General features: G+C 53.8%; 814 protein-coding genes, 14 tRNA genes, 1 other RNA gene, 9 pseudogenes and 2 riboswitches (1 of these 840 only partly in view). Of the genes and pseudogenes, 344 read left to right on the top strand and 494 right to left on the bottom strand.

Annotated elements, in window-relative coordinates; translation table 11 throughout:
• The 8 genes from ACX9GU_RS10375 to flhD all read right to left on the bottom strand — a co-directional run.
• Positions 1 to 194 carry the start of a methyl-accepting chemotaxis protein gene (locus ACX9GU_RS10375; RefSeq protein ID WP_473194699.1) on the bottom strand. Its footprint begins 1438 nt before the window's first position, so 194 of the gene's 1632 nt are visible here — the first part of the coding sequence; it begins with the start codon at positions 192 to 194; its stop codon lies beyond the left edge, outside the window.
• 88 nt (positions 195 to 282) lie between these two features.
• Complete coding sequence (gene tsr, locus ACX9GU_RS10370; protein ID WP_473194698.1) at positions 283 to 1950, bottom strand: methyl-accepting chemotaxis protein; 1668 nt, start codon at positions 1948 to 1950, stop codon at positions 283 to 285.
• A 501-nt stretch (positions 1951 to 2451) separates the two neighbouring features.
• The gene (gene cheW / locus ACX9GU_RS10365) at positions 2452 to 2952 is read right to left on the bottom strand and encodes a chemotaxis protein CheW (protein ID WP_473194697.1); all 501 of its coding nucleotides are present in this window, start codon (positions 2950 to 2952) and stop codon (positions 2452 to 2454) included.
• Between the two features lie 31 nt (positions 2953 to 2983).
• Complete coding sequence (gene cheA / locus ACX9GU_RS10360; protein WP_161741179.1) at positions 2984 to 4951, bottom strand: chemotaxis protein CheA; 1968 nt, start codon at positions 4949 to 4951, stop codon at positions 2984 to 2986.
• Between the two features lie 4 nt (positions 4952 to 4955).
• Positions 4956 to 6032 (bottom strand): flagellar motor protein MotB, encoded by a 1077-nt coding sequence (motB, locus tag ACX9GU_RS10355; RefSeq protein WP_473194696.1) that lies wholly within the window; start codon positions 6030 to 6032, stop codon positions 4956 to 4958.
• Positions 6029 to 6919, bottom strand: a complete 891-nt coding sequence (gene motA, locus ACX9GU_RS10350; protein ID WP_021180921.1) for a flagellar motor stator protein MotA — start codon at positions 6917 to 6919, stop codon at positions 6029 to 6031. The genes motB and motA overlap by 4 nt, the downstream gene beginning before the upstream one ends.
• A gap of 144 nt (positions 6920 to 7063) precedes the next feature.
• Positions 7064 to 7648 (bottom strand): flagellar transcriptional regulator FlhC, encoded by a 585-nt coding sequence (gene flhC / locus ACX9GU_RS10345; protein WP_473194695.1) that lies wholly within the window; start codon positions 7646 to 7648, stop codon positions 7064 to 7066.
• The gene (flhD, locus tag ACX9GU_RS10340) at positions 7648 to 7998 is read right to left on the bottom strand and encodes a flagellar transcriptional regulator FlhD (protein ID WP_071680904.1); all 351 of its coding nucleotides are present in this window, start codon (positions 7996 to 7998) and stop codon (positions 7648 to 7650) included. Before flhD ends, flhC begins: the two co-directional genes overlap by 1 nt.
• Before the next feature lie 1347 nt (positions 7999 to 9345).
• On the opposite strand from flhD, the gene ydgT reads away from it, so the two are divergent.
• The 3 genes from ydgT (at position 9346) to ACX9GU_RS10325 (ending at position 11590) form a co-directional block, all read left to right on the top strand.
• Positions 9346 to 9561, top strand: a complete 216-nt coding sequence (gene ydgT / locus ACX9GU_RS10335) for a transcription modulator YdgT (RefSeq protein WP_021180917.1) — start codon at positions 9346 to 9348, stop codon at positions 9559 to 9561.
• Positions 9562 to 9712: 151 nt separating this feature from the next.
• Entirely contained in the window at positions 9713 to 10123 is a 411-nt protein-coding gene (gene uspC / locus ACX9GU_RS10330) for a universal stress protein UspC (protein ID WP_473194694.1), read from the top strand.
• A gap of 435 nt (positions 10124 to 10558) precedes the next feature.
• Entirely contained in the window at positions 10559 to 11590 is a 1032-nt protein-coding gene (locus ACX9GU_RS10325) for an NADP-dependent oxidoreductase (protein ID WP_473194693.1), read from the top strand.
• Between the two features lie 69 nt (positions 11591 to 11659).
• Here ACX9GU_RS10325 and ACX9GU_RS10320 read toward each other — a convergent pair whose 3' ends face one another.
• The 12 genes from ACX9GU_RS10320 to ACX9GU_RS10265 all read right to left on the bottom strand — a co-directional run bounded on the left by ACX9GU_RS10320 (position 11660) and on the right by ACX9GU_RS10265 (position 22296).
• A complete protein-coding gene (locus ACX9GU_RS10320) occupies positions 11660 to 12424 on the bottom strand; it encodes a hypothetical protein (RefSeq protein ID WP_473194692.1) in 765 nt (254 codons plus the stop codon).
• 228 nt (positions 12425 to 12652) lie between these two features.
• The gene (locus ACX9GU_RS10315; protein ID WP_473194691.1) at positions 12653 to 13192 is read right to left on the bottom strand and encodes a fimbrial protein; all 540 of its coding nucleotides are present in this window, start codon (positions 13190 to 13192) and stop codon (positions 12653 to 12655) included.
• Positions 13193 to 13203: 11 nt separating this feature from the next.
• A complete protein-coding gene (locus tag ACX9GU_RS10310) occupies positions 13204 to 13698 on the bottom strand; it encodes a fimbrial protein (protein ID WP_473194690.1) in 495 nt (164 codons plus the stop codon).
• A gap of 13 nt (positions 13699 to 13711) precedes the next feature.
• Positions 13712 to 14191, bottom strand: coding sequence for a fimbrial protein (locus tag ACX9GU_RS10305; protein ID WP_473194689.1), 480 nt, complete (start codon positions 14189 to 14191; stop codon positions 13712 to 13714).
• A gap of 10 nt (positions 14192 to 14201) precedes the next feature.
• On the bottom strand, positions 14202 to 14837 hold the full coding sequence (locus ACX9GU_RS10300) for a fimbrial protein (RefSeq protein WP_473194688.1): 636 nt from the start codon (positions 14835 to 14837) through the stop codon (positions 14202 to 14204).
• Between the two features lie 44 nt (positions 14838 to 14881).
• A complete protein-coding gene (locus ACX9GU_RS10295) occupies positions 14882 to 15649 on the bottom strand; it encodes a fimbria/pilus periplasmic chaperone (RefSeq protein ID WP_473195155.1) in 768 nt (255 codons plus the stop codon).
• Positions 15650 to 15742: 93 nt separating this feature from the next.
• Entirely contained in the window at positions 15743 to 18298 is a 2556-nt protein-coding gene (locus ACX9GU_RS10290; protein ID WP_473194687.1) for an outer membrane usher protein, read from the bottom strand.
• A 29-nt stretch (positions 18299 to 18327) separates the two neighbouring features.
• On the bottom strand, positions 18328 to 18864 hold the full coding sequence (locus ACX9GU_RS10285) for a fimbrial protein (protein WP_473194686.1): 537 nt from the start codon (positions 18862 to 18864) through the stop codon (positions 18328 to 18330).
• 106 nt (positions 18865 to 18970) lie between these two features.
• A complete protein-coding gene (locus ACX9GU_RS10280) occupies positions 18971 to 19504 on the bottom strand; it encodes a fimbrial protein (RefSeq protein WP_473194685.1) in 534 nt (177 codons plus the stop codon).
• A 510-nt stretch (positions 19505 to 20014) separates the two neighbouring features.
• Entirely contained in the window at positions 20015 to 20482 is a 468-nt protein-coding gene (sbmC, locus tag ACX9GU_RS10275; RefSeq protein ID WP_473194684.1) for a DNA gyrase inhibitor SbmC, read from the bottom strand.
• 38 nt (positions 20483 to 20520) lie between these two features.
• The gene (gene kynA, locus ACX9GU_RS10270; protein WP_473194683.1) at positions 20521 to 21363 is read right to left on the bottom strand and encodes a tryptophan 2,3-dioxygenase; all 843 of its coding nucleotides are present in this window, start codon (positions 21361 to 21363) and stop codon (positions 20521 to 20523) included.
• A 165-nt stretch (positions 21364 to 21528) separates the two neighbouring features.
• The gene (locus ACX9GU_RS10265; protein ID WP_059202053.1) at positions 21529 to 22296 is read right to left on the bottom strand and encodes a phytanoyl-CoA dioxygenase family protein; all 768 of its coding nucleotides are present in this window, start codon (positions 22294 to 22296) and stop codon (positions 21529 to 21531) included.
• Positions 22297 to 22469: 173 nt separating this feature from the next.
• On the opposite strand from ACX9GU_RS10265, the gene ACX9GU_RS10260 reads away from it, so the two are divergent.
• Positions 22470 to 23297, top strand: a complete 828-nt coding sequence (locus ACX9GU_RS10260; RefSeq protein WP_473194682.1) for an AraC family transcriptional regulator — start codon at positions 22470 to 22472, stop codon at positions 23295 to 23297.
• Between the two features lie 101 nt (positions 23298 to 23398).
• Here ACX9GU_RS10260 and mgtA read toward each other — a convergent pair whose 3' ends face one another.
• The 3 genes from mgtA to ACX9GU_RS10245 form a co-directional block, all read right to left on the bottom strand.
• Positions 23399 to 26098, bottom strand: coding sequence for a magnesium-translocating P-type ATPase (gene mgtA / locus ACX9GU_RS10255; RefSeq protein WP_473194681.1), 2700 nt, complete (start codon positions 26096 to 26098; stop codon positions 23399 to 23401).
• Between the two features lie 197 nt (positions 26099 to 26295).
• Positions 26296 to 26994 (bottom strand): MgtC family protein, encoded by a 699-nt coding sequence (locus tag ACX9GU_RS10250; RefSeq protein WP_021180910.1) that lies wholly within the window; start codon positions 26992 to 26994, stop codon positions 26296 to 26298.
• A gap of 461 nt (positions 26995 to 27455) precedes the next feature.
• Positions 27456 to 28328, bottom strand: coding sequence for a LysR substrate-binding domain-containing protein (locus ACX9GU_RS10245; protein WP_473194680.1), 873 nt, complete (start codon positions 28326 to 28328; stop codon positions 27456 to 27458).
• A gap of 105 nt (positions 28329 to 28433) precedes the next feature.
• Between ACX9GU_RS10245 and ACX9GU_RS10240 the strand changes: the two genes are divergently transcribed.
• Positions 28434 to 29846, top strand: a complete 1413-nt coding sequence (locus tag ACX9GU_RS10240; protein WP_473194679.1) for a pyridoxal phosphate-dependent decarboxylase family protein — start codon at positions 28434 to 28436, stop codon at positions 29844 to 29846.
• A 42-nt stretch (positions 29847 to 29888) separates the two neighbouring features.
• Here the strand turns inward: ACX9GU_RS10240 and ACX9GU_RS10235 are convergent, their stop codons facing one another.
• Positions 29889 to 30032 (bottom strand): hypothetical protein, encoded by a 144-nt coding sequence (locus ACX9GU_RS10235; protein ID WP_473194678.1) that lies wholly within the window; start codon positions 30030 to 30032, stop codon positions 29889 to 29891.
• A gap of 644 nt (positions 30033 to 30676) precedes the next feature.
• Here ACX9GU_RS10235 and rcsA point away from each other — a divergent pair.
• Entirely contained in the window at positions 30677 to 31306 is a 630-nt protein-coding gene (rcsA, locus tag ACX9GU_RS10230; protein WP_473194677.1) for a transcriptional regulator RcsA, read from the top strand.
• Positions 31307 to 31495: 189 nt separating this feature from the next.
• On the opposite strand, the gene dsrB is transcribed toward rcsA, so the two are convergent.
• The 4 genes from dsrB to ACX9GU_RS10210 form a co-directional block, all read right to left on the bottom strand.
• Positions 31496 to 31696, bottom strand: coding sequence for a protein DsrB (gene dsrB / locus ACX9GU_RS10225; RefSeq protein WP_021180904.1), 201 nt, complete (start codon positions 31694 to 31696; stop codon positions 31496 to 31498).
• 287 nt (positions 31697 to 31983) lie between these two features.
• Complete coding sequence (gene cspE, locus ACX9GU_RS10220; protein ID WP_004946278.1) at positions 31984 to 32196, bottom strand: transcription antiterminator/RNA stability regulator CspE; 213 nt, start codon at positions 32194 to 32196, stop codon at positions 31984 to 31986.
• Positions 32197 to 32483: 287 nt separating this feature from the next.
• Positions 32484 to 33026, bottom strand: a complete 543-nt coding sequence (locus tag ACX9GU_RS10215) for a potassium channel family protein (protein ID WP_473194676.1) — start codon at positions 33024 to 33026, stop codon at positions 32484 to 32486.
• An 11-nt stretch (positions 33027 to 33037) separates the two neighbouring features.
• Positions 33038 to 33346, bottom strand: coding sequence for a hypothetical protein (locus tag ACX9GU_RS10210; protein WP_473194675.1), 309 nt, complete (start codon positions 33344 to 33346; stop codon positions 33038 to 33040).
• Positions 33347 to 33525: 179 nt separating this feature from the next.
• Here ACX9GU_RS10210 and ACX9GU_RS10205 point away from each other — a divergent pair, with 179 nt between their 5' ends.
• Complete coding sequence (locus tag ACX9GU_RS10205) at positions 33526 to 33735, top strand: hypothetical protein (RefSeq protein ID WP_021805739.1); 210 nt, start codon at positions 33526 to 33528, stop codon at positions 33733 to 33735.
• 136 nt (positions 33736 to 33871) lie between these two features.
• On the top strand, positions 33872 to 34879 hold the full coding sequence (locus ACX9GU_RS10200; protein WP_473194674.1) for an NAD(P)H-quinone oxidoreductase: 1008 nt from the start codon (positions 33872 to 33874) through the stop codon (positions 34877 to 34879).
• A gap of 48 nt (positions 34880 to 34927) precedes the next feature.
• Here ACX9GU_RS10200 and ACX9GU_RS10195 read toward each other — a convergent pair whose 3' ends face one another.
• Together ACX9GU_RS10195 and ACX9GU_RS10190 are read right to left on the bottom strand one after the other, a co-directional pair.
• On the bottom strand, positions 34928 to 35317 hold the full coding sequence (locus ACX9GU_RS10195) for a YidB family protein (protein WP_473194673.1): 390 nt from the start codon (positions 35315 to 35317) through the stop codon (positions 34928 to 34930).
• A gap of 87 nt (positions 35318 to 35404) precedes the next feature.
• On the bottom strand, positions 35405 to 35653 hold the full coding sequence (locus tag ACX9GU_RS10190; RefSeq protein ID WP_021805741.1) for a GlsB/YeaQ/YmgE family stress response membrane protein: 249 nt from the start codon (positions 35651 to 35653) through the stop codon (positions 35405 to 35407).
• 526 nt (positions 35654 to 36179) lie between these two features.
• Between ACX9GU_RS10190 and ACX9GU_RS10185 the strand changes: the two genes are divergently transcribed.
• A complete protein-coding gene (locus tag ACX9GU_RS10185) occupies positions 36180 to 36596 on the top strand; it encodes a VOC family protein (protein WP_473194672.1) in 417 nt (138 codons plus the stop codon).
• A gap of 44 nt (positions 36597 to 36640) precedes the next feature.
• Here ACX9GU_RS10185 and ACX9GU_RS10180 read toward each other — a convergent pair whose 3' ends face one another.
• Entirely contained in the window at positions 36641 to 36838 is a 198-nt protein-coding gene (locus ACX9GU_RS10180) for a hypothetical protein (protein WP_473194671.1), read from the bottom strand.
• Positions 36839 to 36963: 125 nt separating this feature from the next.
• On the opposite strand from ACX9GU_RS10180, the gene ACX9GU_RS10175 reads away from it, so the two are divergent.
• Positions 36964 to 38520 carry a sensor domain-containing diguanylate cyclase gene (locus tag ACX9GU_RS10175; RefSeq protein WP_473194670.1) on the top strand — a complete coding sequence of 519 codons (1557 nt, stop codon included), beginning with the start codon at positions 36964 to 36966 and terminating at the stop codon, positions 38518 to 38520.
• Positions 38521 to 38594: 74 nt separating this feature from the next.
• Here the strand turns inward: ACX9GU_RS10175 and paaZ are convergent, their stop codons facing one another.
• Positions 38595 to 40667: a phenylacetic acid degradation bifunctional protein PaaZ gene (gene paaZ / locus ACX9GU_RS10170; protein WP_473194669.1), complete on the bottom strand. Its 2073-nt coding sequence runs from the start codon at positions 40665 to 40667 to the stop codon at positions 38595 to 38597.
• A gap of 318 nt (positions 40668 to 40985) precedes the next feature.
• Between paaZ and paaA the strand changes: the two genes are divergently transcribed.
• The 13 genes from paaA (at position 40986) to paaY (ending at position 53070) form a co-directional block, all read left to right on the top strand.
• Positions 40986 to 41924, top strand: coding sequence for a 1,2-phenylacetyl-CoA epoxidase subunit PaaA (paaA, locus tag ACX9GU_RS10165; RefSeq protein ID WP_237734238.1), 939 nt, complete (start codon positions 40986 to 40988; stop codon positions 41922 to 41924).
• 14 nt (positions 41925 to 41938) lie between these two features.
• On the top strand, positions 41939 to 42226 hold the full coding sequence (gene paaB, locus ACX9GU_RS10160) for a 1,2-phenylacetyl-CoA epoxidase subunit PaaB (RefSeq protein ID WP_021180891.1): 288 nt from the start codon (positions 41939 to 41941) through the stop codon (positions 42224 to 42226).
• A gap of 9 nt (positions 42227 to 42235) precedes the next feature.
• Positions 42236 to 42997 carry a 1,2-phenylacetyl-CoA epoxidase subunit PaaC gene (paaC, locus tag ACX9GU_RS10155; protein WP_473194668.1) on the top strand — a complete coding sequence of 254 codons (762 nt, stop codon included), beginning with the start codon at positions 42236 to 42238 and terminating at the stop codon, positions 42995 to 42997.
• An 8-nt stretch (positions 42998 to 43005) separates the two neighbouring features.
• Complete coding sequence (paaD, locus tag ACX9GU_RS10150) at positions 43006 to 43503, top strand: 1,2-phenylacetyl-CoA epoxidase subunit PaaD (RefSeq protein WP_065683386.1); 498 nt, start codon at positions 43006 to 43008, stop codon at positions 43501 to 43503.
• 14 nt (positions 43504 to 43517) lie between these two features.
• Positions 43518 to 44576, top strand: coding sequence for a 1,2-phenylacetyl-CoA epoxidase subunit PaaE (gene paaE / locus ACX9GU_RS10145; RefSeq protein ID WP_021180888.1), 1059 nt, complete (start codon positions 43518 to 43520; stop codon positions 44574 to 44576).
• A 9-nt stretch (positions 44577 to 44585) separates the two neighbouring features.
• Positions 44586 to 45359, top strand: a complete 774-nt coding sequence (gene paaF / locus ACX9GU_RS10140; RefSeq protein ID WP_473194667.1) for a 2,3-dehydroadipyl-CoA hydratase PaaF — start codon at positions 44586 to 44588, stop codon at positions 45357 to 45359.
• A gap of 3 nt (positions 45360 to 45362) precedes the next feature.
• On the top strand, positions 45363 to 46154 hold the full coding sequence (gene paaG, locus ACX9GU_RS10135) for a 2-(1,2-epoxy-1,2-dihydrophenyl)acetyl-CoA isomerase PaaG (RefSeq protein ID WP_473194666.1): 792 nt from the start codon (positions 45363 to 45365) through the stop codon (positions 46152 to 46154).
• 19 nt (positions 46155 to 46173) lie between these two features.
• Positions 46174 to 47715 carry a 3-hydroxyacyl-CoA dehydrogenase gene (locus ACX9GU_RS10130; RefSeq protein WP_473194665.1) on the top strand — a complete coding sequence of 514 codons (1542 nt, stop codon included), beginning with the start codon at positions 46174 to 46176 and terminating at the stop codon, positions 47713 to 47715.
• Positions 47715 to 48155: a hydroxyphenylacetyl-CoA thioesterase PaaI gene (paaI, locus tag ACX9GU_RS10125; RefSeq protein ID WP_473194664.1), complete on the top strand. Its 441-nt coding sequence runs from the start codon at positions 47715 to 47717 to the stop codon at positions 48153 to 48155. The genes ACX9GU_RS10130 and paaI overlap by 1 nt, the downstream gene beginning before the upstream one ends.
• Positions 48152 to 49357 (top strand): 3-oxoadipyl-CoA thiolase, encoded by a 1206-nt coding sequence (pcaF, locus tag ACX9GU_RS10120; RefSeq protein WP_473194663.1) that lies wholly within the window; start codon positions 48152 to 48154, stop codon positions 49355 to 49357. Before paaI ends, pcaF begins: the two co-directional genes overlap by 4 nt.
• Before the next feature lie 19 nt (positions 49358 to 49376).
• Positions 49377 to 50684: a phenylacetate--CoA ligase PaaK gene (paaK, locus tag ACX9GU_RS10115; protein WP_473194662.1), complete on the top strand. Its 1308-nt coding sequence runs from the start codon at positions 49377 to 49379 to the stop codon at positions 50682 to 50684.
• An 835-nt stretch (positions 50685 to 51519) separates the two neighbouring features.
• Complete coding sequence (gene paaX / locus ACX9GU_RS10110) at positions 51520 to 52461, top strand: phenylacetic acid degradation operon negative regulatory protein PaaX (RefSeq protein WP_071680927.1); 942 nt, start codon at positions 51520 to 51522, stop codon at positions 52459 to 52461.
• Between the two features lie 12 nt (positions 52462 to 52473).
• Positions 52474 to 53070: a phenylacetic acid degradation protein PaaY gene (gene paaY, locus ACX9GU_RS10105; RefSeq protein WP_473194661.1), complete on the top strand. Its 597-nt coding sequence runs from the start codon at positions 52474 to 52476 to the stop codon at positions 53068 to 53070.
• Positions 53071 to 53099: 29 nt separating this feature from the next.
• Here the strand turns inward: paaY and ACX9GU_RS10100 are convergent, their stop codons facing one another.
• The 5 genes from ACX9GU_RS10100 to ACX9GU_RS10080 all read right to left on the bottom strand — a co-directional run bounded on the left by ACX9GU_RS10100 (position 53100) and on the right by ACX9GU_RS10080 (position 58288).
• Complete coding sequence (locus tag ACX9GU_RS10100) at positions 53100 to 54503, bottom strand: amino acid permease (RefSeq protein ID WP_059201139.1); 1404 nt, start codon at positions 54501 to 54503, stop codon at positions 53100 to 53102.
• A 15-nt stretch (positions 54504 to 54518) separates the two neighbouring features.
• Positions 54519 to 55703, bottom strand: coding sequence for an amino acid aminotransferase (locus tag ACX9GU_RS10095; protein ID WP_473194660.1), 1185 nt, complete (start codon positions 55701 to 55703; stop codon positions 54519 to 54521).
• Between the two features lie 189 nt (positions 55704 to 55892).
• Positions 55893 to 56264, bottom strand: a complete 372-nt coding sequence (locus tag ACX9GU_RS10090) for a RidA family protein (protein ID WP_121607203.1) — start codon at positions 56262 to 56264, stop codon at positions 55893 to 55895.
• On the bottom strand, positions 56264 to 57064 hold the full coding sequence (locus tag ACX9GU_RS10085; protein WP_473194659.1) for an alpha/beta hydrolase: 801 nt from the start codon (positions 57062 to 57064) through the stop codon (positions 56264 to 56266). Before ACX9GU_RS10085 ends, ACX9GU_RS10090 begins: the two co-directional genes overlap by 1 nt.
• A gap of 321 nt (positions 57065 to 57385) precedes the next feature.
• On the bottom strand, positions 57386 to 58288 hold the full coding sequence (locus ACX9GU_RS10080; RefSeq protein ID WP_473194658.1) for a LysR family transcriptional regulator: 903 nt from the start codon (positions 58286 to 58288) through the stop codon (positions 57386 to 57388).
• A gap of 101 nt (positions 58289 to 58389) precedes the next feature.
• Between ACX9GU_RS10080 and ACX9GU_RS10075 the strand changes: the two genes are divergently transcribed.
• From ACX9GU_RS10075 to ACX9GU_RS10065, 3 genes are all read left to right on the top strand, one after another.
• Positions 58390 to 59016 carry a glutathione S-transferase family protein gene (locus ACX9GU_RS10075; RefSeq protein ID WP_473194657.1) on the top strand — a complete coding sequence of 209 codons (627 nt, stop codon included), beginning with the start codon at positions 58390 to 58392 and terminating at the stop codon, positions 59014 to 59016.
• 1 nt (position 59017) lies between these two features.
• Positions 59018 to 59941, top strand: coding sequence for a pyridoxamine 5'-phosphate oxidase family protein (locus tag ACX9GU_RS10070; protein ID WP_473194656.1), 924 nt, complete (start codon positions 59018 to 59020; stop codon positions 59939 to 59941).
• 173 nt (positions 59942 to 60114) lie between these two features.
• Complete coding sequence (locus ACX9GU_RS10065; RefSeq protein ID WP_021180872.1) at positions 60115 to 60339, top strand: HP1242/YdcH family protein; 225 nt, start codon at positions 60115 to 60117, stop codon at positions 60337 to 60339.
• Positions 60340 to 60385: 46 nt separating this feature from the next.
• Here ACX9GU_RS10065 and ACX9GU_RS10060 read toward each other — a convergent pair whose 3' ends face one another.
• From ACX9GU_RS10060 to ACX9GU_RS10050, 3 genes are all read right to left on the bottom strand, one after another.
• Positions 60386 to 61462 carry an ABC transporter ATP-binding protein gene (locus ACX9GU_RS10060; RefSeq protein WP_473194655.1) on the bottom strand — a complete coding sequence of 359 codons (1077 nt, stop codon included), beginning with the start codon at positions 61460 to 61462 and terminating at the stop codon, positions 60386 to 60388.
• Between the two features lie 147 nt (positions 61463 to 61609).
• Positions 61610 to 62983 carry a phosphohexomutase domain-containing protein gene (locus tag ACX9GU_RS10055; RefSeq protein ID WP_473194654.1) on the bottom strand — a complete coding sequence of 458 codons (1374 nt, stop codon included), beginning with the start codon at positions 62981 to 62983 and terminating at the stop codon, positions 61610 to 61612.
• 15 nt (positions 62984 to 62998) lie between these two features.
• Positions 62999 to 64039 (bottom strand): LacI family DNA-binding transcriptional regulator, encoded by a 1041-nt coding sequence (locus ACX9GU_RS10050; RefSeq protein ID WP_473194653.1) that lies wholly within the window; start codon positions 64037 to 64039, stop codon positions 62999 to 63001.
• Between the two features lie 272 nt (positions 64040 to 64311).
• Between ACX9GU_RS10050 and ACX9GU_RS10045 the strand changes: the two genes are divergently transcribed.
• From ACX9GU_RS10045 to ACX9GU_RS10010, 8 genes are all read left to right on the top strand, one after another.
• Positions 64312 to 65598: an ABC transporter substrate-binding protein gene (locus ACX9GU_RS10045; protein ID WP_473194652.1), complete on the top strand. Its 1287-nt coding sequence runs from the start codon at positions 64312 to 64314 to the stop codon at positions 65596 to 65598.
• Between the two features lie 56 nt (positions 65599 to 65654).
• Positions 65655 to 66530, top strand: coding sequence for a carbohydrate ABC transporter permease (locus ACX9GU_RS10040; RefSeq protein ID WP_284121359.1), 876 nt, complete (start codon positions 65655 to 65657; stop codon positions 66528 to 66530).
• Positions 66531 to 67355, top strand: coding sequence for a carbohydrate ABC transporter permease (locus ACX9GU_RS10035; RefSeq protein WP_166732883.1), 825 nt, complete (start codon positions 66531 to 66533; stop codon positions 67353 to 67355).
• A 12-nt stretch (positions 67356 to 67367) separates the two neighbouring features.
• A complete protein-coding gene (locus ACX9GU_RS10030; RefSeq protein ID WP_473194651.1) occupies positions 67368 to 68951 on the top strand; it encodes an alpha-glucosidase in 1584 nt (527 codons plus the stop codon).
• Positions 68944 to 69999, top strand: coding sequence for a glycoside hydrolase family 130 protein (locus ACX9GU_RS10025; protein ID WP_024486218.1), 1056 nt, complete (start codon positions 68944 to 68946; stop codon positions 69997 to 69999). Before ACX9GU_RS10030 ends, ACX9GU_RS10025 begins: the two co-directional genes overlap by 8 nt.
• A gap of 16 nt (positions 70000 to 70015) precedes the next feature.
• The gene (locus ACX9GU_RS10020) at positions 70016 to 70951 is read left to right on the top strand and encodes an MTP-1 family protein (RefSeq protein ID WP_473194650.1); all 936 of its coding nucleotides are present in this window, start codon (positions 70016 to 70018) and stop codon (positions 70949 to 70951) included.
• Positions 70952 to 71071: 120 nt separating this feature from the next.
• The gene (locus ACX9GU_RS10015; RefSeq protein WP_473194649.1) at positions 71072 to 72187 is read left to right on the top strand and encodes a hypothetical protein; all 1116 of its coding nucleotides are present in this window, start codon (positions 71072 to 71074) and stop codon (positions 72185 to 72187) included.
• 655 nt (positions 72188 to 72842) lie between these two features.
• A complete protein-coding gene (locus tag ACX9GU_RS10010) occupies positions 72843 to 73499 on the top strand; it encodes a sugar phosphotransferase (protein ID WP_349775022.1) in 657 nt (218 codons plus the stop codon).
• 823 nt (positions 73500 to 74322) lie between these two features.
• On the opposite strand, the gene ACX9GU_RS10005 is transcribed toward ACX9GU_RS10010, so the two are convergent.
• Both ACX9GU_RS10005 and ACX9GU_RS10000 read right to left on the bottom strand, forming a co-directional pair.
• Positions 74323 to 74853 carry a hypothetical protein gene (locus ACX9GU_RS10005; RefSeq protein ID WP_473194648.1) on the bottom strand — a complete coding sequence of 177 codons (531 nt, stop codon included), beginning with the start codon at positions 74851 to 74853 and terminating at the stop codon, positions 74323 to 74325.
• Entirely contained in the window at positions 74850 to 76130 is a 1281-nt protein-coding gene (locus ACX9GU_RS10000) for an AAA family ATPase (RefSeq protein WP_473194647.1), read from the bottom strand. The genes ACX9GU_RS10005 and ACX9GU_RS10000 overlap by 4 nt, the downstream gene beginning before the upstream one ends.
• 467 nt (positions 76131 to 76597) lie before the next feature.
• Here ACX9GU_RS10000 and mtfA point away from each other — a divergent pair, with 467 nt between their 5' ends.
• Both mtfA and ACX9GU_RS09990 read left to right on the top strand, forming a co-directional pair.
• Positions 76598 to 77386: a DgsA anti-repressor MtfA gene (mtfA, locus tag ACX9GU_RS09995; RefSeq protein ID WP_202729112.1), complete on the top strand. Its 789-nt coding sequence runs from the start codon at positions 76598 to 76600 to the stop codon at positions 77384 to 77386.
• A gap of 93 nt (positions 77387 to 77479) precedes the next feature.
• Positions 77480 to 77555, top strand: a tRNA-Asn gene (locus ACX9GU_RS09990).
• A gap of 269 nt (positions 77556 to 77824) precedes the next feature.
• Here ACX9GU_RS09990 and arcA read toward each other — a convergent pair.
• Positions 77825 to 79099 (bottom strand): arginine deiminase, encoded by a 1275-nt coding sequence (gene arcA / locus ACX9GU_RS09985; RefSeq protein ID WP_473194646.1) that lies wholly within the window; start codon positions 79097 to 79099, stop codon positions 77825 to 77827.
• A gap of 15 nt (positions 79100 to 79114) precedes the next feature.
• The gene (locus ACX9GU_RS09980) at positions 79115 to 80632 is read right to left on the bottom strand and encodes a basic amino acid/polyamine antiporter (RefSeq protein WP_473194645.1); all 1518 of its coding nucleotides are present in this window, start codon (positions 80630 to 80632) and stop codon (positions 79115 to 79117) included.
• 714 nt (positions 80633 to 81346) lie between these two features.
• Between ACX9GU_RS09980 and ACX9GU_RS09975 the strand changes: the two genes are divergently transcribed.
• The 12 genes and pseudogenes from ACX9GU_RS09975 to ACX9GU_RS09920 all read left to right on the top strand — a co-directional run bounded on the left by ACX9GU_RS09975 (position 81347) and on the right by ACX9GU_RS09920 (position 94957).
• Complete coding sequence (locus tag ACX9GU_RS09975) at positions 81347 to 82360, top strand: LLM class flavin-dependent oxidoreductase (RefSeq protein WP_473194644.1); 1014 nt, start codon at positions 81347 to 81349, stop codon at positions 82358 to 82360.
• 10 nt (positions 82361 to 82370) lie between these two features.
• Positions 82371 to 83492 carry an amidohydrolase gene (locus ACX9GU_RS09970; RefSeq protein ID WP_473194643.1) on the top strand — a complete coding sequence of 374 codons (1122 nt, stop codon included), beginning with the start codon at positions 82371 to 82373 and terminating at the stop codon, positions 83490 to 83492.
• A 67-nt stretch (positions 83493 to 83559) separates the two neighbouring features.
• Positions 83560 to 85830 (top strand): annotated as a pseudogene (locus ACX9GU_RS09965) (NtaA/DmoA family FMN-dependent monooxygenase).
• Between the two features lie 9 nt (positions 85831 to 85839).
• A complete protein-coding gene (locus ACX9GU_RS09960) occupies positions 85840 to 86349 on the top strand; it encodes a GNAT family N-acetyltransferase (protein ID WP_473194642.1) in 510 nt (169 codons plus the stop codon).
• 11 nt (positions 86350 to 86360) lie between these two features.
• Positions 86361 to 87287 carry an amino acid ABC transporter permease gene (locus ACX9GU_RS09955; RefSeq protein ID WP_166732902.1) on the top strand — a complete coding sequence of 309 codons (927 nt, stop codon included), beginning with the start codon at positions 86361 to 86363 and terminating at the stop codon, positions 87285 to 87287.
• A complete protein-coding gene (locus ACX9GU_RS09950; protein ID WP_473194641.1) occupies positions 87271 to 88050 on the top strand; it encodes an amino acid ABC transporter ATP-binding protein in 780 nt (259 codons plus the stop codon). The genes ACX9GU_RS09955 and ACX9GU_RS09950 overlap by 17 nt, the downstream gene beginning before the upstream one ends.
• Positions 88051 to 88058: 8 nt before the next feature.
• Positions 88059 to 88952, top strand: coding sequence for a transporter substrate-binding domain-containing protein (locus ACX9GU_RS09945; RefSeq protein ID WP_473194640.1), 894 nt, complete (start codon positions 88059 to 88061; stop codon positions 88950 to 88952).
• A 114-nt stretch (positions 88953 to 89066) separates the two neighbouring features.
• The gene (locus tag ACX9GU_RS09940) at positions 89067 to 90047 is read left to right on the top strand and encodes a GlxA family transcriptional regulator (protein ID WP_473194639.1); all 981 of its coding nucleotides are present in this window, start codon (positions 89067 to 89069) and stop codon (positions 90045 to 90047) included.
• Between the two features lie 77 nt (positions 90048 to 90124).
• Positions 90125 to 91135: a type I glyceraldehyde-3-phosphate dehydrogenase gene (gene gap / locus ACX9GU_RS09935; RefSeq protein ID WP_473194638.1), complete on the top strand. Its 1011-nt coding sequence runs from the start codon at positions 90125 to 90127 to the stop codon at positions 91133 to 91135.
• Positions 91136 to 91209: 74 nt separating this feature from the next.
• A protein-coding gene (locus ACX9GU_RS09930; RefSeq protein ID WP_473195154.1) for an IS3 family transposase occupies positions 91210 to 92570 on the top strand; the annotation gives its coding sequence in 2 pieces (ribosomal slippage) (positions 91210 to 91705 and positions 91705 to 92570; 1362 coding nt in all).
• 233 nt (positions 92571 to 92803) lie between these two features.
• Positions 92804 to 93373, top strand: coding sequence for a lipid IV(A) palmitoyltransferase PagP (pagP, locus tag ACX9GU_RS09925; RefSeq protein WP_473194637.1), 570 nt, complete (start codon positions 92804 to 92806; stop codon positions 93371 to 93373).
• Positions 93374 to 93499: 126 nt separating this feature from the next.
• Positions 93500 to 94957, top strand: a complete 1458-nt coding sequence (locus tag ACX9GU_RS09920; protein ID WP_473194636.1) for an AMP nucleosidase — start codon at positions 93500 to 93502, stop codon at positions 94955 to 94957.
• A gap of 30 nt (positions 94958 to 94987) precedes the next feature.
• Here ACX9GU_RS09920 and nac read toward each other — a convergent pair whose 3' ends face one another.
• The 4 genes from nac to ACX9GU_RS09900 all read right to left on the bottom strand — a co-directional run bounded on the left by nac (position 94988) and on the right by ACX9GU_RS09900 (position 101753).
• Positions 94988 to 95911 carry a nitrogen assimilation transcriptional regulator NAC gene (gene nac, locus ACX9GU_RS09915; protein WP_473194635.1) on the bottom strand — a complete coding sequence of 308 codons (924 nt, stop codon included), beginning with the start codon at positions 95909 to 95911 and terminating at the stop codon, positions 94988 to 94990.
• A gap of 244 nt (positions 95912 to 96155) precedes the next feature.
• Positions 96156 to 100832 carry an FKBP-type peptidyl-prolyl cis-trans isomerase N-terminal domain-containing protein gene (locus ACX9GU_RS09910; RefSeq protein WP_473194634.1) on the bottom strand — a complete coding sequence of 1559 codons (4677 nt, stop codon included), beginning with the start codon at positions 100830 to 100832 and terminating at the stop codon, positions 96156 to 96158.
• Positions 100829 to 101269 (bottom strand): hypothetical protein, encoded by a 441-nt coding sequence (locus ACX9GU_RS09905; protein WP_473194633.1) that lies wholly within the window; start codon positions 101267 to 101269, stop codon positions 100829 to 100831. Before ACX9GU_RS09905 ends, ACX9GU_RS09910 begins: the two co-directional genes overlap by 4 nt.
• 214 nt (positions 101270 to 101483) lie before the next feature.
• A complete protein-coding gene (locus tag ACX9GU_RS09900; protein ID WP_473194632.1) occupies positions 101484 to 101753 on the bottom strand; it encodes a hypothetical protein in 270 nt (89 codons plus the stop codon).
• A 549-nt stretch (positions 101754 to 102302) separates the two neighbouring features.
• Between ACX9GU_RS09900 and ACX9GU_RS09895 the strand changes: the two genes are divergently transcribed.
• Positions 102303 to 102378 (top strand) — tRNA-Asn (locus ACX9GU_RS09895).
• A gap of 60 nt (positions 102379 to 102438) precedes the next feature.
• Here the strand turns inward: ACX9GU_RS09895 and ACX9GU_RS09890 are convergent.
• From ACX9GU_RS09890 to ACX9GU_RS09865, 6 genes are all read right to left on the bottom strand, one after another.
• A complete protein-coding gene (locus tag ACX9GU_RS09890) occupies positions 102439 to 103539 on the bottom strand; it encodes an alkylhydroperoxidase domain protein (protein WP_473194631.1) in 1101 nt (366 codons plus the stop codon).
• Complete coding sequence (locus ACX9GU_RS09885) at positions 103536 to 104582, bottom strand: putative FMN-dependent luciferase-like monooxygenase (RefSeq protein WP_473194630.1); 1047 nt, start codon at positions 104580 to 104582, stop codon at positions 103536 to 103538. The genes ACX9GU_RS09890 and ACX9GU_RS09885 overlap by 4 nt, the downstream gene beginning before the upstream one ends.
• On the bottom strand, positions 104579 to 106222 hold the full coding sequence (locus tag ACX9GU_RS09880) for a dipeptide ABC transporter ATP-binding protein (RefSeq protein WP_473194629.1): 1644 nt from the start codon (positions 106220 to 106222) through the stop codon (positions 104579 to 104581). The genes ACX9GU_RS09885 and ACX9GU_RS09880 overlap by 4 nt, the downstream gene beginning before the upstream one ends.
• A complete protein-coding gene (locus ACX9GU_RS09875) occupies positions 106219 to 107109 on the bottom strand; it encodes an ABC transporter permease (protein ID WP_473194628.1) in 891 nt (296 codons plus the stop codon). The genes ACX9GU_RS09880 and ACX9GU_RS09875 overlap by 4 nt, the downstream gene beginning before the upstream one ends.
• The gene (locus tag ACX9GU_RS09870; protein ID WP_473194627.1) at positions 107106 to 108050 is read right to left on the bottom strand and encodes an ABC transporter permease; all 945 of its coding nucleotides are present in this window, start codon (positions 108048 to 108050) and stop codon (positions 107106 to 107108) included. The genes ACX9GU_RS09875 and ACX9GU_RS09870 overlap by 4 nt, the downstream gene beginning before the upstream one ends.
• A 420-nt stretch (positions 108051 to 108470) precedes the next feature.
• On the bottom strand, positions 108471 to 110096 hold the full coding sequence (locus ACX9GU_RS09865) for a TIGR04028 family ABC transporter substrate-binding protein (protein WP_473194626.1): 1626 nt from the start codon (positions 110094 to 110096) through the stop codon (positions 108471 to 108473).
• Positions 110097 to 110270: 174 nt separating this feature from the next.
• Here ACX9GU_RS09865 and ACX9GU_RS09860 point away from each other — a divergent pair, with 174 nt between their 5' ends.
• A complete protein-coding gene (locus ACX9GU_RS09860; protein ID WP_473194625.1) occupies positions 110271 to 110519 on the top strand; it encodes a hypothetical protein in 249 nt (82 codons plus the stop codon).
• A gap of 15 nt (positions 110520 to 110534) precedes the next feature.
• Here ACX9GU_RS09860 and ACX9GU_RS09855 read toward each other — a convergent pair whose 3' ends face one another.
• Entirely contained in the window at positions 110535 to 111164 is a 630-nt protein-coding gene (locus ACX9GU_RS09855) for an alanyl-tRNA editing protein (protein WP_473194624.1), read from the bottom strand.
• An 84-nt stretch (positions 111165 to 111248) separates the two neighbouring features.
• Here ACX9GU_RS09855 and ACX9GU_RS09850 point away from each other — a divergent pair, with 84 nt between their 5' ends.
• A complete protein-coding gene (locus ACX9GU_RS09850; protein WP_473194623.1) occupies positions 111249 to 112205 on the top strand; it encodes a LysR family transcriptional regulator in 957 nt (318 codons plus the stop codon).
• Here the strand turns inward: ACX9GU_RS09850 and alkB are convergent.
• A complete protein-coding gene (gene alkB / locus ACX9GU_RS09845; protein WP_021180310.1) occupies positions 112167 to 112814 on the bottom strand; it encodes a DNA oxidative demethylase AlkB in 648 nt (215 codons plus the stop codon). The two genes, ACX9GU_RS09850 and alkB, sit on opposite strands and share 39 nt — an antisense overlap.
• A 138-nt stretch (positions 112815 to 112952) precedes the next feature.
• Between alkB and rarD the strand changes: the two genes are divergently transcribed.
• Positions 112953 to 113831, top strand: coding sequence for an EamA family transporter RarD (rarD, locus tag ACX9GU_RS09840; protein WP_473194622.1), 879 nt, complete (start codon positions 112953 to 112955; stop codon positions 113829 to 113831).
• A gap of 13 nt (positions 113832 to 113844) precedes the next feature.
• On the opposite strand, the gene ACX9GU_RS09835 is transcribed toward rarD, so the two are convergent.
• The 9 genes from ACX9GU_RS09835 to citC all read right to left on the bottom strand — a co-directional run bounded on the left by ACX9GU_RS09835 (position 113845) and on the right by citC (position 122707).
• Positions 113845 to 114540, bottom strand: coding sequence for a 4'-phosphopantetheinyl transferase family protein (locus ACX9GU_RS09835; protein WP_473194621.1), 696 nt, complete (start codon positions 114538 to 114540; stop codon positions 113845 to 113847).
• A gap of 83 nt (positions 114541 to 114623) precedes the next feature.
• Positions 114624 to 115856: a bifunctional glucose-1-phosphatase/inositol phosphatase gene (gene agp, locus ACX9GU_RS09830; RefSeq protein ID WP_473194620.1), complete on the bottom strand. Its 1233-nt coding sequence runs from the start codon at positions 115854 to 115856 to the stop codon at positions 114624 to 114626.
• Between the two features lie 144 nt (positions 115857 to 116000).
• Positions 116001 to 117464, bottom strand: coding sequence for an anion permease (locus tag ACX9GU_RS09825; RefSeq protein ID WP_071680960.1), 1464 nt, complete (start codon positions 117462 to 117464; stop codon positions 116001 to 116003).
• 31 nt (positions 117465 to 117495) lie between these two features.
• A complete protein-coding gene (citG, locus tag ACX9GU_RS09820; protein ID WP_473194619.1) occupies positions 117496 to 118389 on the bottom strand; it encodes a triphosphoribosyl-dephospho-CoA synthase CitG in 894 nt (297 codons plus the stop codon).
• Positions 118370 to 118918 (bottom strand): citrate lyase holo-[acyl-carrier protein] synthase, encoded by a 549-nt coding sequence (citX, locus tag ACX9GU_RS09815; RefSeq protein ID WP_473194618.1) that lies wholly within the window; start codon positions 118916 to 118918, stop codon positions 118370 to 118372. Before citX ends, citG begins: the two co-directional genes overlap by 20 nt.
• A gap of 4 nt (positions 118919 to 118922) precedes the next feature.
• Positions 118923 to 120428, bottom strand: coding sequence for a citrate lyase subunit alpha (citF, locus tag ACX9GU_RS09810; protein ID WP_473195153.1), 1506 nt, complete (start codon positions 120426 to 120428; stop codon positions 118923 to 118925).
• Positions 120428 to 121321 (bottom strand): citrate (pro-3S)-lyase subunit beta, encoded by an 894-nt coding sequence (gene citE / locus ACX9GU_RS09805; protein ID WP_473195152.1) that lies wholly within the window; start codon positions 121319 to 121321, stop codon positions 120428 to 120430. The genes citF and citE overlap by 1 nt, the downstream gene beginning before the upstream one ends.
• A 7-nt stretch (positions 121322 to 121328) precedes the next feature.
• Positions 121329 to 121637 carry a citrate lyase acyl carrier protein gene (gene citD, locus ACX9GU_RS09800; protein WP_473194617.1) on the bottom strand — a complete coding sequence of 103 codons (309 nt, stop codon included), beginning with the start codon at positions 121635 to 121637 and terminating at the stop codon, positions 121329 to 121331.
• Positions 121634 to 122707, bottom strand: a complete 1074-nt coding sequence (gene citC, locus ACX9GU_RS09795) for a [citrate (pro-3S)-lyase] ligase (protein WP_473194616.1) — start codon at positions 122705 to 122707, stop codon at positions 121634 to 121636. The genes citD and citC overlap by 4 nt, the downstream gene beginning before the upstream one ends.
• Before the next feature lie 323 nt (positions 122708 to 123030).
• On the opposite strand from citC, the gene dpiA reads away from it, so the two are divergent.
• Complete coding sequence (gene dpiA, locus ACX9GU_RS09790) at positions 123031 to 123717, top strand: two-component response regulator DpiA (protein ID WP_473194615.1); 687 nt, start codon at positions 123031 to 123033, stop codon at positions 123715 to 123717.
• Positions 123718 to 123791: 74 nt separating this feature from the next.
• Here dpiA and ACX9GU_RS09785 read toward each other — a convergent pair whose 3' ends face one another.
• The 4 genes from ACX9GU_RS09785 to ACX9GU_RS09770 form a co-directional block, all read right to left on the bottom strand.
• Complete coding sequence (locus ACX9GU_RS09785) at positions 123792 to 124775, bottom strand: ABC transporter permease (protein WP_473194614.1); 984 nt, start codon at positions 124773 to 124775, stop codon at positions 123792 to 123794.
• Positions 124776 to 124777: 2 nt separating this feature from the next.
• On the bottom strand, positions 124778 to 125716 hold the full coding sequence (locus ACX9GU_RS09780) for an ABC transporter permease (RefSeq protein WP_473195151.1): 939 nt from the start codon (positions 125714 to 125716) through the stop codon (positions 124778 to 124780).
• A 76-nt stretch (positions 125717 to 125792) separates the two neighbouring features.
• Positions 125793 to 127274, bottom strand: a complete 1482-nt coding sequence (locus ACX9GU_RS09775) for a sugar ABC transporter ATP-binding protein (RefSeq protein ID WP_473194613.1) — start codon at positions 127272 to 127274, stop codon at positions 125793 to 125795.
• Positions 127275 to 127348: 74 nt separating this feature from the next.
• Positions 127349 to 128284 carry a substrate-binding domain-containing protein gene (locus ACX9GU_RS09770; protein ID WP_473195150.1) on the bottom strand — a complete coding sequence of 312 codons (936 nt, stop codon included), beginning with the start codon at positions 128282 to 128284 and terminating at the stop codon, positions 127349 to 127351.
• 237 nt (positions 128285 to 128521) lie between these two features.
• On the opposite strand from ACX9GU_RS09770, the gene ACX9GU_RS09765 reads away from it, so the two are divergent.
• The 8 genes from ACX9GU_RS09765 (at position 128522) to ACX9GU_RS09730 (ending at position 137328) form a co-directional block, all read left to right on the top strand.
• The gene (locus ACX9GU_RS09765) at positions 128522 to 128773 is read left to right on the top strand and encodes a hypothetical protein (protein WP_473194612.1); all 252 of its coding nucleotides are present in this window, start codon (positions 128522 to 128524) and stop codon (positions 128771 to 128773) included.
• On the top strand, positions 128770 to 129399 hold the full coding sequence (locus ACX9GU_RS09760; protein WP_411753946.1) for a response regulator: 630 nt from the start codon (positions 128770 to 128772) through the stop codon (positions 129397 to 129399). The genes ACX9GU_RS09765 and ACX9GU_RS09760 overlap by 4 nt, the downstream gene beginning before the upstream one ends.
• Positions 129400 to 129411: 12 nt before the next feature.
• Positions 129412 to 130944, top strand: coding sequence for an MASE1 domain-containing sensor histidine kinase (locus ACX9GU_RS09755; RefSeq protein ID WP_473195149.1), 1533 nt, complete (start codon positions 129412 to 129414; stop codon positions 130942 to 130944).
• Between the two features lie 88 nt (positions 130945 to 131032).
• A complete protein-coding gene (gene uhpC / locus ACX9GU_RS09750) occupies positions 131033 to 132325 on the top strand; it encodes an MFS transporter family glucose-6-phosphate receptor UhpC (protein WP_473194611.1) in 1293 nt (430 codons plus the stop codon).
• A gap of 364 nt (positions 132326 to 132689) precedes the next feature.
• A complete protein-coding gene (locus tag ACX9GU_RS09745) occupies positions 132690 to 133721 on the top strand; it encodes an ABC transporter substrate-binding protein (protein ID WP_021180290.1) in 1032 nt (343 codons plus the stop codon).
• Positions 133722 to 133795: 74 nt separating this feature from the next.
• Positions 133796 to 135874, top strand: a complete 2079-nt coding sequence (locus tag ACX9GU_RS09740; RefSeq protein ID WP_473194610.1) for an ABC transporter permease — start codon at positions 133796 to 133798, stop codon at positions 135872 to 135874.
• A gap of 25 nt (positions 135875 to 135899) precedes the next feature.
• Entirely contained in the window at positions 135900 to 136958 is a 1059-nt protein-coding gene (gene fbpC / locus ACX9GU_RS09735) for a ferric ABC transporter ATP-binding protein (protein WP_039995816.1), read from the top strand.
• Positions 136959 to 137252: 294 nt separating this feature from the next.
• Positions 137253 to 137328 (top strand) — tRNA-Asn (locus tag ACX9GU_RS09730).
• Between the two features lie 108 nt (positions 137329 to 137436).
• Here the strand turns inward: ACX9GU_RS09730 and ACX9GU_RS09725 are convergent.
• The 11 genes from ACX9GU_RS09725 to ACX9GU_RS09675 all read right to left on the bottom strand — a co-directional run bounded on the left by ACX9GU_RS09725 (position 137437) and on the right by ACX9GU_RS09675 (position 163043).
• Positions 137437 to 138132: an RES family NAD+ phosphorylase gene (locus ACX9GU_RS09725; protein WP_473194609.1), complete on the bottom strand. Its 696-nt coding sequence runs from the start codon at positions 138130 to 138132 to the stop codon at positions 137437 to 137439.
• Complete coding sequence (locus ACX9GU_RS09720) at positions 138125 to 138655, bottom strand: hypothetical protein (protein WP_473194608.1); 531 nt, start codon at positions 138653 to 138655, stop codon at positions 138125 to 138127. Before ACX9GU_RS09720 ends, ACX9GU_RS09725 begins: the two co-directional genes overlap by 8 nt.
• A 338-nt stretch (positions 138656 to 138993) precedes the next feature.
• A complete protein-coding gene (locus ACX9GU_RS09715) occupies positions 138994 to 141093 on the bottom strand; it encodes a TonB-dependent siderophore receptor (protein ID WP_473194607.1) in 2100 nt (699 codons plus the stop codon).
• A gap of 218 nt (positions 141094 to 141311) precedes the next feature.
• Positions 141312 to 143045, bottom strand: a complete 1734-nt coding sequence (locus ACX9GU_RS09710) for an ABC transporter ATP-binding protein (protein WP_473194606.1) — start codon at positions 143043 to 143045, stop codon at positions 141312 to 141314.
• Positions 143042 to 144799, bottom strand: coding sequence for an ABC transporter ATP-binding protein (locus tag ACX9GU_RS09705; RefSeq protein ID WP_473194605.1), 1758 nt, complete (start codon positions 144797 to 144799; stop codon positions 143042 to 143044). The genes ACX9GU_RS09710 and ACX9GU_RS09705 overlap by 4 nt, the downstream gene beginning before the upstream one ends.
• Entirely contained in the window at positions 144796 to 150219 is a 5424-nt protein-coding gene (locus ACX9GU_RS09700) for a non-ribosomal peptide synthetase (protein ID WP_473194604.1), read from the bottom strand. Before ACX9GU_RS09700 ends, ACX9GU_RS09705 begins: the two co-directional genes overlap by 4 nt.
• 25 nt (positions 150220 to 150244) lie before the next feature.
• Positions 150245 to 151615: an FAD-binding oxidoreductase gene (locus ACX9GU_RS09695; protein ID WP_473194603.1), complete on the bottom strand. Its 1371-nt coding sequence runs from the start codon at positions 151613 to 151615 to the stop codon at positions 150245 to 150247.
• Entirely contained in the window at positions 151615 to 152325 is a 711-nt protein-coding gene (locus ACX9GU_RS09690; protein WP_473194602.1) for a VOC family protein, read from the bottom strand. Before ACX9GU_RS09690 ends, ACX9GU_RS09695 begins: the two co-directional genes overlap by 1 nt.
• Positions 152318 to 154546 (bottom strand): Gfo/Idh/MocA family oxidoreductase, encoded by a 2229-nt coding sequence (locus ACX9GU_RS09685; RefSeq protein ID WP_473194601.1) that lies wholly within the window; start codon positions 154544 to 154546, stop codon positions 152318 to 152320. Before ACX9GU_RS09685 ends, ACX9GU_RS09690 begins: the two co-directional genes overlap by 8 nt.
• Positions 154543 to 155583, bottom strand: a complete 1041-nt coding sequence (locus ACX9GU_RS09680) for a hypothetical protein (protein ID WP_473194600.1) — start codon at positions 155581 to 155583, stop codon at positions 154543 to 154545. Before ACX9GU_RS09680 ends, ACX9GU_RS09685 begins: the two co-directional genes overlap by 4 nt.
• Complete coding sequence (locus ACX9GU_RS09675) at positions 155580 to 163043, bottom strand: amino acid adenylation domain-containing protein (protein WP_473194599.1); 7464 nt, start codon at positions 163041 to 163043, stop codon at positions 155580 to 155582. Before ACX9GU_RS09675 ends, ACX9GU_RS09680 begins: the two co-directional genes overlap by 4 nt.
• Positions 163044 to 163234: 191 nt before the next feature.
• Between ACX9GU_RS09675 and ACX9GU_RS09670 the strand changes: the two genes are divergently transcribed.
• Positions 163235 to 164773, top strand: a complete 1539-nt coding sequence (locus ACX9GU_RS09670) for an MFS transporter (protein WP_473194598.1) — start codon at positions 163235 to 163237, stop codon at positions 164771 to 164773.
• Here ACX9GU_RS09670 and ACX9GU_RS09665 read toward each other — a convergent pair.
• The 4 genes from ACX9GU_RS09665 to ACX9GU_RS09650 are packed head-to-tail and all read right to left on the bottom strand — an operon-like array spanning position 164758 to position 170406.
• Positions 164758 to 165507: a thioesterase II family protein gene (locus ACX9GU_RS09665; protein WP_473194597.1), complete on the bottom strand. Its 750-nt coding sequence runs from the start codon at positions 165505 to 165507 to the stop codon at positions 164758 to 164760. The two genes, ACX9GU_RS09670 and ACX9GU_RS09665, sit on opposite strands and share 16 nt — an antisense overlap.
• On the bottom strand, positions 165507 to 167900 hold the full coding sequence (locus tag ACX9GU_RS09660) for an ABC transporter ATP-binding protein/permease (protein ID WP_473194596.1): 2394 nt from the start codon (positions 167898 to 167900) through the stop codon (positions 165507 to 165509). The genes ACX9GU_RS09665 and ACX9GU_RS09660 overlap by 1 nt, the downstream gene beginning before the upstream one ends.
• Complete coding sequence (locus tag ACX9GU_RS09655; protein ID WP_473194595.1) at positions 167900 to 168865, bottom strand: ABC transporter permease; 966 nt, start codon at positions 168863 to 168865, stop codon at positions 167900 to 167902. The genes ACX9GU_RS09660 and ACX9GU_RS09655 overlap by 1 nt, the downstream gene beginning before the upstream one ends.
• Positions 168862 to 170406, bottom strand: a complete 1545-nt coding sequence (locus ACX9GU_RS09650; protein WP_473194594.1) for an ABC transporter substrate-binding protein — start codon at positions 170404 to 170406, stop codon at positions 168862 to 168864. The genes ACX9GU_RS09655 and ACX9GU_RS09650 overlap by 4 nt, the downstream gene beginning before the upstream one ends.
• 156 nt (positions 170407 to 170562) lie before the next feature.
• On the opposite strand from ACX9GU_RS09650, the gene ACX9GU_RS09645 reads away from it, so the two are divergent.
• The 3 genes and pseudogenes from ACX9GU_RS09645 (at position 170563) to ACX9GU_RS09635 (ending at position 175722) form a co-directional block, all read left to right on the top strand.
• Positions 170563 to 172737 (top strand): TonB-dependent siderophore receptor, encoded by a 2175-nt coding sequence (locus tag ACX9GU_RS09645; protein ID WP_473194593.1) that lies wholly within the window; start codon positions 170563 to 170565, stop codon positions 172735 to 172737.
• 93 nt (positions 172738 to 172830) lie between these two features.
• Positions 172831 to 174366, top strand: a pseudogene (locus ACX9GU_RS09640) ((2,3-dihydroxybenzoyl)adenylate synthase); the annotation flags it as partial.
• A 63-nt stretch (positions 174367 to 174429) separates the two neighbouring features.
• Complete coding sequence (locus ACX9GU_RS09635; RefSeq protein ID WP_473195148.1) at positions 174430 to 175722, top strand: salicylate synthase; 1293 nt, start codon at positions 174430 to 174432, stop codon at positions 175720 to 175722.
• A gap of 407 nt (positions 175723 to 176129) precedes the next feature.
• On the opposite strand, the gene ACX9GU_RS09630 is transcribed toward ACX9GU_RS09635, so the two are convergent.
• The gene (locus ACX9GU_RS09630) at positions 176130 to 176762 is read right to left on the bottom strand and encodes a TetR/AcrR family transcriptional regulator (protein ID WP_473194592.1); all 633 of its coding nucleotides are present in this window, start codon (positions 176760 to 176762) and stop codon (positions 176130 to 176132) included.
• A gap of 259 nt (positions 176763 to 177021) precedes the next feature.
• Between ACX9GU_RS09630 and ACX9GU_RS09625 the strand changes: the two genes are divergently transcribed.
• Together ACX9GU_RS09625 and ACX9GU_RS09620 are read left to right on the top strand one after the other, a co-directional pair.
• Complete coding sequence (locus ACX9GU_RS09625) at positions 177022 to 178191, top strand: p-hydroxyphenylacetate 3-hydroxylase oxygenase component (protein ID WP_473194591.1); 1170 nt, start codon at positions 177022 to 177024, stop codon at positions 178189 to 178191.
• 20 nt (positions 178192 to 178211) lie between these two features.
• Complete coding sequence (locus tag ACX9GU_RS09620; RefSeq protein ID WP_473194590.1) at positions 178212 to 179156, top strand: p-hydroxyphenylacetate 3-hydroxylase reductase component; 945 nt, start codon at positions 178212 to 178214, stop codon at positions 179154 to 179156.
• Positions 179157 to 179228: 72 nt separating this feature from the next.
• Here ACX9GU_RS09620 and ACX9GU_RS09615 read toward each other — a convergent pair whose 3' ends face one another.
• From ACX9GU_RS09615 to ACX9GU_RS09565, 11 genes are all read right to left on the bottom strand, one after another.
• Positions 179229 to 180431, bottom strand: coding sequence for a Bcr/CflA family multidrug efflux MFS transporter (locus ACX9GU_RS09615; protein WP_473194589.1), 1203 nt, complete (start codon positions 180429 to 180431; stop codon positions 179229 to 179231).
• Positions 180432 to 180690: 259 nt separating this feature from the next.
• Positions 180691 to 181551, bottom strand: a complete 861-nt coding sequence (locus ACX9GU_RS09610; protein WP_473194588.1) for an aldo/keto reductase family oxidoreductase — start codon at positions 181549 to 181551, stop codon at positions 180691 to 180693.
• Between the two features lie 143 nt (positions 181552 to 181694).
• Positions 181695 to 181997 (bottom strand): helix-turn-helix domain-containing protein, encoded by a 303-nt coding sequence (locus tag ACX9GU_RS09605; protein ID WP_473194587.1) that lies wholly within the window; start codon positions 181995 to 181997, stop codon positions 181695 to 181697.
• 4 nt (positions 181998 to 182001) lie between these two features.
• Positions 182002 to 182355 (bottom strand): type II toxin-antitoxin system RelE/ParE family toxin, encoded by a 354-nt coding sequence (locus ACX9GU_RS09600; protein WP_218519157.1) that lies wholly within the window; start codon positions 182353 to 182355, stop codon positions 182002 to 182004.
• Positions 182356 to 182601: 246 nt separating this feature from the next.
• Positions 182602 to 183789, bottom strand: coding sequence for a sugar transporter (locus tag ACX9GU_RS09595; RefSeq protein ID WP_473194586.1), 1188 nt, complete (start codon positions 183787 to 183789; stop codon positions 182602 to 182604).
• Positions 183790 to 183961: 172 nt separating this feature from the next.
• Positions 183962 to 184678 (bottom strand): ABC transporter ATP-binding protein, encoded by a 717-nt coding sequence (locus ACX9GU_RS09590; protein ID WP_024485156.1) that lies wholly within the window; start codon positions 184676 to 184678, stop codon positions 183962 to 183964.
• Positions 184675 to 185550, bottom strand: a complete 876-nt coding sequence (locus tag ACX9GU_RS09585) for an ABC transporter ATP-binding protein (RefSeq protein WP_024485157.1) — start codon at positions 185548 to 185550, stop codon at positions 184675 to 184677. The genes ACX9GU_RS09590 and ACX9GU_RS09585 overlap by 4 nt, the downstream gene beginning before the upstream one ends.
• Positions 185547 to 186833 carry a high-affinity branched-chain amino acid ABC transporter permease LivM gene (livM, locus tag ACX9GU_RS09580; protein ID WP_473194585.1) on the bottom strand — a complete coding sequence of 429 codons (1287 nt, stop codon included), beginning with the start codon at positions 186831 to 186833 and terminating at the stop codon, positions 185547 to 185549. Before livM ends, ACX9GU_RS09585 begins: the two co-directional genes overlap by 4 nt.
• Before the next feature lie 8 nt (positions 186834 to 186841).
• Complete coding sequence (locus tag ACX9GU_RS09575; protein ID WP_473194584.1) at positions 186842 to 187756, bottom strand: ABC transporter permease subunit; 915 nt, start codon at positions 187754 to 187756, stop codon at positions 186842 to 186844.
• 105 nt (positions 187757 to 187861) lie between these two features.
• The gene (locus tag ACX9GU_RS09570) at positions 187862 to 188980 is read right to left on the bottom strand and encodes a branched-chain amino acid ABC transporter substrate-binding protein (RefSeq protein WP_473194583.1); all 1119 of its coding nucleotides are present in this window, start codon (positions 188978 to 188980) and stop codon (positions 187862 to 187864) included.
• 610 nt (positions 188981 to 189590) lie between these two features.
• A complete protein-coding gene (locus ACX9GU_RS09565; protein ID WP_473194582.1) occupies positions 189591 to 190007 on the bottom strand; it encodes a hypothetical protein in 417 nt (138 codons plus the stop codon).
• 607 nt (positions 190008 to 190614) lie between these two features.
• Between ACX9GU_RS09565 and ACX9GU_RS09560 the strand changes: the two genes are divergently transcribed.
• A tRNA-Asn gene (locus ACX9GU_RS09560) sits at positions 190615 to 190690 on the top strand.
• 161 nt (positions 190691 to 190851) lie between these two features.
• Positions 190852 to 192114, top strand: coding sequence for a tyrosine-type recombinase/integrase (locus ACX9GU_RS09555; protein WP_473194581.1), 1263 nt, complete (start codon positions 190852 to 190854; stop codon positions 192112 to 192114).
• Between the two features lie 656 nt (positions 192115 to 192770).
• On the opposite strand, the gene ACX9GU_RS09550 is transcribed toward ACX9GU_RS09555, so the two are convergent.
• The 5 genes and pseudogenes from ACX9GU_RS09550 to ACX9GU_RS09530 all read right to left on the bottom strand — a co-directional run bounded on the left by ACX9GU_RS09550 (position 192771) and on the right by ACX9GU_RS09530 (position 196129).
• On the bottom strand, positions 192771 to 193679 hold the full coding sequence (locus ACX9GU_RS09550; RefSeq protein ID WP_473194580.1) for an integrase domain-containing protein: 909 nt from the start codon (positions 193677 to 193679) through the stop codon (positions 192771 to 192773).
• A gap of 846 nt (positions 193680 to 194525) precedes the next feature.
• Positions 194526 to 194858, bottom strand: coding sequence for a type II toxin-antitoxin system PemK/MazF family toxin (locus tag ACX9GU_RS09545; protein ID WP_318791284.1), 333 nt, complete (start codon positions 194856 to 194858; stop codon positions 194526 to 194528).
• The gene (locus tag ACX9GU_RS09540) at positions 194859 to 195116 is read right to left on the bottom strand and encodes an AbrB/MazE/SpoVT family DNA-binding domain-containing protein (RefSeq protein WP_473194579.1); all 258 of its coding nucleotides are present in this window, start codon (positions 195114 to 195116) and stop codon (positions 194859 to 194861) included.
• 348 nt (positions 195117 to 195464) lie between these two features.
• Positions 195465 to 195671, bottom strand: a complete 207-nt coding sequence (locus ACX9GU_RS09535) for a helix-turn-helix domain-containing protein (RefSeq protein WP_282489398.1) — start codon at positions 195669 to 195671, stop codon at positions 195465 to 195467.
• Positions 195668 to 196129, bottom strand: a pseudogene (locus ACX9GU_RS09530) (hypothetical protein). The gene ACX9GU_RS09535 and the pseudogene ACX9GU_RS09530 overlap by 4 nt, the downstream one beginning before the upstream one ends.
• Positions 196130 to 196496: 367 nt before the next feature.
• On the opposite strand from ACX9GU_RS09530, the gene ACX9GU_RS09525 reads away from it, so the two are divergent.
• From ACX9GU_RS09525 to ACX9GU_RS09515, 3 genes are all read left to right on the top strand, one after another.
• Positions 196497 to 198452, top strand: a complete 1956-nt coding sequence (locus tag ACX9GU_RS09525; protein ID WP_473194578.1) for a hypothetical protein — start codon at positions 196497 to 196499, stop codon at positions 198450 to 198452.
• Between the two features lie 209 nt (positions 198453 to 198661).
• Complete coding sequence (locus tag ACX9GU_RS09520; RefSeq protein WP_473194577.1) at positions 198662 to 203518, top strand: NACHT domain-containing protein; 4857 nt, start codon at positions 198662 to 198664, stop codon at positions 203516 to 203518.
• On the top strand, positions 203515 to 204942 hold the full coding sequence (locus ACX9GU_RS09515) for a hypothetical protein (protein WP_473194576.1): 1428 nt from the start codon (positions 203515 to 203517) through the stop codon (positions 204940 to 204942). The genes ACX9GU_RS09520 and ACX9GU_RS09515 overlap by 4 nt, the downstream gene beginning before the upstream one ends.
• A 13-nt stretch (positions 204943 to 204955) precedes the next feature.
• Here the strand turns inward: ACX9GU_RS09515 and ACX9GU_RS09510 are convergent, their stop codons facing one another.
• Positions 204956 to 208798 carry a P-loop NTPase family protein gene (locus ACX9GU_RS09510; RefSeq protein WP_473194575.1) on the bottom strand — a complete coding sequence of 1281 codons (3843 nt, stop codon included), beginning with the start codon at positions 208796 to 208798 and terminating at the stop codon, positions 204956 to 204958.
• A gap of 253 nt (positions 208799 to 209051) precedes the next feature.
• Positions 209052 to 209765 (bottom strand): GntR family transcriptional regulator, encoded by a 714-nt coding sequence (locus ACX9GU_RS09505; RefSeq protein WP_261170657.1) that lies wholly within the window; start codon positions 209763 to 209765, stop codon positions 209052 to 209054.
• Between the two features lie 295 nt (positions 209766 to 210060).
• Between ACX9GU_RS09505 and ACX9GU_RS09500 the strand changes: the two genes are divergently transcribed.
• Both ACX9GU_RS09500 and ACX9GU_RS09495 read left to right on the top strand, forming a co-directional pair.
• A complete protein-coding gene (locus ACX9GU_RS09500) occupies positions 210061 to 211683 on the top strand; it encodes an alpha-glucoside-specific PTS transporter subunit IIBC (RefSeq protein WP_473194574.1) in 1623 nt (540 codons plus the stop codon).
• Positions 211680 to 213002: a 6-phospho-alpha-glucosidase gene (locus tag ACX9GU_RS09495; protein WP_368444646.1), complete on the top strand. Its 1323-nt coding sequence runs from the start codon at positions 211680 to 211682 to the stop codon at positions 213000 to 213002. Before ACX9GU_RS09500 ends, ACX9GU_RS09495 begins: the two co-directional genes overlap by 4 nt.
• Positions 213003 to 213116: 114 nt before the next feature.
• Here the strand turns inward: ACX9GU_RS09495 and ACX9GU_RS09490 are convergent, their stop codons facing one another.
• The gene (locus ACX9GU_RS09490; RefSeq protein WP_473194573.1) at positions 213117 to 213794 is read right to left on the bottom strand and encodes an SDR family oxidoreductase; all 678 of its coding nucleotides are present in this window, start codon (positions 213792 to 213794) and stop codon (positions 213117 to 213119) included.
• Positions 213795 to 214314: 520 nt separating this feature from the next.
• On the opposite strand from ACX9GU_RS09490, the gene ACX9GU_RS09485 reads away from it, so the two are divergent.
• Entirely contained in the window at positions 214315 to 214956 is a 642-nt protein-coding gene (locus tag ACX9GU_RS09485; RefSeq protein WP_473194572.1) for a helix-turn-helix domain-containing protein, read from the top strand.
• A gap of 115 nt (positions 214957 to 215071) precedes the next feature.
• On the opposite strand, the gene ACX9GU_RS09480 is transcribed toward ACX9GU_RS09485, so the two are convergent.
• Positions 215072 to 215695 carry a response regulator gene (locus ACX9GU_RS09480; RefSeq protein WP_473194571.1) on the bottom strand — a complete coding sequence of 208 codons (624 nt, stop codon included), beginning with the start codon at positions 215693 to 215695 and terminating at the stop codon, positions 215072 to 215074.
• 271 nt (positions 215696 to 215966) lie between these two features.
• Between ACX9GU_RS09480 and ACX9GU_RS09475 the strand changes: the two genes are divergently transcribed.
• Entirely contained in the window at positions 215967 to 216578 is a 612-nt protein-coding gene (locus ACX9GU_RS09475; protein ID WP_473194570.1) for a helix-turn-helix transcriptional regulator, read from the top strand.
• A gap of 629 nt (positions 216579 to 217207) precedes the next feature.
• Here ACX9GU_RS09475 and ACX9GU_RS09470 read toward each other — a convergent pair.
• Both ACX9GU_RS09470 and ACX9GU_RS09465 read right to left on the bottom strand, forming a co-directional pair.
• Entirely contained in the window at positions 217208 to 217756 is a 549-nt protein-coding gene (locus ACX9GU_RS09470) for a LuxR C-terminal-related transcriptional regulator (RefSeq protein WP_473194569.1), read from the bottom strand.
• A gap of 356 nt (positions 217757 to 218112) precedes the next feature.
• Positions 218113 to 218421: a hypothetical protein gene (locus tag ACX9GU_RS09465; protein WP_473194568.1), complete on the bottom strand. Its 309-nt coding sequence runs from the start codon at positions 218419 to 218421 to the stop codon at positions 218113 to 218115.
• A 416-nt stretch (positions 218422 to 218837) separates the two neighbouring features.
• Between ACX9GU_RS09465 and ACX9GU_RS09460 the strand changes: the two genes are divergently transcribed.
• From ACX9GU_RS09460 to ACX9GU_RS09450, 3 genes are all read left to right on the top strand, one after another.
• Complete coding sequence (locus ACX9GU_RS09460; protein WP_473194567.1) at positions 218838 to 219446, top strand: NlpC/P60 family protein; 609 nt, start codon at positions 218838 to 218840, stop codon at positions 219444 to 219446.
• A gap of 207 nt (positions 219447 to 219653) precedes the next feature.
• Complete coding sequence (locus ACX9GU_RS09455) at positions 219654 to 220277, top strand: response regulator (RefSeq protein ID WP_473194566.1); 624 nt, start codon at positions 219654 to 219656, stop codon at positions 220275 to 220277.
• A 4-nt stretch (positions 220278 to 220281) separates the two neighbouring features.
• Positions 220282 to 223854 (top strand): transporter substrate-binding domain-containing protein, encoded by a 3573-nt coding sequence (locus ACX9GU_RS09450; protein ID WP_473194565.1) that lies wholly within the window; start codon positions 220282 to 220284, stop codon positions 223852 to 223854.
• An 84-nt stretch (positions 223855 to 223938) separates the two neighbouring features.
• On the opposite strand, the gene ACX9GU_RS09445 is transcribed toward ACX9GU_RS09450, so the two are convergent.
• The 5 genes from ACX9GU_RS09445 to ACX9GU_RS09425 form a co-directional block, all read right to left on the bottom strand.
• Positions 223939 to 225420 carry a TolC family protein gene (locus tag ACX9GU_RS09445; RefSeq protein WP_473194564.1) on the bottom strand — a complete coding sequence of 494 codons (1482 nt, stop codon included), beginning with the start codon at positions 225418 to 225420 and terminating at the stop codon, positions 223939 to 223941.
• The gene (locus ACX9GU_RS09440; protein WP_473194563.1) at positions 225417 to 227288 is read right to left on the bottom strand and encodes an FUSC family protein; all 1872 of its coding nucleotides are present in this window, start codon (positions 227286 to 227288) and stop codon (positions 225417 to 225419) included. Before ACX9GU_RS09440 ends, ACX9GU_RS09445 begins: the two co-directional genes overlap by 4 nt.
• The gene (gene mdtN / locus ACX9GU_RS09435) at positions 227278 to 228327 is read right to left on the bottom strand and encodes a multidrug transporter subunit MdtN (protein WP_473194562.1); all 1050 of its coding nucleotides are present in this window, start codon (positions 228325 to 228327) and stop codon (positions 227278 to 227280) included. Before mdtN ends, ACX9GU_RS09440 begins: the two co-directional genes overlap by 11 nt.
• Before the next feature lie 11 nt (positions 228328 to 228338).
• Positions 228339 to 228584: a YtcA family lipoprotein gene (locus tag ACX9GU_RS09430; RefSeq protein ID WP_037375583.1), complete on the bottom strand. Its 246-nt coding sequence runs from the start codon at positions 228582 to 228584 to the stop codon at positions 228339 to 228341.
• A gap of 107 nt (positions 228585 to 228691) precedes the next feature.
• Positions 228692 to 230158 carry a metal-dependent hydrolase family protein gene (locus ACX9GU_RS09425; protein WP_473194561.1) on the bottom strand — a complete coding sequence of 489 codons (1467 nt, stop codon included), beginning with the start codon at positions 230156 to 230158 and terminating at the stop codon, positions 228692 to 228694.
• Between the two features lie 485 nt (positions 230159 to 230643).
• Here ACX9GU_RS09425 and gad point away from each other — a divergent pair, with 485 nt between their 5' ends.
• Both gad and gadC read left to right on the top strand, forming a co-directional pair.
• Positions 230644 to 232044, top strand: coding sequence for a glutamate decarboxylase (gad, locus tag ACX9GU_RS09420; protein WP_473194560.1), 1401 nt, complete (start codon positions 230644 to 230646; stop codon positions 232042 to 232044).
• 101 nt (positions 232045 to 232145) lie between these two features.
• The gene (gene gadC, locus ACX9GU_RS09415; protein WP_473194559.1) at positions 232146 to 233684 is read left to right on the top strand and encodes a glutamate/gamma-aminobutyrate antiporter; all 1539 of its coding nucleotides are present in this window, start codon (positions 232146 to 232148) and stop codon (positions 233682 to 233684) included.
• Between the two features lie 74 nt (positions 233685 to 233758).
• Here the strand turns inward: gadC and ACX9GU_RS09410 are convergent, their stop codons facing one another.
• The gene (locus tag ACX9GU_RS09410) at positions 233759 to 234697 is read right to left on the bottom strand and encodes a LysR family transcriptional regulator (RefSeq protein WP_473194558.1); all 939 of its coding nucleotides are present in this window, start codon (positions 234695 to 234697) and stop codon (positions 233759 to 233761) included.
• A 105-nt stretch (positions 234698 to 234802) separates the two neighbouring features.
• Between ACX9GU_RS09410 and ACX9GU_RS09405 the strand changes: the two genes are divergently transcribed.
• Together ACX9GU_RS09405 and ACX9GU_RS09400 are read left to right on the top strand one after the other, a co-directional pair.
• A complete protein-coding gene (locus tag ACX9GU_RS09405) occupies positions 234803 to 235546 on the top strand; it encodes a DsbA family protein (protein WP_473194557.1) in 744 nt (247 codons plus the stop codon).
• A 43-nt stretch (positions 235547 to 235589) separates the two neighbouring features.
• Complete coding sequence (locus ACX9GU_RS09400) at positions 235590 to 235898, top strand: monooxygenase (RefSeq protein WP_473194556.1); 309 nt, start codon at positions 235590 to 235592, stop codon at positions 235896 to 235898.
• A gap of 78 nt (positions 235899 to 235976) precedes the next feature.
• Here the strand turns inward: ACX9GU_RS09400 and ACX9GU_RS09395 are convergent, their stop codons facing one another.
• The 10 genes from ACX9GU_RS09395 to dsdX form a co-directional block, all read right to left on the bottom strand.
• Positions 235977 to 236276 (bottom strand): c-type cytochrome, encoded by a 300-nt coding sequence (locus tag ACX9GU_RS09395; protein ID WP_261146130.1) that lies wholly within the window; start codon positions 236274 to 236276, stop codon positions 235977 to 235979.
• A 304-nt stretch (positions 236277 to 236580) separates the two neighbouring features.
• Positions 236581 to 237084, bottom strand: a complete 504-nt coding sequence (locus ACX9GU_RS09390) for a TlpA family protein disulfide reductase (protein WP_473194555.1) — start codon at positions 237082 to 237084, stop codon at positions 236581 to 236583.
• Positions 237074 to 237796 (bottom strand): ABC transporter ATP-binding protein, encoded by a 723-nt coding sequence (locus ACX9GU_RS09385; protein WP_473194554.1) that lies wholly within the window; start codon positions 237794 to 237796, stop codon positions 237074 to 237076. Before ACX9GU_RS09385 ends, ACX9GU_RS09390 begins: the two co-directional genes overlap by 11 nt.
• Before the next feature lie 2 nt (positions 237797 to 237798).
• Positions 237799 to 238911: an ABC transporter permease gene (locus ACX9GU_RS09380; protein ID WP_473195147.1), complete on the bottom strand. Its 1113-nt coding sequence runs from the start codon at positions 238909 to 238911 to the stop codon at positions 237799 to 237801.
• A 13-nt stretch (positions 238912 to 238924) separates the two neighbouring features.
• Positions 238925 to 240205, bottom strand: coding sequence for an ABC transporter permease (locus tag ACX9GU_RS09375; RefSeq protein WP_261261782.1), 1281 nt, complete (start codon positions 240203 to 240205; stop codon positions 238925 to 238927).
• A gap of 2 nt (positions 240206 to 240207) precedes the next feature.
• Positions 240208 to 241578 carry a Fe-S-containing protein gene (locus ACX9GU_RS09370; RefSeq protein WP_473194553.1) on the bottom strand — a complete coding sequence of 457 codons (1371 nt, stop codon included), beginning with the start codon at positions 241576 to 241578 and terminating at the stop codon, positions 240208 to 240210.
• 195 nt (positions 241579 to 241773) lie between these two features.
• Entirely contained in the window at positions 241774 to 242301 is a 528-nt protein-coding gene (locus ACX9GU_RS09365; protein ID WP_024485920.1) for an iron transporter, read from the bottom strand.
• A gap of 66 nt (positions 242302 to 242367) precedes the next feature.
• The gene (locus ACX9GU_RS09360; RefSeq protein ID WP_473195146.1) at positions 242368 to 244275 is read right to left on the bottom strand and encodes an FTR1 family iron permease; all 1908 of its coding nucleotides are present in this window, start codon (positions 244273 to 244275) and stop codon (positions 242368 to 242370) included.
• A gap of 173 nt (positions 244276 to 244448) precedes the next feature.
• On the bottom strand, positions 244449 to 245780 hold the full coding sequence (locus tag ACX9GU_RS09355) for a D-serine ammonia-lyase (protein WP_473194552.1): 1332 nt from the start codon (positions 245778 to 245780) through the stop codon (positions 244449 to 244451).
• A 17-nt stretch (positions 245781 to 245797) separates the two neighbouring features.
• Entirely contained in the window at positions 245798 to 247135 is a 1338-nt protein-coding gene (gene dsdX / locus ACX9GU_RS09350) for a D-serine transporter DsdX (protein ID WP_473194551.1), read from the bottom strand.
• Positions 247136 to 247380: 245 nt separating this feature from the next.
• On the opposite strand from dsdX, the gene dsdC reads away from it, so the two are divergent.
• Positions 247381 to 248322 carry a DNA-binding transcriptional regulator DsdC gene (dsdC, locus tag ACX9GU_RS09345; RefSeq protein ID WP_473194550.1) on the top strand — a complete coding sequence of 314 codons (942 nt, stop codon included), beginning with the start codon at positions 247381 to 247383 and terminating at the stop codon, positions 248320 to 248322.
• Here dsdC and ACX9GU_RS09340 read toward each other — a convergent pair.
• From ACX9GU_RS09340 to ACX9GU_RS09315, 6 genes are all read right to left on the bottom strand, one after another.
• Complete coding sequence (locus tag ACX9GU_RS09340; protein WP_473194549.1) at positions 248319 to 248936, bottom strand: ABC-type transport auxiliary lipoprotein family protein; 618 nt, start codon at positions 248934 to 248936, stop codon at positions 248319 to 248321. The two genes, dsdC and ACX9GU_RS09340, sit on opposite strands and share 4 nt — an antisense overlap.
• A complete protein-coding gene (locus tag ACX9GU_RS09335; RefSeq protein ID WP_024485914.1) occupies positions 248933 to 249874 on the bottom strand; it encodes an MlaD family protein in 942 nt (313 codons plus the stop codon). Before ACX9GU_RS09335 ends, ACX9GU_RS09340 begins: the two co-directional genes overlap by 4 nt.
• A gap of 3 nt (positions 249875 to 249877) precedes the next feature.
• Complete coding sequence (locus ACX9GU_RS09330) at positions 249878 to 250675, bottom strand: ABC transporter ATP-binding protein (protein WP_166732954.1); 798 nt, start codon at positions 250673 to 250675, stop codon at positions 249878 to 249880.
• Entirely contained in the window at positions 250672 to 251817 is a 1146-nt protein-coding gene (locus ACX9GU_RS09325) for an MlaE family ABC transporter permease (protein ID WP_473194548.1), read from the bottom strand. Before ACX9GU_RS09325 ends, ACX9GU_RS09330 begins: the two co-directional genes overlap by 4 nt.
• A gap of 216 nt (positions 251818 to 252033) precedes the next feature.
• The gene (tmaR, locus tag ACX9GU_RS09320) at positions 252034 to 252351 is read right to left on the bottom strand and encodes a PTS system regulator TmaR (RefSeq protein WP_024528076.1); all 318 of its coding nucleotides are present in this window, start codon (positions 252349 to 252351) and stop codon (positions 252034 to 252036) included.
• A 161-nt stretch (positions 252352 to 252512) separates the two neighbouring features.
• The gene (locus ACX9GU_RS09315) at positions 252513 to 253580 is read right to left on the bottom strand and encodes an FUSC family protein (protein ID WP_473194547.1); all 1068 of its coding nucleotides are present in this window, start codon (positions 253578 to 253580) and stop codon (positions 252513 to 252515) included.
• A gap of 172 nt (positions 253581 to 253752) precedes the next feature.
• Between ACX9GU_RS09315 and ACX9GU_RS09310 the strand changes: the two genes are divergently transcribed.
• On the top strand, positions 253753 to 254499 hold the full coding sequence (locus tag ACX9GU_RS09310) for a S24 family peptidase (protein WP_473194546.1): 747 nt from the start codon (positions 253753 to 253755) through the stop codon (positions 254497 to 254499).
• A gap of 75 nt (positions 254500 to 254574) precedes the next feature.
• Here the strand turns inward: ACX9GU_RS09310 and ACX9GU_RS09305 are convergent, their stop codons facing one another.
• Positions 254575 to 255684 carry an SDR family oxidoreductase gene (locus ACX9GU_RS09305; RefSeq protein WP_473194545.1) on the bottom strand — a complete coding sequence of 370 codons (1110 nt, stop codon included), beginning with the start codon at positions 255682 to 255684 and terminating at the stop codon, positions 254575 to 254577.
• Between the two features lie 244 nt (positions 255685 to 255928).
• Between ACX9GU_RS09305 and ACX9GU_RS09300 the strand changes: the two genes are divergently transcribed.
• The 3 genes from ACX9GU_RS09300 (at position 255929) to sbcB (ending at position 257903) form a co-directional block, all read left to right on the top strand.
• Positions 255929 to 256114, top strand: coding sequence for a hypothetical protein (locus ACX9GU_RS09300; RefSeq protein ID WP_021805840.1), 186 nt, complete (start codon positions 255929 to 255931; stop codon positions 256112 to 256114).
• Positions 256115 to 256189: 75 nt separating this feature from the next.
• Complete coding sequence (locus tag ACX9GU_RS09295; RefSeq protein WP_021805841.1) at positions 256190 to 256393, top strand: DNA polymerase III subunit theta; 204 nt, start codon at positions 256190 to 256192, stop codon at positions 256391 to 256393.
• Positions 256394 to 256475: 82 nt separating this feature from the next.
• Positions 256476 to 257903 carry an exodeoxyribonuclease I gene (gene sbcB, locus ACX9GU_RS09290; protein ID WP_473194544.1) on the top strand — a complete coding sequence of 476 codons (1428 nt, stop codon included), beginning with the start codon at positions 256476 to 256478 and terminating at the stop codon, positions 257901 to 257903.
• A gap of 133 nt (positions 257904 to 258036) precedes the next feature.
• Here sbcB and ACX9GU_RS09285 read toward each other — a convergent pair whose 3' ends face one another.
• Positions 258037 to 259410 carry an APC family permease gene (locus ACX9GU_RS09285; protein ID WP_024484982.1) on the bottom strand — a complete coding sequence of 458 codons (1374 nt, stop codon included), beginning with the start codon at positions 259408 to 259410 and terminating at the stop codon, positions 258037 to 258039.
• 487 nt (positions 259411 to 259897) lie between these two features.
• Positions 259898 to 261316, bottom strand: coding sequence for a glutamine synthetase family protein (locus ACX9GU_RS09280; RefSeq protein WP_174334879.1), 1419 nt, complete (start codon positions 261314 to 261316; stop codon positions 259898 to 259900).
• A 397-nt stretch (positions 261317 to 261713) separates the two neighbouring features.
• Here ACX9GU_RS09280 and puuR point away from each other — a divergent pair, with 397 nt between their 5' ends.
• The 5 genes from puuR to ACX9GU_RS09255 all read left to right on the top strand — a co-directional run bounded on the left by puuR (position 261714) and on the right by ACX9GU_RS09255 (position 268469).
• Positions 261714 to 262271, top strand: coding sequence for an HTH-type transcriptional regulator PuuR (gene puuR, locus ACX9GU_RS09275; RefSeq protein WP_325982661.1), 558 nt, complete (start codon positions 261714 to 261716; stop codon positions 262269 to 262271).
• 20 nt (positions 262272 to 262291) lie between these two features.
• The gene (locus ACX9GU_RS09270) at positions 262292 to 263572 is read left to right on the top strand and encodes an NAD(P)/FAD-dependent oxidoreductase (protein ID WP_473194543.1); all 1281 of its coding nucleotides are present in this window, start codon (positions 262292 to 262294) and stop codon (positions 263570 to 263572) included.
• 161 nt (positions 263573 to 263733) lie between these two features.
• A complete protein-coding gene (locus tag ACX9GU_RS09265) occupies positions 263734 to 265245 on the top strand; it encodes a sugar ABC transporter ATP-binding protein (protein WP_473195145.1) in 1512 nt (503 codons plus the stop codon).
• Positions 265242 to 266237 (top strand): ABC transporter permease, encoded by a 996-nt coding sequence (locus ACX9GU_RS09260; RefSeq protein WP_473194542.1) that lies wholly within the window; start codon positions 265242 to 265244, stop codon positions 266235 to 266237. Before ACX9GU_RS09265 ends, ACX9GU_RS09260 begins: the two co-directional genes overlap by 4 nt.
• Positions 266238 to 266483: 246 nt before the next feature.
• Positions 266484 to 268469, top strand: coding sequence for a ligand-gated channel protein (locus ACX9GU_RS09255; protein WP_473194541.1), 1986 nt, complete (start codon positions 266484 to 266486; stop codon positions 268467 to 268469).
• Positions 268470 to 268595: 126 nt separating this feature from the next.
• Here the strand turns inward: ACX9GU_RS09255 and ACX9GU_RS09250 are convergent, their stop codons facing one another.
• A complete protein-coding gene (locus tag ACX9GU_RS09250) occupies positions 268596 to 270077 on the bottom strand; it encodes an amino acid permease (protein WP_447889528.1) in 1482 nt (493 codons plus the stop codon).
• Positions 270078 to 270211: 134 nt separating this feature from the next.
• Complete coding sequence (gene yieE / locus ACX9GU_RS09245; protein WP_473194540.1) at positions 270212 to 271099, bottom strand: DNA-binding transcriptional regulator YeiE; 888 nt, start codon at positions 271097 to 271099, stop codon at positions 270212 to 270214.
• Between the two features lie 385 nt (positions 271100 to 271484).
• Here yieE and ACX9GU_RS09240 point away from each other — a divergent pair, with 385 nt between their 5' ends.
• Both ACX9GU_RS09240 and nfo read left to right on the top strand, forming a co-directional pair.
• Positions 271485 to 272564 carry a YeiH family protein gene (locus ACX9GU_RS09240; protein ID WP_473194539.1) on the top strand — a complete coding sequence of 360 codons (1080 nt, stop codon included), beginning with the start codon at positions 271485 to 271487 and terminating at the stop codon, positions 272562 to 272564.
• Positions 272565 to 272670: 106 nt separating this feature from the next.
• Positions 272671 to 273510 (top strand): deoxyribonuclease IV, encoded by an 840-nt coding sequence (nfo, locus tag ACX9GU_RS09235; protein ID WP_059201217.1) that lies wholly within the window; start codon positions 272671 to 272673, stop codon positions 273508 to 273510.
• Positions 273511 to 273592: 82 nt separating this feature from the next.
• On the opposite strand, the gene ACX9GU_RS09230 is transcribed toward nfo, so the two are convergent.
• From ACX9GU_RS09230 to fruB, 6 genes are all read right to left on the bottom strand, one after another.
• A complete protein-coding gene (locus ACX9GU_RS09230) occupies positions 273593 to 273958 on the bottom strand; it encodes a DUF596 domain-containing protein (protein ID WP_223664367.1) in 366 nt (121 codons plus the stop codon).
• Positions 273959 to 273966: 8 nt separating this feature from the next.
• Entirely contained in the window at positions 273967 to 280011 is a 6045-nt protein-coding gene (locus ACX9GU_RS09225) for a DUF637 domain-containing protein (protein WP_473194538.1), read from the bottom strand.
• 60 nt (positions 280012 to 280071) lie between these two features.
• Positions 280072 to 281682, bottom strand: a complete 1611-nt coding sequence (locus tag ACX9GU_RS09220; RefSeq protein ID WP_473194537.1) for a ShlB/FhaC/HecB family hemolysin secretion/activation protein — start codon at positions 281680 to 281682, stop codon at positions 280072 to 280074.
• Positions 281683 to 282013: 331 nt separating this feature from the next.
• Positions 282014 to 283702, bottom strand: a complete 1689-nt coding sequence (fruA, locus tag ACX9GU_RS09215) for a PTS fructose transporter subunit IIBC (protein WP_473194536.1) — start codon at positions 283700 to 283702, stop codon at positions 282014 to 282016.
• A gap of 14 nt (positions 283703 to 283716) precedes the next feature.
• Positions 283717 to 284655 carry a 1-phosphofructokinase gene (gene fruK / locus ACX9GU_RS09210; RefSeq protein ID WP_021805853.1) on the bottom strand — a complete coding sequence of 313 codons (939 nt, stop codon included), beginning with the start codon at positions 284653 to 284655 and terminating at the stop codon, positions 283717 to 283719.
• Positions 284652 to 285785, bottom strand: coding sequence for a fused PTS fructose transporter subunit IIA/HPr protein (gene fruB / locus ACX9GU_RS09205; RefSeq protein WP_179247804.1), 1134 nt, complete (start codon positions 285783 to 285785; stop codon positions 284652 to 284654). Before fruB ends, fruK begins: the two co-directional genes overlap by 4 nt.
• 250 nt (positions 285786 to 286035) lie before the next feature.
• On the opposite strand from fruB, the gene ACX9GU_RS09200 reads away from it, so the two are divergent.
• The 4 genes from ACX9GU_RS09200 (at position 286036) to setB (ending at position 291709) form a co-directional block, all read left to right on the top strand.
• Positions 286036 to 286455, top strand: coding sequence for a nucleotide triphosphate diphosphatase NUDT15 (locus tag ACX9GU_RS09200; RefSeq protein ID WP_179253681.1), 420 nt, complete (start codon positions 286036 to 286038; stop codon positions 286453 to 286455).
• A 227-nt stretch (positions 286456 to 286682) separates the two neighbouring features.
• Positions 286683 to 287843, top strand: a complete 1161-nt coding sequence (locus ACX9GU_RS09195) for a NapC/NirT family cytochrome c (RefSeq protein WP_473194535.1) — start codon at positions 286683 to 286685, stop codon at positions 287841 to 287843.
• Positions 287844 to 287855: 12 nt separating this feature from the next.
• Positions 287856 to 290336, top strand: coding sequence for a trimethylamine-N-oxide reductase TorA (torA, locus tag ACX9GU_RS09190; protein WP_473194534.1), 2481 nt, complete (start codon positions 287856 to 287858; stop codon positions 290334 to 290336).
• 161 nt (positions 290337 to 290497) lie between these two features.
• Positions 290498 to 291709: a sugar efflux transporter SetB gene (gene setB, locus ACX9GU_RS09185; protein ID WP_473194533.1), complete on the top strand. Its 1212-nt coding sequence runs from the start codon at positions 290498 to 290500 to the stop codon at positions 291707 to 291709.
• Here setB and ACX9GU_RS09180 read toward each other — a convergent pair.
• On the bottom strand, positions 291673 to 291927 hold the full coding sequence (locus ACX9GU_RS09180; protein ID WP_021805859.1) for a YkgJ family cysteine cluster protein: 255 nt from the start codon (positions 291925 to 291927) through the stop codon (positions 291673 to 291675). The two genes, setB and ACX9GU_RS09180, sit on opposite strands and share 37 nt — an antisense overlap.
• Before the next feature lie 144 nt (positions 291928 to 292071).
• Here ACX9GU_RS09180 and ACX9GU_RS09175 point away from each other — a divergent pair, with 144 nt between their 5' ends.
• The 7 genes from ACX9GU_RS09175 to yeiP all read left to right on the top strand — a co-directional run bounded on the left by ACX9GU_RS09175 (position 292072) and on the right by yeiP (position 297202).
• Positions 292072 to 293025 (top strand): hypothetical protein, encoded by a 954-nt coding sequence (locus tag ACX9GU_RS09175; protein ID WP_473194532.1) that lies wholly within the window; start codon positions 292072 to 292074, stop codon positions 293023 to 293025.
• A gap of 1 nt (position 293026) precedes the next feature.
• Positions 293027 to 293422, top strand: coding sequence for a DUF1240 domain-containing protein (locus tag ACX9GU_RS09170; RefSeq protein WP_473194531.1), 396 nt, complete (start codon positions 293027 to 293029; stop codon positions 293420 to 293422).
• Positions 293423 to 293447: 25 nt separating this feature from the next.
• The gene (locus ACX9GU_RS09165; protein ID WP_473194530.1) at positions 293448 to 293927 is read left to right on the top strand and encodes an Hcp family type VI secretion system effector; all 480 of its coding nucleotides are present in this window, start codon (positions 293448 to 293450) and stop codon (positions 293925 to 293927) included.
• A complete protein-coding gene (locus ACX9GU_RS09160) occupies positions 293818 to 294387 on the top strand; it encodes a DUF1240 domain-containing protein (protein WP_473194529.1) in 570 nt (189 codons plus the stop codon). The genes ACX9GU_RS09165 and ACX9GU_RS09160 overlap by 110 nt, the downstream gene beginning before the upstream one ends.
• 129 nt (positions 294388 to 294516) lie before the next feature.
• Positions 294517 to 294810 (top strand): DUF1240 domain-containing protein, encoded by a 294-nt coding sequence (locus ACX9GU_RS09155; RefSeq protein ID WP_473195144.1) that lies wholly within the window; start codon positions 294517 to 294519, stop codon positions 294808 to 294810.
• 452 nt (positions 294811 to 295262) lie between these two features.
• Positions 295263 to 296507 (top strand): tryptophan permease, encoded by a 1245-nt coding sequence (mtr, locus tag ACX9GU_RS09150; RefSeq protein ID WP_166732965.1) that lies wholly within the window; start codon positions 295263 to 295265, stop codon positions 296505 to 296507.
• Positions 296508 to 296629: 122 nt separating this feature from the next.
• Positions 296630 to 297202: an elongation factor P-like protein YeiP gene (gene yeiP, locus ACX9GU_RS09145; RefSeq protein ID WP_021805861.1), complete on the top strand. Its 573-nt coding sequence runs from the start codon at positions 296630 to 296632 to the stop codon at positions 297200 to 297202.
• Positions 297203 to 297241: 39 nt separating this feature from the next.
• Here the strand turns inward: yeiP and uxuA are convergent, their stop codons facing one another.
• A complete protein-coding gene (gene uxuA, locus ACX9GU_RS09140) occupies positions 297242 to 298432 on the bottom strand; it encodes a mannonate dehydratase (protein WP_473194528.1) in 1191 nt (396 codons plus the stop codon).
• A 341-nt stretch (positions 298433 to 298773) separates the two neighbouring features.
• Here uxuA and ACX9GU_RS09135 point away from each other — a divergent pair, with 341 nt between their 5' ends.
• Positions 298774 to 300255 carry a mannitol dehydrogenase family protein gene (locus ACX9GU_RS09135; RefSeq protein ID WP_473194527.1) on the top strand — a complete coding sequence of 494 codons (1482 nt, stop codon included), beginning with the start codon at positions 298774 to 298776 and terminating at the stop codon, positions 300253 to 300255.
• 61 nt (positions 300256 to 300316) lie between these two features.
• Here the strand turns inward: ACX9GU_RS09135 and ACX9GU_RS09130 are convergent, their stop codons facing one another.
• Both ACX9GU_RS09130 and ACX9GU_RS09125 read right to left on the bottom strand, forming a co-directional pair.
• Positions 300317 to 300628, bottom strand: coding sequence for a type 1 fimbrial protein (locus tag ACX9GU_RS09130; RefSeq protein ID WP_473194526.1), 312 nt, complete (start codon positions 300626 to 300628; stop codon positions 300317 to 300319).
• A gap of 318 nt (positions 300629 to 300946) precedes the next feature.
• Positions 300947 to 301255, bottom strand: a complete 309-nt coding sequence (locus tag ACX9GU_RS09125; RefSeq protein ID WP_473194525.1) for a type 1 fimbrial protein — start codon at positions 301253 to 301255, stop codon at positions 300947 to 300949.
• 314 nt (positions 301256 to 301569) lie between these two features.
• On the opposite strand from ACX9GU_RS09125, the gene ACX9GU_RS09120 reads away from it, so the two are divergent.
• From ACX9GU_RS09120 to yejF, 8 genes are all read left to right on the top strand, one after another.
• Complete coding sequence (locus tag ACX9GU_RS09120) at positions 301570 to 302544, top strand: CobW family GTP-binding protein (RefSeq protein WP_473194524.1); 975 nt, start codon at positions 301570 to 301572, stop codon at positions 302542 to 302544.
• A 46-nt stretch (positions 302545 to 302590) separates the two neighbouring features.
• On the top strand, positions 302591 to 303301 hold the full coding sequence (locus tag ACX9GU_RS09115) for a phosphatase PAP2 family protein (RefSeq protein WP_473194523.1): 711 nt from the start codon (positions 302591 to 302593) through the stop codon (positions 303299 to 303301).
• 408 nt (positions 303302 to 303709) lie between these two features.
• A complete protein-coding gene (gene mepS, locus ACX9GU_RS09110; RefSeq protein WP_021805868.1) occupies positions 303710 to 304291 on the top strand; it encodes a bifunctional murein DD-endopeptidase/murein LD-carboxypeptidase in 582 nt (193 codons plus the stop codon).
• Between the two features lie 330 nt (positions 304292 to 304621).
• A complete protein-coding gene (locus ACX9GU_RS09105; protein ID WP_473194522.1) occupies positions 304622 to 306211 on the top strand; it encodes a cyclic di-GMP phosphodiesterase in 1590 nt (529 codons plus the stop codon).
• A gap of 134 nt (positions 306212 to 306345) precedes the next feature.
• On the top strand, positions 306346 to 308154 hold the full coding sequence (locus ACX9GU_RS09100; protein ID WP_473194521.1) for an extracellular solute-binding protein: 1809 nt from the start codon (positions 306346 to 306348) through the stop codon (positions 308152 to 308154).
• 10 nt (positions 308155 to 308164) lie between these two features.
• Positions 308165 to 309259, top strand: a complete 1095-nt coding sequence (locus ACX9GU_RS09095; RefSeq protein WP_021805871.1) for a microcin C ABC transporter permease YejB — start codon at positions 308165 to 308167, stop codon at positions 309257 to 309259.
• Positions 309256 to 310281 (top strand): ABC transporter permease, encoded by a 1026-nt coding sequence (locus ACX9GU_RS09090; protein WP_473194520.1) that lies wholly within the window; start codon positions 309256 to 309258, stop codon positions 310279 to 310281. Before ACX9GU_RS09095 ends, ACX9GU_RS09090 begins: the two co-directional genes overlap by 4 nt.
• Before the next feature lies 1 nt (position 310282).
• Positions 310283 to 311878, top strand: coding sequence for a microcin C ABC transporter ATP-binding protein YejF (gene yejF / locus ACX9GU_RS09085; protein ID WP_473194519.1), 1596 nt, complete (start codon positions 310283 to 310285; stop codon positions 311876 to 311878).
• 9 nt (positions 311879 to 311887) lie between these two features.
• Here the strand turns inward: yejF and ACX9GU_RS09080 are convergent, their stop codons facing one another.
• From ACX9GU_RS09080 to rsuA, 3 genes are all read right to left on the bottom strand, one after another.
• On the bottom strand, positions 311888 to 312232 hold the full coding sequence (locus ACX9GU_RS09080) for a YejG family protein (protein ID WP_473194518.1): 345 nt from the start codon (positions 312230 to 312232) through the stop codon (positions 311888 to 311890).
• An 824-nt stretch (positions 312233 to 313056) separates the two neighbouring features.
• Positions 313057 to 314253: a Bcr/CflA family multidrug efflux MFS transporter gene (locus ACX9GU_RS09075; RefSeq protein ID WP_021805875.1), complete on the bottom strand. Its 1197-nt coding sequence runs from the start codon at positions 314251 to 314253 to the stop codon at positions 313057 to 313059.
• 30 nt (positions 314254 to 314283) lie between these two features.
• Complete coding sequence (rsuA, locus tag ACX9GU_RS09070) at positions 314284 to 314997, bottom strand: 16S rRNA pseudouridine(516) synthase RsuA (RefSeq protein ID WP_065683205.1); 714 nt, start codon at positions 314995 to 314997, stop codon at positions 314284 to 314286.
• Positions 314998 to 315282: 285 nt separating this feature from the next.
• On the opposite strand from rsuA, the gene radD reads away from it, so the two are divergent.
• Both radD and rplY read left to right on the top strand, forming a co-directional pair.
• Complete coding sequence (gene radD / locus ACX9GU_RS09065; RefSeq protein WP_473194517.1) at positions 315283 to 317040, top strand: DNA repair helicase RadD; 1758 nt, start codon at positions 315283 to 315285, stop codon at positions 317038 to 317040.
• Positions 317041 to 317190: 150 nt separating this feature from the next.
• On the top strand, positions 317191 to 317475 hold the full coding sequence (rplY, locus tag ACX9GU_RS09060) for a 50S ribosomal protein L25 (protein ID WP_024486231.1): 285 nt from the start codon (positions 317191 to 317193) through the stop codon (positions 317473 to 317475).
• An 83-nt stretch (positions 317476 to 317558) separates the two neighbouring features.
• On the opposite strand, the gene yejK is transcribed toward rplY, so the two are convergent.
• The gene (gene yejK, locus ACX9GU_RS09055; protein ID WP_024486230.1) at positions 317559 to 318563 is read right to left on the bottom strand and encodes a nucleoid-associated protein YejK; all 1005 of its coding nucleotides are present in this window, start codon (positions 318561 to 318563) and stop codon (positions 317559 to 317561) included.
• Positions 318564 to 318724: 161 nt separating this feature from the next.
• Here yejK and ACX9GU_RS09050 point away from each other — a divergent pair, with 161 nt between their 5' ends.
• From ACX9GU_RS09050 to ACX9GU_RS09025, 6 genes and pseudogenes are all read left to right on the top strand, one after another.
• Positions 318725 to 318952: a YejL family protein gene (locus ACX9GU_RS09050; RefSeq protein ID WP_021805879.1), complete on the top strand. Its 228-nt coding sequence runs from the start codon at positions 318725 to 318727 to the stop codon at positions 318950 to 318952.
• Positions 318953 to 318961: 9 nt separating this feature from the next.
• The gene (yejM, locus tag ACX9GU_RS09045) at positions 318962 to 320746 is read left to right on the top strand and encodes an LPS biosynthesis-modulating metalloenzyme YejM (protein WP_473194516.1); all 1785 of its coding nucleotides are present in this window, start codon (positions 318962 to 318964) and stop codon (positions 320744 to 320746) included.
• Between the two features lie 75 nt (positions 320747 to 320821).
• Positions 320822 to 320898: transfer RNA gene (locus tag ACX9GU_RS09040), tRNA-Pro, on the top strand.
• Positions 320899 to 321339: 441 nt separating this feature from the next.
• A pseudogene (locus ACX9GU_RS09035) lies at positions 321340 to 321820 on the top strand (Hcp family type VI secretion system effector).
• A gap of 1 nt (position 321821) precedes the next feature.
• Positions 321822 to 322469 carry a hypothetical protein gene (locus ACX9GU_RS09030; RefSeq protein WP_473194515.1) on the top strand — a complete coding sequence of 216 codons (648 nt, stop codon included), beginning with the start codon at positions 321822 to 321824 and terminating at the stop codon, positions 322467 to 322469.
• Positions 322470 to 322713: 244 nt separating this feature from the next.
• Positions 322714 to 323066: pseudogene (locus ACX9GU_RS09025) on the top strand (IS4 family transposase); the annotation flags it as partial.
• 95 nt (positions 323067 to 323161) lie between these two features.
• Here the strand turns inward: ACX9GU_RS09025 and ACX9GU_RS09020 are convergent.
• Positions 323162 to 323632: a hypothetical protein gene (locus ACX9GU_RS09020; protein ID WP_037375494.1), complete on the bottom strand. Its 471-nt coding sequence runs from the start codon at positions 323630 to 323632 to the stop codon at positions 323162 to 323164.
• Between the two features lie 310 nt (positions 323633 to 323942).
• Between ACX9GU_RS09020 and ACX9GU_RS09015 the strand changes: the two genes are divergently transcribed.
• Entirely contained in the window at positions 323943 to 324185 is a 243-nt protein-coding gene (locus ACX9GU_RS09015) for a DinI family protein (RefSeq protein WP_021178442.1), read from the top strand.
• 87 nt (positions 324186 to 324272) lie between these two features.
• On the opposite strand, the gene ACX9GU_RS09010 is transcribed toward ACX9GU_RS09015, so the two are convergent.
• Together ACX9GU_RS09010 and ACX9GU_RS09005 are read right to left on the bottom strand one after the other, a co-directional pair.
• Positions 324273 to 324348 (bottom strand) — tRNA-Thr (locus ACX9GU_RS09010).
• A 109-nt stretch (positions 324349 to 324457) separates the two neighbouring features.
• A complete protein-coding gene (locus ACX9GU_RS09005) occupies positions 324458 to 325381 on the bottom strand; it encodes a LysR family transcriptional regulator (RefSeq protein ID WP_021805926.1) in 924 nt (307 codons plus the stop codon).
• 165 nt (positions 325382 to 325546) lie between these two features.
• Here ACX9GU_RS09005 and ACX9GU_RS09000 point away from each other — a divergent pair, with 165 nt between their 5' ends.
• Together ACX9GU_RS09000 and ACX9GU_RS08995 are read left to right on the top strand one after the other, a co-directional pair.
• Positions 325547 to 326962: a M20 family metallopeptidase gene (locus ACX9GU_RS09000; protein WP_473194514.1), complete on the top strand. Its 1416-nt coding sequence runs from the start codon at positions 325547 to 325549 to the stop codon at positions 326960 to 326962.
• Positions 326959 to 328236 (top strand): MFS transporter, encoded by a 1278-nt coding sequence (locus ACX9GU_RS08995; RefSeq protein ID WP_473194513.1) that lies wholly within the window; start codon positions 326959 to 326961, stop codon positions 328234 to 328236. Before ACX9GU_RS09000 ends, ACX9GU_RS08995 begins: the two co-directional genes overlap by 4 nt.
• Before the next feature lie 82 nt (positions 328237 to 328318).
• Here the strand turns inward: ACX9GU_RS08995 and ACX9GU_RS08990 are convergent, their stop codons facing one another.
• From ACX9GU_RS08990 to gspC, 14 genes are all read right to left on the bottom strand, one after another.
• Entirely contained in the window at positions 328319 to 329413 is a 1095-nt protein-coding gene (locus tag ACX9GU_RS08990) for a M14 family metallopeptidase (RefSeq protein WP_473194512.1), read from the bottom strand.
• 131 nt (positions 329414 to 329544) lie between these two features.
• A complete protein-coding gene (locus ACX9GU_RS08985; protein ID WP_473194511.1) occupies positions 329545 to 330387 on the bottom strand; it encodes a prepilin peptidase in 843 nt (280 codons plus the stop codon).
• Positions 330388 to 330435: 48 nt separating this feature from the next.
• Entirely contained in the window at positions 330436 to 331179 is a 744-nt protein-coding gene (locus ACX9GU_RS08980; protein ID WP_473194510.1) for a type II secretion system protein N, read from the bottom strand.
• A complete protein-coding gene (gene gspM / locus ACX9GU_RS08975; RefSeq protein ID WP_473194509.1) occupies positions 331169 to 331657 on the bottom strand; it encodes a type II secretion system protein GspM in 489 nt (162 codons plus the stop codon). The genes ACX9GU_RS08980 and gspM overlap by 11 nt, the downstream gene beginning before the upstream one ends.
• On the bottom strand, positions 331650 to 332849 hold the full coding sequence (gspL, locus tag ACX9GU_RS08970) for a type II secretion system protein GspL (protein ID WP_473194508.1): 1200 nt from the start codon (positions 332847 to 332849) through the stop codon (positions 331650 to 331652). Before gspL ends, gspM begins: the two co-directional genes overlap by 8 nt.
• On the bottom strand, positions 332849 to 333835 hold the full coding sequence (gspK, locus tag ACX9GU_RS08965) for a type II secretion system minor pseudopilin GspK (protein WP_473194507.1): 987 nt from the start codon (positions 333833 to 333835) through the stop codon (positions 332849 to 332851). The genes gspL and gspK overlap by 1 nt, the downstream gene beginning before the upstream one ends.
• Positions 333832 to 334431 carry a type II secretion system minor pseudopilin GspJ gene (gene gspJ, locus ACX9GU_RS08960; protein ID WP_094981957.1) on the bottom strand — a complete coding sequence of 200 codons (600 nt, stop codon included), beginning with the start codon at positions 334429 to 334431 and terminating at the stop codon, positions 333832 to 333834. Before gspJ ends, gspK begins: the two co-directional genes overlap by 4 nt.
• On the bottom strand, positions 334428 to 334793 hold the full coding sequence (gspI, locus tag ACX9GU_RS08955) for a type II secretion system minor pseudopilin GspI (RefSeq protein ID WP_473194506.1): 366 nt from the start codon (positions 334791 to 334793) through the stop codon (positions 334428 to 334430). The genes gspJ and gspI overlap by 4 nt, the downstream gene beginning before the upstream one ends.
• Entirely contained in the window at positions 334790 to 335341 is a 552-nt protein-coding gene (gene gspH / locus ACX9GU_RS08950) for a type II secretion system minor pseudopilin GspH (protein ID WP_473194505.1), read from the bottom strand. The genes gspI and gspH overlap by 4 nt, the downstream gene beginning before the upstream one ends.
• Positions 335341 to 335769 (bottom strand): type II secretion system major pseudopilin GspG, encoded by a 429-nt coding sequence (gene gspG, locus ACX9GU_RS08945; protein WP_021805938.1) that lies wholly within the window; start codon positions 335767 to 335769, stop codon positions 335341 to 335343. The genes gspH and gspG overlap by 1 nt, the downstream gene beginning before the upstream one ends.
• Before the next feature lie 28 nt (positions 335770 to 335797).
• Entirely contained in the window at positions 335798 to 337021 is a 1224-nt protein-coding gene (gene gspF / locus ACX9GU_RS08940) for a type II secretion system inner membrane protein GspF (protein ID WP_473194504.1), read from the bottom strand.
• 1 nt (position 337022) lies between these two features.
• A complete protein-coding gene (gspE, locus tag ACX9GU_RS08935) occupies positions 337023 to 338528 on the bottom strand; it encodes a type II secretion system ATPase GspE (protein WP_473194503.1) in 1506 nt (501 codons plus the stop codon).
• Positions 338525 to 340489, bottom strand: a complete 1965-nt coding sequence (gene gspD / locus ACX9GU_RS08930) for a type II secretion system secretin GspD (protein WP_473195143.1) — start codon at positions 340487 to 340489, stop codon at positions 338525 to 338527. Before gspD ends, gspE begins: the two co-directional genes overlap by 4 nt.
• A gap of 18 nt (positions 340490 to 340507) precedes the next feature.
• Complete coding sequence (gene gspC, locus ACX9GU_RS08925) at positions 340508 to 341362, bottom strand: type II secretion system protein GspC (RefSeq protein ID WP_473194502.1); 855 nt, start codon at positions 341360 to 341362, stop codon at positions 340508 to 340510.
• Between the two features lie 465 nt (positions 341363 to 341827).
• Here gspC and pulA point away from each other — a divergent pair, with 465 nt between their 5' ends.
• Both pulA and gspB read left to right on the top strand, forming a co-directional pair.
• The gene (gene pulA, locus ACX9GU_RS08920; protein WP_473194501.1) at positions 341828 to 345091 is read left to right on the top strand and encodes a pullulanase-type alpha-1,6-glucosidase; all 3264 of its coding nucleotides are present in this window, start codon (positions 341828 to 341830) and stop codon (positions 345089 to 345091) included.
• A 209-nt stretch (positions 345092 to 345300) separates the two neighbouring features.
• Complete coding sequence (gene gspB, locus ACX9GU_RS08915; RefSeq protein WP_473194500.1) at positions 345301 to 345861, top strand: type II secretion system assembly factor GspB; 561 nt, start codon at positions 345301 to 345303, stop codon at positions 345859 to 345861.
• 48 nt (positions 345862 to 345909) lie between these two features.
• Here gspB and gspS read toward each other — a convergent pair whose 3' ends face one another.
• Entirely contained in the window at positions 345910 to 346302 is a 393-nt protein-coding gene (gspS, locus tag ACX9GU_RS08910) for a type II secretion system pilot lipoprotein GspS (RefSeq protein WP_172413936.1), read from the bottom strand.
• 238 nt (positions 346303 to 346540) lie between these two features.
• Here gspS and ACX9GU_RS08905 point away from each other — a divergent pair, with 238 nt between their 5' ends.
• From ACX9GU_RS08905 to ACX9GU_RS08875, 7 genes are all read left to right on the top strand, one after another.
• Positions 346541 to 346723, top strand: a complete 183-nt coding sequence (locus ACX9GU_RS08905; protein ID WP_473194499.1) for a hypothetical protein — start codon at positions 346541 to 346543, stop codon at positions 346721 to 346723.
• Between the two features lie 773 nt (positions 346724 to 347496).
• Positions 347497 to 349023: an ABC transporter permease subunit gene (locus tag ACX9GU_RS08900; RefSeq protein ID WP_218832891.1), complete on the top strand. Its 1527-nt coding sequence runs from the start codon at positions 347497 to 347499 to the stop codon at positions 349021 to 349023.
• A 14-nt stretch (positions 349024 to 349037) separates the two neighbouring features.
• Positions 349038 to 349829 (top strand): ABC transporter ATP-binding protein, encoded by a 792-nt coding sequence (locus ACX9GU_RS08895; RefSeq protein ID WP_473194498.1) that lies wholly within the window; start codon positions 349038 to 349040, stop codon positions 349827 to 349829.
• Between the two features lie 46 nt (positions 349830 to 349875).
• Positions 349876 to 350952, top strand: a complete 1077-nt coding sequence (locus ACX9GU_RS08890) for a porin (protein WP_473195142.1) — start codon at positions 349876 to 349878, stop codon at positions 350950 to 350952.
• Positions 350953 to 351661: 709 nt separating this feature from the next.
• The gene (locus ACX9GU_RS08885) at positions 351662 to 352450 is read left to right on the top strand and encodes an ABC transporter ATP-binding protein (protein WP_473194497.1); all 789 of its coding nucleotides are present in this window, start codon (positions 351662 to 351664) and stop codon (positions 352448 to 352450) included.
• Between the two features lie 151 nt (positions 352451 to 352601).
• Positions 352602 to 353309, top strand: a complete 708-nt coding sequence (locus tag ACX9GU_RS08880) for an MgtC/SapB family protein (protein ID WP_065683124.1) — start codon at positions 352602 to 352604, stop codon at positions 353307 to 353309.
• A gap of 58 nt (positions 353310 to 353367) precedes the next feature.
• Positions 353368 to 354243, top strand: coding sequence for a LysR family transcriptional regulator (locus ACX9GU_RS08875; RefSeq protein WP_473194496.1), 876 nt, complete (start codon positions 353368 to 353370; stop codon positions 354241 to 354243).
• 108 nt (positions 354244 to 354351) lie between these two features.
• Here the strand turns inward: ACX9GU_RS08875 and ACX9GU_RS08870 are convergent.
• The 4 genes from ACX9GU_RS08870 to ompC all read right to left on the bottom strand — a co-directional run bounded on the left by ACX9GU_RS08870 (position 354352) and on the right by ompC (position 356693).
• Positions 354352 to 354439: transfer RNA gene (locus tag ACX9GU_RS08870), tRNA-Ser, on the bottom strand.
• A 158-nt stretch (positions 354440 to 354597) separates the two neighbouring features.
• Entirely contained in the window at positions 354598 to 354927 is a 330-nt protein-coding gene (gene osmE / locus ACX9GU_RS08865; RefSeq protein WP_325982586.1) for an osmotically-inducible lipoprotein OsmE, read from the bottom strand.
• Between the two features lie 79 nt (positions 354928 to 355006).
• Positions 355007 to 355423: a VOC family protein gene (locus tag ACX9GU_RS08860; RefSeq protein ID WP_473194495.1), complete on the bottom strand. Its 417-nt coding sequence runs from the start codon at positions 355421 to 355423 to the stop codon at positions 355007 to 355009.
• 154 nt (positions 355424 to 355577) lie between these two features.
• Positions 355578 to 356693 carry a porin OmpC gene (gene ompC / locus ACX9GU_RS08855; RefSeq protein WP_473194494.1) on the bottom strand — a complete coding sequence of 372 codons (1116 nt, stop codon included), beginning with the start codon at positions 356691 to 356693 and terminating at the stop codon, positions 355578 to 355580.
• A gap of 838 nt (positions 356694 to 357531) precedes the next feature.
• Here ompC and ACX9GU_RS08850 point away from each other — a divergent pair.
• From ACX9GU_RS08850 to rcsB, 3 genes are read left to right on the top strand one after another with little or no spacing between them, the layout of a single operon-like run.
• The gene (locus tag ACX9GU_RS08850) at positions 357532 to 358683 is read left to right on the top strand and encodes an MFS transporter (RefSeq protein WP_179251784.1); all 1152 of its coding nucleotides are present in this window, start codon (positions 357532 to 357534) and stop codon (positions 358681 to 358683) included.
• A 21-nt stretch (positions 358684 to 358704) separates the two neighbouring features.
• A complete protein-coding gene (gene rcsD / locus ACX9GU_RS08845; RefSeq protein WP_473195141.1) occupies positions 358705 to 361407 on the top strand; it encodes a phosphotransferase RcsD in 2703 nt (900 codons plus the stop codon).
• A complete protein-coding gene (gene rcsB / locus ACX9GU_RS08840; RefSeq protein ID WP_021178490.1) occupies positions 361400 to 362050 on the top strand; it encodes a response regulator transcription factor RcsB in 651 nt (216 codons plus the stop codon). The genes rcsD and rcsB overlap by 8 nt, the downstream gene beginning before the upstream one ends.
• A gap of 85 nt (positions 362051 to 362135) precedes the next feature.
• Here rcsB and rcsC read toward each other — a convergent pair whose 3' ends face one another.
• Positions 362136 to 365009 (bottom strand): two-component system sensor histidine kinase RcsC, encoded by a 2874-nt coding sequence (gene rcsC, locus ACX9GU_RS08835; protein ID WP_473194493.1) that lies wholly within the window; start codon positions 365007 to 365009, stop codon positions 362136 to 362138.
• 171 nt (positions 365010 to 365180) lie between these two features.
• Complete coding sequence (gyrA, locus tag ACX9GU_RS08830) at positions 365181 to 367832, bottom strand: DNA topoisomerase (ATP-hydrolyzing) subunit A (protein ID WP_473194492.1); 2652 nt, start codon at positions 367830 to 367832, stop codon at positions 365181 to 365183.
• A gap of 237 nt (positions 367833 to 368069) precedes the next feature.
• Here gyrA and ubiG point away from each other — a divergent pair, with 237 nt between their 5' ends.
• From ubiG to yfaE, 4 genes are all read left to right on the top strand, one after another.
• Positions 368070 to 368795, top strand: a complete 726-nt coding sequence (ubiG, locus tag ACX9GU_RS08825; RefSeq protein WP_021178493.1) for a bifunctional 2-polyprenyl-6-hydroxyphenol methylase/3-demethylubiquinol 3-O-methyltransferase UbiG — start codon at positions 368070 to 368072, stop codon at positions 368793 to 368795.
• 432 nt (positions 368796 to 369227) lie between these two features.
• Positions 369228 to 371516, top strand: coding sequence for a class 1a ribonucleoside-diphosphate reductase subunit alpha (gene nrdA, locus ACX9GU_RS08820; protein ID WP_473194491.1), 2289 nt, complete (start codon positions 369228 to 369230; stop codon positions 371514 to 371516).
• A 71-nt stretch (positions 371517 to 371587) separates the two neighbouring features.
• Positions 371588 to 372718, top strand: coding sequence for a class Ia ribonucleoside-diphosphate reductase subunit beta (gene nrdB / locus ACX9GU_RS08815; protein WP_024485993.1), 1131 nt, complete (start codon positions 371588 to 371590; stop codon positions 372716 to 372718).
• Positions 372719 to 372979 carry a class I ribonucleotide reductase maintenance protein YfaE gene (gene yfaE, locus ACX9GU_RS08810; RefSeq protein WP_021805960.1) on the top strand — a complete coding sequence of 87 codons (261 nt, stop codon included), beginning with the start codon at positions 372719 to 372721 and terminating at the stop codon, positions 372977 to 372979.
• 133 nt (positions 372980 to 373112) lie between these two features.
• Here yfaE and ACX9GU_RS08805 read toward each other — a convergent pair whose 3' ends face one another.
• The 8 genes from ACX9GU_RS08805 to ACX9GU_RS08770 all read right to left on the bottom strand — a co-directional run bounded on the left by ACX9GU_RS08805 (position 373113) and on the right by ACX9GU_RS08770 (position 381065).
• Complete coding sequence (locus ACX9GU_RS08805) at positions 373113 to 373262, bottom strand: hypothetical protein (protein ID WP_473194490.1); 150 nt, start codon at positions 373260 to 373262, stop codon at positions 373113 to 373115.
• Positions 373263 to 373440: 178 nt separating this feature from the next.
• Entirely contained in the window at positions 373441 to 374169 is a 729-nt protein-coding gene (locus tag ACX9GU_RS08800; RefSeq protein WP_473194489.1) for a DUF1120 domain-containing protein, read from the bottom strand.
• A gap of 51 nt (positions 374170 to 374220) precedes the next feature.
• The gene (locus ACX9GU_RS08795; protein ID WP_473194488.1) at positions 374221 to 374778 is read right to left on the bottom strand and encodes a DUF1120 domain-containing protein; all 558 of its coding nucleotides are present in this window, start codon (positions 374776 to 374778) and stop codon (positions 374221 to 374223) included.
• 21 nt (positions 374779 to 374799) lie between these two features.
• Positions 374800 to 377253, bottom strand: coding sequence for a fimbrial biogenesis usher protein (locus tag ACX9GU_RS08790; RefSeq protein WP_473194487.1), 2454 nt, complete (start codon positions 377251 to 377253; stop codon positions 374800 to 374802).
• A complete protein-coding gene (locus tag ACX9GU_RS08785) occupies positions 377254 to 378006 on the bottom strand; it encodes a fimbria/pilus chaperone family protein (protein WP_473194486.1) in 753 nt (250 codons plus the stop codon). It abuts the gene before it with no gap.
• An 87-nt stretch (positions 378007 to 378093) separates the two neighbouring features.
• Positions 378094 to 378789 carry a DUF1120 domain-containing protein gene (locus ACX9GU_RS08780; protein ID WP_473194485.1) on the bottom strand — a complete coding sequence of 232 codons (696 nt, stop codon included), beginning with the start codon at positions 378787 to 378789 and terminating at the stop codon, positions 378094 to 378096.
• Between the two features lie 703 nt (positions 378790 to 379492).
• A complete protein-coding gene (locus tag ACX9GU_RS08775; RefSeq protein WP_473194484.1) occupies positions 379493 to 379639 on the bottom strand; it encodes a Hok/Gef family protein in 147 nt (48 codons plus the stop codon).
• 229 nt (positions 379640 to 379868) lie between these two features.
• Positions 379869 to 381065 carry a nicotinamide mononucleotide deamidase-related protein YfaY gene (locus tag ACX9GU_RS08770; RefSeq protein WP_473194483.1) on the bottom strand — a complete coding sequence of 399 codons (1197 nt, stop codon included), beginning with the start codon at positions 381063 to 381065 and terminating at the stop codon, positions 379869 to 379871.
• Between the two features lie 246 nt (positions 381066 to 381311).
• Here ACX9GU_RS08770 and tyrP point away from each other — a divergent pair, with 246 nt between their 5' ends.
• Positions 381312 to 382520 carry a tyrosine transporter TyrP gene (gene tyrP, locus ACX9GU_RS08765; RefSeq protein WP_021805972.1) on the top strand — a complete coding sequence of 403 codons (1209 nt, stop codon included), beginning with the start codon at positions 381312 to 381314 and terminating at the stop codon, positions 382518 to 382520.
• Positions 382521 to 382570: 50 nt separating this feature from the next.
• Here the strand turns inward: tyrP and ACX9GU_RS08760 are convergent, their stop codons facing one another.
• A complete protein-coding gene (locus ACX9GU_RS08760; RefSeq protein WP_021178499.1) occupies positions 382571 to 383110 on the bottom strand; it encodes a YfaZ family outer membrane protein in 540 nt (179 codons plus the stop codon).
• Positions 383111 to 383446: 336 nt separating this feature from the next.
• Between ACX9GU_RS08760 and katA the strand changes: the two genes are divergently transcribed.
• On the top strand, positions 383447 to 384883 hold the full coding sequence (gene katA, locus ACX9GU_RS08755) for a catalase KatA (protein WP_218519125.1): 1437 nt from the start codon (positions 383447 to 383449) through the stop codon (positions 384881 to 384883).
• A gap of 57 nt (positions 384884 to 384940) precedes the next feature.
• Here the strand turns inward: katA and menE are convergent, their stop codons facing one another.
• The 6 genes from menE to menF form a co-directional block, all read right to left on the bottom strand.
• On the bottom strand, positions 384941 to 386323 hold the full coding sequence (gene menE, locus ACX9GU_RS08750) for an o-succinylbenzoate--CoA ligase (RefSeq protein WP_473194482.1): 1383 nt from the start codon (positions 386321 to 386323) through the stop codon (positions 384941 to 384943).
• Positions 386311 to 387294 carry an o-succinylbenzoate synthase gene (gene menC, locus ACX9GU_RS08745; protein WP_473194481.1) on the bottom strand — a complete coding sequence of 328 codons (984 nt, stop codon included), beginning with the start codon at positions 387292 to 387294 and terminating at the stop codon, positions 386311 to 386313. Before menC ends, menE begins: the two co-directional genes overlap by 13 nt.
• On the bottom strand, positions 387294 to 388151 hold the full coding sequence (gene menB / locus ACX9GU_RS08740; protein ID WP_021805976.1) for a 1,4-dihydroxy-2-naphthoyl-CoA synthase: 858 nt from the start codon (positions 388149 to 388151) through the stop codon (positions 387294 to 387296). The genes menC and menB overlap by 1 nt, the downstream gene beginning before the upstream one ends.
• Positions 388135 to 388923: a 2-succinyl-6-hydroxy-2,4-cyclohexadiene-1-carboxylate synthase gene (menH, locus tag ACX9GU_RS08735; protein ID WP_059201279.1), complete on the bottom strand. Its 789-nt coding sequence runs from the start codon at positions 388921 to 388923 to the stop codon at positions 388135 to 388137. Before menH ends, menB begins: the two co-directional genes overlap by 17 nt.
• Entirely contained in the window at positions 388923 to 390596 is a 1674-nt protein-coding gene (gene menD, locus ACX9GU_RS08730) for a 2-succinyl-5-enolpyruvyl-6-hydroxy-3-cyclohexene-1-carboxylic-acid synthase (protein WP_473194480.1), read from the bottom strand. The genes menH and menD overlap by 1 nt, the downstream gene beginning before the upstream one ends.
• A gap of 257 nt (positions 390597 to 390853) precedes the next feature.
• Entirely contained in the window at positions 390854 to 392155 is a 1302-nt protein-coding gene (menF, locus tag ACX9GU_RS08725) for an isochorismate synthase MenF (RefSeq protein ID WP_473194479.1), read from the bottom strand.
• A gap of 288 nt (positions 392156 to 392443) precedes the next feature.
• On the opposite strand from menF, the gene ACX9GU_RS08720 reads away from it, so the two are divergent.
• Entirely contained in the window at positions 392444 to 401092 is an 8649-nt protein-coding gene (locus ACX9GU_RS08720) for a glycoside hydrolase family 94 protein (protein ID WP_473194478.1), read from the top strand.
• A gap of 115 nt (positions 401093 to 401207) precedes the next feature.
• On the opposite strand, the gene ACX9GU_RS08715 is transcribed toward ACX9GU_RS08720, so the two are convergent.
• The 5 genes from ACX9GU_RS08715 to ACX9GU_RS08695 all read right to left on the bottom strand — a co-directional run bounded on the left by ACX9GU_RS08715 (position 401208) and on the right by ACX9GU_RS08695 (position 405634).
• Positions 401208 to 401867, bottom strand: a complete 660-nt coding sequence (locus ACX9GU_RS08715) for a DUF1275 family protein (protein WP_473194477.1) — start codon at positions 401865 to 401867, stop codon at positions 401208 to 401210.
• A 347-nt stretch (positions 401868 to 402214) separates the two neighbouring features.
• A complete protein-coding gene (elaB, locus tag ACX9GU_RS08710; RefSeq protein ID WP_473194476.1) occupies positions 402215 to 402526 on the bottom strand; it encodes a stress response protein ElaB in 312 nt (103 codons plus the stop codon).
• Positions 402527 to 402669: 143 nt separating this feature from the next.
• Complete coding sequence (locus tag ACX9GU_RS08705) at positions 402670 to 403164, bottom strand: DUF1097 domain-containing protein (protein WP_024485129.1); 495 nt, start codon at positions 403162 to 403164, stop codon at positions 402670 to 402672.
• A gap of 225 nt (positions 403165 to 403389) precedes the next feature.
• A complete protein-coding gene (locus ACX9GU_RS08700) occupies positions 403390 to 404631 on the bottom strand; it encodes an MFS transporter (protein ID WP_473194475.1) in 1242 nt (413 codons plus the stop codon).
• Between the two features lie 139 nt (positions 404632 to 404770).
• Positions 404771 to 405634: a DMT family transporter gene (locus ACX9GU_RS08695; RefSeq protein WP_473194474.1), complete on the bottom strand. Its 864-nt coding sequence runs from the start codon at positions 405632 to 405634 to the stop codon at positions 404771 to 404773.
• A gap of 247 nt (positions 405635 to 405881) precedes the next feature.
• Between ACX9GU_RS08695 and ACX9GU_RS08690 the strand changes: the two genes are divergently transcribed.
• Positions 405882 to 406754, top strand: a complete 873-nt coding sequence (locus ACX9GU_RS08690) for a LysR family transcriptional regulator (RefSeq protein WP_473194473.1) — start codon at positions 405882 to 405884, stop codon at positions 406752 to 406754.
• Positions 406755 to 406811: 57 nt separating this feature from the next.
• On the opposite strand, the gene nuoN is transcribed toward ACX9GU_RS08690, so the two are convergent.
• The 14 genes from nuoN to lrhA all read right to left on the bottom strand — a co-directional run bounded on the left by nuoN (position 406812) and on the right by lrhA (position 423554).
• Positions 406812 to 408269, bottom strand: coding sequence for an NADH-quinone oxidoreductase subunit NuoN (gene nuoN, locus ACX9GU_RS08685; RefSeq protein ID WP_021805986.1), 1458 nt, complete (start codon positions 408267 to 408269; stop codon positions 406812 to 406814).
• Between the two features lie 6 nt (positions 408270 to 408275).
• A complete protein-coding gene (nuoM, locus tag ACX9GU_RS08680) occupies positions 408276 to 409805 on the bottom strand; it encodes an NADH-quinone oxidoreductase subunit M (protein ID WP_024485132.1) in 1530 nt (509 codons plus the stop codon).
• Between the two features lie 98 nt (positions 409806 to 409903).
• A complete protein-coding gene (nuoL, locus tag ACX9GU_RS08675; RefSeq protein ID WP_473194472.1) occupies positions 409904 to 411751 on the bottom strand; it encodes an NADH-quinone oxidoreductase subunit L in 1848 nt (615 codons plus the stop codon).
• Positions 411748 to 412050, bottom strand: coding sequence for an NADH-quinone oxidoreductase subunit NuoK (gene nuoK / locus ACX9GU_RS08670; RefSeq protein ID WP_021178516.1), 303 nt, complete (start codon positions 412048 to 412050; stop codon positions 411748 to 411750). Before nuoK ends, nuoL begins: the two co-directional genes overlap by 4 nt.
• Positions 412047 to 412607 (bottom strand): NADH-quinone oxidoreductase subunit J, encoded by a 561-nt coding sequence (gene nuoJ / locus ACX9GU_RS08665; protein ID WP_021805989.1) that lies wholly within the window; start codon positions 412605 to 412607, stop codon positions 412047 to 412049. Before nuoJ ends, nuoK begins: the two co-directional genes overlap by 4 nt.
• Before the next feature lie 13 nt (positions 412608 to 412620).
• Positions 412621 to 413163: an NADH-quinone oxidoreductase subunit NuoI gene (nuoI, locus tag ACX9GU_RS08660; RefSeq protein ID WP_021178518.1), complete on the bottom strand. Its 543-nt coding sequence runs from the start codon at positions 413161 to 413163 to the stop codon at positions 412621 to 412623.
• A 14-nt stretch (positions 413164 to 413177) separates the two neighbouring features.
• Positions 413178 to 414155, bottom strand: a complete 978-nt coding sequence (gene nuoH, locus ACX9GU_RS08655; RefSeq protein WP_021805990.1) for an NADH-quinone oxidoreductase subunit NuoH — start codon at positions 414153 to 414155, stop codon at positions 413178 to 413180.
• Positions 414152 to 416887 carry an NADH-quinone oxidoreductase subunit NuoG gene (gene nuoG / locus ACX9GU_RS08650; RefSeq protein ID WP_473194471.1) on the bottom strand — a complete coding sequence of 912 codons (2736 nt, stop codon included), beginning with the start codon at positions 416885 to 416887 and terminating at the stop codon, positions 414152 to 414154. Before nuoG ends, nuoH begins: the two co-directional genes overlap by 4 nt.
• Positions 416888 to 416986: 99 nt before the next feature.
• Positions 416987 to 418339 carry an NADH-quinone oxidoreductase subunit NuoF gene (gene nuoF / locus ACX9GU_RS08645; protein ID WP_021805992.1) on the bottom strand — a complete coding sequence of 451 codons (1353 nt, stop codon included), beginning with the start codon at positions 418337 to 418339 and terminating at the stop codon, positions 416987 to 416989.
• Positions 418336 to 418887, bottom strand: a complete 552-nt coding sequence (gene nuoE / locus ACX9GU_RS08640; protein ID WP_021178523.1) for an NADH-quinone oxidoreductase subunit NuoE — start codon at positions 418885 to 418887, stop codon at positions 418336 to 418338. The genes nuoF and nuoE overlap by 4 nt, the downstream gene beginning before the upstream one ends.
• Before the next feature lie 2 nt (positions 418888 to 418889).
• The gene (gene nuoC, locus ACX9GU_RS08635; protein ID WP_025122804.1) at positions 418890 to 420686 is read right to left on the bottom strand and encodes an NADH-quinone oxidoreductase subunit C/D; all 1797 of its coding nucleotides are present in this window, start codon (positions 420684 to 420686) and stop codon (positions 418890 to 418892) included.
• A gap of 96 nt (positions 420687 to 420782) precedes the next feature.
• Positions 420783 to 421457, bottom strand: coding sequence for a NuoB/complex I 20 kDa subunit family protein (locus tag ACX9GU_RS08630; RefSeq protein ID WP_021178525.1), 675 nt, complete (start codon positions 421455 to 421457; stop codon positions 420783 to 420785).
• 15 nt (positions 421458 to 421472) lie between these two features.
• Positions 421473 to 421913, bottom strand: coding sequence for an NADH-quinone oxidoreductase subunit A (locus tag ACX9GU_RS08625; protein ID WP_021178526.1), 441 nt, complete (start codon positions 421911 to 421913; stop codon positions 421473 to 421475).
• A 702-nt stretch (positions 421914 to 422615) separates the two neighbouring features.
• A complete protein-coding gene (gene lrhA, locus ACX9GU_RS08620) occupies positions 422616 to 423554 on the bottom strand; it encodes a transcriptional regulator LrhA (RefSeq protein ID WP_065683097.1) in 939 nt (312 codons plus the stop codon).
• 837 nt (positions 423555 to 424391) lie between these two features.
• Between lrhA and ACX9GU_RS08615 the strand changes: the two genes are divergently transcribed.
• The gene (locus tag ACX9GU_RS08615; protein ID WP_473194470.1) at positions 424392 to 425606 is read left to right on the top strand and encodes a pyridoxal phosphate-dependent aminotransferase; all 1215 of its coding nucleotides are present in this window, start codon (positions 424392 to 424394) and stop codon (positions 425604 to 425606) included.
• 89 nt (positions 425607 to 425695) lie between these two features.
• Positions 425696 to 426295 carry a 5'-deoxynucleotidase gene (gene yfbR / locus ACX9GU_RS08610; protein WP_021805996.1) on the top strand — a complete coding sequence of 200 codons (600 nt, stop codon included), beginning with the start codon at positions 425696 to 425698 and terminating at the stop codon, positions 426293 to 426295.
• Positions 426296 to 426336: 41 nt separating this feature from the next.
• Here the strand turns inward: yfbR and ACX9GU_RS08605 are convergent, their stop codons facing one another.
• From ACX9GU_RS08605 to yfbV, 5 genes are all read right to left on the bottom strand, one after another.
• Positions 426337 to 427011: a hypothetical protein gene (locus tag ACX9GU_RS08605; protein ID WP_473194469.1), complete on the bottom strand. Its 675-nt coding sequence runs from the start codon at positions 427009 to 427011 to the stop codon at positions 426337 to 426339.
• Positions 427012 to 427200: 189 nt separating this feature from the next.
• Positions 427201 to 429033 carry an SLC13 family permease gene (locus ACX9GU_RS08600; protein WP_473194468.1) on the bottom strand — a complete coding sequence of 611 codons (1833 nt, stop codon included), beginning with the start codon at positions 429031 to 429033 and terminating at the stop codon, positions 427201 to 427203.
• 96 nt (positions 429034 to 429129) lie between these two features.
• Positions 429130 to 429786: a sugar phosphatase gene (locus ACX9GU_RS08595; RefSeq protein ID WP_473194467.1), complete on the bottom strand. Its 657-nt coding sequence runs from the start codon at positions 429784 to 429786 to the stop codon at positions 429130 to 429132.
• Positions 429787 to 429807: 21 nt separating this feature from the next.
• A complete protein-coding gene (locus ACX9GU_RS08590; RefSeq protein ID WP_473194466.1) occupies positions 429808 to 430302 on the bottom strand; it encodes a YfbU family protein in 495 nt (164 codons plus the stop codon).
• Between the two features lie 188 nt (positions 430303 to 430490).
• The gene (gene yfbV / locus ACX9GU_RS08585; RefSeq protein ID WP_024485138.1) at positions 430491 to 430946 is read right to left on the bottom strand and encodes a terminus macrodomain insulation protein YfbV; all 456 of its coding nucleotides are present in this window, start codon (positions 430944 to 430946) and stop codon (positions 430491 to 430493) included.
• A 403-nt stretch (positions 430947 to 431349) separates the two neighbouring features.
• Between yfbV and ackA the strand changes: the two genes are divergently transcribed.
• The 3 genes from ackA (at position 431350) to ACX9GU_RS08570 (ending at position 435743) form a co-directional block, all read left to right on the top strand.
• Positions 431350 to 432552: an acetate kinase gene (gene ackA, locus ACX9GU_RS08580; protein ID WP_473194465.1), complete on the top strand. Its 1203-nt coding sequence runs from the start codon at positions 431350 to 431352 to the stop codon at positions 432550 to 432552.
• A 101-nt stretch (positions 432553 to 432653) separates the two neighbouring features.
• Positions 432654 to 434813, top strand: a complete 2160-nt coding sequence (pta, locus tag ACX9GU_RS08575; protein WP_094982059.1) for a phosphate acetyltransferase — start codon at positions 432654 to 432656, stop codon at positions 434811 to 434813.
• A gap of 717 nt (positions 434814 to 435530) precedes the next feature.
• Positions 435531 to 435743, top strand: coding sequence for a hypothetical protein (locus tag ACX9GU_RS08570; protein ID WP_473194464.1), 213 nt, complete (start codon positions 435531 to 435533; stop codon positions 435741 to 435743).
• 268 nt (positions 435744 to 436011) lie between these two features.
• On the opposite strand, the gene ACX9GU_RS08565 is transcribed toward ACX9GU_RS08570, so the two are convergent.
• The 5 genes from ACX9GU_RS08565 to ACX9GU_RS08545 all read right to left on the bottom strand — a co-directional run bounded on the left by ACX9GU_RS08565 (position 436012) and on the right by ACX9GU_RS08545 (position 440070).
• Complete coding sequence (locus ACX9GU_RS08565; RefSeq protein WP_473194463.1) at positions 436012 to 437016, bottom strand: transketolase family protein; 1005 nt, start codon at positions 437014 to 437016, stop codon at positions 436012 to 436014.
• Positions 437009 to 437845 (bottom strand): transketolase, encoded by an 837-nt coding sequence (locus ACX9GU_RS08560; RefSeq protein ID WP_174333771.1) that lies wholly within the window; start codon positions 437843 to 437845, stop codon positions 437009 to 437011. The genes ACX9GU_RS08565 and ACX9GU_RS08560 overlap by 8 nt, the downstream gene beginning before the upstream one ends.
• Positions 437842 to 439224, bottom strand: coding sequence for a PTS ascorbate transporter subunit IIC (locus ACX9GU_RS08555; protein ID WP_024485147.1), 1383 nt, complete (start codon positions 439222 to 439224; stop codon positions 437842 to 437844). The genes ACX9GU_RS08560 and ACX9GU_RS08555 overlap by 4 nt, the downstream gene beginning before the upstream one ends.
• A gap of 23 nt (positions 439225 to 439247) precedes the next feature.
• On the bottom strand, positions 439248 to 439529 hold the full coding sequence (locus ACX9GU_RS08550) for a PTS sugar transporter subunit IIB (protein ID WP_021178540.1): 282 nt from the start codon (positions 439527 to 439529) through the stop codon (positions 439248 to 439250).
• Positions 439530 to 439626: 97 nt separating this feature from the next.
• Positions 439627 to 440070 carry a PTS sugar transporter subunit IIA gene (locus tag ACX9GU_RS08545; RefSeq protein WP_473194462.1) on the bottom strand — a complete coding sequence of 148 codons (444 nt, stop codon included), beginning with the start codon at positions 440068 to 440070 and terminating at the stop codon, positions 439627 to 439629.
• 374 nt (positions 440071 to 440444) lie between these two features.
• On the opposite strand from ACX9GU_RS08545, the gene ACX9GU_RS08540 reads away from it, so the two are divergent.
• A complete protein-coding gene (locus tag ACX9GU_RS08540) occupies positions 440445 to 441464 on the top strand; it encodes a LacI family DNA-binding transcriptional regulator (RefSeq protein ID WP_046808384.1) in 1020 nt (339 codons plus the stop codon).
• Between the two features lie 57 nt (positions 441465 to 441521).
• Here ACX9GU_RS08540 and ACX9GU_RS08535 read toward each other — a convergent pair whose 3' ends face one another.
• The 11 genes from ACX9GU_RS08535 to ACX9GU_RS08485 all read right to left on the bottom strand — a co-directional run bounded on the left by ACX9GU_RS08535 (position 441522) and on the right by ACX9GU_RS08485 (position 454307).
• Positions 441522 to 442214, bottom strand: coding sequence for an oligogalacturonate-specific porin KdgM family protein (locus ACX9GU_RS08535; protein WP_071684051.1), 693 nt, complete (start codon positions 442212 to 442214; stop codon positions 441522 to 441524).
• A gap of 339 nt (positions 442215 to 442553) precedes the next feature.
• Positions 442554 to 443843 (bottom strand): ABC transporter substrate-binding protein, encoded by a 1290-nt coding sequence (locus ACX9GU_RS08530; RefSeq protein ID WP_473194461.1) that lies wholly within the window; start codon positions 443841 to 443843, stop codon positions 442554 to 442556.
• A 15-nt stretch (positions 443844 to 443858) separates the two neighbouring features.
• Positions 443859 to 444986: an ABC transporter ATP-binding protein gene (locus tag ACX9GU_RS08525; RefSeq protein WP_473194460.1), complete on the bottom strand. Its 1128-nt coding sequence runs from the start codon at positions 444984 to 444986 to the stop codon at positions 443859 to 443861.
• 13 nt (positions 444987 to 444999) lie between these two features.
• Positions 445000 to 445914 (bottom strand): carbohydrate ABC transporter permease, encoded by a 915-nt coding sequence (locus tag ACX9GU_RS08520; RefSeq protein ID WP_059201296.1) that lies wholly within the window; start codon positions 445912 to 445914, stop codon positions 445000 to 445002.
• The gene (locus ACX9GU_RS08515; RefSeq protein WP_473194459.1) at positions 445907 to 446797 is read right to left on the bottom strand and encodes a carbohydrate ABC transporter permease; all 891 of its coding nucleotides are present in this window, start codon (positions 446795 to 446797) and stop codon (positions 445907 to 445909) included. The genes ACX9GU_RS08520 and ACX9GU_RS08515 overlap by 8 nt, the downstream gene beginning before the upstream one ends.
• Positions 446798 to 447473: 676 nt before the next feature.
• On the bottom strand, positions 447474 to 448049 hold the full coding sequence (gene yfcD / locus ACX9GU_RS08510) for an NUDIX hydrolase YfcD (protein WP_473194458.1): 576 nt from the start codon (positions 448047 to 448049) through the stop codon (positions 447474 to 447476).
• Positions 448050 to 448180: 131 nt separating this feature from the next.
• Positions 448181 to 448732, bottom strand: a complete 552-nt coding sequence (yfcE, locus tag ACX9GU_RS08505) for a phosphodiesterase (RefSeq protein WP_473194457.1) — start codon at positions 448730 to 448732, stop codon at positions 448181 to 448183.
• A gap of 103 nt (positions 448733 to 448835) precedes the next feature.
• Positions 448836 to 449480 (bottom strand): RpiB/LacA/LacB family sugar-phosphate isomerase, encoded by a 645-nt coding sequence (locus ACX9GU_RS08500; RefSeq protein ID WP_021178550.1) that lies wholly within the window; start codon positions 449478 to 449480, stop codon positions 448836 to 448838.
• Between the two features lie 45 nt (positions 449481 to 449525).
• Positions 449526 to 450287 carry a 2-dehydro-3-deoxy-D-gluconate 5-dehydrogenase KduD gene (gene kduD / locus ACX9GU_RS08495; RefSeq protein WP_046808386.1) on the bottom strand — a complete coding sequence of 254 codons (762 nt, stop codon included), beginning with the start codon at positions 450285 to 450287 and terminating at the stop codon, positions 449526 to 449528.
• 301 nt (positions 450288 to 450588) lie between these two features.
• Positions 450589 to 452652, bottom strand: a complete 2064-nt coding sequence (locus tag ACX9GU_RS08490; protein ID WP_473194456.1) for a right-handed parallel beta-helix repeat-containing protein — start codon at positions 452650 to 452652, stop codon at positions 450589 to 450591.
• Between the two features lie 89 nt (positions 452653 to 452741).
• Positions 452742 to 454307: an MFS transporter gene (locus tag ACX9GU_RS08485; protein WP_473194455.1), complete on the bottom strand. Its 1566-nt coding sequence runs from the start codon at positions 454305 to 454307 to the stop codon at positions 452742 to 452744.
• 432 nt (positions 454308 to 454739) lie between these two features.
• Between ACX9GU_RS08485 and ACX9GU_RS08480 the strand changes: the two genes are divergently transcribed.
• The 3 genes from ACX9GU_RS08480 to ACX9GU_RS08470 all read left to right on the top strand — a co-directional run bounded on the left by ACX9GU_RS08480 (position 454740) and on the right by ACX9GU_RS08470 (position 457496).
• Positions 454740 to 455906: an oligogalacturonate lyase family protein gene (locus ACX9GU_RS08480; protein WP_473194454.1), complete on the top strand. Its 1167-nt coding sequence runs from the start codon at positions 454740 to 454742 to the stop codon at positions 455904 to 455906.
• A gap of 26 nt (positions 455907 to 455932) precedes the next feature.
• Positions 455933 to 456256: a cupin domain-containing protein gene (locus tag ACX9GU_RS08475; protein ID WP_021806015.1), complete on the top strand. Its 324-nt coding sequence runs from the start codon at positions 455933 to 455935 to the stop codon at positions 456254 to 456256.
• 628 nt (positions 456257 to 456884) lie between these two features.
• A complete protein-coding gene (locus ACX9GU_RS08470) occupies positions 456885 to 457496 on the top strand; it encodes a LuxR C-terminal-related transcriptional regulator (protein ID WP_473194453.1) in 612 nt (203 codons plus the stop codon).
• 32 nt (positions 457497 to 457528) lie between these two features.
• Here ACX9GU_RS08470 and ACX9GU_RS08465 read toward each other — a convergent pair whose 3' ends face one another.
• The 3 genes from ACX9GU_RS08465 to ACX9GU_RS08455 all read right to left on the bottom strand — a co-directional run bounded on the left by ACX9GU_RS08465 (position 457529) and on the right by ACX9GU_RS08455 (position 458943).
• The gene (locus ACX9GU_RS08465) at positions 457529 to 457729 is read right to left on the bottom strand and encodes a hypothetical protein (RefSeq protein ID WP_473194452.1); all 201 of its coding nucleotides are present in this window, start codon (positions 457727 to 457729) and stop codon (positions 457529 to 457531) included.
• Positions 457730 to 457829: 100 nt separating this feature from the next.
• Positions 457830 to 458279 (bottom strand): GNAT family N-acetyltransferase, encoded by a 450-nt coding sequence (locus tag ACX9GU_RS08460; protein WP_473194451.1) that lies wholly within the window; start codon positions 458277 to 458279, stop codon positions 457830 to 457832.
• A gap of 61 nt (positions 458280 to 458340) precedes the next feature.
• Complete coding sequence (locus ACX9GU_RS08455; protein WP_473194450.1) at positions 458341 to 458943, bottom strand: helix-turn-helix domain-containing protein; 603 nt, start codon at positions 458941 to 458943, stop codon at positions 458341 to 458343.
• A 43-nt stretch (positions 458944 to 458986) separates the two neighbouring features.
• Here ACX9GU_RS08455 and ACX9GU_RS08450 point away from each other — a divergent pair, with 43 nt between their 5' ends.
• Complete coding sequence (locus ACX9GU_RS08450) at positions 458987 to 459679, top strand: B3/B4 domain-containing protein (protein ID WP_473194449.1); 693 nt, start codon at positions 458987 to 458989, stop codon at positions 459677 to 459679.
• A gap of 23 nt (positions 459680 to 459702) precedes the next feature.
• Positions 459703 to 460596 carry a dihydrodipicolinate synthase family protein gene (locus tag ACX9GU_RS08445; RefSeq protein ID WP_473194448.1) on the top strand — a complete coding sequence of 298 codons (894 nt, stop codon included), beginning with the start codon at positions 459703 to 459705 and terminating at the stop codon, positions 460594 to 460596.
• Positions 460597 to 460961: 365 nt separating this feature from the next.
• Here ACX9GU_RS08445 and ACX9GU_RS08440 read toward each other — a convergent pair whose 3' ends face one another.
• Positions 460962 to 461597 (bottom strand): DUF421 domain-containing protein, encoded by a 636-nt coding sequence (locus ACX9GU_RS08440; RefSeq protein WP_473194447.1) that lies wholly within the window; start codon positions 461595 to 461597, stop codon positions 460962 to 460964.
• Positions 461598 to 461605: 8 nt separating this feature from the next.
• A complete protein-coding gene (locus tag ACX9GU_RS08435; protein WP_473194446.1) occupies positions 461606 to 462052 on the bottom strand; it encodes a DUF3290 domain-containing protein in 447 nt (148 codons plus the stop codon).
• 700 nt (positions 462053 to 462752) lie between these two features.
• On the opposite strand from ACX9GU_RS08435, the gene yfcG reads away from it, so the two are divergent.
• From yfcG to ACX9GU_RS08420, 3 genes are all read left to right on the top strand, one after another.
• On the top strand, positions 462753 to 463382 hold the full coding sequence (gene yfcG / locus ACX9GU_RS08430) for a GSH-dependent disulfide bond oxidoreductase (protein WP_021806021.1): 630 nt from the start codon (positions 462753 to 462755) through the stop codon (positions 463380 to 463382).
• 157 nt (positions 463383 to 463539) lie between these two features.
• On the top strand, positions 463540 to 463917 hold the full coding sequence (gene folX / locus ACX9GU_RS08425) for a dihydroneopterin triphosphate 2'-epimerase (protein ID WP_021178565.1): 378 nt from the start codon (positions 463540 to 463542) through the stop codon (positions 463915 to 463917).
• Positions 463918 to 463943: 26 nt separating this feature from the next.
• Positions 463944 to 464849 carry a TIGR01777 family oxidoreductase gene (locus ACX9GU_RS08420; RefSeq protein ID WP_071684059.1) on the top strand — a complete coding sequence of 302 codons (906 nt, stop codon included), beginning with the start codon at positions 463944 to 463946 and terminating at the stop codon, positions 464847 to 464849.
• 302 nt (positions 464850 to 465151) lie between these two features.
• Here the strand turns inward: ACX9GU_RS08420 and hisP are convergent, their stop codons facing one another.
• From hisP to pdxB, 14 genes are all read right to left on the bottom strand, one after another.
• Positions 465152 to 465925: a histidine ABC transporter ATP-binding protein HisP gene (gene hisP, locus ACX9GU_RS08415; RefSeq protein ID WP_024485208.1), complete on the bottom strand. Its 774-nt coding sequence runs from the start codon at positions 465923 to 465925 to the stop codon at positions 465152 to 465154.
• Positions 465926 to 465941: 16 nt separating this feature from the next.
• On the bottom strand, positions 465942 to 466649 hold the full coding sequence (locus ACX9GU_RS08410; protein ID WP_021178568.1) for an ABC transporter permease: 708 nt from the start codon (positions 466647 to 466649) through the stop codon (positions 465942 to 465944).
• The gene (locus tag ACX9GU_RS08405) at positions 466646 to 467332 is read right to left on the bottom strand and encodes a histidine ABC transporter permease HisQ (RefSeq protein ID WP_021178569.1); all 687 of its coding nucleotides are present in this window, start codon (positions 467330 to 467332) and stop codon (positions 466646 to 466648) included. Before ACX9GU_RS08405 ends, ACX9GU_RS08410 begins: the two co-directional genes overlap by 4 nt.
• A 96-nt stretch (positions 467333 to 467428) precedes the next feature.
• The gene (hisJ, locus tag ACX9GU_RS08400; protein ID WP_037375624.1) at positions 467429 to 468211 is read right to left on the bottom strand and encodes a histidine ABC transporter substrate-binding protein HisJ; all 783 of its coding nucleotides are present in this window, start codon (positions 468209 to 468211) and stop codon (positions 467429 to 467431) included.
• A 297-nt stretch (positions 468212 to 468508) separates the two neighbouring features.
• Positions 468509 to 469081: a UbiX family flavin prenyltransferase gene (locus ACX9GU_RS08395; protein ID WP_473194445.1), complete on the bottom strand. Its 573-nt coding sequence runs from the start codon at positions 469079 to 469081 to the stop codon at positions 468509 to 468511.
• A gap of 149 nt (positions 469082 to 469230) precedes the next feature.
• Entirely contained in the window at positions 469231 to 470748 is a 1518-nt protein-coding gene (purF, locus tag ACX9GU_RS08390; protein WP_021178572.1) for an amidophosphoribosyltransferase, read from the bottom strand.
• A 21-nt stretch (positions 470749 to 470769) separates the two neighbouring features.
• Positions 470770 to 471270, bottom strand: coding sequence for a colicin V production protein (cvpA, locus tag ACX9GU_RS08385; protein ID WP_021178573.1), 501 nt, complete (start codon positions 471268 to 471270; stop codon positions 470770 to 470772).
• Between the two features lie 737 nt (positions 471271 to 472007).
• A complete protein-coding gene (gene dedD, locus ACX9GU_RS08380; RefSeq protein WP_409486881.1) occupies positions 472008 to 472751 on the bottom strand; it encodes a cell division protein DedD in 744 nt (247 codons plus the stop codon).
• On the bottom strand, positions 472752 to 474017 hold the full coding sequence (gene folC, locus ACX9GU_RS08375; RefSeq protein WP_473194444.1) for a bifunctional tetrahydrofolate synthase/dihydrofolate synthase: 1266 nt from the start codon (positions 474015 to 474017) through the stop codon (positions 472752 to 472754).
• A gap of 155 nt (positions 474018 to 474172) precedes the next feature.
• Positions 474173 to 475081, bottom strand: a complete 909-nt coding sequence (accD, locus tag ACX9GU_RS08370; protein WP_021178576.1) for an acetyl-CoA carboxylase, carboxyltransferase subunit beta — start codon at positions 475079 to 475081, stop codon at positions 474173 to 474175.
• A gap of 231 nt (positions 475082 to 475312) precedes the next feature.
• Complete coding sequence (locus tag ACX9GU_RS08365; protein WP_024485601.1) at positions 475313 to 475975, bottom strand: DedA family protein; 663 nt, start codon at positions 475973 to 475975, stop codon at positions 475313 to 475315.
• Between the two features lie 80 nt (positions 475976 to 476055).
• Positions 476056 to 476877, bottom strand: coding sequence for a tRNA pseudouridine(38-40) synthase TruA (gene truA / locus ACX9GU_RS08360; protein WP_473194443.1), 822 nt, complete (start codon positions 476875 to 476877; stop codon positions 476056 to 476058).
• Entirely contained in the window at positions 476877 to 477887 is a 1011-nt protein-coding gene (locus ACX9GU_RS08355) for an aspartate-semialdehyde dehydrogenase (protein WP_024485602.1), read from the bottom strand. Before ACX9GU_RS08355 ends, truA begins: the two co-directional genes overlap by 1 nt.
• Before the next feature lie 103 nt (positions 477888 to 477990).
• Positions 477991 to 479112 carry a 4-phosphoerythronate dehydrogenase PdxB gene (gene pdxB / locus ACX9GU_RS08350; protein ID WP_473194442.1) on the bottom strand — a complete coding sequence of 374 codons (1122 nt, stop codon included), beginning with the start codon at positions 479110 to 479112 and terminating at the stop codon, positions 477991 to 477993.
• Positions 479113 to 479326: 214 nt separating this feature from the next.
• Here pdxB and ecpA point away from each other — a divergent pair, with 214 nt between their 5' ends.
• Positions 479327 to 479908: a common pilus major fimbrillin subunit EcpA gene (gene ecpA, locus ACX9GU_RS08345; protein WP_473194441.1), complete on the top strand. Its 582-nt coding sequence runs from the start codon at positions 479327 to 479329 to the stop codon at positions 479906 to 479908.
• 16 nt (positions 479909 to 479924) lie between these two features.
• Here ecpA and ACX9GU_RS08340 read toward each other — a convergent pair whose 3' ends face one another.
• Entirely contained in the window at positions 479925 to 480698 is a 774-nt protein-coding gene (locus ACX9GU_RS08340) for an AraC family transcriptional regulator (RefSeq protein ID WP_024485605.1), read from the bottom strand.
• Positions 480699 to 480806: 108 nt separating this feature from the next.
• Between ACX9GU_RS08340 and ACX9GU_RS08335 the strand changes: the two genes are divergently transcribed.
• A complete protein-coding gene (locus tag ACX9GU_RS08335; protein WP_473194440.1) occupies positions 480807 to 481700 on the top strand; it encodes a DMT family transporter in 894 nt (297 codons plus the stop codon).
• Between the two features lie 34 nt (positions 481701 to 481734).
• Here ACX9GU_RS08335 and ACX9GU_RS08330 read toward each other — a convergent pair whose 3' ends face one another.
• Positions 481735 to 482364 (bottom strand): CatB-related O-acetyltransferase, encoded by a 630-nt coding sequence (locus tag ACX9GU_RS08330; RefSeq protein ID WP_473194439.1) that lies wholly within the window; start codon positions 482362 to 482364, stop codon positions 481735 to 481737.
• A 184-nt stretch (positions 482365 to 482548) separates the two neighbouring features.
• Positions 482549 to 483535, bottom strand: coding sequence for a DMT family transporter (locus ACX9GU_RS08325; protein WP_473194438.1), 987 nt, complete (start codon positions 483533 to 483535; stop codon positions 482549 to 482551).
• Between the two features lie 168 nt (positions 483536 to 483703).
• Between ACX9GU_RS08325 and pdxR the strand changes: the two genes are divergently transcribed.
• On the top strand, positions 483704 to 485158 hold the full coding sequence (pdxR, locus tag ACX9GU_RS08320; protein ID WP_473195140.1) for a MocR-like pyridoxine biosynthesis transcription factor PdxR: 1455 nt from the start codon (positions 483704 to 483706) through the stop codon (positions 485156 to 485158).
• Here the strand turns inward: pdxR and ACX9GU_RS08315 are convergent.
• The 4 genes from ACX9GU_RS08315 to ACX9GU_RS08300 are packed head-to-tail and all read right to left on the bottom strand — an operon-like array spanning position 485155 to position 488815.
• Positions 485155 to 485655, bottom strand: coding sequence for a protein disulfide oxidoreductase (locus ACX9GU_RS08315; protein WP_248944212.1), 501 nt, complete (start codon positions 485653 to 485655; stop codon positions 485155 to 485157). The genes pdxR and ACX9GU_RS08315 overlap by 4 nt on opposite strands.
• Positions 485648 to 486364, bottom strand: a complete 717-nt coding sequence (locus ACX9GU_RS08310) for a DsbA family protein (RefSeq protein WP_422528441.1) — start codon at positions 486362 to 486364, stop codon at positions 485648 to 485650. The genes ACX9GU_RS08315 and ACX9GU_RS08310 overlap by 8 nt, the downstream gene beginning before the upstream one ends.
• The gene (locus tag ACX9GU_RS08305; protein ID WP_473194437.1) at positions 486364 to 488397 is read right to left on the bottom strand and encodes a protein-disulfide reductase DsbD family protein; all 2034 of its coding nucleotides are present in this window, start codon (positions 488395 to 488397) and stop codon (positions 486364 to 486366) included. Before ACX9GU_RS08305 ends, ACX9GU_RS08310 begins: the two co-directional genes overlap by 1 nt.
• 49 nt (positions 488398 to 488446) lie before the next feature.
• Positions 488447 to 488815: a copper resistance protein gene (locus tag ACX9GU_RS08300; RefSeq protein ID WP_473194436.1), complete on the bottom strand. Its 369-nt coding sequence runs from the start codon at positions 488813 to 488815 to the stop codon at positions 488447 to 488449.
• 180 nt (positions 488816 to 488995) lie between these two features.
• Between ACX9GU_RS08300 and flk the strand changes: the two genes are divergently transcribed.
• The gene (gene flk / locus ACX9GU_RS08295) at positions 488996 to 490021 is read left to right on the top strand and encodes a flagella biosynthesis regulator Flk (protein ID WP_094982006.1); all 1026 of its coding nucleotides are present in this window, start codon (positions 488996 to 488998) and stop codon (positions 490019 to 490021) included.
• Here the strand turns inward: flk and ACX9GU_RS08290 are convergent.
• The gene (locus ACX9GU_RS08290; RefSeq protein WP_473194435.1) at positions 490018 to 490470 is read right to left on the bottom strand and encodes a rhodanese-like domain-containing protein; all 453 of its coding nucleotides are present in this window, start codon (positions 490468 to 490470) and stop codon (positions 490018 to 490020) included. The two genes, flk and ACX9GU_RS08290, sit on opposite strands and share 4 nt — an antisense overlap.
• A gap of 48 nt (positions 490471 to 490518) precedes the next feature.
• Complete coding sequence (locus ACX9GU_RS08285; RefSeq protein ID WP_473194434.1) at positions 490519 to 491634, bottom strand: SLC13 family permease; 1116 nt, start codon at positions 491632 to 491634, stop codon at positions 490519 to 490521.
• 145 nt (positions 491635 to 491779) lie between these two features.
• Between ACX9GU_RS08285 and apbE the strand changes: the two genes are divergently transcribed.
• Positions 491780 to 492811, top strand: a complete 1032-nt coding sequence (apbE, locus tag ACX9GU_RS08280; RefSeq protein WP_473194433.1) for an FAD:protein FMN transferase ApbE — start codon at positions 491780 to 491782, stop codon at positions 492809 to 492811.
• A gap of 293 nt (positions 492812 to 493104) precedes the next feature.
• Here the strand turns inward: apbE and ACX9GU_RS08275 are convergent, their stop codons facing one another.
• The 7 genes from ACX9GU_RS08275 to fabB all read right to left on the bottom strand — a co-directional run bounded on the left by ACX9GU_RS08275 (position 493105) and on the right by fabB (position 502708).
• Entirely contained in the window at positions 493105 to 496248 is a 3144-nt protein-coding gene (locus ACX9GU_RS08275) for an efflux RND transporter permease subunit (protein WP_473194432.1), read from the bottom strand.
• Complete coding sequence (locus ACX9GU_RS08270) at positions 496245 to 497687, bottom strand: efflux RND transporter periplasmic adaptor subunit (protein WP_473194431.1); 1443 nt, start codon at positions 497685 to 497687, stop codon at positions 496245 to 496247. The genes ACX9GU_RS08275 and ACX9GU_RS08270 overlap by 4 nt, the downstream gene beginning before the upstream one ends.
• Positions 497687 to 498943: a TolC family protein gene (locus ACX9GU_RS08265; protein ID WP_473194430.1), complete on the bottom strand. Its 1257-nt coding sequence runs from the start codon at positions 498941 to 498943 to the stop codon at positions 497687 to 497689. The genes ACX9GU_RS08270 and ACX9GU_RS08265 overlap by 1 nt, the downstream gene beginning before the upstream one ends.
• Positions 498944 to 498953: 10 nt before the next feature.
• Positions 498954 to 499274 carry a copper-binding protein gene (locus ACX9GU_RS08260; RefSeq protein ID WP_473194429.1) on the bottom strand — a complete coding sequence of 107 codons (321 nt, stop codon included), beginning with the start codon at positions 499272 to 499274 and terminating at the stop codon, positions 498954 to 498956.
• A gap of 70 nt (positions 499275 to 499344) precedes the next feature.
• Positions 499345 to 499773 (bottom strand): hypothetical protein, encoded by a 429-nt coding sequence (locus ACX9GU_RS08255; RefSeq protein WP_473194428.1) that lies wholly within the window; start codon positions 499771 to 499773, stop codon positions 499345 to 499347.
• Between the two features lie 191 nt (positions 499774 to 499964).
• On the bottom strand, positions 499965 to 500975 hold the full coding sequence (locus ACX9GU_RS08250; RefSeq protein ID WP_473194427.1) for a magnesium transporter: 1011 nt from the start codon (positions 500973 to 500975) through the stop codon (positions 499965 to 499967).
• Between the two features lie 59 nt (positions 500976 to 501034).
• A riboswitch (M-box (ykoK) riboswitch) is annotated at positions 501035 to 501205 on the bottom strand.
• A 288-nt stretch (positions 501206 to 501493) separates the two neighbouring features.
• Complete coding sequence (gene fabB / locus ACX9GU_RS08245; RefSeq protein WP_021806051.1) at positions 501494 to 502708, bottom strand: beta-ketoacyl-ACP synthase I; 1215 nt, start codon at positions 502706 to 502708, stop codon at positions 501494 to 501496.
• A 170-nt stretch (positions 502709 to 502878) separates the two neighbouring features.
• Between fabB and mnmC the strand changes: the two genes are divergently transcribed.
• Positions 502879 to 504900, top strand: a complete 2022-nt coding sequence (gene mnmC, locus ACX9GU_RS08240) for a bifunctional tRNA (5-methylaminomethyl-2-thiouridine)(34)-methyltransferase MnmC2/FAD-dependent 5-carboxymethylaminomethyl-2-thiouridine(34) oxidoreductase MnmC1 (RefSeq protein WP_473194426.1) — start codon at positions 502879 to 502881, stop codon at positions 504898 to 504900.
• Between the two features lie 42 nt (positions 504901 to 504942).
• Here the strand turns inward: mnmC and ACX9GU_RS08235 are convergent, their stop codons facing one another.
• The 6 genes from ACX9GU_RS08235 to prmB all read right to left on the bottom strand — a co-directional run bounded on the left by ACX9GU_RS08235 (position 504943) and on the right by prmB (position 509709).
• Positions 504943 to 505224 carry a YfcL family protein gene (locus ACX9GU_RS08235; protein WP_021806053.1) on the bottom strand — a complete coding sequence of 94 codons (282 nt, stop codon included), beginning with the start codon at positions 505222 to 505224 and terminating at the stop codon, positions 504943 to 504945.
• A 32-nt stretch (positions 505225 to 505256) separates the two neighbouring features.
• Positions 505257 to 505802 carry an elongation factor P hydroxylase gene (locus ACX9GU_RS08230; protein ID WP_024529154.1) on the bottom strand — a complete coding sequence of 182 codons (546 nt, stop codon included), beginning with the start codon at positions 505800 to 505802 and terminating at the stop codon, positions 505257 to 505259.
• Positions 505803 to 505878: 76 nt separating this feature from the next.
• A complete protein-coding gene (locus ACX9GU_RS08225; RefSeq protein WP_121607422.1) occupies positions 505879 to 506679 on the bottom strand; it encodes a sulfite exporter TauE/SafE family protein in 801 nt (266 codons plus the stop codon).
• A 90-nt stretch (positions 506680 to 506769) separates the two neighbouring features.
• A complete protein-coding gene (gene mepA / locus ACX9GU_RS08220; RefSeq protein ID WP_473194425.1) occupies positions 506770 to 507597 on the bottom strand; it encodes a penicillin-insensitive murein endopeptidase in 828 nt (275 codons plus the stop codon).
• A gap of 9 nt (positions 507598 to 507606) precedes the next feature.
• Positions 507607 to 508692, bottom strand: coding sequence for a chorismate synthase (gene aroC, locus ACX9GU_RS08215; RefSeq protein ID WP_021806057.1), 1086 nt, complete (start codon positions 508690 to 508692; stop codon positions 507607 to 507609).
• An 84-nt stretch (positions 508693 to 508776) separates the two neighbouring features.
• The gene (prmB, locus tag ACX9GU_RS08210; protein ID WP_473194424.1) at positions 508777 to 509709 is read right to left on the bottom strand and encodes a 50S ribosomal protein L3 N(5)-glutamine methyltransferase; all 933 of its coding nucleotides are present in this window, start codon (positions 509707 to 509709) and stop codon (positions 508777 to 508779) included.
• A 182-nt stretch (positions 509710 to 509891) separates the two neighbouring features.
• On the opposite strand from prmB, the gene smrB reads away from it, so the two are divergent.
• The 3 genes from smrB (at position 509892) to ACX9GU_RS08195 (ending at position 514742) form a co-directional block, all read left to right on the top strand.
• The gene (smrB, locus tag ACX9GU_RS08205; protein WP_021806058.1) at positions 509892 to 510422 is read left to right on the top strand and encodes an endonuclease SmrB; all 531 of its coding nucleotides are present in this window, start codon (positions 509892 to 509894) and stop codon (positions 510420 to 510422) included.
• Between the two features lie 512 nt (positions 510423 to 510934).
• Positions 510935 to 512950 carry a filamentous hemagglutinin N-terminal domain-containing protein gene (locus ACX9GU_RS08200; RefSeq protein ID WP_473194423.1) on the top strand — a complete coding sequence of 672 codons (2016 nt, stop codon included), beginning with the start codon at positions 510935 to 510937 and terminating at the stop codon, positions 512948 to 512950.
• Between the two features lie 130 nt (positions 512951 to 513080).
• The gene (locus ACX9GU_RS08195) at positions 513081 to 514742 is read left to right on the top strand and encodes a ShlB/FhaC/HecB family hemolysin secretion/activation protein (protein ID WP_473194422.1); all 1662 of its coding nucleotides are present in this window, start codon (positions 513081 to 513083) and stop codon (positions 514740 to 514742) included.
• A gap of 56 nt (positions 514743 to 514798) precedes the next feature.
• Here the strand turns inward: ACX9GU_RS08195 and sixA are convergent, their stop codons facing one another.
• From sixA to ACX9GU_RS08175, 4 genes are all read right to left on the bottom strand, one after another.
• On the bottom strand, positions 514799 to 515281 hold the full coding sequence (sixA, locus tag ACX9GU_RS08190) for a phosphohistidine phosphatase SixA (RefSeq protein ID WP_473194421.1): 483 nt from the start codon (positions 515279 to 515281) through the stop codon (positions 514799 to 514801).
• Between the two features lie 406 nt (positions 515282 to 515687).
• Positions 515688 to 517856, bottom strand: a complete 2169-nt coding sequence (fadJ, locus tag ACX9GU_RS08185; RefSeq protein WP_473194420.1) for a fatty acid oxidation complex subunit alpha FadJ — start codon at positions 517854 to 517856, stop codon at positions 515688 to 515690.
• Positions 517853 to 519166 (bottom strand): acetyl-CoA C-acyltransferase FadI, encoded by a 1314-nt coding sequence (gene fadI, locus ACX9GU_RS08180; RefSeq protein WP_024485084.1) that lies wholly within the window; start codon positions 519164 to 519166, stop codon positions 517853 to 517855. Before fadI ends, fadJ begins: the two co-directional genes overlap by 4 nt.
• Positions 519167 to 519364: 198 nt before the next feature.
• Complete coding sequence (locus ACX9GU_RS08175; RefSeq protein ID WP_021806065.1) at positions 519365 to 519661, bottom strand: YfcZ/YiiS family protein; 297 nt, start codon at positions 519659 to 519661, stop codon at positions 519365 to 519367.
• Between the two features lie 407 nt (positions 519662 to 520068).
• On the opposite strand from ACX9GU_RS08175, the gene fadL reads away from it, so the two are divergent.
• Positions 520069 to 521391 carry a long-chain fatty acid transporter FadL gene (fadL, locus tag ACX9GU_RS08170; RefSeq protein ID WP_473194419.1) on the top strand — a complete coding sequence of 441 codons (1323 nt, stop codon included), beginning with the start codon at positions 520069 to 520071 and terminating at the stop codon, positions 521389 to 521391.
• Positions 521392 to 521471: 80 nt separating this feature from the next.
• On the opposite strand, the gene ACX9GU_RS08165 is transcribed toward fadL, so the two are convergent.
• The 12 genes from ACX9GU_RS08165 to ccmA form a co-directional block, all read right to left on the bottom strand.
• A complete protein-coding gene (locus ACX9GU_RS08165; protein WP_473194418.1) occupies positions 521472 to 523259 on the bottom strand; it encodes a flotillin family protein in 1788 nt (595 codons plus the stop codon).
• A gap of 51 nt (positions 523260 to 523310) precedes the next feature.
• Positions 523311 to 523937: an OB-fold-containig protein gene (locus ACX9GU_RS08160; protein WP_473194417.1), complete on the bottom strand. Its 627-nt coding sequence runs from the start codon at positions 523935 to 523937 to the stop codon at positions 523311 to 523313.
• A gap of 329 nt (positions 523938 to 524266) precedes the next feature.
• Positions 524267 to 525028: a phospholipid-binding lipoprotein MlaA gene (gene mlaA, locus ACX9GU_RS08155; protein ID WP_059201370.1), complete on the bottom strand. Its 762-nt coding sequence runs from the start codon at positions 525026 to 525028 to the stop codon at positions 524267 to 524269.
• A 35-nt stretch (positions 525029 to 525063) separates the two neighbouring features.
• On the bottom strand, positions 525064 to 526278 hold the full coding sequence (gene ccmI, locus ACX9GU_RS08150; RefSeq protein WP_121607431.1) for a c-type cytochrome biogenesis protein CcmI: 1215 nt from the start codon (positions 526276 to 526278) through the stop codon (positions 525064 to 525066).
• On the bottom strand, positions 526278 to 526745 hold the full coding sequence (locus ACX9GU_RS08145) for a cytochrome c-type biogenesis protein (protein ID WP_021178626.1): 468 nt from the start codon (positions 526743 to 526745) through the stop codon (positions 526278 to 526280). The genes ccmI and ACX9GU_RS08145 overlap by 1 nt, the downstream gene beginning before the upstream one ends.
• Positions 526742 to 527293, bottom strand: a complete 552-nt coding sequence (locus ACX9GU_RS08140) for a DsbE family thiol:disulfide interchange protein (protein WP_021178627.1) — start codon at positions 527291 to 527293, stop codon at positions 526742 to 526744. The genes ACX9GU_RS08145 and ACX9GU_RS08140 overlap by 4 nt, the downstream gene beginning before the upstream one ends.
• Positions 527290 to 529260: a heme lyase CcmF/NrfE family subunit gene (locus tag ACX9GU_RS08135; RefSeq protein WP_021806070.1), complete on the bottom strand. Its 1971-nt coding sequence runs from the start codon at positions 529258 to 529260 to the stop codon at positions 527290 to 527292. Before ACX9GU_RS08135 ends, ACX9GU_RS08140 begins: the two co-directional genes overlap by 4 nt.
• The gene (gene ccmE / locus ACX9GU_RS08130; protein ID WP_473194416.1) at positions 529257 to 529751 is read right to left on the bottom strand and encodes a cytochrome c maturation protein CcmE; all 495 of its coding nucleotides are present in this window, start codon (positions 529749 to 529751) and stop codon (positions 529257 to 529259) included. Before ccmE ends, ACX9GU_RS08135 begins: the two co-directional genes overlap by 4 nt.
• Positions 529748 to 529999 (bottom strand): heme exporter protein CcmD, encoded by a 252-nt coding sequence (gene ccmD / locus ACX9GU_RS08125; protein WP_473194415.1) that lies wholly within the window; start codon positions 529997 to 529999, stop codon positions 529748 to 529750. Before ccmD ends, ccmE begins: the two co-directional genes overlap by 4 nt.
• Complete coding sequence (locus ACX9GU_RS08120; RefSeq protein ID WP_021178631.1) at positions 529996 to 530733, bottom strand: heme ABC transporter permease; 738 nt, start codon at positions 530731 to 530733, stop codon at positions 529996 to 529998. Before ACX9GU_RS08120 ends, ccmD begins: the two co-directional genes overlap by 4 nt.
• A 116-nt stretch (positions 530734 to 530849) precedes the next feature.
• Positions 530850 to 531509, bottom strand: a complete 660-nt coding sequence (ccmB, locus tag ACX9GU_RS08115; RefSeq protein ID WP_021806074.1) for a heme exporter protein CcmB — start codon at positions 531507 to 531509, stop codon at positions 530850 to 530852.
• A complete protein-coding gene (ccmA, locus tag ACX9GU_RS08110) occupies positions 531509 to 532141 on the bottom strand; it encodes a cytochrome c biogenesis heme-transporting ATPase CcmA (protein ID WP_473195139.1) in 633 nt (210 codons plus the stop codon). Before ccmA ends, ccmB begins: the two co-directional genes overlap by 1 nt.
• Positions 532142 to 532378: 237 nt before the next feature.
• Here ccmA and ACX9GU_RS08105 point away from each other — a divergent pair, with 237 nt between their 5' ends.
• From ACX9GU_RS08105 to ACX9GU_RS08060, 10 genes are all read left to right on the top strand, one after another.
• On the top strand, positions 532379 to 533314 hold the full coding sequence (locus ACX9GU_RS08105; RefSeq protein ID WP_473194414.1) for a formate/nitrite transporter family protein: 936 nt from the start codon (positions 532379 to 532381) through the stop codon (positions 533312 to 533314).
• Between the two features lie 97 nt (positions 533315 to 533411).
• Entirely contained in the window at positions 533412 to 534263 is an 852-nt protein-coding gene (locus tag ACX9GU_RS08100; protein ID WP_024485098.1) for a MurR/RpiR family transcriptional regulator, read from the top strand.
• Positions 534264 to 534547: 284 nt separating this feature from the next.
• Positions 534548 to 534979: a PTS sugar transporter subunit IIA gene (locus ACX9GU_RS08095; protein WP_473194413.1), complete on the top strand. Its 432-nt coding sequence runs from the start codon at positions 534548 to 534550 to the stop codon at positions 534977 to 534979.
• Between the two features lie 11 nt (positions 534980 to 534990).
• Entirely contained in the window at positions 534991 to 535464 is a 474-nt protein-coding gene (locus tag ACX9GU_RS08090) for a PTS sugar transporter subunit IIB (RefSeq protein ID WP_024485100.1), read from the top strand.
• Between the two features lie 37 nt (positions 535465 to 535501).
• On the top strand, positions 535502 to 536290 hold the full coding sequence (locus tag ACX9GU_RS08085) for a PTS mannose/fructose/sorbose/N-acetylgalactosamine transporter subunit IIC (RefSeq protein ID WP_071684095.1): 789 nt from the start codon (positions 535502 to 535504) through the stop codon (positions 536288 to 536290).
• Positions 536287 to 537138, top strand: a complete 852-nt coding sequence (locus ACX9GU_RS08080; protein WP_115158247.1) for a PTS system mannose/fructose/sorbose family transporter subunit IID — start codon at positions 536287 to 536289, stop codon at positions 537136 to 537138. The genes ACX9GU_RS08085 and ACX9GU_RS08080 overlap by 4 nt, the downstream gene beginning before the upstream one ends.
• Before the next feature lie 11 nt (positions 537139 to 537149).
• Positions 537150 to 538202: a tyrosine-protein phosphatase gene (locus ACX9GU_RS08075; protein ID WP_473194412.1), complete on the top strand. Its 1053-nt coding sequence runs from the start codon at positions 537150 to 537152 to the stop codon at positions 538200 to 538202.
• Between the two features lie 237 nt (positions 538203 to 538439).
• Positions 538440 to 538514 (top strand) — tRNA-Arg (locus ACX9GU_RS08070).
• A 1-nt stretch (position 538515) separates the two neighbouring features.
• Positions 538516 to 538878: a helix-turn-helix domain-containing protein gene (locus ACX9GU_RS08065; RefSeq protein ID WP_473195138.1), complete on the top strand. Its 363-nt coding sequence runs from the start codon at positions 538516 to 538518 to the stop codon at positions 538876 to 538878.
• A gap of 226 nt (positions 538879 to 539104) precedes the next feature.
• Positions 539105 to 539644 (top strand): DUF2058 domain-containing protein, encoded by a 540-nt coding sequence (locus ACX9GU_RS08060; protein ID WP_021806083.1) that lies wholly within the window; start codon positions 539105 to 539107, stop codon positions 539642 to 539644.
• 172 nt (positions 539645 to 539816) lie between these two features.
• Here ACX9GU_RS08060 and ACX9GU_RS08055 read toward each other — a convergent pair whose 3' ends face one another.
• Complete coding sequence (locus ACX9GU_RS08055) at positions 539817 to 540026, bottom strand: hypothetical protein (RefSeq protein ID WP_021178640.1); 210 nt, start codon at positions 540024 to 540026, stop codon at positions 539817 to 539819.
• A gap of 243 nt (positions 540027 to 540269) precedes the next feature.
• Between ACX9GU_RS08055 and ACX9GU_RS08050 the strand changes: the two genes are divergently transcribed.
• On the top strand, positions 540270 to 540716 hold the full coding sequence (locus ACX9GU_RS08050) for a type II toxin-antitoxin system HicB family antitoxin (RefSeq protein WP_473195137.1): 447 nt from the start codon (positions 540270 to 540272) through the stop codon (positions 540714 to 540716).
• A gap of 524 nt (positions 540717 to 541240) precedes the next feature.
• Positions 541241 to 541315 (top strand): membrane protein YpdK, encoded by a 75-nt coding sequence (ypdK, locus tag ACX9GU_RS08045; RefSeq protein ID WP_099782600.1) that lies wholly within the window; start codon positions 541241 to 541243, stop codon positions 541313 to 541315.
• A gap of 68 nt (positions 541316 to 541383) precedes the next feature.
• On the opposite strand, the gene ACX9GU_RS08040 is transcribed toward ypdK, so the two are convergent.
• The 3 genes from ACX9GU_RS08040 to ACX9GU_RS08030 all read right to left on the bottom strand — a co-directional run bounded on the left by ACX9GU_RS08040 (position 541384) and on the right by ACX9GU_RS08030 (position 544316).
• On the bottom strand, positions 541384 to 541908 hold the full coding sequence (locus tag ACX9GU_RS08040; RefSeq protein ID WP_473194411.1) for a cytochrome b: 525 nt from the start codon (positions 541906 to 541908) through the stop codon (positions 541384 to 541386).
• A gap of 531 nt (positions 541909 to 542439) precedes the next feature.
• Positions 542440 to 543654 (bottom strand): alanine transaminase, encoded by a 1215-nt coding sequence (gene alaC / locus ACX9GU_RS08035; protein ID WP_121607442.1) that lies wholly within the window; start codon positions 543652 to 543654, stop codon positions 542440 to 542442.
• A gap of 119 nt (positions 543655 to 543773) precedes the next feature.
• On the bottom strand, positions 543774 to 544316 hold the full coding sequence (locus ACX9GU_RS08030) for a GNAT family N-acetyltransferase (RefSeq protein WP_059201424.1): 543 nt from the start codon (positions 544314 to 544316) through the stop codon (positions 543774 to 543776).
• A gap of 169 nt (positions 544317 to 544485) precedes the next feature.
• On the opposite strand from ACX9GU_RS08030, the gene ACX9GU_RS08025 reads away from it, so the two are divergent.
• From ACX9GU_RS08025 to ACX9GU_RS08015, 3 genes are all read left to right on the top strand, one after another.
• The gene (locus ACX9GU_RS08025; protein WP_473194410.1) at positions 544486 to 545730 is read left to right on the top strand and encodes a DUF1479 domain-containing protein; all 1245 of its coding nucleotides are present in this window, start codon (positions 544486 to 544488) and stop codon (positions 545728 to 545730) included.
• A gap of 108 nt (positions 545731 to 545838) precedes the next feature.
• Complete coding sequence (locus tag ACX9GU_RS08020) at positions 545839 to 547530, top strand: LytS/YhcK type 5TM receptor domain-containing protein (RefSeq protein WP_473195136.1); 1692 nt, start codon at positions 545839 to 545841, stop codon at positions 547528 to 547530.
• Positions 547527 to 548261 (top strand): LytR/AlgR family response regulator transcription factor, encoded by a 735-nt coding sequence (locus tag ACX9GU_RS08015; RefSeq protein ID WP_021807023.1) that lies wholly within the window; start codon positions 547527 to 547529, stop codon positions 548259 to 548261. Before ACX9GU_RS08020 ends, ACX9GU_RS08015 begins: the two co-directional genes overlap by 4 nt.
• Here ACX9GU_RS08015 and ACX9GU_RS08010 read toward each other — a convergent pair whose 3' ends face one another.
• The gene (locus ACX9GU_RS08010; protein ID WP_473194409.1) at positions 548262 to 548600 is read right to left on the bottom strand and encodes a DUF2502 domain-containing protein; all 339 of its coding nucleotides are present in this window, start codon (positions 548598 to 548600) and stop codon (positions 548262 to 548264) included.
• A gap of 382 nt (positions 548601 to 548982) precedes the next feature.
• Here ACX9GU_RS08010 and ACX9GU_RS08005 point away from each other — a divergent pair, with 382 nt between their 5' ends.
• Positions 548983 to 550209 (top strand): L-lactate MFS transporter, encoded by a 1227-nt coding sequence (locus ACX9GU_RS08005; protein WP_473194408.1) that lies wholly within the window; start codon positions 548983 to 548985, stop codon positions 550207 to 550209.
• Between the two features lie 469 nt (positions 550210 to 550678).
• Here the strand turns inward: ACX9GU_RS08005 and ACX9GU_RS08000 are convergent, their stop codons facing one another.
• Together ACX9GU_RS08000 and glk are read right to left on the bottom strand one after the other, a co-directional pair.
• Positions 550679 to 551638, bottom strand: coding sequence for an IS110 family RNA-guided transposase (locus ACX9GU_RS08000; protein WP_473192326.1), 960 nt, complete (start codon positions 551636 to 551638; stop codon positions 550679 to 550681).
• Between the two features lie 217 nt (positions 551639 to 551855).
• Positions 551856 to 552839 carry a glucokinase gene (gene glk / locus ACX9GU_RS07995; RefSeq protein ID WP_473195135.1) on the bottom strand — a complete coding sequence of 328 codons (984 nt, stop codon included), beginning with the start codon at positions 552837 to 552839 and terminating at the stop codon, positions 551856 to 551858.
• A 327-nt stretch (positions 552840 to 553166) separates the two neighbouring features.
• Here glk and ACX9GU_RS07990 point away from each other — a divergent pair, with 327 nt between their 5' ends.
• A complete protein-coding gene (locus ACX9GU_RS07990) occupies positions 553167 to 554414 on the top strand; it encodes an ion channel protein (RefSeq protein WP_473194407.1) in 1248 nt (415 codons plus the stop codon).
• Here the strand turns inward: ACX9GU_RS07990 and ACX9GU_RS07985 are convergent.
• Together ACX9GU_RS07985 and ACX9GU_RS07980 are read right to left on the bottom strand one after the other, a co-directional pair.
• Complete coding sequence (locus ACX9GU_RS07985) at positions 554411 to 555103, bottom strand: aspartate/glutamate racemase family protein (protein WP_473194406.1); 693 nt, start codon at positions 555101 to 555103, stop codon at positions 554411 to 554413. The genes ACX9GU_RS07990 and ACX9GU_RS07985 overlap by 4 nt on opposite strands.
• 69 nt (positions 555104 to 555172) lie before the next feature.
• Positions 555173 to 555631 (bottom strand): multidrug/biocide efflux PACE transporter, encoded by a 459-nt coding sequence (locus ACX9GU_RS07980; protein ID WP_473194405.1) that lies wholly within the window; start codon positions 555629 to 555631, stop codon positions 555173 to 555175.
• Between the two features lie 99 nt (positions 555632 to 555730).
• Between ACX9GU_RS07980 and ACX9GU_RS07975 the strand changes: the two genes are divergently transcribed.
• From ACX9GU_RS07975 to ACX9GU_RS07965, 3 genes are all read left to right on the top strand, one after another.
• Complete coding sequence (locus ACX9GU_RS07975; protein ID WP_473194404.1) at positions 555731 to 556621, top strand: LysR family transcriptional regulator; 891 nt, start codon at positions 555731 to 555733, stop codon at positions 556619 to 556621.
• A 155-nt stretch (positions 556622 to 556776) separates the two neighbouring features.
• Positions 556777 to 557766, top strand: a complete 990-nt coding sequence (mgrA, locus tag ACX9GU_RS07970) for an L-glyceraldehyde 3-phosphate reductase (RefSeq protein WP_473194403.1) — start codon at positions 556777 to 556779, stop codon at positions 557764 to 557766.
• Between the two features lie 459 nt (positions 557767 to 558225).
• Complete coding sequence (locus ACX9GU_RS07965) at positions 558226 to 558621, top strand: DUF2502 domain-containing protein (protein ID WP_473194402.1); 396 nt, start codon at positions 558226 to 558228, stop codon at positions 558619 to 558621.
• A 347-nt stretch (positions 558622 to 558968) separates the two neighbouring features.
• Here ACX9GU_RS07965 and ACX9GU_RS07960 read toward each other — a convergent pair whose 3' ends face one another.
• Complete coding sequence (locus ACX9GU_RS07960; protein WP_473194401.1) at positions 558969 to 560207, bottom strand: Nramp family divalent metal transporter; 1239 nt, start codon at positions 560205 to 560207, stop codon at positions 558969 to 558971.
• Positions 560208 to 560585: 378 nt separating this feature from the next.
• Between ACX9GU_RS07960 and ACX9GU_RS07955 the strand changes: the two genes are divergently transcribed.
• From ACX9GU_RS07955 to ACX9GU_RS07935, 5 genes are all read left to right on the top strand, one after another.
• Positions 560586 to 561773 carry a NupC/NupG family nucleoside CNT transporter gene (locus tag ACX9GU_RS07955; RefSeq protein WP_024485216.1) on the top strand — a complete coding sequence of 396 codons (1188 nt, stop codon included), beginning with the start codon at positions 560586 to 560588 and terminating at the stop codon, positions 561771 to 561773.
• A 187-nt stretch (positions 561774 to 561960) separates the two neighbouring features.
• Positions 561961 to 562728: an IclR family transcriptional regulator gene (locus ACX9GU_RS07950; RefSeq protein ID WP_473194400.1), complete on the top strand. Its 768-nt coding sequence runs from the start codon at positions 561961 to 561963 to the stop codon at positions 562726 to 562728.
• A gap of 237 nt (positions 562729 to 562965) precedes the next feature.
• Entirely contained in the window at positions 562966 to 563865 is a 900-nt protein-coding gene (locus ACX9GU_RS07945; protein ID WP_473194399.1) for a dihydrodipicolinate synthase family protein, read from the top strand.
• Positions 563866 to 563883: 18 nt separating this feature from the next.
• Positions 563884 to 565194, top strand: coding sequence for an MFS transporter (locus ACX9GU_RS07940; RefSeq protein WP_473194398.1), 1311 nt, complete (start codon positions 563884 to 563886; stop codon positions 565192 to 565194).
• 50 nt (positions 565195 to 565244) lie between these two features.
• Entirely contained in the window at positions 565245 to 566840 is a 1596-nt protein-coding gene (locus ACX9GU_RS07935) for a UxaA family hydrolase (protein ID WP_473194397.1), read from the top strand.
• A 53-nt stretch (positions 566841 to 566893) separates the two neighbouring features.
• Here the strand turns inward: ACX9GU_RS07935 and ACX9GU_RS07930 are convergent.
• From ACX9GU_RS07930 to gltX, 3 genes are all read right to left on the bottom strand, one after another.
• Positions 566894 to 566969: transfer RNA gene (locus tag ACX9GU_RS07930), tRNA-Ala, on the bottom strand.
• Between the two features lie 62 nt (positions 566970 to 567031).
• Positions 567032 to 567107: transfer RNA gene (locus ACX9GU_RS07925), tRNA-Ala, on the bottom strand.
• A 220-nt stretch (positions 567108 to 567327) separates the two neighbouring features.
• The gene (gene gltX / locus ACX9GU_RS07920) at positions 567328 to 568743 is read right to left on the bottom strand and encodes a glutamate--tRNA ligase (RefSeq protein WP_024485217.1); all 1416 of its coding nucleotides are present in this window, start codon (positions 568741 to 568743) and stop codon (positions 567328 to 567330) included.
• A 283-nt stretch (positions 568744 to 569026) separates the two neighbouring features.
• Here gltX and ACX9GU_RS07915 point away from each other — a divergent pair.
• The 4 genes from ACX9GU_RS07915 to ACX9GU_RS07900 all read left to right on the top strand — a co-directional run bounded on the left by ACX9GU_RS07915 (position 569027) and on the right by ACX9GU_RS07900 (position 569433).
• Positions 569027 to 569102: transfer RNA gene (locus tag ACX9GU_RS07915), tRNA-Val, on the top strand.
• A 33-nt stretch (positions 569103 to 569135) separates the two neighbouring features.
• A tRNA-Val gene (locus ACX9GU_RS07910) sits at positions 569136 to 569211 on the top strand.
• A 38-nt stretch (positions 569212 to 569249) separates the two neighbouring features.
• Positions 569250 to 569325: transfer RNA gene (locus ACX9GU_RS07905), tRNA-Val, on the top strand.
• 32 nt (positions 569326 to 569357) lie between these two features.
• Positions 569358 to 569433, top strand: a tRNA-Lys gene (locus tag ACX9GU_RS07900).
• A gap of 428 nt (positions 569434 to 569861) precedes the next feature.
• Here ACX9GU_RS07900 and dhbA read toward each other — a convergent pair.
• Genes dhbA through ACX9GU_RS07880 form a run of 4 tightly spaced genes read right to left on the bottom strand, consistent with a single transcriptional unit; the run spans position 569862 to position 574325 of the window.
• Complete coding sequence (dhbA, locus tag ACX9GU_RS07895) at positions 569862 to 570620, bottom strand: 2,3-dihydro-2,3-dihydroxybenzoate dehydrogenase (RefSeq protein WP_473194396.1); 759 nt, start codon at positions 570618 to 570620, stop codon at positions 569862 to 569864.
• The gene (locus ACX9GU_RS07890) at positions 570620 to 571474 is read right to left on the bottom strand and encodes an isochorismatase family protein (RefSeq protein ID WP_473194395.1); all 855 of its coding nucleotides are present in this window, start codon (positions 571472 to 571474) and stop codon (positions 570620 to 570622) included. Before ACX9GU_RS07890 ends, dhbA begins: the two co-directional genes overlap by 1 nt.
• 3 nt (positions 571475 to 571477) lie before the next feature.
• The gene (locus ACX9GU_RS07885; protein ID WP_473194394.1) at positions 571478 to 573106 is read right to left on the bottom strand and encodes a (2,3-dihydroxybenzoyl)adenylate synthase; all 1629 of its coding nucleotides are present in this window, start codon (positions 573104 to 573106) and stop codon (positions 571478 to 571480) included.
• A gap of 10 nt (positions 573107 to 573116) precedes the next feature.
• Positions 573117 to 574325, bottom strand: a complete 1209-nt coding sequence (locus ACX9GU_RS07880) for an isochorismate synthase (protein WP_473194393.1) — start codon at positions 574323 to 574325, stop codon at positions 573117 to 573119.
• A gap of 194 nt (positions 574326 to 574519) precedes the next feature.
• Between ACX9GU_RS07880 and fepB the strand changes: the two genes are divergently transcribed.
• Positions 574520 to 575479, top strand: a complete 960-nt coding sequence (gene fepB / locus ACX9GU_RS07875) for a Fe2+-enterobactin ABC transporter substrate-binding protein (RefSeq protein ID WP_261457364.1) — start codon at positions 574520 to 574522, stop codon at positions 575477 to 575479.
• On the opposite strand, the gene entS is transcribed toward fepB, so the two are convergent.
• Positions 575466 to 576734: an enterobactin transporter EntS gene (entS, locus tag ACX9GU_RS07870; RefSeq protein ID WP_473194392.1), complete on the bottom strand. Its 1269-nt coding sequence runs from the start codon at positions 576732 to 576734 to the stop codon at positions 575466 to 575468. The two genes, fepB and entS, sit on opposite strands and share 14 nt — an antisense overlap.
• Positions 576735 to 576894: 160 nt before the next feature.
• Between entS and fepD the strand changes: the two genes are divergently transcribed.
• Genes fepD through ACX9GU_RS07855 form a run of 3 tightly spaced genes read left to right on the top strand, consistent with a single transcriptional unit; the run spans position 576895 to position 579792 of the window.
• Positions 576895 to 577968, top strand: a complete 1074-nt coding sequence (gene fepD / locus ACX9GU_RS07865; RefSeq protein ID WP_473194391.1) for a Fe(3+)-siderophore ABC transporter permease — start codon at positions 576895 to 576897, stop codon at positions 577966 to 577968.
• 1 nt (position 577969) lies between these two features.
• The gene (fepG, locus tag ACX9GU_RS07860; RefSeq protein WP_473194390.1) at positions 577970 to 578995 is read left to right on the top strand and encodes an iron-enterobactin ABC transporter permease; all 1026 of its coding nucleotides are present in this window, start codon (positions 577970 to 577972) and stop codon (positions 578993 to 578995) included.
• Positions 578992 to 579792, top strand: coding sequence for an ATP-binding cassette domain-containing protein (locus ACX9GU_RS07855; RefSeq protein WP_021807045.1), 801 nt, complete (start codon positions 578992 to 578994; stop codon positions 579790 to 579792). The genes fepG and ACX9GU_RS07855 overlap by 4 nt, the downstream gene beginning before the upstream one ends.
• Before the next feature lie 152 nt (positions 579793 to 579944).
• On the opposite strand, the gene ACX9GU_RS07850 is transcribed toward ACX9GU_RS07855, so the two are convergent.
• The 5 genes from ACX9GU_RS07850 to fes all read right to left on the bottom strand — a co-directional run bounded on the left by ACX9GU_RS07850 (position 579945) and on the right by fes (position 587602).
• On the bottom strand, positions 579945 to 581366 hold the full coding sequence (locus ACX9GU_RS07850; protein ID WP_473194389.1) for an FKBP-type peptidyl-prolyl cis-trans isomerase N-terminal domain-containing protein: 1422 nt from the start codon (positions 581364 to 581366) through the stop codon (positions 579945 to 579947).
• Positions 581363 to 581794 (bottom strand): hypothetical protein, encoded by a 432-nt coding sequence (locus tag ACX9GU_RS07845; protein ID WP_473194388.1) that lies wholly within the window; start codon positions 581792 to 581794, stop codon positions 581363 to 581365. The genes ACX9GU_RS07850 and ACX9GU_RS07845 overlap by 4 nt, the downstream gene beginning before the upstream one ends.
• A 252-nt stretch (positions 581795 to 582046) precedes the next feature.
• Positions 582047 to 585994: an amino acid adenylation domain-containing protein gene (locus ACX9GU_RS07840; RefSeq protein ID WP_473194387.1), complete on the bottom strand. Its 3948-nt coding sequence runs from the start codon at positions 585992 to 585994 to the stop codon at positions 582047 to 582049.
• 38 nt (positions 585995 to 586032) lie between these two features.
• On the bottom strand, positions 586033 to 586239 hold the full coding sequence (locus tag ACX9GU_RS07835) for an MbtH family protein (protein ID WP_473194386.1): 207 nt from the start codon (positions 586237 to 586239) through the stop codon (positions 586033 to 586035).
• 10 nt (positions 586240 to 586249) lie between these two features.
• Positions 586250 to 587602: an enterochelin esterase gene (gene fes / locus ACX9GU_RS07830; RefSeq protein WP_473194385.1), complete on the bottom strand. Its 1353-nt coding sequence runs from the start codon at positions 587600 to 587602 to the stop codon at positions 586250 to 586252.
• 307 nt (positions 587603 to 587909) lie between these two features.
• On the opposite strand from fes, the gene ACX9GU_RS07825 reads away from it, so the two are divergent.
• From ACX9GU_RS07825 to ACX9GU_RS07815, 3 genes are all read left to right on the top strand, one after another.
• Positions 587910 to 590192: a TonB-dependent siderophore receptor gene (locus ACX9GU_RS07825; protein ID WP_473194384.1), complete on the top strand. Its 2283-nt coding sequence runs from the start codon at positions 587910 to 587912 to the stop codon at positions 590190 to 590192.
• Positions 590193 to 590318: 126 nt separating this feature from the next.
• Positions 590319 to 590867, top strand: coding sequence for a nucleotidyltransferase family protein (locus ACX9GU_RS07820; RefSeq protein WP_473195134.1), 549 nt, complete (start codon positions 590319 to 590321; stop codon positions 590865 to 590867).
• Between the two features lie 51 nt (positions 590868 to 590918).
• Complete coding sequence (locus tag ACX9GU_RS07815) at positions 590919 to 591368, top strand: FlxA-like family protein (protein ID WP_473194383.1); 450 nt, start codon at positions 590919 to 590921, stop codon at positions 591366 to 591368.
• A 35-nt stretch (positions 591369 to 591403) separates the two neighbouring features.
• Here ACX9GU_RS07815 and ACX9GU_RS07810 read toward each other — a convergent pair whose 3' ends face one another.
• The 3 genes from ACX9GU_RS07810 to zipA form a co-directional block, all read right to left on the bottom strand.
• Entirely contained in the window at positions 591404 to 591619 is a 216-nt protein-coding gene (locus ACX9GU_RS07810) for a DUF3820 family protein (protein ID WP_021178683.1), read from the bottom strand.
• Positions 591619 to 593640 (bottom strand): NAD-dependent DNA ligase LigA, encoded by a 2022-nt coding sequence (gene ligA / locus ACX9GU_RS07805; protein ID WP_473194382.1) that lies wholly within the window; start codon positions 593638 to 593640, stop codon positions 591619 to 591621. The genes ACX9GU_RS07810 and ligA overlap by 1 nt, the downstream gene beginning before the upstream one ends.
• A gap of 77 nt (positions 593641 to 593717) precedes the next feature.
• The gene (gene zipA / locus ACX9GU_RS07800; RefSeq protein WP_473194381.1) at positions 593718 to 594674 is read right to left on the bottom strand and encodes a cell division protein ZipA; all 957 of its coding nucleotides are present in this window, start codon (positions 594672 to 594674) and stop codon (positions 593718 to 593720) included.
• A gap of 222 nt (positions 594675 to 594896) precedes the next feature.
• Here zipA and cysZ point away from each other — a divergent pair, with 222 nt between their 5' ends.
• The 5 genes from cysZ (at position 594897) to crr (ending at position 599902) form a co-directional block, all read left to right on the top strand.
• On the top strand, positions 594897 to 595658 hold the full coding sequence (gene cysZ, locus ACX9GU_RS07795) for a sulfate transporter CysZ (RefSeq protein ID WP_473194380.1): 762 nt from the start codon (positions 594897 to 594899) through the stop codon (positions 595656 to 595658).
• A 283-nt stretch (positions 595659 to 595941) separates the two neighbouring features.
• Positions 595942 to 596910, top strand: a complete 969-nt coding sequence (gene cysK / locus ACX9GU_RS07790) for a cysteine synthase A (RefSeq protein WP_021178687.1) — start codon at positions 595942 to 595944, stop codon at positions 596908 to 596910.
• A gap of 401 nt (positions 596911 to 597311) precedes the next feature.
• On the top strand, positions 597312 to 597569 hold the full coding sequence (ptsH, locus tag ACX9GU_RS07785) for a phosphocarrier protein Hpr (RefSeq protein ID WP_021178688.1): 258 nt from the start codon (positions 597312 to 597314) through the stop codon (positions 597567 to 597569).
• 46 nt (positions 597570 to 597615) lie between these two features.
• Positions 597616 to 599343, top strand: coding sequence for a phosphoenolpyruvate-protein phosphotransferase PtsI (ptsI, locus tag ACX9GU_RS07780; protein WP_473194379.1), 1728 nt, complete (start codon positions 597616 to 597618; stop codon positions 599341 to 599343).
• Between the two features lie 49 nt (positions 599344 to 599392).
• Positions 599393 to 599902 (top strand): PTS glucose transporter subunit IIA, encoded by a 510-nt coding sequence (gene crr / locus ACX9GU_RS07775; RefSeq protein ID WP_021807057.1) that lies wholly within the window; start codon positions 599393 to 599395, stop codon positions 599900 to 599902.
• Positions 599903 to 599967: 65 nt separating this feature from the next.
• On the opposite strand, the gene pgtP is transcribed toward crr, so the two are convergent.
• Together pgtP and ACX9GU_RS07765 are read right to left on the bottom strand one after the other, a co-directional pair.
• Positions 599968 to 601350, bottom strand: a complete 1383-nt coding sequence (gene pgtP, locus ACX9GU_RS07770) for a phosphoglycerate transporter PgtP (RefSeq protein ID WP_021807058.1) — start codon at positions 601348 to 601350, stop codon at positions 599968 to 599970.
• A gap of 278 nt (positions 601351 to 601628) precedes the next feature.
• The gene (locus tag ACX9GU_RS07765; RefSeq protein ID WP_473195255.1) at positions 601629 to 601898 is read right to left on the bottom strand and encodes a hypothetical protein; all 270 of its coding nucleotides are present in this window, start codon (positions 601896 to 601898) and stop codon (positions 601629 to 601631) included.
• On the opposite strand from ACX9GU_RS07765, the gene ACX9GU_RS07760 reads away from it, so the two are divergent.
• The 3 genes from ACX9GU_RS07760 to pgtA are packed head-to-tail and all read left to right on the top strand — an operon-like array spanning position 601810 to position 606283.
• Positions 601810 to 603045: an ABC transporter substrate-binding protein gene (locus ACX9GU_RS07760; RefSeq protein ID WP_473194378.1), complete on the top strand. Its 1236-nt coding sequence runs from the start codon at positions 601810 to 601812 to the stop codon at positions 603043 to 603045. The two genes, ACX9GU_RS07765 and ACX9GU_RS07760, sit on opposite strands and share 89 nt — an antisense overlap.
• A complete protein-coding gene (pgtB, locus tag ACX9GU_RS07755; protein WP_473194377.1) occupies positions 603042 to 605045 on the top strand; it encodes a two-component system sensor histidine kinase PgtB in 2004 nt (667 codons plus the stop codon). The genes ACX9GU_RS07760 and pgtB overlap by 4 nt, the downstream gene beginning before the upstream one ends.
• Positions 605039 to 606283, top strand: coding sequence for a two-component system response regulator PgtA (gene pgtA / locus ACX9GU_RS07750; RefSeq protein ID WP_418355104.1), 1245 nt, complete (start codon positions 605039 to 605041; stop codon positions 606281 to 606283). The genes pgtB and pgtA overlap by 7 nt, the downstream gene beginning before the upstream one ends.
• Here pgtA and ACX9GU_RS07745 read toward each other — a convergent pair.
• The 11 genes and pseudogenes from ACX9GU_RS07745 to ACX9GU_RS07695 all read right to left on the bottom strand — a co-directional run.
• Positions 606274 to 607284, bottom strand: a pseudogene (locus ACX9GU_RS07745) (ATP-binding protein); the annotation flags it as partial. The gene pgtA and the pseudogene ACX9GU_RS07745 overlap by 10 nt on opposite strands.
• Before the next feature lie 92 nt (positions 607285 to 607376).
• Positions 607377 to 607605 (bottom strand): annotated as a pseudogene (locus ACX9GU_RS07740) (sensor histidine kinase); the annotation flags it as partial.
• Positions 607606 to 607610: 5 nt separating this feature from the next.
• Positions 607611 to 608291: a response regulator transcription factor gene (locus ACX9GU_RS07735; RefSeq protein ID WP_021807065.1), complete on the bottom strand. Its 681-nt coding sequence runs from the start codon at positions 608289 to 608291 to the stop codon at positions 607611 to 607613.
• Between the two features lie 209 nt (positions 608292 to 608500).
• A complete protein-coding gene (gene cysM / locus ACX9GU_RS07730; RefSeq protein ID WP_039995377.1) occupies positions 608501 to 609382 on the bottom strand; it encodes a cysteine synthase CysM in 882 nt (293 codons plus the stop codon).
• 67 nt (positions 609383 to 609449) lie between these two features.
• Positions 609450 to 610538 carry a sulfate/thiosulfate ABC transporter ATP-binding protein CysA gene (gene cysA, locus ACX9GU_RS07725; RefSeq protein ID WP_021178698.1) on the bottom strand — a complete coding sequence of 363 codons (1089 nt, stop codon included), beginning with the start codon at positions 610536 to 610538 and terminating at the stop codon, positions 609450 to 609452.
• A complete protein-coding gene (cysW, locus tag ACX9GU_RS07720; protein ID WP_021807067.1) occupies positions 610528 to 611403 on the bottom strand; it encodes a sulfate/thiosulfate ABC transporter permease CysW in 876 nt (291 codons plus the stop codon). Before cysW ends, cysA begins: the two co-directional genes overlap by 11 nt.
• Positions 611403 to 612236 carry a sulfate/thiosulfate ABC transporter permease CysT gene (gene cysT, locus ACX9GU_RS07715; RefSeq protein WP_021178700.1) on the bottom strand — a complete coding sequence of 278 codons (834 nt, stop codon included), beginning with the start codon at positions 612234 to 612236 and terminating at the stop codon, positions 611403 to 611405. The genes cysW and cysT overlap by 1 nt, the downstream gene beginning before the upstream one ends.
• Complete coding sequence (locus tag ACX9GU_RS07710) at positions 612236 to 613258, bottom strand: sulfate ABC transporter substrate-binding protein (protein WP_473194376.1); 1023 nt, start codon at positions 613256 to 613258, stop codon at positions 612236 to 612238. The genes cysT and ACX9GU_RS07710 overlap by 1 nt, the downstream gene beginning before the upstream one ends.
• A 201-nt stretch (positions 613259 to 613459) precedes the next feature.
• Positions 613460 to 614359 carry a Dyp-type peroxidase gene (locus tag ACX9GU_RS07705; RefSeq protein WP_473194375.1) on the bottom strand — a complete coding sequence of 300 codons (900 nt, stop codon included), beginning with the start codon at positions 614357 to 614359 and terminating at the stop codon, positions 613460 to 613462.
• Between the two features lie 160 nt (positions 614360 to 614519).
• Positions 614520 to 615104: an RpoE-regulated lipoprotein gene (locus tag ACX9GU_RS07700; protein WP_166733097.1), complete on the bottom strand. Its 585-nt coding sequence runs from the start codon at positions 615102 to 615104 to the stop codon at positions 614520 to 614522.
• Positions 615105 to 615224: 120 nt separating this feature from the next.
• A complete protein-coding gene (locus ACX9GU_RS07695; protein WP_473194374.1) occupies positions 615225 to 615689 on the bottom strand; it encodes a DUF2919 domain-containing protein in 465 nt (154 codons plus the stop codon).
• A gap of 158 nt (positions 615690 to 615847) precedes the next feature.
• Between ACX9GU_RS07695 and ACX9GU_RS07690 the strand changes: the two genes are divergently transcribed.
• Complete coding sequence (locus ACX9GU_RS07690) at positions 615848 to 616246, top strand: YgiW/YdeI family stress tolerance OB fold protein (protein ID WP_473194373.1); 399 nt, start codon at positions 615848 to 615850, stop codon at positions 616244 to 616246.
• A 38-nt stretch (positions 616247 to 616284) separates the two neighbouring features.
• Here ACX9GU_RS07690 and ACX9GU_RS07685 read toward each other — a convergent pair whose 3' ends face one another.
• A complete protein-coding gene (locus ACX9GU_RS07685) occupies positions 616285 to 616710 on the bottom strand; it encodes a GNAT family acetyltransferase (RefSeq protein ID WP_021807072.1) in 426 nt (141 codons plus the stop codon).
• A 183-nt stretch (positions 616711 to 616893) separates the two neighbouring features.
• Here ACX9GU_RS07685 and amiA point away from each other — a divergent pair, with 183 nt between their 5' ends.
• From amiA to ACX9GU_RS07670, 3 genes are all read left to right on the top strand, one after another.
• Positions 616894 to 617775, top strand: a complete 882-nt coding sequence (gene amiA, locus ACX9GU_RS07680) for an N-acetylmuramoyl-L-alanine amidase AmiA (protein WP_473195133.1) — start codon at positions 616894 to 616896, stop codon at positions 617773 to 617775.
• Positions 617776 to 617843: 68 nt separating this feature from the next.
• Positions 617844 to 618764: an oxygen-dependent coproporphyrinogen oxidase gene (hemF, locus tag ACX9GU_RS07675; protein WP_473194372.1), complete on the top strand. Its 921-nt coding sequence runs from the start codon at positions 617844 to 617846 to the stop codon at positions 618762 to 618764.
• Positions 618764 to 619219 carry a YaiI/YqxD family protein gene (locus tag ACX9GU_RS07670; protein WP_024527105.1) on the top strand — a complete coding sequence of 152 codons (456 nt, stop codon included), beginning with the start codon at positions 618764 to 618766 and terminating at the stop codon, positions 619217 to 619219. Before hemF ends, ACX9GU_RS07670 begins: the two co-directional genes overlap by 1 nt.
• A gap of 895 nt (positions 619220 to 620114) precedes the next feature.
• Here ACX9GU_RS07670 and ACX9GU_RS07665 read toward each other — a convergent pair.
• From ACX9GU_RS07665 to ACX9GU_RS07650, 4 genes are all read right to left on the bottom strand, one after another.
• On the bottom strand, positions 620115 to 622355 hold the full coding sequence (locus ACX9GU_RS07665) for a TonB-dependent receptor domain-containing protein (RefSeq protein WP_473194371.1): 2241 nt from the start codon (positions 622353 to 622355) through the stop codon (positions 620115 to 620117).
• 129 nt (positions 622356 to 622484) lie between these two features.
• Positions 622485 to 624557: a S9 family peptidase gene (locus ACX9GU_RS07660; protein ID WP_473195132.1), complete on the bottom strand. Its 2073-nt coding sequence runs from the start codon at positions 624555 to 624557 to the stop codon at positions 622485 to 622487.
• Between the two features lie 154 nt (positions 624558 to 624711).
• Entirely contained in the window at positions 624712 to 625512 is an 801-nt protein-coding gene (locus tag ACX9GU_RS07655; protein WP_473194370.1) for a TonB family protein, read from the bottom strand.
• Positions 625513 to 625614: 102 nt separating this feature from the next.
• Positions 625615 to 626454: a ChaN family lipoprotein gene (locus ACX9GU_RS07650; protein WP_473194369.1), complete on the bottom strand. Its 840-nt coding sequence runs from the start codon at positions 626452 to 626454 to the stop codon at positions 625615 to 625617.
• 183 nt (positions 626455 to 626637) lie between these two features.
• Between ACX9GU_RS07650 and mmuP the strand changes: the two genes are divergently transcribed.
• Both mmuP and mmuM read left to right on the top strand, forming a co-directional pair.
• Positions 626638 to 628047, top strand: coding sequence for an S-methylmethionine permease (gene mmuP, locus ACX9GU_RS07645; protein ID WP_473194368.1), 1410 nt, complete (start codon positions 626638 to 626640; stop codon positions 628045 to 628047).
• The gene (gene mmuM, locus ACX9GU_RS07640; RefSeq protein ID WP_473194367.1) at positions 628037 to 628975 is read left to right on the top strand and encodes a homocysteine S-methyltransferase; all 939 of its coding nucleotides are present in this window, start codon (positions 628037 to 628039) and stop codon (positions 628973 to 628975) included. Before mmuP ends, mmuM begins: the two co-directional genes overlap by 11 nt.
• A 45-nt stretch (positions 628976 to 629020) precedes the next feature.
• On the opposite strand, the gene maeB is transcribed toward mmuM, so the two are convergent.
• The 7 genes from maeB to ACX9GU_RS07605 all read right to left on the bottom strand — a co-directional run bounded on the left by maeB (position 629021) and on the right by ACX9GU_RS07605 (position 637496).
• Positions 629021 to 631300, bottom strand: a complete 2280-nt coding sequence (gene maeB / locus ACX9GU_RS07635) for an NADP-dependent oxaloacetate-decarboxylating malate dehydrogenase (protein ID WP_473194366.1) — start codon at positions 631298 to 631300, stop codon at positions 629021 to 629023.
• Positions 631301 to 631522: 222 nt separating this feature from the next.
• Complete coding sequence (locus ACX9GU_RS07630; RefSeq protein ID WP_473194365.1) at positions 631523 to 632485, bottom strand: sugar-binding transcriptional regulator; 963 nt, start codon at positions 632483 to 632485, stop codon at positions 631523 to 631525.
• Positions 632486 to 632584: 99 nt separating this feature from the next.
• Positions 632585 to 633241, bottom strand: coding sequence for a dihydroxyacetone kinase subunit DhaL (gene dhaL, locus ACX9GU_RS07625; protein ID WP_473194364.1), 657 nt, complete (start codon positions 633239 to 633241; stop codon positions 632585 to 632587).
• Positions 633242 to 633244: 3 nt separating this feature from the next.
• Positions 633245 to 634246: a dihydroxyacetone kinase subunit DhaK gene (locus ACX9GU_RS07620; protein ID WP_166735079.1), complete on the bottom strand. Its 1002-nt coding sequence runs from the start codon at positions 634244 to 634246 to the stop codon at positions 633245 to 633247.
• A gap of 29 nt (positions 634247 to 634275) precedes the next feature.
• Positions 634276 to 635034, bottom strand: a complete 759-nt coding sequence (locus ACX9GU_RS07615; protein WP_473194363.1) for an SDR family oxidoreductase — start codon at positions 635032 to 635034, stop codon at positions 634276 to 634278.
• 23 nt (positions 635035 to 635057) lie between these two features.
• On the bottom strand, positions 635058 to 636317 hold the full coding sequence (locus tag ACX9GU_RS07610; protein ID WP_473194362.1) for an MFS transporter: 1260 nt from the start codon (positions 636315 to 636317) through the stop codon (positions 635058 to 635060).
• Positions 636318 to 636383: 66 nt separating this feature from the next.
• Entirely contained in the window at positions 636384 to 637496 is a 1113-nt protein-coding gene (locus ACX9GU_RS07605) for an MDR/zinc-dependent alcohol dehydrogenase-like family protein (protein ID WP_473194361.1), read from the bottom strand.
• Positions 637497 to 637816: 320 nt separating this feature from the next.
• Between ACX9GU_RS07605 and rpiB the strand changes: the two genes are divergently transcribed.
• A complete protein-coding gene (rpiB, locus tag ACX9GU_RS07600; protein WP_473194360.1) occupies positions 637817 to 638275 on the top strand; it encodes a ribose 5-phosphate isomerase B in 459 nt (152 codons plus the stop codon).
• Positions 638276 to 638463: 188 nt separating this feature from the next.
• Complete coding sequence (gene tal, locus ACX9GU_RS07595; protein WP_473194359.1) at positions 638464 to 639414, top strand: transaldolase; 951 nt, start codon at positions 638464 to 638466, stop codon at positions 639412 to 639414.
• Positions 639415 to 639879: 465 nt separating this feature from the next.
• Here tal and nudK read toward each other — a convergent pair whose 3' ends face one another.
• From nudK to napF, 9 genes are all read right to left on the bottom strand, one after another.
• On the bottom strand, positions 639880 to 640455 hold the full coding sequence (nudK, locus tag ACX9GU_RS07590; RefSeq protein WP_065686513.1) for a GDP-mannose pyrophosphatase NudK: 576 nt from the start codon (positions 640453 to 640455) through the stop codon (positions 639880 to 639882).
• Between the two features lie 253 nt (positions 640456 to 640708).
• Complete coding sequence (locus ACX9GU_RS07585) at positions 640709 to 641206, bottom strand: hypothetical protein (protein WP_473194358.1); 498 nt, start codon at positions 641204 to 641206, stop codon at positions 640709 to 640711.
• 225 nt (positions 641207 to 641431) lie between these two features.
• Entirely contained in the window at positions 641432 to 642049 is a 618-nt protein-coding gene (gene napC / locus ACX9GU_RS07580) for a cytochrome c-type protein NapC (protein WP_473194357.1), read from the bottom strand.
• Between the two features lie 11 nt (positions 642050 to 642060).
• Positions 642061 to 642510 carry a nitrate reductase cytochrome c-type subunit gene (gene napB / locus ACX9GU_RS07575; protein ID WP_021178725.1) on the bottom strand — a complete coding sequence of 150 codons (450 nt, stop codon included), beginning with the start codon at positions 642508 to 642510 and terminating at the stop codon, positions 642061 to 642063.
• A complete protein-coding gene (napH, locus tag ACX9GU_RS07570) occupies positions 642507 to 643418 on the bottom strand; it encodes a quinol dehydrogenase ferredoxin subunit NapH (RefSeq protein ID WP_473195131.1) in 912 nt (303 codons plus the stop codon). Before napH ends, napB begins: the two co-directional genes overlap by 4 nt.
• Positions 643418 to 644170, bottom strand: coding sequence for a ferredoxin-type protein NapG (napG, locus tag ACX9GU_RS07565; protein WP_021807091.1), 753 nt, complete (start codon positions 644168 to 644170; stop codon positions 643418 to 643420). The genes napH and napG overlap by 1 nt, the downstream gene beginning before the upstream one ends.
• Before the next feature lie 10 nt (positions 644171 to 644180).
• Positions 644181 to 646667 carry a nitrate reductase catalytic subunit NapA gene (gene napA, locus ACX9GU_RS07560; protein ID WP_473194356.1) on the bottom strand — a complete coding sequence of 829 codons (2487 nt, stop codon included), beginning with the start codon at positions 646665 to 646667 and terminating at the stop codon, positions 644181 to 644183.
• A complete protein-coding gene (napD, locus tag ACX9GU_RS07555; protein ID WP_473195130.1) occupies positions 646664 to 646930 on the bottom strand; it encodes a chaperone NapD in 267 nt (88 codons plus the stop codon). The genes napA and napD overlap by 4 nt, the downstream gene beginning before the upstream one ends.
• Positions 646917 to 647414 (bottom strand): ferredoxin-type protein NapF, encoded by a 498-nt coding sequence (gene napF, locus ACX9GU_RS07550; protein ID WP_021807093.1) that lies wholly within the window; start codon positions 647412 to 647414, stop codon positions 646917 to 646919. Before napF ends, napD begins: the two co-directional genes overlap by 14 nt.
• Positions 647415 to 647776: 362 nt before the next feature.
• On the opposite strand from napF, the gene narQ reads away from it, so the two are divergent.
• Positions 647777 to 649459 (top strand): nitrate/nitrite two-component system sensor histidine kinase NarQ, encoded by a 1683-nt coding sequence (gene narQ / locus ACX9GU_RS07545; RefSeq protein WP_473194355.1) that lies wholly within the window; start codon positions 647777 to 647779, stop codon positions 649457 to 649459.
• 125 nt (positions 649460 to 649584) lie between these two features.
• Positions 649585 to 650217 carry a nitrate/nitrite response regulator protein NarP gene (narP, locus tag ACX9GU_RS07540; RefSeq protein ID WP_059201467.1) on the top strand — a complete coding sequence of 211 codons (633 nt, stop codon included), beginning with the start codon at positions 649585 to 649587 and terminating at the stop codon, positions 650215 to 650217.
• A 26-nt stretch (positions 650218 to 650243) separates the two neighbouring features.
• Here the strand turns inward: narP and ACX9GU_RS07535 are convergent, their stop codons facing one another.
• Positions 650244 to 650522: a winged helix-turn-helix domain-containing protein gene (locus ACX9GU_RS07535; RefSeq protein ID WP_071683836.1), complete on the bottom strand. Its 279-nt coding sequence runs from the start codon at positions 650520 to 650522 to the stop codon at positions 650244 to 650246.
• A gap of 287 nt (positions 650523 to 650809) precedes the next feature.
• Between ACX9GU_RS07535 and acrD the strand changes: the two genes are divergently transcribed.
• Complete coding sequence (gene acrD / locus ACX9GU_RS07530) at positions 650810 to 653938, top strand: multidrug efflux RND transporter permease AcrD (RefSeq protein WP_473194354.1); 3129 nt, start codon at positions 650810 to 650812, stop codon at positions 653936 to 653938.
• A 126-nt stretch (positions 653939 to 654064) separates the two neighbouring features.
• Here the strand turns inward: acrD and ypfM are convergent, their stop codons facing one another.
• From ypfM to ACX9GU_RS07515, 3 genes are all read right to left on the bottom strand, one after another.
• The gene (gene ypfM, locus ACX9GU_RS07525) at positions 654065 to 654124 is read right to left on the bottom strand and encodes a protein YpfM (RefSeq protein ID WP_138106377.1); all 60 of its coding nucleotides are present in this window, start codon (positions 654122 to 654124) and stop codon (positions 654065 to 654067) included.
• A 456-nt stretch (positions 654125 to 654580) separates the two neighbouring features.
• A complete protein-coding gene (locus tag ACX9GU_RS07520; protein ID WP_473194353.1) occupies positions 654581 to 655900 on the bottom strand; it encodes an HdeD family acid-resistance protein in 1320 nt (439 codons plus the stop codon).
• Between the two features lie 38 nt (positions 655901 to 655938).
• Positions 655939 to 657204, bottom strand: a complete 1266-nt coding sequence (locus ACX9GU_RS07515) for an MASE1 domain-containing protein (RefSeq protein ID WP_473194352.1) — start codon at positions 657202 to 657204, stop codon at positions 655939 to 655941.
• A 220-nt stretch (positions 657205 to 657424) separates the two neighbouring features.
• On the opposite strand from ACX9GU_RS07515, the gene ACX9GU_RS07510 reads away from it, so the two are divergent.
• Entirely contained in the window at positions 657425 to 657904 is a 480-nt protein-coding gene (locus ACX9GU_RS07510) for a tetratricopeptide repeat protein (protein WP_473194351.1), read from the top strand.
• Positions 657905 to 657914: 10 nt separating this feature from the next.
• Entirely contained in the window at positions 657915 to 658346 is a 432-nt protein-coding gene (locus tag ACX9GU_RS07505; RefSeq protein ID WP_473194350.1) for a GNAT family N-acetyltransferase, read from the top strand.
• Between the two features lie 595 nt (positions 658347 to 658941).
• On the opposite strand, the gene ACX9GU_RS07500 is transcribed toward ACX9GU_RS07505, so the two are convergent.
• On the bottom strand, positions 658942 to 659355 hold the full coding sequence (locus tag ACX9GU_RS07500; RefSeq protein WP_473194349.1) for a hypothetical protein: 414 nt from the start codon (positions 659353 to 659355) through the stop codon (positions 658942 to 658944).
• A 461-nt stretch (positions 659356 to 659816) separates the two neighbouring features.
• On the opposite strand from ACX9GU_RS07500, the gene ACX9GU_RS07495 reads away from it, so the two are divergent.
• The 4 genes from ACX9GU_RS07495 to ACX9GU_RS07480 are packed head-to-tail and all read left to right on the top strand — an operon-like array spanning position 659817 to position 662186.
• Positions 659817 to 660203: an ArsC family reductase gene (locus ACX9GU_RS07495; RefSeq protein ID WP_021807104.1), complete on the top strand. Its 387-nt coding sequence runs from the start codon at positions 659817 to 659819 to the stop codon at positions 660201 to 660203.
• Positions 660200 to 661327, top strand: a complete 1128-nt coding sequence (gene dapE / locus ACX9GU_RS07490; protein ID WP_473194348.1) for a succinyl-diaminopimelate desuccinylase — start codon at positions 660200 to 660202, stop codon at positions 661325 to 661327. The genes ACX9GU_RS07495 and dapE overlap by 4 nt, the downstream gene beginning before the upstream one ends.
• On the top strand, positions 661324 to 661998 hold the full coding sequence (locus tag ACX9GU_RS07485; protein WP_473194347.1) for a M15 family metallopeptidase: 675 nt from the start codon (positions 661324 to 661326) through the stop codon (positions 661996 to 661998). The genes dapE and ACX9GU_RS07485 overlap by 4 nt, the downstream gene beginning before the upstream one ends.
• Before the next feature lie 2 nt (positions 661999 to 662000).
• Positions 662001 to 662186: a YpfN family protein gene (locus ACX9GU_RS07480; protein WP_021178743.1), complete on the top strand. Its 186-nt coding sequence runs from the start codon at positions 662001 to 662003 to the stop codon at positions 662184 to 662186.
• Between the two features lie 28 nt (positions 662187 to 662214).
• Here ACX9GU_RS07480 and ypfH read toward each other — a convergent pair whose 3' ends face one another.
• The 6 genes from ypfH to dapA all read right to left on the bottom strand — a co-directional run bounded on the left by ypfH (position 662215) and on the right by dapA (position 669048).
• Positions 662215 to 662904 carry an esterase gene (gene ypfH, locus ACX9GU_RS07475; protein ID WP_473194346.1) on the bottom strand — a complete coding sequence of 230 codons (690 nt, stop codon included), beginning with the start codon at positions 662902 to 662904 and terminating at the stop codon, positions 662215 to 662217.
• Positions 662905 to 663012: 108 nt separating this feature from the next.
• Complete coding sequence (locus tag ACX9GU_RS07470) at positions 663013 to 665022, bottom strand: tRNA(Met) cytidine acetyltransferase TmcA (protein ID WP_473194345.1); 2010 nt, start codon at positions 665020 to 665022, stop codon at positions 663013 to 663015.
• Positions 665023 to 665079: 57 nt separating this feature from the next.
• Complete coding sequence (gene ypfJ / locus ACX9GU_RS07465; RefSeq protein ID WP_473194344.1) at positions 665080 to 665946, bottom strand: KPN_02809 family neutral zinc metallopeptidase; 867 nt, start codon at positions 665944 to 665946, stop codon at positions 665080 to 665082.
• A 271-nt stretch (positions 665947 to 666217) separates the two neighbouring features.
• Complete coding sequence (gene purC, locus ACX9GU_RS07460) at positions 666218 to 666931, bottom strand: phosphoribosylaminoimidazolesuccinocarboxamide synthase (protein WP_021178747.1); 714 nt, start codon at positions 666929 to 666931, stop codon at positions 666218 to 666220.
• 166 nt (positions 666932 to 667097) lie between these two features.
• Positions 667098 to 668150 carry an outer membrane protein assembly factor BamC gene (bamC, locus tag ACX9GU_RS07455; protein WP_473194343.1) on the bottom strand — a complete coding sequence of 351 codons (1053 nt, stop codon included), beginning with the start codon at positions 668148 to 668150 and terminating at the stop codon, positions 667098 to 667100.
• Between the two features lie 16 nt (positions 668151 to 668166).
• A complete protein-coding gene (gene dapA / locus ACX9GU_RS07450; protein WP_473194342.1) occupies positions 668167 to 669048 on the bottom strand; it encodes a 4-hydroxy-tetrahydrodipicolinate synthase in 882 nt (293 codons plus the stop codon).
• A 108-nt stretch (positions 669049 to 669156) separates the two neighbouring features.
• Between dapA and ACX9GU_RS07445 the strand changes: the two genes are divergently transcribed.
• Both ACX9GU_RS07445 and bcp read left to right on the top strand, forming a co-directional pair.
• Entirely contained in the window at positions 669157 to 669762 is a 606-nt protein-coding gene (locus ACX9GU_RS07445) for a glycine cleavage system transcriptional repressor (protein WP_473195129.1), read from the top strand.
• 2 nt (positions 669763 to 669764) lie between these two features.
• Positions 669765 to 670229, top strand: a complete 465-nt coding sequence (bcp, locus tag ACX9GU_RS07440; protein ID WP_021178751.1) for a thioredoxin-dependent thiol peroxidase — start codon at positions 669765 to 669767, stop codon at positions 670227 to 670229.
• Positions 670230 to 670271: 42 nt separating this feature from the next.
• Here bcp and ACX9GU_RS07435 read toward each other — a convergent pair whose 3' ends face one another.
• Positions 670272 to 671348 carry an AI-2E family transporter gene (locus tag ACX9GU_RS07435; RefSeq protein ID WP_021807113.1) on the bottom strand — a complete coding sequence of 359 codons (1077 nt, stop codon included), beginning with the start codon at positions 671346 to 671348 and terminating at the stop codon, positions 670272 to 670274.
• A gap of 304 nt (positions 671349 to 671652) precedes the next feature.
• Here ACX9GU_RS07435 and bepA point away from each other — a divergent pair, with 304 nt between their 5' ends.
• Both bepA and arsC read left to right on the top strand, forming a co-directional pair.
• Positions 671653 to 673122 carry a beta-barrel assembly-enhancing protease gene (gene bepA / locus ACX9GU_RS07430; RefSeq protein ID WP_473194341.1) on the top strand — a complete coding sequence of 490 codons (1470 nt, stop codon included), beginning with the start codon at positions 671653 to 671655 and terminating at the stop codon, positions 673120 to 673122.
• A gap of 22 nt (positions 673123 to 673144) precedes the next feature.
• Positions 673145 to 673498, top strand: a complete 354-nt coding sequence (arsC, locus tag ACX9GU_RS07425) for an arsenate reductase (glutaredoxin) (RefSeq protein WP_473194340.1) — start codon at positions 673145 to 673147, stop codon at positions 673496 to 673498.
• A 44-nt stretch (positions 673499 to 673542) separates the two neighbouring features.
• Here arsC and ACX9GU_RS07420 read toward each other — a convergent pair.
• From ACX9GU_RS07420 to ACX9GU_RS07405, 4 genes and pseudogenes are all read right to left on the bottom strand, one after another.
• Positions 673543 to 674852 (bottom strand): annotated as a pseudogene (locus tag ACX9GU_RS07420) (MFS transporter).
• Positions 674849 to 675502 carry a hypothetical protein gene (locus tag ACX9GU_RS07415; RefSeq protein ID WP_473194339.1) on the bottom strand — a complete coding sequence of 218 codons (654 nt, stop codon included), beginning with the start codon at positions 675500 to 675502 and terminating at the stop codon, positions 674849 to 674851. Before ACX9GU_RS07415 ends, ACX9GU_RS07420 begins: the two are co-directional and overlap by 4 nt.
• Before the next feature lie 51 nt (positions 675503 to 675553).
• Positions 675554 to 676903, bottom strand: coding sequence for an amidase (locus ACX9GU_RS07410; protein ID WP_473194338.1), 1350 nt, complete (start codon positions 676901 to 676903; stop codon positions 675554 to 675556).
• Positions 676903 to 677619 (bottom strand): DUF2848 domain-containing protein, encoded by a 717-nt coding sequence (locus tag ACX9GU_RS07405; protein WP_473194337.1) that lies wholly within the window; start codon positions 677617 to 677619, stop codon positions 676903 to 676905. The genes ACX9GU_RS07410 and ACX9GU_RS07405 overlap by 1 nt, the downstream gene beginning before the upstream one ends.
• A gap of 125 nt (positions 677620 to 677744) precedes the next feature.
• Here ACX9GU_RS07405 and ACX9GU_RS07400 point away from each other — a divergent pair, with 125 nt between their 5' ends.
• Positions 677745 to 678425 (top strand): GntR family transcriptional regulator, encoded by a 681-nt coding sequence (locus ACX9GU_RS07400; protein ID WP_473194336.1) that lies wholly within the window; start codon positions 677745 to 677747, stop codon positions 678423 to 678425.
• A gap of 36 nt (positions 678426 to 678461) precedes the next feature.
• Here ACX9GU_RS07400 and hda read toward each other — a convergent pair whose 3' ends face one another.
• Positions 678462 to 679163: a DnaA inactivator Hda gene (gene hda, locus ACX9GU_RS07395; protein ID WP_025120768.1), complete on the bottom strand. Its 702-nt coding sequence runs from the start codon at positions 679161 to 679163 to the stop codon at positions 678462 to 678464.
• A 172-nt stretch (positions 679164 to 679335) separates the two neighbouring features.
• Between hda and ACX9GU_RS07390 the strand changes: the two genes are divergently transcribed.
• The 10 genes from ACX9GU_RS07390 (at position 679336) to ACX9GU_RS07345 (ending at position 689462) form a co-directional block, all read left to right on the top strand.
• Entirely contained in the window at positions 679336 to 679833 is a 498-nt protein-coding gene (locus tag ACX9GU_RS07390) for an E3 ubiquitin--protein ligase (protein WP_473194335.1), read from the top strand.
• An 822-nt stretch (positions 679834 to 680655) separates the two neighbouring features.
• Positions 680656 to 681036 carry a winged helix-turn-helix domain-containing protein gene (locus tag ACX9GU_RS07385; protein WP_094982749.1) on the top strand — a complete coding sequence of 127 codons (381 nt, stop codon included), beginning with the start codon at positions 680656 to 680658 and terminating at the stop codon, positions 681034 to 681036.
• Positions 681037 to 681167: 131 nt separating this feature from the next.
• Positions 681168 to 681734, top strand: a complete 567-nt coding sequence (locus ACX9GU_RS07380) for a LuxR C-terminal-related transcriptional regulator (RefSeq protein WP_473194334.1) — start codon at positions 681168 to 681170, stop codon at positions 681732 to 681734.
• A gap of 212 nt (positions 681735 to 681946) precedes the next feature.
• Positions 681947 to 682507 carry a fimbrial protein gene (locus ACX9GU_RS07375; protein WP_021178761.1) on the top strand — a complete coding sequence of 187 codons (561 nt, stop codon included), beginning with the start codon at positions 681947 to 681949 and terminating at the stop codon, positions 682505 to 682507.
• Between the two features lie 58 nt (positions 682508 to 682565).
• Positions 682566 to 683294, top strand: coding sequence for a fimbrial biogenesis chaperone (locus ACX9GU_RS07370; protein WP_473194333.1), 729 nt, complete (start codon positions 682566 to 682568; stop codon positions 683292 to 683294).
• 47 nt (positions 683295 to 683341) lie between these two features.
• Positions 683342 to 685900, top strand: a complete 2559-nt coding sequence (locus ACX9GU_RS07365) for a fimbria/pilus outer membrane usher protein (RefSeq protein ID WP_473194332.1) — start codon at positions 683342 to 683344, stop codon at positions 685898 to 685900.
• A 2-nt stretch (positions 685901 to 685902) separates the two neighbouring features.
• The gene (locus ACX9GU_RS07360) at positions 685903 to 687054 is read left to right on the top strand and encodes a fimbrial protein (protein WP_473194331.1); all 1152 of its coding nucleotides are present in this window, start codon (positions 685903 to 685905) and stop codon (positions 687052 to 687054) included.
• Positions 687055 to 687278: 224 nt separating this feature from the next.
• Positions 687279 to 687989 carry a winged helix-turn-helix domain-containing protein gene (locus tag ACX9GU_RS07355; protein WP_473194330.1) on the top strand — a complete coding sequence of 237 codons (711 nt, stop codon included), beginning with the start codon at positions 687279 to 687281 and terminating at the stop codon, positions 687987 to 687989.
• Between the two features lie 188 nt (positions 687990 to 688177).
• Positions 688178 to 688972 carry a winged helix-turn-helix domain-containing protein gene (locus ACX9GU_RS07350; RefSeq protein ID WP_473194329.1) on the top strand — a complete coding sequence of 265 codons (795 nt, stop codon included), beginning with the start codon at positions 688178 to 688180 and terminating at the stop codon, positions 688970 to 688972.
• On the top strand, positions 688962 to 689462 hold the full coding sequence (locus ACX9GU_RS07345; protein ID WP_473194328.1) for a hypothetical protein: 501 nt from the start codon (positions 688962 to 688964) through the stop codon (positions 689460 to 689462). The genes ACX9GU_RS07350 and ACX9GU_RS07345 overlap by 11 nt, the downstream gene beginning before the upstream one ends.
• A 99-nt stretch (positions 689463 to 689561) precedes the next feature.
• Here the strand turns inward: ACX9GU_RS07345 and uraA are convergent, their stop codons facing one another.
• Both uraA and upp read right to left on the bottom strand, forming a co-directional pair.
• Positions 689562 to 690851, bottom strand: a complete 1290-nt coding sequence (gene uraA / locus ACX9GU_RS07340; RefSeq protein WP_473194327.1) for a uracil permease — start codon at positions 690849 to 690851, stop codon at positions 689562 to 689564.
• A 120-nt stretch (positions 690852 to 690971) separates the two neighbouring features.
• A complete protein-coding gene (gene upp / locus ACX9GU_RS07335; RefSeq protein ID WP_024484908.1) occupies positions 690972 to 691598 on the bottom strand; it encodes a uracil phosphoribosyltransferase in 627 nt (208 codons plus the stop codon).
• Positions 691599 to 691853: 255 nt separating this feature from the next.
• Between upp and purM the strand changes: the two genes are divergently transcribed.
• The 3 genes from purM to speG all read left to right on the top strand — a co-directional run bounded on the left by purM (position 691854) and on the right by speG (position 694199).
• The gene (gene purM / locus ACX9GU_RS07330; RefSeq protein ID WP_021807122.1) at positions 691854 to 692891 is read left to right on the top strand and encodes a phosphoribosylformylglycinamidine cyclo-ligase; all 1038 of its coding nucleotides are present in this window, start codon (positions 691854 to 691856) and stop codon (positions 692889 to 692891) included.
• Positions 692891 to 693529, top strand: coding sequence for a phosphoribosylglycinamide formyltransferase (purN, locus tag ACX9GU_RS07325; protein WP_071683864.1), 639 nt, complete (start codon positions 692891 to 692893; stop codon positions 693527 to 693529). Before purM ends, purN begins: the two co-directional genes overlap by 1 nt.
• Positions 693530 to 693641: 112 nt before the next feature.
• Complete coding sequence (gene speG / locus ACX9GU_RS07320; RefSeq protein WP_037376386.1) at positions 693642 to 694199, top strand: spermidine N1-acetyltransferase; 558 nt, start codon at positions 693642 to 693644, stop codon at positions 694197 to 694199.
• A 42-nt stretch (positions 694200 to 694241) separates the two neighbouring features.
• Here speG and ACX9GU_RS07315 read toward each other — a convergent pair whose 3' ends face one another.
• Entirely contained in the window at positions 694242 to 694748 is a 507-nt protein-coding gene (locus ACX9GU_RS07315; protein ID WP_473194326.1) for a DUF1993 domain-containing protein, read from the bottom strand.
• 308 nt (positions 694749 to 695056) lie between these two features.
• Here ACX9GU_RS07315 and ACX9GU_RS07310 point away from each other — a divergent pair, with 308 nt between their 5' ends.
• Complete coding sequence (locus ACX9GU_RS07310; protein WP_473194325.1) at positions 695057 to 695797, top strand: bactofilin family protein; 741 nt, start codon at positions 695057 to 695059, stop codon at positions 695795 to 695797.
• Between the two features lie 12 nt (positions 695798 to 695809).
• Here the strand turns inward: ACX9GU_RS07310 and pstB are convergent, their stop codons facing one another.
• The 3 genes from pstB to ACX9GU_RS07295 are packed head-to-tail and all read right to left on the bottom strand — an operon-like array spanning position 695810 to position 700459.
• Positions 695810 to 696622 carry a phosphate ABC transporter ATP-binding protein PstB gene (pstB, locus tag ACX9GU_RS07305; RefSeq protein WP_473194324.1) on the bottom strand — a complete coding sequence of 271 codons (813 nt, stop codon included), beginning with the start codon at positions 696620 to 696622 and terminating at the stop codon, positions 695810 to 695812.
• A 28-nt stretch (positions 696623 to 696650) separates the two neighbouring features.
• On the bottom strand, positions 696651 to 698303 hold the full coding sequence (pstA, locus tag ACX9GU_RS07300; protein WP_473194323.1) for a phosphate ABC transporter permease PstA: 1653 nt from the start codon (positions 698301 to 698303) through the stop codon (positions 696651 to 696653).
• A complete protein-coding gene (locus ACX9GU_RS07295; protein ID WP_473194322.1) occupies positions 698300 to 700459 on the bottom strand; it encodes an ABC transporter permease subunit in 2160 nt (719 codons plus the stop codon). Before ACX9GU_RS07295 ends, pstA begins: the two co-directional genes overlap by 4 nt.
• A 255-nt stretch (positions 700460 to 700714) precedes the next feature.
• On the opposite strand from ACX9GU_RS07295, the gene ppk1 reads away from it, so the two are divergent.
• Both ppk1 and ppx read left to right on the top strand, forming a co-directional pair.
• A complete protein-coding gene (ppk1, locus tag ACX9GU_RS07290) occupies positions 700715 to 702778 on the top strand; it encodes a polyphosphate kinase 1 (protein WP_065686554.1) in 2064 nt (687 codons plus the stop codon).
• Positions 702779 to 702788: 10 nt separating this feature from the next.
• Positions 702789 to 704348, top strand: a complete 1560-nt coding sequence (gene ppx / locus ACX9GU_RS07285; protein WP_473194321.1) for an exopolyphosphatase — start codon at positions 702789 to 702791, stop codon at positions 704346 to 704348.
• A 719-nt stretch (positions 704349 to 705067) separates the two neighbouring features.
• On the opposite strand, the gene ACX9GU_RS07280 is transcribed toward ppx, so the two are convergent.
• Positions 705068 to 707311: a sensor domain-containing phosphodiesterase gene (locus ACX9GU_RS07280; RefSeq protein ID WP_473194320.1), complete on the bottom strand. Its 2244-nt coding sequence runs from the start codon at positions 707309 to 707311 to the stop codon at positions 705068 to 705070.
• Positions 707312 to 707838: 527 nt separating this feature from the next.
• On the opposite strand from ACX9GU_RS07280, the gene ACX9GU_RS07275 reads away from it, so the two are divergent.
• The 3 genes from ACX9GU_RS07275 to ACX9GU_RS07265 all read left to right on the top strand — a co-directional run bounded on the left by ACX9GU_RS07275 (position 707839) and on the right by ACX9GU_RS07265 (position 713125).
• Positions 707839 to 708006, top strand: coding sequence for a YfgG family protein (locus ACX9GU_RS07275; protein ID WP_065686557.1), 168 nt, complete (start codon positions 707839 to 707841; stop codon positions 708004 to 708006).
• Positions 708007 to 708171: 165 nt separating this feature from the next.
• Positions 708172 to 709605, top strand: a complete 1434-nt coding sequence (mgtE, locus tag ACX9GU_RS07270; protein WP_473194319.1) for a magnesium transporter — start codon at positions 708172 to 708174, stop codon at positions 709603 to 709605.
• A gap of 178 nt (positions 709606 to 709783) precedes the next feature.
• On the top strand, positions 709784 to 713125 hold the full coding sequence (locus ACX9GU_RS07265; protein ID WP_473194318.1) for a diguanylate cyclase: 3342 nt from the start codon (positions 709784 to 709786) through the stop codon (positions 713123 to 713125).
• Here ACX9GU_RS07265 and alkA read toward each other — a convergent pair.
• Positions 713093 to 714601 carry a DNA-3-methyladenine glycosylase 2 gene (alkA, locus tag ACX9GU_RS07260; RefSeq protein WP_473194317.1) on the bottom strand — a complete coding sequence of 503 codons (1509 nt, stop codon included), beginning with the start codon at positions 714599 to 714601 and terminating at the stop codon, positions 713093 to 713095. The two genes, ACX9GU_RS07265 and alkA, sit on opposite strands and share 33 nt — an antisense overlap.
• Positions 714602 to 714786: 185 nt before the next feature.
• Here alkA and yegD point away from each other — a divergent pair, with 185 nt between their 5' ends.
• Together yegD and ACX9GU_RS07250 are read left to right on the top strand one after the other, a co-directional pair.
• Positions 714787 to 716139, top strand: a complete 1353-nt coding sequence (yegD, locus tag ACX9GU_RS07255) for a molecular chaperone (protein WP_473194316.1) — start codon at positions 714787 to 714789, stop codon at positions 716137 to 716139.
• Positions 716140 to 716179: 40 nt separating this feature from the next.
• Positions 716180 to 716725, top strand: a complete 546-nt coding sequence (locus tag ACX9GU_RS07250) for a GNAT family N-acetyltransferase (RefSeq protein ID WP_473194315.1) — start codon at positions 716180 to 716182, stop codon at positions 716723 to 716725.
• 42 nt (positions 716726 to 716767) lie between these two features.
• On the opposite strand, the gene ACX9GU_RS07245 is transcribed toward ACX9GU_RS07250, so the two are convergent.
• Positions 716768 to 717721: an aldo/keto reductase gene (locus ACX9GU_RS07245; RefSeq protein ID WP_473194314.1), complete on the bottom strand. Its 954-nt coding sequence runs from the start codon at positions 717719 to 717721 to the stop codon at positions 716768 to 716770.
• Positions 717722 to 717993: 272 nt separating this feature from the next.
• On the opposite strand from ACX9GU_RS07245, the gene ACX9GU_RS07240 reads away from it, so the two are divergent.
• Genes ACX9GU_RS07240 through baeR form a run of 6 tightly spaced genes read left to right on the top strand, consistent with a single transcriptional unit; the run spans position 717994 to position 729028 of the window.
• Positions 717994 to 719256 carry an MdtA/MuxA family multidrug efflux RND transporter periplasmic adaptor subunit gene (locus ACX9GU_RS07240; RefSeq protein ID WP_473194313.1) on the top strand — a complete coding sequence of 421 codons (1263 nt, stop codon included), beginning with the start codon at positions 717994 to 717996 and terminating at the stop codon, positions 719254 to 719256.
• Positions 719256 to 722375 carry an MdtB/MuxB family multidrug efflux RND transporter permease subunit gene (locus ACX9GU_RS07235; protein WP_473194312.1) on the top strand — a complete coding sequence of 1040 codons (3120 nt, stop codon included), beginning with the start codon at positions 719256 to 719258 and terminating at the stop codon, positions 722373 to 722375. The genes ACX9GU_RS07240 and ACX9GU_RS07235 overlap by 1 nt, the downstream gene beginning before the upstream one ends.
• Positions 722372 to 725452 (top strand): multidrug efflux RND transporter permease subunit MdtC, encoded by a 3081-nt coding sequence (mdtC, locus tag ACX9GU_RS07230; RefSeq protein WP_473194311.1) that lies wholly within the window; start codon positions 722372 to 722374, stop codon positions 725450 to 725452. The genes ACX9GU_RS07235 and mdtC overlap by 4 nt, the downstream gene beginning before the upstream one ends.
• 34 nt (positions 725453 to 725486) lie before the next feature.
• A complete protein-coding gene (gene mdtD / locus ACX9GU_RS07225) occupies positions 725487 to 726932 on the top strand; it encodes a multidrug transporter subunit MdtD (RefSeq protein WP_473194310.1) in 1446 nt (481 codons plus the stop codon).
• Positions 726929 to 728299, top strand: coding sequence for an envelope stress sensor histidine kinase BaeS (gene baeS, locus ACX9GU_RS07220; protein ID WP_473194309.1), 1371 nt, complete (start codon positions 726929 to 726931; stop codon positions 728297 to 728299). Before mdtD ends, baeS begins: the two co-directional genes overlap by 4 nt.
• Positions 728300 to 728311: 12 nt before the next feature.
• Positions 728312 to 729028, top strand: coding sequence for an envelope stress response regulator BaeR (baeR, locus tag ACX9GU_RS07215; RefSeq protein WP_473194308.1), 717 nt, complete (start codon positions 728312 to 728314; stop codon positions 729026 to 729028).
• A gap of 3 nt (positions 729029 to 729031) precedes the next feature.
• Here baeR and ACX9GU_RS07210 read toward each other — a convergent pair whose 3' ends face one another.
• A complete protein-coding gene (locus tag ACX9GU_RS07210; protein ID WP_473194307.1) occupies positions 729032 to 729421 on the bottom strand; it encodes a PIN domain-containing protein in 390 nt (129 codons plus the stop codon).
• 3 nt (positions 729422 to 729424) lie between these two features.
• Entirely contained in the window at positions 729425 to 729688 is a 264-nt protein-coding gene (locus tag ACX9GU_RS07205) for an antitoxin (protein WP_021178792.1), read from the bottom strand.
• Positions 729689 to 730034: 346 nt separating this feature from the next.
• Between ACX9GU_RS07205 and ACX9GU_RS07200 the strand changes: the two genes are divergently transcribed.
• The 16 genes from ACX9GU_RS07200 (at position 730035) to gutQ (ending at position 746550) form a co-directional block, all read left to right on the top strand.
• Positions 730035 to 730373 (top strand): YegP family protein, encoded by a 339-nt coding sequence (locus ACX9GU_RS07200; RefSeq protein WP_473194306.1) that lies wholly within the window; start codon positions 730035 to 730037, stop codon positions 730371 to 730373.
• Positions 730374 to 730553: 180 nt separating this feature from the next.
• Positions 730554 to 731906: a prephenate-dependent tRNA uridine(34) hydroxylase TrhP gene (gene trhP, locus ACX9GU_RS07195; protein ID WP_473194305.1), complete on the top strand. Its 1353-nt coding sequence runs from the start codon at positions 730554 to 730556 to the stop codon at positions 731904 to 731906.
• A gap of 532 nt (positions 731907 to 732438) precedes the next feature.
• Positions 732439 to 733338, top strand: a complete 900-nt coding sequence (gene yegS, locus ACX9GU_RS07190; protein ID WP_473194304.1) for a lipid kinase YegS — start codon at positions 732439 to 732441, stop codon at positions 733336 to 733338.
• A 464-nt stretch (positions 733339 to 733802) separates the two neighbouring features.
• Positions 733803 to 735017 carry a D-mannonate dehydratase ManD gene (gene manD, locus ACX9GU_RS07185; RefSeq protein WP_021178796.1) on the top strand — a complete coding sequence of 405 codons (1215 nt, stop codon included), beginning with the start codon at positions 733803 to 733805 and terminating at the stop codon, positions 735015 to 735017.
• A gap of 14 nt (positions 735018 to 735031) precedes the next feature.
• Positions 735032 to 736045 (top strand): Zn-dependent oxidoreductase, encoded by a 1014-nt coding sequence (locus ACX9GU_RS07180; protein ID WP_473194303.1) that lies wholly within the window; start codon positions 735032 to 735034, stop codon positions 736043 to 736045.
• Between the two features lie 107 nt (positions 736046 to 736152).
• Positions 736153 to 737547 carry an MFS transporter gene (locus ACX9GU_RS07175; protein ID WP_473195128.1) on the top strand — a complete coding sequence of 465 codons (1395 nt, stop codon included), beginning with the start codon at positions 736153 to 736155 and terminating at the stop codon, positions 737545 to 737547.
• Between the two features lie 68 nt (positions 737548 to 737615).
• A complete protein-coding gene (locus ACX9GU_RS07170; RefSeq protein ID WP_473194302.1) occupies positions 737616 to 739076 on the top strand; it encodes a mannitol dehydrogenase family protein in 1461 nt (486 codons plus the stop codon).
• 101 nt (positions 739077 to 739177) lie between these two features.
• Positions 739178 to 739864, top strand: coding sequence for a GntR family transcriptional regulator (locus ACX9GU_RS07165; RefSeq protein WP_473194301.1), 687 nt, complete (start codon positions 739178 to 739180; stop codon positions 739862 to 739864).
• A gap of 224 nt (positions 739865 to 740088) precedes the next feature.
• Entirely contained in the window at positions 740089 to 741138 is a 1050-nt protein-coding gene (gene fbaB, locus ACX9GU_RS07160) for a class I fructose-bisphosphate aldolase (RefSeq protein WP_021178801.1), read from the top strand.
• 244 nt (positions 741139 to 741382) lie between these two features.
• Positions 741383 to 741931 carry a PTS glucitol/sorbitol transporter subunit IIC gene (gene srlA / locus ACX9GU_RS07155; RefSeq protein ID WP_021178802.1) on the top strand — a complete coding sequence of 183 codons (549 nt, stop codon included), beginning with the start codon at positions 741383 to 741385 and terminating at the stop codon, positions 741929 to 741931.
• A 15-nt stretch (positions 741932 to 741946) separates the two neighbouring features.
• The gene (srlE, locus tag ACX9GU_RS07150; protein ID WP_473194300.1) at positions 741947 to 742936 is read left to right on the top strand and encodes a PTS glucitol/sorbitol transporter subunit IIB; all 990 of its coding nucleotides are present in this window, start codon (positions 741947 to 741949) and stop codon (positions 742934 to 742936) included.
• A gap of 18 nt (positions 742937 to 742954) precedes the next feature.
• The gene (gene srlB / locus ACX9GU_RS07145; RefSeq protein ID WP_021178804.1) at positions 742955 to 743317 is read left to right on the top strand and encodes a PTS glucitol/sorbitol transporter subunit IIA; all 363 of its coding nucleotides are present in this window, start codon (positions 742955 to 742957) and stop codon (positions 743315 to 743317) included.
• A gap of 10 nt (positions 743318 to 743327) precedes the next feature.
• Positions 743328 to 744107, top strand: coding sequence for a sorbitol-6-phosphate dehydrogenase (gene srlD / locus ACX9GU_RS07140; protein ID WP_473194299.1), 780 nt, complete (start codon positions 743328 to 743330; stop codon positions 744105 to 744107).
• 262 nt (positions 744108 to 744369) lie between these two features.
• On the top strand, positions 744370 to 744726 hold the full coding sequence (gene gutM, locus ACX9GU_RS07135; protein ID WP_021807153.1) for a transcriptional regulator GutM: 357 nt from the start codon (positions 744370 to 744372) through the stop codon (positions 744724 to 744726).
• A gap of 83 nt (positions 744727 to 744809) precedes the next feature.
• The gene (srlR, locus tag ACX9GU_RS07130) at positions 744810 to 745586 is read left to right on the top strand and encodes a glucitol operon DNA-binding transcriptional repressor SrlR (RefSeq protein WP_021178807.1); all 777 of its coding nucleotides are present in this window, start codon (positions 744810 to 744812) and stop codon (positions 745584 to 745586) included.
• Positions 745579 to 746550, top strand: a complete 972-nt coding sequence (gene gutQ, locus ACX9GU_RS07125) for an arabinose-5-phosphate isomerase GutQ (RefSeq protein ID WP_473194298.1) — start codon at positions 745579 to 745581, stop codon at positions 746548 to 746550. The genes srlR and gutQ overlap by 8 nt, the downstream gene beginning before the upstream one ends.
• Before the next feature lie 70 nt (positions 746551 to 746620).
• Here the strand turns inward: gutQ and ACX9GU_RS07120 are convergent, their stop codons facing one another.
• From ACX9GU_RS07120 to thiM, 4 genes are all read right to left on the bottom strand, one after another.
• Positions 746621 to 747079, bottom strand: coding sequence for an inhibitor of vertebrate lysozyme family protein (locus ACX9GU_RS07120; protein ID WP_473194297.1), 459 nt, complete (start codon positions 747077 to 747079; stop codon positions 746621 to 746623).
• An 84-nt stretch (positions 747080 to 747163) separates the two neighbouring features.
• A complete protein-coding gene (locus ACX9GU_RS07115; protein ID WP_473194296.1) occupies positions 747164 to 748189 on the bottom strand; it encodes a Fic family protein in 1026 nt (341 codons plus the stop codon).
• Positions 748190 to 748316: 127 nt separating this feature from the next.
• On the bottom strand, positions 748317 to 749117 hold the full coding sequence (thiD, locus tag ACX9GU_RS07110) for a bifunctional hydroxymethylpyrimidine kinase/phosphomethylpyrimidine kinase (protein WP_473194295.1): 801 nt from the start codon (positions 749115 to 749117) through the stop codon (positions 748317 to 748319).
• Complete coding sequence (gene thiM, locus ACX9GU_RS07105; protein WP_473194294.1) at positions 749114 to 749908, bottom strand: hydroxyethylthiazole kinase; 795 nt, start codon at positions 749906 to 749908, stop codon at positions 749114 to 749116. The genes thiD and thiM overlap by 4 nt, the downstream gene beginning before the upstream one ends.
• 36 nt (positions 749909 to 749944) lie before the next feature.
• A riboswitch (TPP riboswitch) is annotated at positions 749945 to 750036 on the bottom strand.
• 111 nt (positions 750037 to 750147) lie between these two features.
• On the opposite strand from thiM, the gene rluF reads away from it, so the two are divergent.
• Positions 750148 to 750909, top strand: a complete 762-nt coding sequence (gene rluF / locus ACX9GU_RS07100) for a 23S rRNA pseudouridine(2604) synthase RluF (protein ID WP_473194293.1) — start codon at positions 750148 to 750150, stop codon at positions 750907 to 750909.
• An 81-nt stretch (positions 750910 to 750990) separates the two neighbouring features.
• On the opposite strand, the gene ACX9GU_RS07095 is transcribed toward rluF, so the two are convergent.
• Positions 750991 to 751305 carry a lipoprotein gene (locus ACX9GU_RS07095; RefSeq protein ID WP_473194292.1) on the bottom strand — a complete coding sequence of 105 codons (315 nt, stop codon included), beginning with the start codon at positions 751303 to 751305 and terminating at the stop codon, positions 750991 to 750993.
• Between the two features lie 498 nt (positions 751306 to 751803).
• Here ACX9GU_RS07095 and ACX9GU_RS07090 point away from each other — a divergent pair, with 498 nt between their 5' ends.
• The 3 genes from ACX9GU_RS07090 (at position 751804) to ACX9GU_RS07080 (ending at position 755233) form a co-directional block, all read left to right on the top strand.
• Positions 751804 to 753390, top strand: coding sequence for a phosphoethanolamine transferase (locus tag ACX9GU_RS07090; protein WP_473194291.1), 1587 nt, complete (start codon positions 751804 to 751806; stop codon positions 753388 to 753390).
• A gap of 81 nt (positions 753391 to 753471) precedes the next feature.
• Positions 753472 to 753687, top strand: a complete 216-nt coding sequence (locus tag ACX9GU_RS07085; protein WP_071683890.1) for a YgdI/YgdR family lipoprotein — start codon at positions 753472 to 753474, stop codon at positions 753685 to 753687.
• A gap of 124 nt (positions 753688 to 753811) precedes the next feature.
• Positions 753812 to 755233, top strand: a complete 1422-nt coding sequence (locus ACX9GU_RS07080; protein WP_447888466.1) for an MFS transporter — start codon at positions 753812 to 753814, stop codon at positions 755231 to 755233.
• 77 nt (positions 755234 to 755310) lie between these two features.
• On the opposite strand, the gene ACX9GU_RS07075 is transcribed toward ACX9GU_RS07080, so the two are convergent.
• The 3 genes from ACX9GU_RS07075 to pepT all read right to left on the bottom strand — a co-directional run bounded on the left by ACX9GU_RS07075 (position 755311) and on the right by pepT (position 758827).
• Positions 755311 to 755973, bottom strand: coding sequence for a MarC family protein (locus tag ACX9GU_RS07075; protein WP_021178826.1), 663 nt, complete (start codon positions 755971 to 755973; stop codon positions 755311 to 755313).
• A 184-nt stretch (positions 755974 to 756157) separates the two neighbouring features.
• Positions 756158 to 757096 carry a glutaminase A gene (gene glsA, locus ACX9GU_RS07070; protein WP_473194290.1) on the bottom strand — a complete coding sequence of 313 codons (939 nt, stop codon included), beginning with the start codon at positions 757094 to 757096 and terminating at the stop codon, positions 756158 to 756160.
• Positions 757097 to 757597: 501 nt separating this feature from the next.
• Positions 757598 to 758827: a peptidase T gene (gene pepT, locus ACX9GU_RS07065; RefSeq protein ID WP_473194289.1), complete on the bottom strand. Its 1230-nt coding sequence runs from the start codon at positions 758825 to 758827 to the stop codon at positions 757598 to 757600.
• A 245-nt stretch (positions 758828 to 759072) separates the two neighbouring features.
• Here pepT and ACX9GU_RS07060 point away from each other — a divergent pair, with 245 nt between their 5' ends.
• A complete protein-coding gene (locus ACX9GU_RS07060) occupies positions 759073 to 760665 on the top strand; it encodes an ABC transporter substrate-binding protein (protein ID WP_473194288.1) in 1593 nt (530 codons plus the stop codon).
• A gap of 202 nt (positions 760666 to 760867) precedes the next feature.
• Here ACX9GU_RS07060 and ACX9GU_RS07055 read toward each other — a convergent pair whose 3' ends face one another.
• The 3 genes and pseudogenes from ACX9GU_RS07055 to ACX9GU_RS07045 form a co-directional block, all read right to left on the bottom strand.
• Positions 760868 to 762127, bottom strand: coding sequence for a type II toxin-antitoxin system HipA family toxin (locus ACX9GU_RS07055; protein ID WP_473194287.1), 1260 nt, complete (start codon positions 762125 to 762127; stop codon positions 760868 to 760870).
• Positions 762120 to 762437, bottom strand: a complete 318-nt coding sequence (locus ACX9GU_RS07050) for a helix-turn-helix domain-containing protein (protein WP_024485815.1) — start codon at positions 762435 to 762437, stop codon at positions 762120 to 762122. The genes ACX9GU_RS07055 and ACX9GU_RS07050 overlap by 8 nt, the downstream gene beginning before the upstream one ends.
• A gap of 221 nt (positions 762438 to 762658) precedes the next feature.
• A pseudogene (locus ACX9GU_RS07045) lies at positions 762659 to 762874 on the bottom strand (PTS sugar transporter subunit IIC); the annotation flags it as partial.
• An 89-nt stretch (positions 762875 to 762963) separates the two neighbouring features.
• Between ACX9GU_RS07045 and ACX9GU_RS07040 the strand changes: the two are divergent.
• The gene (locus tag ACX9GU_RS07040) at positions 762964 to 763389 is read left to right on the top strand and encodes a GNAT family N-acetyltransferase (protein WP_473194286.1); all 426 of its coding nucleotides are present in this window, start codon (positions 762964 to 762966) and stop codon (positions 763387 to 763389) included.
• Positions 763390 to 763397: 8 nt separating this feature from the next.
• Here the strand turns inward: ACX9GU_RS07040 and ACX9GU_RS07035 are convergent, their stop codons facing one another.
• Complete coding sequence (locus tag ACX9GU_RS07035; protein WP_071683899.1) at positions 763398 to 764126, bottom strand: GntR family transcriptional regulator; 729 nt, start codon at positions 764124 to 764126, stop codon at positions 763398 to 763400.
• A 245-nt stretch (positions 764127 to 764371) separates the two neighbouring features.
• On the opposite strand from ACX9GU_RS07035, the gene pcaB reads away from it, so the two are divergent.
• The 3 genes from pcaB to ACX9GU_RS07020 all read left to right on the top strand — a co-directional run bounded on the left by pcaB (position 764372) and on the right by ACX9GU_RS07020 (position 768527).
• A complete protein-coding gene (gene pcaB / locus ACX9GU_RS07030) occupies positions 764372 to 765724 on the top strand; it encodes a 3-carboxy-cis,cis-muconate cycloisomerase (protein ID WP_473194285.1) in 1353 nt (450 codons plus the stop codon).
• Positions 765725 to 765765: 41 nt separating this feature from the next.
• Entirely contained in the window at positions 765766 to 767190 is a 1425-nt protein-coding gene (locus tag ACX9GU_RS07025; RefSeq protein WP_186486093.1) for a DASS family sodium-coupled anion symporter, read from the top strand.
• An 86-nt stretch (positions 767191 to 767276) separates the two neighbouring features.
• Entirely contained in the window at positions 767277 to 768527 is a 1251-nt protein-coding gene (locus ACX9GU_RS07020) for an MFS transporter (protein WP_473194284.1), read from the top strand.
• A gap of 23 nt (positions 768528 to 768550) precedes the next feature.
• Here ACX9GU_RS07020 and ACX9GU_RS07015 read toward each other — a convergent pair whose 3' ends face one another.
• The gene (locus ACX9GU_RS07015; protein ID WP_473194283.1) at positions 768551 to 769759 is read right to left on the bottom strand and encodes an MFS transporter; all 1209 of its coding nucleotides are present in this window, start codon (positions 769757 to 769759) and stop codon (positions 768551 to 768553) included.
• 94 nt (positions 769760 to 769853) lie between these two features.
• Here ACX9GU_RS07015 and ACX9GU_RS07010 point away from each other — a divergent pair, with 94 nt between their 5' ends.
• The 4 genes from ACX9GU_RS07010 (at position 769854) to ACX9GU_RS06995 (ending at position 771513) form a co-directional block, all read left to right on the top strand.
• Entirely contained in the window at positions 769854 to 770303 is a 450-nt protein-coding gene (locus tag ACX9GU_RS07010) for a winged helix-turn-helix transcriptional regulator (RefSeq protein ID WP_021178833.1), read from the top strand.
• A 2-nt stretch (positions 770304 to 770305) separates the two neighbouring features.
• Positions 770306 to 770602, top strand: coding sequence for a putative quinol monooxygenase (locus ACX9GU_RS07005; protein ID WP_473194282.1), 297 nt, complete (start codon positions 770306 to 770308; stop codon positions 770600 to 770602).
• Between the two features lie 379 nt (positions 770603 to 770981).
• A complete protein-coding gene (locus tag ACX9GU_RS07000) occupies positions 770982 to 771167 on the top strand; it encodes a hypothetical protein (RefSeq protein ID WP_473194281.1) in 186 nt (61 codons plus the stop codon).
• 1 nt (position 771168) lies between these two features.
• Positions 771169 to 771513, top strand: coding sequence for a hypothetical protein (locus ACX9GU_RS06995; RefSeq protein ID WP_473194280.1), 345 nt, complete (start codon positions 771169 to 771171; stop codon positions 771511 to 771513).
• 58 nt (positions 771514 to 771571) lie between these two features.
• Here ACX9GU_RS06995 and guaA read toward each other — a convergent pair whose 3' ends face one another.
• Positions 771572 to 773149 (bottom strand): glutamine-hydrolyzing GMP synthase, encoded by a 1578-nt coding sequence (guaA, locus tag ACX9GU_RS06990; RefSeq protein WP_473194279.1) that lies wholly within the window; start codon positions 773147 to 773149, stop codon positions 771572 to 771574.
• Between the two features lie 104 nt (positions 773150 to 773253).
• Entirely contained in the window at positions 773254 to 774717 is a 1464-nt protein-coding gene (gene guaB, locus ACX9GU_RS06985) for an IMP dehydrogenase (protein ID WP_037411907.1), read from the bottom strand.
• A gap of 169 nt (positions 774718 to 774886) precedes the next feature.
• On the opposite strand from guaB, the gene xseA reads away from it, so the two are divergent.
• Positions 774887 to 776263, top strand: a complete 1377-nt coding sequence (gene xseA / locus ACX9GU_RS06980) for an exodeoxyribonuclease VII large subunit (RefSeq protein WP_024484228.1) — start codon at positions 774887 to 774889, stop codon at positions 776261 to 776263.
• Between the two features lie 101 nt (positions 776264 to 776364).
• Here xseA and ACX9GU_RS06975 read toward each other — a convergent pair whose 3' ends face one another.
• The gene (locus ACX9GU_RS06975) at positions 776365 to 778728 is read right to left on the bottom strand and encodes a glycoside hydrolase family 31 protein (protein ID WP_473194278.1); all 2364 of its coding nucleotides are present in this window, start codon (positions 778726 to 778728) and stop codon (positions 776365 to 776367) included.
• An 11-nt stretch (positions 778729 to 778739) separates the two neighbouring features.
• A complete protein-coding gene (locus tag ACX9GU_RS06970; RefSeq protein WP_024484230.1) occupies positions 778740 to 780047 on the bottom strand; it encodes an MFS transporter in 1308 nt (435 codons plus the stop codon).
• Positions 780048 to 780396: 349 nt separating this feature from the next.
• Here ACX9GU_RS06970 and ACX9GU_RS06965 point away from each other — a divergent pair, with 349 nt between their 5' ends.
• The gene (locus tag ACX9GU_RS06965) at positions 780397 to 781479 is read left to right on the top strand and encodes a LacI family DNA-binding transcriptional regulator (protein WP_473194277.1); all 1083 of its coding nucleotides are present in this window, start codon (positions 780397 to 780399) and stop codon (positions 781477 to 781479) included.
• 2 nt (positions 781480 to 781481) lie between these two features.
• On the opposite strand, the gene ACX9GU_RS06960 is transcribed toward ACX9GU_RS06965, so the two are convergent.
• From ACX9GU_RS06960 to trmJ, 22 genes are all read right to left on the bottom strand, one after another.
• A complete protein-coding gene (locus ACX9GU_RS06960; protein WP_473194276.1) occupies positions 781482 to 781706 on the bottom strand; it encodes a zinc ribbon domain-containing protein in 225 nt (74 codons plus the stop codon).
• Between the two features lie 13 nt (positions 781707 to 781719).
• The gene (locus ACX9GU_RS06955; protein WP_473194275.1) at positions 781720 to 782676 is read right to left on the bottom strand and encodes an AEC family transporter; all 957 of its coding nucleotides are present in this window, start codon (positions 782674 to 782676) and stop codon (positions 781720 to 781722) included.
• A 104-nt stretch (positions 782677 to 782780) separates the two neighbouring features.
• Entirely contained in the window at positions 782781 to 784268 is a 1488-nt protein-coding gene (gene der / locus ACX9GU_RS06950) for a ribosome biogenesis GTPase Der (RefSeq protein ID WP_021178845.1), read from the bottom strand.
• Between the two features lie 157 nt (positions 784269 to 784425).
• On the bottom strand, positions 784426 to 785607 hold the full coding sequence (bamB, locus tag ACX9GU_RS06945; RefSeq protein WP_473194274.1) for an outer membrane protein assembly factor BamB: 1182 nt from the start codon (positions 785605 to 785607) through the stop codon (positions 784426 to 784428).
• Positions 785608 to 785618: 11 nt separating this feature from the next.
• Positions 785619 to 786239, bottom strand: a complete 621-nt coding sequence (locus ACX9GU_RS06940; RefSeq protein ID WP_473194273.1) for a YfgM family protein — start codon at positions 786237 to 786239, stop codon at positions 785619 to 785621.
• Between the two features lie 13 nt (positions 786240 to 786252).
• A complete protein-coding gene (hisS, locus tag ACX9GU_RS06935; protein ID WP_021178848.1) occupies positions 786253 to 787527 on the bottom strand; it encodes a histidine--tRNA ligase in 1275 nt (424 codons plus the stop codon).
• 121 nt (positions 787528 to 787648) lie between these two features.
• Positions 787649 to 788770, bottom strand: a complete 1122-nt coding sequence (ispG, locus tag ACX9GU_RS06930; protein ID WP_021178849.1) for a flavodoxin-dependent (E)-4-hydroxy-3-methylbut-2-enyl-diphosphate synthase — start codon at positions 788768 to 788770, stop codon at positions 787649 to 787651.
• Positions 788771 to 788817: 47 nt separating this feature from the next.
• Positions 788818 to 789798, bottom strand: coding sequence for a cytoskeleton protein RodZ (gene rodZ, locus ACX9GU_RS06925; RefSeq protein WP_065686606.1), 981 nt, complete (start codon positions 789796 to 789798; stop codon positions 788818 to 788820).
• Positions 789788 to 790537, bottom strand: coding sequence for a type IV pilus biogenesis/stability protein PilW (pilW, locus tag ACX9GU_RS06920; protein WP_021178851.1), 750 nt, complete (start codon positions 790535 to 790537; stop codon positions 789788 to 789790). The genes rodZ and pilW overlap by 11 nt, the downstream gene beginning before the upstream one ends.
• A 98-nt stretch (positions 790538 to 790635) precedes the next feature.
• On the bottom strand, positions 790636 to 791823 hold the full coding sequence (rlmN, locus tag ACX9GU_RS06915) for a dual-specificity RNA methyltransferase RlmN (RefSeq protein WP_473194272.1): 1188 nt from the start codon (positions 791821 to 791823) through the stop codon (positions 790636 to 790638).
• 335 nt (positions 791824 to 792158) lie between these two features.
• Positions 792159 to 792584 (bottom strand): nucleoside-diphosphate kinase, encoded by a 426-nt coding sequence (gene ndk, locus ACX9GU_RS06910; protein WP_202671266.1) that lies wholly within the window; start codon positions 792582 to 792584, stop codon positions 792159 to 792161.
• Positions 792585 to 792764: 180 nt separating this feature from the next.
• Positions 792765 to 793601 carry an enhanced serine sensitivity protein SseB gene (sseB, locus tag ACX9GU_RS06905; protein WP_473194271.1) on the bottom strand — a complete coding sequence of 279 codons (837 nt, stop codon included), beginning with the start codon at positions 793599 to 793601 and terminating at the stop codon, positions 792765 to 792767.
• 362 nt (positions 793602 to 793963) lie between these two features.
• Positions 793964 to 795259 carry an aminopeptidase PepB gene (gene pepB, locus ACX9GU_RS06900; protein ID WP_473194270.1) on the bottom strand — a complete coding sequence of 432 codons (1296 nt, stop codon included), beginning with the start codon at positions 795257 to 795259 and terminating at the stop codon, positions 793964 to 793966.
• An 80-nt stretch (positions 795260 to 795339) separates the two neighbouring features.
• Positions 795340 to 795540 carry a Fe-S cluster assembly protein IscX gene (gene iscX, locus ACX9GU_RS06895; RefSeq protein ID WP_021178855.1) on the bottom strand — a complete coding sequence of 67 codons (201 nt, stop codon included), beginning with the start codon at positions 795538 to 795540 and terminating at the stop codon, positions 795340 to 795342.
• A gap of 9 nt (positions 795541 to 795549) precedes the next feature.
• Positions 795550 to 795885 carry an ISC system 2Fe-2S type ferredoxin gene (fdx, locus tag ACX9GU_RS06890; protein ID WP_021178856.1) on the bottom strand — a complete coding sequence of 112 codons (336 nt, stop codon included), beginning with the start codon at positions 795883 to 795885 and terminating at the stop codon, positions 795550 to 795552.
• A gap of 2 nt (positions 795886 to 795887) precedes the next feature.
• Positions 795888 to 797738, bottom strand: coding sequence for a Fe-S protein assembly chaperone HscA (gene hscA, locus ACX9GU_RS06885; protein WP_021807190.1), 1851 nt, complete (start codon positions 797736 to 797738; stop codon positions 795888 to 795890).
• A 34-nt stretch (positions 797739 to 797772) separates the two neighbouring features.
• Positions 797773 to 798294: a co-chaperone HscB gene (hscB, locus tag ACX9GU_RS06880; protein ID WP_021807191.1), complete on the bottom strand. Its 522-nt coding sequence runs from the start codon at positions 798292 to 798294 to the stop codon at positions 797773 to 797775.
• Positions 798295 to 798362: 68 nt separating this feature from the next.
• Positions 798363 to 798686, bottom strand: coding sequence for an iron-sulfur cluster assembly protein IscA (gene iscA / locus ACX9GU_RS06875; protein ID WP_021178859.1), 324 nt, complete (start codon positions 798684 to 798686; stop codon positions 798363 to 798365).
• 52 nt (positions 798687 to 798738) lie between these two features.
• Positions 798739 to 799125, bottom strand: coding sequence for a Fe-S cluster assembly scaffold IscU (iscU, locus tag ACX9GU_RS06870; protein ID WP_004952090.1), 387 nt, complete (start codon positions 799123 to 799125; stop codon positions 798739 to 798741).
• A gap of 24 nt (positions 799126 to 799149) precedes the next feature.
• Positions 799150 to 800364: an IscS subfamily cysteine desulfurase gene (locus ACX9GU_RS06865; RefSeq protein ID WP_473194269.1), complete on the bottom strand. Its 1215-nt coding sequence runs from the start codon at positions 800362 to 800364 to the stop codon at positions 799150 to 799152.
• Between the two features lie 55 nt (positions 800365 to 800419).
• Entirely contained in the window at positions 800420 to 800914 is a 495-nt protein-coding gene (gene iscR / locus ACX9GU_RS06860) for a Fe-S cluster assembly transcriptional regulator IscR (protein WP_021178861.1), read from the bottom strand.
• 194 nt (positions 800915 to 801108) lie between these two features.
• Positions 801109 to 801843: a tRNA (cytosine(32)/uridine(32)-2'-O)-methyltransferase TrmJ gene (gene trmJ, locus ACX9GU_RS06855; protein ID WP_473194268.1), complete on the bottom strand. Its 735-nt coding sequence runs from the start codon at positions 801841 to 801843 to the stop codon at positions 801109 to 801111.
• Between the two features lie 117 nt (positions 801844 to 801960).
• On the opposite strand from trmJ, the gene suhB reads away from it, so the two are divergent.
• On the top strand, positions 801961 to 802764 hold the full coding sequence (suhB, locus tag ACX9GU_RS06850) for an inositol-1-monophosphatase (RefSeq protein WP_021178863.1): 804 nt from the start codon (positions 801961 to 801963) through the stop codon (positions 802762 to 802764).
• Positions 802765 to 802799: 35 nt separating this feature from the next.
• On the opposite strand, the gene ACX9GU_RS06845 is transcribed toward suhB, so the two are convergent.
• The 6 genes from ACX9GU_RS06845 to ACX9GU_RS06820 form a co-directional block, all read right to left on the bottom strand.
• Positions 802800 to 803990, bottom strand: coding sequence for a DUF3322 domain-containing protein (locus ACX9GU_RS06845; RefSeq protein ID WP_473194267.1), 1191 nt, complete (start codon positions 803988 to 803990; stop codon positions 802800 to 802802).
• Positions 803980 to 807369 (bottom strand): ATP-binding protein, encoded by a 3390-nt coding sequence (locus ACX9GU_RS06840; RefSeq protein ID WP_473194266.1) that lies wholly within the window; start codon positions 807367 to 807369, stop codon positions 803980 to 803982. The genes ACX9GU_RS06845 and ACX9GU_RS06840 overlap by 11 nt, the downstream gene beginning before the upstream one ends.
• Entirely contained in the window at positions 807353 to 808165 is an 813-nt protein-coding gene (locus ACX9GU_RS06835; protein ID WP_473194265.1) for a DUF4194 domain-containing protein, read from the bottom strand. Before ACX9GU_RS06835 ends, ACX9GU_RS06840 begins: the two co-directional genes overlap by 17 nt.
• Positions 808162 to 809556: a DUF3375 domain-containing protein gene (locus tag ACX9GU_RS06830; protein WP_473194264.1), complete on the bottom strand. Its 1395-nt coding sequence runs from the start codon at positions 809554 to 809556 to the stop codon at positions 808162 to 808164. The genes ACX9GU_RS06835 and ACX9GU_RS06830 overlap by 4 nt, the downstream gene beginning before the upstream one ends.
• Positions 809557 to 809714: 158 nt before the next feature.
• Positions 809715 to 810737, bottom strand: a complete 1023-nt coding sequence (locus tag ACX9GU_RS06825; protein ID WP_473194263.1) for a nickel/cobalt transporter — start codon at positions 810735 to 810737, stop codon at positions 809715 to 809717.
• The gene (locus ACX9GU_RS06820; RefSeq protein ID WP_223498210.1) at positions 810728 to 811363 is read right to left on the bottom strand and encodes a DUF1007 family protein; all 636 of its coding nucleotides are present in this window, start codon (positions 811361 to 811363) and stop codon (positions 810728 to 810730) included. The genes ACX9GU_RS06825 and ACX9GU_RS06820 overlap by 10 nt, the downstream gene beginning before the upstream one ends.
• Positions 811364 to 811540: 177 nt before the next feature.
• Here ACX9GU_RS06820 and csiE point away from each other — a divergent pair, with 177 nt between their 5' ends.
• Positions 811541 to 812806, top strand: a complete 1266-nt coding sequence (csiE, locus tag ACX9GU_RS06815) for a stationary phase inducible protein CsiE (protein ID WP_473194262.1) — start codon at positions 811541 to 811543, stop codon at positions 812804 to 812806.
• On the opposite strand, the gene ACX9GU_RS06810 is transcribed toward csiE, so the two are convergent.
• Positions 812803 to 813954, bottom strand: a complete 1152-nt coding sequence (locus tag ACX9GU_RS06810) for a 3-phenylpropionate MFS transporter (RefSeq protein ID WP_473194261.1) — start codon at positions 813952 to 813954, stop codon at positions 812803 to 812805. The two genes, csiE and ACX9GU_RS06810, sit on opposite strands and share 4 nt — an antisense overlap.
• Positions 813955 to 814115: 161 nt before the next feature.
• Positions 814116 to 815369 (bottom strand): serine hydroxymethyltransferase, encoded by a 1254-nt coding sequence (gene glyA, locus ACX9GU_RS06805; RefSeq protein WP_021178868.1) that lies wholly within the window; start codon positions 815367 to 815369, stop codon positions 814116 to 814118.
• Positions 815370 to 815710: 341 nt separating this feature from the next.
• On the opposite strand from glyA, the gene hmpA reads away from it, so the two are divergent.
• The 8 genes from hmpA to ACX9GU_RS06765 all read left to right on the top strand — a co-directional run bounded on the left by hmpA (position 815711) and on the right by ACX9GU_RS06765 (position 825886).
• Entirely contained in the window at positions 815711 to 816901 is a 1191-nt protein-coding gene (gene hmpA / locus ACX9GU_RS06800) for an NO-inducible flavohemoprotein (protein WP_473194260.1), read from the top strand.
• A 420-nt stretch (positions 816902 to 817321) separates the two neighbouring features.
• On the top strand, positions 817322 to 818107 hold the full coding sequence (locus tag ACX9GU_RS06795; RefSeq protein WP_473194259.1) for a DUF4123 domain-containing protein: 786 nt from the start codon (positions 817322 to 817324) through the stop codon (positions 818105 to 818107).
• 10 nt (positions 818108 to 818117) lie between these two features.
• Complete coding sequence (locus ACX9GU_RS06790; protein WP_473194258.1) at positions 818118 to 822983, top strand: RHS repeat-associated core domain-containing protein; 4866 nt, start codon at positions 818118 to 818120, stop codon at positions 822981 to 822983.
• A complete protein-coding gene (locus ACX9GU_RS06785; RefSeq protein ID WP_473194257.1) occupies positions 822983 to 823465 on the top strand; it encodes a pentapeptide repeat-containing protein in 483 nt (160 codons plus the stop codon). The genes ACX9GU_RS06790 and ACX9GU_RS06785 overlap by 1 nt, the downstream gene beginning before the upstream one ends.
• A 124-nt stretch (positions 823466 to 823589) precedes the next feature.
• Positions 823590 to 824132 (top strand): RHS repeat-associated core domain-containing protein, encoded by a 543-nt coding sequence (locus ACX9GU_RS06780; RefSeq protein ID WP_473194256.1) that lies wholly within the window; start codon positions 823590 to 823592, stop codon positions 824130 to 824132.
• On the top strand, positions 824129 to 824434 hold the full coding sequence (locus ACX9GU_RS06775) for a hypothetical protein (RefSeq protein WP_473194255.1): 306 nt from the start codon (positions 824129 to 824131) through the stop codon (positions 824432 to 824434). Before ACX9GU_RS06780 ends, ACX9GU_RS06775 begins: the two co-directional genes overlap by 4 nt.
• 771 nt (positions 824435 to 825205) lie before the next feature.
• Positions 825206 to 825385: a hypothetical protein gene (locus ACX9GU_RS06770; protein WP_473194254.1), complete on the top strand. Its 180-nt coding sequence runs from the start codon at positions 825206 to 825208 to the stop codon at positions 825383 to 825385.
• Between the two features lie 81 nt (positions 825386 to 825466).
• The gene (locus ACX9GU_RS06765) at positions 825467 to 825886 is read left to right on the top strand and encodes a hypothetical protein (protein ID WP_473194253.1); all 420 of its coding nucleotides are present in this window, start codon (positions 825467 to 825469) and stop codon (positions 825884 to 825886) included.
• A 59-nt stretch (positions 825887 to 825945) separates the two neighbouring features.
• On the opposite strand, the gene ACX9GU_RS06760 is transcribed toward ACX9GU_RS06765, so the two are convergent.
• The 15 genes from ACX9GU_RS06760 to purL form a co-directional block, all read right to left on the bottom strand.
• Positions 825946 to 827127, bottom strand: coding sequence for a c-type cytochrome (locus tag ACX9GU_RS06760; protein ID WP_473194252.1), 1182 nt, complete (start codon positions 827125 to 827127; stop codon positions 825946 to 825948).
• Positions 827124 to 829034, bottom strand: coding sequence for an NAD(P)-binding protein (locus ACX9GU_RS06755; protein WP_473194251.1), 1911 nt, complete (start codon positions 829032 to 829034; stop codon positions 827124 to 827126). Before ACX9GU_RS06755 ends, ACX9GU_RS06760 begins: the two co-directional genes overlap by 4 nt.
• Positions 829035 to 829129: 95 nt before the next feature.
• Positions 829130 to 830554 (bottom strand): aminobutyraldehyde dehydrogenase, encoded by a 1425-nt coding sequence (gene patD / locus ACX9GU_RS06750; protein ID WP_473194250.1) that lies wholly within the window; start codon positions 830552 to 830554, stop codon positions 829130 to 829132.
• A gap of 48 nt (positions 830555 to 830602) precedes the next feature.
• Positions 830603 to 831409 carry an ABC transporter permease gene (locus tag ACX9GU_RS06745; protein ID WP_021178881.1) on the bottom strand — a complete coding sequence of 269 codons (807 nt, stop codon included), beginning with the start codon at positions 831407 to 831409 and terminating at the stop codon, positions 830603 to 830605.
• Positions 831399 to 832343 (bottom strand): ABC transporter permease, encoded by a 945-nt coding sequence (locus ACX9GU_RS06740; protein WP_021807702.1) that lies wholly within the window; start codon positions 832341 to 832343, stop codon positions 831399 to 831401. Before ACX9GU_RS06740 ends, ACX9GU_RS06745 begins: the two co-directional genes overlap by 11 nt.
• Before the next feature lies 1 nt (position 832344).
• Positions 832345 to 833373 (bottom strand): ABC transporter ATP-binding protein, encoded by a 1029-nt coding sequence (locus tag ACX9GU_RS06735; protein WP_021178883.1) that lies wholly within the window; start codon positions 833371 to 833373, stop codon positions 832345 to 832347.
• Between the two features lie 261 nt (positions 833374 to 833634).
• Complete coding sequence (gene ydcS, locus ACX9GU_RS06730) at positions 833635 to 834744, bottom strand: putative ABC transporter substrate-binding protein YdcS (protein WP_473195127.1); 1110 nt, start codon at positions 834742 to 834744, stop codon at positions 833635 to 833637.
• 118 nt (positions 834745 to 834862) lie between these two features.
• Positions 834863 to 836326: a gamma-aminobutyraldehyde dehydrogenase gene (locus ACX9GU_RS06725; RefSeq protein WP_473194249.1), complete on the bottom strand. Its 1464-nt coding sequence runs from the start codon at positions 836324 to 836326 to the stop codon at positions 834863 to 834865.
• Between the two features lie 111 nt (positions 836327 to 836437).
• A complete protein-coding gene (locus ACX9GU_RS06720) occupies positions 836438 to 837361 on the bottom strand; it encodes a LysR substrate-binding domain-containing protein (protein ID WP_473194248.1) in 924 nt (307 codons plus the stop codon).
• A gap of 184 nt (positions 837362 to 837545) precedes the next feature.
• Positions 837546 to 837884, bottom strand: coding sequence for a nitrogen regulatory protein P-II (gene glnB / locus ACX9GU_RS06715; RefSeq protein WP_004847623.1), 339 nt, complete (start codon positions 837882 to 837884; stop codon positions 837546 to 837548).
• A gap of 13 nt (positions 837885 to 837897) precedes the next feature.
• Positions 837898 to 839520, bottom strand: coding sequence for an NAD+ synthase (locus tag ACX9GU_RS06710; RefSeq protein ID WP_473194247.1), 1623 nt, complete (start codon positions 839518 to 839520; stop codon positions 837898 to 837900).
• A gap of 99 nt (positions 839521 to 839619) precedes the next feature.
• Positions 839620 to 840960, bottom strand: a complete 1341-nt coding sequence (gene glrR / locus ACX9GU_RS06705) for a two-component system response regulator GlrR (protein WP_473194246.1) — start codon at positions 840958 to 840960, stop codon at positions 839620 to 839622.
• Entirely contained in the window at positions 840957 to 841844 is an 888-nt protein-coding gene (gene qseG / locus ACX9GU_RS06700) for a two-component system QseEF-associated lipoprotein QseG (RefSeq protein WP_473194245.1), read from the bottom strand. Before qseG ends, glrR begins: the two co-directional genes overlap by 4 nt.
• Positions 841845 to 841847: 3 nt before the next feature.
• The gene (locus ACX9GU_RS06695; RefSeq protein WP_473194244.1) at positions 841848 to 843284 is read right to left on the bottom strand and encodes a sensor histidine kinase; all 1437 of its coding nucleotides are present in this window, start codon (positions 843282 to 843284) and stop codon (positions 841848 to 841850) included.
• An 821-nt stretch (positions 843285 to 844105) separates the two neighbouring features.
• Positions 844106 to 847999 carry a phosphoribosylformylglycinamidine synthase gene (purL, locus tag ACX9GU_RS06690; protein ID WP_473195126.1) on the bottom strand — a complete coding sequence of 1298 codons (3894 nt, stop codon included), beginning with the start codon at positions 847997 to 847999 and terminating at the stop codon, positions 844106 to 844108.
• 275 nt (positions 848000 to 848274) lie between these two features.
• Between purL and mltF the strand changes: the two genes are divergently transcribed.
• Entirely contained in the window at positions 848275 to 849732 is a 1458-nt protein-coding gene (mltF, locus tag ACX9GU_RS06685; protein WP_473194243.1) for a membrane-bound lytic murein transglycosylase MltF, read from the top strand.
• 15 nt (positions 849733 to 849747) lie between these two features.
• Here the strand turns inward: mltF and tadA are convergent, their stop codons facing one another.
• Entirely contained in the window at positions 849748 to 850254 is a 507-nt protein-coding gene (gene tadA / locus ACX9GU_RS06680; protein WP_473194242.1) for a tRNA adenosine(34) deaminase TadA, read from the bottom strand.
• Between the two features lie 328 nt (positions 850255 to 850582).
• Between tadA and yiaY the strand changes: the two genes are divergently transcribed.
• Positions 850583 to 851734 (top strand): L-threonine dehydrogenase, encoded by a 1152-nt coding sequence (yiaY, locus tag ACX9GU_RS06675; RefSeq protein WP_473194241.1) that lies wholly within the window; start codon positions 850583 to 850585, stop codon positions 851732 to 851734.
• Between the two features lie 39 nt (positions 851735 to 851773).
• On the opposite strand, the gene yfhb is transcribed toward yiaY, so the two are convergent.
• The gene (gene yfhb / locus ACX9GU_RS06670) at positions 851774 to 852421 is read right to left on the bottom strand and encodes a phosphatidylglycerophosphatase C (protein ID WP_021178894.1); all 648 of its coding nucleotides are present in this window, start codon (positions 852419 to 852421) and stop codon (positions 851774 to 851776) included.
• Positions 852422 to 852651: 230 nt separating this feature from the next.
• Here yfhb and ACX9GU_RS06665 point away from each other — a divergent pair, with 230 nt between their 5' ends.
• The 5 genes from ACX9GU_RS06665 to ACX9GU_RS06645 all read left to right on the top strand — a co-directional run bounded on the left by ACX9GU_RS06665 (position 852652) and on the right by ACX9GU_RS06645 (position 856926).
• Entirely contained in the window at positions 852652 to 853500 is an 849-nt protein-coding gene (locus ACX9GU_RS06665) for a MurR/RpiR family transcriptional regulator (protein ID WP_473194240.1), read from the top strand.
• 241 nt (positions 853501 to 853741) lie between these two features.
• Positions 853742 to 854101, top strand: coding sequence for a GtrA family protein (locus tag ACX9GU_RS06660; RefSeq protein WP_473195125.1), 360 nt, complete (start codon positions 853742 to 853744; stop codon positions 854099 to 854101).
• Entirely contained in the window at positions 854098 to 855009 is a 912-nt protein-coding gene (locus ACX9GU_RS06655) for a glycosyltransferase family 2 protein (protein ID WP_166733177.1), read from the top strand. Before ACX9GU_RS06660 ends, ACX9GU_RS06655 begins: the two co-directional genes overlap by 4 nt.
• The gene (locus ACX9GU_RS06650; RefSeq protein ID WP_473194239.1) at positions 855006 to 856466 is read left to right on the top strand and encodes a glucosyltransferase domain-containing protein; all 1461 of its coding nucleotides are present in this window, start codon (positions 855006 to 855008) and stop codon (positions 856464 to 856466) included. Before ACX9GU_RS06655 ends, ACX9GU_RS06650 begins: the two co-directional genes overlap by 4 nt.
• A 199-nt stretch (positions 856467 to 856665) precedes the next feature.
• Positions 856666 to 856926, top strand: a complete 261-nt coding sequence (locus ACX9GU_RS06645) for a YfhL family 4Fe-4S dicluster ferredoxin (protein WP_071683942.1) — start codon at positions 856666 to 856668, stop codon at positions 856924 to 856926.
• A gap of 530 nt (positions 856927 to 857456) precedes the next feature.
• On the opposite strand, the gene acpS is transcribed toward ACX9GU_RS06645, so the two are convergent.
• The 7 genes from acpS to lepA form a co-directional block, all read right to left on the bottom strand.
• Entirely contained in the window at positions 857457 to 857837 is a 381-nt protein-coding gene (acpS, locus tag ACX9GU_RS06640) for a holo-ACP synthase (RefSeq protein ID WP_059201551.1), read from the bottom strand.
• Positions 857837 to 858568: a pyridoxine 5'-phosphate synthase gene (gene pdxJ, locus ACX9GU_RS06635; protein ID WP_473194238.1), complete on the bottom strand. Its 732-nt coding sequence runs from the start codon at positions 858566 to 858568 to the stop codon at positions 857837 to 857839. Before pdxJ ends, acpS begins: the two co-directional genes overlap by 1 nt.
• Positions 858569 to 858642: 74 nt before the next feature.
• Positions 858643 to 859374 (bottom strand): DNA repair protein RecO, encoded by a 732-nt coding sequence (gene recO / locus ACX9GU_RS06630; protein WP_021178899.1) that lies wholly within the window; start codon positions 859372 to 859374, stop codon positions 858643 to 858645.
• An 8-nt stretch (positions 859375 to 859382) separates the two neighbouring features.
• Positions 859383 to 860291: a GTPase Era gene (gene era, locus ACX9GU_RS06625; RefSeq protein ID WP_021178900.1), complete on the bottom strand. Its 909-nt coding sequence runs from the start codon at positions 860289 to 860291 to the stop codon at positions 859383 to 859385.
• On the bottom strand, positions 860288 to 860968 hold the full coding sequence (gene rnc, locus ACX9GU_RS06620; protein WP_021178901.1) for a ribonuclease III: 681 nt from the start codon (positions 860966 to 860968) through the stop codon (positions 860288 to 860290). The genes era and rnc overlap by 4 nt, the downstream gene beginning before the upstream one ends.
• A 226-nt stretch (positions 860969 to 861194) precedes the next feature.
• The gene (lepB, locus tag ACX9GU_RS06615) at positions 861195 to 862172 is read right to left on the bottom strand and encodes a signal peptidase I (RefSeq protein WP_473194237.1); all 978 of its coding nucleotides are present in this window, start codon (positions 862170 to 862172) and stop codon (positions 861195 to 861197) included.
• A 31-nt stretch (positions 862173 to 862203) separates the two neighbouring features.
• Positions 862204 to 864003: a translation elongation factor 4 gene (gene lepA / locus ACX9GU_RS06610; protein WP_473194236.1), complete on the bottom strand. Its 1800-nt coding sequence runs from the start codon at positions 864001 to 864003 to the stop codon at positions 862204 to 862206.
• 532 nt (positions 864004 to 864535) lie between these two features.
• Here lepA and ACX9GU_RS06605 point away from each other — a divergent pair.
• Positions 864536 to 865360, top strand: coding sequence for a hypothetical protein (locus ACX9GU_RS06605; RefSeq protein ID WP_473194235.1), 825 nt, complete (start codon positions 864536 to 864538; stop codon positions 865358 to 865360).
• Here ACX9GU_RS06605 and rseC read toward each other — a convergent pair.
• From rseC to rpoE, 4 genes are read right to left on the bottom strand one after another with little or no spacing between them, the layout of a single operon-like run.
• A complete protein-coding gene (gene rseC, locus ACX9GU_RS06600) occupies positions 865357 to 865833 on the bottom strand; it encodes a SoxR-reducing system protein RseC (protein ID WP_021807684.1) in 477 nt (158 codons plus the stop codon). The two genes, ACX9GU_RS06605 and rseC, sit on opposite strands and share 4 nt — an antisense overlap.
• Positions 865830 to 866789, bottom strand: coding sequence for a sigma-E factor regulatory protein RseB (rseB, locus tag ACX9GU_RS06595; protein WP_473194234.1), 960 nt, complete (start codon positions 866787 to 866789; stop codon positions 865830 to 865832). The genes rseC and rseB overlap by 4 nt, the downstream gene beginning before the upstream one ends.
• A complete protein-coding gene (gene rseA, locus ACX9GU_RS06590; RefSeq protein WP_473194233.1) occupies positions 866789 to 867442 on the bottom strand; it encodes an anti-sigma-E factor RseA in 654 nt (217 codons plus the stop codon). The genes rseB and rseA overlap by 1 nt, the downstream gene beginning before the upstream one ends.
• Before the next feature lie 30 nt (positions 867443 to 867472).
• Positions 867473 to 868048: an RNA polymerase sigma factor RpoE gene (gene rpoE / locus ACX9GU_RS06585; RefSeq protein WP_012146382.1), complete on the bottom strand. Its 576-nt coding sequence runs from the start codon at positions 868046 to 868048 to the stop codon at positions 867473 to 867475.
• A gap of 213 nt (positions 868049 to 868261) precedes the next feature.
• Here rpoE and nadB point away from each other — a divergent pair, with 213 nt between their 5' ends.
• Complete coding sequence (nadB, locus tag ACX9GU_RS06580) at positions 868262 to 869863, top strand: L-aspartate oxidase (RefSeq protein ID WP_021807681.1); 1602 nt, start codon at positions 868262 to 868264, stop codon at positions 869861 to 869863.
• A 4-nt stretch (positions 869864 to 869867) separates the two neighbouring features.
• Here the strand turns inward: nadB and trmN are convergent, their stop codons facing one another.
• Positions 869868 to 870647, bottom strand: a complete 780-nt coding sequence (gene trmN, locus ACX9GU_RS06575) for a tRNA(1)(Val) (adenine(37)-N(6))-methyltransferase TrmN (RefSeq protein WP_473194232.1) — start codon at positions 870645 to 870647, stop codon at positions 869868 to 869870.
• Between the two features lie 87 nt (positions 870648 to 870734).
• On the opposite strand from trmN, the gene srmB reads away from it, so the two are divergent.
• Positions 870735 to 872051 carry an ATP-dependent RNA helicase SrmB gene (gene srmB / locus ACX9GU_RS06570; protein ID WP_021178910.1) on the top strand — a complete coding sequence of 439 codons (1317 nt, stop codon included), beginning with the start codon at positions 870735 to 870737 and terminating at the stop codon, positions 872049 to 872051.
• A 51-nt stretch (positions 872052 to 872102) separates the two neighbouring features.
• On the opposite strand, the gene ACX9GU_RS06565 is transcribed toward srmB, so the two are convergent.
• The 3 genes from ACX9GU_RS06565 to grcA form a co-directional block, all read right to left on the bottom strand.
• Positions 872103 to 872858, bottom strand: a complete 756-nt coding sequence (locus ACX9GU_RS06565) for an ankyrin repeat domain-containing protein (RefSeq protein ID WP_473194231.1) — start codon at positions 872856 to 872858, stop codon at positions 872103 to 872105.
• A complete protein-coding gene (locus ACX9GU_RS06560; RefSeq protein WP_473194230.1) occupies positions 872851 to 873813 on the bottom strand; it encodes a Tle-like phospholipase domain-containing protein in 963 nt (320 codons plus the stop codon). Before ACX9GU_RS06560 ends, ACX9GU_RS06565 begins: the two co-directional genes overlap by 8 nt.
• A 176-nt stretch (positions 873814 to 873989) precedes the next feature.
• The gene (gene grcA, locus ACX9GU_RS06555) at positions 873990 to 874373 is read right to left on the bottom strand and encodes an autonomous glycyl radical cofactor GrcA (RefSeq protein WP_021178913.1); all 384 of its coding nucleotides are present in this window, start codon (positions 874371 to 874373) and stop codon (positions 873990 to 873992) included.
• 348 nt (positions 874374 to 874721) lie between these two features.
• Here grcA and ung point away from each other — a divergent pair, with 348 nt between their 5' ends.
• Complete coding sequence (gene ung, locus ACX9GU_RS06550; RefSeq protein ID WP_021178914.1) at positions 874722 to 875405, top strand: uracil-DNA glycosylase; 684 nt, start codon at positions 874722 to 874724, stop codon at positions 875403 to 875405.
• A gap of 52 nt (positions 875406 to 875457) precedes the next feature.
• Here ung and grpE read toward each other — a convergent pair whose 3' ends face one another.
• The gene (gene grpE, locus ACX9GU_RS06545; protein ID WP_021178915.1) at positions 875458 to 876033 is read right to left on the bottom strand and encodes a nucleotide exchange factor GrpE; all 576 of its coding nucleotides are present in this window, start codon (positions 876031 to 876033) and stop codon (positions 875458 to 875460) included.
• A 124-nt stretch (positions 876034 to 876157) separates the two neighbouring features.
• Here grpE and nadK point away from each other — a divergent pair, with 124 nt between their 5' ends.
• From nadK to bamE, 3 genes are all read left to right on the top strand, one after another.
• On the top strand, positions 876158 to 877036 hold the full coding sequence (gene nadK / locus ACX9GU_RS06540) for an NAD(+) kinase (protein WP_024485805.1): 879 nt from the start codon (positions 876158 to 876160) through the stop codon (positions 877034 to 877036).
• An 86-nt stretch (positions 877037 to 877122) separates the two neighbouring features.
• Entirely contained in the window at positions 877123 to 878784 is a 1662-nt protein-coding gene (gene recN / locus ACX9GU_RS06535; protein WP_473194229.1) for a DNA repair protein RecN, read from the top strand.
• Between the two features lie 103 nt (positions 878785 to 878887).
• Positions 878888 to 879226 (top strand): outer membrane protein assembly factor BamE, encoded by a 339-nt coding sequence (gene bamE / locus ACX9GU_RS06530; protein ID WP_021178918.1) that lies wholly within the window; start codon positions 878888 to 878890, stop codon positions 879224 to 879226.
• 113 nt (positions 879227 to 879339) lie between these two features.
• On the opposite strand, the gene ACX9GU_RS06525 is transcribed toward bamE, so the two are convergent.
• Together ACX9GU_RS06525 and ACX9GU_RS06520 are read right to left on the bottom strand one after the other, a co-directional pair.
• Positions 879340 to 879624, bottom strand: coding sequence for an RnfH family protein (locus ACX9GU_RS06525; RefSeq protein WP_059201560.1), 285 nt, complete (start codon positions 879622 to 879624; stop codon positions 879340 to 879342).
• Positions 879617 to 880051: a type II toxin-antitoxin system RatA family toxin gene (locus tag ACX9GU_RS06520; RefSeq protein ID WP_021178920.1), complete on the bottom strand. Its 435-nt coding sequence runs from the start codon at positions 880049 to 880051 to the stop codon at positions 879617 to 879619. The genes ACX9GU_RS06525 and ACX9GU_RS06520 overlap by 8 nt, the downstream gene beginning before the upstream one ends.
• 161 nt (positions 880052 to 880212) lie before the next feature.
• Between ACX9GU_RS06520 and smpB the strand changes: the two genes are divergently transcribed.
• The 3 genes from smpB (at position 880213) to ACX9GU_RS06505 (ending at position 882016) form a co-directional block, all read left to right on the top strand.
• Positions 880213 to 880695, top strand: a complete 483-nt coding sequence (gene smpB, locus ACX9GU_RS06515; RefSeq protein WP_021178921.1) for an SsrA-binding protein SmpB — start codon at positions 880213 to 880215, stop codon at positions 880693 to 880695.
• Between the two features lie 48 nt (positions 880696 to 880743).
• Positions 880744 to 881107, top strand: a transfer-messenger RNA (tmRNA) gene (gene ssrA, locus ACX9GU_RS06510).
• A gap of 300 nt (positions 881108 to 881407) precedes the next feature.
• Positions 881408 to 882016, top strand: a complete 609-nt coding sequence (locus tag ACX9GU_RS06505; protein WP_473194228.1) for a Rha family transcriptional regulator — start codon at positions 881408 to 881410, stop codon at positions 882014 to 882016.
• A gap of 82 nt (positions 882017 to 882098) precedes the next feature.
• Here the strand turns inward: ACX9GU_RS06505 and ACX9GU_RS06500 are convergent, their stop codons facing one another.
• The 29 genes from ACX9GU_RS06500 to ACX9GU_RS06360 form a co-directional block, all read right to left on the bottom strand.
• Positions 882099 to 882857: a hypothetical protein gene (locus ACX9GU_RS06500; protein WP_473194227.1), complete on the bottom strand. Its 759-nt coding sequence runs from the start codon at positions 882855 to 882857 to the stop codon at positions 882099 to 882101.
• Entirely contained in the window at positions 882858 to 884798 is a 1941-nt protein-coding gene (locus ACX9GU_RS06495; protein WP_473194226.1) for a sialidase family protein, read from the bottom strand.
• A gap of 56 nt (positions 884799 to 884854) precedes the next feature.
• Entirely contained in the window at positions 884855 to 887923 is a 3069-nt protein-coding gene (locus tag ACX9GU_RS06490) for a host specificity factor TipJ family phage tail protein (RefSeq protein ID WP_473194225.1), read from the bottom strand.
• Complete coding sequence (locus ACX9GU_RS06485; protein WP_473194224.1) at positions 887920 to 888300, bottom strand: nitrite transporter; 381 nt, start codon at positions 888298 to 888300, stop codon at positions 887920 to 887922. Before ACX9GU_RS06485 ends, ACX9GU_RS06490 begins: the two co-directional genes overlap by 4 nt.
• Positions 888301 to 888310: 10 nt before the next feature.
• Positions 888311 to 888793: a DUF1833 family protein gene (locus ACX9GU_RS06480; protein ID WP_473194223.1), complete on the bottom strand. Its 483-nt coding sequence runs from the start codon at positions 888791 to 888793 to the stop codon at positions 888311 to 888313.
• Positions 888790 to 889254, bottom strand: a complete 465-nt coding sequence (locus ACX9GU_RS06475) for a hypothetical protein (protein WP_473194222.1) — start codon at positions 889252 to 889254, stop codon at positions 888790 to 888792. Before ACX9GU_RS06475 ends, ACX9GU_RS06480 begins: the two co-directional genes overlap by 4 nt.
• On the bottom strand, positions 889254 to 891797 hold the full coding sequence (locus tag ACX9GU_RS06470) for a hypothetical protein (RefSeq protein ID WP_473194221.1): 2544 nt from the start codon (positions 891795 to 891797) through the stop codon (positions 889254 to 889256). Before ACX9GU_RS06470 ends, ACX9GU_RS06475 begins: the two co-directional genes overlap by 1 nt.
• Positions 891798 to 891805: 8 nt before the next feature.
• A complete protein-coding gene (locus tag ACX9GU_RS06465; protein ID WP_473194220.1) occupies positions 891806 to 892018 on the bottom strand; it encodes a hypothetical protein in 213 nt (70 codons plus the stop codon).
• Complete coding sequence (locus ACX9GU_RS06460) at positions 892018 to 892377, bottom strand: hypothetical protein (protein ID WP_473194219.1); 360 nt, start codon at positions 892375 to 892377, stop codon at positions 892018 to 892020. Before ACX9GU_RS06460 ends, ACX9GU_RS06465 begins: the two co-directional genes overlap by 1 nt.
• Positions 892378 to 892407: 30 nt before the next feature.
• The gene (locus tag ACX9GU_RS06455) at positions 892408 to 892872 is read right to left on the bottom strand and encodes a hypothetical protein (protein WP_473194218.1); all 465 of its coding nucleotides are present in this window, start codon (positions 892870 to 892872) and stop codon (positions 892408 to 892410) included.
• On the bottom strand, positions 892869 to 893231 hold the full coding sequence (locus tag ACX9GU_RS06450) for a hypothetical protein (RefSeq protein WP_473194217.1): 363 nt from the start codon (positions 893229 to 893231) through the stop codon (positions 892869 to 892871). Before ACX9GU_RS06450 ends, ACX9GU_RS06455 begins: the two co-directional genes overlap by 4 nt.
• On the bottom strand, positions 893221 to 893751 hold the full coding sequence (locus ACX9GU_RS06445) for a hypothetical protein (RefSeq protein WP_473194216.1): 531 nt from the start codon (positions 893749 to 893751) through the stop codon (positions 893221 to 893223). Before ACX9GU_RS06445 ends, ACX9GU_RS06450 begins: the two co-directional genes overlap by 11 nt.
• Positions 893714 to 894055 carry a phage head closure protein gene (locus tag ACX9GU_RS06440; RefSeq protein ID WP_473194215.1) on the bottom strand — a complete coding sequence of 114 codons (342 nt, stop codon included), beginning with the start codon at positions 894053 to 894055 and terminating at the stop codon, positions 893714 to 893716. Before ACX9GU_RS06440 ends, ACX9GU_RS06445 begins: the two co-directional genes overlap by 38 nt.
• Before the next feature lie 51 nt (positions 894056 to 894106).
• On the bottom strand, positions 894107 to 894418 hold the full coding sequence (locus ACX9GU_RS06435; RefSeq protein ID WP_473194214.1) for a DNA-directed RNA polymerase subunit beta: 312 nt from the start codon (positions 894416 to 894418) through the stop codon (positions 894107 to 894109).
• Between the two features lie 66 nt (positions 894419 to 894484).
• Positions 894485 to 894811 carry a head-tail connector protein gene (locus ACX9GU_RS06430; RefSeq protein ID WP_473194213.1) on the bottom strand — a complete coding sequence of 109 codons (327 nt, stop codon included), beginning with the start codon at positions 894809 to 894811 and terminating at the stop codon, positions 894485 to 894487.
• An 8-nt stretch (positions 894812 to 894819) separates the two neighbouring features.
• Positions 894820 to 895029, bottom strand: a complete 210-nt coding sequence (locus ACX9GU_RS06425; protein ID WP_473194212.1) for a DUF7210 family protein — start codon at positions 895027 to 895029, stop codon at positions 894820 to 894822.
• A gap of 45 nt (positions 895030 to 895074) precedes the next feature.
• Positions 895075 to 896289: a phage major capsid protein gene (locus tag ACX9GU_RS06420; RefSeq protein WP_473194211.1), complete on the bottom strand. Its 1215-nt coding sequence runs from the start codon at positions 896287 to 896289 to the stop codon at positions 895075 to 895077.
• Positions 896290 to 896300: 11 nt separating this feature from the next.
• On the bottom strand, positions 896301 to 897158 hold the full coding sequence (locus tag ACX9GU_RS06415; protein WP_473194210.1) for a head maturation protease, ClpP-related: 858 nt from the start codon (positions 897156 to 897158) through the stop codon (positions 896301 to 896303).
• 9 nt (positions 897159 to 897167) lie between these two features.
• Positions 897168 to 898472 (bottom strand): phage portal protein, encoded by a 1305-nt coding sequence (locus tag ACX9GU_RS06410; protein WP_473194209.1) that lies wholly within the window; start codon positions 898470 to 898472, stop codon positions 897168 to 897170.
• Positions 898472 to 900217, bottom strand: coding sequence for a terminase large subunit (locus ACX9GU_RS06405; RefSeq protein ID WP_473194208.1), 1746 nt, complete (start codon positions 900215 to 900217; stop codon positions 898472 to 898474). The genes ACX9GU_RS06410 and ACX9GU_RS06405 overlap by 1 nt, the downstream gene beginning before the upstream one ends.
• Entirely contained in the window at positions 900168 to 900638 is a 471-nt protein-coding gene (locus ACX9GU_RS06400; RefSeq protein WP_473194207.1) for a phage terminase small subunit P27 family, read from the bottom strand. The genes ACX9GU_RS06405 and ACX9GU_RS06400 overlap by 50 nt, the downstream gene beginning before the upstream one ends.
• A 201-nt stretch (positions 900639 to 900839) precedes the next feature.
• Positions 900840 to 901169, bottom strand: a complete 330-nt coding sequence (locus tag ACX9GU_RS06395; protein WP_473194206.1) for an HNH endonuclease — start codon at positions 901167 to 901169, stop codon at positions 900840 to 900842.
• A gap of 4 nt (positions 901170 to 901173) precedes the next feature.
• On the bottom strand, positions 901174 to 901572 hold the full coding sequence (locus tag ACX9GU_RS06390; RefSeq protein WP_473194205.1) for a hypothetical protein: 399 nt from the start codon (positions 901570 to 901572) through the stop codon (positions 901174 to 901176).
• Entirely contained in the window at positions 901562 to 901786 is a 225-nt protein-coding gene (gene lysC, locus ACX9GU_RS06385) for an Rz1-like lysis system protein LysC (protein ID WP_473195124.1), read from the bottom strand. Before lysC ends, ACX9GU_RS06390 begins: the two co-directional genes overlap by 11 nt.
• Positions 901755 to 902114 (bottom strand): hypothetical protein, encoded by a 360-nt coding sequence (locus tag ACX9GU_RS06380; RefSeq protein WP_473194204.1) that lies wholly within the window; start codon positions 902112 to 902114, stop codon positions 901755 to 901757. The genes lysC and ACX9GU_RS06380 overlap by 32 nt, the downstream gene beginning before the upstream one ends.
• A complete protein-coding gene (locus ACX9GU_RS06375) occupies positions 902111 to 902398 on the bottom strand; it encodes a DUF4406 domain-containing protein (protein WP_473194203.1) in 288 nt (95 codons plus the stop codon). The genes ACX9GU_RS06380 and ACX9GU_RS06375 overlap by 4 nt, the downstream gene beginning before the upstream one ends.
• The gene (locus ACX9GU_RS06370) at positions 902395 to 902787 is read right to left on the bottom strand and encodes a M15 family metallopeptidase (protein WP_473195123.1); all 393 of its coding nucleotides are present in this window, start codon (positions 902785 to 902787) and stop codon (positions 902395 to 902397) included. Before ACX9GU_RS06370 ends, ACX9GU_RS06375 begins: the two co-directional genes overlap by 4 nt.
• A 7-nt stretch (positions 902788 to 902794) precedes the next feature.
• Positions 902795 to 903127, bottom strand: coding sequence for a phage holin, lambda family (locus ACX9GU_RS06365; protein ID WP_473194202.1), 333 nt, complete (start codon positions 903125 to 903127; stop codon positions 902795 to 902797).
• 236 nt (positions 903128 to 903363) lie between these two features.
• On the bottom strand, positions 903364 to 903504 hold the full coding sequence (locus ACX9GU_RS06360; protein WP_368466850.1) for a hypothetical protein: 141 nt from the start codon (positions 903502 to 903504) through the stop codon (positions 903364 to 903366).
• 248 nt (positions 903505 to 903752) lie between these two features.
• On the opposite strand from ACX9GU_RS06360, the gene ACX9GU_RS06355 reads away from it, so the two are divergent.
• The 6 genes from ACX9GU_RS06355 to ACX9GU_RS06330 all read left to right on the top strand — a co-directional run bounded on the left by ACX9GU_RS06355 (position 903753) and on the right by ACX9GU_RS06330 (position 906815).
• Positions 903753 to 904313, top strand: coding sequence for a hypothetical protein (locus ACX9GU_RS06355; protein ID WP_473194201.1), 561 nt, complete (start codon positions 903753 to 903755; stop codon positions 904311 to 904313).
• A 59-nt stretch (positions 904314 to 904372) separates the two neighbouring features.
• On the top strand, positions 904373 to 904972 hold the full coding sequence (locus ACX9GU_RS06350; protein WP_473194200.1) for a hypothetical protein: 600 nt from the start codon (positions 904373 to 904375) through the stop codon (positions 904970 to 904972).
• 98 nt (positions 904973 to 905070) lie between these two features.
• A complete protein-coding gene (locus ACX9GU_RS06345; protein ID WP_473194199.1) occupies positions 905071 to 905658 on the top strand; it encodes a hypothetical protein in 588 nt (195 codons plus the stop codon).
• Position 905659: 1 nt separating this feature from the next.
• Positions 905660 to 906073 (top strand): hypothetical protein, encoded by a 414-nt coding sequence (locus tag ACX9GU_RS06340; protein WP_473194198.1) that lies wholly within the window; start codon positions 905660 to 905662, stop codon positions 906071 to 906073.
• The gene (locus tag ACX9GU_RS06335) at positions 906070 to 906354 is read left to right on the top strand and encodes a hypothetical protein (protein WP_473194197.1); all 285 of its coding nucleotides are present in this window, start codon (positions 906070 to 906072) and stop codon (positions 906352 to 906354) included. Before ACX9GU_RS06340 ends, ACX9GU_RS06335 begins: the two co-directional genes overlap by 4 nt.
• Positions 906355 to 906530: 176 nt before the next feature.
• Positions 906531 to 906815, top strand: coding sequence for a hypothetical protein (locus ACX9GU_RS06330; RefSeq protein ID WP_473194196.1), 285 nt, complete (start codon positions 906531 to 906533; stop codon positions 906813 to 906815).
• Positions 906816 to 907106: 291 nt separating this feature from the next.
• On the opposite strand, the gene ACX9GU_RS06325 is transcribed toward ACX9GU_RS06330, so the two are convergent.
• The 10 genes from ACX9GU_RS06325 to ACX9GU_RS06280 form a co-directional block, all read right to left on the bottom strand.
• Positions 907107 to 907961 (bottom strand): antitermination protein Q, encoded by an 855-nt coding sequence (locus ACX9GU_RS06325; RefSeq protein WP_473194195.1) that lies wholly within the window; start codon positions 907959 to 907961, stop codon positions 907107 to 907109.
• Entirely contained in the window at positions 907958 to 908140 is a 183-nt protein-coding gene (locus ACX9GU_RS06320; RefSeq protein WP_473194194.1) for a hypothetical protein, read from the bottom strand. Before ACX9GU_RS06320 ends, ACX9GU_RS06325 begins: the two co-directional genes overlap by 4 nt.
• Entirely contained in the window at positions 908137 to 909018 is an 882-nt protein-coding gene (locus ACX9GU_RS06315; RefSeq protein ID WP_473194193.1) for a DUF968 domain-containing protein, read from the bottom strand. Before ACX9GU_RS06315 ends, ACX9GU_RS06320 begins: the two co-directional genes overlap by 4 nt.
• Positions 909019 to 909266: 248 nt before the next feature.
• Positions 909267 to 909443 (bottom strand): hypothetical protein, encoded by a 177-nt coding sequence (locus ACX9GU_RS06310; RefSeq protein ID WP_473194192.1) that lies wholly within the window; start codon positions 909441 to 909443, stop codon positions 909267 to 909269.
• 682 nt (positions 909444 to 910125) lie between these two features.
• Positions 910126 to 910287, bottom strand: coding sequence for a hypothetical protein (locus ACX9GU_RS06305; RefSeq protein ID WP_473194191.1), 162 nt, complete (start codon positions 910285 to 910287; stop codon positions 910126 to 910128).
• The gene (locus tag ACX9GU_RS06300) at positions 910284 to 911348 is read right to left on the bottom strand and encodes a helix-turn-helix domain-containing protein (RefSeq protein ID WP_473194190.1); all 1065 of its coding nucleotides are present in this window, start codon (positions 911346 to 911348) and stop codon (positions 910284 to 910286) included. The genes ACX9GU_RS06305 and ACX9GU_RS06300 overlap by 4 nt, the downstream gene beginning before the upstream one ends.
• Positions 911345 to 911587, bottom strand: a complete 243-nt coding sequence (locus ACX9GU_RS06295; protein ID WP_368466875.1) for a DUF4222 domain-containing protein — start codon at positions 911585 to 911587, stop codon at positions 911345 to 911347. The genes ACX9GU_RS06300 and ACX9GU_RS06295 overlap by 4 nt, the downstream gene beginning before the upstream one ends.
• An 18-nt stretch (positions 911588 to 911605) precedes the next feature.
• Positions 911606 to 911857, bottom strand: coding sequence for a hypothetical protein (locus tag ACX9GU_RS06290; protein WP_473194189.1), 252 nt, complete (start codon positions 911855 to 911857; stop codon positions 911606 to 911608).
• The gene (locus tag ACX9GU_RS06285; protein ID WP_473194188.1) at positions 911851 to 912318 is read right to left on the bottom strand and encodes a toxin YdaT family protein; all 468 of its coding nucleotides are present in this window, start codon (positions 912316 to 912318) and stop codon (positions 911851 to 911853) included. The genes ACX9GU_RS06290 and ACX9GU_RS06285 overlap by 7 nt, the downstream gene beginning before the upstream one ends.
• Before the next feature lie 10 nt (positions 912319 to 912328).
• Positions 912329 to 912583 carry a transcriptional regulator gene (locus ACX9GU_RS06280; protein WP_368466881.1) on the bottom strand — a complete coding sequence of 85 codons (255 nt, stop codon included), beginning with the start codon at positions 912581 to 912583 and terminating at the stop codon, positions 912329 to 912331.
• Positions 912584 to 912608: 25 nt separating this feature from the next.
• Between ACX9GU_RS06280 and ACX9GU_RS06275 the strand changes: the two genes are divergently transcribed.
• Both ACX9GU_RS06275 and ACX9GU_RS06270 read left to right on the top strand, forming a co-directional pair.
• Positions 912609 to 913073 carry a hypothetical protein gene (locus ACX9GU_RS06275; protein WP_473194187.1) on the top strand — a complete coding sequence of 155 codons (465 nt, stop codon included), beginning with the start codon at positions 912609 to 912611 and terminating at the stop codon, positions 913071 to 913073.
• A gap of 230 nt (positions 913074 to 913303) precedes the next feature.
• Positions 913304 to 913618, top strand: a complete 315-nt coding sequence (locus ACX9GU_RS06270) for a hypothetical protein (RefSeq protein WP_473194186.1) — start codon at positions 913304 to 913306, stop codon at positions 913616 to 913618.
• Here the strand turns inward: ACX9GU_RS06270 and ACX9GU_RS06265 are convergent.
• A complete protein-coding gene (locus tag ACX9GU_RS06265; RefSeq protein WP_473194185.1) occupies positions 913586 to 913996 on the bottom strand; it encodes a hypothetical protein in 411 nt (136 codons plus the stop codon). The two genes, ACX9GU_RS06270 and ACX9GU_RS06265, sit on opposite strands and share 33 nt — an antisense overlap.
• Positions 913997 to 914207: 211 nt before the next feature.
• On the opposite strand from ACX9GU_RS06265, the gene ACX9GU_RS06260 reads away from it, so the two are divergent.
• From ACX9GU_RS06260 to ACX9GU_RS06190, 15 genes are all read left to right on the top strand, one after another.
• A complete protein-coding gene (locus ACX9GU_RS06260) occupies positions 914208 to 914453 on the top strand; it encodes a hypothetical protein (RefSeq protein ID WP_473194184.1) in 246 nt (81 codons plus the stop codon).
• Between the two features lie 26 nt (positions 914454 to 914479).
• On the top strand, positions 914480 to 915796 hold the full coding sequence (locus ACX9GU_RS06255) for an exonuclease family protein (protein WP_473194183.1): 1317 nt from the start codon (positions 914480 to 914482) through the stop codon (positions 915794 to 915796).
• Between the two features lie 15 nt (positions 915797 to 915811).
• The gene (locus ACX9GU_RS06250; protein ID WP_473194182.1) at positions 915812 to 916186 is read left to right on the top strand and encodes a hypothetical protein; all 375 of its coding nucleotides are present in this window, start codon (positions 915812 to 915814) and stop codon (positions 916184 to 916186) included.
• Entirely contained in the window at positions 916183 to 916374 is a 192-nt protein-coding gene (locus ACX9GU_RS06245; protein WP_473194181.1) for a hypothetical protein, read from the top strand. The genes ACX9GU_RS06250 and ACX9GU_RS06245 overlap by 4 nt, the downstream gene beginning before the upstream one ends.
• The gene (locus ACX9GU_RS06240) at positions 916364 to 916756 is read left to right on the top strand and encodes a hypothetical protein (RefSeq protein WP_473194180.1); all 393 of its coding nucleotides are present in this window, start codon (positions 916364 to 916366) and stop codon (positions 916754 to 916756) included. The genes ACX9GU_RS06245 and ACX9GU_RS06240 overlap by 11 nt, the downstream gene beginning before the upstream one ends.
• Entirely contained in the window at positions 916746 to 917189 is a 444-nt protein-coding gene (locus tag ACX9GU_RS06235; protein ID WP_473194179.1) for a hypothetical protein, read from the top strand. Before ACX9GU_RS06240 ends, ACX9GU_RS06235 begins: the two co-directional genes overlap by 11 nt.
• A complete protein-coding gene (locus tag ACX9GU_RS06230) occupies positions 917186 to 918058 on the top strand; it encodes a phosphoadenosine phosphosulfate reductase domain-containing protein (RefSeq protein ID WP_473194178.1) in 873 nt (290 codons plus the stop codon). Before ACX9GU_RS06235 ends, ACX9GU_RS06230 begins: the two co-directional genes overlap by 4 nt.
• On the top strand, positions 918058 to 918252 hold the full coding sequence (locus ACX9GU_RS06225) for a hypothetical protein (RefSeq protein WP_473194177.1): 195 nt from the start codon (positions 918058 to 918060) through the stop codon (positions 918250 to 918252). The genes ACX9GU_RS06230 and ACX9GU_RS06225 overlap by 1 nt, the downstream gene beginning before the upstream one ends.
• On the top strand, positions 918252 to 919076 hold the full coding sequence (locus tag ACX9GU_RS06220) for a hypothetical protein (protein WP_473194176.1): 825 nt from the start codon (positions 918252 to 918254) through the stop codon (positions 919074 to 919076). The genes ACX9GU_RS06225 and ACX9GU_RS06220 overlap by 1 nt, the downstream gene beginning before the upstream one ends.
• 21 nt (positions 919077 to 919097) lie before the next feature.
• Positions 919098 to 919382 carry a hypothetical protein gene (locus ACX9GU_RS06215; protein WP_473194175.1) on the top strand — a complete coding sequence of 95 codons (285 nt, stop codon included), beginning with the start codon at positions 919098 to 919100 and terminating at the stop codon, positions 919380 to 919382.
• A complete protein-coding gene (locus ACX9GU_RS06210) occupies positions 919379 to 920029 on the top strand; it encodes a hypothetical protein (protein ID WP_473194174.1) in 651 nt (216 codons plus the stop codon). The genes ACX9GU_RS06215 and ACX9GU_RS06210 overlap by 4 nt, the downstream gene beginning before the upstream one ends.
• 172 nt (positions 920030 to 920201) lie before the next feature.
• Positions 920202 to 920948 carry a hypothetical protein gene (locus tag ACX9GU_RS06205; protein WP_473194173.1) on the top strand — a complete coding sequence of 249 codons (747 nt, stop codon included), beginning with the start codon at positions 920202 to 920204 and terminating at the stop codon, positions 920946 to 920948.
• Positions 920941 to 921081, top strand: a complete 141-nt coding sequence (locus ACX9GU_RS06200) for a hypothetical protein (RefSeq protein WP_473194172.1) — start codon at positions 920941 to 920943, stop codon at positions 921079 to 921081. Before ACX9GU_RS06205 ends, ACX9GU_RS06200 begins: the two co-directional genes overlap by 8 nt.
• A gap of 42 nt (positions 921082 to 921123) precedes the next feature.
• Positions 921124 to 921330: an excisionase gene (locus ACX9GU_RS06195; RefSeq protein ID WP_473194171.1), complete on the top strand. Its 207-nt coding sequence runs from the start codon at positions 921124 to 921126 to the stop codon at positions 921328 to 921330.
• Positions 921291 to 922466: an Arm DNA-binding domain-containing protein gene (locus ACX9GU_RS06190; RefSeq protein ID WP_473194170.1), complete on the top strand. Its 1176-nt coding sequence runs from the start codon at positions 921291 to 921293 to the stop codon at positions 922464 to 922466. Before ACX9GU_RS06195 ends, ACX9GU_RS06190 begins: the two co-directional genes overlap by 40 nt.
• Positions 922467 to 922746: the final 280 nt, after the last annotated feature.

The raw sequence follows: 922746 nt of genomic DNA, 5'->3' as shown, positions 1-922746 counted from the left end.
TTACGTGCCTGTAGCAGGGAAACCCAGCTCAGGCTGAGGGCATCACGCTGCTGGCTACCCAGACTAATCAGATTAAGATTGTGGTTATCGGAGCGGGAAGCGGTATACGACAAGCCGGTGCTAACCAGTTGCATCAGGCAAAAGGTCAGCAGTAATAAAAACAGACTGGTAGAGATACGGACTCGGTTAAACACGATAAACCTCCAGGTAGCCGCGGGTTAACACGACTTAGGACGGAAAAAAGGGCCACGATCTCGCAGGGAGAACGCAGCCCAATGCCGGTTAGAACGTTTCCCAGTTCTCCTGCGGATCGCTGGCGTTCATTTTTTTATGATTGATTACCGGGGTAACGATTTTACTGTTGGCGGATGACTTGAACTCGTTTTGACCTTCCGCTTTCAGTCGGAATACCGCAACGGACTGGGTCAAGCGGCTGGCCTGCTCTTCCAGAGCTGCCGCCGCAGAGGCCGATTCTTCGACCAAAGAGGCGTTCTGTTGGGTGACGCGATCCATTTCGGCAACCGCCTGGCCAACCTGATCGATACCACGGCTTTGCTCGTCGGAGGCCGAAGCGATTTCACCCATGATGTCGGTGACGCGGGTGACGGCATTGACGATATCGCCCATGGTTTCACCGGCGCTTTCTACCAGCACCGAGCCCATATCGACGCGGCTAACCGAGTCTTCAATCAGGCCTTTGATCTCTTTGGCTGCCTGCGCGCTGCGACTTGCCAGGTTGCGTACTTCACCGGCAACCACGGCAAAACCACGGCCCTGTTCACCGGCACGAGCAGCCTCTACTGCCGCATTCAACGCCAGGATGTTGGTCTGGAAGGCGATGCCGTCGATCACGCTGGTAATATCGGCAATTTTCTGCGAGCTGCCAGCGATGTCGTGCATGGTTTGCACCACGTTGGCGACCACTTTACCGCCTTTCTGCGCGGTTTCTGAGGCGCTCAACGCCAGTTGGCTGGCCTGACGGGCGTTTTCGGCGTTCTGTTTCACCGTCGCGGTCAACTGCTCCATGCTGGCAGCGGTTTCTTCCAGCGAAGCGGCCTGCTGTTCGGTACGGGAAGAGAGATCGTTGTTACCTGCGGCAATCTCGGAAGCACCGCTGTAGATGGCATCGGCCCCCTGACGCACGCCGCTGACGGTGTCGATCAGTTCGCCTTGCATATGCCTGAGGCTGGCTGCCAGCACGCCCATTTCGTTGCGGCTGTTGACGTCGATCTGGTGGGTCAGATCGCCTGCGGCGATCAGTTTGATGTGCTCAATCATACGGTTGAGTGGGCGCACCAGAATATGGTGGATGCCGAACCAGACCATGGCGATCACCGCAACTACCAGTACCAGCACCACGACCAGCGTCCAAACGGCGAATTCGAAAGAGCTGTCGCCATCTTCGACCGCGATCTGGTATAGCTTGTCGTTCTGAGTCAGGTAGCGGTTATAGAGCTGTTCAAACTCAGTCTGATAACGCTGAGTGGGCTGTTCAAAGAAGGCGTCCAGCTTGCCGTCACCCAACAGCGGGATCAGCTCCGACAGCGCAGTGTGCAAAGTGGTATAGCGTTGCTTGAGTTCGTCTGCCGCTGCTGCATCCTGGCGAGCATCCAGAGGGATTTTTTCATAGGCAGCGTAGTGCTGTTCCGCCATGCTCAAGGTTTTTTTCGCCGAGACCAGCAGTTCATCAACTGTGGCACCGGTGCCCGCTTTATTGAGGTCCATCATGTAGCGGATCCCGGCACGATTGAGGGTATTGCGGGTTTGCAGCAGATTTACCCAGCTTTCATTCAGTTCTGACTGCTGCTGTCGGATAGTTTGCAGTACGGTAAAATTCTCTTTGTTATCTTTCAGCGAAGTGAAAAACAGCCCACCGGAAACCAGCTGCAAGGCACCGAATAACACCAGCACCAGCAATAAGCTGGTGACCACCTTCATACGATTAAACATTTTTACCCTTCTTGGAAGCCCGCACAGACAAGCGCTGTGTACGTTAACTGTCTGGGTTATCGGCGTGGCAGAAGAGAACTTTAAGAAAAATCTGTAACTATTTTTTTGTATTGTGCGGGGGGTTAGATTTTAGCTCGGAGAAGGGATGACCCCTCACCCTAACCCTCTCCCACAGGGAGAGGGGACAGAACGTGCCACTGATTAGTACCGTATGCGTCCTTCACATCCCCCCGATTACAGCTTTCCCAAAGGGCAAAGGGAACGAAATTGCCGTGTTACAGATTAGCTTCTGCACCTGAACACCGCGCCGTACCAGCTCCCTCTCCCAAAAGGAAAAAGGCAAAAGGCCAAGGGAACGAAATTGCCGTGTTACAGATTAGCTTCTGCACCTGAACACCGCGCCGTGCCAGCTCCCTCTCCCTGTGGGAGAGGGTTGGGGTGAGGGGACCTGACGCCAATGGGCCTCACCAGTCACACCATCACACGCAGCAACTTAGTCAATCAGGCGCTTTTCGCGACGTTGTCCACCAGCGACATCTCTTCGCTGCTCAGCAGCTTTTCGATATCCACCAGGATCAGCATACGTTCACCGAGCGACCCCAGACCGGTGAGATATTCCGTTGCCAGCGTAACCGCAAACTCAGGAGCTGGGCGGATCTGATCCGTCGTTAACGACAGCACATCAGACACGCCATCCACCACGATACCCACTACCCGCTGGCCAAAGTTCAGCACGATCACCACGGTGTTTTCATCATAAGAGACGTCCTGCTGGGCAAACTTCACGCGCAGATCGATAATCGGCACGATCACCCCACGCAGATTGGTCACGCCCTTGATAAACGCTGGGGTGTTGGCGATGCGCGTTACCTGATCGTAACCGCGGATCTCCTGAACCTTGAGGATATCAATGCCATACTCTTCGTTACCCAAGGTAAAAATCAGGAACTCCTGACCTACCGTTTCGCCCGCCAGTTTGCTGACGGTTGCCAGTCCTGCCATTTCGATCACCTTTAAATCAGTCGGTTAATAATTATGCGGCAGCGTCCGTCAGACGCTTTTCCCGGTTCAGCGTTTGCAGCGCCGAAACATCTACAATCAGCGCCACGCTGCCATCCCCCAGAATGGTGGCAGCCGAAATGCCCGGCACCTTGCGGTAATTGCTTTCCAGATTTTTCACCACCACCTGGTGCTGACCGATCAACTGATCGACCAGCAGCGCATAGCGGCGGCCTGCACTTTGCAAAATCACCACGATGCCCTGAGTGGCTTCGGTTTTGGCCCCGTCAACCTCAAACACCCGATACAGCTCGACCAGAGGCAGATACTCACCGCGTACCTGAAGCACACGCTCCCCACCGGCCAGCGGATGCAAATCCTCGGCCTGCGGTTGCAATGACTCCATCACGGCATTCAATGGCAGAATGAACACTTCCTCATTCACCTTGACCGACATGCCGTCAAGAATGGCCAGCGTCAACGGCAGTAAAATGCGGATTGAGGTGCCCTTCCCAGCCTGGAAATGGATTTCGACATGGCCCCCCATCTCCTGAATATTTCGCTTCACCACGTCCATGCCCACTCCGCGCCCGGAAACGTCGGTCACCTGCTCGGCGGTGGAGAAACCCGGGGCAAAGATCAGCATTCCGACCTCTTCATCACTCATGTTGTCACTCACCGCTAGCCCCTGCGAAGCAGCCTTGGCGAGAATTTTCTGGCGATTGAGACCGGCACCGTCATCGGTGACCTCAATGCAGATATTGCCGCCCTGATGTTCGGCGGACAGGATCAGATTTCCGACTTCGGCCTTACCGGCGGCCAAGCGCGCAGCAGGTTCTTCAATACCGTGATCCAGGCTGTTACGCACCAGGTGCGTCAACGGATCGATAATGCGTTCAATCAGGCTCTTGTCCAGTTCGGTAGAGCTTCCGCGTAGCGTCAATTCCACCTGCTTGTCCAGCTTGCTGGCCAGATCGCGCACCAGACGCGGGAAGCGGCTGAAAACGTACTCCATCGGCATCATGCGGATCGACATCACCGACTCTTGCAGGTCGCGAGCGTTACGCTCCAACTGGCTCATGCTGTTGAGCAGATCGCCGTGGTTGACCGGATCCAGAGAGCCGGAACGCTGGGCCAGCATCGACTGAGTGATCACCAATTCCCCCACCAGGTTGATCAGTTGATCGACCTTTTCTACCGCCACGCGGATGCTGGTGGACTCGCTAGCCTTGGCTTTGGGCTTCGGCGCTTCAGCCACCGTAGCAGGCGCGGTAGGTGTGACAACGGCCACGGGTTCCGGCGTGCCGATCTTCTCCACGGCTTTCGGCGGCGTGGAAAAAGCAATCTGCTCCGGTTCCAGCACAAAGCACAGTACCGCGCTGATATCCTCCTCACTGGCAGAGGTCAGTAAAGTGACCTCGAGGCTAGTCTCGGTCTGCTGCGGGTTTTCCACCTCGCCCAGATTGCCCAACTCTTCCAGCATCAGAGGAATTTCATTCGGCTTCAGACCGCTCAGGCTGATCCGCATCCCGCCTTCAATTGCAGCCGGAGCAGCGGCATGAACCACCGGTGAGGTTACCGTTACCGCCGCCGCAGGAGCATCCTGCTGTTGCGCTTCCAAAGCCAACTGCCGCAACGCCTGACAAATATACTCAAAGCTCTCGCTATCAGGCTGTTGCGACGTTTTATAGGCGTCCAGTTGCTCCTGCATAATGTCTTTGGTTTCCAGAAACAGGTTGATAATTTCGGTGCTCAGGCTCATTTCCTGACGCCGGGCACCGTCCAGCAAATTCTCCAGCAGGTGGGTAGTTTCCTGCAGCACGCTAAAGCCGAAAGTGGCCGCCCCGCCCTTGATCGAGTGGGCAGCGCGGAAAATCGCGTTCAGTGGTTCAATATCCGGGGCCAGCGGGTCCAGCTCCAACAGATGTTGCTCCATATCGGCCAGCAGCTCGTCTGCCTCATCAAAAAAGGTCTGATAAAAAGCGCTAATGTCCATGCTCACGGGGTCACCTCTGCTGTGAGTCGCTGTTAGTCGGTGAAGTGGCGGAAGGTGCCGCCGGAATAGCCGCTGTCGGCCCGGTATCTGCGGCTTTCACCGCTGCCGGAGGTTGCTCTGGCGTGCCCTGCGTTGCCGGCAGTTCGGCGGTTGGAGCAGGCGGCGACGGCGGTAATTCCTGTGTCGCTATAGCCGGTGCCGTCGCCTGCGGAGCCAACTGCTTCAGGCCTTCTGGCTGATTGATTTCCGTAGCGCTGCTCTCCGCATTCTCGTGTTCTATCCCCTGCTGGGTTGCTTTGTTCAGCACCAGAATGGTGATCCGCCGGTTAACCGCATCATCACCGCCGTGCTGTTTCAGGTTCATGGTCGAGGCCATCCCAACCACCCGCAATACTTTGCCTTCGGCCAAACCACCGGCGATCAGTTCACGCCGCGAGGCATTGGCACGATCGGCGGACAGCTCCCAGTTGCTGTAATAGCGCTCACCGGTAGCATAAGGCAGATCGTCGGTATGGCCCGACAGGCTGATTTTGTTCGATAATCCATTGAGGATCGGCGCTATCCCGCGCAGGATATCGCGCATATAGCTTTCCACCTGTGCGCTACCGGTCTTGAACATCGGCCGGTTCTGGCTATCGATAATTTGAATGCGCAATCCTTCGTCCATCATGTTGATCAGCAAATGCGGCCGCAGCGCTTTCAGACGCGGATCCGACTCAATCAGCTCATCGAGTTTCTCGCGCAGCTTGTTCAGACGCAGCTCTTCCGCACGCTTTTCCGGTGAATCCATCTGCTTTTTGACCAACCCTTGCTGCTGGGTTGGATCGTCCCCACCGCCCGGGATTGGGCTGCTTTCCGAGCTGCTCTTGTCGCCGCTGGTCAGCGCTACCTTCAATGGAGTACGGAAATATTCGGCTATCTGCGTCAACTCCTGCGGGCTGGCAATCGCCAGCAGCCACATCACCAGAAAAAACGCCATCATCGCCGTCATAAAATCGGCATAGGCAATTTTCCAGGAGCCGCCGTGATGACCGGCATGATGGGCTTTGCGTTTTCTGACCAGAATAACCGGGTGATTCTGTTTCATGCGTCCTGCTCTTCCGTCGCCTGCTGTGCCGGGGCTTTCACCTTGCGCACATGCTCTTCCAACTCAATGAAGGAAGGGCGCTCCGTGGTGTACAACGTTTTACGGCCAAACTCGACCGCGATCTGTGGGGCATAACCATTCAAACTAGACAGCAAGGTGACCTTGATGCACTGCATCATCTTGGTGGTTTCGGCACTCTTCTGGCGCAGCAAAGTAGCCAGCGGGGAGATGAACCCATAGGCCAACAGAATGCCGAGGAATGTGCCCACCATCGCATTGGCGATCAGCGCCCCCAATTCCGCCGCAGGCCGGTCAGCCGAAGCAAGTGCGTGCACTACCCCCATCACGGCGGCCACGATGCCGAAAGCTGGCAACGAATCGCCGACCATCGCCAGGCTCCCAGCGGGTACCTCACTTTCCTGTTCGAAGGTTTCGATCTCTTCATCCATCAACGCTTCGATCTCAAAGGCGTTCATATTGCCGCTCACCATGAGTCGCAAATAGTCGGTAATAAATTCCACCAAATGGTTATCGGCAAGAATGCGCGGATAATTAGAGAAAATTTCGCTTTCCTGCGGATTATCGATATCAAACTCAAGCGACAACATGCCTTGCTGGCGGGATTTGGCCATCAGCCGATACAGCAGCGCCATCAGATCCATATACAGTTCTTTGTTGTATTTTGAGCGGCGCATCAGCTTGGGAAGAGCGCGTAGCGTGGATTTGATCGCTTTACCGTTGTTGCCGACGATAAAGGCCCCCACACCAGCCCCCCCGATGATCAAAAATTCGGCAGGCTGATAGAGTGCGCCGAGGTGGCCCCCGACAATCATATAGCCGCCAAATACGGTTCCCAGAACCACGAGATAACCCAAAATAACTAGCACACGTATTCCTTAAATTCACAATATGGGTGGAAGGTGAGTCAGCGCGGGTGAAATTCGGCAACAGCTCGGGTCGCCCAAAGAGCCCGGAGTACCGAGCCCTTGAGTTTCACCAGTCTGTGTTGCTGTATAAGCCTGCAAGCAAGCTCAGACTGCGCGTTTAACCTGCTCTTCCAGCAGTTGTGGAATAATATCGGCCAATTGCGGCGAAAGTTTACGTCTTTTTACTGCGCGGGATGGGGGTTGGCATAAACTGCAGACAAAACTGTTAAGCGGCTGGTGCGCATGGGTGATAAAAGCCCCACCACAGCAGCTGCAGGCGGATAGCTGCAACATACCGCTGTCGACAAAACGCACCAGCGTCCAGGCTCGCGTCAGCGCCAGCAGCGGGGGTTCGCCTGGCTGCTGCGGACACTGTTCCAAATACAGCCGATAGGCTTTGACCACGGCTTCAACCCCTTGGCACTGACCGCATTTGAGCAGGAACTGATAAGCATTGAAAAACATCGAAGAGTGGATGTTTTGCTCCCAGGTCATGAACCAGTCGGTCGAGAATGGCAGCATCCCTTTGGGCGGTGGACTGCCGCGCAATTCTTTGTACAGTTTGATCAATCGCCCACGGCTAAGCTGCGTTTCGCTCTCCAACATCTGCAAGCGCGCGCCCAGCGTGATCAGTTCCATGGCGAGTTGAATGTCCTTGGCTTCCTGAACAATACTTTTCTCACTCATCATCAGGCTCTTTTCTTCGTCACGCTACCGCCTTTACCCGATAGTTCTTGGAGTAAATGGCTCGATAGCAAAATGCCGGTGTGGATCTGTTGCAGATCGTCCACGCGAGATTCTTTCGTCAGGTGCTCGATAGTATTGTGGTCGTTGAAACGGAAGTGGCAAACCAGCTGATTCGTTTCTGCCAGTTTTACCATTTGTGGCAACGTGAGTTGCGACAGCGCATCCGCCATTGAGTTATCAATACCCAGACGGAACATTGCCGACGCTTTTTCATCGTTAATCAGACGCTGTGCTAGAAGCAAATATGACAAGTTAATGTCATAAATATGTTTAAGTAGTTCAGACGTACCCATATTCCCATCCCGACAGACTATGTTTAGAAACATACGCTGGGTGATAAATTATCGCCCATGACCTGGGTTCATTCCCAAAGTTGGCAAACAAATCCCTGTACGCCAGCCGCGATAACTGCGCGACTATACACATTTCGGGTTGTTACTCAGTATTTGATACACATGTAATTACATGTATGGATATACAGCATCCTGCTTCAAAAGTGTGTTTTTCGTAAGACGATTTTTACAAATATAATAAGATTAATCTTAATAACAGCGCAACTCTACCCCCGATCACTTGGCCCACACAACGTAAGCGACCTGCTATTTTAAAAACAATGTGACGAAGATCACAAAAATAAAAAATATCGGCCTAAAAAAGGCCAAAATATGATCATTTATTAACCTCCGAGCTGTGCAATAAACACACTAAAGTAAGAAAAGGTCTTAAAAACCATGTTTTATAGCCTAAAAATACCCATTTTTAGATCAATTCGAACAAAAGCTTAACTAAAGCCAAATCACAGAGAAAAAATCTGCCACCCCGCCACCAGGGCAGCTTAAAATACTGATTGTCATTTAAAACCAGTTCGTTATGAATAAAGTTATCCACTAACTCCCTCCTTGACTGAAAAGTAAGATTTAACTTGGGTGCTGTTTCAATTTTCGACAGAGCGGATCCTGCGGTTAAAAGGTGCAGTATTATGGGTTAAACAAGTTAACAGAAGTAACAATGTGTTTCGTGGTGAGGGAGTCGACAGGGGCAAATCAGAAAAGAGAATGCCAACTAGCGTTGCTCGGCAAGGAAAGTCGCAAATTAATTTTTACTTAGCATTTTAATTATTATTTAAGGTATCCGACCTATTATATGGAAAATTCCTAATCCCCATGACAAAGATCAAAAAGTGCATTAGGTCATCCATGCTTTATTGTCTGGCTATTTCTTCAGCGCTGGCGAGATTATGCTCGAGCCTTACATCTCTTCAGCAAATTTTTTGAATGCATACCATGCAAATACATCGAGCATCCACTTTACGGCGCTGCCGCCAAAACCACTGCCATTATCATTTTCTTTGCTTTAGGCAAAGAAACGCAGCGCTATGTTGGCAAACGTTCCCTGAGTCAATAATGTAAGATTCCCCCTAATTGACGGTTTATCTGTCAAGATATATTGCCCAGATGCTCGGCACACATTATCATTCGGTGGTGCCTCCTCCCCTAACAAGGGTATTTTGGCTAAGCGCGCTCCATTTACTCACTTTTCTTTTTTTTGCCTGGCGACATCTCATCATCTTATGGCGATTTCTGCGAATATGTGAGGTTTTTCTTTCCGCTTTAATACTATTAATAGGCTATGTTTTAACTATGACAAGTACGATCGATTACCTGATGACGTTTCGCAAATGTTCCAGCCTGGACAGCCTGGAAAAAGTCTACGACAAGCTGAATTACTCACTGACGGACGACAATGAAATGAGCAACATGTACCGTGCTGCGGATCATCGCCGTGCGGAACTGGTCTCTGGCAAACTGTTCGACCTGGGTAAAGTGCCGAAGTCACTCTGGGCGCAGGTGCTTTAATCCCCAGATCGTTTTGCGCGCAGCTTTTTATCTTTTATGGCGGAATCTCTTTCTTGCCCTGGGATTTAGCGTTGCGCGTGATACAAACCACATTTATTGCGCAGGCATTGCTCTACCCTTTTAGCAGACATTCGGGCAACGGGAGTAGGACATGGGATATCGCAACGTTATGGTTACGGTGGCAGTCGCAGCGGACAGCCACCGGCTGGTAGAGAAAGCCGTCTCCATCGTGCGTCCCAGTGAGGGGAAAATCACGCTAGTCAGCATCATTGCCAATGCCGAGATTTTCCCCGCCCCCATGCTGGGTGACCTGCGTGCGTTGATGGAGGAAGAGACGCTGCTGTTTATGGAAGAACTGTGCCTACGGGCAAACTATCCCAATATCACTACGCGGATCATTCACGGCGAGTTGGGCGACTGCCTGGCCTACGCCAACCAGAAGCAACCCTTTGATCTGGTCATCTGTGGCAACCATAGCGATAGCATGATGAATAAAGTGGCCTGCTCCGCCGCACGCTTTATCAATACCAGCAGCATTGACGTGCTGATCGTTCCGCTATAACCCAAACTCATCACCTCCAGTTGGCTATTCAAGGTGCAGGTCTTTTTTCTTGTAAAAAATTAAGTGAGTCGTAAGTAATGCCTGCTCGCCGATGAAACTTCATTTATTCTGCGACCTGGTCTTAATAATGCCATCAGAATCGCTATATGATATCGGAATTATCGCAGCATCATCAATATATCCAACATCAAATATCACTGTTAACTATGGTTGATAACCCGATTTCGGTCGTTATTTTTCTTCACGATATAAGAAGGTTCCACCAACACGCAGCCACCTCAAGTATTACGCAATAATTTTCAACAAGGTTGCCGGCCATGCTTATTACGCTAGCGCACCAGTGCGCACATAACGCTATTTTCTATTGCGACATAGTCACTAGACTAGCCAGTACCTGAACACCCTTCGTTCAACACCGTCGCCAAGGAGTCATCGATGTCTCAGCAAGCGCATAACCGCCGTTTTGTTTTAGCTTCACGCCCACACGGGGAACCGCAGGCAGACAATTTCCGCCTGGAAACCAGCCCCATCCCACAGCCCGCCGCCGGGCAGTTGTTGCTGCGCACGGTTTATCTTTCATTAGATCCCTATATGCGTGGCCGTATGAGCGATGCGCCCTCTTATGCCCCCCCGGTACAGATAGGCGAAGTGATGGTCGGCGGTACCGTATCCCGCGTGCAGGCTTCACAGCATCCAGACTTTAACGTTGGGGATTGGGTGCTAGGTTACGATGGGTGGCAAAGCCATGCATTGTCGGACGGCAGCGGCCTGCGTAATCTGGGGGCCAAACTGGATCACCCTTCCCGGCTCCTTGGCGTATTAGGGATGCCCGGTTTTACCGCCTATATGGGGCTGCTCGATATCGGCCAGCCACAGGCGGGCGAAACCTTGGTGGTCGCGGCAGCCAGCGGAGCCGTAGGTTCCGTGGTAGGTCAGATTGCCAAGCTGAAAGGATGCCGCGTGGTGGGTGTGGCGGGTGGCGCAGAGAAATGCCGCTATGTGGTGGAAGAACTGGGATTTGATGCCTGTATCGATCACCGCTCGGCCGACTTTGCGGCCCAACTGGCGTCAGCCTGCCCCCAGGGCATCGATATTTACTATGAAAACGTCGGCGGCGCAGTCTTCGATGCGGTTATTCCTTTGCTCAATACCAAGGCACGTATCCCCGTCTGTGGCATTATCGCCCACTACAGCGCGACCGAGTTACCACCAGGCCCAGATCGCTTGCCGTTGTTACAAGGCCTGATCCTGCGTAAACGCATCAAGATGCAGGGTTTTATCATCTTCGATGATTACGCAGAAAGCTTCGGCGAGTTTCTACAACAGATGGGGGAATGGGTCAGCCAGGGCAAGATCAAATTCCGCGAGGACGTGGTCGACGGGTTGGAAAATGCCCCTCAGGCCTTTTTCGGGCTACTGAAAGGCAAAAACTTTGGCAAGCTGATTATCCGCGTTGCCGAGGAGTGATCTGATGTTCAGGGCGCTATGCGCCCTGAACGACTTGCCGGATACTTGATTGCGGTGCAAAACGCCAGCTTATGGCCAGTTGATCGTCAGCACGAATGACCCCTTCTGGGTTCCCGGGGGGTTAAGCACATTATCAATGCTCGCGGCGACCGTGAACCCGGTATTCCCACCATTATTTTCGATCACCACAGGCGAATCCGCGTCATTGACCTTGATCACGCTGGTGTCCAGACCAATGGCGATAGATTTTGGGAACGTTATCGTTACGCTACTCGCGGCGGTACAGTTAATGTTACCGGTTGAACTACCTGCGGCAGGTTTACCCTGGTACCCTTCAAGCGCAATATTGGATGCCGTTACGGAACATGAAGTGGCAGGGCGTACATCAGGACCCCAGCCTTGGCCTGTGAACATCGCGTAGCCGTACGTGGGGCCAGGTCTGTGAGCAACGATATTGAAATCAACATAATCTTTTTGGGCAGAACAAAAGTAATATTCAGAAGCGTATTTCGCGATCAGGTCACTGCTGGCCATCATGGCGTTAATCCGACCGATGTCCCCAGAAAGCACTATGTTATAGTAGTAATCATCACTCGCCCTTTTGGGCCAGCCTTGATATATGTAGCCAAGGTAGGAGCCTTTATAACAGAACGTTGCCTTGATCAGACTTACCTCACCAGGACTCACCATATCAGGGCCAGACGTTACTGTCCCAGAGTAAAAACCCATGTCTTTTACGTAAATCGTGCTTGGTGGTCCAGCAAATGCATAACTTGCAACGGTGAAAAAAGCAACAACCGTAAGGATGATTTTGTTCCTGATGATGTTAATCATATCGTTCTCTTTAAGTTAGTCGGTATGCGCCCCGCAGGGGGATGCCTTACAGGCATCGACTCCGCCCACGTTACCCACCCGCGGCCCATTACGGCAAACCAGATGCCCGGCCAGTAAAATCCCCCCAGGTCGGATTGAGTCTTGGGCCTGTACAGCGCTTAGATGCTGGCCCGGCACCGATGACAGCGCACCGATGTCGGGCTTGGATCCCAGTGTACCTGGGTCATCTCATTCATATTCGAGGCTGAACGTCGCCACGCTCTCGAACGCCCCGGCAGTGATGGCTCCGCGCTTGAGGGCTGATGGCGTAGCCTGGACATAGGCCTTCAGCTTGATCTCGTTCTCCCCGGCTTGCAGCACGTAGCGCTCACCCGGATTATTAATCGGCTGGGCGACGCCGTTGGCCATCTCCAGCCCCACGGCAATATCCTTTCCCCCACTACCGGTGGGTTGCAGCAACCCGCGCAGCTCCGTAGATTCGGTGCCGGAGAAAGTCGCACTCACCGTGGTGCCCACGGACAGGTCGCACTCCGTCAGGCGCAACGAGAACGTCTCTCCTGGCGTACGCTGGTACTTCAGCAGGAACTTGTCGACAATCTCGCGCAGATCCACCGCGATGTCGTCGTCACCCGGCAGGACGACACACGGCTCCGCCACCAAAGCGCCATGCAGGCGCACGTTCGGTGCCGCTTGCACCGCTGGCAGCGTCTGCACCAGCAGCATGCCAGCCAGAACGGCCCAAACCGCATTGTTTCTGAACCGCTTCATCCGTTCGCCCCTCATTGGTAATCCGCCTGCAACGTCGCCGTGGACTCGAATGCCCCTTCCACCAGCGTGCCACCCGCCCGCTTCACCGGCACGGCGTCCAGTTTGGGTGGATTAGCCAGGTCTAGGTTCACCCGGGTGTTCGGCGTAAACGGCACCCCGTCGCGGTAAATCCGGATACCCAGGTCGGACTGGTCGCTCTGCAACGCATTGCCATCAAAGCTGGCCGGTGTTCCGTTCAGGCTTAGGCTCAACGCCCAGCCGCTACCGTTGCCAGTGCAAGTCACCTGATAGTTCAGTGCCGTACGATAGCGATCGCCATCTACTTTGCTGATGGCCACCCGCTCGCCAAAGTTCACATCAACCACGTTACCGTCGTTGATGGTGCATGGCGGAGGTGTTATCAGCGTGCCGCTGAAAGTCATCGGCGCATCTACCGCTCGCGCGGCTCCCCCCAGCAGCATCAGAGCACTCAGCAGTAACACCGCCAGGGTCGTTTGGTTTCTCATTTTCCGTTCCCCATCACTGGTAACTTACAGACAGCGTGGCCGTGGCGCTGAACGCCCCGGCGGGCAGTTTCGCCCCCGCCTTCATTACCGGCACCGCCCAAAGTGCAGGCTTGGTTGGGTAAGTGAACTTCAGCGCCTTGTTTATCGGCAGCGTAGTCGCGTCGTTCTGCAACCGAATACCTAGCCCCGTCACGTTCGTGAGCAGTGCCGTGTTGTCGAACGCCGCACCGGTGCCATTCACCTGCAACGACATGCCGAGGGCGTCAGCCCCGGCGCACTCCAGCGTATAGGACACCGGCATACGGTAATTGGCCCCGTCTATCCGGGTGGTCATGACATCGTTGAACAACACCTCGATAGGTTTGTTGCCATTAATGGTGCACGGCGGCTTGAGCACGGTCAGCGTCACCGTCACCGTGGTATTGGCCGTTCCGGCCTGCGCCATCCCGGCTACCGACAGCAGCGCAAGGCACAACATCGCTTGTCGTTTCATGCTTGCTCTCTTAGTCATAGCTGAGGTGGAAGTTCACCCGGGCCTGATAGCTGCCCGCCATCAGCGGTGCCGACGTGCGTTCCGGGGTGACGGTATAGCTCAGCGTGTCCTGGCTTGGCGTCAGCATCAGCGGCGCACCACGGCTGCCCAGACGAATATCACGCCCTTGGGCGTCCGCAATCCGCAACCCCATCCCGGAGACCCCCTGAGCCTGCACCAACTGCGGATTGTCCGCATCACTATTGGCACGGAAGCTCACCGTCAACACCGGCTGTCCGCTCGCGCTGGTCAGCGCCCCGGTACGCAGATCGCGGCTGCTCCCCCGGCCACGCAAACAGTCCGTCAAGCGCAGTTCGAACCGCACCGGCGTGCCCTGCGCGCCCACGCGCAGCAGGCTTCCCGTCGCCGTCTCGCCCAACGCAACATCCTGGTAGGTGCTGGTCATATCCAGCCGGCAGGCGCTTTCGGTCAGTGCACCATGAACATACAGCGTACCGTTGGCCCCCTCGACCTCCCAGTTGTCCACCGCTGCTTCTGCTGCTGGCATCAGCAGCGTCCCGCACAGCATTGCGCCCAGCATGCCGTAGTATTTCAGTGCCGCTCTCTGGTGCCGGCCTTGCTCTTGCATCGCGTTTATCATGCCCATGCCATCTTCCTTCGTCTTGCCGTCGTCCGGCCACGATTAACGGGTTATGCTTTCTTCTCCGGCACCACCTTGCAGGTGCCACCGCTGCAGTTGAAGCTCAGTTTCGGACGACCGCCGTAGTCGTTGACGTAGGTCAGTACCGGGCTATCGCCCACCGCCGCCGCCGTCACCGTCAGCGGCAGGCTGCTCTTAGGCGGTACCATCAGCGGCGTGAATCCCTTCACACCCTCAGCGCTCGTGCTTGGGGCTGCGTCCACGAAGGTCACATAATACGGCGTCGGGTTATTGACCACATACTTGTCGCCCTGCCGGCTCAGCGTCACCAACTCCTGCGGCAAGATGGCATTCTTCTGAATCGCGATGCCAGCAGGGCGGTAGAACAGCTTGATGCGCGTCTGCAGCGCGATTTGCAGCGTGTTCGGCTTGCTGCTCTTCGGCGGGATTTCCCGCAGATTGAAGTAGTAGATCGTCTCTCGGTCCTGTGGTAACTGCTTGGCCACCGGCAGCGCCTGGATTTTCACCTGGCTAGGCTTGCCCGGCTCAATGCGCTGAACCGGGGGTAACACGGTGAGCGGGCTCTGGATCTTGTTGCCCTGCTCGTCCTCTATCCAGCCCTGTGCCAGATAGGGCAGTTGCTCGTTCTGGTTCTTGACATTCAGGCTGATCGAGTTCTGCCCTCCGTCAAACACGACTCGGGTGCGGTCCAACGCTATCGCCGCCTGCGCCGTCGGCACCGCCAGTATGCCTAGCAGGGCCAGGGCCGGGATCGTTGAGCTGCGGTTTTGACCGGGCTTCTTAGGGGAAGCCACCATTATCTGTTTCATCATTGTTACTTCTCTCTATCCTATTCTGGTGTTTCGTATTCGTTACTGTCGGCCACCGGTCAAAAGCCGGTGGCACCTTTATTATTTCTTATCTTCCGCTGCCACAGACGTCGTCGGACGGCAAGGCAACAGCAGCGTCTTCATCAACATGTCCGCTGGCAGAGGCGTTGGCATTTGTACTTCGCACTGCGCCGCCCCGTCCCAGTGAACCGTCATGATCTCACCCGCCTTGATACCGCTCAGATAAACGCTGCCACCGTCGTTGACCAGCCCCGTTTCCTGTTTGCGAGCGTTCAGAACCGTTGCCCCGAACGGCGGTGTCGTGCCATCCGCCAGCTTGAGGATCGCCATCGTCTTGGCACCCGCGATTACGTCAAACTTGCGGTAGCCGATGGCCCCTTCGGTCAGCGTCGCCTGCACCACTGAATTCTTGGCTTCGGCGTTGTCACCCAACTGGTTCAAATCGATACTCGTCTTGTTACGGTAGTAACTGTTCACGTCGCCAATCACCGCCTTGCCCCAGGCGTTGGTGCGGCTAGGGCTGCCGTTACCACGTACCGGCACGTCCGCCACTCCCTGGGTATCCACCAGCATACGCGTGCCGCCCATTACGCCAGTCCGGTGCAGCGCACCGCCTTCCGCCGTCAGCGTCATGCCGCCCTGAGCGCTCAGACCCACCGCGCTGTAACTGCCATCCTGATAGCTGGCGTTGGCACTTATCCGAGCCAGGTCGCCATCGCGGTTGTAAAAGCCGCTGGCGCTAGGCCCGCTGCGCGAACTGCCGGCACTCAACTGGTAGTTACTGCGCTCATCGATACGGTCAAAATAATTCACGCTGTGCGTAGTGTCGTTGCTGCTTTGCGCCAGGCTGTAGCTCACAGTTGCGCTGTTGCCCCAAGGTATCGACACCGACACGTAGGCACCATCGTCATTGGATTCGTTGTATTGGTTGCGGTACGCCGACAGTGACAGACTCACGTTACGGAACTGGCCCACATCGAAATAGCTCGACAGCGTCAGGTTGTAACGGTCTGAATCCGCTCGGTCCCAATACGTCTCGTGGCTGTAGTCGAGATAAGCGCTCAGCCCCAACTCACGGAAGTTCTGGTTGAACGTAATGGTGTACATCTCTTTACCGTTGCCGTTCTGCACCCCTTTATAGCGCGCGTCCAGATACTCGTTCATGCTCATGAAGTCTTCTTCCGAGAAGCGGTAGCCGGCGAAAGTCACCTGGCTGTCATACTCGTCGAAATTCTTTGAGTAGCTCAAACGGTACGACCCGCCGCTCAACGTTCCCTCTTCCTGTTGCAGTTTCGCCCGCGACTGGGTGGCATCGAACGACAGGGCGCCGAACGCCATCAGATCGCGACCAACCCCTAGCGAGAGGGCGTTGTAATCGCCGCCCGCCAGCGCGCCACCATACAGTGACCAGCCGTTGCTGACCCCCCATGAGAACTCGCCGGTACCGAATACTGGCCCCTGCGCGTCATGCTCCCAACTTAGCGGCTGCCCCGCCGCCAGCTTGAAGCGCACCGCACCCGGGCGAGTCAGATAAGGAATGTTGGCAGTGTTCACTGTGAACTGCTGCACGCTCCCGTCCTGCTCTTCCACCCGCACGTCCAATGCCCCCGAGACCGCATCGCTGATGTCCTGAATGCGGAACGGCCCCGACGCAACCGTCGTCTGGTACAACTCCCGCCCCTGCTGGCTGATGATTACCTTGGCGTTGGTTCTGGCTACCCCCACGACCTCCGGTGCATAACCGCGCAGGTTTGGTGGCAGCATATTATCGTCCGACACCAGGCTGGCACCGGTGAAACGGAAGCTGTCGAAGATGCCCGAATTGAGCGTGTCCTCACCCAGCGTCAGCTTCGAACGCAGCGACGGGATGGCTCGATAGGCATAAAAGCGGCTCCAGTCGAACTGATTGCCACGACCTTGACCGTCATCGCTTTGTTGCTCGAGATTAGCCTGCCAGTCGCCACGCAGGCGCCAGGCACCCAGGTTAGTGCCGACCGTGCCGTTGCCACTGAGGCTGTTAGTGCGATTGCCGTCCCGCTGCTGATACTGGCTACGGGCGTTGGCGTTGTAGTCAAGCAACAGGCCAGGGATACCCTCATCCCAGCGCGAAGGCGGATCCCAGTTTTCGTCGGTGTACTCCAGAAACGCCTGCGGAATGCTCAGGTATAGTGAGGACGATGCCAGATCGCCCCGCATTTCCATCCCTTCCACACTGCTCTCATCCAGGCATTGCCCCTGGTGCCACCAGCTCAGACGCTTCAATACCTCCGGCTTGAAGCCCAACCGGTCAACCAGCTCAGGGCTGAGACAGGCACGGCTACCATCGGAATCCCCTTCCCGTGCGTAAAACGGTACCTGCTGCTCCGGTAACTCGTTCTTGTTGATGTGCACCGTCATCTCGTAAGTGCCCGGCATGATGTAGCCACCGCGTGAGAACTGGCTCAGGTCAATATTCTTACGGTCATTGACATCAAGTACGTCGGTGTTGAACTGAATATCTTCAGCGGCATGTCCCACCGTGGATGAAACCCCGGGGATCAACGCAATACAGACGCTGAACGAATGGATCGCCAACGCACTCTTCTTGTTTTTCTTGCCTGCTTTATTTTTTTTCATTTATCGGCAACCTTCCCCTGAAAAAACCATCAGAAATAATCCAATTTGAAACGAATTAATGAGAAATAATCGCCTGACTTGAGTTCGCGATTATTGGTTACCAACCGCATGATATAATTCAGCTGCATACTGCCAGGCACGACGGAAATAAGCGGCATGGCTTTTCCGGGTGCAGCGACATTGCCCGCCTCATCAATGATTTTCAGCGCAACGCCGGAGGCATCGCCATTAATGCCGAAAAGTTCACCGTCGGCGGTGCCATCAAAGGTCACCTGAAAAGATTGCCAGTCCGCCTTACCCTTGCGCGCGAGCAGGCAGTTGATCAGATTGATGGAAAAAGGCTTGCTACGCCCCTGACCGTCACGCACGATATCGGCCAGTGGAATGGTCTCCATATCGATGGTCTGCTCATAGCTGGCCACGTCGATAGCACAAGCTGTGTCGATAATGGCTCCCTGCATGTTGACACGCCCCCATCCGGCCAGACTTTCAGCAGCAAATGAAGAAAAAGCAGGCAGGAAAAACAGGCAGGAAAACACTATAAATACGGTATTTTTCAGTTGCATAAAAACAAACTCCCCGACGGGTCTCTCCTGAAAAATGCATGCAGGAAACCTGCATGCATTAAGCACAACTGTGTGGTTGTTTTAGAGATAACTACAGAGTAACGACTTAGTTGTAAGCCAGGGTAAAGTCGGTCACTGCCTGGAAAGTACCTTCAGTAATGCCAGCAGCTGCGCCGCCCTGCATGTACGCAGCGAAGCTCAGGGTGTTTTTACCATCCTGCAAAGTCTGAGCTGTGGTTGGTTGGCCCAACTTAATCAGTTCACCGGTACCATCAACCAGGGCCACAGCGGCGCCAGTAGCGGTGCCAGTGATGCCCAGCAGGCCATCAACAGTAGAAGACTCCATACCGGTATAGGTGACGCTTACCTTATTTTTGGTAGCTGGGGTACCGAAGGTGCAGTTTTCCAGTTTGATAGAAAAGTTTTTTGGCTCGGATTTGCCACCATCAACCAGGCTGGCTTTAGAAAGCTGACCCAGATCAACGGTCTGATCCAGCGACTCTGGTGCAATGGAGCACGGTGCATCAATAATAGAACCGATAATGGTTACTTTGCCGTTACCCGCGTCAGCGAATGCTGCAGAGGACAGGCCGAGAACGATAGAAGCAGCCAGCAGCGTTTTATTCAAAGTGGTGAACATGAATTTAATTTCCTTTGTTTGGTGTTACAGTTAAATATTCCGGTGCTATACCGGAATGTATAAATCAAATACCTGCGAGACAAAAACCGGCGGCGCTGTTATGAGAGCCACAGATGATGCATCTGTAGCTCAATGAATTTATTAAAACCCAATAAACAGTACCAAGATAAACTCCAGCTATTCCAAGCTGGGAATTAATCGCGGTATAATCATACCAGTGCCCGCCGAGTTTCTTTACTTAACCCTTCAGGCTTTCGGGTATGGGAAAATATTAACATTTCACAGCGTAATAAAAATAAGACAATTCGTCAGACACGTGTAGGGCGAGGACTACAAGACTCGGTAGGCAGGAAAAGTGGGTTGTGGCATGTCGATAGGATCTGCCTGAATGGCGGAGCGTTCTGGTGTGGTGTTCAAGACGATATTTTTCTTGCGCAAAGGATTATCCGTGTTGCACAGGAGTGATCTGTAGTTCAGGGCGCTAAGCGCCCTGAACCCTTTACGCAGCGTTCAGATCTTGGTTACCGACTGGCAAATCTCCAGATCAAAGTAGCCATCAGCCACGCAATCATTGAGATAATGTTCATAGCAAATACCCTCAGACGGCCGATAGCCGCTGGCGGGTAACAGCTGCTGGTAAAAATTACGCCAGGGGGTGGCGAAATCCCCATCGCTGATCCGCACCCGGTACACGGCGTATTCCCCTGCGGGCAGGGTTTGTATCACCATGTTTTCACTGCCGGCAGGCAGCACAAAATCATCGGCAACGGTAAACACCACGTCGGCACGCAGGTTTTCCGCTGCGACCTGGTTCGGATCGTCCCAATAGAGTACCAGCCATTTCCCCACGGGAATGCCTTGCTGTTGTTGCCAGGCCATCAGTTGCTGAAAACCCAGTGGGACTGATTGCGCATAAGCCCCCACAACCCGCACGCCAACGGCCTTTTCTGCCGGTTTTTGCTCAATTCTTACCGCCATTGTCATCACTCCTCTCGCCTATGTTCGGAACAATAGAGTCAAGCGCCAATTTCGGTTCGCACATCCAGCAATTCAGGGAAAAATGTCAGTTCTAACGCCTTCTTCAAGAAGCTGACGCCGCTGGAGCCGCCGGTACCCGATTTAAAACCAATGATCCGCTCGACCGTTTTCATATGGCGAAAACGCCATAGATGGAAGCTTTCCTCGATATCCACCAGCTTCTCGGCCATTTCGTAGGCCGCCCAGTAGGTTTGCGGGTTATCGTAAATCAGTTTGAACACCGGTAACAGCTCTGAATTGCGCTGGTAAGGCTGGGTCCAGTCTCGTTCAATGCATGCCTGAGGTACCGCAAGGCCGTGGCGGGAAAGATAGCGGAGGAATTCGTCATACAGGCTCGGGGCTTCGAGGATCGCTTTCAGCGCGGCATGTTTTGGCGCATCGTCGCTGAAGACGGCCAGCATGGCGGCATTTTTGTTCCCCAACAAAAATTCGATCGAACGATATTGATGAGATTGGAAACCCGAAGAGTTACCCAGCACGCCACGGAACTCCACATATTCAGACGGAGTCAGCGTCTCCAGGACCGCCCATTGCTCAAACAGCAAACGCTGGATCTGCTTTACCCTGGCCAGGATTTTGAAGCAGTGGCTAAGTTTATCCTGCTGCACCAGAGCCCTGGCCGCCTGCAGTTCATGCAGCATCAGTTTCATCCACAGTTCCGAGGTCTGATGTTGCACCACAAACAGCATCTCATCATGATGCTGCGGGTTGGAAAGTGGCTGCTGACAAGCCAGCAGCTGGTCCAGGCACAAGTAATCACCGTAGCTCATACGTTTGGAGAAATCGGTGACGATGGCGCTTTCTAGTTCCCGCTGATTCATATTCTCTCCGTGTCCCTCACGTCTTTGACAAGCGCGAGTTAGCAAATGAAGAGAAGACAATAGTCCATTACGGCAACATTAACGTAACGATTAACGAGAGCTGTCTCGCAGATCCGGTGCTGACATCGGATTTAACGTGCGCAGCAACGCCCCTACTCCGGAGACTCAGAGCACATCCAGCAGCCATTTTTGCGCCGGGGTCAGTCGGCTGGCCGTTTCTTCCTTCAGCCAGCGGCGCTGGTCCTGCTGGGCAGTATCTGCACGGTCAATATAGAGTGCGTGCAACACCCGCCGCCGGGTACCGATCCTGTTCTGAGTCCCTCCATGCCAGGTGTGCGCGTTGTAGATCATCACGCTACCGGCAGGGGCTGCAAAGACAATTTCATCGGGATGTGCCAAGTCGGGATCGGCCAACACCTCTTCCGGCAATTCCGGCCGCAGATGCGTTCCGGCGATGATCCGCGGCGCGCCATTTTCCGCACTTAGGTCGTCAATCGCCCATATCGCATTGACCAGGTGTACTTTGGGAAAATCGGGGCGCGGCTTTTTCCAGTCGGCATGTAGAGGCTGATGACCGCCACCGTGCAAGGCTTCGCGGGCATTGAGGCTAGAGACCTTGAACTCACCGTTGAAAATATAGCGACAGGCAGACAGGATCAGCGGGTGCGACCACACCTTTTCCCACACCACACCTTTATTCACCATGTTGGCAATGCGCGTTGCCGTCGCTTCCTGATGGTGCTCAATGGCCAGGTTATCCCCTTCTTTCTCCACCAGCTCATCAATAAGATTGCGCATCGCCACCAACCAGTCAGGATCGGCCACGTTGTGCACCACGGTATACCCTAGCGTATCAAGCTCCTGCTTCATCTGTGCCGTTAACTCGATGCTGGCTCCTAAAGCCTCCAGGTATATCTCGGATTGACGCTGCATCATGATTTCTCCATTTACTTTTTGATAACATAACGGCAAATTTACTGGAAGCCTGGGCCAAAAACAGGGGGCTTTTACTACGAAATACTGGACACAGATGTACTCCAAGCAAAAATGTGACTTGGGTCATAAATGCGCCAAACCGTAACCGCCGAAGAGCACTGGAGATCGCGATGTCTGAAACGCTTGTTACCCTGCTTAAACAGCTGATTGCCCATCAGGATGCGATCCAGGTAAGGTTTCCTGAGCCCACTTTTCCCGCCCCGCCCTTGGCCTTCTGCGTACCTTTTCCACGGCTTGAGATAGTGCTAGATGGGGAAGTTGAAGATCAGTGCCTACCTTTGGCCAATAACACGCTCTCCAGCTATCAGGTGCTTTATGTCCCCGCGGGTAAATGGAGTTTTCCGCAATGGACCCAGCCAGCCACCACGCTGAGCATCTTGTTCAGTAAGCAACGGCTGGGTTTCAGCCTGCAAAGGTGGGACGGACAAACGCTGTGTGAGACGCAAAAACAGCACGTTGCGCGGCGTGGGCCCCGAGTTGGCTCATACCTGCTGTTAGCGATGAATGAGGTTTTGCTGCAACCCGATGCGTTGACCTCCCGGCTAATCTTTACCGGGTTGGTTAGCCACTGCCTGGAGCAGCTCGCAAGCCAGGGGCAAACCGTCAGTAAAAGCCAGGAACTGCTGCTGGCCATACAGGATTATCTTGATGACCACGCCGGGCTACCGTTAACACGGGAAGGCGTCGCCAAACGATTTCATATTACCCCTAACTACCTTTCCCACCTGTTTCAAAAGTCTGGCCCAGTCGGTTTCAATGAGTACATCACCGGGGTGCGCCTCGAGCGGGCGAAAAATCTGTTGCGTGGCTATGATCTGAAGATCAAAGAGATCGCTCATAACTGCGGGTTCGACGACAGTAACTACTTTTGCCGGATATTCAAAAAGCATACCGATCGCTCCCCCTCTGAATATCGCAGGCATTGCCGCAGCCTGTAGCAATATTGCTGATCGGCGCAGGGGGCCGCATGATGCAGCTCCCTTAAGAAACAGGCCGATTGAGGTTTATCACCGGGCATACCGCCCGGCGTCGACGCTGATTAGAACCACTTGCCAAAGCGGCGGATGTAGAAACGCTTCATCAATTGCGCCACCACACAGTAGCTGACCAGCGTGGCCACCAGCCAAGGGAAATACTCCCACGGCAGCGGTTGCAACCCGACCCATGCTCCGAGCGGCGAGAATGGAATATAGATACCGAGTGCCATAATAATCCCGGTGGTCAACAACACCGGCAGTGCCGCCGTGCTCTGAATGAACGGGATCTTCTGGGTACGTAGCATATGCACTACCAGCGTCTGAGACAGCAATCCTTCAATAAACCAGCCGGACTGGAACAGCGCCTGATGCTCTATGCTATTGGCGGCAAACACAAACCACATCAATGCATAGGTCGTGATGTCGAAAATCGACGACGTCGGCCCAATCCACAGCATAAAGCGACCAATATTCTTGGCATCCCATTTGCGGGGTTTACGCAGGAACTCTTTGTCCATCTTGTCCCACGGCAGGGAAAGCTGGGAGATATCGTACATCAGGTTCTGTAACAGCAGGTGGATCGCCAGCATCGGCAGGAACGGAATAAACGCACTGGCCACCAGCACCGAGAACACGTTGCCGAAGTTGGAGCTGGCGGTCATGTTCAGATACTTGATGATATTGCCGAAGGTTTCACGCCCTTTGATCACCCCTTCTTCCAGTACCATCAGGTTCTTTTCCAACAGGATGATATCGGCGGATTCCTTGGCGATGTCGGTACCGGTATCGACAGAAATGCCCACGTCGGCATCGCGTAACGCCGGGGCGTCGTTAATGCCATCCCCCAGGAAGCCCACGGTATGGCCATTAGCCTGCAACATTTTCAGTACGCGTGATTTTTGCAGCGGCGTCAGCTTGGTGAATACCGTACGCTGCTCAACTTCACGCATCAGATGAGCATCGTCCATCTGTTCAATCTCCAGGCCGGAGAGCGGCGTTCCCGGTTCCAGCCCAACGTCACGGCAGATTTTACAGGTGATTACCGGGTTGTCGCCGGTCAGCACTTTCACCGCCACGCCATTTTCCTGCAGGGCAGCAATCGCTTCACGAGCGCTCTCTTTTGGCGGATCGAGGAAGGTCAACAGGCCTTCGATCACCAGGTCGCGTTCATCCACAATGCTCAGTGGCAGAGTGCAACCTTCCAGACCCAGATCTCGCGTTGCCAGCACCAGCACGCGGAAACCATCTTCATTGTACTGGCAGGCCAACGCCTGCAAATCGGCACGGCGAGCCTCGTCAAGCGCCAACACCTCCTGCCCGACACGGACGTGAGTGGCGATCTCCAACATCTCTTCAACTGCACCTTTGCAAATCAGCAGTTGGCGCTGTTGTTCATCCTGTACCACGATCGACAAGCGACGACGTATAAAATCAAACGGCAGCTCATCAACCTTGCTGTAGCGCCCCAACGCCTCAACGCCTGGCTGGCCCTGGCCAAAGCGGATCACCGCCTGATCCATCAGGTTCTTCATGCCGCTCTGATGGAAGCTGTTCAACCAGGCTAAATGCAGCACATGGTTATCCTTGCTGCCATTCACATCCAGATGGTGTTCCAGAATGATGCGATCCTGCGTCAGGGTGCCGGTTTTATCGGTACAGAGCACGTCCATCGCGCCAAAGTTCTGGATCGCATTCAGCCGTTTGACCACCACCTTGCGGCGCGCCATGGCAATTGCGCCTTTCGCCAGGTTCGAGCTGACGATCATCGGCAGCATTTCCGGCGTCAGCCCCACGGCGACCGCCAAGGCAAACAGGGCCGCCTCCGTCCAGTCTCCTTTGGTAAAACCGTTAATCAGCAAGACGATCGGCACCATCACCAACATAAAGCGGATCAGCAGCCAGCTAACGCTGTTTACCCCACGGTCAAAGGCAGTTTGCGAACGGGTACCGACGATCGACTTCGCCAGAGAGCCAAAGTAGGTGCGGCCACCGGTCGCGACCACCACCGCCGTCGCCGTTCCGCTGGCCACGTTAGTGCCCATCAGGCAGATATTGGCCAACTCCAGCAGTTCGCTTTCGCTGGAGGCATCGATCTCGCTGGACTTTTGGCTCACGCCGGCCAAGGCATCGTATTTTTCGATCGGTATCGCCTCACCGGTCAAGATGGCCTGGCTGATAAACAGATCGCGTGAGCTAAGCAAACGGAGGTCCGCGGGTACCATGTCCCCGGCGGAGAGCTGAATAATATCGCCCGGAACCAACTCACGAATGGGAATTTCCACCGCTATCGCCTGGGTGCTGAAATTACTGCGGCGCAACACCGTTGCCGTGGTACGAACCATCGATTTGAGTGATTCGGCCGCTTTATTGGTGCGGTATTCCTGCCAGAAGCGCAGCAACCCGCTCAACGCAACCATGATCAGGATAATGATGACGCCGGTAAGATCGGTTTCTTCACCGTTTTGCATCGGCAACCAGTAATCGGTAAAGAAACTGATCCCTGCCAGTACCATCAACACAAAGATAAACGGATTGTTAAACGCGCTGACTAACTGCACCAGCGCATGCGGGGCCTTCTCATGGGCAACCTGATTGCTACCAAAATACTGCAAACGCTCCTGGGCATCTTCCTGAGTTAATCCGATGCGGTTACAGTTTAAATTAGCCAACGTTTGATCGAGGCTGTTCTTTGCCTCGAGAGCAATGGCATACGGCTCGCGCTGTTTATCACGGCGGCGGCTATTTTCTTTAATATGGGTCATGACGCTATTCTCTTTTTTTACTTTGCACACAGGGTTACCCCGCCCGTAATAACGGGTGAACATGCGCAAAGTGGAATTTACTTTGTTGGCGTTGCTAAAGTAACGCTAATAACCTTAACTACGCAGAATAAATTGTGTCTCTGGGGGGAGTTTGCATAACACCTCCTTATCACCAGTAAGGTGAAGGTTAATTATCGTTAAACGGGTAATTCTGACGCCACGCGCCAATGCACGGCACTCACGCTGCGTTCTAAACTAATACGGCAGACAATGCCCTCAATTTCTTTTTGCGCGGCCGGATTAGCCACAATTTCCGCACAGACTTCCAACTGACCAGGAATGGCAATATCGGCGCTACGCAGCGATTGCAAACGTAATGCCACGCCGTTCAATGCCTGTAGGATCAGGGTACGAACCAGGATTTCATCCTGCTCCCCGCAGGTGACCTGGACGCGATAACGCAGCTCCAGATCCACCGCCTGCTGCTGGGGTTGCAGGTTAATACGCTGCGCCGCTTCACGCAGCAGGATATTGGCACACAGGATCACCAGGGTAGCGCAGACGGCTTCCCAATGCTGCCCCAGGCCACATAGCACGCCGATGGCCGCAGAGCACCACAAGGTGGCTGCCGTGTTCAGGCCGCGGATATTCAGCCCTTCCCGCATAATCACACCGGCACCGAGAAAACCGATACCGGAAACGATCTGCGCCGCAATACGCCCCGCGCTGGAAGGCTCAGTGTCAAAAGAGCTCAGGATAAACACTGCGGCCCCGGTCGCAACCAAAGAATTGGTACGCAAACCCGCCATACGCTGACGCCATTGACGCTCGGCACCAATAACGGCACCCAGGCCCATTGCCAGGAATAAATTCAGGATAAAAGGAGTCATAGCCATGATCTTCCCCTTAATTAATCATTGAGGTTGAATCATGTGCTGTTAAGCACACGCGAAATCGCGCCGATAATTAATCAGCGGGTCTGCGTTTGAGTGCCCGGAGGGAAAAGGCCGTGGTGATGGTTAAATACCATAATCATATCCGAATCAATACGCCCAATGCGCAAGCGCCTCGGGGACAACTATCATGTTCGGGTTTGCACAGCTCGGAATAACTAGAGAGGGGTGCTGCCCGCCGTGTTCGGCAAGCAACAAATCACAGGAGATTGGTCAACTTGCCTTTATTATTTCGCTACTACTGCAACTGTCCAATTGGTTTTCTCCACGGTAATTTTGGCTGGAGTATAGTGACATGAGGTTGTGAAGTAAAGGTTATATTATTAAACGAAGACTAAACCGAATATTCCCCTTATTTAATGACTGATATAGGAACAATAATAATCGGGCGCAGCATGTCGCCCCTACGACACGAGTTGTTGCTGTAACCAGTTCACTAACGCTGCCACCTCAGGTGTTAAACCGGCGGCTTGTGGCCACACCAGATAGACATCGCTATCGTTCAAATGCAGCGCAGCCGCCAATGGCACCAAGCGCCCTGCTGCAATCGCATCCTCCGCCAGCACGGTCTTCACCAGCGCAATACCAAATCCCTGCTCGGCTGCGCGCAGCAGTAACCCTGCATCGTTGAACAGCGCCAACTGTTGTCCACCGCCAACTCTCCCTACGGCGCTAAACCAGCTATGCCAGGGAGTGACGTCATGCTCAAGCAAGGGGGTTTGTGGATCTCCAGCATCAAATGCCTCCTGCCATTGCCTGGCCAGCTCTGGGGTCGCTACCGGCAGCACTACTCCTGAGGCGATACGCTCAGCCTGAACGCCTGGCCATTGGCCATCACCAATGCGGATCGCGGCATCGAATCCTTTACGGCCGAGATCCTGAATCGCCAGCGAGGCGTCAATCTCCAACCGGATCCCAGGGCAAGCACGATGAAACTCCGCCAATCTGGGCAACAACCAGTAATGCGCAAAGGAAGGCAGTACGCTGATACGCAACATCTGGCTTTCCGCTACCCGTCTGGCCCGCTCAACGCCCTGTTGCAAAGCGAGTAAGGCAGGCTCAGTTGCCGCCAGCAGTTCGCGCCCCGCAGCATTTAGCCGTACCCCACGCCCGGAGCGATCAAAGAGTGGGCAGCCAATAGCCTGTTCGAGCTGCTGAATTTGTTGGCTAACGGCACCATGAGTCAGGCTGACGCGTTGCGCCGTGGCACGCAAATTCTCCAACCGGGCTGCGATCACAAAGGTTGGCAAAATATGCAGAGGTAGACGTTCATTCATTGCTGGTTAGCCTTGCTATCCAAAAGGGTCATTTTTTATCGATATTAGCACTAATCAGGATCGCCTATAGTGCAAACATATTGACCCCGAACCCAAGGCATGACCATGCACCCACGTTTGCAGCAGGATCTCAACGATTTACCTCGCATACTTGACCATACCAACCAATTGGCGCAGGACTTCCTTGCCAGCTTGAGCCAGCGCCCGGTATGCCCGCCGTTGGCCGAACAACAGTTGCAAACCGGTGACGATCGGCTGGTCGAAGAGGGTTGCGGGGCGTTAGCGGCGTTAGAAGAATTTTGGCAGCGCTATGAGGCTGGCCTTTCCGGCAGTGCCGGGCCGCGTTATTTTGGTTTTGTCACCGGCGGTAGCACCCCTGCAGCGCTGGCTGCCGACTGGTTGGTTAGCACTGCCGACCAGAATAGCCAACTGAGCCATGATACTGTGGCAGCAGCGATCGAGCTGGCAACGATTGAGCAATTGAAAACCCTGTTGCAACTGCCCGCCGACTTCAGCGGTAGCTTTGTCAGCGGTGCCACCATGGCCAACTTCACCGGGATCGCCATCGGCCGCCAGTGGTTAGGGCAGCAGCGCGGGATCGATGTGGCACAGTTTGGCTTGGCCGCCTTGGGGCCGATTCAGGTCCTTTCTGCCAATGCGCATGCCAGCAGCGTGAAAGCGCTCAGCATGCTCGGTATTGGGCGTGATGCATTAAAGTCTATCGCCAGCCAGGCTGATTGCGAAGCTATTGATATCGCAGCGCTGGAGCGTCATCTTGCCGCCACGCCAGATATCCCAACGATAGTGCTCGCCAGCGCAGGCACGGTAAACACCGGCGTTTTCGACGATCTGCCGCGCCTGCTGGCACTGCGTGCACGCTATCCCTTCTGGCTGCATGTTGATGCCGCCTTTGGTGGGATCGCGGCCTGTTCTCCCCGCTTGGCCCATCTGCTGAACGGTTGGCACCAGGCAGACTCAATCACCGTAGATGCCCATAAATGGCTGAATGTCCCTTATGACAGCGCCATTCAATTTACCCGTCATCTGGCATTGCAGATGCAGGTTTTCCAGAATCACTCGTCCTATCTGGAGGCCCCCACGTTGCGCCCAGACAACTATTTGCACCTGACGCCCGAGAACTCAAGGCGTTTTCGCGCCCTGCCCTTGTGGATGGCATTGAAAGCCTACGGTAGCAGCGGTATGCGGGAGATTGTCGAGCGTAACGTGACGTTGGCGCGACGTTTAGGTGACGGATTGGCGGCCAGTGAAGGCTTCCGCCTGCTGGCCCCGGTGGATCTGAACATCGTGTGTTTTGCTCTGAAGGGCATTACAGGCGATGCCACCGCCGCACGCAACAGATTCATCGATCGCTTGGATCGGCACGGCGTGGTGCGCTGCACGCCCACCAGCTATGCGGGCCAACCGGGTATTCGGGCAGCCCTGGTGAATTGGATGACTGAAGAACAGGATATTACTTTGGCGCTGGCATCAATGCAGGCTTGTCGGGCTGAGGTCTGAAAGTGGCGAGGCTTTGCTTCTGCTGGCCATCGGTTGTGATATTCAACGGCGATATTTACCCTGGGTTGCCAACTGTTGCTGCATGTACAGCTGGAAAACAGGTAGCTCTGTGGGGCGTTCACTAGACAGATAGGTCCAGTCGCGCCCGTCCTCCTGATTGTGAGTTGAAATCGCATCTAGCTGCATTTCGTTGTCTCTGCGCAGTAAGATACGTCAGGAAAATCGATATGTCGCGGATAAGTTATTCACTGATGAATAATTAACAAATGAAATAATTTACTATTGTTATTTAATTAACGCCCACATGGTTAGCAGAACTACTTATTTTGACTTGATTCCGATCATAAGCGCCTTCCTCAAGCGCATAAAAGTAACTAAGAATCGTTACCATTAGAGCCAATACATTGATACAATCAATTGAATAAGCAAACTTAATGGCGTTTGGTGATGAAACAGAAGCAACACTATCAGTCAAAAAACCGCCAACTCTGGCGTCATTGCGAGTTATAAGAGAGACTTAAGAATCATCTGATTAACGGAAAATAGTACCGCGATGAAATTAGCTAACCTTGGCAACAAATTTAAGGCTGACTACCCGGCGTCCACTGATATTTCCAGCCGCAAAATCGCTACAGCATAATAAGTCGACTTAAGCTAAACTAATGCTTTTGGTAGATTTAAAAATATAATTCGAAAACACGTTGAGTCATGCCGGTTTTATTGATAGAAAGTTGCATTCATAAGATGTGATTTTTTTATAACTTTTAGCCTTTTATCTTCAGGCTTTTCTTTTTATAACCGCGTAAAAACGGACTTAAGTGGGAGGCTATATGCCAATAATCATTATGGATTCATGCAGTTACACTAGATTAGGATTAACCGATTACCTGACATCCCACGGGATGAAAAAGCGTCAGATTAGCGCCGTCAATCATATCGACGACCTGCATGAGAAGTGCGCAAAACTTAAGCCTAATATGGTATTCCTGAATGAAGACTGCTTCATTCATGAAGCGGATGCGACAGAAAGAATAAAACGCGTGATATCTCTTAATCCCGATACTTTATTCTTTATTTTCATGGCTATCACCAACGTACATTTCGACGATTATTTATACGTCCGCAAGAACGTGATCATCTCCTCAAAATCGATTAAACCGCAAACCATGAGTCAGCTGCTTAACCACTATCTCGAAAGAACGCTGGTTCGCCCGGAAAAAAACTCGCTGGATCAGACACCTGTCACACTAAGCCAAACCGAGTCAAACATGCTGCGCATGTGGATGTCCGGCCAAGGCACCATCCAGATCTCCGATCAAATGCAGATCAAGGTAAAAACCGTCTCTTCCCATAAGGGAAACATCAAAAGAAAGATCAAAACCCACAACAAGCAGATCATCTACCATGTTGTCCGCCTGACCGACACGCTTACCAGCGGCATTTTCGTCAACAGCCGTTGATTAGCCATTACGGCCAAATAAAGCGACAGCGGAACGCAGTGGTGTAGAGTTCGACAGAAAAACGCCCGTTTTCAGCGGCAATGCTGCCGCTACGGGTATTTAGGCATGCTTTCAACACCGCATGACCGTGCGGCCAGGTTTCAGCCCGCCAACCAGACCAGCGGCAAGCTGTTAAATGCAGGCAAAGATTTAATCCTGTTCAGCGCTGCGTAATTCTACAAAAGTGCCATCGCGGCTATCGATCTCATTGAAGAACCACACGCCCGCCGGGTAATCTTCCAGTGACACCAGATACATGGTGCCTTCATTAAACACCTCAACTTCCAGTACTACCCCTTCTCGACGGGGGCCGCCGTCGGTCTTTACCGTCACCAGATCGTTAACTTTCATGCTCTACCTCGTTATTTATCTCGGATCTCAGTCTATTACAGTTGACGAAAAGAACCCACCATTGCGTAATGCTTCTCAATTAAGTAGAGGCCTATGGTGCAGCGGTATACTTTACGTGATGCCTCTAAGCCATCATGCGGCGGCGACCCATTAAGCTTAGCAGAACTGAGACTGAGTCTTTCAGACCTCTGGAATATCGCGGCGAACCTCTCTGCGCCCACCATGCTCAAATCGCAGACACAAAAAAACCCGCCTTGGCGGGTTTTTGTTAATCAGCGAGAGGCCGATTAGATAGCGGTAACGTTAGCCGCTGACGGACCTTTAGCACCGTTCTCGATAGAGAACTGTACGTTCTGGCCTTCAGCCAGGGTCTTGAAGCCTTGATCCTGAATTGCAGAGAAGTGTACGAACACGTCTTTGCTGCCGTCTGCAGGAGTGATGAAACCAAAACCTTTAGACTCGTTGAACCACTTCACTTGACCTTTGATCATGTTAGACATGTTGAATTCCTTCAATAAAAAATTTAAGCCACCATGGGCATGAAATAGCCGGTCATCAGTTACTTATGGAGGCACTAGAAAGGAAATTCGTCAGTGAAGAGCTATCAAGGATAACGCTTTAAATTTGAACTACTTTACTCAAAATGTCGTGCATAAATAGGTCTGTACCACAGGCCGAGAATCATTAACTCATGTCGGGCGTATAATAGCAACTCTTTTTAGCTCGTGAGGCTGGAAAGGGAGAGCGAACGCACAGAATTTGCTCCCCTCTGGCGAAATTATCGGCGTTATCTTGCGGATTTCACTGACAATGGTGGTAATGCAGCGCCACAAAATTTACAAAACTTCGCCTCGGCTTCATGCCCGCCACGGTCGCATTGTGCACAATGGCGCTGTTCCCTATAGCGCTGCATCTCCTGCGACATGTAGGCGGTCAGGATCCCCGTAGGCACCGCAATGATCGAATACCCTACCAGGATCAGCACCGAAGCCAGCATCCGCCCTAATGGCGTGTGGGGCACAATATCACCGTAGCCCACGGTGGTTAACGTGACTACCGCCCAATACATCGATGCGCCAAGACTGGTAAATCCACCACTGCCTCCCTCCACCGCGTACATCAAGCCACCAAATACGCACAGCATCACGCCGACAAAACCAAAGAATAGGGTCAGCTTATGGCGCGCCAGCTTGATACTGCGCCAGACAATGCTCATCTCACTCATGTAGCGCAACAGTTTCAACACCCGCAACACGCGCAGGATCCGCAATACACGCAGCAGAGCGATATACCCCACCGCCATATGCGGGAATATCCAGATGATATACATCGGTAACATCGTCAGCAGATCGACGATGCCGAAAAGCTGATGGCATAGCGCTCTTTACTCGGCGTGCACCACAGCCGCAACAGATACTCCACCGTAAAAAGGGTGGTGAAAAAGACCTCCGCCAAAAACAGCTGATAAAGCACTTGAGCATTGGGGGTATACAGCGAGCTGCCGCCAGGTTCGATAAACAGCAACAGCACACTGAGCAGCGCCGTGCTCACCCAGAACAGCTGCATCCTGCGCCCGGTTCGGGTTTGATTGCTGAACAACAGCTGATAGCTACGCTGGCGCAGGATCTGTTTTCGCACTTTATTGGTCATAATCCGCTGTCTGGTAAAAGATTTACGCTCATACTAGATCCGAACCTGTACGCCGCCAAATTTAACCTGCGCCGAGCCGCAGAATGGCCCCGCGTCATATTTTCATCACAAAAATGTCACAATCCAGCCATATGATGATTGGCGACCATCCGCTCCGGGTTAACACCAAGGATTCGCCTATGAACACCGTAAAAGCCATTAATCACCAGCAGGCAGAGACGCTGATCCGCTCGGGATCGGCGAAAAAGATTGAGCTGGCCTATGACATTGACAGCGACGACTTTTTCCAGCTCGCCAGCCTGTGGTGCGATCAGGGTGCCAAGATTTCCAAAGGCAAAAAGCACTTTATCGTCTCGCTGAAAGGTTTTCGTATTCCGCCAAACGACTGATCCTCTGCCCCTCTGCGGCGGTATCTCGGCTTGTCTAGACAAAACCGCCCTTTCGCACACATGCCAACTCTGTTATCCCTATAAGATAATCCAGCCGGGAATACCCCGAATACGCAGATTGATCAAGGAGAACGGCATGTCAGCCAACGCACAACTACCTGAAAACATGAAGGTCATCGAAATCAGCCAGCCAGGCGAACCAGAGGTTCTGGTGAGTGCGCAGCGCCCGTTACCGGTATTGGCCCAGGGTGAAATACTGGTGAAAGTCGCTGCCGCCGGCGTCAACCGCCCAGACGTTATGCAACGCCGTGGGCAATATGCACCACCTCCGGGCGCCTCGGATATTCCCGGATTGGAAATTGCTGGCACGGTGGTAGCCGTTGGCGTTGGGGTACAACGCTATGCCCCTGGTGATGCCGTATGTGCGCTGATCGCCGGTGGAGGCTATGCCGAATACTGCAAGGTGCATGAAAGCAATGCGCTGCCGGTCCCTCAAGGCTTCAGCATGATTGAAGCCGCCGCCATGCCAGAAACCTTCTTCACCGTTTGGGTCAACGTATTTCAACGTGGCCATCTTCGGGCCGGGGAAACCGTGCTGATCCACGGTGGCACGTCTGGCATTGGCACGGTTGCCACCCTGTTGGCCAAAGCCTTCTGCGCCTATGTCATCACTACCGTTGGCTCTGAAGAGAAGCGTGAGGCCAGCCTGGCGTTGGGTGCCGACGTCGCCATCAACTACCGCACCGAAGATTTTGTCGAACTGACCAAAATCGCTACCAATGGAAAAGGGGCCGATGTCATCGTCGATCTGATCGCGGGGGATTACGTGGAGAAGAACTACCGTGCCGCCGCAATGGACGGGCGTATCGTACAGATCGGCACACAAAACGGCGTAGTGAAAGAACTGAACCTGATGCCACTGCTGCTTAAGCGCCTGACCCATACCGGCTCAACGCTGCGGGCGCGCAGTGTGGAAGATAAAGCCCAGATCGCTGCCGAACTGGAGCTGAAAGTGTGGCCGTTGCTGGAACGCGGGGAGTTAAAACCGCAGATTTTCCAGACTTTCCCGTTGGAACAAGCCGCACAGGCCCATGCCCTGATGGAGTCCAGTGCGCATATCGGTAAAATTATGCTGACGCTGTAATGGCAACCCTCCGGCCAGAAACCGGAGGGCTAGGCTGTGTCCCACATATCAGCCGAACAGTTTACCTTTCAGCAAATCCATCCCGGCGCTCATCAGATCGCCGCCCTGTGGCTCCTGGCCATTGGGTGACAGTTTGTCAGTGATCATCGGCAAATACTGGGCAATCATGGCAGAGGCCTGCGCCGGATCGATCCCCAATTTGCCAGCCAGTTGTGCAATGGCATCGGTGCTTAACGCCTGCTCAACGTGTTCACCGCTGATTGGCTGATTTTCACCCGTGCCGATCCAGGAGGCGACCACATCCGCCAAATTTCCCTGGCGGAATTTGTCCAGGATAGCCGGCAAGCCCCCTTGCTGTTCAACCCACTGCAAAATGGCGCTGTAATCCATTCCTTTGCCACCGCTTAATGCCCCGACTAACCCATCCAGTAATCCCATCGCTATCCCCTTATCAGAACGCTGTACGCTCGTCGTATTTAAAAAGAAAAAGGGCCGCCGCAGCGACCCCAGTTGATCGAACCCTACTTAGCTTCTGATCTTCCTGTAGACAAAAAGCACTACCAGGGCACCGATAACGGCAACCACAAAGCTGCCCAGGTTAAAGCCATCAACCCGGCCCATACCGAAGAAGGTACTGATATAGCCGCCGACAACCGCACCCACCACACCCAGGATCACGGTCATGATAAAGCCGCCGCCGTCTTTACCCGGCATAATCCACTTGGCCAAAATACCGGCGATTAACCCAAAAACGATCCAGGAAATGATACCCATTTTTACTCTCCCTAATTGACCCGTTGCCCGAACTTGTTGGCAACAGTATTATCAAGACGTTTTCCGTCAGAGACCACCCTCTGACAGTTTTTACGTCTCTGTACCTTACTACTATAGTCAAAAATCAGCGAGTTACCCACCTCTTGCAGTCTGAAAATCACTGCGTGAAATTTGTGCAATTTTCATCCAATTGTCATGTTGAGCGGCGATAATCAGCTATACTGAATGATGCTCAACTGAACGTCGACCGAGGATAGCGCCATGAGCAACCCCCCTTTCATGCTGTTTTTGGTTTTGGTCTATGCTTTAGCCGCCGTGTGGGATGGCTCAGCCTCGCTGTTGTTTATGTGAAAGTAGCGATCCAAGGCATTCATCAGCCATTCCTGAACAAGGCGATTTTATGCTATTTGGCGCACCTCTGCCCCTCAGTTAAGCGGGCGTAGCCTGCAGCGCTCCTACGGTCGAACATGTTCACCCCCCACAAATTCAGCAACCTTGCTGGGCATGGGATGCAACAGGAGGAACTATGTTGATTCAACCCTATCTGTTTTTTGCCGGTAACTGCGAGCAAGCGGTGAATTTTTATGCTCAGCAGCTAAACGGCATTATAGAAATCATGATGCGTTACAAAGATATCCCGACAGAAGAGCAGCAAAATGGGCCGCCCAATGCCGATCCTGAGTCGATTATGCATGCCAGGCTGGTGATTGGGGATAACGTCATTATGGCATCGGACGGTTGCCCATCCGAGCCAGGCGGGCCGACACATAGTGGGTATTCACTGTCGATCCTCAGTGAGAACGTCGAGCAAGGTGGCGAAGTATTTAACCGGCTAGCCCAAGGTGGCAGCATCACCATGCCTTTCCAACCGACCTTCTGGGCCAAGGGCTTCGGCATGCTGACCGATAAGTTCGGTGTCAACTGGATGGTCAACGTCGAGTAGCCGCATGGTGCAGTGCCTTGCTGTGAGGATAGGCACTGCCAGCGTTAACGATGCCAGCTGGCAGCCACCAGTGAGAACAAGACAAACAACACCAGCAGCAGTACCAGAGCCAACCGCCAGAAAGGCGTTTTCCGCCGCCGATACGCGATAATCATCAACCCGGCCAGCGCCAGGAGCGTAAACGGGTAATATACCGCCAGCATCAGTAAAACCTGCATCATAGCGTCAGATAGTGCTGCCATGCGCCTCCCCGGCACCAATTTATGCTGAACATATCCTGGAAATATAACGGAACATGCAAGAAGGAAATATAAGGGTTAAGATTGTTCGCAATACCGTACCCAATTGATTGCATGACAGGAATGCTATGCTCGCACCACAACTCCCGCCCCAAAAACAGCCATTACCCGGGAAAAACAAAAACTCGCCGTTACTCTATCAGGCTGGCGTGTTCGTTATTATCGTCGTGCTCACCCTGATCATGTTCAATGCCTGGCAAATCTGGAACGCTCATCAGCGCAACCTGCAAATTGCTGAAAATGACTCACAGAATCTGGCCCGATCGCTGGCACAGCATGCCGAAGATACCTTTGCGCAGGTAGACAATAACCTGATCGATCTCAGCGAACGCATTGAAACCGATGGGTTAGGCGAACCTCAGCGTTTACGTCTGCAAAAAGTCATGCAGACTCAGGCCAGTAACTTCCCGCAACTGCACGGTAGTTTTGTCTATGATGCCCAGGGCAACTGGATCCTGACGTCCAACGGTAAACCCCTCAGCCATACCAATAATGCCGACCGGGAGTACTTTAAATACCACGTCACTCATAACAATAATACGATTTATATTGGCGAGGTGATCCGCAGCCGCTCTACCGGCGATTTGGTTATCCCGGTGTCCCGCCGCCTGAACCATGCGGACGGTAGCTTTGCCGGCGTGGTCATTTCGACGCTGTATGTCGATTATTTCCGCCAGTTTTACAACACCTTTGCCCTTAACAACGACGCCTCACTCAGCCTGATACTGGCTGACGGCTCCATTTTGTACCGCCGCCCGTACAATGAGGATGCCATCGGGAAAAATATCTCCCATAGCCTTTTATTCCGCGAAGTTCTGCCGCATTCGTCCTTTGGCAACGTCACCATGGTCTCACAGTTCGACAATGTAGAAAGGGTTTACGGTTATTCGCAGGTGGAACGTTACCCGCTGGTGATCACTGCCGGGCTGTCGAAAAAAGACGTTCTGGCCGACTGGCGCAGCGATGCGTCACTTTTTGCACTTGGTGGAGGAGTCCTGCTGTCCATACTGCTGGCTCTGGGATTGGTGTTGATACGTCAGATTAACCAAAGCGTACAGACCGAAGTCGAGCTGGTGCGCACCCGTGATCAACTGACGCTGATGAACCATACGCTGGAAGAACTGGCCTTGCTAGATGGCTTGACCGGCCTGGCCAACCGCCGCCAGTTTGATATCGCGCTAAAAAACGAAATGACGCGAGCGGCGCGCAACGATCGCAGCGTAGCCCTGTTGATGCTGGATATTGACTATTTTAAACAGTTTAACGATATCTACGGCCACGTGGCTGGGGATCAGTGTTTGCAACAGTTGGGGCGCATGCTGAAAAGCATGGTCAACCGCCCTGGCGATCTGATGGCGCGTTACGGCGGTGAGGAGCTGGCGATTATTCTGCCGGATACCGATCTTCAAGGCGCAATCGCCTTTGCCGAACGGGTTCTGGAGGGCATCCGGCAGTTGAAGATCGCCCACACGGGCAGTCCACTGGGGATTATCACCGCCAGCATCGGTGCCAGTGCTATAGTCCCGCATCCCTATAACGATACGCCGCTAAGCTTGGTCAACCTGGCGGATAACGCCCTGTATACGGCGAAAAAAGGCGGTAAGAACCGGGTTTGCAGCCTTTAGGCTTAGAATAGTAAGGGTAGACCATTTCAGCACACAGTCGGGGCATCTTAACATGATGCCCCGACGATCCTGCCTTAGTGCACCGTGTTGAAATCCCCTTCCTGGCGCGCCACCAGCGTCAGAATGCTGTACAGCGCCACGGCCTGCTGATACTGGTTGAGCACCTGTACATCCCAGACCACCACGCCATGCGGACGATCCTCGGTGTTTTTTTGCGGCTTGCGGATTTTCTTTTTACAGGTCAACCGCACCTGAATGGTGTCGCCAATCTTCACCGGTTCGATAAAACGCAGGTTTTCCATGCCGTAGTTGGCAATCACCGGCCCGACGCCCGGATCGACAAACAGCCCGGCGGCGGCAGAAACCACAAAGTAACCGTGGGCCACTCGCTCACCAAACAGTGACTCCGCCGCACCGATCTTGTCCATATGCGCGTAGAAGTGATCGCCACTCAGGCAGGCAAAGTTGACGAGATCGGCTTCGGTAATGGTACGGCGGGCGGTCAGCAAGCTTTCGCCAATCTGCAACTGCTCAAAGTATTTGCGGAACGGGTGGACCTGTTCCTCCACCACGTCAGCACCCCGAACCCATTCACGGCTGATGGCCGCCAGCATCGACGGGCTGCCCTGGATCGCCGTGCGCTGCATATAGTGTTTTACCGCCCGCAGCCCACCAAGCTCTTCCCCGCCGCCAGCTCGCCCTGGCCCGCCATGCACCAACAAAGGCAATGGTGAGCCGTGGCCAGTCGATTCCGTAGCAGCGTGGCGATCCAGCACCAACATACGGCCGTGGGCGCAAGCGGTTGCTCGAATAAACTGTGAAGCCAGCTCCGCATCAGCCGTCACCAACGATCCGGCCAGGCTACCCTGCCCCAGCAACGCCAACTCAATGGCCTGTTCGGAGGTTTGATAAGGCATCAGCGTCGCCACCGGGCCAAACGCCTCGGTGCCATGTACGGCCTGATGGCGGAACGGATCGGCGCAGTACAGCAGGGTGATCGGATAAAAAGCGCCTGATTGCGCGCCATCGCCCACCACCTCCAATTTATCCAGCGTAGCGCCACAGAGTGGCTCACAGCCATTGCGCAGCAGGAATTCCACCTTTTGCTGCACGTCGTCGCGCTGTTCCTGATTGACCAACGCCCCCATCCGCACTTGCTCCAACAGTGGGTCACCAATCTTTACGCCAGCCAGGCGCTGCAACAGCGCTTGCTGTACCTCGGCAATGCGGGCAGCCGGAACGATAACGCGCCGGATAGCGGTACACTTTTGCCCCGCCTTGCTGGTCATTTCGCGGCTGACCTCTTTGATAAACAGCGCAAACTCCGGCATCTCTGGCGTCACGTCCTCGCCTAGCACGCAGCAGTTAAGCGAGTCGGCTTCCATGGTAAAGGCAATGGATTTTTGCAGCAGACGCGGGTGTGAACGCAGCTTCTGCCCGGTTTGCGCCGAGCCGGTAAAGGTGACCGCATCCTGATAATCGAGGTGATCGAACATATCGCCCACGCCGCCGCAGATCAGTTGCAATGCCCCTTCAGGCACCAGCCCGCTGTCGATAATCAGCTTCACCATCGCCTGGGTTAGCTGTGCCGAAGCCGTGGCGGGTTTGATGATGGCTGGCATCCCCGCCAGCCAGGTGGGTGCCAGCTTCTCCAGCATTCCCCAGCAGGGGAAGTTAAAGGCGTTGATATGCAGCGCAACGCCAGGGCGAGAGGTCAGCACATGGCGTGCGGCAAACTGCGACTGCTTGGAAAGTGGGATCAGCTCATCTTCCGGCCACAGCGTATCGTCCGGCAATTCGCGCCCTGCCAATCCCGCATAGGAGAACAGCGTGGCGATACCACCTTCAATATCAACACAACTGTCATTGCGCGTGGCCCCGGTTTGATAGGAGATCTGATATAGCGCCTCTTTATTGGCCAGCAGGTGTTTAGCCACCGCTTTCATCATCTGGGCGCGCTGCTGAAACGTCATCTTTGCCAGCGCCGTGCCACCCAGCTTGCGGGCATAGTTCAGGCTGGCGGCCAACGGCAGCCCGTCGGAGCAGACCTGATACAAAGGCTCGCCGGTAACGGCATGCTGGATCTCGCGGGATTGACCCTGGCCGTACACCCAAGCGCCAGAAAGGTAACTGGTTAACTGCTGCATTTGCTCCTCCGGAATTCATAAATAGACACTATCAAGATTAATGATGTATCACATATTTTCCACTCTGCGCCAGGTTAAAATTTAACAAAAGCAAAACAAAATCATCAGATCGGTGCGTTAACGCCAAGTTGATCGATAAACACTAAAAACAAATAACCATTTAAATCAATTAAATAACAAAACACATTGTGATAGCCATCGCAAAACCACAGTATTTGTATTTGATCTTGTTGTTATCAACTTGTAACTTCATGCTTAGTTAAAGTGATTCACATTTTTGGTTTTAATGTGAAAAACATGAATCACCAAGAGGCAAGTATGACAACTGACGCACAATTTCAGCAGCACTTTGACGACAAGATCGCCGCCGATATCTCCATCGAAGCCAAAGACTGGATGCCGGATGCCTATCGCCGCAATCTGATCCGGCAAATCGGCCAGCACGCGCATTCCGAGGTGGTCGGCATGTTGCCAGAAGCCAATTGGCTGACCCGCGCCCCATCCCTGCGGCGCAAAGCGGTGTTACTGGCGAAAGTCCAGGACGAAGCCGGGCACGGTCTTTATCTGTACAGCGCAGCGGAAACCCTCGGCTGCACCCGCCAGGATATCTACCAAAAGATGCTCGCCGGTCAGATGAAGTACTCCTCTATCTTCAACTATCCAACGTTGAACTGGGCTGACATTGGCGTGATCGGCTGGCTGGTCGACGGTGCCGCCATCGTCAATCAGGTAGCCCTGTGCCGTGCCTCTTACGGCCCCTATGCCAGAGCAATGGTGAAAATCTGTAAAGAAGAGAGCTTCCACCAGCGTCAGGGCTACGAAGCCGTGATGGTGATGGCCCAGGGCAGCGAAGCGCAAAAGGCCATGTTACAGGACGCCATCAACCGCTTCTGGTGGCCAGCGCTGATGATGTTTGGCCCCAACGATAGCGATTCCCCCCACAGCGCACAGAGCATGGCCTGGAAGATCAAACGCCACAGCAATGACGAGCTGCGGCAGAAGTTTATCGACAACACCGTACCGCAGTTGGAAGCCCTGGGTATGACTGCGCCCGATGCCGATTTGGCATGGGATGAAGCCAGCGGACATTACCGCTTTGGCGAGATCGACTGGGCAGAGCTGCACGAAGTGATCCAGGGGCGTGGGCAGTGCAACCACGAACGCCTGCAAGCCAAGCGTAAAGCCTGGGACGAAGGCAGTTGGGTTCGGGATGGTGCCATGGCACATGCCAGCAAACGCGCGGCAAATGCAGCTTAATCGAGGAGAGAAAAATGACTCACGCCGAATGGCCGTTGTATGAAGTGTTTATCCGCAGCAAGCAGGGTTTGGCCCATCGCCACGTTGGCAGCCTGCATGCTGCAGACGATCAGATGGCGCTGGAAAACGCCCGCGATGCCTATACCCGCCGCAGTGAGGGCTGTTCGATCTGGGTGGTGCAATCCTGCCACCTGATCGCCTCTCAAGCGGAGGATCGGGCGGCATTCTTCGATCCTTCCGACGACAAAATCTACCGTCATCCCACGTTCTACACCATCCCCGACGGCATCAAGAACATGTAGAGGCAGGCCATGACGATGAGTAACGCAGCAACAATCAGCTATGCCCTGCGCTTGGGCGATACACCGCTCATTCTGGCACAGCGCCTGTGCGCTTGGTGTGGTCATGCTCCTGAGCTGGAGATCGACCTGGCACTGGCCAATATTGGCCTCGATCTGCTGGGCCAGGCGCGTAATTTCCTGGCCTATGCCGCCGAGCTTTCCGGCCCGCAGCACAGCGAAGACAGCCTGGCCTTTGGCCGCGACGAACGTGAATTCCACAACCTGCTGCTGGCAGAACAACCCAACGATGGCTTTAACGACACGCTGGTACGCCAGTTCCTGCTCGATACCTACCACGTGCTGCTGCACCGGGAATTGAGCCGCAGCAAAGACGGCCAACTGGCCGCCATCGCCGCCAAGTCGCTGAAGGAAGCGGATTATCACCTGCGCTTCAGCCACGGCTGGATGATCCGCCTGGGTGACGGCAGTGAAATCAGCCACCAGAAGATCCAGCAGTCATTAAACGATCTGTGGCGCTTCACCGCCGAGCTGTTCCACGCCGACGAGATTGAGCTGCAATTGGCCGAACGGGGTATTGCCGTCGATCCACGCCAATTGCAGGCACCGTGGCAGGCGATGGTGAACGATACGCTGCAACAGGCCACGCTCACGCTGCCCACCGAGCAGGCATTTCGCCACGGCGGCAAACAAGGGCGGCACACAGAACACCTCGGCCCAATGCTGGCAGAGATGCAGTTTCTGCCACGCGCTTACCCGAACTGCAACTGGTAGAGGCAATGATGAATATCACCCGACTGCAACCGGCCGAGATCCCGCAGATCTGGCACTGCTTACAGCAGATCAGCGATCCCGAACTGCCGGTACTGTCCATTACCGATCTGGGCATGGTACGTGACGTGGAGCGCGACGGTGCAGGCTGGCACATCACCTTTACCCCAACCTATTCCGGCTGCCCGGCGACCGAGTACCTGCTCAACGCCATTGAACAGACGCTGAACGAGGCGGGTTTCAGCCCGGTGAAGATCACCATCAGCCTCAGCCCGGCCTGGACCACCGACTGGATGAATGCGGATGCTCGCCAGCGCCTGCGTGAATACGGCGTGGCACCACCGCAGGGGCAAACCTGTGAGAAGCCTTTAGCCCACGGCCCGGTGCAGTGCCCCCGTTGCGGCAGCGAGCATACGGAAAAGATCAGCGAGTTCGGTTCCACCGCCTGCAAAGCGCTTTACCGCTGCTGCGAATGCCGGGAACCGTTCGACTATTTCAAATGTATTTAGGAGTACTGAAAACCATGACGGTCTTTCATCGCCTGAATGTCGCAGCCATCGAGCGCGAAACCCCGGACGCCGTAGCCATCACGCTGCGCGTCCCGGACGAACTGAAATCCCATTACGGCTATACCCCCGGCCAGCACCTCACGCTCAAAGCGCGGGTCAATGGCGAAGAGCTGCGCCGCTGCTATTCCATCTGTAGTGCACCGCAGGATGGCGTATTGCAAATCGGCATCAAGGCGATCCATCAGGGGCGCTTCTCTTCGTTTATAAACCAAAGTTTGCAGGTGGGAGACGAGTTGGAAGTGATGCTGCCGCAAGGCCGTTTTGGTTACCAGCCGCAGGCACAAACGCAGGGCAACTATCTGGCGATTGCCGCCGGTTCTGGCATCACACCGATGCTGTCGATCATCAAGGCGACGTTGCAATTGGAACCCAACAGCCAGTTCACGCTGATTTATGGCAACCGCACCAGCCGCTCGGTGATGTTTAAAGAAGCCCTCTCGGATCTGAAAAACCGTTATCCACAGCGCTTCCAGCCGCTGTATCTCTTTAGCCAGGAAAATCTCGACAGCCCACTGCTCAGTGGCCGCATCGACCGTGACCACCTGACCGCGCTAGGTAACACGCTGGTGGACTTCAACGAGTTCGACCACGCCTTTATCTGCGGCCCAGAAGCGATGATGGACGACGCGCACACCGTGCTGGAGCTGGCCGGTATGCCTGCCGAGCGTATTCACAGCGAGCGTTTCAACACCAGCGGCATCGTGGCCCGGCCTGCCAATGCAGGTAGCCGCAACGCTACCCAGGTAGAGATCCGGCTTGACGGTCGCAGCCTCAAAATCGACGTCGGCAGCGAGGATGACAGCATTCTGGATGCCGCATTGCGCCAAGGAGCCGATTTGCCCTATGCCTGTAAAGGCGGCGTCTGCGCCACCTGCAAATGCAAGCTGAAGGCCGGTGAGGTGGATATGGCGATCAACTACAGCCTGGAGCCGGATCAACTGGCGGCAGGCTATGTCTTGAGCTGCCAGTCCTGGCCACGCGGTGAAGGCGTGGTGCTGGACTTTGACGTTTAGGAGCCGACGATGGAAACCCCTTGGATCCTGCGCGAACAGCAGCAACGCGTGGTCACACTGACGCTGCACCGCCCCGATGCCCGCAATGCGTTGAGCACCGCCAGCCTGGAGCAGTTGGTTTATCAACTGGAACAGGCCGATAGCGATGCCGATGTCGGTGCCGTGGTGATCGCCGGTGCCGCCCGGTTCTTCGCCGCCGGTGCCGATCTGCGCGAATTACAGCAGCAGGATGTCGCCGCCACCCAGCTCGATCACCGCCCTTTGCTATGGCAGCGCTTGGCCCAGTTCAGCAAACCCTTGCTGGCGGCGGTGAACGGTTACGCGCTCGGTGCTGGCTGCGAGCTGGCTCTGGCCTGCGACATTACGATTTGCGGCGAAAGCGCTCGCTTCGGCCTGCCGGAAATCACTTTAGGCCTGATACCCGGTGCGGGTGGTACTCAACGCCTGATCCGCAGCGTGGGCAAGTCCCGCGCCTATCAAATGGTGCTGACCGGTGAAGCCATAGACGCCCGCTGCGCACTGCAAGCCGGGCTGGTGAGCGAGGTTTGCGTCGACGCATTAACGCTGGAGCGTACTCAACAACTGGCCCAACGCATCAGCCAACAGGCACCGCTGGCGCTGCGCGCGGCCAAACAGGCGCTAAAACAGGCGCAGGAAACCGGCCTCAGCCAGGGCTTGCAGATGGAACGCCAGCAGTTTGTCACCCTGGCCGCCACCGAAGATCGCCGGGAAGGCATTGCCGCCTTCTTCGAAAAACGCACACCGAACTATCAAGGGCGCTGATTTATGGAAAACGCATTAATTCTTAGCCACATCGTAGCCGGGGTGTTGACCATAACCCTGAACCGCCCCGACCGGCTCAACAGCTTTAACGATGAAATGCACCACCAGCTTAGCGAGGCGCTGACCGTAGCCGAGCGCGATGACAGCGTGCGTTGCGTGCTGATCACCGGTGCCGGGCGCGGCTTCTGCGCCGGGCAGGATCTGAACGATCGTAACGTCAGTGTGGATCAGGCCCCTCCGGATCTTGGGCTGTCCGTAGAACGTTTTTACAACCCGCTAATCCGCCGCCTGAGCGCCCTACCCAAGCCGATTGTCTGCGCGGTCAACGGCGTTGCTGCCGGAGCGGGTGCCGCACTGGCAATGGCCTGCGATATCGTAGTGGCCGCCGACAACGCCAGCTTCATCCAATCTTTCTGCAAACTGGGCCTGGTGCCAGACTCCGGCGGCAGTTGGTATCTGCCACGCCTGGCCGGACATGCGCGAGCCATGGGTATGGCGCTGCTGGGGGACAAAATCAGCGCTCAGAAGGCGCTGGAGTGGGGAATGATCTGGCAGGTCGTGGCTGCCGCCGAGCTGGCCGACCACACCCAGAGCATGGCCAAACAGCTTGCTACCCAACCTACTTACGGCCTGGGGCTGATTAAAAAAGCCATGTACAGCTCGGCCAGCAATACGCTCGACCAGCAACTCGATTTAGAGCGCGATTTACAGCGCCTGGGTGGCCGTAGTGAAGACTATCGCGAAGGCGTCAGCGCCTTCTTCGCCAAACGTTCACCGAACTTCAGCGGGAAATAGCCATGAACGGGATACAGCCATGAGAGAGAAGATGGCGATAAATACCATAACCACCTCCGCAACGGTGGCCGTAATTGGTGCCGGAACCATGGGGATCGGCATTGCCCAGGTGGCCGCTGCGGCAGGGTATCAGGTCAAGCTGTTCGATATCGCCCTGCCCGCCGCCTCCCGCGCGCTGGAACAACTCGGGCAACGCCTGCGCAAGCGGGTCGAGGCCGGTAGGGCCGATGCCCACAGCACCGAAACCCTGCTGGGTCATATTCAGTTGACCGGCTCGTTGAGCGATCTGGCCGACAGTAGCCTGGTGATCGAAGCGGTGGCGGAAAAGCTGGCGATCAAACAGAGCCTGTTTCGCGATCTGGAGGCGATATGCTCTACCGATACGCTGTTTGCCAGCAATACCTCTTCACTCTCTATTACCGCCATCGCCAGTGCGCTTGAGCATCCGCAGCGCATGGCGGGCCTGCACTTCTTCAACCCGGCTCCGCTGATGAAACTGGTGGAGATCGTCGGAGGGCTGGAAACCAGCCCGGAAACGCTGAGCAACCTGCAAACCTTGGCTCAACATTGGGGTAAGCACAGCGTCGTGTGCCGTTCTACGCCAGGCTTTATTGTCAACCGCGTAGCCCGGCCGTTCTACGGTGAAACCCTGCGCGCGCTGGAAGAACAGATTGCCGATCCGGCCACCCTGGACGCCGTACTGCGTGATGCCGGTGGTTTCGCCATGGGACCGCTGCAACTGACCGATCTGATCGGTCAAGACGTCAACTATGCCGTCACCGAGTCGGTCTATCACGCTTTCTATCAGGACAGCCGTTTTACTCCTTCGCTGGTGCAGCAGGAACTGGTAGCTGCCGGGCATTTGGGCCGCAAGAGTGGCCGGGGTTTCTACCGTTATGGCAGTGAGCAGGCCGTACCGTCAGCAACTTTTGCTTCGGCGGTAACGGCTGACTTGCCTCAGTCCGTCACGTTGCACGGCGACTGGTCGGCCATCGGTGAGTTTGCACAGTTGCTGACGGGAAATGCGGCGGCGATCAAACATCCTGGCCAGACCAGTCCGTTTGCCCGGATCGATGAAGTTACATTTATGTTAACAAATGGTAAAACAGCAAGCCAAGTCGCCGAAGAAATCGGATCGCCCGTGGTTCTGTTCGACCTGTCCGTCAACTATCAGCACGCCCCCGCTATCGCCATCAGCAGCGCCGAGCAGAACGCGGTGCCGCACACGGCCAAGGTCATCCGCCTGCTGCAATCGCTGGGTAAACAGGTGATCCACCTGCCTGATTATCCGGGCCTGCTGGTGATGCGTACCGTCGCCATGCTGGCAAATGAAGCCCTGGACGTGGTGAATAAAGGCGTGGCCAACGCCGCTGATACCGACGATGCCATGCGGTTTGGCGTCAACTACCCGCAAGGTCCGCTGGCCTGGGGCAGCAGGCTCGGCTGGCAACAGATCCTCAACACGCTGGAAAATCTGCAACGTTATTACGCAGAATCCCGCTATCGCCCAATGCCGCTGCTGCGCCGTTATGCCGCCAATTATTCAGGAGCCGAATGCTGATGAATGCCAACACTCCCCGCGCGCTGGCCCAGCGTTGCGCCGAACAGATGTTTAGCCAGGATACCTGCGCACAGGCAATGGATATGCGCATCGATGCCGTGGATGCCGGCATGGCCAAAGTCAGCATGACCGTCGGCCCGCAGATGCTCAATGGCCACCAGACCTGTCACGGTGGCCAACTGTTCAGCCTCGCGGATACCGCCTTTGCTTATGCCTGCAACAGTCAGGGGCTGGCGGCGGTCGCTTCAGGTTGCACCATCGATTTTATCCGCCCAGCGCTGGCAGGCGATCGCCTCACCGCCTGCGCGAAAGTGCGCCATCAGGGTAAAACCACCGGATTATACGACGTTGAGATCGTTAACCAACTGGGGAAAACCGTCGCCTGGTTCCGTGGCCGCGCCCATCGGTTGGGCCACAACATTTTAGGAGAGCAGCCATGAGTCAGGCCTTTATTTGCGATGGCGTCCGCACGCCAATTGGCCGTTACGGCGGCGCACTGGCAAACGTGCGGGCCGACGATTTAGCCGCCCTGCCGCTACGTGCTCTGCTGGAACGCCACCCCAACGTGGACTGGTCACGGGTAGATGACGTAATCCTCGGCTGTGCCAATCAGGCCGGGGAAGACAACCGCAATCTGGCCCGTATGGCGGCACTGCTGGCCGGGCTGCCACAAAACGTTTCAGGTACCACTATCAACCGGCTATGCGGTTCAGGGTTGGATGCGTTGGCGATGGCGGCACGCAGCATCAAGGCCGGTGAAGCCAGTCTGCTCCTGGCCGGAGGGGCCGAATCCATGACCAGAGCCCCGCTGGTAATGGGCAAGGCGGACAGCGCCTTCAGCCGTCAGGCACAGCTGTTTGATACCACCATCGGCTGGCGGTTTGTTAACCCGCTGATGCATGAAGCTTTCGGTACCGACTCGATGCCGGAAACCGCCGAAAACGTCGCGGCGCAGTTTGGCATCAGCCGTGCCGATCAGGATGCCTTTGCCCTGCGCAGCCAGCAGCGCACCGCCCTGGCACAACAGCGGGGGATCCTGGCACAGGAAATTATCCCGGTGAGCCTCAGCGGCAAGAAAGGAGTCATTACTCAGTTCAGCGAAGACGAACATCCACGCGCAGAAACCACGTTGGAGCAGCTGCAAAAACTGAAAACACCGTTCCGTCAGCCGGGTTGTATCACGGCTGGCAATGCCTCTGGCGTCAACGACGGTGCGGCGGCGCTGATTGTCGCTTCCGAAGCCATGGCCCTGCAGCAAGGTCTGACGCCACGGGCGCGCATTGTCGCCACCGCCACCTGCGGCGTAGAGCCACGATTGATGGGGATCGGCCCGCTGCCCGCGACCCGCAAAGTCCTGGAAATCGCCGGTTTAAGCCTGGCGCAGATGGACGTCATTGAACTTAACGAAGCATTCGCCGCACAGGCGTTGGCGGTGTTGCGCCAGCTTGGTCTGCCGGATGATGCCGAACAGGTTAATCCCAACGGGGGTGCCATCGCGCTTGGCCATCCATTGGGCATGAGCGGTGCGCGCCTGGCGCTGGCCGCCCTGTTTGAGCTGGAACGTCGCGCTGGCCGCTACGCACTGTGCACCATGTGCATTGGCGTCGGTCAGGGCATTGCCATGATTATTGAGCGTGTCTAACACCTGCGAGGCTAAAAAGATGACTACAAATCCACGGCCCATCGACGCGATTGAATTTGCTTCACGCGACGAAATCGAAGCATTGCAACTGGAACGCCTGCAATGGACCCTGCACCATGCCTACAACAACGTACCTATGTATCAGCGCAAGTTCGGTCAGGCTGGTGTTCACCCGAGCGATCTGAAGCAACTGAGCGATCTGGCGTTATTCCCTTACACCACCAAGCAGGACCTGCGTGACAACTACCCGTTCGACACCTTTGCCGTGCCGATGGAACAGGTAGTACGCATTCATGCTTCATCTGGCACCACCGGCCGCCCAACGGTAGTCGGTTATACCCAGAGGGATATCGATAACTGGGCCGATATTGTCGCCCGCTGCCTGCGCTCTGCCGGGGCCACGGCCAAAGACAAAATCCACGTTGCCTACGGTTACGGCCTGTTTACCGGCGGGTTGGGCGCACACTATGGCGCAGAACGCCTGGGTGCGGCAGTGATCCCGATGTCCGGCGGCCAGACGGAGAAGCAGGTGCAGCTGATCCTGGATTTCAAACCCGATGTGATCATGGTGACCCCTTCCTACTGCCTGACGTTGATCGACGAGCTGGAACGCAAAATGGGCGGCGATGCGCGCAACTGCTCACTGCGTTTGGGCGTGTTCGGTGCAGAACCCTGGACAGAGTCCCTCCGTCATGAGATCGAGTCACGCATGGGGATCAAAGCGCTTGATATCTACGGCCTTTCCGAAGTGATGGGGCCAGGCGTGGCGATGGAGTGTGCCGAAAGCGGCGGCGGCCCGACCATCTGGGAGGACCACTTCCTGCCGGAGATCATCAACCCGGAGACGGGCGCGATACAGACTGACGGCGAGCATGGTGAACTGGTTTTCACCACGCTGACCAAAGAGGCTCTACCGGTGATCCGCTATCGTACGCGCGACCTCACCCACTTAATGCCAGGGGATGCCCGCAACATGCGCCGGATGGGCAAAATCACCGGCCGTTCCGACGATATGCTGATCATTCGCGGCGTGAACGTATTCCCTTCACAGGTGGAAGAACAGATTATGCAGTTCGAGCATCTGTCGCCGCATTATCAGCTGCAGGTGAGCCGTGCCGGGCATCTGGATACCTTGGCGGTACGAGTGGAGCTGAAAGAGTCGGCGTTGACGCTTAACCACCAGCAGCGTTGCGATATCTGCCACCAGCTGCGTCACCATATCAAATCGATTGTCGGGGTCAGCACCGACGTCAGCATTGCCAACTGTGGGGATATTCCTCGCTCGGAAGGCAAGGCCCAGCGGGTGATCGATCTGCGGCCACGGTGATTTTTCCCCTCACCCTAACCCTCTCCCAAAAGGAGAGGGGACCGATCGAGTGCGCTTGAAATTAGAGTGACTCACCTTAGATAGGGGGACCGATCGAGTGTGTTTGAAATTAGAGTGATTCACCTTGGATGAGATGAAGAGAAGCCCTAGTTTGCTGAGATTATCACTTTACTTCCAAACGAGCAGGGGCTACCAGCTCCCTCTCTGAACTGTTCGAGTTAGCTTAGATTATCGCTTTACTTCCAAACGGGCAGGGGCTACCAGCTCCCTCTCTGAACTGTTCGAGTTAGCTTAGATTATCGCTTTACTTCCAAACGGGCAGGGGCTACCAGCTCCCTCTCTGAACTGTTCGAGTTAGCTTAGATTATCGCTTTACTTCCAAACGAGCAGGGGCTACCAGCTCCCTCTCTGAACTGTTCGAGTTAGCTTAGATTATCGCTTTACTTCCAAACGGGCAGGGGCTACCAGCCCCCTCTCTGAACTGTTCGAGTTAGCTTAGATTATCGCTTTACTTCCAAACGGGCAGGGGCTACCAGCTCCCTCTCTGAACTGTTCGAGTTAGCTTAGATTATCGCTTTACTTCCAAACGGGCAGGGGCTACCAGCTCCCTCTCTGAACTGTTCAAGTTAGCTTAGATTATCGCTTTACTTCCAAACGGGCAGGGGCTACCAGCTCCCTCTCTGAACTGTTCGAGTTAGCTTAGATTATCGCTTTACTTCCAAACGGGCAGGGGCTACCAGCTCCCTCTCCCTGTGGGAGAGGGTTGGGGTGAGGGGCAAGCCTTTGTCATTTATGTTAATGTCGTGTCTCAGCAAAGGCTTACCCAGGGAAAAATATGGAACATAAACTGGACGACTTTATCCGCCATGCGTTAAGTGCCCAACCGATCAGCGGCACCTCACTGATCATCTCACTCTACGGTGATGCGCTGAGCCATCGCGGTGGTGAGGTGTGGCTGGGCAGCTTGAGCGCACTGCTGGAAGCCCTGGGCTTCGGCGATCGTTTCGTGCGTACCTCAGTTTTTCGTTTGCAAAAAGAAGGTTGGCTGGACGTAGAAAAGATCGGGCGGCGCAGCTATTACCGCGTTACCGAACAGGGTATGCGCCAGTTTCGCCATGCCGAATCCAAAATCTACCTCAGCGAGCAGCCGCAGTGGGATGGCAAGTGGGAGCTACTGCTGTTGGAAAGTGCGGAAAAAACCGAGCGTGCACGGCTGAAAAAAGAGCTGGGCTGGCTGGGCTTTGGCCAGATCGCCAACAATCTGATGGCCGCGCCCACCCATGCGCAAACCGACGTCACCGCCCTGCTCGGCGAGCTCAACGCCAGTGAACAGGTGATCTACTTCCGTGCCGACTATCCCTATAACCGTTCCGAACAGACGCTGCGCCAAATGGTCGCCAACTGCTGGTCGTTGAGCGAGGTAGCCGGTTACTACCATGAGTTTATCGTCTCCTTCCGCCCGTTGATGGCCCTGCTGCGCGAAGCCGACGAACAAGAACTGACGCCCCTGCGATGCTTTCAGATTAAGCTATTATTAATCCACTTTTTCCGCCGCGTGGTGTTGAAAGATCCCCTGCTGCCAGATGCCCTGTTACCCGCTCAATGGGAAGGCCAAATCGCCCGCAACCTGTGCATCAATATCTATCAGCGAGTGGATCGCGCCGCGACGGAATATGTCAGCGCTTTGGCAGAAACCTCCATCGGCACCCTACCTGCACCCAGTGCCGGTTACTATCGCCGCTTTGGCGGACTGCCGCGCGATCCCACTACATTTTGAGGAGTTTGCGCTATGCCCGTGTATCAGATTGACGGCTTGACGCCAGTGGTCGATCCCAGCAGCTATGTTCACCCCACTGCGGTCCTGATTGGCGACGTGATTATCGGCAAAGGCGTCTACATCGGCCCCAATGCCAGCCTGCGCGGGGACTTTGGGCGCATTGTGGTCGAAGACGGTGCCAACGTGCAGGATAACTGCGTGATGCACGGCTTCCCGCTGCAGGACACGGTAGTCGAACAAGATGGGCATATCGGCCACAGCGCCATACTGCACGGTTGCCGCGTGCGCCGTAACGCGATGATTGGCATGAATGCCGTCATCATGGACGGTGCGGTCATTGGTGAGAACTCCATTGTCGGCGCGGGTTCCTTCGTCAAGGCCGCCGCGGATATTGCCGCCAATCAACTGGTGATTGGCAGCCCGGCAAGGGTGATCCGCGAACTGACCGAACAGGAATTAGCCTGGAAACGCACTGGCACACTCCAGTATCAGGAACTGGTCTTACGCTGCAAAAACAGCCTGAAAGAAGTGGCCCCTCTCACTGAACCAGAGCCAGGCCGCCAACGCCTGAATTTTGGCGACCACATCATCCCCAAAAGCCAGCTTTAGTGCATGGCCGGGCCGCAGCCCGGTCAACATTACTCCAAACTCTGTACCGGTGCTTCAGCTGCAACCGATGCCTGCCCTCGTCGACTGTAGAAATAGATGGCGACTAGCAGCGCGGTGAAGGGAATGCCAAACCACAGCGTCATTCTAAAGAAGTCCGTGAACAACGTGGTTATCATCAAGCCAGCCATCAGGAGCGCCCCCGCCAAGGTAAAGTAAGGATAACCCCACATGCGGAACTTGAGGTGCGTCTGCGTATGCTGGCGGCGGAAGAACAGGTGAGTAACAAAGATCATCAGCCAGGTGAAACAGGCACCGTACACCGAGATCGACATCATCACCGCGAACGATTTCTCTGGAGCGGCAATACTCAGCACGATAGAGACAATAATCCCCACGCAAGAGAGCGCCAGCGCGTTGACCGGAATACCCCGTTTGCTGAGCCGCCCCAGCGCCGCCGGTGCCTGCCCGGCACGGGACAGTGAAAACATCATGCGGGTGGTGATATACAACTGGCTGTTCATGGCAGACAGTGCAGCAATCAGTACCACAAAGTTAAAGATCCCGGCGGCGGCAGGCAGATGGATCACGTTCATCGCCACCAGGAACGGGCTTTCACCGGTGCCAGACTGCCGCCACGGTACGATGGCCAGCATCAGCGCTATCGACATCATATAGAAGATAAACAGCCGCAGAATGGTGCCTTTAAACGCGCTTTTCACGGCAACCACCGGGTTTTTCGCTTCCCCTGCGGCAACCGCGATCATCTCAATACTCAGATAGCTGAATATCGAAACGATCACCGCAAACCACATGCCTTTCACCCCGAACGGGAAGAAGCCACCGTTGTCGGTGAAGTTACGGATGCCGAAGGTCGGGTTAGCGGAAAACGCCAGGATGCCGATGCCAATCATGATAAACGCTGAAATGGCCACAACCTTGACGGTAGAGAGGGCGTACTCCACCTGGCCAAAAGACTTGACCCCAACCACGTTGACGACGATCACCGCCGCCGAGAACAACAGCACCCACGGCCAGATCGGCGTGCCCGGGAACCAGAACTGCATATACATGCCGATGGCGGTCACCTCGGTGCCCACCGCCAACACCACGCAAGACCAATAGGAATAGCGCACCAGAAAGCCAAACAACGGGCTGAGATAGAACTCGGCATAATCGCCGAACGATCCTGGGGTTGGGTGCTCGGAAGTCATTTCCGCCAGGCATCCCATCAGCAGCAGCGCAATCACCCCGCCGATAAAATAGCTCAGCAGTACGCTTGGCCCAGCCATCTGGATTGCGTAAGCGCTCCCCAGAAACAGGCCGGTACCGATGGCTCCACCGATAGCCAGCATCGACATCTGCCCGGCGGTCAGGTGCTTTTTCAGCCCATCCTGCCGCTGGGCGATAGCGTCAAAACGTTTCGCATCTTTCATGGTTGCTCACCTTTTCTATGCGGTACGGGTAACGTCAAGGATGGCGGCAGTCACATAGTCCAGGTTTTGCTGGTTCAGGCCAGGCAGACACATCCTGCCGGGTGCCACCAGGTAAATGGAATATTGCTGCCGCAGTTGACCGAGCTGGCGTTCATTCAACCCGGTGTAGCTGAACATGCCCTTTTGATCGCGAATACGGGTGTAGTCCAGCGTGGTACCGCCCTGTTCCAGGCCTGCTGCCAGGCCAACGCGCATCTGTTTGATGCGTTGACGCATGGTGGTCAACTCACTGGCCCACAGTTGGTATAGCTGCGGGTCTGCCAGCAGGGTTTCCACAATCTGGCTGCCGTGAGTCGGCGGGCAGGAATAACTGCGACGGATCAGCGTCTTCAATGCGCCTTTCACGTTCACCGCAGCCTCGGCCGTAGCGCACCGCACCGATAGCCCCCCTAAACGCTGGCCATACAGCGCCACGTTCTTGGAAAAAGAATTGCTGACCAGAAAATCCACATCGGTTTTCAACATCGCCCGCAGCGCGAAGCAGTCTTCATCCAACCCACCGCCAAAGCCTTGATACGCGATGTCAAAGAAAGGCAGTAGCCGACGCTGTTGCACCACATCGATCACCATTTGCCATTGCGCCGGGCTGAGATCGGTGCCAGTGGGGTTATGGCAGCACGGGTGCAGCAATACCACTGCCCCTTCCGGCAAAGTGGAGAGCATGTCGAGCATGGCTTCCAAACGCAGTTGGCCAGACGCATCGTCAAAATACGGGTAGGTATTCACCTTCAAGCCAGCGCCTTCGAAGATTGCCCAGTGGTTGGCCCAGGTCGGATCGGAAACCCAGATTTCGCGGCGCGCCAGATAGTGATAGATAAAATCGGCACCCAACTTCAGTGCGCCAGATCCACCCACGCTTTGTACGGTAGCAATACGGTCCGCCGGCTCACCAAACAGCAGCGTCTGGATCTGGCGGGCAAACAGTGCAGAACCTTCGATTGGTGGGTAAGTATGTGGCCGCTGTTGTTCCAGTAAACGCTGTTCGGCAATATGTACGGCCTGCATCAGGGGAATATTACCCTGATGATCGTAATACAGACCGATACCCAAATTAACCTTTTGCGGATTAGCATCCTGCATATAGGCTTCCATCAGTGACATAATAGGATCGGGCGTTGACGGGGTAATATGTGCGAACATAGATTATCCTTAACTCATTATGTAATGAATCAGCAGGTGAATACCCGTCGCCTTTCAAGCTACAGCGTTGTTATCTGCGTGCGAGAGCCCCGGTCACTTACTTAAGTAAGCTCCCGGGGACACACGCACTTGTCGCCTAGCTGTAACTTGAAATTCATAGGGTATTTAATATTTAAATTTAATTGTTAATTAAGCGACAGCGCTAACGGTGATTTCTATTTTCATCCCTGGCACCACCAATTTATCAACAATCACCGTTGAGCGGTTGGGATACGGATAATTAAAATATTGTTTGTAGATTTGATCGAGCAACTTAACGTCATTAACATCGGTAAGATAAACAATAACCTGTAATACATTATCGCTATGGCTATTGGCAGCCTTCAGCGTGGTGGCTAAATTATCAAACGTCAGCGTGATTTGTTTTTCCGGGTCTCCGGTTTCAATAGTGCCATCCTGGCGGACCGGGCCATGAGCGGTGAATAACATCCCTCCGCCTTTGGTCGCCCAGGAAAAAGGTTGCCCGATCTCCGGCAGGCCGGTTTCAATGACTGTGCGCATCAAGATACTCTCCATCGGTAAGCAGGAAACGGTTTCAGAGCGCCATCGGCAGCAAAGACCGCATCCAGCACGCTGTAATGATTAGCACCGGGGAGCGCATAACGGCTAACCGGCAGCCCCTGCGCCCGCAATGCAGAATAATAATAAAGCGATTGCCCAATCAGCTCCGGCAGTTCCGCCGCGCCGTAAAACAGCACCATGGGCTTCAAAGATAGCGGTATATTACGCGCCGGGCTTAAGGCCTCTATCTGCTGGGTGGTCAGCTTTAGCTGCTGGTTTACGTAGCTCGACAGCAGCGGCTGCAACTCAAAAATACCGCTGATGGGAAACACCGCCTGCACCAGCGGATGGTGTTGCCAATATGCCGCCAAATGTCCACCGGCAGAATGACCAGTGAGATAAACCGGCTTATCGCCACGCGGCTTCAGCCGCCGCTCGATGACATCCAGCGCTACCCCAATTTGCTGACAAATATCAGCCAGGTTAGCCGCTGGCGCCAGGGTATATTCCACCAGCACCACATCAAAACCTAATGACAATGGCATGCTGGCAATAAAAGCAAAATCCTGTTTATCACAAAACTGCCAATAGCCGCCGTGAATAAATATTATCGTGCCTTTATATTCTTCAGTTGAATAAAACCAGTCAAAAACTTCACGCGGCGCATCCCCATAAGCCATATTCAACTCATGACGTTGCTGTTGGTAAACTCGCTGACTGCGGGATTGAAATGAGAGCAGGATCTCGTTTTCATCAGCCACCGTCGTTGCGTTATCGTAACTGCCCGCTAGAAGTTTCATATATTAAACTTTGTTTATTATTTAAGATGTGAGTTAACTATTAGCAACATGTTAAAATATTGTCAAGATAGCAAATGCAGCAATGCGTGATCGGCGATATAAATTTATTTTTTCCCGCAATAAGTTTCACTGGTTAAACATTTTCGCCGTTATTTTAAAGTTTCATCCATGAAACTCGGAAATAAATTGGGTAAATTGCATAGGTGTTTAACGTACCTCAGCCCTACCCCATACGCGACAACAACACTGCACAGCTCCCTCTCCTTCGGGGAGAGGGTTGGGGTGAGGGGGGAGATGCCATTGCCATATAATTAAGGTATCTCAACTACCTGGTTGTATTTGCGCAATTTGGCTAAGGTGCTGATAGGCGTAATCCCAAAAGGTGCGCACCTTCAGCGGCATGTATTGCACGTTATTCGCCACCAATTGCACCGGCACTGGCTGGGGCTCGTAGGCGGCCAGCAGCCGCACCAGCGTACCATTGGCCAGATCGTCCGCCACCTGATAAGACAGCAGCCGAGCAATCCCCTTGCCTGCCCGCACTGCCAACAGTTGAGTTTCCACCTCGTTCAACAACAAGCGCGGCGTCAAGCGTACTCGCTCACCGTTTTCGTCAGGCCCAAAGCGCCATTCACCTGACGTCGGACGTAGAGTACCTACAATAGTGTCATGATCGCTTAACTGCGCCGGTTCCAGCGGAACCCCTCGTTGCGCCAGATAGGCTGGGCTAGCCACGGTGATGCGTGTCACCTCTCCAAGCTTACGCGCCACCTTGGAGGAATCCTGTAAATGCCCGATGCGCACCGCCACGTCCAGCCCTTCATCGATCAGCTCCAGATTGCGGTCATTTAACTGCATGTCGATGTGGATTTGCGGATAACGTTCGAGAAAAGCCATCACCATTGGTGCCACATGCTTGCGCCCAAACTGTACCGGCGAAGTAATACGCAGCAGTCCGCTCAGTTGAGCCTCTGCGGTATCCATTACCGCATCTTGATAGTCATGCAACAGAGCACGCGCGCGTTCGGCTAAACGCAAACCGGCCTCCGTAGGTGCCAGACGCCGGGTAGTGCGTTCCACCAGCCGCGCCCCCAACCGCTGCTCCAAAGAAGCAATAGCTCGGGTTACCGCCGGAGCGGAACGACGCAGCTTGCGGGCCGCACCGGCCAAACTCCCCTGCTGGATCACCGCCACAAAAATCGCCAACTCGTCCAAACGATCCATAGATTATTCCGCCAAGTGAAATTATCAATTGCCATCTTCCCGGATACCCATCATCTGGCGCAAGAGTATTCTGGTCAGCAAGACCATAAAGGAGACTCACCATGCAAACCTTGAAACTGTACGGCACTCCGGCCTCTGGCCATTGCCACCGCGTCGAGCTGCTATTGCGGATGCTAGATCTGCCTTATGAGTATTGCGAAGCCCCGGCCACGGTGCGCCGCAGCGAGGCGTTCCTGCGGCTTAATCCCGTTGGGCAGATCCCGGTATTGCTGGCCGATGAGCAGGTATTGAGCGACAGCAACGCCATCATGGTGTACCTGGTGAAACGCTATGCGCCAGATAGCCACTGGCTACCAGAAGATCCGTTGGCAGCCGCCCAAGTGCAAGCCTGGCTTTCCAAAGCGGCCGGAGAGGTACGCTATGGCCCCGCATCCTGCCGGATGGTGGTGCAATTTTCTGCGCCAGAGAACTACCCGTCTGCACAAGCCATCAGCGCACGCTTTTTACCCCAGTTAGAGCAACACTTGGCAGAACGCGAATTTTTGGCAACGTCTTTGCCGACGATTGCCGATCTGGCCTGTTACAGCTACGTGGCGGTCGCCCCGGAAGGTGGGCTTCCCCTCAAGCCCTTCCCCGCAATCCAGCACTGGCTAGATCGTATTGCCGCGCTGCCCGGGTTCTTCCCTATGCCTGCGTTACCCCTGCCTGACCAGGCTGTAGGCCAATAACATGTCTCCCTCCATGTTTCATCCCGATGAGCAGTTGGCGCAGGATCTGGCCGGTTTTGATGCGGTGAGCGGGAATATCTATACCGCCATGCCCGATCAACATCGCGAGTTCTTCGCTCACCTGCCCTACCTGTTTGTCGCCACACTGGATGAACGGCAATGGCCGGTTGCTACATTGTTCAGTGGGCCTACCGGCTTTTTGCGCTCGCCAGATGAAACACATTTGCGGATCGTTTCGCCTCGCCGGGCGGACGATCCTGCTCAGGCAGCGCTCTATCCCGGCCAGCCTGTCGGCGCATTGGGGCTAGATTTCAGTAACCGCAGGCGCAACCGGGTTAACGGCATCATTAGCCGCACGGATAAAAACCGCGTGGAGATTATGGTGCAACAAAGCTTTGGCAACTGTCCGCAGTACATTCAACGGCGAGAGCTGTTCGCCGAGCCGAGCGTTGCCGCCCCCATTGAGCAGTTGAGTTCGTTAGACGATCAGGCCCGACAACTGATCCAACAGGCGGATACCTGCTTTGTGGCCAGCTATGCCCACGGTGATTCAGCGCAAGGTGGCGTGGATATCTCGCATCGCGGCGGTAAGCCTGGGTTCATCCATCTGGCTGGCGAAACCCTGTGGATACCGGATTTTCGCGGCAACCGTTATATGAATACGCTAGGAAACCTGCTGGCACAGCCGAGGGCGGCGCTGTTGTTTATCGATTTTGCACGCGGAGACATTCTACATTTACAAGGGGAAACCCAGATCTTATGGCAGGCAGAAAATGCAGCCGTCGAAGGAGCCGAGCGCTACTGGCGATTTGATATCACCAGTGCATGGCGTTTTCGCCAGGCCTTGGGCTGGCGCGGCAGAAACGTAGAGTTCTCTCCGGCAACGTTACGCACGGGCATTTGGCAAAATCACGCAGAAAGCTAAGCGGGCGCAGCATGCGGCGCCCCTGCCCCTTCAGCAACATTGCCACGTTGTCATCAATCTGCACAGCAGGATCTATTTTTGCTAGCTAGCGCCATTTTAAATAAATCCACGCTGGGTTACAGTGAAAGTGGAGAAGCCCTCCAGTGTACAGTTTGACTCAAAGGAGCTTGAGTATGTTTCCAGAATACCGTGAGTTAATATCGCACCTGAAATCAAGCCACCCCCGCTTCCAGTCATTGTTTGATAAGCACAACCAACTCGACCACCAAATCTCCAGGTTAGAAGGGCCAGCAGGCAACGGCTACTCTGACGAGGTGGTTCGCTTGAAAAAAGAGAAGCTACATATCAAGGATGAGTTACACAAAATACTAAAGGCAGAGGAAGCCGCGGCCAAGTAGCGCACGCCGATCCCCGCGCTACTGCGGGGATCACCGCTACCTTTAGCTAAACGTCACGTATCGCCTTACCGTGCTCATCAAACACCAGAATATTATCGCAGGAGGTACCGATGCTTACCTCTTCACCGGTGGCAAGCTTCAGTTGATAAGGAACCTTCATTTGTAAGGTGCCGTATTGCCCGGAGCCAAGCAACACCACCGTGGAGTCACCGTGCATTTCGGTGAGCTCGTTTTTCACCTTCAGGCAGAGCTCGGCACTATCGGTTAAGGAGAAATGTTCGGGCCGGATACCTAATGTCAATGCCGTGCCTGCTGCCAAATCAGCATTCGCCAGCTGCGGAATAAAAAAGCTGTGCCCATTGATTTTCACCCGGCCGCTATGTTCATAGGTGACGGCAAACAGATTGATTTTCGGCGCGCCAATAAATCCGGCGACAAAGATATTGGCCGGATGGTTATAGACTTCTTCCGGCGTTCCTACCTGCTCTATTCTTCCCTGGTTCAAAATGACGATCCGATCGGCCAGCGTCATGGCTTCCGTTTGATCGTGGGTCACATAGATGGTGGTTTTACCTAGATTGTCATGCAGTTTGCCGATCTCCTGCCGCATCTGGATACGCAACGCGGCATCGAGGTTGGATAACGGTTCATCAAACAAAAACACGTTAGCGCAGCTGACTATCGAACGCCCGATCGCAACACGCTGGCGCTGGCCGCCGGATAAGTGCTGTGGCAAACGCTCCAGGTAATTATCAAGTTGCAAGATCGCGGACGCATTGGCGATCCGCGCGGCGATCTCCGGCTTCGGCGTTTTGATGTTTTTCAAACCAAACGCCAGATTTTCACGCACGGTCATATGGGGATACAGAGCGTAAGACTGGAACACCATCGCTACACCACGCTCCCCGGCATTCATATGGGTAACGTCCTTATTGTCTATCTTTATTTCACCCCCGCTAACTTCTTCGAGGCCAGCAATCATTCTGAGTAACGTAGACTTTCCGCAACCAGAAGGGCCGACCAGCACAATAAACTCCCTGGAGGCAACCTCAAGGTTTACGCTATTAATCGTTTTGATATTTCCGTAAGACTTTTCGACATTTTTGAGAGAAACGCTCGCCATTATCCACTCCAACATTGCGCTGTCATCTATTCAGCTTATCCACGGATAACTTTAATTAACCATTATATCTACAGGCGTTAAATTACGGCAAAGATAAACGCCAAAGAATAAGCCGTTTGACTATAACTTTATCGCCGCAGGCGATGACTAATCGGTAATAAATTGAATAAGCTTGGTCAACTGCGTGATTTTTTGTTCCAACAACTGAGTATCCCCGCGGGTTTCAATATTTAGCCGTAGCAGGGGTTCAGTATTGGAGGCACGCAGGTTAAAGCGCCAGTGCTCAAACTCCATGCTCAGACCGTCAGTTGCCGTGATACGCAGCACGCTATCGGCATAAAACTGTTTGATTTGCCGGATGCTGGCATCAGTATCCTCAACGGTAAAGTTAAGTTCCCCTGATACAGGGAAGTGCGCTTTGCTGGCTTCAATCAAGGAAAATAGCGATGTTGCCTTGCGCGACAGTAATTCGATCACCAGCAGCCAGGGGATCATACCGCTATCACAGTAACCAAAATTGCGGAAATAGTGGTGGGCACTCATTTCGCCACCGTAAACGGCATCATGCTGGCGCATGGTGTCTTTAATAAACGCATGGCCCGTCTTTGATTCGATCGCGGTGCCATTCAGCGCCTGCACAATCGCTTGGGTATTCCAGACCAGTCTAGGATCGTGGATGATTTTACCGCCGTTGTCGGCACGCAGGAACGTTTCCGCCAGTAAGCCGACAATGTAATAACCTTCAATAAAGTTGCCTAGATGATCGAAGAAAAAGCAGCGGTCAAAATCCCCATCCCAGGCAATGCCTAAATCCGCCTGGTGCTCAAGCACCGCCTGGCGAGTGACGCCCTGGTTCTCAGGCAGCATAGGATTTGGGATCCCGTTTGGAAAAGTGCTATCTGGCTGATGGTTGATTTTAATCATGCGGATCGGTAGCTGGCGTTTTGCCATTGCCGCTTCGAGCGCATCCAGAGTCGGGCCCGCTGCGCCGTTGCCAGCGTTGACCACAATCTTCATCGGCGTTAACACGCCAGGATTGATGTAGCTTAATAAGTGCTCAATGTAGTGTTCGCGGTTAGACTCAACGGAAAGCTGCCCTGGGGTGGCTGACGGCGTAAATTGATTTTCCTGGGCCAGTTGCTGGATCTCATACAGTCCGTTATCCCCGCTGACGGGCCGAGAATCCTGTTTAACCAGCTTCATGCCGTTGTAGTCAATCGGATTATGGCTGGCGGTAACCTGAATGCCACCATCGACGCCATAAAAGCGGGTGGCAAAGTAAACTTCTTCGGTGCCCACCATGCCGATATCAATCACATCAGCCCCGCCACTCATCAGCCCTTCTGCCAGCGCCTGCTTCAAAGCGGCACTAGTTGCCCGAGCATCTCCACCTACCACCACTTTCTGCGGCTTTAGCCACTGGCAGTAGGCACGGCCAATGCGCCAGGCAATCTCTTCATTGAGTTCCGTACCCAACTTGCCCCGAATATCGTAAGCTTTAAAACAGGTTAACTTTTCCATTTCCTTTCCATGTGGTTATGCCGAATCCCGGACAATAAGTTCATAATCGAGAAAGATATCTTCGGTTATTTGACCCGCAATCAACGCCCGGGCGGCATGACGCCCTTTGGCAACAATAGGTTGGCGGATGGTGGTCAGCGCGATCGGTGGATCCTGAATATCAATATCGTCAAACCCGGTGATCGCAATCTGACCAGGGACCGTAATATGCTGACTCTGGCAGTAGTGGTAAACGCCGAAAGCAAAGCGATCGGACAGGCAGATGATGGCCGAAATGCCCGGTTCGCGGGTAAGCAGTACCTTGGCCCCCTCTTCTCCCCCGGCTTCGTCATGCAGTTGTTCCACAACGTGGCTGGTGGTCAAATCAATACCGGCATCTGACAGCGCCTTGATGCATGCGCTAACACGCCCAAAGGCCACGCCGTTGTCAAATTCGCTGGAGAATTCAGCCAGTGATGACAGCACGCCCGCTTGCTTCTTCACCGGGAAAGCGACAATGCCGAATTTTTTATGCCCAGCCGCCAGCAGATGCTGGCAAATGGCCTTCATAGCGGCAACGTCATCAATGGAAACACAGGTGAAGTCCTGCAGTTTGATATCGGTAGTGACCACCGGCAAGCCGCTGGTTAATGCCGCCTGGACAATTTCATCATTGCTATAGGTGGCATTTAAAATATAGCCATCGACGACGGCGCTTAACATGCGCTTTTTAAATTCGTTATTCACTCTTAGTGGCATCAGCGCGATGTTAATGCCATTTTTCTCACACTCCTCGGCAATGCCACGCATCAACGCAATGTCATGACGATCGGAGAAAACATAACTCAAATTATCGTTAAAAATGACCCCAAGCGTACCGCTCTTACCGGTACGTAAAAAGCGCCCGGCCCCTGTCGGGCCATGGTAATTAATGGATTCTGCGTAGGCTAAAATCTTCTCTCGCAGTTCTGGCGAGACCTTTTCGGGCCGATTAAACACATTCGAGACGGTGGTATGTGTAACGTTTAGCGCCTCAGCAATGGTTTTAAGTGTTTCGCGTTTTTTACCAGTGGTCATGTCAAAAGCTCCGGGAAGATAAAGTTACCAAGTTGCTCATACTATATCCCAATCCGCGGTAGGAAATGATTGGTTCTCACCACCAGGAAAGGTATGTTACCCCATTTTTAACGTTAAAATTGCAACGTACGTCACCATTTTAACGTTAAAATAAAAATAATGAGATGTGAGAGCACTCACAGAATCCCTGCATCTTCGCTGCTATTTTAACGTTAAAAATTGGCCTACCAGCCTTTCTTCCTACTGACGAATAGTTCACAGGTAATCAAGCCATGCTAAAGAAAATCAACCATACCCTGCTCTCTCTGGCGATTGCCGCCAGTTGCATAGTGCTTACGGGCTGTGATGACAAAGCGGTTTCTGGTGATAATGAAAAACAGGAAATAACCCTGTGGATCGCACCCAATAACGTCCAGGAAGCATTCTGGAGCGAAGTCGTTGGCGAATGGAATCAACAAGCCGACAAAAAGAAAGTGGTCTTTTCCACCATCCCGGCGGCAGGCAGCTCAGAAGAGGCGATCATGAACGCCATTGCCTCTGACCGCGCACCGGATATTTCGGAGAATATTTTCACCGGCTTCGGTACTCAGCTGGCTGATTTGGGCCAAATCGTCGATCTCTCCTCACTCGATGGCTATGAAGCATTAATTCAAGCCCGGCAGATGGGCGATATCATGAAGAACTGGGGCTATAACGGCAAAAATTACATTCTGCCGATTTACATGAATCCGGTGCTGTTCTGGTGGCGTGGCGATCTATTACAGGAACAGGGTTTTAGCGGCATCCCGCAAACCTATGACGAGGTATACGCCCTCAGTGAAAAATATACCATCGAGAACCAACGTTATGCGGTGCAAGCCACATCTGGCCGCAACTGGTGGGACCGCTGGTTTGATTTTATCGCCCTCTATTACGCTCAGAGTGGCGGCAAGCCTTATATCGCCGACAAGCAAGCCACCTATGACAACCAGGCTGGGCGCGACGTCATCGGTTTCTTAAATACGCTGTTTGAAAAGAAATGGACGGTCTACGACTTCGGCCAGGATGACCCATTGGTGACCGGCAAAGTGATGGGCGCAGTGCGCGGCCCCTGGGATATCAGCCGCTATCAGCAACAGTATCCGGAAATCCTCAAGCAGATAAAGATTGGCCCGATGCTGGTCAAAGATAAACAGGAAATGCCTTACACCTTTGCCGATGGTAAAGGGCTGGTCCTGTTCAGCCATTCCAAGGTCAAACCCGAAGCTTGGGAGTTTATCCAGTGGGTGTTCAGCCAACCCAAATTCGATAAGCGCTGGGTTGAACTGACGGGTATGCCACCGGCCAGAGCGGATTTGCTTACCAACCCACTGTTTACCCAATATTACCAGGATAACCCTTACGCCGCGGTCTACGCCAAATATGTCAACGTGGCAATACCGCCTGCATCCAGCAGTGAAACGGTGGAAATTCAACGCAGTATGACGCAAATGCTGGAGAAAACCGTGTTTAAAACCGTAACGCCGGATGAAGCTTTGCAGCAATCCGCGCAGGAAGTGAACGCGCTGTTAAAGCCCTGATTACTCCATTTTATGGATTTCTCGTTTAATGCTTCATCTGAGGGTGGCCGTTAGTTATGATTTTTCCAAAGCTTAAAGATAAACATGTAGGCGGTATTCTGGCGGCCTCCTATCTGGGATATACCAGTATATTCTGGCTGTACCCCTTTATTTGGCTCGCAGTGTTATCGCTGACTGAATGGCGTTTTGTAGGCATTCCTTCGTTCAACGGCGTGCAAAATTTTATTATGGTGTTGCAAGATCCGTTGTTCTGGAAATCGATGTTGAACGTACTGCGTTTTTTAATGTACTACCTGCCGGTAGTATTCATTTCTTCGCTACTGTTCGCGTTTGGCTTACAGAAATTGAAGTATGGCAGAACCTTTGTTGGCCTGAGTTTTTTATTAGCCAACGTCTCTTCCGGCGTGGCCTATTCCATCGTATTCTCCAAGATCTTTAGCCAGAACGGGCCGTTGAACACCTTTCTGGATGAATGGTTCGGCTTTACTCTGCCCTGGCTCACCAGCCCGGACTTCGCCATGTTGTCCATCTCGCTGGTGGTGACCTGGAAGTTTGTCGGCTATTACGGACTGATACTCTTTTCTGGTCTGAACAGCATCCCCAAAGAAATTTACTCGGCAGCGGAACTGGATAACACCCGGCCTCTCAAGCGATTGTTCCGTATCACATTACCGCTGATCAACCCGCAATTGATTATGGTGCTGGTATTAGCCATTACGGTCTCTTTTGCGATCTTTACCGAACCCTATCTGATTACCGGCGGTGGCCCATTAAACAGCACCACGACGCCGATGATCGTGATGTATGAGGCCGCATTTATGAAAATGCAACCTAGCTGGGCAGCCACCATGTCTATTTTTATCGCACTGATTAGCTTCACCCTGATCCTGATCGTCAGAAAGCTGCTGGAAAGAAAGGTGGAGATCGTTTAAATGAAAAAATCTATCAACAGCCTGATTATTCATCTGGTTATGTTCTTTTTGGCGCTCTCGTGGCTGTACCCTTATATCTGGATGGTGCTTTCCTCCTTCAAACCAACCGCCGATATTTATACCAGCGGGATGTTTGAAGGGGCTTATTCACTCGATAACTATCGTTTTCTGTTTGAAAGCACCGGGCGGGTAGAGAAACCCTTTTTAAAAACCTTGCTTAACTCGTTGTTTATTTCTACTACGGTGACGGTAGCAGTTACCCTCAGTTCGATGTTTATCGGTTTTGCGCTGGCTAAAATGCAGTTTACCGGCCAACGGTTATTTAAAAACCTGCTGTTTTTACAAATGGTGTTCCCGGCATTTATGTTTATCATCCCGCAATTCGTTCTGGTTCGGGAGCTGGGGCTGTTAAACACTTACAGCGCCATGATTGTGCCGTTCCTGATGAGTGCCTGGGGGATCTTTATGATTTCACAAAGCTTTCAGGGGACGCCTAACGACTATATTCATGCGGCCAAGATCGATAACGCCAGCCTGTGGCAAATTATGATCTACCTGATGATGCCGCTGAACAAGGCAATTATCGCCATCGTGGCGCTGTTCACCTTCGTCGGTACCTGGGACAACTTCCTGTGGCCACTGATCGTTATCCAGGACGAAAGCAAAATGCCGCTGTCAGTGTTGCTGGCCACCTTCAGTAAATCCTATGGCGTCTATGTGGGGCCAGTGATCGCCGGTGCCGTGCTCCAGACCATCCCGATCGTCGTGCTGTTTATCTTATTCCGTAAGTACTTTATGCAGGGCATGTCCCTGTCGCTGAAATAAGGGACTCGTGCAATGACTGATCAAGCGTGGTGGCGTGAGGCCGTGTTCTATCAGGTTTATCTACCCAGTTTCCAGGACGGCAACGGAGATGGGACAGGCGATCTTCATGGGCTGATTGATCGGCTGGATTACCTGCAGGAACTGGGGATTGGCGGGTTATGGATCACCCCTTTCTACCCTTCTCCTCAGGTGGATAACGGTTATGACATTAGCGATTATCTTAATATCGCCCCGCAGTATGGCACGCTGGCGGTTTTCGAGCGGTTAATCGCCGAAGCCCATCGGCGTAATATTCGGGTGATCATTGATATGGTGCTTAACCACGTCTCTACCGAGCATCCGTGGTTTAAAGACGCGCTGAATAATCCGCACAGCCAATATCGTGACTATTTTATTTTCACTCGCCAACCCAATAACTGGCAGTCGTTTTTTGGTGGATCGGCATGGGAGCCTGAAGCTACTGGCGGTGAATACTATTACCACAAGTTTGCCATTGAGCAGGCCGACCTGAACTGGGCCAACCCGGCGGTCGCAGAGCTTGCCAAGGGTGTACTGGACTTCTGGCAAGCCTTGGGGGTGGATGGTTTCCGGCTGGACGTGATCAACTTCCTGTCATGCAGCACCCAGCGAACAGATAACCCTCCGCTGGAAAACGGTGAACAGCAGCACCTGTACGATATTAATCAGCCCGGTATCGAGTCATGCCTCGCTGATTTAATCGCGCATGCGCGGGCCAAAAGCCCCTGCTTTATTGTCGGTGAGGTGGGCAGTGACAAGCTCGAGGAACTGGCACGCTATCAGTCCGCCGACTTATGCGATGTGGTTTTCAATTTTAACCTGGGCAGCCTGCCCACCTTCGATTTGCCGCAGATCGTTGAGCAGTTGAAGCTGATGAACGACCTGCCAGGCAATGTGCCGACACTGTTTTTCTCTAGCCACGATATGCCCAGGATGATCAGCCGCTTCGGCGAGTTCGCTGGCGACATTGCCAGGGCGCGTGCGGTGGCTTGCCTGCAATTAATGGCCCACGGTGTGCCGTTTATTTATAACGGTGAAGAGGTGGGCATGCAGGACTATGTCGCCACCGAAGCGGGTGCCATTTACGACATTCAGGGCAGGACACAGTATCAACAGAAGCTGGCCGCATGTGGCAACCCGGAGGAGGCACTTCAGTTTGCGTTAACCAAAAGCCGTGATAATTCACGCTCGCCCATGCAATGGTCTGCAGCCCCCTTTGCCGGTTTTAGTACCCACCAGCCGTGGATGCCGGTCAATGAAAACTATCGCCAGATCAATGTGGCGGCTGCACAAAATGCGTGCCATTCCCTTTGGCATGATTATCAACAACTCATTGCCCTGCGCGCTCAATATCCCGTGTTTCACTACGGCGTCTATGACCAATTGAGGCAGGTCAAAGACACCCTGATATTCAGCCGCCGTTATCGCCAACAGCGCGCCACCGTCACCATCAATTTTGGGGGGAATTATTTATTGCAGGTACCGACCCACGGGAAGGTTTTATTTGATACACGCACAGTGCCCGGCCAATTGACTCACAATGATATCGTAATTTTTATCGAGGACAGTAATGATTAGATTTTCTGGTAACCCATTAATTACCCCCCAGGACATAACGCCAAGTCGTCCGGGATTTAAGGTTGAATGCGCTTTCAATGCGGGCGTCACCCGGCTTGGCGATGAAACCATTATGTTGGTCCGCATTGCGGAAAGCGTGATCCCCAAGAACGAAGGCACCACCGTAGTACCTTGGCTGCAAGAAACCCCCGCGGGCTGGCAGGTGACTACCCGGGAGTTTTGGCATAACGACCCTGCCTATGATTTTAGCGATCCACGGCTGATCACCTACAAAGCAGATCCGGCGATCGTCTATCTGACTTCACTCTCTCATCTGCGGGTGGCGAGAAGCGGCAATGGCGTGGATTTTGTCGTTGATACTCAGCCGCTGATTTTCCCGGACAACGGCTATGAAACCTTTGGCTGTGAGGATGCCCGCATCACCGAGATCGAGGGGGCTTTTTATATTAACTATTCCGCCGTCTCCTCCAAGGGTATTTGCACGGCGCTGGCGGTAACCAAGGACTTCACCTCTGTTGAACGTCTGGGATTGATTTTCTGCCCGGATAACCGCGACGTTTGCCTGTTCCCGGAAAAGGTGGGCGGCAAGTACCTGGCTCTGCATCGCCCGGCGCCCAAACACTTCGGTAAACCCGAGATTTGGCTGGCCAGCTCCAACGATTTGCTGCACTGGGGACAGCACCAGCATCTGCTGGGCACATCGCAAGATCCCTGGGATGCGTTAAAGCTGGGTGGCGGCGCTCCCATGCTGAAAACGACAAAAGGCTGGCTGCAAATTTACCATGGGGTAGACGTGGATCAACGTTATGCCCTGGGTGCCATGCTGCTCGATTTGGACGATCCTACCCGTATTCTCGCCAAATCGCCGGTTCCCTTGTTGCAACCGCAAGCGCCTTACGAGCTTTACGGCTTCTTTGATAACGTCGTCTTTACCTGCGGTGCGTTGATTGAGAACGATACCCTGCGGGTCTACTACGGCGCCGCTGACGAAAGCATGTGCCTGGCTGAAATGCCGCTGGCCCAACTATGGCAACACCTGTCGGTGTAATGAGGGAAAATACGCAATGAAGACTAATTCTCCGGCCAGCGTGGCACAACTGATTGCCGACTATCACCAGCGAACGTCGGGTATCACCTTCACCACTGACCGGCTCGAATTCACCGGTGTAGGTGACAAGGATGTTTACAACATTACCGCTCCCTTTACCTCGGCCGGGCTGCAAGTCATCGCCGGACGGGTTGAGGCCAGGGACTCTGAGCACTCGACCATTGTTTTCTTCCAAGAGCAGCAGGGAAAATGGGCTCCGGTGGAAAATGCACCCACGTTCCCGTTACAGGATCCCTTTTTCTGTTTTATCGCTGGTGAACTGATATTTGGTGGCGTCGAGATCAACCCCCATCCCGAGCACCCAGAGCAGCTTATCTGGCACACCGTGTTTTATCGCGGCCGTGACATCCTGTCATTAAACCGTTTTGCGTGCGGCCCTTCAGGCATGAAAGATATCCGCCTATGCCAGATCCAACCAGGGCGCATTGGGGTATTTACCCGGCCACAGGGCAACATCGGCGGCAGGGGAACCATTGGATATGTTGAGATCAGCTGCCTGGAGGAACTCACGCCAGACACTATCGCCAATGCGCAACTACTCGATCGGCAGTTCAACAGCGACGAATGGGGCGGCGTCAACGAAACGCATTTACTGAGCGACGGCACTATCGGCTTACTGGCCCATATCGCCTGTTTTGATCAACAACAAAGGAGGCACTACTACCCGGGCGTCTTTATCTTCAATCCGGACACTAAAAACTACAGCCCCATAAAAATAATTGCAGCAAGAAGTAATCTGCTACCAGGCGATGCTAAACGCCCTGACTTGGTAGATGTCATTTTCCCAGGCGGCCTTATCGCATTAGCCGATAATCGTTGGCGGTTATATGTCGGTGCCAGCGACGCACAAGCGCACTGGATTGATATTGAGGATCCTTTTATCGGGATTTAATTCGCAAGCAATCGAAATTGCGCTTTTAACTGGCTTAATGGAAAAACTAATATTAATAATATTGGATGGTATTGCTATTGCCAAAAACCAGGCAATACCACCAGTTTAGAAGGGATTATAATGAAATACTCTAAAATTTTTTCTCTGCTGTTGCTGGCTGGTCTCAGCGCTACCGTTCATGCGGAGAGCGCACTAATTAAAGGTAATACCCCAAGTGCTGAAAGTCGCCCTATTTTCGCCGGTGACAAGATTAGAATAATTAAAGAGAATGGCGAGACGGTGGAAACGGTAGTAGAACTCAGCGATGAGAGCGTAGGCATTATTCGTCTACCAAAGGATGAACGTTCCTATTTCCACGGTAACTGGTTGGCAGAGTATAAAATAGAGCATTTCCGCAATGAAGGCCGCAGCACCAACTCCCGTCCGGTGCATGAAATCGTCTTCGCCGATGGGCGGGTCAACTTTGGTGACACTGGCTGGAACACCGGTTTCGTACTCAAGCAGGTACATTTTACCAACGACTCACGCAATGACAGCCAGCATAAAGTCGATTTTCGCATGATCGAAATGGAAATTCGTCCGGCGTGGGCGAAAAGTATAGATAAACACTGGTTTATGCTGGAAGGGATCTACCTGGGTAAAACCGGCTATGAGAAGAACCGTACCACCGGCAGCAACAACAATATTGGCGGTGATGGTTATGGCTTCCGCCCATACTACCGTTATCAGGTATCGGACAACTTCAGCGTCAACACCGATATTAAAATGCTGGTAGAAGACAAGGATGCCCGCGGTGCCGATAGCGGACGTTTCCAATTTTATGAAGCGCTGGTGAATTTTAACTATCACATAGCGGATCGTGTGAACGTCGGATTTGAAGTGTTCCGCAAAGAGGGCCAGGACTTCAACCATGATGGCGACAAGACGGCGAACGTGCTGGAACAGGAATTTCGCCCATGGGTTGCCTGGAGCATGGGTAAAAGTAACTTCCTGCTTAAGATGGAGCCTCAATTACGCCGCATTGGCGGGCGTGATGGCTATAAGGAAACCTCCAGAAGCGAGAAGTATATCTTTAACTATAGCTACCCGATCACCGATAGATTTTATGCGGTGGCCGAGTACTTTTACCGGGTAGAGCACGACAAAAAATTCTGGGATCACAACGTTCGCGACCCGAATGCATATAAAAATACTGAGACCAATTTCGGCAAACTGGGTGTGAACTATGTTTTCTAAGTTGAAAGCAATAACTCAATAAAAATAAGGTAACAACATGAAATTATTAAATACCCTGGTTTGCCTGATCGGATTAACCACGTTTTCTGCCGCTGCCGCCCTGGTTAACCCAACGCATCTGGATGCGCTGTACCAAAAGATCACCCTAGCCAATAAAACGGAATTGGGTCTGATCCATATCTATAGCGAATACCCGGATTACCGCTGGGTTAAAGATCCTATCGAGGGCGTATCGGCAATCGATGACGTCGCACGGGCGGTGGTCTTTTATCAGCGTCAGTATCAATCAAACGGCTCGGCGGCAGACCTGGAAAAGGTTAAATCACTGGTGCAATTCATTCTCCACCAGCAAGCGGATAACGGCTATTTCTATAACTTTATCTACCCCGACCATTCCATTAATAAAACCTACAAAACCAGCGTAGCGGAACCCAACTGGTGGACATGGCGCGCCCTATGGGCATTGACTGAGGCTTACCCAACCCTGGCAAAGACGGATGCAACGCTGGCGAAAAAGGTGCATGAAACCATTTTCGCCACCACCGATGTCATTTATAAAGACTTTAACTTCAAGCAGACACGCGGTGAAAAAGACGGTATCGCGGTCGCTGAGTGGTTGCCGCAGACCGCAGGCGATCAGGCGGGCGTATTGTTGATGGGCCTGAGCAATGCCTACTCGCTGGGCTCCAAGCCAGAAATTGAAAAAATGATGCGCACATTAGCGGCGGGCATCATGCTGATGCAGGTTCAGGATAGCTCCTCACCGGTAAACGGCGCGTTTTTAAGCTGGCAGAATATGTGGCACGGCTACGGTAACAGCCAGGCTTATGCTCTGCTTACGGCGGGCGAGAAGCTGGGCGACCGGGATATGATCAAGGCCGCGTTTAACGAACTGGATCATTTCCAACCCGCGCTCATCAAAAAAGGGCTGGCAAACTGGTTCACCGTTCAACAGAAAGGTGAAAAGGTCACCGTGATCGAGGAACAAAAGTTTGCCCAGATAGCCTATATCATCCGCCCGATGGTGTTTGCCAACGTCAAGGCCTGGCAAATATCACGTGATACCGCTTATCTGCAGCAAGCCGTCGATTTATCCCTGTGGCTGTTTAAGCAGAACCCGGCAAAAGCGCAAATGTACTTCCCTGCCACCGGGATCGCATTTGACGGTATAGACTCCCCCACCAAGGTGAATAAAAACTCGGGGGCAGAGTCCACCATTGAAGCCTTGCTCACGCTGCAAATCGTGGAATCGATCCCTGAGGCTAAACGTCTGCTGGATGCCGCGTTAACAAAACTGGATATCGAGCGTTAATCCCAACCGACTGACCTGGGGCGCTGCATACGGCGCCCCAACGGCCAAACATGTGCGTCTCTCCCCATCCAACAACATTGCTACCTTATCATCAACCTGAATTGCAGGTTCTTTTTTTGCTAGCTAGCGCCATTTTAAATAAATTCACGCTGGGTTATAGTGAAAGTGGAGAAGCCCTCCAGTGTACAGTTTGTACTCAAAGGGGCTTGAGTATGTTTCCAGAATACTGTGAGTTAATATCGCATCTGAAATCAAGCCCTCCGCTTTCAGTTATTGTTTGAAAAAAAATAGCCAACTCGACCTCCAAATACCTTAATTAGAAGGGCCAACAGACAACGTCTACTCTGACTGGTTGGTTAGCTTGAAAAAAGAAAAGCATATGTTAAAGATGAGATATACAGAATACTAGAGACAGGGGTGGCCAATTTGCATCATTAGTCTCTTTTCTTAATAGAAAGAGCGGGGAATTTCTTAGTCATTTTGAAGCATTGGTTGTAAATTTCGCTAATGCTATATGAAAACCATCTCCGATATTCTCTAATATGTAGTTGTGTTTATACGTAGAATTTACTATAGGTTAAGCATGAGTTAAGCTTTGGTTATTTATAGTTGCCCCACGTTTACGGAGAGAATTTTTGCATACGCAAAGAAACCCTGTCATATCTCATTAAAATTCATAACATTAAAAAGAGCCAAAGCTAAACCTATAAATCACTATCATATGCAACTCACTCCATTGCAAAACCTCGCTAGATAAACCCATAATTTAACAAAAAAAGCCCCCAGCTTGCCCCAGAGGCTACAAATAAATATAAACAATGAATTACAACTCAAACATCCTCCTTATTTCCATGAAGATCTCTGATGAGGGGTTAGTTCTATCCTCTATAACAGACGAGAAAAAAAGCTCAGTTAAATGCTCATCATACCACTTTTCAGTAATAACAAGTTCTATGCCATAGGCTGCTCTCATCTCTTGTTTAGCATGCTGAGAATCTCTAATTTCCTGGGTAAACCCCTTGGATTTAAGCAATAACCCTTCTAAACAAAATGGACTAGCTTGAACTATAACTATATTTTTTCTATGACAGACTTTCCTTACTTCTGCCGACACCTGCAAATCAGAATCTATGAACATATATTTACTATCATATTCACCAGGATAGTTTATAGCCCTATTTAATACACCTCGTGGGCCACCACCACCCGCTTCATCAATTGCAACACGCAAGCCACCATCCCTTTGAATTATAAACCTTTTCACTCTTTCTAAAAATTTTTTATCCGAGACTCCTTCACAGATTATCAATCGAGTTTTATTAGCAACGCGAGCTTTCCGTGTATTCTTTTTCATAGTTCAGGAACTCCACCAAAGGCTCCTGACAAATATTTAGCCGCTAAGTTTTCATCTGCCCTTGCTTCAGATGCCGGGAACTCATCCAAGCGGAAACATTCACTAATATTGTTTTTTTTCTCACAAATAATAACTCTATTCTTACCTAAATAATTTATTAGCTCCGGTTTATGACAAGCGAAAATTAGTTGGGCACCATGGGGATTTGTCTCTTGATCGCTAAAAAGCTCTAAGATAGGTTTAACCATATGTGGATGTAGATCATCACCCAACTCATCGATAAAACAATGTCCGCCTTCATCAAGTGTAGTTATTATATCAAAAAGACGAACATATGCACTTTGCGTTCCTGCAGATTCTAAAATAAATGGCAGTTCGAATTTTTTACCATTCTCTAGTAAATGCACTCCAAACAAAAGATAGTGTTCTTTCTCTGTCCCATTATCTCCTTTACTTTCTTCTTTTTCAATTCTAATATCATCAAGACCTAAGTCCCACTTTTTGAGTATACTTTTTACTTTTTCTAGAGATTTAGGGGAGTCAAAGAAAAACTCAGAAGCCTCTTCAATATCGCTATACTCGTGATGATTTCGCCCAAAAAAATTAACATTAGTCCTAGATGCCATAAAACCAGTTATTTTATCAGCAAGCTCAACGCCAACTCTACGAGCAGAAGACACAACACTAGTATTACATGGCGTTCTTTTACCCTCAGCAATCCCTAGCGGAAAAATTTTATTTTTCTCTTTATAATTATATTTTATTTTCTTTAAGAATCCTTCCATACCTTTTTTAGATGGTTTTTTCGCTACTTTCTTCAAGTCAGCGCTGAGTTCATCCGCAGTACTAAGGTCTATTTCTCTTTTGAATACATATATATATTTATTATTGCTTTTTTTATAAAGATTCTCCTCAAGAATAAATGCAGAGCATGTGCGAAGTTCATACTTATAAAAATCATCATCCAAAATAAATTCCACATTTATTTCACATGTAGCATTCAGCCCTTCATTTATAGGTATATACATGTCGTCAGTCAACCTTTCAGGGATCTTCCAAAACAACCATGCAAGAAACGGAATGGGTTTCAATAATGTAGTTTTACCAGAAGCGTTAGCCCCCATGATCGCAGTGATAATGTTAACTTTTTGACCGTTTACCTCTCTCCACAACTCTTTATGGGGATCTCGAGAGGTAGTTGTCAGCTCTACAACGCCCCCCTCAGCTCCGAAACTACCAAAATTCTTTACTTCATATCTTAAAATCGCCGTAGTCATAAGGCACCTTTTCATACATTATTACGTTCGAATTCAACTTAGACTAATCCATAGCCAAGCAAAACTCCAGCATTGGGTTTAAGACCCCCCTAAGCCCTACAGGCCCAGCAGAGATATGCGCCTTTTTAATGGTCGTTAATTTTAAGGCGGATTTTACTATGCGCAGGATGCGCCTTTACTTTAAATGCACCAAAGCTGAAAAAGAAGGAGCTGCTGGAAGCAGAAAACGTACTATTTAACTCTATGTGGGCGTTTGATCACAGACAAACTTAAGCGTAAGTGATTGAATAGTAGCGCAGAGCAAGGTTTTAACCCGCATAGCGGGTAGCCTTGAGACGGTTTGCAAGGCCGTCGCGTTCAGCCACTCCGGCAGCTCTGCGTGAAACGCTTGCTATAGTGCCCCCTTTTGCGGCATGTTGACATTATCAGCCCCAGCCGAATGTTCCAGTGACCCTTAGAGCAACGCAATGATTAAATGGCCGTGGAAAGCAAATCAAGCGCAGGCGGAAACGTTTGCAGAATGGCAGGAAGCCCTGTCCATCCCCCTGCTCTCACCTTTGGATGAGCAAGAGCAGCGGCGTTTGGTCGCGGTCGCCAGCCAGATTTTGCAAAATAAACGCATCGTGCCTTTACAAGGGTTGGAACTGACATCTCTGATGCAGGCGCGTATTGCCCTGCTGTTTGCGTTGCCGGTAATGGAACTGGGAGCAGAATGCCTGGACGGTTTTAACGAAGTCCTGCTCTACCCAACCCCGTTCGTGGTGGAGGATGAATGGCAGGATGATATTGGTCTGGTGCATTCCGGGCCGGTGGTACAAGCGGGCCAAAGCTGGGAACAGGGGCCTATCGTACTCAACTGGCTAGACGTGCAAGACTCCTTCGACCTTTCCGGTTTCAACCTGGTGATCCATGAAGCGGTGCACAAGCTGGATATGCGTAATGGCGGCACCGCTACCGGCGTCCCCCCAATCCCGCTGCGCGATATCGCCGCCTGGGAATACGATTTACACGCCGCGATGGAAAACCTGCAGGATGAAATCGATATGGTGGGTGAAGAGGCAGCCAGCATGGATGCCTACGCCGCCAGCGATCCGGCAGAGTGCTTTGCCGTGCTTTCCGAGTACTTCTTCAGTGCCCCTGAACTGCTGGCCAACCGCTTCCCTGAGTTGTACGAGCATTTCTGCCGCTTCTACAAACAAAACCCACTGGCACGCTTGCAGCGTTGGTATGCAGACAGCGAGCCACAACGGGACTGAGTTTGCTCAGATGATGAGCTGTCGCACCCCCAGAATCAATTTTGCGTTGACACGATCTACACGGCTGGATATGATGCGCCCCGTTCACACAATTCCTCTGTAGTTCAGTCGGTAGAACGGCGGACTGTTAATCCGTATGTCACTGGTTCGAGTCCAGTCAGAGGAGCCATATTTAGAAAAGCCCGCTTAGGCATCTAAGCGGGCTTTTTGCATTTCAGTACCCTGCCAGCAATTCAAAACTCTGTTGTTACCAGTCTCTCCACGACGGGCATGGTCTGAGCCACATTAAAATGTGCGCAACCGGGGCTGGCGTCATGGTTATCTCACTTACGTCAGACCGGAGGCCTTCGAAAAGGCCTCGTCGTTAGGACTGGAAATGCCTGTTAAGCAGGGGACACTTCAGATTGCTTGTGAGCTTGCTGGGTAAAGGCTAGGGTATTAATAATCCACGGCATCACGAATAATCGGGCAAGTCATACAGTGACCGCCTCCGCGCCCACGGCCCAATTCGCTCCCCACAATCTCAATCACCTCTACCCCTTCCTTACGCAATTGGGTATTGGTTTTCGTATTGCGATCATAGGCCATTACCACCCCTGGGGACAGCGCAACCATGTTGTTACCGCTATCCCATTGCTGGCGTTCGGTATCATAATCATTGCCCTCGGTTTCCACTACCCGCAGTTTTTTCAGATCCAATGCACCGGCAATCGCTTCGACAAAGGTCCCTTTATCTCGGGTTAGCCTCATGCCGGTTGGGCCGTCATCTGGGCGCAATGAGAAGGTTGAGATCTGATTGACAATCGCCGGGTAGAGTGTGACGACGTCGCGATCGCAGAAGGTAAATACCGTATCCAGATGCATGGCGGAACGCAGTTTTGGCATCGCGGCAATCATCACCCGTTCGACACCAGAATGCGGATTGGAAAACAGTGCCGCAGCCAACTGGGTGATCGCCTGATGCGAAGTTCGTTCACTCATCCCGATCAGCACGGTCTTGTTGCCGATAGGCATCACGTCGCCACCTTCCAGCGTCGCGCTACCGTGGTGCACCGTTGGATCCCCCCACCAGACATTAACGTTGGTTGCGCCAAAGTCTGGGTGGAATTTATAGATAGCCGTCGTCAGAATGGTTTCTTCATGGCGAGCCGGCCAGTACAGTGGATTCAGTGTGACCCCGCCGTAAATCCAGCAGGTGGTATCACGGGTATACAAGGCGTTCGGCAACGGCGGCAACAGATATTCGGTGATGCCTACCGCTTCGCGGATCAGCTTCAGTTCTTCGTGGTCGGCATAGCCTTCTTTTGCCAGCTCAGTGGTGGAAAGCCCTCCGAGCAGCACTTCGGCCAGTACGCGCGGGGATAATCCATCCAGGAAACTACGCGTTTCATGCAAAATACCCAGTGAGACTTCATTCGGTACAATCTGCTGATCCAGGATCCACTTTCTGGCTTCCGGCAGTGCCAGCGTTTCGGCCAGCAAGTTGTGCATTTCCACCACATCTACGCCGCGTTCGCGCATCTTGGTCATAAAGTCAAAATGGTCACGCTTGGCGCGCTCAACCCACAGCACGTCGTCAAACAGCAGCGCATCGCAATTACTTGGTGTCAGCCGGTTATGTGCCTTGCCAGGGGCACAGACCATCACTTTATGTAACTTACCTACTTCTGAATGCACACCAAACCTGGTCTGCGTATTTTCTTTGGTCGACATACTCAATTACCTCGGTCAAATTGTAATAACGCCCGTTGCGATAGTGTAAATAGCAGTAATTGCAGCGAACATAACGATAATAAACAGCACCATTTCAGCCGGAGTGAACAGTTTTGCCCGCTGTTCACGTTTGGCAATAATGTACAACAGCGTACCTGGGCCATAGATGATGGCGGAGAGAAGTAGGTATTTCATACCACCGGCATAGATCATCAACAGCGCATAAAACGTGGCGATAACGGCGAAAATCAGATCCTTTTTGTGGTCACGTTTATCGGTTTCGTAGGTCTCACCGGTCAAAGCCAGTTTTAGCCCATAGGCACCCACCAACAGGTAGGGGATCAGGGTCAGCGAGCTGGTCAGTTCGAGCGCCAGCTGGAAGGCATAATCGCTAAACAGCGTCAGGATTAAAAACACCTGAATGGTGATGTTGGTCAGCCATACGGCGGAAGAAGGCACCGCGTTGCTGTTTTCGGTGGCGAACACCTTCGGCATGCTGTTGCTTTTCGCGGCGGAAAACAGCACTTCTGCCGCCAGCAAAGACCAGGAGAGATAAGCCCCCAGTACCGAGACAATCAGGCCCACGCTGATAAATATTGCCCCCCAGCGCCCCACGATAGCTTCCAACACGCCCGCCATCGACGGCTGGCGCAGCGCCGCCAGATCGGGACGTAACAGCACGCCATAAGAAAGCATGGTGATCAGCACCAACAGGCACAGAACTCCGATAAACCCCAACACCGTAGCGATACCAACGTGACTGCGCTCTTTGGCATAGCGGGAATACACGCTGGCGCCTTCAATCCCCAGGAAAACGAATACCGTGACCAGCATGGTGCTGCGCACCTGGCTGAACAGGGATTCAGGTTCTACGGCAGGAACCACGGCTGCAGCAGCATGGCCCACGTAGCCATAATCGTTGAGATGAGAGAGATCCCCCACTCTGGCTAAAGAAGCTGTTTCAGGTGATCCCCAGAAGTTCAGCATAAAGACGTCACTTTTAAAGGCAAAAATCAGCACGATGACAAAGATCAGGATGGGTAGAATTTTGGCGATGGTGGCAATGGTGTTTATCGCGGCGGCGCTTTTCACTCCGCGTAACACCAGCATATGGAATCCCCATAAAATAACCGAGGCGACCAAGACCGCCGGAACGGTATTCCCATCGCCAAACACCGGGAAGAAAGCACCCAGCGTGGACTTGATCAAGACAAAATAAGAGACGTTGCCAATACAGGTTCCCGCCCAGAATCCCAGGGCAGAGGCAAACCCGAGATAATCACCAAACCCGGCTTTGGCATAGCTAAAAACACCAGAGTCGAGATCGGGTTTCCGTTGAGCCAGGGTTTGGAAGACAAAAGCCAGCATTAACATCCCACCGCCCGCAATACACCAGGCGATGATGGCCCCAAATCCCCCCGTTGCGCGCCCAAAGGTCGCCGGCAAGGAGAATATCCCGGCACCTATCATGGACCCTACCACCAGAGCGGTGAGAGACCATAGAGACAATTTATTCGTTGATGAGCTCGTCATGGTTTTCTTTACAGACACCTATTTTTATTAAAAGACAAAGTATCAGCCAGCCCTAATCGAATTAGAGTAAAATCATTTATCTAATTTGACAGGGAAAATCCGTTATCACAATATCGACGATATGTATACCAACCCTAATAAATTAAGGAGGCTATAAAAATGCTAAGATTATAACTCACAACACAATGGTTTATATATTATCTCCCACACCGCAGGCAGCGCCTAATCTAAGATAAGATTAATCTTACAGCAAACAAAAGATCTCCTAAAATGCTTTTATGTTTAGGTGTTGTTTAAGAATGTTGAAAATATTTCTTCGGCACTATTTTCGTTAACGTTGATATTTATCATGGCGTGCTTTATTTTTGGCCCATACATTGAAATGGAGCAACTTAAATTCTCATCTGAAATAAACATTTTTACATATCCTTAAAAGTATCTTATACAAATGATGAATTAAAAAATCCGAATAGTCTCCTGCAACAAACGAGTGTCAATTTGCATTACCAGTACATTGAGTGAACAGTTGCATTTGAAGTCATTGGCCCAGATCTCGGCTTATCTGGCTATGTTCCTCTTGCTGCGCGTCACCTGACAATGATTTATTGTTGATGCTTTCCCACTATTTAGCTAACCAAATGTAAATAAATTGTTTCCCCCAGCCCGCCCAGCGTTCCAATAATAAAGCCATGTTAATTGGAACGAGTGCATGACATGTCTTATCGAATCAGCCTGCTTGATAAAAGCCCGGTTGCAGCAACGGAAACCGCGTCTGATGCCTTACAGCGCACGCTGTACTTGGCAAAACAGGCCGAAGCCTGGGGCTATCATCGCTTCTGGATTGCTGAACATCACAATAGCCCTCACCTCGCCAGCCCTTCACCGGAACTGGTTATTGCCTGGATCCTTGGCCAGACTCGCCATATCCGCGTCGGTTCAGGCGGCGTGATGCTGCAGCATTACAGCCCCTATAAGGTGGCTGAAAACTTCAACCTGCTGGCCTCGTTGGCACCTGGCCGTATCGATCTTGGGGTGGGTAAAGCCCCTGGCGGGTTGCCATTGGCGACACGGGCACTGCAACAAGGTCTTCATCAGCAAGAGAAAGGCTCGTTTGCCGACCAGCTTGCGCAGCTTGATAACTGGCTCTCCTTGCCCGTCGCAGACGAAGGTGATGATGCGCTACAAGCCACCCCTATCCCGCCGCATGTTGCAGACCGTTTCCTGTTAGGAGCCAGCAACGAGAGCGCTTTGCTGGCAGCACAACTGGGCTGGAATTTCGTTTTTGCGGCTCATCTTAATGGCGATAAATCCCTGATGAGAGAAGTCATTAATACCTGGCGAGACCATAGCCAACGCGACACGCTGGTGGCCGTGCAGGTTATTGTCGCCGCGAGCGAAGCCGAGGCAACTGAGCTGGCGGCTCAGGTGGAGATTTGGGGGGTTGAACTTGAGAATGGTCAACGCGTGACCGTGGCAAGCGAGTCTCAGGCCCTGGCTTTTGCCCGCCAGGCGGGTAGCCCTGCCCGTCTGATTGAACAGCGTACCCGTTCGCTGATCAAAGGCACCCCCGCAACCGTCCATGCAGAACTTTCCGCCTTGCAGCAGGCGTTTGGAATTGACGAATTCATCATTGATACCCCGATCGCCGAGGGAGCGGCGCGGATCGCTTCATTACGCCTGCTCGCAGAAGGTATTGCGAACTACGCCACCGAAAATGAATCCGCCTAAAGGGTAAAAGATGACATTTGCACAGCAACTCATTGACTGGCGGCGCGAGCTGCATCGCAACCCGGAACTTTCCGGACAGGAAATAGCCACCACCGCACGGCTGAGACACTGGCTCGAATCCGCCGGGCTGCGTCTATTGCCGTATGATCTCGCCACGGGTGTCGTGGCCGAGGTCGGCCAAGGCGAGAAAGTCATCGCCTTACGTGCCGATATTGACGCATTGCCGATTGAAGAAGCCACAGGCGCTCCCTTTAGTTCACGACATAAAGGCGTCATGCATGCCTGCGGGCATGATGTTCACAGCAGCGTGATCCTGGGAGCGGCATTGCTGCTGAAAGCACGCGAAACGCAACTGACTGGCCGGGTACGGTTGCTGTTTCAACCTGCGGAAGAAAACTTCACCGGGGCCAGGATGTTAATACAGGCTGGCGTTCTGCATGACGTGAGCGCCATTTTTGGTATGCACAATGAACCCGGCCTGCCGGTCGGGACTTTCGCCACCAGAGGGGGAGCCTTTTATGCCAACGTCGATCGCTTTGTGATTGGCGTGAAGGGCAAAGGTGCCCATGCGGCTCGCCCTCATGAGGGTGTAGATGCGATCGTACTGGCCAGCCAGTTGGTGACGGCGTTCCAGAACATCACCAGCCGCAACATTGATACGCTGGAGTCCGCCATCGTCAGCGTTACCCGTATTCAAGGTGGGAATACCTGGAACGTGTTACCCGAAAAGGTTGAGCTGGAGGGCACAATACGCACGCATTCTGCCGATGTTCAGCGCCAGGTTGAAGGGCATATCCGCCAGATCGCAGCCGGGTTGGCTGCCGCTTTCGGCGCAGAGATTGAGGTGAGTTGGTTTGCCGGGCCGACCATGCTGATCAACGACGAAAAATGGGCAGCCTTTGCGACAGAAGTTGCCCAGGCAGAAGGCTATCAAACCCAGACCGCCGCCCTGCATATGGGAGGCGAGGATTTTGCCGCCTATCTGCAGCAGATCCCCGGTGCGTTTGTCAGCATCGGCAGCGCCAGTGAATACGGCCTGCATCATCCGGCATTTAGCCCTGATGAGGCCATGATTGCAGACGCCGCACGCTATTTTTCGGCGTTGGCCGAAAAAGCACTGCAGGCTATCTGACAGCGTTAATCAATACCTAGGGAATATATCCCTAGGGATATCCATTGTCTGAAAATGAGGGTTGAACATGTCTTTAAACCGACAACTGCGCCTGGGCACAATATTACACGGCGCATCTGGCAATATGTCCGCATGGCGACACCCGGCAGCACAGGCAGATGCCAGTATTAATTTTGACTTCGTCAAAAACACGGCTATCAAGGCCGAAGAGGGAAAGCTTGATTTTCTGTTTGTGGCAGACGGTTTATATATTAATGAGAAATCCATACCGCATTTTTTAAATCGCTTTGAGCCACTGACGGTATTATCTGCGCTCGCCACTATTACCAGCCGTTTGGGGTTGGTGGGCACAGTATCGACTTCCTACAGTGAACCCTTCACCGTGGCACGTCAGTTTGCCAGCCTTGATCATCTCAGCAACGGCAGAGCTGGCTGGAACGTGGTGACCTCACCGCTGGAGGGATCGGCGAAGAACTTTTCCCGCGAAAAGCACCCTGAGCATGCATTGCGTTACCGCATTGCCGATGAATATCTGGATGTAGTGAAAGGACTTTGGGACTCATGGGAAGAAGATGCATTTACTCGCGATAAAGCCACCGGTCAATACTTTGATCCCGCTAAATTGCATACGCTGGATCACCACGGTGACTTTTTTCAGGTAGCTGGCCCGCTGAATATTGGCCGCACGCCACAAGGTCGACCCATTATATTCCAGGCTGGCGCTTCGGATGACGGCAAGAAATTAGCGGCACACCATGCCGATGCTATTTTCACCCACCATGAAACGCTGGAGGCGGCACAGGAGTTTTATCGTGACGTAAAAAGCCAGCTTGAACGCTTTGGCCGCCGCCCAGAGGAACTGCATATTTTCCAGGGTGTCAGCCTGATTGTCGGCAAAGATGCCGAGGATGTTGAACGCCAGTATCAGGTAACCGCTGCCCTGGTTTCCATCAAAGACGCGCTCAACTACCTTGGCCGTTATTTTGAGCACCACGATTTCAGCCAATACCCGTTGGATGCGCCCTTCCCCGATGTTGGCGAACTCGGGCAAAACAGTTTTCGCAGCACCACCGATGAAATCAAGCGTAATGCCCGCGAACGCGGCCTGACGTTGCGCCAGGTGGCGCTGGAAGCCGCAACTCCCCGCCCACGCTTTCACGGTACGGCACAACAGGTTGCCGATGGCCTGCAACAGTGGTTCGACACCTTTGCGGCAGACGGCTTCATTATCCAGGGCGGTACGCCAGATACCTTCCCGCGTTTTGTCGATGAAGTGGTGCCCGTGCTGCAAGCACGCGGCCTTTTCCGTACGGAATACCCGGGCACGACATTGCGTGAAAGTCTTGGTCTGACATCGCCAGCCAATCAGTTCGCACCGCAATAAACCAATAACGATAAAAGAGACAACGCTATGCAGAAAACCCTATTACTCCTGGCGCTAACGCTTAGCCCTGCCGCCTGGGCACAGAGTGTGACGATTAACGGCGCGGGCGTCAGCCTGGAGGCGAACAAAGCGCCGATCAATACCAAAATAAATCCGCAGGCGGTGGCCCAATTGCCGAAAGGTTATCACTTTGCCGTCCCTGGTAAATTCACCGTCGCGGTGTCGGCGCTCAATTCACCGCCGCTGACGGTGTTTGCCGAAGATAACAAAACGCTGTTGGGCAGCGAGGTCGATATCGCCCGCCTGGTGGCGGATAGCCTGGGGCTGGAACTTAACGTCGTTCCGACTTCCTGGGAGGATTGGCCACTTGGCGTTTATTCCGGCAAATATGATGCCGCCATCAGCAATATTACCGTGACCAAGGAGCGCAAAGAGAAATTCGACTTTGCCACTTATCGTAAAGACTCACTCGGGTTTTACGTCAAGTCCGACAGCCCGATCAAGGCCATAGGGAAAGCCGAAGACATTGCCGGGCTGCGCATTATCGTCGGTTCTGGCACCAACCAGGAAGCCATCCTGCTGGCCTGGAACCAGGCAAATCAGCAGCAAGGGTTGCAGCCTTTTACCCCGATTTATACCAAAGACGACGCAGCCCAAACGCTGGCGCTGCAGTCTGGGCGCGCCGATGCCTTCTTTGGCCCGAACGTGACTGGAGCCTGGAAGGCGGCACTCACCGGCAAAACCCGCCTGGCCGGCAGCGTAGACGGTGGCTGGCCAAAAGCGGCACATATCGCAGTAACGCTGAAAAAAGGCAGCGGTCTGGTGGCACCAGTACAAACCGCGCTGAATGGCGTTATCAACAATGGGGATTACGAAAAAGTGCTTAACCGCTGGGGTGAAGGCATTGAGCGCCTTTCTGCCTCCGAGATCAACCCGGCTGGATTAGGCGATTAAGGGGGCCACATGAGTGACGTATTTCGTGATGTTTCGCCTGAAGCCAAAGAGTTGCAACCGATTATCAACGGGTTATTCGGCGAATATGCCGCCCGCTATGGCGACTATTTCTCCCGCGACGCCGAAGTCGAGCTGGTGCAATGGTATCTGCCGCCGCAGGGGCTATTTCTGGTGCTGGAGCGTGATGGCGACATCATTGCGACCGGTGCTTACAAACCTTTTGATCCGCACACCGCAGAGCTGAAACGTATCTGGACACATCCGGCACTGCGCCAACAGGGCCTGGCAGGCCGTGTGGTACGGGAACTGGAACGTCGTGCATTGCTAGCGGGTTATAGCCGCGTCTATCTCACCACCGGATTTCGCCAGCCGGAAGCCGTGCAGCTTTATCTGGGGCAAGGATACGAACCGCAGTTCGACATCCACCGCGACCATGAAGAGTACAGCGTACCGCCCTATGACGGCCGCCTGCGTTTTATCAAAACGCTGACCTTCGCCAGCCAAAGCAATATTGCCTGAGGAACCCACCGATGAATTCATCTTCGAGCATTAAAGTGGTTCCGGCGCGTTATCCGCTTCGCACCGCTGGGGCCGTCGTGGCGCTGTTTGTATTGGCGATCGTCGTTCAGTCGATCGCCTTCAATCCCCGCTGGGAATGGGCGGTTTTTGCCCGCTGGTTCTTTGATCCGGTTATCCTCTCGGGGGTAGCGCAGACCTTGCTGCTGACGCTGCTAGGCACCGTACTCAGCCTGATTATTGGTGGTGCGCTCGCGCTGTCGAGGCTATCGTCCTCCTGGCTGTTAAACAGCCTGGCATGGGGCTATATCTGGCTGTTCCGTTCGCTGCCGCTGATCGTGGTGCTGATTATTCTGTACAACTTTTCCTATCTGTACGAGCGGCTTTCCATCGGCATTCCCTTTACCGATATTGCTTTTGGCAGCTTTGCCACCATCAACGTGCTCGGCCAGTTTTCCACCGCGGTGGTGGGATTAACGCTGGTACAAAGTGCCTATACGGCAGAGATCATTCGCGGTGGTTTTCTGGGTGTCGATCACGGTCAATATGAGGCCGCAGCTGCGCTAGGCTTACCCGCCTGGCGGCGTACCCTGCGTATTATTCTACCTCAGGCGCTGCGTACCATTCTGCCTGCCGGTTTCAACGAAATTATCAGCCTCGCCAAAGGCACCGCGATGGTTTACGTCTTAGCCATGCCTGAGCTGTTTTATACCATCCAGATGATTTACAACCGCACCCAGGAAGTGATCCCCCTATTGATGGTGGGTGCCGTCTGGTATCTGGCGATCACCAGCGTGCTATCGCTGCTGCAACACATTGTGGAACGCTGGCTGGCACGCAGCGAACGCCGCTCCGCCGTTAATCAGGAAGCGGGCAAACAAAGCCCGTCGCATCAGCCAATCCCTTCAGCACCGGAGGCGATCCATGTCCCCATCTCATAACACCCAAGGCCACATCTCCATTACCGGCGTCAGCAAGATTTTTGGCCGTCATAAGGCGCTGGATAACGTTTCTCTGGAAATTCCACCCGGCTCGGTAACGGTGATCCTCGGGCCGTCCGGCTCAGGAAAGTCGACGCTGTTACGCACCATTAACCATCTGGAGCGCGTTGATGAAGGCTTTATTCAGATTGATGGCGACTACATTGGCTACCGTCTGTCGGGCGACAAGCTTTACGAACTGAAGGAGAAAGAGATCCTGCGTCAGCGCATCAACGTGGGGTATGTGTTTCAGAATTTCAATCTGTTCCCGCACCTCACCGTGCTGGAAAACCTGATTGAAGCCCCTATCGCCCATGGTCACCTGAATCGCCAGGACGCCATTAAGCGAGCGCTTGAACTGCTGGATGTGGTGGGGCTGCGCGATAAAGCCGATTCCTGGCCGCGTCATCTGTCTGGCGGCCAACAGCAACGCATTGCGATTGCACGTGCACTGGCACTGCGCCCGCGCGTCATGCTGTTTGACGAACCCACCTCTGCACTGGACCCAGAACTGGTGGGGGAAGTGCTGGACGTTATCAAGAAGCTTGCCCGCTCCGGAACCACGCTGGTGGTGGTAACTCACGAGATTGGTTTTGCCCGGGAGGTGGCCGATCAGGTGGTGTTTATGGTGGATGGCAAGATCGTTGAACAGGGTCACAGCGAGGCGGTGCTCAAACGCCCACAGCACCCACGCACCCGTCAATTTTTATCTAAAGTCCTATAAGGAAAAAAATGAAATATACATTTCTGGCGCTGGCATGGTTCAGCTCCGTAGCCTTTGCACAAGGGAATATCGATTTGGCTGCCAATGAGCAGCCGCTGCACACGGCTAAAAATCCGCAGGCCGTCAGTAAAATCCCGGCAGATTACCGCTTCGTAGAGCCAGGGACGCTGACGGTAGCCATCTCCGCGCTCAATTCACCACCGCTAGCGCTGTTGGCCAGCGACAATAAAACGCGCATCGGCAGCGATCCGGACGTCGCGCGGCTGCTCGCCGACAGTCTTGGGCTGAAGCTAAAGCTGGTGCCAACCGCCTGGGAAGACTGGCCACTTGGGATCACTTCTGGCCGCTATGACGTTGCGTTGGTCAACATTGCCGTCACGGAACAGCGCAAGACCAAATTTGATTTTGCCACTTATCGCGCTGACTCACTGGCGTTCTCGGTAAAATCGACCAGCGATATTCAATCTATCAGTAAGCCCGCGGATGTGGCGGGGCTACGTGTGATTGTCGGTTCTGGCACCAACCAGGAGAGAATTCTGCTGGGCTGGAATGAGCAAAATCAGCGTGAGGGCCTGAAACCCGCACAGCCGATCTATCTGACCGATGACGCCTCCGGCAATCTTTATATTCAGTCCGGGCGGGCAGACGTCATGTTCGGCCCGCAGTCGGTAGCCGCCTACAAAGCGGCTCTGACGGGCCAAACCCGCGTGGTGGGGCTGGGGCCGAAGAAAGCCTATGTGGCCACCACCACCAACAAGGGAAATGGATTGGTTTATGCTCTGCAGGCTGCGCTAGACGGTACGATCGCGCAAGGTGAGTATCAACAGGTGCTGGCGCGCTGGGGTGAACAAGGGGAAGGCGTTGCGGCATCTGAGGTCAATCCGCCGGGGATCTCCTACTAAGCTAAGCGGGCGCCGCAGGCGGCGCCCCTATAAATTAGCATTACCACTTTGTCCGTCACCCTCCCCCACACAGCCCACGCTTGACTTATTTTGTCTAATTTGTATTTTAAGGACATGCACACCTTTTTGATTATCGTCCCCGAAGGGGGCATGTTATTCGAGCCTACGGGCATTGCCGATATCCTGATGCAAGCCAACCGCTTGAGGCCGACGGATGCCGCGCATCCACCGTATCAGGTATCGATTGCCACAACCCAGGCGCACCGCGTGATCCGTGGGGGGTCGGGGCTAAATCTGCTGGCCGATCACCGCCTAACTGACCTTGATCCCACGCTGCCGCGTGACACCATTATGATCACCGGCAAAGGTATGAGCGTTGAGGAAAGCAATATCGTCGTCAATTGGCTGCGTCAGGCTGCGCCGTACGCACGGCGGATCGTATCGATTTGCGGCGGTGCGTGGCTATTGGCTCAGGCCGGTCTGCTTGATGGGCGCCGTGCCACCACGCACTGGCGGTTACTTGAAGCGATGCAAGCTCAATTCCCCAGTGTCCACGTTGAGAAAGGCCCGATTTATCTTCAGGACGGCAATATCTGGACCTCCGCTGGCGTCAGTTCTGGCTTCGACCTCACGCTGGCTTTAGTGGAAGACGATCACAGCTTCACGTTAGCGCGCGATGTCGCCCAAGACTTGGTGATGTTCCTGCGCCGCCCCGGAGGACAATCACAGTTCAGCCGTTTTCTGCTCAGCCAAGCCAGTTCGCCTGGCCCAATCCGCGATCTGCAAACGTGGATACTGCAAAATCTGTCCGGCGATTTATCCGTTGAAAGGCTGGCGGAGCACGTGGCCATGAGCCCAAGGAATTTTACCCGCGTTTTCACCCGTGAAACCGGGATCAGCCCCGCCAAGTATGTGGAAGAAGTCCGCCTCGACGTAGCACGGCAGCACCTGGAACAAAGCTCGGATAAGCTCGAACAAATCGCCACCGCCACGGGTTTTGGCAACAGCCTCAACCTGCGTCGCGTGTTTGAAAGAAATTTACAACTCACACCCTCAGATTATCGAGAGCGTTTTCACGCTCGCACCATGTCCTAAATTGATTGTTATTTGTCATTTACGCCAAATCATCCACGCACTATTTTGGAACCAGATAACTCACCTAGGAGCACATCATGGTCAAAGTAGGCATTAATGGGTTTGGTCGCATTGGCAGAAACGTACTGCGCGCCGCGCTGGGTCGCAATGACTTTCAGGTGGTGGCAATCAATGACCTGACCGACAGCAAAACCCTGGCTCATCTTCTCAAATACGACTCACTGCAGGGCACCTTGGCCGCCAGTGTTGAAGCCTCCGAAGGACAGTTACTGGTGGATGGTAAAACCATTCACGTCTTCTCCGAACGCGATCCGGGCGCTATTGCGTGGAGCAGCGTGGGGGTTGATTTGGTTATCGAAGCCACCGGATTCTTCACCGACAAAGCCAAAGCCGAAGTGCACATCACCAAAGGCGGCGCAAAACGCGTGATTTTATCTGCACCCGGTAAAGACGATGACATCACGGTCGTGATGGGCGTCAATCATGAGAAATACGATCCCGCCTTGCATAAAGTGGTCAGCAACGGCAGTTGTACAACTAACGGTTTAGCACCGGCAGCGTTGGTTCTGCACCAAAGCTTCGGTATTGAACATGGTTTGATGAACACCACCCATGCCTATACCAACAGCCAGGCCCTGCACGATCAACCGGAAAAAGACCTGCGCGGAGCCCGTGCCGCCGCACTGTCTATCGTGCCTTATTCTAGCGGTGCGGCTAAAGCGCTCGGTAAAGTGATCCCGGAATTGGACGGACGCCTGACCGGCTATTCACTGCGCGTGCCAGTGCCCGTGGTGTCTATTGTTGATCTGACCGTCACGCTCAAACGTGATGTGACGGTAGAAGAAGTGAACGCGGCATTTCGCAAAGCGGCAACCTTAGGTCCGTTGCAAGATATCTTGGGCTACAGCGATGAGCCTTTGGTATCGAGCGACTATCAGGGTGACCCACGTTCATCCATTATCGACGGGCTGTCTACGTTGGTCATCGGCGGCAATCTGGTGAAGATCCTCGCCTGGTACGACAACGAATGGGCTTTCTCTAATCGTCTGGTTGATCTGGCTGTTTTGATGGACCAACGCGGTTTATAATTTCTCTAAGCGGGCGCTCTGTGTGAACTGAACCCCAAATGTTGGACAAACATCTGACATTTGGAGGTACAGTTCTGATGAAGTATTCACTTCAGTTCAAACTTGACGTTGTCCGGTACTATCTTGCCGGACTCGGCGGTCAAAAACAGACCGCTAAGAAGTTTTCTATTGCCCATGTCCAACTACGCAGATGGATTGCCGCTTATCAGCATCATGGGGAACAGGGGCTGCGGGTAGGACGCAAGCAACATTACACACCTGACTTCAGGCTCTCTGTTGTCGAATTCGCGCTTTCAAATCCGCTCTCTTTAGCGACAGTCGCCGCTAAATTCAATATTCCTTCTTACCTTACTGTGGAACGCTGGATTAAACTCTATCGGGAGAATGGGGCTGAAGCCCTCAACCTGAATAAGCGTAATCGCCAAATGCGTCAGCATCCCAAAACCCCCCATGCCGATAAATCGCCTGATGAGTTGACCCCCGAAGAGATGCGGGAGGAAATCGAGTTTTTACGTGCACAGAATGATTACATAAAAAAGTTGAGAGCCTTGATGCAACAGAAGGAAGCCCAGACTCGTCGAAAAGGGCAAAAATAATCAGAGCATTGAGGTCAGAACACCGTTTGGAGGTTTTGCTGTGGGCCGGAAAACTGCCGCGCAGTACGTATTACTATTGTTGTAAAAGCCATCAAGTACCGGATAAGTATGGTGAAATCAAGCAGCAAATAATGGCTGTTTTTAACGAGCATAAAGGCCGTTACGGCTATCGCCGGGTGACCAGTGCTCTTCGAAAAATGGGGGCCATGCTAAATCATAAAACCGTGCAAAAACTGATGGTTGAACTGCAATTGAAATCGCCCGTTCGCCGTAAAAAGTACCGCTCTTACAAGGGACATGTCGGTAAAGTTGCCCCGAATACCTTGCAGCGAGATTTTACCGCGCAGGGGCCTAACCAAAAGTGGGTGACCGATATCACGGAGTTCCGGGTGGCGGATGAAAAGCTGTATCTGTCGCCGGTACTCGACTTGTTTAACGGTGAAATTATCGCCTATGAGATGTCCCGTAAGCCACTCTTCAGCCTGGTAAAAACGATGCTGGATAAGGCGCTAAGTACGCTAAAAACGAATGAGAAGCCGCTGCTGCACAGTGACCAAGGTTGGCACTATCAGATGGCGGTTTATCAACATCAGTTGCAGGAAAACGGGATAGAACAGAGTATGTCTCGCAAGGGGAACTGCCTGGATAATGCGGTAATGGAAAACTTCTTTGGCCATCTGAAAGCTGAACTGTATTATTTACAACGCTTTGAGAGTGTGGAGCAACTGTCGCAAGAGATAGAAACGTACATAGATTACTACAATAACCATCGTATCAAACAGAAGCTCAAAGGCCTGAGCCCTGTGGAGTACAGAACGCAGGCCTTGATGGTTGCTTAATTTTAAACCGTCCAACTTCTTGGGTTCAGTTCATGTGCAGCGCCCCTCATCGCCTCCCTTCTCTTCATACCCTCCACAAACCAACCAATGAATTTTAGCGATTACCAGAAAAGCGCCAGCCATCGGCTAGACTTTAACTTGTCAGTGCATTACTGCTGGTGCGATACCTATAAAGAGAAAAATTGCGTCGTAAACAGAATAATATGGGTCATTACTCATCAAAGGAGCACGCTATGCGGATGTTTCTTGCAGTGGTCTGGACGGTGCTGTTGTTGCTAACCACGCCAACTCATGCAGCAGAACCGGAACCCAGCACCGGGCGGGTCTCGGGTTGGTGGAACTCTTTAACCAGCGGTGTCGCACAAACCTGGGAGGACCCGCAATACCACGATCTTTATCTGCCGTTTATCAGTTGGCACGCCCGTTTTATGTACGACGAGACGGATCATTACAATGAGATGCCGTGGGGTGGCGGCTTTGGGATATCGCGCTATAACGAAGAAGGCGACTGGAGTGCCCTGTACGCGATGATGTTTAAAGACTCCCACAATGAGTGGCAGCCGATTGTCGGCTATGGCTGGGAAAAGGGCTGGTATCTGGATCAGAATCAAGATTTCCGCCTTGGGTTTGGTGTGACGGCGGGGATCACCGCACGTGAAGACTTCGGCAACTACATTCCATTGCCGATCGTGCTGCCACTGTTTTCCGCTGGCTATAAGCAGGCAACCGTTCAGTTCACCTATATCCCCGGTACCTACAACAACGGCAACGTGCTGTTTGCCTGGTTACGCTTTAGTTTTTAGTTCGAGGTCATCATATGAGCGGGCGCACATGCTGCGCCCCTACTCCACGCAAGTGCAGCAGCAGATAGATTCATTCGGCCAACGCTTTACGCTATGCTGAGGTATCGCAAGAACCGAGGAAAAACAATGAATACCCCTGAAAAAAAGTCGCTGACTGCCCTGCAAGCCCTCGACCAACTCGAAGTACTGTATGACGCATCGGTCAACGCCTTGCGCGCTGCCATCAAACAATTTATCGCGGATGGCACCCTGCCAGAATCGCAGGCCCGTGCCTCGGGGCTGTTTTCCTACCCGGAGCTGCGAGTACGCTGGGATGGTGAGCACCCCGATCATCCAAGAACTCGCGCCTATGGCCGTTTTACCCGGCCTGGCAACTACACCACCACCATCACCCGGCCGCAGCTGTTCCGCCCTTATCTTGCCGAACAGCTAGCAATGCTGGCCAGTGAATATGCCGCCGTGATCGAAGTGGTTCCCTCTCAACAAGAGATCCCCTTCCCTTATGTGATCGACGGCTCCGATCTGACCTTGGACAGAACCATGAGTGCCGGGCTTACCAAGCATTTCCCCACCACCGAGCTGGCGCAGATTGGCGATGAAAATGCAGACGGCCTGTCTCCTTTTGCCAACCATTTTCCACTCTCCCATTTTGACGCGCTGCGGACCGATTTCTCACTGGCCCGCCTGCGGCACTATACCGGCACGCCGGTGGAACATTTTCAGCACTTTGTGTTGTTTACCAACTACACGCGCTATGTCGATGAGTTTGTCCGCTGGGCGTGTAGCCAGATCGCCGATCCGGCCAGCCCCTATATCGCGCTTTCTTGCGCCGGTGGGAACTTTGTTACGGCAGAAACGCCAAATCCAGAGCAGACGGTGTCCGATCTGGCCTGGAAGAACCACCAGATGCCCGCCTATCACCTGATCGCCAACGATGGCCAGGGGATCACGCTGGTCAATATCGGTGTCGGCCCTTCCAATGCCAAAACCATCTGCGATCACCTGGCAGTGCTGCGTCCCCATGCCTGGCTGATGATTGGCCACTGCGGCGGCCTGCGGGAAAGCCAGTCAATTGGCGATTACGTGTTGGCCCACGCCTACCTGCGTGACGATCATGTATTAGACTCGGTGCTGCCACCGGATATCCCAATCCCAAGCATCGCGGAAGTTCAGCGCGCGCTGTATGACGCCACCAAAACGGTAAGCGGTATGCCTGGGGAGGCGGTAAAACAGCGGTTACGTACCGGGACGGTGGTCACCACCGACGATCGCAACTGGGAGCTGCGCTATTCGGCTTCCGCACTGCGCTTTAACCTCAGCCGTGCCGTCGCCGTCGATATGGAAAGCGCCACCATCGCGGCGCAGGGTTATCGCTTCCGGGTGCCTTACGGCACGCTGCTGTGCGTGTCCGATAAACCGCTACACGGCGAGATTAAACTGCCGGGCCAGGCCAACCGTTTCTACGAGGGTGCGATTTCAGAGCACTTGCAGATCGGGATTTGTGCCATCGACCTGCTGCGGGCTGAAGGTGAACACCTGCATTCACGCAAACTGCGCACCTTCAACGAGCCGCCGTTCCGCTAATCCAAAGGCTGGGCGCCGCATGCGGCGCCCCTACAGCGCCAAAGCCAGCACTCGCGTCGGCTGATGATGGCTGGCGGTAATTTCCAGCAGGATCTCCCTCACCGCTCCCACTGCCGCAGTAAGCGGCTTTTGGCCGCAAACCACTAACGCCAACGGTACCGAAAGCGCCGGAGCATTGAGGCGGATCATCCAGGCCTTGGCCGGGCCGATCGTCGCCCTGGCAATCGATTCTGGCAAGATCGTCGCCCCCATTCCGCTAGCAATAGCGGCGCAAAGCATGCTGTGTGATTCGATCTCACCAATCACATTCGGCGTGAGTTGGCGCAACGCCAGAGCCTGATCGACCAGGTCGCGCACCACATCCCCCTCACGTGGCAAGAACAGATTAAAGCGGCTCACCGCCGATAAATCGATGCTGTTGCCCGGATGAGGGATGCTTCTTGCCGCGACCAGATACAAATCCTCTTTCGCCAACGCCGTAACGTTCAGGTTCGGTGGCATGTTCTGCCCGTACATCACCGCCATATCCAGAGCCTGCGTCGCCACCTGCTGGCTTAACGTATTGCCGATATTTTCATTCAGGCTCAGCAAAATCCCAGGATGCCGATCGCGTACCGCTTGCAACAGCGGCAATGCCAACTGCGAGGCTGCACTGCCTTGCACCAGGCCGACCGCCACCTGCCCAACCAGCGTTTCCCCACTGCCGATCACCGCTTGCTGGGCCTGCTCGCACTGCTGAAGAATGGTTTGCGCATGCGCATAAAGAATATTGCCGGCCTCCGTGGGCATCACTCCGCGCTTGGTACGGATCAGCAATTGCTGTTTCAGTTCCCCTTCCAGAGTGGCAACTTGCTGGCTCAGCGCAGGCTGCGCAATATGCAACACCTCTGCCGCCTGAGTCAGGCTACCGATATCGACGATCTTTACGAAATACTTCAGGCGTCTGAAATTCATCGTGGCTCCTAGCTGCGGTTAACTGCATTTAATATCAACTACTGCAACTACAGCAAAAAACGGGCCAGGCAGAACAAGCGTTGTGTTATCTGTATAAGTGATTAAAAAATAATGAAATTTAACGATATGGCGGGATTGAATGAAGAGGTAAAACCGGGTTCTGCACCACGCTGGGGCATTGCCAGTCCCCAGCGTGGTTCAGCTAAAAAAAACCCGCCAATCGTCTGGCGGGTTTGCTATAGGGTTACGGAGCTTTTTGCTCGGAGGCCGGTATCACATCCAGGATGCGTACGTTATAGACCATGGTCGCGCCCGGTGGGATATCCGGCGCCATGCCTTTCTCGCCATAGGCCAGTTCAGGTGGCACCACCAGCGTCATGTTACCGTGGTTCTTCAACTTACCTAGCGCTTCGCGGAACAGCGGTGGATAGGCGCTCAGCGGCTGTGAAATTGAAGTGCCAGCCAGATCCATATCCTTGATCACTTTACCGTCGGTCAAGCTCTCTTTAACCACCACGGCGACGGTATCACCCTCACCAATCACGCTATCGCCAACATAATCGATGCGGTAATAGAAGCCTTGCTTAGACTGAACGACGCGTGGCTGCTTCTTGAACTTATCGATGTAGCTGCTGCCTTGCTTTTCGTTCTGCTGTTTGATCTTTTTATGCTGATCGTTCAGCTCCAACTCGCTTTCATACAAGGCTTTGGCAATCTGTTCTTTGGCCAGTTTGGTCTGGCCATTGATCACATCGGTGACACCCGCTAGCGCCAGTTGGCGGTTCACATCTACACCCTGCGTCTTTTTGCTGTTGAGCAAATCCAGGATGTCATTACCCAACGCGGTACCGATCGCATAATCGCGTTTTTCCACCTGCGTTTTAGGTTCCTTGACCACCGACGTGCCAGCCGTTTGCTTTTTCTCGGCTGCAGTCAGCTTTTGCTGTAGCTGGGCAAGTTCCTGCACCTTCTGCTCATTGTCTTTGGTCTGAGCCGCTAACTGCTCCTGCAGCTTGGCGCTCTCCTGCTGACTCGCCTGCTGCAACTGAGCGATCTGCTGCGCTTTCTGCTCGCTGTCTTTGGTCTGAGCCGCTAACTGCTCCTGCAGCTTGGCGCTCTCCTGCTGACTCGCCTGCTGCAACTGAGCGATCTGCTGCGCTTTCTGCTCGCTGTCTTTGGTCTGAGCCGCTAACTGCTCCTGCAGCTTGGCGCTCTCCTGCTGACTCGCCTGCTGCAACTTGGCGATCTGCTGCGCTTTCTGCTCGCTGTCTTTGGTCTGAGCCGCTAACTGCTCTTGCAGCTTGGCACTCTCCTGCTGACTCGCCTGCTGCAACTTGGCGATCTGCTGGGCTTTCTGCTCGATGTCTTTGGTTTGTGCGGCCAACTGCTCTTGCAGCTTGGCACTCTCCTGCTGACTCGTCTTCTGCAACTGAGCGATCTGCTGCGCTTTCTGCTCGCTGTCTTTAGTCTGAGCGGCTAATTGCTCTTGCAGCTTGGCACTCTCTTGCTGACCCACCTGCTGCAACTGAGCGATCTGTTGGGCTTTCTGCTCGCTGTCTTTAGTCTGAGCGGCCAACTGCTCCTGCAGCTTGGTGTTCGACTGCTGACTGGCCTGCTGCAACTGGGCAATCTGCTGCGCTTTCTGCTCACTGTCTTTGGTCTGAGCGGCTAACTGCTCCTGCAACTTCGCCAGTTCCTGCTGGCTTTGCTGGAGTTGTTTAACCTGCTGAGCCTTCTGATCGTTGTCTTTGCCATAAACCGTCAACTGTTCTTGCAGCTGTTTTATCTGCTGCGCTTTCTGTTCACTGTCTTTGGTCTGCACGGTCAGTTGATCTTGCAGTTTCGCCAACGTCAGCAGTTCTTGCTGCAATTTCTTCATTTGCTGAGCTTGTTGCACGAAATCTTTGTTATTAAGCGCCAATTGCTCCTGCAGCTGCTTGGCCTGTAGCGCTTTTTGTTCGCTATCCTTGGCCTGGGCAGCCAGTTGAGTCTGCAACTTGGCCAACTCTTGCTGGCCTTGCTGGAGTTGCTTCACCTGCTGGGCTTTCTGCTCATTATCCTTACTGGAAGCCGCCAACTGTTCCTGCAGCTGTTTGACCTGCTGCACTTTCTGCTCGCTTTCCTTGGCCTGAGTAGCTAACTGAGCCTGCAGCTTGGCCAGCTCTTGCTGGTTTTGCTGCAGCTGTTTCAGCTGTTGCGCTTTCTCATCATTGGCTTTGGTTTGTGCGGCTAGTTGCTCTTGCAGCTTGCTACTGGCCTGTTGCAACTGTTTCACCTGCTCGGCTTTTTGCTCGCTGTCTTTGGTCTGGATGACTAGCTGTGCCTGCAACTCTGCGACGGTTTGCTTATTTTGTTGCAGCTGCATCACTTGCTGCGCTTTCTGCTCATTATCTTTGGTTTGCGCGGTCAACTGCTCCTGCAGCCTGGCGCTGGTCTGCTGCAGCTGCTTCACCTGTTCGGCTTTTTGCTCGCTGTCTTTGGTCTGAGCGGCCAGTTGTTCTTGCAGTTTTGCCAACGACTGCTGGTTTTGCTGCAGTTGTTTCAACTGCTGGTTTTTTTCATCAAGACCCTGGGTTTGCGCGGTCAGTTGCTCCTGCAACTTGGTGCTAGCCTGTTGCAGCTGCTTCACCTGTTCGGCTTTCTGCTCGCTGTCTTTGGTCTGAGCGGCCAGCTGGTCTTGCAGCTTCGCCATCGCCTGTTGTGTCTTCTGATCGTTCTCTTTGCTACGCGCCGCCAACTGATCTTGCAGCTGTGTTACCTGCAGAGCCTTTTGCTCACGCTCTTTGGTCTGGGCAGCCAACTGTTCCTGCAGCTTCGCCAACGCCTGCTGGTTTTGCTGTAGCTGTGCAGCCAACTGGGCTTTTTCATCGTTAACTTTGGCTTGAGCCGTCAACTGCTCCTGCAGCTTGGCGCTCGCCTGTTGCAGCTGCTTCACCTGTTCGGCTTTCTGCTCGCTGTCTTTGGTCTGAGCGGCCAGCTGATCTTGCAGCTTCGCCATCGCCTGCTGAGTCTTTTGTTCGTTCTCTTTGCTGCGCGCCGCCAATTGATCTTGCAGCTGTGTTACCTGCAGAGCCTTTTGCTCACGCTCTTTGGTCTGGGCAGCCAACTGTTCCTGCAGCTTCGCCAACGCCTGCTGGTTTTGCTGTAGCTGTGTAGCCAACTGGGCTTTTTCATCGTTAACTTTGGCTTGAGCCGTCAACTGCTCCTGCAGCTTGGCGCTCGCCTGTTGCAGCTGCTTTACCTGTTCGGCTTTCTGCTCGCTGTCTTTGGTCTGAGCGGCCAGCTGGTCTTGCAGCTTCGCCATCGTCTGTTGGGTCTTTTGTTCGTTCTCTTTGCTTCGCGCCGCCAACTGATCTTGCAGCTGTGTTACCTGCTGGGCCTTTTGCTCACGCTCTTTGGTCTGGGCAGCCAACTGTTCCTGCAGCTTAGCCAACGCCTGCTGGTTTTGCTGTAGTTGCGCAGCCAACTGCGCTTTTTCATCGGTAGTTTTGGTTTGAGCCGCGATCTGTTGCTCTTGCAGCTTGGCGCTGGCCTGCTGCAACTGCTTAATTTGTTCGGCTTTCTGCTCGCTGTCTTTGGTTTGCGCAGCCAACTGTTCTTGCAGCTTTGCCATCGCCTGCTGGCTTTTTTGCGCCGATTCTTTGTTGCGTGTCGTCAGCTGTTCTTGCAGTTGTTTGACCAGTTGGGCTTTGTATTCACTGTCTTTGGTCTGGGTGGCTAACTGCTCCTGGAGCTTCGCCAACGCCTGCTGGTTTTGTTGCAGCTGCTTGGCCTGCTGAGCTTTTTCATCGTTAGTTTTAGCATACGCCGTCAGCTGCTCTTGCAACTTGGCACCCGCCTGTTGCAGTTGTTTCACCTGCTCGGCTTTCTGCTGGCTGTCTTTGGTTTGGGCAGCCAGTTGCTCCTGCAGCTTCGCCATCGCCTGCTGGGATTTCTGGTCATTCTCTTTGCTACGTGCTGACAGTTGATCTTGCAGCTGTGTTACCTGCAAGGCTTTTTGTTCACTGTCTTTGGCCTGGGCAGCCAACTGTGCTTGCAGTTTCGCCACCTCCTGCTGATTTTGTTGCAGCTGCTTGGCCTGCTGAGCTTTTTCATCGTTAGTTTTAGCATACGCCGTCAGCTGCTCTTGCAACTTGGCACCCGCCTGTTGCAGTTGTTTCACCTGCTCGGCTTTCTGCTGGCTGTCTTTGGTTTGGGCAGCCAGTTGCTCCTGCAGCTTCGCCATCGCCTGCTGAGACTTCTGTTCATTCTCTTTGCTACGCGCTGACAGTTGATCCTGCAGTTGGGCTATGGCCTGCTGATTTTGCTGTAACGTTTGCTGCAGTTGCTTGATCTGTTGCGCTTTTTGTTCGTTATCTTTAGTTTGCGCTGCCAACTGTTGCTGCAATTGCGAACTGTTACGTTGCTCCTGCTGTTGCAGCTTCATTTGCTGCATCTGCCGCTCGCTTTCCTTGGCCTGTGCGGCAAGCTGCTGCTGCAGCCGCGCATTTTCCCGCTGGCTTTGCTCAATGGCTTGTTGCAGACGCACCAACTCTGCAGAAGAGCCCGCTGACTGAGATTGCGTTTTACGCAACTGCTCGAGAGCCGCTTCCTGGCTGGTAACTTTGGCTTTCAGCTGATTGATGGTTGCCTGCAGCGTCTTCATCTCGCGAATACGCTCACTGCCCCTTTCATCCGCCGACTTTGCCAGTGCGTTAGGTTTGCTGCTGGCAGGTTTACTACTTTTGGGTCTTGCAGGTTCTGCTGTATCCAGTTGTGAAGGCGTCAGAAACAGGAGTGCCGGAGCCTCATCCACCTGGCGTGTGATCGCGTCCAGTGAATTCAACGCATGGGCATCGGGAGTAACCACCTCCTCAGCCCTTACTACTCCTAGCGGCAACGCCAACGTCAACAAGGCACCGCAATATATCCTGCGTTTCATTTCACGCTTTCCCCTCTCTGGATCAAGCCTTGCAGGACGTCACGTTCGATCTCGGCACATAGCTGATTGGTCTTGTATTTGTACAACGCATCAAGGGTATCTTTGGTTGTCGCATTGACATCGCCGCGTACCGCACCATAAACCGAGGCATTGTTCACCAGACGGTTAAAGTTGGCCTGCTTGGCCGCGTAAGCCTTCGGATTGACCTGCTTGAGTGACGCCAACTCGCTTTGGCAAAGGCCAATCTTGCTGGTTTTGGTTTCTTCGACAGCCGGTTGTGGCGGTGGGGACACGCTGATCTGTTGAGGGGGAGCTTGTACGGTGGTCGCTGGTGGGGATTCTTGCCAACGGGTCTGTGCGGTTTTCTGGCATCCTGCCAGCAACAAACCACTGCACAGTATTACGCCTAAACAGAGGTTCTTTTGGGTGCTTATCATCGATAATTCCTTTCAAAAAATTCCGTTACCGACAGGTCAACTCAGACCAGATCGGCTATATCCTGGATAAATAATATGAGCATTTTTCAGCAATGATATAGGGGAGGCTCTTCAGTAGCAAACATTCACTGGAACTATACTATGGCCGCTCATTGCCCCCTACTCTTGCAACGTTCGCCATGGTCTATTAACTTAACGAATACTTAACCGGGCTTCACCGGTGACCTGCATAGCGCAATAAGGCACCTGCAACTTGCCAGCGATTTAACCTGCCCACGACGTTTATGAAGTGCAAAATAATACTGGTATTTTTAATATCCAGCAACTCTGCAAGCGGGCATGAACGCCGAGTTGCTGGGCAAAAACGGCGCTTGCCGCCAAGTAAGGACAAAGACAGTCTCCCGCATACAGCAGCATTCATTCTGATTTCTTGGTAAAAAAAAGCGCCAAACAATAAAACAAAACAGATTAAAAACAATGACATAAATGAAATCCTAACGATTTCCGCCGCTATCATCGCAACCCCCGTTTTTCCTAATGAAAATGACTATCCCCCATGATTAAAAATAGATATTTATATTATTAAAAACGCATTTTTTGGCGATTTACTCCACACGTACCCGGATGTTTTTCCATAGCGACAGCGCGATCTAAAGATTTATCCGAGGCACTCTGATTGTTGTATTAAAAATACAGGACTTGATGATAATCCTTAAACTTATTTTTCCATCGATCACTAGGAATAATCCATGAAAATTACAGGAAATATCTTAGCGAACAAGCTCACTCCCCTGCTCTATAATTAGGAATTTTCTTGGGTTTAGCCTTTAAAATATCAGCCCCCCGAAAAATTCGGGATTAACTTACAAAGTGTGCCCGGCCTGCAATGATAGCGGCCTGTCTGTCAGTGATAAAGTTTAACCTGCTGGAAAACAAGCCAATTTGCTCACAACCTCGACAAACGGAACATTTGTGCATTTTCATGCTTTACAAGCCCCATCGGCACCGCTATTATTCGCCCCGTTCACACGATTCCTCTGTAGTTCAGTCGGTAGAACGGCGGACTGTTAATCCGTATGTCACTGGTTCGAGTCCAGTCAGAGGAGCCATATTTAGAAAAGCCCGCTTAGGCAACTAAGCGGGCTTTTTGCTGTTTAACACCGGATGACTCAATCGTCATAAGGCTCGCCGAGCGTAAGCATCAACCGGTTGGCCCAGGCAAAGAAGGCCGTCGCCTGCACCAGGTCCAACAACTCAAGTTCGCCCAGCCCTTGTTCGCGTAACGCAACCAGCTGAGCCGCATTGGCCTGCGGTGGCGTGGCCGAAAGCGCTGCGGCAAAGTCTATTTGCGTACGCCAATCCTCTTCCTGCCCCTCGCTCAAGACCCCTCCAGGCGCGATATCCAGCAAGCGCTGCACCTCTTCTGCCCTTTTGGATAACTGCGCCGCTTTACGCGCATGCACCGAGGCACAGTAAATACAGCCGTTCACCTTGCTGGCCACCGCCGCAGCCAACTCACGATCCTGGCGGGCCAGACCACCAGCGGTGTAGAAAATGGCCCGATCCGTGATGGTTCGTTGTTCCAACACCGCATGATCGCGCGCCAACAAACGGAAATAGTCAGAATCCGCGTGACCGAACTTGGTCAGCAAGGCTTTTCCCGGTTCGTCAAACGCCTCCAAGGGTTTAGCCGCAATCCAGGGCTCCCATCCCAACTCCTGGCTGGTGAACGCAGGCGGTGCATGGCGGCCACTGGCTGTATGACTCGCGGTGCGCCAGGCGGAAGCTCGAACGGGAGCACGGCCACTGGTCGCTACCGGCAATCCTGCCAGCAAGCGGTAGCCGTACAGCAGACGGCTCTGGAAACTGACAAAGGCGATCAGCTGTGAAAGCGTGACGATGTCATCCAATGACCACCCCGCCTGTTGCAGAGCCTGCAAGTGTTTGGCTTCTGCCCCGGCAGGTTTGAAGGCCAGGCGTTCTGCGTGATCCAATGCGGCCTGCAAACGTGGGCCGTCAGCGGGCTGAGTCTGCTGCAATTGGGCATAATGCGCCGCCAGTTGCCGATCGCCGTGCCATTCACTGATACGCTGCGCCAACAGCAGGCGCTCCGCAATCCCAAAACCGCCCGCATCCTGTGGCGCGAACAGCCTCTGATAGCTAGCCTCAATCCCGTCGGTTGCCGCCTGACGTGTTGCTCTGGCCTGTGCCAAAGGAGAGTCTGGGGCGATTTCAGCCAGTCTGGTCAGATGATCCTGGGTGTCGGTCATACGTTTTCCTCTGCGTGATGTGAATAAGCCAACGTGGCAGGATTGCGCCGCTGCCAGCCCAGTGCCGGTGCAACGTCGCGAGCTATCAGCTCAATGGAGCGCAAAATATAGGCGTGTGGCGGATCGATAGAGTGCACCTGAAACGCCAGATCGGTGACGCGGGCCAGCGCGCTATCGCGTTGCAACGAGGCGATCACCTGCTCTGGCGTACCGAGATGCACATCAAAAGCGCGGATCAGACCGTCGAGCGACTCATCCCGCACCTGATGCCCACTGGCGCGTAAGCGCTCCAATCCACGGCTAAGCCCCTGTGCAGCAAAATCCCGCGCACGGTTCTGATCTTCAGTCACAAAAGCGGTGCGCGATCCCATGATGCGGGGCTCTACCCCAGGCGGCAGCGCGGCGAGATAGGCATCAATAATCGGATTTTGCAGCTCATCGAGTGGCGTATCCGGTGCATCTGACGGCCTGGGTTGAGTCCGTGACAACATCAGCCCATCTCCAGCCTTACCAGCCCGGATCCCACCGTCAACCGAGAAGGTGGCTTGCCAGACGCGTTTTTTCAGTTGGGGAGCGGCCGGATAAAGACGGTTGGCGGCGTTGCCGAGCGCCTCACCACTCCAGGCGTCCAGCAGAATGCGTAAATTATCGTTAAACGCCGCATTACGCCGCTCGGCATCAATACCAAAAGCGCTAAACGAAGACGGAGTTCCGCCAGCCGCCAGCCCCACTTCCAACCGACCACCAGAGAGCAGATCCAATACCGCCGTATCTTCCGCCACGCGAACGGCAGACTCCATCGGCAAGGTGATCACTCCAGTCCCCAAACGAATATGCCGGGTATGCACCGCGGCCTGAGCCAAAAAAACCAGGGGTGAAGGTAAGCCGCCCTCATCCTGATGAAAATGGTGCTGTGCTACCCAGGCGGTATCAAACCCGGCGCGTTCAGCATGGACAATTTGCTCGGTGGCCAGCCGGTAACGTTCCTGAGCACTGCCGTTATCCAGCAGGCGGGTAAAAAAGCCGAGACGTTTAGCGCTCATGAGGCATCCTTTAAAGTTTGGTACATCGCACGGCCAGGAATGGCCGCAATCAATTGGCGGGTATAGTCACTGCCGGGCCGGGTAAATACCTCGGCGGTAGTGCCTGCATCAACCTGTTGTCCACGGCACAGCACCGAGACGCAGTGCGAGATTTGCCGCACCGTAGCCAGATCGTGCGAGATAAACAGGTAGGTCAGCCCCAACTCTCGCTGTAGCTGCTCTAATAAGCGCAGGATTTGCGCCTGCACGGTGACGTCCAGCGCCGAGGTAGCTTCATCCAATACCAGCACCCGAGGTTGCAGTATCAGAGCACGAGCGATGGCAACCCGTTGGCGCTGGCCCCCTGAAAGTTCACGCGGTTTACGCGTCAGGAGTTCGGCAGGCAGAGCGACTCGCTCGAACAATTCCCTCACCCGCCGGTAACGCTCTGCTTTGGCGACAGGCTCAAAGTTGAGCAACGGCTCTTCAATCGCCTGATACAGGGTTTGCGCCGGATCGAGCGAAGCAAAGGGGTTTTGATAGACCAGTTGGATACGCCGCCGAAACTGGCGCAGCGCCTCGCCCTTCAGCCGGGTAAAATCGACGCCGTCGATGATGATTTGCCCAGCATCCGGCCGCTGAAAACCCAGCAGGCAGCGGGCCAAAGTGGTTTTACCGGAGCCAGACTCGCCGACCAACGCATGAGTGGTGCCGCGCTGTACGCTGAAAGACACTCGATCCAACGCACGGAACGCCTGCCCGCCTCTGCCAGCAAAACGGAAATCCTTCACCAGTTCATTGACGACGATCGCCGGTTCCGCCTTACGGACGATAGTTGGCGGAGCAACGGAAGCCAGCGAAGGCACATCGGCAAACAAGCGGCGGGTATACTCATGCGCCGGTGCCTGCAATACCGCCGCCGTTTGCCCCTGATCCAGCACCCTGCCCTGACGAAATACCAGCAGCCGATCGGCCCGTTCCGCCGCCACGCCCAAATCGTGGGTGACGAACAGCACCGCCGTGCCAAACTCCTGACGCAGTTCGTCGATCAGATCGAGGATGCGTTTTTGCACCGTCACGTCCAGCGCGCTGGTCGGCTCGTCGGCGATAATCAACGCGGGCCGTAACGCAATAGCGATGGCAATCAGCACCCGCTGTTTCATGCCGCCGGAAAGTTCATGCGGATACTGGCGCGCCCGCAACTCGGGGTGAGTCAAACCCACGCGAGTGAGTAACTCCACTACCCGAAGCTGTACCAGCTTGCGTGGCAGACGTTGGTGAATATTGATGATCTCGGCAACCTGCTCACCGATGGTTTTAACCGGGTTCAGCGAACTGGCGGGGTCTTGCGGGATCAGGCTTATCTGCGCGCCACGCACCGCATCCAACTGGCGCGTAGACCAGTGCGCAATATCGGTGCCATTAAGCCGGATCGCCCCCTGCTCCAGGCGGCCATTTTCCGCCAGCAGGCCGATAATCGCCTGGGCCGTGGTGGTTTTACCCGATCCCGATTCCCCAACCAGGGCAACGACCTCCCCCGGCTGAATGGTAAAAGAAACGTTGTGCACCACCCGCTGATTACTGTTGCCCTGCTGATAGGCGATAGAAACGTTATCCAGTGCCAGCAGTGGCGCGGGTGAAACGGTTGTCTGTGGGTTCATCGGCGCGCGCTCCCTAATGCATGGCTGATTCGGTTGGCCGCCAGCACCACGGCAACCACCATCAGGCCGGGGAAGGTAGTTAGCCACCAGGCCGTTGAGATGTAGTTACGCCCTTCGGCGATCAGCAATCCCCACTCCGGCGTGGGCGGTGGCGTGCCGTATCCCAGGAAGCTCAGGGTGGCGATCGCCAGAATGGCATTGCCAAACTGTAGGGCAGAGAATGCAATCACCGAGGTCAGCGAATTAGGCAGAATATGGCGCCATAACACCGTCCAAAAGTGCCCACCGCTACCGTAGGCCGCCTCAACGTAGTCGCTGTGCCGCACCCGCAGCACCTCCGCACGGGCCAGACGCGCAAAGTTGGCCACCGACGAGATCCCCACAGCCAGCGCCGCATTCACCGTACCGAATCCCAGCAGGATGATTACGCTCAAGGAAAGCAGCAACCCAGGGATCGACAGTAAAACATCAACCAAACGCATCACAATATCATCGACGATGCCGCCCAAAGCCCCGGCGACCACGCCCAACGACGTCCCCACAACCAGCCCCAACGCCACAGCAACCAACGCTGCGGATAAGGTGTGCGATGCGCCATACACGATCCGGGCGTAGAGATCGCGGCCCAGTGGATCTGTGCCCAGCCAATGTTCACCACCCGGTGCCAGACGTTGTGCTCCGGCAATTCCTTCCGTGCCGCTGTACGCAGTAAATATCTCCGGGGCGATCGCCCATAGCACAGCGATCGCCAGCACGGCCCAGGCCAGCCCGAGGCTGAGCGGATAACGCCGCTGAGCGCGCCTGGCGGTGGGTAAACTACCTTCGGTTTCCCCGCCGGACAGATCGCGTTCCGGCATCACGGATTTTTCCAACGGAATACTGCTCATCGGGTCGCTCCTGCATAGGTTTTCAATCTGGGATCGAGCAGAGGGAACAGCAGATCGACCAGCAGATTGAGGAAGACAAAGGCGGCAGCAGAGATCATCACTACCGCCTGTAACACCGCCACGTCCTGGTTCACGACCGCCTGCTGCGTCAGTTGCCCCAGGCCACTGCGGCCAAATACGGTTTCTGTGATCAATGCCCCGGCGATCAGTTCGCCAAACAGAATGCCCGCAATGGTCAGCACCGGCAGCATCGCGTTTCGCGCCACATGCCGCCACAGCACTCCGCTACGGCTAGCCCCTTTGGCACGCGCCACCGCCACAAACGGTTGGGTTTGCACGCTATCGATGCTGCGGATCAGGATCTGCGCCAGCGGGGCAGAGATTGGGATTGCCAGGGTGGCGATCGGCAACAGCAGCCCAATCCACTCCCCTGGATTGATGATCGGCACCAGTTTCAGCCGGAATGAAAAGATCTGGATCAACACGATGCCAAGCCAGAAGGTGGGAACCGACACAAACAACGCAGGCAGCGATTGCAGCGTCGATTTCAGCCAGCCAAAACCGATCAGATTGGCGACAAAGGCAATGACCAGCGCCAACAGCAAGGCCAGCGTGAAACCCAGCACCGCTAATTGCAGGGTGGCGGGCAGGTTGGCAGCCAGCAAAGCGCTGACCGGCACGCCGTTCTGGATCGAATAGCCCAAATCACCGCGCAGGAAATTCCCCAACGTATGCAGATATTGTTGCCACAGGGGCACATCGGCACCGTAGGCGGCGCGCATGTCGGCGATCTGATCAGGGCTAAGCCCCATATCCGGGTTCTGGAATTTAATCAGGATCGCGTCGCCGGGCAGCACCTGCAGCAAGATAAACGACAGGGTAAATGCCGCCCACAGCACCAGCAACGCCTGCCCGGTTCGGCCACTCAGGTATTTCAGCATCTTTATCTCCTCGAATATGGCGTTGTGACCCCTCACCCTAACCCTCTCCCACAGGGAGAGGGGACAATCCGTGCCACGTTTTATACTGGTGCTCATATTGGCAGAACTGTTCGCACCTCGATTTACTCCGCACCTGACCACCACGCTGAACTGGCTCCCTCTCCTTTTTGGGGAGAGGGTTGGGGTGAGGGGTGCAGGCAGTTCGGGCTTAGCGTTTCTCTAACCACGCGCCATAGAAGCTTGGCCGACCCACGGCTCTCCCACAGGGAGAGGGGACAATCCGTGCCACGTTTTATACTGGTGCTCATATTGGCAGAACTGTCCGTACCTCGATTTACTCCGCACCTGACCACCACGCTGAACTGGCTCCCTCTCCTTTTTGGGGAGAGGGTTGGGGTGAGGGGTGCAGGCAGCTCGGGCTTAGCGTTTCTCTAACCACGCGCCATAGAAGCTTGGCCGACCCACGGCTTCAAAGTTGACGCCTTTCAGATAGGGAGCACCGGCAAAGACCTGCGGCTCTTCAAAGAACGGGATCACATAGGCCTGATCCAGCAGATACTTTTGAGCCTCACCGGCGATCTGCAAGCGCTTGGCCGGATCCACCTCAGAGGCGATCCCCAGCAGCAGTTGGTTCAGCGAATTGTCGATAAATTTACTGTTCTGGCTGGTGCCACCTTGCTGCAACAGGCCATCACGGTTGGTGGGATAAAACTGGCTTTTAATCACATCGGGATCGGCACGGCCCACCTCCACTACCGAAGCCGGAGTCTTTTGCGGATCGAGGTTATCTGCCACCCGGCTGCCCGCATCACCTGCCAGAATATTCAGCCGAACTCCCACCTTGCCCCATTGCTGCGAGACCAATTGCAGCACCGCCTTGTTTTGCGGCTGCGGCAACGATTCATACACCGTTAACAACAGCTTTTTACCGTCTTTTTGACGCAGACCATCGCTGCCTTTTTGCCAACCGGCGTCATCCAGCAGGCGATTAGCTTTCGCCAAATCGAAGGTCAATTTATCGGAGAGATCGACAAAACCGGCTGCCGAGGAGGCAATCACCGATTTGGCTTGTGGATAATTGGCGGAGAACAGCGTATCGACGATCTGTTTGCTGTCGGTGGCATGTAGCAGCGCTTGCCGCACGCGGATATCGGCCACCAGCGGATTGTCTGGTCTGAAGGCAATGCTGTCGTTGACGCCACGGGTTGGTGCGGCATAAATCGTAAAGCCCTGATCCTGGGTTTGCTTCTCATCGTAAGCCTGGATTTGGCGAATAAAGTCCGCCTGCCCGGCCTGCAACGCGCCAATCCGTACGCTGTCTTCCGGGGTGACGATCACCTTGATGGCATCCAGATTGGCCCGCCCTTGCTGAGCCAGCTTGGCTGGTCCCCAACGATAGTCTTGGCGTACGCTGAGATCGACCTCACGCCCCAGGGTTTCACCGCTCACCACAAACGGGCCAGAGCCGATAATATGGCGCGCATCACCCAGTTCATCGTATTGGCGGTTCAGCGTGCTGAGCGACACCAGCCCAGAGCCGATGGTCGCGGTACCTTGCAGGAAGCCCGGGGACGAGCGTTTGAAATAGAATTTGACCGTCAGCGGATCGATGACCTCACTGTGGTCATAGTTGTTGATCACCTCGGAAACCGGCAAGCGCAGCGCTTTATTGCCCAAGCCGTAGGTATCAAAGTTCTTGGCTACCGCGTTGGCATCCAGCGGTGTCCCGTCGGAGAAGGTCACACCGGGGCGCAGTTTAAAAGTGTATTCGGTTTTATCAGGGTTGCTGGACCAGGACTCGGCGATCCAGGGTTCGATCTCCAGCGTTTTCGGGTTCTGGTAGGTCAGCTTGTCGGTGATCTGATTAAGGATACCGCCATTGGGATAAAAACCGCCTGAAGGGGGATACAGATTGGTATGGGCCTGCTGCTCCAGATAGATCAGCGTGCCGCCCTGCACCGCCGCGATGGCCGGGCTCGCCGCAGCCGCAGCGCCTAATACCACTGCCAGTCCGCTGGTTAACGTCTTGAAAGGAAAATTAAACATGGGTGCCGTGCCTTCTTTATGTCGGTTTGTTATGGGGTAGATAACAAACCAAAACGGCACGGAGTTGAACGAACTAATTTAGCTAACTAATGATAGAAAACGCACAAGGCAGGTGGCTTGGCAATAAACCGATTTTGTTATAATGTATCATTTTCGTCTTGCAGGAGATAAAGCATGAAGGCACAGCTTTCTTTGTTATTCCTTAGCCTGCTGGCTGGCAAGGCTACCGCCTTCCAACCTCGCCAACACGAATTACCACCAGCAAAGGCTCCCAGCATTGAAAAGCAGCTGGTAAATCAGTTTTACGGTTTTCATTTCATGGCAATGCAGGCCGTGAATACCAGCACCTGTGCAGCCGTGCCGGTCATGGGCTGCCAGTGCGCCTTCTGTACGCAGTTACGCAATGCAGGGTCAGGAAAATAGAGAGGGTGCCCTTGGTTATGCTACCTGATACTGCACAATCAACTGCCCTTTCTTCATCTTGACGGCGATAATTTGCACCTTGCCCAACTCCGCCAGCGAACGCACATGGGTGCCACCGCAGCCATAGGCAGGCAGATCGCCAAACCCAACCTGACGGACGCCTTGCTGTTCCTGCTGCCTGCGTGGCAAGTCGGCGGCGATCAAGTCCGTCAGCCGTTGTTGCAAATATTCTGGTTGCAGTTCAGTTGCCTGTGCGCCCGCTGCAAAGGTAATGCGCCCTTCCCCCGGCCAATGGTGCGCTTTCACCGGCTGCCAGCCCCGGTTTTCGCCGAGCCAGCCAATCAGATGCCCGGCAGAATGCCAGCGGGTATGCAAGTGGCGTTGCTCGCCGTCGATCTCCAGAGTGACCGGGCCACAGGGCAACGGCTCGGCCAGATAATGGAGCAGTTGCTCACCCTGTGCGGCAACACGTAATACCGCTACACCGCCGATCGTGCCGCTATCGCTCGGCTGCCCGCCCCCCTGTGGGTGAAACAGCGTGGCATCCAACTGCACCGCATAGATGCCATCCTCTTGCGCCGTGCAGGACAATACCCGTGCCTGGAGCTGCAAATCATCGTGATAATAATAAAGTCGTTCGGTCATGGGCTTTCTCCTGGTTAACGCCGTTATTATATTCGTGCCATAATCGGCTGATAATCCGTCTTCACTACAATGGACCTTTGCGCCGTGAGCACAAATCTTTCCACCGCACTGCTGGTTGAAATGGCCGTTTTTGTTCAGGTGGTGGAAAGCGGCAGCTTCTCCGCCGCCGCCCGCCAGTTAGGCAGCTCGCCTTCTGCCACCAGCCGCAGCGTTGCCAGGTTGGAACAAGCGCTGAACGTACGGCTGTTGCACCGCACCACCCGCAAACTGCGCCTGAGTGAGCAAGGCGAAGCCGTGTTTCAGCGCTGCCGCACCATGCTGGATGCCGCCAACTCAGTGTTGACCATCAGCGGCCAGAGCAGCTCAGAGCCGGAAGGCACAATCAGCGTCAGCGTACCGAAGGCCGTCGGGCACTTTGTCCTGCACCCCCATATGCCAGAGTTCTTACGGCGCTACCCGCAGGTGGATGTCCATCTGCGGCTGGAGGACCGTTATATGGATCTGATCGACGATCGGGTCGATCTGGCGCTGCGCATCACCGACCGACCGTCACCGGGCCTGATCGGCCGCCCGTTGATGACCATCGAACATTTGCTATGCGCCACTCCGCATTACCTGGCCCAACAGGGCACGCCGCGTCACCCACGAGACCTGACGGAGCATAGCTGTATTTACCTGGGGGAGACGCCCAGCGACGCGCGTTGGCGTTTTCGCCGCAACGGCAAGACGGTTTCGGTCAATGTCCGGGGGCGTTATGCCGCCAACCACACCGGGGTTCGGCTGGACGCGGTGAAACAGCATATCGGTATTGGCAGCCTGCCCTATTTTACCGCCCACCAGGCGCTGGCCAGCAGTGAGATTGTGCAGGTGTTGCCAGAGTGGGATTTCCTCAGCAGCTATCATGGCGATCTGTGGCTGCTGTATGCCCCAACCCAGCATCTGCCCCCCAAGCTGCGAGTGTTTATCGATTATCTGGTGGCCAGTTTAGGCCAGGAACCCGCGTTAAAGCGCCTTGCGCAGGGTGATATTGATGCGGTGTGACCCCACCAGCGAATGATAGCCCTCTTTCACCGGCATGATGCCGTGGAAACACAACCGCGACGGGCCGCCCCAGACCACCACGTCACCGTGGGCCAGCGGGATGCGCCGCGTTCTGTCGCTGCGCTGCAGGCCACCAAACTGAAAAACGGCCGGTAGCCCAAGCGATACCGAAACGATCGGTGCCGTAAAATCATGCTCGTCTTTATCTTGATGCAGCGAAAGCTTGCTGCCCGGATCGTAGCGGTTCATCAGGCAGGAGTCCGGGACGTAATGGCCGAACCCGGCCTGCAAAGCAGCTTCATCGGCCAAAGCCAGCAAAATTGCCGGGATTTCTGGCCAACTTTTGCCAGTACCGGGATCGCGTTGCGAATAGCGGTAGCCATTGCTATCGCTGTTCCAGCCGTTGCCGCACCAGCTCATGGCCACCGACATGGTGAAGCCGCCCGGCGTGGTCATATGCCGCCAGGGCACCTGTGCCACCACGCCGTTGACCGCCGCCAGCAGTTCCGGCCCGTGATCGCGAACAAAGCCGTGCAATACCACCGCCCCCGGCGCGATTTCCTCACGCCAGGGCGGCGGCAGCGCATCTTCAAACAGATCGATTGTCATCGTCATTACCTGGATAAATACACAGGTATAATTCTAACCGCTTGGCCGTTGTTGTCCAGCCCGGCGTAATTCATTGTTGTTAGAGCTAAATAACCTTAGAGTAGCCGCAGGAAATTCCATTAATAATCAGGAGCGCTGGTGATCAAAGGCATCATACTTTCCGTCGTCGCTTCCCTGCTGTTCGGCGTAATGTATTACTACACCTCAATGCTAACCCCACTCGACGGCGAGGAAATCTATGGCTGGCGCACCCTGCTGACGCTGCCGTTTCTGACGCTGTTTATGCTGTTTTCCGGCGACTGGGCGCGGGTGAAAGAGATGCTGCACTGGCTACGGCAGCGTCCGCAACGCGTGCTGTTATTGCTGCTGACCACCTCAATACTGGGTGTGCAACTGTGGTTATTCCTGTGGGCACCGCTGCACGGCATGGCACTGGATGTCTCGCTCGGCTATTTCCTGCTGCCGCTGACCATGGTGTTGGCAGGGCGAGTGTTTTTCCGCGATCGCCTGTCTGTGCTGCAAAAAATGGCGGCCCTATGTGCATTGGTTGGCGTGGGTAATGAGCTGATCCAGGTGGGTGGTGTTTCCTGGTCAACGCTGGTCGTCGCGCTAGGTTATCCGGTTTACTTTATTCTGCGCCGCCGATTGGGCACCGATCATCTGGGCGGGTTGTGGTGTGAACTGACGCTGATGCTGCCAGTTGCCGCGCTGTTTGCCCTTGGTGGCTCAGAACCGCTGGCGGCACTGACGGCCAAACCGCTGCTGTATTTGCAGATCCCGCTGTTGGGCATTATCAGCGCGCTGGCGCTGGTGTGCTATATCCTGGCCAGCCGCCTGCTCCCCTTCAGCCTGTTTGGCCTGCTGAGCTATGTAGAACCGGTATTGCTGGTGATCGTCGCGCTGCTATTGGGTGAAACCATTAACGCCAACCAATGGCTGACCTATATCCCGATCTGGCTGGCGGTCATGTTACTTGTGCTGGAAGGTGCGCGCCATCTGCTACGACGCCGCAGGTAGTAATACGCTGATTTCAAAAATAAATAAACGTTGTTACGGCGTCACCTTGCAACCAGAAACGCCCGCCAAAGCAGCGGCCTGCTTGGCATCGTGGCGTCAACGTTGTTAGCAACTCCAGCTCAAAGGTCTGCGCCTGCATATCCAACCCGACGATCCGCGCATCCATAAAATCAAAGTAGCAGCGTACCTGCGGGTAAAGCGCCTTGAACAGGCTTTCCTTGGCGGAAAATACCAGCGTCAACAGCAGATTAAAGGGCTGTGGCCGTTGGCGTAACCACTGGCATTCGTTCTCATTGACGATGCCGCTCCACAACTCTTCTGCTCGTACAGATGGCATCTGCGTTTCCACATCAATGCCCACGCCACCTGCCCCACGCTCATGCTGAGCGGCACACAGCGCCGTATCATTATTGTGGCTGATCGCCCCGGCAATCCCGGCGGGCCAGAGCGGTTCACGCTTCTCCCCACGTAATAAGGTGAAATCCTGATGCCCCAACTCTGCCAGCACCCAGCGCGCCAGATAGCGCCCGGCAAGATATTCCGCCTTACGTTTGGCGACTGCGGATGCGACATGTTCAGGGAAGTCTATACCGGCGGCAGCAAACAGATCGTCGTGATAATCCGCGACAGAGAAATGACACTGCGCGATCAGGCCAGCAAAGCCGTCAACCGGCAGTAATTCAGCATTGAGAATAAAAGAAGAGAGCACGTTTCATCCGTGACAAGGGGTCCGTTGAGACAGTATATACCGCGCGGCAGGCCGGGGCGAAACGGTTCGCCCCGGCAGCACAGTTATTGCAAGACGTCCTTCATGGTTTTTTCAAAATCGCTCCAGGCGCAGAAGCCGTCTTTATCTACCGGGCAGCCTTCCAGCGCCAGGGTGACGCGCTGCGGCGGGGTGCTCAGCGTCAGCGGTTCGGCATTACGCAACTGTTCGGTGGATTGGTAGACATACTCAATCTTCAACAGGTCGCGATCGCCCTTGCCATCATGCCAGCGTTGAAACACCAGCTTGCCGCCAATCGGGGTCTTCTCATACTGCTTCGGCAACTCATACGGCTTGAACTTCATCGCTGACAGCAAGGAAGCGATGTTGGAATCATGCCCCACCAGCACGGTCAGCTTCGGTGAATCCGCCTTGCGCTCGCTAATCAGCGCCGAGTTGATGTAGGTCAGCAGCGGTTTGGCAACGTTCTGGGCGACGACCGACGAGGTGAACAGCGAATCCTGATAGCCATCTTTCAGCTTGGCCAACTGCTGCCACTGGTGCGGCGTCACAATCTTGCCCCAGGCCACGTCTTTCATCGGGAAGCCTTCGTAATACTGCAGCATAAAGGCATCCACCAGCGAGTTACCCACTTTCAGCGGGCCAGAAACGCCTGGCTCTTTCCCCGGTACCGCACTCATTTTATTCGGTTCAGTGGCCAGGTTGCACTGCTTGTCGATCTTGCAGGCGGGAGAGTCTTTGTAGTCGATGATCTGCTCGAGCTGTTTGTAGGAGGCGTCCAGCTTCAGCGATGCCAGCTCGGCATTCATGGCGCTCAACGCCTGCTGGTTAAAGGTTTCGCTGCTGTTGGTGATAATCGGGTTGAAGGTAGGATCCATCTCCCCCATTTTCTCCTGATGATGCACGCTGATGTCGCAGCCTGGGAATGCGCCGTTGGTAAAGAACTGCGCGGTGGCTACCGTGCGTTGCAGGCTGTTGGCATACACGTAAACGCTGTCAGCGGCTGGGCAACCTTCCTGCGGCAAAATGCCCGCCTGCTTGAGCCACGCGTTGAAATAGTGGCCCATATACACTTCCAGCACGCCGCCCTTGGTGGTCAGCAAGCCACCTGGGGTATCCCACTGTGGCCAGGCTTTCGGCGTGGACTGTGCCAGCACGCTGCCGTTGTTCGCCAGCGGTGCTCGCAGGTTGTGGCGGCTCATCACCAGCACCTGCTCCAGTTGATAACCGTCGTTCTCGGCAAAGGCGGTGCCGCTGAACAGCAAAGGCAGGCAAAGTAATAACGTTTTTTTTCTCATCCGCAGAGGCTCCCTAAATATGATTATTTTGAATAGGTTAACGTTGGATTTGTATAATGACGGCGTTCAACATGAAAGTGTGTGACGGGCGTCACGGGGGAAGGGATTGCAACAGCGGCCATCCGTGGATGGCCGCCGATTAACTTAATACCACAAGCTAAGAATTGGCCAGCCGATCAACAGCAGCGCCGCGATATAGACCACGCCGAGGATGCCACCAAGACGCCAGTAGTCTTTCGACTTCACATAGCCACAGCCATAGATGATCACCCCTGGGCCAGTGGCATACGGGGTCAATACCCCCATGATACCGATAGACAACACCAGCAGGATGGAAAGGTGCTCCATCGGCACGCCCGGCAAGCCTTTACCTACCGCCAGGATCATCGGCAGCATGGTCGCAGTGTGGGCCGACAGGCTGGCAAACAGGTAGTGCGCGTAGTAGAACACCAGCACCAGCAGGACGACCGTCATCTTCGGTGAGAAACCGTCCAGATGGGTGCTCATGGTGGTGGCAAACCAGTCGATAAAGCCGGAGCGGCTCAGGCCGCTGGCCATCACCACCAAGGTTGCCAGGTTAACCAGGGTATTCCAGGCGCTGGAGTATTTGGTGATGTCTTTCCAACTGACCACGTGCAGGGCAAGCATCAGCGATACCGCCAGCAAGCACACCGTGGTCGCATCCAAAATTTTACCGCCGAACACCCACAGACACAGACTGAGTAACACCAGGCCGATCAGGGTATATTCTTTGCGGGTCAGTTTCCCCATCTCCCCCAGAGCCGTACTGGCCCAGCCAGCCACTTCATTGCTGTGGGTTACGCCTGGCTTATACAGGTAGTAGGAAATCAACGGCGCAACGATCAGCAGCAACAGCCCAACCGGCAGGAAGGCCAGGAACCATTGCATCCAGGTGATATTGATCCCGGCAATCTTGTTGACGAACTCGATGCCCAACACGTTAGGTGCCGCGCCGGTCACAAACATGGAGGAACTGATGCTGGTCCCCACCACCATCATCCACATCAGGTAACCACCAATGCGGCGTGAGGAAGGATCGTTCGGGAAGGAATCAAACAGCGGCGGCAGGTTCTTCACCACCGGGAACACGGTGCCACCGGTACGCGCGGTATTGGACGGGGTAAACGGCGCCAACATGATATCGATGATCACCACCGCGTAGCCCAACGTCAGGGTGCGTTTGCCCATGAACTTCACCAGGAACAGCGCGATGCGGCGCCCTAACCCGGTGGCCTCGTAGCCCAGCGCGAAGATAAAGGCCCCAAACACCAGCCAGACGGTGGTACTGGAGAATCCGGCCAGCCCCCATTTGAGCGCCTCTTTACCGGCTTTAAAGCTGGGATTGGCCAGCTCTTCGGCACCAAACAGCACCCAGTTGGAACTGAGCACGCTGACGGTCACGGCAATAAAGCTGATCGCCGTGGCCGGGATCGGCTCCAGGATCATACCGACGATCATCGCCACAAAGATGGCAAAGTAACGCCAGGCTTGCGGTGGCATGCCCTCCGGCGTGGGTATCATTAACAGGACGGCAAGCACCACCAACGGGGCGATCGCTTTCCAGATTTTCTCTTTGGTTTCGGACATGGACACTTCTCCTGAAGGCTTCGTTATTTTTTTAAGCCCCCGCCTGCGGCAACTGCGCCAACAGCCAGGTGACTATCAATAAATCGGCACTGCCGCCGGGGCTAAGATTGCGGGCGATACATGCAACGTCGAACTGCCGTAAACGGGCAATTCCTTGCGCAGCGCCTGCCCCTCCCTGTGCCAATAACTGGCTGGCATAGTGTTGTAACCAGCGCAGCCCTTTAATGCCGCCCCGCGAGGCGACGTTGGTATCATCGTTATGCGCCATCAGCCACAGCAGGCTGTCCAACAGCGCGACCTGTTCGCCACACCCACTGGCGATCCTCTGGCGATACAGCGGCAACGAGCCGTCAATCACCCGCTGAAAGCCGGATTCGGCCTCACCACGGGCACCGCTCAGGCCAAACTCGGCAAATAGCCGTTGCCCTGCCGTCTGGCCCGTGTTGTTACGTTGCAGCTCCCGGCTGACCAACCCACGGCACATCTCGGCCACTTCGCTACACAGGCTTTGGGCGTCAATCTGCCGTTGTTGTTGCTGTAAGCGGCCAAAGGCGCAGCACAACAGCCCCAGCGAGAACACGCTGCCTTTATGGGTATTGATGCCGCCAGTGGCGTGGAACATCTGTTCTTCACAGGCCATGCCCAATGGGCGCAGGCGTGCAAGCTGCTGCTCGGCGGGCAAAGCGGCGTCGGCCATACCCTGGCGGATAAAGTAGGGCAGCCACCGGCCAATCGCCCTTGAGCTGCGGTAGAAATGGCCAATATCCATGTCGCGATGCGCGCCGTTGTTGTGGCGATCGACCAACCCCGGTTTCGGCGTCAGGTTGACCTCCACCAATAGCGCCCGATAGGCGTCGCGGGCAAAGCGCTGGCTGTGCGAAAGATCTGTAACCGTCGGCTGCCAATCAGGCTGGGAGTGCATCATTGAGCATCCTTTCCATTGCAGTGAGCAGTTGTTCGGTGCTGTGGCTCTGTTGGCGGGCGCAAATCTTGGCTGGCTGGTCACACAGCAGACAGCTGCGTTCAGGCAGACCAAGTTCACGCCGTGACAGGATCTTCCCTTGCGGGGTCAGCACATCGATATCCCACAGGCGGCCAATCGGCTGCTGGCTTTCTAGTTGGATGGTGGCCTCTTTCACCGCGCGGGCATCGGCTTGCAGCGCCAGATAGCCTTCGCAGCCAGTGGGCAGCGCCAGGGTCTTCTGCTGCAAACAAAGCCAACCTTGCTGGCGATACATCTGTTGCAGGGCTTGCCTTCCCAGATTGAACACGCGCCGTGTCATGGGGCTGTCTTTCACCGCCCCCGGCACCACCAGAGTGAGCACCACCAACGTGGCGGTAGGATGGCGCGCCAGCCACGCCTGTTGCCGTGCCTGCCGGCATTCACGGCTGGAAAGCAGTTCGGGCAAACTTACGGCGCGGCTGGCGGCCAATTCGGGGGTGATGTAAGCCATGGCGTTACTCCGCGACCTGGTGTACGACGTCAATCACCGAACCGTCGCGATAGCGCACCACGGCCACCACGTTGTCGGTAAAGGCGATTGGTTTCGGTTCGCCGGTCAGTACCAGCGCACGCTCACGCAGCCATTCGATGGTAACCACCTGCAACCCGGCATCACGTAATCTCTGCGCCAGCTCTGGGCGAGCAGGGTTTACGGCAATACCGTGGTCGGTCACCAGAATGTCGATGCTGGAGCCCGGCGTAACGCAGGTAGTCACCTGCTCAACCAGCGTAGGAATGCGGCCACGCACCAACGGCGCGACAATAATCGCCAACCGCGCCGCCGCTGCGGTATCACAGTGGCCACCGGAAGCACCACGGATCACCCCGTCGGAGCCGGTCAGCACGTTAACGTTAAAGCCGGTGTCAATTTCCAGCGCACTCAGCACCACCACGTCCAGGCGATCAACCGACGCGCCCTTGGAGCTGAAATTGGCGTACTGATTGGCGCTGATCTCGATATGGTTTGGATTGCGAGCCAATGACATGGCCGCCGCGCGGTCAAAGCTCTGCACGTCCAGCAGTTTGCCGATCAGGCCTTTCTCATGCAGCTCCACCATGGTGGAGGTGATGCCGCCCAGTGCAAAACCGGCGCGGACACCACGGGCACGCATCTTGTCTTCCAGGAAGCGGGTTACGGCCAACGAAGCGCCACCGGTGCCGGTCTGGAGGGAAAAGCCTTCGGTAAAGTAGCCGGAATCGACGATCACTTCGGCAGCACGGCGGGCAATCAGCAGCTCACGCGGGTTGGAGGTCATACGCGTGGCATCGGCCCCGATCTTGTCCGCATCCCCTACTCGCTCCAACTGCACGATCAGATCGACCTGATCCTGTGCCAGGCTGGCGGGATGATGTGGATAAGGCACGATCGCTTCGGTCAGCAGCACCACGCTACGGGCCGCTGCGGCATCCACCTTGGCGTAACCTAGCGAACCGCAGCAGGCATCGCCGGTATAACCGTTGGCATTGCCGAACTCATCGCAGGTAGGCACCCCGAGGAAGGCAACGTCGATCTGCAACTCACCCGACTCGACCAGGTTGACCCGGCCACCGTGCGAGTGAACCTGCACCGGCTCTTTCAGCAGGCCGCGCGAAATGGCGTCTGCCAACGGCCCACGCAGGCCGGAGGTATAAATACGGCTTACCACCCCGTTGCGGATATGGCCGACCAGCGGCGCATGGCAATCGGTCAATGAACTGGAAGCCAGCGTCAGGTTGCGGAAGCCCATCTTCGCCAGCACATCCATCACCTGGTTGAGGGCCAGATCGCCGCCACGGAATGCGTGGTGGAAAGAGATGGTCATGCCGTCCTGTAGGCCGCTGCGGCGGATCGCCACTTCCAGCGACTCACAGCGTTTGATATCGCGCGGTTTACGCGCCTGCAGGTTGGCCTTGGAGGCTTCCTGATAAAGCCGCATCTCGGCGTGATTGTTCAAGGTCATCAGGCGTTGTTGGCGTTTCATCATGCTTCCTCGCTGTGGTTCGGTTCTTCACGCACGCCGGAAAGCGCTGCGCGTTGCAGTACCAGACGGGCCCGTTCAATCACCGGGCTATCGACCATCTTGCCGTTCAGCGAAACCACGCCGCGCCCCTCTTTTTCTGCCGCCTCTGCCGCATCGACCACTCGCTGGGCATGAGCCACTTCTTTGGCGGTTGGTGCATACAGGTTGTGCAGCAGTTCGATCTGGCGTGGGTTAATCAGGGATTTACCGTCAAAGCCCAGCTGTTTGATCAGCGCCGCTTCCTGTAGGAAACCCGCTTCGTTGTTGGCATCGGAATAGACGGTATCGAACGCCTGGATCCCGGCTGCGCGAGCGGCCTGCAACAATGAACAACGGGCAAACAGCAGCTCAATGCCTTCCGGCGAGCGCTCGGTACGCAGATTGCGCACATAGTCTTCGGCACCCAGCGCAATCCCGATCAACCTTGGGGAAGCCTGCGCAATCGCCACCGCGTTGGTGATGCCCTGTGCAGACTCGATCGCCGCCAGCAGGCCAGTGCTGCCGACCGGGCGACCACAGGCACGTTCAATGGCGGCGATTTCATGCTCCATATCCACCACGTCCTGCGCGGTGTCGGTTTTTGGCAGACGGACGATATCCGCCCCGCCACGCACCACCGCTTGCAGATCCGCCAGACCATAGGCCGAATCCAAGGCGTTAACGCGTACAATGGTTTCAACTTCCTGATACAGCGGGTGTTGCAGCGCGTGATACACCAGGCGACGGGCCGCGTCTTTCTCACGCAGGATCACCGAGTCTTCCAGATCGAACATCAACGCATCGGCCTGATAGATAAAGGCGTTGCTGACCATGGCGGCATTCGCCCCCGGTACGAATAGCATGCTGCGGCGCATGCGGTGTTTATTCAGCGTTTTCACGGCGTTCCTCCCAAGGCAGCGTGACGGTTTCGCTGGCACGCATCAGCGCGGTCTCCAGCCGTGCACGCAGCACACAGTCCAGTGCGCCTTTATCGTCGACAATCACCTGCACCGGCGGCACGTCGTACTGCTGCAAAACCTGCAACAGGGTGTGGCGGATGGCATCGCCGAACTGTTTTTCCACGCTGCTGGCAATCAGCAGATCGTGTTCCGGGCCTTCTGCTGGCGCGATACGGACCATGACATCGCTGGATTCCAGCGTGCCGGCCATTGCTTCTCGGATTATTTTCATTGTTCACCTGATTGTGCGGACTCAAATTCTTGCGGTACTGGCTTGGCCCGGCGCTGTGCCTGCAGATCCTGCAGGTAGTACAGCGTGTCTTTCGGCACCAAAGGCGCGGCGGCGTGAAAGTCTCCCGCGGCCAGCAACTTGCGCACCCAGGAGGCAGAGATCGCCGTGCCCTGGTACTGCAAGCGCTCAATTTCCACCAGTTCGATCGGTGGGCTAGCCAGCGCCGGAGTTTCCAGCCAGTAACGCATGTCGCGGTTGTATTTCGCCGTTACGGCGCAGAACGGTTCGTTGCCGACAAATCGATGCGTGATGCCCAACGCGGGGGCCAGATACTGGCGGAAGATTTTCAGATCGATTTCGGTGTAACAGTCGTCGGCAACCCCCTGCTCTTTAATGAAGTAGCAAGGGAAAGTGGCGCGGGAGATCACGTATTGAGACCCCTCATGCACCGTCAGATTGGTGATCCCCTCGGTGCCCTTCAGTACCAGATCGCGGCGATCTTCATACGGGAAGCGCGAGGTGTTTTCCTTCACCAGGAACAGATGCAGCCAGTCACATTGGGCGGCGGCTTCCCGCACCAGATATTGATGGCCACGGGTAAAGGGGTTGGCATTCATCACGATGCTGCCAATGGTGTCGCCCGGCTGGCGCTCGCTGGCCAGTTGCGCAGCGTAACGCTTCAGGCGGCACGGGCTGTTTTCCATCAGCACCACGATGCCCGGCACGCTGGCAATCGGGTAGAAACCACACTGGCGAAACAGCGCCTCATTCTGCACTTTGGTGTAGATAAACAGCTGGGTGTGATGGCGCTCATAGGCCAGATTCACCAGCTCGGTCGCCAAGGATAATGCTAAACCTTCACCGCGCATTTGCGGGCTGATGGCCACGCATTTGATAATATTTTCGGCGATACCTCCGCAGGCAACCAATTGCTCGCCCTGGGTCACGGTGATAAAAACCTCGACCGTGGTATCAATATTCAGATCGTTACTACGCAAAAAAGCATTAATTGCCGCTATATTTTTGTGATCCGATCTTTTCACCCGATTAAATACGGTATCGCCCAGCATGTCAGTCTCTCTAAAATAACTTATCAATAACATTTGAAATACAAAATCCCATTACAGTTAACATTAAGGCGTAATAAAAACCTTAAAAACCATCGAGTTGAAATGGTCTATAACGCGAACGGGGTATTTAATGGCGCCATGTTAAACACAAATAACGCCCTGATTATTGACCTATTTCACAATCTACCTGCAGTAAATAAGTTGTTTAATGGTTTTTATTTACTTAATTATTTTTATAGTTTTTATTAGCGACATAGTGTTTAATTAAATAACCATCTCGCTGAGATTTAATTAGCAACGTAATTAAGCAACGGGGAATTGACATGGAGTGGCTAAATATTCTGATTGTTGAGGATGAAACGCCGTTGGCAGAAATGCATGCGGAATTCATCAAGCAGAATGGCGGATGCCGGCAGATTTGGCTGGCGGGCACCCTGGCACAGGCACGCGCGATGACCGAGCGTTTCAAACCCGACCTGATCCTGCTGGATAATTTCCTGCCGGACGGCCAAGGCATAGAACTGCTGCGCGAACTGACGCTACAAGGCTACGGCGGTGGCATTGTGTTTATCACCGCCGCCAGCGATATGGACACCGTGGCCGAAGCGCTGCGCTATGGCGTGTTCGATTACCTGATCAAACCCCTGGCCTATGACCGCCTGGCGCAAACCCTGCAACGCTTTAGCCAACGGCGCGAAGCGCTGAAAGACAAGGCGCGGGTCAACCAACGCCGTATCGATGAGATGTTCAACACCTACGCCCGCGGTGGCGATCAGGCCGCATTGCCCACCGGCATTGATGAGCTGACGCTGATGAAGATCCGCGCTTTGTTCGAAGATCCGCAGGTGCGTCATACGGCAGAAAGCGTGGCACAACAGATTGGGCTGAGCCGCACCACCGCCCGGCGCTACCTGGAGTTTTTTAGCGCCAACGATCAATTAGTGGCGGAGATTATTTACGGCAAGGTGGGCAGACCCCAGCGGATCTATCGATCTGCCAGCAGTGACTAAACAGGAGCGCCCAACATACAGTGATGTAGTGGGCTGCTCCTGGGCTGTCGAACCTGTTTGGCGAGCTTGCACTATCACGGCAACGGCTTGTTCTGCCGTAAGAAACGCAATGCCGGGACCTTCGCACCTTTGACAAAGATAAACGCCAGCAGTAGCGATCCCCACAGTGCCATGGTGATATAGCTGCTGACCCCCATGATATTTAGCCCGCTCTCCAGCATTTGCAGCAGGAACAGCGCTAACACAATGCCGAAGACCTTACCAAATCCACCGTCAGGATTTACCCCGCCTAATACCGTCGCCAGGATAGTGATCAGCAACAGTGACTCGCCGTAAGAGGCTTTGGCCGAGTTGAGTTTGGACATCATCAGCAACGCCGCGACGGCGCACAGTAACGAGGAAATCACATAAACCCAAATCAGCGTGCGGCGGGTATTAATACCAGAGAAAAAGGTGGCTTTTTCGTTGGAGCCGGACAGGTATATCTGACGGCCCAGCGGGGTCTTGGCCAACATAAGCCAGAGCAGCAACGCCACTATGGCAAACAGATAAAGCGGGACTGGAACCCCGAGGAAATAGCTGCGATCCAATGCCAGCACATAGCTCGGAAAGTTTGAAATCGCCGAGCCTTTAGAGATCAGCACATTGATCCCTTTGAGCAAGGTCATGATGCCCAGTGTCGCCAGAATGGGGGATACCCGAACCACCGAGATAAGCACCCCATTGATGATCCCCACCACCAAGGCAACCGATACCCCCGCCAACAGCATCACTATCATTGAACTGAACGTTGGCTCAAGCTGGGTACACACCCAGGCCATCACCAGCGCACTGGCATTCGCAGTGGCAATAATAGATAAGTTGATGCCACCGGTTAGCATGGTGATCGCCATCGCCAGCGTCAATATCCCCGCGACGGGGATCTGTGAGGCGATGGATTGGAAATTGGCCGCAGACCAGAATACCTGTGGGATCAGCACACTGAACACGCCCGCCACCAGCACCAGCAGTGCCACCAACCAGCGCTCGGTATGATCACGTTGAGTTGTTTTCGACATGGTTATATCCCTACCTTATGACGTTGGCCCCAGGCTGTCACACTGATACTGATGACTATCACCAGACCGATCACCACGCTATGCCAGTACGACGAAATACCCAGTAAATTCAGACCATTTTGCAAAACTGCCAGCAAGATCACTCCAAGCAGAGTGCCGGTTAGGGTCCCCCGCCCACCGACAATACTGGTACCGCCCAGTACCACCGCCGCCAGCACGGTGAGTTCATAACCGAGCAACGAGTCCGGTGCCACCGTCAAGACGGTATAGTACTGCACCACACCGGCGATGCCGGATAAAAACCCCATATAGCCATAAACAAACAGTTGCAGCTTAACAATGCTGAACCCCATGCGGGATGCCGCCTCCTGATTTCCGCCCAACGCATAAATTTGCCGGCCAATGCTGGTACGAGTCATCACCAAAGCAGTGACAATAATCGTCGCCAGCAAGGTCAAAATGGGCAGCGAAAGTCCATAGTCATAGCCGTCAGCGGCGGTGAAGGAAAACAGCATTGGCCCATGTTCGAACCATTCCGGATAGGTATACAGCCAGACACCCCGGCTGAGATACAGCAGCAACCCGTAGAAGATATTCAGCGTGGAAATGGTAATAATGATGGACGGCACCCGCAGGCGATTAACCAACAACGCATTGATCAACCCCAGCAATAACCCGATGCCTCCTGCCAACGCGAAAGCCACCGGGAAATTACCACCAAACTTCACAATAAATGTCACCATGACATATTGCGAGATGATGGTCATCGCCGGAAATGAGATGTCAATACCGCCAGAAATCAAAACGATAAAAAACCCACACGCCAAAATGGTCAGCATGGCGTAGTTATTTATCAAGTCATAAATATTGGCGAGCGTCAGAAATTCTGGGCTGGTGAAAGCAAGATAAGTCGAAATAATCAATAGGGTGAAAGCCAACATAACTTCATGGCGTTTCAGATGCTGTTTATTGAATAAGCCTGTTTTGCCAACATCAGATTTATTGAGGACATGGGGATTAGCCATTGACTACCTCCGCAATGGCAGCTTCGCTGCAGTTACTCGTCAAGAACTCCTGCACCAGCCGCCCGGACCGCATAACGATAATACGGTGGCTATTAAAGTAAGCTTCATCGATCTCATCACACACCATTAATACAGCAATCCCCCGTGCCGCCAATGCATTGATAATGTTATAAATCCCCGCCTTGTTGGCAATATCGACCCCAACGGTCGGCGAATCGAGGATCAGTATTTGCGGTTCGGTTGCCAGCCATTTGGCGATGGCAATACGCTGCGCATTTCCGCCGGATAACGTGTTGACCGGCAAGTCGCTGTTACCAATTTTGATCGACAGGTGTTTCACCATGTCTTCGACCAGTGTGTCGACTCGCTCGGCCCGCATCAGGTGAAAGGCATTTTTAAGCCGGTGTAATACCGTGGCACTGATATTGTCGCGGATGGATTGCTCCATAATCAGCCCGGTGCTCATCCGGTCTTCCGAGACATAGCCCACACCGGCGGCAATGGCGTCGCGGTTACTGGTGAACCGCATTGGCTTATCATTGATACGAATACTGCCCGACTCGGGTTTGGTTATACCAAATAGGCTGAGGCACAGCTCTGTGCGGCCAGACCCCAGCAAACCAACCAGCGCGACAATTTCGCCAGGATGCAAAGCCAGTGAGATATTCTGATATTCGTTGCCACGGGAAAGCGCTTCCACTGCCAGCACGACCGGGCGTGCTGCGCTGTAAGGCGCTAGCACCTGAAAATCAAATTTCATATCCGTCATCAGCCAGGCAAGCCGTTGGTTATCCACTTCAGCAGCGGGGTAGGTTCCAACCCATTGGCCATCTTTCAGCACGGTAATACGGTCTGAAATCTCCAGTACTTCGCTCAACCGATGACTCACAAATACCACGCAGATATTGCGTGATTTCAGCTCATGCACCACCCGTAGCAAGCCGTTAACTTCCTGCCGGGTCAGCGACGCGGTTGGCTCATCCATCACAATGAGGCGGGCATCTTGTGCCAGTGCACGGCAGATAGCGACTAATTGTTGCTGGGCGATGGATAAATTCTCAACCAATTCGTCCAGATTAAGGTGGGCATCGATGCTGTTAATGACGCGTTCGGCGGTCTCCCGCATCTGACGTTTATTCACCCATAGTCGATGGTGATAATGGTTCATGGCGATATTCTCAGCCACGGTCAGATTCGGGAATAAGGATAAATCCTGATAAATAACCTGGATCCCCAGGCGGACAGACTCAATAGGTGTCAGGGTTGCATAGGTTTTACCATCAATAATAATGGCGGCATCTCTATCGGGTTGGTAAACACCGGAGATAATCTTGATCAGTGTTGATTTGCCACAACCGTTCTGCCCAGCAAGGCAATGTACCTCACCCGGTAGCAGGGTCATGGCCACCTTATTCAGCGCCTTGACGCCATAAAAGGTTTTACTGATATTTTCCAGGGTAATAAATGGCTGCATACATCCTCTTACGCCAGGCGAGCATTGGTTGCAGAGCCGAACAAGGTATCCGGCTCTGCGGTCATGCGGGGGAATTAATACAGGGAATCCACGTTGTCCTTGGTAACTCGCAGTACATTGTGGAACTGAATCAGGTGTTTATCCTGATCAACCTCCGCTTTACCCACCCCTGGGATCTCCATGCCTGTTTCGATCTTCTCACCCTTGAGCACTTTGTCAGCAACGGCGGTCAGTGCATATCCAGCAGAACCTGGGTCATAAGTGACGCCCATGGCGATATCACCACTTTTAATCAGCGAAGCTGCCTGAGAAGGGATCATCATGCCGAATACGTGGACATTGTTTTTCGCCCGCTTCTCTTTCACTGCGCGGCCTGCACCAATTGGGCCCTGTGAGCCGAAGGCCACAATCCCTTTCAGGTCGCTATGGGCTTTCATCAGATCCAGTGTAGTGCGGCGTGAATCGTCAATGCTCTCGGCGACGGGCATACGGCTGGTCACTTCAAACATGTCCGGATAATGCTCTTTCTGGTACTTAACAAACAAATCTGCCCACAGGTTATGTTGTGGCACGGTCAGGCTGCCGACATAAATAACATACCCACCCTTGCCGCCCATCGCTTTGGCCATTTCTTCCACGTTGTCGGCGGCAAATTTGGCGTTATCGATGATTTCAATATCCCAGTTAGCGCTAGGCTGCCCTGGGGATTCGTTGGTTAATACCACGATACCGGCGTCACGCGCTTTCTTGAAGACGGGCTCCAACACATCGGCATCGTTCGGCACGATACTGATGGCGCTGACTTTCTTAGCGATCAAATCTTCAATGATTTTAACCTGTTGTGGCGCATCGGTACTGGATGGGCCAACCTGATAGGCTTTGATGCTCAGGTCTTTACCTGCTCGTTCCACACCTTCACCCATGCGGTTGAACCAGGGCATTCCGGCAATTTTCGAAATATTGACGACTTCCACTTCTTGCGCCAATGCACCGCCCGAGCCCACCAGCATGCTGAACAGGCTGGCCGCCAATAACGTTTTCACACTCAATTTTTTCATCTAACACTCCCGGATCTAATGTAGGTTGAGGCATAACCGCCAAATAGCGAGGTAACTCATTGGTATTATTTATATTTTATGATTAGTGACGCTTTACCGGGATGCCGATTTTACATCTGCACAACATTCCCGTAAGGGGACTCTACAGCCTCGATAGCGATTTCCCCCATATCTTTGAATGCTATTTATATGGACAAACCTGCAACCTTCCCGGTTTGCGACGGAGGTCATGATCCGCAGGGGAGAAACGAAGCGAATGGCGTAAAAATAACCGCCAGGAGGGCAATAACAGTGCTGGTGACAGGGATACTCTGGGTCGATGCGGCAGGCCATTTTAATGCCAATCTGTTAACTCCCTTCCATTTTGCGGCGCAGCAGTTGCCAGCCGGGGTTTTCCTGCGCATGATGCGGAAAATCTCATACTTTGTTACAGGCCTATGATTAACGTTGCGCTGATAGACGACCACGTGGTGGTTCGCTCCGGGTTTGCCCAGTTATTGTCGTTGGAAGAGGATATCCGTATCGTCGGCCAGTTCGACTCGGCGGCACAGGCATGGCCACATCTGCTGCGCGATCCGATCGACGTAGCGGTGCTGGATATTGCCATGCCGAACGAAAGCGGCCTCAGCCTGCTCCAGCGTTTACGCCAACAGCGCCCCACCTTTCGCGCCATCATCCTCAGCATCTATGACACCAATGCCTTTGTGCAAAGCGCTATTGATGCCGGGGCCGGTGGTTATCTCACCAAACGCTGTGGCCCCCATGAACTGGTGCAGGCGGTGCGCGCCGTCAGCAGCGGTGGGCTTTACCTGTGCGCGGATGCCTTGCGAGCACTGCGCCATACTCCGCAGCCACCGCAAGAATTGCAGGTACTCACCCCGCGCGAAAAAGAGATCTTCGATCTGCTGGTCAACGGCCTGAGTGTCAAAACCATCGCCCAACAGTTGACCTTAAGCCATAAGACCGTGCAGGTGCACCGCGCCAATATCCTCGGCAAACTGCATTGCGACACGACCGTGGAACTGGTGCATTTCGCGCTGCAACATCAACTGCTTGCAGGGAGTTAACCGGTGCCGCCAATGGTGCGCCGCCTGGCGCTTTCGCTGTTTCTGGCGCTGTTTTTTGCCCTCAGTTGGCTAGCCCTATGGACCATTAGCCTGCACCTGAGCCATGACGGCCAGCAGGCCGTGCTGCTGTTTCCCCAAGGGCTGCGGCTAGCGCTGCTGATCCTGCTACCGCGGCGTTACTGGCCCACGCTATTACTGGCGGAAGCCGCCACGCTGCTATGGCTGCATGACCAGCAATTGCTGAGCGATCGCTCGGTGCTACTGCTACCGTTGTTAAGCCTGCTACCGGCCTGGGGCACTCAGCGGCTGTGGTATCGCTATCACCTGTATTGGCAACGGCTGTCGCTATTACTGGCGGCCATCGCGGCCAATGCGCTGCTGTGTGGATTACTGGCGGGGTTCTGGCTGCCATCCAGCATCAGTCAAACCTTGCTGACCAGCTTTACCGGCGGCGTGCTGCTGGTGCCTTTTGTCTATCTGATTTATACCTACCTGCGTCAGCAACTGGTGACATCAATGCCAGTTCCACGCCCCTCGACGCCACAATTACGCACCTCGCTACTGCTGTGGTGTTCACTGTTTCTCACCATGGGGATTTGCGTGCAACTGGCTATCGCCCCGCAGATGGAGCGGCTGCTGCTGATCTTTATCTTTTTGCCCAACGTGTTTATGGCTTATCGCTTTGGCTGGCAAGGGGGGGTGTTAGCGGCGCTGTTTGGCAGCGTGATGATCACCCTCACCCGCCAGGCCGGTGGCGCGTTTCAGGATCTGCAAGAGTTGGAGCTATTCCTTTCTACCCAGGCGCTGTTGGGGATTGGGTTGGGGATTGCCATCAGCCGCCAGCAGCAACTGGCGCAAAAGCTAGAGCGCTATCGCCAGCAATTGGAACAGGAATTAGCGGCCAAACGACAGCTGATGGAGCGGCTGATAGGGACCGAAGAAGAAGTGCGCAAAGCCATCGCACGCGAGTTGCATGATGAAATCGGCCAGAATATTACCGCCATTCAGATCCAGGCGATGCTGGTGAACCGCAGCGCCACCGCCCCGGCCACCCGCCAGGCCGCCGAACAGATCGATTCGTTGTCGCAGCGCATCCACCACACCACCCGCACCCTGTTACGGCAGTTACGCCCGCCGGTGTTGGAAGAGATGGAGCTGGACAAAGCCCTGCATCACCTGGCCGATGAGTTTTCCTTTGCCGAACAGGGGATCAGCTTCCAGCTGGATTACCGCCTGCCTGCCACACCAGATGATGAAACCCTGGTATTTACCCTCTACCGCGTGGCGCAGGAGCTGCTCAATAACATCAGCAAACACGCCTGCGCCAGCCATGTGCATTTAAGCCTGACGCAAACCCACCAGACGATCACCCTGGAAGTCCGTGATGACGGCCAGGGCATACCGTTGCAACCCACCAGCGGCTTTGGCCTGCGCGGTATTGAAGAGCGAGTACGCGCATTGGGGGGCGATTGGCGGCTCCACCGGCGTAACGGCACGCGCATAATTGTTAACCTGCCCACAAAACTGAACAAAAACCCCGTGTAACTAAGACTTAGTCTTAGGCGCCTAAAACCTTGTCTCATCCATTGCGATTTTCAACATCCTACACTGCTCCCATTGTCTGGAGGACACCATGGCATCGGCCACGTTAACCGCAGAGCAAATCAGCGCTCGCTACCGCTACTGGCGACCACGCCTGATGTTTTCGATGATCGTCGGCTACGGCGCATTCTATCTGACGCGCAAAAGCGTCAGCTATGCCATGCCGGTGATGCAACTTGAACTGGGGTTGGACAAAGGAGATATCGGCCTGCTGGGTACGCTGTTTTACCTGGCCTACGGCGGCTCGAAGTTTGTCTCCGGCATCGTCAGCGATCGCAGCCAGGCGCGCTGGTTTATGGGGGTCGGGCTGTTTATCACCGGCGTGCTGAACATCGTGTTCGCCTTTTGCCATTCGCTGACGGCATTGCTGGTGGTCTGGACGTTAAACGGTTTCTTTCAGGGCTGGGGCTGGCCGCCCTGCGCCAAGATGCTCACCAGTTGGTATTCGCGCAACGAGCGAGGCTTCTGGTGGGGCACCTGGAATACCTCGATCAGCCTGGGCGGTGCGGCCGTGCCGTTGCTGTCCGGATTTATGGCTTCGCACTACGGTTGGCAGGCTGCGCTGTTGCTGCCGGGAGCCATCGGGATGCTGATTGGGCTGTGGCTGTGCTGGCAACTGTGCGGTAAACCGCAGCAGCAAGGATTACCCAGCGTAGGCCACTGGCGGCGCGATCCGCTGGAGCTGTGGCAAGAGCAGCAAAGCCCGGCGATGCCGATGCGGCGGATGTTGTTTGACACCATATTGCGCAACCCAACCATCTGGTTGCTGGGCGTGTCCTACATCCTGGTGTACCTGATACGTATTGCGCTGAACGATTGGGGCAACATCTGGCTGGCGGAGAGCCACGGCGTCAACCTGATGAAGGCCAACGCCACGTTGTCACTGTTTGAACTGGGTGGGCTGTTTGGCGCGCTGTTTGCCGGTTGGGGATCGGATCTGCTGTTTCGCGGCCTGCGAGCACCGATGATCCTGCTGTTCTCCATCGGGCTGTTTGTGACGACGACCGCCCTGTGGCTGGCCCCGCTGCACCATTACGGGCTGCTTTCGGCCTGCTTTTTCGGCCTCGGCTTTTTTGTGTTTGGGCCGCAGATGCTGATCGGGCTGGCCGCCACTGAGCACTGCCACAAGGATGCGGCCGGGACCGTGACCGGGTTTCTTGGCCTGTTTGCCTACCTGGGGGCCGCGCTGGCCGGTTGGCCGCTGGCTCAGGTATTGCAGCATTACGGTTGGTATGGGTTCTTTGCCCTGCTGGCGCTGGCAGCCACCTGCGTCGGCCTGCTGTTGATGCCGCTGCTGATGGCCGGGCAGATACGGCAAGAGTAAGACAAGAATTTTACAGGGTGATGAGGGTTTTTAGTCGGTGCAATTCCCCTCACCCTAACCCTCTCCCACAGGGAGAGGGGACCGAATGTGCAACATATTATCTTCTGCGTCGGACATCAGATCAGAAGGACTGAAGCCAGAGGATAAAAGGTGCCACAGATTGATCCTCGCACCCAATAGCAACGCCGGATCAGCAGATCAGCAGATCAGAGAGACTGGAGCCAGAGGATAAAGGTGCCACAGATTGATCCTCGCACCCAATAGCAACACCGGATCAGCTCCCTCTCCCTGTGGGAGAGGGTTGGGGTGAGGGGCAAATTGGTTTGCTTTACCCTACAAAGACAACAACAACAAGGACAACACCATGAAATTGACACCTCTCAACACCCTGCTGGCCACCACGCTGGCGCTGACAGCCCTGGCCGGAACCGTGCAGGCCAAAGGCCGTCTGGTGATCTATTGCAGCGCCACCAACGCCATGTGCGAGGAAGAAGCCAAAGCCTTCGGGGAGAAATACGACGTCAAGACCAGCTTTATCCGCAACGGCTCTGGCAGCACCTTGGCCAAGGTAGACGCGGAAAAGAAAAACCCGCAGGCTGACGTCTGGTACGGCGGTACGCTGGATCCTCAATCACAGGCCGGTGAAATGGACCTGTTGGAGGCTTACGCCTCTCCGAACCTGGAGCAAATCATGCCGCAGTTCCGCGATCCGGCCAAACGTAAAGGCAACTACTCCTCTGCGGTGTATATCGGCATTCTCGGTTTTGGCGTCAACACCGATCGTCTGAAAGAGAAAAACCTGCCTGAGCCCAAGTGCTGGAAGGATCTGACCAACCCGATCTACAAAGGCGAGATCCAGATCGCCGATCCACAAAGTTCCGGCACGGCCTACACCGCGCTGGCCACCTTTGCGCAGTTGTGGGGCGAAGAAGCCGCCTTTGATTATCTGAAACAGCTGAATGGCAATATCTCACAGTACACCAAGTCCGGCATTGCTCCGGCCCGCAACGCCGCGCGCGGTGAAACCACCATCGGTATTGGCTTCCTACACGACTATTCGCTGGAAAAAGAAAAAGGCGCACCTCTGACGCTGGTTTCCCCATGCGAAGGTTCTGGCTATGAAATCGGCGGCATCAGCATCCTGAAAAACGCCCGCAATATGGAAAACGCCAAGCTGTTCGTAGACTGGGCGCTGTCAAAAGAGGCTCAGGAGCTTTCATGGAAGAAGGGTCAGTCTTACCAGATCCTGACTAACACCACGGCAGAGACTTCCCCTAACTCGCTGAAGCTGGATCAACTGAAACTGATCGATTACGACATGGATACCTACGGCGCTTCCGACATGCGTAAAAAGCTGATCACCAAATGGGTTAACGACGTGAAGATGGGCCACTGATCCCATCCCGCATCTATCGGGCGTAGTGACTGCTGACTATGCCCGCTTCATTTTCGTTTATTCCGGGGAATATCATGTCTGAAACCATCACCTTGCGCACGGCGCAGGGGCGGGATCCCATTTTCTACTGGTTGCTGCTGGCGCTGGCAGGTTTCGCCCTACTGCCTTCCTACAGCCTGGACTACGGGCTGCTGGAGGCGACCCGCGAAGAGCTGCTGGCGGCCTACGGATGGTCACATGCAGGCTTGGCCATGTTGTGGTTTGCCGCCCCGCTGCTGCTGGTGGTACGCCCGCAGATTGCCACTGGCCGCAAGCAACGCAACCGCCACCTTTTTGATGCCGGTTATGCCCTGGCCTGTGGGCTATTGGTGTTTATCAGCGCCGCCGCGACCGGTACCGGGATGGGGTTCGCTACCTTGCCGCTGCTGGTGGCAATGGGCGCAGTGATCACCCTTGCGCTCTCAAGGCTGGAATGGCTGGGTGGCGATCGCTTTGTACTCGGTTCGCTGGTGGCAGTGATCGCCCTGATCGTGCTGTTTATCATTTACCCCAGCATCGCCATCTTTATCCCGATGTTCACCGATGAGGCCGGTGCCTTCGCCCCGTTGGCGTTTATGCAAACGCTCGGGCAGGCGCATATCCTGCAGGTGATCTGGAACTCCTTCCTACTGTCCGTCGCCGTCGGGATTGGCTGTACCTTCTTTGGCATGGTGCTGGCAATTTATACCACGCGTATCGCCCGCCGCTCGGCGGTGATTGGCCGTATCTTTTCGATCCTGCCAATCGTAACGCCGCCGTTTGTGGTTGGCTTAGGCGTCACCCTGATGATGGGCCGCTCCGGCTACATCACCGAGCTGATGGTGACCTGGTTCGGCCTGACCAACACCAACTGGCTCTACGGCTTTACCGGGATCTGGTTGGCCCAGGTGCTGGCCTTTACGCCCATGTCATTCATGATCCTCGACGGGGCTATCAAGACCATCCATCCGTCGCTGGAAGAGGCGTCCTATACGTTGCGCGCCAACCGCTTCCAGACCTTTACCCAGGTGTTTATGCCGTTGCTGAAACCGGCATTGGCCAACTCGTTCCTGATCGTCATTGTTCAATCGTTGGCAGACTTCAGTAACCCCTTGGTTCTCGGCGGCAACTTCGACGTATTGGCCACGCAGATCTACTTCTACATTACCGGTGCGCAGCTTGATTATCAGGCGGCCAGTACGCTGGGCGTGGTGCTGCTGATGTTCTCGCTGCTGGTGTTCTGCGTGCAATACATGTGGATCGGCAAGCGTTCCTACGTGACCATTTCCGGCAAATCCAACCACGGCGACGTTCAGCCGCTGCCGGTGACGCTGGTGTGGGGCGTCTCGCTGATGCTGTATGTCTGGATCGCCTTCAATATCTTGCTGTACGGCAGCATTTTCTACGGCAGCTTTACCGTTAACTGGGGCGTGGACTACACGCTGACGCTGGACAACTTCAGCAAACTGTTCGGCCAAGGGTTCAGCGACGGCGCATGGCCTTCCCTGATCGATACCTTGCTGTATGCCGGGATTGCCGCACCGATCACTGCCATCTTCGGCCTGCTGATTGCTTACATCGTGGTACGTCAGCAGTTCCAGGGTAAAAAAGTGATCGAGTTCAGCACTATGCTGTGCTTCGCGGTGCCAGGCACCGTGGCCGGTGTTTCCTACATTCTGGCGTTCAACAGCGCGCCGGTTTACCTGACCGGAACGGCAGCCATCGTGATCATTTCGATGGTGATGCGCAACGTGCCGGTGGGGATCCGCGCGGGTATCGCCGGTTTGGGGCAGTTGGACAAGTCACTGGATGAGGCCTCCCTCAGCCTGCGTGCCGGTTCGCTTCGCACCATAGTGTATATCCTGCTGCCCTTGCTGCGCCCGGCGATCCTCTCGGCGTTGGTCTACAGCTTTGTCCGTGCCATGACCACCGTGAGCGCCATTGTTTTCCTGGTGACGCCAGATACGCGCGTCGCGACGTCCTACATCCTTAACCGGGTAGAGGACGGCGAGTATGGCGTGGCCATTGCCTACGGATCGATCCTGATCGTAGTGATGCTGGCGATTATTTTCCTGTTTGATGCCCTGGTTGGCGAAGCGCGGGTCGCGCGTTCCAAAGCCCGGAATGCGGCCTGATACCCGGCGGAGAAGGATGAACAACATGTCTGACATTCAAGATAAGAAGCACTTTGTTGAACTGAAAAACGTCGCCAAGCGGTTTGGCAACAACACCGTGATTGAAAACCTGAGCCTGGCGATCCCCCGTGGGGATATGGTGACGCTGCTTGGCCCTTCCGGCTGCGGTAAAACCACGGTCCTGCGCCTGGTCGCCGGGCTGGAAAAACCCAGTGGCGGGCAGATCTTTATCGATGGCGAAGACGTGACCGATCGCTCCATTCAGCAGCGGGACATCTGTATGGTGTTCCAGTCCTACGCGCTGTTCCCTCATATGTCGCTGGGGGATAACATCGGCTATGGCCTGAAAATGCTGGGAAGGCCCAAGGCGGAGATCCGCGATCGGGTCCGTGAAGCTCTGATGCTGGTCGATCTGGAGGGTTTTGAAGAGCGCTATGTCGATCAGATTTCAGGCGGCCAGCAGCAACGCGTCGCCCTGGCACGAGCGCTGATCCTCAAACCCAAGGTGCTGCTGTTCGATGAACCGCTGAGTAACCTGGATGCCAACCTGCGCCGCAGCATGCGCGAGAAGATCCGCGAGTTGCAGCAGCAGTTCAACATCACCTCACTCTATGTCACCCACGATCAGAGCGAAGCCTTTGCGGTTTCCGACACCGTGCTGGTGATGAACAAAGGGGAAATCATGCAGATTGGCGCACCGCAGACGCTGTACCGCTATCCGGCATCGCGCTTTATGGCCGGATTTATGGGGGATGCCAACATCTTCCCGGCCAAGGTGACCAGCAGCGGCGTAGAGATCTTTGGCTACGCGGTGCCACGCCCACAAGGCTTTGCTGCTGGTTTGCAGCAATGTACCGTGGGCGTGCGCCCGGAGGCGATCACCCTCAGCCAACACGGGGAACCGAGCCAGCGTTGCACCATCAGCAAGGTGGCCTATATGGGGCCGCAGTATGAAGTGCTGGTGAACTGGCACGATCAGTCGCTGCTGCTGCAGGTAAACGCTACGCAGTTGCAGCCCGAGCCGGGTGACAGCTATTTCCTGCAAATCCATCCGTTCGGCATGTTTGTCCTCGCCGACGAGTAAGCCTGAATTTAATCCCCGCTCGTGGTTCCGGGCGGGGATTCTTCGATGTCCATCCCCTACAGCCATCTCGATATCACCGCATTTACGGCACTGGGGTGATCTCGCTCTGTTTCTTCTCTTCTACCGCCACCGTCGGGCATTATCACTATCGGTTGAGCTTAACGCGGGCATCTATGGGGTAAATCTGCCAAAAGCTCAACGGGTTGCGCATTCTGTAAGCAAACAAACGCAGAATGCGTGATCCCCTTTGACTTCCCCCCGGCACCCCGTTATCATTCCGCCCGTTCACACGATTCCTCTGTAGTTCAGTCGGTAGAACGGCGGACTGTTAATCCGTATGTCACTGGTTCGAGTCCAGTCAGAGGAGCCATATTTAGAGAAGCCCGCTTAAGGAAACTTAGGCGGGCTTTTTGCTTTTCGAACAATACAACATCCAACGGAAACTTCCTCTTTAGGCCGAAAACTGGCTACCCTTGGATCATTTCCCCGGTACGATATCGGCACCAATACGCTCGGCTAAATCCAACAGCTCAGCATAGGCCCTCTCATCCTGCAGAAGATTTCTCGAAGCGCCAATCTGTTGCAGAGTACCTGCTGGAATTCGATCCCCAAACAGCATCACGGCTCTGGCCGAATCGTCTTGCCTTGAAACCCAAGATAACCCCTGTATGTCTGGATGCTGTCTGTGAATAGCCTGCGCCCACTCGCGCGTATTGGGGTAACAATCCTTTTCGGTATCGATTAATTGCTTTCGCTGCACGCCTAACTTTCGTAACGCTACGCTGCTTAAATCGACCAGGAGCAGACTCTGGCTGACCTTGACCGTTGAGTGTACCTGCTGATTGAGTTTGTTCTTGTCATAGTGCTTGTATCCAGGTGCATGGGATACGTCGTGGAACACGGACTCCATCAGTGCTGCGTCGAACGTGTACGCAGCGTAGAGGGTCGGAATAGCAGCCCCCTTGGCATCAGTTATTGGGCTGAAACGCGCGTTACCTTTAGCTCCAGGATTGAACCGATCGCCTTGGTATATATCCTGGTGGATCCGATGCAACGCCTTGTTACTGGGCAACGTCCAAGGTGTAACATGTAGCTTCGTCGGCGGGGGTATCATGGCATTGGCTTCCTGCGAGTAGGTATCCTCCTCTGGTGTCGCTTCCCTGCGTTTAGCCATGGGCCACCTCCTTTATCTCATCCGCAGCAGCAGCAATGACGCGTTCCGGTTCGCTAGCCAACACATCCTGTGGGCGCTTTCCGCCCAAGAAGCTGTTGGCCGAGAGGAACCAATATGCAAGGCCCCAGCCATCTTTATGTTCACCGAAGACGTCCAGAACAGGTTTCAATGCTTTGCGTGGCCGGTATCCGGTATCCGGGTCGAGCCCGTAGCCAGGGAAGTAGTCAACACCGTTATGTGTGATGGCAAATATCTGCTTCTGGCGTTTCCACTTGTTGGGTTGAGTGCTTGGATTACTGGCACTCAGCCCTGCCAATTCGGCGACCTGAGCAGCGGTGAGCCAGTCTGCACTTGCCAATACGGCATTGCGCGAACGCGCCACCATAGCCGCCTCTTTGAGCAAGCTAGGCGTGGGTGGCACCTTTGGAACCAGTGCATCAACCAGCGCTTTAATCGTCTGCTCACTCTGCCCCCGCAAGGTCAGATCGATGAAGGAGACAATACTCGCCAAAGTATGAGCCATCAGGTCAGCATGCCGAGCATCCGAACGCGCTATGGGCACGACAATAACTTGGTCAGCCTTGGATCTATCGAGCCGGATCCGGATTTCCTGTGGTGTCCCAACCAAGGTATGGAAAGAAACCACATCATGGAGAGTAGTCATTTCAACCCCTTAAATTATCAAGATTATCAAAAATAATAATAATCCATATAACCTTACTTTGCTACCACCATCGCAGCCAAACGCCTGACTCGCGTCTTTCGGCATACACTGGTTTCAAGGTTCCCGTCACGTGTATTTCAATAAACCCCCTCTGTTTTATCGAGCAACGATCAAGCCAGATGACGGCAAGATGAAACTTAGAAATCCCAGCTAAGCTTCGCCATCACCGCGCGCTCAGCACCATAGAAGCAGCCCTGAGACTCGCTGAAGCAACTGGTGACATACTGGCGATTGGTAAGATTGTGAACCGTAACCTGCACTTTGCCCCCCTGCAGCTGATGCGCCAGATGTCCAAGGTCATAATGGACTTTGGCATCCATCACCCCATAACCGGCGGTATTGAATTGATTTTCCATGGTGCCGCCTTTAGTGCCACTACTGAAGCGCCCGCCAACACCTGCGCCTAATCCAGAAACGACACTGGTTTGAGGCGCATCCCAATTAACCCATAGCGAACCAAAACGGGTTGGGATGCGCAGTGGGGTTCTGCCAATAACATCAGGATCGCTGTCCTGAACATACTGCACATCCTGCCAGGTCATAGCGCCGATGATACTGAACTCATCAGTCACTTTTCCTCTACCTTCCAACTCGATACCACGCGAGCGGATCTTGCCGCCCTGCACCGAATAGGCAGCATTATTGGGATCGGTGGTTAACACCTTATCTTGCGTGAGATTAAAGGCAGCGATGGAGAACAGCGCGGAGAGCAATTTTGGCTGAAATTTTATCCCAGCCTCATACAGTTCACCGCGAGAAGGATCGAAAGGATGCCCACTACTGTCAACAGACGTAGTGGGTTGGAAAGACTGGCCGTAGGTGAAATAAGGGGCGATCCCATTCTCAAACAGATAATTGATGCCGGCACGCCAGGTCGTGGCCTCATCCCGTTGTTTAATATCATCGCTGTAACCCAGTAAATCAGTAGTACGGTTGCTTGACCAGTCATGACGAATACCAAAGGTTGCACGCCATTGCTGATAACTCAGTTGATCCTGAGCATACAGCCCGGTTTGGTTATTCATCACCCGCGTATTTTGGTAATCCTGCAGATCGCCATACACCGCCTTACCGTAATCTGGAGCGTAGATATCTAGCGAACTCACCGATCCACTGGCGTAATTGGCATGTCCGGTGAAACGATCCCAGCTCATCCCCAGCAACAATTGATGGTCAACATCACCGGTGGTGAAATGCCCATGTAATTGATGGTCCAGATTGAGCGTATTGAAGTGCTCGTCAGACGCCGCAATGGCACGATCTAGCGTACGTTGGTCATCTTGCAGCCCGGCAAAAATGACCGCATTATAATTTGATGTCTCTTCGCTATAGCGTCCATTGAGGGTAACAAACCAGTCATCATTGAAAAAATGGTCTGCGCTGTAGCCAACCGCCGCCTGTTTACGTGAAAATCGGTTGTGGTCAGGCTCCCCCGGATAAGCGTCGGTAGAGAGTTTGCCATTGGGATTGAATTTCACTGTCCCGGAGACTGGCAATGCGGTTTGCGCCCCCATCTTGGGGTCATTTTGCACACGCGCATAAAGCGTCATTTTATTGTAGTAATCCGGCAGGAAAGTGATGGACGGAGCCAGCGCCCAGCGCCGCATCTCGGTGCCACGCTCCTGGCCTTCGCGGGTTGTCGCCGTTGCGACAATACGGTAGAGCATCGTTCCATCATCATTGGCCTTGCCGCCCACATCAAACGAGCCCCGCTGATACTGATGATTGCCAGCCTCAAGCTCGACATGACGAATAGTCTGCGCCGTGGGCAATTTGCTCTCCATCGCAATGATGCCACCGGGGCTGGCAAGGCCATACAGCACCGAGGCTGGGCCGCGTACCACGCTAATGTTTTCAAGCAGGAAGGGATCAACCTGCTGGAACCCATATACCACCCCGTTATTCATGCGCAGGCCGTCAAGAAACTGATCGTTAAAGCCGGTAAAACCGTCGTTAAAGCCGCGGATTGAGAACTGGTCAAACGCGCTCAGGCCCCCTCGCTGCTCGGCCGCCACACCTGGCGTATAACGCAAAGCTTCGTTTAAAGATCGGACGTTTTGTGCATCCATCTGTTGGCGCGTAATCACCGAAACCGATTGAGGCGTTTCCAGCAGTGGCGTATCGGTTTTGGTTGCGCTTTTGCTCTGTGTCGTAAGCAGATTGCCGTTTTCCGGCGCAGTGGCGACCACGTTTAAGATCTCTTCGGCACTCACTCGCGCGGTCATCAATATTGCCATCAGCGCCAAGCTGCTTAGTTTAAGCGACGACCTCTTTTGGATCCTGTTATGCATAACGTCCAAACTCCCTGTAGAGGTTAAATGATAATCATTTGAAACGTTATAACATAACAATTCATGCAAGGTAATCGGTTGTTGCTCTTTTTTGCCGATCGCTGCTGGCAATAGGGGTAACAACGGCAACCGAATTAACAGCGGGTGCCGTGACAGAGAGGGGGTCAAATCTCACGACTATGCTGCTGCGCCTTTACCAACGCGCGGTAGCGCCCGTTTTGCCGCGCCATCAAGCTGGCATGATTACCGCATTCAACGCAGCGCCCCTGTTCGATAAAGGCAATTTGATCGGCAGCGCGGATCGTAGACAGGCGATGGGCGACAATCACCACCGTTTTATCCGCCACCAGCGCCTCGATGGCCTGCTGCACCTGATACTCCGATTCACTGTCCAGCGACGAAGTGGGTTCATCCAACAGTACCACCGGGGCATCTTTCAAAATGGCGCGTGCAATGGCCACCCGCTGCCGCTCGCCGCCCGATAAGGCACTCCCCGCCTCGCCCGCCAGCGTTCCGTAGCCCTGCGGCAGACGCTCGATAACATGGTGGATATACGCCTTACGTGCAGCGGCGATCACCTCCTCGAATGTGGCATCCGGTTTACCCAGCGCAATGTTATTGGCGAGAGTATCATCCATCAGCCACACATCCTGGAACACCACCGAAACCTGCGCCAGCAGTTGCTCTGGTGCAATATGGCGTAACTCTGCACCGCCAAGCTTGATGCTGCCCCCCTGTGGATCGGCATAACGGCTCATTAATCGGGTGAGCGTGGTTTTACCGCCGCCTGAAGGCCCCACCAAGGCGGTCAGCGATTTTTCCGCGATGCGCAGCGTCACATCCTCAATCGCCGGTTTTTCTTGCTGTTGATAATGAAAACGCAGCTGATGCAACTCAATCTCAAAATGCTGCGGTTGCTGCCGCGGCGATTGCGTCACCTGGTCGGCTTCGTTGAGTAGTGCATTGACGCGCAGCAAAGCCGCGTCTGCCAGTTCAAACAAGCGCACCATGGCAAGACCCTGCGTCAGTGGCTCCACCAGTTGCGCTACCAGTACCATCAGACAAAGTAGCGATGCCAGCGGTAGCTGTTGCGTAACGCACAACCCAATGCCCAGCGTCACCGTTGCCACCAGGGTGAGTTGCATGATCAACTGCGCTTTGGCAAGTAGCCGCGCGGTGCTGCCAGTTTGATGCTGCACCTGATGCTGGCAGGCAAACACCTCGCGTAAACAGGGGGCGTTAATGCCGGCACGACCACTGGCGCGCAGCATGGCCTGGCCTTGCACATACTCGACAATCGCAGCGCTGGCAGCGGCATCCGCCTCATCAATACGCTGAAAATCCTGATTGGCATTACGCCGCACACGCAGCACCAGCGGTACGACCAGCGCCAACCCAGCAAGCAGCAGAGCGCCCAAGCGCCAATCGAGCGTGAAAATCAGCAGCAACAGCCCCCCCGGCACCACCATCAACTGTATCGCCAGTGTTGCCAATGAAGAGAGCGCGGTCGCGGCAAAGGTCACATTGTTGCCAAGGATTGTGGCGAGGTCGCCACTTTTACGGCGTGCCAACCGTTCGAGCGGCATAGCTCGCAGGCGTTGTGCCAACCGCAAGCGCATCGCTTGCGTTACCCGATGCCAGTAGTCATAAACGAAAGCCATTTCGCGCCAGCGCACCACGCCCTCAAGCAAGAGCAAAACGATTAACACCATCAACCAACTGACAATGTCGTTAACGGGTAGCGCGCCCGGCGATAGCACCAGCGAAAACAGCGGTAAAGTGATGATCCAGCCTGCTGTCTGCAAAGCAGCTGCGATCACCGCATAGATCAATGTACGGCGGAATGGTGCGGCATATTCGCCCGCGACCGAAATCATGTTGTGATAGGTGCGTATCATGCCATCACCTCGCGCCGTAACGTCCATTGACTGGCGAGTTGATGGTGTTGCCATAACCGCGCGTAGTGCCCGTCAAGGTTCAGCAGTTCAGCATGGTTGCCCAGTTCGACCACCCTGCCTTCATCCATCACCATAATCACATCGGCGTCCACCACGTTCTGTAAACGGTGGGCGATGGTGATCACAATGCGATCCGGCGCCAACGCCTGTTGAATGTGCAACTCGCTGTGGGCATCGAGGCTGGAGGTGGCCTCGTCCATCACCAGAATTGGCGCATCAGCCAGCAGTGCGCGGGCAAGAGTCACGCGCTGGCGTTGGCCGCCCGACAGTGAGCTGCCGCGTTCGCTAATCGGCGTTTGTAATCCCTGCGGCAGCATTGCCGCAACCTCCGTCACACCGGTTGCCTTCATCACGCGCTGTAACGCTGCCTCACTGGCGCCAGGAGACGCCAGCCGCAGATTCTCCTCCAGCGTGCCGCCGATCAGATACGGCTCCTGCAACACCAACGCCATCTGTTGCAACAGCACATCACTGCGCATCTGGCGGATATCGCAGCCACCGAGCGTAATGCTGCCGTCAGTCACGTCGTAAAAGCGCGGGATCAGGCGCGCCAGCGTCGATTTCCCCGACCCCGACGCCCCCACAATGGCGCAGCGCGTACCCGGCGTGAGCGTCAACGACACCTCACTGAGCGCAGGGCTATGCTGCCCCGGATAGCAGAAACTGACATTGTTCAGACTGAGTTCGTGGCCCTGTGGGACTTGCGGCTGTTGGGGTTCCGGTAACACCGGCTGAGCCAGCACTTCGCCGATACGACGAGAGGCCGCGCCAGCGTCATTGAGATAGTTTGCCAGATGCACCAACGGCTCCAGTGCCTTAATCGGCAAAGTGCCCACCATCATCGCCAACAGCCACTGAGCCAACGTGATCTGTTCTGCGTGATACAACGCAAAGCCCGCAATCATCAGCCCTGCGGCGGTCGGCAAGGCGGCCCCCACCAGGCGGTTCACTTTCCACGGCAGCTCGCTGCTCGCCATCCAGGCTTCCACCGCCGCCGTAAATTGTTGCTGGCGCGAACTAAAACGCTGCCAACCCGCTTTGCCGTCATCAAAGGTGCGCATTACCGCCATACCCTGCACCAGTTCAATGACCCCGGCATTGACCGCTTCGCTCGCCTCGTTGTAGCGGGCGCGCTGTAACGGATCCTGTCGCGCCATCAGCGCCATGCAGATAACGCTAATCGGTAACAGCAGCAGTGCCACCAATGCCAGCCGCCACTGCACCAACGTCAGCAACAGCAGCGCAGCAAGCGGTTGGCTCAGACTGGTTCCGATAAAGGGCACCGCATCCGCCACCGCGACATGCAGGGCTTTGACATCATCCTGGATGATTTTGCATAACCGCCCGCTGCCCCAACTCTGCACTACGCCAAGTGGCAGGTGACCAAGATGATCCACCAGACGCTCGCGTAGCGCCTCCTCCAGTTGGTAACTCGCCTCATGCGCCCGCTCTTCTGCCTGTATGCGCAATAAGAACGCCAGTACCAACACCGGCACGCTACCCAGCAGTGCCAGTAGCGATGTGTGCTGTATCACCGCCGATTGCAGTAACGGCGTGACGGCCCATGCCAGCAACGCCATCACGCTGACGTTGAGCAAACCCGCCGCGCTACCCAAAACGAGCGCCAGGTTAAGTGAGCGCGCCACTGCGGGCACGCTCGCGACTAACTTTCCGGGTTCGCCAAGCAGTTTCATCGCAGCCCCTCGCTAATCAGACGTGCCACTGCCTGCGCGTGCGGCGTTTCAATGCAACTGAAGTGGTTGCCATCAATGGCGGTGACCTGCAACTCGCCAAGGCAGACGTCACGCCAGAAGTTGAGCGTGTTGTCATCCATGCCCGGTGCGAAGCCCGACCCCTGGCTCGGCCGCAGAAAGCGGATATCCCCCACATAAGCACTGGGGGTAAAGCGTGCCGCATGGAAGCTCTGCCGGAAGACGAGAAACAGCCCCAGCGCCATCTCGGCAGGCATCTGCTGGCCCGTAACTTGCGCGAGACCGGCAACATAACGTGCGAAACGCTGCTCAATGGGCAGCGCCTGCATCTGCTGGAAAAATGCCCCGGCATCGCCTGGCAATTGTGCCAGGGCACCTTGTGGAATACGGCCCTGATGCTGTTCAAGCACCTGCATAAAACCATGCACCAGCGCATCGCCGTCTATCTCACCAAAACCGGCCTGCGCCAGCGTGATGTGCAGATTGGGGATAAACAGCGACTCGATCATCAGTTGATCCTGCACCTCGAACAGCACCGGATGGCTGCTGATCAACACCAGGTCGACAATCTCGGCACCCTGCTCACTCAGACGACGCGCCACTTCGACGGCAAACAATCCGCCGAGGCAATAGCCAATCAGTTGGAAGCGGCTTTGGCCGGTCGCCAGCAGGCGCTGAGCGTAATCATCCGCCATCAGCTCGACCGCCTGCTCCGGTGGTAATGCGCAATATTGCGCTGTATCGGCAATAACGATGCCAATCACCGGGCCGCGGGGATCTTTTACCAGCTCGGCCAGTATCGGCCGGAAACAGTCCATGGTGCCAAGACCGGCATGAAACACCACGCGCAGAGGCCCTTCATTACCACCGCCAAACGGCATCAGAATGCCATTGCTGCCCGCCGACCGTCCATCCTGTTGTGGCGGTGCGGTGGGCTGCTCAGTGACCACAGTCTGCGCTGTTTGTTGCGGCTGACTGCGGATGGCATGCGCTAGCGCCCGCACCGTCGGGCCATTCAGCATATGGCGCAGCAGCGCATCAAACGGGATATCGTTCATTTGCCACGCCTCGCTCGCCAGCACCTGACGCAGTGTGCCTGCCATGCGCGCCATGATCAGCGAATCCGCACCAAGGTTGTACACATCCTGATCGAGGCCAATGTGGCTAATGCCCAGCGCCTCTGCCCAGTGCTGGCAGAGTAACTGCTCCAGTGCATCGCCTTGCTCCTGCGGATTGGCAACGGCATCCTGCAGCTCGACCGCGTCAACCCACCAGCCTGTCGCGGTTTTACGATCGATCTTGCCGTTGGCCGTCAGCGGCAGTCTATCAACCAACTGAAGCTGCGCCGGGATCATGTGGCGCGGCAGGTGGTGTTGCAGCGCATCACGCAGCGCTTCACTCTGCAACGGCTGGCGGTCGCGTTTGATCTGCTGCGCTAGCAGATGGAAGCCCTGCTGTTGCAGCACGTGGCCCGCCTGCGGCAGACACAGCACAGGATCCGCATTCACCGATTGCATCAGCACTTGCCAACCCAACGGGTCGAGATAGCTGTCCTGCTGACGGGCGTCATCTTCCGGCGGCGTCATCATGAAGGCCTGAGAGGCCATAATCCACGGGCATTCGCGCGTCGGTTCAGTCAGGATCACCCACCCCTGCGCCGCTGTCAGCAATTGGATATTCTCCAGCGCCCGGCGTTGATCGCGCACGTTCTCCAGCACGCCTGCCGCCAGGACAATGTCATAGCTCTCCGGCAGATAGCCCTGCGCACGAATGTCATGCTCGATATCAAGCAGGCCAAACCGCAGGCCCGCCCGTTTGCCGTAGCGAGCGCGAGCTTCTGGCAGGAAGAAACTCGCCACATCGGTGAAGTGATATTCTATGGAGCCATCGTTCAGAGCCGCCAGCACATCGGCGGTGGTGCCGCCGGTGCCTGCACCCACTTCCAAGATGCGCAGCGGACGCTCGCCACTGTGCCGCTGCACAATCTTGCTTACCAGTGTGCTGACCGCACCGTTGAGGTATTTCGCCATCAGGTTTTCGCGATACAGCGCCTGTACGCAGGTCAATTCACCCTGCGGGAACAGCAGTTTCTGTGCATCAACACGCCCCTCCAGCAGTCCGGCGAGGTTATCAAGATTGCTGCGGATGTAAGTCAACAATGCCGGGCCGTCGAGCAGCGGTTGCCACAGTGCCTCCACCTGCTGCCAACTGTAATCAGGCAAGTTTCCAGCCTGCACGATCATTGACTGCCAACGGCGCACCAGCCAGTCGAAGCGGGCATTGATCGGCGTATTACGCAGTTGCGCCTCGCTGAGTTCGTTGCTGAGACCGTAGTGTTGCAGCATGTCACGCATGCTCTGTAATACCACGGCATCAAGGGCAACCATCGCCTGCTGCAACTGTGCGGCGGTGACGTTTTGCGTCAGACCTGCGGTCGCGGTGTCGATCTCATCACGCAGGCAAGCATAATCAGCGCTCACTGCAGGTTGCGGCTGCGCGGTCACCAGCGCCAGCAGTTGACGTTGGTTACCTGCGCCGTGCGGCACCACACAAGCGCTCTCCACGCCTGGCAAGGCACCAAGAGCCGCTTCAATTTCGCCAGGCTCGATACGATGCCCTTTGATTTTGAGCTGCTCATCCACCCGGCCAAGAAACTCCAGCTCGCCATTGGGCAGATAGCAGGCGCGGTCGCCGGTCCAATACAGCCGCTGCTGGTCATGGGGATGATGGATAAAATGACGGGCCGTTTTTTCTGCGTCGTTGAGATAGCCTTGCGCCAGACCGGCGCCGCTGATGTAGAGATTGCCCGGCAGCCACACCGGACAATCTTCCATGTTATCGTCCAGCACACGAAAACCCTGGTTGCTGAGCGGCACACCATACGGCACGCTGCGCCATGCCGCATCACGACCTTGCCAGCGGTGATAATTGGACCAGATGGCGGCTTCGGTGGCACCGCCCAACGCCACCACTTGCAGCTGCGGTAGGCGGCGGCCTAAAGTTTCCGGCAGGGCTAATGGGATCCAGTCCCCCGAGAGCAGGGCCAGCCGCAGGGTGGGCAATTGCTGGTGCATGGCACTCTGCAATGCACTCTCCAGCATCTGCATCAGCGCAGGGACGCTGTTCCACAGCGTCACCTGCTGACTTGTCATGCGCTCCAGCCAGTGTGACGGATCGGTCGCACGCGCATTTGCGGGATAGATCACTGCCCCGCCGACGCTCAGCAGGCCAAACAAGTCATAGATGGCTAAATCAAAACTGAGCTGCGCCAGCGCCAACACCCGATCGCTAGCCTTTACGGCGAAGCGACGATTAATGTCCTCAATGGTGTTACGCGCCGCCTGATGCCCTATCACCACACCTTTTGGCTGGCCGGTCGAACCAGAGGTATAAATGATATAGGCCGCATCTTGGTTGGCCGGGTGATGGGGTATGCTCAATGATGCGCCGACGCTCAGCGCATCAATATCAATACGGCGTTCGCCACTGACACCACATTCCACCACCTGCTGGCTGGTGAGCACCAGCCGAATATTGGCATCCTTCAGAATCTGCTGGCGGCGCTGCGTCGGCTGGGTGACATCAATCGGCACCCACACTGCACCTGCCGCCATCGCGCCCAGTACCGCCTGCGCCTGCATTACGCCTTTTTCCAGCGTGATGGCCACACATTCACCCGCAGTGATGCCGCGCTGCTGCAAATGCCAGGCGATACACAAGGCGGAATCGGCCAATTGGCGATAAGTAAGTTGTTGCTGAGTATCCGCCACAGCCAACGCATCGGGGGTTTGCTGCGCCATGGCAAAGAACGGCAGATGCAGCCCCCCTTCGGGCAGGGGCGCTTGCGAATGGTTCACCTGCTTACGCCGCTCACTTTGCCAGTGCGGCAGCGCAATCCGTGCCGGTTGCTGCCACAGTTCTCCCTGCTGCGCCATGGCATTTAACAGCGTCTCGAAGCTGGCAAACAAATCGTCGATCATCCCCGGCGGGAACACGCCGTCACGCACATCCCAGTTGACCTGCAACCCTGCGATACTGTCCATCGCCTGACAGTCGATAAACACCTGTGGCGTCTGCGTGATGCCGCGCCCATCCAGTTTGCCCTGCAGGGCGTTTTCGGCATCGGCAGGCACCAAACCAATGGCACTGGTAAACACATAGGGCATCAGGGCGTGATCGCGTCCTTTAGCGCGTGCCAGTTCGCGCATCACTTCCACACCTGAACAGAGGCGGTGGTCGAGATCATCGTACAGTTGCTGGCTGATGGCGCTGGCGCGCGCCGCCCAACTCGCCGGGATGCGCTGATCAATCTCCAGCAGGCTGACGGAGGTAAAATCTCCTACCAGCCGCTCCACCTGTGCATGCAATGCCTGGCGATTGAGTACCGTCAGGTTGAGGCAAAAGTGATCGGTGGTGGACCAACGTTGCAGCACGCTGGCATAAGCCGTCAATACCGCAGCCGTGGGGGTAATGCCGTGCTGCGCTGCCTGCTGTTTGAGCGCCCTCCAGCGCTCGGTGGGCAGGCGCAGAAAACGCCGCGTGAAGCGCGCAGGTCGATTATCCTGCTCCTCCAGCACCGGCAATTGCGGCGCGGCAGGCAACTTGGGAACACGCTGCTGCCACCAGATGCGATCGCGTTGGGCGGCGGGTGATCCATCCAACCCTCTCTCCGCCAGCAGATAGTCGCGGAACTGAATCTCCAGAGTGGGCAGCGGCAGGTCCGGGTACTGATAACGCGCTTCAAACTCACCCAGGAGCAGCCAGATGCTCGCCCAGTCGGCAATCAAAAAATCCATCGACAGATGCAGAACGCTGCGCTCCGGCAGCTGTGAAAGACTCAGACTGAACAGCGGCCACCGCTCCGGTTGATACAGGCGATGCCCCATCTGCTGTTTGACGCCATCCAGCAGCGCCTCGGCGTGAGCCGCATCACTGCTGGCGCAGTCGATAGTCAGCTCAGGCACATCGGGTAAGATACGCTGGCTGCCGCCGCTGCGGTCAAATACCGCGCGCAACATATCGTGACGCACCACCAGCTCATTCCAGATGGCACTGACTCTTGCCTGTTCCAGCGGCGGATAACTCACCTCAAGATAGACATGGCAGGCCACGCCGCCATAACCAAAGGCATCACTCCGCCCCATCAGATAGGCCGCCTGCACTTGGCTCAACGGGAAAGACGCATAACGCGCGGCCTCGTCGGCCATCAGAACGGTTTGCTGCTGCTCCTGCGCCAGGATCGCCAATACCTCAGCCTTATGCGCTTTGAGCATCTCTAAATCGGCAGGCGAAACCGCACCCTGCGGCATACGGTAGTTGAGTTTGCCCTGCTGCTCCCACAATTGTGCGCCACGGCTACGCAAACGTTGGATCAGTTCAAGGGCAATGGGGTACTGAGTCATACTAAATCCTCCTTACCTTGCGCCATCACTGTGGACGACCGGGCGCAATATTGACGTTAAAACGCAGACGATTGGTGGGGTCGAGGCGCTGCTTTAGCGCCTGCAGCCGTATCCAGCTGCGGCCATAAGCGGCTTGTGCCCAGCGCGGTTCATGATCGGGCAGCAGATTGGCGTAAGGGCCACAGCTCACCGTTTGCAGTAGTTGCCAGGCTTCGATGGCCGGTGCCAGCATTTGCCGGTTGTCCGCCTCGCCATACCATTGGGCGCAGACTTCAACAAACCAGTTTGCATCGCGATGCGCAAAAGCGCTGGCATCCGCCGGTGCACGGGCGATGGCTCCGCCAAGTGCGCCAAACACCAGTGAGAAATTCGGGCCGGAACGATCAAACAGAGCCAGCAACTGATCCAGGGTAGTATCGTCCAGCTCACGCAACAGTTCGCCCCGGTTGTAGACATGTTGCTGTTGGTAATTGGCTGCAGAGGGCAGCAGGCGCTGATAATCGACATAGCGCATAGGTTGCAGCGTATCGCACAGCGCCCCCGCCTTCAGCGGTCCGAGCACGCTTTCGGCCTCTTCCGGCGCACCAAACCAAGTGGGGATCAGCATGATGCTGCGCTCAAAATGCAGCGATTCCGCTAGAAACGGTAGCGGCGGCGTAGTCCACACCAGCGCAATCAGAGAGGCCTGTTCTGGTGCCTGAGCCAGCCAGCTACGCGCCCGGCACAATACCTCAGGGATAGCGCTCTCTGGCCACGCGAGCACGCCAGCAACCACCCCTTCCACTGGATGCAGTTGAAAGGTGAAGCGCGATACCACGCCAAAATTTCCGCCTGCACCGCGGAGTCCCCAGAGCAGTTCGGCATCACGATCCTGATTGACCTCGCACACTTCTCCCGCCAAGGTCACCAGTTCGCAGCTCAGCAGATTATCGCTGGTGAGGCCAAACTGGCGCGACAGATCGCCAACACCGCCCCCCAGCGTATGCCCGGCGATACCGATAGTGGGATTACGCGGGCCTGGTACGGCCAGGCCATGTGCCTGGGTCGCAGCATCCAATTCTCCCCAGGTTACGCCGGGTGCGACGTGCGCCAACCGCTTGATCGGGTCGATAGCAATCTGCTTCATGCGCGACAGATCCAGCACCATGCCATCCTGACAGGTGCCGTAACCGGCAACGTGTGCACCGCCGCCGCGCAGCGCCACTGGCAGATCCCGTTGCGCAGCCAGTTGCAGGGCCTGCTGGATATCATTCACGCTGATACAGCGCACGATGGCGGCAGGATGGCAGTCAATGCGCGCATTGCGCACCCGCCGTGCGGCGTCATATTCCGCGTGTTGCGGCAACAGCAAGTCACCTTCCAGAGACTGCTGTAAGAGGGTAAACGTCTCGCTCATCACATCTCCTGCGGCAAAGTAAATAACGAATGGATGAAATCAGAAGTCTCCGGCAGCGCCTGCCAGCCCTGTAGCGTGACGCCACTAACATAGCGCCGCTTGCTGTGATGGCTGCTCAGCCACTTGTCGGTGGGTAACAAACGTTGCAGATGCCTGTGGCTAGCCGCAGGCAAATGGAAATCAACACGGGCCACCGCGCGTGCGCCGTTGGCGTGTTTCACACGCGAGGGGCGTTGCTGTGGGTGATAGTGGGAGACAATAAAGGGCAAGTGATTGCCACGTGGCGTCATAAAGCGATAGTGCACTTTCTCGCCCAGTACCGAACGACGGTTGCCTTTGACGATGCGCGAACCGACCAGCGCCTGCTGACGCAGATGATGACTAACGCTGACCAAACTGAGCGGATCCTGTGGTTGATAATGCATGGGCTCGAGCGCCACATCGCACCAACCGGCAGAGGCCAGTGCCCAACCTTCCAGGCGCTGTCCGGCGCTGCGACCAAAGCGCCAGCCAAACGGCAGGCTCAGCCAGCGGAACCAGCGCGGCAGTTCAAAGAACTCCAGGAAAGGCCCCTGCTCAAACCATACCAGCGCATTGTGCGCATGCGCCGGATCGCCGCCCCATTGCACGCTGAAACCGGCCTGCTCCAGCTGCGCGACAGCATCGCGAATGTTATCGACCTTGCACAAAATATGGCTGCACTTAAGCATCAACTGGCCTGCGCACGATAAACAGACGTTGCCCAAGCGGCGCCAACAAGTGCCCTTCGCCCGGCAGGCAGAAGGTACATATCAGTCCCGCACGTCTGAACAGGTCCTGCCACTGTTCAGACGAAAGAAAACGCTGTTCGCTGCGCTGTCGATCGTCCTGCGGTGGCGGCATCATAAAAGCCTGCGAGGTGAGAATTTCCAGATGTTCACGCGTCGGTTCGGTGATCAGCATGACACCGCCGGGGCGCAACACCTCGGCCAGCCAGCGAATGGTCTGTTCGCTGTTGTGCGCATTGTTCAGTACCCCCGCCATCACCAGCACATCCTGCGAGCCTGCGGCCACACCCTGCTCGCTCATGGGCTGATCAATGTTGAGCAGCGCGGTTGTGAGCCACGGTAGATGGCCATAGCGCTGCTGGGCATTAACGAGGAAGAAGCGCGACACATCGCTGAACAGCCAGTGCAACGGCGGTGCCTCACGATAAACCTCGTACAGCAGCTCGCGTACCCGCTCGGTAGTGGCACCGGTGCCCGCGCCAATCTCCAGCACCTGTAGTGGCGTGGTGCGCTGCCTGAGTTCCGCCAGTATCCAGTCAGCGATCAAGGTGTTGAGGTAGCGGGCTGTGATGGTATGGCGATAGACCGCATCGGCGATGTCGTTGCGCCCTTCCGGGAACAGCAGCAAGGCGGCCTGCTGCTCACCACGCATTAGCTCACCCAGTTTTTCCACGTTAAGCCATAGATAATCGATAAATGTTCTGGAGCCGAGGCGGTCATCCCATACCTCATGTACCGCCTGCCAACTGCGTTGCAGCTCGCTGCTGCTGATAAAACGGCGGCTGAAGTAATGCGCGTCGTGCTGGATCACCAGCCCTGCATCGGCCAGCAGCAGTAGCCAGCGTCCGATTAAGGCATGGTGCTGGCTTGCGACCTGCAACTGTTGAAGTATCCCGGCCAGGTTGCTGCCTTGATTGGGTTGCGCTAAAGCGCCGCCCTGTTGCAGGCTGAACAGCATGGCGTTGAGGCAAGCCTCATCCATACGAGCGACAAACTCGGTTATTTCACGCGTCTGGATAGCTGCAATCAGTAACTCTGCCCGCTGGGTGAAGCTCCGCGGCTGGGTAGTTGTGGTATTCGGTCTGGTGGTAGCTGTAGCAGGCAGCACACTGCGCGCCAGCGGCTGGAACTGCTGGCCGGGCTTGAGGCGTGGATAGCCTAGCCCCTTCATCAGCGCCTGCCACATCTGACACTGCGTCAGCAACGATTGCGGACTCCAGTGCGGTGCATCTCTGTTCTGAATGCTTTCTGCCAGCGCCAGTAAATCCTGCGCAATGGCGACGGGCCAGCGTTCTGTCAGCGCGGTGCGCCAGCTCTCGCTCTGACCCTCTCCAATGATAGTGCTGATCTCCTCCATCAGATGCGCCGACTGCGGGCTGTTGAAGTCATGGTCGCGTTTTACCGCATCCGGGATATGCAGGCGTGGGCGCCACAACACCGGGCCATGAGTATCAACCAGCGACAGTCGTCCTGCGGGGAAGCCCAGGGTGATTTGCTGTAGCAACTGGAAATGGTTATCGGGATCCTGCGGATCCACTTCGTTATGGACATTCAGCGTCAGCGGAATACCGGCAATCACGCCATGCACCATCTGGAACGGGGCATCCGGCGGCTGTGCCTGTGCGTTGAATTGCCACGGGCGTGTTGCACCCAACGCCTGCGCCAGCATAGTGATTAACGGAAAAGCCACCTGGCTGGCGCAGGCTGCATCAATAAACTGCAGCTTTTGCCGCCGCAGCAAGCGCTGTGCCGCCTGGCTAAACTCCTGCACCGCTGGCAGATACGGATAGAGATTACCGATCCGATAGTGCACGCCGTGCTGTCGTGCGCTGCGCAGGTTGGCCACCACCTCATCGTGGTGTACTGGCTGCTCCTGGATCACGTGGATCCCTTTTGCCATCAACTGCTGCGCCAGTTCGCTGCCTACGCCACCCATCACAGCTGCACGCAGCACCACACAGGCGAGATCAATATCCTCTGGCAGTGACGCCAACTCGGTGTAGAGTGGAATATGATGGCGATCCGCACAGTCTCGGCTGCGCGCACTGCCGCTCGCCAGCAACCCCACAACGGTAAAGCGTTGCGGATGACGTTTCAGCGCAGCCAGCCAGAACTGACCAAAGGTAGAGCCACACACCAGCACCTTTAACGGAGAGGCTCTCACAGCACACCTCCTCTCATCTCACTCAGTTGCTCAATACCGCCGTCAAACAGCTCGATATCAATGCCGGTCTGCTCGCGGCAGAACAACAGCATAAAGGCTTCCGTATCGATGCACTCGGCGGCCAGGCCGACCACAGGTTCGGGGCACTTCAGCAACCACTTGGCACAGGCTGCCGCACAGGCTGCTGTCAGTTGGGCAATACCGGGAGCTTTCAGTAACAGGGTCGAGGTGGTTTTGCTGCCCTGGCGCATTCCTTCGACCTGGATCAGGAAGTTGACCCACGGCTGTCGACCTGCGACATCCAGTGCGGATCCCTCCATCACGGCCTGAATTACCTGCTCACGTGGCAAGGCACGCGCCGCTTCCAGCGCCCGAGCCAGGTGTTCACCGTCGAGTGCCAGATACCAGTGGCTATGGCGAAGTCCTAAACGGTCGGTAACACGACGTGACTCCTGATCATCGTAAGGTTGTAACTGCACCGGGCGCGGAAAAAACGGCAGGCTGACGTTGGACTGGCGATGCTGCAAAGCATGGCGTGACGGCAGTGCTCGCAGCACACCATCCAGGTAATCTTCTGCCCCGCCGCGCGTGAAACGATCAAACACGCCAAACCAACAATGCAGCGTATCGACGCGTTCCAACGTGCTCGCCAGCCACTCCGGCAAAATGCCGGATAATCCCGGCAGCGCACCGGCGGCAAACAGTGCACTGCGCGGACAAATCCCTGCAGGCCGCGTTAACCGTAACGGACAGTCAATGCCGCCCGCATCCACCAACGGAATACCGGCAGCATACAACCGGTTCGCTACGGGTTGTGACAGGCGTACAGAGGGCGCGGCACAGTTCACAATCAGCCGACACCCCGTCGCGAAGGTCATCAGGCTTTCTTCATCGCTGACATCGACATAGCAACTTTGTGCCCAAGGCACTGGCTGTGGATGACGCCCACCGACGCGTAGCGAGGTTTCGCCCCACAAGTGCAGAAGGCGCGCCACTTCGCTGCCCACTGCCCCAAATCCACCAAGAATGCCAATCACAGTACACCTCCTTCCATGGATGCCGCCGCAGCCTGCTGTGCCTCAATCTCTGCAGCCATTGCCTCAAGGCTGGGGGCATTAAAGATTTTCCTCAGCGCCATCTCGACGGCAAACTCATCGCGGATACTGTTGATCAGCCGCGTTGCCAGCAAGCTGTCACCCCCCAGCTCAAAGAAGCCTTGCTGACGACCAATGCCCGGCGCGATCCCCAGCAATGCGCACCACAGCTGTGCCAATTGCCCTTCGGTGTGACTTAACTTGTCCTGCTGTTGCTGCTTTGGCAGGTTGTCATACAGCGCTTGCAGACGCTTACGATCGACTTTGCCGTTGGCAGTGAGCGGCAGATGTGTCAACAAAACCAGGCGTTCCGGCACCATCGCTTTGGGCAGTCGTTCAGCCAATAGGCTTGGCCAGTTTTCGGCCAGCGTATGGCTATGCGATTGGCTCAGGGTCAAGGTAGAGGCCAGACCGTGATCGTTCACCGAGATCGGTTGGAAACCGGTGCCCTGCGCGCGTTGCTGCCAGACCGAGCCAGTACGCAGCGGATCCTTACCACTGCTGCCATAGCCTCCCGCCAGCAGTCCGGCGCTGACCCTGGCGAGCGGGGTCAGGCACTGGCGCTCCATCATCCACAGTTCGCCATCTGGCTTAAGCAATTGACGCGCGGCAATAAGACCATGCAGGGGCTGCGCATAGCGATGCAATGCATTGGCCGCCAGCACGATATCTGCTGAGTGTTGTAGTGTTTCTGTCAGATAGAGTTCATTAAGCAGCATGAAATCGATGTGATGTCCGCTGTTGGCAAGACGCACCCGCGCCTGCTCCAAAGCTAGCGGTGCCGACTCCAGCAGCGTGTAGTGGATGCTGCCCTGCGGTAGGTGTGCCAGCAACACGGCGCTGTGCTGCCCACAGGCACCGTTGATCTCCACAATATGAATGGGTGTACCGCCTTGACGGTGCATGTTCTGGATATGCAACGCCAGTTGCAACAGCCATTGCCGTGTCTCATCGTCTGAGGCGGATAAGCTGGCGGGACTGAAGATCGCATCCGTCAGCAACGCAGCATTATCCTGCACGCCACGCAGCATGGCACGCCAGTTGGCATAGCGATTTCGCGCTTCCATTATCAGCGGGATAGCTGGTTGCGAGGTGGCGCTGGCAGCCGCCAGCTTCTCTGTGGCGATATAGGCCGTACCCTGCGGCTGTAATAAGGCACGCGACTGGAGCCAGCTCAGCCACAGTTGCAGGATCTGTCTGCCCTTCTCATCAGGCTGCAAAGATTGCACCTGCCAGATTACGCCCGCCTCGGCCGGCAGTTGCAGCAGCTCAATCAGGATCTGTTCAGCAATCGCAGATTCATACTGCAGCAGACTGCGCTGAGCGTCGTTAGGATTGAACGGTTCGAACTGTTCGGCAGCGGCTGGTGTCAGGGGTGCTACCGCTGCCATCAAGCGCGGTGTCACACCATCGTGCCACAGCGATACCGTAGCCTGATCGACGCCCGGCAGCATCTGCAACGCCTGTTCGACCTCACCCGCTTCAATGCGATGACCACGCAGTTTCATTTGCGTATCAAGGCGGCCTAAAAACTCCAGCGTACCGTCAGGCCAGTAACGGCCCCGATCGCCAGTGCGATACCAACGTTCACCCTCGAGTTGCGGGAAGCGAGCTGCTGTCATCGCAGCATCGCCGAGATAACCGCGAGCCAGCCCTGCGCCGCCAATCAACAGCTCACCCTCAACCCAGTCCGGACAATCGGCATTGGCATGATTGACCACGCGCCAACGCTGGTTGCCGAGCGGGTAGCCGTAAGGAATGGATCGCCAGTCAGGATCGACGGCCGTAACCGGGAAGATATTAGACCAGATGGCCGCTTCCGTGGCACCACCCAACGCCAGGAAACGGCAATCTGGCGCAGTGTGTAGCAATCGCTCAGGTAGCGACAACGCAATCCAGTCACCGGAAATCAGCGCTGCACGCAGTGCAGGAAGCGTGGTATCACGCGCTGATGTCAGCAGCATCTCCAGCAATGCCGGTACGGAGTTCCACAAGGTGACGCGATGCTTTTGCATCAGGCTCAACCAGTGCGCCGCATCGCGGCGGTAGGCCTCATCCACCATCACCAGCGCAGCACCACAGCTTAGCGGTGCAAACAGATCGAACACGGAAAGATCAAAATCGAGAGCAGAGAGTGCCAGCACGCGATCCTGCGGCTGCATTGCCAGCCGCTGGCGCAGATCCTGCAAGGTGTTATGGGTAGCAGCGTGGCGCATCTCCACCCCTTTCGGTTCGCCAGTGGAACCGGAGGTAAAGATGATGTACGCCAACTGCTGCACATCGATCGCCACCGGTTGTGGCAGCGCGGTGAATTCCGCCTGAACCGCTGCCTGGCCCAATAGCGGTGTCTGTGGATCCAGCAGCAATCGCACCTCGGCACGCTTTAAGATAGCGTTTTTGCGCATCTGGGGCTGATCGATGCCGACAGGCACCCAACTTGCCCCCGCGGCCAGTACGCCCAGGACGGCGATCGCCTGCTGCGGCCCTTTCGGTAACGAGATCGCCACCCGATCGCCCGGCAAAGTGCCCTGCAATTGCAACCAGTGCGCCAGTTTCAGCGCCTGCTCTGCCAGTTCAGTGTAGGAGAGCTGGAATATCTGCTGCTCCTGCTGCCAAATCAGCGCGACCTGTTGCGGTGTCTGTTCGGCCTGCTGAAAAAAGGCGTGATGCAGCGTTTGTGCCGCATAGGGTTGATGTGCAGCGGCGGTAATGGCTTGACGTACCTGGCGCTGCGCCATTGGCAGCAAATCGGGCAGCGGTTGCTGCCAGGAAGTCAGGCACAGGTGATCAATCAACCGTTGATAAGCACTAAACATTGCGTCCAGCATGCCCGCCGGGAACAACGCCTCAACGGCATCCCACACCAGCAAGACGCCGCCAGCCTGTTCGGTCAGTTGATGATCGAGCCACACCTGGGGGGTCTGCGACAACCCATAAACGGCGCGACTGAATATTCCTTCCCCCACTGCTGTGCCCAAGCCCAACGCGCTGGTGAATACCACCGGCATCACCAGTTCCGGCTCCTGATGCAGACGCGCCAGTTCGCGCAGCACCTCAATGGCGGAAACTGAACGGTGATCCAGCGCCCCCCACATATCGCGCTGCACCTGGCGTATCTCATCCAGCCATCCACCATTGGCCTGGCGGCACGGTACCAGCACCAGCGAGGTGAAATCGCCCATCACACGGGTGATATCTTCGTGCCCTTGTGGGCGATCAAACAGCGTCAGATTAAGCGTGAAGTCGGGCTGATGGGACCAGCGGCGAAGTACTGTGGCAAACGCGTTGAGCATCACCGCTGAAGGCGTAACGCCATGCTGGCGCGCTTTTTGCGACAGTTGTTGCCAGCGCTGCGCGTCCAGCCAATGTTCGCAACGGGTAAATTGTGGGGTTGTTATGGTCTGTGGCGAAACAGCCAAGGGCAGTTGGGGTGCCAACGGCAGTTCTGCAAGACGCGGATGCCACCAGGCCCAGGCGTCACCGTGCTGATTATGCTGCGACAGACGTGCCAACAGCGCATCGCGGAACTGAATTGTCGGCGCTTCGGGCATAGGCCGCTGGTGATAGAGCGCATCCAGTTCCTGATAAAACAACAGGATGCTGAGCGCATCGAGGATCAGGTTATCAATGGCAATTGCCACCCGGCTGCTGCCATCCTGTTGCGCCACGCTCACGCTAAACAGTGGCCAGTGCTGGGGATCGAAACTGCGTGAGGCATATTCCTCACGTTGCTGTGCGACGTTATCCGCGCCCCGCTGCTGGAACAGCGGAATGCGGTAGTGCGCCACTTGTTTTTGGACTTGCTGCCGGCCGTTATCGAATATGGCACGTAGCATGTCGTGACGCGCAATCAGTTGATTGACGGCGATTTCCAGGCGCGCCACATCAAGGTGTTCCACCTGGAATTCGCGATAGAAGGTGCAGCCAATGCCACCGAGGGCAAACTCACTTTCCCGGCCAAACAGGTAGGCTTGCTGCACATCGGTAAGCGGAAAGGCATGATAGCGACCGGCCGCGTCATGGGTAATGGCCTGCGCTACCGTTGCCGACGTTCTGCTATGCAACGTCTGGCAGAATGCGGCCAGCACCGGTTGGGCGAAAAGTTGTGACAGCGTGACATCGCTGAAACCCTCACGACGCAATGCGGCAATGGAACGGGTTGCCAGCAGGGAATCGCCCCCCAAGGTGAAGAAATTATCCTGACGGCAAGGCAGCTTGCCCAGCACGCTCTGCCAAATCGCCGCAACCTGCTGTTCCACACCTGGCAGCGCCGCATCATCCGTTTGATCGCGTTGCGACACATGCTCAGCCAAAAGCTGCCGTAATACGCTGCGGTCGATTTTGCCGTTGCTGCTCAAGGGTAACTCAGGCAGCGCCACCAGGTGTTCGGGCACCATCTCCTGCGGCAAATAGCGTTGCAGATGCTGGCGCAGTGCTGCGCAATCTTCCCAGCTATGGTTGGCGGTAAAGGCAGCCACCAGACGGTGGTTATCATCGAGCATCACAATGCCACGCTCCACGCCTGAATATGCCATTAATGCAGATTCGATTTCGCCCAACTCAATGCGGTAGCCACGTACTTTCACCTGATGATCGCGACGACCAAGAAACTCCAGCGAGCCATCGGCGTGATAGCGCGCCAAATCGCCGGAGCGATACCAGCGCTCACCATCCTGCATCACAAAGCGTTCAGCCGTTCGTTCCGGATCATGCCGATAGCCTAACGCAACGCCCGCGCCACCAATCCACAGTTCACCGCTGACCCAGTCGCAGCGATCTCGTCCGAGACTGTCCACCACCCGACAGCGCACATTATCGAGTGGATAACCATAAGGCACCGAGCGCCAGCTTGCCGGGATCTCTGCGATCTCCTGCACCGTGGAGTGAATGGCGGTTTCCGTGGTGCCGCCAAGCGCAATGCAGCGAGACTGCGGCGCCACCGCGTTTAATTTTTGCGGCAGATCCAGAGGCACCCAGTCGCCACCCAGCAATACAATTTGCAGGGGCAACGTCAGCTCATCTGCGGCGGCGCTGGTGAAAGCCATCTCGGCAAGAGCAGGCACGCAGTTCAGCACGCTGACCTGATGCTGTCGGATCAGCGCTACCCAACGCTGGGCATCACGCCAACTCTCCTCCTCAATGCACACCACCGCGCCGCCCACCGACAACGGTGCGAAAATATCGTAAACCGCCAGATCGAAACTCAGTGCCGACACCGCCAGCGTACGCAGCGCGCGGCCCAGTGGATAACGACGATTCAGAGCGTCAATGGTGTTTTTGGCCGCAAGATGGCTGATCTCCACCCCTTTGGGCGTGCCGGTTGAACCAGAGGTGTAAATCACGTAAGCCAGTTGATGATTATCGCCACTCACCACCGGAGCCGGAGCCGGAGCCGGCAGTTGAGCGTCATCCGGCAGCCGGTCAATCACATGTTTCACACCGGCATTTTGCAGGATGGCATTGACCCGCTTTTCCGGCTGCTGGTAATTGAGCGGCAACCAGGCTGCACCGCTGGCGAGCACGCCAAGCACGGCAATAATCTGCTCCGGCCCCTTCGGTAAGGCGATTGCCACCGGTTCGCCGGGTTGTACACCTAGCTTAAGCAGATACGCTGCAAGGCGACGCGCGCGTTCAGCCACCTCACCATAACTTAGGCTCGGTTGCGCACCGAATAGTGCAGGCACATCAGGTTGTTGCTGCGCCAGGCGGAAGAACGCGCTGTGCAAACACTCTTCAGGAAGGGGGGCTGCGGTGGCATTGGCACGTTGGCGAACAGCACTCTGCGCTTGCGGCAGGGCCGCTTTCACTGGCTGCTGCCACGCCTGATCGCTGGCGGTCAACGTCTCGATCAGGTTAATAAATTGATCGAACATCAAATCGAGCATGCCCGCCGGGAAGCTGGCTTCGCGCGCATCCCAGTTCACCAGCATGCCCTGATTCAGCTCGGTGATTTGTGCATCCAGCCACACCTGCGGCCCTTGTGAGACCATCCAGCCGGGCTGACCAAAAGCCTGCTGCACCCGCTCGCTAAACAGTTCGCCAAGCCCCAACGCGCTGGTGAATACCACCGGCGCAAACTGCGGTTGCCCACGCACGCGTGCGGCTTCGCGTAGCACTTCCACGCCAGAGAAGTGCGCATGCGCTGCATCCTGTCGGAACTGCTGTTGCAGGCGATGCGCACGCTCAAGGAAGCTGCCAGGTTGACTGCCCTGCCACATCAGTAGCACCGATGAGGTGAAATCGCCGACCAGCGCGGACACGTTCGGATGCAGTTGCTGGCGGTTAAACAAGGGCAGATTAAGAATGAAATCCTCTTCTTCGCTGAACTGGCTTAGCACTTCGGCAAAGGCCGCGGCGATCATCATCGGCAATGTCAGTTGACGCTCACGCGCTTTGGCTTCCAGTTGCTGACGCGCTGCGCAATCAAACCAGCGGTGGCGACGCACAACCTTGTGCTGCAAGCGGCTATCAAGGCGGCCTGGGCTGGGTAGCACCGGAGCACCAGGCAAATCCGCTAAACGCGCCAGCCACCACTGCTTGTCTGCGTCATAGCGCACTTGCTGCTGCGGCGTTTGCAGCCAGGCGGTGCGCAGTTGCTGGTATTGGCGGTAAGAGAGTTTCAGCGCGGGCAACTGCCGCTGCGGTTCCAGATAGAGCGAAGCCAGATCGTCCAGCAGAACGCGCAGGCTCATGGCATCCGCCGCAATCATGTCGAGATGAAAGTGAAGGCGACAGCCTCCACCGAGGGCGGCAGGCTTGTGCGTCAGGCACACATCAAACACTTCACCCTGCTCAATGTTAAGTTGGCGATGCGACAGCGCTGCGCGGATGGCCTCCAGGCGCAAAGTTGCCTTGTCCGTGGCTTCCTGGCGTAAATCGTACTCTTTCAGCCCTGACCAGCGCGTTTGCGCCAGGATTTGCTGTTGCCCTTCTTCCAGAATTGCTACCCGCAACATGCCGTGACGAGCTATCAGCTGACGCACCGCGCTTTCCAGCTTGGCGGCATCGACCTGGGGTAAATCGAACTCGTGGTAGAAATGTGCCGCCACGCCGCCCAGATGCTGGCTGCTGTCGCGGCCCACCCAATAGGCATGCTGCATCAGAGCCAACGGGAAAGGTGCGTTCTCTTGCGGATCAAGCACTGGCATTCTGCCTGCCGGTGCGGTTGGCTCAGGCGACTCCGCCATCATCTCCAGCCAGGCACCAAACCGAGGCTGTTCAATCAGGCGGGCGAATGAAACGTCGTAACCTTGCCGACGCCACATCGCGGCGAGTTGCATCATCGCCAGGGAATCGAGGCCGAGACCGATCAGATCGCAATCATCGGGAAGTTGATCCGGCATGTCACCGGGGAGAAAGGGCGCAATGTCCGTGCAAACCTTGTGTTTAAGGGTACTTGCCATAGTCCTTCTCCTTCCCTCAATTACACCATATAAGCCATTAAGAAAATTTATATCTCAGCGTTCGAACAGCATACCTCCGGAAATATTTATATGTTATAACGTTACATGCATCAAGTGTAAATGATAATTATTATCACGAGTTGATTTTACTGAAAAGCGTAACTAACTGAATTAACCCAAGGAAAAGCCACATGTCATCGGATATAAAACAGGCAAAAAACCGGAAATGGACTACCCTGGTGGCAGCATTGAGTGCCGCTATCATGACGCTGGACATCACGGTGGTGAACATCGCACTCCCCATAATCGGTAAAGATTTTCTCACCAATCTCGCACAGTTACAGTGGGTTATTAACGGATACACATTGAGCTTTGCCGCGCTATTGCTACTGGCTGGCGCAATTTCCGATCGGCTAGGCAGACGCTCTATTTTCCTGTTCGGCAACGGATTATTTGTGTTGGCCTCACTGGGGTGTGCCCTTGCACCTACCATCGATGTGTTGATCGTTGCGCGCGTTATCCAGGGCGCAGGCGGTGCCATGGTACTGGGGACCGCATTGGCGCTGATTGCCAATGCCTGTGAAGGAGAACCGCCGCAGGTGCGTGCCACCGCAGTAGGACTATTTGCCGCCGGCGGGGCCATCTCTGCCGCAACCGGCCCATTAATTGGTGGCATGCTGATCCAATGGGCAAGCTGGGAGTGGTTGTTTGCCATTAACATCCCGATTGGATTGTTGATCATCTTCTTCACCCTACGTCATGTTGATGAGAAACCTCTGCCACCGCCGCGCTACCCTCTGGATTTGGCTGGCGCGGTTTTAGTGACCCTCTGCCTGTTTAGCCTGAACTATGCGGCTCTGACCTTTTCATCTGGCTCATCTGCATTAAGCGAGGTGCGATTTGCACTGACCGTCGGGCTGATCACCGCGGCGCTATTCTTCTGGTTAGAGAACCGGCGCGGCGATCGTGCCCTGCTTCATTTGCGCCTGTTTCGCATACCGACTTTTATCGGCGCAATTTTGCTGAGTTTCGCCGGTCGTATTTTCAGTTTTGGCTTGCTGCCTTTTATTACACTGTGGCTGAGCGGCATCTTGCATTACTCGGCCTGGCATACCGGTTTGATCTTGCTCAGCCAATCGCTGGCAATGGTGATTGCCGCCGGGTTAAGTGGCCCGATTTCGCGCCGGATCCCGGTACGCGTGTTGCTGGCTATGGGGATGTTTATTGTTGCCATTGGGCTTGTGATCAGCAGCCGTGTGCAAATCGGCAGTGACTGGCTGGTCATCCTGCCTCTGTTACTGATGCTCGGTGCTGGCGCCGGTCTGACGATGCCGCACCTGATGGATCTCGCCGTCAGCGTGGTGCCTGCTCATCAGGCGGGGGTCGCTTCGGGTACCGCTAATACTTTTTTTCCGCTCGGTACCGCCGTGGGTATCGCTCTGTTTGGCCTGTTGCTAAGCCATGTGCTGCAGCAAGCGCTGCCTGTTTCTCAGCTCAGTGCCGCGGGTATCAGCCAGCCTGATGCAGCTCTGCAGGCGATCGGCAGTGCGCAATTCTCAATGCTTAGCGCCACTCCCGCGTTGCTGCTGCAGGCGCAGCAGGCTTGGGTGGATGCATTAAACCTGCTGTTTCGCGTGGCGGCGGTAGCCAGTGCAATAGCCGGCTTGGCGGCACTGTGGCTAATCCGCCCCGCTCAATCCCAACCGCAGCGGGATCAGAAAACCGCCTGAATCTGCTGCAAACGCCCCCACAACCGCGTGAGTAGCGGTTGTGGGTCATCACTGAAATAAAAATGCCCGCCGCTAAACCGATCGAGGGTGAAGCCTGCCGTCGTCCAGGCAGCCCAACCTTCAGCCTGCTGGTCATTGAGCTCTGGATCTTCGTTACCAACGAATACCGCGATGGGGCACGCCAGCGGCCGTGCTGAACTCAGTTGCCACTGCTCGATCAGCGCATAGTCAGCCCGTATCGTTGGCAAGATCAGTTCGCGCATCTCCGGTAGCGCCAGTAAAGCAGGATCGGTACCGTTCAGCCGCAGCAACTCCTCGCATAACGCGTCGTCGCTCTGACGATGCAGTATGCCTGGTCGATGAAACTGCGGCGCTTCACGAGCAGAAACCGCCAGCAGCTGCGGCGCAAGGAATTCACGCTGCTGTAATGCCAACACGATTTCATGCGCGACGACCGCACCCATGCTGTGTCCGAAGATCGCCCACCTCTCGCCGAGGTGGGGGGCGATAGCAGCGGTTACTTCCTGCACCAGTTCCGACATCGAAACCGGGATCGGCTGCTGCCAGCGTTCCAGGCGGCCGGGATAGCAGATCACATTGAGTTCGATCTCCGCGGGTAACAGCTCACGCCAACCGCGATATAGCGTGGCATTGCCACCGGCATGCGGCAGACAAAACAGCTTTAATTCAGGTGACACGCCCCCGCTTAGGGTTCGGATCCAGGGTGAAGTCATCAATGAATACCTGTAGTGAGTTGTGCCGCCTCAACCAATTGACGCGTCACCGCATGTGTTTGACAGGCCAGCAGTTCAGCCGCACGACCTTGCTCCACGACCAGTCCCTTATTGATTACCATCAACGCTCCCCCCAATCGGGCGGGAAGCGCTAAATCATGAGTAACGATAAGCAGCGTAATCCCCTGCTCCTGCTGCAATCGTTGCAAAAGCAGCACCAGTTCCAGCCGCGTTGGCCCATCTACCGCGCTGGTGACTTCATCGCACAACAGAATGTCAGGGCGCGTGATCAAGGCCCGCGCCAACGCCACACGTTGCTGCTGCCCACCTGAGAGCGTTGCAGCGCGCCGCACCAGGAGATGTGGCTCAAGTCCAACCAGCCCAAGCGCTTCCTCAATCCGTTGCTGACGCTGCTCTGCATTAAGCGTCGGATCGCACAGATGCAGTGGGCGTTGCAGCAGCGCCCGTACGCTATAGAAAGGGTTAAGTGAGCTGGCAGGGTTTTGCGCAACATATTGCAATCGGCGTTTCTGTGCCCCACTGCGTTGGTGGATTTTTAGCGGCAGTGTCTCGCCTAGCATAGATAGCGTGCCGCTGACGTTGTTTTGCAACCCCGCCAGCGCACGAAGCAATGTGGTTTTACCGCCGCCGGAACGGCCAGCAATGGTCAGCGTCTCGCCGCGCCCCAGTGATAACGCCATCGGCGCGAGAGCAATTCTGCCCTCGTAATCAGCACTGAGGTTTTCGCCGTTCAGTATGGGCAGCAGTGCCGAAGCGGTATCCGGCGCGTTAGCGAATGGTCGCCAGGCATCAAGTAACCTTTTTCCTGCCAGGCTGTGCGGCGCACGCAAAAATGCCTGCGTGTTTTGTTGCTCGACCAGCTCTCCTTGCTCCATCACCAGGATCCGGTCGGCTATCTGGCTGGCCTGTGGTAAATCATGCGCCACAAACAGCACGGCCATGTTGTGAGTGCGTGCCGTGGATGCGACCCACTGCATCACCGCCTGAGTGCCGATCGCATCCAGTGCGCTGGTCGGTTCATCCATCAGCAGCAAAGGGGGATAGCCCAACATGGCGGCCACTACCATCACGCGCTGACGCTGCCCACCGGAAAGCTCATGGGGATAGCGCTGTAAAAATTCAGCATCGTCTGGTAATTCCAGTTGCCGGAAGTGCGACTTCACCTGGCTATCGCGCTGTAAGGGGGGAACGCCTCGACGCGCCGCCATCAACCGTAAATACGCGCCGAGCGTTTGTGATGGCATCATGCTTATTCGCGGATCCTGCGGAACAAAACCCACTTGCTGAGCACGCAGATTGCGTAATGCGCGCGTATTGAGTGACGACAGCGCGTTACTCGCTAACCAAACTTCCCCCGCCAGCGCTTTGGTGTTTTTGGGATACTGCCCCAACGCAGCGCGCAGTAGCGTGCTTTTGCCACTGCCTGACGCCCCCACCAGCACGATAATTTGGCCGGGTTTAAGTTGTAATGAAAGCGAGTTGAGCAGCGTTTGCTCGGGTAGCTTTATCGTAACCTGCTGAAGTTCAAGCACATTTCCCGGTATTGCTGTTAGACGGCAACACCGGGCAGCGGGCGGTAATCCATTCATCCGGGAATCGATCAACAGGCCATCGAGGCTCAGGTTAAGCGGTATCAGCAGTAGCAGGATCGCGATTATGGGCGCCAGCGCAGCCCAAGGCTGGAACGTCAATCCCTGACGGTTTTCCATGACCATTAACCCCCAGTCAGCCTGCGGTTGTACCGCAGCTAGCCCGAGGAAACTGGCGGTTGCCAGAATAAAGATGGCAGACAGCAGCCGAATGCCGATATCTGCACTCAGCAAGGGCAGCAGGTTCGGTGCAATCTCCCGGCAGAGAATCGATGCCAGCGACTCGCCGCGACAGAGCGCCATCTCAACGTAATCTTGCTGCAACTGTTGTAACGTGGCGGCGCGTACCAGACGGAAAATATCCGGCAGCATCACCAGGATCGCGGCGATCACCGCAGCCAGGTAGCCGCGCCCGCTTACTGTGACCACTAACGTCAGCAACAGCAGGCCTGGTATGCTGAGCAACACGTCGGCCACGGCCAGCAACAGGCGATCGATCCAGCGCCCTTGCAACGCAGCAACCATTCCCATAAACCCACCGCTCAACCATGCCAGAAGCACACTGAGACAGGCCAGTATCAGCAACTGTTGACCGCCGCCGAGCACGCGGCTGAACACATCGGCACCAAGATAATCCGTACCCGCCCAGAGAGCCGTACTTGGTGCGGCAAAGGGAATATCGAGTATCTCATCCAGCGCATGGGGTGCCAGCCAAGGGCCAATGACGCTGATTGACGCCACCAGCAAAAACACGCCCAATCCCGCATATTGCCGTTTACGCATCAACGCACCTCCTGACGGGCGGCGGGATTCAGCAATGCGGTCAGGCAATCGGCCAGCAGATTGAGCAGTACAGTCAATGTGCAGATCACCATCGCAATGCCCATCACCACTGGGGTGTCGCGTGACAAAGTGGCATTGAGCAACGCCGCCGCCAGGCCTGGCCAGCCAAACAGCGTTTCGGCAATTAATGCACCGCCAAACAGGTAGGTGATGTAACGCGCCAGTACGGGTAAGCAGGGGCCTAGCGCTTCAGGAAGGATCCAGTACAGCACGACGCCCGATTCCGCCACACCATTCAGGCGCGCGCATTCACTGGCAGGAGATTGTGACGCGCGGATAACTCCGAGGCGGATCAACTTGATGTTCTGAGCCAGAGAGACGCTGAGCAGCGTCAGGATCGGCAGAATAAACTGCGGCCACTGCGCCCACAGCGATTGGGTTGGCGAGATTAACGATAATGCAGGCAGCCACTGCAGCGTTAACGCAAACGCCACCACCAGCAGCATTCCGGTAACAAACTCAGGCAGCGCCAGCAGCCCCAGCGACAACAGACCGATCAGCCTGTCGATGACACTTCCCGGATGGAGCCCACAGTACACGCCTGCGGTACATGCCAGTATCACCAGTAACAGACTGGCGCTGGCTCCCAATGCCAGTGAGAAACGCCCGCGCTCCCACAGCAACGCACTGACCGGACGGTCATTCAGATAGCTGGTTCCCCAGTCGCCCCGTATGACGCCACTGGCCCAGTACAGATAGCGCACCGCGATGGGTTGATCCAGCCCCATTTGCGTGCGTAAGACGTTAACCTGCTCACGGCTGCCCTTGCCAGCCAGGCGTTGGGTGGCTGCATCCCCCTTTACCAGTGACATGGCACTGAAAATAATCACCGAAACCAACCACAGGGTTAAGATCGCCTGCGCAGTCCGCCAAAGCAAGCGCTTAATCGAGCCGCGTAACATCATGCAGAATGCAGCCAGGCATCGCGCAGTAGCGGATAATCGAAGAAGCCCGCCGCTTTAACGCCAAATACCCCAGGCGCGGATGCGGCAACAGAAGGGATGCGCGCAAAGATCGCATCGCCGCCCTGTTGCCATAGGTAGTGCTGAACATCTGCAACGCGTTGGCGCAACGCATCACCGCGTGCGGCCTGCATGGCATTCATCAGGCTTTCGAGCTGTGGCGTCGCGGGGCCGGTGAAGGACCAGGGCGCAGCGGAACCGTAATAAAACGGCAGCGCGACCGGCAGCGGCATCGGCCGGTAGAGATTGGTTTGCAGCGGCGTGTTGAGCAGCAGATTGAAATCGCTGTAGTAATCGGCCGCGGGAACGCGATCCAGGCCAAGATCAAAACCCGCCCCTTTTGCCTGTCGCAGCAGCAAGGTGGCGCTTTCAGCGGTGCCATATTCATAGTCACTGGTACGGATCGTGGCGGTGACAGACTTTATGCCCGCCTTTTGCAGCAGAGAGCGGGAGCGATCGGGATCGTAATGGCGCACAGGCAAATCCGCATTGAACCAGGGTTGCCCGACCCCCAGCGTATCGTTAGCCACTTCGCCCAGCCCCATGGTCACGGCGCGCACCATTGTTTCACGGTCAATGGCGTACTTCAGCGCCTCCACCACCTCAGGCTGGTTAAACGGGGCTTTGCTGAGATTCATGCTGAACCCCAGATTACTCATTGCCGATGGCGGCGAGTGCCAAAGCTTCAATGCCGGGTTGGCCTGTTCTGCACGTGCGATTAACAACGCCATGCCGCCCACATAATCAAACTGCCCCGCTTTCAGACCGTTGAGACGGGCTGCGGTGTCGCTGATGGCGTAGAGCTGTATCTCATCCAGCCACGGACCGCCGTTATCTGCATCCCAATAATCGGCTCGCGCCTGTAAAACGCTTTTATCCTGTGACCAGGATTGCAACGTATAAGGGCCGCTGCCGATGGCGGCGCTAAAGTCCTGCGTATTTTCCGGGAAAATGAAGATCGACTGGGCCAGTAATAAATCAAAGGAACCTACTGGTTTATGCAGCTGCAGCGTGAGCGTGTGATCGTCTTCGATGCGCGAGGCGGTAAGGTCGAGCGGTTTCAGCCAGCCACTCTGGCTACCCGGCTGGCTCATCCAGGTACGCAGACTGAACATCACATCTCTACTGGTGAGTTTACGGCCATCACTAAATGTGACGCCTTGGCGAATTTTAAGCGCCCAGCGTGTGGCATCACTGTTGGGCTCTGCTGACTCCATCAGGCGCCAAACGATATGCTGATTGTCTATTTCGGCTAATGAGTCCCACACCAAGCGGGCACGTACATAATCAATGTTGCTATTGGTGGATCGCAATACGCTTGTGGAATCATTGCTGGAACCAGCAAAGGCGGCCCGTAACACGCCACCTCTGTCAGGCTTGGGGTCGTCAGCCCATGCCAACGGTAAAATTGCGTTGCTTAGCACGATCCCCGCGCTAATACCCATCGTTTTTATCAGTGCTCTTCTGGTTAAACCCTGTTTCATTCCCCTGCCTCTCCCTGAACAAAAACCTGAAATTTCCGCTTCATTATTGACCATAGCATATGTTATATCATTACAATAATACAAACGATATTGATAATCATTACCAACAAAAACATAAAAATACTTTCTGAAATTTCTATCTGGCAAGGGATTACTATGGAACGTACCACATTGTATTTGGCAGGAAAAAAACTCACTCAACTTGCTGTAACGGGTCTTTCACTCCTTACTCTCGCACTGCAAAGTACCTGGGCACAGCAGAACAATTCAACGTTGACTGTCATCGCACAGGAAGAGGGATCACGCAGCAGCAAGCTTTCCGCCAAAGTGAGCAGCAGCGCCACCAAAACCGCGACACCGCTGGTGGAAACACCGCAATCGGTCTCGGTGATCACCCGCCAGCAGATGGATGATCAAAACACACGCAGTCTGAACGAAGCGCTCCGCTATACACCTGGCGTGGCCTCGGAACAGTGGGGAGGCGTGACCGCCTTCGATCAATTCACCCTTCGCGGACTTAACTACGGTGACACAGGTTATTCCGACGTGTTTCAGGATGGCTTGCGCAATACCAACGGCCTGTTATTCGGGGTGCAACAGGTCGATCCTTTCCTGCTAGAGCAGGTTGACGTGCTGCGTGGACCCGCATCGGTGCTTTACGGCCTCTCCAATCCTGGCGGCGTCATCGCACTGACCAGCAAACTGCCGACGCGAGAGACCATTCGCCATATCGAAGTAGAAGGCGGTAGCTCTAATTACGGCCGGGTTGGTGTGGATTTTGGTGGTGCGCTGAATGACAACGGCAGCGTCCTGTACCGTCTCGTTGCCACAGGACATCTCGCCGATGGCATGCAACAAGACGCCAAACTCAAAGGCTATGCGCTGGGCCCCTCAATCACTTTTAATCCTGACGACAACAACAGCCTGACGCTTTACTCACGCTTCCAGTACGATCCCGATCTCGGCGTCATTACTTCGCTGCCCGCTTACGGCACCCTGTTCCCTAATCCCAATGGCAAACTGCCACTAGATGCCTATCCTGGCGAGCCGGACCATAGCACCTATAGCCGCAAGCAGTCGGCGGTGGGATACAGCTATAGCCATAATTTCAACGAAGACTGGTCAACGGTTCTGAAGGGGCGCTATTTTGGCGAGACATCGAATTATGATGCGGTGGTGATGTTGGGACTGAACGACGATATGCGCACCATCAGCCGTAATACCGCAGTCTCCGATGAGCGTTACAACACCCTCAATGTTGATCATCAGATCCACGGTTTTTTCGACACTGGCGCGTTAAATCATGAACTGCTGACTGGCGTGAGCGTTGATCATATGCGCGGACACACCAATTACGGCAGTGGCAGTGTCTCATCTCTGGATATCTTCCATCCTGTCTACGGCGTGGCGGAGTATGGCCCAACCGCGTGGTGGCAGGATAGCCGTGTATCTTCCACACAAACCGGTCTCTACTGGCAAGACCAGATCGCCTGGCAGCAGTGGCGTACCACGCTGGGGATCCGCCACGACTGGAGCAAAATCATCAACAAAGATTTTCTTTATGGTCAGAATTATGAGCAGCACGACCAGGCAACCACTGGTCGTATCGGTCTGAATTATCTGTTCAGCAATGGCATCTCGCCTTACTTCACCTGGGCGCAATCCTTCCAACCAGTAGCAGGCCTCTCGCGCGAACAAAAACCCTTCAAGCCCAGCCGCGGTGAACTCTATGAGTTTGGCGTGAAATATCAGCCACCGGGCACCACCACCCTGCTCTCTGCGGCGGTGTATAACCTGACGCAGGACAAGACTCTGAGCACCGATCCGGTCTATACCGCTTTCCAGACACAGGGCGGCAAGATACGCGTGCGCGGGCTGGAGCTGGAAGCTCGGGGTTTACTGACCGACCAATTCAGCGTGATCGGCAGCTACACCCTGCAACAGGTGAAATACACGCAGGATACCCAAGGCCGTGAAGGCAAAACCCCGCTGCGTGTGCCGCGTACCTTTGGTGCCCTGTGGCTGGACTGGCTAGCCCCCAGAGGTACAACGATTGATGGTCTGGGGCTGGCGGTGGGCGGACGTTTCAGCGGAGGCACCAAAGGCGGCACCATGGAAGATCAGTTCAATACCGGAGGCTATGGTCTGATAGATGCCTCAATCCGTTATGAGCTCGGCAAGTTCGATCCTTCGTTACGTGGCAGCAAAGTACAGCTGACTGCGCAGAACCTGCTGAACCGCAAAGTAGTTATGGGCTGCTACTCCACCGATACCGGTTGCTTCTGGGGGGCCGGGCGTCAGGTGATTGCCAAAATCAGCTGGGACTTTTGATGGCGTTGCCGGCTCCCCCGGCAATTCTTTTTCGGCAAGGAGAAAACCATGAACGAACTTCAACGTTACAGCGCCTGGAGCGAAAGCGAGCGTGTGCACTACCGGCAATCTGGCTATTGGGTCGATCAGCCGCTTGGTGAGCAACTGCGTCTGTGGGCACGTCAGCAGCCCACCCAGATCGCACTGGTAGCTGGCCAACGGCGGCTCAGCTACGCTGGTCTTGACACTCTGGCCGACCGGCTGGCAGCGGGCTTCGCCGCAAGAGGGATCCGCTCAGGCAATAACGTGCTGCTGCAACTGCCAAACTGTATCGGTCTGGTCGCCACACTGTTTGCGCTGTTTCGCCTCGGCGCACGCCCGATTCTGGCGATGCCGGGGCAGCAAGCGTCGGATATTGACATGCTGTGTCAACTGGCCGAACCTGAAGCCTGGCTCTATCCCACCCGCTATCTCGGCAATGACTATCAGATGCTGGCAAAGGATATTGTCGCAAAACACCCCAACCTACAGCACTGGCAGGTGAACACGGACGACGTCCTGATGTCGACATTCCAGCATGAACCGCAATCGTTCCAGGCACCGCACGCTGAGGATATTGCATTACTGCTGCTCTCTGGTGGCAGTACCGGCACGCCAAAGTTGATCCCACGTACCCACGCTGATTAATTCTACAACGCGCGCCGGATGTCGGAGATCTGCCAGCTCACCCCTCAAAGCGTTTATCTGGCGACATTAGCCGTGGCACATAACTTCACCCTATCCTGCCCCGGCGTGCTGGGCACTCTACTCTCAGGCGGCAAGGTAGTATTGGCGCAAACCTCCGGCTGCGACGAGGTTTTCCCGCTGATTGAACAGGAGAAGGTCACCTTTACCGCCCTCGTGCCGCCTCTGCTTAATCTTTGGCTTGAGTGCCGCGCCTGGGACGACAGCGATCTTTCCTGTTTGCAGCTGATTCAGGTTGGCGGTGCACGTCTGGAAAGCACGCTGGCGGCGAAGGTAAAACCAACCTTTAACTGCCAGTTACAGCAGGTTTTCGGTATGGCAGAAGGCCTGATTTGCTGCACACGGCTGGACGATACGGATGAGGTTATTTTACATACCCAAGGTCGTCCGATTTCAAACGCTGACCAGATACGGGTGGTCGATCAGGATGGATTACCGGTTAAACCGGGAAACGCTGGCGAGTTGCTCACCCACGGTCCCTACACCATTGGCGGATACTATCGCGCTGAAGCACAGAATCTACAGGCATTTACGCCCGATCATTTTTATCGCTCTGGTGATATCGTTCGCCTCACCGCGGCAGGCAACATCGTGGTTGAAGGGAGACTCAAGGAGCAGATCAATCGCGCAGGAGAGAAGATTGGCTGCGCAGAAATAGAGTCACTGATTGACAGCCATCAAGCCGTTTTGGGCTGCGTGGTAGTAGGCGTTGCCGACGAACGCCTCGGCGAGCGCATCTGCGCCTGTGTGCAGGGAGACACGTCGCTGACGCTCACTATTCTGCGTGGCTACCTGCAACAGCAGGGGCTGAGCGATTATAAACTGCCGGATCAACTATTACGTGTGAAAGACTGGCCGTTAACGGTGGTCGGCAAAATCGATAAGCGCCAACTGGCTGCCACTGCCCAGCACGTACTGGCAGCCTGTGATAACCACCAGACGCTTGCCCTACAAGCAACGCCGTTAGACGTGGTTTATCACCTGCTGGAAAGCGAGGAGAAGTGCTACATCGCTTACGAACGTGACGGAGAATGGGATATAGGTATCGACAGCCAGGCGCAAATTACGCTCTACGCCAATCGCGCTGAACTTAGCCTGGCGGGCCTCGCGAAGCAATGCTGGCAAAGCGGCAACTGGCAGGAGGATCTTCAGCAGGCCTTGAATGCTCTACCTTTCAACAGCTGGCAAGCGTATGGGATGAGTCAATTTGAGTTAGCTCATTTAATCCATGGCGTTTCGCCAGCCAACCTGCCTGACAATGTCCCGCTGCTAACGCTTTTCATTCCGCGTTATCAGGTCCAACTTAGCGCTGGTCGCGCCAAACTGATTACCCATTCCGATAGTGATTTACAACATCTGGCAACACGTGTACAGCATGCCGATCGCACAGCGATTGTTCCCGCCAGTGAGACCACATGGCTAGCATCGGTCGCGAAGTTGGTTCGCGAGCAGGATGCCCACGGCTATTGCCAGCGCGTCGCTAAAGCGGTAACGGAAATCCAGCGCGGTCAGTATCAAAAAGTCATTCTGTCACGCCGGATCACACTGGCTGAGCCAGTCGATCTGTTGGCCAGCTACCATCTTGGTCGTCGCCACAACACACCCGCCCGTTCATTTGCCGTTAAATTAAACGGTAACGAATTGGTTGGGTTTAGCCCTGAGACGATAGTTGAAGTCTCAGAGACAGGAGCGGTAAGTACTCAACCGTTAGCGGGGACACGTGCGTTAACTCACGATGAAGCGGAAAATAAGCGTTTACGCAAGGTACTCACTAATGACACGAAAGAGATTGCCGAGCACGCAGTATCGGTAAAACTGGCGATGGAAGAACTGGCCACCTTATGTGTTAACGGCTCGACACACGTCAGCGATTTCATGAGTGTCTCATTACGCGGCAGCGTGCAACATTTGGCATCCCGGGTAAAAGGACAATTAGCTCCTGATTTCAACGCCTGGCACGCCTTTGGCGCACTGTTCCCGGCGGTAACCGCTTCAGGTATTCCGAAACACCCCGCGATCGAGGCAATAAAACGCTTGGAACCTCACCCACGCGGTCCCTATAGCGGCAGTGTTTTCATGTTCAATAGCCAAGGTGAACAGGATGCCGCGCTGGTTTTGCGATCGCTATATAAACTGGAAAGTGGGTATGCACTGCAAGCTGGGGCTGGGATCATAAACCAATCACTGCCTGAGCGAGAACTCGAGGAGACCATTGAGAAACTTCAGTCTGTGAGTCGTTTTATAATCAAAGCAACAAGGTAAATCATAAATAAAGGGCTTCTTTTACCTGGACCATCGCCCGGTGGATGCAAAACACGGCATCATCTGGTTAAGACTGTAAAAACTCACCACATAAAACCGGGTTCTAGTCGGCCCGGCCTGTTAATACCTTTATTCTGTCTATGCAATTCGAGCTTATTCCCAGTCACACCCATCACCCAGTCGTATTTATTGATCGAGATAAAAAACCTGTCACTGCATTCAGGTAAAACTGAGATAATTATAGCCTGCTTCAATAACGGTTAACTCTCCTGCACTAAAACTCTGCCGCTTTAGCTCACCTCGCTCATACCAACAGCAATACACCCATCCCTTATCAGAAGTGGTTCCACTGACGACCATAATTTCAGGCCGTTTGCGTAGGCGTACAAGCATTCCTGGCATAAACATTAAATGCCTCCGGGTGAGAGCGTGCTATCAATCTGCTCCGTCTTTAATACACTCATCATGATAAATTCGTTTGCCTGCTTGAGGACAGAAAAGTCAGGCTTGACCTTGCCATAAACACGCATTCCTTCAAGCATCATAAAGAGGCTTTCAGCCATAATCTCTGCCTTGACATCCAGCCTGAATACGCCTTGCTGTTGGCCCTGCTTGATGATGAACAACAGGTTTTTTTTAATTCCGCTGAACATATAGCTGACTTTTTCGTAGATATCCTTGTCGCCTGGGAGCAACTCACTTGCAGTTGCAATGGTGAAGCACCCTCGTATGCCATCTGCGTCGGTAGAAAGTAAAGCACAGTAATCCAGCGTTTCTCTCAGGGCGTTTTCAGGATCCTGCTCACCTGCGCGCTTTTCCATTCTCCGCAAACCATCATCCATATACTGCGTTAGCGCAGCCAGAAAAATGGACCTTTTATCCGGATATAGCTTGTAGATGCTCGCGCTGGCTAAACCCGATACCTGCATTAAATCAGCCATTGATGTAGCGTGAAAACCTTTCATCCAAAACACGCTAAGCGCAGCATCAAGAAAATCCTGCGGGTGAAACTCTCGAGGTCTACCAAGATTTTTTTTCATGTTGCCTGCTATTTTTTGCACTTAACGCTATTAGTCCTGCACTGATTGTAGATTGACCATTCTATAAGTCAATAAATACATCAGCCGACGGCAGCTGACTAACCGAGGACCTCACACCCAGACCCTCAGAACCCGCCTCCAGATCACACCCTCAACATTTAACATGAAAAGTACAATTTTTTACCTGAATGTTACATTCCATTAAAATACCCATCCCCCATACTCATGCCACGCCCACCCCTACCGAGGGAAACAACTGATGAAAACTAGCAACCCGATGCTGGAAAAATTACTGCCCATTCTGCCACTTATCGCTGCCAATGCCGCACAGGCGGAAAGCGAACGAAAAGTACCGGATGAGAATATCCGTTTGTTAAAAAGCATAGGTATGCACCGGGTATTCCAACCGAAAAAATTCGGTGGCCTGGAAATCTCCCTGCCAGAATTCACCGACTGTGTCGCCGCGCTGGCCGGAGCCTGTGGCGGAACGGCCTGGGCTTTCAGCCTGCTATGCACCCACAGCCATCAGATAGCGATGTTCTCCCCCAAACTGCAACAAGAGTTCTGGGGAGATAATCCAGATGCCACCGCCAGCAGCAGTATTGCCCCGTTTGGGCGTATTGAGGAAGCCGAAGGCGGTGTTTATCTGAGCGGTGAAATGGGCTGGAGCAGCGGTTGTGACCACGCCGAATGGGCGATTGTCGGCTTTCGCCGCAAAAACGCCGAAGGTGAGTTGCTTTACAGCTTTGGCGTGATCCCACGCAGCGATTACGAAATTCGTGATGACTGGTTTGCGGTTGGCATGCGCGGCAGCGGTTCCAAAACGCTGGTCATTAAAAATGCCTTCGTGCCGAACCACCGCATTGAAGCCGCTCAGGATATGATGCACGGGCGCTCTGCGGGTTTCGGCCTCTACCCGGACAGTAATATTTTCTACTCGCCCTATCGCCCCTATTTCGCCTGCGGTTTTGCCGCCATCAGCCTTGGCGTTGCGGAGCGTATGCTGGTCGCCTTTAAAGAAAAAACCCAAAACCGCGTGCGAGCCTATACCGGAGCCAGCGTGGGAACGGCCACCCCGGCGCTGATGCGTCTGGCTGAGTCCACCCATCAGGTTGCTGCCGCCCGCGCCTTTTTGGAAAAAACCTGGCAAGAACATGCCGAACACGGCCGTAAGCACCAATATCCTTCTCACCAGACATTGACGTTCTGGCGTACCAACCAGGCCTACGCGGTCAAAATGTGTATCGAATCGGTTGATCGCTTGTTCAGCGCCGCAGGGGCAACCAGTTGGATGGAAAGCAATGAGATCCAACGCCTGTTCCGCGACTCACACATGACCGGGGCACATGCCTATACCGATTACGATGTCTGCGCACAGATATTAGGCCGCGAGTTGATGGGATTAGAACCCGATCCGACGATGGTGTAACGAGCAGGAGTTCCTATTTAATGACACATCACACAGAACCAGCCTTGGATCCCCGCGCATTTCGCCGTGCGCTGGGTAATTTCGCCACCGGCGTGACGGTGGTGACAGCAGCAACCGCAGATGGCACCCGCGTGGGAGTCACGGCCAATAGCTTTAACTCGGTATCACTGGATCCGCCGTTGGTATTATGGAGCATTGATAAACGCTCCGGCAGCTATGCGATCTTTGAACAAGCCAGCCACTTCGCCATTAATGTGCTGGCCGCCGATCAGATGGATATTTCCAATCGTTTCGCCCGCCCCAGCGAGGATAAATTTGCCGGGATTGAGGTGGAGGTCGGCGCGGGTGACGTGCCTTTGCTTACCGACTGTGCCGCACGCTTTCAGTGCGAGAAATATCAGCAGGTTGACGGCGGTGACCATTGGATCCTGATTGGCAAAGTGGTCGCGTTTGACGATCTGGGCCGCGCACCGCTGGTGTATCATCAGGGATCCTATTCCATGGTGCTGCCTTACCCGCAGGTGGCGGAGCGCGCTGCACAGAACGCAGTAGGCAGCGCCAGGCAAGAGCGCCTGAATAACAACGTCTTCTACTTGCTCACCCAGGCGCTGCGCAGCTATCAAAGCAGCTACCAGCCCAAGCAGCTCTCCACCGGGTTGCGGGCCAGCGAGGCCAGAATGCTGCTGGTGTTGGACAGCGACGCCTGCCTTGATAAGGCCTGCCTGCTGACGGAAATGGCGATGCCAACCAGAGAGATCGAAGAAGCACAGGAAGCGTTATACCGTAAAGGCTTGGTATCCAGCACCGAGAATGGCCATCACTTGACCGAGGCAGGCGAACGCCAGGCCAGCGTGCTGCGAGATATTGCCGCCAAACAGCAAGAGCAGGTCCTGTCCGCCTTCACGGCAGACGAAGTGGGCATTTTGAAGAAGCTGTTGCGCGGTATTATTGCCAATAGCCAGTGACTTAAATCGGTCAACCTCATGCGCATTGTCGGCAACGGCAATGCGCATGAAAACCTCACCACCGCATCCTACCTATTCATGCAGCCGTGAACCTATTCGCGCCACAGACACCCTCTGCCCTACCCAACCTAGCGCCGCGCAGACGGCCATCACCAACGTCATGGCAAACGGCGTGTCATCCTGCAACCAGGAAACGGCCAGGCTTGCCAACGCCCCCATGCCAAACTGCAATGAGATAGCGAGCGCGCTGGCACTCCCAGCCTGTTGGCCACGCTGTTGCAACAATAGCGACAGGCTGTTGGTGCCAATAGCATTCACCAGCGACATAAACAACACCACCAGGATCACCAGGATGGACAGGCTCTGCTGATGGAACACCAGTAGCAACAACCCAAACAACACCTGGGCGCTGCTTTGTATCATCAATAGGCGCGGCAGGCTGTAGACCTTCAGCATCCGCACGTTCAGCAGCAGCACGGCGATCATGCCAATGACGTTGCAACCAAACAGCAGCCCGTAATACTGAGCGGGCACCTGGAAGTAGCTGATGTAGACAAAGGGAGAACCGCTGATAAAGGCAAACATGCCCGCGAAGGAAAACGCCAGGGTAGCAATAATGCCCATTGCTTCTCTGTCACGGACCAACAGGCAATAGTTATGAAACGCTTTCAGGATGCTGCCTGACTGCCCTGGCGGGGTCTTTAACGTCTCCGGCAGTACCCAGAACACCAATAACCCGCTGATACAACCCACCACCGCCAACAACATGAAGATGGCTTGCCAGTCAAAGACCGTCAGCAAAGCACCACCTAACAGCGGGGCCAGCAGCGGTGCAATCATGGTAACCAGCGTCATCAGCGATAACACTCTGGGCAGCTCATCCGAGGCGTAAACATCCCTGGCAATGGCGCGCGCCATCACTACAGCGGCCCCGCTACCAAATGCCTGTAACGCCCGCAGTACCACCAGTTGCTCAACCTGAGTGACCTGCGTACAGAGCACGCTGGCAATCACAAACAGCAACATGCCGCTCAGCAACAGCTTTCGCCTGCCTAGCCGATCGCTAAGTGGCCCGTACAGCAACATGCCGATGCAAAAACCGGCAAAGAATGATCCCAATGTATGCTGCATCTGCCCCTGTGTGGCATGCAGTTGTTGCCCCATCGCGGGTAACGCAGGTAGATACATATCAATCGACAGTGGGCCAAAAGCCACCAGCGATCCCAGTAGCGGGATCAACCATCGTGGCGGCCGGTTAGTAAAGGCAGGTGGCATAGCGGCTCCTTTATCATCAATAACGCCTCAGCGGTTATGGGCGTGAGTCTTGGTGGTTATTCGTTAACATATTAACAATCATCTTATAAAATGGACACATTTAAGACAAAATTTGTCTCTTTCCTGGCAAGAATGGATTTTATTAATACATTAAAGAAAACAGGACTGGCGTTGATACGTAGAGAGTTGGGAATACTAGGAGGATATATTTTTAGCGGGAACCCAGGGCTCCCGCAGAGGTTATAGTTGTCGGGTTGCCTTAGATCGCATTCAACTTCGCAATAGCTTCGCTCGGCAGTTTGAGTTGGGCTGCGGCAAGATTCTCTTTCAGATGTGCCGGGGAAGATGTCCCTGGGATCAGCAGAATGTTGGGTGAACGCTGCAGCAACCAGGCAAGTGCCACTTGCATAGGCGAGGCTCCCACCTGCTGCGCAACTTCTGACAACGTCGTAGACTGCAACGGCGTGAACCCACCCAGCGGGAAGAACGGCACATAGGCAATGCCCTTGCCAGCCAGTTCGTCGATCAGTGCGTCGTCATCCCGATGTACCAGGTTGTAATTATTCTGTACGCAGACAATCTCACAAATCTTCTGCCCTTGCGCAACCTGAGCCGAGGTGACATTGCTCAGCCCGATATGGCGGACCAGCCCCTGCTGTTGTAGCTCGGCTAACACGGAGAATGGCTCTTCAATCGACCCCTCTGCCGGGCCATGTGCATCAAACATGCAGCGCAGATTGACCACATCAAGCACATCCAACCCCAGATTACGCAGGTTGTCATGCACGGCCTGGGTCAGTTCAGCCGGAGAAAAAGCAGGCAACCATGCGCCTTGCCCATCGCGGCGAGCACCGATCTTGGTGACAATGACCAGATCGTCGGCATAAGGATGCAGTGCCTGGCGAATAATTTGATTGGTGTAATGCGGGCCATAAAAATCGCTGGTATCGATATGGTTGACCCCGTTGGCAACCACTTCACGCAGAACCGCGATGGCCGTTTCAGGATCCTTCGGCGGACCGAAAACCCCCGGCCCGGCGAGCTGCATGGCGCCATAGCCGAGCCGCTTGACGGTATGCGTGCCGAGCGCAAAGGTACCTGACAGATGAATGCTGGACATAATCAAACTCCTAATAAGATGGCGCAAAGTTCAGACGCTGCTATTACCGACGATAGGCAAACAATATATACCCGTCGCCTGGCAAGCTACAGCGTTCAAACCGATGCACAACTGATTTTGGGTTGAATCATCGAGCCAGTTGATTAAATAACAAACCCGTAGTGGGAACCATCTGGCAGCTCGATATCCAGACGCAGCTTGCCCCCCGCGGCCTCGATATAGCGTTTGAGCGAGGAGAGCTTCAGATCGCGGCCTGGTTTTTCCATGCCCGCCACGGTGGGTTGTTTGATGCCAAGTGCCTGCGCCATTTCGACCTGGGTTTTCTGCACCCGCTCACGTAGCTCGGCCAGGTGAATATTGAGCAGCGTATCCGCCGCAATGCACTCAGCGCTGGCCACTACCTCGGGTTTTTCTTCCGCCAGGATTTGTTCCAGTGTTCTGCCCATTGGCCTACTCCTTGTTCTCTGCTGTATTCAGAAATTGGGTAAACTCCCGATCGGCAATCGGGATCATCACCTCATAAAAACGCTTCTCATTACCGGCTTTGTTACCAGCACAAAGCAAAATACCGCGACGACGTGGGTCAAAGGCAAAGAATGCCCGTATCGGTATGCCTCGGCTTTGCACACGTAGTTCCTTCATGTTGCTGTAGCGCGATCCCTTTACCGTGTCGGCATAAGGTCTGGGCAACTGAGGACCTTTTTCACGTAGTACAATGAGTGACGCCAGCACAGAAGCTCTGTCAGTATCCTCCAACCGGCTGAACCACTCGTCAAACGTATCCGTTGTTTTAATCTCCCACACATGTGCTCCTTAGCAATATAGGTCAAAAGCTATATAGGTGTAAACCTATAAATTGCATTATGTCGGAGCTTGGGACGAGAGACATTGGCCACAATGATGAAGCTGGGGGCCGATCCCAGCATTTCGATGACGGTGAAACATGAGCGTTGATATTTTGCGTATCTGGTAGCAAAAGATGGGAGCTAAAGAGAAGGTACGTCTTAGATAGCCCTTGATTGCCGGGCCCGGCAATCAAGGGAACGTGGATCAGGCACGATGGTGCTGGAAGCGTTCGCTGCGGTAGAAACTCAAGATACACCAGCCAAGGGCGATCAGGGCCAACGGCGCGCCGACGAAACCAATGTTCGGCATTCCCAGATGCAGGCTGACCTGGTTGCCCAACAACGCCCCGCCGCCGATCCCAAAGTTATACAAACCGGAGAAGATCGCCATTGAGACATCGGTCGCATCCGGTGCCAGACTGAGCACCTTCGCCTGCATGGAAAGGCCAATCGCCATGATGGCCATGCCCCAGACCACACACAGCAACGTCAAGGTCGTTTCATTACCGGAGGCGGGCAACAGCAATAACAGGCTGAGGGCCAGCAGGCCAATTGCCCCCATAAAGAAACCCGACGGGAAACGTTCGCTGTAGCGGCTGAACAGCAGGCTGCCAATAATACCCGCAGCGCCAAACAGCAACAACATTAAGGTGGTGAAGTTGGCAGATAACCCGGCCACGGTCTGGATAAAGGGCTCGATGTAGCTGTAGGCAGTAAAGTGCGCCGTCACCACGATGATGGTCAACATATACAGGCTGACCAGTTCCGGGCGTTTGAACAGCAGGGGAACGCTGGCCAGTGAACCGGAATGCTCGCTTTTCAGCACCGGCAGCAAGCGCCACAGCATCACCAACGCCAGGGTGGCGCACACGGCAATGCCAATAAACGTCATACGCCAACCGAGTAACTGCCCCACCACTCGCCCTAACGGTAAGCCCAACACCATCGCCAGCGCGGTCCCCCCCGCCAGCATACTTAACGCCTGTGCCTTTTTGCCTGCTGGCGCGACACGAATGGCCAATGACGCGGTGATCGACCAGAACACCGAGTGCGCCAGCGCCACACCGGCACGCGAGATCACCAAGATGGTGAAGTTCCAGGCCACCGCGGTGAGCACATGGCTAGCAATAAACAGGATAAATACCCCGATCAGCAGCTTACGCCGTTCAATCTTGCTGGTCAGCAACATACAGACCAGCGACATCGTGGCAACGATCCAGGCATAAATCGTGATGATCAGCCCCACCTGCTCGGTTTGCATCCCAAAGCTTTGGGCAATATCACTCAATAACCCGACTGGGATAAATTCGGTGGTATTAAAGATAAATGCCGAAATGGCCAAGACGACCACGCGCATCCAGGCGGTCGAGCGGGAAGTGCTGATTTCATCCATTGTAGGTGTTCCGGAACAGGGGCTGGCAGTGGTGCCATTTTAACTAACCTGTAACCAGAATGCGACCTAGATCACGTTTTTGTGGCGCTGTTTTTTTCAACAGTAGGAGCGCCATATGTGACGCCCCTAGGATCGAGGATGTTCAATGCGCCCCTCATCGGGGCGGTTACCTTTATGCGCCTCCCAGATAAGCCTTCCTCACCTCCTGATTGCTCAGCAGTTCGGCACCGCTGCCGCTCAGGCGGATTTGCCCATTGACCATGACATAACCCCGATCGGACAGCTTCAGCGCATGGTTGGCGTTTTGCTCCACCAGGAAAATTGTCATGCCGCCGTTGGCCAGTTCGCGCAGAATGCTGAAGATCTGTTTGACGATGATCGGTGCCAGCCCCAGGCTAGGCTCATCCAGCAACAGCAGCTTTGGCCGGCTCATCAGCGCACGGGCTATCGCCAACATTTGCTGCTCACCGCCGGACATGGTCATCGCCCGCTGATTACGCCGCTCTTTCAGGCGCGGAAACAGCTCATACATACGCTGCATATCTTCAGCAGCATAATGGTTGCCGAGGGTGATGGTGCCCATCAGCAGATTTTCCTCTACGCTCATGTCGGGGAAAATCCGCCGCCCTTCTGGGGCCTGCGCGATGCCGCTACTGGCCACAAAATGCGTCGACCGCTGGCTGATATCCGTCCCCTGAAACAGGATCTGCCCACCGCTGATGCGGGGTTGGCCAAAGATTGACATCAGCAAGGTGGATTTCCCCGCCCCGTTGGCCCCGATCAATGCTACGGTTTCCCCTTGCCTGACCTGCAGTGATACCTGTTGCAGCGCCTGGATCGGGCCGTAATGGACATCTACCTCGCGAAATTCCAGCATCACCTCGCTCATCCCGCCAGCTCCTCTTCGTCTGCGCCCAGATAGGCGGCGATCACGCTGTCATTGTGTTGGATCTCCTGCGGCGTCCCCTCGGCGATCACATTGCCGTGATCCAGTACGATCACCCGGTCGGAAATCTCCATCACCATGCCCATATCATGTTCGATCAGCAGCACCGTAATATCATGATGCTGGCGCAAAAAGCGGATGATCCGGCTCAGGGTCGCGGTTTCCACCGGGTTCAACCCGGCGGCGGGCTCATCCAGGCAGATCATTTCCGGGGTAGTACACATCGCGCGGGCGATCTCCAGCCGCCGCTGCTGGCCGTAGGACATCTCCCCCGCCAGCCGGTTGGCACAGTCCACCAACTCGACCACCTCCAGCCAGTAAAATGCGCGGTCCAGTGCTTCATTTTCTGCCCGGCGATAGGCTGGCGTATTGAGCACACCAGCAATCAGGTTGCGGTTACTCAAACGGTGTTGCGCCACCAACAGGTTCTCCACCACCGACATCTCACGGAACAGGCGGATATTCTGGAAGGTGCGGGCCAATCCGGCACGGTTCACCAGATGTGTGCCACCAAACATTTTGTAGTAAAGGCGCGACCCCAGTTGTGCAGGGTTAATCCAATCCCCTGCACGGAATTTCTGCCCGAGGATACGGATCACATCAATGGGCCGTTTGTGGGTATTGAGCAGGATCGCCCCGCCGCTGGCACGGTAAAAACCCGTCAGGCAGTTAAACACCGTGGTTTTCCCCGCGCCGTTCGGGCCGATCAACGCGGTGATCGACCCACGTTCCACTTCCAGGTTCACATCGTTCAGCGCTTTGATGCCGCCGAAGTGCATCATCAAATGTTCAACGCGTAAAATGGCATCGCTCATGGTGCTACCCCCTTGCGTGGCGTAAAGCTGCTACGGCTGATACGCACCAGGCCGCGTGGCCGCCAGATCATCATCAACACCATCAGTACGCCAAACAGCAACACTCGATATTCGGCAAAGCTGCGCAGCAGTTCCGGGGCCACCGTCAGCACAAAGGCAGCCAGCACGACGCCGATAGTCGATCCCATTCCCCCCAGCACCACGATTGCCAAGATCAACGCCGATTCAAAGAAGGTAAAAGACGTTGGATTGACGAACCCTTGATAGGTAGCAAAGAACACCCCGGCGATACCCGCGGTGGAAGCTCCCATCATAAACGCCGAGAGTTTGACCAGCACATGATTAAGCCCGAGCGAACGGCAAGCAATTTCATCCTCCCGTAACGCTTCCCATGCACGCCCTATCGGCATCCTCGTCAACCGATGTTTGACGAACAGCACCAGCAACACCACCAGGCACAGCACCGTGTAGATAAAGATAAACTTCAGGTTGGGGTTATAGGTAATACCAAGAAACTCGTGGATCGGTACTCCCCCTTCCTTGGCTCGGCGGCCAAATTCCAGGCCGAACAGGGTCGGAGCAGGAACCGAAACGCCGTTTGGCCCACCGGTTAACGACACCCAGTTATTCAGCACCAGGCGGATGATCTCACCAAAACCCAGCGTCACAATCGCCAGATAGTCACCGTGCATACGCAGCACCGGGAACCCCAGCAACGCCCCAGCCAGCGCCGCCATCAACGCCCCCAGCGGCAGCATCGCCCAAAAGCCCAGGCCAAGATACTGATAGCCTAGTGCCAGGCCGTAGGCACCAATGGCATAAAACGCCACGTAACCCAGATCGAGCAGCCCGGCCAGCCCCACCACAATGTTCAATCCTAGCCCTAACAACACATAAATCAGGCCGAGGATCGCCACGGTCAGCAGGTATTTGGTCGCCATAAACGGGAACAGCAATGCCAACACCACCAGTAACGGCAGGATCCAACGCAGGCTCGTTCTGGCTCCGACTGGCCGAACATAAACGCCGTCATTGCCCCCTTCAAAACGTGCCGACACCCTGCGCCCCAACGGCGTTTGCAAAAACAGGCTGAGTAACAGCCGCCCCACCATCACTACCGCGATAATCACCACCAGGCGGCGTGGCTCAAAGTTGAAACTGTAGCCGTCCAGCACGATGCCGACGATCGGGCCAAACACAATCAGCGCGATCAGGCCCGCGAGAACGGCATCCAACAGGCTGCGTTTAATACTCAGCCCTTGATGAACTGTGGATTGAGACATAGTTTCCCTCACACCTTAGCGACCATTGGCCGCCCCAGCAGGCCCTGAGGGCGGAAAATCAGGATCACCACCAGCAGACCGAATGAAAACACATCCTTGTAATCCGAGTTCACCATGCCGGCGAACTGTGCCTCTGCCACCCCAAGCAGCAAGCCTCCGAGCATCGCGCCGGGCAATGAGCCAATGCCCCCCAACACCGCTGCGGTGAAGGCTTTGACGCCGATAATAAAGCCCACGTAAAAATCGAAGGTGCCGTAGTTCATGGTGACCAGCACCCCGGCCAGCCCGGCCATCGCCGCGCCAATCACAAACACCAGCGAGATCACCCGATCGGTATTGATGCCGAGTATTGATGCCATCTTGCGATCTTGTTGGGTAGCCCGGCAGATACGTCCCAGGCGCGTGCGTTGGATCACGTAGGTAAGCACCACCATACCCAATAGTGCAGCTACCAGAATAAAGACCTTGGTGTAGGTAATCTGGATCACACCGCCATCAAAATTGAGCCGAAAAACACCGTCCAGCAGCGTGGGGATCCCCTGCTGGCGCGGCCCCTGACTAATTTGCGCGTAGTTCTGCAAGATCAGCGACATACCGATAGCGGAAATCAGCGGAGCCAGACGCGTGGAGTTACGCAGCGGTTTATAAGCGATACGTTCAATCACCCAACCATAAACGCCGGTGACCACGATGGTGAAAACCAGCGTGCCCAGGATCAACAGCGGGAAAGAGTGCAGACCAAAAAAGGAGAGCAGCGCCAGGCCAATCGCACACAGATAGGCAGAAATCATATACACCTCGCCGTGGGCGAAGTTGATCATGCCAATAATGCCGTACACCATGGTGTAGCCGATGGCGATCAGGCCATACACCGCGCCAAGGGTCAGGCCGTTAATCAGCTGTTGCAGGAAGAATACATCCATAATAAGCAATCTCACCTGATGGGCGGGCCGCAAGTTCAGCACCACGCGGCCCAAAGGAGGTTAAGGAACGGATCCGCCACACGCTCGGATCCGTTGATCTTTACATCAGAGCTGGTGATATTTGCCTTTGTCATCCCATTGGTAGACCACGTAGTCTGATACCTTCAGGTCACCTTTTTTATCCCAGGCTTTTTTCCCCATCACGGTATCCACATCGTGAGATTTCAACCACTCGCTGGCCTTCGTGCTATCTTTACCGCCGGTGGCATTGAACGCTGCAGCGATCGCCTGGATCGATGCGTAGGAGTACAGCGTGTACCCTTCTGGCTCAAACCCACTCTCGCGGAACTTGGCAATCACCGCCTTCCCTTCTGGGATTTGACGCGGATCGTTACCGAAGGTCATCAGCACGCCAGTGGTGTACTGTGGCCCACCGGCCGCCGTTACCAGCTCCTCGGTAACAATACAGTCGCCGGAGAAGAATTTGGCTTTCACCCCTTGCTCACGCATCTGGCGCACCAGCGGACCCGCCTCTGGGTGGCAACCGCCGAAGTACACCACGTCTGGATTAACCGAAGCGATTTTGGTCACCAGGGCGTTAAAGTCTTTCTCACCGCGCGACAGCCCTTCATACATCACTTCCTTCACGCCACGTTTGTTCATTTCTGCCTTGGCGGCATCTGCCAACCCCTGGCCATAGGTGTCCTTATCATGGATGACGGCGATCTTTTTCGCCTTCAGGGTATCCAGCATGTAATTGGTGGCAATGACCCCTTGCTGATCGTCGCGGCCGCACATGCGGAACATGTTATTCATGCCGCGTTCGGTGATTTGCGGGTTGGTGGAGCCAGGTGTGATAGCAATGATCCCAGCCTCGTCATAGACCTCCGAAGCGGGCATGGTGGAAGACGAGCAGAAGTGCCCAACCACCGCAGTGACGTGATCCTGATCGACCAACCGGTTAGCTACCGAGACTGCCTGCTTAGGTTCACAAGCATCATCGCCTTGCACCAGCTTGATTTTTTCCCCTTTAATCCCCCCGGCCGCATTGATGTCTGCGGCAGCCTGCGAGGCCCCACGCCAGTATTGATCCCCATAGGTGGCATTTGGGCCGGAGAATGGCCCGGCAACGCCAATCACGATATCGGCATGTGCAGAAAAAGCCGTACTAAAACAACCAATAAGCAGAGCAGCAAGCGGGGTTTTTAGCAATCTCAATGACATTTTGCATTCCTCAGCACTGTTTTAGCGAAAGACCGTAGACCCGGCAGATTGCAAATTGCGGCCAATAATGGCGGCAGTTGCAGGACGACGGGTGTATACCCTATGGATTTCAAGTTGGCCGCTCTAGCGCGTCCATGCGCTCGCGGCATTTGTACATCCCTGTACAGCACTGCTACACGACAAGCTTGCTCATCCCCAGGAGCTTACTTTTGTAAGTGACTGGGGTGTGCAAGCGCAGGTAACAACGCTGCAGCTTGAAAGACGACGGGTAAATGACGTGGAGCAGTCACTTTATGTGTAGTCGGGGAAAATAATTTGCGCGAGAGCGCAACCGATTTACCCGCGTTTATCCAAGCAAAAATCTAGCCATTGTGACGGCGCATACAAAAATAGAGCCGATTTGCTGGCGCTCTCAGCCGTAAAAATGAGGAGGCTCACTGGTTTTAGCGGGCAACGAGCGTTAGAAAAGAACGAGGAGAATTTGCTGGCGCACCTTGCTGGTGCAACTGGAGGGCATTTTGGATGAGCAGCAAACAAAAACGCTCCCTAAGAGAGCGTTTCTGGTACAACACCATGTATTCCCGGAACATCTGAATACGGGGTATGCGCGTTAGGCGCCAGTCACACGCTCGATCAAGGCATTGGTCAGGTCGGTGCTGATACGGTTACAGGTTTTGGCAATGCGGAACTGATAGGCAGCATCCATGATTTGACGGATTTCGGTGCTGACGTTGTCACGAATACGCATGTAAAGCTTGGCCTGCGCCACGATATCGTTCAATTCAACGCTGCGGGTTTGATACAACCGCGGGCTAACCTGTTGCAGAGCATTCAGCTCTTTCATGCAGGGATACATGATGTCATCGGTACCCACAGAAGCCATCGGCTGAGCTGGCTGCGTAACGGTAGCGCTCGGCGTGACTGGGGCTGGTGCAGGGACACCGGCGGCGGTTGCAGGTTTGTTTTTCGCAGTCTGACACCCTGCCAGCAACACACATAATGCGGCTATGGCGATTGTTTTTTTCATTACTAAAAAACTCCGGGAAACAAAGGAACGGCGTGGTTTACCGCTATAAAAATGGCTCGGCGTAGCATAGAGTAATAAAGCAAGCATTGACAAGATCTGCGAGGGCCCCATTACTGCTATCAGCATAGAATGCCCGCCAGAGTAACATAGAAAAATCTTAAAAAAAATCACTTATCGCCAGTTACACAGACTTACTATTTTGATTTACATCAACTTTTTTTAAAAAAACCAGCATTCGGCAACTGAAAAATAAAAAAACATTCTCGATCACAGTTTGGTAAAAAAATAAGCAGATATTTTGGATTTTCGCCAGTGGTCCCATTCAGATGGCGTCAAGACCCTTCCTGATTAATTTATATTCGATGAGTAGGATTTTAGTGGGATCGCTTTATGACGGTGCTACTGAGCATTCTGTCATGCTCGTTAAGCTGCATGTTGAACGCGCTGATCTTTTCCTCATGGTTCCGCATTTTACGCGTTGTTAACCAAAGCAAAGTGCCGAAAAACGAGCCAATATGCTCAATCTGGCAGCAAACGCACTTTTCCCTCACTTTAGTGCTTTGACAAACCCAATACGCCTCGCTATTATTCGCCTCGTTCACACAATTCCTCTGTAGTTCAGTCGGTAGAACGGCGGACTGTTAATCCGTATGTCACTGGTTCGAGTCCAGTCAGAGGAGCCAAATTTCGATTCTTACGCTTCTTTATGAGTCCTTATTCTGTTGTGATTCAGTGGGTTAGCGTAAAAATCCTTCCCGATGCGTATCCGGTTTTCCCTCCGCATCCGGTAAATTTGGTGGTCAGATCTGGGGTCAGTTTGGTTCGATTCTGGAGTGACCCCCAAATGTCTTTAAATGATTCAAAAATCCGCAGCTTAAAGCCCTCTACCAAACCCGTAAAACTCTCTGATTCACACGGTCTGTATCTGCTGGTCAATCCGGGCGGTTCGCGTATCTGGTATCTCAAGTATCGCTTCAACGGCAAAGAATCCCGCGTCAGTCTCGGTGCCTATCCGCTGGTGTCTCTCACCGAAGCCCGGCAACAGCGCGATGGTATCCGTAAGTTACTGGCGCAGAATATCAACCCGGCGCAACAACGGATTTCTGAAAAAGCCGCTTCATCACCGGAAAAGTGTTTTAAAGCCGTGGCGCTGAACTGGCACAAATCTAACAAAAAGTGGTCGGCAGATTATGCCGCGCGTATTCTTGCCAGTATGGAAAATCATATCTTTCCGGCGATTGGTCATCTGCCCGTCACGATGCTGAAAACGCAGCATTTCACCGCTTTACTGCGGATTATCGAGGAGAAAGACTTCCTCGAAGTCGCGTCCCGTACCCGGCAGCAACTCTGCAACATCATGCGTTACGCCGTTCAGCAGGGACTCACCGAAAACAATCCGGCGCTGCATCTTGAAGGTGTGACTGCGCCGCCTGTCAAAAATCATTATCCCGCTCTTCCGCTGGAGCGCCTGCCTGAACTGCTCGAACGTGTTGGCGACTATCAGCAGGGGCGGCAGTTAACAAGGCTGGCGGTGGCGCTGACTCTTCACCTGTTTATCCGCTCCAGCGAACTGCGCTTTGCCCGCTGGAGCGAGATTGATTTCAGAAACAAAATCTGGACTATTCCCGCCACCCGCGAAACGATTGAGAAAGTCCGGTTTTCTGGCCGTGGCGCAAAAATGCGTACTCCGCATATTGTGCCGCTTTCCCGTCAGGCCGTTGCCATTCTGAAACAGATACAGGACATCTCCGGCCATCTGGAACTGGTGTTCCCCGGCGACCATAATCCGTATAAGCCAATGAGTGAAAACACCATCAACCGGGCGCTGCGCCTGATGGGTTATGACACCAAAACGGATGTCTGCGGCCACGGATTCCGGACGATGGCCTGTAGCGCACTGGTGGAATCAGAACTCTGGTCGCGGGATGCCGTGGAGCGGCAAATGAGCCATCAGGAGCGCAACAGCGTTCGGGCGGCGTATATTCACCGGGCTGAACACCTCGACGCCCGTAAGGCCATGATGCAGTGGTGGTCGGATTATCTGGATTCAAGCCGCGAGGGATACGTTGCACCGTATATTTATGCGCGGCAGCATAAGGCGGCCTAAGTCAACGGCGTTATAATTTGTTGATAATGAAAAGCAGATCCTGATTGAATTCGGATCTGCTTTTTTTGCACTGAATACCTGCACCAGTCATAAGATCACAGGGGATTGCACCAGCACCCCACTCATCGTGACATTACAGAACTGCGCCAGATATCTCCGTATACATATCGTTCTGCACCAGTTATATCCTTTTAAGCCCTTTGGCCCTTTCAGGTCTGGCGCTGTTACCCTTAGCCACCCCTTATCCTTTCCAGCCTTTTTCCCTTGGCTGGCGCAGTCGTCGTCAACTTACTGATATTGCAACAGAAGTATCTTAATAGGGCATACCGTTCAGAAGCATAGTTATTGATAGAAAATCGTACAAAAAATTTCTACGTAGAAATTTTTCCGGTGGATAACGATGAATAAAGAGCATTTTATAATGTGATGGCTATCAAAAATAATCCCAGAAGACCTAATTCACTGATTGATAATAAATAATTATGAATTTAATAGTCGGTGATTATTAATCTCGTCAGCGTTGATAGGAAAGCATACAAAAAATTTTGGATCCAAAATTTTTTGTACGAAAACCGATGAATAACCCGAAATCAATAGGAAACAGCCTGATGACATTTGACCTCAAATATCATCAGGTGAAAAACGATGAATAACCATCATATTGCAAGCTCGAGGCTATCAATCGGCCTCATCCCTTCGCCGTAAACCTGCGCCACATACCGCCCGCGCCCGTCGCCGTGCCCCAGATCCATCGCCGTCATTGCCAGCGCTTCCTTCTCACAGAATCCTTGCGCCAGATAATGACGGATCGCATCCTGTGCCCACGCATAGCGCAACGAGTGCGGGGAATATGCGCCAGTTAACCCGAGACCCGACGCCTGACTGTGCCAGTACTTCATCGCACTTTTCAGATCCGGCTTATCTATCAGCCTGCCGTGGCGATCTTCTGACACAGCCAGCGCATTATCCAGCACTTTTTTGACAGCGCCAATATCAAGAATAATCGTCTCGCGAGGCCGCCCGCCTTTGGTGCCGAAAACCACGGTTAACCGGGGATCGCCACGTTCCAGCGCCTGTTGCCATGTTTTAAGCGACTGTACGCTCTGCACCGCCTCCTGAGAACGCAACCCCATCAACCTTGAGAGTTCCAGTGCTGCCGCCATCCCTGGATCTTTTACGCGGGCCGTCTCCAGCACGTCACGATAGAGCTCCGGCGTGACAGCCCGTTTCGTACCGCTACGGGATGCGCCGGACAACCCCAGTGAACGGTTGTTTATCCGGTCACCGTCTGCCAGTTTTGCGCGTCCGGCCTGTTTCAGGATGCAGCGTACCGCCGCCATCTCATTTTGCAGGGAACGCTTCGTGATACCCTGCGCCAGCCGTTCACGGACATAGCCTTCAATATGCCGGGCCTTAAGCTGCTCCACCCGGCGGATCTGCACATTCTGCGCCAGTACCAGACGCTCACAAAAACGCTGCACCAGCCTGATGCGGTCATCCACAGTTTTGTAGCTGCCTCCCGCCTGCTGCGCCAGCCGCTTCATTTCCTGCTCCAGTATTCCCATATATTCCCCTTTTCATGATTACCGCAAACTCATCCCAAAAACCAACACTGATACAGCTTTCCCCGGCGCACAGGCCGATAGCCCCTGTTTTTTTGTCGGGGCTGCGAACGATACCTGAGCGCCGGGGCGGCAGCCGTTGAGGTGTGGTGGGGCTTCGGTTGTGCTCTCTAAGCATCCGCCCGCTTGCGCGGGTTATCCCCCGGATCGTCCAGATCCGCCTCGGTATCGGTTCATGTTCTCCTTATGGGTTAAATGGCCTGAAAAGGCGGTGTCAGAATCCAGCCATGAGCTGGCGCAGTTGAGTTGTCTGGTGCAAGTCGAAAGGGCTGCGTGCGTCACTTACCCACTCTGCGCGGTTAAAGTGACGCACTGAACTGGTGCAGTGCTCAAACGTTGCGTTTCTGGTGCAGTTTTACGGTCACGCGGCAGCAAAGCCTTCGGCAATGCAGGCCGCAGCCCGTCAGGTAAAAGACGCTGATGATGTTAGCCGATACAGTTTAGCCGGGATAATTCCGGCACAGTGCAGATGGACCAGCATTCTGGCACAGTAAAAAGACGTATCGTATTCAAACTCAGGCCTCCGTCGCGATAATCTGCGACCCGGTGTTTGCAGAGGCTTGCACCGGTAAACGGCTCAACCGTCCTGATAGCTCAGGCGCTTCTTTCAGGTTGTGAAGCGTGGCGCTGTCTACGACAGCATGGAGCAAGAGGGAGACTATGCCAGTACCGCTGGCGCAGAAAGGAAAAACTGTTTTTACCTGCAAAAGGATTTTTAATCACTTGTCGTTATAAAAAAACGAGGGTGCTGTATACGACAGCACCCTCATTCAACTTACATAAAAAGCATCAGCTCAGAATGGCTTCCAGTCGGGCCAATACTTCATTCACGACAGTGTCAGGTATACGTTCCAGTCGCTTGCCGTTCCGGGCGCCCATATCAATGGTTCTGGGCTGGTCACAGCGAATAACGCCCGTTGTTTTTGTTCCCGCCCCGTCCAGTGAAACGGTAAAGCCGGCTGTGCGGGCAAAGTTTCCGCCGCTGGTCACAGGTACAACAACAGGCAGTCTGGTCAGCTTGTTGAACGATGCAGGAGAAACAATGAGTACCGGACGTTTTCCGCTTTGTTCATGACCTGCTATCGGATCAAGTGAAACGAGCCAGATTTCTCCTCTGTCCATTTACGGGATCTCCTTGCCTGCCGCAGGCGCATCGATCCATTCCCGATCCTCCACGCTTATTTCAGCGTGCGGATCGCATTGTGCCAGCAGTTCGTCAAGCGAATAACGAGGGCGTTTTTGCGGTTCAATAATCAGGCAGCCATTATCAATGGTCATGCCGACTTCGCTGTCCGTAGACAGCGCCAGCGTTTTCAGCACGGCGGGAGGGACTGCCAGCATGACAGAGCCGCCGACTTTTTTCAGGCGAGTGGTATACATAGATAACCTCCGAATATTATATTTTAATATAACATCAACGGCGGGCGGTGCGCAATTTTTAGTCAGATTCATTGTGATCTCCTAAGCGTAACGAAGCGTGAAGAAAGCCTTAACCCATCCGGAGACGGATCCGGCAGCTTTCAAAGGCGGCATTGCCGGTAAAAAGGCGACCGTCCTGATACATCAGGCGCTTCTCTCAGGTCGTGAAGCATTTCGTGCAGGCAGGAGCTTACTTCACGGCAAAGTATGAAGATTAGAGATAACTATTTTTGCGGTTCAAAGGATTATTTCTAATCAGATAAACAAAATGCGGCGCAGCTTCCGGATCAGACCTGCGCCGGGGATATGTCAGCGATAACGCGAAGGCCAGATTTGTTCAGGTGTAACGTCCAGCGCTTCGGCAATCAATCTCTCGCCTTTGGGCCAGTGACGGTTAAGGGTGTTTGCCAGCGTGGAGGATGCCAGCCCCGCTTTGCGGGAAAGCGCCGCCATTGAGGTTCCGCGCTTTTTCAACGCTGCAATAATGTCGGCAGAATGCCAGTCCGGTTGCATCATGCGGCCACCTCATCGATAAACTTCACGCCATCTGAGGTACGTATCCAGCGCGGGGCGGTGATTTCAGCAAAGAAATAGAGGGTCAGGTCGCACAGCAGGCAGCTAAGGTAATTCCGCGTTTCCGGCAACAGTCCCTGTGTCGTCAGTATCTGCGTCAGAGCAAGGCAGTAGTGGCAGAGTTCGGTGCAGTCAGGTTCAAAGCGGGGAAAGCTGGCGGGGAGCGTATCAACGGTCAGGCTGTCTCTCATAGACTCCGGGATCTGGTCGAGTAGCGTGGACTACAACAGCGTCAGGCAGGTACTGAGCCTGCCGCAGAGTGCCATTTTTAGCGCAGGGTCGTTGCTTTCAGTCAAGGTTTCGGCGAAATGTTTGCAGTGTTCGGCCAGTACGGTGAAATCCGTGGCGGCGCTGAACGGGATGGTGAGTAACGGGGAAGTATGGGTGGGGATCGTAGCCACGAGGCAGCCTCCTGTAACGGGTTTAAAACCCACCACCAGAGGTTCCAATCTCATGGTGGTGGACTGAACGGGGTTGGAACTACCGGCGTTACAGGCAACCGGCGCACCTTACGGTGCCCCCGCCCAGCCCACCATTGAGGTATAGCTGAGCGCACGACATAAAAAAAAGACGCGGGCGCGTCGTATGTCGCCTGTAACATTTCTCAGGGTTCCAATCCCGGCACCTGATTTTGCAGGTGCGGGTAAAAGATACCGCTTTCAGTCAAAAACGGCAAGAGAGAGTAGTGGAATAGAGATCGCAGATTGTTATAAATATAAGCATTAGTCGCTAAATTTTTATCTTTAAAAAACGGATGGAGAGGGACCGGTGGAAAACATAGAACAACAGATTGTAAAACTGGGGCCGCCAGTAGGGAAAGCAGATGCTTATTTACCACTGGAGCTTATGGAGCCGAAAACGTTTGAGCTATTTTGTTGTGAACTCATCAAAAAACGGCTGAAAATCGAAGACGGCGAGATAGTTGATGCCATGACGATTGGCATCTCCGGCCAATCACAATTTGGGGCGGATATTTTTACGCATCGCCAGCACGGCAATCAGGACGTTTATTCGTTATACGAAGTGAAACGTTGTAAAAAATTCACAAAGAACCACTATATCCCCACTGTCAAGCGCTTTAATGAACATAGGGAAAAATGGCAGGTGAATATCAATGAGTTTTATATTTTCCTCAGTGAGAAAGCGCCAGCAAAATTAATCGCGGAATACAAAAAACAAGAGGCTCTTTTTAAGGAGCTAAATATAGTACATCGTCTGCTTGATTCGGAACTAATCCACGACTGGCTGAAAAATCTGTATTGTCCAGATCTGTTGTATCGCTTTTGTCACGAGAGCTGGGTGTCTCTGTTTTATGGCGAGCGAGCACTGTTAAATATCAAAAACTATGGCTTGTGGGACTATAACGAATCGTCTGCCTGGCGAAATTACACGCATCCATATGAACACATTACTGGTGATACCTATACACTTCAGAACGATCATGTACTGATTAAGGCGTTTTTACCTAACCTGAAAAGTGACACTCTTTCCTGTTTTATTGATTTTCGCAATGGCCGCTATAGCCATGTATTGCTGACAATGAGTCAGAATAATCTGCTAAATTCCGCCTTCGAAGGGATCGGTAGCCCACCGGAGGCAGGAGTCAGACCGTGGGTTTTGAAAGAGCATCAAGGGGAGAATTATTATTGTGATATCGGTAACTGCCGCCTTGCACTTACCCTCAATGAAACCCGCTCGCTCTGTGATGCTTTTGACAAATTCTGGTGCGGTTACAAAAAGCGCATGGAAGAAATTGACCGACTTTGCCGTACTGCTGATTTTATGAACAGCACTCCACTCGGCGATAATATTCATCTCATCACCATTCCTTTCTGGCTATGGGGCCGCATCAACATTTTCTGTCAACATCATGACTATCTGAATACAGAAGGCGAATGGTCGATATTTAATCCTATGCGTGAGCGCATCATGGTCTTAACCCGGAATAAAGATGAGAACATGAATGAAGGACATCACGTCACGCTATTGGCCAGTCGCGACCCTAATTGTAATCGTCTTACTAATCATCGCGTAGCGCTCATCTGGCAACCTCCCAGTCGCTACGATCTCGATAGTATAGAAGAGGATGCTATCGGGCCACGTAATTACTGGGATGCGCTGACGACATATCGCTGGCTGATGGAGAAATTAATCCCTGCAGCGGATAGCTGGTATTGCGCTAATTTCTTTCAAGAACGCAGAGGTTGGCAACGACTACCGTTTCTTGCACAGCGACATGTTCCCTACACACCCCATGATATTTATTCGTACTACCAGCCCGAAAGCAATGTCTCTGTTGAACAGGTAGACAGCAAACAAAGCTTTCTGGTGTTAGTGACTGAACTACAAGACTTTTTTAATATCTACACTCGCCGGGTATACTTTCAGGCAACCGAGTTTGAACAGCTCTGCGATGCCTTTCTTTTTTTGTTGAATAAGACTACTGTCAACTACTGGGGCTATATTCGAAGTAGCGTCGGTGCTTCGCAGGAAAACCGTGAGTCCGTGGTAACAACATTGCAACAGTATCGGATGGAAAGTAAGGAGCACGATAAGAACCTGTCACTGTATGATTATCTGTTTCGCGGCATGATGGCGCTATTTCGCGATGGCGACTGCCATATCAATGAAATGGAAGCGCAGAAGGTTGCGATGCTGTTGCGCCCATTTGTGGATAAGGTGTCGGAGGGGCGTTTTTTGAGACGCTGTCAGAGGCGGTTATAGACTAGCCTGTCAAGACGCTTCCTACACGGCTACTCTACCATAGTTACATGTTGCGCGATTATGCATCCAGCAACGGTGGGTTAAGGTAGCAAACAATGCTCCCTGTTGTTCAGAGGTTTGTTTATCTCTTTGTTTTATTAACAAACTTTCCGTAAAATAAGGACTGAGAACAGTGCATCTGCACTGCATTCATTATATGAAGGTGAAACTTGTCTGATAAAAATCTGAACGGCCCCGCAAACGGTGGAGGGGCAGCAACCAGTAGCGGTATTTTATTTGAGCAGCAATTGGGGGCTCACTTTGCCGCTCAGATCCTGTCTGGTAGCAGACTGGATCCACGATTAGGGCTGGGCGAGGCTTCCCCTGTCTGGTTGCGCTTTGAAACCGAAGCGCCCGTTGACGACATACTGGTAGCCACATCCGTAGGCGGTTTTATCGCCATTCAGGCAAAAACAACGCTTTCGCTTTCAGATGATGAAACAAATCCTTTTTACCGGACTGTAGAACAATTTGTGCGGCACTGGCTAACATGCCGGGATGGAAATGGTTCTCTGGAATGGAACCGACCTCTTGATTCAGATAAAGACCGTCTGGTTTTAGCCGTAAGTACCAAAGCACCAGCTTCAATTCGGGAAGAGCTTCCTGCTGCTTTATCTCTTTTGTCTCAGCACGGCAGCGGAGCAATGAATCAAAGGCAGGTAAAAGCGTCCAGCATTTTTAAACGCTGCATTTCCGCTGCCTGGAACAATATAACTTCTGAGCCCCTACCGCCTCACCTTATTTCTGAATTTTGCCGCCTGATTGTTGTGTTGGTTATTGATGTTGAAAATATGGCTTCATCGGCCTATTTACAACTTGCTCATAGCCTTGCTAGAGGTTCTGACACAGCGACAGCCCTGAGTATTTTTACCGAAATTTGCGGAAAAATGATGTCCCGTCGCGGTGGCGGCGATCTGTCAATATTTCGTAACGAGCTTGCAGGAAAAGGAATTGAGCTCGCAGCACCACCTAGATACAAGGATGATATTGCCCGTCTTCGGCAACATTCTCAGGAAATTGCTGATTCCCTCAATCGATATGAGGCCATTGAAAGTCAGATAGGTCAACCTGTTACCCTTCGCAGGGATTGCCAGAGCGAAGTTGAACAAGCCGTACAGTCAGGTTCTCTATTAATTATTGGTGAACCCGGAGCAGGTAAAAGCGGAGTGCTGAATGCGCTGGCCCGTAGCCTGCGCGAACGGGGAGATGATGTACTGGAACTGGCTGTTGACCGCTATTCCGTTGAGTCGCTTGAAGACCTGCGCCGTGAACTCAGGCTTGAGCATAGTTTTACGGACGTGCTTGAGGCATGGGATGGTCCATCTCAGGGCTGGCTGATTATAGATGCGCTGGATGCCACCAGAGGGGGCAAGGGAGAGGCCGTTTTTCGCCCCCTCATTGAACAAGTGTTAGCTTGGGATGGCCGTTGGCGAGTGGTTGCTTCAATACGTAGCTTTGATCTGCGCATGGGGGTAAAACTTCGTGATTTGTTTAAAGGTACCCCTCCTGTTGCTAAACGTGCTGATACTCTGTTCTCTTCAGTTCGCCACATTGTTATTCCACGTTGGTCAGATGATGAGTTCCATCAGCTACTGGAAAAATCACCATCTCTGGCTGCGGCCCTTGAGGGTGTCTCCGACAAACTGCGAGATCTAGCGAAAGTCCCGTTTAATACCAGACTACTGGCAGAACTGGTTTCCCAAGAGACGGGTGTCAGGTTGACGGATATTTCCTCTCAGTCAGAACTATTAAAACTGTACTGGCAACGCCGCGTTGAGGCACATGGACTTAAGGCCACACGAAATATAAAAATATTAGTGGATGCCATGATTGATGCACGTTCACTCAGTGTTTCATCCCTGCTTGCAGACACGGATGCCGACATGATCGATACACTCTGCCGCGAAGGAGTATTGATTCGGGAACAAAATGACCGTCGGATACAGTTTCGCCATCACCTTTTATTTGACTACGCTGCGGCTCAGACATCATTCGATCCAGATTCGCTAATTGCGGGGGCATTACGTTTCCACAAACAACAGGCTCAGGGGCTAATGCTATCCCCGGCGCTCGGCTTTGTACTTCAGGAAATCTGGAGTTATGACGATAACCATTACCGTTTCTGGCAGGCAGTGTGTTATCTAGTCAATGACAAAGATGCCGATCCTATCATTCGTAGTTCGGCGGCCCGGATTGCGGCAGAGTATCCAACTGCTCAACATGACCTGCTCTGGCTTGCTGAACGCGTGGCTGCCGGTGATGAGAAGATGATAACCACGCTCAGTCATATCTGCGGAGCGCTGGCAATACGTTTTGAAGATGAAAAAGAGGTTGTAGCTCTTCCGTGGGTACATCTGGTAGCAGCGCTGACGCCCCAGGTACATAAGGTCGCAGAAACATTACGCTTTCTGTTGTACCCGCTTATCAAGCGAATTACCGATAAACCCTTATGCGATATGCTGGGGACAGCCAGCCGCGCAGTGCTTTCCTATGCTCTTGCGCTGAGTGAGCCAGATCATTTTGTCAGAAGCTCTATTCTTCTCGTTACCGATACTGTCACCACCGATGTGCAGGCATCCTGCCATTTACTGGAGCAGCTTATTTCTTCCGAACGTCTCCAACGTTTTGGTTCAGAAGAGATCCCCGTGCTCTGTTACAACATTAAGAAAATCGGAGATTGTGCTCCTGAGTTTGTAGTTAACGTATTCGAGTTTGTCTATAGCCACGATGTCACAGAAGAACGGGAAACAACGCTGGGAAACAGCCGAATCCTGCCTCTGAGGTCAAATGCCCGACAAGATTATGAATCGGCTCGTTATTCACTTGGAGAATATTTCTCCCGTTTTCTCGAGCAATATCCTAATCTAGCTGTTGATGCCGCAGTGAGCGCAATAAACGGATATGTTGCCCGACGTCATCCCTTAGATACGCCTGTGATGCATGTGTCCGTTCCGGGGCATGATATTTACCTTAAGTCTGATCGCAGCCACATCTGGGCGCACGAACCTGATGGTAGACATGCTCATGACGGGGAAGTACTGGTTAAAAAATTATTTGAGCGCCTGCAAAGCGCGCCCGAACCCGACGCGCTCGCTCTGGCAAGACTTATCTGTGAAAAAGCTTCGTTGGCGATATTCTGGGCCAGACTCTTTCTGGCTGCAAATAGACGCAATGATGGCCTGGTTGATTTTCTCTGGCCTGTTGCTGCACAAGAAGCGTTTATTCAAAATGAAGATACCTGTAAAGACGCTATCGATCTGGTGGCTATGGGAATTACGCGTCGTTCAGAGCATGAGCGGCAAGAACTGGAAAATTCCGCCTTTCAGTATGACTTCTCAGAATATTTTTACCCAGAGAAAGCAAAAAACAGTTTGTTGTACCGGCTGTTTAGTACCATCGGCCCAGAGAATCTTCAGACTGTCCAAGCCAAAAATTTCCTGAATAACACCTTAAGGGATGGTGAAACATTTGGTAATAAGAGGCTTTTCAACATTTCCCCCGTTACAGTCAGCACCGATATACCTTACGATTTTATCGATGGTCTTGATCGAAACGAACCAGACAACGTCACGCTTATTAATGCGGTCAATACGGCTAAAACTGTGTTGGGGTTAACAACGAATAATACGCTTTCATCCGAATTATCACTGGAGGATGTTTTTAGCATTCTCGAACCGGTTCATGAACAGCTCAATCTGGAACACGCCCATACCTATGTGCGTACAACCGCTGAGGATGTCATTGTCCGGGCCTGCGCAGCTGCTGTTGAACAGAAATTGCTACCTCCGCTAGACGACGATCGGGCTGATAAACTGACATCTCATTTTTTAGATTTAGTTCATCTCGCTTCTTGTGCAACGGCTCCGATCCTATATGAAGATACAGAAAAAAGCTTTGAGGATAGTGTTGGCTGGGGCTCTCCTGCACCGAGGATTGATGCTGCACAGATTATTCTCGATGTTGTTCCATTACGCCCCGATCTGTATGAGCGACTGAAACCAGATATTGAAAAAATGTTGGTTGATTTTCATCCAGCCGTTCGACTACAGGCATCAGTACGCCTGCTACGGCTATGGGATGTTGATCGGGATAGCGTATGGCGCTACCTGAGTGAACGGCTGGAGCAGGAAACCAATACCGGCGTAATAGAGCATACAGTTGGGGATGGAATAAGAAATTTGTTGCATACCGAGCCAACCCGTTCTTTCTGCCTTATTCAGAAGCTATTGGGGCGTTTTAATGACCATCCTGAACGCCAGAAACGTATTCGCACTATGGTCAGCGGCGATTTGGCAATTCTCTGGGGAGTCCATGAAGTCAGAGAAGCGAACCATATTCTCCAGGGCTGGATTAACGATCCCACCGTTTATTATGATGAGCTTAATCAAGTTCTGTTTACATTAAGAGAAGGATTTGTTTTTGGCCTTGCCGGACAAAGTAAACTGAAAGATACAGAAGTAAGACATCGGGCGCTGGATATGGCCTATAGCATTATTGATGCTGCTGGTAAAAAACTGGAACAATACTCCACCAATACAGACTTGACAGAGGCCGAAAGGGAAAACGTAAAACACTGCTTTGCGATTATAGACAGGGCATGTCTACAGCTTCGTTTCGTTTGTGAAGGGAAGCATAATTCTGACAAGACATCATTAAAATATGGAGAACTTAAGCAATTTTTGATCGAAACTGAATTGCACATGCGCCGTATTGGTGATTGCAGTTCGCCACATACTGTTTATTATCTTCTGGAGTTGCTTGAAACGCTTGTTCCTGTCGACCCTGCCAAGTGTTTCGATCTGATGGCTCATGCGTTAAGTCATGCAGAAAAATTCGGTTTCCAGAAAGAAACGCTTGGAATGGAACAATTAGTAAAAATGATGGGCGTGTTTCTTGCCGATTATAAAACTATCTTTGAAGATGAGAACAGACGAGCTCGTTTGATAGAGAGTCTGGATATTTTTCTCGCAGCCGGTTGGCCCGCAGCCAGACGCCTGCTTTACCTGCTGCCGGAATTGATTCAGTGAACGAACATCAATTGCGTAATCAGTTTCGCGGCGATCTATCCACATTAATTGAGGATATGACACAGTCTCTTGACAATGAGGATCTTGATCCCTATTCGATAGAGCGCAAGAATACGCTGCTTGAACATCATACGCGCATCCTGTTCTTTGACCGTCTATTGACAATTCTGGGTTGGCGTCTGGGTGCAAAAGGTAATGTGGCGGAAGAAGCCAGAATAAAGGCCGAAACGACGCGCTTTATGGATTACGTTGGCTTGAAGGAAGAAACAAAAGCGCCTTTAATGATTTTTGAAGCAAAAGCCTGGGATAAACCTTTTATTTCCGCCCGTAATCCCGAAACCAGAGCCACGGAAGACGATCTTATTGCCGCTGCGATCCGTCATATTCTGGATGATAAGCCTGAAGATGAATCACCTGTTACAAAACAATGGCATGACTATCTGAAACAGATCATGGGTTACGTGTGTACCATGAAAAAGGAATACGAGCATAACACCCCTTGCGCTGTTCTCTCCAGTGGACAATGGACGGTGGTATTTACAAACCCTGTTCTAATGTTTGTTGATGGCAGGTTAAGTACAAGCTATATTAAAATTTTCAAGCTGGAAACATACAAAAGCGATGTCGAGGCTTTATTTAATCTTTTGCATTGTTCAGTGCTGGCACAAGAAATTCCGTTTCCTTTGCGCCCTGCGCAAATAAAAGAATATGTTGATATTGATTCATTTAACTCCGCATTTTATGGCCTACACGTTCATTACGAAGAAACAGGCAGCCGACTTTTTAGAGTAAAACCACAAGTATTGATTTATCCGGTGCTCATTCTGCAACGCCATGATGGCGTTTTAGCTGTTGTAGCAAACAAAGGGGAGCATTACACTCTTGAATACAACCAAAATAGCTCTGCAAATGCAGGCGATCTCACTACGCATTTAGATTCTATTACAGCTTGTTTTCAGGAACTTCATACTACCTGCGAAGAAGAGTTAGGGCGCAGACTAACGGTTTCCCCTATTGAAGATTTTCCGGGCTTTCCATCAGCATCTTCGACTACAAATAATTTCCCTTTGATGGTCAAAAACATAAAAAACTATCATACTGAATGGCTGGTAGTTACAGGGACAGAAAATCATTATCTTCGTAATACCCCATTGATAGATTCATGCCGTTTTCATTCATGGGCAGAATGCCATTCTGAGGATTGTGCCATTGGGATTTCCGCTATTAGTATTCGCTCTACCGATCCTAAAGTTATCTTTACCGACAAGGAAATACATCATTGCGCTCATCAAGTTGTGTACGATCGTAGAAACAGAAAATGTCATATTTTACAAATTGATGAAAGAGTTTGCTGTCAGACATGCCATTACCTCAACTTATGCTGGTCACCGACAGAACAAGAAAAGTTGCCCTGCGGTAAATAATATGCGCGCTTTATTATTCAAAGCTAAGATTCTGGCTGTTGTTTCTCTCGTTTTCACTACGCCTTTCTGAAGCTATCCATGTCATTACTTTCTTTTTAGCTTCTTCAACTGCTGAGTTAGTGACTTCATCACCTGCAATGACAAAATCGTCAAGTAATGGTAAGTATGACTCCAAAATATTTGCTAATGACCCAGACCATGAACTGGGGAAAAAACGCCCAATAAAGCACGACATTATTTGGGGTTTATTTGAAGAAAATTCTAGGATCTTGATGGCTGTTTCAGATATATATCTATCGCCATCCTTGTGTGATTCAATTAACTTACATCCATCAGCAACAAATTCCAGACGGGATTCAGATTCTTTATCTTTATTGCACCATTTAATAAGAATTTCAGCCGGGACTGACTCCAGAGCACCGCCTTGTTCTCTTTCTATCAAAGATGCTGAAGTGAGTTCGCTTGCAATGCCATACAGCCCATCTTCATCAGGCTTACATATTATATCTAATGACAATGCTGGGTAATGTTTAAAGAACATTCTTATTGCGCTTTTTAGTAATTCGTCAAAGCGATACCAGCAACCTGAGATAGTGGTCATCATTCTATTCAATATATCAGAAATGAAAGTGTCAGAATTTTTACTGATCAAGAAAAACTGGAGTATTTCACAAATGTAATACGCAACTTGGTTATCATCTCGATAAATACCTCCCCAGTTCATGCAAGATAGAAAATTACCTATAGCAATCACTAGTTCACGATTATATTTTTGATCATGGTTCTTTGCATTATAAACTACCATAGATAAAATATTTAAAACTGAAATAATGCCAGCATTGTCTTGCTTTAAATATAACTTACTAACTATTACCTCAATTTGTGCTATAGTGAAATAATCAGTAGCCCTCCCATTTGCAAGATATGAGAATTGGTACGATGGACACTCACCTAATTCTAATACGTAGAGTAAACGTTTAAATGCGTTCGCATTAAGAAATGTTATCCCTTGAATTTCAACAAATCTTTTGTTCCATACTGAATCATAGACAGCTCTGTCTAGAAATTCTTCAACTTCAAAAATAGCCCGAATTTTCCAGTTATTAATAATCCCTTTTAATAAACTTAGGTTAACTTGCCCATCATTATCATTGGCCAAATAAACTCTTATTTCCTGTAATATCCAGTCAACATCGCAACCAGACTTTCCAATTCCTAGCCCCAGCTCATATAAATCACTTTTATTATATTCGCATAATTCGGGCAGTAGCTGTTTTAAGATAGCCTTATCCTCAGCTAACCTTAAACCTAAAAGCTCTGTGTTCTTGGTACATAAAATTCGTTTTTCTTCATAGGAAAGGTTGTTCATTCCCTCTTCAAGGTGTTCGACCATCCCCCCTCTGGCGGTAATTCTGGTTCTAACTTCAGATATAAGACCATCAGGCCTGAGAATCATCTCGAATTTTTTCAGATTTTCAAGCGATTCATCAGACCATGTATTCTTCCCGTTTTTTAATAACACTTTTGAACGCAACCAAGCTTCCGGCCAACCATCAATTATTCGAAATTTTTCGGCCAGATGGATTAGCATAGTTTCAATTTTGGATACACCCCATACAACACGTAAAGATTGGCTGCTCTCCTCTCTAACTCTTTTTCCGTCAACGGAATTTTGCTCGCCAATTGAGAGCGCCCGTTCAAACCAAGTACAAAACCATAATTCAAAATCTTTTTCAGATCTAGGTGACCAACCGTAATCTCGTCTTCTGGCGCCAAAACTGAAACTGTAATGAGCATTAAAGCCCTGCGTTTTTAGACCGGTGATCAACAAATCGATACCCAGCTCATACTCAGCTTTATTGGTACTACTCAGAAAAATATCAACAACACCTAGACGTTCAATCGGTCCAACTTCTGTTCCTGATAAATGACAGAAAAAAAGTGATGACATTATTTCCCTTATTTCTTTCTGTTTTTTATTATTTGGTTCCGTGAAGTAAAGCTTTTTTAATATAGAAATAGCATCATTAAAATAGGAGGCTTCATACGCAATAGATCTGGCTATACGCGCAAAGTTTACTCTGAGACCGTCTGTATTAATTTCTGAAGTTGTTCCATCACAAAATCGGGATATGGCGTCAAGGGTTGCAGTTGGATTCACTGGAGCAATGTTTGTAACCATCTGTTCTTCAAACGTCCCAAGTTTTGAGAAATCACCAAGATAGCCAGAAACCGACATTATTTTTTGCGATATTTTCACTGCGTCCTTACAATTATGCAGGAATGAGAGACGTCGGGTAAATGATCGAGCAATCCGTTTACTGCCTTGTTCTATGAATACCATGATCAGATGTTCAGCAGAAACTGTTTCCAAAACCCGCATAGCCAGCCTATTCGCCACTGCATGAGGTAAAAGCGCTCTCCATTCCGCTCGCGATTGTAATAAGCCTCTACGTTTCAGTTCAGCCATCTGTCGTGAAAAAGTTAGTGTACTGACTTCAGCCAGTGCTGCCAACTTAGTCAGTTCACCGTTATCCGACAAATCCTCTCCATCAAACGAATACAGAATACTGGCGGCTTCAGCACATCTCAGTAAACTATCATCATGGATATTGTTTTGCCGAAATAGCCTTTCAAATAGTTCTTTTTCCCGTAGTTGAGATAAATCGTTTCCCGTTTCAATAGTAGACGCCAAAGCAAAAGCAACCCGAGCATTACCATCAGAAAAATCGGCAATCCGTTCGATATCATTGGTTGATATATGAGAATATTTTTTCTTTAGAAGACTTATAATAACTTCCGGAGTTGTACCTTCCAGTCTATAGCATGATGTTTTTTCTGGTATATCGTCCTGAATATCATATTCAATTGTAATAAGTTTAATATTGACCGTTTTGTTCTTGAGATAACCAGTAAGCTTGTTATGTGTCGCAATACCGCAGTTATCCACTATAACAATGGCACCAGAATCGATACCCACTAATTGTTCAAGCATAATTTGCGGCGCAGGGTTTGGCTCATCCCCTAAATCGGTATAAACGACATGATCTCTGTGGGGACAAACCGTATCTGGGCATACTCTCATATCAAAAAGTGCCTGAACAAGCCTTGTTTTACCCACGCCCGATAATCCAACAATTCGAATCGAGGCAGTTCCATATCTGCCCAATTGATTACGCAATGTCGGAATAGCATTAGAAACACTACTCCCTTCATCCTTGCCAGGAATGAAGACTCGGGCTCTGTCATCAAGTAGGTACTCAGCTTCAACGGTTTCTTCGTCATACGCCCAAGCGCCATAAGGACGCCATCCACGTAATGGTTGATTGATGCAATATCGCAACCATGTCATAACTGACGGATGTTCTTCAACCCAATCAGCAACCCGGCGGCTATCATAAAAATCAAAGGAAATAGATGAGACCAACCCATGCTGTGTCAAACATTCTTGAATTGCTCTCCTGCGTGATCGCAGGCCTTCATCCGAAATATCGTCTTTAGTTGAAACGATGATATAAGCACCAGAAACTTTACTAATCTCATGAAAAATAGCGCGAATATTTCCATGAGGGGCCATTTCTTGCGTAATTTTTGCTGGGGGAAACTTTTCGGCTTTAACCTGAAAGACAGCCTGATTTGCTTTGATAAAATTCAGAGAAGTTAACACGGCAGCGCAATCAACCCTGACATCAACCCCGCCATCTTTAGCTCGTTGATCCCCACCCCAAGTAACAGAGGAATCAGGAAGTGCTTGCTTTCGGAGTTCAGCACGGCACAACCTTGCTATCAATTCACGGGCTATTTTGTCATCAAGCGATTTTATGATTGTTTGATCTATCTGAAATACGCCAGGCATAGCTCGCTCACTTACTCCATATTTAAGTATGATAGCTATAGTACTCGACTTGATTATAAGAAGGAAAAGTTAGATAAAAATTGGTGGTCATCTTGGTGGTCTTGACAAACTCAATTTTTTGTTTTAGCTTGTCAATCAGCCAGTTAATGGCAAAGGCGATCCCAGTCAGAGGAGCCATATTTAGAGAAGCCCGCTTAGGAAACTAAGCGGGCTTTTTGCTTTTCAACGGTGTCTCCGCAGTTCGCCCTATTCCCTACACTCTCACATGCTCCCGCCGTAAATGGTAATCCACCTGGTACTCGCTGGCATTTCTGAACATGACCGAGTAATTCACGAAATCGCCGCTGTCGCTGTATGACAGCGAGGTGATGCGCAAAATAGGTGTCTGCTCATCGACATTCAGCAGCTTCGCCATCTTTTTATCGGCCAGTACAGGCGTGAGGCTCTCATAATTGCCGCGCACGATAATGTGGCATTCATCTTCGATATAGCTGAATTTTGATCCCTCCAGGTGGGCAACGGACAAATTGCGATAGAGCTTCGCCGGCATATAGCTGTCTTCTACCATCAGTGGCTTGCCGTCGACCGAACGAACCCGGCGCGAGTAGTAGATCCGCTCATCAATCTTGATGCGCAGCTGGCTGGCAATAGCGGGTGGCGCGGGCATAATAGTAAACTCCAGCACGTCGCTTACCACCTCCTTACCCTGATTGCGCATCACCTCGATAAATCCGGTCAGGTTGGTGGTTTCATGATGTACGTCTTTCTTCGCGACATAGGTGCCGCTACCGTGGCGGCGTTCCACCAATCCCCACCCCACCAGCAGATCTATCGCCTTGCGAATGGTCATGCGGGAGACGCCAAACTCTTCCGCCAGGCGAACCTCCGCAGGCAATGGGCTGCCAATATGATAATCGGCGGAATTGAGCCGAATGCGTAGCCTGTCGGCTATGGATTTGTAGATCACTGATAGACCTCTCTGGAGTTTCGCGCTGCGCTTAAATAATCCACACTCTATAAATTAATAGGCTGTTTTTATTGAAGTTGCAAACAACCTCATCATGTAAAAATTCCAAGTGAAATCGTCGTGTACAGTTTTATGACGAAAAGTAGACAACTTGGAGCAAACAAAAACCATGAATGCGATCACGAATCGGTGCGACGGACAAAGATAACCCCTCACGTACTCCCTACTCTGCTTCTCAGACCCGCGTTAAAGAATAAGGTCACTTCCCCTACAGGTTGTTACATGAGGATTTAAAATGCTCAGTCAAATACAACGTTTTGGTGGCGCAATGTTTACCCCGGTCCTGCTATTCCCGTTTGCCGGGATTGTGGTCGGTATCGCCATTATGCTGCGTAACCCGATGTTTGTCGGCGAAGCGCTCACTGCACCCGATCACTTATTTGCGCAAATCGTCCACATTATTGAAGAAGGCGGCTGGACGGTATTTCGTAATATGCCACTGATTTTCGCCGTGGGTTTACCTATTGGCCTGGCAAAACAGGCTCAGGGCCGTGCCTGCCTGGCCGTGCTAGTCAGTTTCATGACCTGGAACTACTTCATTAACGCAATGGGAATGACCTGGGGTCAGTACTTTGGCGTTGATTTTAACGTCGACCCGGTGGCGGGAACCGGGCTCACCATGATTGCCGGCATCAAAACGCTCGATACCAGTATTATCGGTGCGATTGTGATTTCCGGATTGGTCACCGCTATCCATAACCGCTATTTCGATAAACAGCTTCCCGTTTTCCTCGGTATTTTCCAAGGCAGTTCATTCGTCGTCATTGTTGCTTTCTTTGTCATGATCCCTTGCGCGTGGCTAACCCTGTTCGGCTGGCCAAAAGTACAGCTGGGGATTGAATCACTGCAGGAATTCCTGCGCAACGCTGGCTCGCTCGGCGTGTGGGTTTACACCTTCCTTGAGCGCATCCTGATCCCGACGGGATTACATCACTTCATCTATGGCCCATTTGTCTTTGGCCCGGCAGTAGTGGAAGGAGGCATTCAGGTTTATTGGGCGCAGCATCTGCAGGAGTTCAGTCAGAGTACGCTGCCGCTGAAAACGCTGTTCCCAGAAGGTGGCTTTGCGCTGCACGGTAACTCGAAGGTGTTTGGCTGTCTGGGGATTGCGCTGGCTCTCTACGCCACCACGGCACCTGAAAATCGAGTGAAGGTGGCAGGCCTGCTGATCCCCGCCACGTTAACGGCGATGCTGGTCGGCATTACCGAACCACTGGAATTTACCTTCCTGTTTATCTCGCCGGTACTGTTTGTCGTCCACGCATTTTTGGCCGCTACCATGGCGACGGTCATGTATATGTGCGGCGTGGTGGGCAACATGGGCGGCGGTCTGCTTGACCAGTTCCTGCCGCAAAACTGGATCCCGATGTTCCATAACCACGCATCAATGATGTTTATTCAGATTGGCATTGGACTTGCCTTTACCGGTATCTACTTCCTGGTGTTCCGCACCCTGATTCTACGTTTCAATCTGAAAACGCCGGGCCGCGAAGAGGCTGAAATCAAGCTCTACAGCAAGGCGGACTATCAAGCATCCCGCCAGCAAACTACGGCAGCGGCAGCGAAAGAAACCAAACAAGGCCAGGCTGCCGGTTTTCTCGAAGCACTTGGCGGAGCAAGCAACATCCTGAGCGTTAACAACTGTGCGACCCGCCTGCGTATTGCCCTGGTGGATATGTCGCTGACGCAAAGCGACGACATTTTTAAAGCGCTGGGTGCCCACGGTGTGGTGCGACGCGGCAACGGTATACAGGTAATTGTGGGGCTGAACGTCCCGCAGGTCCGCGACCAGATCGAAAACCTGATGAAAGACGCTTCTTCGAGCGAACTTAAATCCATGACGGAGGCAGTATCATGAATAAATTCTCTGTAGTTGTAGCTGGCGGTGGCAGCACCTTCACTCCTGGTATCGTACTGATGTTACTGGCAAACCAGCACCGTTTCCCGCTGCGCGCCTTGAAATTCTATGATAACGATGGTGCACGCCAGGAAACCATTGCCGAAGCGTGCAAAATCATCCTGAAAGAGCAGGCGCCAGACATCGAATTCAGCTACACCACGGACCCCAAAGAGGCATTTACCGATGTAGATTTCGTGATGGCACACATCCGCGTGGGCAAATACCCGATGCGTGAAAAAGACGAAAAAATCCCTCTGCGCCACGGCGTGCTTGGCCAGGAAACCTGCGGGCCAGGTGGAATTGCTTACGGCATGCGCTCCATCGGTGGCGTGCTGGAAATTGCCGACTACATGGAACAATACTCGCCAAACGCCTGGATGCTGAACTATTCCAACCCGGCGGCGATTGTGGCAGAAGCAACCCGTCGTCTGCGCCCAACGGCGAAAATCCTCAACATCTGCGATATGCCCATCGGCATTGAAAGCCGCATGGCGCAAATTGCTGGCCTGAAAGACCGCAAAGAGATGCGCGTGCGTTACTACGGGCTGAACCACTTCGGCTGGTGGACATCTATTGAGGATCTACAGGGCAACGACTTGATGCCTAAAATCCGCGAGTACGTGGCTAAATTTGGCTACGTTCCGCCATCAGATGAACATGGTACGGAGGCTAGCTGGAATGACACCTTCGCCAAAGCGAAAGATGTCTGGGCGTTGGATCCAGAAACCTTCCCCAATACCTACCTGAAATACTATCTGTTCCCGGACTACGTAGTAGAGCATTCCAACCCGGAGCGTACCCGCGCTAACGAGGTCATGGATCACCGCGAGAAGCACGTCTTCGGCTCCTGCAATGCCATTATCCAGGCGGGGAAATCCTCGGCAGGCGAGTTGGAAATCGACGAGCATGCCTCCTACATCGTCGATCTGGCAACAGCCATCGCCTTCAACACCCAGGAGCGCATGCTGTTGATTGTGCCAAACAACGGCGCTATTAATAACTTCGATCCGCAAGCCATGGTCGAGATCCCCTGTCTGGTTGGCAAAAGTGGCCCGCAACCGCTGGTGGTTGGCAATATCCCGCAATTCCAGAAAGGGCTGATGAGCCAGCAGGTGGCGGTAGAAAAACTGGTGGTCGATGCCTGGGAACAGCGTTCTTATCAGAAACTGTGGCAAGCCATTACGCTGTCCAAAACCGTGCCGAGCGCATCGGTTGCCAAAGCAATACTTGATGACTTGATTGAGGCGAACAAGGACTACTGGCCTGAATTGAAGTAAGTAAGGATAGCGTTACCACTTTCCCCTCCCTTAATCCCTGTACAGGCCAAGGAGGGGAAGATTGGAACCGGAGTTAAATGGGGGCAGCATTCAGCGCCCCTACAAAAACGCGTTTTACCAACGTAACACGTTGCCTGCATAGTCAGTAAAGTGATGCCCTCCTTTGCCGCGCCAGGCCAGAACCTGGCTCACAATCCCAGAGCAGCTTTGTTCGACAGTCAGCGTGGCATTGGTTCCGCCCATATCCGTTTGTACCCAGCCCGGATGCACCGACAGCAAAGTCACCTCCCGCTGTGCGGCGGTATCACGCAATCCGCGCGTTAACATATTCAGAGCAGCCTTGCTGGCGGCGTACAGCGGATAGGTCGCCGCGTCGTTCTCATTTAAACTGCCCAACTCCGATGTCATCAACGCCATCACGCCGGTTTGCGGTTTCACCAGCGGTATTAACGCTGCCGCACAGCGAACCGGGGAAAAGGTATTGGTCATAAACAATTCAACGATCTCATCATCATTCGCCTGGGTAACGTCCTGATGGGCTGGCCCGTAAACACCTGCGTTGATAAAGATAAGATCGAATTGTTGTGACAGCAGTCGTTGTTTCAGGGCAATCCTTTCATCCTGTTGATTGATATCTAATTTCAGCCATTGTGTGTCAGCCGGGCTATCGGCAGGCACCGCGCCGCGACAGGTTGCAACTACCTGCCAGCCCTGCATGGATAGCTGTTTGACAATGCCTAAACCTATACCGCGTGACGCACCGATGATCAGTGCCGAGAATGGAGATGCCATGCTTTTCTTCCTTATGCTGATAGCGGTCGGTTTCCCGCTCCTGAATGACTCTGGGTCCACGTAGGTCATTTTACCAGCGGAGACTGCTCCTCGCTCTAAAGGACGCAGCTTCCCAGTTCTCGCCAGCTTGGTAATTAACCCAAAGACCTCGATGAATATTCACCGGTACCGATCGTTTGGGCAACGGCCAGAATATTTTTGCTTGTCTACTCGGGTTAGCCTTAATCTTGTGTTCATAGCGTAAAAGTACGGCCATACTCCGCATAGCTCCCCCGAGCACCTTGGTGAAAAAACTAAGATTACAATATTTGCCCCCTATTTTTAAAGTATCATCGTAGTAAATTTAACCATTTCGATATTAATCCATTAACCTTTAATAAGCCCCTTCTATCTTCGTAGTCCCCAACCTACAACATATCGATGAGTAATCCCATTGTGGCTTCAAGCCGGATAAATTACCCTTTATCACAAAACCATCCTTAAGCTTTATATACTGCCCCAGACAAAAGGCATACATGAAATGCAGAAAAACCACTTAGCGACCAGGTCACGGGGCCATAATGAAAAGCATATTTTTATTTTTGTACGCTGCCCTTACGCTCTGGAAGGGATCATTGCGTTATGTGAGCGTTTTGCAGGTTGGAGAATTTGCGGCACACCAAAAACGCTGAGAGAATTAAAATTGATGATAATGAAACATCCGGTAGACCTGGTGGTAACGGATATTGCTCACACTGCCTGGAATATTTCCTCATTGATCGGCCTACCAGACTTTTACCATGGCAGGTGTTTGTTACTGACGGAAAGAACGTCACCTGTTCTGGACAAAACCTACCAGGCTGCAGGGTTTGATGCCGTTGTGGGTAAAGATATCGTGTTAACCGCCTTGGATACGCTATTACAACATTTGATCAATTTAGGCCCCAGTGAACGTAAGCCAGACAGCGATAAAAAGCTGTTTAGCCTCAAAGAAAGAAGAATATTGTGCGATTTGTTACAGGGAAAAAAGTTGGTCACCATCGCGCAAGAAATGGACATCTCGTATCGTGCAGCCTGTCGCCATAAAAAAAATGGGCTAAAGAGAGCCGGAGTCACCAGTCTGAGAGACATACTGCAGGGCTATCAAACTAATATTGCGGCCAGTAAAATGACGTCGAATTAACAAAACCAGCAATCGGAATTGCACCGGTTATCACTTAGGTCTTTAAAATAATTTCACAGCCCACTGGTCACTCCAGAAGTTATTGGCCATAAACCACAATCCACCCTTCACGCCCCTACTCCAACTGGTTACGCTTTACAAACTCGAAAATATCCAGTTGTGACTTACAGCCCAGCTTGTCCATTAAGCGGCTTTTATAGGTGCTGACCGTTTTGTTGCTGATCTTCATCCGGGTGGCAATCTTGTTATTTTCAATCCCTTTGGTCATGTACTGAAACACTTGGAACTCTTGGGGTGACAGTGTGCCCAGCCGTTGCCGATCGTCCATCATCGGTTGGCTTTGGAGATCTTCAAAACGTTTCGTGGGAAAATAGCCACAGCCATTTTTAACTGCCTTGATCGCGGTTGTTATTTCTCGTAAATTACTTTTTTTGCTGATAAATCCGTCAGCACCACTTTGGGCGCTACGGGGTGAGTAGAATTCAGATTTTTTGCCGGAAATAACGATTATGATGCCAGGATAACTTTTTTCACGTAAAGATTTAACCACTTCTATCCCATCGAGTGAGAGAATATCGATATCAATCACCAGAATGTCTGGATGATAGCGTTCAACCAATGATAGGGCTTCAATACCATCCCCGGTTTCGGCAATCACAGAGTGCCCTTCTTTTTCAACCAAAAAGCGAATTGCCAGCCGAACAATAGGATGATCATCAACAATGATAACGTTAGCCATAGATATACCTGGGTCATTGATCGTAACGAGTCCGTTATAATATAGCTATTTTCACTCGCTGAATACTCCCTATTTCATTTAAAAACCCACAACCGCCATGTCAGCCGCGGCCTACAATCTACTGATGACTATTCTTATTTTAAATAAATCTAGCATTGACTATCATAAGATTTAATCAGACGAAATGCAGCAGCACAACTTCAGGTATAAAGTAATGCATTTTAAATAATGCGTGCTGAGATTTACCATTCGATGGTTAAAGGAGTGGGTAGTGATCGACGGTACAACTTCATTAACGTCCAGGCAAAAAAAAGAACCTAAAACTGTTTTAGTTATCGCGCATTGCGCCTATACCATTGCTGGAATCAAAGCCCTGTGCGCTGACTACCCTCATTGGCAGGTCAATTGCATAACGCCTAATCAACTTGAACTAAAGGAAGTGCTACTCAATCATCAAGTTGACTTATTGATCATGGAGGTAGGGAACATGGGCAAGGGAATGTCCACCCTGTTTTCATTACCCTATGGTTATCAACAAAAAACCATTCTACTGGCGAGTCACTCGTCTCGAAAGCTGCAAGATCTTGGCCGTTTGGCCGGTGTGAATGCGATAGTCGATAAATTTACCTCGTTAGATTTACTCAAGTTCGCCCTTTATAGCGCAGTATACGCCTTGCAAGACAATTCTTTTTTCTCTGCGCATCATCTTGAGCAGCAAAAAATGGAGCGCGTGGTGTTACGTGCGCTACTGAGCGGGGTTCGTCCCAAAAGAATAGCCGCCGCAATGGGGATTTCTACGTCTGCCGTTAGTCGCTATAAAATGATTGCGTTGCGCAATATGGGGATGGAAAGTTTGAATGAAGTCATGACGGGAAATTACTAACGCTTATTTGGCAGTTAACACCTTAATTAACAGCCCGGGTTTACTTACTCAGAGAGTTCATATTTTGCTCGATCTCACCTTCAGTGCCCTATTGTTAACAATCAGTACTTATAGTTTTTATAAGCATATTTCCTTATTACGAAAAAGATCATTATTCGTTAGAAGATAAAATCGCCTATAAAAATGTCGCCATCGCAGTCCTCTACGTAATGACTCCTATATTTTATCAAGAGGTAATAAGAAAAGGTTCAATGGCCTGCATTCAGGCCAGTAAGATTAATAGCAAAAAAAGACTCTGCAACGCCCCAAGGAAGGAATCGCAGAGTAAAGTCACAATAAGCATCAGGAGATATTCTCCATGAGAAATAGAATAATATAGCTACCCCAAAGGTAACATCAGACAGCTCACCCAATACCTGTAGGGCAAGGACTACAGACGCAGAGATAACAGGCCGCACTCCGCTAACCCCCTCCAACCCCCAAAAGGACCAATCTATCGGTCACAGAGAGAGGGACTATACCAACAGCATGATGTGGATACCCGTCAGACAACAATAGGTTTGGTGGCTCAAAGAGTGGGGGTATTTCAAGGACAGACTGACTGATAGGTTCGAGATATGACTTGGTCTTTACTTCACTAAAAATTGCTGAAAAGGCAGCACATCCGTGATCTTGTTAACACCCAACTTTCGGCAGGCATTTTTTCTGTGAGTATACACCGACTTGGCTTCAATGCCGCAGGCCGCAGATAATTCCTGCGCTGAAACGCCTTTTAACGATTCACGGAAAATGTATTCCTCTCTGACCGTCAGCCTTCTATCCTTCTTTTTAGCCATGACCTCTCGTGGCTTACCACTCAAGATGTTAACTATTGCCATGCGAAACATCTCTAATGACGTCCCGATATGTAAGGTGCAGAAGTAAGCACTGAAAGGATATAAAGAAACGTTCTCATACGGAGTGTTATGTAAGAAAATCACGTCCAGATTATCATATACGGTGTTGAGCAGTACGCTGCTGGGGATGGTGATGTCAATTAACAGGATGCTTCTGGTTCTAGCGATGTTCAACGCCTGCTCATTATACTTATCAAGGGATATCGGTTTAATACCCAGAGGATAGAGTAATTCCTCCATCCCTTTTTGCAGGTAAATATTATCGGAACAAATGTAGATCATCTTTATCCCCTCGGTAATGGAGTAGTCTTCGGATCGGTGCAGTCAACCCACAGATTGGATGAGACATTTAGCCCGTTAGGTACAGTATTTTCCCTTCTCCGCCCCTTAATGATAAAGAAAGTGGACGTTATTCACATAAGAATGTTCATCAACAAACTGTAGGCTATGGACTACATACCGATGCTGGGAATTCACATTCAACGGTGGTGACGGACTCACCACCGCAAAATGCCAGAGACTGAAGGGGGCTTGGTTGAATAAATCAAATTTAACAAAACATCCGCTTGTCCGTTTCTTACTCAGGCAATTCGTACACTTTCTGGCATGCCTCCACGTTGTTCAGGCAAGAAGGTGGCTTATTCAACAAAGCCTTCCTGCACCACCGCTTTTTTGCTCGTCCTCTGATACAGGCACAACTCTTTGCCCGGCTTATTCTTCATAAACGCCTGCGGGTAACGGCCACCGATCAGCAGCGCAGAGTAACCGACATCGTCGTCGTAATGAATGATATCGCCAACGGCCTTGGCATCCTTCAGTCCACTGGCTTTCAGGCAGGCGACGCGTATTGCCTTATCAGCCTCGCTCCAGGCGTGTTCGGAAGAGGCAACCGCGTTTAACGAAGTGGCCACGGCGACAAATAACAGCAATTGTCTGATCAAAATCATTTCTCCACAGAAGGTCAGTGACTTATAGCTGCATAGTATACGGGGTGCCATACCCGATGGATAAGAAAAGCCCTCATCGGCATGTAGGTGCCTGCCTACATGATTTATCCAGCACTCAGAACAAACGTGTTCATAACGATGTTCCATAATGAAAGTGCGGGAAATCTCAAAATTTATCAAGCCGATAGCATTATCCCGTAGTCTAAGGAACCTATTTGACAATCAGTAGGTCACAGCCATTATTTAGATATACAATCAATAATATAGCGCCACCTTACGCATAGGTAAGCCTATAAACCATAAGCGGCAGATAAATCACTTTATCGCTAATTTCAACATACTGACAGCAATGCATTTTTCATTGCCAGATTAAACACGCCATACTCTGTCCACAGCAAACGAGGAAATTTCATGGGATGTTAAGTCACAAAATCTTAACTTATCTTGACTTGACTCTCTTTTTTAAACTGGTTATTTTTTCGCCCCCATTGACTACTAAACAACCAATTCCATCTATGCTTTTAAAATTTATCCCTGCCTGCTGCCTATTACTGGCAACGTTGTTTACGGCATCTCCGTTATTTGCCTCCCCCTTCAGCGATTCAAACGTGCAATACACAAGGAACGATGTTCTTGACGAAAACGCTATTCGGCAAAAGATCATGTCTGAATTCGAACGTTGGGAAGGCGTAAAATACCGGTTCGGTGGGACAACCATGCAAGGGATCGATTGCTCATCGCTGATGCAAAAAATCTTCCATGGCGCTTTTGAAGATACGTTACGCAGACTGCTGCCAAGAACAACGGCCCAGCAACTCCAACAGGGTGTCAAAACCAGTCGCGACGATCTCAAAGCGGGAGACCTGATTTTCTTTCGTATTTCCTCAAATCTGCGTCACGTTGGGGTGTATATTGGCGATGACAAGTTTGTGCATGCTTCCACCAGTAAGGGGGTCATTATTTCCACGCTGGAAAATGACTATTGGTCAGAACGTTACAATACGGCCCGCCGTATCGTTTTGTAAAAAATAATACAGCTTATTAAAGTATAGCATTAACAGTTTGCAACTCTCGGCCGTATCAAAAAACAGGTAGCATTAACATAAGAATAGTCATCACTCACCTGTAGGATTCGCCCTACGCTTTATTTTTTGAATTATCTAAATTATTAGTGCCCAGTCACCACAAAAGAGCTAAGATTAAAACAACTGTAATATTTATCAGGTATATCCATGAGCAAAGTTATCATTGTAGATGATCACCCTATTGTCCGCATGGCCATTCAATTTTTGGTTGAGAAAGAAGGGCATAGCGTAGTCGCCGAAACCGGAGATGGTATCGAGGCGCTTTCCCTGGTTGACCTGCATTATCCCGATATCGTGGTCGTTGATGTCGATATCCTTTCGCTGAACGGGATTGAGGTGGTCAGGGCATTACGTGAAAAAAGCTTCCCTGGCATCATTATTGTTATTTCTGGCAAAAATCCAGAGTTTTATTCTCCTCGCAGCGCCCTGAGCGGTGCGGACGGCTTTATCAGCAAAAAAAACAACCTGCCAGAGTTAGTAACTGCTATTAAAGCCGCACAGAACGGGTACAGCTATTTTCCCCTCAAGCGCTTTGAATCGCAGCATGCTCAGCAATCTATGGATGATCAGGAACGGCTGGGGACGTTATCCCCACAAGAATTCCAGGTGTTTCAGCACATGACCAAAGGGATTGAAAATAACAAGATTGCCACCCGGATGAAGATCAGCAGCAAAACGGTCAGCACCTATAAAAGTCGGTTAATGGACAAATTGGGCTGTAAAACGCAACTGGATCTGTTTGATTTTGCGCGACGTAACAACCTGGAATGACCCAATGATCCGTATATTAGTTCTCTTGTTGTGCAGCGGCCTGTTGGCAACAAGCTATGCCAGCCCGCCTCCTGGGCAAGCACTGCAAATTTTTAGCCGTGAGGAACCGGCGCAACTTAATGTATCGCTTACCGACCATCAATGGCGCTGGCTGGGATTAAAGCGCGACCTGCGCGTGGGAACCTGGGCTCCAGAGAACCCGCCCTTTGACATGGAGCCAGAGTCCGGCACCTATGAGGGTATCTATGCCGACTATATCCGTCTGATTGCCCGCAACCTGGGGTTAAAGCCACTGGTTATACGCTATGCATCACGCGCCGATGCCTTGCAGGCGATGATGAAGAACGAGATTGATACCGTGGTGGATGATAGCGGCAGTACGCTGCTTGATGAGGACAACTATGCGCAAAGCAACAACTTCATCGCTAACCGGCCCGCGCTGGTCTCCCGCGAGAGCGTATCATCCCATAACGACGCCAACGATAAGCAGATTACGCTGGCGATAACTCAAGGCTACCTCAGCGATCCACAGGTTATCCAGCGCTTCCCCAATGCGATTATCGTTCGTTTTCCCTCCAGCCAGAGTGCGTTGACATGCGTCTCGCTGCATAAATGCGACTATTTTCTGGGTAACCTGACGACCGCGAGCTTTTTGATTGAGCGTAACTACAGCAACGAACTGACCATTACCGATGTTTTTCCAGAAGTGGCCCCCGGGGCCCGGTTTGTATTGCGCAAAGACGATCTGGTTTTACGACAGAGCATTGATGCGGTATTACAAGCTATTCCAGATGCCGAACATCGGGTTATTTCCCGCCAATGGGTGCAGCGCCAGGACATTTGGCGCTTTGAAAGGCCCCTTGGGCTGACGGAAAAAGAGCAACGCTGGATCGAAAACAACCCGACGATCAGGATCGTGGTTAACCCATTTTTTGCCCCTTTTACCCTGGTTGACAAGAATGGCGAACTGCACGGTATCGGAGCGGATATTTTACGTCTTATTCATCTGCGCACCGGCCTTAACTTCCAGATCATCACCGCGGATTCGGTCGAAAAGATGTTTTCCGATCTGGACAATAACCAAGGGGATGTCATTGCTGCCGCCAGCATTAGCCCACAGCGGGAAAAGCTCGCCACGTTTACCCGCCCCTGGCATCAGACACCTGGGGTGTTGGTGGTACGCAATATTCCCGCGGCACCAGAGCAAATCAATAACAACCTGAAGCTGGCCGCCGTGCGAGGCAATGCGATTGCAGAACAGCTCGCCAAAGAATGGCCGGGTATCCAGTGGGTCTATACCGATAACGAAAGCCTGGTTCTGCAATTGATAGACTCAGGCAAAGTTGATGGTGGAGTGAGCAACCAGTTGGGGGCCAACTTTATGATCGACCGATATTTTCGTGGGAAACTGAAAATTGTGGACCGCTTGGGGGAAAACCCCACGCTGATTGGCTTTGCCGTACGCCGGGATGAACCGGAGCTGCTGGACATCCTTAATAAGGCACTGGCGGATATTCTACCGCAAGAGATATCGCTGATTATTCACCGCTGGCAAGGGGCACCGGACATTCCAATCAATACCTGGGAGCTGTACGACAAACAGTTTTACTGGGTGCTGTCCGTTACCGGGGGATTGATCCTGCTGGTGCTGATCTGGGTGTACGCACGCGATAAAGAAACCCGGCGTCGCAAACTGGTGCAGGAAGAGTTACAGGCTCAGTTGACGTTTCGCGATACGCTGCTTAATGGGTCCCCTACCCCTATTTATGTCCTGAACCGGGAGCTGTCCGTTCTCACCCATAATGAAGCATTCCAGCAATATTTCAGCCAGTTGCCTACTGGAGCGTTGCGTTCTTCGCTGTTTGATTTACGACATCCATTGGCGGCTCTGCGAGAGGCACTGACCCTGGCGTTAACTCAACCTCACACGGCGTCCGTCGTCGGTGAGACGCAGGAATTTACGGTCAGTAATGGTGCCGAAGATCGGGTGATTGCCCATTGGGCGACACAATATACCGACACGCAAAATGAGGTTGTCGGGCTAATTTGCGGGTGGCAAGACATCACCGAATATAAACGCCTGCTACAAGCCTTGTCGGTGGAGAAAGAACACGCTGAACAGGTCAGCCAGGCGAAAAGCTCGTTTCTCGCCACCATGAGTCATGAAATTCGCACCCCCATCAGCGCCATCCTGGGGTTGCTGGAGCTGGAGGTTCGCAAACAGCCCGCGAACGAAGCCATTGAGGTCGCTTTCGAATCGGCCCAGACCCTGATGGGGCTGATTGGTGACGTGTTGGATATGGCAAAAATCGAAAGTGGGCAGCTTGAACTGGCGCCGGAATGGGTGCGGCTGAATACGGTCATCACGCCGGTTATCCGGGTGTTTGAGGAGGTAGCCCGGCAAAAAGGTCTGGAGCTGAATTTCGATAGCCGGACAGAAAATGAGCTGGAAATATTTGTTGATGGCGGCCGTCTGCGGCAAACCATTGCCAATTATCTGAGCAATGCGGTGAAATTTACTGAACAGGGAAGAATTGGCGTACGGCTGCAAAGCCAGCGCACCGCCCCAGACGGCCTGGTCTTGCACATCGAAATCGAAGATACCGGGGTAGGCATCAGCATTGCCGATCAGAAGCGGCTGTTTAAACCGTTTTCTCAGCTCGCCGAAGGCCGCAAGCAAACCGGCACCGGTCTGGGTCTGGTGATCAGCAGCCAGTTGCTGGAAAAAATGCACGGCAGCATGCAGATGCGCAGTACGCCGGGTCGAGGGACGCTGATCCTGATTGAGCTGCCCGTTACGGCGCGGCAGGCGCAGAAACCGGCAGGGTCGGCGACTATGCTGCGCGAATTACGCAATCAACCACTCACGGTACTGATTGTGGACGATCATCCGGCCAACCGCATGGTGCTCAATCGCCAGTTGACCCAGTTGGGCCATCAGGTTGCGGAAGCGAAAAGCGGCCAGGAAGGGTTCGATAAATGGAGAGATGAAACGCCCGATCTGATCATCACGGACTGCTCGATGCCGGGGATGGACGGTTTCATGCTGTCCCGCAAGATCCGCGCAACCGGGAGTAACGTGGCCATTTTTGGCCTGACGGCCAATGCCCAGTCGGACGTGAGAGAAAGAGGGATCGCTGCCGGTATGAACGACTGTCTGTTTAAACCGTTACGGCTGTCGCAGCTGGAAACGGCGCTGCGCAATGTGGCAAAAACCGAACTCGTCCCCGATTTGCACGAGTTAATCCATTTGCAGGAACTGACAGATCTGCTGCATCAGGACGAAGAAATGCTTTCGCGTTTACTGTTACGTACCTGCGAAGAGAACGATGCTGACCTGGCAGATGCCTGGCAACACTGTGCAGCGAAAGACTGGCAGGCGCTGGCGGGATGCCTGCATAAAATGGGTGGGGGAGCACAGGTCATTTATGCCGAAGAAATCGATGAGCTCTGTGGTCAGTTGGAAACACACTGTGAGCCGCCGGTGAATGAGGAATTAATCAATCAGCAGCTTAAGCAATTGGATAGCAAGCTCAGCACATTACACTGTTCGATTAAGACCTGGCTTAAGCGCTGACTCGCCCTGCCCCGACCCGTTATGCCTGATAGGAACAGGGGCATAACGGGACGAACAGGATGTCATAATGCCTACCCCCCAACATTACTCCGGGTCGACGTGGGTCATTTTGCCCATCACAAAGGCTAAATTTGCCGCCGCGATCAGTGCCGCAGCGTGGGCATCGGTACTCATCTGTTGCGCATAGAGCAGACCATTGGCAGCCTCGTTGGCTACGGTGATAGTCCCCACGCCGTTGCGATAAGACTCCAGCGCGGCGTCGTAGGTAATAAACGCGGTTTTTACCAGGTTCAATGCTGCCTGGTTTGCTTCTAGCGCGGATTGTAACGTATCTGCCGCCACGATAATTTCACGAACCGCAGCCTCCTGCGTCTTTTGGAAAGTCTCGTTTGCTACGGCAGCACGTGATTCGGCCTCTTTCACGCGGGCAGCCCGTATGCCACCATCGTAAAGCGGTACGGTAACGCCCAAGAGTATGCTTGAGGAAGACGTTTGTTGACCAATGGGCGGCAATCCCTGCATATCAAAGCGCCCATCCCCCCCCGCGACCGCGCTGGCAAGATAGACCTTAGGCAGAAAGTCCGCCTCTGCCGCCTTGATGCCTGCGGTTGCGGCCTGGGCAGCAGCATAAGTTGCCAGTACGTCTGGCCGCTGGGAGAGCGCCAGCTTAATCATCTGCTGGGTTGGCGCACTGGCCGTCTGCGGCAAAGGTTTATCCTCGGCATAGCCCACTTTGATTTGCGATGAGGCAGAAATGCCCATGGCTGCCAGTAAGGCCTGCCATGCGTCACGTTCCGTTCCCTGCGCCACAACGCGATTCAGTTCCGACTGCGCGACCTGCTGGCGAGCCTGCGCGACTTCTACCGTTGTTGCGACGCCATTTTTGTTACGCGCCAGGGCAGCATCGAGGATTTTCTGGCTATTGCGCAGCGTCTCCTGCGCTATTTTGCGGCGTGACTGGGCCGCACCGTATTGGTAATAGCTGCGCGTAACCTCATAAATAATCTTTTGATGCATGCCGTTAAAGGCGACGTTGGCGGCATAGGAGGTGTGCTTGGCCGCCTGTTGCAAAGCGCTACGCTGGCCAAAATCGAAGATTAACCACTGTAATGCCAGCGCCGGTACTACCGCGCTGCCGGAGGTATCCACATCGTGTTGGCCGTCAATGTCATAGGGCAACGGCGTGTGCGTTCTTTGATAGCCGCCGATCACGCTGGCTGAAATCATTGGCAAAAATGTCGCTTCAGCCATGCCGACACCCAGCGCAGCCTGCCGCGCCTGCTGCCAGGCGATGCGGGTATCCGGGTTTTGCATCTGGGCGATGTCGATAAGCTCGGATAACTGGTAGACCTGCTGCTGGTTGATCGCAGGCGGTGCAGGGAGCTCCGCTACCGCCGGATTAGCCGGAACAGCAAATTCATGACTGTTAATGCCGTCAGGTGTCCAGGGAGAGGAAGGGCTAGCCGGGGCCAACGCCAATTGGTCCGTGGCACAGCCAGCTAACAGACACAGCCCCACTGCCGTGCTGAGAGTGCGTATTTTGAAAGTCTGAGTGCGCGGCTTCATCCGAGAAGTTCCTCAAGTCGCCTGATGCTTTGTTGGATCTCAAGTTCAACGGCGGGTGGCAAACCGTTATTGCTGCCTGTTGGCACTGAGGGATTAATCACTCTCCCGCTCGAGGAAAGTCGGCTAAGCCTTTCCACATCGGAGGAGGGCTTATCAAAGGGCAAAAACAGCGCCGGACAGAGGTTTTCCATTTCGCCAAGGATCGCTTGCAGACGCCGGTATTCTTCGGGAGAGGGGCGTAGCGATCTTGGCTCAAAAGGAACCAGCCTTAGCGCCTCCCGTGCCGTAGTCAGTTCTTCTTCAACCTCTGCCGCCTGCCTTATCGCGGCCGGGCGCTCTGTTGGCGCCAATGCGGCCAGATTGCTTAACCCGGTAACCAAACTGCGGATGCGAGTGCGGACAAAATCAGCAATGGCGACGGGCCACACATATGTGAATATCAAATACACCACCAGATTCCCCAGCAGGATCCCCAGCACCCTGTCGAGCGCGACGCCCAAATCCGTACTCGGACTAAAGCCATGTAACACGGTCAGTAAGAATGCCAGCCCGATTTGTATGCCCGCATAGGCAATCCGCTCATTGCCGCTCGATACCCAGGCACTGAGCAACAGCGCGCCAAACACCAGCGCCATTAACTGGCCGATATCGCTCAGCGACGGAACAATAAAAATCAGCGAAAGCACGCCCATCAATGCGCCTATCAGGCAGCCAACGATGCGTAACGTCAGCTTGTGTACCGTCTCTCCCGCCGTGCCTAGCGCGGCGACATAACAGGTGATCATGGCGGTATGAATATCTTGCCAGTCCAATGCGGTATAGACGAGATAACAGATCACGCTGGCCGCCGTGGTCTTTATGGCAAATTGCTGATGGACGGGATTGGTAAAGGCGTCTGCGGATAAAAATGAGGCTTTTGGCGCACTGGTGTCTACCGCATTATCTGGCGTTGCAAGTTGCACCAGCGCGTGGGTGACTTCGTCATTTTTCCCACTCTGATTAAACGCAGGGGGTTCAATCACCCGGCCTGCGGTAATAGCCTCGGCTGCAGCACTGCACCAGTCGGCCAGTTCAGGACGAGTTAACGCCGGTACGGTTTTATTGACGGCTGAAATGGCCAACAGTAAGCGATAGCTGCTGTTGACGGCGGCGGTTAACCAGGCGGCCTCAGCGGCGGGCCGCAGATGGAAAATGCGCACCAGCATAGCCCGCTGTTGATGTTCGCTCTGCCCTTCCCGCAGCAGCTCCTCTACTTTACGCAGGCTGGTGGCATCCGGGTGGCGTAATGCCGCACCAGCAACCTCTAAGCGCTCTGCCAGACTTGCGCGTAGCAGTTTCCAGGGTGGCCGCCCGATGAAAAGATTAAAGGCTACCAGTAGCAGCATCGGTGATGCGGCCATCAGCCAGGCATACAGCACCGCGCGTACCGCTAACTCTCCATTCGGTGCATCGCCAAGCAGCGACATGATAAAAGCGATCACCAGCGCAATAATGCTGCCCACCGGCCCGAGCTTGCTCGCCGAGCCTAGCCAGAGAAAGGCAAACGAGCTAAGCACCAGCACCGCCATGCGTAAAGGCGCAGATTCCAAGGTATAAGGCAGGATCAGCAAGATCAGCCCCACCACTATGGAAACGAGCAGGGTCACCGCAATGGCCATCGCCATACTTTCGGCGGCGTCTGGTTTCATCACGAACAAAATCAGGTAGCAGCTAATCGCTGATTCGGGGATACCGTACAGCATGGCCACCAGCGTCATCAGCGCACAAAGCGCACCGACCCGCCAGGCCATCGCCAATCGGCCAGGGAAATAGGCCAAATCGCGCTTCACCTGGCGCAACATTCTGCCCCAGGGGCGGTCAGCAACCATGGTCGTCTCGTACTATTGCTACCGCGCTGGCACCAATTCGCATCAACTCCGCCGGCGGATCTTTAAGGTTGATCCGCACCGGGAAACGCTGTTCGACCCGCACCCAGTTCAGCGATTTCGGGACATAGGGCAGATTACGTGGAATGTTAAACTGATCTTCTGAGCTGATCCCCCAGCCAATGCCCTCCACTCTGCCCTGAAGCGCACGCTGGCGATCGGCCATGACATAAACCGTAGCGCAATCCCCCGGTTTGATGTGCGCCAGCTCTGTTTCGCGAAAGTATGCCGAGGCGTGCCAGTGATCGCTATTAATCAACGTAAATACCGCCTGGTCCGGTATCACAAACTCCCCTGCCGACACATTAAGCCCCACCACCAGGCCGTTGTGCGGCGCTCGTATCTGGGTATTTTCCAGCTCTTGTTCGGCAATGGCCAATGCGGCACGGCGCGCGCTGAGCAGGGCCTCAGATTCCGCAGCGCTGCTGATTAATGCCTGCGAAGCGACGGTTTGCTTCAGCGCCTGTTTCAGGCTGATTTCCGCATCGTGCTTGGCGGTCTGGGCATCATCAATCTGCTGGGCAGTGACATAGCCCTTGCCCAGCAGCGGCTGAATGCGTGCCAGCGTCTGAGTTGCCAGCTTAAGGTTGGCCCGCGCCCGGTTAACCTGCTCATCGGTGATCGCCGCATTAGATTGTTCTGCGATCATCGTGCGGTGCTGAGTATCCCAGGCGGCTTGCGCCATCTGCAGTTCCGCCCGTGCCTGCTCGACCCGCAAACGATAAATCGTGGGATCGAGGGTGAACATCACCTCACCCCGCTGAACCTTGCCGTTTTCTGTCACATTAATGGACTGAATACGCCCAGGTACGGAACTGCTGACGTTCACCACGCTGGCACCGATGACCGTATCCTGCGACGTGGGATTTAACGAGTTTTGACGCAGCGTCAGCCACCCTGAAATAGCGGCAGCAATAACAATCACCACCCCAATGACGATCGCTATCCGACGTTTATTGCCCTGTTGTTTTAACGTGTTCATTTTTAGCGCACTTAGAATAAAAGCGATGACATAAAGGCTACGGCGAGCGCCAGGCAGGTATAGACGAATAACCGCCACGGCAGAACTTCGTCAATTCCCGCAAAAATCAGCAGAACGCGCGCGCCTATCGCCACCACGAGGCCAATCCCTGCACAGGCTAGCCAGGCAGGGAAATAAGAGCCGAGCAAGGAAAATGCTGGCGCACCAAAGTCACGACACCCGATAAGGCTAAAGGTGCTGACCAGCAATAAGGCCAACGCTCCATAACGCGTATGGCCTGAACGAAAAAACACAGGCTCCCGGCGCTGACGAAAAGAGTGTGCGCTTGCCATTTTATCCCCCAAAACCGCATTGCGGCGCTGTACTAAACCGCACTGTTTGCCAGCGTATTTTTATAAATTTGCCCATTTTTCATGATCATCTGAAATGCTTCCTCAGGCTGGGCCAGCAGTTGAATATCCGTTAGCGGATCGCCGTCGACAACGATCATATCGGCCAGAGCACCTGCTTCTATCACCCCGAGCTTCTCGGGATAAGGGTTACGCGGACCGGAGAGCGCGCAAAGTTCGGCATTGACGCTGGTAGCCATTTTAAGAATTTCGAGAGGCGTATACCAGCGGATCAGCTTGGCAAGCTGGGCGCCTTGACGTGTGGCAAGCCGGGCGTCGAACAGTGTGTCGGTACCCCAGGCGGTCTTGATGTGATGCTTTTTCGCCAGTTGGTAGGCGTTATCGGTTCCGGCGGACATCACCAGTTGCTTGGCGCGTGAAGCCGGATTCGCCATCGGTACGGCATCTTCATCGTCCAGGAAAGGTTGCAGGCACCACCATAGGTTTTCTTGCGCCATGAGCTCCACGGTCTGTTCATCCACCAACTGGCCGTGTTCGATACATTTCACGCCGCCTTTGATTGCCATGGTGACAGCGCGGGCCGTATAGGCGTGAACGGTCACGTAGGTACCCCAATTTTCCGCAGCGGTCACCGCCGCCTGGATTTCGGGCACGGAACCTTCCGTCACGTCGATGCCGTCATAGAGTGAGGCTACACCGCCACCGGCCATAAATTTGATCTGGGATGCCCCCCTCATCAGCTGTTCTCTGGCGCGCAACAACACCTGGTCGGCACCATCGGCAATGGCAGTTATCCCCACCCGCTCGATATAGCTCAAGGAGTCCGCGGGTGCGCGTGGGACTTCGCTGAGCATGCGAAAATCACCGTGGCCGCCGGTCTGGGAAATAAATGCTCCGGACGGGTAAATGCGCGGGCCAACCGTAATCTGCTCATCAATTGCACGCTTCAAGCCAAACACCGGCCCGCCCATATCGCGGACCGTGGTGAACCCACGCAGCAGCGTTGCCTGGGCTTCGGCAATCGCCAGCGCCTGGATATAGTTAAAATCGGCCGTCATCGCCGTCATCATGGAAGGGCGAGCCATGATGGCATGCCAGTGCGCATCAATCAGGCCGGGCATCAGCACGCCACCGTTGCCGTCTATAATCGTTGCCTCCGCTGGCGGAGGCGTATCAGCAGGTTCAATCGATTTGATTTTGTTGCCTTCAACGATAACCTGCATGCCCTCGCGCAGTTGGTCAGAAACCCCGTCAAAAATCCGTACGTTGATAAACGCTTTCAACTGCGTAGCGCTGGCGGTGGCATTGGAATGCGTGGATTGTCCTGTAGGTATTGCTGCTGCGACCGTGGCTGTCGTTATCGGCGGTGCTTTCGCCGCCTGGCGGGTTAGCACCGTATTAATGCGTAAGAATGCCGGGCTGTGGCATAGGCATGCCTCAGAATGTTCGCAGGCAGGCTGAAACATGAGATTTTGCTGCATAACACATCACTCCTAATCAAACCGACTTCGCCGGTAACTGCAGGTTTTGTTTAGAGTAATTGTAGAACGTAATCCTCACAATGCTTTATTTTTCAATAATTTTATATCCTCATTAATAAACCATTAGATTGCAGTGGATAAAATAGGAATTACCTTGTCAATCGAGAGAAAAGTCTCATTAACAGATTTAATGTTATTATAACCATGACGTAACAATGATTAAATAACTGGCATAAAAATCCGAGTACGACTAACCCTATGAATTACCACACCCTCGCTTAAAAATTATTGGCAAAAATCTCAATAAGCCGGACTGGCTTCCTACTGATCTTACTGGAAAAATATTATTTTTAGGATGTCCCCCTATCTTTTTCACAAAATGTTCTAGAATTAACGCCAAGACTTGATGGCGTTAGTAGAGCACAGGGGACGGTTTTACGTGATCGTGCCGGGTATATTGACATATAAAAATCAAGAGGGTTTTTATGAGTAACAGCAACCAGAAAAATAACAGCAATGTTAATGATGATGTTTATTCCTCGATAGATTTGGCCATTTCACTACCGAAATCTGGATTTCCAGACGCAGAGCGAAACCCTCGTCACGTATTTAGTGCCATTCGCGATGAGTTAATGTTGGATGGTAACTCAAGGCAAAACCTGGCGACATTCTGTCAGACCTGGGTTGATGAAGAAATTCGCGACCTGATGGATCTGTCCATCGACAAGAATATGATTGATAAAGACGAGTATCCACAAACGGCCGAAATTGAAGCCCGCTGCGTGCGCATGTTGGCCGACCTGTGGCAATCACCGTCGCCGGGCACTACGCTGGGCTGCTCCACCATTGGCTCGTCAGAAGCCGCTATGTTGGGTGGGTTGGCGCTGAAATGGCAATGGCGCAAAAAACGTGCCGCGCAGGGCCTGACAACCGATAAGCCCAATATGATCTGCGGACCGGTGCAAATTTGCTGGCACAAATTCGCGCGTTATTTCGATGTGGAGTTGCGAGAAATTCCTCTGGAAGGCGATCGTCTGATCATGAGCCCGGAAGAGGTACTGAAACGAGTCGATGAAAATACCATAGGTGTGGTACCCACCCTCGGAGTGACCTTTACCTGCCAGTACGAGCCGGTAAAAGCGGTCAGCGACGCACTCGATAAGCTGCAACAAGACACCGGGCTGGATATTCCTATTCATGTCGACGGTGCCAGCGGCGGTTTCCTCGCCCCATTCTGTGCGCCTGAGCTGGAATGGGATTTCCGCCTGCCACGCGTAAAATCCATCAACACCTCAGGCCACAAGTTTGGGTTGGCCCCGCTTGGAGCGGGCTGGGTGGTATGGCGTGAAGCGGCAGACCTGCCCGAAGAGCTTATTTTCAACGTCAACTATCTTGGCGGCAATATGCCTACCTTTGCGCTCAACTTCTCACGCCCTGGTGGGCAGATCATCGCGCAGTACTACAACTTCTTACGCCTTGGCCGCGAAGGCTACGCCAAAGTTCATAACGCCTGCTATGCCACGGCCCAGTATCTTGCCGACGAGATCGGTAAGCTCGGTCCGTTTGAAATCCTGTTTGATGGCGACAGTGGTAAAGGCATCCCGGCGCTGGCCTGGAAATTGAAAGAAGGCGCCAATATCGGTGGCTACACGCTGTATGACCTCGCCGATAAGTTACGCTCACGCGGCTGGCAGGTACCTGCGTACTCCATGCCAGCCAATCGGGAAGATCTGGTGATCCAGCGTATTTTAGTACGCCACGGAGTGAGTTTTGACCTGGGTAGCCTGTTGCTTGACGATCTGAAACGAGCACTTGAGCATTTCGAAAGTCATCCGGTCGTTAATCCACTTTCGGAAGATGAAGCTGCCGGTTTTAACCACGGCTGATCCGCAGTTGGCCTGTTAATGGAGTGGCATGCTCCTCGCCACTCCTGTTAACCATAAGAAATCAACTGGCAAGCACCTTCGCTTGTCCCAGGAGAAATGCCATGGCTACCTCTCAAATCATCGCTGCGCCAAAACAACTCACGCTGTTGGGCTTTTTTGCCATAACGGCATCAATGGTGATGGCGGTTTACGAATACCCAACGTTTGCAACCTCCGGTTTTTCACTGATCTTCTTCCTTATTGTTGGCGGCTTGCTGTGGTTCATCCCTGTAGGATTGTGTGCCGCAGAAATGGCGACGGTAGAAGGTTGGCAGGAGGGTGGCGTGTTTACCTGGGTTTCTAAAACCCTGGGTGAGAAATGGGGATTTGCCGCTATTTCGTTCGGCTATTTACAAATCGCGATAGGCTTTATCCCGATGCTCTACTTCGTGCTAGGGGCGCTGTCCTATATTCTTAACTGGCCCGAACTCAATAACGATCCGATAGTCAAGACCGTCGCCGCACTGATTATTTTATGGGGTCTGGCCTTGACTCAGTTTGGTGGCACCAAGAATACCGCTCGCATCGCCAAGATTGGTTTTTTTGCCGGTATCCTGCTGCCAGCCGCAATTCTGGTGATCCTGGCCGTCACTTATCTGCGCTCTGGTGCTCCTATAGCGATTGAAATGAGTGCCGATACCTTCTTCCCGAACGTTACCAGCATGAGCACGCTAGTGGTGTTTGTGGCCTTCATCCTAAGCTATATGGGGGTGGAAGCCTCCGCAACCCACGTCAATGAGATGAAAAACCCGGGCCGCGATTATCCGCTCGCCATGCTGCTGTTGATGTTTGCGGCAATTTGCCTGAGTTCAGTCGGCGGGTTGTCCATTGCAGCCGTAATACCTCATGAGCAAATCAACCTCTCTGCGGGCGTGATGCAAACCTTCACGGTGCTGATCAATCATTTGGGGACGGGCTTTGAATGGGCTATCCGTGGCATCGCTGCGCTGTTGCTCCTGGGCGTGCTAGCTGAGATCGCCGCATGGATTGTCGGGCCTTCCCGCGGGATGTTAGTGACGGCACAGCAAGGGATCCTGCCTGCCCGTTTTGCCAAAATGAACAAAAACGGCGTGCCGGTGGTGCTGGTCATTTCCCAGTTACTCATCACCTCGGTGGCACTGATTGTGCTGACCAATACCGGGGGTGGCAATAACATGTCGTTCCTGATTGCGCTGGCGCTGACGGTGGTGATTTATCTTTGCAGCTATTTCCTGTTATTCCTGGCTTATATCCAGCTGATCCGCAAACAGCCGAATAACAAACGTACCTTTAATATACCGGGAGGCAATGGGGTTAAAATTGCGGTTGCTGTCATCGGGTTGCTGACCTCTCTGGTAGCCTTTGTCGTCTCCTTCTTCCCTCCTTCGGGGCTACCGGGCAGAGAAGCCAACGACGTCTATGCCGGCTTACTGGTCGTTTGCTTCCTGGTGGTGCTGGTGATCCCCTTCATTATTTATGCACTGCATAATAAAGCGGCTGGAGCGAAAAATATCACGCTGGTGCCAATCAACACGGATAGCGCTCAGGAAGGGCATTTCTTCATCCATCCGAAGGCACGTAGCACGCACCACATCATTGTTGATGGTAAAAAGCTTCACTGATCGTTGATTATCAGGTGGATGTGCGGCAACGCCATCCACCTCTTTATCCCCCGGTTAACCAGCCTTCAAACGACTCAACTCAGTGATTTTGCCAGCGCTAAAGGCGTTATCGCCAACAGCGGATGGGTTTTCATCAGCTCAAATGACCAATCCACAAAGCTTCTCACCCGAACCGACAAATGCTTGCCGGTGGGGTAGATAATATGAATTGGCCGTGGAGCAAAGTGCCACTCGGGTAACACCGGCTGCAAGAGCCCACTCTTCACATAGCTTTCCACCGCGAAGGGTGCTCCGGAGCAGATGCCTGCCCCGGTAAGGCAGGCACTCATGGCCACATCGGGATCTTCGATCAGCAAACTGCTGTTGCCTACTACCGCAATGCTCTGGCTTGCCGATTGCAGATGCCAGGTAAGCTGCTTACCGCGCTGAATGCCAAAATCCCCAACCCATCGATGATGCTGAAGATCTTCAGGCTGCCTGATAGCCCGCGCTGAACGGAGGTAATCAGCTGAGGCATAAAGGCCCATCTGCACATCGCAAACGTGCCTGGCCACCAGCGTCGAATCTTCCAGATTACCGCCACGGATAGCGCAGTCGATACCCTCCTCAAACAAGTTACTGATGCGATCGCTGCTGGCAAGCCGCACCACGATCTCTGGAAATCGCGCCTGAAAGTCTTGCAACTGAGGTGCGAGGATCCAACGCGCAATCGAGGCCAAAGCCTCTATACGGATCTTTCCGCTCGGCGTTGTCACCCCACCGCTGAGCCCACCTTCCAACTCATCAATTTCCGCGAGAATATGCTGGCAGCGCTCAAAATAGGCGCTGCCATCCTCCGTCAGGCTCAACGCCCGGGTCGTGCGATGCAACAGGCGCACGCTCAGGATGCGCTCAAGATCGCTAATCCGCTGGGAGATCCGCGCTTTGGGAAGCCCCATGGCGATAGCCGCACGGGTGAAACTTCCGGTTTCAACCACTTTGACAAAAGTGGCCATGGCTGCAAGTTTGTCCATTTGTTCACAAATGTTGAACAGAGTTAGCTTTTATAGTCTATTTATTAATTTTTGCTGTCAAATATCATGACGATCGCGATCTCAACCCAGCTTGGAGTCTCCATCATGATGCAATGCGATCCCACCACCGGCAGTTGTCTTCTGCCTGACGAGCCCTCTGATACACAACGGCAACCCACTACGCCCAGCGATGTGGTCATTCGCTACGTCGGCGATCCGATGTGCTCCTGGTGCTGGGGCATTTCACCCGTGGTGAAGAAACTGGCAGAGTATTGCGATCAACATGGCCTGAGTTTTGTAATGACCATGGGTGGCTTGCGCGCTGGCGGCGGCGATGCCTGGAACTCGGCATTCCAGGCCTTCTTAAGGGATGAGTGGGATCACATCCAGAAAACAACCGGCCAACCGTTTGGTTTCAGCCTGCTGGAAGCAGCGCAATTCAACTACGATACCGAGCCAGCCTGCCGGGCAGTAGTCACGGCTTCTCTGCTGTTGGCTGAGCGAGGTTTACCTCCCTCGGCAGCGTTGCCGTTTCTCGCAGCAACCCAGTACAAATTCTATGTAGATGGGCAGGATCCTAAAACCGTGGCGTTTTATCGTGACATCTGCGACCAGGTTGGCCTGCCATTTGAAGAATTCAACCAAACCTTTACGTCACAACGGGCCAGAGAGGCAGTTAGCCAAGACTTTGCGCTGTGCCGCCAATGGGGCGTTCGCTCCTTCCCCACCCTGTTGCTGGAACGCCAAGGTGAGATATCCCTGCTATCTACGGGTTACGTGGACACCGAGACATTACTTGATCGTCTCAACGCACAGTTACCCCCTGTTGCAGAACGCACCACGGAATAACCCTGTTTCTTATACAACCACCTGTCACGAAAAGGATCACGACATGAGTGTCATTTTACAGATTGATTTTAGTTTCCCTGCAGACCAGCTTGGCGCTGCCCTGTCCCAAAATGCGCAATCGCTGGCCGAAAGCATCAATCAAGAGCCGGGTTTCATCTCCAAGATCTGGACTGAGAATGAGCTTACCGGTGAGGCGGGAGGGATATACTTTTTCGAAAACCGAGCGTATGCCGAAAAATATGCCGAACACCACGTCAAAAGGGCTGAGGCGATGGGGGCCAAAAATCTTCATCTGAAAATATTCGATATCAACCTTCCCCTGACCAAAATCAACCATGGGCAGTGTGAGTGATTGTTGTCCTATTCGTTGAGCAAACCATCCCCCCTTCCTGCTGGAAGGGGACATAGAAACGAAACCAGCGGTTGCTACTCACTTCTTCAGCGTCACCACGTATGCCGACAGCACAGTGATATCCTCATCGCTTAAACGCGCTTTGGCCTTATTGCCTGCACCCACGATCTCGCCTGCCTTGCGCGCCCGCAGGCCTTCTGCGATTTCCTGCTGCGTTAAATCTTTCAGCGGGCGGGCTTTACCTAAGGCGTTTTTTTCACCATAACGGCCATGGCAGGAGGCGCAGCTATTTTTATAAATCACATCAGGAGTCTGGGCCAATGCCGGGCCGGAGCCTGCCAGGAGCGTTATTAACAGTGCTACATGATGCTTGTTCATCAATCTTTTACCCTGTTGTTTCATAACGGTAATTCGAGACTAACCCATTTACGAAGGTGAAGAGTTCATCCCCCTCACCCTAACCCTCTCCCCCAGGAGAGGGGACAGAATGTGCCACCATTTAATTACGGCACTCCTCCTATGCATCAACCCCCCCCTCTCCCAAAGGGGACCGAACGTGCCACCATTTAATTACGGTGCATCACCCCTGTTACAGCTCACCTCTGCACCTAAACACAACACCGTACCAGCTCCCTCTCCCTTTGGGAGAGGGTTGGGGTGAGGGGGAAGTTTGGGCTAACGGCTACCCTTTCTGCCGGGACTGTTCGAAGATCGCCTTGAGATCGGGCTCTTTCAGCATGCCCACATACTGGCCAATCAGCTTGCCCTGCGGGTCGATCAGATAGGCGGTTGGCGTGCCAATCACCTGATAGCGTTCTTGGGTGATTGCCAGTTGGTCACGCACGTTGGGAAACGATACCTGGCGTTCGTCCAGCAACGCCTGAATATTCATCTCATCCTTATCCGTGTTGATGCCCACCACCACGATGCTGTCGCCAAATTCTTTACTGAGTTTTTCCAGAGCAGGCATTTCGGCCAGACAACCACCGCAGTTCGAACCCCAGAAGTTCAGGAACACATGCTTGCCCTGCCACTGGCTAAGCGAAACCTGGTTGCCCTGCAAATCGTAGGCCGCCAGCGCAGGGGCCACAGCGCCGATCTCGGCCTTCTCTTCTTTACAGCCGTTAAGCAGTAACGCGGCCCCGATTAACAGGATACCGCCGATCTTTTTGGCATTAGCTAACATGCTCTACCCCATGCTCATTAAGCTCCTCACCCTGATACTTACCGTGCTGCAAACGTACGATGCGATCGGCAAACTTGCCCAGTTCCGGGTTGTGGGTAACCATCACGATGGTGCGCCCCAGCTTGTGGAGTTCGGTTAACAAGCCCAGCACCATCTGCTCGTTTTGTTCATCCAGGTTGCCGGTTGGCTCATCGGCAAAGATCACCGGAGGTTCATTGACCAGCGCCCTGGCAATACAGACGCGCTGCTGTTCCCCCCCGGAAAGCTGACTTGGCAGGTGATCGAAACGGTGCCCCAGGCCAACCTGATCCAACACCTTGCGAGCGGCCACTTCATCCACCACGCTATGATAGTGCTGAGCCAGCATCACGTTCTCTAAGGCGGTCAGGAACGGGATCAGGTGGAACTGCTGGAATACCAGGCCAATTTTGTCTGAGCGGAAGGCTCTGCGCCCTTCTTCATCCAACCCAGCGGCGTCTACGCCGTCCAGTAGCACCTGACCATCACTGACGGTATCCAGACAGGTCAGGATATTCATCAGCGTCGTTTTGCCCGAACCCGAAGCCCCCATGATGGCCACAAACTCGCCACGTTTGATTTTGAGGTTAATATCCTCCAGCGCCACCACCTGGCCGAAGCGCTTGTAGAGATGACGGGTCTCAATCACCCAGGGTGAGAGTTGCTGCTCGTTGGTCGGTTGCGGTTGAGTCACCGTTACTCTCCTTTTAACACTTTGGCCGGCTCAATATTCACGGCGCGATAGGTTGGCAGTGCGGCTGCAATCAGGGCAACCAGCAATGAAAGAATGACCGTCAGTGGAATAACCTGCGCACGCAGCCCGATGGAGGCAGAGAACACGGTATGTCCCAGAACCTGCGCCAGGATGTAGCCAGCAATAATGCCGACCACCACGGCGAACAGCGCGATAATCAGGGTTTCGGCCATAATCTGGCGCACGATGTCGCTGCTTTTGGCGCCTAACGCTTTTTGTAAGGCAAACTCCCGCGACCGTTCGCTGACGATCGCCATCAAGGTGGTATTCACGCACAGCGTTGATAGCACCAGGATAACCACCGAAACCAACCCCATCAGCCCTTTGATCTTGTCCAGCACCTGGCCTTCGGAAGCCGAAACCTTGCGGATCGGGCGGATTTCCAGATCGGGATAACGTTTTTGCAACTGCTCGGCAAACTGTTCCACCTGACCGCGTTCGTTGTTCACGCTGAATAAGGCGTGGCTGATCAGGTCCGGCTGATGTAGCCAACTCTGGGCCAGCGGCAGGTTGATAATCAACACGTTATCCGTTGCGTCACCGGCCTCGACAATGCCTTTGATCTGCAATTTTTTCTTCTGATCCCCTTCCACCAGCACCACCGAGTCCCCCACCTTGAGTTCAAGGCGGTTTGCCAGCTTGTAGCCGATCATCGCATTGCGATCGTCGAAGCTGACGCCAATCCAGTTACCCGTCACCTGCCAGTAAGGAACGATCTGCTTGAGCGATTCGAACCACACGCCCATCACCACTACCTTTTCCAGTTCGGTACGCGCCATGCCGTATAGATACGGGCTATTGGCCGTTACCAGCCCTGACGGGGCGTTGTCGACAATCTGCTGATAGCTCTTCTCCGCCATGGAATTACCCATCCCCGGCCCGACATAAAAGTTGGCGCCGAAGGTGCGCAGCTCCTGGCTCATTTTGGCGTTGATATCAAAATACACCGCAGACATCGCGGTGACGATCGCCGCCCCTACCGCCAACGCAGCAAACACCACCGCCACCCGCTGCATCCGTAAGCGCAGCGCGCGGAACACCAGGCGCCAGAACATGCTCTGAGAGGAATTAACGGCCATACAGCACCTCCACCGGGTAGAGATGAGCAATGCGCCGAGCCGGGAACCAGGTCCCTGCCAGCGCAATCAGTACCGACAGCACCAACACGCAAGGCACCACAATCCAGGCAAAGCTCAGCGGCGCACCGAACAGCATCAAACCAATCCCCTTAGCCAATCCCCAGCCAGCGATGCAGCCTAACAGGCCGCCAATAATGCCGCTCATTGCCGCTTCCAGATAGAACAGCATCATGATCTGCCACTGTCTGGCCCCCAGCGCCTTCATCAGGCCAATCTCTTTGGTGCGCTCCATAATATTGCTGGTCATCAGCGAGGCAATGCCCATGGCGGAGGCCAACAGCGCAGCCAGCGTCACCACCGCCAGCAACAGTTGGATCTTCTCGATCACAATTCCTTCTGAGGCGGCCACCTGCCAAATTGGGCGAACGCCGGAGCCGGATATCGCCTCTTCCAACTGATGAGCAATGGACGAGACATACGCGGTGCAATACCACAGGTCGTATTCTTCTGCGTCCAGTGACTCCAGATCGGCCCTGGCCTTACGTGACAGCTCATTCTCTGGCACCGTCAGCGCGGAAACGCGAATGGCCTGCACTTTGCCCTTCAGCCCCAGCAAGTTTTGAGCCTGCGCCAAGGGCAGCACCAGTTGCTGTTCTTCATCGCCGCCGCTGGCCAGAATGCCGCTGATCGTCACCTCCAGCGCCGCTGCTGGACCTTTGACAGTGATGGTGTCGCCAATCTTCCAGCCGCTTTGCTGAGCCAGCTGTTGGCCAACCAGCGCCTGATTGGCCACGCCGCTTTCATCAGGCCACTGGCCGGTTACCTGCCAATAAGGGCTGATAATCTTCTGGCCGGTCTGATAGTTCTCTTCATCCGGTACGTTGACCTTCTGCTCAAAGAAGGTCCCTAACACCGGTATTACACGTTGCTGTACGCTGACTTCACCGCTCAGCAGCGGGGCAAAACCGATGATGTTATTGCGCCAGAAGATATCTTTGATATTGGGTAGTTCGGCCTCGTCGAGAAAATCCTGACCGGCCAGTGGGTTGTTTTTCTCACCGAACAGCGAGGGTAAGGTCGCCTGCCCGGCCGGTTCGATCAGGATGTTAGCACCATAGGATTTCATCTCCCTGGCCATCTTGTCGCCAATATCGATCGACACCGCCAGCAGGGCAGAAACCAGGCCCGCGGCCAGAAAAATGGTGATCACCGCCAGCGATTTCTTGCGGATATTGCGATACCACGACTGTTGCAGCATGCGCCATAACATGGTTATTCCCCTTCCTTGATGAATTTCTCTGGCGTGTCGCGGAAGGCTTCATAGTTAGCCGCGTTGGAGAAGAAATAGGTTTTACCGGCGTAGTTGTAGCGATGCTCCGCCTTGGTGTTGGTCAGCTTGCTACCGTCAACCGGGTCGGTGACTTCCAGCGTAATGATGGTGCTGAAATAGTTAAGGCCGGACTCCAGCGATTTCTTGCTGATGACCAAATCCGTGGCGGTCATATCCCACTCTTCGATCGGCACCGGGTTGCAGCCGCCAGGCTTACCGATCGACGGAATAAATATCCGTACGTCGCAGGCCACGCAAATCACCTGGTTGCCTTCCATCACGTAGCCCTGATCGCCGCACAGCAGGCAGGCATCAAACACCGCGCCCAGGCGCAGTTTGTCTGGGTAACGGTTGATTACAAAGAAGCGCACGGCTTTACCGTCGTCTGCCACCCAGACGAAGCGGTGTAGCTTGCCATCCTTGACCTGTTCTATTGGGATATGGACCAGCCCATCGGCATTCAACGTCACCGGCAAGGCTTCAGATAAGCGCGGGGGCTGAGAGGCAATTTTGTCCCAGTAAAGTTGGGAACCGGCGGCAATCAGCGCCAGCAGCAAGGTCATCACCAACACGCGCCGCGAATTTTGATAGTGGGCAACGGCCTTACGGCGTTCGATAGGCCGCAGTTCCACCTGCGCCCGACGGCGCGGTATGACAACTTTCAACAGGTAAACCAAAGCCGTCAACAGCAGCAATCCGCCGCAGAAATAGTTAATCAAGCCGTTGGCATTGGTGACTTTGGCCACATAGCTCAGCAAGGATTTGGTGAGTTCCAGCACCTGGAGCTTCATTAATGCCAGCATCAGTTCGCCGGAGAGCGGTGCCAGTAGCAACAACGCCAACAATAGCAGCAACGGCCAGCGCAGAGTGCGAACCTGACGCACGCAGGCGGCCAATAATGCCCCGGCAAACGCTACGATGATAATGCCAGCAATCACCGCACTGATATTGAGCAGCAGCTCGGTGTTGATGACGTCGGTGGCAGTGATCGCCCCCAGGTTAGGGGTTTTCCCCCACCGCAGCGCAGCCACCAGCACCAGGATAAACTGCCAGGCATACCCCGAACGCGAACCAGAGGTGAACTGGCCGAGCAGGAACAACAGGATCAGAGCGATTTGCAGGCCGGTAAACCACAGCGCCCATTGCTGTGAATCAGGCAGATGAGCCGCAGTAAAGGTGCCACCCAAAAAGGCAATCAGGCTCAGCAGCACCATCGGGCGCACTTGGGGAGTTTGGCGTATTGTCCAGCTCAGCCCCAGCAGCAGGGCAACGGGCAGGAAAGATTGCAGTACCGAAACAAGAAAATAGCTCATGATGACTACACCCCGCTCACTGACAAGCTCTGCCTGAGCGGCAATTGGGTATTGACCGTTATCCGTTAATGATGAGCTTGTCCAATCATGGCAACCAACGGAGAACGTCGTATGGCGTTGGCATTTAAACGCCAACGGCCGGGGAAACATTGCTGCCTGCCCGGCCTGTTGATAGTGAAACCTTTAACGGCTAAATCAGTTCAGACCAACATATTTGAAGTCGAAGCTGACATCGAAAGGTTTCCACCAGCGGCCAACGCCGGTGTCACTATCGGTATGGCGATGCAGACCTGCTTTGGATGGCGGATCGATATGATAGGTCACCTTATAGTTGCCCACGCCCATCATCTTGATGTTGGCACCGTAGTGTGGGCCGTCGCTGGCGACCATTGGCATAAAGGTGCCTTCCTGCTTCTCACCGGTATCGGTGTTGGTCAGGGTGTAGGCGATGGTCAGGTAAGGCATCCATTCGCCCGCGCCAAAACCGTTCTTGTTACCCTCTACCGAGTGGATATCCGCTTCCAGGTGGATGTCGGCTTTAGCCGCTGGCAGCCCCATTCCACGCGGATCCATGTCGATCGGTTGCAGATAGACGGCCGCGATCTCCAGCTCGTTCATTTTTACCGGCTCGCCAGCAGGGTACTCTTTGAAAGCAAACGCCGCTGGTGCGGTGAAGATCCCGGCGATCAGTGCGCCACTGATTAATTTTTTGTTCATAGCCATAGTTGTTATCATCCTCGCTAAATAATCGTTCAGATTAAAAAATCATCCCAGAAATACTGCGGGGTGTTACCCCCGACTTGTTGCTACGGTTCCCCGCTTCATGACCCACAGGGCAAATACGGCGGCAATCAGTAAGATCGCCTGCGGTATCAGCGTTTCGACATAAGGGTAAATACCCAGCCAGGAGATTTCTGGCACGCCTGACAGTAACGTTGGTTCGAATAGCTTGCCTTCGATCAGCTCCAGCACGCCCTTGCCCGCAAACACAAAGGCCATCAGGTACATAAAGCTGCCGGTAAACATAAAGAACGGTTTGAGAGGTAACTTGACGACGCTGTAGCGCATGATCAGGTAGGCGATCAGCAAGATCACACAGCCGATCAGGAACCCGCCCAGAATGGACAGGTGCCCTTCCATCGAGCTGGAATCCCCCATCAGGGCAAAATAGAACAGCACGGTTTCCGCCCCTTCGCGGTACACCGCCAGGAAGCTGGTCAGCCATAGGCCAATCATCGATCCACTGCTCAATGAGTGCGAAAGCTTACCTTCCAGATAGGCTTTCCACTGTTTGGCTTCCACTTTTGACAGCAGCCAGTAGCTCATGGAGAACAGCATCACCACAGCAATCAGCATGGTGAACCCTTCCAGCAGTTCACGGCTGGCACCGGAATTAGAGAACAGCCACTGGAAGATCACGGCGGTAACCACGCTGGCCAGTAGCGCGACATACACCGACTGACGGATAAGCGGCAGTTTGTCGTGATGATTGTTTTTCACCAGATATGCGACGATAGCCGCGACGATCAGCAAGGCTTCCAGGCCTTCGCGCACGATGATTAACAGGCTGTAAATCAGCAGGCTCCAGTTGGTCTGGCCGCCGGTGCCCAACATCTCTACCGCCGCCGCCAAATCGGTTTGCAGCGCCTGAGACTGTTCCTTCACCGTCTCAAGCGGTTGCCCCGCCTTGATCTGGCTAACCATGCGCGTGAAGTAACCTTCGATGCGGGTTTTAAAGGCCGAGTCGCGCGAACCGATCTTGTTCTCCATGCCGCTGGCTTCAAACAGGTCGAAGTAAGCATCCTGGATCGCCATCATGGCGCCTTTGGCATCACCGGTGGCGTATTGCGCAATGGCAGCATTCACCGCTTTATCAATATCGCTGGTTACTTTCTGCCAGTCCGCATCCACCGCGGCATCATTGGTGTCAGGCGTGGCTGCAACAACTTGGTCATCTCGGGTGGTTGGCAGCCCAGGCAGCAGGTCTTCAAGATCTTGCAATAAGGCGGTCACGCGGTAGCCGACCTCATTCATCTGGTCCGGCTCACCGCTCAGTTTGATCAGCTCAGAGAACTGGCGGTTAATGTCACCGGCCTGCTGTGAGGAACGATTCTGCCGCAGCGAGGTTTCCATTTCGGAGTTTTTGAAGCCGTCATACTGCGCCTGTTGCACCTTTTTGCTGGCTTCGGCGTAGCTGTTGCTTTGATACAGGCCAACGGCTTCGGCCAACAGGTCATCGATGGTTTTAAAGCTCTGCTGCCAATAAGGTGCGATTTGTTCGTTGTCATAAGCGCCGTGCTGCTGCTCCGCCGTGAGTTTGTGCCCACCGCTCAATACCGGCAGCACGCCGTTTAACTCGTTTTTCAGCCAGGCTATTTTGGCATCGACCTCCGCCTGCGGCTTGCCATCGCCAATCATCTTGCGGATTTCGCCAAAGGCGGCCTCCATCTGATAGCTTTTTTGCGCGGAAATGTTGATGCGGATCGGGCCTTCGAGGTTTTCGAACACCTCAAAATAGGCCATCTGTACTTCGCTGCGGGCTTCAGCAATCTGTTGTTGCTGGTAGAACTGCGAGGTTTTATCCAGACGTGACTGAATGTCATCGCTCAGCTGTTGGTAATCTGCGGCTGCCAGGGCGACAGAGCTGAGAAGAAACCATCCGGCGCAGAAAAACAGGATCCGTCCAATAATACGCATGGTCATGATAGGCGTTCTTATAATGGGAGTAATTCTCATTATGATGGGCGCATCAAGACGATACTCTGATCGAGGTCAAACTATGACGACGATTTATTGCTCTCGTTTAGGAAAACGTGAGGAGAGACATAAGCAATACGGGCGCAGCTGCGCCCGTTTAACAACATGCAGCGCTAGCGTTTTGCGGCTGCGAGGTACTTGGCCATCTCTTCCTCAGGCACCATACCGCCACCGGTTGCCCAAACCAAATGCGTCGCATTGGCGATCCGTTGGGCGTCGATCTGGTGGCTGTCCAGATAATGTGGGTCGGCGCAGACTCGAGCCGGCCCCGCCATGCCAGCCAACGCAGAAGGCTCCAACTGGATGCCCTCTTCAGCGGCAAGCAAACCAAGCAGGTCGTACATCTCCTGATCGCTCAGGGTGTAGAAACCATCCAGCAAGCGTTCCATGGCACGCCCGACAAACCCGGAAGCCCGGCCGACGGCCAATCCATCCGCCGCCGTGACGTTATCAATCCCCAGGTCCTGCACCGCAATGTGATCGTGCAGCCCGGTGTGGATCCCCAGCAGCATGCAAGGTGAGTGCGTCGGCTCGGCAAAGATGCAGTGCACATGGTCGCCAAACGCCAGCTTCAGACCAAACGCAACTCCGCCAGGCCCGCCGCCTACGCCACAGGGCAAATAGACAAATAACGGATGGTCCTGATCAACCTGAATGTTCATCTGCGCAAACTGCTTTTTCAGGCGACCACCGGCCACCGCATAGCCGAGGAACAGGGTTTGCGAGTTCTCATCATCGATAAAGAAACAGTGCGGGTCAGACTCCGCCTGCTTACGCCCTTGAGCCACCGCCACGCCATAATCCTGCTCGTACTCCACCACGTTAACGCCGTGCTCACGCAGTTTGCGCTTCTTCCAGGCGCGAGCGTCGGCAGACATATGCACGCTGACGCTGAACCCCAGCTTGGCACTCATGATGCCAATCGACATCCCCAGGTTACCGGTTGAGCCCACCGCAATGCTGTACTGGCTGAAGAACTGGCGGAACTTGTCACTAAACAGGATGCTGTAATCGTCGTCTACAGACAGCATGCCCGCCTCGATGGCCAGCCTTTCCGCATGGGTCAGCACTTCATAGATGCCGCCGCGGGCCTTGATAGAGCCAGAAATCGGCAAATGGCTGTCCTTTTTCAACCACATTTTACCCGCGATGGCCTGCTCATAACGCTGCTCCAATGCGCTCTGCATCGCCGGGATCGCCACCACCTCAGACTCGATAATGCCGTTCGTTTGCTGCGTTTCGGGGAATGCCAGGCACAGATACGGAGCAAAGCGTTGCAAGCGCGCTTCGGCCTCGGTGACATCGTTTTGCGTCAGCCCGACGTACGGTAACCCTTCCACCAGCGTGGTCGTATTGGGGTTGAACCAGGTCACCGCTTCCAAATCCATCAGCCGTTGCACCAAAGGAAATTTCACTACCAGGTTTTCAATGTCTAACGTATTCATAAATAGTCTCTTTTGGTCTAGATGATATAAGAAAGCAGGAATGTGGTTCCCAGCGCAATCAGCGAAGCAATAAAGGTGGCCGAGGTATAATACTTAAACATCTCACTGAGCGTCGCGCCGCAGTATTGTTTAACCAACCAGAACAGCGAGTCGGTGACGATGGTGCAACCGATGGCACCCGAGCCGATGGCCAACGCGATGATCTCCGGGCTGACGCCAGGGTAATGCGGCAATACGGGGGCAACAATAGCCGTTGCTCCCATCATGGCCACGGTGGCCGACCCCACCGCCGCATGCAGGCAGATAGCCACCAGCCAGGCCAGCAAGATCGGATGCATATCCATATTCGACAGGATCACGGCCAGCGTATCTGCCAGCCCACTGGCTTTTAATATGCCGTTGAATGCACCACCGGCCCCGATTATCAGCAAGATGTTGGCGATGGAAGAGAAGCCGTTTTCGGTTTTGGTCAGCAAGGTGCCCATGCCCATATTGCGGCGAATACCCAGCACGTAGTAGGCCACGAAGGCGGCAATAAACATGGCGGTGATCGGGTTGCCGATAAACTCCAGGAAGGTATACAGCGTGCTGTCTTTGGCCATGTAGAGTTCCGCTGCGGTTTTCACCAACATCAGAATGATCGGCAACAGCACGGTAAATAACGTGGCACCCAACGAAGGCAAGTCCTGCTCGTTACGCACCTGCACGGAGGAAAACTCGACGGGGACCGGTTTGAACGGCAGACGCTTACCGACCAGCTTAAGGAACAGTGGCCCACCAATCAGCGAAGCGGCCAACCCGACAATCAAACCATACACAATCACCGAACCCACATCGGCACCCAGCTTGTTGGTGACAAACAACGCCGCCGGATGCGGAGGAACCACACAGTGCACGGCCATCAATGCGGTACACAGCGGGATCGCCAACTTCAGCAAGGAGGTATTGGTTTTTTTGGCAATCGAGAACGCCAGCGGGATCAGTAACACCACGCCCACTTCAACAAACAGCGTAATACCGCAGACCAACCCCACCAGCACCATGATCACGTCAGCCGACAGCCAGCGGCACTTTTGCAAGGTGATGCCAATGCGTTCTGCCGCCCCGGACACTTCCATCATGTTGCCCAGAATGGTGCCTAAACCAATCACCGCCGCCAGGAAACCCAAGGTCCCGCCGATACCGCCTTCAATGGCATTGACCATTTCCAGCGGGTTCATGCCCATCAGGGCGCCCACATAAAAACTGGCCAGCAGCAGCGCCAGGAACGGGTGGATCTTGAATTTTACGATAGTGAGAATAATGATAATGATGCTGCTTAATAACGTAGCGACTACCCAGATCTGCGAGTCCATGTTCAGCGTCCTTCCAGGATAAATTTCACTCCTATTGGAAACTAACGCCCCAGCGCTGACAAACGATCAAAACGCCTCTTCACATGAGCCAGATTCAATCAATCAGGTGATTTCCGTCAACATTTGGCACTATTTCTGTATTTGACTCACATTGCTTCATCTTTAAGCCCGGATTTCGATATACTCCTTGATGATTTATAACGGGCGCAGCATGCGGCGCCCCTACTGATTAACAGGTGATGACCGTGTACGACGAAAAGCACCAGCTCGCCCGCAACAGGCACCTGAATGGCTATCAGCTAGCCAAGCTGCATACGTTTGAGATTGCGGCGCGGCAAGGCTCCTTCGTGCTGGCCGCCGAAGAGTTGGCGATCACTCCCAGCGCCGTCAGCCATCGGATCAACAATCTGGAAGCCGAGTTGGGTTTTAAGCTATTCCAACGCTTTCACCGCCGGATCGAGCTGACCCCCGAGGGCGAGCGGCTGTTCTGGGTGTTGAAATCGTCACTTAGCTATCTCAATCAGGAAATACTGGAGATTAAAAGCCAGGAGCTGTCTGGCACCCTGACCATCTACTCACGCCCGTCGATTGCCCAATGCTGGCTGGTGCCCAAACTGGCGGACTTCGATCGCCAATACCCGGCCATCAGCCTGAATATTCTCACCGGTAACGAAATGGTGAACTTCCACGGTGCGGGGATCGATCTGGCGATCTATTTTGATGACAAAACGCCGGAGAAACTCGATTGCCAGCATTTGATGGATGAGTCGATCGTGCCCGTTTGCAGCCCGGAGTACGCCGAGCGCCATGAGCTAGTGGGTAACCCCGCCAACCTGCGGCGCTGCACGTTATTACACGATCGCCAGGCATGGAGTTACGACTCGGACATCGGGGAGTGGAATACCTGGGCCAAACACTTTGATCTGGAATTTGCCGAAGGCCAGCGCGGTATGGGGTTTGATCGTTCGGATCTGGCGGTGATCGCGGCCATGAACCACGTAGGAATTGCCATGGGCCGCAAGAAGTTGGTGAGTAAGCGCCTGGAGAATAACGAACTTATTGCGCCCTTCCCCGGCATGGAAATGCAATGTGCACAGCGCTACTACATTTCCACGCTCTCGGACCGGCAATGGCCTAAAATCAACGCCTTTATCCAGTGGTTAAAGGCCATGGCCGACGGGTCTTAATTAGCCCCCTGCTGGCGTGCCCATGCCAGCGTCTGTGCTGCCAGCTTATCGCTGGCCAGACCAAAGGCCTGCACGACGTTGTCCATTGATGTGCCATGGATCGGCTCGCGTACCACAAAGCTGCGGTTGGCGATCGCTTCACGATCTGAAGTACGCACCAAGCGAGCGTCAAAACGGATCACCACCTCACCCTGCTGACCGTTATAAACCCCTTGGAACGACACCAAATCCCCACCTAGCTCCAGATCTGCCTGCAGATTGTCATCGTCGCTGCTCACCGAACGGAAATGGCCATTGGTGCGGAACTCCTGGATCAGGCGATTACGCAGCAATAACGGGGCCGGATCGCTCCAGCGCGAACCGCTAAAAGAGGTGATCTCTGAACCCTGTGGCTGAACGGCGATCCGCGTACCGTTTAAAAACTGGTTGGAATTGGGCTGAACAATGCGCACCGTCTGTTTTGACGCTTGGCCCCCGCCCACCGCCGTTGGCAAGGCTGGCAGCAGAAACACCTGTTGTACCGGGCTTGGCGGCAAAATGGTGCAGGCGGCCAGCGGCATCACGGCGGCCAGTACCAACAACCGTAGCATCTGGCGAAGTTTTAGCTTAATCATTTAGGGGTAAACTCCTTGGTACGTTCGCGGCCCCTGAGCAAGGCGGACGGGTTCTCTTCCAGGCGGCTCATGGCACCGCGTAAGGTCAGTAAGGTTCTGCGTAATTCATCTACCGCCGGGCCAAGATCGTTGAATCCCTGGATGCCGCTATTCAGTGACTGCTGATTTTCACCAATCAGCTTGTTGAGCAGCGCGGTGGTTTTCTCAAGCGATGCCATGGTATTTGCCGCATTGGCGACCAGTTGCTTGCCCTGCCCGTCCAGCAGCACGTTAGCATTGCGCACCAACCGATTGGTCTGTGCCAGCGTATCGTTGCTTTGCTTGGTCACCAGCGCCAGTTGCTGCAGGATGGTGCGGATATCTTCACGTTGCCCGGCTACGGTAGAGGTGATCTGTTCCAGATTATCCAGCGTATTCACCAAACGCTGCTGATTATCCGGCGTCATGAGCTGATTCAAACGCACCAGCACTTGGTTGACATTGCTCATCACATCTTCGCCATTAGCAAGCAACTGGGTCAAAGGCGATGGCGTGGCGATAATCACCGGAATTGCCCCATCCTCTCCTGTCAGCATCGGGCTGGTTTCACTCCCGCCGCTGAGCTGGATATTGGACGTACCGGTAATGCCAGCTATTGCCAGGCGAGCCTGGGTATCCTCACGGATTGGTGCAGAGGCCGCGACCCGAATGCGTGCCCAGACTTTGGTAGGCACGTTGGGATCCAACCGCAGCATAGTCACTTCCCCCACGCGGATCCCACTGTAATTGACCGTGCTGCCCTGTGACAGGCCACTGACGGCTTCATTAAATACGATATCGTACTGCTTGAACTGGCGATCGGTGCCGGACTTGGTTAGCCACAGGCTGAACAGCAGCACGGCGGTGAAAATAATCAGCGTAAATAAACCAATCAAGACATGATGCGCACGGGTTTCCATTTGTTATTGCCTCTCTGGGATATTCGTTACGGCCTGCTGTGCCGCCCGCCCACGCGGGCCGTGGAAATACTCTTGGATCCAGGCATCGTCAGTGGCGGCCACCGCCTCCAGCGTATCCACCACCAGCACCTTCTTCTGCGAAAGTACCGCGACCCGGTCACAGATTGTATAAAGCGTATCAAGATCGTGGGTGACCAGAAACACCGTTAACCCCAAGGCATCGCGCAACGTGCGGATCAGGCTGTCAAAGGCGGCGGCACCGATGGGATCCAGCCCGGCCGTTGGCTCATCCAGAAATACGATTTCCGGATCCAACGCCAGCGATCGGGCCAACGCGGCACGTTTGACCATGCCACCAGAAAGCGAGGCCGGATACTTGTTACCGGCACTGGCAGGCAGCCCCGCTAACGCCAGCTTAACCTGTGCCAACTGCTCGGCATCACGGCGCGGTAAGCCTGCGTATTCAATCAGCGGCAGCGCCACGTTTTCCGTCACCGTCAGCGAACTGAACAATGCCCCTCTCTGAAACAGCACGCCAAATCGCCTTTCCAGCACGGAGCGGCGCGTACCAGAGAGCGCCATCAGATCCTCGCCAAAAACGTGGATCTGGCCAGCGGTGGGACGGCGCAGGCCAACGATGCTGCGCAACAGCACGGATTTGCCGGTGCCCGAACCGCCGACCACGCCCAGGATTTCTCCTCGGCGCACGTCCAGATCGAGGTCTACATGCACGCATTGGGTGCCAAAACAGTTTCGCAATTTACGGATGCGAATAATGGCTTCCGGGGTCGTCTGGCTCACACGCCCATCTCCATGAAGAACAGTGCGGCGACCGCATCCAGCAGGATCACCACAAAGATTGAGTGCACGACGCTGGCGGTGGTATGTGCCCCTACCGACTCGGCGCTACCGCTGACTTTAAACCCTTCCAGACAGCCGATAATCGCGATCAGGAAGGCAAATACCGGCGCCTTGCTCATCCCCACCAGGAAGTTCTGAAAACCGCCGCTGCTCTGCGTGATGGTTAAAAACATGGTTGGTGAGATATCCAGCGTCAGGGCGCAGACGACCATGCCGCCAAAGATGCCGCTAATCATGCCGATGAAGGTCAGCATCGGCAACGCCAGGAGCAGCGCCAACACGCGTGGCAACACCAGCAGTTCAACCGGGTTCAGCCCCATCGCCTGAATAGCGTCTATTTCCTCGTTGGCCTTCATTAGCCCGAGCTCTGCGGTAAAGGCGCTGGCGGTACGGCCCGCCATCAAGATGGCCGTCAGCAGCACGGCGAACTCTCGCAGGAAGGAAAACACCACCAGTTGCACGGTAAAAATGCTGGCACCGAAGGTAGACAGGACGGTTGACCCCAGGAAAGCGATGACTGCGCCCACCAGGAAGGTCAGCAGCATAATGATCGGCACCGCGTTCAGGCCGATTTGCTGGAGATTGGCCACCAGCGAGGTGATCCGCCAGCGCGTAGGGCGCAACAGACTGGCAAACAGAGTTTGCAACGTCAGGCCGATAAACCCCAGCAGGGCTACCAGGTTGTGCCAGAAATTTTCCATCGACCGGCCGACGTTGGCCAGCAGTTCGATGGCCAGACCGGGCGGTTTTTCTGCCGGTGGTGGCTCAAATCCTTGCAAAGCACGGCCAACGGTTTCCAGCAGCACGCGGCGTTCCACAGGGAGCGTGGGGGCTAACTGTTTGAGATCGGATATCCGTTGGTCACCCAGCAGATTGACCAGCAAGGTGGCACCTGCCGTATCCAGGCTGCCCAGTTGGCTGAGATCGAACACTACATCGGCCGGCAAGCGGGCTTGCAGTTGCCCAACGGCGGGTTCCAACAGGCGATAATGTGCCAACACCCAATCCCCAGATGCCAAGATACGGGGAGGATGGAGCGTCTCGTCCAGGTTGAGAAAGGTGCTGAGTTGCGGTTCTGCCATCGATGACAGCCTCTACTGGCGAAGAAATTTATACCCGTCGTCCTTCAAGCGACAACTTGAAAGCGATTGGCCAAAGTCTATTTATAACATTAGCGTAGCGGCTTTAAGCAGATTTGCTATAGCACGGTAACTTATCGTTATTCTTTAAGGTCGTTCAGGGCGCAGCGCCCCTGAAAAGATGCAGGGCCGTGAGATCCCAGCCCTGCTTGACGCGAATTACTTCACTTCGCCCATTGCTTTCAGCTTTTTGGACAGATCGCGGCGTTCTTTCGACAGATCGGCATTTTTGATGATGTAATCATCAACGCGGTCTTCATAGTCACCGCGCATGTTGGCGATGATGCCCTGAATGTCTTCAATGCTCATGCCCGGCTTGATGTACTCGCTCAGGTTGTCGAGCAGCAGCACACGCTTCTGGTTGTCACGAATTTTCTTTTCGTTGTCGACAATTTCACGCTGTAGCTTGTTTTTACGGCGGAACATACGCACAAACTCCAGAACGTCCTGGAAACTCGGCTTATTTGCATTATCCATCTTCATACCCTTGCTTTAGTAATACACAGATTCATTTGCTTACGGCCACAATGACACCAAGATACAGGGTTGTGGCCGTCAGACACAACTGTCATTGCCCTATCTTACCCACTTTAGCGCATTGACCCTATCCTGATGCGCCTGCTTCATGATCTGATCCACTATTCCTGAGCATTGGCTGTACAGACCTTGAGCAGATCGCCCAACTCTTCCAACTGCTGTGCCAGTTCCATGCTCAACCAGACATAGCCATAGATAGGTGCTTCGCTGAGTTGTGCGGCACTGGCCTCTTGCATTAAGGCTTTCAGCTCTGCGGAGATATCGCCCAGTTCCCCGGCAATGACCTGCGCATGCAGAGGCTCACCATCCCGCATAATATTCGCCAGCGAATCGATCGCGCGCTGCGTCAGCAACTGTGAACTACGCAGGGTTTTGGCATTGAGCATGATAAAGTGGGTTTCACGCGAGGCCCAATAAGCATCGGCTAACAGCTCCAACGTGCAAACCAGATTACGGCTCAGGGTCTGTACCGCTTCAAAGACCGGTTTGGCGATATGAGTCTCTTTGCTGGCGGGGGCGATCAGTGCGCGTAGCTTCACCACATCGCCCAGCAAGTTTTTGAGCCGGGGCTCCAGCCGGGGCCGCTCAATCATGTTGGGTGAAAGGTAAGCGCCGTAGATCTGCCCTAACGTCTCCAAGCAATCCGCCATTTTCATTCGCCACAACACATAAGCCCGCTGCGGGTAGATGCTGGTAAACAGCAGCGCCAGCAACGAACCAAAAATCACATCGCCACTGCGCCACAGTGCGATAGATATATCGCCAGCCCCGGCACCGATGACCACCGCCAGCGTAATGCCCACCAGCAACGCCATATAGGGTCGTTTACCCAGCGTCAGATAACCACAGGCAAACATCACCACCCCACACCAGGCCAGCATCACCGGCAGAGAATACAGCTCCAGATAGAGCGCAATCAGGCCAGAGGCCGCACCAAACACCGTACCGGCAATACGCTCCAGCGCCCGTGGCAGCACGTTTCCCCAAAAAGAGATCGGCCCCATCACGACGATCAGCGTGATCAACGGCCAGGTACCCTCCGGCACCGCCAGCAGACGGATCAGCAGAAAGGTCAGGATAAAAGCCAACCCGATCCGTACCCCGTGGACGATGCGGTAATTACGGTAGATCAGATTTTCAAAAGAAGAGATTTTTCTATCCAGACGCACGCTTGTACCCGCCAACCCTGCTGTAAAACCTTTATACTAGTGGAACAATGCGGCTAACGTACAACACTAGCTGTTGAAAGATGTTTTCTGGTTAGGAATAGGTTTAGGTCGGCGCTAAAGATTTTAGCGGCGAAGGATTTACCTTTTTGCTAAAGAGTGAGATCATCGGCGCATGGAAACCAAAGAAATCAGGCGCAACAACCTGCGCGATCTGATGGCACGTTTCGCCCGGCAAGGCACTAACCAGAATGAGTTCGCTCTACTGGTAGGTTCTTCTGCGCCAACGCTGAGCCAGATCACCGGTGAAAAATCCTCCCGCAACCTGGGCGACAACCTCGCCAGACGCATTGAGGCCAAACTAGGCTTGCCCAAAGGCTGGTTCGATGTATTCCATGAGAAGGCGCTGGAACAGCCGTTTGCCAACGTGGCGGCCGAATCGGATTTCCAACCGGCACGGCTCAAACCGGTGGTATGGGAAGATACCGAGCAGGACAAGGAAGAGTTTGTGGAGATCCCATTGCTGGATATCGATTTCTCCGCCGGTGACGGCTGCTACGAAATTGTCGATAGTGAAGAGTTCTCGCTGATCTTCCGCCGCTACTATCTGCACAAGATGGGGGTGCCGGTGAACGCGGCACGCATTATCCGCATCTCCGGCTCCAGCATGGAACCCCGATTGCAGGATGGCGATGTGGTGGGTATCAATACCGTCGATACCCGCATCCGCGAAGGGAAAACCTATGCTATCCGCCACGGCAATCTGTTACGGGTCAAGATCCTGATTGAGCAGCCCGACGGTGGCGTGGTCATCCGCTCTCTGAATCGTGAAGAGTACCAGGATGAACTGCTCAGCTATCCACAGCGTAAAGACCAACTGGTGGTGCTGGGTCGGGTATTCTGGTCCTCCTCCTCCTGGTAAGATCCTGGAAGCGGGCGCAGCATTGAACTGAACCCAAGAAGTTGGACGGTTTAAAATTAACCAACCATTCAGCCTCTATTTAAAATCCACCGCCATTTGCTGCGGTATCGACAACCCACGGGTCGATTGCACGCAGCGGCCAATATAATCGGTAAAGCGCGGCGGCTTAGGCATGCCCAGCTTGAGGATTTTTTCGTTGCTAAAGCGCACGTTCAGCATGGCAAAGGAGCCGTACAGGCGCATCGCTTTCAACATCAGGCGCTCATTGCACGGCCCGAAGATATCCTTCAACTGTTTGCGCATTTGCAACAGGGCTTCGTAGCTGACCTGCGCATAGCGATCGCCCACCGGTGGCTCCTCTAATGCGGCGGCGATGGCATAATCGATATCTGCAAAACTGACGCTGCTCTCCTCCCCCGCTGAGATATGGTAAACATCGTTATCCAAGCTCTCGCGGTTAAGCAGCATCACTAATGCATCGGCGCAATAGTCCACCGGGATCACATCGATACTATCTTGCAGCGAACACATAAACTTACGCAGCATCAACGCCATACTGAACACCCAGAAAATACTGCTGGAGGGTTTGCAACCCAACTGCGTATGCCCCACCACGATCGAGGGCCGGGCGATCACCAGCGGCAGCTGTGGGCAAGTTTGCCGCATCAGTTGCTCGATGGTCGATTTGGAGCGGGTATATTCCACCAAGTGTTCGGCGGTTTCCTCAAACTCGGCGCTTTCTGCCACCAACGAACCCACCTGAGGTGCGCAAGACATTGCCGTGCCCACATGCAGAAAACGTTTTAATCCAACCACCTGAGCCATTCGCTGTGCAAATGCCAGAGTGCCTTCAACGTTAACCTTCCAAATAAGCGGGTTATTACCAAATGACGCCACCGCAGCACAGTTAACGACATGGGTTACCTTGTTAATACGGGCGTCAGACAAAAAGTATTCAGGTTCGCTTAAGTCACCCAGTAAAATATTCTCTGCCGTGAGCTTATTCAAAAGACTTTTATCTATATTGAACTTTTCCATATTAGAGAAAATACGGTTCAAGCCCTGCTCTTCGGTTTCCGCACGCACCAGCAATAGATAGTTAACCTTTTGATTTTCTTTTAGTAACTTTTCAAGCACCGCACCACCAAGAAAGCCAGTCGCCCCAGTCAACAGTAACGTTTTCATCTTACACACCTACATTTTCATTGAATGAGGTGGAGTGTATGCCTATATTTATAAACCAGAAGTAAATAGAAATTAACTGATTACGTAACTACTCTTCTTAATATTCTCTTAAGGAATATCCTGAAACACTGACAGGCAATTAGTAACAGCTCGGTGCCTCTTTTGTTCCGTTTGTTTAATTAACATTTATGTTATCTCTGATTTAATTGATGAGATTATTCCCATACGCTTTTTAGGAGCTATCATGAGCTACAACCAAAAGGTCTGGCTGGCTGTATTAACCGTTTGCACACTATTCTGGCTGGCTCTGATTAGCGGTCTGTATACCTATGCTAAATCTCTGGATCATCAGCACGATCATGGCCAGCAAGAACAAGCGATGAGCATCAAGCCAGTAAAGCACCACCCCACTCTGGCACAGGCGCTGTGAATGCTCTGCCCTGAATGAGGTAGCGACAAACTCCCTTTAGCCACATATTATGCGCTATCGAATAGGGAGAAAGACATGCCACGACCACTGGATGGCCTACCCCAGCAAGAACGTGAAAAGATCCAAACCGATTTGCTGGCACTAAGAATTATTTATAGCGAACGCTACGGCTACGCCGCCGAGTGGGAAAGCGCCGAAACGCACGTCCCCACGCATCTACGCGGCTACTTTCAGCAACGGTTGAACTTCTATCGCACTGCGCAGCGCCACTCAATTTAACGTTAAGCATTAACCAATACTTGGCATCGGTGATCGCGCCGTTACAATAGGGCTATTCCCTACGCCAACAAGAGATGCGACTTTGAGCAGCAAGGCACCGGCCACATTCTACATCCACGACTACGAAACCTTCGGCAAAAGCCCGTCAATGGACCGCCCGGCGCAGTTTGCCGGGGTGCGTACCGATATGGATTTCAACATTATCGAAGAACCGCAGGTGTTTTACTGTGCGCCAGCCGATGACTACCTGCCCGACCCCGAAGCGGTGATGATCACCGGCATCACGCCTCAGCATGCGCTGGCCAAAGGCGTTAACGAGGCCGAGTTTGCCCGCCGTATTCATGAAGCGTTCAGCGTCCCTGGCACCTGCATTCTGGGTTACAACAATATCCGCTTTGACGATGAAGTCAGCCGCAACATCTTTTACCGCAGCTTCTACGATCCTTACGCCTACAGCTGGCAAAACGGCAATTCCCGCTGGGATCTGCTGGATGTGATGCGGGCCTGCTACGCCCTGCGCCCGGAAGGCATCATCTGGCCAGAAAACGAAGATGGCTTTCCCAGCTTCCGTCTGGAACATCTGACGCGTGCCAACGGCGTTGAACACGAACACGCTCACGATGCGATGTCCGATGTGCATGCCACCATCGCCATGGCCAAGCTGGTCAAACAGGCGCAGCCAAGGCTGTTTGACTACCTGTTGCAGCACCGCAACAAGCACAAACTCAATGCGCTGATCGACGTCGCGGAAATGACGCCGTTAATGCACGTTTCCGGCATGTTTGGCGCGGCACGGGGTAACACCAGTTGGGTTTCACCACTGGCCTGGCACCCGGACAATAAAAATGCGGTGATTATGTGCGATCTGGCAGGGGATATTACCCCGCTGCTGGAACTGAATGCCGACGAGCTGCGTGAACGCCTCTACACCCGCCGCGATCAATTGGCGGCCGATCAGGCCCCGGTGCCGATCAAACTGGTGCATATCAATAAATGCCCGGTGCTGGCTCCGGCCAAGACGCTGCTGCCAGAAAACGCAGACAGGCTAGGCATCGATCGTCAGGCGTGTCTGGATAATCTGAAGGTGCTGCGCCAGCACCCGGAGATCCGTGAAAAAGTGGTGGCCATATTTGCCGAAGCCGCTCCTTTCACCTCGAACGATGATGTGGATGCCAAACTGTACGACGGTTTCTTCAGCGATGCCGACAAAGCGGCGATGAGGATCATTCAGCAAACCAAACCGCAGAATCTACCCGCGCTGGATTTGACCTTCAGCGATGGCCGGATGAAAGAGCTGCTGTTCCGCTTCCGGGCCCGTAACTACCCCAATACGCTGGACGACGCAGAGCAGCGCCGCTGGTTGCAGCACCGCCAGGAGGTGCTCAGTGCCGAGCGGGTGCAAAGCTATATCTTGCAGCTGGAGTCGCTGTACAACCTGCACGAAGGGGATAAAGAGAAGATGGCGTTGCTGAAGGCGCTGTTTGATTACGGTAAACAGTTGGTGGGGTAGTCCTGTGCTTTTCCATTGATTAACGGGCGCAGCATGCGGCGCCCATACACGGCGAGTCGGATAAGATTTGTTAGTAATAAAAAGGGTTCCAACATGTGGAACCCTTTTTGCTATCGCGAGGCAGACGAGATGATTAAGCCACGTCTTCGCTTGCCTGTGGCACCGGCAGACTGAAGCTGCGGGTGACAAACGTCAGATACAGCAGGCCAATCGCCGCCCAGACCAGACCCAGCGTCATCGAACTGACTTCCAGGTTGACCCACAATGCACCGACGGTTAACGCCCCCATCACCGGCAGGATCAGGTAGTTGAAGGTATCTTTCAGCGTGCGATTACGCTTCTCGCGAATGTAGAACTGCGAGATCACCGACAGGTTAACGAAGGTGAACGCGATCAGTGCGCCAAAGTTGATCAGTGCCGTAGCCGTAACCAGATCGAACGAAACGGCAGACAGCGCAATCGCACCGACCAGCAGCACGTTCAGCGCCGGAGTACGCCATTTTGGATGCACATACCCGAAGAAACGCTCCGGGAATACGCCATCACGGCCCATGACGTACATCAGGCGGGAAACACCCGCGTGAGATGCCATACCGGAAGCCAATACGGTTACGCACGAGAACACCAGGATCACCGACTGGAAGAACTTGCCAGCCACATAAAGCATGATTTCCGGCTGTGATGCATCAGGATCTTTGAAGCGCGAGATATCCGGGAAGTACAGCTGCACGAAGTACGATACCACGATAAAGATCACGCCGCCGATCAAGGCCGTCAGGAAGATGGCTTTCGGGATCACGTTTTCTGCATCTTTGGTTTCTTCGGATAACGAGCTGATGCCGTCAAAGCCGAGGAACGAGAAGCACAGAATGGTCGCACCGGTGATCATCGGCACCACGTGCGCGTTGTCAGACCAGAACGGACGGCTGCTCACCAGCGTACCTGCACCTTCACCGTGGGAGATACCGTTAATCACCAGGCCCAGGAACACGATCATGATCGCCACCTGGACCACCACGATAATGGAGTTCAGGTTGGCCACCAGCTTGATGCCACGCAGGTTGAATGCCGTCATCAAGGCAACCAGGGCCGCAACGAAGATCCACGAAGGTACACCCGGGAAAATGGCTTCCAGGTAAATTTTTGCCAACAGGATGTTGATCATCGGCATGAACAGATAGTCCAGCAGTGATGACCAACCTACCATAAAGCCGACGTGCGGGCTGATGGCTTTCTGGGCATAGGTATAGGCAGAACCGGCGGAAGGGAATTTCTTCACCAATTTGCCGTAGCTCAGGGCGGTAAACAGGATCGCCAGCAGAGCAAAGGCGTACGCGGTCGCGACGTGACCGTCGGTCAGGCCGGAGACGATGCCGAAGGTGTCAAAGATGGTCATTGGCTGCAAATAGGCCAGACCCATCATGACGACCGGGACTAAAGTCAGTGTTTTACGCAGTTGGGCGCGTTGGCCGGCAGCTGGTGCGGCGGTGATGATGTTATCGGACATCGCGTAGCCCCCCCTTACCTTCAGTCTTGCGGATAGTAGACACGCCAAGACTCAAGGTTGCGGGGAAACTTCGCAACGTGCGACTGAATTCTAAAAGGGGGATGAGGGAAGCTGGATAACTAGGCACAAAAGCCTCTGTTGCTCCATAATCGCTGCGACCGCAACGGAAACCGGCGGGCACCGGTGCCAAGGTGAAAAATTGCCCCATCTTTCTTATCCTCATGAGTCACGACCATAAAGTTTTGGTTGATCGCGACGAACCTATTTATCTATCCGGCTCGATGTCCGGCCTCGCTTGATGTATGAAACGCACGTTGGTAGAACATAATGCAAAAAAAAATAACCGACGCGTTAAAACGTCGGCTATCTGCATTTCGCGTATTTTGCCATAAGATCGCAGAAAGACAAGATCCTGAAACCTTCTAATACAAATTCTTTTGCTTAATATCAGGAAAAAGGCCCTGCATTGCCATCAGGGTACCTGATATCAGGCATTTTTCAGCATCCAGTCGATCTCGGTTTCCGTCACCAACCGTTCAAACTGCATCAGTTCACCCATTTTGCAGGCGTGATAAACCTGTGAAAAGCGTTCGCCGAGGTAGTGCGTCAGTTCGTGCTGATGCTCGAATTCGTACAGGGCATCGCTTTGGCGGATCGGGAACGGTAGCCCCTCCTGTTCCAAACCGTTGCCGGTCACTGGCTCAGGCAGTGGTAATTCGGTGTCCAGCCCGTACAACATCCCCGCCAGGATCGTCGCCACCACCAGATAAGGGTTGGCATCGGCACCGGCAACGCGGTACTCCACGCGGTGGTTCTGCGCATCGCCACAGGGAATACGCAACGCCACGGTACGGTTGTTATGCCCCCAGGACGCCTGGACCGGCACATACATCCCCGGCTGGAAACGGCGGAACGCATTGACGTTGGGTGCCAGCACCGCCATCGATGCAGGCATCAAGGCAATCATCCCGGCTAATGTCCGCTTAAGCAGCGCCGAGTCTTCACCATCCGCTTCGGCAAACAGGTTTTTCCCCGCACTGTCTACCACGCTGAGATGGACGTGCATGCCACTTCCCGCGTAATCCTCATAGGGTTTAGCCATAAAGGTGGCATGCATATGGTGATGTTCGGCCACCTGACGCACCAGCCGTTTCAGCGCCAGCGCATGATCGCAGGCTTGCAGCACGTTATCGGTGTGATTCAGGTTCACCTCGAACTGGCCGGGGGAAGCTTCAGCCACCGCCCCATCCGCCGGTAGCCCTTGCATCTGTGCCAGCGTGTCGATGTCGTTGAGCACCCCAGCAAAATGGTTAAGGTTATCCAGCGAATAGACCTGGCTCTGTACGTTGCGCTCCTGGGTGCCTGGTGCGCACGGCGGCTGCAGATAACCTGCCGAGTCTCGCTGTCGATCGATGAGATAAAACTCCAGCTCTACCGCTACCACCGGGAACAGTCCGCGCTGGCGCAACGCCTGCCATATTCGGTTCAGTACATTGCGGGGTTCAACGTCAAAGGGAGTACCATCTTCATCCAGCATGGTCAGCAGCACCTGACCGATATGTTGCGGATCCGCCGCCGACGGCGTCAGCGTACCGGGCACGGGCATGCAGATCCGATCCGGCTCGCCCAGTTCCTGCCCCAACCCGGCCTCTTCCACCACGTTGCCCAAAATGTCCATAGCGAACACCGAGGCGGGGAAATAGCAGCCTTTTTCAACTTTTTTCAGCCCGGAGACGGGAATGCGTTTACCGCGGAAGGAACCATTGAGATCGGTGAGAAGGATATCGATATACTGCGTGGCAGGATGGCGTTCCAAATAGTGAGCAACCTCACTTTGGAACGCGCTACTTCGCCTTTCTTCATTATGCTGTGCAAAATCTTCTACTACTGCGCTATTGGTTTGCATACATCACCTGCCGTTGTGCTCTTGGGAATGCCTTCGCATCCGCTTGCCGATTGACTTAACACATGGTCTGATTTCTCTGTAGAGTGCGCCACAGGCTGGCGCTCAAAATAACACCCATAATATGAAACATAGCTTTAACATAAATGGTTTGCAAATGTTACAATGGCGTTTGATTATTCGCCAGGGGCTGCTAAATTGATAAAATATTGACCGAAAAGGCGTTGTTTGCGCTTTGTTGGTACAGAATTTCTTCCGCCAGACCAGGGGGAAACATGGGCAATATATTTTACAACGGCCGCCCAACTACCGATATCATGTGGTTTCGATATCACTCAGACAGGTACCCGGCTCCGGGTGTGATCCCAACCTGTCGCTCCTATCAGAAGGAACTACCGCTATGAGCGAAGTCAGCTTGGCACCAGGTAAGCGCCTGTCGCAGATCCGTCAGCACTTGGGTTTGTCACAGCGCAGGGTCGCCGAACTGTCCGGATTAACCCACAGCGCCATCAGCACCATTGAACAGGACAAAGTCAGCCCTGCCATCAGTACGCTGCAGAAACTGCTGAAGGTCTATGGGCTATCGCTGTCTGAGTTTTTTGCTGAACCTGAACGGCCGGTTGAACCCAAAGTGGTGATCGAGCCGGACGATCTGATCGAGATCGGCAGCCAGGGCGTTTCGATGAAGCTGGTGCATAACGGCAGCCCTACCCGCAGCCTGGCCATGATGCTGGAGACCTATCAACCGGGCACCACCACCGGCGAGAAGATCAAGCATCAGGGCGAAGAGATCGGCACGCTGCTGGAAGGGGAGATCATGCTGACGGTCAACGGCCAGACCTATCTGCTGACCGCGGGCCAAAGCTATGCCATCAACACCGGCATGCCCCACAGCTTCAGCAATACCTCAACGCGCGTTTGCAAGATCGTCAGCGCGCATACCCCAACCACCTTCTGACAAGATCCGCCGGAGGAGTGATGATGGAACATGTTGCCAGCTATTATGCCGCCAGCGCCAACCCCCACGCTCCTTATCCCCAGTTGAACGAGGCTATCCGCTGCGATGTCTGCATCGTCGGTGGCGGTTTTAGCGGCCTCTCCAGCGCCCTGCATCTGACCGAGGCCGGTTACGACGTGGTAGTGCTGGAAGCCGCCCGCATCGGTTGGGGAGCCAGTGGGCGCAACGGTGGGCAGGTGGTGAACTCCTACAGCCGCGATATCGATGTGATTGAGGCTCGCTACGGCCAGCAGACCGCGGCAATGCTCGGCAGCATGATGTTTGAAGGGGCGGAGATCATTCGCCAGCGTATCGATCGCTACGCCATCGCCTGTGACTATCGCCCCGGAGCGGTTTCAGCCGCCTTAACCACCAAACAATTTAACGCGCTAACGGAAAAAATGGCGCATTGGCAGCGTTATGGCCACCAGCAACTGGAACTGCTGGACGGGGAAACCATGCGCCGCACCGTTGCCAGCGAACGCTATGTCGGCGGGCTGCTGGATCGCCAAGGTGGCCATTTGCATCCGTTAAATCTGGCGTTGGGTGAAGCCGAAGCGGTGCGCCGCCACGGCGGGCGGCTGTTTGAACAATCGGCGGTCACCCATATCGATTATGGTCAGCCCGCCACACTACACACAGCTCTTGGCTCCGTCAGCGCCAGCTTGGTGATCCTGGCAGGCAACGCCTATTTGGGGGAGAAGCTAGAACCGCGCCTCAGCCGCTTGAGCATGCCCTGCGGCTCGCAAATCATCACCACCGAACCTTTATCTGCGGATATGGCTCTTTCCCTGCTGCCGGATAACTACTGCGTTGAAGACTGCAACTATCTGCTGGATTACTTCCGCCTTACGGCAGATAACCGTTTGTTATACGGCGGTGGCGTGGTCTATGGCGCACAGGATCCTGCGGATATCGAGGCCAGGATCCGGCCCTTGATGCTCAAAACCTTCCCGCAGTTGAAGAAGGTACGCATCAATTACCGCTGGACCGGCAATTTCCTGCTGACCCTGTCGCGCATGCCGCAGTTTGGCCGCCTGGAAAATAACGTTTACTACCTGCAAGGCGACAGCGGCCACGGCGTGACCTTGACGCATCTGGCAGGCAAACTGATTGCCGAAGTGCTACGCGGCGACGCGGAACGCTTTGATGCTTTCGCTCAACTCCCCCATTTGCCGTTCTTCGGTGGCCGCCATTTACAGGTGCCATTTACCGCCCTAGGTGCCGCCTACTACGCCCTGCGCGATCGCTTAGGGTTCTGACCCCGCTTTTTATCTACGTTATGCCATTTTGCCTGTTGCAAAAATGGCAATTCATGTTACAAAAGAGTTTCTTTAGCCGTCTATACATCCAAATGAATTTCACGTTGCCGCCACCACGCCGCGATTTGAAACACGAGGGGCGCAACGTCTTCAGCCAAACTATGCCGACCAATACCGCTTCACGCCTGGAGATGCGCAATATCTCCATCGCCTTTGCCGGGTTCAACGCTCTGCAAAACGTCGATTTTACGCTGCAAGGCGGTTCAACCCATGCGCTAGTGGGGGCCAACGGCGCGGGCAAATCCACGCTGATGGGCATTCTCTCCGGCGCACATAACCATTACCAGGGTGAAATTTTTATCGACGGCCAAAGGGTCGATATACATTCGCCGCTGCAGGCCCGCCAGCACGGGATCCAGGTGGTGCAGCAGGAGGTGGATGTGGCGCTGATCCCCACGCTGTCCGTTGCGGAAAACATCATGCTGGACTGGCTCAATCAGCCGGGCCATCTGCTGAACTGGCGGCAGTTGCATCGCCACGCTGCCGAGCTGTTGCAGCAGCTTGGGCTTAATATCAACCCACGCCAACGCCTGGAAGCCTGTACGTTGGCGGAGAAACAGCAGGTGCTGCTGGCTCGGGCGCTATCCCACCGCTGCCGTTTTCTGGTGCTTGATGAGCCGACTGCTCCGCTGGACAGCAATGAGAGCGAACGCCTGTTCCACATCGTGCGCCGCCTGCGCGACGAAGGTATCGGCATCGTGTTTATTTCCCATCGTATCCACGAATTGAAAACCGTCTGTGATCATTTGACGGTCCTGCGCGACGGTCGCCATGCCGGTGAAGGCAGCATGCAGGGCCTGAGCGGTGAACAGATCGTCGAAAAAATGCTGGGCCACTCACTGGAAGACATCTTCCCGGCCCCCCGCCCACCACACGGCTCGCGCCCGTTGCTGCGGGTAGAGGGGTTGCACGATCGCCATAAATTGCGTGACGTCTCTTTAACCCTGCATCAAGGGGAGATCCTAGGCATTGCCGGGCTGGCGGGCGCAGGAAAGACCGAGCTTTGCAAAGCGTTGTTCGGCGCAACCCCCAGTAAATTGGCGCAGGGAGAGCTGCGCGGCAAACCCTGGGCACCGCATTCACCGCATCTTTCGGTAGAACAAGGCCTGGCGCTGGTGCCGGAAGAGCGCCGCAAGGAAGGTATTTTTATCAACGAAGCCATCCCGATGAACCTGAGCGTCAGCGCCGATGACAGCTTCTCCCGCTGGAGCCTGTTCAGCCGTCGCCAGGAACTGCGCTGGGCCTTAGAGATTATGCAACGGCTTGGCGTACGGGCCTCTGGCCCACAGCAAAAGCTGGCCCGCCTGTCTGGCGGTAATCAGCAAAAAGTGGCGATCGGCAAATGGTTACGTGGCAACGCCGAGGTGCTGATCTTTGACGAACCCACTAAAGGCGTAGATATCAAGGCCAAACAGGATCTGTTCCGGCTGATCGACGGTTTGGCTCGTGACGGCAAAGGCATTATCTATGCTTCCGGCGAGTTTTCCGAGCTGGTGGGCCTGTGCGATCGCATCTGCGTGTTATGGGATGGCCGCGTGGTGGCGGAGCTCAACGCCGCCGATATTGATGAAGAAACCCTGTTACTGTATTCCACCGGAGGAACTCCTGCGTGAGTAAAGCATTATCCCTGAAAAGCGTTCTGCCCTGGCGCCACCAGCTGTTTGAGTTTTTGTATAAATGGGGGATGTTGCTCACCGTTGTCGCCTTGATCGCGCTGTTTGGCCTGGCTTCCGACAATTTCCTCGACCCTAACAACATCATCAACATTCTGCGTTCGATCGCCATCGTGACGGTGATTGCCATTGGCGTGTCGATCTCACTCTCGGTGGGCGGCTTCGATCTCTCCGTCGGTTCTACGGCGTCGTTGGCTAATGCGTTGGTGATCTCACTGTTTGCCTGGTACGGCTTCGGCACTACCGGTGCCATCGTGCTGACGCTGCTGCTGTGTACGCTGGTCGGCCTGTTCAATGCCTTTTTGATCGTGGTGCTGAAAATCCCCGATATGCTCGCCACACTCGCCAGCCTGTTCGTTATCCAGGGCGTGGCTATGACCTACAGCTACGGCGGCTCCATCACCCAGAATATGGTGCTGCCGAACGGGGATATGGCCGAAGGCGTGATCCCAGAGGTGTTTTCCTCGCTGGGCCAGGTGCCGGTGATCGTGCTGATTATGCTGGCGGTGACGGTGATCATGCAGCTTTTCCTGTCGCTGACCAAGCATGGCCGCCGGATGTATGCCATCGGCGGTAACCCGGAGGCCGCCCGGCTTTCCGGTATCCGCACGGTACATTACAGGGTTACCGCATACGTGCTTTCTTCGCTGCTGGCGGGCCTTGGCGGTATTTTGCTGGCGTCACGTATCGGTTCCTCACAGGTTAACGCCGGTGGCGGTTACCTGATGGATGCGGTAGCGGCGGCCTATATCGGTTTCTCCCTGGCGGGCTCCGGCAAACCTAATGCGCTGGGTACCCTGGTTGGCGCGATTATCCTGGGCGTATTGCAAAACGGCCTGGTGATGCTCTCCGTGCCCTACTACGCCATGGATATCATTAAAGGGCTGGTGCTGGCATTGGCGCTGGCGATCACTTACATCCAGAAACGCTGACCCACCCGGCGCACCACCGCGCTGCGCCGGGCTATTCCCCCTTTTCCTCTGGCTTGAATCTATTACCGAACAAACATACAAATGATAGTTGTTATCATTTGTATTTACATTCATGACGATTTCCTTACAATGGCCTGACGTTTTCCTCACGCAACGGAAATTCTCGCGGCAGCGTGAAAACATATTCTTTTAAATCAAACAACTAACAGGAAAACCTGTTGACCTCGGGACTGGAATATTTAACCAATGGAAAAGCCAAGCTATAACACTTTAACCGCGTTAATCCTCGCATCACTCGCCAGCGGCAGCGCTCTGGCACAAACAGAGGATACCATGGTGGTCACCGCCTCCGGTTTCCAGCAAAGGATTCAAGACTCGCCGGCCACCATATCGGTGATCCCTCGCCAACAGCTGGAAACCCGCGCCTACCGTGACGTCACCGATGCGTTGAAAGACGTGCCGGGCGTGGTGGTCACCGGCGGTGCCAGCAGCAGCGACATCAGCATTCGCGGGATGTCCTCTAAATACACGCTGATCCTGATCGACGGTAAACGTGTCGATACCCGCGGCACCCGCCCTAACAGCGATAACGCCGGTATTGAGCAAGGCTGGTTGCCGCCCTTGCAGGCAATCGATCGTATTGAAGTGGTTCGCGGGCCGATGTCTTCACTCTATGGCTCCGATGCCATGGGCGGGGTGATCAACATCATCACGCGCAAAACCTCCACCACTAAAGACTGGGTTGGCTCCCTGCAAGGCGATGCCACCATTCAGGAAGACCGGGATTCCGGTGATATCTACCAGACTAACGCCTACGCCTCTGGCCCGCTGATCGATGGGCTGCTTGGCCTGCGGGTGAATGGTCTGTTCTCCCACCGTGGGGAAGACCACTTCACCAATGGCTTTAACGAACAGCGTATGCGCAGCGGCACGGCGGTATTCAGCCTGACGCCGGATGAGAAAAACGATTTTGATTTCGAAATCGGTCGTTCCCTGCAAGATCGTAACAGTACGCCGGGTAAGTCCGTAGCAGCAGAAAAATGTAAAAAAGGCGTTTGTACGCCGAACAACCCCAGCGACAACCTGTATACCCGTAATAACTACTCGATCACGCATAACGGCTATTACGACTTTGGTAACAGCACCAGCTACATTCAGCGGGAAGAGACCAATAACCCTGGGCGTGACATGAAGATGTACAACACCATCTTCAACACCCAGACCCAATTTGATCTTGGTTCCCACATGCTGAACCTCGGTGGGCAATACCGCTATGAGAAGCTGAGTGACGGTGGCAACCAGTTGGAGGCGGCTGACGGCTTAGACCAGTTGACACGCTGGAGCTGGGCGCTGTTCGCCGAAGACGAATGGGCGCTGACCAACGATTTCAGCCTGACCACCGGGATCCGTATGGATCGCGACCAGAACTACGGCAGCCACTGGACACCGCGCATGTACGGCGTGTGGCACCTGACGGAGATGTGGACCGTGAAAGGCGGGGTTTCTGCGGGTTATCGCTCGCCAGACCTGCGCCAGTCCTCTGCCAACTGGGGCCAGATCACCGGCGGTGGCGTGAGCAACGGCATCATCGTGGGTAACCCGAATCTGAAGCCGGAGAAAAGCATCAGTGAAGAAGTCGGCATCCTGTGGGATAACCAGGAGGGGCTGAACGCAGGCATCACCCTGTACAATACCGATTTCAAAGACAAGATCACCGAAGTTCGCCGCTGTAACAGTTCAGAGGATCCGGCCTGTACCATCGGTAACACCACTTATGATTTCGTCAGCGACCGCGTCAACGTGGATAAAGCCAATATGCGCGGTATCGAAGTGACCACCGGTTGGCAGATCACCGAAGACTGGAAGCTGAGCACCAACTACACCTTTACCGAATCTGAACAGAAGAGCGGTGAGTTCCAGGGCAAGGCGCTGAACCAGATGCCGAAGCACATGATCAATGGCGTGCTGGATTGGCAAGCCACCGAGGATCTCGGCCTGTGGTCACGCGTTAACTTCCGCAGCGAAACCTCGGAATACCTGAGCCGCACCTCAATGGCGGTCAGCACGCCATCCTATACTTTTGTTGATGCCGGGGTGAGTTACCAGGCGCTGAAAAACCTGCAGCTTAGCGGCGGGGTTTACAACATTCTGGATAAAACCGTGGATTACGAGCACTACAACACCACGCTGGATGGCCGTCGTTATACCGTGGGCATGACTTACAACTTCTGATTGCCAAACATAGTTTGTATCAAGGGGCTGCCATCGTGCGGCCCTTTTTTTGGCGTTTAGCTGGGGGGGGGGATTTTTGCGGGGGAGAGAACGCGGCGGTAACCCGCCGCGTCTAGAGCTAATCGCTTACTTATCAGGGTTCCACTTCGGGAATTCCATTTCGCTGTACTTCACCACTTTGGTGCCGCGCGTCAGCTTATAACCGAACCAGATAATCAGGAACAGTGGAATACCGATGTAGGTTGCCGTCACGCCGTACCAGTCGATACGGTCCGCCAGGAAGGCCTGATAGTTCTGCCCCAGCGTGATGATCAAGCACAGCACGAAGGCAAACATTGGCCCCAACGGGAAGAAACCGGATTGATACGGCAGATCGCTCAGGCTGTGCCCTTGCATCACATAGCCGCGACGGAAACGGTAGTGGCTGATGGCGATCCCCAACCAGGCGATAAAGCCGGTCATGCCCGAGGTATTAAGCAGCCACAGATAAACGGACTGATTACCAAACATCGAGCTAAGGAAGCACAGCGCCGCTACGACAGTGGTGGCATACAGCGCATTACGCGGCACACCGCCTTTTGACAGCTTGGCGAAAATGCGTGGTGCCTTACCTTCCGAAGCCAGCGTGAACAGCATACGGGTTGAGGCATACATCCCGGAGTTACCCGCAGAGAGTACCGCCGTCAGGATCACCGCGTTCATCACCGCCGCCGCAGAGAGCAGGCCAGCATGTTCGAATACCAGCGTGAACGGGCTGACGCTGATGTCTTTCACGTCATTGCGTAACAGGCTTGGATCGGTATAAGGAATGATCAGGCTGATGATCAGGATCGCGAAGATATAGAACAGCAGAATACGCCAGAACACCTGACGCACCGCGCGTGGAATGTTCTTGCCCGGATCTTCCGACTCGCCCGCCGCGATACCGATCAGCTCGGTGCCCTGGAACGAGAAGCCGACGATCATTGCCACACCAATCATGGCCGAGAAGCCACCGGCAAACGGCGCATCGCCGATCGTCCAGTTATGCCAACCGGCATTTTCACCGCCCTTCAAGATACCGAAGATCATCAGTACGCCAAGGACGATAAAGATAATTACCGTGCTCACCTTGATCAGCGAGAACCAGTATTCCGCTTCACCGAAGCCTTTGACCGAGATGTAGTTAAGCAAGAACATCAGGCCAAGGAACAGGGCGCTCCAGATCCAGCCCGGCGTGTCTGGGAACCAGTAGTTCATCACCAACTGTGACGCTACCAGGTCGACCGCAATGGTCACCGCCCAGTTGTACCAGTAGTTCCAGCCCAGCGCAAAGCCGAAGCCTTCTTCAACATACTTGGCGCCATAGGTGGAAAACGATCCTGAAACCGGCATAAACGCCGCCAGCTCACCCAGGCTGGTCATCAGGAAATACACCATCAGACCAATCAATGCATAGGAGAGTAACGCGCCGCCTGGGCCTGCCTGGGAAACCGTTGCGCCAGAGGCAACAAACAGGCCGGTACCGATGGAACCGCCAATGGCAATCATGGTTAAATGCCGCGCTTTCAGCTCGCGGCGTAATCCGGGTGCTTTCTGCCCCGCTGTTTTTATATCCTGCTGAGCCATTCTTACCCTATCTGCTCGTCAAAAATGAGGGCCGGATTGTAACAAATACCCGCCAGCGAACTAGTAACATTGCCCTGATATAAGATAGCTTCATAATCCACGGCCAATTATTAGCAGCGGCCCTAATGATGACGTTATGCGGTCTTGATCGGTTTTTGCCCAACGCAATAGCTCAAGAAACGCTGTAACGCATTGGAAATGTGTTTTTGCCGGTGATGGATCAGATACAGCGTGCGCATCAATGGCGGCAGAGGGATACTCAGTTCCACCAATACACCGCTAGCCAGCTGTTCTTCCACTACGCGACGTGACAGACAACTGATGCCGATACCGTGGCGCACCGCGTGCTTGATCGCTTCCGAGTTGCCCAACTCCATCACCAACTGGAAGTTTGGCAGGTGCGCCAGCAGCAGATGATCCAGCACCTCCCGCGTGCCAGACCCCCGCTCCCGCAGGATCCAAGGGGCGCTGGCCAGCGTTGCCAAGGTCACCGGTTGCTGTAGCAATGGGTTATCCGGCGCGGCAAACACCACCAGCTCATCTTCAAGCCACGGCTGGGTGACCAACTCAGGCATGTGGCACGGCCCTTCTATCAACCCCAAATCGACACGAAAATCGGCTACCGCAACAATCACCTCCTGGCTATTGCCCACGTTCAGTTCCAACGCAGTTGCAGGAAAATCTTTGCGATAGTGGGCGATCATCTCTGGCAGCATATAGTTGCCGATGGTGCTGCTGGCGGCGATGCGTAACGCGCCGCTGTCATGCAGGAACAGTTGTTCTATTTCCCCAGCCTGCTCCAACAGAGCCAGCGCTTTGGGGTATAGCAAGCGGCCATGTTCGTTGATCACCAGGCGTTTACCCACGCGATCGAACAACAACACCTTCAGTTGCCCTTCCAGATCGGCCAGCGCCGCGCTGACCGCCGATTGTGATAAAGCCAGTACCACTGAGGCCTGAGTGGTGGATCCGCTTTTCAGCACCTCGGTAAAAACTTCCAGTTGGCGCAAAGTGATATGCATAACAGCCTCGACATAAAGAGAATGGTTATACCCGTCGTCTTTCAAGCTGCAGCGTTGTTACCTGCGCTTGTCCACCCCAGTCACTTACAAAAGTAAGCTCCTGGGGATGAACAAGCTTGTCGCCTAGCTGCAACTTGAAATCCATAGGGTAAAAGACAAAACCATTTAAATGAAAACACCAAAAAATCAGTTACACGGCATTGGTAATGCTTACTGCCCTGCCTTATAAGGTTATCACGTTTACAGGATTAGGCTTGGCGGAGTAGCCGACCGTCCAGCCGATCAACCACTTATTCCGATAAGTTATAAATATATAATCAATTTCTCTTTTAGGTCACCTGCTTTTATCATTGCACTCAGGAATTTAGCAGAGGACAGAATAATCATGGCGAGTCACAGCACTCATACCTATCCCGAACAGCGTTTTCCGCTGTTTGGACTACCACGGTTGATACCAGGCTTACTGCTGACCGGCGCGCTGACCGCGTTTTCGGTCTGGGCGGGCGATGTTCCCTGGGTTGCCGGGTTGGGATTAGGCGCCCTGACGCTGGCGATCCTGTGCGGCATCCTGGTCGGCAACACTCTTTATCCCTGGTTGCAGCCTAGCTGCCATACCGGCGTACAGCTGGCCAAACAGCGGCTGCTACGCCTGGGGATCATTCTTTATGGCTTTCGTTTAACCTTCCAGCAAATTGCCGACGTGGGGGCCAGCGGGATCATTATCGATGCCCTGACCCTGAGCAGCACTTTCTTGCTGGCCTGCTGGTTGGGTAAAAAAGTGTTCGGCCTCGACAGCCAAACCACCATGCTGATCGGTGCCGGTAGCAGCATCTGCGGTGCCGCAGCCGTGATGGCCACCGAGCCGGTGCTGAAGGCAGACTCCAGCAAGGTTGCCGTCGCTGTCTCTACCGTCGTGGTGTTTGGTACGCTGGCGATCTTTACCTATCCGTGGCTGTATCAGCTGAATGAGCACTTCCAGTGGCTGCCGTTGACGCAGGAAACCTTCGGCATCTACGCGGGTTCGACAATCCATGAAGTGGCTCAGGTGGTTGCTGCTGGCCATGCCATCGGCCCGGATGCGGAAAACGCGGCGGTGATCGCCAAGATGATCCGCGTCATGATGTTAGCCCCGTTCCTGCTGTTGCTGTCTGGCTATATCAGCCGCCGGGCCGGTAACGGCAGCAAAAGTGAAAAATCGGCCATCACCATTCCGTGGTTTGCCGTGCTGTTTATCGCCGTTGCCGGGCTGAACTCGTTCAACCTGATCCCGGCCACGCTGGTACAGCATCTGATCACCATCGATACCTGGATGCTGGCCATGGCAATGGCCGCTTTAGGGCTGACCACCCACATTAGCGCGGTACGTCAGGCGGGTGTGAAACCCATTCTGCTGGCGACGCTGCTGTTCGTCTGGCTGATCGTTGGCGGCGGTGCCATCAACCTGTTGGTGCAGCACCTGTTGTAATCCCCCCTCTTCAGGCCCGAGCTTTCGGGCCTGCTTGTTTTATCCCCGCCATTCAATCCTTCGCTTATCAATGCCATAATGGGGCCGATAACACAGGAGAATGAGAATGAAGTTTGTCGGTGCACACGTAAGCGCTTCTGGCGGCGTAGATCAGGCCGTGATCCGCGCACACGAATTAGAGGCGACCGCATTCGCCCTGTTCACTAAAAATCAGCGTCAATGGAAGGCTGCCCCGCTGCCTGCCGACGTGATAGACAAGTTTAAAAGTGCCTGCGCACAGTACGGCTACGGCCCAGGGCAAATCCTGCCGCACGACAGCTATCTGATTAACCTTGGCCATCCGGTAACGGAGGCGCTGGAGAAGTCCCGCGAGGCGTTTCTTGATGAGATGCAACGCTGTGAGCAACTGGGGCTGACGCTGCTGAACTTCCACCCGGGCAGCCACCTGATGCAGATTGATGAGGATAAATGTCTGGCAAGGATCGCCGAGTCGATCAACATCGTGCTGGATAAAACCCAGGGCGTCACCGCCGTGATCGAGAATACCGCCGGGCAAGGCAGCAATCTGGGGTTCAAATTTGAACATCTGGCGGCGATCATCGACGGTGTAGAAGACAAGAGCCGCGTCGGTGTCTGTATTGATACCTGTCATGCCTTCGCCGCCGGTTACGATCTGCGTACTGAAGAGGATTGCCAGAAGACGTTTAAAGAGCTGGGCGACGTGGTGGGCTTCAACTACCTGCGCGGTATGCATCTTAACGATGCCAAGAGCGAGTTTGGCAGCCGCGTTGACCGCCACCACAGCCTGGGTGAAGGTAATATTGGTAAGACCGTGTTCAGCTATATCATGCGCGACGAGCGCTTTGATAACATCCCGCTGATCCTGGAGACGGTGAACCCGGATATCTGGGCCGAGGAGATTGCCTGGCTGAAGGCGCAGCAATAACCATCAACTTGCGCTTGTTCGACATACCCCCCAGCACTTTTGTGCTAGGGGGTATGAGGCAGGTGTTTAGAGAAAAAACAGATTATGTCCAGTCCAGATAGCCGTTTTCGTGGATCCAAACGATCCCTCCAGGGCATTTCTCTGTGAGAAACCAAAACCCATCGAACGCCCCGTCATCCATTTGCTCCTGGTTTTTGGGGAACGTTTTCTCAAAGTGATTCATCTGTTCCTCTACAGTTCCGGGTAAAAAGACCCCACGACTAGCTAACCTTATTTTCCCATCCTCCATTAATCGCCGAAGGAACCATAGGAAAATAGCTTTTTCTTCATCAAAGTTTAAGGTTATCTCTCCTGAAACACCTTCAGGATGAATGTTTTTCCAAAGGTTTCCAATTGATAAACCTTCTAAAGTGTCTTTTCGTTCCTCATACTGATTTTCTGTCAACATATATTTACCTATCGGAATTTCAATTCATATTTATTTGAGGCGATTCCCGCAGCATCTTTGATTCGTTCATTGCCAATGATATCAATCGTCCATCGAGCTTGTGTTTCCTCTGATGAGTTGGAGTAATTTCTAAGGTTAATCGTCATGTTACCTGATTTTGCGAAGTATACCTTGCCTCTGGGAGTCATCACCTCTTTTAAAGAACCCCCACCAATCAAAGATTGAGCAAAATCAAAAATCTCCCTTTCAGTAAGCGATTGAGAAGAAAAAACTTTAGTCTTTCCTTTTCTATCACTCCCTCCCTCACCGAGAACCTGTTTAAACTGTTTACCGAACACACTTAGTCTATTATTTGGCTGTTTCTTATCGAACAGCTTAACCAACTGGTCAATATTAGTTTTCTGAATTTCGCGCAGATAATCAGCAGTCTTAGTCGACAGATTAGCACCCGCCGTCGCCTCACTCTTGATGAAGTCTGCAACAGGCTGAGTATTGAGACTCTTGGTTTTATACAGTTCATCGGAGGTCTTAACTAGCTGTTGTGCTAGTTTCTTTGCGCTACCCTCGGATTTTCCAAGTATCAGTGTGCTGCCAGTAGTTACTGCACCAGCCCCAATAATAGCCTCTGGAGCAACGAGATCTGCTGCATAAATTCCGGCCTGATTCAAACACAGTGCAGGGTTGGTTTTACAACCGGCAATAGCCAGACGCGCAGCCAATACAAGCTCAGGAGCCGCGCCAACCAGAGTGATGCCCCCTGTAGCAATCACCAAGCCACCGCCGCCAACAGCAGCGGCCATCACGGCAGCTTCTCGACGTGCCACCACACGTTTTGCCGCAGCAACATCTCCTTTATCAGCAGCCAAAATATCCATCTGATTATCCCAGGCATACTGCATGAGCATATGATCGGTCATGTTATAGCGATATACCGTTTGGGCACTGTCAGCTGCGCTATAAGCACCTTCAGGTGTATGAGTGATGAGAGCCCCCGTCAACGCACCAATAACACGGGCCGTTTGCTCTTTTGTTTCATTTCCGTTTAGCGCTTCATGCAACCGCCTTAACTGACGCTCTTTTTCATTGAGATTGGCTGGCTCAAACAATGAACTTTGCATGATAACCCCAGCCAACTCAGCCGCCATTGCCCCTGCGGCAGCGCCTTTACCGTCACCACGCCCAATCTCTGCCGCAACTCCGGCCACCACAGCATGGCTTAGTACCTTGCCAGGAACACCCAATACCTGCCCGTTTTCGCCAATCAGATTGGCCCCTTCAGCATTAAGTTGACCACCGATATTGCTCAGCAAAGCATTGGTTAAGTTATCCCTAAAACTCCCACCGTTAATTGCGGTATTCAGGCTCGAGCTGATAATCGACTGGCCCGCCACGCGCTGCGCCACCTTACTCCAATCACCATTGCTGAGATGGGGAAGCTTCACATCTTTGGGATTGAGTGGCTTGCCTGCTGCATCCTTATTCCATCCTGTTACGCTATCAAAACCGTTCAGTGCACCACCCATTGCCATAGCGGTTGCAGTGGCCTTCACCATGTCGCTGTTACCCAGCACTTTCAACGTTTTTGACAGGTTCCCCTGGTTTTCAACCAGCGCAACGGCAGCCTGTGACGCTAGCGAAGACATTCCGGCGGTCACAACACCACTAGTTACGGCCCCACCGCCTACTGCTGTAGCCGTGCTGCTGGCAGCGGTTGCAACTAATGAGCTGCCTGCTGTCACTGTCGCCGCAGCAATGGCAATGACCGCCGCCACGGCCGGATTCAGTTTCTGGCTCTGATAGTCCCAACTGTCATAGGCGTCCTTCACTGCGTTCCATTGCACATCGTTGCGCTTGTTGAGATCTTTGATCCAGGCCATGCTCGGCGTATTCCCCAACGCATCAATAGCGCTTTGCAGTGCCTGCCCGTTCTTCGCCTTCACATCGGCACTGATACTATTGGCTGCATCAACCACCAATTTTCCACCGGTATGAATTTGCGGCAGTACCCATTTGCCTTCGGAGTAACCTTTATCAGCCTGTTTGACAAAGAACCCCTTGGATAGGGAAACAGTTTGTTCAAAAGTGGTATCTTTGACCGCCCGGAAATTGATTGCGCCCCGAGTACTTGTCAAGCGGGCGTTATTTCCAGCGGCTATTTTGCTCGCTTCATAAGTACTATCGTCTCGGCTCAGCAGATTGATATTGCCGCCAGCGATAAACTCGGTGACCTTATTGGTGACGTCATGACGTGTTTGCGTCACCTCTTTCTTGGTGATACATAGGTTCCATTTATTACATTTTTTCTTTTTGTCTTCGTAGTGATTCGACTCTTCCATGGCTTGCGCATACAGATAACCTCCTTGCGCCGCTATATCTAGAGTGCCAGTACGAACAGCCAACTCCCGATTACGTGCATCCTCCTGTGCCTTGCGTTGTTTTTCCGCATCATATTGACGTTGTTTTTCAGTCCGCGCAGCGTTCAGGCGGTTTTCAGCAACACTCTTTTCTCTTGCAGGCTGTTCCAAACGTTGCTGAGCCTGGTTGAACGTGTTTTGTGCCGTGTTAACCGCATTTTTGGCACTATTTACCGCATTCTGCCGGTCAATTAGGCGCTGGCGTATCTTGTCATATTCCGCCACAGTGGCTTCTTTTATCGCATTGGCAACTTTGACACCGTCAGGGGTGGGATCCCAAGCCTCTCCCCATTGCAAGACATTATTGACAAAGGCCCTTCCGCCTTCCCGCAACAGCCGATCTAGATGATCTTTATTGTCAATGCGAGCCGATGCATCAAAATGAACGCCTCCACCACTGTAACTTGGCACCGCAACGAAACGGGCTGTTGACGAGGTTATGGGATGCGCGCCGACATCAAATAGTGACAACGTATCCGGATGTTGCTGCGCAGCGCCTAGTTCACGTTTACGAGCACCAAGCTGCCCCTCTGCCTGCGCTTTATTCTGTTGCGCCTCGTCAAATCTCTGACGGGATGCCTGAAACTGTCGCTCGGCCGCTGCCAATGCGGCATCCACACCGGATAGATTCGCCGCAGGCGCTACCGGGCCAGTTTGCCCTTTAGACTGTAACCGGGTCGCCTGGAACAAAATGCTGCCACGGGAAATTATCGTAAGCAGGCCACCAGCAATCAGTTCACTACCCTGCTGAATCAATTGTTCCGTGTAGCCACCGGAATGTACACGGTGAGTCTTGTTCTCCACCGCCTCGAAGCGAATATCGCCGCCAGAGGTCAGCGTCATATTGCCACCCGAGGTCAACTTAGCACCGTAAGCCAACAGTTGATTATTTGCCGCCGCCGTCAGGTTTTTTCCTGCATGAAGAGTGGTGATCAGTTGGCGATCGTTCTTGTTGTTATCATTAGCCGCATCAACGACGGAGTACCCCAGTGCAGACAACCATAGGTTTTGCCCCGCAAGCAGAGTGATATTACCATTGGCGGCTAACGTTGCCCCCTGGGTACCGAGATCGCGTGCTGTATTGATCAATAAATTACCACCAGCCTGTATCTGGCTACCCAGCTCAGGCGTACGCGAAGCGGGGAATAAAGCATTAAATTGTTTCCCCAATACACGGTAATTAAGATCGGCGTTATGACCAACCAGTAAGGTGATATCCTTTCCGGCTTTAATATGGGTGCCGCGTAATGCCAGATAGCCGCCACTGTTGAGCAACACCGAGCCGGTAGAGTTCATTTGTCCGGCATTCAACATCTGGTTAAACTGCACCTGCCGGTTCTCAGCAGAAAGATGTTGTCCTACTCTCTCGTTATCCAACGCCTCATCATTTCTTTCGATCGAGATGCCAGCGCTGGCCGTCATGGCAATATTGTTGCTTTGTGGGGCCATATAGATGTTGCGTAAATAGATGCTTTTGCCCGCGTTCAACGTCAAATCGCCCGAGGCATTTAACTGGCTTAGCCAGCGAGAACCATCGCTGCCGAAATAACGTTGAGTCGGCGATGTGTGAACCTTGACGTTGCCGTTTCGGCTGGTCAGGGTAATGTTTTTCCCTTTCAGGTAGCCTTGGCGGGTATCCAATTCATTAACCGCCAAAACGGATAGACTATTACCCGCTGTCAGTTCTGCGCCGTCGGTATAAAATAGATCATCAGCAATAACAGTTAAATCGTCATGTGCACTAATTTTATCTGTGCTGATAATTTGATTGGCGTGCAACAGAATATTTTTCGCAGCTAACGTATCTGTTCGCCCTAATCCGATAACTTCATTGACACTCCCCTCCAGCGGTGACGATGTATAAAAATGTATTTTATCTTTAAAATCCGCCGTCAAATTATTACCCGCGGTAATTGATGAGTTCTGATACCCCGTTATTTTCCACGTCAGAATCCCCTGTTGTTTGTTATATGGCGCCTTTTCATTAACATATAATAAATCCCAGTTTCCAGGTGGCGCATCTTCATCGCTGGCAAAACCGCCGACGCCAAAAGTGGTAGACGCCAATCGCCAATAAAGATCCTTTTGCCCCAACTGTTCCCCTTTAACTGAGAAGGTGTTCCCGGTCAGTATAAGATCTTTAGCGGCTTTAATCGTGGATTGGTCATTCCATAATGTAGTGGCATTAATATAAGCATTACTGCCAGAACTGATCGTTGCGGGAGCTTGTGATTGGGTTATCACATATTCATCCCGTTTGACATTGACCTTATCGCTTTTTGAAAGATTGATTTCCCCGAACCAACTGCCAAAACCAAAGTCTTTCAATTCTGGTTCCAGCCGTACAATAGCATCTACACCGTTGCGTGTGTCGTAGTAACTACCCACGAAAGATTTATTAAACGCCTTGGAATTGCCAGGAATATTCCGCCACTCCGCGCTCACCGAATTACGCACGTTATTGAGTCTGTCCGCCCGAATAACCAGATCGCCACTATTGGTCTGAATACGTGCAGAGCGGTTATCCACCAGTTTAGCCTTGTTGCCCTGCGCGTCTTTCTGTATCCACAGATTTTTGTTACTGTGCAGTGCAGCCTTGTCACCGACGTTGCTTACTGAGTCGGCAAAGATCCGCATATCACGATGCGCTGTCACACTGCCGCTATTACTTAATGCGGTCGCCGCCAGCGTCATATCGCGTTCAGCACGCACACTTGCATTAGCAGGAATAGCGACCTCACTAGCGCTGACGTTCAGATCCGTTTGCGCGTGCACGCTACCCAACACAATCTTTCCATTGGCGTTAAGTGTAATATCACGCTGCGAGCTGTTGATATTGTTAAGATTGACCCCAATACCAGTCTCGTTAGCAACCAAACGGATCCTGTTAGCATACATGCCACCCAATGCTTTGGTATCGACTGCTAACTGAGGCTTGGGCCCTTCGCCGTTGATCGGTTTGATGGTGCCATCCTTGATGCTGATTTGGTTAGCGCCTTGGATTAACGACAGATTTTGGGCGTTGATTTTACCGTTCAACTCGGTGGCACGGCTGATGATGTCGACATAGTCGGCCGAATTACCATCCAGCCCATTGCCGCCGATAGTTATAGCGCCTTTTTTTACCTCTAACGCCTCTAATGCTCCCCGCTGGTCAAACTGTGGTTTACCTGTAGTCAAGGTGACGCCAGGGGTGTTAATAAACCCACAGCCATCACAACTGATGCCATTAGGGTTGGCAATTATCACGTTAGCTTTATTGCCGAAAACTTCCAGCTTGCCCTGTAGCTCTGAACGGCTACCACCGGTGACTTCGTTTACGATCAGGTGGGCGGCATTGCCGTTTAAATTGCCGTTGGCGCTTAACTCTCCCGCCAACTGCGACTTGCCAGCCTGAGTGGCGTTATTCAGCACAACGCCAGGCGCACCGACGTTGAAGTCTTTGTAGCTATTGTGCGAAATGCCCGCCTCATTGGGTGTGGCAATATCTACGACCGGCACATTACCCTGCCGCACTTGAGTCTGATTATTTGTGGTATTGATCCCAGCACCAAATGCCGGATGCAATGGCTGTAGGGCGGTCAGATAAATCAGTAGGTAACTGGCTCCCCGAGCCAGCGGGTGATTGAGTTTATCCATATTCTGTCCCTCGAAAAGATATTGGTTTCAGGCCCTTTCCCGGCCTCGGTTGTGTTGGCGCTATAACGTAACGGTGGCTTGCCAATAGGCCACCCAACGATCCGGTTGCAAGCTTTCCGGGTATCTTAACGGTTTGCCAAAAGTGAACGACTGGCCGAACCAGCGGCTGTTTATTACCGCCCCCACCGCCGCACCGGTGACATTTCCCCCGTCGATTCTCCCTGCCCGGCCTTGAACCCAACCTGAATCCATTGCACCGATAAGGGTGAGATCTCCCAACCCCGGCTGCCAACTAAGCTCATTACGCCAATAGGCTCCGCGGTTACCGGTCAGGTATTGCTCTCTGAAGCCACGCACCGAATATTGCCCGCCAACGGAAATACGTTCACTGGAATACAGGTTGTCCGGGGTGGTTTGACCATAGGCTGAAGTTAGGTAAGACAAGGAAGAAACCAGAGGATGAAAATAGCTAGTGCTGAGACTGAATTTACGGAATTTGCTGCGCGGCAGGTCACGGTGTTGCGGATCGTCCGCCGTCGCTCCCAACATAGACAAACCGTGACTGATAGTGGGATTGAACGTCAGATAGCCCTGCCCTAAAACCGCACTGTAATTGCCGCCAAAGCTCAGTGAACTGATTGTTGGACTACTTACTGCCAATCGTTCCCCCGCCAACCGATTTTCCGTACGCCGCCGGGTCAGCTCTATATCTATGCCGAACTTACGCGTACCATCACGAAACAGCGTTCGGTTGGCGCTCAATCGATGAGTCTGGCTATCTCCCTGATAGCGGTAAGTCGCTTGGTTGAACGGTATTGCCTGAAAAAAATCACTCCAGGCATAGTGATAACCAACTTGCCAGTAGCCGTAAGGCAGACTCATGCTGCCACTGAAGCTGCGACTACGGTGGTTATGGTTGAAATGGCTATTGCGCGCGACGGAAAATGCCCACTGGTCGGCAAGGCGTAAGGGATTATCCAGTGTCACCCCCACATTCATCTGGCCGGTACCCGTGCTTTTTTGGCCGCTGTTATCGGCCCCTAAAGAGAGAGTCAGCGGCAAGCGCTTGGAAACTCGCAGCAATAAAACGTTTGAATATCCGGGACGTAAATCGGGTTGGATATCAATATTCACCTGCTGCGAAGGCAAGCGATTGAGCTGTTCCATGCCTTGCTCAATATCCCGCAGGTTTAATACTCTGCCGATCAGGCCCGCAAACGCCATTTTCAGCGCCAGCGTCTCTTTCCCATCAAGGGTTATGGAACCAATCCGCCCTTCGCTAACGCTGATGATCAGCACACCGCTAGAAATATCCTGGGCTTTCAGGTAGGCCTGAGAGGTCACAAAACCACGTTGCAGGTAAGCATTGGTCGTTTCACGTACCAATTGGTTGATATTGGCCAACGTCAGGCAGCGCCCTCGAAAGGGGAAGACAAGTTGTTCCTGCACTGACCATGAAAGGCTGCCAACTCCCTGTAAAATGATCTGGTGAACTTTTTGGCAGGCCTCCCCAGACAGATCTGGCGTCGGAGAAGGAAGTGTAGGCAACGAAACTTGGTTTTCTAATGCTTCACGCTGTTGCTGTGCCTGCTCCAACATCCCCCTTTGCCGTTGAATGATGCTATCGCGGTCAGCCGGGCTAAATTCTGCTGCCTGACTGTAATGAGTCATCCCACCGCAGGTGGATGCAATAAATACCAAAGATGAGACCCATCGCTTCCATGCAAACATTTTAATATATCCATTTACGCTTAGTTACTAATGTGATCGTTATTCGATCAATCAGACCCAAATGTAAATGATTTTCATTTTCATAAAAATTCGGAAATGATCACTTAATGAACAGTGAAGGCGATGGTATTGCCGATTTTTACGAGACAAATACTAATTATGCAGGAGAGAAACGGTGGGAAAAGGGAAACTCTTGTTGCGGCAAATCCTCAGGTAGGTAGAACTGACTAGGCTGTGCTCCTAAGGAGCACAGCTTATTATCAAGTAACCGTTACGCCACCGTGGCTACCGGCGCTTCAGAGCGTTTAAGGACCGCATAGGCCACGCCCGCCAGCAGGGTACCTGCCACAATCGCCAGCAGATACAGCAGCACCGGCGAGATAGCACCAGGGATCAACAGCACGAACAGACCACCGTGTGGTGCCATCAGTTTTGCACCGAAGGCCATCGACAGCGCACCAGTCAGGGCTCCACCTGCGATACAGCACGGCAGAACGCGCATCGGGTCACGGGCAGCAAACGGAATTGCCCCTTCCGTGATAAAGCACAGCCCCAACACCAACGCGGCCTTGCCCCCTTCCTGCTCGGACTTCTCGAACTTGCGACGAGCCAGAATGGTCGCCAGCCCCATCGCCAGCGGTGGTACCATACCTGCCGCCATAATCGCCGCCATAGGTGCGTAGACCGAAGAACTCAACAGCGCTACGCCAAAGGCATAGGCCGCCTTGTTAACCGGGCCACCCATATCGGTACACATCATCGCACCGAGGATTGCGCCCAGCAGTACCGCGTTGGCGGTGCCCAGCGATTGCAACCAGTTGGTCAGGCCAACCATGATTTTGGCAACGGGTGTGCCCACTACGTAAATCATGATCAAACCGGTGATCAGGCTGGCAACCAGCGGAATAATCAGGATCGGCTTGAGCGCTTCCATACTCGGTGGCAAACGCAGCTTACCGCTGATGGCCTTGGCCACGTACCCCGCCAGGAAACCGGCAATGATACCGCCAAGGAAACCCGCACCGGTGCTAACCGCCAACATACCGCCGATCAGGCCCGGCGTCAGGCCAGGACGATCCGCAATGGAGAACGCAATGTAGCCCGCCAGAACCGGCACCATCAGCGCAAAGGCCGAACCACCACCGATCTGCATCAGCGCCGCAGCCAGCGTACCTTTGACTTCAAACGCCTTGATACCAAACACGAACGACAGCGCGATACACAGACCGCCCGCCACCACCATCGGCAGCATGTAAGACACGCCCGTCAGCAGGTGGCGATAAGGCCCTGCGCTCTCTTTCTTCTTGCCTGAGCTCGCGGTGCTGCCACTTTTTTGCGGCTGGAAAATCTCGGCTTCTACCTGTGCCTTATCCAGTTCCTGTACGGTTTTCTTCAACGCCAAACCGGTCGAGGTGCGATACATCGGCTTGCCGGCAAACTTGTCCAGATCCACTTCGATATCTGCCGCGACAATCACCAGATCGGCCGCCGCCACTTCTTCTGGGGTGATCGCATTCCCGGCACCGACGGATCCGCGGGTTTCAACTTTCACCCACCAGCCACGTTTCTTGGCTTCGCTCTCGATGGCTTCGGCCGCCATAAAGGTATGCGCAACGCCGGTCGGGCAAGCGGTAACGGCAACAATGCGTTTCGGACCGGCGGATTTTGCCAGTGCTACCGTCTGGGCCGGAGCCTGATACGGTTTGGCTTGCGCCTGTGCCGTGGCCAGGAAGGCTTCAGGCTCACGCACCGCATGTTCCACATCTCCGATATAAACCTGTTTGCCGTTCAGCTCAGCGTCAGCAGGTGCAGCAACACCAGCCACTACCACCAGTTCGGCCTCGTTGGCCGTGTTAACCAGCGTCAGGCCGGTTTTGGCCGCAGCGGCCTCAAGCATGCGTTTCGCCAGGTGGCTACGAGCCTGCCCGAGCGAACTGTCTATCATCAGCAGCGTTTTCATTCTGACTCCTGCGATTAATTAAAGGGTTTCAGATCGACGCGCGCCATCATCGCGGCCAACTGCGGGCGATCGGTGATGCCAACGTTGCTCTGGCTCACTGCCAGGGCAGCCACGGCAGTCGCCAAGCGCAAGGTATGTTCGCTGGATTCACGCATCAGCAGGCCGTAAATCAGGCCGCCGACCATGGAATCACCGGCACCCACGGTGCTGACCACCTCACAGGCTGGCGGTTTGGCGATCCAGGCGCCGGAGGCGTTAACCCACAGCGCGCCTTCGGCACCCAGTGAGATCACCACGTGGGCAATGCCCTGTTCACGCAGGGCGTGAGCGGCTTCCACCACATCTTCCAACTTCGGCAAGGGTTTGCCTGCCCAGATTTCCAGTTCACGACGGTTAGGTTTTACCAACCACGGCGAGGCTTTCAGCCCGGCCACCAGCGCTTCACGGCTGCTGTCAAAAATGATGCACGGACACTGCGCACGCAGGCGGGTCATCCACTCGGTGAAGGCTTCCGGAGCAACCCCGGCAGGCAAACTGCCGCTGACCGCCACCATGTCGAACTGGCCCAGCCAGCTCAGGGAATCCACCACAAAGCGTTCCCAATCCTGCGGCGTCACTTCAAAGCCGGAAAAGTTGAAATCGGTCACTTCACCGTCTTTTTCCGTCAGCTTAACGTTGATACGTGTACGCCCAGGGACCACCTGGAAACGGTTGGCAATCCCCAAATCGCTGAACAGCAGTTGGAAACCATCCTGGTTGTCTTTACCAAGGAAACCGCCAACGGTGACGTCGATACCCAAGTCTTTCAGTACCTTGGCAACGTTGATCCCTTTACCTGCCGCATGAAGACCGGCAGTTCTTACCAGGTTAACCTCACCCCGTTCGATCTCCGGGCAAAAGCCCACCAGATCGTAAGCCGGATTCAGGGTTATGGTTGCTACTCTTCTGCTCATGCTGCACCCTCGCCAAGACCTTCACTGATGGCTTCGCCGATGGCTTTCAGCGCTGCTTCAGCATCGTCACCACTGGCGGTAAAGCGCAGGTGATGACCTTTTTTCACTCCCAGTGCCACAACCTTCATCAGGCTGCGGCCGTTAGCCGGTTTACCGCTGCCGTCGAGATTGGTAACGGTAATTTCACTGGAGAACTGTTTGATTACGTTGACCAGCGCAGTGCCTGGGCGGGCATGCAGACCATGCTCGTTGCGCACCACGTATTCCGCACTCAGAACCGCGCTCTCTTCAGCAACTTCGCTGGTCAGTAACGCCAGCACGCCCACCGCATCGGCGTTCAGCAAGCGTTCAGCTTTTTGGCTCACTAACAGATCGCTTAAGTAGTTCAGCACCGTCAGCGGCTGTTGATCGGCGACGGCGACGGTCAGTAACAGCGCGACCTTTTCGCCCTCTTCATCAAACGCCTGTGCCGGGCGGCTGACGGTGGCAGCGCTGGCCAGGTTGCCTTCAGTGCTGTCGCTCAACCAGATCCCCTGCCCCAGATTCAGCGGCTTGCGGGTGATCACATCACTGACAAACTGAGCGTTAACCGCGCCGATTTTTTGCAGACGGCCCGCGTTCAAAGCTTGCAGCGTCATCAGCGAATCGGCGGCCACATCAAGAGCAATCAGTGAGGCATCAAACTTGAATTCAGCCGCCAGCTTCTCGCCCATCAGCAAACTGCGCAGTTCTTCAGCTGAAGTCGTTTTTGCCAGCTGTTCGGCGACGCTGTCATCGCTGAGCACGTGCGTGAGCTGACGCAGTAGCGCCAGGTGTTCATCGGAACGCGCGGCAATGCCGATCACCACATAGGCCGTTTGGCCTTCGCCCCACTCGATACCCTGCGGAAACTGGAATACCTGAACACCGGTGTTCAGCACCAGATCGCGGGTATCGGTAGTGCCATGTGGAATGGCGATGCCGTTGCCCAGATAAGTCGAGGTTTGCAGCTCGCGCTGCAGCATGCCGTCAACATAGGCGGCGCTAACGCATCCGGCGGAGGTAAGCGCTGCCGCTACCTGCCGGATGGCTTCCTGTTTGCCGCTAGCGGCAGCTCCCAGGTGAATATCTTGCTGTGACAACTGGAACATGGTTCTCCTCTCCTGCTGAATTGAATCGTTTCAGCCAAGTTAAGAAAAAGGAGCGTTACCCATCGCCTAACCAGGCCATCGATGACGCTGAAACGTTTCAATGAGTGTGTGAGCAGCAATTACCGAAAGCAAGTTTTCTCGATCTCGACGTGATAGTTTTTTGACCTTACGCACACTTTTCTGGCTAAAACCCCCATCCACGGGGGAAAATGGCATACTGTGCTGAAACAGTGCTGAAGGAAATAACAACATGGTTGCCACCGGTATCGGGGTCATAATCGTTAACGCTCAAGGGCAAATCCTGCTGGGGAAACGCTGCAGCACCCATGCCCCTTTTTGGTCGATCCCCGGGGGGCATCTGGACGCGGGGGAAACCTTTGAACAGTGCGCCCAACGCGAAATCGCCGAAGAGACCGGGTTGCAGATCGACCCGCCAACCTTTATTGGCGTCAGCAATAATCTGCAAACCTGGCGTGCAGAGGGAAAACATACGGTGTCGATCTGTATGCTGGTTCAGCATCCAGGAGGAGAAGCCGAGCTGAAAGAGCCGGAAAAATGTGCCGAATGGCGCTGGTGTTCCCCGCACGACCTGCCGGAACCCCATTTTGAAGCAAGCAGAACGGCGATCCACCTATGGTTGAGCCAACAGGTATATCTGCCGATATTGTGACGTTATTCCCTCCAATTTCTCCCCTGTTCATCAAAGTAAATCGCTATATAAACTAGAATATAACGCTATTTTATTGCTCAATCACTCTACTTTTCGCTGTAAATACCCCTAAGGTATTAGGTTTATTTTGCGAAAATACCTATACTTATCCAGGTGTTTCAGACCTGGTGTCGAAACCTTTTTGGCAAGTTTTTCCTTGGTATTTCATAACTATAAGTGGGTTCAATATGAGCAAAAAACAAACTGGCTTTGAAAAGCGACGCCGGTGGGGATGGCTATGGATTTTGGTGATCGGGATTATTCTCGGTGCCGCACTGCTGGCGGGGACCGCAACGGTCTTCCATAAAACCAGCGATACCGCCTTCTGTGTCTCCTGCCACACCATGCAACAACCTCTGGCCGAATATCAAGGCAGTGTCCACTTCCAGAACTCCAAGGGGATCCGCGCTGAATGCGCCGATTGCCACGTCCCTCATGAGCCGCTCGATTACCTGTGGACCAAGATCCGCGCGGTGAAAGACATTTATGGCGAAATGACCGGCAAAATCGACACCCCGGAAAAATACGAAGCCCATAAGCTGGCCATGGCACAATCGGTCTGGAAGACGTTGAAAGAAAACGATTCAGCCACTTGCCGTTCTTGCCATAGCTTCGATGCCATGGATATCACCGCCCAGCGTCCTGAAGCCCGTATTCAGCACCCGGTGGCCATCAAGCAAGGTGAAACCTGTATCGACTGCCATAAGGGCGTAGCGCATATCCTGCCGGATATGAGCGGTGCCGCACAGGCCGGCGCTGCCGAATTGGCGAAAGCCGCGGCGGAAACCTCTCCAACAGCAACCACGCTGTTCACCATCGCTACCGAACCGTTCTTCCTGAAAGCCGACGATACGCATAATGCCGGTAACCTGATGCCTTCAACCGAAGTTCACGTCGTGAAACAGGAAGGTGACAAGGTGCTGGTAGACGTTAGCGGCTGGCAACAGGATGGCGTCAGTGAAGTATTCTACGCCGCACAAGGTAAACGTATCCTCAGCGTTCTGCTGGGCGAAGACGCGCGCAAACTGCTGAAAACCGGCAGCACCATGACCGATGCCGAAACCGGCCTGGTCTGGCATCAGGTTTCATTGCAGGTCTGGTTACCACGTAAGCAGCTGATCGACGATCAACAGAAAATCTGGCGTTATACCGCCGATATGATGTCCGCCAACTGTACCGGCTGCCACGGCCTGACCGCCCTTGATCGCTTCAACGCCAACCAGTGGATCGGCGTGATTAAAGGTATGGCTCCTCGCACCTCGCTGTCGCAAGAACAACTGCGCGTTCTGACGCAGTACGTTCAGAAACATGCCAGCGATATGCAACCTGCCACACCGGCCAAAAGTTAAGGGAGAAGCGAAATGAGCAAGTACCAACAACAACCATTGGCCATGAGCCGCCGTCGTTTCCTGACCGGTGCCAGCGCTCTGGCAGCCGTGCCTCTATTTGCGGGTCTGTGGCCTAAATCAGCATTGGCGGAAGCCATCAGCCAGGCATTACCACAGTTTGTAGCCTTACGTCAGGCGCAAAAAGGCATCCTGACCGGAGCGCACTGGGGCGCATTTGAAGCCATCGTGCAAGATGGAAAAATGGTCGGCGTGTTGCCGGTCAAAGACGATCCTTACCCGAACGATCTGATCACCATGGCCCCCCACCAGGTCCATGCGGAAAACCGTATCAAGTACCCAATGGTACGTAAAAGCTGGTTGGAAGGCGGCCCTGGCAGCCGTACCGAGCTGCGCGGCAACGATGAATGGGTGCGCGTCAGCTGGGATAAGGCTATCGATCTGGTCGGTAACGAAATCGTCCGTTTGCAAAAAGATCACGGCCCGCAGTCGATCTATGCCGGTTCTTACGGCTGGAAAAGCGTGGGCATGCTGCACAACAGCCGTACCCTGCTGCAACGCCTGATGAACCTGAGTGGCGGCTTCCTTGGCTATGCCGGTGACTATTCTACCGGTGCTGCACAGGTGATCATGTCGCACGTGATGGGGTCAATGGAGGTTTACGAACAGCAAACCGCCTGGCCAAACGTCATCGACAACAGCCAACTGGTGATCCTGTGGGGCTGTAACCCGATGGTTACGCTGAAAAACAGCTGGAACGTGCCAGACCACGTCGGCCAGACCGGCTTTGAGGCGCTGAAGAAGAAAGGCACCCGCATCATCAGCATCGATCCGGTGCACAGTGACAGTGCCAAATATGTCGGCGCACAGTGGATCGCTCCGCGTCCGTACACCGACAGCGCGATGCTGATCGGTATCGCCCACACCCTGTTGACCGAAAAGCTGCATAACCCGGACTTCCTGAAAACCTACACCGTGGGCTTCGACAAGTTCCAGGCCTATCTGCTGGGTGAAACCGACGGTACGCCAAAAACTGCCGAGTGGGCTGCCGATATCAGCGGCGTTGATGCCGAAGTGCTGCGCCAGTTGGCGCGCGATATGGCAAAACAGCGCACCATGATCATGGGCGGCTGGGGGATCCAGCGTCAGCATCACGGTGAGCAGCAGCACTGGTTGCTGGTGACCGTGGCGGCCATGCTTGGCCAGATCGGCCTGCCTGGCGGCGGCTTTGGCTTCAGCTATCACTACTCTTCCGGCGGCAGCCCAACGGCCAAAGGCGGCATCCTCTCCGGTATCTCTGCGGGGAATGCACCGAAAAATTCACCAACGCCAATCCCGGTGGCACGTATTGCCGAATGCCTGACCAACCCAGGCAAGACCATTCACTTCAATGGGACCGATGTCACCTACCCAGACGTGAAGATGGTGTACGTGGCCGGTGGTAATACCTTCCACCAGCATCAGGACACCAACAATCTGGTCAAAGCCTGGCAGCGGCCGGAAACCATCGTGGTTAACGAACCGTACTGGACGGCCACCGCCAAGCATGCGGATATCGTGCTGCCTGCGACCACCAGCTATGAGCGTAACGATCTGGAGATGGGCGGCGACTACTCGCAGCTGTATGTCTTCCCGATGCATCAGTGCGTGCCGCCGCAGCATGAGTCACGCAACGACTTCGATATCTTCGCCGCTCTGGCCGCCAAGCTGGGCGTACTGGATGCCTTTACCGAAGGCAAAGACGAAACCCAGTGGCTGAAAGGCATGTACGACGACATGAAGTTGCAGGCCCGCGCCGCCCGCGTTGCCCTGCCGCCGTTTGACATGTTCTGGGAGTCGAACAACTACATTCGTTTCCCGATCCCGCAGGAAAACAAACAGTGGGTACGTTTCGCCGATTACCGTGAAAACCCGCTGCTTAATCCGTTGGGGACTCCGTCCGGCAAGATTGAGATCTATTCCGATGCCATCTCGAAGATGGAGTATCTGGATTGCAAAGGTATCCCGACCTGGATGCCGCCGCATGAATGGTACCGTGGCCCAGAGGCAGCTAAATACCCGTTGTCACTGAATACCGCGCACCCGACTAACCGCCTGCACTCACAGCTCGACAACACGCCGCTGCGTAAGAAGTATGCGGTGGCCGACCGTGAGGCGATCTTGATCCATCCAGAAGATGCCAAATCGCGCAACATCACTAACGGCGATTTGGTGCGGGCGTTTAACGACCGTGGGCAGATCCTGGTTGGTGCCATTGTCAGTGAAGATGTGCGCCCAGGTGCGGTGCGGATCAGCGAAGGTGCCTGGTACGATCCGGCCGATCCGTCAACGCCGGGGTCGATCTGTAAGAACGGCAACGTCAACTGCCTGACTTTCGATATTGGCTCATCCAACCTGGCACAGGGCAACTGCGGCCAGATGGCACAGTTGGAAATTGAGAAATATCAGGGCGAAGTGCTGAAGAATACCGCGCACGACGTTCCTGCTGGCGCATAACCGCTAACCACCAGCGCAGGGTGATGGTGACATCGCCCTGCTCTTTTCCTGCCGACAGAGACAATCTATTTACCCATTCCTTGATTGAAACAGGTTTTTGTTTTTTTTAAACGAGCGTATTATGCGCGCGTCTCCCTTCTCTTTGGCTATTCATTCAGCTTATGCGTACTTCAACTGTGGCGACACGACGCTTGCCCGATTTAACTTCGTTGGCATTTCTGGTCGTGGCTTTTCTCACCGGGATTGCCGGTGCCTTACAGACGCCCACGCTGAGTCTGTTTCTCTCCACCGAAGTGAACGTACGGCCAACGATGGTCGGGCTGTTCTTTACCGGCAGCGCGGTGATCGGCATTTTGGTCAGCCAGTTTCTGGCCAGCCGCTCAGATAAGAGGGGCGATCGCAAATCACTGATCTTTGTCTGCTGCATGTTGGGCGCGTTGGCTTGTGCGCTGTTCGCCTGGAACCGTAACTACTACCTGCTGTTGTTCGTCGGCGTGCTGCTGAGCAGCTTCGGCTCGACCGCCAACCCGCAAATGTTTGCCCTGGCACGGGAACATGCCGAGCACACTGGCCGGGAAACGGTGATGTTCAGTTCTATCTTGCGTGCTCAGGTTTCGCTGGCCTGGGTGATTGGCCCGCCGATCGCCTTTGCGCTGGCTTTGGGGTTTGGTTTTAAGGTGATGTATCTGGCCGCCGCCGCCGCCTTTATTCTCTGCGGAGCGCTGGTATGGAAGATGTTGCCCTCCATGCCAAAAGTGCAGAGTACCGGCGGGGCGACGCTGGAAGCCCCCCGCCAGAATCGCCGGGATACGTTATTGCTGTTTATGGCCTGCACCTTAATGTGGACGGCCAACAGCATCTATTTGATCAATATGCCGCTGTACATGGTGCGAGAACTGCAGTTACCGGAAAAACTGACGGGAATACTGATGGGTACCGCTGCCGGGCTGGAAATCCCGACCATGTTGCTCGCAGGCATGGTGGCCCAACGCTTTGGCAAGCGTTTCCTGATGCGCTGTGCGGTGATTGCCGGGGTACTGTTCTATGCCGGGCTACTATTTATTACCGGTACCTGGCAACTGATCGCCCTACAACTGCTGAACGCGCTGTTTATCGGGGTGCTGGCGGGGATTGGTATGCTCTATTTCCAGGATTTGATGCCTGGCCAGGCCGGGGCGGCCACCACGCTGTTTACCAATACCACCCGCGTTGGCTGGATTATTGCCGGTTCGGTCGCCGGGGTCGTGGCTGAAATGTGGAGTTATCACGCGGTATTTTACTTTGCGTTGGCGATGGTCCTGGGTGCCGTGCTGTGTATGTGGCGGTTGAAGGACGTTCAAGGGGCAGTATCCGCCTCCAACTTGGCAAGGTAGATCAGCGCCTCATCACGGCGGTCGTGGCACATCTCACGGCTGGCCTGCAGGCTGCCACAGACTTTGGGCCGCAGCGGCGAATGAAATATCCCACAGCGCAGTTGCGGGTCCAGATGGATGCAACGGGTATTGGCCGGTTTGCCATTGGGCATACCAGGGATCGGGCTGGAAATCGAAGGTGCGATACAGCAGGCACCACAGTCGGCACGGCAGTCCATCTGCGATCCTATGGGGGCTGATTATGTGGTTGAGACAATAGCAGAACGCCGCATTAAGTTATACTCATTCACAATGCTTACCAATAGTGCTAGAGTTTGTTTTTCATGGAGTGGAAAGCTTAGAACTATCAATGGAGTGAGATCATGTCAGATAAAAATTTCAACCCAAGTTGGGAAGGCTACATGGGGGACTTCCTGAAGGGTAATGTCGGGATCAACCAGCTAAAACCCCAGCATGAGTTCCTTGATACTATCGGCTTAGAGAAAGCATTAAGCGATAACACGCAATATCACGTCGTTCTTACGATCGCTGAGGCAAAAGGTATTATTGATGACATCAACTCTCGCCGACCTGGAAACCCAGGTCTGGGCCGTGGTGAAGCGTTCGCTCGGGGCTTTGAGCAACAAAGCACCAGCCGTGGTGATGCGTTCGCCAGAGGCCTTGAACCAAGAAATGCCATATCCTCCGTGTTTAAGGTTACCGATCCTATCTCCACTTATGCAGGCAATATCTATGATGCGCGTGGGCTATTTGATGTCATCATTGAGTTTAAGAGAATAGGCATAACGGCCACGCTGTTCACAGGAGCAAATGGCGTGAATCTTATTCACATATCCGGCTATGCCGGGCTTCGACGAACCATTACTGGCACACGGTATGCGGCCAACCATCCGCAAATGTTAGCGATGGGTATTGGGCAGCAAGGCATTAATACAGCGATAGTAAGAGGCGCACGCTTTTGTATCCTTTTCTCTGTGGGATATCGCATTTTAGAAAGTATTTTCAAAGATGAATATACTTTGACCGACTTTATCGGAAATATAACTGTGGATATGGCTAAACTCGCCATTACCACTGTTGCATCTTATGCTCTAGGTGTAGCATTGACTGCAACAGCAATTGTAGGTGGAAGCATTATTGTAATTGCAGCAGTATTGTTCGCTATTAGCTTTGCAATAGTTTTAACTTTAGACAATATAGATGAATATTATGGTCTAAGCAATAAAATGATAGCGTTATTGAAAGAAAAAATGAAAGTAAAGCCACGAACACCTGAAGCAAACTTCCAGCACATCCTTAATAATTTAGGGAGGTGACATGAAAAATAAATATTGGAAAATATTCGGCACAATAGTATTACTGGTGATATTTACTGGCATATCTTTATTTATATGCAGTTACGTAATTTCGTTAATATTAATGAAAAATGAAATAAAATTTTCCTCATCTGTATTTATTGTTTTCTTTTCTTCACCTTTGTTAATTTATGTTTTATCTGGTTCTGTTTATTTTTTTGTTTTTGATAGATTACCTAAGCATAATAAGATAACGATCAATTATTTGACTAAGCTAACGCTGGCATCAATCCTTTTTAGTTTACCGGTTTCCTTGTATGTAAACTACAAACTTAAACATGATGGCTACTTGACCTGTGACAGAATTTCGTGGATGTCACCAACGACTTATGTAAAAGATTTATCACTTTGCAAATGATGTTTACTATAACATAGAGGGACTTATGGCTAATTTGATTTATGCAGGTATCAACGGTGTTAAACAAGGCTTGATCTCCGCGGGTTGCTCGACTCTTGACTCCATCGGCAATAGATGTCAAAAAGGACATGAGGATCAAGTTTACGTTCTTGCTTTCGATCACAATATATCCAGAATGCAAAACGTATCCCACCAGCCAGTCAGAATAACCAAGCCGATTGACAAATCATCGCCCTTGCTTGGAATGGCAATATCAAATAATGAAAAATTACAAATTGCATTGTACATGTACCGTGTCAATCCTGCTGGGACTCTAGAAGTTTTTTATACTATAAAGCTTAAGGATGCCTATATCTCAGACATCACCCAGCACTGCCCAAATGCACTTACACAAAATGATGGTCAACCCTACGAGATCATTTCATTATCCTACACAAGCATTGATTGGCAGCATAATATTTCAGGCACATCGGGCTATAGTATATGGGATGAGAGAGTTTATTGATTTAATGAATAGCCAGCAGATTTTCTGGTGGCTACTTATTGAACATATCAACATTAAGACTACTATGAATAATAAATACGTTAAAATATTGCTAGCAACAGTGCTCTTTATACTATATTCATTCGCAGCGTTACTAACCTATCAATATGTAGTATCATTAGTATTCATGGAGGATGAAATAACCTTTTCCGCATCTGTTCTTATGGTTTTCCTTTCCAGCCCACTGCTAATATATGCCATGCTTAGCGGTGTATATTTTTTTATTTTCAATAAACGCCCAAAATACGATAAAGGAATCACTCGATATTTGGTTTATCTAATGTTTACCTCATTTGTTATCAGCTTACCCATTGCTTTATATGTTGATTATAAACTAAAGCATACCGGTTATTTAACATGTGACAGGATATCATGGCAATCACCCACAACTTATGTCACCAACCGCTCACTTTGCCAGTGAAACCTACCATAAGATAAGGATAGTCTTGTGAAAAACAGATACTGGAAAATATTAGGGGCATCAGCATTACTGGCAATATTCGTATGTTTATCGCTATTGATTTACAGTTACGCTATTTCATTGATATTGATGGAGGATGAAATAACATTTTCAGCATCTGTATTTATCTGCTTTTTTGCAACGCCTTTGATAGTTTACACTTTTTCTTGCTCTGTTTTTTTCTTTATTTTTGACAGACAACCTAAATATAACATAATAATCAGCAAGTATTTAATCATGATAGCGTTCGCATCATTAATTTTTAGTTTTCCTATCTCTCTGTATGTAAACTACAAACTCAAACATGATGGCTATTTCACGTGCGATAAAATTTCTTGGATGTCACCAACGACTTATGTGAAAGATTTATCACTTTGTAGATGAGTGGCATTTCCCGCAATACCCAACAATTAAACAAAGAAATACATCATAATACGTAAAGTGACGCCCCTCACCCTAACCCTCTCCCACAGGGAGAGGGGACTGAATGTGCTACAACTTAACGTCAGTAACTGGCCTCGGCACCGCAATAACTCCATCTCGCTTAGGGCAAGCCACGGATAAACTTCAGCACCTGACTACAGCGCCGTTCATACCCTTTGGGAGAGCCACCAAGCATGCCACAGACAGATTTCTGCACCTGACCACAACGCCATTGCAGCCCCCTCGCCCTATGGGAGAGGGCTGGGGTGAGGGGCAAAACCACCAAAATAACGCTCCTAACCGCTGAAGATTGCACCAATCCCTCCAAATCTCCGCTTTACATGCACACATCGCGCACGTACCATTAAGCTAGTACAATAGAACTCAAGGCCAACGGCCAATCAGGAGCAATAATGTCTGCGGACACCATCCAGAAGCTTTCCCGCCCTTCCGTACTCGGTGGCGCGATGATCATTGCCGGCACCGCCGTAGGTGCAGGTATGTTCTCTATTCCTATCGTAACTTCTGGCGTGTGGTTCAGCGGCTCCGTGGCGCTGCTGATTTATACCTGGTTCTGTATGCTGATCTCCGGGCTGATGATCCTGGAAGCCACCCTGAATTATCCGGCGGGCGCCAGCTTCCACACCGTGGTCAAAGATCTGCTTGGCAAAGGCTGGAATACCCTTAACGGCCTGTCGATCACCTTCGTACTCTATATTCTGACCTATGCCTATATCTCGGCGGGCGGCTCGATCATCGCCCATACGCTGGAAGGCGTTTTTGGCGCCAACCAAACCCTGTCCGGATTGGTGTTTGCCATCGTTGTAGCCTTTATCGTCTGGTTATCCACCCGTGCAGTGGATCGCCTGAGCACCATTCTGATCGGCGGTATGGTGATCACCTTTGTGTTGTCCGTCGGTGATATGTTTACCCACGTGCAGCCTGCCGTGTTGTTCAACCAGGGTGGCAGCGACGCCAACTATCTGCCCTATGCGCTCGCAGCATTGCCTTACCTGCTGACCTCGTTCGGCTACCACGGCAATGTTCCTGGCCTGGTGAAGTATTATCAGAAAGACAGCGGTGCCGTGGTGCGCAGCCTGGTATACGGTACCTTGCTGGCGCTGGCGATCTATATCCTGTGGCAGTATGTGATCCAGGGCAATATCGCCCGTGATGCCTTCAAGCAGGTGATCGCCGAAGGGGGCAACATCGGCAGCCTGCTCAAGCAGATGGGTAACGTTTCCAGTAGTCATGCGGTAGGCCAACTGCTTAACGCCTTCTCTTATATGGCGCTGGCCAGTTCATTCCTGGGGGTGTCGCTGGGGCTGTTTGATTTTCTCGCCGACTTCTTCAAGTTCAAGGATAACCAGGCAGGCCGCACCAAATCGGCACTGGTGACCTTCGTGCCGCCAACCCTGGCCGCGTTACTGTTCCCGAACGGTTTCCTGTACGCCATCGGCTTTGCTGGCCTGGCCGCCACCATATGGGCGGTGATCGTCCCTGCGATGATGGCACGCGCCAGCCGCCGCCGTTTCCCACAGGCGAGCTACCGCGCTCCCGGCGGCCAAGGCATGATCCTGTTCATCATCCTGTTTGGGGTGATTAACGCCGTGGCCCACGTGCTGACGCTATTAGATCTGCTGCCGGTGTTTAAATAAGCCTCAAGGGTGGCTACGGTCGCCCGTTTTCCCCACTCTTTTTGCGCGCGGCTCTTGCCTGAAAAGCACGGCGCGAGTAACTTGTCGCAACTTCCTAAAATCTATGTTGACAGGGTATTCCAATGGCAAGAGCGAACGAAATCAAGCGCGGTATGGCGATCAATTACAACGGCAAACTGCTGCTGGTAAAGGACATCGATGTCCAGAGTCCAAGCGCCCGTGGTGCCAGCACGCTGTATAAAATGCGCTTCTCCGACGTCCGTACCGGGCTGAAGGTAGAAGAGCGTTTTAAAGGTGATGATATTCTGGACACCATCAGCCTGTCCCGCCGCAAGGTGAACTTCTCCTATATTGACGGCGAAGAGTATGTGTTCATGGACGATGAAGACTACACCCCTTATATCTTCAAGAAAGATCAGATCGAAGATGAGCTGCTGTTCATCCCTGAAGCGGGCTTGCCGGGTATGCAGGTACTGACGCTGGATGGCCAGGTGCTGGCACTGGAACTGCCGCAGACCGTGGATATGGAAATTGTTGAAACCGCTCCGGGCATCAAAGGGGCTTCTGCCAGTGCGCGTAACAAGCCGGCCACCATGGCGACCGGCCTGACCATTCTGGTACCGGAGTACCTGAGCAGCGGTGATAAAATCCGCATTCATATTGCAGAACGCCGCTATATGAGCCGCGCAGACTAGTCAACGGTAGGGGCGCAACCTGAGTGCGCCCTGCTTTTGCTAGAGTAATTCCGGGAAAAACCGCCGCTTTAACGCCAGCTCAACCCCACGAACCTCCGCCAAACCTTTCAACCGACCGATGGCCGAATAGCCCGGATTGGTTTTCTTCTTCAGATCGTCCAGCATCTGGTGACCATGGTCTGGTCGCATTGGGATAGGCCGCAGATCGCCCGCTTTATGACGGCGCTGTTCTTCTGCCAGAATAGCTTCAACCACCGCAACCATATCCACATCCCCTTGCAAGTGCGCCCCTTCATGGAAGGTTTTAGGGTTTTGCTCGCGGCAGGTAGCGCGCAGGTGGGTAAAGTGAATGCGATCGCCAAATGTCTCAATCATCCGCACCAGATCGTTATCCGCACGCACGCCGTAAGAACCGGTACACATGGTGAAGCCGTTATAGATGCTATCTACCGTCTCTTTCAGCCACTGCATATCTTCGATGGTGGAAACAATACGTGGCAAGCCGAGGATGGGGCGCGGTGGATCATCGGGATGCACTGCCAACCTGACACCCACTTCTTCCGCCACCGGCACGATAGCGCGCAGGAAGACGGCCATATTTTCGCGCAGCTGCGCCTTATTGATATGATCGTACTCCGCCAGCCGAGCACGGAACTGATCGAGCGTGTATCCCTCTTCCGCCCCTGGCAACCCGGCAATGATATTACCGGTCAGCTTGGCAATATCTGCCGTACTCATCGCCTTGAAATAGCTTTGTGCCTGGGCCTGCTCTTCATCGGTGTAATCTTTTTCTGCCCCACGACGGCACAGGATATGCAGATCGAAGGCCGCAAAGGCGATCTGATCAAAGCGTAAAGCCTTGGAACCGTCCGGCAGTTGGTATTCCAGATCGGTACGCGTCCAGTCGAGGATCGGCATAAAGTTGTAGCACACGGTATCAATGCCACATTCCGCCAGATTGCGCAGCGATTGTTGATAGTTGGCGATATGACGTTGGTAGTTGCCGCTGTGGGTTTTAATTTCCTCGTGCACCGGGATACTTTCCACCACCGACCACACCAGCCCTTTTTCCGCCAACAGAGCCTGCCGCGCCTTGATCTGTTCAACCGGCCACACTTCACCATTAGGAATATGGTGTAACGCGGTCACTACGCCGGTCGCACCAGCCTGACGCACATCATCCAGCGAAACCGGATCGTTCGGCCCATACCAACGCCATGTTTGTTCCATTGATTTATCCTTGTAAAAGTCGCTCTGTCATCGTTGAAGCGCTATCGGTGGTGAGGTAGATCGCAAAATCAAATCAATCCTGTTATACCACATTGCAGTAGATATCATTCATCTTTAACCTTACTGATTAGCGGCGTGCTGTCAAAACAGAAACGTCGATTGATTGATCCAACTCACGATCCTGGGATGTTTTGGACTGACCAATTTTATTCACCTCTCTACCGCTCTACACTGGCGGTTGTTAACAGATACGCGAGAGCCAGGCATACACCTGCGGCTAACTGGTCTGATAGCTTTATACCAGCGATCAACCGGCCCTTGCTCTCGTCATGGAGCCATTAATGAAAACTATCGCCAACTCACCGCTGCCCGCCAAGACACAACTGCCCCAGTACGATCGCCAGAGCCTGCGCAGCCGAATTGTCCACCTGGGCTTTGGGGCTTTTCACCGCGCTCACCAGGCATTGCTGACCGACAGAGTACTCAACCGTAACGGCGGCGATTGGGGGATTTGCGAGATCAGCCTGTTCGGCGGCGATAAGCTATTCCAGACCCTGCGCGACCAGGATCATCTTTACACCGTGTTGGAAAAGGGCGCGGCGGGCGATCAGGCCATCGTGGTGGGGGCCGTTCACGAAAGCGTACATCGCAAATTGGAAGGCATCGACGCCGTGCTGGAAAAGCTGGCCGAGCAGCAGGTGGCGATCGTCTCCATGACCATTACGGAGAAAGGCTACTGCATCGAACCAGGTAGCGGCCAATTAGACCTGCAACACGACGCGATCAAAGCCGATTTGGCTAATCCGACCCAACCCACCACGGTGCCGGGGATCCTGGTGGAAGCACTGCGCCGGCGTCGAGAGCGTCATCTAGCCGCCTTTAGCGTGCTGTCCTGCGACAACATTCCAGAGAATGGGCACGTGGTGCGCAATGCGGTGACCGGGCTGGCCAAAGCGCGCGATCCACAGCTGGCCGAGTGGATCGCGCAACACGTCACCTTCCCCAGCACCATGGTCGATCGCATCGTTCCGGCCGCTACGCCAGAAACGCTGGATGAAATCGCCGCCGCCCTGGGTGGCGTGCGTGATGAATGCGCTATCGCCTGTGAACCCTTCATTCAATGGGTGGTGGAAGATAATTTTGTCGCTGGCCGCCCACGCTGGGAGGATGCCGGTGTGCAACTGGTGGACGACGTTCTGCCGTTCGAGCAGATGAAGCTGCGGATGCTCAACGGCAGCCACTCCTTCCTGGCCTACCTCGGCTATCTGGCGGGTTACCATTACATTGTTGACTGCATGGCGGATGAGAATTATCGCCGCGCCGCACACCATTTGATGTTGAACGAGCAGGCTCCGACGCTGCAGGTCACTGGCGTCGATCTGGCCGCCTACGCCGAGCAGTTGATCGAACGATACAGCAACCCGGCACTGCAACACCGCACCTGGCAGATCGCGATGGATGGCACGCAAAAGTTGCCTCAGCGCCTGCTGGAGTCGATCCGTTGGCATCGGCAATATGGCGGCAGCCATGCGGGGCTTGCGCTTGGCGTAGCGGGCTGGATGCGTTATGTCGGCGGGATTGATGACGCCGGGCAACCGATTGATATCCGCGACCCGATGCTGGCCACCTTGCAGCAGGCCGTTAGCAGCTCACAGGACGGGGAACCCCGCGTGACCGCATTGCTGGCGTTGAAAAGCGTGTTTGGCGAGCAGTTGCCAGCGGATAGTGCGTTTGTGGCGGAGGTAACGCAGGCCTATCTGTCATTGCGCGATCGAGGGGCACGCCAGACGGTAAAAGATTGGGTAACCACCCAGTTGAATTGATCCCTATCGGCCGCCATGCCAATCTGCCAGGCATGACGGCCACTTGACGTTTGAATGTAGATTAACGGTATTCCACCGTCATTATTCCGAGTTTTTTCTGCTGATCCAACCACTTGATCTCGCTCTTGCCGAGATTCATTGGCAGCTGTTTGCTGCCGCTCTCCAGGCTCGCTAACTGATGTTTGCTGGTGTAGTTTTGCCCGTCGCGATAGCATTGCGTTTGCGCCGTTGAGTCAGCGACTTCCACTCTGCAAGGGCCTTCGACAATGGCGCCATAAAAGTGGATCACGCCACCGGTAGCTGCATTAGCCACGCCTGCTGCCAGCCATGAAAACAACATTCCTGCGATCAAAAACAACCGTAAGCTTTTCATGGTCACCTCACTTGTTATTAAGCCAATATAAACCTGAAAAAAGTTCTTGGATTAAGCGCAAGTTAGAGATATTTTATCTATTTATCATCTAGTTAGATTGAGTTCCACCTCTCTGGCGGCGCATAATTTATTGCCGCAAAATACGGATTTCAAGTCGGAAAACTCTTAATTTGATATCCAGCAATAGCCTGCTGCGCAGACGGCTTACCATACGCAATTCTGGCCAGTCGGTTGGACAATAAAAGGTGTGGAGAAAACGAATAAAAATGCGGGATCTGGGGATGTCATGCCGAGCCCCACTCGGCATGACTAGAGGACTTAACGATATATTACTGTCATTATTGCGAGTTTTTTCTGCTGATCTACCCACCGCATTTCGGTGGTACCGATATTCAGCGGAAGTTCTTTACTGCTGGCATCAAAACTTGCCAGCCTTTGCGTGCCTGTGTAGTTTTGCCCGTTACGATAACATTGGGTATTCGCCGTTGAGTTGCTAACATCTACCGTACAAGGCCCTTCGACAATGGCACCCACGAAGTTGATAACGCCACCTGTGGAACCCGCATGACTTGCTGCCATCCATGAAAACAACGCTCCTGCGATCAAAATTAACCGTAAGCTATTCATGGCAACCTCACTTTTGTTAAGCCACTTTAAAGATAGGTTACTTTTTTAGGAATAATCGTAAGGATAGGCAGTTTTTTTAACGGTTAATCGTTGAATTAAGATCGTGGAAACAATACGGTACGGTACAATTGACTTTGTTAAGGCCACGTTTTTTATGAGAAAAATCCTAACTTTTTAGCGAGAAAAAACGCCAAAAACGGGCGGTTTTCAGGCTTATATTTGTGATCTGACACGGCTATGTGCAAAAGCGATAAAAAAGCAAATAATTGCTCACTTTCAATCAAGTGAAAACATCATTAAACGGGACTCTTCAAATGACAAAAACCAATCTGATCACCGGCTTTCTCGGTAGCGGGAAAACCACCACCATTCGACATCTGTTGGCCAATAAGCCGGAAAATGAGCGTTGGGCCGTGCTGGTCAATGAGTTTGGCGAGATTGGTATCGATGGCGCCCTGCTGGCCGACAGCGGTGCGGTATTGAAAGAGATCCCCGGTGGCTGCATGTGCTGCGTTAACGGGCTACCTATGCAGGTAGGGTTGAATATGTTGCTGCAACAGGCCAAACCCGATCGGTTACTGATTGAACCCACTGGATTAGGTCACCCTAAGCAGATCCTGGCGCTGTTGACCCAGGAAACCTATGGCGGATGGATCGATTTGCTGGCAACGATCTGTGTGCTCGATCCCCGCCAACTCGGCGAATCTCGCTATAGCGAAAATGAAAATTTCCGCGATCAACTGGCCGCGGCCGATATCATCATCGCCAATAAAGTGGATACCTGGCAGCCGCAAGATGCTCAGGCACTGGAAGCCTGGCAAACGCTGCATGGCCAGCAGCGGCCGGTCTTTTCCGTAGAGCAAGGGCGCATGGATATCAAGCTGTTGGATCGGCCACGCACCAATTGCACAGAATTGCCGGACGCACAGCATCATCATAGCCACGCCAAGACTCAAGGATTAGCAGCGTTGCGTTTGCCTGAAAACTCCCGCTGGCGCCGCGCCCTTAATCAAGGCCAAGGATTCACCAGCTGCGGCTGGATTTTCGATGGGGAAACCGTCTTTGATACCGTCGGTATGATGGAATGGATCAGGTTAGCACCGGTTGACCGGGCCAAGGCGGTGGTACGCATTGCCGAAGGCAGTTTGCTGATCAACCGCCAAGGGCAGGATCTCAGTATCGAGACGCGCCCCACTGCTCCGCTCGACAGCCGTATCGAATTGATCCACAGCGATGAGGCCAACTGGAATGCTTTGCAATCGGCCTTGTTTAACATCCGTTTAAGTTAATGCTTTTAACGTTGGCATTATTTTTTTGATTTTTTACAGGTTAGCCATGACACGCCGCAATTTACCCTTCATCCTCATGCTCAACGTTTTGGGCATCGTGCTATTTCTTTCCTGGTATTTACCCACGGATCACGGGTTCTGGTTCAAGATTGACTCAGCAATCTTTTTCTACTTCAACCAACATCTGGCCAGCGATGCCTGGTTTCTGAGAATGGTGGCGATCACCAACAATCGGATATTCGATGTTATTTCGCTCATCGCCATGGGGCTGCTGTACCTTTACTTCTACCTCAAGCAGGATGCCTTTGGCCGCCGCCGTCTGATCGTTACCGGCGTCGTGATGTTGTTAACGGGGGTGGTGCTCAACCAGTTTGGCCACCTGCTGCCGGTAAAACACGCCAGCCCTACCCTGACCTTTGACAATATCAACCGGGTCAGCGAACTCACCGGCATCCCAACCAAAGACGCCTCCAGCGACAGCTTCCCTGGCGATCATGGCATGATGCTGATGATTTTCTCCTGCTTTATGCTGCGCTACTTTAACCGCACGGCATTTGCCATCGCGCTGCTGATCACCCTGGTCTTCTGCCTGCCACGCATCATGATTGGCGCACATTGGTTTACCGATATTGCCGTCGGCTCACTGTCGGTGGTGATGATCGGGACCAGTTGGTGGCTGATGACACCGGCAAGCGATGTTGTGATCCACTGGCTGAACTGCAGATTACCCGGTAAGTATCGGCCAACACAGCCATAACTTTAGGTTATGATAGCCGGGAGGCCAGCGCCTCTCGGTTATTTACCTGTCGTATTTTGTTTACTCAACAACCACACCGTTAACATGCCTACCCCATTAATTAACGTCAATCCAACATAACCGCCGAACCGCGTTTTTTTATATGAAGATTTACATTATGTTACATCACAATTTCATATAAAGAATGTCGGAAAAAGGCTCGCAATCCTCACGTCATTCCGGTACTCTCGGATGCGTTTGTGCCTGGTTTAGCTTGGCTCGTTGGTAAAAATCCGAAAACTGTGCGTTCCTGCACATTTCCGACGCTAACTGATTGTCCTCCCAGCCGGTGCCAACTAGTCTCGTTCCGTTTGGTATTTTTCAGATAACGACTTGCGTCGTTAAGGACTTCAAGGGAAAACAATTACAATGGTCAAATCTCAACCTTTTCTGAGATATTTTTTGCGGGTATTACCTGCAATTGCGGCAGCCTTGGTGCTCTCCGCCTGTAGCTCAACAAACACTTCGAAGTTAGATAGTAAGCAAACTGAGATGCATGCAGTTAATGACAAAAACGGTCTTTTACTGCAAGCCTCTCAGGATGAATTCGAAGCGATGGTGCGTAACGTTGACGTCAAGTCAAAGATTATGGACCAGTATGCTGATTGGAAAGGCGTCCGCTACCGTTTAGGCGGTGAAAGCAAGCGCGGTATTGATTGCTCGGCGTTTGTGCAACGTACCTTCCGTGAACAGTTTGGAATGGATCTGCCCCGCTCAACCTATGAGCAAGAAGATATGGGCAAGCAAATCCAACGCGCCAAACTGCGCCCAGGTGATTTAGTGCTGTTCCGCGCCGGTTCTACTGGCCGCCACGTCGGCATCTATCTGGGTAACGACAAATTCGTTCATGCCTCTACCAGCAGTGGTGTGACAATCTCTAGCCTTTCGGATAACTATTGGGATAAACGTTATCGTGAAGGCCGCCGGTTACTGGGTAAAAGTTCCAGCTAACGGCGTAGTATCTGAATCTGGTCCTGAAAGCCAAACAAACGAGACAAGAACGCTGCCCCAGGGCAGCGTTTTTTTTCACTGTAACTATGGCGCCGAACAAACCCACATCGCTATTTTCAATTATCACTGTGCCTAAACCACGCAACGGTTGAAAAAATAGCCTATCATCGTCAAGTGACATGCCATTTCGTAACGCGCTATTTACGCTGTGCCTAGACAGACAGCCTTAGTGCAAGCCAAACGAATAATGACGCAGGCAGGATCGGTGGGATATATTAATCACCAATAATATAACAAGAATATTTTTACGCTGCGCTCAGGGGGCGAGTAATGGGATTGAAGGGAGCATTTGCACGCCATGCGTCCAACACACGTCGTAGCCTGACTAAAAGCTGTATTGTCGCCGTCATTTTCTTTTTTGTTTTTACCTCTGTCACCTTATTTCTGATCGATCATCAACGCTCGCAATATCAGCATAAAATCGAAACCCGTACGCAAAAATTTGCCGTTAATTACCTCGATCATCTGCAAGAAATGATGCAACAAATCATGCCGCTTACCGGTAAACCCTGCGAACAGGCCCAGTCCGATCTGACCTACCGTGCCGCTTTTACCGCCGGCGTACGCACCTTTGTTCTGGTAAAAGACGGTTTTGCCTATTGCTCCTCGGCAACCGGTAACATGATGCTGCGGATGAGCCATATTTATTCCGAGATCGACTGGCATAAACCCCTGGATATGGCATTACAACAAGGCACGCCGATGGTGCCTGGAAAACCGGCGATTGCCGTGTGGTTACGCCAACCAGGGCCAGGCAACACCGGCATATTAGCCACGCTGGATCTCACCCTGGCCCCCTACCTGCTGCTCAGTTCACCCGATAGAGATACTCCCGGATTTGCCATCGTGATTGGGAAGCATGCGGTAACCACCTTCGGCACTAATATGATGCCACTGGCGCAATTACCTAAAAACCACACCAGCCAGCTATCCGTCCCGGGCTATCCACTGAGTATGATCTTCTATCACCAATCCCTGACGGCAAATGATATCCGTTTAACCGTACTGGGCAGCCTGGTGCTCTCCCTGATGGTGGGCGCGCTGTATTACTATATGCAGATACTGCGCCAAAGCCCCGAACGCGCCCTGATGAGAGGCATCAAGCACAATGAGATCTTTGTCGAATATCAACCCGTGTTCCACTCCGCAACCAACACCATCGCCGGTCTTGAGGCATTGATCCGCTGGCAGCATCCCACCGAGGGGCGCATTCCACCCGATCTGTTTATCCCCTATGCCGAAAGCGAAGGGTTGATCGTAGCGCTGACCCGCCACCTGTTCCGTAGGATCGAGGCGGATATCCCACAATTGGTACAAGCTCTGCCACGGGGCGCCAAACTGGGCATTAACCTCGCTCCTTCTCACCTTAATGCGCCTTCGTTCCATGACGATATCACCGAGCTGCTGGCGAAATTGCCAACCGACTATTTCACCGTAGTGTTTGAAATCACCGAGCGCGGCATGGTGGAAGAACAAAATGCCTTGGAAGAGTTTGATTGGCTACATCGCCAAGGGGTTGAAATTGCAGTAGATGACTTTGGTACCGGGCACAGCGCCCTAATCTATCTACAACGCTTTACCCTGGATTACCTCAAGATCGACCGCGGTTTTGTCAATACCATCGGCCAGGATACGGCGACCGCTCCCGTTCTGGATGCAGTGATCTCGCTGTCTAAAAAACTGAAAATGCTAACCGTGGCGGAAGGCGTTGAAACCGCTGAACAGGTGAGTTTTCTGCAAGAACGCGACGTTAACTTCATGCAGGGCTATTATTTCAGTAAGCCACTGGGTATTGAGGAGTTTGTAGCCTTTTGCCAGAATAATGCCGTTTTTGATCATCAGACCGTAGTTAATCCCTGATATTTAAACTTCTTTACTCAGAAAACCAGCCTGAAATGCTATGCTACCGGCTGGATTAATTGACTTATATCCGACGTATTTCAAGCCATGGCTTGAAAGGCGACGGGTATAGCTAGCAGGAGCTTACCGTAGAGATGTCCGTACGCATTTTTGCTGCCTTGGTGCTTTCGGCACTCAGTTTTAGCATGCAGGCCGAAACCCTTAATGAAAGCTACGCTTTCGCCACGCTCGGTGAACCGAAATACTCCACCGACTTTAGCCATTTTGACTACGTGAACCCGGCAGCCCCCAAGGGCGGCGACGTTAGGCTGGCAGCCATCGGCACCTATGATAACTTCAACCGTTTCGCCTCGCGCGGCGTGCCCGGTGAGAGAACCGGGGAACTCTACGATACGCTATTCACCAGCTCGGACGATGAGCCTTCCAGCTATTATCCGCTGATTGCGGAATCGGCTCGTTACCCGGCAGATATGCGTTGGATGGAGCTGGATATCAATCCACGCGCGCGCTTCCATGACGGTAGCCCGATCACCGCCGCCGACGTGGCCTTCACCTTCAACAAATTTATGACCGAAGGGGTGCCGCAATTCCGTTCTATTTACAAAGGCGTCATAGTCAAGGCCATCTCCCGTCTGACAGTACGTATCGAACTCCCTGAGCCAGATAAAGATAAGCTCCTCGGCCTGTTAAACTTACCCATCATGCCGGAAAGCTTCTGGAAAGATCATAAACTGAATGAGCCACTGAGTGTTCCACCACTCGGCAGTGGACCATATAAAATCAGCAGCTACCGATTGGGCCAATATATTACCTATGAGCGCGTACGTGACTATTGGGCCGCCAATCTGCCGGTGAATCGTGGGCGCTATAACTTCGATACGCTGCGTTACGACTACTACCTGGACGATAAGGTGGCGCTGGAAGCCTTTAAGGCCGGGGCTTACGATTTCCGCGTCGAGGGCTCGCCAAAAAGCTGGGCCACCCAGTATCAAGGCGGTAACTTCGCGCGCAACTTCATCATCAAACAGGATGAAACCAATCAGGCAGCACAGAATGCCCGCTGGTTGGCATTCAATATTCAGCGCCCGATTTTCGCCGATCGCCGGGTGCGAGAAGCCATTACCCTGGCCTTCGACTTCGACTGGATGAACAAGGCGCTGTATTACGATGCCTATCAGCGCGCCAACAGTTATTTCCAGAATACCGAATACGCGGCCAGCGGCTACCCAGACGCTGCGGAGTTGGCCTGGCTGGCCCCGCTAAAAGGCAAAGTGCCAGCAGAAGTGTTTACCTCTATCTATCAGCCTCCAACATCCGACGGCAGCGGCAATGACCGGGCGAATCTGCTGAAAGCCACCGAGTTGCTTAAGCAAGCTGGCTGGGAAGTGAAAAACCAACAGTTGGTCAACAGCAAAACCGGTAAACCCTTTACCTTTGAGCTGATGCTACCGAGCGGTAGCAATTTCCAATATGTGCTGCCTTTGCAGCATAACCTGAAGCGGTTGGGCATCGATATGCAGATCCGTGAGATCGATGTCAGTCAATTCACCCGCCGCATGCGTGAACGTGACTTTGATATGATGCCGACGGTGTACCCTGCAATGCCTTTTCCCAGCACCTCACTACAAACCCGTTGGGATTCAGATTATATCACCTCGAGTTGGAATACCCCCGGCGTCAGCGATCCAGCTGTAGATGACCTGGTGCGGAAAATAGTGAAACATCAAGGGGATGAAAAAGCGTTGCTGTCCCTTGGCCGTGCGCTGGATCGGGTGTTGACCTGGAACATGTATATGCTGCCGATGTGGTACTCCAATCACGACCGTTACGCCTATTGGGACAAATTCTCTTCACCAGCGGTACGCCCAGCCTATTCAATCGGGTTCGACAACTGGTGGTTCGACGTCAACAAGGCGGCACGTTTGCCGGCGCAACGGCAATAGGGAGCCTCAGGTGGCCGCTTATCTGATACGCAGATTACTGCTGGTGATCCCCACGCTGTGGGCGATCATCACCATTAACTTTTTCATTGTGCAAATCGCCCCCGGTGGACCAGTCGATCAGGCCATTGCCTCTATTGAGATGGGGCAAACCAGCGGTTTTGGCGGCGGCGGCGCGGGTGAAGGCCTTGGGCATATGAAGGCCGGCGCGGGCAACGTGGCCGAAGGCCAATACCGTGGCTCACGCGGCCTGGATCCCGAGGTGATCGCCGAGATCACCAAGCGTTACGGCTTCGACAAGCCGCTGCACGAACGCTACTTCACCATGCTGTGGAACTATATGCGCCTCGATTTCGGCGAAAGCCTGTTCCGCGGTGCCTCGGTGATGCAGCTGATTGGCCAGAGTCTACCGGTTTCCGCGACCCTGGGGCTATGGAGTACGCTGATCATCTATCTGGTGTCGATCCCGCTGGGGATCCGCAAGGCCATCCACAACGGCAGCGCCTTTGACACCTGGAGCAGCACGCTGATTATCATCGGCTACGCCATTCCGGCGTTCCTGTTCGCCATCCTGATGATCGTGCTGTTCGCCGGTGGCAGCTATCTGGACTGGTTCCCGCTGCGCGGGCTGGTTTCCAGCAACTTCGACACGCTGCCGTGGTACGGTAAAATCACCGATTATCTGTGGCACATTACCCTGCCGGTGCTGGCTACGGTGATCGGTGGCTTTGCCGCCCTGACCATGCTGACCAAAAACTCGTTTCTTGATGAGATCCGCAAACAGTACGTGGTCACCGCACGCGCCAAAGGATTAGACGAGAAGAAGATCCTTTACCGCCACGTGTTCCGTAACGCCATGCTGCTGGTGATCGCCGGTTTTCCGGCTACCTTTATCAGCATGTTTTTCACTGGTTCGTTGTTGATCGAAGTGATGTTCTCGCTCAACGGCCTTGGGCTGTTGGGCTACGATGCCACCTTGCAACGCGACTATCCGGTGATGTTCGGAACGCTCTACATATTTACCCTGATCGGCTTGCTGTTGAATATCGTCAGCGATATCACCTATACCCTGGTCGATCCGCGCATTGATTTCGAGGGCCGTCAATGAGCCGCTTAAGCCCCATCAATCAGGCCCGCTGGGCACGTTTTCGCAACAACCGCCGTGGTTACTGGTCGTTGTGGATTTTTCTGGCTGCCTTTGCACTGAGCCTGGCCGCCAACCTGATCGCCAACGACCGGCCGTTACTGGTGCGCTATGAAGGCCGGCTGTATGTGCCCTTTATGGTCAACTACAGCGAAACGACCTTCGGCGGGGAACTGAATACCACTACCGATTTTCAGGATCCCTTTGTTATCAAGCAGATTGAGCAACACGGCTGGGCTATCTGGGCCCCGATCCGCTTTAGCTACAACACCATCAACTTTGCCACCGAAGTGCCCTTCCCGTCGCCCCCGTCACGCCAAAACCTGCTCGGCACAGACAGTAACGGCAGCGATGTGCTGGCCCGGGTGCTGTACGGTTTCCGTATCTCAATGCTGTTTGGGCTGGCGCTAACGCTGTGTTCCAGCGTGATTGGTATCTGTGCGGGAGCGACGCAGGGCTATTACGGCGGCCGATTCGATCTTTGGGGGCAACGGCTGATCGAGGTTTGGTCGGGGATGCCGACGCTGTTCCTGATCATCCTGCTGTCCAGCATCATCCAGCCTAATTTCTGGTGGCTGTTAGGCATCACCATCCTGTTTGGCTGGATGAGCCTGGTGGGCGTAGTGCGTGCCGAATTCCTGCGTACCCGTAATTACGACTACATTCGTGCCGCCAGAGCGATGGGCGTGCCGGATCGCGTGATTATGTATCGTCATATGCTGCCTAACGCCATGGTGGCCACGCTGACCTTCCTGCCGTTTATTCTGTGCGGTTCGATCACCACCCTTACCTCTCTCGATTTCCTCGGCTTCGGCTTGCCGCTCGGTTCGCCTTCGTTGGGTGAGCTCCTTTTACAGGGCAAAAACAACCTGCAAGCTCCGTGGTTGGGCATTACCGCCTTCCTGGTGCTGGCGGTGCTGCTCTCACTGTTAATCTTTATCGGCGAAGCGGTGCGCGACGCCTTCGACCCAAGCAAGGCGCATTAATATGACCACTCCTCTGCTCGTTATTCAGGATCTCAGCATCGCCTTCCGCCAGGGAGGCAGCTTGAATCAGGTGGTCAACGGCGTCTCGTTACAGGTGGAACAAGGGGAAACGCTGGCGTTGGTGGGTGAATCAGGCTCAGGCAAAAGCGTCACCGCCCTCTCCGTGCTGCGGCTGTTGCCTTCCCCGCCGGTGGTGTATCCCGGTGGGGATATTCTGTTTAACGGCAACTCACTGTTACATGCATCGGAAGCCGAACTGCGCAAAGTACGTGGCAACCAGATCTCAATGATATTCCAGGAGCCGATGGTGTCGCTCAACCCGCTGCACACCATCGAAAAACAACTGGCCGAAGTGCTGATGCTCCACATGGGTATGCGCCGTGACAGCGCCCGCGCCGAAATCATTCAGTGCCTGGATCGGGTTGGCATACGTAACGCCAAAGGGCGCCTGAAGGACTATCCCCATCAACTCTCCGGCGGAGAACGTCAGCGCGTAATGATCGCCATGGCGGTGTTGACCAAACCCAAGCTGTTGATTGCCGATGAGCCTACCACCGCGCTAGACGTGACCATTCAAGCGCAGATCCTGATGCTGCTGAAAGAGTTAAAGCAGGAACTGGGGATGGGATTGCTGTTCATCACCCACAACCTGAACATCGTGCGTCGGTTGGCGGATAAAGTGGCGGTGATGCGCCAAGGGTTGTGCGTAGAGCAAAATAGCCGCGACGGCCTGTTTAGTGCCCCACAGCACGCCTATACCCGTCAGCTATTGGCTGCGGAAGACGTGGGCGAACCTTTGCCGCTACCGGCCAGCGATAAGCCTATGCCGCTGCTCAAAGTGGAACATCTGCAGGTCAGCTTCCCGATCAAACGTGGCCTGTTACGGCGCATCGTCGATCAGAACTACGCGCTGAAAGATCTGAGCTTCGAAATACAGCCTGGGGAAAGCGTGGGCCTGGTAGGAGAATCGGGTTCAGGTAAAAGTACGACTGGCCTGGCGCTGCTGCGCTTGTTGAGCTCAAAAGGTGCGATCTGGTTTGATGGTCAACCGCTGCATCAGTTCAATAACCAGCAGATGTTGCCTTACCGCAGCCGGATGCAGATCGTGTTCCAGGATCCCTATTCCGCGCTGAATCCACGCCTGAACGTACTGCAAATCATCGCCGAAGGGCTGGAGATCCACCAGCAACTGACCGCAGAGCAACGCGAACAGCGGGTGATTGAGGCGTTGGAGGAAGTCGGATTGGATCCGGCTCTGCGCTATCGTTATCCCACAGAGTTTTCAGGTGGGCAGCGCCAGCGTATCGCCATTGCCCGCGCGCTGATCCTGCAACCGCAGCTGTTAATCCTGGATGAACCGACGTCCTCGCTGGATAAATCGGTGCAGGCGCAGATCCTGACGCTGCTGAAGTCGCTTCAGCTCCGTCACCGGCTGGCCTATCTGTTTATCAGCCATGATTTGCAGGTGGTACGATCGTTGTGCCATCAGGTGATCGTACTGCGTCAGGGAGAAGTCGTGGAGCAGGGTAACTGCCAGACGATTTTCAACGCACCTGCTGCTGCCTATACACAGCAGTTATTGCAGTTGGTTGATTAGCGGCATCATTCAGAAGGGGTACTGCGCGCTGAGCTGCTCGGCAATCGCCGCACCGACGTTTTTCAAGCGGCACATAGTGGCACTTTCATCACATTGATGAACGAACAGGCAAGGCTCGCCTTCCCATTCAACGATGGAGCAGTTGACCTGGATCTCTTGCAGAGACAGGTTGAGCTGCTGCATGACCCGCCAGGCTTCGCGCCCGTCATGGCTGAGCAGCTTGAGGCCGATCAGATCGTTATCTTCGTCTATGCCGCTAAGCGGAATCGGTTCAACCTTGCTGCCGGTAAAACCTGATAGCCAACGATAACTTTGCGGCAAGCGATGCACTACCGAAAGCTGGAAACTGTCCACATGAAATCCCTAGTATGAAAAGATGAAACACTTTTTACATCACAGGATGACTTAGTTATAGCCGGGATCATCCGACTTTGCCGCCCACAAATGTTATTTTAAAGTAAAATTTGCAACAAACAATTAACCACATCCTGCGCTTGCTGATATCACTCAGTTTTTCTCCACCGTAGAAGGTTCTCTCACGGCGTTTTGCGACTCAGCTCGCATTTTTGCGTTATATGTAACCCTTTCCCGCCTCGATCTCAACATTTTTTTCTTGCAATGCGGTTACTTTACAATCGGTATAATTTTACATTGTGCAAACATCTCGCTCAAATACCTAAGGCAGGTTAAATCAATAATATTTTGATTTAAAACAATATTAGCCCGATTAACCGCCAAGGAAACGCCCCATCAGCCAACGGGTTGCACCTCTGGCCACCAGGGAAAATAACGTCGCCATATTTAACAAAAAAACTACAGTTCGTTTGCCCGACGTTTAGTTAGCCTGCATATATTTCGCAACAAACTTAAACTTGCTAGCAGGCAGATTGGGGTCTAATTGCATTTGATCTCCCTCACCCCAACCCCCAAGGAGAGGGAGCTGGCCCGGCGCTGTAATCCGATGCAGGAGTCAGTCTGTGACGCCTTCAGTAACATCAGGGGCGGAGGTCAGGTGCAGGATTTAACATATGGCATATTTGGGCCGCCTTTCCATTTTGGGGAGGGAGTTATTCCGGTGTGTGGTTGGTTTCAGCGAAAGGGGCAAGGTGATCTCAGTATCGATAAAATAGCTCGATCGGTCCCCTCTCCCTGTGGGAGAGGGTTAGGGTGAGGGGTAATCAGGCAGGATTATTGCGCGGGCGGCTGGCATAAAAATAGAACAACACCGCAACGATGCTGCACAGCGCCATAGATGAAACCATCGGCCACGCGCTCTTACCTGGGGCCAAGGACAGTATTGCCCCGACCAGCGCGCCAATGCTGAAGCGCAACGTCCCGGCCAGCGAAGAAGCGGTTCCCGCCATATGGGGGAAATCGTCCAGGATCACCGCCATCGCGTTAGACGAGATCATGGCGATACAGCCGAGATAAACCGCCACCCCGAGCACCAAAGCCCAGAAACCCAGCCCGCTGGCGGTGACGGCCAGCAACCATACGCCCATCGTCAATTGCACAAACAGACCAAGGCGGAACATTTTTACCGCGCCCAGGCGGCGCACGTTGCGGCTATTGATCAGCGTCGTCAGGAACAGAAACACGATATTCAGCGCAAAGTAATAGCCAAAATGCTGCGGTGAAACGTTATTCAGCTCGATATAGACAAACGGCCCGGCGCTGAGGAAAGAAAACATCCCGGCAAACGAGAAAGCACTGGCCAGCATATAGCTCAACACGCGCTTGTGGCGGAACAACGAGCCGAAATTCCTCAGCGTGGTGCGCAGATGGAATTTTTGCCGCCGCTCCTTGGGCAACGTCTCCTTGATAAAGAACGCCACCAGTACCGACCCCAACAACGCCGCAGCCCCCATGGTCCAGAAGATGGCATGCCAGCTGAACCAGAGCAGCAACACACCACCGATCATCGGAGCCAGCAATGGCGCAATGGTCATCACCAGGATCACGAACGACATCATGCGTGAGAACTCGTCCTTGGTGAACATGTCACGCATCAGGGCGTTGATCACTACGCTTGCCGCCGCAGCGGCCAGCCCGTGCAGGAAACGCAGGTTGATCAGTTGCTCCACCGATTGGGCCATCGCACAGGCCCCACCGGCGATAGCAAAAATCAGCGTGCCCCACAGGATCACCGGTTTGCGGCCAATGCTGTCGGACATCGGCCCATAGAACAGTTGGCCAACGGCAAAGCCCAGCATGTAGGCGCTGAGCGTCATCTGCACCCGGCCAGACTCCACGCCAAACTCCTGGGCGATTATCGGCATGCTGGGCAAGTACATGTCGATCGCCAGCGGCATCAACATGGACAGCAGGCCCAGAATAAAGATCAAACCGAGGTGAGAGGTCCGGTTCTGTTGCACGTTCAACGACTCCTTGGTCGGTCGCAAAAATTAATCCAGCAGGTGCGGTGCGCCTACGCTGGCAATCTCTTCTTCGGTCAGCGGGCGATATTCCCCCGGTGCCAAATCGTCATCCAACACAATGGCGCCAATGCGTTCACGATGTAATTCGATGACCCGGTTACCCACGGCTGCAAACATGCGTTTCACCTGATGGTAACGCCCTTCACTTATGGTCAGGCGCACCAGGGTATCTTCGATTTTTTCCAACTTCGCAGGCTTGGTCAGATCTTTTTCGTTATGCAGCTGCACGCCTTGCTCGAACTGCTGAGCGGTATCGGCAGCCAACGGATGTTCCAACGTCACCAGATAGGTTTTCTCACACTGGTGGCGCGGTGAGGTGATGCGGTGCGACCATTGGCCGTCATCGGTCATCAGCACCAGGCCGGTGGTATCAATATCCAGCCGCCCTGCCGCATGCAGCTTGTACGCAACGGGTTCATCCAGGAAATAGAGCACGGTTGGATGATCCGGATCGTCGGTCGAGCACACATAGCCCTGTGGCTTATTGAGCATGAAGTAACGTGGCCCGTTCAGCTGCGACAACACGTTGCCATCAAACCGCACTTCCTGTTCCGGAGCCAGCTTGAGCGCCCCGCTCTTGACCACTTCACCGTCTACGGTGACACGTTTTGCACGGAGTTCACGCGCTACCAGCGCACGGCTGATACCCAACTGCTGAGATAAAAACTTGTCCAGTCGCATTGAATCTGCTTTGCCTGTCGTTGTTATGATCGCATTGATCTGGTTGCTAAATATGACGCCCCGTTGTCGCACCAGGTGCAAAAAACAGGTTCGAAGAGGATGTTCGCGTAGGGAAGCCGCTTAGTATAGCGACGGAAACGATGCCATAACAGGGGTAATTTCCATGCTTCTCGCACTGCGTAGCCGCAGAGGGCATAATAATAGAAATTTTTCCGCCGTCTGAGGAGCAAAATGTCACAATTTCAGTGGAATGTTACAGCCCACTTCAGCGAGCGGTACTAACGCATGGCTTTTACCCTACGCCCTTATCAGTTGGAAGCGGTCGACGCCACCATCAAGCATTTCCGCCAGCATCCTGAACCGGCCCTGATCGTGCTGCCAACCGGCGCAGGCAAAAGCCTGGTGATCGCCGAGTTGGCAAAACGCGCCCGTGGCCGGGTATTAGTGTTGGCCCACGTTAAAGAGCTGGTGGCGCAAAACCATAGCAAATACTGCGCTTACGGCCTGGAGGCCGACATCTTCGCCGCCGGGCTTCAGCAAAAAGAGAGCAGCGGCAAGGTGGTGTTTGGCAGCGTGCAATCGGTAGCACGTAATTTATCGCTGTTCGACGGTGCATTTTCCCTGCTGATCGTCGACGAATGCCACCGCATCAGCGACGATGACGACAGCCAATACCAACAGATTATTCAACACCTGCAAAAAACCAACCCACAGTTGCGCCTGCTTGGGCTGACGGCCACCCCTTACCGGCTGGGCAAAGGCTGGATCTATCAATATCACTACCACGGCATCACCCGTGGCGACGGCAACAGCCTGTTCCGCGACTGCATTTATGAACTGCCGTTGCGCTATATGATTAAACACGGCTTCCTGGTGCCGCCAGAACGGCTGGATATGCCGATCGTGCAGTACGATTTCAGCCGCCTGGAGGCCAGAAGCAACGGCCTGTTCAGCGAAGCGGATCTTAACCGCGAGCTGAAACAGCAAAACCGCATTACGCCCCACATCATCAGCCAGATCGTCGAATACGCCGAAACCCGCAAAGGCGTGATGATTTTTGCCTCCACGGTGGAGCATGCCCGTGAAGTGCATGGCTTGTTGCCAAGCGGGGAGGCAGCGCTGGTCAGTGCAGAAACGCCCCCCGGCGAACGTGACGCGCTGATCGAAGCTTTTAAGCAACAGCAGTTGCGCTACCTGGTCAACGTGGCGGTGCTGACGACGGGCTTCGATGCACCGCATGTCGATCTGATCGCTATTTTGCGCCCCACCGAGTCCGTTAGCCTGTATCAGCAGATCGTCGGGCGCGGTTTACGGCTGGCCCCAGGCAAGACCGACTGCCTGATCCTGGACTACGCAGGCAATCCCCACGATTTGTTCACGCCGGAAGTCGGCGTCAGCAAACCGCACTCAGACAGCCAACCGGTGCAGGTCTTTTGCCCTGGCTGCGGTTTTGCCAACCTGTTTTGGGGCAAATGCACCGAGAACGGCGACATCATCGAGCACTATGGCCGTCGCTGTCAGGGCTGGCTGGAAGATGATGAAGGGCATCGCGAGCAGTGTGACTATCGCTTCCGTTTCAAATGCTGTCCGCACTGCGGCGCAGAGAACGACATTGCGGCACGCCGCTGCCATCAGTGCCAGGAAGTATTGGTCGATCCGGATGATATGCTGAAGGCCGCATTGAAGCTGAAGGATGCGCTAGTCCTGCGCTGTGGCGGAATGGAACTGCAAAGCGGCAAGGACGACAAAGGGGAATGGCTGAAAGCCACCTATTATGACGAAGATGGCACCAGCACCAGCGAACGGTTCCGCCTGCAAACGCCCGCACAACGCAAGGCCTTCGAGATGCTGTTCCTGCGCCCGCACCAACGGGCACCAGGCGTCCCCTTCGGTTGGCAACACGCGGCGGATATTCTGGCTCAGCAGGCGCTGTTGCGCCATCCAGACTTCGTCGTCGCGCGCAAACGCGGCCAGTTCTGGCAGATACGTGAAAAAGTTTTTGATTATCAGGGCCGCTTTCGCCGTGCCAATGAGCTGTATTAGGCCCGAGCGGCAGGTTTTCATTGCCCAGCGAGCGGCTTTCCGTTAAAATGCCGCCCGCTTTACCTGGGTTCGCCCAGTGTGAAAGCAGGTTATCGAGCCTGTTACTGGGTCGCCTGTAGCAGGGTAAATTTTCTTTTAAGAGAAAAAACAATGTTCACTATCAACGTACAAGTACGTAAAGACCAGGGTAAGGGTGCGAGCCGCCGCCTGCGTGCAGCAAACAAATTCCCAGCTATCATCTATGGTGGCGAAGAAGCTGCGATTGCTATCGAACTAGACCATGATTCTGTCAAGAACATGGAAGTTAAACCAGAATTCTACAGCGAAGCCGTAGTTTTGGTTGTCGACGGTAAAGAAACCAAAGTTAAGGTTCAGGCTGTACAGCGTCACCCGTTCAAGCCAAAACTGGCTCACATCGACTTCGTTCGCGTTTAATCGCCACGTTATCGATTTTCGGGACGCCGAAGTGAAAAACGCCGCAATTGCGGCGTTTTTTATTGGCTGTCATTCAGCGATGCTTACTTGCCGCCCGTGCGACGTTGCAACTGATCGCGCAGATTCGGTGGCGTACCTCTGATCGTCAGGGTATCGGTGGCCGCATCCCAGAAAATGCGCTCGCCCAGCAGCATCGCATCGAAGTTCAGGCTGATACCGCCGCCGCTGCCGGCAAATTTGGTCAATTGGCGTAACGTACCGCGATCCGCCGGGAAACTATCTTCCAGCTCGTAGCCCTGTTCGCTGGAAAACTGCAGGAAATCCTTCTCGCCCACCGGGGCTATCTCTTTCGACAGTTCCTGCAGTTCGATCTCTTCACCGGCCTGCAACTGCTCATTACAGTAGCTGTAAACCTGCTGACGTACCGTCTGGCGTTCGTGTTTGCCTAGTTGAGCATCGGCACAGTAATCATCCACCGCCTGTAACAAGCCACGGTTTTGCGCTTTGGTATCCAGCCCTTCCGACGCCGCCAGGAAATCCATAAAGAAATCGGAGACCTTGCGCCCTACCCGTCCTTTGAGGAATGTCAGGTAGCGAGTCGATTGCGGGTTGGTTTCCCATTCGGTCAGATCGATACGCGCCACAATGTCCGCGTGGTTGATATCCAGATAGTGGGTAGTGCGGATATCCAACTCTTCATTGACACGCGTACTGTTGCAACTGTTCAGCACCGTGATCAGCAAGTATTCCACCGCCAGATAGCGGTAATGGGCGAACAGCACCACGCCACCGTCGGCAAACGGATATTTGGCCAGTTCGTCGCGCAGACGGCCGGTGGCAGCACGGCTAAATGCGAGGAAATCGTCATCACCCTTGCGGCAGTTACGCAACGCGTCCGCCAGTTCGCTCTGCTCGTTGAACAGGCCGTAAGCCTTACTCTTGGCGCTGTAAACGCGATGCAGCTCTGCCATCATCTCTTCCACCGCCGCATTGGTGGTAAGAAGGGAATCGCGCAACACCACTTCCAGCGTCTGCTCATCGCGTTTTACCAACTGGTGCAGTGCAATCTGCTCGATATCCAGACTCATGATCAATCCTCCTGTTCTTTGAGCGCGTATTCAAGCACTGACGAAGCCGAAAGACAACGGGCATGGCAATGCCTTAACGATCTTCAGGCTATAAAAGAGCGGAAAATCACGGCCCCATACGGTAAGATATGGGACTTTGTCGAGCTTTGAGCACAATATTTATGCCACAATCATCTCGTTATAGTGACGAACACGTTGAACAACTGCTCTCTGAGCTGGTCAATGTTCTGGAAAAACACCATACTCCCACCGATCTCTCTTTGATGGTACTGGGCAACATGGTAACCAATTTGATCAACACCAGTATTGCTCCCGCACAGCGGAAGACGCTGGCCAGATCGTTTGCTGAAGCCCTGCAGGCTTCTATCCGTGAAGATAAAGCGCATTAATAATTACTTATGGTGACAAACCGTCAGCGTTATCGTGAAAAAGTCTCCCAGATGATTAGCTGGGGGCACTGGTTCGCCTTATTTAATATTCTGCTCAGTATCGGGTTGGGCAGCCGCTACCTGTTTGTTACCGACTGGCCGTCCTCACTGCTGGGGCGAGTCTATGCGTTGGTCAGCCTGATTGGGCAGTTCAGCTTTATTGTTTTTGCCGCCTACCTGCTGATCATCTTCCCGCTCACCTTTGTGGTGATGTCGCAGCGCCTGCTGCGATTTATTTCCGCGACGTTGGCCACCGCCGGGCTGACGTTGCTGCTGGTCGACAGCGAAGTCTTTACCCATTTCCACCTGCACCTCAATCCGGTCGTGTGGGAGTTGGTGGTCAATCCAGATCAGAGTGAACTGGCGCGTGACTGGCAACTGATGTTTATCGCCGTACCGGTGATATTCCTGGTTGAAATGCTGTTTGCCACCTGGAGCTGGCAGAAACTGCGCAGCCTGAACCGGCGCAACTTCGGTAAGCCGCTGGCGGTGCTGTTCATCTGTTCGTTCTTTGCTTCGCACCTGATTTATATCTGGGCAGATGCCAATTTCTATCGGCCGATCACCATGCAGCGCGCCAACCTGCCACTCTCTTACCCAATGACCGCGCGTAAGTTCCTGGAAAAGCACGGCCTGCTCGATCAGCAAGAATATGAGCGTCGCCTGATGCAACAGGGCAATCCAGAAGCGGCGGCCGTTGAATATCCGCTCAATAGCCTGAACTACAGCGATAAAGGCAGCGGCTACAACCTGCTGATGATCGTGGTGAACGGTGTGCGTACCCAGGATATGGCGCAAGACATGCCAGGCCTGAGCCGCTTTGCCCAGGAAAATATCCGCTTCAGCGACCATTACAGCTCCGGTAACCATGCGGACACCGGCCTGTTTGGCCTGTTCTACGGTATTTCGCCTACCTATCTGGATGGCATTCTGGCCGGGCGCAAACCGGCTGCGTTGATTAGCGCGCTGAGCGATCAAGGCTATCAGTTCGGCCTGTTCTCTTCAGACGGTTTCAACGCCACGCTTTACCGCCAGGCGCTATTGACCGATTTCTCACTCCCGCCGGAACCGTTTGTGCAGAGCGATGCTGCCACCACGCATCAGTGGCAGAGCTGGTTGGCTACTCAGAGCGGAAATAGCCCTTGGTTCTCCTATATCAATTTCAGCGGTGCAAAGTTCCCAGAAGGCGACAACAAGCTCTCGCCGGAAGCCTTTACCCAGCTCTATCGTACTGGCGCGAAAGACGTCGATGCGCAGATTGAGCAGGTGCTGGCAACGCTGAAAGAAAAAGGCCTGTTGGATAAAACCGTGGTGGTGATCACCGCCGAGCACGGCATAGAGTTCAACGATACCGGCAAAGGCAACTGGGGAGCGGGCAGCAGCTTTAACCGCAGCCAGTTGCAGGTTCCGTTGGTCATTCACTGGCCAGGTACGCCAGCACAAACCATCAATAAGCTGACCAATCATAACGATGTGATGCGTACATTGATGCAACGTCTGCTGCATGTGAAAACACCGGCTAACGACTATTCACAGGGCGAAGACCTGTTTGCCGCACAGCGTAAAAACAATTGGCTCGCCACAGGCGACGGCACCCAGTTGGTGATCACCACGCCAACGCAGACGCTGACATTGGATGGCAATGGCACCTACCGTGCCTACGATCAAGACGATAACGAAATCAAAGACGAGAAACCCCAGCTAGCCCTGCTGTTACAGGTGCTGACCGATGTAAAACGCTTTATCGCCAACTAACTGCTTAAATCTAGAGCAATCGGTGAGGTAGCTGCTTGAATTTACATCTGAAAACGGTAGTATAGGGTTCTGCGTCGGCATGTAGCGCAGCCTGGTAGCGCACCGTCATGGGGTGTCGGGGGTCGGAGGTTCGAATCCTCTCATGCCGACCAAACACATATTCGGATAGTAGCGGTTACTATCGGAAGCACCGCAGAAACCCGCAGCCTGTTTAGGTTTGCGGGTTTTTTATTGCCTGTTATCGTTCGGTATGGCATGGTTCCAGCTGGATATTTTGGGACTATGCAAGGGACTCCCATCCCGTAGGCCCATGAGTTCGTAGTCCCATAGTCCTATCAAATGGCGGAAAACATGGCGATATCCAAGATGTTGCAAACTGTCTGCATTCTAATGGGGAGAACACTGCCCCCTCGTATTAAGACGCCAACCCCAAAATGGGGCCAGTGCTCTTTCCATTAAATTTAGTAATACCACTACTGCTGCCATGCATTGCGTTTGCCATCATAGCTTCGGAACAAACATCTTGACTATTACATCAAAATAATTGATAACCTTTCCTAATGTGTATATGGAAAACTACTTAAGGATGATGTATGTCTAGCTTAATTTATATGTCTGTGAAAGGTGAACGTCAGGGCTTGATTTCAGCGGGGTGTAACACATTTGACTCCATTGGCAACCAGTACCAACATGGTCATGAAGATGAATGTTTCGTTCTGTCATTGCAACATCTTATGACAAGAGAACAGCATGCTTCTCACCATCCTGTAATCATCCTTAAGCCTATTGATAAATCGTCACCATTATTGGCATCAAGCCTTTCCAACAACGAAAAGTTGGAGATTATGATTTACATGTACCGAACATCTCAAAATGGTGGTATTGAGAAATTCTATTCAATCAGATTAGGTGATGCCAGAATTAAAAGCATTAAGTGTGATTACCCCCCATTCACAAACCAGTAACAGTATGATGCCACAAGAGGCCATATCGTTGGCATACAGGGATATCACATGGAATCATATTGCTTGTGCAACTGGTTCTTACAGTATCTGGGATGACAGGGTGTATTAATATGGCTGATATAGTACAAATGGCTGATGATATGGTTGCTGTAACTAACAGCGATACATCTACTTTATCCGCATTTTTCGGCAGTGTACTATCGGTGCCAGAAAATCTAGGATACCTTGCTTATGACTTCATAGATACTGAGCATAGACGTGAAAATGAAAATGATAAAATAAGATTGATGCGCCTAATTAAGAATGGCATCGTCAATAGGGAAACTGTCTACGACATTGTCAGCACGGTCATTGGTGAGTACATTTCCAAACTTAACGATGATCAGAAGGAAAAACTGTATTGGCACATAGCAGCAGTGCCCGCTGGGAAGTTGACTGCTAACGCTCTCATATTCAGTAATATGAATAAAGTGTTGATTGCACGTCTTACAACGAGGCTTTTGTTTGGAGCTGCATTCGGGACAGTGATAACAATAGGTTCACTGCAATCAAAAGCAGTATACACAGCAAGAAGCTTGATGGATCGAAGTCCTAAAATTTACTGGATCCTCAAAAGAAAAGGAGATTGGGATTTGTTATACTTCTTGGTAGAAGAGTACACCAAACCATTTGAAGATGCCCTACGTCTAAAAAGCACAGACGAAGCAGCTTTTAATGTCTTAGTAGAAACATATCTAATAAAGCTTGCAACCCAATGAGCACCAAGAAAATAGTATTGTTTATATTAAGTCAGTTCAGCCTGATGGCAGAAGCGTTCATGAGCGCAGGAATTGCATTTTTTGTAATTTCACTCCTGATATTTTCCCTTGATGGCTTCCTAATTCATTCAGTTGTTTTTTCTATTCTTTTATTCTTACTTGGCATGCTCTCTCGTATTTTCTCTGAACGAGTAATACAACATCTTGAAAAAAGATGATCGAGGTAGATGAACATGAGTGACTTAGTCGCTGGACGTTACGCAGCCGTCTGCCGGAACTGGTGAGACAAGAACTGTGGGAGTGCTGCTCACTTACAATCTGGTGCGGTATCAGATGGTGAAGATGGCGTATCATTTGAAAGGCGATTATCTGTCTTATCAGTTGAGCTTCAGCGGAGCGATAAGTGAAATCACACGGTTGTTGATAACGTTGTTGCCCTGGGCGTCACCGGGTAAGATGCCGGGTGAGCTAAGAACGCTGTATGAACAGGCAAGATGACTGGTGTTACCAGGCAGAAGGGAGCGAAGCTACCCACGAGAACTGAAGGTGAAAAGCAGAAAATATCCGGGGAAAAGAACTACTGGTCACCTTAAGTGACCAGCATTAACCCGTTACGGTTGGTTTTTTATGTCTGGAATTGGGCAATCATACCACCGGCCAAAAATCCCGTAGCAATGAATTAGTCAGCGAACTCAGCTCTGCGGGCAAGCGACCAGATAAAGATCGTGAACAGGCATACTCGCATCAAAGCCACGCACTCTCTCTGGATCATCAATAGCCGGGTCAGCAAGCTGCTTGGCTACGTCGTCGACACTGACATCCTCAACATAAAAAGTCGCATCAGTCATTTTATTGCAGTTAAAGTAGGTCCCCATTAATACCATTTTCCCAGGGGTCGTATAGCTCTCCTGTTTATTGACCAGTGCAACAACACCATCCGCTCGTTTAGCGACGACAGCATAGCTCTCCTCTGAGCGATCAAAAACATAGGCATCATTCTCTGGATAAGTCGACCATATAGTAGACTTCTCAGCAAACAACTCTGCCAAATTAATCGCTGGCTTTAGTGCATTTTTGTTATCAGCATTTTGGGCAACTGCCGACGTCACTACACCGATGGTGCCAACCGACAGAATACCTAAAAAGAGTAATGTTTTTTTCATGCAATTAATTCCCTTTGGAAAAATTTTAAATATAAGAGCTTAAATAATAGCCTTATGACATGTAAAAAAAGTATTGCACAACCAAGCATCTTTGCACTCAATTATGATGGATGCATTCAAACGGACGCGCAAAGATCAATATGCATAATAAAAACCAACGATTCATACCTTGACAATTTGTGTGTAATGGCAATAGAGCCCACATCCCCTAGCATAGGCCACGATAAAATTTTCCCCTCCCCTCTTGCACTCACCCCGTCCCTTCGGTCAAAATAACTGTATACATAAACAGTAAACTTAGGGTTGAGCTATGTTCGTTGAATTGGTGTTTGATAAGCGTAATGTCGCAGGGATCCCCGGTGCCGATGAAATCATCAAGGCCGAGCTGACAAAACGGGTACATCGCATCTTCCCGGATGCAGAAGTGAAGGTAAAACCCATGCAGGCCAACGGCCTTAACTCGGACGCCAGCAAAAGTGACCGCGAGAAGTTAAACCGTATGCTGGAAGAGATGTTCGAAGAGTCTGACCAATGGCTGGCCACCGATATTTAAAGGGCCGAAGGGCGCGGTCATTGACTGCGCCGCACCATGGATGCCCAAAGACAAAAAACCCCAGCATTTCTGCTGGGGTTTCTTATATGGTGCCGGCTACCGGAATCGAACTGGTGACCTACTGATTACAAGTCAGTTGCTCTACCTACTGAGCTAAGCCGGCGAAATCTGTCGGAAGTCGTGCTGTTTCCGTGGGGCGCAATATAATACAGCCAGACTGGAACAATCAAGCGTAATCAACAGATTATTTATCTTGTTGATTAAAAAACGGCTTATATGCCGAATTTCTCACCGATGGCCCGTTCTTCACGACTTAATGTCTGATTAATATAGTCCACAAACAGGTCCAACGCCGTGCTCCGCTGCCGCCCCAGAGGTAATTGCAGCTGCAAGGTCCGCGGGCTTTGCTGCTCGACAGCAAAAGATTTCAGGATCAATCCTTGCGGCTGCAACAAAGGCATCGCGGTAAACTGGCTACAGATGGTCACCGCCAGCGGGGAGCCCTGTAAAAAATAGTACAGCGTGGAGAAGTTATCACAGGTTAGCACTGGTTCAATAAAGGTGCCATTCATCTGGCAAGCGATATCAAACAGCTGACGTACCGTGGAGCCCGGCTCTGGCAGACACACCGGATACTGGCAGAGATCCGCCAGAACCACCTGCCTGTCGGCTAATGGATGATCCTTTCTCATCAACAACAAGACCGGGGCAGGCCACGAAGCCGCTATCTCAACGCCCCGCTCTGGGTGCAAACTAAACTGCAGCACCATGTCACACTCGCCATTGCGTACCAACCGCGCCAACGTTTTAGTGTCTGCCACCGTCAGCACGAAGCTGACCGCCGGGTGTTCTGCACGAAAACGCGCCATCAGTTGTGGCATCAGCATAAAGGCCACTCCGTTGCTACAGGCCACGCGTAGCGCTGTGCGCCGTTCGGCTTTCAACCCTTTGATTTCTGCCACCGCCTGTTCGATATTCAACAGGCTTTTACGAATATGGTTTTCAAAAATCTGCCCGGCCTCGGTCAGCACCATCCCTCGCGCGTGGCGTTCGAACAATGGCGTGCCAACCTGCACTTCCAGGCGCTGGATCTGCCTGCTGATCGCCGACACCGCCACAAACAGCTGTTCACTGGCCGCACTGAGCGAACCACAGTTGGCGACCACCAGAAAAAAGCGAACCTCGCTACTCAACATGCCGTCCCTCTCCATGGTGCAAAGCTTGCCAACGAGCAAACGACCGTTGCCTTTAAAGCAAAGCTTGTTTGTTAAATGGATAATTGTGGCAAACCCCGATTTTAGCTTAGATAACAAACACAACAAGTAAAACAACACAACGCAAACACAACGGGGAAAACCATCATGACGGGTGAACAGGCCGTCGCTTTGGCGACAGCGTATTTTGACAGTGGCGAATTCCGCCGCATATTGGCGCGGCGCATCGCGCTGGCCACCGAAAGCCAGCGGCATGACGACGATGCCGGCATTTTGCTCTACCTCGAACAGGAAATCATGCCGCCGTTACGGGCGCTGGGTTTCGAGTTACAACTGTTCGATAACCCGGAAGCAGCCAACCGCCCGTTTCTGATCGCCGTACGCATTGAAGATCCTTCATTACCTACCCTGCTGAGCTATGGCCACGGCGATGTGGTTTTCGGCGACGACGAGAACTGGCGCACAGGTATTTCGCCTTGGGAATTGAGTGAAGAAGGCGATCGTTGGTACGGCCGTGGCAGCGCGGATAACAAAGGGCAGCACAGTATTAACCTGGCGGCGCTGGAGCAGGTTTTCCACGCACGCGGGGGCAAACTAGGGTTCAACTGCAAGCTGATTTTCGAAATGGGTGAAGAGATCAGTTCTCCTGGGCTCGCGGCCATTTGCCAGCAGCAACGCGAATTGCTGCAAGCCGATCTGTTTATCGCCTCCGATGGCCCACGGCTGAACGCCACACAGCCCACATTATTCCTAGGCTCACGCGGCTGTATCAATTTCCGCCTCAGCATCCAAGCCAGGGATAACGCCTATCACTCTGGCAACTGGGGGGGATTACTCAGCAATCCGGGAACCCAACTGGCTAATGCGATCGCCTCTCTGGTTAATCAGCACGGGCAGTTACAGGTTGCAGCGCTGAAACCCGCCCCTCTGGATGACAACCTGCGTGCCATTTTGCGCGATCTCAGCGTTGGCGGCCAAGCTGGCGATCCGGCGATCGATGAGAACTGGGGTGAAGCTGGCCTGACCCCAAGCGAGCGCCTGTATGGTTGGAACACGCTTGAAGTACTGGCCTATCAAACGGGCAACCCGGCTCGGCCAATGAACGCCATCCCCGGCAGCGCAACGGCGGTATGCCAACTGCGCTTCGTGGTCGGTACCGACTGGCAAAATCTGGTTAACCATATCCAACAGCATCTGCAATTACACGGCTTTGGCAATGTGGAGGTGGAATGGCTGCATGGTTCACCGGCCACCAGGCTCAATCCACAAGACCCACTCGTTCCCTGGGCACTTGAGATCCTGCAACAAACCAGCGGCAAAAAACCCGCATTGCTGCCCAATCTGGGCGGCTCGCTGCCTAATGACGTGTTTGCCGATACGTTGGGACTGCCCACGCTGTGGATCCCCCACTCCTATCCGGCCTGTGGTCAACACGGGGTCAATGAGCATATGCTGAAATCCATCGCTCGTGAAGGATTGCAGATCATGACTCGCCTGTTCTGGGAGTTGGGCGAAAATGGCAGCACGATCCTGGCACAACGCCGGGCAGGAGAGTCCTCATGAACGCGATAGCCCAACAGGATAGCGTAGCGGCCAAACCCAATTTGTATAAAACGCTGTTTGCCACCTGCATCGGCAACGCGTTGGAATGGTTCGATATCGCGGTTTATGGCTTTTTCGCCAGCTATATCGCCCATGCCTTTTTCCCTACGGAGGATCCGGCCGTTTCATTGTTGCTGACTTTCGGCAGCTTCGGTGTCTCATTCTTAATCCGCCCTCTGGGTGCTGTGGTGCTCGGAGCCTACGCCGATCGGGTTGGCCGCAAGAAGGCACTGTTGATGTCCATCAGCCTGATGCTGCTTGGGGGTGCGATCATCACCTTTATGCCTTCTTACGCCACCATTGGGCTGGCGGCTCCGCTGATGATCCTGATTGCCCGCTTAATTCAGGGTTTTTCCGCCGGTGGGGAGTTTGGCAGTTCAACCGCCTTTCTGGTCGAACACTTCCCGGAGCGCAAGGCGTTTATCGCCAGTTGGCAGTTTGCCACGCAAGGAGCCAGCACGCTGATGGCTTCCGCCTTCGGGTTAGGTATGACCCACTGGCTGACAGAAAGCCAAATCCAGGACTGGGGCTGGCGTATTCCCTTTGCTTTTGGCTTGCTGATCGGCCCGGTAGGGCTGTATATCCGCCGCCATGTGCATGAGCCAGCCAGCTTCGTGCAGCAGCAAAAACCCGAAGCACCGTTGAAGATGCTGGTTGGTAATCAAAAAAACCTGCTGCTGCTGGCCATCGGGCTGATGGTGATTTCCACCGCCATCAACTACATGCTGAATTATGTGCCCACCTACGCCACCAAAAACCTGAATCTGTCCGGTTCTGCCGCCTTTAGTGCAACCCTGTTAGCCGGTGTGATTTTAACGGTCGTTACCCCGATAATGGGATTATGGGCGGAAAAAGTCGGCCGCCTGCCGTTGATGTGGGGTTCGCTGATCCTGCTGCTGCTGACTATTTATCCGGCATTCCTGCTGGTGGTGAACCACACTTCGCCGATGATGCTGATGTTGATGGTTGGCTGGCTGGCCTTGCTGAAGTCCATTTACTTCTCGACGGTGCCTTCGGTGATGGCCGATTTGTTCCCGATGGCGACACGGGCCAGCGGTATGGCGATCAGTTACAACGTGGCGGTGACGGTATTTGGTGGCTTTGCGCCGCTGATCTGCACCCTGCTGATCACCGCGACCGGTACCAGCCTGGCACCAAGCTATTATCTGATGATGATGGCACTGCTGAGCGGCTGGGCACTGTTAGGGAGCAGAAAGCATTTGCGTTCGGCCTGATAAACAACCCCAGGCTATTGGAATAATTAGCCTATTTAACCCCTTGAAGGGATCTTCAAGGGGTTAAAAAACCTCACGTCAATTAGCAGCCATCGGCACACTGGGGTTCAGGATTGTTGAACAGGATGCGAACCAGCAAAGCCCGGGGTTCGCGCAACGGATCATTGCCGATAGCTAACACTCGGCCATCATGGGCCGCAGTATATTCACGAATGATGTCGCCAAATGCATTACGCTGAACCGCCACCTTCTGCCCTTTTACCACCGAATCGCCGACCTTAACCAGAACCTCGGCAAATCCGCCAACCTCAGCTCGAATCGAGCTCATCTCATTACCGATATAGGTTTTTTGCTCTTTAGCCGTTGTCCCTAATGTTCCGGCTGTCATGCCTTGTTGAACCATCAGGTTACGCACCCCTGTCAAACTACGCGCGATAAGTTCAGGTTGATAGAGCTTGGGCTTGCCAATTTCGAGTGTAATGGCAGGGATCTTGTTTTCAACGAATGTGGTTTCGACGGAGCCTTTCTCACCAGGATCGGCTTTAATCTGGTCCGCCGGGAACAGTTCAGCCATTTGCTTCACCTGCGGGTTACGGTAATCCGCATAGATGAACAAGGGATATTCGGTCCCCCGGCTCTGCGTGTGCATATCAACAAACAGGGTGGCATTGCCCGCCCACAAATTATTCCATAGCAGCCAAGCCTGCTGTTCGGCGGCGTTACCTTGTTCTTTGCCCGGCCAGACCCGGTTGAAATCGACCATATCTCCCCCGTCATTGGCCAACTGCCAGTTTCGGTTATTGGCCAACATGCCAGAAGGATTCGCGCCCACGGCGCCGATCACACTGCCTTTCAACTCTGCGGGATCCAGCTTTTCAAACACCTGCTGTATCACCCGGGTGCCATTTAGTTCATCACCATGGACCGCCGCTTGCAGACCCAGCTTAGGACCAGGCTGCGCACCTTTGGCCACCATGACGGGAACATACCAATGTTGACCGATCCCATTGCTGGTTCCCTGGAACATGAAGCGATAAACCTTTCCTGCCTCCAGATCGTCTACATCCAACTTGCTGATAACCGGATTACCGTCAATTTTATCTCCGGTATAAACCGTTGCCGCCTGAGCATTAAGCATTCCCGTAAGCAACACCGCCAACATCGTAACCTTATGCATAATCATTCCCTTTAGTATCAGTAGGTAACACGTAAAATATTTTTGATCATTGGTCAACCGGCTAGCAAAAGTCGTGTTTCAGGCACAAGACGGGGTGCGCTTGCTAGCGCCCCCAATCAAGATATAGGCGCTTAAAAGCTCCAAGGTATAAACATATTGACCGCGCCCGACACCGCGAGCCAGGGACCAAAGGCTAACGGTTGATTAAGATCTTGTTTCGCCAACCCGCGCTGTATCAGCGTAACCAGCAGCCCACTGGCCGCCGCCACCAAAATCACCTGTGGCAACGCTTGCCAACCTAACCAGGCCCCTAACGCCGCAAGTAATTTAAAATCACCATAGCCGAGAGCCTCTTTACCGGTCGCCAGCTTGAATAGCCAGAACACGCTCCATAGGCAGACATAACCTGCCACTGCGCCAATCGTCGCCTGCTCCAACGAGGCAAAATGCCCCTGAATATTGAATAAAAGTCCGATCCACAGCAGTGGCAAGGTCAGTACATCTGGCAACAGTTGTCTGTGATGGTCAATAACTGCCAGCGTCAGCAAAAAGGAGAGTAATATCCAGGCACCCAGCAAGGGGAACCCTAGCGGGAATATAAGCGCCGTTAGCACAAACATCATAGCCGTTGCCACTTCAACCAGCGGGTAGCGCCGTGGGATACGCTCACCACAGCAACGAGCCTTACCCTTTAACAACAGAAAACTCAGCAGGGGGATATTGTCCCTGGCCGCAATAGGATGCTGACAATGCGGGCAACAGGAACGTGGTAATAGCAGATCAAAGCGCGGTATGGATTCAGTTAAGGGCAGCGCCAGTTGCACTAGCGCCTCACGCTGCCATTGCTTCTCCAGCATCACCGGTAACCGATAAATCACCACGTTGAGAAAGCTACCCACTATGGCCCCAAATATCCCCACGACACACAGCCAAAGGAGAGGAAATGCAACGGTAAAATCCAGTAATAAACTCAAACAACCTCCCTGCAGTCAGCCAAGTACCTACAGTCAGCCTAGTGCCGTTTAAAGTAACCGCCCCTGAAGCTGCCAGGGTATCTGCCCCTGATCGTTGGCCCTGCCTAACTGATTTATCAGTGGCCTCATCGCCTCCGGTAATACCGGCCCTCGGCGCACCTGACCGTTGAACTGATAGCGCCCGTCAAATCCGACGGTGCCACGCCCCGTCAGGCTCAGATGAGAGGAGTCTTGTTTCAACACCAACACCAGAGCCCCTTTTCCATCACAGCTCAATTGGCCTTGCACGTTGGCCAGTTCCAACGCCCCCAACGGAGTCGCCAACTGTGCGTGTTGCCAGTTGACAACACCACCGCCAAGACTCCGGCAACCCGCGGAACTGAACTCTGCTTGTTGCAGCCGCAGTCGCAGCTCTCCCTGGGCGGTGATCGGCAAAGGCAACGACAACTGTTGCCGCACAACATCTGCAGGAACAGAGAGTTGCCATTCATGCAGTTGAAGACCCTGCCAACCACGCAGGATACCGGCTCCCTGCAAGCCTTGCGGATCCCTTAGCTCAATCTCCAAGGCTGGCATCCAAGAGGAGAAAGTGAACTGCCAGTCCAACTTGGCCAGCATAATGTTACGCCAGCTTAACTGGTGCAAACTGCCCTGCCACAGGGAACCCGAAAAGCCACCGACCTTCATATCTGCGGGTATAAAAGCTTGTAATACCCGTGCTGGCGCGTGGCCTCCCAGCAATAGGAGATAACAGGCCAACAAAAGCACGGCCTTTTTGGCTTTAGCGCCCATCGCTGCGCTCCAGCATCAGTTTGTTTACTGTCACCCATCCGGGTTTATCGGGACGCATCGCCACCTCAAGCGCCACAATGCGAACGCTATAGCGCTTTTCCAACTGTGTGAGCCAAAGCATCAGGGCATTAAAATCGCCAGGTTCCAGCGTGACCGCCAGCCGCTCTCCCTGAGGCTGCATGCGGGTAATGTTCATGTTTTGAGCTGCAGCGCTCTGTGCCACCCTGGCCGACAAGCTTAGGGAAGCGTCCTGTATGGGTTGTGTCCCTTGTTGGCGCAAGCGCGGAGCCTGTTGCAACATCCATTCCACCGTGTTTTGTTCACGGGCGATAGTACGCTGCCATTGGCTAGCCTGTTGTTGCCAGGGCAGCCACAGTGTGTAGTAGCACAAGCTGACGATAACCAATACACCACAACCCAATACCAACCCTCGTTCCCGAAGGCTGAGCTGTAGCCAGCGGCGCTTGAGTTCATTCATCCTTTATCCCCAGAGTCAGTCGGCCCTCTACCCCAGTTGGATTCTGCTTGATTTCACCAGGTTGCACCTGATAACGCTGCCCGGCGGCAACCTGAAACTGTTCCAACGCCTGAAAAGAGGCCGCCTGTACATCGACTTTCAGCTCTTTACGGCCTGCGTCATAAGACAACGCCTGGAACCGGATTGCCGAGTTCTCCGCCATCAGCTGTTGCAATTGGCGCATCTGTGCGACCACACCGGCTTGCTCGATAGGCTGTAATTGCTGCAAGTGCTGCTGCATCTGCACGCGCGGATTAATCACCTTTTTATCAGCCGGGAACAGCTGTTGGTAGACCCGCACACTTTCCTGCCGCCAATGGTCAGCCTGTTGCCAAAGCCGGTAATGAGACAGCCCAGCGCTCACACACAACAGCAGTAAATACCCGGCTAATGCCATCATCACGGTTCGCCAGGGGCGTAATCGTGTACGCCAGGGGCTCGAGCGGGTGAATTCGCCCTGGCGCAGATCGGCTCCGCTCTCGTGCACACCTTCTGCCGCCAGTTGCAGTAAATCCCGCGGTGGTTGAATACGCCATTCCGGAGGGCTAGCGGTTGATGCTGGTGGCGCGGAGTAGCTTTCAATTACCGGCGGTGCCCACACGGCCAAAAACTCCGCTAACCAGGAGGATTCAACAATCATGCCGGCATGCTTTTCCCGGCGAAACAACCATTGATCATTGAGACTGACCGCACTCCAACCGTCGGCGGCCAAGGGTAACGCCAGCACATCTGGCAACATTGCCTGCACCTGCCCCCCCAGACGTTCACAACGGGCTATCCACTGCTGCATCAGGCTTTTATCAACTACCGCAACGTCACACACATCACCACTTTGCTGCAAAATGGCAAAATGCAGCCGTTCAACCTCCGTTGCCAGTTGCTCCTCCAGCATAAACGGCAGCACTTGCAGACTCTGACGCCTGGCGCGACGAGGCAGCGTCACACGATGGAAAACCAACTCGCTCGCAGGCACCAATACCCAGGCAGGGTATCTGGCAAGCAGGCTCACCAATTGGTCATCGTTCTCCCCCATAGCCAAACTACCTTGCTGATGACCGTCTGCTGAAGCGAAATACCACAGCACTGGCTGCGTTTCATCGCTGGGTAAGCGCAGTATCAACCTGGCTTGCTCACGGGGCTTTCTGTTAGGCATCAAGGCTCCACCATCATGCTTAATCCATATTGCCGCTGTACCACCTGGAAACTGTTACCGGCTTTGCGCAACAGGCTGCGCTGGCTATAGTGAGTCTCCCCCATCAGCACGATGAAACTGGCTAAAAACAGCTCACTCTTTGTCGTCAACAGCGATCTGACCGTTGAGGTATCGATGTCCTTCAGGGCAACCTGTGCCAAAAATGCCGTCGTACTGCTCCACCCTTCACGTGGACGCTGTTGTAGCAATCGAGTCGCCATAGCTGAATCAAGCTCCTTGAGAAATAGCGCCGCCAGTAATGGCCCTTGAGACTCACTCAGGGTATTAACGTTTACCAACAGCGTCTGGGTTGGCAGCGCGCAAACGTAAGGCAAAAGACGCCGATAAAGGCTGGCATCAACCCCAGAGACGGTGCGCAACTCGCTGACATCCTGCATGGGTTGATTGGCGGGCAAGTAAGCCACAGCCTGGGCCATATAGACCTCATCTTCAGCCCCATCAATGCCTGGTTCGCTGTCACTGTCTATCCAGTCACGCAGTGCCGCCGCTATCTGCGTCGCACGCAGGGGATCTTCCCCCAGGTTGATTAACAACTGTTTAAAAACCTGGGTAGGGTAAGGCAATGTTGGCTGCATACCTTCAGTCGCTGCCCCTTGGTTAATGGCATTGAGATTAAAGCAGGCCTGGCCATCAACAATCTGCCCAAACACCTCCCCGCCTTCAACGGGGAAACGGCGCTGTTCTTGCGCCCAGTTTTGCGCCAAATGTGTTTTATTAGGTGAGTCCAGCGCATCTCGTTGCAAAATTTTCACCGCCAGAGCTTCTGCCGAGCGGGCGTACCATTTTGCCTGCTGGCGATCCAAATGAGCCGCTGTGCGCAGATAGGTGCGCCCGTTTCGCTCGGCAATGGTCGCTGCAATCGTCACCATCAGCGCCAGGATCAGCAACACCACCAGCAGGGCAACGCCCTTTTGCCGCGCCCTCATTCTTGCCCCACCGCCGTGATCAAAAACAGACGGGTCAATTCACCCACGCCAGCAACCACTAATGTCACTTCAATCCCCTGCGGTAAAACCGACGCATTGTCCCAACTCTCCCGCCACGTCCCCTCGGCAAAAAAGCGCAGACGAAAGACACTGACCTCATTGAGCAAGACCTTGACCACCGGCGCTTCCCCAACGAGTGGATCCGCATGGGCATAGCTCAACCGCTCTAACTGCTGATGACGCAGACGATATCCCACCGGTTGTAACTCGGCGCGGGGCAACATTCCCATCGGGTTTTGCCAACCATTGCGCATGAAAGAGACGCCCCAGTCCTCACTTTGTAATTGATAGCGCGCCGCGGAAAATACGCGTTCATTCCCTCTGTGATGGCGAGGGATGATCTGACCGAAATCCCCTTCCAGCTGCATAAAGGCACGTTGAAGTTCGGCCAACCGCTGCGCCTTGCGCTGCGAAATCTCATCATTGCGCATCACCCCCTGCAAAACCTGGAAGGCACTGATGCTCAACGCAGCAAAAATTGCCAATGCCAACAGCATCTCAAGCAACGTGAAGCCCCGCTGGCTACGACCATTCATTCCCGCACCACGTAGCTGCGTAAAGAAACCACTGGCGCAGCGTCTTCTTTATGACGCCGTACCTCAACATCCAGTGCCCGTAATTGACCCAGCTCGGTATCAACCCCCTGCCAGCGTACAGACCATTCCTCGCCAGCATAGGTCACCGTGGTGCCGATCCAGCGCTTTTCCGGCCAGGTTTTCTCAAGATGTAACCTGGCCTGTTGATTATCCGCCAACCAGCTTGCCAGTATTTTTTCCTCCATACGGCCAATGCTGCCAGCCTGTTGTGCCGTGGTTTGCAGCACGGCTAACCCTGCCAAGGCGAAAACGATCAATGCCACCAGCACTTCCAGCAACGTCATCCCTCTTTGGGCGTTCACTGTGCAGCTCCGTTTACTGACGATTCGATCGCGCCTGTTTCGTCTACCCGCAGCCATACCAATGGTTGGCTACCGGCCTCACTGAAAACCAGCTCAAACGGTGTAATTTCCCCGCCAGGTAACAGTAGAATATCGGGTTCCGGTGGCGACTCCGCAGCACGCGGCCACTCCTGCCGATCGGGGAAATACAGCCTGAGCCGGATATCATCAGGCATTTGGCTCCCTAACGCCGCCTGGCGGGGTTGCCAATTCTGCCAGACGTAACCTTGCCAACTATCCGAGCCAGATACTGCCCCGCGTTTTTCAGCGGCCTGACGCTGTAGCATTTGGAATTGCCAGCCGTCTGGTCGAACCCGGATCCCCAGCAACTGGTCATTTTGCACCGCAGCATCCATGGCAAAAGCCAGCTGAGTCTGAAAACGTTTCAGCTGTAGCTGCGGATTATTTTGTTGCATGGCCGGAAATGACATGATCACCAAACTGGCAGCACTCCCGATCAGCAGCACAACCAGCATCATTTCCAACAACGTAAAGCCGCGTTGGCGCATTACTTCTTACCAATCGTCCAGTTACCGATATCATCTTCGGTGTCCGGTATGCCATCGGGGCCATAAGAGAAAACGTCTAACTGACCGTGTTGGCCCGGGCTAAGCAACTGATAGTCTGCGCCCCATGGATCCTGCGGCAAACGGCGAATATAGCCACCTTGAGGATAATTGCGCGGTTCCGGTTGTGCCGAGGGCTTGGTCACCAGTGCCTGCAACCCTTGTTCGGTGGTGGGATATCGACTGTTATCCAGCTTGTACATATCCAATGCGCTCTCCAGCGCGACAATATCGCTGACGACCTTCTGATGGTCCGCCTTCTCTTTATTTCCCATCAGGTTAGGCACTACCAGACTCGCCAGGATGCCCAGGATCACAATCACCACCATAATTTCCAGCAGGGTAAAACCTCGCTGACGCTGTTGCCGCATTTTTCTCTCCGTTATTTGCAGATTGAATTTACATACTCATCAAAGTATTTAATTGCAGGATGGGCTGCAGGATAGCCAAAACGATAAACAGCACCACGCCCGCCATACTCACTACCAACAAGGGCTCAAAAAGCCCCAATGCCAACTGCATTTGGGCAGTAAACTCCCGATCCTGGTTGTCTGCCGCACGTTCCAGCATGCTGTCCAGTTCCCCACTGCGTTCACCGCTGGCGATCATGTGCCGCATCATCGGAGGAAACAGCCCAGTGATTTCCAGAGCCCGATGTAGGCTCACCCCCTCACGTACCGATTCCGTTGCCAGTGACAGCTGGCGGCGCGCATATTCATTGGTTAATACCTCTCCGCTGATGCGCATCGCTTGTAGCAACGGCACCGCGCTGGCATTGAGGATGCTCAGCGTTCTGGCGTAACGGGCAGTATTGAGCCCTCGTGCGATGCGTCCGATCACCGGGAGGCGCAGCAACTGCCGATGAAAAGCAATGCGCCGCGCTTCTTGGCGCAGCAACAGACGCATCAGCATCGGCGCCAATAACAGCAACAGCAGCACCCAAGGGCCAAAGGCTCGAACTCCGTCACTCAACCCCATCAGCACACGCGTTGATAGCGGAAGTGCCTGCTTCATGTGAATAAACTGTTCCACCACCTTGGGCACGACGGCGGAAAGTAAAATGGCGATCACGCTGATGGCTACCACCGTCAGCACGCAGGGGTAGATCATTGCCTGCAGGATACGAGCTCGCATTTGCTGGCGCTGCTCGGTGTAATCCGCCAACCGGTTCAGAACCAGATCCAGATGACCAGAAGCTTCACCCGCCGCCACCATCGCACAGTACAGACGCTCAAAACTGGTGGGATAAGCGCTCATGGCTTCAGCCAAGGAATGTCCCTCCAGTACTTTGGTGCGCACTGCGGCCATCAGGCTGCGCTGCCGGGGTTTTTCACTCTGTTTTGCCACGGCATCCAGCGCTTCCTCCAAGGGTAAGGAAGCGGCGACCAAGGTCGCAAGCTGACGAGTCAACAATGCCAGATCGGCACTGCTAATCCCCCGGCCCCATGAAAGACGCCGCCCGCTTTGGGCCTGCTGGCGTTCATCCTGCCCTTCGTCCAGGCTTACAGGGACCAACCCCTGTTCCCGTAAAAGTTGACGGGCGTGGCGGGCTGAATCCGCTTCCTGCACTCCCCGCCGTTTTTTGCCGCGCTCGTCTAACGCCTGATAATGAAATAGGGCCATGTCATCCCTCTTCCTGAGACTGGCTTTCGGTCACGCGGATCACCTCTTCCCAACTGGTCTCGCCCGCCAACACTTTTTCCAATCCCCCCTGGCGCAATGTCTTGTACTCATGACGTAATTGACGAGCAATCGCGAATTCACTCTCTCCCTGATGGATCGCCGTACGCACTCGGTCATCAATCAGCAGCAGTTCATGAATACCAGTACGCCCACGGTAACCGGTAAAATTACACTGCGAGCAACCTTTCGCCTGCCATAATGGGGTTCCGGGTAAAATCCCCATTTGATCGGCCAAGGCCGGATCGGCGGCGTAAGTTTGACGACAATCGGGGCAGAGTGTGCGAACCAGTCGCTGCGCCAGCACGGCCAGTAATGAGGTGGAAAGCAAAAAAGGCTCGATGCCCATATCCTGCAGCCGCGATAAGGCCCCCAGGGCGCTGTTGGTGTGCAGCGTGGAGAGTACCAGGTGCCCTGTCAGTGATGCCTGAACCGCAATCTGAGCGGTTTCGCTGTCGCGGATTTCCCCAACCAGCACGACATCTGGATCCTGACGCAGAATGGCTCGCAGACCACGAGCAAATGTCATATCTACCTTGGGGTTTACCTGCGTCTGGCCGATACCTTCGAGTTCATACTCGATCGGGTCTTCGACCGTCATGATATTGCGTTCGCTGGCATTGAGGCGGCTCAATGCTGCATAGAGGGTGGTGCTCTTACCCGAACCTGTAGGACCGGTGACGAGGATAATGCCATGTGGCCGCTGGATCAGTTCATCGATCTGCCGCCGATGATGTGAAGACATGCCAAGCGCGGCGAGATCCAGACTGACGCTGTTTTTATCCAGTAAACGCAGAACAATTCGTTCACCATAATTAGACGGTAAGGTCGAAACCCGCACATCAATGGCTCGGCCACCGATTCGCAGTGCCATGCGCCCATCCTGGGGGATCCGCTTTTCGGCAATATCCAGCCGTGCCATGACCTTGATGCGCGATATCAATAAAGAGGCCAACCGCCGCTGAGGGCGCAGAATTTCACGCAACACGCCATCGACCCGGAAACGGATCTGCAAATGGCGTTCATAGGTTTCGATGTGGATATCCGAGGCTTTATCCTTGATGGCTTCAGTCAGCATCGCATTGATCAGGCGGATAATAGGGGCATCATCATCGGCATCCAGCAAGTCGTCGCTGTCGGGTAGCTCTTCTGCCAGGGTATAAAAATCCATTTCATTGCCGATATCGGTCATCATGCGTCGCGCCTCTTGCGAATCGCGCTGGTAGCTGATCACCAGTTGTTTCTCAAACTCTTCACCCGACACCGTGCTGATAGTCAGCCCACATCCGGCTACCCTACGCGCCTCAAGCAATGCTGTGGCGGTGGTTTCCGCCAGACGGAGCACACGGCACCCCGCATGATCCCGCAACAGCAAAATGCGTTGCTCGCGCGCATAGGCAAATGGCAACTGCGGACGTAATTCACTCAGGTCCTCGGGGAGGGTATTCATCGTCCCCCCGTTGAATAGAATGCGCTGATCGCGGCATTAACCTGGCGGAAAGTGGCACCGTTTTGATCGGGTGGCAACTTCAATACTTCGTTATTCAGCGTGGCTTCGCTCCCTTGTTTGCCACGCTGATGGTCTTGTTCCTGATTAAAAGCCTGATATTTTTCTGAGGAGGCCTGGCGATACTGCTCACGATCCCGGATGATCGACGGGCGGATGAACAGCATCAGGTTGCGCTTGGAAACCTGTTTGCTGTTGGAGCGGAACAGATAGCCCAGCACCGGGATATCCCCCAGCACCGGAACCTTGTCGCTGCTGTCGCGGACGGTTTTATCCAGCAAGCCACCCACCACCACGGTTTCACCGCTGCCTACCAGCACCGCGTTATTGACCGTGCGGGTATTAAAGGTCGCCCCCAGATTAGCACTGCTGCTGGACGCCGCATCAGCCACACTGGAAACCTCCTGCTCGATCTCCAGCAGCACGGAGTCCCCTTCGTTGATCTGCGGTTTGACCTTCAGCTTAATGCCGACGGTTTTTCGCTCCACCGTGTTGAAGATATTATCGCCCGACGTCGTTTGCGAGCCGGAGAGGACAGGAACTTCCTGGCCGACATTAAACGTGGCCTCCATGTTATCAAGCGTGACAATGCTCGGTGTCGCCAGAATGTCATTCTTGCTACTGCTGGAAAGCGCGGTCAGCAGCATTGCCCAATTACCCTGATAAAAACCGGCAGCAATACCGTTAAAACTGCTGAGAGCGCTGGCCAGGGTACTATTCACCGTCCCGTCCTGGTTGTATTGATTGGCTCCGGCAATCGCCGTAGTGATAGGCAAACCGGTATTGGTGAACTGCGTCACGCCAGCATTCTTGTTGGCCCACTGGATCCCCAGGTTCAAACCATCGGCGTCTTGTACCTCTGCGATAATCGCCTCTACCAGTACCTGTGCACGGCGAATATCCAACTGAGCTATCACCTTCTCCAGATCCCGCATGACATCCGGAGCCGCCGTCAGTATCAGTGAATTGGTTTGCTCATGGGCTTTGATGGTGATGTCTTTACGCAGTGCTTCCGCTGGCTTGGCATTCTGTTGCTCACTTTGAATACTGGTACTGACGCCAGTCAACACCTCAACCAGATCGGTGGCTTTGGCATACTTCAGGTAAATCACTTTGGTATTGCCTTGCACGGCCTGCTCACGATCCAGCTGCTTGATCATGGCGATAATCCGCTGGCGGGAGTTGGGTTCTCCGCTGACCAGGACCGAGTTGGTTCGCTCATCCGCAACAAGATTGGCTACCATCAGGCTTGGCATCGCTGATTTGCTGGCATCCTTGGTTAATTCGGTGACCAGTTTGACGACTTCAGCAGCAGACGCATAGGCCAGCGGTACCGTGACCACACTACGGTCACCGACCTTGTCAACCCGTTCAACAATCGCCATCAAACGTTTGATAACCGCTGCACGCCCGGTCATCAGCAACACGTTGGAAGGTTCATAATGCACAACACTGCCAGCCCCGGCGTTATCGTTCAATTGACGGAGTAACGGGGCAAGATCGCGTGCCGCCACGTTATTGACCGGCACGACACGTGTCACCACTTCATCACCCTCGCCCGGCTGAGCATCGCTGGCTACCGGCACCGCAGCGGTTTTCGCATCCTTGGAGCGCACCACTTTCAACACGCCGTTACGCATATCCACCACGGCAAAGCCATAAACGTCCAGCACGCTGAGGAAGAACTGGTAATACTGCTCCTCATTGAGCATGTCATAACTGCGTACGGTGATAGTGCCGCGCACGGCAGGATCGATAATCACCGTTTTATTCAGGTTCTTGCTGACCGTATTAATAAACTCCTGAATATCCGTGCCCTTGAAGCTGGCAGAAAACTCGGCACTCCAGCCCTGCCGAGAACCAAGCAGCATCACCGCCAGTAGCACAATGCGTAAGCTCCTGATTATTTTTGTATTCAACAATTACTCATCTCCAAGAGCCAAATAGATATCCTGTAACTGACCGCCACGCTCAACGGTAAGATTCAGTTCACTGAGTTCTGAAAGCTGTTTCAATGCCTGTTGAGCCTGCTGTGCATCGCGCAGATCCAGGCCATTTAGCGCTATGGCAAGATCGTTTTCCTGCAGCCCGACCTTGCGGAATAACTCGCCTTGTTTGCCCGGATTGAGTCGATAGCCGATGAGTTTGTCATCCACCATCACCGGTGAGATATTCAGGTAATTGAGAATGCTTTGCGGCTGCTTTTGCAACTGTGCCTTGAGCTGCGACGCTGAGGTTTTTTTGTCACTTTTAGCGGCCTCGGGTTGCTCGCTGAACAACAGCAACGATTCATAATTCCCCTGATAGGAGATCACGATACGATCGGCAAAAATTGACGCAATTCGGGCGTCATAACCAGGCACCTTCTCCCCCACGCCAAGGCTGAACTGTTTGCCATCTTTGGCGATAATGGCGATAGAACGCTCTGGACTGGGGCTGGCGACAATGCCGGTCAGGTTTAGCTTGAGAGAAGAAGGCGGTGCGTTACGCAGGGTTTGGTCAGAGACCGAATGCTCAGTGGCAGAAGATGAGGGTAGCGAAGTACCAAAGAGGGTAAAGAGGTAACGTTCAGACTCACCTCCACCGCCGGTTGTTACAGGTGCGAAGTCTGCTTTGGATAAGCGTACGGGGGATATTTCTGGGGGCAGGACCCCGTGCCAGGTGAGCAAGGCGAGTTGATTGCAAATCAACAGTGACAGTACGCATAAAGCCCATCGCGGCGTGAACAGCCTGAAAGTAGCCTCTCTGCATACCGATAACATTACAGAAAATCGCATCTTGCCTTCCTTTGCCTGCTTCTCTGTTTACGCCAGTTAGAAGTTCACCGATATCAGTCAATCGGTGGGCATATCGTTGGGGGCATTGTCGTTTGAGAATATGTAAGGTTATGACTGAAACCTTACAACTCAGTACCTCTGTCAGCCCTTACGTTTCTGAATACATCCTCTCAGAAAGGGTTACTTTATACATACTCCCCTAAATAATAAATCATTATTTTTACTTATCGAAATAATTTATCTTTCTGTTTTTATAGCTATTTATTTCTTAATATCGCTAGCATAAAAGCGGTTTAACCCGTTTGATCTCCCTCCTCTAAACTTCGGTTCCTCCTTCCACCTACGCCCCTCCTCCTCCTAAAGCAGGAGGATGCTCCTCCTCATCATGCAATATCTAATACCACTGCTTTACACATTGAAACCATTTTTTACTTTCTATAATGCAAGCCTGATAGGGAATTTAGAATGCTGAAAAATACCTGTAATGCCCTACTTTTCGGCTCGCTCGTCATATTGAGCGGCTGTGATAATAATAACTCTTCAGACGTTAGCCCCGACACCAACAACCAAGAGCCGATTGCACGCCTGCCTGACATAGCCATGCCTGGCGAAGCCGTCATGGCCGGTGAAAACCAGGCGGTCATTCATCTGGTCGATATTGCCGGTATCACCAGCGGCTCCGCCGCTGATTACAGTGCCAAGAACCTGTTTTTATGGAATAACGACACCTGTGACGCCCTGGATAACCCCTCTGGGGACTGGAATGACACCAGTACAACACCGACAGGCAGCGACAGTTATGGCCCGTATTGGGTGCTACCACTGACCAAAACCACTGGATGTATCAACTTCATTCTGCGTGATGGCACCAATAAGCTGATTGATGCGGATATGCGTTTATCGTTCAGTGATTTTCCGGACAGGACCGTTTCTGCGCTTGCAGGCAGCAGTACGCTTTATGATACCCGTGCCGAAGCTTTCCGCGCGGCCTTCGGGGTGGCTCTGGCTGAAGCCCATTGGGTAGATAAACACACCCTGCTGTGGCCTGCCGGGGAAGGGAAACCTATCGTACGTCTGTACTACAACCACAATGGCAAAGTGGCCGCCAACAGCGAAGGAAAATTTACCGATCGCTATCTTTCTCTGACACCGACCAGCATCAGCCAGGAACTGGGTTCACGCTTCCCTCACCTCTCGGGTTATGCCGCCTTCAAGTTGCCGGACAATGCAAAAGTAGACGAACTACTTAGCGGCGAGACAGTCGCCCTGGCCGCCAATCAGGACGGCATCCTTATTTCAGCAACCCAGGTACAGACCGCTGGCGTTCTCGATGATCGCTTCTCAGCCGCAGCGGAAGGCCTGGAATATGGTGCTCTGCTGACCGATTCTGGCGTCACTTTCCGTGTCTGGGCACCCACGGCCCAGCAGGCAGAACTGGTGATCTACAGTGCGGATAAAAAAGTCATTGGTAGCCATCCGATGACCAGAGATAACGATTCCGGTGCCTGGTCATATCAAGGAAGTCATGACCTTAAAGACGCTTTTTATCGTTACGCCCTGACCGTTTATCATCCGCAATCGCGCAAAGTGGAGCAGTATGAAGTCACCGACCCTTACTCCCATAGCCTCTCCACGAACTCCGAATACAGCCAGGTCGTGGATCTCAATGACAGCGCGTTGAAACCAGAAGGCTGGGACGGCCTGACAATGCCACACCCACAGACCAGCCAGGCTGATATTGCCAAGATGGTCATCCATGAGTCGCATATCCGCGATCTTTCCGCCTGGGATCAGACCATTCCTGAACAGGTACGGGGTAAATATCTGGCGTTGACTGCCAGTGACAGCAATATGGTGCAGCATCTCAAACAGCTTGGGCAAGCTGGCGTAACCCACATTGAATTGCTACCGGTGTTTGATCTGGCAACCGTCAATGAGTTCAACGACAAAGTGGCGGATCTCACCCATCCATTCAGCCGGCTTTGTGAACTGAACAGCGCCGTTAAGCAAAGCCGTTTTGCTGGCTACTGTGGGAGTTCAACCACCATCGGTGATGTACTAGAAGAACTGAAACACAATGACAGCCAGGACAACCCGCAGGTGCAGGAATTGAATGGCTATGTGGCCCAGACTGACTCCTACAACTGGGGTTATGACCCGTTCCACTACACGGTGCCTGAAGGTTCTTACTCTACCAATCCCGAAGGCACTGCCCGCATCAAAGAGTTTCGTACCATGGTACAGACCATCAAGCAGCAACTGGGTATGAACATCATCATGGACGTGGTTTATAACCATACCAATGCGGCTGGCCCAACGGATCGTACCTCGGTGCTGGATAAAATCGTGCCCTGGTATTATCAACGTTTGAATGAAACTACGGGCAGTGTAGAGTCGGCCACCTGTTGTTCCGACTCGGCCCCCGAACACCGGATGTTTGCCAAACTGATTGAAGACTCTCTGGTAGTCTGGAGCCGAGACTACAAGATTGACGGATTCCGCTTTGACCTGATGGGCTATCATCCGAAAGCACAAATCCTGGCTGCCCGGGAGAAAGTAAAATCGGTGAACCCCAACGTTTATTTCTTTGGTGAAGGTTGGAATTCTGGTCAGGAAGATCGCTTCGAAATCGCTTCGCAGATCACGTTAAAAGGCACCGGCATTGGCACCTTCTCCGATCGCCTGCGTGATGCTGTTCGCGGAGGCGGCCCGTTTGACTCTGGTGATGCCTTGCGTCAAAACCAGGGGGTGGGTAACGGTGCTGGAGTATTGGCTAACGAGTTAACCCAGCAAAACGAGGATACCGTGCGCCATCTGGCCGATCTGACCCGTCTGGGGATGGCCGGCAACCTGGCTGAATTCCTGTTGATCGATAAAGACGGCTCCGTCAAGAAAGGCAGCGAAATTGACTATAACGGGGCGATTGGGGGTTATGCCAACGATCCGACCGAAGTGGTCAACTATGTTTCCAAACACGACAACCAAACCTTATGGGATATGATCAGTTACAAAGCCGCGCGTGAAGCCGATCTCACCACTCGCGTACGCATGCAGGCGGTGTCACTGGCCACTACGTTGTTGGGTCAAGGGCTGGCATTCGATCAACAAGGCTCAGAACTCTTGCGTTCCAAGTCATTTACCCGTGACTCATTTGATGCCGGGGACTGGTTCAACCGTGTGGATTACAGCTATCAAGACAACAACTTCAACGTTGGTATGCCACGCATCAGCGATGACGGTGACAACTATTCGCTGATCGCCAGCGTAAAAGATGCTGTTGCCACACCTGGCCAAACAGAGATCGCGCAGATGACCTCGTTCTATCAGGAACTCACGCAACTGCGCCAATCTTCGCCTCTGATTGCCTTGGGTAGCGGCCATGAAGTGATGAAGCGTGTCGATTTCCGTAACACGGGTGCAGAACAGCAACTGGGCTTACTGGTGATGACCATTGATGACGGGGTTCAGGCGGGCAACGATCTTGATCCACAAGCCGATGCGTTAATCGTTATCATCAACGCAGCGCCGGAAGCCAGAACGCTTAATGACTTTACCGGTGAAAACCTCACCCTGAGCGCAATCCAACAAAACCTGGGAGACCGCTCACTCGCCTCCGGTGTCAATATTACCGCAGAGGGCAGCGTTACAGTTCCCGCCTGGTCGGTAGCCTTGTTGGTAAAACAACAAGTCTCTGCCCAGGGCGCAGGTTTGCCTGTAAGCAGTAAATAAAACGGTCCGTTTCGGGTCACCATCAGGTGGCCCGAAACGAGAGGTTACACCCACTGAGTCACATCAATCCCGAATAAAAGTACAATGCTATTGACCCGAGTTTTCGGGCAGGATATACCCTTGATACTTTGGCTTTGCTCAAGCGTTGGCGACACGCCAATAAATAACCTCTGGCTGTAGAAATCAGCGTTAATTAAAGGTTCAGGGATGTGGACAATAAATCGGAAGTAGAGCCAGAAGCCAGCGTTCAGCCCGCCAAGGGGCTGTTTATTCCCCGCTATCTGCTGCCAGTGTATGCATTGTTGTTAATAGCGATAGGCTGGTTTTCCGGACAGCACTGGCGTAACAACGAAGCTTTCGCTGCCCCCGCGTTGACTCAAATTGTCCCCTCTGCCGTGGTAAAAACGGAGGTGCCCAGGCATACGCATACGGTCACCAACGCTGATAGAGAAACTGCGCATGATGAAAATAAACCGGCGCAACAAGTGGGATCAGATAACAAAGCCCTCCCCTCCTTAGCCAGTGATGAGTTAGCCCCTTTAAGATACAGCGCGCACGTTTATGCATCGGAAGATGACAAACGCAGCATCACGCTGAACGGTCAGCGTTATCAGGAAGGAGACAGCCCTGCCCCCAACCTGACGATTGAGCAAATACAACAGGACGTGACCATCTTTAACTTCAATGGTGAAGTATTCACACTTGACGCGCTAGAGGATTGGCCGGGCGGCAAGGTGGATAGAGAAAGCACCGCGGAAGAGCCAGAATAAACCTTACACTAGCCCGTGCACTAGGCACATGACACCAAGTTGGTGTCACTAACTGCTTTTTTCTGCACGCAGTTCGTCGGTAAAAGGTGCCAACAGGCTGTTAAAGCTGCTGCACTTGGTTTGTTCCGGCGTGTTGTCTCTCATCAGGCTTTGATAAATTTCCTCACTACGTTGCGGCAAAGCCCCGTAGCCAGCGCTATTCCAGCCTCGTTGCTTGGCGACTTTGTAGGCAACCTTGTCAATGACCGCATCGCTGGGTAAATCACTACGATTACACTTATATTTCAAATACTTGGTACTAGCAATCACTGAAGCCAGCTGTTCTACCTGTTCATTAAGGGCGACCGGCTCCTTTTGCAGAGAAGAACGCGGTTGCTGACAACCCGCCGTTACCAGCAAAAGCAATACAGGGACAAGACGAAAAATCTTAGTTAACTGCATGATAATAATAATCTTATCTTGATTAAGTGGGTCTATTTTAACAAATCCCCCAGCACTGTCACTTGCTAGAGAGAAAAGTTTTCCTTATTGCGATCCCGCTTGCAGATTCATTTTCAGTGCTTTGCATTTTACCTCGTCGCCACGCAAGTAGAGCACTGCGCGCAACATGCACCGTGTTCCGTTGGAACCAAGAACCATTGAGATCTTGGAAGGTATGTGGGGATGACAAGGTGAGTTGGTGTTCCCCCTTCCCCAGAACGTCCTGGAAGTTCTGGAAGTTCTGGAAGTTCTGGAAGTTCTGGAAGTTCTGGAAGTTCTGGAAGTTCTGGAAGTTCTGGAAGTTCTGGAAGTTCTGGAAGTTCTGGAAGTTCTGGAAGTTCTGGAAGTTCTGGAAGTTCTGGAAGTTCTGGATCATCAATAATACGCATAACTCAAATAAATACAGTTATATTTCCCCACTTTAAGAAAAATTCATCTTAGCTATATAGGCTTCAATTTTTTGATGTCCTTGTCTATCTGACAATATCGCTCCCGTCATTTTAATTTATGGATATATCTTTTAAAAAATCCATTTTCATCCTGTTACACATACAATAATGAAAACCATGACATCTACTTGCCATTCATTATGTTCAAGCATTACTATCTCACCGTTTTATTCTCACTACGGGGGCCTTATGGACGATGGAAGTTTTAGTTTTAGCTTAGTACTACTGGATAAATTTCAGTAATGTAGTTCATACTACATTCTGAAATAAACAGAATGTAGACAATCAATCAACGGCTTATCAGCTACGTCCTGGCACTGCCTATGTGCCTTGGCATCTGATAATACCGGCTTGTCATGCCTGTTCCTGTAGTATTCATCGTTCATCATCAGCGTAACAATCAGCAAATTAATTTATCTCAAGCTATATATGTTCGTTTAAAACGGAGGCGCTCGGCTTTATTAAGTTGACGTTTTCGCCGGTTTTTTGAGAAATTTATGGGATTGGCATTATGCAAAAAAGCAGAAGTACATCTATTTCTAGAAAGTACTATCTAAATGACCTTATTGTTTTTGCAATAGGACTATTGGCCATCGTCTTTCTTATCCGCGCCTGGGGGGACATGCACGGCTCGTTCGATGAACACAGCGTGGGCGCCATTAGTCTGGATACCTGGAATCTTTTCTATTACTCACTAAGAACGACAATGCGGTTTGCAATCGGCATGATTTGGTCATTGTTATTCTCTATTGTCTTTGCCGTCCTGGCGGCTCGCTACGTGCCGTTACGCAGGGTGATATTGCCTTTCGTCAACTTCATGGAGTCAGTACCCTTGGTGGGCTTTTTAACCTTCACCACGGTGTATTTTCTTGGTTTGTACCCACACAGCGTGATGGGACTGGAGTGTACCGCTATCTTTGCGGTATTTACCGGCCAGGCATGGAACATGATGCTAACGTTGTACCAGACACTGCGCATCGTTCCAAGTGAACTGGATGAAGCCGCGCGCAGCTTCAACTACAATCCATGGCAACGTTTCTGGCGGTTAGAGTTTATCTATTCCGTACCCGGATTATTGTGGAATGCCATGGTGTCACAATCGGCTGCATGGTTCGCTCTGGTGGCGTCGGAGGCTATCCCGGTCAACGATAAATCGGTGGCATTGCCTGGTGTCGGTTCCTATATTGCCGAAGCGCTGGCGCAGCAAAACCTGCACGCTATTCTGTTTGCCGTGATCACATTGGCGGCCAATATTATCGTGCTCGACCAATTGGTTTTCCGCCCATTGGTTCGCTATACCTCCCGTTTCAAATACGAAGATGTTAGCGCCAATAAAACTGAAGGCAGCTCATGGTTTTATAACTGCCTGAGCTATTCCCATATAGGATCAATGTTGTCAGCGGCCCTACGCATGCTGGCTGATGTATGGCTGTTTAAGCTGCCACAGATCTGGTACGGCCTTGGCTTGCATAAGCTGTTTCGCATCACCGCAAAAGCCAACTGGCTGTGGCGCAGCACTTGGTACCTCGCGGTGGTCATGGCCTGTGCCTGGTTCGGTTATCAACTGTGGGAGTATTTCCCAAAGCAATACTTCGCCATGATGCCTGAATGGATGCTGCTGACCACTGCGCGTGTAGTGGCTGCAATGGTGCTCAGTATCGTGATTTTCACCCCACTCGGCGTCTGGATAGGTATGAATCCACGCCTGGTGAAATTCTTCCAGCCGATCATTCAAATCCTGGCTGCTATCCCACCCAATATTTTCTATCCTCTGATCGCCGCTTTTATCGCTGTTTATCATCAGGATCTTGGCTGGTGGGCGATTCCAATGATCATGCTCGGCACGCAGTGGTATGTGTTGTTTAACGTCATTGCCGGCGTCACGGCAATCCCATCACATATCACCGAAGTCAGCGAAACCTTCGGTTTACGGAGTTTCAAATGGTGGCGTTACTATATGCTGCCCGCGATTTTCCCCTACATCGTTACCGGCATTATTTCTGCGGCAGGCGGTGCATGGAATAGCGCCATTGCAGCAGAAGTCATTCAATGGGGAGCTACCACTATCAGTACTACCGGGCTGGGCGCTTTTATTTCAGTCGTAACCGATGCCGGTAAAAACCCGGAATCCGCACTGGGCTGCGCTGCCATGTGCTCACTGGTGGCGTTATGCGTAATCTTTATCTGGCAGCCGCTGTATCGCGTTGCAGAAACCAAATTCAAATATGATTAATGCAGGGAAATTAAATGACTATTCAAGAAGTGGTACTCAGCGCCAAGCAGGTAAACAAAGCCTTCATTGGAGAAAAAAAGCTCCCCAAGGAAGTGCTGCGCGACGTGGATCTGAATGTTCACAAGGGGGAATTCGTTACGATCCTTGGGCAGTCAGGTTCAGGAAAATCAACGTTGATGCGCATATTTGCCGGCCTGATTTTCCCTGATACCGGCACGGTATCGCTGGCAGGAAAACCTATCCAAGGACCCGATGCCGATATCAGCATGGTATTCCAGTCTTATGCTCTTTATCCGTGGCTCACGGTGTATGACAACATCGCCTTTGGCCTGCTCGCACAAGACTTGCCACCGCAATTGATCGACAAAAAGCTGAAAGTATTACTCACGCTGGTTGGCTTGAATGGGTATGAGAAAGCCTGGCCCCGTGAACTTTCCGGTGGTATGCGCCAGCGCGTAGGTTTTGCCCGAGCATTAGCCGTGGAGCCCAAAGTTTTGCTGTTGGATGAGCCTTTTTCTTCTCTTGATATCTTCACCGCGCAGAAACTGCGGATGGATTTAATAAATATCTGGACGAGCAAAAAAAATAATATCAGCGCCATCGTCATGGTGAGCCATGACATAGAAGAAGCGGTCATGATGTCCGACCGAGTCGTCATTATGGATGCCAATAGTCGGCAGATCACCGATGAGATCGTTATCGACAGGCCAAGAGAATCACGAGGCAGACAGAATATGGCAGCCATTATTGATGAAACCAGCGATCGTTTGTATAAGAGAATTGCGATATCACAAAAAGCATCATAACTTCCAACGTATTTATTAACATCAGGTTATTGAAATGAAAAATATAATGCACTTGGCTGTATTGGGGTTACTATTACCAGTAGCCAGCACCACGTTAGCTGCAGAAATCGTAAATAAAGACGGCAATAAATTGGATTTATATGGGCAGATTAATGGCGTTCATTATTTCAGTGATAACGCTGGCAGCAGCGGCGATCAGTCCTACACTCGCTTTGGGTTTAAAGGTGAAACACAAATTAATGATGACATCATTGGATACGGCCAATGGGAATATCAGGTTGGGCTGAACGGAGCGGAAAGCGGCGAGCAAAGTGATAACTACACGCGGTTGGGTTTTGCCGGAGTGAAATTCGGCCCGTTTGGAAGCATCAGCTATGGGCGCAACTACGGTTTACTCTATGATGTGGGAAGCTGGACCGATGTATTACCCGAGTTTGGTAATGACAGTTATGAAGCTGCCGATAACTTTATGACCAGTCGGGGCAACGGTATGTTGACCTATCATAATCAGGGTTTGGGGGGGATTATTGATGGCCTGAATATCGGCATGCAATATCAGGGAAAGAATCGGGGGGACGACGCTCATCACACGCAAGACCTACAGACACAAAACGGCGACGGATATTCCTTCTCCACCACCTACGACATTGGTTGGGGACTGAGCGCTGGCGGTGCCTACGCCAATTCGGATCGTACACAGGCACAGCGAAATTTTGGTCTGGCCAATGGCGATCGTGCCAGAGCCTGGACTCTGGGCCTGAAGTACGATCGGGATAACCTCTATCTGGCAGCAAACTATACCCGCACTCAGAACATGACCTACGTAGATGGTGGCAACTACACCGGCTTTGCACCAAAGGCAGATGCCGTCGAAGCCGTGGCGCAGTATCACTTTGATTCTGGCATCACCCCTTCTCTTGCCTATTTGCAGTCACGTGGGCGTGACCTGCCTGGCATCGGTGATACCGATCTGGTCAAGTATCTAGATATGGCGCTGGGTTATAGCTTCAATGCCAATATGTCGGCCTATGTAGAGTACAAACTGAACCTGCTGGATAAACACAATGCAGCCGGTTTAGGTTCTGATGATGTCGTTGAAACGGGGATTATGTACCAGTTCTGAGAAGTTAAGCGCTGAAACCCATGCCTGATGAGGTTTGGCCTCATTGGGCTTTTTTATCGTTTTTAAATGGATAGAAGGCAGCAAGCAAGACATATGAATGAAAGTTAAAAACAGTGAATACAATCATATTAGCCGTTTCTTTCCCCATTCCACATTGACTGCATTACCCTCATTTAACGATTTAGTTTAACTTTCATTGCTCCGGGATTTATAGCCAACCACTTATTTAAACTACAACCTCGTTGAGGCTGTGTTTAGTTTAAACACCCCTTGCGATAGCTATTAATATTAAATTACATTTTGCAGTTATAAAACATCACTCAGTTATTGAGCTTCCTGACCCTTGTGGGTACTATGAGACTCCGATTTGATACAGGATAAAATTATGGACACCGACGGTTCGTTATTCATTGGTTTGTTGAGCCTGCTGGAGGCTTAGGCGCAATAGTCATTTTACTGCGTCCTGAAAAGTATCCGTATGTGACATCATCACGTCACAGCTGCACTTTATTCTCACCTCCTTCAGCGCCTTATACTAGGCGATCCCTAGCTGACAGCACCTCTCAATAATCCGAATTCAACATATTAATCAGACCAATAAGACCACAGGCATTCTCCCGTGTAAACTTTCACGTCTGGATGTTCCTGTGAAAAACTCAGTGGAATATCCTATTCACCTATTTATTTTTTAAAAGATAACCAAGGAAATATGATGGCCAAGAAAAAAATATTACTTACTCTCAGCAACGTTAGTAAGAGCTTCCAACCTACGGCCCAAAAATCACATTTGGTCCTTAGTGATATCGACCTCAAAGTCTATGATAATGAAGTGATCAGCGTATTAGGGAAATCCGGCTCGGGCAAATCCACCCTACTGCGGATAATCTCAGGTTTGATATCTCCTGATTTTGGGGATGTCATGCTGGGTGAGGACAAAGTCTCAGGCCCTAACCCACAAATCAATATGGTTTTCCAGAACTTTGCTATTTTCCCTTGGTTAACCGTTTATCAAAATATCGCCTTTGGATTGCAGGCACAGCATTATTCCCAAGACACCATCGACAAACAGGTGATAAAAATGCTGAACCTGATTGGTCTGGAAAAATACCGCAATGCTTTCCCACGAGAACTTTCCGGTGGTATGCGCCAACGGGTGGGGTTTGCCCGTGCGCTCGTCGTCGAGCCTGCGTTGCTGTTACTGGATGAACCTTTCTCTTCCCTGGATATTTATACTGGAGAAAATCTACGCAACGACCTAATGCAAATCTGGTCGACGCGGCAAATAAAAACTCGCTCCATGATTTTAGTAACCCATAGCATAACAGAAGCCGTAATGATGTCAGATCGGATTATTTTGCTAGGTTCAGAACCCGGTACCGTGACCGGAAATTATGAAATCACCCTACGGCGTGAGGAGCGGAACAAACGCTCAATGCAAAGCCTGATCGAAGAAATCAGCGCTGAGCTAAGCCAGCAAATTGCTACTTCAGCCTATTAAAGCCAGGCCCTGTGTAAACGCCACTGAACCGTGTTTACCAAGGCATAAAATCAATTTCTAATCGCTGTCTGGCAGATGGAAAGTCTGCCATTTTAACTACCTGTTTATCAAGAGCTACCTTTTTATCGGTGTTTCATGATAAGCAGATAACATGTTGGTTTTTATCATGCATTTTATTCAAACATTAATAACGCTATCAACGGCATCTTTACTTGGCGCAATTATTGGCTATGAAAGACAGTTCCGGCAACGCACCGCCGGGTTACGCACCAATACACTTGTTGCCACCAGCGCAGCTATTTTTGTCCATCTGGCCATGACCATTGATGGCAGTGGGGGTGCGGTAAGAGTGATTTCTTATGTGGTTTCTGGCGTCGGTTTTCTCGGTGCCGGGGCAATCATGAAAGAAGGCATGAATATCCGCGGCCTGAACACAGCGGCTACGCTTTGGGGATCCGCAGCCGTGGGCACCTGCGCGGGTTGTGCATTATATGGAGATGCACTTGCCGCTACGTTATACGTACTGGCTGCCAATACACTGCTGCGCCCGATCGTCAATATGGTCAACAAACAACCCTTCAGCGATGTTAACGGTGAATCCACCTACCAGATCTGCGTGATTGCATTTGAACACGAGCAACGCGAAGCGTTAGCCAAATTCAAAAAGGTGATGCAAGCCGAAAACTGCTTTATCTCGCACCTGGATATTGAGCCTTTTGGCGATGATGACGTAGAGATCACCGCAACTCTCATGCCCGCCTCTGTCACTACTACGGTACTTGATAAAACCGTCAATACTTTACTTGGCGATAGCATGATGAAACAGGCCTATTACAGCAGAATTTGTGGCTCTGGTTAAAAACGTCACGCAGGGCCCTTTTACACCGCCAATTAAAATGTGAATGAAGAGAATTATTATGAAAAGTATGCCGAAATTATCTCACCTGACTACTTTTAAAGAAATTGTTTACTGCGGTAGCTTACATGAAACATCAAAAAAACTGGCTATTTCACAACCGACACTCAGTCGTATTATTAAAGAACTTGAAGAAAATATTGGCTCGCGTCTTTTGGAACGCAGCAACCGCGGTGTCCGGCTCACTGCGGTAGGTGAAGCATTTTTTCAACGCATTGACGCTATCACCAATGAGTTAAGAAATACCATTTATGAATTCCGTGGGCTGAAGGAAACCGGAGAGAAATTCTTGCGCCTAGGCATGAGCACCTATCCACTGCTGTGCTATCTCCCCGACGCACTTGAGATCTTTAATCAGCGTTATCCACACACCCGCATTATCGTGATTGAGGATTGCCCCGAAGGGTTGGTTGCCAAGTTACGAAATAACGAATTGGATCTGGTGGTCTGCAACCTCAGCGAGGGGATTAACTGTGTCGATCTGGTAACGCAGGACTTCAAATGTGAAACGTTTTCGCTTTATCAAGGGAACAATCAGTCCTCTGTTGAGCTGCCGCTGGACGAAACAAAGTGGGTAGTCCCGCATTCCTGTACTGCCGGCCGTTTAGCGATGCAAGACTCCTCTTTCCCGTGCACACAGCAGGGTAATGTCGTGGAAACTGACTCTTTCCTCGCCACCTGGTGTCTAGTGAAACAACAGGGTTATCTCGCGCTATTAAGCGATCGTATCGTGGAGCATTACAGCCCACAGCTGAACCTCAAGAAAAAATCTGCTGAAGATATCAATATCAGCGCATGCTTTTATATTATTAAACGTGACGAGCCCATGACATCGTCTATCACTAACGATTTTACCGAGATCCTGATGGCGATGTGAACGCGCGCAAAACACCTGGCGAAGTAGTGCAAGCGCCTGGAAAGTATAGACCTGGTGGCCATCTGAAAACGAAAAACCCCAAGCTCTTACGAGCTTGGGGTCTGTATTTGGCGGAAGGACAGAGATTCGAACTCTGGGAGCTGTTACACTCGACGGTTTTCAAGACCGTTGCCTTAAACCACTCGGCCATCCTTCCAATGGGCGCAGATATTAACGGTACCGTTATGAAATGTCTATCGTTTTGACGTAAAAAAATGCGTCAAAACGCTCGTTCGCTTAAATTTCAGACCGATTGTGGTAAAAAAAACCAGAACCCCGCATCAGCGAGGCTCTTTTCAGACAATATGCAGGCAGTTATTTAGGTTGGGTATCGTACTCTGAACAACTCTGATAACCCTTGTTCATCACGTGGCCCGTGTCGTTGAAGCTGACAAAATAGGTCTGTGCTTTGCCGTCCCGTGGTGCCACGGCATAAGTATCACAGGTACCCTGCGCATGGATCAGGCTGGCTGAGGTTGATGGTGGCCCGGCAATTGCGCGCACTTGCTGTTTCGTCATCCCGACTTTTACATCGCTTACCACAGGCTCGTTCACATAGCTCGCGGCCCTGTCGTAAGTGGTACACCCAGTCAGTACGGTAAAAAGCGCCGCAGTGCATGCGGCCAAAACCAGTTTCTTTGTCATCACTTATCTCCTTAGCATGCTTATTGTTATCTAAGTGTAGAAGCTAAAAGGCTTTTATGCCAATAATGCTTTAGCGCTGTTAATAGTTGGCCCAGATACCCGGCGTCACCAGTTCCAACAGGTGGCCATCCGGATCGCGGAAATAAATGCTCTCCGCACCCTGCTCCCAACGCATACGCCCTTCTATCTCAACACCGTGTTCGGCCAACTGCTGCTCCCACAGGGGTAACTGGGCCTTGCTCACGGCCAAACCAAGATGTTGTGGGCCGCTGCCGTCATGAGGGGGAATATAGCCTCCCGGATAGTGAGCACCGTTCAGCGAATCCCCGGCAACAAACAGCAGCAACACGCTTTGATCGGAGATGTTATAGGCCTGAAAACGCTCGTTCGCGACCATCGCTGGCAGTTGCAACACCTGTTGATAGAAGGCTGCGGCACGTTCGATATCGTTAACATACAGCACCGTCTCAATCACACGCTCAATCTTAAGTTCCATGCCAACCTCCTGATTTATCGATTTATAAACAGGGTAGGCAGGTACGGACTCAGCAGAATAGCAATCAGTGCCGCGTGAAGATCAATCTGTGCGGCTGGCGAACGGGCAAAAAAAACGCGGCCCGAAGGCCGCGTAGTCACATTCACGGTATTGCTTAGAACTGGTAAACCAGGCCTACAGCAACCACGTCGTCGGTATTGATACCGGCTTTGTCGGTAAATGTGTTGTCGTCCAGCAGGTTGATTTTGTAGTCAACGTAGGTGGACATGTTTTTGTTGAAGTAGTAGGTCGCACCCACATCAACATATTTCAGCAGATCCTGGTCGCCGTAACCGCCGCCAATGTCCTTGCCTTTAGACTGCAGGTACGCCACGGAAGGACGCAGGCCGAAGTCGAATTGGTACTGTGCAACCACTTCGAAGTTCTGTGCCTTGTTCGCGTAACCGTACAGAGAGCTATTGCTGTTGCCGAAACGGGTAGCATTGTAAGACTGGGTATACATCGCTGCCAGGTAGACGTTGTTGGCGTCGTATTTCAGACCGCCGCTATAGCCTTCGGCTTTGTCACCACGACCCAGAATGGAAGAGGTGCCGTTAGGGCCACCGTTCTGATCGTTGGTACGGTCTGAGCTGAAGAACGCACCGGCAGCACTGATGCCATAGCCCAGATCGTAGGATACGGACATACCGTAGCCGTCACCGTTCTGGTTCAGGACATCACGGCCATTGTTGCTTTCTTCACCGTTGCCGTTTTTACCCTGATACTGCAGGGCAAAGTTCAGGCCATCAACCAGACCGAAGAAGTTGTTGTTACGATAAGTCACAACACCGCTGGTGCGTTGGAACAGGAAGTTGTCCGCGCCATAGGTATCGCCACCAAACTCAGGCAACACGTCGGTCCATGCGCCGATGTCATACATCACACCGTAGTTACGGCCGTAATCCAATGAGCCGTAATCGCCGAATTTCAGACCAGCGAAGCCCACACGGGTGAAGGAGTCATTTTCGTCTTCAGTTTTGTTCAACTGAACCTGATATTCCCACTCACCATAACCGGTCAGCTGATCGTTGATCTGAGTTTCGCCACGCAGGCCAAAACGCATGTAAGACTGATCGCCGTCGGTTTTATCGTTGTCGGAAAAATAGTGAAGACCATCGATTTTACCGAACAAATCCAGTTTATTGCCGTCTTTGTTGTAGATTTCTGCTGCACCTGCTGTGCCTGCCATCAACAGAGCTGGGACGATCAGGGAGAGTACTCGAAGTTTCATCGTTATTATCCTCTTAATTATGTCGAGCTACGGCCACTGCTCTTCTGAGCATTATTAGCGCGACTGTGAATCACCATTCTGGTAACAAGGGCTATATTAATCCAGAAAGAAAATGATACCAAGTATCCGATAGTGTTTCATACCTATATTTAAAAGTTTCTAAATGTAAATATCGGCGAACTTTAACAAAACCTTACCGACAAACAAAATAAAGCACCGAAAGATAAAAAAATAAATTAAACCTTACAAATCAATTAAATATACAAAACTATATAAAAATAAAGATAACAGTACAAAAGTATCAGGCAATAAGCACGTTGTGCCAAAAACCGTGGTAATACCTGGCGCTATAATCATCCCGCTATCATCATTATTTTCATTATTACCTTCATTATCCGTATGATAATTTTTGTAGTTACGACCGGCCTCTGGCCGGTTTTTTTATACCAAAAATCAGCACAAAAATAGTTCTAATAAAGCATTTTATGCACAAATTTAATCACAAAGAGATATCATAAACATGATTAATCACCGCACTAATAGCTAAATCAACCCTAAAAAACCGCCAACAAATTAACCAATGAATAATTTGTCGCCGCTCATCGTTTAAATAGCCCACAATCACATACAAAATAGCAATGAACCCCGCATCAATTCCCTCGATAATAGATTTATTGCCTTGAGAAACTATTTCACCCTCATCAGCAAGTGATCTAACACAGCTCCTCCCCCCTGATGGGCTACAGGGTTAACGCGAATCCTTTCGACCCCGATCACAGATTGTGATAAAAACAGGGGTTCATTTAAGCCACTATCCAGAGCCGATCCCGATACCGACATGACAGTCACTTGCAACGAACAAATTAAGCCCGGTGTGCCCGAGCAGAATGCTACCCGCCTGGCCTTTTTTATCGCCGGACTGGCGATGGCCACCTGGGCACCGCTGGTGCCTTTTGCCAAAACGCGTATCAATATTGATGACGGCTCATTAGGTCTGCTGCTGCTGTGCATCGGAGTTGGATCGATCATGGCAATGCCGTTGACTGGGCTATTGACCGGCAAATTTGGCTGTCGCCGAGTGATCCTGCTGGCGGGTATCGCCCTGTGCATCGATTTGCCGCTGCTGGTGCTGATGGACTCCACCTTGGGGATGGCATTAGCCTTACTGCTGTTCGGTGCAGCGATTGGTATGATTGACGTGGCGATGAACATTCAGGCCGTGGTGGTCGAACGCGCCAGCAATCGTGCCATGATGTCCGGCTTTCACGGCTTCTTCAGCGTTGGCGGGATCGCCGGTGCGGGTGGAGTCAGCGCCCTATTATGGTTGGGGCTCGGCCCGCTACAAGCCACTCTGATCGCCGTAGTCGCCATTTTGGCTCTGCTGCTGATTGCCAGTAAAAACCTGCTGCGTGAAAGTGGCGGAGATAAAGAAGGCCCGATGTTCGTTCTGCCACGTGGCTGGGTGATGTTCATTGGCCTACTGTGCTTTATCATGTTCCTGGCGGAAGGCTCAATGCTCGACTGGAGCGCGCTGTACCTGACCACCATGCGCGGGATGGACCATAATCAGGCAGGCTTGGGTTACGCTTTGTTCTCCATTGCCATGACGATCGGCAGGCTGAATGGCGATCGCGTAGTGAATGCCATGGGCAGATATCAGGTGCTGTTGCTGGGTAGCTTGTGTGCGGCCATCGGCCTGGCCTTGGCTATTACCATAGACAGCGCTATAGCCTCTTTGATTGGTTTTATGCTGGTGGGCGTCGGGGCATCCAATGTGGTCCCTATTCTGTTTAGCGCTGCTGGGAACCAACGTGTCATGCCTGCCAACCTGGCCATCGCTTCGGTCACCACGGTGGGCTATGCCGGTATTCTGGCCGGCCCGGCAGTGATCGGGCTAATCGCCCAGGTCTCCAGCCTGACGTTTGCCCTGGCCTGTGTCGCTGCGTTGCTGCTGATCGTCACTGCCAGCGCCAAAGCGGTCACTCGCTAATTTCAGGAATGCGTAGCCATGTTGCAAGATAGACAACTGACCATTAACTCCCGCTACATCACCCGCAGCTTCTGGCTGTTTGTCGTGCTGCTGGCCATGGCCATTGGGTTGTACAGCTATAACTACACCAACGCCTATCTGACGGAGAAAAAGCATGCCGTCAATACCATCGCCAACATGCTGCAAAAGCGTATCGACAGCTACCGCTCTCTGACCGAGCAAATCTACGACAAATTTGGTAATACCGCGTCGCTTGCTGTTGAGAACAACCTGCAGGAAACCCGACTGCGTCCGGATGTCTATTATGTTGAGAAGCGGCGCAGCAAAACCGATGCGGTCATTTTTGGCAACCACGAAAACACCACGCTGGCTACGGTTGCCAATATCTCGGACTTCCTGGATAACCGCTGGGGAACCGAGACCGAAAACTATGCGATGTATTTTCTCAATGGGCAAGATAACAGCCTGAGCCTGGTGACGACCCAATCGCTGAAAGACCTGACCTCGCGGTTGAAAGAAAACTACCTGACTACGTCGGTGTCAGACCGCCGCACCGAAATGCTGCAACAGGCCAATATGCTGGACGAACGCGAGAGTTTTTCCGGCCTGCGCAAACAGCGCTTCCAGAACGCTTACTCGTTTTCTATCCGCACCACCTTTAACCAGCCGGGGCATTTGGCCACGGTGATCGCCTTCGACCTGCCGATTAACGATATCATTCCGCTTAATATGGCCCGCTCCAACTTCCTGCTGCTGCCCGATAATGAAGAGATCGACGACAGCATGGTGCCAAGCGAAACGGCAATCAACGCCCAGGCCGCCCTGAAAGGCAGTTGGGTTGAATTCAGTGCTTCCTTGCCCAATTCGCCGTTGCAGCTGATTTACCGCGTTTCAGCTTTCAATCTGGCGATTGACCTGCTGCGCAATAACATCTGGCTACTGGCGGTCAATCTGCTGTTGCTGACGCTATCGATGGTGGGCATTTATTTCCTCCGCCAGCAATACATCCGCCCCAGCGAAAATATCGCCGCCGAGCTGGATCTCCAACGCTCGCTCAACCAGGAAATTGTCGCCAGCCTGCCTTGTGGGCTACTGGTCTATGACTTTGCCGATAACAGCGTGATCACCAGCAACAAGATCGCCGAGCACCTGATGCCACACCTCAGCCTGTCCAAAATTGCCCATATGGCTGAGCAGCATCATGGCGTGATCCAGGCTACGGTCAATAACGAAGTCTATGAGATCCGCATCTTCCGCAGCCAACGCACGGCGGAAACCTATCTGTTCCTGCTCAACGATCAGGATAAAGAAGTGATGGTGAACAAACGGCTGCAACAGGCCCGCCGCGAATACGATAAAAACGTTCAGGCCCGTAAGTTGATGCTGCACAACCTGGGGATCGAGCTGAATCAGCCGGTGCGGCAAATGCACGAACTGGCCGGGAGCCTGTGCCAACCATCAGATGCCGAGCAGCAACAGACATTGCTTAAACAACTCAACCTGGCTTCTGCATCGGTACTTGATCTGATCGACAATATCACCCTGCTCACCAGGTTGGAGACACAGGATTGGCAGCCGGTACGTCAACCTTTCAACCCCACCGTACTGCTGGATGAACTGCTGCTGGACGTGCTGCCAGCCATCAACCAGAAAGGGCTGGCGCTGTTCAATCACGTTAATCTGGACGTCAACCAACAGTACATTGGCGATGCTGGCGCACTGCGCAAAGTCCTTTCGTTGCTGCTGCGCTACGCCATTATCACTACCGCCTACGGCAAGATCACCCTGGTAGTGGAACAGGAAGCCGATCGCCCTGAACACCTGGTATTTCATATCAACGACACCGGCACCGGCATTTCCAATGAGGAAATCAGCAATCTGACCTACCCGTTCCTCAGCCAAACGCTGGTCGATCGCTTCGATCACGGCTCTGGGCTGACGTTTTTCCTGTGTAATCAGCTGTGCAAAAAACTCAATGGCCAGTTGGATATCCGCAGCAAAATCGATATCGGCACCCGCTATACCATTCACGTCACTATGGAGCAGGAGAAAACAGAGGAACAGACGACGGAGAAATTACTCGATGGGGTAACGGCGCTGCTGGATATCACCTCCGACGAGATCCGCCGGATCGTGACCCAGCTACTGGCGGGATATGGGGCCAACTGCATCGTGGCCGAGGAGCACCAAAACAGCCGGGAATATGATGTTTTACTAACCGATAACCCGCAGCAGGCCGACGACTATACGCTACTGCTAACCAGCGATGAAGCGGGCTGGCAACAGCTTGATAAAGGTTATATCCGCGTCAACTATAACCTGCACAATGCCATGATCGACGCTGTTCTGATCTTGATAGAACACCAGATGGCGGCACAAGAGCAGGAAGAAAACCCTGTAGGATCACTGGCAGAAAGCGCTCAAGTGTATGAAAAACAATTGAGATCAAGTGATTACTATGGTTTATTTATTGATACAGTACCCGACGATATCAAAAAACTGTATACTGAGGCGGGCAGCGGTGATTTTGCAGCGCTGTCTCAAACCGCACACCGCCTGAAGGGCGTGTTTGCCATGTTAAATCTGCTTCCCGGAAAGCTTCTGTGTGAATCGTTAGAACAGCACATCGCGGACGGTGATGCGCTCAAGATCGAGAATAACATCAGTCAGATTGATTTTTTCGTCAGTAGACTGCTGCAGCAAGGTAGCCAACAACATGAATAACCTGAACGTAATTATTGCCGATGACCACCCTATCGTACTGTTTGGCATCCGGAAGTCACTAGAGCAAATTGAGTGGGTGAATGTCGTTGGGGAGTTCGAGGACTCTACAGCACTGATCAACAATCTGTCCAAGCTGGACGCCAACGTCCTGATCACCGATCTTTCGATGCCGGGTGATAAATATGGCGACGGCATTACGCTGATAAAATATATCAAACGCCACTATCCGCAATTGTCGATCATCGTTCTGACCATGAACAACAATCCGGCCATTCTCAGCGCGGTGTTGGATCTGGACATCGAAGGCATCGTCCTGAAACAGGGTGCGCCTACCGATTTGCCAAAAGCGCTGGCCGCATTGCAGAAAGGCAAGAAATTCACGCCAGAGAGCGTCTCGAAGCTGTTGGAGAAAATCAGTGCCAGCGGTTACGGTGACAAACGCCTCTCTCCGAAAGAAAGTGAAGTGTTGCGTCTGTTCGCCGAAGGTTTCCTGGTGACCGAAATCGCCAAAAAACTGAACCGCAGCATCAAGACTATCAGTAGCCAGAAGAAGTCAGCCATGATGAAACTGGGTGTTGATAACGATATCGCATTACTCAACTATCTCTCCTCCGTCAGTATGACGCAGTTGGATAAAGACTAAAGTTCAACGGGTGCAGCATGCATGCGGCGCCCCTGAACCAACATTGTTATCAATCTAAAGGGCGCTCCTAGGCGCCCTTTAGTGTTTATGCAGTTTCCGATCCAGCCCTAAGCCGCCGTACCCGTTGACTGTAATAGCCCAGCGACTGCTCCAGCGTCTCCAGCGTGACCGGTTTCGACAGGCAGTTATCCATCCCAGCTTCAAGACAGCGCTGTTTCTCTTCTGCCAGTGCATTAGCCGTTACGCCAATCACCGGGGCAGTGAAATTCGACTGGCGCAAGCAACGTGTCAATTCATAGCCATCCATATTTGGCATATTGACGTCAGTCAATACGATATCTACCGCATTGCGTTCCAGTACGCTGAGCGCATCGACACCATCATTGGCGGTAATCACCTGATAGCCCAACGATGACAGCTGATCGGACAGCAAGCGCCGGTTGATCGGGTGATCGTCTACCACCAACAGGCGAATATCTCCGTTATCGGCACTATTGGCCTTAACGGGTAACGGCAGTTGCACCAACGCCTTATCGCTTTCGGTAACCACACCAAATAGCCGGTTCAACAGTTGGATAGCATCCCGTGGCGTGGAGGTACTATGCAGCCAGTAACCCGGGTGCGTTTCCAATGACGGCCCAATGTGCGCAATGGAGAGTTCGATCTGTGCCAACAGCGGGGTATCCACCTGCAAAGGATGATCGCTGAACAGAACGTCCCCTGCCGCGGTTTGCTGCCCCTCGAAACGTAATACTGTGGCACCGTAGCCGCCAAGGATCGCCTGCAGATAGCTTTCCAACCGCTGATTACGAATTTGCAGCCACAGGTGTTTGCCCTGCCAGGTATCGCTGGCCTGCGGCGTCGGGAACAGTGCCCCAAACAGCGGAATGCGAATGGTAAACAGGCTACCGAGGCCAGGCTCGGACTCCACCGCGATATCACCGTCCATCAGGTTGATCAGTTTTTCACAAATCGCCAGCCCAAGCCCTGTGCCCTGGAAATGACGCTGCACCCCGCTGCCAACCTGGAAGAAGGGATCAAACAGGCGCAGGACCTCTTTTTCTGGAATGCCGACGCCGGTATCGCGAACGCTGAATTCCAGATAGCTGTCACGGGTGCAGACCTGCAGGATAATACAGCCGGTGTCGGTAAACTTGATGGCGTTATTCAACAGGTTAGACAACACCTGCTGCAAACGCACGGGATCGCCATTGATACGCTCAGGCACACCTTGTTCAATAAAACAGTACAAACCAAGCCGTTTTTTCACCACCAGCGGCAAGTAGTTGCCCGCAATGTGGGTAATGACCTCCAGGCAAGAAAACTCACGGGGCTCTATCTTCAACTGCTCCGACTCAATCTTGGAGAAGTCCAGGATGTCGCTGATGATCTTCAGCAACAGCCCCGAGGAGTTGTTCATCGCATTGACCAGGCGATCGACCCCTTGCGGCAACGCCTTGGTCTGCAGCAGATCCAGGTTGCCGATAATCCCGTACAGCGGTGTGCGCAGCTCATGGCTGACGGTGGCCAGGAACATCGATTTGGACTGGCTGGCCTGCTCCGCCGCCGCGGCCATTTCCTGCAGCGACTCTTCCATTTTGACGCGGGCACTAACGTCAACCAGCACGCAGATAGCCACGTCCTCATTGCGGTAACGGGAGTGCACAAAGCTGATTTGCAGATTGTTGTTATTACTGGTCATCACATCAACAAAGTTGACCTGCTGTTCGCAGATAATGCGCGTAATGCGATCCCGATCCTCGTTGGTCAACAGGTTGATATAGTTATGCGCCAGTTCATTACTCAGGATGTTGGTACCATCACTGATGCGCAGAATGCAGATGCCTACCGGTGCCGAAGCCACGATTTTGCGGTTGAACTGTTCATGCTCCTCCAACCGGAAGGCATTCTCTTCCGCTGGCAGGAACATCTTGCGTTCGAACAACCACGCCAGGCTGAACAACACCACGGCCGACAGCAGGTTAAGCAGCACCGCATTGAGGATCAGTACCTTGAAGCGTTCCACCACGCTCTTCACCGGCAATGAGTACACGATGCTGAGCGACGAAGGCGGCAGCGCCTTCTTCATGATCAAATCCTGGTAACTGTCGACATAGCCAAAATAGGTGTGTTCCTGCGGATAAACATTGAGCGAAGAGGCATAGCGATCGCCATTGGCCAGTCGCAGCACCGATTCGTTGTTCTCATCCAGTAGATTAACCCCTACCGGCAAGTTGCTGGTGGTGACAAAGTCTTCCAGGCGGATCGTCTGTTCAATCCCCAGCAGCGCTTCCAGTTTGTTGCCGACATAGACCGGCGTCATTACATACAGGTAACCTACATCAGGCCGCTGCTGGCTGGGGCTAATCCAGTAAAGGTTATTGTCTTTCTCCGCGCTGTTGGCGGCGTTACGGTATTTAAGGATGCGCTCATGCAGCGCCTTGAGCACGTTTTGCCGATCGGTGATGCCGTTGCTGCTACCGAATTCCGTCATGCACAGACTGTCACTGCCGATAAAAAATACCCGGTTCAGATCATAGGCCGCGACAAAGTTTTCTTTCCAGTATTGGATCAGACTGTTTAACGAGGTGATCGAGTCACGGTAGTTGGAGTTCAGCGCACAGTTGGATTCCGGGTACAGCGGCTTCATCTCCGGCTGGCTGTCTTTGCCATTCATCATGCCGGTGAACAGCTCGAGGCTCCCTACCGTGCCGTTGAGGCGGTTTTCCGCCATGTATTTGATGTCGCGGATGATATCCGCCGAGTGGCGAATGTAGCCCTGAGCCTGGTCAAAGTTGAGATTATATTCCTGCCTGATATCGGATTCTTTCTCATGCACGATATCCAGAATATAAAACGTGGTCAGCAGTGCACCCAGCGACCACAGCATGAACGCCAGCACCCGAAACAGATAGCGGGAAATTTTTAACGTGGTACGGAAAGAGGCTAAGTATTTCAAGCAGGTACCATGCCAGAGTAAGGGGTGACGAGCATAATCATAGCAAAACAACGATCCCGTGCAGCATCGACAAGTGATGGCAGCAATTAAACCATACAACTGAAAAAGGGCCTAGCATCGCTGCCAAGCCCTTTTTGATCCACCCAGATTATACGGCCAGGGCCGTGCTATTTAGGCGTTCTCGTCATCCATATCGTCTACGGCGCCGGTATCCTCATCACCCTCATCGAGTGGTGTGGTATCTTCTTCCGCTTCGTCGCTACCTGGTTCAAGGCTATCAAGCTCTTCATCTTCAACCGGTTCAGCGACGCGCTGCAGGCCGACAACGTTCTCGTCTTCCGCAGTACGGATCAGGGTAACACCCTGGGTGTTGCGGCCAACCACGCTGACTTCCGCGACACGGGTACGCACCAGCGTGCCTGCATCGGTGATCATCATGATTTGGTCGGTAGTTTCTACCTGCACAGCCCCAACAACCTGGCCATTACGCTCGCTGACCTTGATGGAGATAACCCCTTGGGTCGCGCGCGATTTGGTCGGGTATTCCGTTACCGCAGTACGCTTGCCGTAGCCGTTCTGCGTCACGGTCAGGATATCGCCTTCGCCACGAGGAATAATCAGCGAAACTACGCGATCGCCTTCACCGAGGTTGATACCGCGTACGCCAGTAGCGGTACGGCCCATCGAGCGCACCTGCCCTTCAGGGAAGCGCACCACTTTACCGTTGGCGGAGAACAGCATCACTTCGTTGCTGCCGTCGGTCAGGTCAACACCAATCAGCTCGTCACCCTCGTTGAGGTTAACGGCGATGATGCCTGCGCTACGTGGGCGGCTGAACTCGGTCAATGCGGTTTTCTTCACGGTACCGCTAGCGGTAGCCATGAACACATGGCGGCCTTCTTCGTATTCACGCACCGGTAGAATGGCGGTGATACGTTCATTGGCTTCCAGCGGCAACAGGTTGACGATCGGCCGGCCACGAGCACCACGGCTGGCTTCAGGCAGTTGATACACCTTCATCCAGTACAGGCGACCACGGCTGGAGAAGCACAGGATCGTGTCGTGGGTGTTGGCCACCAGCAGACGATCGATAAAGTCTTCTTCTTTAATACGGGCGGCTGACTTGCCTTTACCACCGCGACGCTGCGCTTCATAGTCGGTCAGAGGCTGATACTTCACGTAGCCCTGATGCGACAATGTCACGACCACATCTTCCTGGTTGATCAGGTCTTCGATGTTGATATCAGACGTGTTGGCGGTAATTTCGGTACGGCGTGCGTCACCGAACTGATCGCGCATGGCCACCAGTTCTTCACGGATCACTTCCATCAAGCGGTCTGGGTTTTCCAGAATAAAGATCAGCTCAGCGATGATGTTCAGCAGCTCTTTATACTCGTCCAGCAGCTTCTCGTGCTCCAGGCCGGTCAGTTTCTGCAAGCGCAGATCCAGGATCGCCTGAGCCTGTTGCTCGGTCAGGTAATATTTACCGTCACGGATGCCGAACTCTGGCTCCAGCCACTCTGGGCGTGCAGCGTTGTCACCGGCACGTTCCAACATCGCCCCGACGTTACCCAGATCCCAAGGCTGCGCGATTAACGCAATCTTCGCTTCTGCCGGAGTCGGCGCGCGGCGGATCAGTTCGATAATCGGGTCGATGTTGGCCAAGGCAATGGCTAACGCTTCCAGGATATGGGCGCGATCGCGGGCTTTACGCAGTTCGAAAATGGTACGGCGGGTCACCACTTCACGGCGGTGGCGCACAAAGGCACGCAGAATATCTTTCAGGTTCAGCAACTTTGGCTGGCCCTGATGCAGTGCCACCATGTTGATACCGAAGGTGACCTGTAGCTGAGTCAGCGAATACAGGTTATTCAGCACCACTTCACCCACGGCGTCACGTTTGACTTCAATCACGATGCGCATACCGTCTTTATCAGACTCGTCACGCAGCGCGCTGATGCCTTCAACGCGTTTCTCTTTCACCAGCTCGGCAATTTTCTCGATCAGGCGCGCTTTGTTCACCTGATAAGGAATTTCATGCACGATGATGGTTTCGCGGCCGGTTTTAGCGTCCGCCTCTACCTCGGCACGGGCGCGAAGATACACTTTGCCACGGCCGGTACGGTAGGCTTCTTCAATACCACGACGGCCATTGATGATCGCCGCCGTCGGGAAGTCCGGGCCTGGGATGTGTTCCATCAGCCCTTCAATGCTGATGTTTTCATCCTCGATATAGGCCAGACAGCCATTGATAACTTCAGACAGGTTATGCGGCGGAATGTTGGTCGCCATGCCCACGGCGATACCGGACGAGCCGTTGACCAGCAGGTTCGGGATCTTGGTTGGCATAACGGCCGGGATCTGCTCGGTACCGTCATAGTTTGGCACGAAGTCGACGGTCTCTTTTTCCAGATCCGCCAGCAGTTCGTGGGCGATTTTCGACATGCGCACTTCGGTATAACGCATTGCTGCGGCGGAGTCGCCGTCCACAGAACCGAAGTTACCCTGGCCGTCCACCAACATGTAACGCAACGAAAACGGTTGGGCCATACGGACGATCGTGTCATACACCGCGCTGTCACCATGCGGGTGATACTTACCGATCACGTCCCCAACGACACGGGCCGATTTCTTGTAGGGTTTATTCCAGTCGTTACCCAGTACATTCATCGCGTACAGAACGCGGCGGTGCACCGGCTTCAGTCCATCACGAACATCTGGCAACGCACGGCCGACAATAACCGACATCGCGTAATCCAGATACGAGCTTTTCAGCTCTTCTTCGATATTTACCGGTGTGATTTCTCTGGCAAGGTCGCTCATGGAGCTGCTATCCCTCATACTGAATGATTCATCTGCCTTGGCGTAGTGCCAAAGGTGTAAAACTATATCACAAAGCGCGCTTTACGGGGAAATTACCGGCGCGGTTTCGCTGAAATGTGCTGCCCTGTGGGCGAAAATTGCCTCGATAACCATTGCCTCGATAACAACAGCGCTGCGCCAAGCGTGCCGGAACATGTATAATCTGCACCCTAAGAGAACCAGGAGCCAATAACGCCCATGAATGCTGAATCATCCCGTCACGCGCCAAACGTTGATCACCAGGAAATCGCCAAATTTGAAGCTGTCGCCTCGCGCTGGTGGGATCTGGAAGGTGAGTTCAAGCCGCTGCATCGGATCAATCCGCTGCGTCTGAATTATATCATGCAGCGTGCAGGAGGCATTTTTGACAAACAAGTGCTCGACGTTGGCTGTGGCGGCGGCATTCTGGCAGAAAGCATGGCGCGTGAAGGTGCGTTGGTGACCGGGCTGGATATGGGGGCAGAACCGCTCCAGGTGGCGCGACTGCATGCGCTGGAAAGCGGTATGCAGGTGACCTACGTGCAAGAAACGGTAGAAAGCCATGCGCAAGCTCATCCACAACAGTATGACATCGTCACCTGTATGGAGATGCTCGAGCACGTACCGGATCCGGCCTCCGTCGTGCGCGCCTGTGCGCACTTGGTCAAACCAGGCGGCCATGTGTTCTTCTCTACCATCAATCGCAATACCAAAGCCTGGCTGATGGCGGTCATCGGCGCTGAATACGTGCTCAAGATGGTGCCACAAGGCACCCATGATCATAAGAAGTTCATCCGCCCTTCTGAACTGATAGGTTGGGTCGACGGCACCGAGCTGCGTGAAAAACATATCATCGGCCTGCATTACAACCCGATCACCGACCATTTCAAGCTGGGCCGCAACGTTGATGTGAACTACATGGTGCATACCCAGCACCAGGGTTGAAACTGCCGAAACGTACCGGGGGCGAGGTTTCCGCCGCCGGTGCGACTAAGCGTATAAGATAAATAGCTATTTAGCCGTTTTCGATCAAAACAGCCGATCTAAACCGTTTTTAAGAATATAAAAGCAGATCAATATGCGGTTTTTTTCTAACGTTTAATAAAGCGGCAAACGATCGGGATTTTCACAAAATCAGCAAAATCTCATCGCGCTTATTGACAAGCTTGTCACCCCAGATAGGGCGCGCACTAGGAACAATTGGTAACATTTCACCCCCAAGTTATCCACAAGATCGGCAGGTTTTGTTCACTTGCAAACCCTCCGTTTTATCACTATCTTGTTACCTCACCGACATACACCCCCTATATATAGTGTTTACATACTGAGCAGAGCGACTACACTTGCTGCTTAGGGGAATCTCACGGACAGGTAAAAATGAACCAAAGCCTACTTGTAACTAAACGCGATGGCAGTAAAGAGCGCATCAACCTCGACAAAATCCACCGAGTCATCGACTGGGCCGCGGAAGGTTTAAACAACGTCTCGGTCTCTCAAGTAGAGTTACGTTCACATATTCAGTTTTATGACGGCATCAAAACCGCCGATATTCATGAAACCATCATCAAGGCCGCAGCCGATCTGATCTCCCGTGACGCACCGGACTATCAGTATCTGGCCGCTCGCCTCGCCATCTTCCATCTGCGTAAAAAAGCTTACGGTCAGTTTGAGCCACCGAAGCTGCTCGACCACGTCGCACGCATGGTGGAGATGGGCAAATACGATAAACATCTGCTGGAAGACTACACCACTGAAGAGTTCGAGCAGATGGACTCCTTTATCGATCACTGGCGTGATATGAACTTCTCCTACGCTGCCGTGAAGCAGTTGGAAGGGAAATATCTGGTGCAGAACCGCGTTAGCGGCGAGATCTACGAGAGCGCCCAGTTCCTGTATATTCTGGTTGCCGCGTGCCTGTTCTCCAACTATCCGCGCGCCACCCGTCTGGACTACGTAAAACGTTTCTATGACGCGATCTCCACCTTCAAGATTTCACTGCCTACGCCGATCATGTCTGGCGTGCGCACCCCAACCCGCCAATTCAGCTCTTGCGTGCTGATCGAGTGTGGTGACAGCCTGGACTCCATTAACGCCACCTCCAGCGCCATTGTGAAATACGTTTCACAGCGTGCCGGTATCGGTATCAATGCTGGCCGTATCCGTGCCCTGGGTAGCCCAATTCGTGGCGGTGAAGCCTTCCACACCGGCTGTATCCCGTTCTACAAGCACTTCCAGACCGCGGTAAAATCCTGCTCTCAGGGCGGCGTGCGTGGTGGTGCAGCAACGCTGTTCTACCCAATGTGGCATCTGGAAGTGGAAAGCCTGCTGGTGCTGAAAAACAACCGTGGGGTTGAAGGCAACCGCGTCCGTCACATGGACTACGGCGTGCAACTCAACCGCCTGATGTATCAGCGCCTGATCAAGAATGAAGACATCACCCTGTTCAGCCCGTCTGACGTCCCAGGGCTGTACGACGCGTTCTTCGCCGATCAGGACGAGTTCGAACGTCTGTACACCCTGTATGAGAAAGACAGTAGCATTCGCCAGCAGCGCGTGAGAGCGGTAGAGCTGTTCTCACTGATGATGCAGGAACGTGCTTCTACTGGCCGTATCTACATCCAGAACGTCGACCACTGCAACACCCACAGCCCGTTCGATCCGCAGATCGCCCCGGTACGCCAGTCAAACCTGTGCCTGGAAATCGCTCTGCCGACCAAACCGCTGGATGACGTTAACGACGAAAACGGCGAAATCGCGCTGTGTACACTGTCAGCATTCAACCTGGGTGCGATTGACAGCCTGGACGATCTGGAAGAGCTGGCTACGCTGGCCGTGCGCGCGCTCGACGCCCTGCTGGATTATCAGGATTACCCGATCAAAGCCGCTCACCGTGGCGCGATGGGCCGCCGTACCCTGGGTATCGGTGTGATCAACTTCGCCTATTACCTGGCGAAGAACGGCGTACGCTATTCCGACGGCAGCGCCAACAACCTGACCCACAGAACCTTCGAAGCGATCCAGTACTACCTGCTGAAAGCCTCGAACCGTCTGGCTCAGGAGCAAGGGGCTTGCCCGTGGTTCAATGAAACCACCTATGCGCAAGGCATCTTGCCAATCGATACTTACAAGAAAGATTTAGACGCGATCTGTAGCGAACCGCTGCATTACGACTGGGAAAGCCTGCGTAAAGAGATCAAAGAGACCGGCCTGCGCAACTCAACGCTGTCTGCCTTGATGCCGTCGGAAACCTCGTCGCAGATCTCCAATGCCACCAACGGCATTGAGCCACCGCGCGGCCACATCAGTATCAAAGCGTCCAAAGACGGTATTCTGCGTCAAGTGGTGCCTGAGTATGAGCGTCTGAAAAATGACTACGAACTGCTGTGGGAATTACCAAATAACGACGGTTACCTGCAACTGGTTGGACTGATGCAGAAATTTATCGATCAGTCGATCTCGGCAAACACCAACTATGACCCAACCCGTTTCCCGGGTGGCAAGGTGCCGATGAAGCAGTTGTTGAAAGATCTGCTCACCACCTACAAGTTTGGTGTCAAAACGCTGTATTATCAGAACACCCGCGACGGTGCAGATGATATCCAGGAAGACATGCAGCCTGCTCAGGGCGGCGATGACGACTGTGAAGGCGGCGCCTGCAAGATCTAACGTTTGACACAGCGGGCCGGAACTCTTCCGGCCCCTTTAATTTTCAGCTCGGCACTAATGGATCCAAGCTCATGGCTTACACTACTTTTTCTCAAAACAAAAACAACCAGTTGCTTGAGCCGATGTTCTTCGGCCAGTCGGTCAACGTGGCGCGTTTCGACCAGCAAAAACATGAAATCTTCGAAAAGCTGATCGAAAAACAGCTCTCCTTCTTCTGGCGTCCAGAAGAGGTTGACGTCGCGCGCGATCGTATCGACTATCAAGCGCTGCCGGAACACGAGAAGCACATCTTCATCAGTAACCTGAAGTATCAGACGCTGCTGGACTCCATTCAGGGCCGTAGCCCTAACGTGGCGTTTCTGCCGCTGATCTCCATTCCGGAGCTGGAAACCTGGATCGAAACCTGGTCATTCTCAGAGACCATTCACTCGCGTTCCTACACTCATATCATTCGTAACATCGTTAACGATCCGTCGGTGGTGTTTGACGATATCGTCACTAACGAGGAGATCCTCAAGCGGGCAAAAGATATCTCCGGCTACTACGACGATCTGATCGAAATGACCAGCTACTATCATCTGCTGGGCGAAGGCACGCATCAGGTCAATGGTAAAACGGTGACCGTTAACCTGCGCGCCATCAAAAAGCAGCTGTATCTGTGCCTGATGAGCGTCAACGCGCTGGAGGCCATTCGTTTCTACGTTAGCTTCGCCTGTTCGTTTGCTTTCGCCGAGCGTGAGCTGATGGAAGGCAACGCCAAAATCATCAAGCTGATCGCCCGCGACGAAGCCCTGCACCTGACCGGTACGCAACATATCCTGAACCTGATGCGCTCAGGCGCCGATGACCCAGAGATGGCTGAAATCGCCGTGGAATGCCAGCAACAGTGCTATGACCTGTTCGTCCTGGCGGCACAGCAAGAGAAAGAGTGGGCCGAATATCTGTTCCGTGACGGCTCCATGATTGGCCTGAACAAAGACATCCTGTGCCAGTATGTGGAATACATTACCAATATCCGCATGCAGGCCGTCGGCCTGGGTTCACCGTTCCCTACCCGCTCCAACCCAATCCCGTGGATCAACGCCTGGCTGGTGTCGGATAACGTGCAGGTGGCTCCGCAGGAAGTTGAAGTCAGCTCTTACCTGGTCGGCCAGATTGACTCTGAAGTCAACGCCGACGATCTGAGTGATTTCGAGCTGTAAGTGGCTGCACCAACCATCACGCTGCGTGCCACCGGTACGCAGCTCTCCTGCCCCGAAGGTGAGAAATGCCTGCTCGACGTGCTGGAACTGCATGAGGTGGAGGTAGAATACCAATGCCGCTCCGGCTATTGCGGTGCCTGCCGAGTGAAATTACTGAAGGGTGAGGTCGCTTACCACCAGCAGCCGTTGGCATTTATCAATCACGGCGAGATCCTGCCCTGCTGCTGCATGCCCGCCATGGATATCGAGCTGGAAATCTAGGCTGGGCTCCGTTCACTGCCAGGATCATCGCGTTCCTGAACTTCCCCCCCGCTTCCAGCGGCAGCACGCTATGTCCTTCCTGAGCGAAAGAAAATAAACGGCTAACCTTTACGGCCAGATAATACGTCGGGATTTACAGGTACTGCAGGCTTAGGGTGGTGCCGGTGTGAAAGTTGACTGCACCTTTCACTGTAACTTGAGCGGTTTCAGCCGCCATTGCAGCAAAAGAACCGGCAGAGGTAGCAAGAACCCAAGACAGGGCCGTCATTTTAAGCACTTTCATTGAATACCATTTTTAACATGAACGAACATTACCCCCTCCTGAACTGGACACCCCTTGCATAACAAGTCTGGAGACAATAGCCAATAACGCGTTTCCATTTAGCATTGGAGCGAGGCGGTAACAAAGCACGGTGGGTAAATATTGTCTGGCAGACCACTGCCAGACAATACGCCGGGGTTTACAGGTATTGCAGGCTTAGGGTAGTGCCGGTGTTAAATTTGATGGTGTCTTTCAACTCATCCACCATTTTAATGTCAAGTGCAGCAGAAATAGTGAGAACACCAGCAATATTGGTGGCTTCCTGTGGTGTAGTGCCTTCCCCCCAACCATGGAATCTGGAGCCATCCTGATACATCAAATGATCGGCGACGCTGGAAATCGCACTCCAACTACTCCCGTTATCCTTGGAGGAGATCAGCTTGGCGTCTTTGCTATCCAGGGTGGCACTGGCGAGCGCCAGGGTAAAATAGCCGATGTGTTGCTCATCAATCTCTCCCAGCGAGGCATACTGCCCCGCCTCGGTGCGAATGGTACTTTCAGTCTCACTAATGTGACTCACCACCCCCATCGGGGGCTTGCCGGCAACTGGCATGTCGGCCTGTGCGGATAAGGCCACTTTGACAGCCGAGCTACATTGGATATTGAAACTCACGGGCTGATAGCCTAACTGGTAAGCATTTTGTGATTTAGATTGTTCCGCCAGTTCGTTTTTTTTCAAAGTGCCGAAGTCGACTGAACCATCAACAGCGATGGAGCATGCTGAAGGAAATACCGACCCTTTCACGGCAATTTGGGATGTTTCCAGTGACATGGCTGCAACGGAAGCGGCAGAGGTTGCAAGAACCAAAGACAGAGCTGTCATTTTAAATACGTTCATTTCAGTACCATTATTCAGATTAACCAACATAGCCCCTCCCTGGATAGAATGCCTTTTCCATTACAAGAACAGAGGCAATAGCTAATATTGCTGTGCCTCAAACCTCACTTGACCGCCCATTTCCGTCAGATCGCGTATCCGCCCCTCATCTCCTGATGCGGGGAAATCCAGGCGCAACTGCACTATCAACTGATGAGTGTCCTTCCCGGCGGCCCCTGTTGCGAGCGCGGTAAGCTGACTGCCGGGAGACAGTAACAGCGATGTCCCCGCTGGTAGCTGCCTTTCCCCCTGCAATACAGAGTTCAGCCTCAGCCCGGTGTCTGCGCCGTCATACTGCGCTGCCAGCAACGACACTGTCATGCTGCCCATGGCGCCGAAGCGGAAGTTTTTCCCCCCTTCATCCGGCGTACCGTCAATCAACAAGGCGATCGCCCCTTCCCCCACACACTCAGCGGCGACTGTCACTTCCTGCTGGGTAAACAGCGTTGCTGCATTTGCTGAATGGCGCTGATTGCCCAACTGTATCTCAGGGCGTGATACCACCACCTGACAGCGCTGTGCCATGCAGTACGGCGTGACAAGCCACAGCAGGGTGATCAGGCTCACTCCCCGGATTAATGTGATGATTTTCCGTTTCACGCTGCCACCTTTGTTCTGCGATTAACGACATTTGGCGGTGATATTTTCATAGGTTCCCCCCTTTAGCGCTTTTTCCGGTACGGTATAGTGCAGGCTGCATTGCTGCTCCTGCCAACGTGCCACCAGCGGGCGTTTATCGTTCAAGTCCGTGAGGAACACCGTGCCTGCATCTACCGCCGTGGTCACATAGCTACCATCTTGCGCGATAATGGCACTGCCTTTCGGCAGCGGTGAACCGTCCATCAGCATCACTGTCAACAGCCCGTTGCGCGTCTGCTGCAAAAGAAAATGGGTATTGGTCACCGCCCCATGGCCAGCCACGATTTGACGGTAACCATTGCCGACATCGGTATTTTCCGGCAAGTGTTCGGTGTTCAACTCTATTCGGCCCGCGGTATAGGCTGGCAACCCAGGAACCACCGCTTTCCCCCGCCAGTCAGTCCAGACCTTCCCCTGCGGGGTATTGATTTCAACCCCACTGACAGCGGGCTCTACCACCACCACCCCAAAGGTGTCGCCAATCTTGTGCGGCGAGAACATCACACCTTCCCGATGGGCTACGATGCCACCAGACAACGTGCCGGAGTAATTACGAGTATGCTCCCCCGCGGCGTAACCATATAGCCCGGCAGAGGTATAGTGCAGGTTACCGTTCAGGCTACCTGACAAGCTGGTATCGCGTTCCTGTTTCATGCTGTGTTCTGTCGCCAGTGACCAACTGCCGTTTTCCGTCAGGCCGCCACTCGTCTGCATACCCACCGCCGCTGAATCTGGTGTATTACGGTAATAGCTGCTTACCACCTGTCTACCCAGAGGAAAACTGAGGTTAACAAACAGGCTGTCGCGGTCGGTATTGCGGCACGAGTAAGCCGTATGGCAGTTGCGTGAACTCCGGCTCTGGCGCTGCCAGTTTATCGAGGCGGTCACAAACCCAAAATTACGGTTCCAGGTCGCCATCAGGCGTCGGGTATCCCCACGGTGATCCCCCTGCCGGGTTTGGCTGGCAGAGAGCGAAATATTGCCCAGCGTCGCCTGGTGCCAATTCATTCTTAGGCCGGCGCTAGTGCGGCTGTATGGACTATCAGCGGTAGAAACCGAGTCTGTCAGTTCCCGATAGCCGGGAGAATACAAAGTGACATCCCCACCAAACCCGAGATTCAGTGGCGCTTGCCAGTTTACGGAAGCGGTACTCTTTGCCCCTTGTTGGCCATGGTTCTTATCCTGGCTCAGAGCAGCAGACAGGCCCAACGAGACTTCCTGACGCGGGCTGACGATGACCCCCACACCGCTCCCCAGGTAACCAGAGGCGATGATTGACCCACCCTCCAGCAATACCCGTGGAGAAAGCGCCCAGCCATCAGACAGACTGGCTACCCAAGGCCGCTGATAGTCCTGGCTGACGTTGTCCGCACGTAGGCGCCCCAGCGCCAAAGACCAGGTTTCCGGTGCCTGTGGTACCAGAGTGCGAAATGATGCCGCCGTGATGGTAAAGGCCTCTTCCTGTCCGCTCGGGGTGATGACCTTCAGTTGCAGGTCACTGGTGGTATTCAGTACCGGGAGTTCCGTCAGCGTAAATGGGCCAGCGGGTACCAGCGTGGAATAAATCAGGATGCCGCTTTGACGGACTTCCATTCGTGACTGATCCGCGCGGGCAATCCCACTCACCTGCGCCCCTGTCCCCTGGCTACTCAGCGCGGCCTGTGGTAGCAACTGCAGCCCGTCGATGGAGGCACCAGACAGGAGATTATTGGAAAAGTTGATCTGCCCGGCCTGCAACAATTGCTTGCTATCCACCAGGGTTTTCTGTGCGTAGACGTAAGCATTATCGAAGGTAAACCCACCTTCGCTGCTCTGGCGCAGGTTATGCGCACCACGCACCATCCAGTCCCCCAGGTTAAAACCGCTTTCCAGATTCAGGTAGCTGTTGCTTGAGTGGCTAGCGGCCGAGGTAAAATGGGAACGATAGGCGGAATAGTTCAGCAGACCAGCCGCGCCACCTTGCTGGAAATGCGTCAGGTCATTCTCCTTCTCCACCGCTGCCGGCGGCACCACAATATGCACTTCTTGCGTGGCGGGAAGCAGGGAGATGGTCGCGGTCGGCCAGACCTCAGTCAGCTGTGGGCAAACATCTGTGTCCGCACTCTCCTGCCGCAGTAGTGAGGGATCTAATCGAATACCGGCAGAGGCGAAGAACGATTCATCCGCACACAGTTCACCACTGCGGCTAAAGGTCAGCCTCTGCATACCTCGGCGAGTACCATTAACCTCTAACTCCACTTCCGTGATACCTGGCGTAAAGCGTCCTCCTTGTGCAAAGTAGGCAGCGGTAGACGGGTCGATACCCAGTGCCTTCAGCCGGCTTGCACTGAAGTTGGCCAATTTGGCCCCTTCCGCTTGTGCAGGGCAACCCAAGCAGATCAGCATCATGGCAGAGGTCAGTAGTGAATGGCGGGCTGCAGTCATGGTGGTGAGCAACTATTTCCCGCTCAGAGGGGCAGTCTGTACGCCCACACCAAACCCGTAACGAGTAACAGGGGAGAATTCCACCCGCTGCTGACCACTGAGGCGGGTACTGGCAGGTGCGGTGACCACCAGGGTTTCGCCAGGCAGGATATAACTCTTGTTCAGCGACAGCACACTACCTGCAGGTTGTAGTTTGACCTGCGGAGTCAAGCGCACCACATGGCGACCGGTGTTGGTGACCTTCAGGCTGTTGGCACTAACTGACCAGCCCAGGTCGGTCCACATATCACGTTTGGCACTCAGCCCCTTCGGCACAATAATCACCGGCAGATCCTGGCGTACGCTAACCGAGACCTGACTGTTGTCCGTGGTTCGCTCGGTCACACCCTCAAAATAAACGCGTTTGATATGTTCTCTTTGCAACGGAGTATCGGTGTTCAACACAAAGCGTACGCGTTGAGACTGGCCAGGTTCCAAACGAGCCACTGGCTGGGTCACAATCAGGCGTGGATCCAGGTCGTCTGGCAACTCTACGATTTTGGTATACAACAGCACCGGAACTTTTTCCGTGTTTTTCACATTAATGCTGCCGCCCTTCTGCGCTTCGTCAATAATGACCGCAGAAGATTCAGGTAATACGCCAGATGCTCGCGACTGGGTAGCAAAAAGGGCTAGCGCGGCCAGCAAAAAGCCACACCAGACTAAATCTGATTTTACCTTTTTCCGTCCAGAAAAAGACTTGATTTCAGGCAATTGAAAACGCATAACACACACCTTAAAAAAACAGTATTGATAAAAAAAACAACGGGTAAACAATGTCTGGCAGCCCCTGCCAGACAAAACACCGAGGGTTTACAAGTACTGTAGGCTTAAGGTGGTGTTGGTATTAAAGCTGATGGTGTCTTTCATGTTCTCCACCACGTCAGGAGAAATGGCAGCAGAGATATTGATCACACCAGCGATATTGGATGCTCCCAGTGGCGTATCTGTCCCCCAGCTATGTAATACGGAACCATCCTGATACATCAGATGGTCGTCTAAATTAGCCACCGCGGCCCAGTTACTGCCATTATCTTGGGAGGACAAAAGCTCGCTATCTTTGCTATCCAGGGTCGCACTTGCAAGCGCCACGGTATAATAGCCGATGGTTTTATCTTCAACGGTTCCCAGGGAGGCTAGCTGACCCACATCGTTACGCGTCGTTTTATCATTATCGTTGACATAGCTCACCACGCCGGTAGTGATCGCCTTAACAACTGGGGTATCCGCCTGTGCAGATACCGCCACTTTTGCTGCAGAGTTACATTGGATATTAAAATTAACGGGCTTATAGCCTAGTTGATAGGCATTTTGCTCTTTCGGTTTCTCCTTCAGCTCGCTTTCTTTCAAATTGCCGAAGTCAACGGAGCCGTCAACAGAGATAGAACAGGCGGTAGGTACGATAGAACCTTTCACCGAAATTTGCGCTGTTTCTGCAGCCATTGTAGAGAGGGAAGCGGCAGAGGTTGCGAAGGCAAGGGACAGCACGGTCATTTTAAACAATTTCATTTAAGTACCATTTTTGAGATTAACCAACATTGACCATCCCTAGTCCGGACACTTCCTCCATGAAAAACAGATAAACAAATATCTAATCCTGAATTTTGTTATTTTAGTGCGATAAAAAACTACCGAAAAAAATGAGGGGCAGGATGATAAATCAGCAACCCTGGTTTTTGGAAGACATAAAGCCAAGTAAATTTCAGCTATTTGATAGGTAAAAACTATCACTAATAAAAAATTAGCAATAAAACGTAAATAATTAACTAATAATTAAAACATAATCTTTTTAAATCAATAGATTAATTGACTTTACCCCCCAGAAAACACACGAAATAATAAAACAAATAAGCAACAAAATTAAATTGACGACCGAACAATAAGGCGGATTTCGTGTTAGGAAAATCACCGTAGATAACGAGATGTCTGGCTATTTACCCTGGTCATACTTAGAGGAACGCAGAGATTGCGGTGCTACCAGGGTGGGGGGAATTAAGCACGAGCGGAGACTGTTGCCCATGCCTCGGAGCAATATGCAGGTAGCCAAAATCCGTCAACCAAAGGAACCGATCCGTTTTGCAATGCCCAACGACGGCGAGCGAGCAGCCCAACTCTGTGCGAATGTTGAGTTGAAAATATGAGAATGGGTGCCTGAAACCACGCCTGGAGACCTTAAGGCGGGGTTACCCCCGCCTTATGATTACCACTTCACCTATCGCATACAGGCCGATGACACCAGGATAGTGGTATCTTTCCGGTAGATTTCCAGCCCGCAAAAGCGGTCTTTAAGCATCCAGACCAATACCAAAACCGTAATGCATACAGCCAGTAACGCGTAGAGCGCATGTTTTTTATACATGGCTTGCCTCCTTGCTGTGAAGGGGCTACCATAACGGTGTCTAGGCGTTATTGGTTGCCCCATTCTGAGTTAACGTCAGTTTGGGGCTTTCAACTTTCCGCCTTGCCACACAATGCCCAAGACGAAAAGTCTCAAGCACCCGCAAAGAGTGTAACAACACAATCCCACAGCGAATACCCCTTATATTGTTATGATTCATAAGGGATATATCACCGCTATCAACTAGTTTCTACTCGGTAATTTCCACCATTTCCAGCCAGCCGTTTTTGCCGCAAACCTGGCCGCCATTCAGCCAACGGCGCAGCATATCCAGCGCCAGCATTGCGACCGACTCCTGACGTAAACGCAGACTATGACGTGATGCACGATAGCTCACCGTCTGGCCAATACCGCCTTTTGGCGTATGCAGGACAACGCTGACACGATCCCCTGCCATGGCGCTCACCGCCAACGCCAACTGCGCACCGGTGAGCTGCGCCAAAGACTGGGCTCGCGCCAGCACCGTTGCCAGCGTTTCGGAGCAATGTGCAGGTAACAGTTCGCCACCCGCCAGCGGGGCCCCTTCGCTCTGCAACTGCAGGTTGATTAGCCCGGCGGTAAATTGCTCGCTCAGCGCCAACGTCAAGTTCTGCTGTTGTAAGCGTTGCGTTAGCTCTGCTGGTAGCCCTGCCGTACCTTCAAAAATCGTATTGTCACCCGCCACCTGCCGCACACGCTGCCAGGCTTGTTCCATCGCGGCGCGCTGAGCCTGTGGACCGGTCAACTTCAATTCAATAATCGGGCTGGAAGAGCGATAGCCCAGCACAACGCCCGGCGGCAAAGGCATGCCGTCCAGTTCAGCAGCCAAGTCGCTTTCCGACGTCCCGAAGGTGGTTAGGCGAAGGCACAACGGCGGCTCAGGCAGAGTAAAGCCCTGGCGCAGACGCGGCAGGATCTGCTCTTCTACCATCACTTTAAATTCTGAAGGCACGCCCGGCGTAAAGAACATCCGGCACTTATTCAGCGTTAAGGCGAAGCCGCAGGCGGTACCAACGCGGTTATCCAGCATTTCCGCATTAGCCGGGATCTGCGCCTGTTTACGGTTTGAAGCCGCCATTGAGCGGCCGCGTTCCGCAAAGTAGGCTTCCATACGGGCGATCCATTCAGGATGTTCGACCAGCTCGGTATCGCAAGCCTTTGCCGCTGCCAACGCACTGAGATCGTCGCTGGTTGGCCCCAGACCGCCGTTGACGATCAGCACGTCGGCGATATGGCTGCGTTCCTGTAGAATTTCGATCAGAGAGGAGAGGCTATCCCCCACCGTTTCGCGCCCGCTCATCGGTAAGCCTTGCTGGAACAGGTAATCTGCCAGCCAGGCAGCATTGGTATCAATAATTTGCCCATGCAGCACCTCATCACCGGTACTGAGCATCTCCACCCTTAACATTGATCTCTCCCTTTATGTTCAGATCCCTCCACTATAGAAGCCCGTAAACAACTTTTCACTACGCAGCCAACGTTATTGCTGTCTAAAGGCATTTTTTAATACCGACGCAACCCGATTAATATCCGTAAACTTAAATGTACATCAGACGTAACGTCGGTTTGACACAAAATCGGCAATCAACTATTCTGCCGCACTAAAAATAGGGCCCCGAAAACGCCCCTAAATTATCCAATAGCAGAGAAAAACGTGAAGAATCGCACGCTGGGCAGTGTTTTTATCGTGGCAGGCACCACCATTGGTGCAGGGATGCTGGCTATGCCCCTGGCGGCGGCTGGCGTAGGCTTTGGCGTAACGCTGGCACTGCTGGTCGGGTTGTGGTTATTGATGTGCTATACCGCGCTGTTGCTGGTCGAAGTTTATCAGCATGAGCAGGCGGACACCGGTCTGGGAACGCTGGCCAAACGTTATCTAGGCGGCGGTGGTCAGTGGCTTACCAGTTTCAGCATGATGTTCTTGATGTATGCGCTGACCGCAGCCTATATCAGCGGCGCTGGCGAACTGCTGGCTGTCAGCATCAGCCAGTGGACTTCTCAGGACTTCCCGACTTACCTCGGCGTGCTGCTGTTCACCCTGGTCGCAGGGGGGATCGTCTGCATCGGCACCCATTCGGTGGATCTGTTCAACCGTATTCTGTTTACCGCCAAGTCGATTTTCCTGATCGTCATGCTTGGCCTGATGATGCCGCACATCCAGCAAACCAACCTGCTGACGCTCCCGCTGGAACAAGGGCTGGCGCTCTCGGCCATCCCGGTGATCTTCACTTCGTTTGGTTTCCACGGCAGCGTCCCCAGCATCGTCAACTATATGGGCGGTAACATCCGCAAGCTGCGTTGGATCTTTATCATCGGCAGTGCCATCCCGTTAGTGGCTTATATCTTCTGGCAGTTGGCGACGCTGGGCAGCATCAGTTCCACCACCTTTGTCGGCATTCTGGCACAGCAGGCCGGGCTGAACGGTTTATTGCAAGCGGTGCGTGACGTGGTTGCGTCGCCTCATGTCGAGCTGGCGGTGCACCTGTTTGCCGATTTGGCGCTGGCAACCTCGTTCCTGGGGGTTTCACTCGGGTTATTCGACTTCCTGGCCGATCTGTTCAAACGCCAGGATAACGTGCGGGGCCGTTTACAGACCGGTGCCATTACCTTCCTGCCGCCATTGGCATTTGCACTGTTCTATCCACGCGGTTTTGTGCTGGCACTAGGGTTTGCGGCAATTGCGCTATCCGTACTCGCCCTGCTGCTACCTTCATTGCTGGTCTGGAAAACTCGTCGGCGGCATCAGGCCAGCTATCGAGTCTGGGGCGGAACGCCAGCGTTGGCGTTGGTGTTTGTCTGTGGGGTGGCGGTGATCGCCATTCAGATCAGCATCGCCAGCGGCCTGTTACCCGCCATCGGCTAACAGAAAAAATGGGCGCAGCATATGCGGCGCCCGTTTAATAGCAGGCAGGATTAGAAGCCCACGCCCACACCGATATAAGGGCCATCGGCTATCGCGTTGTCGCGGTTGCCGTCTTTACCTTCGATGTTGATGTAACGATAACCGACATCCACATTGAACGGACGCACGTTTAAGCGCACCCCGCCATTAGCTTCGTTGTAGGCTTTTGCCCCGCTGGTCAAAGACTCCGGCGCAAAATAGCCTTCGCCATACAGGCTGAGATAGCGGTTGAGATCCCATTGCAGACCGCCTCCTAATGCCAATGCCCCACCATCTTTGCCATCTTTAGGGCTAAGATAAATGGCCTTGCCGCCCACGGTGGCCGTCAAAGGCCCAACCGGCAGGCCGAAGCTCAGCCCCAGGCTCCCGATGTCACCATCATGATCGCTACGGATCCAGTTGCCGTTGATCCCCAGGCCCGCCGTTGTGCCCCCCAAGCCGACGCCCAGGTTGGTGTAATGTTCCCCTGCCTCACCGCTCACGCTGATCGCATTGGCAGAGCCAGCCACAAACAGCAAACCTGCTGCGCACGCGACTAAAGTTTTGTTCATTATTGATCCTTTTCATTCTTCATCATCAAGGAGTGATGATGTCTGGCACCGTAAAAAATACGCGGGTAAGTGTAACTGAATTGTCATCAATTCCCGGCTAATTTAAAGCAATAAGCCGTTAATTTTTCAATAAACTGTAAACAAATGCCAATCAGTTACCCCAAAATTACAACGATAAGCGCTACCTATTTGCCGAGGACTGAGAATAAGTCTACAACTAGTAGTGCCTTTGATGGAGGTCAGCAGGGCTGGCCTTTTCATTAGTTAATATGATGAAGATCTGCAGCACCCGAAACTGAGCTATCAACTTAACTGCAACACAGTAAGGAGCAATTGATGAGCAAGAAAGGATTAACTACCGCGGCTGGCGCGCCCGTTGTTGATAATAATAACGTGATCACCGCCGGTAAGCGCGGCCCGATGCTACTTCAAGACGTTTGGTTCCTGGAAAAACTGGCCCACTTTGACCGCGAGGTGATCCCAGAGCGTCGTATGCATGCCAAGGGGTCCGGAGCTTACGGCACCTTTACCGTCACCCACGATATAACCAAGTACACCCGCGCAAAAATCTTCTCTGAGATTGGTAAGCAAACCGAGATGTTCGTCCGCTTCTCTACCGTTGCCGGTGAGCGTGGGGCTGCCGACGCCGAACGTGATATCCGCGGCTTTGCCATGAAGTTCTATACCGATGAAGGTAACTGGGATCTGGTCGGTAACGATACCCCGGTGTTCTACCTGCGCGATCCACTGAAATTCCCAGACCTGAACCACGTGGTAAAACGCGATCCGCACACCAACCTGCGCAATCCGGTATATAAATGGGACTTCTTCTCCCATCTGCCTGAATCACTGCACCAGTTGACCATCGACTTCAGCGACCGTGGCCTGCCTAAGTCCTACCGTCATATGCACGGTTTCGGCAGCCACACCTTCAGCTTTATCAATGCTAATAACGAGCGTTTCTGGGTGAAGTTCCACTTCCGCTGTGAGCAAGGCATCGAAAACCTGATGGACGATGAAGCAGAAGCCATCATCGCCAAAGATCGTGAAAGTTCGCAGCGCGATCTGTTCGACTCTATCAAGAACGGTGACTTCCCACGCTGGAAACTGCAAATCCAGATCATGCCAGAGCATGAAGCGTCACAAACCCCGTATAACCCGTTTGACCTGACCAAAGTCTGGCCGCACGGCGACTACCCGCTGATCGATGTCGGCTTCTTCGAGCTGAACCGCAACCCGGATAACTACTTCTCCGAAGTAGAACAAGTGGCCATGAACCCGGCTAACGTGGTGCCTGGCGTGAGCTTCTCGCCGGATAAAATGTTGCAGGGCCGTCTGTTCTCCTATGGCGATGCGCACCGCTACCGCCTGGGCGTCAACCATCACCAAATCCCGGTCAACGGTGCCAAATGCCCGTTCCATAACTACCATCGCGATGGGGCGATGCGTGTAGATGGTAACAGCGGCAATGGCGCAACCTATGAGCCAAACAGCTTTGGGGTGTTCCAGGAGCAGCCAGATTTCAGCGAACCGCCATTGAGCATCGAAGGTGCCGCCGATCACTGGAATCATCGTGAAGACGACGATTACTACAGCCAACCGCGAGCGCTGTTCAATCTGCTGAGTGCCGAGGAGCACCAACGTATGTTCACCCGTATCGCCGGTGAGCTGTCGCAGGTGCCAGAACAGATCCAACGCCGTCAGGTTGAGCTGTTCACCAAGGTACATCCCGATTACGGTAACGGCGTTGCCAAGGCCTTGGGCCTGAAATAATCGGTTACACCAATAGCAAGGCCGCCCTCCGGCGGCCTTTTTTCGCAACGCTACAGGTTATGCCTGCAGTTGGCTACTTGCCCACTGTTGTAGACGACGGCGCGAAATCTTGATGCCGCCGTTTTTTAGCTCGTCGGGCAACGCCAATGCGGCAATCGGCCGCTGGAAGTTCGCCAGCCGGTCCTGCGCCCAAAGCATTAACCCTTCCAGCGTCAACTCGCCTTCCAGATCGACCACCGCTACCGGTCGTTGGCCAAACTCTGCATCATCAATCGGCACGATAAACACCTGCAAAACCTGTGGATGCGCGGCAAAAACACGTTCCACATCTTCCGGCTGAACGCCTTCCCCGCCGCTGAAGAACAGGTTATCCAGCCGGCCAATAATACGCAGTTCCCCCTGCTCCATCGCGCCACGATCGCGGGTATGGAACCATCCTTGATCGTCGGTAATGGGCACTAGCTCGCCCCGCAGCCAATAACCCAGCGCCAGGCTGGTGGAGCGGATCCAGACTTCCTGATCCACCAGGCGTATTTCACGGCCTGGTAAAGGTGCCCCAACGCCGGGCAGCTCGTCGGCACGCTTGGCGCAAACCGTTGAAGCCAGCTCCGTCAAACCATAACCGCACCAGCAGTGGATCCCTACCGCCTCGGCCTGCTGGGTGAGTGACACCGGGATCATCGCCCCGCCGAGCAACACTTCTTTTAGCGCATGCTTGGCCATCGGTTCAGACAGCAGGCGCCAAAGTTGAGTGGGCACCAGCGAAGCATGGGTGCATCCCGCCAGCGCATCGGCCAAGGGTTGCATTTCACGCACCACAAGCTGTGCACCCACCGCCAGCCAGCGCCAGATAATACCCTGACCAGACACGTGAAACAGCGGCAACGAGAGCAGCCAGCTATCCTGCGGCTGAAACTCCAGCAGTTGCAACACGCCATCGGCACTGGCAAGGTGGCCGGCATAGCTATGGGCGGCGGCTTTTGGCAAGCCGCTGGAGCCGGAAGTCAGCGTCAACGTTGCCAGTCTTTGTTCATCCCACGGCAGCAGCTGCAAGTGGCACTCATCAACGCCCGGCGGCGACAAGACGATCGCGCCAGAGGGCAACTCAGGTAAGCCATCCGGGCTGAAAGCAAAGTCGATATCCAGATCCGGCAGCAAAACCGCCAGCATCGGCGCAGGCAGCGTCGGATTGAGCGGCAGCAGGCGCGCACCACACTGCAAGAGCGCCAGATAGGCCAACAGCAGCGGATAGCTGTTTTTCCCACACAGCAGCACGCCGCTACCGGGTAACACGCCCTGGCGCTGAAAGTCGGCAGCCAGCACTTCTACCTGCCGTTGTAACATCAGCCAACTGACCGGCTGTTGTTCAAAGATCACCGCGGTCGCCTGCGGGCGCTGTTTGGCCCAATGCCGCCACGGCCAATCACTCAACTGCGCCATACACACTCCAAGGTATCAATGCCCAATAACGGCAAGGTGCTCTCTGGCCAGTTGCGTATCAACTGGGCCTGCATCAGGTTCAACGTATCCAGACCTGGCACCGTTTGCGGCGTCAGCCAATGCGCAATGCGCGCCAGCTGCGTCAACCCCAGACTGGACTCAATGCTGGAACTGATCACCGCCACCAATCCGGCCTGATGCGCCTGCATGACCAGTTCACGACAGCGGGCCAGGCTCCCCACCAAGGTCGGCTTGATCACTATCGCTACCACGCCCGGCTCGGCCTGTACGACAAAATCGGCTTCACGCACGCTTTCATCCCAGGCGATGGCAATACCGGTTGCCTGGGCAAACTCACGGGATTCGTCACGGGTTTTGCAGGGCTCTTCCAGAAACGCGATGCGATCGCGCCACGCTGGGTTAACGTATTTGGCAAAGCCGTCCGCTTTGGCCCGGCTCCAACTGCGGTTGGCATCGAGCCTTAGCTTGAGGTCAGGTAAGGCTTCCAACAGGACATTGACGACCATGCCATCCCGCACCGCCTCATACATCCCCACCTTCACCTTGGCCACTTTCTCCCCCGGCAGCGCGGCCAACAGGTCAAACAGCTCGTCCGGATCGCCAGTGCACAGCGGTGCCTTGCGGTAGTCTGCCTGCGTTGGCAACTGCCCGGCCATTTCCGCCAGAGCACAGCTGGTGCCGAAGGCCACCGATGGCCACTCGCTCTGCGCAGGCAGTTCACCCGCACCCCATGCCTGCACCCAGGCCAAGGTAGCCTGCTGCGCCTGGTCGAGTGTCTCTTGGCTGAACTCCGGTAAGGGGGCAATTTCCCCCCATCCTTGCTGCCCATCCTGTTGCAGGTGGATCAGCAAGCCATCTCGGGTTTTCAGCCGCTGGTTGCGCAGCACCACGCCCGCCTCCATCGGCAGGCTATAGCGATAGATCGCAGCAACACGGGTTAGTGCCGTCATTACGGGTTACGCTTGAATTTGCTGAAGTCAGGCTGGCGTTTTTCGATAAATGCGTTGCGCCCTTCCTGACCTTCATCGGTCATATAGAACAACATGGTGGCGTTACCCGCCAGCTCTTGCAGCCCGGCCTGACCATCGCAGTCGGCGTTCAGTGCGGCTTTCAGGCAGCGTAGGGCCATTGGGCTGTTCTGCAACATTTCACGGCACCAGCGCACGGTTTCTTTTTCCAGATCGGCCAAGGGCACCACGGTATTCACCAGGCCCATATCCAGCGCCGCAGCGGCGTCGTATTGACGACACAGGAACCAGATCTCACGGGCCTTCTTCTGACCAACGATGCGCGCCATGTAGGAAGCGCCCCAGCCGCCGTCAAAGGAACCGACTTTCGGCCCGGTCTGGCCAAAGATGGCGTTATCAGCCGCGATGGTCAGATCGCACATCATATGCAGCACGTGACCGCCGCCGATGGAGTATCCGGCCACCATCGCCACTACCGGTTTAGGGCAGGTGCGGATCTGGCGTTGGAAGTCCAGCACGTTCAGGTGGTGCACGCCGCTGTCATCACGATAGCCACCGTAGTCACCGCGCACTTTCTGATCGCCACCGGAGCAGAAGGCTTTATCCCCGGCACCGGTAAGAATGATGGTGCCGATACCGTCGTCATAGCGCGCGTTTGACATCGCCTCGATCATTTCCTTCACCGTGTGCGGGCGGAAGGCGTTACGCACCTGCGGGCGGTTGATGGTGATTTTGGCAATGCCATCGCTGGACTTGTGATACAGGATGTCTTCGAAATCACCCGAGCAGTCCTGCCAATCGATCGCGGCGTACAGTTGTTCTTCATTGGGATACAGCATGTTTGGTTCCTTTTTTAGCAAGAAATGCATCGAGCGCGGCGGCAAAATCTGCCGGATTGGCCAGATGAGCGTTATGACCCGCCTCTGGCACGGTTTGCAACGGCAAACCGGCATCACGCGCCAACGCCTGAAACTTGTGATCGTCGGCACCGCATAACACCATCACTGGCAGTGCCAACTGTTGTAATTGTGGCACCAGCCAAGGTTGCCGCCCGAGAGACGTCGCCTCCAGCATATCGGCAATGGCCGGGCCATGGTTGTCAGCACGGGCGGCGATCAGCGCCTCGCGGTGTATCGGGCTGAGGTTGGCAAAGACCGGTTGGAGATACCAGTCGGCCAATACCGTTTTGATCCGTTCGGTGCGGAAACGCTTCGCCCAGGCGGCATCATGGGCACGCCGCTGGGCACGTAAATCCTCGTTCTCCAATCCAGGATTACCGCCTTCGATCACAATACCTTGTAGCCCTTGCGCTTCTCCGCAGCAAGCGTGGTACATGGCAATGCGCCCACCGAGTGAATAGCCCACCAGCCAGTAACGCTCAATATTATGCTGCTGCAGCGTGGCGGTGATTTGCCTGCTGACGTCGGCAAAGTCCAGGCAGGATTGATCGGCAGAATCGCCATGGCCGGGTAAATCAATCGCCAGCGAGGGCCACTGTTCGCAACGCGAGGCGATCACCCGCCACTCATTGTTGTTCCCTAGCAGACCATGCAGCCAGATCAACCATGGGCGTTGGCTTTCGCCTTGTTGTAGCACGCGGGAAGCCAGCATCAGTTTGCCCCCATTTTTTGTACCAGATGTTGCAAGGTTTCTGCGCCATCGCTCGGCGGCACCTGCAACTCAATCAGCGTGGCTCCGCTGTGACGCCAGGCTTTTTCCACTGCCTGCTGCAACTGCCCCCAGTTTTTCGGGCAAGCATAATCAAGCTGGAACATGGCTGCCGCCTGGCTGAACTCCACATCCTGCGGCATACAGTAAAACCGCTGGCGCTCAGGTTCCGGCGTTGGCAACAGCGAGAAAATCTGCCCGCCATTGTTGTTCACCACGATCAGCACCGTGGGCGCCGAACATTGGCGCAACAGTGCCAGAGCGTTCAAATCGTATAGCGCGGAGAGATCGCCTACCACAGCCAACGTCGGCTTGGCTGTGGCGCGCTGAACCCCAGCAGCGGTGGAGATTAGGCCGTCGATACCGCTGGCCCCGCGGTTGCTGAACACCGGATAACCGGCAGGCAACTGGGTTAAGGCATCAATCAGGCGCACAATCAGGCTATTGCCGAGAAACAGCTGGCCGTTCTCCGGCAATAGTTCAGGCAGGCGATGGGCCAGTTGCGCCTCACCAAACCGGTTAACCAGGTATTGCGACGTCGCATCGAGGGCATCATCCGCCAACGCGGACAGATCGCCAGCCCAAGGTGAGCGAGGTTGCGCCGGATGCAGATCGAGCCACTCACCAACGGTAGAACGAATACGGCGGCCACGATGATGCGCAGGATCGAGACGCCCAGGCAGATCGTCGATCAGCCAGAACTCCTCCGGCTGGCAGCGCTCCTGCCACTGTAGCAGGCGTTTGCCCGTCAGGCTGCTGCCAAACTGCACCACTACCTGCGCACTGGCCAATAGATCGCGGGCCTGTGGATTAGCCAACCATAAATCGGCACAGGGCAGCGGTTGCCCCGTTTGCGAAAGGGCATCGCCGATCAGCGGCCAACCGAGCATGCCCGCCCATTCGGCCAGTTGCACGCCCTCTTCCGCCCCCATCCTGCCAGCGATAATCACGCCGCGCTTCTGCCGCCAGAAAAACCAGTCCGGCTGCTTGATAACCTGATGGGGATCCATTTCACGCAGCCAAGGGTGCGTATCCTGCCACCAGTCCCCCAATTCTGCCGACCACTGCTCATACTGCTGCTCATCTCCGCCATATAACGGCTCCGCAAACGGGCAGTTGATATGCAGGGCACCGTGCCGCAGACGCGCCATCGCGCTGTCCAGGGTAGACACCAGCCAGCGAGCCGGAATATCCGGGCTTGGGCGTGGCAGATCGATGTTCAAGGTAGGGTGGCTCGAGTAGAGGCCGTTTTGGCGGATCGCCTGATTGGCACCGCAGTTAATCAACTCCGGCGGACGATCGGCGGTGAGAAACACCAGCCGCTCCCCGGTTAGCCCGGCTTCGATCAGGGCAGGATAAAGATTTGCTGCCGCGGTACCCGAGGTGACGATCACCGCCACCGGCTCACGCGTGGCCTTTGCCAGGCCCAAGGCTAAATGGCCCAAGCCCCGCTCATCGAAATGAGTATGACAGACAAAAGCGCGGTTCGCGGCAGCGGCCAGAGTCAGAGGCGTTGAGCGCGATCCCGGAGCGATACAGACATGCCGCACTCCATGGCGGACCAGCGTTTCCAGCAACAACGCCGCCCACCGGCGATTAAAAACACTTGTCGACATATTTCGCTCATCAGTAGTAAACAGAGGTTACGCGCCGAAGCCTACCCAAACGAGGTAGCGAACCGGGGATCATAACTCTGAATTATATAAGTAATTATCTTTACGGCTTTTGCGCTGGCGCAAAAACGCCGTATTTCCCTGTGGCAGGTGGCCTGCAATAAATCAATTTCGACCCATCAATGCCAAATAGCGCCCCGAAAGAGAACAAAAAAGAAACATATAAAACACAACAAGTTTACACACGAAGATCGGCCTGCTCAATGTGCCTGCCCAGAATGTTCTGACTGCAACAGCGTGCGCAAGCCCGCCGCCTTGTTTTCGATCTCTTGCCACTCCTGCGCCGGATCGGAACCGGCCACAATCCCCGCCCCGGCATACAGCTCAACCCGAGCATCCTCGATCTGGCAGGAACGCAGCGCAACGCAGAACTCCGCCTGTGACGCAGAAAGATAACCCGCAGAGCCTGCATACCAACCGCGGGAAAAAGGCTCATGCTGGCGGATAAACTCTAGCGAGGCCTGGCGCGGCAGCCCGGCGACCGCAGCCGTCGGTTGCAGCCGTTGCAGGCAATCGGCATCATCATCCTGGTTCAGTTGCCCTTCAATACGCCGCCGCAGATGCTGTACCTTGCGCAACCGCACCACTTCTGGTGGCAACACATCGACCGCTCTGGCACCGCCTTGCAAACGCTGGCAGATATCATCAACCACCAGCAGGTTTTCCTGTTGGTTCTTGCCGTCTTGCAGCAACCATTGGGCCAGTGCCTGGGCTTGCCGCTCATCGGGATGGTTGGCAACCGTCCCCGCCAACGCTTCGGTCAGCAAATGTTTTCCCTCCCGCAGGTACAATCTTTCCGGGCTGGAGCCAAGAAATGCGGAATGTGCATCAAAGCGCAGCATAAAGTGGTAGCATTGGTGATTCACCCTGCGGCTGGCGGCCATCATCGCAGGGGCAAACAACGGACTCTCCAGCGTCAACACCGAGCTGCGCGCCAAAACCACCTTATCCATCTGCTGCCGATTTATCGCCTTCAGCGCATCGCGCAGCATGATTTCCCACCCGGAACGTTCCGGCTGATGCTGCACCGACAGCACTTTCACCTGTAAATTCTCGATCGGTTTGATTACCAGCAGATTTTCAAGCCAGGCAAGCGCCGCTTGGGCGTCACCACTCAATGCCTCGTCAGAAAACAGGTTTAGCGTCAATTCACACTTGCCTTGGCGGTTGAGAATTTCCAGACGCGGCAAAAACAGTTGGGCGTCACCGTCAAAGGCAGTCAGCCCCCATAAACGGGCCGCAGGATAGGCATTCACGAATGCCTGCGCCATTGAAGGCTGTGAAAAATGCCGCAAAGCGCCGCACACCGCCGCCTCCTGCCGCCCTTCGCGATGACGCCAGTAGAATTGAGGGAACAGCACCTGCGCCGCCAGCCACTCCAGCAGCACATCGCTCAGATGGCCGGGAACCACCAGAGTTAGTTGCCGAAATCCGGCTTCACGGGGAAAGTCGTGCCCAAGCTGCTGACGTAGCCGCCGCAGCAATCCCGAAAGTTGTTCCACTGCCACCTCATTAACCAAACGCTATGTGGGGAATTATACGGTAAATCAACCCTCACGGGCGGAAAAATAGCGTCTATTAACCCATACCTTCCGTCGCTAATTATTTATTAAAATTGAAGTTTAAGATTAAAAAACAACCACACGCGCGCGGCGGAACTATACTTAGAAGTCATGTTCCTGCCGCAGTGAAATCTTGTCATATCAAATCGATAGTTAAATCAAGATGTTCACAGCCTCCCAACGGTATTAACCCGCTGTCCTTTGGGTCAGATGTAAGGAGCTTTTTGCGTGAAAGAAATACTTATCAATTGGTTAAAGAAGCAGCGCCGACGCCCCAAAGTGGCTCGGTTGCCCTTACGGCATAACCGAGCCACGGCCGAAACCCCTCCCGCCAGCAACATCAAGGCAGAGCTGTTTTCGGTCGACCAAATGGAACGCTATGGCCAGCGCCTGGCACGCTCCCATAAGCTGGCAACCCATAAAACGCCCTACTATTTGCTCAAACGTCTCGATAACAACGAGCAGGTATTAACGGACAGTTGCCGCAGGTTGAGCAACGACAAGAAAAACAGCATGACCCCGGCGGGCGACTGGCTGCTGGATAACTTTTATCTTATCGAGGAGCAGATCCGCGTCGTCCGGCACCATCTGCCGAAAACCTTCGGTCGCGGACTGCCGCAATTAACCGCCCCGCACAATTGCCCACGAATTTTCGATATCGCCACCGAAGCCATTGCTCATGGCGACGGGCGATGGGATGCCGAGAGCCTGACGCGCTATATTGCCGCCTACCAAAAAGAGGCTAATCTGACCCTGGGCGAGCTTTGGGCGCTGCCGGGCATGCTGAGGCTGGCACTCATTGAAAACCTGCGCCGCGTAGCGGTAGAAGTGGCTCAGGCACAGGAAGAACGCAGCCTGGCCGATAGTTGGGTGACCAAAATGCTGGAGTCGGCGGAAAATGATCCAGCCAACCTGATCATTGTGATTGCCGATATGGCGCGCTCCAACCCGCCCCGCACCAGCGCCTTCGTGGCGGAACTGGTTCGTCGTCTGCAGGGGCACGGCACCATGCTGGCTCTACCTCTGACCTGGGTTGAGCAACGCCTGGCCGAAGTCAGCCTGACTTCCGATGAGCTTATCCATCGTTTCAACCAGCAACTGGCCGTCAGCCAGCTTTCCGTCAGCAACAGTATCGCTGGCCTGCGGCAACTGAGTGAAATGGATTGGGCAGAATTTGTTGAGACCATGAGCAAGGTCGATCAGACGCTGCGCGAAGACCCCACCGGGGTTTATCCTTTAATGCATTTCGATACCCGGGACAATTATCGTCATGTGATCGAGAGGCTGGCCCGCCACTGTTCTCACAATGAGGTGGAAGTAGCACAACACGCTCTGAATATGGCACGGATCGCCGCCGAAGATCCCCGCAACGATCCACGTACTCATCACATCGGCTATTACCTGATTGACCATGGTCGCACGCAGTTAGAGCAACAGCTCGACGTTCGGCTTAGCCGTATTACGCGCATCCGTCAGGCGCTCAGCCAATCCCCACTGCTCTCCTGGCTGGGCAGCATCAGCCTGCTCACGACGGCCTGCTGGGCCTTGCTGTTACGCCATGCCCACCAAACCGGGCTCACCTGGGGATTGTTGATCTTGCTGTTCCCATTGGGGATGGTGCTCGCTCAGTTCGTCATTAGCCTGCTCAGTGAAGTCACCACTCGCAGCCGCTCTCCGCAGCCGCTGCCAAGACTGGATTTTTCCTGTGGTATCCCGGCAGAGTTCCGCACTCTGGTTGCCATTCCCACGCTGATAAGCAGCAAGCCCGGCATTGACGAGTTGATCAACACGCTCGAAGTTTGTTATCTGGGCAATGCCATGAAGCACCTGCATTTTGCCCTGCTCACCGACTTTAATGACTCGTCTCGGCAACAACACCCCGACGATGCCGAACTGCTGGCCTATGCCAGCCAAAAGATGAACGAGCTCAATGCGCAGTATGCCTGTGAAGGGCCAAGCCACTTTTTCCTGTTCCATCGAGATCGCCAGTGGAATGAAAAACAGCAGAGCTGGATGGGGCTGGAGCGTAAACGTGGCAAGTTGAACGCGCTGAACGATTGGCTGCGCAACCGTGGCAATGCGTTTACCACTCAGATTGGCCAAGGGCTGGAGGTGCTGAAAAACGTCAAATACGTGATCACCCTGGACAGCGATACCGTGCTACCGCGTGAAACCGCACACCGGCTGATCGCCGCCATGGCCCATCCCCTGAATCAACCCCAGTATGATGCCAAATTGCAGCGGGTGGTGGAGGGTTATGCCATCCTGCAACCCCGCATGGCCGAAGAGATCCCCGCTTATGGCCAGAGCCGTTATGCTGCCCTGTGCAGCAGCACGCCGGGCAACGATCCTTATACCCAGATGGCTTCAGATATCTATCAGGATCTGTTTGGCGAAGGCTCGTTTATCGGCAAAGGGATTTATGATGTTGACGTCTTCTCCCACAGCCTGAAGGGCACCTGCCCGGAAAACCTGGTGTTAAGCCACGATCTGCTGGAAGGCTGCTATGCCCGTTCCGGTTTATTGAGCGACGTCTTGCTCTATGAGCAGTATCCAAGCAACTATCTGGTCGATGTTGCCCGCCGTACTCGCTGGATCCGCGGCGATTGGCAGCTATTCAACTGGCTGTTGCCCCGAGTCATCACCGAAGACGGTTCGCGGGCCGCTAACCCATTAAGCCCCCTGTCGCGCTGGAAGCTGTTCGATAACCTACGCCGCAGCCTGGTAGCCCCCTGCTTCCTGTTGCTGCTGTTCTTTGGCTTAACCTGGCTACCGGATACCCCATACTGGTTGGCGGTGTTCGCCATTATTCTGCTGCTGCCCACGCTGCTGGCGCTGTTGCAGGATGTGGTGCGTAAGCCCCCGCGTCGGCCTGTTATTCAGCACTTGCAGTTGGCACTGAAGGGTTCACTGCATCGGCTGTGTCAGATTGGCCTGCGTCTGGCCGAGCTACCTCATGAAGCCTGGTTCAGCCTGAAGGCCATTGGTATCACCCTGTGGCGTCTGTTGATCAGCAAACGCAATCTGCAAGAGTGGACCAGCTTCGACCAATCCAAACACCACCTGACCGTCACGCTGGCGAATTTTTATCGTAACCTGTGGATCAACCCGTTGGCAGGTGTTGCACTGTTGCTATTGGCCGCTTTTTCCAGCCCGGTAGCGCTGTTAGCCGCTATCCCATTAGCCGCCTTGTGGATCCTGTCGCCGTATCTGCTTTATTCGCTCAGCCTGGAGCCACAGCGCAGCAAAACGGCCATCGACGATCGCCAGCGCCGTTTCCTGCGCCAGAGCAGCCGCGAAACCTGGGAGTTTTTCGCCACCTTTGTCAACCAGCAGGAAAACTGGCTGCCGCCGGATAACTACCAGGAAATTCCAGAGCCAGTGGTGGCGCACCGCACGTCACCCACCAATATCGGGCTGGCGCTGTTGGCCGATCTTACCGCCTATGACTTCGGCTATATCACCCTCAGTTCAGCCTTGCAGCGTATTACCCTGACGTTGAATACGCTCGATCGCATGGAGCATTATCGCGGTCACCTGTACAACTGGTACGACACCCGCACCCTGGAGCCTCTGAATCCACGTTATGTTTCCAGCGTAGACAGCGGTAATTTCGCGGGCCATCTGCTAACCCTGAGTGCGGGCCTGCCAGGGTTGGCCATGCAGCCAGTTATCGATCCAACCCGCATTCTGGCCGGAGTGGAAGATACGTTGCTGATACTTGAGCAACACTGGGGTAACGCCGCACCGAAAGGATTAACCAAACTGCGCAAACACTGGGAACAGGCGCAGAACGCCCATCCGGCCGCACTTCAGGCTGAACTCAATGAAATGCGTAACCACTGTAATGGATTGCAGGAACCCGCTCTGCAACAGGGTGACGAGGTCAAACGCTGGGCCGGCAACCTGCATCAGCAGCTCAACGAACTGTGCGCCGAATGGGCATTATGGTTTAGCTGGCTGAGCGACAGCATGCCGGAGCTGGAACAAATCCCTGGCTTGCATTGGCTGGCCAACCCACCTAAACGGCTGACGCTGTCGACTGAACAGCAAACGCAGTTGGATGCCGTGCAGCAGTTGGCAGGGGAACGCCTAGAACAGTTGGCACAGCTGGCACAACGCCTGACAGCAATGGCGCAAATGGACTTCAGCTTCCTGTATGACGAAGCCACCCATTTGCTGACCGTCGGTTTCAACTGCGATCAAAACCGTGCCGACAGTGGTAAATACGATCTGCTCGCCTCGGAAATCCGCCTGACCAACTATGTCGCCATTGCCACCAACCAAATTCCACAGCGCAGCTGGTTTGCGTTAGGCAGGCTGTTTACGGTGATCGACAAGGAGCCAGCGCTGATGTCCTGGAGCGGCTCAATGTTTGAATACCTGATGCCGCAACTGGTGATGCCTGCCTATCCCGATACGCTGCTGGTGCAAATGTGCCGCTCTGCAGTCGAGCGGCAAATTGCCTGGGGTAAGGAGCGCGGGGTACCGTGGGGAATTTCCGAGTCCGGTTACTTCGGCTTTGACGCTTTGCAAAACTACCAGTATCACGCCTTTGGTGTGCCGGGGTTAGGGCTGCGGCGTGGGCTGGGTGACGATATGGTCATCGCCCCTTACGCCACCATGATGGCGCTGATTGTCGATCCGGACAGTGCCTGTAGCAACCTGGTGGAACTGGAAAAAAACGGTGCCAAGGGACGTTATGGTTTCTATGAAGCTCTGGACTACACCACGTCGCGCCTCAGCCGTGGCCAACTGTATGTGATTGTTCGCTCCTATATGGCTCACCACCAAGGCATGAGCTTCCTGGCGTTGTCACACCTGCTGCTGGATGCGCCGATGGTGAAACGCTTTGCCAGTTACCCCGCCTTCCAGTCGACCCGTTTGCTGTTGCAAGAACGGGTGCCTGATGCGGTTGAGCTGTACAGTACCCGCCGCCACTTCGAAACCCATGAAGGCGCGATTAAACCGGCCAGCTTCGCCGCGCGTGAGTTCACCCGAGTGGATTCGCCGATCCCGGAAGTCCAGTTGCTGTCGAATGCCAACTACCATCTGATGATCACCCAAACCGGCGGCAGCTACAGCCGCTGGCAGAATCTGGCGCTGACCCGCTGGCGTGAGGATGCCACCTGCGATAACTGGGGGGCGTTCTGCTACCTGCGCGATCCGCAAACCGGCGAGGTGTGGAGCAATACCTGGCACCCTACCGGCGAAACCGAGAAAGGCGGCTATCGCGCCGTCTTCAACGATGCCGGGGCGGAATTCCAACGCAAGCAGGGGTTGCTGTCGGTGAAAACCCAGGTGGTGATCTCCCCTGAGGACGACATCGAACTGCGGCGCTTAACCTTGGTGAACCGGGGCAAACAGCCGCGGACCATTGAGATCACCAGCTATGCCGAAGTGGTGCTGGCCCCGGCCAGCAACGATTTGGCCCACCCGGCGTTCAGCAATCTGTTTGTCCAAACCGAGCTGTTACCGGAACAGGATGCCATTCTGTGCCATCGCCGTCCGCGTGAGCCGAAAGAAAAATCGCCGTGGTTGCTACATATGATGTCGGTCCAGGGTGCCAGCAGCAAAACCTCCTTTGAAACCGACCGGGCCAAGTTTATCGGCCGTGGCCGCACGGCAGCCAACCCGCAGGCGCTATATCAGAATCAACCCCTGACCAACAGCGCCGGGCCGGTGATCGATCCGATCATCGCCATCCGTCAGCGGATCCGGCTGGAACCCAACGTGCCGCTGACGCTGGATATCTTCTACGGCGTGTGTGAAGACCGCGCCAGCAGCCTGGCGATGTTGGAGAAGTACCGCGACCGCCATATGGCCGACCGTATTTTCGAACTCGCCTGGTCGCACAGCCAGGTGGTGTTGCGTCAGTTGAACGCTAACGAAGAAGACGCCAATCTGTTTAATCGCCTTGCCAGCGCGGTGGTGTTCCCGGCGCAGGAAATGCGTGCCGCCAGCAATGAAATCATCAATAACCGCCGCGGGCAGTCCGGCCTGTGGGGCTATTCGATTTCCGGCGATCTGCCGATCGTGCTGCTATCCGTTACAGACAGTGAGAATATCGGGCTGGTGCAACAGCTCATTCAGGCGCACAACTACTGGCGGTTGAAAGGATTACAGGTCGATCTGGTGATCCTCAATGAGGATTCCGGTGGTTACCGGCAAGATCTGCAAAATCGGATCATGGGGCTGATCGCCGCCGGGATGGAGTCTTCCCTGACGGACAAACCCGGAGGGATCTTTGTCCGTTCCAGTGAACATATGTCACCGGAAGATCACACCTTGCTACTGAGCGTAGCGCGGATCTATCTGGATGACCGCCGCGGTGGCCTGACGGAGCAACTCAACCAACGGTTGCAACTGCCGCAAACGCTGCAACAGCCATTGGGGCCGCCAACCGCCTCCTCCAAACTGGCTACCATGGCCAACCTGCCGCGTAATCTGCATTCGCCGCAGTTGCCGATCATCGACAAACTCCAGTTCTACAACGGGTTTGGCGGGTTCTCGGAGGATGGCAGCGAATATGTGATCGCCATGAACGAAAGCAAGGTGACGCCAGCCCCGTGGTCAAACGTTATCGCCAACCCGATGTTCGGTTCGGTGATCTCTGAAAGCGGCCAAGCCTACACCTGGTATGAGAATGCGCATGAATACCGCCTGACGCCTTGGGATAACGATCCGGTCAGCGATCGCAGCGGCGAGGCTTTCTATCTGCGCGATGAAGAGAGTGGCCACGTCTGGTCACCAACGCCGCTGCCCGCCCGTGGGCGCGGTCATTACCTGACGCGTCACGGCTTTGGTTACAGCGTATTTGAACACCGGGAAGGCGGTATCGACAGCCAGTTGACCATGCTGGTTGCCAAAGACGCCCCGGTGAAACTGTTCCTGCTGACGCTCACCAACACTTCTGGCCGCACGCGTAAGCTTTCGACTACCGGCTATGCCGAACTGATCCTCGGTGATTTGCGCCAGAAATCGGCGATGCACGTGGTCACCCGCGTAGCCACACCGCCTGGCGGCTGTGGCATCCTCGCCACCAACCATTACACCAGCAGCGGATCGCCACGTACTGCGTTCTTCGGCGTTACCGGCGTCCATTGTTCAGTCACCGGCGATCGGCGGGAATTCATTGGCCGTAACGGTTCGTTGGCCGCTCCTGCCGTACTTAAGCTGCGGCGGTTATCCGGCAAGACCGGTGCCGGGTTGGATCCCTGTGGTGCGGTGCAATCGGCCATCAGCATGATCGATGGCGATCAGCGCAGCTTTGTGTTTGCGCTTGGCCTGGGACAAGATGCCGACGAAGCCGAATCCCTGCTGCGCCAGTATCTCAGCGAAGAGGCATTGCAGCACGAATTGCAGCAGGTCGATGCCCATTGGGACAAAATCCTCAACAAGGTGCAGATCGCTACGCCTCATCCAGCGGTTAACCTGCTGGCTAACGGCTGGTTGCTGTATCAAACCCTCTCCTGCCGCATTCACGCACGCAGCGGTTATTACCAATCCGGCGGCGCATTTGGCTTCCGCGATCAGCTCCAGGATACCTTGGCCCTGACGCATGCCTTGCCTGAACGGATGCGTGAGCAGATCCTGCTGTGTGCTTCGCGCCAGTTTGTTGAGGGCGACGTTCAGCACTGGTGGCATCCTCCGCAGGGCAACGGGGTGCGCACCCGCTGCTCCGATGATTACCTGTGGCTGCCGCTGGCCATTTGCCACTACCTCGACGCGACCGAAGATTCATCGATCCTCGAAGAACAGGTGGGTTATCTGGAGGCCCGTATACTGGCACCAGGTGAGGAGTCTTCCTATGAACAGCCGGGTGTCAGCTCAAAACAGGAAAGCCTGTATCTGCACGGGGCCAGGGCGCTGAAGCATGGCCTGACCTTTGGCGAGCATGGCTTGCCGCTAATGGGTGCCGGTGACTGGAACGACGGCATGAACATGGTGGGGTTGGAAGGCCGGGGTGAGAGCGTTTGGCTGGGCTTCTTCCTGTTCTATATTCTGCAACGTTACGGCAAACTGGCCACCCGCCGCGGCGATCTGGAGCTGGCAGAACTGTGCCGCGAGGAAGCAGAAAAACTGCGCGCCAACCTGCATAGCAACGCCTGGGATGGCGAATGGTATCGCCGTGGTTACTTCGATAGCGGAGAACCGCTGGGTTCACACCAAGCGGCAGAGTGTCGCATTGATGCCATCGCCCAGAGCTGGTCGATCCTTTCCGGTGCGGGTGACAAAGATCGCAGCGCACAGGCAATGCAATCTCTGGATAAGCACCTGGTGGACGACCAGGCCGGCATCATCAAACTGCTGACTCCACCCTTTGACGGCAACGGCCCGAATCCTGGCTACATCCGGGGTTACCTGCCCGGCGTGCGGGAAAACGGCGGTCAATACACTCACGGGGCGGTATGGGCGGTGATGGCGTTTGCCGAGATGGGCAATATCGAGCGAGCCTGGGAACTGATGGCGCTGATCAACCCCATCAACCATAGCCTGGATAGCACCGCGGCGGAGCGCTACAAGGTCGAGCCTTATGTCGCCACGGCCGATATTTACGCGGTCGCCCCGCACGTTGGGCGTGGAGGATGGAGTTGGTATACCGGCTCGGCGGGTTGGATGTATCGGTTGATCGTCGAGTCGTTGCTGGGGCTAAAACGCCAAGGCAATACGCTTTCTATCCACACCCGCTTACCGGCAGATTGGCCGCCGGTCACCCTAACCTACCGTGAAGGGGAGAGCGAATATCACTTCACCCTACGCCAAGGGGAAGGAGAAACGCAGGTGATTATTGATAGTGTGTTGCAGCCACAAGCGGTGATCACGTTGATGGATGAGGCAAAAACTCATCAAGTGGAAGTGATACTGGGGAGTTAGCAGTTGTTTTGATCGTCGCAATGCCATACAAAACGCCAAACGGATGTTTGGCGTTTTGTATAAGGCATACACGTCCTGAACTGCCCCCACCACCTCAGGCTTAAGCAGTACGCTATTAAGCACAGTTACGACGAAATTTGGCGCTATAAACCACCGCGGCGAAAAGCAATATCAATACACACGAGAAACCGCCCATTTGGTAATTCACTGATAAATAACCACCGGATAACGCTCCCAACATAAAAGCAATTATCGCAAAAAACAATACACTCTTCCCTGCTCCAGGAGAATTACTTAACATTGCATTGATGCACGTTGTCGTCATACCGGTAACATAGGTTGTATGAATGCTGACCGAACCTGCTTTATTAAAATAACCGTTTATGATCCCCATAGACATGCTGATCATCAAAATAGCCAAATTAACTGAAAAGAATGATGGCACGAAAAAATGGAGTATGAACACGATGGAAAATAATAAGAAAACAGAACTGATCATATACATATGCAGTGAAGGTGACGTGATCTTTATCCGAGCCCATGCCCCAGAAAGTGTTCCCATGAAGAACCCTGCAAGCGAAATGACTGAAAGCGATAGCATGCCCCAATCCATCTGGGCCAGGTAAATCATACTTAAAACACTGTTGCCCGTCAGGTGACCGGTAAAGACTTTAAAAATAACGAAAGAACTCGCATCAACAAACCCACCAATGAAGGTAAGCAAGAGGAAAAAGGGGATATGATCGCTCTGCTCAAAACCAGTAAACACTTTCATAATAAAAAACACTCACAAAACCCAGGCGTAACGAATAAAGGAGTTACCGTTTCACAGTTACGCTGTGCAGTGAAAGCGGAATATTAATTCATGACTATATCGGCACCATCATCAACGGTACGACAACAAGAACCACTTATAAGATTAGCCTTACAAGCAGTCAGTAATAAATGTTATAAGTTATTGTTATCACCCTGGCCGTTATAACTTTAGCCAAATTGCTTTTACCGTCGTTACAAACCAGATAAAAAACATTGGAAACCGTAGCCTGTATCTTGTTGGCTACGGTTTCTTGCACTTAATCAGGGCCGCTAACAACTATTTAGCTTCGATACCCTATTGAACTATTACTTGCGGGCCAGCAATAGCCCAACCACCAAACCTACCGTGGCACCAATGCCAACGCTATGCCAAGGCTTGTCACGGACATAGTCATCAGCACGACATGCCACCTCTTTCGCCCGCACGTAGTAACATTCTGAGCTATTTGCCAGACGCGACTTGATGTCTTTTAGCGCCCGCTCGGCATGGGTTTTGATATCCGTATAAGCCTGATCGGCTCGATCGCCAGAGTAATCCAACACTTCTTGCAGCGTGTCACTCAGCATTCTCAGATCGTCGTCCAGCGTCGTTTGGTTCTCGTTTCGATTTATCGCCATCTTTAAGCTCTCCGTTATTAACAAATTCAACGTTGCTTAACCATCAACAACCATTGGTCGTAGTCCCATGGTAGGACACGACCTGGATACACGCCATCGGAATGTTGATTAAAAAAGAGGCGAGGCAAGATACTGACGCCCTTTCAGGCGTCGGTGGAGGCTTGTTCGGCCAGCGCTACAGAGGGCGATTTACGGCGTGCGGCCAGCCACAAGCCACTGTTTTTCATGGCGTAGCCAAACAATAGCCCGACCAGCAGTGAGGCCGTGATCAATGGCCAGTTGCCGTCACCGGCGAAGGTGGCGCAGGCACCGATAAAAGTACCGGGAACAAAACCTAACCATTGTTGTTTGGCCTGAATGCACATCAGGAAAGCGACAACGCCGGTCAGCAGGTAACCCAGAATGCTCCAGGCGGGTTCCAACGCGCTGCCATGAATGATGACCATCGCCCAGAACACGCCGCTCAAACAGGTCAGTGTGCTGATTGCCAGGCCTTTGAGGCCACCTTGCGGGCAGGCAAAATAGGCCGTGCAGCCAAGAAAGCCCGCCCAACTGATTAGCCCAAGGCTGATGGCAACCCAGCCCCATACGCCGGAGAGAATACCGGTAGTTACCGCAATGGCAAAAATGACGTTCATAATCCTGATCCGCTAAAAATAATCCACCTAGTTTACGCGAAACCAGACTGCCATATGTGATAAAAATCACATCAGAAGTGCAAATTGATGCATTAAAATCATTAAAATGAGATTTTTATCACAAAAACAGGGCGTTTTTTCATCATCCAACGCGAAAAAACCGCTAGCCACATTATTGAATAAAGGCGGTGATCACAAGAGCGACCACCAGCCAAATAGCCAGGATCAGCGCGGGAAGCCCACTTTCGTAACCCATAGCCCCAACACCACGCAGACGATGACAGTAACCAGGAATAATAGGTTTACCGCCAGATGCAGACTAGCATGGTCGATGATACTGCCAAGCAAAATGGGCACCCAGTTGGCAACATAAGCAATCACATAGAACAGTGAGATCAGGCGTGCATGGCTGGCTTGGGGTGAAATCAGGTTAACCAGCGTCGCACTGCCGACAAAGATGGCTCCGTAAGCATAACCGGCAATGACCATCCCCGCAGCGGCCAGCCCCAGTGAATGGATCTGAATGGCTTCGGCAAATACCACCACCGCTAACGCCTGTGCCAGGCAGCCAAACATCAGCGAATGGCGCGCATTGATTTGACGGCTCAGGATCTGGCTGGCCCCGGCAATCAGCAGGTAGACCGCAATCACATAGCCGAAACTGCTGCGGTTCTGCATACCCAACAGCGTTTCCGCCACATTAGGGCCGATCGCCAGGATGCTGGCAGCCAGCGCCCAACAGACAAACAGCGCGCCGGCACATACGAAAAATCGGCTCCCGGTCGCGCGCAGGCCCGCGGCCAAGGTATTTTCCCCTGCCCCAGTATCCTCAGCCAAACGGACGCCAGCTTTGACCACCACGCGCGCAGGCCAGCTCAGCATAATCCCCAAAGCGGCAATCGTTGCCACCGCCATGATGATCACAAACGGCATCGAGGTGGTATGAAAACCGGTCTGCAAGGCTATACCGCTAAAAATCGGCCCCAATGCCAACCCGGCAGTAAAGGACAGGGTAGCAATTAGCGCCGCCTGCTTGCCACCGTCCGCAGGACCAAAACGAACCAATGCAATATTTGCCGCTCCGGTCAACGCCCCCGTGCCTACCCCGGCCAGCAAGCGAGCCATCAGCATCAGGGAAAATGAATCAGCCAGGGCAAAAAGCAATGCTCCCAACAACACCACCAGCAGCGCCGGGAGGATCATGCTGCGTAAATCCTTCACCTTGCCAGCCAGGTTGCCCACGGCGAACAGGGAAATCAGTACGCCAGCGGCATAAGCCCCATAGATCAGGGTCAGGCTGACCGAGGTCAGTGCCAGTTGCTGTTGGTATAAGGGATAAAGCGGCGTTGGCGCACTGCTGTTGAGCAGTGCCGACATCAATGCCAGTGCCAGAAACAGCACAATGGCTCCAGGCGAAGAGGCCGTGTTGGCTCGCGTGGTTTTATCAACGGCTAGACCGTCGGTCATGATTTTCTCCCTAAATACGCAGGCAAATCACCTCACCCGCAAAATATCAGGCGCTTATCATAGCGTTCAGAGCAGACCGCCAAAACCACCAACAATGCAGCACTATGATGCATTGTTGCAGGTGGCCAGAACGGCAAAATTACACCGAAGCCGTTGCTACCTTCTTCGCGGGTGCCCGGCGCAAAATAGCCAACGCTCCGGAAAGGATGATCAGCACCATGCCCACCGCGGCGATAAACGACAGGGTCTGGGCAAAAATCAGGTAGCCGAGCAGCGTGGAGAAAATGATTGTGCTGTAGGAAAGAATGCCGACGGTGACCGCATTGCCACCGCCATAGGCGCGGGTCATGGTGATCTGCCCCAGGCTGCCGAATACGCCGATAGCGCAGACATACAGCAGGCTGGTGGCATCCAACACCGCGAATCCGACAATCGAACTCATCACCACGCCGAACAAGGTACCGACCAGAGAGAAGTAGAACACCACACGCAGTTCAGGCTCGCCGGTACGCACCAGTTTGCCGACGTTGAAATAGGCCAGCGCCGTCAGCAATCCAGACAGCAGGCCAATCAAGGTGGCAGTATATTCCCCGTTCGGTACATCTGGACGCAACAGGATCAGGATGCCCACAAAGCCCAGCAGCACCGAGAACAGCAACCTACCGGTCAGTTGGCCTCTGGCCGTGACGAAGGTGATCACCGATTGGAAAATCGGATTGGTATAGCCCAGCGTAGTTGCGGTGGCAATAGGCAGATGGATCAGCGCATAGAAGCCGCAATACATGGCCGCATTGCCAATCGCGGCGCGCTTCATGTGCAAGCCAAGATGGCGGGTACGAAAACCGATATTTTTGATTTTTATCAGCGCCGCCACGATGGCCACGTTGATCAATGAACGGTAAAAAATAATATCGAAGAAACCGACCTTGGCCGAAGCCAGTTTGATGCAGGCCCCCATCAGCGCGAAGAACACGCTGGCAGCGACCATCCATAAAGCAACCATGATTTCCCCAGAATGCAGCCCTGCCGGGCTGCAAATAATCTCTTACGCGGCGGTTTTCACCGTCGGAAATGTGTTAGCGGCACCGCCCAAGAATACCAGCATTCTTGCGCAAAATGGATTGCCTGCTACAAATAAGCTTGCTCCATAACGTCACGCAGATGCATTTACTTATCGCTTACCAGATAATAACTATCCCTACCGCCGCTGGCGGTCAAAATAGATCGGATGCCACCAAGGACACTGCACAATGAATTGGGATGATGCACGCTTCTTCCTGGCGGTGGCACGCTGCGGTACGTTACGCAAGGCTGCCCATGAACTTCACGTCGATCAAGCTACCGTTGGGCGGCGGATCACCGCTTTCGAGCAGGCGTTGGGTTCAAAGCTGTTTATTCGCACGCCAAAATCCTTCTCGCTCAGCCCGCTGGGTGAAGCCATGCTGGCAGAAGTGCTGGCGATGGAAAATTCGGTTCAGGCTATCGCCCGTAAAGCCAGCAGCGGCGATCAAAGCCTGGCGGGTGAAGTGCGCATCGCCACCACCGATACCTTGGCCGAGGCCTTTGTGATCCCGGCACTGAAACGGCTGCGCGAGAAATACCCGCATATCACCATCACGCTACTGACGGCGCTCAATATCTCCGACATCTCCTATCGTGGGGCCGATCTGGCTATTCGTGGTGCTCGCCCTGAATCTGATGAGCTGGTCATCAAACGTCTGGCAACTATTGAGATGGGGTTATATGCCACGCAGGGCTACCTGGATCAATACGGAACGCCGAGTAAAGGCGATCATCTGCGCGGCCACGATTTGCTGATGTTCCCGCGCGAGTTGGTGCCACGCCATTGGGAAAACTTTGGCGGCGAAGCGCTGAATGAACCAAACGTGGTGCTGCAATGCAACTCACAGCTGTTACTGCGTTCGGCAACGCGCAACGGGTTGGGCATCGGCCTGCTCTCTTGCTTCCTGGCCGATAGCGATCCCGATCTGGTGCGTATCCTCCCGGAGAATCAGGACTGGGTCGATATCTGGCTGGTGTTACATCCGGATCTGCAACACACGGCAAGAATACGCGCGGTGGTGCAAGAGCTGGAAATCTCGTTTAACGGCGGCTCACTCTAGTCCACAAAAAAACAAGGGCCGCCATTTGGCGACCCTTGTTATCTAGCTCGAGATCAATCAGAACATCGGCTGTGCCATCTGCACCAGCGTGATCAGCGGCTGCGGGTAGATACCCAGCAACAGCACCAACGCGGCAGAGATCAGCACCACCACACCACCGGCGGTCAACGCCCAGTTGTTTGGCGTATCGCGAACCAGCGTTTCCGGCGCGCTGAGGAACAGGCTGACGGTCACACGCAGGTAGTAGTACAAACCGATCGCACTACCCAGCACCACGGCACCGGTCAACCACCACAGGTGAGCACTGACGCCCATCGCAATCACGAAGAACTTACCGATAAAGCCCAGCGTCATCGGGATACCGGCCAGGGAAAGCATCATCACTGTCATAACCGCTGACAGGATTGGCTTGTGCCAGAACAGGCCGCGATAGGAGAACAGCGAGTCGGCGTCCGGGCCACGGTACGGGCTGGACATCAGGCTAACCACACCGAAGGCACCCAGGCTGCTGAACAGGTAACCGGCCAGATAAACCCCGGCGGTTTCCAGCGACAGCTGGTGAGTTTGCACCGCAACCAGCGCCACCAGCAGATAACCCAAGTGAGCGATCGAGGAGTAACCCAGCAGTCGCTTGATGTTGGTCTGGCTGATTGCCATCAGGTTACCGAACAGGATCGAGCAGACGGCGATGATCGACAACACCATCCGCAACGCTTCGTTGTCGGCAGCCGGTGCGTACAGGAACAGACGCATCACGACGGCGAAGATCGCAATCTTGCTGGCGGTAGCCAGGAAGGTTGAAACCGGCGCTGGCGCCCCTTGATACACATCCGGCGTCCACAGCTGGAAAGGTACCAGGGAGAGTTTGAAGCCCAGACCGACGATCATCATGCCCATGCCTGCCAGGATCAGCGGCTGATGCATCATGTTCTCCTGCATGCTCTTGCCCAGGCCTGCCAGTGACAGGTCACCGGATTCGGCATACAGCAGCGCCATGCCGAACAGCAGGAAGCTGGAGGCCGCCGCAGACAGCACCATGTACTTGATGGCCGCTTCCAGCGAACGCTTCTGGCGATAGGCATAACCTATCAGACCAAACAGCGGCAGCGAGATCAGCTCAATACCCAGGAACAGTGAAGCCAGGTGATTGGCGCTCGCCAGCAGAATGCCACCCATGGTAGCAATCAGCACCAGCAGGTAGAACTCTTCGCGGTTATCCGGGTAACCCACCAGCCATGGATAGGCAAAGGTACAGGTTGCCAGACTAGCCAGCACCACCAGCCCGGTATAGAACATCGAGTAACCGTCAACCCGCACCAGCGGGGTGACGTCCATTGGGCCTACCTGGCCAACAAAGTAGAGTGAAAGCAGCGCCAGGTTAAGACCGATCACTGTCAGGGTGGCGTTGATAAAGTGGTCGCGTCGCCACGCAATGCACAGCATCACAACCACCACCGTCAATCCGACGATCAACAGCGGTAACAGTGCGATCAGTTGTTGAGGAGTTATTGTCATGGCGAATTACGGCCTTGTTGTTGAAATTGCTGAAACTGACGGACCAAACCAGTGTTGCACGTTGCTCATCGCCGCACTTGAGGTATCGAGGATTGGCTGAGGATAGACACCCAGCAGCACCAGCAGTACCACCAACAGCAGAATGATAAACAGTTCACGTGCGGTCATGCCCGGCAACGGTTGATCAGATTTCGGGGTGCCGTAGTAGGCACGCTGCATCATGATCAACGAGTAAACCGAAGCAAACACCAGACCGAAGGTAGAAATCACGGTGATCACTGGTACAACCTGGAAGCTGCCGAACAGGATCATGAATTCACCGACGAAGTTACCGGTACCCGGCATCCCCAGGGTTGCCACCGCGAAGAACAGTGACAGCGCAGGAAGGTACTTGATACGTCCCCACAGGCCGCCCATCTGACGCATATCGCGGGTATGCAGACGTTCATACAGCTGGCCACAGATGATGAACATACCGGCCGCAGACAGGCCGTGGGCAATCATCTGGATAACCGCACCCTGGTAAGCCAGCTGGCTACCGGTGTAGATGGCGATCAGTACGAAGCCCATATGGGAAACGGAGGTATAGGCAATCAGACGTTTGATATCGGTCTGTGCGAACGCCATCCAGGCACCGTAGAAGATACCAATCACACCCAGCCACATGGCGATAGGGGCAAACTCGGCGGACGCGTTCGGGAACAGCGGCAGGCTGAAACGCAGCAGGCCGTAGGCCGCCGTCTTCAGCAAGATCCCCGCCAGGTCGACAGAACCCGCCGTTGGTGCCTGGCTATGCGCATCCGGCAACCAGCCGTGCAATGGCACCACCGGCATTTTAACCGCAAACGCAATGAAGAAGCCCAGCATTAACAGGTATTCAACGTTGTGCGACATCGGAGTTTTCAGCAGATCTTCGTAGTTGAAGGTCCACACGCCAGTCGCATTGTAGTGCACAAATACCAGCCCCATGATCGCAATCAGCATCACCAGACCGCTGGCCTGGGTGTAGATGAAGAACTTGGTTGCTGCGGTGATACGGGTTTTACCATCCGATGCTTTATGACCCCACAAGGCGATCAGGAAGTACATCGGTACCAGCATCATTTCCCAGAAGAAGAAGAACAGGAACAGGTCGATGGCCAGGAACACGCCGATCACACCGCCCAGGATCCACAACAGGTTCAGGTGGAAGAAGCCCTGATACTTCTGGATTTCACGCCAGGAACAGAGGATCGCCAGCACACCCAGGAAACCGGTCAGCACCACCATCAGCAGTGACAGGCCGTCTAGCGCCAGGTGAATGCTGATGCCAAAGCGCGGGATCCACGGCAACATAAACTCAGACTGCCACTGCGGCACGCCCTGCGGTTTTATCAACGAATAGCCCCCCTGCAACCACAGTTGCAGAGAAAGCGCCAACGTCAGCCCCATTGCGATCAACGCTATCCAGCGCGGCGCCTTAGTACCGAAACGTTCGCACTGCCAGCACAGCAGACCGCCGATAAAGGGGATAAGAATTAGCCAAGGTAATAGCATGGCGTTTTGTGTCCCTTATATGAATAATCTAAAAAACTTGTATCGGGCCCTTGTTCGACAAGGGCCGAACCCAAAATGCGTCTGTTTAAATTATTCAGTTAAACCAAAATCAACAGAGCCAGTACCAGCACTGCACCCACACCCATAGACGCGATATACCAGCGGATCTGACCGTTCTCACTTACCGTCAGGCCACGGTTCCCCCAGCGGGAGAACAGCGCAGGCAGGTTCATCAGTGAGTTCAGCGGATCGCTTTGCAGCAGCTTGGCGATGCCCAGGTATGGCTTGACGAACACTTTGTCATACAGCCAGTCGAAGCCCCAGGCATGGAACCACCAGGTCGAGAAGAAGCGACCCGGAGCGCTGTTCGCGATGCTGTTGACCAGGCGACGTTGGCCCAGCCACAGCGCAGCTGCCAGCAGGATCCCGACGATAGCGACCACGCCAGAGGCGATCTCCAACGTCAGAACGCTGCCGTGTGCCAGTTCGGTCGTTTCTGGCAGTACACCCTGCAACGGCGGCACAATCATCGCGCCGACGAAGGTGGACAGCACCATCAGAACCAACAGTGGCAGGTGGTGAGTAATACCTTTGCCCGCATGCGCTTTGATTTTCTCTTCGCCGTGGAACACGATGAAGATCATGCGGAAGGTATACAGTGAGGTCATGAATGCACCAATCAGACCGGCAATCATCAGGTTGAAGTGGCCGTTCGCCATGGCGCCCGCCAGGATTTCATCCTTACTGAAGAAGCCAGCGGTGACGATAGGCAGAGCAGACAGTGCCGCGCCCCCCACCAGGAAGCACACATACACCAGCGGAATGCTCTTGCGCAGGCCACCCATCTTGAAGATGTTCTGCTCATGATGACAGGCCAGGATCACCGAACCGGAGGACAGGAACAACAGCGCCTTGAAGAACGCGTGGGTCATCAGGTGGAAGATGGCCGCATCCCATGCCTGCACGCCCAGCGCCAGGAACATGTAGCCAATCTGGCTCATGGTGGAATAGGCAAGCACGCGTTTGATGTCGGTCTGTACCAGCGCGGCAAAGCCCGCCAGCAGCAGCGTAACGCCACCAATGATACCGACCAGATTCAGCACTTCCGGCGTCATCAGGAACAGGCCATGCATACGGGCAATCAGGTAGACACCTGCGGTAACCATGGTTGCGGCGTGGATCAATGCAGATACCGGGGTTGGACCCGCCATCGCATCTGCCAGCCAGGTTTGCAACGGCAGCTGAGCCGATTTACCGACTGCGCCACCCAGTAACATCAGGGTTGCCCAGGTCAACGCCGTATCGCCAACCGCCAGTTTCTGCGGTGCCAGCACCATCAGTTCACGGATGTTCAGCGTACCCAGCTCGTGGTACAGGATGAACAGCGCAATGGCCAGGAACACGTCGCCCACGCGGGTAACGATGAAGGCTTTCATGGCTGCCGCGCCGTTGGCCGGATCTTTGTAGTAGAAACCGATCAACAGGTAGCTGCACAGGCCCACGCCTTCCCAACCCAGGTACATCAGCAGCAAGTTGTCTGCCAGTACCAATACCACCATGCTGGCGATAAACAGGTTGGTGTAAGCGAAGAAGCGGGAGTAGCCCTCTTCCCCACGCATGTACCAGGAAGCATACATGTGGATCAGGAAGCCAACGCCGGTGACCACTGACAACATGGTCAGTGACAGGCCATCCAGCACCAGGGTAACGCCGACGTTGAAGTCGCCAACGCTCATCCAGTTCCACAGGCTTTGCTCATACAGCTGCACGCCCGCGGCCCTTTGGCCAAGAAAATCGATCGCCACATACGCCGTGACCACTGCCGCCAGGCCAATCGACCCCACGCCAACGGTAGCCGCGGTGTTTTCAGACCAGCGACCACGGGAAAATGCCAACAGCAGGAACCCGATCAGCGGTAGCAGAATAGTTAAATATAATAGGTTCATCCGCGCATCTCACTGACAGTGTCAATATCCAGGGTATGCCGACGACGGTAAAGCTGTAGCAGCAACGCCAGGCCGATACTGGCCTCGGCTGCCGCCAGACTGATGGCCAGGATGTACATCACCTGCCCGTCGGTCTGGCCCCAATAGCTACCCGCCACGATAAACGCCAACGCCGCAGCGTTGATCATCACTTCCAGACTGATCAGCATAAACAGCAGGTTGCGGCGTAACATCAAGCCGGTCAGCCCCAGGACGAACAGGATCGCCGCCAGGATCAGCCCATGTTGAAGAGGGATCATGCTTGGTCCTCCGATTTTCTTTTCGCCATTTCGCTGCTTGCCGGGGTATTACTGAACACTTCACCCGGTTTGTGCTCACGGCCAATGTGGAAGGCAACGACCAGGCCCGCCAACAGCAGCATTGAAGCCAGCTCAACCGCCAGCACGTAAGGACCAAACAGGCTGATCCCGACCGCTTTGGCGTCCACCATCTCACCGGTGATGCCCTGATCGGACACGCTGCGGATCGCCACAATCAGCACCACCAGCAAGATCAGTGACAGCAGACCAGGGCCAATCCAGACGGCAGGCTTCAGCCAGTCGCGCTCTTGTTGCTGCACCGCGTTGCCGAGGTTGAGCATCATGACCACGAACACGAACAGCACCATAATGGCACCGGCGTAGACGATGATTTCCAGAGCACCCGCAAAGTAGGCACCCAGTGAGAAAAAGACTGCCGAGATCGCCAGTAAAGAGACGATCAGATACAGCAGCGCATGCACAGGATTGGTATGCGAGATGACGCGAATAGTCGCGATAATCGCAATGAACCCTGCCAGATAAAAGGCAATTTCCATGCTTGCTGGCTCCTTAAGGCAACAGACCTTTGACGTCGATCGGTTTGGCTTCGTTTTCGGCTTCGCCTTTGGCTTTGCCGTCAATCGCCATACCGGCCATCCGGTAGAAGTTATATTCCGGATATTTACCCGGCCCCGAGATCAACAGATCTTCTTTTTCGTACACCAGATCCTGGCGCTTGAACTCACCCATTTCGAAATCCGGCGTCAGCTGGATCGCGGTGGTTGGGCAAGCCTCTTCGCACAGACCGCAGAAAATGCAGCGTGAGAAGTTGATGCGGAAAAACTCCGGATACCAGCGGCCATCTTTCTGCTCTGCTTTTTGCAGGGAGATACAGCCAACCGGGCAGGCAACCGCACACAGGTTACAGGCCACGCAGCGCTCTTCACCGTCCGGATCGCGCGTCAGCACGATGCGGCCACGGTAGCGCGGCGGCAGGTAAACCGGTTCTTCCGGATACATCTGGGTTTCGCGTTTGGCGAAGGCGTGCAAGCCAATCATCCAAAGGCTGCGCACCTGGGTGCCGAAACCAACCACTAACTCTTTCAATGTCATGGTTTATTCACCCCTTATTGAGCGTTGTACAAAATGACCGCGGCGGTTGCCAGCAGGTTCAGCAGCGTCAACGGCAGGCAAATTTTCCAGCCGAATGACATCACCTGGTCATAACGCGGACGCGGCAACGAAGCACGGATCAGAATGAACATCACCATGAAGAAGGCCGTTTTCAGTGCGAACCAGATAAATGGCGGCAGGAATGGACCCTGCCAACCGCCGAAGAACAACGTCACAATCAGGGCGGACACGGTCACGATACCGATGTATTCCCCCACGAAGAACAGACCGAATTTCATGCCGGAATATTCAATGTGGTAACCGTCGGCCAGTTCCTGCTCGGCTTCCGGCTGGTCAAACGGATGGCGGTGACATACCGCCACACCGGCAATCGCAAAGGTAATGAAACCAAAGAACTGCGGAATGACGTTCCAGATGTGTGCCTGTGATTCAACAATCGCCTGCATGTTGAACGAGTCGGCTTGCGCCACCACGCCTAGCACGGACAGACCGAGGAACACTTCGTAGCTCAGGGTTTGTGCCGAAGCACGCATCGCCCCTAACAGCGAGTATTTGTTGTTACTGGACCAGCCGGCGAACAGCACGGCATACACCGCCAGGCCAGCCATCATCAGGAAGAACAGAATACCGATGTTGAGATCGGCCACCGACCAGGTCGGGCTGACCGGCACGATGGCAAAGGCCAACAGCAGCGAGGTAAAGGCGATCACCGGGGCCAGCGTAAAGATCATGCGGTCGGCGAAGGTCGGAACCCAGTCTTCTTTGAAGAACATTTTGATCATGTCGGCGACCAGCTGCAGCGAACCGCCCCAGCCGACACGGTTTGGTCCGTAACGGTTCTGGAACAGCCCCAGCAGACGGCGTTCGCCGAAGCTCATAAACGCCCCGCAGGTGACCACGACCAACAGGATCACCACCGCTTTCAACACGGCGATCAGGATGTCGATCACCTCAGGTGTCAACCAGCTCATAGTGCCGCCTCCCGCAGATTTTCAACCTTCGCACCCACCAGTACCGGCGGGATCCCTGGCAAGCCGAGCGGCAAACCAACCTGGCCTTGGCTCAGGGTTTCACTCAGGCGTACCGGCAAACGCAGCGTTTGACCTGCACAACTGAACTCGACCCAGGCACCGGCATTGACACCAAGCTGTGCAGCATCGGCAACGTTGATCATCACGTAGGCCTGAGGCATACGCTGCTGGATCACTTCGGAGCGCTGTGACATTTCGTCACTGCCAAACAGGTGGTAATACGGCGCAACACGCCAGCCTTCGGCTTTGAACGCCGTAGGGATAGCGCTGAAGTAACCGAGGTTGCCCTCCCCTGCTTCGATCAGGCGGATACCCGGATCGCCATGGCGCAGTTTGCCACCCACTTCGGCCTGGAACTTGTTCCATGCCTGCGGTGAGTTCCAACCTGGTGCCCAGGCAAATGGGATCTGCTGACGGTCAGCCAGCGGGCTGTTGTTCCCTTCCATCGAGAAGGCGAACATGGTGTCTTTATCCTGCGGCTGACGCGGTTCATGCACGCTGATATCGGCACGCATCGCGGTGCGGCCACTGTAGCGGTGCGGTGAACGGGCCAGTTTCTGACCACGGATGCGGAAGGTCGCATCCGGCGCAGCTTCGACAATACCTTGCAACTGCGGCAATGCGCTCACGCAGGCGGCAATCACGTCATCGAGCTGGGTCCAGTCAACCTGGCGGCTGGTGTAGGTGGAGTGCAGCGAGTGCATCCAACGCCAGCTTTCCAACATCACGCTGTAGATATTTTTCTTGGCATCATCGTAATAAGCCGGGTCGTAGACCTGGAAGAAGCGCTGTGCGCGGCCTTCCTGGCTGACCAAGGTGCCATCGCTCTCTGCAAAACTGGCTGCAGACAGGATCAGGTTGGCTTTATCCATGATGGCGGTGCGCTGGTGATCGGCAACGATCAGGTTACTGACCTTGGCCAATGCGGCATCTACTTTGGCCGCCGGGGCGTGACGATAGAGGTCGTTTTCCATCACGATGGCGGTATCAGCAGAACCACTTTCCAGTTGCACCAGTGCCTCGTCCAGCGAACCACCGCCAATCATCGCCAGACCCATGCTGTTGGCAGCGGCGGCGACGAAGGTGATACCGACATTGGCACCGCGACCTTTCAACGCCTTGGCAATGTTGGCCGCAGCTTCAATGATAGCTGTGCTACCCGCATTGCTGCCGGTGATGATCAATGGTTTCTGCGCGCCGGCCAGGGCCTGTACGATCACGTCGATTTTCTTGTTCAGGTCTTCGGCCAGATCGGTCACCGCCGGCGCGGACTCATCCAGCGCGTGGGCAATGGCGAAGCCTAAACGGGCTTGCTCATCCACCGGCGCACGGTAGTTCCAGGCGGCGATGTCGTCCAGACGGGTGTTATCAACGTTAGTGACGAACAGCGGGTGTTTGGCGTGCTGCCCGATGGTTTGCACCGCCGCGATCTGCCAATCGGCAACGCGGTGTGCCGCAGCCATCGCGCGGGCTTTACCTTTCACTGCCTGACGCACCGACAGCGCGATACGGGCGCCGGTCTGAGTCAAATCTTCACCCAGAACCAACACCGCGTCGTAGCTTTCGATTTCGCGCAGGTTAGGCGTATAAACGCCGCTGTTTTTCAACACGTTGAGCATCAGGTCCAGGCGCTGTTGTTCAGCCTGATTGATGCCGGTATAGAAGTTCTCGGCGCCGACCAGTTCACGCAACGCAAAGTTGCTTTCCAGGCTGGCACGCGGTGAACCGATACCGATGGTTTTGTTGGCCTGACGCAGAATATCTGCCGCGCCCTGCATCGCCTGCTCGGCGTTCAGAGTGATCCAGTCGTTGCCACGCAGTTGCTGCGGCTGACGAGGGCGATCTTTCTGATTCACATAGCCATAACCAAAGCGGCCGCGGTCACACAGGAAATAGTGGTTTACGCTGCCGTTGTAACGGTTTTCGATACGGCGCAGTTCGCCATAGCGCTCACCCGGGCTGGTGTTACAGCCGATGCTGCACTGCTGGCAGATGCTCGGGGCAAACTGCATGTCCCACTTACGGTTGTAACGCTCGGAGTGGGTTTTGTCGGTGAATACGCCGGTTGGGCACACTTCTACCAGGTTACCGGAGAACTCGCTTTCCAGCGTGCCGCTTTCCGGACGACCGAAATAGACGTTGTCGTGTGCGCCGTATACACCGAAATCGGTGCCATCCGCGTAGTCTTTGTAGTAACGCACACAGCGGTAACAGGCGATGCAGCGGTTCATCTCATGCGAGATAAATGGCCCCAGTTCCTGGTTGTTGTGGGTGCGCTTACTGAAGCGATATTTACGGAAGCTGTGGCCGGTCATTACTGTCATATCTTGCAGGTGACAGTTACCGCCCTCTTCACATACCGGACAGTCGTGCGGGTGGTTGGTCATCAACCACTCGACCACGCTTTCACGGAACTGTTTGGCTTCTGCGTCATCGATGGAAATAAAGGTCCCATCGGATGCCGGTGTCATACAGGACATCACCAAACGGCCACGCGTATCGTCCGCGTTTTGGTATTGCTTTACCGCACATTGGCGGCAAGCGCCGACGCTTCCAAGCGCCGGATGCCAGCAAAAGTAAGGAATATCGAGGCCGAGGGAGAGACACGCCTGCAACAGGTTGTCGGCTCCATCTACGTCGTATTCTTTGCCGTCTACATGAATCGTAGCCATAGTCAGCATGCTTCCAAGTGGCCTGCCCATAAGGCAGGCGTTAATCAAAAATTCTGGCCGTGTTTCGGGGCGCGCTCACCGCACCCAGGCAAAGCGGGATTACCAGCGTTGCTTCAACAAGTTGTTTGGCTGAATGCCGCCAACCGCCTGGAGATTGCCCAGGTACTGTGGGGAAATCCCGGCTTCAAACTCTTCACGGAAATATTTAATCGCGCTTTGCAGTGGCTCTACGGCACCTGGCGCATGGGCGCAGAAGGTTTTACCTGGGCCAAGGGAGCGGCACAGCTGCTCGAGGGTTTCGATATCCCCCGGCTGGCCTTCGCCTCTTTCCAAAGCACGCAGGATCTTCACGCTCCACGGCAAGCCGTCACGGCACGGTGTACACCAGCCACAGGACTCACGGGCAAAGAACTCTTCCAGGTTACGCACCAGGGGAACCATGCCGATTTCGTGATCCACCGCCATCGCCAGCGCCGTACCTAAACGGCTGCCTGCTTTACCGATGCTTTCGAAGTCCATTGGCAGATCCAGGTGATCGGCGGTCAGGAAGTCGGTACCCGCCCCGCCCGGCTGCCAGGCTTTAAATTTCAGGCCATCGCGCATGCCACCGGCGTAATCTTCCAGAATTTCACGCGCGGTAGTCCCAAACGGCAGCTCCCAGACGCCTGGGTTTTTCACCCGGCCAGAGAAGCCCATCAGTTTGGTACCGGCGTCGTTACTCTTACCGGCGGAGATCCCTTTGTACCAGTCCACACCATGCTCGAGGATGGCAGGCACGTTACACAAGGTCTCTACGTTGTTCACGCAGGTCGGTTTGCCCCATACGCCCACGGAAGCGGGGAATGGCGGCTTGGAGCGCGGGTTGGCGCGGCGGCCTTCCAGCGAGTTGATCAGCGCCGTTTCTTCACCGCAGATGTAGCGGCCAGCGCCGGTGTGGACGAACAGCTCGAAGTCAAAGCCGCTGCCCATGATATTTTTGCCCAGCAGGCCTGCTTCGGTAGCTTCCGCAATCGCACGGCGCAGATGTACTGCGGCCTCGACGTATTCGCCACGCAGGAAGATATAACCCCGGTAGGCTTTCAGCGCGAATGCCGAAATCAGCATGCCTTCCACCAACAGGTGCGGCAGTTGCTCCATCAGCAGACGGTCTTTATAGGTGCCCGGCTCCATTTCATCGGCGTTACACAGCAGGTAACGGATGTTCATGGATTCATCTTTCGGCATCAGGCTCCACTTCAAACCGGTGGAGAAACCTGCACCACCACGGCCTTTCAGCCCGGCATCTTTCACCAGGGTGACGATGTCGTCGGCGGCCATGCCTTTCAGCGCTTTTTCCGCGCCCTGGTAACCGTTCTTGCTGCGATATTCATCCAGCCATACCGGCTGTTGGTCATCGCGCAGGCGCCAGGTCAGCGGATGCATTTCGGCAGTACGTTTGATATCGATCATCATTTATACCGCTCCAACAGTTCGACCGCGTTTTCAGGCGTCAGGTGAGCATGAGTATCTTCATCGATCATCATGTTCGGGCCTTTGTCGCAGTTGCCCAGACAGCAGGTCGGCAGCAGGGTGAAACGACCGTCAAAGGTAGTCTGACCCGGCTTGATGTTGAGTTTCTTTTCCAGCGCGGCCTGAATGCCCTGGTAGCCGTTGATGTGACAAACCACGCTGTCACAGTAACGGATCACATGGCGTCCTACTGGCTGGCGGAAAATCTGGCTGTAGAACGTGGCCACGCCTTCTACGTCGCTGGCTGGGATGCCCAGCACTTCAGCGATGGCATAAATCGCCCCATCCGGAACCCAGCCACGCTGCTTCTGCACGATCTTCAGTGCTTCAATGGAGGCGGCGCGTGGATCCTCGTAATGGTGCTTTTCGTGCTCGATCGCATCACGTTCTTCCGCGCTCAGCACAAATGCATCAGCGCCGCTCTGGGGAGCGGCTGCATTGGTGGCCTCAAGCGCATCGTGACTCACGTGAGTGTCTTTAAGATCATGCATAGTTAGCGGTCCACATCTGACATTACAAAATCGATACTACCCAGATAGACGATCAGGTCAGAGACCAGGCTGCCACGGATCACCGCAGGGATTTGCTGCAGGTGAGCATAGCTTGGCGTACGGATCCTGGTGCGATAGCTCATGGTGCTGCCGTCGCTGGTCAGGTAGTAGCTGTTGATCCCTTTCGTGGCTTCAACCATCTGGAATGATTCGTTGGCTGGCATCACCGGGCCCCAGGAAACCTGCAGGAAGTGGGTGATCAGCGTTTCAATATGCTGCAACGTGCGCTCTTTCGGCGGCGGCGTGGTCAGCGGATGATCGGCCTTGAACGGGCCTTCCGGCATGTTGTTCAGGCACTGCTCAAGAATGCGCAGGCTCTGGCGCAGCTCTTCCACTTTCAGCATCACGCGGGTATAGCAGTCGCTGTTGCCGTCGCCGACCGGCACTTCGAAATCGAAGTTTTCATAGCCGGAGTATGGACGCCATTTACGCACGTCAAACTCAACGCCGGTAGCGCGCAGGCCTGCACCGGTCACACCCCATTCCAACGCTTCTTTGGCGTTGTAAGAAGCCACGCCGACAGAACGCCCTTTCAGAACGGAGTTGTGCAGTGCCGCTTTCACATAGGAATCGAGGCGCTTCGGCATCCAGTCCAGGAAGTCACGCAGCAGGCGATCCCAGCCACGCGGCAGGTCGTGCGCCACGCCACCAATACGGAACCAGGCCGGGTGCATACGGAAGCCGGTAATCGCTTCAACGACATCATAAACTTTCTGACGGTCGGTAAAGGCGAAGAACACCGGGGTCATGGCGCCCACGTCCTGGATAAAGGTACTGATGTACAGCAGATGGCTGTTGATGCGGAACAGCTCAGACAGCATGACGCGGATGGTGTTGACACGATCCGGCACCACGATCCCGGCCAGTTTTTCCACCGCCAGTACGTAAGGCATTTCGTTTACGCAGCCGCCGAGGTATTCGATGCGATCGGTATACGGGATAAAGCTGTGCCAAGACTGGCGTTCGCCCATCTTCTCTGCGCCACGGTGGTGGTAGCCCACGTCCGGCACACAGTCGACGATGTCTTCACCGTCCAGCTGCAGAATAATACGGAATGCACCGTGTGAAGAAGGGTGGTTCGGGCCGAGGTTGAGGAACATGAAGTCCTCGTTCTCGGTGCCGCGCTTCATGCCCCACTCTTCCGGCTTGAACTTCAGCGACTCCATCTCCAGATCTTCTTTCTGTTTGGTCAACACAAAGGGATCGAATTCGGTGGCGCGCGCCGGGTAGTCTTTACGCAGTGGATGGCCTTCCCAGCTCTGCGGCATCATGATGCGCGTCAGGTGCGGGTGGCCGTCGAAGGTAATACCGAACATTTCCCAGGTTTCGCGCTCATACCAGTTGGCATTCGGGAAAATCTTAGTCACTGTGGGCACGTGCAGGTCTTTTTCAGACAGCGCCACTTTCAGCATGATGTCACGGTTACGTTCGACAGAAATCAGATGGTAGAAAACAGAGAAATCCGCAGCAGGCAAGCCTTCACGGTGGGTACGAAGACGCTCGTCCATGCCATGCAGATCGAACAGCATGACGTACGGCTTCGGTTGTTTTCTCAAAAACGTCATAACTTCCAGCAACTGCTCAACTTTGACCCATACCACGGGCATTCCGGTACGGGTGGGCTGAACAGTAAAGGCTTCCGGCCCAAAACGGTTGCGCAGTTCGCCGATCACCGGATCATCGAGATGATCTCTGGTATGCCATGCAGGCAGAGCTTCGTGCGTCGTTAAATCTGTCATAATTTTTTTCACCACACTAAAGGGTTATTTCGCCGCAAGTTCAACTTTTCGCTGTGTTAACCAATAGCGCACTAAGATGGACGTTAAATGAACGTCTTAAATCTCGTCAGGCGAGCGAAGGTTGGTTACCGCAATACGCTCGGCGTGCTTACGTTCTTTTTCTGATGGCATATTGGCGCGGTACACGCCCTGATCGCCAACGACCCACGACAGCGGGCGACGTTCTTTGCCTATGGATTCCTGCAGCAGCAGCAGTGCCTGCATGTAAGCCTCCGGGCGCGGTGGGCAGCCAGGGATATACACGTCGACCGGCAGGAATTTATCCACGCCCTGGACCACTGAGTAGATATCGTACATGCCGCCGGAGTTGGCGCAGGAGCCCATCGAGATCACCCATTTAGGCTCCAGCATTTGCTCGTACAAACGCTGAATAACCGGGGCCATCTTGGTAAAGCAGGTGCCGGCAACGACCATAAAGTCGGCCTGGCGTGGGGAGGCACGTAGAACTTCCGCACCAAAACGCGCCACGTCGTGAACGGCGGTAAACGAGGTCACCATTTCCACATAACAGCACGAAAGGCCGAAGTTATACGGCCAAAGAGAGTTTTTACGCCCCCAGTTCACCATGTCATGCAATGCATGTTCGAGTTTACCCATGTAAACCGTACGGTGAACCTGCTGCTCAAGGGGATCGCCTACGATCTCCTGTTTTTGCAGGGGATAACGGTCGTTCTCACCGTTCGGGTCTATGCGGGTGAGCGTATAGTCCATCTTAATGCCTCGCTGTTACTGCGGATGACTGTTGCTAGCGTTCTTGATGATAGTTGGCTTACTCAAACGCTTGGAACGCGTTGGAGTCCAATCCAATGCGCCGATACGCACCAGATAAACCAAACCAGCCAATAACACCAAAATGAAAATGGCGGCTTCGATAAAGCCTACCCAGCCGCTCTCACGAATCGAGACCGACCAGGCGTACAGATATAAGGCTTCAACATCGAAAATGACGAAGAACATGGCCACCAGGTAGAACTTGGCGGACAGACGCAAACGCGCCGTACCGACCGAGTCGACCCCGGATTCATATGGGGTGTTTTTGGCGCGAGCCTGGGCTCTCCCACCCAAGAAGAACGCACCCAGCAGCATGAAGCCGCAGAGCCCGATAGCCATGATAAGAAATACGGCGAACGCCCAGTGATGAGCGATGACTTCAATGGTTGTTGACATACTCTATGCTTACTCATCAAAAGTGGCGTCGATCGTTCTGCTCTTGTAACTGGCAGTTAGTGCACCACATCGATTTAAGGGAAGGATAAATAACCACACAAACAAGCTGCTTTTACAGAGAGTTAGGCAGTGTTTTACTGTGGGCTTTTTACTCCTTTCTATAACCTTCTGTCAACTTTGACAAAAGTATCTACACACTAATTTACATACGAAGCATTTAATTAACATATGATGCGCTTGGCTTAGGCTAAATCGTGTCAGTTGATTACTCAACGGAAACAGATAGATATAACCCCACAGGCACATTTCACTTTTACTATACCATTCTCTCAGGAATTCCCTGTTGTTCCACTCACTACCTAGGGGTATTTTTTTGATCCAGGACACGTTTCGGGCAGAAATCCTCAAAAAAAGTGTGGCAGTTTAACAATTTTTGTCAATTTCAGGTAAAAAAACGTCAGCGTAAAATAGCAAAATAACCCTACCAATTCCAGGTATTTACTCATTGTTATCACTGCATAAAAAACGAGCACCCCGAAGAAATGCGGGTTTCACCTGCTAGAAACCATGAAGAAATACCCACTTAGCATCGAATTTACCTTGAACAGGTCAAAATTCTTGATTTCCCTTTTTTAAGCTAAAAAAAACCTCCGCCGTGGCAGAGGTTTGTAACTTTCAATACGACTAGCTTAGGGTAAAACGCTACTCTTCGCTATCCGCCACGCTGGAACCTTCATCGATCACCGAAGATTCTCCGCCGCCGAAGTGGTAAATCTCACTGCCGTTTTGCACGGCACTGAAGATCGCCATGGCCAGTTCATTTTCGCACTTCATGTCTTTGCACAGCGCATACTGCGTATCAGGAAGATGCGGTAAACCTTCCGCCGCGCCCAGAACTCGCAGATCTGGGCTCATCATCTCGATTGGCCGCACGGTGATCCCCAAACCTGCCCGGCACGCCGCGCGCACCGCAGAAAGCGTAGAGGCCACGTAGGCAATACGCCAAGGAATACCGGCAGCTTCAAGATGCTTGATCGCCATTGCACGGAACGGGCTTGGCTCATCCATCACCACCAGAGGGATCGGTTCCCCTGCCTGGTAATGGTAATCCGCCGAGCAGTACCACAGCGTTGGAGACGTACGCAGAATGATGTGCGGATGCCCTTCGGTATCCACGGTGGTGATGGCCAGATCCACTTCGCCATTCTTCAGCATGTCTATCATGAACGGACTACGCTTCACCCGTACATCAATCGCCAGCTTGGGATAGACCGACGTCACGCGGTTTAGCAAGAAAGGCAAAATGGTATCGGCGGTATCATCAGAAGCACCGATAGTCAGGACACCCTTGATATTGTTGTACATCAAGGAGGCACAGGCTTCGTCGTTGAAGCGCAGGATTTTCCTGGCGTAGCCGAGAAGCTGGATACCGTGTTCGGTTAACAATTTATTGCGCCCATGACGGGCGAACAATTCTTTGCCAACCAATTGCTCTAACCGCTGCATTTGTTGACTGACTGCGGACTGAGTACGACAAACGGCAACGGCAGCCGCCGCAAACGTATTCAAATCAGCAACAGCAACAAAGGTTCTTAGCAGATCGAGGTCGAGATTAAGTATCGGACGATTTGCACTTGTCATAGTGTTTTCTTCACTTTTTAAATTCTAATTTACAAACTACCCTGGTGTATTTCTAAGACGCAGCTGAAAAGGGCATGCGCCACTTATGACAGTACCCCACTCATTAGAAGAGGGCAAAAAAATTACTTATATTTCGTTATCTGCATCGCTTTTTATCCATGATCTATCGCAACGGCTTATTGATAGTGGTGAAAGTTACGACGAAAAGTGCTTACCCTTATAAGCATTGATAATCCTATGCAGGCAAAATCCCCCCTTTCCTCCCGGTTACCTCGATCCCTGGCCGCCAGAGACCATGACAGCATTGTTGTTTTCTGTACAAAATATTAACAACCTCCCCGTATATCGAACGAGTCATCTATTAGGGAATTTAATAAATTCAAGCAGTAAGTCTTTTGATTATTAAAAGACATCGACCATTACTTAAATAAAATTTAAGTTAATTACTAAAGTGGACCTAATGTAATTCTACTTCAACTCAGTGTGGTATTGTCAGTACAGACATGAAACCAGATTAATCCCATATTACTATCTTTAGGCGGCTTTGGCGTTTTTCTGACGCTTGGCGTACACATTTCTGCGGTTAACTGATAAAAACCCTTTACGTGACATGTGTTTCCATCGGCATATAAACCTTAAATTGGTGATACTTTCAGATTTAAACACCAAAAGCACGATCAATACAGACGGTTATTATCTTAAAAAGCGATTTTTGCCGATCGTTTTCACCAAAGCAGTGCATAACCCTTCAAAAGCCTGGCCTCCAGGAGTACATTGGACAGATTGCGGTGTTCCACGGTAGGAACGACCCTATCTTAGCAAAAGGCTCAACTTTCTATGTCCCCCATTGAGAAATCCAGCAAACTGGACAACGTCTGTTATGACATTCGTGGTCCGGTACTCAAAGAAGCTAAACGTCTTGAAGAAGAAGGCAATAAGGTCCTCAAGCTGAACATTGGCAACCCTGCACCGTTCGGCTTTGATGCCCCCGATGAAATTCTGGTCGACGTGATCCGCAATCTGCCAACGGCACAAGGCTACTGCGACTCCAAAGGGCTCTACTCGGCGCGCAAGGCGATCATGCAGCACTATCAGGCACGTAACATGCGTGACGTGACCGTTGAGGATATCTACATTGGCAATGGCGTTTCTGAGCTAATCGTGCAATCCATGCAAGCGCTGCTGAACATCGGTGATGAAATGCTGGTGCCTGCGCCAGACTACCCGTTGTGGACCGCCGCCGTGTCGCTTTCCAGCGGCAAGGCCGTGCACTATATGTGCGACGAAGGATCTGGCTGGTTCCCGGCTCTGGACGATATTCGCAGCAAAATCACCCCACGCACCCGTGGCATCGTGATCATTAACCCTAACAACCCAACCGGCGCGGTCTACAGCAAAGAACTGCTGGAACAGATCGTCGAGATCGCCCGCCAGCATGACCTGATCATCTTTGCCGACGAAATCTACGACAAGATCCTCTACGACGAGGCAGAGCATCACTCGATCGCTGCGTTGGCCCCAGATCTGCTGACCGTTACCTTTAACGGCTTGTCCAAAACCTACCGCGTTGCCGGTTTCCGTCAGGGCTGGATGGTGCTCAATGGGCCGAAGAAGCATGCCAAAGGCTATATTGAAGGGTTGGAGATGCTGGCTTCCATGCGCCTGTGTGCCAACGTGCCAATGCAGCATGCGATCCAGACGGCACTGGGCGGTTACCAGAGCATCAGCGAATTTATTCAGCCTGGTGGCCGCCTGTATGAACAACGCGACCGTACCTGGGAGCTGCTAAACGAGATCCCTGGCGTTTCCTGCGTGAAACCTCAGGGTGCGCTCTATATGTTCCCACGCATCGACGCCAAGCGTTTTAACATCCGCGACGACCAGAAGCTGGTGCTGGATCTGCTGCTGCAAGAGAAGGTGTTACTGGTACAGGGCAGCGCGTTCAACTGGCCTTACCCAGACCACGTCCGTATCGTTACGCTGCCCCGCGTGGATGAATTGGAAATGGCGGTAGGCAAACTGGGCCGCTTCCTGGAAACCTATCACCAGTAATTTTTGCCGGGCGCTGCATGCGGCGCCCGTTTCTCTGATTGGCACTGACGCAGTATACTGCGCTCCTACAGATCCAAAGAGAGAACATCATGAGCCAGAGCCACTTCTTTGCCCACCTGTCCCGTTTGAAACTGATTAGCCGCTGGCCGCTGATGCGCAATGTGCGTACCGAAAACGTTTCCGAACACAGCCTGCAGGTCGCCTTTGTCGCCCATGCGCTGGCCGCGATCAAAAACCGCAAGTTTAACGGCAACCTGAATGCCGAACGCGTGGCGTTGTTGGCGATGTATCACGATGCCAGCGAAGTGCTGACCGGCGATATGCCAACTCCCATCAAGTATTACAACCCGCAGATTGCCCACGAATACAAAAAAATCGAGAAGATTGCCCAACAAAAGCTGCTGGAGATGCTGCCGGAAGAGTTACAAAACGATTTCCGCTCGATCCTGGACGAGCACCATCACAGCGAGGACGAAAAGCTGATCGTGAAGCAGGCCGATGCGCTATGCGCTTACCTGAAGTGTCTGGAGGAGCTGTCTGCGGGGAATAATGAGTTCAAGCAGGCCAAGGCTCGTCTGGAGAAAACGCTGCAAATGCGTCACAGCCCGGAAATGGAGTATTTCATGACGGTGTTTATCCCAAGCTTCAGCCTTTCACTTGACGAGATCAGCAGCGACTCGCCACTGTGAGATTAGAGCCAGGTGCTTTGCACCTGGCAGTCTGAGACGCCTCAACCGCAGGTCGTACCTTCCGGCATTTCCACCGTGAATTCCTGCTCTACCACCGAGCGTAAATCGATACGCTGGAAAGTTTGCGTGACCAGGAAGCGGTAAATTTTATCCTGCGGGCATTGGTTGCCAAAATAGGAAGCCTGGGCTTCCAGTACCGGTTTTTTATCGCTGTTAAACATGCTCAGCAGGAAACGGCGCTCGGTGTAGTAGTCTCTTTTCTTCGAATAACCGATGATCTCTCTGGTCATGATGGCCTTGGTGGTACAGGTCGCTTTTTCCCCTTTTTTGGTACTTTCGGTCGTGCATTCGGTGGTCTCACCGGTGGCCACATCGCCGTAATCCGCGCTGGTATATTCATGGACCCGGGTGTTTTTATCTACGTCCAACACCACAAACAGCTTGGGCACCACACCGCCATTTGGCAGGTTATCCTCGGTATAAACGCGCTGGAACCCCTTGGCGCGCAAAAACGTCAGCGTATTACCGAAGAAGTGTTTCGCCAGCATCGGTTCATCAGAATCTGAGGCGACAAGCACCAACACTGGCGCATTCTTATCAAAGGCATAACCCGGATCGGGCACCGAATTGAGAGAGCCACTCATGTATCTCGCACAGCCGGACAGCAACAACAGAGAAGCTAAAGTAAGGGTTATAAATCCATGTTTCATTTTCATGGCAACTCCAGAAGGATCGCTAAACTAAGCCTGGGCGACATCGGTCGCCGTAAAGCCTCAACGAGCTGCAGCATGAGCCGATAAAATGCCAAAACTCTTTATGGTTTCGGTCGTTAGCTACTTAAGCGCATTCTCAAGAGTCAATAAAGCGCCTTTACTCATTCCTGACATAAAACGCAAACTGTGAGCTTAAAATGCATACAACCAAGGCACCAGGATCACGCTGACAATCATCACCAGCACGGTGAACGGCACCCCAATTTTCAGAAAATCGCCAAACTTGTAGTTCCCCGGCCCCAACACCAGCGTATTGACCGGCGATGACACCGGCGTCATAAAGGCGGCAGAGGCGGCAATCGCGATAATCATGGCAAACGGATAAGGCGAAACGCCCATTTCACGGGCCGCCGCGATGGCAATCGGTGCCATCAATACCGCCGTGGCGGTATTGGAGATAAACAGCCCTATGGTGGCGCACAGGACAAACAGGCAGGCCAGCATGACGTGCGGCCCGGCATTACCGGCAACATCCATCAACCCACGGACGATCAGATCTACCCCGCCCGTTTTCTGCAACGCTTGGGCAAAGGGCATCATACCGACAATCAAAATGATGCTCGGCCAATGGATCGCCTTATAGGCACTTTCCATATCGATACAGCGAAAGCGCCCCATCAACAGGCAAGCAATCAGCGCGGCGATCGGATTGGGGATCTCGTCGGTCAGCATCATTGCCACCATCAGCGCCAGACAGAACAGCGCATGAGGAGCCTGGGTGATCGCCGGTGCCACTTCGTCCACTTCGGCGGGCAGGTTCAAGACGATAAAGTCATGGGTTTTGGCCTGCAACTGGCGGATTGCCTTCCAGTCGCCGATCACCAACAGAATATCCCCCAGACCCAGCGGTTCATCCACCAGCTTGCCTTGCAGGGTTTCACCATTGCGGCGGATACCGACCACGTTGAGATCGTAACGGCTACGGAAAGCGGCATCGCGCACGCTTTTCCCCAGCAGGGCCGATTCAGGGATTAGCGAAACTTCGGCCATGCCCACGTTGCGCGACTGTTCGGAGAAATATTCCCCCCGCAGCACCATGGGCTCAAGTTGTTGCTCACTACAGAATTGACGCAGATCGATATCACAATCCGTCATGTCGATCAGCAGTACGTCCCCTTCGCGCAGTTCCGTGCTGCCAAAGGCGCTGATCATTACCCGGCGGAAACGCTTCCAGCGCTCAATACCGATAACGTTGGCGCTGTAACGCGCGCGCAAATGCAATTCATCCAGCGAGCGGCCAATCAGTGGCGAACCACTGCGCACAGCCAAACGACGCGCCCGCCCGGTGAGCTTATAGTCACGGATTAAATCGCGGAAAGTCCGGCGCTCCCAGGCCGACTTGGTCTTGGTGCCGCCGTTGTCGCCGAGCCAGCGGCGCGCAACCAGCATGTACCCTACGCCCAACAGCAACACCACCAGACCAATTGGCGTGACGCCAAAGAAGCCGAAACCGTCGATGCCTTCACGCACCAGTTCGCTGTTGACCACCATATTCGGCGGCGTGGCGACCAGCGTCATCATGCCGCTGATCAAACCGGCAAAGCTCAGCGGCATCATCAGCCGCCCTGGGGAGATTTTCATACGCACCGCGACGCTGAGCACCACGGGAATAAAGATGGCTACCACCCCGGTCGAACTCATAAAGGCCCCCAGCCCGGCGACGGTAAACATCAGCAGCATCATCATCTTGGTTTCACTGCTGCCCGCCACCCTCACCAACCAGTCACCAACCTGATAGGCCACCCCGGTGCGTACCAGCCCTTCGCCAATGACGAACAGAGCGGCAATCAAAATGACGTTAGGATCGCTGAAGCCAGCCGTTGCCTCTTGCAGACTCAAGGTTCCACTGAGCACAAACGCGATGATCACCAATAGTGCCACTACATCCATGCGTAGCTTGTTGGTAGTAAACAGCACAATGGCTATTAACAGTAAACTCAAAACCCAAAGTAATTCGCTGTTCAAAACGGCCTCATTCTGCAGTGATCCCGGCATAAGAAATTAGCATAAAAAAACCCCGACAATGCGGGGTCTAATCAAATTGAGGTAAGAATGTGCAGATTAAGCAATAAGTTCGATAACTGCACCCTGTTCGGACTTGGCGATCTTAAGCTGTTCCAAGGAGGAAAGGATCAGATCCACCTGGTCCAGCTTCGGTGCGTCTGCCGGTGCATTTACCGCAATCACCTGGCAACCTGCGGCCAAGCCGGAAAGGATCCCGGCAGGGGCATCTTCCACCACCACACAATCCTGCGGTGCCAACCCAAGACCTTGTGCCCCTAACAGGTAGGCGTCTGGATGCGGTTTACCCTGTTTAACAAGTTCACTGGTGATAAACACCTCAGGAAGCGGCACTCCACCGGCAAGACGGCGTGCGTTAGCCACTGGCACGGAACCCGAGGTGACGATTGCCCAAGGTATCCCCAACGCCTTGATCTGCTCCAGCAGGGCCAATGCACCTGGCAAGGCGTGGACGCCGTCGGTATCCTCTGCCTCCACCTGCTCAAGCAGTGTGAACTCATGCTGTAGCTCAGCCTCGGTGGCATTCGGCATAAAGTGACGCAGCGAGGTGATCGCCTGTTTTCCGTGGATAAAGTCCAGCACCTTTTGCGGGCTGATGCCATGGCGTTCTGCCCATTGCGTCCAGGCTCGCTCTACCACTGGTAATGAATCTACTAACGTCCCATCAAGATCGAACAGAAAACCCTTACACTCCACGGGAAACCCCTCTACGTTTAATCAGGCATTGATGATTTGCGCAATCTCGACGGCGCTCAGATGATACTGGCGTGGGCAGGATAGCCAGATACTCAGCATGCGCTGGTATTTTTCCCACATTTTGGTTTGGGCGTTAAAACCGTGGCTGCCAGAATCGAAATGAGTATACCGCCCTTCCGTGTTCACCAGGAAACGCACATAGCTCAGGTAACGCGCTTCAGTAGCCGCATCAAAACCAAGGAATACCAGACGACGCGCGTCCAGACCTTGGCGATCCTTGAGGTTCTCCCAGGAGACCTGGAGCGCATGGTGCATTTCCATGATGTTGATGATGGTGCGGCACACTTCTTCGCTCATCTCACCAAAATCACGATCCAGCTCGCGCATTTGCAAACCAAAACCGCGCTCGATGATCGTCTGCAGGCGGCGGTAGCGCTCCGCATTGTCCGGATCGAGCATGGTCATCATCTTGTATTGATTCGACAAAATCAGCCGTTGGGCGTGAGTCATTTCCATTTCATAGTCCTCAGTTCTGCAAATTAACCAGAGCATCGCATGAGTTGATTATGGCGTGGAATCACAACAACGCCTTTCTTTGATTTGAAAGGGGGTAATCTTTAAATGTTCGTGGCAGTCAGACATGATCCGGGCACGAATTTGCGACTTAAAGAGGCAAGGCCGGTGAGATCCCGGCCCAGTGGCACTTAAAGATCGTCGAGGAAGGTTTTGTCCAACTGCTTGAAGGCACGTTTCAGCACGTCCGCCAGAGCCTGGTAGGTTGGCGTCCCTTCAACAGGGGCAATCGCCTGCCCGGCTTCCGCCAGCTTGTTACGGACCTCATGGAACCATTGCAGCAAGGTTGGCGGCAATGGTGTCACGGAACGTCGGCCCAACCACCACAGCCCCTGCATCGGCAAGCTACAGGCAAACAGCGCAGTGGCAATCGCCGGGCCGAGCTGACCGCCGAGCGCAATCTGCCAGGTCAGGGTAAAAATCGCCAACGGGGGCATAAAGCGAACGGCAAAGCGGGTAGCGCGCGCCACGCGGTTCTCAGGGAAAAGCGGTGCCAGCCGTTTGTCAGCTGGCCAGGTTTTCATGTAATGCTGCCCGCGCTGGAATATCTGAAACCAGCTTACGGAACCGGATGGTCTGCTCGTCATTGCGCACCTCAACTTCACGTATAAAAAATAAAATATTCTTGCAAACACACTAACAAAAAAGTTGAAGCTTTAAATTTATTTTGTGTTTGTGGCGGGCTATCGGTATCCTAAGCCGGCCATGTGCCGGTAGAAGATGACAGAAGATTTGTCAACTTTTAGCCCTATCTCCCTAATCCTGCCATTGGCGGCCATGTGGGGCTAGGAAGCGGTAAAAATCAGGATCGCTTAAACCGCAGAGAAATCATCGGTTTTTTCACCATTGTGTCCTTTGTATCACTGACATGATGTTAATCATAAATGTCAACGGCATTATGCGCTACGCTTGTTGTCTGATTGACGTTTTATTCACCACGTGTTTTTGGGTCTTCCTTAATACCAACACGAACTATAAGTAGGTACTTCCATGTCGAGTAAGCTAGTACTGGTCCTTAACTGCGGCAGTTCTTCCCTGAAATTCGCCATCATCGATGCAACCAACGGTGAAGAATACCTCTCTGGCCTGGCCGAGTGCTTCCATCTTCCTGAGGCCCGTATCAAATGGAAAATGGATGGCAGTAAACAAGAAGCGGCACTGGGTGCCGGCGCAGCACACAGCGAAGCGCTGAACTTCATTGTTAATACTATTCTGGCACAAAAACCAGAGCTTTCCGCCCAGTTGACCGCTATCGGCCACCGCATCGTGCACGGCGGCGAGAAGTTCACGGCTTCTGCCGTCATCAACGACGAAGTCCTGCAGGGTATCAAAGATTCGGTACCTTTTGCACCACTGCATAACCCGGCTCACCTGATCGGTATTGCTGAAGCGTTGAAATCCTTCCCTAATCTGGCTGATAAAAACGTTGCCGTGTTTGACACCGCGTTCCATCAGACCATGCCGGAAGAGTCCTACCTGTATGCCCTGCCGTACAGCCTGTACCGCGACCATGGCGTTCGTCGCTACGGCGCACACGGCACCAGCCACTTCTACGTGACTCAAGAAGCCGCGAAGGCGCTGAACAAGCCGGTTGAAGAAGTTAACATCATCACCTGCCACCTGGGCAACGGCGGTTCCGTAACCGCAGTACGCAACGGTAAGTGTGTTGATACTTCCATGGGTCTGACCCCGCTGGAAGGCCTGGTGATGGGTACCCGCAGTGGTGACATCGATCCAGCCATCATCTTCCACCTGCACGACGCCATGGGCATGAGCGTTGACCAGATCAACAAGATGCTGACCAAAGAGTCTGGCCTGCTGGGCCTGACCGAAGTCACCAGCGACTGCCGTTACGTTGAAGACAACTATGAGACCAAGGCCGATGCCAAGCGCGCCATGGACGTCTTCTGCCACCGTCTGGCCAAGTACATCGGTGCCTATAGCGCCCTGATGGAAGGCCGTCTGGATGCTGTGATCTTCACCGGCGGTATCGGTGAGAACGCCGCGATGGTACGTGAGCTGACCCTGGATAAACTGGGCCTGCTGGGCTTTGAAATCGATCATGAACGCAACCTGGCTGCCCGTTTCGGCAAATCAGGCAACATCACCAAAGACGGCAGCCGTCCGGCACTGGTGATCCCGACCAACGAAGAATTGGTCATCGCGCAAGACGCTTCCCGTCTGACCGCTTAATGCTCTCCACACCGTCAGCCCAGGCTGGCGGTGTTGTTTTGAGCCTGTCATCTTTGTCTGCGCCCCCGTTGCAGGCAGAAAACCGTGAAGAGGACTATTCTGTGTCACGTACAATTATGTTGATCCCCACAGGCACCAGCGTCGGTCTGACCAGCGTCAGCCTGGGTGTCATCCGCTCCATGGAGCAAAAAGGCGTTCGCCTGAGCGTGTTCAAACCTATTGCCCAACCGCGTACCGGCGGCGATTCCCTCGACCAGACCACCACCATCATCCGCAGCAACTCGACCATTCCAGCGGCCGAACCCCTGCGTATGAGCTACGTTGAGAGCCTACTGAGCTCCAACCAGCAGGACGTGCTGATGGAAGAGATCGTGGCCCGTTACCACGAAAACACCAAAGACGCAGAAGTGGTGCTGATCGAAGGCCTGGTGCCTACCCGTAAGCATCAGTTCGCCAACTCGCTGAACTACGAGATCGCCAAAACGCTGAACGCAGAGATCGTCTTTGTGCTGGCGCTGGGCAACGATTCTCCAGCCCAGTTGACCGAGCGCATCGAACTGGCTCGCTCCAGCTTCGGCGGCAGCAAGAACAAAAACATTACCGGCGTGATCATCAACAAGCTGAACGCTCCGGTGGACGATCAGGGCCGTACTCGCCCAGACCTGTCCGAAATCTTTGACGATTCCACCAAGGCCAGCGTAGCCAACGTCGATCCTGCACAGCTGTTCGCCAACAGCCCGCTGCCGGTATTGGGTTGCGTACCGTGGAGCTTCGAACTGATCGCTACCCGTGCCATTGATATGGCCCGCCACCTGAAGGCGCGAGTGATCAACGAAGGCGACATCATGACCCGCCGCGTGAAATCCGTGACCTTCTGTGCGCGCAGCATTCCGCACATGCTTGAACACTTCCGCCCGGGTTCCCTGCTGGTAACCTCTGCCGACCGCCCAGACGTGCTGGTTTCAGCCTGCCTGGCCGCGATGAACGGCGTGGAAATTGGTGCCATCCTGCTGACCGGCGGCTACGAAATCGATGCCTCCATCAACAAGCTGTGTGAGCGCGCCTTTGAAACCGGCCTGCCGGTGTTCATGGTTGACACCAACACCTGGCAGACCTCGCTGAGCCTGCAAAGCTTCAACCTTGAAGTGCCTTCAGACGACCATCAGCGTATTGAGAAAGTACAGAACTACGTGGCCAGCCACATCAACGCCGAATGGATCGAGTCCCTGACCGCCACTTCTGAGCGTTCACGTCGTCTGTCCCCACCGGCGTTCCGTTATGAGCTGACCGAACTGGCGCGCAAAGCGGGTAAACGCATCGTGCTGCCGGAAGGCGACGAGCCACGCACCGTGAAAGCGGCGGCCATCTGTGCCGAACGTGGTATCGCGGAATGTGTGCTGCTGGGTAACCCGGAAGAGATCAAACGCGTTGCCGCCGCACAGGGCGTAGAACTGGGTAAAGGCATCGAGATCGTCGATCCGGTTGCCGTGCGTGAACTCTATGTGCCGCGTCTGGTTGAGCTGCGTAAGAGCAAGGGCATGACCGAAGTGGTTGCCCGTGAGCAGTTGGAAGACAACGTGGTTCTCGGCACCCTGATGCTGGAGAAAGGCGAAGTTGACGGCCTGGTTTCCGGTGCCGTTCACACCACCGCCAATACCATCCGTCCACCGTTGCAGTTGATCAAAACCGCACCGGGCAGCTCGCTGGTTTCTTCCGTGTTCTTCATGCTGCTGCCTGACCAGGTTCTGGTCTACGGTGACTGCGCGATCAACCCGGATCCAACCGCTGAACAGCTGTCTGAAATTGCTATTCAGTCTGCCGATTCCGCAGCCGCATTCGGTATCGAACCACGCGTAGCGATGATCTCCTACTCTACCGGTAATTCCGGTGCGGGTAGCGACGTTGAGAAAGTGCGTGAAGCGACCCGTCTGGCACAGGAAAAACGCCCGGACCTGATCATCGATGGCCCACTGCAGTATGACGCAGCGATCATGGCCGACGTGGCCAAATCCAAAGCGCCTAATTCGCCAGTAGCCGGTCAGGCGACCGTGTTCATCTTCCCGGATCTGAACACCGGTAACACCACTTATAAAGCGGTGCAGCGTTCTGCTGACCTGGTATCCATCGGGCCAATGCTGCAAGGCATGCGCAAGCCGGTGAACGACCTGTCCCGTGGTGCTCTGGTTGACGATATCGTCTATACCGTAGCCCTGACGGCGATCCAGTCGGCTCAGGCTGATGCCCAGGCTGCTATTGCCTGATGAGACAAAGGTGACACTACGGCACCTTTAGACTCTGGTAATACCCATAACGGCTCGGTGATCATCACCGGGCCGTTTTTTTATAACTGCAGCTAAATATAAATCAGGTAAATGGACACACCTATCAATATTTGAATGCTCAATATTTCAGTGGCTTGATAACTTTTTATTTTTAACATGGAATATCCTTCGCAGAATAAATCAACACCTAGGGTTACTTTCTTTCCTGAAATAAAATACTTTTACATCGGGAGAGTTAAACAACCGTAAAGGATATGACAACATTTTTCGATGAATTAGCGGCGTATGGGGAACCTAGGCAACATAAAGCGGTTTTTAGGGTAAACGGCGTTGAGTATGAAGTTTATTTCACGCAAATCACCGATAAAAATCCGTTTGACTGTACTGTGGATTTTCATCCCGGTTTTATAAAACCGACTTACGCCAAACACTATGAGATCGCGTTCGATACAAAACTCAATCGAATGAATAAAACATACTTTCACCGAGTCGACGGATTGCCACAAGGTAGCGCCATCAAGGTGATAAATCACGTTGAAAGAGCAATTTTTGACCACTATACTACTTTCAATGTGGGGCTCTACACCTACGTCCCGAATGATTTTAAGTTATCGAGTGTTTACTGCCGTCTCATATCGCGACCCAAACATATAGGATCTTCGATTGAGGTTGGTCTAGAACCCATGGGGAGGACGCATGTCTTACGAACGCCGTACTTCTATGCAGAAATTAGAACAACACCGTGCTCGACAAATAGCACGAATGGAAGCCTTTGAGCGAGCTATAGAAGCTGGACAAACAACTGTCGTTGTTTCTGGAAGATCTCCTAACGCCTCTACTATGTTTAATAGCGTCACCAAGACGATCCCAAATCATGCTTTGTTTAAAGGCAAGGATCCATTGCTGTAATGACTCGAACGATCAATATTATGCCATGGCGAAACCTTTTAGCCTCTGGTAATTCCTATAACGGCCTGGTGATCATCACCGGGCCGTTTTATTTTTGACGTTAACATAGAGCAAGCAATGCACCGCCTGACGCCCTCACCCTAGCCCTCTGCCACAGAGCGAGGGGACCGATCGAGTGGATCTGAAAATTCGGTGACACACCTTGGATAAGGAGATGTTCGGCCTGAGAAATAGACCGAACGTCATGACTAAAGGATATTAAAAGTGTTCACCATGTCCTTGAACACCTGTCTACCATGTCCCCGGTCTGTACAGGGAGGGTCAACAGCTCATCCGCAGCCGCCACAATATGCGCCGCCGTCAGGCCATATTCCTGCTGCAAGAACTCCTGCGTGCCCACTTGCCCATAGCGGCCTTTCACTCCCACCCGCCGCATCGGTACCGGGCACTCTTCCACCAGCACCTCCGCCACCGCCGAGCCAAGCCCATTATGAATACTGTGATTCTCGCAGGTGACGATCCTGCCGGTTTTCGCCGCAAAGGTTTTGATGATTTCACGATCGATAGGCTTGAGCGTAAACATGTCTATCACCGCCGCGCTGATGCCACGCTGTTGCAGTTCCTGTGCCGCCTGCAACGCTTCGGCGACCATAATGCCGTTAGCGATCAGCGTAATATCGCTGCCGTCACGCAGCAGATTAGCCTTGCCGATGGTGAAACGATAGCCTGCAGGATAAATACGTGTCGCCTGCTTACGGATGGTGCGCACCCAGTAGAAGCCTTGCAACTTCACCAGTTGCTGCAAAATATCCTGGAACATGGTGGCATCGGTCACCTCCAACACCACCGAATGCGCCAGGCCGCGCACGATCCCCATATCTTCAAACGACATATGCGTGCCCCCGTTATGGCAGGCGCTGACCCCGGCATCGGAAGCGATCACCTTGACGTTGTTGCGCTGATAGTCCAACGCCATAAACAGCTGATCGAAACAGCGGCGGCTGGCAAAAGCGGTGAAGGTGTGGACAAAAGGAACCCGCCCGGTCAGTGACAAACCGGCGGCTACGCCAATCACATTGGCCTCCATGATGCCGCAGTTGATGACCCGCTCCGGGTGATCCTTATGTACGCCATCCATCGCCATCGAACTCATCAGATCGGCTTCCAGTGCAATCACTGGCGTATCGGCTTCGGCCTGTTGGCGGATCACGCTGGCGTACACCTTACGCATTTCTACGGCGTCTTTTTCAAACGGCATTTCCAGGTTAAACATAGGCGGCCTCCAGCTCGGCAATGGCCTTTTCAATTTCGCTACGAACATCTGGCGTTAAGCGTAGATGGTGTGAGTTTTTCAGGTTCTCCAGATACGCCACGCCCTGCCCCTTGAGGCTATCGAGGATCACCACCAACGGCCGTTGCTCGCCACTGCGTTCCGGCAACACAGCGTCACGGATCGCCGCAATGTCATCCCCACGAACGGTTTGCACCTCAAAACCAAAGGCGCGGAATTTTCCCGCCAGATCGAAGGGTTTGATCACCTCATCCAGCGTGCCGTCCAACTGCTGTTTGTTGTAATCGATAAACAGCGTCAGATTATGCAGATTGTGGTGGGCGATAAACTGGAACGCTTCCCAGCATTGGCCTTCGTTCAGTTCACCATCCCCCAGGATGCAGAATACCCGGTTGCTGCGCTTTGCCAGTTGGTGTGAAAGCGCCATACCGGCTGCGATAGAGACCCCTTGCCCAAGCGATCCGGTGGTGGCATCCACCCCACGGGTTAGCAAGCGATCTGGGTGGCTCGGCAACCGGGTACCATTCTGGTTGAGCGTTTGCAGCTGTTCCAACGGGAAATAGCCCTTAAGCGCCAGCACGCTATACAGCGCCGGACCAGCATGGCCTTTCGACAGCACGAAATAATCGCGCTCTGGCCAATCCGGGTCACCCGGATCGATACGCATCACTTCGCCGTATAACACCGCCAGCGTTTCAACCACCGACATACAGCCGCCGTAATGGCCAAACCCCAGCCCAGTGAGTGCCTTCAGCGTTTCCAGACGGATCGCCCTGGCCAATTGCGTCAAATCAGTCACGGTGTTGCTCATGAACTTTCCTCCTTATTTCTGGCTGGGGCATCTTTGCGTTTTCCCAGGAAGTTATGCGCGACCAGCAGGCCAAAGATGGCGACAATCGCGACCATGATCATTTCTTTGGTCAGGAAGCGCGCCATATTGCCCAACACGATCCCCACCACGCCGAAGTCCGTATCGGAGAAGGTGGTGTTGGCAAAACCCAGCGCGCCCAGTACCGGTAACAACAGCACCGGCAGGAAGGTAATCAACAAACCGTTGGCAAATGCCCCCAGCATGGCACCTCGCCGCCCGCCGGTCGCATTGCCGAACACCCCAGCAGTGGCCCCGGTGAAGAAGTGCGGTACCACGCCCGGCAGGATCAGCACCATCTTCATTTGGCCGAGCAAGAACAGACCGGCCAGGCCACCCAGGAAGCTGAACAGGAAACCAATCAACACCGCATTCGGGGCATAGGGATAGACCACCGGGCAATCCAGCGCCGGGCGGGCATTAGGGACCAGTTTTTCCGAGAAGCCGGTAAAGGCCGGGACGATCTCAGCCAGGATCAGGCGCACCCCTTGCAGAATGATGAATACCCCGGCGGCAAAAGTGATCGCCTGAATAATCGAGTACACCAGGTAGTTCTGCCCGCCACTCAATTGGCTTTCGACATAATCCTGGCCCGCACAGATAGCCAGGATCAGGTAGATCACGATCATGGTCATCGAGATGGAAATCGAGCTGTCACGCAGGAAGCTGAGGTTTTTAGGTAAGTTCATCTCCTCGGTGGAGCGCGAGTTTTTCCCCACCTTGGAACCGAGCCAGCCGGAAAGGACATAGCCCAGGGTACCGAAATGGCCAAAGGCAATGTCGTCGTTGCCGGTAATGCGGCGCATATAGCGCTGGGCGATCGCCGGGAAGAACGCCATCACCAACCCCAGAGTCAGCGCTCCGGTGAACACCAACTGTACGCCCTCAAAGCCGGCCACGGTAAGGATGATGCCGATCATACAGGCCATATAGAAGGTGTGGTGCCCGGTCAGGAAGATGTATTTCAAGCGGGTAAAGCGGGCCACGATGATGTTGGCCACCATGCCAAACGCCATAATCAGCGCGGTAGAGGCACCGTATTTCTCGAGTGAGATAGAGACAATGGCTTCGTTATTGGGAATAATGCCCTGAATATTGAACGCATGCTCAAACATGCCGCCTAATGGGTTCAGCGAGCCGACTAATACCGTCGCTCCACCGCCCAATACAATAAAGCCCAGAATGGTTTTAACCGTCCCTTTGACCACGTCAGAAAAAGACTTCTTTTGTGCCAATAGACCAATCAAGGCAATCACCCCGACCAATACCGCCGGGACCTTTAATATATCAACCACAAACCTGAGCGTTTCCTGGATAAACATATCCACCTCGCCAATGGGTTAGATTAAATAATGGAGTGGGCTGTGAAGTAAGCACGCAGCTTGGCTTCAAGCTCATTAATATCAATGATATTGCTGATCACCACTAGCTGGTCGGCTGGCACGCTGGCGCTAGCGGCAATATCTTTCGCCATCACGAAGATATCTGCCGCACCCGGCGTTGCCGAGGAAAGATCGGAATGTTCAACCTCCGCCTCAATATTCATTTTTTTCAGCACTTTCTTGATGTTCATTTCCACCATAAAACTGCTGCCCAATCCTGAGCCACAAATAGCCATGATTTTCATTATTCTTACCTGCCAAATTTTATGTGTAGGATAGCGTCACCCGATATCTATCGGATGCTGAGTATTATCAAAAGCTGCGGGTATAACCGGTTAGAGATTAATAATTGGCGATAACATCCTCAATTTGCCGTTTGGTTTGCGCCAGGAATAGTTTCCCCATGGCTTCGCTATCAGAAAATAACTCGGCCAGCTGCGAGATCATTTCAATGTGGCTACTGCTATCTGGAGCAGAAAGCATCACCACGATGAACACCGGATCGTTATCTTCGGACTGAAAATGCACGCCCTGATTGATCTTTAATAGTGAAAGACCGAGCGCTTTGGCGCCCTCCTCTGGCCTGGCATGGGGCATCGCGATACCGGGTGCCAACACGTAATAGGGCCCCAGCGCCTGATGTTGGTGAAATATGGCCGTCAGGTAATCCGCGGTGATCACACCGCGCTGCAGCAGTGGCTGAGCACTCAGCGTGACCGCCTCCTGCCAGTCGGTAACCTGATCGCACAGTTGAATGTGGTCGGCGTTCAGCCAGTCGTTGAGCACATCTCCTCCTTATGGGTTCTTCCCTTAAGCCGCCAGAGTTTGCGAACCCTAACGGGACGAAATCTGTTGGCTATGGATCGTTTGATGGCGCGTGGCCGTCATGAAATAGCCCGGCGACGGTAAAACTTTAATCAACGTGCAGGGGTTAAACTGTGACCGTTCGCACAAAGATAGCGCTACCAAAAATCAATCATCCAGATCTGTGATAGCGCTATCAAAACTATCGGGGATCAAACCCGGCGGCTCAGTTTTTTTATCGATCGCCCAACGAACGGGGTAGAATGGGCACAGAAGCGGGAAGCACGAAGCCCAGTAATGGGTTTAACCCATGAGCTCATTTATGCGTTATGCGCGCATTTCAGTCAGGATCAGCAATGTCGATCGGTAGAAAACGACGCAGTACCGGCCGGGTTACCCTGGCCGACGTGGCCCAATTGGCAGGCGTGGGCACCATGACCGTCTCGCGGGCGCTACGCACGCCGGAACAGGTTTCAGATAAGCTGAGAGAAAAAATTGAGTCGGCGGTCAGTGAGTTGGGTTACCTCCCCAACCTGGCGGCCAGTTCGTTGGCCTCGGCGTCTTCTTATACCATCGCCATGGTGGTGCCGAGTTTTTCCGAGTCCGGCTGTGCGGATATGTTTGCCGGGTTACAGCGGGTACTGCAACCGGCGGGTTACCAGATCATGCTGGCCGAGTCCCAACATCATATCGAGCGTGAAGAAACGTTGCTGGAAACCCTGCTCTCATACAACCTGGCTGCTGCCGTGCTGCTAAGCATTGAGCATTCCGAAAATACCCGTCAAGCATTAACCGCCGCCAATATTCCGGTGGTGGAAATTGGGGCAATCCGCACCGACCCGATCGACATCAATATCGGCATCGATTACGTTGCCGCCATGTATCAGCTCACTCAAACCGTGATTGCCAGCGGGTATCAGAATGTTGGCCTGCTGTGTGCCAATCAGGAACAGTGGATTTTCCAACAGCATCTGCAAGGCTGGCACAAGGCGCTACTGCAAAACCACATGTCCCCTCATCGGGTGATTAATGCCGCGCAACCCGCCAGCTTCAGCCTCGGCGCCCAGCAATTGCCGGAGTTTCTACTGGCCTGGCCGGAGTTGGATGCCTTGGTCTGTGCGTCTGATGAATTGGCCTGTGGCGCGCTGTATGAATGCCAGCGGCGGAGGATAAAGGTGCCGGAGCAGTTGGCGATCGTGGGGTTTGGCAACAGCGAGGTCAGCCAGGTCTGCCAGCCACCGCTGACGACCATGACAGTACCGCATAAGGAGATTGGTATCCAGGCAGGTAAGGCATTGTTGGCGCGCTTGAACGACCAACCCTGGCAACCCGAAGGTTCGATCCCTTCGACCCTGTGCCGTCGTAGCAGCTGTTAACGATGGCGATACCGGGAACCCGTCGATAAGACGGTATTCCCGGTATCTCAATAACACTTACCAGCTATAGTTTATCCCAACACGGTAGCGCGTCTGGCGGTTATCGTTTTTGCTATCTTGCTTCACGTTCCCGACTTCAACATAAGGCTTCCAGTTTTTATCCCACTTGTAAGCCAGCTTGACGTTATGTTCGTAATCGGTTTTGCCGTCGTCAAAAATAACCTTGTTGCTGCTCTTATACACGTAGTTATATTCAGCCGACCAGTCCTTGTAGAAGTTATAACCTAACCAAAAATCGCCACGGTTGGTTTTCTCATCCCCCTCTGAACCTTTTGAGGTGGTGCGCTTATATTCGTAGCGATATCTGCCCGCCACATAAATGTCTTTGGTAAAGTTATACTGTGCACGCAGATAAGGGCGATAGCCGTTACTATTACTGTTGGATTCTAGCGAGAATCCAGGCTGCAGGGTGATCGCATCAAATTTATGCTGATAGCTGACGACGGCTTCTGTCCCATTACTGACCTGTTCGTGGAAAGGTTTATCAGGCGTCGAGTCTGAAGAGTCCTGACGCCATTTTGCCTCCAGAGAGAATCCCAGACCGTTATCGAAACGATGCGATACCAGCATCCTGTTTTTATGGTCGCCTTTGGCGGTATCCTGCCATTCATGGCGTAAATCAAGCGACATGGCCATTGCACTAAAGTTTGCTACAGAGGCTAACACCAGAGTCAATAATTTAAATTTCATTATTACTACCCTTATCATTTAATTATAGAAAAGACATCCCCGTTCTAATTAAGGGGGTTATAGTGTTTTTTGAAATACTTATTACTCAAAAACGGAAATAGCGAACATATAACTTAAAACAAACTTTATCTTTTTTGATGAATAAAGATGACCCAATATAAATAGCCGTACGTAATACCGCGCCACCATAAGCCTCTGACAGATGGGTGCTATACAGGTTAGCCGACCGTTGAGCGCATGGATGCGCGATTCGAGCCCCCAGGGACGGGTTCACGGCGTGTCGGCGTTCTGCATAGCTCCCAGCTGTATCACTATGACCAACAGCTATTTAAATAAGCCTTATCTCATTGCGCGTTTCAGAATACGGTCGCCCTGGCGCTGGAAATCTGCCGCTACTTCCTGCACCGTTTTCTTACCATAATCGATATTCTGAATGGCATCCTGGAACAGCACCACGATCTGCGGATCGTCAAAATACGGTGAAGCGCTGATGGCATGCGGCAGTGACAACGCCAGTTTCAATCCGGAAACGGCCGGATCGCTATCCTGGATCACGCCACTTTCGGTCAATTGGCTGACAGCCTGTTTACTTAACGGAACCCCCCGCTCCAGCTTCAGCGCCTCAACGCCTTCCTTGCTGTTTAACAGGAAGTTAATCAACATTGCCGCTTCTTTTGGATGCTTGCTGCTTTTACCAATCGAGAACATTTGCGACGGCTTGAAGAACAATCCGGCATCCTTGGCACCCGGCAGCATCGGGTATGGGCCCAATACCAGCTTGGCTGGTGCTTTCAGGTTGTCGGAGTATTTGTTGATGGTGGAGTTCCACATATAGGTCCCACCCCATTCCCCCGCAATCCATGGCTTCATCTCATACATGTTGTTTTTGCCGAACGAGGCGTAGTATTTCGATGATGGCATGACATGGCTGTCTACCATGTTTTTATACATCTGGAAGAAATCGACCCATTGTGCTTCGCTATAGGCAAACTTCTTCTGCGCTTCATCGATAATATCGACGTTATATTTCTGGATCATATACGAGCGCAACAACGCAAAGGTATCCTGGTGCTCTAACACCACCGGATAATATTTATCGCCCAGTTTTTCGTTGAAGGTTTTACCGGCGGCGAGCAATTCATCCCAGTTATTGGGATATTGCACACCCGCGTCTTTCCAGGTGACATCGTTATAATAGAAAACACGTGCGGTTACTGAAATCGGAATGCCGTTCAGCTTGCCGTCAATCGTGGTGGTTTGCAGCTCTTTGGGATCAAACTGGGTCAGATCCAGATACTCACTCACCTTGTTCAGGTCATAGAATCCGGTACCGGTTTTTGAAAAGATCGGCAGCCAGTTCCAGTTGGTTTGCATCACGTCCGGCTCGGTGCCCCCGGCAATTTGGGTGGTCAGACGTGAAAGGTGACCGTCCCAGCCGGTATATTCCGACTTCACCTTGATATTCGGGTTCTGCTTCTGGAACTCCTCGATCGCTTTCAACGTAACCTGATGGCGGCCATTACCTCCCCACCAGGACATACGTAAGTCAACCTGTTCAGCGGCAAAGGCCTGATGGGCAAATATCGCCATGGACGAGGCTACCAGAGTACGTAAGACTATTTTTTTCATTATTGACCACTCCTGTTAAAGAGAAATATTCTTTTCTGTTTTCGCATCAAAAATGTGGCATTTATCCATATCGAATTTGAAGTAAACCGGACGATGCAGCCCATTTTTCAGGATCGGTTTGACGTCATCGGAAGGAATACGGCAGGTCAGTTCGAAATCATTCACCTTCAGGTAAACAAAGAACTCATGGCCCATATTCTCGACGCGGACCAGTTCCCCTTCGGAGTGGTTACCCTCAAACGGCGATTCCGAAATCGACACAAACTCGGGCCGCACGCCAAAGAACACGTCCTGTCCGACAAAGCTGGCGACCTTATCCTGCTGATGCTGGCTGAGGGTCAAAGTGTAGTTACCGACGGTAAGGCCGATGTTGCCGTCCTTCTCTACCAGCTTGCTCGGCTTGATGTTCATTTCTGGCGCCCCGATAAAGCCGGCGACAAACATGTTTTTCGGGAAGTGGTACAGGTTGTCTGGCGTATCCACCTGCATGATATGGCCCAGCTTCATCACGCAGATACGGTCGCCCATGGTCATGGCTTCGGTCTGATCGTGGGTAACATAGACGGTGGTCGCTGGTTTGCCGCTCTTTTTCAGCTGCTTGTGCAAATCGGAAATACGGATACGCATCGACGCACGCAGCTTGGCATCCAGGTTAGACAACGGTTCATCGAACAGGAACACATCTGGTTTTTTCACAATTGCGCGGCCTACGGCCACACGCTGCGCCTGCCCACCGGAGAGTTGGCGTGGCAAACGATCCAACAGCTCTTCCAGCTCCAGGATCTTGGCGGCTTCGTTAACCTGCTCTTCAATTTGCTCTTTAGGCATCTTGCTCAGCTTCAAGCCAAAGGCCAGGTTATCTTTTACCGTCATATGCGGATACAGCGCATAGTTCTGGAACACCATGGCAATACCACGGGATTTAGGGGCCAGGTTATTCACCACGCGATCGCCTATGCGCACTTCGCCGCCGCTAATGGTTTCCAACCCTGCCAGCATCCGCAGCGTGGTCGATTTGGCACAGCCGGAAGGGCCGACAATCACCATAAACTCGCCATCGGCAATGGTCAGATTGATGCCATGCACCGCCTTATAACCGTTGCTGTACACTTTCTGCAGATTGTTAAAAATGACTTCAGCCATGATAGATCCTCAATTAACCTTTAATTCCGCTGCTGGTAACGCCCTGCACAAAGTAGCGTTGGGCCAGGAAGAACACGATGATGGACGGCAGAATAGAGATGCTTGCCATAGCCAGGATTTCGTTCCACGGCGCACCTTCTGTCACGTCGATAGACATTTTCAACGCCAGCGCAATCGGGTACTTATCAACGCTATAGACGTAGATCAACGGGCCAATAAAGTCATTCATCGACCACATAAACTGGAACAGAGCGACGGAGATAATCGCCGGTTTCAAGATTGGCACCACCACATACCACAGCACCTGGAACGAGTTGCAACCATCAATCTGGGCCGCCTCTTCCATATCCCGTGGCACACCACGCAGGAACTGGATCAACATAAAGACGAAGAACCCTTGAGTCGCAAATGCCAGCGGTAAATAGAGCGGCAGATAGCTGTCCAGCATGCCCATTTCACGGAACATGATGTATTGCGGGATCAGTAACACCGTGCTCGGCAGCAACATGGTGGTGATCAGCGTGGCAAACCAGAATTTCTTCCACGGGATCTCAAAGCGGGCAAAGCCGTAGGCCACAATGGTCGATGAGATAATGGTTAATAACACCTTGGGGATCACAAATTTAAAGGTGTTAAGCATGTAGTGACCAAAGTTATATTCCGTGCCGGTTTTCCAACCGTTGACGAAACCGTCCGAGGTCGCATGTTCCGGCCACAGGCCCAGGGTAGTGAAGATCTCCTGGTTGGGTTTAAACGAGGCCGAGAACATCCACACCAGAGGATAAAGCATCAACAATCCCACCAGCAGCAGCACGACGTAACGAATAGCGGCGCTGATTTTTTCCCGGCGCAATGTGCGCTGAACTTCACGCTCAGCGATTTCCTGCGCACTGGACATGGGTAATTGGTTCTGTTGCATGTCAGCCATTTTTGCCACCTTTGTCTGCCGAGTAGAAGACCCAATACTTCGATGATTTAAAGGCGATTGAGGCGAACAGGGCCACAACCAGGAACAGGATCCACGCCAATGCGGCACCGTAACCCATATCAAAATATTTAAAGGCGGTATCGTAGATATACAGTGAGAACAGATAGGTGTAATGGGTTGGCCCGCCCCCGGTAATGACATACGGAGCCGTAAACTCCTGGAACGCCTGCGTGGTCTGCATAATAAAGTTGAAGAAAATTACCGGCGTGATCAGCGGTACCGTGACCTTCATAAACATCTGCCACTTGGAAGCACCATCAATCATGGCCGCTTCATATTGTGACTGTGGCACGTTTTGCAGCGCCGCCAGGAAGATCACCATTGCAGAGCCGAACTGCCATACGCGCAGCAACGTGACCGACATCAATGCCAGCGAGGGCTCGCCCAACCAGTTGACCGGATCCATACCAAAGACACCGATAAAGCTGTTTAGCAGCCCATCGATGGCAAACAGAGCACGCCATAGCACGGCGATAGCCACGCTGCTGCCCAGGATAGAAGGAACGTAATATGCCGTACGGAAAAAGCCGATGCCGCGCAGCTTAAAATTAAGGACAAAAGCGATCCCTAACGCAAACGCCAATTTTAACGGGATGGTCAGAAACACATATGCAAAGGTGACACCCATCGATTTCCAAAAAAGATGGTCTTCCATCAGCATATAACGATAGTTTTCCACCCCGTTAAATACCGGGGGATTCATCAGGTCATATTCCGTAAAACTCAGCAAGAATGATGACACAAAGGGGAACGCCGTAAATATCATCAACCCTATTATATAAGGTGATATATAGGCTAACCCCAGCATTCTGTTTTCATTCATGGTTGTTACCCATAGCCATTTAAATAGAAAAAGAAATAAAAATTAGTTAAGTAAAATTTAAGTAAGATTAAACAATAGAAATGAAAAGCCAGGCAGTCTGCCCAGGTTCAGCATCCCCCCCGTAGTGATAAATCAATAAATTTTTTCAGGCGATCGCTGGCCAATCTCGGCCAGTCATCAGCGGCCAATGCTCGCATTGTCACTATGCCGTTGGGTTGCTTGTTACAGTAAGATAATTCCATTTTTCGGTCTCCCAGATGATCCTGTCATCGACCAACCAACAAACTGAAACACTATTTCAAATTATTATATCTGAAATTTTTCCAACGTCATTCAGCGGATGGCAAAAGTGTGACCAAAGTAGAAACGTTGTTTTGATTTTTTTATCGAAAGACGGTAATTATCAAAATAAAAACAAAAGTGACATCTAATACAATGATAAATAAAGATATTTATTCCCTGAGCATTTGTAGCGCCAAGGATAGAAATTTTGATGAGATCGGTTAACCAATTGTAGGTAGGTAAAATCAGCGAGTTTGGCTCGAGAGCGAAAGTATGAATGCCGTCATTGATGGTTACATTTGTGATTTCAGATGGTTGGCAAGTGAGGAGGGTCTAACTGAGGAGAAGAATAGACGGCCCTGCTACTCTGTGGGCAGCAAGGCCGTACGTTAAATCAGGCGTCTTCCTCGCCAGAGCTGGCTCTGCTTTCACGCGGCAGCGGCTTACCGTAGTCCTGGCCGTTATTACGCGTTAGCCACAGCGATAATGCCTTCAGTGAATCGGGGGTGAACTCGTCGCAGCGGGCGGTGATCTCCTCTGGCGTCAACCAGCTCACTTCAGCCACTTCTTCTTCCTGCAGAGCGAACGGGCCATTGGCGACGCAGCTAAACAACGCCCCCCAAATACGGCACTGGTCCTCTTCAAAGTAGAACAGGCCATGTTCGGCAAACGGGATCCCGGCGATACCCAGCTCTTCTTCCGCCTCACGACGGGCAGAATCCAACACATTTTCCCCGCTTTGTACCACTCCCCCTGCGGTGGCATCCATCCAACCTGGGTAAAAATCTTTGGTGTCAGTGCGCCGCTGCACCAGAATTTTCCCCATGCCATCATGCACCACAATATAGGTCGCACGATGACGCAGCCGTTGGGCACGCATCTGTTGACGACTGGACTGAGCAATCACTTCGTTTTGCTCGTTGACGATATCAACCCACTCGGTATCTGCAGCCTGATCCTGTTCCGCCATCCTGTAAAACCTTCTTTTTTGGGCGCGATGCATGCCGCGCACGGGTTATGCTTCAATTATTTTTGGTATGTGCCCCTGCTCTGCCAAGCCACAACCATGGCTGCCACTTTCAAGCTATCGGGACTATAAAATTAGTGCGTTAACGCCACCTCTGCAACAACCTTGCCGTTGTGCAACTCGAGCACGCTCAAGACGTCGTCTGCCAGTATGCCATAGCTGGCAGGAAAACCCCCTTTCGGGATGCTGACCGAGCCTGGATTAAAACAGTAGATCTCCCCTTGCCTTTGTGCCTGGGGCAAATGCGTATGGCCATACACCAGCACGTCCCCGCCCGTTAAAGGTGGTAATGTGTTGGGATGATAAAGGTGCCCGTGGGTTAAAAACAATCGTCTTTTGGCTAATAGCACCTGTTGGTAAGGGGCCATCATCGGGAAGGTGAGCAGCATCTGATCGACTTCACTGTCGCAATTACCGCGAACAGCAACGATTTTGTCACTAACGTGATTCAATCGTTCGGCTACCTGCGCGGGCTGATAGTTATCAGGCAAGGCGTTGCGCGGACCGTGATTGAGCAAATCGCCCAACAGTATCAACCAGTCAGCCTGGCTTTGGGCAAACAATTCGAGGATTTTGTCGGTGGCGGAGAGCGAACCATGCAGGTCCGAGGCGAACATCAGCTTCATAATCTTTCCTTCGGTGCGGAATATGAAACCATTTTAACGTAGCTGGGTTAGACAACAAGCGGTGGGGAAAACAGGTGGCCGATATTCGGCCACCTGAAGAACATCAGGCGCGGGCCAGCAGTTCTTTGACAAACGCCACAATCTCCGGCTTTTTGCCGTTGGAGAACAGGCATTCCTGGAAGCGAGGGCCGCTAACGGCGGTCTTCACCAGCTCTGGATCGATGGCACGCAGCGTATCAAGGTAGTTGTCTTTGATCACCGCCTGCTTAACCTGATTGAGGATACCGGCGTTACGAACCTGAGGTTCCTTACGCTCTACCGGATAACCTTCACCTTTACGCCCGGTAAAGGCCTTCTCAAAGATATAGCGCACGTTCAACTCTGCACCCCAGCCAAAGCCTTTGGCAAACGGCAGGGACAGCGCATTACCGTTGTTGATCTGAGCGAACAGGAAAGCATCCGCAGGATCGATACAGTAACCGCACACTACGCCAGGATGGATGTTCAATGACATCAAGGCGCCCTGCCCGGTACCGCAGCCGGTGACCACAAAGTCGACCGCTTCGGCGTTCAGCAGAATGCTGGCCATAATCCCTAAATGGATATAGGTCAGATGATGATCCTGCTCATCGCTCATACCCACGTTGAACACCGCATCATGATTGCCAGCCGCAACCGCCTGCAATTGTTCGAGAACCAGCGCATTTTTACCCGCCTGGCTGTTTTCCATCATCAGTGCAATATTCATCTTTTGCTCTCCGCAAATAAAATCAATCGGTTATTCTTTGTCTAGTTAGCGAGCCAACCAGCCGCCATCTACCGCTACGGTGTAGCCATTGATGTAATCCGAAGCTGGTGAAGCCAGGAATACCACCGGCCCCATCAGATCTTCTGGCAGGCCCCAACGGCCAGCCGGGATACGCTCAAGGATTTCCTCGCTGCGGGCCTGATCGTCGCGCAGTTGGCGAGTATTGTTCGTCGCCATATAGCCAGGAGCCAACGCGTTCACGTTGATACCGTGGCTGGCCCATTCGTTGGCCAACAGACGGGTAACACCCATGACGGCGCTCTTGGACGCGGTGTAAGACGGCACACGGATGCCCCCTTGGTAAGACAACATGGAGGCGATATTGATGATCTTGCCGCCGGTGCCTTGAGCAATAAACTGGCGGGCCACCGCCTGAGACATGAAGAACACTGTCTTGATGTTCAGGTTCATCACGTCATCCCAATCTTTTTCGCTAAACTGCAGTGCATCCTGGCGGCGAATGATACCTGCGTTATTGACCAGAATATCAATATGACCGAATTCGGCCACCGCGCGCTCCAGCAGCTCAGGCAGCACTTCCAGCTTGCTCAGGTCGGCTTTCAGGCTCAGGAAACGACGCCCCAGTGCAGTGACTTTGGCGATGGTTTCGTCCGGTTCAACCACGTTAACACCAACGATATCACAACCCGCTTGAGCCAGCCCTATGGCCATACCCTGTCCCAATCCGGTGTCACAACCGGTCACAATCGCCACTTTACCCTGCAATGAAAAATTATCGAGAATCATGCTCTTGTCCTTAGTACTCAGGGCATCAGCGGCCCTTGTCAAAAGTGGGGATAGCGTTGCAATCCCGCCAGTGTCCGCAGCTTGCTGCCATACAGGGGGAGCGATATTACCCGCCCCTGTCATCATGATGGCGCAAGTCTAACGCTTATTCCTGGCGCAATCAATAAAATTGAAACATTGTTTTATTTTATGTGAAAGTAATTTTTGATTATGTGATGCATGCCGTTTTCACCGGGGCAAAAACGGCATAACAGCTGGGGGTTAGCTACATCGGTATCGCATGCGGCGCCCCTACGGAGTCTCATTCCACTGCTGAGAACATGAAAGCATTGTTGTCGGCGATGTTCCCTGCCACCGCATCGGCATATTCTCCCGGCTTGCTACGCAACGAGACGTTGCCGCTGAATACACCCTGCTTATCCTGCGTGGTATAGGGGCCTGGGCGGAAAATGTAGTTAAACCTCTGGTTATCAATCGCCATATTGCTGGTAACTTGCAGGGCGCCAGGGTTGAAGTTGTCGGTAAACCCATCCATGCCGTTTTCAATGGCGATGCTGTTAGTCACCTGATGGGCCACTGGCAACCCTTCCCCCCCCAGTTTGAAACCATTATTGACATTGCGCAGCGCGACGCTGTTCTCAATAATCACCTTACCGTTCGGGCCATCCTCGATCTTGTTAAACAGATCAAAGCCATCATCCACGTTGTCATGCGAGAAGCAGGCGACTAACCGGTTTCCCTCACCCACACGCATTTTGACGGCAAAGCCATCCGCATTGATCAGACCTGGGTCCTTGTTGGCGTATGATTCAGAATGGGTGATCAGGTTGTGGCTGGCCCACAGTGGCCGATCGGCGTTGGCCGGGGAGGAAATGACAATCCCGGTATCATCCGCATGATGTGCTACCACCCGATCAAGGTGGTTATGGCTGCCCGCGATATGTAGGCTTTTTTCCGTTACCGTGATGCCCTGAATATCCCAATAGCTGGCTTCCAGTTCCATCCCGTGCAGCACCACGCCATCCCCAAGCGGCCGGAGCTTTTTGGCATGCGTGGCGGTGCCACTGGCTACGGCTGGTATGACGGCCAAGGGGTAATCTCCCGCCGCCAGCCAAAGCGTGCCACCCGGCGTTAAGGATTGCACGGCGGTGGCAAAATCCAGCGGATGCTGCTGGCTGCCATCATTTTCAGCTTTGCCCTGTGGCGCAGCATACAGATTAGCGGCGTCGGCATAGTGCGCTTTGCGCACCATCAGCTTGTCACTCTGAGCGTTGCCTTTTGCCGTGGTGAAACGGTAATCCAGCGCGGTTTCCGCCTTCTTCAGCGCAACCTTCACCGCCAGCATCTCTCCGGCCTTTACCTTACGCTCTGCGGCAATGACCACGCCGTCCTGGCTTAGCGACAGAGTACCATTCTCATTGCTGCGTAGCTGGAAGACGTAATCATCCGTGGCGGATATTGGCGCAGAACCGATCTCGATCTGCAACGGCATCGCTTTAACCGCAAACTCTTGTGCCGCCGGGAGCTGGCTTTCGCTGAGCGTCAGGCTGGCCTGGTTGACGGTAATGCGTGCGTTACGTGAAGCAAAGAAGCCCACGTAGTAACCTTCAGGATCAAGCTTGGTGACGCGGTGCGGATCGTTGGTCGTTTTACTGACCCAGTTGTCGCTGCCCAGTGGAGCATAGGCCGCGGTAAACCCCTGATCCGTGCGAGCCAGACGCAGCCGGAAGGTTGGCGTTTTCTGCAGATCGACCTCAGGTTGATACCCCTCACGTTTGATCTCGACGCCCGCATTGCCCCAGGAATTGAGCACGCCGTTGCGGGAAATCAGCGTCATTTTGACCCGCTGATGATCTTTTTTATCCTGCGTCATGATGGCATTCATCACCATGTTGGATGCCGCCGGAAACTCCTCATAACCCTGCTGGACCTTCCCCAACCTTGGTTTGCCGAGGATATCGCGGATCAGCAATCCCGCCCCCTCTTGCCCGGCGGGCAGAGCCATATTTTCCGGGCCAAACTGATCGACCGTCACCTCCGCTTCCAGAACCACATTGGCATTGGCGGGAACGCGCGTGTAGTAGAAGGTCAGGCCATCATGGCTATTGCCGATTTTGCCCCCCCGGCTTTCGACGTGGAACGGCATTTTCAGCGGCCCTGCCTGCATCGGCTTGCCATTGGCCATCGTCACCTGATTGGTGCCCACTTTTTCCGGCAGCACGTTGGTGGCAAAGTTGACATCCGTTGACTGGCCGAAAGCGATGGCCTGCCAAACCAGTTCATTAGCGGCTGGCAGCGGTGCTGCGACACCGTTATGACACACGCTGGTCAGAGCAATTAATAACGATAGAGGTACGATCTTCATTTCCCTTTCCTTGTTTTTTAATAGGTAGGGATCCCCCCGCCATGTTGGCGAGAAGATCCTGTCACTGGGTTTTGGGGAGATCAGGCCCGTTAGGCCGGTTTATACACAGGGGTAGAAACTTCAGGGGTGATATTCATCTTCTGGCAGATCTTGCTGTTGCCCCAACACTGTTCGTAGGGCAGCCCCACCAGTTTCTCGATGACCAGGCGAACGTCGGGTTTAATATCGCCGATCTTGCCGCCTGCCTTGATGCGGGCCACTTCGTATAGCACCACCTGGTGAGTTTGGCGGTTAAGCGTCATCTGGCTGCTGAAGACAATCGCCATCAGCGCTAACAAAATCACGCCGGCAAAGAACACCCAGGAGATGGCGGTAATAGCGGTTTCCGGCTGAGTGTGAGACTTGGACTGGAAGCCGTAGTAACTGAGGATCGCCCCCATGGTGAAGACGATAATCGAACGCATAATCTTGCCGGAGAAGGTCATCGCCCCAGCATAGATCCCTTCGCGACGGCGGCCGGTAAAGACTTCGTCTACGTCCGCCAGGAAGGTATACACCGTCCAGGGAATGTAATACACCCCGCCGGTGCCCAGGCCGAAGATCACGGTGATACCGATAATGGCAGCTGTGGCAATATGCGCAGGCAGGTTAAAGAAGTGCAGCAGAGAGTAGCAACAGACCGCAAACATCACGATACCGAGCGCCCAGGAATAAGGTTTACTGAAGCCCTTTTTCACGCACAGGCCAATAAAGATGGCGGTTGATATCAACTGTAAGATGGCATTCAGGCTGTTCAATCCGGCCAGAATGGCAGGATCGTATTGCAGCACGAAAATCACGAAATAGGTAAATACCGAGGCAAACAGCCATTCCGCGCCGAAGCCGAACAGATACATGCCCAGATGCTTGCGAAATACCCGCAGGTAGAAGGTCGATTGCATATCCCGCGCCAATGAAGCCAACGTTTTGAGCAGCGATTTCTTATGCTTAACCTCCGCTATCGCTTCATCCTTGCGCTCCCAGGAGAACAGATACAGCACGGTGATGGCAGTAAACAGGATCACACCGTAGGTGATGCCGGTATACAGAAAAGGCTGCGCCGATTCTTTGCCGTAGAGCAGAATAAATTGCCCTGGGATAAACGCAGCCAGGAAGTTGGCCATCTTGCCAAAAATCGCTTTATAGCCGGTCAGCTTGGAGCGCATGGCGAAATCATCGGTCATTTCGGTCGCCAGCGTCTCGTAAGGCACCATCACCGAGGTATAAATCAGTTCGAAAATGACGTAGGTGGCAAGGTAGTACCAAAAACCAAAGCCCTCGACCCACAGCAGCGGGTAAAAGACCATCAGTGGCGCACCAATCAGCAAGAAGAAACGGCGCCGACCAAAGCGCTTACCGAGCCAGGTATTGCCAAAGTTATCGGTCAGATAGCCCATCACCGGGTTACTGATAGCATCGATGACGCTCGCAACCGAGAAGATGAATGACGCCTCCAGCAGCGTCAGCCCACAGAACGTGGTGTAAAAATAGAGCAGCCAGGCACCGCTGATCGCCAGCGCCCCGCTGCCCAGCAGGTTCCCCCCACCATAAGCCAGCTGATGCCCTAGCCTGACCGTTCTTCCCTTACCCAGAGAGTTGATACCGTTGGTTGTCATCGTCTTTTCTCGCGATTAAATATAAATGAAATCTTATTTCAATTTTACAGGAATGATGTTTTATACTTTTAGGTGAGTAATAATGTTGTGATGAAAGTCACATAAAAAATAAGGGGATCTCATTTAACCAACTTTAAAACGCGGGCAGCATCCGGCCGCAGTCCCAGCATCAGGGATTGCCCGTACGTTATCTTTCTTTAATGGCGAGCATGCAACGGCATCATGCTGGTTGGCTATGAGCAAAACCGCGATCTGCCATCAATCGGGTAAAGTGCAACGATTTATGCGATGCAGCTCTCATAAATCACCCGTTCGGGTTGGCCTAATCCGTCACTTTGATATCATTTTTCTAAATTTATGAAACGATGTTTTATTTAATTAAGGGATCGCCTGAACAGCGGCGGTTTATCGATAAGGTTAAGGGAGGCCATCGTGGCTAAAGGTTCAATCCACCAATTCAATTTCCATCGTACAACCGATGCCGGTACCGGCGCACAGCTCACCCGCCTGACACCGCCTGAAGTACTGTGCCACCGCAACTACTTCTACCAGAAATGTTTCACCAACGACGGCAGTAAGCTGTTGTTTGCTGGCGAATTTGACGGTAACCGCAACTACTACCTGCTGGATCTGCAACTGCAGCAAGCGGTGCAGTTGACCGAAGGCCCAGGCGATAACACCTTCGGCGGTTTTTTATCCCCGGACGATCGTTTCCTGTATTACGTGAAGAATGAGCGTGAGTTGCGCCGGGTAGAGCTGAGCACCTGCACTGAACAAACCGTGTATCGCGTGCCTGAAGAGTGGGTTGGCTACGGCACCTGGGTTGCCAACAGTGAATGCACCAGCCTGGTGGGCATCGAAATCGATCGCGAGGATTGGCAGCCTCTGACCGACTGGAAAATTTTCCACAGCTTCTTCACCAAAAACCCGCATTGCCGCCTGCTGCGTGTCGATTTGGCCAGCGGTGAATCACGTGTGATCTATGAGGATCGTCTCTGGTTGGGCCACCCGATCTATCGCCCATACCATAGCGACTGCGTCGCCTTCTGCCACGAAGGGCCACACGATCTGGTAGATGCCCGCATGTGGCTGATCAACGAAGATGGCAGCAATATGCGTAAGGTAAAAACTCATGCCCCAGGCGAGAGCTGTACGCACGAATTCTGGGTGCCGGACGGTTCAGCCCTGATGTACGTCTCTTATTTGAAAGGCCAGCAAGAGCGCAACATCTGCCGTTACGATCCACAGACCGGGCAGGATGAGATCGTGATGACCATGCCAGCCTGTTCGCACCTGATGAGCAACTACGACGGCAGCCTGTTAGTGGGTGACGGTTCGGCTACGCCGGTCGATATCAAGGATTCTCAAGGCTACACCATTGAGAACGACCCGTGGCTTTACGTGTTCGATGCCAAACAAAAACGCCAGGCGCGCCTGGCCGCGCATAACAGTTCATGGCGCGTACTGAATGGCGACCGTCAGGTAACGCATCCGCACCCATCCTTTACCCCGGACAACCGGCAAGTGCTCTTCACCTCAGATTTTGAGGGTGAACCTGCGCTGTATCTAGCCCGCTTGCCGGAAGATCTCTTTGCTTGATGGCACTATTTTATTGAGGAACAACCATGTTTATCTACAAACAGGATTGTGCGTTAGAAGATTTAGGGAACGGTGTTACGCGCCGCATTCTCGCTCATGGCGGCACCATGATGGCGGTAGAAGTCAACTTTAGCCAAGGCGCTGTCGGCCCGTTGCACAGCCACCCGCACGAGCAACTGACCTACGTACTTTCTGGCCGCTTCAGCTTCACCATCGATGGCGTCACCAAAGAAGTGGCTGCCGGAGATACCTTGTACAAAAAGCCCGACGTGGTGCATGGCTGCGTCTGCCTGGAAGCCGGCACCTTACTGGATACCTTCACTCCGCAACGTGAAGATTTCCTGAAATAATCTCATGTGCTCCCGGCCATCATGCCGGGAGCATTTGGCACCCAATAAGCTGTAGCAACTCCCCTTCCTCTTGCAGAAAATTATCCTGCTCCCCTTGCCCACGCCATCAATATGCCTGCCGCCCAACCGACCGCAGACGAGAAATATCAACAATTCATAATCCAAACAATTAAATCAAAATATATACACACGGTGAATACAAATAAGTCATTCTCAGTAATTGACCATTAAGTTAAAGACCTATTCTTATCTTTTGATTTCATTGAAATAATTGGTAACTTATCGATAAAATCAATTGTTTTTATCATATCGATCTATTTTATTGATCATTAAAAACAACTCTGCTATCCTATGTAATATAAATTTTCAATATAAATCAATGGAATGAGTAAATTTCATGGCTTACTGCGAGTATGTCGCCTATTGCCCACATTGTGATATTTCCATCGAGTTGACAGGGAACGTTCCCCCCTACGTTGAGGGAGCGGGCTGCTGCTGGATGTGCAGTAAGAAACTCATCCTGATTTTCAGAAAGTCGGCAAAAAACCGTGCACGCCATCGACAAGATTGCGGCTTATCCGCCAACCCGCGCACAAGCTAGGATTATTACTGATTAGGATGATCAACAATGCCTGATATTCATATCTTCACGGTGAGTAATGACCGCTATTTCTCCGCTGGTTTGCACGCGTTGCTCAGGCACGGTGAAACCTTGCCCCACAGTAAAATAGCGTTGCATGAATTACCCTTCGAGAAGGAGACGTTTGAGGCTCACACGCTATCGGAGCTGAAAAATAGCGCCTGTGACTTTCTGATTTTGGATTGCAGCTGCGGCTTTATTAATTATTACGGCGCCTGTTCTGCGCTCTATGCCGCCCTGGAGCAGGGCAAGCTGGAGGCCAGGATCATCTTGATGTATGAAAACAGCCTGTGCCTGACCAACCCGGATATGTACAACCACTTTATCACTCTGGATAAAAATGCCTGTGTGGAGGATATCTTGCTATCGATATTCCCTCGCCAAACGGTGCAGGATGATTTTGATGCCGAGGTAGAGGAAGCCACGAGCCGGCAGTATCTGACCGGCCGAGAGCTGATTGTCATCAATGAAATCTACAGCGGTGCACAACCTTATGAGATCGCCAAAAAGCTCAAGCTCAGGCTAAAAACCATCAACTGTTATAAAAACCGGGCGATGAAAAAGATCTGTAGCAAAAGAGCGTTGGATGCATACGCATAACGGCCTATTCGCCAGGTTGGCTCTCCCCTTCATCAGCGACGGTTTTCACCGTGGCCAGGAGTTGCTTCAAGAGGGCTGTCCTGACAGACCTCTTCTGGGGTACGCCGCACCACCAAAGCCGGGGCCAACATCACGCGCATCAGCAACAGGTCACCTTTATCTGCAACCCTTGTGGCTACTAGAGCCAGCCAGATCCGACAGGCCTGCTTAGTGCCAGAAGCGGACCTCGCCATGTTCGTTCAGCTAACATGGCAAGTGCTTCTGCATCAGAGGTACTTGCCCTACGGATTAACATTTATCATTACTCTCTGAAAAGTATTCTTTATTAAAAAGCTATTGACGATAAATATCTGGTCGATTGATCTGCCAAACAAAATTTGGCCGGTTCAATGGGCTATACCCCAGTTTCTGGTATAACCAGGGCGCGCTGTCGGTTACCAGCATTATCCGTCGCAGACGTGACATCAATGGATGGGCATGACAGCATTCAATCAGCCAACGGCCAAGACCACTTTTCTGATAATCGTTCAGCACGTAGACGTCGCACAGATAACCAAAAGTGGCAAAGTCTGTAACCAGACGGGCAAAGCCGATTTGTTTTGTTCCATCCAGAAGTGCAAAACAAAGGCTGTTCTGGATTGATAACCTGACCGTTTCGATATCAATGCCAGGAGCCCAGGACGATTGCGAGAGGTAATCGTGAATGGCTGTGAGTTGAAAAAAAGCGGGATCGGTTGTGACAGTAAATTTATCTTTGGTAAAACTCAGATGCTGGTTATTCACTGATCAACTCCTTCTTGACTGACTCGTGATGAGACAGCCTTACTGGTTAAATAGACAACACTCAGGATGCTTTTTCATGCACTGTCATGATGAATATCAGTGGGCTCTCCCCTTGGTTCTCATAGAAATGAGGAACATCCGTTCTGGCCGTTGCCGAACAACCGGCCTTCACCAGATACAGGTGATCCTGTACGCCAAGCGTGAGCGTGCCCGTTTGTACATAAAACAATTCAAGCGTCCCTTCCGTGTGGCCGGGTGAAACGAACTTTTCCTCCGGCTGCATTTCCCACATCCAGAGCTCTGTCATATCAGGGCCACCGGATCCTGCGAGCAGCCTTGCTCTCCCGCCTTTTTCACCTTCCCACAATTCAGGGATCTCATCTTCAGCAATAAGATGCACAGCCGGTTTTGAACTGACATCCACAAAGTCAGCCACTGAAACCCCCATCGCAGCAGCCAGGCGGCATAACAGGGCAATGCTGGGATTCGCCCTGCATCCCTCAATCTCAACCAGCGCCCCTTTGCTGACGCCCGCCCGACGGGACAATTCATCGAGTGATATTTTCTTTTGTTTACGATACAGCTTAATCCGCTGAGATACGGCTTCATTCACAGCGCTGGCAATTGCGTTTGCATCGGTCATTAAATTGACTTTTTTGGTCATCGGTCATTATCATGGGGTAAATTGGTCATTAAAGGATTATCACGTGTTAACAGTATCTCCGTCAATTGCCCCTGAAATTTATCGTATTGCTCCCGGCTTTCGGGCACTGAGTATCTACGTAAAAGCCGCGCCGGTGCAGAATCCTGATATTGGGAAAACGGCGCTGCGAGAAGCATGTGAAGCGGTTCTGGCCGGTGAGCCTGAATGGGCGGGATCTCATCTGGCCGCATGGGCTGAGGTTTTTCAAAAGTTTGGTGCTAAACCCAAACGCACCCCTTGTTCAGCTGATGCGTTACGCAAGCGCGTATTACGTGACGGTACGATGCCAGCGCTCGATCCCATCGTTGATCTTTATAACGCCGTTAGTCTCCGCTATGCCATTCCGGTGGGTGGCGAAAACATTGCTGCCTATCAGGGTTCCCCACGTCTGGTTATGGCAGAAGGCACTGAGCCTTTCGATACCGTAAAAGAGGGTGAAACCGCAGTTGAATATCCTTCACAAGACGAAGTTATTTGGCGCGATGAGTCAGGCGTAACCTGTCGCCGCTGGAACTGGCGGCAGGGGATCAGAACCCGCTTAAGCGTGGAAGCTCAGCAAATGTGGTTTGTTCTGGAAAGTCTGCCACAGATGCCACTGGAGAAGCTTCACGACGCCGGGAAAATGCTGACTGACGGTCTTGAAAAAATGATGCCAGGTCTGTGGTTTGATGTTGCTCTCATAGAAGATCAACACTGATAGTCTCATTCAGAGGAAACACTATGTTTACCGGCTTGTCTGCGTTCCCAATAACCCCAATCACCACCAGCGGCGTGGACGAAAAGGGCTTCAGTCATATTCTTTCCCGCCTGACAGAGGCTCGGGTTGATTCTATGGGTATCCTGGGGTCAACCGGAAGCTACGCGTACCTGACCCGAGAGCAACGCAAGCGCGTAGCGACTCTGGCAAAACAGCATGCCGGGGACATCCCGGTAATGGTGTGCGTGGGGGCAGTCAGCACTGATGCCATCCTGCACCTGTCAGACGATGCGCAAACCGCTGGCGCAAATGCCTTACTGCTCCCCGCGGTCAGCTACCAGTCGCTTCGTGACGAAGAAGTCTTCGCACTATTTGAGACCGTTACCCGGCACGTTTCTGTACCGGTTTGCATCTATGATAATCCAGGTACCACGCATTTTACTTTTACGGATGAACTACATGGTCTTCTCTCATCACTGGAGGGGGTTCATTCGGTCAAGATCCCGGGCGTCCCGGATAGCCCGACTGAAGCAACTGAGCGGGTAAATACATTACGCAAACACCTTCGCCCAGGAGTGACCATCGGTATTAGCGGGGATGCTTATGCCGGGCTGGGATTAAATGCTGGCTGTGAAGTCTGGTACTCCGTGTGTGGCGGTTTGTTCCCGAAGATGGCGAAACAAATCACTGAAGCAGCGGCGGCGAACGACCATGAGCGCGTCACGTCCCTGACAACCCACCTTGAGCCTTTGTGGGCGCTTTTCCGTAAACATGGAGGAAGTATCCGGGTTATTGCTGCTGCCGCAGGCGTGCTTGGGCTGACTGAGCCTGATTGTTTGCCTCGACCTCTTCAGCCACTATCGGCGGGTGATATTGCGGATATTGCCAAGGTGATAAGCGCTCTGGAACTAAAATAACCCCTCCATTGGACCGGCAATCTGCTGGTCCTTTAGAAAATCGATCGAGCAATACTTTTTCATGCCCCGCTCAGAGAGGTATTACTATAACCTGAACACATGGCGAGTTTTATAACCAATGACAAAGGCCCGCTTCTCACTATTGTGGGATAACCATACTGAGATCTCCCACATTACAGGAGGTTTGAGTATGAACACATCACCCTGGAACAAAGACCGTAAGCAGCCCTGTACCAGAAGAACGCGTTCATGTCAGTATCCTTGACAGAGGCATTGGTGGAAATACTGTCCGTTTATACTCATATATTTCGAAAAATGACTATATTAATTGCATACGGCTAGTAAGAGAATCTGAAATGTGAATGTTATTTTTCATATCCATATAAATTAATTCTACCTGACAAATATTCACCCAAATAGACTTCACTGATTTTATTGAAGCCTTGCTTCGCGATCTCACCTTCTAACCACTCACTGTCCTTATTAATAATTTCAAGCAGATCATGATTAGCTAGTCCATCGACTATAATTGGATAGCGTATGTTTTCATCGCCACTTTGAATAATAGTCAACTGTCCATTCTGTTCGAGAACTACGCGTTTTAGTTGCTCTACTTCATAAATCCCATTCGCTCTCAATTTAAACATCAAATCATTTGCAGAAACACCATTTCTTAAACACTCTTTGACATTAACGCTGCCATTATGAACCAAAGTAATAGGCTTTCCATCAATAATTCGTTTAACGAAGCGATTATTCTCTTTTACAAATTTCAGAACAAAAACAAGCAACGTCCAGATAATTAACACCAACACAAATTGTAGAACAGTTATCGACTCATTGTAAATTACGCCACCAATAATTCCGCCTAAGACATAGTTTTGAACCTGGTCCATTGCTGATGAAGGAGCCAGATTTCCTTTTCCCATGAGATTTATTTGAACAATTAAACACAGTATCCCTAACCCCAACTTTATAATAATAGGTGTGTAAATAATCATTATATTCCTTAATTTTTTATGATTTCTATTTCTGGATTTATTAAGAAGACGTCTACTAGACTGTAAGTTTTTTGATCAGCGCTTAGATTAACGCGGAAATATAAATTATTAATTTTAATGATAACTCCATCCGATAATTGTACTGAATTTGAAAAAATTGAGCTTATACTCACATCTCTTTCTTTTGATAACAATCTCACGAAACTAACCATTTGTGATGATTTTGAGTGTATATTTTGACTGTCTGTATAATCTGAATATTTAACTCCAGAAATAAAGAGCAGAAATAAAAAGGCGATAATCGTTAAATCCCGATACTTAGTTTGTAAACGATGGCGCATATACAGACTAAAAACGACGATCAGGATAAATAAAGCGCTAAATATAATTATATATTTTAAAAAATCATTTATATTAGACTGCGCTTGAAGATAGTTTATTCCATAAAATTTCATATAGATATAATCCCTATTTTTTTATGAACTTCATCTTTATTGTTATGATTCATTGTTATTTTTCACTTTGATGTTACATATTAACTAACAATTATCAGTTATCATTTGAGGGTTGTCATTACTTTTTTAAGCTGAAGTATAGACCATCGATGGTCTAAGTCTCTAGCTAGGGCGATGCAACAGCAAGGGTACCAAGAGTTGGTCGCCTGGATAGCATGGCAGCGCAGTCGTCACCATGTTCAAGTCAACAAACAGTCTATGAATAATTTCTCTGTCAGGGTACGCCCTGAGGACGAGCAGGGTTCCCAAAACAGTGACCGTTGATGCGGTGGCCAAAACCTTGCTACAGGCGGCCTGCATTACGAAGGGATAATTGATCGATAGACTTTCAAACTAAATCGCGAAAAAATAGTATCCGTATATCACGTAGGTGGATTAACTCAGCTGGTTACATAAAATGGACACTAGCATTGCTGCTTGCCAGTTGCTGTTGACCTTTCATGCGCCCTCCCCCCCATCTGCGATACTCCGCATGACCAAAGCCTGGATCGAACATCACGCTATCGTATAAGCTGTAACAGTACCCTCTGCATCCGCAACAGGGCCGCCGATAAAGCCCATGCGGATGTTCGCATAGCCTCAAGCGAACCAACCGATCTATGCTCATCTTATCTTGATGTTTTATAAGGAGTATTATCATATGATTGATCTGTATTACGCACCGACTCCCAATGGGCACAAAATTACCCTGCTTTTGGAGGAGGTTGGTTTACCTTATCGTATCCATCGCGTAAATATCAGTGCTGGCGATCAATTCACACCAGCGTTTCTGGCCATTTCTCCCAACAACAAAATCCCGGCCATCGTTGATCAACAACCCGTTGACGGTGGGGCCCCTATCAGCCTGTTTGAATCGGGTGAGATCCTGCTCTATCTGGCAGAGAAAACCGGCAAGCTGCTCAGCAAAGGGGTTCGCGAACGGGCAGCAACGCTGCAATGGTTATTTTGGCAGGTCGCCGGATTTGGGCCGATGCTCGGGCAAAATCATCACTTCAACCACTATGCACCGCAACCTGTCCCCTACGCGATAGAACGCTACCAGCAGGAAACCAAACGCCTGTATGGCGTACTGGAAACCGAGTTGCAACGGCACCCTTATCTGGGCGGCGATAACTACAGCATTGCCGATATTGCGACTTATCCCTGGGTAGTGTCTCATCCGCGCCAGCGCATCGATCTGGCGGATTATCCGGCGGTGCGCAACTGGTTTGAACGCATCCGCAACCGCCCGGCCACAGAACGCGCCTATAAATTGGCAGATCAAGCCTAACGCTGCCCTTCCCCCTCTCTTGCATCGTGTACACATCGGAGAGGGGAACCGGTGTGATCTTCCCCGCGTTGCTCTCTTTAAGCGTCTGGCTACATTATCTTTTCTTCACTTTCCGTGTATTCTGAGTACAAACAATCAGACCTCCGGAGAATCTCTGATGCCATGCCAGCAACCCGATGCCATTATCCGTATTAAAAACCTGCGGTTACGCACCTTCATCGGTATCAAGGAAGAAGAAATCAACAACCGTCAGGACGTTCTGATCAACGTGGCGATCCACTACCCGGCAGACAAGGCGCGTAACAGCGAAGACATTAGCGATGCCCTCAACTATCGCACCATCACCAAGGCGATCATTCGCCATATCGAAGACAACCGCTTCGCGCTGCTGGAAAAATTAACTCAGGATGTGCTCGACATAGTTAAACAACATCCATGGGTAACCTATGCTGAAGTAGAGATAGATAAATTGCTGGCCCTACGTTATGCCGACTCGGTTTCCATGACTATGAGTTACCGACGGGAAACCGCTTAGCATTCACCCTACCAGGGAGGCCGACCATGAAGATCTTGATTACCGGCGCGACTGGGTTGATCGGCAGTAGCCTGACCAGGCAACTGCTGCACCTTTCGCATGAGATCACCCTGCTGACGCGCAACGTCGCCAAGGCGCGGGATAAGTTCGGCGATCGGCTCAGCTACTGGGCTTCGCTTGATGAACAACGCTCTCTGGACGGCTTTGATGCCGTAATCAACCTGGCGGGTGAGCCAATTGCCGACAAGCGCTGGAGCAAGGCGCAGAAAGAACTGCTATGCCGCAGCCGTTGGGATTTGACCGAACGACTGGCCACGCTGATCGCCGCCAGCAATACTCCACCTTCGGTACTGATTTCCGGCTCGGCGGTCGGCTATTACGGCGATCAGGGCCAGGCGGTGGTAACAGAAGAAGAACCTCCGCACGATGAATTTACCCACCAGCTGTGCCAACGCTGGGAGGCTCTGGCCCTTCGGGCGCAAAGTAGCTACACGCGCGTTTGCCTGTTGCGTACCGGCGTTGTCTTATCGCCCAAAGGGGGAGCGCTGGCGAAGATGCTACCGCCATTCCGAATGGGGTTAGGCGGGCCGATCGGCAATGGCCGTCAATATCTGCCCTGGATCCATATCGACGATATGGTCAATGCCATCATTTACCTGTTGGACAATCCTCCACTGCGTGGGCCCTTCAATATGGTGGCACCTTATCCGGTGCATAATGAACAGTTCACCGCCACCCTGGCCAAGGTGCTGGATCGCCCAGCGTTTCTTCGTGCGCCAGCCTTTGCCATGCGGTTACTGATGGGTGAAGCGGCGGTGTTGGTATTAGGGGGGCAACGGGCGGTGCCGCGGCGGTTGGAAGAGGCGGGATTTGTTTTCCGTTTCTTTGAGCTGGAACAGGCGCTGGATGATGTGATCAATCAGCAGGCTTGACCCCTCACCCCAACCCTCTCCCACAGGGAGAGGGAGCTGTTAGCCTGTGCTTTGTTACAAGTAAAGAGGTCATCTCAGCAACCATCCGATAAGGAGAGGGAGCTGTTAGCCCCTGCTCTGTTGAAAGTAAAGAGGTCATCTCAGCAACCATCCGATAAGGAGAAGGAGCTGTTAGCCCCTGCTCTGTTGGAAGTAAAGAGGTCATCACAGCATACTCGATCGATCCCTCATCCAAGCATTTCCAGCCCACTCGATCGGTCCCCTCTCCCTGTGGGAGAGGGTTAGGGTGAGGGGTAAAATATCTACTTCAGCGCTCCAGAAAGGAACTGCTGCAAACGCGGGCTCTTAGGGTTACCAAACAACTCCGCAGGTGGCCCCTGCTCTTCAATCAGCCCCTGATGCAGGAAAATGACGTGGCTGGAGACATGGCGCGCAAACTCCATTTCGTGCGTCACCACCACCATGGTTTTCCCCTCTTCCGCCAATTTCTGCATAATGCGCAGCACTTCGCCCACCAGTTCAGGATCCAGCGCCGAAGTCGGTTCATCGAACAGCAGCACCTCCGGCTCCATTGCCAACGCCCGGGCAATGGAAACACGTTGCTGTTGCCCGCCGGAGAGGTGCACCGGGTATTTGATTTGCGCCCGCGCATCAATGCCAACCTTATCCAGATAGCGCACCGCCCGTTCACGCGCCTCGGCCTTGCTCAGCCCCAATACCTGGATTGGAGCCTCCATCACATTCTCCAACACCGTCATGTGGCTCCACAGGTTGAAATGCTGGAACACCATGGTCAGGCGGGTACGCAGCAACTGCAGCTGTTTCTTGTCAAAGACTCTAAGCTGGCCATCCTTGTCGCGCACCATGCGAATATTTTCATTATTCAGGCTGATGGTGCCTTCGCTGGGCTTTTCCAGGAAGTTGATGCAACGCAGAAAGGTACTTTTACCGGAGCCGGAAGAACCGATAATGCTAATCACATCGCCCGCATTGGCCGCCAGGGAGACCCCTTTCAGTACTTCATGGTCACCATAACGCTTGTGCAGTTCGGTGACGGCTAATTTTTGTTCAGGCATGGTGGATCCCCGTCATTCATCGATGAGTTACGTGTGCCATCCAGCGTTTTTCTGCCCTGCGGAACAGGCTGATCAACGTATAGGAGATAATCAGATACAGCACGGCCGCAATGCCAAAGGCATAAAACGGCTGGTAGGTCGCCGCGTTGATATCGCGGGCCACCTTCAACAGGTCCGGCACCGTGGCGGTAAAGGCCAGTGCGGTCGAATGCAGCATCAGAATAACTTCATTGCTGTACGCCGGTAATGCCGAACGCAGCGCAGAAGGCAAAATAATGCAGCGATAGAGTTTAAAGCTGGAAAACCCATAGGCCCTGGCCGCTTCAATTTCCCCATGCGGCACCGAACGAATGGCCCCGGCGAAAATCTCCGTGGTATAGGCACAGGTATTCAGCGTTAGCGCCAATATGGTGCAGTTCATCCCGCTGCGGAAAAACGCATTGAGCAGTTCGGTACCCCGCACGATTTCCAGGCTGTACATACCGGAATAAAACACCAACAGTTGCACGTACAGCGGCGTACCGCGGAAAACATAGGTATACAGCCACACCGGGTAGCGTACCCAACGGGTGGAAGAAACCCGAGCTACTGCCATAGGGATGGCCAGCAGCCCGCCCATGACCACCGAGGAGATCAGCAACCACAGCGTCACCGCCACACCGGTATAACGATAGCCATCGGTCCACAGCAGTTGCTGCCAATACTGATGCAGGATATCGATCATAGTTCGGCCCTTTTGACGCCCAGTGAATAACGCCGCTCAAGCCACAGCAACACGCCGTTGGAAATCGTGGTGAACAACAGATACACCAAGCCTGCGACAATGGCGTAGAAGAAAGGCTGATAGGTGCCCTTTCCTGCCAGCTGCGTGGCCTTTACCAGATCGTTGAGTCCAAGAATGGAGACCAAGGCCGTCGCCTTGAGGATCACCTGCCAGTTGTTGCCGATGCCGGGTAACGCGAAGCGCATCATGGCCGGAAACAGAATGCGGCGGAAAATCTGCCCGTTGGAAAAACCGAAGGCGGTAGCCGCCTCGATCTGACCACGAGGCACCGCCAGGTAGGCTCCCCGGAAGGTTTCGGTAAAATAGGCTCCGTAGATAAAGCCCAGGGTAATGATGCCCGCCCCCAACGGATCGATATCAATCTGTGAGAAGCCAATAAACTCCGTCACATGGTTGAGGGCAATTTGCAGACCGTAGAAGATCAACAGCATCAACACCAGGTCCGGCACGCCACGGATCAAGGTGGTATAGGCACCAAAGATCGTGGAAATAACAGGGTTTTGCGAAAGTTTACCGCCAGCGCCGATCAAACCAATCACCACCGCCAGCAATACGGAGCTGAGGGCCAGCTCCAGCGTCACCAGAGCCCCCTCAAATATCAGTTGGGAGTAACCTTGTAGCATTTACGTCACCCTGTCGTCATTGAGCACGTCATGACACTCCAGCCAGAACAGGCCCGGAAAACCGGGCCTGTTGTCATAGAGAGTACCCGACAGGAATTAGCCGCCGTAAACGTCAAAGTCGAAGTATTTTTTCGCGAACTTATCGTAGGTGCCGTCTTTGCGCATTTCGGCAAAGGCTTTGTCCAGTGCCGCTTTCAGCTCGGTTTCATCCTTGCGCAGGCCCATACCGGTGCCGACACCAAAGAATTTATCGTCCTTCACCGACTCACCGGCAAACTCGTACTCTTTGCCTGGAGGCTGTTTCAGGAAGCCTTCGCTCGCGGCGACTTCATCTTGAAACGCTGCGTCAATACGCCCGGAAGCCAGATCCGCATACACCAGATCCTGATTCTGGTAAGGCACCACGGTCACGCCTTTTGGCTGCCAGTTGGCGTTAGCAAAAGCTTCCTGGGTGGTACCCTGCAATACGCCGATGCTCTTGCCCTTCAGCGCATCGACGGTTGGCAGGATCTTGGAGCCTTTTGGTGCGATCAGGCGTGAGTTGGCCGCAAACAGCTTATCGGTAAAGGCAATTTCCTGCTGGCGTTTTTCGGTAATGGACAGAGAAGAGATGATAGCGTCGATTTTCTTCGCTTTCAGGGAGGGGATAAGCGCATCAAAATCGCTTTCCACAAAGATACACTTGGTATTTATGCGTTTGCACAGCTCGGTGGCCAGATCGATATCGAAGCCAACCAGTTGACCCTGCGCATTTTTCGACTCAAACGGCGCATAGGTGGGATCGGTACCGATTTTCAGCGTGGAAGGTAATGCGGCGAATGCACTGCCAACCGCGCTCAAAGCCAAAACTAAAGGGAGAACTTTAACAAGCTTTTTCATAATTACCCTCAAATGGATATTTTTGCCGATGCCACTACGGGCATTACTTTCATCACACACAGGATCTGCAGTAATCATGCCACTTTGTCATTAGCGAGCGCGGGGAACGGCCACGCTCTGTTCAAAGCTCTTCCCAGAGGCAACGAACGACAAAATGAACGGCAAACTCGGGCTTCGCCATGGAAAACCTACAAGTTACTGAAACAGAGTGCATGGGGAAGCAGGATCATTATGATGCATCAATCGCACTAAATCAGTGCGATGTTGCACAAATGTATAAATTTGAGGGTGAATTAGTTAATTAACGCCTTGCCAACGCGTGAAGAGATCTTGCGACAGTTCGATGTCAAACTGGTCGATAACCCGATTAACGGTCTGATCGATAATATCATCAACGGTTTGCGGACGATGGTAGAAGGCCGGTACCGGCGGCATAATCACCGCCCCCATCTCCGCTGCCTGGGTCATCAGCCGCAGATGGCCCAGGTGCAACGGCGTTTCGCGCACGCAGAGCACCAGTGGCCGACGCTCTTTGAGGACCACATCGGCGGCGCGAGTCAGCAGCCCATCGCTGTAACTGTTGACGATGCCAGATAGCGTTTTGATTGAGCATGGCAAAATCACCATCCCCATGGTTTTGAACGAGCCGGAGGAAATGCTGGCGGCAATATCACGCGCATCGTGCACCACATCGGCCAAGGCCTGAACGTCACGCAGGCTCAGAGAGGTTTCCAACGCCAGCGTCTGGCGTGCCGCGTTGCTCATTACCAGGTGGGTTTCCACCTCTTCTACACCACGCAGCACCTGCAATAAGCGCACGCCGTAGATAGCGCCGCTGGCGCCGGAAATACCGATAATGAGTCTTTTCATCAAGCTGGCCTTTGTCGGGAAATATGCCGTAAGGATAGCCGAATAGGGGCAGGTTTGGCAGCAAACCTTCGTGGATTCAAGGTGGGAATAAAACAATGCACCGTAACCAACGCTACGATGCACCGTTTTGGTGAGGCACGTGGGGGGCTTTAGCCCTCGTTATGCATCTCCAGATTTTCTGCTTCCGTCTGGCCGCGCAACGCTTTGGCATCGTCATTACGCAACGTTTCCAGATATTCCAGATAGCTCTGGTCAACGTCTTTGGTCACGTAAATGCCGTTAAACACCGAGCATTCGAACTGGGCAATGTCCGGGTTCTCTTCACGTACTGCGGCGATCAGATCATCCAGATCCTGGAAAATCAGGCCGTCGGCACCAATAATCTGGCGGATTTCGTCTACTTCACGCCCATGGGCAATCAGCTCCGTTGCGCTCGGCATATCGATACCGTACACGTTAGGGAAGCGGATCTCCGGTGCGGCAGAAGCCAGATAAACCCGTTTGGCCCCAGCGTCACGCGCCATCTCCACGATCTGCTCTGAAGTGGTACCACGGACGATGGAGTCATCAACCAGCAGCACGTTCTTATCGCGGAATTCGGCACGATTGGCGTTCAGCTTGCGGCGTACCGACTTACGGCGAGCCTGCTGGCCCGGCATGATGAAGGTGCGGCCAACATAGCGATTCTTGACGAAACCCTGGCGATACGGTTTATCCAGAATACGGGCAATCTCCAGCGCGATATCGCAAGAGGTTTCCGGGATCGGGATCACCACGTCAATATCCAGATCTTCCCATTCGCGCGCAATCTTCTCACCCAATTTCTGCCCCATACGTACGCGGGCGCTGTAGACGGAGATCTTGTCCATAAAGGAGTCAGGACGGGCAAAGTAGACATACTCGAACAGGCACGGATTGGTTTTTGGGTTCTCCGCGCACTGGCGAGTGAACAACTGGCCTTTTTCGGTGATATACACCGCTTCGCCCGGCGCTACATCGCGCAGGAAGTCGAAGCCCAAGGTATCCAGCGCCACGCTCTCAGAGGCTACCATGTACTCACAGCGGCCATCTTCCAGCTCACGTTTACCGATCACCAGCGGGCGAATGCCGTTGGGATCGCGGAACGCCACCAGACCGTGGCCGATAATCATGGCTACGCAGGCGTAAGCACCACGCAACTGCTGATGCATCGCGGCAACGGCGGTAAAAATGTTGTCGGATTCCAGTGGATAATGCGGGAAACGGTCAAGCTCGGTGGCCAGCACGTTCAGCAGGATCTCGGAATCGGAAGTGGTGTTGACATGACGGCGGCCACGTTCAAACAGCTGTTGGCGCAGTTCGTGGGCGTTGGTCAGGTTGCCGTTGTGTGCCAGCGTAATGCCGAACGGCGAGTTGACATAGAAAGGTTGAGCTTCTGAAGCGCTGGAGCTGCCAGCCGTTGGGTAACGCACATGGCCAATGCCCATGTTGCCCTGCAGGCGCAGCATATGGCGGGCTTCAAATACATCTTTCACCAGACCATTTGCCTTGCGCAGGCGGAACCCATTATGGGCATCAATAGTGACGATGCCAGCGGCATCCTGTCCACGATGCTGGAGCACCATCAATGCATCATAAATCGACTGGTTTACCGGCATAAAACCGGCGATACCGACAATACCGCACATGTTGTCTTTTCCTCTAAGCCGCTACCGCCCCGGTAATTGGGTTGGTAAGAAACTCGACGTGCTTTGCAGATAGTCAAAGAACCATCTGATGATGTAACTGAACTGGGGGATCAGCTGTGACTGTTTCCAGTCCGCACTTTGCGACAGGGTGGTAAAGGTATCCAGGAAGAACAGTATCGCTGCCACGATCAACACGCCGCGCAGTGCGCCGAAACACACGCCCAGCACCCGATCGGTGCCCGATAATCCGGTTTTCTCTACCAGTGACCCAATCACATAGTTAACGATAGCGCCCACAATCAGCGTTGCGATAAACAAAATGGCAATCGCAATGCCGTTACGTACCAGCTCATCTTCAAAACGGGTGAAGTAGGCTGCAAGGTATGGGTAGAAATGGCTGGCAACAAAGAACGCACATCCCCATGTCACAAGTGACAATGCTTCGCGAACAAAACCTCGGATCAGGCTCACCAGAGCCGAAAATCCAATCAACGCTAAAATGACGTAATCAATCCAGACCATGAACTATTCCAATGATGAATCGCCCCTGCATCCAATCGCGGCGAATTCTAACAGAAAAAGAAAACGTTTGCGTAGCGGATTTCCCACCACGTAACAAATAAAAAACGGCGATCTTAAAATTGCTAATCGCCGCGCCTACATAGGATATCCGGCCCCTGAAAGGCACAATTTTAGTGGTGATTTGGCAATCCCCTCCTTGAGCACTGGCCCCTCACCCTAACCCTCTCCCACAGGGAGAGGGGATCGTCCGAGTCGCGGTTAGCGGTTGTGACACAATTCCAACTTCCCCGTACCTTCTCCAACAGGGAGGCGGATCGTCCAAGTTACGGTTAGCGGTTGTGACACAATTCCAACTTCCCCGTACCTTCTCCCACAGGGAGAGGGGATCGTCCGAGTCGCGGTTAGCGGTTGTGACACAATTCCGACTTTCCCCGAACCTTCTCCCACAGGAAGAGGATCGTCCAAGTCACGGCTAGCGGTTGTGACACAATTCCAGCTCCCCCATACCTTCTCCCACAGGAAGAGGATCGTCCGAGTCGCTGTGAGCTGCTGTAACACTACTCCAGTTCCCTCTTGATATTTTACAAGGGCATAGGAAAAACTACTGGCTTATACCCTATGGATTTCGAGTTGCAGCTAGGCGCCAAGCTATCTCATCCCCAGTCACTTACTTTAGTAAGTGACTGGGGTGAGATAGTGCAGGTAACAACGCTGCAGCTTGAAAGACGACGGGTATATCAACGTGCGCTATACGCCTTCACCTGCCCGCTCAACCCACTGATCCCATTCAGCTCTGCCAGCGAAGCTTGCAGCTTCTGCTTCGAGGCATCAGGGCCAACGTAGATGCGGGTGATCTCACCCTGCACCGGCGTGGATGGCACGGTATAAGCCCGGTGCCCAGACAGACGCAGCGAAGCGACGATCTCATTGACCTTGGCAGCATTCTTCAACGCCCCCAACTGCACCACATAGGCCTGACCAGCCGGTGCCTTTTCTTCAACCGCAGGTTTGGTTTCAGGCTTCGGTTCCGGTTTTACTTCCGGCTTTGGCTCTACCTTTGGCGGTGTTGGCACCGGCTTAGGTTTCACTTCCACCGGCTTCACTTCCACCGGTTTAGGTTCCACTGGCTTAGGTTTAGTTGGCTGAACCGGTTTGGTTTCGATGGGCGGCGGAGCCACAACCGCAGGCTGCTGCGGTTGAGTAGTTTGATTAGCCGCCTGCTGGGCGGAAGCCTCGGCGGCGGCCTGCTGCTGCTCAACCAAAGCACCAGCCCCCTCCGGTGGAACCGAAGGTAGCGCCTGATTGGCCGGTGGGATCACGTCGATTTCATGAGCATCCCCCGGTTTGGGCACCAACGGGATCGCCGCAAACTCATCCTCATAATGCTTCTTTTTGCCGTCAAGCAGCCCCGGCAGGACAATCACCCCCAGGGCAACCAAAATCACGGTTCCAACCAGTCGATTCTGAAATTTACTTGCCACTCACACTCCCCGCCTCTCGTCTAACGCCGCCATCACGTGGGCAACAGTGTGGAAAGACCCACAGACGATCACAATATCCTGAATATCCGCGTCCTGCATAGCCTGACGCCAGGCAGTTTCGACATCAGCAAACTTGCGTGGTTCCGTTAAATACTGTGCCAGCAGCTCAACGCTGGCTCCGCGCGGGCCTTCCAGCGGCGCACAATACCACTCGTCCACCTGTTCGCTCAGGCAGGCCAGCGTACCGGCAATGTCTTTGTCCGACAGCATCCCCACCACCGCGCGTACTACACCGCCATTGCGGGGGAGTTTCTCCAGCCGCCCAGCCAGATAGGCCGCAGCATGAGGGTTGTGGGCAACGTCCAGGATCAGCTGCGGGTTCTGCTGCACGGTCTGAAAACGCCCTGGTAAAGCGGCCTGTTGTAGACCGGCAAAAATCGCCTTCTCGTCGATTTCCAGCGCCGAATAGTGCAGCGCAGCCAATGCCGTCGCCGCGTTCGCCAAGGGGACGTTTGGCATAGGGAGATCGGTCAGACGTGTGCCGCCCCCTTCCCATTGCCAGCGTTCGCCCTGTTCGCTGAACGACCAGGCTTCATCACGGCGGTACAACTGAGCATTGAGATCTTCCGCTACCTGCTGGATGCTATGTGGCATATCCGGCTCACCGACCACGGCAGGCTTGCCGCCACGGAATATCCCCGCCTTCTCGCGGCCGATGCTTTCACGATCGTGGCCTAGCCAGTCGGTGTGATCTAACGCAATGCTGGTCACCACGGCAACGCTTGGCTCAACGATATTGGTCGCGTCCAGACGCCCACCCAGGCCCACCTCCAGGATCACTACGTCGAGCCTGGCCTGCCTAAACAGCTGTAACGCCGAAAGCGTGCCAAATTCGAAATAGGTCAGCGAGGTTTCCCCCCGGCCAGCTTCAATCGCGGCAAAGGAGCGGCTGTGTTCAGCCTCACTCAGCTCTTCACCCTGTATGCGCACCCGTTCAGTGTAACGCACCAGATGCGGTGAACTGTAAACCCCGACCCGCAGCCCGGCGGCCAGCAAAATGGCCTCTAACGTGCGGCAGGTGGTGCCTTTGCCGTTAGTACCGGCAACGGTAAATACCGTAGGGGCAGGAGTGAGAAGGTCAAGGTGCGCCGCAACGTGTTGCACACGCTCCAGGCCGAGTTCGATCGCCTGGCTATGCAGACGTTCCAGATAGTAAAGCCACGAGCTCAATGGCGACGTGGCTTGGGGAATTTGGTGGTTTTGCATGAGTCCCATCACTGACTTTGGGTTCATAAATCCGTAAGACGCATCGCCCTGACGACGTCAAAAGCGATGCTCTTCGTTTCCCGCCGCAACTTAGCCACAAAATGACGGCGGAACCCGGCGCAGGCTTGCACCTATACCGGGTCTTTGTCTGCTCCTCAGGCGTCGGCCTGATTTTCCTGAGCGATGACCGGCGCGGCCTCATCGAAATGCGGCTGCGGCTGGTTGGTCAGCTTGGACAAAATGCTGGCCAGGGTCTGACGCATCACCGGACGGCGCACGATCATGTCGATGGCGCCCTTTTCAATCAGGAACTCGCTGCGCTGGAAGCCCGGCGGCAGTTTTTCACGCACGGTTTGTTCAATAACCCGTGGCCCGGCAAAGCCGATCAGCGCTTTTGGCTCGGCAATGTTGATATCGCCCAGCATCGCCAGGCTGGCGGACACGCCACCCATGGTCGGATCGGTCAGTACCGAGATATACGGCAGGCCACGCTCTTGCAGCTTGGCCAACGCGGCGCTGGTTTTCGCCATCTGCATCAGCGACATCAGCGCTTCCTGCATACGCGCACCGCCACTGGCAGAGAAGCACACCAGCGGGCAGTTATCTTCCAACGCCTGTTCAACCGCACGCACAAAGCGCGCACCGACTACGGAAGACATCGAACCGCCGATAAAGGCGAATTCGAAGGAGGCTGCAACAATCGGCATGCCATACAGCGTGCCCTTCATCACCACCAGCGCGTCTTTCTCGCCGGTTGCTTTCTGTGCGGCAACCAGACGATCTTTGTACTTTTTGGAATCCTTGAACTTCAGAACGTCTTTCGGCTCCAGTTCGCTGCCCAGTTCCACTTCACTGCCTTCATCCAGCAAGGTATGCAGACGCATACGGGCTGACATGCGCATGTGGTGGTCGCACTTGGGGCAGACCTCAAGGTTACGCTCCAGTTCGGCACGGTAAAGGACCTGACCACAGCTATCGCATTTGGTCCAGACCCCTTCAGGAATGCTCACCTTACGGGTTTGCGTAACATTGCTTTTGTTGAGAATTCGTTCAATCCAGCTCATCGATGACCTTTCTGTTTGAACCTCGCAGACACCCGTCCGCTGTTCATGCCTTAACAATCCTCCCGCAACACACCCCATGCAAAAATGCCGAGCTAAGCGCAACAGGTGCGCTACCAAGGCATTGGCTTCAGGGTCGTTCACGGGAACAGACCATAAATGTCGCTCATTAAACCATATCGGCCCGATTGTGTGGACAAAAAACTGGTCGAACCGACGGGTTAAGCGGTGTTTTTACTGTTTTTGTTGACGGGCAGCCGCGCGTTTATGGCGCCAGATTTCAATAATGCCCGGCAGAATTGAAACCAGGATGATGCCAACAATCAACAACTTCAAGTTTTCCTGCACGATCGGCAAGTCGCCAAACAGGTAGCCAGCATAAGTGAACAGCAGCACCCAAAGTAGCGCACCAATCACGTTATAGGCAGCAAAGTGGCGATAGGACATATGCCCCATACCGGCCACGAACGGCGCAAAGGTGCGCACGATCGGCACAAATCGTGCCAGAATAATGGTTTTTCCGCCGTGTTTCTCGTAGAACTGGTGGGTCTTGTCCAGATAGCTACGACGGAAAATTTTCGAGTTCGGGTTGCTGAACAGCTTTTCGCCGAACAGCCGACCAATAGTGTAGTTGACGGCATCGCCAATCACCGCCGCAATCACCATCAACGCCACCATGGTATGCACGTTGAGATCGTTGGAAGGCAACGCGGCCAGCGCACCGGCGACAAACAGCAGAGAATCCCCCGGCAGGAACGGCGTCACCACCAGCCCGGTTTCACAAAACAGGATCAGGAACAGAATACCGTAAACCCACATACCGTATTGCGCGACCAGTTCGGCCAGGTGCACATCAATATGCAAAATAAAATCAATCAGAAACTTGATGATGTCCATAAACACTCTCAATTGACCAGGTGTCTCTCTCACCCGGCGTTGGCACCAGTAAATAACGCATTAATCTGCCAGCCTGCCAGTTAATCGTCGGCTAAAAACAGCGGCCCCATCGGCGGCCGGGGTAAGGCAAACGACTCTGGATAATCAACCGCGACCAGATACAGGCCTTCAGCCCGTGCGGTAGCGGCCGCCAGGCTGCGATCTTTGAGCGACAACAGCTCGCCCATCCAGTTCTCATCCTGATTGCCACAGCCAATCTCCATCAGGCTGCCAACAATGTTGCGCACCATATGATGGACAAAGGCGTTGGCCTTTATATCTACCACGATATATTCGCCGTAGCGCGTAACCTTAACGTGTTTTACGTTTCGCCACGGCGTGCGTGACTGGCATTGCACCGCCCGGAATGAGGTAAAGTCGTTTTCCCCCAGCAAGGCCTGCGCGGCACGATGCATGCGATCGGCGTCCAGCGGATGATAAAAGTGCGTCACCCCCTGCTGCAAGACCGCAGGGCGATAGCGGTGATTATAAATAATGTAGCGATAACGCCGCGCGGTGGCGCTGAAGCGAGCATGAAAATCGCTGCTGACCTCTTTGACCCAGCGTACCGCGATATCCGGCGGCAAATGGCTATTCACCCCCATGGTCCAGGCGGCGTCTTTACGCTGTGCGGCGGTTTCGAAATGCACCACCTGCCCGGTAGCGTGCACTCCGGCATCGGTTCGCCCGGCGCAGAATACGCCGATCGGCGCATCCGCCACCTTGCTTAACGCTTTTTCCAGGCAAGCCTGGACGCTGGTAACCTCTTGCTGACGCTGCCAGCCGTAATAACGGCTGCCGTCATACTCAATCCCCAGCGCAATTTTCAGCATTGGCTGGGTTGGCAACTCCACCTCGGACATCAGTACATCTGCTCCTGCAACAGCCGTTCTGCGGTTTCGATCGCCATCAACGCGCCGCCAAAGCGCACGTTATCGGCCACCGACCAGAACTGCAGCATCTCGGGGATACCGTAATCATTGCGCAGACAGCCAATGCTCAGCATATCGCTGCCGGAAGCTTCGGTAACCTGGGTCGGATAGTCGTCTTCTTCGCTCAGTTGAATATCTTCAGCCTGCTCCAGCTCGTGGCGAGCTTCTTCTGCCGCGATTGGACGCAGCGCTTCCAGATGCACTACTTGCGCGTGGCCGTAGAACACCGGCGACTGAACGCAGCTTACCGAAATCGGCAGCCCTTCATCCTGCAACACCTTACGCACCTGATCGACTATCAGACGCTCTTCACGCACGCTGCCCTGCTCATCGGTCATCAATGGCAGCAGGTTAAACGCCAACTGCTTGGCGAACACGCCTGGTTCTGCGGGGATGCCGTTCAGCAGACGCGCGCTCTGGCCTGCCAGATCGTCCACCGCCACCTTGCCGCGTGCCGAAACCGACATCAACGTGGTGACGTGCAAGCGGGAAAGCCCGGCCTGTTCGGTCAGCGGTTTAATCGCCGTCAACAGCTGGCTCACCATGCTGTCTGCCACCGCCACGATATTGCGGTTGCGGTAATCCGCCAGCACCTGCGGGTTAACGCCAGGCACCACCAACGGCACGTCCGGCTCAAGTGCAAAATGGCCGCTGGTGTCGATCACCAGGCAGCCCATGTTGCCCGCATCATCGGCGTAACGGGCCGCAGCTTCACTACCGGCAACAAAGAACGCCAGTTGCGCCTGCGACCAGTCGAATTCTTCTACGTTTTCCACCAGCAAGGATTTGCCGTTGAAACGCACCGTAGCGCCAGCACTGCGCTCGCTGGCTAAAGGAAAGAGTTCACCCACCGGGAACTGGCGTTCCTGTAGCAATTCCAGCAACGCTTCACCTACTGCGCCAGTGGCACCGAGCACAGCGATATTCCAGCCGTCAGACATTGGGTTTCTCCAGAGTATTTGATTCAAATGCAAACGGGCGATGCAGTCACCGCCCGATAAACTTTACCGCCAATTGCCTTAAGGCAACCTTATGCTCGCCCTGCTACAGAACGCCGAAGCCCAGTTTGTGCAGCAGTTCCGCACTGGCGCTGTCATCGCACTGCACCCGCAGTGAAGACCACTCCCGGCGTTCCTGATAATGCTTGCGCAGGCGATCGAACTCACCCGGCAGCCCGGCAACCTGCCGCAGCGGCGCATCATCGCGGCGCACATCATACACCAAGTGCATCAATCGTTTTAACTTGCCTTCGTCCAGCGGCCCATTGAGGCGGATTTCGCTGAACTCTGGCACCGGCAGCAGCGAGGCCAGCTCGATAGCTTGCGGCTGCCCAAGATGCTGGGCGAAGGCTTCAAACACCTGCGTGGTGCCGCGCGCCTTACCTTCCAGCGTGTAACCGGCGATATGGGCGGTGCCGATATCCACCCGATCCAGCAACGGCACGCTGAGATCCGGCTCCGGCTCCCACACGTCCAGTACCGTACTCAATCGCTTACCTCGCTCCAGCACGTTAAGCAACGCGGCGTTATGTACCACGGCACCACGGCAGGCGTTGATCAGAATGCGATCGTCGGGCAAGGCATCCAGCAGATCCGCGTTGGCCAGATGCAACGATTTATACGGGCCGGTCTTGTTCAACGGAGTATGGAACGTCAGCACGTCGGCCTCTGCCACCAGCTTTTCCAACGGCCAAAATTCGCCGCTGTCCCCACGATCGGCGCGCGGTGGATCGCACAGCAGCGTACGCACGCCCAAGGCTTTCAGACGAACGTCCAGCCGGGAGCCAACGTTACCCACCCCCACGATCCCAACGGTTTTATCACGCAAAGAGAAGCCATCGCGCTCCGCCAACAGCATTAATGACGAAAGCACATACTCCACCACCGCAATGGCATTACAACCAGGCGCGGCCGAGAAACCAATCCCCGCCTGCTGCAACCACGCCTCGTCCACATGGTCGGTACCCGCCGTAGCGGTGCCAACAAAACCGATCTTGGTGCCAGCCAACAGCTCCTGATTCACTTTGGTCACCGAGCGCACCATCAAGGCGTCGGCTTCGGCCAGCGCATCGGTTGGGATCGGGCGGCCAGGCACGGCCTGCACTTCCCCCAAGCGGCTAAACAAATCCACCGCATAGGGCATATTTTCATCAACCAGTATCTTCACGTCACTCTCCGACGGGTATAGGTAAGCAGTAGCTGCAAAATAGTGTGCCACCGAATGGCTTAGAAACCCAAGCTTGTTATGCCCGGTGAAATAGCGATGTTTTTCTTCTAAGCTTTATTGAGTTTTTTCCGATAATTATCACGCAAGGAGGCGAACCTTCGCGTTAGCGACCGGCTAACGGGCAGAAACAAATCGAAAATCAAAGGTGTTAACCATGAAAAAAGCGACACTTGTTCTGGCGATCGTTGCAACACTCACAGCCGTAGGCACCGCTCAGGCTGAAAACATGACTACACAAGCATTGGCCACCTGGCCTGCGATAGCGGTAAAAGACTCCGCCAGCCAATTGGTCGTTACGCCCATTGGCAGCCTGTATTTCCAATATGCTGAAGGCGTCAAGCGCTTCAACAGCCAGCAAGGCGTGTTCGACGTAGCTCTCGAAGGCGAAGGAACCGCGATTAAACTGACCGCCAAACTGGTTTCCAATACCCTGACCCAGTTGGGCACCTCCGGCTCTACTCTGGAAGTGGGGGTTAAACACCACGGCGCGGCGATAACAAAAACCGCTCAAACCACCCTGATTGATACTTCTGCCGGTATGTCAGGCGGTAACCTGAGTAAACTTGCCAACGCTGACAAGCAGCCTGGCCGCCAGAGTGCACAAGACCACTTCGATTTCAATATCATCGGTGCGACGGCTGACGGCACGACCCCAGTGACCGATTTCAGCACCTTGCCAGCAGGTACCTGGAGTGGTGATGTGAACGTTCGGTTCGACGTAACCTGGGCCAGTTGATGTCGTATTGGGATTGTCATGCCCGGCGGAAACGTTCTGGCGTGGTGCCGGCGATCTGCTGGAACATCACAATAAACGCGGAAGCCGAGCTGTAGCCCACATCGAGCGCCACATCCTGCACGGTTTTCCCCTGTTCGAGCAGTGAGAGCGCATGTAAAAAACGCAGGCGCTGCCGCCACTCGCTAAACGACATGCCCAGTTCCTGTTGGCAACGGCGCGAAAGCGTCCGTTCGGTGGTATACACCTTGCTGGCCCACACCGCCAATGAGGTGTTGTCCGCAGGGCAGCGTTCCAACGCCTGTAACACAGGCCCCAAAAACTTGTCTTGCGAGGTTGGCAGATAGGTCTGTTGAACCGGGGAAATCCGCAGTTGGTCAATCAGCACCCGACACAGGCGCAGATCCTCTTCGCTAGTGGGCTCGAGCATTTTACGCCCCAGACAATCTTCAACAATGGCGCTGAACACCGGCGAGACATTGATCAAACAGGCCTCTTCTGGCAACCCGGCGCACAAGGATTTGGCGATATTGATGGTGCGGAACAGCACCGGTTTGCGGTTATGGCTGGAATGCTCCATTCCCGGCGGCAACCAGACGGCAAACTCCGGCGGGGCCAAAAAGCGCTGCCCGGCAATATTCAGCGCGATCACCCCGGTTTTGACGCAAATCAGCTGCCCCCAGTCGTGGCTGTGCGGCAGATATTCGGTATCTGCATTGGTTTCTTCGCAGCGGAAAAACAGCGTGCGCGGAGCAGCGACGTCTGCGGTGGGATAATTACGGGTTTCGGCCATGGTGAAGTTGTCTTGATTTCGCGAAATGCTGTCTGATTTTGACTATATATAATAAACCGGACACGGGTAGACTAGCCAGCATGTTATCAGTTGTTGAGAATTATTATCATGAACGTGCTCTTTCCCCTGCTGGCGGTGCTGATCTGGTCGATTAACGCCGTGGTCAGTAAAGTATCGGCAACCGCCATCGATCCGGCGGCCATCTCCTTCTATCGCTGGGCATTGGCGCTGATCGTGCTCACCCCTTTCGTGCTGCCGGGAGCGCTCCGCAATTGGCCAGCCATTCGCGCCCACTGGTGGAAGCTGATGATCCTCGGCCTGCTGGGGATGGTGCTGTATCAAAGCCTGGCCTATTACGCCGCGCATAGCGTCAGCGCGCTATTTATGGGCATCCTCAACTCCCTGATCCCGCTGCTGACGGTGTTAATCGGTATCTTTGTCCTGCGCGTCGCCCCCACCGTGGGTATCGCACTGGGTAGCATCCTGTCTCTGGGCGGGCTGGTGTGGCTGGTTAGCGCGGGGCAACCGGGGCTGCTGCTGCAACACGGCATTGGCAAAGGTGAACTGATGATGTTCGCCGCTTCGGCCTCCTACGCCCTGTACGGCGTGTTGACCAAACGTTGGGCGATCCCGTTACCCAACTGGCAGTCGCTGTATGTGCAGATCGTGTTTGGCGTGGTACTACTATTGCCGAACTTCCTGATGGCGCATGACGTGCAGCTGACTAGCCAGAATATCCCGCTGGTGCTGTTTGCCGGTATCCCTGCTTCGATTGCCGCGCCGTTCCTGTGGATCCAAGGGGTGATGCGCCTGGGTGCCAACAAGGCTTCGATCTTTATGAATCTGGCGCCGGTGTTCACCGCGATAATTGCGGTCCTGTTCCTGCATGAACAGTTGCATAGCTACCATCTGATTGGTGGGGGTATCGCCCTGCTGGGGGTGATCTTGTCACAGCGCTTGCGCACACCGTTGGGGCGCAGAAAAAGCACCGCTAATTTATAACCAAATCGGGCGGGGTTAACCCCGCCCGGCTTATTTATTGACGCATTCCCTCAAGCGCCTGCTCCAACGCCGTAATATCATCGCTGGCCAACAATGGCTGGATGCTGGCGAACGCCTCGGCGGACAAAGCGTAAATCTGCAACGCGAGTAAACGCTCGATTGTCTCCGCAGAAAACCGCCGTTTAATCATCCGGGCCGGATTGCCGCCAACGATAGCGTAGGGCTCGACATCCGCAGTCACCACGCTACCGGCGGCAACTATCGCCCCTTCGCCAATCGTCACGCCAGGCATCAGCATGGCCCGCATCCCGATCCAGCAGCCGTCGCCAAGGCAGGTATCACCTTTAGGCAAATAAGACGCCTGGATGGTTTCCATAAAGGGATACAGGCTCAGCCAATCAATACGATGGGTATGATTCCCGCCCATCAGGATCACCGCTTCGGCACCGATACAGACATAATCGCCAATGTGCAACCTGTCTAGCTGCCCCAGGGGCTCCCACTGCTGGCTGACCGCATCGCCGTGCAAATAGCGCACCACGGAACGTTCAAAGCTGTCATCCCAGCAATGGCTGTAATAACTGTGGGTTCCCTTGATCAGGATATTGGGGTTGGTTACCGTCTGGTGGAGTAATTCTACTTGTGACCAGTGTTTCTCAGTCATGGCTTCTTCTCTTAATTTCTTGCAAGAGCCACGGAACGTAGTGTCTGTGGCAGCGTTTTCCGTTCATAAAACACTGCCCAATCAAGCGATAAGCGCTCGTTTTAACCTTGGATTATTTATCATTTGCTGTGTGCACCCTGTTGTTTCGCTGCCAATGGTAACAAACCGGCGCAGAAAGCCAAGCCTACTTCGCTTTTCTCAGCATCAATACCCCGCCCATCACCAGCGCGCTACCCAGTAGCTGTAACTGGTTCATGTTCTCTCCCAACAGGAAATAGGCAATGACCGCGGTAAACACCAGCTCCAGCGACAGGATCAGGTTGGCCACCGCCAGCGGCAGGGTTTTCAGGCTGATATTGTACAGGCCAAAGCCCAGCAGCGTTGGCCCGGCGGCCAGCGTGAGCAACAACAGCCAGCCACTCCACTGAATGCCTTGAACTCCCTGGGACAGAAACCACAGGTTCCCCGCCATGCCGTGAAATGCCGCCAAGGGGAAAAACGTCAACAAGGTGTTGAACAACCACTGGTACACGGAGGAAAAACCGAATACGTACAGGATGGTATTCCACACCGGGTAGCGCCGCTCGCTGGCGATACGCCCGCCGAGGGTATACAGGGTGTAACCAATGCCGGACAGCATGCCGACCATCAACCCCAACAGATCAAAACGGCTGTTGCCCATGCTGTCGCCGTTACTGACCAGGAAGCAGCCACCCAGGCTGACCACGATCACCAGCAATTCGCGCAGGCTGAGGCGTTCGTTGTACATCATCCAGCCCAGGAATACGGTAAAACCGACCGAGCAGTAGGTCAGAATGGTCGCCACCGAAGCGCCATTGAGCGCCACCGACAACGTCCATAAGCTGTTAAACAGCGCCAACAGCAAACCGTAGCCAGCGTAGAACGGCGCCTGTTCACGGCGCAGATAAGCCCATTGTGGTTTGAACAGCAGCAATAACGGTAACAACACCAAGGCCACCAGGGCCGCACGCCAGAAGGCCAGCACCAACGTCGGTAGATGGTAATACTCGGTCAGCGCGCGGATGATGATGGCGGTAAAGGCCAGCAGCATGGCACTGATTATGGCGATCACGTAACCCTGGTTGGTTCCCCGCAGGAGCCCTCCACTGACCACAACTGGTTCTGCTACAACACCTGACGGTAACGACATGACACCCTCAAAATTCCACCGCTTAATTCTCTGGCGGAGATTTTAACGCGGCCAGATTTTGCCACCATAGCCACTTTGCTACGATGTTGTGCAGGCCACTTTTATCGGTGCCAAGCCTTGTTACTCTGGGATATAGTGAAAACAGACTTTTTTGACCGGGCCAATTTCATGCACATTCCACTGGATCGTCAGCAGGACATTCCGCTGTATCTACAGATCGAAGAAGCGCTGCGTCGCGCCATTCTTGGCGGCACCTTTGCCGATGGCGATAAATTGCCGTCAACGCGCAGCCTGGCCGCCGAGCTTTCGGTCAGCCGCCTGACGGTGGAAAGTGCCTACGCCGAACTGACGGCCAAAGGATTGTTACAACAGCGGCGTGGCAGCGGCGCCTATGTCCGCCACCTGCAACCGGCCCCCATGCAGCAACGGCCAACATCCAGCGAGCTATTCCCTGCGGATCGCTTCACCACCACCACGTCGCGGCTGGACGGTTATCCGGATATTCCTTTGCCGGAGCACATCATCAACTTTGCCGCTGGCGTCGGCAGCCCCAAGGTGTTCCCGCTGGAGGCGTTCCGCAAGATCCTGCTGTCGATCCTCAGCCGTCATGCGGAAGAGGCCTTCAGCTATGGTGATTATTGTGGTTACTACCCGCTGCGCGACACGCTGAGTCGGATCCTGACCGCTCAAGGTATCCCCACCCGAGCCGAACAGGTGCTGATCACCAACGGCTCGCAACATGCCATCAGCCTGATTTTCCAGACGCTATTACGCCCAGGGGATACGGTGATTGTCGAAGAGCCCACCTATGCCGAAGCTCTGGGACTGCTGCGCCTGCACCAGATCAACATTGTTCCAGTGCCCAGCGATCGCCATGGCATGTGCGTTGAGCAACTGCCGGAGCTGATCGCCCGGCATCAGCCCAAAATGATCTACACCATCCCCAATTTCAATAACCCCACCGGGCGCTGTATGAGCGAAGCCCGCCGCAGCCGCTTGCTGGCGTTGGCGCAACAGGCCGGGATAGTGATCCTGGAGGACGATTTTGTTGGCGATCTGCGTTACAACGGTAAAAGCCTGCCGTCACTGCGCACCATGGCTCCCGCTGGCACGGTGATCTATGTCAGTACCTTCTCCAAAATGCTGCTGCCCAGTATGCGCATCGGTTATCTGGTGGCAGACAGCGAACAGTATCTGCAATTCTCACGGCTCAAGCACGTCGACAGCTTTACCAGCTCCAACCTGATCCAGCGCGCGCTGGACGCCTTTGTCACCGTTGGCAGCTACGACAAGCAGCTGCGCCGGGCGGGAAGGATATACCGCCAGCACCGTGATGCTATGGTGGCTGCACTAAGCGAGCACCTGCCACCGGGCTGTCGGTTTGAAATCCCTGCGGGAGGGCTGTTTATCTGGCTGGAATTGCCACCTGCCGTAAGCACCACAGCGTTGATGCCAATAGCCTGGCAACAGGGTGTCACCTTTGCCCGTGGCGAATGCTTTTATGTTGAGGAACAGCACGGCGCACATGGCTTGCGGTTGAATTTTGCCGCCAATACGCCGGAGCTGATTACCGAAGGGATCGCCCGGCTTTGCCGGGCGATTGTTGAGGTTACGGGGAATTAAACGCTGGCCCACCAGAGCCGCAGTTTCATGCCCCAATAGCTGGTCCAGCCGGTGGTGCTCTGCACCACCTTGCCCTGAGAGATCACCACGATGGTCGGCGTTACGCCAATCTGCCACTGCGCCGATAGCTTGCCCTGCTCATCGTTAACCACCGGCAGTTGCAACTTCTTAGCCGCCAGCCACTGTTCAACCTGCTGGTCATTGCCCGAACGCAGCGCCACGGTCATCACGTTACCGCCGTTTGCCACCAGTTTGGCCACGTAAGGCGTGGTAAAGCGGCAAACCCCGCACCAGCTGGCCCAGAAATAGACCAATAAAGGTTTATCCTGGCTGAGCTGCGCCAACGACACCGGCTCTCCATCCAGGGTCTCGAGCATTTGTTGGTCAAAGGTCAAGGGAGCCTGTGGGGCCCGCCACCAGTCCATGGCGAACGTCACGCCCAGCACGAGCAACAGCAAAATCAGCAGTTCGCGCGTCCAGCGCCGCAACCTAGCCATTTTTTACCTTCGCCAATTGCTGCTTCACTAACGCTTCCAGATCCTCATAAGACACCGCGCCCGGCAGCATCTGATCGCCAATCAGGGTAGCTGGCGTTCCCTGCACGCCAAACTGTTCAGCCAACTGCATATTGGTACGCAGCGTGGTCATGCTCTGCTCGCTAGGTGCAACCGGCTTAACCCCGGTTTTCTCTTGCGCTGCGGCGATGCTGGCGTTGTCATGAAAGCCTTTTTTCGCCATCAGGCGTTGATGCAGCGGCCAGAACTGTTCTGGATGCTGCTCCCAAGCCGTCAACGCCACCCGAGATGAGGCGATCGAGCTTTCTCCTTTGAACGGCAACAGCTTCACCACCACCGCCACATCGGGATATTTGTTGACGATCTTCTCCAACATCGGATCAAACTGCTTACAGTACGGGCAGTTGTAATCGGTGAAGGCTACCAGCGTCAGCTTGGCATTCTTGGCCCCCAACCTTGGGCTGGCGGGATCGTCGAACAGGATTTTGCTATTTTGCTCAATCGCCTGACCGAGTTGCTGGCCGTTGGTTTGCTGCTGCCAAGCATTAACCGCTTCCGCCAGAATATCCGGGTTAGAGACCAGCGTTTCGCGGATCAGCTCTTTGATCCGCACTTCCTGCTCGGCGGTGAAAGGAGCCGCAGCCCAGACCGGGGTGACAATCAGCAGCAGTAACATCAGTAACTTGTTCATTATTGGTTTCCTTTCGCAGTAGACAGAGCTTGCAGAACGGCTTCGCGAGTGAGCAACGGTGACAACACTTCGCCGTCTGGCGTGCCAGGGCCATAGATTTGGTTAAAGGGAACGGCAACGCTGCCGCGCTGTTGCAGGAAGGCCGAGATGCTTTCAGACGGGCGGCTCCAATCACCGCGCAGCGCGACCACATCCTCGGCGCTGAGTGCTTTTTGCACCTCGTCACGCAGCAATACGTTGTATTTATTCGCCTTGCAGGTCACACACCAGTCGGCGGTCACGTCGACAAACACCCGTTTGTTGTCGGCCAACGCCTGCACAATCGCCTGTTCAGAAAGCGGTTGCCAGGCGATGTTGTCGTGTAACGGCTGTCGCCACTGGTTGGCGGTCAACGATCCCACCAGCAATGCCAAACCGCCTACCACCAGCACGCTGGCCGTGGCGATCCCCGCTGACCGGGCACCTAACTGCTGCCACACCGCCAGCAATAAACCGAGCAACAAGATGGCACCGACAATCAGAGTCGGCTTCACGCCGATATGGTTGGTCATCAGGCTAAGCAGCCAGAGCGAAGAAACCAGCATCAGCAAGCCCAGCGCCAGCCTCATCCCGTTCATCCAGCGGCCTGGGCGCGGCAGGCGTAACGCCAGCGCAGGCCAGGCGGCAATCAGCAACCAGGGCAGGCTCATGCCAATCCCCAGAGCCACAAACATGCCCCAAAGCACCGGCAAAGGGGCCGCCAACGCAAACGCCACTGCCGTTCCCAGGAAAGGTGCCGAGCAAGGCGTTGCCAGCAGCGTGGCAAATGCTCCCTGCCAGAAATGACCGCTCAAGCCACGCCCGTTATGGGTGGCCAGCTTGGTATTCAACGAGGAAGAGAGTTGCAGGTGGAACAGGCCGAACAGATTGGCGCTGAACAGCAGCGTCACCAGCACCATAAAACCGATAAACCACGGGTTTTGGAATTGGATCCCCCAGCCCAGCGCGTGATTGCTCAGGCGCAACAGCGTCATCAACAAGGCCAGCGCCATGAAGGACACCACGATCCCCAAGGAAGAGGCCAGAAATTGCCAACGCACGCTACGCCGATCGCGCTGTTCGACCTGCAAGATGGAGCCTAGCTTCATCCCTAGCACCGGCAGCACACAAGGCATCAGGTTAAGAATGAAACCACCCGCTAACGCCATCAACACCGCTTGCCACAAGGGGAAAGCCGCCGTGGAGGGCAAAGCAAGCGGCCCGCCAATGGTCAGCGTTGCCTCCTGAGCGATCCCTCCATCGCTGATGACCAGCCGCAACTGTTTACCGCGCAGATCCGGAGCTGCGTCTCCCCAACCATCACTCACGGGAACTCGCGCTTGCAGACTCTCGCCATCACTGCTGACCGTTGGCTTGCCCAGATCGGCTCCTGCCAAGGTATCAAAGAACAGCTCAGGTTGTTGCCAGCCCGCGGTACGCTGCGCGCTAATCTGCAACTCACCGTTGCGATAACCGGCACGCAGGCTGTCCACCAGCCCGCTGGCAATCGGCACCTGCCCCATCGCCTGAGCAAAGTCGTGATTGAACTTTGGGTCAGACGGGATGGTGAGATCCAGTTTGAACGGATAATCGGTCAAGATGCAGACGTTGCTACAGGTGGATAAGGTAAGCCTCCCCGCCAGTTGCTGTGGCACAGCCCCCTTTAACACGATAGGCAGAGTTACCCGCTGCTGATAGCCCTGCGTCGAGATCCCTGCTACGTCAAAGCGCTGCGGCGTTGGCCAGAACCAGGTTGCCGGTGGTGGGTTGCCCTGCCAGGTGATTGCTGGCGCAATACCTCCTTCCCCTGGTGAGCGCCAGTAGGTTTTCCATCCTTTTTCCAGCTCAACAGCGAGCAGCACACGGGTTTCGTCCCCGTTGCTGGTGTCGGCACGCAGCCTGACTTGCGCATGATCGTTCTGCGGGCTTTGCAGCCAGCCGCTATCCGCTGCCTGTGTCGCAGGTAGCCAAAGCATTAACAGGCAAGCCAACGCTAGCCTGATGATATTCCACATAGTTGTTCTCCATAAATAAATTAGTCACTCGGTTTGGCGAGGGATTAACTCATTCACGGAACACGCATAATCGCAGATGCACCCTGAGGGTGGGGGGGGAAATAACGCGTACAGGAGGGAACGACAGGCGTGGAGCGATGATCGGGGTCAACAGGACCAGCAACATCCCCAGGCCAAACAGCACGTTTTCAAACATTACCGGGGAAGAGGCCAACAACGATTTGGCACTCAGCTCACAGGGGGTCGTGGTGGTGGCCTCTTCATCACCGCTGGCCACGGATTGGCTGACGCTGACAGAGGGCAGGCCAAGGGCCAGTTGCAAGGTATGCAAGCCCGCCATGCGCTGGGTGAGGCACGTCAGTACCACCAGGCAAGCCAGGGTTAAAAACCATTTTGCAATCCGCTGCCGATTTATCATCACGCCCTCAATGCCGTCTCTGCGCCTATCTTAGCGGCGCAAACAGGATAAGCAACGATTGGCCTGTAAAGAAATGTCTGGCGGCGGTATTGATGGCACGAAATTACAGGTATCATAAGCGATTAAGCCTGTGCTTTTCGCCGGGTATGTCGACTTTATACACTGCGAAGGACTGGTGATATGCAACCGTTAAGTGGACCTGGCGCTCCTGGCGCAGCCGATCACCCTCCAACCGCAGGCAAAATCCCCCCTGCCGACGATCAACCGCTCTCCCCAGCCCAACGCACCCAGTTGGAAAAACTGATCGTCAAGATCATGGCCCTCAGCCCGGCCAAATCCGCCGAGATCTGGGCCACGCTGCGTCATGAATTAGGGGCGGATAACCACAGCGAACTGTTGGCGCGCCATTTCCAACCGGCGGAGCAGCTACTGCAAAACCGCCTTGGCGTGGCACAACAGAGCCATGCCAGCCGTCAACTGCTGCAACAGCTCACCGAACTGCTGCCACAGGGCAACAACCGCCAGGCGGTCAGCGACTTTATCCGCCAGCAGTTTGGCCATACGGTGTTAAGCCAGTTGAGCCACCCACAGCTCCAGCAAGTGTTGAACCTGCTGCAAACCGGCGAACTGACAATCCCACACCCGCAACAAACGGCCACCAGCGATCGTTCGCTGCTGCCTGCGGAACATCAGCACTTGCAGCTGCAGGTCACCAAGCTTAGCGCGGCCACCGGTGAGACAACGGCCAAACTCTGGCAGGCACTGTTCGATCTGGTCGGGGTAAAAATCAACGATCCATTGCCCGCACGCCACTTCCAACTGCTTAGTCAGTTTATGCAGGTGAAATTGGCGCTCAGCCCGCAAACGGCGCCGACGCTGCAAAATCTGCTGGCGGTATTGAAACAGCCAGCAGACCAGCAAGAGCAGCAACAGCTCAATGACTATTGCCAGAGCCGCTTTAACGGAAACCTGAATACGCCGTTGACCCACGCGCAGCTAAACGACGTGATCCAGCAGCTGTTTACCCGCCGTCTGGACAAGGCTGGCCACGCTCCGTCGTTACACAGTGACGTTCAACAGCCACAGCCATTGCTTAACCCGCTAATCGCCGCCCTGCCGCAGCCTTTACAGTCGGTATTCAGTAAGCCTCTGGCGCTGGTTGTCGGCGTTATCGTATTGGTATTGGTTCTGTGGGCGCTGTTTTAACAGCCGCACTCCGGCGCGTTATTCCGCCCCTGCATCGTGCCCTGCTCAACACCGATGGCCACCGGATGGCCATCGCGTAGCCAGAAATCCAGCCCGCCAATCAGCTCTTTGACCCGAAAACCGAGCTTGGCCAACTTGTATGCCCCCTGGGTGGAGCCGTTACAGCCGATACCGTCGCAGTAGGTGACATAGACCTTGTCACGATCGAGAGATGAGGTGCTGCTTTCATCCATTAATCGATGGGGAAAGCTCACCGCGCCAGGAATGTGCCCGGCGGCGTAAAGCGCACTCGCACGGGTATCGATCACCACAATCTCGCTGACGCCATTGCGCAAATCTTCCGCCACATCCGCCGAGTCGGCGTAGAAGGCGAGCTTTGCCGCCAGATAATCCCGGCTTTGTGCCGCCGTTGCCGGGGGATAGGCCAATACCAATGAAGAGATGCTCATAATAGAACTCCAATGCATTAAGAGTGATGACAAAGTGCTTGAGTCAAATTAACCCAATAACAGCCAACCCACTAACGTAGCCCAGGCCAGGAACGGTATCGAATAGTAATGGAACTGCAGCCAGATCTGGCGTTCCCCCGCCATCCGCAGGGCGATCAGGTTCGCCAACGATCCGATCGCCAGGCCAAATCCCCCGGCGTTTACCGCATAGGCCACCAAGGCGCTGGACGGCACATAGTTCAGCAACAAAATGGTCGCCGGAACGTTGCTGATCACTTGGGATAAAGCGATCCCCAACGCATACACGCTGCCATCCGCCAGCGAGGCAATCTGGTCAAACAGCGGTTGCACCGCCGGCAGTTGGGTCAGCAAGCCAATATTGATAAACATGGCGAGAAATACAAAGATCAGGCTCCAGTCAATCTGCAGCAGCACCTGGCGAGCCAACAACAGAAAACCGGCAAACACCAGTAACATGCCATACAACGGCACGTCCAAATCCAGGCAGATTAGAAAGGCCACATACAGCGCGACACTGGCCAGCAACAGGCGCATTTGATAAGGATAAGGTTGGGTGTTCGGGGCTTTGACAATTTTCCGCGCCGGGAAACTGAACCAGGTGACCACCAGCAGGCTCAGCATCATGATAATGCCGAACGGTGCCATGCGCCCGATAAACTCCATAAAGGTCAGCGAAGACTTGCTCCACAGCAAAATATTCTGCGGATTGCCAATCGGCGTCAGCAACGACCCGGCGTTAACCGCCAGTGCCTGGAAGATAATCAGGCGGCTTATCGGCAATGAAGAGAGCTTTTTCAGCGTAATGGTCAACGGGATCACGATAAACAGCGCCACATCGTTGGTGAGAAACGACGACAGCACCGCAGCGGCACACACCAGAAACAGTGCCAGTGAGCGTTCACTTTGCAGGGTATTCACGATCTGGCGGCCGATAAAATCGAAATAGCCGCTAACCTCAACGCCTTTGGTCAGCAGCATCAACCCCAGCAGGGTCATGATGGTGCGCCAATCGATAAAGCCAGAGAGTGCCCTCAGCGGCTGTGGCCCAATGGCGTACAGCAGCATCCCCATCAGCAGCAACGCATGCAGGAAGCGGTCATGCAAAAATGGCCTCAACAAACTGGTCACCGCATTTGAACTCATGGATTTACTCTTATTTTTCAAGCTAAGGCTGGAAAACGACGTTAGCCGAAGCTCTTGAATTACGCCAGTAAAAAAGCACGTTGCCCTTTCCATTTGTCGTATTTTGTTTTATACCCGTCGTCTTTCCCTGCTTTTAGGATTTTCTATGGCCAATTCCATTGCCAAAAGTCTGCTGCTGAGCGCGGCGCTGATGCTACTAGCCGCCTGTAACGATGCCAACACCCGCCCCCAGATCGACATCGAAGGCAAAACCATGGGGACGTTCTATAGCGTGAAGGTCAGCGGCACTATCACCGAGAGCAAACAACAATTGCAGCAGGAGATCGATGCGCTGCTGGAGCAGGCCAACGACGATATTTCCACTTACCGCCCCGATTCGGTGTTATCCCGCTTCAACCAGAACACCACTGCCGATCCGCAGCCCATCCCCCGTGGAATGGCCGATATCATCCTCACCGCTCAGCGCATTGGCCGAGATACCGGAGGTGCTATGGATATCACCGTCGGCCCGTTGGTTAACCTGTGGGGTTTCGGCCCGGATAAGCGGGCCGTCAAAGTCCCTAGCCAGCAGCAAATCGATGCAGCCCGTCAGCATATTGGCTTGCAGCATCTGAAACTGCTGAGCGACAGCCGGGGTGAATGGCTGCAAAAAGATCTGCCGGAGATGTATGTCGATCTCTCCACGCTGGGCGAAGGTTACGGCGTGGATCAGTTGGTCCAGTTGATGGCGCGCAAAGGCATCACCAACTATCTGGTCTCGGTGGGTGGTGCCGTTTCATCACGCGGCGTGAATGGCCAGAACAAGCCTTGGCGGGTGGCGATCCAAAAGCCCACCGACCGAGAAAATGCGGTGCAGGCGCTGGTGGATTTGCAAGGCTACGGCATTAGCACTGCGGGGAGTTACCGTAACTACTTCGAACAGGATGGCCAGCGCTATTCCCACGTGATCGATCCCGTCACCGGGCGGCCTATCACCCATAAACTGGTTTCCGTTACGGTGATTGCCCCTACGGCGTTGGAGGCCGATGGTTGGGATACCGGGTTGATGGTGCTGGGTACGGAAAAAGCGCTGAAACTGGCCGAAGAGAAAGGACTGGCGGTGTATTTGATCAGCAAAACCGATGACGGCTTCAGCGCGGTGATGACTCCGCAGTTTAAGGCATTTTTGGTGCAGTAGGACCTTTAAAATCAGCGTATTACCCCTCACCCTAACCCTCTCCCACAGGGAGAGGGGACCGATCGAGTTCGTTATTCGTTATTCGTTATTCGTTATTCGTTATTCGTTATTCGTTATTCGTTATTCGTTATTCGTTATTCGTTATTCGTTATTCGTTATTCGTTATAGAAACTTACCTGACCATGGCACTAAATCAACTGTCTTTTAACCAACCAACAGATTAATCACGGCACCTTGCCACAACTACGGACAGCTCCCTCTCCCTGTGGGAGAGGGTTGGGGTGAGGGGCCGACTACTCTGCCTCAGCACCAGGTTTTTCATCCTTTCTGTGCAGCAGCGAATACACCGCCGGGATCACCAACATCGATAGCAATGGCGCACTCACCATGCCGCCAATCATCGGTGCGGCAATCCGCTGCATCACCTCTGAGCCTGCACCGCCGCCCCACATAATCGGCAGTAAACCGGCCATAATGGTCGCCACCGTCATCACCTTCGGCCTGACGCGCAGCACCGCCCCTTCGCTAATCGCCGCCATCAGTTGCTGATGACTCAACGGCTGGCCGGGCTGACGATGTTTCGCCAGCGCCTGATTAAGGTACAGCACCATAATCACGCCAAACTCCGCCGCCACCCCGGCAAGGGCAATAAAGCCCACCGCCCCCGCCACCGACAGGTTGTAATCAAGCAGATACAACAGCCAGACCCCACCTATCAGCGCAAACGGCAGCGTCGCCATGATCAGCAGCGCATCGCTCACGCTGTTGAAGGTGACAAACAGCAGCACAAAGATGATCGCCAGCGTTACCGGCAGCACAATCTTCAACTGGGCGCTGGCGCGTTCCAGATACTCAAACTGCCCGGACCAACTGAGGGAAACCCCGGCAGGCAGCTTCACCTGCTGTGCCACCACCTGCTGCATCTCCTCCACCGCCGATTTCAAATCGCGCCCGCGCAGATCGACATAGATCCAATCCGAAAGCCGGGCATTCTCGCTTTTCAGCATCGGTGGCCCTTCGGTGATGCGAATATCCGCCAGTTCTGCCAAAGGTACTTGCCCACCGGTCGCCGTCACCACCGGCAATTCACGCAGCTTTTGCAGCGAATCACGGATCTCCCTTGGATAACGAACGTTGATTGGATAACGCGCGCGCCCTTCAATGGTTTCAGCAACATTTTCCCCACCCACCAGCGTAGCGACCACCGATTGCAGCTCTTTCACCGAAACGCCGTAACGCGCCGCACGCTGGCGATCGATATCAATATCCACATAGCGCCCTCCGGCCAGGCGCTCCGCCAACGCGGAAGTCACACCTGGAACCTGCTTCACCACCTGTTCGATCTGGCTGGCTGCCTGCTCGATATCGGCAATATTGCTGCCGTTGACCTTGATGCCTACCGGGCTTTTGATGCCGGTCGCCAGCATATCCAGACGGTTACGGATCGGCGGCACCCAGACGTTGGCAATGCCGGGCACCTTGACCACGCTGTCCAGTTCGGCCACCAGTTTGTCCATCGTCATGCCGGGCCGCCACTGGTCGCGGGGCTTAAAGCGAATGGTGGTTTCCAGCATGGTCAACGGGGCCGGATCGGTTGCCGTTTCCGCCCGCCCGGCCTTGCCAAAGACCGTGTCCACTTCCGGCACGGTTTTGATCAAGCGGTCGGTCAGTTGCAGAAGCCGTGCGGCTTCACGGGCAGAGATCCCCGGCAGCGTCGAAGGCATATACAGCAGATCGCCTTCGTCCAGCGGTGGCATAAACTCGCTGCCCAGGCGGCTGAGTGGGAATAAGGTCAGCACCAACAGCAGAGCGGAAATCCCCAGGGTGGTTTTAGGCCGTGCCAGCACCGCCGCCAGCAACGGCTGATACATGCGGATCAACCAACGATTGATCGGATTGGCATGTTCGTCCGGAATGCGGCCCCGGATAAAATAGCCCATCAGCACCGGCACCAGCGTGATACCCAACCCCGCCGATACCGCCATCGCATAGGTCTTGGTGAACGCCAGCGGGGAAAACATCCGCCCTTCCTGTGCCTGTAGCGAAAACACCGGGATAAACGACAGGGTGATGATCAACAGACTACAGAACAGCGCAGGGCCAACCTCAACCGCCGCCTGCTCTGAGATGTGCCAATAATCTTTTGAGGTGGGCTGCTGGCCGGGATGACGTTGCCGCCACTGCTCCAGCACCTTGTGCATGTTTTCGATCATCACAATCGCCGCATCCACCATCGCGCCGATGGCAATGGCGATCCCTCCCAACGACATGATGTTGGCGTTAACGCCCTGATAATGCATCACCACAAAAGCGCCCAGGATCCCCAGCGGCAAAGTCACCATCGCCACCAGCGCCGAACGAAAGTGGGACAGGAACAAGGCGCACACCACCGCGACCACCAGGAACTCTTCCAACAGCTTAAATGACAGCGTATCGATCGCGTGCTCGATCAGTTGCGATCGGTCATAAACCGGCACGATCTCCACGCCCGGCGGCAAGGTGTGCTGAAGCTGTTGTAACTTGGCCTTCAGCGCATTAATGGTTTCCAGCGCATTCTTACCGTAGCGCATTACCACAATGCCGCCAGCCACTTCACCTTCACCGTTGAGCTCCGCCACGCCACGGCGGATTTCCGGCCCTTCACGTAGCTCTGCCACCTGCGACAGCAGGATCGGCACACCGTCACGCGCAGTGATCACCACGTTATTAAAGTCGGCGAGTTTTTTCAGGTAGCCGGAGGTGCGCACCATAAACTCAGCCTCCCCCATTTCCAGCAGCGCACCGCCGCCTTCCTGGTTGGCATCCTGAATGGCGCTCACCACCTGCTGATGGGTAATATTCAGCGCCCGCATACTTTGCGGATTTAATATCACCTGATATTGCCGCACCATGCCGCCAACGCTGGCCACCTCCGCGACGTTAGGCACGGTTTTCAGCTCGAACTTGAGCGTCCAGTCCTGCAAAGCGCGCAGATCCGCCAGGCTGTGTTTACCAGTACGATCGACCAGCGCATACTCATAAACCCAACCAACGCCGGTTGCATCCGGGCCCAGCGCCACTTTGACCTGCGGGGGCAGAGAGGACTGCACCTGGCTGAGTGACTCCAACACCCGCGAACGCGCCCAGTAAGGATCGGTACCGTCTTCAAACAGAATGTAGACGTAGGCATCGCCGAACATCGAGAAGCCCCGCACCGTGCTGGCTCCCGGCACCGTCAGCATGGTGGTGGTCAACGGGTAGGTCACCTGATCTTCAATCACCTGCGGCGCCTTGCCCGGGTAGGTCGCCCGGACGATCACCTGCACGTCAGAGAGGTCGGGCAGCGCATCCAGCGGTGCCTTCTGCAACGCCCATACGCCCCACCCGGCCAGCAATATCGAAGCCAGCAATACCAACAGGCGATTGCGTATCGACCAGCGGATCACGGAGGCGATCATTGTTGGCCTCCTTGCAGCATGATCTGGCTGATGTGCGAGCCGTTTTCATCCACGCTAAAGTGGAACATCACCTTGCTGCCGATGCCAATCCCAGCGGGTAAGCCACCCGCTGGCAAGGTGAAATCCATGGTCATCGCGGGCCACTGCAACTCTGCGACCGGATCGTGCGACAGCGTGACGGTATCATTATCCACCGCCTCGACTACGCCCAGCGTCTGATACTGTTTTACCCCCTCCTGCGCGGTCATCTGTGGCAAGGCGCTGCGCATGCTGGCTTCGGAATCAATCAGGAACTGGCCTGAAGTCACCACCTGCTGCCCTGCTTGCAGACCCTGTTTGATTTCTACCCAGCCGTCCTGTGCCAGGCCGGCGACCACGTCAACCGGAGCAAAGTGGCCGTTCCCTTCCGCCACCAGCACCCGGTTGTGATCGCCACTGCCGATCAGCGCTTCCTGCGGGATAGCCAGCACCGGCTTGGCCCCAGCGTTTTGAGCCAGTTGCACCTGCAAATACATGCCCGGCTTCAGGCGCTGTTGGGGATTTTTCAGCACGATACGCGCTTTAAAGGTGCGGGTAAGCGGATCGACATTAGGCAGCAGCTCGCTAACCTCGCCAGTAAAACGTTCACCCGGCCAACTGGCGGAGCTGGCTGCCACCGCATCGCCAACCTGCAACAGCCCGGCCTGCGCCTGCGGGTAATCAATCACCATCCACACAGGATCGAGACTGGCCAACTCAAACAGGCCCTGCGTCGCGGTGACCTGCATCCCTTCCCGTGCGTCCAGCTTGTTGATAAATCCACTCTCCGGGGCGGTAATGGTAATGCGGGTCTGGGGTTGGCCACTGCGTTCAACCTGGCGAATGATGGCTTCAGGCATAAACTGCAATGCCAGACGCTGGCGGGCGGCAGAGGTCAGTGCGCTATCGCCCAGTTTGCGGATCGCCAGGTATTCCTGCTGTGCAGCACTCCAGTCCGGGATCCACAGTTGTGCCAGCGCTTGCCCTTTCTTTACCTGCTGCTGGCTGGCACGCACATAGAGTTTGTCTATCAGCCCATTGGCCCGGGCGGCAATAACCTGCACGCCACGTTCATCGGTGGCAACGCTGCCATAGGCATCAAGCTGCAAATTCAGTTCACGCAGTTGTGCAGCCGTGGTACGCACGCCCAGATTCTGCTGCTGGCGGGCACTGATGGTGACACCACCGTCATCCTGCTGCTCATCGGCATAGCGTGGCACCAGTTCCATATCCATAAACGGCGATTTGCCCGGCTTATCAAAACGCTGGCCTGGCACCATCGGATCGTACCAATACAGCACCTGCCGTTCGGCACCGCCGCTAGCAGGTTGCGCCGCAGTTCTTTCCCCGGCAAACCAGTAACCGCCCATAGCGCCGCCCAATAAGGCGGCTAACAGCGTCAGGCTAAAACGCATTTTCATTACATTGCCTCCTGCACGGTGAGATAACGGATGGCGGCCCATAGCTGCGCCAATTCACGCGCGGCCTTACCGGCGCTCAGACGGCTATCGAGCAAGGCCCGGCGCGCTTCCAACACCGAGGAGAGATCGCTTTTGCCACTGCGGTATTGCGCCAGTTGCAGTGCCACGCGCTGTTGTTGCAGCGGGATCGCTTGCTGCTGTTGACGCTGCCATTGCGCCTGCGCGGCCTGATACTGCGCCAGCAGGGTATCTAACTGGGCCTGATGATCGCGGATCAATAACGTCAACTGATCGTTGGCCTCCATCGAGCGGGAAACGTCGGCGGCATAGTCCTTATCCTGCCGCTGGGAGCGGAACAGCGGCAGATCGACGGTAAACATCACGCCCGCCATATCCTCATAGCCATCGGCCCGTTTGCCATACGACACCTCTATGCCCACGTCCGGAATGGCGGCCACCTCGGACTGCGCCGATCGCGCCTTGGCCACATCGGCCTCACGGCTGGCCTGCACCACTTCAGGGTGCTGTTTTATCGCTTGTCGCAACAGGTTGCTCTCGGCGGGCAGACGCTCGAAGCGTGGCAATGGACCACCGATCCCCTCCACCTGTTGCCCGGTCAACTGGGTCAAGCGCGCCTGGGCGATGGTGACGTCACGCTGCGCCTCGCTGAGTCGGTCCTGCATCGCCAACAACGTCAAGCGAGCATCGATGACGTTAGCGGCGGGCGAACTGCCACTGGCCACTCCGGCATGTTGGGCGGCGATTTGCTTTTCACTTTCTTTGAGCAAAGCCGTAGCATCTTTCAGCGTCTGCTGGCTCAGCGCCAGTTCCAACCAGGCCTGTGCCGTCTGCTGCTGCAAACGGGCGCGGATTGTCGCACTGTTGGCTTCGGTTTTATTGGCCTCGGCACGCAGGGTGTCCGCCTTACGTTGGCGTTTGGTGCTGCTGACATAGTCCTGCATGATGCCAACCCGCTCCATGGTCATCCCGTCACGGGTCAAGCGCCGGGCGCTACCGCCTTGCACCGGCACGTTTTCAATGCCGAATTTCAGCTTGGGATCGGGCAGCTCCATCGCCGAATCCGCCATGTTTTGCAACGCATTCACCTGATGCTGGTTGGCCGAAAGCTCGGCGGAATAGCGCTCCGCCGCCGCCAGCGATTGCTCCAACGTCAGGCCGGTTGCCTGCGCACTCGCCGTCCAACAGGCGAGCAGCAGCCAGCCCACCCGCAATGGGTGAGAAAGTAGTCTGGACATGGTGCCCCCGTTAGTCTTGGCTGGCGCGGATGGCGGTCAGCTGATAGCCGCCGTCAACCTGACGGAAGCTGAACTCCACCGCAGCCCCGGCAGCCAAGGCAGGCAATGGCGGCTGGGGCTGAAGGAAATTCATGGTCATCGGCGGCCAGTTCAAGGCAGGGATGGCTGGGTGGGCGAGCGACACTTTCTGCTCACCCCAGGCCTTAACGGTCCCTTTAGAGTGATAGACGGCGGTGTCTTGGCTGGCATGTTGGTGATGTTGCATCTCCGCAGCGGAGACGAATGAAGAGAACATCAGAGAGATGAAAACGGCAGTGATCAGATTACGCATAACGATAGCTCCATAGAATAGACAAAAACAACTCAGGTCACCGTGCTGGACGGCAAAGCGGTTGGTTTGGCTATTCACGGAAGCGGCAGAAGACGATCTCTGCCGGCGGGCCTGCTATCGGAGGGGTTTGCCAATCGAGGCGGGAAAACTGTGCCTGGGGCTGAGGATCGGCAACCAACAGCTCACTGCTGGCAGGTATTACTGCCGCCAGGGCAAGATTACCGTGGTCTTGCTGTGCCGTATCTGGAACGCAGTGCTTTTCACACAGCGGCCCTTCGGCCTGCATCATCTCATTGGTTAGCGGATCGGCGGCCTGCATATGCATCGTATGCTGCGCGGCTGGCGCAACGGTGGTGAGTTGCAGGTTGCAGTGATGGCTGGCGATCGCCAGTTGGCTGTTGAGCAGTAGCCAGCAGACGGCCAATAGCCATGCTGCAGCCCGCTTCTTGGCGAAGCGCAACCGATGCATAGATATTGAGATGGACGCCAAAGCCGACATGCAAAAATTCCAGAGTAAGAAACTGTGCTGAGTATATCGGCAGAAAACCGTCACAGGAACGGAATTTACACCCGCTGACAAAGCCGCCTCGGAACGATCCTATAAACTGAAAATGCTTTGATTTCAGTCAACTACACAGCTTAAAAATCCCGTTAATCATAGCAAAAACCGGCTTTCGCCGGTTTGCATTATTAATTCAGCCCCAAGGTCCACTGGGCTATTTTGAAGTAGATGATCAAGCCGGTGCCGTCTATCAGCGTGGTGATAAACGGGGCGGAGACTACGGCAGGATCCACACCGAAGCGTTTCAGAGCCATTGGGATCACGGAAGAGACAATCGCGGCCCACAGCGTAATACAAACCAGGGTCAAGCTCACAATGAGCGTAATCTCATAGCCGATACCCATCATCCAACCACGGAATGCACCAGCACAGGCCAGCGTTAACGCGATCATGATCGAAGTAGTCATTTCCTTGCTCAGCACGCGCCCCAAATCGCGCATGCGGACCTCCCCCAAGGCCATGGCCCGCACAATGGTAGAGGTGATTTGCGTGCCGCTGTTACCACCTGTACCCACCAATAGCGGGATAAAGAAGGCCAGGGCAATCGCCGCTTCCAATGACTCTTCAAAATGCTGAATAACCGTGCTGGTATAAGCCTCGGCGACGAACAGCAGCAGCAGCCACACGCTACGTTTTTTCCACAGCTCGAAGGAGCTCATTTCAAGGTAAGGCTTATCCAGCGGTAGGCTTGCCCCTTGCATATGGGCATCCTCGGTGTTTTCATCCTCGATAATCTGCGCGATTTCCCGCTCGGTTAAGCAGCCGACCAAACGGCCATTATCGACCACCGCCACAATATCTAAATTATTATTGTCCACCAGTTTGGCGATATGTTCGCGTTCGTCCGTGGGTTTTACATGGAAGAAGGTGGTCTCCATCATATCCTTGATACGCTCGCCATTATGTTCTTCCTGCAATAAACGTTTAACAGAAAGAACCCCCACCAGTTTGGTGCCATCTTCAATAAAGATTTGTGCGGGAATATCGTCGTTGGAAAGTTGGTTAACGAATATTTTCCTGGCTTCGCCAACGTAAAGATCTTGATGTAGAACAGAGACTTTCTTGTTCATATAACGCGCGATGGCGTCGTCTTCAAAGTTGGCGTTTTGGTAAAGGTCTTGCAATACAACATGTGACATTCTAGATACTCCCGATTGAAAGATGGAGTCTCATAGAGGCGACAAGACAGGACAGCGAAAGCCGATCCCCACGTCTTGGGTTTAGCACTATACAACGTATCCCCAGGGGGAAGTTACCTTAGCAATGCCTTGATTCGGCTAATGCTTGTTTTACCCTTGGTGGCCTCTCTCGATGCCATTAGAGCGGTAACTTGTGTTCGTATAGGAGCCTCGCCATAACGAGATCGTAAAGCTAGATAAAGCGTGGGCATTATGACTGGTTTGGTTATTCGTATAGGAAAAATGGTAATTTTGTTGAGGTGTTATTTATTTTTCGGGCCAAAAACTAACCTGATTACTTTATTATCCTTCCCGGTGAAGGCTAAATTAAACGAAAAACGCCCGCCGTTTAAGTTATCTGCCGTCAGTTTTTTTGATCTGCGAAATCTTAATTCGTGCTGATGTAGGTATCGCTTTAAAAAAGCAAAAAAAATCGGGCACCTATTACGGTGCCCGATTGATAATAGAACGCCCCAGGCTTACTTCTGCAGTTTACGCATTACCAGCGTGGCGTTGGTGCCGCCGAAACCGAAGCTGTTGGACATGACCGTGGTCAGCTCACGCTTGGTTGGCTCGGTCACGATGTTCATCCCTGCCGCCTTCTCATCGAGATTATCGATGTTGATGCTTGGCGCAATGAAACCGTGCTCGACCATCAGCAGGCTATAAATCGCTTCCTGCACGCCCGCCGCACCCAGTGAGTGGCCGGTCATGGCTTTGGTTGAAGAGATGGCCGGCGTGTTATCGCCAAAGACTTCACGGATCGCGCCCAGTTCTTTCACATCGCCGACCGGCGTGGAGGTGCCGTGTACGTTCATGTAATCGATTGGTGTGTCTACGCCCTGCATTGCCATCTTCATGCAACGCACCGCGCCTTCACCCGATGGAGCCACCATGTCGGCACCGTCTGAAGTCGCACCGTAACCGATGATTTCCGCATAGATATGTGCGCCGCGAGCCAGAGCGTGCTCCAACTCCTCAACCACTACCATGCCGCCGCCGCCTGCAATAACGAAACCGTCACGCGCTGCGTCATAGGTACGAGAAGCTTTTTCTGGCGTGTCGTTATAGCTGGTAGACAGCGCGCCCATGGCGTCGAACTCGCAGGCCATTTCCCAGCACAGCTCTTCACCACCGCCAGCAAAGACGACGTCTTGTTTACCCAGTTGGATCAGCTCAACGGCGTGGCCGATACAGTGTGCTGAAGTTGCGCAGGCAGAACTGATGGAGTAGTTCACGCCGCGAATTTTGAATGGGGTAGCCAGGCAGGCAGAAACGCCTGATGCCATCGCCTTGGTCACCATGTATGGGCCAACGCCACGCAGGCCTTTGGCGCGCATACCGTCAGAACCCGCAACCTGGTTACGTGGAGAACCACCACCGGAACCGACCACCAGACCGGTGCGATCGTTGGAAACCTGATCGGCTGCCAGGCCGGAATCTTGAATCGCTTGTTCCATGGAGAGATAGGCGTAAACCGACGCGTCGCTCATAAAGCGCATCACTTTACGGTCAATCAGACCGGTAGTGTCGAGTTTAACATCACCCCATACGTGACTACGCATGCCGGAATCTTTCAGCTCCTGAGAGAAGGTGATCCCAGAGCGGCCTTCCTGCAGACTTGCCAGGACCTCCTGCTGGTTGTTACCAATGCTGGAGACGATTCCCAGGCCAGTAATCACTGCACGTTTCATTCAAGTACCTCTTCCACAATTTACATTCGGGATTTTGCAACGCACTTTAGCGTACAGATGTACGCCGAACAAGTCCGATCAGAATAATTTTGCATTATCTTTACCCAGTTTGCACCTCGGGGCTACCCCCGTTAAAATCGCTCTATCCCTTGAGTTACGAGCAACCTACCGTGAGCAATGCCCCCATCCAAACCGCAGCGTTAAGCTGGAATGAACAAGGTACACCTGTTTCGAAACAGTTTGATGACGTCTATTTTTCCAACCAGGATGGGCTGGAGGAAACCCGCTACGTCTTTCTGGGGGGCAACCGGTTGCCACAACGCTTCAGCGATCACCCACGCTCACTGTTTATTGTGGCAGAAACCGGCTTCGGTACCGGGCTGAATTTTCTAACCCTGTGGCAGGCCTTTGCGCGTTTCCGGCAGGAGACACCCGCAGCAAGTTTGCAGCGCCTGCATTTTATCAGCTTTGAGAAATACCCGTTGCAGTTGGACGACCTGGCGGCAGCCCATGCCCAATGGCCAGAACTGGCTCCCTTTGCCGATGAGCTTCGCGCCCAGTGGCCTTTGCCGCTGCCAGGGTGCCACCGCCTGCTGCTTGCCGAAGGGCAGATCACGCTCGATTTATGGTTCGGTGACGTCAATACCCTGTTGCCGCACTTTGACGCCAGCATGAACGATCAAATTGACGCCTGGTTCCTGGATGGCTTTGCGCCGTCCAAAAACCCCGATATGTGGAGCGAACCGCTGTTTGTCACCATGGCGCGTTTTGCCCGCCCAGGCGGCAGTTTTGCCACCTTCACTGCCGCAGGGTTTGTCCGCCGCGGATTGCAGCAGGCCGGGTTTGAGGTTACCAAATGCAAAGGCTTTGGCCAGAAACGCGAGATGCTCACTGGTCAGCTACCTGCCGACACCCCGGCAAGCGTCAATCCAAGCCCGTGGTTCCTGCGCCCGGCAGCGGAGAATACCGACGATGTCGCTATTATTGGCGGCGGCGTAGCCAGCGCACTCACCGCGTTGGCCTTATTGCGCCGTGGGGCCAGGGTGACCTTGTATTGTGCCGATGCACAGCCCGCAGAGGGCGCATCTGGCAATCGCCAAGGGGCGCTGTACCCGTTACTGAATGGCCGGGGCGATGCGTTGGAAAACTTCTTCTCCGCCGCCTTCCCCTTTGCCCGCCGCCAGTATGACACCCTGCTGCAACAACAGGTTGAGTTCGGTCACCAGTGGTGTGGCGTCAGCCAATTGGCCTATGACGAGAAAAGCGCGGGCAAGATCGCCAAGATCCTGGCCGTTACCTGGCCGCACACTCTGGCACAACCGGCCGATCGCGCTACGCTTAGCACCCTGTGTGGGATCGATACGGGGTTTGGTGGCATTCACTATTCGCTCGGGGGATGGCTGTGCCCTGCTGACCTGACGCGTGCCGCGATTGCCCTGGCTGAACGGCAGGGATTGGTTTGCCACTATCTGCATACGCTTTCCGATCTCAACCGCAATGATGAGGGTTGGCAGCTGCATTTTGCCGGGAGTGCAACTCACCAACATGCGACGGTGATTCTGGCTAACGGGCACCAACTCACCACTCTGGAACCTGGCGCCGCTCTACCGGCATATGCCGTGCGCGGCCAGGTTTCACATATTCCCACTACGCCAGTCTTAAGTGAGTTAAAGCAGGTACTGTGTTACGACGGTTATCTGACGCCGGTGAATCCTGACAATCAGCAGCACTGCATTGGTGCCAGCTACCAGCGCGGTGAATCAAACACCGAATATAGCCAGGCAGAGCAGGAAGAGAACCGCGATCGCCTGCTGCGCTGTCTGCCAGAACAGAGTTGGCCGCAAGAGGTGGATATCAGTGGCCAGCAGGCACGCTGTGGCGTACGCAGCGCTACGCGCGACCACATGCCGATGGTAGGTGCCGTACCGGACTATCAAGCCACTCTGGCGCTGTATGGCGATTTACAGCAGCAACGTCAGCGCGGCGAAGCAATTGCCGATGCGCCAATGTATCCGGGATTGTTTATGATCGGAGCCTTGGGCTCACGCGGTCTGTGCTCAGCGCCGTTGGCCGCGGAGATTTTAGCGGCTCAGCTGTTTGGCGAACCCTTACCGGGGGATAGCGAGATGTTGGCAGCGTTAAACCCAAACCGCATGTGGGTCAGGAAGCTACTGAAAGGACGCGAGGTATAGTTCATTTGAGGGGCCAGCGTGATGCTGTCCCCTTTAGAGCAATTATTCAGTCGGCAACGCTGTCTGATACAGGTTTTCCCACATGCCCAGCACCAACACCTGATCCGGCGGGGAAAGTTCCCCGGCCTTGATGGCCTTGTCCAGGCTGCTCTGCACCCGCACCTTGAGCTGCTCGGCGCTGTGTTCGGCATGTTCTTCCGATTCCGCCACCGCCAAAGTCAGATGACCGCGCAGGTAGCCACCGGCAAACAGTTCATCATCGCTGGCGTGCTCTACCATGTCATCAATCAGCGCCAGAATGCGCGCTTCAAATTCTGCGATCATCAAATTTCCTCGTTAACAAACAGACTCTGGCCTCAGAGATCTTCCGGGTAGGGAAAATGCTCGGCCGCCAGCGGAGGCGTATTGTAAAACGATTGCAGCGCCTGAATAAAGCGCGCAGGTCGTGTGGGTATTCCTCGCTCCAGCAATTCCAGCACCCGGGTACGGACTTTACGCTGGAAACCAATGCGATCCGGCTCGCAGTCTCCACTGAGATTGTCGCAGCTGACGTTGAACGGGAAACCCGCCGCCACGCAGAACATCCACTCCAGCGCCTGCGGATTAATCTCGACCGCTTCGAATTCACTTTGCGTCTGGGCATCGCGCCCATCCGGGCAATACCAGTAACCGAAGTCCACCAGCTTGCGGCGTTCGGCACCGGCGATGCACCAATGGGAAATTTCATGCATGCCGCTGGCATAGTAGCCGTGGGCAAAAACTATGCGGTTATAAGGCAGCTCATCATCGGCAGGCAGATAAATAGGCTCATCGTCGCCTTTAACCAGGCGTGTATTGAACTCATCGCTAAAACACTGATTAAAAATTTCAATCAGTTGCGGATACTGGTGTGTGTTTGGCATAAAAAAACTCAAATAACCACAAAATTAAGGTGGCCATTATAGCCGATATCTCTCGGCTTGCCGCCCCTTTGAAATGTTAAAAATGCAACGCCAACCATTGCTGGATTTCCGCCCCGTGATTGTCGTACAGCAATTTGCAGCTCATGATCAAAGACACTATCACGATCATCGGCCGGATCAGCTTCTGGCCCTTGGTCAGCACCATGTGCGCCCCAAGACGGGCTCCGAACACCTGCCCTACCAGCATCACCAGACCAATGCTCCAGATCACTTGGCCGCCAATAATAAACAGCACCAGGCTGCCCAGATTGGAGGTGAAGTTCAGCACCTTGGCATGGGCGGTCGCCTTCGCCAGGTTAAAACCGCACAGCGTCACATAGGCCAAGGCATAGAACGAACCGGCTCCAGGCCCGAAGAAACCGTCGTAGAATCCTACACAGCCCCCAGCTACCAAGCCAAAGGGTAACGCCCCCAGCCGACGCTGGCGATCGCTTTCCCCCAGCCGTGGTGTCAGCAAGAAATAGACACCGATACCGATCACCAACAGCGGCAGCATCTGGCGCAGTATATCGGCACGCATATGCTGCACCAGGATCGCCCCGATCACCGACCCCACCAGCGTCAGGAAGATGGTCAGCTTCTGGGTATTAAGATCGACAGCGCGACGGCGGACAAAGTACAGGCTGGCGGAAAACGATCCCCCCACCGACTGCAATTTATTGGTCGCCAGCGCCTGCGTGGGAGGTACGCCAACGGCCAGCAGAGCCGGTACGGTCAACAGCCCACCGCCACCGGCGATCGAATCGATAAACCCGGCGAACATTGCTACCAGAAACAGTATCCCGAGCAATTCGGGACCTAACACCAGCCCATCCATAAGTCGTCTGCCTGCTTTTTTATTTGCGCACACACTACGCCTTATGACACCAAAAATAAACGCCCCTTTCGAGGCGTTGTTATTTGGCTATCAGCGGTTGGCGAAGTGGCTATCCAGCAGCGCCTGACAGGTTGGCGGCAGCGGTGGCGGCTCCTTCTTGACCGGATTGGCGTTCGGCTGATGTGGTTTGAACCAGCTGGCCAACTCGGCACCACAGCCATCGCCCACCGGCGGCGCATCCTGATCCAGACACTCCAGACTCCCCGCCGGGCAACGCAAGCGTACGTGCATATGCGCACGATGCCCAAACCAAGGGCGGACCTTATGCAACCAACCGCGATCGGCACCGGCATCCTGGCACAGGCGCTGTTTGATCGCCGGGTTAACGAAGATCCGCGTCACTTCGCTATCCTGCGCCGCCATCTTGATCAAGGATTCGATCTGCGGCTGCCACTGGCGATCCACTACCTGCTTACCGTCGCCAGAGACCAGATCGATCGGCTGCGGTTTCAACAGTTGCTGAGCGCTCCAGCGTTGGCGCGGCAGCTGCAACCAGATGTCCACGTCCAAACCGGATTGGTGGCTGGCATGGCCGCTACTGAAGCGCCCACCGGCCGGCATGGCCATATCCCCGATCAACACCGTGCCCAGTGCTTTCTGGTTGGCCTGGCTGCTCAGACGTTGAATAAACGCCAGCAGGTCAGGATGGCCAAAGTAGCGCCGCTGGTCGGTACGCATCACCTGATAATCCGGTGAGTTCAGTGGCAACGGGTGCGCCCCGATGATACAACCGTTGGCGAAACCGCCAACGGCCTGCGCAGTGCCACTGACCGGGTGGTCAATCTTTTGCCACGGCGTTAACGCCAAGGCAGAGCTGGAAGCGATCAACGCAGCGAAGCCCAGCAGCCATCTTTTCATCGTAGTCCCTTACCAGCGTGGTACGTCGGAAATCACATCACCGTTTTGCGCACGCTGGCGCAGCAGATGATCCATCAGCACGATCGCCATCATCGCTTCAGCGATCGGCACCGCACGGATCCCGACACACGGATCGTGGCGGCCACGGGTGACCATTTCCACCGCTTCACCCTGACGGTTGATCGTACGACCCGGCACCATGATGCTGGAGGTCGGCTTCAGCGCCAGATGGGCAATCACCGGCTGACCGCTGCTGATACCACCAAGAATGCCGCCAGCGTGGTTGCTCTGGAAACCTTCAGGGGTGATTTCATCACGGTTTTCACTGCCACGCTTGGTGACTACGGCAAAACCGTCGCCGATTTCTACACCTTTGACCGCATTGATGCTCATCAGCGCATGCGCCAAGTCGGCATCCAGACGATCGAACACCGGCTCGCCCAACCCTACTGGGACGTTTTCCGCCACTACGGTCACTTTGGCACCGATGGAGTCGCCCTCTTTTTTCAGCGCGCGCATCAGTTCGTCCAGGGCTTCCAGCTTGTCCGGATCCGGGCAGAAGAACGGGTTCTGTTCAACCTGATCCCAATCTTTCAGCTCGCAGCTCACATCGCCAATCTGCGCCAGATAACCGCGCACCTGTACGCCAAACTTCTGCGCCAGATATTTTTTGGCGATAGCACCGGCGGCAACGCGCATCGCGGTTTCACGCGCCGAAGAACGGCCACCGCCGCGATAATCACGCACGCCGTACTTCTGTTCGTAGGTGTAGTCGGCATGGCCAGGGCGGAACACATCTTTGATCGCGCCGTAGTCTTGCGAGCGCTGATCGGTGTTTTCGATCATCAGGCCAATGCTGGTGCCGGTGGTGACGCCTTCAAATACTCCGGAGAGGATGCGCACCTGATCCGGCTCGCGGCGCTGGGTGGTATAGCGCGAAGTGCCGGGGCGGCGGCGATCGAGATCGTGCTGCAAATCAGCTTCTGTCAGCGGAATACCTGGCGGCACACCGTCTACGATACATCCCAGCGCCACACCGTGAGATTCACCAAATGTGGTGACGCGGAAAAACTGCCCAATACTGTTCCCTGCCATCACGGCTCCTTACCGTTGGTTGTCATCCCGTTCGTCTGCAAACGGGGCATACAGGCCCGCACTATGGCGAGCCCAGGTTGTTGGTTAGCTGCGGTAGAGGCTGAAATGATCTTTGCAGTCAATCAGCTGCTGTTTGTTCAGCATGAATACGCCGTCCCCGCCGTTATCAAACTCCAGCCAGGTGAACGGAATATCCGGATATTGTTCCATCAGATGTACCATGCTGTTGCCCACTTCACAAATCAGCACGCCGTCATCGCTCAGGAAGTCTGGCGCACAGGCCAGAATGCGGCGCACCAGCTTCAGGCCGTCGCTGCCTGCGGCCAGGCCCAGTTCCGGCTCAAAGCGGAACTCTTGCGGCAGGTCGGACATATCTTCCGCATCGACATACGGCGGGTTGGTGACGATCAGATCGTATTGGATCGCGGGGACGTCACGGAAGAGATCGGAGCGGATCGGGATCACCTGATGTTCCACGCCGTGCGCCTGAATATTACGCTCGGTCACGGCCAGCACGTCGGTGGAGATATCTACCGCGTCCACTTCCGCTTCCGGGAAGGCATAGCCGCAGGCGATAGCGATACAGCCACTACCGGTACACATATCCAGGATATGACGTGGCGGATGGGGGATCAGCGCGCTGAAGCGATCGTTGATCAGCTCACCAATCGGTGAACGCGGTACCAGCACGCGCTCATCGACATAGAACTCCAGATCGCAGAACCAGGCTTTATTGGTCAGGTAAGCAACCGGGATGCGCTCGTTGACGCGGCGGATCACTCGCTCAACGATGCGGTGACGCTCGCTGGAGGTCAAACGCGCAGTGCGCATATCTTCAGGAATATCCAACGGCAGGAACAGGCTGGGCAAGACCAATTGCACGGCTTCGTCCCACGGGTTATCGGTTCCGTGGCCATAGTAGATATTGGCGGCGTTGAAACGGCTTACGGCCCAGCGCAGCATATCCTGAATGGTGTGCAGCTCATTCACTGCTTCTTCGACGAAAATTTTGTCCAATTTGCCCTCCGGCAGGCACGATGATTCATGATTTAGCCCCGTAGTTTGCCATGAAGCCTGCGACAAATCAGCAGCAATAGCAGCGTAGCAGCATTCTGGTTGGCATTCAGTGCCAGTTTTGCGTCGACAGAAACCTTCGAGCAGGTAAACTAGCGCGATAAATGATAGGCGACGAGCGAATAATGAAGAATAAGCCCCCTCTGAGCAAAGATGAATTATTGCTCTTTAGAGAGTCGGTAGCTGGAGCAAAGAAGCTGCCGCAGGACACCATCGTCCACCCAAAACCGAAAATGAAAACCAAACAGATCGCGCCGCAGCGCCTGTTGCAAGAGCAGGTGGATGCCAGCTTTTACTTTTCCGATGAGTTTCAACCGCAGCTGGAGGATGAGGGCCCAACGCGCTATGTGCGTCCCGGCTACAGCCACTATGAGTTGAAGAAACTGCGCCGCGGAGATTACGTGCCGGATCTGTTCCTGGATTTGCATGGCTTGACGCAGATGCAGGCCAAGCAGGAGCTAGGGGCGATGATCGCCGCCTGCAAGCGTGAGCACGTGCATTGTGCCTGCGTGATGCACGGCCACGGCAAACACATCCTCAAGCAGCAAACGCCGCTGTGGCTAGCGCAACATCCGGACGTGCTGGCTTTCCACCAGGCTCCCAAAGAATGGGGCGGTAACGCAGCCATACTGCTGTTGATCGAACTAGCCGAATAGCGAAATAATATGGCACTTGGCGGTGCCAAACAATCCGCAGTGACGGTGTCATAAAGGGGGCCATGAGTTGAGAACGACCTTGACGAAATAGCCCCTACCAATCCTGGCAAAAACTTAAGTCCCTTCCCCAGTACCCTATCCACTTAAATACCCAAACGCTTTTAAGCTGGGATTTCAAATAAAACATTTGTTTTAAATATGCTTGAAACAAAAATCATTGATGTGATTTAAAATTTACGAGAATGATCCTGTATTAACGCCAAAAAGTAGACAAGGGGAATATTGTCAGTAGAATGCGCATTTTGTTATACGCAGATAATAACCGCTACAAATAGCCGCATTGCAAATATAGCACCTTGAGTTAATCAAACAATAGCATATACCTCCTACAAAAATTGGGGGAAGATCCCTCATGGTTGACAGAAATAAAGTTGGCTGCAAAGCCTTTCCCCACCAACTCGGCTATCAATATTGATAGCCTTTACATTTCAAATATTATAGGAAGTAATATTATGACCCTAAAAAACAAACAGCAGCCGTTTTTTGCCAAACTTTCGCCAATTTGTTTCTTTAGCCTGCTGGCCTTACAGGGAGTCACCGTTGCCCAAGCCGCTATCGTTTCCGCCCCAGGTGGCCCATCGCTCGGTGCCAGCTCTATCAAAGGCGGTACGGTTATCGACATTAATAAGCCCGGCAGAGGGGGCGTTTCTCACAATATCTATAACCAGTTCGACGTAGACCGTGGTGGAGTGGTGCTAAATAACAGCGCACAAAACTCGACGACCCAGGTGGCGGGTGCCATTAACGGCAACGAGAATATGGCCAAAGGTGTCGCTAACGTTATCCTCAATGAAGTCAACTCCGCTAAAGCCAGCCAACTCAACGGTATGATTGAGGTAGCGGGCCAGAATGCACAGGTTATTATTGCCAACCCATCGGGGATTACCTGTAACGGCTGCGGTTTCATCAACGCCAATCGCGCGACCTTGACCACGGGCAAGGCCTCGGTGGCTAATGGCCGCGTCCTCGATTACGTTGTCAACAAAGGTAAAATTACCATTACTGGCGACGGCTTGCAGAGTTCCAGCGCCAACTATACCGATTTAATTGCCCACACCGTTGCCATTAACGCCGACGTACAGGCTCAGGATCTAAGGATCACTTATGGCCAAAACCGCGTTAATGTCGACAACACCAAAGCCACTCTGCTCTCTGCTGCTCGTCAGTCTGGCATAGGTCTTGACGTTTCCAACCTGGGCGGCATGTACGCCAACAAAATTACGCTGATCGGTACCGGGAATGGCGTGGGTGTGAACAACGCTGGCACCCTCGCCGCTTCTGTTGGTGATGTGACCATGAACATGAATGGTTCACTCACCAATAAGGGGACTATTTCTGCCCAAAAAGATCTCAGGGTGGTATTGACCCCTAGTAACAACAATACATACGTAATAAACAGCCCAGGTGGTTATCTTGAAGCGGGCAATGATATTGACATTAAAAGCTCTTACGTGAGAAACATCAAAGGGACCATGGTGGCCGATGGCAATATCAACATCGACAGTTCCGCAGCCTCATCTTCAAATGTAGGGGTCGATAATGATAATGGTGAACTCAGCGCTGGAAAGGGGATTACGATTAACACCAAAGGATCCTCAATCAAGAACAGCAGCGGTATCATCAATGCCGTGGACGATGTCACCCTGGACGCCAAATATGGTGTGAATAACTACGTGGGTAGAGTTGTATCAGATGTTGGTGGCGTGACTGTTAATACCGCTAACACGCTCTTCAACGACAGAGGGATTATTGAGGCCAACTGCTGCGTGACGCTGAATGCCTACAAGATAAGCAGTCAATATGGCCTCATCCAAACCAAGGATGACGTTGTTATCAACGTCTCATCCGAACTGAATAACACCCAGGGGGAAATCCTGGCAGAAGGCAACATAGCTATAAAAGCTTCAGAGATTAAAAGCAACTCAGGTAAAATCATGGCTCAAGAAGCCTTGAATATCGACGCCGTCCGTCTGGTTAATAGTGCTTATCACAATCCGACCCAAGAATACGGAGTATTCAGCGGTGGTGACATGAACCTAAATTTAAGCTCCTCACTCAATAATGAGTATGGTGTCATCGCTTCTCAGGGTGATATCACCATTATCTCTAAGTATCTCATAGCCAATAAGCATGGGCATATTGGCAGCGATAAAAACATCACGCTGACTGCGGCCAACATTGGCAATCACAATGGCAATATGATTGCTGGCAACAATCTGGTGGTTAATGCCTCACGTTTAGATAATGGCTCATCGGCCAGCACTGCTGGAAACATTGAGGCCGGTGATATTTTAGAGATCAACATGAAGCGCGGCCCGCTTTCCGGTGGTCAGCAGGTCGATGGCAGCTTCTATAATCAAGGGACCTTGGCTGGCAAAAACCAGATAAAGCTCGCTACGGATGGGAAATTCGGCAATTATGGCAAAATGATTTCGGACAACACTGTAGAAATCCAAACCAAGTACTAATCCAGTGCCAATACTGAGGCAATAATAAGCTGATAGCCATATTAACAATGGCCATCAGCTGTTTTTCTTTTTTTACCTATATCCACAGCGCATCTGATTTAAGAAAAATCATTTTAATAAGGAAGTTAACATGCGTTTTCGCTCTCCCAATGCTTGGCTATTGCTTATTCTCACCCCACAGGTCCAGGCAGTTGAAAATGGCCAGTTTATTGAGCAGCAAATGAGCCACCAGCAGGAACAGGAAAAAGCACGCTACAACCAATTGGAAACCGTCGGAAAAGACGTGCGCTCCGCCGGCAACGCTGGACTAAGTACCCACATTGAGTTTCCCGAAGAACAACCCTGCTTCACCATTCAACGGGTTGAACTGAACAAGGACGACAAGATCCCTCATTGGCTCCCCTTACGCAAACTGACAGAACAGGCGCAAGGGCGCTGCCTGGGGATCCAGGGGGTGAAAACGCTCGCGACCGCCCTACAAAACAGTCTGATTGGACATGGCTATATCACTACCAGGGTAATCATCCCTCAGCAAAACTTGAGGCAAGGGCTGCTCACCCTGGATATCCAGCCCGGCACCATTGGCAACGTCAGGCTAACCGATGACAGCGATAAGTACGTCAACTTGCACACCACTTTCCCTGGCAGCCAAGGGGATCTGCTGGATCTGCGTGCTATTGAGCAGGGGTTGGAAAACATGCAGCGCATTCCTGATGTCGTTGCCAATATTTCACTCCACCCAGGCCAAAATGCGGGTGAGTCCGACCTGGAAATAACTCGTGAACAACCCTCATTCTGGCGCTTGGGCGGTTGGCTGGATGATTCAGGCAGTAAACAAACCGGACGTTACCAAAGCGGCCTGGCTTTATATATTGATAACCCGACCTCGATGAACGATCTGTTCTACGTTTCTGCCGGTCGTGATTTGCAGTTCCAATCGACCCGTCATTCTAATAATGGCTCGTTGTACTACTCGGTGCCCTACGGCTTCTGGTCAGTGGATTTATATGCCAGCCGCAGCGAGTATTTGCAAAATATCCATGGCATCTATACCGATTTTGCCTACCGCGGCAAGTATCGCAACCTTAGCTTAAAAGTGAATCGCCTGTTGTATCGCAACGCGAGCCAAAAAAACACGCTCAGTTTTCAGGTCCTCAAGCGTAACTCGCATTTTTACCTGAACGATACGGAACTGCGGTTACAACAGCGTAATATGGCCAACTGGAGCATTGAGTTCAATCACCGCCACTACATCGGCCAGTCCATTGTCGATGCCATGTTGAGCTATCAGCGTGATACCGCCTGGTTTGGTGCCGAAAGACCGGTGGACAGCGCTCCGTCAAGCCGTATCGTCAACCTGGATATCAGCACCTATACGCCATTTACTGTGCAAGATCTCTCAATGAGTTATCAATCCCGCTTGCGCCAGCAATATAGTCCGGACCGCCTGACCACTCAGGATCAATTCAGTATCGGTAACCGCTGGACCGTACGTGGATTTGACGGTGAAATGAATATGATAGCCAACAAGGGCTACTACCTGCGCAATGACCTGAACCTGAACCTGCCAAAACTGGGGCAGCAATTATATCTGGGTATGGATTATGGCCGGGTGAAAGGTGACAGTAGTAACGACTTTGCCGATGGTCACCTGCTCGGTAGCGTTGCCGGTATTCGAGGGAAGGTAAAAGCGGTCGGTTATGACGCCTTCGTTGGGGTGCCGCTGTCCAAGCCCGATAATTTCATCACCAGCCCGGTCAACCTCGGCTTTACGTTACAGTGGCAATTTTGATGACGTTAATGACAAAGGGCGATGTTTATCATCGCCCTTTGAGGGTGGGAACCCGCTCAGACCTTGGCCATCACCTGTGACGGGCTGACCTGCCATTCAAACTTGCCGATGCTGCCATCTTCGGACAGATCGACATTAGCGATGGCGGAGGTAGCGAACATTGGCGGGCATTCCCCAGGGCACAGTTCGGCCACCAGATAACCCACCAGCGGTAGATGGGAAACCACTAACACCGCACCGATGCCCTCTTTCGCCAGCGCCTGCAGATAACAGCTCACCAGCCCAGCGTCGCCCCCCGGAGTCAGCTCCGGCAGCACTTCTTCACCTTCCGGCAGCGTTAACGCTTCGCGTACCGTTTCCAGCGTCTGCTCGGCCCGCAAATAGGGGCTGACCAGCACTCGTTCAATATCCACAGACTTGGTGTTCAACCAGGCCGCCATCTGACGTGACTCATCACGGCCACAAACGGTAAGAGGCCTTACCGAATCGCTGGCTGCATCGAGTGCCGCCTCTCCGTGACGCATAATCAAAACTTGCATATTGCACCGCTGTTGTTGACAAAATAACGCTATACAGAAACGCCGAGCGTGCTGTATCGCCGAGTTGCACTCAAGAACACAGGCCTGCTTCAAACGATAACGCGCCGTCTCTCTATGGCGGCCGGGCATTTTGCCTGAAAGTTCGCGTAAAGAAAACGCTGTTTTTTACAACATTTGCGCCCTTACACAAATTCATCGCTGACATAACAACCAATTCAACGGGTTAAATTTTAACCTTGTTGCTATGAAATTTTGGTCGCGCTGAGTGAGCCACCCACCAAAACGCTACGTTACCCCTCCCCAATCTCCCTGTACAGCATCCGGGATTGCCCTAATTGCAAGGAGTGATGGCGATCACAGTGCGGCTCCTTCTCAAACTGTAGCGCAAACCGGGCCGCTATGCTGGTTAACTGCCTTGCGGATAGAAGCGTTCCCCCTGCTCAGCCATGCGCTGCAGGCTTTCGCAAGGAGCAAAATATTCACCGTATTGCTGTTGCAGATAGCGCAGGGTTTTTACCACTTTCTCCGCGCCTAGCTCATCCATATAGCGGAATGGGCCCCCCAGGAACGGCGGGAAGCCAATGCCAAATACCGCGCCGATATCACCGTCGCGAGCGCTGCGGATCACGCCCTCATCCAGGCAACGCGCCGCCTCGTTGAGCATCATCATCACACAGCGTTGGGCGATCACCGCATGTTGAATATGCGCCTTGGCGGTGATACCCAGCAGTGGATAGATGCTGCTGTCTGCGCTCTTGCGCTTCTGGCGTGCCCTGCTGCCCTCGGCCGGGTACAGATAAAAACCACGGCCATTCTTGCGCCCTTTGCGGCCGTCTTTCAGCACTGCGTCGAACGCCGCTGGAGCGGCAAAGCGTGGCCCCAGCTCCGCCGTCAGGATCGGGATAATTTTGGTGCCGACGTCGATACCCACTTCGTCCAACAACATGATGGGGCCTACAGGGAAACCAAAATCGACCAAAGCCTTATCGACCGATTCGATCGGCTCGCCTTCCAGCAGGCAGCGCGCCGCCTCATTAATATAAGGGGCGAGAATACGGTTCACGTAAAAACCAGCGCGATCGGCGACCACGATCGCCGTTTTCCCCTGCTTGTGGGCCAGAGCAACGGTGGTGGCGATGGTTTGTTCGCTGGTAGTGGCATGCGGGATCACTTCGACCAACGGCATTTTATCCACCGGGCTAAAGTAGTGCAGACCAATAACCTGCTGCGGCCTGGCTGCCTGCGCCGCGATTTGGCCGATCGGTAATGATGAGGTGTTGGAGGCAAATACGGTATGCGGCGCGGCATACCGTTCAATATCGGCCACCATCTGCTGCTTGAGCGCGATATCTTCAAATACCGCCTCCGCCACGATGTCGACCCGTTCAAAACCGCTGTAATCGGTGCTGCCGGAAATCAACATCATCTGTTTCTGACGCTCTGCCGGACGCATGCGTTTGCTACGTACCCGCTTGCCCAGCAGATCCCAGGTGTATTTCAACGCATGGTTGATCCCCTGCTCATTCACATCTTTAATGCGCACCGGTAACCCACCACGAGTAGCCGTGACGCAGGCAATACCGCCGCCCATCAAACCACCGCCAAGAACACCGACGCGCTGTAATTCATGGGGCTGAGCATCCCCGCCACGCTCTTTTTTCAGCGCCGTAGAGGCAAAGAACAGGCTGCGTAATGCGGCAGACTGTGGTGACATCGCCAGTTCACCGAAGGCGCGGGCCTCCGCTTCATAGCCGCTGGCACTGCCCTGATCCAGACCGGTGCGCACCACCTGAATAATACGCTCCGCTGCCGGGTAGTTACCGTGGGTTTTCTCCAGGGTCTTCTTGCGCACGATGCTGAACAGCAGGCTTCTGCCCAACGGACCGTTGAGCAGGCGTTCCTGCCACGGTAACGCACGGCGCGACTTCCAGCCCTGTTTCACACGCTCAATGGCGGTTTGCAGCAGAATAGATTGCGGTACGGCCTCGTCCACCAGGCCCATACGCAGCGCCTGACGCGCGCGAACGTGTCTGCCCGTCAGCATCATATCTAACGCTTTGCTGGCACCAATCAGGCGGGGCAAGCGCTGTGTACCACCAGAGCCAGGCAGCAAACCCAACTGGACTTCCGGCAGGCCGAGCGCCGTTTTGTCATCCAGCGAGCAGACACGACTATGGCAGGCCAAGGCCAACTCCAGCCCGCCCCCAAGGCAAGCACCGTGGATCGCGGCAACCACCGGCACTGGGAACGCGGCAATCTGTGCCAGCGTGCTCTGCCCCTTCCTCGCCAGCGTTTGTGCCTCTTGGGCCGTATGGCACGCGGCAATCATGGTGATATCTGCACCGGCAATAAAGGAATCTGGCTTGCCGGATAGAATGACCAAGCCCTCCAGGGTGGCAAGCTGCTGTGCCTTGAGCAGCACGTCGTTGATCTGCTCAACAAACTCCGCCTTCAGCGTATTCACCTTCTCCCCGGGCACATCGATGGTGATCACGCCAATATTGTCCGGGCGTAAGGTCAGATGAAATGCCGAAGGTTTGGCTCGCTGTTCGTGCAATGCGTTCTCGAAGCTCATTTGTCCACCTCCACGATCATCGCCGCTCCCAAGCCCCCAGCCGCGCAGGCGGTGGCCAGCCCCAGACCGCCACCGCGCCGTTTAAGCTCGTGCAGCGTCTGGGTGATCATGCGCGCGCCGGTCGCGGCAAACGGGTGGCCATAGGCTATAGAGCCACCCAACACGTTGAATTTTTCCATATCCACTTCGCCGATCGCCTGCTCACGCCCCAGCTTCTGCTGGGCAAACTCGGTGCTGGCGAACATTTTCAGGTTGGCCAGCGTTTGTGCCGCAAAGGCTTCGTGCATATCGATCAGGGTCAGGTCGGCCAGGGTAATACCGGCACGATCCAGCGCCAAGGGGGTGGCATAGGAAGGGCCGAGCAGCATATCTTCCCACACATCAATGGCGGCAAAGGCGAAGCTGCGCAGGTAGCCCAGAGGCTCCAGGCCGAGTTCTTTCGCACGGGACTCGCTCATCATCAGCACCGCCGCCGCACCATCGGTCAGCGGCGTACTGTTGGCGGCCGTGACGGTACCGTGGCGGCGATCGAATGCCGGTTTCAAACGGGCATATGACTCCAGGCTGGAATCTTTGCGGACGTTGTTATCTTCGGCCAGCGGGGTTTTATACGGTGGCACATAGGCGGTCATTACTTCATCGCGCAACAGCCCCTGCTCCCAGGCTTTGGCAGCCAGTTGATGCGAGCGGTGTGCCAAAGCATCCTGCTGCTCGCGAGTAATGCCGTGGGTTTTCGCCATTTGTTCGGCGGTATCCCCCATGCGCAGACCGGTAGAGTATTCTGCAACGGCGGGCGGCACCGGCATCAGATCGCGGAACTTAAGCTTGCTGAACAGCTTCAGGCGCTGCGACAGCGTGCGGGCCTTGTTAACGTCCACCAACGTGCGAGCCAGCGCTTTGCTAACGCCAATCGGCAGCACGGAAGAAGAATCCGCCCCACCGGCAATGCCAACACTGATGCTGCCAGCCATGATACTTTCCGCCACGTTGGCAATCGCCTGGAAGCTGGTAGCACAGGCACGTGAAACGCTATAGGCATCGGTGTGCACGCTCATGCCGGTGCCAAGCACAATTTCCCGCGCAATGTTCGGCGCTTCAGGCATTTGCACCACCTGGCCAAATACCAGTTGTTCGATCAGGGCGGGATCGATGCCGCTACGCGCCAGCAGCTCGCTCACCGCAGTCTTGCCAAGATCGACCGCAGGTATACCGTGATAAGCGGTAGCCTGCTTGGCGAAAGGGGTGCGCAGCCCTTGAACGATGGCGATACGGTCGCCGAGACGGGTAACCAGCGGCAATGCCTTACTCATAAACGCTCCTGAAGAGAGGCCGTCAACACAACGGACAAAAAGAGGTCTGACCTGATGAGGTCATTGTTAACCAAATGTTTACATTTGGCAAACCGGCAGAAGTGAAAACTGAGAGCGGGAGCAACTTTCTGGTAGGGGGTAAAGCGGTGCGGATACCAGCAGGGGCGCATATTACGCCCCTACGGGATCGGGTCAGGATTAACGCAGGCCGAGCTGGAAGATCATGGTTTCTGCCTGGCAAGAGAAGGTGAAATCCACATCCAGTTGCACGCCGCCGTCAACCGGTTTAATGCTACTGCTGATGTCACAAGGATCGGACTCCACGCCGCGCGCCTTTTCAGTCAGTGCTGCCAGGGTTTGCTCTGCATCTTGCTGATTGGCAAACACTCGGCTGTAGGAAGCGGTGCAATCGGTGTTATCCATCACGGTTCCGACATCGACACAGCAGCAGGCCGCAGTTTCCTGAGCGTTACATTTATTGATTGCATCTGACATAGTTGAAATCTCCTCACGGGCCGCGGTTAAGCTCGCCCAAATAGCCATTTATGATCTGGCGCAAATAAACAAAATTCTGTGTTTATTTTACTCCTCGGGCTTGCCAATCACTAGCCTTACTTTTTGTAAGCATTTTAAGTGACGGAAATCACATAACTAAATCGCCCTGCGGTAAAAAAACATAAGAGTTTTGTTATATGCAGGTCATTTTTTGTTATGTGGATCTCTTTTCTGATATCAATTTGGAAATATTTCAAAAACAAACTTGCAACATCTTAACAGGTCGGACCTATAATTCAGCCACTGGTCTGATTTGTCAGATTGATAACGGACCCTACAATCGCGCGCTCCATGTTACCTTGTGTAACATTGTTTAAATAATAAACACATAAAATGAGGTTTTGGTCATGAGCCAGAAAAACCTATTCACTAAATCAGCTCTCGCAGCTGCAGTGGCAATTATTTCTTCGAACGTGTATGCCGCAGGATTCCAGCTGAACGAGTTTTCGGCGGCTGGTTTAGGGCGAGCCTATTCTGGCGAAGGCGCAATGGCGGATACCGCTGCCTCAGCAAGCCGTAACCCGGCAACCATGATGATGTTTGACCGCCCTTCTCTTACTGCGGGCGCCGTTTTTATTGACCCAGACGTTAACATTACCGGCACCTCACCTTCAGGCCGCAGCCTGGATGCGAAGAACATTGCCCCGACCGCCTGGGTACCCAACCTGCACTACATTCAACCGCTGAATGACCAATGGGCCGTCGGCGCTTCCGTGACCAGCAACTATGGCCTGGCCACCGAATACAATGAAGGCTACACCGCTGGCTCCGTCGGCGGGACTACAGACCTGACTACCGCCAATATCAACCTGAGTGCCGCTTACCGTCTGAACCAACACTTCAGCTTCGGTCTGGGCTTTGATGCGGTGTATGCCAAAGCCAAAATCGATCGCTACGCCGGTGATTTACCGCTGCTGATCGCCGGTTCAGGACAACTGCCTCCGGCGCTGGCTGGCCAGGTAGCTCAAATCCCTGCTGATACCCAGATTTCTCATCTGGAAGGTAATAAATGGGGCTATGGCTGGAACGCGGGCGTGCTGTATGAAGTGGATGAAAACAACCGCTACGGCTTTACCTACCGTTCTGAAGTGAAAATCGACTTTGACGGTGATTACAGAAGCAGCCTGCCTTCTGCCTTTAATCCTCTGCTCGGGAAACTCGGCCTGCCAACGGGAACCGACGGCAACAACGTCCCAGGTTCTCTGACCCTGAATCTGCCAGAAATGTGGGAAGTTTCCGGGTATAACAAAGTGGCACCGCAGTGGGCGATCCACTACAGCATGGCCTACACCAGCTGGAGCCAGTTCCAGGAGCTGAAAGCGACCGACAGCAACGGCAACACCCTGTTCCAGAAGCATGAAGGCTTCCGTGACGCTTACCGTATCGCGCTGGGTACTACCTACTTCTACGACGATAACTGGACCTTCCGTGGCGGTATCGCCTTTGACGATAGCCCGGTCCCGGCACAAAACCGCTCTATCTCGATCCCGGATCAGGATCGCACCTGGATCAGCGCCGGTACCACTTACGCGTTCAATAAAGATGCGTCTGTCGACGTTGGTGTATCCTACATGCACGGCCAGAAAGTCACCATCAAAGAAGGCCCATACACCTTCGAATCGAAGGGTTCAGCCTGGTTGTACGGTGCTGGCTTCAACTACCGTTTCTAATCTGTTTTCCTAGACAGAGACGTAAAAACGGCGGGATTATCCCGCCGTTTTTTATTCTATTAACCCCATCCAGTCGTCACTCAGGAAAGGCTTACCGTCGTGATGCTGTGCTCAGTTGGCGGTGCATACGACTCCGGTTTTTGTTCCGTAATTTCTTCCTGCACGACTACAGCGTCAGACTCCGCCAACGGAGCAACTGGTTGCGCCTGCGGTAAAGCAGCGGTCAACGCCTGCAATGAACCGCCGCTGATACCGATTTCCTGTAGCAGGGAATCGATAACCGGGGCATGCGTGCGGTAGGCGAGAGCGGCAGACATCGCCTGCTCGGCCAGGTTGCCGCCGCCGACCGAAGCCGCCGTCGCACCTGCAGCACCGCCAGAACGGTTCAACCCATCAACCTGCATGATCTTGATGCCGTCGATGGCCTTCATCGGCTCAACGGACTTCTCGATGATCGCCGGCAGTGCCTGCAGCAACGCCAGTTTGAACTTCAGGCTAGTCTGATCGCTGGAAAGCATGTTGACCGCTTCGTTCAACGCACGCTGGGTTTCCGCCTCTGCCAAGCCTTTCTTACGTGCGGCTTCGGCCAGTTCAATGATGGCAGCGGCCTGCAATTCAGCCGCCTCTTTCTCCGCACGGGCTTTTAGCGTCAGTTGCATCGCCTCGGTTTCTGCCCCTTGACGGGCTTCGATCAGAGCAACCTGTTTAGCACGATCGGCTTCGGCGGTCTGGCGCGTGGTTTCCACGTTTTGCTCCGCTTTCACCGCTTCGGTCAACGCATCATTGGCGCGCGCCTGAGCCTGGGACTGCTGCTCGGACTTGGCAGCAATGGCGATGGCCTTATCCTGTTCGGCGATTTCCGTCACTTTTTTCTGCTCGATGGCGGCCATTTCAGTGACTTTATTCTGCTCGATCTCTTTGACGCGGATTTCACGGTCCGCCTCTACCTTACGGGTCCGTACCGCCTGCTCACGCTCGATTTCCGCCTCCTGGATCTGGCGCTCGGCGGAGATGCGGCTCTGTTCGGCCTCGCGGCGGCGCTCCGCTTCGAAGGTGGCGATCCGGGAGCTTTGCTCGGCGCTGCGGGTTTTGACCTGCTGCTCCTGCTCAAGCGACATGAAGGCTTCCTGCTGCTCGATCTCCAGCTTGCGTGACATGGCATCGCGGTTTTTCTCACGTACTGCGACCTCCACGTCCTGCTCAACTTCGTTACGCTCGCGACGACGGCGTTCGGTTTCCTGCGTCAGCTTGGTCAGACCTTCGGCATCGAAGGCGTTGTTAGGATCAAAATACTCTTTCGAGGTCTGGTTAAAGTTGGTCAGCGATACGCTTTCCAGCTCCAGGCCATTTTTCGCCAGATCTTCGGATACCGTGCTCTGCACGCCCTGCACGAAGTTTTCGCGCGTATCTTGCAGGTCTTGCATGGTCATCTGCGCTGCGGTGGAGCGTAGGGCATCAACAAACTTGTCTTCCACCAGTTGGCGCAGATCTTCCGGTGACAGCGTACGCTGGCCCAAAGTCTGTGCTGCAGTGGAGATCCCTTCAATGGTCGGTTGCACGCGGACAAAAAATGCCACCACCACGTCGACGCGCATTCTGTCCTTGGTGATCAGGCTGTCGTGCATGGCACGGCTGACCTCCAGCTTCAGGGTCTTCATGTTGATTTCAACAATCTCATGAAACACCGGCAGGGAGATGGCACCACCGCTCAGCACCACCTTGAGACCGCCCAGACCGGTACGTACCAACGACTGTTCCGCCGAAGCGCGGCGATACAGACGTGAAAAAATCAGTCCGATAATCAGCAGGACGACAAAGATACCACCCGCAATCGAACCCCAAAACGTAAGACCATCACTAATTATCACTAGGGCTACCTCTCCATCAGTATTATCAAAATAATTCCGTTAAAACCGCGTTCACAGCAGGTCCGGCCAAGGGTTGGCGCTGCCGCTGAAGCGGGATCCGGAGATGCGCGCCGTAACCAGCACCTTGGCTCCACGCACAAAGGCGGCGTCCGCCTCATCCGGCTCGATCAAAATGTAATGGGTACGCCCGTGCTCATCGGTCAACCTGGCTTCTGCCGGGGAGCCAGCCGTGGCCGTTGCGCCGGTCATAATTGCCATGCGGCCGATAAAGCTGTCCGTGGAAACGGCGCTGCTTTCGTCACGTGGCAAGTAGCGAGCAATGCCGCGGCCACACCAGCGTACGCTGAACACCGCGACAATAAAGGCAACGATCACTGCCAGCCACAGCGGTAGTTCACCGCCTGCCAACCATTGCAATATCAGGCCACTCAGTGAAAAACCGCCGAGAAACAGCACGATGATGACCAGCAGCGGCAAGCGCCCGATATGCAGCCAGCTCAGACCATGGGCGAAAACGTTCTCACCCAGGGTAATATTCGGATGGGAGTCTATAGCCGCATCGAAATGGCTGGAAAGGGAAGCACCGAGAAACACCGCCAGCGTTTCCAGCACGCCGATAAACAGCAGCAGGAGCAGAGCGATCAAGAAAGGGGCATTGCCTGAAGAAAGTAGGTCCATATTGGCGTTCTCCGTGCACATCACAGCGAAAATATCGCGGCAGCAGAAGACCGGCAGGAAAGAGGGGACAAAACGCGGTAAAGGTGATGCTGTAATCCGCTATAAACGATCCTTGTTCCACACAAGCCGGTTCCCAAGCCACGGGCTCTGCCCTCCATGTAACCAGCGGCAGTCGCCTGGCGCAGATTTTAGCATTTACTGCACCGCCATCCCAGAAAATCATCAATAAAAATGATTATCATTTACATAAATAAAAAAGGATCCCCAGACTTCCGGGATCCTTTTTCAAACGCTATTCACCACAGGATAAGTTGAAAAAAACCTGATCCTTAGTTGGCGGAGTCGATCTCGTCCAGATCGCCCTGGATCGCCTTGGCATTCGGGTTTTCCTGCGGCTTGAGCACCCCGCCCTGCGCCAGGAAGTCATGGCGTTGGAAGTAAGCGTCACGCATCATCATGTAAGGATCGGAAGAGTTGCGCAGCAATCCATCGGAATCCAGCAGTTGAGCACGGGTTTCGATCCCTTCCACCACCCATTTACCCGCCGACATCCAGAAGGTGAGATAACTCAGCACCGGATAAACGCTATCCGCCCAATCGCCACCGTCTTCACGGATAGTGAAGCTGCCGTAGACCGGTAAGTGGACATACGGGCCGTAACCTACGCCGTAGTTCCCCAAGGTGCCACCGAAGCGGCGTGGTTCTTCACGCGCCAGTTTCGGGTTAGCCATACTGGCCACGTCGATCAACCCGCCCATCCCCAACAGGGTGTTGAGGAAGAAACGGTTGAAGTGCTTCATGCCCTGATAAGGGTTACCACGCAGAAATTCGTTCACCATGCTGGCTGGCTCTTCCAGGTTGGAAGTAAAGTTGCTCAAGCCATTACGCGCAGGCGTCGGGACGTAATCGCGCCATGCCACCGCAACCGGGCGCAGCACGTAGGGATCCATCACGTTATAGTTGAAGTTAAACATCGCCCGGTTAAACCCTTCAAGAGGGTCGGAACGCCCTTGCGGATCGTCACCAGGCGAGCTGGCACAGCCTACCAATAACACCGTTGCGAAAGCCAGCCCAGTCAGGCGAAAGTTCATATTTATCTCCATGAAAACCCTTGGATTCTTTTTTATCAGGGAACCTGTTTATCTATCTGAACGCTGACCTGTTCCTTGCCACTATAGGCTTGCAGCGTACTATCGCCAAACCAGTCGCCCGCCTGTGGCGTTGCCAAACCATCCTGTGACAGCCTGACGTGCACCTTCACCTTCTGCTGAGCCGAGAGCAGACGCTCAGGCATCATGGCGTTGCTGTCATCCAATGTGAATGATAGCGGGAAACGACTCAGTGGCAATTGCTTGACCGCTACCGGCACCGGGTTGGTTCCATCGGTAACCGAAACGATCAGCGTTCCTTGTTGTGGTAATGCTTTTGCCGCCTCTGGCGACAGCGTGACAGTGACGGAGAGTTTAACAGTTTCTGCGCCCACCTGAACTTTTGCTTGTTCAATGCTGCGCTTTATCACCGCAACACGCTGGTCATCGGCTGGTAACAGTTTCAACATTACCTGCCAGGCACCTATCGCCTGTTGGTAATCGCCCTGCTCAAAGGAGTTGAACGCCAGCAGGCTCAGTACGCGCACGTTGGTGTGATCTTCTGCCACCATGGTGCGCAGCATTGCGGTGGCCTGCTTGTTGTCTTCCGGATCGCCAGAGCGCGTCAGCACTTCGGCATAGCCCAGGCGCACTTCCATATTGCTCGGATCCAGGCTGTAAGCATGAGCAAAGGCCTGGGTCGCGGTGGTGGCATTATTCAACGCCATCCCGACACGGCCAAGCATCATCCAGTCGTTCAGGTTCCTGTCATCGTCCTGCAATGAGGTGCGTAAACCCAAGCCAAGACGGGCGATCTCTTCCATGCTCAGCGGTTGGGCACGCTCATTGGCCACCCGTGCACGCAGTTCCGGCATTTGGGATTCTACCTGATGCCAGGCCATAACCTGAGCCAAACCGCCGGTTTTCAGATAAAAGCCAACCGATACCACCACCAGCACCATCACGCCAGGCACTAAAGCCCAACGATTGATGGGCCGTGCAGGCTGCTCATCCGGTTGCCCAGGGATATCGTTCAGCAAGTTCTGTTGCAGCTCTTTGACCAGTTCAGGGCGTTCCGCAACCACCCCTTGATCTTCATCTTGTGCCAGCTCGTCAAGGCGATCCTGGTAGAACGCCTTGTTGAGCGTATCGCGGCTGGCCGCCGTACTTTCTTTGCCTTGGCGCATCGCAGGCACGACCAGCAACGCGCTCGCACCGACCAACAGCACTATAATTATCAGCCAAAAAGCCATTAGGGTTTCTTCCTGTCAGTCTCTTTCAACAACGCTGCAAGACGCTGCTGCTCCTGCTCGGAGAATTCCTCGTTGACTACGCCCGCCCGCCGTTGACGAGTGCGCAGTATCACCACCGCCCCGCCAATCAGCACAAACAGCAGCGGCCCGACCCACAAGATCAAGGTTGCTGGCGTCACCGGGGGTTCATAGGTCACAAAATTACCGTAGCGCGCCACCATATAGTCGATGACCTGCTGCTTGTCTTGCCCCTGCATCATCAGCTCATACACCTTGGTGCGCATATCCGCCGCGATGATGGCGTTGGAATCGGCAATGCTATTGTTCTGGCATTTAGGGCAGCGCAGCTGTTCGGTCAACTCACGGTATTGCTGTTCCTGCTCCACCGAATTGAATTTGTAGGTATCGATGGCCGCAGCAGCACTCCAGCTTAGCAATGCCGCCACCAGTAAGGTTATCAGCCTCATGCGTCGCCCCCATATTTACGGTACAGCGGTAACACTTCCTGCTGCCAGACACGCTCGTTCATGTCCCCGGCGTGGCGGTAGCGGATAATGCCTTCGCCGTCGATCAGGAAGGTCTCCGGTGCGCCATACACACCGAGATCCAGCCCCAGCATGCCGTCACCGTCGTACAGGCTCAACGCATAAGGGTTACCCAACTGATTGAGCCACACCACCGCCTTCTGGCGATCGTCTTTATAGTTTAGCCCCACGACACGGATGCCCTTGGCCGCCAGAGTATTCAGATACTCGTGCTCTGCCCGGCAGGTGGGGCACCAGGTCGCCCACACGTTCAGCAATATCGGTTTGCCAGTGCGCAGCACCGCCTGATCGAAGGTTTTACCTGGATGTTCCAGGGATTCCAGCTTGAAGGTCGGCACCGGTTTGCCAATCAGCGCAGACTCCAGCATGGTGGGATCTTCCCCGCCGGCGTTACGCGTCAGCTGCACCAACAAAGCCACCACCAACAGCAGGAACAGGATTAACGGAATAAATAACAGTTTGCGGTTCATGCCTGCCCCCCTTGTTTGGCTTCACGTTTGAGTTTTTTGCTCATGCGATAGCGCGGATCGAGAATACACAGTACGCCGCCGATCGCCATAAACACCCCACCGAACCAGATCCAGCGGACAAAAGGTTTGTAGTAAAGGCGCACGGCCCAAGAGCCATCGTCCAACTCTTCACCCAACGCAGCGTACAGATCGCGCGTCAGGCCACCGTCGATGGCTGCCTCCGTCATCATGCTGCGCGCCACGCTGTAATAGCGTTTTTCCGCATGCAAGGTGGCTTCTGCCTTACCGTTGCGGGTGACATCGATAATCCCGACGCCGCCGGTGTAGTTTGAACCGCGGATATCGTGAACGTCGCGGAAGATGAAGCGATAGTCGTGAATTTCCACGCTATCACCGGCCTTCATGCGAACATCACGCTCAACGCTGTAGTTTTGGCTAAAAGCGATCCCGATCACCGTGACCGCCACGCCCAGATGGCCTAACACCATACCCCAATGGCTACGGGAAAGGTGCCTGAGCCCCTGCCAGAAACCGTGACGATGGGTGGCTCGCTCATGCAGCTCCATCAGGGTCAACAGGATCACCCAGATGGCCATGATCAGCCCGACCACCGTCATGCCGACGATACTGTCTTGCAGCAGCCAAGGCAGCAGGATTGACAGCACTAATGTGATCACCAGCGCCACGCCCAGGCGACGCCAGAGCTTGGTAGGTTCGTCACGACGCCAGCGCACCAACGGCCCGATGCCCAGCAGCAGCGCCAGTGGTGCCATCAGCCAGGTAAACATGGTGTTGAAGAAAGGCTCGCCGATGGAAATACTGCCCAGCCCCAACTGTTTATGCACCAACGGCAACAAGGTCCCCAGCAACACCACCAGCATGGCGGCGATCAGCAGGACGTTGTTGCCCAGCAGGAAGGTTTCCCGCGAGAAGGTTTCATGCTGCACCCGGCTACGCACCTGGCCGCCCTTCACGGCATACAGCAACAGCGAGCCGCCAATCACGATCACCAGATAGGCGAGGATAAACATCCCACGCGCCGGATCGGAGGCAAACGAGTGAACGGAGACCAGCACGCCGGAACGCACCAGGAAGGTGCCCAACAGACACAGGGAGAAGGCCGTGATCGCCAGCAGCACCGTCCAGGCTTTGAAGGTCCCGCGTTTTTCGGTGACCGCCAGCGAGTGCATCAAGGCCGTACCGGCCAGCCATGGCATAAAGGAGGCGTTTTCGACCGGATCCCAGAACCACCAGCCGCCCCAACCCAGCTCATAGTAAGCCCACGCTGACCCCAACACGATGCCCATGGTCAGGAAGACCCAGGCCGCCGTAGTCCACGGACGCGACCAACGAGCCCAGGCCGTATCAAGCCGCCCGGCCATCAGTGAGGCAATGGCAAAGGCAAAGGCTACCGAGAAACCCACGTAGCCCATATACAGCAACGGCGGGTGGAAGATCAGCCCGATATCCTGCAACAGCGGGTTAAGGTCGCCCCCGTCGATCGGGAAACTCGGCAAGGTGCGGGTAAACGGGTTGGAGGTCATAATGATGAACAGCAAGAACCCGGCGGTGATCATCCCCATCACCGACAGCACACGCGCCACGGCATCCTGCGGCATTGCACGGCTGCACATGGCAACCGCCAGTGACCAGCAACTCAGCAGCAACACCCACAGCAGCAGGGAACCTTCGTGCGCACCCCATGTTGCCGCAATGCGGTAATACACCGGTAGCTTGGTGTTGGAGTTGGCGGCTACATAGGAGACCGTAAAGTCATTGGTAATAAACGCATACACCAGGCAGGCAAATGCCAGGGCGATGGCGATAAACATACCATAGGTTAACGGACGGGCTACCGCCATCATGCGCGTATCCTGACGCGCCGCTCCCCATTGCGGATAAATGCTCAGCAGCAACGAAATCGCCAACGCCAGGCACAGCAGAAAACTTCCAAGTTCCGGCATCATGACTTGTTGCCCCCGTCCGGCGAATTGCTATAGGTAGCGGCCGGGCTTTTATGATTCTCTTTCATGGCATCCGCGACTTCTGGTGGCGTATATTTTTCATCGTGTTTGGCCAGCACTTCGCGCGCGTTGACCACGTTACCTTCCCCCAACACACCCTGTGCCACTACGCCCTGCCCCTCACGGAACAGATCCGGCAAAATCCCGTTGTAGGTCACTTCGATGGCTCCGTGGGCATCATATACCTTGAAGCTCACCTGCAGACTTTGCTGATCGCGTTTGACCGAGCCAGGCATCACCATGCCACCGATACGCAGGCGCTGGCCCACCTCCGGCTTTTCAAGCTTTTCACCCTTGCCTTGCAGGATCTCGCTCGGGGTATAGAACAGGTCGATATTGGAGCGCAAGGCATACAGCATCAGCGTGGCGGTAAGCGCAACGCCAATCAGTACGACAATGACCAGATAGAGGCGGCTTTTACGACGTGGATTCACTGTGATTTCTCCCGCGAGTTAACAGACTGCGGTGTGGCCGCGGATTGCTTTGACTGTTGTGACTGGCGGATACGCCGTTCACGTGACGCCTGGCGGCTGACTTCGGCCAGTAGCTGCTGGCGCTGCCACAGGGTGTGGGCCAGCAGCCCCAGCAGGGAAAGCAGGGTTGCGGCCACGGCCAACCAAACGTAAAACGCGTAACCGCCCATGGCGAAAAACGCCTGCCAGGAACTGAATGCAGCATTCATGACTGACGCTCCTTGTTAACCAATTCGGCGACCCAAGGGCGCTGGCGTTCCTGGAAAAGGATCAGGTTGCGCAGGCGCATCAAGGTCAGCGTAATAAAGAACAACAGGTAACCGAAGATCGCCCAACGCAGCGGGTAACGCATACTTGGCGCAATGCTCTGCTGCATATTGGTTGAACCTTGGTGGAGGGTATTCCACCATTCGACCGAGAAGTGAATAATCGGAATGTTGATCACCCCTACCAGCACCAGAATACCAGCGGCTCGCCCGGCCAGGCGGCGATCGTCGAAAGCGTTATACAACGCAATGATGCCCATATAAAGGAACAGCAATACCAGCTCCGAGGTCAGGCGTGCGTCCCACACCCACCAGGTGCCCCACATCGGTTTACCCCAGGCGGAGCCGGTGACCAGGGCAATAAAGGTGAATACCGCGCCGACCGGAGCCATGGCAGCGACCACGGTATCGGACATTTTCATCTGCCAGACCAGGCCGATAAACGCCGCTATCGCCATCGAGCCATAAATGCCCATCGACCAGATGGCCGCCGGAACATGAATGTACATGATACGGAAGCTGTCACCCTGTTGATAATCTTTAGGTGCGAAACCGAAGCCCCACACCCAGCCGACCAGCAGACAGATGGCGCCCGCTATCCCCAACCAGGGGACAAAGCGGCCACAGACATGGTACAGCCGTTCCGGCTTGGCAAATTGATGTAACCATTTCCACATTGTCGTCATTGCTCACGGTAAGAAATCATTCGGTAACCGCTCCCTGATGGCAGAACGGCGAAAGTCTTGCGCACGGAAAAGCTCTTATAGGCATTCATCCGCGATTAAATTTCCAGCTAGTGTACGCTTACACGCAACGCAGCTGCGGTGGCAAAAGGCGCCAGCGTGATGCTGCCCGCCAGCATCGCACCCAGGATGGCCAGATAACCGTCGATCGGCATCCCCATCGAGGCGGCATCTATCGCCGCGGTAGCGAAAATCAGTACCGGAATATACAGCGGCAGCACCAGCAAACTCAGCAGCACGCCGCCTTTGCGTAGCCCAACCGTCAACGCCACACCGATAGCGCCAATCAGGCTCAGCGTTGGAGTACCCAGCAGCAGGGTCAGCGCCATCGCCATCCAGGTATTCACATCCAGCGACAGCAGCAGCGCCACCAGCGGCGACAGGATCAACAACGGCAACCCGGTCACTACCCAGTGAGCACACACTTTGCCTAACACCGTCATTGGCAGCTGCGTTGGCAATAACAGTAGCTGTTCCAATGAGCCATCGAGGTAGTCATCACGGAACAACCGCTCCAGCGAAAGCAACGAGGCTAACAGCGCCGCTACCCAGATAATTCCCGGCGCAATACGCGCCAGCAATTGCGGTTCTGGCCCAACGCCCAATGGAAACAGCGTGATCACGATCAGGAAGAACCACAGCGGGTTGACGATCTCGGAGCCTTTACGAAAGGCAATTTTCAGTTCCCGCCGCAGTATGATGAAGAACATCAGGCGATCTCCGCGCTGGTCTGTGTCAGGCGAATTTTCCTTACCGCCTGCCGTGTTCCGGTTAAATCTTGATGCGTCGTTAGCAGCACCATACCGCCCTGTTGCGCATGTTGCTCAAACAGCGCGGTCAGTTCCAACACGCCCTGCTTGTCTATGGCCGTCAAAGGTTCATCCAGGATCCACAACGGGCATTTACTGAGCCAGAGCCGTGCCAGTGCCACACGCCGCTGCTGCCCGGCGGAAAGCTGCGCCACCGGTAAATCCTCATAACCGACCAAGCCTACCTGCTCCAACGCCTGCCAGATGGCCTGACGATCGGATGACTGGCTAACCGCCTGGTAAAACTGCAAATTCTCAAACGGGGTCAACATGGATTTAATTCCCGGCTGGTGCCCCAGAAACAGCAGATCCAGATGATATTGCTCACGGCGATGACGCGTATTTTCGCCCTGCCACAGCACTTCGCCTGCGTCTGGCTGCGCCAACCCGGCCAAAATACGCAGCAAGCTGGTTTTGCCAGCCCCATTAGGGCCTTCCACCTGAATAATGTCCCCCGGGTTCACCAAAAAACTCAACCTGTCAAACAGAGTTCGTTCATCTCGTACACAACTAAGATTTTTGGCTTCCAGCATGGAGGACTCATATTTTTCTTTGGGATAGCGAATCATAGCATAAGCCACAGTGCGCTCGTAGCCCGCAGCCTGGCTTGGATGTACTCCATTAGGGGTAATATTGCGCATCAGATCAAAATTGCGTAGAAAAAATCATCAACGTTAAAATTTCGTTACTTTTTAATCATTTTTCCCGCGCACTTTCCTTCGCCCCATCAGCAACTACGCTTTAGTTATCAGCCAATAGGAGAATGACCATTGAGCACAAAACCAGATCGTCCAGCCAACAGCGATAAAAGCAGCGTCAAGGTCGAAAGCGAAGAGCACGATCGGGGCAAATCCACCATTGAGGTCGATGAGGAAAAATTGCCCTCGCGCGCCGCTGCCGTGCATGAGCAAATCCGCATGGAGGGAGAGAAAGAATTGGAGCGTGACTGGCTGGCGCTATTGCTGTCAGCCTTGGCCGCTGGCTTGTCGATGGGGGCTTCCCTGGCGGCGAAAGGGATTTTTCACGCACGACTACCGGACGACCCAAGCCGGTTTTTTATCGAGAACATCGGCTATACCTTCGGCTTTATCATCGTCATCATGGCTCGCCAGCAGCTGTTTACCGAAAACACCGTCACGGCGGTGTTGCCCATCATGCATAAACCGACGCCGAAGAACTTCGTCATTCTGTTCCGCCTATGGGGGATAGTGCTGTTGGGGAATCTGCTCGGCACCGGGTTGGCCGCGCTGGCATTTATCTATATGCCTATTTTTGATGAGAATACCCGTGCGGCCTTCACCAGCTTGTCGCAGGAAATCATGCATAACACCCCGGGAGAGATGTTTGCCAACGGCATCCTGGCGGGTTGGATCATCGCCACGATGGTATGGATGTTCCCTTCGGCCAGGGCCGCCAAGATCTGGGTGATCGTGCTGATGACCTACCTGGTGGCGATTTGCGATCTGACCCATATCGTGGTCGGTTCCGTCGAGATCCTGTACCTGGTGTTTAGCGGCGCACTCCCCTGGCAGGAGTTCTTCTACCCGTTCGCCATCCCGACGCTGGCGGGCAATATCATCGGCGGCAGCTTTATCTTCGCGCTGATCAGCCATGCGCAGATCCGTAACGATATGAGTGACAAGGCCAAGGCCGAACGGCTAAAGGCTCAGCAGGATAAAAAGCCCAAGGAGAATACGGATAGCTAGAAAGACTTGCCGCCGCACCGATTCGCCGTTTGATAAGGTTGGTACGAAATTGTATTATAAACAACGAATAACATTCTTACCCGGCGAAAGGTGTTAGATGTTCGACTTAAAACTTAGAGAAGTCAGCAACGGATTATCGGCTAAAGAGCGTGGCGTAGCCGACTATATTATTGCGAATAAACAGTCGCTAAAAAATATGAGTATCCAGACGCTGGCAAAAGCTAACGACGTCAGCACTACCACCATCCTACGTCTCTGTCATAAGCTCGGGTATCAGGGATTTAGCGATCTTAAAATCGATTTGATCACCGCGTCAGGTTCCAGCAAACAAGATAACGTGTTGCAGGAAGACATTAATCTGGATGACTCAATAGAAACGGTGAACGGTAAAATTCACCTGATAGAAAAATCCTCTATTGATGAAACCCACGCCATGATGAATAGCGAGCAGTTGGCCAAAGCCAATGAGCTCATCAGAAATAGCAATAAAGTGGTGATCTACGGTGCAGGCAGTAGCGGACTGGTAGGTAAAGAGCTTGAATACCAGTTGATCAAGATAAAGAAAGACGTGAGCTGCCACCTGGACTACAGCATTCAATTTAGCATCGTCAATACGCTGGATAAACACGATCTGCTGATCATTATCTCCCACTCCGGTGAAAATCAGGATGGCGTCAAGTTGCTGACCCTGGCACAGCAGTTGGGTGTCCCTTCTATCGCCATCACCAAAATGGGCCAAAGCCGCATCTCTGGTTTGGCCGATGTGTTATTGCATACCATTTCCACGGAAAGCGTTTCCCGCCTGATCCCTATCCGCTCCAAGATTTCCCAGCTTTCGGTGATCAACATGCTGGTGACTAACCTGTTTATCCAGCAGTACGACGAGCGTTTATTAAAGCAAACCCAAACCCGCGCGGAACGTTTTTACAACCAAAACAACAAGCCTTAACCAGGTCACATACCCTCGCCAGATTAAAACGGGGCGCTGCATGCTGCGCCCGCTCACACAATCCGCACTTTCGCCCCTGCCTATTCCTCATCTTTGCTCCCCATCTCCTCCTCAAGCCAGAACCAGCCTTCCAGGCAGCATTAACCACCAAAGGGTGATCGGCTTCTCAGAACGCAGAAAATCCACTTCTCATGGTGTCCATTTCAATTTAAAGGTAATAGTATTACTAAAAAATAAAACACACTAAGTAATAATGTTACATAAAGAATTATCCAGGAGAGACGATGCAAGCTGAGATCCCTGTCATATTAGTGAGCCACGGCCCCTTTGCCCAAGGTGCGCTGACCTGTGCCGAGATGCTGGTCGGTAAGCAAGACAACGTTGCGGTGGTTTCCATTCAGGAAGACACCAATATCAGTGATGCGCGCGTCACGCTATTTGACACCTATAAATCGATTAACCAGGGCAACGGAGTGGTGATCCTGGTGGATATGATGGGTGGCTCGCCGTGTAATTTGTCTTGCGAGCTGTTGTTAACCCATGATGACGTGTTGTTATTCTGCGGTTTTAATATTCCGACCCTGCTTGAAGTTTTCAGCAATCGCGAGTTGTCATTAAATGAGATTGGAACCGTTATCGAGGAGGTTTTTCCAAATAGTTGCTTCAACGTTGGGAAGGTCTTACAAACCGAGCGGGAACAGTCAACCGAACTTTAAGGAAAAATACCATGCCAATTAATTTAGCCAGAATTGATGATCGCCTTATTCACGGCCAGGTGATCACCACGTGGGTTAAAAACCATGATATTGAACAGATCCTGATTATTAATGACAAGGTTGCCGGTGATAGCGTTCAGCAATCGGTGATCACCATGTCAGCACCACCTGAATTAAAGGTTCAGGTGTTTGGCGTACAGAAGTTTATCGATGTACTGAAAAAGGCAGAAATTAAAAGACGCACCATGCTGCTGTTTACCAACAGTGTCGATGTCCACGCGCTGGTAGAAGGTGGGCTGAAAATCGACAAGCTGAACGTGGGTGGCATGAGAATGCAGGAAGGCAGAAAGAGCCTTTCACGGGCCGTTGCGGTAACACCAGAAGAAGAGCAGGCGTTTAAATCGCTGATTGCCAAAAATATTGCGGTAGAAATACAAATGGTGCCGAAAGATCCCATTGTGGAACTGAAAACATTGATCGATTGATTAGGTAATTTTTACGTAATCGCTGGGGGATACAACGATGTTAATGGAAGCAATCTTGGTGGCCATTTGGGCAGGTATCTGCTCAATGGATGACGTAGGGCCACAAATGCTGCGGCGGCCGCTGTTAACCGGCACGGTAGCAGGCATCATCATGGGGGACATGGTTCAAGGGTTGGCAATCAGTGCCACGCTTGAACTGATGTGGATGGGCATCGGTAACGTAGGCGCCTACTCAGCTCCCGATATTATTGCGGGATCGATCATCGGGGTCGCTTTGGGTATCGCCTCCAAAGGCGGTATTGCCGCGGGTATCGCACTGGCGGTTCCGGTCTCTATTCTTTGCCAACAACTGCTGATCGTCTGGCGCTCTTTTGCCAGCTTCTTAAACGTCTGGGCGGAGAAATCCATTCAATCGGGGGACTATCAAGGCCTGGTCAAGGTCCACTATTTCTCGACGCCGCTGTGGTTCTTGATCCGTGCCGTTCCCTGCTTCCTGGCAATCTACTTTGGCGGGGACCTGGTCAGTAAAGTGTTAGAAGCCATACCGGCCAGCATTTTAACCGGCATGGGCGTGGCCTCTAAAATGATCCCAGCCATCGGCGTGTGTATCTTATTGCTGATGCTGTTAAAGGGCCGGATGTGGTTCTTCTTCCTGCTGGGCTTTATTCTGACCACCTATTTAAAACTGCCGATTATCCCGATTACCTTTATCGCCCTGGCCTTTGCTGTGCTTTATGACATGGCTTATACCAACGGCATGAATACTCCAGCACCAGAAAAGAGCAAAGCGACCGCAACGGACACTGAAGAAGAGTATGACTTATGAACGAGACAATTTCATATCATGGTGTGAGCCCCACCACTCAGGATAAAAAGCTGACCAAGGCCGATTTAAACCGTATTTTCTGGAATATTCAGACTATGTCATTCTCATATAACTATGAGAAACTGCAAACTATTGGCTTTGCGCATTGCATGATCCCGGTGCTCGACAAGTTGTACGCCGATGCCGATAAAGAAACGCGCGTACGGGCCATGAAACGGCACCTGGAATTCTACAACTCACAGATTAACACCGGCGCACTGATTTTGGGCGTTACCGCCGCGCTGGAAGAAAAAACTACAGAAGAAGAGAAAGAAGCGGTAGTTTCTGTTAAAGCCGGTTTAATGGGCCCACTGGCTGGTTTAGGCGACAGCCTGTTGAAATTCACCTGGCTGCCAATCTGTGGCAGTATCGGTGCCGCATTTGCCCTGCAGGGTAATCTTATCGGCCCGATACTGATGTTTATTCTCTTCAACCTGGTCAATATCGGCTCGAAATATTTCTTTATCCATTATGGCTATAACAAGGGCGTGGATTTAATCGAGCAGTCTAAAAACTCGAATATTATCCAACGAATCTCAAACGTGGCCAACGTGGTGGGCGTGATGGTGCTAGGCTCGCTGATAGCCACCACCGTCAAGATATCGACCCCCTTGGTGATCGCCGTTGGCGAGCAGTCGATAAAAGTCCAGGAGATGTTTGACAAGGTTGCGCCTAACCTGCTGACGTTACTGTTTTCCTTGGGCATATTCTTCCTGGTCAAAAGATTTAAAGGAAAATATACGGTGTCACTCATCATTGCAATGATGGTGTTCGGCGTCATTTGCTCCATGTTTGGCATTTTAAGTTAAAGGGAATAGTGATGAATTCGAAGATTCAGTTATCCATTAGCAGAAAAAACAAGATCCAACTCGAGATAAGCTTTAATTCAGATGCAGGCCCGGTGTCGCTATACTGGACAAAAGATAATGATGCCAACAGTCAGGAACGCTATTTAATTGCGGACAATGCTACGAGCCCCTATTTATTGGACGATCCGTTAAAGGCCGAACAACGAGTTTATTTTATTATCGAGCAGGGTGGCCAAACTTATCTTGCCGCAGAAAGAACGCTTCCCGTCGACGGTTTAAATAATTTCCGGGATTTTGGCGGCTACGTGGGTGCCGGTGGCAAACAAGTAAAATGGGGAATGCTTTACCGCTCGAACCATTTACACCATCTCAGCTCGCAGGCCGTGGCATACATCGAATCGTTGCAGATTCAGACCATTATTGATTACCGCAGTGCCAATGAGATTGCCAAAAGCCCCAACGACTCTGTTGGTGAAAAAAGAACCTATCATCTGGATGCGGCGGCACAAACCGCAGAGCTGGCGGCCCAGTTTTCCGCCGAGCCCAGTGACGAAGATCGCATGCTGATAGAAAGCGTTATGCGTGATATCCCTGCAGAACTGATCAATGGGCAAGGCGCACAGGTTTTAGAACAATACAGACACTTCGTGACCAGTGACAAATCTAAAACAGCGTTTAAGACCATGATTGAGGTGTTGTTAGATAAAGACAACAGCCCACATATTCAGCACTGTCGTGGAGGCAAAGACCGCACGGGCTATGGCGCTTTATTGGTTTTATCCATGCTGGGGGTTTCAGAGGATGACATTATTGCCGATTACATGCTAACCCAGGCCAACCGGATGGAGCGCAACGAGGTAAAAATGGCCTCCTATCGTAAAATAACCGACGACCAGAATGTGCTTGATTACCTGCATACGCTGATTGATACGCGCGAATCCTTTATTGTTGAGGTGTTCAACACCATGAAACAACAATCTGGTAGCGTCGCGGGTTACATCAAGCAGGAATTAGGCTTTACCGACGCCGACTTTAGCAAGATGCAGCAAAACTTTTTAATCTAACCCCTTAGAACCAGACAACTCCTTGATACCACGGCGGCAGCTGTGGGGCACTTTGACTTGCCTCGCTCCTGCCGCTCGCCCTTCCCCAAAGCGCCTGGCTTCTGCCGCAAACGCACATTGATGGGCGGCTAACGGCAAGAAATGGGCTAAAAACAGAGAAAACCGGTTACATTTCAGACGATCAGGCCAATAACCTCTTAAACCCAAGCGTAAAAATGGGTATACTGCGCCCGCCGTGTCCCCTTAGTTAAATGGATATAACGAGCCCCTCCTAAGGGCTAGTTGCAGGTTCGATTCCTGCAGGGGACACCATATTGATGCGACTCGAATTACCCCACAGGAACTAAGCCAGCCACAGAATGCCGTGGTGCCCTACAGCGAATATGAAAAACTGATTAACGCAAAAAATGATTGGGAAGATGTGCCCTACACTGCCTCAAAATCCGATGATGTGACCGTGCCTAACGCGATCGTCAAGATCATGATTGACCAGGAAGTTTCTCTTCTGGCGGCCTGGCGGATCTATCGGGACCTGTCTCAGTATGATGTGGCTGAAAAACTCGGCACCACCCAATCCACCGTTTCACAATGGGAGGCATCAGACCGCCCTCAGAAGCGCACCCGTGAAAAACTAGCGGCGCTGTATGATTGCTCCCCCGAGCAGTTGTTCCCCTAGTCTTGCTCAGTGTAGGGGTGCTGCAATGCTCCGCCCTTAAGATAACCAATCGGTTAACTCAGGCTGAACATGCTCGGCCCCTACACAAATCAGCAACCATGTTGGCGCTGAGGGCAGGATATACACTGTTATCAATATAATACGTGACCTGCTCCCGCTACCTAGCACAACCTCACACGTTAAGGGTATAATCCAAGGCATTATTTAATCGGTTTCGGAAACGAACATGGCAAAGCTAACATTACAAGAGCAGCTGCTTAAAGCTGGACTGGTCAACAGTAAAAAACTGGCGAAAGTGGAAAGAACGGCTAAAAAATCGCGGGTTCAGGCTCGTGAGGCAAGAGAGGCCGTGGAAGAAAACAAAAAAGCACAGGTTGAACGTGATAAGCAGTTGAATGAGCAGCAAAAACAGGCCGCTTTAGCTAAAGAATATAAAGCCCAGGTAAAGCAGCTCATTGAAATGAATCGGATCGTTATTGCAAATGGCGATATTGGTTATAACTTCACAGATAATAATTTAATTAAAAAAATATATGTGGATAAAACTACCCAATCTCAGTTGATTAGTGGCCGCCTTGCCATTGCTCGTCTGATTACCGATAAGAATCCTGAAGGCGAATACGCGATTATACCCGCGATCGTGGCCGATAAAATTGCGCAGCGTGATGCTAGCAGCATTGTATTAAATGCCGAGCTGAGCAAAGAGGCTAAAGATGAAGAAGATCCGTATGCCGATTTTGTCGTGCCTGACGATCTTATGTGGTAAACAAACTTTCCAGAGGCTTACCGCGATCAGCCCATAAGCAACAACGCCCCTTGAGCTCAACCGCAGGGGCATTTCGACCTATCTTTTCATTTTCGAAGTAAATCACAAAAAATATTATTTAAATTAAAAAGTTAAATGAAAAAGCCCCGAAAACGGGGCCTTAGCGGTGAATTCAAGCTGGTTGGCTCTGCTTTTTGTAGATAGAACGGTAATGATTGAGCCGTTCGAAGAAGTTATCGCTCTGTTCACGCGACATATTACCCGCCACGCCGTTAGCATCGACTTCACGACCCTGAAACTCCAAGAATGCCACCGTAGAAGCGAGAAAATCCATGTTGCTGGTGTTCTTGGCATAGACATAGCACTTTTCCAAAGTTTCCATGATCTCCTCCTCAACGTTTACAGTAAAGTTGACGTGCCACAAGCAGGATGACAATCGCTCGTTAAATGTGCTGCACCTCTAAGAATACTCGCAAAAGCTAAAAAATATACGCCATACGTGCTGTGTGATTAAAAAACGGGCAGAGTTCGCAGAAATACCTAGCGCGGCAAGGACGCCAATCTCTGGCATTGTTGTCGCCAACCGGTCACAATGCGGCTCACTCCCCCCCAAGCAGGAAATATGATGCCTTGCCACTATCCCGCCCATTACGCCTTCGATAGCGAAAGCGATGCTTGGCAAATTACCCTACGCGATTTCCCCGAGCAGCAGGCCGCCTGCTACAAACGTGAGGACGTAGAACTGGAAGCACAGGAAAGCCTGCTGACGGCTATCGCCATTGAAATGGAAGAAGGGCGCCCGGTGCCTGCGGCCTCGGCATTGCAAAGCGGTGACATCGCCCTGCATTTGCCGGTACTGGTGAAATTAAAGCTGGAACTGCATAACCATATGTTGAGCAGCAACACCTCAAAAGCGCTGCTGGCCCGCCAGATGGGGTTTAACGGCGCACAGATCGATCGCTTGCTGGATGTGGCCTATGCCTCGAAGGTCGAGGCCCTTGAGCAAGCCCTGTTTCTGCTGGGCTACGAAGTGCATGCCACGGTCGTGGCGATCCACCAGCCCTCAGAATAAATAGTTTGCCCAGAGAGTAAATTTTTACCGTTTTGCGCCGATAGGGTTATTAAACAACCACCGATTGCAAAGTGAAGGCTAAAAATGGAACTCAACCGTCGTCATGTCTGGGCCGCTATCCTGCTTTCTTGTCTGGTCTTCTGGGCTATTCTGATCGCCAGCGTCAGCGCCGTAGCCTGATGTCTTGTAACAAACTGTTACTTCTGGCATTTATCAACCCTCACACCTCGTAGGGATGCTGCAGAGTACGCCCGTTTCAACGCGCTTGCAGGGTAAAAAATCGACAAAAAGTGTGATCAAAAACACAGTATTGAAATGGGTAGGATTTTGGGAGTACATTAGCGCCGATCCTGTTGTGATTCTTGGTTAACCTCAAGGAACTTGAATCGCAACGACCGGTAAATCGTAGCTCAGGACGTTGTTCCTTCTGATTGAAGAACCCGCCACCGCCGCTGATTTACCACAAAATACTCAGACAACAATCGGGATCGTTGGTTTGCGAGGACTCCACAAGGAGTTGTTACGTGAAATACTTTTTGATGGGCGTTTCATTCATGCTGGTTGCATGGGTAGGCACCTTCATGCTGATGGTTGCCTAACCGCAATCTCACCAGGTACATTGATAAAGGGGCGCTTCTGCGCCCCTTTGTTGTTTCTGCAGCGCGAACTATTTGCCGGGCATCATCCGGCGCAGGGTGTCGTCACCCCGCAGGTAGTGATGATAAATCGCGGCCAAGGCATGGATGCCGATGATGAAATACCCCGTGTTTGCCAAGGTTTCGTGCACCATTTTCAGCGTGCGGCGTATGCCCGCATCGGGCGTGACCCACTGCGGCACCTGCCAGCCCAGCAGCATCCACTGTTTGCCCCCGTAGGACAGCGTCAAGAAGCCTAATATCGGCAACGATAAAAACAGCAGGTACAGCAGCCAATGGAAAACCTTCGCCCCTAGCACCTGCCATTCCGGCAAGGCCGGAGTGATCGGCGGCGTAGGATGCCGGTGGCGTAGCCCAAGGCGGATAAGCATCAGCACAAATACCGACAGGCCAAAGTTAAAGTGCAGATCCTTCACCAATGCCGCGCTGTCATCCGGCACCGAGTCCCTCAGCAGCATGGCACTGTAAGTCAGGATCACCATCACCAGCGTGAGCCAGTGCAGGAGGATTTGTGATTTTGCATAGCGAACGCTCATAGAGACTCCCACTAAATTCGGTATTAGCAGAGCATAGCGGATAACAACTGAAGAGAGCCTTAAGTAGAAGAAAAATCAGGATGGTGGGTACGTAAATGCCCCTCACCCTAACCCTCTCCCACAGGGAGAGGGGACCGATCGAGTGGGCTTAAAATACGGTGATGTACCTTGGATGAGAGACAATCGAGCTTGCTATATGTACTTGGCAACCGCACTGAATCAGCCCCCTCTTCGAGAAAACAGACCATTCACAGCACTTGAATACAACTCCGGACTGGCTCCCTCTCCCTGTGGGAGAGGGGACCGATCGAGTGGGCTTAAAATACGGTGATGTACCTTGGATGAGAGACAATCGAGCTTGCTGTAGGTACAGAAACTTGCTTGGCAACCGCACTGAATCAGCCCCCCTCTTCGAGGAAAACAGACCGCTCACAGCACTTGAATACAACTCCGGACTGGCTCCCTCTCCCTGTGGGAGAGGGTCGGGGTGAGGGGAACAGCGATTGCCTAATCTCAGGCAACAACGCGATGCTATTTGGTCGCTGGCTTGATTAACCCATCAGCACGGAACATCGCCTTGATACCGCGCACCGCCTGGCGGATACGATCCTGATTTTCAATCAAGGCAAAACGCACATGGGTGTCGCCGTAATCGCCAAAGCCGATCCCCGGGGATACGCACACTTTAGCCTCCGCCAACAGACGCTTGGCGAACTCCAGCGACCCAAGATGCGCGTAAGGCTCAGGAATTTTTGCCCATACATACATCGAGGCTTTCGGATTCTCTACCATCCAGCCGGCTTCGTGCAACCCTTTCACCAGCACGTTACGGCGCTGGCGATACTGCTCGGCAATGTCCAACACGCACTGCTGGTCACCTTCCAATGCGGCGATAGCGGCCACCTGCAGCGGCGTGAAGGTGCCGTAGTCGTGGTAGCTTTTAATACGTGCCAATGCGCTAACCAGCTCAGGATTCCCCACCATAAAGCCAATACGCCAGCCGGCCATATTGTAGCTTTTCGACAGGGTGAAGAATTCGACCGCAATGTCTTTGGCTCCCGGCACCTGCATGATCGAAGGCGCTTTCCAACCGTCATAGACGATATCGGCGTAGGCCAGATCGTGGATCACCAGCACGTCATACTGCTTCGCCAGCGCCACAACCCGTTCAAAGAAATCCAGTTCTACACACTGCGCCGTCGGGTTGGACGGGAAGCCCAGGATCATCATTTTTGGCCGCGGAATGGTTTCACGAATGGCGCGCTCCAGCTCACCAAAGAAATCCACGCCGTCCACCAGCGGCACGGAACGCACCTGAGCACCGGCGATCACCGCGCCATAAATATGGATCGGGTAGCTTGGATTCGGCACCAGCACCGTATCCCCGTGATCGAGCGTTGCCAACATCAGGTGCGCCAGGCCCTCTTTCGAGCCGATGGTCACAATGGCTTCGCTTTCGGGATCGATATCGACCTGATAGCGTTCCTGATACCAGTGCGAAATAGCACGGCGTAGGCGCGGAATACCGCGTGAGGTTGAGTAGCCATGGGTATCATCACGCTGGGCTACGGTACAGAGTTTCTCTACGATATGCGGCGGCGTCGGGCCATCCGGGTTACCCATGCTGAAATCGATAATATCTTCCCCGCGACGGCGTGCAGCCATCTTCAGTTCAGAGGTGATATTAAACACATAAGGGGGCAGGCGTTCGATGCGCGTGAAACGGCGCGGGTTGTTATCAGACATAGTTACCTCGAAGAGACGTTAGCGCCCGGACCATCCGAGCGACGCTGGCCACAGAATGGCCGAACATCGAACATAACTCAGCCTTGTCAGGCTGTCGAGCCCCTCGCATAACAATTTTTTTACCGTTCGGCAGCCGCAAATTCCGTCGCCAGCAACCCCAACCGCCAGTCATTACACCACCGGTCCGCCAGGCGGAAATTGTCACGCAGCGTCCCTTCCAGTTGAAAACCACAGCTCTCCAACAGACCCCGTGAGGCTAAATTCCCCTCTGTCACCGTGGCATACACTTTGTGAAACCCGCAGGCATTGAAGGCAAAATCCAAGATCACGGGCAGCGACTCTTTGCCATAACCTTTCCCCTGCCCTTCCGGCAGGCTGCCAAAGCCCACTTCGGCCTGCTGGCAAGGGGACCACTCAGGGCGAAACCCGGTCATTCCCACCGCTTGACCGCTGCTTTTTTCTCTCATCACCAGACATAGCCAGCGATCGCAATGCTTATCCCATGCGGGCAAGCGTGCTTCGAAACGTTCGCGGATCTCGTGTTCCGGCAGCGGATCGGCAATGTAACGGATCACCTGGGGATCCTGGAACAGGCGTAGGAATAACGGCCAGTCATCCGCCGTTAGCGATGTCAGCAGCAAGCGAGGTGTTTCCAATTTCATCAGGTAAATCTCCGAAAAACGAAAAAGAGGAAGTTACGAATGAAAGATATCCCTTTATTTTCCCCTATTAAACCCAGATAATCATTAACGAGGTTACAACAAAACAGCAACTTTATAACGCTACCCTACCACTAACATCCTCGCCCACCGGCGGGCCAAGGAGAACACCATGGCTTCATTACTCATCGATGATATTCCTGCCGCAATAAAAAGCGTCAAGCAGCAGTTACGCCAGGCTCTACCCAACTATCGCGAAGTCTTCCTGGAACTGGAAGACAATATTCGCCGGCAGGTGGAGCAAATCCGTCAGGAACTGGCCAACGGCCAGGACCCGGTGCCGCAGGTGGACGCCGAAGATATTCTGCAACAACGCGTTACCGAACAACAAATTGCCCTGATTAAACAGCGCGGCGTATGCGCTATTCGGGGCGTATTCCCACGCAGCAAAGCCGAGGCCTGGAACCAGGAGATCGGCGACTATCTCGAACGCAATAACTTCGTCGAGCGGCTAAAAAATGCCGCCGAAGATAACTACTTTGGCAAACTGGCCGCCAGTAAGCCGCAGATCTACGGCATTTACTGGTCGAAGCCTCAGGTCGAGGCTCGTCAAGATCAGCGCATGCATGCGGTGCAGGTGTTCCTCAACAGCCTGTGGGCAACCGAAAGCAACGGCAAACAGCACTTTGACCCAACGCGTGTCGCTACCTATGCCGACCGTACCCGTCGCCGCCCGCCAAATTCCTCTTCGCTGGGCCTTTCCCCGCATGTGGATAGCGGCACCATCGAACGCTGGCTGGATGAGAATTTCCGCTATGTCTATCGTCACGTGTTCTCCGGCAACTGGCAGAAATACGATCCCTTTGCCGCCGATGGCCGCACAGAAGTGCGCGAGATCGCCTCACCGGCAGTTTGTTCCATGTTCCGTACCTTCCAGGGCTGGACAGCACTGACACCGCAACGCACCCATGCCGGTACGCTGAACGTGGTACCGATCGCCAACGCCATGGCCTATATCCTGCTGCGCGCCCTGCAAGACGATGTGGCGGATGACGATCTGTGCGGAGCCGCCCCAGGCCGGGCGCTGTCAATTTCGGAACAATGGCATCCCCTTTTATTAAGTGGGTTATCCCCTATTCCCGATCTGGAGCCGGGAGATACGGTATTCTGGCACTGTGACGTGATCCATTCGGTAGAAAACGAGCATAACGGCGAGTTCGACAGCAACGTGATGTACATCGCCGCTGCGCCGGGTTGTGAGAAGAACGATGCCTATCTGCAACGGCAGTTGCCAAGCTTCCTGTCCGGCAAAAGCCCGGTGGATTTTGCTGCGGATGATTTCGAAGTGGATTTCATTGGCCGCGCCACCGTTGAGCTGCTGACGCCGCTCGGCAAAGAACAGTTGGGGTTTAAATAACCCTGATGACCGCGGTGTGCTCCGGCCACCGCGGTCATTGCCACGCTGTGATATACTGTGGTCTCCCGTTCGTCGCAGTGAGCCGCCGTTGTGCACCCTGTTTTTGAAATGTTGTTAGCGGTATTCGATCGTGCCGCCCTGATGTTGATCTGCCTGTTTTTCCTCACCCGCACCCGGCTGTTTCGCCAGCTGTTGCAAAAGGAAGATCATACTCCGCTGGAACTGGCCGCAGTCACGGCCATCTTCTCTCTGTTCGCCCTGTTCAGTACCTATTCTGGCATCAACGTCGAAGGCTCTCTGGTTAACGTGCGCGTAATCGCCATCATGGCCGGGGGGATCCTGTTTGGCCCCTGGGTTGGCATCATTACCGGCATTATCGCCGGATCGCACCGCTATCTGATCGATATCGACGGTATCACCTCGGTTCCCTGCCTGATCACCAGCATTATTGCCGGGATCGGCGCCGGTTATATCAACCTGAAGGTGAAGAAAGGCCAGCGCTGGCGTGCTGGGATCTTGGGAGGCATGCTGTGCGAATCACTCACCATGCTGCTGATCGTTGTCTGGGCCAAACCCACCGAACTCGGGCTGGATATCGTGTCTAAAATTGCCCTGCCGATGATCCTCGGCACGGTGTGTATCGGCCTGATCGTGCTGCTGGTGCAAAGCGTCGAAGACGAAAAAGAGGTGATTGCGGCGCGGCAGGCCAAGCTGGCGCTGGATATCGCCCGCAAAACGTTGCCCTATTTCCGTAATATCAATAGCGAATCGCTGACCACCATTTGCGAAATTATCCGCCACGATATCAATGCCGATGCGGTCGCCATCACCGATACCCAACATGTGCTGGCCTACGTTGGCGTGGGAGCAGAGCATTACCCACTCGGGCGCGCAGGGCTGAGCCGAGTCACGCTGGAAAGCATCCAGCAGGGCAAAATCATCATCAAAAACAACCTCGAGAACCAGACCGCACCGCAGATCCATTCCCAACTGGTGATCCCGCTATGGGAAAAGGGCGAGGTGACCGGGGCGCTGAAAATTTACTACTGCCATGCCCATCAGATCACCAATACGCTGAAGGTGATGGCGGTTGGCCTGTCACAGATTATCTCCACCCAGATAGAGGTTTCGCGCATCGAGCATCTGCGCCAAATGGCGGACAAGGCCGAAATGCGCGCGCTACAAAGCAAAATCAATCCGCATTTCCTGTTTAACGCGCTGAACGCCATCTCGTCGTCGATCCGGCTTAATCAGGATACCGCCCGCCAGTTGATTATCAACCTGTCGCGTTACCTGCGCTATAACCTGGAACTGAACGACGAACTGATCGATATCCGTAAGGAACTGCATCAGATCCAGGACTATATCGCCATTGAGCAGGCGCGCTTCGGCAGTAAGCTGACGGTGATTTATGACATCGACGACGATATTGCCGTACGCATCCCTAGCCTGCTGATCCAGCCGCTGGTGGAAAATGCCATCGTGCACGGTATTCAACCCTGTAAAGGGAAAGGCGTGGTGGTGATCGCGGTGAAAGATCAGGGCGATCGTGTCAGGATTTCGGTGAAAGATACTGGCAACGGCATCGATCCGCTGGTGATCGAACGCGTGGCACGCAATGAAATGCCAGGCCACAATATCGGCCTGCTCAACGTACACCACCGGGTTTCACTGCTGTACGGTGAAGGATTGCGCATTCGGCGGCTGGAGCCGGGAACGGAAATCGCCTTCTACGTCACCAAAAACGGCAATAAACTGCATAGCGAAAACAGTCCACAACCTGCCGGGGAACAACTATGAAAGCCATCATTGTGGAAGATGAGTTTCTCGCCCAGCAAGAGCTGACTTATCTGATTAACAAACACAGCAATATCACCATCGAAGCCACCTTTGAAGACGGCCTGGACGTGCTGAAATACCTGCAAACCCATCAGGTTGACGCCATTTTCCTCGATATCAATATTCCGTCGTTAGACGGCGTATTGTTGGCGCAGAACATCAGCAAGTTTGCGCATCGTCCGTCGATCGTGTTTATCACCGCTTATAAAGAGCATGCGGTAGAGGCGTTTGAGATCGAGGCATTCGACTACATCCTCAAGCCGTACCATGAAGCGCGTATCATCACCATGCTGCAAAAGCTGGAGGCATTGCATAACCGACCGGCGCAAACGCCAGAGCCTAGCGCACCGGCGAATCGTACCAGCCACAGCATTAACCTGATCAAAGACGAGCGCATCATCGTCACGGACATCAACGACATCTACTACGCCGCCGCCGATGAGAAAGTCACGCGGGTGTATACCCGGCGCGAAGAGTTTGTGATGCCGATGAATATCACCGAGTTTTACCAGCGGCTGCCGGAAGAGTTTTTCTTCCGCTGCCACCGCTCGTATTGCGTCAATTTATCCAAGATCCGGGAAATCGTTCCGTGGTTCAACAACACCTATATTCTGCGGCTAAGCGATCTGGATTTTGAAGTCCCGGTCAGCCGCAGCAAGGTCAAGGCGTTTCGCCAACTGATGCGGTTATAGTTACCAGCGTGGGCCTCGCGGGCCGTGATCCCGTTGGTAATAGCGTGGCGGTGGTGGTGGCATGCGGTGATAACGTGGGCCATCACGCCATTCACGACGTGGGGGGCCGTAATAAACCGCCCTTGATGGTGGGCCGTAATATCCGCGCGGGCCATAATGCTCGTGCCACCAGCGCGGTTCACGCCAGCGACCACCATCCCAGTAATGCCCCCGATCATCACGATCGCCAATATGCAGCGACATTCCAGGCACGTTGATGCCGACAGAAATATCCGCATGGCTCACCGCAGGCAGTGAAAGCGGCAACAACGCAGCCAATAACAACAGCACTTTTTTCATCAGGTCTCTCCCAGAGCATGGAACGGGTCCATTTACCGATCACAGTAGTTCCGCACCGGTACGTTCTCTATAGGAGGAAAGCCCAATTACGCCTTTCAGGCATATCCTTCACAATTACCACACAGTTGCCCCGGCAGTTTGGCCATCTTTCTGACATATCTTTGATGTAGATCACGCCCCGCAGGCCGCATTCCAACGGCTTTTTAGCCCTTATTCGGCAACTCATGCAGCGATAATGGCATTTCATTCCTCGGCAGCGGCAGTTCATTCCCGATCCGCCATTGGCAACGATCGCCCCCTTTATAATAAGCCCATACCGCAGGGCTCTGGTTGCCTTGCTAATTTTGCCAACGGCAACGCCAATACAGGAAGGAGACCGGCCATGAACAGCAAACCGGCAAATCGCAGCTTAATCGTTCTCGGCACCATCATCTGCCAGATGGGCCTCGGCACTATCTATACCTGGAGCCTGTTCAACCAGCCGCTGGTAGACAAGTTCCACTGGGGCCTTGGCGATGTCGCTACTACCTTCTCGATCACCAGCTTCTTCCTGGCCTTCGCCACGCTGTTCGCCGGTAAGCTACAAGAGCGTTTTGGTATTCGTAATCTGACGCTGGTCTCCGGCGTGCTGGTCGGCCTGGGGTTGATTGCCAGTGCCCACGTGCAATCGCTGGATATGATTTATCTGTTAGCGGGCGTGGTGGTCGGTTTTGCGGTGGGTATCGCTTACATCTCTACGCTGTCCAACCTGATCAAATGGTTCCCGGACAACAAGGGGCTGATTTCCGGTATCTCCGTCGGGGCATTCGGTAGCGGCAGCCTGCTGTTCAAATACGTTAACGCCGCCCTGATTAGCGGTGCCGGAGTCTCTGCCGCCTTCTTCTATTGGGGCGTGATCGTGATGGCGCTGATTGTGCTGGGTTCCATGCTGCTCAAAGAACCGGTACAGGTTAACCAACAGGCTAACCACGGCACGCTGGGCAACGATTACACCGTGCGCCAGATGCTGGCCAGCAAAGAGGCCTATATGCTGTTCGTGATTTTCTTCGCGGCCTGCATGAGCGGCTTGTATCTGATTGGTATCGTTAAAGACATGGGCGTACAGCTGGCAGGGATGGATTTGGCCACCGCCGCCAACACCGTTTCCGCCGTGGCTATCTTCAATACCGCAGGCCGCATCATTCTGGGTACCCTGTCTGATAAAGTAGGCCGTATGCGCGTCATCAGCTTTACCATGCTGGTCACCATTCTGGCGATTGCCGCACTGAGCTTCCTGACGCTGAGCCATACGCTGTTCTTTATCTGCGTCGGCGCGGTTGCCTTCTGTTTCGGTGGCAACATTACCGTCTTCCCGGCGATTGTCGGTGACTTCTTCGGCCTGAAAAACCACAGCAAAAACTACGGCATCATTTATCAGGGCTTTGGTCTGGGCGCGCTGGCAGGGTCGTTTGTGGCCAACCACTTCGGCGGCTTCCACGCGACTTTCATGGTGATGGGTGTGCTGTCGGTGATTTCACTGCTAATTACCCTGTTTATCAAAGCGCCGAAAGCGGTTGAGCAGGAAGAAGAGTCTCACGCAGAGCCAGTATTTGCTAAAGCCAACGGCTAATGGCCCCTCACCCTAACCCTCTCCCACAGGGAGAGGGGACCGATCGAGTGGGTCTGAAAGTACAATATTCATCATGGACTTAGGATTGCTCAGTTATTCACCTTGGATGAGAAGGCAAGTTTGCTGAAATTACCTCTTTACTTCCACCAGAGCTGGGGCTATCAGCTCCCTCTCCCAAAGGGAAAGGGGACCGATCGAGTTGGGCTGAAAGTATCGTGATTCTTCATCAGCACTGGCTGAAGAGACGATCGCAGTTGTTGAGATTATCTCTTTACTTCTAAACGAGCAGGGGCTGACAGCTCCCTCTCCCAAAGGGAAAGGGGACCGATCGAGCTGGGCTGAAAGTATCGTGATTCTTCATCAGCACTGGCTGAAGAGACGATCGCAGTTGTTGAGATTATCTCTTTACTTCTAAACGAGCAGGGGCTGACAGCTCCCTCTCCCTGTGGGAGAGATACCGTCTTGTCGGCTATCCGGCAAGCGGTATTTCCGCATTAAATACCTTTCCTGATTTCACCACACCATAGGCCAGTTGCAGCAGTTTTCGCATCGCCGCACACACTCTCTCTTTGCCCGACTTCCCACGCAACTTCAGCCTTTCTGTCAAGTCCTTAACCACAACATTGTATTGGCCTGCTACTACCGCTGGCATGTATAACGCGCTTCGTAGCTCACTGTGTCCCACTTTCGATAACCGGCTTTTCCCTTTAAACATCCCCGACTCACATCGCTGTGGATTCAGTCCTGCGTACGCCACCAGGGCCTTGCTGCTGGTGAACCGACGCAGGTTTCCAGCAAAGGCCAGCAGGCTGGAGCTCAGCATCTCTCCCACCCCTGGGATGCTTTTTAGCAACTCGCTGTCCCGTTTCAGGTCAGGGTTATCATCGATGTGCTGACTGATTCTCTTCTTCGTTTCTCGTATCAGTTCATCCAACGTGGCGATGTGTTCATTGAGTGAAGGGACGATGACCGCTTCTGCCACCTCCAGGCGATTTTCTTCCATCTGACGCATCTCTTCCAGGTTCTTAAGATGCCTGACCAACGCGGTCAACTGGCGTTCGCTCAATGGGGCTGGGAACCACGGGTCAGGCTGATGCAGTGCGCAGTAGCGGGCTATCATCGCTGCATCGCTTTTGTCCGTTTTGTTCCGGGTCAGTTCTGTATTGCCGAAGGAATGGATACACGCCGGGTTCATCAGACTGACGTGGTAGTTGTTGTCTGCCAGATAAGTGGCCAGTTCCGTGCTGTAGCTCCCAGTGGCTTCCATGCAGACATGACAGTCGCCAAAGCGGCTCAACCAGGCCGCGAACTCGCGGCATCCAGAAGGGGTATTGGCAAACTTTTTGGTTTTATACTTCTGATTTTCCAGCAGTACGGCGACATCAAACTTGAGTTTGGCGATATCAACGCCGACAGGGGTTCTGCGCATTATGGCACTCCATAACCATGTCTGTAATTTATCGCCGGACCATCCTTATATGTGGGTGCTCATAGGCACAGGATACCGTTCGGTCTACAAGGCGACAGGGAAATAGACAGTTGGGGCACAATCTCTCCCACGGGCTCATAGGCACTAGGGTTAGGAGGAGCTCACCAACTATCTCCCGATGATCAGTCGGGGATCTTCTCCGCTAAGGCGGAGAAGATCAAGACATAAGGGTTGGGGTGAGGGGTATCCCCAGCGTCTGCCGCAGATGAGCACCAGCCCCCAGCAGCCCCGGTTGGGAATGGGTGATCATAAACACTGGAATTTCTCGCACGTAGTCTTTAAAGCGGCCCTTGTCTTCAAAAGCAGCGCGGAACCCGGAGGCCTTGAAGAACTCCATAAAGCGCGGCACGATGCCCCCGGCGATATACACCCCGCCAAACGTCCCCAGGTTCAACGCCAGGTTGCCGCCAAACCGCCCCATGATCACGCAGAACAGGGACAACGCACGACGGCAATCGGTACAGCTATCCGCCAGCGCACGCTCGGTGATGTCTTTTGGCTCCAGCTTCTCCGGCAGCCGCTTGTCTGCCTTGACGATGGCACGGTACAGATTCACCAGCCCAGGGCCAGACAGCACGCGCTCCGCAGAGACGTGCCCAACTTCACCACGCAGCACCTCCAGGATGATGTCCTCTTCTTCACTGTTCGGTGCAAAATCTACGTGGCCGCCCTCACCCGGCAGGCTCACCCAGCGGCGGTTTACGTGTACCAGATGCGACACCCCCAGGCCCGTACCCGCACCGTAAACGGCAATTGGTTTATCTTTTTGCGCTTTGCCCCCGCCAAACTGCAACACGTCATCTTCGGACAGCATCGGAATCGCCATCGAAACCGCGGTAAAATCGTTAATCACTTCCAGGTGCTTTAAGCCCAGGCTCTCTTTCATCGCTTTGATGGAGAAGGCCCAGGTGTGATTGGTCATGGCGACCCAATCCTCCGTTACCGGGCAGGCGATGGCGATACAGGCATCCTGAACCTCCAGTTGCAGCTCGGCCAGGTATTGGCGGATCACCGCTTCCAGGCTATCGAACTCCAGACCAGAATAGGTTTTCGCCTGGGCGATCTCGCCCGTCTCGACAGTGCACAGCGCCAGGCGGGCATTGGTGCCGCCAACATCACCTACGAGGGCATAGGTCATCAGTGTTTCTCCCTAAAATGAATAATGCGAAATTGGTTACACTGTAAAATCACGCCGCCCAAACAACAATCGGCATTCTGCGGCCCGCTGCTCAATAGCGATCTCGATCACAAAAATCGTTTCAGCCAGCATAGTTTTCACCGATTTATACCGGCGGTTACAGATTGGCGCAAAAAACATGAGATGAAAGCGATCGCGTGCGGCTACCATTAGCGAAATCGCTCCGTTGGAGCTATATACTATGCAAACCATTCTCTGGGCCTGGCGATTCTGCTGGCTTTACTCTCTGTTTTCCCTGCCAATCAGGGACGTGACAACAAGGGATCCCGCATGCTGCATCCGCGCGCCAATGCTATGTTGGCCTTCGCCCTGCCCGCGATCGTTATCGGTTCCGCCTCCAGCCTGATCCTCATCTTGCTGATGGAAAGTGCCAACGTGCTGCAGAATTTGCTATGGACTCGCCTGCCGGAGCTGCTCAATATCGATAGCCATTCCCCCTGGTGGACCATCGGGATCCTCACGCTGACCGGTATAGCCGTTGGGTTGATCATACGTTTCGTACCGGGCCATGCCGGGCCAGATCCGGCTACCGAATCACTGATCGGCATGCCTTTGCCGCTGGCCGCGGTGCCGGGGTTGGCGTTAGCCTTGATGGTGGGCCTGGCAGGTGGCGTCAGTTTGGGGCCGGAAAACCCGATCACCGCCATCAATGTTGCCCTGGTGGTCGCACTCGGGGCCAGGTTATTGCCAAAGGTGCCAAGGATGGATTGGATCATCCTCGCCGCCGCTGGCACGATTGGCGCAATGTTTGGTACTCCGGTTGCCGCCGCCCTGATTTTCTCGCAAACGCGGGGGGGAAATAACGAAGTCCCTCTGTGGGATCGGCTGTTTGCCCCGCTGATGGCCGCTGCCGCCGGGGCCGTCACTACCCAGATGTTCTTTACCCCGAACTTTGCCCTAGAGCTTGATGCTTACGATGTGACCCGGCTACGCGATATCTTCAGCGGCTCGGTGGTCGCGCTGATCGCTATTGCCCTGGGGATGGTGGCGATCTGGTGCTTCCCACGCATGCACCACATGTTCCATTCGCTGAAAAATCCGGTATTGATGCTCGGGCTAGGCGGTCTGTTGCTGGGTATCCTTGGGGTCATTGGCGGAGATATCACCCTATTCAAAGGGTTGGATGAGATGAAACTGTTGGTGGTCGACGGCAGTTTTACCACCAGCCAACTGCTGGTGATCACCCTGACCAAGCTGGCCGCCCTGGTGGTAGCTGCCGCCAGTGGCTTCCGCGGCGGGCGTATTTTCCCGGCGGTATTTATCGGTGTCGCACTGGGATTGATGTTGCATCAACATGTCCCGGCGGTTCCGGCAGCAATCACCGTTTCCTGTGCCATTATGGGGTTGGTGCTGGTAGTAACTCGCGACGGCTGGCTGAGCCTGTTTATGGCCGTGGCGGTGGTGCCAGAGCTGCACCTGTTACCGATACTGTGCATTGTAATGTTGCCCGCCTGGTTGGTGCTGGCGGGCAAACCGTTGATGCTGGTAGTAAAATACCAGCCTCCGCATGAAGACTAGGCCAGAGCATACTCGGCAGCGGCATGCGCATGAATGGCCGTGGTGTCGAATACCGGCACTGCGGCATCTTGTGCGCTGACCAACAGGCCGATTTCAGTGCAGCCAAAAATGATCCCCTCGGCGCCCTGCTGTTCCAACTTGGCAATAATCCGGCGATATTCATCGCGTGAAGCATCAACGATTTTGCCCAGGCACAGCTCTTCATAAATGATGCGGTGTACGATATCGCGATCGGCAGCGTCCGGCGTAACCACTTCGATAGCAAATTTATCCTGCAAACGCCCACGGTAAAAATCCTGTTCCATGGTAAAGCGCGTGCCGAGTAAGCCGATACGGCGGATATTTTGCTGGCGTACCTGCAATGCCGTGGCATCGGCAATATGGATCAGTGGCAGGCCGCTCGCCTGTTCCACCGCATCCGCCACCTTATGCATAGTGTTGGTACAAATCACAATGGCCTCGGCACCGGCAGCACGCAGCGAAGCGGCGGCCCCTGCCAGCAAACGACCAGCGCCTTCCCAATCACCTTGGTGTTGCAAGCGTTCCACTTCATGAAAATCCACGCTGTAGAGCACGATTTTGGCTGAGTGCAGGCCACCAAGCCGCTGTTTCACCTGCTCGTTGATCATTCGGTAATAGGGGATGGTGGATTCCCAACTCATCCCGCCCAATAATCCCAACACTTTCATTCGGTTCTCCTTGGCTGTGACTCACTATCAACCAGACATTACCCGAGAACGACCTGACTGACGAAGCAATTATTTGCTGTGCGAGTTGCTAACCTTCGCCTGACGCGGCTCAAACCAACGCTGGCGCAGGGTATCGTAGACCCAGTTATACGCCATGGTATAAGGCAGGAAGAACAGGAAGAAACCGATCTCCAACACAAAGGCCTGCCACAACGAAATATTGAGCATGAAGGCGGCTATCGGTAGACCAATCAGCACAAACCCGGCTTCAAAGCCAAAGGCGTGGCCAATACGCACTTTCAGCGTTCTGACCACTCGGCTCACCGGCCACAGCCGATCAAAGATTGAGTTATAGGCGATGTTCCACAGCATGGCGACAGTAGATAACATGATCGCCAGTGCCCCAACCTGCGCCATCGAGCGATTAAGCAACCATGAACCCAAAGGGGCACAGATCATCACGGCGATAGCTTCGAACCCCACGGCGTGAACGATACGTTCAACCAACGACTTGTTTTGCAATTGCATACTTCACCTGTTTTGTGACCATTATTGAAAATGTCAGGTGATTATCATCGGTTTTTTGCGTAGATTAAAAATAGGTTCCATCGATAAAGTAGATACATCATGCGCTATTCCCCAGAAGCCCTACTGGCCTTTGTTGAGGCCGCCGCGTTAGGCTCGTTTTCTGCTGCCGCACGCAGGCTGCGCAAAAGCCAATCCACCATCAGCACCGCCATTGCCAATCTGGAGGCGGATCTTGGGCTGACGCTGTTCGATCGCCAGGCGCGCCAGCCGGTATTGACGGAGGCTGGCCGCAAGGTGCTGGGCCACGTGCAGGAAATTCTCGCAGCCAGCGAGCGACTCGATGCGCTGAGCATCCGCTTGGGGGACAATATCGAACCACGGCTGACCATCGTATTTTCCGATACCTATCAGCCCAACCATCACGACAACCTGCTGAAACATTTCGAGCGACGTTATCAGGATATCGAGCTGGAATGTATGATCGCCGAAGGGGAGGATGTGCTGGATCTGCTACAGACCGGCCGCGCTCACTTGGGGATGCTGGCGGTACAACCCACCTATCCCCCCGAGATCGCCGTCTCCAGGCTGCCAGAACAGACTGAAATGGGGCTGTTTGTCGCTCATGACCATCCGCTGACCCGTCTCCCGGCCCTGACACAAGCCCACCTTGCCAGCAGCCGCCAACTTTACCTCAACACCTATACCAGCAACAACGCAACCAAACCGCGCGGGCGAACCTGGTCGGCGCCTAGCTATCTGATGCTGTTGGAGATGGCGGAACAAGGGGCGGGTTGGGCGATACTGCCGCACTGGCTGGTCAAACAGTACGGGCGGCAACGTCTGACAGAGCTGAAAATGCGCGGCTGGCCGCAAACCATCTCGGTCGACGCCGTATGGTCCAAACTCACCCCGCCGGGGCCAGCGGGGCTGTGGTTATTGGATCGCCTGCTGGAAAATGCCACCGATCAAGCCGCCGCATTACGCGATTGAATATATCCATGTTTGGCCGACCAACCCTAAACAGAGGCGATAAGTCATTGGCAGTATGAATAAGTGAGAGACCCATTAGCGTGATCTGGCACTCTGACAACCTTGGTGGAAACGCATACACTGAATATCATTTCCCGCCGTCGATGAGGATCTCTATGGTTTATCAAGCTGAACCTAACCGCTACCAGAATATGGAATATCGCCGCTGTGGCCGCAGCGGGCTGCAACTGCCAGCCGTTTCACTCGGTATGTGGCACAACTTTGGTGATAGCACGCTGTATGACAATGCCCGTAGTCTGGTGCATCGAGCCTTCGATCTTGGCATTACCCACTTCGATCTGGCCAATAACTACGGGCCACCGCCAGGCTCTGCCGAAGAGAATTTCGGCCGTATTCTGCATCAGGATCTCCAGCCTTATCGCGATGAGCTGATTATCTCTTCCAAGGCGGGCTACACCATGTGGCCTGGCCCCTACGGTGACTGGGGATCGAAGAAATACCTAGTCGCCAGCCTGAATCAGAGCCTGCAACGCATGCGGCTTGATTATGTGGATATCTTCTACCATCACCGCCCTGACCCAGATACGCCGCTGGAAGAAACCATGGCGGCGCTGGATTTGATCGTCCGCCAAGGGAAAGCGCTGTATGTCGGATTATCGAATTACCCGGCCGAACGGGCGCGGCAGGCATTTGCCATTTTGCAGCAGCTTGGTACGCCTTGCGTGATCCACCAGCCAAAGTACTCGATGTTTGAACGCTGGGTCGAACCCGAGTTGCTGGATACGCTGGAAGAGCATGGTGTGGGGTCTATCGCCTTCTCACCGCTGGCTGGAGGCATGCTGACTGATCGCTATCTGCAAGGCATTCCGCCTGATTCCCGTGCAGCCAGCGGCAGCCGCTCGCTCACTCCCGAGCAGATTACCGAAGCGAAACTGCAAAAGGTTCGCCAGCTGAATGCGCTGGCAGAACAGCGTGGCCAAAAGCTTTCACAGATGGCGCTGGCCTGGGTGTTGCGTAACGATCGCGTCACTTCCGTTTTGATCGGCGCTAGCAAAGTCAGCCAGATTGAAGATGCGGTCGGCATGTTGGCCAATCGTAAGTTCAGCGCAGAAGAGATCGCCAAGATTGAGCAGATCCTGATGTAATCGCTTACAAGCCGCCGGTGGGTTATCGGCGGTTTTTTTTCACCACTCACCTCAGATAACTCCCAATCCCCGGTATTCCCCATGGCTTTCAGAATTTCCCCAAAGGCGCGGTCGCTCCACGGAGATAGCATCCCTTGGATAAATACCTCATGGATTTTACGCATAGCGTTTAAGAACGAGGGATAACAACCGTTTGCATGGCCAAAACCTATACCCTTTGGATTTCAAGTTGCAGCTAGGCGGCAAGCTTACTCATCCCCAGGAGCTTACTATTGTAAGTGACTGGGGTGAGACAAATCTGTCGGGAACAGATTTGAATGCTGTGCACAGTGGCCCCGAAGGGGTGAGGTCCAGGGATGGACCGAGTAGCTGTGCAGGTAACAACGCTGCAGCTTGAAAGACGATGGGTATATACCGATGAACGTGCTTCATTATCGATACCCGGCCAAGGGAGCCTAAATGTTTAAACCTCTGTTTACCGCAGCCATTCTGGCGGCGCTTTTCATGCCCATCGCCCACATCGCCCATGCCAGCAGCGTCAATATTGATTTGCTGCCGGGGGTCTCGCTGCAGATTGGTGACCAGGACAAACGCGGCAATTACTGGGACGGTTACGATTGGCGCGATCGCGATTGGTGGCATGGCCATCAGGGGCGTGATTTAGGGGAGCGCAGCCGCCGTGGCTACTATTGGGATGGCTATCGCTGGCGTGACCGCGATTACTGGCACAAAAATTACTACTACCATGATGGCCGCTACCGCAAGGCCGATAAATACTACTACAAAAAGTATAAAAAACAGTATCATAAGAACAAGCATCATCACAAACATCATCATCACGATCATGATGATTGACCCCTCACCCCAACCCTCTCCCACAGGGAGAGGGAGCTGTCTGGAGCTTTTGATTAGCTCGTACTGCTTCGGAAAGTGATGCAAGAAGAAGAAAGGCTGGGTAAAGGATGCTAAGTGTTCAACATGCCTCCGGTCTATACACTCCCACAGGGAGAGGGAGCTGTCCGGCGTCGTGAATTAGTCTGTGCTGCTTCGGGAAGTAAGGAGTAAGAACAAGAAAAGCGAGATATTACGCAACGTAATCAATCTGTAATAGGCCAGTTGCTGAGGATCAATGCCATTATTAAGTTGTAGCACATTCAGTCCCCTCTCCCTGTGGGAGAGGGCTAGGGTGAGGGGTAACGCAATTAAAACAGGCTACTGATCAGCAGATAACCGTTGAGCCCAACCACCACCAACACAATCAGTTTACCGAGATTCTGGATCAGACGACCGTTGACCATATCCCCCATCAGTTCACGGTTGCCGGTAAACGCCAGCAGCGGCACCAACGCCAGGGCGATACCAAAGCTCAGCAGCACCTGGCTCAAAACCAGAATACGCGTCGCATCCATCCCCATCATGATGACAATAAACGATGGCATCATGGTGACCACGCGCCGTACCCAGATAGGGATATAGAAGCGGACAAAGCCCTGCATCACCACCTGCCCCGCCAAGGTGCCTACCACGGTAGAAGAGAGACCTGCTGCAACCAGGCTCAGGCCAAAAATGGTGGCCGCCGCATTGCCGAGCAGCGGCTGCAAGGTCAGGTAGGCTTGGTCGAGATCGGTAATGCCGCTGTGGCCGTTGAAATGGAATGCGGCAGCGGCGGTGGCCATCATCGCCAGGTTAACAAAACCGGCAATAGTCATGGCGATCGCCACGTCCAGCTTGGTGGCCGAATAACGTTCGGCTTTAGAGTCTTCACCTGCGGTCTGCGTCAGCGAGGAGTGCAAATAAATCACATGCGGCATGATGGTTGCCCCTAACACCCCCGCAGCAAGAAACACCGCGTCACCATTCGGTAAATCCGGGATCGCCATCCCTCTGAGCAACCCGCTCAGCTGCGGCTGAGAAAACACCAGCTCCACGATATAGGCCATTGCCACAAACAGCAGCAGGCCGCCAATCACCAGTTCCAGTGGCTTTTGCCCGCGTTTTTGCAGCATCAGGATCAGGAAGGTGGCAATGCCGGTGAGGACTGCCCCCTGTAACAGCGTTACCCCCAGCAGCAGTTTGAAACCGATCGCGGCACCGATAAACTCGGCCAAGTCGGTGGCCATCGCGATAATCTCCGCCTGCACCCAATAGGCCCATACGGCCGGGCGCGGGAAGCGATCGCGGATATGTTCAGCAAGGTTTTTACCGGTAGCAATACCGAGTTTGGCAGACAGCAGTTGGATCAGCATCGCCATGACGTTGGCCCAGACCACCACCCACAGCAGCGTATAACCAAAAGAAGCGCCAGCTTGAATATTAGTGGCAAAATTACCGGGGTCGATATAGCCGATGGCGGCGATAAAGGCAGGCCCCATCAGAGAAAGTTTGATCTTTCTGGACGGGCGGCTGGAGGACGTATTGTTAACCGCGCGACTGTTCAGCATAGCGAAAACCCTTACTAATTTAGCTCACCTTCATCTTTACCCAAGTGATAATGATTATCAAGTGCATTTGCAGCGATAATGGTTATCTCTGCGATAGCCAAAAACGAAGGTTTTATCGAACAGATCGCCTGAAATCCTGGCGTTTCCATCTACTCTAGATCACAAGGTTCAGAGCGGATCACGCTTGATAATAAAAGTAGCACAAAAATGCCACGAACACGCATATTTATTAACATCTTGATCTTTGGTGCTTTGCCGTCATAGATTAGGACTATCTCCACTATGATTTTCCATATTTGCAATGAATGTCTCGTTTTTAAACTTGGCGTTACATAAAATGACAACCGAAATTCAGCCTGCCTCAAATTTGGAGCAAACATGTCCCATATTGCGCACTTTGCGTTAGCGTTAGTGGTGGTTGCGATCCTGGCCCTGTTAGTATGCCGCGATCGTAAAAACATCCGCATCCGCTATGTTATTCAGTTGTTGGTTATAGAAGTGTTACTGGCCTATTTCTTCCTGAACTCGGAAGCAGGTTTAGGCTTTGTAAAAGGCTTTGCAGCAATGTTCGACAAGTTGCTCGGGTTTGCGGGGCAAGGGACTGATTTTGTGTTCGGCGGGATGGGTGATAAAGGCCTGGCCTTCTTCTTCCTGAAGGTGCTGTGCCCAATCGTGTTCATCTCTGCCCTGATCGGTATTCTGCAATACATCAAAGTGCTGCCGTTTATCATCCGCATCATCGGGACCGTGCTGTCTAAAGTGAACGGTATGGGTAAACTGGAATCCTTCAACGCCGTCAGTTCGTTGATCCTGGGCCAGTCTGAGAACTTCATTGCCTACAAAGATGTGCTGGGCAAGATGTCCGAAAAACGCATGTACACCATGGCCGCTACCGCGATGTCGACAGTTTCCATGTCCATCGTTGGCGCATACATGACCATGCTGGATGCCAAGTATGTAGTGGCGGCGCTGGTACTGAACATGTTCAGCACCTTTATCGTCCTGTCACTGGTCAACCCTTATGACACCAGTAAAGAAGAAGAGCTGCACCTCGGCAATCTGCACGAAGGCCAAAGCTTCTTTGAAATGCTGGGTGAATACATTCTGGCAGGCTTCAAGGTGGCGATTATCGTTGCCGCGATGCTGATTGGCTTTATCGCCCTGATTGCCGCGCTTAACGGCCTGTTCAGCGCCATCTTCGGCCTGAGCTTCCAGGAAATCCTGGGCTACTTCTTCTATCCATTTGCCTGGATCCTTGGCGTGCCTAAGCACGAAGCGTTGCAGGTTGGCAGCATCATGGCGACCAAGCTGGTTTCCAACGAATTCGTTGCCATGATGGAACTGCAGAAAATCGGTGCTGAGCTGTCCCCACGCAGCATGGGTATTCTGTCCGTGTTCCTGGTGTCCTTCGCCAACTTCTCTTCTATCGGTATCGTAGCCGGTGCGATTAAAGGGTTGAACGAGCATCAGGGCAACGTGGTTTCACGTTTCGGCCTTAAGCTGGTTTACGGCTCTACCCTGGTTAGCCTGCTGTCAGCGGCCATCACAGGCTTGGTTCTGGGCTAACAGCTTTAGAATCGACAAGTTCCAGTCTTAAGACGCCCGATGAAGTTTATCGGGCGTTTTTTATGGGAATATTCTCCGCCTTGACGCGTGTGGCTCATATAAAAATACTGGAATTTCATTGATATATGCTGTGTAATGGGTCTTGCCCGATTGCTGTTGATGATCCTGATAACTTCCTGAGATAAAAATGGATACATTGCATAAACCTACCGAGCGCGTCTTGCTGATACTGGAAACTCTGGCGAACGAAGAGGGAATGACTCTCTCCGCGTTAGCGACTAAAACCGGTATTTCCAAAGGGACGATATTCCCAATCCTAAAATCTCTCCTATCGCGCAAGTATATCAATCATAACGAAAAAACTGGGTTATATACGCTGGGTATTTCCTGCGCAGTCTTGGCCAGCGCCACCTTCGAAAAAGAGTATTGGCTCAGGATGATCAACGCAGAAATGCGCAACGTAGTGATTGAATGCAATGAGGTTTGCCAGATGGGGGTGCTGGATGGGGCCCATGTGCTTTACATCGATAAAATCCAGGGTGAGCAGACCGTTCAACTGGTCTCTAAAATAGGTACCAGGCTGCCAGCCATTTTTTCCGCGCTAGGGAAGGCAATGCTATCCCAATGCACGGATGAAGAGATTATGGCGCTTTATCCGAATGGATTTACCCCTGTAACTTCACGCAGCGTGCAGAGCTCGCAGAAATTACGTGAGCAGCTCAATGAAGTCGTTGCCAAAGGCTATGCTATGGACGACAGAGAAATTAACGAAGATACGGTGTGTTTTGCCGTACCGCTGTTGCAAAAAGGGCGAATATTGGCGGCTATCAGCGTTTCGCTGCCTTACTTTAGAGCCACTCAGGAAAAGAATGAGCAGGTTTTAGCGTCCCTACTCCTGGCACGGAAAAAAATAGAAAATACCTTGGACAAATTACCTGAGATAAGCAACTTCTGAGTTATCCCGAGCAATCTCCTCATCAAAAGCGTCATGAAACTTGTGATGCTGCACACAATATAAGCATTTAAACAGCCATAAAATCGCCGTATTTTCGCTTAAAAAAAACTTATCTCATTGATATTTAATGCAAAAACAACACACCCTGAATAATTGACTTCTCTTTAGTCACATGCTTTTCTATGTCTAATTCGTTAATCAGAACGATGTTTGTGTATACGAACAAATGGGAGGCATATGAAAAGCAGTTACCTTACCCCTGTAGTTACGGTGTTTGACGATCGTGGACGGCTTGATCCTGAGCAGAACCTACGTCTGTACGATTACATCAAAGGTTATGTATCTGGGTTTGTTGTGATGGGCAGCACCGGCGAATTTTTCTCGTTGAACATGAAGCTCTCTAAACAGCTCATTCAGTTAGCATCGGAGTTTGATCGTGGCAGCATGAAAGCTTACGCCGGAGCGAGCAGAATGGATATTGCTGAATCCGTAGAGCTTGCCAATTACGCCGAGGAGTGTGGCCTGGACGGCGTAATGATCATCAGCCCCTATTACTTCCGGCTTTCTGATGAAAGTATTTACGCCTTTTACAGTGAGATAGCCCGTCAGACAACGGCTAAGATATTCATTTATAATTTCCCCGATCGTACCGGATACTCGGTAACTCCTGAGGTTTGCCTAAGATTGGCCGACCGTTATCCCAATATTGTGGGCCTTAAGGATACGATCCCAGATACCGCACACACCGCTCAGGTTATCAATAAAGTCAAGGCAGAGATCCCTCATTTTGAAGTCTATGCTGGCTATGATAATAACTTTGCCCACAATGTGTTATCAGGGGGTAACGGGTGTATTGGCGGACTTTCCAATATCTGCCCGGAGGTTTTCCAAGTCTGGATGGCCGCATTTGAGCACGACGACCTCGAATCGGTGGCCATGTATCAAAGAAAAGTCGATGGCTTGATGGATATTTATAACGTCAACGACCCCTTCATTGCGACCTTCAAGAAAACGCTGCAACTCCGTGGCGTTATTGACTCGGTATATTGCACTCGCCCATTCAATGGACTGCAAGACAAACAGACGGAAGAAGTTTTGAAAATCCTGTCCCGAGCCAATATTAGCCTACAACGTTAATCCTATTACGGAGGATTTATGAATACGCTTGCTGCTTATGATAATCCTGAACTGAACTCTGCGATAAAAAAATCCTGGAAACGCTTAGTTCCATTAATGTTTATTCTGTATTTTATTGCATTTCTTGATCGGGTAAACGTGGGGTTTGCCAAGGAGGCGATGCAGGTGGATATCGGCCTGTCAAACTCCGCATTTGCTCTCGGGGCTGGCATATTCTTTGCGGCCTATGCCCTGTTTGGTATTCCCGCCAACCTGATCCTGAATAAGATTGGGGCGCAAAAATGGTTAAGTATCACGACTGCATTCTGGGGCGTGCTTTCTGCGCTGACTGGCCTGGTTCAAACTGAAACACAGTTTATCGTTTTGCGTTTTTTATTGGGTCTGGGGGAAGCGGGTTTCTATCCTGGCATCTTATTACTGGCTTCTATTTACTTCCCTAATAAGGTGAGAGCTTCGGTTGTAGGTATTTTTGTGCTTGGCGTTCCTCTAGCCCTGACGCTAGGTTCCCCTCTCTCTGGTGCCCTGTTGGAAATGCACGGTTTCCTGGGAAAACCGGGTTGGTTCTGGATGTTCTTTATTGAAGGGCTACCGGCAGTATTCATGGGGATCTTTGCCTGGTTTTATCTGGATGACTCACCGGCAAAAGCACGCTTTCTCACCGCCAGTGAAAAGAAAGCCCTCATGGATCAATTGACTCTGGAGCAACAGCAAACCGAAACCAGCAACGTAAGCACGGCGCTTAAAAGCATCAAAGTGTGGCATCTGGCACTGATCTACGGCACGATCCAAATCAGTGTCTACGGCCTGATGTTCTTCTTGCCTTCACAAGTGGCTACGCTGATGGGGTCTACCTTAGGGTTTAAAGAGTCGTTGGTTGCGGCCATTCCCTGGGCCTGTTCAGCCGTAGGTGTTTATTATATTCCGCGCCTTTCAGACAAAATGCCTACCCGACGGGTCAGTATTTCAGTCAGTTGTATGGTGGCTGCAGCCATTGGTTTAGCGGTGTCCGCCTATGCGGGGCCGGTCCTGGCGATAGCCGCATTATCTCTTTCAGCCATTGGTTTCCTCTCGGTACAACCCATTTTCTGGACCTTCCCGCCGCAGATCGTATCGGGCTCAGCATTGGCTGCCTGTATCGGTTTCTGTACCACTATGGGGGCCTTCTGCAGCTTCCTGGCACCCTTGATCCGCGTCGAAGTGGATAAATGGTTTAACAGCGATACCGCTGGGCTGTTGGCATTGTCGTTAATCACGGTGTGTTGTGCGTTATTGATCGCCGGTCTGGCAAAAAGAAAAAACATTGACTCGGTTGCACTGCAACATCATTAACCTCTGATTAATTACCCATAAACGGTTACCAAATAACGAAGGATAATCGAATGCAGACCATCTTGAAAATTGACCCTACAGATAATCTTATTGTTGCCCTGAAGGATTTAAAAAAAGACCAGCGGGTAACTTGGGATCATCAAGAATATATTTTAAACAGCGATGTTAAAGCCAAGCATAAATTTGCAACTCAAGACGTTGCCGTAGGTGACATCGTTTCCCTGTATGGCGTCCCGGTCGGCAAAGCTACTAAGCCAATTGCAAAAGGGGAAGCTGTTACTACCGACAATATCAGCCATTATGCAGCACCGGTCACTCTGGAGGATGAAACGACATACCATTTCGAAAACCCAGATATTTCAGCTTGGCAGAACCTCACATTTCGCGGCATCGTGCGTGACGATGGTCGGGTCGGTACGGCGAATTATTGGTTGGTGATACCGCTGGTATTTTGTGAAAACCGCAACGTTCAAAAAGTCACTGATGCAATGAATGAAGCATTAGGCTACAGCAATAATAACCTGAAGAACTTTGCCCATCAGATTGCTTCTGGTAGCGCTCATTCTCCGGAGGTTTCGCGTCCATTCCCCCATTTGGACGGAGTCAGGTGTATTACCGTGACCTCTGGTTGTGGCGGTGCCACCTCAGACAGTATGACCATGTGCGAGGTATTGGCTGCCTATGCAGACCACCCTAATGTAATGGGGGTGACCGTGTTTGCATTAGGCTGTGAAAAGGCACGGATTGTCGATTTTCAGCAGGCACTTAAGCAACGCAATCCGGCGTTCAACAAACCCACTATCTACTTCAAGCAGCAGGAATGGAGCAGCGAAGAGAAAATGATGCAGGATGCGTTAACCTCTACCTACCATCTCATCCGGGATGCGCCAATAGTGGAACGGGTGGATGTGCCGCTCTCCAGCCTGAAGATCGGTGTTAAATGTGGGGCCTCTGACGGTTTCTCAGGGATAAGCGCCAACCCGGCCATGGGAGTGGTATCCGACCGGTTGATTGCCCTCGGTGGAGCTTCAGGGTTGGCAGAATTCCCGGAATTATGCGGTGCAGAAGGCGATATTGTCAGACGCTGCGTCAGTCTGCCGCTGAAAGAGAAATTTCTTTCATTGATGCAACGCTACGAGGCCGTAGCCAACTTCTTTGATACGTCGATTGCGGATAACCCCAGCCCTGGCAATATTGCCGATGGCTTGATCACGGATGCGATTAAATCTGCGGGAGCGGCCAAGAAAGGAGGCCGGGCACCGATCAGTGCGGTATGTGATTATGCAGAGCCCATGCCGGATGCTGGGCTTTCACTGGTCTGTACTCCCGGGAACGATGTCGATGCGGTTACCGGGCTCGTAGCCGCAGGATGTAACGTCGTGATTTTCTCCACTGGGCTAGGAACGCCTACCGGTAACCCGATTGTGCCAGTATTAAAAATCTCGACCAATTCAGCGATTGCAGCAAGGATGCCTGACATCATTGATTATGACTGTGGCGGCGTTATTGAAGGTCAGTCATTGTCTTCGATTGCCGATGGCCTTTTTACCAAGGTTATCGAAGCCGCCAGCGGCACCTACAAGGTGAAGGCCGAGCGGTTGGAACAGTATGATTTTATGTTGTGGAAACGATCACTGGATCTCTAGCCGAGCTTCTGTGAACAGCAAAAAGCCGACCCAAGGGTCGGCTTTTCAAATGGTGGTGGAGCTAGACGGGATCGAACCGTCGACCTCTTGCATGCCATGCAAGCGCTCTCCCAGCTGAGCTATAGCCCCACAAAAGTGGTACGCGTTAACCGTGCGTTACGGTATTCCCCAACCTTTCTGAGATAAAAGGTTGGTGGAGCTAGACGGGATCGAACCGTCGACCTCTTGCATGCCATGCAAGCGCTCTCCCAGCTGAGCTATAGCCCCAATCCACAATCACGAAATCCTGTGAACGGGGCGCATGATATGAAACCCCAGAAACCCTGTCAACGGCTAAATTGAATTCCTCGATCAAGCGCTGAAAAAGCCGCCAAATCAGCGCGTTTAATGCTAAAAAACCGCCGCTTTGGCCACAAAACAAACCGGCAAGAAAAAAGCCCCGCGAATCGCTTCGCAGGGCTCTGTCGGTTTAGCTGGCAACTAACGGTCAGGCTTGCGCTTCACGCTCGGCAATATAAGCCAATGCCTGATCAATACGCTTGAGGGAGCGTGCCTGGCCGATAGCATGTACGGTAACGTCCATGCCCGGTGACTGGCCAGCGCCAGTGACCGCAACGCGCAATGGCATCCCTACTTTGCCCATACCCACGCCCAGTTCGTCTGCAGTGCCCTGAATGGCGTCGTGCACGTTCTCTGGCGTCCAGTTGGTAATAGCGGCCAGTTTGGCTCGTACTGCCTCCAGCGGCTGGCGCGCGACCGGACGCAGGTGTTTCTTCGCCGCATCGGCGTCAAACTCGCTGAAGTCCTGGTAGAAGTAATGGCAAGACTCAGCCATCTCCTTGAGCGTTTTGCAACGCTCGCCCAGCAGCTTGACCAGATCTTTCAGTTCTGGACCGTTGCGGGTTTCAATCCCCTGCTGCTCAACATGCCATGCCAGATAGACCGCCACTTCTTCCGCTGGCATATGGTTAATGTAGTGATGGTTCAACCACTGCAGCTTTTCGGTGTTGAAGGCGCTGGCGGATTTGTTGATCGCATCCAGGGTGAAGAACTCTTTCATCTCATCAATAGAGAAGATTTCCTGATCGCCATGGGACCAACCCAAACGCACCAGATAGTTCAACAACGCCTGCGGCAGGTAGCCGTCATCACGGTATTGCATCACGCCAACGGCACCGTGGCGCTTAGACAGTTTTTTACCGTCATCACCCAGGATCATCGACACGTGCGCATATTCCGGCACCGGTGCCCCCAGCGCTTTCAGGATGTTGATCTGGCGCGGCGTGTTGTTGATATGGTCTTCACCACGGATCACGTGGGTGATTTCCATATCCCAGTCATCGATCACGACGCAGAAGTTATAGGTTGGCGCACCGTCGGTACGGCGAATGATCAGATCGTCCAGCTCCTGGTTGCTGAATTCGATCGGGCCACGGATTTTATCGTCGAAGATGACCGAACCTTCCTGTGGGTTACGGAAACGTACAACGTGTGGCTCATCGGCAGTGTGGCTGCACTGGCTATCGCGGCAATGGCCGTCATAGCGTGGCTTCTCGCCGTTTTCCATTTGCTTCTCGCGCAGCGCTTCCAGGCGTTCTTTCGAGCAATAGCACTTATAGGCCGTTCCCTGTTGCAGCATTTCATCAATCACCGCGTTGTAGCGATCGAAACGCTTGGTCTGGAAGTACGGGCCCTCATCCCAATCCAGGTTCAACCAGTTCATGCCATCCATAATTGCGTCGATAGCCTCCTGGGTTGAACGTTCGAGATCGGTATCTTCGATACGCAATACAAACTCACCACCGAAATGGCGGCTGAACAACCAGGAATAGAGCGCAGTACGGGCGCCGCCGACGTGCAGATAGCCGGTCGGGCTTGGGGCGAAACGGGTTTTGATTTTCATTGGGTTCACTGCCTTATTACGCAACGCGTGTCAGCGGAGTGCCGACGATTGCTCGGAATGTAAAATAGTGGGCGACATTCTACCACTCCATGCTAATTCCTCAACGCCGACACGCTATCGGCCGCTACGCTTTGCGGCCCACTACGCATGATACTGTGCAAAGAATCGTCCTGGTCGGCGATAAATATCGCATCCTGTCTAAATTTGCGGCGAACGATTGAAATCATTTTAAAAACCGTTGACTCACTTTCAACTATCCCTATAATGCGACTCCAACAAGACGGGGTGATTAGCTCAGTTGGTAGAGCATCTCCTTTACACGGAGGGGGTCGGCGGTTCGAGCCCGTCATCACCCACCATCTTGTTAAAGCAGTAAGAAATGAGAACAATGAGGGTGATTAGCTCAGTTGGTAGAGCATCTCCTTTACACGGAGGGGGTCGGCGGTTCGAGCCCGTCATCACCCACCATCATTCTCTCATTGGGTAGTATCTGGAAGTCCTGAAGTGGGTGATTAGCTCAGTTGGTAGAGCATCTCCTTTACACGGAGGGGGTCGGCGGTTCGAGCCCGTCATCACCCACCATTTCAGCTTCAAAAGCAGTACACCACATTCGTGGGTCGTTAGCTCAGTTGGTAGAGCAGTTGACTTTTAATCAATTGGTCGCAGGTTCGAATCCTGCACGACCCACCACCATTTAGAAAAAGGCGCCTTTAGGCGCCTTTTTCGCATGTGCGCTCCCCACAACAGTGCCGTCTCCCTCACCACATACGCAAAGAAGGGTCGTGTGGGTGAGAACCTGCGTTCAGGTTCGAGTCTCGCTTGCGAGACAACGGCGGCGGCCGGTCATCCTGCACGACCCACCGTACAGGTGCCTAATGTTCGCCCCCAACTCTTTTGCCCCTACCTGAAAACCGCCACCTCAGGCCTCGGTGATATCTCCCTCACCCTAACCCTCTCCCCAAGGAGAGGGAACAGTCCGTGCCACCAGCAATATCGCCTTCAACCTGACTATCGGCGGACGCAAACAGCCAGTCTTCCTGCAAAACTAACCTCCCCAAAAACAAAAAAGGGAGCCGAATAATCAGCCCCCTTCTTCAAATCAACCGCTCAACTCAAACTCAAGCCGCCAACGTCGCCCCACCATCGATCACAATATCCTGCATCGTAATATGGCTAGCCCGGTCAGACGCCAGGAACAGGATCGCATCGGCAATTTCCTGCGGTTGGGCAATCTTGCCCAACGGGATGCCCAACTTAAACTGGTCGGGGAAACCCTTGATCATATTGCTTTCGCCGTGTTCGTCCTGCCACATCCCGCGCAGCATCGGGGTATTGGTCGAACCGGGGGAAACCAGGTTACTGCGTACGCCATAAGGCGCCATTTCCAACCCCACGGTTTGGCACAGGCTGCGCATAGCGGCCTTGGAGGCGCAGTAGGCCGCCATGCCAACACGTGGCACATGGGCCGCGTTAGAGGCAATGCTCACGATGGCCCCCTGCTTCTGACGGCGGAACACCGGCAAGGTATGACGGAACAGGTTAAAGGCACCACCGGCGTTCACCGCCATGCAGGCCAGCCAGTCCGCATTGCTGGTTTCATCGGTCAGCCCCATGCGCAGAACGCCAGCCCCATTGACCAACACGTCTAACCGCTCATGCTCCGCCAATAAACGCTGGCAAACGCTATCTACCGCAGCGGCATCGGTGATATCCAGCACCTCGGTGCGGAACGGATAGTCCAGATCGCCAAAATGCAGATCGAAGCCGATAACCTCGGCCCCACTCTGTGCAAATGCCAATGCGGTTTGATAACCAATCCCCGCCCCGGCACCGGTCACCCAAACACGTTTACCGCTAAATTCCTGTTCTCTAGCCATCAGGTTCTCCTCTCGGAAAGCAACGCCCACCAGCTATCGATCGTGGGTGATTTGGCCAGCGCGATAAAATCGATATCTTCACGAATTTTACGCCAGCGGGTTGCCAACTCCATGATACGCACCGAGTCCAGACCGTAATCGATCAGGTTTTCATCATTGCCGATGTCTTCGCTATCTTCATCGAGCAACGGGATAATTTGCTGGCGCAACGCATCGATGCTGGCAATACCAGGTAGCAGATCGGCGGTAGTCACCACCCGACCACAGCGCCCGGCGGTGTAACGCAGGGCCATCAGGTGTTCCTCACGGGAGAAGTCCGCCAGGCCGTCGGCCACCATAAACGGCTTGATGTTACGCATAAAGGCGTCGATAGCAGTGGTCATACAACCGATATGCGCGTAGACACCGCAGATAATCAGCTGATCGCGCCCACTTTCTTGCAGGATCTCTTGCAGCGGCGAACGGTGGAACGCGCTGTAGCGCCACTTCACCAACACCGTATCGTCAGCATCCGGTGCCAATTCGCTGACCACCGCCTGCTGCTCTGGGTGCTTGTTCAGCCCCGGCCCCCACATATCATTCAACAAGGCACGGTCTTCATCACTTTGCTGGTTAGGCTGCGCGGTATAAAACACCGGGATACCCTGCTGCTTGCAGTAGCGGCGCAGAGCGGCGATGTTCTCGACCACCTGTTTGATCAGCGGGCTATCTTCACCCCAGAAATTGAGAAAATATTGCTGCATGTCGTGGATCAGCAGTGCTGCGCGCTGTGGCTCGAAGGCCCAGTTAACCTTGTTAACCGGCAGATCGCTCGGCGCTGGCAACGCATAATCGTTTAGTTTAGGGATCGCCATGACTTATTCTCCTTTGGCCTGAGCCAGTTGTTGCGCTTCCAGGCGTTCACGCAGCAGTTTTTTATCGACTTTACCGACCGGGGTTAACGGTAGTGACTCAACCTGAATAAAGCGGTCTGGCAATTTAAATTCGGCCACGCCCTGCTCACGCAGATGGCGGCGCAGTACCACGGGTTTAACGGCCTCGTGAGCGATGACAAAGGCACAGCTTTTTTCACCCATCAGATCGTCCGGCATCGACACCAGCGCGGCGTTAATCACCGCCGGGTGGCGCAGCAGCAGGTTTTCAATTTCTTCTGCAGCAATCTTTTCACCACCACGGTTGATTTGGTCTTTCTGCCGCCCTTGTACCTGCACATAACCGTCCGCCGTCAGGCTGATCAGATCGCCGGAACAGTAGAAACCGTTCTCGTCAAAGGCTTCGGCATTATGCTCAGGGCTTTGGTAATAGCCGCGGAAAGTGTATGGGCCACGCGTCATCAAGCGGCCCGTTTCCCCTACCGGCAGCGGATTACCTTGTTCATCTGCCACCCACAGCTCGTCGTCCGGACACATTGGCGTGCCTTGGGTGGTGAGAATGTGTTGGTCGTCGTCATCCAGCAATGTGTAGTTCACCAGCCCTTCAGCCATGCCAAACACCTGCTGCAACTGGCAGCCGATCTCATTGCGTATGCGGGCCGCCAGGGTTTCCCCCAATTTGGCTCCGCCAACCTGCAGCAGCGTCAGGCTGGCTAACGGCTGATTACTTCCCCACTCTTCGATCGCCTGTAGCCACAAAGTAACCGCAGGCGGCACCAGCGCGGTGACCGTGATCTGATGCTGTTCGATCAGTTTGAAACATTGGGCAGCCGCGGGATCGCTGGCAAATACCACCAGCCCGGCACCGTAGAACACCCCCAACACGCCCGGAGAGCTCATTGGGTAGTTGTGTGCCACCGGCAGCGCACACAGATAGCGGGTAGCGCTGTCGAAGCGGCAAATCTCTACGCTGCGGCGAATACTGTAGTAATAATCGTTATGGGTGCGCGGGATCAGCTTCGGCGTACCGGTGCTGCCACCGGAAAGCTGGAAAAACGCCACCCGATCGGCGGCCGTTGGCGTCGGTTCAAAAGCACCTGGCTCCTCTTCCAGCCAAGCAGCCAACGCCTGTTCACCATCGGCCTGATTACGCAGCCCAACCACCCGTAGCGAAGGATGCTGTTCTCTGAATGTATCCAGGAACCGATCCTGCGCGAACAGGGCATGTTCGCGATCGGCAATCAGCAGCGCAGGCTTGATTTGACTGGCATAGGCGTTCAGTTCGCTACGTTGATGGCTGAACAGGGCATTCACCGGCACCACGCCGATTTTCAACAGGGCAAAGAACACCACATAGAATTCAACCACGTTGCCTAGTTGAACCAACGCGGTATCGCCGGATTGTAGCCCGCGCCGTAACAGGGCGGCGGCTAGACGATCGGAAAGCTGTTCCAGTTGGCGATAGCTTAAGCTGCGTTGCGGGTCGATCATGGCAATAGCGTCGTTATCTGCCTGACGGGACAAGATATCGGTCAACGGTCGATCGATCCAATAGCCGCGTTCGCGGTAACGGCGCGCGAACTCTTCAGGCCAGGGGGTAAAAGCAATAGTCATGGGGGACTCTCTATCCTTGATTAAGGCCAAACGCACGCAGAATGGTGCTGAGCTTGGTACCAGTTTCGTACCATTCGGACTGCGGGGAAGAGTCCTGCACGATGCCCGCACCGGCAAACAGGCGTACCTGATTACCCTTCACGGTGCCGCAACGGATGGTGACGACCCATTCTCCGTTGCCCTCGGCGTCACACCAGCCGACGATGCCACCAAACAGCTGCCGGTCAAACGGCTCAAGCTGTTCGATGAGCTCGCGAGCTGCCAGCGTTGGGGTACCGCATAATGCTGGCGTAGGGTGCAACAGGCAGGCCAGCGACAGGGCATTCTCTGCCCGATCGGCCACTTCACCGTCGATTGGCGTCGAAAGATGCCACAACGTGGTGGTACTGAGCAGTTCGGGGGTTGCGGGAATATGCAAATGACTGCAACGCCCAGCCAAGACCTGGCGCATGCCTTCGGTCACGATCTGGTGTTCATAGCGGTCTTTACCCGAAACCAACAGTTGTTCGCTGACTGCCCGATCCCGCTGCGGATCACTTTCGCGCCGAGCCGAACCCGCCAGCGGGTTGGAATGGAACTGGTCGCCAAATTTACGCAGCAGCAGCTCCGGGCTGGCTCCCACCAATGCCCCCTCTGCCAGCGGCACGTGGAAATGGAAGCCGTGCGGATTCTGGGCAATGATGCGCGCCATCAGCGCTGCGTGGTCTACCGGCTTGCTGGTTTCAATGTCCAAAAGGCGGGCGAGCACTACCTTATCCAATAGATCACCGGTAGTTGCCTGTACGGCATCGCTAACCATCTGCATAAACTGCGGCTGCGCTGGCAACTCGGTTTGGCGGACAATCTCAGGGATCGGTCCAGCAGCAGGCGCTAAGCTGGTCAGCAGGGCTTCACGATCGAACCATTGCGTCTGTTGCGGGATAAACAGTGACGAGGGTTGACGAGTATCGAAAGGGATTGCGCCGCACAGCAGCGGATCCTTGATGCCTGCCTTGCGGGCCTGCGCAAATGCCTGCTGTATCGCCTGCTGGAATTGGCCCTGCAGGTCATCGCCATCCACCGCTGGCAAGGTGATGCGGGCAAAGCATCCCTGGGTGCTCAGACTGCGAAAAGGCGAGGTAAAAAAGAAACCTGAAGTCGGGGATATTGTGGCGGCCTGTGCCAGATCTACACCCTGTTGCAGGTCCTTTTGCGCAGCGCCCTTAACGGCTACGTCCATAGGTACTTCCTCTTGTTTCATTAACAATAACCAATATAATAATGATTATCATTTGTATTGCATCCGCGATAAAGTACCTGCCAGAACTGACCATGTCAATAAACGTAACCTCTTCTGCTAACCCACATTAAGGGGTAAACTTGGTGGTTTCTGACCAATGAATGATAATCATTCGGATTAAAAGGATCTCACCGATGTCAATCCCCCTGCGGCTCAGCCTGGCGCTGTTTGGCCTGCTGGCGTTGAGCGTTGCCCAAGCCGAGACTCAAGCCTGGCCGCGCAGTATCGAAACCTCACACGGCGTTATCACCCTTAATCAACCCCCACAGCGCATCGTTTCCACCAGCGTGACGGTCACCGGTACGCTGTTGGCGATAGACGCACCGGTGATCGCCAGCGGAGCCACCAGCCCAAACAACCGGCTGTCGGATCGGCAGGGCTTTTTCCACCAGTGGGGAGAGATTGCGGCCAAACGCGGAGTGAAGCGGTTATATATTGGTGAACCCAACGCCGAGGCGATCGCCGGTGAGGCACCTGACCTGATTGTAATGTCCGCTACCGGGGCCGATTCTGCGGTGCGCCTGTACGATCAACTGTCGGCCATCGCTCCGGTGCTGGTGGTGAACTACGACGATAAAAGCTGGCAGGAACTGGCCAACATCCTCGGCGTAGCGACCGGCCATGAAGCACAAGCGGAGAAGATCGTCAGCGAATTCGATCGTCGTGAGAAAACGCTGAAACAGCAGATGACATTGCCACCACAGCCCATAACGGCACTGGTGTTTCGCAGCGATGGCAAAAATGCCAACCTGTGGACTGCCGACTCATCCCAAGGGCAACTGCTGCAACAGCTAGGCTTTACCCTGGCCACTTTGCCGCCCAAACTCAACGCCAGCACCAGCCAAGGGGCGCGTAAAGACATCGTGCAGCTCGGCGGTGAAAACCTGGCAGAAGGCTTGAATGGGCAAACGCTGCTGTTATTCGCCAACGATGAAAGTGATGCACAGCGGCTGATGAGCAACAGTTTCCTGGCTCATCTGCCAGCGGTGGAGAATAAGCGGGTTTACCCATTGGGGAACGACACCTTCCGCCTGGATTATTACAGCGCCAGCAACTTGCTGACGCGTCTGGAAAAGCTGTTTATTTCTCCGTAGCCGCAGCGGCGGGTTGGAGTTTATCGCTCTGCCCGCCCATGCTCACGTTGCGCAGGCCGCGCATGGCAAACGCCAGCACCACGGCCAGCAGCGCCGCACCAAAACCGAAGCTGGTAGAGCTCATCGCTGGCAGCATAAATGCCCCCATCGCGCCGAGCAGCAAGGCACCAAACGCATCCCCTACTACGTTCTGCGCGGTCCACAGGCCGTTAATCCGGCCCAGAAACGCGTCCGGCGTCAGGTTCTGTATCAAGCCATATTGCAGCAGCGAGTTCAGCGCGCTGAGGTAGCCAAACACCACCAGGCACAACAGCGCCATGCCGTACCAAGGCATCAGGCCAAACAACCCCACGGCCACGAAAGCCGCTATTGCCGTTATCAACATCATCCAGCCCGGCCGTGCCACCTGAGCCACTCGGCCACTGGTAAATGCGCCAATCGCCGCCCCTAATGGCACAGCCGCATACATGATCCCCAAGCTCTGGGTGGTGACCTGCCACATACCGGAGATGGCCGGATATAACACTCGCACCGCGCTGGCCATGGTCATCAACGCACCAATCAGCGCTACCATGCCAATCACCTTGTTCTGGAACAGGAAGGTGAAGCCGCCGATCAGCGCCCTCAATGGATGTTCACGAGGCTGTGGCGGCGGTGGCAACTGAGGCAATTTTAATAGCGGGATCAAGGTGATCAACGTCCCCAAGGCCGCCAGCGCATAGTTCCAGCTGATACCTGCCCCGGCGATCACCAACCCACCGATAGCGGGAGACAGGATCGACCCAAAGCGTACGGTCAGCATGCTGATGGCCCCGGCCTGCACGATATTCTCACGGCCAACGATCGCCGGTGTCGCCGCCAGCAACGCCGTCACGCCTACCGCACCAAAAAATCCGTCCCATACCGCTAGCAGATAAATCGCCGTTAGCGAAGGTGCAGGCAGCGCAGCATTGAGGCACAACCCCAGAAAGCCCACACCGCAGGTTGAGCGCGCAAACAAGATCAACCGACGGCGTTCATAGCGATCGGCCAGCACTCCGCCCATCAGCAAACCGGCAAACATTCCGCCGCCCGCCAGGGTCACCGCAAGCCCAACCAACAGAGTTGACCCAGTTAGCGCCTGGATCTGCACCGGAATGGCGATCGCCATCAGGCCCAATGCCAGGATCGAAATAAAACGGGCGCAGAATACGGCACGAAAAGCGGGGTTGGTCCTAAGCAGGCTAAAATCGAGCAAAATAGAGGGTTTATTCATTTTGTTATCACCACAACTTATATCCTTGATCTTCCACAAACAACGACACGATATTCGACAGGCTCAGCGCTAGTGCTGATCAGGCTGCCATGCTACCATAGATAAATACAATCAATAATGATAATAGATATCATTGATATTCAGTTAATAATGGGCTGTCATGTTCCGGCTTACACCTAATTGCTCTCCTCCGCTTCCTGACCGCAGGGGCATTCTGTTTATGGGGTTATCCCGCTCCTTCTGGCTGCGCCTGTTTGGCCTGCTGTGCGCCTTTGTCGTGCTGCTGCTGGTGATGATGCTCAGCCTGTCGCTGGGGGCTAAATCCATTCCTTTCAGTAACGTCGTTGCCGCGCTGAATGGCCAATGCAGTGGCGCAGACTGCGTCATCATTACCGAAGCACGCCTGCCACGCACGCTGATCGGCGTGTTGGCTGGCATCGCACTTGGGCTGGCTGGTGCGCTGATGCAAACCCTCACCCGCAACCCGCTGGCAGACCCTGGTATCTTGGGGGTTAACTCCGGAGCCGGTTTCGCCGTGGTGTTGGGCATTACCTTCTTCGGTGCGACCAACGTCAGCCAATATCTGTGGTTCGCCTTTGCCGGTGCGCTGTTTGCCTCGCTGTTGGTGGCGCTGGTAGGCGCAATGGGCGGCAGCCGAGTTAATCCAGTGCGCCTGACCTTGGCCGGGGTGGCGCTGGCCGCCGTGCTGGAAGGGATGACCACCGGCATCGCTCTGCTCAATCCTTTGGTGTTCGATCAGCTGCGTTTTTGGCAGGCTGGCACACTGGACATTCAGAATATGGCGGTAGTGCGCAGCGCCGCATTGCCAATCCTGCTGGGCACGTTAATCACCCTGTGGCTTAGCAAAGCGTTGAACAGCTTGAGTATGGGGAGTGAGCTTGCAGCGGCGCTCGGCACCGGAATTATTCGCACCCAACTGCTTGGCCTGTTAGCTATTACGCTGCTGTGTGGCGGAGCTACCGCCGCCGTTGGCCCTATCGCCTTTGTCGGGCTGATGATGCCCCACATTGCCCGGCGGCTGGCGGGGTCAGAACTCAACTGGATGCTGCCCTGGACGCTGGTTTTAACGCCTATTCTGCTACTGAGCGCTGATTTACTGGGCCGCTTTCTGGTCGCGGGGGAACTGCGGGTCTCCATCGTACTTTCCCTGATCGGCGCGCCGATGTTGATTATGTTGGTGCGCCAGCGCCGTATGTTCCGGCGGGGAGGATAAGATGAGCCTGTTGGTTTCCCGCCAAATCCTCGCCAAAAAACCGTTTCGGTTGGCACGTCCGTTGGCGACTGCCCTGCTGTTGTTATTCGCCTGCCTTGCGCTGGCGGTATATGCCCTCGGTTCTGGTACCTTGCAACTCAGCGCGGCGCAGGTAATCGACGCGCTACGCGGCGAAGGCCCGACCAATCTTGCGGTGATCGTCACCCAGTGGCGTTTGCCACGCGTCGCTATGGCGTTACTGTTGGGGGCGGCGCTCGGCCTGAGCGGTGCGATTTTCCAGTCACTATTGCGTAACCCACTCGGCAGCCCTGACGTGATTGGTTTCAATACGGGAGCCTATAGCGGCGTGCTGGTCGCCATCGTGCTGTTTAACAGTAGCGTTATCGGCATAACCTCTGGGGCGTTGGCCGGTGGTCTGCTTACCGCCGGGGTGGTTTATCTGTTGGCCTGGAGCAACGGGGTAGAAACCTTCCGCCTGATTATTGTCGGGATTGCCGTTCGCGCCCTGCTGCTGGCCGCCAATACCTGGATGATCATCAGCGCCTCATTGGAAGCGTCCATGACCGCTGGGCTATGGTATGCCGGATCCCTCAACGGCATCACCTGGGCGAAAAGCCTGCCGGTGCTGGCGGTGCTGCTGCTGGCGTTACTGGTATTGCTGACGTTGACAAGGCGTATGCGGTTGCTGGAAATGGGAGATGACACCGCCTGCGCGCTCGGCGTTGGGGTTGAACGCTCCCGACTGATGCTGTTGCTGGTCGGCGTGATACTAACCGCTGCCGCCACCGCCGTGGCCGGGCCGATTTCCTTTATTGCTCTGGTCGCTCCGCAAATTGCCCGCCGCCTGTGCGCCAACCAGCATGTCTTGCTGCTCACCGCGCTGACCGGTGCCCTATTATTGCTGGCGGCCGATGTGGCAGCGCAGCGCCTGTTTATGCCTTATCAGTTGCCGGTCGGCGTGTTGACCGTCAGCATCGGTGGCATCTATCTGATTTGGTTACTAATCCGTGAGTCACGAAAAAAATGAATGCTGAAACCCCGTTAACCGCACCATTGCGTGCCGAAAACCTGACGCTGAGCTACGACAAGAAAATCGTCGCACGCGATCTTTCAGTGTCTATTCCTCACGGCGAACTGACGGTCATTATCGGGCCAAACGCCTGCGGTAAATCCACGCTGCTGCGCACCCTCAGCCGCCTGATGCAACCCCAGGCGGGCTCAGTATGGCTGAATGGCCGACAAATCCGCGAATATCCCACCAAGGAAGTCGCGCGCCAACTGGGCCTGTTACCGCAAAGCTCAATTGCCCCAGGTGATATCACGGTGTTCGATCTGGTTGCCCGTGGCCGCTACCCTCATCAGAGCCTGTTCAGCCGCTGGCGCGACGAAGATCAGCAGGCAGTGGAACAGGCCATGCGTTCAACCGGCGTGGCACAGTTGGCCGATCAACCCGTCGATACCCTTTCCGGTGGCCAGCGCCAGCGGGTGTGGATCGCCATGGTGTTGGCCCAGCAAACGCCGCTGCTGCTGCTGGATGAACCGACCACCTGGCTGGACATCACTCACCAAATCGATCTGCTGGAACTGCTGCGCCAGTTGAACCGGGTGAATCATTACACGCTGGTGGTAGTGCTGCACGACCTCAACCATGCCTGCCGCTATGCCACCCATCTGATCGCCATGCGCGACGGCAAAGTGGTGGCCGAGGGGGCACCAAAAGACATTGTGACGCCGGAATTGATCGAGGAAGTTTACGGGCTGAAGTGCGTGATCATCGACGATCCGGTCTCGCATACGCCGCTCGTGGTGCCATTGGGGAAATAGCGGCCAGCAAGCTCACGATAAAAATCAGGCCACCGGCTGATAGCCGATGGCTCTACTGAGACTTTATCACCGTGAGCGCGCCAACCCTGTAACTAACTATGGCCGTGCAAGGTTGAAAAACCGTTACGCAGGCAGCCACAGCCGTGCTCCATTTACTTGGCAGGTGCGACATCCAATACCGTTACGTTATAGACCATGGTCGATCCCGGCAGGATATCAGGGGGCAGACCTTTATCACCATAAGCCAAGCTTGGCGGTACGACCATCGTGATACTGCCGTGATTTTGCAGCTTCGAGATCGCCGTTCTGAATATCGGTGGATAGCTGCTCAGTAACTGGGTGACCGAGGTGCCTGCCGCCTGCATATCCTTGACGACTTTACCGTTAATCAGGCTCTCTTTTACCGCCACGCTGACCATGTTGTTCGCGCCAATAGTTCCTTTACCGACCTTATCGATCCGGTAAAAGTAACCTAAAGCCTCTTTCTTCACCTGTTTTTGCTTGGCGAACTGCTCGATGTAAGCTGCCCCTGCCTGTTCGGTGTCCAACTTTTGCTGCTGTGCATTACGTTGCACCAACTTTTCGCTGTCATCCAAGGCCTTGTCGATCTGATCCGGTTGCAGCTTGAGCTTGCCCGCGAAGGTATCTTGCACTCCTGCCAGCGCCAGACGGCTGTCCACTTCAACCCCCTGAGCCGCTCGCTGTTTGAGCAAGGCCAACATGTCTTCTGCCAGGGAACTGCCAATGGCATAATCACGGATCTCAAGCTCTGACTTCGGCTCTATGATTTCTCGTGGCTGCGTAGCCAACTGTTGCTGCAGCCGGCTGTTTTCCGCCTGTTGCTGTTCGTTGGCTACTTTCAGCATCGTCAGTTGGTTGTGCAGGCTTTCATCCAGCGCAAGCTGCAAGATGGGTTTAGCTTCAGTTTTCGCCGTTAACTCGGCTAACGCCTTTTTCGCTTGCTCGGCCTGCTGACGGCTTTCGTTCAACTCTGCCTGCAACGTCTTGTTTTCCTGGCTATTATCGGTGTGTGCTTTGGCCAGGGCAGCCAACTGTTTCTGCAACGCCGAACTCTGTTGGCGGCTTTGGTCCAGCGCCTGCTGTAGCCTACCGTTTTCGTTGGAGTTCTCACCTTTAGCCGTCGCCGCGGCCACCATATCCTGCTGCATCTGCTCCGTCGCCTGCAAATTCTCCTGCAGGGTCTTTTTCAACTGGCTAACCTCGGCGCGAGCATCCGCATCCTGCTGTGCTGCCTGACGCAGTTGCTGCAGCTCTTGGTCACGTTGAGCAAGGGCAGCATTTAACTGTTTGATTTGCGCTTGCAGGGGCGCTGACTCGCGAGTCTTGGTATTGGTGGAGGGTTTACTCACTTTCCTTTCTGCGGGAGGGCTGATCTGATTGAGTTGTGAAGGGCTCAACAGCAACAACGCCGGAGCCTCACTCTCTTGGCTGGTGATCGCTTCCAAGGCATTGATGGTGCTGGCCCTGTCATCCTTGAGTTGCTCTGCACCCAATGCGCAGCCCACCGGCAACGTCAGGCTCAAGGCCAAACCATACTTTAACCCCAACTTCATTTCACGCTCTCCATTTTGCGGATCAGTCCGTTAAGCAAGTCCTGCCCGATCTGTGTGCACAACTGATTGGTTTTATATTTATACAGTGCGTCTACCGTATTTTTGGTCAATGCGTTCACATCACCGCGTACCCCACTGTAAAACGAGGCGTTGGCCAGCAGACTGTCAAAATTAGCCTTCCTGACTGCATAGGTCCGAGGACTAACGGTTTGCAACGCGGCAAGATCGCTCTGACACCTGCTTATAGACGTCGGTTCTTGCGGGGGTGGCGGGGTTTCAACGACAACAGGCGCAGGCTCCGCAGCCGGTGTGACAAGCGTGGTGACCCGGCTTTCATTCGCGCAGCCAGCCATCAGCAGGACATTGCTAATGATCAGACAGGCAAGTAGTGGCTGCCGGTATCCACGGGTTTTCTGAAACTGTTTCAAATTTTATTCCTTCCTGACTGGATAATGTCCGTCACCGCTGCCTGTGCGCACGCGGATCGCCTCCATTGGCGGGCAATATTGCTATTGCCCGGTTGGGATGATAAGACAGGTCATACTTGGTGGCAACAGCAACAGGGCAAGTGCCGCGTTAGATCTCCTGCCACTTATCGCAGATACTCCATCAGGAAATGTTTTTTCAGCGAGAACGGCTCACTGTCGTTTTTAACCTGCAGTTTGCACATGACATTACAGTTACAGTGCCCGCAACACCCGGTTTAACAAGGGGCCCAGCACCTTGAACGAAGCCGGTGAAACGATATCCACATGCGCACAATCCAGCTCAAACACCTGCAACGCGTCGACATATTCCGCCCAGGTCTGCTGCACATCCATGCCTGCTTGCAAGGTGCGCTTCGCCACAAACAGCGTCGCCTGCCCCTGGAAATGCGCCGTATGGGTGTGTGACAACAGCCTGACCGAATCCGCATAGTTGGCTTCGATATGGTCAAACATCGCGACCCGCGCCTCGCCCAACGCAGGATCGAGCGTATCTTCTGATACCGCCAGGAACTGCTCGCGCTCGCGCTGTACCTCTTTGAGCACGTTGTCGTCCAGCATCACGTCCCAGTTCTGGGTTTCTGGCGGATAGGTATCCAGCAAGCCAAGGAAAGCCACCTCCTCCCCACGCGCCTGCAAACGTGCTGCGATACCTTGAGCCAACGTTCCCCCCAGGGAGTAACCGATAAAGTGATACGGGCCGTGTGGCTGTACCTGTAATACCGTGGCCAGATGCGCATCGCAGACCTGATCCATATCCTCACCCAGCGCCAATGGGCCATCCGGGCGTGGAGACTGAATGCCCACCAGCGACCAATGCTGATCGATATAACGCGGCAGCACGCTAAACTGCCAGGAGAAACCGGAAGCCGGGTGCAAGCAGAACAGCGTTGGGCCTTCGGTAACGCGCAGCGGCAACACGCTGTCAAAACCGCATTGATCGGCCTCTTCCTGCGTACGTTCTTCCGCCAATAGCTGAGCCAGTTGCTCTACTTTCGAAGCGACCATCACCTGGCCAACCGACACCGCTTTCCCCAGATCGCGCCGCAACTCGGCGGCCAGGCGCATGGCCAGCAATGAATGCCCGCCCAAGGCAAAGAAATCGTCATCCGCAAATACCTGCTCGCGCTGAAGCAAACGAGCGAAAACGGCAGCAATCTCGCTTTCCAACCCGGGTTCCGGCTCGCGTCCGGCCTTTCCAGCCCCTGTTTGCGGCTGTGGCAAGGCTTTGCGATCGAGCTTGCCGTTGGCACTAAGCGGCAACTCAGCCATTTCAACCAGGGCGATCGGCACCATATGCGGCGGCAAGCGATCGGCTAGCGCAGCACGTAGGGCTTCGCTATCCAGATGCACGCCGGGTTGCGGGACCAGATAGCCCACCAGTTGCCGGGCATCGCCTCCCATCGCATCAACGACCGTGCCCTCCAATACCAAAGCATGAGCCACAGCCTGACTCACGCCCGGCAATGACAGCAGGGCGTGGTCTATCTCACTGAGTTCAATCCGCTGGCCGCGAATTTTCAGCTGATCGTCGCTGCGGCCCAGATATTCTACCGCGCCGTCTGGCAGCCAGCGGGCGACGTCACCGGTGCGATACATCCGGCCACCGTTGCCCTGCGGATCGGCGACGAAGCGGCTGGCGGTCAGATCCGGCCTGGCCAGATAACCATGAGCCAGTTGCACGCCGGTCAGATATAGATCGCCAGCTACACCCGGTGGCACTGGGCGTAAGCGAGCGTCGAGAATACGTAAACCGGTATTCCACACCGGCAGACCAATAGGGACGTTAGCACCGGTGACAGCAGCGAGGGCGTCACCATAGGCCGGATGCCAGGTCACATCCACCGCCGCCTCGGTAGGGCCGTAGAGGTTATGCAACGGCACCTGGGTGCGGCTCTGCCACAGGCGGCACAGCTCTGCCGGTAACGCTTCACCGCTGCAGAACACCTGACGCAGTGGCTGGCAATGGGCGATGGCGGTTGTGCTGTCCAAGGCACCAACGAATGCCACCAGCATCGAAGGAACAAAGTGCATGGTAGTGACTTTATGCCGATCGATTAGCGTTTGCAGTTGCTGAGGGTCGCGGTGCGCCTCCGGCGGCGCCATCACTAACTGCGCGCCCACCATCAATGGCCAGAAGAATTCCCACACCGAGACGTCAAAGCTGCACGGCGTTTTTTGCAGTACCACATCATCTGCCGCCAGCGGGTACTGATGCTGCATCCACAGTAAACGGTTAACGATGGCCTGATGCCCAACCAGCACGCCCTTTGGCCGCCCGGTTGAGCCGGATGTAAAGATAATATAAGCCGGATGATGCGGCGTCGGGCCTTGGATCGCGCTCGGTGCAGCAGCGGTGGCCACCAGTGGCGCATCGTATAACAGCACTTCCCCCTGCCCCACAAAACGCGCCTGTTGGGAAGCATCGGTGATAATCAGGCGTGGGGCCGCGTCTTCCAGCATCATGCTGAGGCGCTTATCTGGATAGCCGGTATCCAGTGGTAAATAGGCCGCTCCCGCTTCCACTATCGCCATTAACGCCAGCGACAGGAAGACCGAACGCGGCAATGCCACCGCCACGATATCGCCCGGCTGCACACCCTGAGCCACCAAACGCTGGGCCAAGGCGATCACCTGTTCGCGAGTTTCGCGGTAGTTGAACCGGTAGTGTTCATCGGCCAGCGCCGGGGCATTCGGGGTTTTATTCGCCTGCTCGGCCAGCAGACCACTGAGGGTCTGGGCTGCCACCGGATAAGCGGTGTCGTTCACCTTGGCCAGCAGCGCGTGATCTTTTTCACTCAGTAAATCAGCTTCGCTCACCGGCAATGTCGGTTGGGCCGCAAACTGCCGCAGCAGCAGCGGCAAGCGCTGTAAGTGCTCCGTCAGTTCGGCCAGCTGATAACGCTCGGCATTGGCCAACAACTCAATCTTCAGCGTGCCAGCCTCGTCGATAAACAAGGCGATCTCCAAATCACGCACCGGGCCAGAGGCCAGGTCGTGGGTGATCCCTTTGATACCGGCAAAATCGAGCTGGTAGTCGAACATCTTAAAGTTGAAGACGGTGCCATACAGCGGCTGACTGTCGCCAATCCGCCCAAGATCACGCTGCACCTGTTCAGCATCATAGCGCTGATGGCGGCGGGCAAACTTCAGTTCACGGCTGATTTGCGCGGCGATATCGGCCAGCGTTGCCTGCGGCGCGACGTGCATCTCCACCGGCAATACGTTTATCACTGGCCCGGTGGCACAAAGCGCAGCCGAGCCCATGCGACGCATAAAAATAAACCCGGCGCTGTAGCAGGTTTGCCCTGTCAGACGAGCCACCCACACGGCCACCAGCGCCATCGCCATATCGGCTGCGCTGAGCTGCTGTTGCTGGCCCAGACTGACCAGTGGCGCAAGATCCTGCGCGGCACAGAGCTGTGCCAAGCGGTGAATACGCGTCGAAGGTGCCTGCCCTGCCAACGGTTGCGGGCATAGGGTGGCTGGCGGGGGCAACTGCCGTGCCTTGTTCAACCAAAAATCGGCATCGCGCTGATAACCTGGGGATTGCTGGTATTGCTGATATTCCGCCACCACATCGCTAAAAGGCGTGAACGGCGTCGGCTCCGGCTGCTCGTGCTGATATAGGCGGGTATAAATATTGGCGATACGGCGAGCGATGGCGGTAAAGCTGAAGCCATCGACCACCAGATGATGGTAACGCTGATACCAGAACCAGCGATCGTCGGCCAGACGCATCAGGATATGGCGATACAGCGGTTTGCCGCTGCTCACCCGTAATTCGGCACCAAGGTCGATCTGCATCAGCGCGTGGGCCGCCGCCTCTGCATCCGCCGAGTCGCTTAAATCAACCCATTCCGGCGCAGCCAACGGCATCGTGGCGTCGTAATACTGCATCGGCACACCGTCACGCTCAACGAAACGCAGCCTTAAGGTGTCCACTTCGGCCAGGCCCAGTGAGATCGCCTGTAACAGGTGGTCTTTATCCAGCGGGCCATTCAGTTCGATATAATGGGCGACCGCATAGGCATTGCCGTACGGTGAAATTTGATCGGCAACCCAAATACCGGGCTGCGCCGCCACCAATGGCAACTCAACGGTAACCTGTTGCCCGGTGGGTAAAATAGAGGTTTCTGACACGACGTTCGCTCCTGTTGTCGGTTCTTGCTGCGTCTCCATCACGCCTTACGCAGTGATGCGGGCCGCATATCCTGCCAATTCTGTTCTAGCCAGTTGACGCAGTGCTTCCGGGAAGCCGGGCCAAAAACGCTGACCCAACCGGCCGGGATGGCGCTGAAATCCGGCCACAGGCTGTAAAGCAGTTCTTCATTACGCAGGACGTAGCAAATTTGCTGCTCGTCATCGAAAGGGTATAAGGTTTCCATTACTTGCTCCTTAAGCGTGAAGAGGGTTGGCGGACGGCTTCAATTCGGCATGGCGGTTGACCAGCTCTGACCAATGCGCCTGCAGACCATCGAGTAAGCCACCACGCCAGCACAACGCATCGTGCCCGCCCTCCACCAGCCGATATTGCACCTGATGCCCGGTGTCACTTAACAGGGCCGCCATACGGTCATTCACCCGGTGGACCAGCTTTTCATGCGCCCCGGCCTCTAAAAACACCTTCAGCTTGCCGCGCGCACCCAACTGCCCGTCTTCTACCTGGCGGATCAACCAGCAGGCGTCCTCGGGCACGCTGGGCAGTTGCAACATATCGCGGCGTGGCCACCAGAACGAGCCCGACTGGCTGATGGTGGCACCAAAATATTCCGGCCAGCGCAGGCCAGCATAGAGCGACCCCAAGCCACCAAAGCTTTGCCCTGCAACTACGGTGTTGGCAGCCTCACGGCTGTGCGGGGCCCAGTCGGCCAATTGCGGTAATAACTCTTCCTGTAGGGCCAACCAAAACTCATCGTTGCAGGTCAGTTCACGTGCGCGGTGTTGCTGGTCGATCACGTCGATCAGCAGATAGACCGCCTCCGGCAGTTGGCCAGTGCGCGTCAGTTGCATCAGCGGATCCCAGACCGGCATCTGATTGGCCCAGAATTGGCCGTCCAGCAAAATAGCCAATGGCCGCGCCGCCGGGTTACTTTCACCGGTGGAGTAGATCCAGACGTGGCGGGAGGTTACCAATCGCTGGCTATGCCAGGTATGCCGTTGCAGTTTGGCAGGAGGTGCTGGCGTACAGCGGCCGCTGGTCACGGCATAGTTGTCAAAGTCCCGCCAGGCTGGCTGTTGGGGAGCCTGTGGCATATGCAAGCCGGAAAGCGTGTGCCCCCCGACTCCAGGCCAGGCGCGGTAAGGATTAAGCAGATCGTGAGTTGCGTGGGCAAACACCTGGTGCCACCAGTGGCGAATAGAAAGCATGTTGGCGTGGGAATTGTCCCCCTGCGGTTCGAAGGGACGATCCTCCATGCAGGGGATAAAACAGTAGCTGCCGCGCCAGTCGCCTTGCAGCTCGGTTTGCCAATACCAGACGTCCGAACCTGCAAGCCGTTGCAGGCTCTGCGGGGGCGACGCTTGGTGATGATCGGTGAGGCAGTTGATATGGATCCAGACTCGTTGATAAGCCGAGGTCAGTTCACCGCCCTGAGGGTCGCGCCACAAGAACGTCACCTTCCATCGCCCATTATCCTGCGGTTCCACCAAGGGGGTACCACGCCGGGCGATATCCAGCCACCAACCGTGGCTCCCTGCATGCTTGCTCGCCAATAACGTACTGCTTGCTGGTTGTTGTTCAGTTTTCAAAACGCCCACTCATTGTGTTGTTGGCAAGGCACGCCGTGCGACTCACCGGTTCCCAAATGCCAAACGGCACAAGGAATACTATTGATAATTATTTGCATTTGCAATAGTGTATACAGGCTCGAAATAGAGCGGGCATTCTTCAACAGGGATGGATGCCGAATTATTGAGCGGGATCTTGCTGCCAGTCAGCCTGGCCTCCGGGTTTCGTTACTATTTTCGACTACACAATAAAACTACAACAAACCGTTCCGTTACCGGTTGTCACACAGCGCCGCATCAGGAAGGGTTGTTAGGTAGGAACCTCAAAATGAATCGGAAGTTATCTCGTTATTCTTTAGCCACACTCATCGGGTTAGGATTGGGCACATCAGCATTTTCCTTTACGGTCAATGCCGAGCAAACGGCCACCACCTCAGACAGCGCCGCGCTGGCTGAGAAAAGCAAAAAAGAATCCGCCTCTGAAGATGTCATCGTCGTCACCGCCGCCAAACAAAACCTTCAAGCTCCCGGCGTTTCCACCATCACTGCCGAAGAAATCAAACGACGCCCTCCCGCTCGTGATATCAATGAGCTGATCCGTACCATGCCAGGGGTCAACCTAACCGGTAACTCCACCAGCGGCCAGCGGGGCAACAACCGCCAGATCGATATCCGTGGCATGGGGCCAGAAAATACCCTGATCCTGATCGACGGTAAACCAGCCAGCAGCCGTAACTCGGTGCGCCAGGGCTGGCGCGGTGAGCGTGATACCCGTGGCGACACCGCCTGGGTGCCACCAGATATGATCGAACGTATCGAAGTGCTGCGTGGCCCAGCGGCTGCCCGCTATGGTAACGGTGCGGCAGGTGGCGTAGTCAATATCATCACCAAGAAAACCACCCAAGATCTGCATGGCTCGCTAAACGGTTATTTCAACGTACCGCAGCATAAGGATGAAGGCGCCACCAAGCGTACCGACTTCAGCCTTTCCGGCCCGTTAAGCGATCAGTTGAGCTTCCGTCTGTTCGGTGGCTACAGCAAAACGCAGGCCGACGCCTGGGATATCAACCAGGGGCATCAGTCCGAACGTACCGGCACCTATGCCAATACTTTGCCTGCCGGCCGTGAAGGGGTGATCGACAAAAATATCGATGCCTTGCTGAGCTGGGAATTCGCCCACCTGCAGACCCTGGATTTCCAATATGCCTATGGCCGCCAGGGTAACCTGTACGCCGGGGATACCCAGAACACCAACACCAATGCGCTGGTGCAGAGCAACTACGGTAAAGAAACCAACCGGATGTATCGTGAAACCTATGCGGTCAATTATCGTGGCGCATGGGATAGCGGCGTTAGCACCAACAACTACGTCCAGTTTGAGCGCACGCGTAATACCCGTTTAGCCGAAGGGCTGGCCGGGGGCACCGAAGGGATCTTCGCCAACGACAGTTACAACACCACCCGTCTGGATAATTTCCTGGCGCACAGTGAAGTCAGTATTCCGTTCGATATGTGGGTGCCGCAAACCGCCACGCTGGGTACCGAGTGGAACCAGCAGAAGATGAAAGATCCTTCTTCGACCACCCAGTCGCTGACCGAAGGCGGCCTAATTCCTGGCATTGATGCCACCAACCGCAGCCCGTACTCTTCAGCCAAAATCTTCTCGCTGTTCGCCGAGAACAACGCAGAGCTGACGGACACTACCATGCTGACCCCGGGCCTACGCTTCGATCACCACTCCGAAGCCGGTGATAACTGGAGCCCGTCGCTTAACCTGTCGCAGGAGTTAGGCGATCTGTTTACCCTGAAAATGGGTATCGCCCGCGCTTACAAAGCACCGACCTTGTTCCAGAGCAACGGTAACTATGTGCTTTACAGTCGCGGACAAGGCTGTGCTGCCAGCGGCGGGGCCTGCTACCTGATCGGTAACGACGACCTGAAAGCGGAGAACAGCATCAACAAAGAGATCGGCCTGGAATTCCACCACGAAGATTGGTTGGCTGGCATCACCTACTTCCGCAACGATTACCGCAACAAGATCGAAGCCGGTTATGCTCCGACAGGCACCGCTGCCAACGGAAAAACCGATATCTACCGCTGGGAGAACGTGCCGAAAGCCGTGATCCAGGGCCTGGAAGGCACATTGAACGTGCCGGTGAGCGAAACGGTAGCCTGGAACAACAACGCCACCTATATGATTGAGAACGAGAATAAGACTACCGGTGATTACCTGTCGATTATTCCTGAGTTCACCATCAACTCTACCCTGAGTTGGCAAGCCACGCAGGATCTGTCACTGCAAGGCACCATGACCTGGTACGGCCGCCAGAAGCCGAAAAAGTACAACTACAAAGGGGAGCCAGTGACGGGCACCGAGAAACGAGAGGTGAGCCCTTATACGGTATTTGGTTTGAGCAGCACCTATGCGGTGACCAAGAACGTTAGCATAACCGGGGGGATCGAAAACCTGTTCGACAAGCGTCAGTTCCGCGCAGGTAACGCGCAAACGACCGGTAACGCCGTCACCAATTCCTATATGTACGGTGCTGGTGCAGCAACCTATAACGAACCGGGCCGGACTTACTTTATGAGCCTGAACACCCAGTTCTAGATGTATGCTACCGAGTCAATCTCAGCGCGGCTTATGCCGCGCTTTTTTTTGCCATTATTGCCATCACGCTGCCGCCCTGTTTCGGGTTACAGTAGCGGAAACAAACGAGTATTGATGGCACTATTGATGATACCAGAACAACAAATTATTGATTGGTTACGCCAAGACAGCGAACGTATGCAGGCATTAGCCACCGCCCGGCGGCTCGGGCTGAACGATTGGTGCCTGGGTGCGGGCTTCGTGCGTAATCTGGTGTGGGACCGGCTGCATGGATTTACGGCCAGCACGCCGCTCAACGATATCGATGTGATCCATTTCGATTCGCGCCATAACGATGCCGAACGCGACCAGATGCTGGAGTCGCGCCTGTTGGAGTGGTCGGTACAGCCCTGGTCGGTAAAGAATCAGGCGCGTATGCACCTGCGTAGTCACCGCGCGCCCTATCGGGACAGCGAAGACGCCATCAGTTACTGGACGGAGATCGAAACCGCCGTGGGTGCCAGATTACAGGCCGATGGCAGCATCCAACTCGTCGCGCCTTTTGGTCTACATGCGCTGTTCAACCACAGTATCACCTTCAATCCCAAGAGCAACAACCTGGCCGCTTTCGAACAGCGCGTGGTGGAGAAACAGTGGCTCGAACTCTGGCCGCAGCTAAAGCTGGCGCCAAGGTAAAGTTTTGCCGCGATTTGCCGATACCTCTGACAAGCTACCTGGGAGGATCGCATGTCGACCAACATTACCATGATGGTGCCCATCAAGAACCCGATTGCCGGAGTCCGCGAGGTGTTTACCGCCACGGGTAAAGGCGGGGCGGCACTGATGTCGGCACCGGTTAACAATGCCCCTGAAGGGGGAAAGGCCAAGAAAACCGAGACTGATACCCCCGTGGCGCCAAAAGATAGCAGCGCGGCCTCGCGTATTTCAGCGCTATTTAAGCAGATCCAGAATCTGCAGCAAAAACTCGTTGAGCTGCAAAACTCGGATGGCGATGCCAAACAGATCGAGCAGCAAAAACAGCTGATCATGAGCCAGATCCAAATGCTCCAGGCTGAGATCGCGCGCATTCAGAAACAAGAAATGGAAAAACAGCAGGAAGAACAAATGGCCAAGGCCATGAGCGGTGATGGCGTCAACCGCCCGACCGCCGCCAACGCCGTGGACGTTTATATTTAGAGATGAAGGGCGCAACATGCGTTACGCCCAGCGACTCAGCTTTTCTTCAGGGGTTTGATCAGGTGGTCCAGCCCTTCAATTTTAATCGCCAACGTCATTTCCATCAGCATTCCCAGCCTGCCGTTGGGGAATTCGCCCTTACGGGCGAACCACAGCAGATACTCTTCCGGCAGGTCGATCAGCACCCTGCCCTGGTATTTGCCAAAGGGCATCACGGTGTTGGCGATTTCAATCAGGTTCTCTTTTTCCATCAGGCCCCCAGCAGGCGGATCATCTCCGCCTCGTCGATCACCTCGATCCCCAGTTCCTGTGCCTTGACCAGCTTGGAACCGGCGGCCTCACCGGCGATCACCAGATCGGTTTTCTTGGATACGCTGCCGCTGACCTTGGCCCCCAGCGCGGTCAGCCGATCTTTGGCTTCATCGCGGGAAAGTTGGCTAAGAGAACCGGTCAGCACCACGGTTTTACCGGCAAACGGGCTGTCGATCTCTTCAGCGACCACGACGATCGGAGCAGGCCAGTTAATGCCGATTTCCGGGCTGATCAGCTCGGCGATCACCTGTTGGTTATGTGCTTCAGCAAAGAAGTTCACCACGTGGCTGGCTACCACTTCGCCCACGTCCGGCACCTGTTTTAACGCGTCCAGATCGGCCTCGCGCAGCTTCTCCAACGAGCCAAAATGCGCCGCCAGTCCGGCTGCCGTGGCCTCTCCTACCTCACGAATACCCAACGCATACAGGAAGCGCGCAAAGGTGGTCTGTTTGGCGGTGGTCAAGGCATTGACCAGATTCTGTGCCGATTTTGGCCCCATGCGATCCAGCCCGGTGAGAATACCGGCGGAAAGACGGAACAGATCGGCTGGCGTTTTGACATATTCTTTATCGACCAGCTGTTCGATGATTTTATCGCCCATGCCGTCAACGTCCATCGCCCGGCGGGAAACAAAGTGCTTCAGCGCCTCTTTACGCTGGGCACCGCAGATCAGCCCGCCGGTACAGCGCGCAATGGCTTCGCCTTCCACCCGTTCCACATCGGAACCGCACACCGGGCAATGCAGTGGGAATACCACTTCACGCGCGTCCTGCGGGCGGCGATCTTCGATCACCCCGACCACTTTCGGTATCACATCCCCGGCACGGCGTACGATCACCGTGTCGCCGATGCGCAGGCCAAGGCGTTCGATTTCATCGGCATTATGCAGCGTGGCATTACTGACTATCACCCCGGCGACCAATACTGGCTCAAGGCGCGCGACCGGCGTAATCGCACCGGTACGCCCGACCTGGAACTCCACTTCCCGTACCACAGTGATCTGCTCTTGTGCCGGGAATTTGAACGCCGTAGCCCAACGCGGTGCGCGAGCAACAAAACCCAGAGATTCTTGCAGATCGATATCGTCGATCTTCACCACTACGCCGTCGATATCAAAGCCAAGATTGATGCGGTCCTGCTCTACCTGACGGTAAAACGCCAGCACCTCATCGCTACCGGTGCAAAGCTTGACGCGATCGCTCACCGGCAAGCCCCAGGCTTTGAACTGCATCAGGCGTTGCCAATGGCTGCGTGGCAATTCGCCCCCTTCCAGCAGGCCAACGCCATAGCAGAAGAAGGTCAGCGGGCGCTTGGCCGTGATACGCGGATCAAGCTGACGCAGCGAGCCCGCCGCCGCGTTACGCGGGTTGGCGAAGATTTTGCCGTCTTTGCGGCGCGCCTCTTCGTTCATCTGCTCAAAGCCGGCATGCGGCATAAAGACTTCACCACGCACTTCCACCCGGCGCGGGATATTGTCGCCGGTCAGGCGTAGCGGGATGGCGCGGATAGTGCGCACATTAGAGGTGATATTTTCCCCGGTAGTGCCATCCCCACGCGTGGAGGCACGCACCAGCTCGCCATCTTCATACAGCAGGCTGACGGCCAACCCGTCCAGCTTCAGCTCACAGCAGAAGGTCAGCGGCTCGCTGCTTTTCAGGCGATCCTGCACGCGCTTGTAAAACGCCAGATAGCTCTCTTCATCAAAGACGTTGTCCAACGACAGCATCGGCACTTCATGGCGCACCTGATCAAACGCCGCCAAGGGGGCGGCCCCGACGCGCTGCGTCGGCGAATCGGCGGTGATCAGCTCAGGATGAGCTTCTTCCAGCTCACGCAGCTCACGCATCAGGCGATCGTATTCCACATCCGGGATCTCCGGCGCATCGAGTACGTGATACTGATATTCGTGATGGCGCAACGAAGTGCGTAGTTGATTGATTGTTTCGTTAATCGATGCCATGGCTCACCATCAAAGATAAAAAACCCCCGGCTGGCGGGGGTTCTGGATTACGGATTATGCAGTGCACAGGCAACCGGTCAGGCGTTGTTTTCCAACACTTCGCGGATGCGTGCTTTATAGGTTTCCAGCTTTTGCGGGGTCATCATGCGGCGCTCATCGTCAAGCACCACGCCACCCACATCGTCGGCGATACGTTGTGCCGATTGCAGCATCAGCTTGAAGTTCTGATTGGCGTCGCCGTAAGACGGCACCATCATAAACATCGACACGCCCGGCGTGGAGAAATCGGACATCATTTCCGGATCGAATGAGCCAGGCTTGACCATATTGGCCAGGCTGAACAGCACAGGGCCACTGCCTGCCGGGCTGATATGGCGATGGAAGATCCCCATTTCACCAAATTGGAAGCCCGCCTGCAGTACGCTCTGCAGCAACACTTCACCCCCGATCACACCGCCTTGATGGGCTGCAACGTGCAGCACCAATACGGTCTCCTGCAGTTTTGCCGGTTTCAACGGTTCCGGCGCTGGCTGCGGTTCACGCACAGGCTCTGCATGCTGGAAGGCAGGCTGTGGCGCAGGAGCGGTAGCCGGAGGCATATCGTCAACGCGCGGCTCACGACGCACAACAGGTTGCTGCGGCTCTTCGTCCTCGTCCTGGGCATAGTTATCCAGCAGGATGTCATCGTAATCCGGCCGCTGGGAGAGCGGCGCGGGCTGGGCTGGCCGAGGCGCAGGTTGAGCTGCTGGAGCTGGCCTTGGTGCAATCACCGGCTCTTCGCGTGCGACATCGATATGGCCCATTGATGGCTCATCCTCAACTTCTGCGCGAGTGGCACGGATACGTACCTCTCCCACGCTTTCGGCAGGATCATCAAGTGGAGTAGGTTCACGCTCATTTTTCGAGCGTTTGGCTGGGCGATCGCGAAAAAGGGACGAGCGTTCCTTACGGCTGGTCCAAAGACCATGTAATAACAACGCTATTATGGCGATCGCGCCAACAACGATTAATATCAGACGCAAATCCTGCATCATTGCTATCTCTGTTGTTCCAAGACATTGCCACCGCGGCAAACATTCACTCTTTAACTCTATTTGCCCACAGGCACAAGTGCAAGTCCGTGCTGAACTTTATGCCAATAAAGATGATTATTCGGCATTTTTTTGCTGTTTTTTCAGCCAACGCGGCTCTAGCCAGTGGAAAATCAACCCTATATGATAGCTTGGCCTGTTTAGCCAAAGAGAAAATCTTAAGATATGTCCTATGTGCCTCCCCCTGTCGGATCCACCAACGGCTTCCATTATTTTGCCCAAGGATGGCGCCTGATTTCGCGCCCGGGTATTAAACGCTACGTCGTCCTGCCGTTGCTGGTGAACGTGCTGCTGATGGGCTCTGCCTTCTGGTGGCTGTTCAGCCAACTGGGCGACTGGATCCCGAGCATGATGAGCCATGTGCCAAGCTGGCTACAGTGGCTAAGTTATTTACTCTGGCCGATGGCGGTCATTTCCGTGCTGTTGGTGTTCAGTTACCTGTTCAGCACCATCACCAACCTGATCGCCGCCCCGTTTTGCGGGCTGCTGGCGGAACAGCTCGAAGGTAGCCTGACCGGCAAACCGTTGCCAGATACCGGTTTGCTCGGCGTGGTCAAAGATCTGCCGCGCATCATGTCCCGTGAATGGCGCAAGCTGATGTATTACCTGCCACGCGCGCTGGGCCTGCTGTTGCTCTATTTTATACCGGGCATCGGCCAAACGCTGGCACCGGTGCTGTGGTTCCTGTTCAGCGCCTGGATGCTGGCCATTCAATACTGCGAATATCCGTTTGATAACCACAAGGTCAGCTTCGCCGAGATGCGCCAGGCGTTGCGGCAGCACAAAACCGATAATCTGCAGTTTGGCGCATTGGTCAGCCTGTTCACCATGATCCCCATCCTCAATCTGGTGATCCTGCCGGTGGCGGTATGCGGTGCCACGGCGATGTGGGTCGACCGTTATCGTGCACAGTTTGTTCGTCACTAACGGCTTTATTTGGGGGCGCTTCGTGCGCCCATCCTGATGATGAGATTACCCTATGGATTTCAAGCTGTAGCTAGGCGCCAAGCTATCTCATCCCCAGGAGCTTATGTTCAATAAGTGACTGGGGTGGGATAGTGCAGGTAACAACGCTACAGCTTGAAAGACGACGGGTATAAAACTTATTCTCTAATAACATATCTATATACCAATTCTTTACTTCCCTGCCGAGACCGTTAGCGTATGCTTTCGATGTTCCCTACATTTCATAGAGTTATAAGGACGGGCCATGAGCAAGATTTACCAAGACAACTCATTAACAATCGGCCATACGCCGCTGGTTCGTCTGAACCGTATCGGCAACGGACGCATTCTCGCCAAGGTTGAATCTCGCAACCCGAGCTTCAGCGTCAAATGCCGCATCGGTGCCAATATGATTTGGGATGCCGAAAAGCGTGGCATTCTGAGCGCAGGCAAAGAGCTGGTGGAGCCAACCAGCGGCAACACCGGTATCGCCCTGGCGTTTGTCGCCGCGGCGCGGGGTTACAAGCTCACGCTGACCATGCCGGAAACCATGAGCATCGAACGTCGTAAGCTGCTTAAGGCGCTGGGTGCCAATCTGGTGCTGACCGAAGGTGCCAAAGGCATGAAAGGGGCGATCGCCAAGGCCGAAGAGATTGTGGCCACCGATCCGAACCGCTACATCCTGCTGCAACAGTTCAGCAACCCGGCCAACCCGGAAATCCACGAACAAACCACCGGCCCGGAAATCTGGGAAGATACCGATGGCGAAGTGGATGTCTTTATCGCAGGCGTCGGCACTGGCGGTACACTGACCGGCGTCAGCCGCTTTATCAAGAACACCAAAGGCAAGGCTATCACCACAGTGGCGGTTGAACCAACCGACTCACCGGTCATCAGCCAGGCGTTGGCAGGCCAGGAAATCAAACCCGGCCCGCACAAAATCCAGGGCATTGGTGCCGGTTTCATTCCTGGCAACCTGGATCTGAGCCTGGTTGACCGCGTCGCGCAGATCACCAACGACGAAGCCATCAGCATGGCACGCCGCCTGATGGAAGAAGAAGGCATCCTGGCCGGGATTTCTTCCGGTGCCGCCGTGGCGGCCGCCGTCAAACTTTCCGAAGAAGCCGACTTTACCGACAAGACAATTGTGGTTATTCTGCCTTCTTCAGGTGAGCGCTACTTGAGCACCGCTTTGTTTGCCGATCTGTTCACCGAACAGGAACTGCAGCAATAGCGCAAACAGTGCACAAATAGCTAAAAAAGCACCTATTCAGGTGCTTTTTTTGTGGACTGGATCAAAGTTTACACCACTCAACGATTGATTTTCGCCGCTGGCTTTAGTATTTAACCGGTCAATTATTTCGATGCGCAAAATTAATCACCTTCCTGCCATTGTTTGAGCTGAATCGATTTACTCATTTGTCGCTCCAGCGAAAAACACGGCATAATGGGAGCTGATTGAAACAACGCCAGATGCTCGGATTTTTTGATCTGAAATGCTTAAAGCGTCGTTTTATGTTGCATCCATGCTCGCCCCTGTACCATAGTCAGGCGCTAACCAGACAAGCTAAAATCACGCCGTTAGGCTAAACTTTAGCTCCACAACCTTAAATCCGATAAGTTGGGGAAACATCAATGTTCCAGCAAGAAGTGACTATCACCGCTCCGAATGGTCTGCACACTCGCCCTGCCGCTCAGTTCGTAAAAGAAGCCAAAGGCTTCGCGTCTGACATCACCGTGACTTCCAACGGCAAGAGCGCTAGCGCCAAAAGCCTGTTTAAGCTGCAAACTCTGGGCCTGACCCAAGGGACAGTAGTCACCATCGAAGCCGTTGGTGAAGACGAGCAGAAAGCCGTTGAGCACTTGGTAAAACTGATGGCAGAGCTTGAGTAATCGGCCCGTCTTTTTAGTTAACACCAGTCAAGAGTAAGGTAGGGTTATGATTTCAGGCATTTTAGTATCACCGGGTATCGCTTTTGGTAAGGCTCTCTTGCTGAAGGAAGATGAGATTGTCATCAACCGGAAAAAAATCTCTGCAGACCATGTAGAGCAGGAAATCTCACGTTTTCTGGCAGGCCGCGCCAAAGCGTCTGAACAGCTGGAAGTAATCAAAACCAAGGCAGGCGAGACCTTCGGCGAAGAAAAAGAAGCGATCTTCGAAGGCCACATCATGCTGTTGGAAGACGAAGAGCTTGAGCAGGAAATCATAGCCCTCATCAAAGACGATCTGGCGTCTGCCGATGCGGCAGCCTACACCGTGATCGAAGGCCAGGCGAAAGCGCTGGAAGAATTAGACGACGAATACCTGAAAGAGCGCGCGGCTGACGTGCGTGATATCGGTAAGCGTCTGCTGCAAAACATCCTGGGCCTGGCGATTGTCGATCTGACCGCCATTCAGGATGAGGTGATCCTGGTCGCGAAGGACCTGACACCGTCAGAAACCGCACAGCTGAACCTGGACAAAGTGCTGGGCTTCATCACCGATCTGGGTGGCCGTACTTCCCACACCTCGATCATGGCTCGCTCCCTGGAACTGCCCGCTATCGTTGGCACCAGCGACGTGACCACCCAGGTAAAAAACGGCGATTACCTGATCCTGGATGCGGTTAACAACAAGATTTATGTCAACCCGACGACCGAGGTGATTGAACAGCTGAAAGCGGTTCATACCCAATACGTCACCGAGAAAAACGATCTGGCCAAGCTGAAAGACCTGCCGGCGATCACGCTGGACGGGCATCAGGTTGAAGTCTGTGCCAACATCGGTACCGTGCGCGACGTCGCCGGTGCAGAGCGCAATGGCGCCGAAGGTGTCGGCCTGTATCGTACCGAATTCCTGTTCATGGACCGCGACTCACTGCCAACCGAAGACGAGCAGTTCTCGGCTTACAAGGCCATTGCGGAAGCCATGGGCTCACAGGCAGTCATCGTCCGTACCATGGACATCGGCGGCGATAAAGACCTGCCGTACATGAACCTGCCAAAAGAAGAGAACCCGTTCCTGGGCTGGCGCGCGATCCGTATCGCGATGGACCGCCGGGAAATCCTGCACGCTCAGTTGCGCGCCATCCTGCGTGCTTCTGCTTTCGGTAAACTGCGTATCATGTTCCCGATGATCATCTCGGTGGAAGAAGTGCGCGATCTGAAGGGCGAGCTGGAAACGCTGAAAGCGCAGCTGCGTGAAGAAGGCAAAGCCTTTGACGAGAGCATTGAAGTGGGCGTAATGGTGGAAACACCGGCCGCGGCAGTGATTGCTCGCCACCTGGCGAAAGAAGTCGACTTCTTTAGTATTGGGACAAACGATTTAACCCAGTATACTCTGGCAGTAGATCGCGGCAACGAGCTGATTTCTCATCTCTATAACCCGATGTCCCCATCAGTGCTTGGCCTGATCAAACAGGTTATTGATGCATCTCACGCAGAAGGCAAGTGGACCGGTATGTGCGGCGAGCTGGCTGGCGATGAGCGTGCTACACTGTTGCTTTTGGGCATGGGGCTGGATGAGTTCAGCATGAGTGCGATTGCAATCCCGCGCATCAAGAAAATTATTCGTAATACCAATTTCGAAGATGTGAAGGCATTGGCAGCGCAGGCCTTGGAACAACCAACGGCACAGGATTTGATGAACTGCGTCAATAAGTTCATCGAAGAAAAAACGCTCTGCTAAAATTCCACGACACTGGAACGCCGCCCAATTTAATGCTTAGGAGAAGATCATGGGTTTGTTCGATAAACTGAAGTCTCTGGTTTCTGATGACAAGAAAGACATGGGCACTATCGAGATCGTCGCTCCACTTTCTGGCGAAATCGTCAATATCGAAGATGTACCGGACGTCGTATTCGCCGAGAAGATCGTTGGCGATGGCATTGCTATCAAACCTGCTGGCAACAAAATGGTTGCTCCGGTTGACGGCACTATCGGTAAAATTTTCGAAACCAACCATGCGTTCTCTATCGAATCTGATAGCGGCATTGAGCTGTTCGTGCACTTTGGTATCGACACCGTTGAACTGAAAGGCGAAGGCTTCAAACGCATCGCGGAAGAAGGCCAGCGCGTCAAGAAAGGCGATGTGATTATCGAGTTCAATCTGGCCCTGCTGGAAGAGAAAGCCAAGTCTACCCTGACTCCGGTGGTTATCTCCAACATGGACGAGATCAAAGAGCTGATCAAACTGTCCGGCAGCGTCACCGTTGGCGAGACCCCGATCATCCGCATCAAGAAATAATCGCGGTTCGATCGTAAAAATGGCGCCTTTATCGGCGCCATTTTTTTATCCAAGACTTCTAAGCCCTACTGCGCGACCAGCGGTTCCGCTTGTAGTTCCTGTTGCTGTCTTTCACGCTCCAAAGCCAATACGCCACGATGTGACAGATAGCAGAACAAGATGCAGCACACCACGCCGCCCATCAGCAGATAAAAGCCGCCATGCCACCCCATGTTATCGACCATCACGCCAAACAGGCTGGTGCCCAGCGTGGCCCCAAAGATATAACTCATAAACCCGCGCAGGCCAACGGCGGAGCCGACAGCAAAGCTGGGAACGATCTCCATCGTCTGTACCGAAGCCAGGAACTGTGGCACATAGATCAGGCAACCGACGATGGCGGCAAAGATGGTGACCATCAACAGCGAGTCACTCTTCCAGTAACCAATCAGGCAGATGAAAATCATCACCATGCAAATCATCGCCAGCGGCATACGGCGTCCCTTGAACAGCTTATCCGACAGCCACCCAGCCAACAGTGTGGACGGGATCGCCGCCCATTCGAAGAACAGAAACGCGATGCTCATCTGCTCTTTGGAGAAATGCTTTTCGGTCAGCAGGTAGATAGGCAGCCAACTGATCATGCCAAAGCGCACCATGTAGACAAATACGTCCACCAGCGAGACATACCAGGCATTTTTATTACGCAGAACATAGGTGCAGAAGATCTGGAAGGCGCTCATATTTTCCGGCGCCTGCTCCTGCACACCGGTTTTCACCCTGACGGTTTCTTCCGGCATCATTTGCTCCAAGGCAGGCAGACCTTCACTGCGCGGGGAGCCTTTACCCAGCCACAGCACTACCAACGCAAACAATACTGCCACGCCTGCTGGGACGATGTAGCTGGCGCTCTGCCAGTGTTCACTCCCCAATACCGCAAAGGCCACGCCGACGATGGGGGCTACCACCCCGCCGCCGATATTGTGGGATATATTCCAAAATGCGCCAACGCGGCCGCGCTCACGGCGTGGGAACCAGTTGGCAATGGTAATGAACGAAGGCCCTACGCCCATCCCCTGAAACAGGCCGTTAAACACCACCAATGCGGCAAAGACCCAGAAGGCAGTGCTGAACCCCAAACCGACGTTGACGATGGCACACAGCACCAGGCCACAGGCCATAAACACTTTAGGGTTGGCCTTATCGGCCAGGCTGCTCATCACCCCTTTGCTGATGCCGTAGGCAATCAGCATGCAACTGCTCAACATGCCGATCTGCGTCGCACTCAGATCCAGATGCTCTTTCAGGTAGGGCGTCGAAAGGGTGAAGTTGTTACGCACGATGTAATAGGCCAGGTAGCCCAAAAAGACGCTCAGTAACGCTTGCATGCGATAACGCTGGTAGGTTGCCTGCACCTGTTCTGGCGGAACACGCTTCGCCGCCGCGCTAGGTTTTAATAATGAAAACATGTTATTCCCCTGTGAGGTTTATCTGTACTGGCTCGATGCGCCTGCTATTTATTAATAACGCTCGCAGCGGATGGTGTAATTAATTCATTAATAAGACAAGCCCCGTAATATGTGTCAAAATTGACTCAAACCCAGAGAAAATAAGCCCAGTTTTGACCCATCAATTAACATTACCGTTATTAACCAAAATCCAGTGCGCTCACCTCCCCGCGCTAGAGCGCCACAGCACTGCGGTTGCACACAAAGCCAGCCCACAAGTGGTGATGTTTTTGAAGGTGTTAACAGTATTGATAGTCTATCAATGGTAATATTCTGACGTTCAGCAACGTTATAACCCCGGCTAAATCCTGTTGGTTGACGAAAAATATTTTTGTCCCAAATGCTTTGCGGGTTATTTTTATCGTCATTGCGATTTTATGAATAAGATCACAATCGATGAGGTCGAGGGAGAGTTTTATTATGCGTGCAACGCTCATTTTTTCGGCAATAGCCTGCTGGCTGTTATCTACTTCTGCCTGCGCCAAAAGAAATGAATTGGTGATGGCCACCACCTTTTCACCAGAGGCAACCGCCTACCTCATCAGCCGTTGGCAAGGCCAGCCCCAGTCGGTGGTCATCCGCACGCTGAACCGCACCAGTGCCTCTCTGGAACAACTGCTCGACAGCACCGGCAGTGACAACGTCGATCTGGTGCTGACCTCCTCCCCCATGCTGCTCCAGCACCTGCAACAGCATCAGCGCCTGGCAAACTATGAGGGTGCTCCGGAACAATCACAGCGGCTGGTGCCTGAACCTATCCGCAATACCGCCGTGGCGGTGGCCATTTCGGGTTTTGGCCTGCTGATCAACCGCACCAATCTGGCAGAGAAACGGCTGCCGCTACCAGACGATTGGGACGATCTGACCGATGCCCGCTACCAAGGAGCCCTGCTGATGAGCAGCCCTTCCCGCTCGGATACCAGCCACCTGATGGTGGAGTCGCTGTTGCAACAGAGGGGGTGGCAATCTGGCTGGCAAACGATGTTATCGGCGGCCGGTAACCTGATCACCATCTCTTCGCGCAGCTTTGGCGTGGCGGATAAAGTCAAAAGCGGCCTGGGTTCGGTCGGGCCGATTATCGATAACTATGCCAATCTGCTGCTTGACGATCCACATCTGGCCTTCCATTATTTCCCTCAGGCCGCGGCCTCCCCCACCTATATTGCCGTGACAAGCAATAGCCATTATCCCGCCGAGGCCCGGCGCTTTATTCAGTTCCTCCTCAGCCCACAGGGGCAGCGGGTCCTGGCCGATACCAGCACGGGAAAATACCCGGTGGTTCCGCTGCCGGCAGACAGCCCACGCTTCGCGCAGCAGCAAAAGCTGTTACAGCGGCCGCCGCTGAATTACTCGCTGATCCTGCAACGTCAGCGCCTGGTACAAAAACTGTTTGATACGGCCATCAGCTTCCGCCTGTCTCAACTCAAGGACGCCTGGAAAGCGTTGCATGGTGCTGAAAGCCGCCTCAAACGGCCTTTGCCGGAGATCCGTGCGTTGTTGACCGCCATTCCCGTCACCCAGGCCCAAAGCGAAGATCCGCAGTACCTTAAACAGTTTGCAGCACGTAGCGAGAGCGAGCAGCAGGTCATGGAATGGCAACTGTTCTTTCAGCAGCAACAGAGAAAGGCCATCAAGGCGCTGGAAGAGTTAAAATGAGCCGTTTATTGCCGCGCTTCTTCAAACGCCTGACCATCAGCGCCTGCCTGCGAGGTGCCTTTCTCACCGGCGCGCTGCTGACGCTTACCGTCAGCGGGGTCAGCCTGTACTCCTGGCATGAGCAAAGCTCGCAGGTCCGCTATGCGCTGGATGATTACTTTCCGCGTATCCAATCTTCGTTCGTGATCGAAAGCAATCTGAACACGCTGGTCGATCAGCTCAATGAGTTTTTGCAGGCCGCCAATACCAATGCCCGCCTGCAGTTAAGAAATCAGATCGTCGGTCATTTGGAGCAAATCGAGCAGGCCAGCATGCAGTTGGATAACCCTGAACGTCAGCAAATACAGGCGACGCTGGCAGAAAGCCGCCAACTGTTGGGCCGATTGGACAACGCGCTCTACAACATGTTTATCGCCAGGGAAAAGGTCAATGAGATCGCCGCGCGCATCAGTTGGCTACATGATGATTTCACCACCGAGCTGAATTCGCTGGTGCAGGATTTTAGCTGGCAACAGGGGGCTTTGCTCGATCAGATGGAGACAGGCTCTGGCCAGGCGCTCCCCCGCTTGCAGGCCAGTTTGCGCGAGGTGCAAAGTGAACAGCAGCAGGTTTATGCCCTGGCACGCATCGAGAACCAGATCGCCGATGCCCTGCGCGATCGCCTCAATGAGCTGCAATCCGGCGCTGAAGAGCCCACTTCGGTTGCCGAGCACGTACGTTACCTCGCCTACCTGAAAAAAACGGCGAGCGAAAATATGCAGGGGCTGCAGGCTCACCCCAGCACCATCACGCTGCGGCAAACCATCGACGAACTGCTGGAGACAGGCATTGCAGAAAACAGTATGCCCGCGGCGATGAAAGACTATCATCAGGCACAACGGGCTCTTACGCTGGCTACTCAGGCCAAGGAAGCGACGCTTGCCCGCTTTCGCACACAGCTGGAATCGCAACTGAGTAACAGCCACCAGCAGATGCAGACCTTTAACCACCGTCTGGAGCAGATCATCCGCGTCAGCGGCAGGCTAATTGTGATCGCCACCCTGCTGGCGATGTTATTGGTGTATTTGCTCAATCACTATTTTATCCGTTCCCGCCTGGTCAAGCGCTTTACCCTGCTAAACCAGGTGGTGGTGCGTATCGGCCTAGGGGAAACCAACGCGGCGATCCCGGTTTACGGTGGCGATGAACTGGGCCGCATCGCCCGTCTGTTGCGGCGGACCCTAGGCCAGTTAAACCAGCAAAAATCCCGGCTGGAGCAGGAAATCACCGAGCGTAAGGGCATTGAGCAGCATTTGCGCGCTACACAGGATGAGCTGGTGCAGGCCGCCAAACTGGCCGTGGTTGGGCAGACCATGACCACCCTGGCTCATGAAATCAACCAACCGCTGAACGCCCTGTCGATGTACCTGTTTACCGCTCGCCATGCGGTGGAGAAACAACAGCCAGAGGCTGCCACGCTGGCCCTGACCAAAGCCGACGGTCTGATTGGCCGCATGGATGCCATCATCCGCATGCTGCGGCAATTTACCCGGCGAACAGAACAGGATAGCCCCTCTCAGCCCGTTGATTTGCGCCAGTCACTAATCGCCGCCTGGGAGTTGCTGGCTCTGCGCCACCAACCGCTGCAGGGGGAACTGCGGCTACCGGAAGGCTCACCAAACGTGTTAGGTGATGAGGTTCGCATTCAGCAGGTATTGGTCAATCTGATGAGCAACGCGCTGGATGCCTGCCAGGAGCGGCCATTCTTGCAGATAAGCTGGCAACGCCAGGCGTCCGGTTGGCAGATCATGCTGTGGGATAATGGGCCTGGCTGGCCGCTGGCGCGGGCTGAATCGTTACTCAAACCTTTCACCACCAGCAAATCGGTGGGCTTGGGGATTGGCCTGTCCATCTCGCTCTCGCTGATGCAGCAAATGGGCGGCAGCCTGCATCTGGCCTCTACGCTGACGCAGAACGCCTGCGTCGTTTTACAGTTTCAACCGGTGGATCAACCATGTTAAGCCAACAAGCGCAAATTCTGTTAATCGACGACGATGCCGACGTCCTCGATGCCTATACCATGCTGCTCAACCAGGCAGGCTATCAGGTTCAGGCCTGTAATAACCCGCTTAAGGCACAGGAAATGCTCGGAGAGGAGTGGCCAGGGATCGTTATCAGCGATGTCTGTATGCCTGGCTGTTCCGGGATTGAACTGATGGCGCTACTGCTCGCTCACGATGCCTGCTTACCGGTGTTGTTGATCACCGGCCATGGCGACGTGCCGATGGCGGTTGAAGCGGTGAAAAAAGGGGCCTGGGACTTCCTGCAAAAACCGGTCAACCCGGCCCAGCTACTCGAACAGGTCGCTACCGCGCTGGCCCAGAGACGTTCTTACATTGCCCGTCGCCGTTGGCAGCAGGAACAGTTGCAGAGCAATCTGATTGGCCGTAGTGAATGGGTAAAGCAGCTACGAGTGCGTTTGCAGCAGGTAGCCGAAACCGATTTGGCGGTTTACCTGCAAGGGGAGTTAGGGGTCGGCAGGACGTTGGCTGCCCGTTATTTACACCGCATGAGCCATCGCAGCGAACAGCCGTTGATCGTGGGTGAATTGACGCCGGGGGGTGAGGCACCGTTAGAACAATGGATTGAGCAGGCAAGCGGCGGGACGCTGATTTTACGCCACCTCGAACACTTGTCTATCACCCAGCAGGCGCGGTTGATCCAGCTCCAGGGGCAAGATCCGCTGCCCTTCAGGCTGATCGGCATTGGGACTGCACCCTTGGTGGAACTGGCCGCCGGGCATACCCTCCTGCCCGATTTCTACTACTGCTTTGCCATGACCCAAATCGCCTGCCTGCCGCTTTCTCTGCGCCCTGACGATATAGAGCCGTTATTCCGCCACTACCTGGAGCAGGCCTGCCTGCGCCTTAACCATCCGTTGCCGGATCTGCCAGCCGAGCTGATTAAGCGTTTGGTCAAAAGGGTATGGCCAAATAACGTGCGCGAGCTGGCCAATGCCGCAGAGCTGTTTGCCGTAGGGGTGATGCCACTGGCAGAGACCGCCAACCCGCTGTTGCACGGATCCGATCCCGCTCCGCTGGATCAGCGTATCGAAGACTATGAGCGCCAGATCATTACCGAGGCGTTGAACCTGCATCAGGGACGGATTAACGAGGTGTCCGAGTATTTACAGATCCCGCGTAAAAAGCTCTACCTGCGGATGAAAAAGTACGATCTGGACAAGCAGCATTATCGTTGAGTGTGCCAGCGCGGTACCCGCAGCGTGATCACCAGGCCACCCTGTTCGCCATTGTGTGCCTCAACCTGCCCACCATGGGCCAGCACCACTTTGCGCGTGATCGCCAAACCCAGGCCATAGCCTTTGCCAGACATCGCCGATTTTACCCGGACGAAAGGATCAAAGATGCTGGACAGCTTTGACTCCTCCACGCCCGGCCCTTGATCGCTGACCTGGATCTGGAACAGCTGATCGATACGCGACAGCACCACGGTCACTCGCTGGCCGTGGCTGGAAAAGCGCAGGGCATTACGCACAATGTTCTCAACCGCCCGGCGCATCAATTCGGCATTACCTTTTACGGTGTATTCCTCGTCGGAACTGGCCTGCAACACGATTTCTACGCCAGGGATCTGCGCCTCATAGCGTGCATCGTTAACCACCGCCTCCACCAGCCCAAAGAGATCGAAATACTCTTCATCGTTCGACAGGCCGTTGTTCTCGGTACGTGACAGCGCCAGCAGTTCGCCAATCATCTTGTCCAGCCGCCCGGCTTCGTGCTCAATACGCTGCAGCGAGTTCTCCACGTTCTCTGGATTTTGCCGCCCCAGGCCGATGGCTAGCTGCAAGCGAGCCAATGGCGAACGCAACTCATGGGAAACATCATGCAGCAATTGCTCACGAGCGCTGACCAGCACCTCCAGCCGCTCCGCCATGCTGTCAAAGTCACGAGCCACCTCAGAAAGCTCGTCATGGCGCCTCCGCATCGCCGGGAACAGTCGCACCGCCAGATCGCCCTGCGCTACCCGCTCAAACCCAGCGCGCAGTTGGCGCATCGGGCGCGTCAGGTTCCAGGCCAACATGGCGCTGAACAGCAAGCCACCCAACCCACCGACCCACACCATTGGCTCCGGAATGTTCAGCAGGCGCCAGCGCTTGGGTGGCCGATATTCGGCACGCAGCCCTTCCAGATCGTAGCTCAACCGGTAGCTCTGGTTATCTGCACCTGTTACCCATTCCACCATCATTTTCGCTGGCTGGTTGGTTTGTGGGTTTTGGCCTGACTCATCAGCCGATGGCTTAAAGGCTGGCGTTACGCTTAAGAAGCGGCGTTCAGTTTCAGGCCATTTGGCAACCATTGCGTTCAGCGCGGGCATCCCGCTGCTGCGCAACACCGAGGCCGCAGAGGTCAGTTGCAGATTAGCGATACGCCAGGTCATGCTGTTTTCCGGGACTTCATGGCGATTACCATAAAAGGTAAACGTCACCCACAGCGCCTGGGTCATGATGATAAACGTCAGCCAGAAACCGAGCAGTATTTTCCAGAACAGTCTTCCGCGCATCGGCATTACCTGATGCGGTAACCGATACTGCGCACGGTTTCAATGCTCAGTCGGTTATCGGTTAGCGCGCCCAGCTTCTGGCGGATATTGCTGATATGCACGTCAACGCTGCGATCGTAGGCCTCGCGTGGCCGCCCCAGACCTTTCTCTGACAGTTCATCCTTCGACACCACTCGTTCTGGCGAACGCAGCAGTAACTCCAGCAAGTTGAACTCTGAGGCGGTGAGGTCGAATGTCTTACCCTGCCAGGCACTGCTGCGGGTGGACGGGTTGAGCGTCAATTCGTTAAAGCTCAGCACAGAAACCTTATCCACCGCTTCCGGCTGCTCTTCAAACCGGCGCAGCACCGCACGCAGGCGTGCCACCAGTTCGCGTGGGTAACAAGGTTTGGGTACATAGTCGTCGGCGCCCATCTCCAGCCCGATCACCCGATCGATATTGTCACCCTTGGCCGTCAGCATGATGATTGGCAAGCGGCTTTTTTTGCGTACTTCGCGCAGCACGTCGATACCGCTCATGTCCGGCAGCATGATGTCGAGGATCATCGCGATATACTCGCCAGAAAGCGCACCGTCTACTCCGGCCTTGCCGGTCAGCACCAGGGACGCGTTAAATCCTTCAGCCGTCAGGTATTCGCTCAGCATGGTGCCAAGTTCCAGATCGTCATCGACCAATAAAATTTTCATGCCCACTCCTCCGCTGATTTGCCGCCATTTTCGCGTCTATTGTCGCTGTACGCAGCCGGTTTTACCTAATCCTTACACATTGACATTCTCCCGGCACAAATGAAAGACGGGGCTTTAAGGCTCAGGGGATAATCGAGCTTGAGGGGATAAATGGCAGAGGTTGGGGAATAGGTAGAGAGTCACGCCCCTCCCTACCTATTATCACTCAGCTAGGAAAAGACGCCGGTAGACAGGTAGCGGTCACCGCGATCGCAGATAATGGCGACAATGACGCTGCCAGGATTGGCCGCAGCGACGCGCAACGCCCCGGCTACGGCACCACCGGAGCTGACGCCGCAGAAAATCCCTTCCCGCTGTGCCAGTTGGCGCATGGTCTGTTCGGCTTCGCTTTGTGCCATATCCAACACCTGATCCACCAGCTCCGGGCGGAAAATACCCGGCAGATAGGCCGGTGCCCAACGGCGGATGCCTGGAATGCTGCTGCCTTCAGCAGGCTGTAAACCGATGATATTCACCTGCGGATTTTGGCTTTTCAGGTAGCCGCCAACGCCGGTAATAGTGCCGGTGGTGCCCATGCTGGAGACGAAATGGGTGATGCGGCCAGCGGTCTGCTGCCAGATTTCCGGGCCGGTGGTGGTGAAATGCGCGTAGGGGTTATCCAGATTGTTGAACTGATCCAATACCTTGCCCTGCCCCTGCTGCTGCATCTCCAGCGCCAGGTCACGCGCCCCTTCCATCCCCTGCTCACGGCTGACCAGGATCAGTTCGGCACCATAGGCACGCATCGCCGCCTGGCGTTCCATGCTCATGTTTTCCGGCATCAGCAGCTTCAGCGTGTAGCCCTTCATCGCACAAATCATCGCCAGCGCGATGCCGGTATTGCCACTGGTGGCCTCGATCAGCGTATCGCCCGGCTGGATTTCACCGCGCAGCTCCGCCTGCTGGATCATTCCCAGCGCGGCCCGATCCTTGACTGACCCCGCCGGATTGTTGCCCTCCAGCTTGAGCCAGATTTCACTGTCCAGCCCTTCGGCCAGTCGTTGTAGTTTTACTAACGGTGTATTACCGATGCATTGTTCCAGCGTGGTCACAATCATTGCCTGCATATAATGTAAAAAGGCAACCCTGGGTTGCCTTAATGGGAATGGTTAGAAATTATCAGGCGCTTTTAGCTAACGCAACCGGTTGTAACAGTTGTTCACCAGCGTAGAGGCGGGCATTCAGGCTGCCAACGTAGTAACGGTCCCCGCGCGCCGGTGCGGCATGGCCTTCCGACATAATCACGCTGATAGGCTCCTGATGCCAGCCAATCGGCTGCACGGTCAACTGCCAGAAGTGGCCACGCGGGCTGACTTCCAATACCTGCACCGGTAATGGGCAACGGGCGCTGCAATCGGTGCCAATCTCCATTTCCCACGGGCGCAGAAACAGATCGACGCTGCCTTGGTGCATTGGCTGGAATGACAGCGGCCATTGGTGAGCACCCACAAACAGCTGTGAACCCCGGATTTCACCGTTCAGGCGGTTAACTTCACCCATAAACTCCAGCACGAAGCGGGTGGCGGGTTCACGCATGATCTCGGTAGGTGAGCCTACCTGCTCGATATTCCCCTGGCTCATCACCACGATGCGATCGGCGACTTCCATCGCTTCTTCCTGATCGTGAGTGACAAACACGCTGGTGAACTTCAGTTCTTCATGCAGTTGACGCAGCCAGCGGCGCAGTTCTTTACGCACCTGAGCATCCAGAGCACCAAACGGCTCGTCCAGCAGCAGGATCTGAGGCTCCACCGCCAGCGCGCGCGCCAAGGCGACACGTTGCTTCTGGCCGCCGGAAAGCTGTGAAGGGTAGCGGTTAGCCAGATGACCCAACTGCACCATCTCCAGCAACTGCTCCACTTTTTGTTTGATCGCCGCCGCATTCGGACGTTCACGGCGTGGCAGCACACTCAGGCCAAAGGCGATATTGTCGAAAACCGTCATATGGCGGAACAGCGCATAGTGTTGGAACACAAAGCCGACGCGGCGATCGCGCGCATGCACGCGGCTGACGTCGGTGCCGTGAAAGCCCAGCTTACCGCTGCTCTGGCTTTCCAGCCCGGCGATAATCCGCAGCAAAGTGGTCTTGCCCGAACCAGATGGGCCTAACAGCGCCACCATCTCACCGGAAGGAATATCGAGCGAGATATCGTTCAATACCTTGGTACGGCCAAAAGACTTGTTGATACCGTTAATCTCAATGCTCATGATTTTCCTCCCGCTCAAGACGCGCATCCTGACGCGCCAGGCGCCATTGCAGTCCGCTTTTCAGAAATAGGGTGACTATCGCCATCAGGGTCAACAGTGCCGCAGCGGTAAACGCCCCGGCGGTGTTGTAATCCTGATGCAGTAATTCCACTTGCAGTGGCAGGGTATAGGTTTCGCCACGGATAGAGCCGGACACCACCGATACTGCACCAAACTCGCCAATCGCGCGGGCGTTGGTCAGCACCACGCCATACAACAATGCCCAGCGGATGTTCGGTAAGGTGACGCGGCGGAACATCTGCCAACCGGAAGCGCCCAACAGCACCGCTGCCTCGTCTTCCTGGCTGCCCTGGCTCATCATCAGCGGCACCAGTTCACGGACCACAAACGGGCAGGTCACGAATATCGTTACCAGCACCATGCCCGGCCAGGCGAACATCAGTTGAATGTCATGGGCATCCAGCCAGCCGCCGATCGGGCCGTTGGTGCCGTAAAACAGCAAATACAGCAGCCCCGCCACCACCGGCGACACCGCAAACGGCATATCGAACAGCGTCAGCAGCAGTTGGCGGCCAGGGAAGGTAAAGCGCGTAACCAGCCAGGCCAGCAAAGTACCGAACACCAGGTTGACCGGCACGGTGATCAACGCCACCAGCACCGTCAGCCAAATGGCGTGCAGCATGTCCGGGTCCGACAGGTTATGCCACACGGCACCCACGCCGGAGGAAAATGCCTCGATAAAGATCATCACCATCGGCACGACCAGCAGCAGGATGGAGAACAGCGCGCCGATGGCAATCAGCGTCCATTTTCCCCAATTCACACGTGGGCGCTCTGCGCCGTTCAGGGCGGTAACATCAGCCATCAGTGCCCTCCAATACGGCGGCCAAAGCGGCTCTGCAAGGTGTTAATGGCAAACAGAAGTAGCAGTGATGCTGCCAGGATCACCGAGGCAATCGCACTGGCGGCCGGGTAATCGAACTCCTGTAAGCGCACAAAAATCATCAATGAGGTCACTTCGGTTTTCCAGGCAATGTTGCCTGCGATAAATATCACCGCACCAAACTCCCCCAGGCTGCGGGTAAACGACAGCGCCGTACCGGCGAGCAGCGCTGGCGCAACCTCTGGCAACACCACGCGGCGGAAACTTTGCCAACGGGTAGCCCCGAGCGTTTCGGCAGCCTCTTCATACTCCGGCCCCAACTCTTCCAGCACCGGTTGCACCGTGCGCACCACGAAAGGAATGCTGGTAAAGGCCATCGCCACCGCAATCCCCAACCAGGTGAAGGAAACCTTGATATCAAAATGCGCCAGCCATTGGCCGTACCAACCAGTGGTAGAAAACAGCCCCGCCAGGGTCAGGCCGGCCACCGCCGTAGGTAATGCAAACGGCAAATCCATCAGGCCATCCAGTAAGGAGCGGCCAGGAAACTGGTAACGGGTGAGGATCCAGGCCATCAGCATGCCAAATACCGCGTTGAAAACGCTGGCGACTCCGGCCGCCAGCAGCGTCACCTTATAAGCGGCCACGACCTGCGGATTGGTGATCACTTCCCAATACTGTGCCAGGCTCATCTGCGCCAGCTGCATCACCAGCGCGCTGAGCGGCAACAGCAAAATCAGGCAGGTGAAAAGCAGGCTGCTTCCCAGACTGAGAGTAAACCCAGGCAGAACCCGCTTGCTGGCCATCGAAAACATTACTTATGCCCTGCCGCTAACAGTTGGTCCAATTCTCCGCCCGTCGCAAAGTGGGCACTCATCACCTGCGGCCAGCCGCCGAACTGATCTTCCACGCTGAACAGCTTGGTCTCAGGGAATTGGCTCTTGGCCTCCGCCATCACCTGCGGATCATTGACTCGATAATAGAAGCTGGTGATCAGTTTCTGGGCCGCCGGGGTGTAGAGATAATTCAGGTACTCTTTGGCCACCTGTTCGGTGCCGTTTTTCTCGACGTTTTTGTCCACCCAGGCCACCGGGAACTCCGCCAGAATATCGACCGGCGGCACGATCACTTCATACTTGTCTGCACCGTACTGCTTGCGGATATTATTCACTTCGGATTCAAAGCTGATCAGCACGTCACCCAGGCCACGTTCGACAAAGGTCGTCGTTGCGCCACGGCCGCCGGTATCAAACACCACCACGTTTTTCAGTAAACGGGTCATGAACTCACGGGTCTTGGCCTGATCGTTGCCATCAGCCTGGCTGGCAGCGCCCCAGGCGGCCAGATAGGTGTAGCGGCCATTTCCGGAGGTTTTCGGGTTCGGGAATACCAGTTTCACGTCATCACGCACCAGATCGCTCCAGGTGTGGATGCCTTTCGGGTTGTCCTTGCGCACCAGGAACGCCATGGTGGAATAGAATGGAGAGCTGTTGTTCGGCAGGCGTTGCTGCCAATCTGCCGGGATCAGTTGGCCACGATCGTGCAGGATTTGCACGTCACTGACCTGGTTATAGGTGACCACATCGGCGCGCAGCCCCTGCAAGATCGCCAAGGCCTGTTTGGAAGAACCGGCGTGGGACTGTTTGATGGTCAGTTTGTCGTTCGGATGCTGCTGATCCCACTGCTTTTCAAAACCTGGGTTCAGCGCGGCAAACAGTTCGCGGGAGACGTCATAAGAGCTGTTGAGCAATTCTGCCGCCGAAGCCGTACCGCTGGCTAACAATGCCGCCACCAGCCAACCTTTCAACAGCGTATTTTTAACCCGGGAATGTTTCATTCTGCACCTTATCACTGAGTCTTACCGCCGGGCTGATGCCCTGATATTGACCAGTGTATTTATAACTTGATGCAGACCTGTAACGCTTTTATATACCGTTTAGTGATTTTCAAGCATCAAACGCTATAAGGCAGGAGGGGAGCGGTTCACCGCAGAGGGAAGGAAAGCCCGGAGCCAGAGGAACTGGCCCCAGGAGACGCATCAAAGTGACAACAGGCGCGTCAACGAAGGTGCGAAGTAGTAGCTGCCGGTCACTGCGCGGCTGAAACGCAGCATCGCGTCGTGTTTGCCGTCCAGCTCGCCGAACATGCTTAACAGCTGCTGTTCGATGTTGTGCAGGCGCGCGCAATAGGCGATGAAATACAGGCCATGTTTGCCGCTGGCGGTGCCATAAGGCAGGCTCTGGCGCAAAATTTTCAGCCCTTTGCCGTCTTCTTTCAGATCGACACGGCTGACGTGCGAGGTATCTGGCCGTTGATCCGGCGGTAGTTCTTCACTGTCTTGTTTGGTACGGCCAATGATCTGTTCCTGCTGTTCGGTGGTGAAACGCTGCCACTGGCGCAGGTTGTGCTCGTAACGCTGTACCAGCACGTAGCTGCCACCTTCGTCTTCTTCGCCAGCGCCAATCACCGCGACTTCCGGGCGTTGTTCGCCCTGCGGATTTTCGGTACCGTCGATAAAGCCGCTCAGATCGCGCTCTTCTACCCAGCGGAAACCGTGCGTTTCTTCTTCAATACGAATGGTGTTACCAAACGCGGCCAGGGCGGCCTGCGCCAGGGTAAAGTTAACGTCATGACGCAGCGATTGAATATGGATCAGCATATCGCGTTGGGTGGCCGGTGCCAGCCCCTTGCCCAGCGGTGCGAAAGGCTTCAGCTCTTTGGCTCCCTGGCCACTGGAAAGGTCATGCCAAACGTCGGAGCCAAAAGCGATAACCGCACCTAAGTGGGCATCTGGAAACTGTTGCTGCAACTCGCCGAGCGCCTGACAAAACTGTTTGCAACCCTGGCGCAGATCGACGAATTCGCCCTGCACCATAGCTTCCATAAAAATACCAAAACGGCAGTGTTCCAGCAGGATGCCGCTCTGAACCTGTGTCATGTTGATTTCCTCAAGACCTGAATCGGGTAACAGGTTGCCCTGTTATAAACGCGCAATATCATAACGCACAGCAGGCTGATTGCCTTGCCCGAACGCAAAGAAAATAGGGATTTAACGCCAAGCGAGGCAGGCACACCGCAAGGTGCGCCCGCAATAAGAATTATTGTGCTTTGGCATGCCAGACGATCTTACTCACCGTCCAGTTCTGCAGAGTATCGTCCGGTGGGATCAGATCCTGTGGGCCAGCCCATTTGCCACTGAAGATATAGCTGACATTGCGGCTTTGCTGCGCCACGCACTCGACCTTGCCAACATCATCACCGTCGGCCGGTTTACAGGCACCATAGGCCTTGCTGAACAGCTCGCTAAACGGCGTACCCAGCTTGCTGCCCCATTCGGTGGCGATCTTGGCGTCCATTACGTCAACGCGCTGAACGTGGCCTTTAGGCTCCCCGGTGATCACCAGCTTAACGTCATCGCCGTCCAATGCCTGGAAGTAGGAAACGATCTGCCCTTGGTTAGTCGCCATCCCACCACGCATGCGGTAGTTGTTGTTCAGGCCCTTGCCAATCGCCGCCTCCGTCATGGGAGTACCCGCCCCCACATCACCGACGCCTTTGGCGCTAACCTCTACGCTGCCGCCAAACCAGTTGAACGGCGACAGGCTGGACCAGGAGAAGTTTGACATGGCCGAACAGCCGGTCAACAACAGCGGTAGCCCTAACAACAGTGGGCGAATATTCATTCATAGCTCCTTAACATCAAAGACATCGGCGATATGCAGCCTCTCATAACCGCTGGGGCTGCGCCATCAATTGCCAGCTTGGAGTGCGTAAATTGGGAAAAGTGCCGCAGTTTTCGGCAATTAATTCGCCTCATCCTGCGGGATAAAACAGGCCTTCAAGCGCCGATTGATTAACAGATACCCCATCGCCAACACATCCAGCAACGCCAGCAGGAGATCCAGCGGAGGTTCATTGCTGTCTTGCTGCCACAGGCTATAAAGCGAGCCGAGCAGCGCCGCCGCCAGCGATACTACCAGTACCCAACGCCAACAGCGCCATAGACGGGGCCAATGCTGGCGGCGGCCAGCAATCAAAAAGGCCAGCGCCGCAGGCAGCCCCAGCAGCATACCGTACCAAAAACGCTGACTATCCGGGTAAAACAGCTGCAGCAAACTGCTGCCCTGATCGCGTGAGGTGCCCGCCATCACAAACAGTAGGCAGGTACGAGCCTGTAAGATCAGTACGCCCCAAAACCACAGCGGCAACCGTAGCATACCGTGCTGATCGTAATCGTCCGGTGAAAACCGGTGTGTTGACGCCTTCAAAGACTTTTCCTTGCCAATGTTATGATTACCCTTGCAAATGGCGACGCTGGCCACCATTTTCAATCTCCAGCTTAAGAAGCTCTTAAGATCCTTATGGTTTAATCAGGTTATGTCCCGCTAACGGGAAATCATTCAGACCACTGATAAGGAAGATCCAGATGAAAAAGATCGCTTTACTCACACTCATCGCATTATGCAGCGCACCGGTTCTAGCTCAACAGGGCGGGTTCATCGATCCCAACGCGACACCGGCTCAAACGCAAACCAGCCCGCAAGGTGGTTTCTCCGGCCCTAGCGCCGCACTGACCACGGTAGATAAGGTCAATTCGCTGAACGATGATACCTGGGTGATGTTGCAGGGCAATATCGAACAGCGCGTGGGTGATGACACCTACACCTTCCGCGACGCCACCGGTACGCTGACCGTAGAGATCGACAGAAAGCGCTGGAACGGCCAGACCATCACCCCAAAAGACAAGGTTCAGTTGGAAGGGAAAGTGGATAAGGACTGGAACAACGTGGAAGTCGATGTGAAAAACATCAAAAAACTGCCTTAAACCAGGGCTTGGGGCGGTGGTAACCACCGCCCTGACGATCAATATTCTTGATCTTCGATCAGGCGTTTCCCCAGACTGGTGATCGCCTGAATTTCGTAGCCGAGCTTTTCATACATTTCGATCACGGTGTCGTTGTCTTCACGCACCATCAGCTGAATTTTCGGACAGCCGCGCGCAATCAGCTTTTTCTCCAGCCGACTAATCAACGCATTGGCAATGCCGCGCCCGCGATAGTCTGGGTGAACGCCCAGGTAATACGCCGAGCCACGGTGGCCGTCATAACCGCCCATCACCGAGCCAACCACCTCACCGCCCACTTCCGCCACCAAAAACAGATCCGGATCGTGGTTCAGTTTGCGTTCAATATCCATCTCGGGATCGTTCCATGGCCGTAACAGGTCGCAACGCTCCCACAGGGTGATGACCTCTTCAAAGTCGTCTTGCCGAAATACGCGAATTTCCATCGTTGCTCGCTACTGTTAATTGAACTTTTTTCTGATTATTGCGTAATTATTAACTGATACCCACAGTCTTTCAAGCCGCAGCGTTTTGTCAGGTAATAAATGGCAATAGTTATCAAGTCGATTAATGAGGATCAATACGCTATAACGTCGCGAAATAGATTGATCGAGTTGGAGCCGCGCGTGATGAAGAAACAGAGCAAAACCTACCTCAATTTCAGCCCCCTCACCGCTTCATCAACCCGCCGCCAACTGCTGCTCTCCGGCCTGGCTCTGGCCCTGCTTGGGGGCAAAACCTCAGCAACCCAGGCCAATATGCTGCAACCAAAACCGCACAGCAAACCGCTACCCAAAGCCACTGGGAGCAAAAGAGTGGTGATGATCGATCCCGGCCACGGCGGTATCGACTCCGGTGCCGTGGGCCATGAAGGCTCACAGGAAAAACACGTGGTGCTGGAAATTGCCAACCATGTGCGGCGTTTTTTGCATGAGCACGAGCACGTTGAAGCCCGCCTGACACGGGAGGAGGATGAGTTTATCCCGCTGTTCCAGCGCGTGGAGATCGCCCATCAGCATCAGGCCGATCTGTTTATCTCGATCCATGCCGATGGGTTTACCAGCCCGGATGCCGCCGGTGCCTCGGTGTTTGCCCTTTCCAACCGCGGAGCCAGCAGTGCGATGGCGCGCTATCTCTCCAATAAGGAAAACGCCGCCGATGACGTTGCGGGGGGCAAATACAAAGATCAGGACAACTATCTACAACAGGTGTTGTTCGATCTGGTGCAAACCGACACCATCAATAACAGCCTGACCCTGGGCCGCCATGTGCTGGGCCAGATCCGCCCGGTTCACCACCTGCACAGTGAAAGCACCGAACAGGCAGCGTTTGCCGTATTAAAGTCCCCTTCTATTCCTTCGGTGCTGGTAGAAACCTCGTTTATCACCAACCCCGGTGAGGAACGCCTGTTAGGCACCACCGCCTTTCGCGAAAAAATTGCCCGCGCCATCGCCGACGGCGTGATCAATTTCTTCCAATATTACGACGTTCACCAACGCAAGCCGCGCTAGACCTGCAAAATACGGGGCGAGAAGGTATACTTGCCGCCCTGTTCAGTTACCCATTGCGAATATCCCGTATGAGTTTACCCACCATTGCCGCAGTAAAATCCTTCCTGCTGGCGTTGCAAGACCAGATTTGCGAGCAGTTGGCCCAGGCCGATGGCGGCGCCGGTTTTAAGGAAGATCGCTGGACGCGTGAAGAAGGCGGCGGTGGCCGTAGCCGGGTGTTGACCAACGGTGCAGTATTCGAACAGGCCGGGGTAAATTTCTCCCACGTTTCGGGGGCCACGCTGCCCGCCTCTGCTACTGCGCATCGTCCAGAACTGGCCGGGCGCAGCTTTCAGGCGATGGGCGTATCACTGGTGATCCATCCGCTCAGCCCCTATATTCCCACCAGCCATGCCAACGTGCGCTTCTTTATCGCGGAAAAACCGGGCGAAGAGCCGGTTTGGTGGTTTGGCGGCGGCTTTGACCTAACGCCGTTCTATGGCTTTACCGAGGACGCCGTTCACTGGCACCGCACAGCGCTTCAACTCTGCGCCCCCTTCGGCGACGACGTGTACCCGAAATACAAAAAGTGGTGCGACGAGTATTTCTTTATCAAACACCGTAATGAAGCCCGCGGTATCGGCGGCCTGTTCTTTGACGATCTGAATACCCCGGATTTCGAAAGCTGTTTCGCGTTTACCCAGGCGGTAGGTGAAGGCTTCCTGGAGGCCTATCTGCCGATTGTGGAAAGACGTAAAGCACTGCCTTGGGGCGACAACGAACGCCAGTTTCAACTCTATCGCCGTGGCCGCTATGTCGAGTTTAATTTGGTGTGGGATCGCGGTACGCTGTTCGGCCTGCAAACCGGGGGCCGCACCGAATCGATCCTGATGTCGATGCCGCCTTTGGTGCGTTGGGAATATAACTTCCAGCCCGCAACCGACAGCCCGGAAGCCGCGCTATACCGTGACTTTCTACCGGTGCGCGACTGGCTACAGGAGCAACAATAATGCAGATTTGGGTCGATGCCGACGCCTGTCCAAACGTGATCAAAGAAGTGCTGTTCCGTGCCGCAGACCGCGCGGCGATGCCCGTCACCCTGGTGGCTAATCAGCCTCTGCGCACGCCCCCTTCGAAATTTATCCGCACCTTGCAGGTTGCTGCAGGATTTGACGTGGCGGATAACGAAATCGTGCGCCGCTGTGAAAAAGGCGATCTGGTGATCACCGCGGATATCCCACTGGCCGCCGAAGTGATAGAAAAAGGCGCTATCGCCCTGAATCCTCGCGGTGAGCGTTATACGCCAGACACCATTCGTGAACGCCTGAACATGCGTGATTTTATGGATACCCTACGCTCCAGCGGGATCCAGACCGGGGGGCCGAACACCCTCAACCAGCGCGATAGACAGCAGTTTGCCAATGAGTTGGACAAGTGGCTGCAGCAGGCGAAACGGGCCAATTAGCACCGAGAGGCCCCCTCACCCTCACCCTAACCCTCTCCCACAGGGAGAGGGGATCAGATCGAGTGTGCCTGAAAACTCAGTGACGCACCCTGGATAAGGGGACGATCGAGTTTAATGAGATGACCGCTTTACTTCCAAAAGAACTGGGGCTAACAGCTCCCTCTCCCTATGGGCTGAGGTATCCCCACTAATTTTTTCTTAGTGGTTTCAGAGAATTAGAGCGAGTGTTTTACGATCAATCTGTTCCATTTTGTTCGTAAATTGGCAGTGAGAGAATGACGAACCACTTCTTTTCGTCTGCTTGAGGCTGTTTTTTAGTCCGTTTATGGGTAAAAAACAGCCTATTTCTCGTCTCAATTTTTCTGGGGATTCCTCAGCCCACAGGGAGAGGGGATCAGATCGAGTGTGCCTGAAAACTCAGTGACACACCCTGGATAAGGGGACGATCGAGTTTAATGAGATGACCACTTTACTTCCAAAAGAGCTGGGGCTAACAGCTCCCTCTCCCTATGGGCTGAGGTATCCCCACTAATTTTTTCTTAGTGGTTTCAGAGAATTAGAGCGAGTGTTTTACGATCAATCTGTTCCATTTTGTTCGTAAATTGGCAGTGAGAGAATGACGAACCACTTCTTCTCGTCTGCTTGAGGCTGTTTTTTAGTCCGTTCATGGGTAAAAAACAGCCTATTTCTCGTCTCAATTTTTCTGGGGATTCCTCAGCCCACAGGGAGAGGGGATCAGATCGAGTGTGCCTGAAAACTCAGTGACACACCCTGGATAAGGGGACGATCGAGTTTAATGAGATGACCGCTTTACTTCCAAAAGAGCTGGGGCTAACAGCTCCCTCTCCCTGTGGGAGAGGGTTGGGGTGAGGGGCCGCAAACGCCTCAAATCAGCTTAGAAGCGCACCTCGCCACCAAACAGATAAGTCCGCCCGCGTGCGGTGTTGGCCGCGGTGGCCTCATCCCCCTGGATCGGCAACATATTCAGCTTGTTAAGCGCATCGGAATAGCTTTTGTCCATCACGTTTTGCACGCTGAATTTCAGCAAAACATTACGGTTGATCTGATAGGTGCTGTACAGATCGATAACGGTGGGAATATTTGGCATCTCCTGTTTCATCAACATCCCGTTTTCCTCACTCATTTCAAAGTCAGGAGAAAGGCGGCGAGCCTTACCGGTATATTTGATGATGCTACCCACGGTCAGCGCTTCGTCAAAGAAACGTAACCCGCTATCCAATGTGAAATACATATCCGGCAGTTCGTTGATATCTCCCGCGCCAAAGTAGCTACTGGCGATAGAGGTAGGCTGGTCGGTGTGCTGTTTGCTAAATGAGGCACGGGCAAAACCGCGGCCAGCATCATAGTTGGCTTCCAGCTCCACCCCGTGGGTACGAACCGGCGTCAGGGAGTTGACGTAGATATACATGTTATCCGAGAACTCTTCGCTGGCATCGCTCCAGTCATTCTGCAAGTTCTCGCCCAAACTACACTTGCGGCCATTTCGGCACACCATGTAAGACTCGCTGAAGATATAGTTTTTGATTTTGCTGGTGTAAACCACCGCCTTAAAGCGCAGAGTGTCCTGCTTGAACAGCAGATCGTTGCCGCTGAGGTTAAAACCCGCTTGCCAGGTTTCTGAACGTTCGCCTTTCAGGAACGGGTTCATCGAAGCGCCGCCGGAATTAGAGAAAAACACCTCTTGGATGTTGGGGGCGCGCATCGATTTACTGTAGCTGGCAAAAGGTTGCAGCCAAGGCGTGACCTGCGCAGACAGCATCACTGACGGGTTAAATCCGTGCTCCTTCAGATCGATATTGGCACTGCCCTGCGGAAAACACTCCACCCGCAAATCACAGGCCGGTTTAAAGCCGGTGAGCTTGTTGTTGGCATAATTGAGATTGAGATCGAGCTGGTAGATATCACGGTTGAGTTGCAAACCGGTGTACAGGCTGGCGATACGCTGGTCGCCCGACGGGGCAAAGGTGTTGTTCTCGATCGCCTCATGCGCCGTCTGCGGATCCTCTATCTGTGATTCAACGTGCTTGTCGTACTGGTTGCGCATCAGTTTACCGCCGTAGGTGAACGCTACGTCGGTCTGCCACAGGCTGAAACGGCTGGTATTATTGATATCCAGCGCGTCGGAGCGGTTTTGCGCATTGGTATTAAAGAAAGTGAACAGTGAATCGCTGTCATACTTCTGATTCCCCTTGCTGTGGCTGACGGTCATATTCAGATCCACCAGCTCGGAAAATGGCGCATAGTGATATTTGAGATAAAAATCGTTGCTGTCGATATCGCGGCGCGAGAATTTATTCTGATAAGTACGAGCAGATAATTCAATGCTGTGATATTCGTTGGGCTTGATATCCACCTTGAACAGCTGCGATTTGGGGTTTTGCTTCATAAACTCGTCGTAGCCGAAGTCCTCACTGCTCACGCCGTCGCCGTTGTTGAAGTTGGAATAGATGGAGCTGCCGCTAATGGCAGCCATCACGCCCAAACTGCCGGTATCGCTGAACGCCGCCCCTTTGGCCCCAACGGCGATCATACCGCTGCGGCCAATGCCGTTACTGCCCACGGAGAACTTGGTGCGCACGCCAAACGGATTATCGGCAAACACCACATCATCCACGCCGATAGTGCGGAAGTTGGCGCTGCCCGCCAATGCGTTCACCCCAGATGCGCCGCTGTTCTCACCACGCGCCACATCGACCCCAACAATAAAATTCGGATCGATCAGCACGCCGGATTGATTGTTGGTGGAACCATGGGACATCACGCCAGAGGTTGAGGTGCCAAAATAGCTCTGGGTAATGCCATCAACCATGGTATTTACCCGGCCAAAACCGCTCATCCCACGGATATTGACGCTGACCGCCCCCTGGCTGGGATCGATTTGAGTAAAAGTGCCGGGCATGCTGCGCAAGATATTATCTATCGACTGTAGATTTTTATTTTCGTCGCGCGAACTGAATGCCCCAGGTTTTTCCAATGCCTCCTGTTCACTGTTATTAGCCGCTGCCGAAACATTCAGCGGGCTGAATACTGCCTGACCTTTATTTTCTGCAGCCAACAGCGGGCCAGACAAAACCATACCGGTGCCAACCGCACCAATAAGCAGTTTAAATTTCATATATCCCCTAAAGTATTGCTATCAAAATCAGTGAGTGATCAATGCTCAGCAGAAAATACCGCCAGGTAGGCGGAAATTTATTATGGTTATTATCTGCCGCGCAGCCATTAAGCCGCGCGGCCAAGATCCTTATTTTTGTGTTTTTTCGTCCATTGCTAAAATAAAGCTGTATTCCAGCGCGCTATTTTCCAACCGACTCAAGCGGCCCGATTTTCCCCCGTGGCCCGCCGACATATCCGTGGACAGCAATAACACTGCCTCCCCCTGCTGGAATTGGCGCAGTTTCGCCACCCATTTGGCGGGTTCCCAATACTGCACCTGCGAATCGTAGAGCCCGCTGGTGACCAACAGATTCGGATAGTGCTGCGCGCGCACATTATCGTACGGACTGTAGGACTTGATCAGCGCATAGGGCTGCGGCTGATTGGGATTGCCCCACTCCTCGTATTCACCGACGGTCAACGGGATGCTGTCATCCAGCATCGTCGTCAGCACATCGACAAAAGGCACCTGTGCCACCACAGCGTTATACAGTTGGGGAGCCTGGTTGATCACCGCCCCCACCAGCAGACCACCGGCGCTGCCCCCCATGGCATAAACACGCCCCGGCTGCCCATAACCCTGTTCGATCAGTGCCTGGGTGGCATCGATAAAGTCATTGAAGGTGTTTGGCTTGTTCGCCAGTTTGCCCTGCTGATACCAGTTTTGGCCAAGCTCACCGCCGCCGCGTACGTGGATGAGCGCATAGACGAAACCGCGATCCAACAGGCTGATGCGGTTGGCGCTGAACGCCGGATCCATACTCATGCCATAGGCGCCGTAGCCGTACACCACCAGCGGACTTTTGCCAGGTTTGAATTTGGCACTGTTGTATACCAGCGAAACTGGTACTTTCACGCCGTCGCGGGCGGTGATCCACAAACGCTCACTGTGATACAAGCCTGGTTCTACGCCCTTCACCTCTTGGCGTTTCAGCAACTCGCGTTTACCGCTGTTGAGATCCCATTCATAGGTGCTGGTTGGCGTGGTCATGGCCGAATAGCCATAGCGCAGACGGCCACTTTCCGGGTCCGGGTTGTAGCCCAGCCAGGCCATATAGCTGGCATCATCAAACGGAATGCTGCGTTGCTCGCCCCCTTGCCAGGCAATCTGCCGTAAATGCACCAAGCCCTCACTACGCTCTTTCACCACCAGCCAGTCACGAAACAGGGCAAAACTTTCCAACTCACTGTTTTCCTGTGGAGCGATCAGCGGCTTCCAAGGCAGGTTCGCGGATGCCGTCTGGTACAAACCGAAATGCGGGCTTTGATGATTGGAACGCAGATAAAACGCACCGCGATAATGGTCGAGGTAATATTCGCGCCCGGCCTGACGCGGGGCAAAAAGTTGCACCGGAGTTTGCGGCCGGTTGGCGTCGATCAGGCGCACTTCGGAAGTGGTATTCCCGCTGATGGTAACAATCACGTAATCCCGCGAAGAGGAGCGTTCCAGGCTCAGGTAAAAGGCCCCATCGTTTTCCTGATACACCAACTTATCGGCAGCCACCGGCGTACCGAATTGATGGCGATAGACCTGATAGGGTGACAGCGTTTGGGGATGATTGCGCACGTAGAACAAGCTGTTGCCGTCGTTGGCCCACACCATATTGCCCGAGGTGTTTTCAATCACCTCTTTGGCCCAAGCGCCGCTAGCCAGATCGCGCAGGGAAATGCGGTATTGCCTGCGCCCTTGAGTATCCTCCGCGACGGCCAGGCGGCGGTTATCTTCACTGACAGCCAATCCCCCCACGCGGTAATAATCTTGGCCTTGGGCACGCTGATTGCCATCCAGCAGCGTCTGCCAGGCGGAGCCATCTGCCACGGCCTGCCGCTGGTAGACGGCAAACTCTTTACCCGCATCAATGCGTTCTTGATAGCGGTAGCCGTTGAGCTGATAGGGAACCGAGCGATCTTCCGGACTCATGCGGCCCAGCATCTCGTGATACAACCGATCGCGCAGCGTCTGATATGGCTGCATCACCTGTTCGGTATAACGGTTTTCCGCCGTCAGATAAGCCAACACCTGTTTATTCTGGCGGCCATCATCGCGCAGCCAATAATAATTATCGATTCGTGTTTCGCCCTGGGCGGTTAATTTATGCGGAATAATTTCAGCCTGGGGCGGCGGCACGGCTGCCTTGGTGGTAAAGCTTAATAACCCCATAAAAATCAGTAGATAAGTCACCAAAGGCCTGCGGCAGCGAGCCGATTGAACAGGTAATGTCATAACCCCTCACGATAATTTGAGCGTAGCAAACCCCTCTCCTGTTGCGCACAACAAGAGATAAAGCCTGATGGGTAAATACGTTTTGGCTGGCTTACAACAGCGCCAGGTTAAAATCTACTGCCATGGTCACGGCAACCTTGCCTTGGCGCAGCATCTCCGCCGGTGGCGTAGGTAACGGCTGCGCACGCAATATCACCGCCAGCGCTTCACGATCTAACGACGCGGTAGCTGAGGGCGTTTTCAGTGCGACATCGGCCACTCGCCCCTGAGCATCCACCACGAAACTCACCACCGGTGCCCCCGAACGCTGACGCCGTTTGGCGTCTGCCGGATAACGCTTCACGCGGTTGAGCATCCCTTTAACCTGACTCTCCCAGGAAAGCTTGGCCTGTGCCTGCGCGGTGGAATCGCTGTTTAACGGTGCCGCCACCCGCTGTGCCAGGTTTTGCGCCTTGGGTGCCGCCGTGCTGGCCGCTGCGGAATGCGTGACGTCTTGCTCTTTCTCCATAGGAGTTGGCGGCTTTGGCGGTGCTTTACGCTGTTGCTTATGCGCATTTTTACTGCGCTCGGCCACAACAATTTTTGCCGCTTCGGCACGTGCCAGTTCAGGCATCTCCGGCTCTCGCTGCTGTTGCGCAGGTTGTGCCGCCGAACTGTCCGCCTGTTGCTGCAACCCCAGCGGCAACGGCTTAGGCTGGCTTGGCGCTTCGATCTGCGCCGCCCAACTGAGCATGATCGCCGGTGGTGGCATCAGCACCGGCGGCAGCGAAGTTTGCGGCCAGTAAAACAGCCATACCAGCGCCAGATGGACGCCCAGCGCATACAGTAAACCACGCCCCCAGCGCGGCTGCGGCAGAGTTGCCGCCTGAGGGCCATAAGGCTGACTAAACATAGGGATAGTAGATTACCTAATTGCGAATGATTGCAGATCACATTTGCTAATGATAATCATTTGTAAATGTTAATGACAGATCTTTTCGCTATCTTGACGTAATCATTTTGCGGTTGGCGTAACCCAAAGGTAATCCGCCATGGGCCGATCGATGACCACGCCCTGCTCTGCCAGCATCAACACCGTAAATTTGGCACCGGGCTGCAGATCCTGGATGTGTAGTGGCACACCGACCGTTCTGGAAGCGTGATAACCGCCCACTATCAGCAGTGCCGGGGTGGGTGCAGCCAGTAAACTTTCGGCCATACGGCGATCGCGCTGCTGCTGAATAGCGAGCATGGCATGCAGCTGCACCGCATCAATTTTGCCGTCATGGGAATCACGTATGGTGGCAGCGAGCGCCTGCTGGACTTCTGGCCGCACCGAAAGCTGGCCTTTGGGGAATTCGGGCCGTTGATAAAACGCCATGATTTCGTTGCGATCGAGGTTAGCGGATAACAGAGGATAAGGTGCACGCATCGCCGCCATTACCACCTCGCCATACAGTGACCACTTCCAACTGGCTTGCCAGGCTGTGAGTTCAGCTACGCGGCTATCACGTACCGTCGGTTCGGTTTGCAGCCATTGTTTTACTTCATCCACTTTGCCTTGCTGGCTGGGTGTGATCATCTCCATCAGCACGCTGCCCTGTGGCCGCTGTTGTGGTAATTGCTCTACCAGCCACAGTTCGATCTGGTGGTGATAAGGATTGTCATGCTTTTCGCCCACGATCACCCGTGGCTGTTCTGCCAGGCGCGTCAGTAACTGTTGGGGCGTCAACGTCTCGCCACTGCGTAAATCAACAATCTTGCCTAGCGTGGAAATGTCGCTTTTCGGGGAGGAGACCGGCCCCTGGCTACAGGCTGTAAGCACCAACGTTGCAAACACTATCAGAAATTTCATGTCGTCTTTCCTTACACAAAAGTGGCGACATTATAGAGAATAATTATCATTTGCATATAGAAATTGGCAGCACCTGGTGGCCGACAGCCGTTTTTTCGTTACCGTGTTTTGAGTTACGTTGATTTCACATAATGGAACGGGTATAACTGATAGCCATTTAGACGTCTATATGGATAGAGTGTTATGCAACCTGCCGCTGAAGGGCAATTCAAACGCACCATGAAAGCCCGGCATTTGGTGATGCTGTCGCTGGGCGGCGTGATCGGTACCGGTCTGTTTTTCAACACCGGCTATATCATCTCCACGACCGGTGCACTAGGCACCTTGCTGGCCTACTTGATTGGCGCCGTCGTGGTCTATCTGGTCATGCTGTGTCTGGGGGAACTTGCCGTTGCCATGCCGGAAACCGGCGCATTTCACGTCTATGCGGCACGCTATCTTGGCCCGGCAACCGGCTATACCGTTGCCTGGCTGTACTGGCTGACCTGGACCGTCGCGTTGGGCTCCAGCCTGACCGCCGCCGGTTTCTGTATGCAATACTGGTTTCCACAATCACCGGTCTGGTTGTGGTGTCTGATTTTCTGTCTGGCCATTTTTCTGCTCAACGTCATTACCACCCGCTTCTTTGCCGAAAGTGAATTCTGGTTCTCGCTGATCAAGGTGATCACCATTCTGGCATTCATCGTGCTGGGCGGTGCGGCCATGTTTGGCCTGATCCCGATGAAAGACGGCACGCCAACGCCCTTCCTGAGTAACCTGACCTCATCGGGTTGGCTGCCCAATGGAACGTTACCGATCCTGATGACCATGGTAGCGGTCAATTTCGCCTTCTCCGGTACTGAGCTGATCGGCATTGCGGCGGGCGAAACCGAAAATCCGGAAAAAGTGGTGCCCTGGGCCATCCGCACCACGGTGATCCGCCTGATGGTATTCTTTATCGGTACGGTATTTATCCTGGCAGCGCTGATCCCTATGGAGCAGGCCGGGATCGTGAAAAGCCCGTTTGTCCTGGTCTTTGAGCGCATTGGTGTGCCTTATGCCGCCGATATTTTTAACTTCGTGATCCTGACCGCCATTCTCTCGGCCGCCAACTCCGGACTATATGCTTCGGGACGCATGCTGTGGTCGCTGGCCAATCAGCGCACCATGCCAGCCTATTTTTCACGGGTGAATGCTCGCGGGATCCCGATGAATGCATTGACGTTCAGCATGCTCGGCGGCGTGCTGGCCCTGTTGACCAGCGTGATCGCCCCCGATACGGTGTTTGTGGCACTGTCTGCCATTTCCGGCTTTGCGGTCGTTGCCGTCTGGCTGAGCATCTGTGCCGCCCACTACGTTTTTCGCCGCCGCTACCTGCGCAGCGGTCAACCGATTGAAGGGCTGAAATACCGAGCACCAGGCTATCCGCTGACGCCTATTATCGGCTTTGCGCTGTGTTTATTGGCCTGTATCGGCCTGGCATTCGACCCAGAGCAACGCGTGGCGCTTTATTGCGGCCTGCCGTTTGTGGCGATCTGCTATCTGGCCTATTACCTGACCCGGCGTTCCGGGCAGCAAAACCTACTGAACACCGGAGAAGAACATGTCGGTTAACAACCCTCTGGCCGCCTTGCTGGCCGATAACCGCACGTTGATTTTGGACGGGGCAATGGCCACCGAACTGGAGGCCCGAGGTTGCGATCTCACCGATCCGCTGTGGTCGGCAAAGGTGCTGATTGAAAACCCGGAGCTGATTTATCAGGTGCATCTGGATTACTTCAATGCAGGAGCACAGTGCGCCATTACCGCCAGCTATCAGGCCACGCCCCAAGGTTTTTTACGCCGGGGCCTGGATGAGCCGCAATCGTTGGCACTGATCGCCCAAAGCGTCCACCTGGCACAGCAGGCGCGAGCCGATTATCTGGCCCAGCACCCACAACGATTGCCTTTGCTGGTAGCCGGTTCGGTCGGCCCCTATGGCGCCTACCTGGCGGATGGCTCTGAATATCGTGGCGACTACCATCTGCCGCAAGCAGAGATGATCGCATTCCATCGTCCGCGTATCACGGCTCTGGCCAACGCCGGCGTGGATCTGCTGGCATGTGAAACGCTGCCTTCGTTTGCCGAATTAAAGGCCCTGCTGGCGCTGCTGGCGGAATTCCCAGCGCTGGGTGGGTGGTTCTCTTTCACTCTGCGCGATAGCCAGCATCTAAGCGATGGAACGCCACTGGCCGTCGTCATGGCTGAGCTTAACGGTAACCCGCAGGTGCTGGCAGTAGGCGTCAATTGTATCGCGTTGGAAAACGTCACCCCGGCGTTGCAGCAGCTTGCCGCACTGAGTGATAAACCGTTACTGGTTTACCCTAACTCCGGCGAACACTACGACGCGGTGAGCAAAACCTGGCACAGCTGTGGTAACCACCAGCAGCATCTGATCAATCAGTTGGCCGATTGGCAGCATGCCGGTGCCCGCTTGATTGGTGGCTGCTGCCGAACCACACCTGCCGACATTCAGGCGATTGCCGAACGCTGCCACGCATAAAAAAACCCCCTGTGGCCGAAGCCGCAGGGGGTCACTTTCACGCTATTACAGCGGTTGGGTTTGTGCTTCCACTACGGCCAATGCCACCATGTTGACGATACGGCGCACCGAAGCGATCGGCGTCAGGATATGTACCGGCTTGGACACGCCCATCAATACCGGCCCTACCGTCACCCCTTCGGAAGAGGAGACACGCAGCAGGTTGTAGCTGATGCGCGCCGCTTCCATACTTGGCATGATCAGGATGTTGGCGGAGCCTTTCAGCGGGCTGTCCGGCATCAAATCGTGGCGGATACTTTCCACCAGCGCGGCGTCACCGTGCATCTCACCGTCGATCTCCAATCCTGGTGCCATCTGATTGACCAGCTCCAGCGTTTTACGCATTTTGCTCGCCGACGGGCAGTTGGAAGAACCAAAGCTGGAGTGGGACAACAGCGCTACCTTCGGCTCAATCCCGAAGCGCCGCACCGTGTCTGCCGCCATCAGGGTGATTTCCGCCAGCTGTTCCGGCGTTGGGTCATCGTTGACGTAGGTATCGGCGATAAAGGTGTTACCGCTCGGCAGCAGTAAGGCGTTCATTGCCCCTGCCACATGTACCCCTTCACGGAACCCGAATACCTTTTCCACTACGTCATAATGCTCGTGGTAGCTGCCGATGGTGCCACAGATCATGGCATCGGCTTCCCCACGGTGCAGCATGATGGCAGCAATCAGCGTTGGGTTACCGATCACCGCGCGGCGAGCCTGCTCCTGGGAGACGCCACGGCGCTTCATGATCTGGTAATACTCACCCCAGTATTCATTGAAACGCGGATCGGACTCGTTATTCACCACTTCAAAGTCTTTGCCCGGCGTCAGCTGCAGGCCAAGTTTCTTCAGGCGCATTTCAATCACGCTTGGGCGACCCACCAGGATCGGGAAAGCCAGCCCCTGCGATACCAGCTCTTGGGTAGCATGCAGGACGCGCTCTTCTTCACCTTCGGCCATTACCACGCGTTTCACTTCTTTCTTCGCCTGAGAGAAGATCGGCTTCATAAACAGGTTGGTTTTGTAAACGAACTCGGTCAGTTTCTCCACGTAGGCATCAAAGTCTTCGATCGGGCGCATCGCCACGCCGGAATCCATGGCAGCCTTGGCTACCGCCGGGGCGATTTTGACAATCAGGCGCGGATCGAACGGTTTGGGAATGATGTATTCCGGGCCAAAGGAGAGGTCCTGATCGCCATACGCCGAAGCCACCACGTCGCTCTGCTCTGCCAGCGCCAGATCGGCAATGGCGTGCACGCAGGCCAGCTTCATCTCTTCGTTGATGGTCGTGGCCCCCACATCCAGCGCGCCACGGAAGATGAACGGGAAGCACAGCACGTTGTTCACCTGGTTGGGGTAATCAGAACGGCCGGTACAGATGATCGCATCTGGGCGCACCGCTTTCGCCAACGGTGGCAGAATTTCCGGTTCCGGGTTAGCCAGCGCCATGATCAGCGGATCTCTGGCCATGGTTTTCACCATGTCCTGCGTCAGTACGCCAGGGCCGGAGCAACCCAGGAAAATATCGGCATTGGGAATGGCATCCCCCAGCGTACGCTGGCCGTTATCCGCAATGGCATACGCGGCCTTGGTTTCTTCCATTTTGGCGTCGCGGCCCTGATAGATCACGCCTTTGGAGTCGCAAACGGTGATGTTCTGCTTGCTCAGACCCAACGCGACCAGCAGGTTCAAACAGGCAATGGAGGCCGCACCGGCTCCCGATACCACCAGGCGTACGTCGGAGATGTTTTTCTTCACCACCCGCAGGCCGTTGAGCACCGCAGCGGTGGTAATAATCGCCGTGCCGTGCTGATCGTCATGGAACACCGGGATCTTCATGCGCTCACGCAGTTTCTTCTCAATATAGAAGCACTCGGGCGCTTTGATATCTTCCAGGTTAATGCCGCCGAAGGTCGGTTCCAGCGCGGCGATCACGTCAATCAGCTTGTCAGGATCGAGTTCATCAACTTCGATATCGAACACGTCAATACCGGAAAACTTCTTAAACAGAACCCCTTTACCTTCCATGACCGGCTTACCGGCCAGCGCACCGATATTCCCCAACCCCAGCACCGCGGTGCCGTTGGAGATCACCGCCACCAGGTTACCCTTGGCGGTATATTTATAAGCGGCCAGCGGATCGGCGGCAATTTCCAGGCAGGGAGCAGCCACGCCCGGCGAATAGGCCAAGGCCAGATCGCGCTGCGTCGCTAGCGGTTTAGTCGGCGATACCTGGATCTTCCCTGGGACCGGAAACTGATGGAAATCAAGGGCACTCTGTTTGAGCTGTTCGTCCATTATGGGTTCCTTTGCTTTCTTCTTTTATGTTGAGGTAAGGCTTTATCGCTGAACTAGTATAGTGAGAGAATCGTCACAAACTTTGAAGCGTGCCATAACCTTGGGCGAAACTTGTAAATAAAAGTTAAAAGGAAGTTAAGCGAACAGAAAAACAGCGTTTTTATCGAGTCAGAGAGGTAAGGGTTCAACCTGACGCAGTTAAACCCTTTTTTACCACAGCGATTACTGTGACATATTAAGAATGGTGCGGATGTTGAGGGCGCTGGTCGCGATGATATCGATCGCCCCGGTACGCAGCGCGCCCAGAATAGCCAACGCTTTGGTATTCTCAGAGGCAATGGCGATCACACAAGGGATTTTCCGCAGCTCATCAATACTCAGGCCAATGACGCGATCGTTCATCACCGTATCCACGTGCATCCCCTGCGCATTGAAAAAGTCATAACCGGCAATATCACCGATCACTCCCTGATTCAGACTGGCATCAATGATCTCGTGGGGTGTAAACCAGCCAAGCTTTACCATGTAGCTGTTTTCGTTCATATCACCGATGCCCACCAGGGCCACATCGGCCTTGCGCGCCCGATCCAGGGTTTCCTTGATGGTGCCGTTTTGCATAAACGCCTGTTTCAGCGCCCGGTTTTCAACATACGCCGGGGCATACAGCGTCTCGCTGCTACCACCAAATTTCTTCGCCAGACGGCGGCTGATGTGGTCAGCATTGATGGCGTCACCAGGGCGATGCGTTCCCCCAATGCCACAGATAAATTTACAGTTTTTGGGTGCCACGCTGCCCACATGGTCGGCGATCGCGGCCACGTTACGCCCTTGACCAACCGCCAGCACCATATCGTCTTTCAGGGACATGGCCAGATAACCGGAAACCAATGCTGCGACCTGACGCCGCTGTTCTTCCTCATCCTGATGATCCAGCGCGATTAATGCACGGCTGAGGGAGAAACGCTCCAGCATTTGCTGCTCCAGCCGGGTACTGAATACCGGATGATAGCGGACGGTGATCTCAACAATGCCTTCTTCTTTGGCCCGCTTGAGTAAACGCCCGACCTTAATCCGCGAAATACCGAACTTTTTTGCAATCTCCTCCTGAGTGATTTCGTCCTGATAATACGCCACGGCAATTTCAGTCAGCAGTTCGTTATCCTGGGATCCTGTTTTTTTTTCCATCCGTTACACGTTTCCCCACGGCAGATTGGTCTTTTTCAATAGAAGATGGATCCAGCATGCCGAACCCATCTTATCGCATTGCCCGCTAGTATAACCTGTTCAGGCGGCAACGGTATTCAAGCGTTGTTCTACCGCATCAGCCAGTTGGCATAACAGTAGACAACAGGATACCGCACCGGCATCCAGCACGCCGCGCGAACGTTCCCCCAACCGGCTCGCGCGGCCAATCTTGGCAACCAGATCGCGGGTTGAATCGCGCCCGGCAACGGCAGCCCGTTTCAACTGCTCCAGCGACTCACTGAAGCTATCGCCGCGCCGAACCGCCTGCTCATACCCTTCTATCGCAGGGATCAGAGTATCCATCAGGCACTTGTCGCCTACGCCAGCGCTGCTGATGTCCTGCAGTTCAGTGAGCCCATTGCGCAACATGGCCAGAAAAACCTGTTTATCCAGCGCCGTTTTATCGCGCACGCTGTCGGCCATGCCCAGGAACAGGCTGCCATACAGCGGCCCCATCGAGCCACCAATCCCTTCCATCAGCGCGTCCGCTACCGCGTCGAAAGCCTGCGCCAACGTCAGTTTTTGGCCCTTGATGGCCTCACCACATAAGGTGAAGCCTTTTGACATATTAATGCCGTGATCGCCGTCGCCAATCGCACCATCTATTTCACTGAGATACTCGCGATTGCTGACAATCACGCCAATCAGCGCCGCGACGATCTCATTACCATACTGCGTCGAAATTTGTGTGGTCATGATTCACTCCACCTGAGTTAGGCCCAATGAATGAGCGGGCATATCGAGCAACGTTTTCAATTGGTCGTCGAGCTTCATCAAGGTTAACGTCACCCCCATCATTTCCAGCGAGGTAAAATAGTTACCCACATAGCGACGGTGAACCTTGATACCACGCTCCGTCAGCCGCTTTTCAATCTCGGCATAATAGATGTAGAGCTCCATCACCGGCGTGGCCCCCAGGCCGGAAATCAACAGGGCAACTTCCTGCCCCTTGTTCAACGGCATATCATTGAGCACAAAGTCGAGCATGGTGCCAGCCATCGCGGACGCCGACTGGATCGGTGATACCTCAATCCCAGGCTCACCGTGATGCCCAATCCCGATCTCCATGTGGCCATCGGCGATATGGAAGTTGGGCTTACCTACCGCCGGGATGGTGCAAGAACTGAGCCCGACGCCGATCGAGCGGCAATTGCCAATCGCCTTTTGCGCAGCAGCGATCACCCCGTCAAGATCGTAACCCAGCGCTGCGGCAGCAGCCCCGATTTTCCACATCAGAATCTCACCGGCAACGCCACGGCGTTTTTCAATTTCACTGGCGGGCGCAGAAGCAACATCATCATTTGCCACCACGGTTTTTACCGTGATACCGGCGGCGCTGGCCTTCTTCATCGCCATTTTGACGTTCATATTATCGCCAGCATAGTTGCCATACAGGCAGGCGACCCCCGCCCCGCTGTCCGCGGCCTTGAACGCATCCAGAAATGCCCCCGCCGTGGGCGAAGAGAAAATCTCACCGATGGCCACAGCATCGAGCATGTTCTTGCCAACATAGCCCAGAAACGCAGGCTCATGCCCCGAGCCCCCACCGGTAACAATACCCACCTTGCCTTTGATTGGTGCGGCAGGGTATTTGAGGACTCGTGCATTATCGGTCGCGGTGAAATATTCCGGATGAGCCTTCAGATAGCCCTGAATGGCATCTTCCACGACGTGATCGGGATCGTTAATGATTCTGTTCATCATGGCCTCTCTTTTGCCTGAGTATCGAGTTATTGAATGGTGTAACCGCCGTCAACCACCAGATTGCTGCCGGTGATCATGCTGGCCGCATCGCTCGCCAGGAACAGCGCGCTGGCGGCAATATCCTCGGGTTCGGCAAAGCGCCTCAGGGGAATTTTCTGCTTCATTTGTTCCGCAACCTCGCCAGACCATGCTTTGCGCCCCAACTCGGTCAGTACCACCGTGGGCGAAATGGCGTTTACCCGCACGTTGTGCGGCCCCCATTCCAGTGCCAGAACCTGGGTCAAGCCAATCACGCCGGCCTTGCTGGCGCAGTAAGCCAGATGATTGGGCAAGGCGACCACGCCGGCCTGCGAGGCCAGGTTGATAATGCTGCCACTGCCCTGACGAATAAAATAGTGGCCCACGGCCTGACTGGTAAGGAACACCCCTTTCAGGTTCACCGCCATGGTGTTATCCCAAGCGTCTTCGGGCAGTTCTTCCGCCGGATACAGCGCGACGATCCCGGCACTATTGACCAGCACATCCAGCCGCCCGAAATGGGCATTGGCCTGCGCAACCGCCTGTTCTACCGAGGCTTTGTCGGTGACGTCCATCAGGATGCCCAACGCCTGTTGCTGATCCAGCTGCTGGGCAATCTGCACCACCTGTGGAGCGCGATCCAACAGCACGACCTGCGCGCCGTTTTGCAGATAGCATTTGGCAATAGCCAGACCTATTCCCGCCGCGCCGCCGGTTATCAACGCCACTTTCCCTTGCAAGGCTCCCTTGCTTTGACCAGTAATCATAGAAAACTCCCTAAAACGGTTAGTTACGCCAAGCTGTGATGATTTTCTTCCACGGCGGCAGGCACGGCTTTAGGCAAGGTGACATATTTCATCAAGACGCCGCTGAACAAATACAGGCCGGTGAAAATCCAAATCACTCCACTGCTCCCCAAGCTGCCAATAAACAACCCTACCACTGCCGGGCCAACGAAGGTGCTCAAACCCGCGCCGAGATTCAGGATCGACATGGCGGCCCCCTTATTCTCCGGAGCCAACGTTGGCATAATGGCCGAAAGAGGTACGAAGGCAGCCAGGCAAGCACCGAATAGCCCGGCGGCCACGACAGTCAGCAGATAATTGGGACCGAGGAAGTAAGGCACGTAATAGAACATCAGCGTGGTGATAGCGCAGCCGACGCAACCGAACCACATGACGACGTTACGCCAGCCCAAGCCGTCGCTGATCACCCCAAAGATCAGGTTGAAGATAATGTTCACCGTCCACAGTGCCGCATACATCTGTAGCCAGTCAGTGCGGCTAAACCCTATATCCATCATGTACATCGGCATAAACACCACGAAACCATACGCCGCAGAGGTATTGATGGTGCGGACAATGCCACCCAGGCCGATTTTCGGGTTCTCAAACGCAATGGTGATCCCCTTTAGCACATAGCTGAGGGAGGCTTTTTGCTTGTCCCCCACGTCGCTATGGCCAGGGGTGCGGTTAAGCATCAGGGCGATCATCGCCCCGAGTACCACAAAGATTAATGCGCTCCATAAGGTGTGGATTTCCCCCAGGTACGGCAGCATGATGCTGGAATAGAGCACGCCCAGTACGCTCAACCCACCGCTGTAGACAAACCAGAAAATCCCCACGGCGGAACCCAGCCTTTCCGGCGGAGCCTCATAGGCGACCCACACCAGAAAACCATAGGCAAACAGGGGATAGCCCAGCCCGCGCAGCGCATAGGTCGGTATCATCACCGACAGGTTATTACTGGGTAATCCCCACACCAGAAAACACACCGAGCCCAGCAAGAACAGCAACAATCCAGCCAGCATGACGCGGCGAGCGGTAAAGATTTCCGCCAAAACGCCGGAAAACCAGGCAGAGATTGCCGCAGCAAAACCGTAAACGCTAAACAGCAGCGCAGATTCCTGAATGGTTAAGCCTTTACCGATCAAATAGGGTGAAAGCCAGCCTTGTTCCAGCCCCTCCCCCATCATAAAGACCAACACACCGGCATAACCGAGCATTAATTTTGGTGACAGACCAATGCGATGAATCAGTCCATTCAGCATAAAACACCCCAGCACATTGAATTGTGGAGGTGCAGGCTAACCCGCACCCGAAGAATGATGCAGGCATTACAGATTTGGGTTGAGCACCACTTTGATTGAGCCGATGCCCCGTTTCATCATGGCGAAGCCTTCAGCAAACTGCTCGAGCGGCAACGTTTGGGTGACGACACCTTTGGTGGGCAGATCGCCATTGCGGATCCCTTCAATCACCAACGGATAACAGTAAGGGCCCAGGTGCGATCCCAGCACGTCCAGCTCCTTACGATCGCTGATAATGCTCCAATCAACGGTCACCGGATCTTTAAACACCGAGAACTCGACAAAGGTGCCCAATTTGCGGATCAGCATCAGCCCCTGTTCGACAGATTGCTGCGCGCCGGTAGCTTCAATGTAGATATCGCAGCCGTAGCCTTCGGTCATGTCTTTAACGATCGCCATCACATCATCGCGCAGTGGGTTCAGCACAACGTCGGCACCAAATTCTTTCGCCAACGCCAAGCGATCGTTAGACAGATCGAGCACCACCAGCTTCGATGGGCCGGATTTTTTAATCGCCCCGATCATCCCCAAACCCAGCGTTCCGGCCCCCGCCAGCACCACCACGTCACCCAGCTTGATGTTGGCGCGCTGTACCGCATGGAAAGAACAGGCATAGGGTTCGATCAGAATGGCGTCTTCGATCGGCATATCCGCAGGAACGTGATAGTTGATGGCCTCTTTGGTGAACTTCATGTATTCCGCCATACCGCCATTAACGTTTTTCTGGAAGCCATACAGATCGTGTTTCTCACACATCCAATACTGGCCACGGTTACAGAAACGGCATTGCCAGCAGGGAACAATCTGTTCAGAGATCACCCGATCGCCCAACTTGAATCCTTCAACGCCCTCACCATATCCCACCACGTGGCCGATAAATTCGTGGCCTGGGATCATCGGCGCTTTGATGTAAGCCGGCTGTTTTTCATCCCCCCAAAAGCTGGCCGCCCCTTCAAACGCTTTAACATCACCGGCGCAGATTCCGCAGGCTTCAACTTTCACCAGGATCTCTTGCGGGCCAATTTTCGGTACCGCCACAATCTCCAGGCGGTAATCCTGCGGGGCATAGGCCACCACCGCTTTCATGGTTTCAGGAATGCCTTCGGCCATGTTTGCCGCTGTTACGCAGTTCTGACACATAGTTCTATCCTCGGGTAGGGTTTATTTTTATGATCATAAGTACACACAAAGAACAAATAAACACTACATACTCTCAACATGTTTGCCCACCACCAACCTTTGAAATTGTGATCCTGCTCAATAAGCCCTCGCAAAGTCATCAAAAAGGCCTTTAAGCCGATTTATTCGTGATGTTAATCACCTTTGGCGGCCATAACCCGCTAATAAAAATAAAAACAAATGAACACCAATTGAACATTTGATAAATCATGGTTATGGTAATAGCCATGACGCGCCACCGGGGATCGTCAGCCTTACCCTTGACCAGCAGGAGATGTGTTATGCAGCCTATTGCGATTGGCGCCGATGATGCCGCCATTGAACTGAAGAATGTGATCGTTGCGTTTCTGCAACAGCGCGATATTCCGGTGTCCGACTACTCACCGGGAAGCGATACGGCCCCCATCGGCTATCCCGATATCGCCTTTCAGGTGGCGCAAGGCATTAAGGATGGGAAACACCAACGTGGCATTTTGCTGTGTGGCACCGGTATTGGTATGAGCATTGTGGCCAACAAGGTCCCGGGGATCCGCGCAGCACAGTGCCATGATACCTATTCGGCACAGCGCGCACGTAAAAGCAACGATGCGCAAATCATCACGCTTGGCGCACGCGTCATTGGCCCGGAACTGGCAAAATCGATCGTCGAAGCCTGGTTGAGCTCTGAATTTGAAGGGGGGGGGTCGGCGCCTAAGGTGGCAAGGATAGGCTATTACGAACAGGTCGTTGGTCAACGCTGAACCCAATGCCGATAAAGCGTCAATGCCTGGGGGAGCGCAGCCAGCCGGCATTGGCGCCCCCCATTGTTTCTATCCATTGCAACAATCAGAAAAAGCGTATTTCATTCATCAGCCATATGATGCATGGTGTTAACCATAATGAAATACGTTCTCATTTACTGTTATGACTTTGGGCAAGGAGCTTATCAATGAATCAATTAGACGCACTCAAACAGTTGACCGTAGTCGTTGCCGACAGCGGTGATATCGAATCCATTCGCCAGTTCGAACCGCAGGATGCCACCACCAACCCTTCGTTGATCCTCAAGGCCGCGGCGCTACCGCAGTATAAGTCGCTGATCACCGAAGCGCTGGAGTACGCCCGTCAGCAAGGCGGCAGCAAAGAAACCCAGCTGATTAACGCCAGTGACCGACTGGCGGTGAATATCGGGGTAGAAATTCTAAAAAGCGTGCCGGGCCGTATCTCCACCGAGGTGGATGCCCGTCTATCCTTCGATCGCGGTATGTGCGTGGCCAAAGCACGCAAGCTGATCGGCATGTATCAACACCAGGGGATCGATAAATCCCGCATTCTGATCAAGCTGGCAGCCACCTGGGAAGGGATCAAGGCGGCCGAAGAGCTGGAAAAAGAAGGCATTAACACCAACCTGACGCTGCTGTTCTCCTTTGCTCAGGCCCGTGCCTGTGCCGAAGCCGGTGTCTATCTGATTTCGCCGTTCGTTGGCCGCATCTACGACTGGTATCAGGCCAGACAGCCGATGACCGATTACGATGCCGAGCAGGATCCGGGCGTGAAGTCCGTTCGTACCATTTATGAATACTATAAACAGCACCGCTATCAGACCGTGATCATGGGTGCCAGCTTCCGTAAGGTTGAGCAGATCCTGGCGTTGGCGGGTTGTGACCGTTTGACCATTGCACCAAACCTGTTGGAAGAGTTGAAGCAAAGCAATCAGCCTATCGAACGTAAACTGACGCCGTCTACCGAAGGGTTTTATCAGCCTGCGCCACTGGCCGAGGCGGAGTTCCGCTGGCTGCATAACCAGGATGCCATGGCGGTTGAGAAGTTGGCCGAAGGCATTCGCCTGTTCGCCGTCGACCAGCAGAAGCTGGAAGACATGCTGATCGCACAGCTGTAAGACGATGATAGAAAAGTGAGATCGGCAAAGCAATTGCCCCTCACCCTAACCCTCTCCCACAGGGAGAGGGGACCGATCGAGTGTGTTTTAAATGTAGTGACTCACTTTGGCTAAGGACGATCACGCTAGCTAAAATGACTGCTTTATTTTCAGGACCGATCGAGTGTGTTTTAAATGTAGTGACTCACTTTGGCCAAAGGCGATCAAGCCAGCTAAAATGACTTCTTTATTTTCAAATGAGTAGGGGTTAACAGCTCCTTCTTTCTGTGGGGACCGATCGAGTTCGTTGATTACTCTGTGTAATACCCTATATTTCTTCTTCCTAATCCCTTACGTGGCTCTAAAATTCGGCGATACGCATTGGATTGGGGGTCGCTCGAGTTTGCTGAGATTATCTATTTACCAGCAAAAGAGCTGGGGCTAACAGCTCCCTCTCCCTGTGGGAGAGGGTTGGGGTGAGGGAAACTACTCCATCACCCGGTGGATCTGCAAATACTGCAACAGCATGATGGTTTTACCATCCTTGATGCGACCGTCGGCGATCATCGCGATTGCCTCACCAAAGGGCAATTCCACCACTTCAATATCTTCATCCTCAATACCACCACCGCTGGTTTGGCGCTCATCATCCTGGTACTCGGCAATAAAGAAGTGGAGTATTTCCGTCACGCCCCCCGGTGACATGTAGGCCTCAAAGATCTTTTGCACCTTCGAAACCTGAAAACCGGTTTCCTCTACCGCTTCACGGCGAGCGCACTGTTCGGGCTGATCGTCATCCAGCAGCCCGGCGCAGGCTTCCAACAACATGCCAGTGGCATTGCCATTGACATAAGTCGGCATGCGGAACTGGTTGGTCAGCACCACGGTGCCCTTGGCGCGGTTATACAGCAAAATGGTCGCCCCGTTGCCCCGGTCATAGACCTCGCGCACCTGTTCGATGGTTCCGCCATTTTTACGTTTTAACTCAAAAGTGTATTTATTCAGTACGTACCAGTTGTCCGATAACAACTGCTTTCTGATATTTTCTATTTTTGACGACATGTTCCCTTCTTCCTTTAGCCAATGCACCGCAACCTGTGGCCACTAGCAAAGCGCAGCTACAGCGGATTTGCAACAAAAAACCGCAGGCTGAACAGAAATGGGGGGGTACGACTAAAACTTCAGCGAGATGATATTACCGTGGCTAACCAATGCCACACAGCTGAAATATACCAACGAGATAAAAACCTCTCATTTACAACAAAAGGTTTTTATAAAAAAGACAGTTGCAGAGCCGGATAATAGCCCGGCTTATTTACGCTTTAGGAATGGCATCCAGTTGGAAACTCGTTCCACTGGTCACGTTACCTTCATCATCATAGAAATCAACACCGAGCCATGCACTAGTAAATGGCCCTCCATTAGCGGGCAACATCATTGAATTGGGCGTCAAGATCCCTTTATCGATCATATCCTGATATGCAGTGATGAGTTCCTGCTGCCGTGCCAATACCTCTCCGACGGTATCACCACCGACTTGAGCATACCCTGTACTGACACTATTTAAGGCCGCTTGATTAAAACAATTATAAAAGCCGCTAGCAAATCCCGAAAAATTCTCATTGCCGAGGGCCTCCCTGACGGCTACGGAATCAAAGCTGGCATTAAACAAATAGATACCAACTTTGATTTTTTTATCGGCCTCTGTCACATTGGGATTAACTTCAAAACTCAGCATCGAATAAATGCTACTCTTATCCTCTTTATCCCAACCATGCATACGTGCATCAGTAATAAACTCATGAGCGTCCATATTATCAATCCTCTTCAGTCAGTGTGTCGTTTGGTTTTCCAACCCAAGCACCTACTTGGATAAAAATAATATAGGCAATTGGGATAAATGATGATATCCAGTCCTATTGTGCTGGCTCTGAAACAAACATTCATCATTTGGTCACGGCAGAACGGAGGAGCGACTTATTATATTGAAAAAAACCCCGCAGGCCTTGCAGCGCTGCGGGGTTGATATCCACCAGAGTTAGAATCCGGTAGGGACTCCGTGCATGTCCGGCAGTTTATGTGCGATCCCTTTATGGCAATCGATACAGGTTTTGCCTTCGGTGATGGCTTTGTCATGCATCTTGGCCGCCACGGTTTTCTGCGCGGTGAAATCCATATACTCGAAGTTGTGGCAGTTACGGCACTCCTGCGAGTTATTGGCCTTCATTCGCGCCCATTCGTTGCTGGCCATGGTCAGACGATGCTCTTCGAACTTCTGCGGCGTGTCGATCAGGCCAAACGCCTTGGCGTACAGCTCTTTGCTGGCCTTCAGCTTGCGCAGCATCTTCGGCCCCCACTCATGCGGGACGTGGCAATCCGGGCAGGTGGCACGGACGCCACTGCGGTTGTTGTAGTGCACCGTCTCCATATACTCTTCGTAGACGTTTTCACGCATCTCGTGGCAGCTGATACAGAATTTTTCGGTGTTGGCCGCTTCCATACCGGTGTTGAAACCGCCCCAGAAAACGATCCCGGCAACAAAGCCCAACAGCAGCAAAGTCCCCAGGGCCAGCCTGCTCGGCCTGCGCCACCAGCGCCATAGACGACGGATCGGTCCGGCCTTTTTCTCGGATGTTGTGGTATTACGTTCGGCCATAGCTCCCCCGCTTAGTGCCCAAAGCCCTGCATAGGCTTGAAATCATTGCCGATGATTGGTGCCGCATCGGTTTGTGGTACGTGGCATTGCAGACAGAAATAACGACGTGGAGCGACTTCCCCCAGCACCTTGCCATCGCTGTCCATAAAGTGTGTCGGGCTGATACGCGGTGCGCCGGTGGTGCGATAGTGCTCCACGCCGTGGCACTGCAAGCAGCGGTTAGTGTTTTTGCTAATCTGGTAGCCGTCGACGCTGTGTGGGATCATCGGCGGCTGGTTGACATAGTTTAGCGCCATCTTTTCCTGCTGCTTGGGCATTTTGATCTGCCCTTCAGCCGTGCCGGAAACCTCTGGCGATTGCTTGAGATCGACATCACTGGCGGCAAACGCGGCACTGGCAACTACCAGTGTTAACAGCGCGCCCCACAGGGAAAGCTGCTTTTTCAGGACATTGCTGGTCATTTTTTGGCTCCCGAATAATGAAATTTGCTCTTAATTTCGAATACGTTTTCTGCACAAACGTCGATACAACGTCCGCAGGCAATACAGGCATCACTGGCAACCCGTGGTGTGCCTTTTTTTACTAATAACGGCTCACGAAGGATCTGCGGTTCTGGGCAAACATGAAAACAATCCATGCAGTGGGTACAGTTATCACGATGCTCCGCGCTGATCTGCACCACACCCTGGCTACCAATGGCGCCATACAGCGCTCCCATTGGGCAAAGATGGCCACACCAGCCGTGTTCGACCACCAGCAGGTCGAACAGGAACAGCGCCACAATCAGCCAGATGCCAGCACCAAATGCGGCACCCAGCCCTTTCAGCCAGGCTAATGCCCCTTCCCCGCTGCTGCCGTGGATCAGCCCGCGCCCCATCAGGGCCACCGGATTAATCCATTCCCAGATCAGCGTGCCACTCACGGCACTGCCAACCAGTACGACAAGCAAGATGCCATAGCGCAGGGAACGAGGCAGGCTGGCCGATTGACGCAAACCTAACTTGCGTCGTAACCAGGCCGCCAGATCGGTCACCGGGTTGACCGGGCAAACCCAGCCGCAAAACACCCGATTACCGATCAGGCCGTAGATCAGCACCACTACCGCGCCTACCCACACCAACCAAGCTGGCCAATGCCCGGCCAACAGGCTTTGCAGCATCATCAACGGATCCGTTAACGGTACCGTCTCCGCCAATAGGCTGGCGCTGTAGTTACCACGCAGGATCCAGATGCCCCACAGTGGCCCAGAGAGAAACATCAGCAATATCAACAGTTGACTGCAACGGCGCAGGATCAGGAAGCGGTTGCTGCGCAACCAGCCATGGCGCAGACGGGCATCACGCCCGGCTTCAGCGACTGGATTAGCCATCATTCACCTCCCTTTACGCCACGTGCTGGCAATGTGAGGCCTTCCGGCACCAGTGAATGCCCTGCACGCTGCTTTTCCTGCCAGCCCCAGCGATAGTGTTCACCCAATTGGCCACGCGCCAGTTCCATCGGTAACACCTTGATCGCCGCCTGCTCAAGTACACAAGCCTGCTCACACTTGCCACAGCCGGTACAATCCTGGCTGTGAACCGTCGGCAGAAACATGGCGTGCTTGCCGGTACGTTCGTTGTGTTGCAGATCCAAGGTGATGGCCTTGTCGATCTGCGGGCAAACCCGGTAACACACATCGCAACGCAGCCCTTGCCAATTCAGACAGTTTTCATGATCCAGCAACACCGCCAGCCCCATCCGCGCCTGATCGATATCCGTCAGGTTCGGATCCAGCGCACCGCTCGGGCAGGCCACCACACACGGGATGTCTTCACACATCTCGCAAGGGATATCCCGCGCCACAAAGTACGGCGTTCCCGCCGCTCTCGGCGACAGCAGCGTCGCCAGTTTCAGCGTCTGGTACGGGCAGGCTTGCACACACTGACCGCAGCGAATGCAGGCGCTATCAAACGCCCCTTCGGCCAGTGCTCCCGGCGGCCGCAGGGCCAGGCCATCACGTGCCTGAGACTGCTTTTGTTGCAACCCCAGCAGTACGCCTATCCCTGCCAACCCGGCCACGCTGCGCGCAGCATCCCGCAGGAAGCGCCGCCGGGCCGGTGTTTTATCTCGTTGCTGGCTCATTCCGTTGGCCTTATACCTTCTCCAGTTTTACCGCACACTTCTTGAAGTCGGTCTCTTTCGACAGCGGATCGGTAGCGTCCAGCGTCAGATTATTGACCAGTTGCGCGGCATCGAAGAACGGCATATACACCAGGCCTTTCGGCACACGGTTACGGCCACGGGTTTCGACGATGCTCACCACTTCACCACGGCGCGATACTACCTTCACCTTGTCGCCACGGCGCAGATTGCGGCTCTTGGCGTCCAGCGGATGGATAAAAAGCACCGCCTCAGGGAAGGCTCTGTGCAATTCTGGCACCCGGCGAGTCATCGAACCGGTGTGCCAATGTTCCAGCACGCGGCCAGTGGACAACCACAGATCGAACTCCTGATCCGGGCTTTCCGCCGCTGGCTCGAACGGCAGTGCGAAGATCACTGCTTTGCCGTCTGGCTTGCCATAGAAGCGCACGCTTTCACCGGCCTTCACATAAGGATCGGTCCCTTCACGGTAACGCCACAGGGTTTCCTTGCCATCCACCACCGGCCAGCGTAAACCGCGCGCCTTATGGTACATATCAAAGGCCGCCAGATCGTGACCATGGCCACGGCCGAACCCGGCATACTCTTCAAACAGCCCTTTCTGGATGTAAAAACCGAAGTCGCGCGACTCGTCGTTCAACTGGTCGGCCGGGATCTCTTCCAGCTTGTACTTGTTCACTTCACCGTTGACGAACAGGACGTCGTACAAGGTTTTACCCTGGTATTCCGGCTTCTGGTTGATCAGTTCCGCAGGCCACACTTCTTCCACCTTGAAGCGTTTGGCAAACTCCACCAACTGCCACAGGTCAGACTTGGCCTCGCCAGGCGCTTTCACCTGCTGATGCCAGAACTGAGTACGGCGCTCCGCGTTACCGTAAGCCCCTTCTTTCTCCACCCACATTGCAGTAGGCAGGATCAGGTCGGCGGCCAATGCGCTCACCGTTGGGTACGGATCGGAAACCACGATAAAGTTGCGCGGATCGCGCCAGCCCGGCATACGATCTTCGTTAATGTTTGGCCCGGCCTGCATGTTGTTGTTACACATCACCCAGTAGGCGTTCAGCTTGCCGTCTTTCAACGCACGGTCCTGCGCAACCGCATGCAGCCCGACTTTTTCCGGGATGGTGCCGGCTGGCAGTTGCCATTTCTGTTCGGCAATCTGGCGGTGCTTCTCGTTGGTCACTACCATGTCCGCTGGCAGGCGGTGGGAGAACGTCCCCACTTCACGCGCGGTACCACAGGCAGAAGGCTGACCAGTGAGTGAGAACGGCCCACAGCCCGGCTTGGAGATCTTGCCGGTCAGCAGGTGCAGGTTGTAGCACAGGTTATTGGCCCAGACGCCGCGGGTATGCTGGTTGAAGCCCATCGTCCAGTAAGAGACGACTTTCACATTCGGGTCGGCATACAGTTTGGCCAAGGCTTCCAGTTGGTCTTTCGGTACACCGCTTAACTCAGCGGTTTTATCCAGCGTATACTCCGCCACAAAGGCCTTGTAATCTTCGAAGCTCATCGGCTCCGAAGCATCGCTGCCTGGGTTCTTGGCCGCTTTCTCCAACGGGTGGGTTGGACGCAGGCCGTAACCGATATCGGTCGCCCCTTTGCGGATATTGACGTGTTGCTTGAGGAAGTCCTGGTCAACCGCATTGTTCTGAATAATGTAGTTGGCGATGTAGTTCATGATCGCCAGATCGGTCTGCGGGGTGAACACCATGCCGTTGTCCGCCAGCTCGAAGCTGCGGTGTTCAAAGGTGGAAAGTACCGAGACGTTGACCTTGTCGTTGCCCAGGCGGCGGTTGGTAATGCGCGACCACAGGATCGGGTGCATTTCCGCCATATTGGAGCCCCACAGCACGAAGGCGTCGGCCTGCTCGATATCATCGTAGCAGCCCATCGGCTCGTCCATGCCGAAGGTGCGCATAAAGCCGACTACCGCAGACGCCATGCAGTGGCGCGCGTTCGGATCGAGGTTGTTGGAACGCAGGCCAGCCTTGAACAGTTTGGAGGCCGCGTAGCCTTCCCATACCGTCCACTGGCCGGATCCGAACATGCCGACCGCTTCTGGGCCTTTCTCTTTCAGGGCCCCTTTGAATTTCTCGGCCATGACGTCGAAGGCTTGTTCCCAGCTTATCGGGGTAAACTCACCTTCTTTGTCGTACTGCCCGTTCTTCATGCGCAGCATTGGCTGTGTCAGACGATCCTTGCCGTACATGATCTTGGGCAGGAAGTAGCCTTTGATACAGTTTAAACCCCGGTTGACCGGAGCATCCGGATCGCCCTGCGAAGCCACGATGCGGCCATTTTGGGTGCCGACCAGAACGCCACACCCGGTGCCGCAGAAACGGCAAGGTGCTTTGTCCCATTTGATTTCGTCACCGCTGCCGACCACGGCCTGGGCGACCGTTGGGATCGTCAGCCCGGCAGCTGCGGCAGCAGCCGCGGCAGCGTTCGCTTTCATGAAGTCTCGACGACTGAGTTTCATGGCATTACCTCACCTTGCTCATCCTGCTGGTGATAAACCAGCGACACTGCCAACACGCCTTCCAGATTGCGCGCCGACTCAATTTTTTCCAGCAACGCCTGGGAGCGTGCTGCTTGCATAACGACGACCAGTTTGCCCTGCTGTTGATCCTGTGCCGGAATTTCCGTATCAGGGATAGCCAGCAGCGCCGTGATCAGCGCCGGGAATTTGTCAGGCCGGGCCTGCACCATTAACCCGCTTACGTGCCATTCACTGCTCATTATTTTCACTCCGGGTTATTGCAATCGCCGAGGTCGGGCAACCGGCAACGCAGGCACCACAACCATTGCACGCCGCCGCCTCGAGCGCCGGTTGGGCTATGCCGCCTAACCGTGGCCGAAAACGGATTGCCTGCGTTTCACAACTGTCCTGACAGCTGCGACACTCTACCCCCTGCATCGCCAGGCAAACGGCCGAAAACGAGGCCACTTGTTGCCAGGGTTGGTGCTGGGGTGGGTAAAACAGTGGGGCTTCGCAGGCATCTGCGCATTGTCGGCAAAAGGTACATTCCGCGCGTTGGAAATCGATTTCGGGATAACCGCCACTGCCGCTGATCAATACGCCGGTTTCGCAGGCGTTAACGCAGGCCTGGCACCGGGTACAACCCGCAAGGAAGAGAGGGGCTTCACGCGACCACGGGGGACGGATCGCATCAGTTTGATGACGCCATTGTCCGCTGAGCAATCTGCGTCGCGACAATTCGGCCATTCGGGTTATCCTTCAAAGTTGGCAACACGCGCGCGTGTAAAAAATTATTATAGTGTGACTTTATTATTTTTTGTCTCGCACCTCGGGTAAGAGGCAAGGATAAAATAGGCTTATCGGAGGGGGTAGATAATCACCCTAAATAGGTAAAAGTAGGTATTACTTGCGCCAGATCAATCACTGATAGCCGATATAGGGCATTTTGCCAACGGTAGACCGTCAAATCGCTATTTACTTGATTATATAGCGAAGATTGGTTGTGGCGCTAAATCGGCCGTTTGCTCAAAATCGCCATGCTTTTTGCCAGCAAAAGTTATAATTTGACGGCTCATAACACTCAGGCCTATAACCAGAAGGACGCTTAATTGCTCGTAAAACGCTCAGTGACCGGCAGCCTGGCGAAGGCGCTGATAAGTATCGTGATCCTTTCCGTGTTGTCCACCGGACTGGCACTGACCACCGTGGCCGGCAGCCTGCAAGATGCCGAAGCGGTTAATATCGCGGGATCGCTGCGCATGCAGAGCTACCGGTTGGCGTATGAGCTCACTAACGGTTCCGCTGAAGTGCAGCAGCACCTGGTGCAGTATCAGCAGTCGCTGATGGCTCCGGCCCTGCTTAAACTCGATCGATTTTATGTGCCTGATGATGTGCGGCAAAAATACCTGACGCTGCGCCAAGCCTGGCTGGTGCTGGAAAAACAGATCCTGGCCGGGAACCCGGAAAACTATCAGGCCAACGTGGCCAGCTATGTTAATCAGATCGACCATTTTGTCTTGGCTTTGCAGCGTTACTCCGAACAAAAGTTGACCATCGTAGCGACGATCAGCGTGATGGGCTACATCGCCATCATTGCCCTGGTGCTGTTCTGCATCCGCTTTATGCGCCGCCAAGTGGTCACCCCACTCAAACGCCTGGTGGACGCCAGCCTGCGTATGCAACAACGTGATTTTAATCATCCGCCGCTCGACGTTTCATTGCCAAACGAACTGGGCGTCCTGTCGCAAACCTTCACCACCATGTCTGGCGAATTGGCAAAGCTCTACCAGTCACTGGAACAGAAGGTGCAGGAAAAAACCGAGCGGCTACAGCAGGCTAACCGTACGCTAGAGGTGCTCTACAGTTGCTCCCAGGCGCTGAGCGTTGGGCAGTTGGATCAGCGGGCGTTTGAGAAGGTCCTGCATATCATCAAGCTAAGCGAACAATTACATTGTATCCGGCTCAATGTAGAAGACAGCCTCAGCCAATGGCAGGTCAGCAGTGGTGAACCCGTGGCGGAACTGGCCTGGCATTCGCAGGTGATTATGCAAGACAACAAACCCTTGGGTAGCCTGAGCTGGCAACATGAGCAGCAGCCGCCCCACCCGCACCTGATGCAAAGCGTGACCAATATGCTCAGCCGCGGGGTTTACTTTAACCGGGCACAAAAGCAGCATATGCAGTTCCTGCTGATGGAGGAACGCGCCACCATTGCCCGTGAACTGCACGATTCGTTAGCCCAGGCTCTCACTTTCCTGCGCATCCAGCTTACCTTGCTCAAACGTACCCTGACAGGCCATTCATCGCAGGCAGATGAGATCATTGATGATTTTGATCGGGCGCTGGCGGATGCCTATCGCCAATTGCGCGAACTGCTGGCCACCTTCCGGTTGAGCATTCAGGATGCCGATCTGAACGCCGCGTTGCAGCAGGTACTGGAACCATTAAAACTGCTGACCAGCGCGCGGATTCAGTTACACTGTCGGTTAGCCTCACAGGCGTTGAATGCCCAACAACAGGTTCATGCGCTACAGATCGTGCGTGAAGCCGTGCTTAATGCCATCAAACACGCCGATGCACAGGAAATTGTGATCCATTGCGACGTCTCCCCCAGCGGCGACAACGAGATCACCATTTGTGACGACGGCTGCGGCATCGACAGCCTGGATGAACCGGAAGGCCATTACGGGCTAACCATTATGAGCGAACGCGCATCGCGTCTGAACGGGACGTTACATATCAGGCGTGGCAATGCCGGGGGCACGGAGGTCTGTCTTAGCTTCCCGCCATAAGGGCTAACAGCATTGCACGGCGGCCATTCGAGCCGAGCGACAATGCTAATTACTACTATATTTTAAGAGTCAGCTTTACTGCCGGCAGTAGGCAGTGGCTTTACTCGCTACAGGGAGCACGTTTTATTGTGATGAATAATTACCGAGTAATGATCGTGGACGATCACCCGTTGATGCGCCGTGGCATCAAACAGTTGCTGGGGCTAGATCCTACCTTCACCGTGGTGGCCGAAGCCAGCGGCGGTGCTGAGGCGATCGCCCTGGCCGCGCAGTTCACGCCAGACGTGATCCTGCTCGATCTGAACATGAAGGGTCTTTCCGGGCTGGATACGCTGAAAGCATTGCGCGATGAAGGGGTAGATGCACGCATTATCGTGCTGACCGTTTCCGACTCCCGCAGCGACGTCTATGCGCTGATCGATGCTGGCGCCGATGGCTACCTGCTGAAAGACAGCGAGCCAGAACAGTTGCTGGAGCATATTCGTCAGGCCGCCGAGGGCCAGAACGTGATTAGCGATGCGGTAGCGGACTATCTTTCGTCACGCAGCGAGCAACACGACCCCTTTGCCGCTCTCACCGAGCGTGAACTGGATGTGTTGCAGGAAGTGGCGCGCGGCATGTCAAACAAGCAGGTCGCGGCGCAGTTGCATATTTCTGAAGAGACGGTGAAAGTGCACATCCGCAATATGCTGCGCAAGCTCAACGTGCGTTCGCGCGTGGCAGCGACCGTGATGTATCTGGAAGCGAAAAGTCAGTAATGCTTCCCCGGCACGCCGGGGAACATTCAACCAATGGCCGCCAACAGCATCTCATGATGCTGATTAACCCAGCTTTGGCTTAGCGGGCCCCAGTTTGCCAACTGGTAATAGCCATCGTTATTACGCTTCCCCTGCTGCACAAACTGCAACTCCAGGCCCAGGCCTGGCAAAGCTTTGAGTACATCCTGCAACGTACGGCGCGGCCAACCGGTCAGTTCCATCAGGCGCGGAACGTTAGGGCGTTCATTGCTGCTGATCAGCCAACACAGATAAAGACGACGAGCAAATACCGGGTTAATTTCCATGCTTAACTCCTGATGAGGAAAACATCCTGATTATTTCACCGTAACGCAATAAAATCGCCATAATGACGCGTTTCGTGGTGGTCCAATGTGTAACTGTAGATTTCTACTACTGTTATTTACATTATCTCCTTTTTTTCTCCACGCTTTATCTGCGCTCGACGAGTAAAGTGCAGTAGCACCTTTGGGTACAATCAAATCCTGCGACAGCCCGGCCATCCATCAGCGCCAGGCGAAAGCATAGGTGATGCTGTCAAAAATAGAATAAGTCACAACGAGGTTCATGCCGCATGGCCAATTTTTTTATTGATCGCCCGATTTTTGCCTGGGTTCTGGCAATTATTCTTTGCCTGACGGGGACGTTGGCGATTTTTTCTCTGCCTGTCGAACAATATCCGAACCTCGCTCCGCCAAACGTGCGTATCAGCGCCTCCTATCCGGGGGCATCGGCACAGACGCTGGAAAATACCGTTACCCAGATTATCGAACAGAACATGACCGGCCTCGACAACATGATGTATATGTCGTCCCAGAGCACCAATACCGGCCAGGCCTCGGTTACGCTGACCTTTGATGCCGGCACCGATCCCAACGAGGCAATGCAACAAGTACAAAACAAGCTGCAGGCCGCCATCAAGCGGTTGCCACAGGCGGTACAGCAACAAGGCGTAACGGTGTCAAAATCGGGTGATACCACGCTGATGATGGTGGCCTTTGTCTCCAACGATGGCAGCATGGATAAGCAGGACATCGCGGACTACATCGTCTCCAACCTGCAAGACCCCCTCAGCCGCATTAACGGCGTGGGCAGCATGGACGTTTACGGTTCACAATACGCCATGCGTATCTGGCTGGATCCGAACAAGCTCACCAGCTATCAGCTCACCACTCAGGATGTAGTCAGCGCCATCAGTTCGCAGAACACCCAGGTGGCGGTGGGCCAGTTGGGCGGCTCCCCTTCCGTGGATCAGCAGGCGCTAAACGCCACCATCAACGCTCAATCCCAGTTGCAAACGCCGGAACAGTTCCGCCAGATCACGCTGCGCGTTAATCGGGACGGTTCGCTGGTCACCCTGGGTGACGTTGCCACGGTGGAATTGGGCGGGGAAAACTATAACTACCTCAGCCGTTACAACGGCCTGCAGGCCGCCGGGATGAACATCAAGCTGGCTTCCGGTGCCAACGAATTGCAAACCGACCAGTTGGTGAAAGCCAAGATCGCCGAGCTTTCACAATATTTCCCCCACGGGCTGGAAGCCAAGATCGCCTATGAGACGACGCCGTTCGTGCAGGCGTCGATCCATGATGTGGTAAAAACCCTGCTGGAAGCCATTTTGCTGGTGTTTTTAGTCATGTACCTGTTCTTGCAGAACTTCCGCGCCACGCTAATTCCCACTATCGCCGTTCCGGTGGTGCTGTTGGGCACCTTTGCCATCCTTTCGGCCTTCGGCTACAGCATTAACACCCTGACGATGTTTGCCATGGTGCTGGCGATCGGCCTGTTGGTGGACGACGCCATCGTGGTGGTGGAAAACGTGGAACGCGTGATGAGCGAGGAAGGTCTCTCCCCCAGGGACGCCACCCGTAAATCCATGGGGCAGATCCAGGGCGCGTTGGTGGGGATTGCCATGGTGCTTTCGGCTGTATTTATTCCCATGGCCTTCTTCGGCGGCACCACCGGCGCCATTTATCGCCAGTTCTCGATCACTATCGTTTCCGCCATGGTGCTTTCGGTGCTGGTCGCCATGATCCTCACCCCGGCCCTGTGCGCCACTATTCTCCAGCCGATCGCCAAAGGCCATCATCACGGCAAGCGCGGTTTCTTCGGCTGGTTTAACCGCATGTTCAATCGCAACACCGAACGCTATGAACGTGGGGTAGCGCGCGTGCTGCATCACAGTGCTCGCTACATGGTGATCTACCTGCTGCTGTTGGCCGGTATGGCGGTGCTGTTTATCAAACTGCCGACCTCATTCCTGCCGCAGGAAGACCGTGGCGTGTTCACCGTACAGGTGCAGTTGCCAGCAGGTTCCACCCTGCAACAAACCACCAAGGTGGTGGAAAAGGTTGAGCACTACTTTCTGACCGAAGAGAAAGCCGACGTGCTGTCGGTGTTCTCCACCATCGGTGCCGGGCCAGGCGGCAACGGCCAGAACGTCGCACGCCTGTTCTTGCGCCTGAAGGACTGGGATCTACGCAGTTCGGGAGCCAATAGTTCGTTCGATATCATCGAGCGAGCTACCAAGGCCTTTAGCAATATCAACGAAGCGCGCGTGATCGCCAGCAGCCCGCCAGCAATCACCGGGCTGGGGAACTCTTCGGGCTTCGATATGCAGTTGGAAGACCACGCCGGGCTGGGGCATGACAAGCTGATGGAGGCTCGCAATCAATTGCTGCAGTTGGCTGGGCAAAACCCGCAGCTATCGCGCGTACGCCATAATGGCCTTGATGACAGCCCGCAGTTGCAGATCGATATCGATCAGCGCAAGGCACAGGCGCTGGGGGTGTCTATCGACGATATCAACAGCACCTTGTCAACCGCCTGGGGCTCCACCTACGTCAACGACTTTTTAGACCGCGGGCGAGTGAAGAAAGTGTACGTCCAGGCCGGAGCGCCCTTCCGTATGCTGCCGGAGGACATCAACAAGTGGTACGTGCGTAACGACAGCGGTGGGATGGTGCCCTTCTCCGCCTTTGCTACCTCCCATTGGGAATATGGTTCACCGCGTCTGGAACGCTACAACGGTAACTCCACGGTAGAAATCGTGGGCGAGGCTGCCCCGGGCGTCAGTACCGGTACCGCGATGGATGAAATGGAAAAACTCGTCAGCCAGCTACCGACCGGTTTCGGTCTGGAATGGACCGCAATGTCCTACCAGGAACGCCTGTCCGGTTCCCAGGCACCGGCGCTGTATGCCATCTCGCTGTTAGTGGTATTCCTGTGTCTGGCGGCCCTGTATGAAAGCTGGTCGATCCCGTTTTCGGTCATGTTGGTGGTACCGCTGGGGGTGATCGGTGCCGTCACGGCCACCTGGCTGCGCGGGCTGGAAAACGATGTGTACTTCCAGGTGGGGCTATTGACGATTATCGGGCTGTCGGCCAAGAACGCCATCCTGATCGTGGAATTTGCCAACGAGCTGAACAATAAAGGCCAGGATTTGCTGGAGGCAACGCTGGAAGCCTCGCGCCTGCGTTTGCGCCCTATCCTGATGACCTCACTGGCGTTTATCTTCGGCGTTCTGCCAATGGCCATCAGTTCCGGTGCAGGTTCTGGCAGCCAGCATGCGGTAGGTACCGGGGTGATGGGCGGTATGATTTCAGCCACCGTTCTGGCAATTTTCTTTGTGCCGCTGTTCTTTGTATTGGTACGCCGCCGCTTCCCTGGTAAGGCGCTTCCTCACCATCACGATAGCCAATAGCAGGCGTAAAAAAAGCAGCTTCGGGAAACCGAGGCTGCTTTGCTAAAGACTTAATATTGTTACCCTAGGTGCTTTAAATAAAAACAAACCCAATAGCCTTATTCAAGCTTTAAACCCTATATGGTGTTAGTTACCTAACATCTCATCAATAAAGTCTTTCCAATTTGTTAACTCACGATCAACCATGATACTTCACAACCTCCAGTTATTGGACGCAGGGATTCTACGCCTGTTTTTTGACCAAGTGAAGCCTTTTGGGAACGATGCCAGCCAAGAAAACCCAGGTATGGAGCATATTTTCAGATTAATCATAAACCTATCCAGATGTAACAATTTCTTTAGCGTTCTTGAACCGATGCTGGGCAACAGATACCTACGTTAGGTTGAATTTATCCTACAAAATCAATACACCAATTTTAATGTGCCACAGACAAGATCATTCCAATAAAATAACCAGCCCCCCCTATTGGCATACTTCCTTTTGTGTGACTTTAAATTGCACCTTAGATAGCCCCCTAATATTTCATTAATATGAAATAAGGACGGATCCCATAAAAAATAACGCAAAAAAAAGACCGCCAATGTTATTGGCGGTAAAAATTTGCTGAGTGATTATTGCTGTATAATAATCATGACGTGTCGCTACCCCTCTTTTTCCGGCTGCCTGCGCTTGAGAATACGCTGATACCATGGCTGAGGCACGGGGTGAACAATATGTCGCAGCGCTCGGGCGTAATCCATCACCAGCCCTGGCGTCCAGGCCATTGAGAGTGCCCGTCTGCGTACCTGCGCGGCAATCCACAGTTCCGGCATGGTCAAAATACGTAATGTACCCAGCCAACTTTTACTCTGTTTGGCAAGCACACCATCCAATGAGGCTTCCAAGGCATAGGCAACACTACTGGAGCAGTTACGCGACGTCAGATTGTAGATTTTAGTCAGCTGATAGCCGCTCCAAAAACGTAGTAGTGCCGAGCTGTTATAACGGTGAAACTGGATCTGCCGATTCGAATCGCACCAGTTGGCCGCCTCGGTAACATAGTCCGGCTGGAAGGTGCCGGGCACGTCATTTTCTCGCGTCGCCTTCAACACATTGAGGAACTCCGAAGGAGAACGATCGATATCTGCCGCTGGATACAGGCTGATGTAGATGCTCGGTACCAGTTCCAATGCAGCATGCCCGGTAGAGATAACCCCTTGAGCATCTACGGCCGCGATATAGCGATTAATGACTGGCCGGGGGATTGGGGCCGCACTCGCCGTTCCTTCCGGGGTCCAGATATGGACGGTTAAAGGCTCTTTAAAATCAGTGCTGGGGGCAACCACCTCGGGGGGCCGAGCCGCCGATTTCTTTCCAAAGACGTAAAATATCTCGGTAGGTACCAACAATTCAAACACCGAGGTGCCATCCCTTAGAAGGTTGGCCCGCCTGGCTAATTGCAGGATATTGATGCCACTGACAACCATCAATGTGCCCAGGAAAAACGATATGGTGGCTTTGTAGTGCACCGGATAGGGGCTAAAGATGAGCATGGCGAACAGTATCTGAGCAATGCCGCTGACCAGCGCATTCTTCCAGCGCGGAAACCGCACGATCCAGGCAGAAGCGATCATAAACAAGCCAATAACGAAATAGGAGAAACCGAATATGATTGCCAGTAGCAAATTACTGTAGGGTCTGTTCGCCAGGATCAGCAGTGCGACAACACAAAAGATCCCGCCCTTGAAATAGAGCACCGCTTTCTGCGCCCCAACCCCGCTGGAGGCAATACTCAACGTGACCAGGCTCTCCAGAAGCATCAGTGCACCAAAAACCTGTAAGGGAAAATAGAGCACGCCATCAAGGCCATCGATAAAGATACCGATCCCCATCAGCCCCCAGATAATCCCGATTACGCCCAAAAATTTGGCTTTGGAGCGCACAAAATCAACGCCGAATAATAACAGGGCAATCTGGATCACTGCTGCAACTCTCCGCAATATGCAAATAATAGGTTCATTTAACTGTCCTGGTGATACTGGCTTGCTTGCCAGTTGCCGACAATAATGCTCTGTGCTTCCTCATCCAGCAGGACGCAGCTGTTATCCACCAACGTCAACCACTCTCCCTGTGGCATCTGGATACGGAATACCAACGGGGGACGGGGTTGAGGGCTATCATTGAGGAGCCAATGGTCACGCAGCTTGCCTTGATCATGCGGATGAACCCATTGCATGACGTCATCCATGGTGTCTAGCTTGCTGGGAACCTTCTGCTCAAACAAACTGTCGAGCTCATCTTCCCAGTGCAAAATCCCGGTACGTGGGTTGAGGCTATAAATTACCCCCTTACCGGTTATCCGGCCGGTATCTGGGTTAAAACTGTTGGTCGAGTGCTTCAACACCCTGATAAACACGATTAACAACGCCGTCGCGGAAAGGTAGCTCAAGGCTAATAACAGAGACTCATTGAGATGTAAGCCCTTTAGAAAAAAGGGCCCATGCTGATGATTGGTATAGTAAATCACTCCCAAACCAAGAGTGATAAGCGCGAGAGAACCCCCGCGATTTCCCCAGGCCACAGAAAGCATAATAGCCAGAATAATGGGGAGGCATGCCAAGGCAAAGTAGAGCGCAGCAGCGTTGTGTTGCAGCCAGAGAAGGGGGTAACCAAAGATAAACCAGATCGAAACACACAGCAGCAGCCAAAGTGCCCCTCCCAGAAGCCCCGTTTGCAGATTGCAACTGGCAGGTTCCAAGCGCCGATTAACAAACCCCATAATAACGGCTGTGGCAAAGATAATGCCGGTAACATCAGCGATAAAGTTCTGCCAGAACAAGCTGAGCAAAGGCTGCTGGTGGATTAGAGCATAACCCCCACCAATAATTAGCGCATCCAGCCCGCTGAAGACCAAGGTTGCAGTGATACAGATTAAAATAGTATGGAGATCGTCATTAAGCCGTGCAAAGCGTCGAACCGCCCAGGCTATCGCTACATTGGCTGGCATGGATAGCAGGGCATCGATCATTGATATCAATGGCTTATGCTGCCAGCCCTCCCTCAACAACAAGCTCGCTAACGTCAAAATGACGAACAGGGTTAAATAACTGCGCCAGCGGGACAAAAGAAAGGCGGCAACCGCAACGCCTGAGGGAAACCACACGATAGCGATCGGCGAGTTAGGGTCGTCAAATTTTAATGAGATCAATCCGGCGAGGTAATAGATTATCCCCCATAGCAGCAGGGTGAAAAGTTGTCGAACATACGATGGAACTTGGGGTGTCATTTTTTACTCACTGGTATGCACGCAGGCATTTTGTGAAAAATATCACGTGTTGCCGTGAAGAAAAGCTTGATTAACTATAGGACATTCTACATCAGCATGATGTGAACGTACTATTTCAAACTCATCGGAGATCTATCCAGGCATATATTTCTTTGCGGATGAATAGTGAAGGAGTAACGTTGCTACAGGATTTAGCAAAACACCGTTGAAAGGGAAAATCATGTCTTCGAGTATCACCATCGAGCAGTTGAAACAACAAGGTCGCTATCCGGAAGCCACCGAGATGGCCCAACAGATGCTGCAACAGGCACCGTTGGATGGCTCGCTGCATTACCAGCTGGCGTGCCTTTACGATGTGCAGGGCTTTGAGCAGCAGGCGATCCCCTGTTATCTCGCCGCCTTGCAGCACGGCCTGCCTGCACAGTTACGCCAGGAAGCCTGGCTGGGCCTGGGCAGCACCTATCGCGCATTGGGGGAATACCAGAAATCGCTAGCCGCTTTCGACGACGGGTTAAACGAGTTCCCGCAGGCCAAGGAGATCACGCTGTTCCGCGCCATGACGCTCTACAATCTGGGGGAAACCAAACAGGCGGTATCGGACCTGCTGATCCTGTTGGCAGAGACCTCGGCACATACGGAGATCAGCAGCTACCAGCGTGCGATCCAGCAATATGCTGCGGATTTGGATCGTATTGGCTGAAGGGAAAATTATGGAGATCATCACCGAACCGCGTAAATGTAATATCGAATGGCAACAGTTAGGCGAATTGCTGGCCGCTGCCGGGCTAGGCGAGCGTGATCCACAGGTCTTACAGAAGGTGTACCAAAATAGCCAATTCTGCTATTGGGGCTTTATTGAGGGAGAGCTGATGGCCACCGCTCACGCCATCAGTGACATGACCTCGGTAGCTTATCTGGCCGATGTCGCCATCCATCCGCGCTTCCAGGGGCAAGGTTATGGTCAGCAGTTGATGGATCGCGTCATGCAAGATCTGGCCCCATTAGGTAAAGTGTTTATTTACTCGGTGCCGGACAAATTGGCATTTTATAAGCGATATGGCTTCCACGATCTGACTACCGGCATGGTGTATGCCGATGGGAGCACGCTGGAAAGGTTACAAAATAGCGGGTATGTGCGTTGAACATCAAACTGCTAAATAGCGATTCCTAATAAGCCTAGTGTATGGATAGCATGTGAGAGAAAAACCATCAACCTACTTTCTTACAGCTTATATCCGTTTCAATGCCTAGCTCACATTGACGTTTAGCATTTTCTCCTTAATAAAAAACCACATCGATTTAATATAGAACCTCATTGGTGTTATATAATATGATGGAATGATTAACATAAGGAGCATGATAATGATAATCCCTAAGGCTGGGGCACCATTTTTAATGGTGGTACCAATCGTGAAGATTGTTAATATCACAGTTAAAGTAACGCTCGTTCTGAAGGTCCTTTTCCCTACATCCCTGACCGAATAGATAAAATCAAGGTTGAAAATTTTAGCATTGGCTTTTGCCTGCCTGATTTCATGCCGAGTGAAACCTGACTCCAGCAGCAATCTATTCGTCGTTTTAGTTTTTCCATTAATCGATTTCATTTCTAATACATCTTTGGTTAATTAATTTAAAAAAATCACATTATAAGCTTATTTATGTAAAGTCTAATGCTAAATCTTTATGGTATGGAGATACTCGCGAGGCCTCTAAGACAGATTTAGCGTCTGGGATAGTTCATATATCAACCGACTCTATTTTGGGAGGTGAAACTCGATATAAAAACATAAAAAACCTAAGCTTCACCAATTTTGCAGTTAGCAGGAAACTTAGTTTTATTCCTCTGCTATTACTCCAGATATAGAAAGAAACAAAAAGCATGAATAGGATCAGATAAACAAGAGCTTGCTTTACATCATCACTAAAAAAGTAAGCTCCAAACATCATCACAAAAAAAACAGAGGAAAGAAACATCATATTCCCACCGCATAGCTCGGCAACTAGCAGAATATAGTTTTTTAATGATTTATCATCTGTCGTTTTTACTCCTTTTCCATAGGTTTCATTCTTTTTAGCTCTATACTGATTCTTTAATTTTAGTAGTTCTTGGTAAGTAAATCCATTTTTCAAAATTAATTTATTGATTTTCATAGCATTACTGTTATCTTATTGCAGATGATATTTCTCTTATTCTAACTTAATCGATTACTATAGAACAAGCAAAACCTAAAGATTCAATTATATTATTAAAAACAAGCATTCATCATAATAGTCGTTTATGCACAATAACCACATAGTATCAGTATAAAAACCTGTACCATACTGTGACTTTCGCTAATTGCGATACAGGTCGAACAATTCAGCAATAAGTACTGAGAGGAGCTTTACCTTCTACTCTAACAAACGAGTAAAAATTTGCCTAAACCAGACGTATTCTGTATGTATTGGCTTTTAAATACAAACCTCTCTCTGTCAATGATGAGCACATCTCTGTCTGGATTTAAACCCCGTTTTCCCGCATTATCTGTGCTATCACCGTGCGGTATAAGTTAGTGATCTACTCTTATGCCGCTCAGTACAGATTTTGACGATTAAAAGGTAGCTTTTACGCCATGACAGACAAACCGCAGCACGCCTCGCTGACCATGTTCGGCATCAAAAATTGTGACACCATCAAAAAAGCCCGCCGCTGGCTGGAAGAACAGGGAGTGGCTTACCAATTCCACGACTATCGCGCAGACGGGCTGGACGAACAGCTGTTGCGTGATTTTGTCGAGCGCCTGGGTTGGGAACCCTTGTTGAATACCCGTGGCACGACATGGCGTAAACTGGATGAAGCCCAGCGCAATGCCTGCGACAATGCTGATGCCGCCATCGCCTTGATGCTTGAGCAACCTGCCATGATCAAACGCCCCCTGCTGGATGATGGTAAAGGACATGCCCTGCTAGGCTTCAGCAGCGAAAGCTATCAGCAATTTATTACCGAGGTTAACTCATGATCTGCCCTGTTATCGAACTGGCGCAACAGCTTATCAAGCGCCCTTCCCTCAGCCCATATGACGAAGGCTGTCAGGAGTTGATGATCGCCCGCCTGAAAGCGATCGGTTTTACCGTCGAACCAATGAACTTTGGCGATACGCAAAACTTCTGGGCCTGGCGCGGTCAGGGCAGCACGCTGGCGTTTGCTGGCCACACCGATGTGGTGCCAACCGGCGACGAGAAAAATTGGGATAACCCACCGTTTGAGCCCGTCATCCGCGACGGCATGCTTTATGGGCGCGGAGCCGCCGATATGAAAGGCTCCCTGGCCGCCATGGTGGTAGCCGCAGAACGCTTCGTTGCCGCCAACCCCAACCATCAGGGCCGCCTGGCGTTTCTGATCACCTCAGACGAAGAGGCCAGCGCCACTCATGGCACAGTGAAGGTAGTGGAAGCCTTGATGGCTCGCAACGAACGCCTTGATTATTGCCTGGTCGGCGAACCTTCAAGCACCGAGCGGGTCGGAGACGTGGTGAAAAATGGCCGCCGTGGCTCGATCACCGCCAATCTGCGTATACATGGCGTTCAGGGGCACGTCGCCTATCCACATCTGGCCGATAATCCGGTTCACCGGGCTATGCCTGCGTTAAACGAACTGGTCGCCATTGAGTGGGATCAGGGCAACGAATTCTTCCCGCCAACCAGCATGCAAATTGCCAACGTGCAGGCCGGGACCGGTAGCAACAACGTGATCCCCGGTGAAATGTTCGTGCAGTTCAACTTCCGCTTCAGCACCGAATTGACCGATATCCTGATAAAGCAACGGGTGCAGGAACTGTTGGATCGCCATAACTTGAATTACAGCATCGACTGGTGGCTGTCTGGCCAGCCTTTCCTGACCGCTCGAGGCGCTTTGGTCGACGCCGTGGTGAATGCGGTAGAACACTATGCCGAGCTAACCCCGCAATTGCTGACTACCGGCGGTACCTCTGATGGCCGCTTTATCGCTCAGATGGGAGCACAGGTGGTTGAGCTGGGGCCGGTCAACGCCACCATCCATAAAGTGAATGAATGCGTACATGCGGCCGATCTGCAGTTACTGAGCCGCATGTATCAGCGTATCATGGAGCAACTGGTCGCATGATCAGCGCAGAAATGCTCACCGGGCGCTCGACGGAGCATCTCACCGTACTGAGCGGCAATCACCGGCTGCAACCCGCTGCGGTGGTGGCCTTTCAGGCCATGCAACAGGCGGCTAAAACGGCAGGCTTCGATCTGCAACCGGCCAGCACCTTTCGCGATTTTGACCGGCAACTGGCGATCTGGAATGGCAAGTTCTGCGGAGAACGGCCAGTATTGGATCACAATAGCCAACCGATCGATATCCAGCCATTGTCTGCCGCCGAGCGTTGTGAAGCCATTTTGCGTTGGTCGGCCCTACCGGGTGCCAGCCGTCATCACTGGGGCAGCGATCTGGATGTTTACGATCCGTCGTTGCTGCCCGTTGGGCAAAAGTTGCAGTTGGAGCCGTGGGAATATGAAGCCGGTGGTTATTTCCATCCGCTAAATCTTTGGCTGACTGCACATATGGCCGAGTTTGGCTTCTATCGCCCGTTTACCGCCGATCAAGGTGGGGTGGCGGTGGAACCCTGGCATTTAAGTTATCGCCCGCTGGCGCAAGAGGCCGAGCATTTACTGACGCCTGAGCTGCTGCTGGCGGCCTGGCGAGATAAGGACGTTGCTGGTGCAGCTTGGCTCGCAAGCCATCTGCCCGCGATATTCTCGCGTTTTGTTCGCCCTGAAGGAAAGGTGTAAACATGCATTGGTTAGCTGACTACTGGTGGATAATCCTGGTGATATTGGCAGGTATTATCATTAGCGGGATCAAGGAATTACGCCGCCTGGATCATCGAAAATTCCTGGCCAACAAGCCTGAATTGCCGCCCCACCGCGATAACAACGCCAAGTGGGACGACGAAGACGACTGGCCGAAAAAGCCATAACCTCAGGGCGCACATAGCGCCCTGCTGTTTATTTAAAAGCGATCAGATCGCCCCGTTTACCAAACATCGCCTCTTCCCAATAGCGCTGCGGCACATAGTAATGCAAACGATCCAGAGCAGCATTCATCATGCCCGAACTGATTGCGTGCCCGACGCCAGGTTCAATATCCAATGTCACATCTGCGCCAGCGGCCTGTAACTGAGCCTCAGCCGCTTGCGCATGTTCCGCAGCAATCACACCGTCTGTCTCACCATGGATCAGGTGTACCACGCTGTCACCAACGTCGGCTTGCGGTAACTGGGCAAAACGACCGCTGAAGGCCACTACCCGCCCGGCCAGCTTGGCTTCGGCTTTTATCCCCTCCAGCGCCATGATCGAACCCTGCGAAAAACCAACCAGCGCGGTGCCCGCGTAGCCCACACCGCTGTGCTGCTGCCAGTAGCGCACGGTTTCAACAAAGGTTGGCATCACTTCGGCAATGCGCTCCGTGCGGTTGTGTTCGGTGATCCCCTGAACCGAGAACCATTGGCGACCCTCACCGTTGCCAAAAGCGAATGGGCCACCAATACTCACCACCAAGGCCTGTGGGAAATCTTTGGCGAAGTAACTGCCGATCTCCCCCATCGCCACCGGGTTATCCCCCACGCCATGAAACAGCAGTATCAGTTGCTCTGCCGGAGCTGCGGGGCTTTGGACAACGAAATGCGAATGTTTCATAGGGGACTCCTCAGATTAGAGACATCCGGGACAAACCCGGCAACTGCCCCTTACTATACGCCGCGGAGAAATCAGGAAAATCGGGTTTTATTGAACAACTCTTTCCATTTATTGCAACGACTGCGCCCACTCCTGCCAGTAGCGGCAATGTTGCGCATTAAGCTGTTGCAACGCCTGCCCAGCCTCTTGTCGCCAAAGCCGCAGCAAGGCTTTTTGGCCACTCAGGCCATATTGGGCAGCGCACTGGGCCGTGGTTTGTTGTTGCTGCAAATGCGCGCGCAATGCCGCACAGGGCAATGAACTGCTCCACAGCAGACGTTGTAACGCCCCCAGACTGGCCTCCAAGGGCCGATGGGCAAAGGCAAAACCAGCCAGCTCGCGCCAGTCTTCTTCATTTAATAGTGGATCGGTATCATCGTCGAGCTCCAGCAACAGGTCGCTACGTTGCCGCAACCAGCGCCAATCCCGTGCCAGGTGCTTATGCGCCGCATGGCACAGCGCCTCTCCTTGCTCAGTAATAGCCAGCAACGCCATGGCGGTGTAACAGCCACTGCTGGCCTCCGGTTTGTTGCCAATCCGCACCAGAGTGAAGCCACAAGATTGCCAAAACCGCCACAGCGGCTCGGTATAGCCAAAGCTGACGGAAAGAAAATCCAACCCCTGCGAGTCACGTTTTTGCTGTTCCACCAACCGGCTGGCGATCCCTTGCTGGCGTAACTCCGGCAACACGGCGATACGGGTAATGCGACGGGAACGCAGCGTAGGTGCCCACCATTGGCCGCTATGTGCCGCCAAAGATTGAACGACCAGATTGCCACGTGGCCTTCTGCGGCCCGCCCAAACTTCGTGGGCCAGTTCAACCGATAAGCCGCCCTCATCTACCAGCCATAACGCCCCGACCACCTCATCCCCCAGCAACGCCGCACTGAAGTGCATCCCGGGCGCATCCATCAGACGGCGTAAATCCAGCGGTGAGGTTCTATAGTGTGCGCTACAGAGCAACGCATAGAAACGCCGTAACCGTTGCGGATCGGCACACAGTTCAGCCTGTTCAATAGCACCAAAAGTGGGTGACTGACCGGCCACTGCCCATACCGGTTCCTCGTTGAACAGCAAGGCATGATCGATAATCCGCTCCAGGGCATCACCCTCTGCCCAACGCATCGGTTGCTGCAAGCTTAGCGGCTGCCACTGTGGCAAGGTGGCGCAGAACTTGAGTAAAAATCCGCGCCCCGTTCCTTCATATCCCTGCACCGTGGTTGTCAGTAATACGCGTGGGAAATAGTCCATTAACTGTTGCAGTAAAGGTCCAGGGATCGCGGCGGCCTCATCCACCAGCAGCCAGCCAACACCCTCTGTACCCTGTTCAGCACAATGCTGTAGCAAGGCATCCGGTGCCCAAAACTTGGCCCGTCCTGCGGCCCACTCGCTGGCAACGTCGGTAGCGGCGCGGCTCGGGCCGGTGATCCAACAGGTTAACGGGCTGCTGGCCATCAACATCCCCGCCACCGTTGATTTCCCCCGGCCACGGGCAGCGGTTAATACCCAGATCCCAGACTCGGCAGCCAACAAGCGGGCCAAAATGGCCTGCTGTTCCTCACTCGGATTACCCTGGGGAGCCTGCCAAGCTGGCCGTGATGGTAAGGGAGCCAGGCACAACGGTTCACCTTGCCGCCAGATAGACACTTCGCTATCGGCCAGCAAGCGTTGTTGCAGATGGTGGATAAAATGGGGCGTGGCGATCGGCTGTGGGCAATCGCTCCAGCGCAGGCTGTCACTATCAGGCTGCTGCGGCCAACTTTGCCAAGGTGGAACCAGCAACAGTAACCAGCTACCGGCTTGTAATGTCCCGCAAAGCTGGGCCAGCGCTTCGACATCCAGCCCCGCTAACGCATCAAACACCGCATGCAACCGCTCCTGCCCCAACAGGGTTCTGACCGCGTGACTCGCCAACGCATCGATTCCTGCGGGCACGTCATTACCGACCCAAGGCCAGTCACCCGGCAGCTGTGCCGCCAGTTGCTGCGCCCGATCCCGGCACCATTGCGATTCGCCGCTGATCACCAACAGCCGCCGAATACCCTGCTGCTGCATGCGTTGTTGCATTTTTTGTAACATGAATATTGAGGCCTGAAAGCAGAGTGCCGGGCTCTAAGGCACCGGCACTGAGTCATATCAACGGGAGGCGAAGGTGTTGCAGGTATTAGGGTCGCCGCTATCGAACCCTTGCTTGAACCAGGTATAACGCTGCTGCGAAGTGCCATGCGTAAAGCTGTCTGGCACCACTCTCCCCTGGCTTTGCTGCTGCAAACGGTCGTCACCGATCGCCTGCGCGGCATTCAGCGCGGCTTGCAGATCGCCAGCTTCCAGCATCTGCTGTTTCTCGGCGTAATGGCCCCAAACGCCAGCAAAGCAGTCGGCCTGAAGCTCCATTTTCACCGACAGGCGGTTAACCTCTGCCTGGCTAGCCCCTTGCTGCATCTGGCGAACCTTGCGCTCAATCCCCAATAGATTCTGCACGTGATGGCCCACTTCATGTGCAACCACATAGGCCTGGGCAAAATCACCGCCAGCACCCAGCTTGGTTTTCATATCCTGGTAGAACGAGAGATCGATATAGACCGTATCGTCCGCAGGGCAGTAAAACGGCCCCATTACCGATTGACCGGTGCCGCAGCCGGTAGGCGTCGCGCCCCGGTACATCACCAGTTTCGGATCCTGATAGTTTTTCCCCATCTGTTTGAAGATGCCCTGCCAGTTCTCTTCGGTAGACGCCAGCACCACCGAGGTAAACTTGGCCAGTTGATTGTCTTGTGGGCTGATGCTGGCGCTTTGCTGCTGAGACTGTGGGGAGACATCTCCGCCATTCAGCAGAGGAGTCAGGTCTACCCCGTAGTAACCGGCAACCAGCACCACGACCAGAATGATCAGGCCACCTTTGCCGCCGATAGGTATCCGGGGGCCGCCACCGCCGCCCAGACCGGAAGACTGCCCACGGCGATCCTCGACATTGTCACTTTCTCGACGCCCTTGCCAACGCATAAATAAACTCCAGAGATGATTTTTAATAATCGTAGGAAACTTGCCCTGGTTACTATTATAAGGCGTTCGCGGCGAAGGGAATGCAGTAATTTTCTGGAAAGTAGGGTTTGGGGAATTGGGCACCAGGATTTGATGCTTTCCCCCTCGCCCTCTCGCAAAGGACTAAGGGGACATAGTGTGAAGCCAGCGTGCCGCAGATTAACTCCAGGCCTGAATACAACTCTGGAGCAAACTCCCTCTCCCTTTGGGAGAGGGTTGGGGTGAGGGGCTATTAGTCCAGCTTCACGCCGATACGGCGAGCGACTTCTTCGTAAGCTTCAATCAGGCCACCCAGGCTCTGGCGGAAGCGGTCCTTGTCCATCTTGGCCAGGGTATTTTTGTCCCACAGGCGGCTACCGTCCGGGGAGAACTCATCGCCCAGCACCACTTCGCCGTTGAACAGGCCGAACTCCAGTTTGAAATCGACTAGGATCAGGCCCGCATCGTCAAACAGCTTGCTCAGCACGTCGTTAGCCATGTAGCTAAGCTCGCGCATGCGCGCCAGATGCTCTTTGCTCACCCAACCGAAGGTTTCGCAATAGGATTCGTTCACCATTGGGTCGTGCATCGCGTCGTTCTTCAGGAACAGATCAAACAGCGGCGGATTCAGCGGCAAACCTTCTTCGATCCCCAAGCGCTTGACCAAAGAGCCGGCGGCACGGTTACGGATCACGCACTCAACCGGTACCATCTCCAGCTTTTTCACCAGCACTTCGTTGTCTGACAGCAGGCGTTCCATCTGCGTTGGGATACCGGCCTCTTCCAGCTTGCTCATAATGAAATGGTTGAACTTGTTGTTCACCATCCCTTTACGATCGAACTGCTCAATGCGCTGACCATCCAGTGCTGACGTATCGTTACGGAATTCCAACACCAGCAGATCCGGATTTTCGGTGGTGTAGACGGTTTTTGCCTTGCCGCGATACAGTTCAGCTAGCTTTTGCATCTTAACTTACTCCAATGAGATAGTACCTTCCGGCTGCCAGACAGCCTACTGGGCACAAAATTGACCTGATAAGTTCTTTGGTTTGCTGATAACTATTGTGCCAAATCTGCGACGCAAACGATACCGTATCAACAAAACAAAAAGGGGCCGTAGCCCCTAGATGTATTTATTTAACGCTGGTTTTACTGAAAGTCGTCTGGAGCACCGCTACCAGCGCATCGTTCTGCGACTGGGTCAACGGCTTACCTTTGGAATCGATAAATTGCAAACTGGTACGGTTATTCAAATCACCGACCTGCAGTTTGTAATCACCCTCTTTCAGTTCAGGATCTTTCGCGCCCAACGCATCCCAATCACTGCTGCTCAGGGATTTGTAGGTTACGGCGACGGTACCCTGTGGACGGCTGCGGTCACCCACTTTCATCCCCAGTTTTTCCAGTGCCGGTGGCAAACGATCCCACACTACCGTGTACGGCGCACGCACGATCAGCGTTGGCAGGCCGGTGTCATCCGCACCGCTCTGCACGTCCAACACACCAACACGGTTGGCGGACTGGCTGCTCGACAGGTTGTCCTGCTTGTCCAGGCCCTCAACGATGGTGTTCATCATCATACCGTTGTAGCGCTGAACTTCAGAAGGATCGGTAACCTTGTCGGTTTGCCCCTGCTGACGCAGTTCGAGAGTTTTCACCACCAACGCTTGCTGGTAACCCTGTTTCTGTACCGTGATCTGGTAGCGGCCTTCGTACTGGTTGTCTTCATCCAGACGGTTCCACTTCACCCAGTCGGTGGTCAGCGTTTGGCTGGCATCCGTACGTGAGGCGATCGGAATGTTTTTGCTCTGCAACAGGCTGGCTACGCGAGACCACAGGTTATCGTTCTGCGGGCTGCTTTCCAGCAGCAGCGTGCCGCTGTCACCCGCATATTGGCCACGGGAACCGCTCAGCAGTGCCAGCTGCTGTACCGGTGGCCGGATATCCAGTTGCTTGCCAACAGCGCCTTTCTGCGCGTTTGCCGGAACTTCATAATTACCGGTTTGTACCGGCAGGATCAGGCCGGACGGCGCGCTCAACGGTTTGAGCGGTGCGGCGTCAAGATAGGCCTCATCGCCGCTAACCTGGCGTTTGTAGCGCTGATCGGTAGAACAAGCCGCCAGCGTCATCACCAGCGCTAATCCCACGACCGTTGCTAGCGTCGACTTTTGCAATGAATAAGCCATCAAATCTCCCTAAGAGTTACAGCAAACCGGCGCTTTTCAACGCACGCTCCACGACAGGACGGGCAGCGTCGGTCAACGGCGTCATAGGCAGACGCATCGTATCGGTTGCCATCAATCCCAATGCCTTACAGGCCCATTTCACCGGAATTGGGTTTGCTTCTACGAACAAATCCTGATGCAAAGGCATCAAGCGCTGATTCAAACGGCGGGCTTCGGCAAAATTGCCTTGCGCCGCCAGGCGGCAAAGTTCGACCATTTCACGTGCTGCCACGTTGGCGGTCACGGAAATCACCCCTTTGCCACCCAGTTGCATGAAGTCCAGACCGCTGGCGTCGTCGCCGCTCAGCAAAATGAAGTCTTCATCATCAACCAGCACTTGGATCTGACTAACACGACTTAAGTTCCCTGTTGCCTCTTTAACGGCAACAATATTCTTAATTTTGGCCAAACGAGCGATGGTTGGCGGCAGCATGTCACAACCGGTGCGTGAAGGCACGTTATAGAGGATCTGCGGCAGATCGGTGCTTTCGGCAATAGCTTTGAAATGCTGATACAGTCCTTCCTGGGTCGGTCTGTTGTAGTAAGGCGTGACCGACAGGCAGCCCACGACACCGGTGGTGCTGAAACGCTGCGTCAGTGAGATAGCCTCGCTGGTGGCGTTGGCACCGGTGCCGGCGATCACCGGAATACGGCCTGCGGCCAGTTCCAGCGTCTGCAAGACCACGTCCACATGTTCGTCATGGGGTAGCGTGGCGGACTCGCCGGTAGTTCCTACGGAAACGATCGCCGCAGTCCCACTGGCTACATGATAATCAATCAGTTTTTTTAGGCTCGCACGATCGACAGCACCTTTGGTGTCCATCGGCGTAACCAGTGCAACAATACTTCCCGTAAACATTGGCCGTCCCCTTCACAAACAAGTCACCCATGGTACTTTTGTCACCTATCCAAAAGCAAGCAAACAACGTGTCTAAGCGCTTGGCAGGCGGTTTTTTTTGTGTTTACCATGGTAACCCCATTCAGTACGACAGGAAGCTGCATTTTGCCTAAGCCTGATGAACACTATCTGGTGATCACCGCACTGGGCGCCGATCGCCCCGGTATCGTCAACGCCATCACCCGCCACGTCAGTAGCTGCGGGTGCAATATCGAAGATAGCCGTCTGGCCATGCTGGGTGAAGAGTTCACCTTCATCATGCTGCTTTCAGGTAGCTGGAACGCGATTACCCTGATCGAGTCCACTTTGCCGCAAAAAGGCGCCGAGCTGGATTTGCTGATCGTGATGAAACGCACAAACTCGCAAGAAAGACCGCCAATGCCAGCTACAGTGTGGGTACAGGTTGAGGTAAAAGACTCCCCGCATATCATCGAGCGGTTTACCGGCCTGTTTGATTCGAGCCAGATGAACATTGCCGAGCTGGTGTCACGGACTCAGCCAGCACAGGGGGATCAGCCCTCCCAACTCTATATTCAGATCACCGCTCACAGTTCCGGTGGCCAGGACGCAACAAATATTGAACAAGCCTTTTATCGCCTATGTACAGAATTGAATGCACAAGGCAGTATTAGCGTGGTGAACTATCCACAGCATGATGAGAGAGATGGAGAGTAGTTATGAGCCCATTGAAAGCCGGTGATACAGCGCCGAAATTTAGTTTACTCGACCAGGATGGCGAGGAAATTAATTTGGCCGACTTCCAGGGACAACGAGTACTGGTTTACTTTTATCCCAAAGCCATGACGCCAGGTTGCACCGTGCAAGCCTGCGGGTTACGGGATAACATGGATGAATTGAAAAAGGCGGGCGTCGAAGTGCTGGGTATCAGCACCGATAAACCCGAAAAGCTCTCGCGTTTTGTTGAGAAAGAACTGCTCAATTTCACGCTGCTATCCGACGAAGATCATCAGGTAGCTCAGCAGTTTGGCGTTTGGGGCGAGAAAACCTTCATGGGTAAAACCTATGACGGTATTCACCGTATCAGTTTCCTGATCGGCACCGACGGCAAGGTTGAGAAAGTGTTCGATGATTTCAAGACCACCAATCATCACGAAATCGTTCTGAACTACCTGCAGCAGTAAAGGGTAAAGCGCAGCAGCATCGGTTGCTGCGCTTTATTTTTCTCACTTCACTTCATCACCCACATCCACCAGCATGTCATCCGGCCAGGCGTGGATCACGGCTTTCACCAGCGTCGCCAATGGGATGGCGAAGAATACGCCCCAGAACCCCCACAGACCGCCGAAGATAATCACCGAGAGAATGATCACCAGCGGATGCAGGTTGACCGCCTCGGAGAACAGGATCGGCACCAGCAGATTGCCATCCAACCCTTGCACCACCAGATAAGCGATAATCAGCGTCCAGAAATCGGCACCAATGCCCCACTGGAACATCGCCACCACCACCACCGGGATCGTCACCAGCACCGCGCCGATGTATGGGATCAGCACCGAGAGGCCGACCAACACCGCCAAGAGCAGGGAATAACGCATATCCAGGATGAAGAACACCAGATAGGTCGCCACCCCAACGATCACCATCTCCAGCACCTTGCCGCGAATATAGTTGGTGATCTGTTGGTTCATCTCGACCCATACCTGCCCTGCCAACCCACGGTTGCGCGGCAGCACGCGGCGCACCGCATTGATCATCTGCTCTTTGTCCTTCAGCAGGAAGAACGCCATCAAAGGGACCAGGATCAGGTAAATGGCCAACGTCAGCAGCCCAACCAGTGAGGCCAGTGAGAATTTCACCACCGATTCTCCCATCCCCGACAGGCGCTCACGCAGGTTCTGCGCCATCATATCAATGATGCCCGCATCCACCAGCGCCGGGTAGCGTGTCGGCAAGGTCGCCGCATAGTTGTAGAACTGATTGAGCATGCCTGGTAAATCGGTCATCAGGTTGATGCCCTGCTGCCAGGCGGTTGGCGCGACCACGAAGACCAACAGCATGGCAATACCGCCAAACACGATCAGCATGATGCTTGCCGCCCAGGTGCGCGAACACCCCAGGCGCTGAAGACGTGCGGTAGGCCACTCCAACAGGTAAGCAAGAACCAACGCTACCAGCAAAGGGGTCAAGATACCGTGGAAAAAATAAAGGATGCAGAACCCGGCAACCAGGATCACCAGCAGCGCGATGGCCTGGGGATCGGTGAAACGACGTCGGTACCACTGTAATAACAACTCCAACATCAGAGATTGCTCCTTATTCCATCAATGGGGGTGAGGCTCGCCAGTCCCTATGCGGCCGAGCAGATATGACATGATTTTTTAAATAATTTTAGCCCGGTTATCACCGTGCAGGCGTTTCAATGTGGGTTGTGGCTGGCTATGATGTGATAACGTTTGCCGCTCAGGCGCACGATCCCCTGAAAATGCATTTTTGTGAGCCAACGCACTTTCGCGCTGATTGTACTGGAGAGTCAGGCACGGAAGAAGAACTCTTATCTGATACTGACGTCTTACTTGATGACTTTATTGAGGGAATGACCTGACTATGACCATCCGGTTGACTAAAACAGCGCTAACCGTCCTGCTGCTTGGCTCGCTTTGCACCTCTGCGTTGGCGCCGGTTAACGCCCAAACGCAAGACCAACTGCCGGATATGGGGACTTCCGCGGGGGGGACGTTGAGCATCGGCCAGGAACTGACCATGGGCGATTTTTACGTGCGGCAACTACGCGCAAGCGCCCCGTTGATCAACGATCCGCTATTGACCCAATATATCAACCAGTTGGGTAACCGGCTGGTCGCCAGCGCCTATTCGGTGCGCACCCCGTTCCACTTCTTTCTAGTCCGTAACGACGAGATCAACGCCTTTGCCTTCTTCGGCGGCAACGTAGTGCTGCACTCGGCCCTGTTCCGTGAAACCGACAACGAGAGCCAACTGGCCTCGGTCCTGGCACACGAAATCTCACACGTGACCCAGCGCCATCTGGCCCGCGCAATGGAAGACCAGCAACGCAACGCGCCACTGACCTGGGTGGGCGCACTGGGCTCTATCCTGCTGGCGATGGCCAACCCAACCATGGGCATGGCGGCGCTGAGCGGTACGCTGGCGGGAACGCAGCAGGGGATGATCAGCTTCACCCAGGCAAACGAACAAGAGGCCGACCGTATCGGTATTCAGGTATTGCAGCGCGCCGGGTTCGATCCCGAAGCGATGCCAGACTTCTTGCAAAGGCTGGCCGATCAGTCCCGCTACGCCTCAAAACCACCGGAAATGCTGCTGACGCACCCGTTGCCAGACAGCCGGCTTTCGGACGCCCGCAACCGCGCCAACCAAATGCCACGCCGTCTGGTGCAATCCAGTCAGGACTATCTGCTAGCGCGGGTCCGTACGCTGGGTATGTACAGCTCGGAAGGCTATGGTCTGAGCGAAGACCTGCTGGACACTTACAGCAAAGGCAACATTCGCGAGCAAATAGCCGCCAAATATGGCCGGGCGATCCTGTTCTATGAAGCCAAGAAATACGACGAAGCGCGCAATCTTATTCAGCCGCTGCTGGCAAAGGATCCGAAAAACGTCTGGCTGCTGGATCTGCTGACCGACATCGATCTGGGTCAGAATAAGGCCGCTCAGGCCATTGCTCGCCTTGAGGCGGTCAATGCGGCGCAAAGCAATAACCCGGTGTTGCTGCTCAACCTGGCGAACGCCTACGTTGAGGGCAATCAACCCGCACAAGCGTCAAAAATCCTCAACCGTTATACCTTTGCCCATCCGAACGATCCGAATGGCTGGGATCTGTTGGCTCAGGCCAGTGCCGCCCAAGGTCTACGCGATGAGGAACTCTCCGCCCGGGCAGAAAGCCTGGCGCTGGCTGGCCGTCTGGATCAGGCGATCGGTTTACTCAGCAACGCCAGTTCATTACAAAAACTGGGCAGCCTGAAACAGGCTCGCTATGACGCGCGGATTGACCAACTGCGTCAGTTGCAAAGAACCTTCAGCAAGTTCCAACGCACTTGATTTGAACAAGGAAAGAGAATAAATGAACAACGTCACTATTTATCACAACCCACGCTGCTCAAAGAGCCGTGAGACGCTGGCACTGCTGGAACAGCATGGCGTCGAACCGCAGGTGGTGCCGTATCTGGATACGCCGCCTTCCGTCGCCGAGCTGAAAAAGCTGTTGCAAGAACTCGGTTTCACTTCGGCCCGCGAATTGATGCGCAAGAAAGAAGATCTCTACAAAGAGCTGAAACTGGCGGATGAAACCCTGAGCGAAGAGCAACTGTTGCAAGCAATGGTGAGCAATCCGAAACTGATCGAACGCCCAATCGTGGTCAAAGGCGGCAAAGCCCGAATTGGCAGGCCACCGGAGCAAGTGCTGGAGATCCTGTGATCCCATGACGGCAAGCCGGGCGTTGATCCGCCCGGCGGTTGAATTTACAACGGTGTATGTGCTGTTTCCCGCGCGGCAAGCAACGCCCACAAGGTAATCAACAGAGCCAGTGCGACATAGGCCGAAATCGCCAGCGTGCTGTCAAAAGAAGTGAATAACGAAGCAATGATCAACGGCGCAAAGCCACCTCCTACGATCCCCGCCAGAGTATAAGCCAGCGAAGAACCAGCATAACGCACCCTGGTCGGGAACTGTTCGGTGATAAAGGCCGCCTGCGGGCCGAACATCGCCGCATGGATCAGCAGACCAACCACCACCGCGGTACAAATCAACACTGGCTGACTGCTATCGAGCAACACAAAGAAGGCAAATGCCCAGACGATCCCCGCCAGTGCCCCGCCGATATACACGGGCCGGCGGCCAAAGCGATCGGATAAGGCGCCAAACATCGGCACGGTGATCGCATTGCCGATCGCCCCCAACATGGTGGCCGTGGCAAGTTCAGCACCGTGGTCACGTAAGTCAGGGTAAACACCACGACCAACGCGTACAATACGTCGGAGCCAATGCGCGAACCACCGGCGATCAGCAGCGAACGTGGGTGTTGGGTGAAAACCTCGCGGATCGGCGAATGGGTCACATCCTTCGACGCTTCCAATTTCAGGAATGCCGGTGTTTCCCCCACTCCACGGCGCAGCCACAGGCCAAAGATCACCAACACCAGGCTCAACAGGAACGGAATGCGCCATCCCCACTGTTGGAAATCGTCTGCCGACATCGCCATGGTCACCAACGTGATCAGCCCGGTGCCAATCAGCGAACCGCAAGAGGGACCGACCTGTGCAAATGAGGCATTACGCCCACGCTGATGCGGCTTACCGTGCTCCATCGAAAGCAGTACGGCTCCGGCCCATTCTCCACCTAACGCAATGCCCTGGATAAAGCGTAGTGCAACCAGCAGCAGCGGGCTCCAAATCCCCCAACTTGCATAGCCGGGCAGTAAACCCATCAGCGTGGTGGTCACGCCCATGATCACCAGCGTAGCAACCAGCACAAAACGCCGTCCCAACACGTCGCCAAGATGCCCAAAGACGATACCGCCAATGGGCCGTGAAACATAACCGACCGCATAAGTAGAAAACGCCAGAATGGTGCCGACCAGCGGATCGAATGACGGGAAAAAAACATGGTTGAAAATCAACGCCGCCATGATGTTGTAAACGGTGAAGTCATACCATTCCAGCGCGGTGCCTATCGAACTGGCTGCCGCCAGCCTGCCGGTTTTAGGAGGATCGACGGCGTGATCTTTCACCGATGAGTTCACAATCGGCGTTTCAGTAGTGGAAGTCGTCATGATGCCAGCTCCTGTGAGGTCAGTTGCCAGCCAAGCGCATAATGCACCGCCTCGCCAGCAGGGGTTTTCAACGTGCGGTAAGCCAACTCACTCAAACGCTGCCCCGCATCTGCGCTACTGCTTTCGATCATTACCATCGGTAACAGCTGGCGGTTTTCCCGCGACTCTTTCGGCAACGGGGAACTGAGCTCGGCATCCGGAAACAGCAGGCTGCAACGCACAAACCCCGGCAGCTCCGCTAGCACGGCTCCCAGGCGCTTAATCTCGTCTTTCAGCACGTCCAGCTCACTCTGTGCCAGCATGATGATGCTCAGATGGCTACCACAGCCCTGGCCGGTGACGGCTTCAACCGTGCAGACCCGGCGCATGGGATCGCGCATCTTGCCCAGGCAGGCGACCGACCACGGCGTCTGTTGGGTAAAGGCGTTGCGGTAGGCCTGGGAGGTAAAACTGGCCAGAGAGGCGGTTTTATACAGCCCAAGGTATTTACGCCCCCCCTGTAGCGCCTGATAGCGCGTACCAGATAGAAAACCGGGAACACGTACCCGCTCTTCTACGTGTTCACGGTCGTACCACTGATTGAAATCCGCCTCATCCTGCGCGGCGACATCCGTTGCAACAAACAGCATTCCGTTCGGGGAACCGGTCATGGGTATTCTCCTGGTAGAGTCAGTAAGGCAAGGCGGCACCCTGCCGAAACATCACGCGTCGGCAAGGCAGCGTTCGATCGCCAGCGCCCAGCCCAGCAGCGCCTGGTCATGCATGGGTAATCCGGCCACCATCAGGCCGACGGGTGCTTTACCCGATTGTTGGCAGGGTAGCGATAACGCACAGCCATCGAGGAAGTTGATTATGGAAGGATTACGCAGCGCGGCACCGTTGGCACGGAAGTAGGCTTCGTCATCCTCTGCCAGTTCGGCAATGGTTGGTGCTATCAGCGGCGCAGTTGGCATCAACAAGGCGTCAAAGCCCTGCACCCTGGCCGTCACCCGCTGTTGCCAACTGGCACGCCGCTGCCGTAGCTGCTGAAGATCGCTCTCGCCCAACGGCTGGCCACGACGAATGCGTGACAGCACTCTGGGGTCATAACCCTCGGCATATTCGGCAATCAACGGCTGGTGCCAATGCCAAGACTCAAGTGCGGTAAAACCACCGGCAGCGTTGATCTCCGCCAACTCGGCGAATTCGCTGCAAGGGATAGCTTCAATCCTCGCACCGGCCTGAACCAAACGTTTCAAGGCACGCTGAAACGCCGTGGCAACCTCTTCGTCCAACCCATCCAGCACTAGCGTTTGCGGGACAGCAAAACGTGCCTGCGCCAAGGATTGTGAGTCAGGCCGTAGCGCTTGTTCGGCGATCGCCGCATCCAGTGCGATACAGCTGGCAACGTCATGAGCAATCACCCCGATAGAGTCCAGCGAAGGCGACAACGGCAGCAGTCCACCGCTGGCAATTCGACGGGCGGTAGGCTTATAGCCGGTCAAACCACAGAAAGCGGCCGGAATACGCACCGATCCCCCAGTGTCACTGCCAACGGCACCGCAGCACATACCGTCGGCTACCGCGACCGCGGCGCCGGAAGACGAGCCGCCAGGGATACGCCGAGCGGCGCGATCCCAGGGATTAGCAGGGGTACCAAAATGCGGATTGAGACCCAGCCCGGAGTAGGCGAACTCGGTCATGTTGGTTTTACCGATCACCACCGCGCCCGCCTGCAACAGACGCTCCACTATCGCAGCATGCTTCTTGGCCAGCGCAGCCCCCGCCAGCACCCGAGAACCGGCGGTAGTCACCTGTCCACTCACGTCAAACAGATCTTTGATCGAAACCGGCACGCCATCCAAAGGGGACAGCGGTTTGCCTGCCTTACGACGTTGGTCAGCCGCCAGCGCCTGCTGTTGTGCCCAATCGGCATACACCTGAGTAAAAGTACGTTCCCCTTCCCCCTGCGGATCGGCGATCTGCGCCAAGGCATTGGCGATCAACTGCCTGGAGGTAAACTCTCCACTGGCCAATCCGGCTGCGGCCTGCGCAAGCGTTAACTTATCCATCACGCCACCACCGGCAGTTCGATACTGCGATAGCCATGGGCGATGGTGCGCCCCAACACCTCATCCACCAGTTCCATACGGAACTCGGATGATGGCCGGATCCCCCCGATCGCCGCCACCGTGCCGCAGGTCATTGCCAGGCCGTCACTCGGTAGCCGGGGAAGCGCCATGCCACTTTCTGGCAGTTGCTGCCCACTCAGATAGCGTTCGAGCAAATCACCGGGGGTGCGCAGGCTGGCGAGAGTCCCCTGCTGATAAAGCTGAAACGCGCCGTTTTCCTTAATCCATGCACGCAAGATCAAGGAGTCCCAGTGATCGCTCACTTCGCATAACGGCCAGGCAGCTCGCGCTACCGGTTTAACGCAGATCTGCTTGGACAGTGCTACGCTGTGTACTTCCAACTGACGATCGGTATGATCGGACGCTAATGAGACATACAGCTCGCCACCATGGCTGAAGATCAGCGGTTCCGCTTCGCCGGAGGTCGCCTCGCCGATCACTTCGATGCATTCGCCTTGGCTGAGTTGATTAACTGCCACACGATAAAACAGCGGGACGCTGCTGGGTTGAGGGACACCCAGCTCGGCCAGTTCCTGGATATGATGTTGAATTGCCTTATAATCACGACCGGTCCAGCCAGCGATGACCAGATGATCGATTTCAGCATCCAGCGTCTTGGCACTACAGGTTTCTGGTAAAGTAAAGGTCAGCCTCATGGCAATTGTGTCCCTTTGGTTAAAATGGTGTGAAATTTCACTATATCTTCAGTTAACAACTAAGCGACTGCCATGTGACGTTTTTGTGTACCATGTCTAAAAATTTCTTCTTGCAGGAGTAGTATGTGAAGACCATTGACGCAGAAGATCGAGGGTTCCCGGTAGCAGAGGAAGCCGGTTTGTCGCTCAATGAAGTGGCCTACCGCCGCTTCAAGCAGGCATTGGTGACGTTAAGTTACAAACCGGGTGAATACCTCAATACCGCGCAGGTAATGGGTGAGCTGGATATGGGCAGAACGCCGATCAATCAGGCGATCCACCGTCTGGCGAATGAGGGCTTGCTGCAGGTGATCCCGCGCAAAGGGGTGATGGTCTCGCCGCTGTCGATAGACGATGCGTTAGAGCTGATTGATGTCCGGCTGGCCAATGAAATGCTGTGTATGCGCCTGGCCAGTGCCAAGATCACCCAGCCACAGGTTGCCGTGCTGAACGCACTGAACCAGCAGATCGAAGCCGCCAGCCTGGATCGTGACCGGATACGGATGATGACGTTGGATCATCAATTCCATCAGGAGCTGGCGCAGATTGCCGGAAATAACATGTTGACGGATATTCTGAGCGTACTGCACGCCAGAGCCCAACGTTTCTGGGCCAGCACGCTGTCGCGGGAAGGGCATATGCAGGAAGTTATCGATGAGCACCGGGCGATTATCAGCGCGTTGGCCGCACAGGACAGCGACGCCGCCGCCAGTGCTGCACAGGCACATATCCTGTCATTCCGCAGTGCACTGTTGCACGAAGGGTGAATAGTCTAAAGAGTGAGAATGGGGAATAGTGGCTAGCTACAGCCCCAGGATTTCCTTCACAAACGGAATGGTCAGCTTGCGTTGTGCCGTGATCGACGCGCGATCCAACTGATCTAGCGTCATAAACAGCGTGCGCATTTCACGATCCAGACGCTTGAGCAGGAAACGGCCCACGTCTTCCGGCAGTTCGAAACCACGCAGTTTGCCGCGCAACTGCAACGCCTGTAGTTTCTCTTCGTCCGACAGTGGCTGCAGCTTGTAGATCTGCCCCCAATCCAGGCGCGAGGCCAGATCCGGCAAATGCAGATTTAGCTGGCGCGGTGGGCGATCGCCAGTGATAAACAGGCGGGTACGGCCGGTTTCCAGAATGCGGTTATAGAGATTGAAAATCGCCATTTCCCATTCTTCATCACCGGCAATACACTCGATGTTATCAATGCAAACCAACGCCAGCTGTTCCATACCATCCAGCACTTCGGGCACAAAATAGGCCCGCTTATCCAAAGGCACATAGCCCACCGCTTCGCCACGCTGCGAGAGTTCGGCACAGGCCGCATGCAGCAAATGGCTGCGTCCCCCGCCTTCGCGTGACCAGAAATAGATGTAGCTACCATGCTCCTGACGGACTGCGGATTGGATCGCGGCTAATAAGGATGGGTTCTCACCCGGATAAAAACTGGCAAAAGTTTCATCATCGGGTAGATAAAGTGGCAGTGAAAGCTGTGCCGGCGTATTCAGAAAAGCACCTCAACCAAAACTGGCAGGAAAACGCGATGAGTCTACCACAGAAAGCAACCGCTGTTGAACCCGCCATGAGAACAACGCGATTTAGTTGCCAAATTTGTCTTATACGACAAAGCTGTTCTAAGATAAGTCGTACAAATTGACGATGACCGAAAGGAGATAGACCGTGAAATCGTGGAATAAAGTGCTATTGGCCTCAATGGTAGGTTTACTGCTGGTGGGCTGCGATGATGCCAAGGTCGATTCCCACCTGGATAAGGCCAAAGACAGTGCCGAACAAATGAAAGATGCGGCAGAAAAGAAAGCGGACCAACTGACCGACGATGCCAAGGCCAAAGCGGATGAGATCAAGCAGGCCGCAGCGGCCCAGACGGAACAGCTGAAGGATCAGGCTTCCGCCATTAAAGAGGATGCCGCCAAGCAGGCGGATGCCCTCACTGATGAGGCCAAGGCCAAAGCCGCAACGATCAAACAGGATGCAGACCAACAAAGCCAGCAGCTGATCGATCAGGCCAAAAATATCAAGGCCGATGCGATTAACGGAGCTAACGATCTGGCACAACAGGCCAAGGCAAAAACCGAACAGCTCAAAAACAGCATGGACAATAAGGCTCAACAAGCCGACGGTAAAACCGAACAGCCGGCCCAGCCTGCCAATCAATAAAACAGATTTGCTCTGTATGGGCGCGGCATGTGCTGCGCCCGCTTGACTACCCGCCCGTCATTTCTTTCCTGCCTTCCCGCCCCTCTATTTACCAAAACCGGTGTTAAAGTGTCTGATATGCCTTCCATCAAATAGACTTGGCCAAACCCACTTTTGGCGTATGGCCCAAGCGTTATCATTAATGTGAAGATTAACACCTCATTAAGATTTTTCTGGTTAATGAGGTGCAATCAGCCGCTGTTAAATGCCCCAATAAAAAACCGCCTAAAAACCAAAAAAGCAACATTATAAATGCAATTAGTTTACACCAACACCTTATAGGTTAGTTAGTCCATCTCATTGAGATAGAATGATAAACTTTGAGTTTTATACCGCTGGATACTCCGTAATATGAGCCTGGCAAACGGGAGTCGCAGCTTGAACAGGTTCAGTATTCTCTGATGAGCCAGAAATTAAAACGGCTATAAATCTTCCAAGATTATTGGCCACAAAATAAGAATCAACGCAATTGCAGATTTATATGTAAGCAATTGAATCAATTAAACTTACAAAACAAAAAAGCATTTTATACCAATTAGAATTTATTTTAAAAATTTTATGCTAGGATAAAAATCATGATCAATTGCAGCACAAAATTTAGCTATTCTTGATTTTGCGGTTTTTATATCCGACAAAGTGAAATTATTTAGTCAAAAACTCCATTTTGTTACAAAGTGGAAACCCTAAGATCAGGATATCAAACGTATTGTTTTATATGAGTATGAACATAGAATTGTCTTACCAACGGATAGGCTCTCTACCTAATAACAGGAGTTTTAGGAAATGGATAGGAAAAAACTATTTGGCTTCTGGGTTGAGCCGGATCTGCAAATCGATGTTAAGCATAACAGGATAGTTCGTCTCAGCACGGACAAACCTAGCGCCAACTTCTCCTGTGCGATCGTCTCGTTAAAAGAAGTGACGATGGCCATACTCACCTATTTACTCAAGCATGCCGGGGACAAGTATGTCAGCCGTCAGGAATTGCTGAGCGAGGTCATTGGCAAGATGAACTATTCCTCTTCCAACCAATTCCTGTGGCAAGAACTCAAAGAACTTAAGTCAAAACTGGCGTTATTGGGTATTTCAGAAGAGATTATCATTACATCCAGAAGCAAAGGCGTCAGTATTTCAAGGGCCGATATAAAAACGCTTTACTATTAAAAACGGTCTAATAAGCAATAAACTCAGCCAAGAGTCCGATTATCACCTTGCAGTTAAAAACAGTAAGCCAGGTTAATATTAACCTTGGTTCCTATTGTACCCACTGCCAGAACTGTATCCTTGAGGAAGAAATGAAGTATAAGCCAGCAATCAATATTTATGGGGTTGACTCATTTTTTAAATATGGAGTAGAAAGCGTCTTGGCCGATATTCCGCTACGCATGCCTTTGGAGCCAGGGCAGGCAATACCTCAAATCGACATATGGATAATCAGCCAGAAGTGCCTGACCGACGTGCTGCCTTTTGTTAACCGACCAAAACCAAAGACACCCAGCATCGTTTTTTGTTCTGAACGCTGCCAGCGTTTGTTACAAGGTACCCCTACCGACTGGAGCGTTTGCCTGTTCGATCTGGATATAACCATCACCAGATTAAAACAAGAATTACAAAAAAAATTATCGATGCTGTTCTTAATGGGCAGATTTGATATAAACAGCCCCCCAATATTGAACTTATCTGAAATGGAAAGGGAAACGGTGCGGCATTTATCGATGGGCCATAGCCCACACCGGGTTGCACAGTTGACCCACAAAAGCGTTAAAACAATTAGTACCCACAAGCGTAATTCAATGAAACGGCTGGGCGTACTCAGCAATCAGGAATTGATGATGAAGGTTAAAATCCTCGGGCTGCACTGAAGCGTGTAAATCCGTCATTTAAACCAAGCCAGATAATTTAACCGCTCGTTAAAGGTAGCCGTATTAATGGGCGACAGGTTTGAACGTAGCTTTACGTTTAAAAAAGGAGGCGTGACGAATTAATAAGCCACTTATTGTTCGCTACAACCTACTTACACACCAAGTATTACCATGATGGTAACGATACTCGATCTATAAAGGACGTTTTAAAGATGAAAAAAACAATTGTTAGTCTTTCTCTGCTGGCTGCACTGGGTTTGGCTACTTCTGTACAGGCTGCCTCAACCGGTACCATTACGTTTAATGGCCTGCTGACTGACAGCACCTGTGACGTGGACATCGAAGGCCAGGGCGCAGATGCCACCATCATTCTGCCCACCGTTAGCGTAACCGAACTGACCAGCGCTGGTGACACCACCGGCCGTGCCTCTTTCAAGATGAACATCTCCAAATGTGTGATCGGTACTGCAGGTGGCCATTCCAAGGTTTCGGCGTTCTTCCAGCCGGGCAATACGGTAGACCTGGGCACTGGGCGCCTGAAAAACGTTGGCGGTAGCGCCACCAAGGTTGATCTGCAATTACTGGACGTGTCTGGCAACTATAAAGTCATCGACATCGGTAGCACCAACCAGGTCAACGATATGACTTATATCGATATCGATCAGGCCAAGGGTACCGCGCTGTTGCCGTACGCCGTTGAATATTATGCCAATGGCCAAACTACGCCGGGTACCGTGACCAGTAGCGTAGTTTATAACCTGCAATACAAATAATGTTTTGATTTATCAGGGAGGGCAACCTCCCTGTTCATTGTTCAAGGATAGTGCATTTATGTTCAGCAAATCATTCCCGTTAACACTCTGGGCCGCCTTATGCTTTCTTCTGATTTCCCCGCTGCCTGGCTCGGCCAGTATTGTGGTCAATGGGACCCGCGTGGTTTATCCAGGGAATGACAAGGAAATGACCGTTAAATTATCGAATGTCGGACAGGCTCCCATGTTGGTACAAAGCTGGATTGATACCGGCGACTCCGATGCCAAACCGGAAAAAATCCGCGTACCCTTTATTCTGACGCCGCCCATTAACCGCATCGATCCCAATAAAAGCCAGACGCTGCGCCTGAGTTATACCGCATCTCCTGCGCTGCCTGAAAATAAAGAATCCGTGTATTGGCTTAACGTATTGGAAATTCCACCAGTAAAGGAAAATATCGCGCCCAATCGCCTGCAGGTCGCCTTCCGTACCCGGATAAAAATCTTCTATCGTCCCGCTGCCATTGCCGATAACACCAAAGCGGCCGACGCCGCCGAAAAATTGGTTTGGTCATTTAGCAACGGAAAACTTCAGGCAGCCAACTCCTCGCCCTATTACGTTTCGTTAGTCTCGGTGGTTGTGCATCAAGGGGGAAATACGTTCTCTACGGAGGGCGAGATGGTGCCTCCTGGCGGCGTTGAACATTTCACACTGAAAGACGCGCGTACTTTACCTGCGGGAACTGCAATTTCTTACGAATACGTTAACGACTGGGGGGCGGTTAAAACAGTGAAGGCTGTTCTTTAATCCGTCGTTTTATTTGGGATAAATATAAACAGGGTTGTTTATCTACTATGCGTCATCCATTCCATTATTCTCTATTGGCTACCATGGTAATGTTGGCCGTCATGCCTGCGGCCCATGCCACAGAAGATACGCCAGCGATTTTGCGCAACGATGCTCCTACGGGAACGGGCGTGCGTTTCGACCCGATATTTCTAAGCTCGTCTGAGGCAGAGGCGGTTGATTTATCCCGTTTTGAACACGGCGCGGCCGCTTCACCAGGCACCTACCCGGCCGATATATTTGTTAACGGCGAATTGGCGACGCACGAAAAGGTGTTGTTTGTCGAGCAGGCGGATAAGCAAGTCTTACCTTGCTTGTCACCAGCCATCCTGAAAAAAATCAACTTTAACTACAGCCAGCTGCCAACCTCTTTTACCGAGGCACTACGCAATGAACAAAGTTGCTATCCACTCACCCACCTGATCCCACAGGCTCAGGTGGCGTTCGACTCAGGGTTACAGCGCCTGGATATCAGCATCCCGCAAGCAATGATGCAAAATATCGCGCGCGGCTATGTCAGCCCTGAGCTGTGGGATAAGGGCATTCCTGCGTTGCTGTTAGGATACAACACCAACGTCTATACCACGCACTCACGTGGAGAAACCAGTAACTCGGTCTACACCGGGATAAATGCAGGCATCAATATCGGTGCCTGGTATTTCCGCCACGACGGGAATTATAACTGGCAGCAGAGGATCGGCGGGCAATACCAGTCGATTAACAACTATGTCGAACGCGATATTCCGGCGATCTTGGGCCGCGTGCGCCTAGGGGAAACCAGCACCAAAGGACAGGTGTTTGATACTCTGCCATTCAGAGGGATTGAACTAGTCAACGACGATCGCATGCTGGCCCCTTCCCTGCGCGGTTATGCCCCCAATATCCGTGGGATCGCGCGAACCAATGCGCGGGTAACCGTGCGCCAGAATAGTCTGGTTATTTATGAGACCACGGTATCGCCGGGGGCCTTTGTGATTGACGACCTGTACCCAACCGGCTTTGGCGGCAATCTGGACGTAACGGTGAAGGAAGCAGACGGCAGTGTGCAGAACTTCCAGGTTCCTTATGCCTCAGTCGCCCAGTTGTTACGCCCAGGAACCCACCACTACGATGTGGTAGCGGGTAAACTCAATGATATCTCGCTGTCCACAAACCCCACTCTGATCCAGGCCACTTACCAACGCGGGCTGACCAATACCCTGACTGGCTACGGCGGCCTGCAGGCAAGTAATGATTATTATGCACTGCAATTGGGGGCGGCATTGAGCACCTCCATTGGCGCGTTCTCTGCCGATGTCAGCCAGGCTCGAGTCCATCTGGAAAGCACCAAAGAGCGGATGAATAGCGGGCAGAGCTTCCAGTTGAGCTATAGCAAGTTCTTGCCAGCAACCAACAGCAACCTGACCATCGCCGCCTATCGTTATTCAACCTCAGGCTATTACGACTATATGACCGCCATGCGGGCGATCGATGCCGAGCAACACGGCCAGTCGGCTGACAATATCTGGCGGCCACGTAACCGCTTTAATATCACCATGAATCAGGGGCTGCCAGCCGGTTGGGGACAAATGTATGTCACCGGATATACCCAGGATTACTGGAATCAAGGCAATACCGATCTTCAATATCAACTGGGCTACAGCAACGAGTATCGCGATATCAGCTACAGCCTGAGCGCTGGGCGCGTTCGCGGCATGCGAGGCAGGATGGAAACCAACTGGCTGCTTAACCTCAGCATGCCATTAGGGCGTAAAGAAAATGCCAATCTACCATCGCTGAGCGCCAGCCTGAATCACAGCACCACGGGGCAAAGTGGCCAACAAGTCGGGATTTCCGGCAGTGCCGGGGAGGACTACCAATACAACTACGGTGCCAGCGCGATGCATTATAACCAGGGTGGGGGCAGCAGCATGGCGCTCAACGGTGGTTACCGTTCAGCTTACACCCATATGACCGCCACTTACGGTGCGGGCAGACATTACCAGAATGCGTCGGCTGGACTGAGTGGCACGATGATCGCCTGGCCGCAAGGCGTCGTCATGACCCCTTATACCGGTGATACCTTCGCCGTGGTTGAAGCCAAGGGGGCGACCGGCGCCAAGGTTGGCGGCTATTCCGGGGTGCGCATCGATCCATGGGGACACGCCGCCGTACCTTATCTGAATCCGTACGAGATGAATGAAATCACCATCGATCCAAAAGGCATGCCGTACGAGGTCGAGTTGGAAAATACCAGTGACAAAGTTGCCCCACATGCAGGCGCGGTGAGCAAGGTGACGTTTAAAACCCAGCAAGGGACACCGCTGTTGATCATGGCACAACGCGCTAATGGCGAAGCGGTGCCGTTTGGGGCCGAAGTGTTCGACAGTGTGAAAAACAACATCGGCAGCGTTGGTCAAATGGGGCAAATCTACGCGCGGGTTGAAAAGCAACGGGACCAGCTTACGGTCAAGTGGGGTAGCCAACCGGGTCAATACTGCCAGCTGAATTATATTTTACCGCCTAAGCAACCAGGCTCGACCATTAAAAACATTATCCGCTTTGATTCAATCTGCCGGGAGGATTAACAATGAAAAGGTTTATTAACGGGTGGCTTGAAAGCATTCGATCGACCTTAACTAACTATAGCTTGCACGCCTTATTGGTCGTTCTGGTTGCCTACAGTTCGGCCGGTTTAGCGCTAACCTGTAAGATAAATGTGCCGGTCAGAACCGATGCCTTTCCCTTGCAGGGAGGGAATATCACCGTGGGTAACGAACTCCCCCTCGGGTCCATCATTTATCGGCAAAACATCACTTCAACCAAGGATTATGCCAAAGCGCCCCATGGTCTTTGTGATGGCACCGGCCCACATACGGACAGGCAATATATTTATCTCACCAAAATGCCGCAGTCGCTTTCCAGCTGGCAAGGGGGAACTTATTCAGGAAAAATTTACAACACCAATATCCCTGGCGTTGGCGTGGTGATCGCCAGAGGCAACACGGGTCTTAATGCCACCGCCTATCAATGGTACAGTGAAACCCGAGCCAGCATTGGTGATATACAGGTGTGGACCACCATCACGATGTTACTGATAAAAACCGGTAATATCACACCGGGTACGCTGAACGGCAGCTCCTTACCTACCGCCGTCATTCGTAACGATTACACCGTTGCCAACGGCAGCGCCGTCCTTTATTCATGGAAGCCTTACACCGTCAACTTTAGCGGCAGTTTAAGGATCATTTCTCAAACCTGTAGCGTACCGGATTATACTGTCGATCTCGGCTCCTGGGATATCTTTGATATGATGTCTAAAGGCTCCAGCGAATGGCGCGATGCCTCAATAAAAATGACCAACTGTCCAAGGTTCTACGGCTATATCAACAATGCCTTTAACACGGTGCATTTAACCGGCGCGATTTCCGGATTAAAATATACCGGTAATGCCATTGGACTAAAGCTGTCTGCATTATATGGTAACATCAACGCTGCCAACGGCATCGTCAAGTTAGAGCCATCAAACAACACTGCCAACGGCGTTGGTATCCAGCTTGCTTCGGGTAGCAAGGCTAGCAACACCCTGTTCAATCTAGGTAATGAGCAGCGGATCGCCGTTAGCAATAGTGCCAGTACCAGCCTGACTATTCCTTTGGTAGCAAGGTATATCAAAACAGAAAACAAAGTCACACCGGGCAAAGCAGACAGCAAGGTGGTATTCACCATAAATTATTATTAGCAAGCTACCCAAAGTACCTTACTAAATAAGAGTGATAATTATAATCTTTTAATGCCGCCAGCTATGGCGGCATTTTTACGAGACTGGCAAACACACCATCAGACCTTATCACCCCTGCGCTCTAATCATGATACTTATATCCCCGCAATCCTTTCTGTGGTCTAGCATATTCTATATGCTAGACTCACCGCCTTCAGATTATTCTCACCTTGAAGGAGCTTGAAATGACTAATGATTACCTGATTAACAAAACTATAGTTTACAATAGTGTAGAAGGTGTCATTTTTAAGCTGAATAAACCAGATTTAAAAATAAAGCTATCAAAACCTGGCGCCGAGTGTCTACGGATCCTGATTGATGCCAAGCATCAGATCATCTCACAAGATGCTCTTGTTAAGGATATTTGGGGACAAAAAGGAATGGTTGTCGGCCCGAATACGCTTTACCAACATATTTATATGTTAAGAAAAAATTTCGGGGCTTTAGGCATAGATAGAGAGATTATTAAAACCACGCCGCAGCTCGGATTTAATATATCCACAAACTTTACTATTGAGCGGATGGAGAATGAATTTCGATGCGCAGAAAATGCTAGCATCCCGACCCTGGTTGAGAGTTCATCCGGGTGGCATAAACTATTTTATTTCATTCCGTTTATTATTAGCCTAATCATTTTGTTGGTTAATAGCGATCGCCAACCGTTACATAATGACTCACTTTCGTATCAACATGGAAACTGTCCCCTCTATAGCTCCTCTGATAATTTATCATGGAACTATATCAATTCAAAAGCGCATAACAGAGAGCCCGCTTGTCAAAGCCCAAGCAAACATATAGTGAAGGGTTTGGCGGATGACACAATATGCCTGGTTGGCAAACAAGGCTATCTGGTAGGCCAGACCGATACCACACTATTGTACTGCACCCGCATCTGAAAGCGGAGCCGGAGTAAGGGCCCCCTCCGGCCCTTTCTGCTGCAGCAAAGTATCTGTACCTGGCCGCCGCACGTTGCCTGTTTACTCTTAGACACTATATAGATGTTAAATTAAAGCGGGATAAGACTTTACATGCACTGGGAATAATCCTATCCTTATGGGTGGCATTCATTACTCAGAGGATTGAGATGGTTGGTTACTATTTGATAGATAAAAAGATAGTTTACAATAATGACCACGGGGAAATTTTCAACCTTAATGAGCCAGAAGTAAAAGTAAAGCTTTCTAACCCTGCGGCTAAATGTTTACAGAAACTCATTGATGCCGATCATCAAATTGTCTCTCCAGATGAGCTTATCGATGACATTTGGGGACAGAAAGGCGTCATTGTAGGCTCTAATACCCTATATCAGCATATCTATATCCTGAGAAAACACCTTTGCTCACTGGGATTAGATAAAAACATTATTAAAACAACTCCGCGCTCCGGGTTCAATATCCCACAAGAATTTACTATTGAGCTATTTCAGGATGAAGTAGAGTACGTAAAAGAAGAAAACCATCAAGAACAACAGCAAGAAGTGGAAGAAAAGCCTACATTAGATATCAATGCGTCTCCCCCCCAAAAAACCAATTTATTAAAAAGATGCAGCACCTATCATTTAGTGATAGTTTCCACCCTCATCATTGTCTCATTACTTTATGTTTACAACGCTAAAAACTCGCCAATAATAAATTACTCATTGATAGGGGAATATCAAAACTGTAATATATATCAGCAAGATGAAAAATTCACCTTATTATATATCAAATCAAAAATTGATAAGTACAACATACAGTGTAATAAAGCAGGGAACCAGTCTTTGTATTATTTTGGAAACCCAGAAATTAAAAGGGAATCCATTTTCATATGTGACAATCGCATTGATGGTGATGCTAAAAGTAATTGTAAATCATATCATTGGTCTGGCTATGAAAACTAAACCCATTATTTTATCAGTAATGTTAACATGTGCCATTCTGGCCATAGTATATTATTTTCTTTACTCAGAAAATAAAACGGAAAGTATCTCTTGCGAATCTAAGCTTTATTTGAAATTTGACGTCCCAAAACCTGAAGTAGTCGCTAATTATAATATTTCAATAGATTTAAAAGGCGATAGCAACAAAGATGATGGCAGAGGTAAATTTTCAGTAACTGCAAACTATTATGATGGGGAGAAAACGTACTATATCAGGCGTGATATCATTGTCAGCTACCAAGTTGACGATAACGGGTTGTATTTTTTTAAAACCCTCTATATCAATAAATATGCCCGAGACACCATTCCTGAAAATATTGAAAAACGCCTGGTACCAGATGTTTATTCGAAAGTAAACAGTTTATCAAGCTACTCCATACGCCCGGCAGGTAAGCAAGGGTATTTTATCTATGATCCCGATATTCCGGTCTTGTACTGTAATCGGTTATAACCGGGCAACCTTTGGCAGATACACTACCCTGTTGCCCGATTTTCCGTGCCAACAGCCTGCTATCAAGGCGTAGCAAGCAGGCTAATTGGCCTTTATCGGTTATTTTTGCTCCAGTCGCTCTTCTGGCACATCGATCACTTCTTCTTCCTTGCGGTACAGGCTGATCAGTTTGAACAGCAGGCTCAGGCCGACGCCGACGATGGTCGCCAATGCCATACCTTTCAGCTCCGCTGCACCGATATGCACTTTCGCACCGCTAACGCCGATAATCAGGATCACCGAAGTCAGGATCAGGTTCTGCGCCTTGTTGTAATCCACCTTGGATTCGATCAATACGCGGATACCCGAAGCGCCAATCACGCCATACAGCAACAGAGAAACGCCGCCCATTACCGGCACAGGTACCACCTGGATCGCCGCCGCCAGCTTGCCTACGCAGGAAAGCAGAATAGCCAGAATTGCCGCGCCGCCGATCACCCAGGTGCTGTAAACCTTGGTAATGGCCATGACACCGATGTTCTCACCATAGGTGGTGTTAGGCGTAGAGCCGAAGAAGCCGGAGATCACGGTGGAAATGCCGTTGGCGAACATTGAGCGGTGCAGGCCCGGATCGCGCAGCAGGTCCTTCTTGACGATATTAGCCGTGACGACCAGGTGACCAACGTGCTCGGCAATCACCACCAAGGCCGCAGGCAGAATGGTGAAGATGGCAAACCACTCAAAGCGTGGCGTGTAGAAGGTCGGCAAGGCAAACCAGTGTGCGTCACGGATTGGCGTCAGATCCACCACGCCCATAAAGAACGACAGCGCATAGCCTACCAACACCCCGATCAGGATCGGGATAATCGCCAGGAAACCGCGGAACAGCACCGAGCCCAATACGGTAACACCCAGCGTCACCAGTGAAATAGTGATGGTCGTGCTGTCTGCAGAGGTACCTTCCGCCGGTAACAGTCCGGCCATATTGGCCGCCACGCCCGCCAGTTCCAAACCGATGACGGCAACGATTGCGCCCATCGCCGCAGGAGGGAACATCACGTCCAGCCAGCCGGTTCCGGCCTTCTTGACGATCAGCGCCACCAGGCAGAACAGCACGCCACACATGATAAAACCACCCAGTGCAACCTCATACCCCAGCGGCAACAGCAGCAACACCGGTGAAATAAACGCAAAGCTGGAGCCCAGATAGGCAGGTATCTTGCCTTTACAGATAAACAGATACAGCAATGTCCCCACGCCGTTGAACAACAGCACCGTCGCCGGGTTGATCTTGAACAGGATCGGCACCAGCACGGTAGCCCCGAACATGGCAAACAGATGCTGGAAGCTGAGTGGGATGGTCTGGAACAGCGGCGGGCGTTCACTAACGCCGATGGCGCGACGGGTCATGGGGTATTTTTCCTCTGAGTTAGTATCAGTTGTGTTAGCTTGGTGATAAATACCCAATGGATTGCCGGTGTTAGCAATCCAAAGGGCATTAAAAAGCCGACTCTCAGGTCGGCTTATTGATTATTTGGTACCAAATATCTTATCGCCTGCATCACCCAGGCCAGGCACGATGTACCCTTTGTCATTCAGACATTGATCGATCGACGCGGTATACAGCTCAACATCTGGATGCGCTTTCTCCAGCGCGGCGATCCCTTCAGGAGCGGCGACCAGCACCAACACCTTGATGCTGCTGCAACCGGCTTTCTTCAGCAGGTCGATAGTGGCGATCATCGAACCACCGGTAGCCAGCATTGGGTCAACCACCAGCGCCATGCGCTCGTCAATGTTGGAAACCAGTTTCTGGAAATAAGGGACCGGCTCCAGGGTTTCTTCATCACGATAAACCCCAACCACGCTGATACGAGCGCTCGGTACGTGCTCCAGCACCCCTTCCATCATGCCCAGACCGGCACGCAGGATTGGCACTACGGTAATTTTTTTCCCTTTAATCTGCTCAACTTCAACCGGCCCACACCAGCCTTCGATGGTAACTTTCTCTGTCACCAGATCGGCGGTCGCTTCATAGGTCAGCAAACTACCCACTTCAGAAGCCAGCTCACGAAAGCGTTTGGTGCTGATATCGTGTTCGCGCATCAGACCAAGCTTGTGCTTAACCAGCGGGTGTTTCACCTCAACGATCTTCATCATTTTTCTCCTATTAAGGTGGTTGACGGCCAAAAAAATCGCCGGATTATACCGCCTTTTGCTCCCGACGCCACTACCAATAGCCAGATCGAGATCAACAAAAGAGTGATCAACAGTATAGAAGACGAAAAGTTCGAGCGGGCTCACATGGTTCTCGCAAACGTTTGCTTGCGCTGTTAGAATTGCCGCGCCTGGTTCCGGCATCACCGCCGGAAGCACCGTTCTCAAACCGCAAACCGTCGTGGGGATCGCGCAGTGACCGACAAAACCTCTCTCAGCTATAAAGACGCAGGTGTCGATATCGATGCTGGCAACGCATTGGTAGACCGCATCAAAGGTGTAGTGAAACAGACCCGCCGCCCGGAAGTGATGGGTGGGCTGGGCGGTTTTGGCGCCCTGTGCGCGTTGCCGCAGAAATACCGCGAGCCGATACTGGTTTCCGGCACCGACGGCGTGGGCACCAAGCTGCGTCTGGCGATGGATTTAAAACGCCACGACACCATCGGTATCGATCTGGTGGCGATGTGTGTCAACGATCTGGTGGTTCAGGGCGCTGAGCCGCTGTTCTTCCTCGATTACTTCGCCACCGGCAAGCTGGATGTGGATACCGCCGCCAGCGTGATCACCGGGATTGCCGAAGGCTGTAAACAGTCCGGCTGTGCGTTAGTGGGTGGTGAGACCGCCGAAATGCCCGGCATGTACCACGGTGAAGACTATGACGTCGCCGGTTTCTGCGTGGGCGTGGTTGAGAAATCAGAAATCATCGACGGCAGCAAAGTACAGTCTGGCGATGCGCTGATCGCTCTGGGCGCTTCAGGCCCGCACTCCAACGGTTATTCGCTGGTGCGCAAGATCCTGGAAGTGAGCAAGACCGACCCCACTACCACCGACCTGGCAGGCAAACCGCTGGCAGATCATCTGCTCGAGCCGACCAAGATTTACGTCAAATCGGTACTGGAATTGATCGAGAAAGTGGAAGTACACGCGATTGCTCACCTGACCGGTGGCGGTTTCTGGGAAAACATCCCACGCGTGCTGCCAGAAGGGATGCAGGCGGTGATCGACGAATCGAGCTGGCAGTGGCCTGCCGTGTTTAGTTGGTTGCAGCAGGCGGGCAACGTGAGCCGTCATGAAATGTACCGTACCTTTAACTGCGGTGTCGGTATGGTGATCGCGCTGCCACAGGAATCGGTAGAAAAAGCCATCGCAATATTGACCGCCGCGGGTGAAAAAGCCTGGCAGATTGGTAAACTGACCGCTTCTTCTGACGAACAACAAGTGGTCATCCAGTGATGAAAAAGATTGTGGTGTTGGTCTCCGGCCAGGGGAGTAATCTCCAGGCGCTGATCGACGCCTGCCAACAGGGCCGGATCGCCGCCACTATCGTGGCGGTACTCAGCAACAACGCACAGGCTTATGGCCTGCAGCGTGCCGAAGAGGCTGGCATTGCCGCTCAAGCGCTGGATGCCAAAGCCTTTGCCGATCGCGAAGCCTTTGACGCCGCGTTGGCGCAAGCTATCGACCAATACCAACCCGATCTGGTGGTGCTGGCCGGTTATATGCGCATTCTCAGCAACGCCTTTGTGCAGCGCTATGCCGGGCGCATGCTGAATATCCACCCTTCCCTGCTGCCGAAATACCCCGGGTTGCATACCCATCGCCAGGCTATCGACAACGGCGACGCCGAACATGGCACTTCGGTGCATTTCGTCACGGAGCAGCTTGACGGTGGCCCGGTGATCCTGCAAGCCAAGGTACCGATCTTCCCCGGTGACGAGGAAGATGAAGTCATTGAGCGGGTGCAGACCCAAGAACACACCATATACCCTCTGGTGGTGAGCTGGTTTATCGAAGGGCGGCTGGCAATGCGCGACAATGCTGCCTGGCTGGATGGTGAACGCCTGCCAGCACAAGGTTATGCCGCCGACTGAGCCGCAATTTAACCGCAAGCTAAACGGTGCCTTTCACGGTGCCGTTTTTTTTCGCCTTCAATCAGCTCCTGAGGTTATACTTTTGCCAGATTAATAATACCGAGGAGAATGTATGTCGAGCACCACCAACGTCAGGCTACGCCCGCTGGAGCGGGAAGATCTGGCGTTTGTTCACCAGATGGATAACAACGCCAGCGTCATGCGCTACTGGTTCGAAGAACCTTATGAAGCCTTTGTCGAGCTTTCCGATCTGTACGATAAACACATTCACGACCAGAGCGAACGGCGTTTTATCATCGAGCATGAAGGGGCCAAGGTCGGGCTGGTTGAACTGGTAGAGATCGACCATATTCACCGCCGCGCCGAATTCCAGATCATCATCGATCCGGCGCATCAGGGCAAAGGCTACGCCAGCACCGCCGCCAAACTGGCGATGGACTACGGCTTCTCGGTACTTAACCTGTATAAACTGTATTTGATCGTCGATAAAGAAAACCCGAAGGCGATCCATATTTACAGCAAGCTGGGCTTTGAGGTGGAAGGCGAACTGATTGACGAATTCTTCGTTAGCGGCGCATACCGCACCGTGCTGCGCATGTGCATTTTCCAGCCGCAGTATTTGGCGAAGTTCAAGACTGCCCAGCCTGGCGATAGGCCATTGGTTAAATAACAGCAAACCGGGGAGATATGCCTCTCCCCGAAAGATCCAAACTTACTTCGCGCCCAGATAATCCCATTTCCCCACTTCCACACCCTGATTACGCAGGATGTTGTAGGCGGTGGTCAGGTGGAAATAAAAGTTGGGGATGGCGAAAGTCAGCAGGAAATCTTGCGCGGTGAAGTGAAAATCACGCGTTTTACTTTTTATCTCAATATTGCGGCCATCGGCCTCGGCGAAATCGGCCGCCTGGAAGCCCTGCACATAGGCGATAGTTTTTTCGATACGCTGGTGCAGCTCGGCAAAGCTGGCTTCGTTATCCGGCATGGACGGCACTTCCTGCCCGGCTAATCTGGCCACTGCGCCTTTGGCAGCATCGCTGGCAATCTGTACCTGCCGCAGTAGTGGAAACATATCTGGCGCCAGTCGGGCTTCTAACAGCACGCTTTCAGCCTGCTGCTTCTGCTGCAAGAACTGCTCACCTTTTTTCAGTAACGCCGACAGGATCTGCAAACCACGGACAAACTGCAATGGGGAATGGGCATAAATCGATAAAGACATACAACCTCCAGATGTGAGTGACCAGCCATCTTACGCCGGTTGCCAGAGTAATGTCGTTGAGTTGTTTGACAGGTTGTGTCCGCGCCCAATATTCATGCAAAAATCAATTTAGCCTTAATAATCACACAAATAAACAATTTACCTGGCCACTTCAGATTATCCTTGGTTGGTCAACCGAGTGGTGAAATAGGCGGCAATATTAGGTATCATTCCGAGCACTACGGATAGCCTTACAGGAACCGTCACGCTGGCTGCCGCCTGGCATCCCGCACTTTCGCGGCGAATGGACTTCAAACGGCCTGAAAAACATGCGTAATTACAACTTATTATGGTGTATATGGGGATTATGGACGCTGTCCATCGTTCTCTGGCTGACAGGGATCAGCTTCACCGGTATCTACATAAAACGCGCGTTGCTGGCCGCCTTGGTCCTGGCACTGTTGGCAACGCTGGCGTTTATCTACAAAATAACAAGGACGAATCAAATGCTGTCATTCAATAAGAAAAATAAAGCCGTTAATGAGGAAAAAGCGCAGGAGCTGATCGATCAGCCCGTGCCTCAGCCGGCTGCTCACTCTGAGCCAAACACCCTGCCTGAAGTTGCCGACGCCATCAAGCCAATCCGTGCCAAGAAAGACACCTTTATCTCCAATGGTGCACTGTTCACCGGCGTGATCGAAGGCGATGGCAATATCATTGTCGAAGGTCGGGTTGAGGGAAACATCATTTGCAGCCACATGGTGCGCATTGAAACCAGCGGCCATGTCAAAGGCGAGATCCGTGCCCAGCAGATCATGATCAATGGCCCGGTTGAAGGCCGTTGCTTCGCCGACTCGCTGTCAATCCAGCCCAAGGGCAGCATGCGCGGGGATATTTTCGCCGACGAAATCTCCATCGAGAAAGGCGGCCTGTTTATTGGCCAGTCGCAGCTGATGCAAAAAACGCCTTCTCAGACCCAGCCCGCTCAGGCCAAAGTGACCGCACTGAAAAAGGTTGAACCTGAACAGCAGGAACAACCCGCCCCGCAGCCGAGCAAACAGGCCAATTAAGCTCCTCGCCCGTCAACCATAGCGGCCAGTGATGTAATCCTCTGTGCGGCGTTGGCGTGGCGAAGTGAAAATCGCGTCGGTATCGTTATATTCCACCAGCGTCCCCTGGTGGATAAACGCCGTATAGTCGGAAACCCGCGCGGCCTGCTGCATGTTGTGGGTCACCAGCACCACGCTGTAGCGCTGTTTCAGCACCGAAATCAGCTCCTCGATGGTTAAGGTAGAAATCGGATCCAGCGCAGAGGTCGGCTCATCGAGCAGCAACACTTCCGGTTCAACCGCAATCGCCCGTGCAATCACCAACCGTTGTTGTTGACCACTGGATAGGCGGAACGCATTTTCCCGTAACCGATCTTTCACCTCGTGCCACAACGCGGCGGCACGCAAGGATCGCTCTACGGCTTCATCCAGAATACGCCTGTCACGGACGCCCTGTAAGCGCAGGCCGTAAACCACGTTTTCGTAGATCGATTTCGGGAACGGGTTGGGCCGCTGGAATACCATGCCCACGCGCCGCCGCAAAGCGGCAACGTCAATCTGCGGGCCGGAAATGGTTTCGCCATTAAGCTGCAGTTCGCCATCAATCCGGCAGCGATCCACCAGATCGTTCATCCGGTTAAAGCAGCGCAACAGCGTCGACTTGCCGCAGCCAGAAGGGCCGATCAGCGCCGTCACCCGGTGTTTGGGAATGCGCAGGGAAATATTGTGCAGCACCTGCTTGCCACCATAAAACAGATCCAGGCCGTTGACCGCCAGCGCGGTATGCTCATCGGCCAACTGCTGGACATCCAGACGGGGTAGGCTGCCCGGCGTTATCAGACTCATTTGGCACTCCCCAATAGATTCAACCTTGTTACTGCGACCATGCTTTATACCGCTCCCTTAACGAATGCCGGATGCCCATGGCCGTCAGGTTCAACCCGACAACAATGACCACCAGCAGGAATGCCGTGGCAAACACCAGTGGCCGCGCCGCTTCTACGCTGGGGCTCTGAAATGCCATATCGTAAATCTGGAAGCTCAGGTGCATGAATTTACGTTCCAGGTGCAAATAGGGGAAAATATCGTCCACCGGCAACACCGGTACCGATTTCACCACGCCAACCAGCATCAGCGGTGCCGTTTCCCCCGCCGCTCGTGCTACGGCCAGGATCAGGCCGGTCATCATCGCCGGTGCCGCCATCGGCAGCACGATCCGCCAGAGGGTTTCTGCCCGGGTGGCTCCCAGAGCCAATGATCCCTGGCGCAAAGAAACGGGAATACGCGACAACCCTTCTTCAGTGGCAACGATCACCACCGGCAAGGTCAGCAGTGCCAAGGTCAATGCGGCCCACAGCACGCCCGGTGTGCCGAACGTCGGGTTCGGCAAGGAGTCGGCGTAAAACAGCCGATCGAGCGAGCCGCCCACCATATAGACAAAGAACCCCAGACCAAATACCCCGTAGACAATCGACGGCACCCCCGCCAGATTCACTACCGAGATGCGGATCAGCCGCGTCAGCAGATTATTACCGGCATACTCATGCAGATAGACGGCGGCAATCACGCCAAACGGCATCACCACGATCGACATCAGGATCACCATCAACACGGTACCAAAGATCGCCGGGAACACGCCCCCTTCGGTATTGGCTTCCCGTGGGCTGTCGGTCAGGAATTTTTGTACTTGCTTGGTCCAATGCGCCAGCTTCTGCCCGCTGCTCATGTCATTGGGATACCAGGCATCGCGCACCTGACTCAGGGGAATGGTGTGAACCTGCCCGTGCATGTCGCGCAGCAGCAAGGCATCACGCTGGCGATCGCGCTCCAACCCTTGCAGTTTGCCTGCAAGCTGGCGGTATTGGCGTTGCAACTCCTGCCGTTCGGCACGGATAGAGGCTTGCCAGCGCGCATCCAGCTTATTCTCACGTTGCAGGCTCTTTTCATGCAGGCGTAAATGTTCAAACTGTTCGTTAATCCGCGCCATGTCGCGGAACTGGATATCACGCGCCTGTCGCGTCAGCGCCGCAATCTGCGGCAAGCGCTGTTGCAACGCCTGGCTCAGATCGCTGCCGGTCAATGGTTGGCCATCTTCCAGTAAACCCGCCAGGTAGCCGTACGCGGTGCCGTTGCTGTTACGCTCCAACACTAATAAATCGCGTGGGGTGGTCATTCTACTGACGTCACTGGCCAGCAAAGTACGGAAATCCTGCCCTTCGCTTTCCCGGTTCCCCACTTTGATCAGGTAGCGGGTAAAGCTTTGCGCTTCCCCTGGCGGCAACGCAACACCGGCGTCTTGCAATTGCTGGCGCGAAATCGTCTGCCGTTGATATAGCTCGCCCACTACCGATACCGGGCCTGCGGCCGTCTGATTCAGCTCGAACTGATAGACTGGGCTAGGCCAGAAATACCGCGTCCCCTGCCCGGCCAGCAGCAGTAAAATGCCGATCAGCGCCAACAGGCTGATGGCCACCGATGCCGCCGTCAGCCAGATCCACGGGGAGCCGCTTTTCACCCAGCTTCTCATGGTGTCTCCTGATTCAGCGTATAGCGCTTACGCAAGCGTAAGCGTACCGCCTCCGCCAGCGTGTTAAACACAAAGGTAAAGATGAACAGTACCAGCGCGGTCAGGAACAGCACCCGATAATGGCTGCTGCCCGTGACGGCCTCTGGCATTTCGATCGCGATATTGGCCGCCATCGCCCGTAAGCCCTGGAACAGGCTGCCGTCGATCAGCGGCGTGTTGCCGGTGGCCATCAGCACGATCATGGTTTCCCCCACCGCGCGGCCAAAACCGATCATCAGCGCAGAGAAAATACCGGCGCTGGCGGAAGGCAACACTACGCGTAATACGGTTTGCCACTGGGTAGCCCCCAGGGCCAACGAACCCCGGCTAAGCGAGGCTGGCACGCTGAACAACGCATCCTCTGCCAGCGAAAAGATGATCGGCACCAGTGCGAAGCCCATCGCCACGCCCACCACCAACGTATTGCGCTGATCGAAGTCCTCTCCCAACCAGAAATGCAGCGGCTCACCAAACAGCTTAAGCTCCAGCCAAGGCCCTACGGCAAGCGCCAGCCAAACCGTTAGCACCACTACAGGTAACAGCAACAGTAAATCCCAACCTGGTGACCAAGGCCGCGTCGTAAATCGGTTAACCAGCCAACTGCATAACAGCACGACCCCGGCCAACAAGAACGGCAAGGCCAACACGGCCAGCAGATAACGCTCGATCATCGGCGCCAGCCAGATACCGGCCACCAGCCCAATCACCACCGTTGGTAACGCGCCCATCACCTCGACCGCCGGTTTGACGACCCGCCTTAACCCTGCCGACATAAAGCAGGCGGTATAGATCGCCCCGGCTAGCGCCAGCGGGATGGCGAATAACATGGAGTACGCTGCCGCCTTGAAGGTGCCGAAGATCACCGGCATCAGGCTGAATTTAGCCTGGTAGCTATCTTCACCCGAAGTGGATTGCCACACATACGCCGGTTCAGGGTAGTTCTCATACCACAGCCGCTGCCACAGCGAACGCCAGGTAACGTCTGGATAGAGATTATCCACGGCGTAATGCTGCCAACCCTGGGCAGTTTCCAGCAACAGACCGTCGCCACGTGGGGCAAACGCCATCTGTTGTACGTTGACGGGGAGCTTGTCCTTCAGCAACGGCTTGGACTGGATACTGGAAAACAAGGCGAACTCGCCCTGCGGCTGCAAGGTTGCGAAGACCCGCCGATACGGCTCGGCCACCAACAACTCCTGCGTGGTAGTCTGATGGGCAAATTGCTGTATCGGTGCTAACTGGTAGCGCTGGTTTTTCTCCACGTCAAACCATTCACGCAGGCTACCGTCGCCAGCCTGGATCAATAATGCGCTCCCTCCTGGCAACGCCGTCAGACGGTAGGGAGGATGTTCACCCAGGGTTCGCGTCTCTCGCAGTTGCGGCTGTGTCCCTTCAATCTGATAACGGGCCAGTTGGTTGCCGGTTAACAGATAAAGCTGGCGGCCATCCGGCGTTAGCAACAGTTGTTGTGGCGCGGCGGCCAAAGGGATTTCCGTGGGTTGGCCCTGAAGCGTCGGGTTGAAACGCCCAAACAGCAGCCGGTTGTCGTCCGTTACCGCCGCCAGCAGGAAGTGGCCCCGGCGGGCTTGCGCCAGGCTTAGCAATGTCAGTGCATGCCCATGGGGATCAAACGCCAATAGCTCCAGCCCCAGCGGAAAACGCCACTGCGGTTCACCACCGCCCGCCGGTGCAAAATCGGCCTGGGCAACTATCAATCGGCCATCCGCCCGCGCCAGGACAAACAGGTCACGCTCTCCAACCGCCTGAGCCAATAATGTAGGCTGGCTCAATAGCGTTTGCTGTATAGGAGTATTGTTCGGTGCCTGTAACTGATAAAAATGCCCTTCCCCCTGGCGATCGATGCGATAACCAATACGCTGCTGTACGTCCATCCCGATGGCCAGCGCCGGGGAGCTGTAGCTCATTGGCAATACGCGTGAAGTGCCTAGCGAGGCCGGTTTGAACAGTGGCAAAACCGAAAGCAATAGATAGACAAAGATCAGCATCAGCGTCATCAATACCAGCAGCCCGCAGACGGTCACGGCCCCTTGTACGCCACGATCAACGTGCGCACGCAGGCGATCCCGGGGATGTTGGTTAAGCGTTGTCTGTGCCATTTGCCTGTCGTCGGTTCCGTTGTCGGGCTTGCACCCAAAGATAACCGGGCATCTTATGTCAGTTTTGTGACGTTTGCATGACAAAGTTGCCGGGAGCCATGCTGGAGGAATAACAATTTGTGGCGGGCAATACGGCGGGATAACTCCTCAGATATGTTGGACATTGTTGTCAATCTCTCGCAATAATGAAGAAGGACACTAGAGCGGTATTCGGCGATAAGTCCGATCCTTTTCTAAAATTGAACTGGAGTAGCAATGGGTCAGGAAAAGCTCTACATCGATAAAGAATTAAGCTGGTTATCCTTTAATGAACGCGTGTTGCAGGAAGCCGCAGATAAGAGCAATCCCTTGATTGAGCGCATGCGATTTCTGGGCATTTACTCCAATAACCTGGATGAATTCTATAAAGTCCGCTTTGCCGATCTGAAACGGCGCATCTTGATCAGCGAAGAACAGGGTTCAGGTGGCGCGTCACGTCATTTGCTGAAAAAAATTCAGGCCAAGGTGCTGAAGACCGATCAGGAGTTCGACAGCCTGTACAACGATCTGCTGCTGGAGATGGCGCGCAACCAGATCTTCCTGATCAACGAGCGTCAGGTGTCGGAGAACCAGCAAATCTGGCTGCGGCAATACTTCAAGCATCATTTGCGCCAGCACATCACGCCAATCCTGATCAATCACGACACCAATCTGGTGCAGTTCCTGAAGGACGATTACACCTATCTGGCGGTGGAGATCATTCGCGGTACGCGCATCGATTATGCGTTACTGGAAATTCCTTCCGACAAAGTGCCCCGTTTCGTCAATCTGCCGCCGGAAGCCCCCCGCCGCCGCAAGCCAATGATCCTGTTGGATAACATCCTGCGCTATTGCCTGGACGACATCTTCAAGGGCTTCTTCGACTATGACGCGCTCAACGCCTATTCGATGAAAATGACGCGCGATGCAGAATACGACCTGGTGACCGAAATGGAATCCAGCCTGTTGGAACTGATGTCGTCGAGCCTGAAACAACGCCTGACCGCTGAGCCGGTACGCTTTGTGTATCAGCGCGATATGCCCAACGAGATGGTGGAGTTGCTGCGTAACAAGCTAGGGATATCCAATTACGACTCGGTGATCGCCGGTGGCCGTTACCACAATTTTAAAGACTTCATCAGCTTCCCGAACGTCGGCAAGGCCAATCTGGTCAACCGCCCGCTACCGCGCCTGCGGCATATCTGGTTCGATAAATTCCGCAACGGCTTCGATGCCATCCGCGAAAAAGACGTGCTGCTGTACTACCCGTACCACACCTTTGAACACGTGCTGGAGCTGCTGCGTCAGGCGTCGTTCGATCCCAGCGTGCTGGCGATAAAAATCAATATTTATCGGGTAGCCAAAGACTCACGCATTATCGAATCGATGATCCATGCGGCGCATAACGGTAAGAAAGTGACCGTGGTGGTGGAGCTACAGGCACGTTTCGACGAAGAGGCCAACATCCACTGGGCCAAACGCTTGACCGAGGCCGGGGTGCACGTGATCTTCTCCGCGCCGGGGCTGAAAATTCACGCCAAACTATTCCTGATCTCGCGCCGTGAAGGCGACGATATTGTGCGCTATGCTCATATTGGTACCGGCAACTTTAACGAAAAAACCGCCCGTATCTACACCGACTACTCGCTGCTGACCGCCGATTCACGCATCACTAACGAAGTACGCCGGGTATTCAATTTTATTGAAAATCCGTACCGGCCGGTCTCCTTCGACAACCTGATGGTTTCGCCGCAGAACTCCCGCCGCATGCTGTACGATCTGATCGATCGGGAAATTGCCAACGCATTAGCCGGTGAAAACGCCGCTATTATGTTGAAAATAAATAATCTGGTGGATAAAGGGCTGGTAGATCGGTTATATACCGCTGCCGCTGCCGGCGTGAAAATCCGTCTGTTGGTGCGCGGCATGTGTTCGCTGATCCCCAACCTGCCGGGAATTAGTGACAATATTCAGGTTATCAGCATCGTCGACCGTTTTCTGGAACACGATCGGGTATACGTTTTCGAAAACAAAGGTGACAAACGGGTTTACCTCTCTTCCGCCGACTGGATGACCCGTAACATAGATTACCGTATCGAAGTGGCTGTATCGCTGCTGGATCCGGCGCTCAAGCAGCGCGTTCTGGACATTCTGGAGCTGCTGTTTAGCGATACGGTCAAGGCCCGCTATATCGATAAAGAACTGAGCAACCAGTATGTACCGCGTGGCAATCGCCGTAAGGTCCGTGCACAGGTGGCTATTTATGAGTATTTAAAAGCTCTGGAACAACCGGACAACTAGGCCAGCAACTATGCCGCTAAAAAGCACTGCAACCAATAATAAGCCACAGGAAATCGCTGCCATCGATCTTGGCTCGAACAGTTTCCATATGGTGATCGCCCGCGTCGTTAACGGCGCCTTACAGGTGTTAGGCCGCTTAAAACAGCGGGTACACCTTGCCGATGGATTGGATAGCAACAACGTGCTCAGTGAAGAAGCCATGGAGCGGGGCCTGGCCTGCCTGGCGCTGTTTGCCGAGCGATTACAGGGTTTCCCGGCGGATAACGTCACTATAGTGGGTACTCACACCCTGCGTCAGGCGGTGAATGCCGAGGTGTTCCTCAAGCGGGCGGAAGAAGTGATCCCTTATCCGATCGAAATCATCGCCGGGCAGGAAGAGGCCCGTCTGATTTTTATGGGGGTCGAACATACTCAGCCGGAAAAAGGCCGCAAGCTGGTGATCGACATCGGCGGTGGCTCTACCGAACTGGTGATCGGGGAGGATTTCGAGCCTCTACTGGCAGAAAGCCGCCGCATGGGGTGCGTGAGCTTTGCCCACCTGTTCTTCCCTGAAGGGGAGATCAGCAAAACCAACTTTAAACGAGCACGCCTGGCCGCCGCCCAAAAATTGGAAACCCTGGCCTGGCAATACCGCATCCAGGGATGGCAATATGCCTTGGGAGCATCTGGCACCATCAAGGCCGCTCACGAAGTTTTGGTGGCCATGGGTGAAAAAGACGGTTTGATTACCCTTGAACGGTTGGAGTTGCTGGTTGAGCAGGTGTTGCAGTTTAAAAACTTCAGCGCCCTGAGCCTGCCGGGCCTGTCGGAAGATCGTCAATCGGTATTTGTGCCGGGGCTGGCGATCCTGTGTGGGGTATTTGATGCGCTGGCAATCCGCGATCTGCGTCTGTCCGACGGTGCCCTGCGCGAAGGCGTGCTGTATGAAATGGAGGGCCGCTTCCGCCACCAGGATATTCGCAGCCGCACGGCCAAAAGTCTGGCCGATCACTATAATATTGACCGCGAGCAGGCCAAGCGCGTGCTCGAAACCACCGAGCTGTTGTACGCCCAGTGGATGGCGCAAAATACCAAGCTGGTGCAGCCACAGTTGGAAGCGCTGTTGAAATGGGCCGCCATGCTGCATGAGGTGGGGCTGAGCATCAACCATAGCGGTATGCACCGCCACTCCGCCTATATTCTGCAAAATACCAACCTGCCAGGCTTCAACCAGGAGCAGCAGTTGCTGCTATCGGCGCTGGTGCGTTTCCAGCGTAAAGCGATCAAGCTTGAAGAGTTACCCCGCTTGAACCTGTTCAAGAAGAAGTACTATCTGCCGCTGATCCAGCTGTTACGCCTGAGCACCCTGCTTAACAATCAGCGTCAAGCCACCACCACGCCGGAAACCCTACGCCTGGTCACGGATGATAATCACTGGACGCTGCGCTTCCCGGCGGGCTATCTGACGCAGAACAACCTGGTACAGCTCGATTTTGAGCGTGAGCAGGAATACTGGAATGACGTGGTTGGCTGGAAACTGGTGATAGAAGAGGAAGGCGAGCAGGACGCAGATGCAAAACCGGCGGCGTAACCCGCATGGTCCCCTCACCCCAACCCTCTCCCACAGGGAGAGGGAGCTGACCGGAGCGCTTGGTTGGCCTGTGCTGCTTCGGTAAATACGGAGTAAGAACAACGGAGATGGAGCATGGCGCAGAAAAATCAGCGTACACGATGAGGGAACTGACCGGAGCGCTTGGTTGGCCTGTGCTGCTTCGGTAAATACTGAGTAAGAAGAACGAGGATGATGTAAGCGTACCCGATGAGGGAGCTGACCGGAGCGCTTGGTTAGTCTGTGCTGCTTCGGTAAATGCGGGGCAAGAAGAACGAGGATGATGTAAGCGTACCCGATGAGGGAGCTGACCGGAGCGCTTGGTTAGTCTGTGCTGCTTCGGTAAATACTGAGTAAGAAGAACGAAGATGGAGTATGGCGCAGAAAAATCAGCGTACCCGATGAGGGAGCTGACCGAAGCGCTTGGTTGGTCTGTACTACTTCGGTAAATACGGAGTAAGAACAACGAAGATGGAGCATGGCGCAGAAAAATCAGCGTACCCGATGAGGGAGCTGACCGGAGCGCTTGGTTGGCCTGTGCTGCTTCGGTAAATACGGAGTAAGAACAACGAAGATGGAGCATGGCGCAGAAAAATCAGCGTACTCGATCGTCTCTCATCCAAGATGAATCACTACAATTTCAACCACGCTCGATCGGTCCCCTCTCCCTGTGGGAGAGGGTTAGGGTGAGGGGCCATCTCTCAGTCAGACTCTTCGTCTTCCGGCTGTGCCTCCATGGGCACCAGAGACGCCAACAATTGAGGTTTGCCGATAAAGTAGCCCTGCATATAATCCACGCCCAGGCTTTTAAGCGCATCGCGCTGCTCGGGCGACTCGACATATTCCGCCACAATCGACAACCTTCTCATCAGCGCCACCTTGCAGATTGACGCAATGATCTGGTAATCCACCTTGCTGGTCAGCATGTCCTGCACAAAACTGCCGTCGATCTTCAAGATATCGACATGCAGCTCCTTCAGGCGATCGTAGGTGGCATAGCCGGTGCCAAAATCATCCAGGGCAATGCGGCAACCTAACTGACGCAGCTCTTTCAGCGAATTTTTGGCATATTTCACATCATGCACCAGATGAGACTCCGTCACCTCCAACACCAGTTGATAAGGCTCAATCTGGTATTGCCGCAGTGCATCGCGCACGTCTTGGCACAGGCTCGGGCGACACAGCGAGGACGGTGACAGATTCACGGCAAAGCGCGCACTAGGCATACCTTCGCGATGGAGCTCCATAAACTGCAAGGTTTGGCGCAGTACCCACATATCTAACTGGTAAGCCAACCCGAATTCATGCACCACCGGTAGGAATTCGTTGGGAGGAATAATGTTACCTTCATCATCCAGCATACGCAGCAGGATCTCATGGTAAGAATCGCCGCGAACCCCGACAATCGGTTGAGCCATCAACATGAAACCGTCGTTATCCAGCGAGCGTTGCACCCAATGTAACAAAGCGACCTTGCGCTTGATTTCATCCTGCACCACATGATGATCGTTCTGCACGTTTTCAGGCCGGCCACTGGTCAGAGACATTTCCGCCAACGAGCTCAATTCCCCCAGTAACAGATGCAGGTGTTCCACTTCCGAATAGACTCCACAGTAGCTAATTCCCAGCGGTGGATGGATTGGCAGACCGTTCCACACCAGACGAAACTTCTCCAGCGTGCTATGGATTTTGGCCACCCGGGCCTCACCGTCAGAACCGTTGAGCCGCAGCACCAGATCGTACCCCGGCAAATGGTAGACATCCTCCCCTTCTTCCAGCACCGTGCGCAGGCTGCCCGCCAGCTTCTGTTTGAAGCGGATGCGCAACTGCATGCCATAGTTACGGCTGAGCAAATCCAGCTCGGAAATCCGCAGGAAGCACAGCGTAGAGCGCGGCACCTTGGCCAGATCGCGCTTCAATGCGCGCAGGTTGGGTAAGCCGATGACCGGATCTTTCAGCGAGGCGTTTTGCGCCTTGGCATGGTCCATCCGCTGGCGAGTATGCACCGCAGAGGTCAGCAAAATACTGAGGGTGAACGCCAGCATCATTGACGAGATCATGGTCAGGTTATGCAGCAGGCTGTCCCACTGCACATAGCCCGGATAGTTAAAGAACAGCACCAGCAGGGTCGCCGCCCAGATAATACAGTTGAACAGATAACCAAAACGCATGGCGCTATACAGCATCACCGGCAATAACAGCGTCAGGCTGTAATCGGGCACCTGCATCGCGTTGGTATCTGCCGTGTGGTAGGCAAGCACCACCACCAGAGCGATCAACACCGCCAGCCACAGTTGCAGCTCACTCTTTTTGACCGACGGCGCCATCTCTCGGCGGACCCTTCCCAACAGTACACGGGCAAATTTGGGGTTTTTAACGATCCGCAAGACGAAATAGAACAGCTGCATGGATGACAGGCAGCCAATCAGAATGGCCTGAAAATTGATCAGTGCGTGTAGATGATTACCGCTACCGGAAAGCATGCCGAGTTCATCCGGCAGCAAATCGAGGCCGATAACCAGCTGTAAACCAAAAATAAACAGCACTGGCGGCATCAGCACCAGCCAGATCAGCCGGTGTTTACCCAGCTTTAACTCGGTAAGCCCCACACACCAGTGGCGCTGCGACTGGCAGCGATAGCCCCACCAGCAAATGCTCAGACATCCCACATACAGCAACGTCATGATCACATCGACTTCGCTGCCGGAACGGTTGGAGTAGCGGATAAGGATAGCCAAAGCGATGCCAGGCATGGCACGCCAGTCATAAACCATCAGCAAAGAAAAGCAGACCACTAGCGGTAGATAAACCAGATACACTTTGCCATCAGGCAGCATCAGGCGTGGCGATAGCCAGCCTGCAAGCGGCACCAGCAGGAGGCTCAGCACTATAGGCTGCCCCCACCAACGGTCACGTAAATTATTCCAGAACTTTAAAATACCCATCAAGACACAGTATCCGCTAAGGCGTGATTCACTTCGTCGCTTAAGCGTTTTAAATCGCAGAGAAAGCAGGATCCGATCCCACCACAGAACCATTCGGGGAGCAAGCTGAGACATGCGGTTCCAGCATCAAGAATGGCTGTGAATTCTATTCTCTGCGATAGCTTAAGATTTGACCACGATCAATTAATAGAGAAAAGGCTAATAAAAATTCATATGACACGTCATAGGCCGATAATAACCTATTAATACACAACAAAAAATCAGATAAAATCTATATCCCGTGCATTTCGAGTAACCGCTTAAAAAGTGGTGGACATAAACCTCTGCTAAATTGCTCGATCATACGCACGGAAATAAATGGACATCTTTTGTCATCAGAGCCTAGAATTCCATTTACAATTTAAATCAATGTTAACCATGGCAGGTATGTGTCAAACAACAGTAATCGCCACCATCATTTTCCAGCGGCAGCCTCAACAGGGTGATTGAACAATGCCAATGGGAAAAACCGACGGGCTCAATGAACCATGAGAAAAACCACCACCGGGCGCATGACCAAAGTCGTGCTGCTGATCAGTTTCATCATTCTAGTCGGTCGCCTGCTGTATGCCGCCATTGCCGCTATTCCCCATCATCAGGAAAAAAGATCGCTGCCTGAACCGCAGACCCAGGAAGCCCGCGTGGATAATCGGTGATTATCCTGCCCGACCAAGCGACCATCACCCTGAGTCACTGGCACGCCAACGCTGCTGACCCTGCACCATCAGATTGATAAAAATCACGCCAACCGCCGCTATGCTCTATCTTTTAAAGATAGTCTAAAAGGAACCCGGTGTGCCAAGTCAGCGTTAAGGAATTCCATGTCCGCCGCAACACATAATGTCAAAAAAGTCGCTGAGTATCGTCAGCGCATTCTAAGCCTGCTGTTAAATAATACCCCTTTGGTTGACGGTATTCTTGGCCGCTCAGGGGATGAAAAACAACTCAGCGAAGGCGAACTGCTTAATCATACCGCCGAAATCACCCACTTGCTGCAAGATATGCACGCCGCTGACCTGGCGGACCTGCTAGAAGCGTTGCCACAAGATGAACGCCTGGCGCTGTGGCGGCTGGTGGATAACAACGAGCGCGGCCAAACCCTGGTAGAAGTTGCCGAACCCGTCTGGGATAGCCTGATCGAAGAGATGAGCGATAAAGACCTGCTCAAGGCGATCAAAACCCTGGATGTCGATGAACAGGCCTATCTGGCGCAATACCTGCCGCGTAACCTGATGGGCCGCCTGCTAACCTCACTGGAGCCAGAGCAGCGTGAGCAGGTGCGCGAGATGGTCCAATACGGTAAGGATACCGTCGGCTGGATGATGGACTTCGAACTGGTCTCGGTACGCCCGGATGTCTCTTTGGGTGCCGTACACCGCTTCCTGCGTCAACGCAAAACCATTCCGGACGCCACCGATAAGCTGTTCGTCACCGATCGCAAAAATACCCTGTTAGGCGAACTGCCGCTGACCGCGATCCTGCTTAACGATCCGCAAACCCCGGTGTTTAAGGTGATGGATAGCGATCCCACTACCTTCCAGCCGGAAGACAAAGCCGAAGCGGCGGCCAGCGCGTTCGAACGTTATGACCTGATCAGCGCCCCGGTGATCGATGCCAAAGGCAAGCTGATGGGGCGGTTAACCATCGAAGAGATCGTTGACGTGGTTAACGAAGAAAGCGACACCACTCTGCGTCGTATGGGGGGGTTAAGCCCGGAAGAAGACGTGTTTGCCCCGGTCAGCAAGGCAGTGAAAACCCGCTGGGCCTGGCTGGCAATCAACCTCTGTACCGCCTTTATCGCCTCCAGGGTCATTGGCCTGTTTGAACACACCATTTCACAATTGGTGGCGCTGGCCGCCTTGATGCCCATTGTCGCCGGGATCGGCGGCAATACCGGCAATCAGACCATTACCATGATCGTGCGCGCGCTGGCGCTGCATCAGATCGAAGAGGGCAATATTTCGCGCCTGTTGTTCAGAGAGCTGGGCGTAGCCATCATCAACGGGATAGTCTGGGGTGGCATCATGGGGCTGGTCACCTATCTGCTGTATGGCGACCTGGCGATGGGGGGCGTGATGACGCTGGCCATGATGCTCAACCTGCTGGTAGCCGCGCTAATGGGGGTGATCATACCGATGACCATGCTCAAAGTGGGCCGCGATCCTGCCGTGGGCTCCAGCGTACTGATCACCGCCCTCACCGATACCGGCGGCTTCTTTATCTTTCTGGGGCTGGCGACCATGTTCCTGCTTTAGTCTGCGTCACGATAGCTAGGCGCTGATTCCCCTTGCGGAGGGGCCGAATCGCGCAACGGTGTGTCTTGGTAGAGGTTGAGTATATACTTGGATAGGTATTCCTCGCACGCAGGACTCCCTCTGGTGAGTAAAATGGCGGCAGGATTTCGTGGTCGATAGCACATAGTGAAGGTTACCGATGGATCTCAGCGCAACGCAGCACCCACTCAAAGCTAAAGGTGTCTTGTTCACCCACTCGTTGCTGAGCGCACTGATTGTGTTTCTGCTGGCCTACCTGTGCCTGTCGCTGTCAGCAGAATCCAGCCACTTTACCCCGCTGTGGTTCCCGACTGCCGCCGTTATTATGCTGATGTTCCACCAGCCAGCGCGTACTTGGCCATTGCACTTGATCCTCTGCGGGATCAGCATGTGTATTGCCAGTTTCCTGCTGTTTGGCCTCAGTTGGTTCCCGGTCAAACTCACGCTAATTAACCTGCTGGAAGCCACCGTCTGTACCCTGCTGTTACGGCGAGTACTGAAGCCAGACGATCCGTTAAACGGCTTGGCAAGCTGGTTGAAGTTTGTATTCTGCGCAGTGATCTTTACGCCCATGTTCAGCGCACTACTGGCGGCCACATTCGCACCCGCACCTGGGGAAACCTTTTGGCGGCCCTTTGGCACCTGGTTTATTTCCGAGGCGATCGGCGTACTGGCTCTGGCGCCGATCGGGCTGGTTTATCGCCGCTCAATGTTGAGAACGCTGAACCTGTTCGAACTGCTGTTGGTATTGCTGGGAACACTGACCTTCAGCTATCTGGCACTGCTCAACCTGCCCTTCCCGTTTACCTTTATCATCCTGCCGTTGTTGTGGGCAGCGATCAGCCTGCCGCGGCTCGAAGCCTTTATCATCTGTTTTACCACGACCCTGATGATTACGGTGATGATCTCGCTCGGGCTGCTGCATTTTCAGGATAGGGGGACGTTTTTAAGCGATGTGACGATCTACCTGCCACTGATGTTGATCCTGATCCCGGCCCACGCCATGGCGATGGTTATGCATGCTTTTCGGGTGGAAAAAGAGCATATCGTGGAAAGCGAAGCGCGTTTTCGTAATGCGTTGGAGTATTCGGCCATCGGTATGGCGCTGGTGTCACCAGAAGGGAAATGGTTACAGGTCAATCAGGCGCTGTGCAAACTGCTGCGCTATACCCCAGAAACCCTGCGCCGCCTGACGTTTCAAGAAATCACCCATCCCGATGATTTGAATGCCGATCTGACACAGTTACAAGACCTGCTTGATGGCCACATCAGCAGCTACACCATGGAAAAGCGCTATATCCGCAGCGACGGTGAGAACGTCTGGACGCTGCTGGCGGTATCGCTGGTGCGCGACCCCCAGGGCCAGCCGCTGTACTTTATTTCCCAAGTAGAAGATATCAACGAGCTAAAACGTACCGAAGCGGAGAACCGCAGCCTGGTAGAACGCATTACGCTAGCCAATCAGGCCGGCGGGATCGGCGTGTGGGAATGGATGTTGAACGGAGATAAGCTCACCTGGGACAAACGAATGTTCGAGCTGTACGAACTGACGCCGGATCAAACCCCCACCCTGGCGCTGTGGAATGCTTTACTGCTGGAGGAGGATCGCGAACGTATCGGGCGGCAAGTGGCTACGCTCAGCGATCGGCACCGGCCGTTTGTGATGGAGTTCCGCATCAAGACCCGGCTGGGGGGAATTCGTCATATTCGCGGCCAAGGCAATACCATCTTCGATGAGCACGGCGAGCCGAAGCGGATGATCGGTACCAATATCGACATGACGGAAATCAAATCGCTGGCCGAGGCGCTGCACGAAGAGAAGGAACGTTTGCACATCACGCTGGACGCCATCGGCGAAGGGGTGATCTCCACCGACCGCGAAATGCGCATCACCTTTATGAATCCGATAGCCGAACAGATGTGCGGTTGGCCGCTGGAGATGGCGCTCGGCATGCCGATCAACGGTGTGGTGCGGATGACCAACGGCAAAGATGGCCCAGAGATAGAAAATCCGGTGCAAAACTGCCTGCAAGAGGGCCCCCCCCTGCCAGCAGAATACGCTCTGGTACTGCATAGCCGCGATGGCCGCCGCTTCGACGTACAGGAATCGGTATCACCATTGAAAACCATCGAGGGCGAGGTGATGGGAGCGGTGATGGTATTGCAGGACGTCAGCGCCTCGCGGGAGCTGATGAAAAAACTCAGCTACAACGCCTCACACGATGCGCTGACCAACCTGAACAACCGAACCAGTTTTGAAAAGCGGCTGAAGGGCGCCATTGCCAGCGCGGCCGAACACCAGCAACAGCACTCGCTGGTGTTCCTCGATCTCGACAGGTTCAAGGCGGTTAACGATAGCGCCGGACACGCGGCAGGCGATGCCTTGCTCAGGGAGATTGGCCAGTTGATGCAACGCCAGCTGCGTAACAGCGACTGCCTGGCACGGCTCGGTGGCGACGAATTCGGCCTGATCCTGTTCGACTGTTCGTTGGAACAGGCCAAGCTGCTGATGCAACAGATGATCGGGCAGATTGGCGAACACCCATTCTGCTGGGCGGGCAAGATTTATCATGTCGGTGCCAGTGCCGGTATTACGCAAATCGGCGCCACCGGCGGCAAGAGCAGCGAGCTATTGGCACAGGCCGATATCGCCTGCTATACCGCCAAGCACCATGGCCGCGGCCAGGTTTATATCTATGAAGCCCGGCAAAAACAGCAGATGGAGCGACAGCATGAGCTGCTAACGCGCCAGGAAGTGCTGAATATTATCGATAATCAGCAATTGCTGTTACGCGTCAGGGCAGCCTCCCCGCCTAAAACGCCGCTGGCGGTCTGTTTCTATCAGTTAAAGCTGCACGTTAGTCCATCCGATGATCGCATGCTGGCTTCTGAGTCCTTCCTCGCCGCCGCCCAGCTCTACGGCCTGTTGCCGGATGTCGATCGCTGGTTGGTAAGCCAGGTACTGGAAAGACACGCCGAGGCTCTGCGCCATAAAGGGCTGGCTATTACGCTGCCATTGGCCACAGACAGTGTGCTTGATCTGGATTTTCAAAACTATTTGCAGGAGTTACTGGCGGCTTCCGTACTGCCAGCCAGCGCGCTGTATCTGATGGTGGATGAGACTATCGTGCTCGATCACCCAGAGGACGGCGGTACCTTTATCCGCCGTTTGCAGCAGATGGGTTGCAAGCTGATCGTCAATGGTTTTGGCCGCAACCTGAACGCCTTCGAGCAGTTAAACGGCCAGACGATCGATTACATCCGCATCGACGAGCGTTTTATCACCGACGTCCACTGCAACCAAATGGATGAGCTGATGGTGTCAATGATCCATGGTGCAGCGCATCGAGTTAATGCCCAAACCTTGGCCGGCCCCGCACATCAACAGGTTACGCTCAGTGCGCTGACCGCCATCGGGGTCGATCTGGTAGACGGTGACGCCGTTGCGCTGGAGGTACCGCTGGGCGATTTACTCAGTGGCGGCTATTTCGGTATCCACTGAAGGTACCCAGCGCTCGTTATGCCACAGATGCAAGGTGGCATAGGAACGCCAAGGCCGCCAGCGTTCGGCATAGCGCTCAATCTGGCGCGGCGTCATGCCGGGGAAACGCTGTTTGATCAGATAGTCCCCTGCCAGAAAAACGTCCGGCCATGACCAGGCCCGCATCGCGATATAGCTGGCGGTCCAACTGCCTATCCCCGGTAATGCAGTTAACTCCTTGATACCCAGTTCGATATCCAGCACGTTATCCAGCTGCAAACGCCCTTCTGTCACCCTGCGTGCAATTTCTATCAGCGCCGCCGCGCGCTTCAGCTGTACGCCCAATGGACGCAGATCTTCCGGTTGCAGCTGGGCGATCCGCGCCGCCTGCGGAAAAACATGAGTGATATCGCCATACGGCTGCTCCAGCGCCGTTCCCCAGAGTTCGGCCATCCGCCCGGCAAAGGTAGCCGCCATCTTGACGCTGACCAACTGCCCCAACACCGCACGCGTAGCCTGCTCAAAGCTGCTGACGCAGCCTGGCAAACGCAAGCCGGGCGCATCCGCCGCTAGCTCGCCTAAAGCCTCGCAAATGCGGTCCGGTGCGGCATCCAGATCGAACAGTTGGCGAATGCGCCGCAGAACTTCGGTCGTCACTCGGCTGAGCGATGGGGCTATTTCCACCCGCACCCGGTTTCGCGCCTCTTCCGGCTGGACGCTCACCCAACCGCAATATTCTACGCCGCCCTGATCCACCGCGATCGAACGGCAGTATTGTTGACCGACAACGCTTTCCACGCCGCTGACCGCACGAGTCTGTAAGAACCCCAGCATACGCGGCCAATCGTAAGGTGGCCGATACCCCAGATGAAACACCAGTCCGCTGGTGGCGGCACGCTCACTTCGGCCAGCAGTGCTGCGCAATACCGAAGGGATCAGGCGATAACGGGCCTTAAACAGCTCATTGAAACGCCGCAGGCTGCCAAACCCGGCGGCAAACGCTACCTCGCTCAGGGGCAAATCGGTATCCGCCAGCAGCCGTTTGGCCTGCAACAGACGGTGCGACTGGGCGTAATCAATGGGAGAAGCGCCGAACTGCTCGGCAAAAATGCGCCGCAGATGGCGATCGGAAATCCCCAGGCGGGTAGCAAGCTGTTCACAGCTGTGCTCGGAAAGATAGCCCTGCTCGATCAGTTGAACCGCAACCTGAGCATAGCGATTGCCAAGATCGATCAGCGCCAGCCCTGGAGCCAATTCAGGGCGGCATTTCAGGCAGGGGCGAAAACCGGCCAGTTCGGCGGCGGCGGCGCTGGGGTAAAACGTACAATTTTCGATTTTCGGCGTGCGGGCGCTACATACCGGCCTGCAATAGATACCGGTGGAGGAGACACCGACAAAAAATCGCCCGTCAAACTTACGGTCACGCGCACTCAGCGCGCTATACAGCGCCTGTTGTTGATTCTTCATGGCATCGCTCGGAGTCAGTTTTTTGTTCATTATGGCGCTCGGACCTGTGGCTGACGTGCGGGAATCGGACATTAACCTGTTTGATATCGCTGCCATCAAGTTAACCATGCCGCCGCGATTGCCGCTAAATTTTTCGCCAGTTAGCCGCCCACTCGTTGCTCGGCAGACCAGTCTCGGGTAAAGTCGCCCCCCTTCATCGGCATGGGGAACGAAAAATGTTTATTGGCTTCGATTATGGCACTGCCAACTGTTCTGTCGCCGTTATGCGCGATCAGGGTCCTGAATTACTGACGTTGGAAAACAACGAACCGTATCTCCCTTCGATGCTGTGCGCGCCGACGCGTGAAGCGGTGAGTGAGTGCCTGCATCGCCACTGGCAGGTGCCAACCGGCAGCGAGGAAAACCAGCAGTTGCTGCGCCGCGCCATCACCTTCAACCGCGAAGAAGATATTCCGGTCAACGGCGACAGCGTGCTGTTCGGCCTACAAGCGCTGGCGCACTACATCGAAGATCCGGAAGAAGTGTATTTTGTCCGCTCGCCGAAATCCTTCCTCGGGGCTAACGGCCTTAAGCCACAGCAGATTGCGCTATTTGAAGATCTGGTGTGCGCCATGATGTTCCACATCAAGCGCCAGGCGGAAGGCGTGTTACAAACTGGCATCGATCAGGCCGTCATTGGCCGCCCGATCAACTTCCAGGGCACCGGCGGTGAAGAGGCTAACCAGCAAGCCCAGGGGATTTTGCACCGCGCCGCACAACGGGCCGGTTTCAAAGAGATCGAGTTCCAGTTCGAACCGGTTGCTGCCGGTCTGGACTTTGAAGCGACGCTAAGCGAAGAGAAAACCGTGCTGGTAGTCGATATCGGCGGCGGCACCACCGACTGCTCGGTGCTGCTGATGGGGCCACAATGGCGCGATCGTGCCGATCGCCAACAGAGCCTGTTGGGGCACAGCGGTTGCCGCGTGGGCGGTAACGATCTGGATATCATGCTGGCGTTCAAACAGCTGATGCCGCTGTTCGGTATGGGCGGGGAAACCGAGAAAGGCATTGCCATGCCTGCATTGCCTTACTGGAACGCGGTTGCAACTAACGATGTCCCGGCCCAAATCGATTTCTACAGCACGGCCAATGGCCGTATGCTGCGCGATCTGATCCGCGACGCTGCCGAACCCGAGAAGGTGAAACGTCTGTTGAAAGTACATCAGCAGCGCCTGAGCTATCGGCTGGTACGTGCGGCGGAAGAGAGTAAAATCGCACTATCGGGTCAGGCAAGCATCAGCGCTCAACTGGATTTTGTGCAGCCGGAGCTGGCAGAGACGATCAGCCAGGAGCAGTTGGCCGATGCCATTGCCCAACCTCTGCTACGTATCCAGGAACAGGTTAGCGCCGCCCTGGCTACCAGCCAAAGTAAGCCGCAGGTCATTTACCTGACCGGTGGTAGCGCGCGCTCACCACTGCTGAGAACTGCATTGCAACAACAGTTGCCAGGGATCCCGATCGTCGGTGGCAACGATTTTGGCTCGGTTACCGCCGGGTTGGCACGCTGGGCGCAGACGCTGTTTCGTTGATTAACGCAGGGGCGGCTAACGCCCCTGACAATGGAGCATTATGGCTATCATCACTGGTGAAACACCTAGATTGCAGCTGCGCGGTTGGCAAGATAGCGATCTGCCCGCCTTTGCCGCGCTCAATAGCGACCCTGAGGTGATGAAATACTTCCCGGCAGCGCTAAGCCGCGCTGAAAGCGATGCCCAGGCCAATCGCATCCGCCAATTTATGCAACAGCACGGTTGGGGGCTGTGGGCCGTCGAGGTGAAGCATCAGGCTGCCTTTATCGGCTTTGTCGGGCTAGCCATTCCTGGCGACGATCTGCCCTGCTCGCCCTGCGTGGAAATTGGCTGGCGGTTGGCGAAGGAGCATTGGGGCCAAGGCTATGCCAGCGAAGCGGCACGTTGCGCGCTGGATATCGCTTTCAATAGGCTGCAACTGTCAGAAGTTGTGTCCTTTACCGCTGAAATTAATCTCCCTTCCCGCCGAGTGATGGAGCGCATCGGGATGACCTTCAGCGGTGAAACCTTCGAGCATCCCCGTTTACCGCTGGGCCATCCACTACGCAAGCATGTGTTGTATCGTAAACTGTCGCCAAACAAGTGATGGTGATAATAACTCATTGAATAATAATTGATGTTAGCTGCCTTACCAGGCACTTGCCTCATCCAGCGCCTTGATATCCTCGGCGGCCAATTGCACCCGTGTGGCACTCACCAACTCATCCAACTGGGTTAACGAGGTGGCGCTGACGATTGGTGCGGTGATGCTTGGGCGAGCAATCAGCCAGGCCAACGAGATCTGTGCGGGTGTAGTCTGGTGTTTCTCTGCCAGCAGATCGAGGGCTGCCAGAATGCGGAAACCGCGCGGGTTCAGATAACGCGATACGATGGTATCCCCGCGCTGGCTCTTCCCCACATCCTGTGCGCTGCGATATTTTCCGGTGAGGAAACCACTGGCCAGTGAGAAGAAGTTGATCACCCCCAACCCCTGTTGCTGCGCCACCGCTTCCAGCGCCTGCTCATAACCTTCACGGGCATACAGATTGTATTCCGGCTGCAGGGTTTCATAGCGCGCCAGTCCGTTTTGCTCGCTGACTTTCAGTGCTTCCACCAGCCGGTCTGCCTGATAGTTGGAAGCGCCAATGGCACGCACTTTCCCGGCTTTGATCAGTTCATCAAACGCAGACAGAGTTTCCGCCAGCGGAGTGTCCTGGTCATCATCATGGGACTGATAAAGATCGATATAATCGGTTTGCAGGCGGCGCAACGAATCCTCTACGGCCTGACGAATATAGCGTGGCGACAAGCCTTGTTTGCCCTCGCCCATCGGTTTTCCCACCTTGGTAGCGATGATCACCTGGTCGCGCTTGCCGCTTTTCTTCAGCCAGTTACCAATCACCGTTTCTGATTCACCGCCTTGATTGCCCGGTGCCCAGCTCGAATAAACGTCGGCGGTATCAATAAAATTCAGCTGATTGGCTACCAGCGCATCCAACAGGCTGAAAGAGGTGGCCTCGTCTACCGTCCAGCCAAATACGTTGCCGCCAAAGGTCAGTTGCGGGACCTGAATGCCTGAACGGCCCAACGGTTTCTTGCTCATGATGTGGCTCCTGAGGGAAAAGGAAAAATTCGCCCTAAATTATTAGCGCGAAAACGGCTGGAACGCTAAAACGAATCGGTTATATGTCAGAAAATGTCTAGCTAAGCGTGGTTTGGGTAAAATAGACATTCTCTGCCGACAAACCTGACGTTTCCTCCATATTTCCTTCATTTTTACACCGTGACGGCTCGCTAAACTAGTATCCTGTAAGGAGTATCACTTTTGGCAACTGATTGCCCGCACGACTGTCTCTGGAGAGAATGCCCAACGCCATGAATACAAAACCCAAACGCCGCTCACTGCTCTTGCGCCTGCTAGCCATAGTAATCGTGGTGCTTGCCGCCATTCTGATCTGGCGTCACTTTAGCGCGCCACAGGCTACCGATGCAGCGCCGGGAGCGCAGCAGGCAGGTTCAGGCCCAGCAGGAGCCGCAGGCAGAGCCGGTGGTAGACGAGGGGCTCCCATGTCTCCAGTACAGGCCGCCACCGCTACAGTGCAGAGCGTGCCGCGTTTCCTCTCAGGATTGGGCACCGCCACCGCGGCCAACACCGTGACCGTCACCAGCCGCGTCGATGGCCAATTGATGGCGATACACTTTACCGAAGGCCAACAGGTCAAGGCGGGAGACCTGCTGGTTGAGATCGACCCGCGCCCTTACGAAGTGCAATTAACTCAGGCTCTGGGGCAGTTAGCCAAAGATCAGGCGACGCTGGCCAATGCCAAACGCGACCTCGCCCGTTACCAACAGTTGGCAAAAACCAATCTGGTATCGCGCCAGGAGCTGGATACCCAAGAGTCACTGGTTCGCCAGACCGAAGGGGCTATCAAGGCCGATCAAGGGGCGGTGGACAGCGCCAAACTGCAAATAACCTACAGTAAGATCACCGCACCGATTGATGGCCGCGTGGGCCTTAAACTGGTTGACGTGGGCAATTACATCGCCAGCGGCAGCACTACCGGCATCGTGGTGATCACCCAAACGCATCCGATCGATGTGGTCTTCACCCTGCCGGAAAGCAATATCGCCGATCTGGTCAAAGCACAGAAAGCTGGCCCAGTGAGTGTCGAAGCTTGGGACCGCACCAACCAGCAGTTGTTAACCACCGGTGAGTTATTGAGCCTGGATAACCAGATCGATACCGCGACGGGCACCATCAAACTGAAGGCTCGCTTCGACAATCAGGACGATGCGCTGTTCCCGAATCAGTTCGTCAACGCCCGGCTGAAGGTCGCCACCCTGCAAAATGCGGTGGTGATCCCTACCGCCGCACTGCAAATGGGCAACGAAGGCAACTTCGTCTGGCTGCTGAGCGCAGACAATAAGGTCAGCAAGCATCTGGTTACCGCCGGTATTCAGGATAGCCAGCAGGTGGTCATTAGCGCCGGTGTCAATGCGGGCGACCGCGTCGTCACCGACGGGATCGACCGCCTGACCGAAGGCATGCAGGTTGAAGTGGTGGCCCCTCATAAAACGGCGGCCACCCCGAATGCAGAACAACCGAAGCACCGTGCTAAACCTCAGGGGAATTCCTGATGCAGTCGATGTCCCCCCATAGCGGCGGTGGGCCTTCCCGCCTGTTTATTCTTCGCCCGGTAGCCACCACGCTGTTTATGCTGGCTATCATGCTGGCCGGGATCATTGGCTATCGCTCGCTGCCGGTTTCCGCCCTGCCGGAAGTGGATTATCCAACCATCCAGATCGTCACGCTTTACCCTGGCGCCAGCCCGGATGTGGTCACCTCGGCGATCACTGCGCCGCTGGAGCGCCAGTTCGGTCAGATGTCCGGCCTTAAGCAGATGGCCTCACAGAGCTCCGGTGGCGCCTCGGTGATCACCCTGCAATTCCAGCTTGAACTGCCGCTGGACGTTGCCGAGCAGGAAGTGCAGGCGGCCATCAATGCCGCCACCAACCTGCTGCCCAGCGATCTGCCCTACCCGCCGATTTACAGCAAGGTTAACCCTGCCGATCCACCGATCCTGACGCTGGCCGTCACCTCGACCGCCATGCCGATGACCCAGGTAGAAGACATGGTGGAAACCCGGGTGGCGCAAAAGATTTCGCAGGTTACCGGGGTCGGTCTGGTCACCATTTCCGGCGGCCAGCGCCCGGCCGTACGGGTGAAACTCAATGCTACGGCGGTCGCCGCCTATGGGCTGGATAGCGAAACCATTCGCACCGCCATCAGTAACGCCAACGTCAACTCGGCCAAAGGTAGCCTGGACGGCCCGACGCGCTCGGTCACGCTCTCTGCCAACGATCAGATGAAAACCGCTGAGGATTACCGTCAGCTGATTATTGCCTATCAGAACGGCGCGGCCATCCGCCTGCAAGATATCGCCACCATTGAGCAAGGCGCGGAGAACAACCGCCTGGCGGCATGGGCCAATAAAGAGCAGGCCATTGTGCTGAATATTCAGCGCCAGCCGGGTGCCAACGTGATCACCACCGCCGACAGTATTCGCGAGATGCTGCCAGAACTGATCAAAAGCCTGCCAAAGTCGGTAGATGTGAAGGTGCTGACCGACCGCACCACCACCATCCGGGCCTCGGTCAGCGACGTACAGTTTGAGTTGCTGCTGGCGATCGCCCTGGTCATCATGGTGATCTACGTCTTCCTGCGTAACGTTCCCGCCACCATTATCCCGAGCGTAGCGGTGCCGCTTTCCCTGGTGGGCACCTTTGCCGTCATGTATTTCCTCGACTTCTCCATTAACAACCTGACGCTGATGGCGCTGACCATCGCCACCGGCTTTGTGGTGGATGACGCCATCGTGGTGATCGAGAATATCTCGCGCTATATCGAAAAAGGTGAAAAACCGCTCGACGCTGCGCTGAAAGGGGCCGGTGAGATCGGCTTTACCATTATCTCGCTGACCTTCTCGCTGGTAGCGGTGCTGATCCCACTGCTGTTTATGGGCGATATCGTTGGCCGTCTGTTCCGTGAGTTTGCGGTGACGCTGGCAGTGGCGATCCTGATTTCCGCACTGGTGTCGCTGACGCTGACGCCAATGATGTGCGCCCGAATGCTGAGCCACGAGTCGCTGCGTAAGCAAAACCGTTTCTCTCGCGCTTGCGAGCGTTTCTTTGACCGGGTGATCGCCCAATACGGCGTGTGGCTGAAAGTGGTATTGAACCATCAGTGGCTGACGTTAGGCGTCGTCTTCGGCACCATGGCGCTGACCGTGTTGCTGTATCTGCTGATGCCGAAGGGCTTCTTCCCGGTGCAGGATAACGGCATTATTCAGGGCACGCTGGAAGCGCCACAGAGCGTTTCATTCAGTAACATGGCCGAGCGCCAGCAGCAGGTTGCTGCCGAAATCCTCAAGGATCCGGCGGTAGAAAGCCTGACGTCCTTTGTCGGCGTGGACGGCAGCAACGCCACGCTCAACAGCGGCCGTTTGCAGATCAACCTTAAACCGCTGAGCGAACGTAGCGATCGCATCCCGGCGATCATTACCCGCCTGCAGCAACAGACGGCGCAGTTCCCCGGCTTGAAGCTGTATCTGCAACCGGTGCAGGATCTGACCATCGACACCCAGGTGAGCCGCACGCAGTACCAGTTCACCCTTCAGGCGATGTCACTGGATGAACTCAGCCTGTGGGTGCCGAAGTTGATGGCCGAATTGCAGCAGGCCCCGCAACTGGCCGAAGTGACCAGCAACTGGCAGGATCAGGGGCTGGTGGCCTACGTGAATGTCGACCGAGACTCGGCCTCGCGCCTTGGCATCACCATGAGCGATGTCGACAGCGCGCTGTATAACGCCTTCGGTCAACGCCTGATCTCAACCATTTACACCCAGGCCAACCAATATCGGGTGGTGCTGGAGCATGATGTCTCCAGCACACCAGGGCTTTCCGCGTTAAACGATATCCGCCTGACCAGCAGCAACGGCACCATCGTGCCATTGAGCACCATCGCCAAAATAGAAGAGCGCTTTGGCCCGCTGTCGATCAACCATCTCGATCAGTTCCCGTCGGCCACCGTGTCGTTTAACGTGGCCGGTAATTACTCGCTCGGGGAAGCAGTAGAGGCCATTACTCAGGCTGAAAAAGACCTCAACATGCCCAAAGACATCACCACCCAGTTCCAGGGGGCCACGCTGGCATTTCAGGCTGCCCTTGGCAGCACGCTGTGGCTGATCCTGGCGGCGGTGGTCGCGATGTATATCGTGCTGGGCGTGCTGTATGAGAGCTTTATCCACCCGGTGACCATTCTTTCGACCCTGCCCACCGCCGGTGTCGGGGCCCTGCTGGCGCTGATGCTCTCCGGGCATGAGCTGGATGTGATCGCCATTATCGGCATCATCTTGCTCATCGGCATCGTGAAAAAGAACGCCATCATGATGATCGACTTTGCGCTGGCTGCCGAGCGTGAACAAGGGATGACGCCGTACGACGCCATCTATCAGGCCTGCCTGCTGCGTTTTCGTCCGATCCTGATGACCACGCTGGCCGCGCTGCTGGGGGCATTGCCGCTGATGCTGAGTACCGGCGTCGGGGCAGAACTGCGCCGCCCGCTGGGCGTCTGTATGGTCGGTGGTCTGGTGATGAGCCAGATCCTGACGCTGTTCACCACGCCGGTGATTTACCTGCTGTTTGATAAATTGGCGCGCAATACCCGCCGCCAGCCAGAGCCGCAGGAGCTGCCGTGAAATTCTTTGCCCTGTTTATCTACCGGCCGGTTGCCACAACGCTGTTGACGCTGGCGATCACCATCGCCGGAGTGATTGGCTTTCGGCTGCTGCCGGTATCGCCGCTGCCACAGGTGGATTTCCCCGTCATTCTGGTGAGCGCTTCGTTGCCTGGCGCAGATCCGGAAACCATGGCCTCTTCGGTAGCTACACCGCTGGAACGGGCCTTGGGCCGGATCGCCGGGGTTAATGAAATGACCTCGACGAGTTCACTTGGCAGCACCAGAGTGATCCTGCAGTTCGATCTCGATCGCGATATCAACGGGGCTGCGCGTGACGTACAGGCCGCGATTAACGCCGCCCAAAGTCTGTTACCTACCGGGATGCCAAGCCGACCCACCTATCGCAAGATCAACCCGTCCGACGCGCCAATCATGATCCTGACGCTGACTTCGGATACCTACAACCAAGGGCAGTTGTATGACTTCGCTTCAACACAGTTGGCGCAAAAGATTGCCCAGACGGAAGGCGTAGGCGATGTCTCGGTCGGCGGCAGTTCCCTACCTGCGGTACGCGTGGAGCTTAATCCCGGTGCCTTATTCAATCAGGGGATTTCACTGGATGCGGTCAGGCAAACCATCGCCAACGCCAACGTACGCCGCCCGCAAGGCGCGGTGGATGACCCGCAGCAGCGCTGGCAGATCCAGGCCAACGACGAATTGAAAACCGCGGCGGCCTACCAGCCGTTGGTTATTCACTATAACAACGGCGCGGCGGTACGGTTGAGCGACGTGGCCAACGTCATCGATTCGGTCCAGGACGTACGCAACGCCGGGATGACCAACGCCAAACCGGCCATCATTCTGACCATCAGCCGTTCTCCCGGTGCCAATATCATTCAAACCGTGGATCGTATCCGCGCCGAGTTGCCCGCGTTGCGGGAGAACATCCCCGCCTCGATCGAACTGAGTATTGCCCAGGATCGCTCACCGACGATCCGTGCCTCGCTGGCCGAAGTAGAGCAATCACTGGTGATCGCCATCGGGCTGGTGATCCTGGTGGTATTCATTTTCCTGCGCTCTGGCCGCGCAACGCTGATCCCGGCAGTGGCCGTACCGGTTTCCCTGATCGGTTCCTTCGCCGCCATGTACCTGTGCGGCTTCAGCCTGAATAACCTATCGCTGATGGCGCTCACCATCGCCACCGGTTTTGTGGTGGATGACGCCATCGTAGTGCTGGAAAACATTTCGCGCCACGTCGAGGCCGGGATGAAACCGATCAAGGCCGCCCTGCAAGGGGTGCGAGAGGTCGGTTTCACCGTGCTTTCCATGAGCGTATCGCTGGTGGCGGTGTTTATCCCCTTGCTGTTTATGGCCGGCTTGCCAGGCAGGCTGTTCCGTGAATTTGCCGTGACGCTTTCGGTGTCAATCGGGCTTTCGTTACTGATTTCACTCACGCTGACGCCGATGATGTGCGCCTATCTGTTGCGTTACCAGCCACCGCGCGAACAGCGTCGTATTCGGGGTTTTGGCCGCATGTTGCTGGGTTTGCAGCAGGGCTATGGCCGCTCACTCAACTGGGTATTGGGCCATTCCCGCTGGGTAATGGCAGTGTTCCTGGCCACCATTGCCCTTAACGTCTGGCTGTACATCAGTATTCCAAAAACCTTCTTCCCCGAGCAGGATACCGGCCGCCTGATGGGCTTTATCCAGGCCGACCAGAGCATTTCGTTTCAGGCGATGCGCGGTAAGCTGCAAGAATTTATGAAGATCGTGCGGGAAGACAAGGACGTGGATAACGTCACCGGTTTCACCGGCGGTTCGCGCACCAATAGCGGCTCGATGTTTATCTCCCTCAAACCGCTGTCGGAACGCACCGATGATGCCCAGAAGGTGATCGCTCGCCTGCGTGCCAAACTGGCGAAAGAGCCGGGGGCCAGTCTGTTCCTGATGGCGGTGCAGGATATCCGCGTCGGTGGGCGGCAGGCCAACGCCAGCTATCAATACACGCTGCTGGCCGACGATCTTGGCGCACTGCGCGAATGGGAGCCGAAGATCCGCACCGCGCTGGCAGCCTTGCCAGAGCTGGCGGACGTCAACTCCGATCAGCAGGACAAAGGCTCGGAAATGGATCTGACCTACGATCGCGAAACCATGTCGCGGCTGGGCATTTCGGTCAACGACGCCAACAACCTGCTCAACAACGCTTTCGGACAGCGCCAGATTTCCACGATCTATCAGCCGCTCAACCAATACAAAGTGGTGATGGAGGTAGCTCCGCCCTATACCCAGGACGTGAGCTCGCTGGACAAAATGTTTGTGATCAACAGCAGCGGCCAGCCGATCCCGCTGTCTTACTTTGCCCAATGGCGGCCAGCCAACGCACCGCTGGCGGTGAACCATCAGGGGCTGTCGGCAGCCTCCACCATCTCGTTCAACCTGCCGGACGGTGGCAGCTTGTCCGAGGCGACGGCAGCCATCGAACGGACCATGACGCAGCTGGGAGTTCCCTCCACCGTGCGAGGTTCGTTTGCCGGTACCGCACAGGTGTTCCAGGAAACGCTGAAATCACAGCTGTTCCTGATCGCGGCGGCCATCGCCACGGTGTATATCGTGCTGGGTATTTTGTATGAGAGCTACATCCATCCGCTGACCATTCTTTCTACGCTGCCTTCTGCCGGGGTCGGGGCGCTATTGGCACTGGAACTGTTTGACGCACCGTTTAGCCTGATTGCGCTAATCGGGATTATGCTGTTGATCGGTATCGTTAAAAAGAACGCCATCATGATGGTCGACTTTGCCCTGGATGCGCAACGCAACGGCGGGATCAGCGCCCGTGAGGCCATCTTCCAGGCCTGCTTACTGCGTTTTCGCCCCATCATGATGACGACGTTGGCCGCCTTATTTGGCGCCTTACCACTGGTTCTGACCAGCGGTGACGGAGCGGAGCTGAGGCAGCCGCTGGGGATCACCATCGCCGGGGGGTTGCTGATGAGCCAATTGTTGACGCTGTATACCACGCCGGTGATCTATCTGTACTTTGACCGCTTACAGATGAAGTTCCGTCGCGGTAAAAAACTGACGCCGCTGCCTCACTGATCGGCAGCAACGCGGGAGAGAAAGGGCCTATGAGATGAACATCAAACCCAGCGCCCCGCCAGGGTCCACCTCGGTGCAATGGCAGCTGTGGATCGTGGCTTTCGGCTTCTTTATGCAGACGCTGGATACCACCATCGTCAATACCGCGTTGCCCTCCATGGCAGCCAGCCTGGGGGAAAACCCGCTGCGCATGCAGTCGGTGATTGTTTCCTATGTGCTGACGGTCGCAGTAATGCTACCTGCCAGCGGCTGGCTGGCGGATCGGGTTGGCGTCAAACGGGTGTTCTTCAGCGCCATCGTGCTGTTCACGCTCGGGTCGATCCTGTGCGCCCGTTCGGAAACCCTGAATGAGCTGGTGGCCTCCCGCGTGATACAGGGCATCGGCGGCGCGATGATGGTGCCGGTCGGCAGGCTGACGGTGATGAAAATCGTCCCGCGTGAACAGTATATGGCGGCGATGACCTTCGTCACCCTGCCCGGCCAGATCGGCCCGCTGATGGGGCCAGCCTTGGGGGGCTTTCTGGTGCAATACGCCAGTTGGCACTGGATCTTCCTGATCAACATTCCCGTGGGGATCGCCGGAGCGATTGCCACCGCGCTGCTGATGCCCAATTACACCATGCAGACCCGGCGTTTCGATATCAGCGGCTTTATCATGTTGGCGATCGGCATGGCCACGCTGACGCTGGCGCTCGACGGGCATAAAGGCATGGGGCTTTCCTCTGCCACCATCGCCGGGCTGGTGGCAATGGGTTGCGCTGCGCTGGCTGGCTACTGGTTGCATGCCCGAGGTAACAGCCGGGCGCTGTTCTCACTACGACTATTCAAGACGGAAACTTACCGCATCGGCCTGACCGGCAGCCTGTTGGGGCGGATCGGCAGCGGTATGTTGCCCTTTATGACCCCGTTGTTTTTGCAAGTGGGCATGGGGTTTTCCCCGTTCCACGCCGGGTTGATGATGATCCCGATGATCATCGGCAGCATGGGCATGAAGCGCATTGTGGTACAGGTGGTTAACCGATTCGGTTATCGCAATGTACTGGTGGCCGCCACGCTGATGCTGGCGCTGGTCACCCTGAGTTTTCCGCTGGTGGCAATGCTGGGCTGGGTTTATCTGCTGCCGGTGATACTGTTCTTCCAGGGCATGGTTAACTCCCTGCGTTTTTCAACCATGAATACCCTGACGCTGAAAGATCTGCCCGATCGGCTAGCCAGCAGTGGTAACAGCCTGCTATCGATGGTGATGCAGCTGTCCATGAGCCTGGGCGTCAGTATTGCCGGGATCCTGATTGGCAGCTTCGCGCATCATCAGGTGGTGGCCGATAGTCCGGCTATCCACAACGCCTTTATCTACAGCTATGGCTGCATGGCGCTGATTATTGCCCTGCCGGCGCTGGCTTTCGCCCGCGTACCGACCGACATAGCACCCAACCGCACATTGACCAAAGAGCCGGGCACCGGCTCCACGAGGAAACAATGAGAATTGGCATAACCGGCAAGCTGTTTATGGCGATCTTCGCCACCTGCATGTTGGTGTTGATCACCATGCACTGGGGCGTACGCGTCAGCTTTGAACGGGGTTTTATCGATTACATCAAGCACAGCAATGAGCAACGCATCAGCATGCTCGGCGACGCGTTGGAAGATCAGTATCGCCGCCACGGCAACTGGGAATTTCTGCGTAACAACGATCAGGTGGTGTATCAGATCATGCGTTCGTTTGAGCAGAACAGCGACAGCAGCCACAATCTGCCCCCCAAGGGCTGGCGCACCCAATTCTGGGTGGTGGACAGCCAGTATAACCGGCTGGTGGGTCATTCCGGCCCGATACCTAAAGAGAGTACCCGGCACCCGATCCATTACAACAATCAGATCGTCGGTTGGGTGGTAGCGACTCCGCCGGAAAAGCTGACGCGTAACGCGGACATCAACTTCGATCGCCAGCAGCGGCGCACCAGTTGGATGATCGTTGGGCTATCCACCTTGTTGGCAGCGGCGGTAACCTGGCTGATGTCGCGCGGCCTGCTGGCTCCGGTTAAACGCCTGGTAGCTGGTACCCATCGCCTGGCGGCGGGTGATTTCAGCGCTCGGGTGGCAGTCAGCAGCCAAGATGAGTTGGGTCGGCTGGCACAGGATTTCAACCAGCTTGCCACCTCGCTGGAAAAGAACGAACAGATGCGGCGAGCGCTAATGGCGGATGTTTCCCACGAGCTGCGTACCCCACTGGCGGTACTGCGTGGTGAGTTAGAGGCGCTGCAAGACGGCGTTCGCCAACCCACACCGGCTTCGCTCAGTTCGCTACAGGCGGAAGTCTCAACCCTCACCAAATTGGTGGACGATCTGCACCAGCTGTCACTCTCCGATCTCGGCGCCCTCGCCTACCGTAAATTGCCGGTAGATTGTGTGCATCTGGTGCAGATCGCCGTGGCGGCCTTCCGTGAGCGTTTTCATGCCAAACAGTTGGAAATCGTCACCTATCTGCCGGAACAGATGCCACTGTTTGGCGATCCTGACCGACTGCTCCAGTTATTCAACAACCTGTTGGAAAACAGCCAACGCTATACCGATGCCGGTGGTCGGCTGGAGATTGGTATCGAACGCCTGCCGGGAACGGTGCGGATTTACTGGCAGGACAGTGCCCCAGGAGTGAATGACGAGCAGTTGGCTCTCATCTTCGAACGCTTTTATCGCACTGAAGGATCGCGTAACCGCGCCAGCGGCGGTTCTGGGCTGGGGCTTTCCATCTGTCAGAACATTGTGGAGGCACACGGCGGCGAGATCCGCGCACAACACTCGCCTTTAGGCGGCGTGCGCATTACAGTAGATTTCCCCACCTCTGGTGAATAATAAGGTTGTTCGATGGAAAACCAAAATCAGCCACTACAGATCTTGATTGTGGAAGATGAACCCAAGCTGGGCCAGCTGTTGGTAGATTATCTGCAGGCTGCTGGCTACGCCACCCGCTGGCTGAGCAACGGCAGCGAGGTGATCCCGGCGGTGCATGAGCATCCACCGGCGCTTATTTTGCTGGATTTGATGCTGCCAGGCTGCGATGGCTTAACCGTTTGCCGTGAGCTACGCCGTTTTACCGATATCCCCGTCATCATGGTGACCGCCAAAATCGAGGAGATCGACCGCCTGCTGGGGCTGGAGATCGGGGCGGATGACTACATCTGCAAGCCTTACAGCCCGCGCGAAGTGGTTGCCAGGGTGAAAACCATCCTGCGCCGTTGCTATCGGCCCCAGGAACATAGCGATGATGATTCACTGTTGCATATTGATGAGCCACGCTTTCAGGCTAGCTACCAGGGCCATATCCTGGATCTGACTCCGGCGGAGTTCCGCCTGCTGAAAACCCTGGCATGCCAGCCGGGCAACGTGTTTTCACGCGAACAGCTGCTGAACAATCTGTATGACGATTACCGGGTGGTGACCGATCGTACCATCGATAGCCATATCAAGAACCTGCGCCGCAAGCTGGAGCTGATCGACGGCGACAAGGCGTTTATCCGTTCGGTCTACGGAGTGGGCTACCGCTGGGAAGCCGAACAGTGTCGGCTGGTCAATGGGCTGTGACGCTTACTGCGTCCAGTCTTCCACCTCAAGCTCCGCGACCATAGTGAAAGCCCGATCGCTGGTCACTATGGTTGCGCCACGGCTTACCGCATGTGCGGCAATAAGCTGATCCAACGCCCCCATCGGTCTGCCTTGTTTTTCCATGCTTGCGCGCATGGCACCATAGCAATGTGCTGCCGCAGAGTCCCAGGAGTAAACGGTGACGGCGTCCAGGAACATCATCACCGTCTGTTTTAACGCCTTGTTCTGCCGCTTGGCTACGCCATAAATCAGTTCCGCCTGGGTTATGCTGGAAATACATACCGACGATGGCGGTACCCGATCCATCGCCGCAAGCAGGCGGGGATGTTGACGAAAAAGCTGGCTCACCGTGTTAGTGTCGAACATATACATGACTTACTGTTCCTCCTTGAACGGATCCCGCTCTGCTACCCCTTGCTGGCGATCGTCAGCAGTCAGGAAGTCAGCAGGAACCGCCACGTTTTGCAGCATGGTCAGTAGCGGTTGCCAGGAGTCCAATTTCATTGGGTGCTTCGACAAGATAACGTTACCCTGTTCATCCCGGCGAATATAAACCTGATCGACATCGAATTCGAATTCCACTGGCAATCTCACCGCCTGATTTCTACCGTTTTTAAAAAGCTTGGCAACTCTTTCCATATTGCACCTCCTCACGCTAGCATAGGCCAAAGCATATGCCTATTTTGAGTGGATGCCAAGGCCAAGCTGCCTGTTTTTTGTTCGCATAAGGAATGCGGATATCAGCCACCCTATCCTCTCAAGGGAGCAAAATCATCTGCCGTCGAACGTTTTGTGCCCACGATGCGAACCGCTACGCAATCACCAATGTAATCAGGGCAGCCTACCTCCAGCCCAACCTGGCCATGAACACAACAAGCCACCCATTTCTGTGCACTGGTACGCATTACTTCACCGTTAAAAAAAACGCTTGCCGAGACATTAGCTACACTTATCTCACTTATTGGCACTAATCAGGAGCAGGACCATGGCAAGCGGACATTATGAGCTGACAAAATCGAGCAACGGGCAGTATCACTTCAACCTGAAGGCCAGCAATGGCGAGATCATTCTCTCCAGTGAGATGTATGCCAGCAAAGCCTCGGCGGAAAACGGGATTGCGTCCGTGCAAACCAATTCGCCTCATGAGGCGCAGTTTGAAGTGAAAATCAGCAGCAACAACAAACCCTATTTCGTGCTGAAAGCCAAAAACCATCAGGTGATTGGTACCAGCCAGATGTACAGCTCGGATAGCGCAGCGAAAAGCGGGATTCAGTCGGTGATCAAGAATGGCTCTACCACAGACGTGCGTGATTTAAGCGTATAAATCTCATCCGGCCTGCGCGCGGTATCCGCTACCGCGCGGTTTTTCTGATGATGAAGATCAATCTCCCTTGAGAATTTCCGGTTAATTGCTGATTTCTTGGCGGGCTGCCGCTACAATCCCCCGCTTTCACTGCGCCATTGGGTGGCGCGGTGCTGACCTGAAATCAGACCGAGAATCACTATGTTTACACCAGAACTCCTCTCCCCGGCGGGAACGCTGAAAAACATGCGTTACGCCTTTGCCTATGGGGCCGATGCGGTTTACGCTGGCCAGCCGCGTTACAGCCTGCGGGTACGTAATAACGAATTTAACCACGAGAACCTGCAGCTTGGGATTAATGAAGCCCATGCGCTAGGCAAAAGGTTCTACGTGGTGGTTAATATCGCGCCACACAACGCCAAACTGAAAACCTTCCTGCGTGACCTGAAACCGGTGATCGACATGGGCCCGGACGCGCTGATCATGTCCGACCCCGGTTCGATCATGATGGTGCGCGAAGCCTTCCCGCAGATGGACATTCACCTCTCGGTGCAGGCTAACGCGGTCAACTGGGCAACGGTGAAATTCTGGCAGCAGATGGGTTTGACGCGAGTGATCCTTTCCCGCGAGCTGTCGCTGGATGAAGTAGCGGAAATCCGTAGCCAGGTGCCAGAAATGGAGCTGGAGATCTTCGTTCATGGCGCACTGTGCATGGCCTATTCCGGCCGCTGCCTGCTTTCCGGTTACATCAACAAACGTGACCCCAACCAAGGCACCTGCACCAATGCCTGCCGCTGGCAGTACAAGGCAGAAGAAGGCAAGGAAGACGATACCGGCAGCATCGTGCATCTGCATGAGCCTATCGCGGTGCAAAACGTTGAGCCGACGCTGGGCATTGGCGCGCCAACCGATAAAGTCTTTATGCTTTCCGAAGCGCAGAAACCCGGCGAGTACATGAGCGCGTTTGAGGACGAGCACGGCACCTACATCATGAACTCAAAAGATCTGCGTGCCATCCAGCACGTAGAGCGGCTCACCCAGTTGGGCGTACATTCGCTGAAGATTGAAGGCCGTACCAAGTCGTTTTATTACTGCGCCCGTACCGCACAGGTTTATCGCCGTGCCATTGACGACGCCGTTGCCGGTAAACCCTTCGATCCAAGCCTGCTGACCACGCTGGAAGGCCTGGCTCATCGTGGCTATACCGAAGGTTTCCTGCGCCGCCATACGCATGATGCCCATCAGAACTATGATTACGGTTCCTCCATTTCCGAACTGCAGCAGTTTGTCGGGGAATTTACCGGGGTACGCCGTAACGGCTGGGCGGAAGTGGATGTAAAAAATAAATTCCTGGTCGGTGACAGCGTCGAGATGATGACGCCAGGGGGTAACGTGTTGTTTACCCTGGAAAGCCTGCAGAACAAGAAAGGCGAGACGATCGATGTCGCTCCGGGCAACGGCCATATCGTTTATTTGCCGATCCCCGAGGATATCGACCTCAATTATGCGTTGTTGATCCGCAATTTGCCGCAGGACGATAGCCAGAACGATTAAGATGTTTATCGCCACCCACCTGGGTGGCAATTTTTGGCAAATATTAGAATCAGATCACATCAATTAGCGCGCGGCTTGGTTATTATCAGGTTGCTTAAAATTAATAACGAAAATATTTGCATAGCAATACTAGGAACCACCTCCTTAGCCAGCCCAATCTCCCTTGGGTTGGCCTTTTCTTTTTATCCCCTTTAATTTCAATCAGCTGAAAATTTCATTGGTATTTTTAGGATATTTCTTGCATTACGCCAAGCGGCTTATTATTTCCCCTGCAATATATAAATTATTCTATAGCGATTAATAAGGTCATTAATACCAACGCTTAACTCGCGTGAGAGAAAGATATACCTCTATTGGGCATTGACTCTATAAATACCCTGTAGCAGCCAAACTCGGTATTACCTGAATATTCTTATGGCCGGTCGCTGGCTTGTGGTTTATCGTTAACGGCTTGGGTCAGGGGTTTAGCTACATGGAAACCCATCTGGCCACCCTTTGACAGCCGATTCGTTTTTCGCCACAAGGATCAGGAATGCACCAATATGCACCAGCACTGCTTATCATCAATGGTAAAAGCTCCGGCAACGAGGAAGTTCGCGCAGCGGTGAACCTGCTGCGCCATGAGGGCCAGACCCTGCATGTCCGCGTCACCTGGGAACTGGGGGATGCAGCTCGTTACGTCAAAGAGGCTAGCCAGCTGAGGGTTGAAACCGTGATCGCCGGGGGTGGCGACGGTACCATCAACGAGGTCGCTGCCGCATTGGCACAACTGCCCGCAGAGTTTCGCCCCATACTCGGCATACTGCCGCTGGGCACCGCCAACGATTTTGCTACCGCCTGCTCTATTCCCCTACAGCCAGATTTGGCCTTGCAGTTAGCCATCAAGGGCCGAGCGGTGCCGATCGATCTGGCCAAGGTCAATGACGAGCGCTATTTTATCAATATGGCTACCGGCGGCTTTGGCACCCGCATCACCACCGAAACCCCGGAAAAACTGAAGGCGGCGCTGGGGGGCGTTTCCTATTTCATTCATGGGCTGCTGCGCCTGGATGCGCTGAAAGCCGACAGCTGCGAGATCCGCGGGCCAGATTTCCATTGGACCGGAGAAGCGCTGGTGATCGGTATCGGCAACGGTAGGCAGGCCGGGGGTGGGCAGAAACTTTGCCCTGGGGCGCTGATTAACGATGGTTTATTGCAGGTGCGCCTGCTCACTGCCGAAGAGTTGCTACCTACGCTGGTCAATATCTTGTTTAGCGGTGAGGAAAACAGCAACGTAGTTGATGCCTCATTGCCATGGCTGGAAATCACCGCGCCGCATGAAATTACCTTTAACCTTGATGGCGAGCCGCTGAAAGGTCGTGATTTCCGCATTGAGGTGCTGCCTGATGCTATCGAGTGCCGCTTACCGCCAAATTGCGATCTGCTGGGATAAACAAATAAGCCACGTGCTCAGATCGTGCAAACTTTAGCCCGGCGTAACGCCCCTCACCCTAACCCTCTCCCACAGGGAGAGGGGACAGTACGTGCTACAAATTAGCTCCTGCGCTCAACCGCAAAATCGTAAAATCGTAAAATCGTAAAAAACCATAATTAATTTATTGAGTTATCGAGTTACAAATTATCATCCACACCTGACCTTATCACCGAATCAGCTCCCTCTCCCTGTGGGAGAGGGTTGGGGTGAGGGGCCGCTGCTACAAATTAACTCCCGCTCCTGAACACGCCTGCGAACCAACATCCCTGTTTTTACCTCAAGATAAAACCACCACCCCACGTCTGTGATCCACCCATAAATGTGATCTCCAGCGGCAATTCTCACAAATCATACTTGTATGGTAGTTAGTTCAAGGTTAATTTCCGCCCATACGTTATCAGCAACAACAGGATGTGGAAGTCATGAAAATTGTTAAAGCCGAGGTGTTTGTCACCTGCCCGGGAAGAAATTTCGTCACCCTGAAGATCACTACCGACTGCGGGCTAACCGGGATCGGCGATGCAACCCTGAACGGCCGCGAACTGCCGGTCGCGTCTTATCTGGAAGATCACGTCTGCCCGCAGCTGATTGGCCGCGATGCTCACCAGATCGAAGATATCTGGCAATACTTCTACAAAGGTGCTTACTGGCGCCGTGGCCCGGTGACCATGTCGGCCATCTCTGCGGTGGATACGGCATTGTGGGATATCAAAGCCAAAGCGGCCAATATGCCGCTGTACCAGTTGCTGGGTGGCGCTTCACGTACCGGCGTCATGGTGTATTGCCATACCACCGGCCACTCGATTGACGAAGTACTGGACGATTATGCCAAGCACAAGGAGCTGGGCTTCAAGGCAATCCGCGCACAATGCGGCGTACCTGGGATGAAAACCACCTACGGCATGGCCAAAGGTAAGGGCCTGGCGTATGAGCCTGCGACCAAAGGCAACTGGCCGGAAGAACAGCTATGGTCAACCGAGAAATACCTCGACTTCACCCCGAAACTTTTTGCAGCCGTGCGTGACAAATTCGGTTTTGACGAACACCTGCTGCACGATATGCATCACCGCCTGACGCCGATCGAAGCGGCCCGCTTTGGCAAAAGCGTTGAGCAATATCGCCTGTTCTGGATGGAAGATCCTACCCCGGCCGAAAACCAGGAGTGCTTCCGCCTGATCCGCCAACATACCGTGACCCCGATTGCGGTCGGTGAGGTGTTCAACAGCATCTGGGATTGCAAACAGCTGATTGAAGAGCAACTGATCGATTACATCCGTACCACCATCACCCACGCCGGGGGCATCACCGGCATGCGTCGTATCGCCGATTTCGCTTCGCTGTATCAGGTGCGTACCGGCTCACACGGCCCTTCCGATCTATCGCCAATCTGCATGGCGGCGGCGTTGCACTTTGACCTGTGGGTGCCGAACTTCGGCGTGCAGGAATATATGGGCTACTCCGAACAGATGCTGGAGGTGTTCCCACATAACTGGACGTTCGACAACGGCTATATGCATCCCGGTGAAAAACCAGGGTTGGGCATCGAGTTTGACGAAAAACTGGCTGCCAAATATCCCTACGATCCAGCCTACCTGCCGGTAGCGCGCCTGGAAGACGGCACCCTGTGGAACTGGTAAACCGAGGAATTTCTATGAAAAGCATTACTGTTCAACAGCCAGGGCAATTGGTGATTGAAGAACGCCCGTTGCCATCGCCGCAACAAGGTGAAGTCCGGATCCGTGTGGCTAGCGCCGGGATCTGCGGTTCCGACGTGCATATCTATCGGGGCCATAATCCGTTTGCCAAATATCCACGCGTGATCGGCCATGAGTTCTTTGGCCATATCGACGCTATCGGCGAAGGTGTCGACCCGTCACGCATCGGAGAACGCGTAGTGGGCGATCCGGTTGTCAGTTGCGGCCATTGCTATCCCTGCTCGGTGGGCAGGCCAAACGTCTGCACCGAACTGCAGGTCATCGGGGTGCACCGTGACGGCGGGTTCAGCGAATTTGTGACGCTACCGGCCAAAAATGCCCATCTAGTACCGGACAGCATTCCAGACAACGAAGCCACGATGGTCGAACCCTTTACCATTGCTGCCAATATCTGTAGCCAACTGCAACCCGGCCCGTTAGATGTGGCCTTGGTATATGGTGCCGGGCCGATGGGCCTCACCTCCATTCAGGCGCTGCGCGGCGTTTACGGCGTTAAACAGATTGTGGTAGCTGACCGTATCGATGAGCGTCTGGCTATGGCCACTGCCAACGGCGCGGATGTGGTGATCAACAACAGCCAGCTGGATTTGGCCAGCGAGTTACAAAAACTCGGCATCCGGCCAACGCTGATCATCGATGCTGCCTGCCACCCGGCCATTCTGCCGGAGGCAATCGGCTTGGCTTCTCCCGCCGCACGCATTGGCATTATGGGCTTCTCTGCCGAGCCCTGCGTGATCAGCCAGCAAGCCATTACCAGTAAAGAGATCTCGATTTACAGTTCACGCCTCAACAGCAACCGCTTCCCGCAGGTAATTGCCTGGATGACGCAACGCCAGATCCAACCAGAGAAACTGATCACCCATCAGTTTACGTTTACGCAAGTGCTTGACGCGATGGAGGTCTTCGAAAAAGACCAAAAGCAGTGCTGTAAAGTTTTACTGAAATTCTGACCTGACCACTTTCCAGCTACGGCCTGCTGTAGCTGGAAAGAAACAGGGGCTTCTGAACCTCATCTTTGCCGTCCTTACAACAACAATTTGCAGAGAACAGAACAATGATGAACGCAAAAATTGACAACACTCAGCCGGAAAGAAGTACCTCGGACCTGATCAAGGCGGCCGTTTCCGGCTGGCTTGGTACCGCGCTGGAATTTATGGATTTTCAGCTTTATTCGCTAGGTGCAGCATTAGTCTTCCATGAAATATTTTTCCCGGAACAGTCCGCCGCCATGGCGTTAATCTTGGCGATGGGAACCTACGGCGCGGGTTATATCGCCCGTATCGCGGGTGCCTTCTTCTTTGGCCGCATGGGGGATACCATCGGCCGTAAAAGGGTACTGTTTATTACCATTACCATGATGGGGATCTGCACCACCTTAATTGGCGTGCTGCCAACCTATGCGCAAATCGGTATTTTCGCCCCCTTATTACTGGTGTTACTGCGTATTATTCAAGGGTTGGGAGCAGGCGCGGAAATATCTGGAGCCGGAACCATGCTGGCGGAATATGCGCCTAAGGGTAAACGCGGGATTATCTCCTCACTGGTGGCCATGGGCACCAACTGCGGCACGCTGTCGGCAACCGCCATCTGGGCCGTCATGTTCTTCTTCCTGTCGAAAGAAGAGCTGCTGGCCTGGGGCTGGCGCGTACCTTTCCTGGCCAGCGTGGTCGTCATGCTGTTCGCCATCTGGCTGCGTATGAACCTGAAAGAAAGCCCGGTGTTTGAAAAGGTTAACGACGACAGCACCACCGCAACACCGGCTCACGCCGTGGCTGACAATACCCATTCGCTGTCGGCGATGTTCAGCAGCAAATCCTTCTGGCTGGCTACTGGGCTGCGTTTTGGCCAGGCAGGCAACTCCGGTCTGATCCAGACCTTCCTGGCCGGTTATCTGGTGCAAACCCTGCTGTTTGAGAAGGCTATCCCAACCGACGCCTTGATGATCAGCTCCGCCATTGGCTTTATTACCATCCCGTTCCTTGGCTGGCTCTCCGACAAGATCGGCCGCCGGGTGCCTTATATCCTGGTCAATATCTCCGCCATCATTCTGGCTTACCCAATGATTTCGATGATTGTGGACAAGACCAATGAGGTGAACGTGATTATGGCCTCGATCATTATTATCCATAACGTCGCGGTGCTGGGCCTGTTTGCGCTGGAAAACATCACCATGGCGGAAATGTTTGGTTCACGTAACCGCTTTACCCGCATGGCGATCTCCAAAGAGGCCGGTGGTTTGGTGGCAGTCGGCTTCGGCCCGGTATTGGCCGGTATCTTCTGCAATATGACCGACTCCTGGTGGCCAATCGCCGCCATGATGATCCTGTACTCCGTTATCGGCTTGCTGGCAGCGATATTGATGCCAGAAGTCAGAGATCGTGACCTGAGCCTGGCGGAAGATGCCGCGGAAAGCCCTGCGCTACCGATAGCCCAGCGCGTCAGCAGTCATTAATCCCCCTTCAATCCTCTGCCGCAGAGAAGGTTCTGCGGCAATCAAACCATCACACAGTGAGTTTCAACATGGGTACCAAGCTGTTAGCCGCCAACGCCATTGTTCCGCAGTACGATCGTAGCAAACTGGTTCCGCGCCTGGTTCATCTGGGCTTTGGTGCCTTTCATCGCGCCCATCAAGCGGTATACACCGATATCCTGGCACAAGAGCACGGCAGCGACTGGGGATATTGCGAAATCAACCTGATCGGTGGCGAACAGCAAATCGCCGATCTCAAACAGCAAGATATGCTTTACAGCGTGGCAGAGATGTCAGCCGATGCCTGGCAATGCCGGGTGGTGGGCGTAGTAAAACAGGCGCTGCATGCACAAGCCGACGGGCTGGACGCCGTGTTCCATGCTCTGGCCCAGCCCGAAGTGGCGATTGTGTCCATGACCATCACCGAAAAAGGCTACTGCCATTCTCCCGCCACCGGCCTGTTGCAGCTTGATCATCCGTTGATTGTGCGGGATCTGGCTAATCCGCATCACCCGCAAAGCGCAGTTGGGGTCATCGTCGCAGCCTTGGCACAACGTAAAGCTGCCAGGCAATCTGCATTCAGCGTGATGTCTTGCGACAATATGCCGGAAAACGGCCATGTGACCCGCAACGTGATCACCACCTATGCCAAAGCGCTCGATCCGGCGTTGGCAACGTGGATCGAAACCCATGTCACCTTCCCTTCCACCATGGTCGATCGCATCGTGCCAGCCGTGACGCCAGACACCCTGGCCCAGGTCGCACAGCAAACCGGCGTGCAGGATCCGGCAGCCGTGGCCTGCGAGCCGTTCCGCCAATGGGTGATTGAGGACAATTTTGTCGCGGGCCGCCCGGCATGGGAACAAGCCGGTGCCGAACTGGTCAGCGATGTCTTGCCGTTCGAAGAGATGAAGCTGCGTATGCTGAACGGCAGCCACTCGTTCCTGGCCTATCTGGGTTATTTAGCCGGTTACCCACACATCAGTGACTGTATGCAGGATGAGCATTACGTCAAGGCCGCCCGCCATCTGATGCTGGCTGAGCAAGCCCCAACGTTGAACACGCCGGGAACCGATCTGGAGAAATACGCCGATTCCCTGCTGGCACGCTATCGCAATACGGCGTTGAAGCACCGCACCTGGCAGATCGCCATGGACGGCACGCAAAAGCTGCCGCAGCGCATGCTGGATTCGGTGCGCTGGCATCTGGCCAACGGCAGTGATTTTGACTGTCTGGCGCTGGGCGTAGCGGGTTGGATGCGTTACGTCGGCGGTAAGGACGAACAGGGTCAACCGATCGACATCAGCGATCCATTGCGTGAGGAAATGGCCCGGCGCGTCGCCAACAGTGCTGAAGGTGAGCCTCGCGTGATGGCGTTACTGCAAATGACCTCGGTGTTCGGACGCGACCTGCCGGATAACCAACGCTTCGTCAATGCCGTGACCAGTGCTTATCTGGCACTGTTGGCGCGGGGAGCTAAAGCGACGGTGGCAAGGATGCTGGCGCGCTAATAGAAAAGCATAGAATGCGGGTGGATTTATCCGCCCTCTTTCACGGGTTAATCTGCTAGTATGGTGGCATTCACTACTACTCTCATATATTGATTGTCGCCATGTCAGAATCGTACGTCCTCACGAATAATGTCCCGGTCAATCAGCAGATCTATCGTTTCCTGCGCAAAGATATCGTCGATTGCACCATCCCTCCGGGCACGTTGCTTTCCGAGAAAGAGATCTCCACCCGTTTCAGCGTTTCACGCCAACCGGTGCGCGAAGCCTTTATCAAACTGGCTGAAGCGGGGCTGGTGCAGATCTTGCCGCAGCGCGGGACCTTCGTGATGAAAATTTCCGCAAAAAGAGTGGCCGACGGGCGCTTTATCCGTCAGGCGGTGGAATGCGCCATCGTGCGGCGAGTTGCCACCAGCATCACCCCCGAGCAGTTGATGACGCTGGAGCATAACCTGCATCGCCAGGAGCTGGCGGCACAGAATAATCAGATCCGTGAGTTTTTGGCGCTGGACGACGAATTCCACCATCTGCTGACGCAAATGGCCAACTGTGCCCTGGCGTGGGAAACCATCGAGACCATCAAAGCGACGATGGATCGGGTGCGCTTCCTCAGCCTGAGCGAAGTGTCACCGCCGGAGAATCTGATCCACCAGCATTACCGTATTTTTGAGGCGCTGAAAGCCCAGGATCCAGATGCGGCGGAGTTGGCCATTCACGAGCATTTGCAGGAGATGATCTATTCGATCACCCCGATTGCCCTGCAAAATACCGACTGGTTTGAAACCGAGTAAAAGCTGTTCCCCTCTCCGACCAGGAAAGGGGACGCCATCAACAAGCGCTCACTCGCAAATTTTGCCTTCTAAATAGCATTTCTTCTCAATCGCATCTATTGTCTCTTCGCATCATCAGGTTTTGATTAGTATCTTTTGCATAGCTTCAATCACCGCTTTTGACTACGCCGGTGGCCAAATACCCAGAGTTACCGGTGTATAGGAAGCTTTAACGGGAGTGAATCATGACAGATATTGCACAATTGTTAGGTAAGGAAGCGGAAGACCTTTTGCAACACCGCTGCACCACCATCCCTGCGGAAAATCTGTACCTGCCCGGTGGCGACTTTGTTGATCGGGTGATGATCGACAACAACCGCCCAAACAGCGTGCTACGCTCAATGCAAACCTTGCTCAACCATGGCCGCCTGGCGGGCACCGGTTATCTATCTATCCTGCCGGTCGATCAGGGCGTAGAGCACTCTGCCGGGGCCTCGTTTGCCGCCAACCCACTCTATTTTGATCCAAAAAATATCGTTGAACTGGCGATCGAAGCCGGGTGTAACTGCGTGGCATCCACTTACGGCGTGCTGGCTTCGGTCTCCCGCCGCTACGCCCACAAGATCCCGTTCTTGGTCAAACTGAACCACAACGAAACCCTGAGCTATCCAACGCAATACGACCAGACCCTGTATGCCAGCGTTGAGCAGGCGTTCAACATGGGGGCGGTGGCGGTTGGTGCAACCATTTACTTCGGTTCCGAGCAGTCACGCCGCCAGATTGAAGAGATCTCGATCGCCTTTGAACGCGCTCACGAACTGGGCATGGTGACCGTATTGTGGGCCTATCTACGTAACCCTGCGTTCAACAAGGATGGCGTCGATTATCATTCCAGCGCCGATCTGACCGGCCAAGCCAACCACATTGCGGCCACCATCGGTGCCGATATCGTCAAACAGAAAATGGCCGAGAACAACGGCGGCTACCGTGCGGTGAAATTCGGTTATACCGACGATCGCGTCTATGACAAGCTGACCACCGACCACCCGATCGATCTGGTGCGCTACCAGTTGGCAAACTGCTACATGGGCCGTGCCGGTTTAATCAACTCTGGCGGTGCCGCTGGGGAAAACGACCTGCAAGAGTCAGTGCGTACCGCCGTGATCAACAAGCGGGCTGGCGGGATGGGCCTGATCCTGGGGCGTAAAGCGTTCAAGAAATCGATGAAGGATGGCATCGCCCTGATCAATGCCGTGCAGGACACCTATCTCGACAACAGCGTCACCATCGCTTAATCGTTATTTATCAAATTATTAGTCTTCAAGGCTCAGCTCTGCTGGGCCTTTTTCATGTCCTAACTCCCCCTCTCCTTTCATCACTGATTGTTTTTCTTTCAATTTAACCTTTCACAATAAAATATTTATCTTTCAAAGTGTGATCCATTTAAAACAAAATCCGAAGCAAAGTGGTTACTGTATGACCCATGGCGACAGAGCCGCACTTCGCTCCAGGCCATAGCATCCATCACAGGAGAAAAAAATGATTGAGCTAATAACCCACGGAGCCGAATGGTTTATCGGCCTGTTCCAAAAAGGCGGGGAAGTGTTTGTCGGTATGGTGACCGGCATTTTACCGTTGTTGATCAGCCTGTTAGTTATCATGAACGCGTTGATCAACTTTGTTGGCCAGGAACGTATCGAACGTTTGGCACAGCGCTGTGCCGGTAACCCGGTTTCACGCTACCTGCTACTCCCCCTGATCGGCACCTTTGTGTTTTGTAATCCGATGACGTTGAGTCTCGGGCGTTTTATGCCAGAGAAATATAAACCCAGTTATTACGCCGCAGCCTCCTACAGTTGCCACTCCATGAACGGCCTGTTCCCCCATATCAACCCTGGCGAACTGTTCGTTTACCTCGGAATTGCCAGCGGTTTGACCACGCTTGGCCTGCCGCTGGCTCCTCTGGCAGTGAGTTATTTCCTGGTTGGGCTGTTCACCAACTTCTTCCGCGGTTGGATCACCGATCTCACCACCAGCGTGTTTGAACGCAAGATGGGCATCCAACTGGATCGCCAGGTTCAACTTTAATTTGTGGAGCGCAGCATGAGTGCTTATATCCGTATTGAGAAAGGTGCTGGCGGCTGGGGTGGCCCACTACAGTTACCAATCGAGCCAGGCAAGAAAATCGTCTATATCACCGCCGGTACCCGCCCGGCGATCGTCGACAAGCTCAGCGATTTAACCGGCTGGCCTGCGGTAGACGGTTTCAAAGAAGGCGAACCACCGGCGGAAGAGATTGGTCTGGCGATTATTGACTGTGGGGGGACGTTGCGTTGTGGCATCTACCCTAAACGCCGCATACCGACCATCAATATTCATTCAACTGGCCGTTCTGGCCCGCTGGCGCAGTTTATTCTGGAGGATATTTACGTTTCCGGCGTACGGGAAAACAACATCAGCCTGATTGAAGTTGCACAAGGGCCTGAAACTCCTCCGCCCAGCGAAAAACAGCCACAACCAAAGGTTCGTGACTACGATACCAGCAAAAAAATCACCGAACAGAGCGATGGCCTGTTGGCAAAAGTCGGTATGGGTATGGGGTCAGTTGTCGCGGTGTTTTTCCAGGCCGGACGTGACACCATCGACACCGTGTTGAAAACCATTCTGCCGTTTATGGCCTTCGTCTCGGCACTGATCGGCATCATCATGGCCTCTGGTCTGGGTGACTTTATCGCCCACGGCCTGACGCCGCTGGCCAACAGCCCAATCGGCTTGGTGACGTTGGCGCTGATCTGTTCCTTCCCCCTGCTTTCACCGTTCCTCGGCCCTGGTGCCGTCATCGCTCAGGTCATCGGCGTGTTGGTGGGCGTACAGATTGGTCTTGGCCATATTCCCCCTCAGTTGGCACTCCCGGCGCTGTTCGCCATTAACGCCCAGGCCGCCTGTGACTTTATCCCGGTGGGTCTGTCCCTGGCAGAGGCCAAGCAGGATACGGTACGTGTCGGCGTCCCTTCGGTACTGGTTGGGCGCTTCCTCACTGGCGCACCGACGGTACTGATCGCCTGGGCCGCATCGGCCTTTATCTATCAATAAATTGCCCGGAGGAAAACCATGAGCACCATTTTCCAGACCACTATCACCCAGATTGGCGGCTGCGCCCGCGACGCACTGTTGGACAACATGCTGATCACCTTCCGCGAAGGCGCACCGGCAGATATTGAAGAGTACTGCTTCATCCACCAGCACGGCGAGACCGCCGGTGAACTACAAACCGGGGGCGTGATGGAGCTTGGCGATCGACGCTACCCTATCACCGCCGTTGGGGAAGTTGCGACCCAGAACCTGCGCGAACTGGGCCATATCACCGTACGTTTTGATGGGGAAACTCAGGCCGAATTCCCTGGCACGATCCACGTAACAGGCAGCACGCCCGCTGATATCCCGTTAGGCAGCACACTGAAATTTATCGCATAAGGAGTAGATCATGTCTGAAGTAGCTGTAGTGATTGGCGGTGGCCAAACGTTGGGTGCATTCCTGTGCCATGGCCTGGCTGAAGCGGGCTATCGCGTTGCGGTCGCCGATTTGAATGCCGACAACGCCAATCTGGTGGCACAGCAAATCAATCAGGAGTTCGGGGCAGATCGCGCCATCGGTTTCCAGGCCGATGCCACCGATGAGGCCAGCGCTATCGCGCTGGCTAGTGCGGTTGACCGGGCTTTCGGTCAGACCAACCTGTTGGTGTACAGCGCCGGGATTGCCAAAGCCGCGCCGATCACCGATTTCCCACTGGGGGATTTTGACCGCTCCTTGCAGGTGAACCTGGTGGGTTATTTCCTGTGTGCCCGCGAGTTCTCTCGCCTGATGATCCGCGACGGCATCGCCGGGCGCATCATTCAAATCAACTCTAAATCCGGCAAGGTCGGCAGCAAGCATAATTCCGGCTACAGCGCCGCCAAGTTCGGTGGCGTTGGATTGACGCAGTCGCTGGCGCTCGATCTGGCGGATTACGGTATCACCGTGCACTCCCTGATGCTCGGTAACCTGTTGAAGTCACCGATGTTCCAGTCGCTATTGCCGCAATATGCACAGAAGCTGGGCATCAAGCCTGAAGAGGTCGAGAAGTATTACACCGATAAGGTGCCGCTGAAACGCGGCTGTGACTATCAGGACGTGCTGAACACGCTGCTGTTTTATGCCAGCGACAAAGCCTCTTACTGCACCGGCCAGTCGATCAACATTACCGGCGGGCAGGTGATGTTCTGATTTACGGGCTGATAATTACAGATGTACCTAACAGCCCCTCACCCCCACCCTCTCCCACAGGGAGAGGGAGCCAGTACGGTGTCATAGTCAGGTATAGGACTCTATCTGAAAAACGCTAACCCCATATTTTGATACCGTGCCGTGGTTAAATACAGGAATAACGTTGTAGCACATTCGGTCCCCTCTCCCTGTGGGAGAGGGTTAGGGTGAGGGGTCGATCGCCGGACTCTCTCCCTTTATTTTCACACAGGAGAACAACCGCATGACCAGCGCACTCATTACCTTCGCCGTTATCGCCTGGCTGCTGCAAATCGCCCTGGGTTGGTGGCAGCTACAGCGCTTTAACCGCGCGTTCGAGAGCCTATGCCAGTTGGGCACTGTGGGCGTTGGCCGCTCTGGGGGCAGGTTCAAACCCCGCGTAGTATTGGCACTGGCGTTTGACGCCCAGCAGCGAGTATGTGGCAGCATGCTGATGCGTGGCCTGACCATCTTCGCCCAGCCGAAACAACTCACGCAGTTACATGGCATGCACCAACAACAACTCTGCCCAGATGTGATCTTCCCTGAGGATCGGGCATGCCAAACTGCACTATCGTTAGCGATCGCACCGAAATCATGATATTTTCACATTAAAAGACATTACCTTTCATAGTGAACTATATCACCGAGAGGAATGGTCAACTCTTGTGAACAGGGATCTCTATGAAACCAAAGCAGCGGCAAGCCGCTATCCTCGAATACTTGCAGCGGCATGGCAAAACGGCAGTGGATGCCCTGGCAGAGCATTTCTCCACGACCGGCACCACCATCCGTAAAGATCTCACCTTGCTGGAAGAAGAAGGCGAGGTGATCCGCACCTATGGCGGCGTGGTGCTTAGCCGTGACGATGGCGATCAGCCCATCGATCGTAAAACCCATATCAACACCGAAAAGAAACGCCAGATCGCCTATGCCGCCATCAAGCTGATCGACGATGGTGATTCGCTGATCTTTGACGCAGGCAGCACGGTATTGCAGATGGTGCCACATCTGGCGCAGTTCAATAACATCACCGTGATGACCAACAGCCTGACAATCGTTAACGCGCTGGTGGAACTGGATAACGATCAAACCATCCTGATGCCCGGCGGCACCTACCGTAAAAAATCCGCCTCCTTTCACGGCAGCCTGGCGGAGTCGGCATTTCAGCAGTTCAGCTTCGATAAGCTGTTTATTGGGGCCGACGGTGTCGACCTCAATGCGGGTGTCACCACCTTTAATGAGGTGCATAATGTCAGCAAGGCGATGTGTGAAGCCGCCAGCCGCATTGTGTTGCTGGTCGATTCCTCGAAGTTTGGCCGCAAAAGCCCCAACGTGGTGTGCGATCTGAGCGTCGTGGATACCCTGATCACCGATAACGGCATCAACCCGGATTACCTGGCTGCGCTACAGGCCAAAGGTATCAATATCATTCTGGTAGGAGACCCCCTTGATGAGTAACGCCACTGCCCTGCTCAACTTTGCCCGTGAAACGCTGGAAATTGAGCTGACCGAAGCGCAACGCCTGCTGACACGCCTGGATGACAATTTTGTCCACGCCTGTGAACTGCTGCTCAACTGCCGTGGCAAGGCGGTGATTTCCGGTATTGGTAAATCCGGCCATATCGGCAAGAAGATTGCCGCCTCGCTGGCCAGCACCGGCACCCCGTCGTTTTTCGTCCATCCGGCGGAAGCCTTGCATGGCGATTTGGGGATGATTGGCGCCGATGACGTGGTGATCTTTATCTCCTATTCAGGCCGCGCCAAAGAGCTGGATCTGATCCTGCCTCTGCTGGCAGAGAGTAAGATCCCAGTCATTGCCATGACCGGTGGCAAAGAGTCGCCACTGGCGCTGGGTGCAGCCTGTACGTTAGATATCAGCGTTGAACGTGAAGCCTGCCCGATGGGCCTGGCACCAACCTCCAGCGGAGTGACTACGCTGATGATGGGAGATGCGTTGGCGATGGCATTAATGCGCCAGCGCGGTTTTAATGCCGAGGATTTTGCCCGTTCCCATCCAGGTGGCAGCCTGGGTGCTCGCCTGCTAAATCGCGTCCATCACTTGATGCGTACCGGCGATCGCCTACCGATGGTGCAAGAAAGCGCCAACGTAATGGAAGCCATGCTGGAATTGAGCCGTACCGGGCTAGGTCTGGTAGCCGTATGTGATACACAGCAAAAAGTGGTCGGCGTGTTTACCGACGGTGACCTGCGCCGCTGGTTGGTAAAGGGCAATAGCCTCAATGATGGCCTCAGCCCGGCGATCACTCGCCCCGGCTACCGGTTGCCAGAACAGTGGCGTGCCGGGGAAGCCCTGGAAGCGCTGCACGAACAGCACATCAGCGCCGCTCCGGTGGTGGATATCGATGGCGTACTGGTAGGTGCAATCAACCTGCACGACCTGCATCAGGCCGGGATCGGCTGATATCACGTAGGGGCGTAGCATGCTACGCCTGCTTAACTACCTTGGCGGGTAGCTTTGCCCCTCAGCAGCGTTACTTCCAGTCTGGATTACCCTCAAACTGTTTCTTCAGCAACGCTTTCATCTGATCATCCGGTTTACCCAACCATTGATATTTGGCGTATTGCTTCGGATGGTCGATGGCCTGCGGCTTATTGGGCACTTCAACCCGCACTCCCCAAGCCTGGGACTTGTCTGCTTTAAAAGCCACAATCATAAAGTTATTGGCGCAGTCATGCGGCTTGCAGATGTTACCGATCTGGTAGCTTTGCCCTTGCCAGGCAACGGTTTCTGCAGGCGTGGAAGTGCCGATCCCTTTGCGCGCCCAACCCGGTAACTGTGCCTGGCCCTTCACCATATTTTTCCAACTGGTTTGGTAGCCCGGCTGCTGGATCAGATCTGAGGCAGTGATAATCTGTTCGGCAAAACTGCCGGTGCTAAATCCAAGCAGGGTCGCAAGCAGGGCTCCCAGCAACCTATTTTTTCCTATCATGGTCTTCTCCCTCGGTAAATCAAAAGCGTAGCTCCAAGTAGCTCAGACCACAATTAAACGGGAAAGTTGGCTCAGCGTTTTTCGTCAGACAACCTGCCAGTACCCTTTTTTGGTTGCCCCAACCCTAATTAGCCGCTTTCCTTCCTGGAGCACCTTGAGGCTTCGCTCAATGGTACGGCTGCTCATCGCCAATGTTTCCGCCAATTGGGCAATGGTGACGGAGGGATTGGCAGCGATAATGGCCAAGATGCGTTCAGTCGTTCGACTCAGCGGTAGTAAATTTTCTTCCGACATTTCTTCCGACATTTCTTCCGACATTTCTTCCGACATTGTGGCAGACTTCCCCTTCTGCTCGCCAATACCTTCGGCTAATGCCGCCACCAGTTTCTCCAGCATGAAATCAATAAATGCGGTGCAATCGCTAGCCCGAACACAGACTCCCAGGACTCGGTAATAGTCCTGCTGTTGATTATGGATCAGGGTTTCAACCGGTAGCCATGCCAGCTCTGAACGCCATTCACTGAGGATCAATGTTTGCCATAAACGCCCCATTCGCCCATTGCCATCGGCAAACGGGTGAATAAATTCGAATTCATAGTGAAAGATAGAGCTGGCGATCAGTGGATGAATATCGGTGTGCTTTAACCACGCCAACAGATCGCCAACCAAACGCGATAGTTGATTGGCAGGTGGCGCCATATGGATAAGTTGTTTATCTCGATATACCCCAACATTGCCGCTGCGTAGCTGCCCCGAAGCATCGACCAACCCTCCCATTAATAAGCCATGTGCCGCCAACAAATCCTCAAGCCGATGGCTTTGCCAGCTTGGCAATTTTTCATAGGTAAGGATGGCGTTACGGACTTCCTGAATATCTTTTGCCGGTGCCAACACCCGCTTACCTTCCATGATCGCAGTCACCTGCTCAGTAGACAGGCTATTATGCTCAATGGCCAATGAGGCCTGGATGGTGCGGATACGGTTCTCTTTGCGTAACAAAGGTGAAGATTGCCCAGCCTGTGCGGCCCAATGCCCCAATAGCTCACCCACCTCAATCACTCGATTCAGGATAGCTGGCGTAATGGTATAAGGTGGTTGATAACCAGCCATCTTGCTTCCCTTTATTATCACAAATCAATCAGCCTGAGCCGCATTGGGCCTGCTTCCCGATCATGGAGGGCTTGGTGGAAAATATCAAGCAACTGACCAACTAGCATCGGCTAGTGGAAAAGTTGGCTCACCACCATGCATGGAAATGGTGTACCGGCCCAATACCCTGCCCCACCTCCAGGCTGTCGGCCTGTTGTAAAGCCAGTTGCAGGTAGTTTTTTGCCGCTGCCACGGTATCGGCCCAGTTCTGGTGGCGCGGGCGCAGGGCAGCCAGTGCCGCAGATAAGGTGCAACCGGTGCCGTGCGTGTGCCTGGTCGCTATGCGCGGCGCACTAAAGCGCTGCCCAAAGCCGGGGGTAAATAGCCAATCAGGGCTTTCCTCTTCACTCAGGTGGCCCCCCTTCATCAACACCGCCTGACAGCCCATCGCTAACAACGCCTGGCCCTGCTCGCGCATTTGCGATTCGTTTTGCGCCGGAGCGCAGGCCAGCAAAGCCGCCGCCTCTGGCAAGTTCGGCGTGATAATGGAAACCAACGGCATTAGCTCACGGCGGATGGACTCCACCGCTTCCGGTGCCAACAGCGGGTCACCACTTTTAGCCAGCATCACCGTATCCAGCACCACATAAGGCAGCTTGTAATGGCGTAGACGCTCGGCCACTGCCCGCACGATATCGGCATTAGCCAACATGCCGATTTTAGCGCTGTCGATACGCACATCGCTGAGTACCGAATCCAGTTGGGCGGCCACAAATGCCGGTTCGATATGATATACCGACTGCACGCCACGGGTGTTCTGCGCCACCAGCGCGGTGATCACGCTGGTGCCATAGGCCCCCAATGCGGAGAAGGCTTTCAGATCGGCCTGAATACCGGCTCCGCCGCTAGGATCGGTGCCAGCGATGGTGAGAGCGTTAATCCGTTTCATAGCAGATCCTCCATCCGCAGTTGGTAGAGGGCATCCAGGAAGGCGGCAGTAAAGCTGCCAGGGCCAGAACACCGCGCCGTGGCCCTTTCACCACATAGCGCCATCACGCGGCAAGCGGTGGCAACGTTATCCAGCCGATCGCCCGGCAAACTGCAAAATGCTGCCACAACGGCCGAAAGCGCGCAGCCCGTCCCCACCACGCGCGTCATTAATACATCGCCACCCGTGACGGCCCAATCTCGCTCACCATCGGTGATGTAGTCTGTCTCACCGGTGACGGCCACAATGGCCCCGCAATTTCGAGCCAATACGCGTGCTGCGGGTAACGCCACCAGCGAGTCATCCTGGCTATCCATACCACGGGCGCTGGTCTGCAGGCCGCTCAAGGCAATGATTTCCGACGCGTTGCCACGGATCGCCGCAGGCCGCAGGGTGAGCAAGCGGCGGGCGAAGATTGCTCGGTATTCCAATCCCCCAACGGCAACCGGATCCAGTAACCAGGGCTTTTCAGCACGGTTGGCAGCCTCGATGGCGGCTAACATCGACTCTGCCCGCGATGCGTGCAGGGTGCCGATATTGATCAACAGCGCATCAGCCACGCGGCTGAACTGCGCGGCCTCTTCCGGTTCCACCACCATGGCTGGCGAAGCGCCAAGCGCCAGCAGCACGTTGGCCGTCAGCTCTTGCACCACTTCGTTGGTCAGGCAGTGGATCAATGGAGGTTGGCGTTTAAATTGGTTAAAACAAGCCGCGGCACGGGTGCCGGGTAACACATCAGGTCGAGTAAACATAGAGCTCCCAACCGGCGTTCAAGAAGGCGGGTACCGGTTGAGATACCGCGACATCCCTACGCTGGCATAATCCAGATCAGGTAATACGGGTAATTTCTCAGCCCCTAAGGGCACCCCGTGTCGACGTCTGCCATTATTGAGGCTGTAGCCAGTGAGGTCAATCATGCAATAGAGTCAAAAATAAAAAGGAGACGCCGTGCCCCCCAGGTAATGTATAGTTCGCGTTTAACGGGGAATCCATGCTTACTCACTCATCTATCCGCCTTAACAAATACATTAGCGACAGCGGCATGTGTTCTCGTCGCTCTGCCGACCGCCACATCAAGCAAGGCAACGTTTTCATCAACGACAAGTTAGCCTCCTTGGGCGCTCAGGTATTGGTCGGGGATGTGGTGACAGTTAACGGCCAGCCGATCGAACCGCGTGATGTGGACGATCTGGTGCTTATCGCACTGAATAAGCCTGTTGGCATCATCACCAGCATGGGGAAGCACGTGCGGGATAACATCGGTGATTTCGTTAGTCACAGCAGACGCGTCTTTCCCATTGGGCGCCTGGATAAAGACTCCCAGGGACTGATTTTCCTGACCAATGACGGCGAACTGGTCAATAAGATCCTCCGTGCTGGCAACAATCACCAAAAAGAGTATCTGGTGACCGTCAACAAACCGGTGACCGATGAGTTTATTCAGGGCATGAGTGCGGGCGTCCCCATCCTGGGCACGGTAACTCAAAAATGCCTAGTGGAGAAAGAAGCCCCGCAGGTGTTTCGCATCACCCTGGTGCAAGGGCTTAACCGCCAAATCCGCCGCATGTGCAAATATTTTGGTTATAAAGTCACCAAGCTTGAGCGCGAACGTATAATGAACATCGCTCTGCAAGGGTTGCCGATGGGCGAATGGCGGGATTTTACCGATGATGAACGGATCGAGCTATTCAAGCTGATTGAACACTCCTCTTCCGAGGATATCTCCGCCCCGAGGGTCGGCGGCCAAGCATAACCGCCTCATCATCATTCACTTGCGGGAAAGCACCAGGCACCACCCAGTTGTAATGCGGCGCACGTGGATCCCTGACGAAAATTATTTATGCGTAACAACCGGCGTACAGCTTGGTGCGCTCAGCGTTGGGGCCGACAGTAAAAGGCCCGGCATCATCATCGAAGAGCAGTCAAAAATTCGCCCTTTCTCAGTGGTAGCTCGGTAAGAAAGTTTCTGTCCACCCAAGGCATCCGGTTGGGCGCTATTCACATTGGTCACGGTAATCTCATCCGATGATGCCAGACCCAGCATTTTAGCGGTTTCTGCCTGCAATAGCGGTATTGCCTGATCGGTTTTCAATGTTGAACAGCCAGCCACCAATAGCGTAACCGTTAAAGCGATAAACGTTCTTTTCATAAATCATCCTTTAAAACCAAACAGAATCCTGATGGGTCTCTATGTTTTTCAGCGTATGAACTCCCGCGTAATATATTTCTCCGCCATAAATAAAGGAACCCTCCTAAGGTAGGGTATGCTCGCGCTATTTAGTGTGATGGGCGAGCAACTGCTCCTCTAGCAATCACTGATTGACCTGATACAAAATACACTGCGATACCCCGAAAAAGCGGCATACTGATAGCGATCCGTCCTCACTGAAGGGTCTGCATTTTTCTTGAAAATCCGCACCTTCCTGCTTCTACTTCTCATTCCGTTCGAAATTGCAATCAACCTCTCAAAACAGCCGATAATTATCAGTTGATCTTGTTTTCATTCGGCTCTATCTTCTCGCATCCGGGTACATGTTGCGGCTCGCTGGATGCGGTCTATCCCTCCTCCCCTTTCCGTATACCAAACGGATTTATGACTCTTTTCTTGTCAGAGTTACCACACGGCATTTGATAACTTTCGGTAAACATGAATTCAACGGTTAAAGATACCCTGGCAGCGCGTGACGTCACCCTAACCCCGTGGACAGGCTTTTACTTCCTGCAGTCGCTGCTGATCAACTTCGCCCTCGGCTACCCATTTAGTCTGCTGTATGCCGTGGCGTTCAGTTGTGTGCTACTGCTGCTGTGGCGTCTCAGCCCACGCTTGCAAAAGAGCGTGATCGGGCTGTGTAGCCTCATCGCCGCCATGTATTTTCCATTTTCTCAGGCCTATGGCTCGCCCAATTTTAATACCCTGCTGGCGTTACACTCGACCACGGTGGAAGAGTCCAGCGAGATATTGACCATCTTCCCGTGGTACAGCTATCTGGTGTCCCTGTTTATTCTGGCACTGGGCATTATCGCGTTGCGCCGTAAGCCAACCCCGAAAGGCGCTTGGAACACCCTCCACAGCTTATGTCTCACCATCAGCGTGGTCTGTTTTTTTGTCACGCCAGTCCAGAATCTGGCGTATGGTGGCGTGTTTAAATTGACCGATTCTGGTTATCCCGTGTTTCGTTTCGTCAGAGATGTGATCGCCAATAACCAGGAAGTGATTGATGAAAAAGCCCGTATGCAGGCGTTTTCACAGCTGAAAGATTCCTGGAACGTGCTGGCGGTGAAACCGAAATATCACATCTACATGGTAGTGATCGGCGAAAGCGCGCGGCGAGATGCCTTAGGTGCGTTTGGTGGGCACTGGGACAATACCCCCTTTGCCAACCACGTAAACGGTACGCTGTTGCTTAACTATATTGCGGCCAGCGGATCAACACAGAAATCGCTCGGCATGACGTTAACCCGTGTCATTAACGGCAAACCGCAGTATCAGGATAACTTCGTCACGTTGGCCAATCGGGCAGGTTTTCAGACCTGGTGGTTCTCCAACCAAGGCCAAATTGGTGAATATGACACCGCTATTGCCAGCATTGCCAAACGTGCCGATGAAGTGCAGTTCCTGAAAAACGGTGATTTTGAAGCGAATAAGAATACCCATGATGAAACGCTGCTCAAGATGACCGCTCAGGTTTTTGCCGCCCCGCGCAGCACTAACCCGCAGTTGCTCGTCTTGCACCTGATGGGTTCACATCCGCAAGCCTGCGACCGGACTCAGGGGAAATACGCGGACTTTGTGCAATCCAAAGAGACCTCCTGCTATCTTTACACCATGACGCAAACTGACAGCCTGCTGAAACAGCTCTATCAGCAGTTACGCGACACCGGGGAAAGTTTCTCAATGGTCTACTTCTCCGATCACGGTCTGGCGTTTAAAGAGCGCGGTACCCAGGTGCAATATCTGGCCCACGATGACCAGTTTCAGCAAAATTTTCAGGTCCCCTTTATGGTGCTTTCCAGCGATGACACCGCACACCGCCTGATTAAAGCCCCTCGTTCGGCCAATGACTTCCTGACCTTTTTCGCCTCGTGGACCGGGATCAAAACCAAAGAGCTGACGCCGAAATACTCGTTTCTTTCCGAGCAAAAAGCTGGCCCCGTCTATATCACCAACTTTAAGCTCAAGAAGGTGGACTACACCCATTTGCGGACGGATATCTTTGAAACCCAAACGCGCTGAAGTGTAACAAGGTAGCCTTTGCATCTCGGGCCACTTCGTCTGTAATATGAGGCAGTTAAAATGAAAAGAGCCTGTTGACCAATGAAAAAACTGACTTTTCTGCCTCTCATAGTCCTAACAGTGGCGCTGACGGGTTGCACCAGTGACTACATTATCACGACTAAATATGGCGATATCCTACAGGCTCACGGTGAACCTGACACTGACCGCAGTAGCGGTATGACCAGCTATACCGGCATGAACGGCGACTATCATCTGATCAATACCAATGATATTTCCGGAATAGTAAAAAAATAGCCTTCCCTGCGGCTGTGTGACTTTTATCGGTTCCTTCACAAACCAATCGTGCAAAATTGGCATTCGCGCTCATCAAGTGGCTGTTCTACTATCAATAGATAACCCGCCTGGTGAGCGAATTTAGATGGCAACTGCGATTACTCCTACTATGCACAAAGCCTTGCCATGGATTGCAGCGGTTGCATATTTTATGCAGGCCCTTGATACCTCAATACTCAACACTGCGCTGCCAAAGATGGCGGCAGACTTACATGAATCACCGTTGAGCATGGAATCGGCAGTGATTTGCTATGCGCTCAGCCTGGCGCTTTTCATCCCGGCTAGCGGCTTTCTCTCCGACAAGTTCGGCACCAGAAACGTATTTATCTTTGCCCTGACCTTCTTTTCTATCGGCTCCTTGTGCAGCGCCAGCTCCACATCCTTGTTCTGGCTGGACGTATCCCGGGTTCTTCAAGGGGTTGGAGGAGCCATGATGGTTCCCGTCTCCAGGCTGACGCTGATAAAGTCGTTTGATAGAAAAGATTTTCTCAAGGCGCTGAACACATCGACCCTTTTAGGGCTCGCGGGCCCTTTCCTTGGCCCCGTGCTGGGTGGGTTTTTAGTCGAAAAGTTCACCTGGCACTGGATATTCCTGATTAACGTGCCTATCGGTATTCTGGGGATCATATTCAGCCTGAAATTCATGCCGAATATTCGTGGCAAATCGACAGATCTGGACGTCAAGGGGCTGGTTTTGGTTTCCCTGGCGTTTATTATTACGACCTTAAGCCTTGAAATGATGAGTGATGGCGAAGGCATACACTACCCTATCTTATTGTTCATCCCAGGGGTGCTCCTGCTGTATGTGTACGTCACTCATGCCAGAAAAAACCTCAAGGTTTTTCACAAAAGCTCGATCTTTCCTCTCGAGTTATTCAAGGTAAAAACCTTTAGTATCGGGTTGGCAGGCAACTTTGCATCACGCTTGGGGGCGCAGGCCATACCTTTCCTGCTGCCTTTAATGTTGCAACTGGCGTTAGGGTTTTCGGCCATTCATTCGGGCTTGATGCTGATCCCACTCGCCCTGGCGGCGATGATCATGAAGGAGCTGGTCACCCCGATCCTCCGCCGTTTTGGTTATCGCAATGTGTTAATTTATAGTACGTTTTTTGTCGGCATGGCCATCATGACCCTGGGTCTCTTTGACCAGAATACGCCAATATACTTCCTGGCGATAAACCTGTTCCTGATCGGTTTCGTCAACTCACTGCGATTTACCGCCATGAGCAGCCTTACCCTTGCTGACCTGTATGATGAGAAAGCCAGCAGCGGTAACAGTTTGATGTCTGTCAGCCAGCAGCTCTCTACCACATTCGGTGTTGCGATCAGCGCAGTGCTGTTGAGGATGTTTCAGGCGCCTGCCGATCCCATGCATCTGGATCTGGTGGATTCATTCAGAGTGACTTTCGTTATTCTCGGGGTAATAACCATTGTCTCTGGATTTATTTTCTTCAAGCTCTCGGAACAAGACGGGGCAAATCTGACTGCTCGCCATAACGAGGAATGAGGGGATACGGTTGATCCCCTCTCCCAAAAGAAGAGGGGACCCACCACGGCACTTGAGCTACCCGTATTAGCTTACCCTCAAAGGGTTTTTACAACCGCGCCGTGCAACGCCGACGTCACTAACCCTGTCAGGCCAGATACCAGCAATTGCAATGACAGAGCAACCAGAATAATGCCAGAAATACGTGCAATCGTGTCCATGGCACCAGTGGAAAGCCGCCCATGCAGCGGGCCAGAAATTAAAAACGTTAAGGCAATGGTCGGTGCCATTGCCAGGATCACGGCCGAAAGCAGCATCATGCCCGCTAAAGTATCATTATGTGCCGCCGACGAAATCCCAACGGCAATCGTCCCGCCACCAATCGATATCGGAAATAGCAATGGCACCACCGCCAAATCATCCGCATTTTTCGGGCTGTCGCTGTTTAACGCCGCATTACTTTGATCGGCTTTAGTGCCACGCGTCATCAACGGCCAGCCTTGAAAGAGCAAGGCTGCCCCACCGGTGGCGCTTAACGCATGGGTGCTGAGCCCTAATGCTGTCAACATGTAATTGCCCAGCCAGATAACGATCAACATGACAATCACATAGGCCAGTGACACGCGCAATGCTACCCGCCGCAAAACCTTGTTGGATACGCCTCCCAGTATAGTGGCCGCAGCGGCCATGGTTGCGGGCGGGCTGAACATGGCCAGAAAAGTGATATACAACAGCAAAAACTGAATCCACCAGGCTTCCATTTTATCCCCCTACTACGCGCGACTTACGGTTTGCGTTTAATGCAAATAGCCGAACGCTTTAACAAAGCCGTTTGCTCGAACAGTACAATAATCCCTGCCCCCCTGGCACCAATGCCAAGCGCGGCAACATTAAAAAATCGTCAGGGAATTATCCCACTCGCAGAAACTGGCGACCTGTTCATTGTTAACGACTCCGATAAAGGTTATACCCCATCTGCTGGGCAACCGCTGCGGCCATTTTTTGCCCCCGTACGCTATTACCTACGGGATCAAGAGGAGGTGAAAAAGCAGCAATTCCCATTACCCCAGGCACTACCGTCAAGATACCGCCCCCTACGCCACTTTTACCCGGTAAACCCACGGTGTATGCCCAATCGCCGGAACTACCGTACATCCCTTCCATCGTCATTTCTGCCAAAATAAAGGGCGTATTTGATTCTGTCAGCACTCGCTTTTTGCTGACGGGGTTGATACCACCAGCGGCAATTGTCGCCCCCATCGTGGCTAATTCAATGGTATTAAGCAGCGTTGAACATTGGCGGGTATACACATCGCAGGCTTCCATTGGATCGCAGTACATCGCATCGGCGCTATAGAGTAACCAGGCGATCGCACGGTTATGGAAGTTGGTCGTTTGCTCTGAATCATTCACCTCGTCAGAGAGTGCGATCGGGGCCCCCGCTAGCTGCTGTTGCATATCAAGAATACGCAACCAGCGGTTTTCCCGGTCACTCGCTTTCACTAAGCTCACCGTTGACATTGCCCCGGCATTCACCAGCGGTGAGAGGGGTTTGCCGTTATGTAGCTCCAGAGCAATCACCGAGTTAAAGGGCAAGCCAGTAGGATCGGCACCAATCTTGTCCTGAACTTCTTGTGGGCCAACATCTTCCAACGCCAGGGCGAGAGAACACACTTTTGAAATTGACTCCAGCGCAAAGCGGAACTCCGCATCGCCCTGAGAAATGATATCCCCGTCGACGGTCACAATCGCCAAGGCGGCTAAATGGCTTGGCACGCTCGCTAAAAAAGGGATATAGCTGGCATTCTCGCCGCCACTCAATGTGGAATACTGCGCATAGGCATCCGATGCCACCTGTTGAAGACGTTGTAAATCGATAGCCATGTTGTTGACTCCCAGACTGGATTTGTGGGCTTGTGAGGTAAGACTCCCAACCCTTGAAAGAGATATTAAGGTTTTGGCAGCGGAGCGGTTGGTACAGCAGGCTCAATAGCTCTCATCACGCCAATGGCTATGCAAAGCCACAATCGGACCCAGCCATTCTAGGCCCGCTCACTTAAACATAGTGTAATAGGCGACTAATGAGATCTGGGTGAGGTTGATATCGGGTTAAGGGACCCAAAAAAAACCGCCAGCGTGCCCAGCACAAAGATCAGTACGTGAAACATAATGGCGATAGGATAGTTTCAAGAGCGGTATGAGCAGCTATACCGGCATGAACGGCGGTGATCATCTGCACATAGTGAAAAAATAACGGCTGTCTGAGTTTTTATCTGCTAAACCGTAATGGCTTTCTTGTTTATTAGCGTTAGCCAAACAAAGATAACTTTCGCTAACCAGGCTTGAACAAGCCTGGCTGCGATAATGTTGAAGCGATATCCGCCCTTATTTAGCCGCCAGCTTGCACAGCGTTAACGCCACATTGTAGGAAGCCTCGAACGACTTAAGGGGTAAAAACTCGAACCGCGAATGGAAGTTATGCGCGCCGGTAAAGAAGTTGGGCGTTAATAACCCCTTGGCGGACAACGCAGCACCATCTGTGCCCCCGCGCATCGGGATGACTTTAGGCTCAATGTTCAACTCGGCCAGTGCGGCAAAAATCAAATCAATGGCCCGACGATCATCGGTGATGGCGTTGCTGATATTGCTGTAGGTATCGGTGATGTGATACTCCACGCGGGCAGTGGGATACTGCGCAGCAATCTTCTCCGCCACTTCACCAATCTGTTGTTTGCGGCGCTCAAAGTTCGCCAAATCGAAATCACGGATATTGGCTTTCAACAGCGCTTCGCTTTGTGATGCCTGCATGCCGTTAAACCAGATATAGCCTTCGCGCCCTTCGGTATGCTCAGGTGTCTGCTGGCGATCGAAGTGGCCGATGTAATCCATCGCCATCAGCAGCGGATTCACCAGCACGCCTTTGGAGGACATCGGGTGGCTGGTCACACCGGTAAAGCGCAGTTCGGCGCTGGCGGCGTTGAAGTTTTCATACACCACTTCGCCTAATTCGCAGCAGTCGATGGTCCAGGCAAAGTCGACGTCGAAACGCGCCAGATCCAGCGCTTTGGCACCGTTCAGGCCAATCTCTTCGTCCGGTACAAATGCCACTACGATATCGCCGTGTTGGTCCTCTGCGGTAAGGTTTTCGAGCACAGTCATCACCACGGTAACAGCCGCTTTGTTATCGGCCCCCAACACGCTGGTGCCGTCGCTGAAAATAATCTCTTCCCCCGGATAGGCTTTGATTTCCGGGTGTTCAGCGGTGCGTAGCCAGATATCTTGCTGCGCGTTCAGGCACAAATCCTCACCGGTAAAACGCAAGATTTGTGGGTGGATGTCCGGCGATAAACCAACGTCTACGGTATCAATATGGGTGATAAACCCGATACGTGGCGCGCCGGGTACGTTGCCTTTTTTCACTGCGGTGACGGTGGCATGTTCGTCAATAACCACATTATCCAGGCCGAGTTGGCGTAGTTCCTCAGCCAGCATCTCCGCCATGGCGAACTGGCCAGGAGTGCTGGGCAAAGTACTTACCGCTGGGTTGCTCTGGCTGGTGACGGCCAGGTAGCGGAAGAAACGTTGGGTTAACTGCGTGGCGAGCGGTGAAGACATTGTGTTGTATATGAACGCATCCCGTTTGCAAGGCTTCCATGGCTAGGATCACCAGAGCAATCTTTCAGAATTCACCCTTTCGTTAGAGTTTATTTTTGCCAACGACCGCCTTTACCGAGGCTAGCGTTGACCTCATTGTTATCGTTCGATGTTGTTTGCTGACAATGTAAATTTAATGTTATTTATTAAGCGCTTTAGTACAAGCTTTATTTTTCAGTGGTAGGTTCACCAACAGGAAGATAGTGATGATAATTAAAATTACAAAGCTTGCGCTGACCATAGCAGCGCTCTCAATAAGCTCTGGGGTAGCAGCAAAAACGTTAGTCTATTGTTCAGAAGGATCACCTGAAAACTTTAACCCGCAGCTCTATACCTCCGGGACCAGCGTAGATGCCAGCGCGGTGCCGATTTATAACCGACTGGTGGATTTCAAAGTCGGTACCACCGAACTGCAGCCTAGCTTGGCGGAAAGCTGGGACGTCAGCGAAGACGGTAAGGTGTATACCTTCCATCTGCGCCAAGGGGTGAAGTTCCAGAGCAACAAATATTTCAAGCCAACGCGCGATTTTAACGCCGATGATGTGATCTTCTCGTTTATGCGCCAGAAAGATCCAAACCATCCCTATCACAACGTTTCCAACGGCAACTACTCCAACTTCGAAAGCCTGGAGTTTGGCAAGTTAATTACCGCCATCGACAAGGTTGATGACCATACCGTGCGTTTCACTCTGGCCCATCCGGAAGCGCCGTTTGTTGCCGATTTAGGCTGGTATTTTGCCTCAATTCTCTCGGCGGAATACGCCAATAGCATGTTGAAAGCGGGCACACCAGAGCGTGTGGATATGGAGCCGATTGGCACCGGACCGTTTGAACTGAAGCAGTATCATAAAGACTCCCGCATCCTGTTTAGCGCCTTCCCTGATTACTGGCAGGGCAAAGCGAACATCGACCGTCTGGTGTTCTCTATCACGCCGGACGCATCGATCCGTTACGCCAAGCTGGAAAAAAATGAATGCCAGGTGATGCCGTTCCCTAACCCGGCAGATCTGCCACGCATGAGGGAAAATAAAGACATCAACCTGATGCAAAAGGCGGGCTTGAACACCGGCTTCCTGGCATTTAATACCCAGAAAGCACCGCTGGATAACGTGAAGGTCCGTCAGGCATTGGCGCTGGCCATCAATAAACCGGCGATCATCGAGGCGGTTTTCCACGGCACCGGCACAGCGGCGAAAAATATACTGCCACCGGGCGTGTGGAGTGCCGATGCGGATTTGAAAGACTACGATTACGATCCGGAGAAGGCCAAAGCCCTACTGAAAGAAGCTGGCTTCGCCAACGGCATGACCATCGACCTGTGGGCAATGCCGGTTCAGCGCCCGTATAACCCGAACGCCAAGCGCATGGCCGAGATGATCCAGGCCGACTGGGCGAAAGTAGGCGTAACGGCCAAAGTGGTCACTTTCGAGTGGGGCGAGTACCTGACGCGGGTGAAAAACGGCGAGCATCAGGCCGCACTGATGGGCTGGACCACGGCAACCGGCGACCCGGATAACTTCTTTGGCCCGTTGTATAGCTGCACGTCAGCCAACGGCGGTTCTAACTCGTCGAAGTGGTGCTATCAGCCGTTTGATAAGCTGATCCTGGAAGCTCGCGCAGAAAGTAACCACGAAAAACGTGTAGCGCTGTACAAAGAAGCCCAGCAGATGATGCACGATCAGATGCCTGCGGTGATGATTGCCCACTCGACGATTTTTGAGCCGGTGCGCAAAGAGGTCACCGGATACGAAATCGACCCGTTCGGCAAACACATTTTCTATCAGGTCGATGTGAAGTAAACGCTGACGCTTGAGCGATTTTTCAGGGCTTCAAACCGAGAGGAATGAAGCCTTTTGGTTCCGCCGCCTGCATGACGAGATCGATCCTAATTCCGCCGACCGTTTACTGCCAAGCAGGCGGTAACTAAGTTAAACACCGCGTTGATTGCGGTGAAAGGGTTATAACCTTCGGGCCGTGGCCCTTGAGTACTTAACCCCAGGTTTAGCGCAGCAGATCGATGTTTTCGTCAATGCGATGTTGAATAGTGCGCAGGGTATCTTGCGTGATCGCACTTGGGTACATGTTACGAGCTATAGTCGCAAACTGGCTGGCCACGTCACACATTCGATCAATGATGCTGCCAACCGTATCCATTGGGACTTCTGCTTCATCCGCCAGGGCTAGCAGACCTTCTCGGTAGATCTCCAAAGCTTCGCCCATCACGTCCATCTGATGGTACCCGCCCGGCCCTTCGCAAAAAGTGACATCGTAGGCGGGAGCTAATTTCCATTCACCGGTAGATGACATGATGTAGGAAAAATTCTTGGGGTGGTCGTCTCGGTTGTTGAACACAATATTGAAGACTACACGCTCAAACGCGAGCGCCTTCTGCCGCATATCATTGGTACATAACTGAGTTGCACGCAAGAAATTTACGTAGTCCAAAGTGCCAGCAGTTTGGTAATCGGCTCCGGTAAACGCGGCAAGACTTTGCATAGGCACGCGTAGGTCGTCTTGGCGATCAAAGCGTTTGATCGCGAAGGCCGCCAACCCATCAGGCAGGGTGAAATGCTGAGTATCGGGGGTCTGGATACCGCACGTGCGCAAGCATTCGGCATAGACCATTTCGATAGCGCACACTTCGGGATGCTCTTGTTTGGCCGGAAACTTGATCAGCCAGGCTTCAAATCCTGGTATGGAAGCGGTGGTAAATGTTCCGCTTTGAGGATCGCGATAAACCAGGGCCTTTGGCCTGGCACCTTGCGGAGAACCGCCCACCTGCAGCAATTGCTGCAGGAACTCCCCTCCCTCACCATTGAGCACTTCTTGGACTTCTGCGGCCAGCCGCTCAACGGCAAGATGCACTTCAGGCACTAGCCCCTCGGGTGCCACAGGCTCGAACGACATTGCCCCCATGGCATTATTGCCAATGTAGGCCAAGCGTTCTAATGGGCCAATACGTGCTGGATTGAGGCCGCGACGCTTGAACAAACGATCCATCAGCAATATGCCCCAGCCGTCTGGCAACGAGTCGTAGACAGGCCCAGGTAGCCCCCATTGATGGAGTGGGAAATCCCTGTGTAACTTGCCCCCTGCCAAAGGAAGTCTGAAGGAGGACAACTCTAATCCTCTATTCTTCGCCTCGTCGCTGAACTCAAACGCAATCAGCGGACGACCGGTAATAGCTGTCGTAGAAACCAGTGTGCCCCACCGCCAATGCTCACCCCAGCCATCATAATAGACATCAACCTGTTCAAGCATGAGTGAGTTTCCTCTTGGTGCGTTGACGCTTGGCACTGCTTTCATAGCGCAGAATGTCCTCCAAGCTATCCAGCTTAGGCAAGAAGAGCGCTTCCAGCTCCTTACTTCGTCCCAGCACCATGGCTACCCGGATCACGTTCTCGAAGCCCACGCTGCGCCCAGCCTCCAAATTGGACACCGTATTGACCCCAATGCCAGCGCGTGCGGCCACATCAGCTTGCGTCATCTGCAAAGCTAACCGTTCTGTACGTAGGCGCTCACACAGAAGTTTGACTATCTCACTCGGCTTACTGAGGCTTAAGTCCAACATGTTTGCCCCCCCCTTAGTTAAAGCTACCTAACACACTAAATTATAGAGTTAGCAGTTACAGCCAACAAGGCTTATAACTATAAAATATTGTGTCTTATACTGATTAAATGGACTTAATCTACAATAAAATGGATTTATATTCCTAAATCACTCGAGAAATAAAGGGCCACCACCAGGTAGCCCGAGGGAGAGTTTCAAGCGCCGTTTCGGTCACATTGATTTCAGATGCCATCTTCCAGATCTCCCGAAGTGATTGCTGGAGCCGCAGCCTTTTTCTGCTGGTTAAAGTATTCATAGACCGCAAACGCCACACCCAGCACGGCTACCGGCAGCAGATTTTGTAACGGAATAAAGGTGACGAACAAAAAGCCAACGATAAAGAACGGAATAAACGGCGTCTTCATCATAACCTTGAGCAGCAGGCCAAAACCAACGGCGGAGTAGAAGGGATCGGCCAATGGCTGGGTACCAGCGTTGAAATGAGTTGATTGTCAGCTATAGTGCTAGCAAATCATCAGGAGCCGCCATGCACATAAGACCTTACCAAGAGGCCGATCGCCCTTTCCTGCGCAGCCTGTATCTAGCCGCTCGCCAAGCCGCCTTTACCTGGCGTGACACGCGAAATTACCGGCTGGAAGACTTTGATCGCTCAACGATTGGCGAAGAGATCTGGGTAGCCGAGCAGGACGGCAAGCTGCTCGGCTTTGTTTCGATTTATCGCGCCGAAAATTTTATTCATAACCTGTATGTCGATCCTCACCTGCCGCCACAGGGCGTGGGCAGCGCGCTATTGCATGCCGCAGAGCAGACGTTTTCCTCAACCGGCTCGCTCAAGTGCCTGGTGAAAAACGACAAGGCGCTGACGTTCTACCACAAGCACGGCTGGCAGAGCGTCTCCACCGGTGGTGACGGCGGCGAAGAGTATTACCTGATGCATTCGCCGCAAAGATAGCGTTGTCCTTAAGCTTGCGGTCTTAACACAATAGAACAAGCGTATCGGTCCGCCGGATGGATAGACACCGTCGTTTCGAACGTTTCACCATGACGGTCAACGTAACGACGAACAATTCTCAGCGCGGGTGAGCCGGGTTCAACGCCAAGCACTTTGGCAATTTTCGGCGATACACCAACGGCGGTGATGGTCTGACGAACCTCTTCACTCTTGACCCCATAATGCTTTTCAATCAGCTCACTGATCAATGCGTAGGGATCGCTGCGCACCAGGCGACGTATTTTGTCATAAGTCAGGCGGGTATAGCTGTCTGTCCAGCAGATGGGCGCGTCTTTCTTTGCGCCGTCTTCACGGATACTGGCGATATGTAACCAGCGCGAACCCGGCGAACCGCCGATCACTTGAGATAGCGCCTCATCAGCCACCACCTCATCAATCTTTTTAACCACCCGAAGGTTGTTGTTGGCCAGGAAAAGCAAATCTTCCAGGCTGGCCAGCGGGTGATTCATCGCGCTGTCTGACTTTTTTTCCACTATCAGAGTGCCAATCCCCTTGCGCCTGACGATCAATCCCTGCTCGGTGATATCACGCAAAGCTTCACGGATGGTATGTCGGCTAACATCAAACTGTTCACACAGCTCCATTTCAGGTGGCAGCAACGTGCCAACCGGGTACTTACCCGAGGCAATGCTTTGCACCAGCTCACGAGCAATACGTTTATAAAGAGATTCTTTCATAGCGGTCTGGCCGTTACTCCCGAAAAAACTTTCAGATCAACCTCACAAAGTTGTAGCAAGACAGCTTTGCTCAAATGTCCGTACATTATATATTGTCCGGACATATCAAATGTACGGACATTTGAAGTAACCTGAACAGCAAGAGTCCTCGTTTCCTCGCACCTCACGAGCTGCTGTTTAGCCACCTGTCCCTATATGACATATGAAATAAATCTTACCACCATTCTTACACTCAGGGAGGCAATATGGCTTCTAATGTTCTTGATTCTATTCTGTTCCGTGACGCTTTTGGTACCCCGGAAATGCGTGCCATTTTTGATGATCGCGAGTTGGTGCGCAAGTACGTCGAAGTGGAGGTCGCTCTGGCCAAAGCCGAAGCTCGCTGTGGGGTGATCCCAGCGGAAGCCGCAGAGGAAATTGCGGCCAGCTGCAGTGCAGACACGCTGGATTTTGACCTACTGCGTCATGAAACCGAAATCGTTGGCTATCCCATTTTGCCGTTGGTGCATCAGATATCGAAGCAGGCTGGCAGCTCAGGGGGATACGTTCACTGGGGTGCAACGACACAAGATATTATGGATACCGCAGTAGTCCTGCAAATCCGCGATGCATTCGAACTTATCGAAACCGATATCAACGAACTACGCCGCATTCTGGCTGACATGGCACAGCGCTACCGAACCACCCCAATGGCCGGACGCACCCATTTGCAACAAGCCTTGCCGATCACCTTCGGCTATAAGGCGGCAATCTGGCTCAATATGTTTGATCGACACGCCGAACGCCTGGCGCAAGCCCGCCCGCGCGTCCTGGTAGGCCAATTCGCCGGAGCCACCGGGACGTTGGCATCGCTGGGGGATAAGGGGCTGGCTGTGCAGCAGGCGATGATGGAAGAGCTGAAGCTGGGCACTCCTGCCTCCACCTGGCATGTAGCACGCGACGGTTTTGCCGAAGCCGTTAACCTGTTGGGCCTGATCACCGGCTCACTGGGCAAAATCGCCTATGACGTCATGCTGATGGCCTCAAACGAATTCGGCGAACTCTATGAGCCCTTCGTCAAAGGCCGTGGTGCCAGCAGTACCATGCCGCAAAAACGCAATCCTATTTCCAGTGAACTTATGCTGGCCTGCGCCAAAGGGGTCCGTCAACAGGCTGGGTTGATGTTGGATGCGATGGTCCAGGATCTTGAGCGCGCCACCGGGCCTTGGCATGCCGAATGGATAGCCATCCCAGAAAGCTTCATTCTCAGCGCCGGTGCACTGAAGCAGGCAAGATTTATGCTCGGTGGGCTGATTGTGGATGAAGCTGCCATGGCAAAAAACCTGGACATGACGAATGGGTTGATCGTAGCCGAAGCCGTGATGATGGGGCTTGCACCTTATATTGGCCGCCAGGATGCCCATGATGTGGTGTATGACGCCTGCCGCATTGTCAATGAACAGGGAGGACGCCTCGCCGATGTGCTGAACGCGTTGCCGGCCATTGCCAGCCGTCTGCAACCAGAGCTGATCGAGCAGCTTACCGACCCGACCAATTATTTGGGTATGGCACCGCAAATGGTGGATCGGGCAGTACAGCAATCAGCCAAACAGGGCTAACGCATCCGCAGGAAATTCAATCCTTGTATAAGGAGATAATTATGTCAGCAGGATCACCCGACAGAAAGAAAAAAGCTATCGCCACCCTGATCCCCCTGCTTTTAGGCTTGGCGATCTGGTTTTACCCGGTACCCGAGGGATTAACACCACAGGCTTGGCAAATGTTCGCCATCTTTGCAGCAACTATTGCGGCAATTCTGACTCAACCACTGCCCTCCGGGGCAGTCATGCTGGTCGCGCTTTGCGTAGCCATTTTTACCGGAACCCTGACGGAGGCTAAAGCCTTATCCGGCTTTGCCAGTGGGACAGTATGGCTGATTTTCTGCGCTTATATCCTGTCACTGGGGTTCGTTACCTCCGGTTTAGGTAAGCGTATCGCCTATAAAATGCTGTCACTTTTTGGTGGCAGCAGCCTGGGGATTGCCTACTCGCTAGGGGTATCCGATCTGATTATGGCTCCGGCCATGCCTTCGGTAACCGCCAGATCGGGAGGCATCATCTTTCCCATCGTACGCTCTATCAATGAAGTCTTAGGTTCGGCACCAGGTAAGAGCGGTAAAAAGATCGGCGACTTTCTGACTATGGTGTGCTTCCAGTTCACCCCCATTACCGGTGCCATATTTCTGACGGGTATGGCGGCGAACCCACTGGTGGGCAGTCTGGCAAAAGATTCGTTGGGGGTAGAAATAACCTGGGGTGGCTGGTTCGTGGCCGCGGTCGTACCCGCCATGGTGTGCTTTTTCCTGATGCCACTGCTGGTCTATAAGATCTTGAACCCGGAACTTAAAAAGACCCCGGAAGCGAAAGACATGGGACGCCGTGCTCTCAATGAGCTGGGTGCGATGTCAGGCGTTGAAAAAAAGGTCGCGCTGGGTTTTATCTTGGCACTGCTGGGCTGGGGCACCAGCCTGCTGACAGGATTATCGGCCACTACGGTAGGGCTGGGGCTGGCCGCCTATCTGTTTGCTACCCATGCCGTGAGTTGGAAAGACCTGCTGAAAGATCAGGCCGCGTGGGATACGGTGATCTGGTTCAGCGTCATCATCAGCCTGGCGGGCGGGCTATCCAGCCTCGGTTTTATCAGTTGGATGACCACCAAGCTCGAAACCACTATTAGCGGTTTTGGCGCAATGCAGACGTTCGTCATTCTGGGGATACTGTATATCTATGTGCATTATCTGTTTGCCACGGCCTCCGGCCATGTCGCTGCACTGTATGCTCCGTTCGCGGCTACCGCTATCGCTGCTGGCGCGCCGCCGATGATGGTTGCCATCTGTTTTGGTATTTTCAGCAATCTGATGTGGGGAAATACCGAATATGGCGGCGGCCCTGGCCCCATTTACTTCGCTCAGGGATATTTTGAACGGCCACGTTTCTACAAAATCAATTTTTGCGTGGTGACGTTCAACGTCATTCTGATCTTCGTTGTCGGCCTCGCCTGGTGGAAATTGCTAGGGTACTATTGATCGCTATCACCGAATCAGGCGTCATGGAGATAGCGCCTGATTCATTCAGGTATTCACTACCCGTAACCCATCAAGGAATAGCCATCGTGGATCCGGCTGGCGTCAATACAGGGATAGACACCTACCGCGCACAAACAAAGCGCTACGTACATCTGCTTTTTGCCCTTCAGGCGATAGGTGCATCCTCGCCTGCGATTATCATCTCACTGGGCGGATTGGTGGGTGAGACATTAAGCAGTAATAAAGCCTTATCCACGCTACCGGTCAGTCTCTTCAACATTGGCCTGGCCTTGTCGGTGTTACCTGTAGGAGCCATGATAGCCCGCTTTGGGCGCGTTAACGCCTACACCCTTGGTGCGCTCAGTGCGTTCATCGGGGGGATAATAGCTGCATGGGGCGTCATAAACGGCTCCTTCATCCTGTTCTGTCTGGGCTGCCTGATGGCCGGAGGTTACGCGGCGTGCGTGCAAAGCTACCGTTTTGCGGTAACGGATTATGTCGCCAAACCTGAGCAACCCGTGGCGATCTCCCGGGTTATGCTCGGCGGACTGTTGGCAGCGGTAATTGGCCCACAGCTGGTGATCTGGACGCAAAACCTGTTGCCAGTCCCCCTGTCGGCCAGTTTCCTCGGGCAGTCTCTACTGGCCTTGATTGCGTTGCTGCTTTTATGGCAAATGCGGCGCATGACCGCTCGCTTAGTGGCTCAACAAAACCCGCTTTCCGACCCCGTTCAAACAGCATCAACAGATAAAATCCGCTCTCTGGGGGAAATCGCCGGTTCATTGCGCTTTATCACCACCGCAGTGGCAGCCCTGGTCTCTTATGGGCTGATGACCTTTATGATGACCGCAACGCCGCTGGCGATGATCCATCACGGGCACAGCCTGTCCACCGCCACATTAGGTATCCAATGGCATATTCTGGCCATGTACGCACCGGCGTTTATCACTGGCAGGCTGATATCGCGTTTTGGGCCACGTAACGTCTGCGCCAGCGGGCTATTGCTGACGGCCTGCGCCGCGGCGGTTTCCATGATAGGCACCGAGGTCATCTGGTTCTGGGGCGGATTAATCCTGCTGGGTGTCGGCTGGAACTTTGGTTTTGTCAGCGCGACCGTCATGCTGAGCGCTTGTTATACGCATCAAGAACGGCTGAAGGTTCAATCTCTGAATGACTCTTTTGTCTTCGGCACCACCGCATTAGCCTCTCTGTTATCTGGGCAGATGATGCATATTCTCGGCTGGTTCTGGCTGAATATGCTGGTGTTTATCCCGGTCGTCATTGCGTTGGGATTGTTGTTTATCCAGGGTATGGCGGAAAAAAAAGCGGCTGGATAACCCTGCTCTGGCATATGACAGGGTCAACGGCAATATTTCAGCGTACGCCACCAAAACAGCAATGCCACCAGGCTTACCGAGCCGCCCAGCCAGCATACGCCATGCCACCCCGCCCACGCATAAATATGGCTACCGGCAAACGCCCCCAATCCACTGCCAATGGCATAAAACAGCATGTAGCACCCAACCAGGCGACTATGGGACTGCGGGTGCGCAGTGAAAATCATGCTCTGATTGAGGACATGGATCGCTTGCCCGGCCAGATCCAGCAGGATGATACCGCCAATCAGGTACGCCATTCCTCGCTCCATCAACCCAAGCGGCAGCCAAGCGATCATCAGCAATAACAGGCACACTCCGCTAGCTGGCTGTCCCCAGCCTTGGTCAGCTAGATGCCCGGCTCTCATCGCCGCCAGCGCTCCGACTGCCCCAACCAGCCCAAATGCACCAATGGTCGAATGAGAAAACAGAAATGGGGGTTGGCTCAAAGGGAGAACCAGCGTGCTCCAGAAGATGCTGAATGCCGCGAACATCAACAACGCCAACATTCCGCGTATCAGCAAAATCCGGTCATGGCGCAACAGGCCCAGCATTGAGCTCAGCAGTTGCCAATAGCTTAACTTCAACTCGCAAGCAGGCTGCTTTGGCAATAAACGAGCCAGAACAGGGAGCAATATCAGGGTAATAGCCGCTGAGAAAAAGTAGACCGTTCGCCAACCGCCGATATCCGCCAGCAACCCAGAGAGAGTGCGCGCCAGCAGTAAACCCATCACCACTCCTCCCTGAGCGGCCCCCACTACGCGTCCACGTTCCTGCGGGGAGGCCAACGTAGCGGCAAAGGCGATCAATCCCTGCGTCATCGCGGTTCCCAACAGCCCCACCAGCAGCATAGCCGCCAGTAACGCCAGACTGCTACTAGACACCACCACCATCAGCAACGCGGCAATCAACAGTATTTGCTGCACCGCCAGCAGACGATGGCGATCCAGCAAATCCCCCAAAGGAACCACCAATAACAGCGCACAGGCGCAGCCGACCTGGGTCGCCGCAATCACCATCCCTACTCTCGCCAGGCTGATATTAAAATCCTCCGCAATGGCGTCAAGCAGCGGTTGCGCGTAATAAACATTGGCCACGCTGAAAGCGCAGGCTGCAGCCAACAGCAGCACCAGTGACGTAGGCAAAAGCTCGACAGACTGTGAGCGGAAGTTTTCCAGCGGTTTATCACTCATCAAGCGCCTCGCTAAAGTGGTTTCATTATTAAACTCAATGCACTTTAGTGAAAGAGGTTTTATAATGCAACCAGAATAATTCTGGAGTCGCAGCATGAAACGTAAAAGCCTTGAGGATGCTCAATGCCCGGTAGCACGAACCTTGGATGTGCTGGGTGATTGGTGGTCATTACTGATCATCCGCGACGCCTTTGACGGCATCAGCCGGTTTAGTGAGTTTCAAAAGAATTTGGGGATGGCGAAGAATATTCTTTCCACTCGTCTACGCACGCTGGTCGCCCAGGGGATTTTGCAAGTTAGCCCTGCCGCCGATGGCAGCGCCTATCAGGAGTATTTGCTGACCGATAAAGGCCGAGAAATCTTCCCGATTATCGTCGCACTGCGCCAATGGGGAGAAGACCATCTTTTTGCAGCAGGAGAGGACTATTCACGCCTGGTGGAAAACGACAGCGGTCAACCAATACCTCGCATGACACCAATCGGTCATGCCGGGCAAGCACTCAACTTAGGCAATACCCGAGTCGTCAAAGTGGATGAGGTATAAAAATGTTGAAAGTCATTGCCGAAGATTTTATCAAGGTTGAAGCGATAGAAACGGTGTTACCGCTTTATCAAGAGCTGGTTGCAGCCACCAAACAGGAACCCCGCTGTATCGCCTATGATCTGTATGTCGACCAAAAGGATGCCGGGCACTTTATCTTTATCGAAGAGTGGCCCGATCGCGCGGCGTTGGATGCTCACTGCGCGAGCGAACACTTTAAACGCCTGGTGCCGTTGATCGATCAACATAAACGCAAAGAGGCGACTTATATTTTAATGGATGGTTTTTCTGTGGATAAATGATGTTTATGAATGATGGTTATCATGACAAATACTCTTCTGGCATACCCGTTGATAATGGATAAATCCCCCGATCTTAAGCAATCATAATCAAACTGTATTCCTTATAACGCCGGTCGTGGGGTTACTTAAACGCATTAGCGCCCTGTCCAACACCATCTTAGAAGTGATGTAAGGCCAGTATACTCCATATGTGATTTATGGAATCTATGTAGCATTTAAGGAACATAGTGATGTTCACATCAAAGTTTGTTGAGCATATACTGAACAAGCAGATTATCTTTTGGGCAAGCTCGCTGAAGTAAACAAGAATAGCAAACCACATGATTTCATTAGCTTGTAGGAAGCGGGTTGTTGCAAATCGTCTGGGTAAGGAGGATATATGAACTTCAATATCACCACACTGGTGAAGGCTATCATAGGTGGCGCAGGCTTGGGCTTCGCAATATCAGGTGGCCTGTCCATGTTAATCCCCGCGTTCACCGTAACAACTGGGGTTGCATATGCTTTTGCCATCGTCGGCGCGGTCATTATTGGTGGTCTGGCCGCGAAAGGAAGAGTCGCTTAAGGTGGAGCACTTTTTTCAATGGTTTGCACCACAGGATGCGGAGCAACTCACTCGCTTCTATTGCGTCATATGCCTTGGTTATATGGTGGTGCATCTAGTTTGGGACTGGCGTTCAACAGTTAGCCCACCACTTCAGTTTGAAAATCTGCCTGGCAAAGTTGGTGAGCTTTATTCATCGACAACATTTGCCACCAGCCTGTTCTTCATTGTGATGCTGTTTGACATAAAAAACCCGCTACGAACCTCAGATGCCTTTATTTTTCCATTAATCACTGCAGCAGGTACCGGGTTACTCATTTCATTAGCCGCCATAGCGCCAAAAGCAATAAATAAAAAAGCCATTTAAAATAAATGGCTTAATAATAGAACTAACATGCTATTAGTCGTGGTTAACTAACAGTTAATTATTCCCATTCAATCGTCGCCGGTGGCTTCCCGCTGATATCATAAACCACACGGGAAATACCGTTGACTTCGTTGATGATACGGTTGGAAACACGGCCAAGGAAATCGTACGGCAGGTGTGCCCAATGCGCGGTCATAAAGTCGATGGTTTCTACCGCACGCAGTGAAACTACCCAATCGTATTTACGGCCATCGCCCATCACGCCAACGGAACGCACCGGCAGGAACACGGTGAACGCCTGGCTGACCTTGTTGTACAGATCGGCTTTGTGCAGCTCTTCGATGAAGATCGCATCGGCACGGCGCAGCAGATCGCAATACTCTTTCTTCACTTCGCCCAATACGCGTACGCCCAAACCTGGCCCTGGGAACGGGTGGCGGTACAGCATGTCGTACGGCAGACCCAGCTCCAGACCAATCTTGCGCACTTCGTCTTTGAACAGCTCTTTCAGCGGCTCCACCAGGCCCAGCTTCATCTCTTTCGGCAGGCCACCGACATTGTGGTGCGATTTGATCACGTGCGCTTTGCCGGTAGCGGAAGCGGCAGACTCGATCACATCAGGATAGATGGTGCCCTGAGCCAGCCACTTCACGGCGCTCTGCTTGCAGGCTTCTTCGTCGAACACTTCGACAAAGACGCGGCCAATGATCTTACGCTTGGCTTCTGGCTCATCCACACCCGCCAGCGCGCTCAGGAAACGGTTCTCTGCCGCCACGTGTACGATGTTTAGGCCGAAGTGGTCACCGAACATTTCCAGCACTTGGTCGGCTTCGTTCAGGCGCAGCAGGCCGTTATCTACGAATACGCAGGTCAGGCGCTTGCCAATGGCACGGTGCAGGAGCATGGCGGTAACGGATGAATCCACGCCGCCAGACAGGCCGAGGATCACGTGATCTTCACCGACCTGCTCACGAATACGCGCAACGGCATCCTCGATGATGGTGGCAGGCGTCCACAGCGCTTCACAACCACAGATATCCAGTACGAAACGCTCCAGGATACGCTGGCCCTGACGGGTATGGGTGACTTCCGGGTGGAACTGTACGCCGTAGAAGCGCTTTTCCTCGTTGGCCATAATGGCAAACGGGCAGGTATCGGTGCTGGCAACGGTGACGAAATCTAACGGGATAGCGGTAACTTTATCGCCGTGGCTCATCCATACGTCTAATACCGGTTTGCCTGCCGGGCTGATCGCATCTTCGATATCGCGGATCAGGGCGCTTGATTGGGTGATTTCCACCTGCGCATAACCGAACTCACGCTCGGTTGACCCCTGTACATGGCCGCCCAGTTGCATCGCCATGGTCTGCATGCCATAGCACACGCCCAATACCGGTACGCCGGCGGTGAAGACATATTCTGGCGCACGCGGGCTGTTCAGTTCGGTGGTGCTTTCCGGGCCACCGGAGAGAATGATGCCGCTTGGATTGAACTCGCGGATCTGCTCTTCGCTGACGTCCCAAGCCCACAGCTCACAGTAAACGCCAATCTCACGCACGCGGCGGGCAACCAGCTGGGTGTATTGTGAACCGAAATCCAGGATCAGGATGCGATGCTTATGAATATTTTTTGTCATGTGAGGCAAATTCCAGCAACAGAGAAAAAGAGCAAAAAGGGTATTTGGGATGAGAGGTTGCCCCCTCATCCCTGCCCCTCTCCCGCAGGAGAGAGGTTAAAGCATTAGCCCATGCGGTAGTTTGGTGATTCTTTGGTGATGGTCACGTCATGCACATGGCTTTCTTGAATACCGGCACCGCTAATGCGCACAAACTCGGCTTTGGTACGCAGTTCGTCGATGGTCGCACAGCCGGTCAGACCCATGCAGGAACGCAGGCCGCCCATCTGCTGATGTACAATCGCCTTCAGCATGCCTTTGTAGGCCACACGGCCTTCGATACCTTCCGGCACCAGTTTATCAGCGGCGTTATCGGTCTGGAAGTAACGGTCGGAGGAACCTTTGGACATTGCGCCCAGAGAACCCATCCCACGGTAAGATTTGAACGAACGGCCCTGATACAGCTCGATTTCGCCCGGAGATTCTTCCGTACCCGCCAGCATTGAGCCAACCATCACACAGGACGCACCGGCAGCAATCGCTTTGGCGATATCGCCAGAGAAGCGGATACCACCGTCAGCAATAACTGGGATACCCGTCCCTTCCAGCGCTTCGACCGCATCGGCGATAGCGGTGATCTGCGGAACACCCACGCCGGTTACGATACGCGTCGTACAGATAGAGCCAGGACCGATACCGACTTTCACCGCGCTCACGCCGGCTTCCATCAGGGCTTTGGCACCAGCCCCAGTTGCGACGTTGCCGCCAAGGATTTGCAGGTCTGGGTATTTGGCACGGGTTTCACGGATGCGCTGTAACACGCCTTCGGAATGGCCGTGTGAAGAGTCGATGAGCAGTACGTCAACACCGGCAGCGACCAGCGCATCAACACGCTCTTCGTTACCGGCACCGGCACCCACCGCAGCGCCTACGCGCAGACGGCCATGCTCATCTTTACAGGCGTTAGGTTTACGCTCTGCTTTCTGGAAGTCTTTAACGGTGATCATGCCCAGCAGGTGGAAGCTGTCGTCCACTACCAGCGCTTTTTCAACGCGTTTTTCGTGCATTTTTTGCAGCACGACTTCACGCGCTTCGCCTTCCTTGACGGTGACCAGGCGCTCTTTTGGCGTCATCACTGCGGTGACGGGCTGAGTCAGATCGGTTACGAAGCGCACGTCACGGCCGGTAATGATCCCCACCAGTTCGTTTTCTTCGGTCACAACCGGGTAACCGGCAAAGCCGTTACGCGCGGTTAACTCTTTCACTTCAGCCAGCGTGGTGGAAGGAGTAACGGCCTGTGGGTCCGTGACCACGCCGCTTTCATGTTTTTTCACCCGGCGAACTTCTTCCGCCTGGCGCTCAATGGACATGTTTTTGTGAATGAAGCCCAGACCGCCTTCCTGCGCCAGCGCAATGGCCAGGTTGGATTCGGTTACGGTATCCATGGCTGCGGACAGCATAGGGATATTCAGGCGGATGGATTTGGTCAGTTGGGTGCCAAGATCTGCGGTATTAGGCAGAACTGTGGAGTGGGCTGGAACCAGGAGAACGTCATCAAACGTTAGAGCTTCTTTTACAATACGTAGCATGGGCAATATCTCACCAAGGTGGATGCGGAAAAGATAAAATATTGCCGTGGCATTATACAGAGCGTAATCGGTTGCCTCCAGCACTTTCTTACAAAAACTCTTGATTACCTTTCACCGAGCTGTAATATCGACCAATTAAGTGCTTGTTTTGAAATTTGATCTGGGTCACATGTCACTACCTACTTCACCGTCCATTTTTACCGTAAGCCGCCTCAATCAGACGGTTCGACAGCTGCTGGAAATGGAAATGGGGCAGATTTGGCTCTCCGCCGAGATCTCCAACTTCTCCCAGCCCTCCTCCGGCCACTGGTATTTCACGCTGAAAGATGATCGTGCCCAGGTGCGTTGTGCGATGTTCCGCAACAGCAACCGGCGCACTACCTTTCGCCCGCAAAATGGCCAGCAGGTTCTGGTGCGGGCCAGTATCACCCTGTATGAACCACGCGGTGATTACCAACTGATCGCCGAAAGCATGCAGCCTGCCGGTGACGGCCTGCTGCAACAGCAATTCGAGCAGTTGAAACAGCGTCTGGCAGCCGAAGGTTTGTTTGATCAGCAGTTCAAGCAACCGCTGCCAAGCCCGGCCAAATGCGTTGGGGTGATCACCTCCGCCAGCGGCGCGGCGCTGCACGATATTTTGCAGGTGCTACAGCGGCGCGATCCTTCACTGCCGATCGTGATTTATCCCACGTCCGTGCAAGGGGCAGAAGCTCCGTTGCAGATCGTTCGCGCGATCGAAACCGCCAACCGCCGTGATGAGTGTGATGTGCTGATCGTCGGGCGCGGCGGTGGCTCGTTAGAAGATTTATGGAGTTTTAACGACGAACGCGTCGCGAAGGCAATTTTTGCCAGCCGTATCCCGATCGTCAGCGCCGTTGGCCATGAAACCGACGTCACCATTGCCGACTTTGTTGCCGACCTGCGGGCACCTACCCCTTCCGCAGCGGCGGAGTTGGTCAGCCGTAATCAGCTTGAGCTGTTGCGCCAATTGCAGTCACAGCAACAGCGGCTGGAAATGGCGATGGACTATTATCTGGCGCAGCGCCAGCAGCAGTTCACCCGCATCAACCACCGTTTACAACAACAGCATCCGCACCTGAGGCTGGCACGGCAGCAAACGCTGTTATTCAAGCTACAGCGCCGTTTGGAAGATGGAATGCAGCAGCAAATACGGCTATCTTCTCGCCGCAGTGAACGCGTGCAGCAGCGCCTGGCGCAGGTCCAGCCGATGGGCCGCATCCACCGCTTGCAACAGCGTGTTCAGCAGCAGGAATACCGTTTGCAACAGGGGATGGAGCGGCAGCTCAATGGCTATCGCCAACGCTTTGGCGTCGCCTGTAGTCAGTTGGAGGCGGTTAGCCCGCTGGCAACCTTGGCTCGCGGCTATAGCGTAACGCAGACACCACAGGGTGAGTTACTGAAAACCACCAAGCAGGCACAGGTTGGGGAAATGCTGAAAACCCGCCTGCAGGATGGCTGGGTGGAGAGCGAAGTCAAAACCGTCACCGTGGCGAAAAAGCCGCGCAAGAAACGGGTGGTGGAATAGCCGTTAGTGGCAGAGCCGATCGACTGCTTCTTTTTTAGGCCAAACTTCATCCAGTTTGATAGCATCCCAACCCTCAGTAGAGGGTTGGGATATGGCATCAGTCACAGCACATAGCTATCACAACAAACCCCATTCACCCATAGTTCGCGAGTCTCACCTGCTGGCAACACAATGTTCAGCGCCTGCCACGTCGGTTTGAAATGCCCTTCACAGGTGAAGGTCAGCTCGATGCGCTGATTGTCACTCACCGCCTCCCAGCGGAGCCACAGCGCATTATTCTGCTGCCAGCCATGGCTTTCCCCGTCGTCTTCAAACAGCAGGCCTGAGGACCATCCGCAGCCCTTGGTGGGGAACAGCCGCAGTTCACGGCGATCGTCTGCCGCATTGTCTACATGCCCCAACCGTTGTGACATCGGGAGCCCGGCCCCAGCGCGTACCAGCAACGGCAAGCGCTCCAGCGGTGCCTCCAACACGATACTCTGGCCGCCGCTGTACCATTGGCCGCTATAGAAACAGTACCAACCATCAACGTTATCCGGCAGGTAGACTTCGCGCTGGCGCTGCCCCTGATCCACCACGCTGGCCACCAGCAGGTCGCGGCCAATCAGGAAATCATCAGTCTCACCGAAGGTGCGCTCATCATGCTCATGATCGAGGAAGGTTGGCCGCAGCATCGGCTCATCATCATGGCTTGCCTGCCACAACAGCGTGTAGAAGTACGGCATCAGCCGATAACGCAGGTTGATGGCATCACGGATCATCGGCGTTGCCGCCGGGTACATCCAGGGTTCATTGACGGTAGCATCATCATTCCAGGAATGGATGGTAAAGCGCGGGTGCATGACCCCGTTTTGTACCCAACGTACCAACAGTTCCGCGTCCGGTTTATCGCCGGAGAAACCGCCCACATCGTGCCCAACGTTAAACAACCCGGACAGGCTCATCCCCACCCCCATACGGGTGTTGTAGCGCAAGGTTTGCCAACTGGTGCGGTTGTCCCCACTCCAGGTTTGCACATAGCGCTGCATACCGGCGCAGCCGGAACGCGAAATCAAATAAGGCCGCAGGTTCGGTGCAAAGCGCTGCTGTGCTTCAAGTGAGGCACGCATCATCAGCAACGGCATCACCGGGCGAATATGCTTGATGGCGATTGGCTTGCCGAAGCCATGGCAGCGCGCTTCTCCATCCCACACTTCATACTCGTTGTTGTCATTCCAGGTGGAATCAATCCCCATTTCCAGCAGTTGCTCTGTCACCCCTTGCTGCCACCAGCGAACCGCCGCTGGGTTGGTGAAGTCGAGGTGCGAACCTTCGTCATCCCAGAAGCTGGAACGTTCTGGGCCGTCGCTTTGCGAATCGCGGATAAACAAGCCAAGTTCTGCCACCTGTTGATATTTGGGATGGTCCTGCAACAGGCAGGGTTTGATATTCGCCGCCAGCTTCAGCCCAGCATCGTGAAAGGCTTGGCTAAGCTGTTTAGGTTGCGGCACCTTGTCGTAGTTCCAGTTGAAGACGTAGCGTTTGTTATTGATCGAGGTATAGCCGGAAGAGAGCTGGAACGAATCGCACGGGATAGCGTGCTGGCGGCACAGCTGGATAAACTGCTGCAACTGCTGCTGGGCATCCGGCGCGTCGGTGTAGTGCATCGTCGAGCCGCTGTAACCCAGGCTCCACTTCGGCCCAAAATGGGTTTTACCGGTCAGGCGCACGAAGGCTTTGGTGACGTCGAGCACCTTTGGCCCCAGGAACAGATAGTAATCCAGATCTCCCGCCTCGGTCTGATAGCGGCGATAGGCCAGATGATAGTTGTCAATCTCATTCCCCAGATCCAACCAGCAGCTGCTCAGGTTGTCATAAAACAGGCCAAAGCTGACTTCTTCCCGGCGCGTGATGGTAAAAGGGATATGCTTGTAGAGCGGATCGGTGCTGGCGGCGTTGTAGCCCATCGCGTCCAGGTTACGCATTTCAAAGCGGCGGCCAGTTCGCTCCAGATCGCCAGCCTTTTCACCTAGTCCATAGTAACGTTCGCCTTTATGGCGGCGCTGATAGTGCGCCACGCCGTCACCGTGCGCATTGAGCAGATAGGCACTGGTTGGGCGATCTGCTGCCAGTGGTAGCCATTCCCCCACCGCATTGCAATATTCCCATTCCAGCCATAGCGGCTGATGTATCGTCACGCGCAGCTGCGGGGTCGCCACCGTCAATCTGTCGCTCTGCTGGCCAAGTTGATAGCCCGGCAGGCCAAAACCGGCAACGCTGAGGCGATCCCGCCCTTCCCAAGGAACATCCTCCTGCGGGGCAATACTCCAGGTGCGATCCAGCGCCAGTTCGCCGCGGCGTTTGATCAGCACGCGGAACAGATTGTTTTCCAGCACGTAGAGGCAGAACAGGTGTTGCTCATCCACCAGCAGTTCAACACGGTCGGCGTATTGCCCAGCCAGCGTCCAGTTTTTTAACGTTTTCATAATTATCCAACTTAAACAGTAGGTGAAGGTTTTTTGCCGCGCTCGGCGATCAAACCGATCAGGAACATCGCACCGATCAGATCGAAGAAGCCCATGGCGACGAACAGCGGGTTGAAGCCGACGGTGTCGGAAACGGCACCAATCAACAGCGTAAACAGGAAGCTGGCGATCCAGGCGCTGGAGCCGCGCATACCGTTCACCGTCGCCATCTGGTTTTTATCGAAGGATTCCACCACCAGCGCGCTCAACATGCAGGAGATCACCTGGTGGCCAAAGCCACCGATGGAGATCAGCGCGATTGCGATGTAGGGATCTTTGGTGATCGCAACAAACGCCAGCGATACCATCATGAAGGCTCCGGTCACCGAGCTGGCCACTACCGAGTTCACCCGTGAACAACCGAACCATTTGCGATACAGCGTAGTGAGATAACCACTGGCGACGCTGCCGATATCCGCCGCCAGGAACGGCAGCCAGGCAAACATGGCGATCTGTTTGAGATCCATGCCGCGCTCGGTGGCCAGGTACAGAGGCACCCAGAAGCTGAACACCGCCCAAGCCGGTTCAGCCAGAAACGCTGGGATGGCGATGCCGTAGAATTTTTTATTTTTGCACAGGATCGCCAACGATTTAAAGAACGGCAGCTTCGGCAGTACCGGTTCATTATCTTCGTTGATCAGATCAAACTCCTTTTGGCTCAGGTTCGGGTGCTGTTGCGGCGAGTGGTAAAACACCCACCACAGCACCACCCAGATCAGCGCCAGGGCACCAGAGAACAGGAAGGCTCCCTGCCAGCCGAAGGACACATGGGCAATCACAATGATCGGCGGAGCCAACATCGCGCCGATCGAGAAGCCAACCCCTGCCCAGCCAGCGGCTATCGGCCGTTCTTTTTTCGGGAACCAGTCAGAAATCGCTTTGGCGTTAGCCGGGGTAGCCGCCGCTTCAGCTGCCCCCATGAAGAAACGTAAGATCGCCAGTTGCAACCAGCTGCCCGCGCCAGCATGCATCATGCACACTACCGCCCAGATGCTGGCACAAACCAGGAACCCCATCTTCAGACCGATGACGTCTATCAGCCACCCGCAGATAGGTTGGAACAGGGTATAGGCCAGTTGGAAGGAGGCTACCACCCAAGAATATTGCTCGGTGGTCATGTTGAGGCTGGTTTTCAGCTCAGGTGCCAGAATACCCAGCGAGTTGCGGGTAATGTAGTTAACCGTGACGCCCAGCAGGAACAGGGCCAACATCCACCAGCGCAACGATTTGAATTTGCGGCGGCTGCTGGCGACTACCGTTTGATTGATTTCTACACTCATCTTGATCTCCGTGGCGACCATACGCCTTTTTGGTAGGGCAACTCTTGCTAACGGAGGTGTTAACAGCGTTATTTGTGACATCGGCCACAAATACAACGTCAATGCTGCGACAACCCTATGATTTAATGTTGTTTTACTTGTATTCCATCCGGTAAATTGGACTGATAAATCTATAAAATTGGTGTACCAATGGAGACTAACCAGCGGAGACTGCGAGTGAAATGGCGATTTTTGCAAAAATTCTCATGCGTTAGTTAAAATTTCGCCGTTATAGCCATAGAAAGCCGTCTGAAAGGCAGATGTAGGCCGTGAAAAAATTTCCACGACCGAATTTGAAGGAGATCACAAAATGAACGGAAAGCTGAAAGTACAGGAAATTGCGCACCAAACCGGGCTTTCGATCAGCACCGTTTCACGCGTGTTGGCCGGGAAAGCCAACACCAGCGCCGAGGCGCGGCAACGAGTGCTGGCCTGCGCACAGCAAAACGGCATTTTGCAGGCGCTTTCCAACGGCAGGCTGATGTTGAACAACGTGATGGTATTTGCCCCACAGCGCGCCTTTGATGTCCGCACCGATATTTTCTACTACAAGGTGATCCAGGGGATCACCAGCGCACTGGCGCAACATGATGTGAGGATCCGCTACTGCGGGTTGGAGGAACAACACAGTGACAGCGTGCTGTTTTTGGAAAAGATGAGCGATCCGTTAACCGAAGCCGTGCTGATCATCGGCATTGATGACGAGCATATCCATACGCTGGCCGCCGATCTGAACAAGCCCTGCATTCTGATTAACTGCACCGATCGCCAGATGCGGCTAGACAGCGTCTCCCCAGACCATCAACTGATTGGGGAGTATTCCGCCAACTATCTGTTGCAACAGGGCCACAGCCGTATCCTCAATCTGCAATGTCTACGGCGTAATACCATGGAGCTGCGGCTGGCGGGGATCAAACAGGCCTATATGCGGCACAATATTCCCTTCGATGATCGCCAGCATCTGGTCACCACTTCCGGGTTTGGCAGCGAAGAAGCCGAGCAGGCCATCACGGCCTTTATCAACGGCGTCACCGATCGGGCGCAATTGCCGACGGCGATCCTGGCAGGGGGTGACTATATGGCGGTAGGAGCGGTTAATGCGCTAAAGAAGATGCATATCAACGTGCCGGGGCATATTTCGGTGATGAGTACGGATGGTTTTAATCTGGCAGAAATCCACGACGTGCCGTTGACCTCGGTTCACGTCCCTCGTGATGAGCTGGGTGCAGAGGCCATCGCTCTATTGCAACGCCGTATGCTGCGCCCGGATGCGCCACCCAGCAATATGCTGTTGCACGGGCGCTTGGCGGTACGGGCCTCGGTAAAACGCCTCAGCCAAAACAAGGTGTCGCCAGCGGTCAGCACGCACGACCACCGGCTCTATGATGCATGAGGTCATTCAATGGGTTGATAGCTGAACTTCACCCGCTTTTTGGAGATCAGCCCGTGGCCATGCTGGCAAAGATAATCCACGGCGCCACAGGCTTTCAGTTCTTGCAACGGTTGCCCGCAGTCGGGGCATTCGGCAAGCTGCCGGTAATCGCTGTTGCAGTCGTCACAATGATAGTGGCCATTCACCCAGCTCATCGGCTGGGCACAAACCGGACATAAGGCGTCCATCTTTCCTCCTGGTTTAAATCACGCCCCATGAGCGCAAGAAAGAGATCCCCAACGCGGTGGTAAAGAAGGATCCCACGGTGGTGATCGCAATAATATTGGCGGCCAACGTCGCGTTGCCCCCCATGGCGCGCGTCATCACATAGCTGCCGGAGGCGGTCGGCGTCGCCGAGAACATAAAAATAATGCCGAGCGTAGCGCCCTCGAAACCGCAAAGCCAACCCCCAAACGTCATCAACACCGGTACCAAAAACAGCTTAGCCGCCGACGACAGCGCAGCGACGTTGGAAGAGCGGAACATTGCCCGCAGATCGAGGCTGGCCCCGGTACACAGCAAGGCTAGCGGTAGTGACAGGCCTGAGATATAGCTGCCGGTCTGTTTGAGCACGGGTGCAATCCCCAGCCCGGTCTGAGCATAGGCCAGACCGCTTAACAGCCCGAGGATCAGTGGATTGGTCACGATACTGCGCAGCAATGACAGATGTTTGATCTTCTGCCCGTTGCCGCCTTGCAGGCTGCGCGTCAGGGTGATAACCGACAGCACGTTAAACAGGATCACCGTCACGGTCAGATACAGCGAGGCAATCGCGACGCCCTCATCGCCGTAAGCGGTCATGGCATAAGCCAGGCCGACAATCGCGGTATTCGCCCGGAATCCCCCCTGCACGAACACGCCACGCTCGCGTGGCTCTTTCACCAGCCACTTGGCTGCGATCTCCAGCAGTAGGAAGGTCGCTATCGTCCCCACCGCGCCGTAGATCACCAGAGCAAAATTATCACGCAGTTGCGGATGGTTGGTGGCAATGCTGAAGAACAACAGGCAGGGCAGCGCCAGATTAAACACCAGCTTGGTGGCCCCATCGATAAAGCGATCGTCCATCAGCCGCCAGTGACGTAGCAGGATCCCCAGCAGCATCATCAATAAGTTGGGTACGGTGACGCTAAAGGCAAAACTCCAGGTTTCCCAGGACATGAGGTTCCTTTGCAGGGTCGGTGAAGAAGTGAGATTGGCAGATAATAGAACGGTTTAAGCAGGATAAAAATAGGGCGCGGTATCAATTCCACGCCCTACAAGGGTTATTTTGACTTCTTCAGGTGGCTCATCAAGCGCTTGCGCTTGCGCATCTGGTTTGGCGTCAAGGTGTTGCGCTTGCCCGCAAACGGGTTCTCACCCTCTTTAAACTGGATGCGGATCGGCGTCCCCATCACCTTGAGTGAACGACGGAAGTAGTTCATCAGGTAACGTTTGTAGGAGTCGGCCAAATCGGATACCTGGTTACCGTGGATCACCACGATAGGCGGGTTATAACCCCCTGCGTGCGCGTATTTGAGCTTCACGCGGCGGCCACGCACCAACGGCGGCTGGTGGTCTTCGGCAGCCATCTGCATGATCTTGGTAAGCATCGAGGTGTTTACACGACGAGTAGCACACTCATAGGCTTCGTTCACAGATTCGAACAGGTTACCCACACCGCTGCCGTGCAGCGCAGAGATAAAGTGCACACGCGCAAAATCGACAAAGCCCAAACGCAGATCGAGCATCTCTTTCACGTGATCGCGATCTTCCTCACTCATGCCGTCCCACTTGTTGACCGCAATCACCAGTGAGCGCCCACTATTGAGGATAAAGCCCAGCAGCGACAGATCCTGATCGGAAATGCCTTCACGGGCGTCGATCACCAATAACACGACGTTGGCATCTTCGATCGCCTGCAGCGTTTTGATCACCGAGAATTTCTCTACGGTTTCGGTAACCTTGCCGCGCTTGCGCACCCCGGCGGTGTCGATCAGCACGTATTCACGCTCGTCACGCACCATCGGAATGTAAATGCTGTCGCGAGTCGTGCCAGGCATGTCAAATACGACGACACGCTCTTCGCCGAGAATACGGTTAGTGAGCGTCGACTTACCTACGTTAGGGCGGCCAACGATCGCCAGCTTGATCGGCAGATCCTGCGGGTTGAAGTCCTCTTCCGGATCTTCATATTCCCCCTCTTCCAGCTCACCGCTCTGCTCGGCCCAATAGGCGGCATTGGCTTCTTCTTCGGTCAGCTCGACTTCTTCCGGTTTTGCCGGGATGAACGGCACCAGCACGTGTTCAATCAGCTGCGTGACGCCACGGCCATGGGAAGCGGCAATCGCATAGACGTCGCCCAGGCCCAAGGAATAGAAATCTGCCGTCGCGGTATCCGGATCCATACCATCGGTTTTGTTGGCAACCAGGAACGTCGCCTTCTGGCGATTACGCAGGTGCTGGGCAATCCCCTGATCGGCAGGCATCAACCCGGCACGGGCATCGACCATAAACAGGACGATATCGGCCTCTTCGATCGCCAACAGCGACTGACCGGCCATGCGCGTTTCTACGCCATCTTCCGTCCCGTCAATACCCCCGGTATCGACGATAATAAATTCGTTGCCCTCAACTTCAGCACGACCATACTTGCGGTCTCGCGTTAGCCCGGGGAAATCCGCCACCAGCGCATCGCGCGTCTGTGTTAAACGGTTAAACAAGGTGGATTTACCGACATTCGGGCGCCCGACCAGCGCAACGACAGGTATCATGTTGAAGCCTCATTACTTAATAATCAATGCGTTACTATGCAGCGCAATAGACAGCAGCGGCATAGCTTAAAAATACGAAACGGCCCCTGACGTCAGGAGCCGTTATCCCATTAATCTTACAGGCTGTATAGCCTATGATTGATTGGGGTTAGAACTGTTAGCGAGTAAAGGCGTAAACCTTGCCGCCACGCGCCTGGATCAGCAGTTTATCACCGGCCACAATGGGCGCGGACAGGAAGCCGGAGCTATCCACTTTTTGCTGAGCCACAAAACGGCCATCGGTGGTATTGATCCAGTGCAGATAACCTTCGGCATCGCCGACGACCAGGTAGCCGTTATACAGCACTGGTGCGGTCAGGTTACGGTGCAGCAGATCGCTCTGGCGCCACAGGTTAACGCCACCTTCGGTATTCATTGCCACTACACGGTCATTCTGATCGACCACATAGATACGGCCTGCGTCGACGATAAAGTCGTTCACCGAGCCCATATCACGTTTCCACATGATTTGGCCGGAGCGCAGATCCAGCGCCGCCATGTTGCCATTGTAACCCAAGGCATAGACCACGTTGTCAATAATCACCGGTGTGGTATCTACGTCATTCAGGCGGTCGATCTCGGTCGCACCGCTTGGCTGGGAAATACGCTGCTGCCAGATCAACTGGCCCTGCTGCATCAACACGGCGCTGACGCGACCGTTGTCACCGCCAACTACCGCTGCACCAAAGGCCGTTGCCGGAGCAGACTCACCACGCAGTGACAGTGAAGGGATATCCAGGTTGACCGTCCACTTGATGGCACCATCAGACTCGTTCAACGCTTGCAGCTGACCGTTGGTGGTATGGATCAGCACCAGCCCCTCGGCGACCACCGGACGGGAAATCGCTTCACCCGCAACCTTGGTTTGCCAGGCGACTGTGCCGTCTTCGGTATTCAGCGCATACACCACCGCTTTCTCACTGCCAACGTACACGTTGGAGCCAGACACCGTCAGGCCGCCAGACAGCAGCGCAGGCAGGTTACTGGAGAAGAAGCCGGTTTTCTCGGAGAGATCGGCCTTCCATTTTTGTTTACCGTCGGCCAGGTCCATCGCTTTCACCGTACCGCGACGATCGGCAGCATAAACCGTGCTGTCCTGATAAGCCGGGCGCAGATGAGAGTAATACTCGCCAATACCATCACCGACCGACGTGCTCCACGCCTGGTTCGGCGTGAACTGATTTTCAACCGTTGGCAGCGGCGACATGGTAACCACGTCTTCTTCGCCACTAAACAACGAGCAGCCACTCAGCAAAGTCACGGAAACCAGTCCGACCAAGAGTGTTTTACGCAATTGCATGGGAATTCCCCTTAGCTGGACAAGTTATTCAATTTCATGCGCATCACTGCCGCAAGCGCCTGAGAAGCATTGGATTCGATGCCTTTGCTGTAAGCTTCGCGTGCACCTTTGCTGTCGCCTTTGGCCAACAGCACGTCGCCGCGTACGTCTTGCATCATTGCCATCCAACCTTCGCCTTTCACGCCATCCAGCGTTTTCAGCGCTTCATCCAGCTTTTTCTCTTGCATCTGAATACGAGCCAGACGCAGATTTACCAACGCCAGCAGGTTTTCATCTTTGGCATGGCCCTGTGCCACCACCAGTTGCTGTTCTGCCTTGGCAAAATCACCTTGTTGTGCAAAGTGTTTAGCCAAATCCAGAGCCGCGAACACGCCGTAGCTGTTGTCGTTCGCCTGGATAAACTTCTCTGCGGCTGCCACGTCTTCGGCTTTACCCGATGCCAGGGCAACGTCAACCTGTTGATACGACTGTGAGGCAGCCATCATGCTGGAGGTCTGGTTGCTCTGCCAGTAGCGCCAACCGACCAGGGCACCAATACCGAGCACCACACCCACAACCAAAGCTTTACCGTTTTCGGCAAAAAAGTTGCGCACGGCGTCAAGCTGTTCGTTTTCAGTGGTATAGACTTCCACGGTGTCCTTCTCCTTAACCTAACATCAAAGCCAGACGCGCAGCGACTTCGCTTTGCGCCAGCGTTTCTTGTTCACCACTGCGCAGGTCTTTAACCACCACCTGCTGTGCTGCAACTTCGTTCTCACCCAGGATCAGGGCGATACGCGCGCCCCACTTGTCCGCACGGGTGATCTGCTTTTTAAAGTTGCCGCCGCCATAGTTGGTCATCAATTTAATCTGCGGCGCAGCATCACGAACCTGCTCTGCCAGCAACATGGCCGCACTCTGGGTACCCGCACCGCTCGATATGACGTACACGTCGATGGTGGCCGGTGCCTTGAAGTCCGGGTTAACCGCCTGAACCAGCAGTACCAGACGCTCAAGCCCCATGGCAAAGCCCACGCCAGGGGTAGCGCGACCACCCAGTTGCTCAACCAGACCGTCGTAACGGCCGCCGGCACACACGGTGCCCTGAGCGCCCAGGCTGGTGGTCACCCACTCAAACACCGTGCGATTGTAATAATCCAGGCCGCGCACCAGGCGCTCGTTAACGGTATATGGGATACCGGCCTGAGCTAAAAGTTCACACAGCCCGGCAAAGTGGGCTTTGGACTCTTCATCCAGATAGTCGGAAAGACGCGGCGCATCGTTAAGCAGGGTTTGCACTTCTGGATTTTTAGAATCCAGCACGCGCAATGGGTTGCTGTACATGCGGCGCTTGCAGTCTTCGTCGAGTTTTTCCTGATGCTGTTCCAGGAAAGCCACCAGAGCATCACGATAGTTGGCGCGAGCTTCCAGTGAACCAATGGAGTTCAGTTCCAGATTGACGTGTTCGGCAATGCCTAACGCTTTCCACCAGCGGGCGGTCAGCAGGATCAGCTCGGCATCAATATCCGGGCCTTGCAGGCCAAATACCTCTGCCCCTAACTGATGGAACTGGCGATAACGGCCTTTTTGTGGACGTTCGTAACGGAACATCGGGCCGATATACCACAGACGCTGTTCCTGATTGTACAGCAGACCATGTTCGATACCGGCGCGTACGCAGCCAGCCGTCCCTTCCGGGCGCAGCGTCAGGCTTTCGCCGTTGCGGTCCTCGAAGGTATACATCTCTTTTTCCACGACGTCGGTCACTTCACCGATGGCGCGCTTGAATAACGGGGTCTGCTCTACAATCGGCAACCGGATTTCGCTATAGCCATAGCCGCTCAGCACCTGCTTGAGTGTGCCTTCAATACGCTGCCACAGTGCCGTTTCTTCCGGCAGGTAATCGTTCATGCCGCGAATGGCTTGAATGTTTTTTGCCACGTGAGTTCTCTGTCCGTTGATATAAAATGGATCCGATTATAGGGACTTTGCCACCCGCTATTCAACGCAGATGCGCAATCCAGTCCTCGGATTATCAATCAGCGAGCCAATAGCCGCCGACTTATTCTTCCAGAAGATTGATCGAAATGCGCTTGGATCCGTCCATCATGGCCGCTTTGGCCCGGATCTTCGCTTCCAACTGGTCAATCATCTGTTCGTTATCAAAACGCTCTTTCTGGCGCACGCCGTCTTCGTAGAAGCCGCTCTTCTTGTGCCCGCCGGTTACCCCAATGGTAGACACCAGGGCTTCGCCCGGCCCGTTCACCACGCAACCGATAATGGACACGTCCATCGGGGTGATGAGATCTTCCAGGCGTTGTTCCAACGCATTGACGGTGCCAATGACGTCAAACTCCTGACGTGAGCAGGTTGGGCAGGCAATGAAGTTGATGCCACGAGCGCGGATGCGCAAGGACTTCAGGATATCAAAGCCAACCTTCACTTCTTCAACCGGATCTGCCGCCAGCGAAATGCGCAGCGTATCGCCGATCCCTTCCGACAGCAGCATGCCCAGGCCAATGGCTGATTTCACTGAGCCACTGCGTGCTCCGCCCGCCTCGGTGATGCCAAGATGCAAGGGTTGGTCAATACGGGCAGCCAGCAGCCGGTAAGACTGTACGGCCAGGAACACGTCGGACGCTTTCACGCTCACCTTGAACTGGTCAAAGTTGAGGCGATCCAGAATATCCACGTGACGCATGGCGGATTCCAGCAGCGCTTCCGGCGTAGGTTCGCCGTACTTTTCCTGAATATCTTTTTCCAACGAGCCGCCGTTAACGCCGATGCGGATCGGGATATTTTTGTCACGCGCGCAGTCAACCACTGAACGGATACGAGATTCGTTGCCAATGTTGCCTGGGTTGATACGCAGGCAGTCAACGCCGTATTCGGCAACCTGCAACGCAATGCGGTAATCGAAATGGATATCGGCCACCAGCGGTACGTTGACCTGCTGCTTGATCAGCCGAAACGCCTCGGCGGCGTCCATGGTGGGAACGGAAACGCGGACGATATCAACCCCCACGCGCTCCAGAGCCCGGATCTGATTAACCGTCGCTTCGACATCGGTGGTACGGGTGTTGGTCATCGATTGCACGGCAATCGGCGCTCCATCGCCTATAGGCACGTTACCGACGTAAATACGGGTGGATTTGCGGCGGTTAATGGGAGCTTGGTTATGCATCAGTTACTCTCCACTGCTGCTCAGACATAACGACAATAGCCGCGCAATTACTGCGCGGCAACGGTCAGACGAGCAACACGGTTTGACTTGACAAACCGGCTTAAATCGACCGGTTTACCCTGGAATTGGACCTGTACCGAAGCCGGTGCGCCAAGGGTCAGTTTAAACGGCGCCTTGCCAGCCAGATTCAGCCGGGAACCGCTTTTCTGGATGCCGCTGACCAAGGATTTCCCAGTTGCGTCAACCACTTGTACCCAGCAGTCGCCGGAAAAATCCATCACCAGCCCGTTGGCATCAGCCTCCGAAGCACTGACGCCAGCAGCACCGGTAGGCAACTGAGCCTGGGCGACTGGCGCGGTCGATGTCGCATCCGGGATAGTAGCCTGACTTGGTGCTACTACAGCAGGCTGTTGAGCCGCCTGAGGATCAAGCACGGCCGGGACCTGTTGAGTCGTAGCAGCGCTATTGGTTGACGGCGCAGGGCTGTTGTCTGGAACAACTGCCGATGCACCATTATCCACGTTACCGTCGGTCAATGGCACTGGCTGGCCTTCACCATGCTGAGAAAGCTGTGCGGAAGATTGATCCGCCATGGTGGCGATCTCTTCCTGCTGAGCCTTGTGATTCTGCCACCACCAGGCACCGGTCAAACCCACGACCACAAACACAATCAGCCAGGTAAAGCTCATCAGCCAGCCATCACGCTTTTTACGGCGCTTACCCAAAGAGAAGCTCTGCATCTGAGCCACTTTGGCCGCTCTCACCGGTGCCTGTTTTTCCATCATCGGCAACAGTTCATCTTCTGGCAAATGCACCAGCTTGGCATAGGAACGGATATAACCACGCACGAACGTTGAAGCCAGATCGGCAGACATATTGTCGTCTTCAATGTCGCGCACGGTAGACATTTTTAGGCACAGGCGTTCAGCCACGGCCTGTTGACTCAGCCCGAGTTGTTCACGAGCCTGGCGCAGGCGTTGACCTGTTGTCATAGATACGGTTTTATCTTGGGAATCTTCAGTATTCATTAGCTAAGAACTGCTGGTACTGTTTGGATTGTGGAAAACTTCGCGCTAGCTGTTTGCCATAGCGTTGAACGCTATCCTGACGGCCCGCTAACGCGGCGAAACGAATCTGTAGCCATAGACTGTCGGCACTCGCCGGCAGAACATGTTGATAACTGTCCAATAAAAGTTGCGACTGCGCGCGCTTCCCTTCTCCAAATTGCTTTTCTGCTTCCACTAGCAGCGGAGCCCCCTTGTCCGGATCGATCTTCAGCGCTCGCGTTAATAACTTACGAGCTTCATCATTTTGACCGGCCTTGAGGAAACAGTAACCTGCGTTTTCCAGACTGTCGGCAACCTGGCCATATTCTGGCGCCAGTGCCGCAGCGCTAAACTGCTGTTGGGCCGGTACATACTGCCCTAAACTACAGAGAAACGCACCGTAATTATTCAATACGGTACCGTTACCCGGTGCAAGTTTAAGCGCTTGCTGATAACGCTGCTGCGCGGCGGCGTTATCACCGATCCGCTGATTGTAGAGTGCCATGCCCAATTGGGTACGATAATCCTGTGGGGCCGCATCGACCGCTTTTTGCAGATTCTGCCTGGCTGCCGGTAGATCGCCCTGGTTCAGATACTCCAGACCCAGTTGCAACCGGGTCTGGCCTGCCGCCACCGCTGGCCCGTCGTTATCGGGTTGCGAGCTGGAGCAGCCCGCCAGCAAACTGGCCGCCAATAATACACCCCACAGTTTCAGCTTCATGCTTGCACTCATTTCCTTATCCGATGTTACCCGATCGCCTGAAGGATTGCTGCTCACATAACAGGCTGTTAGATAACAAAAAAATCATGCTATAGGATTCAGACCGCTCGTACGTTGATAGGTTCCCCGGCCATTTTCTTTTTCAGGGTACGCTTGGTACGATCGATCACCTCTCCCGCCAACTGCCCACAGGCAGCATCGATGTCATCGCCACGGGTTTTACGAACAATAGTCGTAAAGCCGTATTCCATCAACACCTTGGAGAAACGGTCGACGCGGCTGTTGGAGCTGCGGCCATAAGGTGCCCCAGGGAACGGGTTCCATGGGATCAGGTTGATCTTGCACGGCGTATCTTTCAGCACTTCTGCCAGTTGGTGCGCATCGTCGGTGCTGTCGTTGATGTGATCCAGCATCACGTACTCAACGGTGACTCGCCCTTGGTTGGCATTGGATTTTTCCAGATAACGGCGAACCGCCGCCAGGAAGGTTTCAATATTGTACTTGCGGTTGATCGGTACGATCTCGTCGCGGATCTTGTCGTTAGGCGCATGCAGCGAAATGGCCAGGGCCACATCAATCATATCGCCCAATTTGTCCAGAGCGGGCACGACACCGGAGGTAGATAAGGTAACGCGGCGCTTGGACAGACCAAAACCAAAGTCATCCAGCATGATTTCCATCGCTGGCACCACGTTAGTCAGGTTAAGCAGCGGCTCACCCATGCCCATCATCACCACGTTGGTGATCGGGCGCTGGCCGGTGACTTTGATGGCGCCCAGGATTTTAGCAGCACGCCAAACCTGGCCGATGATTTCCGAGACGCGCAGGTTGCGGTTAAAGCCCTGCTGAGCCGTGGAACAGAATTTGCACTCCAGTGCGCAGCCTACCTGTGAAGACACGCACAGGGTGGCGCGATCGCCATCTGGGATATAGACGGTTTCGACCTGTTGATCGCCCACCTTGATGGCCCACTTGATGGTGCCATCGGCCGAACGCTGCTCTTCTGCAACTTCCGGCGCACGGATTTCCGCCACGCGCTGTAATTTATTGCGCAGCACCTTGTTGATGTCGGTCATCTGCTCAAAATCGTCGCAGCAATAGTGATACATCCACTTCATCACCTGATCGGCGCGGAAAGGTTTTTCACCTATGTTGGCGAAGAATTCGCGCAATTGCTGACGGTTCAAATCCAGCAGGTTGATTTTGGCGGTAGCCGGTTGTTCCGTTTGCACGGTCAGGGAATTATTTTCAGACAAGGTATGCTCGGGCGCGATGGGTTCTAACATAATGATCTCTTAGCCTCGTTATTACACGTTATGGCTTGAAGGAGTGAAAAGTAAGTGTGTCATCAAAAGACACGCCCCAGGCAAGATAGCTTCCCTGGGGCGCGGCATTGTACAAATTTTAGTAGCGGGTTTCTACGTCTGAACGGCTTTCACGGCATTTTTATTGTATCTGCCGGTAAAAGCTCACTTCACTATGCAAGAAACCTCTTAATACCCTATGGATTTCAAGTTGCAGCTAGGCGACAAGCTATCTCATCCCCAGGAGCTTACTTTTCGTAAGTGACTGGGGTGGGATAGTGCAGGTAACAACGCTGCAGCTTGAAAGACGACGGGTATTAACGGGCGCAGATTTCGCTTTCGTTAAAAAAGTAGGCGATTTCACGCTGGGCAGATTCTACTGCGTCTGAGCCGTGAACGGCGTTGGCAGTGAAGCTGTCTGCATAGTCAGCACGCAGGGTGCCGGCCAATGCGTTATCAGGGTTGGTTGCGCCCATGATGTCACGGTTACGCTGTACGGCGTTTTCCGCTTCCAGAACCTGTACCACGATCGGGCCAGAGGTCATGAACTCAACCAGACCGTCGAAGAAAGGACGACCTTTGTGCTCGGCGTAGAAGCCTTCGGCTTGTTCGCGAGTCAGACGCAACATTTTAGATGCGATGATTTTGAAACCCGCGCGCTCGAAACGAGCATAGATAGCGCCGATGTCATTGTTAGCTACAGCGTTTGGTTTAATGATGGAAAAGGTACGTTCTACGGTCATGATGGCCTCTATTATGTCTTCCAAAACAGGCCGGGCGATAAGGTGAGGTGCCGGCCTTTCAAGTGGCGCAGATTATATGTGCGCTGTTAACGCTTGCCTACGGGAAAATCAACATTTCATTAAAAAAAAATTATCTTAATCCACCATAGTCAGCGACAAATTGGATCCTGACCGATCGGCTTACTGGGTTTTATCGGTCGATGGGATCATATTTCGCAGCCAACTGCCCCAGCGACGCTGGTAGAAAGCCTGGGTATGGTTGATCAGATAATGGCTCACTCCACGCGCATTCTCTTCTACCAGGCAAAAGTCGACTGGCTCATCGTTTGGCGCGGTTTCGCTGGCCACCATACCGGCTTCGCTGATCAGGGCTTCAATCTCTGCCGGATCGCCATCCACTTCCAGGCCCACCAGCAGGTTCGGCTTCTCATCTACGGCGCGATCGTGCATTAACGCCAGGAAAGCGCGGCGTACCGGTTTCCGCTGGCTGAACAAGGTCGTCAGCGCATCCACCATCGCCGCCGGATACTCTTCAGGCTGCCCCAGCAGTAGCTGAGTTTCGGTATCGATATAGCGCTCTGCCGGTTTCACTACGCCACCGGTAGCCAACAGCATGGCGATCTCCGCTGGCAGGAATTCTTTGCCGTGGGTGCCTTTCGGGTTCAGGAACAGTTCGGCACCTTGGGTGATTTCAAACAGCACGCGAGCGGGCATGGCGATAAAGGGTTGTTCATCCTCCACTGCCTTTTGCAGCGCCTCCAGAGAGGTGAAGAAAGGCACCACGCTGCTGCCATCCTGCTTTTCCCAGTGCTGAATGTTCACCGGTGTCTCGGCATTCAGCGTAATTTCACCGTCGTGCGGCACCTGCTCGCTGTCACCCAGAATGTAGACCGTTGAATCCAGCAGTTCGCGGAAAAACGCCGGTCGGTATGCCGGTTCTGAGGCCGCCAGCCTCAGCAGGCGCTCAAGCTCGTTTTCGCCTGAAACGGCGTCATCATCATGATGGTGGGAACTCATTGCCGACTCCTCCAATGTATTAAGGGCCCAGCATGCTGAGCCCCTGGGAAAGTTTGGGATAATCGAGGTGAGAAGTTTTCCTGCTTCAGCGATCTTCCCCTCACCCTAACCCTCTCCCACAGGGAGAGGGGACTGTCCGTGTACACATTAACTACAGTGCCAAACACATAATCAGGGACTGCCCATGCTGCACGAACACCTAATCAGGGACTGCCCATACTACACGGACACATAATCAGGGACTGCTCATGCTACACGAACACATAATCAGGGATTGTCCGTGCCACAGTTTAACTCCGCCCTTCACCACATCACCGTTCCAGCTCCCTCTCCCTTTGGGAGAGGGTTGGGGTGAGGGGCAGTTACTTGGCCTTGCTCAGCAACAGGTTGGCCAGCGTACGTACGCCCAGACCGGTTGCGCCTGCTGACCACTGATCCACGGCACCTTTGCGATAGGTGGCAGAACAGTCGATATGCAGCCAACCCTTTTGATAATTCTGCACAAAGTGCGACAGGAAGGCCGCGGCGGTGCTGGCGCCAGCGGTGTAAGCCGGGCCCGCAACGTTGTTCAGTTCAGCAAAGTTTGACGGCAACTGGCTGCGGTGGAATTCTGCCAGCGGCAGGCGCCAGAACGGCTCGTGCTCTTCATCCGCACTGGCCAACAGCTCTTGCGCCAGCGCATCGTCAAAGCTGAACAGCGCGTGGTAATCATTACCTACCGCCGTTTTCGCGGCACCGGTCAAGGTCGCGCAGTCGATGATCAACTGCGGGTTTTGTGCGCTGGCATCGATCAGGCCATCGGCCAATACCAGACGCCCTTCCGCATCGGTGTTCATCACTTCAACCGTTTTGCCATTGCGATAGCGGATAATGTCGCCCAGTTTAAAGGCGTTACCGCTGACCATATTATCCGCACAGCACAGGTACAGTTTGACGCGCTGCTGCAAGCCGCGAGCCACCGCCAATGCCAATGCGCCAGTGATGGTGGCCGCGCCGCCCATGTCGGACTTCATCGAGTCCATAAACGCGCTTTGCTTGAGGCTGTAGCCACCGGTGTCGAAGGTGATCCCTTTACCTACCAGGCAGGCAAATACCGGTGCTTCCGGGTTGCCCGTCGGGTTAAAGTCCAGCGCCAACAGCACCGGAGAACGATCGGAACCCCGGCCAACCGTATGAATACCGGCGTAGTTCTGCTCACGCAGGTCTTCACCTTTGGTGATGCGATAGCTGACGGCATCACAACCAACAGCACACATCAGATCAACCGCGCGGGTTGCCAGTTGCTCAGGCCCCAGCTCTTCCGCTGGCATATTGATGGTGTCACGCACCCAATCGACAATCTTCAGGCGCTGTTGCAGCTCTTGGCTTTCCGCTTCCGGCAGCTCAGCCCACTCGACGCTACGCTGCCCTTTTGGCCCGCGATAGCCCTGCCAAAACGCCCAGCTGTTTTCCAGGTCCCAGCCTTCCCCGGCCAGTTTCACTTTCTTGATGCCCTGGCCATCGATCCTGCGTGCCGCGCGCTGGATCAGGCCCAGTTTGCCGGAATTGCTCAGATGGATGGTGATGCCTTGGTCATTGGTGCTCAGCAGCGCCTTTTCACCCCAGCGCGCATCGGCGGGTTGCTGGGATAGCGTGATCTGCATGATTTCGGTTGTCATAGCCTTACTCCGGATTATTCTTGTACTAATCTTGTCGGATACAAAATAAACGGGCTGCCTATGGCAGCCCGTCATGCTATTTACTCTGCTTCATCTAACCAGACCAGCAGGATCGCTTCCAGTATTTTTTCATTGGAAGCCTGCGGTTCATCGTCAAATTCTTCCAGATCGCAAATCCACTGGTGCATATCGGTGAAACGCACGGTTTTCGGATCGGTATCTGGATAGGCATCGTACAGGGCTTCGCCGATTTCGCGGCTGTCTGTCCACTTCAGTCCCATTAGTAGCTCCTAGTGCTCACGAGCATGGTTGACGGTATAGCGTGGCATTTCGACTACCAGATCGTCTTCGGTGACCCGGGCCTGGCAGCTCAAACGGCTTTCCGGCTCCAGCCCCCAGGCTTTGTCCAGCATGTCATCTTCCAGCTCGCTGCTTTCGGCCAGGGAATCAAACCCTTCACGCACGATGCAGTGGCAGGTGGTACAGGCGCAGGATTTCTCACAGGCATGTTCAATTTCAATACCGTTACGCAGTGCGACATCGAGGATAGTTTCCCCAACTTCCGCTTCCAGTACTGCCCCCTCCGGGCAGAGATCTTGATGGGGCAGGAAAACAATTTTCGGCATGGTTAAACCTCATCCACAGAATGGCCAGCCAGCGCACGGCGAATGGAGGCATCCATGCGGCGCGCGGCAAAATCTTGGGTTGTTGCATCGACTATTTTTATTGCAGCCTCGATCGCAGCAGGATCGGAGCCTTGCATCACTTGCTGGAGCTCGGCTACCGCGTTGTTGATAGCCAGGCTTTCTTCGTCACTCAGCAGAGCGGCATCGCTTGCCAGTGCACCTTGCAGGCTTTCCAGCACGCGGGAAGCTTCTACCCGTTGCTCCGCCAGCTTGCGAGCACCAACATCGCTTTGCGCATTGGCCATCGAGTCCTTCAACATGCCGGCAATTTCGGCATCGGACAGACCATACGAAGGCTTGACCTGAATGGAGGCTTCGACGCCGGTGGATTTCTCCATCGCCGTCACGCTCAGCAGGCCGTCGGCATCCACCTGGAAGGTCACACGAATATGTGCCCCACCGGCAGGTAGCGGCGGCAAGCCACGCAGCGTAAAGCGCGCCAGCGAACGGCAATCTTGCACCAGTTCACGCTCGCCTTGCAGCACGTGGATCATCATCGCGCTCTGGCCGTCTTTAAAGGTGGTGAACTCCTGCGCACGCGCCACCGGAATGGTGGTGTTACGCGGGATCACTTTCTCGACCAGGCCACCCATGGTTTCCAGGCCAAGCGACAGTGGGATCACATCCAGCAGCAGCATTTCGCTATCCGGTTTGTTACCCACCAGGATATCCGCCTGGATAGCAGCACCGATTGCCACCACTTTGTCCGGATCGATTGACGTCAGCGGCGTACGGCCAAAGAACTCGCCCACCTGTTCGCGTACCAATGGCACACGGGTTGAACCACCCACCATCACCACTTCCAGCACCTCATCGGCACTGACGGCGGCATCTTTCAGCGCGCGGCGGCAAGCCATCAGGGTACGTTTCACCAGCGAGGCAATCAGCGTTTCGAACTGTTCGCGGGTCACTTCACCCTGCCAACCAGCGATATCTACCGTGGTGCTCTGCGCATCGCTCAGGGCGATTTTGACCGCAATCGCGGCATCCAGCAATTGGCGTTGCACACCATGATCGCTGCGATCGCTAATGCCTGCCTGTTCACGCAACCAGTCCGCCAGCAGATGATCGAAGTCATCGCCACCCAATGCGGAATCACCGCCGGTAGCCAGCACTTCGAACACGCCACGGCTGAGGCGCAAAATGGAAATATCAAAGGTGCCGCCACCCAGATCGTAAACAGCGATCACCCCTTCCTGACCCGAATCCAACCCATAGGCGATAGCCGCAGCGGTCGGTTCGTTCAACAGGCGCAACACGTGCAGGCCAGCCAGACGCGCAGCGTCTTTGGTGCCTTGGCGTTGAGCGTCGTCGAAGTAGGCAGGAACGGTGATCACCACGCCATCAAGTTCACCTTCCAACGCTGCTTTGGCGCGGGTAGCCAGTGCCTTGAGGATATCGGCGGAAACACCAACTGGATTAACCAGGCCTGCAGCGGTCACAATCATTGGCAAGCCGTTGTCGCTGGCCTGGAACTGATACGGCAGGTTTGGATAGCGTTGTTGCACGTCCGCCAAAGAGCGGCCCATCATGCGTTTGACAGAGCTGACCGTATTGACCGGATCTTGTGCCGCCTGTGCACGAGCGCTCCAGCCAACCTGATGTTCGGTGGCCTGATAATGCACCACGGAAGGCAGCAGATAGCGCCCTTCAATGTCGGCCAGCGTCTCGGCCTGGCCGCTACGCACCGTAGCCACCAGCGAGTTGGTGGTCCCCAGATCAATACCGGCAGCCAGGCGGCGCTGATGCGGCGCAGCCGTGAGGCCAGGCTCACTAATTTGTAATAAGGCCATTTACAGTGCTTCCAAAATCGAGATCAAGGATCTATTACTCAAAACCCAGCAGTTTTTCTTCGAGTTGTTCAATCTGTTGCTGGAGTTTGTCCAAAAAGCGTAGCTTGCGCACGGTATCGGCAGCCTGTGACCACTGCTGCTCGTCCAGCTCCTGCACCATCTGCGCGCTACGCTGTTTGAAGGTCTTGTTCAGGCGCGTGGCGAAGGCAGCCAGTGCATTTTGCGCATCCGGCGAACGTTCAATGGCATCAAGCTCTTCACGCAGCTCCAACTGTTCCATCAGGAACGCGGTGTCACGCAGGGTATGCTGCTCGTTGCCCAAATCAAAGCCGTGCAAAGATAACATATACTCGGCACGTTTTAACGGGTGCTTCAGCGACTGATAGGCTTCATTGATGGTCGCCGCCTGCTGTAACGCCATCAGGCGTTCACGCTCCGGTTGGAGGGCATGACGATCGGGGTGGAATTGGCGCTGCAAATCTTGATAGCGTGAGGTAAGCAAGCTGCCGTCTACGCTATAGCGGACCGGCAACCCGAATAAAGTAAAGTAATCCATAGCGTGCTCGGGGCGTTATCGTGATGATTGAGGTTCCCCCGTGGGTCACGGGGGAGCACGATGGACTGTCAGACGTTAAAGCTCTCGCCGCAGCCGCACTCGCTTGAGACGTTCGGGTTGTTGAACTTGAAGCCTTCGTTCAGACCTTCCTTGACGAAATCAAGCTCGGTACCGTCCAGATAGACCAGGCTCTTGCCGTCAATGATCACCTTGACGCCTTTGTCTTCAAAAACGATATCATCGTCGTTCGTTTCATCAACAAATTCGAGCACATACGCCATTCCGGAACAGCCAGAAGTTCGCACGCCCAGACGCAGGCCGAGACCTTTGCCACGGTGGTCCAAAAATGCCTGAACCCGCTGCGCGGCGCTGTCGCTCATGGTAATCGACATAACAACCTCTTCAATCTTAGCCCGCAAGGCGGGCTAACTGACTCAATAATAACTACTTGGCGCTGTGCTTGCTCTTGTAGTCGGCGATCGCTGCTTTAATGGCGTCTTCGGCCAGAATTGAGCAGTGAATTTTAACCGGAGGTAACTCCAGTTCTTCGGCGATCTGGGTATTTTTGATCGCTTCGGCCTGATCAAGAGACTTGCCTTTCATCCATTCGGTGACCAGCGAGCTGGAAGCGATGGCAGAACCGCAGCCGTAGGTTTTAAAACGGGCATCTTCGATAATGCCTTCGTTGTTGACCTTGATCTGCAGCTTCATCACGTCGCCACAGGCCGGTGCCCCTACCATACCGCTACCGACGGTAGGATCTTCGTTATCAAACGACCCTACGTTACGCGGGTTTTCATAATGATCGATTACTTTTTCGCTGTAAGCCATGATGTTGCTCCTGGATCCTGAGAATTAATGATGTGCCCATTCGATGCTGTTGATATCCACGCCCTGCTTGAACATGTCCCACAGAGGGGAGAGATCGCGCAGACGGCCAATGGATTTACGCACCAACGAAATGGTGTAATCGATCTCTTCTTCCGTGGTGAAACGCCCCAGGGAGAAACGGATCGAGCTGTGCGCTAACTCATCACTCATACCCAGTGCACGTAGCACATAGGAGGGTTCAAGGCTGGCAGAGGTACAGGCTGAACCTGAAGAAACCGCCAAGTCTTTCAACGCCATGATCAGCGACTCACCTTCAACATAGTTGAAGCTGACGTTGAGAATGTTCGGTGCACCGTGTTGCAGATCGCCGTTCAGATACACTTCTTCCATATCTTTCACGCCGTTCCACAGACGATCGCGCAGGATGCGCAGGCGTGCCATTTCGCTGGCCATTTCTTCTTTGGCGATACGATAGGCTTCACCCATGGCAACAATCTGATGCACTGCCAGCGTACCGGAACGCATACCGCGCTCATGGCCACCGCCGTGGATCTGGGCTTCGATGCGGATGCGCGGCTTACGCTGCACATACAGGGCACCAATGCCTTTCGGGCCATAAATCTTGTGGCCGGAGAAGGACATCAGATCCACTTTCAGCTTGCTCAGGTCGATAGGCAGTTTACCTACGCTCTGGGTTGCATCGACGTGATAGATGATGCCACGCGCCCGGCACATTTCGCCGATGGCGGCGATATCCTGCACCACGCCAATTTCGTTATTCACGTGCATGATGGAAACCAGGATGGTGTCTTCACGCATCGCGGCTTCAAGAACCTGGAGATCGATGATCCCGTTGCTCTGCGGTGCCAGATAGGTGACTTCAAAACCTTCGCGCTCAAGTTGGCGGCAGGTATCCAGCACGGCTTTATGTTCGGTTTTGCTGGTGATGATGTGCTTGCCTTTCTTCTGATAGAAGTTGGCAGCGCCTTTGATCGCCAGGTTATCGGATTCGGTGGCCCCTGAGGTGAACACGATCTCACGTGGGTCCGCACCAACCAGTTCAGCGATCTGGTTACGGGCGATATCAACCGCCTCTTCCGCCTGCCAGCCGAAACGGTGGGAACGGGAGGCCGGGTTACCGAAAGTGCCGTCCAGGGTCAAAAACTGCATCATCTTCTCGGCAACACGCGGGTCAACCGGAGTCGTGGCCGAGTAGTCCAGATAAATCGGTAATTTCATTGCTCTTGTACTCCGTACATCACTTCCAAAAACCAATAAATTAGTCGTCAGCTGCTTATGCGCGCAGATTAACGTTGATCGTTTCTTGCAGACGACCGTTGGCCGTGCGGCGCGTATCGCTATTTTGACGGTCTGCCACGTCCAGCACTTCCTGGTTGTTCACCAGTTCGGCCAGCGTAATATTGTTCAAGAACCCGCTGATGCGCTCGCTCAGATCGCGCCACAGGGTATGGGTCAGGCAACGATCGCCCCCCTGGCAGCCTTCTTTACCCTGGCAACGGGTTGCGTCTACCGATTCGTCGACTGCGGAAATCACCGCGCCTACGGCGATAGCGTCCGCGTCTTTGCCCAGCAGGTAACCACCGCCTGGCCCACGCACGCTGGCCACCAGGCCATTCTTACGCAGACGGGAAAACAGTTGTTCCAGATAAGAGAGCGAGATACCTTGGCGTTCGGAAATATCCGCCAGTGGTACCGGCCCTTCCTGGGAGTGTAATGCCACGTCGAGCATGGCAGTTACTGCATAACGGCCTTTGGATGTCAGTCTCATAGCTAATTGGTTACCTGTTGGTCAAACATGGGCCAAATTCTGACATTCCCGAGTAAATCAGTCAACTATTTAACCTACTAATTTACTCAAGTATTCGTGCTTTTTGTGCGCTTTGCTATCCGATGCATATAAAATACACCTTATAACCCGCAGATAAGCAATACTATCTTGCCTAACTGCGAGTGATAGCAAAATTAATTACCTTGCTGTTTATCCTGTTTCTCGATCGAGGTCAGCATACCACGCAAGATATTCAGCTCCTGCGCTTCCGGGCGTGCCCGGGCAAACAGGCGGCGTAAACGGTTCATCACCTGCCCTGGGTGGGCGGCGCGGATAAAGCCGGTGCGCACCAGCGTCTGCTCCAGATGCTGATAGAAGCGTTCAATATCATCCACCAGAGGATACGGCGACTCTTCCACCGGTGCGGGCTCTGCCTGCTGACGATCGAGGAAGGCAACGCGAACCTCATACGCCAGGATTTGCACCGCCATGGCCAGATTCAGCGAGCTGTAATCCGGGTTGGCAGGAATGGCAACATGATAATGGCATTTCTGTAATTCGTCATTGGTTAGCCCGACGCGTTCACGGCCAAAGACCAACGCAACCGGCCCCTGCTCGCCTTCCTGTACCGCGCGCACGCCGCATTCGCGAGGTTCCAGCATCGGCCATGGGAGAGTGCGCGAGCGAGCGCTGGTGCCCACTACCAAGCGGCAACCCGCAATGGCTTCATCAAAGGTATCGACAATCGTGGCGTTGCCAATCACATCGCTGGCGCCTGCGGCCAGGGCGATCGCCTGGGAATCGGGTTTCACCAGGGGATTGACCAGATAAAGGTTGGTTAACCCCATGGTTTTCATGGCACGGGCAGTAGAGCCCATGTTGCCGGTATGAGAGGTTTCAACCAGAACAATGCGGATATTGTGCAGCATACAAACTCTGAGCGTTGCGGAAAATCGTAGCATCCTAACACAGTCGTAGGTATTTTGCCGAACACCTGCTATACTTCGCGCCGTTTCCTGTTCTTTAACATCCTGTGGAAGATACCCATGCATCCGATGCTGACTATCGCCGTGCGCGCTGCGCGCAAGGCTGGCAACCTGATTGCCAAAAATTACGAGACTCCAGACGCTGTAGAAGCTACCCAAAAAGGTTCTAACGACTTTGTCACTAACGTCGATCGCGAGGCTGAGCGTCTGATCATCGAAATCATCCGTAAATCTTACCCGAAACACACCGTTATTGGTGAAGAGTGCGGTGAGTTAACCGGTGAAGATCAGGATGTACAATGGGTGATTGATCCACTGGATGGCACCGCCAACTTCATCAAACGTCTGCCACACTTCTCCGTTTCCATCGCCGTACGCATTAAAGGCCGTACCGAAGTGGCCGTGGTTTACGATCCAATGCGCAACGAACTGTTCACCGCCACCCGTGGCCAGGGCGCACAGCTCAACGGTTACCGTCTGCGCGGCACCAACGCCAAAGATCTGGATGGCACCATCCTGGCGACCGGCTTCCCGTTCAAAGTCAAACAGCACGCACCGGCTTACATCAACGTGCTGGGCAAACTGTTCACCCAATGTGCCGACTTCCGCCGTACCGGTTCAGCCGCGCTGGATCTGGCCTACGTTGCCGCTGGCCGCGTTGATGGTTTCTTTGAGATTGGCCTGAAGCCTTGGGACTTTGCTGCTGGCGAACTGCTGGTACGTGAGTCTGGCGGCCTGGTCACCGACTTCGTTGGCGGCCATAACCACTTCAGCTCTGGCAACGTGGTTGCCGGTAACCCACGTGTGGTGAAAGCATTGCTTTCCAATATGCGTGAAGAACTGAGTGAAGCGCTGAAGCGTTAATCTCGGGCGGCATCAGGCTACTGATGCCGCGTTTTCTACTGCAAACTGCTCAACCATTCCTTCAGCCGCTGTTGGATATAATCCGGCGCCAGCTTCTCCTGCTCCAAACGCGTTCCTGGGTAACTTCCCGCGATCAACGCTTCAAACAGCGCAAGTTCTTCCACCGTCAGGTGCGTTGGCATTGCAGTCATCGAAGAGTCCTCTTCTACCATCATCGCTGAATAACGCATCACGGTGGCATGATCCATCATCAGAGCCGTCAACTGTGGCAATTTGCTGCGCGCATCACTCAAAACATGCAATCCCCACGAGTCGATATCACCCCAGTATGCGACCTGTTTATCGGCTAGCCAGGGAGCATTCAGCCAACTGACATTTTTCCCTCCACCGGATACCGCTATCGTATCTGCCATTAAGGGCAATCCCAATCCTGACTGCACGTTCTCTACCACCAGAATATGTTTGGCCGGTAACGGCTGTTGGCGCAACTCGTCCGCCGTTAGCTGCAACAACCCTAATCCCCCCAGCCTGGCCTGAGCCGCGGCGCATAGCGGGCGTACCGTTAACCAGCCTTTATGGTTGCCTTTGACATCCAGCCAGTTAGCCAAACCACCTTGTGCTGTGACCGCCCCATCATGCAGGCAATCTAGCAGATCGCTAATCAAGCGAACATATTGCTCGACAAATTTGGTATCAACGCCTTGCAGCGGTAAAGCACGTAGATACTGCCCATTCCCCATGCCGGGTTTGAGCTGAGGAATTAACTGCTGCAACCGCTGAATATCTATTGGGGACAACGAGGCTAACAACTCCAGATAATTCACCAGTACCGGGTACAATTTGGCCTCTATCGCCAATAATGGTGTCATATTGCGTACCCAGCTATCGCTGCGGGCTTGCGCCTCTTTCCCCAGATAAGCCAGCAAGCTGGTGATATCCTCAAGCACCAACGCCAGCGGCACCCGCTGGCTTCCCAAAGTTCGATAATTACGCTCCTCCCACTCAAGCCATTGCTGGTGCGGAAATTGCCGCCAGGCACCGACGTAGCGCTGAAAATGCGCCAGGTCAGCTAATATTGCCCGATTCGTCGGGGGTTTTAGCGAAACGCGTATGGGAAAAGGGCGTTCCCCTAAAAGGCGGGCTTTCAAGTTGCCCCGGTGTAACCATTCACGCTTCGAGATCAAGGCATAAGCCTGCTCAGGCAAACGCCCCCACTCATTCGCCATGTTGGCCAACCTCGGTTAATTCGATGCCCAGGTTTTGCGCACGGCGTTGGCGTGCCGTATCCAACCGCCGATCGATTTCCGCCCAGGTGACTTCACACAGGCGGCTTTCATGGTTCTTGGCATCACGTTCGGCAATCAGCAATGAACGCGCAGATTCACGCGCCAGATTGAGGTTCTTGTAGGGGGTAATGATATTGACGTGGATGTGCAACTCACGGAAGACCTGCAATACCCGGCGGCTGACGGCCTCCGCCGTATTGGAAAAGGCCTCATCCAGAAACACCGTACAGTAAACCGGCCGATCCTGGCCTTCGGGCGTCAACACATAGGCCAGGCTGGCGGCAACAATGGTGCCAGCGAAGGATTCTTTCTCCCCACCGGATTTACCGCCAGAAGATAGCAAGACGTCACGCACTTCATGGTTGGCCATATCCCGCTCTTCGGCAAAGAAGGACATTTGATAACGCGCATCCAGCAGGCGCAGGCTTTCCTGCGTCCCCGAAGAAACCGGATTGCTGGCTTTCTCGAGGATCCCTACCACCAGCCTTAGCTGCTGATAGCGGGCCAGATGATCGTCACTGGTTGCCTGAGCGAAAACCTTATCCAACTGGCGATTAAAATCCTGCACATGAGGATACAGTTCGGTCTTGGTACCCAACTTCAAGTAGCTCCCGGCCCGGAACTCGGTGCGAGCCAGCACTTTATTGATAGTCGCAATCCGCTCCAGAATATCATCGCGTTCGGCATCGATGCGTTGGCGAATACGTACCATTGACTGGGTGGCATGTTTATTTAGACGTGCTTTGAACTGCTCCACCAAGGCTGGCAGACCTTCCCGCTCCAACTGTTCGAGGTGTTGCAAATACTCGGGCAGGCTGTCGACACCGGCTCCCCAACTGCCTGCGATAATTTCCCACTTGGTACGGAAGGATGACATGCTGCCCACCGCTTCCCGCAGGGCATTGTTCTTGCGATCGCTGGCTTTATCCTGAGCTGTCACCAACCGCTTGCGGTGTGATTCAGCCAAAAATGCCAGTTGAGACAGCTCCGCGTCGTCCAAGGTCCCGACTCGTTGTTGCAGCAGAAGACGCACCTCGTCCTCCATCCCAGGCTCCGCCGCCTTGCTGGCTTTATCCTGCTCGCGCTGCGCGTTGGCTTTTTCGTTATCCAACCCGCCTTGGCTGGCATTCTTACGGTCTTTCTCTCCCCGCAGGGTGGCTAAACGCTGTTTGGCCTCTTCCCAACGTGCTTTACACTGCTGGAGATCGCTCCCCGAAGCCACCCACTGATTAAGCTGTTGCTCAATCCGGCCAACCTTGCCTTGCCACAACGGAGCATCGATATCTTCCCAACGATAGCGAGGCAGCTTTTGCCACAACGCCTCCCGCTGGTTCACCTCATCCAGATCGATTCGAGCCGATTCCAGCGCCTTTTGCGTTTTGCTCAGCTCACTGCCTGATGACTTGATATCCTGCTCTAACAACGCAATACGCGTCTGGTTAGAAAACCCCAGTTGCCACGCCCGCCGATCGTCAACCTTGTGCTGATCCTTTTTCTCAAAACGACCTTTGTCGCGATGAATCAACCCTTGCTGAGTCATGGAAAATGCGGTGGCATCCAGGGTTTCGACCGTATCGACACAGTGCAAATCAAAACGCGCCAGATGGTGTTGCAGCCAGCTGCGGTAAGGATGCTCGCGCCAGGTTAATTTATGCAGGTAGCCATCGTGATGGAACGCGGGCTGGGTTGACGCTACGGCTTCCCGAACCACCTGCACTCGAACATGAAGCCCGGTATGGCGCTGATTCAGCCAGCGGGTCACTAAATGAAAACTCGCCTCCGGCACGGCTAGCGTCGTGCGTACACCGCCCAATGCCCGTTCTATAGCCCCTTGCCAATGTTGCTGATCCGGGTCGACATCCACCAACTCCCCGATAAACAAGCATTGTTCACGTGGCAACGCCAAGGCAGCCACCATTTCGTCACGTAAACGTTGGAAACGCAGATCGATATTCGAATCGGGCCGGGCGCGTATCCCTTCCAATTCCAGTTCAAGTTGGCGCAACTGCCCTTGCAAATTTGCCAACTCGGCGCTCAGCGCACCAAATCCATCTTGAGCTGCGCGCTTTTCATCGCTAATGGTTTGCAGCTTTTCCCGCGAAATCGCCTGATTATGCAGAAAGACCCCTTCACGCAGGCTGGTCTCCAGCCCCAGCGCTTTAGCCTCTTGCTGATACTCCGAGGCTTTAACTCCCACGCTTTCCAGTTGACGCTGAGCCTGCGCCAACTCTTGTTTGATGATCTCGATCCGATCGCCACCAGCGTTAATATAATCGGTATGCGTTTTTTCAACCTGTTCCTGGGTTTCCTGCTCATCGCGATCCAACTGCCTGATCTCCAACGCCAGCGCGTCCAGTTGGTTTTGTAACCCTTTGATCCGGCCATCCCACAGGCGAAAACCACATTCCCCCATGTAAACCGGTAAGGCATCAAGCTGGGCCGTCAGCCGCTTGATCTCCGCTTCACTGCTGCGCAAGGTACGATCTAAATCAGGGAATCTGATCAGGTGATCCCGCTGATTGCGAGCATCCAGCAAACGTTCATGGATTGCCACCAGATCGGCGAACTCATCCACCACCCGGCGGGCATCGTCTTTAACACCGCTGGCTTCCAACACCAGTTCACGGATCAATTCGGTTAAATCATCGATTTTCTTTAAACCCAGCGCCCGCGCCAGCAATGCCGGAGCATTTTTATTTTCCATATGCAGGCAGCGCCGGTAAGTTTCCTGATAATCGCTAAAATTCTCGCCGCATGGCGTAATGGCGGGATCTTCTTTCAACCATTGGTTCAAGCCACGCACGTTGCCTTCACCAAAGCGATCCAACAGCTCTTTCAAGGCAACATCGCGCCGGGCCACCAGATAGATCCGGCTAATGTCCGCCAGCGCGTGGCTGTGTTTGGTGGTCCAGAATAGCGCTGCCAACACGATGCAAGAGCCATCGTCGGCACGGTATAACGCCCGTAAGGCGGTCAGCACTGGCCCTTCACGCTTGCTTTTGACCCGCGTTTTGGCTCCGTCATGCTCCGAGCCGAAACTGCCGCGCATATAGGACACCAGCGAACGATCGGTGCGATCCCCCTGCGCCGCGGCAATATTAAATGAGGCTTTACCCGCGGGCAGCAGCAGCGCCATCAGGCCATCGATCAGCGTCGATTTACCTGACCCGTTATCCCCGGTCACCAGCGTGCCCAACGGATCGATGACGGCCGTATGCAGTTGATGAAATGAGCCCCAGTTATAGACGGATAACTCAGCCAGCCTGATTTGCCCGCAATCAGCACCGGCCAGCGTCAGTTGTTCACTCTTCGCCATCATCTGCTTCCTCCTTGTTAGCCGGAGAGGTTTCCGCGTTCAGAGCCAGCCGCTCATACTCTTCGAGCATGGCCTCCAAAAATGCCGCATTGACCACATAACGAATGACCGGGGTAATTTCATAGCGCTCGCTCTCGCCACGGATCGCCGACAAAATATAGCGCTCGGCCATTTTATCTAACGCCGAATTCAGCTTCTTTCTATCCGCCTTGCTGTTATTGGTTAACGGCAGAAAGGGCGTCAGGTGGCTTTCGATACGCTCAATGTCAATGATCACGCGCTGTTCGCCTGCACGTTCCCGCTCCTGATAATGCTTGCGTAGTACCAACAGCAGTAAGGTGTCATACAAGGACAAGGTGCGGCGGTTAATCAGGGAAATGGTTTCCGTCTCCTCATCCTCCTCCAGTTCTTGCTGCAGGACAAAAGCCACTCCGCCCGGCTCATCCAGCAATAATCGCAGATACATATTGGCCAGGTGATTACCGATGACGGCTTGATGGCGACATAAGGCTTCAAACAGCTTGGGCTTTTGCGTGGCCAGTACGACGCCAACGCGCAGCAGGCTAACCAGAGTACGCCGGATCTCCGGGGCTAACGCCTCGGTATCAGCTTGCGTTACCTCGGGTTCAGCGGTAGCAACCTCTGGTGCTGGCAAATCCAGCTCCAAATCCAGCCGCTCTTGCGGCTGTTTTGCCACGGGTTCAGGCTCGGGAGCTCGTTCCCGCTGCTCTTTGCTAAGCTGGCTTAAACGCCGCATGCGATCCAGTAAATCGCCTGATGACACTTTATCTTCGCTCACAGCGCCAGCTCCCCCAAGTTCGCGGGAAACATGGCCGCACTCAGCAGATAGCCGGGGATCACCGCATTCAGTTGCACACCTTGTTTATCCGTCACCATTATGGTTTCCTTTTCATCCAGCTCCGTCGCTTTCACCGCCTTGGCAACGCGCAGCCAGGCAACCAACTCTTCCAGCCCCATCTCTAACGGCTGATGCTGCGCCAATGCGGCAAGGGTCATGGGGCCACCGCGCTGCAATATATCCAGCAGGCACTGCGCCACTTCGAGCATGCTTACGGTGTCCAAATAGTCCAGCATATCGTCGCTGGGAATATTGCCGTTGGTTTGAACTTCTACGCCGGAGGTATCCAACTGCTCATCGGGAGACTTCAGCAGCAGTGCATCTGGCGAGTAAAAGCGAATATGCCCAGTGGGTAGACGCACCGAGGTGCTGATTTTCAAGCTGTTCTGGTCTTCCTTAAAGCGGATCGCCAACCGCTCCAGCCGCCCCAACAGGCGATCCACCGCGCGCTGTTCAGACAATGTCCCGCTTTCGATATAGGCACGCAGGCTCTCTTCGGTCTTGCGACGGATCAGAAACACCCGTTCACTTTCACGGCTCAGTTCACGCATCAGTTGCCCAAGAAACTGTTTTTGCTGGGCCGTTAATGATTCTGCGACCGGGAGATTCAGGATCACCTGTAACTGCTCGCGAAATTCCGTCGTGCGGTTTTGATCGCACAACAATTGGAAAAAACCCTCGAAGGCACTGCCAGCATCAGTCTCGGTCAACAGTTGTTCTTTTTCCAATACCGCCAATAGCACTTCCCCTCGGCTTGCTCCCTGCTCGATCATCTGGATACGAATATCTTTATCCATGGTGCGGATTTCGTCTTCGACACGGCGAAAATCCCCCGTCAACACCGAAGCCAACTGATAGATTTCCCGTAAGCGCTCTCGTTGTTGAGAAGGCGATAGCTCAACGATCACCCCGGCCTTGACCGCGTCGATTTCACGCTGAATTTCACGCCTCTTCTGCTCAAGCACCGCCAAACGGCGATCGGGATTGGGGGAAATAGAAATCACAAAATCACGTACCGCATCTTGTACGATGCGTAAATGTGAGGCCGTGGTGGTGGCATTGTGCTGATCTAAAGAGAGGCTAAAGCGTAGGGCGGTTTCGCAGGCATCGGTTTTGGTCAGTTGGCCATCCAACTCACGTAACCACCCTGCCTGGATCCATTGGTTCAGATAGCTGGTCGCCGGGCTTTCGGTGATCCAAATGCCCTGGAGGCGGCACTGTTCTAAAATGCTATCCAACAAAATGCGGGCGCGGCCATAGGGCACTTCATTTTCTTCACTGAACAGATCGGCAACAAAAGCCAATATCAGCGGGGCGTTATCCGTGCGCAATAACTTCCAGGCAATATTTTCCTGATAGATACGCCGGAATCTGGCTTGGAACTCATAGAAACTAATGATAAACCTCTCTTTCTTTATAATAAATCCTGAGGGATTACATTAGGTTATTTTACTTATGTTATCTCTTTGTTCAATATTTAATCCCGCACTTAGCGGGAAAAAGGCCGTATCCCGCCGCCAAATTCCGGCTGAGCGCTGACGTACAGCAGCACACCAGCAAACAGCAAGATTAAACCTCCGGCTAACGCCAACGAGCCCCAAGCAACCGCACTCCAGGCCGCCGGTGCACGCTGGCGGCTGATACGTATCGCCAGCTTACGGCTGTAATGCACCAACAGCGCCAACCCGGAAATCGTGATCGAGGTACCCAGTGCCATGGCAAGTGCCGACAACACGCCCCAGGTAAAAACGCCGATCACCTTGGAAAACAGCAAGACCAGGATCGCCCCGGAGCAAGGCCGCAGACCCATTGCCAGCACAATCGCCGTTTTGGTGCGCCAATCATTGCCAGCTTGCAGTTCCTCATCGCTCGGCAAATGCCGGTGGCCACAACCACAGTCCGCGCTATGGACATGATCGGCAGGCAGAGGCTGCAAGCTGTTGATGCGCAGCGCAGGCCGAGGCCGCATGGCTTTCACCGCCATAAACAAGCGCTTTAACGCCCGCCAACTGAGCAAGACACCGAGCAGGATCACCAGAATAAAGCTGCCCTTCTCCAGCCAGAAACTACTTTGATGCAACTGCCGGGAAGAAAGTTGCAGCACCACCAGCACTAGCGTGACCAGGGCAATCGCGACCAATCCCTGCACCACAGAGGCGGCAAACGTCAGCTTCAAGCTGCTTTTCAACCGTGCCGGGTGGGTAGCCAGATAGGTGGCGATCACCACTTTACCGTGGCCCGGCCCCAAGGCATGCAACACGCCATAGCCTAGACTGAACAGCATCAGCGCCACTCCCGCTTGCTGGGGAGCCGCCTTGACCTGTTGCAGCAACGCCGCCATTTCCTGATGTAGCCCTTTCTGCCACACCACGCTTTGCATCAACAGCTGCGGCCAGTAATGCCAAACCCACTGAGCCACCGCAGCCAGCAGAATGAAGAACAGCAACAACGGCCACAGGCTGAAGGCCCAATGGCGCTGAGGTTTGCTGGTTTGGCTGAGGTTTACTGACATGTTAACGTCACCCGCTGGGCAAACTGTTGCCCTAATGCCATATCTTCACCGGGCGAATCGTTCTTATCCAGAGACAATGCATAGGCTTGTAATGACGAATCGGGCTTTGGCGTCACCAGGCTGAATTTGCACTGCTTCGCCATCTCTGGCGGCAAGTGCAGCGCCTTTTGATCCTGGTAGGTCATGTCCACAAAATAGGTGGGATCGTAGGTGGCAATTTCAAAGGGTTCCCCCACCAGCGGCTGCGGTTCCGCCAGCGGCAGCACAAACTCCAGCACGGCTTTATGGCCCTGCCGGGATAGATGGTATTCGGTTGGCAGGTTGAGGTATTTCACCGGTTTGCCTGCACGGTAAATATCGGTGAAATAGTGCTGCCCGAGGACGTTAGCCATTACTTCCGCCGCCAGTTTTTTCCAGACTTCTGAATCGCTGTTGGCATTTTCGGCGTCATACAGCAGATCCGCCGAGGTGATCTCATCCATTACCCAAACCATTTTTAAACCGGTCAGCTTCTGATCCTTAGCCACAAAGGTGGTGTTCATATCGATAAAACTGTGTGGGTGGGCGAGTGCGCCCATGCAGGTCATCATTAGCAAGCAAGCCACCAGGCCACGGAGTTTCATCATCCAAGCATACTTTCTATTGTTATAATATAACATCAACCAAACCTCAACCGGCGTTAACAAACCGAATAACTGTGACGAAAGTAGTAAGCCGAAGTAAAAGCAGGGGCAACTGCCACGCCCCGCAGAGCCTTTTGCTATGCTTAAACATAATTTAAACACGACCTGCCAGAAGGTGATATGAGCCTGGAGACTTCTTCTGCGCCTGAGTTTTCAGGTCAACAACGGCGCTGTCATTTACTGCTGATGCTGTATGCGCCAGTACCCTCGGTACAACTGGAGACCATCGGCCAAATCAACGGCGTAGACCTGCTCATTACCCGGCAAGATATAGCCGAGGTTGCCAGCGAGATCCAGCATTTCCATCATCTGGAAATCAGCGGCGATCCCTACGAGGGCTACCAGCTCCAGGGCAGCGCGCTGGATCTTCGCTTATGTCTGCTCCAATGGCTACGGCGAGCCTTGCGTTGCAGCCCAGAGTTTGTCGAACAACACTTTGGCCCTCAGTTTCAGCGGGCGATGCAACTCCAGCACCCACAGCTACCGGCACTGGAATTGTGCATCAACCAATGTGAACAGCGCCTTAACCGTCGCTTTGAGCAGCGTGACCGCCTGTTTTTGCAACACTATCTTTGTTATTGCGTCTGGGCTAGCCAGCATCAGCGCCATCCTCAATTTGATCGCCGCCAGCATGAATGGCTGCAAAGCAAGCCAGAGCGCCTGGCGGCGGTGGAACTGCATCAAGCGCTGAATCAGCTATTTGGCCAGCCCGGTGACAGTAGAGAATGTGACTTCCTGGCGTTGATGTTTACCCTGCTGAAAAGTCACAGCTACCAGAGCAGCGATTCGCCAGAGGACCAACGCCTGATGGCGGCGATTGGGCAGGTGGTGGAACGCTTCCAGCAGATCTCCGGCATGCATTTCAGCAGTCAGGAGGGGTTAATCAGCCAGCTGTTTGCCCATTTGGCCCCTGCCGTGGAACGCTGCCGGTTTGCTATCGGCATCGACAATACGCTACTGGAAGAGGTGGTCCGTAAATATCCCCGTCTGATGCGCACCACGCAGGAGGCGTTAGCGCCGTTTGAACAGGAATATGAGATTCAATTTTCGCGGGAAGAAGCAGGGCTAGTGGCGATCAGCTTTGGTGCCTGGTTGATGCAGGGCAACGCGTTGCAGGAAAAGCAGATACTGTTGCTGACGCTGGATAACCCGCAGTTGGAAGAAGAAGTGGAATATCAGATCCGCGAATTGACGCTATTGCCGTTGAATATCAAATATCAGCCTTTACACGACTACCTGCTTGCTGGTGCACCGCAAGGGATTACGCTAGTGATTAGCCCCTACGCCACACCGAGCCAGGAGCAACCACCCACACTGATTATTACCGAACTGCCGCTGGAGCGTCAGCAGCGCAAGGCGATCCGTGCGCTGCTGGAAAGCCATTAACGGCTATTGCTAACCGCCACCGCCGGTGGGCGAATAAACAACGCTGGCACCACCACCGCGACCATTACCCAGAACACTCCGCCCTGATAGTGCTCGAACAGGAAGCCCGCCACCACGGTCATCACTGCAATGCCGCCGCCCATCGCCAGCGCCGAATAAACCGCCTGCAGACGGATCACTTCCGCTCCCTGACGCGCCGCAATAAAGCGCATTGCCGCCAGATGGCAGACCGTGAAGGTGCCACAATGCAGCACCTGTACCAGCAGCAGCCAGCCGATTTCCGTCGTTGTTGCCATCAGGCCCCAACGCAGCAGACCACACACGGCGGAAAGTAATAGCAGATTACGCGCGTTCCAACGGCGGAACAGGAAATGGCTGCTGGCAAAGATAACCACTTCAGCGACCACGCCCAAAGACCACAGATAGCCGATAGTCGCCGCAGAGTAACCCGCTTCTTCCCAATAGATGGAGGCAAAGCTGTAATAACCGGCATGTGCCCCTTGCAACAGCGTCACACACAGCAGAAAACGCCAGACAGGCCCTTCGCTGAGCAATTCACGCCAGGAGCGGCTAGGTTCATTCCGCGCCCGAGACTCACCTTGCGGCAGCACGCTCGGTTTCAGCAACATGCCCACCAGCATCGCCAAGATGCTGACCAACAGGCTGATCAAAATCGCATTATGGCCCCAAACGGACACCAGCTTGCCGGTTAACGCCGAGCCGATCACAAAGGCCAGCGATCCCCATAACCGTACCCGGCCATAGTCCAGAGTGATCTGCCGTTGCCAGGTGGCAGCCAACGCATCGGTCAGCGGAACCAGCGGGGAGAAGAACAGGTTAAAACCGGCGATCACCAGCATCAGCCAGGCCCAGCCATTACCGAAACAGAAGCCGACGGCAAACGCCAGGGAGAGCAATGCCAACAAACGCAACGCGGTGATTAAATAGGAGGGATCTTTTACACGTGGAGCAATCAGCAGGCTACCGAGGAAGCGCGCCACCAGGCCAGCGCCGAGCAAGATACCGATGGTTTCAGGCGGTATGCCCTCACCTTTTAACCAAACGCTCCAAAACGGTAGATAGATGCCATAGGAAAAGAAGTACGTGAAATAACTGAGAGCGAGCCAACGCGTTGATTGCAGAACCATGTTCCCTCCAGGATGAGGGCAATACTTTGACAGAGCTCACACCTTGCAGCAATCTTCATTCATGCTCAAAGGGCCAGAGTGCAAAGCAGTTCACAGTTTAGCTGCAACAACGCTAAAAAAACCCGCCGAGGCGGGTTTTATCTGCAAAGCAATCGAAGTTCTTAGGCGTAAACCGGGAAGCGAGCGCAGATATCCAGCACTTTCTTCTTGGTACGTTCGATGGTGGCTTCGTCGTTCAGGTTGTCCAGCACGTCACAGATCCAGCCAGCCAGTTCACGCACTTCGGCTTCTTTAAAGCCACGGCGAGTCACCGCAGGGGTACCCAGACGGATGCCAGAAGTCACAAACGGGCTCTTCGGATCGTTTGGTACGCTGTTTTTGTTAACGGTGATGTTAGCACGGCCCAACGCGGCATCGGCTTCTTTACCGGTCAGGTTCTTATCTACCAGATCCAGCAGGAACAGGTGGTTATAGGTGCCGCCGGAAACCACTTTGTAACCGCGATCCAGGAACACTTTCACCATCGCTTTGGCGTTATCGGCCACTTGCTGCTGGTAAACCTTGAACTCAGGCTCCATCGCTTCTTTCAACGCTACCGCTTTACCGGCGATCACGTGCATCAGCGGGCCGCCCTGGCCGCCAGGGAAGACGGCAGAGTTCAGCTTCTTATACAGCTCTTCATCACCACCTTTGGCCAGGATCAGGCCGCCACGCGGACCCGCCAGCGTTTTATGGGTAGTGGTGGTCACGACGTGGGCATGAGGAACCGGGTTCGGGTAAACGCCAGCGGCAATCAGGCCCGCCACGTGTGCCATATCCACGAACAGATAAGCGCCGATGCTGTCAGCGATTTCACGCATTTTTGCCCAATCAACCACACCAGAGAAGGCAGAGAAGCCGCCGATGATCATTTTTGGTTTGTGGGTCTGCGCCTGTTTGGCCAGATCGTTATAGTCAATCTGCCCAGTTTCGTCGATACCGTAAGGCACCACGTTATACAGTTTACCGGACAGGTTCACCGGTGAACCGTGCGTCAGGTGGCCGCCGTGTGCCAGGTTCATCCCCAGGATGGTGTCGCCCGGCTGCAGCAGCGCGGTATAAACGGCAAAGTTAGCCTGGGAACCTGAGTGAGGCTGCACGTTGGCATAGTCGGCACCGAACAGCTCTTTGGCGCGATCGATCGCCAGTTGCTCAACGATATCAACGTATTCGCAACCGCCGTAGTAACGCTTGCCCGGATAGCCTTCTGCGTATTTGTTGGTCAGTTGGGAACCCTGGGCCTGCATCACGCGCGGGCTGGTGTAGTTCTCAGACGCAATCAGCTCAATGTGCTCTTCCTGACGCACTACTTCCTGCTCCATTGCATGCCACAGTTCGGCATCATAATCAGCAATGTTCATTTCACGCTTTAACATCCGGCATCTCCTGACTGAAATCAGCTAACTTAATTTACCCCTACGGGTGCTGGGCAACAGTGTAAACCGTTTCGGCCTATCGAAGATAGGTCTTGACAGAGGTTTTTACGCAAACGATTGGCATCACGTGGCGTAAGGCTTTGAACCCTTAAAGACCGCATTTTGGCAACGGAGTTTTACTCATCAACAAAATGCGCTTTTTTCATGTTCTGTGAAGGCGATCGACGGTTAACAACCCCGCAACCACAACAAGGATATTTACAAGCGCGGGATTAATTCATAAGATGCATTTAAAATGCATTTATTAGATCATCATAAAAACATCCCCAAGGAGCCTCACCATGCTGGATAGTCAAACCATCGCCACCGTTAAATCTACCATTCCCCTGTTAGCCGAAACCGGCCCCAAACTGACCGCCCACTTCTACGATCGCATGTTTGCCCATAACCCTGAATTGAAAGATATTTTCAATATGAGCAACCAGCGTAACGGCGATCAGCGCCAGGCGTTGTTCGATGCAATCTGCGCTTACGCCAGCAATCTTGAAAACCTGGCCGCCCTGCTGCCTGCGGTAGAACGCATTGCCCAGAAGCACGCCAGCTTCAATATCCAGCCCGATCAGTATCAGATTGTCGGCCACCACCTGTTAGCCACGTTGGACGAAATGCTCAGCCCTGGCCAGGAAGTGCTTGATGCCTGGGGAAAAGCCTACGGGGTGCTGGCCAACGTGTTTATTCAGCGTGAGGGCCAGATCTATCAGGAAACGGAAAAGAGTGACGGTGGCTGGCGTGATTTACGTGCCTTCCGCATCGTGAAAAAACAGCCGCAGAGCAACGTCATATCCAGCTTTGTACTGGCGCCAGTAGATGGTGGCCGCGTGGCCGATTACCAGCCAGGCCAGTATCTGGCGGTTTATATTAACGATGACAGCCTGCAACACCAGGAGATCCGCCAATATTCACTTACCACCGCATCGAACGGGGAATATTACCGCATCGCGGTCAAACGTGAGGAACGGGGCGCCGTTTCCAACTTCCTGCATCAGCAGGCCAAAGAAGGCGATATCATTCATCTCGCGGCACCACACGGCGATTTCTTCCTGCAGGTAGAACCGACTACGCCAGTGGCATTAATCTCGGCAGGCGTTGGCCAAACGCCAATGCTGGGGATGCTTAACGCCCTGCACAACAATCAGCATCCGGCCAACATCCACTGGTTACATGCCGCAGAAAACGGTGCGGTGCATGCTTTTGCCGACGAAGTGGCGGATATCGCCGGACGTATGCCTAATCTGAGCCGTCATGTCTGGTACCGTGAACCCAATACCGATGATGTGCAGGGCCGCGATTATCACAGCCAGGGCCTGATGGATCTGAGCGCATTGCGTAGCGAGTTAAGCGATCCGCAGATGCATTACTACTTCTGTGGCCCGGTGCCGTTTATGCAGCACGTGGGTAAGCAGTTGCTTGAGATGGGCGTGGAGGCCGAACGTATCCACTACGAATGCTTCGGCCCGCATAAGGTGCTGTAAGGCTCAGTCTCTTGGTAACATTATCAGGTAAGAATGTTATTGATTAATTTGCGTGCCAAGTGCGGGTGCCGAAGAAACGGTGCCCGCGATAATAATCAATGATATTGTCAGTTTGAGCTCAATCTAAAATCTACAATTTCCTTAATGTTATTCCCCTTTTCGCTATCGTTTTTAATCCGACACTGTGGTAAATCTACGCCCCATTGATAAGGACTTTGCATGGAGCGCAAGGATGATCCAGCTTTCAGCACCTCGCTGTATTTTCGCCAGTAATCTGATCCGCCACTCTCGCCATACTCCCGTCAGGCTAATACCTTTTTTGGCAGCCATACCTGCTCATTCACGTTGTTAATTATGGAAAGTGTACGTTGAGCGCATCAGTGGACTCACTATTTGCGTCATCTTCAAGGAGGTACAGAGATGCAACAGACCGTACAGGACTGGGTAAGAGAAACGACGGGCACACAGTTATACGCAGTCCTGGCCAACACCCATGGCGCGCAAGGCATCAAAGCCTATTACCGTGAGGACGGCAGCCGCACGCCGCACGGGCTTTACGCCAATACACCCTATGCCAACTGGTTTGAAGTGATGCCGGTGCTGGTACAGCTCAATGAAGGCAGCCCATTCTTACGCTGGGTGGCAGAACCCCCTTTACGCAACTGGGGCTGGCTGGCACGTTCACCGTTGCCACAGGCTGCCCTAGCGGCCCACCTTGCCGGTTTGACGCAGGTGATCATGCCCAGCGGCAAAACGGTGTTTTTCCGCTATTGGGATGGGCGTTATCTGCCAGCTTACCTGCGCTACTTTGGCGATGAGTGGCGCTCTATCCTGCCGGTGTTCTCCGATTACTGGGTAAATGGTGAAGTATTTACCTGCCCGGTAGACCCTTCTGCGCAGGCCCAGATTAGCCCCTGGTGGCAGGTGCCCCAAGGGATGGTGGATGCACTGCTGGATGAAGATCCGGAGCCGCTGATCGCCAACCAGTTGACCTGGCTGCGCGAGAATGAGTTTGAACTCTATCAAACCGTGCCGGAACCGGTGTTGCGCCAGATTGCGCTGCGGCTTTACCCACAGGTCTGGCAACAGACGCCAGATCCGAAGAAGCGAACCGCCCGGTTGTCCCAGGCTCTGGTAGACGCACTGAGCCGCCGTACCAATCCGTTCGAGGTGATCACCCTCAACGTTTCCTCTTTTCGACCGTGAGTAATGGACTATGACGACCGAATATATTGCGAGTATTGACAATGCCTTACTGGGCTTCAAAAACAAGACTCTGCTCACCGAAGAGTATCGGCAGGCTGTCAAGAAATGGGCCCTGGCCAGTGCCGTCTCAGACATATTAGGTGGACCGACGCTGGAGATGGAGAAGACTCTGCGGCTCAACGACAGCAAAAAGGTGGCCTCTGAAAATGAGCGTAGTTTCGAGAGCAGCGTGGTGACCTGCCCGAAAAACGGTGAGCTCAAGGTGGCTCTCGCCTATGAGTCCACGTTTGAACTGCCCATCCCCGATGTGACTATCGAGGTCTATGAAAATACCAGTAAGGATAAGTACACCTTGGTGGCGACGAAGCAAACCGATGAACAAGGTGTGGCGCTCTTTCCTGATCTTACCGCTGGCAAAAAATACCGTGTTATCGCCACTGACAACCAGATGAAACAGCACAACGACCAGATGCTGCAAGCCTATGACGGCTTGATGCTGGATATGCACAGCGCCCTATCTACGCAATGGCTTACGTACAAACCACAATGGCAAAAAGATAAGCTTGCTGAGGAGTTGTGGGGGGCCCTAAAAAAGGGAATGTACGCTGGGTTGTTCTCCATGTGGGATGATATCAAGCTGGCCTTCCATGTGGCGACCAATGCAAAAGAGTACGGTCAGAAAATCTATGCGGAAGCCAGCAAGTACAAAGATCTCATTGCCGAACTGGATGAGCAAGACTTGGAAAAGCTGCTGGCGGGCAGCATGCAGATGACGCGTGAGTTGCTGGCGCTGTTTAATGACGAAGCTGCGTTGTATCTGCTTATGCGCTCGGTGGAGCTACAAGTGTACATGTACCCGTGGGGCACATTGCTGCGACCGGTGGTGGAGGCCGGAGGATCGCTGATCAGCGATAGCCTGATTGGCCTGGTTATCGGAGCCGTACTGTCCCTGGTGACCGGAGGGTTAGGGGTCGCGTTCCTGGTCTATAAAGTGGGGGCGGCGCTAAAAAAACTGGGGAATGTTGGGAAACTCATCTGGGATGGGCTCATGACTATCCTGCGAGCAACCGAGAAACTGGCTAAGTTTTTCTTTGAAAAAACTCGTGAATGGAACCTCAAGCGTCAGGCCAGTGCCCGTTTGAAACAGGAGCGGAAGAACAAAGTACGCGAATCAAACCATGCACAACTGACTGATAATTCAGGCGCGGTGCATAACAGCGCCGCGAAAGATGCGGCAGGCCACTCCACGGTGAACTCGCAGTGCACCCCCGGCAGCGGCTGCCCGGTCTCACTGATCAACGGCGAAGAGTTGCTTACTCTGGACGATGGACAACTGATTGGCCTGACGCCCTTTATCTTCCAGCGTCAGTACCGCACCACCGCGGTCGAACGCACATCGGTGTTTGGTTTTGGCTGGAGCCATAGCCTGCAACATCAGGTGGAGTTTATCGGTGATGAACTGCACTGGACCGATCACCAGACCCTCACCACCATTCTGCCGTTACCTACCGAAGTTTCCCCAAGTGGGCTTAACTATATAGCCGGGGCCGCCGCCTATCTGGACGAGGAGCCCAATAGCTACTGCCTGATGGCCGGTAGCATGGAAGGCTGGGTGTTGCATGTGCATCGGGTTACGGGGCAAACGACCGGGCGCATCACCGGCCTTTCACACCGCCAGTTGCGGTTGACCCTGCATTATCACGATGGCTTACCTGTTCGGCTGGAACATCCGGCTGGTGCAGCCTTGCAGTTCAGCTATCAGGAGCTGCCTCAAGGCTGGCGCCTGACGCAGCTGAGCCTGACCCCTGAATCGGGTCGGGAAGAGGCTCTCCATCCGCTGATGACCTATGAGTACGATGAGCGGGGGCAACTGAGTGCCGCTATCAATGCGGCCGGGGAAGCCGAGCGTTATCAGTATCGTGATGACTATGTGTTCAGCCTGCGGCAGTTGGCCGGCGGGGCCGAGTTTTATTGGGAATGGCAAGGGCAAGGCAAACAGGCCCGTGCGGTGCGCCATTGGAGCAACCTGCCGAACCTTGACCAGCGTTTTCTGTGGGACGAGCAACCCGGGGCCGTCACCCTGGTCCATCAGGACGGTTCACGGGAGACCTGGCAACATGACACCCGCTTCCGCCGCCTGATAAAGAAGATCGACCCAGATGGCGCGACCCACCTCAATGAATACGGTGAACGCGGTGAGCTGCTGAGTGAAACCGATCCATTGGGCAACCGTACCGAATATGGTTATAACGGTGAACTGCAGTGCACCTGGGTGCGCACTCCTGACGGACAAGAGACCCAATACCGTTATTCGCGGGGCCGGGTCGTAGAGAAAACCACCTGGAGCCTCGATCAGGAGGACAAGATCCGTGAACGGTATCGCTACGATACGCAGGGCAACCTGACGGAAGAAACCGATGCGTTGGGCAATACCTGCCACTACCTGTGGTCTGCACAAGGGGCACTCAACGAGGTGCAATACCCGGATGGCAGCCGCGAACGCTTTGTCCGCGATGCGTTTGGCCAGGTGCTGGAACACCATCAGCGCAACGGGCTGACCCACTATTATCGCTACAACCTGCTGGGGCGGGTGATCCGGCACAGCGATAGCCCACTCGACGAGGCCGGGGTCAACGGCACCCGTTATACCTGGAATGCCGCCAACCGGCTGGAGGCTATTCACGCGCCTGACGGCACAGTGCGCTACTATCGGTACAACGCCTACGGCAAGGTGACCAGCGAGCGTGATGAAAAGGGGCTGACCACCCAATACGAATACTATCCAAATTCCCGTTTAGTGAGCCGGGTGATATATCCCGACCTCAGCCAGGTGGAATACCGTTATGACAGTCCGAAGAGTTTAGTCAGCGACATCATCAACCAGAACGGTGAACATCATCGGTTGGCTTATCACCCCAACGGATTGGTGAGTGAAGAACACACCGTTGACGGACGCCACTTCCTCTATGACTACGACCTGAACGGGCACCTGACCCAGCGCACCGAGTACGGCACCAGCCAAAGTGAACAGACCGCGCTGGTGACCCGCTATGAGCGGGACGCTGCCGGGAGACTGATTCGCAAGGTGTTGCCAGACGGCAAGGAAGTCAGCTACGCCTACGACAGCTTTAACCGCCTGCGACTGGTGGACGACGGGCAGTGGCCGCTGGCTTACGGTTACGATGAAGTCGGGCGGCTGACGGAAGAGTATCAGGGCTTCGCCAGCCTGTTTTACGGCTACGACAGCGCAGGTAACCTGACACGCCAATGCCTGCCCGACGGCAACATTCTGGCCTACCAGTACCAGCAGGGGCAGGTCTCGCGTATTGCACTCAATGGCCAGGTGCTGAGTGAACACCTGTATCGCGGCGAGCAGGAAACCCGGCGCATCACCGGTGAGGTGGTGAGCGAGTTTGATTATGACGGGCTGCAACGCCTGCGCCATCAACGTGCTACTGCCGCAGTGCAGGCGGAACTGGAGGGTGACGCCCCAGACGTAACACCGGTGATGCAGCGCCGCTACGAGTACGACCCGGCAGGCAACCTGACGCAGATCCTCGACCCGCACAAGGGCAACCGGGAATACCGCTACGATAAGCAGCATCGCCTGACCGAAGCGCTGCACCACCCGATAGCCTACCCTGAAGCCTTGCCGCAGGCGCTGCGCTGGCGGGGGATCAGCGAGCAGTTTACGCACGATGCAGCGGGTAACGTGTTAGGGAACGACGCCACCTCCCGTGGAACACAAGTGCGTGGCAACCTTCTGAAGCAGAAAGGCGATGTGCGGTTCGAGTATGACGAATTTGGCAACCTGACATGTGAAGTGCGCAGCACCAAGCCATTGTGGGTACGGGAGTTCCGCTATGATTGCCAGCACCGGTTGGTGGAATTTATTGAACAACGGCAGGGGCAGAAAACCCACTTTGCCTATATCTATGATGCCTTTGGTCGACGCATCCAAAAGCAGGACCTGCTAGCCCAAGGGCCTAATGCCATAACCCGGTTCTTCTGGCAGGGTGAGCGGATGGTGGCAGAATGCGCCGACGATGATAATATCTTCACAGCGGATGACCCAAAACCGGCGCACCGGGCGACCTATAAAAGCTACCTGTACAGCCCCGGCAGCTTTGTGCCGCTGGCGCAGTTACTGGGCAAAGGACGCAAGTCGGAGATTTACTACTACCTGAATGACCACCTGGGTACCCCGCAGGAACTGGTCAACGGCAAAGGACAGATTGCCTGGAGCGCGGCGTACCGCGCCTACGGCAATCTGGCGGTAGCGTTCATTGAATCTGTGCCGCAACCACTGCGTTTTCAGGGGCAGTACTTCGATGCTGAAAGCGGGTTGCACTATAACCGGTATCGCTATTACTCGCCGGAGACCGCAAGGTTTATCACCCCTGACCCTATTGGGCTGGCCGGTGGCCTAAACCAGACGCAGTATGTGCCTAACCCTACTGGGTGGGTGGATCCGCTGGGGTTGACTAGTGTGAAGAGGGGGTGCCCTCCGGACTCAGATATACCGGCTGGGGTGAAGACGGGTGAGCCGGAGATCCCTAAGATCACACGTGGTGCCGACGTTACACCTGAAGTTATTCACACAGCTTTAAAAGGAGATTCTCTCCAAACAGTACAGGGGATGGTTTCACTCCCTGCTGTTCAACGCTATGTTGACCGATTATTGAAAGGAGACATTGCACCTCCGATCAAAGTTGATGGTAATGTAATCGTTGAGGGTAACCATCGATATGTTGCAGGAAAGGTCGTTGGAGTCCTTCCTGAAATAGGTGCGGGGACATTATCCCCAAGTAATATACCTAGAGTCAAGCCAATGCATGAAACAATAGTTGATCCGACTGATTGGGGCAATAATTAATGTTCATTATTAAATTTGAATCTGGAGAAGTTAAAGTTATTAATGCATCTAGTTTAGAGGGTTTCGATTTCTCTAGCGCATCTTTACATACGGCTATTTTTGAGGGCTATATACTACGCCAAGCTAATTTTGAAAGCGCCAATTTACGAAGTGCTAATTTCTCCAACTGCGTTCTTGATTTTTCTGACTTTTCCAATTCATTGTTAATGAATGCTAATTTTTTAAATGCATCACTCATTAATTGCAATTTATCAAATGCAAAACTGATGGGGGCTTTTTTTCTTGGTTCAAATATGATTAACGCGAATTTATCTGAGGCTGACTTATTTTGTGTTAACTTTAACAACGCAAAGTTGAGTGGGGCCAACTTATCATCATCAAGAATTGAAACAGCTAGCTTTAATCAAGCTACTTATAATAGGCTTACAATATGGCCTGATAACTTCGATCCTGAAAGCAAAGGTGCATTATTGATTAAATAAAAATTTAAAGCCAGATTACCGGGAATCCGCCCTATCGCACTTCCGGTAATCTGGCGGTAGCGTTTGTTGAGTCAGTGTCACAGACATTGCGTTTTCAGGGGCAGTATTTCGAGGCGGAAAGCGGTTGCACTATGACCTGCATCGTTATTACTCGCCGGAAATCGCAAGATTTATCACGCCTGACCCTATTGGGCTGGCCGGTGGGCTGAACCAGACGCAATATGTGCCTAACCCTACTGGGTGGGTGGATCCGCTGGGGTTGAGTAGTGTCAAGAGGGGGTGCCCTCCGGACTCAGATATACCGGCTGGGGTGAAGACGGGTGAGCCTACAGCACCCAGCACAGATAATAAAGATGTTCAATGGTCACCTCATGGCTATAAGCATTCATCACCGAAAAACTCTTCATGGAAAGATATTATAAAATCGACTAAATTAGGCCCCGAGAAATATAAACCAGGCACTGACATAGAGGCACTGGAGCCTTCAGTTTATAGCACTAGACAGGCTGTAACCAATGGAAAACCATGGAAGGTAAAAGATCTAGTTGAAGTAATTGGTGCTAGCGAGGGAAAACTGAGTCAATGGATGAGAGTTGAAGAAAGTGCAGGGACTATACACGGACACTCTATATCACGCAGTGAGTTTTTGAGGCTAACTAAAATTTGATATCAACTGACTTTTCACATAAAAATGGAGTTGTCACTTTTGATAATCTCTTCTTGGATGAAAATAAGCCTCTTATTGATCAACTAGATGATCTTAAAGAGGATATGCTTCAGGTTGAGTTTCCTAATGCGTACCTTCTTGATGTTGGATGGACTCCTTCGTTTAATATAAATGGTAAGTTTAAAATTGTACTTATAAAAGATTATGACTGGCAAAAACCGGTCTACACAGGAGTCGCAACTAACGTAAAAGATTTAGAGAGGGAAATATCGCTAGCGGTATCTGAAATACCAACTGGCTAAGCAAGTTTTGGTTTTGAGTCCCAGATAAACAAAGTGCGTCGACGATAATAATATCTTTACGGCCGACGCTCCAAAACCGGCGCACCTGGCGACCTATAAAAGCTACCTGTACAGCCCCGGCAGCTTTGTGCCGATGGCGCAGTTACTGGGCAAAGGACGCAAGTCGGAGATTTACTTTTAGAAAGACACGGAGCTCAAACTACTCTTCAAACACTGTTAGAGCGAGTCACGACAGGTGCAAATCCTACAACAGGGATTATTGATACATATAAAAGTGGCGCGAAAGCTGGGCAAGCTAAAATCCCTAGTGCTGCAACACGATATTTAATCCATCGGGATCAGCTTAACTCTATTTATCGCGCCAAGTTGATATTGAAACAAACGGGTGACAAAACCTTTCAAAAAGACCTCAACATATGGGGAGAGATATTGTTGAAGGTCATAAATCAGAAACTCTTGAGTATGGTAAGCAAAAATCATCAGTGACTATTCTTGATGATAATGGAAACTCAATAACCAGCTATCCTAAATGGGGGCAATAAAAGTGAAGTTAAATAAAAATAAAAGGCTGAAAGCGATGGGGTTTTTAGGGGGGGTATTAAGCCCCTTCAACTCAAACATCACTACGGTAGATGAGAGCGAGGATATATTTAAATGCAACTCCCCCGATAAATCAAGTTTTTTAAATTATTTGATAAATATATAAAAAGTGATCTAGCATCATCCCCGCTCGGATGTTTTTTAACTATTGCCGTACTTGAGAAGTATCTTTTGAATGCTGACGAGTCTTTTGAAGATGCTTTGCATGAGTTAGTATTTGGTGACATCTTAGAGGATCCCCACTATTTTATGAAATTACTTCTTGAGTATGCAATTGAAATCTCAATCAATCAAAAAATAGTTGATAATAAAAAAGTAATTTATAATTATAAAGTGAATGAAATGCTGTAAAGGCAGCTCAAAAAGGTTGATATGAAAATATCGGCCTGAACAATCTGAATGACTACCTAGGAACCCCGTAGGAACTGCTCAATGGCAAAGGACAGTATAGAGAAACATAAAATGAATTCAATAGAGCGTATATGTAGAGATCTTGACTTACCTTGCGGGGATGAGTTCACCCAAGATTGGGTATATGAATTACCTGAGGAATTTCGCACAGAGGAATGGTTGAGTAAATATGTCTTAGCTTACTCAAATGATAGTTACTCTGAATCAGAGCAGGATTTGCTGATGCAATTGATATTTGATGTTACTAATGATTGTTTAAGTATGGGAATGGATGCTAATGATGAGGTTATCGTTAAAGCATTAGGTTTGCTTTCAAATAATCATCAGAGGCATTTTCAGTTAATTGAAGACTGGGCTTTGGATGGAGAACCGCTGGAGGATTGTTTTGCGTTGACTGATAAAGTAAGGGAAATAAAAAACAATAAGTGGCTGAAGTTATAGGGTTCGAACATGTTCGAACCCTATAAAACAAGCACAGAGTGACACACCGCAACACCCTGTTATTTAGTCCGCTTCCACGCATCCCGTACCTGTTCCGCCGTCACCGGCGCAGCCTGGTTCCCCCAGCTCCCGCGCAGATAGCTCATCAGATCGGCAGCCTTCTGATCGTTGAGCACCCAGCCATAACCCGGCATAACGATCGCCGTGGCATGTTGGGTGACCGGCGTATGCGCGCCCTCCAGCACCACGCGCAAGGCGGTCAGCGGATTATCCGCCGTCACCGACAGATTGCCCGCCAGAGCAGGTATGACGTTGTCGCTCCCCTCCCCTTTATTGCCATGGCAAGTTGAACAGTACATCGCATAGATCTGCCCGCCTGAAGCCATGCTCGCGCTTGATGCCGCCATGGTTGCTACAGGTTTCGGTGCCACTACTTCCAGACTGTGTACATACTGCGCGATAGCCTTTAAATCATCGTCGCTGAGGTATTGCGTGCTGTGCGCCACCACGTCGCTCATCGGCCCGGCCACAGCCGCATGTTGGCTACGGCCGCTTTTCAGCAGCGCAACCACATCATCCGGCTTCAACCCACGCAGGCTCGGTGCATACCAACCATCCAACTCTGCGCCGCTCAGGAACTCAGGCGATTGGTTATCCAGCCCTTTTTCCTGCATCGCCCAGCCGCGCGGAGTATGGCAACTGCCACAGTGACCCAACCCCTGAACCAGATAGGCGCCGCGGTTCCACTGGGCGCTTTGCTTACTGTCTGGCTGATAGGTTTGGTCTTCATGGAACAGCGTATTCCATACCGCTAACGGCCAACGCATGGACATTGGCCAGCTGATATCGCTTTCCCGGTTGGCAGTGTCTTGCGCCGGGACTTCGTGCATCAGGTAGTCATACAGAGCGCGCATGTCCTGCTCGCTCATTTTGGCGTAGGAGGTATAAGGCATGGCGGGATACAGACGATGCCCATCTTTGGCCACGCCCTGCCGCATGGCACGGTCGAACTCTGCAAAACTGTAGCTGCCAATACCTTGCTGTTTATCCGGCGTGATATTGGTGGCATAGATATCCCCTACCGGCGTCGGGAACTTCATCCCGCCCGCCAGTTCCTTACCACCCGGAGCCGTATGGCAAGCCGTACAGTCCCCTGCCTTGGCCACGTATTCACCGGCGGACATGGCGTGAGCCGAGCCACCAGCCAGCAACAGCATCAGATATAACGGACGTAATGTCATACCCCCTCCTTGGCAGCAACCTTGCCATAGGCCAGTTCATTCACGGCTCGCCAAGCCTGATCGATCGCCGAGTTGGCATAGGGGCTCCAGTCGGAATCGGAATTGGCAATGACGATCTTGCCGATCGGCTGCCGCGCGGTTTCGATGATCTTTTGGGACTCATCTTCATCATCGAACATGCCGTTGAGGAAATAGGAGTAACCGTGCGACCAGCGGTTGACGGTGATCGCCTGAATATCCCGCTGATGATCAAATCCGGCAGCACCTAACATGCCCTGCAACTGCTCACGGATCATCTTCTCATGTACCTCAAACGGGGTTCCTAGCAACAGCGCTCGCCCTTTGCGCGACTGTTCACGCGGGCTAAGGCCGCTGCCGGGCAATGTTGGCACATACACCATATGCAGCCCGATAGGCTGGTTTGGATCGCGTGGGTGCTGATATCCCCCCATGCTTACCGGGTAGTCCAATTTCACCCGGCTATAAGGCGCGGTCGGGGCATAGACTTCGTGCACCCCCAGTTTGATAAACGGCTGCCAGTTGCGGATCACCACCTTGCTGTACACCAACGGCGATTTGACGTTCTGCTTCAGCGCCTCTTGCTGCTCGTGAGGCATTTCCGGGATCAGATAAGGGATCATCATATTGTAACCGGCCATCACCACCTGCCCGGCACGTACTTTGACCATCTTCTCGCCGTTGATATAGGCCACCTCGGCCTTATCACCCACGTTGGCCACGTGCAGCCCGGTGCTGTTCAAGCGTAGTTTCACCGGCGACTCGGGGCGATCCAGCTGGCTGTAATCAAACGTTGCCAGGATGACGTCGTTCATATCTTTGCCACCCGGCGCCACCGCCGGGATCAAATGGCGTACCATCAGGCGAGCCAGCGTGGCGTTGCCATCCGGGAAGTGGAATACATAGGGATCGTCGAGATCGGCTTGCGATTCCTCATCCAGCGGCGGCAAGTTCATGCCGTTCAGGCCTGGCAGATCGCAGATGCGGGCATCGCTGCAAGAGGTCGCATCAATGCCGACGGCCTGGAAATCGTTGGTGGTTTGCTGGAAATAGCGGATCGCCATTTCGCTCAGCCCCACTTTCTCGCGCAGGAACTGGCTATAACTGTGCTTGTCCAACCAGGCCACCTTCTCTTCCAGGCTCAGGCCAGGCAGGTAGTCTTTTTCGACGGTGTGCAGCGCAATCAAGGCCTGGCGATCGGCCTGCGGCAAGGGGAAGTCGTTGATAAAATCGGCATAAGAGCGACCATTGAGGCGATCACGCGGAATATCATCCGCCACCACTCGGCCCGGATCGCCACTGACCACCTTATCAACGCCAAAGTTCTGGCGATCGAAGTAAACGCCACGGCTGAGATTCAGATCTGGGTAGAAAGTGGTATCGAAGGCCTTTTCCATACCGTCCAGGCTAACGCCCAGATTTTTCAGCAACCCCATGGCTACCGGACTGAAGTTGGAACGTGGCGACTGTAATGATTCGCTGCCTCCGTAGCCGAGGAGGGTGCCGTTCTCGCTGCTGAATTCGTTACGCTTGGCGTGGCCGCCAAAGTCATCATGGTTATCAATCAGCAAAATACGTTGCTGTTTGCCCTTCATTTGCTGCCAGAAACAGGCCGCCGCCAAGCCACTGATGCCAGCGCCGACCACTACCAGATCGAATTCTTCCTCGATCGGCAGGCTGCCAAAATCAAAGGTTTTGCCATCACGCCCCAGTTGGTGGGCATGTTCGAATGAGCCTGGATGATTGCCACGCAGGCCAGTTAACGCGGGTGGGTAATACAGGGTTTGATGGGCGGCTTGCGGCGATGCGCGCAGGATCTGCATCGGCGTAAGCCCGGCGGCGATGGTGATCGCCACCCCATTAAGAAAATCGCGACGGGTGATAGCCATAAAAGCGTCCTTTTATTCTTTATTATTATCAGGCCAGCCGAAGCCAGCCTGAGAGCCGCGTTATTGTGCGTATAAATCCTGCCAGATCAAGCAGATTAGTGTTTGAACATCACGTGGCGAATGGTGGTGTAATCCTCCAGCCCGTACATCGACATGTCTTTGCCATAGCCCGACAGCTTCTGCCCGCCGTGCGGCATTTCGCTCACCAGCATAAAGTGGGTGTTCACCCAGGTGCAGCCATACTGCAAACGCGCGCTCAGGCGATGCGCACGCCCTACGTCACGCGTCCACAAAGAGGAAGCCAAGCCGTAATTGGAGGCGTTGGCCCAGGTCAGTACCTGCGCCTCGTCGTCAAATTCCGTCACCGTCACTACTGGGCCAAACACTTCACGCTGGACGATCTCATCTTCCTGGCGCGCGCCTGCCAACAGCGTTGGTTGGAAATAGAAGCCAGGGCCAGCGACTTTTTCGCCCCCGGTGACCACCTGGATATGAGGCAGTGCTTTGGCCCTCTCAACAAAGCCAATCACCCGCTCCAGATGCTGGGAAGTGATCAACGGCCCTAATTCGGTACTGCTGTCTTCCGGTGGCCCGATCTTCAAGCTGGCCACCGCTTCACCCAGCGCTTTCACCAGTTGTGGGTAAATGCCTTTTTGCGCATAGATCCGGCAGGCAGCGGTGCAATCCTGCCCGGCATTGTAAAAACCGAAGGTGCGAATGCCGTCAACGACCTCCTGAATGTCGGCATCATCGAAGACGATTACCGGCGCTTTGCCCCCCAGCTCCATATGGGTGCGTTTAATCCCAGGTGCGGTATGGGCAATGATATGCTCGCCAGTAGCAATAGAGCCGGTAAGAGAGACCATGCGCACCTTGTCATGGCCGGTCAGCACATCGCCCACGCTGGCACCACGGCCAAACAACACGTTGAGCACGCCCGGCGGAAACACACCGGCGGCCAGTTCGGCCAGCTTGAAGGTGGTTAACGGCGTTTGTTCAGAAGGTTTGATCACCACGCAGTTCCCTGCCGCCAACGCGGGTGCCAACTTCCAGGCGGCCATCATCAGTGGGTAATTCCAGGGAGCAATCGAAGCCACCACACCCAGCGGATCGCGGCGGATCATCGAAGTGTGCCCCGCCAGATATTCACCGGCAGCCATGCCACTCAGGCAACGGCTGGCACCGGCAAAGAAGCGGAAGACATCGGCCACCGCAGGCAGTTCGTCATTCAGTGCGCAGTGATAAGGCTTGCCGCAGTTGAGGGACTCCAGTTTGGCGAAGGTTTCCGCATGCTGGTCAATCACGTCCGCCAGCGCCAGTAAGTGTTCGGCGCGCTCTTTCGGGGTGGTTTGCCCCCACTGTTCAAACGCCGCATCGGCGGCCTGCACGGCCTCTTCAACCTGCTGTGCGCTGGCCTCGGCCACCTGCACAATCACTTCTCCCGTTGCCGGGTTGTAGACCGGCAACTTTTCGCCCTGGCCGGTAACCAGTTGACCATTAATCAGCAGTTGGCTTTGCATAGGGTTATCCTTTGAAATATTGGCATAAGCTATTTAGGAATTGAGGTGCTATTTACCGCTGCCTGCGACGCTTTCTCCGCCTTTGGTCAGATAGTACGCGCCCAAGATCGGGAACATCGTCAATACCATCACCGACAGCGCGACCACGTTGGTGATCGGCACATCACGTGGGCGACCCAACTGGTTCAGCAGCCACAGCGGCAGCGTACGTTCGTGCCCGGCGGTGAAGGTGGTCACAATGATTTCGTCGAATGACAGGGCAAACGCCAGCATCCCCCCCGCCAACAGTGCCGAGCCCAGATTCGGCAAGATCACGTAACGGAAGGTCTGCCAGCCATCAGCTCCCAAATCCATCGAGGCTTCGATCAGGCTGTGTGAGGTACGGCGGAAGCGGGCGATCACGTTGTTGAACACGATCACCACGCAGAAGGTGGCATGGCCGATGACGATCGTCATGATCCCCGGCTCGATATTCAGCGCCTTGAAGGCCGCCAACAGTGCCAGACCGGTGACGATCCCCGGCAAGGCAATAGGTAACAGCAGCAGCAATGAAATGCTGTCCTTGCCGAAGAAGTCCCGGCGATACAGCGCCGCTGCGGCCAGCGTGCCAAGCACCAGCGCAATCGCCGTGGCCAGGCAGGCGATCTGCACCGAAAGCAGTACCGCATCAATAATGTCCTGCCGCCCCGCCGCCACGCTGAACCAATGCAGGGTAAAACCCCGCGGTGGGAAGCTGAATGCCGCGTCTTCGGTGTTGAAGGCGTACATGGCAATAATCACTATCGGGAAGTGCAGGAAGATCAGGCCACCCCAGGCGGCCAGTTTCAGCCCTAACGGCGCGCGTTCAGAGTGCATCGAAGGCCCCCAGGCGTTTCACAATCGAGAGATAAATGGCGATCAGGACGATCGGCACCAGCGTAAAGGCGGCCGCCATCGGCATATTGCCGATCGCCCCCTGTTGGGCATACACCATGCTGCCGATAAAGTAGCCCGGCGGCCCCACCAGCTGCGGCACGATAAAGTCGCCCAGCGTCAGCGAAAAAGTGAAGATGGAACCGGCTGCGATACCCGGTACCGCCAGCGGCAGGATCACATAGCGGAACGTTTGGGACGGGCGCGCGCCCAGATCCGCAGAAGCGTGCAGCAACGAAGGCGGCAAGCGCTCTAACGCCGCCTGGATCGGTAAGATCATGAACGGCAGCCAGATATAGACAAACACCAGAAAGCGACCAAGACCGGAGGTGGATAGCGTATTACCCCCTACGCCGGGAATGCTCAGAATGCTCGCCAATACCGGCTCCAGCCCCATATGTTGCAGGAACCACTGCGCCACGCCGTCTTTCGCCAGCAATAGCGTCCAGGCATAGGCTTTAACGATATAGCTGGCCCACATCGGCATCATCACGGCGATATAAAAGAACGCTTTTACCTTGCCGCTGGTGTATCGGGCCATGTAATAGGCGATGGGGAATGCCAATACCGCACTGGCCAGCGAAACGACCACCGCCATGGTCAGCGTACGGACGATGATGTCATAGTTGGCCGGGTTGAACAGCGCGCTCAGGTTGGCGAAGGTCAGATCCGGCGTCACCGTCATGGTGAAATCGTCGAAGGTGTAAAAGCCCTGCCACAGCAAGGTCAGCAGCGAGCCCAGATACACCGCCCCAAACCACAGCAGCGGCGGCACCAGCAACAGCAGCAGATACAGCGTTGGCTTGCGGTACAGGTAGGTGGAAATCGCGCGAATTTTACCGCCGGGCGCTGCCGGCTGCTCAATGCTCATGTCCATCTCACCTCTCCTCCAGCAGCGGTACCATTGCCTCTCTGGCCCAACAGGCGGTGACCGGCTGACCGATCAGGCGCTGTTGTGCCACGGCCTGCCACTGCGGGTTAGCCTGGCTGACCAGCAGTTTCTCACCGCTGCTCAGGGCGATTTCATAGCGTGTCGCCGCCCCTTGGTAATGGATATCCTGCAAGGTACCCTGAACCTGAACTTCCCCCTGCGTTGCGCCGCTTTGATCCAGCAGGCGGATATGCTCCGGGCGGATCGAGAAGGTGGCCGATTGCCCCAGCAACCGCTCCGCCAGTTCGCTGCGTACCACGTTGGACGTGCCGACAAACTCGGCAACAAACGGCGTTCTTGGCCGCATATACAGTTCGCGTGGCGCGTCTACCTGCTCAATACGGCCATTGTTAAATACCGCCACCCGATCGGACATCGACAGGGCTTCGCTTTGATCGTGCGTGACGAAGATAAAGGTGATGCCCAGTTGGCGTTGCAGCTTCTTCAACTCCCCCTGCATCTGCTCGCGCAGTTTCAGATCCAACGCCCCGAGCGGTTCGTCCAGCAGCAGTACGCGTGGGCGATTGACCAATGCACGGGCCAGAGCTACGCGCTGACGTTGGCCACCGGAAAGGTGCGCCGGTTTACGCTCGGCAGCAAACCCCAATGCCACGCTTTCCAATGCCTGATTCGCACGCGCCAGCCGCTCACGTTTGGCAACGCCTTTTACCATCAGGCCGTAGGCCACGTTCTCCAGCACCGACATGTGCGGGAACAGCGCATAGTCCTGGAACACGGTATTCACATCGCGCTGATAAGGCGGCAGATTGCTCGCCTCTTGCCCATGAATGCGGATAGAGCCGGAGCTCAGTTGTTCAAAGCCAGCGATCAGCCGCAGGCAGGTGGTTTTACCCGAGCCAGAAGGCCCAAGCATGGAGAAAAACTCGCCGTCCTGTATTTCAACAGAAACCCGATCCACGGCACGAACATCGCCGAAAATGCGCGAGACATCGATAAATTGCACAGCAATGGTCATGATGTACGCTCCAAAATGTTGCCCCTCACCCCAACCCTCTCCCAAAGGGAGAGGGAGCTGTTAGTCCCTGCTCTTTTGGAAGTAAAAAGGTCATCTCAGCAAACTCGATCGGTCCCCCACAGGGAAGCCGTCTGGCGCTCGCAGGTGAGAACAATGAGAGTTATCTACCGCCCATAATGGCCAAGTAGTCCAGCTCTTCACCCCACACCTATCCCAAAGGGAGAGGGGCCGTCTGGCGCTCGCGGGTGAGAGCAATGAGAGTTATCTACCGCCCATAATGGCGATGTAGTCCTGGGTCCAGCGGCTATAAGGGACGAACTTGCCGCCCTCGGCCTGTGGCGTTTTCCAGAAGGCAATCTTGTCGAACTGGTTGAAGCCGTTGGTTTCACACCCTTTGTCACCGAGCAAGGTGCTGGCTTTGCAACCGGCTGGAACTGCCGGTAACGAGCCAAACCAGGCCGCAACGTCACCCTGTACCTTCGGTTCCAACGACCAGTTCATCCACTGGTAAGCGCAGCTTGGGTGCTTGGCCTCGGCGTGCAACATGGTGGTATCCGCCCAGCCGGTAACCCCTTCTTTCGGGAATACGGTTGCGATAGGCTGGCCTTCGCCTTTCAGGGCGTTGGCCTGGTATGGCCAGGCGCTGGAGGCCACCACGCCTTCGTTTTTGAAATCGCTCATCTGTACCGAGGTGTCATGCCAGTAACGGTGGATCAGCGCGTGCTGGCTGCGCAGCAGTTTCAGTGCCGCCTGATACTGCTCTTCGTTCAGTTGGTAAGGATCGGTGATGCCAAGCTGGGGTTGAGTCGCTTTCAGGAACAGAGCCGCATCGGCGATATAGATTGGGCCGTCGTAAGCCTGCACCCGGCCCTGATTGGTCTTGCCGTCCGGCAGGTTTTGCTGCTGGAACACCACGGCCCAGCTGTCTGGCGGCGTCGGGAAGGTTTTGGTGTTATACATCAGCAGGTTTGGCCCCCACTGATATGGCGTACCGTAGGTTTTGCCCGCCACGTTGTACCAAGGGCCGTTTATCAGGCGGGGGTCGATATTCTTCCAGTTAGGGATCAGCGCGGTATTGATTGGCTGCACACGTTTGCCGTAGATCAGGCGCAACGAGGCATCGCCAGAAGCGGTCACCAGATCGTAACCGCCTTTCGCCATCAGGCTGACCATTTCATCCGAGGTCGCGGCGGTTTTCACATTCACCGCACAGCCGGTCTGTTTCTCAAACTGGGTCACCCAGTCGTAGTTCTTGTCGGACTGACCACGTTCGATGTAACCGGGCCAGGCGATGATGTCCAACCGCCCTTCCCCTTTGCCCAACTGCTGTGGCGTATCGGCGGCCTGAGCCATACCGCAAAGGATCGTCATACAGAGCGCGGTGACTGTGGTGATTGCGTGTGTTTTTCCCATCGTAATTACCTCGGTGTTGCGTATGTTTAAAGTGCGGCAAGGAACGGTTGCCGCCGATTTTTTATCGGCCGTATGACTAGAACGTAGATTTGAACTTCGCCATCACGTGCCGGACAACGCTGTAATCCTGTAATGAATCGCTGGAGAGATCTTTGCCGTAGCCGGAGCGCTTTAAGCCGCCGTGGGGCATTTCGCTCGCCAGCGTAAAGTGAGTGTTGATCCAGGTGCTGCCATATTGCAGATGCGCCGCGATATGCAGCGCGCGGTCGATATTCTGTGTCCACACCGAGGAGGCCAGGCCGTATTCGGAGTCATTGGCCCAGGTCACCGCCTGCTCCAGAGTCTCGAAACGCGTCACGCTGACCACCGGGCCAAACACTTCACGCTGGACGATTTCATCGGTTTGCAGGCAGCCAGCCAATAGCGTGGGCTGGTAGTAAAAGCCGGGGCCAGAGTGCGCCGCCGCGCCAGTGATCAATTCGATATGCGGCTGGCTGAGAGCCCGTTCGACAAAGCTGGCCACCCGGTCACGCTGGCGGCTGCTGATCAGCGGGCCGATTTCATTATCTTCGTCGCGCTTGCGGGCAAAACGCAGGCTGGCGACCGCTTCCCCCAAGGCTTCTACCAGCTTCGGATAGATGCCTGCCTGGGCGTATATGCGGCAGGCCGCGGTGCAATCCTGCCCGGCATTGTAGTAACCGAAGGTGCGGATACTGCTGACGACCTCATCCAGATCCGCATCGTCACAGACGATCACCGGGGCTTTACCGCCCAGTTCCAGATGGGTGCGCTTGACGCTTTTGACCGCCGCCTGCAGGATTTTTTGCCCGGTAACGATATCGCCGGTAACGGAAACCAAACGAACCTGCGGATGACCAACCAGATGGCTGCCTACGCCTTCGCCACCGCCGTAGACAATGTTCAACACGCCTGGCGGCAGGATTTCCTGCAACGCAGGTACCAAGGCCAGGATGGTCAATGGCGTATGTTCGGAGGGCTTGAATACTACGGTGTTGCCCGCTGCAAGCGCCGGAGCAATCTTCCAGGCCGCCATCATCAACGGATAGTTCCATGGCGCGATGGAGGCCACCACGCCGATCGGGTCACGCCGGATCATTGAGGTATGGCCCTCAACATATTCACCGGCCAACTGGCCTTGCTGGGTGCGCACGGCCCCGGCGAAGAAGCGGAATACGTCAATGGCTGCAGGGAGATCGTCGTTCAGTGCCTGATGGAAAGGTTTACCGCAGTTCAGCGCTTCAAGGCGCGCCAGATGTTCTGCCTGCCGTTCGATAGCATCGGCAATACGCAGCAGGATTGTTGCTCGGAAAGCGGGAGTGGTACGTGACCAGTGGGAAAATGCCTGCTGCGCGGCGGCAACTGCGTGACCCACCTGGGTTGGCGTTGCCTCGGCAATGGAAACCAGGGTTTCACCGTTGGCAGGATTAACAATGGTCTCCTGATGGCCTTCACCTTCGACCGACTCGCCGTTAATGAATTGCCGACAGGACAAACCGGAAACCAACTGTAGCTCTGCCATTGCGCCGCCTCATGTGACAAAAACGTTAACCAAATGTGATAAGTTAGTTTTAATCAGACTAAGCGAGCGCACTGCGGACAACAAATTCTAAATACTGAAGGCAGCGTTCGATTAAATCGAAGGCTTGAGGCCGGTCATGTTCGTTTTGCTGTTCTCCCGCGCAATCGTGAGGAATGGCGTCACCAATTCAGGCCGCGCACTGCCACGCCGCCAGGCCAGGCCGATATCCAGCGGTTCCAGCAAATCCACCAGCTTGCGCGCCTCAATCATATTGCCCTCCAACGACCAGGCGCGGTAAGCCATATCCGGCAGGATGGCAATGCCCATGCCTGCCGCCACCAGGCTGCGCACCGCTTCAGTGGAGGCAGTTTTCATGGCGATCTCCGGCTTCAGGCCCGCTCGTCCCCAGATACGTCTGGCATGAACGTCCATTTCATCGACGTTGAGCTGGATCAGCGGCTGTTTGGCCACGTCTGCCAAACCGATGCTTTCGTGCTCCAGCAGCGGGTGCAGCGGAGGTAGCCACAGGCGATACGGGGAGTGCATCAGCACTTCGGTCTGTAAGGCATCGCGGTCTTCAATGTTCGACAGGATCAGCACCCCGATATCGATTTCACCGCTCACCAGCAAATGCTCGATATAGGGCCTTTCGTCCTCAATCACCTGGATATTCACGTTGGGATAGGCAGACTTGAAGCGCTTGAGCAGCTCCACCAGGAAATACCCCGCTACCAGGCTGGTGACGCCGATGGTCAATTTGCCACTCAGGCTTTCGGTGCCCAGCTGCAGGCTGCGCTTGGCATTATCCACCGTTGCCAGGATCAGGTACGACTGGCGCAAGAACTGGTGCCCCTGGTGGGTCAGGTTCATTCCCTTGGCGTGGCGCTCGAACAGCCGGACACCAATGTCGGTTTCCAACTGCTGGATCGCCAGCGTGAGCGAAGACTGTGACACAAACACCGCCTGCGCCGCCGCCGAGATCGACCCGGTTTCGGCCACGGCAATAAAATGGCGGATTTGGCGTAACGTCATCATGGTAGCAACCTCAAACAAAACAGTTGGTTTGAGTGTAGATGCTCACCGGTAAGCCATCATGAAATGTGTGAAAAACGCGATATCGTTCGCTTTTTTAGAACGCAAAGGGGGAGTGAGTGCACAAAAACAACCAAGGCGCAGCTAAGCCGCGCCTTGGAAGGACAATACCTGACTCTATCGGCGATTAAATCGCTTCTTCGTCCTGCTCGCCGGTACGGATACGCACCACACGGGCCACGTCGAAGACAAAGATCTTACCGTCGCCGATTTTACCGGTCTGCGCCGTCTGCATGATGGTTTCCACGCAGGTATCCACGATATCGTCAGCTACCACGATCTCAATTTTAACCTTTGGCAGGAAGTCGACCATGTACTCGGCACCACGGTACAGCTCGGTATGGCCCTTCTGGCGACCAAAGCCTTTCACTTCGGTCACCGTCATGCCGGTGATGCCTACTTCGGCCAGTGCTTCACGCACGTCATCCAGTTTGAAGGGCTTGATAATCGCGTCAATTTTTTTCATTTTTATTCCTTAATTACCAATTTTTACGGCCAAAGCCTGAGGTGATCGGATAGCGGCGGTCTTTGCCAAAGTTACGGGCGGTAATGCGCGGCCCGACGGCGGCCTGACGGCGTTTGTACTCGTTGATGTCCACCAGGCGGATCACCTTGCGCACCACGGCTTCTTCAAAGCCCTCAGCAACCAGATCGGCTACCGATTTATCACGCTCGACATAACCTTCCAGAATAGCATCCAGAATGTCATACGGCGGCAGGCTGTCCTGATCGAGCTGATCCGGTGCCAGTTCGGCAGACGGTGGACGATCGATCACCCGCTGAGGGATCACGTAGGAGACGGTATTGCGGTATTCGGAAAGCTTGAACACCAGGGTTTTCGGCACATCTTTCAATACGTCGAAACCACCGGCCATATCACCATACAGCGTGCAATAACCGACAGCCACCTCGCTTTTGTTACCCGTGGTTAATACGATGCTGCCGCGTTTGTTAGACAGCGCCATCAGCACCACGCCACGGCAGCGGGCCTGCAGGTTTTCTTCGGTGGTATCCCGTGCGGTATCGGCAAACATCGGGGCGAGCTGGCCCATAAAGGCGTCGAACATCGGTTCAATCGAGACGATATCAAATTCTATGCCGAGAATTTCGGCCTCTTCCTTGGCATCGGCGATGCTGATATCTGCCGTGTAGCGGAAAGGCATCATCAAGGCCTGAACCTTGTCTTTGCCCAACGCATCCACGGCAATCGCCAGGGTCAGCGCCGAGTCGATCCCGCCGGACAAGCCCAACACCGCACCTTTGAAACCGTTTTTGGTCACATAGTCGCGTACGGCCAGCACCAGCGCTTCATACACCTGCGCCAGCTGTGGCAACTCTGCCGCCGGAGCCGTCATCGGTACCACTTCCAGGCCTTTAAACTCAAGCAGAGTCACCTGCTCGGCGAAAGCTGCCAGGCGATGAGTCATATTGCCAGCGGCATCAAAGACTTTTGAACAGCCGTCGAAAATCAGTTCGTCCTGCCCGCCGATCTGATTCAGATAGACCAACGGCAACCCGGTACGCTGGCAGTGGCCCGCCATCAGGGTTTTGCGGATATACGGCTTTTCACGGTTATACGGGGAAGCGTTGATCGACAGCAGGATCTCTGCCCCCGCCGCCTTCGCCGCATCAACCGGTTCCGGGAACCACAGGTCTTCGCAGATCAGTAGCCCCAGGCGGTAACCCTTCAGCTCCACCACGCAGTTTTTATCGCCCGCATGGAAATAGCGCTTCTCATCGAATACGCCGTAGTTAGGCAGCTGTTGCTTGAAGTAACGAGCCTGCAAAGCCCCCTCAGAGAACAGGGACAGCGCGTTATACAGCTTGCCGTCTTCACGCCACGGGTGGCCGACCAGGATTGCCACATCGGCGGAGGCCTGCTGCAAGCGGCTTAGCTGAGTATCGCAGCGCTGGTAGAAATCATCACGGTACAGCAGGTCTTCCGGCGGATAGCCGGACAGCGCCAGTTCGCTGAACATGACCAGATCGGCTCCCGCCTTCTGCTGCTCCTGCACGGTTTGCAACATGCGCTCGCTGTTGCCTTCAATATCGCCCACCAGCAAATTCAGCTGGGCCAACGCAATGGAAAGTGATCTGCTCATATCTCTATGGTCTGCCATGCCACAACAAAGAAACCGGAGTGTAAATCATTCCGGCTACTTTGTTGAGAACCTGCGCATGCAGGTTCAGAAAAGAAAACATCATTCTTTGAAATCGTTGGCATCCAGTTCATGGCGCGACAACAATTTATAGAACTCTGTACGGTTACGGCCCGCCATGCGCGCGGCCTGGGTAACGTTACCCTTGGTGATCTGCAACAGTTTACGTAGATAGTGTAATTCAAACTGGTTGCGCGCCTCGACAAAGGTTGGCAACGCCGTGTTTTCCCCTTCCAGCGCCTGCTCGACCAGCGCTTCACTGATCACCGGTGCCGTAGTCAATGCCACGCACTGCTCGATCACGTTCACCAACTGGCGCACGTTGCCGGGCCAGCTGGCGGTCATCAGGCGTTTCATGGCATCGGAGGAGAAACTGCGTACAAAAGGTTTGTGGCGCAGCGCCGAAGCACGTAGCAGATGGTTGGCCAGCAGCGGGATATCTTCGGCCCGCTCGTTGAGCGCTGGTATTTTCAGGTTAACCACGTTCAGACGGTAATAGAGATCTTCACGGAACTCGTTTTTTACCATCGCTTTAGGCAGATCGCGGTGGGTGGCGGAAATGATGCGTACGTCAATATCCAGATCGCGGTTGCTGCCCAGTGGGCGCACCTTGCGTTCCTGCAACACGCGTAGCAATTTTACCTGCAGCGAGAGCGGCATATCGCCAATCTCATCCAGGAACAGCGTGCCCCCTTCTGCCGCCTGGAACAAACCCTCACGGCTGCTGACGGCACCGGTGAACGCCCCTTTGGCATGGCCAAACAGCTCCGACTCCAGCAGTTGCTCCGGCAACGCGCCGCAGTTGATGGCGATAAAGGCTTTCTTGGCCCGTGGGCTGGCCGCATGAATGGCCTGTGCCAGCACCTCTTTGCCGGTGCCGCTCTGGCCGTTGATCAGCACGCTGACGTCCGACTGGGCGACCATCTTGGCCTGTTCAAGCAGCCGCAGCATAATCGGGCTGCGGGTGACAAAATCCTCACGCCAGCTGTCATCACCGGCTGGGATCGACGACAGCGACAACGCTTCATCGATCGCCTTATACAACGCATCGCGATCGACCGGCTTGGTCAGGAAGCTGAACACCCCCTGCTGGGTCGCAGCCACCGCGTCCGGGATAGAGCCGTGGGCGGTCAGGATGATCACCGGCATCCCCGGCTGGTATTTCTGGATCTCGGCAAACAGCGCCATGCCGTCCATTTCATCCATCCGCAGATCGCTGATCACCAGGTCGATCTTTTCGCGGACCAGCAGGCGCAACGCCTCTTGCCCGCTTTCCGCCGTGGTAACGTGAAAACCTTCGCTGGTCAGGCGCATTCCCAACAGCTTGAGCAGGCTGGGATCGTCGTCAACCAACAACAGATTGGCCGGTTTGCGAGCTGTCATTGCGCTGGGGACTCCTTGTTAGCCGCGGGCGGCGTGTAGGTCTCTTCCGGCTCTACCGGCAAGGCGGTGCCAGTTTCAGTCACCGGGGCTGGCTCTGCGGGCTCGGCCGCTTTGGCGGGCGCTGCAGGCTTGCCTGCGGCATCGGCTTTAGGCTGCGCCACGCTGCTTTCCGGGATTTCCCCCTGCAGTTGCTTGCGTGACGAGAGCTGGCGTTCGATATCGGTCAGGTTCTCCAGTTTGCGGGAGGTCTCCTGCAACTGGCTCTGCAGATGGATCTGGTTCTGGCGCAGCGAATCGATCTGGCTGTCTGAGCTTTCCTGCAGGTGCTGGTAGCGCGCCCGCTCGTCAAACAGGCTCACTTGCAACGCCTGCTGCTGACGCCACAGTTGCAGCAATGGACGCAGCGAGTTAGGGAACTCGAGACGATAGCTGTTCAGACGATCGATGATCTGGCGGCGCTCGCTCGAGCTCGGCTCAGCGCTGCCCAGCAAAATGCTTTGCTTGAACACGTTCTGCCAATTGTTGCCCGGCAGGGTTTTCGCCAACGCTCTGGCCTGCGTGGAGCCGATACGATCGGCGCAGTCCATCGCCCGCAGCCAAAAGAGCGAGTTTTCCAAGGCTTCTTTTTCGTCAAGCTGCCATAGCGTATCGCAAGGCGCAATGCGGTAATCCACCACCTTGGTATCCGGGATCGCTTCCTGTTGCTGCTGGGCCGGGCCGCTACTGACCGCACGATCGACACAGCCGATCAGCAGAAACGGGGCAAAAAGGATTGTGCCCAAAAAAGAAAGCGAATGTTTGCCGAGCGGTGCGCGTAGAGGTAGAGAAACACGCGGTGAACCTTCGGTCTGCGATTGATAAGCGCGATTAGACCCTGTGTACATTATTTATTCATTCTCGGCGGTTAATGGCAATTCAATACGGAAGCAGACGTCGGCATCGGCGAGATCCACCAATTTCAATTCGCCACGCATACGGCGAATACAGTCCTGTGCAATGCTCAGCCCCAGTCCGCTTCCTTTAACGGCCCCTTTTCTCTGGTGACTCCCCTGGAAAAAAGGCTCAAAAATCATGGTTCGTTCCGCTTGCGGGATCGCGCTACCGGTATTGGCAACGTCAATCTGTACCCGCTGGCCGACCTGGCGGCTGCGGATCCAAATGTTACCGGATTCCTTGCCGTAGTGCACCGCATTGGAGTAGAGATTATCCAGTACGCGCATTAATAGCGTAGGCTCTGCCCAGCAGATTTCCGCCTCAAGTTTGACTTCCGTACGGATCATCTTGGCACGTGCCGGCAAACTGTGGGCGGCGACCACCATATCCACCAGTTCTTCCAGCTCGACGTTTTCATGTTCCGACGGGCCATCTGCCAGTTTGCGGTTGTAATCCAGCAGTTGCTCAATCAGCAATTGCAGATGGCGGCTGCTCTGATCGAGGATCGCCACCACCTCTTTCTGATCGGAGGTGAGAGGGCCTGCCACACCATCGGCCAACAGCTCGGTGCCTTCACGCATGCTGGCCAGCGGCGTTTTCAGCTCATGGGAGATATGGCGCAGGAACTCATGGCGCTGCGATTCCAGCCAGGCCAGGCGCTCGCTCAACCAGACAATACGCTGAGCCAAAGAACGCAGTTCACGCGGGCCTTTAAAGGACGCCGTCATGCCGATGGGCCGCCCTTCCCCCAGGCGGTTAATCATACGCTCAACGGCCTTGACGGGCCCGATAATCATGCGGGTAAACAGCACCACCAACAGCACGCTGACCAGGAACAGCAACAGCGCCTGCCAGCCAAAGTATTGGCCACGCTCGGCGATCGCCTGCTGCAGTTGCTGCCCACGGGAAAATATCACGGTACGGGTGGCCTGGACCATTTCGGCGTTGGAATGTGAAAAAGACTCTAACAGCAGTGAAGCGTCCTTGTCCGGCCCGCTGCTCTGGCACTTGATGGTAGCAAGCTGAGTCAGCAGTTTACGAAGTGTCTGGTAGTAACGTTCGTCCGGCAGGATCGGGGCGTGGGCATCCAGCATTTGTGAATACTGTTTACGCTGGTTCTGGTACAGCCGCTCCAGGGTAGGATCGACCAGTACGCAATACTGGCGATAGCTACGCTCCATTTCCAGCGCCACGCTGGTCATTGCCTCACTGCGCCGGGCATCCACCAGCGTCGTACGGTTGATATCCGCCGCCTGCGCGCTGAGATGATCCAGGCTTTGGTAGGCCTGATAAGCCAATACCAGCAGCGGTAACAGCACCAGCAGGAACGCCATTACGACCAATTGGCGCAACGAGCGTGGAAATAGACGCCATCTTTTCAAAGAAATCATCTCATTATCTCTAGTCTGCCCAGATGCTAACCGACAATCCGGGGAGAGAAAAGCCCGGCAGCGGATTAATGGCGTTCAGATAAGCAAAAACGCGTTATCCCAAAAGAGGAAACTGATGTGGTTTGAGAACGTATCGAGGGGAAAACGGAGGCAACGCGGTTTGGATTTTGACGCTGGGGCATGATGCCCCATCGCAAGGAATATGTGGATGCCCTTACTCCTCGTCCCCAGGTGATGTAGCACCAGGCTGGCATCTGATTGGGACGAATAGCATCCAAAAAGTATCCGGGATTGATGAACATATCATCACAGTTGGATACTAGGCGGTGCCTCACTCCACGTGTCGTCCGATGCTTGATAAAGTCGCTTGCGCGTCTGTTATCGGTTTGGTTGGACGATAGGCACCATTTCTTAGGCATCATTCGGAGGCTTATGAGGCGCTGTTCCGTACCAGACGGGGCCAATCATAAAAAGGTGAATGAGCAACTGATAGTTATAATGCACCTTCCGTGCCAACTTTATAAAAATATTTACATCATACTGTTTATTAACGATAATTTATTTTAACGTCACTTCCAGCGCTCTACCTGGGTGGTCGAGTTTGAGTATTAATCCGACATAGCGTCGCCAAAACACGACAACTAAATTCAATCGCTTTAACCCTGTTTAAAATCAATTAGTTAAATGTCTCTTTTTAGAGACAGGCAATATGGCCTTTGTCTCAAAAAACCGACATACGGGCTAACCAATTAAAAAATAAAGAAATAAAAAAGGCGCCTACGCGGCGCCTCAGTAAACTTGCACGCAAACCTCTGGTTAAATCACCCCAGTTGCTTACGAGCGTTGCGGAACATGCGCATCCAAGGGCTGTCTTCACCCCACTCCTCTGGATGCCAGGAGTTGCTGACGGTGCGGAACACGCGTTCTGGATGCGGCATCATTACGGTGGCGCGGCCATTGCTGCTGGTCACTGCGGTGATCCCATTCGGTGAACCGTTCGGGTTGGCAGGGTAAGCTTCGGTCACTTGACCATGGTTGTCGACAAAACGTAACGCAACCAGGCCGTGATGTTCCAACGCCGCCAGATGCGCCGCATCGCGCACTTCTACATGGCCTTCACCATGAGAAACGGCAATCGGCATGCGCGAGCCTGTCATACCCTGCATAAATAGCGACGGGCTACTAGCCACTTCCACCAGGCTGAAGCGCGCTTCGAAACGATCCGACAGGTTGCGCACAAAGCGCGGCCAATGTTCAGCCCCCGGGATCAGTTCACGCAGGTTGGACATCATCTGGCAACCGTTACACACGCCCAGCGCCAAGGTCTGCGGGCGATGGAAGAAATCGGCAAACTCATCGCGTACGCGCTCGTTGAACAGTATCGACTTAGCCCAGCCTTCACCAGCCCCCAACACGTCGCCATAAGAGAAGCCACCACAGGCCACCAGCGTGTGGAACTCTTGCAGATCGCGGCGGCCTGCCAGCAGATCGCTCATGTGAACATCAACCGCATCAAAACCGGCACGGTGGAACGCCGCCGCCATCTCAACGTGAGAGTTAACCCCTTGCTCACGCAATACCGCAACTTTAGGGCGTGCGCCCTTGGCGATATAAGGTGCTGCGATATCATCATCGGTCGCGAAGGTCAGCTTGACGTTCAGGCCCGGATCGCGCTCGTCCTGCTTGGCCTGGTGCTCCTGATCGGCACATTCCGGGTTATCACGCAGGCGCTGCATCTGCCAGGTGGTTTCAGCCCACCAGGTACGCAGAGTGCTGCGGCTTTCGCTGTACACCGGTTTGCCAGCGCTGGTGATAACGAAACGATCGCCACTCAGCGCCTGGCCAAGGTGATGCACGTTATCCGTCAGACCGTGTTGGGCAAAGACTTGCTGTACGGCCGCCAGTTGCGCAGCTGGCACCTGGATCACCGCACCCAATTCCTCGTTGAACAAGGCAGCCAAGGCGTCAGAACCCAGCGCCTGAATATCGACTTCCACGCCGCAATGCCCGGCAAACGCCATCTCGGCCAAAGTGACCAACAGGCCGCCATCGGAACGGTCGTGATAGGCCAACAGCGCACGATCCGCCACCAGCTGCTGCATCGCGTTGAAGAAACCGGCCAATTGCTCCACGTTGCGAACATCGGCTGGCTTGTCGCCCAGTTGGCGATAAACCTGCGCCAACGCCGTTGCCCCAAGGGCATTGTGGCCATTACCCAGGTCGATCAGTAACAGTGCGCTATCACCCTTGTCGGTACACAGTTGCGGCGTCACGGTGTGGCGCACATCTTCCACGCGAGCAAACGCAGTAATCACCAGCGACAGCGGTGACGTCATTTCCCGCTGTTCATTGCCTTCCTGCCAGCGGGTTTTCATCGACATCGAGTCTTTGCCCACCGGAATGGTGATCCCCAGCGCTGGGCAAAGTTCTTCACCCACCGCCTTCACCGCTTCATATAGACCGGCATCTTCACCAGGGTGGCCCGCTGCGGCCATCCAGTTGGCAGAAAGTTTCACCCGCTTGAGCGAACCGATTTCCACCGCGGCCAGATTAGTCAGCGCTTCCCCTACCGCCAGGCGGCCTGAGGCGGCAAAATCCAGCAATGCGACGGGAGCACGCTCGCCGATCGACATCGCTTCCCCGTAATAGCTGTCCAGGCTGGCCGTGGTTACCGCACAGTCGGCTACCGGGATCTGCCATGGGCCGACCATCTGGTCGCGCGCAACCATGCCGGTGACGGTACGGTCGCCAATGGTGATCAGGAAAGTTTTCTCCGCCACGGCTGGCAAGTGCAGCACCCGCTTGACCGCATCAGCAATGGAGATATCAGCACGCTGCAACGCTTCGCCGCTCGCCTGCTGACGTTTCACGTCGCGGGTCATTTTTGGCGTTTTGCCCAACAGCACATCCAACGGCATGTCGATCGGCTGATTGTCAAAGTGGCGATCGTTGAGCGTCAGATGGCGTTCTTCCGTCGCTTCGCCAATCACCGCAAAAGGCGCGCGCTCACGGCGGCAGATTTCCTCAAAGGTCGCCATTTGCTCAGGCGCTACCGCCATCACATAGCGCTCTTGGGATTCGTTACACCACACTTCCAGCGGGCTCATGCCCGGTTCGTCGTTGAGAATGTCACGCAGTTCGAAACGGCCACCGCGGCCACCGTCGCTAACCAGTTCCGGCATCGCGTTCGACAGGCCACCGGCACCCACATCGTGGATAAACAGGATCGGGTTGCTATCGCCCATCTGCCAGCAGCGGTCGATCACCTCTTGGCAGCGGCGTTCCATTTCCGGGTTATCACGCTGTACCGAAGCAAAATCCAGATCGGCATCGGACTGACCAGAGGCCATCGACGAAGCCGCCCCGCCGCCCAAACCGATGTTCATCGCCGGGCCACCCAGCACCACCAGTTTGGCACCCACGGTGATCTCACCTTTTTGCACATGATCGGCGCGGATGTTGCCCAGGCCGCCTGCCAGCATGATCGGTTTGTGGTAGCCACGCAGCTCAACGCCGTTGTGGCTATTGACGCGCTCTTCATAAGTACGGAAGTAACCGACCAGCGCCGGGCGACCAAACTCGTTATTGAATGCCGCACCGCCCAATGGGCCTTCGGTCATGATATCCAGCGCGGTGACGATGCGATCCGGCTTGCCGAAATCCTGTTCCCAAGGCTGCTCGAAACCCGGTATACGCAGGTTGGAAACCGAGAACCCTACCAGGCCAGCTTTCGGCTTCGCGCCACGGCCGGTTGCACCTTCGTCGCGGATCTCTCCGCCAGAACCGGTCGCAGCTCCTGGCCAAGGCGAGATCGCCGTTGGGTGGTTATGGGTTTCCACCTTCATCAGGATGTGTGCTTCTTCCTGATGATAGTCATACAGGCCGCTTTGCGGCGCGGCAAAGAAGCGCCCCACCTGGGAACCCTCCATCACCGCTGCGTTGTCTTTATAGGCAGAAAGCACGTAGTCCGGCGTCTGCTCAAAGGTATTTTTGATCATTTTGAACAGCGACTTCGGTTGCTGTTCGCCGTCGATGACCCAGTCGGCGTTGAAAATCTTGTGGCGGCAATGTTCGGAGTTGGCCTGTGCGAACATGTACAGCTCAATATCCGTTGGGTTGCGCCCCAACTCGGTAAAGGCGGCCAGCAGGTAGTCGATCTCGTCCTGCGCCAGGGCCAGCCCCAGTTTGGTGTTGGCCTGTTCCAGCGCGCTGCGGCCCTGGGCCAGGATATCCACCGTCTGATACGGTGCGGGCTGATGATGAGAGAACAGTGTTTCCGCCTGTTGCAACTCGCTGAATACCGTTTCCATCATGCGATCGTGCAGCAGGGTGGCAAGCTGTTGCCACTGGGCATCGGTCAAGGTCGGCGCTGTGACATAAAATGCCAGGCCGCGCTCAAGACGAACCACCTGCGTCAGGCCACAGTTATGGGCGATATCGGTGGCTTTGGAAGACCAAGGAGAAATGGTGCCCGGGCGCGGCGTCACCAACAGCAGGCGACCTTGCGGAGCATGTTCAGCGAGAGAAGGACCGTACTTGAGCAACCGCTGCAGCTTGGCCTGCTCTTCGGCGCTTAGCGGTGCGCTGACATCGGCAAAGTGAACGTACTCGGCATAGATATCAACGATCGGCAGTTGAGCATCCTGGCAGCGGGACTGTAGTTTGGTAATGCGAAAAGCCGACAAAGCGGGCGAACCACGCAGTATTTCCATAATCAAAGTTCTCTCGTCTTCGAAGCAACTGGGTTCAGCACTTCATTGGGCGCAACAGGGGGAAAACGCGCGCCATTATAGATAATCCGCGCCGCCGACGAAACCGTTTGCGTAGCTATTATTGATAAAAGCTATTCCCGCTGCCGAATTCTCATAACCTATCAATAAAGTTGCACGCTGGCGTAATGTTGCGCAAAATGCCCCGGCACTGGTGATTTAACCATGAAAAAATCCTGATTCCGGTCAACATAAAGCGTGCATCTATTTGAGATAACTATTTGAAACGCCTAAAAATAAATTACATTCTAATCGGTGTTGTGGCCCTGTTGCTGGCGCTTGCCCTGTGGCCCAATATCGCCTGGCGTGATGGACAGGGAGGCCAACTCGAGGCGATCAAATCGCGGGGGGAACTGCGCGTCAGCACGTTAAACTCACCGTTAACCTATTTCACTACCCCACAGGGGCCGAGTGGCCTTGACTATGAGCTGGCCAAAAGCTTTGCCAACTACCTGGGGGTCAAGTTGGTGGTGATCCCACACCAAAACATCAATGACCTGTTTGACGATCTCGATGACGACAATGCCGATATTCTCGCTGCCGGGCTAATCTACAACCGGGATCGCCTCAGCCGCGCCAGTACCGGCCCGGCGTACTATTCCGTTTCCCAGCAGTTGGTTTATCGGTTGGGTACCACACGGCCAAAAACCTTTGCCGATATCAAAGGCAAGCTGGCGGTGGCCTCCGGTTCGGCGCACGTCAGCACGCTAAAGCAGCTCAAACAAAGCAAATACCCCGAACTCAGTTGGGAAGCATCAAGCGATATGACCTCGAAAGAGCTGCTGGAACAGGTGGCCGATGGCAAGCTGGATTACACCATCGGCGACTCTGTGACCATTGCCCTGCTGCAGCGTATCCATCCACAGCTGGCCGTCGCTTTTGACATTACCGATGAAGAGCCAGTGACCTGGTATCTGAAGCGCAGCAATGACGATAGCCTGTACGCCGCGCTGCTGGATTTTTATAGCCAAAGGGTAGAAGACGGCACGCTAGCCCGGTTGGAAGAGAAATATCTGGGGCACGTGGGCAGTTTTGACTACGTCGATACCAAAACCTTCCTGTCAGCCATCGATTCGGTATTGCCCACTTTCCGCTCGCTGTTTGAAAAGTATGCCAGCGAAATTGACTGGAAGCTGCTGGCCGCCATCGCCTACCAGGAATCGCACTGGAATCCGCAGGCGACCTCCCCCACCGGTGTCCGTGGGCTGATGATGCTGACCAGGGCCACTGCCGACGGCCTGGGCGTCACCGACAGGCTCGATCCGGAGCAAAGTATTCAAGGCGGGGCGCTCTATCTGCAGCGTCTGATGGCGAAGGTGCCCGACACGGTGCCGGAAGATGAGCGGATCTGGTTCGCACTGGCCGCCTATAACATGGGCTGGGGCCATATGCTGGATGCACGTAAACTCACCAAAAGCCAGCAAGGCAACCCCGACAGTTGGGTCGACGTGAAACAGCGCCTGCCGATGCTGAGCCAGAAGCGCTACTATCCGTCACTCACCTATGGCTATGCCCGTGGCCGCGAAGCCTATAACTACGTGGAAAACATCCGCCGTTATCAGGTCAGCCTGGTGGGCTATCTGTTGGAAAAAGAGAAGAAGGCGGTAGAAGCGATGAAACAGGCCGAGCTGGCCAAGGGCTATCCGGCCGTGGAAGCCAAGCTGGCGCTCGCCCTGTAGTTATTTGGCATGTAGTTATTGCGGGTCTTTTCCAGCCCGTTGCGCCAGTTTCAGCGCTTTTTTCTGCTCGCGGCGCATACGGAAAAAGTTGCTGAGGGTGGCGGCGCACTCTTCTGCCAGCACGCCCGAGACGATTTCTACCTGATGATTCATGCCCGGATGGCGCAGAATATCCACCAGTGAACCCACCGCTCCGGTTTTTTCATCGGCCGCGCCGTATACCAAACGACGGATGCGGCTGTGCACCATCGCCCCGGCGCACATCACGCAAGGCTCCAGCGTGACATACAGCGTGGCATTCAGCAGGCGGTAATTCTGCAATACCGCCCCCCCCTGGCGCAGCGCCATGATTTCAGCATGAGCGGTGGGATCGTGGCGGCCGATCGGCCGGTTCCAACCTTCGCCAATCACCTGATTGTCCAGCACCAGCAGCGCCCCAACCGGCACCTCACCTTGTTCCTGCGCACGTTGAGCCAGGCTTAACGCCTGACGCATCCAATACTCATCACTATATTCATTCACCACATCAATCCTCGTGCGCATCGCGGCGGGCATTATACACACTAGTCCCTTTTGCCGCAGCCACTCGGCCTCGTTGAGGTAAATAAGCTTGAACCTGCCACGTTTGTCGATCGCTCAAAACGCCACCAACAAATCAATAACATCATATTTAATGATGATTAAATTTTGTTCATTTCTTAAAATTTCAGATAAACGTTATAAACCGGTGGAAAATCAAGCTGTAGAATTAAGCAAATTTTTGCTAACTAAATTGTGATAGATCATATTTTCTTAAGCATTAGCACGATAAGGTTTACCTCACGCAAAAAGCCTTTATAAGGAGTAGGTTATGGCTGCCTCAACATTCTTTATCCCTTCCATCAACATGATTGGTTCCGGCTGCCTGGAAGACGCGGCAAAAACCATGAAAGAGCATGGACTGCATAACGCACTGATCGTGACCGACAAGGTTTTGAACGGCATTGGCGTCGTAGCTCAGGTGCAAGCCCTGTTGGCAGCACAGAACATTGAAAGCTGCGTCTATGACGGCACCCATCCCAACCCGACCACGGAAAACGTAAAACAGGGCCTGGAACTGTTGCGCGCACATCACTGTGACTGTGTCGTTTCGCTGGGTGGCGGTTCGCCGCATGACTGTGCGAAAGGGATTGCCCTGGTCGCCGCTAACGGCGGGGAAATCAAAGACTATGAAGGGGTTGATCGCTCAGCTAAGCCGCAGTTGCCGGTCGTTGCGATCAACACCACTGCGGGTACCGCTTCCGAGATGACGCGTTTTTGTATCATCACCGACGAAGCGCGCCACATCAAAATGGCGATTGTCGACAAGCACGTGACTCCGATCCTGTCGGTCAACGATCCTCACCTGATGGCTGGCATGCCAAAAGGCCTGACCGCCGCCACCGGTATGGATGCGCTGACCCACGCTATCGAAGCCTACGTCTCCAGCGCCGCCAACCCAATCACCGATGCCTGCGCGCTAAAAGCCGCCACCATGATTGCCGAGTCTTTACGTGATGCGGTCAACGACGGGCAAAACATGCAGGCGCGCGAGAACATGGCCTATGCCCAGTTCCTGGCCGGTATGGCATTTAATAACGCCTCATTGGGTTATGTGCACGCTATGGCGCACCAGTTGGGTGGCTTCTACAACCTGCCACATGGCGTGTGTAACGCCGTGCTGTTGCCGCACGTGCAAGAGTTCAATACTCAGGTTGCCGCAGGGCGCCTGAAAGACATTGCCGCCGCTATGGGCGTAAATGTTGCAGGCCTTGGCGATGAGCAAGGGGCTGCCGCTTGTATCGCCGCCATTCGCCAACTGGCGAAAGACGTGGGAATTCCTGCAGGCTTACGCGATCTGCAGGTCAAAGAAGAAGACTTTGCTACGTTAGCCACTAACGCCCTGAACGATGCCTGTGGATTCACCAATCCAATCCAGGCTAGCCACGAACAGATTATGGCAATCTTTAAAGCAGCCATGTAACCGCTGCCAGGCTCCCTCGTTTTACTGGGGGAGCCTTATTTAGTCCAACTGCTGTAACTCGCCTTCTTTACCCACCCGCCAGCGGTGTTCGCAAAAATAGAGCAAAGGGTTATCCTGCTTGCTGTCGCTGTAGCCACTGAACAATTTCAATGGCGCTCCCAGACGCTGCTCCAGTTGCACCACCTTTTGTACTCCCAGACAGCGCATTGGCAGCACCCAGCCCCCGTAGCGACGCACAATGCTGCTCCCCACCAGCCGTACCCGTGGCAGGAACGCAGAATCCCGATAAACCTGCTCCACCAGCCTTTCCGGAGAGCCGGTGATCAACCACACCTGAGCATCCTGGGCATCCAGGTACTGGCGCAAACGCATCTGCACGACCGGAAAGGCGGTAACCTTACGGCGAAAATAGTCGACGAATTTCGCCTCCAGCGCTTTCAGCCTGGCCTCTGAACGGCCAAAGGTCATGGCCCACAATAGCAGGCTCATGGGCCAGCGTGTCGCCCGCCCACCGATCAACAAACCCAATCCGATAATGGGCAACAGCGGCACCACCAGCACCAGGTTCAACGGCAGATGCCGTAGCAAAAAGCGCAGGAAACTGCCAAACATGTCTTCCTGATGCAAAGTGCCATCCAGATCGAAAAATACCACGCGCTGGGCCTGTGCAACCGGTTTGTCAGTCAAGCGTTACTCCTCGGGATCGTTGACCCCATTATGCAGGTGAAAATACAACCGGTTATTATCGTAATCACTAGACCGACCAGATACAACCGACATTGGTCAACGCCAAAGGCGCGTTAACTCATCAAATCATAGTGTTGCTGCAAGCGTTTTAGCGGCCTGCTCGCAAAAATGATTGCTGCCCGTTTTGCCACCGGCGTGGCAGAATGCTGGCTGGCTCAAAGGAAAAAACCATGAGTACCCTTCTTCGCATACGTCAGATTTACCCAACGCTGGCACAAAACGATCGCAAACTGGCGGACTTTTTGTTGGGTAACCCCGAACAGGCCCGCCACCTCAGCTCACAAAAGCTGGCCCAGTTGGCCGGTGTCAGCCAATCAAGCGTAGTCAAGTTCGCCCAGAAACTGGGCTACAAGGGATTTCCGGCGCTGAAACTGGCCTTGGGTGAGGTGCTGGCTCAACCGCAGATCGCAAAGGTGGTGACGGTCCATAACCACATCCTCAGCAGCGATCCGCTCAAAACCGTCGGTGAGAAACTGCTGCTGGAAAAGCAGGCCGCATTGCGAGCTACCCTGGATATCAACAGTGAACAGCGGCTGCTTACCGCCCTGGAGATGCTGCGTGCGGCGCGGCGGGTGATCTTGGTCGGCATCGGGGCTTCTGGGCTAGTGGCCAAAGACCTGTCGTTCAAGCTGCTAAAGATTGGCGTGATGGCGGTGGCAGAAGCAGATATGTACGTTCAACTGGCGACGATAAAGGCGTTGAGCAGGGAGGATCTGCTGCTGGCGATCTCGTTTAGCGGCGAACGGCGTGAAATCAACCTGGCCGCCGAAGAAGCACGTATTGCCGGAGCCAAGGTGTTGGCACTGACCAGCTTCTCACCTAATGGCCTACAGCAACGGGCCGATCACTGCCTTTATACCATTGCGCAAGAGCCCAATATCCGCAGCGCGGCGATCTCTTCCAGCACCGCACAGTTCGCCCTGACCGACCTGCTGTTTATGGCCCTGCTCCAGCACGAGCTCGAACATACCCACGATCGCATCCACCACAGCGAACAATTAGTGAAAAAACGGGTGTAAAGCGTATAATCTGCGCTCCGCGAAATACCCCCTGTAACTAATTAGAGCAGGTGAAATTACGTCCGGTACACAGCAGAAAACCTGCCCACAGGGCTCGTGTAACCAAGACAGGATCATAAAATAAACATTTCATTCCCAGCACGGCAATTGCTGCTTTTTCATCTAACCAACAACGGCTAAGATGCTGGGTAGCTAAGAGTAAACACCAAAACAGGATCCTAGAGTGGGCCAGCCATCCAAAATATTATCATTATTCGCTAGATATACATCAATAGGGTTAATTAATACACTGATCCACTGGTTGGTCTTCGCGGCTTTATACACGCTGGGAGCCAGTCAGTTACTGGCCAATTCAGCAGCATTTTGTGTCGCAGTAACCTTCTCATTTTTTGCCAACGCTCGCTGGACATTTCACGCAAAGGCAACCTCTCTGCGCTATATACTGTTTGTGCTCTTTATGGGGGCAATGGCGGCAACTATCGGGTGGGCGGCTGATAAAATGCATACTTCTCCCCTGATCACGCTAGCCGCATTTTCCTTTATCAGCCTTATAGCAGGCTTTGTCTATTCTAATTTCATTGTTTTCAGGGTGAAAAAATGAAAATTTCATTAGTTGTTCCAGTCTTCAACGAAGAAGATGCAATACCTATATTCTATCGTACGGTAAAAGAAAAGCTGTCCGAATATGATATCGAAATTGTCTTCATTAATGATGGTAGCAAAGATGCAACCGAACAGATTATTCAATCACTTGCAAATGCGGACCCAGCCGTAAAGGCCCTAAGCTTCATAAGAAATTTTGGCAAGGAACCCGCCCTCTTGGCTGGCCTGGAACATGCCATCGGCGATGCGGTCATCCCGATTGATGTTGACCTTCAGGATCCTATCGAAGTCATTCCCCAGTTGATCAATAAATGGCAGGAAGGCTGGCAGATCGTGCTAGCCAAACGGGCCGATAGGAGCACCGACAGCCCTTTCAAGCGTAAAACAGCCAGATGGTTCTATAAACTTCACAATAAAATAAGTTCTTCCAAAATTGAAGAGAACGTAGGCGATTTCCGACTGCTCTCCCGAGAAACAGTAGAAAATATCAAATTGTTGCAGGAGAGAAATTTGTTTATGAAGGGGATCCTCGGTTGGGTGGAAGGAGATACCGCGGTCGTGGAATACACTCGTACCGAGCGAGTCGCCGGCCAGACAAAATTTAATGGCTGGAAGTTATGGAATCTGGCACTTGAAGGTTTCACCAGTTTTTCGACACTCCCGCTCAGGATCTGGTCATATATCGGTTTTTTTGTGGCAGCTTTATCCTTTTTCTATGGGGTATGGATGATCATCGATAAGCTGATTTGGGGAAATCCCGTTGCTGGGTATCCTTCTATCCTGGTGTCAATACTGTTTCTTGGTGGTGTACAATTGATAGGGATCGGTGTACTCGGCGAGTATATTGGCAGGATCTATATCGAAACTAAAAAAAGACCACGCTATTTACTGAAAGGCAACAAATGAAAAACCATAGCCATTTAAAATTCCTCAGCTATGCTATAGGACTACTCATACTGCCAGTTCTATTGGCAAACCTGTATTATGTCGATGATATGGGGAGAGCCACCATTGGTTATACCAACTGGGGGGCCGATGGGCGACCTGTTGCCGATTTAGTAATGAAAATCATTAATTTTAGAAGCCATCTTGTTGATCTTTACCCATTGCCATTAATATTTGGCAGTATCATTCTCATCATCAGTCTCAATGCCTATGCAAAAGTTTATCTACCCAGTCAAAAAATTTATGCAATTATTCCACTCACCTATCTGCTAGCTCCTTCCACGCCAGAGATATTGTTATATAGATTTGACAGCCTGACCCTGCTCATCAGCATTTCATTGCCGTTGATAGCTTACAGCTATAGATATCAGCAAGAATATAAAAACATTCTGCTTGGTATTGCTGTCGTTGTGGGCACCTACAGCACTTATCAAGCTTCGGTTAACCTCTTCGTCATTCTTGCAGCGATAGAGTTAATTAAGTCTTACAGTGATAATGAGAGTAACAAACTTACGCTGCTGAGATTGGCATCCAGAATCGGTCAATTTATCATCGCATCTTTGCTATACCTATTGGTAGTCGTTCCAAAATACTTTAGTGGCAACCATACTGAGGATCACCCAGGGCTTGCCAGCGAGAGCATAATAAAGCTGATTGTTGATAATTTCATTTCTTACTATACGTTCGTTAATAATAGTTTCATGAAAGGCAATGGAACTATAATGGTTGCCTTATTTCTAGTTTTGACGCTCATCGCCATCACATTGATTCTTCTTTCAAGAAAAACGAAACAATGGAACATTCAAGGGATTTCGTTAACAGCCATTATCTTAATTACACCATTTGCCGTATTGATCATGAGCGTGGGCTCTCTATTGATTCTTGAAGCCCCTGTTAGTAACTTTCCACGAATTTACGTTGGTGTCGGTGGCGTCGTTCTCTTCTTTAACATGGTTATCATGCTGGCGCTCAAGGAAAAGACGAAACTTTTCCTTATCGTTCCCCTGGCGGCATTCCTCTATACCTTAATCATGGTTAGTGCCGTTACTAATGCAATAAAATCGCAAGAGTACTTTACCAGCATTTTAATTCAAGAAGTTAAAACAAGCGCTGCTAACCTGGTCTATAAACATATTGTAACCGTAGGCAGTTTTCCTTCATCAGACGTCTTTGCCAACAGCGAAAAGAATTTCCCCATTATTTCCGCCATTAACAGATACTCCCCAGGTTGGTGGTGGACTAATAAACGCTTTGAATTTGAAGGTATAAAGCGAGAGTGGCTTCCACCTACGTCGGCAGCACAAGCGAATGCCATAAACTCTCGTTGTTCAACAGCCTTTAAAGCTGAAAACGATCATTTTATTCTTTATCAAATAAATAACATACTGGTGATAGATTTCACCAAAGGATGCAACTAATTCTTTCCGCCGCTTCTATCTAGAGGCGGCATTTTATAAACTATGCTAGACACTCGTGATTTTGGGGTTGACAGTATTCTGTGTTACAGTGCGCGGCGTTGAAATTCCTTATCCATTATCTCCACGGGGGGTAAATAATAAGGAAAGCAAAGAATATTTAACCAATTGATTTATTTGATAAAAAAGGCAATCAGTTGATATGGCTCTATTAATCACCAAAAAATGTATCAATTGCGATATGTGCGAGCCGGAATGCCCGAACCAGGCGATTTCGATGGGGGATGAGATTTATCAGATCGATGCCAACCGCTGCACCGAATGCGTGGGACATTACGAGACCCCAACCTGCCAGCAGGTGTGTCCGATCGATAACACCATCATTACCGATCCGCAGCACGTAGAGAACCAGGAACAGCTGTGGGACAAGTTTGTCGTGCTGCACCATGCCGATAGTTTGTGAGTCAATCGCCCCTCACCCTAACCCTCTCCCACAGGGAGAGGGGACCGATCGAGTTCGCTGATTTTTCTGCGCAATACCCCACCATCCTTCCTTCTGTACCTACTTCCCTAAGGTGCATGGCCAACCAAACGCTCCGGACAGTTTCCAAAGGGAGGCGACCGATCGAGTTCGCTGATTTTTCTGCGCAATACCCCACCATCATTCCTTCTGTACCTACTTCCCTAAGGTGCATGGCCAACCAAACGCTCCGGACAGTTTCCAAAGGGAGGCGACCGACCGAGTTCGCTGATTTTTCTGCGCAATACCCCACCATCCTTTCTTCTTGCGCCCATTTCCCGAAAGTGCTGCTTATTATATCTCTAACAAAGTGTCCGGGATGATTAGACCATTACATTTACTCTTCCAACGAATGAGCCACAGAATGACTTCTGTAACAGACGGCAGCACCTAACCAGCTCCTTCTCCCTGTGGGAGAAGGTTGGGATGAGGGGACTAGATTGACTCCGGCACCTGGCAACCACTCAGGGCAATTACCCCTCGATGATCACCGTAGCACAGGCATAGCGGCGTTCATCCGCCAAAGAAACGTGGATCGACTTGACCCCCATCTCCTGCGCCAGCTCGGCAGCACGTTCATGCAGCCGGATATTGGGTTTACCCAGGGCATCATTGAACACTTCAAACTGATTGAACGCCAGGCCGTTGCGGATGCCGGTGCCGAACGCCTTGGCGGCGGCCTCTTTGACCGCAAAACGTTTCGCCAGGAAGCGTACCGGCTGCTGATGCTGCTGATACACCTCCCATTCGGCCGGGCTTAACACCCGGCGAGCCAGGCGATCGCCGCTGCGTTCCACCACCGCTTCGATACGCGCCATCTCCACGATGTCGGTTCCCAAGCCCAGTACCGCCATTAGCGACGCGCTTCCCGCATCAGCAGCTTCATGTCCGCCACCGCGGCCGGTAAACCGCTCATCACCGCCTGGCCAATAATGGCATGGCCGATATTCAGCTCATGCATCTCTGGCAGCGCGGCGATCGGCTGCACGTTATGATAGGTCAAACCGTGGCCCGCATTCACCTTCAGGCCTTTGCTGGCCGCGTAGGTGGCCGCTTTGGCAATGCGCTTGAGCTCGGCTTGCATGGCCAGATCGCCCTGCGCTTCGGCATAGGCACCGGTATGGATCTCGATATAAGGTGCGCCTACGGCCACTGCCGCGTCGATCTGACGGTGATCGGCATCGATAAACAACGAAACCAAAATGCCAGCCTGCGCCAGGCGTTCAACCGCCACGGCCATTTTGTCCTGCTGCCCGGCCACGTCCAGTCCACCTTCGGTGGTCACTTCCTGACGCTTTTCCGGCACCAGACAGCAAAAATGTGGTTTCAGCTCAATGGCGATATCCAGCATTTCATCGGTGACGGCCATTTCCAGGTTCATACGGGTCTGGATGGTTTGGCGCAGGATTCGCACGTCGCGGTCGGTAATATGACGGCGATCTTCACGCAGGTGAACGGTGATGCCATCGGCCCCCGCCTGCTCGGCAATAAATGCCGCCTGCACCGGGTCCGGGTAATTGGTGCCACGCGCGTTACGTAACGTGGCAATATGATCGATATTGACGCCCAGCAGTAAATCAGCCATGACAACCCTCTACTAAGTCATTTTCAGTAGCAGCAGTTTACACGGGTGGGCAAAACGGCAAAAGCAGAAACCGCTTAGGCTTCGTCGACGGGGGTATCAGGTTGTTTGCGCACGAACTGGCGAAACAGTTCACGGCTCTTCAGCGGCTTACCGCCGAGATAGGGTTTTAGCGCCATGCGGGTAAAGCGCTTGGCTGCACGCAGGGTTTCTGCATCGGGGAACTGGCGTTCATCCAGGGCGCGGAGTTCACGGCCGGTAAAACTGTAATGATCCACCACCAGGCTGGCGATAAAGCCTTTTTCTTCGCGATAGCGATAGGTCATGCCGTCATCCACCGGCTCGCCGCTGCCAGCACAATGGAGGAAATCCAGCCCGTAACCCAGGTGCCCTAACAATGCCAACTCGAACTGCCGCAGGGCATGCTCCGGGGAGCTGTCTTCCGCCGCCAGGGCCTGTAAGCATTGCAGATAATCGAAGAACAACACCGAATAGTTGCCTTCCTGCTCCAGCACCCGTGACAACAGTTCATTCACGTAAAGGCCGCTGTAAAGCATCATACCGCTGAGGGGTAAACCAAGGGAGACCGCTTCGGCACCGCGCAGCGTTTTGACTTCGCCACGACCGCCCCAACGTACTAACAGAGGAGTAAAGGGTTGCAAGCAACCCTTTAGATTGGAACGGCGACTGCGTGCGCCTTTCGCCAGCAAGCGCACCCGCCCATGACCTTCCGTGAACAGATCCAGCATCAGGCTGGTTTCACTAAAGGGCCGCCCATGCAGGACGAAAGCGCGCTCCCAGCCATCCATAGGAGGAATTACTTCAGGTCGTCGGTATAGCCCAGGCTACGCAGCGCACGTTCGTCGTCCGCCCAGCCCGATTTCACTTTCACCCACAGCTCCAGATGCACTTTGGCTTCAAACATCTGTTCCATGTCCTGACGGGCTTCGATACCGATGGTTTTGATCTTCGAACCTTTGTTGCCGATAACCATCTTCTTCTGGCCTTCACGCTCAACCAGGATCAGACCGTGCACGTCGTAACCACCGCGCTCATTCGGTACAAACTGTTCGATTTCGACCGTCACCGAGTAAGGCAGTTCCTCACCCAGGAAACGCATCAGCTTTTCACGGATGATTTCCGACGCCATAAAGCGCTGGGAACGGTCAGTGATGTAATCGTCCGGGAAGTGGTGTTCCGCTTCCGGCAACACTTTACGTGCGATAGCCGCAATGGTGTCCACGTTCATGCCTTTTTCGGCAGAGATCGGCACCACATCCAGGAAGTTCATCTGCTGGCTGAGGAACGCAATGTGCGGCAACAGCTTGGATTTGTCGGTGACGTTGTCGACCTTGTTGATCGCCAGCAGAACCGGGCATTTCAGGCTGCGCAGCTTGTTGACCACCATTTCATCATCGGCAGTCCAGTTGGTGCCTTCTACGACGAAGATCACCAGCTCGACGTCGCCGATTGAGCTGCTGGCCGCGCGGTTCATCAAACGGTTGATGGCACGCTTTTCTTCGATATGCAGACCCGGGGTGTCGACGTAAATGGCCTGATAAGCGCCATCGGTATCGATACCCATAATGCGGTGACGGGTCGTCTGTGGTTTACGCGAGGTGATGGAGACTTTTTGCCCCAGCAGTTGGTTCAGCAACGTGGATTTGCCCACGTTGGGACGACCAACGATCGCAATAAAACCGCAGTATTGTTTTTCTTCGCTCATTCAAGCTCCAGCTTTTTCAGCGCTTGTTCCGCTGCCGCCTGCTCGGCTTTACGGCGGCTTGAACCAGTGCCCACGACGGGCTCGCTCAAACCACTCACCTGACAGTGGATAGTAAACTCCTGATCGTGCGCCTCACCGCGAACCTGCACCACCAGATATGTTGGCAATGGCAGATGACGACCCTGTAAAAACTCCTGCAAACGGGTTTTCGGGTCTTTCTGCTTATCACCGGGGCTGATTTCGTCCAACCGGCTACGATACCAGTCCAAAATCAGGCGCTCGACGTTTTGAATATCGCTATCCAGGAACACACCGCCAATCAGTGCCTCCACCGTATCCGCCAGGATCGACTCGCGGCGGAATCCACCACTTTTCAGCTCGCCCGGCCCAAGGCGCAAACACTCACCCAGGTCGAATTCACGCGCCATCTCCGCCAACGTATTGCCCCGCACCAGCGTGGCACGCATGCGGCTCATGTCTCCTTCGTCTACGCGAGGAAAACGCTGGTAGAGCGCATTGGCGATGACAAAACTAAGGATCGAATCACCCAGAAACTCGAGACGTTCATTGTGTTTACTGCTGGCGCTACGGTGAGTTAACGCTTGCAGTAAGAGCTCCTGCTGTTGAAAAGTGTAGCCCAGCTTCCGCTGCAGCCTGTTTATTACGATGGGGTTCATGAGTTACCAATAGATCAAGAATGCGTCAAAAACTTGCAGCATACGGAACAGGCCTGCTTTGCCAAAAGCCAATCCAAAGCTGTTTCGTTTGCAGTGGCGCCCAAAAGGGGCCAACTTTTATCGCTCGAGGGGCTATTCTACAACGAGTGGAAATATATTGCTGCGATTATATAGACCCATTGCCTGTCAAACTGCAGCCTAATTGGCTGCAGTTGGCAAAACGCTATTAGTGAATACCACCAATACGGCTCAATCTGACGCCCGTTGGCCATTCACCTTCCTGCTTTTCAAAACTCATCCAGATCGCGGTGGCTTTACCTACCAGATTCTTCTCAGGCACGAATCCCCAATAACGGCTGTCGGCGCTATTATCGCGGTTATCGCCCATCATGAAGTAATGGCCGGCGGGTACTACCCACTCGCCCAACTGCTGGCCTGGCTGCTGATAGTAAGCACCGACCTGATCTTGTGCGCCGGGCACGGTCAGAATACGGTGAGTCACGTTGCCCAACGTTTCCTTGCGCTCACCAAGGCGAATACCGCCCTGTGGCACGTTATCCGTCAGTGGGATCTGGAAGAAACCGTTGCTGGCTTCGCCCATGCCGCTGCGGGTAAACATCTGCACAAAATCGCTCGGTTGCATATCGCTGTAGGTGACCGCCAATGCGGTATCGCACGGCTGGCCACTATTGCAGGACTCTTGCACCGTCACGCGCTTATTCACCGGATCATAGGTCACGCGATCGCCAGGTACGCCAATCACGCGTTTGATATAATCCAGTTTGGTGTCGCGTGGATATTTAAATACCGCAATATCACCGCGCTTGGGATGACCGGTTTCAATTAGCGTGGTCTGGGTGATCGGATCCTTTACGCCGTAGGCAAATTTTTCCACCAGAATGAAATCACCAATCAACAACGTCGGCATCATTGAGCCTGAAGGGATCTGGAACGGTTCGTAAATAAACGAACGCACTACAAACACCAACAGCAATACCGGGAACACCGAAGCCCCGGTTTCAACCCAGCCCGGCTGCCTTGCCACTTTCGCCAAGGCCGCTTCGTCGACCGTTCCGGCCGCCTGTGCATTGACCGCCGCGATTTTCGCCCGGCGTGCTGGCGCCCATTTAAAGCGCTCAAAGCACCAGATGATCCCGGTCACCAAAGTGGCAATCGCCAGGATCAAGGCAAACATATTCGCCATGCAAACTCCCTAGTTACGCGAGCTTTCGCTCTTACTTACCGTCTTTACCCACGTGCAGAATGGCCAGGAACGCTTCCTGCGGCAACTCAACGTTACCCACCTGCTTCATGCGTTTTTTACCGTCTTTCTGCTTCTGCAGCAGCTTCTTCTTACGGCTGACGTCGCCGCCGTAGCACTTGGCCAACACGTTTTTACGCAGCTGTTTCACCGTAGAACGAGCGATGATATGCGTACCGATCGCCGCCTGGATCGCAATATCAAATTGCTGGCGTGGGATCAGCTCTTTCATTTTCTCGACCAGATCACGGCCACGATACTGCGCGTTATCACGGTGAGTGATCAGCGCCAACGCATCTACGCGTTCGTTGTTGATCAACACGTCAACGCGCACCATGTCCGAGGCCTGGAAACGTTTAAAATTATAATCCAGTGACGCGTAACCGCGCGAGGTAGATTTCAAACGGTCAAAGAAGTCTAGCACCACTTCGGCCATTGGGATTTCGTAGGTCAGCGCCACCTGGTTACCGTGGTAAACCATGTTGGTCTGTACGCCACGCTTCTCAATACACAGCGTGATCACGTTGCCCAGATATTCCTGCGGCATCAGCATGTGACATTCTGCAATCGGCTCACGCAGTTCAGCGATGTTATTCAACGGCGGCAGCTTGGAAGGGCTGTCGACGTAGATGGTTTCATTGCCGGTGGTTTCGACTTCATATACTACCGTAGGTGCCGTAGTGATCAGTTCCAGATCGTATTCACGCTCCAGACGTTCCTGAATGATCTCCATGTGCAGCAGACCAAGGAAGCCACAGCGGAAACCAAAGCCCAACGCGGTAGAGCTTTCTGGTTCATAGAACAGGGAGGCATCGTTCAGGCTCAGCTTGCCCAGCGCATCGCGGAAGGCTTCATAATCGTCGGAACTGATCGGGAACAGACCGGCATACACCTGTGGCTTCACTTTTTTGAAGCCTGGCAGCATTTTGTCTGCCGGTTGGCGAGCCAACGTCAAGGTATCGCCCACTGGCGCGCCGAGGATATCTTTAATGGCGCAGACCAACCAGCCCACTTCGCCACAGTTCAGCACGTCGCGATCGACACGTTTCGGGGTGAAGATCCCCAGGCGGTCGGCGTTATAAGTTTGGCCGGTGCTCATGACCTTAACTTTATCGCCCTTGCGCAGGGTGCCGTTTTTCACGCGGATCAGGGAGACAACGCCAAGGTAGTTATCAAACCAGGAGTCGATGATCAACGCCTGCAGCGGGGCATCCGCATCACCTTCCGGTGGCGGGATATCACGCACCAGACGCTCCAGCACTTCAGGCACGCCAACGCCGGTTTTTGCCGAGCAGCGCACCGCGTCAGTCGCATCAATGCCCACGATATCTTCGATTTCCTGTGCGGCGCGATCCGGATCGGCGGCTGGCAGGTCAATCTTGTTCAACACCGGTACCACTTCAAGATCCATGTCCAGTGCGGTATAGCAGTTGGCCAAGGTCTGGGCTTCTACGCCCTGCCCGGCATCCACCACCAGCAATGCGCCTTCACAGGCGGCCAGTGAGCGGGAAACCTCATAGGAGAAGTCAACGTGCCCAGGGGTGTCGATAAAGTTGAGGTGGTAAACCTGCCCATCATTGGCTTTATAGTCGAGCGTTACGCTCTGCGCTTTGATGGTAATACCACGCTCACGTTCCAGATCCATAGAATCCAGCACCTGTGCAGCCATTTCACGTTCGGTCAGGCCGCCGCAGATTTGGATAATACGGTCAGACAGCGTCGACTTACCGTGGTCAATATGGGCAATGATAGAAAAATTTCTTATGTGTTTCATTTAATTAGTTTTTCTGCCTTGGTATTTCTGAATTACTCGCCTATGGAACCCGCATGGACATAAAGCGACGGTGAATGGGTCGGCTATTTTTCGCCTGAATCGCAGCATTCTACATGCCACAACACTGAAAACCTAGCAATCGGTGTCGGGAAGCTATTCGATTATACGTAGTTTAGTGTTACAACGCGCCGCAGTTGATGAAAGCAGATATTAACGCGGCGAAGGCCTGATAAACATTGTGGGTTAATTGCGCCAATCTTCTTGACCAGACACTATTTACCCGGTGGTAATACATATTACGCGATTACGCAATAAACCCAATCTTAATTGTTTAATAAATAATATCTTTATCAATAACTTACAGTTAAACCACAACGCAAGCGCTTTAGGATAAACCTGATATACGCTCCTTTGCCCCTCGGTTACAAGTGGCAAGAACTTTGGATAAAAACAGACTTCAGGGCACTACGACATCGGCAAGCCCACCAGAGTTCACCAGCATCTCCTCTGAACATTGATTGGAAGGTTTATCATGATCGATAAAGGGCAAATGCTGAGCCGGCACGATTTTTCCAAGGTCAACTGGGGCATTTTGGCAGCGGTAACGCTGCTGTTCACACTCGGTGCGGCGCTGTTATTAATGCCGTTATTGAGCAACATGGAAGATCCTCACGTTCTGGCCTTACTGCAAGCCGGCGCGGCAACCATTCTGTTAGGCACTATGTTGCTGGCATTGCGCCATTATCTGCGGCCAATGCTGACCTATCGCCTGTATGAGCACGGCGTGCGCGTGCTGGATCACCACAGCCATAAAGAACGGTTTATTGCGTTTGAAAAGATTGCCGATATCTACCATTCTCGCGGTAGCAGGCTGCTTGGCGGGCTGAACGACAATATGGCGTTTCGCACCTCAGAAGCGGGGTTCTGGTACAGCATCAAGAGCAATATCTCTCACTCCCGACAGCTGATTGAAACCCTGATCCAGCAACAGATCCAGCAGCGCGGGCCGCTGGCATTAAATTCGCTTTATCAGGGGGAAATATTGACCTTCGGCTATCTCATTAGCGGTAGGGGCTGGCTTGGTTCGTGGCAAGAGAAGCCGACTCAAACATTACGGCTTAGCGCTACGACGCTGAGTATCGCCCAGTCGCAGGTTCAGATCGAAAAGATCCACCGGCTGGAAAGCAATATGCAACGAGGCACCCTTCGTTTGCTGGATCTACAAGGTAATGAGCTGTTTTCGCTGGGTTATGACTCGCTGTTCAGCGCCGATCTGTTTATTGCGCTGATGGAGCATATGATCAACAACCGCATCCCCGCCTATAACAACCCGGCGATGACGCGGCCGCCGTATTAAATCGGGGATTCGGTTTCAGTGTTCAACCGCAAGGCACCGGGCGGCAAACCGATTTGCAGCACCACGGGTTGATAATTGGCCTGTTCGCCGAGGCGTTTTGCCAATGCGCGTGCGATCAGGAAAGCGAGACCGCCCCCTAAAATCCCACCGAGTGCCGCCGCAGCGTCACTGCCCAACCACCATTGCAGCAGGCCACCGCCTAGCATCATGCCTAATAACGGGGTCAGATAGACCAGCATCGCCGAGCGTAACAGGCTGCCTTCGGCGATACCGACTTCAACGCGCTGGCCGGGTTCCAGAGGCTGGGCGATTGCCACCTGCAGGTGATGTTCACTTTCAGGCACCAGTTCGTCGAATGCACGAGCACCGCAGCCAGAGCGCGCGGTACAGCTGCCACAGCCGGCTTTAGGCTCACAACGCAGCTGTGCCACGCCCTGTTGCCACGAGATCACCGTGGCCCACTCTTTCATCATTGCGGTGCTACCTTGAAAGTAATGCTGTCGGCAATGCGTTTCGCCGTTGAAGGAGGCAATTCCCCAACCACGGTAATTTCATTGCCATTACGAATTTCGGTTTGGATGGTGCGGCGGCCCTGACGATAAAACTGTTGGCTGGCATTGCTGCCCGAAGGGCTGACGTTAACCGAGAAGCTAAACAAACCATCGCTATAAAGCCGCGATTCAACCGGCACCGCCACATTCGGTAACTTGCGGCGATTACGCGCCACCTCGTTAACGCCCGCGGGCAACCAACCGGCATTCCAGGCAAGCTTAACGTCTTCAGCCGCAGGTAAGGTCAACAGCGGTGGCAGATTGGCCTTGAGCAAAGGTTGCATGACGTTTTTCACCTGATCGCCCACTACGACCGAGATGACCCGATACTGTTCCAGCGTTTCGCCATCACGATCGAGCAAATCGACCCGTAGCGGCAGCTTGGTCTCCATATCCATCCAGACCACATAGCTGTAACGGGAGCCGTCACGAGCCACGACGCGGTAAACGTCACAAGGCCGATCGGAAATGCGGGTGCGGCCAACGGAGATGAAGTCGTAGTATTTCGCCAGATAGTCGAAATCGGCAAACACGATGGCGGGCAAGGCGTCGACGATGTGATCGCCAGACAGCGTGAACGGTTCCAGACCAGGCTCAAAATAGCTGATCCCACCGCCACGTTGCAGCACTTCCCGACGAGGGCCGTCCATATGCAGCAACTGCCCAAGGGGCTGCTTATCGATCACCGCATGGCGATAGCGTAGCGACTCTATCCCCTGCTTGCTGATGCTGATATAGGCGAGTTCATAGTTGAGTGAACGGCTGGCACTGCTCATTTGTTGCAATAACGCCCCGGACGCAGGTTCCTGCGCCGAGGCGATAGTTGAATTGAGCAGGCTGCCCGTTAAAAGACAAACGGAGAACCAGATTTGCTTCATTACTGCTGTTGCATTCCTAAAGACTGAGTTCCAGGAACCTGAACTGCGGCCTGCTGTGGCCTGCTTTGTTCAAGTTGCAGCTGATCGGAGTGCAAACGGCGTTGCAACTCATAATCCTGCAGCATGGCATTGATACGCTTACGCTGTTCCTGCACCTGCTGCTGTTGGCCGCTGCCGGTTGAGAAACTGTCTGCCGGGACGCCCAGGCTGACCGGGGAAGCTTGCCCCATGATTGGCAACGTATTGAACGCTGGTGCTTCAGCCGCGCCTGATTGGGCCGTTGGCTGATTGTACTGTTGCACACCCACGATCACTGCCAGAGAGACACAAGCGGCAACGCCGACTTGAGTGAGCTGGCTAGCCCAAGGACGAACCTTGTGCCAGAACGGCAGTTTACCCCAGGTGTGAGGTTGCGGTTGAGATTCGGGGATTGCCGAAGGAAGCAGACGAGCGGGCTCTTTTTCCAATGCGGCAGCAACACGGTCTGCGATATCGAAATGCATGACTTGCCCGACATCACCCCGTAACGTGTCACGGATTAGGTGATAGCTCTGCCAGCTTTGTTGAAGCGCCCGATCTTTACTCAATGAACTCAGCAGCTCATTGTCGAGCATTTCACCATCCATCAGAGCGGAAAGCTTTTCTTTCTGCATGCCTAAGTACCCTTCCAGTGTCCGCTATCGCTAACGTTGGATCAGCGGTTGAACTTTATTATCGATAGCCTCCCGAGCACGGAAAATACGTGAACGTACGGTTCCGACCGGGCAATCCATGATGGCGGCTATCTCTTCGTAGCTTAGACCATCCAACTCCCGCAGGGTAATCGCCATGCGAAGATCCTCTGGGAGTGACTCAATGGTACGGAAAACTATCTGTCTCAGTTCTTCTGACAACATTAAGTTCTCAGGGTTCGAAATTTCTTTCAGTGCACCCGCACTTTCGTAATTTTCGGCATCATTGGCATCCACATCGCTTGATGGTGGGCGCCGGCCCTGAGCAACCAGATAATTTTTTGCTGTATTGACAGCAATTCGATACAACCAGGTGTAAAAGGCGCTATCACCACGGAACGACTCCAGTGCGCGATAAGCTTTAATAAACGACTCCTGCACCACATCGGGCACGTCGCCCTGTGGTACGTAGCGCGAAACGAGACTCGCCACTTTATGCTGGTAACGAATTACCAGTAAGTTAAACGATTTCTGATCGCCCTTCTGGACCCGCTCAACCAGAACCTGATCCGTTAACTGCTCGCTCATCCGAGGTAAATTCTCCCCAAATCTATCTCCACGCGTGAAATTGTACCGCCAGCCATACATTATTTTCCTGAGCAAGCACTCGCTTGGAGTTCATACGGAACGCTAAGTTCCATACCGCCATTGTTTTTTTGTTGATGTCACCTTGTCCGTGGCTTTTGCCCGGACAAGTAGGCTAACATGAATTTCACTCTTCTTCTGCACACATCATACGTTATGCAACCATCATCTGAACATGTTAGCGATGTATTGATCGTCGGTAGCGGTGCTGCTGGCCTCTCCCTGGCGTTGCGCCTGGCGCAACATTGCAAGGTTACTGTACTCAGCAAAGGTCCGCTCAATGAAGGCGCCACCTTTTATGCCCAAGGCGGGATCGCCGCGGTGTTTGATGAAACGGACAGCATCGCCTCGCACGTTGATGACACGCTGATCGCCGGAGCCGGCCTGTGTGACAAAGACGCCGTCGAGTTTATTGCCAGCAATGCGCGCCACTGCGTACAGTGGCTGATCGATCAGGGCGTGCTGTTCGACACCGAAACCAACTCCCAAGGTGAAGAACGCTATCACCTGACGCGGGAAGGCGGACACAGCCATCGGCGCATCCTGCACGCCGCCGACGCCACCGGCAAAGAAGTAGAGACTACCCTGGTAGCGAAAGCAAGTGCTCACCCCAATATTTGCGTGATGGAACGCCGCAATGCGGTCGACCTGATCACCTCCAACAAGATCGGCTTGCCGGGCACCAAGCGCGTAGTGGGCGCTTACGTCTGGAACCGTGAGCGGGAGCAGGTGGAAACCTACCGTGCCAAAACGGTGGTGTTAGCCACCGGCGGAGCGGCCAAGGTTTATCAATATACCACCAACCCGGATATCTCTTCGGGCGACGGTATCGCCATGGCCTGGCGCGCTGGCTGTCGTGTCGCCAATCTGGAATTCAACCAGTTTCACCCAACCTGCCTGTTCCACCCGCAGGCACGTAACTTCCTGCTGACCGAAGCGCTGCGCGGCGAAGGTGCCCACCTGAAACGCCCGGACGGCAGCCGCTTTATGCCAGACTTTGATCCGCGTGGTGAGCTGGCTCCACGTGATATCGTCGCTCGTGCGATTGACCATGAGATGAAGCGCCTGGGTGCCGACTGCATGTATCTGGATATCAGCCACAAACCGGCGGAATTTATCACCCAGCACTTCCCGATGATCCACGAAAAGCTGATGACGCTGGGCTTTGACCTGACGCAACAGCCGATCCCGATCGTCCCAGCTGCGCATTACACCTGCGGTGGCGTGATGGTCGATCAGCATGGCCGCACCGATCTGGACGGCCTGTATGCGATTGGCGAAGTGAGCTACACCGGCCTGCACGGAGCCAACCGCATGGCATCCAACTCGCTGCTGGAATGCCTGGTTTATGGCTGGTCCGCCGCCGAAGATATTCTGACGCGCCTGCCTGCCATCAAGCTGGCCAAACAGTTGCCGCAGTGGGATGAAAGCCGGGTGGATGATTCGGATGAACGCGTGGTGATCCAGCATAACTGGCACGAACTGCGGCTGTTTATGTGGGACTACGTCGGGATCGTGCGCACCACCAAACGCCTGGAGCGGGCACTACGCCGCATCAATACCCTGCAGCAGGAGATCGACGAATATTACGCCAACTTCCGCATCTCCAACAATCTGCTGGAACTACGTAATCTGGTGCAGGTGGCGGAACTGATTGTGCGCAGCGCGATGGAGCGCAAGGAAAGCCGTGGGCTGCATTACACGCTGGATTACCCGGACATGTTGCCGGAGCCAAAACCCACCATTCTGCAACCCTGAGGCTTCAGTAGTTCAGATAGAAATCGGTAATCAACTGGCGGAAATCGGTGGTGTAGCTGCCATCCGCCAGTTTTATTGCCAACTCCGCCTCTTCTTTCGCCACCGGTTTGCGCGCTAATGCCAACATCAAACGGTGCTTTGGCGTATCGGCCCGGTCGCTGATGTTCAGCCGCCGTGCGGTGTACCAGCCACGTTGGTGGGCATTCACTTCAAAAGCTTCACCGATCTCGTAAGGCAGCACCACGCAGAAATGGCCCTCCGCCGTTATCAATCGTTCGGCACTATCTAGCAAAGCGTCGTGAGTCAGAGTTTCCGTATAGCGGGCATTGGTGCGGGCCAGATCGCGACAGGCGACGGAAGGCTCAAAATACGGTGGATTGCTGACGATCAGATCGTAACAATGGGCATGCTGCTGGGCAAAATGATGGATATCCTGGCTGTGCACCTGGATCTTCTGCGGCCAAGGTGACTCCAACACGTTATCACGCGCCTGCAAGGCGGCGGCGTTATCCAGCTCAACCGCATCGATGGTGGCCTCGGCAGCCGTGCGCTGCGCCAACATCAGGGCGATCAGCCCACTGCCGCAGCCAATATCCAGCACCCGCTGCACGTTATCCACGGCAGCCCAGGCGCCGAGCATAACCGCATCAGTACCCACCTTCATCGCACAACGATCGTGGGCAACAAAGAACTGTTTAAAGGTAAAACCGCCGCGGCGCGGGGTCGATTTAGTTTTAATTTGATTACTCACAATGGCCACCAGCAGACAAAACTGGCGTAGCATAAGGCAAACTGATCTAGGGTAAAAGTTAAAAAGGGTGAACCCTGCGGCCATCCCGTCTATAATCGGCGCCCCAAGTAGAGGTAGATAATGACAGCAACCAATTTTTCCGAACTCGAACTCGATGAGCGCCTGATCCTCGCTTTGCGTGATAAAGGCTACGATCGCCCCACCGCTATCCAGGCCGAGGCGATCCCGCCAGCCATGGACGGGCGCGACGTATTAGGTTCGGCACCGACCGGCACAGGCAAAACCGCCGCATTCTTGCTGCCGGTTCTGCAACATCTGCTGGATTTCCCACGTAAGAAGTCTGGCCCACCGCGCGTACTGATCCTCACCCCGACGCGTGAGCTGGCAATGCAGGTGGCCGATCAGGCTCGTGAATTGGCTGCGCATACCTCGCTGGATATCGCCACCATCACCGGCGGCGTGGCGTATATGAACCACGCCGAAGTCTTTAGCGAAAACCAGGACGTGGTGGTTGCTACCACCGGCCGCCTGCTGCAATACATCAAAGAAGAAAACTTTGACTGCCGTGCGGTAGAAACGCTGATCCTGGACGAAGCCGACCGCATGCTCGATATGGGCTTTGCGCAAGACATCGAGACCATCTCGGCCGAAACCCGCTGGCGTACCCAGACGTTGCTGTTCTCCGCAACGTTGGAAGGCGAAGCTATCCGCGAGTTTGCCGAGCGTATCCTGAAAGATCCGGTTGAGGTTGAAGCCGATCCGTCCCGCCGCGAACGTAAAAAGATCCTGCAATGGTATTACCGCGCCGATGACGTGAAGCATAAAACCGCCCTGCTGGTGCATCTGTTGCAACAGCCGGACGTGCAGAAGTCAGTGATCTTTGTACGTAAGCGTGAGCGCGTGCATGAGCTGGCCGCCTGGCTGCGTGAAGCGGGCATCAACACCTGCTATCTCGAAGGGGAAATGGTGCAGGCCAAGCGTAACGAAGCGGTAAAACGCATGATGGATGGCCGCGTCAACGTGCTGGTCGCCACCGACGTTGCTGCTCGCGGGCTGGATATCCTGGATATCACCCACGTGTTCAACTTCGATATGCCGCGCACTGCCGATACCTATCTGCACCGCATTGGCCGTACTGGCCGTGCCGGGCGTAAAGGCACCGCCATTTCGCTGGTAGAAGCGCACGACCATCTGCTGCTGGGCAAAGTGGGGCGTTACCTTAATGAGCCACTGAAAGCCCGCGTGATTGACGAACTGCGTCCATCCACCAAGGTGCCTAGCGAGAAGAGCAACGGTAAACCTTCGAAGAAGGTGCTGGCCAAGCGCATCGAAGACAAGCTGAAGAACAAAGAGAAGGCCAAGGTGAAAGTACGCCATCGCGACGCGAAAAACGTCGGTAAGCGTCGCAAGCCAAAAGCCAAACCAGACGCAGAATAATCTCTCTGCCATCGAAAAACCGCCATCAGTTTGAGGGCGGTTTTTTTATTTTCAAGGCTGAGTATAGTGCCCAGCCAATTGCTGACTTTTGAGCCAGATCTCCAATTGGCGATACTGCTCACGCAACTCGCTATTCTGCAAATGCATTGGCGTCTGGGCAAAGTAATACTGGAACGTTCTCCCTTGCTGATTTAGTGCCTTGGCATCAGCCCCCGTTTGTAACAGCAGCAGCGCCAACTCTGGTGCGTTGATTTTTGCGGCCAGGTGCAAGGGCGTATCCCCTACTCTGTCACTCAAGGTACTATCAGCCCCGGCATTCAGCAGTATACGCACCTGCTCCTCCCGCCCCGCCAGCACGGCAGCGGCTAATGGCGTAGCACCAGTGACCAGATTACGCATATTAACCTGGGGAGCCTGTTGCAATAACAAGCGTAAATATTGCGCATCTTTAACCATCGCCGCCGTATGCAATGCCCCGTTGCCATCCATACCAGGCTGCCCAATATCTGCTCCCGCCTGTATCAACGCCTGTACACTGCCTGGCCTCTGCTGCAGAATCGCCCACTGCAAAAGTGTGATCTGCAAATCTCCCCGCACATGTTGCCGTTCAGCCGTTGCTTGCTGGCTAATTTGCCAAACATCATCTTCAGCCACCGCCTGTGATAAAGACAGGATATCGGTACCCGCAAATGGCGAAGTTTGCTGTTCCATATAGTGCTCCTTGGCTACCATCAATAACCCAGCGATCCCTAACAGGGGCAAAATGAGAGCCGCTATCCAGCAGCCTCTGCACCACCTTTTAGGCATTCGCCTTGATCTCCCATGGCTTCTGTTCCGCCATTGAACTGATTACTTTATCGATGCCATGTGCCGTCATGCTGCGATCGAAATATTTGCTTGGCCGCCAAGCATCAGTACCGCTCAGAGTCTCATTGTTGGCAATGGTTATTTTATGCCCGATCGCATCGGGAAGCAGTGAAGTCGACTCCTGCGTCCCCGTCAACATATCGTATTGTTCACTGTAACGACGGATCCCGCCAGATTCTGCATCTTGCTTTGCCGCCGCGGGATTAATACCGAAACGGTTCAGAGTATGATCGGAAACCCCAGCGGCGTTGAATGTTACCGCCAGAGAACCCGTTGCCAGCGCTGCCGTTGCTGCCAACCCTCCCCCCAACGAATGACCGGTGATCACTAACCCGTCACCAAACGCCGCTTTGGCATTCTTGGCAATTGCCACAGCATGATTGTACTGCACATCGTCGTACCCCGTAGCCTGACGCACATTACTCAGCCAATCGCGCATGTCATTAGTACCGGCGAAGGCCAGCACATAGTGCTGCTTATTCGAATAAATACCCGCCTGTAACCCCGAGGCTGTATGCAATAAACTTGCGGGGTCAATGCCAACACCCAGCAAATCGTTATCACTCATGCGCGAAAAACCCTCTGCCCCCTGCCCCGTAAGGTTGTAGACATCCTTGGCCAATAGCGCCAAAGAGTAATCGCCCTGCTGAGACTCTTGCCCACGAGACATCTCCAGCCTTGCGGCCAAAGGTACCGCAGCAGAGAGATCGCGAGTCAGTGAATCCAACAGGTTTTGTGCATTACGACTATTTTCAGAGGGGAGCGACACAGCAACTTTTGTCACCTGTGGCTCGTCGGTGTGGACTGGTTTTATTGCGTCTTGAGCCGGGAGTGCCGCAGCAGATACCGCGGTGATGGGCGTCATCGTCGAGATGAAACTCAAAGGCAAACTCATAAAGACTCCTTATCCATAGACAGCCCCAAATGGAACTGATTTAGCTATCGGCGAGTCCTACGAGTTCTGTAATGGGAATGATTATTTTTTGCAGCTAATGTGATCAAAATCTATTTTCTGCCGTGAAGGCATTAAAAAAGGGAGCCGAAGCTCCCTTTTGTCTACCTAGCCGAAAATTACAGGCTTTCGGTAAAGGTACGTGCGATAACGTCACGTTGCTGTTCTGGCGTCAGTGAGTTGAAACGCACCGCGTAACCAGAAACACGAATGGTCAGCTGCGGATATTTTTCTGGGTTCTTAACGGCATCTTCCAGCGTTTCACGGCGCAGCACGTTCACGTTCAGGTGCTGACCACCTTCTACGCGCACGGTAGGTTGCATTTCCATCGGTACTTCGCGGTACTCGATCTGGCCCAGTTCGCTAACAGGCACGATCTGATCTTCCGCGTAATCCGCTTTGGCACAGACACAGCGCGCTTCTGATTTCTCTTCATCCAGCAGCCAGAAAGAGTTCACCAGTGCTTGATTGTTCGCTTTAGTGATTTGAATACCAGTAATCATTTTGTTGCCTCCGTAATAGGGAGAAAAATTTCTACGTCGCCGAAAACTCGGTTGTGGTTCCCGGCCATTTGGTAAAACCAATGTTGTCTTGTTGTTCTGTATACCAGTCAAACCGGGTCAATTCTTTGACTAAAATCAATTTTTACGGGGTGGCTGAATGAGCATCAGAGGCAAATTTATGTTTTATATCAATTTTACCTTTTTGCTCGTTAAAATTATTTTTGTAAATTTTCAAAAATATTTGTATATGTCGCTCTTCATACCCATGGAAAAAGCGGGTTTCGCCGAGCGGAGGTTAACGGTAAGCTATGCACCATGAATTGCTAACAAAAACAAAGGAGAGTGCTTATGTCTACCTCCCTCACCTGGCACGACGTCATCGGCAAAGAGAAAGAGCAGCCCTACTTTCTGGATACACTCGCCTTTGTAGCTAATGAACGCCAGGCTGGTAAGACCATTTATCCACCGCAGAAAGACGTGTTTAACGCTTTCCGCTTTACCGAGTTGGCAGACGTCAAAGTGGTGATCCTGGGGCAAGATCCCTATCACGGCCCGAACCAGGCCCATGGCCTGTCGTTTTCCGTGCGCCCAGGCATCCCTGCGCCGCCTTCACTGGTCAATATGTACAAAGAGCTGGTGACGGATATCCCCGGCTTTGAACGCCCGACACACGGCTGCCTGCAAAGCTGGGCCGAGCAAGGCGTACTGCTGCTCAATACCGTATTAACCGTTGAAGGTGGCCGCGCGCATTCTCACGCCAATCTGGGCTGGGAAACCTTTACCGACAAGGTTATTGCCGCGCTAAACGAAAATCGCGAGGGTGTCGTGTTCCTGCTGTGGGGTTCACACGCACAAAAGAAAGGGAGCTTTATCGATCGCCAGCGCCATCATGTGTTGAAAGCGCCGCACCCCTCCCCGCTTTCTGCCCATCGCGGTTTCCTGGGTTGCCACCACTTTTCGCAAACCAATCAGTTACTTGAACAACAAGGCCTGGCACCGATTGACTGGGTGCCGCACCTGCCGCAGGAATGATCCAGCCACAAAAAAGGCACCACGAAGGTGCCTTTATCCTCAGCAGGTCTTATTAAGACTTGGCTTTGGATACCGCTACCATCGCAGGGCGCAGCAGGCGGCCATTCAGCGTGTAGCCTTTCTGCATCACCATCATCACATGGTTCGGCTGATGGTCGGCTGATTCCATCAGGCTCATCGCCTGGTGAACGTCCGGGTTGAATGGCACGTTGAGCTCGCCTACCACTTCGATGCCGTACTTGCGTACCGCGTCCAGCAGTGACTTCAGCGTCAGCTCAATCCCTTCGATCATCGCGACCAGTTCAGGGTTGTTCTTGTCCGCCAGCTCCAGCGCACGCTCCAGGTTGTCGATCACCGGCAGCAAATCACCGGAGAATTTTTCCAGCGCGAATTTGTGAGCCTTCTCGACATCCAGCTCGCTACGGCGACGAACGTTTTCCATTTCGGCCTTGGCACGCAGCACACTGTCACGCTCGCGTTGCTGAGCTTCAGCCAGTTGGGCTTCCAACTCGGCAATGCGATCATCGCGCAGATCGGCGCCTGCCGCCATGGCTTCCTCGTGCTGTGCTTGCTGTTCCATTTCTTCCGAGGCTTGCTCGTTTGGCGTCTTCTGTTCTTTACTACTCATGAATATCTCCGCGTTTTAGCATTAATCTCGCAACTTGGCTTATTATGGGGATCAAAACCGGGGTTTCAAGTCAACCGGTCACAATGTGGGGCATAAACCGTCCCTGGTGAGGAAAATGGCAGCGATGAAGAAAAAATTTGCATGTATTGGCATTGTTGGGCACCCGCGTCACCCTTCCGCATTGGCTACTCATGAAATGCTGTTTGAATGGTTGGTTGCCCGTGGCTACAAGGTGATCCTTGAACGCCAGATTGCCCACGATTTGGGCATGAAAGACGTAGACACCGGCAGCCTGGCGGAGATTGGTCAACGGGCCGATCTTGCCGTCGTGGTGGGTGGTGACGGTAACATGCTGGGCGCAGCGCGCGTATTGGCGCGTTATGACATCAAGGTGATCGGGGTAAACCGTGGCAATCTCGGCTTCCTGACCGATCTCGACCCGGACAACGCACTCCAGCAGTTGGCGGACGTGCTGGAAGGGGAATATATCGACGAGAAGCGCTTCCTGCTGGAAACCATCGTCCATAAAGAGCACCAGCAATGCCGCGTCAGCACCGCGATTAACGAAGTGGTGCTTCACCCTGGCAAGGTGGCGCACATGATCGAGTTCGAGGTTTATATTGACGATCGCTTCGCTTTCTCGCAGCGTTCCGATGGCCTGATCATCGCCACGCCAACCGGTTCGACCGCCTACTCGCTTTCCGCAGGCGGGCCCATTCTGACTCCGTCGCTGGAAGCCATCGCGCTGGTGCCAATGTTCCCGCACACGCTTTCCGCCCGGCCGCTGGTGATCAACGGTGACAGCACCATTCGCCTTAAGTTTTCCCATATCGGCAGCGATCTGGAAATCAGCTGCGACAGCCAGATCGCCCTGCCCATCCAGGAAGGTGAAGAGGTACTGATCCGCCGCAGCGACTTCCACTTAAACCTGATCCATCCCAAGGACTACAGCTATTTCAATACGTTGAGCACCAAACTGGGCTGGTCAAAAAAATTATTCTAAAAATGGCGCCAACCGCTTTACTGTATATAAAACCAGTTTATACTGTATGAAATCACAGTTATGTGTTTATACACAGGAAGGTCCCTATGTTGGCGCAATTAACCATCAGCAATTTTGCTATCGTTCGTGAGTTGGAGATCGACTTTCAAGCGGGTATGACGGCAATCACCGGTGAGACCGGTGCCGGTAAGTCGATTGCTATTGATGCGTTAGGCCTGTGCCTCGGCAATCGCGCCGACGGCAACGTGGTACGTCTGGGGGCCTCCCGTGCCGATATCTGTGCCCGCTTCTCACTGGCATATACCCCATCCGCCCGCGAATGGCTGGAACAAAACCAGCTGGATGACAGCAACGAGTGCCTGCTACGCCGCGTGATCGGAACAGATGGCCGCTCCCGTGGTTTTATCAACGGCACCGCCGTTCCCCTTTCCCAATTACGGGAGCTTGGCCAGCGCCTGATCCAGATCCACGGCCAGCATGCTCACCAGCTGCTGCTAAAACCCGAACACCAAAAACAGTTGCTGGATGCCTATGCCGGCGAGCCGGCCTTGCAGGCCGCCATGCACCAGGCTTACCACCAATGGCATCAAAGCTGCCGCGAACTGGCGCACCATCAGCAACAATCTCTCGAGCGCGATGCCCGCAAGCAACTGCTGCAATACCAGTTGAAAGAGCTGAACGAATTCGCCCCACAGGCCGGTGAATTTGAGCAGATCGACAGCGAATACAAGCGCCTGGCCAACAGCGGCCAGTTGCTGACCCTCAGCCAGCAGGCCCTGCAACTGCTAGCCGATGACGAGCAACACAACATGCTCAGCCAGCTCTACACCACCAAGCACCTGCTGCTGGACCTGATCGGCATGGATGAGAAGCTAAGCGGCCTGCTGGATATGCTGGAAGAAGCCTCGATCCAAATCAGCGAAGCCAGCGATGAACTGCGCCATTACGCAGACCGCATGGATCTCGATCCCAACCGCCTGCATGAGCTGGAACAGCGCCTGTCGCGCCAAATCAGCCTGGCACGTAAGCACCATGTTTCACCGGAAGAATTACCCGGCCTGCATCAACAACTGCTGGATGAGCAACAGCTGCTTTCCCAACAGGCCAGCGATCAGCAACACCTGAGCGAAGCGGTCAACCTGCATCATCAACAGGCGCTGGCACTGGCTGAGCAGTTGCACCAGAAGCGGCAGCACTATGCGGCCGAGTTAACGACTCTGATCACCGAGAGCATGAATGCGCTCTCGATGCCGCACGGCAAATTTAATATCGACGTCCGCTTTGAACCGGAATACCTGAGCAGCGAGGGGGCCAGCCGCGTTGAGTTCTGCGTCTCCACCAACCCGGGGCAACCGCTGCAGCCGTTGGCAAAAGTGGCCTCCGGCGGTGAGCTTTCCCGCATCGCGTTAGCCATCCAGGTCATTACCGCCCGTAAAATGGAAACTCCGGCGCTGATCTTCGATGAGGTAGACGTAGGCATCAGTGGCCCAACGGCCGCCATTGTTGGCCGCCTGCTGCGTCAGTTGGGTGAATCAACCCAGGTTATGTGCGTGACCCACCTGCCGCAGGTCGCCGGTTGCGGTCATCAGCATTTATTTGTCAGCAAGCAAACCGACGGCACGGTAACCGAAACCCAGATGTCACCTTTGGATAAACGCGCCCGTCTGCAAGAGTTGGCGCGCCTGCTCGGCGGCAGTGAAGTCACTAAAAATACGCTGGCAAACGCAAAAGAATTGCTGGCCGCATAACTTTTTTACTTTCCTGAGGTCATAATGAGGCCCTGTAAAGGTTCCCAACTGCTGCAAGGTCTATTATCATCGGCATCCTATGCCCTAAAGGAATGTGATTATTATGCGCTGTAAAATGCTGACAGCTGCCGCTGTGGTTCTTGTGATGCTGACCGCAGGCTGTTCTACTTTTGAGAAGGTGGTTTACCGGCCTGATATCAACCAGGGTAACTACCTGACACCAACCGACGTGGCAAAAATCCACAAGGGAATGACGCAACAACAGGTTGCTTACACATTGGGCACGCCAATGATGCAGGATCCGTTTGGTACCCAGACGTGGTTCTACGTGTTCCGCCAAGAGCCTGGCCATGAGAAGATCACGCAGCAAACGCTGACGTTGACGTTCGACAGCGCAGGCGTGTTGACGGATCTGCAGAATAAACCGGCACTGACCGAGTAAGCCGAGCCGGAGCTGTCATCCGGCCCGTGGGGGAAGAGTGAGATCCTTCATGACAGTCGCAGGCTGCAACTCGGAAGACAACGTTCTGATGAAGATAAGGCGCATTCAGCGCCTTATTTTTTTGCCTTTTCCGCCCGCTGACGGCGCAGTTCTTTCGGATCGGCAATCAATGGCCGGTAAATCTCTACCCTGTCGCCATCATTGAGCACATCGCTCAGCTTGGCCGGTCGGCTGTAAATACCCACCTTGTTGCTGGCCAAATCGATATCGCTACGTAGCTCTAACAGCCCAGAAGCCAGGATGGCCTGCTCAACGCTGCTGCCTGCGGCCAACTTAACCTGGCGCACATACTGGCGTTCTGGCAACGCATAGACCACCTCAACGCGTATCTCAGACACTGTAGACCTCTTTGGCGCGCTGAGTGAACGCTTGCACCATGCTACCGGCCAGTTCTTTAAACACTTTACCGAAGGCCAGCTCGATCAGTTTGTTGGTGAACTCAAAATCCAGGTGCAGCTCTACCTTGCACGCCTCGGGGCTTAACGCGGTGAACTGCCAGCCGCCCATCAGCTTGCGGAACGGGCCATCGACCAGTTGCATATTGATGCTTTGGTTATCCAGCAGCGTATTGCGCGTGGTAAAGGTTTTGCTGATGCCGGCTTTTGCCACCTCTACCGCGGCGGTCATTTCATTAGGGGAAGCGGCAATCACCCGGCTGCCGGTGCATCCTGGCAGAAAATCGGGGTAAGAATGAACATCGTTAACCAACTGATACATCTGCTCAGCGCTGAATGGCACTAATGCAGATCGACTGATCTGGGGCATATCATTTCCTGAGAGGCAAAAAACGTACAGATAATACCATTTATCTGGCGCCAAACAAAAAATCTGCTACGCGCGGCACGGATCCAAAATGCGAGAAATTGCGCAGGTGCTGAGTGGGAAAGGATTTCTTTCGCTGCGCCATCCAGTATAATGAGCGCACTATGACAAAGAAAAAAGCATACAAACCCGGTTCCGCGACCATTGCACAAAACAAGCGAGCACGTTTCGAATACTCCATCGAAGAGGAGATCGAGGCGGGTTTGGCCCTGCAAGGTTGGGAAGTAAAATCACTGCGTGCTGGCAAAGCTAACATCAGCGACAGTTATGTGATGTTCCGCGACGGTGAAGCCTATCTGTTTGGCGCCACCATTTCGCCGCTGAACGTCGCTTCAACTCATGTGGTATGCGATCCAACACGTTCCCGTAAACTACTGCTGAAAAAACGTGAGCTAGACTCACTGATCGGCCGCGTTACCCGCGATGGTTATACCGTCGTCGCCCTCTCCATGTATTGGAAAAATGCCTGGAGCAAGGTGAAGATCGGCGTAGCCAAAGGTAAGAAAGAACACGATAAGCGCGATGACATCAAAGATCGTGAGTGGCAGACGGCGAAAGCCCGTATCATGAAGCATGCCAATCGTTAAGCCGCTGGCTTAACAGGGTAATCTTCTGTTATACTGCACAAAGTACTTGGGGCTGATTCTGGATTCGACGGGATTTGCGAAGCCCTAGGAGCATGCCGAGGGGCGGTTTGCCTCGTAAAAAGCCGCAAAAAAATAGTCGCAAACGACGAAAACTACGCACTAGCAGCTTAATACCCTGCTTAGAGCCCTCTCTCCCTAGCTTCCGCTCTTAAGACGGGGATCAAGAGAGGTCAAACCCAAAAGAGATCGCATGGAAGTCCTGCCTGGGGCTAAAGTGCTAAATCTAATCAGGCTAGTTTGTTAGTGGCGTGTCCATCCGCAGCTGACCGGCGAATGTAAAGATTGGACTAAGCATGTAGTGCCGACGGTGTAGTAATTTCGGACGGGGGTTCAAATCCCCCCAGCTCCACCACTTTTGATAGGACTGTGCATGGACAGCAAGTGCAAAAACAGTCACTTAGAGATACAAACCGGACACTGACCAGACAGTGAATGGACCACAAAGGGTACGTAAAGGAGCCGCGGATTTTTTTAGCGGCTTTCTTGTTTATGATGATTGGTCATCATAAATAGAAAAAAATTTGTCCGGGTGGCGGGCGGTCATAAAAAACCCGCAAGGGAAAAACTGCAGGCCGTCTTGTAGCGGTGTTCAAGCACCCGACCGCCCCACTGAACATGGGGTACTGAACGAATCTACAAGGACGCCCCTCCCATGACACTATCAATTCTTGCTGCATCCCCTGAAATTTTTATCCATGACGGAAAAGCCGTCACCACCTCCCTGGCTGTCGCCAATTTTTTCAAAAAAACTCACGACAACATTTTGAAAAAGATCCGTGCCGTGATCACCGAATGCGAACCGGAGTATCGTCTCGTCAATTTTAACGAGACGTCCTATCAGCGCGAAAACCCAAACGGCGGCGCCGGGATCCCTACCATGATGTTTGAACTGACCCGCGATGCTTTCGTGCTGATCGTGATGGGATTCACCGGCAAAAAGGCTCTGCAGTGGAAGATCGATTATATTGGCGCCTTCAACCGGATGGAGGCCAAACTCCGCAAGGGTACTCCACCAGCGCAATACCAGATACTCACCACGCTGGAAGGCGATCACGTCGTGAAGGTTGAGCATGTTTCACCCGGCAAGGTGTTGCTGCATCCGTCCGAATGCCTGGAGATAGCCAAGCGTTCCGGATACGTGGTGATCCATTATACGGACCTGAAAAAAATGACAGTTGATGAGTTTTTGAAGCTGGGCGGGCTGGCCGAGAAAACCAGTGGGGTATGGCTGGAAAAAATGGGAAGCATTCGTGATCGCTAAATAAATCGAAACTCATACTAGTGCAGGCGGCTTTGGATACAACAAGCCGCCTTTTTTGAAAGCTAGTAATGGGGCGCGTGGATCACAATGTCACACCAACATCGGCGGCCAGCAGCTCGATGAAGGCTTGGCGCTGTACCTCCGAGTGATACTGGTTAAACACCCTGGCTCTATACAGATCCATCTCAGCATGGGCTGTATCTGTGAAGTTGTTATAACCCCAAGCAAATCCACCATTTGCAACTATAGGCGTAGCCGCTGCTGGAATGCTTGCTTTAACTTGGCTGTTATTAAACCTTACGAAAATTTCTCTCTTAGAGATAGAGTAACCGCACGCAATAACGGCTAAATTATTATTTGGCTTATCCATTGTTACCGTACCCACATTAGCTGACGGACCCGGATCGAATGTGAATTGCAATTGATTGTCAGTCCCACCCCTGCGAAGAAATATGCCTTTGTTTTCTGATATTGATGAATCAACAGCGCCCCATCTGAAATAAATATCGTAAAAAGTGGCCGCGTAAAAACGCCCAACCAAATATATAGTAGCACCATCAACACCGGACATAGACGAAAACGAATCTACTTTCAATCCACTTGATCCTGTAAATCTCAAGAAGATATTATCGTTATTGTCGTCGGTGAGAATTTCCGGATTATGAATAACATCTGGTGATGCATAAGTTAACGAGTTAACGTAATCTGGAACCTTTACGAGTGAGTCGCTGGCCCCTTTTATAGCTGATGAAGATTCAAAGAATATAGCATCACTTAAAGGGAGCGGAGTTACATCTGAGTTTAGAGATACGGGTGATCTTAATACTAATGATTTTGTCACTTACATGCCCTCAAGTTGCTCATAATTTATAAATGATTCAGAACGATAAGGGCGGAAGTTGGCGGAATAAATATCTGTATCATAGTTTTCGAATGCTTGCGCCCATGATAGATATATACTCTCCCCAACAACCTCCATTGATTGCACGCCTAAGTTTGTGGCGCCTGATGTCGAGAACGGTGTCCTGACCACCTGACCTATTTTCATTTTTGAAAAACCAGATGTGTTACCCGTATAAAAATCATATGCCGAGCAACTCCATAGGTTCATTACTCCGGTATTATATCTTTCTATGGTTAACCCAAAGAAAGAGCTACCAATACGCTTGATTGGCATTGGCGAATATTGAACTGATTCCGGAGCATCAAACATGGTAAAACCGGTAAGGTCCGATTTAATAAAGAAATATTTCGCTTTGTATGATGCGCTTGCTGATTGCGTTCTTAGTCCACCGTATAACCAGATGGTAGTCCCAGCATCTTTGACGGCATCCACACCAAGCGTCATTTCGCACAGTGTTGTCACGTTGACAGGAAACGATGGGCTCTCATGAGGTATCACATCCACGGTTTGAATGGTACTCATTGGGCTGGCAACATCAAAGCTCATAATCCCGACGCGGGATGAATTGGCAAAATGGTAACCGGTGTACATTTTGCCATTTACACAAGCGAAATCGTGAAATAGCTCAGGCACATAGGTTGTTGAGCCTATGGTCTGCGTCACAGAAGACAGCACGCCGATCAGCGCCCATGTTGACCCATCATCTGTGGATTTATAAAGCTCATGATAGGTTGCACCTACCGCATTAGTTGCTCCGCGATTACGGACAATCGACCACAAAGCATTGTCACCATCAACCCCCAAGGCAAAATAGTCAGTCCCTCTAGGGTTAACCTTCCCGGAAACAATTATTTTTTGGGTTGACCATGTTTTACCAATATCGTCTGAATATTTAATGGCAGAAAGGGCATCAGAAACGCCGTGGCCACTTGCCGTGTTATACCCCTGGTAAATCCTTCCTTTTGAATTTACGCATGACTTACCCTGCGGCCATCCATTCACAGGCCGACCAGTACTTTTTGTTGTTCTATGGATGTTGAGCGTTTGGGTGACTAGTTGCCCATCTTTATCAAGGGCCCAGAATGTTTTTCTATTATCTTCTGAAAATCCATCATTAAGCCATTGGTTTACCTGTGAGACAGTCTCTCTTATCTTACCCTGTTGAGCAAATGCATAGCTATCTTGCAATGAAGTTGATAAACCCCTAACCCATACCTTCCCATCTTTGGTGACAGACATGAAGCTATTTTTATTGGTATCGATAAAGCTTGAGACTGCATTGTTTTTTAAATCATCCAGCAATAATGTTTGTGCGGTTTTTAATATTTTCTCATCCAGGCCAACTGCATATAACTTACCATTTGTCATGAGTGCCAGAGCAATTGCACCGTTCTTATCGGTAAATTTATATACAAAATTGTCGTCACTGTGATTTAAAAATAATTTATCAGAGAGAGCGCTAACAGCATCACCGCCTGGTGATGTTCTTCCTGTTGGTGTTAACACACCAGCAGTGTTGATATATTCATCAGCCAATATAACAAAGTCATCAATGGCAGTTCTTATGAATACTGTAGCGCCATCAACCACAACCCCATCATCAACATCCTTTTGGGCTTGTTCAATATCCTTATACATGGGGCCAAGCGCGGCAACGTGCTTTATCGCATAATCAATTTCAACTCGAAACTGTTGCAGATGCTCATCAAAGACAATGCCCCGGCCTGTTTCCGTAAGGCGAGTGACCCCGACTCTATCAACCCATGTTTTCTCTAGCCCGTTTACCGCCTTGTCGAAATTCTGGGCGTTATCATACAAATCCCTTGGGTCAGCAGATCCTTTGGGTTCAACTGGATTTCCGGTGTTATGAGTTGTCATGTTTTCTCCGGGCAATAAAAAACCCGCCGAAGCGGGTCAGTTATCTTGCTAGTAATTTACTGAACATCGCCAGGATAAACGGCGTCGTCATATTGGTATTTACGTGGGGTATATTGAATTGCGTTTACCTGGCAGGTGCCATCGCCACCTGGCTCTATCTCAGCGATCAGCGCATCATAGCCAACCTGCTCAGAGCTGCAGAAGATGAGCCGCGGCGGTTCGATAGTCCCATCATCCATAATCCAGGAACCCGGGTCCACTTCGGTGCTATATGGGATCGTCAACGTGTAATCATCAACCCGGGTCGGTACCAGTAACCCTGACGCACGTCCGTCTTGGTAACGGATTAACACCCTAGGGTTGCTGAATGACCAGTTCAGCGGCTCGCTAACCTGCAGCGTGATCTGCTCTGTGTTATAAGTCATGTCGACAATCAGGCAACTGATGGTGTCATTGCCTGGTATATCGTCGGTCATGATGATCCGGTCCATGTACTGATAGCACAGTGCGTCAAGTTCGGTCGATGTCGAATGAGTGAGGCGCTGGTATTTGTAGCCCATCAGCCGGCGCATGCCGATTCGATATGCCCTATCCTGATCGAGAACACCGTCCAGCGTGTAATCCTCGACCTTTAACGGTGTTGGATTATCGGCAGTGCGGCATTGGACCGTCTCTTCTGCCCAGGTTGTACCATTGAGATATTTGACATCCACGCCATCAAAGTCGTCCTGCGAGTGCGCCGAGAAACCGGTCTGAAGTTCCTCTGTTTGCTCCTGCGGGCTGATGATGCCAGTCCAATTTTTGATGCCTTCACGGCCCGCAGACGCCAGCCCATCGCTCAGTAAAAAATACCCCATCCCTGCATTAGTGATCTTTTGCAAAACATCCAGAGCAGACATGCCAGATTTAGATGCTGAATAGTCGAAGGTCTCACCGCGCGGTGTCCAGTAGGTGCTCTCGAGCATACCGATCGTGGCATAGTCGATCTGCTTATCATTGAACCCCAGAGATTTTAGAACGTGGAAAATAGCACCACTTATCGACCGGGAGGGATGCCCATCATAGAGGCGAACTCCTTCAAGGTTTATGCGCCGATCTGACTGAGCAGCAAGGCGGCTACCCGTCCGTATTGTGATCCCCATGGTGGTAATGCCTTCATACCTCGTGGGCCTAGCTGGCAGCTTCGCTCTCATGGACTGCCACTGTACAGAATCGCGCGTTGTACCTCCCCAGACCGGTGTATCACGTTTGATTCGCACCTCATACGCCGCTGGCCCCGGTAACGGGATAATTTCGGTGTAACCGATCTCGTTAACCGTATTATTGCCGTGTTTGAATTTGGTGCTTTGCCAATCGGTACTTCCTGACGCGCGGTACTGCACCGTAATTTCGACTTCATGCCAATGGATCGCACCGTCTTTACTGCCTACATCGCATAGCCCTTGCGGGTAGAGAAAATTGATTTCAATCTCTGTTGTCTTTTCATTCGGTGGACAACATAAGAATGGGCCCATCCAATCATCATTGGCATTGAGCCCCGTAACAGTGGCATCAAGAAGCGTGCGCCCGGTAAAGCCGGGCCAGCCAGCATCTACGGTTACCGTGCCATCGTTATTCTCTATCAGCCTTTCAATCGTCACTGTCACGCCGTCGTTTTCTGTAATGCGGTATTTATACCCCTTAAGGCCAAGGGCTATGCGCTGCTGGCCACTCGGGATCCCAGCAAAAGCGGCACCAGTTGCACCGCCCCAGGCGAGAGATATATTTTCAATGATGGCTGGCGATCCACCTGTTGACGCAACCCCCTCAATAACAACTGGAGCGGAACCAAACAGGGAGGACGGCAACAGGCTATAAGCGATCGAGTTGCCACTGAATGGGCTCTCTTTTTCCGTGATAACAAGGATCGTTCCAGATGAGTTGGCCACCAGGCCGGAACCTACCAGTTGATCAGTTATCTCATCTGTTAGCCCAGTCATGGTGACGTAGTTTGCTGACAGTGAGATCACGTAACTTATCCCGGCCCACGTTAGCGTGAACGATACCGGCGCGACGCTGAAATCATACGTTGTCGGGGCAGCAGATGCCGTTATGCTTGCTGCATTCCCTCCGACTCCGGGAACGGCTGGAGAGCCGGGATTATGTGCTGAGATGAAGAGATCAAAGCGGCTGCTATTCCAGGTAAGCGAGACAGGCAACCCCACGGATGGGTTAATCTCTTTCATATCACCATAGATAACATTTCCGCCACCAGCAGTGGCCACTACGTATGTGTCCGGGGCAATGATGCTGATAACCGAACCTGACTTCCAGGACTCCGGGATTGCTGGATCTGTAGAACTCAATACCGTAAAACTGCTTCCAGATACAACAATTGCATCAGCTGAGATGCTGACTGATGCTGGCCCCGTTGATGCCAGATCTAAGCCTGCCGTGCCAGATGTTGTGCCTCCTACCTCTGTGGCCACATACCAGTTTTCAGACCTTCGATCCGCACTGACATCCGCTCCAGGCGGATAGATAGTCAAACTGACATCATCACCAAATGCCGTTGTTGTTGTGTTTCCCAGCTTAATGAGTGAAGGATTGATATAAAAGTTGTCACTGCCCACCGAGAGGAAAAGATAGCTTCGGTAAATTTGCGGATCATCAGGATCAAATCTGCTTACCGGCTGGACAAGATAATCCGGATAGATACGGTTTAAGCCTAATACTTCTCTGATCGGGTCGCCAAGTTTTGCCGTATTGGCTTTTGCTGGCGACAAATCAAGGGTATCTCCACTGCTAACAGATGCCGCACCTTCACCTTTCATCTGAGACATCATGTACAGTGAGTATGCAGCAGAGGCCACCGCCACTGCGACCGATATCCACATCGCAGTGGCGGCGCTTATTGCATATGGCACAGGGTAAATCCGGACATCGCTTTCTGCGCTGATATGGCATAACGGCCACTCTGATGGGTTAATGGGTTTCCCATTCACTTCTGCCGCAACAGGGTGGCGCATATCTGTATGATAATCATCAACATTAGCCATAAGCCATTCGTGCAATGTCATGGCTTTGTGTTCGTGCACTTCAAGCGGTTCGCCGGGTAATCTTGATGGGTAAATTCTAATAGTCACCAGTAATACTCCACTTTCACAAAGCGGCGCTCAAAACGAGATAACGGAAGAAATGTTACGTTAGATTTCGGGTTGCATTCTGCGACATGTAACTGCCCGCCAATGCTGACAACAACACCGACATGCGTTACCACAGACCCCGAATAGCACGCCACTCCCGCCCCCTCACATGGCTCGCAACGGCTGAGTGATGGCATAAGCTTTCTTGCCTCCCTATCTAGTCCACCGCCATCTTTCGTGACCCCTGCAAAATCAGGCCACTCAGCCATGCCAAGATCGCTCCTTATTTCGTTGACGATGCCGAAGCAGTCAAGGTCGGGATATGTTCTACCGCCTTTCAGCCAAGCGACTGAAAGGTATTTATCAGGATTGAACATGATCAGCTCCTTATGAGATATAGCGCAGGCCTGGATGCTCTACTAAATTGTAGCGATGACGCGGCCACGCAGTATCAAGGATATTCATGTAGCCAGCGGTGATCTGAACCTCTGTTGCGTTCCAAGATCCATTTTTTATCGTCAGAATAAAAGGTGGTGATGCAGGAGATGATAAATCTGTTGATACGTAATTTCTATACGTAAGTGTACCAATATCATTATTATCAAGTGCGCTGCGTATTGCCGTAGATACAATCCCATCAATATTACCAATGGCAAATTTTAGATCCTGCGTACCATCAGAATTGCGCGCTGGCAGTGCAATTTCAATTCCTGATGCAATAAACGTTGCTACTCTACCATCTTCAAGCGTTGCAGTAATGTCGTCCCACCCACGAGTTAGCCAGTATGTTCCTGAACTAATGTCTATTTGCAAGGTTTCAATAATTACCTCATCACCAGATGAGGCGTAAAGCCGATTTAAGATAGTCATGCTTTTGGCCACTCACGGTTTAGTGCCAGATCAATGATGTTGCTACCAATAATAAATTCAGGAAACTCAACCCATCCAGGTTCAAGCAATGGGCGCTCCCATAATTCCAAGGTGGCGCTGTATTGCCAATATTTCCCGGCAATCATATTTGGGCCATCATAAATATCATCAAAGCGGCATTTATAAAACTTAATACCAATTGGTGTTTTAAGTCTCATGAGAAACCATGCAGCACCATCTGCTATTGATTCTCTATACCAAGCCGAAAATAATTGTGATTGTGAATCGTTTTTAAAAAGCCATTTCACGCTAGCTTTTGTTGGTGTAGATGTATAGCGCCTGCGCTGCCTCGCTCGTCCAGAAACAATTTCGGTACGCAATAATGGGCTGATAGGTTTAAACCCATAACCACTCTGAAGGGGTAGTGGCAGGTAATCATGTGGGTAATAAATATCAGTCATTATTCCACCCTCCTTTTCGTTGCATATCCCGCAACAAGAGATTTATGCACTTTTCCTTGACCAGTTGCCAAACTACTGGCAACCATATTAAAGGCTTGCAGAGCGGCTTTTCTTGTCTCTTCCTTCATCATTTGGATGGTGCGATCATCAGGATTACCATTAACTTGGAAGGTTTGATCAAAGCTAAACTGATTTTGCTGTGGCGTTGACGAGCTGCCAGCATTACCAGATTGGGATGGTGCTGATAAGTATTTTTTCAAATCCGCGTTGGTTCTAGCATCAACGACGCGCTCCCCCCTATCCAGTAACCACGTCCCCTCGCGCGGAACATAATCTATACCATCATGCGCCTGGCCAGACATCGTTACCGCTTGAGCGGCAGCCGTTAACACTCCTGTCTGCCCTACAGCCAGCGCAACAGCGGGTATGTTGGCCGGGAATGGAGCTGACGCCCAGGCCATGGCGATCGCTGCCTTGGATGCCAGCAATGTCTGGGCTATCTGGAAACCTTTTGAGGCTGCGAATAGGGCCCGGTAAGCGCCAGAACTTCGGCCAGCATATGATTCAGCAAGCCCGGCCATTCCATCAAACAGGGATTGCTGCGCTGCCAATTGCTTCATTGTGTCTTGATTTTGATAATCACTGATCTGCGTCATTCGGCTTTTTTCAGCATCAGAGCGCAAACGCGCATATCGTTCAGTTATTTCCAATAGGCTCTGCTGATAGGCTTCCTCGGAAATTTTGCCACTCTGTCTGGCCTCATCCTGCATGGTCCTTTCTTGCTCCTGGTAGGACTCCAGGATACTGAGGCGTTGAGTGTACTCATTTTGATATTGAGCGACAGGATCAACATCTGCACGAATTTGCTCAATTGGCGCTACTGTTTGTTGCGCCTTTTCCTGTGCAATAGCTCTAAAGCTTTCTATTTGTTGCTTGCTGATCGCGCTTTGATATGTCTGGAAATCAATCAAGCGACGTGATTGCATCTGCTTTAAAAGCTCAGTGACCTCTTCTTCCTGATGCTTTATCTTGCTAATGGGTGAATACTGATCAACTAGGTCCTGACGCTCTTTTGCGAAACGCCGGCTACTAGCGGCTGCAACTTCAAAAATAGCCTGCTGAGAAGCGCCAGCAGCTGCTCCCTCTTTGATGATCTTTAATCTTGCCTCTGTCTCCTGCATATCAATTTTCTGCAGGCTGGTTGCATTGGCTGATTCAATTTCTATTCTTAGCTTTTTAAAAGCTTCAACGGCGGCATTTGTTTTCTTTGGATCACCAATTTCCTCGCTGCCAAATTTCCTTAAAGCACCAGGAGGGGTTACATTTGCATCTTTCCCGCTTTGTTCCTCAATGGCTTTCTTTGCAGCGGCAAGTCCTTCCTTCCATTTTTTATAAGTTTCGTCAGCTCCGCCTTCCCTTAATTGTTTTTCCCTTTGATCCTCTAAATCTTTTTCAAGGGAAACAAGCCTGGCAATCTGATTAAGCTGACCGTCATAAGTTTCCTTACCCGCTTTTTTATACTCATTTTGCAATTGTACGCGGGCCTGTATGACTTCATTTAGACGGTCCTCGCCATCTAAATAGGTTTGTCTTTCCTCTTTGCTAACACCAAATCCAGAAGTTAACCTTGCTTTTCTGAATCTTGAATTAGTGAAGTTTACAAAATCATAAATCGCATCAGATGCTTTCTCGATGCCTTCTATTATGAATAATGCAATATCCTTACCCAGTTGTTGGAATCCACCGCGAGCCTTGGCGGCGTTTATTATCCAGTCATTAATGCCACTGGTAATGATTGATATAGCAGGCGCAGCGGCCACTTGAACCTGTTTCCATGTTCCTCCCATCAAGGATTCAAGTTTTGAAAACTCCATGCGCGCTTCGTGAATTTGTGTAAACTGCACGCTTGTTAAAGATAAACCAAGGGTGTCAATTTCCTTGGAAAACTTAAAGAATTGCCCAGACACCAGGGAATCTTTCAATTCTGCGGCGCTGTCGTTAATCTCATCCAACCAGAATAATGCTTCATTATCTGGCATCTTACTGATCTGCTCGGAAAACTTAACGATCTGTTGGTCTGGGCTTAACTTTGCCCAGTCTGCAGCCTTCTGATTAATCTGTGTGAAAAAATCCTTCAGCGCCCCGCCATCAGTTTTTGCGGCCTCGGTAATTTTAACGTTCAGATCTTTGATAACATCTGCAACTTTTTCACCGGAAGATCCTGCCCACTCAGCCGCCTGGCGCCATATATCCCACTGCTTGGCCGACAACCCTAGATTCCTGCCTGTCTCCCCAATTTCATCAAGGCTTTGATATGTCTCTTTCAGGCGCGATATTAATGCGCCGCTGGCTATGCCCGCCAATCCTGTAGCCAAAGTGACCGTTACTGCCGCAATTCCCGCGATCGCTTTGGCGGAAGCGGCCGCCCCCGCCTTCACCTTGTCGGCGAATGACCCCATATCTTCACGGCTACGCCTTAACCCCTCCCGAAAAGAAGCTGCATTCAGCCCTAGTGTGGTTACAAGAGAACGCAATACAGCCATGAGATCACCTATCTTATAATTGATTTAAACTGCAAAATTGACTCTTGCGGCGTTATGCTTTCCGGATCGATCGCCGGCGGATTTGCCGCCTCATACTCAAGCTCATAATGCGCTCGCCACATTGACAACTCACTTGATGGCCAAGCCATTATTTCAAAAAATGGTTTTTTGAGATCTACAGCCAACCGGCGGAGCAACAGCCCCACCAGGTCGGCTGTCATTATTTTTTTGCTTTCTCAACCGCCTTGATTTTAAGTCCATTTATCTCACTGGCCACATCATAAAGGCGAGTTACAAAATCACCAGGTAGAACATCGAGAAGATCTTCAACATCATCCTCAGTTGAAATATGGTTACCATCTTCATCTACCATTGAATATGTCAGCAGCAACATCATGTAATGTTGAAAGCTGGTTTTTGGCTTGCCTTCATCATTAAATGCTGCGGCCTGAAAAGCAATAAGATCCTTAACTGTCATTTCTCTGATGATAATCTCAGCATCTTCGCCAAGTTCAGGAACTGACAATTTTTTGCTTTTTAGTATTGGGTTTGAATTTTTAATGCTGGTTAATACTGCCATGATTTTTCCTTACGATTTGCTTTAAATGGTTTACATTGCAGTTTCTGGCTCTGGATTTTCTTCCGGCGCAGGCTGATCCCAATCCGCAAAACCATTCTGTTTCCCTGAAATTACAAAGGCAATTTTATCAGCATTGGTTGTTTCATCAATTTGATAGCCAAGCAATGCCATTTCATACTTGCCAACGGTCTTCGGGGTTGTTGGCCATACGTGGATCATCTCGATAATCTCACCATCTATTGCAGCCTGGATAAACTCCTTCTGGCCTACATCACTCGGATATAGAGCGCCATTAATAGTTTTGTCCGGACCCTCATACAAACCTGCCATATAGCGAGCGGCGCGATCATCAAGGACGGTCTGATCGACAGTTGGTGCGACTTGCCCCACTTGCCCGATAGATGTTAGACCTTTGACTCGCTTCCACTCTGTTTCTCCAAGTGCCCGCCAGTATGAGAACGTGCCAGCGCCAAGGGTTGCGTTATTGCCACTCATGAGTTTACTCTCCGTCGAGTTGTGAAAATATCAAATACTGCAGCCGCTACGGAAACGCCAGGTTGTGCCCGCTCATCTACTGGGCCATCTACCGTGATCCGCTGATAATATTCTGTTTTAGTTCCATCCAATCCTAAAATTGGAATAATTGCAGAATTAACCGATGTTCTATCTATACCGCTTACTCGAACTTGCCAGCTTTCCGTAATCAATAATGTCTCATCTTCCAGATCGCGATCCCTTGGCAGACTGACAAGCAGATAACTAGCTGCAGGTAATTTTGCAGTTTCCGGGATGAAATCTGGATAGATTTGATAATTAAGATTTGCTCTAAGCAAAGAGACGAATTCAGCGTGCATTTCTAAGCGCCTTATTAATCAGATCATTCAATAAAGTATATTGAGCATTAAGCATGTTATTGACATTATTATCAAATGCAGGGCGAATAAAAGGACCTGCGGGGATTCCTGGATGCTGCCCCCCTTCATCCTGCCGTTTTTTTCTTGCCCTTTTTGCTTTTTTAGCTATCGAATGAGGCTCAACTCCATGCTCCAACCAGTAAGCATACACGGGTGCGTCAATCAGTTTTCCCGATGCCGCTTGAGCTCTTTTGTTTTTGAATACTCCAGCACTAGCAAACACATCAGCAAAATTTTTTACTTTTGGAATTGATGTTCTTATACCAAAAGAGTTTGCAAGTTGCCCTGTTTCACTCTCCCATTTCTGATGGAACAACCGTTGCATTTGTATGAAAGTTGGTTCTATTGCAACCCTGAGGACTTTACGCAATATTTTACCTTGCATTACTACTTCAAGTTGCTCTAGTTGTTCATCTAGCTCTTTAAATCCTTGTAGTTGTATCCACACCGGATCTGTCATGGTTGCTCCCGGTTATTAATACATCTTTTCTGGTTGGCTGAATTGAATCAATATTAACTACCGCCCCTTTTAAAGGACCGGTTTCTATCTTTATTCTCCACGTGTTTGCAATTTGAGTTGGGCGAATTAATATTGTAAATATTTGCTGTGATATCTCAACTCCAGCTTTGAGCATTTCACGCCCAGACACGATGCGTACATCCGCCCAAACCTCTCTTACTTTTTGAAACTCAGTAGAGGGTTGCCCAATGTCATTGGTTGCATCATCATCTGGAGGTCGAAACAAGGTGATCCTATCTTTCAAACTCCCAGATCTCATACATTCATTTACCTCTAAAAAACCCGCCGAAGCGGGTTATTTTTTGTCATAGGTTAATCTATAAAAAAACCAAGAGAATGGAACCCTTGTTATTATATGACCATCAGCAATCACATCCGCTGCAGCTAACGGCTCACAAAACCCAAAATAATTAATCGTTGTAACTTGCCTTTCACACATTCCTTTAGGGCTATCAATGAAATTAGTCTTAGGCGTTCTAACCACCATGAATGCGACATCTTCATCGTTACTGATTGTAAGCTTTGGGACGAAAAAAAAAGTAATTTGACTGACAAATGCAACTGCACAGATAATAAATACCGCTGTCCATAATGCAAAATATCTCATAACCTATCTCCTTTGGTCTCGATCGGCATCATGATACATCAGTATAAAATTATTAATTAGTGCTTTTTATAGCCCGTAGATCCGGTAAGGCTGCAGCAGCGCCTCAACAGCGAAAGGCAGTTCAGACACCGCCTGCCCCACGGAGCTGGCCTCGCGATTCTCATACCAATGCCCAATAAGCAACAGCACCGCCGCAATGACGTCATCACCCAGCAGCAATGAATCCTCATCATCTGCATACCCTTCATCATCGGCGGTTTTGTAGAGCTTTCGCCGGGTCCAGGTTTCCACATAACGAGTGGCCGCGCCGATGTAGGTTTGGATCAGCGTGTCATCGCCAGTGAAATCCTGTTCAATACGGCAATGCTGTTTAACCAGTTCTTTGTCGATCATGGCGTCACCTATTTACTGCGGGATCGCGAGCTGGTTTCCGGCGCCGGCTGTTCTACTTCTTGTTGCTGCACTGGCTCCATGGATTGCTGCCCGGCCACCAGCGAGGCGTAACCCTTCAAAATAAGCTCACGGCCGTGAGATTCGTTTGTTTCGAACGGCGCATCGACGGCAACCACGGATCCATTCAAGTAAATCGGCTTGATAGCGATAAGTTTCATGATGACTCCTTAATTGAAAAGCGGCCCGAAGGCCGCAACAGAAAATCAGCCACCAACTGCAGGCGGGGTGAATGTCCCGAAAATGAAAGCCTCAGGACGTTTAACCGCCAGCGCCAGCCGTTCTTCGCAACGAATTGAGATCATGTTTTTCTCAAAGTCGTCGGTGTTTTCAGTGGAGATCACAACGTTGGCATCTTCACGATCGAAGAGTTGCGCCGCCGCGTTAAATGCACCGGTCAGGAATTTACCCAGGAACGCGGCGATCTCCGTCTCGACAATCGGCAGCCCCCACAGCGTAGGACCGGCCAGCGCGGACGGGTTACCCAGGATGTAACGGCCAAGGGTGTCTTTCGTCAGCTCGATCTTTGCCCAGTCGGTGAAGTGAAGAACATGGCCGGATGCCGGGAAGCGGGCAAGCTGCGCCTGCAGCATAGCCAGTCGCAGTTCATCAATGCCGTTCTGCTGCGCTACCTGGAATGCTGGGTTGAATGGTTCCGCCTGAGGGACAATGCCGTGCAAGTGTACGCCAGTGCCGTCACCAAACAGGATTTCCTGCTCTTCGACGTACTTCAGGCCAAAGCGCATTTCAGTATCAATGTTCGATTGAAGCTGCGCAAAGTCATCCAGGATCTGCTTGGAGGCCTTGAACATGTGCGCAATGGTAGTGACCGGAGTCAGTTTGGTTGCGAATTCAATATTGCTGTATGGCTTCGGCGTTCCTTCCGGCACGACTTTTGCTGCGTTGGTGAAGCCGGTTTGCTGCACCCAGAAAATGGCCGGGGAAGTAGTACGGCCCGGGGCGATCAGGTCACGAATGAAAAGACGCTGTTTCGGTGGCACGTCGATCCCTGGTAGCCGCATAGGCTCAACAACGCCCTCTGCCACGTCAGTAGACAGCAAGGCGGCATTGACTGGGATATTCAGCCGACGGCCGCCTTCAATGCTCGCGGCGAACGTTTTGAGCGCCTCGGAACTGATCACCACCTGACCCAGCGTTTCAGTGACCTTTAAGGCGTTGGCCAGTGGCATATTGGCAACATGCTGCTCCAACTCACCCATGGCCGCCTTTAGTGTTTTTTCAGCTGCGGTCAGCGCGTTAAACTCAAGCGCCATCTTGTCCACGGCATTTTTCGTTTCAGCCGAAAGCTCCCCGGCCTTTTTCGCTTCCTTCAGCGCATCTTCCGCTTTGGCGTTAAACTTGCCTGTCGCTTCCTCGATCGAGGCGGTGACCTTTTTCAGAATATCATTTACATCAGACATAATTTCTCCAGTTATTGGCACGCCGAAACCATGCCAGTTAATGCGGCATCCAGTTTGGCTAAGGCTTCAGGGTTGATTTCTTTGGTAGCGCTCGGCGTACCATCGGGATCAGTAACAGCGCTCGGCGTGTCACCTTTTAATGATTGAATTAATTTCCGGCGTTCGGCGCGCGGGATGTTGGCTTTCGCCAGCACCGCATCAAGTTTTCTCAGTGCGGCACCAGGTGAATTGTCATCACCAGCTACTGCATCAGCAGAAAGCAGACTATCGGCAAGCCCCTTCTCAACAGCATCGCTGCCGCCGATATAGGTTTCGCCATCCATCATTGACTGCACTGTGCTGATATCCAGCCCGGAGCGCGCGGCGTAGATATCTGCCATCGCCGTATCGAAGGGCTCCAGGTAATCAGCAAGGGCGGCAAAGTCGTGACGGTTGCCCATTGATACAACCCAGCAGTTATGGATCATCAGGAAAGCCCCGCGGCCTATCTGAATTTCATCGCCGCCCATGGTGATGATCGATGCAGCACTGGCGGCAATACCCAGAACTTTAACGGTGACCTTGCCGGGGTGCTCCCGCAGCAGGTTATAGATGGCCAGACCTTCAAACATATCCCCACCAGGGGAATTAATGTTGACCGTGACATCCGAGCCATTCATCGACCGCAAAGCACCGGCGATCCGCTTGGCTGTCACCCCTTCGCCCCAGTAGTCCTGGCCGATAACATCAAAAATAGAAATGGTGTTATCGTCGGCTGCCGATGCCTTGATCCCGCCGTTCCAACGTTCAAGTGCCGACGGCATGGGCTCACTGGAAACACCCGCACAGGGGCGCCCCGCCGGCGCGGCCGGAAGTTGTCTTTTTGTCATGGGTTTTTCCTACGCCGCTTTTCTCAGCGGTGATTGCTCGATTGGGACATCGGGGAATAGGTAGTTATGCAGCTGCGTAATGTTGTGGGCTTGGGCGCCGAGGTTGTTTTGCTTCAGATCTTCCAGAGGCGTCAGGTTCAGTTGAACCGTGTAGAGCTCACCACCCGGGATCGGCGGCATGTTTTCCAGCCGGCGGACATCGTTGCGACTCATCCACCCGTTTTGCAGCGCGGTAGTGTAGTAGGCCGCCCGGCCAGCACTATCTGCACGCAGCAAGCCCTCAACAGAGAACTCGGCAAAGTAATCTTCATCGCCATCTAGCAGACACCGGGCGATCTCTTGCTCGATGTTCACCAGCAGCGGCCTCAGCGTGTTTGTCAGAAAAATGAGGTTCATTCCCTCAACGCTGGATGCCCAACTGCTTTGCTTCGTGACGTGACCCACCATGAACGGAGGGACCCGGAACCAGCGGCAAACCTCTTCAATACTGAATCCTCGGCTTTCCAGCAGCTGCGCGGCCTCAGGATTCATGGTCACATTCTGATAGGTGAGCTCATTTTCCAGCACCATCAGCTTCCCGGCATTTTTTGAACCAATAAACGATTGGAGATTTTTTCTCAACCGAGCGCGCTGCTCTGTGTTTAATGCTGTTTTTGAAGACAGAAAGCCGGTGCTCTGCAGGCCATTTTCGAAAATCTTTGCGGCCGCCTCATCCACCGACATCGCAGCCCCGATCACATCCCGGCCCGAGCTAAGCGGCATCATGCCGCACACACCGTCAAGACCGAAGCCGCGTATATGCATCATCCGTTCGACAGGGATAACCCGCCGGGCACCCTCTTCTGTATAGGTGTACTCAAGCCGGCCAGTTGGCAGTCGTTTAACCACCATGTTTTGCGGTAGCAGGGGATCCAGCGCCACCAGCTTGCGGCCTATCATTTTCTTTTCAACGAAAGCGTTGCCACGCAGGCAGATGCTGGCCACCACCAGCAACATAAATCGTGATGGCGTCATTTCGATATTTGGTCGGCGGCACAATACCTGGTAAGCCGGATGATCCTGCGCAATTTTGCGGGAACCGTCCGCCTCACGCACATACACCTTCAGAGGTAACGTGGAGATCGACTCACTCAGCAAACGGATGCAGGCCCACACAGCCGATAGCTGGATGGCCTTGTCGGCCGTGACCAGCTTCCCGCTGCTACTGGTACCAAACCATTCCTGCCAGAATGTCCCGGTTGTGAGACTGATCGGGACGCCCAGCCAATTTAAAAGGGCGCTTTTTACGCGCCCAGGTTGTTTGTTTTTGTCCATCAGATACCCACTATGATCGGATCATCGAAAAAGCCTTCTATATCGCCATCATCCTCAACAACGCCATCGGCAGCACCCACCGACATAGCGAGCGACACGACACCATCTATGCGGCCATTACTGCGCCGTTTACTGAATACCCTGTTTCCGCTTTTGTCCTCTTCGATCACGGCGTTCGCCGCATTCCAGCGCAGGCATGGATTGAACAGGATGATGATTTTGTTCTCTATGATCATCTTTTCTAACTGCTCGATAGAGTGCGGCATCCAGAGCCCGGAATCCTTAGCCTTGCCGAAGCCTTGCCCATGCGGAACCAGCGGGACAGTCACACCCTCATCCAACAGCTCTGGCTCCAAATAAGACATGTGGTAGCTGTCAAATGCGATGGATTGCATATCGAACATTGCCGCAAGTTGAGCAATGCGCTTTGAAACAAATCCATAATCAATGACACTGCCAGCGGGCGCATGCATATATTCTTCACGTACCCAGGAATCATACGGAACGCGGTCATTTCTGGATCTGTCCATCAGTGTGTCTTTCGGTGTCCAGAACTCCACAAACGCCGTTTTAATTTCCGGAAAATACACGGCCAATGAGGTCAGATCTCGCTTGCCCGACAAGTCCAGGCCGCCATAGCATTTTTGCCCTTCCAGTTCTGAAATATCGAATTTCTTCTCGCAAGCCATCCATACATCACCACCGATCCATGGGTTTTCGGCATCCACCCATTCACAGAAGTTTAGGCGCCGCACCAGGCTTTCTTTCGATGGCATGCCGCGGGCGTCTTCTACCTGCTCACGCAAGTAATCCGCATCAAAGGTGTACCCCATGGAGGGGTTAGCCTTTGGCCAGCATGATTCATCTTTGAAGGGATCGTCACCCTCATCCAGCGAACAGATAAAAGCAAAAAAGGCGTCATTGGTTTTTTGTTCGGCGGCAAGATGCTTGCCATACTGATGATATTCATAACAGACGCTTGTTTTATCGTGACCACTGTTTGTGATCATGAAAATCAGTGCCTGCCGGCGGCCTTTGGTACCGGCGCGCATCATTTCCACTGCCCGGTTGTTTTTGTGCTCGTGCACTTCGTCGATCAGCGCGCAATGTGGGCGCGGGCCTGATTGCCCCTCATCGGAACTGATTGGCCGGAAAAATGACCCCGTCTGCAAAAATGCGAGGTTCCATTCTTTCCCTGCCCCGCCGGACGGCTCGATCCGTTGGGATAACGCTGGTGACTGATTCACCATGGCCACGGCATCGCGAAACAAAACCATGGCCTGGTCTTTTTTGGTCGCTGCAGCATAAACCTCAGCACGCGGCTCCTTGTCGGCAACCAGGCAATATAGGCCAATGCCACCAGCCAGCGGCGACTTGCCAGATCCTTTCCCAGACTCAACATAAGCCGTGCGGAACCGGCGGGAACCATTCTCCCTTTTCCATCCAAAAATCGAACCAACTACAAACGCCTGCCAAGGCAAAAGGATAAAAGGCTCACCTTCGTGCTCGCCACCATTCAGTTTGAGCACTTTGGCAAAGAACTCGATCACCCGAGCGACTGCCTCAACATCCCAAAATAGTCCGCGCGCACTGCCCTGTTCCAGGTCGTTAAGGTGGCGCCTGCATGCATTGCGAATATCGGGACCGGCGATAATCCGCCCCTCGGTGACATCAAGCGCATACTGCGTAGCCGGATCAGGTGCCGAAGAATTCGGCGAGCGGGTCTTTTTCTTTTTCTCCACCATTTACATTCACCTTCGACCGGGCGGCAGGGGTCAGGCCAAATTCCACCAGGTAACTTTTGAAGCGGCGATCGGCGTCGGCCAGCATTGCAACCGCCGGGTTGGCTTTAATCAGAAAATCGCCCATTTGAGTTTTGGTCGTGTAAGTGCGCCCTTCGATATCCACGATCTGGCGCAGTTGTAAAATTTCCGCATACAGATCACAAAGTCGCTCCAGCGCAAAAGTATCTGCAACCGTCAGAATACCCATTCCATCGAGCAAGACGGTCATTCGGCCCCAGGCTGTTTTCCCCCAATCGGTTAGATGCGACGGCGGGCTCGGAATTTCTCTTGCGGGTTGCGGCTCTTTGTCATTGAGTTTTCGCTTGCCCGGATTGCCCGTGACCACTTTCAGATGCGTGGGCTTTGGGCGTCTTCCGGCCATGATTACCTCCAGAAAAAATCATTTCATTTCGCGGTTGTGCGCGAAAAGGATGGGCGGCGGTCTTTAGGGGGGGCATCTCGGGAACTTTTTCCCCGCCCCACCTGATAATAGTTATCATTTATAATATTTCATGACAATTGATATCATTTGAAATGATATGGTTTCACCTTGAAATCAATATCATGGTAATGACTTTCATTATCATTTGAACCAATGCGAGTTGGGGTCAAGCGGCAGGCCATCGGGTGAACAGCCCGACACCTTCCCCGCCTTCTCCATCCGTTGCTTTGTCGAGTTGTGATGCGAGGTGCAAAGCCCCTGCCAGTTCCTGCGGCCCCAGAACAGCCGCTGCGCTGCCTTCATCTCATCAGGCGTCTTCGCCTCTTTCATGCGATGAGGAACGATGTGATCCACCACGGTAGCTGGCTCTATGCGCCCCATCTGCTTGCACATCACACACAGAGGGTTGGCTCGCAGGAACTCCAGGCGGGCAGCCTGCCACTTGCTGCCATATGGCTTGGTTGTTGCCATAGTCTTAACGCAGCAAGGATTTATAGAGAGAGCAGCCCGTCTGCATGGCCCGACAGATAGGGCCACCTGGTTGTAATTCTTTTGCCACGACATCACTAATCACAATGCGAAATTGAGGTACCGTCACGGCGTCCTGTTTACGTAATTCCTTCACGTAAATTTTGCGCGGAAAGTATTCGGGAATGCCATTTACCGTGGTACGTACACCCCATTTATCATACTGGGCGCTACCAGCCAGACCGCTTACCTCATAGCCATCCTCATTAATCGTGATAGTCAGGCTCTTCATGGCGTCGTTAAGATGTAATTGTTTCATCGGGATCCCCTTAAATAGAAAAGCCACTGGCCTGCCGATGCGCAGGGTGCGCGGTGGGTGCAGGCCAATGACTTGGTTATCTTGCATTATCTCGCTGCCACTTAATCAGCCCCTCAATGCGAGAGGCGCACACATCCCGCTCGTTCTGCGCCACCTGCAGCGCCAGCACAGCATCACCAAACGTGGTGCCGGTGAATGGGGTTTTCTCGCATAGCTGCGTATATACAGCTGGCGGGTACACGTAGATCAACTGCGGGGCCGGTGCTGGCTTAACCCTCTCTGCGCAGGATACGGAGAGCATCATCAGGCAAAGGCTGACGATCGCAGTCGCTAGACTCCAGCGCCTTGCGTAACGTTTTGTTTTCAGCATCGGCCTTGGCCCTCTTCTGCTGTTCAATCTTAAGCTGTTCTTCCGTGGCGCGGCGGTCAGCATCAATGGACCCTTTCAGCGCGGTGATCGTTTCATCACGATCTGCCACTGCCTTATTGAGCTTCTGATTATCATCGCTTAGCGCCTGGTTAGCTTGATTGGCTTTATCTAGCCGGTAGGTCAGCACTCCATTAATACCGCCAAGAGCGATAGCCACAAGCAATGCGCCGATAAGCCCGTATTTGCTTAACGCCGTCATACCCCCTCCTGGAACAGGATATCGAGGCCTAGCTTTACCGCTAACACGTATTCGGCTGTTGCCCCTTGACTGCTTTGCCACCCGGTCAACATGAACACCCGATCGGCGCATTGGAGCATGGCCACGCACACGCGCATATAATCCGCTTCTGAAAGCCCATCAGGCAGAACAGCAGGGTTTAACGGTACGCGGCCCGCTGCTGTGATTTCCTCGGCTGCCTTGAAAAACTCATGGCGGTTACATCCGTCTATGCCGGTCATCGGCCCTGCGATATAGACTTTCATGCCGGATAATCCATAAAGGGAAGTTGGAAGTGAGGGCCATCCCGCAGCTTTGTCCAGTTACCGCCCCATTCAACCGGGATTGTGAGCCCTTCGCTGGCTTGCTTGAATGCCTCGGCGATCTGCTTGTAATACTTCATGTCCCAAGAACCTGCAGGAGTTGGCAGCGCGATAACGTCGATAGCGTGGCCAGTGATGTGACGACTGTTCAGCGTTTGGCTTTTTTTGGCGTCGTACAGTTCTTTCTGGCGCGCCTTTGTGCGCAGGCCTTCGGTGATTTTGAAATCTACCGGTGATAGTGCCAGGGCGGCGCGCGCTAATTGCACCAAATCAGGGTGAACACCCAACAGGTTCTTTTCACTTACCGGCCCAAATATAAATTTTGACATAATTGCCTCTCTATTGGTTTGTGTTATCAGTGCCAGCGCGATTACCTACAACGCGTTTCAGCACTGACCCCAGGTAATCCGTACCCAAATAACCAATAAAAACACTCGAAACCATCGCCCAGCCTGGATCGAATGAGAGGATCATCAGTACATCTTTAATGAACCATGCAATCATCGAGCACATCGCCGCATCCAGCGCCAGCTTACCTTTGCCGCCACCAGAGTAGAGTCCTCGTAAAATTGCCATAGCAGCCGCAAGGAAAGCACTGAGTAACTCCCCACGGTGTTCTGCCAGCCATTCAGTGATGATGTTCCAGACATCGGGAGATTGGTGCATTTTCATATCCACCTCCCCAAAGGGGATTTGTTCAAGTTTTTATTGGCATCATGAACAAATCGCAGCTATGTTTAGTTCGCTCTCGAGAGCTACTTGGGCCTTGTTTCTGCTCATGAACCTACAGGTCATGGGCCGAATTGCTGGTGGATGTTGACGCATCCACCGGCAGCCCATTTCACGCTCTAACTTCCATTTCCTTCCACTCCATCCCTGAAATGAAAAACCCGCCGAAGCGGGTTTTTTTATTGAATCTCTGCTTTTGGTTTCAGATCCCGGACCCAAACCTTTTTGCTTTTGTCGTAAAACTTAAATGCCACCAGCACTTGATCCCCGTCTTTCACTTCACCAAGCAGGTGAAGCTTCTTGCCATCTTTTGTCACCATTGTTGTCTTCGCCCTCGTTTTGCGCATCTGACATGCATCTCCGCAAAGCCGCTGATTTGACCGAGTAGGTGCAAACCACTTCACATTGCAGAACTCACACAAGTACAGCAGCGTCCCGCAGCATCGACAACGTTTACGAGGAAGAATGTTGCTCATATCACCAACATTTATGGGTTGATATTGATGTATATAAAATCAGTATAAATACTGATTCACGAGCACATTGCTCGAAGTGACGGAGTCAGCAAATGACGATGATTTCAACTGAGCCTAGTTTATCTGGAGCATCAAAAATGACAGAAGATCGCGGCATCAATATTGAGCACCACGACCACGACTATCACCCACATGGCTATGGCTACGGCCATGGTTACGGCGGTGGTGCAATGGGTGTTGGCTGGGGAATTCTGGGCTTTATCGCGTTTATCGTGATCATCGCCTGGGTGTGGGGTATCGGCCGTCGTAACGAAGAACATCACGAACGTCTGTCCGACAAGCACCACGAAGGCCTGCGCTGCATTGACAAACTGGGCTACGAAATGGGCTACACCCGTAAGCAGCTCAACGACATGCAGGGCATGGAAGAAAAAATCCTCTACAAAGAGGACAAGATCTATGACCGCATGTGCCTGGAGAACGAGCAAATGCTGCGTTTCGGCACGCCATACGGCGAGCACACTCAGCGCCTGTGCACCGCTCCACCAGCTCACTGCGGTGAACACCGCGGTCATCGCTTTGGCGGCGGCGTCGTGAACGGCTCTCAGTTCTCCGACACCAACACCTTCGCTGTTGATCACAGCGTCATCTGATCGTTAACGGGGTGCCTTCGGGTGCCCTACCAAACACACCAAAATTAAAGGTGAAAGATATGGCTATTGTAATTAATCACGCATCAACTCAGCGTGATAACAATGACGATTTCTCCCCGCATAACCAAGGGAAACACGGTGATCATGGTCGCGGTGACCACGGTCATAATTCTGGCAATGGCGGCCGTGGCTCTTATGATGAGCGCTTCGGCAACGACAACGTCGTAGATAATCACAATCGCAACGATCACAACCGCAAGGACCACTTCATTGAAGAGGGTCGTGGTGAAGGTCGTGACCGTGGCGGGGACTGCCGCAATGATCGTGATGGACGTGACGGGCGTCATTGCGGCCCAAAGCTTAAAGCCCCAGTTGTATTGGCGCCAGTTGTAGCTGTTGCTGCAGGCACTACCACGATTGGGGCTTTCGATGACACTGTCGTTATTCAAATCCTCAATAACGTGGCCGTGCTGGCTACTTATACCCTCGTTCTGCAGCCTTTACAGCCGTGTGACGAAGGGTTTGTTGTAATTGAAACGGGCGGCGGGATTACGCTGGTAACCGTTATTGGTGCTAGTAACGTTTCCCCAAGTGCTCTCACCACCCCAGGCAGTAGCGTTGTTCTGAAATGGAATGGCTCAGTGTGGGTGCAGGTGTAATGCGTCAACAGGGGCTGTTACGGCCCCTGTTTTTTAACGATTCAATCGTCTGCTTGAATTTCTATCATTTTCATAATCTTGTTATCGAGGATTACATAATGCTTCATCTGACAATCGAAGGCTTGAAAAGCGCATTGACCTACATTCAAGACAGCAGCAAAACCATTGCTTTCCACGGCAAAACGAAAGCCGACGGTAAGCCAAACCCTAATCACGGCCTGATCATCGCGCCAGAGCATATGTCCGAGGATGAGCAGTATCACCTGCGTGTCATCCAGGCGTTAACACCCAAGCTGATCACCCGGCTCAATGAGGACTATACGGTCCTGTCACTGGATGGCCAGGAGCTTCTTCATGTGCTGAGTGATGACGCCTACCTCGCCAATTTGAGCGCGCAGATCACCAATCAGGGCTACAGCACTGCAGCTGACGTCCAGGTTTTCAAATTGCTGCGTGAAAAAATGAGCAGCGACGAAAACAAGACTTGGGCGGACGTCCTGAGAACTCTGCTGGGTAACGCCATGAATGGCCGGGCACCAGAGCGCCTGGTTGTGGATGCAGATCCTACACCGTTACCTGTCGAGCAAGTCGAGCGCATTGAAGAGGTCAGCGCCGATCCTGAACCGCAGGCCGCAAAGTTAATCAAGGCCGCAAAGCAGAACGCTAGACAATCAGCGGAGGCGTGAGATGGTCTCTCAGAAATCAGCCCTCGTCCAGGCAGCACAGCGCGGTGACGCGCTGTATTTTGAACCCTGGGAGCAAAATTCCGGCGTTATCGAAATGCGCCGGATCCTGGTTGAAACTCGCCCCAATACCGGTGGTCGCATGCAGCGCGCACAACAGGCGTTCCCGCCGATCAAGGCGTTGTGGGAACAGATGAACAGTGGCCTGCAGGGCATGGCAATCCCCGGGCAGATAAAGAAGGCGATGAACACCCTTTTCGAACGCATCCGGACGGATAAGCAGTACGCCATTTTCGTCTACAACAATTTTCCGCAAATTGCGGACCGGTATGGAGCTGGCAAACAGGCCAACGGTAAGCCGCGGCTGTCGTTTGTCCGTATGTCTGATGACCCACTCTGCAGAGCGTTAATAAAATGAGCAATGAACTGGATGGCATTATCAGATTTATGCAGTCGCCGATCGGCCGCATGATTATCAACGGGGGTAAGGACTTCTTCACCAATCACCTTTTCCCGTACATGCGCCAAAACTTCCAAGGCTCAATGAAGCCAGTAGACATGCCAGAGGCTGAACAGCAGGCCCGCGCAAAAGATGAATTTATGACGGTGAGCGATTTTGATATTGATATACCTGGTAGCCAGCCGGAGCCACCAGCACCACCCCAAAAACCAGACGACAAGGACAAAGGCAAGACATGAAACCGGATTACGTACCGCGTTGGCCATCTAAGCCACCTGATGATGACGACGAGGAAGATAACGACGATCAGCATGAGCCGCCCATTGAGGCGGCTTATTTTTTTCTCAATGAAGCATACCCCTGCATCTGATATCGTTAAATCGCCAGAAGTAACCACGCAGATAAAGGGATATTTATGAACGATAGTTATTATCAACTCTACGCGCAACACCTTGCATTAAGAACGGCCTTGGCGGCAGTCATTCAGGTCATGCCGGATGAGCAGAAAGAGATCATCCTTAAACTGCTGGGTGCTTTCTCCGAGTCCGATTACAAACGCTTGATGGGGAATGCACCAACCGATGACGCCAATGACGAAACGTTTGCAAAAATAGATAGAGCATTCAAGGAAACCTACGAAAGCATCATTGAACAGGCAACACCTGATCTAGCACTTTGCGGGCCGCATCTTTTGCAATAATCTTGGACACCCGATCCATTGCGGACAGAACACGCTGATCAGGCTTTTGCTCCACGGCCGCCAGCCTTTTTTCAAGTTTATCCAGCTTTGACATAAATCGTGCCCGCCTAAAATAAAAGCCCCGGCGTATAGCCAGGGCTTTTTTCATTTGGTATGAAAGCAAAAACCCGCTCAGTGGCGGGCTTTATTTATCAACGGGTACAAAATCCCATCGTTAGAATTAGATTTACACAAAATCCGCCACTTTGCAAGATACCGCAGTGATAATCGGCAAATGTGCAGCTAAATGCATCAATTAACGATTCTTTTTAACACACCGTCAGCATACGACTCTTGGATTTCACACTCCTGCACCAGCTTTTCGTAAAAATACTGATAGGCCCGGCGCCACGTCGTCTCTGGAATGACTTTGCCGATCGTCTCGCTTATCTCATTGCGCACGAAATTGGCCGACAGGCGTGAATACCCACGGCCGCCACAACGCTTACACTCCCCGATCACCGGCACGCCTTGCACCTTGGTTTTATTCTTGTCGATAGCATAGCAACGGCCCTTGCAGTCACTGCACGCCATGGATACCACCCTCTTTCCGTTGCAGTGTGGGCAAACTTTCCTTGTGACGTCGTAGTATTCGTATTTGACCGCCATCTCAGGCCGGTACTCGCCAATAACGTGTTTTGGCATTAAACCCTCGGGGAGTTGTCTTCGTTGGTCTGGTGATGTGTCATCGTGAATTATAGCCAGCCGGTTCATGATGAATTTCCGTTCCTCGATAAAGCCAGTGGCGCCGCATTTCGTGCAGTCCTCTTTGCTGATCGCACTGCGGGCATAATCTTGGTAGGCGATTTCCGCCAGCCGGCGCAAAACGCATCGCCTATCCCGTTCCTCCAGCGCCTGGATGGCCCGGCAATGATGTGAGCTCTGCCTCGCGTGCTTGTGGATCAGACTGATGGCCAGGGCATCACTTTGGACGCCGACCTTGGCCAGGTACAACGTGATCCCAAACTCCGCCCGTGCACTGGCCATCCCGATCATCGCCATAATGTCGGTGATGGTTAACGAATCCCCCGCAGTAGCAGCGCTGCCGCCGGAGCCGATCAGGGTAGATTTTGGTGAGAAATATTTTGCTATGCCTTCTAGATTCACGCTGCCACCCCGCTTAATTCCCGACTCAGACGTTTGATAAAGTGATAACGGCTCTCAATATGGTGACAATCCAGCACGCTCTGCCAGTTCCTTTTCTTTGCAATTTCCCGCAGGCAGATTTCTTCCCACCAGAGCCTTTTCAGTTCGCGGATTCTCCACCAACGCCATATTTTTTTCATGACAATGCCCCCATCCCGATCGAGTAATTCCAGAACGCCACGAGTAAATCATTTTGGCTGCCGTGCTTGGCCTCCCATGCCGCCACATCTAAATGCAAGGCATCGTGGCAGGTCCGGCACATCGGCAGGGTGAAATAGTCATGGGGTTTCATGCCGGCACCACTCAAGCCGTGGCCGGTTACATGATGCGGATCATCTGAATGCTCACCGCAACCGGTGCAGGGTTGGGTTTTAACCCAGCGGGTCCACTTGCTGTCCTCTGCCCTGGTCAGTTTCGGGATAAGCATGAAAGATTTTGGCGGTTCGGGGTCCACGGTAAAGGCCTTCACCGCCTTGGTAGTGCTGGCAAATATCTCGGTTGCCGCCGGGGTCTGGGTGATGTCGGACTCCTTCATCGTGCCGGTTAGCTCCACCGGCGCCGGTAGCATCATGATTTGGGCGGTAGCGGCTTCCGGCAGTAGGTCATCAACGCCAGATACGGCAGCCCACAAGGCCAGCTCTGCAGCTGATAGTTCACCAGAACGGCGCATGCGCCAAGCAGCAACGTCAACAACCCACCGGGCAAGGTTGGCGTTGGCCAGTTCGTCTAATTTTGGTGTGGTATGGCCGGATGTCTCGTTATCGCAACCCTCGCACAGGCGTAGGGCTGAGTTGTGGTAGCGAACGGTGACGTGATGGCGGGAGTGGGTCTTCTTGGCGCGCTGACAAGCAGTAATCTTCGTGGTCCATGCCTCAAGGCTATTGATGCCACTAGCGGCGCGGATAACTCGCTCATGTTGGAAGAAAGGTTGCCACTGTGGCTCATTGGCCAAGGGCTGCTCACCGGCCGGTAACAGGCCATCAGGCAGACCTTTAAACTCACGGGGCTCCGTGGCCACCAGTACGCGGGCGCCGAATATCGGAAAGAGAGCATCGGTCACCGGGATGATGGCCAGCCCGAGTTCACGCTGAAGTTTTGGTGTGCAGAGGGCTTTCATACTGAAGCCCCCAGAAACACAAAAGCGCCGACCGCATATGCTGTCAGCGTAGGAAATGTTTGTTTTTGAGTTTGCGTCATCGTTTATCTCCGATGGCGCAACAGAATCAGGTCAGTTGTTCAGGCTGACTTTTGCATTATAGCTTCACTTTACTCTTTCGTCATCGTCCATCCTGCCTCTATCAGTAATTGAACCAGAACAGGAAATGATGCGACGTATTCATCATCACGGATGACACGCGCCAAGACAATTTCACCTCCCTCCTTCGAGTGAAGTTCAAAACGACCACCAGCTTTCAGCATTACCTTCAATTGTTCAATTGGCATCTGTTTTACCTGGATTTGATAACCCTATCTGGATAGTTGATCCTTTAGCAGCACCGATGTGCTGATTAAGTAAAGACCAAAAACCATACATTTCTAATAGGTTCAGCAGATCAATTGTAAAGGTATCGATCGGCCAAAATGATCAATGATTCATATTGAATGCATTATTAAAAAGTCAATAGCTTAGAGTGTTAGATTCATCACTAAATCAATGTTAATGCTGACTAATATATGAATAATTTATAGTTTCAAGCATTGATTTCGCACCTAATAATTCAAAATAAATAGCACTTTTTGCTAAAAAATAATTAACTGAGACTCTTGGCAAAAACTCTCTTATACCCATTAGTTGGTATAGCCCATCATGGGAGTGATAGGCCAGTTGTAATCATTGCGGCATGGCAACCGCTTCCCGGCCATTGCACTCAGCACGCACACGTACAGCCCACGTTATGGTGTCATCATCACTGGCGATGTTCAGCAGCTCACAGCATGCTGTTGAAGCTCTGCGCTCTAACCCTTTGGCCATCAGCTCTTCAATGATTTTCTTCAGGCTTTTGACATCATCTTGAGACGTTCCTTCAGGCTTCGGATATGGTCTGGTTTTAGCGAACACCCGCGGGGTAAAATAGTTTTGACCATCAAAGGTCGACGAGTAACGATAGCCACCCCGCTCACCTGATCACTGGATCAGACCATGCCGAGCCAGTGTCTTGAGGGATGGGTAAAGCACGTTGTAATTCCCCAGCCCCGCAGCAGTCAAATCAGGTATCGCCTGGCTCGGGTTATCGTTCAAATGCTTCAGTAGTGCCAGCGTCGCGGCTCCAATTGCTCTCAGTTTCATGCTGTGTGTTCCCCTGTTGTTCTGGCCCGGGCCTTTGCAAAGCTCACCCGCCATTTTTTCCGGGCCTGATCCTGCTCGTGCGGCCCGTATCCTATTTTCATAATTTCAGCCAAGGCGATTTTCTCCGCCTGGTTTTCCGGTTGCCCGCCGTCCACCAGCAGCCGGTCGAATGCTTCATCGAAATCAATATCCGGCACATCGGGTGCCACGCGCTGTTGTTCTACCGCTTCGGCCATTGCGGTCTTGTTGGCTCGCTGCCGATCCCACTCCCGGGCGCCGACCAGGTAACCACTGAAGCCGGTAGCGGAGTAAATCATCCGGGCGTTCAGCATGTGGCCCAGCTCGGGCTTGCTGCGTAGTTCGTCCACCCGGTAGGCGGCAACCAGATTCAGGTCGGCAACGCTGTGTCCATCACGAAGGCGCTCAAGGATTTCTCGCATGGTGTCGGCACGCTTCGGCGTCCTGCCGTTGATTTGAGAATTCAAAAAATCAATAACCTCCCCCGCCATGGTTTCAAAATTCACCGGCGGTTGTTCGAATTGGGGGGCTATGGGGGGTTTTTCTTTTGGTTTTAAGATTACTGGTAGATTCCGTATCCCGTTTTCGGGATCGTTACCTTCCAAAAACGGGATCGTTTGACCATTTTCAATAGCACCGTTTTCGGGTGCCTTACCATTAACGATCCCGTTTCCGGTAATGTTACCGTTTTTGGGTTTGTTTGCTGGCTTGGTTGAACGATCCCGATTTTGGTAATGTTCCCGTTTTTGGGTTCGTTCAGCATCAGCAACACTTTCCTCAATCCCGATAAGACGATAGACCGGGATCTGCCTGGTGCGTCCGCGCCGCTCTCCGGTATCCTCAATCAGGCCCATTGCTATCAAATGCTGCAGGCTGGCCTGCACCGTCTTCTTATCAAGCTCGGTAACCTCTGCCAGCGCAGCGATCGACGGGAACGCGCAAAGGTCAGCGCCACACATATCGGCCAACCAGGTTAAAACCAGTTTTGCCGATGATTTACCGGTCTTTGTTTTTTTGGCCCAGTTCAGCGCGTCAATACTCATACTTCTACCTGCTTAAATTTCTTGAAGAACCTATCGCGGTTGAGCTCGCAGTTCTCTGTGTATCCATCACGCAAAAAAGTTACTTTCCGTGGGGTAGCGCTGATCACGGTAACAAGGCGCCCATTGCTTATTTCTTTGAAGCGTCGATTGACGAGGTGAATATCACCACATGGGCAAGGCGCAGCGCTTGCTGTATTGCGCTGCAGTGCACAGCGTAACCTGTCTTGCAAAGTACACATGATCGCCCCCCTGTTACGTTATGGACGCCACTTAGGCGCAGGCAACCGCGCCGGTTTAATCTCGCGTTTCACCGATGGCGCACCCGGCAGGCGGATCTGTTCGGCGTGCCGTTTGGCCTCGCTAAGCAAGATCGAAACGTCCGCGCGCGGGTGAGCCTGCTTGTACTGCACCGCGTAAGTGGCCGCTGTTGTCGCTTCAGCTTCGTCAATCTTCATATCCAGCAGCATTTTCTTGATCTGCTTATGCAAAAACTGCTCGTGGCTCAGCATGTGATGCCCTCTTTCAGTTGGATGCGGATCACGCCCGGAGGAAGTAGAGCTGCCAGTGCCCGGATGCCTTCCAGCACCTCTTTTTTCAGGACCGGCAAAGGCTCGCCCATCACCAGCGCGCTGGTGGCTTCAATGCATTCCTGATTGGCGATCGAGGCTAGATAGGCGGCAGAACGCGGCGCCAGTAATTTCAGGCGACGTTCGGCAGGCAGGGCCAACAAAACAGCAACCGTCAGATCCTTCGCGCGGGCCCGATAACGATCGGAGTCACCGCGGAAGGCGCGCTGGATGGTCTGCTGATTGTTATGCAGTTGGCGGCTGTATTCTTCCGCGCATTCAATGCCCGCCAGTGGCGCCAGCAGATCACCGGAATACTCCTGCGTGATAGCTTCAGTAACCGGTCCCCATGTAGCGGCCCGCGCCCATTCTTCAAGCTCTGCAGCAATGTCTGTGATTTCCATAAATCAGACCTCATACACCTGCAGCTGTATTCTGCTGGTCAGGCGGAAGATAATCGGGCCAGATGCGCATCCAATCTTCAGGGCGCAAATCAATGCGAGTTACTTCACCACCGGTAGCCGTTTCAATGGCGATGCTGCGCTCCGGTGATATTGACGCGGTGCCCGCTGCCATCTGGGAAAGATAGGAAGTTGATATGCCTAGTTTTTCAGCGAGCTTCTTGGCACTACCTCGTCCTTTTTTGGATGTGTAGTCTTTTAATTTCATGGGATCTCCTTAAATAGAATTCGCTATGAGTTTATTAATTACTAAACAGTCTTGTCAAGCATTTGCTTGTTTAGAGATTACTAATCAAAATGTTCATATGGATATGAAAGAGATCAGGCGCAAGCGCCTGGCGGATTGGTTTTCTGACAGAACCTTGCCGCTAAAAGACAAGAGCTACATTTCCCAACTCATAACGGGGCAGTCTTCATCCTTCGGTGAACGGGCTGCGCGCAGGCTTGAACGAGACTATGGGATGGGGGATGGATATCTCGATAACCCACCAGAAGATCCGGATGCCATCGATACCAAAGCTGTTATCCTGGATGAGCAGGAAAAATTATTGCTGCAGTTGTTTGATCGCCTTCCCGAGAGCGAGAAAACCCAATTTATAGCCTTGCTGAAAGATAAAGTTGAAACTTTTGATAAGTTATTCAATGAGATGCTAAAGGCTAGAGATGTAAATGACATATTGAAATCGCTTAAAAAGTAGCCTTCCACCCGCCATTACATGCCAAAAGCCGACTTCGTGTCGGCTTTTTCAGTTTTTAATCCAATGAAAATTAAACACTTATTTCAAAACTCGCCCAAATGTTTATAAAACACTTTACATGTGTTTAGTTTTGAATAAACTTAAGGACATCAAACAAGCAACAGGCACAACAGATTCAGGTTCAAGTTCCGCCAGCCGGGCGACAACGGCAACACAACGAGGGTTTTGAGATGCAGATCGATGAAGACAAAATTTCCAAGCTGTTCCAGGTCCCGGCGGATGCCTTGAAAGATATTGATCAGCCCAAGCTCATGGTTACTGGTAAAAGCTATGCGTTTTCAGTGAATGGCGCGCCGTCAATGTTCCTAAACACCGACGGTGCAGTGGCAGCGGATTACTTGTTCTTCATTGATGGAGTGATTAAGACTTTGCTGCAAGACAGGGCCACCCTGGAGAAGGAGGCCAGCCAAAGTGGCCGCAGTATCAGCGGCCATGGATTCAGCTGTATTGGTTCAATAAGCATCCCAGAGGTCACGGATGAATAAATCAATATTTATCCATAAAGCATTACCAACAGTTTTAATTATGTGATTTTCGGTTTCATCACTGATTTCAATATCCCAAACATAAAAATCTTCATCTGGGTATTCATCAGTGAAAGTTTGAAAGATGCCGTGGCGAATATCTTTTTCAGATAAGCCACATCTGGAGTTAATCAGGCATTGCGTTAAAACGTCTGAGCGCTTCATAAGATTCCTTCTTGGTTGATTAAGCACCACCAAGATAACACCGCCGCCTGAGGTGGAGATGTGACCAGGCACCCAATACAGAGGGTTCATTGACACAGGGGTAAATATGAAAGCGATAACCAATGATTTTATGCGGGCACCTGTAACGGTGCAGGCAAAGAAAAACCCAAGCATTTTAAGTTTCATATTTAAAAAAATAAAAAGAGCCTTGCTGCAGAAAGGCCATCCACTTTAATTGCTTTTCGGTTGCCAGATTACTGCCGACACCCAAGGGACTGGCAACCGCTTTTTATATCTTAGATGGTCGCACCACTTCGGGGGCGTCGTGGATATAGTGGCCATCTAAAATATAAAAAGTTCAACACTAATAAGTTCAGGGGTTTCTATGGTCGTAAATAATGACGGCGTTTTTGTTAGCAAGGTCACTCGCGATGTTGCCAAGGTTATTGTTGATGGCAGTCCAATGGCATTCGTTATTTTCACTGAAGGCACTCACCGTGTATCAGTGAGACTTTCCGGCGGCTATGACCTTGGCGGATACGTTAACGCCGATGCAGCCTATGCTGCAATTCTGGAACTGAAAGCCAAGATTGATCACTTCGAGAACGTTGCAAAGCTCGAAACAATTTAATCATTCAATATTTTAAAGGGCTCAACATGATTTATTTATGGCACCTGAAAGGCAAGAAAGGCAAAGCGCATGCTGTACTTCCTATTGATGAGAAAACAGAAGACCGCGCCAAGCGCCGTCTGGCTGATTTCTTGGAAGACCTTGAAGAAGAACTTGGCGAAGAGGCTCCTTACTTCAAGGCGCGCCTGACCACGGCCTATGACGGCGTAGAGTTGCCGCCCGCTGGCAAGCTGTGTGAAGAGTTCTGCATTCATAATGAACTTGATGGCGATGCATGGCAGGTTAAAACACCGTCTACTGATATGTTTATCAGTAATTGCACCCTTGATATTAAACTCGTTGGTGCGCTGGAGTTTGGCGCGAATTGCCTCAAGTTAACCAAAGAGAAATTAAATAACATTGAAGCAATCATTGCCAACAAGGAAGACATTTACGCGCAGAATCTGTTACAGGCAGGCGCTGAAATAGAATTACTGAAAGACAAGCAGCCGGAATTTATCATCCTGTTTGTTGATGCCGTTGCTACTATCTGGCCTGCTGGCGGAAGATCACCAAGCGCTGAGGAAATCAAGGCATTCTTTGCTGAGTTCAACGCTATTGATGATAATGGTTTTGATGCGCTCACCGAAAAATGGATGAGTAAATTGGCAGTTGCCGCACCTCAGGGCAAGTCAGCTGAATTTAAACCAATCGATTTGTCGGCGATGATTTATAAGCGCCCACAAAAAATAACCTTCGACACTCTGAACCTTGAAATAGCCTGTGCACTATACCCCGGCGATGTTGATTTACATAATATCTCAACCACCATTTTTAATTGGAGTAAGGATTTGATCGCCAAGAATGATGATCGCTGGCGCGCATGGTCTAATGGCCTTACGTTAAAAATCCCCAACATAAAATTCTATTCCCGAAATTCTATTTTTGATGTCATCCGCAATGCGCCGCACGATATCAATCTGCTGGCTACTGATATCGAGGCCTATGCTCGCCCATGGCTGGCGGCCAATGGCGTTTGGGAGCCAGGCATCACTATCCCTGGCAGTGAGCCAGTAGAGAGCCTTGGTGGCGGCAAGTTTGCCATTAACCTTGACGATCCTGATGCATCAAAACCGGCCACAGCCGATACAAAACCCGTGGTTATCGAAACAAAAGCGCCAGAAGCTGCAACAAAACAGCCTGATGCTGCATCGCCCCAAGTGAAAGCCCCCTGCTCCAGCATGGCAGACCTCGTTGAGCGCCTGGCTGTTCTGGAGCGTAACCAGCAGGCCTTCACCAATTGGGTATCAGCAACCGTGTTGATGTTCTCCCTGGTTGGATCCACCAGCAACACCCACGAATAAATATCGGGGCCCGGTATGTCAGCTTTCTGGCAGGCGTTTATAGAGATTGATGGCTTTTCGCTGGGCATCCTTTTCCTCCTGGTTGTCTTGATTATCTACCTGGAGACCGGGGCATGGAAGACGATGAGGATTGTGACAATGACTGAAAACAAAATGCCCGGTGATGTATTGGATTACGCCGGGCTCAAATCAGAAAACGAGCAACTCAAGCTGAAGCTTGAAGCACTGGCGAAAGCGGAGGCAAGAGGCGTTGAGAAGTTCGCCGCGCAGCAAGAAGAGAAATTAAAAGCGGCAGCGCTTATTGGTGCAACTCATCTTGAGTCAGCTCATGAATTTGCTGCACTTCAGGCCCGCGCGTATGTCGCAAAGCTGCGGGAGGGCCGGGTATGAGCGAACTCAACTATGACCCAACCGATCCGGACAAAATGCAACTCCCTGCTGGTAAAACCTGTGGCGACTGCGGGCACATACGCCGTTGCAAAGCGCTTTTCGGCCATGTCGAAACGGACACGTATTGCGATTGGTCGCCATCACGTGCGGTATTCGTGGATAAAGAGGTGGTGCGTGATGGCAACTGATAGCGAACTGAAAGAGCGTGAGTATTTCATTCTGAGCGTCAACCACTGCCGTAGGCACAATGAATTTATCCTGATGTTTCAGCCCAATGACAGCGGCTATGCAAACCGGCTACACGTTGCCGGGCGCTATCCAGTGCAGCGGGTTAAATCCAGTCTTAGCTATTACAACAGCGGTTGCAGTGCGATAGCCGTTCCGTGTGACGTGATGGAATCAATGGCGGTTCCGGCCCCAGAAGGTCACTTCGATACACCAGGCGGCGTGGTAGTGCTGAATAACGCCAAGAACTGGCGCAAGGCAATTGCTAACGCAGTGGAAAAGCCAGCATTTGAACCAAAGCCGGAATACAAAGGCAAGCGGCGTGAGGCTCATCATGAAGAGTAACGCCGAACTAAAACTTGAGCGCTTGGCTCATGCCAACGAACTGATTCGGATTATCTCGTCACACGGCCGCCGCTTTTTCTTCAACGAAAATCATAGTCGCATAGCCGAACTGGTTCTGTGTTCTCGGGGCCGCGTCTGGTTCCTGGATGACTATACCGGCAAGTTGATTTACACGCACAAGACCACCTGGACGAATAAATGGCGCGGTTTTACACACGGCGGGACACTGCGTGATTTAGTCGAAATGATGCGGGATTACATCGTGAGAGGTTGGAACATTCCCGAATGGTGCCTGGGGCCGGATAACATTTTCTCAGATGGGAATATTTGGGGTTACTCACAAGAAGCGATCGATGCGGTACGAGCCGAATCTGCTCGACTGCCAATTATCGACCGTGCCGAGGGGCAGCACACACAGGGGGAGAGAGGATGAAAGAGCCAATGGTTGTAAGTTTCTCTTTCGGCAAGTCGTCAGCGTTCCTGTGCGATTTCCTGCTACAGAACTATGCCGATCAGTTCGACCTGCATTTCGTCTTTGCTAATACCGGTCTTGAGCATGAAGAAACGCTGATTTTCGGTGATAAGTGCGACAAGCTTTTTGGCCTGAATGTTGTTTGGCTGGAGGGAATTACAAGCCCGATCCCAGGTATTGGTATGCGCCACAAGGTTGTTAACTTCGAGACGGCAGCGCGGAAAGGAGAACCGTTTGAGCAGCTTATCAGCGTTGAAGGTATTCCGAATATGTCCCGGCCAAAATGTAGCGACTATCTGAAGACCCAGACAATCCGCTCATGGATGCGTGAGAAAGGGTTGGCAAAGCGTGGCTATAGCGCGAAGACAGCTATCGGTATGCGTGCGGATGAACCAGGACGTGCTGATATGGATAAGGCATCAACGAAGCGTTACAACCTCGTCTATCCGCTATGCCACTGGGGGAACTTCGATAAGCAGGATGTGAACGACTTCTGGGATGCTATGCCGTTTAACCTGAGTATCCCCCCACGGTATGGCAATTGTAAAACGTGCTTCAAGAAGAGCAACGCAAAGCTCTATCTCATCGCCCACGAGCACCCAGAGTGGTTCGCATGGAATCGGCAGATGGAACAGAAGTACGGGATGGTTAAGGCAATCGACGGCCATACATGGTGGCGTGGTAAGCGCACCACCGATCAGTTAATCGCTGATGCCAAGCTTGAAGACAGGCAGCAGCTTATTTACATCACGAAGACCAACCCAGACGACGGCGACGGATGCACGTCATCATGTGAGCCGTTCCAGTGCGAAATAGAGGAATTGTATTAATGAAAATAATACTCGCAAAGAATATCAAAAAGGGTGACGTCCTGGTTATTGATGGTGAAGCAAGGGAAGTATCGTCAGTGTCTGTGAATAGCGGAGACGGGAAAACGGTCATTCACATCGGTGACAAAGTGATCGTCAGGGATAGCTTCGCGGGGGTGGAAATTGAAGGTGACGCCCAGGGGGAGAGAGAGTGATGAAACACGTCGTTTTATACAGCGGCGGCCATGCCTCCGCAATTGTTGCTATCGAAGTCGCCCGTAAATTCGGGAAAGAGAATGTGATTTTATTGAGCCACGACATTAACCCGAAAGTCGAAGATGCAGATATCAAGCGTTTCCGTGCTGATGTAGCTGAATACCTCGGCATTGAAATCACATACGCAAATCACTCCAGCTGGGAAGTGGCAACGCCAATTAGTGTATGCCTGGACGCCAAGGCGTGGAAAGTAGGCGCTGGTTCCGTGCTTTGCACTAACAGGCTAAAAACAGGCCCATTTGATATTTGGTTAAAAGAGAACGATCCGGAAGGTAATAACACTTATTACTACGGTTTCGAACCCAACGAACCAGCAAGGATACAGCGTAGAAGCGGTATTTTAGGTGAGCGCGGGTATAAGACTGGATACCCATACCTGTGGGCGGAAAGAACAATTCATGAAACCAGCGAAGTGGGTATTCCAAGGCCGCTGACGTATAGCACATTTAAACATGCTAATTGCGCTGGGTGCTTAAAGGCAGGCTGGCAGCACTGGTATTGCGTTTATTGCTTACGTCCAGATATCTGGCAGGAAGCCAAAGAAGCTGAGGACGAAATCGGCTACGCGATACACAAGGACAAAGACGGGCCAGTTTATCTTGCTGACAAAGAGGAGCTATTTGCTCAGATGAAAAGCGCTGGCGTGCCAGTAACTGAGCACATCCAGTCAGGGGCATTTTGGGCTATGGCTCGTAAAGCAGTGGCCGGATTAACTCTATCAGATGACAACGGTGACGCTAAACCGTGCGAATGTGCGGCGTGACGCCCAGGAGGAAGCAAAGCTATGAGCAAATATCGTTTTTTCGCATATGACCCTGAAACCGGGTTTGAAGTATTCCAAACAGCATCACAAGCGCAGGAGCACGCCGAAGAGTGCATCAATGAATATCGCGGCGAGGCTGGTGATGGCTGGGATGAACAGGTCAGTCAGGTTTGCTGGGGAGAGATTAAGGCCGAAACCGTGCAGGTTGGCCTACGTCCCGCAACTGAAGATGATCCAACTAGCTGCGAGATGTATTGCGACTACGCCCTCAAGGATTTAACTGATGATGCAGGAGCAACAGCATGACAGATAAATTAGAAGCACTGAAATGCCAGGCAAACGAGCTAGTGATGAAATTTAACCACTGGGCAAAGTGCGCGGTACTAACGTTTGAATCAACCAGCGTTCTGCACTCTGCAACATTGATCAGGACAGCTCAACTTATTACTGATCTGCTGGCAGCGCTGGAAGAGAAAGATCAGCGCATAGCGGAGCTTGAATCACAGTTGCAATCAGGGTTTACCCCGGAGGCTCTTGCTCAAGAAGAACGCGCAGAAAAAGCCGAGCAGCGAATTAAAGAACTGGAGTCTGACGTTCGGGTAGCTGATGGAATTATCGCAAACCATCAAAAGTTAAACGCAGAGCTTGAGCAGCGACTACAGCAGCCAGCCCTTGCCGATGTGATTGCAGAACGGCAGCGGCAAATCAGTGCTGAGGGCTGGACACCCGATCATGATGATACGCATAACGGAGGGGAAATAGCAGATGCAGCAGCATGTTATGCAAGGCTTGGAGCGGGTTGGTCTGTATGGGGGGTTTTGCGGTGGTGGCCGTGGGATAAGGATTGGTTAAAACCTTCCGAACCGCGTCGCAACTTGGTTAAAGCTGGAGCACTCATTCTGGCAGAGATTGAGCGCCTAGACCGTGCAGCGGCCAAGGTCGAGGGGGAGTGATATGAAAGCACGAATTCGCTTTTGGAACGGAAAGTGGTGGTGTCGTCGCCTTGGAATTACTGGGTGTGGAGACACTATAGAGGCAGCTTGGGATGACATGTGGGTTGTTTATCGCGATACCTTCCGCCCTGCGCGTGACGGCTCGCCAATGCGCGTAAGAGAGGGGTGATGCATGACCATATCAACAGATAGCCAGCAGGAAATTATTGATGCAATTTCAGCAGCACAAGATTTCTTTATGCATCATTTTGAGAAAGGCCCAGTAGATTTATATAACAAGGCATATAGCCACGGCTTGAAGCTTTCAAACGCGAAGTTATGGATCAAGGGCCAAGCATTAACAATCGCGGATCTTGATGCTGAGCTGCTGGCTGTAAGGGAGGCGCAGCCGGTGCAGTGGCCAGAACCTTCAGATAATAGCAATGGGACTGGCTGGAAGATTAACCCGGACTTCCTCTCAACCGTCCAAAACGATATCGGCTATGACTCGGAGAGCGACGAAGCCCCTCCATCCCTGGAGCGCATAGAGGCAACTCTGCTATCAGCAATAAAGCTGAATCCACTCACCGCCCCGCCTGCGGTGCCGGATGAGATGACGGCAGACCAGGCGTATCAATTGCTAATGGAAAAAGGTGGCGTGATGTCCCCAGTTGACGCTGCCGTGTTTGCATATAACGCCTGCCGCGCCGCAATGATTCAGTTGTCCGGCAATTCCGAACCCGTAAGCCAGGATTACACGTTCGACGGTTTGAATATCATGGCGGTGGCCGCGCTACGTGAGTCGGTTCGGAACCAGTGGTTAAAGTCCGAGGAATTCGCTGACAAGATTTATTGGAAAAACATGCACTCCATCGCCAATGAAATCATTGAGGCCATGGCGGCAGCACCTACCCCTACCAAGGCGGTGCCAGATGCGTGACCGCACTCCGTACACCAACGAGGAACTGGAGGTGATGGCCAAAGGGGTTGAGGAATTTTCACCCCGTCGGGCCGCCACTTACAGAGAGTTAATAAAATTAAGAAAGAAGTCAGCTAAAAAAACCAGCAACTGATTTCTGCAAATCAGTAATAAACAGAGCGCGGAGCAATAATAGATGCCTAATCTTGAATGCATACCAATTTCAACGTATTGCCAACTGACTGGCGAGACATCTGCAGCCATTGATAAGCGGCTTCAGAGAGATATATGGAGAGAAGGCGTCCAGGTTTTAAAGCTGGATGGGGTTAAGGAACGTTGGATCGACTTGACAGAGGTTAACAATTGGGCGAGACAACGAAAATCAAGCTCCCGCGCGGGGTGACCATCCGGCGGCATGCCGCCGGGGAAACCATAAACATCACATTCACGTTCAAAGGGGTAAAATGTAGAGAGCCATTGTCAAACCTTGAGGTGAATACTAAAAATATAAAATATGCAGAAAGGTTGCTGAGTGAAGTTAACGATCGCATAGAAAAGAAATCATTTATTTATGTAGAGTATTTCCCGAAGTCATCAAAGCTTGAATTATTTGGCGGCATGCGCGCCGGTAAAATCATCGGTGATTACTTGGATGAATACCTGCGCATCTGTGCGATACGAAAGCTATCGCCGTCGACGATCACCGGTTACAAAAAGTGCAAGAACCAGCTGGCCGACATGCATAAGTTGCCTGTTGAGGAACTAACCCCGGCGATCCTGAAACAATGGATCCAGCGGCAGACCATTGCACTCAAGACGATCAGGAATGTTTTGTCATTTTTACGCAGTGCGATCGATGAAGCAGTGATCGATGGGCTTACTACCATCAATCCAGTTTCCCTGGTGAAGGCTGGCCGATACCAGACCAAGCATGAAAAATCTGAAAGTGCTTATGTTGTCGATCCGTTCACGCCGGCGGAAATCTCAGCGTTACTTTCCGCCACCAACAGTCAGCAGTGGGGAAATTTATTTCAGTTTGCATTCAGTACGGGCATGCGCAGTTCTGAGCTCTGTTCGTTGCGGTGGGATGAGATCGATTTTGTTGGCCGCACTGCTCATGTGACATCAGCAAGCGTTGAGGGAGTTTTGAAAGGGACGAAAACCAAGGCGGGAACGCGGAAGATTGAATTGAATGATCAAGCCATGGCAGCGCTGGCCAGTCAGAGAGCATTCACTTTCATGAAGGCCGGGGTTATTTTTGATGATCCCAAAACCAACCTGCCATGGGCAGGTGCGGATGCGATCAGAAAAAAAGCATGGGCGCCAACATTGCGTAAGGCTGGCGTACGGTACCGGAATCCATATCAAACCCGCCACACTTATGCCACCCGACACATCAGCCAGGGCGCCAACCTTTTTTGGCTGGCCGCGCAGATGGGGCATAAAGGGCCGGAAATGTTGTTTAGGCATTACGGATCGTATCTGAAGGAATACGACGGAAAAACCGGACGGGAATTCAGTTCCCAAACTGGCAGTTGAACTCAGAAAATGACAGTGGCAGGACAGAGCATGGACTACAAAGGAGCCGTAAAAGCGCCGCGCGGATAGCAAAAAATAAAAATATCATTATCATTCATTAGGTTAAAAGTTTTCGGCGGCGGTTTCAAATCCCCCCAGCTCCACCAAATAGGTCGCCAGTGATACCAGATAGACCCGGCGACAGTGACGAAAAAGCCCGCAATTCACGTTGCGGGCTTTTTTGTGCCTAAAATCCAGTAATTATAATTTATATCAGTGAGTTATCAGTATTAACGCTTAC

Source organism: Serratia sp. K1WW1, from assembly GCF_055790865.1.
Note: the sequence above shows the minus strand (reverse complement) of the source record. Positions and strands in the feature narration are given on the sequence as shown.

Coding starts and splice junctions, on each gene's coding strand:
- tsr (WP_473194698.1), bottom strand. CDS start 1,950: ATGTTTAATCGTATGAAGGTGGTCACCAGCTTATTGCTGGTGCTGGTG.
- cheW (WP_473194697.1), bottom strand. CDS start 2,952: ATGGCAGGACTGGCAACCGTCAGCAAACTGGCGGGCGAAACGGTAGGT.
- motB (WP_473194696.1), bottom strand. CDS start 6,032: ATGAAACAGAATCACCCGGTTATTCTGGTCAGAAAACGCAAAGCCCAT.
- flhC (WP_473194695.1), bottom strand. CDS start 7,648: ATGATGAGTGAGAAAAGTATTGTTCAGGAAGCCAAGGACATTCAACTC.
- flhD (WP_071680904.1), bottom strand. CDS start 7,998: ATGGGTACGTCTGAACTACTTAAACATATTTATGACATTAACTTGTCA.
- ydgT (WP_021180917.1), top strand. CDS start 9,346: ATGACAAGTACGATCGATTACCTGATGACGTTTCGCAAATGTTCCAGC.
- uspC (WP_473194694.1), top strand. CDS start 9,713: ATGGGATATCGCAACGTTATGGTTACGGTGGCAGTCGCAGCGGACAGC.
- ACX9GU_RS10325 (WP_473194693.1), top strand. CDS start 10,559: ATGTCTCAGCAAGCGCATAACCGCCGTTTTGTTTTAGCTTCACGCCCA.
- ACX9GU_RS10320 (WP_473194692.1), bottom strand. CDS start 12,424: ATGATTAACATCATCAGGAACAAAATCATCCTTACGGTTGTTGCTTTT.
- ACX9GU_RS10315 (WP_473194691.1), bottom strand. CDS start 13,192: ATGAAGCGGTTCAGAAACAATGCGGTTTGGGCCGTTCTGGCTGGCATG.
- ACX9GU_RS10310 (WP_473194690.1), bottom strand. CDS start 13,698: ATGAGAAACCAAACGACCCTGGCGGTGTTACTGCTGAGTGCTCTGATG.
- ACX9GU_RS10305 (WP_473194689.1), bottom strand. CDS start 14,191: ATGAAACGACAAGCGATGTTGTGCCTTGCGCTGCTGTCGGTAGCCGGG.
- ACX9GU_RS10300 (WP_473194688.1), bottom strand. CDS start 14,837: ATGGGCATGATAAACGCGATGCAAGAGCAAGGCCGGCACCAGAGAGCG.
- ACX9GU_RS10295 (WP_473195155.1), bottom strand. CDS start 15,649: ATGGTGGCTTCCCCTAAGAAGCCCGGTCAAAACCGCAGCTCAACGATC.
- ACX9GU_RS10290 (WP_473194687.1), bottom strand. CDS start 18,298: ATGAAAAAAAATAAAGCAGGCAAGAAAAACAAGAAGAGTGCGTTGGCG.
- ACX9GU_RS10285 (WP_473194686.1), bottom strand. CDS start 18,864: ATGCAACTGAAAAATACCGTATTTATAGTGTTTTCCTGCCTGTTTTTC.
- ACX9GU_RS10280 (WP_473194685.1), bottom strand. CDS start 19,504: ATGTTCACCACTTTGAATAAAACGCTGCTGGCTGCTTCTATCGTTCTC.
- sbmC (WP_473194684.1), bottom strand. CDS start 20,482: ATGGCGGTAAGAATTGAGCAAAAACCGGCAGAAAAGGCCGTTGGCGTG.
- kynA (WP_473194683.1), bottom strand. CDS start 21,363: ATGAATCAGCGGGAACTAGAAAGCGCCATCGTCACCGATTTCTCCAAA.
- ACX9GU_RS10265 (WP_059202053.1), bottom strand. CDS start 22,296: ATGCAGCGTCAATCCGAGATATACCTGGAGGCTTTAGGAGCCAGCATC.
- ACX9GU_RS10260 (WP_473194682.1), top strand. CDS start 22,470: ATGTCTGAAACGCTTGTTACCCTGCTTAAACAGCTGATTGCCCATCAG.
- mgtA (WP_473194681.1), bottom strand. CDS start 26,098: ATGACCCATATTAAAGAAAATAGCCGCCGCCGTGATAAACAGCGCGAG.
- ACX9GU_RS10250 (WP_021180910.1), bottom strand. CDS start 26,994: ATGGCTATGACTCCTTTTATCCTGAATTTATTCCTGGCAATGGGCCTG.
- ACX9GU_RS10245 (WP_473194680.1), bottom strand. CDS start 28,328: ATGAATGAACGTCTACCTCTGCATATTTTGCCAACCTTTGTGATCGCA.
- ACX9GU_RS10240 (WP_473194679.1), top strand. CDS start 28,434: ATGCACCCACGTTTGCAGCAGGATCTCAACGATTTACCTCGCATACTT.
- ACX9GU_RS10235 (WP_473194678.1), bottom strand. CDS start 30,032: ATGCAGCTAGATGCGATTTCAACTCACAATCAGGAGGACGGGCGCGAC.
- rcsA (WP_473194677.1), top strand. CDS start 30,677: ATGCCAATAATCATTATGGATTCATGCAGTTACACTAGATTAGGATTA.
- dsrB (WP_021180904.1), bottom strand. CDS start 31,696: ATGAAAGTTAACGATCTGGTGACGGTAAAGACCGACGGCGGCCCCCGT.
- cspE (WP_004946278.1), bottom strand. CDS start 32,196: ATGTCTAACATGATCAAAGGTCAAGTGAAGTGGTTCAACGAGTCTAAA.
- ACX9GU_RS10215 (WP_473194676.1), bottom strand. CDS start 33,026: ATGTATATCATCTGGATATTCCCGCATATGGCGGTGGGGTATATCGCT.
- ACX9GU_RS10210 (WP_473194675.1), bottom strand. CDS start 33,346: ATGACCAATAAAGTGCGAAAACAGATCCTGCGCCAGCGTAGCTATCAG.
- ACX9GU_RS10205 (WP_021805739.1), top strand. CDS start 33,526: ATGAACACCGTAAAAGCCATTAATCACCAGCAGGCAGAGACGCTGATC.
- ACX9GU_RS10200 (WP_473194674.1), top strand. CDS start 33,872: ATGTCAGCCAACGCACAACTACCTGAAAACATGAAGGTCATCGAAATC.
- ACX9GU_RS10195 (WP_473194673.1), bottom strand. CDS start 35,317: ATGGGATTACTGGATGGGTTAGTCGGGGCATTAAGCGGTGGCAAAGGA.
- ACX9GU_RS10190 (WP_021805741.1), bottom strand. CDS start 35,653: ATGGGTATCATTTCCTGGATCGTTTTTGGGTTAATCGCCGGTATTTTG.
- ACX9GU_RS10185 (WP_473194672.1), top strand. CDS start 36,180: ATGTTGATTCAACCCTATCTGTTTTTTGCCGGTAACTGCGAGCAAGCG.
- ACX9GU_RS10180 (WP_473194671.1), bottom strand. CDS start 36,838: ATGGCAGCACTATCTGACGCTATGATGCAGGTTTTACTGATGCTGGCG.
- ACX9GU_RS10175 (WP_473194670.1), top strand. CDS start 36,964: ATGCTCGCACCACAACTCCCGCCCCAAAAACAGCCATTACCCGGGAAA.
- paaZ (WP_473194669.1), bottom strand. CDS start 40,667: ATGCAGCAGTTAACCAGTTACCTTTCTGGCGCTTGGGTGTACGGCCAG.
- paaA (WP_237734238.1), top strand. CDS start 40,986: ATGACAACTGACGCACAATTTCAGCAGCACTTTGACGACAAGATCGCC.
- paaB (WP_021180891.1), top strand. CDS start 41,939: ATGACTCACGCCGAATGGCCGTTGTATGAAGTGTTTATCCGCAGCAAG.
- paaC (WP_473194668.1), top strand. CDS start 42,236: ATGACGATGAGTAACGCAGCAACAATCAGCTATGCCCTGCGCTTGGGC.
- paaD (WP_065683386.1), top strand. CDS start 43,006: ATGAATATCACCCGACTGCAACCGGCCGAGATCCCGCAGATCTGGCAC.
- paaE (WP_021180888.1), top strand. CDS start 43,518: ATGACGGTCTTTCATCGCCTGAATGTCGCAGCCATCGAGCGCGAAACC.
- paaF (WP_473194667.1), top strand. CDS start 44,586: ATGGAAACCCCTTGGATCCTGCGCGAACAGCAGCAACGCGTGGTCACA.
- paaG (WP_473194666.1), top strand. CDS start 45,363: ATGGAAAACGCATTAATTCTTAGCCACATCGTAGCCGGGGTGTTGACC.
- ACX9GU_RS10130 (WP_473194665.1), top strand. CDS start 46,174: ATGAGAGAGAAGATGGCGATAAATACCATAACCACCTCCGCAACGGTG.
- paaI (WP_473194664.1), top strand. CDS start 47,715: ATGAATGCCAACACTCCCCGCGCGCTGGCCCAGCGTTGCGCCGAACAG.
- pcaF (WP_473194663.1), top strand. CDS start 48,152: ATGAGTCAGGCCTTTATTTGCGATGGCGTCCGCACGCCAATTGGCCGT.
- paaK (WP_473194662.1), top strand. CDS start 49,377: ATGACTACAAATCCACGGCCCATCGACGCGATTGAATTTGCTTCACGC.
- paaX (WP_071680927.1), top strand. CDS start 51,520: ATGGAACATAAACTGGACGACTTTATCCGCCATGCGTTAAGTGCCCAA.
- paaY (WP_473194661.1), top strand. CDS start 52,474: ATGCCCGTGTATCAGATTGACGGCTTGACGCCAGTGGTCGATCCCAGC.
- ACX9GU_RS10100 (WP_059201139.1), bottom strand. CDS start 54,503: ATGAAAGATGCGAAACGTTTTGACGCTATCGCCCAGCGGCAGGATGGG.
- ACX9GU_RS10095 (WP_473194660.1), bottom strand. CDS start 55,703: ATGTTCGCACATATTACCCCGTCAACGCCCGATCCTATTATGTCACTG.
- ACX9GU_RS10090 (WP_121607203.1), bottom strand. CDS start 56,264: ATGCGCACAGTCATTGAAACCGGCCTGCCGGAGATCGGGCAACCTTTT.
- ACX9GU_RS10085 (WP_473194659.1), bottom strand. CDS start 57,064: ATGAAACTTCTAGCGGGCAGTTACGATAACGCAACGACGGTGGCTGAT.
- ACX9GU_RS10080 (WP_473194658.1), bottom strand. CDS start 58,288: ATGGATCGTTTGGACGAGTTGGCGATTTTTGTGGCGGTGATCCAGCAG.
- ACX9GU_RS10075 (WP_473194657.1), top strand. CDS start 58,390: ATGCAAACCTTGAAACTGTACGGCACTCCGGCCTCTGGCCATTGCCAC.
- ACX9GU_RS10070 (WP_473194656.1), top strand. CDS start 59,018: ATGTCTCCCTCCATGTTTCATCCCGATGAGCAGTTGGCGCAGGATCTG.
- ACX9GU_RS10065 (WP_021180872.1), top strand. CDS start 60,115: ATGTTTCCAGAATACCGTGAGTTAATATCGCACCTGAAATCAAGCCAC.
- ACX9GU_RS10060 (WP_473194655.1), bottom strand. CDS start 61,462: ATGGCGAGCGTTTCTCTCAAAAATGTCGAAAAGTCTTACGGAAATATC.
- ACX9GU_RS10055 (WP_473194654.1), bottom strand. CDS start 62,983: ATGGAAAAGTTAACCTGTTTTAAAGCTTACGATATTCGGGGCAAGTTG.
- ACX9GU_RS10050 (WP_473194653.1), bottom strand. CDS start 64,039: ATGACCACTGGTAAAAAACGCGAAACACTTAAAACCATTGCTGAGGCG.
- ACX9GU_RS10045 (WP_473194652.1), top strand. CDS start 64,312: ATGCTAAAGAAAATCAACCATACCCTGCTCTCTCTGGCGATTGCCGCC.
- ACX9GU_RS10040 (WP_284121359.1), top strand. CDS start 65,655: ATGATTTTTCCAAAGCTTAAAGATAAACATGTAGGCGGTATTCTGGCG.
- ACX9GU_RS10035 (WP_166732883.1), top strand. CDS start 66,531: ATGAAAAAATCTATCAACAGCCTGATTATTCATCTGGTTATGTTCTTT.
- ACX9GU_RS10030 (WP_473194651.1), top strand. CDS start 67,368: ATGACTGATCAAGCGTGGTGGCGTGAGGCCGTGTTCTATCAGGTTTAT.
- ACX9GU_RS10025 (WP_024486218.1), top strand. CDS start 68,944: ATGATTAGATTTTCTGGTAACCCATTAATTACCCCCCAGGACATAACG.
- ACX9GU_RS10020 (WP_473194650.1), top strand. CDS start 70,016: ATGAAGACTAATTCTCCGGCCAGCGTGGCACAACTGATTGCCGACTAT.
- ACX9GU_RS10015 (WP_473194649.1), top strand. CDS start 71,072: ATGAAATACTCTAAAATTTTTTCTCTGCTGTTGCTGGCTGGTCTCAGC.
- ACX9GU_RS10010 (WP_349775022.1), top strand. CDS start 72,843: ATGGGCCTGAGCAATGCCTACTCGCTGGGCTCCAAGCCAGAAATTGAA.
- ACX9GU_RS10005 (WP_473194648.1), bottom strand. CDS start 74,853: ATGAAAAAGAATACACGGAAAGCTCGCGTTGCTAATAAAACTCGATTG.
- ACX9GU_RS10000 (WP_473194647.1), bottom strand. CDS start 76,130: ATGACTACGGCGATTTTAAGATATGAAGTAAAGAATTTTGGTAGTTTC.
- mtfA (WP_202729112.1), top strand. CDS start 76,598: ATGATTAAATGGCCGTGGAAAGCAAATCAAGCGCAGGCGGAAACGTTT.
- arcA (WP_473194646.1), bottom strand. CDS start 79,099: ATGTCGACCAAAGAAAATACGCAGACCAGGTTTGGTGTGCATTCAGAA.
- ACX9GU_RS09980 (WP_473194645.1), bottom strand. CDS start 80,632: ATGACGAGCTCATCAACGAATAAATTGTCTCTATGGTCTCTCACCGCT.
- ACX9GU_RS09975 (WP_473194644.1), top strand. CDS start 81,347: ATGTCTTATCGAATCAGCCTGCTTGATAAAAGCCCGGTTGCAGCAACG.
- ACX9GU_RS09970 (WP_473194643.1), top strand. CDS start 82,371: ATGACATTTGCACAGCAACTCATTGACTGGCGGCGCGAGCTGCATCGC.
- ACX9GU_RS09960 (WP_473194642.1), top strand. CDS start 85,840: ATGAGTGACGTATTTCGTGATGTTTCGCCTGAAGCCAAAGAGTTGCAA.
- ACX9GU_RS09955 (WP_166732902.1), top strand. CDS start 86,361: ATGAATTCATCTTCGAGCATTAAAGTGGTTCCGGCGCGTTATCCGCTT.
- ACX9GU_RS09950 (WP_473194641.1), top strand. CDS start 87,271: ATGTCCCCATCTCATAACACCCAAGGCCACATCTCCATTACCGGCGTC.
- ACX9GU_RS09945 (WP_473194640.1), top strand. CDS start 88,059: ATGAAATATACATTTCTGGCGCTGGCATGGTTCAGCTCCGTAGCCTTT.
- ACX9GU_RS09940 (WP_473194639.1), top strand. CDS start 89,067: ATGCACACCTTTTTGATTATCGTCCCCGAAGGGGGCATGTTATTCGAG.
- gap (WP_473194638.1), top strand. CDS start 90,125: ATGGTCAAAGTAGGCATTAATGGGTTTGGTCGCATTGGCAGAAACGTA.
- pagP (WP_473194637.1), top strand. CDS start 92,804: ATGCGGATGTTTCTTGCAGTGGTCTGGACGGTGCTGTTGTTGCTAACC.
- ACX9GU_RS09920 (WP_473194636.1), top strand. CDS start 93,500: ATGAATACCCCTGAAAAAAAGTCGCTGACTGCCCTGCAAGCCCTCGAC.
- nac (WP_473194635.1), bottom strand. CDS start 95,911: ATGAATTTCAGACGCCTGAAGTATTTCGTAAAGATCGTCGATATCGGT.
- ACX9GU_RS09910 (WP_473194634.1), bottom strand. CDS start 100,832: ATGAAACGCAGGATATATTGCGGTGCCTTGTTGACGTTGGCGTTGCCG.
- ACX9GU_RS09905 (WP_473194633.1), bottom strand. CDS start 101,269: ATGATAAGCACCCAAAAGAACCTCTGTTTAGGCGTAATACTGTGCAGT.
- ACX9GU_RS09900 (WP_473194632.1), bottom strand. CDS start 101,753: ATGTCATTGTTTTTAATCTGTTTTGTTTTATTGTTTGGCGCTTTTTTT.
- ACX9GU_RS09890 (WP_473194631.1), bottom strand. CDS start 103,539: ATGACCGACACCCAGGATCATCTGACCAGACTGGCTGAAATCGCCCCA.
- ACX9GU_RS09885 (WP_473194630.1), bottom strand. CDS start 104,582: ATGAGCGCTAAACGTCTCGGCTTTTTTACCCGCCTGCTGGATAACGGC.
- ACX9GU_RS09880 (WP_473194629.1), bottom strand. CDS start 106,222: ATGAACCCACAGACAACCGTTTCACCCGCGCCACTGCTGGCACTGGAT.
- ACX9GU_RS09875 (WP_473194628.1), bottom strand. CDS start 107,109: ATGAGCAGTATTCCGTTGGAAAAATCCGTGATGCCGGAACGCGATCTG.
- ACX9GU_RS09870 (WP_473194627.1), bottom strand. CDS start 108,050: ATGCTGAAATACCTGAGTGGCCGAACCGGGCAGGCGTTGCTGGTGCTG.
- ACX9GU_RS09865 (WP_473194626.1), bottom strand. CDS start 110,096: ATGTTTAATTTTCCTTTCAAGACGTTAACCAGCGGACTGGCAGTGGTA.
- ACX9GU_RS09860 (WP_473194625.1), top strand. CDS start 110,271: ATGAAGGCACAGCTTTCTTTGTTATTCCTTAGCCTGCTGGCTGGCAAG.
- ACX9GU_RS09855 (WP_473194624.1), bottom strand. CDS start 111,164: ATGACCGAACGACTTTATTATTATCACGATGATTTGCAGCTCCAGGCA.
- alkB (WP_021180310.1), bottom strand. CDS start 112,814: ATGACAATCGATCTGTTTGAAGATGCGCTGCCGCCGCCCTGGCGTGAG.
- agp (WP_473194620.1), bottom strand. CDS start 115,856: ATGAGAAAAAAAACGTTATTACTTTGCCTGCCTTTGCTGTTCAGCGGC.
- ACX9GU_RS09825 (WP_071680960.1), bottom strand. CDS start 117,464: ATGTCCGAAACCAAAGAGAAAATCTGGAAAGCGATCGCCCCGTTGGTG.
- citG (WP_473194619.1), bottom strand. CDS start 118,389: ATGATGCACTCCCAGCCTGATTGGCAGCCGACGGTTACAGATCTTTCG.
- citX (WP_473194618.1), bottom strand. CDS start 118,918: ATGGCTTACATCACCCCCGAATTGGCCGCCAGCCGCGCCGTAAGTTTG.
- citF (WP_473195153.1), bottom strand. CDS start 120,428: ATGAAACGCCAACAACGCCTGATGACCTTGAACAATCACGCCGAGATG.
- citE (WP_473195152.1), bottom strand. CDS start 121,321: ATGCGCCGCAGCATGCTATTCGTACCGGGGGCGAATGCCGCCATGGTC.
- citD (WP_473194617.1), bottom strand. CDS start 121,637: ATGAAAATAATCCGAGAAGCAATGGCCGGCACGCTGGAATCCAGCGAT.
- citC (WP_473194616.1), bottom strand. CDS start 122,707: ATGCTGGGCGATACCGTATTTAATCGGGTGAAAAGATCGGATCACAAA.
- dpiA (WP_473194615.1), top strand. CDS start 123,031: ATGGAGTGGCTAAATATTCTGATTGTTGAGGATGAAACGCCGTTGGCA.
- ACX9GU_RS09785 (WP_473194614.1), bottom strand. CDS start 124,775: ATGTCGAAAACAACTCAACGTGATCATACCGAGCGCTGGTTGGTGGCA.
- ACX9GU_RS09780 (WP_473195151.1), bottom strand. CDS start 125,716: ATGTTGGCTTTCACCCTATTGATTATTTCGACTTATCTTGCTTTCACC.
- ACX9GU_RS09775 (WP_473194613.1), bottom strand. CDS start 127,274: ATGCAGCCATTTATTACCCTGGAAAATATCAGTAAAACCTTTTATGGC.
- ACX9GU_RS09770 (WP_473195150.1), bottom strand. CDS start 128,284: ATGCTGGTGGGCTCGGGCGGTGCATTGGCGCAAGAAGTGGAAGTCGTC.
- ACX9GU_RS09765 (WP_473194612.1), top strand. CDS start 128,522: ATGGACAAACCTGCAACCTTCCCGGTTTGCGACGGAGGTCATGATCCG.
- ACX9GU_RS09760 (WP_411753946.1), top strand. CDS start 128,770: ATGATTAACGTTGCGCTGATAGACGACCACGTGGTGGTTCGCTCCGGG.
- ACX9GU_RS09755 (WP_473195149.1), top strand. CDS start 129,412: ATGGTGCGCCGCCTGGCGCTTTCGCTGTTTCTGGCGCTGTTTTTTGCC.
- uhpC (WP_473194611.1), top strand. CDS start 131,033: ATGGCATCGGCCACGTTAACCGCAGAGCAAATCAGCGCTCGCTACCGC.
- ACX9GU_RS09745 (WP_021180290.1), top strand. CDS start 132,690: ATGAAATTGACACCTCTCAACACCCTGCTGGCCACCACGCTGGCGCTG.
- ACX9GU_RS09740 (WP_473194610.1), top strand. CDS start 133,796: ATGTCTGAAACCATCACCTTGCGCACGGCGCAGGGGCGGGATCCCATT.
- fbpC (WP_039995816.1), top strand. CDS start 135,900: ATGTCTGACATTCAAGATAAGAAGCACTTTGTTGAACTGAAAAACGTC.
- ACX9GU_RS09725 (WP_473194609.1), bottom strand. CDS start 138,132: ATGGCTAAACGCAGGGAAGCGACACCAGAGGAGGATACCTACTCGCAG.
- ACX9GU_RS09720 (WP_473194608.1), bottom strand. CDS start 138,655: ATGGCTCATACTTTGGCGAGTATTGTCTCCTTCATCGATCTGACCTTG.
- ACX9GU_RS09715 (WP_473194607.1), bottom strand. CDS start 141,093: ATGGCAATATTGATGACCGCGCGAGTGAGTGCCGAAGAGATCTTAAAC.
- ACX9GU_RS09710 (WP_473194606.1), bottom strand. CDS start 143,045: ATGATACGCACCTATCACAACATGATTTCGGTCGCGGGCGAATATGCC.
- ACX9GU_RS09705 (WP_473194605.1), bottom strand. CDS start 144,799: ATGAAACTGCTTGGCGAACCCGGAAAGTTAGTCGCGAGCGTGCCCGCA.
- ACX9GU_RS09700 (WP_473194604.1), bottom strand. CDS start 150,219: ATGACTCAGTACCCCATTGCCCTTGAACTGATCCAACGTTTGCGTAGC.
- ACX9GU_RS09695 (WP_473194603.1), bottom strand. CDS start 151,615: ATGAGCGAGACGTTTACCCTCTTACAGCAGTCTCTGGAAGGTGACTTG.
- ACX9GU_RS09690 (WP_473194602.1), bottom strand. CDS start 152,325: ATGCTTAAGTGCAGCCATATTTTGTGCAAGGTCGATAACATTCGCGAT.
- ACX9GU_RS09675 (WP_473194599.1), bottom strand. CDS start 163,043: ATGGCAAGTACCCTTAAACACAAGGTTTGCACGGACATTGCGCCCTTT.
- ACX9GU_RS09670 (WP_473194598.1), top strand. CDS start 163,235: ATGTCATCGGATATAAAACAGGCAAAAAACCGGAAATGGACTACCCTG.
- ACX9GU_RS09665 (WP_473194597.1), bottom strand. CDS start 165,507: ATGACTTCACCCTGGATCCGAACCCTAAGCGGGGGCGTGTCACCTGAA.
- ACX9GU_RS09660 (WP_473194596.1), bottom strand. CDS start 167,900: ATGCGTAAACGGCAATATGCGGGATTGGGCGTGTTTTTGCTGGTGGCG.
- ACX9GU_RS09655 (WP_473194595.1), bottom strand. CDS start 168,865: ATGATGTTACGCGGCTCGATTAAGCGCTTGCTTTGGCGGACTGCGCAG.
- ACX9GU_RS09650 (WP_473194594.1), bottom strand. CDS start 170,406: ATGAAACAGGGTTTAACCAGAAGAGCACTGATAAAAACGATGGGTATT.
- ACX9GU_RS09645 (WP_473194593.1), top strand. CDS start 170,563: ATGGAACGTACCACATTGTATTTGGCAGGAAAAAAACTCACTCAACTT.
- ACX9GU_RS09630 (WP_473194592.1), bottom strand. CDS start 176,762: ATGAAAAAAAATCTTGGTAGACCTCGAGAGTTTCACCCGCAGGATTTT.
- ACX9GU_RS09625 (WP_473194591.1), top strand. CDS start 177,022: ATGAAAACTAGCAACCCGATGCTGGAAAAATTACTGCCCATTCTGCCA.
- ACX9GU_RS09620 (WP_473194590.1), top strand. CDS start 178,212: ATGACACATCACACAGAACCAGCCTTGGATCCCCGCGCATTTCGCCGT.
- ACX9GU_RS09615 (WP_473194589.1), bottom strand. CDS start 180,431: ATGCCACCTGCCTTTACTAACCGGCCGCCACGATGGTTGATCCCGCTA.
- ACX9GU_RS09610 (WP_473194588.1), bottom strand. CDS start 181,551: ATGTCCAGCATTCATCTGTCAGGTACCTTTGCGCTCGGCACGCATACC.
- ACX9GU_RS09605 (WP_473194587.1), bottom strand. CDS start 181,997: ATGGGCAGAACACTGGAACAAATCCTGGCGGAAGAAAAACCCGAGGTA.
- ACX9GU_RS09595 (WP_473194586.1), bottom strand. CDS start 183,789: ATGGATGAAATCAGCACTTCCCGCTCGACCGCCTGGATGCGCGTGGTC.
- ACX9GU_RS09590 (WP_024485156.1), bottom strand. CDS start 184,678: ATGAGCGAGGTGATGCTGGAATTTCGCGAGGTAGATGTCCATTACGGC.
- ACX9GU_RS09585 (WP_024485157.1), bottom strand. CDS start 185,550: ATGAGCGATGCCATTTTACGCGTTGAACATTTGATGATGCACTTCGGC.
- livM (WP_473194585.1), bottom strand. CDS start 186,833: ATGTCTCAATCCACAGTTCATCAAGGGCTGAGTATTAAACGCAGCCTG.
- ACX9GU_RS09575 (WP_473194584.1), bottom strand. CDS start 187,756: ATGGATGTATTCTTCCTGCAACAGCTGATTAACGGCCTGACCCTTGGC.
- ACX9GU_RS09570 (WP_473194583.1), bottom strand. CDS start 188,980: ATGTCATTGAGATTGCTAAAAACCCCGCTTGCTGCTCTGCTTATTGGT.
- ACX9GU_RS09565 (WP_473194582.1), bottom strand. CDS start 190,007: ATGAAAAAAACAATCGCCATAGCCGCATTATGTGTGTTGCTGGCAGGG.
- ACX9GU_RS09555 (WP_473194581.1), top strand. CDS start 190,852: ATGTCTTTAAATGATTCAAAAATCCGCAGCTTAAAGCCCTCTACCAAA.
- ACX9GU_RS09550 (WP_473194580.1), bottom strand. CDS start 193,679: ATGGGAATACTGGAGCAGGAAATGAAGCGGCTGGCGCAGCAGGCGGGA.
- ACX9GU_RS09545 (WP_318791284.1), bottom strand. CDS start 194,858: ATGGACAGAGGAGAAATCTGGCTCGTTTCACTTGATCCGATAGCAGGT.
- ACX9GU_RS09540 (WP_473194579.1), bottom strand. CDS start 195,116: ATGTATACCACTCGCCTGAAAAAAGTCGGCGGCTCTGTCATGCTGGCA.
- ACX9GU_RS09535 (WP_282489398.1), bottom strand. CDS start 195,671: ATGATGCAACCGGACTGGCATTCTGCCGACATTATTGCAGCGTTGAAA.
- ACX9GU_RS09510 (WP_473194575.1), bottom strand. CDS start 208,798: ATGCCTGGCGTATTTCAGATAGATCAAACAATCATAAAATCGCTTGAT.
- ACX9GU_RS09500 (WP_473194574.1), top strand. CDS start 210,061: ATGCTCAGTCAAATACAACGTTTTGGTGGCGCAATGTTTACCCCGGTC.
- ACX9GU_RS09495 (WP_368444646.1), top strand. CDS start 211,680: ATGAATAAATTCTCTGTAGTTGTAGCTGGCGGTGGCAGCACCTTCACT.
- ACX9GU_RS09490 (WP_473194573.1), bottom strand. CDS start 213,794: ATGGCATCTCCATTCTCGGCACTGATCATCGGTGCGTCACGCGGTATA.
- ACX9GU_RS09485 (WP_473194572.1), top strand. CDS start 214,315: ATGCAGAAAAACCACTTAGCGACCAGGTCACGGGGCCATAATGAAAAG.
- ACX9GU_RS09480 (WP_473194571.1), bottom strand. CDS start 215,695: ATGGCTAACGTTATCATTGTTGATGATCATCCTATTGTTCGGCTGGCA.
- ACX9GU_RS09470 (WP_473194569.1), bottom strand. CDS start 217,756: ATGATCTACATTTGTTCCGATAATATTTACCTGCAAAAAGGGATGGAG.
- ACX9GU_RS09465 (WP_473194568.1), bottom strand. CDS start 218,421: ATGATTTTGATCAGACAATTGCTGTTATTTGTCGCCGTGGCCACTTCG.
- ACX9GU_RS09460 (WP_473194567.1), top strand. CDS start 218,838: ATGTTAAGTCACAAAATCTTAACTTATCTTGACTTGACTCTCTTTTTT.
- ACX9GU_RS09455 (WP_473194566.1), top strand. CDS start 219,654: ATGAGCAAAGTTATCATTGTAGATGATCACCCTATTGTCCGCATGGCC.
- ACX9GU_RS09450 (WP_473194565.1), top strand. CDS start 220,282: ATGATCCGTATATTAGTTCTCTTGTTGTGCAGCGGCCTGTTGGCAACA.
- ACX9GU_RS09445 (WP_473194564.1), bottom strand. CDS start 225,420: ATGAAGCCGCGCACTCAGACTTTCAAAATACGCACTCTCAGCACGGCA.
- ACX9GU_RS09440 (WP_473194563.1), bottom strand. CDS start 227,288: ATGGTTGCTGACCGCCCCTGGGGCAGAATGTTGCGCCAGGTGAAGCGC.
- mdtN (WP_473194562.1), bottom strand. CDS start 228,327: ATGAACACGTTAAAACAACAGGGCAATAAACGTCGGATAGCGATCGTC.
- ACX9GU_RS09425 (WP_473194561.1), bottom strand. CDS start 230,158: ATGCAGCAAAATCTCATGTTTCAGCCTGCCTGCGAACATTCTGAGGCA.
- gad (WP_473194560.1), top strand. CDS start 230,644: ATGAGTAACAGCAACCAGAAAAATAACAGCAATGTTAATGATGATGTT.
- gadC (WP_473194559.1), top strand. CDS start 232,146: ATGGCTACCTCTCAAATCATCGCTGCGCCAAAACAACTCACGCTGTTG.
- ACX9GU_RS09410 (WP_473194558.1), bottom strand. CDS start 234,697: ATGGACAAACTTGCAGCCATGGCCACTTTTGTCAAAGTGGTTGAAACC.
- ACX9GU_RS09405 (WP_473194557.1), top strand. CDS start 234,803: ATGATGCAATGCGATCCCACCACCGGCAGTTGTCTTCTGCCTGACGAG.
- ACX9GU_RS09400 (WP_473194556.1), top strand. CDS start 235,590: ATGAGTGTCATTTTACAGATTGATTTTAGTTTCCCTGCAGACCAGCTT.
- ACX9GU_RS09395 (WP_261146130.1), bottom strand. CDS start 236,276: ATGAACAAGCATCATGTAGCACTGTTAATAACGCTCCTGGCAGGCTCC.
- ACX9GU_RS09390 (WP_473194555.1), bottom strand. CDS start 237,084: ATGTTAGCTAATGCCAAAAAGATCGGCGGTATCCTGTTAATCGGGGCC.
- ACX9GU_RS09380 (WP_473195147.1), bottom strand. CDS start 238,911: ATGTTCTGGCGCCTGGTGTTCCGCGCGCTGCGCTTACGGATGCAGCGG.
- ACX9GU_RS09375 (WP_261261782.1), bottom strand. CDS start 240,205: ATGTTATGGCGCATGCTGCAACAGTCGTGGTATCGCAATATCCGCAAG.
- ACX9GU_RS09370 (WP_473194553.1), bottom strand. CDS start 241,578: ATGAGCTATTTTCTTGTTTCGGTACTGCAATCTTTCCTGCCCGTTGCC.
- ACX9GU_RS09365 (WP_024485920.1), bottom strand. CDS start 242,301: ATGGCTATGAACAAAAAATTAATCAGTGGCGCACTGATCGCCGGGATC.
- ACX9GU_RS09360 (WP_473195146.1), bottom strand. CDS start 244,275: ATGCGTATTATTGGACGGATCCTGTTTTTCTGCGCCGGATGGTTTCTT.
- ACX9GU_RS09355 (WP_473194552.1), bottom strand. CDS start 245,780: ATGAATACGTTAGACATTGAAAACCTGGTAGTGAAATTTCCTTTGGTG.
- dsdX (WP_473194551.1), bottom strand. CDS start 247,135: ATGGACTCGCAGATCTGGGTAGTCGCTACGTTATTAAGCAGCATCATT.
- ACX9GU_RS09340 (WP_473194549.1), bottom strand. CDS start 248,936: ATGATTAAGCTAAAACTTCGCCAGATGCTACGGTTGTTGGTACTGGCC.
- ACX9GU_RS09335 (WP_024485914.1), bottom strand. CDS start 249,874: ATGGAAACCCGTGCGCATCATGTCTTGATTGGTTTATTTACGCTGATT.
- ACX9GU_RS09325 (WP_473194548.1), bottom strand. CDS start 251,817: ATGGCAGAACCGCAACTCAGCACCTTTCTCAACCTGGACGAGACGCTC.
- tmaR (WP_024528076.1), bottom strand. CDS start 252,351: ATGGATAATGCAAATAAGCCGAGTTTCCAGGACGTTCTGGAGTTTGTG.
- ACX9GU_RS09310 (WP_473194546.1), top strand. CDS start 253,753: ATGGAAACCAAAGAAATCAGGCGCAACAACCTGCGCGATCTGATGGCA.
- ACX9GU_RS09305 (WP_473194545.1), bottom strand. CDS start 255,684: ATGAAAACGTTACTGTTGACTGGGGCGACTGGCTTTCTTGGTGGTGCG.
- ACX9GU_RS09300 (WP_021805840.1), top strand. CDS start 255,929: ATGAGCTACAACCAAAAGGTCTGGCTGGCTGTATTAACCGTTTGCACA.
- ACX9GU_RS09295 (WP_021805841.1), top strand. CDS start 256,190: ATGCCACGACCACTGGATGGCCTACCCCAGCAAGAACGTGAAAAGATC.
- ACX9GU_RS09285 (WP_024484982.1), bottom strand. CDS start 259,410: ATGTCCGATAACATCATCACCGCCGCACCAGCTGCCGGCCAACGCGCC.
- ACX9GU_RS09280 (WP_174334879.1), bottom strand. CDS start 261,316: ATGCAAACCAATAGCGCAGTAGTAGAAGATTTTGCACAGCATAATGAA.
- puuR (WP_325982661.1), top strand. CDS start 261,714: ATGAGCGAAGTCAGCTTGGCACCAGGTAAGCGCCTGTCGCAGATCCGT.
- ACX9GU_RS09270 (WP_473194543.1), top strand. CDS start 262,292: ATGATGGAACATGTTGCCAGCTATTATGCCGCCAGCGCCAACCCCCAC.
- ACX9GU_RS09265 (WP_473195145.1), top strand. CDS start 263,734: ATGCCGACCAATACCGCTTCACGCCTGGAGATGCGCAATATCTCCATC.
- ACX9GU_RS09255 (WP_473194541.1), top strand. CDS start 266,484: ATGGAAAAGCCAAGCTATAACACTTTAACCGCGTTAATCCTCGCATCA.
- ACX9GU_RS09250 (WP_447889528.1), bottom strand. CDS start 270,077: ATGGCTCAGCAGGATATAAAAACAGCGGGGCAGAAAGCACCCGGATTA.
- yieE (WP_473194540.1), bottom strand. CDS start 271,099: ATGCATATCACTTTGCGCCAACTGGAAGTTTTTACCGAGGTGCTGAAA.
- ACX9GU_RS09240 (WP_473194539.1), top strand. CDS start 271,485: ATGGCGAGTCACAGCACTCATACCTATCCCGAACAGCGTTTTCCGCTG.
- nfo (WP_059201217.1), top strand. CDS start 272,671: ATGAAGTTTGTCGGTGCACACGTAAGCGCTTCTGGCGGCGTAGATCAG.
- ACX9GU_RS09230 (WP_223664367.1), bottom strand. CDS start 273,958: ATGTTGACAGAAAATCAGTATGAGGAACGAAAAGACACTTTAGAAGGT.
- ACX9GU_RS09225 (WP_473194538.1), bottom strand. CDS start 280,011: ATGGATAAACTCAATCACCCGCTGGCTCGGGGAGCCAGTTACCTACTG.
- ACX9GU_RS09220 (WP_473194537.1), bottom strand. CDS start 281,682: ATGACTCATTACAGTCAGGCAGCAGAATTTAGCCCGGCTGACCGCGAT.
- fruA (WP_473194536.1), bottom strand. CDS start 283,702: ATGAAAACGCTGCTGATGATAGACAGTTCGCTCGGGCAGGCTCGTAGC.
- fruK (WP_021805853.1), bottom strand. CDS start 284,655: ATGAGCAGAAGAGTAGCAACCATAACCCTGAATCCGGCTTACGATCTG.
- fruB (WP_179247804.1), bottom strand. CDS start 285,785: ATGTTCCAGTTGTCACAGCAAGATATTCACCTGGGAGCTGCCGCTAGC.
- ACX9GU_RS09200 (WP_179253681.1), top strand. CDS start 286,036: ATGGTTGCCACCGGTATCGGGGTCATAATCGTTAACGCTCAAGGGCAA.
- ACX9GU_RS09195 (WP_473194535.1), top strand. CDS start 286,683: ATGAGCAAAAAACAAACTGGCTTTGAAAAGCGACGCCGGTGGGGATGG.
- torA (WP_473194534.1), top strand. CDS start 287,856: ATGAGCAAGTACCAACAACAACCATTGGCCATGAGCCGCCGTCGTTTC.
- setB (WP_473194533.1), top strand. CDS start 290,498: ATGCGTACTTCAACTGTGGCGACACGACGCTTGCCCGATTTAACTTCG.
- ACX9GU_RS09180 (WP_021805859.1), bottom strand. CDS start 291,927: ATGGACTGCCGTGCCGACTGTGGTGCCTGCTGTATCGCACCTTCGATT.
- ACX9GU_RS09175 (WP_473194532.1), top strand. CDS start 292,072: ATGTCAGATAAAAATTTCAACCCAAGTTGGGAAGGCTACATGGGGGAC.
- ACX9GU_RS09170 (WP_473194531.1), top strand. CDS start 293,027: ATGAAAAATAAATATTGGAAAATATTCGGCACAATAGTATTACTGGTG.
- ACX9GU_RS09165 (WP_473194530.1), top strand. CDS start 293,448: ATGGCTAATTTGATTTATGCAGGTATCAACGGTGTTAAACAAGGCTTG.
- ACX9GU_RS09160 (WP_473194529.1), top strand. CDS start 293,818: ATGATGGTCAACCCTACGAGATCATTTCATTATCCTACACAAGCATTG.
- ACX9GU_RS09155 (WP_473195144.1), top strand. CDS start 294,517: ATGGAGGATGAAATAACATTTTCAGCATCTGTATTTATCTGCTTTTTT.
- mtr (WP_166732965.1), top strand. CDS start 295,263: ATGTCTGCGGACACCATCCAGAAGCTTTCCCGCCCTTCCGTACTCGGT.
- yeiP (WP_021805861.1), top strand. CDS start 296,630: ATGGCAAGAGCGAACGAAATCAAGCGCGGTATGGCGATCAATTACAAC.
- uxuA (WP_473194528.1), bottom strand. CDS start 298,432: ATGGAACAAACATGGCGTTGGTATGGGCCGAACGATCCGGTTTCGCTG.
- ACX9GU_RS09135 (WP_473194527.1), top strand. CDS start 298,774: ATGAAAACTATCGCCAACTCACCGCTGCCCGCCAAGACACAACTGCCC.
- ACX9GU_RS09130 (WP_473194526.1), bottom strand. CDS start 300,628: ATGAAAAGCTTACGGTTGTTTTTGATCGCAGGAATGTTGTTTTCATGG.
- ACX9GU_RS09125 (WP_473194525.1), bottom strand. CDS start 301,255: ATGAATAGCTTACGGTTAATTTTGATCGCAGGAGCGTTGTTTTCATGG.
- ACX9GU_RS09120 (WP_473194524.1), top strand. CDS start 301,570: ATGACAAAAACCAATCTGATCACCGGCTTTCTCGGTAGCGGGAAAACC.
- ACX9GU_RS09115 (WP_473194523.1), top strand. CDS start 302,591: ATGACACGCCGCAATTTACCCTTCATCCTCATGCTCAACGTTTTGGGC.
- mepS (WP_021805868.1), top strand. CDS start 303,710: ATGGTCAAATCTCAACCTTTTCTGAGATATTTTTTGCGGGTATTACCT.
- ACX9GU_RS09105 (WP_473194522.1), top strand. CDS start 304,622: ATGGGATTGAAGGGAGCATTTGCACGCCATGCGTCCAACACACGTCGT.
- ACX9GU_RS09100 (WP_473194521.1), top strand. CDS start 306,346: ATGTCCGTACGCATTTTTGCTGCCTTGGTGCTTTCGGCACTCAGTTTT.
- ACX9GU_RS09090 (WP_473194520.1), top strand. CDS start 309,256: ATGAGCCGCTTAAGCCCCATCAATCAGGCCCGCTGGGCACGTTTTCGC.
- yejF (WP_473194519.1), top strand. CDS start 310,283: ATGACCACTCCTCTGCTCGTTATTCAGGATCTCAGCATCGCCTTCCGC.
- rsuA (WP_065683205.1), bottom strand. CDS start 314,997: ATGCGACTGGACAAGTTTTTATCTCAGCAGTTGGGTATCAGCCGTGCG.
- radD (WP_473194517.1), top strand. CDS start 315,283: ATGGCTTTTACCCTACGCCCTTATCAGTTGGAAGCGGTCGACGCCACC.
- rplY (WP_024486231.1), top strand. CDS start 317,191: ATGTTCACTATCAACGTACAAGTACGTAAAGACCAGGGTAAGGGTGCG.
- yejK (WP_024486230.1), bottom strand. CDS start 318,563: ATGAGTCTGGATATCGAGCAGATTGCACTGCACCAGTTGGTAAAACGC.
- ACX9GU_RS09050 (WP_021805879.1), top strand. CDS start 318,725: ATGCCACAATCATCTCGTTATAGTGACGAACACGTTGAACAACTGCTC.
- yejM (WP_473194516.1), top strand. CDS start 318,962: ATGGTGACAAACCGTCAGCGTTATCGTGAAAAAGTCTCCCAGATGATT.
- ACX9GU_RS09030 (WP_473194515.1), top strand. CDS start 321,822: ATGGCTGATATAGTACAAATGGCTGATGATATGGTTGCTGTAACTAAC.
- ACX9GU_RS09020 (WP_037375494.1), bottom strand. CDS start 323,632: ATGAAAAAAACATTACTCTTTTTAGGTATTCTGTCGGTTGGCACCATC.
- ACX9GU_RS09015 (WP_021178442.1), top strand. CDS start 323,943: ATGTTCGTTGAATTGGTGTTTGATAAGCGTAATGTCGCAGGGATCCCC.
- ACX9GU_RS09005 (WP_021805926.1), bottom strand. CDS start 325,381: ATGTTGAGTAGCGAGGTTCGCTTTTTTCTGGTGGTCGCCAACTGTGGT.
- ACX9GU_RS09000 (WP_473194514.1), top strand. CDS start 325,547: ATGACGGGTGAACAGGCCGTCGCTTTGGCGACAGCGTATTTTGACAGT.
- ACX9GU_RS08995 (WP_473194513.1), top strand. CDS start 326,959: ATGAACGCGATAGCCCAACAGGATAGCGTAGCGGCCAAACCCAATTTG.
- ACX9GU_RS08990 (WP_473194512.1), bottom strand. CDS start 329,413: ATGCATAAGGTTACGATGTTGGCGGTGTTGCTTACGGGAATGCTTAAT.
- ACX9GU_RS08980 (WP_473194510.1), bottom strand. CDS start 331,179: ATGGGCGCTAAAGCCAAAAAGGCCGTGCTTTTGTTGGCCTGTTATCTC.
- gspM (WP_473194509.1), bottom strand. CDS start 331,657: ATGAATGAACTCAAGCGCCGCTGGCTACAGCTCAGCCTTCGGGAACGA.
- gspL (WP_473194508.1), bottom strand. CDS start 332,849: ATGCCTAACAGAAAGCCCCGTGAGCAAGCCAGGTTGATACTGCGCTTA.
- gspK (WP_473194507.1), bottom strand. CDS start 333,835: ATGAGGGCGCGGCAAAAGGGCGTTGCCCTGCTGGTGGTGTTGCTGATC.
- gspJ (WP_094981957.1), bottom strand. CDS start 334,431: ATGAATGGTCGTAGCCAGCGGGGCTTCACGTTGCTTGAGATGCTGTTG.
- gspH (WP_473194505.1), bottom strand. CDS start 335,341: ATGCGCCAACGCGGCTTTACGTTGTTGGAAATGATGCTGGTTGTGCTG.
- gspG (WP_021805938.1), bottom strand. CDS start 335,769: ATGCGGCAACAGCGTCAGCGAGGTTTTACCCTGCTGGAAATTATGGTG.
- gspF (WP_473194504.1), bottom strand. CDS start 337,021: ATGGCCCTATTTCATTATCAGGCGTTAGACGAGCGCGGCAAAAAACGG.
- gspE (WP_473194503.1), bottom strand. CDS start 338,528: ATGAATACCCTCCCCGAGGACCTGAGTGAATTACGTCCGCAGTTGCCA.
- gspC (WP_473194502.1), bottom strand. CDS start 341,362: ATGCGATTTTCTGTAATGTTATCGGTATGCAGAGAGGCTACTTTCAGG.
- pulA (WP_473194501.1), top strand. CDS start 341,828: ATGCTGAAAAATACCTGTAATGCCCTACTTTTCGGCTCGCTCGTCATA.
- gspS (WP_172413936.1), bottom strand. CDS start 346,302: ATGCAGTTAACTAAGATTTTTCGTCTTGTCCCTGTATTGCTTTTGCTG.
- ACX9GU_RS08900 (WP_218832891.1), top strand. CDS start 347,497: ATGCGGTTTGCAATCGGCATGATTTGGTCATTGTTATTCTCTATTGTC.
- ACX9GU_RS08895 (WP_473194498.1), top strand. CDS start 349,038: ATGACTATTCAAGAAGTGGTACTCAGCGCCAAGCAGGTAAACAAAGCC.
- ACX9GU_RS08890 (WP_473195142.1), top strand. CDS start 349,876: ATGCACTTGGCTGTATTGGGGTTACTATTACCAGTAGCCAGCACCACG.
- ACX9GU_RS08885 (WP_473194497.1), top strand. CDS start 351,662: ATGATGGCCAAGAAAAAAATATTACTTACTCTCAGCAACGTTAGTAAG.
- ACX9GU_RS08880 (WP_065683124.1), top strand. CDS start 352,602: ATGTTGGTTTTTATCATGCATTTTATTCAAACATTAATAACGCTATCA.
- ACX9GU_RS08875 (WP_473194496.1), top strand. CDS start 353,368: ATGAAAAGTATGCCGAAATTATCTCACCTGACTACTTTTAAAGAAATT.
- osmE (WP_325982586.1), bottom strand. CDS start 354,927: ATGACAAAGAAACTGGTTTTGGCCGCATGCACTGCGGCGCTTTTTACC.
- ACX9GU_RS08860 (WP_473194495.1), bottom strand. CDS start 355,423: ATGGAACTTAAGATTGAGCGTGTGATTGAGACGGTGCTGTATGTTAAC.
- ompC (WP_473194494.1), bottom strand. CDS start 356,693: ATGAAACTTCGAGTACTCTCCCTGATCGTCCCAGCTCTGTTGATGGCA.
- ACX9GU_RS08850 (WP_179251784.1), top strand. CDS start 357,532: ATGACAGTCACTTGCAACGAACAAATTAAGCCCGGTGTGCCCGAGCAG.
- rcsB (WP_021178490.1), top strand. CDS start 361,400: ATGAATAACCTGAACGTAATTATTGCCGATGACCACCCTATCGTACTG.
- gyrA (WP_473194492.1), bottom strand. CDS start 367,832: ATGAGCGACCTTGCCAGAGAAATCACACCGGTAAATATCGAAGAAGAG.
- ubiG (WP_021178493.1), top strand. CDS start 368,070: ATGAATGCTGAATCATCCCGTCACGCGCCAAACGTTGATCACCAGGAA.
- nrdA (WP_473194491.1), top strand. CDS start 369,228: ATGAACCAAAGCCTACTTGTAACTAAACGCGATGGCAGTAAAGAGCGC.
- nrdB (WP_024485993.1), top strand. CDS start 371,588: ATGGCTTACACTACTTTTTCTCAAAACAAAAACAACCAGTTGCTTGAG.
- ACX9GU_RS08805 (WP_473194490.1), bottom strand. CDS start 373,262: ATGAAAGTGCTTAAAATGACGGCCCTGTCTTGGGTTCTTGCTACCTCT.
- ACX9GU_RS08800 (WP_473194489.1), bottom strand. CDS start 374,169: ATGTTGGTTAATCTGAATAATGGTACTGAAATGAACGTATTTAAAATG.
- ACX9GU_RS08785 (WP_473194486.1), bottom strand. CDS start 378,006: ATGCGTTTTCAATTGCCTGAAATCAAGTCTTTTTCTGGACGGAAAAAG.
- ACX9GU_RS08780 (WP_473194485.1), bottom strand. CDS start 378,789: ATGAAATTGTTTAAAATGACCGTGCTGTCCCTTGCCTTCGCAACCTCT.
- ACX9GU_RS08775 (WP_473194484.1), bottom strand. CDS start 379,639: ATGTATAAAAAACATGCGCTCTACGCGTTACTGGCTGTATGCATTACG.
- ACX9GU_RS08770 (WP_473194483.1), bottom strand. CDS start 381,065: ATGTTAAGGGTGGAGATGCTCAGTACCGGTGATGAGGTGCTGCATGGG.
- ACX9GU_RS08760 (WP_021178499.1), bottom strand. CDS start 383,110: ATGAACAAAACTTTAGTCGCGTGCGCAGCAGGTTTGCTGTTTGTGGCT.
- katA (WP_218519125.1), top strand. CDS start 383,447: ATGAGCAAGAAAGGATTAACTACCGCGGCTGGCGCGCCCGTTGTTGAT.
- menE (WP_473194482.1), bottom strand. CDS start 386,323: ATGGCGCAGTTGAGTGATTGGCCGTGGCGGCATTGGGCCAAACAGCGC.
- menC (WP_473194481.1), bottom strand. CDS start 387,294: ATGACGGCACTAACCCGTGTTGCTGCGATCTATCGCTATAGCCTGCCG.
- menB (WP_021805976.1), bottom strand. CDS start 388,151: ATGCTGTATCCCAATGAAGAACAACTGTACGCCGCGATCGATTGGCAG.
- menH (WP_059201279.1), bottom strand. CDS start 388,923: ATGCTGGCTTCCCGCGTGCTACAACAAGGCGAAAGCCAACGCCCATGG.
- menD (WP_473194480.1), bottom strand. CDS start 390,596: ATGTCGACAAGTGTTTTTAATCGCCGGTGGGCGGCGTTGTTGCTGGAA.
- ACX9GU_RS08715 (WP_473194477.1), bottom strand. CDS start 401,867: ATGAAAGTGTTTACTGGTTTTGAGCAGAGCGATCATATCCCCTTTTTC.
- elaB (WP_473194476.1), bottom strand. CDS start 402,526: ATGGCGATAAATCGAAACGAGAACCAAACGACGCTGGACGACGATCTG.
- ACX9GU_RS08705 (WP_024485129.1), bottom strand. CDS start 403,164: ATGAACGTCATTTTTGCCATTGCGGTAACTACCGGTATTCTCTCCGGC.
- ACX9GU_RS08700 (WP_473194475.1), bottom strand. CDS start 404,631: ATGACCGACGGTCTAGCCGTTGATAAAACCACGCGAGCCAACACGGCC.
- ACX9GU_RS08695 (WP_473194474.1), bottom strand. CDS start 405,634: ATGGTTGCTTTATGGATGGTCGCTGCCAGCGTGTTCTTCGCGCTGATG.
- ACX9GU_RS08690 (WP_473194473.1), top strand. CDS start 405,882: ATGAATTGGGATGATGCACGCTTCTTCCTGGCGGTGGCACGCTGCGGT.
- nuoN (WP_021805986.1), bottom strand. CDS start 408,269: ATGACAATAACTCCTCAACAACTGATCGCACTGTTACCGCTGTTGATC.
- nuoM (WP_024485132.1), bottom strand. CDS start 409,805: ATGCTATTACCTTGGCTAATTCTTATCCCCTTTATCGGCGGTCTGCTG.
- nuoL (WP_473194472.1), bottom strand. CDS start 411,751: ATGAACCTATTATATTTAACTATTCTGCTACCGCTGATCGGGTTCCTG.
- nuoK (WP_021178516.1), bottom strand. CDS start 412,050: ATGATCCCTCTTCAACATGGGCTGATCCTGGCGGCGATCCTGTTCGTC.
- nuoJ (WP_021805989.1), bottom strand. CDS start 412,607: ATGGAAATTGCCTTTTATCTGGCAGGGTTCATTGCGATTATCGCGACT.
- nuoI (WP_021178518.1), bottom strand. CDS start 413,163: ATGACATTGAAAGAGTTAGTGGTTGGTTTCGGCACCCAGGTGCGCAGC.
- nuoH (WP_021805990.1), bottom strand. CDS start 414,155: ATGAGCTGGTTGACACCTGAGGTGATCGACATCCTGATCGCCGTGTTG.
- nuoG (WP_473194471.1), bottom strand. CDS start 416,887: ATGGCTACGATTCATGTAGACGGCAAAGAATACGACGTAGATGGAGCC.
- nuoF (WP_021805992.1), bottom strand. CDS start 418,339: ATGATGATCGATATCAAACGTACTGCCGAAATGCATCCGCTGACCTGG.
- nuoE (WP_021178523.1), bottom strand. CDS start 418,887: ATGCATGATCTTAAAGACACTCACGTGAGTCACGATGCGCTTGAGGCC.
- nuoC (WP_025122804.1), bottom strand. CDS start 420,686: ATGACAGATTTAACGACGCACGAAGCTCTGCCTGCATGGCATACCAGA.
- ACX9GU_RS08630 (WP_021178525.1), bottom strand. CDS start 421,457: ATGGACTATACGCTCACCCGCATAGACCCGAACGGTGAGAACGACCGT.
- ACX9GU_RS08625 (WP_021178526.1), bottom strand. CDS start 421,913: ATGTCAACAACCATTGAAGTCATCGCTCATCACTGGGCGTTCGCCGTA.
- lrhA (WP_065683097.1), bottom strand. CDS start 423,554: ATGACAAGTGCAAATCGTCCGATACTTAATCTCGACCTCGATCTGCTA.
- ACX9GU_RS08615 (WP_473194470.1), top strand. CDS start 424,392: ATGTCCCCCATTGAGAAATCCAGCAAACTGGACAACGTCTGTTATGAC.
- yfbR (WP_021805996.1), top strand. CDS start 425,696: ATGAGCCAGAGCCACTTCTTTGCCCACCTGTCCCGTTTGAAACTGATT.
- ACX9GU_RS08605 (WP_473194469.1), bottom strand. CDS start 427,011: ATGAAAATGAAACATGGATTTATAACCCTTACTTTAGCTTCTCTGTTG.
- ACX9GU_RS08590 (WP_473194466.1), bottom strand. CDS start 430,302: ATGGAAATGACTCACGCCCAACGGCTGATTTTGTCGAATCAATACAAG.
- yfbV (WP_024485138.1), bottom strand. CDS start 430,946: ATGACGAGCAGACCATCCGGTTCCGTAAGCTGGTTTCAGATATTCCAG.
- ackA (WP_473194465.1), top strand. CDS start 431,350: ATGTCGAGTAAGCTAGTACTGGTCCTTAACTGCGGCAGTTCTTCCCTG.
- ACX9GU_RS08570 (WP_473194464.1), top strand. CDS start 435,531: ATGTCTTACGAACGCCGTACTTCTATGCAGAAATTAGAACAACACCGT.
- ACX9GU_RS08565 (WP_473194463.1), bottom strand. CDS start 437,016: ATGTTTAACCTGGAAATGCCGTTTGAAAAAGACGCCGTAGAAATGCGT.
- ACX9GU_RS08560 (WP_174333771.1), bottom strand. CDS start 437,845: ATGAGCAACACCGTGACTGATTTGACGCAATTGGCCAGGGCGATCCGT.
- ACX9GU_RS08555 (WP_024485147.1), bottom strand. CDS start 439,224: ATGTTTATCCAGGAAACGCTCAGGTTTGTGGTTGATATATTAAAGGTC.
- ACX9GU_RS08550 (WP_021178540.1), bottom strand. CDS start 439,529: ATGAAAATCATGGCTATTTGTGGCTCAGGATTGGGCAGCAGTTTTATG.
- ACX9GU_RS08540 (WP_046808384.1), top strand. CDS start 440,445: ATGTCGATCGGTAGAAAACGACGCAGTACCGGCCGGGTTACCCTGGCC.
- ACX9GU_RS08535 (WP_071684051.1), bottom strand. CDS start 442,214: ATGAAATTTAAATTATTGACTCTGGTGTTAGCCTCTGTAGCAAACTTT.
- ACX9GU_RS08530 (WP_473194461.1), bottom strand. CDS start 443,843: ATGAAAAAAATAGTCTTACGTACTCTGGTAGCCTCGTCCATGGCGATA.
- ACX9GU_RS08525 (WP_473194460.1), bottom strand. CDS start 444,986: ATGGCTGAAGTCATTTTTAACAATCTGCAGAAAGTGTACAGCAACGGT.
- ACX9GU_RS08520 (WP_059201296.1), bottom strand. CDS start 445,914: ATGGCTGACATGCAACAGAACCAATTACCCATGTCCAGTGCGCAGGAA.
- ACX9GU_RS08515 (WP_473194459.1), bottom strand. CDS start 446,797: ATGAATGAAAACAGAATGCTGGGGTTAGCCTATATATCACCTTATATA.
- yfcD (WP_473194458.1), bottom strand. CDS start 448,049: ATGGCGGAACAGGATCAGGCTGCAGATACCGAGTGGGTTGATATCGTC.
- yfcE (WP_473194457.1), bottom strand. CDS start 448,732: ATGAAGCTGATGTTCGCCTCGGACCTGCATGGTTCGCTCTCCGCCACC.
- ACX9GU_RS08500 (WP_021178550.1), bottom strand. CDS start 449,480: ATGAATATTGCACTGATGATGGAAAACAGCCAGGCGGGTAAAAATGCG.
- kduD (WP_046808386.1), bottom strand. CDS start 450,287: ATGATTCTCGATAATTTTTCATTGCAGGGTAAAGTGGCGATTGTGACC.
- ACX9GU_RS08490 (WP_473194456.1), bottom strand. CDS start 452,652: ATGAAGATCGTACCTCTATCGTTATTAATTGCTCTGACCAGCGTGTGT.
- ACX9GU_RS08485 (WP_473194455.1), bottom strand. CDS start 454,307: ATGACAACCAACGGTATCAACTCTCTGGGTAAGGGAAGAACGGTCAGG.
- ACX9GU_RS08475 (WP_021806015.1), top strand. CDS start 455,933: ATGTTTATCTACAAACAGGATTGTGCGTTAGAAGATTTAGGGAACGGT.
- ACX9GU_RS08470 (WP_473194453.1), top strand. CDS start 456,885: ATGCCTGATATTCATATCTTCACGGTGAGTAATGACCGCTATTTCTCC.
- ACX9GU_RS08465 (WP_473194452.1), bottom strand. CDS start 457,729: ATGGCGAGGTCCGCTTCTGGCACTAAGCAGGCCTGTCGGATCTGGCTG.
- ACX9GU_RS08455 (WP_473194450.1), bottom strand. CDS start 458,943: ATGACCAAAAAAGTCAATTTAATGACCGATGCAAACGCAATTGCCAGC.
- ACX9GU_RS08445 (WP_473194448.1), top strand. CDS start 459,703: ATGTTTACCGGCTTGTCTGCGTTCCCAATAACCCCAATCACCACCAGC.
- ACX9GU_RS08440 (WP_473194447.1), bottom strand. CDS start 461,597: ATGATTATTTACACACCTATTATTATAAAGTTGGGGTTAGGGATACTG.
- ACX9GU_RS08435 (WP_473194446.1), bottom strand. CDS start 462,052: ATGAAATTTTATGGAATAAACTATCTTCAAGCGCAGTCTAATATAAAT.
- yfcG (WP_021806021.1), top strand. CDS start 462,753: ATGATTGATCTGTATTACGCACCGACTCCCAATGGGCACAAAATTACC.
- folX (WP_021178565.1), top strand. CDS start 463,540: ATGCCATGCCAGCAACCCGATGCCATTATCCGTATTAAAAACCTGCGG.
- ACX9GU_RS08420 (WP_071684059.1), top strand. CDS start 463,944: ATGAAGATCTTGATTACCGGCGCGACTGGGTTGATCGGCAGTAGCCTG.
- hisP (WP_024485208.1), bottom strand. CDS start 465,925: ATGCCTGAACAAAAATTAGCCGTCACCGAACTGCACAAGCGTTATGGT.
- ACX9GU_RS08410 (WP_021178568.1), bottom strand. CDS start 466,649: ATGATCGATATCCTGCATCAGTATTGGCAGCAACTGCTGTGGACCGAT.
- ACX9GU_RS08405 (WP_021178569.1), bottom strand. CDS start 467,332: ATGCTACAAGGTTACTCCCAACTGATATTTGAGGGGGCTCTGGTGACG.
- hisJ (WP_037375624.1), bottom strand. CDS start 468,211: ATGAAAAAGCTTGTTAAAGTTCTCCCTTTAGTTTTGGCTTTGAGCGCG.
- ACX9GU_RS08395 (WP_473194445.1), bottom strand. CDS start 469,081: ATGAAAAGACTCATTATCGGTATTTCCGGCGCCAGCGGCGCTATCTAC.
- purF (WP_021178572.1), bottom strand. CDS start 470,748: ATGTGCGGTATTGTCGGTATCGCCGGTTTTATGCCGGTAAACCAGTCG.
- cvpA (WP_021178573.1), bottom strand. CDS start 471,270: ATGGTCTGGATTGATTACGTCATTTTAGCGTTGATTGGATTTTCGGCT.
- folC (WP_473194444.1), bottom strand. CDS start 474,017: ATGCAAAACCACCAAATTCCCCAAGCCACGTCGCCATTGAGCTCGTGG.
- accD (WP_021178576.1), bottom strand. CDS start 475,081: ATGAGCTGGATTGAACGAATTCTCAACAAAAGCAATGTTACGCAAACC.
- ACX9GU_RS08365 (WP_024485601.1), bottom strand. CDS start 475,975: ATGGACATCATCAAGTTTCTGATTGATTTTATTTTGCATATTGATGTG.
- truA (WP_473194443.1), bottom strand. CDS start 476,877: ATGTCCGAGGTGGAGTTGCCAACCCAGCCAATGCTGAAAATTGCGCTG.
- ACX9GU_RS08355 (WP_024485602.1), bottom strand. CDS start 477,887: ATGTCTGACGGCTGGAATATCGCTGTGCTCGGTGCCACTGGCGCAGTA.
- ecpA (WP_473194441.1), top strand. CDS start 479,327: ATGAAAAAAGCGACACTTGTTCTGGCGATCGTTGCAACACTCACAGCC.
- ACX9GU_RS08340 (WP_024485605.1), bottom strand. CDS start 480,698: ATGGCCGAAACCCGTAATTATCCCACCGCAGACGTCGCTGCTCCGCGC.
- ACX9GU_RS08335 (WP_473194440.1), top strand. CDS start 480,807: ATGAACGTGCTCTTTCCCCTGCTGGCGGTGCTGATCTGGTCGATTAAC.
- ACX9GU_RS08330 (WP_473194439.1), bottom strand. CDS start 482,364: ATGACTGAGAAACACTGGTCACAAGTAGAATTACTCCACCAGACGGTA.
- ACX9GU_RS08325 (WP_473194438.1), bottom strand. CDS start 483,535: ATGTCGTTACCGTCAGGTGTTGTAGCAGAACCAGTTGTGGTCAGTGGA.
- pdxR (WP_473195140.1), top strand. CDS start 483,704: ATGCACATTCCACTGGATCGTCAGCAGGACATTCCGCTGTATCTACAG.
- ACX9GU_RS08315 (WP_248944212.1), bottom strand. CDS start 485,655: ATGGCTAGGTTGCGGCGCTGGACGCGCGAACTGCTGATTTTGCTGTTG.
- ACX9GU_RS08310 (WP_422528441.1), bottom strand. CDS start 486,364: ATGAACAAGTTACTGATGTTACTGCTGCTGATTGTCACCCCGGTCTGG.
- ACX9GU_RS08305 (WP_473194437.1), bottom strand. CDS start 488,397: ATGTGGAATATCATCAGGCTAGCGTTGGCTTGCCTGTTAATGCTTTGG.
- ACX9GU_RS08300 (WP_473194436.1), bottom strand. CDS start 488,815: ATGATAAATCGGCAGCGGATTGCAAAATGGTTTTTAACCCTGGCTTGC.
- flk (WP_094982006.1), top strand. CDS start 488,996: ATGCAACCGTTAAGTGGACCTGGCGCTCCTGGCGCAGCCGATCACCCT.
- ACX9GU_RS08290 (WP_473194435.1), bottom strand. CDS start 490,470: ATGAGCATCTCTTCATTGGTATTGGCCTATCCCCCGGCAACGGCGGCA.
- ACX9GU_RS08285 (WP_473194434.1), bottom strand. CDS start 491,634: ATGAGTTCAAATGCGGTGACCAGTTTGTTGAGGCCATTTTTGCATGAC.
- apbE (WP_473194433.1), top strand. CDS start 491,780: ATGGCCAATTCCATTGCCAAAAGTCTGCTGCTGAGCGCGGCGCTGATG.
- ACX9GU_RS08275 (WP_473194432.1), bottom strand. CDS start 496,248: ATGATCGCCTCCGTGATCCGCTGGTCGATACGCAATCGCCTGTTGGTA.
- ACX9GU_RS08270 (WP_473194431.1), bottom strand. CDS start 497,687: ATGAAAATGCGTTTTAGCCTGACGCTGTTAGCCGCCTTATTGGGCGGC.
- ACX9GU_RS08265 (WP_473194430.1), bottom strand. CDS start 498,943: ATGTCCAGACTACTTTCTCACCCATTGCGGGTGGGCTGGCTGCTGCTC.
- ACX9GU_RS08260 (WP_473194429.1), bottom strand. CDS start 499,274: ATGCGTAATCTGATCACTGCCGTTTTCATCTCTCTGATGTTCTCTTCA.
- ACX9GU_RS08255 (WP_473194428.1), bottom strand. CDS start 499,773: ATGTCGGCTTTGGCGTCCATCTCAATATCTATGCATCGGTTGCGCTTC.
- ACX9GU_RS08250 (WP_473194427.1), bottom strand. CDS start 500,975: ATGTCACATGTTGTATTGCAAGACCTTTACCAAAACGCCAACTTTGAA.
- fabB (WP_021806051.1), bottom strand. CDS start 502,708: ATGAAACGTGCAGTGATTACTGGCCTGGGAATCGTCTCCAGCATTGGT.
- ACX9GU_RS08235 (WP_021806053.1), bottom strand. CDS start 505,224: ATGATCGCAGAATTTGAAGCGCGCATTCTGGCGCTGATTGATGACATG.
- ACX9GU_RS08230 (WP_024529154.1), bottom strand. CDS start 505,802: ATGCCAAACACACACCAGTATCCGCAACTGATTGAAATTTTTAATCAG.
- ACX9GU_RS08225 (WP_121607422.1), bottom strand. CDS start 506,679: ATGGATGGGCTGGTGTTAGGTCCCGAATTGCTCGGGATACTGTTTCTG.
- mepA (WP_473194425.1), bottom strand. CDS start 507,597: ATGAAAAGATGGCTGCTGGGCTTCGCTGCGTTGATCGCTTCCAGCTCT.
- aroC (WP_021806057.1), bottom strand. CDS start 508,692: ATGGCAGGGAACAGTATTGGGCAGTTTTTCCGCGTCACCACATTTGGT.
- smrB (WP_021806058.1), top strand. CDS start 509,892: ATGAAGAATAAGCCCCCTCTGAGCAAAGATGAATTATTGCTCTTTAGA.
- ACX9GU_RS08200 (WP_473194423.1), top strand. CDS start 510,935: ATGACCCTAAAAAACAAACAGCAGCCGTTTTTTGCCAAACTTTCGCCA.
- ACX9GU_RS08195 (WP_473194422.1), top strand. CDS start 513,081: ATGCGTTTTCGCTCTCCCAATGCTTGGCTATTGCTTATTCTCACCCCA.
- sixA (WP_473194421.1), bottom strand. CDS start 515,281: ATGCAAGTTTTGATTATGCGTCACGGAGAGGCGGCACTCGATGCAGCC.
- fadJ (WP_473194420.1), bottom strand. CDS start 517,856: ATGAGCTTCGAGAACGCATTGCACGAACAGCGAGCCAAACCTTCGGCA.
- fadI (WP_024485084.1), bottom strand. CDS start 519,166: ATGAGTAAGGCATTGCCGCTGGTTACCCGTCTCGGCGACCGTATCGCC.
- ACX9GU_RS08175 (WP_021806065.1), bottom strand. CDS start 519,661: ATGTCAGATGCAATCAATAAATGTAACGCTCAGGAAACTGCGGCCTGC.
- fadL (WP_473194419.1), top strand. CDS start 520,069: ATGAGCCAGAAAAACCTATTCACTAAATCAGCTCTCGCAGCTGCAGTG.
- ACX9GU_RS08160 (WP_473194417.1), bottom strand. CDS start 523,937: ATGGACCTACTTTCTTCAGGCAATGCCCCTTTCTTGATCGCTCTGCTC.
- mlaA (WP_059201370.1), bottom strand. CDS start 525,028: ATGAACTTTCGCCTGACTGGGCTGGCTTTCGCAACGGTGTTATTGGTA.
- ccmI (WP_121607431.1), bottom strand. CDS start 526,278: ATGGCTTTTTGGCTGATAATTATAGTGCTGTTGGTCGGTGCGAGCGCG.
- ACX9GU_RS08145 (WP_021178626.1), bottom strand. CDS start 526,745: ATGAGGCTGATAACCTTACTGGTGGCGGCATTGCTAAGCTGGAGTGCT.
- ACX9GU_RS08140 (WP_021178627.1), bottom strand. CDS start 527,293: ATGAACCGCAAACTGTTATTTATTCCGTTAATCCTGTTCCTGCTGTTG.
- ACX9GU_RS08135 (WP_021806070.1), bottom strand. CDS start 529,260: ATGATGCCGGAACTTGGAAGTTTTCTGCTGTGCCTGGCGTTGGCGATT.
- ccmD (WP_473194415.1), bottom strand. CDS start 529,999: ATGAATGCTGCATTCAGTTCCTGGCAGGCGTTTTTCGCCATGGGCGGT.
- ACX9GU_RS08120 (WP_021178631.1), bottom strand. CDS start 530,733: ATGTGGAAATGGTTACATCAATTTGCCAAGCCGGAACGGCTGTACCAT.
- ccmB (WP_021806074.1), bottom strand. CDS start 531,509: ATGTTCTTCATCATACTGCGGCGGGAACTGAAAATTGCCTTTCGTAAA.
- ccmA (WP_473195139.1), bottom strand. CDS start 532,141: ATGCTGGAAGCCAAAAATCTTAGTTGTGTACGAGATGAACGAACTCTG.
- ACX9GU_RS08100 (WP_024485098.1), top strand. CDS start 533,412: ATGTTCGACTTAAAACTTAGAGAAGTCAGCAACGGATTATCGGCTAAA.
- ACX9GU_RS08095 (WP_473194413.1), top strand. CDS start 534,548: ATGCAAGCTGAGATCCCTGTCATATTAGTGAGCCACGGCCCCTTTGCC.
- ACX9GU_RS08090 (WP_024485100.1), top strand. CDS start 534,991: ATGCCAATTAATTTAGCCAGAATTGATGATCGCCTTATTCACGGCCAG.
- ACX9GU_RS08085 (WP_071684095.1), top strand. CDS start 535,502: ATGTTAATGGAAGCAATCTTGGTGGCCATTTGGGCAGGTATCTGCTCA.
- ACX9GU_RS08080 (WP_115158247.1), top strand. CDS start 536,287: ATGAACGAGACAATTTCATATCATGGTGTGAGCCCCACCACTCAGGAT.
- ACX9GU_RS08075 (WP_473194412.1), top strand. CDS start 537,150: ATGAATTCGAAGATTCAGTTATCCATTAGCAGAAAAAACAAGATCCAA.
- ACX9GU_RS08060 (WP_021806083.1), top strand. CDS start 539,105: ATGGCAAAGCTAACATTACAAGAGCAGCTGCTTAAAGCTGGACTGGTC.
- ACX9GU_RS08055 (WP_021178640.1), bottom strand. CDS start 540,026: ATGGAAACTTTGGAAAAGTGCTATGTCTATGCCAAGAACACCAGCAAC.
- ACX9GU_RS08050 (WP_473195137.1), top strand. CDS start 540,270: ATGCCTTGCCACTATCCCGCCCATTACGCCTTCGATAGCGAAAGCGAT.
- ACX9GU_RS08040 (WP_473194411.1), bottom strand. CDS start 541,908: ATGAGCGTTCGCTATGCAAAATCACAAATCCTCCTGCACTGGCTCACG.
- alaC (WP_121607442.1), bottom strand. CDS start 543,654: ATGTCTGATAACAACCCGCGCCGTTTCACGCGCATCGAACGCCTGCCC.
- ACX9GU_RS08030 (WP_059201424.1), bottom strand. CDS start 544,316: ATGAAATTGGAAACACCTCGCTTGCTGCTGACATCGCTAACGGCGGAT.
- ACX9GU_RS08025 (WP_473194410.1), top strand. CDS start 544,486: ATGGCTTCATTACTCATCGATGATATTCCTGCCGCAATAAAAAGCGTC.
- ACX9GU_RS08020 (WP_473195136.1), top strand. CDS start 545,839: ATGTTGTTAGCGGTATTCGATCGTGCCGCCCTGATGTTGATCTGCCTG.
- ACX9GU_RS08015 (WP_021807023.1), top strand. CDS start 547,527: ATGAAAGCCATCATTGTGGAAGATGAGTTTCTCGCCCAGCAAGAGCTG.
- ACX9GU_RS08010 (WP_473194409.1), bottom strand. CDS start 548,600: ATGAAAAAAGTGCTGTTGTTATTGGCTGCGTTGTTGCCGCTTTCACTG.
- ACX9GU_RS08005 (WP_473194408.1), top strand. CDS start 548,983: ATGAACAGCAAACCGGCAAATCGCAGCTTAATCGTTCTCGGCACCATC.
- ACX9GU_RS08000 (WP_473192326.1), bottom strand. CDS start 551,638: ATGCGCAGAACCCCTGTCGGCGTTGATATCGCCAAACTCAAGTTTGAT.
- ACX9GU_RS07990 (WP_473194407.1), top strand. CDS start 553,167: ATGCTGCATCCGCGCGCCAATGCTATGTTGGCCTTCGCCCTGCCCGCG.
- ACX9GU_RS07985 (WP_473194406.1), bottom strand. CDS start 555,103: ATGAAAGTGTTGGGATTATTGGGCGGGATGAGTTGGGAATCCACCATC.
- ACX9GU_RS07980 (WP_473194405.1), bottom strand. CDS start 555,631: ATGCAATTGCAAAACAAGTCGTTGGTTGAACGTATCGTTCACGCCGTG.
- ACX9GU_RS07975 (WP_473194404.1), top strand. CDS start 555,731: ATGCGCTATTCCCCAGAAGCCCTACTGGCCTTTGTTGAGGCCGCCGCG.
- mgrA (WP_473194403.1), top strand. CDS start 556,777: ATGGTTTATCAAGCTGAACCTAACCGCTACCAGAATATGGAATATCGC.
- ACX9GU_RS07965 (WP_473194402.1), top strand. CDS start 558,226: ATGTTTAAACCTCTGTTTACCGCAGCCATTCTGGCGGCGCTTTTCATG.
- ACX9GU_RS07960 (WP_473194401.1), bottom strand. CDS start 560,207: ATGCTGAACAGTCGCGCGGTTAACAATACGTCCTCCAGCCGCCCGTCC.
- ACX9GU_RS07955 (WP_024485216.1), top strand. CDS start 560,586: ATGTCCCATATTGCGCACTTTGCGTTAGCGTTAGTGGTGGTTGCGATC.
- ACX9GU_RS07950 (WP_473194400.1), top strand. CDS start 561,961: ATGGATACATTGCATAAACCTACCGAGCGCGTCTTGCTGATACTGGAA.
- ACX9GU_RS07945 (WP_473194399.1), top strand. CDS start 562,966: ATGAAAAGCAGTTACCTTACCCCTGTAGTTACGGTGTTTGACGATCGT.
- ACX9GU_RS07940 (WP_473194398.1), top strand. CDS start 563,884: ATGAATACGCTTGCTGCTTATGATAATCCTGAACTGAACTCTGCGATA.
- ACX9GU_RS07935 (WP_473194397.1), top strand. CDS start 565,245: ATGCAGACCATCTTGAAAATTGACCCTACAGATAATCTTATTGTTGCC.
- gltX (WP_024485217.1), bottom strand. CDS start 568,743: ATGAAAATCAAAACCCGTTTCGCCCCAAGCCCGACCGGCTATCTGCAC.
- dhbA (WP_473194396.1), bottom strand. CDS start 570,620: ATGGCTAGAGAACAGGAATTTAGCGGTAAACGTGTTTGGGTGACCGGT.
- ACX9GU_RS07890 (WP_473194395.1), bottom strand. CDS start 571,474: ATGGCGATCCCTAAACTAAACGATTATGCGTTGCCAGCGCCGAGCGAT.
- ACX9GU_RS07885 (WP_473194394.1), bottom strand. CDS start 573,106: ATGACTATTGCTTTTACCCCCTGGCCTGAAGAGTTCGCGCGCCGTTAC.
- ACX9GU_RS07880 (WP_473194393.1), bottom strand. CDS start 574,325: ATGGACGTAGCCGTTAAGGGCGCTGCGCAAAAGGACCTGCAACAGGGT.
- fepB (WP_261457364.1), top strand. CDS start 574,520: ATGTCAATCCCCCTGCGGCTCAGCCTGGCGCTGTTTGGCCTGCTGGCG.
- entS (WP_473194392.1), bottom strand. CDS start 576,734: ATGAATAAACCCTCTATTTTGCTCGATTTTAGCCTGCTTAGGACCAAC.
- fepD (WP_473194391.1), top strand. CDS start 576,895: ATGTTCCGGCTTACACCTAATTGCTCTCCTCCGCTTCCTGACCGCAGG.
- fepG (WP_473194390.1), top strand. CDS start 577,970: ATGAGCCTGTTGGTTTCCCGCCAAATCCTCGCCAAAAAACCGTTTCGG.
- ACX9GU_RS07855 (WP_021807045.1), top strand. CDS start 578,992: ATGAATGCTGAAACCCCGTTAACCGCACCATTGCGTGCCGAAAACCTG.
- ACX9GU_RS07850 (WP_473194389.1), bottom strand. CDS start 581,366: ATGAAGTTGGGGTTAAAGTATGGTTTGGCCTTGAGCCTGACGTTGCCG.
- ACX9GU_RS07835 (WP_473194386.1), bottom strand. CDS start 586,239: ATGGAAACCTTATACCCTTTCGATGACGAGCAGCAAATTTGCTACGTC.
- ACX9GU_RS07825 (WP_473194384.1), top strand. CDS start 587,910: ATGAATCGGAAGTTATCTCGTTATTCTTTAGCCACACTCATCGGGTTA.
- ACX9GU_RS07820 (WP_473195134.1), top strand. CDS start 590,319: ATGATACCAGAACAACAAATTATTGATTGGTTACGCCAAGACAGCGAA.
- ACX9GU_RS07815 (WP_473194383.1), top strand. CDS start 590,919: ATGTCGACCAACATTACCATGATGGTGCCCATCAAGAACCCGATTGCC.
- ACX9GU_RS07810 (WP_021178683.1), bottom strand. CDS start 591,619: ATGGAAAAAGAGAACCTGATTGAAATCGCCAACACCGTGATGCCCTTT.
- ligA (WP_473194382.1), bottom strand. CDS start 593,640: ATGGCATCGATTAACGAAACAATCAATCAACTACGCACTTCGTTGCGC.
- zipA (WP_473194381.1), bottom strand. CDS start 594,674: ATGATGCAGGATTTGCGTCTGATATTAATCGTTGTTGGCGCGATCGCC.
- cysZ (WP_473194380.1), top strand. CDS start 594,897: ATGTCCTATGTGCCTCCCCCTGTCGGATCCACCAACGGCTTCCATTAT.
- cysK (WP_021178687.1), top strand. CDS start 595,942: ATGAGCAAGATTTACCAAGACAACTCATTAACAATCGGCCATACGCCG.
- ptsH (WP_021178688.1), top strand. CDS start 597,312: ATGTTCCAGCAAGAAGTGACTATCACCGCTCCGAATGGTCTGCACACT.
- ptsI (WP_473194379.1), top strand. CDS start 597,616: ATGATTTCAGGCATTTTAGTATCACCGGGTATCGCTTTTGGTAAGGCT.
- crr (WP_021807057.1), top strand. CDS start 599,393: ATGGGTTTGTTCGATAAACTGAAGTCTCTGGTTTCTGATGACAAGAAA.
- pgtP (WP_021807058.1), bottom strand. CDS start 601,350: ATGTTTTCATTATTAAAACCTAGCGCGGCGGCGAAGCGTGTTCCGCCA.
- ACX9GU_RS07760 (WP_473194378.1), top strand. CDS start 601,810: ATGCGTGCAACGCTCATTTTTTCGGCAATAGCCTGCTGGCTGTTATCT.
- pgtB (WP_473194377.1), top strand. CDS start 603,042: ATGAGCCGTTTATTGCCGCGCTTCTTCAAACGCCTGACCATCAGCGCC.
- pgtA (WP_418355104.1), top strand. CDS start 605,039: ATGTTAAGCCAACAAGCGCAAATTCTGTTAATCGACGACGATGCCGAC.
- ACX9GU_RS07735 (WP_021807065.1), bottom strand. CDS start 608,291: ATGAAAATTTTATTGGTCGATGACGATCTGGAACTTGGCACCATGCTG.
- cysA (WP_021178698.1), bottom strand. CDS start 610,538: ATGAGCATTGAGATTAACGGTATCAACAAGTCTTTTGGCCGTACCAAG.
- cysW (WP_021807067.1), bottom strand. CDS start 611,403: ATGGCTGATGTTACCGCCCTGAACGGCGCAGAGCGCCCACGTGTGAAT.
- cysT (WP_021178700.1), bottom strand. CDS start 612,236: ATGTTTTCGATGGCCAGCAAGCGGGTTCTGCCTGGGTTTACTCTCAGT.
- ACX9GU_RS07710 (WP_473194376.1), bottom strand. CDS start 613,258: ATGAAACATTCCCGGGTTAAAAATACGCTGTTGAAAGGTTGGCTGGTG.
- ACX9GU_RS07705 (WP_473194375.1), bottom strand. CDS start 614,359: ATGACACAGGTTCAGAGCGGCATCCTGCTGGAACACTGCCGTTTTGGT.
- ACX9GU_RS07700 (WP_166733097.1), bottom strand. CDS start 615,104: ATGAATATTCGCCCACTGTTGTTAGGGCTACCGCTGTTGTTGACCGGC.
- ACX9GU_RS07690 (WP_473194373.1), top strand. CDS start 615,848: ATGAAAAAGATCGCTTTACTCACACTCATCGCATTATGCAGCGCACCG.
- ACX9GU_RS07685 (WP_021807072.1), bottom strand. CDS start 616,710: ATGGAAATTCGCGTATTTCGGCAAGACGACTTTGAAGAGGTCATCACC.
- amiA (WP_473195133.1), top strand. CDS start 616,894: ATGAAGAAACAGAGCAAAACCTACCTCAATTTCAGCCCCCTCACCGCT.
- hemF (WP_473194372.1), top strand. CDS start 617,844: ATGAGTTTACCCACCATTGCCGCAGTAAAATCCTTCCTGCTGGCGTTG.
- ACX9GU_RS07670 (WP_024527105.1), top strand. CDS start 618,764: ATGCAGATTTGGGTCGATGCCGACGCCTGTCCAAACGTGATCAAAGAA.
- ACX9GU_RS07665 (WP_473194371.1), bottom strand. CDS start 622,355: ATGAAATTTAAACTGCTTATTGGTGCGGTTGGCACCGGTATGGTTTTG.
- ACX9GU_RS07660 (WP_473195132.1), bottom strand. CDS start 624,557: ATGGGGTTATTAAGCTTTACCACCAAGGCAGCCGTGCCGCCGCCCCAG.
- ACX9GU_RS07655 (WP_473194370.1), bottom strand. CDS start 625,512: ATGTTTAGTCAGCCTTATGGCCCTCAGGCGGCAACTCTGCCGCAGCCG.
- ACX9GU_RS07650 (WP_473194369.1), bottom strand. CDS start 626,454: ATGAAATTTCTGATAGTGTTTGCAACGTTGGTGCTTACAGCCTGTAGC.
- mmuP (WP_473194368.1), top strand. CDS start 626,638: ATGCAACCTGCCGCTGAAGGGCAATTCAAACGCACCATGAAAGCCCGG.
- mmuM (WP_473194367.1), top strand. CDS start 628,037: ATGTCGGTTAACAACCCTCTGGCCGCCTTGCTGGCCGATAACCGCACG.
- maeB (WP_473194366.1), bottom strand. CDS start 631,300: ATGGACGAACAGCTCAAACAGAGTGCCCTTGATTTCCATCAGTTTCCG.
- ACX9GU_RS07630 (WP_473194365.1), bottom strand. CDS start 632,485: ATGGAAAAAAAAACAGGATCCCAGGATAACGAACTGCTGACTGAAATT.
- dhaL (WP_473194364.1), bottom strand. CDS start 633,241: ATGACCACACAAATTTCGACGCAGTATGGTAATGAGATCGTCGCGGCG.
- ACX9GU_RS07620 (WP_166735079.1), bottom strand. CDS start 634,246: ATGAACAGAATCATTAACGATCCCGATCACGTCGTGGAAGATGCCATT.
- ACX9GU_RS07615 (WP_473194363.1), bottom strand. CDS start 635,034: ATGATTACTGGTCAAAGCAAGGGAGCCTTGCAAGGGAAAGTGGCGTTG.
- ACX9GU_RS07610 (WP_473194362.1), bottom strand. CDS start 636,317: ATGCTGAATGGACTGATTCATCGCATTGGTCTGTCACCAAAATTAATG.
- ACX9GU_RS07605 (WP_473194361.1), bottom strand. CDS start 637,496: ATGTGTCAGAACTGCGTAACAGCGGCAAACATGGCCGAAGGCATTCCT.
- rpiB (WP_473194360.1), top strand. CDS start 637,817: ATGCAGCCTATTGCGATTGGCGCCGATGATGCCGCCATTGAACTGAAG.
- tal (WP_473194359.1), top strand. CDS start 638,464: ATGAATCAATTAGACGCACTCAAACAGTTGACCGTAGTCGTTGCCGAC.
- nudK (WP_065686513.1), bottom strand. CDS start 640,455: ATGTCGTCAAAAATAGAAAATATCAGAAAGCAGTTGTTATCGGACAAC.
- ACX9GU_RS07585 (WP_473194358.1), bottom strand. CDS start 641,206: ATGGACGCTCATGAGTTTATTACTGATGCACGTATGCATGGTTGGGAT.
- napC (WP_473194357.1), bottom strand. CDS start 642,049: ATGGCCGAACGTAATACCACAACATCCGAGAAAAAGGCCGGACCGATC.
- napB (WP_021178725.1), bottom strand. CDS start 642,510: ATGACCAGCAATGTCCTGAAAAAGCAGCTTTCCCTGTGGGGCGCGCTG.
- napH (WP_473195131.1), bottom strand. CDS start 643,418: ATGGCTAATCCAGTCGCTGAAGCCGGGCGTGATGCCCGTCTGCGCCAT.
- napG (WP_021807091.1), bottom strand. CDS start 644,170: ATGAGCCAGCAACGAGATAAAACACCGGCCCGGCGGCGCTTCCTGCGG.
- napA (WP_473194356.1), bottom strand. CDS start 646,667: ATGAAACTCAGTCGTCGAGACTTCATGAAAGCGAACGCTGCCGCGGCT.
- napF (WP_021807093.1), bottom strand. CDS start 647,414: ATGGCCGAATTGTCGCGACGCAGATTGCTCAGCGGACAATGGCGTCAT.
- ACX9GU_RS07535 (WP_071683836.1), bottom strand. CDS start 650,522: ATGGAAATTAACCCGGTATTTGCTCGTCGTCTTTATCTGTGTTGGCTG.
- acrD (WP_473194354.1), top strand. CDS start 650,810: ATGGCCAATTTTTTTATTGATCGCCCGATTTTTGCCTGGGTTCTGGCA.
- ACX9GU_RS07515 (WP_473194352.1), bottom strand. CDS start 657,204: ATGACACCCCAAGTTCCATCGTATGTTCGACAACTTTTCACCCTGCTG.
- ACX9GU_RS07510 (WP_473194351.1), top strand. CDS start 657,425: ATGTCTTCGAGTATCACCATCGAGCAGTTGAAACAACAAGGTCGCTAT.
- ACX9GU_RS07505 (WP_473194350.1), top strand. CDS start 657,915: ATGGAGATCATCACCGAACCGCGTAAATGTAATATCGAATGGCAACAG.
- ACX9GU_RS07500 (WP_473194349.1), bottom strand. CDS start 659,355: ATGAAAATCAATAAATTAATTTTGAAAAATGGATTTACTTACCAAGAA.
- ACX9GU_RS07495 (WP_021807104.1), top strand. CDS start 659,817: ATGACAGACAAACCGCAGCACGCCTCGCTGACCATGTTCGGCATCAAA.
- dapE (WP_473194348.1), top strand. CDS start 660,200: ATGATCTGCCCTGTTATCGAACTGGCGCAACAGCTTATCAAGCGCCCT.
- ACX9GU_RS07485 (WP_473194347.1), top strand. CDS start 661,324: ATGATCAGCGCAGAAATGCTCACCGGGCGCTCGACGGAGCATCTCACC.
- ACX9GU_RS07480 (WP_021178743.1), top strand. CDS start 662,001: ATGCATTGGTTAGCTGACTACTGGTGGATAATCCTGGTGATATTGGCA.
- ypfH (WP_473194346.1), bottom strand. CDS start 662,904: ATGAAACATTCGCATTTCGTTGTCCAAAGCCCCGCAGCTCCGGCAGAG.
- ACX9GU_RS07470 (WP_473194345.1), bottom strand. CDS start 665,022: ATGTTACAAAAAATGCAACAACGCATGCAGCAGCAGGGTATTCGGCGG.
- ypfJ (WP_473194344.1), bottom strand. CDS start 665,946: ATGCGTTGGCAAGGGCGTCGAGAAAGTGACAATGTCGAGGATCGCCGT.
- purC (WP_021178747.1), bottom strand. CDS start 666,931: ATGCAAAAGCTAGCTGAACTGTATCGCGGCAAGGCAAAAACCGTCTAC.
- bamC (WP_473194343.1), bottom strand. CDS start 668,150: ATGGCTTATTCATTGCAAAAGTCGACGCTAGCAACGGTCGTGGGATTA.
- dapA (WP_473194342.1), bottom strand. CDS start 669,048: ATGTTTACGGGAAGTATTGTTGCACTGGTTACGCCGATGGACACCAAA.
- ACX9GU_RS07445 (WP_473195129.1), top strand. CDS start 669,157: ATGGTAACCCCATTCAGTACGACAGGAAGCTGCATTTTGCCTAAGCCT.
- bcp (WP_021178751.1), top strand. CDS start 669,765: ATGAGCCCATTGAAAGCCGGTGATACAGCGCCGAAATTTAGTTTACTC.
- ACX9GU_RS07435 (WP_021807113.1), bottom strand. CDS start 671,348: ATGTTGGAGTTGTTATTACAGTGGTACCGACGTCGTTTCACCGATCCC.
- bepA (WP_473194341.1), top strand. CDS start 671,653: ATGACCATCCGGTTGACTAAAACAGCGCTAACCGTCCTGCTGCTTGGC.
- arsC (WP_473194340.1), top strand. CDS start 673,145: ATGAACAACGTCACTATTTATCACAACCCACGCTGCTCAAAGAGCCGT.
- ACX9GU_RS07415 (WP_473194339.1), bottom strand. CDS start 675,502: ATGACCGGTTCCCCGAACGGAATGCTGTTTGTTGCAACGGATGTCGCC.
- ACX9GU_RS07410 (WP_473194338.1), bottom strand. CDS start 676,903: ATGGATAAGTTAACGCTTGCGCAGGCCGCAGCCGGATTGGCCAGTGGA.
- ACX9GU_RS07405 (WP_473194337.1), bottom strand. CDS start 677,619: ATGAGGCTGACCTTTACTTTACCAGAAACCTGTAGTGCCAAGACGCTG.
- ACX9GU_RS07385 (WP_094982749.1), top strand. CDS start 680,656: ATGGATAGGAAAAAACTATTTGGCTTCTGGGTTGAGCCGGATCTGCAA.
- ACX9GU_RS07380 (WP_473194334.1), top strand. CDS start 681,168: ATGAAGTATAAGCCAGCAATCAATATTTATGGGGTTGACTCATTTTTT.
- ACX9GU_RS07375 (WP_021178761.1), top strand. CDS start 681,947: ATGAAAAAAACAATTGTTAGTCTTTCTCTGCTGGCTGCACTGGGTTTG.
- ACX9GU_RS07370 (WP_473194333.1), top strand. CDS start 682,566: ATGTTCAGCAAATCATTCCCGTTAACACTCTGGGCCGCCTTATGCTTT.
- ACX9GU_RS07365 (WP_473194332.1), top strand. CDS start 683,342: ATGCGTCATCCATTCCATTATTCTCTATTGGCTACCATGGTAATGTTG.
- ACX9GU_RS07360 (WP_473194331.1), top strand. CDS start 685,903: ATGAAAAGGTTTATTAACGGGTGGCTTGAAAGCATTCGATCGACCTTA.
- ACX9GU_RS07355 (WP_473194330.1), top strand. CDS start 687,279: ATGACTAATGATTACCTGATTAACAAAACTATAGTTTACAATAGTGTA.
- ACX9GU_RS07350 (WP_473194329.1), top strand. CDS start 688,178: ATGGTTGGTTACTATTTGATAGATAAAAAGATAGTTTACAATAATGAC.
- ACX9GU_RS07345 (WP_473194328.1), top strand. CDS start 688,962: ATGAAAACTAAACCCATTATTTTATCAGTAATGTTAACATGTGCCATT.
- uraA (WP_473194327.1), bottom strand. CDS start 690,851: ATGACCCGTCGCGCCATCGGCGTTAGTGAACGCCCGCCGCTGTTCCAG.
- upp (WP_024484908.1), bottom strand. CDS start 691,598: ATGAAGATCGTTGAGGTGAAACACCCGCTGGTTAAGCACAAGCTTGGT.
- purN (WP_071683864.1), top strand. CDS start 692,891: ATGAAAAAGATTGTGGTGTTGGTCTCCGGCCAGGGGAGTAATCTCCAG.
- speG (WP_037376386.1), top strand. CDS start 693,642: ATGTCGAGCACCACCAACGTCAGGCTACGCCCGCTGGAGCGGGAAGAT.
- ACX9GU_RS07315 (WP_473194326.1), bottom strand. CDS start 694,748: ATGTCTTTATCGATTTATGCCCATTCCCCATTGCAGTTTGTCCGTGGT.
- ACX9GU_RS07310 (WP_473194325.1), top strand. CDS start 695,057: ATGCGTAATTACAACTTATTATGGTGTATATGGGGATTATGGACGCTG.
- pstB (WP_473194324.1), bottom strand. CDS start 696,622: ATGAGTCTGATAACGCCGGGCAGCCTACCCCGTCTGGATGTCCAGCAG.
- pstA (WP_473194323.1), bottom strand. CDS start 698,303: ATGAGAAGCTGGGTGAAAAGCGGCTCCCCGTGGATCTGGCTGACGGCG.
- ACX9GU_RS07295 (WP_473194322.1), bottom strand. CDS start 700,459: ATGGCACAGACAACGCTTAACCAACATCCCCGGGATCGCCTGCGTGCG.
- ppk1 (WP_065686554.1), top strand. CDS start 700,715: ATGGGTCAGGAAAAGCTCTACATCGATAAAGAATTAAGCTGGTTATCC.
- ppx (WP_473194321.1), top strand. CDS start 702,789: ATGCCGCTAAAAAGCACTGCAACCAATAATAAGCCACAGGAAATCGCT.
- ACX9GU_RS07280 (WP_473194320.1), bottom strand. CDS start 707,311: ATGGGTATTTTAAAGTTCTGGAATAATTTACGTGACCGTTGGTGGGGG.
- ACX9GU_RS07275 (WP_065686557.1), top strand. CDS start 707,839: ATGAGAAAAACCACCACCGGGCGCATGACCAAAGTCGTGCTGCTGATC.
- mgtE (WP_473194319.1), top strand. CDS start 708,172: ATGTCCGCCGCAACACATAATGTCAAAAAAGTCGCTGAGTATCGTCAG.
- ACX9GU_RS07265 (WP_473194318.1), top strand. CDS start 709,784: ATGGATCTCAGCGCAACGCAGCACCCACTCAAAGCTAAAGGTGTCTTG.
- alkA (WP_473194317.1), bottom strand. CDS start 714,601: ATGAACAAAAAACTGACTCCGAGCGATGCCATGAAGAATCAACAACAG.
- yegD (WP_473194316.1), top strand. CDS start 714,787: ATGTTTATTGGCTTCGATTATGGCACTGCCAACTGTTCTGTCGCCGTT.
- ACX9GU_RS07250 (WP_473194315.1), top strand. CDS start 716,180: ATGGCTATCATCACTGGTGAAACACCTAGATTGCAGCTGCGCGGTTGG.
- ACX9GU_RS07245 (WP_473194314.1), bottom strand. CDS start 717,721: ATGAGCAAGAAACCGTTGGGCCGTTCAGGCATTCAGGTCCCGCAACTG.
- ACX9GU_RS07240 (WP_473194313.1), top strand. CDS start 717,994: ATGAATACAAAACCCAAACGCCGCTCACTGCTCTTGCGCCTGCTAGCC.
- ACX9GU_RS07235 (WP_473194312.1), top strand. CDS start 719,256: ATGCAGTCGATGTCCCCCCATAGCGGCGGTGGGCCTTCCCGCCTGTTT.
- mdtD (WP_473194310.1), top strand. CDS start 725,487: ATGAACATCAAACCCAGCGCCCCGCCAGGGTCCACCTCGGTGCAATGG.
- baeS (WP_473194309.1), top strand. CDS start 726,929: ATGAGAATTGGCATAACCGGCAAGCTGTTTATGGCGATCTTCGCCACC.
- baeR (WP_473194308.1), top strand. CDS start 728,312: ATGGAAAACCAAAATCAGCCACTACAGATCTTGATTGTGGAAGATGAA.
- ACX9GU_RS07210 (WP_473194307.1), bottom strand. CDS start 729,421: ATGTATATGTTCGACACTAACACGGTGAGCCAGCTTTTTCGTCAACAT.
- ACX9GU_RS07205 (WP_021178792.1), bottom strand. CDS start 729,688: ATGGAAAGAGTTGCCAAGCTTTTTAAAAACGGTAGAAATCAGGCGGTG.
- ACX9GU_RS07200 (WP_473194306.1), top strand. CDS start 730,035: ATGGCAAGCGGACATTATGAGCTGACAAAATCGAGCAACGGGCAGTAT.
- trhP (WP_473194305.1), top strand. CDS start 730,554: ATGTTTACACCAGAACTCCTCTCCCCGGCGGGAACGCTGAAAAACATG.
- yegS (WP_473194304.1), top strand. CDS start 732,439: ATGCACCAATATGCACCAGCACTGCTTATCATCAATGGTAAAAGCTCC.
- manD (WP_021178796.1), top strand. CDS start 733,803: ATGAAAATTGTTAAAGCCGAGGTGTTTGTCACCTGCCCGGGAAGAAAT.
- ACX9GU_RS07180 (WP_473194303.1), top strand. CDS start 735,032: ATGAAAAGCATTACTGTTCAACAGCCAGGGCAATTGGTGATTGAAGAA.
- ACX9GU_RS07175 (WP_473195128.1), top strand. CDS start 736,153: ATGAACGCAAAAATTGACAACACTCAGCCGGAAAGAAGTACCTCGGAC.
- ACX9GU_RS07170 (WP_473194302.1), top strand. CDS start 737,616: ATGGGTACCAAGCTGTTAGCCGCCAACGCCATTGTTCCGCAGTACGAT.
- ACX9GU_RS07165 (WP_473194301.1), top strand. CDS start 739,178: ATGTCAGAATCGTACGTCCTCACGAATAATGTCCCGGTCAATCAGCAG.
- fbaB (WP_021178801.1), top strand. CDS start 740,089: ATGACAGATATTGCACAATTGTTAGGTAAGGAAGCGGAAGACCTTTTG.
- srlA (WP_021178802.1), top strand. CDS start 741,383: ATGATTGAGCTAATAACCCACGGAGCCGAATGGTTTATCGGCCTGTTC.
- srlE (WP_473194300.1), top strand. CDS start 741,947: ATGAGTGCTTATATCCGTATTGAGAAAGGTGCTGGCGGCTGGGGTGGC.
- srlB (WP_021178804.1), top strand. CDS start 742,955: ATGAGCACCATTTTCCAGACCACTATCACCCAGATTGGCGGCTGCGCC.
- srlD (WP_473194299.1), top strand. CDS start 743,328: ATGTCTGAAGTAGCTGTAGTGATTGGCGGTGGCCAAACGTTGGGTGCA.
- gutM (WP_021807153.1), top strand. CDS start 744,370: ATGACCAGCGCACTCATTACCTTCGCCGTTATCGCCTGGCTGCTGCAA.
- srlR (WP_021178807.1), top strand. CDS start 744,810: ATGAAACCAAAGCAGCGGCAAGCCGCTATCCTCGAATACTTGCAGCGG.
- gutQ (WP_473194298.1), top strand. CDS start 745,579: ATGAGTAACGCCACTGCCCTGCTCAACTTTGCCCGTGAAACGCTGGAA.
- ACX9GU_RS07120 (WP_473194297.1), bottom strand. CDS start 747,079: ATGATAGGAAAAAATAGGTTGCTGGGAGCCCTGCTTGCGACCCTGCTT.
- ACX9GU_RS07115 (WP_473194296.1), bottom strand. CDS start 748,189: ATGGCTGGTTATCAACCACCTTATACCATTACGCCAGCTATCCTGAAT.
- thiD (WP_473194295.1), bottom strand. CDS start 749,117: ATGAAACGGATTAACGCTCTCACCATCGCTGGCACCGATCCTAGCGGC.
- thiM (WP_473194294.1), bottom strand. CDS start 749,908: ATGTTTACTCGACCTGATGTGTTACCCGGCACCCGTGCCGCGGCTTGT.
- rluF (WP_473194293.1), top strand. CDS start 750,148: ATGCTTACTCACTCATCTATCCGCCTTAACAAATACATTAGCGACAGC.
- ACX9GU_RS07095 (WP_473194292.1), bottom strand. CDS start 751,305: ATGAAAAGAACGTTTATCGCTTTAACGGTTACGCTATTGGTGGCTGGC.
- ACX9GU_RS07090 (WP_473194291.1), top strand. CDS start 751,804: ATGAATTCAACGGTTAAAGATACCCTGGCAGCGCGTGACGTCACCCTA.
- ACX9GU_RS07085 (WP_071683890.1), top strand. CDS start 753,472: ATGAAAAAACTGACTTTTCTGCCTCTCATAGTCCTAACAGTGGCGCTG.
- ACX9GU_RS07080 (WP_447888466.1), top strand. CDS start 753,812: ATGGCAACTGCGATTACTCCTACTATGCACAAAGCCTTGCCATGGATT.
- ACX9GU_RS07075 (WP_021178826.1), bottom strand. CDS start 755,973: ATGGAAGCCTGGTGGATTCAGTTTTTGCTGTTGTATATCACTTTTCTG.
- glsA (WP_473194290.1), bottom strand. CDS start 757,096: ATGGCTATCGATTTACAACGTCTTCAACAGGTGGCATCGGATGCCTAT.
- pepT (WP_473194289.1), bottom strand. CDS start 758,827: ATGTCTTCACCGCTCGCCACGCAGTTAACCCAACGTTTCTTCCGCTAC.
- ACX9GU_RS07060 (WP_473194288.1), top strand. CDS start 759,073: ATGATAATTAAAATTACAAAGCTTGCGCTGACCATAGCAGCGCTCTCA.
- ACX9GU_RS07055 (WP_473194287.1), bottom strand. CDS start 762,127: ATGCTTGAACAGGTTGATGTCTATTATGATGGCTGGGGTGAGCATTGG.
- ACX9GU_RS07050 (WP_024485815.1), bottom strand. CDS start 762,437: ATGTTGGACTTAAGCCTCAGTAAGCCGAGTGAGATAGTCAAACTTCTG.
- ACX9GU_RS07040 (WP_473194286.1), top strand. CDS start 762,964: ATGCACATAAGACCTTACCAAGAGGCCGATCGCCCTTTCCTGCGCAGC.
- ACX9GU_RS07035 (WP_071683899.1), bottom strand. CDS start 764,126: ATGAAAGAATCTCTTTATAAACGTATTGCTCGTGAGCTGGTGCAAAGC.
- pcaB (WP_473194285.1), top strand. CDS start 764,372: ATGGCTTCTAATGTTCTTGATTCTATTCTGTTCCGTGACGCTTTTGGT.
- ACX9GU_RS07025 (WP_186486093.1), top strand. CDS start 765,766: ATGTCAGCAGGATCACCCGACAGAAAGAAAAAAGCTATCGCCACCCTG.
- ACX9GU_RS07015 (WP_473194283.1), bottom strand. CDS start 769,759: ATGAGTGATAAACCGCTGGAAAACTTCCGCTCACAGTCTGTCGAGCTT.
- ACX9GU_RS07010 (WP_021178833.1), top strand. CDS start 769,854: ATGAAACGTAAAAGCCTTGAGGATGCTCAATGCCCGGTAGCACGAACC.
- ACX9GU_RS07005 (WP_473194282.1), top strand. CDS start 770,306: ATGTTGAAAGTCATTGCCGAAGATTTTATCAAGGTTGAAGCGATAGAA.
- ACX9GU_RS07000 (WP_473194281.1), top strand. CDS start 770,982: ATGAACTTCAATATCACCACACTGGTGAAGGCTATCATAGGTGGCGCA.
- guaA (WP_473194279.1), bottom strand. CDS start 773,149: ATGACAAAAAATATTCATAAGCATCGCATCCTGATCCTGGATTTCGGT.
- guaB (WP_037411907.1), bottom strand. CDS start 774,717: ATGCTACGTATTGTAAAAGAAGCTCTAACGTTTGATGACGTTCTCCTG.
- xseA (WP_024484228.1), top strand. CDS start 774,887: ATGTCACTACCTACTTCACCGTCCATTTTTACCGTAAGCCGCCTCAAT.
- ACX9GU_RS06975 (WP_473194278.1), bottom strand. CDS start 778,728: ATGAAAACGTTAAAAAACTGGACGCTGGCTGGGCAATACGCCGACCGT.
- ACX9GU_RS06970 (WP_024484230.1), bottom strand. CDS start 780,047: ATGAGTGTAGAAATCAATCAAACGGTAGTCGCCAGCAGCCGCCGCAAA.
- ACX9GU_RS06965 (WP_473194277.1), top strand. CDS start 780,397: ATGAACGGAAAGCTGAAAGTACAGGAAATTGCGCACCAAACCGGGCTT.
- ACX9GU_RS06960 (WP_473194276.1), bottom strand. CDS start 781,706: ATGGACGCCTTATGTCCGGTTTGTGCCCAGCCGATGAGCTGGGTGAAT.
- ACX9GU_RS06955 (WP_473194275.1), bottom strand. CDS start 782,676: ATGTCCTGGGAAACCTGGAGTTTTGCCTTTAGCGTCACCGTACCCAAC.
- der (WP_021178845.1), bottom strand. CDS start 784,268: ATGATACCTGTCGTTGCGCTGGTCGGGCGCCCGAATGTCGGTAAATCC.
- bamB (WP_473194274.1), bottom strand. CDS start 785,607: ATGCAATTGCGTAAAACACTCTTGGTCGGACTGGTTTCCGTGACTTTG.
- ispG (WP_021178849.1), bottom strand. CDS start 788,770: ATGCATAACCAAGCTCCCATTAACCGCCGCAAATCCACCCGTATTTAC.
- rodZ (WP_065686606.1), bottom strand. CDS start 789,798: ATGAATACTGAAGATTCCCAAGATAAAACCGTATCTATGACAACAGGT.
- pilW (WP_021178851.1), bottom strand. CDS start 790,537: ATGAAGCTGAAACTGTGGGGTGTATTATTGGCGGCCAGTTTGCTGGCG.
- rlmN (WP_473194272.1), bottom strand. CDS start 791,823: ATGTTAGAACCCATCGCGCCCGAGCATACCTTGTCTGAAAATAATTCC.
- ndk (WP_202671266.1), bottom strand. CDS start 792,584: ATGACCGTAGAACGTACCTTTTCCATCATTAAACCAAACGCTGTAGCT.
- sseB (WP_473194271.1), bottom strand. CDS start 793,601: ATGAGTTCCCACCATCATGATGATGACGCCGTTTCAGGCGAAAACGAG.
- pepB (WP_473194270.1), bottom strand. CDS start 795,259: ATGACAACCGAAATCATGCAGATCACGCTATCCCAGCAACCCGCCGAT.
- iscX (WP_021178855.1), bottom strand. CDS start 795,540: ATGGGACTGAAGTGGACAGACAGCCGCGAAATCGGCGAAGCCCTGTAC.
- fdx (WP_021178856.1), bottom strand. CDS start 795,885: ATGCCGAAAATTGTTTTCCTGCCCCATCAAGATCTCTGCCCGGAGGGG.
- hscA (WP_021807190.1), bottom strand. CDS start 797,738: ATGGCCTTATTACAAATTAGTGAGCCTGGCCTCACGGCTGCGCCGCAT.
- hscB (WP_021807191.1), bottom strand. CDS start 798,294: ATGGATTACTTTACTTTATTCGGGTTGCCGGTCCGCTATAGCGTAGAC.
- iscA (WP_021178859.1), bottom strand. CDS start 798,686: ATGTCGATTACCATGAGCGACAGCGCCGCGCAGCGGGTTCAGGCATTT.
- iscU (WP_004952090.1), bottom strand. CDS start 799,125: ATGGCTTACAGCGAAAAAGTAATCGATCATTATGAAAACCCGCGTAAC.
- ACX9GU_RS06865 (WP_473194269.1), bottom strand. CDS start 800,364: ATGAAATTACCGATTTATCTGGACTACTCGGCCACGACTCCGGTTGAC.
- iscR (WP_021178861.1), bottom strand. CDS start 800,914: ATGAGACTGACATCCAAAGGCCGTTATGCAGTAACTGCCATGCTCGAC.
- trmJ (WP_473194268.1), bottom strand. CDS start 801,843: ATGCTGCACAATATCCGCATTGTTCTGGTTGAAACCTCTCATACCGGC.
- suhB (WP_021178863.1), top strand. CDS start 801,961: ATGCATCCGATGCTGACTATCGCCGTGCGCGCTGCGCGCAAGGCTGGC.
- ACX9GU_RS06845 (WP_473194267.1), bottom strand. CDS start 803,990: ATGGCGAATGAGTGGGGGCGTTTGCCTGAGCAGGCTTATGCCTTGATC.
- ACX9GU_RS06840 (WP_473194266.1), bottom strand. CDS start 807,369: ATGATGGCGAAGAGTGAACAACTGACGCTGGCCGGTGCTGATTGCGGG.
- ACX9GU_RS06825 (WP_473194263.1), bottom strand. CDS start 810,737: ATGTCAGTAAACCTCAGCCAAACCAGCAAACCTCAGCGCCATTGGGCC.
- ACX9GU_RS06820 (WP_223498210.1), bottom strand. CDS start 811,363: ATGATGAAACTCCGTGGCCTGGTGGCTTGCTTGCTAATGATGACCTGC.
- csiE (WP_473194262.1), top strand. CDS start 811,541: ATGAGCCTGGAGACTTCTTCTGCGCCTGAGTTTTCAGGTCAACAACGG.
- ACX9GU_RS06810 (WP_473194261.1), bottom strand. CDS start 813,954: ATGGTTCTGCAATCAACGCGTTGGCTCGCTCTCAGTTATTTCACGTAC.
- glyA (WP_021178868.1), bottom strand. CDS start 815,369: ATGTTAAAGCGTGAAATGAACATTGCTGATTATGATGCCGAACTGTGG.
- hmpA (WP_473194260.1), top strand. CDS start 815,711: ATGCTGGATAGTCAAACCATCGCCACCGTTAAATCTACCATTCCCCTG.
- ACX9GU_RS06795 (WP_473194259.1), top strand. CDS start 817,322: ATGCAACAGACCGTACAGGACTGGGTAAGAGAAACGACGGGCACACAG.
- ACX9GU_RS06790 (WP_473194258.1), top strand. CDS start 818,118: ATGACGACCGAATATATTGCGAGTATTGACAATGCCTTACTGGGCTTC.
- ACX9GU_RS06785 (WP_473194257.1), top strand. CDS start 822,983: ATGTTCATTATTAAATTTGAATCTGGAGAAGTTAAAGTTATTAATGCA.
- ACX9GU_RS06765 (WP_473194253.1), top strand. CDS start 825,467: ATGGCAAAGGACAGTATAGAGAAACATAAAATGAATTCAATAGAGCGT.
- ACX9GU_RS06760 (WP_473194252.1), bottom strand. CDS start 827,127: ATGACATTACGTCCGTTATATCTGATGCTGTTGCTGGCTGGTGGCTCG.
- ACX9GU_RS06755 (WP_473194251.1), bottom strand. CDS start 829,034: ATGGCTATCACCCGTCGCGATTTTCTTAATGGGGTGGCGATCACCATC.
- patD (WP_473194250.1), bottom strand. CDS start 830,554: ATGCAAAGCCAACTGCTGATTAATGGTCAACTGGTTACCGGCCAGGGC.
- ACX9GU_RS06745 (WP_021178881.1), bottom strand. CDS start 831,409: ATGCACTCTGAACGCGCGCCGTTAGGGCTGAAACTGGCCGCCTGGGGT.
- ACX9GU_RS06740 (WP_021807702.1), bottom strand. CDS start 832,343: ATGGACATGAGCATTGAGCAGCCGGCAGCGCCCGGCGGTAAAATTCGC.
- ACX9GU_RS06735 (WP_021178883.1), bottom strand. CDS start 833,373: ATGACCATTGCTGTGCAATTTATCGATGTCTCGCGCATTTTCGGCGAT.
- ydcS (WP_473195127.1), bottom strand. CDS start 834,744: ATGACGATCCTTTGCGGTATGGCTCAGGCCGCCGATACGCCACAGCAG.
- ACX9GU_RS06725 (WP_473194249.1), bottom strand. CDS start 836,326: ATGGCAGAGCTACAGTTGGTTTCCGGTTTGTCCTGTCGGCAATTCATT.
- ACX9GU_RS06720 (WP_473194248.1), bottom strand. CDS start 837,361: ATGATGACGTTACGCCAAATCCGCCATTTTATTGCCGTGGCCGAAACC.
- glnB (WP_004847623.1), bottom strand. CDS start 837,884: ATGAAAAAAATTGACGCGATTATCAAGCCCTTCAAACTGGATGACGTG.
- ACX9GU_RS06710 (WP_473194247.1), bottom strand. CDS start 839,520: ATGAGCAGATCACTTTCCATTGCGTTGGCCCAGCTGAATTTGCTGGTG.
- glrR (WP_473194246.1), bottom strand. CDS start 840,960: ATGACAGCTCGCAAACCGGCCAATCTGTTGTTGGTTGACGACGATCCC.
- qseG (WP_473194245.1), bottom strand. CDS start 841,844: ATGTACACAGGGTCTAATCGCGCTTATCAATCGCAGACCGAAGGTTCA.
- ACX9GU_RS06695 (WP_473194244.1), bottom strand. CDS start 843,284: ATGATTTCTTTGAAAAGATGGCGTCTATTTCCACGCTCGTTGCGCCAA.
- yiaY (WP_473194241.1), top strand. CDS start 850,583: ATGGCTGCCTCAACATTCTTTATCCCTTCCATCAACATGATTGGTTCC.
- ACX9GU_RS06665 (WP_473194240.1), top strand. CDS start 852,652: ATGAGTACCCTTCTTCGCATACGTCAGATTTACCCAACGCTGGCACAA.
- ACX9GU_RS06655 (WP_166733177.1), top strand. CDS start 854,098: ATGAAAATTTCATTAGTTGTTCCAGTCTTCAACGAAGAAGATGCAATA.
- ACX9GU_RS06650 (WP_473194239.1), top strand. CDS start 855,006: ATGAAAAACCATAGCCATTTAAAATTCCTCAGCTATGCTATAGGACTA.
- ACX9GU_RS06645 (WP_071683942.1), top strand. CDS start 856,666: ATGGCTCTATTAATCACCAAAAAATGTATCAATTGCGATATGTGCGAG.
- acpS (WP_059201551.1), bottom strand. CDS start 857,837: ATGGCGGTACTGGGCTTGGGAACCGACATCGTGGAGATGGCGCGTATC.
- pdxJ (WP_473194238.1), bottom strand. CDS start 858,568: ATGGCTGATTTACTGCTGGGCGTCAATATCGATCATATTGCCACGTTA.
- recO (WP_021178899.1), bottom strand. CDS start 859,374: ATGGATGGCTGGGAGCGCGCTTTCGTCCTGCATGGGCGGCCCTTTAGT.
- era (WP_021178900.1), bottom strand. CDS start 860,291: ATGAGCGAAGAAAAACAATACTGCGGTTTTATTGCGATCGTTGGTCGT.
- rnc (WP_021178901.1), bottom strand. CDS start 860,968: ATGAACCCCATCGTAATAAACAGGCTGCAGCGGAAGCTGGGCTACACT.
- lepB (WP_473194237.1), bottom strand. CDS start 862,172: ATGGCGAATATGTTTGCCTTGATCCTGGCGATTGCCACTTTGGTGACC.
- lepA (WP_473194236.1), bottom strand. CDS start 864,003: ATGAAACACATAAGAAATTTTTCTATCATTGCCCATATTGACCACGGT.
- ACX9GU_RS06605 (WP_473194235.1), top strand. CDS start 864,536: ATGATCGATAAAGGGCAAATGCTGAGCCGGCACGATTTTTCCAAGGTC.
- rseC (WP_021807684.1), bottom strand. CDS start 865,833: ATGATGAAAGAGTGGGCCACGGTGATCTCGTGGCAACAGGGCGTGGCA.
- rseB (WP_473194234.1), bottom strand. CDS start 866,789: ATGAAGCAAATCTGGTTCTCCGTTTGTCTTTTAACGGGCAGCCTGCTC.
- rseA (WP_473194233.1), bottom strand. CDS start 867,442: ATGCAGAAAGAAAAGCTTTCCGCTCTGATGGATGGTGAAATGCTCGAC.
- rpoE (WP_012146382.1), bottom strand. CDS start 868,048: ATGAGCGAGCAGTTAACGGATCAGGTTCTGGTTGAGCGGGTCCAGAAG.
- nadB (WP_021807681.1), top strand. CDS start 868,262: ATGCAACCATCATCTGAACATGTTAGCGATGTATTGATCGTCGGTAGC.
- trmN (WP_473194232.1), bottom strand. CDS start 870,647: ATGCTACGCCAGTTTTGTCTGCTGGTGGCCATTGTGAGTAATCAAATT.
- srmB (WP_021178910.1), top strand. CDS start 870,735: ATGACAGCAACCAATTTTTCCGAACTCGAACTCGATGAGCGCCTGATC.
- ACX9GU_RS06565 (WP_473194231.1), bottom strand. CDS start 872,858: ATGCCTAAAAGGTGGTGCAGAGGCTGCTGGATAGCGGCTCTCATTTTG.
- ACX9GU_RS06560 (WP_473194230.1), bottom strand. CDS start 873,813: ATGAGTTTGCCTTTGAGTTTCATCTCGACGATGACGCCCATCACCGCG.
- grcA (WP_021178913.1), bottom strand. CDS start 874,373: ATGATTACTGGTATTCAAATCACTAAAGCGAACAATCAAGCACTGGTG.
- ung (WP_021178914.1), top strand. CDS start 874,722: ATGTCTACCTCCCTCACCTGGCACGACGTCATCGGCAAAGAGAAAGAG.
- grpE (WP_021178915.1), bottom strand. CDS start 876,033: ATGAGTAGTAAAGAACAGAAGACGCCAAACGAGCAAGCCTCGGAAGAA.
- nadK (WP_024485805.1), top strand. CDS start 876,158: ATGAAGAAAAAATTTGCATGTATTGGCATTGTTGGGCACCCGCGTCAC.
- recN (WP_473194229.1), top strand. CDS start 877,123: ATGTTGGCGCAATTAACCATCAGCAATTTTGCTATCGTTCGTGAGTTG.
- bamE (WP_021178918.1), top strand. CDS start 878,888: ATGCGCTGTAAAATGCTGACAGCTGCCGCTGTGGTTCTTGTGATGCTG.
- ACX9GU_RS06520 (WP_021178920.1), bottom strand. CDS start 880,051: ATGCCCCAGATCAGTCGATCTGCATTAGTGCCATTCAGCGCTGAGCAG.
- smpB (WP_021178921.1), top strand. CDS start 880,213: ATGACAAAGAAAAAAGCATACAAACCCGGTTCCGCGACCATTGCACAA.
- ACX9GU_RS06505 (WP_473194228.1), top strand. CDS start 881,408: ATGACACTATCAATTCTTGCTGCATCCCCTGAAATTTTTATCCATGAC.
- ACX9GU_RS06495 (WP_473194226.1), bottom strand. CDS start 884,798: ATGACAACTCATAACACCGGAAATCCAGTTGAACCCAAAGGATCTGCT.
- ACX9GU_RS06485 (WP_473194224.1), bottom strand. CDS start 888,300: ATGTTCAATCCTGATAAATACCTTTCAGTCGCTTGGCTGAAAGGCGGT.
- ACX9GU_RS06480 (WP_473194223.1), bottom strand. CDS start 888,793: ATGACTATCTTAAATCGGCTTTACGCCTCATCTGGTGATGAGGTAATT.
- ACX9GU_RS06475 (WP_473194222.1), bottom strand. CDS start 889,254: ATGACTGATATTTATTACCCACATGATTACCTGCCACTACCCCTTCAG.
- ACX9GU_RS06470 (WP_473194221.1), bottom strand. CDS start 891,797: ATGGCTGTATTGCGTTCTCTTGTAACCACACTAGGGCTGAATGCAGCT.
- ACX9GU_RS06465 (WP_473194220.1), bottom strand. CDS start 892,018: ATGACAGCCGACCTGGTGGGGCTGTTGCTCCGCCGGTTGGCTGTAGAT.
- ACX9GU_RS06460 (WP_473194219.1), bottom strand. CDS start 892,377: ATGGCAGTATTAACCAGCATTAAAAATTCAAACCCAATACTAAAAAGC.
- ACX9GU_RS06455 (WP_473194218.1), bottom strand. CDS start 892,872: ATGAGTGGCAATAACGCAACCCTTGGCGCTGGCACGTTCTCATACTGG.
- ACX9GU_RS06450 (WP_473194217.1), bottom strand. CDS start 893,231: ATGCACGCTGAATTCGTCTCTTTGCTTAGAGCAAATCTTAATTATCAA.
- ACX9GU_RS06445 (WP_473194216.1), bottom strand. CDS start 893,751: ATGACAGATCCGGTGTGGATACAACTACAAGGATTTAAAGAGCTAGAT.
- ACX9GU_RS06435 (WP_473194214.1), bottom strand. CDS start 894,418: ATGAGATATTTTGCATTATGGACAGCGGTATTTATTATCTGTGCAGTT.
- ACX9GU_RS06430 (WP_473194213.1), bottom strand. CDS start 894,811: ATGATCGACAAAGAACTGGTTAAACAGCATTGCCGTATTGAACAGGAT.
- ACX9GU_RS06425 (WP_473194212.1), bottom strand. CDS start 895,029: ATGAAACTTATCGCTATCAAGCCGATTTACTTGAATGGATCCGTGGTT.
- ACX9GU_RS06420 (WP_473194211.1), bottom strand. CDS start 896,289: ATGTCTGATGTAAATGATATTCTGAAAAAGGTCACCGCCTCGATCGAG.
- ACX9GU_RS06415 (WP_473194210.1), bottom strand. CDS start 897,158: ATGACAAAAAGACAACTTCCGGCCGCGCCGGCGGGGCGCCCCTGTGCG.
- ACX9GU_RS06410 (WP_473194209.1), bottom strand. CDS start 898,472: ATGGACAAAAACAAACAACCTGGGCGCGTAAAAAGCGCCCTTTTAAAT.
- ACX9GU_RS06405 (WP_473194208.1), bottom strand. CDS start 900,217: ATGGTGGAGAAAAAGAAAAAGACCCGCTCGCCGAATTCTTCGGCACCT.
- ACX9GU_RS06400 (WP_473194207.1), bottom strand. CDS start 900,638: ATGGCCGGAAGACGCCCAAAGCCCACGCATCTGAAAGTGGTCACGGGC.
- ACX9GU_RS06395 (WP_473194206.1), bottom strand. CDS start 901,169: ATGGCAACAACCAAGCCATATGGCAGCAAGTGGCAGGCTGCCCGCCTG.
- ACX9GU_RS06390 (WP_473194205.1), bottom strand. CDS start 901,572: ATGCAAGATAACCAAGTCATTGGCCTGCACCCACCGCGCACCCTGCGC.
- lysC (WP_473195124.1), bottom strand. CDS start 901,786: ATGCTCTCCGTATCCTGCGCAGAGAGGGTTAAGCCAGCACCGGCCCCG.
- ACX9GU_RS06380 (WP_473194204.1), bottom strand. CDS start 902,114: ATGACGGCGTTAAGCAAATACGGGCTTATCGGCGCATTGCTTGTGGCT.
- ACX9GU_RS06375 (WP_473194203.1), bottom strand. CDS start 902,398: ATGAAAGTCTATATCGCAGGGCCGATGACCGGCATAGACGGATGTAAC.
- ACX9GU_RS06365 (WP_473194202.1), bottom strand. CDS start 903,127: ATGAAAATGCACCAATCTCCCGATGTCTGGAACATCATCACTGAATGG.
- ACX9GU_RS06360 (WP_368466850.1), bottom strand. CDS start 903,504: ATGGTGACAAAAGATGGCAAGAAGCTTCACCTGCTTGGTGAAGTGAAA.
- ACX9GU_RS06355 (WP_473194201.1), top strand. CDS start 903,753: ATGACGATGATTTCAACTGAGCCTAGTTTATCTGGAGCATCAAAAATG.
- ACX9GU_RS06350 (WP_473194200.1), top strand. CDS start 904,373: ATGGCTATTGTAATTAATCACGCATCAACTCAGCGTGATAACAATGAC.
- ACX9GU_RS06345 (WP_473194199.1), top strand. CDS start 905,071: ATGCTTCATCTGACAATCGAAGGCTTGAAAAGCGCATTGACCTACATT.
- ACX9GU_RS06340 (WP_473194198.1), top strand. CDS start 905,660: ATGGTCTCTCAGAAATCAGCCCTCGTCCAGGCAGCACAGCGCGGTGAC.
- ACX9GU_RS06335 (WP_473194197.1), top strand. CDS start 906,070: ATGAGCAATGAACTGGATGGCATTATCAGATTTATGCAGTCGCCGATC.
- ACX9GU_RS06330 (WP_473194196.1), top strand. CDS start 906,531: ATGAACGATAGTTATTATCAACTCTACGCGCAACACCTTGCATTAAGA.
- ACX9GU_RS06320 (WP_473194194.1), bottom strand. CDS start 908,140: ATGAAAAAAATATGGCGTTGGTGGAGAATCCGCGAACTGAAAAGGCTC.
- ACX9GU_RS06310 (WP_473194192.1), bottom strand. CDS start 909,443: ATGCCAATTGAACAATTGAAGGTAATGCTGAAAGCTGGTGGTCGTTTT.
- ACX9GU_RS06305 (WP_473194191.1), bottom strand. CDS start 910,287: ATGAAACTGAGAGCAATTGGAGCCGCGACGCTGGCACTACTGAAGCAT.
- ACX9GU_RS06300 (WP_473194190.1), bottom strand. CDS start 911,348: ATGAGTATTGACGCGCTGAACTGGGCCAAAAAAACAAAGACCGGTAAA.
- ACX9GU_RS06295 (WP_368466875.1), bottom strand. CDS start 911,587: ATGTGTACTTTGCAAGACAGGTTACGCTGTGCACTGCAGCGCAATACA.
- ACX9GU_RS06290 (WP_473194189.1), bottom strand. CDS start 911,857: ATGCTGAGCCACGAGCAGTTTTTGCATAAGCAGATCAAGAAAATGCTG.
- ACX9GU_RS06285 (WP_473194188.1), bottom strand. CDS start 912,318: ATGGAAATCACAGACATTGCTGCAGAGCTTGAAGAATGGGCGCGGGCC.
- ACX9GU_RS06280 (WP_368466881.1), bottom strand. CDS start 912,583: ATGAAATTAAAAGACTACACATCCAAAAAAGGACGAGGTAGTGCCAAG.
- ACX9GU_RS06275 (WP_473194187.1), top strand. CDS start 912,609: ATGAGTTTATTAATTACTAAACAGTCTTGTCAAGCATTTGCTTGTTTA.
- ACX9GU_RS06270 (WP_473194186.1), top strand. CDS start 913,304: ATGCAGATCGATGAAGACAAAATTTCCAAGCTGTTCCAGGTCCCGGCG.
- ACX9GU_RS06265 (WP_473194185.1), bottom strand. CDS start 913,996: ATGCTTGGGTTTTTCTTTGCCTGCACCGTTACAGGTGCCCGCATAAAA.
- ACX9GU_RS06260 (WP_473194184.1), top strand. CDS start 914,208: ATGGTCGTAAATAATGACGGCGTTTTTGTTAGCAAGGTCACTCGCGAT.
- ACX9GU_RS06255 (WP_473194183.1), top strand. CDS start 914,480: ATGATTTATTTATGGCACCTGAAAGGCAAGAAAGGCAAAGCGCATGCT.
- ACX9GU_RS06250 (WP_473194182.1), top strand. CDS start 915,812: ATGTCAGCTTTCTGGCAGGCGTTTATAGAGATTGATGGCTTTTCGCTG.
- ACX9GU_RS06245 (WP_473194181.1), top strand. CDS start 916,183: ATGAGCGAACTCAACTATGACCCAACCGATCCGGACAAAATGCAACTC.
- ACX9GU_RS06240 (WP_473194180.1), top strand. CDS start 916,364: ATGGCAACTGATAGCGAACTGAAAGAGCGTGAGTATTTCATTCTGAGC.
- ACX9GU_RS06235 (WP_473194179.1), top strand. CDS start 916,746: ATGAAGAGTAACGCCGAACTAAAACTTGAGCGCTTGGCTCATGCCAAC.
- ACX9GU_RS06230 (WP_473194178.1), top strand. CDS start 917,186: ATGAAAGAGCCAATGGTTGTAAGTTTCTCTTTCGGCAAGTCGTCAGCG.
- ACX9GU_RS06225 (WP_473194177.1), top strand. CDS start 918,058: ATGAAAATAATACTCGCAAAGAATATCAAAAAGGGTGACGTCCTGGTT.
- ACX9GU_RS06220 (WP_473194176.1), top strand. CDS start 918,252: ATGAAACACGTCGTTTTATACAGCGGCGGCCATGCCTCCGCAATTGTT.
- ACX9GU_RS06215 (WP_473194175.1), top strand. CDS start 919,098: ATGAGCAAATATCGTTTTTTCGCATATGACCCTGAAACCGGGTTTGAA.
- ACX9GU_RS06210 (WP_473194174.1), top strand. CDS start 919,379: ATGACAGATAAATTAGAAGCACTGAAATGCCAGGCAAACGAGCTAGTG.
- ACX9GU_RS06205 (WP_473194173.1), top strand. CDS start 920,202: ATGACCATATCAACAGATAGCCAGCAGGAAATTATTGATGCAATTTCA.
- ACX9GU_RS06200 (WP_473194172.1), top strand. CDS start 920,941: ATGCGTGACCGCACTCCGTACACCAACGAGGAACTGGAGGTGATGGCC.
- ACX9GU_RS06195 (WP_473194171.1), top strand. CDS start 921,124: ATGCCTAATCTTGAATGCATACCAATTTCAACGTATTGCCAACTGACT.